The organism is Psychrobacter sp. ANT206, assembly GCF_056880555.1.
This window is the reverse complement of the sequence record NZ_CP096271.1, coordinates 519,043-1,441,788: the sequence shown is the minus strand read 5'-3', so window position 1 is coordinate 1,441,788 and position 922,746 is coordinate 519,043. Positions and strand designations below refer to the sequence as shown.

The 922,746-nt window shown below is 42.4% G+C and carries 755 protein-coding genes, 11 tRNA genes, 3 rRNA genes, 1 other RNA gene, 5 pseudogenes and 2 riboswitches (2 of these 777 cut by a window edge); of the genes and pseudogenes, 342 read left to right on the top strand and 433 right to left on the bottom strand.

What is annotated here, in order from left to right:
* A protein-coding gene (gene ggt, locus M0221_RS06060; RefSeq protein ID WP_483284700.1) for a gamma-glutamyltransferase crosses the window boundary here: on the top strand, positions 1-1,722 show its 3' portion. The gene continues 210 nt to the left of window position 1, outside the view; the window shows 1,722 of its 1,932 coding nt (coding positions 211-1,932); its start codon lies beyond the left edge, outside the window; the stop codon is at positions 1,720-1,722.
* Positions 1,723-1,732: 10 nt separating this feature from the next.
* Here ggt and M0221_RS06055 read toward each other — a convergent pair whose 3' ends face one another.
* Positions 1,733-2,536, bottom strand: a complete 804-nt coding sequence (locus M0221_RS06055; RefSeq protein ID WP_483284699.1) for a helix-turn-helix domain-containing protein — start codon at positions 2,534-2,536, stop codon at positions 1,733-1,735.
* A gap of 329 nt (positions 2,537-2,865) precedes the next feature.
* Between M0221_RS06055 and M0221_RS06050 the strand changes: the two genes are divergently transcribed.
* The 10 genes from M0221_RS06050 (at position 2,866) to cysE (ending at position 16,355) form a co-directional block, all read left to right on the top strand.
* A complete protein-coding gene (locus M0221_RS06050) occupies positions 2,866-3,864 on the top strand; it encodes a proline racemase family protein (protein WP_483284698.1) in 999 nt (332 codons plus the stop codon).
* 97 nt (positions 3,865-3,961) lie between these two features.
* Positions 3,962-5,209, top strand: a complete 1,248-nt coding sequence (locus tag M0221_RS06045) for an NAD(P)/FAD-dependent oxidoreductase (protein WP_483284697.1) — start codon at positions 3,962-3,964, stop codon at positions 5,207-5,209.
* A 104-nt stretch (positions 5,210-5,313) separates the two neighbouring features.
* Complete coding sequence (gene dapA, locus M0221_RS06040) at positions 5,314-6,195, top strand: 4-hydroxy-tetrahydrodipicolinate synthase (RefSeq protein WP_483284696.1); 882 nt, start codon at positions 5,314-5,316, stop codon at positions 6,193-6,195.
* A gap of 111 nt (positions 6,196-6,306) precedes the next feature.
* On the top strand, positions 6,307-7,803 hold the full coding sequence (locus M0221_RS06035; protein WP_483284695.1) for an aldehyde dehydrogenase: 1,497 nt from the start codon (positions 6,307-6,309) through the stop codon (positions 7,801-7,803).
* A 106-nt stretch (positions 7,804-7,909) separates the two neighbouring features.
* Entirely contained in the window at positions 7,910-9,358 is a 1,449-nt protein-coding gene (locus tag M0221_RS06030) for an alanine/glycine:cation symporter family protein (protein ID WP_483284694.1), read from the top strand.
* Between the two features lie 294 nt (positions 9,359-9,652).
* Positions 9,653-13,396, top strand: a complete 3,744-nt coding sequence (dnaE, locus tag M0221_RS06025; protein ID WP_483284693.1) for a DNA polymerase III subunit alpha — start codon at positions 9,653-9,655, stop codon at positions 13,394-13,396.
* Positions 13,397-13,488: 92 nt separating this feature from the next.
* Positions 13,489-13,869 (top strand): Hpt domain-containing protein, encoded by a 381-nt coding sequence (locus M0221_RS06020; RefSeq protein ID WP_483284692.1) that lies wholly within the window; start codon positions 13,489-13,491, stop codon positions 13,867-13,869.
* A complete protein-coding gene (locus M0221_RS06015; protein ID WP_483284691.1) occupies positions 13,869-14,765 on the top strand; it encodes an RNA methyltransferase in 897 nt (298 codons plus the stop codon). The genes M0221_RS06020 and M0221_RS06015 overlap by 1 nt, the downstream gene beginning before the upstream one ends.
* Positions 14,766-14,851: 86 nt before the next feature.
* The gene (locus M0221_RS06010; protein WP_483284690.1) at positions 14,852-15,295 is read left to right on the top strand and encodes a YtoQ family protein; all 444 of its coding nucleotides are present in this window, start codon (positions 14,852-14,854) and stop codon (positions 15,293-15,295) included.
* 148 nt (positions 15,296-15,443) lie between these two features.
* Positions 15,444-16,355, top strand: coding sequence for a serine O-acetyltransferase (gene cysE, locus M0221_RS06005; RefSeq protein WP_483284689.1), 912 nt, complete (start codon positions 15,444-15,446; stop codon positions 16,353-16,355).
* Positions 16,356-16,416: 61 nt separating this feature from the next.
* On the opposite strand, the gene M0221_RS06000 is transcribed toward cysE, so the two are convergent.
* The 6 genes from M0221_RS06000 to pheA all read right to left on the bottom strand — a co-directional run bounded on the left by M0221_RS06000 (position 16,417) and on the right by pheA (position 23,463).
* Positions 16,417-16,938: a 2-amino-4-hydroxy-6-hydroxymethyldihydropteridine diphosphokinase gene (locus tag M0221_RS06000; protein WP_483284688.1), complete on the bottom strand. Its 522-nt coding sequence runs from the start codon at positions 16,936-16,938 to the stop codon at positions 16,417-16,419.
* A complete protein-coding gene (gene folB, locus M0221_RS05995) occupies positions 16,928-17,350 on the bottom strand; it encodes a dihydroneopterin aldolase (protein WP_483284687.1) in 423 nt (140 codons plus the stop codon). Before folB ends, M0221_RS06000 begins: the two co-directional genes overlap by 11 nt.
* 50 nt (positions 17,351-17,400) lie before the next feature.
* The gene (rarD, locus tag M0221_RS05990; RefSeq protein WP_133104262.1) at positions 17,401-18,360 is read right to left on the bottom strand and encodes an EamA family transporter RarD; all 960 of its coding nucleotides are present in this window, start codon (positions 18,358-18,360) and stop codon (positions 17,401-17,403) included.
* Between the two features lie 246 nt (positions 18,361-18,606).
* Positions 18,607-20,949, bottom strand: coding sequence for a bifunctional prephenate dehydrogenase/3-phosphoshikimate 1-carboxyvinyltransferase (locus tag M0221_RS05985; RefSeq protein ID WP_483284686.1), 2,343 nt, complete (start codon positions 20,947-20,949; stop codon positions 18,607-18,609).
* 49 nt (positions 20,950-20,998) lie between these two features.
* Positions 20,999-22,141, bottom strand: coding sequence for a histidinol-phosphate transaminase (gene hisC / locus M0221_RS05980; protein ID WP_483284685.1), 1,143 nt, complete (start codon positions 22,139-22,141; stop codon positions 20,999-21,001).
* Positions 22,142-22,281: 140 nt separating this feature from the next.
* Positions 22,282-23,463, bottom strand: a complete 1,182-nt coding sequence (pheA, locus tag M0221_RS05975; RefSeq protein WP_011513537.1) for a prephenate dehydratase — start codon at positions 23,461-23,463, stop codon at positions 22,282-22,284.
* Positions 23,464-23,906: 443 nt separating this feature from the next.
* On the opposite strand from pheA, the gene M0221_RS05970 reads away from it, so the two are divergent.
* Together M0221_RS05970 and M0221_RS05965 are read left to right on the top strand one after the other, a co-directional pair.
* Entirely contained in the window at positions 23,907-24,848 is a 942-nt protein-coding gene (locus tag M0221_RS05970) for a transaldolase (RefSeq protein ID WP_263240037.1), read from the top strand.
* 187 nt (positions 24,849-25,035) lie between these two features.
* Positions 25,036-25,488: a hypothetical protein gene (locus tag M0221_RS05965; RefSeq protein WP_483284684.1), complete on the top strand. Its 453-nt coding sequence runs from the start codon at positions 25,036-25,038 to the stop codon at positions 25,486-25,488.
* Between the two features lie 272 nt (positions 25,489-25,760).
* Here the strand turns inward: M0221_RS05965 and M0221_RS05960 are convergent, their stop codons facing one another.
* The gene (locus M0221_RS05960; RefSeq protein WP_483284683.1) at positions 25,761-26,330 is read right to left on the bottom strand and encodes an adenine phosphoribosyltransferase; all 570 of its coding nucleotides are present in this window, start codon (positions 26,328-26,330) and stop codon (positions 25,761-25,763) included.
* A 338-nt stretch (positions 26,331-26,668) separates the two neighbouring features.
* Here M0221_RS05960 and M0221_RS05955 point away from each other — a divergent pair, with 338 nt between their 5' ends.
* Both M0221_RS05955 and M0221_RS05950 read left to right on the top strand, forming a co-directional pair.
* Positions 26,669-26,833 (top strand): rubredoxin, encoded by a 165-nt coding sequence (locus tag M0221_RS05955; protein ID WP_011280463.1) that lies wholly within the window; start codon positions 26,669-26,671, stop codon positions 26,831-26,833.
* Between the two features lie 28 nt (positions 26,834-26,861).
* On the top strand, positions 26,862-27,899 hold the full coding sequence (locus M0221_RS05950; protein ID WP_483284682.1) for an alpha/beta fold hydrolase: 1,038 nt from the start codon (positions 26,862-26,864) through the stop codon (positions 27,897-27,899).
* Positions 27,900-28,007: 108 nt separating this feature from the next.
* Here the strand turns inward: M0221_RS05950 and M0221_RS05945 are convergent, their stop codons facing one another.
* Positions 28,008-29,165: a WG repeat-containing protein gene (locus M0221_RS05945; RefSeq protein ID WP_483284681.1), complete on the bottom strand. Its 1,158-nt coding sequence runs from the start codon at positions 29,163-29,165 to the stop codon at positions 28,008-28,010.
* A 367-nt stretch (positions 29,166-29,532) separates the two neighbouring features.
* On the opposite strand from M0221_RS05945, the gene M0221_RS05940 reads away from it, so the two are divergent.
* Entirely contained in the window at positions 29,533-30,465 is a 933-nt protein-coding gene (locus tag M0221_RS05940; RefSeq protein WP_011513531.1) for a DMT family transporter, read from the top strand.
* A 117-nt stretch (positions 30,466-30,582) separates the two neighbouring features.
* On the opposite strand, the gene M0221_RS05935 is transcribed toward M0221_RS05940, so the two are convergent.
* A complete protein-coding gene (locus M0221_RS05935) occupies positions 30,583-32,016 on the bottom strand; it encodes a solute carrier family 23 protein (protein WP_483284680.1) in 1,434 nt (477 codons plus the stop codon).
* Positions 32,017-32,731: 715 nt separating this feature from the next.
* Between M0221_RS05935 and M0221_RS05930 the strand changes: the two genes are divergently transcribed.
* Entirely contained in the window at positions 32,732-34,165 is a 1,434-nt protein-coding gene (locus M0221_RS05930) for an L-serine ammonia-lyase (RefSeq protein ID WP_011513529.1), read from the top strand.
* A 140-nt stretch (positions 34,166-34,305) separates the two neighbouring features.
* On the opposite strand, the gene M0221_RS05925 is transcribed toward M0221_RS05930, so the two are convergent.
* From M0221_RS05925 to xthA, 3 genes are all read right to left on the bottom strand, one after another.
* Positions 34,306-34,704, bottom strand: coding sequence for a DUF4377 domain-containing protein (locus M0221_RS05925; protein WP_020443396.1), 399 nt, complete (start codon positions 34,702-34,704; stop codon positions 34,306-34,308).
* A 318-nt stretch (positions 34,705-35,022) separates the two neighbouring features.
* Entirely contained in the window at positions 35,023-36,246 is a 1,224-nt protein-coding gene (gene argJ, locus M0221_RS05920; protein ID WP_483284679.1) for a bifunctional glutamate N-acetyltransferase/amino-acid acetyltransferase ArgJ, read from the bottom strand.
* Positions 36,247-36,318: 72 nt separating this feature from the next.
* Positions 36,319-37,143, bottom strand: coding sequence for an exodeoxyribonuclease III (gene xthA, locus M0221_RS05915; RefSeq protein ID WP_483284678.1), 825 nt, complete (start codon positions 37,141-37,143; stop codon positions 36,319-36,321).
* Positions 37,144-37,460: 317 nt separating this feature from the next.
* Here xthA and M0221_RS05910 point away from each other — a divergent pair, with 317 nt between their 5' ends.
* From M0221_RS05910 to M0221_RS05900, 3 genes are all read left to right on the top strand, one after another.
* A complete protein-coding gene (locus tag M0221_RS05910) occupies positions 37,461-38,030 on the top strand; it encodes a thioesterase family protein (RefSeq protein ID WP_483284677.1) in 570 nt (189 codons plus the stop codon).
* A 606-nt stretch (positions 38,031-38,636) separates the two neighbouring features.
* On the top strand, positions 38,637-40,334 hold the full coding sequence (locus M0221_RS05905; protein ID WP_181210576.1) for an AMP-binding protein: 1,698 nt from the start codon (positions 38,637-38,639) through the stop codon (positions 40,332-40,334).
* 563 nt (positions 40,335-40,897) lie between these two features.
* A complete protein-coding gene (locus M0221_RS05900; RefSeq protein WP_483284676.1) occupies positions 40,898-42,598 on the top strand; it encodes an AMP-binding protein in 1,701 nt (566 codons plus the stop codon).
* A 96-nt stretch (positions 42,599-42,694) separates the two neighbouring features.
* Here the strand turns inward: M0221_RS05900 and M0221_RS05895 are convergent, their stop codons facing one another.
* From M0221_RS05895 to sohB, 5 genes are all read right to left on the bottom strand, one after another.
* Positions 42,695-43,396, bottom strand: a complete 702-nt coding sequence (locus M0221_RS05895; RefSeq protein ID WP_483284759.1) for an SDR family oxidoreductase — start codon at positions 43,394-43,396, stop codon at positions 42,695-42,697.
* Between the two features lie 305 nt (positions 43,397-43,701).
* Positions 43,702-44,454 carry a histidine phosphatase family protein gene (locus M0221_RS05890; protein WP_483284675.1) on the bottom strand — a complete coding sequence of 251 codons (753 nt, stop codon included), beginning with the start codon at positions 44,452-44,454 and terminating at the stop codon, positions 43,702-43,704.
* A 62-nt stretch (positions 44,455-44,516) separates the two neighbouring features.
* A complete protein-coding gene (locus M0221_RS05885; RefSeq protein WP_483284674.1) occupies positions 44,517-45,806 on the bottom strand; it encodes a phosphotransferase family protein in 1,290 nt (429 codons plus the stop codon).
* A 145-nt stretch (positions 45,807-45,951) separates the two neighbouring features.
* Positions 45,952-47,202, bottom strand: coding sequence for an acyl-CoA dehydrogenase family protein (locus M0221_RS05880; protein ID WP_483284758.1), 1,251 nt, complete (start codon positions 47,200-47,202; stop codon positions 45,952-45,954).
* Between the two features lie 247 nt (positions 47,203-47,449).
* Positions 47,450-48,430 carry a protease SohB gene (sohB, locus tag M0221_RS05875; protein ID WP_483284673.1) on the bottom strand — a complete coding sequence of 327 codons (981 nt, stop codon included), beginning with the start codon at positions 48,428-48,430 and terminating at the stop codon, positions 47,450-47,452.
* A 363-nt stretch (positions 48,431-48,793) separates the two neighbouring features.
* Here sohB and aspS point away from each other — a divergent pair, with 363 nt between their 5' ends.
* From aspS to M0221_RS05855, 4 genes are all read left to right on the top strand, one after another.
* Positions 48,794-50,620, top strand: coding sequence for an aspartate--tRNA ligase (aspS, locus tag M0221_RS05870; RefSeq protein WP_483284672.1), 1,827 nt, complete (start codon positions 48,794-48,796; stop codon positions 50,618-50,620).
* 67 nt (positions 50,621-50,687) lie between these two features.
* Positions 50,688-51,614 (top strand): lysophospholipid acyltransferase family protein, encoded by a 927-nt coding sequence (locus tag M0221_RS05865; protein WP_483284671.1) that lies wholly within the window; start codon positions 50,688-50,690, stop codon positions 51,612-51,614.
* Between the two features lie 105 nt (positions 51,615-51,719).
* Complete coding sequence (locus tag M0221_RS05860; protein WP_483284670.1) at positions 51,720-52,520, top strand: glycosyltransferase; 801 nt, start codon at positions 51,720-51,722, stop codon at positions 52,518-52,520.
* Between the two features lie 60 nt (positions 52,521-52,580).
* Positions 52,581-53,423 carry a hypothetical protein gene (locus M0221_RS05855; RefSeq protein WP_483284669.1) on the top strand — a complete coding sequence of 281 codons (843 nt, stop codon included), beginning with the start codon at positions 52,581-52,583 and terminating at the stop codon, positions 53,421-53,423.
* On the opposite strand, the gene M0221_RS05850 is transcribed toward M0221_RS05855, so the two are convergent.
* A complete protein-coding gene (locus M0221_RS05850; RefSeq protein ID WP_483284668.1) occupies positions 53,416-54,537 on the bottom strand; it encodes a glycosyltransferase in 1,122 nt (373 codons plus the stop codon). The genes M0221_RS05855 and M0221_RS05850 overlap by 8 nt on opposite strands.
* Before the next feature lie 305 nt (positions 54,538-54,842).
* Between M0221_RS05850 and M0221_RS05845 the strand changes: the two genes are divergently transcribed.
* Together M0221_RS05845 and M0221_RS05840 are read left to right on the top strand one after the other, a co-directional pair.
* Positions 54,843-56,408 (top strand): glycosyltransferase family 2 protein, encoded by a 1,566-nt coding sequence (locus M0221_RS05845; RefSeq protein ID WP_483284667.1) that lies wholly within the window; start codon positions 54,843-54,845, stop codon positions 56,406-56,408.
* Entirely contained in the window at positions 56,409-57,182 is a 774-nt protein-coding gene (locus M0221_RS05840) for a glycosyltransferase family 25 protein (protein WP_339663647.1), read from the top strand. It abuts the gene before it with no gap.
* A 9-nt stretch (positions 57,183-57,191) separates the two neighbouring features.
* On the opposite strand, the gene M0221_RS05835 is transcribed toward M0221_RS05840, so the two are convergent.
* The 4 genes from M0221_RS05835 to glnE form a co-directional block, all read right to left on the bottom strand.
* A complete protein-coding gene (locus M0221_RS05835) occupies positions 57,192-58,172 on the bottom strand; it encodes a glycosyltransferase family 4 protein (protein WP_020443378.1) in 981 nt (326 codons plus the stop codon).
* Between the two features lie 19 nt (positions 58,173-58,191).
* Entirely contained in the window at positions 58,192-59,190 is a 999-nt protein-coding gene (locus tag M0221_RS05830; protein WP_483284666.1) for a glycosyltransferase family 4 protein, read from the bottom strand.
* A 174-nt stretch (positions 59,191-59,364) separates the two neighbouring features.
* Positions 59,365-60,294 (bottom strand): branched-chain amino acid transaminase, encoded by a 930-nt coding sequence (locus M0221_RS05825; RefSeq protein WP_011513510.1) that lies wholly within the window; start codon positions 60,292-60,294, stop codon positions 59,365-59,367.
* 273 nt (positions 60,295-60,567) lie between these two features.
* A complete protein-coding gene (gene glnE, locus M0221_RS05820) occupies positions 60,568-63,414 on the bottom strand; it encodes a bifunctional [glutamate--ammonia ligase]-adenylyl-L-tyrosine phosphorylase/[glutamate--ammonia-ligase] adenylyltransferase (RefSeq protein ID WP_483284665.1) in 2,847 nt (948 codons plus the stop codon).
* Positions 63,415-63,835: 421 nt separating this feature from the next.
* Here glnE and tusD point away from each other — a divergent pair, with 421 nt between their 5' ends.
* From tusD to M0221_RS05800, 4 genes are all read left to right on the top strand, one after another.
* Complete coding sequence (tusD, locus tag M0221_RS05815; RefSeq protein WP_483284664.1) at positions 63,836-64,267, top strand: sulfurtransferase complex subunit TusD; 432 nt, start codon at positions 63,836-63,838, stop codon at positions 64,265-64,267.
* Positions 64,268-64,287: 20 nt separating this feature from the next.
* Positions 64,288-64,611, top strand: a complete 324-nt coding sequence (locus tag M0221_RS05810; protein ID WP_483284663.1) for a hypothetical protein — start codon at positions 64,288-64,290, stop codon at positions 64,609-64,611.
* A 75-nt stretch (positions 64,612-64,686) separates the two neighbouring features.
* The gene (locus tag M0221_RS05805) at positions 64,687-65,025 is read left to right on the top strand and encodes a hypothetical protein (protein WP_483284662.1); all 339 of its coding nucleotides are present in this window, start codon (positions 64,687-64,689) and stop codon (positions 65,023-65,025) included.
* Positions 65,022-65,378, top strand: coding sequence for a TusE/DsrC/DsvC family sulfur relay protein (locus M0221_RS05800; RefSeq protein ID WP_483284661.1), 357 nt, complete (start codon positions 65,022-65,024; stop codon positions 65,376-65,378). Before M0221_RS05805 ends, M0221_RS05800 begins: the two co-directional genes overlap by 4 nt.
* A gap of 65 nt (positions 65,379-65,443) precedes the next feature.
* Here M0221_RS05800 and M0221_RS05795 read toward each other — a convergent pair whose 3' ends face one another.
* Positions 65,444-66,007 carry a tRNA (cytidine(34)-2'-O)-methyltransferase gene (locus M0221_RS05795; RefSeq protein WP_483284660.1) on the bottom strand — a complete coding sequence of 188 codons (564 nt, stop codon included), beginning with the start codon at positions 66,005-66,007 and terminating at the stop codon, positions 65,444-65,446.
* A gap of 259 nt (positions 66,008-66,266) precedes the next feature.
* Here M0221_RS05795 and M0221_RS05790 point away from each other — a divergent pair, with 259 nt between their 5' ends.
* A complete protein-coding gene (locus tag M0221_RS05790; protein ID WP_011280495.1) occupies positions 66,267-66,407 on the top strand; it encodes an entericidin A/B family lipoprotein in 141 nt (46 codons plus the stop codon).
* Positions 66,408-66,503: 96 nt separating this feature from the next.
* Here the strand turns inward: M0221_RS05790 and hemW are convergent, their stop codons facing one another.
* Positions 66,504-67,829 carry a radical SAM family heme chaperone HemW gene (hemW, locus tag M0221_RS05785; RefSeq protein ID WP_483284659.1) on the bottom strand — a complete coding sequence of 442 codons (1,326 nt, stop codon included), beginning with the start codon at positions 67,827-67,829 and terminating at the stop codon, positions 66,504-66,506.
* A gap of 229 nt (positions 67,830-68,058) precedes the next feature.
* On the opposite strand from hemW, the gene M0221_RS05780 reads away from it, so the two are divergent.
* From M0221_RS05780 to accC, 4 genes are all read left to right on the top strand, one after another.
* Complete coding sequence (locus M0221_RS05780) at positions 68,059-68,556, top strand: EVE domain-containing protein (RefSeq protein WP_483284658.1); 498 nt, start codon at positions 68,059-68,061, stop codon at positions 68,554-68,556.
* 380 nt (positions 68,557-68,936) lie between these two features.
* Entirely contained in the window at positions 68,937-70,304 is a 1,368-nt protein-coding gene (locus M0221_RS05775; protein ID WP_011513501.1) for an MATE family efflux transporter, read from the top strand.
* A gap of 261 nt (positions 70,305-70,565) precedes the next feature.
* Entirely contained in the window at positions 70,566-70,997 is a 432-nt protein-coding gene (accB, locus tag M0221_RS05770; protein WP_149492644.1) for an acetyl-CoA carboxylase biotin carboxyl carrier protein, read from the top strand.
* 204 nt (positions 70,998-71,201) lie between these two features.
* Positions 71,202-72,563 carry an acetyl-CoA carboxylase biotin carboxylase subunit gene (gene accC / locus M0221_RS05765; protein WP_011513499.1) on the top strand — a complete coding sequence of 454 codons (1,362 nt, stop codon included), beginning with the start codon at positions 71,202-71,204 and terminating at the stop codon, positions 72,561-72,563.
* 136 nt (positions 72,564-72,699) lie between these two features.
* Here the strand turns inward: accC and M0221_RS05760 are convergent, their stop codons facing one another.
* Positions 72,700-73,314 (bottom strand): hypothetical protein, encoded by a 615-nt coding sequence (locus M0221_RS05760; protein WP_483284657.1) that lies wholly within the window; start codon positions 73,312-73,314, stop codon positions 72,700-72,702.
* Positions 73,315-73,592: 278 nt separating this feature from the next.
* Positions 73,593-75,377: a 2-isopropylmalate synthase gene (gene leuA, locus M0221_RS05755; RefSeq protein WP_483284656.1), complete on the bottom strand. Its 1,785-nt coding sequence runs from the start codon at positions 75,375-75,377 to the stop codon at positions 73,593-73,595.
* A 217-nt stretch (positions 75,378-75,594) separates the two neighbouring features.
* Here leuA and M0221_RS05750 point away from each other — a divergent pair, with 217 nt between their 5' ends.
* Complete coding sequence (locus M0221_RS05750; RefSeq protein ID WP_020443364.1) at positions 75,595-76,083, top strand: Lrp/AsnC family transcriptional regulator; 489 nt, start codon at positions 75,595-75,597, stop codon at positions 76,081-76,083.
* Positions 76,084-76,102: 19 nt separating this feature from the next.
* Here the strand turns inward: M0221_RS05750 and M0221_RS05745 are convergent, their stop codons facing one another.
* The 5 genes from M0221_RS05745 to M0221_RS05725 form a co-directional block, all read right to left on the bottom strand.
* Positions 76,103-77,404, bottom strand: coding sequence for a YbfB/YjiJ family MFS transporter (locus M0221_RS05745; protein ID WP_133104229.1), 1,302 nt, complete (start codon positions 77,402-77,404; stop codon positions 76,103-76,105).
* A gap of 86 nt (positions 77,405-77,490) precedes the next feature.
* The gene (locus tag M0221_RS05740; RefSeq protein ID WP_181210553.1) at positions 77,491-78,846 is read right to left on the bottom strand and encodes an ABC1 kinase family protein; all 1,356 of its coding nucleotides are present in this window, start codon (positions 78,844-78,846) and stop codon (positions 77,491-77,493) included.
* 74 nt (positions 78,847-78,920) lie between these two features.
* Positions 78,921-79,715, bottom strand: a complete 795-nt coding sequence (locus M0221_RS05735) for a HesA/MoeB/ThiF family protein (protein ID WP_483284655.1) — start codon at positions 79,713-79,715, stop codon at positions 78,921-78,923.
* A gap of 15 nt (positions 79,716-79,730) precedes the next feature.
* Positions 79,731-80,657: a peptide chain release factor N(5)-glutamine methyltransferase gene (gene prmC, locus M0221_RS05730; RefSeq protein WP_483284654.1), complete on the bottom strand. Its 927-nt coding sequence runs from the start codon at positions 80,655-80,657 to the stop codon at positions 79,731-79,733.
* 47 nt (positions 80,658-80,704) lie between these two features.
* Positions 80,705-82,366, bottom strand: coding sequence for an AmpG family muropeptide MFS transporter (locus M0221_RS05725; RefSeq protein ID WP_483284653.1), 1,662 nt, complete (start codon positions 82,364-82,366; stop codon positions 80,705-80,707).
* 495 nt (positions 82,367-82,861) lie between these two features.
* Between M0221_RS05725 and M0221_RS05720 the strand changes: the two genes are divergently transcribed.
* Together M0221_RS05720 and M0221_RS05715 are read left to right on the top strand one after the other, a co-directional pair.
* Entirely contained in the window at positions 82,862-83,791 is a 930-nt protein-coding gene (locus M0221_RS05720; protein ID WP_011513490.1) for a LysR substrate-binding domain-containing protein, read from the top strand.
* A 542-nt stretch (positions 83,792-84,333) separates the two neighbouring features.
* On the top strand, positions 84,334-85,353 hold the full coding sequence (locus M0221_RS05715) for an LLM class flavin-dependent oxidoreductase (protein ID WP_483284652.1): 1,020 nt from the start codon (positions 84,334-84,336) through the stop codon (positions 85,351-85,353).
* A gap of 125 nt (positions 85,354-85,478) precedes the next feature.
* Here the strand turns inward: M0221_RS05715 and M0221_RS05710 are convergent, their stop codons facing one another.
* From M0221_RS05710 to ispF, 5 genes are all read right to left on the bottom strand, one after another.
* Positions 85,479-86,438 (bottom strand): AEC family transporter, encoded by a 960-nt coding sequence (locus tag M0221_RS05710; protein ID WP_011513488.1) that lies wholly within the window; start codon positions 86,436-86,438, stop codon positions 85,479-85,481.
* 249 nt (positions 86,439-86,687) lie between these two features.
* Positions 86,688-88,586 (bottom strand): tRNA uridine-5-carboxymethylaminomethyl(34) synthesis enzyme MnmG, encoded by a 1,899-nt coding sequence (mnmG, locus tag M0221_RS05705; protein WP_020443354.1) that lies wholly within the window; start codon positions 88,584-88,586, stop codon positions 86,688-86,690.
* Between the two features lie 276 nt (positions 88,587-88,862).
* Positions 88,863-89,390: a hypothetical protein gene (locus M0221_RS05700; RefSeq protein ID WP_483284651.1), complete on the bottom strand. Its 528-nt coding sequence runs from the start codon at positions 89,388-89,390 to the stop codon at positions 88,863-88,865.
* 255 nt (positions 89,391-89,645) lie between these two features.
* Entirely contained in the window at positions 89,646-89,996 is a 351-nt protein-coding gene (gene grxD, locus M0221_RS05695; protein WP_011280514.1) for a Grx4 family monothiol glutaredoxin, read from the bottom strand.
* Positions 89,997-90,145: 149 nt separating this feature from the next.
* Positions 90,146-90,652, bottom strand: coding sequence for a 2-C-methyl-D-erythritol 2,4-cyclodiphosphate synthase (gene ispF, locus M0221_RS05690; RefSeq protein ID WP_483284650.1), 507 nt, complete (start codon positions 90,650-90,652; stop codon positions 90,146-90,148).
* A gap of 366 nt (positions 90,653-91,018) precedes the next feature.
* Between ispF and mnmA the strand changes: the two genes are divergently transcribed.
* The 3 genes from mnmA to purB all read left to right on the top strand — a co-directional run bounded on the left by mnmA (position 91,019) and on the right by purB (position 95,498).
* Positions 91,019-92,131, top strand: a complete 1,113-nt coding sequence (mnmA, locus tag M0221_RS05685) for a tRNA 2-thiouridine(34) synthase MnmA (RefSeq protein ID WP_483284757.1) — start codon at positions 91,019-91,021, stop codon at positions 92,129-92,131.
* Positions 92,132-92,186: 55 nt separating this feature from the next.
* The gene (locus tag M0221_RS05680) at positions 92,187-94,025 is read left to right on the top strand and encodes a hypothetical protein (RefSeq protein ID WP_483284649.1); all 1,839 of its coding nucleotides are present in this window, start codon (positions 92,187-92,189) and stop codon (positions 94,023-94,025) included.
* A gap of 81 nt (positions 94,026-94,106) precedes the next feature.
* The gene (purB, locus tag M0221_RS05675; RefSeq protein WP_483284648.1) at positions 94,107-95,498 is read left to right on the top strand and encodes an adenylosuccinate lyase; all 1,392 of its coding nucleotides are present in this window, start codon (positions 94,107-94,109) and stop codon (positions 95,496-95,498) included.
* A gap of 124 nt (positions 95,499-95,622) precedes the next feature.
* Here purB and M0221_RS05670 read toward each other — a convergent pair whose 3' ends face one another.
* Complete coding sequence (locus tag M0221_RS05670) at positions 95,623-95,808, bottom strand: NF038104 family lipoprotein (RefSeq protein WP_011513481.1); 186 nt, start codon at positions 95,806-95,808, stop codon at positions 95,623-95,625.
* Positions 95,809-95,939: 131 nt separating this feature from the next.
* Between M0221_RS05670 and M0221_RS05665 the strand changes: the two genes are divergently transcribed.
* Positions 95,940-97,112 carry a JmjC domain-containing protein gene (locus M0221_RS05665; protein WP_483284647.1) on the top strand — a complete coding sequence of 391 codons (1,173 nt, stop codon included), beginning with the start codon at positions 95,940-95,942 and terminating at the stop codon, positions 97,110-97,112.
* Positions 97,113-97,272: 160 nt separating this feature from the next.
* Here M0221_RS05665 and guaD read toward each other — a convergent pair whose 3' ends face one another.
* The 7 genes from guaD to M0221_RS05630 all read right to left on the bottom strand — a co-directional run bounded on the left by guaD (position 97,273) and on the right by M0221_RS05630 (position 111,097).
* A complete protein-coding gene (guaD, locus tag M0221_RS05660; protein ID WP_483284646.1) occupies positions 97,273-98,730 on the bottom strand; it encodes a guanine deaminase in 1,458 nt (485 codons plus the stop codon).
* A gap of 213 nt (positions 98,731-98,943) precedes the next feature.
* Positions 98,944-99,930, bottom strand: coding sequence for a xanthine dehydrogenase accessory protein XdhC (gene xdhC, locus M0221_RS05655; RefSeq protein WP_483284645.1), 987 nt, complete (start codon positions 99,928-99,930; stop codon positions 98,944-98,946).
* A complete protein-coding gene (xdhB, locus tag M0221_RS05650; protein WP_483284644.1) occupies positions 99,923-102,493 on the bottom strand; it encodes a xanthine dehydrogenase molybdopterin binding subunit in 2,571 nt (856 codons plus the stop codon). The genes xdhC and xdhB overlap by 8 nt, the downstream gene beginning before the upstream one ends.
* Positions 102,494-102,659: 166 nt before the next feature.
* Positions 102,660-104,318 carry a xanthine dehydrogenase small subunit gene (locus M0221_RS05645; RefSeq protein WP_483284643.1) on the bottom strand — a complete coding sequence of 553 codons (1,659 nt, stop codon included), beginning with the start codon at positions 104,316-104,318 and terminating at the stop codon, positions 102,660-102,662.
* 763 nt (positions 104,319-105,081) lie between these two features.
* Positions 105,082-105,771 (bottom strand): 1-pyrroline-5-carboxylate dehydrogenase, encoded by a 690-nt coding sequence (locus M0221_RS05640; RefSeq protein WP_339663651.1) that lies wholly within the window; start codon positions 105,769-105,771, stop codon positions 105,082-105,084.
* An 11-nt stretch (positions 105,772-105,782) separates the two neighbouring features.
* Complete coding sequence (gene putA / locus M0221_RS05635; RefSeq protein WP_483284642.1) at positions 105,783-109,040, bottom strand: bifunctional proline dehydrogenase/L-glutamate gamma-semialdehyde dehydrogenase PutA; 3,258 nt, start codon at positions 109,038-109,040, stop codon at positions 105,783-105,785.
* A gap of 761 nt (positions 109,041-109,801) precedes the next feature.
* Entirely contained in the window at positions 109,802-111,097 is a 1,296-nt protein-coding gene (locus M0221_RS05630) for an NCS2 family permease (RefSeq protein ID WP_020443341.1), read from the bottom strand.
* A 511-nt stretch (positions 111,098-111,608) separates the two neighbouring features.
* Here M0221_RS05630 and tolQ point away from each other — a divergent pair.
* The 4 genes from tolQ to M0221_RS05610 all read left to right on the top strand — a co-directional run bounded on the left by tolQ (position 111,609) and on the right by M0221_RS05610 (position 115,333).
* On the top strand, positions 111,609-112,340 hold the full coding sequence (gene tolQ / locus M0221_RS05625) for a protein TolQ (RefSeq protein WP_020443339.1): 732 nt from the start codon (positions 111,609-111,611) through the stop codon (positions 112,338-112,340).
* Entirely contained in the window at positions 112,337-112,795 is a 459-nt protein-coding gene (tolR, locus tag M0221_RS05620; protein WP_483284641.1) for a protein TolR, read from the top strand. The genes tolQ and tolR overlap by 4 nt, the downstream gene beginning before the upstream one ends.
* 107 nt (positions 112,796-112,902) lie before the next feature.
* Positions 112,903-113,910 (top strand): cell envelope integrity TolA family protein, encoded by a 1,008-nt coding sequence (locus M0221_RS05615; RefSeq protein WP_149492669.1) that lies wholly within the window; start codon positions 112,903-112,905, stop codon positions 113,908-113,910.
* A gap of 136 nt (positions 113,911-114,046) precedes the next feature.
* A complete protein-coding gene (locus M0221_RS05610; RefSeq protein WP_483284640.1) occupies positions 114,047-115,333 on the top strand; it encodes a translocation protein TolB in 1,287 nt (428 codons plus the stop codon).
* A gap of 117 nt (positions 115,334-115,450) precedes the next feature.
* Here M0221_RS05610 and M0221_RS05605 read toward each other — a convergent pair whose 3' ends face one another.
* The 3 genes from M0221_RS05605 to M0221_RS05595 all read right to left on the bottom strand — a co-directional run bounded on the left by M0221_RS05605 (position 115,451) and on the right by M0221_RS05595 (position 119,394).
* The gene (locus M0221_RS05605; RefSeq protein WP_020443335.1) at positions 115,451-116,095 is read right to left on the bottom strand and encodes a c-type cytochrome; all 645 of its coding nucleotides are present in this window, start codon (positions 116,093-116,095) and stop codon (positions 115,451-115,453) included.
* Positions 116,096-116,139: 44 nt separating this feature from the next.
* Complete coding sequence (locus tag M0221_RS05600) at positions 116,140-117,741, bottom strand: flavin monoamine oxidase family protein (RefSeq protein WP_483284639.1); 1,602 nt, start codon at positions 117,739-117,741, stop codon at positions 116,140-116,142.
* 198 nt (positions 117,742-117,939) lie between these two features.
* Positions 117,940-119,394, bottom strand: coding sequence for a c-type cytochrome (locus M0221_RS05595; protein ID WP_483284638.1), 1,455 nt, complete (start codon positions 119,392-119,394; stop codon positions 117,940-117,942).
* A 581-nt stretch (positions 119,395-119,975) separates the two neighbouring features.
* Here M0221_RS05595 and M0221_RS05590 point away from each other — a divergent pair.
* Complete coding sequence (locus tag M0221_RS05590; protein WP_483284637.1) at positions 119,976-120,146, top strand: hypothetical protein; 171 nt, start codon at positions 119,976-119,978, stop codon at positions 120,144-120,146.
* Between the two features lie 92 nt (positions 120,147-120,238).
* Here M0221_RS05590 and M0221_RS05585 read toward each other — a convergent pair whose 3' ends face one another.
* The 3 genes from M0221_RS05585 to M0221_RS05575 all read right to left on the bottom strand — a co-directional run bounded on the left by M0221_RS05585 (position 120,239) and on the right by M0221_RS05575 (position 123,287).
* Entirely contained in the window at positions 120,239-120,856 is a 618-nt protein-coding gene (locus M0221_RS05585; RefSeq protein WP_483284636.1) for a flavodoxin family protein, read from the bottom strand.
* Between the two features lie 267 nt (positions 120,857-121,123).
* Entirely contained in the window at positions 121,124-122,089 is a 966-nt protein-coding gene (locus M0221_RS05580) for a purine nucleoside phosphorylase YfiH/LACC1 family protein (protein WP_483284635.1), read from the bottom strand.
* Positions 122,090-122,141: 52 nt separating this feature from the next.
* Positions 122,142-123,287, bottom strand: a complete 1,146-nt coding sequence (locus M0221_RS05575; RefSeq protein ID WP_483284634.1) for an RluA family pseudouridine synthase — start codon at positions 123,285-123,287, stop codon at positions 122,142-122,144.
* A gap of 805 nt (positions 123,288-124,092) precedes the next feature.
* On the opposite strand from M0221_RS05575, the gene M0221_RS05570 reads away from it, so the two are divergent.
* The 11 genes from M0221_RS05570 to yfaE all read left to right on the top strand — a co-directional run bounded on the left by M0221_RS05570 (position 124,093) and on the right by yfaE (position 137,533).
* Positions 124,093-125,172, top strand: coding sequence for an outer membrane protein assembly factor BamD (locus M0221_RS05570; protein ID WP_133104202.1), 1,080 nt, complete (start codon positions 124,093-124,095; stop codon positions 125,170-125,172).
* Positions 125,173-125,350: 178 nt separating this feature from the next.
* Complete coding sequence (locus M0221_RS05565; protein ID WP_483284633.1) at positions 125,351-127,498, top strand: DNA primase; 2,148 nt, start codon at positions 125,351-125,353, stop codon at positions 127,496-127,498.
* A gap of 552 nt (positions 127,499-128,050) precedes the next feature.
* Positions 128,051-129,970, top strand: coding sequence for an RNA polymerase sigma factor RpoD (rpoD, locus tag M0221_RS05560; RefSeq protein ID WP_020443327.1), 1,920 nt, complete (start codon positions 128,051-128,053; stop codon positions 129,968-129,970).
* A gap of 178 nt (positions 129,971-130,148) precedes the next feature.
* Positions 130,149-130,508 carry a YbeD family protein gene (locus tag M0221_RS05555; RefSeq protein ID WP_011513459.1) on the top strand — a complete coding sequence of 120 codons (360 nt, stop codon included), beginning with the start codon at positions 130,149-130,151 and terminating at the stop codon, positions 130,506-130,508.
* A gap of 562 nt (positions 130,509-131,070) precedes the next feature.
* Positions 131,071-133,347 (top strand): class 1a ribonucleoside-diphosphate reductase subunit alpha, encoded by a 2,277-nt coding sequence (gene nrdA / locus M0221_RS05550; RefSeq protein WP_483284632.1) that lies wholly within the window; start codon positions 131,071-131,073, stop codon positions 133,345-133,347.
* A 53-nt stretch (positions 133,348-133,400) separates the two neighbouring features.
* Positions 133,401-134,534, top strand: coding sequence for an AbiH family protein (locus M0221_RS05545; protein ID WP_483284631.1), 1,134 nt, complete (start codon positions 133,401-133,403; stop codon positions 134,532-134,534).
* A 346-nt stretch (positions 134,535-134,880) separates the two neighbouring features.
* Positions 134,881-135,132: a type II toxin-antitoxin system Phd/YefM family antitoxin gene (locus tag M0221_RS05540; RefSeq protein WP_483284630.1), complete on the top strand. Its 252-nt coding sequence runs from the start codon at positions 134,881-134,883 to the stop codon at positions 135,130-135,132.
* Positions 135,122-135,409 (top strand): type II toxin-antitoxin system RelE family toxin, encoded by a 288-nt coding sequence (locus tag M0221_RS05535; protein WP_483284629.1) that lies wholly within the window; start codon positions 135,122-135,124, stop codon positions 135,407-135,409. Before M0221_RS05540 ends, M0221_RS05535 begins: the two co-directional genes overlap by 11 nt.
* A gap of 70 nt (positions 135,410-135,479) precedes the next feature.
* Positions 135,480-135,863, top strand: coding sequence for a hypothetical protein (locus tag M0221_RS05530; protein WP_483284628.1), 384 nt, complete (start codon positions 135,480-135,482; stop codon positions 135,861-135,863).
* Positions 135,864-135,935: 72 nt separating this feature from the next.
* On the top strand, positions 135,936-137,069 hold the full coding sequence (nrdB, locus tag M0221_RS05525) for a class Ia ribonucleoside-diphosphate reductase subunit beta (protein WP_020443319.1): 1,134 nt from the start codon (positions 135,936-135,938) through the stop codon (positions 137,067-137,069).
* 197 nt (positions 137,070-137,266) lie between these two features.
* Complete coding sequence (yfaE, locus tag M0221_RS05520) at positions 137,267-137,533, top strand: class I ribonucleotide reductase maintenance protein YfaE (protein WP_011513453.1); 267 nt, start codon at positions 137,267-137,269, stop codon at positions 137,531-137,533.
* 124 nt (positions 137,534-137,657) lie between these two features.
* Here yfaE and M0221_RS05515 read toward each other — a convergent pair whose 3' ends face one another.
* Positions 137,658-138,986: a S1C family serine protease gene (locus M0221_RS05515; RefSeq protein ID WP_483284627.1), complete on the bottom strand. Its 1,329-nt coding sequence runs from the start codon at positions 138,984-138,986 to the stop codon at positions 137,658-137,660.
* Positions 138,987-139,245: 259 nt separating this feature from the next.
* Between M0221_RS05515 and M0221_RS05510 the strand changes: the two genes are divergently transcribed.
* Positions 139,246-140,064 (top strand): Nif3-like dinuclear metal center hexameric protein, encoded by an 819-nt coding sequence (locus tag M0221_RS05510; protein WP_483284626.1) that lies wholly within the window; start codon positions 139,246-139,248, stop codon positions 140,062-140,064.
* A gap of 983 nt (positions 140,065-141,047) precedes the next feature.
* The gene (locus tag M0221_RS05505) at positions 141,048-142,256 is read left to right on the top strand and encodes an MltF family protein (RefSeq protein WP_483284625.1); all 1,209 of its coding nucleotides are present in this window, start codon (positions 141,048-141,050) and stop codon (positions 142,254-142,256) included.
* 92 nt (positions 142,257-142,348) lie between these two features.
* Here the strand turns inward: M0221_RS05505 and M0221_RS05500 are convergent, their stop codons facing one another.
* The 3 genes from M0221_RS05500 to M0221_RS05490 all read right to left on the bottom strand — a co-directional run bounded on the left by M0221_RS05500 (position 142,349) and on the right by M0221_RS05490 (position 147,747).
* The gene (locus M0221_RS05500; RefSeq protein ID WP_483284624.1) at positions 142,349-145,414 is read right to left on the bottom strand and encodes a LysM peptidoglycan-binding domain-containing protein; all 3,066 of its coding nucleotides are present in this window, start codon (positions 145,412-145,414) and stop codon (positions 142,349-142,351) included.
* A gap of 175 nt (positions 145,415-145,589) precedes the next feature.
* Positions 145,590-146,084: a hypothetical protein gene (locus M0221_RS05495; protein ID WP_011513448.1), complete on the bottom strand. Its 495-nt coding sequence runs from the start codon at positions 146,082-146,084 to the stop codon at positions 145,590-145,592.
* Positions 146,085-146,466: 382 nt separating this feature from the next.
* Positions 146,467-147,747: a CNNM domain-containing protein gene (locus tag M0221_RS05490; RefSeq protein WP_020443314.1), complete on the bottom strand. Its 1,281-nt coding sequence runs from the start codon at positions 147,745-147,747 to the stop codon at positions 146,467-146,469.
* Between the two features lie 502 nt (positions 147,748-148,249).
* Between M0221_RS05490 and yajC the strand changes: the two genes are divergently transcribed.
* The 6 genes from yajC to M0221_RS05460 all read left to right on the top strand — a co-directional run bounded on the left by yajC (position 148,250) and on the right by M0221_RS05460 (position 154,804).
* Positions 148,250-148,576, top strand: coding sequence for a preprotein translocase subunit YajC (gene yajC / locus M0221_RS05485; protein ID WP_011513446.1), 327 nt, complete (start codon positions 148,250-148,252; stop codon positions 148,574-148,576).
* A 305-nt stretch (positions 148,577-148,881) separates the two neighbouring features.
* The gene (gene secD, locus M0221_RS05480) at positions 148,882-150,759 is read left to right on the top strand and encodes a protein translocase subunit SecD (RefSeq protein ID WP_483284623.1); all 1,878 of its coding nucleotides are present in this window, start codon (positions 148,882-148,884) and stop codon (positions 150,757-150,759) included.
* Positions 150,760-150,768: 9 nt separating this feature from the next.
* Positions 150,769-152,013, top strand: coding sequence for a protein translocase subunit SecF (gene secF / locus M0221_RS05475; protein ID WP_483284622.1), 1,245 nt, complete (start codon positions 150,769-150,771; stop codon positions 152,011-152,013).
* A 203-nt stretch (positions 152,014-152,216) separates the two neighbouring features.
* Positions 152,217-153,635: an MATE family efflux transporter gene (locus M0221_RS05470; RefSeq protein WP_483284621.1), complete on the top strand. Its 1,419-nt coding sequence runs from the start codon at positions 152,217-152,219 to the stop codon at positions 153,633-153,635.
* Positions 153,636-153,723: 88 nt separating this feature from the next.
* Complete coding sequence (locus tag M0221_RS05465) at positions 153,724-154,455, top strand: AzlC family ABC transporter permease (protein ID WP_133104189.1); 732 nt, start codon at positions 153,724-153,726, stop codon at positions 154,453-154,455.
* Complete coding sequence (locus tag M0221_RS05460) at positions 154,445-154,804, top strand: AzlD domain-containing protein (RefSeq protein ID WP_483284620.1); 360 nt, start codon at positions 154,445-154,447, stop codon at positions 154,802-154,804. The genes M0221_RS05465 and M0221_RS05460 overlap by 11 nt, the downstream gene beginning before the upstream one ends.
* Before the next feature lie 111 nt (positions 154,805-154,915).
* On the opposite strand, the gene purF is transcribed toward M0221_RS05460, so the two are convergent.
* From purF to M0221_RS05405, 11 genes are all read right to left on the bottom strand, one after another.
* Positions 154,916-156,451 carry an amidophosphoribosyltransferase gene (gene purF, locus M0221_RS05455; RefSeq protein WP_020443308.1) on the bottom strand — a complete coding sequence of 512 codons (1,536 nt, stop codon included), beginning with the start codon at positions 156,449-156,451 and terminating at the stop codon, positions 154,916-154,918.
* Between the two features lie 253 nt (positions 156,452-156,704).
* Complete coding sequence (locus M0221_RS05450; protein ID WP_483284619.1) at positions 156,705-157,202, bottom strand: CvpA family protein; 498 nt, start codon at positions 157,200-157,202, stop codon at positions 156,705-156,707.
* 98 nt (positions 157,203-157,300) lie between these two features.
* Positions 157,301-158,335 (bottom strand): quinone-dependent dihydroorotate dehydrogenase, encoded by a 1,035-nt coding sequence (locus M0221_RS05445; protein ID WP_011513438.1) that lies wholly within the window; start codon positions 158,333-158,335, stop codon positions 157,301-157,303.
* A gap of 309 nt (positions 158,336-158,644) precedes the next feature.
* Positions 158,645-159,070: a DUF4870 family protein gene (locus M0221_RS05440; RefSeq protein WP_483284618.1), complete on the bottom strand. Its 426-nt coding sequence runs from the start codon at positions 159,068-159,070 to the stop codon at positions 158,645-158,647.
* A 224-nt stretch (positions 159,071-159,294) separates the two neighbouring features.
* Positions 159,295-159,855 (bottom strand): type II secretion system protein GspM, encoded by a 561-nt coding sequence (gspM, locus tag M0221_RS05435; protein WP_483284617.1) that lies wholly within the window; start codon positions 159,853-159,855, stop codon positions 159,295-159,297.
* Between the two features lie 2 nt (positions 159,856-159,857).
* Positions 159,858-161,171: a type II secretion system protein GspL gene (gene gspL, locus M0221_RS05430; protein WP_483284616.1), complete on the bottom strand. Its 1,314-nt coding sequence runs from the start codon at positions 161,169-161,171 to the stop codon at positions 159,858-159,860.
* A 117-nt stretch (positions 161,172-161,288) separates the two neighbouring features.
* The gene (gene sixA / locus M0221_RS05425) at positions 161,289-161,747 is read right to left on the bottom strand and encodes a phosphohistidine phosphatase SixA (protein WP_201531311.1); all 459 of its coding nucleotides are present in this window, start codon (positions 161,745-161,747) and stop codon (positions 161,289-161,291) included.
* Positions 161,748-161,846: 99 nt separating this feature from the next.
* A complete protein-coding gene (locus tag M0221_RS05420; protein WP_483284615.1) occupies positions 161,847-163,142 on the bottom strand; it encodes an NAD(P)H-dependent glycerol-3-phosphate dehydrogenase in 1,296 nt (431 codons plus the stop codon).
* Between the two features lie 198 nt (positions 163,143-163,340).
* Positions 163,341-164,000 (bottom strand): nitroreductase family protein, encoded by a 660-nt coding sequence (locus M0221_RS05415; RefSeq protein ID WP_483284614.1) that lies wholly within the window; start codon positions 163,998-164,000, stop codon positions 163,341-163,343.
* Between the two features lie 182 nt (positions 164,001-164,182).
* On the bottom strand, positions 164,183-165,289 hold the full coding sequence (gene zapE, locus M0221_RS05410; RefSeq protein ID WP_020443299.1) for a cell division protein ZapE: 1,107 nt from the start codon (positions 165,287-165,289) through the stop codon (positions 164,183-164,185).
* Between the two features lie 243 nt (positions 165,290-165,532).
* The gene (locus M0221_RS05405; RefSeq protein ID WP_483284613.1) at positions 165,533-166,192 is read right to left on the bottom strand and encodes an alpha/beta hydrolase; all 660 of its coding nucleotides are present in this window, start codon (positions 166,190-166,192) and stop codon (positions 165,533-165,535) included.
* A gap of 502 nt (positions 166,193-166,694) precedes the next feature.
* Here M0221_RS05405 and M0221_RS05400 point away from each other — a divergent pair.
* From M0221_RS05400 to xseB, 3 genes are all read left to right on the top strand, one after another.
* A complete protein-coding gene (locus M0221_RS05400; protein ID WP_011513429.1) occupies positions 166,695-167,063 on the top strand; it encodes a hypothetical protein in 369 nt (122 codons plus the stop codon).
* A gap of 199 nt (positions 167,064-167,262) precedes the next feature.
* Positions 167,263-168,807 carry an exodeoxyribonuclease VII large subunit gene (xseA, locus tag M0221_RS05395; protein ID WP_483284612.1) on the top strand — a complete coding sequence of 515 codons (1,545 nt, stop codon included), beginning with the start codon at positions 167,263-167,265 and terminating at the stop codon, positions 168,805-168,807.
* A gap of 58 nt (positions 168,808-168,865) precedes the next feature.
* Positions 168,866-169,111, top strand: a complete 246-nt coding sequence (gene xseB / locus M0221_RS05390) for an exodeoxyribonuclease VII small subunit (protein ID WP_483284611.1) — start codon at positions 168,866-168,868, stop codon at positions 169,109-169,111.
* A 39-nt stretch (positions 169,112-169,150) separates the two neighbouring features.
* On the opposite strand, the gene pncB is transcribed toward xseB, so the two are convergent.
* From pncB to M0221_RS05365, 5 genes and pseudogenes are all read right to left on the bottom strand, one after another.
* Positions 169,151-170,392 carry a nicotinate phosphoribosyltransferase gene (gene pncB, locus M0221_RS05385; protein ID WP_483284610.1) on the bottom strand — a complete coding sequence of 414 codons (1,242 nt, stop codon included), beginning with the start codon at positions 170,390-170,392 and terminating at the stop codon, positions 169,151-169,153.
* A 405-nt stretch (positions 170,393-170,797) separates the two neighbouring features.
* A pseudogene (msrAB, locus tag M0221_RS05380) lies at positions 170,798-172,633 on the bottom strand (bifunctional peptide-methionine (S)-S-oxide reductase MsrA/peptide-methionine (R)-S-oxide reductase MsrB).
* Between the two features lie 568 nt (positions 172,634-173,201).
* Positions 173,202-174,116, bottom strand: coding sequence for an ATP-binding cassette domain-containing protein (locus M0221_RS05375; RefSeq protein ID WP_483284609.1), 915 nt, complete (start codon positions 174,114-174,116; stop codon positions 173,202-173,204).
* A 109-nt stretch (positions 174,117-174,225) separates the two neighbouring features.
* Positions 174,226-176,166 carry a glycine betaine ABC transporter substrate-binding protein gene (locus tag M0221_RS05370; protein ID WP_483284608.1) on the bottom strand — a complete coding sequence of 647 codons (1,941 nt, stop codon included), beginning with the start codon at positions 176,164-176,166 and terminating at the stop codon, positions 174,226-174,228.
* Positions 176,167-176,428: 262 nt separating this feature from the next.
* Positions 176,429-177,901, bottom strand: a complete 1,473-nt coding sequence (locus M0221_RS05365) for a coniferyl aldehyde dehydrogenase (protein WP_483284607.1) — start codon at positions 177,899-177,901, stop codon at positions 176,429-176,431.
* 435 nt (positions 177,902-178,336) lie between these two features.
* Between M0221_RS05365 and lipB the strand changes: the two genes are divergently transcribed.
* The 6 genes from lipB (at position 178,337) to M0221_RS05335 (ending at position 182,204) form a co-directional block, all read left to right on the top strand.
* The gene (lipB, locus tag M0221_RS05360) at positions 178,337-179,194 is read left to right on the top strand and encodes a lipoyl(octanoyl) transferase LipB (protein ID WP_483284606.1); all 858 of its coding nucleotides are present in this window, start codon (positions 178,337-178,339) and stop codon (positions 179,192-179,194) included.
* Positions 179,195-179,380: 186 nt separating this feature from the next.
* Positions 179,381-179,911, top strand: coding sequence for an inorganic diphosphatase (locus M0221_RS05355; RefSeq protein ID WP_020443289.1), 531 nt, complete (start codon positions 179,381-179,383; stop codon positions 179,909-179,911).
* A gap of 135 nt (positions 179,912-180,046) precedes the next feature.
* Positions 180,047-180,511 (top strand): hypothetical protein, encoded by a 465-nt coding sequence (locus M0221_RS05350; RefSeq protein WP_483284605.1) that lies wholly within the window; start codon positions 180,047-180,049, stop codon positions 180,509-180,511.
* Between the two features lie 194 nt (positions 180,512-180,705).
* Positions 180,706-181,092 carry a DUF5376 family protein gene (locus tag M0221_RS05345; RefSeq protein ID WP_483284604.1) on the top strand — a complete coding sequence of 129 codons (387 nt, stop codon included), beginning with the start codon at positions 180,706-180,708 and terminating at the stop codon, positions 181,090-181,092.
* A gap of 113 nt (positions 181,093-181,205) precedes the next feature.
* A complete protein-coding gene (locus M0221_RS05340; RefSeq protein ID WP_271133091.1) occupies positions 181,206-181,574 on the top strand; it encodes a hypothetical protein in 369 nt (122 codons plus the stop codon).
* A gap of 252 nt (positions 181,575-181,826) precedes the next feature.
* Positions 181,827-182,204, top strand: a complete 378-nt coding sequence (locus M0221_RS05335; RefSeq protein WP_483284603.1) for a hypothetical protein — start codon at positions 181,827-181,829, stop codon at positions 182,202-182,204.
* Between the two features lie 247 nt (positions 182,205-182,451).
* On the opposite strand, the gene M0221_RS05330 is transcribed toward M0221_RS05335, so the two are convergent.
* From M0221_RS05330 to M0221_RS05315, 4 genes are all read right to left on the bottom strand, one after another.
* A complete protein-coding gene (locus M0221_RS05330) occupies positions 182,452-183,339 on the bottom strand; it encodes an SDR family NAD(P)-dependent oxidoreductase (RefSeq protein ID WP_483284602.1) in 888 nt (295 codons plus the stop codon).
* A 165-nt stretch (positions 183,340-183,504) separates the two neighbouring features.
* Positions 183,505-184,536: a tRNA dihydrouridine synthase DusB gene (dusB, locus tag M0221_RS05325; RefSeq protein WP_483284601.1), complete on the bottom strand. Its 1,032-nt coding sequence runs from the start codon at positions 184,534-184,536 to the stop codon at positions 183,505-183,507.
* 129 nt (positions 184,537-184,665) lie between these two features.
* Positions 184,666-186,714: a BCCT family transporter gene (locus M0221_RS05320; RefSeq protein ID WP_483284600.1), complete on the bottom strand. Its 2,049-nt coding sequence runs from the start codon at positions 186,712-186,714 to the stop codon at positions 184,666-184,668.
* Positions 186,715-186,934: 220 nt separating this feature from the next.
* Entirely contained in the window at positions 186,935-187,375 is a 441-nt protein-coding gene (locus M0221_RS05315) for an HIT family protein (RefSeq protein WP_483284599.1), read from the bottom strand.
* A 238-nt stretch (positions 187,376-187,613) separates the two neighbouring features.
* Here M0221_RS05315 and M0221_RS05310 point away from each other — a divergent pair, with 238 nt between their 5' ends.
* The 3 genes from M0221_RS05310 to M0221_RS05300 all read left to right on the top strand — a co-directional run bounded on the left by M0221_RS05310 (position 187,614) and on the right by M0221_RS05300 (position 191,938).
* Positions 187,614-188,387, top strand: a complete 774-nt coding sequence (locus M0221_RS05310) for a hypothetical protein (RefSeq protein ID WP_483284598.1) — start codon at positions 187,614-187,616, stop codon at positions 188,385-188,387.
* A 180-nt stretch (positions 188,388-188,567) separates the two neighbouring features.
* A complete protein-coding gene (gene ilvD, locus M0221_RS05305; protein WP_483284597.1) occupies positions 188,568-190,478 on the top strand; it encodes a dihydroxy-acid dehydratase in 1,911 nt (636 codons plus the stop codon).
* Between the two features lie 212 nt (positions 190,479-190,690).
* Complete coding sequence (locus M0221_RS05300; RefSeq protein ID WP_201550806.1) at positions 190,691-191,938, top strand: cation:proton antiporter; 1,248 nt, start codon at positions 190,691-190,693, stop codon at positions 191,936-191,938.
* Between the two features lie 57 nt (positions 191,939-191,995).
* On the opposite strand, the gene M0221_RS05295 is transcribed toward M0221_RS05300, so the two are convergent.
* The 4 genes from M0221_RS05295 to M0221_RS05280 all read right to left on the bottom strand — a co-directional run bounded on the left by M0221_RS05295 (position 191,996) and on the right by M0221_RS05280 (position 196,858).
* Positions 191,996-193,468, bottom strand: coding sequence for a serine hydrolase domain-containing protein (locus M0221_RS05295; protein WP_483284596.1), 1,473 nt, complete (start codon positions 193,466-193,468; stop codon positions 191,996-191,998).
* A 166-nt stretch (positions 193,469-193,634) separates the two neighbouring features.
* Positions 193,635-194,192, bottom strand: coding sequence for a protein tyrosine phosphatase family protein (locus tag M0221_RS05290; RefSeq protein ID WP_020443277.1), 558 nt, complete (start codon positions 194,190-194,192; stop codon positions 193,635-193,637).
* Positions 194,193-194,241: 49 nt separating this feature from the next.
* Positions 194,242-195,159, bottom strand: a complete 918-nt coding sequence (locus M0221_RS05285) for a MaoC family dehydratase (RefSeq protein ID WP_020443276.1) — start codon at positions 195,157-195,159, stop codon at positions 194,242-194,244.
* Between the two features lie 298 nt (positions 195,160-195,457).
* Positions 195,458-196,858 (bottom strand): 3-oxoacyl-ACP reductase, encoded by a 1,401-nt coding sequence (locus M0221_RS05280; protein WP_020443275.1) that lies wholly within the window; start codon positions 196,856-196,858, stop codon positions 195,458-195,460.
* Between the two features lie 642 nt (positions 196,859-197,500).
* On the opposite strand from M0221_RS05280, the gene M0221_RS05275 reads away from it, so the two are divergent.
* Together M0221_RS05275 and ppk2 are read left to right on the top strand one after the other, a co-directional pair.
* The gene (locus M0221_RS05275) at positions 197,501-199,117 is read left to right on the top strand and encodes an acetyl-CoA C-acetyltransferase (protein ID WP_020443274.1); all 1,617 of its coding nucleotides are present in this window, start codon (positions 197,501-197,503) and stop codon (positions 199,115-199,117) included.
* Positions 199,118-199,398: 281 nt separating this feature from the next.
* Complete coding sequence (gene ppk2, locus M0221_RS05270) at positions 199,399-200,412, top strand: polyphosphate kinase 2 (RefSeq protein ID WP_011513404.1); 1,014 nt, start codon at positions 199,399-199,401, stop codon at positions 200,410-200,412.
* 107 nt (positions 200,413-200,519) lie between these two features.
* Here ppk2 and M0221_RS05265 read toward each other — a convergent pair whose 3' ends face one another.
* From M0221_RS05265 to rsmG, 10 genes are all read right to left on the bottom strand, one after another.
* Positions 200,520-200,867 (bottom strand): PilZ domain-containing protein, encoded by a 348-nt coding sequence (locus M0221_RS05265; protein ID WP_011513403.1) that lies wholly within the window; start codon positions 200,865-200,867, stop codon positions 200,520-200,522.
* 138 nt (positions 200,868-201,005) lie between these two features.
* On the bottom strand, positions 201,006-202,106 hold the full coding sequence (locus M0221_RS05260; protein ID WP_483284595.1) for a DNA polymerase III subunit delta': 1,101 nt from the start codon (positions 202,104-202,106) through the stop codon (positions 201,006-201,008).
* A 160-nt stretch (positions 202,107-202,266) separates the two neighbouring features.
* Complete coding sequence (gene kdsB, locus M0221_RS05255) at positions 202,267-203,073, bottom strand: 3-deoxy-manno-octulosonate cytidylyltransferase (RefSeq protein WP_483284594.1); 807 nt, start codon at positions 203,071-203,073, stop codon at positions 202,267-202,269.
* 48 nt (positions 203,074-203,121) lie between these two features.
* Positions 203,122-204,240, bottom strand: coding sequence for a tetraacyldisaccharide 4'-kinase (lpxK, locus tag M0221_RS05250; RefSeq protein ID WP_483284593.1), 1,119 nt, complete (start codon positions 204,238-204,240; stop codon positions 203,122-203,124).
* A gap of 2 nt (positions 204,241-204,242) precedes the next feature.
* Positions 204,243-206,039, bottom strand: coding sequence for a lipid A export permease/ATP-binding protein MsbA (gene msbA / locus M0221_RS05245; RefSeq protein ID WP_483284592.1), 1,797 nt, complete (start codon positions 206,037-206,039; stop codon positions 204,243-204,245).
* 136 nt (positions 206,040-206,175) lie between these two features.
* Complete coding sequence (locus M0221_RS05240) at positions 206,176-206,607, bottom strand: ExbD/TolR family protein (RefSeq protein ID WP_020443268.1); 432 nt, start codon at positions 206,605-206,607, stop codon at positions 206,176-206,178.
* Between the two features lie 89 nt (positions 206,608-206,696).
* Positions 206,697-207,431: a MotA/TolQ/ExbB proton channel family protein gene (locus M0221_RS05235; protein ID WP_483284591.1), complete on the bottom strand. Its 735-nt coding sequence runs from the start codon at positions 207,429-207,431 to the stop codon at positions 206,697-206,699.
* Positions 207,432-207,510: 79 nt separating this feature from the next.
* On the bottom strand, positions 207,511-208,626 hold the full coding sequence (locus tag M0221_RS05230) for a ParB/RepB/Spo0J family partition protein (protein WP_483284590.1): 1,116 nt from the start codon (positions 208,624-208,626) through the stop codon (positions 207,511-207,513).
* A 145-nt stretch (positions 208,627-208,771) separates the two neighbouring features.
* Complete coding sequence (locus tag M0221_RS05225) at positions 208,772-209,551, bottom strand: ParA family protein (RefSeq protein WP_483284589.1); 780 nt, start codon at positions 209,549-209,551, stop codon at positions 208,772-208,774.
* Between the two features lie 127 nt (positions 209,552-209,678).
* Positions 209,679-210,395 (bottom strand): 16S rRNA (guanine(527)-N(7))-methyltransferase RsmG, encoded by a 717-nt coding sequence (gene rsmG, locus M0221_RS05220; RefSeq protein ID WP_483284588.1) that lies wholly within the window; start codon positions 210,393-210,395, stop codon positions 209,679-209,681.
* A gap of 352 nt (positions 210,396-210,747) precedes the next feature.
* Between rsmG and M0221_RS05215 the strand changes: the two genes are divergently transcribed.
* From M0221_RS05215 to M0221_RS05205, 3 genes are all read left to right on the top strand, one after another.
* Positions 210,748-213,687 (top strand): AAA family ATPase, encoded by a 2,940-nt coding sequence (locus tag M0221_RS05215; protein ID WP_483284587.1) that lies wholly within the window; start codon positions 210,748-210,750, stop codon positions 213,685-213,687.
* Positions 213,688-213,806: 119 nt separating this feature from the next.
* Positions 213,807-214,943: a helix-turn-helix transcriptional regulator gene (locus M0221_RS05210; RefSeq protein WP_483284586.1), complete on the top strand. Its 1,137-nt coding sequence runs from the start codon at positions 213,807-213,809 to the stop codon at positions 214,941-214,943.
* Between the two features lie 87 nt (positions 214,944-215,030).
* The gene (locus tag M0221_RS05205) at positions 215,031-215,696 is read left to right on the top strand and encodes a TerD family protein (protein ID WP_483284585.1); all 666 of its coding nucleotides are present in this window, start codon (positions 215,031-215,033) and stop codon (positions 215,694-215,696) included.
* Between the two features lie 257 nt (positions 215,697-215,953).
* On the opposite strand, the gene M0221_RS05200 is transcribed toward M0221_RS05205, so the two are convergent.
* Entirely contained in the window at positions 215,954-216,931 is a 978-nt protein-coding gene (locus tag M0221_RS05200) for an ion transporter (protein ID WP_020443260.1), read from the bottom strand.
* Between the two features lie 576 nt (positions 216,932-217,507).
* Here M0221_RS05200 and M0221_RS05195 point away from each other — a divergent pair.
* Entirely contained in the window at positions 217,508-218,143 is a 636-nt protein-coding gene (locus M0221_RS05195) for an OmpW/AlkL family protein (RefSeq protein WP_483284584.1), read from the top strand.
* A gap of 166 nt (positions 218,144-218,309) precedes the next feature.
* Here M0221_RS05195 and M0221_RS05190 read toward each other — a convergent pair whose 3' ends face one another.
* Positions 218,310-220,052, bottom strand: coding sequence for a 2-oxo acid dehydrogenase subunit E2 (locus M0221_RS05190; protein WP_483284583.1), 1,743 nt, complete (start codon positions 220,050-220,052; stop codon positions 218,310-218,312).
* 22 nt (positions 220,053-220,074) lie between these two features.
* A complete protein-coding gene (aceE, locus tag M0221_RS05185) occupies positions 220,075-222,888 on the bottom strand; it encodes a pyruvate dehydrogenase (acetyl-transferring), homodimeric type (protein ID WP_011513387.1) in 2,814 nt (937 codons plus the stop codon).
* 588 nt (positions 222,889-223,476) lie between these two features.
* Here aceE and M0221_RS05180 point away from each other — a divergent pair.
* The 5 genes from M0221_RS05180 (at position 223,477) to M0221_RS05160 (ending at position 234,404) form a co-directional block, all read left to right on the top strand.
* Positions 223,477-225,114 carry a hypothetical protein gene (locus M0221_RS05180; RefSeq protein ID WP_483284582.1) on the top strand — a complete coding sequence of 546 codons (1,638 nt, stop codon included), beginning with the start codon at positions 223,477-223,479 and terminating at the stop codon, positions 225,112-225,114.
* 272 nt (positions 225,115-225,386) lie between these two features.
* Complete coding sequence (locus tag M0221_RS05175) at positions 225,387-225,851, top strand: hypothetical protein (protein ID WP_011513385.1); 465 nt, start codon at positions 225,387-225,389, stop codon at positions 225,849-225,851.
* A 74-nt stretch (positions 225,852-225,925) separates the two neighbouring features.
* On the top strand, positions 225,926-227,977 hold the full coding sequence (locus M0221_RS05170) for a hypothetical protein (RefSeq protein WP_483284581.1): 2,052 nt from the start codon (positions 225,926-225,928) through the stop codon (positions 227,975-227,977).
* Positions 227,978-228,124: 147 nt separating this feature from the next.
* Positions 228,125-233,404: a hypothetical protein gene (locus M0221_RS05165; RefSeq protein WP_483284580.1), complete on the top strand. Its 5,280-nt coding sequence runs from the start codon at positions 228,125-228,127 to the stop codon at positions 233,402-233,404.
* 214 nt (positions 233,405-233,618) lie between these two features.
* Complete coding sequence (locus M0221_RS05160) at positions 233,619-234,404, top strand: hypothetical protein (RefSeq protein ID WP_483284579.1); 786 nt, start codon at positions 233,619-233,621, stop codon at positions 234,402-234,404.
* Between the two features lie 114 nt (positions 234,405-234,518).
* On the opposite strand, the gene M0221_RS05155 is transcribed toward M0221_RS05160, so the two are convergent.
* The 4 genes from M0221_RS05155 to glpK form a co-directional block, all read right to left on the bottom strand.
* On the bottom strand, positions 234,519-235,211 hold the full coding sequence (locus M0221_RS05155; RefSeq protein WP_011513381.1) for a TetR/AcrR family transcriptional regulator: 693 nt from the start codon (positions 235,209-235,211) through the stop codon (positions 234,519-234,521).
* A gap of 212 nt (positions 235,212-235,423) precedes the next feature.
* Positions 235,424-236,449 (bottom strand): endonuclease/exonuclease/phosphatase family protein, encoded by a 1,026-nt coding sequence (locus tag M0221_RS05150; RefSeq protein ID WP_020443251.1) that lies wholly within the window; start codon positions 236,447-236,449, stop codon positions 235,424-235,426.
* Positions 236,450-236,829: 380 nt separating this feature from the next.
* Positions 236,830-237,300 carry a hypothetical protein gene (locus tag M0221_RS05145; RefSeq protein WP_226939380.1) on the bottom strand — a complete coding sequence of 157 codons (471 nt, stop codon included), beginning with the start codon at positions 237,298-237,300 and terminating at the stop codon, positions 236,830-236,832.
* 491 nt (positions 237,301-237,791) lie between these two features.
* Positions 237,792-239,402, bottom strand: coding sequence for a glycerol kinase GlpK (gene glpK / locus M0221_RS05140; protein WP_483284578.1), 1,611 nt, complete (start codon positions 239,400-239,402; stop codon positions 237,792-237,794).
* Between the two features lie 561 nt (positions 239,403-239,963).
* Here glpK and M0221_RS05135 point away from each other — a divergent pair.
* From M0221_RS05135 to M0221_RS05120, 4 genes are all read left to right on the top strand, one after another.
* On the top strand, positions 239,964-241,664 hold the full coding sequence (locus tag M0221_RS05135) for a TolC family protein (RefSeq protein ID WP_483284577.1): 1,701 nt from the start codon (positions 239,964-239,966) through the stop codon (positions 241,662-241,664).
* A gap of 89 nt (positions 241,665-241,753) precedes the next feature.
* Positions 241,754-243,037: an HlyD family secretion protein gene (locus M0221_RS05130; protein WP_483284576.1), complete on the top strand. Its 1,284-nt coding sequence runs from the start codon at positions 241,754-241,756 to the stop codon at positions 243,035-243,037.
* A 3-nt stretch (positions 243,038-243,040) separates the two neighbouring features.
* Positions 243,041-244,327, top strand: coding sequence for an ABC transporter permease (locus M0221_RS05125; protein WP_483284575.1), 1,287 nt, complete (start codon positions 243,041-243,043; stop codon positions 244,325-244,327).
* On the top strand, positions 244,327-245,523 hold the full coding sequence (locus tag M0221_RS05120; protein ID WP_483284574.1) for an ABC transporter permease: 1,197 nt from the start codon (positions 244,327-244,329) through the stop codon (positions 245,521-245,523). Before M0221_RS05125 ends, M0221_RS05120 begins: the two co-directional genes overlap by 1 nt.
* A gap of 86 nt (positions 245,524-245,609) precedes the next feature.
* Here the strand turns inward: M0221_RS05120 and sthA are convergent, their stop codons facing one another.
* Both sthA and ppsR read right to left on the bottom strand, forming a co-directional pair.
* Positions 245,610-247,253 (bottom strand): Si-specific NAD(P)(+) transhydrogenase, encoded by a 1,644-nt coding sequence (gene sthA, locus M0221_RS05115; RefSeq protein WP_011513373.1) that lies wholly within the window; start codon positions 247,251-247,253, stop codon positions 245,610-245,612.
* Positions 247,254-247,450: 197 nt separating this feature from the next.
* Positions 247,451-248,299, bottom strand: coding sequence for a posphoenolpyruvate synthetase regulatory kinase/phosphorylase PpsR (gene ppsR / locus M0221_RS05110; protein ID WP_041753451.1), 849 nt, complete (start codon positions 248,297-248,299; stop codon positions 247,451-247,453).
* 422 nt (positions 248,300-248,721) lie between these two features.
* On the opposite strand from ppsR, the gene ppsA reads away from it, so the two are divergent.
* The 6 genes from ppsA to M0221_RS05080 all read left to right on the top strand — a co-directional run bounded on the left by ppsA (position 248,722) and on the right by M0221_RS05080 (position 254,189).
* The gene (gene ppsA, locus M0221_RS05105) at positions 248,722-251,106 is read left to right on the top strand and encodes a phosphoenolpyruvate synthase (protein WP_483284573.1); all 2,385 of its coding nucleotides are present in this window, start codon (positions 248,722-248,724) and stop codon (positions 251,104-251,106) included.
* A 155-nt stretch (positions 251,107-251,261) separates the two neighbouring features.
* Positions 251,262-252,260: an RDD family protein gene (locus M0221_RS05100; RefSeq protein WP_201532357.1), complete on the top strand. Its 999-nt coding sequence runs from the start codon at positions 251,262-251,264 to the stop codon at positions 252,258-252,260.
* Between the two features lie 290 nt (positions 252,261-252,550).
* Entirely contained in the window at positions 252,551-252,946 is a 396-nt protein-coding gene (gene rpsF / locus M0221_RS05095) for a 30S ribosomal protein S6 (RefSeq protein ID WP_011513370.1), read from the top strand.
* A 16-nt stretch (positions 252,947-252,962) separates the two neighbouring features.
* On the top strand, positions 252,963-253,193 hold the full coding sequence (gene rpsR / locus M0221_RS05090; RefSeq protein WP_010198808.1) for a 30S ribosomal protein S18: 231 nt from the start codon (positions 252,963-252,965) through the stop codon (positions 253,191-253,193).
* A 20-nt stretch (positions 253,194-253,213) separates the two neighbouring features.
* The gene (gene rplI, locus M0221_RS05085; RefSeq protein ID WP_483284572.1) at positions 253,214-253,726 is read left to right on the top strand and encodes a 50S ribosomal protein L9; all 513 of its coding nucleotides are present in this window, start codon (positions 253,214-253,216) and stop codon (positions 253,724-253,726) included.
* A 220-nt stretch (positions 253,727-253,946) separates the two neighbouring features.
* Positions 253,947-254,189, top strand: a complete 243-nt coding sequence (locus M0221_RS05080; protein WP_483284571.1) for a hypothetical protein — start codon at positions 253,947-253,949, stop codon at positions 254,187-254,189.
* A 69-nt stretch (positions 254,190-254,258) separates the two neighbouring features.
* Here the strand turns inward: M0221_RS05080 and M0221_RS05075 are convergent, their stop codons facing one another.
* Genes M0221_RS05075 through cobT form a run of 3 tightly spaced genes read right to left on the bottom strand, consistent with a single transcriptional unit; the run spans position 254,259 to position 256,745 of the window.
* Positions 254,259-254,810: a histidine phosphatase family protein gene (locus M0221_RS05075; RefSeq protein ID WP_483284570.1), complete on the bottom strand. Its 552-nt coding sequence runs from the start codon at positions 254,808-254,810 to the stop codon at positions 254,259-254,261.
* A gap of 43 nt (positions 254,811-254,853) precedes the next feature.
* Positions 254,854-255,687: an adenosylcobinamide-GDP ribazoletransferase gene (locus M0221_RS05070; RefSeq protein ID WP_483284569.1), complete on the bottom strand. Its 834-nt coding sequence runs from the start codon at positions 255,685-255,687 to the stop codon at positions 254,854-254,856.
* Entirely contained in the window at positions 255,687-256,745 is a 1,059-nt protein-coding gene (cobT, locus tag M0221_RS05065; protein ID WP_483284568.1) for a nicotinate-nucleotide--dimethylbenzimidazole phosphoribosyltransferase, read from the bottom strand. The genes M0221_RS05070 and cobT overlap by 1 nt, the downstream gene beginning before the upstream one ends.
* A gap of 231 nt (positions 256,746-256,976) precedes the next feature.
* On the opposite strand from cobT, the gene M0221_RS05060 reads away from it, so the two are divergent.
* Positions 256,977-258,335 (top strand): GntP family permease, encoded by a 1,359-nt coding sequence (locus tag M0221_RS05060; RefSeq protein ID WP_483284567.1) that lies wholly within the window; start codon positions 256,977-256,979, stop codon positions 258,333-258,335.
* 20 nt (positions 258,336-258,355) lie between these two features.
* The gene (locus M0221_RS05055; RefSeq protein ID WP_483284566.1) at positions 258,356-259,492 is read left to right on the top strand and encodes a glycerate kinase; all 1,137 of its coding nucleotides are present in this window, start codon (positions 258,356-258,358) and stop codon (positions 259,490-259,492) included.
* A gap of 38 nt (positions 259,493-259,530) precedes the next feature.
* Here the strand turns inward: M0221_RS05055 and M0221_RS05050 are convergent, their stop codons facing one another.
* Positions 259,531-260,400 (bottom strand): LysR family transcriptional regulator, encoded by an 870-nt coding sequence (locus M0221_RS05050; protein ID WP_483284565.1) that lies wholly within the window; start codon positions 260,398-260,400, stop codon positions 259,531-259,533.
* A 92-nt stretch (positions 260,401-260,492) separates the two neighbouring features.
* Between M0221_RS05050 and M0221_RS05045 the strand changes: the two genes are divergently transcribed.
* Both M0221_RS05045 and M0221_RS05040 read left to right on the top strand, forming a co-directional pair.
* Positions 260,493-260,993: a lactoylglutathione lyase family protein gene (locus M0221_RS05045; protein WP_133104125.1), complete on the top strand. Its 501-nt coding sequence runs from the start codon at positions 260,493-260,495 to the stop codon at positions 260,991-260,993.
* Between the two features lie 209 nt (positions 260,994-261,202).
* On the top strand, positions 261,203-262,033 hold the full coding sequence (locus M0221_RS05040; RefSeq protein WP_483284564.1) for an enoyl-CoA hydratase: 831 nt from the start codon (positions 261,203-261,205) through the stop codon (positions 262,031-262,033).
* 106 nt (positions 262,034-262,139) lie between these two features.
* On the opposite strand, the gene M0221_RS05035 is transcribed toward M0221_RS05040, so the two are convergent.
* The 4 genes from M0221_RS05035 to M0221_RS05020 all read right to left on the bottom strand — a co-directional run bounded on the left by M0221_RS05035 (position 262,140) and on the right by M0221_RS05020 (position 266,810).
* On the bottom strand, positions 262,140-262,562 hold the full coding sequence (locus tag M0221_RS05035) for a tetratricopeptide repeat protein (protein ID WP_483284563.1): 423 nt from the start codon (positions 262,560-262,562) through the stop codon (positions 262,140-262,142).
* A gap of 156 nt (positions 262,563-262,718) precedes the next feature.
* A complete protein-coding gene (locus M0221_RS05030; RefSeq protein ID WP_483284562.1) occupies positions 262,719-263,057 on the bottom strand; it encodes a RidA family protein in 339 nt (112 codons plus the stop codon).
* 66 nt (positions 263,058-263,123) lie between these two features.
* Complete coding sequence (locus M0221_RS05025) at positions 263,124-264,371, bottom strand: NAD(P)/FAD-dependent oxidoreductase (protein WP_263240174.1); 1,248 nt, start codon at positions 264,369-264,371, stop codon at positions 263,124-263,126.
* A 237-nt stretch (positions 264,372-264,608) separates the two neighbouring features.
* Complete coding sequence (locus M0221_RS05020) at positions 264,609-266,810, bottom strand: ATP-dependent helicase (RefSeq protein WP_483284561.1); 2,202 nt, start codon at positions 266,808-266,810, stop codon at positions 264,609-264,611.
* 203 nt (positions 266,811-267,013) lie between these two features.
* On the opposite strand from M0221_RS05020, the gene M0221_RS05015 reads away from it, so the two are divergent.
* Positions 267,014-267,253, top strand: a complete 240-nt coding sequence (locus tag M0221_RS05015) for a hypothetical protein (RefSeq protein ID WP_020443232.1) — start codon at positions 267,014-267,016, stop codon at positions 267,251-267,253.
* Between the two features lie 92 nt (positions 267,254-267,345).
* Here M0221_RS05015 and M0221_RS05010 read toward each other — a convergent pair whose 3' ends face one another.
* Entirely contained in the window at positions 267,346-268,836 is a 1,491-nt protein-coding gene (locus M0221_RS05010) for an aldehyde dehydrogenase family protein (protein ID WP_483284560.1), read from the bottom strand.
* Positions 268,837-269,112: 276 nt separating this feature from the next.
* On the opposite strand from M0221_RS05010, the gene M0221_RS05005 reads away from it, so the two are divergent.
* From M0221_RS05005 to M0221_RS04975, 7 genes are all read left to right on the top strand, one after another.
* Complete coding sequence (locus tag M0221_RS05005; protein WP_483284559.1) at positions 269,113-269,751, top strand: TetR/AcrR family transcriptional regulator; 639 nt, start codon at positions 269,113-269,115, stop codon at positions 269,749-269,751.
* A 350-nt stretch (positions 269,752-270,101) separates the two neighbouring features.
* Positions 270,102-271,322, top strand: coding sequence for an iron-containing alcohol dehydrogenase (locus M0221_RS05000; RefSeq protein ID WP_483284558.1), 1,221 nt, complete (start codon positions 270,102-270,104; stop codon positions 271,320-271,322).
* A 112-nt stretch (positions 271,323-271,434) separates the two neighbouring features.
* Complete coding sequence (locus M0221_RS04995) at positions 271,435-272,484, top strand: NADP-dependent oxidoreductase (RefSeq protein WP_483284557.1); 1,050 nt, start codon at positions 271,435-271,437, stop codon at positions 272,482-272,484.
* Between the two features lie 218 nt (positions 272,485-272,702).
* Positions 272,703-273,380, top strand: a complete 678-nt coding sequence (locus M0221_RS04990) for a type 1 glutamine amidotransferase domain-containing protein (protein ID WP_483284556.1) — start codon at positions 272,703-272,705, stop codon at positions 273,378-273,380.
* A gap of 33 nt (positions 273,381-273,413) precedes the next feature.
* Entirely contained in the window at positions 273,414-274,049 is a 636-nt protein-coding gene (locus M0221_RS04985; protein WP_011513349.1) for a glutathione S-transferase family protein, read from the top strand.
* Between the two features lie 285 nt (positions 274,050-274,334).
* Positions 274,335-275,951 (top strand): efflux MFS transporter permease, encoded by a 1,617-nt coding sequence (locus M0221_RS04980; RefSeq protein ID WP_011513348.1) that lies wholly within the window; start codon positions 274,335-274,337, stop codon positions 275,949-275,951.
* Positions 275,952-276,052: 101 nt separating this feature from the next.
* Positions 276,053-277,444 carry an HlyD family secretion protein gene (locus M0221_RS04975; RefSeq protein ID WP_483284555.1) on the top strand — a complete coding sequence of 464 codons (1,392 nt, stop codon included), beginning with the start codon at positions 276,053-276,055 and terminating at the stop codon, positions 277,442-277,444.
* Positions 277,445-277,563: 119 nt separating this feature from the next.
* Here M0221_RS04975 and pdxH read toward each other — a convergent pair whose 3' ends face one another.
* From pdxH to cysS, 5 genes are all read right to left on the bottom strand, one after another.
* Positions 277,564-278,214 (bottom strand): pyridoxamine 5'-phosphate oxidase, encoded by a 651-nt coding sequence (gene pdxH / locus M0221_RS04970; RefSeq protein ID WP_483284554.1) that lies wholly within the window; start codon positions 278,212-278,214, stop codon positions 277,564-277,566.
* Between the two features lie 46 nt (positions 278,215-278,260).
* The gene (gene glmM / locus M0221_RS04965; RefSeq protein ID WP_483284553.1) at positions 278,261-279,628 is read right to left on the bottom strand and encodes a phosphoglucosamine mutase; all 1,368 of its coding nucleotides are present in this window, start codon (positions 279,626-279,628) and stop codon (positions 278,261-278,263) included.
* Between the two features lie 245 nt (positions 279,629-279,873).
* Positions 279,874-281,346, bottom strand: a complete 1,473-nt coding sequence (gene guaB, locus M0221_RS04960; protein ID WP_011280629.1) for an IMP dehydrogenase — start codon at positions 281,344-281,346, stop codon at positions 279,874-279,876.
* 400 nt (positions 281,347-281,746) lie between these two features.
* Positions 281,747-283,588, bottom strand: coding sequence for a mechanosensitive ion channel family protein (locus tag M0221_RS04955; protein WP_483284552.1), 1,842 nt, complete (start codon positions 283,586-283,588; stop codon positions 281,747-281,749).
* A 228-nt stretch (positions 283,589-283,816) separates the two neighbouring features.
* On the bottom strand, positions 283,817-285,253 hold the full coding sequence (gene cysS / locus M0221_RS04950; RefSeq protein WP_483284756.1) for a cysteine--tRNA ligase: 1,437 nt from the start codon (positions 285,251-285,253) through the stop codon (positions 283,817-283,819).
* Positions 285,254-285,508: 255 nt separating this feature from the next.
* Here cysS and M0221_RS04945 point away from each other — a divergent pair, with 255 nt between their 5' ends.
* Complete coding sequence (locus tag M0221_RS04945; protein ID WP_483284551.1) at positions 285,509-286,153, top strand: cob(I)yrinic acid a,c-diamide adenosyltransferase; 645 nt, start codon at positions 285,509-285,511, stop codon at positions 286,151-286,153.
* Positions 286,154-286,269: 116 nt separating this feature from the next.
* Here M0221_RS04945 and M0221_RS04940 read toward each other — a convergent pair whose 3' ends face one another.
* On the bottom strand, positions 286,270-287,247 hold the full coding sequence (locus M0221_RS04940) for a hypothetical protein (protein ID WP_483284550.1): 978 nt from the start codon (positions 287,245-287,247) through the stop codon (positions 286,270-286,272).
* Between the two features lie 396 nt (positions 287,248-287,643).
* Between M0221_RS04940 and M0221_RS04935 the strand changes: the two genes are divergently transcribed.
* The 18 genes from M0221_RS04935 to ureG (M0221_RS04850) all read left to right on the top strand — a co-directional run bounded on the left by M0221_RS04935 (position 287,644) and on the right by ureG (M0221_RS04850) (position 309,315).
* The gene (locus M0221_RS04935; protein ID WP_483284549.1) at positions 287,644-288,372 is read left to right on the top strand and encodes a glycerophosphodiester phosphodiesterase; all 729 of its coding nucleotides are present in this window, start codon (positions 287,644-287,646) and stop codon (positions 288,370-288,372) included.
* 449 nt (positions 288,373-288,821) lie between these two features.
* Entirely contained in the window at positions 288,822-290,000 is a 1,179-nt protein-coding gene (locus M0221_RS04930; RefSeq protein ID WP_181210356.1) for an acyl-CoA desaturase, read from the top strand.
* A gap of 273 nt (positions 290,001-290,273) precedes the next feature.
* Positions 290,274-291,740 (top strand): protein adenylyltransferase SelO, encoded by a 1,467-nt coding sequence (locus M0221_RS04925; RefSeq protein WP_483284548.1) that lies wholly within the window; start codon positions 290,274-290,276, stop codon positions 291,738-291,740.
* Between the two features lie 329 nt (positions 291,741-292,069).
* Complete coding sequence (locus M0221_RS04920; RefSeq protein ID WP_263240198.1) at positions 292,070-294,391, top strand: NADP-dependent malic enzyme; 2,322 nt, start codon at positions 292,070-292,072, stop codon at positions 294,389-294,391.
* 153 nt (positions 294,392-294,544) lie between these two features.
* The gene (locus M0221_RS04915) at positions 294,545-295,717 is read left to right on the top strand and encodes a tRNA nucleotidyltransferase/poly(A) polymerase-related protein (protein ID WP_483284547.1); all 1,173 of its coding nucleotides are present in this window, start codon (positions 294,545-294,547) and stop codon (positions 295,715-295,717) included.
* 59 nt (positions 295,718-295,776) lie between these two features.
* A complete protein-coding gene (locus M0221_RS04910) occupies positions 295,777-296,580 on the top strand; it encodes a pteridine reductase (RefSeq protein ID WP_483284546.1) in 804 nt (267 codons plus the stop codon).
* Positions 296,581-296,662: 82 nt separating this feature from the next.
* A tRNA-Ile gene (locus M0221_RS04905) sits at positions 296,663-296,739 on the top strand.
* 620 nt (positions 296,740-297,359) lie between these two features.
* Positions 297,360-298,724 (top strand): urea ABC transporter substrate-binding protein, encoded by a 1,365-nt coding sequence (gene urtA / locus M0221_RS04900; RefSeq protein ID WP_483284545.1) that lies wholly within the window; start codon positions 297,360-297,362, stop codon positions 298,722-298,724.
* Positions 298,725-298,863: 139 nt separating this feature from the next.
* Positions 298,864-300,663, top strand: a complete 1,800-nt coding sequence (gene urtB, locus M0221_RS04895) for an urea ABC transporter permease subunit UrtB (RefSeq protein WP_483284544.1) — start codon at positions 298,864-298,866, stop codon at positions 300,661-300,663.
* Between the two features lie 10 nt (positions 300,664-300,673).
* Positions 300,674-301,744: an urea ABC transporter permease subunit UrtC gene (urtC, locus tag M0221_RS04890; RefSeq protein WP_010200558.1), complete on the top strand. Its 1,071-nt coding sequence runs from the start codon at positions 300,674-300,676 to the stop codon at positions 301,742-301,744.
* Positions 301,744-302,715: an urea ABC transporter ATP-binding protein UrtD gene (gene urtD, locus M0221_RS04885; RefSeq protein WP_483284543.1), complete on the top strand. Its 972-nt coding sequence runs from the start codon at positions 301,744-301,746 to the stop codon at positions 302,713-302,715. Before urtC ends, urtD begins: the two co-directional genes overlap by 1 nt.
* Before the next feature lie 46 nt (positions 302,716-302,761).
* Entirely contained in the window at positions 302,762-303,460 is a 699-nt protein-coding gene (gene urtE / locus M0221_RS04880; RefSeq protein WP_483284542.1) for an urea ABC transporter ATP-binding subunit UrtE, read from the top strand.
* 44 nt (positions 303,461-303,504) lie between these two features.
* A complete protein-coding gene (locus tag M0221_RS04875) occupies positions 303,505-304,521 on the top strand; it encodes an urease accessory protein UreD (RefSeq protein ID WP_483284541.1) in 1,017 nt (338 codons plus the stop codon).
* Between the two features lie 150 nt (positions 304,522-304,671).
* Entirely contained in the window at positions 304,672-304,974 is a 303-nt protein-coding gene (gene ureA / locus M0221_RS04870) for an urease subunit gamma (protein WP_010200554.1), read from the top strand.
* Between the two features lie 74 nt (positions 304,975-305,048).
* Positions 305,049-307,193 (top strand): urease subunit alpha, encoded by a 2,145-nt coding sequence (gene ureC, locus M0221_RS04865; RefSeq protein WP_483284540.1) that lies wholly within the window; start codon positions 305,049-305,051, stop codon positions 307,191-307,193.
* 73 nt (positions 307,194-307,266) lie between these two features.
* Positions 307,267-307,815: an urease accessory protein UreE gene (ureE, locus tag M0221_RS04860; RefSeq protein ID WP_483284539.1), complete on the top strand. Its 549-nt coding sequence runs from the start codon at positions 307,267-307,269 to the stop codon at positions 307,813-307,815.
* Entirely contained in the window at positions 307,808-308,623 is an 816-nt protein-coding gene (locus tag M0221_RS04855; protein ID WP_483284538.1) for an urease accessory protein UreF, read from the top strand. Before ureE (M0221_RS04860) ends, M0221_RS04855 begins: the two co-directional genes overlap by 8 nt.
* Before the next feature lie 38 nt (positions 308,624-308,661).
* Positions 308,662-309,315, top strand: coding sequence for an urease accessory protein UreG (gene ureG / locus M0221_RS04850; RefSeq protein ID WP_483284537.1), 654 nt, complete (start codon positions 308,662-308,664; stop codon positions 309,313-309,315).
* A 408-nt stretch (positions 309,316-309,723) separates the two neighbouring features.
* Here ureG (M0221_RS04850) and M0221_RS04845 read toward each other — a convergent pair whose 3' ends face one another.
* Complete coding sequence (locus M0221_RS04845; RefSeq protein WP_440824336.1) at positions 309,724-311,406, bottom strand: NAD-dependent malic enzyme; 1,683 nt, start codon at positions 311,404-311,406, stop codon at positions 309,724-309,726.
* Between the two features lie 949 nt (positions 311,407-312,355).
* Between M0221_RS04845 and bhcA the strand changes: the two genes are divergently transcribed.
* The 12 genes from bhcA (at position 312,356) to M0221_RS04785 (ending at position 326,634) form a co-directional block, all read left to right on the top strand.
* The gene (bhcA, locus tag M0221_RS04840) at positions 312,356-313,531 is read left to right on the top strand and encodes an L-aspartate--glyoxylate aminotransferase BhcA (protein ID WP_440824338.1); all 1,176 of its coding nucleotides are present in this window, start codon (positions 312,356-312,358) and stop codon (positions 313,529-313,531) included.
* Positions 313,532-313,594: 63 nt separating this feature from the next.
* Positions 313,595-314,575, top strand: coding sequence for a beta-hydroxyaspartate dehydratase BhcB (gene bhcB, locus M0221_RS04835; RefSeq protein ID WP_181210232.1), 981 nt, complete (start codon positions 313,595-313,597; stop codon positions 314,573-314,575).
* Between the two features lie 129 nt (positions 314,576-314,704).
* Positions 314,705-315,859, top strand: a complete 1,155-nt coding sequence (gene bhcC / locus M0221_RS04830) for a 3-hydroxy-D-aspartate aldolase BhcC (RefSeq protein ID WP_483284536.1) — start codon at positions 314,705-314,707, stop codon at positions 315,857-315,859.
* A gap of 145 nt (positions 315,860-316,004) precedes the next feature.
* On the top strand, positions 316,005-317,006 hold the full coding sequence (gene bhcD / locus M0221_RS04825; RefSeq protein ID WP_483284535.1) for an iminosuccinate reductase BhcD: 1,002 nt from the start codon (positions 316,005-316,007) through the stop codon (positions 317,004-317,006).
* Positions 317,007-317,354: 348 nt separating this feature from the next.
* Positions 317,355-319,523, top strand: coding sequence for an FAD-dependent oxidoreductase (locus M0221_RS04820; protein ID WP_483284534.1), 2,169 nt, complete (start codon positions 317,355-317,357; stop codon positions 319,521-319,523).
* 3 nt (positions 319,524-319,526) lie between these two features.
* Positions 319,527-320,834 (top strand): ABC transporter substrate-binding protein, encoded by a 1,308-nt coding sequence (locus M0221_RS04815; protein WP_483284533.1) that lies wholly within the window; start codon positions 319,527-319,529, stop codon positions 320,832-320,834.
* Positions 320,831-322,657 carry an ABC transporter permease gene (locus M0221_RS04810; protein WP_483284532.1) on the top strand — a complete coding sequence of 609 codons (1,827 nt, stop codon included), beginning with the start codon at positions 320,831-320,833 and terminating at the stop codon, positions 322,655-322,657. Before M0221_RS04815 ends, M0221_RS04810 begins: the two co-directional genes overlap by 4 nt.
* A 113-nt stretch (positions 322,658-322,770) precedes the next feature.
* Positions 322,771-323,397: an ATP-binding cassette domain-containing protein gene (locus M0221_RS04805; protein ID WP_020443196.1), complete on the top strand. Its 627-nt coding sequence runs from the start codon at positions 322,771-322,773 to the stop codon at positions 323,395-323,397.
* Positions 323,398-323,530: 133 nt separating this feature from the next.
* Complete coding sequence (locus M0221_RS04800) at positions 323,531-324,190, top strand: CDP-alcohol phosphatidyltransferase family protein (protein ID WP_483284531.1); 660 nt, start codon at positions 323,531-323,533, stop codon at positions 324,188-324,190.
* Positions 324,180-324,998, top strand: a complete 819-nt coding sequence (locus M0221_RS04795) for a sterol desaturase family protein (RefSeq protein WP_483284530.1) — start codon at positions 324,180-324,182, stop codon at positions 324,996-324,998. The genes M0221_RS04800 and M0221_RS04795 overlap by 11 nt, the downstream gene beginning before the upstream one ends.
* A gap of 274 nt (positions 324,999-325,272) precedes the next feature.
* Entirely contained in the window at positions 325,273-325,827 is a 555-nt protein-coding gene (locus M0221_RS04790; RefSeq protein ID WP_483284529.1) for a carboxymuconolactone decarboxylase family protein, read from the top strand.
* A gap of 153 nt (positions 325,828-325,980) precedes the next feature.
* On the top strand, positions 325,981-326,634 hold the full coding sequence (locus M0221_RS04785) for a DsbA family oxidoreductase (protein WP_483284528.1): 654 nt from the start codon (positions 325,981-325,983) through the stop codon (positions 326,632-326,634).
* A gap of 216 nt (positions 326,635-326,850) precedes the next feature.
* Here the strand turns inward: M0221_RS04785 and M0221_RS04780 are convergent, their stop codons facing one another.
* Entirely contained in the window at positions 326,851-327,459 is a 609-nt protein-coding gene (locus tag M0221_RS04780; protein WP_483284527.1) for a TetR/AcrR family transcriptional regulator, read from the bottom strand.
* 326 nt (positions 327,460-327,785) lie between these two features.
* Between M0221_RS04780 and M0221_RS04775 the strand changes: the two genes are divergently transcribed.
* Together M0221_RS04775 and M0221_RS04770 are read left to right on the top strand one after the other, a co-directional pair.
* Positions 327,786-328,481, top strand: a complete 696-nt coding sequence (locus M0221_RS04775) for a haloacid dehalogenase type II (protein WP_483284526.1) — start codon at positions 327,786-327,788, stop codon at positions 328,479-328,481.
* Between the two features lie 188 nt (positions 328,482-328,669).
* Positions 328,670-329,203: a DUF2058 domain-containing protein gene (locus tag M0221_RS04770; RefSeq protein WP_483284525.1), complete on the top strand. Its 534-nt coding sequence runs from the start codon at positions 328,670-328,672 to the stop codon at positions 329,201-329,203.
* A 113-nt stretch (positions 329,204-329,316) separates the two neighbouring features.
* Here the strand turns inward: M0221_RS04770 and M0221_RS04765 are convergent, their stop codons facing one another.
* The 3 genes from M0221_RS04765 to M0221_RS04755 all read right to left on the bottom strand — a co-directional run bounded on the left by M0221_RS04765 (position 329,317) and on the right by M0221_RS04755 (position 333,522).
* On the bottom strand, positions 329,317-331,107 hold the full coding sequence (locus tag M0221_RS04765) for a potassium/proton antiporter (protein ID WP_483284524.1): 1,791 nt from the start codon (positions 331,105-331,107) through the stop codon (positions 329,317-329,319).
* Between the two features lie 214 nt (positions 331,108-331,321).
* A complete protein-coding gene (locus tag M0221_RS04760) occupies positions 331,322-331,657 on the bottom strand; it encodes a GlpM family protein (RefSeq protein WP_483284523.1) in 336 nt (111 codons plus the stop codon).
* 194 nt (positions 331,658-331,851) lie between these two features.
* Positions 331,852-333,522 (bottom strand): alpha-keto acid decarboxylase family protein, encoded by a 1,671-nt coding sequence (locus tag M0221_RS04755; protein ID WP_263240243.1) that lies wholly within the window; start codon positions 333,520-333,522, stop codon positions 331,852-331,854.
* A 252-nt stretch (positions 333,523-333,774) separates the two neighbouring features.
* On the opposite strand from M0221_RS04755, the gene M0221_RS04750 reads away from it, so the two are divergent.
* Positions 333,775-333,849: transfer RNA gene (locus tag M0221_RS04750), tRNA-Gly, on the top strand.
* A 119-nt stretch (positions 333,850-333,968) separates the two neighbouring features.
* On the opposite strand, the pseudogene M0221_RS04745 reads toward M0221_RS04750, so the two are convergent.
* Positions 333,969-335,020 (bottom strand): annotated as a pseudogene (locus M0221_RS04745) (TRAP transporter substrate-binding protein).
* A gap of 220 nt (positions 335,021-335,240) precedes the next feature.
* Here M0221_RS04745 and M0221_RS04740 point away from each other — a divergent pair.
* Together M0221_RS04740 and M0221_RS04735 are read left to right on the top strand one after the other, a co-directional pair.
* Entirely contained in the window at positions 335,241-335,402 is a 162-nt protein-coding gene (locus tag M0221_RS04740) for a hypothetical protein (protein ID WP_483284522.1), read from the top strand.
* A gap of 141 nt (positions 335,403-335,543) precedes the next feature.
* Positions 335,544-335,867 carry a DUF1244 domain-containing protein gene (locus M0221_RS04735; protein WP_483284521.1) on the top strand — a complete coding sequence of 108 codons (324 nt, stop codon included), beginning with the start codon at positions 335,544-335,546 and terminating at the stop codon, positions 335,865-335,867.
* 88 nt (positions 335,868-335,955) lie between these two features.
* Here the strand turns inward: M0221_RS04735 and M0221_RS04730 are convergent, their stop codons facing one another.
* Both M0221_RS04730 and rluF read right to left on the bottom strand, forming a co-directional pair.
* On the bottom strand, positions 335,956-336,399 hold the full coding sequence (locus M0221_RS04730; protein ID WP_483284520.1) for an SRPBCC family protein: 444 nt from the start codon (positions 336,397-336,399) through the stop codon (positions 335,956-335,958).
* 87 nt (positions 336,400-336,486) lie between these two features.
* A complete protein-coding gene (gene rluF, locus M0221_RS04725) occupies positions 336,487-337,473 on the bottom strand; it encodes a 23S rRNA pseudouridine(2604) synthase RluF (protein ID WP_483284519.1) in 987 nt (328 codons plus the stop codon).
* A 400-nt stretch (positions 337,474-337,873) separates the two neighbouring features.
* On the opposite strand from rluF, the gene M0221_RS04720 reads away from it, so the two are divergent.
* The 3 genes from M0221_RS04720 (at position 337,874) to M0221_RS04710 (ending at position 340,587) form a co-directional block, all read left to right on the top strand.
* On the top strand, positions 337,874-339,037 hold the full coding sequence (locus M0221_RS04720) for an iron-containing alcohol dehydrogenase (RefSeq protein WP_483284518.1): 1,164 nt from the start codon (positions 337,874-337,876) through the stop codon (positions 339,035-339,037).
* Positions 339,038-339,088: 51 nt separating this feature from the next.
* A complete protein-coding gene (locus M0221_RS04715; protein ID WP_483284517.1) occupies positions 339,089-339,988 on the top strand; it encodes an SMP-30/gluconolactonase/LRE family protein in 900 nt (299 codons plus the stop codon).
* A 185-nt stretch (positions 339,989-340,173) separates the two neighbouring features.
* Positions 340,174-340,587, top strand: coding sequence for a PaaI family thioesterase (locus M0221_RS04710; RefSeq protein WP_020443179.1), 414 nt, complete (start codon positions 340,174-340,176; stop codon positions 340,585-340,587).
* Between the two features lie 132 nt (positions 340,588-340,719).
* Here the strand turns inward: M0221_RS04710 and M0221_RS04705 are convergent, their stop codons facing one another.
* From M0221_RS04705 to M0221_RS04575, 27 genes are all read right to left on the bottom strand, one after another.
* The gene (locus M0221_RS04705; RefSeq protein ID WP_483284516.1) at positions 340,720-341,544 is read right to left on the bottom strand and encodes a sulfite exporter TauE/SafE family protein; all 825 of its coding nucleotides are present in this window, start codon (positions 341,542-341,544) and stop codon (positions 340,720-340,722) included.
* 206 nt (positions 341,545-341,750) lie between these two features.
* Positions 341,751-342,254 (bottom strand): flavin reductase, encoded by a 504-nt coding sequence (locus tag M0221_RS04700; protein WP_483284755.1) that lies wholly within the window; start codon positions 342,252-342,254, stop codon positions 341,751-341,753.
* Positions 342,255-342,402: 148 nt separating this feature from the next.
* On the bottom strand, positions 342,403-343,449 hold the full coding sequence (locus M0221_RS04695) for a methionine synthase (protein ID WP_483284515.1): 1,047 nt from the start codon (positions 343,447-343,449) through the stop codon (positions 342,403-342,405).
* A gap of 54 nt (positions 343,450-343,503) precedes the next feature.
* Positions 343,504-344,556 carry a DUF1852 domain-containing protein gene (locus M0221_RS04690; RefSeq protein WP_483284514.1) on the bottom strand — a complete coding sequence of 351 codons (1,053 nt, stop codon included), beginning with the start codon at positions 344,554-344,556 and terminating at the stop codon, positions 343,504-343,506.
* A 266-nt stretch (positions 344,557-344,822) separates the two neighbouring features.
* Positions 344,823-346,076, bottom strand: coding sequence for an NAD(P)/FAD-dependent oxidoreductase (locus M0221_RS04685; protein WP_483284513.1), 1,254 nt, complete (start codon positions 346,074-346,076; stop codon positions 344,823-344,825).
* A 4-nt stretch (positions 346,077-346,080) separates the two neighbouring features.
* Positions 346,081-347,106 carry an ornithine cyclodeaminase family protein gene (locus M0221_RS04680; RefSeq protein ID WP_483284512.1) on the bottom strand — a complete coding sequence of 342 codons (1,026 nt, stop codon included), beginning with the start codon at positions 347,104-347,106 and terminating at the stop codon, positions 346,081-346,083.
* Positions 347,107-347,164: 58 nt separating this feature from the next.
* On the bottom strand, positions 347,165-348,604 hold the full coding sequence (locus tag M0221_RS04675) for an FAD-binding oxidoreductase (protein WP_483284754.1): 1,440 nt from the start codon (positions 348,602-348,604) through the stop codon (positions 347,165-347,167).
* Between the two features lie 118 nt (positions 348,605-348,722).
* A complete protein-coding gene (amaA, locus tag M0221_RS04670) occupies positions 348,723-350,009 on the bottom strand; it encodes an L-pipecolate oxidase (protein WP_011513239.1) in 1,287 nt (428 codons plus the stop codon).
* 17 nt (positions 350,010-350,026) lie between these two features.
* Positions 350,027-351,496, bottom strand: a complete 1,470-nt coding sequence (gene nhaC, locus M0221_RS04665; protein WP_483284511.1) for a Na+/H+ antiporter NhaC — start codon at positions 351,494-351,496, stop codon at positions 350,027-350,029.
* A gap of 424 nt (positions 351,497-351,920) precedes the next feature.
* A complete protein-coding gene (gene amaB, locus M0221_RS04660) occupies positions 351,921-353,411 on the bottom strand; it encodes an L-piperidine-6-carboxylate dehydrogenase (protein ID WP_483284510.1) in 1,491 nt (496 codons plus the stop codon).
* A gap of 255 nt (positions 353,412-353,666) precedes the next feature.
* Positions 353,667-355,064: a 2-oxoadipate dioxygenase/decarboxylase HglS gene (hglS, locus tag M0221_RS04655; RefSeq protein WP_483284753.1), complete on the bottom strand. Its 1,398-nt coding sequence runs from the start codon at positions 355,062-355,064 to the stop codon at positions 353,667-353,669.
* 132 nt (positions 355,065-355,196) lie between these two features.
* On the bottom strand, positions 355,197-356,468 hold the full coding sequence (locus M0221_RS04650) for a 2-aminoadipate transaminase (RefSeq protein ID WP_483284509.1): 1,272 nt from the start codon (positions 356,466-356,468) through the stop codon (positions 355,197-355,199).
* Positions 356,469-356,631: 163 nt separating this feature from the next.
* Positions 356,632-357,609: a LysR substrate-binding domain-containing protein gene (locus tag M0221_RS04645; RefSeq protein ID WP_483284508.1), complete on the bottom strand. Its 978-nt coding sequence runs from the start codon at positions 357,607-357,609 to the stop codon at positions 356,632-356,634.
* A gap of 152 nt (positions 357,610-357,761) precedes the next feature.
* Complete coding sequence (locus M0221_RS04640; protein ID WP_483284507.1) at positions 357,762-358,475, bottom strand: DarT1-associated NADAR antitoxin family protein; 714 nt, start codon at positions 358,473-358,475, stop codon at positions 357,762-357,764.
* A gap of 364 nt (positions 358,476-358,839) precedes the next feature.
* Positions 358,840-360,048, bottom strand: a complete 1,209-nt coding sequence (gene chrA / locus M0221_RS04635) for a chromate efflux transporter (protein WP_483284506.1) — start codon at positions 360,046-360,048, stop codon at positions 358,840-358,842.
* A 95-nt stretch (positions 360,049-360,143) separates the two neighbouring features.
* Positions 360,144-360,842: a hypothetical protein gene (locus M0221_RS04630; RefSeq protein WP_483284505.1), complete on the bottom strand. Its 699-nt coding sequence runs from the start codon at positions 360,840-360,842 to the stop codon at positions 360,144-360,146.
* Positions 360,843-361,086: 244 nt separating this feature from the next.
* Positions 361,087-362,406 (bottom strand): short-chain fatty acid transporter, encoded by a 1,320-nt coding sequence (locus M0221_RS04625; protein WP_483284504.1) that lies wholly within the window; start codon positions 362,404-362,406, stop codon positions 361,087-361,089.
* A gap of 284 nt (positions 362,407-362,690) precedes the next feature.
* Positions 362,691-363,956 carry a Rid family hydrolase gene (locus M0221_RS04620; RefSeq protein WP_483284503.1) on the bottom strand — a complete coding sequence of 422 codons (1,266 nt, stop codon included), beginning with the start codon at positions 363,954-363,956 and terminating at the stop codon, positions 362,691-362,693.
* A gap of 174 nt (positions 363,957-364,130) precedes the next feature.
* Positions 364,131-364,715: a HupE/UreJ family protein gene (locus M0221_RS04615; RefSeq protein ID WP_483284502.1), complete on the bottom strand. Its 585-nt coding sequence runs from the start codon at positions 364,713-364,715 to the stop codon at positions 364,131-364,133.
* A 250-nt stretch (positions 364,716-364,965) separates the two neighbouring features.
* A complete protein-coding gene (gene ureG, locus M0221_RS04610) occupies positions 364,966-365,604 on the bottom strand; it encodes an urease accessory protein UreG (protein ID WP_149492599.1) in 639 nt (212 codons plus the stop codon).
* A 34-nt stretch (positions 365,605-365,638) separates the two neighbouring features.
* On the bottom strand, positions 365,639-366,346 hold the full coding sequence (locus M0221_RS04605) for an urease accessory protein UreF (RefSeq protein WP_483284501.1): 708 nt from the start codon (positions 366,344-366,346) through the stop codon (positions 365,639-365,641).
* Positions 366,336-366,878, bottom strand: a complete 543-nt coding sequence (gene ureE / locus M0221_RS04600) for an urease accessory protein UreE (RefSeq protein WP_483284500.1) — start codon at positions 366,876-366,878, stop codon at positions 366,336-366,338. Before ureE (M0221_RS04600) ends, M0221_RS04605 begins: the two co-directional genes overlap by 11 nt.
* A 35-nt stretch (positions 366,879-366,913) precedes the next feature.
* The gene (gene ureC / locus M0221_RS04595) at positions 366,914-368,617 is read right to left on the bottom strand and encodes an urease subunit alpha (protein ID WP_483284499.1); all 1,704 of its coding nucleotides are present in this window, start codon (positions 368,615-368,617) and stop codon (positions 366,914-366,916) included.
* Positions 368,614-368,949 (bottom strand): urease subunit beta, encoded by a 336-nt coding sequence (locus M0221_RS04590; protein WP_483284752.1) that lies wholly within the window; start codon positions 368,947-368,949, stop codon positions 368,614-368,616. The genes ureC (M0221_RS04595) and M0221_RS04590 overlap by 4 nt, the downstream gene beginning before the upstream one ends.
* A gap of 28 nt (positions 368,950-368,977) precedes the next feature.
* Positions 368,978-369,280 carry an urease subunit gamma gene (ureA, locus tag M0221_RS04585; RefSeq protein ID WP_011513222.1) on the bottom strand — a complete coding sequence of 101 codons (303 nt, stop codon included), beginning with the start codon at positions 369,278-369,280 and terminating at the stop codon, positions 368,978-368,980.
* Between the two features lie 95 nt (positions 369,281-369,375).
* Complete coding sequence (locus tag M0221_RS04580) at positions 369,376-370,284, bottom strand: urease accessory protein UreD (RefSeq protein WP_483284498.1); 909 nt, start codon at positions 370,282-370,284, stop codon at positions 369,376-369,378.
* A 520-nt stretch (positions 370,285-370,804) separates the two neighbouring features.
* Positions 370,805-371,449 (bottom strand): glutathione S-transferase, encoded by a 645-nt coding sequence (locus M0221_RS04575; protein ID WP_483284497.1) that lies wholly within the window; start codon positions 371,447-371,449, stop codon positions 370,805-370,807.
* Positions 371,450-371,777: 328 nt separating this feature from the next.
* On the opposite strand from M0221_RS04575, the gene M0221_RS04570 reads away from it, so the two are divergent.
* Positions 371,778-373,664, top strand: coding sequence for an autotransporter domain-containing protein (locus M0221_RS04570; protein WP_483284496.1), 1,887 nt, complete (start codon positions 371,778-371,780; stop codon positions 373,662-373,664).
* A gap of 147 nt (positions 373,665-373,811) precedes the next feature.
* On the opposite strand, the gene M0221_RS04565 is transcribed toward M0221_RS04570, so the two are convergent.
* The 8 genes from M0221_RS04565 to M0221_RS04530 form a co-directional block, all read right to left on the bottom strand.
* Positions 373,812-374,444 (bottom strand): hypothetical protein, encoded by a 633-nt coding sequence (locus tag M0221_RS04565; protein ID WP_483284495.1) that lies wholly within the window; start codon positions 374,442-374,444, stop codon positions 373,812-373,814.
* A gap of 401 nt (positions 374,445-374,845) precedes the next feature.
* A complete protein-coding gene (gene betT / locus M0221_RS04560; protein ID WP_483284494.1) occupies positions 374,846-376,891 on the bottom strand; it encodes a choline BCCT transporter BetT in 2,046 nt (681 codons plus the stop codon).
* Between the two features lie 259 nt (positions 376,892-377,150).
* Positions 377,151-378,848 carry a choline dehydrogenase gene (gene betA, locus M0221_RS04555; RefSeq protein WP_483284493.1) on the bottom strand — a complete coding sequence of 566 codons (1,698 nt, stop codon included), beginning with the start codon at positions 378,846-378,848 and terminating at the stop codon, positions 377,151-377,153.
* A 117-nt stretch (positions 378,849-378,965) separates the two neighbouring features.
* Positions 378,966-380,480, bottom strand: coding sequence for a betaine-aldehyde dehydrogenase (betB, locus tag M0221_RS04550; RefSeq protein ID WP_483284492.1), 1,515 nt, complete (start codon positions 380,478-380,480; stop codon positions 378,966-378,968).
* Positions 380,481-380,655: 175 nt separating this feature from the next.
* Entirely contained in the window at positions 380,656-381,228 is a 573-nt protein-coding gene (locus M0221_RS04545) for a TetR/AcrR family transcriptional regulator (RefSeq protein ID WP_474722924.1), read from the bottom strand.
* Between the two features lie 20 nt (positions 381,229-381,248).
* Complete coding sequence (locus M0221_RS04540) at positions 381,249-381,593, bottom strand: DMT family transporter (RefSeq protein ID WP_011513213.1); 345 nt, start codon at positions 381,591-381,593, stop codon at positions 381,249-381,251.
* A gap of 322 nt (positions 381,594-381,915) precedes the next feature.
* Positions 381,916-383,022: a flavin monoamine oxidase family protein gene (locus M0221_RS04535; RefSeq protein WP_483284491.1), complete on the bottom strand. Its 1,107-nt coding sequence runs from the start codon at positions 383,020-383,022 to the stop codon at positions 381,916-381,918.
* Positions 383,023-383,050: 28 nt separating this feature from the next.
* A complete protein-coding gene (locus tag M0221_RS04530; RefSeq protein WP_483284490.1) occupies positions 383,051-383,728 on the bottom strand; it encodes a cupin domain-containing protein in 678 nt (225 codons plus the stop codon).
* Between the two features lie 249 nt (positions 383,729-383,977).
* On the opposite strand from M0221_RS04530, the gene M0221_RS04525 reads away from it, so the two are divergent.
* Positions 383,978-385,177 (top strand): sugar transporter, encoded by a 1,200-nt coding sequence (locus tag M0221_RS04525; RefSeq protein WP_483284489.1) that lies wholly within the window; start codon positions 383,978-383,980, stop codon positions 385,175-385,177.
* A 102-nt stretch (positions 385,178-385,279) separates the two neighbouring features.
* Here the strand turns inward: M0221_RS04525 and arfB are convergent, their stop codons facing one another.
* Entirely contained in the window at positions 385,280-385,693 is a 414-nt protein-coding gene (arfB, locus tag M0221_RS04520) for an alternative ribosome rescue aminoacyl-tRNA hydrolase ArfB (protein ID WP_189581200.1), read from the bottom strand.
* A 379-nt stretch (positions 385,694-386,072) separates the two neighbouring features.
* Here arfB and uvrA point away from each other — a divergent pair, with 379 nt between their 5' ends.
* The gene (gene uvrA / locus M0221_RS04515; protein WP_483284488.1) at positions 386,073-388,634 is read left to right on the top strand and encodes an excinuclease ABC subunit UvrA; all 2,562 of its coding nucleotides are present in this window, start codon (positions 386,073-386,075) and stop codon (positions 388,632-388,634) included.
* Between the two features lie 31 nt (positions 388,635-388,665).
* On the opposite strand, the gene M0221_RS04510 is transcribed toward uvrA, so the two are convergent.
* From M0221_RS04510 to M0221_RS04490, 5 genes are all read right to left on the bottom strand, one after another.
* The gene (locus tag M0221_RS04510) at positions 388,666-389,499 is read right to left on the bottom strand and encodes an HpcH/HpaI aldolase/citrate lyase family protein (protein WP_483284487.1); all 834 of its coding nucleotides are present in this window, start codon (positions 389,497-389,499) and stop codon (positions 388,666-388,668) included.
* Between the two features lie 158 nt (positions 389,500-389,657).
* On the bottom strand, positions 389,658-390,419 hold the full coding sequence (locus tag M0221_RS04505) for an SDR family oxidoreductase (protein WP_483284486.1): 762 nt from the start codon (positions 390,417-390,419) through the stop codon (positions 389,658-389,660).
* A gap of 186 nt (positions 390,420-390,605) precedes the next feature.
* On the bottom strand, positions 390,606-391,388 hold the full coding sequence (locus tag M0221_RS04500) for an SDR family NAD(P)-dependent oxidoreductase (RefSeq protein WP_440464073.1): 783 nt from the start codon (positions 391,386-391,388) through the stop codon (positions 390,606-390,608).
* Positions 391,389-391,391: 3 nt separating this feature from the next.
* The gene (locus tag M0221_RS04495; protein ID WP_483284485.1) at positions 391,392-392,399 is read right to left on the bottom strand and encodes an NADP-dependent oxidoreductase; all 1,008 of its coding nucleotides are present in this window, start codon (positions 392,397-392,399) and stop codon (positions 391,392-391,394) included.
* Between the two features lie 221 nt (positions 392,400-392,620).
* On the bottom strand, positions 392,621-394,426 hold the full coding sequence (locus M0221_RS04490; RefSeq protein ID WP_483284484.1) for an acyl-CoA dehydrogenase family protein: 1,806 nt from the start codon (positions 394,424-394,426) through the stop codon (positions 392,621-392,623).
* A gap of 199 nt (positions 394,427-394,625) precedes the next feature.
* Here M0221_RS04490 and M0221_RS04485 point away from each other — a divergent pair, with 199 nt between their 5' ends.
* Positions 394,626-395,684, top strand: coding sequence for a GlxA family transcriptional regulator (locus M0221_RS04485; RefSeq protein ID WP_483284483.1), 1,059 nt, complete (start codon positions 394,626-394,628; stop codon positions 395,682-395,684).
* A gap of 221 nt (positions 395,685-395,905) precedes the next feature.
* Here M0221_RS04485 and M0221_RS04480 read toward each other — a convergent pair whose 3' ends face one another.
* Positions 395,906-397,120: an LD-carboxypeptidase gene (locus tag M0221_RS04480; protein WP_483284482.1), complete on the bottom strand. Its 1,215-nt coding sequence runs from the start codon at positions 397,118-397,120 to the stop codon at positions 395,906-395,908.
* Between the two features lie 315 nt (positions 397,121-397,435).
* Here M0221_RS04480 and M0221_RS04475 point away from each other — a divergent pair, with 315 nt between their 5' ends.
* Positions 397,436-397,933 (top strand): YkvA family protein, encoded by a 498-nt coding sequence (locus M0221_RS04475; protein WP_483284481.1) that lies wholly within the window; start codon positions 397,436-397,438, stop codon positions 397,931-397,933.
* 146 nt (positions 397,934-398,079) lie between these two features.
* Here M0221_RS04475 and M0221_RS04470 read toward each other — a convergent pair whose 3' ends face one another.
* Both M0221_RS04470 and M0221_RS04465 read right to left on the bottom strand, forming a co-directional pair.
* The gene (locus M0221_RS04470) at positions 398,080-398,385 is read right to left on the bottom strand and encodes a hypothetical protein (RefSeq protein WP_483284480.1); all 306 of its coding nucleotides are present in this window, start codon (positions 398,383-398,385) and stop codon (positions 398,080-398,082) included.
* Between the two features lie 105 nt (positions 398,386-398,490).
* On the bottom strand, positions 398,491-399,048 hold the full coding sequence (locus tag M0221_RS04465; protein WP_483284479.1) for a hypothetical protein: 558 nt from the start codon (positions 399,046-399,048) through the stop codon (positions 398,491-398,493).
* 278 nt (positions 399,049-399,326) lie between these two features.
* On the opposite strand from M0221_RS04465, the gene dnaQ reads away from it, so the two are divergent.
* From dnaQ to M0221_RS04425, 8 genes are all read left to right on the top strand, one after another.
* Entirely contained in the window at positions 399,327-400,925 is a 1,599-nt protein-coding gene (dnaQ, locus tag M0221_RS04460) for a DNA polymerase III subunit epsilon (RefSeq protein WP_483284478.1), read from the top strand.
* A 150-nt stretch (positions 400,926-401,075) separates the two neighbouring features.
* Complete coding sequence (locus M0221_RS04455) at positions 401,076-402,758, top strand: hypothetical protein (RefSeq protein WP_483284477.1); 1,683 nt, start codon at positions 401,076-401,078, stop codon at positions 402,756-402,758.
* A 68-nt stretch (positions 402,759-402,826) separates the two neighbouring features.
* Positions 402,827-403,822 carry an NAD(+) diphosphatase gene (gene nudC / locus M0221_RS04450; protein ID WP_483284476.1) on the top strand — a complete coding sequence of 332 codons (996 nt, stop codon included), beginning with the start codon at positions 402,827-402,829 and terminating at the stop codon, positions 403,820-403,822.
* A gap of 99 nt (positions 403,823-403,921) precedes the next feature.
* Positions 403,922-404,764: an RnfABCDGE type electron transport complex subunit B gene (locus M0221_RS04445; protein ID WP_483284475.1), complete on the top strand. Its 843-nt coding sequence runs from the start codon at positions 403,922-403,924 to the stop codon at positions 404,762-404,764.
* A gap of 52 nt (positions 404,765-404,816) precedes the next feature.
* On the top strand, positions 404,817-405,512 hold the full coding sequence (nth, locus tag M0221_RS04440; RefSeq protein ID WP_483284474.1) for an endonuclease III: 696 nt from the start codon (positions 404,817-404,819) through the stop codon (positions 405,510-405,512).
* 464 nt (positions 405,513-405,976) lie between these two features.
* A complete protein-coding gene (gene metK, locus M0221_RS04435) occupies positions 405,977-407,143 on the top strand; it encodes a methionine adenosyltransferase (protein WP_133105351.1) in 1,167 nt (388 codons plus the stop codon).
* Between the two features lie 96 nt (positions 407,144-407,239).
* On the top strand, positions 407,240-407,596 hold the full coding sequence (locus tag M0221_RS04430; protein ID WP_020443129.1) for a DUF3144 domain-containing protein: 357 nt from the start codon (positions 407,240-407,242) through the stop codon (positions 407,594-407,596).
* A gap of 513 nt (positions 407,597-408,109) precedes the next feature.
* Positions 408,110-408,454, top strand: a complete 345-nt coding sequence (locus tag M0221_RS04425; RefSeq protein ID WP_483284473.1) for a subtilase-type protease inhibitor — start codon at positions 408,110-408,112, stop codon at positions 408,452-408,454.
* 270 nt (positions 408,455-408,724) lie between these two features.
* Here the strand turns inward: M0221_RS04425 and M0221_RS04420 are convergent, their stop codons facing one another.
* From M0221_RS04420 to M0221_RS04385, 8 genes are all read right to left on the bottom strand, one after another.
* On the bottom strand, positions 408,725-410,380 hold the full coding sequence (locus M0221_RS04420) for a BCCT family transporter (protein WP_483284472.1): 1,656 nt from the start codon (positions 410,378-410,380) through the stop codon (positions 408,725-408,727).
* A gap of 299 nt (positions 410,381-410,679) precedes the next feature.
* Positions 410,680-412,329, bottom strand: coding sequence for a BCCT family transporter (locus M0221_RS04415; RefSeq protein WP_483284471.1), 1,650 nt, complete (start codon positions 412,327-412,329; stop codon positions 410,680-410,682).
* A 241-nt stretch (positions 412,330-412,570) separates the two neighbouring features.
* On the bottom strand, positions 412,571-413,794 hold the full coding sequence (locus M0221_RS04410; protein WP_483284470.1) for a PQQ-dependent sugar dehydrogenase: 1,224 nt from the start codon (positions 413,792-413,794) through the stop codon (positions 412,571-412,573).
* A gap of 202 nt (positions 413,795-413,996) precedes the next feature.
* A complete protein-coding gene (clpB, locus tag M0221_RS04405) occupies positions 413,997-416,594 on the bottom strand; it encodes an ATP-dependent chaperone ClpB (RefSeq protein WP_483284469.1) in 2,598 nt (865 codons plus the stop codon).
* A 243-nt stretch (positions 416,595-416,837) separates the two neighbouring features.
* The gene (locus M0221_RS04400) at positions 416,838-417,329 is read right to left on the bottom strand and encodes a L,D-transpeptidase family protein (protein WP_483284468.1); all 492 of its coding nucleotides are present in this window, start codon (positions 417,327-417,329) and stop codon (positions 416,838-416,840) included.
* 202 nt (positions 417,330-417,531) lie between these two features.
* Positions 417,532-418,323: an SDR family NAD(P)-dependent oxidoreductase gene (locus M0221_RS04395; protein ID WP_483284467.1), complete on the bottom strand. Its 792-nt coding sequence runs from the start codon at positions 418,321-418,323 to the stop codon at positions 417,532-417,534.
* Between the two features lie 87 nt (positions 418,324-418,410).
* Complete coding sequence (locus M0221_RS04390) at positions 418,411-420,150, bottom strand: AMP-binding protein (RefSeq protein WP_483284466.1); 1,740 nt, start codon at positions 420,148-420,150, stop codon at positions 418,411-418,413.
* 202 nt (positions 420,151-420,352) lie between these two features.
* The gene (locus M0221_RS04385; protein ID WP_483284465.1) at positions 420,353-421,480 is read right to left on the bottom strand and encodes a DNA topoisomerase IB; all 1,128 of its coding nucleotides are present in this window, start codon (positions 421,478-421,480) and stop codon (positions 420,353-420,355) included.
* Positions 421,481-421,654: 174 nt separating this feature from the next.
* On the opposite strand from M0221_RS04385, the gene M0221_RS04380 reads away from it, so the two are divergent.
* A complete protein-coding gene (locus M0221_RS04380) occupies positions 421,655-422,131 on the top strand; it encodes a GNAT family N-acetyltransferase (RefSeq protein ID WP_483284464.1) in 477 nt (158 codons plus the stop codon).
* Positions 422,132-422,244: 113 nt separating this feature from the next.
* On the opposite strand, the gene ppnP is transcribed toward M0221_RS04380, so the two are convergent.
* From ppnP to M0221_RS04360, 4 genes are all read right to left on the bottom strand, one after another.
* Entirely contained in the window at positions 422,245-422,529 is a 285-nt protein-coding gene (ppnP, locus tag M0221_RS04375) for a pyrimidine/purine nucleoside phosphorylase (RefSeq protein WP_483284463.1), read from the bottom strand.
* Between the two features lie 56 nt (positions 422,530-422,585).
* A protein-coding gene (gene prfB / locus M0221_RS04370; RefSeq protein WP_149408744.1) for a peptide chain release factor 2 occupies positions 422,586-423,681 on the bottom strand; the annotation gives its coding sequence in 2 pieces (ribosomal slippage) (positions 422,586-423,608 and positions 423,610-423,681; 1,095 coding nt in all).
* Positions 423,682-423,774: 93 nt separating this feature from the next.
* Positions 423,775-424,482: an HAD family hydrolase gene (locus M0221_RS04365; protein ID WP_483284462.1), complete on the bottom strand. Its 708-nt coding sequence runs from the start codon at positions 424,480-424,482 to the stop codon at positions 423,775-423,777.
* 86 nt (positions 424,483-424,568) lie between these two features.
* Positions 424,569-425,105, bottom strand: a complete 537-nt coding sequence (locus M0221_RS04360) for a gamma carbonic anhydrase family protein (RefSeq protein WP_133105339.1) — start codon at positions 425,103-425,105, stop codon at positions 424,569-424,571.
* Positions 425,106-425,279: 174 nt separating this feature from the next.
* On the opposite strand from M0221_RS04360, the gene M0221_RS04355 reads away from it, so the two are divergent.
* The 8 genes from M0221_RS04355 to M0221_RS04320 all read left to right on the top strand — a co-directional run bounded on the left by M0221_RS04355 (position 425,280) and on the right by M0221_RS04320 (position 437,099).
* A complete protein-coding gene (locus M0221_RS04355) occupies positions 425,280-425,849 on the top strand; it encodes a phosphatase PAP2 family protein (protein WP_483284461.1) in 570 nt (189 codons plus the stop codon).
* A gap of 400 nt (positions 425,850-426,249) precedes the next feature.
* A complete protein-coding gene (gene carA / locus M0221_RS04350) occupies positions 426,250-427,482 on the top strand; it encodes a glutamine-hydrolyzing carbamoyl-phosphate synthase small subunit (protein WP_483284460.1) in 1,233 nt (410 codons plus the stop codon).
* A gap of 144 nt (positions 427,483-427,626) precedes the next feature.
* Positions 427,627-430,881 carry a carbamoyl-phosphate synthase large subunit gene (gene carB, locus M0221_RS04345; RefSeq protein WP_483284751.1) on the top strand — a complete coding sequence of 1,085 codons (3,255 nt, stop codon included), beginning with the start codon at positions 427,627-427,629 and terminating at the stop codon, positions 430,879-430,881.
* A gap of 351 nt (positions 430,882-431,232) precedes the next feature.
* Positions 431,233-431,709, top strand: coding sequence for a transcription elongation factor GreA (gene greA / locus M0221_RS04340; protein WP_011513174.1), 477 nt, complete (start codon positions 431,233-431,235; stop codon positions 431,707-431,709).
* Positions 431,710-432,096: 387 nt separating this feature from the next.
* Complete coding sequence (locus M0221_RS04335; RefSeq protein ID WP_483284459.1) at positions 432,097-433,041, top strand: hypothetical protein; 945 nt, start codon at positions 432,097-432,099, stop codon at positions 433,039-433,041.
* A 398-nt stretch (positions 433,042-433,439) separates the two neighbouring features.
* On the top strand, positions 433,440-434,708 hold the full coding sequence (locus tag M0221_RS04330; RefSeq protein ID WP_020443111.1) for a putative DNA modification/repair radical SAM protein: 1,269 nt from the start codon (positions 433,440-433,442) through the stop codon (positions 434,706-434,708).
* Positions 434,709-434,763: 55 nt separating this feature from the next.
* Positions 434,764-435,648 carry a TIGR03915 family putative DNA repair protein gene (locus tag M0221_RS04325; protein ID WP_483284458.1) on the top strand — a complete coding sequence of 295 codons (885 nt, stop codon included), beginning with the start codon at positions 434,764-434,766 and terminating at the stop codon, positions 435,646-435,648.
* Between the two features lie 152 nt (positions 435,649-435,800).
* The gene (locus M0221_RS04320; RefSeq protein ID WP_483284457.1) at positions 435,801-437,099 is read left to right on the top strand and encodes a glycosyltransferase; all 1,299 of its coding nucleotides are present in this window, start codon (positions 435,801-435,803) and stop codon (positions 437,097-437,099) included.
* Positions 437,100-437,307: 208 nt separating this feature from the next.
* On the opposite strand, the gene M0221_RS04315 is transcribed toward M0221_RS04320, so the two are convergent.
* Positions 437,308-438,036 carry a cupin domain-containing protein gene (locus M0221_RS04315; RefSeq protein WP_483284456.1) on the bottom strand — a complete coding sequence of 243 codons (729 nt, stop codon included), beginning with the start codon at positions 438,034-438,036 and terminating at the stop codon, positions 437,308-437,310.
* Positions 438,011-438,538: a gamma-glutamyl-gamma-aminobutyrate hydrolase family protein gene (locus tag M0221_RS04310; protein ID WP_483284750.1), complete on the bottom strand. Its 528-nt coding sequence runs from the start codon at positions 438,536-438,538 to the stop codon at positions 438,011-438,013. The genes M0221_RS04315 and M0221_RS04310 overlap by 26 nt, the downstream gene beginning before the upstream one ends.
* 4 nt (positions 438,539-438,542) lie before the next feature.
* On the opposite strand from M0221_RS04310, the gene M0221_RS04305 reads away from it, so the two are divergent.
* From M0221_RS04305 to M0221_RS04280, 6 genes are all read left to right on the top strand, one after another.
* Complete coding sequence (locus M0221_RS04305) at positions 438,543-439,745, top strand: glutamine synthetase family protein (RefSeq protein ID WP_483284455.1); 1,203 nt, start codon at positions 438,543-438,545, stop codon at positions 439,743-439,745.
* A gap of 1 nt (position 439,746) precedes the next feature.
* Entirely contained in the window at positions 439,747-441,120 is a 1,374-nt protein-coding gene (locus tag M0221_RS04300) for an NAD(P)/FAD-dependent oxidoreductase (RefSeq protein WP_483284454.1), read from the top strand.
* A gap of 194 nt (positions 441,121-441,314) precedes the next feature.
* The gene (locus M0221_RS04295) at positions 441,315-442,808 is read left to right on the top strand and encodes a Na+/H+ antiporter NhaC family protein (RefSeq protein WP_483284453.1); all 1,494 of its coding nucleotides are present in this window, start codon (positions 441,315-441,317) and stop codon (positions 442,806-442,808) included.
* Positions 442,809-442,928: 120 nt separating this feature from the next.
* A complete protein-coding gene (gene aguB, locus M0221_RS04290) occupies positions 442,929-443,798 on the top strand; it encodes an N-carbamoylputrescine amidase (RefSeq protein WP_483284452.1) in 870 nt (289 codons plus the stop codon).
* Between the two features lie 52 nt (positions 443,799-443,850).
* Positions 443,851-444,978 carry an agmatine deiminase gene (gene aguA / locus M0221_RS04285; protein ID WP_483284451.1) on the top strand — a complete coding sequence of 376 codons (1,128 nt, stop codon included), beginning with the start codon at positions 443,851-443,853 and terminating at the stop codon, positions 444,976-444,978.
* Positions 444,979-445,048: 70 nt separating this feature from the next.
* Positions 445,049-446,422, top strand: coding sequence for an NAD-dependent succinate-semialdehyde dehydrogenase (locus M0221_RS04280; RefSeq protein WP_483284450.1), 1,374 nt, complete (start codon positions 445,049-445,051; stop codon positions 446,420-446,422).
* Positions 446,423-446,519: 97 nt separating this feature from the next.
* Here the strand turns inward: M0221_RS04280 and M0221_RS04275 are convergent, their stop codons facing one another.
* From M0221_RS04275 to M0221_RS04265, 3 genes are all read right to left on the bottom strand, one after another.
* Positions 446,520-447,962, bottom strand: coding sequence for an APC family permease (locus M0221_RS04275; protein ID WP_483284449.1), 1,443 nt, complete (start codon positions 447,960-447,962; stop codon positions 446,520-446,522).
* A gap of 299 nt (positions 447,963-448,261) precedes the next feature.
* Entirely contained in the window at positions 448,262-449,521 is a 1,260-nt protein-coding gene (gene gabT, locus M0221_RS04270; protein ID WP_020443099.1) for a 4-aminobutyrate--2-oxoglutarate transaminase, read from the bottom strand.
* 155 nt (positions 449,522-449,676) lie between these two features.
* Complete coding sequence (locus M0221_RS04265) at positions 449,677-451,143, bottom strand: NAD-dependent succinate-semialdehyde dehydrogenase (RefSeq protein WP_011513164.1); 1,467 nt, start codon at positions 451,141-451,143, stop codon at positions 449,677-449,679.
* Between the two features lie 285 nt (positions 451,144-451,428).
* Here M0221_RS04265 and M0221_RS04260 point away from each other — a divergent pair, with 285 nt between their 5' ends.
* On the top strand, positions 451,429-452,187 hold the full coding sequence (locus M0221_RS04260) for an IclR family transcriptional regulator (protein ID WP_011513163.1): 759 nt from the start codon (positions 451,429-451,431) through the stop codon (positions 452,185-452,187).
* A 309-nt stretch (positions 452,188-452,496) separates the two neighbouring features.
* Here M0221_RS04260 and M0221_RS04255 read toward each other — a convergent pair whose 3' ends face one another.
* Together M0221_RS04255 and M0221_RS04250 are read right to left on the bottom strand one after the other, a co-directional pair.
* The gene (locus M0221_RS04255; protein ID WP_483284448.1) at positions 452,497-453,768 is read right to left on the bottom strand and encodes a CaiB/BaiF CoA transferase family protein; all 1,272 of its coding nucleotides are present in this window, start codon (positions 453,766-453,768) and stop codon (positions 452,497-452,499) included.
* Positions 453,769-453,991: 223 nt separating this feature from the next.
* A complete protein-coding gene (locus M0221_RS04250; protein ID WP_020443096.1) occupies positions 453,992-455,176 on the bottom strand; it encodes an acyl-CoA dehydrogenase in 1,185 nt (394 codons plus the stop codon).
* Positions 455,177-455,363: 187 nt separating this feature from the next.
* Here M0221_RS04250 and M0221_RS04245 point away from each other — a divergent pair, with 187 nt between their 5' ends.
* The 5 genes and pseudogenes from M0221_RS04245 to M0221_RS04225 form a co-directional block, all read left to right on the top strand.
* The gene (locus M0221_RS04245) at positions 455,364-456,179 is read left to right on the top strand and encodes an IclR family transcriptional regulator (protein ID WP_483284447.1); all 816 of its coding nucleotides are present in this window, start codon (positions 455,364-455,366) and stop codon (positions 456,177-456,179) included.
* 845 nt (positions 456,180-457,024) lie between these two features.
* Positions 457,025-458,827 carry an FMN-binding glutamate synthase family protein gene (locus M0221_RS04240; protein ID WP_133105324.1) on the top strand — a complete coding sequence of 601 codons (1,803 nt, stop codon included), beginning with the start codon at positions 457,025-457,027 and terminating at the stop codon, positions 458,825-458,827.
* 78 nt (positions 458,828-458,905) lie between these two features.
* Positions 458,906-459,736 carry a phosphodiester glycosidase family protein gene (locus M0221_RS04235; RefSeq protein WP_483284446.1) on the top strand — a complete coding sequence of 277 codons (831 nt, stop codon included), beginning with the start codon at positions 458,906-458,908 and terminating at the stop codon, positions 459,734-459,736.
* A 597-nt stretch (positions 459,737-460,333) separates the two neighbouring features.
* Positions 460,334-460,804, top strand: a pseudogene (locus tag M0221_RS04230) (glycine zipper domain-containing protein); the annotation flags it as partial.
* A 90-nt stretch (positions 460,805-460,894) separates the two neighbouring features.
* Positions 460,895-461,074, top strand: a pseudogene (locus tag M0221_RS04225) (glycine zipper domain-containing protein); the annotation flags it as partial.
* 789 nt (positions 461,075-461,863) lie between these two features.
* Here the strand turns inward: M0221_RS04225 and M0221_RS04220 are convergent.
* From M0221_RS04220 to M0221_RS04205, 4 genes are all read right to left on the bottom strand, one after another.
* On the bottom strand, positions 461,864-463,087 hold the full coding sequence (locus M0221_RS04220; protein ID WP_483284445.1) for a vWA domain-containing protein: 1,224 nt from the start codon (positions 463,085-463,087) through the stop codon (positions 461,864-461,866).
* A gap of 132 nt (positions 463,088-463,219) precedes the next feature.
* Positions 463,220-464,074, bottom strand: a complete 855-nt coding sequence (locus tag M0221_RS04215) for an AAA family ATPase (protein ID WP_483284444.1) — start codon at positions 464,072-464,074, stop codon at positions 463,220-463,222.
* A gap of 244 nt (positions 464,075-464,318) precedes the next feature.
* Positions 464,319-464,906: a hypothetical protein gene (locus M0221_RS04210; RefSeq protein WP_483284443.1), complete on the bottom strand. Its 588-nt coding sequence runs from the start codon at positions 464,904-464,906 to the stop codon at positions 464,319-464,321.
* Between the two features lie 230 nt (positions 464,907-465,136).
* Positions 465,137-465,460: a YcgL domain-containing protein gene (locus M0221_RS04205; RefSeq protein ID WP_011513153.1), complete on the bottom strand. Its 324-nt coding sequence runs from the start codon at positions 465,458-465,460 to the stop codon at positions 465,137-465,139.
* A 383-nt stretch (positions 465,461-465,843) separates the two neighbouring features.
* Positions 465,844-465,981, top strand: a riboswitch (glycine riboswitch).
* Between the two features lie 56 nt (positions 465,982-466,037).
* A riboswitch (glycine riboswitch) is annotated at positions 466,038-466,176 on the top strand.
* Positions 466,177-466,345: 169 nt separating this feature from the next.
* On the opposite strand from M0221_RS04205, the gene gcvT reads away from it, so the two are divergent.
* The 5 genes from gcvT (at position 466,346) to M0221_RS04180 (ending at position 472,874) form a co-directional block, all read left to right on the top strand.
* On the top strand, positions 466,346-467,518 hold the full coding sequence (gcvT, locus tag M0221_RS04200) for a glycine cleavage system aminomethyltransferase GcvT (protein WP_483284442.1): 1,173 nt from the start codon (positions 466,346-466,348) through the stop codon (positions 467,516-467,518).
* Positions 467,519-467,584: 66 nt separating this feature from the next.
* A complete protein-coding gene (gene gcvH, locus M0221_RS04195; protein WP_011280078.1) occupies positions 467,585-467,965 on the top strand; it encodes a glycine cleavage system protein GcvH in 381 nt (126 codons plus the stop codon).
* A gap of 361 nt (positions 467,966-468,326) precedes the next feature.
* Positions 468,327-469,085 (top strand): nitroreductase family protein, encoded by a 759-nt coding sequence (locus M0221_RS04190; protein WP_483284441.1) that lies wholly within the window; start codon positions 468,327-468,329, stop codon positions 469,083-469,085.
* A 51-nt stretch (positions 469,086-469,136) separates the two neighbouring features.
* On the top strand, positions 469,137-472,034 hold the full coding sequence (gene gcvP / locus M0221_RS04185; protein WP_483284440.1) for an aminomethyl-transferring glycine dehydrogenase: 2,898 nt from the start codon (positions 469,137-469,139) through the stop codon (positions 472,032-472,034).
* Positions 472,035-472,196: 162 nt separating this feature from the next.
* Positions 472,197-472,874 carry an esterase/lipase family protein gene (locus M0221_RS04180; RefSeq protein WP_483284439.1) on the top strand — a complete coding sequence of 226 codons (678 nt, stop codon included), beginning with the start codon at positions 472,197-472,199 and terminating at the stop codon, positions 472,872-472,874.
* A 17-nt stretch (positions 472,875-472,891) separates the two neighbouring features.
* On the opposite strand, the gene M0221_RS04175 is transcribed toward M0221_RS04180, so the two are convergent.
* The 4 genes from M0221_RS04175 to M0221_RS04160 form a co-directional block, all read right to left on the bottom strand.
* On the bottom strand, positions 472,892-474,190 hold the full coding sequence (locus M0221_RS04175; RefSeq protein ID WP_483284438.1) for a ribonuclease D: 1,299 nt from the start codon (positions 474,188-474,190) through the stop codon (positions 472,892-472,894).
* A gap of 148 nt (positions 474,191-474,338) precedes the next feature.
* Complete coding sequence (gene recR, locus M0221_RS04170; protein ID WP_020443082.1) at positions 474,339-474,932, bottom strand: recombination mediator RecR; 594 nt, start codon at positions 474,930-474,932, stop codon at positions 474,339-474,341.
* A 110-nt stretch (positions 474,933-475,042) separates the two neighbouring features.
* On the bottom strand, positions 475,043-475,372 hold the full coding sequence (locus M0221_RS04165) for a YbaB/EbfC family nucleoid-associated protein (protein WP_011513146.1): 330 nt from the start codon (positions 475,370-475,372) through the stop codon (positions 475,043-475,045).
* 84 nt (positions 475,373-475,456) lie between these two features.
* Positions 475,457-476,725: an O-succinylhomoserine sulfhydrylase gene (locus tag M0221_RS04160; RefSeq protein ID WP_483284437.1), complete on the bottom strand. Its 1,269-nt coding sequence runs from the start codon at positions 476,723-476,725 to the stop codon at positions 475,457-475,459.
* A 424-nt stretch (positions 476,726-477,149) separates the two neighbouring features.
* Between M0221_RS04160 and M0221_RS04155 the strand changes: the two genes are divergently transcribed.
* From M0221_RS04155 to dusA, 3 genes are all read left to right on the top strand, one after another.
* Positions 477,150-478,850: a phospholipase D-like domain-containing protein gene (locus tag M0221_RS04155; protein ID WP_483284436.1), complete on the top strand. Its 1,701-nt coding sequence runs from the start codon at positions 477,150-477,152 to the stop codon at positions 478,848-478,850.
* A gap of 194 nt (positions 478,851-479,044) precedes the next feature.
* Complete coding sequence (locus tag M0221_RS04150; protein ID WP_133105312.1) at positions 479,045-480,346, top strand: MFS transporter; 1,302 nt, start codon at positions 479,045-479,047, stop codon at positions 480,344-480,346.
* 150 nt (positions 480,347-480,496) lie between these two features.
* Positions 480,497-481,468, top strand: a complete 972-nt coding sequence (dusA, locus tag M0221_RS04145) for a tRNA dihydrouridine(20/20a) synthase DusA (RefSeq protein WP_483284435.1) — start codon at positions 480,497-480,499, stop codon at positions 481,466-481,468.
* Positions 481,469-481,550: 82 nt separating this feature from the next.
* Here dusA and M0221_RS04140 read toward each other — a convergent pair whose 3' ends face one another.
* The 4 genes from M0221_RS04140 to M0221_RS04125 form a co-directional block, all read right to left on the bottom strand.
* Positions 481,551-482,336 (bottom strand): CPBP family intramembrane glutamic endopeptidase, encoded by a 786-nt coding sequence (locus M0221_RS04140; protein WP_483284749.1) that lies wholly within the window; start codon positions 482,334-482,336, stop codon positions 481,551-481,553.
* A 111-nt stretch (positions 482,337-482,447) separates the two neighbouring features.
* Positions 482,448-483,338, bottom strand: a complete 891-nt coding sequence (locus tag M0221_RS04135) for an alpha/beta fold hydrolase (RefSeq protein WP_483284434.1) — start codon at positions 483,336-483,338, stop codon at positions 482,448-482,450.
* Positions 483,339-483,480: 142 nt separating this feature from the next.
* Positions 483,481-484,536 (bottom strand): signal peptide peptidase SppA, encoded by a 1,056-nt coding sequence (sppA, locus tag M0221_RS04130; RefSeq protein WP_133105308.1) that lies wholly within the window; start codon positions 484,534-484,536, stop codon positions 483,481-483,483.
* A gap of 257 nt (positions 484,537-484,793) precedes the next feature.
* Entirely contained in the window at positions 484,794-487,784 is a 2,991-nt protein-coding gene (locus M0221_RS04125) for a ComEC/Rec2 family competence protein (RefSeq protein ID WP_483284433.1), read from the bottom strand.
* Positions 487,785-488,046: 262 nt separating this feature from the next.
* Here M0221_RS04125 and M0221_RS04120 point away from each other — a divergent pair, with 262 nt between their 5' ends.
* Complete coding sequence (locus M0221_RS04120; protein WP_011513137.1) at positions 488,047-488,640, top strand: DUF2062 domain-containing protein; 594 nt, start codon at positions 488,047-488,049, stop codon at positions 488,638-488,640.
* Between the two features lie 9 nt (positions 488,641-488,649).
* Here M0221_RS04120 and M0221_RS04115 read toward each other — a convergent pair whose 3' ends face one another.
* From M0221_RS04115 to M0221_RS04105, 3 genes are read right to left on the bottom strand one after another with little or no spacing between them, the layout of a single operon-like run.
* The gene (locus M0221_RS04115; protein WP_133105306.1) at positions 488,650-488,958 is read right to left on the bottom strand and encodes a hypothetical protein; all 309 of its coding nucleotides are present in this window, start codon (positions 488,956-488,958) and stop codon (positions 488,650-488,652) included.
* Positions 488,959-489,016: 58 nt separating this feature from the next.
* Entirely contained in the window at positions 489,017-489,697 is a 681-nt protein-coding gene (gene lolD, locus M0221_RS04110; protein ID WP_011513135.1) for a lipoprotein-releasing ABC transporter ATP-binding protein LolD, read from the bottom strand.
* Between the two features lie 44 nt (positions 489,698-489,741).
* The gene (locus M0221_RS04105) at positions 489,742-490,977 is read right to left on the bottom strand and encodes a lipoprotein-releasing ABC transporter permease subunit (protein WP_011513134.1); all 1,236 of its coding nucleotides are present in this window, start codon (positions 490,975-490,977) and stop codon (positions 489,742-489,744) included.
* Positions 490,978-491,426: 449 nt separating this feature from the next.
* Between M0221_RS04105 and M0221_RS04100 the strand changes: the two genes are divergently transcribed.
* Entirely contained in the window at positions 491,427-492,395 is a 969-nt protein-coding gene (locus M0221_RS04100) for a hypothetical protein (RefSeq protein WP_201532442.1), read from the top strand.
* A 91-nt stretch (positions 492,396-492,486) separates the two neighbouring features.
* Here M0221_RS04100 and M0221_RS04095 read toward each other — a convergent pair whose 3' ends face one another.
* Entirely contained in the window at positions 492,487-492,876 is a 390-nt protein-coding gene (locus M0221_RS04095; RefSeq protein ID WP_011513132.1) for a hypothetical protein, read from the bottom strand.
* Between the two features lie 872 nt (positions 492,877-493,748).
* Between M0221_RS04095 and ccoN the strand changes: the two genes are divergently transcribed.
* The 6 genes from ccoN to M0221_RS04065 all read left to right on the top strand — a co-directional run bounded on the left by ccoN (position 493,749) and on the right by M0221_RS04065 (position 499,783).
* On the top strand, positions 493,749-495,230 hold the full coding sequence (ccoN, locus tag M0221_RS04090) for a cytochrome-c oxidase, cbb3-type subunit I (protein WP_020443069.1): 1,482 nt from the start codon (positions 493,749-493,751) through the stop codon (positions 495,228-495,230).
* Positions 495,231-495,239: 9 nt separating this feature from the next.
* Entirely contained in the window at positions 495,240-495,878 is a 639-nt protein-coding gene (gene ccoO, locus M0221_RS04085; protein WP_011513130.1) for a cytochrome-c oxidase, cbb3-type subunit II, read from the top strand.
* The gene (locus tag M0221_RS04080) at positions 495,878-496,057 is read left to right on the top strand and encodes a CcoQ/FixQ family Cbb3-type cytochrome c oxidase assembly chaperone (RefSeq protein WP_011513129.1); all 180 of its coding nucleotides are present in this window, start codon (positions 495,878-495,880) and stop codon (positions 496,055-496,057) included. The genes ccoO and M0221_RS04080 overlap by 1 nt, the downstream gene beginning before the upstream one ends.
* On the top strand, positions 496,057-497,205 hold the full coding sequence (ccoP, locus tag M0221_RS04075) for a cytochrome-c oxidase, cbb3-type subunit III (protein ID WP_483284432.1): 1,149 nt from the start codon (positions 496,057-496,059) through the stop codon (positions 497,203-497,205). The genes M0221_RS04080 and ccoP overlap by 1 nt, the downstream gene beginning before the upstream one ends.
* 440 nt (positions 497,206-497,645) lie before the next feature.
* Positions 497,646-499,055 (top strand): cytochrome c oxidase accessory protein CcoG, encoded by a 1,410-nt coding sequence (ccoG, locus tag M0221_RS04070; RefSeq protein WP_483284431.1) that lies wholly within the window; start codon positions 497,646-497,648, stop codon positions 499,053-499,055.
* A gap of 146 nt (positions 499,056-499,201) precedes the next feature.
* Positions 499,202-499,783, top strand: a complete 582-nt coding sequence (locus tag M0221_RS04065) for a FixH family protein (protein ID WP_483284430.1) — start codon at positions 499,202-499,204, stop codon at positions 499,781-499,783.
* A gap of 108 nt (positions 499,784-499,891) precedes the next feature.
* Here M0221_RS04065 and ttcA read toward each other — a convergent pair whose 3' ends face one another.
* Positions 499,892-501,037 (bottom strand): tRNA 2-thiocytidine(32) synthetase TtcA, encoded by a 1,146-nt coding sequence (gene ttcA, locus M0221_RS04060; protein ID WP_483284429.1) that lies wholly within the window; start codon positions 501,035-501,037, stop codon positions 499,892-499,894.
* Positions 501,038-501,391: 354 nt separating this feature from the next.
* On the opposite strand from ttcA, the gene queC reads away from it, so the two are divergent.
* From queC to M0221_RS04005, 11 genes are all read left to right on the top strand, one after another.
* A complete protein-coding gene (gene queC, locus M0221_RS04055; RefSeq protein WP_020443065.1) occupies positions 501,392-502,168 on the top strand; it encodes a 7-cyano-7-deazaguanine synthase QueC in 777 nt (258 codons plus the stop codon).
* A gap of 274 nt (positions 502,169-502,442) precedes the next feature.
* Positions 502,443-502,772, top strand: a complete 330-nt coding sequence (locus M0221_RS04050) for a hypothetical protein (protein ID WP_011513123.1) — start codon at positions 502,443-502,445, stop codon at positions 502,770-502,772.
* A 161-nt stretch (positions 502,773-502,933) separates the two neighbouring features.
* On the top strand, positions 502,934-503,431 hold the full coding sequence (locus tag M0221_RS04045) for a peroxiredoxin (protein WP_440826585.1): 498 nt from the start codon (positions 502,934-502,936) through the stop codon (positions 503,429-503,431).
* A 53-nt stretch (positions 503,432-503,484) separates the two neighbouring features.
* Entirely contained in the window at positions 503,485-505,020 is a 1,536-nt protein-coding gene (locus tag M0221_RS04040) for a dihydrolipoyl dehydrogenase (protein WP_483284428.1), read from the top strand.
* A gap of 212 nt (positions 505,021-505,232) precedes the next feature.
* On the top strand, positions 505,233-506,426 hold the full coding sequence (locus tag M0221_RS04035; RefSeq protein ID WP_227673075.1) for a mechanosensitive ion channel family protein: 1,194 nt from the start codon (positions 505,233-505,235) through the stop codon (positions 506,424-506,426).
* A gap of 185 nt (positions 506,427-506,611) precedes the next feature.
* On the top strand, positions 506,612-508,942 hold the full coding sequence (gene rlmKL / locus M0221_RS04030) for a bifunctional 23S rRNA (guanine(2069)-N(7))-methyltransferase RlmK/23S rRNA (guanine(2445)-N(2))-methyltransferase RlmL (protein ID WP_483284427.1): 2,331 nt from the start codon (positions 506,612-506,614) through the stop codon (positions 508,940-508,942).
* Between the two features lie 267 nt (positions 508,943-509,209).
* Complete coding sequence (locus tag M0221_RS04025; RefSeq protein ID WP_011513118.1) at positions 509,210-509,785, top strand: TerD family protein; 576 nt, start codon at positions 509,210-509,212, stop codon at positions 509,783-509,785.
* 274 nt (positions 509,786-510,059) lie between these two features.
* A complete protein-coding gene (locus M0221_RS04020; protein WP_011513117.1) occupies positions 510,060-511,127 on the top strand; it encodes a DUF475 domain-containing protein in 1,068 nt (355 codons plus the stop codon).
* Between the two features lie 484 nt (positions 511,128-511,611).
* Positions 511,612-512,187 (top strand): TerD family protein, encoded by a 576-nt coding sequence (locus M0221_RS04015; RefSeq protein WP_011280043.1) that lies wholly within the window; start codon positions 511,612-511,614, stop codon positions 512,185-512,187.
* Between the two features lie 225 nt (positions 512,188-512,412).
* Complete coding sequence (locus tag M0221_RS04010) at positions 512,413-513,165, top strand: TIGR00266 family protein (RefSeq protein WP_483284426.1); 753 nt, start codon at positions 512,413-512,415, stop codon at positions 513,163-513,165.
* A gap of 34 nt (positions 513,166-513,199) precedes the next feature.
* Positions 513,200-513,808, top strand: coding sequence for a TerD family protein (locus M0221_RS04005; RefSeq protein ID WP_011513115.1), 609 nt, complete (start codon positions 513,200-513,202; stop codon positions 513,806-513,808).
* Between the two features lie 123 nt (positions 513,809-513,931).
* Here the strand turns inward: M0221_RS04005 and M0221_RS04000 are convergent, their stop codons facing one another.
* On the bottom strand, positions 513,932-515,215 hold the full coding sequence (locus M0221_RS04000; protein ID WP_483284425.1) for a TerD family protein: 1,284 nt from the start codon (positions 515,213-515,215) through the stop codon (positions 513,932-513,934).
* A 309-nt stretch (positions 515,216-515,524) separates the two neighbouring features.
* Between M0221_RS04000 and M0221_RS03995 the strand changes: the two genes are divergently transcribed.
* The 10 genes from M0221_RS03995 to M0221_RS03950 all read left to right on the top strand — a co-directional run bounded on the left by M0221_RS03995 (position 515,525) and on the right by M0221_RS03950 (position 528,181).
* Entirely contained in the window at positions 515,525-516,688 is a 1,164-nt protein-coding gene (locus tag M0221_RS03995; protein WP_483284424.1) for an ATP-grasp domain-containing protein, read from the top strand.
* Between the two features lie 44 nt (positions 516,689-516,732).
* Positions 516,733-518,010 (top strand): phosphoribosyltransferase domain-containing protein, encoded by a 1,278-nt coding sequence (locus M0221_RS03990; RefSeq protein WP_483284423.1) that lies wholly within the window; start codon positions 516,733-516,735, stop codon positions 518,008-518,010.
* Positions 518,011-518,486: 476 nt separating this feature from the next.
* Positions 518,487-520,130, top strand: coding sequence for an ABC transporter substrate-binding protein (locus M0221_RS03985; protein ID WP_483284422.1), 1,644 nt, complete (start codon positions 518,487-518,489; stop codon positions 520,128-520,130).
* Between the two features lie 212 nt (positions 520,131-520,342).
* Complete coding sequence (locus tag M0221_RS03980; protein WP_483284421.1) at positions 520,343-521,359, top strand: ABC transporter permease; 1,017 nt, start codon at positions 520,343-520,345, stop codon at positions 521,357-521,359.
* A gap of 235 nt (positions 521,360-521,594) precedes the next feature.
* Positions 521,595-522,509 (top strand): ABC transporter permease, encoded by a 915-nt coding sequence (locus M0221_RS03975; protein WP_133105167.1) that lies wholly within the window; start codon positions 521,595-521,597, stop codon positions 522,507-522,509.
* Positions 522,509-523,570, top strand: coding sequence for an ABC transporter ATP-binding protein (locus M0221_RS03970; protein WP_483284420.1), 1,062 nt, complete (start codon positions 522,509-522,511; stop codon positions 523,568-523,570). The genes M0221_RS03975 and M0221_RS03970 overlap by 1 nt, the downstream gene beginning before the upstream one ends.
* On the top strand, positions 523,567-524,538 hold the full coding sequence (locus M0221_RS03965; RefSeq protein ID WP_011513103.1) for a peptide ABC transporter ATP-binding protein: 972 nt from the start codon (positions 523,567-523,569) through the stop codon (positions 524,536-524,538). Before M0221_RS03970 ends, M0221_RS03965 begins: the two co-directional genes overlap by 4 nt.
* 404 nt (positions 524,539-524,942) lie before the next feature.
* Positions 524,943-525,761, top strand: a complete 819-nt coding sequence (locus M0221_RS03960; protein ID WP_483284419.1) for an HAD hydrolase family protein — start codon at positions 524,943-524,945, stop codon at positions 525,759-525,761.
* An 81-nt stretch (positions 525,762-525,842) separates the two neighbouring features.
* Positions 525,843-527,024, top strand: coding sequence for a cysteine protease StiP domain-containing protein (locus M0221_RS03955; RefSeq protein WP_483284418.1), 1,182 nt, complete (start codon positions 525,843-525,845; stop codon positions 527,022-527,024).
* A gap of 77 nt (positions 527,025-527,101) precedes the next feature.
* On the top strand, positions 527,102-528,181 hold the full coding sequence (locus tag M0221_RS03950) for an HpcH/HpaI aldolase/citrate lyase family protein (protein ID WP_020443048.1): 1,080 nt from the start codon (positions 527,102-527,104) through the stop codon (positions 528,179-528,181).
* 123 nt (positions 528,182-528,304) lie between these two features.
* Here the strand turns inward: M0221_RS03950 and M0221_RS03945 are convergent, their stop codons facing one another.
* Positions 528,305-529,117, bottom strand: coding sequence for an alpha/beta fold hydrolase (locus M0221_RS03945; protein ID WP_020443047.1), 813 nt, complete (start codon positions 529,115-529,117; stop codon positions 528,305-528,307).
* Positions 529,118-529,557: 440 nt separating this feature from the next.
* Between M0221_RS03945 and M0221_RS03940 the strand changes: the two genes are divergently transcribed.
* Positions 529,558-530,355, top strand: a complete 798-nt coding sequence (locus tag M0221_RS03940) for an enoyl-CoA hydratase/isomerase family protein (RefSeq protein WP_483284417.1) — start codon at positions 529,558-529,560, stop codon at positions 530,353-530,355.
* Positions 530,356-530,470: 115 nt separating this feature from the next.
* On the opposite strand, the gene M0221_RS03935 is transcribed toward M0221_RS03940, so the two are convergent.
* Together M0221_RS03935 and acnB are read right to left on the bottom strand one after the other, a co-directional pair.
* Positions 530,471-530,914 carry a PACE efflux transporter gene (locus M0221_RS03935; protein ID WP_227500756.1) on the bottom strand — a complete coding sequence of 148 codons (444 nt, stop codon included), beginning with the start codon at positions 530,912-530,914 and terminating at the stop codon, positions 530,471-530,473.
* A gap of 224 nt (positions 530,915-531,138) precedes the next feature.
* Positions 531,139-533,742 carry a bifunctional aconitate hydratase 2/2-methylisocitrate dehydratase gene (acnB, locus tag M0221_RS03930; RefSeq protein WP_149410045.1) on the bottom strand — a complete coding sequence of 868 codons (2,604 nt, stop codon included), beginning with the start codon at positions 533,740-533,742 and terminating at the stop codon, positions 531,139-531,141.
* A gap of 550 nt (positions 533,743-534,292) precedes the next feature.
* Between acnB and M0221_RS03925 the strand changes: the two genes are divergently transcribed.
* Complete coding sequence (locus M0221_RS03925) at positions 534,293-534,712, top strand: carboxymuconolactone decarboxylase family protein (protein ID WP_483284748.1); 420 nt, start codon at positions 534,293-534,295, stop codon at positions 534,710-534,712.
* Between the two features lie 162 nt (positions 534,713-534,874).
* A complete protein-coding gene (gene lipA / locus M0221_RS03920) occupies positions 534,875-535,918 on the top strand; it encodes a lipoyl synthase (protein ID WP_011513094.1) in 1,044 nt (347 codons plus the stop codon).
* 134 nt (positions 535,919-536,052) lie between these two features.
* Here the strand turns inward: lipA and M0221_RS03915 are convergent, their stop codons facing one another.
* Genes M0221_RS03915 through M0221_RS03905 form a run of 3 tightly spaced genes read right to left on the bottom strand, consistent with a single transcriptional unit; the run spans position 536,053 to position 539,669 of the window.
* The gene (locus M0221_RS03915; RefSeq protein ID WP_483284416.1) at positions 536,053-538,131 is read right to left on the bottom strand and encodes a TRAP transporter permease; all 2,079 of its coding nucleotides are present in this window, start codon (positions 538,129-538,131) and stop codon (positions 536,053-536,055) included.
* Complete coding sequence (locus M0221_RS03910) at positions 538,103-538,660, bottom strand: DUF1850 domain-containing protein (RefSeq protein WP_483284415.1); 558 nt, start codon at positions 538,658-538,660, stop codon at positions 538,103-538,105. Before M0221_RS03910 ends, M0221_RS03915 begins: the two co-directional genes overlap by 29 nt.
* Complete coding sequence (locus M0221_RS03905) at positions 538,638-539,669, bottom strand: TAXI family TRAP transporter solute-binding subunit (RefSeq protein ID WP_201551512.1); 1,032 nt, start codon at positions 539,667-539,669, stop codon at positions 538,638-538,640. Before M0221_RS03905 ends, M0221_RS03910 begins: the two co-directional genes overlap by 23 nt.
* A gap of 781 nt (positions 539,670-540,450) precedes the next feature.
* Between M0221_RS03905 and M0221_RS03900 the strand changes: the two genes are divergently transcribed.
* Positions 540,451-540,837, top strand: a complete 387-nt coding sequence (locus tag M0221_RS03900) for a hypothetical protein (RefSeq protein ID WP_011513090.1) — start codon at positions 540,451-540,453, stop codon at positions 540,835-540,837.
* A gap of 133 nt (positions 540,838-540,970) precedes the next feature.
* Positions 540,971-541,162: a hypothetical protein gene (locus M0221_RS03895; protein ID WP_483284414.1), complete on the top strand. Its 192-nt coding sequence runs from the start codon at positions 540,971-540,973 to the stop codon at positions 541,160-541,162.
* Positions 541,163-541,302: 140 nt separating this feature from the next.
* Here M0221_RS03895 and M0221_RS03890 read toward each other — a convergent pair whose 3' ends face one another.
* From M0221_RS03890 to uvrB, 3 genes are all read right to left on the bottom strand, one after another.
* On the bottom strand, positions 541,303-541,674 hold the full coding sequence (locus M0221_RS03890) for a hypothetical protein (protein ID WP_041753004.1): 372 nt from the start codon (positions 541,672-541,674) through the stop codon (positions 541,303-541,305).
* 221 nt (positions 541,675-541,895) lie between these two features.
* Positions 541,896-542,948, bottom strand: a complete 1,053-nt coding sequence (locus tag M0221_RS03885) for a pyridoxal phosphate-dependent aminotransferase (RefSeq protein WP_483284413.1) — start codon at positions 542,946-542,948, stop codon at positions 541,896-541,898.
* A gap of 229 nt (positions 542,949-543,177) precedes the next feature.
* Positions 543,178-545,289, bottom strand: coding sequence for an excinuclease ABC subunit UvrB (uvrB, locus tag M0221_RS03880; protein ID WP_020443038.1), 2,112 nt, complete (start codon positions 545,287-545,289; stop codon positions 543,178-543,180).
* A 184-nt stretch (positions 545,290-545,473) separates the two neighbouring features.
* Here uvrB and M0221_RS03875 point away from each other — a divergent pair, with 184 nt between their 5' ends.
* Both M0221_RS03875 and dps read left to right on the top strand, forming a co-directional pair.
* Complete coding sequence (locus tag M0221_RS03875) at positions 545,474-545,893, top strand: GFA family protein (RefSeq protein ID WP_483284412.1); 420 nt, start codon at positions 545,474-545,476, stop codon at positions 545,891-545,893.
* 329 nt (positions 545,894-546,222) lie between these two features.
* Positions 546,223-546,720: a DNA starvation/stationary phase protection protein Dps gene (dps, locus tag M0221_RS03870; protein ID WP_133105181.1), complete on the top strand. Its 498-nt coding sequence runs from the start codon at positions 546,223-546,225 to the stop codon at positions 546,718-546,720.
* 238 nt (positions 546,721-546,958) lie between these two features.
* Here dps and M0221_RS03865 read toward each other — a convergent pair whose 3' ends face one another.
* The 8 genes from M0221_RS03865 to M0221_RS03830 all read right to left on the bottom strand — a co-directional run bounded on the left by M0221_RS03865 (position 546,959) and on the right by M0221_RS03830 (position 555,075).
* Positions 546,959-547,660, bottom strand: coding sequence for a DUF2059 domain-containing protein (locus tag M0221_RS03865; protein WP_483284411.1), 702 nt, complete (start codon positions 547,658-547,660; stop codon positions 546,959-546,961).
* A 25-nt stretch (positions 547,661-547,685) separates the two neighbouring features.
* Positions 547,686-548,783, bottom strand: a complete 1,098-nt coding sequence (locus M0221_RS03860; protein WP_483284410.1) for a cation diffusion facilitator family transporter — start codon at positions 548,781-548,783, stop codon at positions 547,686-547,688.
* 167 nt (positions 548,784-548,950) lie between these two features.
* Complete coding sequence (locus tag M0221_RS03855; RefSeq protein WP_011513082.1) at positions 548,951-549,487, bottom strand: acyl-CoA thioesterase; 537 nt, start codon at positions 549,485-549,487, stop codon at positions 548,951-548,953.
* Positions 549,488-549,583: 96 nt separating this feature from the next.
* Positions 549,584-549,994: a DUF2177 family protein gene (locus tag M0221_RS03850; protein WP_483284409.1), complete on the bottom strand. Its 411-nt coding sequence runs from the start codon at positions 549,992-549,994 to the stop codon at positions 549,584-549,586.
* Between the two features lie 36 nt (positions 549,995-550,030).
* A complete protein-coding gene (locus tag M0221_RS03845) occupies positions 550,031-551,395 on the bottom strand; it encodes a class I SAM-dependent methyltransferase (RefSeq protein ID WP_483284408.1) in 1,365 nt (454 codons plus the stop codon).
* A 100-nt stretch (positions 551,396-551,495) separates the two neighbouring features.
* Entirely contained in the window at positions 551,496-552,536 is a 1,041-nt protein-coding gene (locus tag M0221_RS03840; RefSeq protein ID WP_483284407.1) for a DUF1365 domain-containing protein, read from the bottom strand.
* Positions 552,537-552,573: 37 nt separating this feature from the next.
* A complete protein-coding gene (locus tag M0221_RS03835; protein ID WP_483284406.1) occupies positions 552,574-554,286 on the bottom strand; it encodes an NAD(P)/FAD-dependent oxidoreductase in 1,713 nt (570 codons plus the stop codon).
* 51 nt (positions 554,287-554,337) lie between these two features.
* The gene (locus tag M0221_RS03830; RefSeq protein WP_483284405.1) at positions 554,338-555,075 is read right to left on the bottom strand and encodes an SDR family NAD(P)-dependent oxidoreductase; all 738 of its coding nucleotides are present in this window, start codon (positions 555,073-555,075) and stop codon (positions 554,338-554,340) included.
* A gap of 396 nt (positions 555,076-555,471) precedes the next feature.
* On the opposite strand from M0221_RS03830, the gene M0221_RS03825 reads away from it, so the two are divergent.
* The 7 genes from M0221_RS03825 (at position 555,472) to M0221_RS03795 (ending at position 561,194) form a co-directional block, all read left to right on the top strand.
* Positions 555,472-555,547: transfer RNA gene (locus tag M0221_RS03825), tRNA-Asn, on the top strand.
* 275 nt (positions 555,548-555,822) lie between these two features.
* On the top strand, positions 555,823-556,755 hold the full coding sequence (locus tag M0221_RS03820; protein WP_483284404.1) for an alpha/beta fold hydrolase: 933 nt from the start codon (positions 555,823-555,825) through the stop codon (positions 556,753-556,755).
* A 110-nt stretch (positions 556,756-556,865) separates the two neighbouring features.
* A complete protein-coding gene (gene dapD, locus M0221_RS03815; protein ID WP_020443027.1) occupies positions 556,866-557,687 on the top strand; it encodes a 2,3,4,5-tetrahydropyridine-2,6-dicarboxylate N-succinyltransferase in 822 nt (273 codons plus the stop codon).
* A 221-nt stretch (positions 557,688-557,908) separates the two neighbouring features.
* Complete coding sequence (queE, locus tag M0221_RS03810) at positions 557,909-558,643, top strand: 7-carboxy-7-deazaguanine synthase QueE (protein ID WP_149492769.1); 735 nt, start codon at positions 557,909-557,911, stop codon at positions 558,641-558,643.
* A gap of 59 nt (positions 558,644-558,702) precedes the next feature.
* On the top strand, positions 558,703-559,806 hold the full coding sequence (locus M0221_RS03805) for a multidrug resistance efflux transporter family protein (protein WP_483284403.1): 1,104 nt from the start codon (positions 558,703-558,705) through the stop codon (positions 559,804-559,806).
* 15 nt (positions 559,807-559,821) lie between these two features.
* Positions 559,822-560,457 (top strand): trimeric intracellular cation channel family protein, encoded by a 636-nt coding sequence (locus M0221_RS03800; protein ID WP_011513072.1) that lies wholly within the window; start codon positions 559,822-559,824, stop codon positions 560,455-560,457.
* 74 nt (positions 560,458-560,531) lie between these two features.
* On the top strand, positions 560,532-561,194 hold the full coding sequence (locus M0221_RS03795; RefSeq protein ID WP_483284402.1) for a trimeric intracellular cation channel family protein: 663 nt from the start codon (positions 560,532-560,534) through the stop codon (positions 561,192-561,194).
* 45 nt (positions 561,195-561,239) lie between these two features.
* Here M0221_RS03795 and recJ read toward each other — a convergent pair whose 3' ends face one another.
* Positions 561,240-563,060, bottom strand: a complete 1,821-nt coding sequence (gene recJ, locus M0221_RS03790) for a single-stranded-DNA-specific exonuclease RecJ (protein WP_483284401.1) — start codon at positions 563,058-563,060, stop codon at positions 561,240-561,242.
* A 359-nt stretch (positions 563,061-563,419) separates the two neighbouring features.
* On the opposite strand from recJ, the gene M0221_RS03785 reads away from it, so the two are divergent.
* The 11 genes from M0221_RS03785 to modB all read left to right on the top strand — a co-directional run bounded on the left by M0221_RS03785 (position 563,420) and on the right by modB (position 572,940).
* The gene (locus tag M0221_RS03785) at positions 563,420-563,935 is read left to right on the top strand and encodes a hypothetical protein (RefSeq protein ID WP_149410024.1); all 516 of its coding nucleotides are present in this window, start codon (positions 563,420-563,422) and stop codon (positions 563,933-563,935) included.
* 426 nt (positions 563,936-564,361) lie between these two features.
* On the top strand, positions 564,362-565,561 hold the full coding sequence (locus M0221_RS03780; RefSeq protein ID WP_483284400.1) for a globin domain-containing protein: 1,200 nt from the start codon (positions 564,362-564,364) through the stop codon (positions 565,559-565,561).
* A gap of 266 nt (positions 565,562-565,827) precedes the next feature.
* On the top strand, positions 565,828-567,117 hold the full coding sequence (locus tag M0221_RS03775) for a molybdopterin molybdotransferase MoeA (protein ID WP_483284399.1): 1,290 nt from the start codon (positions 565,828-565,830) through the stop codon (positions 567,115-567,117).
* A gap of 228 nt (positions 567,118-567,345) precedes the next feature.
* Positions 567,346-568,449, top strand: a complete 1,104-nt coding sequence (gene moaA, locus M0221_RS03770) for a GTP 3',8-cyclase MoaA (protein ID WP_011513062.1) — start codon at positions 567,346-567,348, stop codon at positions 568,447-568,449.
* A 52-nt stretch (positions 568,450-568,501) separates the two neighbouring features.
* The gene (moaB, locus tag M0221_RS03765; RefSeq protein ID WP_020443017.1) at positions 568,502-569,032 is read left to right on the top strand and encodes a molybdenum cofactor biosynthesis protein B; all 531 of its coding nucleotides are present in this window, start codon (positions 568,502-568,504) and stop codon (positions 569,030-569,032) included.
* 2 nt (positions 569,033-569,034) lie between these two features.
* A complete protein-coding gene (gene mobA, locus M0221_RS03760; protein WP_483284398.1) occupies positions 569,035-569,805 on the top strand; it encodes a molybdenum cofactor guanylyltransferase in 771 nt (256 codons plus the stop codon).
* Positions 569,806-569,848: 43 nt separating this feature from the next.
* Complete coding sequence (moaC, locus tag M0221_RS03755) at positions 569,849-570,355, top strand: cyclic pyranopterin monophosphate synthase MoaC (protein ID WP_483284397.1); 507 nt, start codon at positions 569,849-569,851, stop codon at positions 570,353-570,355.
* A 60-nt stretch (positions 570,356-570,415) separates the two neighbouring features.
* Positions 570,416-570,700, top strand: coding sequence for a MoaD/ThiS family protein (locus M0221_RS03750; RefSeq protein ID WP_483284396.1), 285 nt, complete (start codon positions 570,416-570,418; stop codon positions 570,698-570,700).
* A 61-nt stretch (positions 570,701-570,761) separates the two neighbouring features.
* Positions 570,762-571,253: a molybdenum cofactor biosynthesis protein MoaE gene (locus tag M0221_RS03745; protein ID WP_011513057.1), complete on the top strand. Its 492-nt coding sequence runs from the start codon at positions 570,762-570,764 to the stop codon at positions 571,251-571,253.
* Entirely contained in the window at positions 571,246-572,073 is an 828-nt protein-coding gene (gene modA, locus M0221_RS03740; RefSeq protein ID WP_483284395.1) for a molybdate ABC transporter substrate-binding protein, read from the top strand. The genes M0221_RS03745 and modA overlap by 8 nt, the downstream gene beginning before the upstream one ends.
* Before the next feature lie 165 nt (positions 572,074-572,238).
* Positions 572,239-572,940 carry a molybdate ABC transporter permease subunit gene (gene modB, locus M0221_RS03735; protein WP_483284394.1) on the top strand — a complete coding sequence of 234 codons (702 nt, stop codon included), beginning with the start codon at positions 572,239-572,241 and terminating at the stop codon, positions 572,938-572,940.
* Between the two features lie 164 nt (positions 572,941-573,104).
* Here modB and M0221_RS03730 read toward each other — a convergent pair whose 3' ends face one another.
* The 3 genes from M0221_RS03730 to M0221_RS03720 form a co-directional block, all read right to left on the bottom strand.
* Entirely contained in the window at positions 573,105-573,875 is a 771-nt protein-coding gene (locus M0221_RS03730) for a DUF5020 family protein (protein ID WP_149410015.1), read from the bottom strand.
* A gap of 579 nt (positions 573,876-574,454) precedes the next feature.
* Positions 574,455-575,942: an ATP-binding protein gene (locus tag M0221_RS03725; protein WP_483284393.1), complete on the bottom strand. Its 1,488-nt coding sequence runs from the start codon at positions 575,940-575,942 to the stop codon at positions 574,455-574,457.
* Position 575,943: 1 nt separating this feature from the next.
* Entirely contained in the window at positions 575,944-576,660 is a 717-nt protein-coding gene (locus M0221_RS03720) for a heavy metal response regulator transcription factor (protein WP_483284392.1), read from the bottom strand.
* Positions 576,661-576,985: 325 nt separating this feature from the next.
* On the opposite strand from M0221_RS03720, the gene M0221_RS03715 reads away from it, so the two are divergent.
* The 7 genes from M0221_RS03715 to M0221_RS03685 all read left to right on the top strand — a co-directional run bounded on the left by M0221_RS03715 (position 576,986) and on the right by M0221_RS03685 (position 582,713).
* Complete coding sequence (locus M0221_RS03715) at positions 576,986-577,270, top strand: hypothetical protein (protein ID WP_149410012.1); 285 nt, start codon at positions 576,986-576,988, stop codon at positions 577,268-577,270.
* A gap of 158 nt (positions 577,271-577,428) precedes the next feature.
* Positions 577,429-577,701, top strand: coding sequence for a hypothetical protein (locus M0221_RS03710; protein ID WP_020443008.1), 273 nt, complete (start codon positions 577,429-577,431; stop codon positions 577,699-577,701).
* Between the two features lie 78 nt (positions 577,702-577,779).
* Positions 577,780-578,400: a c-type cytochrome gene (locus M0221_RS03705; protein ID WP_181211007.1), complete on the top strand. Its 621-nt coding sequence runs from the start codon at positions 577,780-577,782 to the stop codon at positions 578,398-578,400.
* A gap of 156 nt (positions 578,401-578,556) precedes the next feature.
* Positions 578,557-579,195, top strand: a complete 639-nt coding sequence (locus tag M0221_RS03700) for a DUF411 domain-containing protein (RefSeq protein ID WP_041772227.1) — start codon at positions 578,557-578,559, stop codon at positions 579,193-579,195.
* A 152-nt stretch (positions 579,196-579,347) separates the two neighbouring features.
* A complete protein-coding gene (locus tag M0221_RS03695; RefSeq protein ID WP_483284391.1) occupies positions 579,348-581,054 on the top strand; it encodes a copper resistance system multicopper oxidase in 1,707 nt (568 codons plus the stop codon).
* A gap of 246 nt (positions 581,055-581,300) precedes the next feature.
* The gene (locus tag M0221_RS03690; protein ID WP_483284390.1) at positions 581,301-582,200 is read left to right on the top strand and encodes a copper resistance protein B; all 900 of its coding nucleotides are present in this window, start codon (positions 581,301-581,303) and stop codon (positions 582,198-582,200) included.
* Positions 582,201-582,227: 27 nt separating this feature from the next.
* Entirely contained in the window at positions 582,228-582,713 is a 486-nt protein-coding gene (locus M0221_RS03685; RefSeq protein ID WP_483284389.1) for a DUF305 domain-containing protein, read from the top strand.
* An 846-nt stretch (positions 582,714-583,559) separates the two neighbouring features.
* Here the strand turns inward: M0221_RS03685 and M0221_RS03680 are convergent.
* From M0221_RS03680 to M0221_RS03655, 6 genes are all read right to left on the bottom strand, one after another.
* On the bottom strand, positions 583,560-584,033 hold the full coding sequence (locus tag M0221_RS03680) for a hypothetical protein (RefSeq protein ID WP_483284388.1): 474 nt from the start codon (positions 584,031-584,033) through the stop codon (positions 583,560-583,562).
* A 150-nt stretch (positions 584,034-584,183) separates the two neighbouring features.
* Positions 584,184-584,588: a hypothetical protein gene (locus M0221_RS03675; RefSeq protein ID WP_483284387.1), complete on the bottom strand. Its 405-nt coding sequence runs from the start codon at positions 584,586-584,588 to the stop codon at positions 584,184-584,186.
* 17 nt (positions 584,589-584,605) lie between these two features.
* Positions 584,606-585,139, bottom strand: a complete 534-nt coding sequence (locus M0221_RS03670; RefSeq protein WP_483284386.1) for a hypothetical protein — start codon at positions 585,137-585,139, stop codon at positions 584,606-584,608.
* Positions 585,136-588,246 carry a hemagglutinin repeat-containing protein gene (locus M0221_RS03665; protein WP_483284385.1) on the bottom strand — a complete coding sequence of 1,037 codons (3,111 nt, stop codon included), beginning with the start codon at positions 588,244-588,246 and terminating at the stop codon, positions 585,136-585,138. Before M0221_RS03665 ends, M0221_RS03670 begins: the two co-directional genes overlap by 4 nt.
* 160 nt (positions 588,247-588,406) lie before the next feature.
* Positions 588,407-588,922: a hypothetical protein gene (locus M0221_RS03660; RefSeq protein ID WP_483284384.1), complete on the bottom strand. Its 516-nt coding sequence runs from the start codon at positions 588,920-588,922 to the stop codon at positions 588,407-588,409.
* A gap of 12 nt (positions 588,923-588,934) precedes the next feature.
* Positions 588,935-589,171, bottom strand: a complete 237-nt coding sequence (locus M0221_RS03655) for a hypothetical protein (protein WP_483284383.1) — start codon at positions 589,169-589,171, stop codon at positions 588,935-588,937.
* 209 nt (positions 589,172-589,380) lie between these two features.
* Between M0221_RS03655 and M0221_RS03650 the strand changes: the two are divergent.
* Positions 589,381-590,612: pseudogene (locus tag M0221_RS03650) on the top strand (IS3 family transposase).
* A 388-nt stretch (positions 590,613-591,000) separates the two neighbouring features.
* Here the strand turns inward: M0221_RS03650 and M0221_RS03645 are convergent.
* The 8 genes from M0221_RS03645 to msrB form a co-directional block, all read right to left on the bottom strand.
* Positions 591,001-592,689: a hypothetical protein gene (locus tag M0221_RS03645; protein WP_483284382.1), complete on the bottom strand. Its 1,689-nt coding sequence runs from the start codon at positions 592,687-592,689 to the stop codon at positions 591,001-591,003.
* 83 nt (positions 592,690-592,772) lie between these two features.
* Positions 592,773-593,108: a hypothetical protein gene (locus tag M0221_RS03640; protein WP_475131570.1), complete on the bottom strand. Its 336-nt coding sequence runs from the start codon at positions 593,106-593,108 to the stop codon at positions 592,773-592,775.
* An 8-nt stretch (positions 593,109-593,116) separates the two neighbouring features.
* On the bottom strand, positions 593,117-602,347 hold the full coding sequence (locus M0221_RS03635) for a two-partner secretion domain-containing protein (protein WP_483284381.1): 9,231 nt from the start codon (positions 602,345-602,347) through the stop codon (positions 593,117-593,119).
* 115 nt (positions 602,348-602,462) lie between these two features.
* The gene (locus M0221_RS03630; RefSeq protein WP_483284380.1) at positions 602,463-604,265 is read right to left on the bottom strand and encodes a ShlB/FhaC/HecB family hemolysin secretion/activation protein; all 1,803 of its coding nucleotides are present in this window, start codon (positions 604,263-604,265) and stop codon (positions 602,463-602,465) included.
* Between the two features lie 617 nt (positions 604,266-604,882).
* Positions 604,883-604,959 (bottom strand) — tRNA-Asp (locus tag M0221_RS03625).
* A gap of 65 nt (positions 604,960-605,024) precedes the next feature.
* Positions 605,025-605,100, bottom strand: a tRNA-Val gene (locus M0221_RS03620).
* Positions 605,101-605,323: 223 nt separating this feature from the next.
* Entirely contained in the window at positions 605,324-605,809 is a 486-nt protein-coding gene (locus tag M0221_RS03615) for a glutathione peroxidase (RefSeq protein WP_483284379.1), read from the bottom strand.
* Between the two features lie 145 nt (positions 605,810-605,954).
* The gene (gene msrB / locus M0221_RS03610; protein WP_011513043.1) at positions 605,955-606,380 is read right to left on the bottom strand and encodes a peptide-methionine (R)-S-oxide reductase MsrB; all 426 of its coding nucleotides are present in this window, start codon (positions 606,378-606,380) and stop codon (positions 605,955-605,957) included.
* A 470-nt stretch (positions 606,381-606,850) separates the two neighbouring features.
* On the opposite strand from msrB, the gene M0221_RS03605 reads away from it, so the two are divergent.
* Positions 606,851-608,497 carry an aminotransferase class I/II-fold pyridoxal phosphate-dependent enzyme gene (locus tag M0221_RS03605; RefSeq protein ID WP_483284378.1) on the top strand — a complete coding sequence of 549 codons (1,647 nt, stop codon included), beginning with the start codon at positions 606,851-606,853 and terminating at the stop codon, positions 608,495-608,497.
* A 109-nt stretch (positions 608,498-608,606) separates the two neighbouring features.
* On the opposite strand, the gene M0221_RS03600 is transcribed toward M0221_RS03605, so the two are convergent.
* Positions 608,607-610,214, bottom strand: coding sequence for an inorganic phosphate transporter (locus M0221_RS03600; RefSeq protein WP_149409860.1), 1,608 nt, complete (start codon positions 610,212-610,214; stop codon positions 608,607-608,609).
* A 748-nt stretch (positions 610,215-610,962) separates the two neighbouring features.
* Positions 610,963-612,633 carry an ATPase gene (locus M0221_RS03595; protein WP_483284377.1) on the bottom strand — a complete coding sequence of 557 codons (1,671 nt, stop codon included), beginning with the start codon at positions 612,631-612,633 and terminating at the stop codon, positions 610,963-610,965.
* A 342-nt stretch (positions 612,634-612,975) separates the two neighbouring features.
* On the opposite strand from M0221_RS03595, the gene M0221_RS03590 reads away from it, so the two are divergent.
* The 4 genes from M0221_RS03590 to M0221_RS03575 all read left to right on the top strand — a co-directional run bounded on the left by M0221_RS03590 (position 612,976) and on the right by M0221_RS03575 (position 617,386).
* The gene (locus M0221_RS03590; RefSeq protein ID WP_483284376.1) at positions 612,976-613,686 is read left to right on the top strand and encodes an FFLEELY motif protein; all 711 of its coding nucleotides are present in this window, start codon (positions 612,976-612,978) and stop codon (positions 613,684-613,686) included.
* Between the two features lie 78 nt (positions 613,687-613,764).
* Positions 613,765-614,853, top strand: coding sequence for a bifunctional demethylmenaquinone methyltransferase/2-methoxy-6-polyprenyl-1,4-benzoquinol methylase UbiE (gene ubiE / locus M0221_RS03585; RefSeq protein ID WP_483284375.1), 1,089 nt, complete (start codon positions 613,765-613,767; stop codon positions 614,851-614,853).
* A 118-nt stretch (positions 614,854-614,971) separates the two neighbouring features.
* Positions 614,972-615,667, top strand: a complete 696-nt coding sequence (locus M0221_RS03580; protein ID WP_201532082.1) for a ubiquinone biosynthesis accessory factor UbiJ — start codon at positions 614,972-614,974, stop codon at positions 615,665-615,667.
* Positions 615,668-615,724: 57 nt separating this feature from the next.
* Positions 615,725-617,386 (top strand): ABC1 kinase family protein, encoded by a 1,662-nt coding sequence (locus M0221_RS03575; protein ID WP_483284374.1) that lies wholly within the window; start codon positions 615,725-615,727, stop codon positions 617,384-617,386.
* Positions 617,387-617,569: 183 nt separating this feature from the next.
* Here the strand turns inward: M0221_RS03575 and ruvB are convergent, their stop codons facing one another.
* The 5 genes from ruvB to M0221_RS03550 form a co-directional block, all read right to left on the bottom strand.
* Positions 617,570-618,550 carry a Holliday junction branch migration DNA helicase RuvB gene (ruvB, locus tag M0221_RS03570; RefSeq protein WP_041772439.1) on the bottom strand — a complete coding sequence of 327 codons (981 nt, stop codon included), beginning with the start codon at positions 618,548-618,550 and terminating at the stop codon, positions 617,570-617,572.
* Between the two features lie 187 nt (positions 618,551-618,737).
* Positions 618,738-619,361 (bottom strand): Holliday junction branch migration protein RuvA, encoded by a 624-nt coding sequence (ruvA, locus tag M0221_RS03565; protein WP_483284373.1) that lies wholly within the window; start codon positions 619,359-619,361, stop codon positions 618,738-618,740.
* Between the two features lie 87 nt (positions 619,362-619,448).
* Positions 619,449-620,483 carry a class II fructose-bisphosphate aldolase gene (fba, locus tag M0221_RS03560; RefSeq protein WP_020442949.1) on the bottom strand — a complete coding sequence of 345 codons (1,035 nt, stop codon included), beginning with the start codon at positions 620,481-620,483 and terminating at the stop codon, positions 619,449-619,451.
* Positions 620,484-620,954: 471 nt separating this feature from the next.
* On the bottom strand, positions 620,955-621,341 hold the full coding sequence (locus tag M0221_RS03555; protein WP_020442948.1) for a hypothetical protein: 387 nt from the start codon (positions 621,339-621,341) through the stop codon (positions 620,955-620,957).
* Between the two features lie 260 nt (positions 621,342-621,601).
* Entirely contained in the window at positions 621,602-622,804 is a 1,203-nt protein-coding gene (locus tag M0221_RS03550) for a phosphoglycerate kinase (RefSeq protein ID WP_483284372.1), read from the bottom strand.
* Positions 622,805-623,126: 322 nt separating this feature from the next.
* On the opposite strand from M0221_RS03550, the gene M0221_RS03545 reads away from it, so the two are divergent.
* Complete coding sequence (locus M0221_RS03545) at positions 623,127-623,456, top strand: TraR/DksA family transcriptional regulator (RefSeq protein ID WP_149492969.1); 330 nt, start codon at positions 623,127-623,129, stop codon at positions 623,454-623,456.
* A gap of 27 nt (positions 623,457-623,483) precedes the next feature.
* Here the strand turns inward: M0221_RS03545 and M0221_RS03540 are convergent, their stop codons facing one another.
* Positions 623,484-624,164: a thiamine phosphate synthase gene (locus M0221_RS03540; RefSeq protein WP_483284371.1), complete on the bottom strand. Its 681-nt coding sequence runs from the start codon at positions 624,162-624,164 to the stop codon at positions 623,484-623,486.
* A gap of 112 nt (positions 624,165-624,276) precedes the next feature.
* Positions 624,277-625,371 carry a serine hydrolase gene (locus M0221_RS03535; RefSeq protein WP_020442944.1) on the bottom strand — a complete coding sequence of 365 codons (1,095 nt, stop codon included), beginning with the start codon at positions 625,369-625,371 and terminating at the stop codon, positions 624,277-624,279.
* A 406-nt stretch (positions 625,372-625,777) separates the two neighbouring features.
* Here M0221_RS03535 and M0221_RS03530 point away from each other — a divergent pair, with 406 nt between their 5' ends.
* From M0221_RS03530 to M0221_RS03520, 3 genes are all read left to right on the top strand, one after another.
* Positions 625,778-626,413: a response regulator gene (locus M0221_RS03530; protein WP_011513027.1), complete on the top strand. Its 636-nt coding sequence runs from the start codon at positions 625,778-625,780 to the stop codon at positions 626,411-626,413.
* Between the two features lie 42 nt (positions 626,414-626,455).
* Positions 626,456-628,180 (top strand): sensor histidine kinase, encoded by a 1,725-nt coding sequence (locus M0221_RS03525; protein WP_483284370.1) that lies wholly within the window; start codon positions 626,456-626,458, stop codon positions 628,178-628,180.
* Positions 628,181-628,346: 166 nt separating this feature from the next.
* On the top strand, positions 628,347-630,086 hold the full coding sequence (locus tag M0221_RS03520) for a sigma 54-interacting transcriptional regulator (RefSeq protein WP_483284369.1): 1,740 nt from the start codon (positions 628,347-628,349) through the stop codon (positions 630,084-630,086).
* Positions 630,087-630,114: 28 nt separating this feature from the next.
* On the opposite strand, the gene M0221_RS03515 is transcribed toward M0221_RS03520, so the two are convergent.
* The gene (locus M0221_RS03515; protein ID WP_483284368.1) at positions 630,115-631,677 is read right to left on the bottom strand and encodes a S41 family peptidase; all 1,563 of its coding nucleotides are present in this window, start codon (positions 631,675-631,677) and stop codon (positions 630,115-630,117) included.
* A gap of 266 nt (positions 631,678-631,943) precedes the next feature.
* A complete protein-coding gene (gpmI, locus tag M0221_RS03510) occupies positions 631,944-633,602 on the bottom strand; it encodes a 2,3-bisphosphoglycerate-independent phosphoglycerate mutase (protein WP_483284367.1) in 1,659 nt (552 codons plus the stop codon).
* Positions 633,603-633,839: 237 nt separating this feature from the next.
* On the opposite strand from gpmI, the gene ssrS reads away from it, so the two are divergent.
* Positions 633,840-634,035, top strand: a non-coding RNA gene (gene ssrS, locus M0221_RS03505) — 6S RNA.
* Positions 634,036-634,156: 121 nt separating this feature from the next.
* Here ssrS and M0221_RS03500 read toward each other — a convergent pair.
* Positions 634,157-634,789, bottom strand: coding sequence for an FxsA family protein (locus tag M0221_RS03500; protein WP_483284366.1), 633 nt, complete (start codon positions 634,787-634,789; stop codon positions 634,157-634,159).
* A gap of 153 nt (positions 634,790-634,942) precedes the next feature.
* On the opposite strand from M0221_RS03500, the gene ruvC reads away from it, so the two are divergent.
* A complete protein-coding gene (gene ruvC, locus M0221_RS03495; protein WP_011513021.1) occupies positions 634,943-635,527 on the top strand; it encodes a crossover junction endodeoxyribonuclease RuvC in 585 nt (194 codons plus the stop codon).
* Between the two features lie 109 nt (positions 635,528-635,636).
* Here ruvC and M0221_RS03490 read toward each other — a convergent pair whose 3' ends face one another.
* From M0221_RS03490 to M0221_RS03470, 5 genes are all read right to left on the bottom strand, one after another.
* Positions 635,637-636,524, bottom strand: coding sequence for an META domain-containing protein (locus M0221_RS03490; protein ID WP_483284365.1), 888 nt, complete (start codon positions 636,522-636,524; stop codon positions 635,637-635,639).
* Positions 636,525-636,863: 339 nt separating this feature from the next.
* Positions 636,864-637,526, bottom strand: coding sequence for a glutathione S-transferase family protein (locus M0221_RS03485; RefSeq protein WP_011513018.1), 663 nt, complete (start codon positions 637,524-637,526; stop codon positions 636,864-636,866).
* A 288-nt stretch (positions 637,527-637,814) separates the two neighbouring features.
* Positions 637,815-638,453 (bottom strand): peroxiredoxin, encoded by a 639-nt coding sequence (locus M0221_RS03480; RefSeq protein WP_440826840.1) that lies wholly within the window; start codon positions 638,451-638,453, stop codon positions 637,815-637,817.
* A 262-nt stretch (positions 638,454-638,715) separates the two neighbouring features.
* The gene (locus tag M0221_RS03475) at positions 638,716-639,471 is read right to left on the bottom strand and encodes a phospholipase D family protein (protein ID WP_483284364.1); all 756 of its coding nucleotides are present in this window, start codon (positions 639,469-639,471) and stop codon (positions 638,716-638,718) included.
* A gap of 146 nt (positions 639,472-639,617) precedes the next feature.
* A complete protein-coding gene (locus tag M0221_RS03470) occupies positions 639,618-641,357 on the bottom strand; it encodes a glutamine--tRNA ligase/YqeY domain fusion protein (RefSeq protein ID WP_483284363.1) in 1,740 nt (579 codons plus the stop codon).
* Positions 641,358-641,728: 371 nt separating this feature from the next.
* On the opposite strand from M0221_RS03470, the gene M0221_RS03465 reads away from it, so the two are divergent.
* Both M0221_RS03465 and M0221_RS03460 read left to right on the top strand, forming a co-directional pair.
* Positions 641,729-642,244: a peptidylprolyl isomerase gene (locus M0221_RS03465; RefSeq protein ID WP_020442935.1), complete on the top strand. Its 516-nt coding sequence runs from the start codon at positions 641,729-641,731 to the stop codon at positions 642,242-642,244.
* An 87-nt stretch (positions 642,245-642,331) separates the two neighbouring features.
* Complete coding sequence (locus M0221_RS03460) at positions 642,332-643,180, top strand: UDP-2,3-diacylglucosamine diphosphatase (protein ID WP_483284362.1); 849 nt, start codon at positions 642,332-642,334, stop codon at positions 643,178-643,180.
* A 146-nt stretch (positions 643,181-643,326) separates the two neighbouring features.
* Here the strand turns inward: M0221_RS03460 and M0221_RS03455 are convergent, their stop codons facing one another.
* The 3 genes from M0221_RS03455 to surE all read right to left on the bottom strand — a co-directional run bounded on the left by M0221_RS03455 (position 643,327) and on the right by surE (position 646,441).
* Positions 643,327-644,628, bottom strand: a complete 1,302-nt coding sequence (locus tag M0221_RS03455) for a lytic murein transglycosylase (protein WP_011513012.1) — start codon at positions 644,626-644,628, stop codon at positions 643,327-643,329.
* 76 nt (positions 644,629-644,704) lie between these two features.
* Positions 644,705-645,508, bottom strand: a complete 804-nt coding sequence (locus M0221_RS03450; protein ID WP_483284361.1) for a peptidoglycan DD-metalloendopeptidase family protein — start codon at positions 645,506-645,508, stop codon at positions 644,705-644,707.
* Positions 645,509-645,631: 123 nt separating this feature from the next.
* Complete coding sequence (surE, locus tag M0221_RS03445) at positions 645,632-646,441, bottom strand: 5'/3'-nucleotidase SurE (RefSeq protein WP_483284360.1); 810 nt, start codon at positions 646,439-646,441, stop codon at positions 645,632-645,634.
* Between the two features lie 517 nt (positions 646,442-646,958).
* On the opposite strand from surE, the gene M0221_RS03440 reads away from it, so the two are divergent.
* Together M0221_RS03440 and M0221_RS03435 are read left to right on the top strand one after the other, a co-directional pair.
* Positions 646,959-647,396 (top strand): MCR_0457 family protein, encoded by a 438-nt coding sequence (locus M0221_RS03440; protein WP_011513009.1) that lies wholly within the window; start codon positions 646,959-646,961, stop codon positions 647,394-647,396.
* A 492-nt stretch (positions 647,397-647,888) separates the two neighbouring features.
* A complete protein-coding gene (locus M0221_RS03435) occupies positions 647,889-649,055 on the top strand; it encodes a D-alanyl-D-alanine carboxypeptidase family protein (protein ID WP_011513008.1) in 1,167 nt (388 codons plus the stop codon).
* A 112-nt stretch (positions 649,056-649,167) separates the two neighbouring features.
* Here M0221_RS03435 and M0221_RS03430 read toward each other — a convergent pair whose 3' ends face one another.
* From M0221_RS03430 to M0221_RS03370, 13 genes are all read right to left on the bottom strand, one after another.
* Positions 649,168-651,024, bottom strand: coding sequence for a sensor histidine kinase (locus M0221_RS03430; protein WP_483284359.1), 1,857 nt, complete (start codon positions 651,022-651,024; stop codon positions 649,168-649,170).
* A gap of 232 nt (positions 651,025-651,256) precedes the next feature.
* Positions 651,257-652,699 carry a ribosome biogenesis GTPase Der gene (gene der, locus M0221_RS03425; protein WP_011513006.1) on the bottom strand — a complete coding sequence of 481 codons (1,443 nt, stop codon included), beginning with the start codon at positions 652,697-652,699 and terminating at the stop codon, positions 651,257-651,259.
* A gap of 416 nt (positions 652,700-653,115) precedes the next feature.
* Positions 653,116-654,324: an outer membrane protein assembly factor BamB gene (gene bamB, locus M0221_RS03420; RefSeq protein WP_483284358.1), complete on the bottom strand. Its 1,209-nt coding sequence runs from the start codon at positions 654,322-654,324 to the stop codon at positions 653,116-653,118.
* A gap of 231 nt (positions 654,325-654,555) precedes the next feature.
* Positions 654,556-655,356: a YfgM family protein gene (locus M0221_RS03415; protein WP_483284357.1), complete on the bottom strand. Its 801-nt coding sequence runs from the start codon at positions 655,354-655,356 to the stop codon at positions 654,556-654,558.
* Positions 655,357-655,406: 50 nt separating this feature from the next.
* A complete protein-coding gene (gene hisS, locus M0221_RS03410) occupies positions 655,407-656,711 on the bottom strand; it encodes a histidine--tRNA ligase (protein WP_483284356.1) in 1,305 nt (434 codons plus the stop codon).
* Between the two features lie 64 nt (positions 656,712-656,775).
* Positions 656,776-657,891 carry a flavodoxin-dependent (E)-4-hydroxy-3-methylbut-2-enyl-diphosphate synthase gene (gene ispG / locus M0221_RS03405; protein WP_011279968.1) on the bottom strand — a complete coding sequence of 372 codons (1,116 nt, stop codon included), beginning with the start codon at positions 657,889-657,891 and terminating at the stop codon, positions 656,776-656,778.
* Between the two features lie 91 nt (positions 657,892-657,982).
* Positions 657,983-658,798: a helix-turn-helix domain-containing protein gene (locus tag M0221_RS03400; protein WP_483284747.1), complete on the bottom strand. Its 816-nt coding sequence runs from the start codon at positions 658,796-658,798 to the stop codon at positions 657,983-657,985.
* Positions 658,795-659,748 (bottom strand): type IV pilus biogenesis/stability protein PilW, encoded by a 954-nt coding sequence (gene pilW, locus M0221_RS03395; protein WP_020442924.1) that lies wholly within the window; start codon positions 659,746-659,748, stop codon positions 658,795-658,797. The genes M0221_RS03400 and pilW overlap by 4 nt, the downstream gene beginning before the upstream one ends.
* Positions 659,749-659,850: 102 nt before the next feature.
* Entirely contained in the window at positions 659,851-661,158 is a 1,308-nt protein-coding gene (locus M0221_RS03390) for an RNA-guided endonuclease InsQ/TnpB family protein (protein WP_483284355.1), read from the bottom strand.
* A 322-nt stretch (positions 661,159-661,480) separates the two neighbouring features.
* Positions 661,481-662,722, bottom strand: a complete 1,242-nt coding sequence (rlmN, locus tag M0221_RS03385) for a dual-specificity RNA methyltransferase RlmN (protein WP_483284354.1) — start codon at positions 662,720-662,722, stop codon at positions 661,481-661,483.
* Between the two features lie 336 nt (positions 662,723-663,058).
* On the bottom strand, positions 663,059-663,490 hold the full coding sequence (gene ndk, locus M0221_RS03380; protein ID WP_483284353.1) for a nucleoside-diphosphate kinase: 432 nt from the start codon (positions 663,488-663,490) through the stop codon (positions 663,059-663,061).
* 300 nt (positions 663,491-663,790) lie between these two features.
* A complete protein-coding gene (locus tag M0221_RS03375) occupies positions 663,791-665,080 on the bottom strand; it encodes an adenylosuccinate synthase (protein WP_011512996.1) in 1,290 nt (429 codons plus the stop codon).
* A gap of 184 nt (positions 665,081-665,264) precedes the next feature.
* On the bottom strand, positions 665,265-666,569 hold the full coding sequence (locus M0221_RS03370; protein ID WP_483284352.1) for an ATP phosphoribosyltransferase regulatory subunit: 1,305 nt from the start codon (positions 666,567-666,569) through the stop codon (positions 665,265-665,267).
* Between the two features lie 493 nt (positions 666,570-667,062).
* Here M0221_RS03370 and M0221_RS03365 point away from each other — a divergent pair, with 493 nt between their 5' ends.
* Together M0221_RS03365 and corA are read left to right on the top strand one after the other, a co-directional pair.
* Entirely contained in the window at positions 667,063-667,452 is a 390-nt protein-coding gene (locus tag M0221_RS03365; RefSeq protein ID WP_149492997.1) for a DUF2237 family protein, read from the top strand.
* A gap of 61 nt (positions 667,453-667,513) precedes the next feature.
* Positions 667,514-668,728: a magnesium/cobalt transporter CorA gene (corA, locus tag M0221_RS03360; RefSeq protein WP_133105249.1), complete on the top strand. Its 1,215-nt coding sequence runs from the start codon at positions 667,514-667,516 to the stop codon at positions 668,726-668,728.
* Positions 668,729-668,858: 130 nt separating this feature from the next.
* Here corA and M0221_RS03355 read toward each other — a convergent pair whose 3' ends face one another.
* The 21 genes from M0221_RS03355 to M0221_RS03255 form a co-directional block, all read right to left on the bottom strand.
* A complete protein-coding gene (locus tag M0221_RS03355) occupies positions 668,859-669,356 on the bottom strand; it encodes a phosphate-starvation-inducible PsiE family protein (RefSeq protein ID WP_011512992.1) in 498 nt (165 codons plus the stop codon).
* Between the two features lie 112 nt (positions 669,357-669,468).
* Complete coding sequence (gene folD, locus M0221_RS03350) at positions 669,469-670,365, bottom strand: bifunctional methylenetetrahydrofolate dehydrogenase/methenyltetrahydrofolate cyclohydrolase FolD (RefSeq protein ID WP_483284351.1); 897 nt, start codon at positions 670,363-670,365, stop codon at positions 669,469-669,471.
* A 394-nt stretch (positions 670,366-670,759) separates the two neighbouring features.
* Positions 670,760-672,211, bottom strand: a complete 1,452-nt coding sequence (locus M0221_RS03345) for a capsule assembly Wzi family protein (RefSeq protein ID WP_483284350.1) — start codon at positions 672,209-672,211, stop codon at positions 670,760-670,762.
* A gap of 122 nt (positions 672,212-672,333) precedes the next feature.
* Positions 672,334-673,536, bottom strand: coding sequence for a DegT/DnrJ/EryC1/StrS family aminotransferase (locus tag M0221_RS03340; protein ID WP_483284349.1), 1,203 nt, complete (start codon positions 673,534-673,536; stop codon positions 672,334-672,336).
* Positions 673,537-673,633: 97 nt separating this feature from the next.
* Positions 673,634-674,296, bottom strand: a complete 663-nt coding sequence (locus tag M0221_RS03335; RefSeq protein ID WP_263240515.1) for an acetyltransferase — start codon at positions 674,294-674,296, stop codon at positions 673,634-673,636.
* A complete protein-coding gene (locus M0221_RS03330) occupies positions 674,289-674,912 on the bottom strand; it encodes a sugar transferase (protein WP_263240517.1) in 624 nt (207 codons plus the stop codon). Before M0221_RS03330 ends, M0221_RS03335 begins: the two co-directional genes overlap by 8 nt.
* The gene (locus M0221_RS03325) at positions 674,913-676,055 is read right to left on the bottom strand and encodes a glycosyltransferase family 4 protein (RefSeq protein WP_483284348.1); all 1,143 of its coding nucleotides are present in this window, start codon (positions 676,053-676,055) and stop codon (positions 674,913-674,915) included. It abuts the gene before it with no gap.
* Positions 676,045-677,112, bottom strand: a complete 1,068-nt coding sequence (locus tag M0221_RS03320) for a glycosyltransferase (protein ID WP_483284347.1) — start codon at positions 677,110-677,112, stop codon at positions 676,045-676,047. Before M0221_RS03320 ends, M0221_RS03325 begins: the two co-directional genes overlap by 11 nt.
* A gap of 17 nt (positions 677,113-677,129) precedes the next feature.
* Positions 677,130-678,110, bottom strand: coding sequence for an EpsG family protein (locus M0221_RS03315; RefSeq protein ID WP_483284346.1), 981 nt, complete (start codon positions 678,108-678,110; stop codon positions 677,130-677,132).
* Positions 678,111-678,165: 55 nt separating this feature from the next.
* A complete protein-coding gene (locus tag M0221_RS03310; RefSeq protein WP_483284345.1) occupies positions 678,166-679,143 on the bottom strand; it encodes a glycosyltransferase family 2 protein in 978 nt (325 codons plus the stop codon).
* A complete protein-coding gene (locus M0221_RS03305) occupies positions 679,140-680,012 on the bottom strand; it encodes a glycosyltransferase family 2 protein (protein WP_483284344.1) in 873 nt (290 codons plus the stop codon). Before M0221_RS03305 ends, M0221_RS03310 begins: the two co-directional genes overlap by 4 nt.
* Entirely contained in the window at positions 680,002-681,270 is a 1,269-nt protein-coding gene (locus M0221_RS03300; RefSeq protein ID WP_483284343.1) for an O-antigen translocase, read from the bottom strand. The genes M0221_RS03305 and M0221_RS03300 overlap by 11 nt, the downstream gene beginning before the upstream one ends.
* Positions 681,271-682,380, bottom strand: a complete 1,110-nt coding sequence (locus tag M0221_RS03295) for a DegT/DnrJ/EryC1/StrS family aminotransferase (protein WP_483284342.1) — start codon at positions 682,378-682,380, stop codon at positions 681,271-681,273.
* Positions 682,377-683,549, bottom strand: coding sequence for a formyltransferase family protein (locus M0221_RS03290; RefSeq protein ID WP_483284341.1), 1,173 nt, complete (start codon positions 683,547-683,549; stop codon positions 682,377-682,379). Before M0221_RS03290 ends, M0221_RS03295 begins: the two co-directional genes overlap by 4 nt.
* Positions 683,546-683,944, bottom strand: a complete 399-nt coding sequence (locus tag M0221_RS03285) for a sugar 3,4-ketoisomerase (RefSeq protein ID WP_483284340.1) — start codon at positions 683,942-683,944, stop codon at positions 683,546-683,548. The genes M0221_RS03290 and M0221_RS03285 overlap by 4 nt, the downstream gene beginning before the upstream one ends.
* A gap of 2 nt (positions 683,945-683,946) precedes the next feature.
* Positions 683,947-684,819 (bottom strand): glucose-1-phosphate thymidylyltransferase RfbA, encoded by an 873-nt coding sequence (gene rfbA / locus M0221_RS03280; protein ID WP_483284339.1) that lies wholly within the window; start codon positions 684,817-684,819, stop codon positions 683,947-683,949.
* Positions 684,819-685,877 carry a dTDP-glucose 4,6-dehydratase gene (gene rfbB, locus M0221_RS03275; protein WP_483284338.1) on the bottom strand — a complete coding sequence of 353 codons (1,059 nt, stop codon included), beginning with the start codon at positions 685,875-685,877 and terminating at the stop codon, positions 684,819-684,821. Before rfbB ends, rfbA begins: the two co-directional genes overlap by 1 nt.
* A gap of 111 nt (positions 685,878-685,988) precedes the next feature.
* The gene (locus tag M0221_RS03270; protein WP_483284337.1) at positions 685,989-687,944 is read right to left on the bottom strand and encodes a polysaccharide biosynthesis protein; all 1,956 of its coding nucleotides are present in this window, start codon (positions 687,942-687,944) and stop codon (positions 685,989-685,991) included.
* A gap of 61 nt (positions 687,945-688,005) precedes the next feature.
* Positions 688,006-690,267 (bottom strand): polysaccharide biosynthesis tyrosine autokinase, encoded by a 2,262-nt coding sequence (locus M0221_RS03265; protein WP_263240549.1) that lies wholly within the window; start codon positions 690,265-690,267, stop codon positions 688,006-688,008.
* A 74-nt stretch (positions 690,268-690,341) separates the two neighbouring features.
* Complete coding sequence (locus M0221_RS03260; RefSeq protein ID WP_149409809.1) at positions 690,342-690,773, bottom strand: low molecular weight protein-tyrosine-phosphatase; 432 nt, start codon at positions 690,771-690,773, stop codon at positions 690,342-690,344.
* Between the two features lie 19 nt (positions 690,774-690,792).
* Positions 690,793-691,893: a polysaccharide biosynthesis/export family protein gene (locus M0221_RS03255; RefSeq protein WP_483284336.1), complete on the bottom strand. Its 1,101-nt coding sequence runs from the start codon at positions 691,891-691,893 to the stop codon at positions 690,793-690,795.
* A 428-nt stretch (positions 691,894-692,321) separates the two neighbouring features.
* Here M0221_RS03255 and rluB point away from each other — a divergent pair, with 428 nt between their 5' ends.
* On the top strand, positions 692,322-693,254 hold the full coding sequence (gene rluB / locus M0221_RS03250; protein WP_483284335.1) for a 23S rRNA pseudouridine(2605) synthase RluB: 933 nt from the start codon (positions 692,322-692,324) through the stop codon (positions 693,252-693,254).
* A gap of 105 nt (positions 693,255-693,359) precedes the next feature.
* Here rluB and M0221_RS03245 read toward each other — a convergent pair whose 3' ends face one another.
* The 3 genes from M0221_RS03245 to M0221_RS03235 form a co-directional block, all read right to left on the bottom strand.
* A complete protein-coding gene (locus M0221_RS03245; RefSeq protein WP_483284334.1) occupies positions 693,360-693,917 on the bottom strand; it encodes a hypothetical protein in 558 nt (185 codons plus the stop codon).
* A gap of 57 nt (positions 693,918-693,974) precedes the next feature.
* Complete coding sequence (locus M0221_RS03240) at positions 693,975-694,619, bottom strand: hypothetical protein (RefSeq protein WP_483284333.1); 645 nt, start codon at positions 694,617-694,619, stop codon at positions 693,975-693,977.
* A gap of 315 nt (positions 694,620-694,934) precedes the next feature.
* Entirely contained in the window at positions 694,935-695,642 is a 708-nt protein-coding gene (locus M0221_RS03235; RefSeq protein WP_483284746.1) for a hypothetical protein, read from the bottom strand.
* Positions 695,643-695,786: 144 nt separating this feature from the next.
* On the opposite strand from M0221_RS03235, the gene M0221_RS03230 reads away from it, so the two are divergent.
* Positions 695,787-696,389 carry a LysE/ArgO family amino acid transporter gene (locus tag M0221_RS03230; RefSeq protein ID WP_483284332.1) on the top strand — a complete coding sequence of 201 codons (603 nt, stop codon included), beginning with the start codon at positions 695,787-695,789 and terminating at the stop codon, positions 696,387-696,389.
* A gap of 128 nt (positions 696,390-696,517) precedes the next feature.
* Here M0221_RS03230 and M0221_RS03225 read toward each other — a convergent pair whose 3' ends face one another.
* The 3 genes from M0221_RS03225 to M0221_RS03215 all read right to left on the bottom strand — a co-directional run bounded on the left by M0221_RS03225 (position 696,518) and on the right by M0221_RS03215 (position 699,917).
* On the bottom strand, positions 696,518-697,123 hold the full coding sequence (locus tag M0221_RS03225; protein WP_020442890.1) for a MarC family protein: 606 nt from the start codon (positions 697,121-697,123) through the stop codon (positions 696,518-696,520).
* Between the two features lie 430 nt (positions 697,124-697,553).
* Positions 697,554-698,414: a carboxylating nicotinate-nucleotide diphosphorylase gene (gene nadC / locus M0221_RS03220; protein ID WP_483284331.1), complete on the bottom strand. Its 861-nt coding sequence runs from the start codon at positions 698,412-698,414 to the stop codon at positions 697,554-697,556.
* A gap of 198 nt (positions 698,415-698,612) precedes the next feature.
* Positions 698,613-699,917, bottom strand: coding sequence for an RNA-guided endonuclease InsQ/TnpB family protein (locus tag M0221_RS03215; RefSeq protein ID WP_483284329.1), 1,305 nt, complete (start codon positions 699,915-699,917; stop codon positions 698,613-698,615).
* Between the two features lie 74 nt (positions 699,918-699,991).
* Here M0221_RS03215 and tnpA (M0221_RS03210) point away from each other — a divergent pair, with 74 nt between their 5' ends.
* Positions 699,992-700,390 (top strand): IS200/IS605 family transposase, encoded by a 399-nt coding sequence (gene tnpA, locus M0221_RS03210; RefSeq protein WP_483284328.1) that lies wholly within the window; start codon positions 699,992-699,994, stop codon positions 700,388-700,390.
* A gap of 83 nt (positions 700,391-700,473) precedes the next feature.
* Here tnpA (M0221_RS03210) and M0221_RS03205 read toward each other — a convergent pair whose 3' ends face one another.
* The gene (locus M0221_RS03205; RefSeq protein ID WP_483284330.1) at positions 700,474-701,565 is read right to left on the bottom strand and encodes an NUDIX hydrolase; all 1,092 of its coding nucleotides are present in this window, start codon (positions 701,563-701,565) and stop codon (positions 700,474-700,476) included.
* Positions 701,566-701,697: 132 nt separating this feature from the next.
* Complete coding sequence (locus M0221_RS03200) at positions 701,698-703,002, bottom strand: RNA-guided endonuclease InsQ/TnpB family protein (protein ID WP_483284329.1); 1,305 nt, start codon at positions 703,000-703,002, stop codon at positions 701,698-701,700.
* A 74-nt stretch (positions 703,003-703,076) separates the two neighbouring features.
* On the opposite strand from M0221_RS03200, the gene tnpA (M0221_RS03195) reads away from it, so the two are divergent.
* The 4 genes from tnpA (M0221_RS03195) to M0221_RS03180 all read left to right on the top strand — a co-directional run bounded on the left by tnpA (M0221_RS03195) (position 703,077) and on the right by M0221_RS03180 (position 707,886).
* A complete protein-coding gene (gene tnpA / locus M0221_RS03195) occupies positions 703,077-703,475 on the top strand; it encodes an IS200/IS605 family transposase (protein WP_483284328.1) in 399 nt (132 codons plus the stop codon).
* 257 nt (positions 703,476-703,732) lie between these two features.
* Positions 703,733-704,872 carry a quinolinate synthase NadA gene (nadA, locus tag M0221_RS03190; protein ID WP_483284327.1) on the top strand — a complete coding sequence of 380 codons (1,140 nt, stop codon included), beginning with the start codon at positions 703,733-703,735 and terminating at the stop codon, positions 704,870-704,872.
* Between the two features lies 1 nt (position 704,873).
* A complete protein-coding gene (nadB, locus tag M0221_RS03185; protein WP_483284326.1) occupies positions 704,874-706,766 on the top strand; it encodes an L-aspartate oxidase in 1,893 nt (630 codons plus the stop codon).
* Between the two features lie 208 nt (positions 706,767-706,974).
* Positions 706,975-707,886, top strand: coding sequence for a LysO family transporter (locus tag M0221_RS03180; protein WP_483284325.1), 912 nt, complete (start codon positions 706,975-706,977; stop codon positions 707,884-707,886).
* Positions 707,887-707,919: 33 nt separating this feature from the next.
* Here the strand turns inward: M0221_RS03180 and M0221_RS03175 are convergent, their stop codons facing one another.
* The 6 genes from M0221_RS03175 to M0221_RS03150 form a co-directional block, all read right to left on the bottom strand.
* Entirely contained in the window at positions 707,920-708,639 is a 720-nt protein-coding gene (locus M0221_RS03175) for an OmpA family protein (protein WP_483284324.1), read from the bottom strand.
* A gap of 116 nt (positions 708,640-708,755) precedes the next feature.
* A complete protein-coding gene (locus M0221_RS03170; RefSeq protein ID WP_483284323.1) occupies positions 708,756-709,412 on the bottom strand; it encodes an OmpA family protein in 657 nt (218 codons plus the stop codon).
* 64 nt (positions 709,413-709,476) lie between these two features.
* Positions 709,477-710,061: an OmpA family protein gene (locus M0221_RS03165; protein WP_483284322.1), complete on the bottom strand. Its 585-nt coding sequence runs from the start codon at positions 710,059-710,061 to the stop codon at positions 709,477-709,479.
* An 11-nt stretch (positions 710,062-710,072) separates the two neighbouring features.
* Positions 710,073-710,771 carry an OmpA family protein gene (locus M0221_RS03160; protein ID WP_483284321.1) on the bottom strand — a complete coding sequence of 233 codons (699 nt, stop codon included), beginning with the start codon at positions 710,769-710,771 and terminating at the stop codon, positions 710,073-710,075.
* A gap of 37 nt (positions 710,772-710,808) precedes the next feature.
* Positions 710,809-712,086, bottom strand: a complete 1,278-nt coding sequence (locus M0221_RS03155; RefSeq protein WP_483284320.1) for an FAD-dependent monooxygenase — start codon at positions 712,084-712,086, stop codon at positions 710,809-710,811.
* A 101-nt stretch (positions 712,087-712,187) separates the two neighbouring features.
* Complete coding sequence (locus M0221_RS03150; protein WP_483284745.1) at positions 712,188-713,435, bottom strand: FAD-dependent monooxygenase; 1,248 nt, start codon at positions 713,433-713,435, stop codon at positions 712,188-712,190.
* A gap of 734 nt (positions 713,436-714,169) precedes the next feature.
* Between M0221_RS03150 and M0221_RS03145 the strand changes: the two genes are divergently transcribed.
* The gene (locus M0221_RS03145; protein WP_483284744.1) at positions 714,170-715,255 is read left to right on the top strand and encodes a PhoH family protein; all 1,086 of its coding nucleotides are present in this window, start codon (positions 714,170-714,172) and stop codon (positions 715,253-715,255) included.
* Positions 715,256-715,493: 238 nt separating this feature from the next.
* Positions 715,494-716,102, top strand: coding sequence for an rRNA maturation RNase YbeY (gene ybeY, locus M0221_RS03140; RefSeq protein ID WP_483284319.1), 609 nt, complete (start codon positions 715,494-715,496; stop codon positions 716,100-716,102).
* On the opposite strand, the gene M0221_RS03135 is transcribed toward ybeY, so the two are convergent.
* Together M0221_RS03135 and M0221_RS03130 are read right to left on the bottom strand one after the other, a co-directional pair.
* Positions 716,099-716,974, bottom strand: a complete 876-nt coding sequence (locus M0221_RS03135; RefSeq protein WP_483284318.1) for a mechanosensitive ion channel family protein — start codon at positions 716,972-716,974, stop codon at positions 716,099-716,101. The genes ybeY and M0221_RS03135 overlap by 4 nt on opposite strands.
* Positions 716,975-717,058: 84 nt before the next feature.
* Entirely contained in the window at positions 717,059-718,030 is a 972-nt protein-coding gene (locus tag M0221_RS03130) for an energy transducer TonB (RefSeq protein ID WP_483284317.1), read from the bottom strand.
* Between the two features lie 214 nt (positions 718,031-718,244).
* Between M0221_RS03130 and M0221_RS03125 the strand changes: the two genes are divergently transcribed.
* A complete protein-coding gene (locus tag M0221_RS03125) occupies positions 718,245-719,063 on the top strand; it encodes a hypothetical protein (RefSeq protein WP_149493038.1) in 819 nt (272 codons plus the stop codon).
* 150 nt (positions 719,064-719,213) lie between these two features.
* On the opposite strand, the gene M0221_RS03120 is transcribed toward M0221_RS03125, so the two are convergent.
* From M0221_RS03120 to ndhC, 14 genes are all read right to left on the bottom strand, one after another.
* Positions 719,214-720,044: a ferredoxin--NADP reductase gene (locus tag M0221_RS03120; RefSeq protein WP_483284316.1), complete on the bottom strand. Its 831-nt coding sequence runs from the start codon at positions 720,042-720,044 to the stop codon at positions 719,214-719,216.
* A 174-nt stretch (positions 720,045-720,218) separates the two neighbouring features.
* On the bottom strand, positions 720,219-721,697 hold the full coding sequence (locus tag M0221_RS03115; protein ID WP_483284315.1) for an NADH-quinone oxidoreductase subunit N: 1,479 nt from the start codon (positions 721,695-721,697) through the stop codon (positions 720,219-720,221).
* Between the two features lie 3 nt (positions 721,698-721,700).
* On the bottom strand, positions 721,701-723,326 hold the full coding sequence (nuoM, locus tag M0221_RS03110) for an NADH-quinone oxidoreductase subunit M (RefSeq protein WP_483284314.1): 1,626 nt from the start codon (positions 723,324-723,326) through the stop codon (positions 721,701-721,703).
* Between the two features lies 1 nt (position 723,327).
* Positions 723,328-725,202 (bottom strand): NADH-quinone oxidoreductase subunit L, encoded by a 1,875-nt coding sequence (gene nuoL, locus M0221_RS03105; protein WP_483284313.1) that lies wholly within the window; start codon positions 725,200-725,202, stop codon positions 723,328-723,330.
* A gap of 4 nt (positions 725,203-725,206) precedes the next feature.
* Complete coding sequence (gene nuoK, locus M0221_RS03100; RefSeq protein WP_041753378.1) at positions 725,207-725,515, bottom strand: NADH-quinone oxidoreductase subunit NuoK; 309 nt, start codon at positions 725,513-725,515, stop codon at positions 725,207-725,209.
* 98 nt (positions 725,516-725,613) lie between these two features.
* Entirely contained in the window at positions 725,614-726,357 is a 744-nt protein-coding gene (gene nuoJ, locus M0221_RS03095; RefSeq protein ID WP_483284312.1) for an NADH-quinone oxidoreductase subunit J, read from the bottom strand.
* The gene (gene nuoI / locus M0221_RS03090) at positions 726,354-726,902 is read right to left on the bottom strand and encodes an NADH-quinone oxidoreductase subunit NuoI (RefSeq protein ID WP_011512931.1); all 549 of its coding nucleotides are present in this window, start codon (positions 726,900-726,902) and stop codon (positions 726,354-726,356) included. The genes nuoJ and nuoI overlap by 4 nt, the downstream gene beginning before the upstream one ends.
* Before the next feature lie 55 nt (positions 726,903-726,957).
* Entirely contained in the window at positions 726,958-727,953 is a 996-nt protein-coding gene (nuoH, locus tag M0221_RS03085) for an NADH-quinone oxidoreductase subunit NuoH (protein WP_483284743.1), read from the bottom strand.
* Positions 727,954-728,002: 49 nt separating this feature from the next.
* Positions 728,003-731,131, bottom strand: coding sequence for an NADH-quinone oxidoreductase subunit NuoG (gene nuoG / locus M0221_RS03080; protein WP_483284311.1), 3,129 nt, complete (start codon positions 731,129-731,131; stop codon positions 728,003-728,005).
* 10 nt (positions 731,132-731,141) lie between these two features.
* Positions 731,142-732,566 carry an NADH-quinone oxidoreductase subunit NuoF gene (nuoF, locus tag M0221_RS03075; RefSeq protein ID WP_011512928.1) on the bottom strand — a complete coding sequence of 475 codons (1,425 nt, stop codon included), beginning with the start codon at positions 732,564-732,566 and terminating at the stop codon, positions 731,142-731,144.
* On the bottom strand, positions 732,563-733,072 hold the full coding sequence (nuoE, locus tag M0221_RS03070; protein ID WP_011512927.1) for an NADH-quinone oxidoreductase subunit NuoE: 510 nt from the start codon (positions 733,070-733,072) through the stop codon (positions 732,563-732,565). Before nuoE ends, nuoF begins: the two co-directional genes overlap by 4 nt.
* A gap of 153 nt (positions 733,073-733,225) precedes the next feature.
* A complete protein-coding gene (nuoC, locus tag M0221_RS03065) occupies positions 733,226-735,001 on the bottom strand; it encodes an NADH-quinone oxidoreductase subunit C/D (protein WP_483284310.1) in 1,776 nt (591 codons plus the stop codon).
* 130 nt (positions 735,002-735,131) lie between these two features.
* On the bottom strand, positions 735,132-735,800 hold the full coding sequence (locus tag M0221_RS03060) for a NuoB/complex I 20 kDa subunit family protein (RefSeq protein WP_011512925.1): 669 nt from the start codon (positions 735,798-735,800) through the stop codon (positions 735,132-735,134).
* A gap of 124 nt (positions 735,801-735,924) precedes the next feature.
* The gene (gene ndhC / locus M0221_RS03055; protein ID WP_020442866.1) at positions 735,925-736,548 is read right to left on the bottom strand and encodes an NADH-quinone oxidoreductase subunit A; all 624 of its coding nucleotides are present in this window, start codon (positions 736,546-736,548) and stop codon (positions 735,925-735,927) included.
* A gap of 1,015 nt (positions 736,549-737,563) precedes the next feature.
* On the opposite strand from ndhC, the gene M0221_RS03050 reads away from it, so the two are divergent.
* From M0221_RS03050 to M0221_RS03025, 6 genes are all read left to right on the top strand, one after another.
* On the top strand, positions 737,564-739,597 hold the full coding sequence (locus M0221_RS03050; RefSeq protein WP_011512923.1) for a UvrD-helicase domain-containing protein: 2,034 nt from the start codon (positions 737,564-737,566) through the stop codon (positions 739,595-739,597).
* Positions 739,598-739,698: 101 nt separating this feature from the next.
* A complete protein-coding gene (gene mgtE, locus M0221_RS03045; protein WP_149493050.1) occupies positions 739,699-741,102 on the top strand; it encodes a magnesium transporter in 1,404 nt (467 codons plus the stop codon).
* A gap of 150 nt (positions 741,103-741,252) precedes the next feature.
* Positions 741,253-741,717 carry a dUTP diphosphatase gene (dut, locus tag M0221_RS03040; RefSeq protein ID WP_020442863.1) on the top strand — a complete coding sequence of 155 codons (465 nt, stop codon included), beginning with the start codon at positions 741,253-741,255 and terminating at the stop codon, positions 741,715-741,717.
* A gap of 103 nt (positions 741,718-741,820) precedes the next feature.
* A complete protein-coding gene (locus M0221_RS03035; protein WP_483284309.1) occupies positions 741,821-743,635 on the top strand; it encodes a phosphohexomutase domain-containing protein in 1,815 nt (604 codons plus the stop codon).
* A 100-nt stretch (positions 743,636-743,735) separates the two neighbouring features.
* Complete coding sequence (gene argB / locus M0221_RS03030) at positions 743,736-744,635, top strand: acetylglutamate kinase (protein WP_333954912.1); 900 nt, start codon at positions 743,736-743,738, stop codon at positions 744,633-744,635.
* Positions 744,636-744,662: 27 nt separating this feature from the next.
* A complete protein-coding gene (locus tag M0221_RS03025; protein WP_483284308.1) occupies positions 744,663-744,896 on the top strand; it encodes a hypothetical protein in 234 nt (77 codons plus the stop codon).
* 31 nt (positions 744,897-744,927) lie between these two features.
* On the opposite strand, the gene M0221_RS03020 is transcribed toward M0221_RS03025, so the two are convergent.
* Entirely contained in the window at positions 744,928-745,299 is a 372-nt protein-coding gene (locus M0221_RS03020) for an arsenate reductase (RefSeq protein WP_483284307.1), read from the bottom strand.
* A gap of 226 nt (positions 745,300-745,525) precedes the next feature.
* Between M0221_RS03020 and leuS the strand changes: the two genes are divergently transcribed.
* From leuS to M0221_RS02985, 7 genes are all read left to right on the top strand, one after another.
* Entirely contained in the window at positions 745,526-748,234 is a 2,709-nt protein-coding gene (leuS, locus tag M0221_RS03015; protein WP_483284306.1) for a leucine--tRNA ligase, read from the top strand.
* A 113-nt stretch (positions 748,235-748,347) separates the two neighbouring features.
* On the top strand, positions 748,348-749,007 hold the full coding sequence (locus M0221_RS03010; RefSeq protein ID WP_483284305.1) for an LPS-assembly lipoprotein LptE: 660 nt from the start codon (positions 748,348-748,350) through the stop codon (positions 749,005-749,007).
* 73 nt (positions 749,008-749,080) lie between these two features.
* Positions 749,081-750,157 (top strand): DNA polymerase III subunit delta, encoded by a 1,077-nt coding sequence (gene holA / locus M0221_RS03005; RefSeq protein WP_483284304.1) that lies wholly within the window; start codon positions 749,081-749,083, stop codon positions 750,155-750,157.
* 235 nt (positions 750,158-750,392) lie between these two features.
* A complete protein-coding gene (locus tag M0221_RS03000; protein ID WP_483284303.1) occupies positions 750,393-751,769 on the top strand; it encodes a permuted SH3 domain-containing protein in 1,377 nt (458 codons plus the stop codon).
* Between the two features lie 93 nt (positions 751,770-751,862).
* Positions 751,863-753,860: a MacB family efflux pump subunit gene (locus M0221_RS02995; protein ID WP_483284302.1), complete on the top strand. Its 1,998-nt coding sequence runs from the start codon at positions 751,863-751,865 to the stop codon at positions 753,858-753,860.
* A gap of 337 nt (positions 753,861-754,197) precedes the next feature.
* Positions 754,198-754,273: transfer RNA gene (locus M0221_RS02990), tRNA-Lys, on the top strand.
* 156 nt (positions 754,274-754,429) lie between these two features.
* Positions 754,430-754,505 (top strand) — tRNA-Lys (locus M0221_RS02985).
* A gap of 54 nt (positions 754,506-754,559) precedes the next feature.
* Here M0221_RS02985 and M0221_RS02980 read toward each other — a convergent pair.
* Both M0221_RS02980 and M0221_RS02975 read right to left on the bottom strand, forming a co-directional pair.
* Positions 754,560-755,342, bottom strand: coding sequence for an MBL fold metallo-hydrolase (locus M0221_RS02980; protein ID WP_483284301.1), 783 nt, complete (start codon positions 755,340-755,342; stop codon positions 754,560-754,562).
* A 267-nt stretch (positions 755,343-755,609) separates the two neighbouring features.
* Entirely contained in the window at positions 755,610-757,697 is a 2,088-nt protein-coding gene (locus M0221_RS02975; RefSeq protein ID WP_483284300.1) for a catalase, read from the bottom strand.
* A gap of 445 nt (positions 757,698-758,142) precedes the next feature.
* On the opposite strand from M0221_RS02975, the gene M0221_RS02970 reads away from it, so the two are divergent.
* On the top strand, positions 758,143-758,940 hold the full coding sequence (locus tag M0221_RS02970; protein WP_483284299.1) for a dienelactone hydrolase family protein: 798 nt from the start codon (positions 758,143-758,145) through the stop codon (positions 758,938-758,940).
* Positions 758,941-759,179: 239 nt separating this feature from the next.
* Here M0221_RS02970 and M0221_RS02965 read toward each other — a convergent pair whose 3' ends face one another.
* The 13 genes from M0221_RS02965 to M0221_RS02905 all read right to left on the bottom strand — a co-directional run bounded on the left by M0221_RS02965 (position 759,180) and on the right by M0221_RS02905 (position 771,865).
* A complete protein-coding gene (locus tag M0221_RS02965) occupies positions 759,180-759,833 on the bottom strand; it encodes a DUF938 domain-containing protein (protein ID WP_483284298.1) in 654 nt (217 codons plus the stop codon).
* Between the two features lie 73 nt (positions 759,834-759,906).
* Positions 759,907-760,371 (bottom strand): flavodoxin family protein, encoded by a 465-nt coding sequence (locus M0221_RS02960; protein WP_483284297.1) that lies wholly within the window; start codon positions 760,369-760,371, stop codon positions 759,907-759,909.
* A 68-nt stretch (positions 760,372-760,439) separates the two neighbouring features.
* Positions 760,440-760,850 (bottom strand): OsmC family protein, encoded by a 411-nt coding sequence (locus tag M0221_RS02955; RefSeq protein WP_483284296.1) that lies wholly within the window; start codon positions 760,848-760,850, stop codon positions 760,440-760,442.
* A gap of 199 nt (positions 760,851-761,049) precedes the next feature.
* The gene (locus M0221_RS02950; protein ID WP_483284295.1) at positions 761,050-762,015 is read right to left on the bottom strand and encodes a hypothetical protein; all 966 of its coding nucleotides are present in this window, start codon (positions 762,013-762,015) and stop codon (positions 761,050-761,052) included.
* Entirely contained in the window at positions 762,016-762,987 is a 972-nt protein-coding gene (locus M0221_RS02945) for a DGQHR domain-containing protein (protein ID WP_483284294.1), read from the bottom strand.
* Positions 762,988-763,228: 241 nt separating this feature from the next.
* Positions 763,229-763,342: ribosomal RNA gene (gene rrf, locus M0221_RS02940) — 5S ribosomal RNA — on the bottom strand.
* A gap of 180 nt (positions 763,343-763,522) precedes the next feature.
* Positions 763,523-766,384 (bottom strand): 23S ribosomal RNA (locus M0221_RS02935).
* Positions 766,385-766,750: 366 nt separating this feature from the next.
* Positions 766,751-766,826 (bottom strand) — tRNA-Ala (locus M0221_RS02930).
* Between the two features lie 6 nt (positions 766,827-766,832).
* Positions 766,833-766,909, bottom strand: a tRNA-Ile gene (locus M0221_RS02925).
* An 85-nt stretch (positions 766,910-766,994) separates the two neighbouring features.
* A 16S ribosomal RNA gene (locus M0221_RS02920) occupies positions 766,995-768,533 on the bottom strand.
* The 16S, 23S and 5S rRNA genes sit together here with 2 tRNA genes alongside, the layout of an rRNA operon.
* A gap of 658 nt (positions 768,534-769,191) precedes the next feature.
* Complete coding sequence (locus M0221_RS02915; RefSeq protein ID WP_483284293.1) at positions 769,192-769,671, bottom strand: hypothetical protein; 480 nt, start codon at positions 769,669-769,671, stop codon at positions 769,192-769,194.
* A gap of 360 nt (positions 769,672-770,031) precedes the next feature.
* On the bottom strand, positions 770,032-770,979 hold the full coding sequence (pssA, locus tag M0221_RS02910; RefSeq protein ID WP_011512903.1) for a CDP-diacylglycerol--serine O-phosphatidyltransferase: 948 nt from the start codon (positions 770,977-770,979) through the stop codon (positions 770,032-770,034).
* 10 nt (positions 770,980-770,989) lie between these two features.
* Positions 770,990-771,865, bottom strand: a complete 876-nt coding sequence (locus M0221_RS02905; protein ID WP_011512902.1) for a 23S rRNA (adenine(2030)-N(6))-methyltransferase RlmJ — start codon at positions 771,863-771,865, stop codon at positions 770,990-770,992.
* 150 nt (positions 771,866-772,015) lie between these two features.
* Here M0221_RS02905 and M0221_RS02900 point away from each other — a divergent pair, with 150 nt between their 5' ends.
* Entirely contained in the window at positions 772,016-772,774 is a 759-nt protein-coding gene (locus tag M0221_RS02900) for a 2OG-Fe(II) oxygenase (protein ID WP_483284292.1), read from the top strand.
* 81 nt (positions 772,775-772,855) lie between these two features.
* Positions 772,856-774,079, top strand: a complete 1,224-nt coding sequence (dapE, locus tag M0221_RS02895; RefSeq protein WP_149492954.1) for a succinyl-diaminopimelate desuccinylase — start codon at positions 772,856-772,858, stop codon at positions 774,077-774,079.
* A gap of 70 nt (positions 774,080-774,149) precedes the next feature.
* On the opposite strand, the gene M0221_RS02890 is transcribed toward dapE, so the two are convergent.
* The 6 genes from M0221_RS02890 to M0221_RS02865 all read right to left on the bottom strand — a co-directional run bounded on the left by M0221_RS02890 (position 774,150) and on the right by M0221_RS02865 (position 778,812).
* Positions 774,150-774,674, bottom strand: a complete 525-nt coding sequence (locus tag M0221_RS02890; RefSeq protein ID WP_483284291.1) for a GyrI-like domain-containing protein — start codon at positions 774,672-774,674, stop codon at positions 774,150-774,152.
* 98 nt (positions 774,675-774,772) lie between these two features.
* On the bottom strand, positions 774,773-774,982 hold the full coding sequence (gene iscX, locus M0221_RS02885) for a Fe-S cluster assembly protein IscX (RefSeq protein WP_011279849.1): 210 nt from the start codon (positions 774,980-774,982) through the stop codon (positions 774,773-774,775).
* A gap of 99 nt (positions 774,983-775,081) precedes the next feature.
* The gene (locus tag M0221_RS02880) at positions 775,082-775,645 is read right to left on the bottom strand and encodes an acyl-CoA thioesterase (protein ID WP_483284290.1); all 564 of its coding nucleotides are present in this window, start codon (positions 775,643-775,645) and stop codon (positions 775,082-775,084) included.
* Between the two features lie 154 nt (positions 775,646-775,799).
* Positions 775,800-777,200: an NAD(P)(+) transhydrogenase (Re/Si-specific) subunit beta gene (locus M0221_RS02875; protein ID WP_011512897.1), complete on the bottom strand. Its 1,401-nt coding sequence runs from the start codon at positions 777,198-777,200 to the stop codon at positions 775,800-775,802.
* The gene (locus tag M0221_RS02870; protein ID WP_198010341.1) at positions 777,197-777,532 is read right to left on the bottom strand and encodes a proton-translocating transhydrogenase family protein; all 336 of its coding nucleotides are present in this window, start codon (positions 777,530-777,532) and stop codon (positions 777,197-777,199) included. Before M0221_RS02870 ends, M0221_RS02875 begins: the two co-directional genes overlap by 4 nt.
* A 122-nt stretch (positions 777,533-777,654) precedes the next feature.
* A complete protein-coding gene (locus M0221_RS02865) occupies positions 777,655-778,812 on the bottom strand; it encodes a Re/Si-specific NAD(P)(+) transhydrogenase subunit alpha (RefSeq protein ID WP_483284289.1) in 1,158 nt (385 codons plus the stop codon).
* A gap of 474 nt (positions 778,813-779,286) precedes the next feature.
* On the opposite strand from M0221_RS02865, the gene yaaA reads away from it, so the two are divergent.
* A complete protein-coding gene (gene yaaA / locus M0221_RS02860; RefSeq protein WP_483284288.1) occupies positions 779,287-780,087 on the top strand; it encodes a peroxide stress protein YaaA in 801 nt (266 codons plus the stop codon).
* A gap of 204 nt (positions 780,088-780,291) precedes the next feature.
* Here yaaA and groL read toward each other — a convergent pair whose 3' ends face one another.
* Positions 780,292-781,941: a chaperonin GroEL gene (groL, locus tag M0221_RS02855; RefSeq protein WP_483284287.1), complete on the bottom strand. Its 1,650-nt coding sequence runs from the start codon at positions 781,939-781,941 to the stop codon at positions 780,292-780,294.
* Between the two features lie 94 nt (positions 781,942-782,035).
* Positions 782,036-782,329 carry a co-chaperone GroES gene (locus tag M0221_RS02850; protein ID WP_025652227.1) on the bottom strand — a complete coding sequence of 98 codons (294 nt, stop codon included), beginning with the start codon at positions 782,327-782,329 and terminating at the stop codon, positions 782,036-782,038.
* Between the two features lie 525 nt (positions 782,330-782,854).
* Here M0221_RS02850 and M0221_RS02845 point away from each other — a divergent pair.
* Complete coding sequence (locus M0221_RS02845) at positions 782,855-783,625, top strand: DUF3108 domain-containing protein (RefSeq protein WP_483284286.1); 771 nt, start codon at positions 782,855-782,857, stop codon at positions 783,623-783,625.
* A gap of 122 nt (positions 783,626-783,747) precedes the next feature.
* Here M0221_RS02845 and M0221_RS02840 read toward each other — a convergent pair whose 3' ends face one another.
* Together M0221_RS02840 and wrbA are read right to left on the bottom strand one after the other, a co-directional pair.
* Positions 783,748-784,230 (bottom strand): hypothetical protein, encoded by a 483-nt coding sequence (locus tag M0221_RS02840; RefSeq protein WP_483284285.1) that lies wholly within the window; start codon positions 784,228-784,230, stop codon positions 783,748-783,750.
* A gap of 52 nt (positions 784,231-784,282) precedes the next feature.
* Positions 784,283-784,900, bottom strand: a complete 618-nt coding sequence (gene wrbA / locus M0221_RS02835) for an NAD(P)H:quinone oxidoreductase (RefSeq protein ID WP_201530678.1) — start codon at positions 784,898-784,900, stop codon at positions 784,283-784,285.
* A gap of 253 nt (positions 784,901-785,153) precedes the next feature.
* Between wrbA and M0221_RS02830 the strand changes: the two genes are divergently transcribed.
* From M0221_RS02830 to M0221_RS02820, 3 genes are all read left to right on the top strand, one after another.
* On the top strand, positions 785,154-786,722 hold the full coding sequence (locus tag M0221_RS02830) for a YihY family inner membrane protein (protein ID WP_483284284.1): 1,569 nt from the start codon (positions 785,154-785,156) through the stop codon (positions 786,720-786,722).
* 190 nt (positions 786,723-786,912) lie between these two features.
* On the top strand, positions 786,913-788,535 hold the full coding sequence (locus M0221_RS02825) for a DUF2254 domain-containing protein (protein ID WP_227673026.1): 1,623 nt from the start codon (positions 786,913-786,915) through the stop codon (positions 788,533-788,535).
* Between the two features lie 34 nt (positions 788,536-788,569).
* Positions 788,570-789,844: a cation:proton antiporter gene (locus M0221_RS02820; RefSeq protein WP_149409888.1), complete on the top strand. Its 1,275-nt coding sequence runs from the start codon at positions 788,570-788,572 to the stop codon at positions 789,842-789,844.
* Between the two features lie 92 nt (positions 789,845-789,936).
* Here M0221_RS02820 and M0221_RS02815 read toward each other — a convergent pair whose 3' ends face one another.
* The 3 genes from M0221_RS02815 to M0221_RS02805 all read right to left on the bottom strand — a co-directional run bounded on the left by M0221_RS02815 (position 789,937) and on the right by M0221_RS02805 (position 792,838).
* Positions 789,937-790,500 carry a DUF2127 domain-containing protein gene (locus tag M0221_RS02815; protein ID WP_483284283.1) on the bottom strand — a complete coding sequence of 188 codons (564 nt, stop codon included), beginning with the start codon at positions 790,498-790,500 and terminating at the stop codon, positions 789,937-789,939.
* Complete coding sequence (locus M0221_RS02810; RefSeq protein ID WP_011512885.1) at positions 790,493-791,674, bottom strand: dihydroorotase; 1,182 nt, start codon at positions 791,672-791,674, stop codon at positions 790,493-790,495. Before M0221_RS02810 ends, M0221_RS02815 begins: the two co-directional genes overlap by 8 nt.
* Positions 791,675-791,764: 90 nt before the next feature.
* On the bottom strand, positions 791,765-792,838 hold the full coding sequence (locus M0221_RS02805; RefSeq protein ID WP_483284282.1) for an aspartate carbamoyltransferase catalytic subunit: 1,074 nt from the start codon (positions 792,836-792,838) through the stop codon (positions 791,765-791,767).
* A gap of 404 nt (positions 792,839-793,242) precedes the next feature.
* On the opposite strand from M0221_RS02805, the gene M0221_RS02800 reads away from it, so the two are divergent.
* Both M0221_RS02800 and M0221_RS02795 read left to right on the top strand, forming a co-directional pair.
* The gene (locus tag M0221_RS02800) at positions 793,243-794,226 is read left to right on the top strand and encodes a class 1 fructose-bisphosphatase (protein WP_483284281.1); all 984 of its coding nucleotides are present in this window, start codon (positions 793,243-793,245) and stop codon (positions 794,224-794,226) included.
* 98 nt (positions 794,227-794,324) lie between these two features.
* Positions 794,325-795,119: a TrmH family RNA methyltransferase gene (locus tag M0221_RS02795; protein ID WP_149409893.1), complete on the top strand. Its 795-nt coding sequence runs from the start codon at positions 794,325-794,327 to the stop codon at positions 795,117-795,119.
* A gap of 100 nt (positions 795,120-795,219) precedes the next feature.
* On the opposite strand, the gene M0221_RS02790 is transcribed toward M0221_RS02795, so the two are convergent.
* The 7 genes from M0221_RS02790 to M0221_RS02760 all read right to left on the bottom strand — a co-directional run bounded on the left by M0221_RS02790 (position 795,220) and on the right by M0221_RS02760 (position 802,289).
* Entirely contained in the window at positions 795,220-796,152 is a 933-nt protein-coding gene (locus tag M0221_RS02790; RefSeq protein WP_483284280.1) for an electron transfer flavoprotein subunit alpha/FixB family protein, read from the bottom strand.
* Positions 796,153-796,283: 131 nt separating this feature from the next.
* Positions 796,284-797,033 (bottom strand): electron transfer flavoprotein subunit beta/FixA family protein, encoded by a 750-nt coding sequence (locus M0221_RS02785; RefSeq protein ID WP_011512880.1) that lies wholly within the window; start codon positions 797,031-797,033, stop codon positions 796,284-796,286.
* Between the two features lie 589 nt (positions 797,034-797,622).
* A complete protein-coding gene (locus M0221_RS02780) occupies positions 797,623-797,835 on the bottom strand; it encodes a cold-shock protein (protein ID WP_010196799.1) in 213 nt (70 codons plus the stop codon).
* 377 nt (positions 797,836-798,212) lie between these two features.
* A complete protein-coding gene (locus M0221_RS02775; RefSeq protein ID WP_133105423.1) occupies positions 798,213-798,638 on the bottom strand; it encodes a hypothetical protein in 426 nt (141 codons plus the stop codon).
* Positions 798,639-798,910: 272 nt separating this feature from the next.
* Positions 798,911-799,927, bottom strand: coding sequence for a ketol-acid reductoisomerase (ilvC, locus tag M0221_RS02770; protein WP_011512878.1), 1,017 nt, complete (start codon positions 799,925-799,927; stop codon positions 798,911-798,913).
* 152 nt (positions 799,928-800,079) lie between these two features.
* Positions 800,080-800,577 (bottom strand): acetolactate synthase small subunit, encoded by a 498-nt coding sequence (gene ilvN / locus M0221_RS02765; RefSeq protein ID WP_020442822.1) that lies wholly within the window; start codon positions 800,575-800,577, stop codon positions 800,080-800,082.
* Positions 800,577-802,289 (bottom strand): acetolactate synthase 3 large subunit, encoded by a 1,713-nt coding sequence (locus M0221_RS02760; RefSeq protein WP_011512876.1) that lies wholly within the window; start codon positions 802,287-802,289, stop codon positions 800,577-800,579. Before M0221_RS02760 ends, ilvN begins: the two co-directional genes overlap by 1 nt.
* A gap of 889 nt (positions 802,290-803,178) precedes the next feature.
* Here M0221_RS02760 and M0221_RS02755 point away from each other — a divergent pair.
* The gene (locus tag M0221_RS02755; protein ID WP_483284279.1) at positions 803,179-803,667 is read left to right on the top strand and encodes a DUF4124 domain-containing protein; all 489 of its coding nucleotides are present in this window, start codon (positions 803,179-803,181) and stop codon (positions 803,665-803,667) included.
* 48 nt (positions 803,668-803,715) lie between these two features.
* On the opposite strand, the gene M0221_RS02750 is transcribed toward M0221_RS02755, so the two are convergent.
* Positions 803,716-805,476, bottom strand: coding sequence for an NAD(P)H-hydrate dehydratase (locus M0221_RS02750; protein WP_483284278.1), 1,761 nt, complete (start codon positions 805,474-805,476; stop codon positions 803,716-803,718).
* 222 nt (positions 805,477-805,698) lie between these two features.
* Between M0221_RS02750 and queG the strand changes: the two genes are divergently transcribed.
* A complete protein-coding gene (queG, locus tag M0221_RS02745) occupies positions 805,699-806,916 on the top strand; it encodes a tRNA epoxyqueuosine(34) reductase QueG (protein ID WP_201530690.1) in 1,218 nt (405 codons plus the stop codon).
* Positions 806,917-807,050: 134 nt separating this feature from the next.
* On the opposite strand, the gene lysM is transcribed toward queG, so the two are convergent.
* From lysM to M0221_RS02715, 6 genes are all read right to left on the bottom strand, one after another.
* Positions 807,051-807,557: a peptidoglycan-binding protein LysM gene (gene lysM, locus M0221_RS02740; RefSeq protein ID WP_011512872.1), complete on the bottom strand. Its 507-nt coding sequence runs from the start codon at positions 807,555-807,557 to the stop codon at positions 807,051-807,053.
* 285 nt (positions 807,558-807,842) lie between these two features.
* Positions 807,843-808,079: an acyl carrier protein gene (gene acpP, locus M0221_RS02735; RefSeq protein ID WP_011279816.1), complete on the bottom strand. Its 237-nt coding sequence runs from the start codon at positions 808,077-808,079 to the stop codon at positions 807,843-807,845.
* A gap of 313 nt (positions 808,080-808,392) precedes the next feature.
* Positions 808,393-809,127, bottom strand: a complete 735-nt coding sequence (fabG, locus tag M0221_RS02730) for a 3-oxoacyl-ACP reductase FabG (RefSeq protein ID WP_226939375.1) — start codon at positions 809,125-809,127, stop codon at positions 808,393-808,395.
* A complete protein-coding gene (fabD, locus tag M0221_RS02725) occupies positions 809,118-810,086 on the bottom strand; it encodes an ACP S-malonyltransferase (protein ID WP_020442817.1) in 969 nt (322 codons plus the stop codon). Before fabD ends, fabG begins: the two co-directional genes overlap by 10 nt.
* 498 nt (positions 810,087-810,584) lie before the next feature.
* The gene (rpmF, locus tag M0221_RS02720) at positions 810,585-810,767 is read right to left on the bottom strand and encodes a 50S ribosomal protein L32 (protein ID WP_011512869.1); all 183 of its coding nucleotides are present in this window, start codon (positions 810,765-810,767) and stop codon (positions 810,585-810,587) included.
* Positions 810,768-811,088: 321 nt separating this feature from the next.
* Entirely contained in the window at positions 811,089-811,682 is a 594-nt protein-coding gene (locus tag M0221_RS02715; RefSeq protein WP_133105428.1) for a YceD family protein, read from the bottom strand.
* Positions 811,683-811,856: 174 nt separating this feature from the next.
* On the opposite strand from M0221_RS02715, the gene M0221_RS02710 reads away from it, so the two are divergent.
* Entirely contained in the window at positions 811,857-812,654 is a 798-nt protein-coding gene (locus M0221_RS02710) for an elongation factor P hydroxylase (protein ID WP_483284277.1), read from the top strand.
* 246 nt (positions 812,655-812,900) lie between these two features.
* Positions 812,901-813,518, top strand: coding sequence for an L-threonylcarbamoyladenylate synthase (locus tag M0221_RS02705; RefSeq protein WP_483284276.1), 618 nt, complete (start codon positions 812,901-812,903; stop codon positions 813,516-813,518).
* Positions 813,519-813,639: 121 nt separating this feature from the next.
* Here M0221_RS02705 and rplQ read toward each other — a convergent pair whose 3' ends face one another.
* The 33 genes from rplQ to M0221_RS02540 form a co-directional block, all read right to left on the bottom strand.
* The gene (gene rplQ / locus M0221_RS02700; protein ID WP_011279809.1) at positions 813,640-813,999 is read right to left on the bottom strand and encodes a 50S ribosomal protein L17; all 360 of its coding nucleotides are present in this window, start codon (positions 813,997-813,999) and stop codon (positions 813,640-813,642) included.
* Positions 814,000-814,018: 19 nt separating this feature from the next.
* Positions 814,019-815,026, bottom strand: coding sequence for a DNA-directed RNA polymerase subunit alpha (locus M0221_RS02695; RefSeq protein ID WP_011279808.1), 1,008 nt, complete (start codon positions 815,024-815,026; stop codon positions 814,019-814,021).
* 81 nt (positions 815,027-815,107) lie between these two features.
* The gene (gene rpsD, locus M0221_RS02690; protein WP_011512865.1) at positions 815,108-815,749 is read right to left on the bottom strand and encodes a 30S ribosomal protein S4; all 642 of its coding nucleotides are present in this window, start codon (positions 815,747-815,749) and stop codon (positions 815,108-815,110) included.
* 48 nt (positions 815,750-815,797) lie between these two features.
* Positions 815,798-816,187, bottom strand: a complete 390-nt coding sequence (rpsK, locus tag M0221_RS02685) for a 30S ribosomal protein S11 (RefSeq protein ID WP_010196728.1) — start codon at positions 816,185-816,187, stop codon at positions 815,798-815,800.
* Between the two features lie 20 nt (positions 816,188-816,207).
* Positions 816,208-816,564 (bottom strand): 30S ribosomal protein S13, encoded by a 357-nt coding sequence (gene rpsM, locus M0221_RS02680; protein ID WP_011512864.1) that lies wholly within the window; start codon positions 816,562-816,564, stop codon positions 816,208-816,210.
* Positions 816,565-816,821: 257 nt separating this feature from the next.
* Positions 816,822-816,938 (bottom strand): 50S ribosomal protein L36, encoded by a 117-nt coding sequence (gene rpmJ / locus M0221_RS02675; RefSeq protein ID WP_010196721.1) that lies wholly within the window; start codon positions 816,936-816,938, stop codon positions 816,822-816,824.
* A 32-nt stretch (positions 816,939-816,970) separates the two neighbouring features.
* On the bottom strand, positions 816,971-818,302 hold the full coding sequence (secY, locus tag M0221_RS02670) for a preprotein translocase subunit SecY (RefSeq protein WP_011512863.1): 1,332 nt from the start codon (positions 818,300-818,302) through the stop codon (positions 816,971-816,973).
* A 19-nt stretch (positions 818,303-818,321) separates the two neighbouring features.
* Positions 818,322-818,762, bottom strand: a complete 441-nt coding sequence (rplO, locus tag M0221_RS02665; protein WP_011512862.1) for a 50S ribosomal protein L15 — start codon at positions 818,760-818,762, stop codon at positions 818,322-818,324.
* Positions 818,762-818,941 (bottom strand): 50S ribosomal protein L30, encoded by a 180-nt coding sequence (gene rpmD / locus M0221_RS02660; RefSeq protein WP_011512861.1) that lies wholly within the window; start codon positions 818,939-818,941, stop codon positions 818,762-818,764. The genes rplO and rpmD overlap by 1 nt, the downstream gene beginning before the upstream one ends.
* Positions 818,942-818,961: 20 nt before the next feature.
* Entirely contained in the window at positions 818,962-819,477 is a 516-nt protein-coding gene (rpsE, locus tag M0221_RS02655) for a 30S ribosomal protein S5 (RefSeq protein WP_010196711.1), read from the bottom strand.
* A 2-nt stretch (positions 819,478-819,479) separates the two neighbouring features.
* Positions 819,480-819,830: a 50S ribosomal protein L18 gene (rplR, locus tag M0221_RS02650; protein WP_011279801.1), complete on the bottom strand. Its 351-nt coding sequence runs from the start codon at positions 819,828-819,830 to the stop codon at positions 819,480-819,482.
* Positions 819,831-819,841: 11 nt separating this feature from the next.
* Positions 819,842-820,375: a 50S ribosomal protein L6 gene (rplF, locus tag M0221_RS02645; protein WP_011512860.1), complete on the bottom strand. Its 534-nt coding sequence runs from the start codon at positions 820,373-820,375 to the stop codon at positions 819,842-819,844.
* 174 nt (positions 820,376-820,549) lie between these two features.
* A complete protein-coding gene (gene rpsH / locus M0221_RS02640) occupies positions 820,550-820,948 on the bottom strand; it encodes a 30S ribosomal protein S8 (protein WP_011512859.1) in 399 nt (132 codons plus the stop codon).
* Between the two features lie 11 nt (positions 820,949-820,959).
* A complete protein-coding gene (gene rpsN, locus M0221_RS02635; RefSeq protein ID WP_011279798.1) occupies positions 820,960-821,265 on the bottom strand; it encodes a 30S ribosomal protein S14 in 306 nt (101 codons plus the stop codon).
* Positions 821,266-821,277: 12 nt separating this feature from the next.
* Positions 821,278-821,814, bottom strand: a complete 537-nt coding sequence (gene rplE / locus M0221_RS02630) for a 50S ribosomal protein L5 (protein WP_011512858.1) — start codon at positions 821,812-821,814, stop codon at positions 821,278-821,280.
* Positions 821,815-821,835: 21 nt separating this feature from the next.
* Positions 821,836-822,153, bottom strand: coding sequence for a 50S ribosomal protein L24 (gene rplX, locus M0221_RS02625; RefSeq protein WP_011512857.1), 318 nt, complete (start codon positions 822,151-822,153; stop codon positions 821,836-821,838).
* A gap of 8 nt (positions 822,154-822,161) precedes the next feature.
* Positions 822,162-822,530, bottom strand: a complete 369-nt coding sequence (gene rplN / locus M0221_RS02620; protein ID WP_010196702.1) for a 50S ribosomal protein L14 — start codon at positions 822,528-822,530, stop codon at positions 822,162-822,164.
* Positions 822,531-822,711: 181 nt separating this feature from the next.
* Positions 822,712-822,987, bottom strand: a complete 276-nt coding sequence (gene rpsQ / locus M0221_RS02615; RefSeq protein WP_011512856.1) for a 30S ribosomal protein S17 — start codon at positions 822,985-822,987, stop codon at positions 822,712-822,714.
* Positions 822,984-823,181 carry a 50S ribosomal protein L29 gene (gene rpmC / locus M0221_RS02610; protein ID WP_011279794.1) on the bottom strand — a complete coding sequence of 66 codons (198 nt, stop codon included), beginning with the start codon at positions 823,179-823,181 and terminating at the stop codon, positions 822,984-822,986. Before rpmC ends, rpsQ begins: the two co-directional genes overlap by 4 nt.
* Positions 823,181-823,594, bottom strand: coding sequence for a 50S ribosomal protein L16 (gene rplP, locus M0221_RS02605; RefSeq protein WP_011512855.1), 414 nt, complete (start codon positions 823,592-823,594; stop codon positions 823,181-823,183). Before rplP ends, rpmC begins: the two co-directional genes overlap by 1 nt.
* Positions 823,595-823,597: 3 nt before the next feature.
* Positions 823,598-824,326 (bottom strand): 30S ribosomal protein S3, encoded by a 729-nt coding sequence (gene rpsC / locus M0221_RS02600; protein WP_011512854.1) that lies wholly within the window; start codon positions 824,324-824,326, stop codon positions 823,598-823,600.
* 3 nt (positions 824,327-824,329) lie between these two features.
* The gene (rplV, locus tag M0221_RS02595; RefSeq protein ID WP_010196689.1) at positions 824,330-824,659 is read right to left on the bottom strand and encodes a 50S ribosomal protein L22; all 330 of its coding nucleotides are present in this window, start codon (positions 824,657-824,659) and stop codon (positions 824,330-824,332) included.
* Positions 824,660-824,669: 10 nt separating this feature from the next.
* Positions 824,670-824,945: a 30S ribosomal protein S19 gene (gene rpsS / locus M0221_RS02590; RefSeq protein ID WP_011279791.1), complete on the bottom strand. Its 276-nt coding sequence runs from the start codon at positions 824,943-824,945 to the stop codon at positions 824,670-824,672.
* A 12-nt stretch (positions 824,946-824,957) separates the two neighbouring features.
* A complete protein-coding gene (gene rplB / locus M0221_RS02585) occupies positions 824,958-825,785 on the bottom strand; it encodes a 50S ribosomal protein L2 (protein ID WP_011512853.1) in 828 nt (275 codons plus the stop codon).
* Between the two features lie 11 nt (positions 825,786-825,796).
* Positions 825,797-826,147, bottom strand: coding sequence for a 50S ribosomal protein L23 (rplW, locus tag M0221_RS02580; RefSeq protein WP_011279789.1), 351 nt, complete (start codon positions 826,145-826,147; stop codon positions 825,797-825,799).
* A complete protein-coding gene (gene rplD / locus M0221_RS02575) occupies positions 826,144-826,746 on the bottom strand; it encodes a 50S ribosomal protein L4 (RefSeq protein WP_011512852.1) in 603 nt (200 codons plus the stop codon). Before rplD ends, rplW begins: the two co-directional genes overlap by 4 nt.
* A gap of 14 nt (positions 826,747-826,760) precedes the next feature.
* Entirely contained in the window at positions 826,761-827,399 is a 639-nt protein-coding gene (gene rplC / locus M0221_RS02570; protein WP_011512851.1) for a 50S ribosomal protein L3, read from the bottom strand.
* Between the two features lie 48 nt (positions 827,400-827,447).
* Positions 827,448-827,759 (bottom strand): 30S ribosomal protein S10, encoded by a 312-nt coding sequence (rpsJ, locus tag M0221_RS02565; protein ID WP_010196670.1) that lies wholly within the window; start codon positions 827,757-827,759, stop codon positions 827,448-827,450.
* Positions 827,760-828,245: 486 nt separating this feature from the next.
* Entirely contained in the window at positions 828,246-829,832 is a 1,587-nt protein-coding gene (locus M0221_RS02560) for an Rne/Rng family ribonuclease (RefSeq protein WP_263240690.1), read from the bottom strand.
* A gap of 224 nt (positions 829,833-830,056) precedes the next feature.
* Positions 830,057-830,737 (bottom strand): Maf family protein, encoded by a 681-nt coding sequence (locus tag M0221_RS02555; RefSeq protein ID WP_263240692.1) that lies wholly within the window; start codon positions 830,735-830,737, stop codon positions 830,057-830,059.
* Positions 830,738-830,877: 140 nt separating this feature from the next.
* Complete coding sequence (gene mreD / locus M0221_RS02550) at positions 830,878-831,363, bottom strand: rod shape-determining protein MreD (RefSeq protein ID WP_483284275.1); 486 nt, start codon at positions 831,361-831,363, stop codon at positions 830,878-830,880.
* A gap of 142 nt (positions 831,364-831,505) precedes the next feature.
* Complete coding sequence (mreC, locus tag M0221_RS02545; RefSeq protein WP_483284274.1) at positions 831,506-832,366, bottom strand: rod shape-determining protein MreC; 861 nt, start codon at positions 832,364-832,366, stop codon at positions 831,506-831,508.
* A 245-nt stretch (positions 832,367-832,611) separates the two neighbouring features.
* Entirely contained in the window at positions 832,612-833,649 is a 1,038-nt protein-coding gene (locus tag M0221_RS02540) for a rod shape-determining protein (RefSeq protein WP_041752960.1), read from the bottom strand.
* A gap of 683 nt (positions 833,650-834,332) precedes the next feature.
* Here M0221_RS02540 and gatC point away from each other — a divergent pair.
* The 7 genes from gatC (at position 834,333) to M0221_RS02505 (ending at position 840,212) form a co-directional block, all read left to right on the top strand.
* Entirely contained in the window at positions 834,333-834,647 is a 315-nt protein-coding gene (gatC, locus tag M0221_RS02535) for an Asp-tRNA(Asn)/Glu-tRNA(Gln) amidotransferase subunit GatC (RefSeq protein ID WP_483284273.1), read from the top strand.
* A 65-nt stretch (positions 834,648-834,712) separates the two neighbouring features.
* Positions 834,713-836,209, top strand: a complete 1,497-nt coding sequence (gene gatA / locus M0221_RS02530) for an Asp-tRNA(Asn)/Glu-tRNA(Gln) amidotransferase subunit GatA (protein WP_181210834.1) — start codon at positions 834,713-834,715, stop codon at positions 836,207-836,209.
* Positions 836,209-837,738 carry an Asp-tRNA(Asn)/Glu-tRNA(Gln) amidotransferase subunit GatB gene (gene gatB / locus M0221_RS02525; protein ID WP_181210833.1) on the top strand — a complete coding sequence of 510 codons (1,530 nt, stop codon included), beginning with the start codon at positions 836,209-836,211 and terminating at the stop codon, positions 837,736-837,738. The genes gatA and gatB overlap by 1 nt, the downstream gene beginning before the upstream one ends.
* Positions 837,739-837,852: 114 nt before the next feature.
* Positions 837,853-837,929 (top strand) — tRNA-Pro (locus M0221_RS02520).
* Between the two features lie 203 nt (positions 837,930-838,132).
* Positions 838,133-838,840 carry a hypothetical protein gene (locus M0221_RS02515; RefSeq protein ID WP_263240698.1) on the top strand — a complete coding sequence of 236 codons (708 nt, stop codon included), beginning with the start codon at positions 838,133-838,135 and terminating at the stop codon, positions 838,838-838,840.
* Between the two features lie 133 nt (positions 838,841-838,973).
* A complete protein-coding gene (locus M0221_RS02510; protein WP_181210831.1) occupies positions 838,974-839,153 on the top strand; it encodes a hypothetical protein in 180 nt (59 codons plus the stop codon).
* Between the two features lie 102 nt (positions 839,154-839,255).
* Entirely contained in the window at positions 839,256-840,212 is a 957-nt protein-coding gene (locus M0221_RS02505; protein WP_483284272.1) for a DUF1853 family protein, read from the top strand.
* Between the two features lie 25 nt (positions 840,213-840,237).
* Here the strand turns inward: M0221_RS02505 and M0221_RS02500 are convergent, their stop codons facing one another.
* From M0221_RS02500 to M0221_RS02465, 8 genes are all read right to left on the bottom strand, one after another.
* Entirely contained in the window at positions 840,238-840,768 is a 531-nt protein-coding gene (locus M0221_RS02500) for a DUF2726 domain-containing protein (protein ID WP_483284271.1), read from the bottom strand.
* Between the two features lie 302 nt (positions 840,769-841,070).
* The gene (locus tag M0221_RS02495; RefSeq protein WP_483284270.1) at positions 841,071-842,258 is read right to left on the bottom strand and encodes an SPOR domain-containing protein; all 1,188 of its coding nucleotides are present in this window, start codon (positions 842,256-842,258) and stop codon (positions 841,071-841,073) included.
* A gap of 230 nt (positions 842,259-842,488) precedes the next feature.
* Positions 842,489-843,862, bottom strand: coding sequence for a bifunctional folylpolyglutamate synthase/dihydrofolate synthase (locus M0221_RS02490; protein WP_483284269.1), 1,374 nt, complete (start codon positions 843,860-843,862; stop codon positions 842,489-842,491).
* A gap of 229 nt (positions 843,863-844,091) precedes the next feature.
* Positions 844,092-845,045, bottom strand: a complete 954-nt coding sequence (gene accD, locus M0221_RS02485; protein ID WP_181210826.1) for an acetyl-CoA carboxylase, carboxyltransferase subunit beta — start codon at positions 845,043-845,045, stop codon at positions 844,092-844,094.
* A gap of 262 nt (positions 845,046-845,307) precedes the next feature.
* A complete protein-coding gene (gene trpA, locus M0221_RS02480; protein WP_483284268.1) occupies positions 845,308-846,126 on the bottom strand; it encodes a tryptophan synthase subunit alpha in 819 nt (272 codons plus the stop codon).
* A 23-nt stretch (positions 846,127-846,149) separates the two neighbouring features.
* Positions 846,150-846,638 carry an HNH endonuclease gene (locus tag M0221_RS02475; RefSeq protein WP_181210824.1) on the bottom strand — a complete coding sequence of 163 codons (489 nt, stop codon included), beginning with the start codon at positions 846,636-846,638 and terminating at the stop codon, positions 846,150-846,152.
* 184 nt (positions 846,639-846,822) lie between these two features.
* Complete coding sequence (gene trpB, locus M0221_RS02470) at positions 846,823-848,025, bottom strand: tryptophan synthase subunit beta (protein ID WP_181210862.1); 1,203 nt, start codon at positions 848,023-848,025, stop codon at positions 846,823-846,825.
* Positions 848,026-848,205: 180 nt separating this feature from the next.
* Positions 848,206-848,889: a phosphoribosylanthranilate isomerase gene (locus M0221_RS02465; protein WP_483284267.1), complete on the bottom strand. Its 684-nt coding sequence runs from the start codon at positions 848,887-848,889 to the stop codon at positions 848,206-848,208.
* 137 nt (positions 848,890-849,026) lie between these two features.
* Here M0221_RS02465 and M0221_RS02460 point away from each other — a divergent pair, with 137 nt between their 5' ends.
* Positions 849,027-850,652, top strand: coding sequence for a cryptochrome/photolyase family protein (locus tag M0221_RS02460; RefSeq protein WP_483284266.1), 1,626 nt, complete (start codon positions 849,027-849,029; stop codon positions 850,650-850,652).
* A 172-nt stretch (positions 850,653-850,824) separates the two neighbouring features.
* On the opposite strand, the gene M0221_RS02455 is transcribed toward M0221_RS02460, so the two are convergent.
* On the bottom strand, positions 850,825-851,592 hold the full coding sequence (locus tag M0221_RS02455; protein WP_483284265.1) for a DUF4230 domain-containing protein: 768 nt from the start codon (positions 851,590-851,592) through the stop codon (positions 850,825-850,827).
* Between the two features lie 604 nt (positions 851,593-852,196).
* Between M0221_RS02455 and M0221_RS02450 the strand changes: the two genes are divergently transcribed.
* Positions 852,197-853,915: a proline--tRNA ligase gene (locus tag M0221_RS02450; protein WP_483284264.1), complete on the top strand. Its 1,719-nt coding sequence runs from the start codon at positions 852,197-852,199 to the stop codon at positions 853,913-853,915.
* A 103-nt stretch (positions 853,916-854,018) separates the two neighbouring features.
* Here M0221_RS02450 and queF read toward each other — a convergent pair whose 3' ends face one another.
* From queF to M0221_RS02430, 4 genes are all read right to left on the bottom strand, one after another.
* Positions 854,019-854,876: an NADPH-dependent 7-cyano-7-deazaguanine reductase QueF gene (gene queF / locus M0221_RS02445; protein ID WP_483284263.1), complete on the bottom strand. Its 858-nt coding sequence runs from the start codon at positions 854,874-854,876 to the stop codon at positions 854,019-854,021.
* 114 nt (positions 854,877-854,990) lie between these two features.
* Positions 854,991-855,764, bottom strand: coding sequence for an ABC transporter permease (locus M0221_RS02440; protein ID WP_011512829.1), 774 nt, complete (start codon positions 855,762-855,764; stop codon positions 854,991-854,993).
* A gap of 179 nt (positions 855,765-855,943) precedes the next feature.
* Positions 855,944-856,891: an ABC transporter ATP-binding protein gene (locus M0221_RS02435; RefSeq protein ID WP_483284262.1), complete on the bottom strand. Its 948-nt coding sequence runs from the start codon at positions 856,889-856,891 to the stop codon at positions 855,944-855,946.
* 239 nt (positions 856,892-857,130) lie between these two features.
* Positions 857,131-857,808 (bottom strand): c-type cytochrome, encoded by a 678-nt coding sequence (locus tag M0221_RS02430; protein ID WP_149409929.1) that lies wholly within the window; start codon positions 857,806-857,808, stop codon positions 857,131-857,133.
* A 298-nt stretch (positions 857,809-858,106) separates the two neighbouring features.
* Here M0221_RS02430 and M0221_RS02425 point away from each other — a divergent pair.
* The 8 genes from M0221_RS02425 to M0221_RS02390 all read left to right on the top strand — a co-directional run bounded on the left by M0221_RS02425 (position 858,107) and on the right by M0221_RS02390 (position 868,652).
* A tRNA-Arg gene (locus M0221_RS02425) sits at positions 858,107-858,183 on the top strand.
* A gap of 170 nt (positions 858,184-858,353) precedes the next feature.
* Positions 858,354-859,817 carry a tyrosine-type recombinase/integrase gene (locus M0221_RS02420; protein WP_483284261.1) on the top strand — a complete coding sequence of 488 codons (1,464 nt, stop codon included), beginning with the start codon at positions 858,354-858,356 and terminating at the stop codon, positions 859,815-859,817.
* Between the two features lie 188 nt (positions 859,818-860,005).
* Positions 860,006-860,962, top strand: a complete 957-nt coding sequence (locus tag M0221_RS02415) for a hypothetical protein (RefSeq protein WP_483284260.1) — start codon at positions 860,006-860,008, stop codon at positions 860,960-860,962.
* Positions 860,963-861,085: 123 nt separating this feature from the next.
* The gene (locus M0221_RS02410) at positions 861,086-861,364 is read left to right on the top strand and encodes a helix-turn-helix transcriptional regulator (protein ID WP_483284259.1); all 279 of its coding nucleotides are present in this window, start codon (positions 861,086-861,088) and stop codon (positions 861,362-861,364) included.
* A gap of 3 nt (positions 861,365-861,367) precedes the next feature.
* Positions 861,368-863,863: a DUF927 domain-containing protein gene (locus tag M0221_RS02405; RefSeq protein ID WP_483284258.1), complete on the top strand. Its 2,496-nt coding sequence runs from the start codon at positions 861,368-861,370 to the stop codon at positions 863,861-863,863.
* 629 nt (positions 863,864-864,492) lie between these two features.
* Positions 864,493-866,328 carry an AAA family ATPase gene (locus M0221_RS02400; protein ID WP_483284257.1) on the top strand — a complete coding sequence of 612 codons (1,836 nt, stop codon included), beginning with the start codon at positions 864,493-864,495 and terminating at the stop codon, positions 866,326-866,328.
* Positions 866,291-867,223, top strand: coding sequence for a sensor histidine kinase (locus M0221_RS02395; RefSeq protein WP_483284256.1), 933 nt, complete (start codon positions 866,291-866,293; stop codon positions 867,221-867,223). Before M0221_RS02400 ends, M0221_RS02395 begins: the two co-directional genes overlap by 38 nt.
* On the top strand, positions 867,216-868,652 hold the full coding sequence (locus M0221_RS02390) for a response regulator (protein WP_483284255.1): 1,437 nt from the start codon (positions 867,216-867,218) through the stop codon (positions 868,650-868,652). Before M0221_RS02395 ends, M0221_RS02390 begins: the two co-directional genes overlap by 8 nt.
* A gap of 500 nt (positions 868,653-869,152) precedes the next feature.
* On the opposite strand, the gene M0221_RS02385 is transcribed toward M0221_RS02390, so the two are convergent.
* The 5 genes from M0221_RS02385 to M0221_RS02365 all read right to left on the bottom strand — a co-directional run bounded on the left by M0221_RS02385 (position 869,153) and on the right by M0221_RS02365 (position 878,279).
* Positions 869,153-870,328, bottom strand: a complete 1,176-nt coding sequence (locus M0221_RS02385; RefSeq protein ID WP_483284254.1) for a hypothetical protein — start codon at positions 870,326-870,328, stop codon at positions 869,153-869,155.
* A gap of 32 nt (positions 870,329-870,360) precedes the next feature.
* Entirely contained in the window at positions 870,361-873,624 is a 3,264-nt protein-coding gene (locus M0221_RS02380; RefSeq protein ID WP_483284253.1) for a type I restriction endonuclease subunit R, read from the bottom strand.
* Positions 873,625-873,646: 22 nt separating this feature from the next.
* Positions 873,647-874,501 (bottom strand): hypothetical protein, encoded by an 855-nt coding sequence (locus tag M0221_RS02375; RefSeq protein WP_483284252.1) that lies wholly within the window; start codon positions 874,499-874,501, stop codon positions 873,647-873,649.
* A gap of 104 nt (positions 874,502-874,605) precedes the next feature.
* Positions 874,606-875,919 (bottom strand): restriction endonuclease subunit S, encoded by a 1,314-nt coding sequence (locus tag M0221_RS02370; RefSeq protein WP_483284251.1) that lies wholly within the window; start codon positions 875,917-875,919, stop codon positions 874,606-874,608.
* Positions 875,919-878,279, bottom strand: coding sequence for a type I restriction-modification system subunit M (locus M0221_RS02365; protein WP_483284250.1), 2,361 nt, complete (start codon positions 878,277-878,279; stop codon positions 875,919-875,921). Before M0221_RS02365 ends, M0221_RS02370 begins: the two co-directional genes overlap by 1 nt.
* A 565-nt stretch (positions 878,280-878,844) precedes the next feature.
* Between M0221_RS02365 and M0221_RS02360 the strand changes: the two genes are divergently transcribed.
* Positions 878,845-879,138, top strand: coding sequence for a contact-dependent growth inhibition system immunity protein (locus tag M0221_RS02360; protein ID WP_483284249.1), 294 nt, complete (start codon positions 878,845-878,847; stop codon positions 879,136-879,138).
* A 369-nt stretch (positions 879,139-879,507) separates the two neighbouring features.
* Here the strand turns inward: M0221_RS02360 and M0221_RS02355 are convergent, their stop codons facing one another.
* Positions 879,508-879,867, bottom strand: a complete 360-nt coding sequence (locus tag M0221_RS02355) for a hypothetical protein (protein ID WP_483284248.1) — start codon at positions 879,865-879,867, stop codon at positions 879,508-879,510.
* A 35-nt stretch (positions 879,868-879,902) separates the two neighbouring features.
* On the opposite strand from M0221_RS02355, the gene M0221_RS02350 reads away from it, so the two are divergent.
* A complete protein-coding gene (locus M0221_RS02350) occupies positions 879,903-880,703 on the top strand; it encodes an NAD-dependent deacylase (protein ID WP_263240711.1) in 801 nt (266 codons plus the stop codon).
* An 11-nt stretch (positions 880,704-880,714) separates the two neighbouring features.
* Here M0221_RS02350 and M0221_RS02345 read toward each other — a convergent pair whose 3' ends face one another.
* The 4 genes from M0221_RS02345 to M0221_RS02330 form a co-directional block, all read right to left on the bottom strand.
* Positions 880,715-881,713, bottom strand: a complete 999-nt coding sequence (locus M0221_RS02345; protein ID WP_181210802.1) for an adenosine deaminase — start codon at positions 881,711-881,713, stop codon at positions 880,715-880,717.
* Between the two features lie 91 nt (positions 881,714-881,804).
* A complete protein-coding gene (locus M0221_RS02340) occupies positions 881,805-882,329 on the bottom strand; it encodes a TPM domain-containing protein (RefSeq protein ID WP_020442785.1) in 525 nt (174 codons plus the stop codon).
* 91 nt (positions 882,330-882,420) lie between these two features.
* The gene (locus M0221_RS02335) at positions 882,421-883,584 is read right to left on the bottom strand and encodes a TPM domain-containing protein (RefSeq protein WP_483284247.1); all 1,164 of its coding nucleotides are present in this window, start codon (positions 883,582-883,584) and stop codon (positions 882,421-882,423) included.
* Between the two features lie 264 nt (positions 883,585-883,848).
* Complete coding sequence (locus M0221_RS02330; RefSeq protein WP_483284246.1) at positions 883,849-884,481, bottom strand: LemA family protein; 633 nt, start codon at positions 884,479-884,481, stop codon at positions 883,849-883,851.
* Between the two features lie 959 nt (positions 884,482-885,440).
* Here M0221_RS02330 and M0221_RS02325 point away from each other — a divergent pair.
* Positions 885,441-886,991, top strand: a complete 1,551-nt coding sequence (locus M0221_RS02325) for an alanine/glycine:cation symporter family protein (RefSeq protein WP_483284245.1) — start codon at positions 885,441-885,443, stop codon at positions 886,989-886,991.
* Positions 886,992-887,277: 286 nt separating this feature from the next.
* Here M0221_RS02325 and M0221_RS02320 read toward each other — a convergent pair whose 3' ends face one another.
* Positions 887,278-887,880, bottom strand: coding sequence for a fasciclin domain-containing protein (locus M0221_RS02320; protein ID WP_149492873.1), 603 nt, complete (start codon positions 887,878-887,880; stop codon positions 887,278-887,280).
* Positions 887,881-888,219: 339 nt separating this feature from the next.
* Positions 888,220-888,774: a fasciclin domain-containing protein gene (locus tag M0221_RS02315; protein WP_020442781.1), complete on the bottom strand. Its 555-nt coding sequence runs from the start codon at positions 888,772-888,774 to the stop codon at positions 888,220-888,222.
* Positions 888,775-889,328: 554 nt separating this feature from the next.
* On the opposite strand from M0221_RS02315, the gene metH reads away from it, so the two are divergent.
* Positions 889,329-893,144, top strand: a complete 3,816-nt coding sequence (gene metH, locus M0221_RS02310) for a methionine synthase (RefSeq protein ID WP_483284244.1) — start codon at positions 889,329-889,331, stop codon at positions 893,142-893,144.
* A gap of 19 nt (positions 893,145-893,163) precedes the next feature.
* A complete protein-coding gene (locus M0221_RS02305; RefSeq protein ID WP_483284243.1) occupies positions 893,164-895,251 on the top strand; it encodes an AAA family ATPase in 2,088 nt (695 codons plus the stop codon).
* Between the two features lies 1 nt (position 895,252).
* Here the strand turns inward: M0221_RS02305 and M0221_RS02300 are convergent, their stop codons facing one another.
* From M0221_RS02300 to M0221_RS02270, 7 genes are all read right to left on the bottom strand, one after another.
* Entirely contained in the window at positions 895,253-895,753 is a 501-nt protein-coding gene (locus M0221_RS02300; RefSeq protein WP_333954504.1) for a hypothetical protein, read from the bottom strand.
* Between the two features lie 26 nt (positions 895,754-895,779).
* The gene (locus M0221_RS02295) at positions 895,780-895,926 is read right to left on the bottom strand and encodes a DUF2256 domain-containing protein (protein WP_483284242.1); all 147 of its coding nucleotides are present in this window, start codon (positions 895,924-895,926) and stop codon (positions 895,780-895,782) included.
* 43 nt (positions 895,927-895,969) lie between these two features.
* A complete protein-coding gene (locus tag M0221_RS02290) occupies positions 895,970-896,140 on the bottom strand; it encodes a DUF2256 domain-containing protein (protein WP_010196547.1) in 171 nt (56 codons plus the stop codon).
* A gap of 29 nt (positions 896,141-896,169) precedes the next feature.
* Positions 896,170-897,192 carry a Xaa-Pro aminopeptidase gene (locus tag M0221_RS02285; protein WP_483284241.1) on the bottom strand — a complete coding sequence of 341 codons (1,023 nt, stop codon included), beginning with the start codon at positions 897,190-897,192 and terminating at the stop codon, positions 896,170-896,172.
* A 241-nt stretch (positions 897,193-897,433) separates the two neighbouring features.
* Positions 897,434-897,922 carry an META domain-containing protein gene (locus M0221_RS02280; RefSeq protein WP_483284240.1) on the bottom strand — a complete coding sequence of 163 codons (489 nt, stop codon included), beginning with the start codon at positions 897,920-897,922 and terminating at the stop codon, positions 897,434-897,436.
* 350 nt (positions 897,923-898,272) lie between these two features.
* A complete protein-coding gene (locus M0221_RS02275; protein WP_483284239.1) occupies positions 898,273-899,385 on the bottom strand; it encodes a lipase secretion chaperone in 1,113 nt (370 codons plus the stop codon).
* A 151-nt stretch (positions 899,386-899,536) separates the two neighbouring features.
* Complete coding sequence (locus M0221_RS02270) at positions 899,537-900,592, bottom strand: lipase family alpha/beta hydrolase (protein ID WP_483284238.1); 1,056 nt, start codon at positions 900,590-900,592, stop codon at positions 899,537-899,539.
* Between the two features lie 311 nt (positions 900,593-900,903).
* On the opposite strand from M0221_RS02270, the gene map reads away from it, so the two are divergent.
* A complete protein-coding gene (map, locus tag M0221_RS02265) occupies positions 900,904-901,695 on the top strand; it encodes a type I methionyl aminopeptidase (protein WP_379607884.1) in 792 nt (263 codons plus the stop codon).
* Between the two features lie 173 nt (positions 901,696-901,868).
* Complete coding sequence (gene glnD, locus M0221_RS02260; RefSeq protein WP_149492864.1) at positions 901,869-904,610, top strand: [protein-PII] uridylyltransferase; 2,742 nt, start codon at positions 901,869-901,871, stop codon at positions 904,608-904,610.
* A gap of 8 nt (positions 904,611-904,618) precedes the next feature.
* On the opposite strand, the gene M0221_RS02255 is transcribed toward glnD, so the two are convergent.
* Positions 904,619-905,287, bottom strand: coding sequence for a hypothetical protein (locus M0221_RS02255; RefSeq protein ID WP_483284237.1), 669 nt, complete (start codon positions 905,285-905,287; stop codon positions 904,619-904,621).
* 294 nt (positions 905,288-905,581) lie between these two features.
* On the opposite strand from M0221_RS02255, the gene dapC reads away from it, so the two are divergent.
* The 6 genes from dapC (at position 905,582) to M0221_RS02225 (ending at position 913,138) form a co-directional block, all read left to right on the top strand.
* Positions 905,582-906,814, top strand: a complete 1,233-nt coding sequence (gene dapC / locus M0221_RS02250) for a succinyldiaminopimelate transaminase (RefSeq protein ID WP_483284236.1) — start codon at positions 905,582-905,584, stop codon at positions 906,812-906,814.
* Between the two features lie 324 nt (positions 906,815-907,138).
* Entirely contained in the window at positions 907,139-909,082 is a 1,944-nt protein-coding gene (locus M0221_RS02245) for a DUF294 nucleotidyltransferase-like domain-containing protein (protein ID WP_483284235.1), read from the top strand.
* A 26-nt stretch (positions 909,083-909,108) separates the two neighbouring features.
* Complete coding sequence (locus M0221_RS02240) at positions 909,109-909,720, top strand: 3'-5' exonuclease (protein WP_483284234.1); 612 nt, start codon at positions 909,109-909,111, stop codon at positions 909,718-909,720.
* 146 nt (positions 909,721-909,866) lie between these two features.
* The gene (locus M0221_RS02235; RefSeq protein ID WP_483284233.1) at positions 909,867-911,918 is read left to right on the top strand and encodes a D-alanyl-D-alanine carboxypeptidase/D-alanyl-D-alanine-endopeptidase; all 2,052 of its coding nucleotides are present in this window, start codon (positions 909,867-909,869) and stop codon (positions 911,916-911,918) included.
* A 39-nt stretch (positions 911,919-911,957) separates the two neighbouring features.
* A complete protein-coding gene (locus tag M0221_RS02230; protein ID WP_440825216.1) occupies positions 911,958-912,473 on the top strand; it encodes an ABZJ_00895 family protein in 516 nt (171 codons plus the stop codon).
* Between the two features lie 122 nt (positions 912,474-912,595).
* The gene (locus tag M0221_RS02225) at positions 912,596-913,138 is read left to right on the top strand and encodes a DUF421 domain-containing protein (RefSeq protein WP_263240727.1); all 543 of its coding nucleotides are present in this window, start codon (positions 912,596-912,598) and stop codon (positions 913,136-913,138) included.
* 81 nt (positions 913,139-913,219) lie between these two features.
* On the opposite strand, the gene M0221_RS02220 is transcribed toward M0221_RS02225, so the two are convergent.
* Positions 913,220-913,666: a DUF2147 domain-containing protein gene (locus M0221_RS02220; protein WP_483284232.1), complete on the bottom strand. Its 447-nt coding sequence runs from the start codon at positions 913,664-913,666 to the stop codon at positions 913,220-913,222.
* Between the two features lie 282 nt (positions 913,667-913,948).
* Between M0221_RS02220 and rlmH the strand changes: the two genes are divergently transcribed.
* Positions 913,949-914,437, top strand: a complete 489-nt coding sequence (gene rlmH, locus M0221_RS02215) for a 23S rRNA (pseudouridine(1915)-N(3))-methyltransferase RlmH (RefSeq protein WP_263240728.1) — start codon at positions 913,949-913,951, stop codon at positions 914,435-914,437.
* A 92-nt stretch (positions 914,438-914,529) separates the two neighbouring features.
* Positions 914,530-915,444: a DODA-type extradiol aromatic ring-opening family dioxygenase gene (locus M0221_RS02210; RefSeq protein WP_483284231.1), complete on the top strand. Its 915-nt coding sequence runs from the start codon at positions 914,530-914,532 to the stop codon at positions 915,442-915,444.
* Between the two features lie 42 nt (positions 915,445-915,486).
* Here M0221_RS02210 and M0221_RS02205 read toward each other — a convergent pair whose 3' ends face one another.
* Positions 915,487-916,980 (bottom strand): amidase, encoded by a 1,494-nt coding sequence (locus M0221_RS02205; protein WP_483284230.1) that lies wholly within the window; start codon positions 916,978-916,980, stop codon positions 915,487-915,489.
* 284 nt (positions 916,981-917,264) lie between these two features.
* Positions 917,265-920,546, bottom strand: coding sequence for a DNA translocase FtsK (locus M0221_RS02200; RefSeq protein WP_483284229.1), 3,282 nt, complete (start codon positions 920,544-920,546; stop codon positions 917,265-917,267).
* 725 nt (positions 920,547-921,271) lie between these two features.
* Between M0221_RS02200 and trxB the strand changes: the two genes are divergently transcribed.
* The gene (trxB, locus tag M0221_RS02195; protein WP_483284228.1) at positions 921,272-922,294 is read left to right on the top strand and encodes a thioredoxin-disulfide reductase; all 1,023 of its coding nucleotides are present in this window, start codon (positions 921,272-921,274) and stop codon (positions 922,292-922,294) included.
* Positions 922,295-922,746, top strand: the 5' portion of a protein-coding gene (gene aat / locus M0221_RS02190) for a leucyl/phenylalanyl-tRNA--protein transferase (RefSeq protein ID WP_011512796.1). The gene runs 373 nt beyond the window's last position; 452 of the gene's 825 nt are visible here — the first part of the coding sequence; it begins with the start codon at positions 922,295-922,297; its stop codon lies beyond the right edge, outside the window.

Below are 922,746 nucleotides of genomic sequence, written 5' to 3'. Positions count from 1 at the left end.
TCTGAGACGCGGCGCGTGACACGAGCGAAAAGTAACACGCTCACGCCTAAGGCCACGCAAGCCAAAACCGATCAAGCCATCTATTCTGTGGACGCTATCCACCATCCTGTTTGGGCAAAAAACGGCATGGTTGCTACCCAAGAAGCACTGGCTTCTGATATCGGCTTAAAGATTTTGAAAGATGGTGGCAATGCCGTTGATGCTGCTGTAGCTGTTGGCTTTGCGTTAGCTGTGACATTACCGCGAGCCGGTAATATTGGCGGTGGCGGATTTATGATGGTATATGACGCCAAACAAGGTAAAACAGTCGCACTCGATTATCGTGAAAAAGCCCCTAGTAGCGCTTCGCGTGATATGTATCTTGATAAGGAGGGCAATGCTGTCAGTGATTTATCTCGTTATCATGGCTTAGCCGTTGGTGTGCCGGGTACGGTCGCAGGCTTACTCAAAGCGTTAGAGGATCATGGCACCATGAGCCGCGGGCAAGTAATGGCACCAGCGATTGCGCTGGCTGAAAACGGTATTGAAGTCACTGCTGGTTTGTCCGAATCGCTAGAAGCGTTAAGCGATCGCTTACAAAAATGGCCAAGTACCAAAAAGATATTCTTTAAAGCCGATGGTAGCACTTATCAACCGGGTGAGCGTTTAAAACAGCCGGAGCTGGCAAAGTCCCTTAAACTGATTGCGGCAGAAGGTAGTGATGGTTTTTATAAAGGAGAAACCGCCCGTAAATTGGTTAAAGCGGTCAATGAAGCAGGCGGTAAAATGAGCTTGCAGGACTTGGCAAATTATCAAGCTATTGCCCGTACGCCGGTCAAAGGCGATTATCGTGGTTATGAGATTGTCTCAATGCCACCACCGTCTTCTGGTGGCATTCATATCGTGCAGATTTTAAATATCTTAGAAGGTTATCCGCTAAAAGACTATGGTCAAAACAGCGCGCAAACCATTCATTTAATGGCTGAAGCTATGCAGTTGGCTTATGCAGATCGTTCTGAATATTTGGGGGATTCTGATTTTATTGACGTACCTGCCAGCGGTTTAACTGCCCAGCCTTATGCTGATAAGCTACGCACGTTAATCAACCCAAATAAAGCCACGCCAGCAGCAACTATTAAGGCAAATAACCCTCTACCTTATGAGAGTGATCAAACCACGCATTTTTCTATTGTCGATAAAGATGGCAATGCGGTAGCCAATACGTATACGCTGAACTTTTCTTATGGGACGGGGCTTGTTGCTGAAGGTACGGGGATACTGCTCAATAACGAGATGGATGATTTTTCTGCTAAGCCCGGTGTGCCAAATGGTTACGGCTTAATCGGCGGCGACGCCAATGCGGTTGAAGCCAATAAACGCCCGTTATCTTCTATGAGTCCAACAATCGTATTTAAAGACAGCAAACCTTATATCGTCACAGGCAGTCCGGGTGGTAGCCGCATTATTACTACCGTCACGCAGGTGATCTCAAATGTCATTGACCATGATATGAATATCGCTGAAGCGACGCATGCGCCACGTATTCATGACCAATGGCTACCAGATGAGATTCGTATCGAAAAAGCACTAAATATCGATACTATTAAGAAACTGGAGTCCATGGGACATAAGGTCAGTCAGCAGTCAGCTATGGGATCAACACAGTCTATTATGGTTACCCCAAATGGCGTGTATGGATCTTCAGATCCACGTATTGTCGATGCGGCAGTCGTTGGTTACTGATTTAACTTTTTCATGATAAATGCGTTTGGCGAAATTGGCTGGGTGACAAGCCCGTAAACTGTTTGAACTGGCGGCTAAAGGCACTATGATCGCTATAGCCGCAGTTCAACGATATTTGAGTGACTGACATCTCAGGCATGGCTAATAGCTTAACCGCATATTCTAATCTCAGCTTTTGTACAAACTGTAAAGGCGACATATTTAGCACTGCTTTAAAGGTGCGCTCTAACTGCGATAAGCTAAAATGTGACAGCTCCGCCAGTTCTGCTATATTGATTTTCTGATCCAGATTACCGCGTACGAACTGTGCTACGTCAGCCAGTCTCGCGTGTTTACGTAAAATGCGTTCGTTATCCTCATCAATATCGACGGATATCCCAACCATCGCGACCACTTGTTGATTGTCATTATAGATAGGCAGTTTATTGGTAATACACCAGCCTAACTGACCAGATGCATAACTGTGTAGCTCTAAATTATCAACGATTGACTTCCCATCTCGCAACACTTTCATATCCTGCAAGATATAATCCTTACTCTGCTGATGAGAAAACACCTGCTCAGTGGTAAAACCTACGATGTCACTATGCTGACTTAACTTACAACGCTTTAACAATGTTTTGTTTGCCAGCTGGTAGCGCGCCTGCTCATCTTTCACAAAAAATACCACATTCTTTAAAGTATCAAGTAGAGGTAATAGTAGTGAGACATTACCAACAAATGCCTCACTACTATCTGGATAATAAGCAGACATGCTCTGCCGCAACGAGGCAGTAAAGCCGACAAGCCCCGATTCTTCTATTACATCCATCATTTTACGTCATCCCTGTCATCTCAACCCCAGTCGTTCATAAGCCATATTATGTGCTTATCTTTTGCTAAAGCTAATGATTCACTGTCCAAATATCACTTAATTAGAAGTTATTTCACGATATCTTTTTATCATTAAGAACTATCAGTGCAGCCTCTAGTGTACACCGACCCACTGTGCAGGAATGCGCATTTTTTCATCAGAAAACAGCAAGACGCTGTATCTAAAAAAGTTCATTCTATATACAGACCGCGTTAACAGGATGATTTTGACAAGGTCTAGCAAACAACAATGGAATGTTACTTTTTCACGGATGAATTAGGATGTCGGTCATGGCTTCTTCTGTATTTAATTTCAAAATTATCGACTCGCATACGGGCGGTGAGCCTACTCGTATGGTCTATGACGGCTTTCCTGATCTCGTTGGTGATACTATTCAAGATAAGCTGCAATCCTTCAAACAAAACTTCGATCATCTACGTCAAAGTATCATTTTAGAGCCCCGCGGCAATGATGTCCTTGTTGGCGCTCTACTCCTTCCTGCCAGCAACCCTAAAGCCACAGCAGGCGTTATATTTTTTAATAACGCTGGTTATCTGGGCATGTGCGGTCATGGCACGATTGGCGTAATCGTCTCATTGGCTTATCAACAAAAAATATCAGCAGGCGTACATTGGCTTGAGACTCCCGTAGGTCTGGTTAAAGCAACCCTACATGATGATGGCAGTTGCAGTGTACAAAACGTCCCTTCTTATCGTTATAAAAAACAAGTCGAAGTTCACGTTCCTGAGTTAGGGCTTATCCGCGGTGATATCGCTTGGGGTGGCAACTGGTTCTTTTTAGTTAGTGAGCATGGACAAGACATTCAAGCCAGCAATGTTAAACAGCTTACTCAAGTAACCATGCAAATTAAGCAAGCACTGGTCGCCGCCAACATCACTGGCGACAACGGCGGCGAGATTGACCATATTGAGTTATTTGCCGATAGCGATGATACACAGGTAGATAGTAAAAACTTTGTTTTGTGCCCAGGTTCAGCCTACGATCGCTCCCCTTGTGGTACCGGTACCAGCGCCAAACTTGCTTGCCTAGCGGCTGATAACCGTTTAACCCCTGAACAGTTATGGCAGCAACAGGGCGTGGTCGGCAGTGTATTTACTGGCAGTTATCAGTATACATCTGAGCTTAATACTATGCTCAATAATCCAGCTGGTGCAGCTTATCCTAAACAGACTATCATCCCAACGATTTGTGGTCATGCTTATGTTTGTGCCGAAACCACGCTCATTGTGCAAGAAGACGATCCCTTTAAATGGGGACTCTCATCTTAATAAAATCGCAGCATTATTTATGAAATGACAGGTTTATTGATAAACGCGTGAACACTCTTAAAACCGCTTAATCGACAGAACGTAATCGAGAAAAACCATGACGACCTCAGACTTCGACTTACATATTATTGGCGGCGGTATTATCGGTCTAGCGGCTGCGGTGACGTTGCAAGCGCGAGGCGTAAAAGTCGCACTGCTAGACGCCAATGAAGTGGGTCAAGGCGCATCATTAGGTAACGCTGGTCATATCGCTACCGAGCAAGTATTCCCCATTGCTGATGCGAGCATGCTCCGTCATGTACCCGCCATGCTATTGAATCCGACTGGACCGCTACGCATAGACTGGCGCTATCTGCCGCGTTTGATGCCTTGGGCAATGCAGTTGCTAATGAATATGCGCCCTGAGCCATTTGAGCGGATTCATCAAGCGTTGTTAAGCTTAAATAAAAATAGCCTGCAAGCATGGCAAGGCTTTGCCAATCAATGGCAATTGGAAGAATGGGTGCAAGTAAAAGGTTCATTATTGACGGTCGAAAAGACAAGTAGCGTCGATTTTCTCATAACACATGGCAGTCGACTTAACGATATTGGTGTGGCTAATGAGCTATTGACCAAAGAAGCGCTATTAGAGCGTGAACCTGCTTTAAAGGATAACCAATTAGCAGCGTTATTTTTCCCAGATACAGGGCATGTCACGAATTTAAAAGCCGTTATTAATCAGCTTCACCATACTTTTAGACAGTTAGGTGGTCATATCATTGAACATTGTCGTGTCCTTACAGCGACCAATGATGCAGATCGTATTTATTTAACCACCAGTCAAGGTGACATGACAGCGACCAAAGTGCTGCTAGCAGCAGGCGCTCACTCTAAAGCCTTGGCTAAGCAATTAACAGGCGTCAACATCCCTTTAGATACCGAACGTGGTTATCACTTAATGCTACCGCATGAAAGTATGCGCTTACAGATACCAGTATCAAGCATGGATCGCCGTTTTATTATGACACCGATGCAAGACGGGCTACGCTTGGCAGGCACAGTAGAATATGCAGGACTTGATGCCCCTGCCAATATGCAGCGCGCGCATATGCTATTACAACAAGCCCAGCCTATGCTCAAAGCTAAGTTAGATACTGCTGATAGTGTGCCATGGATGGGGTTTCGACCATCAACTGCAGACTCTTTGCCAGTCATTGACAAAATCGAGCGCGTCTTTTTAAGCTTTGGGCATCAGCATTTAGGCTTAACGCAAGCTGTCGTTAGTGCGCAAATGATTGCCAACTACTATTTTGATGAAGACCACACTATCGATCCAAAACCGTATCAACTTTCCCGCTTTAAATAAGCATCTTATTAAACGTTTATGAACCAAGCAAAAACCAACCGATTCACTATCGAATCATTAATCATTAAATCACCAACTATATCAACCCCAATAAGGATAATCTCATGAACATAAATGGAATTTTAGTCCCAATCGTTACCCCTTTCGACAATAACGGCGACATTGATTCGCAAAAATTAACAACACTGGTCGAAGCCTTTATCGACAAAGGCGTAGCCGGTATCGTCGCTTGCGGTACCACAGGGGAATACTATACGTTTTCGGCAGCGGAGCGCGAGCTGGTATTAACCACTATCGCTGAAGCCGCAAAAAATAAAGGCGCTGAGAATAAAGTCACTCTGATTGCTGGTATCAACAGCTTATCGACTGACCACTCTATTGAGCTTGCCGCACAAGCCAAAGCCTTAGGTTATGACGGCCTTATGCTATCTGCACCTCCTTATAGCCTACCTGAACAAGATGGTGTCATCGCTCACTTCGAAAAAGTCGCGGATGCCAGTGAGCTGCCGATTATTATGTACAACTTCCCTGATCGTGTCGGCGTTGCTATTGAATTTGATACCGTTGCTCATCTAGCTAAACACTCCAATATCGTCGGCGTAAAAGAAAGTAGCGGCGACTTTAGTCATGCGCTACGCATGCTGCAAGCGAATTTTGATGACTTTGAGGTGGTCTGTGGTTGTGATGATCAGCCCGTTGATTTCTTCTTTTGGGGTGCAAAAAGCTGGATCGCAGGCGCAGCGAACGTCTTCCCAGCAGAACAAGTTTCATTATTTAATGCCACTCAGCAAGGGGACTGGGATAAAGCCAAGCAAATCATGAGTGAGATTTATCCTGCTATTCATTCTATGGAATCTGGCAACTACAACCAAAAAGCCAAAGCGGGCTGCTTAAAAGGCAGTATGGATGTTGGCTCAGTTCGTGTGCCATTAACTGACATGCCAGAAGATGAAAAAGCAGAGTTTTTAGCCTTACTATCTAAATAGCACTCACCTCAGCTTAGTAGAAATAATGTCAAGGATAACCCACGCTAAATTTGATGCCGTATTCAAATCTCGAATCGATGGCATCAAATTTAGCAGACAAGGATTAGAAAAATGAGCACTAAAGAACAAGCCACTAAAGAGCAAGTATTTGAGAAAGCAAAACAGCAGCAATTATGGGCGGGTCACTTAATAGCAGCAGATGGCTTATCAGAAGCTACTTTGGACAATTACACGCCGATTGATAACAGTATTATCGGTCAGATTGCTTCAGGTACTAGCGATGATGTCGGTACTGCCGTGCAAGTCGCTCGCGATGCTTTTGAAAACGGTGAATGGCGTCGTCTGGCTCCTGCTGAGCGCAAGGCTATTATGCAGCGCTGGTGTGCACTCATGCATGAGCACGTCGAGGAGCTGGCAGCATTAGATTGTGTGGATGCGGGCAAGCCGATTACCGAATGCTTAAACACTGACATGCCAGCGACTATTGAAACTTTTGAATGGTATGCCGAGGCCGCTGATAAGGTATTTGGCAAAGTCGCGCCGACAGGTAGCGCAGCTTTAGGACTTATCGTGCAAGAGCCCATTGGTGTCGTTGGTGCAGTATTACCTTGGAACTTCCCAGCCCAAATGTACGCTTGGAAAGTCGCCCCTGCTCTCATTATGGGCAACTCCGTTATTGTTAAACCTGCTGAGCTGACCTCTCTATCGGCTTATCGTTTAACCGAGCTTGCCTATGAAGCTGGCGTGCCCAGAGAAGCGCTGCAAATGGTCTGTGGCCTTGGTGAAAATGTCGGTGCCGCACTCGGCCAACATATGGATATCGATATGGTTTCGTTCACTGGCTCGACTGAGGTCGGACGTTTGTTCTTACAGTATTCGGCACAAAGCAATCTAAAAGAAATCGTCTTAGAATGCGGCGGTAAAAGCCCACAAATAGTCTTTGACGATGCCGTACTCGATGATGCTGCCATTAACGACATCTTATCAGCCGCATTTTGGAATATGAGTGAAAATTGTAGTTGCGGCTCGCGCTTGTTAGTCCACAGCAGTCAAAAACAAGCGCTGCTTGAGCAGCTAAAAAATGGCTTAAAAGATTGGAAGGTCGGCTCACCTTACAACCCTGATACTGCCATTGGCCCTATGATAGAAAAAGCACATTTCGACAAGGTGTGCCATTATCTGCGAATTGCTAAAGAGGAAGGCGCAACGATCGTTGTAGGGGGCAACATTCGTGAAGATTTAGGCAGTGGCTGGTATATCGAGCCAACGATATTTGACGATGTTAGCGCTGACATGACCTTATTTAAAGAAGAAGTCTTTGGCCCTTTGCTGGCGGTGACAAGCTTTGAGACGGAAGAAGAAGCCATCAAATTAGCCAATGAAACCAACTATGGACTCGCCGCTTCTTTTTATACACAGAATATCAAGCGCGCTTATCGTGTGGCGTCGTCTATTAAAGCGGGCACGGTCTCAATTAATGGTTTTTCAGAAGGGGATATCACCACGCCATTTGGCGGCTATAAGCAATCTGGATTTGGTGGACGCGACAATGGGCTGGAAGCCCTATCACAGTACGCACAAACCAAAACCATTTGGTTGGTCAATTAGTAGGTCTAGTTAGTCTGTCATATCACCTAATGCTCTGATATGACAGCATTTTGTATTATCAAAATAATCTAAAACTTTAGTCACACACTTACAGGGAAGTAAGGCCATGGAAGCGATTATTAATACCATCGTCGGTTATATATGGAGCGACGCATTAGTTTATTTAGCACTCGGTGTCGGTATCTATTTTACCGTAATGACTCGCGGTGTACAGTTCCGCTATCTCAAAGAGATGGTCAAGCTATTATTTGACAAACAAACCTCAACCCAAGGTATTAGCTCCTTCCAAGCCTTTAGTATGGCCTTATCAGGCCGAATCGGTGTCGGTAACATTGCAGGGGTTGCCACTGCAATCGCAGCTGGTGGACCTGGCGCAGTATTTTGGATGATAGTCATGGGTCTGCTTGGCGGTGCCAGTGCCTTTATCGAGTCAACACTTGCACAGGTATATAAGCATACCGTTGATGACCAGTATCGTGGCGGCTCACCCTTTTATATCGAGCGTGGGCTCAAAATGAAGCCTTTTGCCATTGTCGTTGCGGCTGTTACCTGCCTATCATATGGTGTTTTGGTGCCAGGCGTACAGGCCAACACCATCGCCGATTCTTTTAATACCGCTTTTAACATACCACCTGTCGCAACTGGTTTCATCATCGTTGCGCTGTTAGCATTTATCATATTTGGTGGCATAAAACGTATTGCAAGCTTCGCTGGCAAGGTCGTGCCTGTTATGGCGATCGGCTATGTTTTGATGATGATCATCGTCTTAGTGTTTAACGCCTCAAACCTACCAGCCATGTTCGCGCTTATCTTCAAAAGTGCATTTGGTATGGATGCCGTCTTTGGCGGTATTGTCGGTCTAGCAATCTCTTGGGGTGTGCGCCGTGCGGTATTCTCAAACGTTGCCGGTGCAGGCGAAGCCACTTTCAGCTCCGCGGCAGCAGAAGTCTCACATCCTGCCAAGCAAGGTTTAGTGCAAAGTTTCTCTATCTACGTTGACACTGTGCTGGTCTGTACCGCAACAGCCCTAATGATTTTATCGACAGGCATGTACAACGTCATTCCCGCAGAAGGCTTAGTACTGGTTGAAAACATGCCAGGCATTGCAGCTGGAACGGCGTTTACCCAAGCGGCAGTCTCAACGGTATTTAGCCAATATGGTAGTGGCTTTGTCGCTATCGCCATCTTCTTATTTGCCTTTACCTGCTTGATTGCCTATTATTATATTGCTGAGACCACGCTCGTCTATTTAGATAGCAAGTTACGCTATCCTGTACTAAAGCCTATATTAAAAGTAGTATTTTTAATCATTTGCTTCACTGGAAGTATGCAGTCAGTCGGTGTCATGTGGGCATTAGGCGATATTGGTTTCGGCAGCATGTGTTACCTTAACTTTATTGCAATCGTATTACTCAGTAAAACGGCATTAAAAGTATTAAAAGACTACGACGAGCAAATGAAGCTAGGACTCGACCCTGTCTTTGACCCTAGAAAAGCTGGCATTGAAAACGCAGACTTTTGGATAGCTTATAGTGATAAACATGATAAGCGTTAAATATTAGCTAAATAGTCGTAAATCTTTCACCTATCAGAGCCTTCTACATCATTATGATATAGAAGGCTTTTTCCTATAATCAAACCCATTACCAAAAATAATCCATTCAATTTGATGCCCTTGAATCAGTGGCTGTCTACGGCAAATAATGCTATTATTGACGACCCCATTTAAAACGTATCAACATGGCTATCGAGGTCTTATTTACCTTTGAACATCCATATAAATAACGGATACAAATCCTTTATTTTATCGATAGCTTATTGCTTTTGATCGTACTAGTAAGAGTCTTCTATGGCATTTGTACACCTTGGCATCCACAGCGAATATTCAATCACTGATTCTATCGTGCGTATCAAGCCGCTAGTGAAAGCTGCAGCGGCTGACCATCAGCGCGCGCTGGCATTGACCGATTTGTCCAATCTGTATGCCACAGTGAAGTTTTATCGTGCCTGCCTAGGTGCGGGTATCAAGCCCATTATCGGCAGTGAAGTCATCATGGAAAATGAAGACACGCGCTTAACTTTATTGGCGATGAACAACGAAGGCTATCAAAACATCACTCGTATCGTATCGCTTGGCTTTACCGAAGGACGTGCTGATCCTGTTAATCACGGTACTCCTGTTATTAAACGCAGCCATATTTTAGCGCATGCGGCAGGTGTCATTGTCTTATTCACTGAAAAGTCAGACGTTGGGCAAGCATTGATTGGCTCAATGCCAGAAAAAGCCGATGAGCTCCTGACAGAATGGCAAGCGCAATTTGATGATCGCTTATACTTTGCGATTAAACGCACCAATCGTACTGGCGAAGATGCCTTTATTAAAGCAGCGATTCACTCGGGTGCCAAACATAGCATTCCTATTATTGCTCATAATGACGTGCGGTTTTTAGAACAAGATGATTTCGATGCTCATGAAGCGCGGGTTTGTATTGCTGGCTCTTATGTCCTTGCCGATCAAAATCGTCCGCAAACTTATTCAGATGAGCAGTACCTCAAGACCCAAGCGCAGATGCAGCAGCTATTTGCTGATATTCCGCAGGTGATTGATAATACCTTGCGCTTAGCAACTCGCTGTAATGTGACCTTGACGCTGGGTATTAATGTCCTACCAGAGTTTCCAGTACCTAAGGGCGAGACCACTGAATCTTTCTTTCGCTTAGAATCGCAGCGTGGGCTTGACAATCGTTTAGACAGGCTCTTTCCAGTTGACGCGCGCAGTGATAATTGGAGTGATATACGTCAAAGATACGATGACCGCTTAGAGTATGAGCTCAAGGTTATCTTATCAATGGGATTCCCCGGTTACTTCTTAATCGTGATGGACTTTATCCGTTGGGCAAAAGCCAATGGCGTACCAGTCGGTCCCGGTCGTGGTTCTGGTGCAGGCTCGCTAGTCGCTTATGCGTTAAACATTACCGACCTCGACCCTATCCATTACGACTTATTATTTGAGCGCTTCTTAAACCCTGAGCGTGTGTCCATGCCCGATTTCGATATTGACTTTTGTATCGAAGGTCGCGATCGGGTCATTGATTATGTGGCGCAAACCTATGGTCGTGAAGCGGTTTCGCAGATTATCACTTTTGGTACCATGGCAGCAAAAGCAGTGGTACGAGATGTGGCGCGCGCGCAAAGTAAATCCTATTTTCTTGCCAGTAAAATGTCGAAACTTATTCCCAAAACACCGGGGATCACACTCAGTCAAGCGCTTGAGCAAGAGCCACAACTCAAAGACTTAATTTCCAATCCTGATAATATGGATTATGAAGATGCCATCGAAGTATGGGAGATGGCTATCAAGCTTGAAGGTATTTGCCGGAACGTGGGTAAACATGCCGGCGGCGTATTGATTGCACCGCACAGAATCACGGATTTTAGCGCCATTTATTGTGATGATGAAGGTCACCGCGTCAGCCAATTTGATAAAGATGACGTTGAAGCCGTTGGGCTGGTAAAGTTTGACTTTTTGGGTCTACGTAACTTGACCGTGATTGATGCTGCTGTCAGAAATATCAACCTGCGCCGTGCAAAAGAAGGCAAAGATGCCTTGGTGTTAGAAGACCTGCCGTTAGATGATGCTAAAGCCTACAAGCTCTTGCAAGATGCCAAGACCACTGCCGTCTTTCAGTTAGAAAGTATGGGTATGAAAAAATATCTCGCGAAATTACAACCGACCAACATTGAAGATGTGATCGCCATGTGTGCGCTCTATCGTCCGGGTCCACTCGATGCAGGCATGGTAGAGATGTATATCGACCGTAAGCATGGTCGTGAGGAAGTCATTTATGACCATCCCAACCTTGAGCCAATTTTAGAAAACACCAATGGCGTTATTGTCTACCAAGAACAGGTCATGCAAATCTCACAGGTGATGGCAGGCTATAGCTTGGGCGGTGCAGATATGCTACGCCGCGCCATGGGTAAAAAGAAACCTGAAGAGATGGCTAAGCAGCGCGACATTTTCGTCACAGGTGCTACGGCACAAGGTATCGATGAAGTTACCTCGGGCGGTGTGTTTGACTTGATGGAAAAATTCGCCGGTTATGGTTTTAACCGCTCGCATTCTGCCGCTTATGGTGTGCTTGCTTATCAGACCGCGTATCTAAAACAGTACTACCCTGCTGAGTTTATGGCGGCGGTATTGACCTCAGATATGAACAACACTGATAACGTCGTGTTCTTTATCAATGACTGCCGTGAAAACTTTGAGTTAACCGTCGTTAATCCATCGGTGAATCGCAGTGAATGGCATTTCGTCGCTGATACCCCGACCAATATCATTTATGGTTTGGGGGCGATTAAAGGTGTGGGCGAAGGGGCGGTTGAATCTATTGTCGATGCACGAAGACGTGAAGGACCTTTTAAAGATCTATATGATTTTTGCCGTCGCGTTGATATCAAAAAGGTCAATAAACGCACGCTTGAAGCCTTGGTCAGTGCTGGCTGTTTTGATGACTTTGCGGCGACTTTACGTCCAGACTTGCCAGCCGATGAAGCCTACGAGATTCGCGGCGCATTAATGAGTCAGTTGCCAAGTGCAGTACAGGCGGCTGAGCAAGACCGTCAAAACCGTGAAATAGGTATGATGGATTTGTTTGGTGAAATGGATGGTGTCGTCGCCGCGCCACCGTTGGTGATGACCCCAGAGCTAATTTGGGGTGATAAACACCGCCTAAAAGCAGAGAAAAATACTCTAGGGCTTTATTTGACCGGACATCCTATCGATGAATATCGAGACGAGCTCAAACGCTATACCTCAGGTGCTCGTCTCGATAAATTGACTGATACGGGCTATAACGGCAGCTGCTATTTTGCTGGTCTTATCATTGATATCGCCAACTTTGGTACTCGTAACGTTATTACCTTAGACGATGGGACATCAAGGTTAGAGGTCAGCTGTTATGCTGAGCGCTTTAACCGTGTCAAAGAACAGTTAAAAATAGATGAAGTCGTCATCATTAAAGGCAGCATCCGTGAGCGTGACGGGCGTTTATTTGCTCGTCTTGATAATGCCATGAGTATGGTCGATGCTCGCCTAAGATGGCTCAAAAAAATCAGTATTAAAATTCATGGTAGTGATATCGAGCTGCTGACACGCATGCAGCCTTTACTGAAATCGGCACAAGTCAGCATGATTCCAGTACCAAAAATATCTTATAACGATGAGCAAGACGAGCAAAGCGACAATACTAATAACAATAGTTTTGGCGGTTACAATGCCTCAATGGGTGGCAGTCTATATGATGAAAATGGTAATGATTTATTGGCATTAGAGAATAATATGGCACAAGATGCTTATTCAAATGACACTGACCCAAGCCTAAGTAACCAAAGCTACGCCAACAACGCTTTGAGCAACACCGACGTCTCTATTAGAGATAATTGCCTACCCCTTGGACTCAGTATTTATGAAGAATATGGCATTGCTAATGTAGGACTGTCTGAGCATTGGCGCATTTATCCGAATGATGATAATTTACAGCAGCTAAAAAGCATGATTAGCGAAGATAACTTACATTTTCACTACAGCTAACGAATGTATTATCGTTAGCATATTCATTAGTAGGAAAATATTTATTATAATAATTCTTTCTGCGCTAACTTTAATCCTATTGGAACATGACTATGGCTACTATTACGAACAAAGATATGACCGCCATAACTGATGACGAGATTATCAATACTGAGCAGTTTGAAGATATGCGCGACTTATTAGAAGAAGACTTTGTCGATTTGATACAAGTCTATTTTACTGATTGTCGTCGCCGTATCACAAAACTAAGACAAGCTCAGCAAGAAGAAGATAATGCCAATGGCTTTGAGCTTGCTCATGCACTAAAAGGAGCCAGTGTCAATTTGGGCGCAACCCAAATGACGCGTCTTGGCAGTCAATTGCAAGAGCTTTGCCGTGAGCGTCTTATCAGCGAACAAGCCCCTCTTATCGAGGACATCGCCGTTGCATTGCAACTTACTGAGCAAGACATCAACCAGCGACTAGGACAATAATGAGTAACAATGCACCCTCATCTTTAGCAACAGCAGTACCAAACGTCAGCAATTATTTGTCTTGTGTTCAAGTAGTGATGGTCAATACGACATTGCCTGCCAATATTGGTTCAGCAGCACGCGCCATGCACACCATGGGCTTATCGAGATTGACGGTGGTTGATCCAAAATTACCGATTGATGACACTAGCGTCTCTCATGCTGCTGGTGGCAGTGATTTGCTATCATCAGCAATCATCGCACCAACGCTTGAGTCTGCTATCGCTGATTGCCAGTTGGTATTTGCGGCCAGTAGTCGTAGCCGTCATTTGCCGCGTCCTGTGGTCACGCCGACACAAGCTGCCAAAATCATGTTGGACTTTATTGACAAACAAAGCAAAGTTAATGGGCAAGATGGTATAAATACAGCGCCCAATATTGCCATCCTGTTTGGGCGTGAAGATCGCGGCTTGACCAATGAAGAATTGGCTTATGCTGACTATCATGTTCAAATCGATGCCAATCCTGCTTATCCAGTGCTCAATGTTGCTTCAGCCGTGCAAGTGATCGCGAGCTTTATTTATGCTTATGCACAAACTCATATCCAAGCTGACAGCGAAGTTAATGATATAGCACAGGTAACTGACAATCTAGAGACGCTTGAACTAGAGACGACTGAACAAGGGATGCTTAATACCTATATGCGCCAGCAATGGGATGAGCCAGCGATTACTCAACAGCAATTGCAACTGCTTACTGAGCGTACCACTGCATTGATGGTTCAACACAAACTGGCAGATAGTGTAAACTTAAAATCGCTGCCATCACGCTTATCTAGACTCGGTTCACGTATTCAACTCGACCAAAAAGAGTATCAATTACTCAGTGCTCTGCTAGCAAAACTTTTAAAAGACTAACATTTAATAAGTTAATTTTCTTGCCACTATTGGCATTATTAGTAGTACAGGTAGTCATATCATTTAACAATAAAAAGGGATTTACGATGAATTGGACTGTTTACTTATCCGGAGAAATACACACTGACTGGCGACAGAAAATTATGCAAGGCGCGAAAGAACAGGGTTTAGACATTACCTTTATCTCAGCAGTCACTGAGCATGAAGCCAGCGATGCGGCAGGTGATGTACTCGGTAAAGATGACAATGGATTCTGGCGCGATCATAAATCATCCAAAGTTAATGCTATTCGCACCAAAAATATGATCCAAAAGTGTGACATTGCTATTATTCGTTTCGGTGATAAATATAAGCAGTGGAACGCCGCATTCGATGCCGGTTATTGCGCCGCGTTGGGCAAACCGTATATCACATTGCATGCTGAGGATATTATTCATCCGCTAAAAGAAGTGGATGCCGCGGCAATGGCATGGGCCCAAACGCCTGAGCAGATTGTTGAATTGCTCAAATATATTGTCTGTAATAGCTAAAGGATAAGAGTAATCGTCTGGAGATGAAGCGCTAATTATTGGCGTTTTATCTACAGACGATTTTTTATTTAAAGTACATTGCTATATTTTTTGCTATAAAACTGCTATAACTAAAGAGATTGTAACCAAAAATACGATAGGACGATTTATGTCATTGCCAACTGCTTTATTCAAATCGCTCGTCCGCATCAAAAGAGACCTAAAAGAAGATATCGATGCGGTATTCAATCGCGACCCTGCTGCGCGTAATAGTCTAGAGGTAATATTAACTTACCCTGGCATCCACGCGCTTATTCTACATCGCGGCGCGCATTGTCTTTGGCAAAATGAGCAAAAGCTTGCGGCTCGAGTGATTTCTTATGGCTCGCGTATCATCACTGGTATCGAGATTCATCCTGCTGCTAAGATCGGTCGTCGGTTTTTTATTGACCATGGCATGGGTATCGTCATTGGCGAGACAGCAGAGATTGGTAATGATGTGACTCTTTATCATGGCGTCACGCTTGGCGGCGTTTCTTGGAATAATGGCAAACGCCACCCTACTTTGGAAGATGGCGTCATCGTCGGTGCCGGTGCTAAAGTATTAGGACCATTCACTGTTGGTAAAGGCGCTAAAATTGGCTCAAATGCTGTCGTGGTTAAAGCAGTGCCAGCAGGCGCAACCATGGTCGGTAATGCTGCTCGTATGATATCAGAGCATCATGACGAAAAAGGCAACCCTATTACGACCAAAGTCAATGATGCAAATCAACAAGAAAAAGCGGTACAAGCTGCTTCTACCGAGAACCCTGCAGATAAAAAACCAACGAATCACACAGCGCGCGAAACCACTTTTCAAGCTTATGGCATTGATCCCATGTCACAAGACCCTGTTGCTGAAGCCTTTGCTAAAATGCTTGAACATATTCAACAATCAGAAAATCGCTTAGATCAACTACAAACTGCCATGTGCAAAATCGATCCTAACTTTTGCAAAAAAGAATATGACAAATTATGCTTAGAAGATCTAGACGTGATTGGCAAAAGTGACATGAATGAGATAGGTACTGAATCGCAATAACCTTTTATTCTTGGGCTGAGTTTAGTATTAAGCTTAGCTTAGATTTTTCGTTTTACAACTGTCAGCTATCTATCCCTGCTACCAATTCTTTTATCCCTGCTCTCTCATGCGCTTTAAATGGATAGCGATTTGCCATTATTATCCATTCAGAATCATTATTTTTGCTTAGGCTATTATCTTTATCCAATTTAACAAGCAATATATCAATATCCATCGTGACTTGTTTTATACTTGTGGATGATTCTTTTAAACGCTGTCTTTGACAATCGCACTCAAACTGTTTAAAAGATTGTTGTAGCTGCTGCAAGGTTACAGGCTTTGCCAAAGACAAGTAAATGCACTGATTGGTATAATCAGGTTTTGGTAATTCTATAGTGGCAGTGAAGTCAGGATTTTGAAAGGCTGTTGAGAGTGTTATAGCACCAATACTTGTCAATCGCTCTCGGACACGCGGTAAGTGTATCTGCGCATCATGGTTGCTACCTAAGGCCAGTAGCACAGCTTTTACAGGCTGTGCTTGCAGCGTTTCAGGATCGCAGCTTATCAGTGATTCAACTAAATCAACCAAGGCTTTATGCATCATCAGATAAGCTAGTATTAGCTTGATTGGTAGATACGCTAGATACGGCTTTGGCATAGCGGGTGATTTGGACACCAACTGCATCTGCTTGTTGAATAGCGGTAGGCTTAGCAATACTTAAGGAAATTTTATCGCAGCTATATTTTTCGAGCAATTTATCAGCGATTTGCCCAGCGAGATGTTCAAGCAGCTTTGCTTTAATAGCTTGGCACCACGCACTGACATCATCACAGACTTCTTTGTAATTTAGCGCATCGTTTACATCATCTGACACCGCAGCGCGGCTGATATCAGTTTCCATTGCGATGTCTATTAATAGTGGCTGCGTAATAGCGCGCTCCCATTCATAAACACCAATGACTGCCTCTACTTTTAAGCCTTTTACAAATACGACATCAGACTGGGTATGAAACATACAAGCATCCTTGTTAATGATATTTTTACTATCTATTTTAATTTGATGATTTATTTAGAAGATAATGCTTCTTCACGTAGGCGTGCTGCTTTTAGCTGCTTACTTGGGCGATGACGCCATAAATCGATACTGAATAATAGCAGACCCAGCCAAATTAAACCAAAGACTGCCAAACGATGTAAATCAAAAGGCTCATTGTAATAGAATACAGCCAAGAAGAAAATAAAGGTCGGCGTCAGATAATTCATAAAACTGAGGATACTATAAGCGACCAGCTTGGTGGATTTGTTAAACATCAATAGCGGTATCAAAGTAATAGGTCCTGCCAACATAAGCAGCCAAATAGAAGGCGTAAACCAAAAGCTGATATTACTACTCGCCACATCAGACTGCCAGAACCATGCGATAAAAATAGGCAGTAGCATTGCTGTCTCGACAAACATTGCATCGACTGCTGTCAGAGGGGTTTGGCGCTGAATGGTACCGTAAGTACTAAAGCTAAACGCCAATATTAACGATACCCACGGCAGACTACCCAGCATGACAACTTGAATAACGACTGATAATAGCGCAAAACCAATTGCCACCCATTGTAAAGTACGCAGGCGCTCTTTGAACAGTAGCATCGACAACCCTACGCCAACCAGTGGTCCAATAAAGTACCCCAAACTAGCCTCTAAAATCTGGTTGTTGTTAACTGCCCATACATAAGTGAGCCAGTTGATCGCGATGATAATACCTGACACAAAGGTATAGGCTATCCACCTCGGGTTTTTCTTTAGCGTGTCAATCCACTGCCAACGCTTGGTCACTACTAACACAACTAAAAGACAAGCAAAGGTCCAAACAATACGGTGACCAATGATTTCAGTGGCATTATAGTCCGATAATTGCTTAAAGTATAAAGGAAAAGCGCCCCAGATAGAAAAAGCTATCAGCGCGGTGACAATACCACGTCTGGTCGTTTTAATGGGAGCAGCAGGTTTTTTGATGACATTTTGGGTAGTCATAAGATAGGACAACTTTTTAGAGCAAAGCGCACCCTCACCCAATTATTATCATTGATGGTAATTTGGTGTTAAGAGTACAGGGTCACTACAGATAGAATAAAAGGTAAAAAGCAATGAGTTGATACTAGAAATCGTATCAACTCATTGCTGCCGAAAACCATAATTAAAATAATAAAATCAACAATAAAATTAATAGCTCATTTTATTCCTAAGCTATTATCATTGGCTCAAATTAAAGTTATTGCGTTAAGCACTTACAACGTCAATAGACATGCCAATTTGGTTGGCAAGTTCTGCAAATCCTGGGAAGCTGGTATTGACGGTTTCAACGCCTTCAATGGTAATCTGCTTAGAGGCGCGTAAACTTGCAACTGCAAAACTCATAGCAATACGGTGGTCATGATGCGAGACAATATGTCCACCACCAAATACCGCTTGGCTATTATTCACCTCATTACTCTGACCGACCACCCCTTTACCTTCAATAATCAAACCATCTTCAGTAACGGTACAGTCAACGCCTAATGTCTGCAAGCCTTCTGCCATTACTGCAATACGATCTGATTCTTTGACACGCAGCTCTTTTGCACCGGTCAAAACGGTACGACCTTGGGCACAGCTGGCTGCGATAAATAATACAGGAAATTCGTCAATGGCAAGTGGTACTAGATACTCTGGTATTTCAATACCGACCAAGTTTGAGCTTCGAATAGTAATATCCGCTACTGGCTCGCCGCCAACATGAGTCTCATTACTTAAGCTAATATCCGCTTGCATCAGCTTAAGAATATCAATAATGCCGGTACGCGTAGGATTGATACCGACTTGCTTCAAAGTCAATTCGCTACCTTGGCTGATGGCCGCAGCCACCATAAAGAATGCGGCCGATGAGATATCAGCAGGTACTGCGATATTACCGCCTGTGAGCGTGCCGCCGCCTTCAACACTGATACGATTGCCATCGACAGTGACTGGATAACCAAAAGCTGAAAGCATACGCTCGGTATGATCGCGGCTAACTTCAGGTTGAGTAACGGTCGTGATGCCTTCCGCCCAAAGTCCAGCCAGCAATAAGCAAGATTTAATCTGTGCAGAAGCAACTGGCATATCGTATTCAGCCCCTTGTAGAGGTTTGCCAACACTATCTCGACCAGTAATACTCAGTGGCGCTGTACCTTTTTGACCAGTGCTTTGAATCACCGCACCCATCTCACGTAATGGTGCTGCCACACGCTCCATTGGACGCTTATTTAGGCTAGTGTCACCCGTCAATACGCTATCAAATGCTTGCGCTGCTAAGATGCCTGAAAGCAGACGCATACTGGTGCCAGAATTGCCCATATATAAAGGTGTTTTGCTTGGCTTTAAGCCATTCATACCAACGCCATGAATGGTTAAATTGCCATTATCAGGACCTTCAATGGTCACGCCCATATCGCGAAACGCTTGCAAAGTGGCAAGCGCATCTTCCCCTTCCAAAAATCCAGTCACTTTAGTTACGCCAGTAGCAAGGCTGCCAAGCATGATACTACGGTGAGAGATAGACTTATCCCCAGGAATGGCAATAGTGCCAGAGACGGTGTTGCTTGGGGTGATATTATAAGAAGCTGACATGGCAGAAGTATCCGTATAAGGGGTGCTGGCTAACATATGGCCAAAATGTCGCCGTGCGGCTTGCGCGCGGCCCAAAAGTCCCATCAGGGCGGTTGAATCTTTATCAATGATAAGCTGACGAATATCATTTAAATAAACGCTGTACTCATCAAGAGCGCTTACAATCGCGTTTTGGTTGGCAAAAAATATATCATGCCACATTTTAGGGTCGCTGGCAGCAATGCGGGTAAAATCACGAAAACCACCTGCGGCATAGCGGAAAATATCTAAATTATCATCATGGCTTGCCAGCTGTTCGACCAAATTAAAGGCGAGCAAATGCGGTAAATGACTGGTATGTGCCAATATAGAATCATGATGAGCGGCATCCATCGGCATGACGCTTGCACCCACTGCTTCCCATAACTGGCTTAGCTTGGCAATTGCTATATGGCTAGTCGTTTGGAGCTCACAGACAATAACGCTATGATTGACAAACAATGTAGCGCGGCGAGCATGATACCCTGAATTTTCGGCACCAGCAATTGGATGTGCAGGCACAAGCCCGACAGGCAATGTCTCGAACACAGTCTTGGCAGCATCAATAATATTAACTTTGGTACTGCATACATCGGTAATAATACAATCAATAGCAAGTAGACCACTATCCATTGCATTTTTGATATCTATAAATACCGCTTGTGCCGCTTGTACTGGTACCGCAATCACTATCAAGTCACTATTAGATATCACGTCATTAAGTACTGAGCTACCAGCGTCTAATAAACCGTGTTGAATAGCTTCCTCTAGACTTGGCTCGTGTCTATCGACTGCAACGATACGCTCAGCTAAACCATTGTCTTTAATCGCTTGCGCAAGACTTGCACCAATTAAACCCAAACCTATCACACACACTTGCTGGAATAGCGGCTGCGTAGAGGATGGAGTCAGTTTAGTTGCTGTTTGAAGATTTACGGCGTGATTTATTTTTTGCATATTGTTTTAATTATTAGGTTGCTTATTAAATTACTTATTAGTTATTGATTTAATCATCGGTCAAAATAGAGCGCAAAGTATCAATCAGACGCATATTATCTTCTGCGACCCCTACACTAATACGCAACCAATTATGCAAACCATAAACCTCTAGTTGTCGCACAATAACGCCTTGCTCAAGCAATGCCTGATAAATAACAGCAGCGTTTGTGTCTTCCATCTCAACTTCTATTTCGACCATAATAAAGTTGGCATGTGACTTTATAAAGCCCAGTCCTAGGGCATCAAGCTGTTTTTCCAACCAACGCATTTGCTCGTTATTCATCAGACGAGTTTTTTCAATAAAGTCTTGATCCGCAAGTGCCGCTGCCGCTGCTGCCAGTCCAATGCGGCTCACATTAAATGGCTGACGAATGCGATTGAGTAAATCTGCCACAGCTACCGAGCTTAACGCATAGCCAACACGCAGACCTGCCAGCCCATAGGCTTTAGAAAAGGTGCGAACAATAACCACATTATCAAATTCATCTAACAGCGCCCGATTATTGCTCTCAGGGCTATATTCAATATAAGCTTCATCTAACACCACCAGTACTGAGCTTGGCACACTAGCGACAAACTCTCTTAGCTCAGCATGTTCAAGCTGTGTACCGGTTGGATTGTTCGGATTGGCAATAAAGACGATTTTGGTATTAGAGTTATCCTGAACCGCTCGGCTCATGGCTTTTAGGTCATGACCAAAGCGCTGAGCAGGCACTTCAACATCCATAGCACCCTGCATTTTAGCGAGCATCGAATAGACCACAAAGGCATACTGGCTATAAACGATTGCATCATCTGCACCTACAAAACTACGCGCCAAGATATCGAGCAAATCATCAGAGCCATTGCCCAAAGTAATCTGATCAGCATTGACATCATTAAAATCAGCCAATGCTTGCTTTAGATAATAACCATTGCCATCAGGATAACGTGACAGCTGACCTAGCTGCTCAGTAATCGCTAGCGTGACGTGCGGCGAGCAGCCGATCGGATTCTCATTACTGGCAATTTTTACCACATCTGAGACGCCATACTCTCGCGTTAGCTCTTCAATAGGCTTGCCAGTTTGATACGGTGCCAACGCCAAAATACTCTCGTAAGCAGGTACGAGCGGTAATAAATTTGACTCTGTCGATTGCGCAGACTGCATGATTAATCCTTAGATGTGATAACGCACCTATCATTGGCTAAGCCCATTAATGTCACTGGTGACCGCTATTTATGACAAGGCAATTTATAAACGCTTGCGGCTAATACTAATAAAACAATAACTCATAGAAACCAGTAAATTTATAGTACTGCTTTTGGATAAGAGCCTAAGACACGTAAGTCTTTGACCAATGGACGAATATCAGCGATAGCAGCGCTCACATTTGGGTCTTCAATGTGCCCATTCATATCAATAAAGAAGACGTAAGCCCATTTATTAGGACGCTCAGGCCGCGTTTCAATGCTGGTCATAGACACGCCATGATACGACAAAGGCTTTAATATTTCGATCAGAGCGCCCGCTTTGTCATGCGCTGAAACCATAATTGAGGTTTTATCTTGACCTGATGGTGCAATTGCTTCATGACCAATAATCAAGAAACGGGTCGTATTGCTTGGATTGTCTTCGATATTTGAATAAAGCTTATGCAAATCATATTCTGCTGCTGCCACGTCACCCGCAATCGCTGCCGAGTGCCACTCGTTCTTCAAGCGACGTGCCGCTTCACCATTACTCGATACCGCAACACGCTCGACATTGGGATAATTCACATCAAGCCAATGACGACACTGCGCCAATGATTGCTGGTGCGAGTAAATACGGCTTAACCCATCAAGTTTGGTATGTTCAGCGACCAAAAAGTTTTGATGAATCGGCAGCTCGACTTCACCAATTATCTTTAGTGTAGAAGATAAAAAGCCATCTAGCGTATGGTTGACTACGCCTTCAGATGAGTTTTCAACGGGCACAACGCCATACATTGCGGTGCCCGCTTCAACTTCACGAAACACATCAGTAATGGTATTCAGCGGTACAGTATCCGCCGCTTTACCAAAGTGCTTTAATGCAGCCGCATGAGTAAAAGTGCCCAGTGGACCCAAAAAAGCAATACGCTGCGGCGCTTCTAAATCAAGGCATACCGACATAATCTCTCGAAACAAGCGTGCCATTTTTTCATCAGCAATAGGTCCTTCATTACGCTCCATGACGGCTTTTAGCACTTGCGCCTCACGCTCTGGACGATAAAAGATAGGGTTGGCATTTTCAGCAGCAGAATCATTGGCAATGTGGTTCTTTTTCACGCTTGCCACTTGCTGAGCCAATTTGGCACGATTGTTAATCAGCGTCTGAATTTCGCAGTCTACCGCATCGATACTGCCGCGCAATGTATTCAAAAACTCTTTATCCGTTGCGGTAGTACTGATGCTTGCGGTGGTTTGGTTTAGATTATCATTGTTTTGTTCTGGTGACTGCTCACTCATTACCGCCCATCCTTTTTAGATTTTATTACTGTTAGGTATAACTACTTGTCAATGATGACCATAAATACTTCGTTAAAAGACATGAAGACTTTTTAAAGAACATAAATATTTTTGCTCTTATATCACCAATTTATCATTATTGGTTTTTTAAAGCAGCACTATGTTCTTGGTAAAGTTCGTAGTATTCGTAAAGCTCAACCACTGACCGGCTCTACTATAACAAAAACTACGGACAGTGCCCATTCGTAAATGAGCGTAAAGTGGCAAATCGCTATAAATCTTAGCATAGTTAAGCGATATACGGGCTTAGCCTGCTAAAACTATCAGGTAACATGTGCCTAAATCTATGTTACAGTTTAAACGGACAGAGGATTTTATCCATAATAGACCACAACCATCCATAAGAAAATAACACCATTAATGAATAATACCAAGGATATCTGATGAGCGCATTACAACAGCTTCGCACTATGACTACCATTGTCGCTGATACAGGCGATCTTGCCGCCATTGAGCGTCTAAAACCTATCGATGCGACCACCAATCCAAGTCTAATTACCAAAGCACTGATCCATCCTGATAATGAAGCGGTATTATCAGAAACCATGAGCCGCCATCGAGATGATATCGATGCGGTCATTGATGAGCTAACCATTCAGATCGGCTGTAATATTTTATCTTCAATTGAAGGACGTGTCTCAACTGAGGTCGACGCTCGCTTGTCCTATGACACACAAGCGACCATTGATAAGGCATTGGCATTTATGGAAGCCTATCAAAAAGCAGGTATCGACTCAGAGCGTGTGTTGATCAAGATGGCGGCGACTTGGCAAGGTATTGAGGCGGCACGCTACCTTGAAACTCAAGGTATACACTGCAATCTCACCTTGCTCTTTGGGCAACATCAAGCCATCGCTTGTGCCGATGCTGGTGTGACCTTGATATCCCCTTTTGTTGGACGTATTTTGGATTGGCAAAAACGCCAGCAAAACCGTCAAAACATACCTGTCTCTGATGACATGGGCGTACAATCGGTTAAGCTCATTTATCAATACTACAAGCAGCATGGCTATAAAACGCAGGTAATGGGCGCAAGTTTCCGCTCAACTGAGCAAATATTGGCGCTGGCAGGCTGTGATTTATTGACCATTGCACCTGACCTCATTGATGAGCTAGCAGCAATGGATATCGAGGTTACACGTCAATTATCAGAAAGCATGTCGATGGACATGACAGATATGACGCGAGTGAGCTTAAGCGCTGAAGAATTCAGTAGCGCTTATCAACAAGATACCATTACTCAAGATCTTTTACCAAAAGGCATTGACGGCTTTATTGGTGCGCGTGATGAGCTTGCTCATATGTTAGCGAGTATGCGCAGCTAAGCTATATATATATGATTAATATGAGTGTATAACCAAGCCTATCTGGCTTGAGAGTTACTTACTAAAGCACTATAAAACAGTAGAAATATTACATAGGTATACGCAGCAGGTAATAAAAGAAATTTGCCTGCTCATAGTAAGTTGGCTATTATGAGCGACCTAAAATGACTACAAGCAAGGCTTAATTATGAAACGGCTAGCAGTGATATTAGCAAGCAGTACGCTTGCGATTGGTGCTCATGCAGTAAACTGGTCAAAAGTAACAGAAAGTCAGACCGGTTCCATTTTTAGCTTAGATTTGGATTCTATCGAACGCTCTGACATCAATATCCTTGATGAAAAGCGGGTCGAAAATATTACCGTCTCCATTCGTAGAACCTACCCTGCATTAAAAAGTACAACGAGTGATAGTAAAGAAAGCGGTATTCATCATAGCGACCAGCAATGGCTTATCTCTTGTAAGGACGCCAGCTATTACAGACGGGCATACGTTTATTATACCGCTGACGACAAAGTAATAAAGTCTTGGCAATCAGAAAAACCCCTCCTGACTACCAAAGATTTTAAAATTACTGCCCCAAAAACGGTCAGTCGTATGCTAGTCGAGCAAGCGTGCAAAAACCACGAACAAGCCAAATAGCACAAATAAAATAGGCAAAGGCAATCTAAAAAAGCATCATTAAAAAAGCGCGCTGAACGTATTCAGCGCGCTTTTTTGTCGTCATCATTTATATTTAACGAATAAAATCTTGTAGTCAGTCCACTTTTAAAAGGGTACAGAACTACTGGGGTTAATTTTTTGCAGCCTCTATCTGCATGGGCATAGTAAGCAAGAAAAATTAATACCAGCAGTACATAATGTATCGATATTACTTTTTATTTTTACCCACTATAAGTAAAAATGCCCGTCATTTACTCCTTTAATACCGTATAAATAGGCACTGGAAAATCGCCATGTAAATCCACCAAATCTAATAATACTAATGCACCAACGACCGTATGATCGGCTGATTGACATAGCTCATAAGCAGTGGTCAGTGTGCCGCCCGTTGCCAAGATATCATCAACCAATAGCACGCGCTCTGGTGGCAGATTATTTTGCATCTCAAGAGTATCTTTACCGTACTCTAACGCGTAGGCTTTATTGGCAACAGGCGGTGGTAACTTGCCGGGTTTACGTAGCAAAATCATACCTTTACCCAGACGTCCTGCCAGCAAACTTGCAAACACGAATCCACGGGCTTCAACAGCACCCAAACAATCCACCTCATCCATTATGCCTTCAGGTAGGACAGACAGCAGTGCATCAATGACTTCATTAATGTGACTGCGTAGTAACGGTCTAATATCATAAAAATCAATGCCGACTTTAGGGAAGTCTGGTACTGTGCGAATGATGTTCCAAAATGGATGATCGGTATTGAGCGTATTCGATGACTCGATTGCAGTATCAACTGCTGTAACAGCGGTGTTTGCGCTCATAATAACCCTTAACGTCTATAACTTAGATAATGATGTAACAATAGCAAATAATCTATGCATCAGAAAATTAACGGCGGTTATTATAGCATAATTGCCTTTAATATTGCGCGGCAATGGGGAAAACACCACTTATTAAGTCAATAAAATCAGGCATAGTGACTTGATAAACGTTTATCAATCTCAATATACAAGTGTAAACTTAACTATGAAAACAACGGTTATATGCTAAACTAGCTGCGTTTTTACAGTCTAGATATTGACGGTAATCATTCTTGATATGCCATCAATATCACCTTAAAAACGTATGGTAACACTGGTAATAATCGATAGGACTCTTTATGAAACGTTATGAATGTATTGTCTGCGGCTGGATATATGATGAAGCACTGGGCTGCCCTGAAGAAGGTATCGCACCGGGCACCAAATGGGATGATATCCCTGATGATTGGACATGCCCAGAATGCGGCGTTGGCAAGCTTGATTTTGAGATGCTAGAACTTTAAGCCAATGACCTTTTAGATAGGACCGTTCATGACAGAAAAAAACAACATTGATAATGCTGCTAAATTGCCTGATTCATTGGATAGCAGCTCAAGTTACCCGACGCCTGAATGGCAAAAACTGGGTGAGCACCTGTGGGGCGCATCAGACCTCAGTGAGCATCTTTATCAAGCCATGATAGATATCGGCGACGGTATTGAGCTGTGTGTTGAAGCTGGTGGTAATCCTAATCATCCGCCACTGCTTATGATTATGGGACTTGGCTCGCAAATGATATTTTGGCCAAATCATTTTATTAAGCGCCTTATTGATGCTGGTTTTTTTGTGATTCGTTTTGACAATCGTGATATCGGTTTGTCCTCTAAAGTACAAATCGATGGTCTACCGCGTATTAGTCAGCTTAAAATGATGATGCGCCTGCAAACGGGACTGTCTAATAAAGGTGCACAGGTTGCCTACAATTTAACCGACATGGCAGAAGATACGGCGCGTTTAATCAAGGCTTTGCAGCTTGGCAAAACACATTTGCTGGGTGCTTCTATGGGTGGCATGATTGCCCAAATCGTAGCGGCACGTTATCCAAGCCTAGTACAGCGGATGGCATTGATGTTTACCACCACCAACCGTGCCTTTTTAAAACCACCAAAGCCTAGACAGCTATATACGCTGATTAATCGCCCTGAGAGCCACTCTGAGCGTGATATCGTGCGCCATAGCGTTTGGTTTATGAAGACTGTTGGCACGCCAGGGCATGTAAATGTGCGCATGGTACGTGATATTGCCAAGATACGGTATCAGCGTAACTTTCATCCGCTCGGTACGGTGCAGCAGCTCAATGCTATCTTGGCATCAGGTTCTATCAGTCGATTTAGCAAACAAGTCAAAGCACCTACTATCGTATTACATGGCAGCGCTGATGGCTTAATTCCTGCCTCACAAGGTCGCGTGGTTGCCAAAACCATCCCTAATGCCAAATTTCATTTGATTGAAGGCATGGCGCATGACATTCCTGAGTACTACCAGCCATATATGGTTGATTTAATTAGCAATCACTTATTAGAAAAATAGTTTTAATGATTTAGCTTGTGAATTTTTCCGGCTACAAAAAAGAGCCTGTAGCAATCATGTATCGCTATAGGTTCTTTTTTTGGTCAAAATAAAATATGCTGTTAGGATTTAATCACAGGCGACAGCCGCGCCTTCTTTGTCAATACACATCTTAGTGCCGTTTTCTAAGCTGCCAATCCAAGCCTTATCCGCTACAAACACAAAAGAAGGTTTGTCCTTATAGCGGCTATCAAGACTGAGGCTCTTATTATTGGAATCGTTAAAGTTATTAGAGCCGTCAAAATCCTTAAAGTTAAAAGGTATCACAAGCTCGCCGCCAAGATTGATAAAGCCCCACTCTGCATCAATGCGCACGCCCGCTAGCCCTTCCGAGAATGGACGTACTTCGTCGAAAGAATACGTAATCATAGTGACATTATTATCATCAACAAATCCCCATCTACCGTCTTGTTGACGCGGCTGCAGCGTGGTAAAGCGATTAATTGGTATGGAGGCTGAATTTTTCTGTGTGCTATTTGCGCGAGCACTCGGTTTAACTTCTGATTTACTGGCAGCGGTTCGGTCATTTACACGGCTGTTTTTGGCACTCTTACCGTCATTACTTTTACTATTATCTTTTTTGACACCGGCATTTTGAGTATTAGTACTTTGAATATTGGTGTTCTTAATATTGCCCTCTTTATCAAGCCAGCTTATCGCTTTGTTTTTACGTACACGAGCCATACCGCCTCGGTAATCATCAATATCACTAATCGCTGCTGAAAATGGGACAATAGTCCTATTTGCCGTATCGATGACGCCATAGTGACCACCCTGCTTGACCACGATACGCCCTTCAGATACCGGACGCGCCCAACCTTGACCGTCATTTAGCACATTGTACATCACAGGAATCACTTCACGACCTTGCATATTCAGATAACCGACATGACTATTACGCATGACAGGCAATAGACCTGCTGATATTTTATCTGCATCCACTTTTTGATAGCGCGTTAAATCAACAAGGCTTTTACCTTGCTTATCGATAAGGGCTACAGGTGCGCCAAAGTCTTTCACCGCTAAGAAATAACCACTACTCGCCGTACAAGAGACGTTCTTATAATAACTCTTAGGGATTTTACAGCTGGCAGCTTGCGCGCTCGGTATGACAAATAACGCGGTTGTTAACATACCAATTGTCAGAGCACAGCGCTTTATTAGGGATGACTGATTTTCAGATGTCGTTAATAACAGTGATCGTTTTGATAAGGTACGTTGGAGCATAAGCAAACCTAAGCTAAAGTAATGATGGCGGTTAAGGCAATTTAAATGAGATATTTTAAGGGTATTAGTTTTTTAAGCTGATGATATTACAATATAAAAGTAGAAATGAGGGTAACAAATCGCAGTAAAAACGCCAATGATATTCCTGTAAGTATATTAATTGGCAGTAGCTTGTCTTTATACTTTAGATGAAACCTTAGAAAGTTCATATTCTCTAAAGTCATAAAATACCACTATAAAATAAAAATAAATAATATCAAACCATTTCAATTTTAGCTCAAAACATCGACAATACGGCTTGTGGTAAAGATGATGTCTTTAGTACGCAATAATTGAAATAAAAGTTGTCATGATATAAGGATAATATATGGCTATTGCCTCTTCACGCTCCGCTGCTACTGGCTTGCTCATTGGCTGTGTGATCTTTGGTTTGGGAAGTTTAATCGTCGCTCATGTTGACATCGGTGGCTGGGCAATGGCTTTTTGGCGCTTGGCTATTTCAGGCGTGGTGTTTGCGGTATTAGCAAAAATGACTGGGCAACGGCTACCGCGCTCAAAACGTGCTGTTTTTTATGGCTTATTATCGGGTGCATTTTTAGGTTTGGATTTGGCACTGTGGCACGAGAGTATCTATGCGGTGGGTCCCGGCATTTCAACCTTACTAAACAGCTTACAGATTTTCTTTTTGGCAGCCATTGGCTTTCTATACTTTAACGAGCGCCAATCTATATTACAGCTTGTCAGCTTGGTCTTGGCAATGTTGGGTGTGGCAATGATCGGTAGCCCAGAATTTGCCCAAAATAAGGCCGCTACTTGGGGATTTATTACTGGTATCGTGTCAGGGGCTATGCTCGCAGCATCAATGACCTTTATACGTAAGACCCATGATACTGAGCCGACGCCGATATTCATGCTTATGCAGCTGATTAGTATTGGGGGCGGACTGGCAATGATTGTGCCAATGTTTGTCTTTGATATGGGTAATATACTGCCTAATAGCTGGTCTGATATTGGCTGGATATTGATTTATGGTACGGTCATGCAGTGCCTAGCATGGGGGCTTATCGCCTACTCTATTCCCAAGCTGTCTTTAGCATTAACTGGATTGCTATTATTGACCGAGCCGGTTGCGGCATTGGTAATTGATTATACTTGGCTTGATAAGCCCATCAATACCCTACAATGGAGCGGTGCGTTACTCACGATGTTTGCCATTTATTTGGGTTCGCTAAAGCCTAAACCACGCGCCCTACGCCGTTATCGGTTTTTTGCACGGTTTTATAAGCGTGATTATAAATAAAACTTGGCTATCAGAACAATTATAAACAAGCGCCATAATAGATAAAAGCCACAATAATTATTGTGGCTTTTGCTTATCAATATAGTGAGTTATTTGAAGCTTAAGATAGTTAAAAAGTTAGTCTTTTTGGCGATTAAATAGAGCGTTAAGCACAATTGCTGTTAAGGTAGCCGTACCGATGCCACCCAAATCAAAGCCGCCTAGATGCAAGCTAAAGTTACCGGTTCCCATGATAACAGTGACTGCTGCGATGATAAGATTGCTGTTTTTACTAAAGTCGATATGGTTGTCTATCCAAATTTTCGCACCAGCGATGGCAATCAAACCAAAAACTACGATAGAAGCACCGCCCAATAATGCTGGCGGAATGGTTTGAATAATCGCACCAAATTTCGGTGACAAGCCCAGCATGATAGCAACCAAACCTGCTACGACAAAAATAGTCGTACTATATACTTTGGTGACCGCCATCACGCCGATATTTTCTGCATAAGTCGTCACACCTGTACCACCAAAACCTGCCGAAAAAGTCGTCGCTAAGCCATCAGCAAAAAATGCACGCCCCATATAAGGCGTTACTCGAGCTTTAGTCATGCCTTCTACCGCTTTAAAATGTCCCAAATTTTCAGCAACTAAAATAAAGGCGACAGGGGCAATTAATATAATGGCGCTCATCTCAAAACGCGGCGCATGAATACTTGGCAGCCCAAACCATGAAGCCGCCGACACACTACTAAAATCAATCGGCACGCCATAGCCCAATACATTGGTCATCACAAAATAAGCAATATAAGACAATATTAAGCCAACTAATAACAGCAAACGGCGTAGCATGCCGCGGGTAAATACCGCTACCCCACTGATAAGCAATACCGTTAACGTCGCCATCCATGCATCAAATTGGTTGGCAGACACCCCTTGAATAGTTACGGGCGCTAAATTAAGACCAATAATCATTACAATCGCACCGGTAACAATCGGTGGCATTAAGCGCTCAATCCAGCCTGTACCCGTCTTCATGACCAGCAGACCTATCAATGCATAAATAATACCGCAGGCCATAATGCCGCCCAATGCAACATTCAGATTGGCATTAAACCCTACGCCAGCATATGCCGTCACGGCAATCACGGGACCAATAAAAGCAAAACTCGACCCCAAATAACTTGGCATACGTCCACCGGTAATCACAAAAAACATCACCGTACAAATACCAGACATCAAAATAGCTAAGTTAGGGTCAAAGCCCATTAATAATGGCGCAAGCACTGTCGCCCCAAACATCGCAAAGGTATGTTGTATACCCAGTAGCATGCTTTTTGAGGGCGGTAAATACTCGTTAATGCCAACCGGATCACGATCCAAATCACCGCCATATGGACGCCATGTTGGAAACCAGCGACTATTATCAAAGTCTGGATTGTGCGGTAAGTTCATTGTCGCCGAGCCAGTTGCAACATCAATACCTGCTGTTTCTAGTGCATTTGGCGTTGATGGTTCTTTCTGACTATGCGGCGTCGATTGAGACGAGTTTTCTGGAGGGGTTATCATGCGCGATTGTCCTATAGGCTTAAGCTAATAATAACAGACTGGTAATAACTCACTAACGATACAGGCTAATAATAGCTCGAATAAATAAAGAGATAACAAATAACGGTATTTACTATAAGTGCTGTTATAAATAGTGGCTATTATATGAGATAGCTATCTATACAATAAAAAGTTAATGGAAAAATAGTGAAATCTAGCTCTTACTAACTACAGATTCTTGTATGAATACAGAGCTATTTTTGATATTTTTAACACACTGTCTCTCTTGCTTAATCTTAATATCTCGCAAGAACATCCTTTTTATTTCTATGTTTTTATACACTATTTTTCTATCTCTAATCAGCTGTTTGGAAATATCATAATAATAGGTATTATTTTAGAGTATTACCACATTTTGCTAGCTGTATTGACTAAGATATGCTTTACTAAATTCAACGCTTTGGCTGCTCATACCGTGTATTCTATAGCGACAGCTAACTTACAGGATGTTACACAAGCGTTGATGCCGAGCATCATAACGGAATTTAATAATAAACAACAGCTATTATTCACCCGTCACTCGAACGAACACGTTTAAACATTTTCATAGACAATGCACTAAATTTATCGATGATCGATACTTATTATCTATTGTTGCCCATTATAATTTTATATGGGCGCAGTAGTCTTTGCTATGCGGTTTTTCTGAATCCCTTTTATTTTTTGGTAACTTATTATGATTAGTGTCTTTGATTTATTCAAAATCGGCGTTGGACCATCAAGCTCTCATACGGTTGGTCCTATGATAGCGGCTAACTTGTTTGTACAGTCACTCCTAAAGCAAACCAATCTGAGCGACATCCAGTCTTTAGAGATTGAGTTATATGGCTCGCTTGCGGCAACTGGTAAAGGACATGCTACAGATACTGCCATATTACTGGGCTTACTTGGTCATGCACCTAGCACCATCGATACGCGTTTGACCAGTGAATATCTGGCACCAATCTTTTCAGACAATCAACTCAATATCGCAGGCGAGCACGTTATTGCTTTTGATACAGAGCGTGATATTCACTGGTATGATGAGACGGTTCTACCTTATCATCCGAATGCTATGACTATTCGTGTGTCTTTGGCGAATGGCAGCCATTATCAGCAGACTTATTATTCCGTAGGAGGTGGATTTGTTATCAATGAAGAAGATGCGACCAATCCTGATGAAGATAATGCAACGCCGACTATCGATGTGATTCCTTATCCTTTTAATAGCGCCGCAGAGCTATTAGAACAATGCCGTAAACATCACTTGAGCGTGAGCGAGCTGGTATTAGCAAACGAATGCCATTACCGTGAACAGGCAGAAGTATTTGCGTATTTAGATTCTATTTGGGAGTCGATGCAAGATTGTGTGACCCGTGGCTGCCAAAACAGCGGTATTTTACCGGGTGGCTTAGATGTAAGACGCCGCGCTCAAGCACTATATGTGCAACTGTGTGCTGAAAAAGATCAGCCGATTGCACAAAACGACAAACTGGTTGCGATGGATTGGATTGATTTATATGCATTGGCAGTCAATGAAGAAAATGCCAATGGCGGTAATGTCGTCACTGCTCCTACCAACGGCGCCGCAGGTATCATTCCTGCAGTGATGCATTATTATCGCGATTTTTTATCAAACTATAGCCTTGATGGCGCGCGCAAGTTTTTGTTAAATGCTACAGCAATTGGCAGCTTAATCAAACAAAACGCTTCAATATCAGGCGCTGAAGTGGGCTGCCAAGGCGAAGTCGGTTCAGCTTGTGCAATGGCGGCGTCTGCATTGGCAGAAATCCTAGGTGGAGATCCTGCTAAATGTCTCAATGCTGCTGAGATTGGTATCGAGCATAACTTGGGTCTGACCTGTGATCCTGTTGGTGGCTTAGTCCAAGTACCTTGTATCGAGCGCAATGCGATGGGCGCAGTCAAAGCAGTCAATGCTGCACGACTTGCCTGCCGTGGTAATGGTCAACACTTTGTCTCTTTAGACAAAGTCATTGAAACCATGAAAGTCACTGGCGCTGACATGTTAGATAAATACAAAGAAACTTCTCGCGGTGGATTGGCAGTATATGCTGACAACCGTATACCGACTGCCACTCATGGCGTCAGTGTGAAATACAGCCAATGCTAATGATTGGGCAGCTTATAACTCAATAGAACATATAAATCCTATTATAAAAAAGACCTCTAATGATTAGAGGTCTTTTTTTGAGCTAACTACTATTGAATTAACGGTAGTGCTATTTATTGCAAAAGATACTTAATAAGCAATTATTCCGCTTTTTTTGACACTACTTGGTTCAGTATCCAAACTGGCTTAACCGCATTCGTTACTTCATCCATCATCGCTTCTTGGCGAACGTCCAAAACATAACGATAATTTGGCTCATACGTAAAGCCTTGAATATTACCATTTAAAGGGGTGTAGTTTTTCTGATACGTTTGGCGATACTGCAAACACTCTGACTCAATCATGGCACCATTAGAAGCTTGTAGCTCACAAACTGCTTTCAGCGGGGCTATCTCTATTTTAAAACTTGGAATGTTAATGACTTTAACCACTGCCGGTTCACCTTCAACGACCATGGTACGCGTATCGTCAGTTGCCATGGTTGAACAACCTGATAAAACAAACGTTGCCATCACTGCTGCTAATGCTAACTTTTTCATTATAAAATCCTCAATATATTCATAGTTTTATTTGTTTGGACTCGATTTATTCATTTTAGAATAACCGGTTTTTCGATATCACTTAATCATTTATTATTAACTCGACTAGTATAGGGCCCAAAGTAACTGCGCCTCTACAACTGCTTTGTAACTTAACGTCAGCTTTTGCAACGGTTGTTAGTCAACAGTAAATAAATATTTTTGATATTACCGACAACTACATCCTACTTTCAGTGATATCAGTTTAAAACACTAAATAAAAAACGCTCAGAATCATGATGATTCTGAGCGTTTTTTATAATTAAGTATTAAGATTGTTTAGCTACGATAGTCCGCATTTATTTTGACATAGTCGTAAGATAAATCGCAGGTGTAAACGGTGTCATAGGCATCACCGCGTGCAAGATCGATATGAATGGTAATCTCAGGGCGACTCATGACCGTCTTGCCCGCCTCTTCCGTATAGTTTGGCGCGACACCACCATTTTGACAAATCATAACTTCGTCTAAGTAGACATCAACTTGTTCGGTATCAAGGTCTTCAATCCCAGCATAACCGACGGCTGCTAATATACGACCCCAGTTGGCATCACTGGCAAAAAATGCCGTTTTGACCAAGGGTGAATGCGCAACCGCATATGCCACATCGCAGCATTCTTGCGTGGTTTTACCACCTGTAACTTTAACTGTCATAAATTTAGTAGCGCCTTCACCATCACGTACGATCAGTTGTGCCAAACGTATAAAGACTTCAGCTAACGCCTCAAACATTGGCTGATAATGTGGGTGCTCAGGGCTATCAATGATATCTGAGCTCGCAGCACCTGTCGCTATCAATACACAACAATCATTGGTCGAGGTATCACCATCGACCGTAATACGGTTAAAAGACTGCTCATTGATAGCACTTAACATCTCTTGTAATAAGTCAGCAGCAATATTGGCATCGGTTGCAACATAGCCAAGCATGGTTGCCATATTGGGACGTATCATGCCTGAGCCTTTTGACATCCCCGTAATATGATAACTACTACCATCAACATCGATTTTTTTACTCGCGAGCTTTGGAATCGTATCCGTTGTGCGGATGCCATTTGCAGCAGCAAGCCAATTATCAGGCGCTAGATTGGCTAATGCGTTGTCTAGTCCTGCGATAATTGCCTCACTATTTAATGGCTCACCAATAACACCCGTCGAAAATGGCAATACAGTATCACTAGCCACGCCAGCTTTAGCAGCTAATGCCGCACAGATATCTGTGGCACGGCGTTTGCCATCAGCACCGGTTCCAGCATTAGCATTACCAGTATTGGTCACCAAATAGCGCGGAGAAGCTGCAGCAAAGTGTTCACGTAATACGCGCACAGGCGCAGCGCAAAATGTATTTTTGGTCGTTACCACTGCAGTGGCAGCCTCAGCTGCGATCTCAATAATTACCAAATCATCACGATTTTTATAACGTACGCCTGCTGCGGTAGCGCTTAATTTAATGCCTTCAATAGGATAAATCGTCTCAGGTACTGCAACATTGCCAACTGCCATCATTCACTCCTTAATTATCGATATTGGTATATTTTTATTGATTGTAAAGCCTTAGTCATAATAGTAAAAACATCATACTTTGTTTAAATCGAATGCTGTCCAAATAGGCGCATGGTCAGAGGGTTTTTCCATAGCGCGCAGCTCATAGCTGATACCCGCATCAACACAACATTCAACAAGATCAGGCGTACATAAAATATGATCAATACGCAATCCACGCTTAGGATCATCATCAAAACCGCGACTGCGATAATCAAACCAGCTGTATAATTCGGTGCTTTCTGGATAATGCAAACGGTAGGTATCAGTCAACTCACGTGACATAAGATTGCTATACCACTCACGCTCCTCAGGTAGGAAGGATGTTTTTCTATTTTTCAACCAACGCTTAGCATTTACTTCACCGATTCCAATATCGATGTCTTCTGGGGCAATATTCATATCCCCCATAATCACTAGCGAGCGCCCTTCTGCTTTTAGCGTATCAATATAGGCCATTAAATCAGTATAATAAGCGCGTTTCATCGGAAATTTGGTCGGATGATCTTGACTCTCACCCTGTGGGAAATAGCCATTGAGCACATCAATCTCACGCCCATCAAACTCATAACGCGCATGAATAAAACGTTTTTGCGCCTCTCCATCTTCGTCAGGGAAACCTTTTTGCACAAAAATAGGCGCAACTTTCGATAATAATGCCACACCGTAATGCGCTTTCTGTCCAAAATACTCGACGTGATAGCCCAAGCCTTCTACATTTTCAAGGGGAAACTGCTCATCATGCACCTTGGTTTCTTGCAGACCCATGACATCAGGATCGATAATATCTCGCACCGCCTCCAGCTGATGTTGACGAGCTCGGATACCATTGATATTAAAACAAACAAAACGGGTCATAAATTATCCTATCCTATATAAATAACTGCTTTAATAAGTAAGTGCAGTTTTAAAATGCACTTATAAATAAATCTAAAATAAAACAAATACGGCTATGATAGCAGACATAGACAGCGCTAGCTGTTGCACCCTTTTATATCTTGAGTTAGAGTGTTTGTTTGGTCTAATTACTTGGCTGTTTGCCGTGTCATTTTATCAAAACATGCTATCAAGCCATTCTTATTGACTTTCCTACTTTTTATTAAATCATGCTTATCAAGCAGCGGCATTTAAACAACTTATAACACCCTATTATTAAAAATCTATTGAGCATTATTATGACAAAAACAACTGATAAGAACCCAACTGCCGTATCAAAACCTCACATAATTACGCCGTTATTTGCGACCAACTATAATGTCTACATCAATCATACTGATGCTGGCGGTATAGTCTATCATGCCAATCACTTAGTGTTCTTTGAAAACTGCCGCCGCGATTGGTTTACTCGATTGGGCTTAAATGGTTATTTCTTGGAGACCAATGACGGTCAGATTCAGCATTTCGTCGTCACTCAAGCAGACTTGCAATATAAGCGCGCGATTTTATTAGATGAGGTCATTAATGTACGCATTGATAACGTTGAGATAAAACCTGCCAGCATTGTATTTTATCAAAGCATTTATCGTCAGCACTCTCAAGAGAACACTGCTGACAATGTAAAAGCGGTTTTGCTAAGCAGCGCTAAAATCGTTGTTGCCTGCGTACAAAATCAAATCACACCGGATGCTATAGAGAATGATGCGTCAAATAAAACCATCTCAAATACCGCGCCAATGCGCCCTATTCGTGTGCCAAAAAAATTACGTGTTGCTATTGAGCAAGCAATTTCAGAATATAATAAGTAGCTTCTTAAGTCTTTTTAGAAAAATATGTTTTTCCTACGACAATAATTAGTCATCTTCTCTTTTTGTATAATATATAGAATCGATTTGATTTAAAACCGATACAGCTCTACTGCTATAGACTTTTCGTAGCCCCTGTGAAGCATACTATGCTTATGCCGACAGAGACTGTAAAACATTCATTCCAGTCTCGCTGTACCATTTTTACATTGAGCTGGCTAAAGACCTTGCTATATATTCATTTATAAGAATACTTCCTGTACTGAGCAGTACTCTTATCATCATAGTGCCTTAGCCTAGATTCATGCTAACGTATTGCTTAAATGTATCATTATATATTTGATATATTATTTTTTTGTGGTAGATGGTTGGTAGAAAAACTTAATTCGACTAATTTTTTAAGATTACTCAAATAGTTTTTTAATCAAACACGTATTTTTTACCATTTACTGATGCCAAATAACCCAATAACACCAGCAGTCTGTCAATGGATAAGGATATTATCAAATTCAGCGATCGCTTTTATGTCAGCGCTGTTTTTTTATTGACAAGGATCTGACTGCTTAGCTAGCAACATTTAACCTCTCTCATATTTCAAGGACGCTGACTATGACGCCAAATAAACCTTGGCTTGCAAATTATCCTATTGGTGTGCCAAAGACGATTGATCCAGACAAATATAGCAGTATCATGGAGCTATATGAAGAGTGCTTCGATCGCTTTCGCATGCATCCTATGACCATCTGTATGGGCGTTACTCATACCTACGACGATGTCGATAAAGCCTCTATGGCGGTTGCTGCATGGTTACAGGCCAAAGGTCTGCCTCAAGGTAGCGTAGTCGCTCTTATGATGCCAAACGTGCCGCAATACTTGCCAACGATGATTGGTATTTTGCGCGCTGGTTATATCTGTACACCCGTAAATCCTCTGTATACTGGTCGCGAGCTACGCCATCAATTGAATGACTCTGGCGCTCAGGTTATTTTTGTTGTCGATAACTTTGCTCAAGCACTTGAGCAGGTTATTGAAGAAACCCATATCAAACACATTGTCCTGTCAAAAATGGGCGATATGATGGGTCTAAAAGGTATATTGGTCAACACCATTATCCGTCAGGTCAAACGCTTGGTACCCAAGTATAATCTGAATGACCCAAAATACGATGTCACTAAGTTCCCTGATGTGCTCAAGAAAGGCAAAAACCTGCCTTTCCAAAAGCCAAAACTGTCTTTGAGTCAAACCGCCTTTTTGCAATATACAGGTGGTACAACAGGGCTTTCTAAAGGCGCTATTTTATCTCAGCGTAATATTGTCGCAGGCGCGATGCAGTCAGAAGCTTGGACTCGCCCTATTACCTCAGAGATTAATGAGGTATATATCAATATGGTGATGGCACTGCCGCTGTATCATATTTTTGCCTTTATGCTGAGCTCACTGGGTATGCGTGCAGGTTACACCTTTATATTGGTTCCTAACCCGCGTGATATACCAGGCTTTGTTAAGACGTTATCAAAACAGCCCTTCCATATTTTCCCTGCGGTCAATACCTTATTTAAAGGCTTACTCGACAATCCGAACTTTAAAAACCTAGATTTTAGCTCACTACGTATCTCACAAGCAGGCGGTATGGCAGCGACTGAGCAAACAGCAAGACGCTGGCTTGAGACGACAGGCTGCGCTATGATTGAGGGTTGGGGAATGACGGAAGGGGTTGCTGTTGGTACTGCCAACGTCATCACTGATCGCAAGTTTAATGGTACGATTGGCGTCCCTGTACCTAGTGTTGATGTCATTATTATCGATGACGAGGGCAACCCTGTCGGTGCCAATCAAGCAGGCGAGATGTGTGTCAAAGGACCTAACGTTACCTCAGGTTATCTAAATAGAGACAGTAGTGATGACTTTACCAAAGATGGCTACTTCCGCACTGGCGATATCGTCAGCATGGACGAGAAAGGCTACTTTAGACTATTAGACCGTAAAAAAGACATGATTTTGGTGTCAGGATTTAATGTATTTCCAAATGAGATCGAGTCGGTCATGCTTGATTGTGACGGCATTATCGATTGTGCTGTCATCGGTATCCCTGATGAGAATCAAGGTGAAGCGGTCAAAATCTATGTTGTCCCTGCTGACAACAATGTCACCAAAAACTCTATTAAAGAGTTTGCTTTAGACAATATGACTGGTTATAAATGTCCACGTCATATCGAGTTTGTTACTGAGCTACCAAAAAGTAACGTCGGTAAAGTATTACGTCAAAAACTTCGCGAGAAGCATATGATAGACAATCCTCAACTATAATTAAAGCGGTCTTTTAATTGTCAAGAGCGCCTTGCATTAGATGCAAGGCGCTTTTTTATTAACCATACCATCGATCAATTTTAAAATTTATTAGCATTTTTAATATGCTATCTTATCTCTGCAATCGCTTCACTATTCTTAGTTGCAACATATATTTTTCAATATATCAAGTATAACGACAAACTCTCAAGTTCTTTTATAGCAATAACTTACTCAATTACACTTATGTTAATGTATTGCCTAAATATGTTACGCTATTGTTTATAATATTGAATCAGTAATATATTTAACTGAAGTCAATTAATTGACCTTAAACAGCAGTACATTTTTCAAAAATAATTACAGACCAGCCATTTAATCTATTCAGATGAGTTTTCTGTATGGTTAAATGAATTTTTAGTTCAATCACCTTGTATAAAGGCCGCCGTATTTTAGCAGTTTGTGAATAAATGGGATAGCACTCGACAATCCACCGCTTAACTGGCGATGACTCGTATTGTTGACATGGATGTGACTACTTTTGTATAGAGCCTTAACTGATCGCAAATTTAAGGACGCTTAGTATGACAACAGATAAACCTTGGCTTGCTCAATATCCAGCAAACGTACCCAAGACTATTAATCCTGATCAGTATGAAAGTCTCATCGAGTTGTATGAAGAGTGTTTTGACCGCTTCCGTATGCATCCTATGACCATCTGTATGGGCGTCTCTCATACCTATGGAGACGTGGACAAAGCGTCTCTTGCTGTCGCTGCTTGGTTGCAAGCACAAGATATCCCCAAAGGTAGCGTAGTGGCAGTCATGATGCCAAATGTACCGCAATACTTACCGACGATGATCGGTATATTGCGCGCCGGCTATGTTTGCACCCCTATCAACCCACTGTACACTGGTCGTGAGCTACGTCATCAACTCAATGATTCAGGCGCTCAGGTTATTTTTGTCGTCGATAACTTTGCTCAAGCACTTGAGCAAGTCATTGAAGAGACGAACATCAAACGTATTGTCCTATCGAAAATGGGCGACATGATGGGACTAAAGGGTATTTTGGTCAATACCGTTATTCGTCAGGTCAAACGCTTAGTGCCTAAGTACAACCTGAATGACCCTAAGTATAATGTTACCAAATTCCCTGATGTGCTTAAAAAAGGCAAAAATCTGCCTTTTCAAACACCAAAAACCTCACTGCAACAAAAAGCTATTTTACAATATACCGGTGGTACAACAGGGCTGTCTAAGGGTGCTATTTTGACCCAGCGTAACGTTGTCGCTGCTGCCATGCAATCAGAAGCATGGTATCGCCCCGTTACCTCTGAAATTAATGAGGTGTACATCAATATGGTCATGGCATTGCCGCTATATCATATATTTGCCTTTATGCTGAGCTTGCTAGGTATGCGTTCGGGTTATACTTTTATATTAATACCTAATCCACGAGACATGCCTGGATTTGTCAAAACCTTATCAAAACAGCCCTTCCATATTTTTCCTGCCGTCAATACTTTGTTTAAAGGACTACTTGATCAACCAACCTTTAAGAACCTAGATTTTAGCGCATTACGTATCTCACAAGCAGGCGGTATGGCAGCGACTGAGCAAACGGCAGCACGCTGGTTAGAAGTCACTGGTTGCCCGATGGTTGAGGGTTGGGGTATGACTGAAGGGGTTGCAGCAGGTACTGCTAACGTCATTACTGATCGCAAGTTCAATGGCACTATTGGCATTCCTGTACCTAGTGTCGATGTTATTGTGGTCGATGATAATGGCGAGACCGTAGGTTTTAATCAGTCTGGTGAAATGTGCATTAAGGGACCAAATATCACCTCAGGCTATTTTAATAAAGACAACACCAATGACTTTACCAAAAATGGCTATTTCCGTACTGGTGATATCATTAGTATGGACGAAAAAGGCTATATCACTTTACTTGATCGCAAAAAAGACATGATTTTGGTATCAGGATTTAACGTCTTTCCAAATGAGATTGAGTCGGTTATGCTAGATTGCAAAGGTATTATTGATTGTGCTGTCATCGGTATCCCTGATGAACACCAAGGCGAAGCGGTCAAAATCTATATCGTTCCTACTGACAACAATGTGACCAAGAGTGATATTAAAGAATTTGCTTTGGATAATTTGACTGGCTACAAATGCCCGCGTCATATTGAATTTGTGAGTGAGTTGCCAAAGAGTAATGTGGGTAAAATATTGCGTCAAAAACTGCGTGAAAAACACATGTCAGATAACCCTCAAACCTTGTAGTACTTGAGCTTTAGAATTAAGATAATAAAAAGCCCTCAATATTAATGTTGAGGGCTTTTTATTATCTTTTCTTAATACCATCCAACGTGGTTTGTGCTAACTGACTTTATTGACCACCTGCAATGGCAAATGCTTCATTGCTTGACCGACAATAGACCATGGTAAGCTCGGCACGCAAGCTTCTTCCACGCCAGCCTCAATCGCTGCAACAATGGCTTTCGTACCAGTATCTGAATCTACTTCAAACGGTAGTGGCTTGGCATTTTCATTGATTTCAGTACGGATATAGCCTGGATAAATAGTAGAGACTTTGATCGGCAGTTTGGTCAATAGCATATCAGCACGGATACCCTCTGCCAGATGTGCCAAGCCTGCCTTACTCGCACCATAGGCGGTTAAGTGCTTAGGTAACCCACGCATCGCTGACATACTAGATATCACGACCAGATGGCCGCTATTTTGTGCGCGAAAGATACTCATCGCTGCTTCACACTGCGCGAGCGCCGAGATAAAGTTAACCTCAACCGTACGGCGGTTGGTATCAAAGCGTCCTTTACCAATACGGCGACTCTCGCCAATACCTGCATTGACCACGACACGATCAATATGACCAAAGTCAGCCGTGAAGGCATCAAACACTTCAAAAATCGCATCATAATCACTAACGTCTAGCACTCGATACTCGATACGAATATCAGGATATTGGGCCATCAACTCTATTTGTAGACTGTCTAAACGATCCGTACGACGCGCACAAATAGCAAGGTTGTATCCAAGCTTAGCAAACAATCTCGCCATACCCTCGCCCAACCCTGAGCTGGCACCCGTGATTAAAACCGTTTTGCCACGACCAATCTGCTGTTTATTTAAACCTTTTAAATAACGTGCTGGTTGGACCGCGCCAAATAATTGATTTTTACTTTTAATGGCTTTTTTTGCCACTAGGCTCAGTAATTTATTTTGCATGTACATTCTCTTATGTATCAATGATAACCTCAAGATAACGTAAACCCTTCCAACTGTCTATCTGGCTTTGGTATTATTGCGCTAATTGCTAGCCACTACAGACTTTCTATAACAAGGTTTTAGCAACCAATCCTGAATTATCGCCATGTCACAAAACGCTTACCATCAGCGAATAAATGACTATACTCATTTAATGACAGTAAACGTGAATTCTGCTCTTTTAAAGTAATAGATGTCACGCCCGTATTAACCAAGCTTTTATTGATTTGATACGCAGTTTGACTGCCTTGTTGCAAGAGTTGCGACGTAATAGCCGCAATCACACCACCAGAAGTAAATACCAATACCGTGCTATCACGATTTAAATTTAGCGTTGTCACCTGTATACGTATTTGCTCAAGCGCTTGCTTAGCTCGCTCATTAAACTGTGACCAGCTTTCTATATAATCTTGATCATAATCACCGCCATGCCAGCGCTGCATCGCGTTATCAAATAACTCAGCCAAACGTGTCATCGGTACATCCGCTTTAGCAATCTCAGCTGCAATTAATGCTCGAGTGCTGAATGCTGGATCTGATTTAACAAAAACATCTTTATGATTAAATTCATCAAATTGTGGCAGTACATAGCTATCCGGCGCACTCATATCGATTGCAGGCTTGTTAGAGCTATCGGTATCAGAAAATGACTGATAACGCCGCCAAAAATGATGTGCAGAATCTTGTTGCCTGACCAAACTCCCCGTAAAAATAGCATCGATTCGGCGCTGGGTCGTTGCATAATGCTGGCCGAGCATTTGCGCTTGGATACCACCTAGCTCTGACAGCTGATCATAATTTTCTTGTCCAAAGGATGCCTGGCCATGACGTGCCAGAAGAATAGTTGTCATAAAATACTGCCTTTTATCATAGTTTCAATATGCTGATTTCAAACATTTTACTTGCTAAAAAATTACTCAGCTGTTGATTGCGGCGACTTAGCAAAATAGCCTTTTGGTAAGATACCTTTAATAACTTTTTGTACAGGCGCTGGTAATCGCTCAATGGTGGCAGAATCGACGCCCATATCTTGCAAATGCGGCTGCACATGAGTATTAAATAATGCCTCACCTTCATATTGAGCAATCAACTTCAGAGATTTTGCATGCAATACATGAACGATAAGCCAGAAATTTTTAAAGGCGGGATTGGTCGTTTGTTTATGATAGTAGCGATAATAAATTTGCTGGACAATACCTGCTAGACGGAATAACCCAAACACCTCATAAAACGTCCAGTTGTCTATCTCTAGACCTGTCTGCTCAAGATAATAAGCAACCACCTCATCGCGAGTCATCATCCCTTTTAAATGCGTGGGCTGACGGCGTGACTGCTGCATAATGATGTTGTCATCTTCTTCAATCCAATAAGCCAAGGCGCTACCCAAATCCATCAAAGGATCACCTAAGGTCGCCATTTCCCAATCAAGTACGCCGATAACCTTAGTTGGATCTGCGGCATCTAAAATGACGTTGTCAAAACGCCAATCATTGTGAATCAAGCAAGTCTTACTATCAGCAGGCGTATGCTTACCAAGCCATTGACGTACCAATGCAAAACTTGGGACGTTAGGTGTTTTGGCTTTGACATAACGCTTATCCCAACCTGTTACTTGGCGCTCGCAATAACCTTCGCCACGCCCAAGATCTACTAAATCAGGATGCGCTTTATAATCTACTTGGTGCAGCTCAACCAAAGCATCGATAACATTGGTACATAATGCACGCGTTTGCTCTTCGTTTAAATCAATCCCTTTTGGCAAATTGGCACGAGGAATGATCCCTTCCATACGCTCCATGACGTAGAAATCGGCACCGATGACGGACTCATCTGTACATAGCGCGACCATTTTAGGTACGTAAGGATAAGCATCCTTTAAGGATTTTTGGACAGTGTATTCGCGCACCATATCATGTGCTGATTTGGCTTTAGTGCCTTTTGGCGGACGGCGTAAGATTAAATCTTGGCTTTTACTTTCAGCGTTACCTTCGCCTTCATATTGCAAACGGTAAGTCCAGTTTGATGCTCCGCCTGAGAATTGGGTAACCGTTGGCTCGCCTGCTACATCGATTCCTTGGGCGCGTAGCCAGTTACTAACTGCTTTGGCGTCAAGCTCTTCGCCCTCACGAACCTCGCCGCCTTTATCTAAGATTTTATTAGCTACTTCTTTATCCGTAGTATTGCTCTGATTAGCAGTTGCCATAAGACAGTCCTTATCGTGTGGTCAGTTATTTTTATTGATTATTTAGGGGTGAAGAATCCACTATCAAATGATTGATAGTGGATTTATAGTTATGGTCGCCATTGAGCTTGTTTTGTATTAGTTATAGATACAAATCTAAGTTACCTTAAGATTTAGCAGGTTTCGACGAACGGCTAAAACCTTGACGCTTTAGCTCAAGTTTCGCAATCATGGTTTTATGCACTTCATCAGGACCATCGGCTAAGCGCAGCGCTCGTGCTTGAGCAAAGAAACTCGGCAGCATCGTATCTTGGCAAACGCCCATGCCACCATGGATTTGAATCGCCATATCGACTACTTCTTGTAGCACGGTTGGCGCAACTACTTTAATAGCAGAAATTTCAGTGAGTGCCGCTTTGGTGCCTTGCGCGTCCATTTTTTGCGCTGCATATAATGTCAATAAACGCGCTTGATCAATTTTAATACGAGCCTCAGCAATACGCTCAAAGTTACCACCTAGTTGTAGTAATGGCTTACCAAAAGCCGTACGCTCCATACCGCGTTTTACAGCCAGCTCTAGCGACTTTTCAGCAGCGCCAATACAACGCATGCAATGATGAATGCGACCTGGCCCTAAGCGACCTTGCGCAATCTCAAAGCCCATACCTGGGCCACCGATAAAGTGGCTAACGGGTACACGTACATCATTAAAGCTGACCTCACCATGCCCGTGCGGCGCATCATAATCGCCAAATACTTTTAGCATGCGCTCGATATTAACGCCTGCAGTTTTTGCTGGAACTAATACCATCGAATGCTGATGATGACGGTCTTTAGTTTCATCAGGGGTGTATGCCATCACAATCAAAATATCAACTGCTGGGTCGCCAAGACCGGACGACCACCATTTACTACCATTGATAATAATCTCATCGCCATCGACAACCGCAGTCGCCTGCATGTTAGTCGCATCACTGGATGCCACCTCAGGCTCAGTCATACAAAATACCGAACGCGTTTTACCTTCCAAGATTGGCGTCAGCCACTTGTCTTGCTGCTCTTGTGTACCATAACGCCACAACAGCTCCATATTGCCACTATCGGGGGCATTACAGTTAAAGACATAAGGTGCTAGTAAACTGCGACCTGTCAACTCTGCAATCGGTGCATAATCGGTAACCGAAAGGCCAGCACCTAGGATGTCATCCGGCAAAAATAAATTCCACAGGCCAGCTTCACGTGCTTGCTTACGTAAGATCTCATACTTTTCTGGCCACTGCCAATTTTTCCAATTACCATCAGGATTTTGCTGATGACAGTCTGCCCAAAATTGCGCTTCAATGGGCTCAAGATGGGTTTCGATAAATGCTTGTACTTGGGCATGCACGGCTTGACCATGTTCTGTTGCTGTAAACATCAAGGCATTGCTAGACATAATGATTTCCCTATCCTTATTAATTATTTCGATCACATTTTTATAAAAAACTTCATAGTGTACGTACGTAAACTCTGTATCGTATTTACCATTTATAACACAGCGATTATTTTTAAACAGCAAAAAGGCGCGACCCGTTAGGACACGCCTTTTACAAAATACAAACAATGCACAAATTAAGGTTAGAACTTTAAAGATCAGCTATGCACTAACCTTTTAAAACTTAAAACTACTTTAAGATATTTAAACGACTATTAAGGTCAAATCGTGCTAGTGCATCTGGCAGCTTATCAACCGCCATGCTGATGGTCGCTTCTGCAGCTTGTGATAGCCCTAGCTTTTCTGCCAGTGTTGGCTTTTGGCGTGAATGCAGCGCGTACACTTCGTTGTTCTCCATACGCTCTAATAAATAACTGTCCGATGTCTGTAATTTATCCACCAAGTTCAAATGCAGCGCATCTTCACCATACCAATGCTCGCCTGTCGCGACTTTATCTACATCAAGCATACCGCGGTAACGATTGACAAAGTGCTTAAACAACTCATGTGTTTGCTCTAGTTCTTCTTGATATTTGGCACGATCTTCATCATCATTTTCACCAAATACAGTCACGGTACGTTTGTAATCACCAGCCGTAAACATCTCATAATCAACATCATGGTTTTTGAGCCATTTATGGAAATTGGGCAGTTGTGATACCACACCGATAGAGCCAATAATGGCAAATGGTGCCGCTACAATATTGTCCGCTACACAGGCCATCATATAGCCACCACTAGCTGCAACCTTATCAACGCAGACGGTGAGTTTCAAACCGGCATCTTTTAGACGAGCCAATTGTGCTGCGGCTAAACCATAACCGTGTACTACGCCGCCACCCGACTCTAGACGCACCACTATTTCATCGCCTTTATTTGCGGTGCTTATTAGCGTGCTAATCTCTTCACGCAGATGTTTAACAGCAGTGGCTTTGATATCGCCATCAAAGTCGAGTACAAAAACTTGTTGCTTGCTATCACTATTTTTTTTCTTATTTTTGGTTTTCGCTTTTAGGGCTTGTTTTGCTTTTTTAGCCAGTGCTTTTTTGAATTGTTTGAGGGCAGCTTTACCTTGAGTCGCCTCCATCAGGTCTTCACGGCGTTGCTCTTGGTTTTTATTCAGATGGATAACTCTTAGCTCAACAGGGTTTTTAGAGGGATTAAAAAGCATGAGTGCGATTCCTTAAATGATTAAGACGGTCTTAGTGTAATTTTATAAGTTAGGCTGATATGCGCACGCGCGCTTATCTTTTCAAGCAGAGGAACAATATTTAACCTAATGCAATTGTTACGGCATAAATACGGCTTATAGCCATCTTTACTGAGCTTTGATTGGGCTGATTCGGTTGTATAACAAAGGCAGATTAGGCATAATATACGTTTACACCAAATTTTCTGTAGCCAACGTGATGACTATTTGTCTTAATCGCGTTGTTTGCGCTTCTTTTAACTAAACTAGTTATTATCTAAAAGAAGCGCAACGATGGCTGCATTATTGTATTTCGAATTGGGCTGACAACTGGATAATTATATTATGACGCATAGCGAATACCGAGACGAATATTGCGGAGCCGTAACCGAAAGCTTAATTGAGCAAACCATTAGTGTCGTAGGCTGGGTACATCGTCGTCGCGATCACGGTGGCGTGATTTTTTTAGACATGCGTGACCGCGCTGGTATCTTGCAGGTCGTTGTCGATCCTGATACTCCAGAGGCGTTCGCTATTGCTGATGCAGTACGTCCTGAGTATGTAATAAAAATCACAGGTCGTGTCCGTCAACGCTACGCGGGCACTGAAAACGCGAACATGACCAGTGGTCACATCGAGCTGTTGGCGAAAGAAATCGAAGTGCTTGCAAAGTCTGAAACTCCGCCATTCCCATTGAATGATGAGAAAAGTACGGTATCAGAAGATTTGCGTCTCAAATATCGCTATCTTGATATGCGCCGTCCACAAATGCAAGATCGTATGGTATTCCGTGCTAAAGCCACCTCAGCGATTCGTCGTTACTTAGATGATCATGGTTTTTTAGACGTAGAAACCCCTATCTTGACTCGTGCAACGCCAGAAGGTGCTCGTGATTATCTTGTGCCTTCACGTACGCGTCCGGGTAACTTCTTTGCCTTACCACAGTCGCCACAGCTGTTTAAACAGTTATTGATGGTCGCAGGTTTTGACCGCTATTATCAAATCGCTAAGTGCTTCCGTGATGAAGATTTACGTGCTGATCGTCAGCCTGAATTTACCCAAGTCGATATTGAGACTTCCTTCTTAAATGAAGAAGAAATCATGAATATCAACGAAGGTCTGATTAAGCATGTCTTTAAGAAAATGATGGACGTTGAATTTGAACAATTTCCACGTATGACTTATGCTGAAGCCATGCGTGATTATGCTTCAGACAAGCCTGACCTACGTATTCCGCTTAAATTGATTGACGTTGCAGATTTAATGAAAGACGTTGATTTTAAAGTGTTTGCCGGTCCTGCTAACGATCCTAAAGGTCGCGTTGCTGCCCTACGCATCCCTGGCGGTGCTTCATTAAGCCGTAAGCAAATCGATGCTTATACCAAGTTCGTTGGTATCTATGGTGCACGTGGTTTGGCTTATATTAAAGTCAACGATGCCAGCAACATCAATAACGGCGTGGATAAAGAATCTGGTCTACAGTCTCCTATCATTAAGAATATGACTGATGATGTGTTGGTCAGCCTGATTGAGCGTACTGGTGCAGAAAGCAACGATATTATCTTCTTTGGTGCAGATAAAGCCAGTGTGGTCAATGATGCCATCGGCGCCCTACGTCAAAAGATTGGTTTAGATTTAGAAATGACCACTTGTGAGTGGGCCCCACTTTGGGTAACTGACTTCCCGATGTTTGAAGAAACTGAAGATGGTCGCTGGACCTCAATGCATCATCCATTTACTAAGCCAAAAGGTTCGGTTGAAGAATTAAAAACCAATCCTGAATCTGCCCTTTCTATCGCTTATGACATGGTATTAAACGGTACTGAAGTGGGTGGTGGTAGTTTACGTATCAATACACTTGAGATGCAAACAGCCGTATTTGAAGCATTGGGTATTGATGATCAGGAAGCAGAAGACAAATTTGGTTTCTTGCTTGACGCGTTAAAATTTGGTGCGCCGCCACATGGTGGCTTGGCATTTGGTTTGGATCGCTTAATCATGCTTATGGTAGGCGCAAGCTCTATCCGTGACGTGATTGCCTTCCCAAAAACCAAAACTGCTGAATGTCCATTGACCCAAGCACCGGCTGAGGTAAATACCAAGCAGCTACGTGAGCTTGGTATCCGTGTCCGTGAAAAAGTACAAGCTGACACTACTAAGTCTGCTGAATAAATAGTCTGATCATGCGAAGCTATTTTTTACAGTGCCTGTTATGTGATTCATCACTGTGTGAATGGTCATGAATCCGTATCATATTTTCAAAATCGTGCCACTGTCTGTCTTGCAGATGCTGGCACGTTTTGTTGCGTGGATAATCTTAAGGATGCCAAGCGCTAGTATCATGCGCACGGTTAAAATCAATATGGCACTGATTGCCCCTACGTTATCTCACCTGCAAAAACAAGCATTAACCAAAGATATTATCTACCATCAATGTTTAACCAGCATTGAGTCAATCAAAAGCTGGGCGATGTCACCTGATTGGAGTATCGCTCAAATTCGTGACGTCCATAATAAAGACATTTTACTTGATGGACTTGCCAGTCCTAACGGCATGCTCGCGATCGTACCGCATTTGGGTACGTGGGAGATGATGAATGCTTGGCTCAATCAATTTGGCTCGCCAACCATCATGTATAAGCCCGTAAAAGGTGACGTTACCAACAATTTTATATTGCAAGGTCGTGCCCGCCTCAATGCGACATTAGTACCGACGGATGGTAGCGGTGTAAAAGCAGTATTTAAAACACTTAAACAAGGTGGTTTTAGTATTGTCTTACCTGACCACGTTCCTGACCCCTCAGGCGGTGTCATCGTGCCTTTTTTTGGCATTGAAACGTTGACCAGTACCCTCGCCTCCAAACTTGCTAGTAAAACCAAATGCGCACTGGTCGGATTGGCATGTATTCGCCGCGACGATGGGCATGGCTTTGATATTTATTGCTATAAACTCGATGACCATGCCTTATATGATCGCAATACTGAAACGGCAGCTTATGCACTCAATCTAGCAATGCAACGTATGATTGAAGACAATTACAGTCATTATATGTGGGGTTATCGACGCTTTAAGCATATCCCTATGATAGACAATCCTTACAACACTGATGAAGCCAATCTAGCAGCATTCATTCGCACACATCACACTAAGGTCGATAATAAATAAAATTGATACAGTGAAATCCGTACGCTACTGATAGACTCTCAATTTTAGTGTTTTTTATCAATTTTTTAAAAGTTAGCCCCTTATTTATATAAATATGAGTGCACTATGGCAACTGACATGAATCAAAATTTCCCAACCAATCAAACGCCAACAGACAGTAAAAACTCTGATCAGCGTTATATTATTTGTATGAAATGGGGTGATAAATATGGTGCTGAATATGTTAACCGTCTTTATAACATGGTGCATCGTAACTTAACTTTAGATTTTCAGATGGTTTGCTTAACCGATGACAGTACTGGTATCGATCCTGCTGTTATCTGCCACCCCATCCCTGAGCTCAATCTACCTGCAGGACCTGAGCGTGGCTGGAAAAAGCTCACGACTTTTAAGCAAGAATTATATGACCTCAAAGGCGTCGCCTTGTTTTTAGATATTGATATCGTTATCGTTGATAATATCGACGGATTTTTCACTTATGAAGCTGAGCATGAAGATAGTGTGGTTATCATTCGTGACTGGAAAAAACCGTGGCGTATGATTGGCAATAGCTCGGTATACCGCTTCAATATCGGTATGAATACTTATCCTAATTTGCTCGCAAATTTTGAACGTAATTTTGAAACTATTCGTACTCAAGTTCGTCATGAGCAAGCATATCTGTCCAATTATTTACGTGAGTATCATCATTTAGAGTATTGGGACAAAGACTGGTGTGTTAGCTTTAAATATCAGTGTATTGCACCTATTCCTTTTAATCTAGTACGGGCACCTACTCTGCCAAATGACGCTAAAATCGTTATTTTCCATGGTGAGATTAATCCACCAGACGCGATAGCAGGGGGTGGCGGTAAATGGTATCGTCATGTGAAGCCGAGCCCTTGGCTCAAAGAGTATTGGATATAATTTAATCATCAAACCATCATTACTTTAAAATATCTGGAGCTGACATTGGGATTACCTCCTATGATTGAGTTTGAGGTTGGTAATCAGCCGTTCCCTATTCACGCATTTAACGCAAAAGAAAATCAACAAAACCTTGACCGACAAGCTGTCAATATCATTGCTTCAGGTCCCTCTATTGCTGAGGTAGATTTTATACCTTTACTAGATACAGCCACGATTTTTATTAATGGTAGTATTAGTCTCACCGCTCAGTATAGCTTTACCAAAGTCGTCGGTTATGTCATTAGTGATGCACGTTTTATCCTCCATCAGCCCGATATATTAAATAAATACTACACCGGTCAGCCCTTATATGCCACCTTGGCAGTATTAGAAGCATTGGTCAGCGCCCACCCTGAAATCATAAAAAAATATCATCATAAGATGCGTATTATCTATCTTGTTGACAGACCGTGGGGTGTTAAAGGAAATGATTCAGAATTTAGTCTTTTGCTGTTAGGTAAGGAGTCACGATACCAAGCGCTCAATAGAAAAACGCCACTATCAGCATTTGCTAAGCTTGCTAAATTTGTTATCGATAGCTATCATCAGCCATCACCTATCGGGTTGTCCTTAGACATCACCTACGGCTTTGTAGAAGCTGGAACAGTGGCTTATGTAGCAACGCAGCTGGCTTTCTCCCGTGGTGCAAACGCACTGCATTTATATGGTGTTGATCTACTTAATAGTAACGAGCCGCGTTTTTATGAAGATAGAGAGCGTAGTGCGCCCACGACGCTAAATAATGTCATCAGCAATACTATTGTACCGTCATTTAATTTATTAGCCAAAACCTATCAACAATATGGCATGCGTGTTACCAATCACTCTCCTATCTCTCAATCACTTTTCGACTTTAGTTAATATCATTTACTATTGATAGCGAAAAATCTAAATACTGCTGTGCAATATGTTTTGGTAATAGCTGCTGATTTAACGGCGTTATAAATTGATTCGCATTATCTAATGCCTGACTTATTAGCGCTGCCAACCCTTCGATATCATCAATAGCAACTAAGTTTTTCTGTGGTAACAGCTCTCTTGGACCAAAGGGGCAATCCGTACTGATAACAGGTACATTTAAGGCTTGCGCTTCGACGATAACATAACCAAAGCCCTCGTACTTAGAAGTCATGACGAGCAGTGCGGCTCCCGCAATCAACTGATAAGGATTGGTATAAAAGTCTAAAAAATATACTTTATCCTCAATTTTTAACTCAATCGCTAATTGTTTTATTTCATCTTCAAGTCGACCTTTACCTACCAAAACCAATGGTAGTCTGCGCTCTGTTTTGGCATAGGCCTGCAGTAAATCACGATGACCTTTCATAGCGTCAAACGAAGCGACATGAATAATATAACCTTTATCAGTCAAGCCAAACTCTTCAATATGAAAATGTTCACTAGCCAATTGCTGAATTTGACTGACATCGCATGGGTTATAAATTGTCGTGGTTCTATTTAAGTTACCTATTAATGCCAATAAATCTTGGCATGCGCCTTCACTGACACAACTGCACGGATGAGCACCGTAAACCACTTTTAAATGACTTATGGTTTGAGCAGGTATGGTTGCTAGCTTTTCTTGAAACTGTTTGGACACTGCGGTGTGCAATACGTTCACTATATTTGGTAGCTTACTATATGCCATAATCCAATTAACCTTGTAAATATTGGCCAAGATTAATTTAGGTGTTCCGATATTTTTTAGTACATATTCATCAATGCGCGCTGCAACCTGTTTATAAGCGGTGGCTTGCTCAGTTTCTATATTAAAAAGCGGCTGATTATAAGGGACGATGTGGTAATGCACGCGAGAATCTAAGCACATATCTGTCGTATCTTCTAGGCAAAGCACATGGACATCATAATCCATATCTATATAGGCACGCGCCAATGTCGTGACCATACGTTCTGCACCGCGCCCTTCTAACGCTTTTAATATTAGTAAAATAGTTGGTTTATTGCTAGTTATCATAGTAACCCGTCTTTCATACTTGTGATGCCTATCTTGGTATAATAAATAGCCGTAAAATAATTGTTTAATATTGCAGCGCTCTACCTTTGTATGCTAGTCTCCTCTATTTTTATATTACGAACAAGCATCTATTAAAACATTTTTTTATTCATTCGCTAATACATTTGTTATTGTCTAATTAAACTGTAGGCTACCATTTTTTAGGGTATTAGCCCTTATTTTGATGCAAATCTAAATCACTATCTACAGGAGCATATGGTGTGAATCATGTAAAAAATATTAGGTCATACCGCTTATCAGTAGTAATGATAGTTAAAAATGAAGCCAAAAACCTTGCTATTACCTTACCTTCTCTGCAAGGATTGGCTGATGAAATCATCGTATTAGACTCAGGCAGCACCGATAATAGCCGTCAGCTCGTAGAGCAATATGGCGGAACATGGTATGTCAATACAGATTGGCAAGGATTTGGCAAACAACGTCAATTGGCACAGTCATATGCGACCGGTGATTGGATTTTTGCATTAGATGCTGATGAAGAAGTTACTCCTCAGCTTAAAGAAAGTATACTAAAGATCATCACACAAAAACCTGATAATACAGTCTATGGTATTAAGCGTATTGATTGTATTTTTGGGCACGAAATTGACCCTAGCTATTGGGCAATAAAAGCACACTGGCGTTTATATCCCTGTCACTTTTATTATAATGAAAATCTAGTCCATGAATCTGTCGTCTTACATAATGCTATTACTAAGACATTAGATGGGTTTATGCGCCATCATACAGCCGAAACGCCACTATTTTGGCTACAAAAACGTTTAGATTATGCTAAGGCGTGGGCTGAGGATCGCCATAAAAAAGGTAGAAAAATTAGCTTTTATAAAGTTATTTTCAATCCAATTTGGGCATTTATTAAGCAGTACCTAATAGATGGACGCTTCTTAAAAGGCAAATACGGACTCATATATTCGCTGCTATTTATGCAGTATACCTTTAATAAATACGCTATTTTATATGACCTAACATACAATAAAACAGAGCAAGCATTTATAAAATCGTTGGAAATAGCTGAAAACTTACAGCCAGTAGACGTATCGAAAAAACAAAGCAGCTTGTCTTTAGTAATGATTGTAAAAAATGAAGGCAAGCATTTACAAGAATGTTTAAAAACGGTACAAGATATTGTAGATGAAATCATTATTTTGGATTCTGGTAGCACAGATGATACTAAAGCCATTGCCCTACAGTATGGTGCTAAATGGTACGTCAATGAGCAGTGGCAAGGCTTCGGAAGACAGCGACAGTTGGCACAATCTTATGCTACTTGTGATTATGTCTTAGTACTAGATGCAGACGAACGTCTAGAGAATAATTTAAGACACTCTATTGCTAGGTTGTTAAATGAGCCGCTACAGACTGATAGAGTATTTAGTGTGGCTCGAGTCAATCAGTTTTGCGGCGTCGAAGTACAGAAACGAATATGGTATACAGATAAACTGGCACGATTATATGCCAATAGCTTATTTAAATACTCTAATTTAGACGTTCATGAATCGTTAGATCAAAAAGGCGTTCCAAGTGAGGTATTGAAAGGTTATCTATTGCATATTACCAATGATAATTTACACCATTTTTTGATGAAAAATGTGCGCTACAGTCATGATTGGGCAAGAGAAAAACATCATAAAGGTAAAAAGGTAACGCTTTTAGGCATGGTATTACGTTCTTGGTTTTCTTTCTTTCGTGAATACATCATGCGTGCTGACATATTAGGCGGGGCTTATGGCTATATTTTGGCTTTCGCCTCATTAGGCTACACAATGGATAAATATATAATGCTTTGGCAGCTTAACCAAGGAAAAGATTGAATGCAGAACCATGTCATCAGCTTAACAACCGCGACTGATCGTCGTCAGCACATCATTCAAGAATTTACAAAGCAAAACATCCCTTTTAAATTCTATGATGCGATAACAGTCTCTCAATTGACGGAAGTGTCTAAAGCATTAGGTTTACGCTTGGCAGAAAGTGAGCGTTTATCACCTATAGAAAAAGCTTGTTTTTTGAGCCATGTTTGCTTATGGCAAAAAATAATAGACGACAATCTCGAATATATGTCAATATTTGAGGACGATATATACTTAGGAGAAAATGCTAATAATTTTCTCACTGATGATCAATGGGTATTAGATAACTTAATTGACATGGATATTATCAAATTAGAAACAGCATTAGAGAAAACACATTGTAGTGAAAAAGAAATTAATTATGGAGAGAGATGTTTTTTAAAGTTAGAAAACTGGCATACCGGAGCAGCGGCTTATATTATTTCAAATAAAGGCGCAAAAACACTACTTCATCAGATCAGATCTCTCAATGAAAACGACTACGTGCCAATAGACGAAATGATTTTTGATAAATTCTTACCTCGAATATCAGTCTACCAAATCTCTCCTGCTTTAAGCATACAATCAACTTTCTTAGAAGCAGATAATCCTACTTTAGCAAGCGATTTGGAAGCTGGACGCATAGAGCATAGAAAAATCAGATCGAAAGATCCACGAGACCTAAAACATTATTTCAAAAAGATTAAACGTAGTATCGGTAAACGTATGTTTTACACTATCGTCCCTTTCGACTAATTCACTAAATCAGTCTCTCATTTTTAATCTTTCTTTAATATTTGCTTTGGCTCTTGGTTTAGTTGCATTAAGTACTTCGCCTGCAAGCACTTTTTCATAGCATTCCATATAGCCTTTTGCCATGGCAACATGACTAAAATACGTCTGCGCATGATGATGACAAGCACGTCTATCAAATCTATCAATATTTTTAGTCGCCTCAACAAGCTCGGCATAACTGTCAGATAAAACACCAACATCCTCTTGCGTGATGATATCTGGTAGAGACCCAAAAGGTGTTGCCAGTACAGGACAACCCAGATATAGGCTTTCAATGACTGCCAATCCAAAAGGCTCATGCCATAACACGGGAAAGAGCAATCCTTTGGAGTGACGGAGTAACTGATTTTTTTGCTCACCACCAACCATTCCATGGAAGGTCAGTTTTGAGGACGTATAAAAATAAGGGTTCCGACGGATGTTAAAACGATCGCCGCCTAATACATGTAGCGGAATATCCGCTTGCTGCGCTATTTTCACAGTTCCTTGCAGGTTCTTAATTCGCCAAGAAGCTTTTGCTAAAAAATGGACATAGTTTTTAGGATTAAAGTCTGGCTCGCCATAATCATTCCAATACAAACCATTGTGCACATAGCAATTGGCATTATAGTTTTCCGCATGCTTCTTTGATAAATAGATCGTATTGACAGGGTATTCTTGTTCAATCTCGCTGTTACTGTGTTCAGTACACACAAATGGAGTATCGATATCATTATCATAGCGAAAATGAAAGTGAATGATATCTGCCCACCCTTCTATTTGCTTTTCTAAAGGCAGTTGCTCATCAAAATAGACCGCATCTTTATGTGAGCTTTTGTGCTTGGTTAAAAACCTGACTTCATGCCCTAGTGATTTTTGTCCTTGATACAATCCCCATAACACTCGTTCAGTACCACCATAATCTTTGGGTGGAATACTTAACTGAGTCAAAAGTACATGTAATATTTTCATCATTTAACCTTTTAATCTTTTAATCTTTTAAGACAAAATCATATGGGAGATTTTGAGTCACCTCAGGTGCTGTCTCATGTAAAGCATGACCATTTAAGACTTTTTCATAAAAATATAAGTAGTTCTTACTCATCACAAGGTGATTGAATGTGTCTCGTGCATAATCATGACAGCGCTGACGACTAAATTGTCCAATATTTCTTAGAGTATCTATCATCACACTTTTACTATCGGTACTAACACCGACATCTTGATTGATGAGCTCTGGTAGAGAACCACATCGACTACCAATAACAGGGCAGCCTAAATATAGGCTTTCAATCATAGCTAAGCCAAAAGCTTCATTTGTTAGTACAGGAAAAATCAACGCTTGCGAGTTGCGAATAACCTGATTCTTCTTGTCACCGCCAATCATGCCATAAAACTTAAGATCATTACCCGGATAAATATAAGGTTGATATTTTCCGTCTTTACGCCATTTTAAGCAGTAACGTTTACTACCAATAACATGCAATTTTTTATTTGCTTGTCTTGCAATATCCACACTGTCTTTTAAATTTTTGTCTTTATATTTTGCATTCGCTAAAAAATGTACATAGTTTTCTGGCTGCTTTATATTAGGTTGCTCATAATCCTCCCAGTATAAGCCATTATAAACATACGCTTCTCCCCCACTACGTTCGGCATGTAATTTCCCCAGAAATATAGTATTTTTAGGAAATATAGCAGGGGTAATCTGTTGGTTATGCGTTGTACAAACAAAAGGGGTTTTTAATGTCCCTTGAAATAAGAAATGGAAATGAATAACATCGGCCCAGCCTTCTACTTGATCTTCAATTCCCTGAGCAGGATTGTATAAAATTGAATCAGGATGTTGGTTCTGATGCTTGGTCATAAACTTAACGTCATGCCCCAACTCTTTTTGCCCTTTATATAATGCCCAAACAACACGTTCAGTGCCTCCATATTTTAAAGGCGGTATAGGCATCCTAGTAAGCAGAACATGAAGGATTTTCACAGCTACCTCGATATAATGTGCATTCAAACCAGATTAGTAAAATACTTTAAAAAGCAGTTATTGTAGACTATTTATGAATATAGTTATTTAATAGCTCTACTTAAAAAGAATCATTTAATCATAAAAAAGCTGGACAGTGACGTCCAGCTTTTTTAAAAAAATAAAGTAACACAATCAGTCAATAAAACTTAACCAATCCATATACTGCTCATTACGACCATGGACCACATCAAAGTACAAGGTTTGCAGCTTTTCAGTCAAGGGTCCGCGACCACCATTACCGATAGTACGATCATCGTATTCACGAATAGGCGTGACTTCAGCAGCGGTACCAGTCATAAATATTTCATCCGCTAAGTAAAACTCATCACGAGTGATACGACGCTCAACAACTTTAATGCCCAAATCTTCAGCGAATTGGACAATAGTTCGACGCGTGATACCGTCAAGTGCCCCGCCTGCTAAATCAGGGGTATGCAATACACCATCTTTAACTAAAAATAAGTTCTCGCCAGCGCCTTGGCAGACATAGCCTTGTGGATCCATCAAGATGGCTTCGTCATAGCCGTTACGGGTCACTTCTTGGTTTGCCATGATAGATACAGGATAGTTACTTGAGGCTTTTGCTTTACACATGGTCACGTTTGGCAAATGATGGGTATATGATGACGTTTTTACACGAATACCGTTTTTGATACCTTCTTCACCAAGGTACGCACCCCAATGCCAAGCGGCTACCATGGCATTGACGCTATTATCACGTGACGATAGACCCAGTTTTTCGGCACCGAACCAAATCAGCGGGCGAATATAAGCTTCTGCTAGATTGTTCTGCTTGACCACATCTTTGTGTGCTTGCTCAAGTGTTGCTGCATCAAAAGGCACATCCATTTGGAAAATCTTTGCCGAACCTAGCAGACGCTCAGTATGTTCTTTTAAGCGGAAAATCGCGGTACGGTTATCAGCAGTTTGATAAGCACGGACGCCTTCAAAGACTGCGATACCATAATGCATACTGTGCGTAAGCACATGAATTTTGGCATCTGGCTGTTCAATCATCGTGCCATTCATCCAAAGCTTGCCTTCCTTTGTTGCCATATTCATCTAATAATCCTTATGCTAGCGCTAACGTCTAACTTTTTTTGTTGAGTGTTAAGTAAATGTTTTAATTAAAATTTTATAGTGACACTGAGTGTCTGTTTTAATGCACGAATATCATGTGCAAATTTAATGCGCAAATGATTATATCACCAGCACGCCAAGCAAATGAAATATTTTAGTTCATTACTGCAGTGCCTTTATTTATATGGCGTTAAATATCAGTGCCAAGACTGTCTTAACACTGTCCTTTCATTCAGCACAGCCGTTTTAATACCGCTATTCTGTCGATTCTACACCCATCAAATGCTGCCACTGCGCCTGTACGAGTGCACGGGTTTCAGTCCAAAGCGACTCATCGACCAGTAATGACTGCTCGGATAGTGCCAATTGATGCGTTGCAGCCCTTATGCGCAAATAAGCACCCGTCAAATCTTGACAGATCTCACGCTCCCAAATACCTAGTGTCGCCATCTCTTCAAAGATACGGACGTTATCGCTCCATTTGGTCAAGGTTGGATGCTCATGCGAATAGGCCAGTACGGCAAATTGTGCCAAAAACTCGATATCAATGACACCGCCTGCATCTTGTTTAAGATGAAACTTACCCGCTTGCTGTTGCCATTGGCTCGTACCCAGATGCTTTTGCATTTTGATACGCATACTTGTCACTTCGATACGTACTTCCTCAATTGTGCGTGGTAATGCTAAGACCGTACGGCGAATATCACAAAAACGGGCTGTGACGCGTTTATCACCGCAGATTGCACGCGCCCGTACCAGCGCTTGATGCTCCCATGACCAAGCTTTCTCAAGCTGATAGGTTTCAAACGCATGACAAGACACCACCATCATGCCAGCATTGCCGGAGGGACGCAGGCGCATATCCACCTCATAAGCACGGCCATCACGGGTTTGAGTATTAAGATAGGTCATGAGCTTTTGCGCCAAGCGTGCCGCAAACTTCATGCCACTGACCGAATTTTCACCCGTGGTCATACCCTGCTCTTTTATTTTATGCAAAAACACCAAATCTAAATCTGATGAATAAGACAACTCAAGACCACCAAGCTTACCGTAGCCTATAATCGCAAAGCCGCAATCCGCTTCGGTGACCGGATCGCCATCTTGGCCAATAGGATAACCATAACGTTTCACAATTTCAGCAAAAGCACGCTCAAGCGCCGCTTCTAATACCACTTCAGCAATATAAGTTAAAGAATCCGACACCTTCATGATTGGACGTTCAGCCAACACATCACTGGCGGCAACCGCTAATACTTGATTCTTTTTAAATAATCGTAATACGCTAAGCAGCTTTTCTTCGTCATTAGGCTCTACTCTCAATAACTGCTGACGCAAGATATCACGCAGCTCAAGCTTGTCTGGTAAATGCCGATAGCGTTGCTGTAAAAATGTATCTAATAACACTGGATACTGTGCCAGCTCTTTGGCAATCCAAGGGCTAGCAGACAGCATCGGAATCAACTCAACCGTGGCGTTTGGGTTCTCTGCAATCATGACTAAGTAGATAGAACGACGACAAATCGCTTCCAGCAAGGCAATCAAGCGCGGCAATGCAGTATTCGCCAATTGCTGCTGATCTTGATGAGCAAGTAGCGCATGTACAATGACTGGATACGCTCCGTCCAAGCGTTCACGAGCCTCATCGCTTAAATTGGCAACCATTTTTGACTGCCAAAAATTCTGCAATTGAATATGATTCTCTTCCGTCAACACGTCATTTAAACGAGCCACTTGTTCATCCAAGTTAGCAGGTTCTAGCTCATCATCGTGATCCGGTACTTGCCTTTCAGTAACCATACGCTCAAACGGCACATTGACATGATATCGATGATAATTAAGCGTATTTAATAATGAAGCCCAGTCTTCAAACCCAAGCGTGAGCGCAAGATTGTGCTGCCAATGCACATCATGAGGAAGACGCTGGGTTTGCTGGTCATTGATTGCTTGAATACCGTGCTCAAGCCGGCGTAAAAACCGATAAGCACTCTGCAGTTCCTGATAAGTGGTTTCTTCTAAATACTTAAGCTCATACAGCGCCTGCATTGCCTTCAAACAAGATTTGACCTGTAGCTGCGGATGCCGTCCGCCATAAATCAACTGGAAAGCTTGAACGATAAACTCAATATCTCGAATACCACCAGCACCGAGTTTGATATTGTCCAAATCTTCACGCTGGGCGACTTGATTTTGGATCAGAGACTTCATCTCTCGTAATGCCGAAAAAGCACTATAATCGACGTAATACCGAAAGACAAACGGTTTAATAAGTGCTTGAATGTCGTCATAGAATGGTCGCTCTATGTGTCCAACCACACGGGCTTTTAACCAAGCAAATCGTTCCCATGCCCGCCCATGCTGAGAAAAGTACTTTTGCAACGCCGATAGATGAATCGCTAAATCACTACCATCGCCCCATGGGCGCAGGCGCATATCTACCCGAAACACAAAACCATCTGCTGTATTGTTATCGAGCAGCTTAATAATACCTTGACCAAGGCGCGTCATAAAGCGCTTGTTATCGATACTGCGTGTGCCTTTGGTTTTATCCCCATCAGTTTCACCGCGCGCTTGATGGATAAAAATCAGATCAATGTCACTTGATAAATTCAGCTCATGAGCGCCAAGCTTGCCCATTGCCATAATAGCCATATCATCAACTTGCGCATTGCCTTTCTCATTAATAAAGGTAGGCTGACCATATTGAGTCACCAACTGCTGATAGGTATAGTTTTTCGCAAATAAAATACACCCATCAGCGAATTCGGACAACTCGTCGGTCAATTGCTCAAGTTCAATCACTGCCAACGCGTCTTGCCATACCCAACGCATCATCAGTAGCATACGCAAATTGCGTAAACCACTCATCACTTTGGTTTCATGACCAAGCTGATAATTTTCGTCCAATGTATAATCTTGTATCAGGTCATCAATCTGTTGGCGCGTTAAGGTCGTGTCTAAAGGATAACTGCGTAAAAACGTCTGGCAGGCGCCCGTGCGACTTTGCCAAATTTGATAAGCAAACTCACTGGCAGTTTGCAATACTTGTAGCTGTTCTGATGTGGGCTGATAGCCGTTACCATTTGGAGTGGTAGATAGCATAATGATGTTACCTCATTGCAGCATAGAGCCATAAGCCTACGTGAACTGGGCGAATAAGTTTATTGTTTTTTCTTACGGAACGGTCACAACTACTATAGATCAGTGAAACACCATGCTTTTATAGTAACATAAATAAAGTAATGCGCTGCCAAGAGCAAGCATATAGCGAATTCAGTATTAAAGCGCTACAGTAGGACTGGGATGAATTTTACGCAGCCTCTGTCGGCGTAGGCACAGCACGCCAGAAAAATTTATACCAGTACTACGTTGGAACATAACGTATCTGTTTTATTTAGAATTGACTATACTTGCAAAAAATGAAAAAGCGCTGAATGATGATACAATATACAGTCACAAGGTCTCAGTCCTTTTTCAATACTCATTTATTCAATGCTTATTAATACTATGTGATACCGCCATTATGACACTCTCAACGCCTCTACTTTTGATTACCGCTGACCCAAGCCATCCACTTGCCTATCTGGCATTACGCTATGCGCGCGCTTATCTACAAAACGCCTCTTTAGCCGATAATGCGCCTAATAGCGCGGATCATGAAAACTCTGTATTAAACATCTTCTTTTATGCAGATGCAGCACATACTGCCAATCGTCTAAGGTGGCAATCCGCCGATCAATCAAATATTACCCAAGAGTGGCAGGCACTTGCTGAGCAATATAATCTTGTGCTGCCGGTGTGCGTCAGTACGGCACTTAGCCGCGGTATCAGTGATACGGACAATAGCGCGCGCCATCAGTTAGAGACAGAGAACCTAGCGACAGGTTTTAAACTCGTAGGTCTAAGTGAGCTTGCGATGATGATGCAAGGCGACTGCCGATTACTACAATTCTAATAAAAAATTAGGAACACCCCATGAAACTCCTCATTCGATTGCATACGCCCACTGAGATGGCAAGCTATGAAGGCTGTGCGCTGGCTTTGACATTAGCGACTTTTGGACATGATGTGCAGCTGTATTTGGATGCACCCGTTTTTGGATTTTTAATGCAGCCAAACTCACGCTTGCAAGGTATGATTCAAGCGCTTGAGCTTTATGACATGCCGCCCGCGTGGCTACCTGACGATGTTTTTAGTGGCTGGATAGCTGGCATGCTACCGACGGACTTGGCAACGCAGTTAGTCTTGATTCCAGAAGAAGTAAATTTACAAATATTTGAGCAAATTCTCACTTTTTAATCTTAAAGCTATAAATAGCAAAGCTGATGTAAAATTTTATTGTTTCAAACCTATAGCAAGCAATCGGACACGAGTATGGCAACTTTATATCAATTACATAGCAGTATGGATACGCTCAGACGCACTACGGAACAAATGGCGTTGTCATGGCAGGCGGGCGATAGCATCCTTTTATTGGGTACAACCGTAGCATTTATAGATTGGTTCAATGCGTATTTGGGCGATATCGAGAATATGGAAATAGAAACCATTGCTGGTATTTACGCGCTTGCCGACGATGTGACACAGTTGCATGAAAACACCGCAGCGAAGCTTAATCTAGCGGCAAAGCTCACTGGTATTTTAAGCGCTGCCGAATGGGTAGCAATGACCCAAGAAAGCCGCTTTGATAAAGTAGTGACGATTGCCTTATGAGTATGTCTACTAACTCGTCTACATCCTCTCTGAGCTCAATCAACGTGGCATTAGACCAAGATGGACATTTATGTGACCACACTATCTGGACGCCCGATATTGCACAGCAGCTAGCTAATACCTTGGATATCGTCTTAGATACTGAGCGCTTGGCAGTGTTACAGCAAGTACGAGCTTTTTTTGTGAAATTTAATCACGCACCTGCCACGCGCCCACTAATAAAATGGCTGCAGCAGACTTTACCTGATGATGACATCAGCAATCAAAAGTTACAGCAGCTGTTCAATACCGGCTTGGTCGCCCGCCATGTCAATCGCCTTGCTGGGCTGCCCAAACCGCCTAATTGCTTATAAATGACCATAAAAAAGGCAGATAAATTATTTTCTTTATCTGCCTTTTTTAATTTTAATAATAAAAATTACTCTTTAGGGTCGTAGACGGTGAGTGTCTCATAGCCGATACTACGACCTTCATCACCGCCAAATCCTTGTTGTCGCCATACCTCATATAAACATATTGCCACGCTGTTCGACAGATTCAAACTGCGCGAATCTGCTAGCATCGGCAGTCGTAGCCAGTTATCAGCGCCAATATCTTCACGTATATCATCTGTCAGTCCCGCTGTTTCTGAGCCAAAAACCATGGCCACATTATTTCCAGAAAACTTCCTGCCTGACTCTGCAGTTGCTTGTCCACCAAAGTCATAATCATAAAAAGGCTTACTTAACTTGGTAGTCAACGCCGTAATGGTATGACAGTCAGCATCTTGCAGTGCTTGCTTTGCTATTGACCAATTGTCGTGTACTTGTAGATGGGCATACTCATGATAATCCAATCCTGCACGGCGCAGTTTTTTATCATCCAGCTCAAACCCTAATGGTTTGACCAAATGCAGCTGCGCCCCACTATTGGCACACAGACGAATGATGTTGCCCGTATTACTGGGCATTTTTGGCGCTACCAGCACGATATGAATGGTCATACTCTCTCCGTCATTAGCATTGGTTATTTTTCTGACTTATATGGCAAAGGTAATTAAAAGTTACAGTTTACTGCCAATAATTACATTTTGATACTGGGCACGTATTTTAACTTTGATTATGATGGCTGTAACGGACAAAGGGATAATATAAAAACATTGTCATCGTCTGTTATCATCTTGCAGTGCAACTTATGATCAACATCAGGTTTCACTGTTACTACACTACTTATCTGTATCTGTCTTTTTTGAGGAATATACCATGAAAAAATTAGTTATCGCATCTTTGGCTGCTATGTTTGTATTAACTGGTTGTAACACTTTTAAAGGTCTAGGCCAAGACGTATCAAGCGCTGGTAGTGCTGTAAGTGGTACTGCACAAGAAGTACAAAACAAAATCTAAGCTTTAAATACTTAGGTTGTTTAAAGGGCTTATCATCTATGTGATAAGCCCTTTTTTATGAAGCTTAAGTTCTGAACATTTAACAAGCATACTTCGCTATAAAAATGCTCTTAAGATTTGATTGAGATACCTTTTACCAAGTTCTGTCGGTTGTAACTGTTCCGGATGATCCATTAATAGACCTTGCTCGATTAATGTAGCAACTTGTATGGCAATGCTGTCATAACTTAGCCCCGTACGTGCTTCAAATAACGACCATGCTACGCCACCATGCAAACGTAAGGCATTAAGCATAAACTCACTAACCAACTCCTCTTCATCAATCGCTTGCCAGCCAACCATTTTTGGCGCTGATATTGATGCCCCCTCTTGGACATGAGCTTCTTCATATTCCATATAACTTTTTGGCATACGGGATTTACTAAAGCGATAGATACCTGCTTGGTTGGTTTCATTATCAATAGTCCAGAAATCAGTCGCCATCTCATTGCCGATATCTTGTCCGATAATATCTTGTCCAATAGTGACTTTTCCATGAGCACCCGCCCCGATTGCCAAATAGTCACCAAACTGCCAGTAATTGACGTTATGTTGACAAGGCTTATCCCCTGCCCCAGACCATGCTGATACCTCATAATTGCAATAGCCTAAATTCTGTAATAATATCTGACCAGATTCTTCTATATCTGCCAAGCGATCCTCATTGGGTAAAATTGGCTGACTGCGATAGAATACGGTATTTGGCTCAATGGTCAGCTGATACCATGAGATATGGGTCGCACCAGCATCGTGTGCCATTTGAATATCGTCTAACGCCTCGCTCATGGTTTGCTCTGGCAGTCCATGCATCAAATCCACGTTTACGCGCTCAAATCCAGCTTCTCGAGCCGCTTTAATTGCAGATAGCGCTTGAGTAGGATCATGAATACGTCCAAGCGTGGTTAGTTGTTCAGCAGAAAAGCTCTGCACACCTATCGATAGGCGATTAATACCCACCTCTAAATACTCAGCAAATGGCGCATGCTCAAGGGTACCTGGATTTGCCTCCATGGTGATTTCGATGTCGCTAGAAAATTGATAATATTTCCGTAAACCATCAAACAAGCGCTGGTATTGAGCAATGGGCAACAACGACGGCGTACCACCGCCGATAAATATGGAGCTAATCTCACGTCCTTGGGTCAATATCTGCTGCATCGCAGCATCTTGCAATAATGCATCTACATATTCATCATACATGGACAGCTGACTATCAACTGGTAGCTCATGTGAATTAAAATCACAGTATGGGCATTTTTTGACACACCACGGGATATGGATGTATAACGCCAATGGAATGTCTGTCACTTCTACTGTATTCGAATGACCATCATGAAAAGGCTTTGCTTGCTGAAACAGTTGATTAGGTTTGATATTTGACATAAGCAGACTTATCTATAAATAGGTAACTGCCATCAGTAGCAGAAAATACCGCTAGGATAACGGCTAAGCACAGTAAAAAAAAGCCTAACTTCAAGAAAATTCTATCGATAACAAAACCAATGACAAAGGCTCATGTTAAATATTCTTAGTTATAGGCAAAATAACTAAGAATCACCATTATTATATAAAATAATTATAAATAACCAACTATATAAAAAGGATAAAAACCATGGCATATTGGCTTATAAAATCTAATCCAAGCTGTTTTAGTATAAAAGACTTAGAAGGTGCAGGAACAGAGATGTGGGATGGCGTGCGTAACTACCGAGCCCGCAATTTTATGCGTGATGATATGCAATTAGGTGACAAGGCGTTTTTTTACCACTCTAGTGCTAAACCCTCTGGCGTTGCTGGTATCGTGACTATTAGTCAAGCTGGCTATCCTGATATTACTCAATTTCATCCTGAACACCGGCATTACGACCCGAAAGCCACCGCAGAGAATCCGCGATGGTATATGGTGGATGTGACTTTCAATCAAGCTTTTAATGATATATTACCACTGTCAGAGCTAAAGTTTCTGCCCGCGCTCGAGGACTCATTATTACTGAGAAAAGGCTGTGAGCAATTGACCATCATACCGCTTGAGCCTAAACACTGGTATGCAATTATGGATATTGCAGGAAATCTTAATTTACTGTCAGAAGATACTGACTCTATTGAATGAATAATTCTGGCTTATAAGCACCAAAATTGATGTTTAATTCTTCTATTAGAGGCTTAATACACCTATAAATACGACCCTTATCAAACCTTTCTAAAATATTTACATTATAGCCTAACTTCTTTACCATTCTATTAACTTATGACCTGTCACTTCATTACTTGAATCGGCGGGTTATTTTTATTCTAGCATCAGTGATTCTTTTTTCACTCTGCATGCTTAGTGTTATTAAAAATGGACTTGCTCATATTATTTATCGGAGTATTATCGTCGCACACCTCCTATTTTACTGTCTCGCTATTGATTTATTAATGGCTGTGTTTATTCATTAGTAAAATTTGTTTATCAAAAATAATTATTGTAAAGAATAAAAGTTGCTCATTATGGTTTTCCCGTTGTCTTTTGTAGATTTTAAAAGTTACAGTTTACGCTTAGGTATACTCGCGCTGCCCATCTTAATCACCCAGTTTTGTCAAGCTGCGCTTGGTGTTGTCGATGCCATTATGGCAGGTCAAGTTTCGGCACTTGATTTGGCTGCTGTCGCTGTCGGCTCAGGTATTTGGCTACCATTATTTTTATTAGCAACAGGTATTTTGATTGCGACTACGCCTCTGATCGGTGAAGCCATTGGTCAAAACCAACTCGATAAAGTGCCGCATATCACGCAGCAGTCACTATGGACGGCTGGTGTCATTGGTATTCTTGGTTTTATCATTGTCAACCTAGCACCCAATGTACTTGCCCTCATGGGTGTTCCTGAAAATATACAACCGATAGCAACTCAGTATTTGCATGGCGTATCATTTGGCTTCCCTGCAATTGCCGTTTATGCGGTGCTGCGTAGTTACTGTGAAGCGCTTGGTCGACCTGAGCCAGTGACAGTTATTAGTATCATAGGGCTGCTTGCAGATATCCCACTTAACTATATTTTTATCCATGGCTTGTTTGGCATGCCTGAGATGGGTGGCGCTGGTTGCGGGGTAGCAACTGCTATCGTTTTGTGGATTAACGTCTTATTATTAGCCGCTTATACCAGCTTTACTAAGCGTCAGCAATTTGCCAGTACGCGCTTTTTTTATGCCTTTGCCAGCCCAAATCGGGCACAGATAAAAAAACTTCTCAAGCTTGGTATTCCGATTGGCGTCTCTATCTTTTTTGAAGCCAGTCTATTTAGCTTAGGCGCACTGGTGATTAGTCCATTGGGTGAGTTGGCAACCGCATCGCACCAAGTCGCCCTATCAGTGACCTCGCAGTTGTTTATGATCCCAATTTCGGTCGCGATGGCACTGACCATTATGGTATCCAACCGCTTTGGTGAAAAAAACCTAATGGCACTGCGTCAAGTACAAGCAACCGGTCTTATATGGACGGTACTTATTGCATTTGCTTGTATGATTGGTGTTTGGCTATTTAGACCACAATTGGCAGCGGCATTCACTGACAATCCTGTAGTACGAGCTCAAGCCATGCATTTGCTCATCTTTGCGCTTGCTTATCAGCTATTTGATGGCTGGCAAGTCAATGTCGCGGGCATATTACGGGGCATGCAAGATACTACAATACCGATGTGGGTTACGCTATTTTGCTACTGGATAGTGGCACTGCCGCTTGGTATTTATCTAGTACGCTTCACTGATATTGGGGCGCAAGGTTTTTGGATGGCTTTAATTACGGGGTTATTTCTATCGTCTATTTTACTTACCATACGTTTGCGCTACCAACAAAAGAGATTGCTGGCAATGTGGGGATAATAATAAGACTAGGTTTACACAAGTTTATCTAAATGTTATCTGTAATAATCATCACTGGCGCTCGCAAGTCACATAGACTATGATAAATTCTTGAGCATTTCTTACTCAAACGAGCGCTTACGTCATAATATGTAAAAAAACTCAGTTAACAACTGTACATCGATTGCTCATTGCCGTGAATATAGGTATCATTAGCAATTATCTACACAATATTTAGTTACACTATTTTTCTCGAATTTGTTACAAGGCAAAAATACAATTATGGATATTGAAAAAATACGCACCCTCATTGCACTCATGGAAGAAAGCGAACTGGTTAATTTGGAAATCAGCTCAGATGACGAGCATATCAGTTTGACTCGTCACTATGATGCACCGGCGCCAACGATGATGGCTGCACCTACTGCTGGTGCTGCTACACCTCATACTGCCGAATCGCAGCCTGCGATGAAAGCAGGTAGTGTTGAGACGTCACCTATGGTTGGCGTTTATTACTCAGCCCCTAGTCCTAATGATCCACCATTTATAAAGGTTGGACAAAAAGTGCAAGCTGGTGATACGCTCGGCATCATTGAAGCGATGAAAATTATGAATCCTCTTGAGGCGACTCAAAGTGGTGTTATTGATGAGATCTTGGTCACTAATTCTGAAGTGGTACAGTTTGGTCAGCCTATCGTACGCTATAAAGCGTAATCAGATTTGCCAACCTTTACTTCGTTCTGATGGAGAGCGTGCTATTTATCAGGCAATATCAACTTATGCTTAGGCTATTTTAGTTTAATCATATCTAAGCTTAAAGATTTTAAAGTTAGATAATCACTAGGCTTAATAATAAGTTTTGATATTGCTGAATATAGTGACTCCATTAAAAAACGCCGCTTCAATAAGGATGACCCCATGATAAAAAAACTGCTCATCGCCAATAGAGGTGAGATTGCTCTACGTATCGTTCGCGCTTGTAAAGCCCTTGGTATTCAAACCGTTGGAGTTTACTCTACGGCTGATGCCAATTTGATGCACTTACGCTTTGTTGATGAAGCCATTTGTATCGGCAAGCCTAATGCCAATCAAAGCTATCTAAATATCAATACTATCTTGACTGCTGCTGAGATTACTGGCGCTGATGCCATTCACCCCGGTTATGGTTTTTTGGCTGAAAATGCTGAATTTGCTGAACGTATTGAAGAAGCTGGATTAACCTTTGTAGGCCCTACTGCAGATCATATTCGTCTGATGGGCAACAAGGTTTCCGCGATCAATGCTATGAAAAAAGCGGGTGTGCCGACAGTACCTGGTTCAGTAGGTGCTGTGACGCTACACAATGCTGAAGAGCAAGCGCGCAATATCGGTTTTCCCTTGTTGATTAAAGCGGCAGCGGGTGGCGGTGGTCGTGGTATGCGTGTGGTTGAGCGCTTTGAAGAAATTATCGGTCAAGTGCAAGCGGCTAAGCAAGAAGCTGAGCTATGGTTTGGTGATGATACGGTTTATATGGAACGTTATCTCCAAAACCCGCGACATGTAGAGATACAAGTACTTGGCGATGGTAACGGTAATGCCATTCATTTATATGACAGAGATTGCTCATTACAGCGTCGTCATCAAAAAGTTTTAGAAGAAGCCCCCGCCCCTGATATTCCTGATGATGTACGTCAGCCTATCTTAGATGCTTGTGTAAAAGCATGTAAGCTGGTCAAATACCGCGGTGCTGGTACTTTTGAGTTTTTATTTGAAAATAATGAATATTTCTTTATTGAGATGAACACTCGCGTACAAGTTGAGCATACTATTACTGAGATGATTACAGGCATTGATGTGGTCGTTGAACAGTTAAAAATTGCAGCAGGCTACGGTTTATCTTATCGCCAAAGTGAGATTGAAATTCAAGGTCATGCGATTGAATGTCGCATCAATGCTGAAGATCCAGTGACCTTTATGCCATCACCTGGTACGGTTACTCAGCTGTATTCACCTAGTGGGGCTGGTATCCGCTTTGACTCACATCTATATCCTGGCTATGAGATTCCAAGTTACTATGACTCTTTGATTGGTAAGCTTATCTGTCATGGTCAAACCCGTCAGCAAGCGATTTCGAAAACGCTACAGGCACTTGATGAGTTGGTTATCGAAGGTATCAAAACAAATATCCCGATGCATCGTGATGTAATTTTATCAGATGATAATTTTGTTCATGAAGCACAGAATATTCATTATCTTGAAAGAGAGTTGTTAACTGCTAATAAAGAAAAATCTAACTTGTGAACTGATTAAATATTGATATCAAATATCTTTATTATCAAGATTTTTTCTCATTAAAAAAACCGCTATCCATGCAGATAGCGGTTTTTTTATTGATGATTGTAATTAAAGCTAAAGCAAAGTCACTGAAAAACCATTACTATGGCAGAATTCTATTAAAATTCATAAAGCACTCTTTGCCATCAGGATCAGCACACCACTGCATTTGATTGCCATCATGATTTAAAAAGGCAATCAACGCCTCATTGCTCTGATCTATCTGGCTACCGGAGCAATCTACTTCATTGTTATCGTAAACGGTTTTAATAGCAATGATAGGTAGCCCCTCCTCACGGTGCGTAATCAAATAACGTCCATAAGTCCACTCTTTGCCACTGACTGACCACATTTCATTATCAGCAGCAAAATTGTAAAGCTCACGGCACTGAGCAGATTTCTTTGCTGATGCAATGAGTTTTTTGCTGGTATCAGTTTGAATATTAATAAGACGTTTTTCGTTTTGTGTCAATAGTCCTGCACCGGCGTCGACTTTAGGTTCGTTACTTTTAATCTGACTCCTGTCTTTTGACGCTGCTTGCCGCGCCTCAGCTTCTTTGGTCATCGTGATACTACTGTTTAAATCAATCTTCCACTGTCCAGCAATCGCAGGACTAATATGTGTGGTAATGGTCGGCTTACTAACTGCTTCGCCATTTACTGGCAATGATGCCAAAATAGCGGCTAATGAAAATGAAGCAAATGAGAGAGGTTCCATAATTAACCTTGTTATTTATACTATTATAATAATGAATGCTATGTACATTAGCGTAAGTCTTAGTCACCGAAAACACAAGTAACATTATGCTATTAGGCTTTAACCTCTCAGTGGTAAGCACTTCAATAAGATCTCTAATTACTGAGTTTCAAACATAGGTTCAAGCATAAAAAATAACGCCATGGCTCTGATTTGCTTATCGCAATGAGTCATGACGTTATACTTATATAAACGTAACCTTATATACCTAAATATTTAAATTCTTAAGTACTTAGTTATTAAACAGCAGCGATACTAACTGCTTGAGCAAAGGCTGACAATGCGCCCTTTAGCATGGCTGATACCGTGCTGCTACAAGTGCCGATACCTGAATAAACTTCACCATCTACATTTAGCTGTATATAAGCAGCAGCATTGGCATTGGTCTTATTGTCTCTATTGTTATCATCATTGATACCATCACCGCTATTATGCTGCGGATTGATTGCATGCTCAGCGTAGTTAATGACATGGATTGATTTGCCTGTATGCTGCGCCAATCCATCGATAAACGAAGATAACGGCCCATTACCATCACCATCTATAGTGATGGTATCGCCATTCATCTGAACTTGACCGTTAAAGTAGACTTCGCCGCCTTTATTGTTGACTGTATAATCTAACAGCTCAAAACTGCCTTGCTGTAAATAAGTGTCTTCAAAGGTCTGTAAGATTTCATCATTCTGCAATTCACGAGCCGTGGTTTCAGCTTGTTTTTGTACCACACCACTAAAGTCAATTTGCATCCAACGTGGTAAATTAAAGCCATAGTTGCGCTGCAAGATATAAGCCACACCGCCTTTACCAGATTGGCTATTGATACGAACCACATCCTGATAGCTGCGACCAATATGTGCAGGATCAATTGGTAAATATGCCACATCCCAGACGTTTTCTGTCTGATCCACATGTTTCTCATTATAGTCGAGGCATTTCTTGATCGCGTCTTGGTGCGAGCCGCTAAAGGCAGTAAATACAAGCTCACCTACATAAGGATGACGTGGATGCAGAGGCAAGTTATTGCATTCGCTAACGACTTGTACAATTTCACTCATGTTACTAAAATCAAGCTCAGGATCGATACCTTGGCTAAACAGATTCATCGCCATGACCATGATATCCATATTGCCAGTACGCTCGCCATTACCAAGCAAGGTGCCCTCGATACGATCTGCGCCAGCAAGCACACCAAGCTCAGCCGCCGCCACCGCACAGCCTCGGTCATTATGCGTATGCAAGCTAATAGTTACATGCTCACGCTTGGCAAGATTACGACAAAAATACTCGACTTGATCAGCGAATACATTGGGCATTGACGCCTCAACCGTCGCAGGTAAGTTTAAGATTACCTCTTGGCCGTTCTCGGGCTGCCAAACATCACAAACGGCATCACAGACTTCAACTGCATATTCAGTCTCAGTTTGGCTAAAGCTCTCAGGTGAATACTGGAATACCCATTCTGTTTCTGGATATTTAGCAGCATATTCAACCAATAATTTAGCACCAGTGACAGCTATCTCTTTGATTTCAGCTTTATCTTTAGCATATACTTTTTCGCGCTGAATACGGCAAGTTGAGTTATAAACATGAACGATGGCACGCTTTGCGCCTTTTAAGGATTCAAAAGTACGAGCAATCAAATGCTCACGTGCCTGCACCAATACCTGCAAAGTCACGTCATCAGGCACATGATTTTCTTCAATCAATTTACGAGCAAAATCAAACTCGACTTGTGCCGCTGAGGGAAAACCTATTTCAATTTCTTTAAAACCCACATCTATCAAGGTTTCAAAAAAACGCATTTTTTGTTCAATAGTCATCGGATCAATCAATGCCTGATTGCCATCACGCAGATCCACACTTGCCCATATCGGTGATTTCTCTAGCGTTTTGCTCGGCCATGTGCGATCTGGCAACAGTGGCGCAAATGCAAAAGGGCGATATTTACGGAAATCGAAAGCGGCTTTTTTGGGTGTGCTCTTTGCAGCGGCAGGCGCTACAGGGCGTGTTGCTTGGTCAGACATAATCAATCCTTAGATGGCATTAGGTTGGTATTTTTAGTGAGGCAATCAATGCCAAAATCTTGCTTTATCATACGAGATAATACGAACTTATGCCATTATAATAACAAAGTTTATAAGGTGAATATCGGCTTTATAATAAGTATATTTACATTATATTAGTGAAATGCGATAAATCAATCGCTATAATTAGCATAATCCACTAACAAAGATACTTGTTATGCAACATACTCATTCTAATCAGCTGTTAATTGCAGATATTGATGACACAGATAAACGCTTATTGCGCTTATTACAGACCGATGCACGTATGAGCATTACTGAGCTTGCCGAGCGCGTTAATCTCTCGGCAACCCCTTGCGCGCGCCGTATTAAGCGCTTAGAAGATAGTGGCGTTATCACCGGTTATCATACTCAAACCGATGCCCAAAAACTTGGCTATCCCTTGGCAGTTTTCATTGCTATCAGTATGGACCGTCACACAGCTGACCGTTTTGAGCAGTTTGAGCGCAAGGTTAAAAGCTTCGATGAAGTCATCAGCTGTAGTATCGTCACTGGTCGCTCCGAGGACTACCTGATTAAAGTACGCGTACGCGATATGGCTCACTATGAGGAATTTTTATTGCATCGGTTAAATCGTATCGAAGGCGTGGCACAAGTTCATACCAGCTTTGAGCTGCGAGAAGTATTCAGCCGCAGTATGGTTTAATCCTACTAAAATGATTCGCTTAAATGATTATTTTTTGCAGTCGGTTCGTTTGACGCCAGAAAAAGAATACCAAAACCAGTCCTATCAGCAGTCCTATAGCCGCTACCAACAACCCTGCATTAAAGTTATCATTCTCTCCCGCCAGCGCTACCGTTACCAATGGTCCGATGAACTGCCCTATTGCATAGGCTAATGTCGCCAGTCCTATCAGCAGATTTGAGTAGATGGGATTTATGTTTTTAATAATCGTCAAGGTCATAGAGACCATACCCACAAAGGTTAACCCTAAAATCATGGCATTAGCATATAAACCAATAGCACCATCAAACCCTATTGGCAAATACATGCCAAACGCTTGCAATAACGTCAAGCCCATTAAGGTTTTGACTTCACCAATACGCTTGGCAAGAGCACCCCAAATCGGGTTTGAGAGCATGGCAAAGATACCTACCACCAACCAAATAGACAGTCCAGCAGAATTTTGAGTGGTCAAGCGCTGAGCTGCCATTACCGGCAAAAAAGTCGCCGATGTAATATAACCAAAGCCTGCCAGCACATAACTGGTCAACAATAATGCAATGGGCTTGCTATGACCTGCTAGCGCCTCGTATAAAGAACGCTTAAAATTAATATAGGTTTGATATAGCGAGGAATAATGATTACTCTGGGGTGTTTCTGAGCTTACTGATGTTGGATTTGATGATGTTGAACCAGATAAAGTAACCATAGCAGACGGACGTATGCCATACAGCAACCATAAAACAGGTAAGCTAATCATTCCAGCGATCAGCCAAATCACGTCGAAATGGTAGCCAAGCGTCAGTAACCACCACGTCAATATTGCGGAGGCACTGATACCGACGCCGATACCTGCATAGTGTACTGCCGATAGCACTGAACGGCGCTCAAGACTGAAGCTTTGAATGACCAAAGATGAGCTTAAAATCATCGCCACACCACTTGCAATACCTGATATCAGCCGAATGCCATACCATAGATTTAATGACATATTTGGCACGACCAACAGAATGGTAGTAATGACACTAACTATTGTCCATAATATTAGCATATGCCATGTTAAACGCTGCGGCACAAACATCGCGATAAGCGCGCCAATAAAATAGCCAATATAGTTGATTGAAGCCAGCCAGCCTGCAATGGTCGTGGATAGCGACAATTGCAGCATAATATCAGGTAAAGTGGCTGTAAATAAAAAGCGTCCAAACCCCATCACTACTGCCATACAGTACATACCAATCAACGCAACAGCTGTTTCATTGGTAATAGTAATAACAGCACGGCTTTTGAGAGCAGTCATCATGACAGGGCCATTTTGTGGCAAAAAGCACACAATCCTTTGTGTTAAATGAACGAGTATTAGAACAGCATTGAATATAGTATTTAATCCTACGAAACATTGAGTGTTGGACGATTTTCTTGCTCATTTCTCTCTGCTTGTCCCAACATCTGCACGCGCTGATCACTAAACATATCCATATCAGGTGCAAGCGTACGCATAAAGCGGTCAAAATAGAGCATCTGCTTGGTCAATAAAGCAAAGTCACGCGGAAAATGAATACCATGACGCTTACCGACCTCAACTATCTCCAGCATCATTGTATTCAACTCATCCGCCTGCTCTTTCGTATTAAAAGGCACACCACTGGTAAAGGCTTTGTCCTCTGCCATGATGGTCTTCATCATACGCTGCAAATCATCACCTAATGCCACCACATCAACCTGATTACCACCATGTGTCATCTCCATATCTATCATATGGCGTGCCATCGCATAATAATCATTATCCTGCATGGCTTGCATCATTCCCATGCAAGCGCGCCAGCTTTCAGCCTTCAATTTACCGACAATACCAAAATCTAAAAATCCGATACGTCCATCAGTTAATAGCATTAAATTACCCGCATGCAAATCCGCATGGAAACTATTACACAGCATCAGGCTTGCAAACCAAGTATTGAGCGTATCTGCCATCACTTGGGCAGGATCAGTACAATATTGACGCATCAAAGTTTCATCTACCATAGAGACACCGTATAAGCGGCTCATGGTCAACACACGCTTGGTAGTGTACGCCTCATAGACTTTTGGTGCCACCACGCGTGTATTGCCTGATACTGCCAAAAACTGCTGAAAGTCGCGAATATTTTGTGCCTCAGCGATAAAGTCTGTCTCCGCAAGCATACGCAAACGAATCTCATCAATAATCGGTGCAATGCTGGCAAATCTCATTGAAGGCATCAACAATTCAACCAGCTTTGTCACGCCATGCAATACACCCAAATCCGTCTGCATAATGGTTTCGACGCCAGGTTTTTGCACCTTTAAGACAACTTCATCACCATTATGCAAACGCGCTGCGTGGACTTGGGCGATAGAAGCAGAAGCCAGTGGTTTTGAGTCAATGTAGGCAAACGTCTCTTCAAGTGTGAGTCCATTAACAGCTAGCTCTTCTGTTAATACTTGCTCGATATAAGCATAAGACAATGGCGTGGTTTGATCCAAACAGCTTTGAAAGGCTTGCACATATTCGCGCGGAAATAATGACGGCGTACTAGCAATAAACTGCCCTATTTTGATATAAGTCGTACCCAGTTGCTCAAAAGTTTCTTTTAACAGCATGGCATCAGGTTTTTCGCCCTTCGCCACTCTAAGCGCTGATAAACCAGCGACACTTGCTGTTTGACGAACACGATTAACGACATTAAAGGTATGTTTTAATAAATGCGGACGATGAATTTTCATAAAAGACAACTGTGGTCATAAGAAGGATATTTGAGAATCGGCGATTATAATTGGTAAAAAATCATTAATTGAAATTAGGAAAGGCTATTACAGACAGGACATTCTGACTCTTTTCGATATCCCATCAAGCGTTGCTGCATCCGACTACCATCCCATATCAGCAGTTTGTTTGTCAGTGGATTTTTGGTTAATCCTAGATATTGCAAAGCTGCATTGGCTTGTAGATTGCCCATGATAGCTGTGGTGCTGGCAAGCACCCCTGAATTGGCACACGTACGTTCATCCGCCTCGGCATCCAGTACTACCGAACCAAACACACAGTGATAGCAGCCGGTATTTAGATGTGGCTCAAATAGTGCCAGTTGCCCTTGCATTGCAATAGCAGATGCCGATAATAATGGAATCTGATAGCGCACACTAATACGATTGATGATGTCACGGGTAGCAAAATTATCTGTACAGTCTAACAATAGGTCTGGCGTACCGGACGCCATATCAAGTAACTCATAAGCATTGTCTTCACTCAAACGCGCTATCGTACCGCGAGCTGTGATTAAAGGATTGATACTCATCAACATTTGCGCAGCAGTTAGAGCTTTAGATTTACCAATATCCTCCGGTAAAAACAATGTTTGACGCTGTAAATTACTGGCTTCAATATCATCGTCATCAATTAGGAGAATATGCCCAAGTCCTGCACGCACTAAGGTTTCAGAAGCTGGGCAACCTAGCCCACCTGCGCCTATCATGACGACACGTGATGATTTTAGTCGTAGCTGAGCATCAATATCCCAGCCATCAAGCAATATTTGACGCGCATAACGCAGCAGCTCATCATCTAACAATATTTCTGTTTCTACATTACTCATATGGATTACCAGTACTCAATATTGCCGCTTATTTTTATTAAACTGCCCAAGCGTCACTCTATCGTTGCCACCAAAATCTTTAATCGTTTGTATATTATCGAAGTGATTGTCCGCAAATAACTGGCGTACAGCATGCCCTTGATCAAAGCCATGCTCAATCGCTAATAGCCCGCCTACTCTTAGGTACTGCGGCGCATGATGGACAATATGTTCGATATCAGCCAAACCATGATTAGGGGCGCTCAAAGCACTAATTGGCTCTGCTAATAAACCTGCTAAATGCTTATCCGCCTCATCAATATAGGGCGGATTTGAGACAATCACATCGAATAAATGTTCATCCTGAGTAGAGAGTGCATCATACCAGCTACTATGGACAAACTCGATATCTACAGCATTACTAACCGCATTATGCTGAGCAATTTTTAGCGCCTCTAGCGAGAAATCAACAGCAACGACTTGCCAGCTTACTGGTTCCAATTTGCGAGCCAGCTTTAACTCGTGAGTAAGACTGATGGCAATGCAACCAGAACCCGTGCCCAGATCAAGCAGACGCTTATTGCTAGCAGCATTAGGCACAAACTCTTCATTGGCAGTATTTATCCAATGTAGTACTTGCTCAACCAAAACTTCAGTATCGGGTCTGGGAATTAAGGTATGTTCATTAACGGCAAAATCAAGCGACCAAAATGCCTGTATACCCGTTAAATAAGCCAATGGTGTACCTTGCTGCATTTTGGTCACACCAGCATTAAATCGCTCAACCTCAACATCACTTAGCTGATAGCTATCATCCGTTATTAAAAATAGCGCAGGTTTATCAAGGATATATAACAGCCAATCCGTTATCCAAAATGTCGGAACAGATAATTCCTCCGCTATTTGTATCGCTTGCTGCTTGATTTGCCATACTGTTACGTTTGCTGCTTTTTGCGCTGTCATAAATGACTCTTAATAATTATATCTGCTTTATTTTTATAAACTCTAACCTACTCTGATGCGCGCGGTGGCTCATTGGTATTGGTTAAATTAGGATTGGCTTTGGTTAACTCAACACCTTTATTACTGCCACTATTACTATCGTCACTGCCATCACCATAAATATCATCATTGTCACCAATGACGATATATTTATCAACATAATAAATCAGCGCTAAAATAGGAATACCAATTAGAAAAGTAAACATAAAGAAGAAGGGGTAACTGGTGCTATCAACGATAGTGCCTGAATAACCACCCACCACTTTTGGTAATAATGTCATTAGTGATGAAAATATTGAATACTGGACAGCAGTAAATCGAATAGATGTTAATGCAGATAAAAAGGCAATAAATACAGCACTAGCAAGACCAGCTGCAAGGTTATCAAGGATCACTGCCAAATACATATACGGCAAGCTCCCAGGATGGTATGTCAGCAGAATAAATAACAAGTTGGTCACGCAGGCGAGGACTGCCCCAACCATCATTGCGCGCATGATACGCATCTTTTGTGCTAATAAACCACCTAAGAAACCACCAGCAATCGCCATGACAACGCCAACCAATTTAACGGCGTTGGCAATATCAACTTTAGTGAATGCCATGTCTTGATAGAAGACATTAGAGATAACCCCAGCAACAATATCGGAGATACGATAGAGACCAATCAGCGCCAATAACAATAACGCCTTTTTACCGTAACGGCGGAAAAAGTCAGCAATAGGCTCAATCCATGTGGTCTTAGCAAACTCTTGCTCCACAAGATTGGCTTTTACTAAGCCGTAACCGATAATCAAAGCCGCTGCCAAACTCGATACCATACGCACTACTTCGATTAAGAAGCCTGCGAACACACTTTCTGTCTCAGGTAAGACCAAGCCCGCATTAGCAAATACCAGTACAAAACCTATGACTGATATAGCGAATACTAATACTAGACGGGTATATTCTGACGTTTTACGTTCAACAACTACTTGTTGTCTAATCGGCTCATGAATCACCAAGGTGGTAATAACCCCAATGCCCATCACCGCTGCCATAATCCAGTAGGTATTGCGCCACGCCTCATAGCTATAAAAGCTCTCGGTAGAACCAAAGTAATCGGCTAAATATAATGCCCCAGCACCAGCAACGATCATCCCGATACGGTAACCGGTCACATACATGGCAGACAAGACCGCCTGTAGACTTGGTGGTGCCAATTCGATGCGATAGGCATCAATAACGATGTCTTGTGTCGCTGATGAAAAGCCAAGTAGTACTGCACCTACTGCCATCAGGACTAGACTGCCCTCATTCGCTGGATTGACACTCGCCATAATACAGATAGCGGCAATAATCATAATCTGCGAGACCAAAATCCAGCTGCGCCTGCGACCTAAGAGCTTGGTTAATATTGGCAATGGCACCGCATCAATTAGTGGTGCCCAAATAAACTTAAAGGCATAACCAAGCGCCGCCCAGCTAAACATCGTTACTACGCTACGATCAATCCCTGCTTCACGCAGCCATAATGATAAGCTAGAGAAAATTAGTAAGATCGGAATGCCAGCGACAAAGCCCAAGAACAGCATGATAAGTGAACGCCGATCAAGATAAGCCTGCAAAGATTCGCTAAGTGACTTCTTGGCAATAGGAGAATTGGGCGGAATAGGTTGGACAGCAGACATAACGACTCACCAAAAATTTAGACAAAAAATACGACAGTGCGCTACTTTTTATCCAAAAATTTTATCTACTGGCAGTGTGACATCGAGACTATCAGGATAAAAAAGGACAAAAAATTGCCTAGCTCTGTACAAAGAAAATGACATTTGCTGCAAAATTGAATAATGGTACTTGAGAATGCTTAAATTGACTAGATGTTTTTCCACTAACTACTTGATTGAGCATATCGGCTATATTCTATAGGTTGCCTTGGTAAGTACATGTATCTTAACCTTTCTTAAATATAAATTAAGCTATAATTTTTTGGTTTACTCCTATTAGATTTCTATCTAGCCTACTATTCAAGCAATTTTCCTATATTCCATATATGTATAAATAGATACCTATTTATTATATACAAGAATAATAGCTTTGATTTACACTACACGCTTGTTATGTTTTTTGGGCGTTTTAACTTTTATAAAGACGACTGACTCTTTATATAATGGGATTAACTTATGGCAATCGACGTAGTGGTCAATCAGCGGCATCTGCAAATTCAACTCAAACAGTTGGAGACAGTGTGGCATACCGTAATCAATGGCTATAATTTAAGTCAGGCGGCGACGGTACTGCATACCAGCCAATCAAGTCTTTCAAAGCATATCGCAGCACTTGAGAATCAGCTCAAAACCGAAGTGTTCGTGCGCCAAGGCAAACGTTTAACGGGGCTTACGACAATGGGTACGGCGCTCATGCCGCATATTGAGTCTATCTTTACCGAAATCCGTACGATTGAAAACCTCAGCCTCGACTTTAACAATCCAAATGTCGGTACATTGACAATTGCCACGACTCATACTCAGGCACGTTATGTCTTACCAGAAGTCGTGAAAGAATTTAAAGAGCGTTTTCCTAAGGTTAATCTCATTCTACAACAGGCAGATCCTGAAACAATCGCACAGATGGTGATACGTGGGCAGGCCGATATTGGTATTGCAACCGAGTCCTTGCTACATAACAACTATCTGCGCTGCTATCGTTATTACGACTGGACGCATCGTGTCATCGTGCCAAGCGATCATGAATTGGCAGGACTAGAATCTATCGATTTACCAACCCTTGCCAGCTATCCAATCGTAACTTATCACGGTGGTTTTACGGGGCGCGGCGCCATTGACAAGACTTTTAGCGATGCCGGTCTTGAGCCAGATATCGTATTGGCAGCACTTGATGCTGATGTGATTAGTACCTATGTTGGACTTGGCTTAGGGATTGGTATTATTGCAGAAATGGCATTTGAGCCAAGTCATTATCAAAATCTAACAGCCATTCCAGTCGACCATTTTGGACGTTTTACCAGTTGGATGGCAGTACGTGATGACGCAGAGATTCGTCAGTATGGACGGGCGTTTATGGAGCTGTGTCAAAAACAATTTAGTCAGTAATGACTGCTGTTTTCACTAATACGTGTAGCTATAGTCAATCCACTATAAATCAAACACAGTGCTACTGGGATAAGTTTTGCGCCGCCTCTGTCTGCGCAGGCACAGCAAGCAAGAAAAATTTATACCAGTAGCGCGTTATAATATTTGTACTTATTTTATTTAGGAGTGACTATAGTATTTGATTATTAAGTCAGTAATATAAATAGAAGATCAAAGTACTCGTAATTAAAAATACTCATAAAAGTATCATTATCTTTAGATAGTGATGCTTTTTATTGTGAACTATTCTTTTCTAGTCAATGTCTGACTAAACCAACTGTCCTTATCCTCTATATCTCATATGATTAAGATTTGTTATCAGCATGAATACTGACCTTTATATCTTATTTAACCGCCCCATTATATAGGAGGTAAAGCGTTCAGGACTTGCATAATGATACTTATATCACTAGTTGAATAATAACTACGCAAGCTGAGGCTCTTATAAATTTATAATAAATAATACTGCCATTAATCATATGGCATCTAAAAACAGGTGATTTATGAGTAACTCTATTCCCTTATCCTTCTTAGATTTAGCCCCCGTTCCTGAGGGTAAAAGCATCGCTGAAGGCATTGCCCAAACCGTTGAAACAGCGCAGCAAGCCGAAAAATCTGGCTTAAATCGCTATTGGATGGCAGAACATCATAATATGCCTGGTATCGCTAGTGCAGCGACGTCAGTGCTATTGTCGCATATTGGTGCTCAGACCAAGCGTATACGTATTGGCGCAGGTGGTGTGATGTTGCCCAATCATGCCCCGCTCGTCATTGCTGAGCAGTTTGGTACCTTGCAAGCATTATATGGCGATCGCGTAGATTTGGGTTTGGGTCGTGCGCCCGGTACAGACGGTGCAACTTTTCAAGCATTACGTCGCCAGATGCAAGATGCTGATCGCTTTCCACAAGATGTGCAAGAGTTGATGTACTTTTTGGGGAATGGCACAGATGATAGTCCCGTACAGGCGTTCCCCGGTGCAAAATCTAATATTCCCATTTGGATACTAGGTTCTTCCCTTTTTGGTGCGACCTTAGCAGCGCACTTAGGATTGCCATATGTGTTTGCTTCACACTTTGCACCGCAAATGCTTGGGCAAGCCATCAATGCTTATCGCGAGCAATTTAGACCATCAGCTTACTTAGACGAGCCTTATGTCATGCTAGCGGCAAATTTATTGCTTGCGGACGATGATGCGACCGCCCATTATCACTTTACCTCAGCACAGCAGAGCTTTGTGCGTTTACGCCGTGGTGAAACAGGTCAAATGCCAAAGCCTACTCATGATATGGACAGTATCTGGAGCGCTGCTGAGAAAATGATGGTGGATAGTGCGTTGTCGGTATCGTTTATCGGTTCTGTTGAAACTGTCAAGCCAAAGCTTACAGCGTTTCTTGCTACCTATCAGCCCGATGAGCTGATTGTGACAGCAAACATCTATGACCAAGCAGCACGTTTGCGCTCACTTGAGTTTGTCTCTGAGCTTAATTTATTTGATTTACAACCAACAGCAATACTTGCATAATATTAAAAAACCTTCCCTTCTATAAAGAAGGGAAGGTTTTTTAATCAGGGTTTGATAAATTCTTAATAACTGTCTTTTGATTTAACCACTGTTTTATAAATATGTAGTCATCCATTAAGCAGTGGTTAAATTAGCCCCATAGCGCGTAATATTGCCGCGCCAATCGCCATGCCAAACATACCAACTACTGTCGTAAATGCCAAAATATTGGCCGCTAAAATATCATTACCGCCCATCGCTTTTGCCATCACATAGCTTGCTGCTGCTGTTGGTGATGCAACCATCAAAAACAGTACGCCCATATGTACGCCCGTTAAGCCAAAAGCAAAACCAACCGCTATAGCAACCAACGGTGCAATAACAATGCGTCCAATACTTGCCTGCATAGAAAGTCCAGAAGGATGCAACATCGACTTCAAATTAATACTGGCACCGGCACAAATCAGGGCAAGCGGTAAAGCAACTGCTGCTAATAACCCACCGGTGATATGAATCACACCCGCTATCGGTGGTAGTGGCAATGCTTTATAAGTAAAGGCTGCAACGAGTGCAATGATGAGCGGATTGGTAAATAGCTTTTTAATAATCATGGTACTACGACTGAGCCAAGTATCCTCTATACTCTTAGACACTCGGCTGAGCGTAATCACCGCTAAGATATTAAACAGTATTGTCACCACACCCATATATACCGCGCCAATACTTAAGCCAGTCGTCCCATAGGCGTTGGCAACGGTTGCCAGTCCAATAATCGCCATATTGCTGCGAAAGATACCTTGTACAAAAACCCCTTGATTGGCAGGGTCGCTGATAAAGCGCTTGGCATAGAGCTCAGAGCCGATAAACAATATAAAGGTCACCACAATACCAGCGCCTATCAATACCACTTGCTTCGCATAATCAACGTCACTATCGACCACACTAAAAAACAGCAGACATGGCAGACAATAATTAAAAACGAAACTGGAGGCCTGATCGATAAACACTTGATCCGCCTCACCGCGTCTTTTCATAAAAAAACCTAACCACATTAAGGCAAGGTTGGGCAAGACGATGGTCATAGCAAAAATAATGGCATCAATCATAAATAGGCTCAGTTTAGTGACAAGCCCATCATAATATGGACAATAGCGAGGTAAATTAATAAAAAAGATATAAGTAATAATAATAGAGTTGGTAATTCGTAGAGCCAGTATAAAGAGAAAGCAGCAACCAAGACAAGTGAGTACACCTCTTTCTTTTAACAACGGTAGTATTTTGGCAATAAAAAAGCCCATAACGACTTCTCGGTATGGGCTTTTTGCTTTTCTATTTTTTAAGTCATTGATACATTATTATGACGCGTTTAATGCTGCTTTTACTTTTTTCTGTTTCTTGACCGTCATTGCTAGTAGCTGGATAGCAGCCGGTGTGACACCACTGATACGTCCCGCTTGAGCCAATGTTGACGGACGGACTTGCGCAAGTTTTTGGACAATCTCATTGGACAACCCAGATACTACACTATAATCAAAATCTATTGGTAGCGCTGTATTCTCCAATCTCTTCATCTGATCAATATCTTCTTGCTGACGATCAATATAGCCTGCATATTTGACAGAAATTTCAATCTGCTCTCCCACTTGGGCATCGACTTTCGAATCAGTGATGGCAGCGATATCAGCAAAATGAATCTGCGGACGCTTGAGCAAATCAAAAGCTGTTGCCTCTTTGGATAGCACCTCGCCCGTTTGCTCTGTGATTTTTTTGCCCAATGCATTGGCAGGGGTTGCCCACATATCTTTGAGGCGTGCGGTTTCTGAAGCAATGGCTTCCATTTTTTCTTCATACGCTTGCCAGCGCACATCATCTACTAAGCCAAGCTTACGACCAGTTTCAGTCAAACGTTGGTCAGCATTGTCTTCACGCAGCAATAAGCGATACTCTGCACGACTGGTAAACATGCGGTATGGTTCAGTGGTGCCATGCGTAATCAAATCATCGACAAGCACGCCAAGATAGGCTTCATCACGGCGTGGTGTCCAGACATCAAACTCATTGTTTTCACAAGTGACTAGAGCGGCATTGGTACCAGCTAATAAACCCTGTACGCCTGCTTCTTCGTAGCCAGTTGTACCATTGATTTGACCGGCAAAGTACAAGCGGTCAATCGATTTGGTTTCGAGCGTTGGTTTTAGGTTTTGCGGATCAAAATAATCGTATTCAATCGCATAGCCTGGACGGGTAATATGAGCGTTCTCTAAGCCTTTCATACTATGAATAAATTCTAACTGTACATCAAACGGTAAGCTGGTTGAGATACCATTCGGATATAGCTCATGCGTAGTCAAGCCTTCTGGCTCGATAAATATCTGATGGCTGTCTTTATCCGCAAAGCGATGGATTTTGTCTTCAATCGATGGACAATAACGTGGACCAACACCTTCGATTTTGCCAGAGAACATCGGTGAGCGGTCTAGATTTTCACGGATGATATCATGGGTACGGGCATTGGTATGAGTGATATAGCAATTGACCTGTTCAGGATGCATGGACACATCGCCCATATAACTCATTACCGGTAGCGGAGTATCACCCGGCTGTACCGTCATCACACTAAAGTCAACACTACGCGCATCAATACGGGCGGGCGTACCTGTCTTTAGGCGACCAACAGGGAGTTTCAGCTCACGTAAACGATCAGCAAGCTTGATAGAAGGTTGATCGCCTGCGCGACCACCTTTTGAGCTCTCAAGACCAATATGAATCACCCCGCCTAAAAACGTACCTGAGGTTAACACGACCGTTTGCGTATTAAAAATAATACCAGTAGCAGTCACAACCGCTGTGGCACGACCGTTTTCAACTAGAATATCATCGGCTGCTTGTTGGAAGATATCAAGGTTTGGCTGATTCTCTAACGTATGACGAATGGCGGCTTTATAAAGAATACGATCTGCTTGCGCTCGAGTGGCTCGTACAGCGGCACCCTTACGACTGTTAAGTACTCGAAACTGGATGCCAGATTTGTCTGTTGCCAGTGCCATTGCGCCGCCAAGTGCATCAATCTCACGCACCAAATGCGATTTACCAATACCACCAATCGCAGGGTTACAGCTCATCTGCCCCAGCGTTTCAATATTATGCGTCAACAGCAAGGTTTGCGCGCCCATACGTGCGGCCGCCAAAGCAGCTTCTGTGCCAGCATGACCGCCACCGATCACCACCACGTCGTAATTTTTTGGGTATTGCATGTAATGCCTCACTTGACTGATCACGCTATGCTTAGCGACAGGTTATTATTCAATAACAGGAACTGGGTAGATAAGTGTCAGTCGAATTTAAAAAAGAAATAGCGACTAGAATATAGAACAAGCCGCTATTAGCTGAATAGATAGCCATTAATTATAACAATTTTTTATCATTTAAAAAACGTTATACGAAAAACTATTGAGATTAACGATCAAGAAATTTTGATTAACGTTGATAGCATTTACCAATGCTCATTCCCAACGTTTATTTGTCAGGACTTATTTGCCAGGACTAAGCGGCACAATACGATCCGCCTGCCCACTCGCCAGCATATGTTGGCTACCATAGCCTTCTGGATTAATCTGTAAATAAGCATTCATCTGCCCGATAGCATCGCCATCATCACTCGCCAATATATACTGTTTAATCGTCTCAACGGGTGGTAGTGGCAAGTTTTTTAGCAATGCCAAACGTTGCTGGTTGTCGCCTTTATTAACGACCAGTTCAATAAGTTGACGCGCATCAATGGGTAAATCTGGCGTATTCTGTGCCAATAACGCCAAATGATAAGCACCCGCAGCATCTTGATCCGCGACGATACGCTGTTCAATCGCAATATAAGTGGCTTCTGTTGCGCCGCCTGCCACGCTAAGCTGATGAATACATTTAAGCGCTGAATGTGGCTCATTGCCAGCGATTTCAATAATGCGCGTGGATTCATTTTTTAAGTGCTCGCGACGTTTTTCAATCGTAGCTTGCTCGGCATCTTGTATTTGAATGGCTTGGCTATTTAATTCGTTAGTCATAGAACTCTCTTATTATTGATTCAATGTTTCTTAATGTTTCGAGGTATTGAATATCGATATTAAGAGTTATATGGGGATAAAGCTGGCAAAAACAATTGAACTTGCTGACTGTCAATATTAAAAAATAAAAAATCCGAGCAACCTTTAATAAGGCGACTCGGATTTGAGTACTTAGGCTCGAATATCAATTATATCAACATCTTAATGCCACTTAGATATTTAAGCATTAAACGTCGATATAAAGTGCTCTCGATATTAAGCAGCTGGGCTATTTGCTTCAACCAAAGGCTTAAGCTCGCCTGATTGATACATTTGTAAAATAATGTCTGATCCGCCCATCAATTCACCATCAATCCATAGCTGCGGAAAAGTTGGCCAATTAGCAATTTGTGGTAACGTTGCGCGGATTTCTGGATTTTCTAAGATATTGACGAAAGCAAATGGGCGACCAATTTGTGTCAAGACTTCAATCGCTTTGGCAGAGAAACCACACTGCGGGAACTGCGGTGAGCCTTTCATATACAGAATGACTTTGTTGTCTTTGATTTGGTTACGAATCAGTTGTTCAATATCGTTGGCAGCAGTATTTGGGGTTTGCTCACTCATAAAAACTCCTATTAATTAAAACTATTTATAAAAAAGACAGGTAACATTAAATTTATCATGTGGCTGCTACATGGGGCAATCTTAACCATATTGCAAGCAGTTTTGAAAGCTGACAGCCATAATCATACGCACTGATATACTATTGAGAATTAAACGCCAGACGCATTCGGCACCAATAATACCACGGCATTGGCCATAATACCCTCTTGCCGACCGGTAAAGCCCAATTTTTCAGTGGTGGTTGCCTTAACACTGATATTACCCACATCGGTCTGCAAATCACTAGCGATGTTAGCGCGCATGGCTAAATTATGTGGTGCCAGTTTTGGGCGCTCACACATTACGGTAATATCAGCATTACCCAACATATAACCTGCAGCTAACACTTTGCCATACACATAACGAAGTAGTACGCGTGAATCTAAACCCGCATTTGCCGCATCAGTATCTGGAAAATGTTGCCCGATATCGCCGAGTGCCAAGGCGCCAAGCAAAGCGTCAGCAAGTGCATGCAGTACTACATCACCGTCAGAATGCGCAAGTAAGCTGTGCGTATGATCAATAGGCACACCTGCCAGCACCACATATTGCTGCTGTTGGCCATTATTATGAAACGCATGAACATCAATACCTTGACCAATTTTTATCATTATCATTCCAAGTAAATTAATGGTGATTAGGATAATTGAAAACCATTATCTAAATTTTTAAAGCGATTTTACCGCCAGTAAGATGCCATAGCTCGCCACCAGTTTCAATTAACTGGTATAATATGACGCTTATTTTATCATAATCCCCAATCCAAAAGATAAGCTGACGTCGTTCTGCTGAGACTACGCATGGTAGTGATTGCATAATTTTGGCGTCAATATGTATTTTGGAGAACGTATAAATAGTTGAGCCGCTTTATGTCAGCCATACCAAACGCTTCTAACACATCAGCTTCTGCTTCTTTTGACGCCCATCGCCCTCTAACGCTTGCCGATATCAATGATCCTAGCACTAAGCATGTGATTGTTGGTATGTCAGGCGGAGTCGACTCTTCTGTGTCTGCCGTATTGCTTCAGCAGGCAGGCTTTGTGGTCGAAGGTCTGTTTATGAAGAACTGGGAAGAAGATGACGGTACCGAATATTGTACGGCGATGGATGATCTGGCGGACGCACAAGCGGTATGTGACAAAATTGGCATAAAACTGCATACCGCCAACTTTGCCATGGAATATTGGGATCGCGTCTTTGAGCATTTTTTAGCGGAATACAAAGCGGGTCGCACGCCAAATCCCGATATTTTATGTAATAAAGAAATCAAGTTTAAAGCATTCTTAGACTATGCCTTAACGCTTGGTGCTGATTATATCGCCACTGGTCACTATACCCGCCGCAGTGTGAACTATAAGAATAATGACGGTATTGAAGTGGCTCAATTGCTACGTGGGCTCGATAACAATAAAGACCAAAGCTACTTCTTACATGCGGTTGGCGGTGACAAGCTTGCCAAAACCCTGTTCCCAGTTGGTGAGCTCGAAAAACCAGTCGTTCGTCAAATCGCTGAAGAGCATGACCTTATTACCGCCAATAAAAAGGATTCAACTGGTATTTGTTTTATTGGCGAGCGCCGTTTTAAAGACTTTTTACAGCAGTATTTGCCGGCACAAAAAGGCGATATCGTCACTGATGATGGTATTACTATCGGTATGCATGATGGTCTTATGTACTATACATTAGGGCAGCGCGGTGGTATTGGTATTGGCGGAGTGAAAGATCGTCCTGAAGAGCCATGGTTTGTGCTCGCAAAAGACTTAGATAACAACCGTCTTATCGTCGGTCAAGGTCATGAGCATCCGATGATGCTGAGTAATGAGCTACAAGCTTATAAGCTCGATTGGGTCGATGGTTTACCGCCTGCAGATATATTTAGCGAAGATGGCTTACGTTGTATGGCAAAATCGCGCTATCGTCAGCCTGACCAAGCTTGTACCGTATTTGCTAACAATGAAAATGGTAGTGAGGTACGAGTGGTATTTGATGAGCCACAACGTGCCGTTACTCCCGGTCAATCAGCCGTATTTTATATTGAGGAAGTTTGTCTAGGCGGCGGCGTGATTGCTACTATTGATGCGCCTTGCGGGATTTGATATCTCATTCATCATTAGTCAATAAAAAGATTTGTCGCTGTTTTTAGGATACTGAATGACCGCTCGCTTTTTTGCTTTACTTACTATTCCAACTTCTTTTTCGTTATGGGTGAAGCGAAGTCTTACGCTTACCTTTATGGCGGCGTCATTTAATTTGCAGGCTGCACCAACAAATATGGGTAGTATGACCGTTACCAGCTCTAATGCTTCGGCTGGTACTGCTTCTGGCACATATGTAGCAGCAGGTTCTGGTGCTACCGGTAGTTTTACTTTAGTTCGCAATGAAAATATTGGTTATAACAATAGCGCTGAGATAACACCAGCTAGTGGTACGCGCACCAATGGTATTGAAATCAGGAATGATTCTAATACTAGTATTGATAGAGATAAGTTCAAGTACACCTTTACTATTACTCCTGATGACAATGCTTCTATACATACCATAAAAGTTGGTCAAGCTAGCTATTCAATGGGTGGTAACTCAGAGATTGCACGTCAAACATTAAGCTTTAACCAAAATAGTCAAATTAGTACACCTGCGCAAGCTACCATCAGAAATAATCCAAACGTCCCCTATTTTTATAATGCCATGGGTGATTATTTTATGGGTAAAAAACTGGCTGGAAATAGCTTTAGCTCTAACAATACGGTTACCTTGCCACAGCTACGCTTCGATAGCTCAAATGGTGGAGATAGCGGCTTATATTATTACGGAATCACTGCGCTTAACGGTAGTGGTAATAGTAGCTCGTTTACGCCTACTACCAATAATAGTGGACAAGTATCTTTTGCATCTGGTCAAAAAAGAGGTACCTTGCCCCCTATGCCCACCTTTACCAATATTCTAAAAGAAACCTCTACCAGTCCCAATAATCAGACGACTTATCGGGCATTGAACGTAAATGACATCATAGCTAATAATAGCAGCTACGTCAGCTATGGTATCGCTAATGCGGACAGCAACTATGTTCTTGCGGTTAAGAATGCCAAGACTGTCACCTTAACTTACGAAGGCATCATGAGAGGTAATAGTGCTATTGAAGCGGATGTGGTTGGAGAAACCTATAATGAATGGATCAGCTTCGGGGTAGAAAGCGAACCTCTCTATTATGTTTTTTCAGGAACAGCATTTAACGATAATGGTGGTAATACCAATCCACAAGTCAATAACTCTGGCTACTTTAACGGTATTTTTGATACCGTCTCCGAAAGCGGAATTTCTAACAGCACTATTAAACTAGTCGATTGCAACAACTCAGATATAGTTTACGCTAGTGAAAATTTACCTATGACTGCTGTTGGGCAATATCAACTTAGAACGCCCATTGCCAATCTGAGCGGCAAAAACACTGTCTGTTTGATAGAAGAAAACAGTACGAATACACACCCTATTCGTACTACTAATAGTAAAAAACAAGTGGATTTAGTGACGAACAAATATTTTTATGATACCAATAATTTTGGTAGAGTCGCTGCTGAAAATGCTGCTCTAGTACTTATAAAATACCAATATGTAAATAGCTGTCCGGCGACGATTGATTACCCCAATATTAGCAATACCGCTGCTGACAACCCTAATAGTGGTTTTAGTACTAAACCTATTGACAATATTGAGCCTGGAAACTGTATTGCCTATAAAATTACGGCAACCAATCGCGCCAACCTTTCTATTGATAACTTCATAATGCAAGATATGCTTCAAAAGAAGGGAGAAAAAGGGGCCACGGTCGACTCAAAACTGATTGCGCCACTTTATAAGCCAAATGACTATGCTTCTGATAGTGTGGCTATCGGTAACAATGGTTTAATTAAAACCAAAATATTTACTCTAGCGGCAAAATCATCTTACGACTTTTACTTCAATACTAAGTACGGTACAACGCAATCTAATTAATACATGATGATTTTTCAGATTAAATCATTTTTTACATTTTTTTAACCAGCTGTAATTTCAATAACTTTTTGAGGCAATGATATGAATCTACTTACCGCACTCTCCCCAATCGATGGTCGCTATGCATCCAAAGCCGATAGCTTGCGCCCTTATTTATCAGAATTTGGTCTGATTAAAGCGCGCGTGACCGTTGAGATTCGCTGGTTACAGTCATTGGCTGATAATAGCGCGATTAGTGAGTTGGCAGAATTTGATACCGATACCAATGCGTTTTTAAATGCTATCGTAGAGAACTTTAGCGAAGCTGACGCGCAAGCGATCAAAGACATCGAAGCAACGACCAACCATGATGTAAAAGCGGTTGAATACTTTATTAAAGATAAATTCCGTGGTCAGGCAGCACTTGAAGATTCATTAGAATTTATTCATTTTGCTTGCACCAGTGAAGATATTAATAACCTATCTTACGCACTCATGCTCAAAGACAGCCGCGAAATCGTCGTTGCTAAAATGCAAGAAGTAACGGATAGCATCGTTAATCTAGCAATTATCCATGCTGATCAACCGATGCTGTCACGTACTCATGGTCAAACGGCAAGCCCGACGACTCTAGGTAAAGAGATGGCAAACGTTGCTTATCGTCTAGCGCGTCAAATCAAGCAAGTCGGTGAAGTTGAGTTGCTCGGTAAAATCAATGGTGCGGTCGGTAACTATAATGCTCACTATGCCTCATATCCTGACGTTGATTGGCAGAATCATGCTGAAAAATTCATTAATGAACGTTTAGAATTGACCTTTAATCCTTATACCACGCAAATTGAGCCGCATGATTATATCGCTGAATTGTTTGACGCAGTAAAACGCTTTAATACCATTCTAATCGACTTTAACCGTGATATTTGGCAGTATATTAGCTTAGGCTATTTTAAACAGCGCCTAAAAGATGGTGAAGTGGGTTCTTCTACCATGCCGCATAAAGTCAATCCGATTGACTTTGAAAACTCTGAAGGTAATTTGGGTGTAGCTAATGCCATGCTTGCTCATTTGGGTGAAAAGCTACCGATTTCACGTATGCAGCGCGATTTGTCTGACTCTACCGTGTTGCGTAATATCGGTGTTGGTCTAGCACAAAGCATGATTGCTTATGATGCGTGCCTCAAAGGCGTCAGCAAACTTGAATTAAATGCGCAGCGCTTAAATGATGACCTAGATAATGCGCAAGAAGTATTAGCAGAGCCGATTCAAACGGTCATGCGTCGCTACCGTGTTGAAAACCCATACGAGAAGCTTAAAGCTCTTACCCGTGGTAATGCCATGACTCGTGAAGCAATGCTTACTTTTGTTGATGGCGATGAATTATCGGCAGTCAGTGAAAGCGATAAGAACAGTTTGCGCGAAATGACGCCTGCTACTTATATTGGTAATGCGGCTGAACAAGCACGCACGATTAAAGAATGGATTGCTAAAATTTAACTGGCAATCAGCTCATCTCTATCAAATGCAAAAAAGATATAAATGAGCACTCATTTATATCTTAATAAGAACCTTACTCTAAACACTATTATTTTTTAAAATACATAGTTGATGGGTGAGGTTTTTATTCTTTATCGTCTTTATCACTGCTATCGCCCGGTATGATAGCTTTACCCACAGCGACCGTACCTTTAACCACACCTTTAGTGGTTTTATAAGCGATTTTAGCAGGTACAGTAACAATTTTATGTACACAAGCTTGCAGCAAAAACATACTGGCAATAATAACGATAAAATGTAATTTTTTCATAAATGTCCTAAGAATAATTATAGGCTCTGATGACAGTCATCAGATAAGCAATAATCATAAACTAATAAATCCTGCCTATAAAGCCATCATTTCTATTAATCTTATAACCAGTTAACCATACGGATTTATCCATGACTTCTATCTCCCTTTGTTTACCGAATACCATTACTCCTGAGCAATTCTTAAGCGATTATTGGCAAAAAAAACCCCTCTTGATTAAGCAAGGCTTACCGCAATTAATTGGTATGTTTGAGCCGGAAGATATCTTAGGCTTAGCTATAGATGAAGACGCTACTGCAAGGCTACTGACTCAAGCTGCGAGCAAACAAGAAGGTCAGCCGCAATGGCAACTTAAAAAGAACCCACTAACTGAAGCCGACTTTGATAACTTACCTGAGCAATGGTCAGTACTGGTACAAAATCTTGAGCAATGGTCGCCGGAACTTGGCGCATTATGGCAGGCGCTTGATTTTATACCGCAGTGGCAGCGCGATGATATTATGGTGTCTTATGCGCCAAAAGGCGGCTCGGTTGGCAAGCATTATGATGATTACGATGTATTTCTAGCGCAAGGGTTTGGCTCTAGGCGTTGGCAGTTAGGTAAGTTTTGTGATGAGCAGACGCAATTTGTTGCCGATGAGCCGATACGTCTATTTGATGATATGGGCGAGATTATCTTTGATGAAATCTTAGAAGCCGGTGATGTGCTATACGTGCCACCAAAATTAGCACATTTTGGCGTAGCGCAAGATGATTGCCTAACCTTTTCCTTTGGCTGCCGTCGTCCAAACTTGATGCAAATCATTGACAGCCTTGCCGATGTCGCGACCAATGACAGCGCTTTATTTATACCGATGTTATTACCACAAGCTCTGCAAGCGTCAGGGGCATTAAAGACTGACAGCATTGAGGCGATTAAAACTCAATTATTACAACTGCTCCAATCTGAGCGCGGTGATACGATTATTCGCCAAGCCGTGTCTGAAGTGGTCAGCAAGCGTCAATATGATGTGCTTGTCCCTGAAGAGTCGCTGACGACTGATGAGATGATAGCAGCATTGGCAACTGGCGCGACGTTGCAAGCAGATTACAGCAATCGTTTGTTATACACCCAGGCGGATAATGACATCGTTTTATATGCCAATGGGCAACGCCTAGATGATTTGCATGAAACATCGATAGCACTACTGGTACGCTTATCTAATGGCGAGCATTTAAGCCTTGACGATATGGAAGGGATTGACCCTGATGAAGTGATGGAATGGTTAGAGAATGGTTGGATATGGATGAATCATCCAGAGTAATGCCATAGTTATTAGCCAGTTTTTATAGTACATTGGCTATTAAGCATTATTTAAAAACCATCAGCGCCTATTTACTAAGATTTAAATGTCTTAATAAATAGGCGCTGATTTTTATGTAAACATTCTAACTTAAGCAAAAAAATATTTTTAATACTTCCCTTTATGCAGCAACCGCTTTTTTATAACGACACACGCCAGCGATAATCGTTTCTTCAATCACCCTATCATCACCTAACATCATCAGCACAAATAACTGCTCATCAAGCGACTTGGTCTGTGTCATACGGCGCTCCATTAAATCAGTGCCTCCCATATCTATCACCACAAAATCTGCTTCTTTATTTGGCATAAAGTTACCGATTTTATCGTCTAACAATAATGACTGCGCGTTGCCTAAAGTAATTTGATATAAGCCTTGATGCGCTGATAGCGGATTACTCTGTAATTGCTGAACTTTATAGGCTTCTGATAAAGTGGTCAGCATCGATAAGCTAGTACCTGCGCCCACGTCGGTTGCGATACTAACGCCGGTATAGCTTAGGGTTTTGGACAAATCAAACAGTCCACTGCCTAAAAATAAATTGGACGTCGGGCAATGGGCTATTTGGGTGCCAGTATCACGTAGCACTTCATATTCTGATGTCGAGAGATGAATGCCATGCGCCAACGTCGTATGCCTGCCAAGTAAGCCCATATCATGATAAACGTCTAAATAACCTTTATGATTGGGATAAAGCTCACGTACAAAAGCGATTTCATCAAGGTTTTCAGCCAGATGTGTTTGCAGATAAACACTATCATAACTACGATACAGCTCGCCGGTCATTTGTAATTGCTTTGGCGTTGACGTAATGGCAAATCTTGGCGTAATCGCCACATGCTGACGTCCGCGCTCATGCCATTTATCGATGATATTTTGTGTATCACGGATGCCCTGCTCTGTTGGTACACACAGATGCTCAGGCGCGTTTTGATCCATCAATACGTTACCCGTAATCATACGAGTATTCAGACGGCTGCTTTCATTAAAGAATGATTCTACTGACTGCGGATGACTGGTTGAAAATACCAAGGCGCTTGTTGTGCCGTTAGCAAGCAGCTGGTTTAAAAAGAATTTTGCGGTATCATCAGCAATCTTTGCATCACCAAAATTGGCTTCGGTCACAAAGGTATAATTATTTAACCAATCAAGTAATTGCTCGCCAAACGCAGCAATCATATCTATTTGCGGATAATGTACATGGGTGTCAATAAAGCCTGGCATGATAAGCTTATCTTGGCAATCATGAATCTGTACTGGCGCTTGATCCTCTTGGCGACTGGCGTTACCATACTGCGACATCATTGACGCACAGCTGCCATAATCTACGACGCGACCAGTCGCATCATCGACCACCAAGGCACCATTGGCAATATATTCAGGATAAACCTTGACACCTGCCACTACTGGCAGCAAATTAACGTTTTTTTCTATCACTGTGATGCTAGGACGTTCAGCATTGGTTAAACTATCATTGGTTAAATCAGCCGTCTCTACATGGGTATGCTTGGCTCTTGCCGCCAGATTCTCTTCCGTTAAATAATGCAATAATTTTGCTTGATAAATATGTATGGTCATAAAAAAATCTCACAATAATAGATAAGTATTTTGGTTAAAAATTCATCCATATTATGTGTCTACCCTAATACAACCAAAGAAATACAAGCACAAAGTTACTGAGCGCAGCCTATATCTTATGATGGCTGACGAAGCTAAGAACGATGTCTTAATGCATTTAAGGCAGACAGATAAATAGAGAATTAAAAAATTTTTAATTAAGATGAATGTTAGTTATAAATCATGATAAAGCTGCATAACTTGCGCCGCGATAGAGATCGCGACTGCCATTGGCTCTTTTCCGCCAGTATTAAGTCCTATAGGCATAGTCAATTTATCGACTATTTGCTCATTGTAGTCACGCTGTAGCAGGCGATCTCTGAAACGCTTGGCTTTGGTCGCTGAGCTGATACAGCCAAGATAAGGTAATGAGCTGCTATCGATGCCAGTTTTTACATAAGAATCGAGCGTGGCACGCACCAAATCAAAATCAAGACTGTGATCATGTGTCATGACCAAAATAAAATACTGAGTGCCTTTTTTTGTTGACGCATTCATCAAGGCACTTTCAATGCTCTTGGCAACAAACGGTTGAACAAAATCGACTGGATCTTCATCAATATGCGGGCGAATGTGAGTAGGCAACTGATAAGTCACTTGCCCTTCTACAGTATCCGGGTTATGGGTTAGATAACGCTCAAACATCTCAGCACGGCTGTCTACCCAGTCAACTTGACAAGGTAGCTCAGCAAGAATGGTCATTAGCGCAGCTGCTACGTGCCCTGCACCAAACACCAGTAACGACATGGGCGGCGTTACATTAAAGCATTCAAACATGACCGTGACGCTACCGCCGCAGCATTGAGCCAATGTAGCGCCCAATGGATAATGCTTGGTATAGACGGCATCGCGGCGTACTGCCTGCGCCTTTGCAGACTTACCTTCTTTTAACGGTTGCGTGCTTCTAGCGTCAGTGGCATTAATTTCACCATTTAGCAATTGCCTAGCGGTTATCGTCACGTCATGTTCAAGGCTACCGCCGCCTAAGGTGTCACAGCATGCATCAAGCGTCACGATCATTTTTGATTGAAGCTCACGAGGTGCTGAGCCATTCACCGCAACGACCGTCGCCAAAACGTGCGCAATACCTCGCTGCTGATATTGCGCCAGCCCGTTATACCACTTTGTTGGTGGCATCGGTGTGATTAGTGACTTATTCACTATGCGCCGGTCCACGAGCCGTTGATACATTTGGGTTTTGTATCGCTTCAGGCTGATCATCCGTTAGCTTACCTTCGACTTCTGTTGGATTAATATCTTTACCGTGTGCGACTTGCTGCGGCTTGACTTTATCATCATCAATACCGCAATTATCATCGGTTGCTGTTAGGCTAGTAATCGTATCTTTATCCGCTTTAGAAGCAATTTCCCATTCTTGACCTTGCATGCGCATGACCGATTTTAATACCGCTTCTGGCGTTGCCGGCATGGTCAGCTCAGGGTTTTTCTGGTAATCACCTAAGCTTGCAATCGCGTTGTTAATCGCGCACCAAACGCTAGCGGCTAGCATAAATGGCGGTTCGCCAACGGCTTTGGAGTTATAAATAGTCTGCTCTTCGTTTTTACGCTCGAACAGTTTGACGCTCCATTGTTTTGGTAAGTCATGCGCCGTTGGAATTTTATAATTGGCGGCACTGTTTGACGCAAGGTTTCCTTTTTTATCCCAAACCAACTCTTCAGCAGTCAGCCAGCCCATACCTTGAACAAAACCGCCTTCAATCTGACCGATATCAATTGCAGGATTAATCGACTGCCCAACATCGTGTAAGATATCGCAGCGCAATACACTATATTCACCCGTTAAAATATCAATCTCAACCTCCGAACAAGAGGCACCCAAGGCAAAGTAAAAGAATGGGCGACCCCACGCTTTTGAGCGATCATAAAATATCTTTGGTGTTTTATAGTAGCCAGTAGACGATAAGCTAATGCGGTGCTGATATGCGAGTAACACCATTTCAGCAAAGGTTAGTGTTGCTTTATCACCGATATGGACATGATTGCGCTCAAATTTGACATCTTCTGCACTTACGTCAAAATGTTCAGTAGCAAATTCAACCAAGCGATCTCTAATAGTAATACAGGCATTTTGGGCGGCTTTACCATTCATGTCAGTACCTGACGACGCTGCTGTTGGCGAAGTATTTGGCACTTTATCGGTACGAGTTGCGGTTACTTTTACGGTATCCAAGTCGACATCGAATTCATTGGCAACGATTTGGGCAATCTTGATATATAGCCCTTGCCCCATCTCGGTACCACCATGATTGATTTGAATGGTACCGTCGGTATAGATATGAACCAAAGCACCCGCTTGGTTTAACGTCTGTACCGTAAATGAGATACCAAATTTGACCGGCGTTAGAGCCAGACCAAAACGTTTGTCATTACCTTCGGCTTCAGCTTTTCGATTAGCGACTGTGATTTGTTCACGGCGCTTAGCATAATCGTTATCATCAGCTAACGTCTGCATAATAGTCGCCAAATCAAAATGCTCAATTGGCTGCCCATAATGGGTGCTTTGACCATTTTGATATAGATTTGCCAAACGTACCTGCAAAGGATCTTTACCCAGACTGTAGGCAATATCGTCCATCATATATTCAGCAGTTAGCAAACCTTGTGGGCCACCAAAACCTCGATAAGCGGTGTTAGATACCGTATGTGTCTTGCAGCGATGACCAGCGATCTGAGCCGCTGGATAATAATAAGCGTTGTCACAATGGAACATCGCCCTATCGACAATGGCATCGGACAAATCTGGTGAATAGCCACACAATCCAGATAATTGCATATCAACGCCAAGTACTTGACCAGCATCATTGACACCGACATCGTAGCGGTTGGCAAATTCATGACGTTTACCAGTGACGACCATGTCATCTTGACGGTCTAAGCGCATACTCACTGGCACATTATGGCGTTTGGCAACGATACCGCACAGACACGCCCATGCCGCAGCTTGCGTTTCTTTACCACCAAAGCCGCCGCCCATTCGGCGCACAACTGTCGTCACGGCATGAAAAGGTAAATCGACCACTTCGGCGACCAGCTGCTGCACTTCACTCGGATGCTGTGAAGAAGTATATACTTCAAGCCCACCATCATCGCAAGGAACAACATAAGATACTTGCCCTTCCAAATAAAAATGCTCTTGCCCCAGCATATGAATATGCCCTGCAATACGAGTAGGTGCATTCTCAAGCTCAGCCTGAGCATCACCGCGCGTCATAAAGTGACTTGGACGTACAAACTGCTCTTGCTTTAGCGCCTCATCAATAGTGAGGATTGCGGGCAGCGGCTCATATTCCACAATGGCTTTGAGCACTGCCTTTTTTGCTGCACGGTGACTGGTGGCAACCACCGTAAATAGCGTTTGACCGACATATTCTGTGATCTGATCGACCATGAGTGGGTCGCCATCAAACACTGCTCCAATATCAGTCTTGGCTGGTAAATCTTTAAAGGTGATGACGTCGATTACCCCATCCGCTGCTTGTACGGCGCTCAAATCCATACTTAAGACACGAGCATGCGCGTGAGCACTTTTACCAATTGCTAAATGCAGGGTGTTTTGTGGTTTTAGCATATCGTCCACATAAGTGGCAGTGCCCATAACGTGACTAATAGCACTGTCATGCTTTGCTTGGGTGCCAATCTTGTCTTTTGGTGGACGCTGTCTGCGGGTACTGTAGCTGTCAAATAATGAAGAATGGTGGCTCATAATGGCTCTCTCTCTTATATTTTTAGCAAAACCTATCTCTCTAACAATAGCGTTTTGACTGTATCTTTTAGCGATGCGAAAGTTAGGTGAGTTAGCATAATCAAGCAAGTTCAAACACTAGGGCCGTCTATTTAGCCCTTGCCGAGCTTACTTACTATATGTTCACTTACGCATCTACCGTTTGCACATCAGCAACCAATTGCTTGCCACACTTAATGATTAACCGCTGCATCACATGCATACGATACTCTCGGCTGGCTCTCACATCGGTCATCGGCGAGACATCATTAGGTAGCCTTTGTGCTGCCTGCTCGAAACTGGCAACATTTACTGCTTGTCCAATTAGTGCCTGCTGACATTCTGCTGCCAATAAAGGTATCGCCGCCATGCCGCCAAGTCCAAATTTTGCATCTTGGATAGTCATGCCATCCGCTGACAAATCAAGTCGCGCAGCAAGCAAGCACGCTGAGATATCATCTTCGTAACGCTTACTAATCTTATGAATATAGAGATACTGATGATCTTGCATTAGCGGAATATGAAGGGCAACCACGTAACTACCAGCACGTAGTTTGGTCTTTTTATAATCTAAAAAGAATTTAGATAAAGGAATGATTTCATCAATACTAGATACTTGATTTGAATGGACATTATTAACATTGATATTGTCAGTAGCGCTGTTAATAGCATTGTCAATAGCAGCACAATGACGCAGATGAATATGAGCATCTAATGCCAATAGAATGGGAGGCAAATCGCCAATCGGTGAAGCGTTAGCGACGTTACCGCCGATAGTGCCCATATTACGAATTTGCGGAGAAGCAATACGTTCAAACAAATTGGCAAACGCAGGGAAATGCTGTTCAAGCGCAGGCAGCATGCTCTTATAGCTCATGCCAGCACCTAATACTAAAAACTCTACTTCGCTATCGCCTTTAGACTGCTCATCGGTATTTAAGCTTAGCGATTGTAGTGACCAAGATTTTAGCTCGTCAATCGCTGACAGTTGTACGATAATATTGTGATCAACCAAGTGTTGCGTCACACTCAAACCTAAGTCTGTACCACCTGCCCAAATGGTCGATTTTGGATGGGCAGCGAGCACTTGATTGAGCTCAGCAATAGACTGTGGAATGAATAACTTACGTGATCCTTGAGTAAGCGCAGGCTCAATAGTGCCCATTTCGCTTGAAACGGTCTGTCTGCTATTTGCCATCGCATCTGTCGCTAAACTGATGGTCAAGTCTTTGGCGATCGTCTGATCAGCATCGCGTTGTCTACCAATCTCACTCATTGCCAAACCCGCCTCGATAATCGGACGATAGCCTGTACAGCGGCAAAGATTGCCACCAATTGAAGCCACGATATCATCGTAGCTTAAATCATCTTTAATGGTTCCTTTTGCGACTTGCAGACGATGATTCTCGTAGGTGCTGGCCAGCGTCATCACAAATCCAGGCGTACAAAACCCGCACTGCGAGCCATGGCATTCGACCATTGCTTGCTGCGCTGGGTGCAATAAAGCACGTTCTGGATGATGTTCAGGATTGTCCGCGATATAAGCTGACGTCATTATATGATGACCATCCATCAATGACAGTAGCGTGATACAGGCGTTAAGGGTATAAAAAGGCAAATCAGAAGAATCTTCACCACTGCTAGGTAAGCGCTGCGCCATCACCGTACAGGCTCCGCAGTCGCCACTGCCGCAGCCTTCTTTGGTATCAGTCTGGCGTTCGTGCAAGCGCAAATACTCAAGCACCGTGGTATTCGGATTGAGGTCAGTTAATTGCTTATATTGACCGTTCAAATAAAAATGAATCATAGCAATGCTCAGCTGTCAGAATAAAAGGAAGATAAAAAACTGTTTTATCTTTAATCGAATCATAAAATCTTAACAATCAGTATCTTAAAGGATAACTGCACACAAATGTGCTGCCCTTAAGTGAGTACTTAATTACCATGTTAATAAAATTTATACGATGATGATCATCATACCTACATCAATACTGAGAGTTATAACTGTATTGAATAAGCTGACTGCCTATCTGACTACTGACTTGCTCAGGCTTAATCTGTTTGCGGTTTGAACTTTTGTATTTACCTATGATGGATGAGCATCTTTAGTAAATACAAAAGCATTATCAAGGGTTTGGGTATCGTCTCAATGACGACTACTCTATCGGAAAATCGAGGAATATAAGCACCGTTAAAACATGCTTTCGAGGCTTAGCTTACGTCAACGTTCCGTGTTAAAGGGATTTATTAACCATTTAGTGAATAATTGCTGACTAAACGGTTAACTTATATTATCACCATCTTTGTTTAACTTACAACTCAAAAAATACCTTATTTTGGTTGAAAAGCCAAGAAACTTCATTACTAAAGTGAGTATTTACTAAAATACCTACCTATCCTACCTCTAAATTTAAGCATAAAAAAACGACCAGCAATTACTCACCAAATATTTGGGAATAATGACTGATCGTCGTTTTTATTATTCGAGCTATTTCTTTATTGGCAATAAGCTAATCTTTTAATTTCTTATGAGATTATTGGTTGCCTGTACTAAATTGTTGCTGTTACTTCTATGTGCCAAGCTCTAACAAGCTTGCATTTCCGCCAATGGCAGTGGTATTAATGGTTTTTACACGCTCAGTGACGAAGCGGTATAGATAATCAGGCGTTAGCATCTCTGATAAGCCGTCCATATCAGTGACGCTAATGACTTGCGTCAACATACCATCGGTCTTGGCAAGCTCTTGACTGACCGCTTGCACCTCTTTCCGATTACCAGAAACAGCCACTTGCGCAAGGCGATCGATATATAAAAGCGTAACGGTTTGCGAGTCATTGGCGACACTCAGCACATCATCACTGATGCCACTCTCATAGAGGATTTTTGCCGCTTCAATGCACATCTCATCTTGGCTTGGGCAATGCAATATCACCTCATTACCCGTCAATAATGCTGCTAGCAATTGCCCAAGTACTGCCATAGCGCGAGCAGACTCGCCGCCAACAACCATCGTCTTACCGCGACCCGTCACGTACAAGTCATTTGACTCGCCCGTAGCCCCAGTCATACGGTGCTCTTCGTCAAGCATGGGTGCGGCGCTCAATAAATGATTGAACAGACGCTTTGCCTTATTGGCATCACCGGTCAATAATGCCAGTCTTGGTGCGGCTTCTTGCAGATAAGTGGCACGATTCACTGCGCCAAGCAAACGCCAAGTTTCACAAACTTGGCCATGATTTTTTTTGAATTCAGTCGCCATAGTGCTACTCCTTATGCGATTATTGTTTGAGTACTGGTTGCAGCGGTATTGTCTATCAGAGCCACTTGCTCATTAGCCAACTGCTCTGTCGTTAAGCTCATCAGACGGGCGACATAATGTGGACCACCTGCTTTAGGACCTGTACCCGATAGACCGCAGCCACCGAACGGCTGTACGTTGACGACCGCGCCGATTTGGTTACGGTTGATATAAGTATTGCCGACAAAGGCACGGCGCTCGATATGCTCTACCGTGTTTTCAATACGGCTATGGATCCCCAAGGTCAAACCAAAACCCGTCGCATTGATTGCATCAATCAGCTTATTTAGATCACGTGCTTCATAACGCAGTACATGCAAAATAGGACCAAAATGCTCTCCGCCGATCACATCGATGCTTTTTACTTCTATCGCCGTTGGCAATACAAACGTTGCTTGATCTTGACTGACCTCTGAGCTATCACTCATCGGTGTCTGCGCCAAAATCGTAGCCGTTGGCTCAGCGCGCATGCGTTCGATATGCGCTTCAAGTCCGCGCTTGGCATCAATATCAATCACAGGACCTACATCTGTAGTCGCATATAGCGGGTTGCCAACGATTAATTCAGCCATATTGCCTTGCAATAGCTCAATCAAATCATCTGCCATCTCTTCTTGTACACATAAGATACGACATGCTGAACAGCGCTGACCTGCTGAACCAAAGGCAGATAATACCGCATCTCTAACCACTTGCTCAGGCAATGCCGTTGAGTCCATAATCATGGCATTTTGTCCGCCAGTCTCGGCGATAAAGACAGGCAGCTCACCGCTGACTTGAGCATGGGCATTTAGGCTTTGGTTGATGCGCTGCGCCGTTTGGGTCGAACCTGTAAAGATAACACCTGCGATATTGTCCGCAGCAGTCAATGCAGCACCAACGTCGCCCGCGCCAATCACGAGTTGCAATGCTTCTACTGGCACGCCAGCTTGATACATAAGCTGCGCACCGAAATGAGCGATTAAGCTCGTCTGTTCGGCAGGTTTTGCCACTACGGTATTACCTGCAGCCAGTGCTGCAACTACTTGACCGGTATAAATAGCCAATGGAAAGTTCCATGGGCTGATACAAATAAAGGTGCCACGTGCTTTATAAACTTGACGCGATGGCTTGCCTGCCAAATCGGTAAACTCATAAATAACATCATCTAAACGCTCAGCTTCATCAGCATAAAAACGGCAAAAATCAACCGCTTCTTTGATTTCATCAATGCTGTCTTGTAAGGTTTTACCTGCCTCAACTTGGCATAATGCCATCAGCTCTGCATAGTTTTCTTCATACAAGTCCGCGATTTTACGCAATATAGCCGCACGTTTAGTAGCAGCAACCGCTTGCCATTCGCCTTGTCCAGCAACTGCCGCCGCAATTGCTTGCTGTGCGATAGTAGCATTGGCATAGACGACTTCACCGGCAATGACTTCATGGTTCCAAGGCGCGCATATAGCTTGCTTGTCAAGCTGATGAGTGTCGCCATCTACCGTATTGTCATTGACTGCGTTGCCATTAATAACAGAAGTCGCAGACCATGTTTTGTGTATATGCGTATCGATAGCTGCTTTAAATGGTATCCACTGCGATTCTACAAAGATATTGGGACCAAAGCTGGCACGGCGTGCGCCATAGATAGCTAACGGTAATGGAATATCTGGATTGTGTAGCGTTGCATTGGTTAATAACTTGTCATACGGATGTACAGTTAGCTTGTCAATTGGATAAGACTTGTCTAATAACTGATGGACAAACGAGCTATTGGCACCGTTTTCGAGCAATCGACGTACCAAATACGGCAGCAGATCTTTATGAGCGCCAACCGGTGCATAGATACGCACAGGGATTTGATAAGCTTGTAAGATATGGTCATAAAGCGCATCACCCATACCATGCAGACGCTGGAACTCAAAGTCTCTGTGCGAACTCATAGTCATGATTGAAGCAAGCGTGTGCGCATTGTGCGTTGCAAACTGTGGCCAAATAAGACCACGCAAATGCTCTGATAATAAGAAACGCGCGCAGGCAAGATAAGCGGTATCCGTGCCTTCTTTACGCGTCCAGACCGGATAGCCTGATAGACCTTTTTGCTGAGCAAGCTTAATCTCTGTATCCCAATAAGCGCCTTTTACTAGACGTACAGGAATACGGTCGCCAACCTCAGTTGCCAAGCGTGCCAGCCAAGCCAAAATAGCAATTGCACGCTTTGAGTAACCTTGTACAACTAAACCAAGACCATCCCAATCCGCTGTTAGATTATCGCGATATAAAGACTCAAATAGTTTTAGCGATATCTCAAGACGATCGGCTTCTTCAGCATCGATACTGAGGTCGACATTGACTTCACGCGCAGCTTCAATTAACAGTAAGCAGCGTTGACGCAACAGCCCCATGACTTGCGCTTCTTGCGTGGCTTCATAACGCGGATGCAATGCGGACAGCTTGATCGAAACTGACGGCTTCGGCATGCCCTCTTTAACTTTCACACTTGCAGTGGCTTTGATAGCATGCAAATAATCATTAAAGTATTTTTCAGCATCTTTATGAGTAATTGCCGCTTCACCCAACATATCAAATGAGTAGGTATAACCTTTATTGCGATATGGCTGGCTATTTTTATTAGCGCCTTCAATCGTTTCGCCAAGTACAAACTGGTGTCCCATGATACGCATGGCTTTTTGCATAGCACTACGAATAACAGGCTCACCCATCTTTTTGGTCATACGATCCAAAAATCCAGATGCCGTGGTATCACTATCGATACTGACCACGCGACCCGTCATCATCATGCCCCACGTTGAGGCATTGACCATAAAACCATTGTCATTTTTTAAATGTTTTTTCCAGTCAGCGACGCTCATCTTGTCATGAATCAGCGCATCAGCCGTGTAATTGTCCGGCACACGAATCAAGGCTTCCGCCAAGCTCATGAGCAAAACACCTTCTTGGGTATCCAAGCTGTACTCAAGCAATAATGAGTCGACCATTTTTACCGCTTTACCATCATTACGCACATGCTCAACCAGCTGACGCGTCTGCGTAGCTGCACTGTCACGCTCGGCATCTGTCGGTTTAGCAAGTGGCAATAACTGCGTCAACCAGCGCTCTTCATCCACGCTATACAAAGGCGATATACGCGCATGTAGCTCTGTTGATGACTGAGCAATATATTCTGGTGATAACAAATCAATAGGATTAAATAAAATCGGCTCTTGCGGGGTAAATTGCTCTACTGGGTTCATAACAACTCCATAACTTGAAAATCCATCATAAGTGATGCGCTGAGGCTTTTTAACATTGAAACTTTTAAATATTGTGGCGCTAAAACAACGTCGTAACGCTAAAGTATTGAAACGTTTTATCATCTACCCTATCGAAAACAGTAATCAATCACAATCAGCTAGTAAGCAGTGTGAGTGATTCGGCGTCGATAACATACATAACAATGAACAGAACACACGACAATATTAAAAAACGAGAAAATCCAGCATAAGCTGGAAAAGGTCAAGTAGATCGTTTGACTGTGCAACGGACTACGTCAACAATACAAAGGCAACAACATAAAACTAAGCGGCATTAGTGCCTTCTTCTTGTTAGTAGTGAAAGGAGAGTGTTTGCAATATAAAGTGGCAATATGCAATGCTGATTCACTGATAAGAAAAACCTCTACGGCGTTGATTGAGGTGATGCGCTTAATATCCGCATATTACCATGAAATAAATTTTCAAACTAACAATATTACGCATTTTAGCCAATTATAATAGTGTTAAAAAACAAACAGTTATTAACGCATTCACAAACGTGACGCTTTGGTTATAATTTCTGATTTACTATTTATGATTAATTGTTTTAGGAATCAAACAGTTGGCACGACTACCTGAAAAAAATAGGAAAATTAAGCATAAAAAATCCTTCTCATCATTTAATAACAAGAAGGACTCAAACTATATTTCTACAGCAATATCAACCTTGCTTAACATTGAGCGTTAGTCAATGTAAAAAGCTAGATAAAGACGATCTTGGCCAGTAATACTACTGTCAATATCCAAACCGGAATACTGATGTCAGAGAATTTACCAGCGACCACCTTGATGGCAGTAAAGGTGATAAAGCCAAGTGCAATACCGTCAGCGACAGAATAGGTCAAAGGCGTAAACAATAATACGACCACCACTGGCGCTGCTTCTGTTAAGTCATTCCATTTGACATCTTTTAACGTCTCCATCATGAGTACTGCTACATAAAAAATAGCGCCTGCCGTCGCATATCCTGGAATCATACCAGCAAGTGGTGAAAAGAACACACTGAGTAAAAATAACACGCCAACTGTCACTGCCATCAGTCCAGTACGACCACCTGATGCGATACCTGACACACTTTCGATGTAACTTGTCGTTGATGACGTGCCCAAGAAAGTACCAGCTACCGTTGCCGTCGAATCTGCTAGTAGCGCTTTACCCATATTCGGGATTTTACCATCTTTACCAATCAAACCTGCCTGAGTGGTGGTTGCAATCAGCGTACCCGCCGTATCAAATAAATCGACGAATAAGAAGGCAAAAATAACACTGATCATCGCCACATCAAACGCGCCAGCAATATCAAGCTGCATTAGCGTTGGAGCAATAGGTGGCGGTGCTGAAATAATACCTGAAAATTGCGTATTTCCTGTGAGCAGACTGATAAGCGCGACTAGTAAAATACCAATAGTGACCGCACCTGGTACTTTTTTATGTGACAAACCCACGATGACAATAAAACCAAGGGCTGCCATCGCAGGTGAAAACGAGGTCATATCACCAAGTCCCACCAGCGTCGCATCATTATTCACGATAACGCCTGCGGTTTGTAGCGCAATAAAGGCCAAAAACGCACCAATACCAGCGACAACACCTTGTTTAATACTGACCGGAATAGAATTAATAATGATTTCACGGATTTTAAACAAACTTAATAGGATAAAGATACAACCTGACAAAAATACCGCACCAAGTGCCGTTTGCCACGCGTAGCCCATACCCAAAACCACGCCATAAGTAAAGAAGGCATTGAGTCCCATGCCAGGCGCTAGTGCAACTGGCAAGCGGGCATAAATCCCCATAATAAAACAACCAATGGCCGCGGCAAGGCATGTGGCTACGAATACTGCGCCTTTATCCATACCGGCATCAGCAAGTACATTAGGGTTGACAAATATGATATAAGCCATCGTTAAAAACGTGGTTACACCCGCTAAAATCTCTGTTTTGATCGTGGTGTTCTGACCATCGATTCCAAAATATCGTTCAATTGCGTTCATAGGAGTCGCTTCCAAATTGCAGTGAGTAAATTATCATTATCAAATGGTATTGATAAATGTCGCTTCCAAATTGCGACGATAAATGCCGCTTTTAACTCAAACATAAAAAATACACCTAAATTGCGACGATAAATGACGCTTCCAAATTGCGACTGTAAATGACGCTATAAACTACGGTTGGAGATGATGTTTTTAATCCTTTAGCCACACAAGATTTGCTAAAAATAAAACCACTGTGAAAAATTACAGCAACAAATCATAACATTCTATGGAAATAAATAGATAATTTCAATGAATGCCATGAACTTGTCAGTAAAAGAGCAAAAAATAGTTGACCATATGGACAATATTATAAAATGATAGTGCTGTCACCATAAATTTTAGGAAAAAACTGTTCATTATGTAATTAACACATTATTAATGATATTTACCAAGATTAGCAGTACACTAGGGGGTTAATATGAGCACCCTATTTTTAATGACTATTATTAATTATCCATGAGTCCTTTACATGCCTGAATCCTTAAATATTATCGACCTTATTACTCAAGCGAGCCTGCTGGTTCAGATCGTGATGGCTCTATTGTTATTAGCATCGTTACTCAGTTGGGTGATTATTTTTCGTATGAGTGCGCGGCTTGGCACTGCCAGAAACTTTGACCAACAGTTCGAGGCGTGGTTTTGGTCGGGTGAAGATTTGGCGAAATTGTATCAAGGTATTCAGGGCTCACCTGAGCGCCAAGGTCTTGAGCAGATTTTCTATGTTGGCTTCTCTGAATACTTAAGAATGCACAAAAAACGTCAACCAAAAGATGACATTATCGATGGCGTTGAGCGTAAGCTTAGGGTGGGTCTTGGTCGTCAGCAGCTACTTTTGGAATCAGGACTTACAACGCTTGCCAGCATCGGCTCCGTTGCACCTTACGTCGGTCTGTTCGGCACCGTTTGGGGTATCATGAATGCCTTTTTGGGCTTGTCACAAAATGAACAAGCTACCCTAGCCGCTGTGGCACCAGGTATTGCAGAAGCATTGATTGCCACCGCTATGGGTTTGTTTGCCGCTATTCCTGCGGTATTGGCTTATAACCATTTTACCGCCAAATCTAGTCGATTATATGATTCACGTGCCTTATTCTGTGATGAGATGACGGGTATGCTGCAGCGCGAAACCAGTAATGAAAGCCCGCAGCCTAGCACTCAAGTAAGCCAAGCCAACCAGAGCACTCAGGTGGCTGGTCTATGAAACAAAGTCCCTATCGCCGTGAGAAAAAAGCACTGAATGCGGAGATGAACGTTGTTCCTTATATCGACGTAATGCTCGTGCTGCTCGTGATATTTATGGTGACCGCGCCGATGCTGATTACTGGCGTCGATGTTGATTTGCCAAAAGAGCAAACCAACACCATGAGTCAAAGCCAGTTACCAGTCATTCTATCTCTGACCGGTAACGGTGAGATTTTTATCAGTTATGAGAGCAATGTTGACTTACCTGTTAGTAAGCCTGAGCTGATTGATACCCTCTCGACTTTGCAAAGTCAAAGCAGTGATGCCGGTGCTCAGCCAGTACAAGTGATGATTAATGCCGACCAAAACAATCAATATGGCGCTATCATGACTTTGATGGCAACGTTGCAACAAGCTGGTATCCAGAAGGTTGGACTATTAACTGGCGCTCCATTGCCTACACCAGCAGTTTAATCATTTTATAATATTAAAAAACAGCCGTTTTGGTGTAGCCGGTTATAATAAAGCAGATAATCTGATGTAGCTTATCTTTTAGTATCACGTTTTTGAGTATCACTACCATGCACAAGGCTCCAACCGTTTATGTACCAACTGAACCCGAAGGCAATGGGCTAACCTTACCCACGCTGCTCAGTTTGCTGGCACATGGTCTTGTCATTGGTATACTTATCTATACCTACCAAAATATGGACGTTGAGACCGCAGGTAGTATTGAAACGACCATGGTATCTCCTGAACAGTTAGCCGAGATGCAAGGTCAAATTCTTGCCAATCGCGCCGCCGCAGCCAGTGCTATGCAAGCGGAAAGCGGCTCAAGTAGTTCAGCTACGCCAACAGAAGCCTTTGCTGGCAGCGTCAGCACTCCAAATCCTGCTCAACCAAACTCTCAGCAAGTGCCTGTCTTCACACGCTCGGATGAATCTGCTACTAGTCCGATGCTAATGAGTGAAGAGCAGCATCAACGTCTGCTTGAGCAAAACCAAGAGTATGAGCGCAGTATGGCTGAGTGGGCCGCGCGCTTAGACGAATCCGTCTTAGAAGAACATGACCAGATTGAAAAAGAAAGACGACAGCAGCTGATTGAAGAGCAAAAAAGGCTTGGGGATTTCCGCAATAAACAAAACAATCCTCCCAAGATTAAGCGCCCAACTGCTACCGACCGAAATATAGAAATCAATACGGGCGGCTCTAGTAGTTCAGGTCAAACCCTTAGTCTATCAAACGATGGGCAGTCGACTTTATCTGGTGATAGCACAACCTCAAGCCCTTCAAAAGGCAACAGCCGCTCAGCGTCAGGTGGCAGTCGCGGCGCCAGTAATAGTGAAATCATTAACCTCATCAGACGTAACTATAACCCACCGACTGCGGCAAAGGGTTCAACCCAGCGTGCGACCCTCACAATTACGGTCAATGCCAGCGGTAATATCACCAATGTTACTGCGTCAGGACCGGATGAAGCTGTCAATGAAGCCGCCAAACAAGCCGTACTAAATACCGGCAGCTTACCAATCGATGCTGACGATCCCAAATACCCGACCTTTACTCTACAGTTTAAAGGTAGCAATTAATCAGTTGCTCATGTCTTATATTATTGATAACGTTACCTTAAACAGCTTGTACTGTAGAAGGCACTGCCTTATCTTGATGGCGGACTAATAACCTATAAAAATGATACTCATACTGCTTTAGGAGCTAAACTTACTCATGCGCACCCATAAAAAACTACTCATCTCGTTACTTGCTAGCGCCTCAAGCTTGCTGATCGCGCCAAGTGTATTGGCAGCGCCCATTGTTTTAGAACTCGATTACGATATTCCTGTGCAACAGAACCAAGTGGCTTTTGTGGCTTTTGCTGGTGATAGTGTGTTGTCGCCTATTATTTTAAATAATTTGAGCAAAACTGAGCTAAAAGTTACCAGTCAAAATCTACCACAACAGCCGCATAGTAGCAGCGAGCTGGCTGGCACTCTACCCGTTTGGCAAAGTATGGGGGTTCCTTATTTAGTAGTCGGCAGCACACGCAGTAGCCGCGGTAAAGTGGTCACCGATTACGAAGTGATTGAGGTTAAGACAGGACGCGTGATCGAAGGTAAGCAAACCTTAACTGCTGATAAAGACAACATGCGCTATGCCGCTCACGTCATCTCTAATAAAGTCTATGAGCTGATTACTGGGATTCCAGGTGATTTCTCAGGGCGTATTGCTTATATCGAAGAAATTGGCACTGGCAAAGCCAAAGTATCAAGTTTAAAAGTGATGGATGCCGATGGCGAAAATGCTAAAACTATTACTGAAGTTGCAGGCTCTATCTTTGCACCAGCATGGTCACCTGATGGTAACCGTATCGCTTATTCGGTGCAGCGTGATAAATCTTATCCTGTTATCTATGTACAAAGCGTCAGCGGCGGCGGTGCAACGCCATTAACACCTTTTCCTGGTAGTAACTTAAGCCCTTCATTCTCACCAGATGGCAGCAAAATCCTGTTCTCTAGTAGCTTTGAGGGTAGCGCTGATATTTATGAGATGAGTGCTAGCGGCGGTCAACCAAGGCGTTTAACCAACTGGCCAAGCAGTGAAGTACAGCCAAGCTACGCGCCTGACGGCAAATCTTTTGTCTTTGTCTCTGACAAAGCCGGGTTTAACAAGCCGCAGATTTATCGTTATGAGTTTGGTTCTGGGCGCACCACCAAGGTATCCAATAGTGGTTATGCGACCAGCCCACAATTTAGTAGCGATGGTACGCAAATTGCCTTTTTAAATGGGCGCTCAGCGGCTGTTATGAACAGCGGCGGCGCGGTCACTGCTAATTTGGGCAATACCGGTATCGATGAAGCACCGAGCTTTTCACCAAATGGTAAGCGTGTCGTTTATGCATCAAAGCAAGGTGGTAAGGGCGTACTGACTATCAAATCACTAAACGGCGGCGAAGCCTTTGGTAAATCTGGGCAAGGTACGATTCGCTCACCTGTCTGGTCAGCCAGTCCCAGATAGGGCTAGAAATTCGTAATGTCTTAACCAAGAAAATCGCCCAATCATCGATTGGGCGATTTTTTATATGAGAGTAAATCGATTAGCTTTTATTCTAAGGAAACATTGTTCACAGCAACACTATTCACTCGGATCATAACCGGGCGGATTGGCATGTCTCAGCTTGGCCACGTCTTCAGCGGTCACTGTATCCGTGTAACCATTTAAGTCACTGACGACGTATTGAGTCACTGCCGCCATTTGCTCATCATTCATCATCATATGAAACGATGGCATTCCGCGGAAACCATTGATCAGAATATTAATAATGTAATATTTTGACTGCATTTTGCTATTGTTAGCCAGTGGCGGATAATAGCCTGCACCATAAGCACCCTCGCCTTTATGCATATGACAGCCAGCACAGGAGTCATGATAGAGCTTTTTGCCATCAGTCGTAATAAAGGCATTGGACCCTTCAAACTTTGCTTCCCACTCGCTAATAATAGGATCATTTTCCATATTGGGTAATGAGCTGTCATCAACAACATTGATAGGCTGCGCTTTTAGCTCGTCACGGCTCATATAGACAGCGCCCCAGCTGCCTGTATTGCGACTTGCTTGATAGTCAACCGTTTGCTCAACATCGTGTTTACTGGCTATCGTCTCTACATCGCCTGCTTTTTGACTACAGCCTAATAATGCGCTGCTGCTTAACAGCATGATCATCAGCATCTTAGGTGTCATGCTTTTCATGATAGTTATTTTCATGATGATAGTGTTCATGATAGCCTCTGAATTTATAATAATTGTCTCTATGTGCGCCGCAATTAACCCAGCATTTTTGCCTTTTTATGCAAGCGTTTGGCGGCATCTATGCCAGATAATATAGCCCCTTCTTGCCATGCAGGAATATGAGAGCAATGCTCACCTGTCAGCACAATACGGTTGTCTATACTGCATAGGTTATCGTAATGCTGCTCACGACTAGACTCACTCCAAATACCGTAGCAGCCGAGTGTCCAAGGAATACGGTGCCAGACGACAGATGTTCCGGCGCGGAATTCCTTTGGGTACTGCGGATGGATATACTTACCGTAGGCAAGCGCCACATTGATACGCTCTTGCGGTGTTAGAGTATTAAACTTATAAGAAGTCGCGCCAAAACCATAGGCACCAAGCAATACACCCGAGCCATCTTTAAACATATTTTCTGACGGATAAGCAATTTGGGTAATAGGCATATTGGTATAGGTTAAACCGCCATAAATCCACTCGTCTTCTTCCCAGAAGCGGCGATTAAACTCTAAACCTACTTTATAGGAAGTGTCATAAGGAACCGCTGCCATCGCCTGTTTCATTGGTTTTGAGACATTGATATCGAGCTGGGTTAATACGGTTAAAGGTATGTTGCAGACACACCAGTCTGCCCGAATGGTTTTGGTTGCACCATCGGGACTATTACTGTCCACATAGTCGACTGTAACGCCAGTATCATCTTGATGAATCTTAGTGACTTTGGCATTAAACTCAATCATATCTCGACATTCGCGGGTGAAAGCATCACCGATTTTACCCATACCACCAACTGGCTGAAACATAGTCGGCTGATGTCCATAGGTCATGTGATTGCTATAAATATCTCCCCACATGCCTGAATCTAGTATCTCACTGATTGGTAATGGCTTTGACGGCTTTTCATTTGGCATCAAACCGCCACCTGGGAACACACTAAAGCCACGATGTTTGGTAGTCTCATTACTGGCGCGGTAGCGATAGTCTTTATCGAGCACGCCCCACCCTTTTAGCCCTTCTAGCAGCTTCTCTTTGTCCTCAGTATTGACTGAGCGATCCAGACCACCCACGTTTACTGACTTCGATAGCAGTTCTGCCACATGACCTTGAATGTCATTTTTGATGTCACCCAAACGCTGCGGTACGCCATTAAAATGATTAGTACGATGCAAATAAGCACGGTCATTGGTTTGTATAAAGGGTTGCATCTCAACACCAAACTGTTTGCAATAATGAAAGACGGCATAGTGATGGCTTGGCAAACGCCATGGTCCACCATTGAAATAATTGCCTTCTTCAAAATCACAAGTGACCTCTTCGCCGCCAAGCTCGGTATATTTATCACCACTGTTCAGTGTCCAACTACGACCGCCACCACGATTTTGAAACTCAAGCACTTTGACATTGTAACCTGCTTTTCGCAGCTCATAGGCGGCAGTAAGACCACCAAGACCAGCACCAAGAATAACAATACTTGCGCCAGCAGGTGCGCCTTTAAGATCCATTGCTTCTTTAAAACTGGACTCTGAAGCAAACCCCAAGGTCGTCATTGCTTGATACATGGCGGTCGCGCCCGCTGTTTTACCAATCATTGAAAGCAATTGACGGCGCGTGGGTGATTGAAGCATGTCTTTCATAATAATATCCTTAAAGTAGACAATGGTGCAGGATAGTAGACGCATCTTTATCAATGTACTTGGCGTGTTGTTGTCTATAATTGCCAAACGATAACGCTCTATCTAATTGTCATAATCCTTGTCTTATAATCAGTATCTAACATAGCTTTATAGTATTGATGACTACGCTATTTGATGAAAGGTGAAATGAAACCCAAATCAGTGACGGTGCTTAGAGCGTATGATGGATCGAATAATAAATATAATGACGGCAATAGCGACGATAATACCCAATATCGCCAGCAAGCCTGCATATTTAATTAAAAATGGCTTTTCGGCGCTAGTGGCAGCGATGCGCTCGACGTCCGCTGCACTCACATCACTGCTGGCAAGACCGCCAAAGCTGATGCGTACGTAATTGGCGATACTGGCAATTTGCTCGCTGCTCAGCTCATCAGAGAAGGCCGGCATAATCGGTGAGGTATTGGTGCTGCCAACGACCCCATGCAAAATCATATTGACGAGCACATCAGGCTTATCACGGCGAAGACTGCTTAGCCCTACGATGGGTGAATACTGTGCATCAGGTTGACCATAGCCATCTACACCATGACAACTGCCACACGTAGCCAAATACAAGGCTTCTGGTGAATTACTGCCCTTACTCACAGCAGTTTTGGCTTGAGCCAAATAATCTTTTTGGGCAAGTAAATCATGGGTAATAGATTCGTTCACCCGAGTCGGTAAACGTGAGACATCGACGACAGATACTTTATCATCGGTTTGAATGGCAGGTACTGCTCTTAGATAAGAGGCAATCGCGCTTAAGTCTTCTTGCTTTAGATACTGAGTACTATGCGCGACTGCCTCACCCATTGGACCACCAGCATAAGCGCGCTGATCAAGCTCGCCGTTGCGTAGATAAGTAATGATATCTTGCTCACTCCAGCTGCCAATACCACTTGACTCGTCAGGGGTGATATTAGGTGCGTACCAATGCCCTAACTGCGCTCCAGATAAATACATTTTTTTATCGAAGCCCATGGTGCTGTTGCGTGGTGTATGACACGTACCACAGTGTTCTAGATTATTGACCAGATATTCACCGCGCTTCTGCGTCTCATTGAGACCATCACGTCCCTCAGTAGAAGGAACATTTAAAAAGTTCCAACCGAGCATTAGCGCACGAATATTAAACGGAAATGGTAGGTCAGTTTTATGCTTTGGCGCTTCATCTACTACTGGCACGGTTTGCAGATAGGCAAACAGCGCGTTGATATCCTCTTCTTTCATACCACTATAAGAAGGATATGGCATAGCCGGATATAGCATATGGCTAGGCGCACGACCTTTTTGTAGTGCATTTTTTAGATCGTTTTCAGTATAATTGCCGATACCATAGCGTTTGGAGGGGGTGATATTCGTAGAATAAATCTCCCCCATAGGGGTCTCTATTGCTGTACCGCCAGTATAGTCTTCGCCATGACATGCCATACAGTCCGCTGCACGAGCAATATAGGCACCTCGATTGACGAGCACGCTATTGGCAGGACTTATATTAGGTAAGGTCGCATTAGGTAAGCTTGTATTAGCAAGGCTCGTATCCTCAGCCATCGCAGCGCTGGAGGCCATACCAATGGCAAGCATCGATAACATCATAGAAAATCGCTTCATAATTCCCTCATTTCGCTAACATCTCATATACTTTCATGATTGTTGCGCATAACATCCACTGTTAAGCTGAATCTTTATCATTATTTTTTGCTATTATCAGTACAAGATAAAACTGTAATAAAATATCCATTTATAGATCATTGCTAAAAAATGTCTGTTCACCTCACTACTGTAAGACTATTTCACTTCTATTACTTGGATAGTAACGTATCGCTATCATTTTTTTACAAAACTTAAAAAGATAAATAATTGGATATATTTTTTAATAGAAGGTTATACCTTTTATATTATAAATTTAGGTAAAATAATTAATTCTTTATAAAACAATTAGTAAAGTTATAAAAGCTTGTTTTTATATATTTATAAACATAGATTACTGGTAAATTATGGCTAGATAACGAAGCCAACAGTTCTTCTTATCTTATTTTGGCTGTACATAATGGATACATAACGCCCATCCTAAACGCTTCTTACAGAGCGTACTACTTCCGTTTATAATGAGATAATATCTTGCACAATCTCGTGCATTGGTTATGATGAACGCTATTTCACCGTCGCCGATTGCCTTTTGAGAGATCATTATGAAGTCATTAACCTTGACCTATATATTTACAGCTGCCTTATTTATGACAGGTTGTCAGTCGTTTCAATTTGTCGAAAGCCCGATTCCTGTCAAAAATGCCCCGAGCAAAAATCTGTTGGTTAAAACTGTCCCAGCTGCAGATATTGCCGTTGAAAATAACGAGCACTAAGATAGATATAAAAAGCTGACAATAAAAAAAGCAGATATCAGTTTGATATCTGCTTTTTGGTATTTACTACTTAATAAATAGCTTTTGAATTTTTATGAGGCAGGCTGATGTTTTATGATGGTTTTTGCCAGATGATCACCAAACCAAATCGCCGTATCTATATCACCCGCGCCTGGTGTTTCTTCAGGTGGACCATCAAGCGACTGGGTCATCAAACCCAAATTACTCGATAAACGGTTTAAATCATGGGGCTCATGTCCGGTCGGTCTGAGTGACAACCCTATCCAATTCATCCCATGCTGCATGCTATAAAGACAAATCTGTTGTAGTACAGCAAGCTTATCGCCGCTAAGCCCACCTGAGTTGGCAAAACCTGCTGCCCACTTGCCTTGCCATTTGCCATGATACCAACGCTTCGATGTCGCATCCATAAAAGTCTTAAAGCCTGCTGTCACACTGCCCATATATACCGCACTACCAAAAACCAACAGATCCGCTTGATCTAAAAACTCCCAATCGACGTCATTGACATCGACAGCCTTGGCTTGCGCTTCAGGTAGTTGCTGACGAGCGCCCGTCACGATTGCTTCCGCGACACGTTGAGTATGACCGTAGTTACTATGGTAAATAACGGCCATCGATATATTAGATACGCTAAGAGAAGTCTCGTCAGGAGGTAGTACAATAGACGGTGTAACAGATGTATTCATATAAACTCTAATAATGGCGATAAGTAATGAAATAAAAAATAAAAAGGTAAATTAGGCTTATGATTGTTAATGATAAGAAGACGCACTTATTATGTGACAGTTACTCTTTTAAATAATCATGCTTTAGTTACTATAATCGGTCCTAAATAAAAGAAATCCAAATGTTATAAGGTACTACTGGGGTTACTTTTTCTAGCTTGCTGTGTCTACGCAGACAGAGGCTGCGAATAATTAACCCCAGTAGTTCTGTACCCTTTTAAAAGTGGATTAGCTATATATAGAAGCACTGCGCGTAATAATCAAGGCCATGCGTCCCGTTGCAGGTTGCTGCAAATGGGTCTGACGTCGATAAGAATAGTAATGCGCGTCAGCATAACTACAAGGGATAGAGGACTCATTGCATACGACAATCCCTGCTGCCCGCAATTGATCCGCGGCAATTTTTGGCAAATCTATCTTAATTTTTTCTGCATAGACTGGCGTATTGTCTGATAACTTGTCCGCTGTACTCGCTGCGTCTAACTCTCTAGTACCTGACGCCATCACGTAGCGCTCATTAAAGTTACTTATTGCATCTGTCGTCAAAGCGTTATTCGCGATGCAACCTGCCAATAACTTATCTCGGACTTGGCTACCCACTTCGTAATTATCTTGACTGATACAAATGCCTATCCATGCCATAATCTCGCCGCTGGCGCTAAAGCGTTCAGCCGTTGCTTTGATTACGCCGCATGCCAGTCCTTGCCAGCCAGCGTGAATCGCCGCTATCTGCCCAGTTGCTGGCTGATAAAGAACGATCGGTACACAATCAGCCGTCATTATGGCAAGCCCAGTACCATCTTGTTTGCTAACCATAGCATCAGCTGCCATAGGCGCCATACTCAGTACCGTAGCATCGGTATCATGTATATGATTACCATGGACTTGATTAACCCAATGTAGCGCTTTGACAGGCACGCTATGAACAGGTAGGTTTTGCTGCGCGATCATCTGCTCATTAATCGTAGCAAGCACACGCATCCGATTACTTAATACTACGCTTGCATCATCATCGACATGCAGCCCCAAGTTCAGCTCGCCATAACTTGCTTGCTGTCGTTGATGTGGCTGCTGATTGATTTTGGACTGAGATATATCAATACTTGCATAGTCTATATCAGAAAAAGCAGCCGTTTGAAACACAGCCACATCATCAAGCTGTGCTAGCAATGTCATGGGAAGCGTATTTTTCATGGCATATTTACCGTTTTAATAAAACGTCTTTGTATTACTTATTCGTTATCGCTTATTCTTCATCATAGCCGTCACTTAATACTGCCATTAGCTGCTGCATATCTTCAGGCATTGGTGTAGTGACCTCAACGTCTTCACCAGTCGTTGGATGGACGAAACCCAACGTATAAGCATGGAGTGCTTGACGCGGGAAGTTATTAATCGCTTGACGCTGCGCTTCTGTTAGACCAGCACGTAGCTGACGACGACCGCCATAGACTCTATCACCAACAATAGGATAAGTAATATGACTCAGATGCACACGAATCTGATGCGTACGCCCTGTCTCAAGCCCTATATCCAACAAACAATAGTTACCATTAAGCGCGGTTACATTCAACAGGTGAGTCACAGCTTCGCGTCCTGCCGTCATCACCGTCATTTTGGTACGCTGATTACGATGGCGTCCAATGGGTGCGTCAATACGGCGATGACGAGATAGACTCGCTGCATCCCCTGCGACCACACATTGGTAATGACGATACACTGACTTGTCCTTTAGCTGCTCCATCAGTGCCAGCTGTGCGGGTTTGGTTTTACCAATCAACAATAGCCCTGAAGTATCTTTATCAATACGGTGGACTAAGCCTGCACGCGGCAAATGGTGCTGCTGCGGATAGTGATACAATAGCGCGTTTACCAAAGTGCCTGTTTGATTACCGGCACCTGGATGTACCACCATGCCGACTGGCTTATTGATGACCAATACGTCATCATCTTCATAAACCACGTCGATTGCGATATCTTCTGGCTGATCCTCACTATGCTGCTCTAAAGTCGTCGATAGATGCAAGATATCACCAGCTTTAACACGGATCTTAGGTTTTTGTATGCTACCGTTATAAAGCAAGCTGCCATCACTTACCCAGCCTTGTAACTGAACACGTGAAAAATCGGTAAATATTTTTGATGCCAGTTTATCAATACGCAAACCTGCTTCGTCTTCTATGACCGTATGCTTCACGTCAACCACAACAGGCACAGATTGCCCTGCGACCGAGACTTCATCATCGCCATGCTCGTCTTCGTCATTAAGCAGCTCATCATCTGACACGTTATCATCGTCCATATGCTCGTCAAATTGCTCATTAATGGTTAATAATTCATTGGGTATCGTGGATTCTGGCACAGGTGAACCTTGCGTTGATAAGTCTGTCATTGATGAATCTTCAGTGGATTGGTTCGCGGGTAAATTGGTAGTCATAGCATCATGTATTCATAGCAGATTTATATATAGTAAAGCCTCTGACTATGTTCAGTCGGAGCACTTCATAAGAAAACAGATTGGCACTTATAGACCATAAATAATAATCGTGGTCAAAAATGGCAATAATATCGCTCTAGTGTAACATGCTGAGCGTTTAAGCCCTATAGAAGCTGCGTGTTATCTGGCAATTTATAACACTCATTAGCTCTCTAAAATATAACATGGCTGTAATTTACTGTATATTTGTCACTGTCAGCACTATTGAATATCGCCCGTTGCAACCGCTCATGCTAAACTAGCGGGCGCAATCATGATAAGCGTGGCGATTCAAACGTTGTACTATATTAGTGGAATGTACTTAAGGTATCACTGAATAAAAATGCATTATAGAATAAGCCAGCAGTGCACCTAACTACAAAATAGCTCATGAAAAAATAGACGCAGCAAATGTTATTCTATAAAGTAAGCCATGTTTTGCTGTATGCTATGGCACTGTGTCGTTATTGCAGCTCTTTTATATAAGCTTTACATGTGATGCACGCCTTATTGCGTAACATGTTTACAGAGTAAATTTTTAATAAATTAATAACTATGTTTTTTAATGAGCATGTTTTTATAACGATAATACGCATGCTTAGTGATTGGCATGTAAAATGATGGACCATTATTGATGCACCAAGCATCGTTTTTTATCATCAATCTACTAAATAGTATGATAGCGTCGCTGCTATTATACGTCTTGTGTCGGAGAAGAAGTATGCAAGCTGTTGGCAATACGTTTATCAAACTGTCCTCAATCACTTTACTTGCCCTAAGTGTCAACTTAGTGGGTTGTCAAACCTTTAAAAACCTCACCGGCGGTAAAGACGTGGATGCAGTGGTCACTGCTGAGAAGTCAGAGCAAGCGTACTATAACGACGCGATTGCTCAGATTGATAAAGGTCGCTATACCCAAGCGATCGAAGATTTAACCAACTTGCGTACTTTTTATCCGACTGGACAATATGCCGAGCAATCTTTGCTCGATATGATGTATGCACAATATGCCAGTGGTAAATATGAAACTGCGGCTGCCAGTGCTGAGCAGTTCATTCGTCTGTACCCGTCTAACCCGCAAGTGAGCTACGCTTACTATGTGCGCGGCGTTGCCAATATGCAAGGCTCGTCTGAAGGTTTAAAACTGTTTAAGCTCAACCAAGCGGAGCGCGATACTGCTTACTATCGTATTGCTTTCGCCAATTTCCAAGAGCTGTTGAACAAATACCCAAACAGTCCTTACGCACCTGATGCCGCTCAGCGCATGACTTTTATTTATAATCAGTTTGCCGAAAGTGAGATGAGCGCTGCTAATTGGTATATTGAGCGCGAAGCTTATGTGGCTGCTGTCAATCGTGCCAAATGGGTCTTTCAATATTATCCACTCAGCGAATCTGTGCCAGATGCGATTGCCGTCCTTGCTTATAGCCATGAAAAATTAGGTCTAACTGATTTAGCAAACGAGTATAAAACTTTATTGCAAATTAACTATCCGAACATGCTAAGCGCTGATGGACGTGTGAAGCTCAATACCAAACGTGAGCGTTCTCTAGTGAACAAGTTAACTTTTGGACAGCTGAGTCGTTTTGATAAAGACACTTCAGTTTCCACTGCCAACTATAGCGGTGCGACCAAAACTCAAGTCATTCGCAATGCCACTCAACTGAGATTGCCAAGCGACAATGCTGCAAATACAGCAGCCCCAAGCAGCACTTCTCCGCTGCGTCTGACTGATGACAATCGTCGTGTACGCTTAGGGGCGGTTGAAAATGACAGCATCGATATGACCGATAGCAATTAATCGTATTTTGGTATAATTGATTAACAGCGTTTATGCGCTTTAATCAATAACGCTGTCATGGCGTCAGACGTCAACTAAAAATAAGGTCAACGATACGGTTGGCCTTATTTTTTCTGTTTTGGTTTTTGCATTATTTTGAGCATCAACAATATTGCACCTATGGTAAACTGTTTTTCGCATGAGTATCCCAAATCACATTCTTGAACAATTAAATAGCCAAGCTGATTTAGTCAGTATCATTGGGCGTCATACTACGCTTAAACGTGCTGGTAGTGAGTTTAAAGGCTGCTGCCCTTTTCATGGTGAAAAGTCGCCGTCTTTTTATGTCAATCCACAAAAAAACATCTATCACTGCTTTGGTTGTAGCGTCGGTGGCAATGCCATCAGTTTTTTACGTGATTATGAAAATCTCACCTTTATTGAAGCGGTCAATGAGCTGTCCAAGCAGACGGGCATTGAAGTGCCAAAAGAAGAACAGCAAAACGTCAGCTATCAGCGTGCCCCTATTAAATCAAAAGCTAAGCCAAAATCTGCTATTAAGCCAGCAACATTGGCAACGCATCTGCGAAAAAATGATAGTCAGCCAGTAACCAATAATGAGTCAGCCATAATCATGCCAGCTGATGATACCCAGCCGCCCATTTATGATGACCACCATAGTTATGACAATTATCCACCGTTAGATACTTACGATGCCGTTCCTTATGTAATGGATGGCTATGATGCTCATTATCAAGATGACAATAGCTATCCGCCTGCATGGTTAACCGGTGATGATAATACTCTCTACAATGATAATAGTATCTCTGATAAAGATGGCAACTTATATGAGCTGCTAGAGCAGATACAGCAGTTTTATCAACATAATCTCAGTATTCACCCTCATGCTAAGCATTACTTCTTATCGCGCGGTATTAGCGATGAAATCTTCGAAACTTTTGGCTTGGGCTACGCGCCTTTTGGTTGGCAACATCTTGAGCATCAATTTCCACAAGATATCGAAGGTCTCAAAGCGCTTGGCTTAGTGCGGCGCTCAGAATCTGGACGCGATTATGACCTACTTCGTGATCGGGTTATTTTCCCTATTCGAGACAATCAAGGGCGTACGATTGGTTTTGGTGGTCGTGCGCTTGATGATGAGGTAAAGCCCAAATATATCAACTCTTCTGACTCGCCCGTCTTTCATAAGCAGCATGTACTATATGGCTATTATGAGTCACGCCAAAAACGTGCAAATGACTGGCTAGTGGTTGAAGGCTATATGGATGTGATTGCCCTATATCAAGTCGGTATTTATGGGGCCATTGCGTCGATGGGCACGGCAATTAATGAGAGTCAAATCTCACGTCTATTAACGCTAAATCCAACATTAACCTTAAGTTTTGATGGTGATAGCGCCGGACAAAAAGCCGCTTGGCGTACGCTTGAAGTGGCGCTACCGGTGCTCAGTGATGAAAAAGAGCTGCGTTTTTTAACGCTGCCCAACAATCATGACCCTGATACCTTTATAAAAAGTCAGGGCGCGGATGCAATGCGTGAGCAGATCACTAACGCCATGCCGCTATCACAGTATATCTTTGCCTATCTCAGTGAGCGTCATGATTTGAGTTTGGTGGAAGGCAAAGCCAAGCTCATGTCACAAGTACGCGCCTTGACTACTGCCTTACCAAAAGGCAGTAGTTTCCGCTACCTGCTCAATAATGACATTTATCAAAAGCTTGGCGGCAAACGTAGCCAAAACATCGAAGCCAAAGATGCCCTGCTAGATTTTGATGGTGAGATGACCATCAGTCAGCAGCTTCAACTGTGCTTTGTATTCCAGCCGCGTGCCTTGATTGATGATCCTATCGAAGCCATTTGGCAACAAGCCGGTATTAATGACTTACACCTGCCCGCTCATCTTAAGCAAAAAGCCTCGGCTGATGTTTTACGCCCGCTGGCTTGGGAGGATATGCAGGACACGGCATTACTTGATGTCGTCAGCACTATTAAGCGCTGCCTGAAATATTTGCCAAAAGATGCCAATGCGGCGGCACACTTTATTCTCTCTAACGTCAAACCCTTGACCCAAGAGACGCTTAGCCGTGATTGGGGCAGCTTTTATAAAGCCCTGACCAGTCGTAATATCTTGAGCCTCGATGGTTTGGTCGAAGAGTTGGTCAGCCAACTGATTGAACGCCATATGAAGAAGAAAACACAAGATTTGATTAAGAATCCTGACAATATAAAACTGGCGATTGTCCGCAAACAATCCCAGTTATTAAATGACTGGTTACGTGCGCAGCAAGCAGAGCAATCAGCACAAATGGCGACGGTTAAATCTTAATATGATTATTAGATTTTATTTATAAAACAGCTGCCCTTTAAAAGGGTCGACATTGTCCCCACTATTAATGATTATGCACTGTTGTCTTAGCTTATTAAAACTGCCTGTTATTAAAACTATGTTTAACATGGAATAGCTGGTAAATAATCAGTAAATAACAGTCGGTAGATATCACTACCTCGTGCTTGATTACACTGGTCTGTGTTAAACTATGTCGCTAACTATTTATAGCATGGCTTAATGAATAACGACAAAATGATGATACGCCCGTATGATTGAGCACAGTTTTAGGTATAAATTTTTAAATGTTATCGTTAAAGCGTATTTTAAAATATTTATTTTTAGGTATTAGCCTTTGAAAATTTTTGAGCGTTAGCGGTTTTATAACATTGTAATTGTAGTATTTTGAGCCTTTATTCATATCCACTCATTTTTGATATTATTGACTACCTTTACGCCATATTTTGATCAATCGATTGATAAGATCAACGCACTCAGCGAGCGATAGCCAGTCACAATATAAAAATGTCCGATGCAAGTAAGCGAGTATTTATGAACGATAAGTCAGTTTCTAAGTCCACATCTCAACTGGCCACCTTAATCCAAATGGGTAAAGAGCAAGGGTATCTTACCTATGCTGAGGTGAATGACCAACTGCCCGACTCTATTACCGAAAGCGATCAGATCGAAGATATTGTACAAATGCTAACCGACGTTGGCATCAAAATCTTTGAATCTGCGCCTGATGCCGATGACATCTTGATGAACGATGATTCAAGTGATGATGACATGGCAGCGGATGAGGCAGCAGCGGTACTAGCTTCTGTTGAGACCGAACCTGGTCGCACCACTGACCCTGTGCGTATGTATATGCGTGAGATGGGTACGGTTGATCTATTAACGCGCGAAGGCGAGATTGCCATTGCCAAGCGTATCGAAGAAGGTATTCGTGACGTACAGCATGCCATGTCTTACTGGCCGGGTACGGTACAGTTCGTCCTTGACGAGTACCAAAAAGTCCAAGATGGCGAGAAAAAACTTTCTGACGTTATCACTGGTTTCTTAGACCCTGAAACCGAAGAAGACAAAATCGCTGCTCAAGAAGCCAAAGAAGCAGCGAAGGAAGAACGCGAGCGCATCAAAGAAGAAAAAGAAAATCCGCCGATCATCAAAGAAAAAGCCAAAGTAAAATCTGGGCTTGATGATGACGAGGAGGACGACGAGGAAGTGGAAGAGGACGCTGAAGAAGAAACCAGCGGTATCGATCCAGAAGAAGTGCGCCTGCGTCTAGAAGAGATCGAGCATCTATTTATTAAAGCCAAGCAAGCCTTACTTGATTATGGTCGTGGTAGCACCCAAGCCAATGAAGCTTACGAGCAACTGGCTAGCCGCTTTATGATGCTAAAGCTGAATAACCGTCTATCTGATCAAGTCATGGCCATCATGCATGATGTTTATGATGACGTGCGTAAGCATGAGCGTCAAATCATGCGCTTGGTGATTCGCCGTGGTCGTATGCCGCGCGAAGAGTTCCGTAAGACTTTTCCAAGTAATGAAACCAACGTTGATTGGTTGATTGAGCGTATTAAAGGTAAGCCTGCTTTTGCTGCCACGTTAGAGAAAGTCGCCGACGATGTTATCTTGTTACAACGTGCTATCCGTGATTACGAGCATAAGCTTGAGATGGAAATCCACGACATGAAAGATGTGGCGCGCCGTATGGCTATTGGTGAAGCCAAAGCCCGCCGTGCCAAAAAAGAGATGGTCGAGGCTAACTTACGTCTCGTTATCTCAATTGCCAAAAAATATACCAACCGTGGTTTGCAGTTCTTGGATTTGATTCAAGAAGGTAATATCGGCTTGATGAAAGCCGTCGATAAATTTGAATATCGCCGTGGTTATAAGTTTTCAACTTATGCGACTTGGTGGATTCGTCAGGCAATCACCCGCTCTATCGCTGACCAAGCACGTACCATCCGTATCCCTGTGCATATGATTGAGACGATTAATAAGATCAATCGTGTCTCTCGTCAATTGCTACAAGAAATGGGACGCGAGCCAACGCCTGAGGAATTAGGCGAACGCTTAGAGATGGACGAAGCCAAAGTCCGTAAAGTACTAAAAATCGCCAAAGAGCCTATCTCAATGGAGACGCCTATCGGTGATGATGAAGATTCGCACCTAGGTGATTTTATCGAAGATGGTACGATCTCAAGCCCTGTTGACGATGCGACGGCTGCTGGTCTACGTGAAGCGACGCGTGATGTATTAGGCAACTTGACTGAGCGTGAAGCACGCGTGCTCAAAATGCGTTTTGGTATCGATATGCCGACCGACCATACTTTGGAAGAAGTTGGCAAGCAGTTTGATGTGACGCGTGAGCGTATTCGTCAGATTGAAGCAAAAGCATTGCGTAAATTGCGTCATCCATCACGCTCTGAGCATCTGCGCTCTTTCCTTGAAAATGACTGATAACCCCCCTATAAAGACAGTAGCTTTTTAGCATACTGTCTTTATATATCGCAGAGTATATGAGCCTAAAAGCTGAGCGCGTCTCAGCTTTTTTGTGGTTAATCGATAGTCGTTTGTTAAAATACCAGCCAAGTTTAAGACTCAAGCCCCATTATAAAATAGCACTAAGGACTCACCCATGAGCGATAATCAACAAAATCCTAAAAAAGATGTCAACGTCTCTCAAATATCGTTGGGCAATGACAAAATCAAAGGCAAAAAAACCGACATTCAAAATCCTGAGCTATGGGATTTTCCGATGAATTACCCGATGAGCATTATCGGTAATGAAGGTGAGCATGAGACTTTGTTGAACGAAGTCAAACTCATTTTAGGCAGCCAGTTTCCGGATTTTGACTTAGCGTCTATGCAAGTCAAACCTTCAAAAACAGGACGCTTCCATTCTATACGGGTGAACTTATACTTAACGACTGCTGAGCAAGTCAATACCCTATATGCGTCTCTTGATGCGGCTAAGACGGTACGCATTGTGATGTAACTTATGATAGGGTTGACAGTCTCTTACTGCCCTCTATCAAATCCTACTATCATAGGCGTAAATTCACTGAAGATAATGACAATCGTCACTCATTTGGGTGGCGATTTTTTGTGGTTTGATGTACAATCTGCGCCCGCATTATTATTGCCGTGACTGCTTTTATTAGTCAACAATTTACGAGAAAATAAAAAGCAAAGAGTGATTAGATTTTTACAAAAAATTTATTATTAAACTCATTTGCGTCTAACCCTTATGCCATCGTCCTTTGCCCAAATTTGGACAACGTATAAGCCCTCAGCAACATAGTTTGCCGCTAAAATCAATATAGCATTTTCAAAATTTTCCCGCTATATTGTGTCCACCTATTAACAAACACGCTATATGTAGTGCTCAGTGATTTTAACCATCACCATGAGCCGTGGCTAGCTTTTGCCTCAAAAAAACACTCTATCATGAGCATATATATCGCGTTATAAAGCATGCTTGGCGTCCTTACACCGCGCGGCATCACTAATAAGTCATTCAGTAAATAACTATCAAGCAATCAACTTACGAGGTCAGCATGACACATATCGATAAAATCCAAGTAACCAAACGTGATGGACGTTTAGAGCCTATCGAGTTAGATAAAATTCACAAGGTTATCGAGTGGGCAGCTCACGGTTTAGATAATGTGTCGGTGTCACAAGTAGAGCTAAAATCACACATTCAGTTTTATGAAGGTATCAAAACACGTGATATTCACGAGACCATCATCAAGTCAGCAGCAGATCTTATCTCTGAAGATACGCCTGACTATCAGTATTTAGCGGCGCGTTTGGCAATCTTTCATTTACGTAAGATTGCTTATAATAAATTTACCCCACCGCACCTTTATGATCATGTCAAAAAGCTTACCGACGCTGGTAAATATGATCAGCATATCCTAGCCGATTATAGCCGTGCTGAATTTGACGAATTAGAAGAGTATCTCGATCACTGGCGCGATATGAATCTGGCTTATGCAGCTGTTGAGCAAATGGCAGGTAAATACCTCGTCCAAGATCGCGTTAGCAAAACCGTGTATGAAAGCCCACAGTTTTTGTACATGTTGGTTGGGATGTGCTTGTTTAGCCGTTACGAAAAATCAGAGCGTATGAACTATGTGAAGCGTTTCTATGATGCGACCTCACAATTCAAAATCTCACTACCGACGCCTATCATGTCTGGTGTGCGTACGCCATCGCGTCAGTTTAGCTCGTGCGTATTGATCGAATGCGGTGATAGCCTAGACTCTATCAATGCGACCACCAGCGCCATCGTACGCTATGTGTCACAGCGTGCTGGTATCGGCATCAACGCAGGTCGTATCCGTGCCCTTGGTAGCCCTATCCGTGGCGGCGAAGCACAGCATACGGGTTGTATCCCATTCTATAAGCTGTTCCAAACGGCTGTTAAATGCTGTTCACAAGGCGGCGTCCGTGGCGGTGCAGCGACGTTGTTCTATCCATTGTGGCATTTAGAAGTTGAGTCGCTCTTAGTATTGAAAAACAACCGCGGCGTCGAAGACAACCGTGTCCGTCATATGGATTACGGCGTACAGTTAAACAAAACCATGTATACCCGTTTGATTAAAGGTCAAGATATCTCGCTATTCTCTCCAGGCGACACTCCTGGCTTGTATGATGCGTTCTTTGAAGATCAAGACAAATTCGAAGAGCTATATACCAAGTACGAAAATGACCCTGCTATTCGTAGCCGCCAAATTCCAGCCGCTGATTTGTTCAGCCTAATGATGCAAGAGCGTGCCAGCACAGGTCGTATCTACATCCAAAACGTCGATCATTGCAACACCCATAGCCCATTTGACGCGACGGTTGCGCCGATTCGCCAGTCAAACCTATGTATGGAAATCGCGCTACCGACCAAGCCACTTGATAACATCAATGACGAAGAAGGCGAAATTGCCCTTTGTACGCTATCAGCGGTCAACTTGGGTAAAGTCGAAAACGTCAGCGATATCGAAGAGCCAGCCGAGCTCATCGTCCGTGCGCTTGATGCCCTGCTCGATTATCAAGACTATCCAGTAAAAGCCGCTCAAAACGGCAGTATGCGTCGTCGTACGCTCGGTGTAGGCGTGATTAACTACGCTTATTACTTAGCTAAAAATGGCGTACGCTATTCAGACGACAGTGCCATTGGTCTGACGCATCAAACGTTTGAAGCGTTGCAATTCTATCTCTTAAAAGCGTCAAACAAATTGGCAAAAGAGCAAGGCGCTTGTCCTGCGTTCAATGAGACGACGTACTCACAAGGTATCCTGCCGATTGATACGTACAAAAAAGACTTGGATAAAATCTGCCAAGAGCCGCTACATCTCGATTGGGAAACGCTACGTGGCGAGATCACTGAGCACGGTCTGCGCAACTCTACCCTAACCGCCTTGATGCCGTCTGAGACCTCTAGTCAGATCGCCAACGCGACCAATGGTATCGAGCCACCACGTGGTCTGGTCTCTATCAAAGCGTCAAAAGACGGCATCTTAAAGCAAGTCGTGCCTGAGATTGATAAGCTGAAAAATCAGTATGAGCTACTATGGCAAATGCCAAACAATGATGGTTACCTAAAGCTGGTCGCTGTCATGCAGAAGTTCGTTGATCAAAGTATCTCTGCCAATACTAACTACGATCCCGTTCGTTATGAAGGTGGTCGTGTACCAATGAAGATATTGCTAAAAGACTTGCTAAACGCGTATAAGCTTGGCGTGAAGACGTTGTACTACCATAACACTCGTGATGGTGCGAACGATGCCCAAGCGGATATGGAAGATGATTGCGCTGGCGGGGCTTGTAAGATTTAAGTTTGAAAGAGAAGTTCTTTAAAGAGAAGTTCTTTAAAGAGAATTTCTAAAGGATGGCGGGTTTGGCTTTTGGGTTAAGCCCACTATTTATTTCAGAATACAAAAATAAACTGAGACTAGCTATGAATGTTTTATTTATTTTAGGTAATGGTTTTGATATTAATCTAGGATTAAAAACTGGGTATCAGGACTTTTATGAATATTATTGTATGGATGTAGAAGACGAATCACAGCAGATCAGTGATTTTAAAAAATCTATCATAGACAGTAGATACGATTTTTGGTCTGATTTAGAAATTGGATTAGGTCAGAATACTAATAATTATCTTAGTGTTGATGATTTCGATGAAGTAACTGATAGTATTCTTTCAAGCTTATCAAGTTACTTGGAAAAGATACAATCCGATTTTAGCAATTTTGACATCAATATAGAAAAATTTTTAGACGATTTATCATATCCCGAGAAATATTTAAAGTTAACTCATAAGGAAAAGTTAGAAGAATTTAAGAAAGTATTTCCGCAACATGTATGGAATATAGACATTGTGACTTTCAATTATACCAACGTCGTTGAACAAATTTTGAAAGATAATCAAAGCCCTGTAATTGGGCAACATTCAGATTCACGTACAAAAGATGGTATAAAACATGTATTGAGAAATATAATTCATATTCATGGTCATGTTGATGACGGAATGATTCTAGGTGTCAACGACACATCTCAAATTTCAAATTCAAGTTTTCACGATAATTTAGATATTGAAGAATCACTCATCAAACACAAGCATAATGAAGCTAAAGGTGAAAATCTTGATGTCCGTTTCAGTAATATAATTGATACAGTAGATTTGATTGTAGCCTTCGGTTTATCATTTGGCGACACTGATAGAATATGGTGGGAGAAAATTGGAGCAAGATTAGAAAATAACAATACAAGATTAATAATCTTTGGAGTTGGAAACAATATCAATAGAGTTCAAAAAGTCAAAGTTGAACGTGACGTAAGAAAAATCAAAGATAATTTTTTAAGCCAGACAGGTTTGTCGAAAGACATTCAAGAGTCTATTGCTAATAGAATTTACGTTGCCGTCAATACAAAAATGTTTCAAGGATTCGCGTCTAAGCCTAAAGATAATAAGTTCGCCGATAAATTCGGTAACGCAAAGATTGAGTTAGCAAATGCTTAAGCATGCTGCAAGATTAAATCATAAGTGTAGGTTAAGTAGAGCTTGCGACACCCAACGATGTTAAATAAATTATATGTTGGGTCTCGTTCCTCGACACCAACCTACTTTTAGATCGTAACGGTTTTTGTAGGGTGTGTTCCACGCACCGATGATATAGAACTTGCGTTTAAAGATGCGCGAGGCATACCCTAAGCCTACTATGTCAAAATACTGGGCTTTGGTTCAAGTTTAAAGGTGCGCGAGGCGCACCCTACAAATTACACATAAATATATTAACAAATAAGACCTAATTTTCATGCTAAAATTAGCCCTATATTTAGATCGCAATATTAGCGGAGAATGAGTCATGCAACCAATATTTGCCACACAGACAGCCAGTATCTCAGAATTAAAGGCCAACCCATCAGCACTGATTAAACAGTCAGATGGTGAGTCCATTGCTATTTTAAACCACAATAAACCGGTGGCTTATCTAGTGTCTACAGATATGTATGAGCGCATGATGGAAGCGATGGACGATATAGCATTAAGCCAAACGGTTAGTGCACGGATGAATGATGGTCAAATACCTATAAAGGTAACATTGGATGACTTATGATCTTGAGTTTCACCCTTTAGCATTAAAAGAATGGAAAAATTTAGCGCCCAGTATTCAGCAGCAGTTTAAGAAAAAATTACAGCAGCGACTAGAAAACCCTCGTGTGCCTGCGTCAAAACTCTCAGGACATACGGATACTTATAAAATCAAATTACGCACCGTAGGCTATCGTCTGGTATATACCGTAAAAGATGATGTGGTGGTAGTTTATGTATTAGCAGTAGGCAAAAGAGAAAATAACAAAGTATATGACAATCTTGCGACACGCCAGCCATGATGAAAGTCATTATAAGAGGCATTAAGTGCTATAACTGAAACACACAAACAATAAAAACGACGGAGGTCATGTGCAATATACCGCAATCATCAAAGACGGTGGTTTGTTTATCCCAAACGTATTTTCAGACCTAAACGATGGTGGCTCACATATCGTACAAGTAGAAGTCGACATCGCAGACGTCCGTGAGCAATTAGGCGAAGGCACAGCAGCAAAACCAGAAGCATTAAAGAAAGTCGCCACAAAAGTATTGAAAAAACCAATAAAGAGAGTGACTAAAAAAGACGTACAGAAAGAAATGCAGCAACTATCAGATGATGAGGGCTTGAGTGCGCTGCGTAAAAGTGCGATCGATGAATTGGAAGGTTTGGACGATAGCGAACTGAGTGAGATGTTTAAAGCATATGTGAATGACGGACAGACGCCAGAACAAATATCTTTAGAGCACTTGTAATATAATCCAATCAAACCAAATCTAGTCAAAACCCTATAACTTAATAACCATATCAATGATAAAGGCAGTCCCATGACTTATTCGATTTTTTCCCAAACGCCAAACAATGCGCTAACAGAGCCGATGTTTTTTGGTAATCCGGTCAACGTGGCGCGTTACGACCAACAAAAGCACCCTATCTTTGAGCAATTGATTGAAAAGCAGCTGTCGTTCTTTTGGCGTCCAGAAGAAGTTGATGTGTCACGTGATCGTATGGACTATGGCAATCTGTCCTCACACGAACAGCATATCTTTATCAGCAACCTAAAGTATCAGACGCTGCTCGACTCTATCCAAGGTCGTAGCCCAAACGTCGTGCTACTGCCATTGGTATCGATTCCTGAGCTTGAGACATGGATTGAGACGTGGACGTTTTCTGAGACCATTCACTCGCGCAGCTATACCCATATCATTCGTAATATTATCAATGACCCTGCTATCGTCTTTGATGACATCATGCAGAACGAGCATATCCTAGGGCGCGCGGCGGACATCGCCAAGTACTATGATGATTTGTATTACAGCTCATCGCTATATAACCTATATGGTGCAGGCACGCATACGATCAATGGTAAGCAAATTACCATCGATTTAAAATCACTAAAAAAGCAGCTTTATTTGTGCTTGATGGCAGTCAATGTCCTAGAAGCCATTCGCTTTTATGTGTCATTCGCTTGCTCGTTTGCCTTTGCTGAGCGTAAGCTAATGGAAGGTAATGCCAAGATTATTAAATTGATTGCTCGTGATGAGGCGCTACATTTAACCGGTACGCAGCATATTCTTAACCTCATGCGCATCGGTCGTGATGATCCTGAGATGGTCGATATTGCCAAAGAGTGCTATGAAGAAAGCATCGAGATATTCCGTAAAGCGGCTGAGCAAGAAAAAGAATGGGCAGGCTATCTGTTCAAAGACGGCTCAATGATTGGGCTGAATAAAGACATTCTTTGCCAATATATCGAATACATCACCAATTTACGTATGGAGGCGGTTGGCTTACCAGTCGCATTCCCGAACTCTAAATCAAATCCGATTCCGTGGATTAACACGTGGTTGTCGTCTGACAACGTGCAAGTTGCCCCGCAAGAGACTGAAATCAGCTCGTACTTGGTCGGTCAGATTGATTCAGACTTATCAGACAGCGATTTTGATGATTTTGAGTTATAGAAGATAGTTTTTCAAGATTGAGCTTTTAATATAGTCGATTCATCATGGAATAAGTGTAGTGCTGCTGGGATAAGTTTTGCGCAGTCTCTGTCTACGTAGGCATAGCAAGCAAGTAAAATTTATCCCAGTAGCACGTTATAATAATTGTACTTATTTTATTTAGGATTGACCATATTATAAAAAGATAGGATAAAACTATGACTTGGGTAATGACGAGTAAGAAGCAATTTTACTTGCATGATGACGAAAGCTTGCTTGATGGATTGCTACGCACCGGACATGATATCAATTATCAATGTAAGGAAGGCTATTGTGGCAGCTGCCGCATCAAGCGTATCGCCAGCTCACACGTTATTGATTATCCTTTTGAGCCGCTTGCTATGATTGAAAAAGATGAAATCCTACCCTGCTGCTGTAGAGTACAAGGCGTGATTTATGTCAATCATGAGCTGATAGAAAAGTAGCTGCTAAATCAACAAATTACTAACCATTCGATCAATCAAAACTTATTAAAAAAGCGCGCTATCTTATAGATAGCGCGCTTTTTGTTATTGCTCTTAGAGATCAGAGAATCGGTAAACACCCTCTTTACAAAGGTGCACCATCTCTTTCGAACAGTAATAAAAGCTCTTCACGCATACGGTCACGCTCGGCTTCTGACATCATTGGGGTATCTTGTTCTGGAGCTTGCAGGCTTGGTGGCTGATTACCACCAAGCGTTTCATTTTGAATCACAACAGGAACGGTGACTGGCTCTTCAACTGGACGCTCCTCTAGCAATATCTTCACTTGCGCATTTTTACCTTGACGTAAGATTTGAGCATGCAGCGTGGTATTAGGTGCTTTACGAGCGACATACTGAATCAAGGTATTGGCATCAGTCATCTCAACCCCATCAATGGTCAAAACAATATCACCAACTTTTAGACCGCTCTTAGCAGCTGGGCTCTTAGGAACCACGTTAAGTACCTCTACGCCTGTTGATGATTCGAGCTGTGTCGGATCTCTCAGCTGCGATTGTATCTCAATACCCAGCCAACCACGACTGACCTTGCCATCTTTGATCAGAGCATTCATCACTTGCTCAACGATAGCGGTAGGAATAGCAAATCCAATACCCATAGAGCCACCAGAGCGTGAGTAGATGGCAGTATTAATACCAATCAGCTCACCACGTGCATCAACCAATGCACCGCCCGAGTTACCGGGATTGATAGCCGCATCAGTTTGAATAAAATCTTCAAACTTATTGACGCCAAGCCCTGTACGTCCCGTCGCTGAAATAATACCTTGGGTAACGGTTTGACCGACACCAAAGGGATTACCAATCGCTAGTGCTACATCGCCTACCAGCGTCGGTTTTTCACGAAAGCCCAATGGTGTAAGCCCAGTCATATCGACTTTAATCACTGCCAAATCACTATCTGGGTCTGTGCCAATTAATTTTGCACGGCTTTTACGACCATCATTAAAAGCAACGGTGATTTCATCGGCTTTTTCGATCACATGGGCATTGGTGACGATATAACCATCATCCGACACGATAACGCCTGAACCTAGGTTGGTATTGCCTTGCTCTTCTGACGGTGCGCCATGATATTCAAAAAACCGGCGCAACACCGGATCGTTCATATAAGGATGTTCTGCCATCGTCTGCGTGGTATAGATATTGACCACAGACTGGGAGGCTCGAGCCACACCATTATGATAAGAGGCGATAGGCGTTGGTGAGTCCGATACCGGCTCGGAAGCTTGCTGCTCAGCAGGTGTGGTCTTTGGCGGCTCCCATTTTGCCTCCGATGCTGTCTTCATACTCGCAAATAACCAAATAAAGGCGGCTGTGACCAATAGCAGTAAAATCCAAGGTAACCACCTTAAGAGACCAGCCTTGTTATTGGCATTCGGGGATGACGACATATAAAAACCTCTATAATTTCACATAGACAATCGGTATTAAGGCATATCAGGCGTACGCCTTGATATAAGGCACTTTCACATGTGTAAATTATAGCTGTCCTCATAATACAATGGTAGCGCATCGTGTACCGTTTCAGTTATTGGGCTTGTCTATTCTTTTGCCGCATCATGTTAAAATAGTGATCACGAGAAATAATTCATTATTTATAAATACTTGAGCTACTGAAATTATTAATTGAAATTTTTATAAGGGAATACTATGAGTACGCACGATGTCTTAATCACATCATCAAATACTATCATTACTGCACACTCCTTAACTGAATTTTGCGATGATTACTTATCAGCGAATGCCTTTAAAGATTATGCACCGAATGGTTTACAAGTAGATGGCGGTCGGCCTATTCAGCGTATTGTTACTGGCGTGACTGCCTGTGAAGCATTGATTGATGCCGCCATTGCAGATAATGCTGATGCAATCATGGTACATCATGGCTATTTTTGGAAAGGTGAACCTGCCCCATTGACTGGTATGAAAGGTCAGCGTATTCGCAAGCTTATGCAACATGGTATCTCCTTGATCGGCTATCACCTACCACTCGATGCCCATCCCGTCATTGGTAACAATGCCACATTGGCGGCGGCGTTAAACATGACCATCATCGAGGCACTGTATCCTGCTGAGACACATCCGGTTGGTAATATTGCCATTTGCACCGCACAGAGTGCTCAAAGCCTTATCGCTCAAATTACTCAAGCATTGGGGCGCATGCCATTACATATTGCCGCTGAGTATAACGTCGATACTCATAACAGTAATAAGTTAATTGAGCGAGTGGGCATCTGCACGGGCGGCGCACAAGATATGATTGAGCAAGCATCATTAATGGGCTGTGATGCATTTATTTCTGGTGAAATATCAGAGCGTACCACTCATATCGCCCGTGAGCTTGGCATTGACTATTTTGCTTGCGGACATCATGCGACAGAACGCGGCGGCATTGAAGCATTAGGTAGGATTGTTGCTCAGCAGTTTGACTTGCCAGTGACATTTATCGATATCGATAATCCTGCTTAAGCAGCAGAACCTTATTTTTCTCCTAAAAAAGACAGATAAGCAGATTTTTGCTTACCTGTCTTTTTTATTTTGGCCAGTAACAGAACAAACTTATATTCATTAAATCGAAATTATGCGATAGAAAACAGGCTAAATTATTACCTTCTATAGTGCTATTGTTAAGTTTTATCGCAATTTTCTTAACTACACTTGAATAATCAGATGAATATCTGCATATTACTATCTGTAGAAAGAATGTCTTGTCATGAGACTCCCCATTATTACAGCTTCCGGTTATGGCACTAAAATGATGATTGAGGTCTAAAATCCTATTATTTTTACTTTTTTAATAGGGCTGTAGATAGCAATCAATATAATATCACCTCGGCTTATACATTCTTGAGTAAGGTGATATTTCCTATTTTAGTGTTGCAGTAGCGGTACAGCAAACTGCTTGATGGTTTTTTATTCATTGGCTTTTATTGATCAGTCTTATTTATCAGACAGATTAACTTGCTTGTCTTTATTGCTGGATAAACGGTATGAGTGACCATTTACTCTTAACATAGTCAGAGTATTTGATTATCCATACCAGCGTAACAACTCTGAGCATATCCTGCTCACGCCACGTTTTTCCAATAATTTATTCATGACCTTACCGATGTTAAAGTGTCTTTTAAATAATGTCGTTTAAATAGTTCGAATCACAGCCAAGTCTATCATTGATGAAGGAATCATCTGATTTAGCGCCTTTGCGGTGTTTTGCAGCCTTTTTTTAGCAATCAGGTATTAAAGTGCTTTTTTATGCTCTTACACCCCTTGCTATAAGGTTGCCAGCTGAGACTGTACGGCTATATTTAAACGAGATGTTATGAGATTTATATGCTCAATAAGTATGTAAATTTTATAGTATTTAAAATGCACCTCTATTTATGCTGCTGATATTGGCGTAAATGAGCACGTATTTTTATGGTAAGTAGGATGGCTAAAATTAGGAGACATCCATGCAGCGAATTACTTATCGTGCGAAAGCATCTGCGCGAGGGGCTAAACGCCGTATCTCATATATATTGCGTCCATCTAAACGCTTGCTAAACACCGAAAGTAACATCGTTCCAGCTATTGCATCTATCAAAGTGACTCGTTTCGCCAAAACCAAGAAATTGGCGCAAATCTCAAGCATCGCCCTACTCTCACTCCCTGCTGAGAGTCTGACGACCATGAATAACCAAGTACCAGCTTATGACCATGTTATGCTGGAGAAGACCTTGACCCTCGCTGCTGTTCCAGGCGATAGCACTTATTTTGCGACCGATGGCTTCCAACATGGATTTGGTTACGACTTAGTGCGTAACTATGCTGATGAGCTTGGGGTAAAAGTCACTCTCAAAGCTTATGCTGATGAGGAAGCTGCGCTAAGAGCGTTACAGTCAGGCGATGCGGATATGGCATTGACCACGGCCAGCACCCAATTAAAAAGCCAGCTGAATTTGTCTTCTATTAATGTCAGCTGTGGTTATGATGCCAGTTTGACCAAAAATGGCTTGCATCCTAAAGTAAGCTGGACGTTTAATTCTGCCAATGATCCATTGTCACAAAAAGCCAGCTATTTTTTATGTGATAGCATCAAGCTTGATAATACTCAAAAGCTAGCCGCCTTTTATAACCAAGACTTATTAAAAGATGCCTATAGTCAAGATCATTTCAAGACCACACTGACAGAAAAGCTTCCTGATTATCAGTCTTCGTTTGAAGAACAAGCGCGCAACTACAATCATGATTGGGAGCTTTTGGTTGCCATGGGTTATCAAGAGTCGCACTTGGATGCCAATGCAGTCTCTCCGACCGGAGTACGCGGCATTATGATGCTAACTAATAATACGGCAAAGGCAATGGGCGTCTCAGACCGTGTTGACCCTTACCAAAGTATCGGCGGCGGTGCTCGTTACTTAGAGCAGATGAAAACTGATTTTGCCGATGTACCAAAAACGGATCGTATTTGGTTTGCGCTTGCGGCTTATAATATGGGACCAAATGCTGTTAAAGGTATTCAGCGTAAATTGAGTGCCAAAGGTATCGATGACAAAAGCTGGGCAAACATATATGCCTATCTGTCTGATAATAAAGCGTCAAATAGCCGCTATGGTCAAGCCATGCATTATGTGAGCAATATCAGAAGCTATCTTGAAACAATAAAAACTGCCACGGTTTAATCAGATATTGATAATTGATACTGCCATAAAAAAAGCTGCTCTTTTATAAGAGCAGCTTTTTTATTAACAACATTTATTCAAACATGCACACATTAGCGATTAGGCACCGTTAAGCGTTGACCGCGTTGCAGCATGGTATCGACTGCAATGTCATTCATATCCGCAAGCTCTTTGGTTGAAACGTCGTATTTACGTGCCAAACCAATCAAGCTGTCTCCTGAGCCAACCGTATAGCTGACCGTTAATTTCGGTACTTTGATGGTTTGACCACGTTGTAACTGAGCTTTGGTCGAAATATCATTGGTAGCAGCTAAGTCTTCAACTGAAACACCGAAGCGGCGTGCTAAAGCAATGAGTCCATCGCCAGACTGCACCTTATAGCTTTCTGTGTTGCCGAGCTTTTTGCCGCTATTACTGGTAGCTGGCGCGCTATCAGCCTTACTGGTCGTCTCTGTGCTCACCGAACTACTGCTCTTGCTACTGGCCGCAGCATTCGCACTAGTACTCACGCTACCCTTAGCAGGAATGGTAATCGTGCGACCTAAGATCAAGTTAGAATTGGTCTTGAGATTGTTAGCTGCTGCCAAATCACCCAAGCCAATATTGTAACGCTGGGCAACACCCGTCAAAGTATCGCCTGATTTTACCTTGTAGCTGACTGCCTCATCATTTAGCTGACGATCAACCAATTCTTTTGATACAGGAACTTTAATCGTTTGTCCACGTTGCAAACGCGCATTAGCATCAAAATTACTGTTTACGGCAGCAATATCTTCTGCGCTGACCCCAACACTATTAGCGATGCCAATCAAGGTATCCCCTGATTTGACTTTATAATTGCTAGTCGGCGCTGAGCTTGAACTGCTGGCTTTGGTTGTGGTGTTATTGCTACTAGCAGTGCTCTGTGTAGCAGTAGACCCACTGTTAGAAGTAAAGTCTACACTGGCAGGTACTTTCAAGGTCTGACCGACGTATAATGAATCTGTCGTACCAATATCATTAAGACTGGCCAATGTCTCAGTCGTTATATTAAATTGGCGTGCAAGTGCAATCAAGCCATCACCCGCTTTTACTTTATAGTTTTTGGTCGCAGTCGATGACTTCTTCGGTTTAGTAGATGGCGCGGCAGGAGTGCTGACTGGCGCTGTTACTTTGCCTGGGATAAGCCATAGTTTCTGACCTCTTAATAAGTCTGCACGGCTGCTCAAATTATTATAACTTGCTAACTGCGTCACTGATAAACCAAAGCGATTGGCAGTACCTATAAGCGTGTCGCCGCCTTGTACCACATAACTTTCAGGCTGGCTCGCGACAGTGCTGCTGGTAGCGCTCAATGGCTCGATAGTTTTGGCATTATATAGATACAAAGTACTACCAGAGAGTAGCTTGGCACTGGCATCCATCTGATTCCATTCGGCAATATCGCGCCAGCTCACACCAGAGCGACTGGCAATATTAGCCAAAGTATCACCGCGTTTGACCGTATAAGTGGTACGTGTGCCTTGTGGTTTTGGCTTACTAACTGAGGTTTTTGGGAAGCTCAGTTTCTTCTCTTGTCCCGTGGCTTCTAAGACGGACTGCTGCGTCTGTACGGCAGATAGATTGATATTACCATCGGCGTTAATGACATTGGTTTCAGGCGTATTAATACGAATTTGATTGGCAATAAAATCACGCTCCGCTTTACTTAGCGGCGGCTCTTGAATGATGGTATTGTTTTGAGTGATTTGCGCTGATGTGGTCGGTAAGCTGTTACTACTTTTCAGCTCAGCGTTGATTTTTTTGGTCTCTGCTGAGGTTAAAGGTGGCTCTGTACGCACTGAGGCACTGCTGCTATAAACTGAGCTGCTGGTCGTTGATGACGATGGCGGAATATAGCTGGTGGTTTGCTGCGGGACGCTTGCACTGGCAGCATAGTCAGCAAGACCCTTACCAGTGCCCGGCAATGATGAGCTGGTAGTATATGGCTTATTATTATAGCTTGGCGTTGTTGACCCAGAGTAGCTTGGCGTAGTCGTCGTAACAGCATTGCTAGAAGCGAGAATATTACTACTGCCATTACCCCTCAAAGCGCTCAGCTTCACATCAGTGGTCAGACTGACATCATTAGGAATAATAATACGCTGCGGACCTGATGAATCGATACGTGCTGAGGTTAACGCCGTATTTAATCTTTCTAATTCATCGTAGCTAACACCCGTGACTTGCGATACTTCGGCTAAGCTTACGCCATAGTTGACAGGCACACTACGGAAATGCTGACGGTTAGCGATAGCCGGTAAATAGACACCGTATTTTTCAGGTTTGGCAACGATTTCGGCAACTGCCAAAAAGCGTGGTACATAGTTCATGGTTTCAGTCGGTAATCTGAGTGACCAATAGTCGGTAGGTAAACCTTGAGCTCTATTGGCATCAATGGCTTTTTGCACACGACCAGGACCGGCATTATAAGCGGCTAATGCCAGCTCCCAACTACCAAACTGATTGTGCAATGCGGTCAAAAAGTCATAAGCGGCACGTGTTGACTCAATCACATCACGGCGACCATCATATGTACTGCTTTGATTTAGACCATAAATACGTCCCGTACTCGGAATAAACTGCCATAAACCTGCTGCTGCCGCACTACTGGTGCCACTTGGATCGTAGGAGCTCTCAATCACAGGCAGCAAAGCCAGCTCGGTTGGGATATTGCGACGCTCTGCCTCTCTTACTGTGTGATAAATATAGCGACTGGCACGCGCTGTTAAACGGTTCAAATAATCCTGTCTACTGGTAAACCAGCCTTTTTGTGCTTCAATACGCTGATTATAAACCGGCTGTCCACCGTTCATCCGATACCCAGCACGCAGGCGATTCCACAAGTCACCATATTGTTGAATAGCAAGTTTGTTGCCCTCAACCATAGTCATGTCAGTGGCTTCCAATAAATCAGCAAGCTCATCTAAGCTTTCAGCATCCAAAAATGCAGTCGAATAATCTGCATTTCCCGTTGGCTGAACTTGCGTGGTAGGACGCTTAACCACAGCTGTGCTGCCAGTCGCCCCCGTCTTTTTCACCGCTGATGTATTACTACACGCACTGATAAGAAGAGTTGACACCGCAAGCGTCAATGGTAAAGCTATAAATGAGCGATAGTTTGATGACACAGTAGACATGATAATGGAAGTTTCCTAACAACGAGAAGTGATGAAATAAAGTTGATCGACAGTATAGTACGCAATATCAAATAAAGACCAGCTCAATATAAAAGATAATACACAAAAATTAATGTGCCCTATCATTGATGGCTAAAGGTTTTGCTCATTGGCTGACTTTATTATTGAAGGAAGACTAATTAATCGTAACTTGGGATACAGCACGCAAAAGTATGGCGTCACCAGTAGACAAAGCCAGTGTCACTCTTGAAGTAGTAACAAAGGAGACCTTTTGACCATCTTTGACCCAGCTTTCATTGGTCGTTACATTGGCTTTTGCTTGTTCACCTGAAATTACAATGTTATCAACATTGATGTCATAGCGATAGTTTGAGGTATTGCCCCAGCTATTTTGCAGCAGTTTTAAATAAGCCTCTTTATCCAGACTGGTAGACTTGCCTTTTCTTGACAACGAAATCAATGCCTCATCAGAAACCAAACGCGCCACCTGATTAATATTTCGATTATTAGCGGCAGACTTCATAGCAGTCGCGTAGTTTTGTACCAAGGCTTCAGTCATGGTTGCTGCTTGCGCAGTGATAGTTATGGTGCTGACAGCAGCAACGATTGCCGCCAAGCTGGCACCTTTTATCAATAGAGCCAATAGCCCTTTTCCCCATAGTTGTTTCATGATATTCCTTAATGGTGGCTTTATAATCATTACTATTGAACGACAATGAAATAGCTACGATTTAATTATAGAGTGCTATTTATATCTAATAAATCTTATACCCTAAACTTTTAACTACTGACGAACTAGTATCTTCAATCGATGCAGTAATTAACGAGTATTTCTATTGATAGGCATTTCTAACAAGTGCTTTTATATTAGATTTCTAGCAGCCTATTATTAGGATACTTTTAGCCTATCACTTAATTCTCACAGCCATGTGACACCCTGTGTAATTATTGCGACTACCTCAGTAAAGTATGCTTTTTGAATAAATGAGCTATCTTATAAAAAGCATACGATAAATTATCAGTAGTTTACGCAATAAAAACTGATTAAGTTTTTATTGCTTACTGTCAGCTGTATAGTCTTCATAATGCTCATCATCACTTAGCTTCATACCCAAGCGCTCGACACGTCTGTCCATCATTTGCCGTGCCAATGCTTGCATGTCTTCAACGCGATCTATCTCATCGACAATCTCAAGACCTAAGAGAGTTTCAAACACATCTTCTAGAGTAACTAAACCTTTGACTTCCCCGTATTCACCAACCGTAATGGCAATATGGATACGGTTTTTCAGCATCAGCTCAAGCAAATCAAACAATTTCATCTTTGAAAAAACAAAAGTAATGTCACGTTTAAACTGCGTCAATGGCTTATGTACGGCATGATTCACTTTTGCTAACAGCATGTCTGTTTTTAATACAAAGCCTGTAATATTATCCAAATCACCATCATAAATCGGTAGTCTAGAAAAGGTCAATTTTGGACGATCAACCAGCAACTCTGCTACTGTTTTGTTCTCTTCAAAAGCTAGCATCACCGAACGCGGTGTCATAATATCTTCAACCTTAATAGCACCAAATGCCAGTAAGTTTCGGATAATACGCGACTCTAATGGATCGATTTGTCCTGCTTCTTCACCAATACTGGCAAGCGCGGCAAATTCGCGACGGCTAAAGGTTTGTGGCTCTTTACCACGTACCAGCAGCTTGGTGAGTTTTTCTGAGATCCAAATTAGTGGATATAGCAGTAGAATAATACCACGTACAAAGTAGGCAACCATGCCACTGAGTTGACGCCAGTACATCGTACCTAAGGTCTTTGGAATAATCTCAGATAAGAATAAAATAGCGAGGGTCATGATGGCAGAAAACAAACCAAACCAAGCACTACCAAATACAATCGTCGCTTGCGCACCTGCGCCTATCGAGCCTAGTGTATGTGCCACTGTATTCAAGGTCAAAATAGCAGCCAAGGACTGATCGATATTATCAATCTTTAAGCGTCTTAACATATGGGCTTTTTTTGGATTGCGCTCTTGAACATCAGCGATATAAGACGGCGTCATCGTCAGGAGTGCTGACTCTGCCAGTGAACAGATAAATGAGATACCAATGGCAACGAGTACATATAGTATGAGCAGCAATATACTGCTTGTACTTGGGTCCGCTACTCCTTCAGCTGCCCAGACCGTTTGCGGTAGCAGCAGCGTTATCCAGACAGATAACGCCAACAATGATTTGATACTCAAGCGAGTATCTCCAAGCATCGTCGGGGGAGGTTTGGCAGAGGCGTCTTTACGACAAGCACGCGAACGATGTAAACGAGGTACAGACATAAAAGAGGTGAACAAGTTAGGTAACCTAAACAAAGAAGTAAAAGGAAGTCACAATATATCATGAGCAGAGGCAAGCAGATAGAAAATATTATCTGATATGGTCTGGATCTTTTATATATAAATGAGCACATATCGCTCAGCACAATGGCTTAAATCTTACTTTAAAAACTGGCGACTATTTGCTTTCGATAGTAGCATTGATGCGCTTATTTCACAATAAATCGCTATATATTTCAATAATCACGACACATTTGAGAATGAGAGGAATACGGGTTTCGCTTGATGGCATGTTAACTATTTACTATTGGGCTTGTTTTATAAGTCAATGGTTTCTATATAATGTAGACAGTTTAAAAAGTAAGATAGGCAAAATAATGCGCTATCAACATGCCTTTAGCTTAAGAAAAACATAACCAGCTTATGATTAACAGTTACCAAGTCTGGTATTTTTTGCTACTATGCGTCTAAATTAATTGTTATCTATAACTTGTCGAGAGAAACTATGTTGTTATTTATCCAAGCCGCTCACGCTGCTGAAACTGCCGGTGCGGCATCACTGTTCGGTCAAATCTTATTACCAGTTGCTTTTTTTGCTATTTTTTACTTTTTGGTGATTCGTCCACAATCAAAACGTACTAAAGAGCATCGCGCTATGGTAAGTGCTTTGACAGTCGGCAGTGAAATCATATTTGCTGGTGGTTTGATGGGTCGTATCAAACATTTGGAAGGCGATTATGCAGTGGTAAGCTTAAATAATAATACAGATATCAAAGTACAACGTGCTTCTGTTATTTCAGTATTGCCAGCTGGTACTATCGAAAGCGTTTAAACGTCATTGACATCTTTGATAATTGATATATGTGATCGTTAAAATTAGTCAGCACGATAATGACTGACTATTATTGTATCAGTATCAATTAACAGTTGTAATGATTATAAAATGACCGTACATTATTTACGGTCATTTTTGGCTTTACCGTTTTATGCTTTATTATCATCGCGGATGATCACAGTGGTGCACTATCATGGCTTCTATGGCAGCTAAATAAGCACCTCACCATTGTTATCGCTAACTTCCCATCTGCTAACTTGTGGCCTGCGTCGCCAGTAGTTTATCAACCTAAAGAAGTGATTATGCAATATCCCGCTTGGAAATACCTACTCATCACCGTCGTACTTATCATTGCCGGTCTATACGCTGCTCCTAACTTATATCCTGACGAACCTGCCGTACAGATTACCAGTGCTGCAGCAGGCACACAGTTGTCTGATGGCATTTTAACGCAGTCACAAGACTTGTTAAAAGAAGCTGGCTTGAACTACCACGATGGTACGTTCAAAGGTAACAGCGCATTGGTACGTCTTGACAATCCAGTCGATCAGCTCAAAGCTCAGGAAGTATTGAGAAAAAACTTGGGTGAGAACTATGTGGTCGCACTGAACTTAGCGCAGACAACGCCGCAGTGGTTGCGTGATATCGGCGCCAAGCCCATGAAACTTGGTCTTGATTTGCGTGGCGGCGTCCGTTTCGTCTTAGAAGTTGATATGGACAAGGCGCTCGAACAACGTCTGACCAGTGCCAGTCGCGATATTCGACGAGATCTAAGAGCTGAGCGCATTGCTGTTAAAGGTATCAAAAACGACAAGCGTAGCGTGGTATTGCATTTTTCCGATACAGACACTCGTAACCGTGCCCAAAACGTTTTGCAAAGCTCAATGGGTAACACCTTTGCCCTGCAATCTTCTATTGATGAGCAAGGCCCTGCCCTGATTTTGGCGTATAACGATGCAACGCTTGATGAAATCAACAGCTATGCGGTCAATCAAAACTTGACTACCCTACGCAACCGTATTGCTGAACTTGGGGTAACAGAAGCATTGGTACAATCACAAGGTGCTAGCCGTATCGTCGTTGAGCTACCAGGTGTACAAGATACCGCTGAGGCAAAACGCGTCCTTGGTCGTACGGCCAATCTTGAATTCCGTATGGTCGCTGAAGGTGCCGAAAACTATACAGGCGGTATTCCACCTGCCGGTACTGAAGCGTTCCCATTTGAAACCCTTGATGGTCCGCCAGTATTATTAGAGCGCCAAGCGATTGTCACTGGTGATAAAGTTACTAATGCTCAAACCGGTATTGATGAAAGTGGCTCACCTGAGGTTAGTATTACCTTAGACAGTGCTGGTGGTAAGCTGATGCAGAATGCTACCCGTACAGCGGTTGGCAAACAAATGGCAGTATTGTTTATTGAAAATAAACAGCGCATCGCTTATGAAGAAGACCCAGCTACTGGTGAAACTGTTGAAGTTCGTACGCCATATGCTGAAACAAAAGTCATTAACCGTGCAAATATCCAAGCAGTACTAGGCTCATCTTTCCGTATCACTGGTCTGGATAGTAGTGCTGAAGCCGCTGAGCTTGCATTGTTACTACGCTCAGGCGCGTTAGCGGCACCGATGTATTTTGTTGAAGAGCGCACCATTGGTCCATCACTGGGTCAGGAAAATATCGATAAAGGCTTATTCTCTACGCAGGTTGGTTATTTATTAGTCTTTGCGTTTATGATTATCTTCTATCGTTTGTTTGGTGTGATTGCCAATATTGCTCTAGCAGTTAACGTTATTATTATTATCTCTATTATGTCCATCTTAGGCTCATCACTGACATTACCGGGTATTGCCGGTATTGTATTGACCATCGGTATGGCGGTCGATGCTAACGTTCTAATTTTTGAGCGTATTCGCGAGGAGATAGCTAATGGAGTGAGACCGAAATCGGCTATCGTGGCAGGTTTTGATCGCGCCTATAGTAGTATTTTCGATGCCAATATCACAACCTTACTGGTCGCCTTTATCTTATTTGCAATTGGTACAGGTCCGATTAAAGGCTTTGCGATTACTTTAGCCATTGGTATTGTCAGCTCGCTGTTTACGGCTATTTTGGTAACCCGTGCACTGATACAAATTGCTTATGGTAAGCGTAAATCTATCAAACGTCTGAGCATCGGTTAGGAGAAAACTATGGCAATCGATAATAACAATCCTCTAGAAAAACAGAACAATCCTGAACCCAACGGCTCAAATATTACAGCAACTGGGCGTGGACGTAAAAAACCTCGCCGTGATGGTAAGGGTAGCAATACCCAAACCAATAACGCCACTGCTAAGAAATCAGCCAGTAAAAAGCAGCGTAGCGGCGAACATGCGAGTAAAGATAGCCACGTGCTCGCGCCTGCTGCTATCGATCCTAACTTAGCATTGGGTGACGCTGCTGACGATGCAGCTGCCTATGCCGAAGGCGGTATCAAAGCCGTTGGTGATCAGCGTATCATCCCTTTTATGAAGATAGAAAAGCCAATGGGCATTTTATCAATCATTTTGGTGATTGGTAGTATCATTGCAATTGCGGTCAATGGCTTAAACCTTGGTCTTGATTTTACCGGTGGCGTGTCAGCAGATGTGCGCTATGAGCAATCTGTTGAGCAAGGTGATGTGGTTACTGCGTTGGCAGATAATGGCTTTGATGATGCAGTCGTGCAGTACCTAGGCACCTCGCAAGAGCTGCTAATACGTTTGCCACCTCAATCTGATAATATCGATGGTCTTAACACCAGCTTGAGCGAAGCGTTAGCGCTACCTAATAACGATGTTGAAATCAGCAACGTGAATATTATCGGTAGTCAAGTGGGTAATGAGGTTTACTTAAGCTCAGTCATGTCGATTGTGCTTGCACTAGCGTGTATGCTGGGATATGTCGCCCTGCGCTTCCAGTTCAAGCTGGCACTTGGTGCAGTATTGTCCTTGTTCCATGATGCTATCGTGACCATCGGTGTCTTTGCCTTATTTGGCTTCCCATTCGATCTAACAGTACTAGCAGCCATCTTGGCATTGATTGGTTATTCATTGAACGATACCATCGTTGTCTATGACCGTATCCGTGAAAATTTCCGCCGTGTCCGCGGTATCAGTCCGCGTCAAACCATTGATTTGTCATTAACAGAGACACTACGCCGTACGATTATGACCATTTCAACCGTGCTATTAGTGGTATTAGCAATGCTGTTTTTGGGCGGTGATGGCTTATTCTGGTTCTCAGCGGCACTGTTTATTGGTTTACTTGCTGGTACTTATTCCTCTACCTATATTGCAAGCTCGATTCCTCTAGCGATGGGTCTGTCACGTGATGACTTTATCGTCAAAGTAAAACCTGAGTTTGAAGAAGAAATCGTGACTTTCAATGATCCAAAGATGTTTGAACAAGATTGATAATGGCACCCCTGCTCACTTGGTAAATTCTCTATTAAGTGAGTAGATAAGCGTGATCATGGAAAAAGCACCTAGACTCTAGGTGCTTTTGTTTATGTATCATGGTCAAAATCAAATCAATACCTAAAAATTTTAGCGCTGCTATAAGTTATTATAGCACTACCTATGAGCATTCTTAATCTGCCTATCTAAGCGATTGCCTTATGTCATCTATCCTACCGCCACGTCCTATGCCGCCTATTGATACTCGCTATGCACGTATTATCGCTATTGCATTGCCAGTATTATTGGCAAATCTTGCAATGCCACTCCAAAGCGTCATTGATACGGCGATTATTGGCAATATGAATGATACGGCAAAACTTGCTGGTATCGGGCTTGCAGTACAACTGCTATCACTATTGCTCGTCAGTTTTAACTTTTTGCAATATGCGTCATCTGGACTTTCTGCTCAAGCTCTTGGGCAATTAGATAATAGAAGCACTGCTCATAACGGCGAGTTAAAAGATAACAGTGGTCAGCAATCACCGCTGTTGTCCATCTTGCAACGCGCTTTGGTTTTGGCATTTATGATTGGTGCCGTTTTACTACTGGTAAAACCTTGGCTCATTGATTTTGGTCTACAAGCGCTTGCCGCCAATCCTGATAGCGGTGATGCAGCAAAGACCTATTTAGATGTGCGCTTTTGGGGTGTGATTGCTGAGCTAATGAACTTTGCTTTTATTGGCTGGTTTGCAGGTCAAGGCAAGACCCGTTATATGCTATATCAACAAGGTTTTATCGCTATACTCAATATCATTCTGACACTATTTTTTGTTTTTGCAATGGATATGGGCTTGGTCGGTGTCGCATTGGGTACAGCGATTGCCTTCTGGCTGGGCGTAGTATTGGCATTATGGTTAAGTCGTCTACATTTGAAAATCTCTTGGGAGGCGTTATTTACCGCTGACCCACAGCATTTCAATAAAGATAAGATGCTTAGGCTATTTTCACTAAATAAAGATATTTTTATTCGTACGCTTATTTTAACGTTAAGCTTTGCTTGGATTACTCGACTCTCTGCTCAAAGCGGCGACGTCATACTCGCTGCCAATGCTATTTTATTACAAGTATTAAGCATCTCAGCCTTTGCCCTTGACGGGGTGGCAGTCTCTGCTGAGACGTTAAGTGGACAAGCAGCAGGTCGACGAGATTGGTCGCGCTTTCGCATTATCGTGAAACGTACCGGCATCGTGAGCTACGGCCTTGCTATCCTGCTAAGTGCGATATGGTGGCTTGCCATGCCCACATATTTACAGTTTATGACCAATATCGAACCGGTCTTTACGCTCGCTTATGACTATCATTTATATGCTGTCCTGTTACCACTTGTCGGGGTTGGTGCTTACTGGTTAGATGGGATATTTTTTGGTTTAACAGCAGGTAGCATTATTCGCAATGCAGCCCTTATATTAGCGGCTATCTTTTTCCCATTGAGTTGGTTGCTTTATCAGCAGTGGGCTATGACGGGCATCTGGCTCAGCGTATGGTGTTTATTGTTGCTAAGAATGTTGATACTTGCTGGATTTTTATACCGTGCTCATCAAACTGGTAGCTATGAAAAACTCCAACTTGACCATTGACCATTGACCATTGACCGATCAGCATTACACTATTAAGCTCCCTTTAAAATTTAATAATAAACAAAAATGGTAAAAACTAGGATGTGACGTGAATACTCAATCAAATGAGATCAATCAAACTCAGGTACAGGGCTACGACTGGGGAGAAGGCTTTAAAAAAAGCTTACCAGTCGCCATGGGTTATTTGCCAGCGGGCATCGCCTTTGGTGTGCTTGCGCAAGTTGCTGGTATACCAGTATGGGCAACGATTATGCTCAGCGTGGTGTTGTATGCGGGTGCCGCTCAATATGCCTGCCTACCAATGTTAAGTGCTGGATTACCGATTGGCAATATCGCAACCAATATAGCTGCTATTAACTTGCGTCATGTTTTTTATGGCATGCCGTTATTACAATATCTCCCAAAGAATAAAATAGCCAAGACCTATTGCTTGTTTGCTCTAACTGACGAAACTTTTTCGGTGATGACCAGTTTGCCGAATGAATCACGACAAGCATTGATAGTGCCCATAAGCTTATTCAATCAAAGCTGGTGGGTATTAGCAGGTGCGATTGGTGTGATGATTGGTAGCGCTCTCAGTGATTTGGTGCCACATTTAGACTTTGCCTTGGTCTGTCTATTTGCGATTTTAGCTTATGAGCAATTCCAAAGTATCAAACGTTATTTCCCTATTATTATTGCTGTCATTGCCTTAGTTATCGCCTCTTTTTTTACCAGTAACTGGTTATTATTGGTAGCGATTACGATTTGTATGCTTATGATTTTAGTCCGTGGAGTTTGGGTGCAGCGCAGTGTGCAAGGAGGCAGTAATGAGCAGTAGTTATCTGATTTTTGCAACGTTCGCGATGGCAGCAGTGACTTTTATTACCCGCGCTCTACCCGCTTTAATACCCAAAAAGCTACTGGATACGCCTTGGCTACATCGATTAAATGAAAGTTTACCGTTATCGGTCATGGTACTGCTTATTTTGACCAGCTTGTCTTATCAAGGTTTGTTACAAAGTACCGGTATCAATGGTGCGGAGATGCATTTACTAATGGCACAAATTAGCGCTTTATTATTGGTATTGTTTGTCTATCATATTAGCCGTCAATTACTGGTCAGCATGGTGGTCGGTATCACTGCGATTAATGGCTTTTTATGGTTGTTCAAGGCTTTTTTAATCTAAAGAATCACTCTTAAAACTATATATTTTGACAATAAATTTAATAGCAAAAAGGCTGAATTCATTGAGAATCCAGCCTTTTTTTAATTACTATATTTTAAGATATAAAGAGGCTTAAAGTTCTTCTACACCCATCATATCTACTGGCGTATCAGCGACTATTTGTACCCCTTTTTTACCCTTTTTAGCAGTGTCGTTACGCTGCTCTTGCAGATGCTCAAGATACGCTTCATTGATTTGACCAGTGATGTAGCAGCCATTAAATACGGCACAATCAAAACCTTCAACTTTACTATGCTTAGTATCTTTGACCGCTTCAATCAAATCGTCCAAATCTTGGAAAATTAAGCGGTCAGCACCGATGATATCACGCACTTCTTCAACGCTATGTCCTGAGGCGATAAGTTCGCTACGCACTGGCATATCAATACCATAGACATTTGGATACTTAACCGGTGGCGCTGCACTGGCAAAGAATACCTTGCGCGCGCCTGCATCGCGTGCCATTTGGATAATCTCATGGCAAGTTGTACCGCGGACGATTGAATCATCAACCAAAAGGACATTTTTACCTTTAAACTCTAGTGGCACTGCACTTAGCTTTTGACGCACTGACTTTTTGCGCTGCTGCTGACCTGGCATGATAAAGGTGCGACCGATATAGCGGTTTTTCATAAACCCTTCACGGTACTTGATATTCATCTTTAGCGCTAGCTCCATCGCTGAGGTACGCGAGGTATCAGGGATAGGAATGACCACATCGATATCATGATCTTCACCCCATTCAGCAAGGATTTTATCGGCCAGTTTTTCACCCATACGTAGGCGTGATTTATAAACGGATATATTGTCCATAATAGAATCTGGACGGGCAAAATACACATATTCAAAGATACAAGGTGTATATTCTTTTTGCTCAACGCACTGATGCGTATGCAATTTATGGTCCAAATCAATAAATATAGCTTCGCCTGGCTTAACATCACGAACAATACTAAAACCTGAACCGGTCAGAGCAACCGATTCTGATGCCACCATATATTCTGTGCCGCCATTAGCTGCCATGCGCTTACCAAAGATAAGCGGACGAATACCGTTTGGATCACGAAATGCTAGCAAACCATGACCAGTAATCAAAGCAACTACGCCATAAGCGCCTTCAACACGGCCATAAACCGCTGTCACTGCTTCAAAGATGTCAGCAGGCGTTGGATGAGTTTTGCCTAGATTTTGCATTTCATGTGCCAACACATTGAGCAAAACCTCAGAATCTGAATCGGTATTTAGATGACGACGATCTTCTTGATAAAGCGACTTCGCCAAGCTCTCAGCATTGGTCAAGTTACCATTATGTGCCAGCGTGATCCCGTAAGGCGAGTTGACATAAAAAGGCTGCGCTTCAGCACTGCTTGACGTGCCAGCAGTCGGATAACGCACATGACCGATACCGAATTTACCGACCAGCTTTAACATATGGCGATTCATAAAAACGTCACGTACCATGCCGTTTTCTTTGCGTAAATATAAACGTCCATCCTGTAAAGTCACAATACCTGCCGCATCTTGCCCACGGTGCTGCAACATGGTTAAGGCATCATACAAAATTTGGTTGACCGGCTCATGAGCTGCGACCCCAACGACTCCACACATAGTTGTATCCTATTTTGAATTTGAACCACACATTAAAAACACAATAACGGCATTACTACTGATAAAATCGCTTTAGTTTGTGACCTATCATATGCCGCCAAGCTGATGATGTTTGCTAAGATTAAAATCTTTTTAAGAAAAGAATGATCTATGACACAAACGGTTGATGATTAAGCTAATAATTAAGCAGTGATAATTGATGGATGGTATTTTACGAATATTAGATGCGGTTGAATAGCTTTTTATTCAACCCTTATGATTGATTGACCTGATCCCAAGCCATCCCAAACATATCTGAGACGAGCGCTTTACCGACAGGTGCATAAGGTAACAGCTCAGGTGCCAGTACGGATGTCTGCCACTGCGGCATTTGTACCAATAGTGGCGCACTAATACTAAGAATCACCAAAACCATCAGCACATTTTTAGCAGCACCTAATAGGCCACCTGCCATCTTATCAAGTATACCCAAACGTAAAGTTTTTAAGACACCTGAAAAGACAAAGGCAACCAAGTGCATGATAGCCAATATCGCAATCACTACCAATAAAAAAGCAGCAGCCATCTGTAAGACAGGGTTCTGGATGATACTCGATAACTGCGGTGCTACGGAAGCGGCCAATCGACTTGCTGCAATAAGAGCGATAAACCAACCGACCAAACCAACTGCCGTCTTAATCAGACCCACTTGAAAGCCGCGCCATAAGCCTATTAGCACCACAACAGCAATCACAATGTCTAAACCACTCATGTATACCGCCTCGTTACTTTATATCTTTTGTATCAGGTGTTGAATTAAGTATTAGATAACAAGCCTTCATACTTTTAATCTAATCCATATAGCTACAATTAATTTTCCATTGCGTCGTAATAACCACCGATAGACTGTATACAAGACTGTACAAGCCCAGGCCCTTTATAAATAAGCCCTGAATAAAGCTGAACCATATCTGCGCCCGCTTCGATTTTCTTGACAGCCTTAGCGCCGCTATCGATACCGCCGACCCCAATCAATGCCACTTTACCATCCAGCTGATCAGAGAATTGTTGTAAAATCTGCGTACTAATGTGGCTGACCGGACGACCTGATAAACCGCCTGCTTGATCGCCATCGGGCAAATCTTCGACGCCTACGCGGCTCAATGTGGTATTGGTCGCAATCAAACCATCAATCTCGAAATCCAGCAGTTGCTGAGAGATATAATCTACCTGTATTGGATCTAAATCAGGCGCGACTTTAAGAACCAATGGCACATAAAAACCGTATTCTGTTGCCAATTGACTGTGGCGGTTTTTGATCGCATCTAACAGATGGGTTAATGCTTCTCCGCTTTGCAGGTCACGTAAATTTGCGGTATTTGGCGAAGAGATATTGACAGTGATGTAGGAAGCATGTGGGTAAACACGCTCTAAGCAGTAAACATAGTCATCAGCCGCTTTTTCAACTGGCGTTGCAGCGTTTTTACCGATATTAATGCCGATATTGCCTTTGTATTTACAGCGCTGCACATTTTCAATGAGGTAGTCGACACCTTCATTGTTAAAACCCATACGGTTAATAATGGCGTCTGCTTGTTTGAGCCTAAATAAACGTGGTCTATCATTACCGGCTTGCGGCTTTGGGGTGACCGTACCTACTTCGATAAAGCCAAAACCAAGTTCAGCTAAGGCGTCAATATAATCGCCGTTTTTATCCAGTCCGGCTGCAAGACCAACAGGATTAGAGAACTGCAAGCCCATGCAATCAGTTGGCTGCATAGATTGACCATAAACCAAACCTAAAACACGCGCTTTATGGGCTTTATCCAATAAGGATAAGGTCATTTCATGCGCGTGTTCAGGGTCCATATTAAACAAAAAAGGGCGAAGTAAGGCATAAGACATAGTAACAACAGACCCTGCTTGAAAGTGAAAATGAATAAAGAAAGCCAATGTGGTCAAGCGCAGCGATTATATCAGCTTAGTCGAAATAAGACCAAAGTTTCATCAGCCAATTTTACTATAGAGAATATATAGTGAATTCAGTATTAAAACGATACAGCGGGACTGGAATAAATTTTACGCAGCCTCTGTCGGCGTAGGCACAGCACGCCAGAAAAATTTATTCCAGTTCCGCGTTGCAATATAGCGTATCTATTTTATTTGGAATCGACTATAGATAGCTACTCTCTATAGTAAGATATAGCTCAATTATTAAGGGACAGGTCGACCATCCGCTAGAGCAATCCAGCCTCGCACGATACGGTATAAATGCCAAATAAAGGCAACGCCCATAATAATAAAACCAATGCTAGCCAGTAATACCGAGCCGACAGCGATATTACCGCTATCCGCCATCATACTAACGCCAAAACTACCAAGAGCAAAAGTAATGATGCCAATGCCAACGATAAACCACACAATACTGTACCAAAATGTTTTAATTTGCCAGTCAAAGTGCGTGGCAAGCCATGTGCCATCAGCATCACGACGTTTGGCATAATTCATAAAGATAGGCACAATCCACAGCAAACCGGCAGTAAAATAACTGAGTACATATAATAAATACGTAATGTGGTTATACGTTACTAAAGAGCGGCTTTGTTTATTATTCATATTATCACTCATCGGATTATTCATATGATCACCTGTCATGGCATACATAGCATATTGTGCTGATTATAAAACCCTACACATAAATGAGGCATGAATTTTAAAGTGAAACATTTGTTATAGCTATTTTATAGTGTCTAAGAAGTACTTTTTCAATAAGGTCTGTTGTATAAATGGGTTTGTTAGTATAAAAGCTATTGACTAATTTTGAGTAAAATTTATCCCCATAATGCCCCATGTCCCTTGCCCATTTATGATGAGGTAACGGTAGCCTGAACCTGAATCGCTTTAGTGAGCAAATCTTGCTGCATAGACAACTGAGTGAATTGCCAGCCTTGTTGTTCAAGCTTACCAAGGGCAGCACTCACCACCGCTTGACTCGGATTATTAAAGCTTAGTTGTACCGTATCACCATTAGCAATCACTTGCGCATCTACAATGCCTGATTTAGTCAACAACGCATTGACACTACTAGCAGCAGGTATTACCTCTGCACCATCAGTAGTATTGGCAGCCGCTAACGCATTACTATCTATATTACCTGCTTGAGCACGCAACCAAAAATAATCAGCAACCTGCTCTTGGTACTCGCTTTTGCTATGATTAGCTGCCTGATGAATACTATAACCGCCATAACCGCCAACAAACAGTAGTAAAAAAGCAGACAGTAATAGCAAAGCCAACTGGTCACGAGAAGACAATGCTTGCCAGCGTACAAATAGCAGGTTTTGATAGCCTGTCATTCGCGCTGATAATGCACTTGTCTGCAGCATCGTTGAGCTACGTTTGGTACGGCGCTGTAGTATTTTCATCATTACCCTTTATTGCCGACACTGCTGTTGTTGTCTACGACATTGACCGTTACTTGACCGCTAAACTGCCCTTGCTCATTGCCATTCACTTGCTCTAGTTTTGCCGTTAGACCTTGCGCGACGAGTGTAGCTGTAAACTGATCAAGACTGCCGCGATCAGGAGCAATCAACGTAAAGCTAAGTGCTGAAGGCTGCATAACCAATGCTTGCGCCTTTAATGATGACTGTTTAATCAAAGGGGATATACGCGAAAGGACTGCCATATGTGACGCAGGTGCTTGGCTATCGCTACGCAATTTTGGCTCTAATTGAACTTGTAGTTTGGTACGCGTACTGAGTGGCTCATTTGGAAACCAAGACTGATATTGTGTCGCAATCTCAGTCTTAGTCGCAGTTGTTGCCTCATTATATTGATACCACTGCACCGCATCGGTCGCCATCTGTAATACCAGTGCCGATAACGCCACCATCAGCGCCACACGAAGATAAGGTGACAACTGCGAATCCGTTGACTTAACAAAAAAGTTCAGCGCATGACGCTCTGCGTTATCAAGTGGTTTTGGCGTCGTCACTAGTGTGATTAACAACAGTTGATGCTCAGCTATCATGTCAGCTGTAATCGCGGTAAAGCTGCCTGCTGCTATAGAGTTTTCAATCTCAGTTCGATTAGCAAGCTCATTATCAGTCGTAATGATATCAGTAGCAATAATGTCAGAAACGTAGCCGGTATCGTAAACAGTGTCCTCAATGGCAGGTACTATCAAGACCTCGCTTAAATGCGGAAAACGCTCAAAAATTAGCGGTAAATAGCTGACTGCCATACCTTGATATAAAGATTGGCGAAGCAACACAGTTTCTTTGTCTTGATATAGGGTGATTTGCTGCCCAGCCCCTTCTTCTGGTAGTGGCAATAATAGAAAATCAGGCAATAAAGCAACGATATTCATGCCAGCAAGCTTTGCGCTCTGTTGCCATAATTCGATATCAGTTTGTGCCAGCGCATATAGATGGTGCGTGTTGTTATGACTCATTTGCCGAATAGCCAATTGCTCAACAGGCGTTAAAGAAGTCTCTTCAAATAAGTACTGCTTGCCACTACTGCCTAACTGCTTAAGCTGAGTGCTGTTTAGCTCCGTATCGACCTGTAACATATGAGTAGAAGGAAAATAAAGACAAATGGCTTTTTGGCTATTTGCTTTATAGCGACTATAGATATCCTGTAGCTGCTGCCAACCCTCGACCAACTGCCAGTGTTGACTGTCTTCATGCCAGACCGCTAGTGGACTGTGCTGCGCTCTTAACCAAACATGTAACACCAAATGTGTCCTCAATTGTTAAAGCCATAATATATCAAAGCTATCATTTAGCTAAAAGGCAGATGCTCTAGGACCATCAACAGCAGCACTATTATTAACCATCAATAATAACTTATATTAATAAGGCTGATCCGGTACAAAGCGGGCAATCTCGCGTGCCATACCTGCCATCACAAAATCCATCTCAAACACACGTGCTTCTGCCAAAGAAAAAGACTCAGGATAGTCATTGGTTAGCAACCCCGCGATATAAGCAACAATAGACATATGACAAACCACCACCAGACACTTAGCTTCAATGTCAGCAATCTCATTCAACGCTTGACGCGCATCGTCAGACGGCGTGAGATTGTCTTGTATGCTCGATGGAACAATAGGCAGTTGTGCCTGGAGTTCTACCAGTGTTTGCTGTGCCCTCGCATAAGGACTGACCAAAAAATAATCGGGATGATAATGCGTAGTGATATATTTTGCGGTCTGCTTTGCTTGCTGCTGACCAAAATCCGTCAGCTGGCGGGCGCTATCGGGACGCGTCTCGTCTTCTGCTTGACCATGGCGCATCAAAATAATTTTCATAAGTTATCAGCCTTTTTTATTGTTGTTATATCGCCAGTTCAAATTATAAGTAACTCTCTTTTAGTGACACGCTATTGCTATTGCGCTAACAACCTCTTATTACTTATTACCCTGCTTACTTTTATCCTCTTTTGATTGGCTGTTTGCAGTTTGCATTTGCGCGGTCAGTGAAGCATTACTGTGGTCGTGCTCCATGACAAATTCAACATCACTACGGAACCCTGCTTCCATCAAATGCAGGGCAACACCAAGCGCCGCTTTGTCTTCATAAATGACGGCATGTAACGCATGAGTAATAGGCATATAAATGCCTTCTTTAGTGGCTTTTTCATGTACTTGCTGAATGGTATTCACACCTTCAGCAGTTTGTCCCAATTTTTTGACCGCTGCATCAATCGTCATACCACGACCAAGCATATTACCGATACGATAATTACGACTTAACTCAGAGCTACAAGTGGCATACAAATCCCCGACACCTGATAGCCCTAAAAAGGTCAGCGGATTGGCACCAGCATGTACACCAAAGCGACTCATCTCTGCTAAGCCACGGGTCAATATCATCGCTTTGGTATTTTCACCAACCTCGTAAGCAGCTGCCATACCCATAGCAATGGCATAAATATTCTTTAACGCGCCGCCAAGCTCAACACCGCGGATATCATCACTAGCAAATACTCTAAAGAAAGCACTATGTAATGCCGCTTGTACGGCATGACGTAGCGGTTCAGATTCACTAGCGATTACCGTGGCAGAAGGCATATTTTTCATAATTTCTATAGCAAGATTTGGACCAGACATCACGCCAAAATTTACTTCAGGTAGCTCGTCTTTGATGATGTCACTCATCAGAGAAAAAGTGTCTTTTTCCATCCCTTTGGTCAAAGAAACAATAGACTGCCCACTAATAAAAGGGGCGATACTTTTAAGCGTTTCGCGAAACGCCAATCCCGGTACGGCAATGAAGATAATATCCGTATCTTTGACTGCGGCTTGCAGCTCATGACTGTATTTTAGGCGGTCATCAAGCTTATAGCCTGGCAAGTATTTTTTATTCATTTGCGATTTTGCCATCGCTTTGACCGTACGCTTGTTGCGCACCCACAGCGTAGTATCGCAGCCATTGCGTGCCGCTAAGTTTGCCATGGCGGTGCCAAAGCTACCGCCGCCTAACACTACTAAACGCAGCTTGGTCGGATTTTTATGTATCTCTTCCATTTTTTTTGCTACGGCAGATTCCACCACACTTGGATTTAACTTTTTACGTCCAAGACTAGATTTGGTGGCACGATCAATGATACCAGACAACAATTTATTTTGTTTTTCAGCCATTTTTTGCTCAGCTTGAGTGCTGTCTATGTTGGTATCTGTGCTTTTGTCATTAGCGCTTATCATATGTTTTATCCGAATTGACTGACTTTGTGATAAATTGATTTATGCTGAGTATACAGTGAGCGAAGCAAAATGTATGAACAATTATTTGTACAAATTAACAGTATTTTTTAGGCTACTAGCTCAGCCAAACAGCCATTCTCGTTAAGTCATTACTTAGCTATGCCCTTGGTTGCCCACTATATTATGCAATAAAGACTTTTATTGATCAAAGCGCATCAGTGGTTCAATATCAATCGGCTTGCGCGTTGGCATATCACAAGGGCTGCTGCCGGTATAAACAAAAGCCGTGACATAATCATCTGCACTTACATCGAAATATGCTTTAACAGCAGGCTCATTACAAAGTAGTCCAGTACGCCACACCGTACTAAAACCTTGTGCCTTTAGCGCTAAGATGAGGTTTTGAACTGCCGCACCCGCACTAAGCATCTGTTCAAAGGATGGTACTTTTTTATGCACTTGCATTTGTGTGACGACAGTAATAATAACGGGTGCACGTAATGGCATATTATAAGTTTTTTGTCGCTCTTTTTCAGATAGGGTATCGCCTTCTTGTGCTGCTTTGGCTTCAGCTGCCACCAAAAATGCACGACCTAGCTCATGACGAGCATTACCCTGTGTGACGATAAAGCGCCACGGCTGTAGTTTCTTATGATCTGGGGCTGTCACTGCACAATCGATAGCGGCTTTTATCTGGCTTTCTGTCGGTGCAGGGATACTCAGATTACCAATACTGCGCCTCGATTTAATCCAATTGATCAGTTGTTCATCGGTCACTTGTGAGTTGGTTACTATCGGACTTTCGGTATTGTTTGACTCATCATTATTATGGTCGTGACTCTTTTCAGAGGTACTCATGGTCTATCCTTATTCATTATTATAAGTGTTTAGCAGTTAGGCACATTTGCCTATTATAGGTAATATTATTATAGTTTTATGGGATATAAGTAGAAACAAACCAGCTGCTGCTATATTGTTATAGAGTAGCCAACAGTATTGGACAACAACTGGTTTTTAATATTTAAAGAATTGAATAAAATCTATGCTGCATCCGAATCTTCAGTACGATGCTCCATTTTCAGATAATCTTCTGACTGCATCTCAAGCAGGCGCGAACGTGTACGTTCAATCTCGAACGCCAGTTTTTGTCCTTGATATAATTCAAGAATCGGCTGTTGCGCGCGCACCAATAATTTGACACGGCGATCATAAAACTCATCAACTAAATAAATAAAACGTCGTGTTGGATCCCGCAAATCATCATCGAGCGCTGGTACGGCATTGATAAGTACGGTGCTGAACTGCTTAGCGATTTCAATAAAATCAGATGCCGACCGCGGCTCCATGCATAAATGACGGAAGTCGCAAAATAAGATGTCATCGGTACGCGCATTAATCCTGATTTCACGACCATTAACAGTGATAGGCTCATTACTGAATTTTTGATTGTTAGACAAGCTGGCAAAACGGTTGGCGAGCCAGTGATGATTGGCTTTGGTCATGGGCGACTCGTATAGCTCAGCTTGTTGCAGCACACGCAAGCGATAATCAATACCGGAGTCGATATTCATAACGCTGGTATGCTTCTCAACTTCGGCAATAGCTGGCATAAAGCGATCTCGATGCAAGCCATCTTTATAGAGTCCAGATGGCTCAATATTTGATGTCGCCACCAACGTAATACCGCGATTAAATAGCATGGTGAACAAATCACCCAAAATCATCGCATCAGAGACATTAGAGACAAAAAACTCATCAAAACAGATAATCACCGCTTCAGCATAGATGATATCAGCGACTTTTTCTAACGGGTCGCTCTCGCCTTGCAGCTTATGTAGCTCTTGATGTACCCGCTGCATAAAATGATGAAAATGTTGACGCATCTTGCGCTCAATGGTCAATGAATCATAAAACATGTCCATCATCCATGTTTTACCACGTCCTACCCCGCCCCACATATACAAACCTTTGGGTGCAACAGGCTTTGCTTTTAAAAAACTAAAAAAGCCTTTTTTCTGTACCGCGTTATCATTGAGCTGATGGTAAAGACCATCCAAGTAACTCATCGCCAAATACTGCTGCTCATCACGAGTAAACTCATCCGTGCTGATAGCTTGCTCATAACGCTGTAAGGGAGATAAACTCATAATACGACTCATCATTAAACAAAATAAATATCAGAATAAAGTATTAATACCGACAATCGCTACTAACTTATGATTTTTACACTGAGATAGTAGCAACTGGTTTATCAGAATGGCTTATCACAACCATTCTTTAGGTTAACACAGCTTAAGGTTGTAAAAATAATCCGTTAACTCTTAACAATACTGATTAGCGCAAAGCTATTTTAGGTAGCTTAAAGAGTATCAAGCGATCTGTAGCTAATACTATATGTCGCCGTTATACGTATGCTGCTCCAAAAGCTTTTTCAGCTCAGACAAGCGCCCATGAAAAAAGTGTCCTGCGCCATCAACGATACTGACATCAATGCCCAAGCGCTCAGCAAAATCTTGCATATTGCTTGGGTTGATAACCTCATCCGCATTACCATAAATCTCAAAGGTTTTATCAGCAGGTAAGTCTATATCACTGCTGTCATTTTTTTCGACTGAGGGAGCAATGAGAGCAATCTTAGATATTTCAAAATCATCCAGTCCCCATATATGAGGTGATACCAATACTTGCTCAGCCACACGCGCTGTCACATAACCACCAAAAGAGAAGCCGCCAAGCCATAATTTTCGTGCAGGAGTTTGCTCAGCAATCCATTGTAGCACGGTCATTGCATCAACTACTTCCCCATCAGCATAATCATGCTCACCGGTCGATTGTCCAACACCACGAAAGTTAAAACGTACCACGTGCATACCATTATCACGAGCAAAGCGGTACATGGTCGTCACCACTTTATTATTCATCGTACCATCGAACAACGGATTGGGATGGCAAAGCAGCGCAACGGTATCCGTATTTGGGTCATTAGGATTGTCTTGTTGCCAAAGCGCGTCAACTTCTAACACGCCAGCAGGAGCGGGAATCAATTGCATATAATACTTATTAGTTAAGAATGAATAGCTCAATTATCCTAGATATGGTTTATATTTCAAGTGATTTGCTGTGTATTACCGCTATCTGTCGAATTTTTACTATTAATCATAGAAAATTGTCAAAAAATATAGCAGACAGATATTACTTCAGACAGACATTACTTATGCATTTTGGGCAAACTTAGCGCACCTTTATCGCTGTCTATTTCGGTAGGTAATATAAGCGCAATATCGAACACAATAACCGTCTAGACACTCAATATATCAATAGGGTAAATTCATCGTTTAATAAAAGCTTTAACGTATCTATAGTCAGAGAAAAGTAATATCGATACATCAAGTACTGCTGATATTAATTTTTCTTGCTTGCTGTGCCTATGCAGACAGAGGCTGCAAAAAATTTATACCAGCAGCACTGTAGCGTTTTTGAGATATTTTAACTATATCTGTCACTTTTAGGTTCATGCTTTCATTTTTACTTTACCGGAATTAGGAAACCCTTATGAAGACTTTTAATAAAACGGCTACCTTAGCGGCCACCTTAGTCGCTGCCCTCACTTTGAGTGCCTGTCAGACCACGCCTTCATCGCCAGTTATTCAACGTGCCAACTCTATTTATGAAACAACTGGTATTGCCAAGACCAAGATAAAAGCTCAGCAAAACGCCCTAGATAGTGCTAAGACTACTTGCCGAGGCAAACAGGTGATTATCGTTGAGGATCAAGTGAAATATAATGGCATCTTAAATGAGAGTACAGGGCGTATGATTGGTCAAGCGAGTGCTGTGCTCGGTACCATCCTTGGCACAGGCTCACCAAATTTATCACGTGATGATGACTATGAGTATATGATCAGTTTCCGCTGTCAGTAAGTCATGTCATAAAGCTGCAGTTATATATGTAGTGTATTAGCGATAACTTAGAGCCAATAAGCTTGCGATAAAGATACAATATCAATCGCTGCTTGTTGGCTTTACTTTTTGTGTAGAGGCTTTTAGGTTAAACTACCCTATCTTATCTTTTACGTCACCTAACCCGTCTCTAAGCCCTCACTATCTTTGGTCTATTATTATGCGCAAACCCAACCTGTCAAATACCAAGCACACTAAAGTATTAGCGCCTGCCAAAGATTTAGCGACCTTGGAGGCGGAGTTGGCAGAACAAGAAAACAGTGTAGAAAATAACTTAGAAGATACTGTCCTGCGCCTTAGTGATTACTTATCAGCGGTCGATATGGTGATCAAGCAAACTTTTAATCACCGTGTTTGGGTCAAAGCTGAGATACGAAATTTATCTAGCAAAGGTGGGCATTATTATTTTGAATTGGCAGAAAAAGATGACGACGGTAAAGTCATTGCCAGCTGCCGTGGCAATCTATGGCGCTTTAAAGCGGCGCGGGTTTTAGCCAAGTTTGAGCGCGCAACGGGTATGCCACTTGACCGTGATTTGACGGTTTTATTAAAGGTATCGGCAGGTTTCCATGCGCAATACGGCTTCTCTCTCACCATTGAAGATATTGACCCAAGCTATACGTTAGGCGATTTAGCGCGTCAATATGCTGAGATGGTTGACCGCTTGGCAGGTGAAGGATTATTAAACCTGAATCAGCAGTTGCCAACTCCGTTTGATATCGAGCATGTGTTGGTCATCGCTCCTGAAAAAGCCGCAGGGTTAGGCGATTTTCAAGCGGACGCCAATAGACTCGCGAGTACAGGCGCTTGTCATTTCCATTATCATAACGCCACTTTTCAAGGTAATCATGCCCCAGCAGAGATTCGTCAAGCAATCATCAGTGCTCAGCAGCAATTTGAAAATACTTATCAGCGCCTACCAGATTTATTAGTAATTATCCGTGGTGGCGGCGCTGTTGGTGATTTGGCTTACCTTAATGATTATGAACTTGCTGCTTTAGTCGCTGAGCAACCTGTCCCTGTTTGGGTTGGGATTGGTCATGAGCGTGACAAAGTTATCTTAGATGAAGTGGCTCATACTAGCTTTGATACGCCATCAAAAGTCATTGCGGCTATCATGGCCCATTTAGCACAGCTGGTCACTCAGACACTGCAATATCAAATGCAAATCAAACAAGCAGCGCAGCGTCAATTAAATACAGCTGAACAACAAACTGCACGCCAATTGAGCCAAATACAATCGCAAACCGTTGGTCAATTAACGGCACTACAAAAAGACAGTGCTTATGCGTGGCGTAGTATCCAACAAAGTGCACATCGTCAAGTGAAACAAGCTGCCAGACAAGCAAGCGAGCTGCATATACAGACTCAAGCCTCTGCTTATCAACAACTTTCACTCGCCTCTACTTATAGTAAAAATCATCAGAAAATTATTATGCAAAGTGCTCAGCAGCAGTTAATACAAGCGCAGCGTGATAGCGCACATCTGCGTGATATTGTACTCTTGCATCGACCGTCTCGCGTGCTTAAGCAAGGCTATAGCATGCTGACTGATGAACAGGAGCAACGAATACTGACCAGTAGCAACCAGCTTTACCCGGAGCAGACTATTCATATCGTCCTAAAAGACGGTAAAGCAAAAGCACAAATCATTGACATCAAAATGGATAAGAAGCCCACAGAATTTACAGAAGCTTCAACTTAACCCCATAATAATATTTCACGATTATTTATTACTTTTACTTTAGATATTAGGAAACCTTATGACTACCCCTATACGTAAACGCAAAAAAGCCGCCCCAAAAACCTTTAAGGCGGCCTACGATATCTTAAAAAACAATGCTGCTGAATTGCAGCAACAAGATGAGCCTGATATTGATAATCTCATGACCACTGTTGAAGAATCAATTGCCGCTTATCGCATTTGCGAGACTCGTATCAACGCAGTACAACAAGCTTTAGATGCCGCATTTTCTGAAGAAAACAAAACGGTTGCAAGCGAGAGCTAAATAGCCGTTTTGTCGTGTCTAAATGGTTTTTAATGAAAGCTATTCAGGCTCGTCAACTTCAAACACTTGGCGCAGATAGGCAAGATAGGTATCATTATTGATCATCGTCTTGCCTGGACTATCAGACAGTTTAGCGACTGGCTGACCGTTGCATTCAACCAATTTCAGAACAATATTCAATGGCGTGATGCCCATATCGTTGGTGAGATTGGTGCCAATACCAAAGCTGGTTTTGATGTGACCTTTAAAATACTGATGCAAATCCCACGCCTTATTCAGGTCCAAGCCATCACTAAAGGTTAACACTTTGGTTCTTGGATCTATTTTTAGCTTTTGATAATGAGCAATCGCCTTATCACCCCAAAGATAAGGGTCGCCGCTATCATGACGCAAACCATCAAAAAGCTTAGCAAAATACAAGTCAAAATCGCGTAAGAACGCATCCATGCCGACGACGTCAGTCAGCGCAATACCCAAATCACCGCGATACTCGTGTACCCAAGCTTCAAGCGCCGCTTTTTGCGAATCACGTAGGCGCACATCCAGTGCCTGAAATGCCTGCATAAACTCATGTGCCATCGTACCAATGGGCGTCATGCCAAGCTTTTTTGCCAAATAAACGTTGGACGTGCCGCCCACTATGTTTGGCTCAGCTTTGTGCAAAGTCTCAACCACATGAGCTTGCCAGTCTTTATTAAACCGTCTACGTGTACCAAAATCAGCAACGATAAAAGGAGGAATATCACGGCTATTGCCTGCTTGTTCGGCAGCATAACGATGTAACAACTCCACTTTCTTCTCTAAGCGGCGCTGCCCTTCTTCAAGCACACTTGCATCCGTTAATACTTTAAAATATAGCTCATTGACAATGGCTAGTACGAATACTTCGAAGAACATCGCCTGAATCATCGGACCTTCGATATCGATAAATAGGCGACCTTTGTCATCGGTAGTCACCGTGATAAAACGACGTTTTAATTTAAACAATTCCAAGTAATCAACGAAGTCTGAACGCATAAAGCGCAAGCCACGTAAGTATTCTAGTTCATCTTCTAAAAATCGCAATTCACATAAGCTGTCTAGTTGCTGCTCTAAGGCATCTTTGATATCAGAAAGTGGATAAGCGGCATCTTTATTATTACGGCAGCGAAAGCGGTAGACACCATGGGTTTGAGGAAACTGATGTAGCATGGCTTGTAGCATAGTAAATTTGTACAAGTCGTTATCAAGTAACGAGGTAATAATAGGCTCAAAAGTAGTAGAAGTATGGGTAACGGTCATGTTACAGCCTTAAATACAAAAATGAAAAATCGCTAAACGAAGCAAGCGATAAATAGATGGACATAACGATATAGTAAATGAAAAGTAATATCGACACATTATGTACTGCTGATATCAATTTTTCTTGCTTGCTGTGCCTACGCAGACAGAGGCTGCAAAAAATTTGTACCAGCAGTACCGTAGCGTTTCTAGAGTATTTTGACTATATATATTACTGATAGAACAATCATAAGCGTTTGAGTATAACGAACTTTAGATTATTTTTCAGAGTTCACTATGGATTGCAGCAAAATTACTACGATTCATAGCAGTATTCATCACATTATTAGCCGACTATAACCTATAAAAAAGACGCCAAGAATATTCTTAACGTCTTTTTATAAAATTATTAAACCATGTTATTTACTAAGGTTTCGCAGGTTTAACCAACTTCACTAGTGGCGCATAGCCTGACTGAGGCATCACATTGACTGGGATAAACTGCAATGCCCCGCCATTGATGCAATAACGCAGACCGCCACGGTCTTTTGGACCATCAGGGAACACATGACCCAGATGCGAATCCGCTACTCGTGAACGAATCTAAGTACGTACCATGTTAAATGCCATATCGTCATGTTGCGTAATCACTTGCTTATCAATTGGCTTGGTAAAACTTGGCCAACCACAGCCTGAGGCATATTTATCAGTTGATAAGAATAAAGGCTCACCGCTGACCACATCGACATAGACACCGGGTGCAAACAAGTTATCATATTCATGACTGAACGCCCGCTCAGTGCCTGCATCTTGAGTGATATCATATTGTGCTTTGGTCAAAGTGTTTTTTAACGCGCCTTTATCAAACCCAGCATAACGCTTAGGATCTAACGTCTCAGCGACAGTAGTTACTGATGCAAGCTTAGTACGTACCGTGTCTTCAGGCTTGTCATCGGCAAGGCTTAAATCAACATGACAATAGCCATTCGGATTTTTCGCTAGGTAATCTTGATGATACATCTCAGCTAAGTAAAAGTTGTCCAATATTTTGTTTTCAACGACTATCTTTTGCTTATATTGACTTTGCACACGCTTAATTGCAGCATCAACTACCGCTTTATCTGCTTTGTCCGTGTAATAAACGCCTGAACGATACTGTACACCGCGATCATTACCTTGCTTGTTTAAGCTGGTTGGATCAACCACGCGGAAATAATACTTTAAAATCGTATCAAGGTCCGTTTTATCAGCATCATAAGTGACTTTGACTGCTTCGGCATGCCCTGAACCACGGATTACTTGCTCATAGCTTGGGTTGACTGTGTCGCCATTGGCATAGCCTGATACAGCATCTACGACACCATCGACCCGCTCCATATAGGCTTCAACGCCCCAGAAACAGCCACCAGCTAGGTAGATTGAGCGGGTATTAATCGCTTTACCTTTGTCATTATAATAAACGCCATCTTTTTGTTTAATAGTCTCAATTTTACTGTTGTTATCTAATGTTTGTACATTTGCAGGCTTAGCACTACCAGCTTTGAGTTCAGCAAAATCATTACTGGCATTCTCAGCGAGGGCATAGGCTTGCTCTGCTGACATATTACCTTTGACCAAATGCACCAAATTACCGTTTTTATCGAGTATGGCCCAGCTTGGATAAACCTGCACGCCAAGCTTGTTAATCAGCTCGCCTGAGGCATCAATCAATACTGGCAGCTTAGGATAATCGGCTTGCACGCCAGCATACCAAGTGCTGAATTCGCCATTGGCTTTTTCATTCAGATGACCGGGACTTGCCACAGTGACGACATTTAAACCAGAAAATTTAGGATCAGTACGCCATTCTTCAGTTTCTGCTAGCGTCCCTAAACATAGAGGGCACCAGCTCGCCCAAAACTTAACTAAGGTGGGTTTATTAGGGTCAATCACAGCAGCGCCATTTTTGCCCAAACCTTTAGTCAACTGCGGCAATGCTTGCATTGTTTTGAGCATATCGGATGGCAACATATCACGTGAGCTTTTTACCCCGCTATTTTGCTTGCTTGTGCTACTACTGACGTTATTATCTGCACTACTCATCTGTCCACACGCTACCAATATACCGGCACTCAAGACCGTCGTGACACCAAACGCACTGATATTCTTTAACCAACGTGACGCAGCATGCGGTGAGGCTGTCGCTAAATCATTAGCGTTCTTATTTTCATGACTATTAGTATTATGATTATTCGCGTCATGATGGTTTTTTTTATGTGGCATAAGAGATCCTTTTGACGAAGTCTTACGACTATAAGCTACAGGGCAGCTTATGGTCTTTTTGCGCTATTAGTTAAAGTGAATGAGTAAAGGTTTTGGAGCGATAAACATACTGTAAAAGGGTGAGTCAGGCTTAGTAAAAGCTATAAGACAAAATAGAAATAGAGTGTGAGTCTAGAGCTGAAACCTAATACTGTATCTGTACCTATAGTGGCTTTAGCTTAGATAAAGATATGACATGCTTTAAGTATGACTGCCATATTAGAGTATCTTAATAGTATATACTGATAATGGAGTTTTCTTTAATAGTAAAAGAGATGCTGCTACATTTTTTTAACAGCATGGAAATAGTAGAGTGATAGATTACTTTAGCAAAAACCTACCTTTTAGAAAATAATAACGATGACATAAGTCGCTATATAGTCAGTTCAAAATAAAAGCGATACGATTGTAATAACGTGCTATTGGCTATAATTTTTTCTTGCTTGCTGTTCGCAGGCGTGACAGAGGCTGCAAAAAATTTATAGCCAATAGCACTGTATCTTTTTTAAAATGAATCGACTATATACACCTACTGCTTAGCACCCATAAATCTAGCTACATATTCGTCAGCGGGATTATGACGTAAGTCGCTTGGTGTGCCTGTTTGCACTAAACGTCCACCATTCAAAATACTAATACGCTGACCTACCTTGATGGCTTCGTCAATATCATGGGTGATAAACACGATCGTCTTATTCAATCGTGCTTGTAGCTCTAATAACTGATCCTGTAGTTGAGCGCGAATCAAAGGATCGAGCGCCGAAAAGGCTTCATCCATGAGCAATATAGGATTGTCCATTGCCAAAGCACGTGCCAGCCCAACGCGTTGCTGCATGCCTCCTGACAGCTCATCGGGATAGCTACTCTCTAGATTGGATAGACCAACTTCATTCAGCCAGTGCCGAGCAACCTCATGACGCGCTTTGAGACTCATTTTTCGCACTCGCAAGCCATAGGCGACGTTTTGAATGACGGTCATATGAGGTACCAGACCAAAATGCTGAAACACCATACTGACCGTTTGCTGACGATAGTGCTGAAGCTCTTGATCATTGAGCGCTAAGATATTAATAGCAGAAGATGGTTCTCCTTTCTCTACTGGCAAGACATCTTTATTTGTAACTACTGAGTTAGATACTATTTTAGTCACAGAGTTTTTAGCATTGATATCTGTATTTACCAATATCTTGCCACTGGTTGGATCAATCAGACGATTGATATGACGTATCAAGGTTGACTTGCCAGAACCTGACAACCCCATAATACAATGTAGCTCGCCCGCTTTGACCGCCAAATTAATATCATAAAGCCCGACCGAATAGCCGGTTTGCTCTTTTACCGCAATACTATCCATACCCTCAGCCAGCAATGCCAATGCCATTTTTGCTTGTGCGTGACTGGCGTTATATATCTTACTGATATTTTCTAGCTGAATATGATTCATTGTCGTTCTCTTTGTTTTTATTTTTAGAATTTTTATCTATTAAGATTGATTGATGTAGTTGAGTTATTTTAAAACCGACACAAGGCATTATTATGTCTGCAAATAATCGTTAACCAATCGGGCGTCTACCAGCTTCAATGGTTTTTTGGCGCGCACGCTTACCTTGCCCAAATGCCTGAGTAATGCGGTCAATGATAATCGCCACAATGACAATCGCCGTACCTGCTTGTAAGCCTTGACCAATATTGAGCGTTTGAATAGATTGCAATACATCTTCACCAAGACCTGGCGCTCCGATCATGGACGCCAATACCACCATAGACAGTGACATCATGACGGCTTGATTTACCCCCGCCATGATACTGGGCAATGCTTGTGGTAGCTTAATCCAAATAAGCAATTGCAGATGCGTACTGCCAAACGAGCGCCCTGCTTCCACCATCTCATGATTCACTTGAGTAATACCCAAGGTCGTCAGACGAATAAGCGGCGGTAATGCATAAATAATGGTGGCAAACAGCGCTGGCACTTTACCAATACCAAATAGCATCAATACCGGTATCAGATAAACAAAGCTTGGCATGGTTTGCATCACATCTAATACAGGCGTCACAATCTTACGCAATAGCTTACTTCCTGACATGGCAATGCCGATAGGAACACCAATAACCACCGTCACCCATACTGAAACGATGAGCAATGCCAGGGTATCAATTAACGCGCCCCATAAACCAAATGCCCCAATCAAGAACAACCCAGCACCACATGCTAAGGCAAACCAAATTTTACGTACAGCAAACCATGCCAATACCGTCACAAGGGCAATAATTAGCCATGGTGGGATAAGCGTTAATAGGCGCTCAATAGGAAGCAATAAATACGTTAAGGCGACGCTACTGATCGTACGGAATACGTCGCCATAATTGCGAACGACGCTGGCTAAGGTGTTATTCAGTGGAGATTCAAGTGACCATGAAGGGAAGACAGATGATGGGTCTGCTAGGTTCGTACTAGATGCTTTTTTATCAGTCACGATAGCAGCACCCGTTAAGCTAATACCTAATTTAGCTGCAAGGTTGGTAGCTGCCTCGTCCGATAACCACTGCTGCCAAACTTGGGGGTTATCACGTAGAAAAACAAAGGCTTGCTCCTCCCCACTACGTTTGCTTTCACTCATCTCTAAAATAGCACCATTAAGCTCAGCGGGGCTAAATTGGATTTTTTTGAAAACATCTGCAAGCTCAGGATTGGCATCGATAAACGGGGTAGATACAGCGATACCTAAAGGCGATACAGGGAATCCAGACACGCAATCAGCTGTGCCATCAGCAAGTAATAAGTCTTGCCAGCAGGCATCATCATGGGCAGGAAATTCTAATGCGGCAAAATCGTATTTTGCCATCAAACCTGTCGGCTGCCAGTAATAAAATAAGAGTGGCTTATGCTGCTCAAAAGCAGAGGCAATTTCGGCATCAAGGGCTGCACCTGTGCCGGGATGAGCATTATTAAAATCGCTCTCCAAGCCAGTATTTTCCAGCAATCGCGTATTAAAAATCTCACACGTCCAACCAGATGGACAATTCATAAAGCGTGATTTACTGGGGTTTTCAGGGTCTTTAAACAGCTCAGCGTATTTAGGAAGATCTTGATAACGGCGTAGACCCGGGTTTTCATCCAGTACATATTTAGGAACATACCAACCTTGGGTTGCACCGCCCTTAAGCGTGTCACCAATGACAGCGACTTTATTCTGCTCAATAGCTTGTGTCATGATGGGTGAGCGCCCTATCCACTGCTCTCCAATGACTTGGATATCATCTTGCGACAATGCTGTTTCAAGTGCAGGACCTGCTCCCGGCACCTCCTCTACCTGACACCCATAGCCGCTTTCAATGATATATTTTAATACACCGCTTGTGAACTGACCACTCTCCCATGTCAATGTCCCAAATTTAATCGGTGCTTGGCATGTTGGCACAGCAGCTGATACTGGCAAAGACAGTAAGAGCGAGCTTATAAGCAATAAGCTAAATGCAATCCATTGGCGCACGGCGTTATCCTATTTATTGTCTTTACTATGAAAATAGCTGTCATTATCCTAATTTGAGCAATTAATAAGCCTATCATCTACTACTGATTTTTATCTAAAACAAACAAAACTATCGTTTAGTGTCACCACAAAGTGTAGCGATTTATAACACTGATAACAAATGATTCTTTAGACAAAAAAATAGCACCTACCGTAGTAGATGCTATTGATGGATGAATGTGAGTAAATACTATCTATTCAATAAGGCAACTATTTTAAAATGCTATTTCAAAAACAGCGCCATTGCCTTTTTAAATAAGCCACCATAGGGCGGTAACAATATATTTAGCCCATTCAATTTGGATTGTACAAAGATAGGTTTCATATGGCTCAAACGATCAAATCCAGCTTTACCATGGTAAGCGCCCGTACCTGAATCGCCAACACCGCCAAACGGCAAGTCATGCTGCGCTACATGCATAATCACTTCGTTGATACATAGTCCGCCCGATACCGTATTGGTGCGTACTTTATCAATATCACGGCTATTATCACCGAAGACATATAGCGCTAACGGTCGTGGACGGGCGTTAATAAATGCAATCGCATTATCAAGAGTGTCATAGTGCATGAGTGGTAAAACGGGTGCAAATATCTCGTTTTGCATCAAATCACTCTCAGGCGCAGGCTCGCTGACAATAACTGGTGGCATGAGACGCGTTTCAAGATTAGACGTCGCATCAGTGAGTCTATAGACACCTTCACTGGATAAATTCTCTAAATAGCCTTTAACACGCTTGAACTGCTGAACATTAATAATGCGCGAGTAATCAGGATTGCTTTCAATATTGGGATAGTGTTTCTCCATCCACTCTCTTGCCAGACGCACAAATTCATCATGATGTTGGCGCTGAATCAGTACATAGTCAGGCGCGATACACGTTTGACCAGCATTTAAGGTCTTACCCATCATCACGCGATTGACAGCATTTTCTAGGTTAGCACCCTCTAGTACTATGACTGGCGACTTACCGCCAAGCTCAAGCGTGACCGGTGTTAGATTGGGTGCTGCCGCTGCCATTACCTTTTTACCAACAGCCGTAGAGCCAGTATAGAGCAGGTGATCAAAAGGCAGCTCACTAAAAGCCGCTGCAATCTCAACTTCACCGATGACCACACAAACCATATCTGCTGAAAAATAACGTGAAATGGTTTCTGCAAACGTTTGCGCAAATTGCGGTGCTGCCTCACTCATTTTAACCATGATGCGGTTACCAGCGGTAATCGCGTCAATCATCGGTCCTATCGCCAAAAACAAAGGATAGTTCCACGGTACCATGATACCGACTACCCCTAATGGCTGTGGCAAGATCTCATTATGGGCTGGCATATATAGTGCTGAAATCGATACTCGCTGCGCCTTCATCCACCTTTTACCGTGTTTTTTGGCATAGCTGATCCCTGTAAAACTCGGAAACAGCTCAGCAAACTGAGTTTCTGATTCACTACGATAGCCAAAATCTGCACTGATAGCATTAGCAAGCAGTTGTTGATTGTCACTCAGCATCAGCTCTAGATTGTCGAGTTGGTCTCTACGCGTTGCCCAATCATTGATAGGCTGAGTACGGCTTAGATTTTGCATGCATGAAAACTGTGACTGCATATCTGCCACGGTTTTGATAATACTAAGCCCTTCGTGCTCATCGTATTTAGGATGCATCGCTTGAACCTGATTGTTTTGATCGCTGTCTGTCATATATCTTCCTTGTCATATACGTGAGAGTCAGCACGTTTTGTCAAATTTAAGACTCTATAGCTATTATTAGACACTAAGAATCACTGATATCACTCTATTATCCTCATAAAAGCGTTATCTATGCAACAAAGTCTAGTAGTGAATAAGGCTAAAACATCATTTTCTTAGATATTACTTTTGTTTAGTACCATTTAATGTAGCCCATTGATTCCTGAATGAACAGCATCTTTAATGCACCCATGCGTTTGTATACGATGCGTATCTGCTCACTACAAAGTGGCCTTTTGTGACTATTTTATTCTTTTATATTTTTCCAGTTCAATATAATTAAAATTAAAATTTGGGCGACAATATGAAAACTGCTACACTCAATGACAGTAATATTAACAATAGATAGCCCATTTTACATAACAAAAACATAAGACAGCCACTCTCATGCCAAATACTATGCAGGCGCTTAATACGCAACCACTTAATGAAAATCTTATCACAAAGTCACTCACTGCTGCTGACTATGTGGCTACTCTTGATGCCATGTTATCACGCACGTTAGAGCGTATTTCTCTTAAAAAAGAGCAAGGACTGCGTACGCCTGACGAGTTATGGATTGTCGATCACAATGACGTTTATACTCTTGGGCAAGCAGGTAAAGAAGAGCATATCCTGCAACGTACTAATACGCCTATCATTAAGACGGATCGCGGTGGTCAGGTAACATGGCATGGACATGGTCAGCTGGTTATGTATTGGCTGTTTGATTTGGACAGTATCAGCTGGAGTGTGCGTAATATGGTCTCACACGCTGAGCAAGCGATTGAGGATGTGGTCAATGACTGTCTCAAGAGCACAGCATCAACTGACACCAACCATATCAGCGCCCGTGCCCGCCGTGATGCCCCAGGTGTCTATCTATATGCTGATATTGCTACAGAAACGGTCAGCGCTCCTACTAGTGATGAGATAGAAGTTGATAATACCATTATGATTGGTAAGATTGCGTCGCTTGGCTTTAAAATCAAGCATGGCTTTAGCTACCATGGTATTGCCATTAATTTAGATTGTGATTTATCAGCATTTAATGCTATCAATCCTTGTGGTTATGCGGGCATGCAAATGTTGCGTTTGGCAGATTTTGTTAATATGAACCAAGCGACCAATACACAGCCGACTACTCTGCCGCTTACCGATGACAAAAAAACACTTACCTACGAGCAATTTACGCAACAGCTCATCGAAAATATCGCAAAACGTCATGCAGGACAGATACCATTGCGTGAATTAGCGCCAAAATAAGTATTTTTTGCATAATCCTTTTTTGCATAATATCGTGCGCGCTTAGACTTAAGCATTTTGAGAAAATTTGATTCAAACTTGTTATAATCGCACACGGTACAAATTGGGCGCAGTAACAAACCTTATACGCCGACTTTAACCCTTTACGATTCAAACATTCATAACAAAAGCACATTGGAGTATTTTATGGCAGATTTTAATAAAATTTTGGACGCAGGCGACGTCGACGGCGGCATTATTAATGTCGTAATAGAAATCCCAGCTGGTAGTAGCCATAAAATTGAGTGGAATCGCGAGTTGGCCGTATTTGAGCTTGATCGTGTTGACCCACAGATTTTTGCCAAGCCTTGCAACTATGGTTTTATCCCACAAACTCTTGATGAAGATGGCGACGAGCTAGATGCGCTTATCATCACAGAACAGCCTTTACCGACTGGTATTTTCTTAAAAGCGAAAGTCATCGGTGTGATGAAGTTCGTTGATGATGGCGAAGTCGATGACAAAATCGTCGTCGTACCTGCTGACGACCGTGATACAGGCAATGCTTATAACAGTCTAGCGGACTTACCAAAGCAGCTGATCAATCAGCTAGAATTCCATTTCAGTCACTATAAAGACCTCAAAAAAGCAGGTACAACGGTGGTTGAATCTTGGGGTGACGTAGAAGAAGCCAAAGAAGTCATTAAAGAGTCTATCCAACGCTGGAAAGATCTATAAATTAAAATGAAATAAAATTGATAACAGTACCGCAGATATGATGATAACTGCGGTATTTTTTTGCTTGAATTTTGACTGTACAACAAGGTTATAATACTCCAATCTACTTATTATCATGCTCAAATAAGGACAGTCATGTTTGATTCTGATTCAGGCCCAAAACCTGCCAAAGTAAAATTACCGAAAACGGTTGTTATGATGGTCGAAAAAGGCAATCTGGTCATGGCAATTAAGACGTTAGCCGCTGACGAAAATATCAGTATGGATGCTGCAAAATCTCGCATCGATGCATACGAGCTTGCTCTCAAAAATCAGCAGCAGCAAAAATTAAACAGTATCGCTAATAAACAAGGCATTCCTAGTCAAGCCATGAACTTTGATAGAGAAACAGTCGAAGATGATACTGAGCGCTTGATTAAGAGTAAAGTAAAAAGCACACCAACGGAGCAAAGCTTCCAAAGCCTACAAGAAGGCGTTGACAGTCAGCTCAATGATTTAGGCTATAAAAAACCCCTACTGCCCTACTGGGCAAAGCGACTACTCATCATTGCTATCATTATGGCTGGGTTATTTTGGATAATGTGGCGTGTGTTTGGCTAGTCTGTTCTAAATGGTTCCATTATAGCAGTCTGTTTTAAGTGGTCTGTTAATAGGTTTGAAGGGTGAAATAGCTGGTTCCCTTGAGGTATAGCTTATTAGTTAATCATCACTCTGAATAAAAAATATTTACGGATATATTTTGTTTATGGCTCATTATGGCTACAACCTAGTAATAGCATTTTTGAGAATAGATTATGATCTTTACGTTCTGCTATTTTAAATTTCCTGACTCTGAGAGTTTACATGCAACAATTCTTCCTAACAGAATAGAAGATGATATGGAAAATTTGATTGCATCATATTTAGTAGACAGTGGAGGGGCTTCGCTAAAATCACATATTGAATATTTGAAAGAATGCTTAAGAGCGCTAGGAAGCCCTTCAACGTATGAGGCTGATATAAGTAGCAATTCTTATTCTGCTAAAATACGTAATGATGGGGTGAGAGTAAGTTTTTTATATGATGAAATTCAGAGTATTAAAGTAAGTCGTACTAAGCTTCAAGACATTACGAAGGCATGGATTTTATTTTTAGAAAGAGAACCCATAGCAGGATATATAGAAACTATGCATATTTCTTAAAACTGTTATATCTAATAATTATTAGACAATTTTGAGCAAGCGAAGCTAAATATAGTTAGCAGATCGAAGCCTGTATAGCGCATCGATCAACATGATCCAGAGGTAATAAAGTAATGATCAAACAAAAAAGCTTTAAGCCCTATCCAATAAATATACTGCCTGATGGATTCATCTATCCTGCTCGTTATCTACAATTAGCAAACTGCACTAAAACGGTACAGTCCGATGAATACTTTCAATGGTGGTTTGTAGATTCTGAAACAGATGGTGGTAAGTTATCATATAGATTGAGAAACCATAAAATTGAAAGGCTTAACTTGGTGCCTTTTGCTCAAAACGGGGACTGGCTAGCATACTTTGATGGAGATGATCGCTTAGGTGATCCAAAAATATTTGTAATTGACCTTAGTGACTTACCCTTTCATATGATTTGTGAAAACTTTGACGAATGGCTTAATAAAGCAGAGCAGGATTATTGGTGATAGCTAATCTTAAGCTTGATAATCTAATGTTTTGTACACCACGAAGTACACTGCAACCATTTTAGAAATTTGAAACCGTTAATACTATTAGCCCACAGCCAAATATTCAAGTCCTCACTAGGGTACCAAACTGATTCAATCAGTTCGGCAGTTATCAAATCATTAAGTTAGTTCAGTGCGCTATACAGACAGCGAACTGTAAGCTATATTCTCAATAATTATGGCAGGTTCTGTAAAAAAATGGACATTGAAATGAAGGCTAACATACGAACGTATCTTTGGGGTCACGAATCCTTTACTAATACATTAAAGAATGATTTTGTTTGGGACGTTGATAAGTATTGGGGTCTAGAAATCTTTTTACTAAATATTATTAAAGACATTGAAAATAAGGAAACTGTAGATAAGACGGTGATGGCCGATGTTTATTATTTAGGAAGATCAATTGAAACAGCCTTTTCTTCAACTCTAAACCCATATGATAGTTGGAGTGTAGAAAATATAGATATAGAAGAGTTAACAGAATATTACGATAGGTTTACTCATATTATGAGAATTTTTTGGGGAAGAATCCCTTTACGTGAGGATGACTATTTACTGAAAGAAAACCCCTTGTTTAAAGGGATTTAAATATATTTAACTGTAATGCTTTATTAAAAACCTTCACACTGTAAATATTTCAGTGAGTTAAAGCGCCGATGATATTAGCACACAGCCGAGCATTCAAATCCTCACTAGGAAACCACCATTATTCCCATAACGAGCCTTATGTTAAATAGAAATCCACCGCCTACCTATTTATTAATATTTTAAGGCACTAAAAAAGGATACCGAAGTATCCTTTTTGATTTTATGTTAGCGCTAATAGAATACTATTCTAGTGATGCTCACCCGGTAAGATTCTGGCAAAAGCACGTTGAGCAAGGTTTGGTTTTTTATCCGTGGTCTGAGCGGCACGAGTGCTCGGGAAAATGCGATAACCCATCGATTGAATACCAACGTTAATCGCTGGTGCTAATGAATAAGTAGCCGACGCAAACTTGCCCATGTTGCTGGCAATACTATTTGGCTTATGAACGATCGCTTTGGCGACCATCATTGCCGCCTCATCTGGCATAAGCGCTGGCATATAACGATAAAGCTTAGTTGGCTCAATCATCGGCGTGCGTACCAATGGCATAAAGATATTGGTTATCGTCACATTATCGCCTTTGACTTCGGCAGCTAGGCAACGGCTAAAGGCATCCAAGGCCGATTTTGAGGCGACATATGCGGCAAAACGAGGACTGTTTGCCAATACACCAATTGATGAGATATTCACAATTTGACCCGTTTGACGTTCAATCATCGTCGGCAAAAACCCAAGAATGATTTTGACTGCGCCAAAGTAATTGATATCCATGGTACGCTCAAAATCATGGAAACGTTCAGTGGATTCGTGAACCGAGCGTCGTATCGAGCGACCGGCATTATTTACCAAGACATCAACGTGACCAAAGTCCGCCAAAATTTGCGTGCTAACTTTTTCAATGGCATCCATATTGGTCAAATCACAAGGATAATAACTTGCCTTACCACCAAGCTCTTCGATACTTTCTTTAACCGCTTTTAGCTTCTCTTCAGTACGTGCCAACAAAATGACATGAGCACCGCATTCACTAAGCAAAAAAGCAGTACGCTCACCAATACCGCTTGATGCCCCCGTTATAATAATATTCTTGTCTTGAACTGCTTTACCGATTGCTTTTTTTGAGGGGTTAGACATGAAACATCCTTTTAAAAATTAGACTTCCGTTAATATTTACCTAAATCATAACAAAGAAATATAGGTTAAAGGAAATAAATAAGCAATAAAGCCAGTTTAACTGGATAGACATTCTTATTAGATGAAGTATAGATCACTTTGTGCTCGACATATGCTCTTTACTGTCTATTCATGAGCATCCAAAAAATCCTCTACCACACGGAACTGTCCGGCGGTACTTTCCTCACCATACATGGCTTGCCTAAAAGCGTTAGAGTTCGGAATACCGGTGGTATACCAAGCAATGTGCTTGCGAGCAATACGGCAGCCTGAGTATTCACCATAAAAACCGTATAGCTCTTCTAAATGTGTCAGTACAATTTCTTTTATCTCGCTAACACTGGGTGATGCCAGCGTCTCACCTGTGCGCAAAAAATGCTCGATATCGCGAAATATCCATGGTTGTCCTTGGGCAGCGCGTCCAATCATCACCGCATCACAGCCGGTCAACTCATAAACACGCTGCGCTTTTTGCGCGCTGTCTATATCGCCATTTGCGATGACTGGAATGCTAATACTTTCTTTGACCTCACGTATCAGCTCATAACGCGCCTCTCCGGTATACATATCTTCACGCGTGCGTCCATGGATAGCAATAGCAGCTATACCCGCTTGCTCTGCTCGCTTTGCAACGCGCAAAATATTTTCACGTCCATTCTCATAGCCCAATCGCGTTTTTAGCGTTACCGGTGCATCGACGGCATTGACTGCAGCATCTAGCAATCGAGCAACTAAATCCTCATCTTGCAATAGTGCAGAGCCTGCCAATTTACGGCAAACTTTTTTGGCAGGGCAACCCATATTAATATCAATAATTTGTGCACCATTATCAATCTGATAACGCGCCGCTTCTGCCAATTTATCAGGTTCTGCGCCTGCTATCTGGGCAGAAATAGGCGCAATCTCATTGTCGAAATTGGCACGATAGAGCGATTTTTTGCGCGCATACAATGCCGTATCAGCGATAATCATTTCACTGACTGCATGACCTGCACCAAAAGATTTGCACAATCTGCGAAAAGGATTGTCTGTCACGCCAGCCATCGGTGCAACTATCAAACGGTTCTCAATCGTCAAGCCGCCAATCACAAGTGGCTGCAATAAAGGATGGTCTGAGGTAGGATTAGACGAAAGTAAAACTGGAGAATCAATAGACATAAAAAACGGCTTGATTAGCAATGAAAACAAGCCGTTATTCTAAGGATTCGTGCACATATTGCAAGGGATTACGTAATCATTTGCTCAGCTCATAAATTTTATCAACATTGAATGTCCTGTTTAATATACCTATTTATCAAACACACTGCCCTGCTCAAGCGTTATATCTTCATCATGCTCTTGCATACGCCACGGTAGAATATCTGGTGAGACATTGACAAAGTGTAGATATTTCTCAAACTGATCGATAATGTCATTAATAATCGACACTGATTCATAACCATATAAATCATAGGTCTGACCACCACGGCGCAAATACACTTCAGCACGGTAATGGTGCTCTTGCGGCAATTTTTTTGCCATATCTTCCGTATAATAATCAGGAATATCATGCTCTGATAAGCGAACCTCGTACCAGAACTCCACATTATCGCCACTTCTCAGTTCTAATACAGCGCGGTTATTGATCTCATCATAATTCACATCAGGCAACCAACCTGTATCGGCGAACTTCTCAGCCACTTCGTGCATAGAAGATAAAATCGTTCCTCTAATATAACTAAGCACTTTATCGCGTGTTGGCTGCTCAGTCATATAATCAATACGCTCCCGCCAAGCCTCTAGTTTCAGTAGATGCGGCGGCAAATGGTTATCGTTACCTAAACTCTGGTTACGATGACCTTCAATACGTAGCGCTCGCCACATGCCAAATATCGAAATCAATATAATAACGGCAAAGGGTAAGGCGCTGACAATAGCAGCAGTCTGCAATGCTGTCAGTCCACCAGCTACCAGTAAAGCCGCGGCAACTGCCCCTTCAGTCACTACCCAAAAGGTACGTTGCCACCATGGCGTATCACTGCGTCCACCCGCTGCAAGAGAGTCAATCACCAACGACCCTGAATCCGATGAGGTCACAAAAAAGGTAATAATTAATAGTACTGTTAATGACGACACTATCTGAGTAAAAGGCAAGTTCTCTAATAATTTAAATAACGCAATTGCTTGGTTGTTCTGCACTTCAGTAATGAGTGCATCGTAGCCATCAACCATAATCATATGGAGCGCTGTATCACCAAAAACCGCGAACCAAAAGAATGTAAAGAAGGTTGGTACTAACATCACGCCTAATACAAACTCACGGATAGTACGACCCCGACTAATCTTGGCAATAAACAATCCGACAAAGGGTGCCCAAGCAATCGTCCATGCAAAGATAAAGAGTGTCCAACTGCCGATCCAATCACTCGATTGATAAGCCTGTAAACTAAAAGTACGCTCAACAATATTGCCTAAATAGCTGCCCGTGTTTTCCATAAAGGCGTTTAGAATAAAGATGGTTGGACCCACGATAAAAACAAACAGCATCAGCCCCGTTGCTAACATCATGTTCAAAATTGAGAGTCGCTTTACTCCTTTATCCATGCCAGCGAGAACAGATGCCAAAGCTGCTAGTGTCACCAGCGCAATGATAATCACCTGAACTGTAATACTAACAGGTATCGTATTTGGTAATAGATAATTTAACCCGGCATTGATCTGTGATACAGAAATCCCCAAACTGGTCGCAATACCGAACATCGTGCCCACAATGGCAAACACATCAACAGTATGTCCAATCGGACCATAGATTTTATCACCAATGAGTGGATATAGTGTTGAGCGCATTGACAAGGGCAAGCCATGACGAAAAGAGAAATATGCCAGCGACAAACCTACCACACCATAGATCGCCCAAATATGAAAACCCCAGTGAAAATAGGCAATTTGCATTGCTTCTTTTGCGGCCTCAATAGTCTGCGGCGTTGAGAGTGGCGGACTAGCAAAGTGTATGACTGGCTCTGCTACGCCGTAAAATAGTAAAGCGATGCCGTACCCTGCTGAAAATAGCATGGCAAACCACTCAAGAAAATTATACTCAGCCTGAGCATGATCTGGTCCCAGTTTAATACTGCCATAAGACGAAAATGCCAAGACAATGATAAACATCAAAAATATGGCGACTGCTAACATATAGAACCAGCCGAAAGTCTCAGTGGTAAAATTTAGAACGGTGCTAAATAGTTCCCCAGCAGACTCAGGATTAATGGCAGTACCAATCACTAATAGCAGCATAATGGCTGCTGCCGGTACGAAGACAGGCAATAAGATAGTGGAACGGGAGGATTTGTTCTTCATAAGCAGATTCTTATATTAACGATCAAGTAGACTTAATGTTTACCACAAACCGATTACTAACCCCAGTATTGCTGCTCATTTGTCACATTACTTGAACTATTGTTACAGCACTATTACCTAAAAACAAAAAAGGCAACTTGTTAGTTGCCTTTTTATTATTATCTAAAGAGTAAGTACTATCTGTTCTTTTAACTCATAACAACGATAGACGTTTTTAAAATTACGCAGTAATAATCTCTGCCAGTTGTTCAGCTGTTTTTGCAAGCTCGGCATGATCTGCTTGTGTGACGGCATGGCGACCAAGCTCATGAATACTAGAAGGAATCAGGTGCACATGATAATGAAAAACAGTTTGCCCCGCTTCTGCACCATTTAGCTGCATTTGGATAATGCCTTCACGATTAAATACCTGACGCTGGGCTTCCATGACTTTTTTAGCCGTCATCAACACAGCTGCCGCGTATTCAGGTTCAAGATCAGCTAAGTCCACCGCTTTTTGCTTAGGAATGACCAAAACATGCCCCTTTGCTTGTGGCATGATATCCATAAAAGCAAGAGTCTTATCATCTTCATAAACTTTATGATAAGGGATATCGCCATCGAGCATTTTGGCAAAAATATTATCGTCTTTATAAGTAGTTTGCGGATTGGCTTGGCTCATTATCTTATTCCTTTAACCTGTATTATTATTGAATCAAAGTTAGTATTGATTGGATAGCGAGTATTAAACGAATACTTACACCATTAAATATAGTGGACGAAATCTCACTTAAGTACAAGTATTAGATAATCACTGATTGATCTTCATGAACTAACTTGCTGCTCTCGTTGATGATTAAATTATTGACGAGCCATGCGCGATAAATGTTATATTAATCTACTCTCTCGATGACCTTACCATGATGGATTTGACTGCCTTGCTAACTCAATTCTCTAATAATACTGACGCTCATACGCAGTCTATCAATGACGCTACCATAAATAATGGTGAGCATAAGCAAACGCTTGGGGCAAATAACCTTCCAGCTACTGACCCAAATGCCATTATATTAGCGCAAGCATTGACTGATAAAGCCATAAGTTGGCGTATTCATAACTGTAAAATCAGTCAAAAGACCCTCACTCAAGACTTACCGCTGCCATTTTTATATCATTATGACAGTTTGGACGATGTCGTTAAGCAGACCCATCCTTTAACCCCAAAGCTACTGGCACAGTTTAATACACCGATGACAGCGCAAGAAGCTGCCAAGCTAGTTGGTCTTGACGAAGCACTCATATCCAATCCGTGGCATGTCAAAGTGATTGGCTCATTGGTGGTATTTAGTGAAGCATTACAACTCGCTGTCCGTTTGCATTGGACCAATACGGGTAAAGAGACGCAGCAGATTTATACTAAAGATAAAGATGATGCTATCATTGCAGCCTTTAAAGAATGGCAGTTTTTTGGTCGTATTGATATCCTGTATAAAAACAACAAACAAGCGCTGATTAGTATTGACGAACAGAGCATTGATACAGAAACCAATCAGCCGCTGCCGTTGACGATAGAAGCCAATATGGAGTATCAATATCTACCAGCGACTCACGCCTTAGTCGTCATTGCCAAGCTAGAAGCAGATAAAGCTGAGCTCCCTTGGTTTGAAACCGCTATTTTGGAGCGGCTTGCATAAATGATTGACCCTTAAGTCTTGTTTGTTATAGGTTAATTATTTTCAGTTACTCATATCTAATGGTATGGTAACGACTTAGTATTATTCACTAGTACTCTCCCGGTATAAAAAGCACACTATCAACATTGCAGCGGATGCTGCACATATTAATAAATCTCGCTCATTTGTAAGGAATACCACATGGATTACAATTCAAAAACCTCTACCGGCGGTCGTAATATGGCAGGTGCTCGTGCTCTATGGCGCGCAACTGGCATGACTGATGGCGACTTTGGCAAACCTATTATTGCCATTGCCAACTCTTTTACCCAGTTTGTACCCGGCCATGTGCATTTAAAAGATTTGGGACAAATGGTTGCACGCGAGATTGAAAAAGCGGGTGGCGTGGCAAAAGAATTTAATACCATTGCCGTCGATGATGGTATTGCCATGGGTCATAGCGGTATGCTGTATTCACTACCAAGTCGTGACTTGATTGCCGATTCGGTTGAATATATGGTCAATGCGCATTGCGCCGATGCCCTAGTTTGTATTTCTAACTGTGACAAAATCACTCCTGGTATGCTAATGGCGGCAATGCGCCTTAATATTCCAGTGGTGTTTATTTCAGGCGGCCCGATGGAAGCGGGTAAAATTATCGCCAGCACGGTCGCACACAGTCATAATAATGATGGTAGTAGCGACGTCCATAGCACTGACAGTAAAGGTAATGCCATTCGTAAGCTTGACCTCGTCGATGCGATGATGGACGCGGCCGATGATAGCATTAGTGATGAAGATGTCGCTGCTATTGAAGCCTCAGCGTGCCCGACTTGTGGGTCGTGCTCTGGCATGTTCACTGCCAACTCGATGAATTGCTTGACCGAAGCATTAGGATTGGCATTACCGGGTAATGGCTCGCTATTGGCAACCCATTCGCTACGTCGCGAGCTATTCCTAGAAGCTGGTCGTACTATCGTGTCACTAGCCAAACGTCGCTACGAGCAAGACGATGATTCAGTCCTACCGCGCTCTATCGCCACTAAAGCCGCGTTTGAAAATGCCATGACTTTAGACATCGCCATGGGCGGTTCTACCAATACTATTTTGCATTTGCTCGCTGCTGCACATGAAGCAGAAGTCGACTTCAAAATGCACGATATTGACCGTTTAAGTCGTGGCGTCCCTTGTTTGGCTAAAGTTGCCCCTGCTTCACAAAAGTATCATATGGAAGATGTGCATCGTGCTGGCGGTGTCTTTGCGCTATTGGCCGAGCTTGACCGTGCTGGTTTGCTGCATACCGATTTGCCAACTATCCATAGTGCCACGATGAAAGAAGCAATTGATAAATGGGATATTATGAATCCTGACAATCTTGAAGCACGTGCACGCTATATCGCAGCCCCTGGCGGCGTACGGACGACTGAGGCTTTCTCACAATCAAAAGAATGGTCAAATCTGGATGTGAACCGAGAGTCAGGCTGTATTCGTAGTGCTCAGCATGCTTATTCAACCGATGGCGGCTTAGCAGTACTATACGGCAACATCGCTGAACGTGGCTGCGTAGTCAAAACCGCTGGCGTCGATGAAAGCATCTTAGTCTTTACCGGACGCGCACGCATATTTGAATCGCAAGACGATGCTGTAGCAGCCGTGCTTGCTGATCAAATCGTAGCCGGTGATGTGGTCATCATTCGCTATGAGGGTCCAAAAGGTGGCCCTGGCATGCAAGAGATGCTCTACCCGACGACTTATCTAAAATCTAAAGGCCTAGGCAAAGAATGTGCGCTGCTTACAGATGGTCGCTTCTCTGGTGGGACATCAGGCTTGTCTATTGGTCATGCCAGCCCAGAAGCCGCTGAAGGCGGCGCCATTGGTTTAGTGCAAGAAGGCGATACTATCCATATTGATATCCCAAACCGTACCATCAATATGCAGGTCAGTGATGAAGAGTTAGCTGCTCGCCGCGAAGAAATGGAAAGTCGTGGACGTGATGCTTGGAAACCCGTCAGCCGTGAGCGTCATGTCTCTCCTGCTTTACGTGCCTATGCCGCAATGACCACCAGTGCCGATACGGGCGCTGTACGTGACGTCAGCCAAGTTGAACGTTAGACAATAATATTTAAGTACCCTTCTTGAACTGAATTTATTAAGCCTGCGCAATGCAGGCTTTTTTTCACCAAAAAACAACGTATCTGTCTATTTAATCACTATCTGATAACGATTTTTTGCGATATTTAGATGTTTTTACCGTCATTATAAACGGCTACTAAGTGTGACTTTTTTTAAACTTTAAATCAAATATAACAGCGTGCACCAACCTCATGATTGAAAATTACAATTTATTCTTATTGGTTTGCGGCATTGCCTTCGTATTCGGTGCGCTATTTCCGATTATCTTTAAACGCACGCCTATCTCCTTGCCCATGCTGCAATTAAGCTTTGGTTTGCTGATGGGCTATTTTTGGACAAGTTTGGCATTTTTGAACCCTATCGATAATGGACTGATTATCGAAAAACTGACTGAAATCGTAGTGTTGGTTTCTTTGGTCGGTGCGGGTATCAAGATTGATACTGAGCTGTCTTGGCGATTATGGCGTCCGACGATGCGCCTACTCCTGATTACCATGCCCATCGGTATCTTTGCGATGGCAGTATTAGGTTACTATGCCTTTGGTATGACGATAGGTGCTGCGATTTTATTGGGCGCTGTCCTTGCCCCAACGGATCCGGTATTGGCCTCTAGCATTCAAGTTGGACCGCCTAATACCGGAGGTGAAGATACACCACGCTTTACCTTAACCTCAGAGGCAGGGTTAAATGATGGGCTTGCATTCCCTTTTGTATATCTTGCGATTAAGATCGCAGAAGCCTATAGCGAAGGAGAGCGTTTTACGGGGGATATGCTGTGGTCTTGGTTTACCCATGATGTATTGTGGAAGATTGGTGCAGGGTTACTGGTCGGCATCGTCGTTGGCAAAGTCATGGCAAAGCTGGTGTTCTCAAAGTATAGCCGTGAGACGACTATGTCTCAAGGTTATGTGGTCATTGCCCTGACTCTGGTGGCATATGGACTGGCAGAATACGTCCATAGTTATGGCTTTATTGCTGTATTTGTCGCGGCATTTGCGTTCCGTCGTTCAGAATCTGAACACACTTACCACCATAAATTGCATGATTTTGCTGAGCAATCAGAAGGTTTACTCATGTCACTGGTGCTTGTCATCTTTGGCATGTTCCTTGGACAAGGTCTACAAGCTGGCGTTGAGCTAACATGGCGCGTCTACATTGTCAGCTTTACTTTTTTATTATTGATTCGTCCGCTTGGCGGCTTTATTGCTTTATCAGGGCTGAATCTACCGCGTACTGAAAAATATGCCATATCAGCCTTAGGTATCCGCGGCATCGGTACCCTGTACTACTTATCTTATGCACTCAACCAAGGGTTTTTTAATGATGAAGATGCCCTTAAACTTTGGATAGTGTGCTCAATTGTGATTTTGGCGTCTATTTTTATACATGGTTTAACAGCAAAACAGCTGCTTAAAATGACACCAAACAAAGCACAATAATAAGATAAACAGTATTTCTTTAACTAAAAAATGCTATTTATAAAGCACTAATGCTGATTAAATCTCAGCATTAATTAGACCTAAGACTGCTTCCGTCAGCGCAAACTGGCGGATATCGTTGAGCATGGTCACATCAAAATTATGGACAAAGGCAAACGATAGCTGCCGCTCAGGGTCGCACCATGCAACCGAGCCGTTATAGCCCATGTGTCCAAAACTTTGTGGCGCATGAAATTTTGTATCGTGAGTGTTTACCTCAAAATTATCGCTATTACAAATACTAAAGCGGCGATGATAACCTAAGCGCCAATCCATATGGGCTGGCATAACGGCATCCATACCAGTGACTTGCGGCGTTGATAGCTGCTTAAAAGTTGCCTCATCAATGAGTGTTTTCCCTTGCCACATACCACCATTAGCCAACATCGCATAAAGCGTCGCCAGTGCATGTGCTGATGCGACGCCATTGGCAGCAGGGATAGTAGCTTGTAAAGTCTGCGGATGATAATAGTCAATCGGTTCTTTGCTCGCAAGTAACAGGGCTGCTTTATAGTTTTTAAGATTCAGCTGACTGTTATCAAAGTATAAACGGTTGATTTGTGCCGTATCCAATGTTGGCAATACTTTCCCTATCTGCTCTTCACTATCAGCTGTTACTGATTGGATTGCATACTGATTGGCTGCTTGTTGTTGCCAGCAGGCATAGCTCGGTAAATCGCTATAAGTTTGCAAGGTATCTACTGAATCTGGTTTTAAAACTGGTTTATGACGGCGGGAACGTGGCTGCGGTTGTGAGCTTTCTTGTGCATTTTCTGACACTTCTTCTACTGACTCAAAGTTTTTAACCAATCGCGCAACCTTGTCGACCTGATTTTCTGGTACACCAAAGTAGCAGCTGTTGGCAATGCCTAATGGCTCTGTTAGATAATGGCGTAATGCTTGAGCCAGTGGCATCGCAGTAACGGCTTCTATCACGCCGCCCAGCACCCAACCATATACCAAGGCGCTGTAAGCACTATCGTATAATTCCGCCTGCTCAGGGGCAGTCACAGGCATTGCTGCAATTTTCTCTAGCATCATACTCCAATCAAGGACGATTTCATTATCGAGGTCAATACTTTGAATCGAAAAAAGATTGGCTTGATGCGACATCACACTGCGTAAAGTGATTTTCTCTTTATTTTGCACGCCAAATGCTGACCAGTAATGGGCAATCGGTAGGTCATAATCCATTTTTTTCTGTGATACCAATACATGAACCAGTGTCGCCAAGATGCCTTTGCCAGTCGAAAAGTTCAATGATAAAGTATCTGTATTCCATGATAAATCAGCACGTGCCAGTCCCACACTTGCCTGTGCGATACATTTGCCAGCTTGATAAACCACTAATGCACCGCCTGCCGGCGCATCATCAAGCTGCAAATCTGTTAGCAACTGTTGCAGCCGACGTTGGATATGATTGTCAGTATATGTACCGACGTTAGCGTTTTGATGGGTAGTTGTAGAGATGCTTTCATTATTATTTTTCATAAGTGCCCTGTTCTATTTTATATTTATGAAGTTATTCAGTTTAAAGCCTGTCATACATCTTATCAGGATAAAAAATCTCTATCCTCCAAAATATTTTTATAATGTATCACACAATAAAAAAGGCAACCCTAAGGTCGCCTTTTTTATTGTTAGGGATATTTATGATTTAACGCGGTACGAGCAATCGATTATGAACCTCTTCTGCAAGTTTAGTCAAACCATGACTACGCCCACGCTCCATAGCCGTATCCATTTTACGTCCACGTAACCAACCAGCTCGTAAGGCTATGGCAGCGCCAACACGATTGCCAGAGCCACAATGCATGGCAATTTTTTTGCCATGATGCTGACGTAGTATGTTATCAAACGCCAGTATTTTAAGCTGTTTCAAGTCAGCAGTGCCATTGATAGGTAAATGCTCGTATTGCATGCCTGCCTGCTCTACAGCTGTACTTTCATCGAATTTCAGCTCTTCATCAGGCTGCAAGTTAATAACCAACTCAACTCCAGCTGCTGCCAATGCGGCCACCTTTTCATCATCAAGCGCACCGCATACGATGGTATTTTCATCAGGACGAAAATATGGATCGAATATGGTGGCAAGATGGATGCCATTATCGTTGCTACTAGTGTCGGCACTGCTAGCATCAGCAACTGTTGCTTTGTCTACCGCAGCTGAATGAGCAGAGCATTCGATGCTTTTTGAATTTTCATGTAAAGTCATAAGGATAAATGTATTCAATAGTAATGATTTTTGATATAAAAATTATATTTTACTTCGCTTCATCCTGCAAGGTAATCACACCAGCAAGATGCGGCTTGTCATTTTTTGCACTAAACAAACCAAACTGGCAAGTATCTTCTGCGCCTTCTAACTGAGCAAGTGGATCAGCGATAAGCTCTACTTCAGATGGTAAGAAAATAGGCAGCTTAAATGACACCTTAACTGTACAAGCATCAGGCAGCTCGCCCATCATCGCCAAACACTTAGCTTTTGACCACATACCATGAGCAATGGCTTTTGGAAAACCAAAGGCACGCGCTGATAATGGATGCAAATGTATCAGGTTAAAATCACCCGAGACAAACGCATAACGGCGACCGATATCTTCTGGCACTTCAAAAATACTGTGAACACCCTCTTCATTGATTGATGGCTTAACGGCTACTGGACGCGGCGTACTCTTTTTGTCCTTACTGCTGGCAGGTTTTTTGCTGCGTGATAGATAAGTCGACGTGCCTTCCCAAATGATTTCGTCTGCTGCTTTTACCGTGGTGACAAAATCAAACTGCTGACCTTGGGCATGGTCACGCAAATTATCAAACATCACTGACATAGCAACCGTTTCACTCTGCTTAATGGCACGATACTGGGTCACGCTGTTATCGACGTGAACCAGTCCTAGCATAGCAAATGGAAATGGCTCTTTGACCATCATATTCATCTGTAACGCCTGTGAAAGCACCGAAAAATACGTAACTGGCACATTGCCATCGTCTGCAAAGCCGCAAATTTTACGATAATCATTTAGATTGCTTTGATCGATATGCAAATCATCTACAAAATACGTCGCTTGCGGCAACTCATCGCGGCTGACTTTACCATTATTACCGATAGGCAATAGGCTTTTGACAATATTTGCATAGGTAGTATGCGCTTTGGGCAACGCATCATAATGTTTGTCTGACATAATACATCCTAAGTTGGGATTAAGTAGTTTTTTGATGGCATTTAATATGCTATGAATTCGATGACTAAAATATAAGATGAAATCCTAAAATAGGCGCAACGGTGTTTGGCTTATTGTCACTTTGTTTTTATCATAAAAAAGCCACCCTTGGGCAGCTTTATTACAAGTTATGAGCAGTTTTTTCGTAAGCATATGTGAAGTAACTTCAATACCTTGTTTAATAAAGATAATTAACGACCAACTTCATGGCTCACATAGCCTTCGTTATCATCTGCATTTTCATCTGATATAAGAACAATTATGCACCTAATAAGCTTTGACCGCAAACGCGGACAACGTTGCCATTTAGACCACCAGAAGCAGGTGAGGCAAACCATGCGATGGTTTCTGCAACATCGACTGGTAAACCGCCTTGGCTCATCGAGTTCATACGACGACCTGCTTCACGGATAGCAAATGGAATCGCTTCAGTCATTTGCGTTTCGATAAATCCTGGCGCAACTGCATTGATGGTCATGCCTTTTGCATTGTCTTCTAGCTGCTTGGCGGTTGCATTGACTAAACCAATGACACCAGCTTTTGAGGTCGCATAGTTGGTTTGACCCAAGTTGCCAGCGATACCTGAGATTGAAGACACACAAACGATACGTGCAGCATCTTTTAGTACATCGTTATCTAGTAAATAGCGGTTGAGCTTAGCGATACTGCCCAAATTGATATTGAGCACCATATCCCACTGTTTATCATCCATATTTGCTAGTGTTTTATCGCGGGTGATACCAGCATTATGAATCACTGAATCCAAACCACCACGTTTTTGTGCAGCTTCTGCGATTTCTTTACCAGCATCAGCACTGGTAATATCCACTGTCAAAGCCGAACCACTAATTTCACTTGCCACTTTCTGTAAGTCAGCTTGCTGCTGTGGTACGTCTAAACAAATCACATGCGCGCCTTCACGAGCCAATACACGGGCAATTGCTTCACCAATACCGCGACTTGCGCCAGTGACAAGCATGGTTTTGCCACCTAGTGGTTGATTCCAATCGACATCGATATTGGAACCATTACTGACACGTACGACTTGTCCTGACACATAAGCTGAACGCGCTGACGTAAAAAAACGTAGCGTTGAGTCTAAATTCTGCTCTGCGCCTGCTTCAACATAGATAAGCTGTGCAGTAATACCACGTTTGAACTCTTTACCAACTGATTTTACAAAACCTTCAAGGGCACGCTGCGCCAATGCGGCTTCGATATCAGTCAACGCTTCTGGTGGACGACCAATGACGATCACTCGACCTGATTTTTCGACACGGCGCGCAACGCTATGAAAGAACTCGTACACTTGTTTGAGCTCTTCAGCATTACTAATATTGCTGGCATCAAACAATAAGACTTTAAACTTATCATCACTGCCAGTATTGGCTTTGGCTTTGACGCCTGCATCCGACAGGGTATCTTTTACGTCATCACCACTATTTACAAAGATTTCCGTATGCAGCTCTGACAAAATACGAGCCACTGATGCACTAACTGCGTTATCGCCACCATTAGCACGACCAACCAGCACGCTGCCACGTACCAAAGGTTGACCACTATCAAAACGGTCAAGATCTACTGGCATCGGTAAGCCTAAATTCTTTGCGACCTTTTTACCAATAGACGATTGAACAAAATCACCATAACGGTCTGACATAATATAATCCTTTAATTGATGAATAAAATAATAGTAAACAAGAATAAAATGTATCTATGATGAAATGCGCGCTATTAAAGTGCATTGATTATAAAAAACACCTGTATAAAGCGGCATTAATATCATCATTTATAAATAATAAGTACTTATTAAATAGGTTAGAAACGGTCTTAACTATACACATTCATACCGAATAAGTCCAAAAACCACTAATGTCCATAGCAATATGTAGACAAGCCAGTATACAAGATGGTCTATTTTTCTGCCGTTAAAGGATTTTAGTTTGTGCTAAACTAAGACCTATAAGTTATAGCAAATCCATTTATCGATAACAATATATTATCAAACCTACGATTATGCAATGCTTTTAATTAGTACTAGCCAGTTTATAAACCTTATATTTATCCTTGTAAACACTGCAATATCCACGGTTAAGCGTCACATCGTTTGCTAAAGATATACAGTAAGGTTATAAAAAGCGTCTTATGCTGTATGACAATAATGTGTAATATATATCGCAATAAATGGTAATACGTATCTAAAGTATTTTAGGTGTTTTTAGAATAAAGACTTCTATTATTTAAATATTTTTTTGATAACTTCCCTTTTCTATTTCTACCCATATTTTTTAAGGATAATATTATGAGTAACAAAAGCAATCACCCAGATAGTCCTGTTGTTGAGACCACCGTAGTAAAAGCCAGTGATGCTAAGAGCACCGATACTGCTGTAAAATCAGACATCACTGATGCTAAAAAAACAGATGCCAAAGCAGCAGAACCAAAAGCTGATAGCGCTAAAAAAGAAACCGTAGCAAAAGATAGTAAAACCACTGCTACGAAAGATGATAACGCAGCTAAAGAAAGTACGGCAAAAAGTAACAGTGATAAAAAAGAAGCATCTAAAAAGGCTGACGCGACTCCTGCTAAGAAAACAAATACTGTGGCTAAAAAAGCAAGTACGACTAAGCTTAGCTCAGGTCAGAACCGTGTGGCTATCCTAGGTGGCAACCGTATCCCATTTGCTCGCTCAAACGGCTCATATGCTGATGTTAGCAACACGGATATGCTCACTGCTGCGTTAGATGGTTTGGTCGAGCGTTTTAACTTACAAGATGAAAAAATCGGTGAAGTCGTTGCTGGTGCAGTTATGAAACTGAGCCGCGATATCAACTTGACTCGTGAAGCGACATTAAATACTGCACTTAACCCACATACCCCAACGTATGATATCTCTCAAGCTTGTGGTACTGGCTTGCAAGCGACGTTTGCTTCTGCCAATAAAATCGCGCTTGGTATCATCGATTCAGCTATTACTGGCGGTGTTGATACTACTTCTGATGCGCCTATCGCAGTCGGCGATGGCTTACGTAAAGTATTGATTAAATTGGGCGCAGCTAAAGACAATAAACAACGCCTAAAAGCATTGATGGGTCTAAACCCGAAAGATTTACTTGATACGCCGCAAAATGGTGAGCCACGTACTGGTTTATCCATGGGCGACCATCAAGCGATCACTACGCTTGAATGGAACATCAGCCGTGAAGCGCAAGATGAGCTTGCCTTCAATAGTCATCAAAACCTAGCACGCGCTTATGACGAAGGTTTCTTTGATGATTTAATTACCCCATATAAAGGTCTGACCCGCGATAACAACTTGCGTCCAGATACCACTTTAGAGAAGCTAGCTAAGCTCAAGCCTGTTTTTGGTAAGAAGAATGCCAAGCCAACCATGACCGCTGCTAACTCTACCCCATTGACTGATGGTGCATCTTGTATCCTATTGGGTACTGATGAGTGGGCGGCAGCACATGGTCTAAAACCATTGGCTTATATCGTCCATCAAGAAACAGCGGCTGTTGATTTCATCGGTAAATCTGGTGATACAGAAGGCTTGCTCATGGCACCGGCCTATGCCGTACCGCGTATGCTTGAGCGTGCTGGTTTGACGCTACAAGATTTCGATTTTTATGAAATCCATGAAGCTTTTGCTTCACAAGTATTATCAACGCTTGCTGCATGGGAAGACGAGAAGTTCTGTGAAGAGCGTCTAGGTCTTGACGCGCCATTAGGCTCTATCGATCGTAGTAAGCTAAACGTCAACGGCTCATCACTTGCTGCAGGTCATCCATTTGCTGCAACCGGTGGTCGTATCCTAGCCACTGCTGCCAAACTATTAGATCAAAAAGGCTCAGGTCGTGCGCTTATCTCTATTTGCGCCGCTGGCGGTCAAGGTGTGACTTGTATCTTAGAAAAATAGTGATATGTAAATACAACGTGTAAGACTGATGCAGTTTTAAAAATACCCTCTAATCAATAGATTAGAGGGTATTTTTTTATCTAAATAAATATTGGCTACTTTATTAACACAATAATGAAGCTTACTCTACTCATAGAATTGAGCGTGCTATGCTAAAGTAAAGATGGGTATAAAACAGAATAAAGATATTTGTAAAAACGACACTTATATCGAAGTACTTTTGGATTCAATGGGCTATAAGATAGTAACAGCATAATAAAAATATTTATCAGGAGCGCATCATGGGTAAAAAACCCTTAATAATTGACCCGACATCTTTAACCGAGCAAGAACGCAGTAAATTAACTACACCTGAGCAAGTGACATTCATAGAGCGTATGGATAAAGATCTTTTGAACGATGAGCTAAAACGCAAGATGCACCAAGACTTAATTGACAGTTATGATGAAGAGCTTGAGAATGAAATAGACGATTATGTACGCGATTTCCGGTTTGATGGTCGCGAGATGAGTGAGCAAGAGCGGTTAGATCGGCGTACCTACTTTCAAGAGCTGGTACGTTTACAACGTGAGCTGATTAAACTGCAAGATTGGGTCGTTGATCGCGGTGAGCGCATTGTGGTGATATTCGAAGGACGTGATTCTGCGGGTAAAGGTGGGGCGATTAAACGTATCACCCAACGATTAAACCCCCGTGTTTGTCGAGTGGCTGCGCTACCCGCACCTACTGAACGTGAACAATCACAGTGGTATTTTCAGCGTTATGTGGCGCATTTACCTGCTGCAGGCGAGATTGTCTTATTCGATCGTAGCTGGTATAACCGCGTGGGCGTCGAGCGTGTCATGGGGTTTTGTACGGATGCGCAGTACGAAGAGTTTTTTCAATCGGTGCCAGAGTTTGAGCGTATGCTGGTACGTTCGGGCATACGTTTGGTAAAATATTGGTTTTCAATTACTGATGATGAACAGCATTCTCGATTTATGAGCCGAATTCATGACCCGCTGAAACAGTGGAAGCTGTCAGCGATGGATTTGCAGTCACGGCGACGCTGGGAAGATTATACAAAAGCAAAAGAGACGATGTTTGAGCGTACGCACATTCCTGAAGCGCCTTGGTGGGTGGTTGAGGGCAATAATAAAAAACGTGCAAGGCTCAATTGTATTGCCCATTTACTTGAGCAAATTCCGTATAAAGAAGTGCCACGCGATGAGGTGGAGCTACCTGATCGTAAGCGTGATGATGAATATTATCGCGAGCCTATTCCTGATGATATGTATGTGCCGCCGCGCTATTAATTATTAGCATTCACACTATCCAGAAAATATTGCTCATAAAAAAAGCCTTATAAAGAGTTATAAGGCTTTTTTTATGCAGTTATTATAATTGCTGATAAATATTAAAACTACATAGTATAAGTAGCCTGCAAACTGTCGATCTTACCTGCCAATAGACGCTCAACTTCGTTCTTTATTCTTAATCCCGTAATGTCCGTGCCCATTTGGACTGCAAAACCTACTGGTCGACCACTTTGAGCTTTAGAATTAATCCAAACTACCTTGCCATTCATAGGCAAACGCTCGCTAGAATTGGGCAAAGTAACAGCAATAAAAACTTCGTCACCCAGTTTTTGAGCTCGATCAGACGGCACGAACAATGCCCCATTGGTAACAAAGGACAGATAGCTTGCATATAGCATATCTATGTTTTCAATATGACAGGTTAAAATCCCACCACGTCCTGGCATTGCCATAGTCAGCTCCCTTTATCCATGAGGTTTACAGTATTTTTTCACACAGGGTTATCTTGTATAGTATTAGAGTATAAATACTGATAATAAATTTAATGGCATGCACTGATATGTGAGAGCATCTTTAAGCCTTGTTGTCTATTACAAGCAAGCCAAATCTTGCATCAGCTTATCATAGGCGAATTTTTCTTGCACGTTTTGTTGCAGCGCAATTTTTGTCTGTTGTAAGCTATGCGCAAACACCTCTAACCTACTATCAATAGGTTGACAATCATTTAAATTGATTAAAAAATTAATGTCTTTTTGCTGCGCTTCAAAGCCCAAACCAACACGGCGGATATCGATTATCATGAGTTCAGACAGCTGGATAAATTCGACAATACCAAGCTGGGTTTGCCAATAGTCACTTGCCGCCACGCTACTGCGCTTACCGCTACGTAATGCCTGCCATGTTGTCAGCCATAGTGCGCGCTTGCTATACCATGGCGCTTGAGCCAGTGCCACAGCTGCTAAAGGCGCACCATTTGCTAACTGGATAAGCTGCTCAATGGCATCTGTACCAACCGCTTCACGATGGATATTGCTACCCAATGCTTTGGTCACATAATCCACTGCGATAACAGGGTCAATCGTCTGTAATGCCAATTGCTGAACGCGGCTTTTAATCGTTGGGAGCAACTGTGCAGGGGCATCACTAATCAGAAATAAATGGACTTGGGCTTGGGGTTCTTCCAAGGTTTTAAGTAGCGCATTGGCGGCGGCAATGGTCATTTTCTCAGCATGATCTAATACGCAAATACGCATGCCCTGCCCGCCTTGATAAATAAAAGGCTGCAAGGCACGAATATCATCGACTTTTATTTTTAGCGCTGCGTTACTAGTTGCTTTGGTAGATTTTTTGTCTTTAGCCGTGCTGCTGGTCGCTTCTTTTTGAGCGTTGCTATCAGCATTGACTGGCAGGCTAACCAGCGGTAACACTTGTAAGCTTGGATGCGTACCTGATCTGAGCCATTGACAGCTCTCACAATGACCACAAGCACCGAGTGGATGCGCATCACGCGCGCGGCATAATAACCATGCCACCAATCGCCATACAAAAGCGCGCTTGCCCATGCCTTGCATGCCAGCCGCCAACAGCGCATGAGGTAAAGACTGCTGCGGCGCTAGTACCCGCATTGTCAGCTGCGACCAAAGTCCTTCTTGCCATGGCAATAGTGGCGCAAAATATATATCATCTGTCATATTTGTCAGCTCACTCATGGCACTCACTTAATATTTCTCAATTAAAAATCTGTGTTAGAGCATAATTTCTAAAAGTAACGTGGAATAAAAGTAACGTTATAAAATTTAATTAAAACTATTTTAATAGAAACTATATTTTTATTGCTTAGGCTATTCTGCATTAATAATCTTGGAAATCTGTCAAACTCATGGCATTTAAACGATCCAAATCTTCTTGCGTATCGACACCTGCAGGTAATAAGCAGGCGGCTTTAGCAATGGCGATATGTCCACCATTTTCCAACACACGTAATTGCTCTAAGCTTTCTAGTATTTCAAGCGGCGTTTGTGACCAGTGAACAAATTGCTGTAGCAAACTGACGCGATATGCATATAAACCCAAATGACGATAAGCATTTTCTGGCGGCTGTTTACTATTCTCAACAGTTAATACCACATCACGATTACAAGGAATCGGCGCACGACTAAAATAAAGCGCTCGTTGTTGGTCATTGGACTTCTGACTGACCACTTTAACGACGGATGGGCGCATAAAAGTATCAAAGTCTTCAATTGGCTCACACAAAGTTGCCATGACGCTCTCTGCATCTTGCACCAACAATGTTTTAACTTGCTCTAACAACAATGGCGGCACTAGTGGTTCGTCACCTTGCATATTAACCACTATATCATGGGCAGCCCAGCCTTTGATGGCAGCTACTTCAGCCAAACGGTCCGTACCTGAAGCATGTTCACTGCTTGTCATCACCACATCAAAACCTGCATCTAGACAAATTTTTGCAATCGATTCATCATCGGTTGCAATACACATATCATCGGCAAAATCCGCCAATCGTGCCTTTTCAGCCACCCAAATTATCATGGGCTTGCCATGAATGGTTGATAATGGCTTGTTAGGTAGACGCGTACTTTTTAAACGTGCAGGAATGACGATATGAGTTTTGACGGGCATAAGGGCTGATGACATAATCTGTTCCTATAAAACCTTTTAAATCTTTATATGATAAACGCTATATTATTGCTTTCTCATGCTTATATCGATGTCCAAGGTTTGCAATTGCTGTTGTAAACTCTCGTAACAACTGTTTGACAATACTGCGGTCACTGGCAATACCCATAATCTGCTGACCAGCTCTTTATACTCATCACTCAGCGCTTGATTAATAATTGCTTGCATTATCAAAGTTCTTATTTTCACAGCATCTTTACTGGTCACGATAATAGGATGGCCAGTATACTGCAACAGTTCATCCAGACTAAAATCATAATGGTCAGGATAAGGATGCGGAATCACTTCAAAACCAAGCGCATTTAAAGTATCAAAAAAACGCTGAGGATACCCAATGCCGCTCACCGCATGTACCTGACTGCCTTTCTCAGGTGCCATGGCTACTACGGCTAAATTATCTATCTGATTATTAGATGACCACAACAGTTCTAAATCATCTGGTTGTAAATGCATCGTTAAATGCTCAGTTAGAAGGGTATTATGATCAGATTTATTGTATATCGATGATGCGTCTGGCTTGTGATGATAAATGACATTTGCACCCTTTAATCGTGAAATGGGTTCGCGTAAAAATCCTGTCGGTAGCAACTGTTTATTCCCAAACCCTCGCGCCGCATCTACGACAACCCATTCGATATTACGTTGCAGCGCATAGTGCTGCAAACCATCATCAGCTATAATAAGCTGTAGATCTGGATAAGCCTCTAGCAAAATACCAATCGCTTGCTGACGGTTAGGAGATACGGCCATGGCTGTCCCTGTCGTATTAACGATGAGACATGGCTCATCACCGACGACATTAGGGACGCTCTCTGTATTAACCAATGCTGGCATTTGGCTACTATCACCGCCATAACCGCGACTGATAACCCCTACTTTAATGCCTTGCTGCTGCAAATATCGAACCAAAGCAATAATTAATGGTGTCTTTCCGCTACCACCCACCGTGATATTACCGATGACCATGACTGGAATAGGCGCACGGTAACTGGAAAAAACACCTACTTTATAAGCTTGGCGGCGTAGTACCATCAACAGTGCATACAGCCAACTCACTGGCAACAGTAGCCAAAGCCAAGCTGCTTTGCGTTGCCATGCACGCGTTATTATCGTTTCAATATTCATAATTATTCAAAATCACGCGCATACATCTGCGCATAATGACCATGTAACTGCATCAGCTCAGCATGGGTGCCAAGCTCAACAATCTGACCACCATCTAGTACAGCAATACGGTCGGCGGACTCAATTGTAGTCAATCGATGCGCAATAACCAATGTCGTGCGATTCTTCATAATATTATCGAGCGCTTTTTGTATATAATATTCTGACTCATTATCTAAAGCACTAGTAGCTTCATCCAATATCAAAATTGGCGCATCTTTTAGCAGAGCACGTGCAATCGATAGACGCTGACGCTGACCGCCAGAGAGTTGTAAACCTTCAGCACCGATTTCACTTTGATAGCCATTTGGCATTTGCATAATAAAATCATGAGCAAAGGCATCTTTTGCTGCTTGCTCAACTTCAGCTGGAGTTTTATGAGCCAAACTTCCATAAGCAATATTATTAAATACAGTGGTATTAAACAGTACCACTTGCTGATTGACCATCGCAATCTGGGCACGTAAGCTTTCAAGCTTAATGTCTTCAATGTGCATACCGTCTAGCGTAATCTGCCCTGAAGAAGTGGTTAATGTACGTGTGAGTAAATTGACTAAAGATGATTTACCCGCGCCACTACGTCCAACGAGCGCTACTGTCTCGCCTGCACGTATATCCAAATTAAAGTCGTGTAGTGCCACGGTTGAATCTGGATAAACCAAGCTGACATTATCCAGTTTAATCTCACCTGCCAAGGCAGGACTAAGCACACCAGTATCTGCTTCTTCCGGCTCATCTAGTAAAGCAAATATCGATTCACCAGCCGCCAGCCCTCTCTGCAGTTGTTGATTGACATCCGTCAATGAGCGTACTGGCTTACTTAAGAGACCTGCTGCTGCGATATAAGAGATAAACTGACCTGCTGAGATATCGTCTATCACCGCAGGGCGTAGCGCTAGCCAAACCACGACTGCCATTGCCATTGCCATCAATAACTGTACCGCTGGGGTATTGATACTATTGGTCACAACAACCTTCATGCCTTGGCGTAGGTTTTTCTTAGACGTCACATCAAAGCGCTTAGACTCGTATACTTGTCCACCATAATTCTTGACCACCTGATAACCATTGATGACTTCATTGGTGATATGACTGACATCACCCATCGTTTCTTGAATACCTTTGGAAAGCTTCAAATAACGCTTTGAGGCAACCCGGATAAGCCATAAAATCGGTGGCAGCACAACGAATAAAATCAGCGTCAAACGCCAGTTGCTATAAAGCAAAAAGCCCATCAAGGCAACCACGGTCAGACCGTCACGTAATAACGTTTTCATTGAGTCGGTACTGGCAGCGGTCACCTGCTCAACATCAAAAATAAGCTTAGACGAAATCGTCCCTGCCGGATTGGCCAAATAGAATGAGCTTGGCAAACGCAGTAACTTATTAAACACCTCTACGCGCAGCTCATAGACCAAATTTCGTGACACCAATGCCGTATAGTAATTACCTAAAAAGCTACCCACACCGCGCACAAAGAACAGCATCACAATAATAAACGGAAATAAATCCTGCTTACTTTGATCGTTCTGATTGATAGCATCGGTGATGTATTGCAAGAGTTTAGCAATCCAAATCTCGGTGGCGGCATTAATAGCAAAACCGATAATAGTGAGCAATATTGCCCACCAGTATGGTTTTAAATAAGCCAGTAAACGCATGAGCGTCTTGCGTTTAGGCGGATTTAACGTCGCCACTGTTGGTGCTACTGGTGTTTTAGCAGAAGTTTTTGTAGAGTCAGGTTGGTAAGCTTGGCTCATAAAAGCCTCAATATAGGTATAAGAACGAGAGTGAATGGCACTAATAAAGCAGTAACTTGCAATGATGTATATAGCCATAAAAAAGAGTGATGGTGCTTAATACTGAGAACACGCTATAAGCCAAGCTTATTCAGATTTATTGCGGTAACGCTTGACCAAGTGGTACAACGGTACTAATGTTTATATTTAAAAAGCCCAATTTGCCAGCGATATCCATCACTCTTACCACTGATTGATGTGTGGCATTGGCATCAGCGGCAATCACAAATAGCATATCACGATTACTGCCCGCCTCTTGCTGCAACATACTGGTGAGTTCAGCTTCATTGCTGCTGGCAAGGGTAATACCATTGACCAAATAGCTGCCATCTTCTTGCACGGCTACCTCAATACTGTTTTTATCGTCGGTCAGTGCCACCCCTTCCGCTTCAGGCAAAATAATATTTAAGCGGCTAAAGTGATTGAACGAGGTTGCTAGTAGCAAAAACACGATTAAAAATAATAAACAATCAATCATCGGGGTCAGATTAATTTCAAGCGGCTCAACGGTTGGTTTTCTAAAGCGCATGTCACTCTCTTCAATAGTCGTGATATTCGATACTAATCTGACCAATATAGCGTTTTCACAATGCCATTATGGCGCTGCTAAACATACAACTATAGAGTAGCCGTTGCCGTTTTATCTAAACCAAATCCGTTGATTGAGTGCTGATCTCTTATGCTAGCATCTACTGCAGCATGAGTAACTTGCTTAGATGTATTAGTAATATGGGTGTTTTCTAACAGTTGATAATCGTATAACTCTTGAACCATCAATCCTGCTTGGGTTTCAAATTGCGCATTGATATCGATGATACGGCGCTGAAAATAGCGATAGGCTACCAACGCTGGGATGGCAACTATCATGCCAGCCGCAGTCGTAATCAGAGCTTGCGACACCCCTGCAGCAAGCATCGTTGGGTCTTGCATCGCACCATCAGTAATCGCTAAGAACGATGAGATAATACCCAGTACTGTACCCAACAGGCCAAGTAAAGGGGCAATCGCTCCGATAGTACCAAGCATATTGATGTTTTTTTCTAATTGATGGACTTGTACGCTTGCACGATTTTGCATATGCATCGTCATCGACTCTAAGCCGTATTGACGATAGAGCAAACCCGTTGCTAAGATATCACCTAGCGCAGTCTTTTCTTTGACATTCATCAGCTGCGTACGACCAATGTCACCATTTTCACGAAGGCGAGTAATCAGCTGCTCACGCAATCTATTTGGGGCAACCTTGTTAAACTGTAAGGTATGGCTACGCTCAATAATAATCACTAATGCTAAAATAGAGCACAATACAATAGGTGTCATCAGCCAACCACCCGCTTTTACCAACTCCCACATATCAACTCTCTTTTATATTTTGATAAAAATAGCGGTCATCAAGATTATTTAAATAAGCATGAAAAATGCATTCAATATTTTAAGCCTGTGCTTCCATATGCTTAATTAAAGCGGCTAATTGATCTTGACTGTGGAAGAATATCTCAACACTACCCTGCCCGTCTTTTTTATGCTTAAGCTTCACTTCAGCCCCAAGCATATCGGTCAATCTTTGCGTCAAACGCTCAACATCACGAGATTGCACTTGTTCAGTGCGACTGGCTTTTGGCGCTGGATGCAAAATAGATTTAACAAGCTTTTCAGCTTCGCGTACGGTCATCCCACCATCGATAATCTTTTGAGCAATGATAGGCTGCTGCTCAGATGATAACGCTAAAAGTGTGCGCGCATGACCCATATCTAAGGCGCTAGTAGCTAGATGATCTTTGACCGTGTCGTGCAACTGGTTTAAGCGCAGAAGGTTTGATACGGTCGTACGTGCTTTACCCACGACTTCAGCAATCATAGCATGGCTCATACCAAATTCAGTATGAAAACGCTGTAATGCTGCTGCTTGCTCAATCACGGATAGATCTTCACGCTGGATATTTTCAATTAATGCGAGGGCAATCGCAAGCTCATCTGACAAAGCACGCTCAATCGCTGGAATGACTGACTTGCCTGCCATTTTCGCCGCACGCCAGCGGCGTTCGCCGGCGATGATCTCGTGCGTAACAAAAGCTTCGCTTTTATCTTCTGTAGCGAGTAATGGACGAATAACAATAGGCTGCATAACACCATGCTGTTCGATAGAAGATGCCAATTCTGCCAGTGCCGTTTCACTCATGTCGCGACGCGGTTGATACTTACCAGCTTGCAAAAGGCTAACATCGATTTGCACCAAACTGATTTGGTCTTCAGATCCGTTATTTTCACTCACGTTCACACGATTGCCATTGGCAGTATTTTTATTTATTGTGCGCGGTGTACGAGCTTTACGTTGATTGGCATCTTTTGGCTCGGAAGCGGCAGTAGATTTTGCATTAGCGGCAGTTTTAACCGTCGCTTTTGTCTCTATTGGATCAGCTGGTAAAGCCTGCTCGCGCACAGCTATATCGTCTTGCAAGGCAGAGGCGGTGATTTGCTTTTCTTTTTTGATTGACCCTAATAAGGCGTCTAAACCTCGATTGGCAGCCAACCCTCTTTTCTTCGCCATGATTACCTATCCTCTAACGCTCAAATAAAAGCCAAATGTTTTAAATTCAATAATAAATACGATGTGCACAATTTTGTTATCTGGCTGATTACTCCAGTGATCCATTATTTTTTATAATCGATCATTTTCTCTTATAACCACATAACTATCGACTTTGTTTCATGACTTCAGCGGCCAATTTCTGATAAGCACGTGCGCCCTTTGACCATCTCTCATAAGCAATGACCGGTAGACCATGCGCAGGCGCTTCAGCCAAACGGATATTTCTTGGAATGATGGTTTGATACATGATCTCACCAAAGTGCGCTTCCAGCTCAGCAGACACATCACGGGCGAGCGTATTGCGTGCATCAAATAGCGTTCTGACCACACCGCGAATATATAACTTAGGGTTTAACTCTGTTAAACGCTCTATCGTTTGAGACAAATCCGCCAAGCCTTCTAGTGCATAATACTCGCATTGCATCGGAATAATAACGCTATCAGTCGCCACCAACGCATTAATTGTCAATAAATTTAAACTGGGCGCGCAATCTATAATCACATAATCATAGGCAAGTTTTTGTGCCGCTTTTTGAGCTTCAACTAAATCTGCCATTGCCGTCTTAAATAACTCATGGCTGTTGGTTTTGCTCATCAAAGTGATGTCCATACCCGCCAAATCACGATTGGCACCGATGACATCGAATCCTGCCGGACTGCCAACAATAGCGTCAGATAAAGCCACCCCATCAAGGAGCACATCTGCTATCGTCAGTGCCAACTCATTCTTATCGACACCCGTACCACTGGTCGCATTACCCTGTGGGTCTAAGTCAATGAGCAGTACGTGCTTGCGTTTGGCAGCCAAGCTGGCGGTCAAATTTACCGCCGTTGTGGTCTTACCCACGCCGCCTTTTTGATTCGCAATCGCTATGATTTCCATACACTCACTCAATTTAATTAGGATCTGTTACTAATTTTATTAACACGCGCTTTCGTTAAAAACATAAACATGAGCACAGCATTTACCATAAAAAAGATAGTTTCATGGTAAATGCTGTGCTCATAGCTTAGACATTTTTATAAGACAATTCAATCAAATGACGACTATCATGTAAACGTGGCACGTTTAATTTAATGGTTTTAAACTGCCAATCGTTACTTAAAGCGTCTAACTCTTCTTCACTTGGCGCTTTGCCTTTCATCGCACATAGATAGCCATTATCTGCCAATCGCGGCTCGGCAACTGCAACAAAATCTATCAAACTGGCAAATGCTCGAGAAGTAACTACATCATAGCTTGCCTCGTGCGCTTCAATACGCGATGCGATAGGCTGCATATTACTCAAACCAAGCTCACTGCTCACTTGCTTAATAAAGCGGATTTTTTTCTGATTGCTATCAAGCGCTGTACATGAGCGCTCAGGCTGACAAATAGCAATAATCACTGCCGGCAAACCGGCACCCGTACCAATATCGAGCAGCGACCCCGAGGGTAAATGGGTTATAATAGCCAAACAATCGATGACATGTTTGATAAGTGCTTCTACCGGATCAGTAATCGCGGTCAGATTATACGCTTTATTCCATAATAAAAGCTGGTCTAAATACAATAATAAGCTGCGCTGCTGCTGGATACTCAATGTTAGACCCAACTCGTCTATTGCTTGCGCTAAGATATTCGCCAATGTCGGTAATTGTGCGCCAAGCTTTACAAAGCCTGTCGGATCAATATGAATATTACCCATGTTAGCAGAGGATAAAGAAGCTTTAGTGGAGTCTGACATACAAGGGTTTATCCGTTTTTGACATGTGAACCGTCTATTTTATCATGCAGGCTGCTTATTGAATAGTTGCAGATTGCGCCAATGTGCGTCATCTTATACTATCTACGCCTATATTGAGCTGTTATTCTTCTTTAACTGTTCTACTATTATCGTTTTATAATTAATATTAATAAACTTTTGTTTTCTAATGCATAATCGCCCATGATACAAAATTGCGCTCAATGACTGCTTTAAAAAACAGCGATATCTTGTAAGATGTTCTATTACTATAAATGCTAATGTATCCATTGCCACATCAAAAAAACCAAAATCAATCACCATTTAATACTTTTAAGCGACTGACCCTATTCCTATGACAGAACAGACAAACATACCCCTGAATAAAGACCAACAAGACATTAGCGATAATACCGCAGAGGCTATGATGCCTATTAGTGACTCAAGTAACAAGCATCCCCATAAAGAGCCCTCAGCCAATAAGGAATCATTTGATAAAAATTCCTTAGATAAGAAGAAATTGGATAAAAGCTTAAAACGTAAAAAAACGGTCCATAAGTCGGTAGAAAAAGAAAATATCCCTAACGCTACTGATGCGCCTATTACACCTCATCCTATATTCATAGAAGTCAGTCAGCGCTGCCTCGTCGCGACAAACCAGCTTAAACGCTATAGTAAACCCAGTCTGCTGCCAGCCGATACTCGTAGCGCACCAGATTTAGATATTGGTTTTGGGCAACAGCGGGCGCTTAAGGCGTTGCATACGGCACTCGATATTCATGCTAGTGGCTATCATGTGTTTGCGGCTGGCGAGAATGGTTTGGGTAAACGTACGGTGATTAGTCGCTTGCTCAGTATTATCGCAGCCGATGCACCGACGCCGGATGATTGGGTATATGTACACAACTTCACTGATCCTCGTACGCCGCTGGCACTGCGCTTACCTGCTGGTCAGGCCGCAGTCTTGCAACATCAAGTCAATACTTTGTGGCAACAAGCCAAAAAACGGCTGAGTCAACGCTTTCGCAGCGACCAATATCAAAGCAAGATAGAAGCCATCAAAAATGACACGCATCAAAAGGAAAGTCATGCCTATGATGTGCTCAATGCTGAGGGCAAGCAGTATGATCTAGCGTTAACGTTTCGGCCGTTTGATAATAAAGCCGTTTTTGTTCATCCAAGCCAGCTTGCAACAGAAACGAGCGATACGGATGATAAAGCAGACAAACTCTCTAACAGTCATAAAAACAATACCCTTATCAATGACAATAAGGAAGCGGCGACCGCTAGCACCGATGAGAGCGATGTTAAGGCTAATGATAGTTCATATAGCAGCGAATATGAAACTGAGCTAAATAATTTCGCTCAAAAAAATCATATGCAAAAACGTCTGAGTCAGCTGACGATTGCTTTAGAGCAATTAGAAGATGAAGCCAATGATGCCATCGAGTTGCTACATCGCAATATTGCCAAGCGGGCACTACAGCCGTTATTTACCCCTATTTATGAGCAGTTCAGTGCTCAACCACTGGTCGTTGAGTATCTAAAAGTAGTCTTTGCCGATATGGTTACTCATGTCGAGCGTATCGTTAATGGAGATGATGAAGAGTTTGTAACGGCATTGCTCGCCACGACGCCTAGTAGATATGCGGTCAATGTTATTAGCAGTCATGAGCCTGATAGTGGTGCGCCCGTTATCTTTGAAGACTTGCCTACTCACTTAAATTTATTAGGTCATGTAGAGCAGATCACTCAATTAGGTACGGTTACGACCGATGTCAGCATGATTCGTGCTGGCGCTTTACATCGTGCTAATGGAGGTTATTTACTGCTTGAAGCCAGTCATCTGCTTGAGCATCCTTATGCGTGGCAAGGTCTTAAGCGTGCATTACAGTCTCGTAAAATCAAACTCTCAAGTCTTGAGCAAATGCTGACCTTAACAGGTAGCTTATCCTTATCGCCTGCGCCCATTGATCTTAATATCAAGGTCATTTTATTGGGTGAAGCTGATTTGTATTACGAATTACTGGAGCTTGAGCCGGAGTTTGATGCGGTATTTAAGGTACGTGCTGACTTCCACGATGATGTAGTTCGTACTCATGAGCACGAGCTCGCGTTGGTCGGAAAGATGGCAGACATCATCGATTACGCCAATCTTTATCCATTTGATAGAAGGGCACAAGCTGCTCTACTTGAGCATTTAAGTCTGCAAGCAGAGGATCAAGACCGTCTGAGTCTGCACAGTGATTTGCTTATTAAGCTGTTGCATGAATCCAATCGCCATGCGCGTTTGGGCGGACAGGATATCGTCAGTGCCAAACATGTGGTACAAGCTATTGAAGATATGGATGAGCGCTCAGGATATTTGCGCGACCTCTACTGGGATGAACTCAAAAACGGTCAACAGCTTATTCAAACTCAAGGAGAGGCAGTTGGGCAAGTCAACGCCTTAACAGTGGTGAGCTATGCCGATAGTGAGTTTGGCATGCCTGCCCGTCTCACAGCGGTCATTCAGCCAAATATCGGTACAGGTGAAATCCTAGATATCGAGCGCGATGTTGATTTGGGCGGTAGCTTGCACGCCAAAGGTATGCTGATTATGACCAGCTACTTAAGAGCATTATTTAGTCAGCACCATGCGCTAAATTTTAGTGCCTCACTGGCTTTTGAGCAAAGCTATGCACATATTGATGGTGATAGCGCGACTGTCAGTGAGGGCTGTGCGCTATTATCTGCTTTAGCAAACGTACCGATTAATCAATCTCTTGCGATTACAGGTTCTATGAATCAGCTTGGTGAAGTACAAGCCGTCGGCGGCATCAATTCCAAGATTGCAGGTTTCTTTGATGCGTGCCGCGAGCAAGAATTGACTGGACAGCAAGGCGTGGTCATTCCTATGGCAAACGTCAAACAGCTTATGCTGCGCGACGATATCATTACTGCTGTAAAAGCAGGTAGCTTTCATATATATGGGGTGCACACGCTCAGTGAAGCGCTCACATTAATGACGGGATTACCTGTCGATACAGTGAATAAGAAAAGTCGCTACCGCAAAGAGACGCTGTTCGGTAAAGTCTTAAGTCGTTTGATGCTATGGGATGAAAACCAAAACACAGATGATGATATTGACGATAAAAAATCAAAAAAGAAAGCCAAAAAGAAACGCCAAGCCAAACGCCAAAAAAAAGAAGATAATAATAAAGTCTCTAAGAAAGAAAAGGCTATTAAAGAACAGCTTATTAAAGAGGATAACGACACTATCGTAGAAGAAGTTATTATAGATGAAGCACGCTAGATATTAGGGTGCTCTGTGCAATGCTATATAATAACCATCTGCTGATGTCCTTTCATGCTCATACCAATGTGAATAACCCGCTGACTTTATAATCGTGACATTACAAAGGTTATCTTTTCATGACTGTATCTCATACCGACATTGCTCATACTGACAACGATAATCGCGACACTCAACAGGCTACTGATGAGCAAGCAAACGCTGTTGCACTTTCAGACAATAAAGCCGCTGATGATGCAGCCGATAGTCGTCATGGCGCTGCGACAACAGCGCGGCAGTGGCAAGTGTTGTCACAATTACAACGTAATCGTTGGGTCGGCACCACTCATGTCTATGAGCAACTGATACTGGCAGGTTTTGATATCAGTTTGCGCACAGTACAGCGCGACTTAAACGCCCTTGCCAAACGTTTTCCTATCGAAAAAAATAACGCCAATCCACAAGGTTGGCGCTGGGAAGACGATGCGCCGCTACAAAGCTTGCCGCATATGAATCTATCACAAGCGGTTGCCTTTAATATGGTGGAAGCCAATCTAAGCCAGCTGCTACCGCCAGTTATTTTAGATGAGTTATTTCCTTGGTTTGATTTGGCACGGCGCCAACTTAAAAACAGCAAAGTAACCCATTCATGGATTGATAGGGTTCGTATTGAGCCTGCGACCCAGCCTTTGATTGCGCCGCACATTGATTTGGACAGTAAAGATAATATTTATCATGCTTTATTTTATCAATTACAAATCAAAGCCAGCTATACCCGTAGCAACAAATCCCAAGCCAGCGAATATACCTTAAACCCTATTGCCATTATCCAACGCGGGGTGGTTATTTATCTGCTCGCGACCCGCACTGATGATAGCGAAACTATCATTCGCACCTTTGCCCTACATCGATTTGCCAGTGTTGAGATATTAGAGAGCGCAGCAAAAACGCCTGATAATTTTCAGCTAGATAACTATCTGGACGCAGGTGGTATGGGCTTTAGCCACCCCTTATTCCGCCAACTGCCCAATCATGGCAAATATACAGCGATTGAGCTACAATTTACCAAACAAGCAGGCAAAAGCTTAACAGAAAGTAAGCTCAGTGATGACCAAATTGTGAGCATCAATAACGATGAAACCTTGACCATACAAGCAACGGTGAATCTAACTTCTCAGCTGGTTTGGTGGTTACGAGGTTTTGGTAATGGGCTGCTAAACGCCAAACCAGAGCTGCTTTATCAAGCGGTATTAGATAAAGTAGTGGCAGATATCTAATTTTTTAAGTCATTCTTACAAGCACTTTTATAGCTTCTACATCTACCTAATTCACTCATAAAAAAACCAAGTATCAAAAGGATTATTATGTCGACCACTACCCCATCGCCACTACTTTCAGACAGCTTAAGAGGGTTGGGTTTGGACGCAGGAACTTTGTTTTTTGGTCTCAATTATGAATTTACCAAGGTTGAACAGACAGGCTTATTTAAAAAATTAAAGAAACGTTTTAATAAAAATGCAAACTCCATGGATCTTGATTTGGCTTGCGTATTATATGATGACAACTGCACCATCAGCGATATCGTTTGGTTTAAGCAGCTGCGCGACAAAGCCGAATCGATATGCCATCAAGGCGATAGTTTGAATGGTAAAGACCGCGGCGACCAAGCGATGTATCTTGCACCGCTTGATCAAGAGCAAATCAGACTATATCTGGATGAAATCCCTGCTCATATCACGCATATTGCTTTGATTGCCAACTCCTATTACGGACAACCTTTTACCAGAGTTAAAAAAGGCGAGATTCATCTCAGCGATGATGAAGGTAACCGCTCTTTTGAGGTCAATTTAAAGCAGCTGCCACGCGATTGCGTGACGCTGTGGGTTGCCCATTTGCGCCGAGAAGTAGATGACTGGCATCTAACGTTACAGAACCTGCCACTCCCTGCAACAAATTTGGCAATAGCGGCACAACAAGTGGCGCATGAATTGGCTCGTGCCCTACCGATCCCGCAAGCCATCTATAGCTAAAAGGATGTGCCGCGCTTAATTAAAAATGGTCAATCGCTATACAAAGCCATTGACCATTTTTTATTTTATATATAGGCGATTCGATACAGAAGAAAGCCTGTGATAACTGGCATAGTTAAAATATCTTAAAAAACGCTACAGTACTGCTAGTATAAATTTTTTGCAGCCTCTGTCTGCGTAGGCACAGCAAGCAAGAAAAATTAATATCAGCCATACTTGATGTATCAATATTACTTTTCCCTGACTCTAGTCCTTTACTATAAGCGCTCACCGCAATGTGGACAAAAATTCTTTTGCTGCACGTCTCTTTCACGGCGCTCAAGTTCTTGCTCACGCAGCACTTGCAGCACAATATCCTGCGCTTGCTCTTTATCTAAGCCAAGCTCGCGGCGGATTTTTTCAATCATCATCTGATTTTGCACCAAATCAAAATCACTATCAATCAGCTGTCCCCTGAAATCCTGCTCAAGCTCTTCACGGCGCTGACTGAGCTCATTTGCCAAGCCGGTTGCCAAAATACCAGCAGGTAACGCTGCTAAACCAACGCCCAATATAGTAATGATAGCGCCTAATATTTTGCCAGCATTGGTAATCGGCGTCACATCACCATAACCTACCGTTGTTAGAGTAACTACCGCCCACCACATGGCTTTTGGTATCGATTCAAACTCCTCTGGCTGTGCATGATTTTCTACTAAATAGATACCACTAGAAGCGGTCACAATCATAATTATTAAGATAAAAATAACCGCTTGGAAGGAACCTTTTTCCTTACTAATAACCACCAACAAAATACGCAATGAGGCAAAATAACGAGTCAACTTAAGAATACGAAACAGACGTAAAATACGCAAGAAACGCAAGTCTATACTGACAAAGAAGTTCAAAAAGGCAGGGACAATGGCAATCAAATCAATCAATGCAGATGGACTTCTTAGCCAATCCCAGCGCTGTCGCCATGTAGTATTGCTTGGCTTGGCTTCAGCAACGCTCCATATGCGAAGCAAATATTCAATAGAAAATATCACAATAGAAAAATTTTCAAACCACGTAAAGTATTCTTGATAAGGGTAGTACCAAGTATCAACAGACTCTGCAATCACCGCCGTGACGTTTGCCATAATCAAAAAAATAAGGAAATAATCAACACAGCGACTAAAGAGCGTATCATGCTCATCGTTTTGCAAAATATTATAGACAAAAAGACGCAAGCGCCGTATAGATTGAAATAGCATGCCGTCCCTATGCGGTGTAACACCGAGCTTGGATGAACAAAAAAGCCGTTATGAGAGTCTGATTATACTAACTTTGTATAATAAATGTAGACAACCAAAACCAATATGATAGCAACGGCGAAAAACGCTATGCGCAATAACCGCTCTTCAGCGCGCCACTCATGACTACGTTTTTGGGCAGGTAGCAAGGATAAGCCACAGATCGGGCAACAAGAATCTATTTGGTCTAACACTATCAATGAGAGAGCGTTGTCACAGCGCAGTGGAGAATTACTACAGTAGCCAAGCATAATAAATAACCGATCCCTTTATAAAATAATGGCATATCAATAATAGCAAAAACCTACAATCAAAATAGGTTATGCCATAAACTTTAACGTATCCAAACCTTTCTGATTGTAACTTTACGCATAAATATCTGAACATTCCGCTTAATACCTTACTATTAGTAAGGTATTTGTACTATAATAGATAGCAGATGTTACAGGTTAATCCCTAGCCTAACATTATATGTTGCTAACTTATGACATCCCTCAGGAGCTAGCGACCATTATCTAAACGTTAAGGAATTAAACGATGAAACTACAATCCCTAGTTTTAGCCGCTGCTACTGCACTTACTATGACCACTGCTTTTGCTGTGCCTGCAGGCACTTGGACAGTTGCCGCTGGTGCGCATTATGTTGATCCTAAAAATGATAATGGTGATGTCACTACAGGTGGCACAAACTATGCTGTAGATATTGATGGCGATGTCCGTCCAACCATCAGTGGTGAATACTTTATCGCTAATAACGTTGGTGTTGAACTACTCGCTGCCATTCCATTTCATCATGACTTTACCTTAACTGATGCCTTAAATAATGAGATCACTGGTAGCACTCAGCATTTACCACCAACGCTTTCTCTACAATATCACTTCGATGATTATAACCTACCTATGAATGTAAAACCGTTTGTGGGTGTTGGCGTAAACTACACGATGTTCTTTAAAGAAAAAGCAAATGTTGTAGGTACTGAATTAAAGCTTGATGATAGCGTTGGTGTTGCTGGTCATATCGGTCTTGATATCCCATTTGCTGCCTCTGAGTCTTTCCGTATTGATGCCCGTTATATGGACATCAAAACAGACGCTACTTTAAACGGTACTGCTATTGGCGAAATCGACATCAGCCCTTGGGTTTATGGCGTTGCCTTTGTAAAACAATTCTAATTTAGAAGAATTATGAGCTAAATATCATAAATAGAAAAAGCCAGCTTAGTTACTGGCTTTTTTGTGTCTATTATTTATCTATCATTTGTTGCAATAACAGCTATAAAAAAGACCATCCGCAGACAGTCTTTTTATGATTCATAACATATTTAAGTAATACTAAAGTTTATAGCAAGATACGGCGCGGGTCAGCAAGCAATGTTGCGACATAACGCGTGAATACTGCCGCATCAGCCCCATTAATCACACGATGATCATATGATAATGACAATGGCAACATCAAGCGCGGCTCAAAAGTTTGCTTATCAGCATTCCATTTCGGTTGCATCGTCGCTTCTGATGCCCCCAAAATACCAACTTGTGGCCAGTTCACCAATGGCGTAAACGCCGTACCACCCAAGATACCTTGACTTGAGATAGTAAAGCTTGCGCCTTGCAAATCTTTGGTGCTCAGTTTCTTATCACGGGCTTTGATGGCCAACTCACCGATTTCAATCGCAATTTGCTTAATACCTTTTTCGTGAGCATTTTTAATCACTGGCACGATTAAGCCATCATCTGTTGCTACTGCAATCCCCATATTTACGCTTTTACGTAGGATGACTTGGGTATTGTCGTCACTTAAATGACTGTTAAAACGTGGATGCTGGGTCAATGCATAAGCCGTTGCTTTGACAATAAAGGCTAAAATTGTCAGTCCAACACCTTCAGCTTTCATACTGCCTTTAAGCTCACTACGCAGCTGCTCTGTCTCAGTGATATCAGACAAATCAAACTGCGTCACCTGTGGCAAGTAAGTGTTGTAATTCAGCTGTGGAATCGACACCTTTTGCAAGCGAGTTAAGTCTTGGGTTTCTGTTTCGCCCCAAATTTCAATATTACTCATATCAGGTAAGCTTGGTAAGCTGGCTCTAGATACACCGGCTCCAGTAGCGGGTGCAGCTTGTTTTGTCGTCAAGCTTTGCTTCACATGAGCAAACAAATCTTCTTTTAAGATACGTGCATTCAGTGCTGAACCTGTTACTTGGCTAATATCCACACCCAACTGACGGGCAAGTTTACGCACGGCGGGACCAGCATAGACATCAACCATTTTTTCATTGACTTGTGCTTCGGTCAGCTTATTACCTGTACTGCTTTTTGCAGTAGTACTAGCAACTTGTTTAGGCTCAGTCGTAGCTTGTTTAGCAGCTTCCTGACTTGAATCAGTCTTTTGCTCGCTCACTGCTGGTTTTGAATCTTGCGATTGAGCGACTGGTGCTTTGGCTTCACTCGTAGCATTAGCATTGTCTGAGCTTTGACCAATGATGACAATAAAGTCTTGCCCATTGGCAACCATATCGCCTACTTGTATCAGTATTTTCTCAACTTTGCCGGCTTGTGGCGCTGGTACTTCAACCGACGCTTTATCTGACTCGATCAGCAAGATAGACTGATCAGCAGTGACCATATCACCGACACTGACCATAATCTCAGATACTTGCGCTTCATCGACGCCTAAATCTGGGAGCGCATGCGTGGTCGCTGATGCTGCTTGTTGAACAGGTTGATCAGTATTTGACTCAGCTGGCGCCTTATCGCTCTGCTCTTCTTTTTGCGTTTCTTCTTGCTCACCATCAAGAGATTTCTCTTGAGTGTCAGCAGCAGGTGTTTCTACGCTTTGATTGTCATCTTGACTGTCAGTTTCGCTTTCAAGCTCGATTAGCACCATACCTTCACTGACTTTATCACCAATCGCAACACTGATTTTAGTCACTTTACCAGCAGCAGAGCTTGGCACTTCGACCGAAGCTTTGTCTGACTCAAGTAGAATAATATTATCGTCTTTTGCAATGACATCACCAACTGCAACCATAATTTCACTGACTTCGGCGCTATCGACACCCAAATCGGGGGCTTTAATGTCCATTTTTCATTTCCTTGTCTTATGGTTATTTTTCTTCGACATCATCATTATTAAGTAAGGTTGCATCGGCTTGATCTTCGGCGCGACCTTCACTGCTGATTTCATCATCATCTTCAGCGACAAACTCAGGTACAGGAATCGGATTGATGTTACCAGGTGCTGGAGCGTCTGGAGAATAGTCATAATATGGCTGTTGCTGCCATGCAGGCGGATGATCGATATCGATATTTAAGCTAGAGATCGCGTCTTTAACCAGACGCATTTCTACTTCGCCTTCATCAGCCAAGCGTTTTAGAGTAGCAACAACAATATGAGCGGCATCAACGTTAAAGAAGCTACGGAGATTTTCGCGGGTATCGGAGCGACCATAACCATCAGTACCTAAAGTGGTATATGGACGGCTATCTGGCAACCAAGCACGGATCTGTTCTGAATAGTTGCGCATATAATCCGTTGCGGCAACGACCACACCTTCGTGCGGTGCAAGCTGTTCAGTAATCCATGGCACGCGCTCTTCATCCATTGGATGTAGACGATTATAGTCATCACACGCCATACCATCACGTGTCAACTCATTAAAGCTGGTGACGCTCCAGACGTTCGATGTGATATTAAACTCGTCTTTTAAGATACGTGCCGCTTTTTGCACTTCACGTAAAATAACACCAGAACCTAACAGCTGAACTTGCGCAGAACCATTATCTTCTAACAGATACATACCACGCTTGATGCCTTCTTCAACGCCTTCTGGCATGGCAGGTTGCTCATAATTCTCATTCATCACGGTGAGATAGTAATAAATACGCTCACCTTCAGCATACATGCGGCGTAAACCATCATGCATAATCACTGCCAATTCATAACCAAAGCACGGATCATAGCTCACACAGTTAGGAACGACGTTGAATAAAATTTGCGAATGACCATCTTGATGCTGCAAGCCTTCACCATTTAACGTCGTGCGACCTGCTGTAGCACCAAGTAAGAAACCCTGTGCTTGACAATCACCAGCCGCCCAAGCCAAATCACCAATGCGCTGGAAACCGAACATAGAGTAGTAGATGTACATCGGAATCATCGGTAGCGCATTCACTGAATAACTGGTTGCCAGCGCAATCCACGCACTCATTGCACCCGCTTCGTTAATACCTTCTTCTAACATATGACCATCGATGGCTTCTTTATAACCCATCAAGGCTTCACTGTCTTCAGGCGTATATTTTTGTCCAACTGCTGAATAAATACCCAATTGACGGAACATACCTTCCAAACCAAAGGTACGCGCTTCATCAGGTACGATAGGTACGACGCGGTCTTGGATGTCTTTGTTTTTTAGCATTGCTGATAATAGACGCACAAACACCATGGTGGTTGATTGTTCTTTACCGTTACTACCTTTTAAAACACGATCAAAGATAGATAAATCAGGGATATTCAAAGGAATATGCCCACTACGGCGATTTGGCAAATGGCCACCCAAGGCTTCACGGCGACCTTTTAGATACTTCATCTCTGCTGAATCTTCAGCTGGACGATAGAACGGTAGCGTCTCTAACTGCTCATCAGTAAATGGCAAATCAAAACGGTCACGGAAGTACACCAATGCTTCTTGATCAAGCTTCTTAACTTGATGCGATTTGTTAACCGCTTGGGTGGTAGATAGACCATAGCCTTTGACGGTCTTCACTAAAATAACCGTCGGCTGACCTTTGGTTTTCATGGCTTCACTAAACGCGGCATAAACCTTCATCGGATCATGACCACCACGGTTCAGACGTGAAATATCTTCATCCGTTAAGGCATCTGCCATCTCTTTTAATTCAGGATACTTATTAAAGAAATGCTCACGGGTAAATTTGGCATCCCGCGCTTCATATAGCTGATACTCACCGTCGACTGTCTCTTCCATACGGTGTTTAAGGACACCAGTATCATCATTAGCAAGCAGACTGTCCCAGTTACCGCCCCAAACCACTTTAATCACTCGCCAGCCTGCACCGCGGAATACGGATTCAAGTTCTTGAATAATTTTACCATTACCACGAACAGGACCATCGAGGCGCTGTAGGTTACAGTTAACGACCCAAATCAGGTTATCCAGCTTTTCACGACCAGCAAGAGAGATAGCACCTAAGCTTTCTGGCTCATCTGTTTCACCATCACCTAAGAACGCCCAAATCTTACGACCTTCTGACTCTAGCAGTTTACGGTTTTCCATATAGCGATGTACATGGGCATGGTAGATTGACATGATAGGACCTAATCCCATCGAAACCGTTGGGAACTGCCAATAGTCCGGCATCAAATAAGGATGTGGATAGCTTGATAACCCTTTACCACCGACTTCACGGCGGAAATTATCCAACTGATCTTCAGTCAAGCGACCTTCAAGATAAGAACGGGCATACATACCTGGCGCTGAGTGACCTTGGTAATAAATCATATCGCCGCCGAAATGATCGCTGGCCGCGCGGAAGAAATGGTTAAAACCAGTTTCATATAGCGTCGCACTAGAAGCAAATGAGGCTAAATGACCACCCAAATCGTCATCGTTTTTATTGGCGCGCATCACCATTGCCAAAGCATTGTAGCGAATCAAGGCGCGAATCTTGCGCTCGATCGTCAAGTCACCTGGGTACATCGGCTCATCTTCAACGGCGATGGTATTGATATAGGCCGTATCTAAACGGTTAAATGGCAGGCCTTCTTGCACCCCCATATTGTATAAGGCTTTCAATAAAAACTGCGCACGATCTTTATCGGCATGCTTAATCACAGACTCAAAAGCTTGCAGCCATTCCTGAGTTTCGCTGCTATCAGCATCCTTGTAATAATTCATCTTCTCTAATCCTTTTTTATCAGTCATCCCTACACGGTGGCAGGGTATTATTAAATCACAGAGTTATACATATTTTCGTAAGCAAACGATTTACCTAATGCCTTCCTTGCTGCATCTCGTCATTCCATTATATGTCTTGGCTATTACAGACCAGTTGCTCATAATCAGCAACTGTAGCTTGGCATGGGGTTCAAACAGACATCGTAGTAAAAGTAAACGACAGCCGATATGCGACTTTCATCATCAAATGATATTGACGCTCTATTATAGGGGTTTATTCACGTATTGTTTATAGCTATAAAGAAATGCCAATATGACAAGTATTTTTAAAATAAATAGTGATTATGTTTTTTGAGATATTTGGGAGGTTTGTTGGGAGATTGTTTGTAATGAGCGATAAATATAATATTTAGCAGAAATATATGTATTTGGTCATAGTAAATCTGCCATTCATCTGTTTTCTAGGAAATTTACAAAATTATTGCTTAATATGATGAATTACGTAATATACACAGATTTTTGGTTATGTTTATCGTGCGTATTTACATAAATGATTGTTAGTGAATATCAGTTTATAGGGATAGCAATATGTATCAGACTCAGCGCTTCGTAAATGCAATAGTTTCACAATTATTTGGTGAATATCTATATCGAATGTTGGCGTTGATGACAGCGATGATTTTTCTTACGATCAGCAATTCATCATTCGCACTTGCACCTAATCCAGGTGCAACTTGCGAAGGTGTTACAGGTGCATCTCAAGGCAGCTTAACTAATGCGGATTACACCAATCTAGTATCTGCAGTTAATACCAATAATTATGTGAATATCGCAGGTAACGCCTCAGGCAGTATCCCATTGCAAATTAAAATGAACACAGTAGAATCTAGTGCTAGTACTACAACATCAAACTTCGGTGTCATTACTACATCAGGTACCAGTGCTGTCAACATAAGACGAACGTTCCCTAATACAGCCGCTTTTACGGACATCACGCTTGAATTTCGCAACAGTATAACGACACAACCTATTTACTTGACCAATGTGGCACTAAGTGCGTTCGATATTGATTATGCAAATAGTAATGGCAATAGTTTTGATGACTACGTTCAGATTACTGGTATTACTCAAGCAGGCACTCCTATCGAGGGTGTATTTCAATCCATAACTGGCTCCAACATTTCCTACGCACAAGGTTTATTTACGACTAGTACTTTTAACTGCCCAGCAAAAGATCTAGGTACAGCCTGCCAAGGTTCTGTACGATTTTCTCAACCAGTCGCTTCAGTGAGAATTCGTTATACGAACACAGGTCGCCTTTCAGCATCACCAACCAATCAAGAAATTGACTTTCGAGTAGACAATTACTGCTATATTCCTCAATACGTATTTTCTGGTACAGTATTTGATGATAACGGTGGTATAACCGGTAATAATGCCGATGCCACTAACGCAAATATCACTACCGGCCCTTACGCCAATAATAACAATTACTTTAATGGTGCGTTTAACCCGCCTCAAGAAACAGGGATTGCAAGTAGTACGGTACGATTGGCTAACTGCGCTAATACCTCTACGACGTATCCAACACAATCGGTCATTAGAGACAACGCTCCTATCGGTGAGTATCAAATCAGTATTCCTAAAACAACATTGGCAAACAACAACAATCTTTGTTTATTAGAGAGCCGTAGTGGTACTACTTATCCTATTCGCACTAGCAATGAGATTACAAAAGTTGGTTTTTCATCAACCACTTATAATTATCCTAATAACAACTTCGGTAGAGTCATTGTGGAAAATGCGGCGTTGGTGCTTAGAAAAGCTCAATATGTGAACAATTGTCCTACAAACATAAATTATACTGCTAGTAATCTTAATGCTGCAGGTAATACAAACCCTAGGACTGGCTTTAGTGAAGGCAGTATCACAGGTAATCTTGATCCAGGACAATGTATTGCTTATAGAATTACCGCCACCAATCGTGCAAATATCGTGATCAGCGATTTTGTGATGCGAGATGTGCTGCAGAAAAAAGGGGTAAACGGCGCTCAAGTCACATCAGTACTTGCCAACCCACCACTTTCAACCACTGATTATAACGCTGCCGAGAATCCAGCTATTGGAGCAAATGGTGAAGTCAAAACCAGAACCCTTACCATCAATGCAAGAAACAATCGCGTTTTTTACCTCAATACCAAATATGGCACCACAGCAAATCCTTAGTCATCGTTTTCTCTTGCATTATTCTCAACACTGAAAATTCTGCCTTTTTCAACAAAAGCCCTATCTTGAAAGACGGGGCTTCTACCGTTTAGTCACTTCAAAATGCCGTTTGTCTTATTTATAGTGAAATTTTGTATTTAGTTTGTGACAATAGCCTTAAGAAAAAATTTGATGTTACCTAAACTTTTATATATTACTGATTGCGATTTTTGAATCATATAAGATGACATTTAAGTCTCATTAATAACAATAGTGTAAACAAGGAATACTATATGAAAGGTTTTAACATTTTACGTACTGCCTTATTAGCCAGTTTAGCATCGGTATTTTTGTTAAATACAGCTTATGCAGATGAAGCTCTAAAAATGGAGCTAACCGCTAACAAGGTCGTTAAAAATAGTGAAGGTAAAATTAGTTACTTACCAGTTCGGACTGCACCTAAGGGCACTGTGATTCAGTACAAAGCAACTTATAGCAATACCATCAATGAAAATATCAATGACTTAGCAGTTACCCTGCCCATTCCAGCTAATATGACTTTTAATGGTGAGGTATCTCCCGCTAGCGCCCAAGGCAGTATCGATGGCAAGAATTATGCTGATATGCCACTGATGCGCAAAGTCGATGGCAAAATGGTAAAAATTCCTTTTTCTGAATACCGTACCTTACGTTGGAATATCAAGTTATTACCCGCCAATAAATCTGCAGCCGTAGCCCTTAATACCATCGTTGACTAAGACAGTCATTCTTGAAAATACATTGGTTACTATTTTGAACGTAACTTCTAGAACTTTTTAATTCGGAGCTTTATATGAAATCAAGCACTTTTAATTACAGCTTATTAGCCATTGGCGTCGCTGCTATACTAGGTATGAGCACGACTGTTAATGCAGTAGAGACGTCTAAAACATCAACGAGCGTAGAGATTACTAACAAAGCTACCGCTAGCTATAATGTGAGTGGTCAGGCTCAACCAGAAGTCGAATCTAACACAGTAAAAATAACGGTAACAGAGCAAACATCATTCTCATTGGTTCCTGCTATCACTAATACTGGAAAAGAAGTAGCGCCTAATGGGTTTGTTCAGTTTACGCATACTTTGACCAACACGGGTAACCGCACTGATAACTATGCTATCACGACGCCAACAGCTCCTGCTGGTTATGACACGGCAAACTCTACTGTCTCGTATAAGATATATAACGAGCGTGACGAAGAAGATACAACTCGTACTACAGATAATGCGCCCTATGGTGCCTCTAGTGGCAGAGTTTTTCCTCTTGAAAAAGGGCATTATATTGTACTTGTTATTAATGCCAAAACCACTGGTAACAAAGGTGGTGAAACCAAACCACTAGAAATCTCTGCGGTTAGTTCACTTTTAGGTACAGATAAAACACTCATCAATACTGACACCTCTTTTACAAGGCTTCCTACCTTTAGTATCGTTAAGACGATTATTAATGGCTTAGACCTCAATAATCTTGATAATGATACAGCTACTTATAGAGTTGTAGTCACCAACGATGGCAACACTGCATTTACGACTGATGCTACTGATATTGCTATTGCAGATATTCTACCAGATGGTCTGGTAATGGCAGAGGCACTAACACTAGCTAATATCAAAACCAGTTCTACTGCGACTAAAGGCACTATCGATCCCATTAATACGGGTGCTGTAGGTACTAGTGGCTTTAACATTACTGGTATCAATATCCCAGTAGGGCAAAACATAACTATTGAATTTAAAGTCAAAAAAGGGACAGGCACACTTACTCCTGCAACAGCTATCAATCACGTGACAGTGACTGATGACTTGGATAACAATCCTAATACTGATAATACGCTTATCGATAGTACAGACACTAGTAGAGAACAAAATGTTGGTGCGTTCTATCCTACTACCGAGATTAATAACCTCAACGGTCAGCGACCAGCTAACCCAGGTGATGACTCAACACTGCCACTATCCTCAGCAACTATTCAGCGAGCTCTAACACTAACTGGTTCAACTTTCAGAGAGATTTCACCGACTTCAGGTACTCTCGGTCAAGTGAAACATCAAACGGTCATCACCAACACTGGTAAAGACGTCGAGGGCATTAAAGCTGAGGAATTAACTTTTACTATCAATGACAATGACGGTAACCTGCCAGACCAAATTAATATAGTTCCTAATAGCGTCACTGTCACTTATTATCCAAATGGCAACGACACCACAACACCAACAGTAGTGGATAAAACTATTACCGCGGTCGATGGTGTGTATGATCTCTTTTCTGCTTTACCTAATGGTATAGCCCCTAATGGTACTGTCACTATTAAATATAACGTGTCATCAGCCAATGCAAAAATATTTACACCAATAAACTCTACTACTCCTACATTCGAAGAAACTGTGGTTACCTTGATTCCAGGTAAGGAAGGCGCGCCTCAATCGGTTTCAGTCACCGATAGAACAACTGTTCGCGGTTTAACATTGCTGAAAACCCAAGCGATAAATGCAGATTGTGTGGGTACACCTCCTGCTGCGAATTTTGTCAGTACTGACATTAAAGACGTTTCGCCTGGCCAATGTATTGTTTATAAGGTCCAAGCGAAAAACACTTCTTCTGCTGATACGACCTCTCCTACAGGCATAGGTTTTGATATTAAAAATATCGTTATCTCAGATGCATTTTCTAACTTCTCAAATGAGGCTGACTATGTAGCGAATTCTGTAGGGACTACTAATGGCACAACATCTGATACTGGAACTGCCATTACTAATAATATTGATATGTTAGCGCCTCAAGCAACTGAAACCATGCAATTTAAAGTAAAAGTCAAAACTGCTAGGGTAGTTACTCCTACGCCATAATTGTATTTTGAGCTTAAGATTATCAACTTAAACTGAATTTTTAACTCTATAAGTATCTACGGGTACTTATAAAGACTTTCCCTAGCTTATAATTTATTTAAGCTAGGGGGATTTTACCCCCATCTTGTTTTATTGGATAAGCAACATATGACTCTATCTGTAATGACACCGTCTAATCGTATCGCATTGTGTACAGCGAAGATCTCTGCGCTGTCATTAGCAATGTTGCTTATGCAATCAAATATAGCCTTAGCAGCGCCTAACCCTCTGCTACAATCCATCAAAAATACTGCTGAAGCCAGTTATATTATTAGTAACGGTACTAACTTTAATCTAAATAGCACTTCTAACCAAGTGAATGTTCAATCGTCTGCTTTTCCTCAATATGGTATTAGCATAACCTCGCCGCCAACAAAGACTATCGCCCCTGGCTCGACCGTTAGTTGGAAAAACCTTCTAACCAATACCAGTTACAGTGATCAGACTATCGATTTGAGCCTGACTATACCTAATAGTTTATCGAACATAAAACTCTATCAAGACTTGAATAACAATGGACGCTTCGATGATGGTGTTGATAAAGCGATTAAGTTAAATAACAATCTAACCGCTCAGATTACTTTAGGTCGAAATGAAAGTCTTGAGCTTACTATACAAGCATTATCTGATACCAATGCTAAAGCCGATGATACTGCTAGCATCAAGCTTGGTGCTGCTGTTGTTGAAGACCCTTCTATTACCGCTTTAGTGAGTGACAAGCTAATCATTGTTGAAACACGTCTCGATTTTATGCTTTATTCATGGGATGGCTACAAAAGTAAATCGCAAGTTGGTGAAAATACCTATCTTGAAGCCAGCTGTGCTAAATGTAACGTCCGTGATAGCGCACGAGATGAAATATGGCTAACTATCACTTCTCCTAAGACTGGTGATACTTATTCACTTAAAGCTATTGAGACTGGTGATAATACCGGTAAATTCCGCATAGAAGCACCAACAGAAAATAATGCTAATGCCATTAATGACGGTATCATTCAGACACTAGAAGGTGATAATTTACTCGCTACGTTAGAGGCTTATATCGACTCAAATGGTATACGACAAGAAATTAAAGAAGCTATCAGTAGCAATATCGCTATCGTTAATGATATCCCAACCCTGCAAGTTACCAAAGAAGGTGATGTCAAAACTGCCTCACTCGGTGATTATGTTAACTATACGATTAATATCAAAAATGATGGTACCAGTACGGCTTATAACGTTGAATTAAAAGACGCTTTACCGCGCGGCTTCGACTACGTTGGTGGTAGTGTGAGCATTGACAAAGCACAAACCACTGAGTTTAAAACCGATGGCAAATATCAAGTTTTAAGTCTGGGGAATATGGATGCCAAAACTAGTAAAGATATTACTTACCTCGTATTGGTTGGTTCATCAGCATTAGGCGGTGACGGCATTAACCGTGCGACTGCCATTGCCAAAACTGAGCAAGATCAAAGCCTCGTATCAAGAGAAGCCCAGTGGAAAGTAGAAGTTGATCGCGGTGTTATGAATACAGACGGCATCATCGTTGGTAAGGTCTACCACGACATCAACCGCGATGGCATTCAACAAAAACAAGATGGCGAGCTTGGTGTTGCTGGCGTGCGACTCTATATGGAAAACGGCAACTTTGTTGTCACTGACCCTGAAGGTAAATATAACTTTTACGGTATTAGTGCTAAAACCCACGTATTGAAGGTTGACCGCACGACTATTCCAAACGCCACAGAACTGGTTACTCAAAGCAACCGTAATACTGGTGATGCTGGTAGCCGTTTCGTTGACCTCAAATATGGCGAGTTACATCGTGCCGATTTCGGCATCGTTGGCGGTATGGCGGACAGTACTGAACGCTTAAACGCAGAGCTTATAGCGCGTAGCAAAAGTATCGGTGCCAAAAACGATCGCTTAGAGCAAGCAGTTAAAAGCGAGCTAATTTTAGATCCTGACTATAACCGTGACAATAAAGACAATATCAATGCCAGCGGCTGTAAATCTAACGATGTTTTAGATGCAGGGATTCAATGCGATTCAGCAATCGTCAATGAAATGGTAAACCCATCTGCAAATCGCGTTGAGATGGCAATTACTAAAATTGCACCTCCTGTAGAAAAAGAGTTAGAAGAATACCTTAGAGAAGTGGCAACTAATAATGTCTCTTTCATTAATTTGAATGAAGGTCAGCAGCTCAGCACTTATAAACAAATGGTACAGGTACAAGCCCCACTGGGCTCTATTTTCACTCTATATGCCAACGGTAAAGCCATATCAAGAGAACAAATCGGTAAAACGGCTGAACAACAAAAGCAAAATGTCACTGCATTTGATTATTACGCAGTCGATTTAAAGCGTGGCACTAATACTTTACGCGGTGTCGCAACCGACGTGAATGGCAAAGTTATCTCTGAGCAAACTATCAAGGTATTAACACCGGATATTTTACAATCTATTAGTTATCGTACCCAAAAACAACTGGTGGCAGCTGACGGCGTCAGCGATTATCAAATCGTTATCAGTTTAAAAGATCGTGATGGTCGTCCTTATATAGCATCAACTCCTATCACCATTGATACTAATATTGGTCGTATCAACTTGGCAGACAGCAGTAAAGACCAAGCCGGCACGCAAGTTACTGTCAATGGTGGTGAGCTGTTGATCTCCGTGACTGCGCCAAGCGTACCCGGTAAAGGTGAGATGATCATCGATACAGGCAGCAATAAGCAAGTAATTCCGCTACAGTTTACGGCTCAATTGCGTCCATTAATAGCTGTTGGTATCGTTGAAGGTGCGATAGCGCTCAAAGACTTTGATGGTAGTAATATCACTGACGCACAAGGTGCATTTGAAAAAGAATTACGCGAAATAGCCGGTAACGATGATTACTCAGCGACGGGTCGTGCGGCAATGTTCTTAAAAGGCAAAGTACGCGGTGATTATCTATTAACGCTTGCTTATGACAGCGACAAAAAAGGCGAGCGCCTGTTCCGTGATATCGAGCCGGGCGAATACTATCCCGTTTATGGCGACTCATCAGCCAAAGGTTTTGATGCGCAATCGACGAGCAAGCTATATGTACGTCTAGATAAAGGTCGCTCATTTGCCATGTATGGCGATTTAAAGACTCAAATTGACAATGATGAAGGTATTAAGCTCGGTCAATACAATCGTACGCTGACTGGTGTCAAAGCTCAGTTTGAAGATAGCAACACGCGTATTACTGCTTTTGCCGCTGAAACCAGCACCTCACAGCGTGTCAATGAAACTCGTGGTTTGGGCATTTCAGGTCCTTACCCACTTGCTAATGATTTTGATGCAGTATTAGAAAATTCAGAAACTATAGAAGTAATCACCCGTGATGCTAATAATCCTGGACGTATTGTGCGCCGTGAGACCTTGACGCGCTTTGCTGATTATGAAATTGATCCTATTAGCCGTAGCTTATATCTGAAATCACCGATTGCTAGCCAAGATATCGATGGCAACCCTATCTACTTACGCGTTACTGTCGAAGTTGATGAAGGTGGTGAGAAATATTGGGTAGGTGGCGTCGCTGCTAAACGACAATTGACTGATAAAATTGCTATCGGTGGCAGCTATATTAATAGTGATGATCCACTTAATAAAGAAGAGCTTGCTAGCGTTAATACTGTGGTTAAGTTTAATGACAAGCTAAAACTGATCGCAGAATATGCCAAAAACAAAGCTGAGAATCCAAATTTCGAGCCAAGCAATCAGATCAATGCAGACAAACTAACAGGCGATAATGCTGAGGGTGACGCTCTACGTATCGAGCTTGACTATGATAATAAAAAGAATACCCGTGCAAAAGCCTATCATAACGATACCGATATCGGTTTTGTCACTGGCGCGTCACCACAAACTGCTGGTCGCACCGAATCTGGCATCGAAATCATCCACACTTTAAACGAGAAAAAGACTGCGCTTAAACTTGAAGGCGTACGCACAGAAGATCATATTACTGATGCAAGTACTGAAGGCGTACAGGCCAGTCTCGAACAACGTTTAAGTAAAAATATCGTTGGTGAAGTCGGTGTACGTTATTACAAACAGGAAGGTGCTTCACGTAATATCCAAGCAGCAACAGATGTGGTGGATATTACTAATGATACTTTTGCAAATGATGACATCATTAATCAATCTGCACTAAGCAACGTCAGCAACGTCAGCAACACTGAAAAAGACATCGAAGGCACTACTGCCCGCGCCCGTCTAACCGCGCGTTTGCCAAAGCTGAATAACTCATTGGTATTTGCTGAGTATGAGCAAGATATTGAACACAGCTCACGCAACGCAACCTCTATCGGCGGTGAGGCAGCACTGGGTAATTTAGGTCGACTTTATGCTCGCCATGATTTAATCAATAGCTTGTCTGGCAGCTATGGTTTAGACGATTCTGAGGAGCGTCAACGCACTGTTGTCGGCTTTGATGCCACTTATATGAAAGATGGCAAGGTTTATAGTGAATACCGTATGCGTGATGCCATCAGTGCTCGCGAAGCGGAAGCTGCCATTGGTCTAAAGAATAAATGGTATGTGCAAAAAGGCTTGACGCTTAATACTTTACTCGAGCGTGTCGAATCTTTAGAGGGTGAGAAAGACAGTACCTCAACTGCAGCAGGTTTTGGCGTTGAATACCTTGCTAACGAAAATTACAAAGCATCAGGGCGCCTAGAAAAACGCTGGGGCGATACCAGTGACACCTTATTAGGGAGTGCTGGCGTTGCTTATCGTTATAACGATGAAGTGACTTTATTAGCCAAAGATATTTATTCAAAAGTTGATTATGATGATGGTCATCGGACTATCAATCGCTTTCAACTTGGTGCTGCCTATCGCGATTACGATAGCAATCAGCTTGATATGCTGGCCAAGCTTGAATATCGCTTAGATGATAATGCCACTGGTGATGACCCTTATCAAAAGGATGCTATTGTTTGGTCATGGAGCGGTAACTACCATCCAACGCGCCCATTAACGTTATCAGGTCACTATGCAGGTAAATATACCGAATACGATGCTCAAGGTATCGCAAGTGACAATACCGCTCATGCTGTGTATGCTCGTGGCTTATATGATATTAGCGAGCGCTGGGATATTGGTTTACAAGCAGGTACTTATTGGAATAAGCAAGCAAATGACCTAGCCTATTTAGTTGGCGCTGAAGTTGGCTATAGTCCAATGAACAATTTATGGTTATCGCTTGGTTATAACTTCATGGGCTTTGAAGATGAAGACATCGCTTATGACGATACTACCATCGAGGGCGCTTACTTTAGACTACGCTTCAAGTTTGATGAAGATCTATTTAAGCGTGAAGACCCACGTAAAAATAAACGTGCAGCACCTGTATCCTCTACATTATAAGACGGTCAATTAAAAAGGCACCATCTTGAATGACGTTTTTCTGGAATCTTTTTTGCTTATTCACATGCACTAAAGCAAGATAAAGACTTTGAAATCTTATTCCAATAGCACTATATTTTTGAAGTAAATTGACTATAGCATTTGATAAGCGATAAAATCAGTCTCAAAATTGCCAGCACCGATACTTATCAGCTTACTACAAGGTTTTCGCGTTATGCTTTACTCTACTATTAAAGTAGCTACTTATAAAAATCCAATATGTGCTGCGTTTTCAGCTGTTTTGCTATTATCAACGACTTCATGCGTATCAACCACAGCTACAACTCTTCAAAAAAGTGCTCATATCACTACTATAGACACCTCTGATTACTGCCAGAGTCAGGATTTAAAAGCGACATATAAAAACCAAAATACGCAGCAACGTGCGATGAGCTGTATGCTAGCAGAACTACAGCATCATCAGCAAAAAGACAAAACTGCGCAGCAACAGTACTTTGCTTATAAAGCCCAAGCTTGGCTCAACTATGCCATCCATAAAGACAGTATGAATAGTCGCTCACCTGCTGGATTAGAAGCGGCAAAATCTGCAGAAGCTATTTTGCAAGCATTAAAAAAAGGCTCAGAAAACGATCTTGTTCTTATCCAAGATATATCTGCCTCATCAGCGCTAATGCGACCTGATTTATGGGCAGCGTTAAGCGCCCTTAAAGACAGCGGTGGTATTGCAAGCGCTCCCCGTGAAATAGCATTTAGTGAAGTGGCATTAATCTGGGCAGCGACCGACCAATGTGAACATAATTCACGGCAGGCAGGCAGCCAATTTCGCATGGCTGACCGCTGGCTTGAACAAGCACGTGAAGCTTTTGTTAATGCTCACGATTCTAAAGAAAACGTGGCATTAGAAGGGCTTATCGTACGTTATTATGAGCAATACTCGCCTTTCGATGCAAGTGGTGATCGCTGTAATGGACAAGTATTGCCAACACTTGATCAAATGTAGAAACCTTATACACTATAAGTATTTTATAAAGCTTATACATAAAAATTTAGCAAAAAAATCCGACATATATATGTCGGATTTTTTAATGTCTATCTTTAAAACTTAATAGACAGACTAACGGTCTTTACGCGGTAGCTTCTCTGGCAAGTAACAACGCAGATAAGCGATAGATGCCGTATTAGCTTCTTGCAGATACTTATCGGTAATACGCTCATGACGACGATAAGAAACAGTAAAGATCGCATTCACGATACTAAAGGTAATCAATAATACATCTTGAATATCTTCAAACTTAGGCACTTCATAGCGTTCAGCCAAACGATCATAGACCAATTTTACTACTTGGTGATCCATATGCTCGCCAAAACTGTCGCCTTCAAAATCAGGCGTATTGGTATCATAAATTAATTTGGCTTTGGTTTGATCTTCATCAAAAATTTGTACACAGCGATCAATCAGCGCTGTAAGATACCCTTGCCATCTATCATATTTAACCGTCTCAACGGTTCTCAATACATCTAAAATATCAATAGCATTTAAAAAACGCAGCGCCAAAAATATGGCTTCAATATTAGGGAAGAAATGATAAGCAGACGCCCGTGGAATACCCGCTTCTTCGCAGACAGCGGCAAGCGTAATATCATTGATAGATTGAGTTTCACTCAACTTTTTAGCACCCATCAACAATTTTTGACGGCGGGCGCGTCCTTGCTGGCTAGTAAACTTAAACTTATTCGGCACCAGCTTTTTTGCCAACTCCGAATCTACCAGTACATCTTCAATTTTGTCGTCTTTATTTTCACTCATGATAAATCTCTTAATGTTATGTCATATCTTTAAAAATATAGTATTCATCGGATAGTATGCGCCCTAAATCAAAGCACCATTTCTATCAATCACATATGGATTGATAACACCGCTACTATACTCAACGAAGAGGCATAATAAACGCTTGTACACTATCAAGCAAGGAACAAGAATAGGTTAAAAAAAATTCACTAATTAATTATAAAATAGTGTTAATTGTGAAGCTTGATTTTCGCTCTTATAATACCGTGGTCGATCACTCTATCTGCATAATCCCACTTTAAATGGTCATTGAAGTAGTCAACCCGTTCAACCTGACCGAGCGAAAACTTACTATCAGGTAGAAATTCTTCAGAGACAAATAACTGATCAATCACTTCTGGCATACCTTGATAGATATGAGTATATGCTACATCTTTCATCCAACCATAACGGGCTTGAATACGAGCAGCATCAAACAGCGCGACGTCTCGCATGCTCTTATCATAGTTGACCTCGCCAGTCTCAGTCATCAGCTGGGTGGTCACGCTTTCAGTCACATCATTCATATCACCAAGCAAAATCAAGGGCTCACGAGTATGCTGTAACCTATCTATGATAGAAAGCCTGATAGAAGCCGCTTCTGACGCACGCATACACAAACTACGCAACTTAGCACGAATACGAATGTTTGGATCATCCATATCTTCTAACAAATTACCAGCCTCATCACGTAAGAAAAAAGCACGTTTACTTTTTAGATGAGCGGTAATAATCGTTATCGGCTGACCAAATGCATCTACGCGCAATACAAGGGGCGGACGATTAAAGCGCTGATAAGGACCAACATCAGGGATATCAATGACCGCTTTTGGGGCAATCTCTTCAAGCAAACTGGTCTCTAAGTGCGCAAACCGACTAATGATACCGACAGCAGGCGTATTTTGCGCCCCTTTACCTTGCGTATATGAATTTACGCTGTCATTACTTGCCAGCGGAATAACGACATGTTCAGGCTTAAAGCCCAATGATACTGCTAAAGCTTCGAGCGCTTCACTGTCCCATACTTCCTGGACCGCAATGATATCAGCATGTGCCTTTGACAGTAGATCTGTGATACCGCGTAACTTATGTTCGTATTCGTGATTAGTATATGCAGGTGCGTTTGGATAATAGAGACGATTGGGATTGGCAAAATTGAGCAGGTTGGCAGTTGCTATATAAAACTGCTTATGATTACTTTCATTATTATTGGTCATAAACTGCCTATTATTCTATAATTTTTTTTACATAAGGTTTCTAATTATTACTTATTGGCTAATTTTAACAATAAAGCATATTATATATTCATACATAGTAATATACAGTAAAAAAGCCTCCAAAGAAATCTTTGGAGGCTTTAAAATAGCATAAATTCAAATTATTGCGTCTGTTAACAAAAAATGTCTACAATCGAACTAAACCCAGTAATAAGACAGTAAGCTTTAGTCGTGTTTGCTTACTTGAAGCAAATATACTATTAGTAGCACTTGCGTGTTATTCGCTGACTAATAGTAGCACTTGCGTGTTATTCGCTGACTAATTTTATAGATTATCTAACCTGAGTACTTCATATCTTATTAAAATCAGCATAAATACATTAAGAAATGCGGTTCCATGCATCACGAGATGCTCTACGTGCCTCATTCCATTCCATACGTGATTCACCTTTCACATTGTTCCATGAGCGCTCTAAATCTGACTCATGATCTTCAAAGCGGGCATCAGCGGGATAACGTGCACGGTTAGCATAGCCTACCGCGTAAGCTGGATGCAAATCACGATCGAAATCATGACCTTCTTGATAGTAATCGGCATTGGCATACTCTGCACGCCAATATGCTTCTTCACGTGTTGGATCAATCGCTTCGGCTGCTGCATGACCTGCACCGCCACCGACAATTGCACCAATTGCTCCGCCAATAAGCGTGCCTAATGGGCCTGCCATCGTGCCAATAGCAGCACCTGCTGCTGCGCCGCCAATACCACCAATACCTGTACCTACAGGGTGTGAGCCTGGCTCCCCTGTAATTGGATCAGCATTCAGATCACTTCTTGCTTCTTTCGACATATGCTTGACAGCAGTACGATCAATCGCATCATGATCCTCTATAATGTTGTCATTTTCATGTCTAATAACAGTGTTATTGATCGTCTGATCATTACCAGTCAATCGGCGCTCATTATCATCGATAATACGCTCTTTATCACCAACTTCAAGATAGTCATCAGTAATCACACGGTTATTCGGGTCTGTAATACGGCCATCGTTATTCATAATATCTTCCTTAATTGATTTGTTATATATTCTATTTATCGTCAATTCACTTAATAGCAATATAAGCTAGATTAAGCGTTTTATTAAATCTTCTAAAGTATAGGAACTGAGTTCAAAGACAGATAGGTCGAATATGTAAACAGTGTCAAAATCACGATGGTATTGCGTTACAGTCTGTATCTATACCAAAACTTTGTCAATTGACGTAGTTTCTAGGTGAGTCGATTATACAATATTGAAAAACGGCTATTAAGTAATAAGTAAAACACTATCTATCATAGTAATCATGGCACCATTAATGCTCTACTGATAGCTTGTTGCCATTTATACAGATGCTTTTCACGCACATCTATAGACATACTAGGCTCAAAAACTCGATCTACCTGCCATGAGGCCTTCATCGTTGTATCATCATATAAACCTGTTTTTAAGCCAGCAAGTAAAGCGGCTCCTTTTGCAGTAATCTCTGTGTCTCTTGGACGCAGTACCGGCACATTCAATAAATCTGCTTGGAACTGCATCAACAAATCATTATTTGCCGCGCCCCCATCTACCCTTAATTCAGTGAGTGGATGCGGGCTGTCTTTTTGCATTGCAATGAGCACATCGTATGTTTGATAAGCAACCGCCTCGAGTGCTGCCCTTGCAATATGGGCTTTGGTCGTACCGCGACTCATACCAGTAATACTGGCACTGATATCTGAGCGCCAATAAGGGGCACCTAATCCCGTAAATGCTGGCAGCAAAACCACCTCTTCACTACTCTCAACTTGCCGAGCCAAGTCTTCTACCTCGCCGCTTTTTTGAAACATACCTAGGTTGTCACGCAGCCACTGTACAATTGCACCCGCCATAAAAACACTGCCCTCTAACGCATAAGTTACGTCCCTGTTTGGCGGCTGTAGCATGCGTCTGCCAGATTGGACGATTTGTTCGAACGAGAGATTGTCTGGGCGAGTTGGTGCAGATTTTCGTTGCCATGCAATAGTTGTGAGTAGCTTATGTTCACTAAGCAGCGGCTTTTGACCGATATTCATCAGCATAAAACAACCAGTGCCATAAGTATTTTTAGCCATGCCCGTCTCAAGACAGCCTTGACCAAAAAGTGCTGCTTGCTGGTCACCCAATACTGCATGAATTGGGATTTGTTTGGCAAATAATCCCTTTTTGGTTTTGCCAAAGTCGCCATCGGATGGCAGAACTTTAGGTAAAATATTCATGGGTATGCCAAATCGGGCGCACAACTCCTCTGACCATGCCAGCTTATGGATATCGTATAGCAAGGTACGAGAAGCATTGGTCACATCGATGACATGCTCACCACCTGTGAGCTTATATATCAGCCAGCTGTCTATGGTGCCAACTGCTATCTCGCCTTTATTGGCGCGTACGCTTAATTTAGGATTTTGATCTAATAACCAAGCGATTTTACTGGCACTGAAATATGGATCTAAACGCAGACCTGTAATACGTTGCACTTCGCTTGCCATATCACCTTGGCTATTATTACTAACCGTACCCCTTTGCGGCGTGGCGGTTAGGTTCTCAGCAGCAAGCGCTTCGCAGTAGCTCGCTGTACGCCTGTCTTGCCAAATAATAGCGGGGGCAAGTGGCTTACCTGTTTGCTTATCCCACATGACTATAGATTCACGCTGATTGGTAATAGCGATACTGCTAACATCGGTGGCGAGTAGCCCTGCCTGATTAATAACGTCATGAGCGCAGCTGATTTGCGTCTGCCAAATTTGCTGGGCATCTTGCTCAACAAAGCCGGCTTGCGGTGTCTTTAAGACCGTTGGCTGCTGTGCTATTTTAATTGGGCGCGCATGATCATCGTACAATATAGCCCGACTTGACGTTGTCCCTTGATCTAACGCTAAAATATATCCTGCCATTATTCACATCCCATCTTGTCTTATCTTATTTGAGTCTAATATTATTATTTATTAACTATAAATTTATAAAATCTAAAATTCAGTATAGATAATGCTATCCATTTTATAGATGGTACTTACAAAAAATTTAAACCTATGCAATTAGAAAAATCAGAGGAAAAACAAGTTACTAGCCTATATCAGCCGTTTATTAAATGATGCTATTATTCATTGTAGTTAAAAGCGTTACCATAAACCCTTTGTTGATACAATGCAGAATAAGCAAATAGTGAGCATTGACCCGTCACTATTGTGGCACTACAGTGTACGCTTTGTCATCCATGACAAATTTTAGATCGAATCATATTTGATAATTTAGTCTATTTAGCAGCACATTTTGCATAATACTTAGCTTAGATTATCTCTAGCATAAACAGTACTCAGCATGACTAATACTGTTTATACATTGCGTGTGATTCTAGACATCTTTTAACTTGTACCTTGTATTCTAATTAATGGCTTACGTGACCTATGAAATTTGCTCTATCGACTCTGTCCACTGCCGTGATGACGATTACGCTCATGAGTATAGTAGCGACTGCCTCTGCACGCGCTAGTGAGCATATGAATGAGTCACAAAATGAGATGATAGCTGTCAATGTGACACAGATTATCGACGCCGACAATCAAAACAATGCATTACGTGCACTTGATATGGTCAATCAAAATATCACCTCTAAAACGGTATCCTCTAAGCATGCAGCTTTTGCAAACAAATCTTCTATAAACGAAGCTTCTGTAAAATCGGCGACGATACGTGGCGACAGTACGGGCGAGGTCTCTGGACGTCAAGCAGCTCTTAGCACGCTTATCGATCCTATTACCCATAAAAGCATAGAGAATAGCTATCCGTTAGAAGTGTCTAGCTTGTTAAGTCTTGAACAAGCGCAAAATATTTTGTTGCAAGTATCCCCAAAAATCGCTGCCAATCAAGCCGCTATTGCTGCCAGCGAATATCAAACGGACGCCCTTAAAACTATCGACCACCCACTTGTATTTGCTCGTGTTTCAGCCACTACCTACAATTTGGATGCGGACATTGATCTATCGTCGCTAAAAAACGGCATCGTTAATGATATTAATAATGGGGTTGGTGACATTATTCCGCCCATTCCAGATTTGCCAAATTTTGGCGAATTGGTTGGTGAGCGTATCCCAGATAATTACGAGTTAAAACGCTCAGGCTCTACGGTGGGCGCAGGACTTGGGGTAGTATGGCCTATTTATACCGCTGGACGTACTGCCGCTCTGACAGGCGCGTCCAATGCTCGTACTCAAGAAGCCGTAGCTGACAGTATATTGGACAAAAACGAGCTTTATAACACCTTGATTGAGCGTTATTTTAAAGCGCAATTGGCAATCATTGCCGCCTATTTACGCGACGATGCCTATGATACCTTGCAGCAGACTGACCATATGGCGCAGCGGCTTTTTGAAGAAGGTTTTATATCGCGGGTTGATCGCTTAGAAGCGCAGTCGGCACTTGCGGATGCCAAAAGTGAATCTGTCAATGCCAATAATGATGCACGTCTTGCCATGATAGCTTTACAGCGTCTATTGCGCACTGAGTATCGCATTAAACCTCGCACACCTTTGTTTGTCTCAAGCCGACCCTTAGCTGATGTCAGCTACTTTCAAGATTTGGCACTGACCAATCACCCAGGTCTACAAAAAGTCGCCGCCAAACGAGCTCAGGCTCAGCAATTGCATGCGCTATCGGATACTGGTTACAAGCCGACTGTGATGCTGTATGGCTATGGGCAAATCGAAAAAGACCCAAGCTGGGTCGCTGGCGTCTCGGCGAGTTGGAAATTATGGGGCGGTCTGGATAAAACTGCGTCTCTGGCATCAAGTAATGCCAAGATACGTCAAGCTGATTTGTCTGAGATTGAAGTCAGTGACAACCTATTATTACTGGTTGAAAAAAACTGGCATGATGTGAATAACGCCCAATCACGATATCAAGCTCTACAAAGCAATGTAGAGCTTGCGGCAGAAGTCTTGCGTTTGCGCAGGCTTGGACTACAAGAGGGTTTGAATACGCCAGTCGAGATTGCCCAAGCGCAAACGCAGTCGTTAAAAGCACGTACGGAGCAAGCGCAAGCAGCTTATAGCTATGTTCAATCACTTGCTGCTCTTATGCAAAGCTGCGGTACGCCCCTTGCCTTTAATGCCTATCTCAATGCCGCCGATATTCGGCTACCCACTTTATATGACAAATAACATCGCCCATTTATCGTCTTCGCAATATCAGACGACAAACGATTTATTTTGCTTATTACCGACTTTATTGCTTTAGGAATCTCACTGTCATGACTGAATCTACCAACGAATCAGGCGACTCGCGCAAACTAGGTGCCTTAAACTCATCGACTGGATCGACCAATACTAACAATAATCCAGAACCCACGAACATGGATTCTACGGTCGATGCAAATGATGCTGATGCGTCTAAGACTGATATGAATAACAGCACTGATGCCGATAGGGACACCAATACTGATACTAGCATTGAGCCGGAGCAAACGGTGCCAAGCTATAAGCGCCAGTCAGCAAAAGATAATAAATCAACAAAGATTAAAAGGGCGATTTCGGCGCTGGTGATTTTAGTTATTTTGGGCGTGATTACTTATGGTTTATACAAGAGCAATCAGCATAGCGAGCCGCAAATTATTACCCTGCAAGGGCAAATGCAAATGCAGCAAACGTCTATCGCGGCAAAAGTACCGGGACGTATTGCAAAAATATTAGTCACAGAAGGTGATGCAGTCACGGTCGGTCAACAGCTGATAGAGATGGATTCGCCTGAGATTAATGCAAAAATCAATCAGGCACGTGCTGGCAAACAGATGGCACAAAGCCAGCTGGATAAAGCAGAAAATGGGGCGCGTCCGCAAGAAATTGCACAAGCAAAAGCAGCGTGGCAAGCTCATAAAGCGGCATCTGACTTGGCAGAAAACACTTATCAGCGTGTTAATCGTCTGTATGAAGAAGGACTGATGGCGCGGCAAAAGCGTGATGAAGCCTATGCACAATATTTAGCAACTCAAGATCAAACCGAAGCGGCACGCTTACAATATGAGTTAGCGATGGAAGGCGCACGTAGTGAAGATAAGTCAGCGGCGACTGCACAAGTTGCGCAAGTCGATGCGCAATTAGAAGAAGCATTAGTAGCGAAAGAAGAAGCCAACTTAAAAAGCCCAATCTCTGGTGTCGTGGATAATGTCATCGTCAATGCAGGTGAAGTAATCGGTCAAGGTGTGCCGCTGCTAACCTTAGTCAATACCAATGATCAATGGGTCGTCTTAAATGTCACGGAAACCTACTTAAATCAGTTTGCGATTGGTCAGCGGTTCATGGGTACTATTCCCGCTTTATCATCACCTGAAAAGCCTTATACCAAGCAATTCACTGTTTATGCTACCTCAACCTTGTCTGACTTTGCCACTTGGCGACCGACTAACAATGACGATGGTTTTGATGTTCGTACCTTTGAAGTGAAAGCCCGACCCACTAACCCTGATAGACGTATTCGCTCAGGTATGAGCGTAGTTGTACGTCTCAATCCTGCCCTCGTTAATCAGAACCAAGAGTAAGCTATGCGCCTGACGAAGCTAAAGGATGCTTTTGTACGCAGTGCAGCTTACGAGCGACGTTTTTTGGTAAAAAATCCGTGGGACTTGGCGATGGTGTTCTGGATACCGCTGGCTACTGTGCTATTAATTTGGTGGATTTTTTCACAAATACAAATCACTGATTTGCCTATTGGCGTGATTGATAATGATCGGGGGCCTGTTGCCAATACGGCATTACGGTATTTGGAAGCCAATCCTAATTTGACGGTAAAGCAGCTATATCATACGCCTGCTGCGGCAAAAGCTGCTATCTTGCAGCGTGATATCTATGCAGTCGTCATTATCCCTGAAGATTTTTCTCATAATATCTTATTAAGTAAGCCTGCTCCTATCGTACTCCAAGTCAATGCCCAATATGGCACCCACTCTGGCATTATCCAAACCAGCGTACAGTCTGTCATTGGTACCTTATCCGCAGGCGTTGAGATGAAGCGCTTGGTCAAGCAAGGGATGGCTCCATCACAAGCTGCGATTGCCTACTCTCCTATTAGCATTCAACGTATTAGCTTGTTTAATGCTGCGACTGATTATCAGCAATTTTTGGCATCGACAGTCATTCCTGCTCTGCTGCATATTTTGGCAATGGTGATTGGCGCAACGACGATCGGCCGTGAATTGCGTGACAAGCGCATCGGTCGTTGGTATCACTTTATTAATGGCAGTCATGTTTATTTAATATTACCTTCTAACGACAATCAGCCTAGCCCATCAAACAATGTCTCAGCCAGTCAAAACCAAGCACCAAAAGAAGTAAGTATACCGGTATTGGTATTTGGTTTATTGGGCAAGTACTTTTGGCCGCTACTGGCTTATAGTATTTGGTCGATATTGGCTTTATGGCTGGCAGCGCCGCAACAATCGATTGCTATTAGCGCGCTCATGGTAACCTATATAAGCCTTGTATTATTAATGATGTTATCTTTCTGGCTTGGCGCTATATTTACCTTAGGCTCCTTCTCATTGCGTATGGGTTTATCGGCGACGGGTTTTATCTCAGCACCTTCTTATGCGTTCGCTGGGGTGACATTTCCTTATGTCGCTATCAGTAAGAATGCCCAGCATTGGTCAGATGTGCTGCCGCTTACCCATTATCTTAAGCTGCATATTGCACAGTTACAGATGCAAGCGCCTGTCATCATATCCTTACCAATTGTGTATGGGCTGACGCTAGCAACACTCGTTACGCTATATTTAACGGCTTTACTAAGCAAACGCGCATTAGCGCATCCTGAACGCTGGGGAGCACGCTGATGTCATCCAATTCAAATCATAAATCGTCTACTAAAATAGTAGTATCAGAGGAAATTCTGGCATCGCCAAGCTTCTTTGGCAGCTTTTTACAAACCATAAAAGACGTGTTTTCTGATAAAGGTGTGCTGTTACTATTGATGATTGCACCGATTATTTATGGTTTCTTCTATCCTTGGCCGTATTCTACCGAAGTTGTAAACCACGTACCTGTTGGTATTGTTGATAAAGACAATAGTCCTTTATCGCAAACCATCGTTCGTTATGCCAGTGCCAGCCCGCAATTAGATACAAAACGCTTTTTAAATGAGCAGCAAGCCATCGATGCCATGTGGGCGGATGACATCGCAGGCTACATGATTATTCCAAGCGGACTTGAACAGCAAGTGTTGTCAGGCAAAGCCGCTAGCGTCAGCGTGCTTGGTAATGGCGGCTATTTTTTATTAAATAAAAACGTACAAATGGGATTTTTGCAAGCGGTTAGTACCGTCTCAGCTGGCATTGAGGTAAAGAAAAACGTGGCACAAGGGGCGTACTTAGCGACTGCTTCTGCCAAAACCCAAGCCGTACCGTTAAAGATTATCCCTTTATATAATCAAACGGAAGGTTATGGCGCTTACGTCGTGCCAGCGGTATCTATTCTTATCTTGCAGCAAACGCTTTTGATGTCAACGGCGATGTTAATCGGCACTTGGTATGAGCAACGACGCCATAGAACTAACATTCGTGGATGGCTTGGGCGGATTGCTGCGCTAAGTATGTTTAGCTTTGTGATTGGCTGCTTTTATTACGGCTGGGCATTTGAGCTTCATGACTATCCGCGCGGGCAAAACATGCTCGGCAGTTTATTATTCTTGCTGCTATTTTGTCCGACAGTCGCCACACTTGGTTGCGTGCTTGGACTTTGGTTTCGCCAGCGCGAGCGTAGTATGCAAATTTTAATTTTTAGCTCATTACCGATGTTTTTTGTCAGTGGTTATCCGTGGCCTGCCCATCAGCTTCCTGAATTCTTGCAAATTATTCGTTGGTTATTGCCAACGACACCAGGTATCAATACTTCCGTGCAGCTTAACCAAATGGGCGCCAGTATCGCGCAAGTAGCGACAGGATTTTATGCGTTGGCAGAATTGTGGATTTTTTACTTTATTCTACTGTTACTATTCCGCTGGCTAACGTCAGAACGTAAAAATGCTTATTAAAGTTAATAACATATTAGCCATGATAAAAAAAGCGCCTGTATAATTACAGACGCTTTTTTATTGACTCAGTTTAATATCATTAATCGTTAGAACACACGATTCAGACCGTTCAATGCCGCGACGCGATAAGCTTCTGCCATTGTTGGATAATTAAAGGTGGTATTAACAAAGTATTCAAGCGTGGCATTACATTTCATCACGGCTTGCCCAATGTGAATAATCTCAGAGGCATGATTGCCGTAGCAATGAATACCTAAAATCTCTAACGTCTCACGGTGGAACAAGATTTTTAGAACGCCTGAACGCTCACCAATGATTTGCGCGCGTGCAAGATGCTTAAAGAAAGCCTGACCGACCTCATAAGGAACTTTGGCATCGGTTAACTCTTGTTCCGTTTTACCGATACATGAAATCTCAGGAATAGTATAAATACCTGTTGGTACGCTCGATACAGGCTCTGCATCACGGTCACCGACCATAAATGCCGCCGCACAGCGCCCTTGGTCGTAAGCGGCAGAAGCTAATGAAGGCCAACCGATAACGTCGCCCGCTGCATAAATATTTTCAACTTCGGTACAGTAAGTATCATCAACTTTCAGCTGACCACGGCTATTGGCTTCTAGACCTAGGCATTCTAAATTTAAGCCTTCAGTGTTACCTGAGCGTCCATTTGACCATAAAATAGCGTCTGACTTGATTTTCTTACCACTTTTTAGATGCAAAATCACACAGTCATCATGCGTTTCTAAATGGTCAATCTCTTCATTACTGCGGATAACCACGCCAAATTGACGGAAATCATGAGCAATAGCGTCACTGATTTCACTATCCAAATAGCTTAGCAGCTGATTTTGGTTATTAATCAAATCTACTTTATAGCCAAGACCGGTGAAGATAGAAGCATACTCACAGCCAATCACGCCAGCGCCATAAATAATGATTTTCTTAACCACATAATCCATCTGTAAGATTTTATCAGAATCAAATACGCGTGGATGATTAAAGTCTAAGATATCAGGGCGATATGGACGGCTACCGACCGTAATGATAGCTTTGTTAAAGGTAATCGTTTCAAAGGTATTTTCATCAATTTCGATACGTATCGTGTTTTTATCGATAAAATTTGCCCAACCATGAATCACTTCGATTTGGTTGCGCTCATAGAATCTGGTGTGCGTCTGAACCTGTTGTAGAATCACTTTTCGAGCTTTAGCTAACACGATATTCAGTGGAACTTGATGATAGTCCATGGCCTTAGTAAACATCTGGTCACGGCGAAAGTTAATCAAGTTAAAAACGGACTGGCGCAAGGCTTTACTTGGAATCGTACCAACGTGGGTACAGTTACCGCCTACTTGCTCGCGCGGGTCAATGACCACCACTTTCTTGCCCGATTTGGCAAGTTTCATGGCAGCAGCTTCACCTGCAGGACCTGCACCTAATACGACCGCATCATATTCAAACTCATGCTTATCGCTTTTTAGACGTTGTGAATCCTTAGTAAAGCCCGATTTTACGTCGATACGTGTATCATCTAGTGGATTGACCAAATCTGGATGATGCATGATATCTTCAGTAACTTGCTCATGCGTTTGTTCGATTTTCTCTTTCTTATTTTTACCCTCAGTATGCTCGGGGTTTGGCACACGACCACTTTCCTTATTAGACACCTCAGTTTTAATATCTTTACCAGTATCATTGGTCGCGTCGCCTATCGTTTTGCTTCCCATCGTGTCCTCTTTATTCATTTATGAATCTGTTTTTTAGCTCGCGGACGCCTTCATCTTTATAAATGTCTAGATAAAAATATCCATGGTGCTAAAGTGTGTCCACCATACGTGGTGATACGTTATTTTGCAATACAGCCACGACTACAACTGTTTTTTTCAAAAGTATTGTTTTTCAGAAAAATAGAGGCCGAGCTCAATTAGCCAATGCGGCGTTTCAGACCAGTCATCTGTAATATACGCGTGGCAATCTCTTCAACGGACATCTCTGACACATCAAGACTTGGAATCCCCTGTGAGGTATAAATTCCTTGTATTGCACGCTGTTCTTGCTGACATTGCTGATAACTTGAGTAGCGACTACCCGCGCGACGCTCTTGGCGGATTTTCACCAAGCGATCCGTATCGATAATCAGACCAAATAACTTGTGTTTATGCTCACGCAATGCTTTAGGTAGCTGGTTATCGTTTAGATCTTCTTCGGTTAAAGGATAATTGGCCGCTCGAATACCAAATTGTAGTGCCAAATATAATGAGGTTGGCGTTTTACCAGAGCGTGAAACGCCAATCAAAATAATATCTGCTGCATGATAATGACGGGTACGCGCGCCGTCATCGTTATCTAAAGCAAAATGCACCGCATCAATACGCTCTTTATAAGTCTCAGAGTCGACGTTATCATGTGCATGACCTGAATGCCCATCTGGCTCCACGCCCGTCTCTTCTGCTACGCGACCGATGAGACCTTCATACATGTCAAGATTACAGCTGTGCGCTGAATTGATTTTTTCACGAATCTCAGGACTAACAATAGTATCAAACACCAGTGGCAGCAAACCATCTCGCTGATAGGCGGTATTGATTTGCACAACCGCATCTTCAGCACGTTCTAGATTATCCACATAAGGCAATACTCGAGTCTCAAAGGGCACTGAAGCAAATTGGCTTAAAATAGCACGCCCAAGCGTTTCTGCTGTAATCGCCGTGCCATCAGAGATAAAAAACGCCGTTCTTATGTTCTGAGCGTTATCAACTTCTAGTGCTTTCATATTTTGAATCGTAGAATTGGGTTGTGGTGACGAATGATTTACATACATAACGTTGATACCTTATTTTTAAATCCTTGGTTGAAACCTCAGTAGCAGCCTTTCATTTTTAGCATCTAGCGCTTCATAATTTGGTCATATGCGTCTCAAATTTTCACCTTTATTATACGCATAATAGACGCTTAATAGTAATCAATGTTACAGGCGTACACTTAGACTTATATAGATTTTTAGGACTCGGCTCACTGTAAGATCGATATTTATCGTGCCAAAATTTATGATCTAACCTAATAAATATGTAGCAAATCTCACAATTTGTAGCTTTTTCATCATTTTTTTGCTTCAAGCTCTCGAAATTCTTAAAATATAGGGGTATAATCGACCATTATAATCTTTACTAAATAACCTTATTTTCTGGAGTTATCATGGCAGCGCAATCTACAGCACTTGTAATTAACCTTGATCAGTTAGGAAAAGACGACATTGAAATGGTCGGTGGTAAAAACGCTTCACTTGGTGAAATGATCAGCCATCTATCTGATTTGGGCGTTAGTGTTCCAGGCGGCTTTGCCACAACTTCAAATGCATTTAACCGTTTTTTGAACGAAACTGGCTTGCTTGACAAAATCAACAGCGAACTAAAAACGCTAGATGTTGATGATGTCAAAAAACTTGCTGAAACGGGTAAAAAGATTCGTACTTGGATTATTGAGCAAGAGCTGCCAAGTGACCTTGAGCAAGAAGTGCGTCAATCGTTTGAAACGATGAGCGGCGGTGAAGACATCGCGGTTGCTGTCCGTTCTTCTGCGACTGCTGAAGATTTGCCAGATGCCTCATTTGCTGGTCAGCAAGAGACTTTCTTGAACATTCGCGGCATTGATAACGTCCTAATTGCAATTAAAGAAGTATTTGCATCTCTTTATAATGACCGTGCCATCTCTTATCGTGTACACAAAGGTTTTGAGCATGAAGGCGTAGCATTGTCTGCTGCTGTACAGCGTATGGTTCGTTCAGAAACTGGCGCGGCGGGTGTGATGTTTACCCTAGATACCGAAAGCGGTTTTGATCAAGTGGTCTTTATCACTTCAAGCTATGGACTAGGTGAAATGGTTGTACAGGGCGCCGTAAACCCTGATGAATTCTATGTGTCAAAGCAATTACTTGCTAACGGCAAACCTGCGATTATTCGTCGCAACTTAGGTAGCAAGCATAAGAAAATGATTTATGGTGATGAAGGTAGTACCACCAAATCAGTTAAAGTCATTGATGTCGAAAAAGAAGATCGTATGCAGTTCTCTTTGTCTACTGAAGAGCTGACGTCACTTGCTAAGCAAGCGATGACCATTGAAAAGCATTATGGTCAAGCAATGGATATCGAGTGGGCAAAAGACGGCGACACCAATGAAATCTTTATCGTTCAGGCTCGTCCTGAAACGGTTAAGAGTCGCCAAGACAGCAATGTCATGGAACGTTATATCATCGACACGACTAACGCTAAAGTATTGTGTGAAGGTCGCTCAATTGGTCAACGTATCGGTTCAGGTAAAGTCCGTATCGTTAGTAACCTAAATGAGATGGATAAAGTACAAGAAGGCGATGTATTGGTATCAGATATGACGGATCCGGATTGGGAACCAGTCATGAAGCGTGCTTCTGCTATCATTACTAACCGTGGTGGTCGTACTTGTCACGCAGCGATTATCGCTCGTGAGCTAGGCGTCCCTGCTATCGTTGGTTGTGGTAATGCCACTGAGCTGTTGGTTGATGGTCAAGATGTGACTGCTTCTTGTGCTGAAGGCGATACTGGCTTCATTTATGAAAGTCAGATTGATTTTGAAGTACAGACCAACTCTGTAGAATCTATGCCTGAGCTTGCATTCAAAGTAATGATGAACGTTGGTAATCCAGATCGTGCCTTCTCATTTACCCAAATGCCAAACGAAGGTATCGGTCTTGCACGTCTTGAGTTCATCATCAACCGTATGATTGGTGTACATCCAAAAGCCTTACTGAACATGAACAGCTTGCCACGTGAAATTGCACAAGCCATTAATGAGCGTATCGCAGGTTATGCCTCACCCGTTGACTTCTATGTGGATAAATTGGTTGAAGGTATCTCAACCCTAGCCGTTGCTTTTATGGATCAGCCGGTTATCGTTCGTATGTCAGATTTCAAATCAAACGAATATGCTAACTTGCTTGGTGGTAAATTATACGAGCCATCAGAAGAAAACCCAATGCTTGGTTTCCGTGGTGCTAGCCGCTACGTGTCTGATAACTTCCGTGACTGCTTCGAGCTTGAGTGTAAAGCACTGAAACGTGTCCGTGATGAGATGGGCTTGACCAACGTCGAGATTATGATTCCATTCGTCCGTACCGTTGGTGAAGCCAAACAAGTCATCGAATTGCTTGAGAAAAATGGTCTAAAACGTGGTGAAAACGGTCTACGCATTATCATGATGTGTGAGCTACCAACCAACTGCTTACTAGCAGAAGAGTTCCTAGAGCATTTTGACGGTTTCTCAATCGGTTCAAACGATTTGACGCAGTTGACTCTAGGTCTTGACCGTGACTCAGGTATCGTCTCACATCTATTTGATGAGCGTGACCCTGCGGTTAAAAAGCTGTTGTCAATGGCAATTGATGCTTGCCGTAAGCAAAACAAATATGTCGGTATCTGTGGTCAAGGTCCATCAGACCATCCAGATCTAGCTTTATGGCTCATGGAGCAAGGCATCAGCTCAGTATCATTGAATCCTGACTCAGTACTAGATACTTGGTTCTTCTTAGCGGGTGAAGAAGCGAAGTAAGCTGTAACGTTACGTCACAACGTTAATTCACACCGTCATTTAAGATACAATTAATAGGGTCTATTTGATTTTTTTAAATAGACCCTAATATAATGTATGATCAATAGTGACTGAAAAGCAGTTTTTTAAAACAGTGACTTAAGACATGACTAACTATGCAGGCAATTATGCAGATTTTCCTTGCTCGAAATAACGTACAAGCCGGTCCCTACACTTTGGATCAGCTCAATATTATGCTCACCTCTGGTGAAGTGCTATTAGATGATTTGGTCTGGCATGACGGCTTAGATCAGTGGCAGCGCGTGGGTAACTTAACTAACAATCAAGCCTTTTATCGCCCAACTCATGTAGCGATGCCTGAGGTTAATGATTCTATCATCAACAACGTTACTATCTTCCCAGAAGACGATGCAGCAGATACCAATAAAGACAAACAATCGGTATCGCTAGATCGTTTATATGGCAAGCCTGAACGTTCAAAAGACACGGCTAAAAACACCAAAGCAGATATGACAACCAATCGTCATCACACGCCAAATAACAACGTGTCATTAAATAAGTCTAACGCGACCAAAGCTGCTTCAGCGAAAGGCAAAGTAGTGGGTAATGTGATACTGGCTCCTATCATGTCACGGATATTGGCAACGGCGCTGAATGCTTTACTGTATTTATTGGCTATTTTTCCACTAGTCATGGCATTGACCAAGATGGATGTCGATTATACCAAGTTCCAAAATATCCAAGATATGGACGCTGCTTATCAGTACTCAGTGACGTTGATGGAAAGCTTGCCTAGTAGCACGTTGATGATCTCGCAGGTCATGGTCTTTGGTTTGTTTGCCTTGCAATTGTTATTTATCATTTTGCGTGGTCAATCACTGGGCAAAATGATTACAGGTATTCGCGTGGTTGATCAAACCACCCATCGTCTACCATCATTTTTAAAGCTTATTGGTATGCGTACCTTTTTGCTGTTTATCATTTATAACTTATTGTTCTCGTTTACCAGCTTTTTGGGTTTCGTTATTGTCGCCATTCATTATTATATGGCGTCTAAAAGCCCTGAAAACATTGGTTGGCACGACAAATTGGCCAAAACTTTGGTAGTTAAAGCAGATAGCAGTCAATTGATAAAAGAGCCAAAAATAAAATAATCCTATTTTTGATTATTCCTAATATCTCTTATGTTTGTTATAAAAAGCGACGTATCAGCGTTGCTTTTTTATTGATAAAGAAACAAGGTATTCGATTAATAATTTTTATTAACAGTTGCGCATTGATTAACCTTTGTGTTCATCAGTGACTACTGTTATAATACGGCGCTTTATAAACTAAGCTTATTCTCTGTTAATTATTTATAATAATGGGTAGGATTTGAGCTTACCTTATAAATCTCCTTGCTATTAACATAGGGTTAATAGCTACTAATCCGTAAGGAGTCATAATGCGACATTACGAACTGGTGTTACTTGTACACCCAGACCAAAGCGACCAAGTGGTCGGCATGGTTGAACGCTATATCAAGTTAGTTCAAGACAACAACGGCACTATCCATCGTCTAGAAGATTGGGGTCGTCGTCAACTTGCTTACCCAATTAACAAGATTCACAAAGCTCATTACGTTCTTTTCAACATTGAAACTGACGGCGAGACTTTAGCTGAACTTGAAGAATTATTCCGTTATAACGACGCGATCATTCGTAGTCTAGTTATGCGCCGTGATGATGCTGTCACTGAAGAGTCGCAGTTAGCCAAGAATGCCGATGAAAAACGCGCACGCAAAGCTACTACTCGTCGTCCAGACAGTAATGATGACAACGACAACCACAGTGATGACTAATTAAAGGAGCATAATCATGGCACGTTTTTATCGCCGTCGCAAATTCTGCCGTTTCACTGCTGAAGGTATCACTCACATCGATTATAAAGATGTTGAATTGCTAAAACAGTATATCAGTGATAATGGCAAAATCGTACCAAGCCGTATTACCGGTACGTCTACTAAATATCAGCGTCAACTAGCGACTGCTATCAAGCAAGCTCGTTATTTATCGCTACTTCCATACACTGATAACCATCAGGGTTAACCGTTAACTAGGAATGACTCATGCAAATTATTTTGTTACAGCGTATCGTCAACCTTGGCAAACTCGGTGAAACTGTCGATGTAAAACCAGGTTACGGACGTAACTTTCTTATCCCTTTGGGTAAAGCACTACCTGCTACTAAAGCTAACATTGAAAAGTTCGAAGCACGTCGTGCTGAACTTGAAGCTGAAGAAGCAAAAGAAGTAGCGGTTGCTCAAGAACGTGCTGAGGCATTAACTGACGTTAATGTTATCATGCGCGCTAAATCAGGTGACGAAGGCAAGCTATTCGGCTCTATCGGTACACGCGATATCGCTGAAGCATTGACTAACTCAGGTCTAGAAGTTGACCGTGCTGAAATCAAGCTACCTGAAGGCACTTTGCGTCAAATTGGTGAATATAATGTTGATATTCAACTACATCATGACGTTACGGCTACTATTCTAGTTACCATTCTTTCTGAAGATGGCGACAACGAAGATTTAGACGAAGACAATGCTGCAGACGAAAACGAAGACTATTCTGAAGAGTAATCTTTAGCATATTAAGTTTTAGTCGCAATAAAAACCAGCAACTTTAGGTTGCTGGTTTTTTTTGTGTTGGATTTGGACTTCGTTATTTATATTAGTACTGATACAGACAATAAACACTGTATACGCAATGACAAAAGACTATTGATAACGTCTGTTGTATTCTAATCCTCCTAGTCACTATGCTGACGATATATATTTTATGAATGAAATCTAGGATACCATGATAAATACTGATGACACTTTACGATGTACTCAAGGCAATGACTTTTATACCGAAGGCAAAACTTATAAGGTTGGTAGAATCGTTAATAATAAATACTTCCAAATATTAACCAATAATAATACTGACCATTGGTATGCGACCTTAGATGACAAAGGCATTTATGTGAGCTTTGATTCGGCTATAGCAGAAACTGAGAGAGCATGTTTTGAGAAGATCAATGATCTATCAAATGACTGTTAGTAGCATTTCAACACTTTTAAACTATAATCAAATATTAAAAACGGTCATTATAATGACCATTTTTTTTGGTTAAATATCAATACGACTATAGGATAAATATCCTACAGAGTGTGGCCAGTTAATTGCAAGGTTTGGTACCTCTTGACCAGTCACGATCATCTTAGCGGCATTGATCCAACCAGCATGACCGATGGCTAATACTGGATGATCTTTTTGCTCAACTGCAATTTTATCCAACCAGCTCTCCGCTCGATTAAACAGCTGTTGCAAACTTTCACCATGATCAGGCGCAAAGTGGGCAAAATTATTGCACCATTCATCAATTTGTTGTTTCTCAATCTGTTTCCAAGACTGACCATCCCAATCACCGAAATGAATCTCAGCCAATTCAGGTGCGACTCGACACTCAAAACCGCGCTGTGCCAATATTTTCCCGACCTTTAGTGAACGCTGTAAGGGGCTAACCCAAATCACTTTTGATAATTGCTGTAGACGTACAAAGCGCTGTATTTTATTAGCAAGGCGTTTTAGTTTACGTTTATCGACCTCTACATCTGTCTGTCCAATACAGAGACCACCAGCCGTAACTGGTTTTGGATGACGCCAAATATACATAATCATGAGTGCGAGTATCCTTTCTTAGCATCATTTTTAACGCTTTGGCTTAAATTAAGGGCAATGAAGCGGCCAGTCCAATGTAAATAGCAATTTCGCTAAGCTGCTGCGTGGCTCCTAAGCCATCACCCGTATAACCATCTAAACGTCTACGTAATAAGCGCCGCATATAATCTGTCGCGCCTATGCCTAGCAATAATGCCAATAACCATTGCCAAATACCAATCTGTTGCATGGTATTAGGGAAAACCAGTGCGACCAAAGTAATAGCCAACATTAGCCAACCACTGCTATATATAGCTTGTAATGGTGTCAGCTGCTGTGCCATCGGTTTTGCTTTGGCATGTTCAATCTCTCCGCCATAAGGCAATAGCGTCAGTAAACTAATACAAAATAAACGTGACGCAGTATGCCCAATAATGAGTGCAACGATAGCAACGGGTGTTGGCATCGCAGTAAGTAAGCTGATTTTAAGCAATAGCGCTGAGACCAAACCTAATACGCCATACGTGCCTAAGCGTGAGTCTTTCATAATCTCTAAAGTGCGCTCGCGAGTGAGTCCACCACCTAGCCCATCGCAACTATCGGCAAGTCCATCTTCATGAAAAGCACCTGTCAGCTTGATACCAAAAGCCGTACTTATCACTGCCGCAACTAGCGGTATGAATAAGAGACTGCTAAGCCAAAACACGCCAGCACAAAGCAAACCTATCAGTAAACCTACCGCTGGAAAATAACGGCTGCTTTGGTGCAGCCACTGCGGATCATAATGGCTAAAAGACGGAACGGATATACGGGTTAAAAACTGAACAGCAACCAATATCAATCGGGCTTCATAACGAAGGCGCTGCAATACAGACAGCTTTGAGGATGAGCTTGGCATCACTTGCTTTGCTCACTGATACCAGCATCACTAAAACTTGCCATCTCATTGATAATCGCGCAAGCGGATTGCAATAATGGATACGCTAATGCCGCACCACTGCCCTCGCCTAAGCGCATACCCATATCAAGTAATGGCTTAGCATTCAGCAGTTTTAATAAATGCGCGTGCCCTGGTTCAACTGAGTGATGAGCAAATACAGCATATTGAGCAACGCCCGGCGCTAAGCGCTCAGCGACCAATAATGCGCTACTAGCAATAAAACCATCGATTAACAAAATACGACGTTCACTGGCAGCCTGCATCAGCGCGCCTGCCATCATAGCAACCTCAAGCCCGCCTAATGCAGCAAGCACATCGAACGGCACTTGCGCTTCACGGTGACGCTCTAATACTTGCGTTAAGATATTTGCCTTATGCTGCAAGCCTGCATCATCGAGTCCTGTACCGCGACCGATACAATCAGCAATAGACAAGTCGCCAAGTCTCGCCAGCAATAGACTTGCCGCTGAGGTATTACCGATGCCCATTTCACCGACAATCAATAGATTACCCGCCATGTTCTTAACCACGCTCATACCACTCTCTAATGCAGCCAAGCATTCTACTTGTGTCATAGCAGCTTCTGTCAGCGCATCGCGGCTACCATGTCGAATTTTATAATCTAGCAGTTGCGGATGGTCTTTAAAAGGAGAGTTGCCAAAATCCGCGTCTACCCCAGCATCGACTACTTTTAGCTCAATATTATGCTGACGTGCTAAGACATTGATGGCAGCGCCGCCTTGCAAAAAGTTATAAACCATCTGTGCAGTGACTGCACTAGGATACGCAGACGTGCCATGCTTGGTTAAACCATGATCGGCGGCAAATACTCGAATTTGAGGTTGCTCAATCTTTGGCGTAAGCGTCCCTTGAATCATACCTAACTGCAGAGCGAGCGTCTCTAAACGTCCAAGTGCGCCAATTGGTTTGGTCTTTTGGTCAATGATTTGCTCTAGCTGCTGGCGTAGCGCATTATTTTCGATATTGGGAATTATCGGGGCATTAAATATGTTCAAAGGAAGTATCCTAAATCTGCTACATGTCAAACAAAACCCACATACTAGCAGAGTATCTAAGCTTTACCATGAATAAAATCAAATATGAGCCGAATAGATTTCCTAGCAACGTAGATTTACTATAGAATATGCCCCTTTAAAAATTCATATGACTATTGGTGCTTTATGAAGTGCACGCTGCATGAGCCTCATAATTTTTCATAAGACATTAACAACTATATAGAGACAGTAATGATCGTATTTTGGCTGGTGCTGACCATTCTTTTTATTATTTTTGCCACCGCAAAACTCAAGTGGCATCCTTTTTTAGTATTAATCTTATCTGCCTTTTTGGTCGCACTGTTTTACCAAGTACCGCTTAATACGGTCGCTAAAACCATCTCTGATGGCTTTGGCGGTATATTAGGATATATCGGTCTGGTGATTGTATTTGGTACCATTATTGGCTTAATACTTGAAAAAACGGGTGCCGCCATCGTAATGGCAGAAACGGTCATTAAAGTCTTAGGACCACGCTTCCCCACTTTGACGATGTCTATCGTAGGTGCCGTAGTATCTGTACCAGTGTTTTGTGATTCAGGCTATATTATTTTAAACTCGTTAAAAGAGTCTTTGGCTGAGCGCTTAAAAGTATCAAGCGTGGCGATGAGTATTGCCTTAGCAACTGGCTTATATGCCACTCATACCTTTGTACCACCGACACCCGGTCCAATTGCAGCAGCAGGAAACTTGGGACTTGAGTCAAATTTGGGCTTGGTCATCATGGTCGGTGTAGTTGTGACAACTGTTGCAGTACTTGCCGGTTGGTTATGGTCCAATCGCTTCCTGAATGCCACTCCTGACAATATTGATGCACTCGACGCGCCAGCTTCAACTGTGCCAGAAAACATGAAAACTCGCGACGACTATAGTAAGCTACCGTCGGCAGCCATGGCATTTTTACCTATTATCGTGCCTATCGTCTTGATTTGCTTGTCGTCTGTTGCTAACTTACCTAGTACGCCATTTGGTACGAGCACCGTCACAGATATCTTAGTATTTATAGGCAATCCACTGACTGCCCTACTGATTGGTTTATTTCTATCATTTTTACTGATCAATACTGAACAAAAAACGCAGCAAATCAGCGATAGCATCTCTCAAGGCTTGGTGGTCGCAGCGCCTATTCTCTTAATCACTGGTGCTGGCGGCGCGTTTGGCGCTATGCTAAAGGTCACACCAATTGGCGATTATTTGGGTACGACTTTATCTGCCTTGGGGCTTGGTATTTTTATGCCATTTATCGTTTCTGCTGCACTAAAAACAGCACAAGGCTCAACTACTGTTGCCTTGGTGACCACCTCTGCGATGGTCGCACCACTATTGGGTCAAATAGGTCTCGATAGTGAGCTTGGTCGCGTATTTTGTGTGATGGCAATTGGTGCAGGCGCGATGACTATCTCGCACGCTAATGACAGCTTTTTTTGGATTGTTAGCCAGTTTAGTCGTATGAGTGTGGCACAGGCTTATAAAGCCCATTCTATGGCGACTGGTATTCAGGGCGTGACCAGTATCATCTTTATTTGGTTATTAACCTTGGTATTTATTTAAAGAGATTCAAAGAGACATTCATGAAAATTTTAATTGCTCCCGACTCATTTAAAGAAAGCTTAGAAGCACTAGATGTTTGCCGCGCCATTCAATCTGGCTTCAGCCAAGTGTTTCCAGATGCTGACTATAAACTGCTACCCATGGCAGATGGCGGTGAAGGGACTTCTGCAGTATTGTCTTACGTGCTAGGTGGTCGCTGGAAAGAAGTGCACGTCCATGACCCTTTAATGCGACCGATTAGCGCAAAATACTTATTACTGCCTGATGCAACTGCGGTCATCGAAGTTGCTCAAGCTTGCGGTTTACATCTCTTGACTGTGGCAGAGCGCAATCCAGTCATCGCCAGCAGCTATGGCGTTGGCGAGCTGATTGCAGATGCTTTAAGGGAAGGTGTCAAACGTATTATTATCGGTCTTGGTGGTAGTGCCACCAATGATGCAGGACTTGGTATGCTAACCGCACTTGGCATGAGGTTTCATGATAGTAACGACAATACATTAGCCCAAGGCGGCGGTGCGCTTGCCAATTTGCAACGATTAGATGCGACAAGCTTCCATACTAGCGTGTTGGAGACAGTGTTTGAAGTAGCCTGTGATGTCACCAATCCTCTATGTGGCGAGTTGGGTGCCAGTGCAATATTTGGTCCTCAAAAAGGCGCTAGTCTACAGCAAGTTAATGATTTGGACCAAGCATTGAATCATTTTGCAGGTGTATGTGAGCAGCATGGCTATCAGAATTATCAAGAGATAGCGGGTGCTGGTGCAGCAGGTGGACTTGGCTATGCATTAATGAGCTTTTGCCAAGCTGAGTTAAAGTCAGGTTTTGATACAGTGGCAAAAGTTACCAACTTATCACAGCACATTGCCGATGCAGATTTGGTCATTACTGGTGAAGGCAAGCTTGACGCTCAGTCTGCCATGGGTAAAGTAGCTGGTGGCATTAGCCACATTGCCAAAGCCCGCCATACGCCAGTGATTGCGATTTGTGGCAGTGTTGATGGACTAGAATCGGCTCAGACCAGTCAGTTTGATATCATCATGCCCAGTATCCAAAAGCTAGAGTCCATCGAGAACATCTTTAAAAATGCTTATCATAATGTTGAAATCACTGCCACCAATATTGCTGCGGCAATAAAACTAGGTCAAAGTATCAAGTAGGCTTTATACGGCTACTTAAGATGCTCTCTTAAACGCTGTTATAGCCATTTCTTCACCTCATTGAGGACGGTTTGCATCCTATTTGGCAGTACCTGCTGGCGACGTACAGCAAGGTACAGGGTCTCACTAACTGAGACTGGCAGCTGATGACATTTAAGCAGCTGCGGGTTTGGATACGCGGCAACTGCGTGCGCTGGTAATACGGTAAATCCAAGCCCCCTACTTACCGGCTCTAAAATCATACCTATCTGATTAGAAAAGCCTTTTTTAATAAAGTCATTGATGTGTCCAAATTCAGGATAATTGGCGCTCAACAGCAAACTGGTATGATGTGCGCCATCAGGATGATCAATAAATCCAAGCTCGGTAAGTGCTTCCCAGCTAGGCTCCATCATTGTGACTGGTGTCACCAGTTGTAGCGCTTCTTGAGCCACCGGCTTGCAGCTGACCGTCTCATCATTCGAGATAGTTGTCATAAAACCTATATCAATCTCATGCTTGGAAAGCGCCTGCTCTATATCTGTATTGGGGGCAAAACGGTAATCAATCACCAGCTGTGGATGCTGCTCTTGTAATGTTAACAACTGCGGATAGAGCTTTAAACCGACGCTGCCAGGCGATATGATTCGCACCATTCCCTCATTGTACGGATCGTCACCGATACGCTGCTCTAAGCGTGATAATCGCTGCAAGATGTCTTCTGCCTCTCGATAAAGCTGCTCACCTGCATCTGTTAATGAAAACTGCTTACCTTGACGAATAAGCAAGTCAACATCCAACTGATTCTCAAGCTTACGTATATGCTGACTAACCCCTGACTGCGTCATATATAGACGCTCAGCCGTTTGAGTAAAATGTCCGACTTCCACCAAGGTGCAAAAGGTACGTAGCCATGTGGTATTAATCATTACAATACATACTTATCTTTATAATAAACGATAATTTTACGTAATAGACTTAACTTTGTAAACTACTCCCATATCAAAAAGGAGTACAAACCATGAACAATATTTATCCAAGAAGCTTTTCACATATTGGTCTTTCAGTACCTGACCTAGATGCCGCTGTCAAATTTTATACTGAGGTGATGGGTTGGTATACCATCATGGAGCCGACCGAAATCACCGAAGATGACAGTGCCATTGGCGAGATGTGTACCGAAGTCTTTGGTGCAGGTTGGGGCAGCTTTCGTATCGCTCATTTATCGACTGGCGACCGTATTGGCGTTGAAATTTTTGAATTTAAAAATCAAGAAGACCCTGACAATAACTTTGAATACTGGAAAACAGGCATCTTCCATTTCTGTGTTCAAGATCCTAATGTTGAAGAGCTTGCCGAGCGTATGGTTGCCGCAGGGGGTAAAAAACGGATGGAAAAACCTCGTTATTACTACCCTGGTGAAAAACCCTATCGCATGATTTATATGGAAGATCCATTTGGTAATATCGTTGAGATATATAGCCATAGCTATGAGCTGATTTATAGTGAAGGCGCTTATTAAGAGTCATTAGTAGTATATTTTTTGAAAAATCATTGCTTTAAAACATAAAAATAGCGCTCTTATCATATAAGGGCGCTATTTTCATGTGGGCTATATCAGTATCACTGACCTCTTGCTTAACCAATTAAGCATGCTACTATTTAGGTTGTAATTTAATTAGCTTTTGCGCTTTTACACTAAGTTTAAATGCCTATTATCAAGGACGATAAATGACCCAGTCTAACCCCATTCAATCAGTGAATCCCTCGATAGACCAAGACACTAGTGAGCCCTTAGTTATTAAAGAAAACTCAGGCAGCGTGGTGACATTGACACTCAACAGTCCCAAACAATTTAATGCCTTATCGATTGAGTTGCTAGCTGCTATGCAAGCGGAGCTGGATAATATTGCCCAAGACAAGACAATACAAGTACTGGTGATTGCCGCAAATGGCAAGGCATTTTGTGCTGGACATAATCTAAAAGAGATGCGCGCCAATCCAGATGTCGCTTTTCAGCGTGCTTTATTTGAGCAATGTAGTCAGATGATGCTTACCATCAATCAAATGCCGCAAGTTGTCATTGCCAAAGTACAAGGCATCGCTACCGCTGCTGGTTGTCAGCTGGTCGCAGCTTGTGATTTAGCTGTTGCCTCGGACAATGCCAAATTTGCCACCTCTGGTATCAATGTAGGGCTATTTTGTTCTACCCCTGCAGTAGCAGTCAGTCGCAACCTATCTCGTAAGCAAGCATTTGAGATGCTTATTACTGGTGAATTTATAGATGCCCACACTGCACTACAGCAGGGACTGATCAATCGTGTGGCAAGCGCTGAGCAATTAGACCAGATGCTACAGTCTCTGATAGACGCTATTACTAATAAATCTTCAGTCGCTCTTAAAACTGGCAAAACCATGTTTTATAAGCAACTGGATATGGAATTGGCAGATGCTTACGAGTATGCCAGCGAGGTGATGAGCTGCAATATGATGGCGGATGATGTGAGTGAAGGGATTGACGCCTTTATCGAAAAGCGTTCTGCCATATGGACAGGACGATAAGAACAACAGAGTTATTCTATAATGCAAAATGTCTCTGTTGGCGTTGGCAGCGCCACTTTTTAAATAACAAAGGCGTTTTTTAAATAAGAAATGGCAATAATTAAGATTACTCAGCTAGTAATTTTGCAAGCATCTTATTTATCTCACTTTTGAATGCTTTATCGTCGAGCTTACTGGCAGTAATTTTAGCACTCTGTAAGCTTTGAATCGCTGCCTCTGTCTGTCCAAGCTCGCTCTGTAACTCAGCCATTGAAAAGGCAATCGATGATAAATGCTCTTTTGATTGAATCGCTACGGCTTTATCCAAGGCTTTTTGGTAAATAACTAATGCCTCATCCAAATCTTCCGTAAAATCTGCCAATGTCTCCCACTGCTCAGGATGATCCTTATTGCCTTTCTCATTTTCAATGCACAAGTCTTTTAGCTGTACATACAGCGTATCAAATGTCTCTTTATCATTGGCACTGTCCGCTTCTAATAGCTTTTCTGCCAACACATAAATTGAATGATAGATTTTATTATTAATCATTTTTTTGTAACCCTTTTTGCTGCTCATCAGATAACTGTCAATACTGTCAACGAGGTTAATTATAGACTATTTGCATGCGTCGCTCATCAAAAAGGGCGTGATAGTCATATCACGCCCTCTCATTATTATTCAGTTTTAAGTAGCAGGTACTGGTATTTACTCAGCAGCGATAGCAGTAATCTCAACCAACAGCTCAGGACGTGCCAAAGCAGATTCACCGCAAGCACGAGCTGGCGGCTGTACGCCTTCGAACCACTTATCCCATACTTCATTCATTGCCGCAAAATCCGACATGCTTTTCACCCAGACAGTCACTGACAGTAGCTTTGATTTATCGCTACCAACTTCTTCTAACAAGGCTTGTATCTTTTCTAAACAAGTCAATGTTTGGGCTTTGATGTCATCTTCAGCGTTACCTACTTGACCACATAGATAAACAGTCTGGTTATGAACCACAATTTTACTCATACGTTGATTACTATGGAGCTTTTGCATGGATTATTATCCTTAATTTTTAATGCTTTAAAATGTATAAATGACTCAAGTTTTATGAAATCTTACTTAGCGAGAAAAGCGATCAGCGCTAAATGGCTTGATATCGACCAATAGCGGTTTTTCATGAATCATCTCTTCAACGAGACGACCGGTCATTGGTCCTAAGGTGAAACCTTGATGACTGTGACCAAAGGCAAACCATAATTTTTCATGGTTACTTGCAGGACCGATAACTGGCTTCATATCTGGCATACAAGGACGCGAGCCTGCCCATGCTTCACTCTCAACTGCATCTTCTAATGGCAAGATTTTTCGCGCCAGTTTAAGCACAGTTTTCAATTGTCCAAAATTCTTTGGCGCATTCATGGTAGTCATCTCAGCACCGGTAGTAATACGGATACCTTGCTGCATCGGCCCCATGACGAAACCTTTATCCATATCAAACATACTATGATGGATGGTGTTCTTCTCGTTGACTTTAAAATGCTGATGATAGCCACGCATCGGGAATAATGGCAAGTCATAACCAAGCGGCTTGATGAGATCATTAGACCAAGGTCCTGCTGCGATGACTAATTTATCACTATAGAAAGTCTCGGTATCGGTGACAATCTTCCAGCCGCCATCTTCTTGTACGATTTCTTGAACGCCAGTCTCTTTAATTGTCCCGCCCATTTCTTGGAAGTTTTTTGCATAGGCTTTAACCAGAAAGCTTGGGTTTGAGACCTGCCAAGAATTCAACCAATGAATTGCGCCGACGAACTCGTCAAAATTGGCGCTAGGCTCCATGACTCTTAACTCTTCAACCGTCAATACCTTGTGCTCAACACCTTGATTGCGAGCATCGATAGCTAGCGCAATGGCTTCTTTAAAAGTGTCTTCAGAGCGATGTAATTGCAACCAACCATCGCGGGTAATCAGCTCATCTGCACCAGAGGCGCTAATCATGGTTTGATGTTCGCTTGTGCAATGCTCAATCAGTGTTTGCCACTCGCCTTCGATTTTTTTAACTGAGGCAGGTGTAGAGTATTTCCAGTATTGCAACAGTGCCTGATGATAACGAAGAATAGCTGGTATGCGATAGCGGATATCAGTACCTTGGTTTGGCAATACACGTATCATTTCAGTCAGCTGGCGCGGAAACGGATGCGTATGAATTGCCTCACGCTGAATCAAGCCAGCATTGCCGTATGAAGTCTCTGAGCCCGGTAGCTTTTTGTCTATAAGCAAAACTTCAGCATTGTTTTTTTGTAGATGCCAAGCAACCGAGGTGCCAACCATACCTGCACCGATAACGATAACTTCATGACGCATAACATATCCCTTTTTATGGCTTTGATACAGAGTGTTAAATAGATGAATATAACGGGTAAGGTGGTCATAGTAACGCATTGAAAGATTTTTTAAACCCTTATCTGTTAAATATTTTTACGAATAAACACTTTTGGTTATATGTTTTTATGCAAGGTATTTTTGATAGGAATAGTAACAACCTAATGAAAAACAAAAGTCATTTTTTAAGCTATTTTCCAACGTTTATAGCATTTTTTATCACCACCAAACTGGATCATCACTCTCTTCTAAAGGCTGTTTTACCGTTAGCACCGTTATCTTATCGGCAGGTACTTCAGCGATAAACCGTGACACTTTATCAAAATAGCCTGAATAGCTCGAAAAATAATCGGGCGCAGTTAAAAACAGCCTGCTTTTTGCACGACTACAGGCAACATAAAACAGCTTACGCTCTTCTTCTAATTCTTCAAAATCGCTTAGTGAGCGGTAATGCGGCGTCATACCATCTACCAATGAATTAACAAATACCACTGACCATTCAAGTCCTTTGGCACTATGAATGGTCGAAATGGTCACTTTGTCCCTGTTTTTGTCGATACCTTCTTCGCCTTTTTCAGGCTCACTTGCGGTGGCAACCGAGTCATTAGGTGGATCGAGTGCCAGATTTTCTAAAAATTTATCTAGGCTATCATGCTCTAACGCTAGATTTTTGAGCACACGGAAGTCTTCGCTACGCTCACGCCAATTGTCTTCATTGATTTTTAAAACGGGCATATAAAAATCTAGAATCAGCTCGATAATGGCTTCGACCGACTCTGCTTGACTGGCTTGACTTAGCATTTTATACAGCGGCTCAAGTTGCGTGCTTTTTTTGGCAAACTTTGTTGTTAATAACGGCTCAAAAGAGTTATCGTCAGCATTGATTGCTTGGGTTAAGCGCGTGGCAGTCACCGACCCCACGCCTTTAAATAAGGTCAAAATACGGTGCCATGCAATGGTATCATTCGGGTTATAAAGTATCTTAACAAATGCTAAGACGTCTTTAATGTGGCGTCTTTCAATAAAACGAATCCCACCAACGACAATAAACGGGATATTACGTTCCATAAATTCTAGCTGGACGTAGTTAGATTGAAAGGAGGTTCGGCACAATACCGCAAAGTCTTGATAATCATAGTCTGATTTTAATTCGATGATTTTATCAGCGATATATTTAGCCTCTTTCGTTTCATCGCTAAGTCGGCGAAATATTGGTTTTACGCCTTCTATAGAAACCCCAGAGTACAGCTGCTTTTGGTAACCCAAGGTGATCTGAGCGGATAACGCATTGATATAATCAAGCACTGCTGGCGTACTACGATAATTTTGCTCAAGTTTAATCAGCTTAGCTTCAGGGTAACCCTCTCCGAATAATAAGATATTTTCATAATTGGCGCCGCGAAAGGCATAAATACTTTGGTTGTCATCACCGACGACCATCAGCGACACTGACGTAGGCGCACAGATGAGATCAATCAGCTCTTTTTGCGGAATATTGGTGTCTTGATATTCATCGACCATGACATAACGATATTGCTTTTGTAGCAGTTGGCGAAAGGTATCATTAGTCTTTAAATGACGCACCACTTGGCTAATGATGTCATCAAAATCGTATAGATGGTTAGCACGCTTGTACTCATGAAAGTCAACGGCCAATTGCTCAATAACAGGAATATGCACGGCAATATCAGGATAGCTGTTTTCGATTAAACCTCGGATATGAATACGGCGATTTCTAGAGGTTGAAAAGATGTTTTGCAACGTTTTTTTGCGCGGAAATGCCTGATTGGTTATTTTGGTCGGATACTTTTTTTCCTTATGAATTAAATCGATGGCGTCTTCACTGTCGCCTGTATCTAGAATGGTAAATCTCGGATTAATACCAAGCAGACCTGAGTATTGACGTAATAGCATATTACAAAAAGAATGGAAGGTGCCACTGGTAATGTCATTCAGGGCTTTATTTTTTGGCAATTTATCTTCTACCAAATCCTCATTTAACCTTTGGGCAAAAGATGGTGTGCTTGCTAGCAATTTTTTAGCCCGACCTTTGATTTCGTTGGCTGCTTTACGAGTAAAGGTTAATAGTAAAATCTCTTTTGGCGACACGCCATTTTCTATCAAGTAACTGGTTCTATAGGTCAAAGTCTTGGTTTTACCAGAACCGGCACCGGCGATCACCAATACCTTGCCCTCAATAGTCGTGGCGGCCAATAGCTGATTGGCATTAAGCTCACTGGCATAATCTACTTGCAACCCTAAATGATTGCTAAGCCTTTGCGCTAATACCTCAGCATCCGCATTTATCAGATTGGCTTCAAGCTTCTTAATTGCCTGTTCAAGCCGCGCAATCTTGGGTTTCATCTCGATAAAATTTTGCGGATAATTATAATGGTGGGTAGCAAAAATGGTTGTGGTCATTATAGGATATTACCTTTGATATGGTTTAGCGTGCCATTCATTATAAAGTAAGATAATAATTTTAGGGGCTGTCTTAGATAAGTAAGACAATCTAGGGCAGCTTACAGATAGGTTCAACCCTACTTGACGCTTTACCACTTTCAATACACTCATTGACTATAAGTAAGCCGACTGCTTAAATGATTTATCCCTAGGAGAATATCATGACTGAAAAAATCGAAGAAAACGCTGCTACTCACAAACGCAAATTAATTGATAAATTTTTGATAAAACTGACCAAAGAAGAACCGCAGATGTATTACGCCACGACATCTGAGATTGCACGCAGTCTTTATAGCATGTTAAAAGAACATACGAATCGCTTAACCGTTGAGGAACAAGCGCTTATCAGACATATGACTATCGAAGAAATACAAGGGTTATTAGGCTTTCATGCTAAATGAGAAAATAAGATTCTTATGACTGCACAAAAAAGACTGCCTTATAGGCAGTCTTTTTTATTAACACATCAAATTAGAGCTTTAATAATAAACGTTTAAAAAGGATAATCACGCGGCGTATGCTGCACTGAAATCCAATGCAAGGTAGTAAACTCTTCTAGTATCCATTCACCATTAAAGCGTCCGATACCCGAGTTTTTCTCGCCGCCAAATGGCGCGTTGCTTTCATCATTCACCGAGATATCATTAATATGGGTCATGCCAGCTTTGATACCACGAGCAAAGCGCAAGCCTGTTGCCATATCTTGAGTAAATACCGCACTCGATAAGCCATACATAGAGTCATTAGCAATAGACAGCGCATCGTCTTCATCTTTGGCGCGGATGATACCCACCAAAGGACCGAACACTTCGTTGCAAGACAAGTCCATCTCACGTGTGACATCGCTAAAGACGTGTGGTGGCACCACTTGACCTTTTATCTCACCACTTAATAGCATTTTTGCGCCTTCATCTTGCGCTTTAGCGATTTTTTCTTTTAGCGACTCAACTTGTTTTTTATTGATAATCGGACCGACTGCCGTATCAATTTTGCTAGGATCGCCAACATTCAAGGTCTTAACGTGTGACACAAAACGCGTAACGAAATCGTCATAAATCTCATCTTCGACGATGATACGGTTAATCGCAATACATATCTGACCTTGATGCAAGAATTTACCAAAGGCAGCAGCTTTTACGGCTTGCTCAATATCAGCGTCTTTTAGCACGACAAACGGGCTATTACCACCAAGCTCTAACGCCACTTGCTTGATATAGTCGCCGCCATTTGCCAACTCACCGATATGCTTGCCTACAGAGGTCGAACCGGTAAAGGAAACCAAACTCGGAACATGATGGGTGACCATCGCATCGCCAATTTCACTACCGCTACCAACGACAACGTTTAATAACCCTTTTGGCAAACCGGCTTCTTCGAATATTTTTGCAAGCAGCAACCCACCGGTAATCGGTGTATCACTAGCAGGCTTTAACACTACGGCATTCCCTAGTGCCAATGCTGGCGCAATAGAGCGCTGGGTTAGATGTAATGGGAAGTTCCATGGGCTAATCACGGCAATCACACCCATCGGTTCACGATAGATAAAGTTTTCTTTACCCGGTGTGTTCGACGGGCGAATCTCACCATGGACGCGATTGGGAAAGCTTGCGGCTTCAAGGGTAATCGCCCGCGCACTGCTAAACTCGACCATCGCCTTAATACGGGTACTGCCCGACTCTTTGATTAGCCAATCGACAATCTCATCTTGACGCTGATCAAAGATACTCACTACTTTATAAAGGATAGCAGCACGTTCGTTCGGAGTTTGCTTTGCCCACTGTTTTTGCGCTTCACTAGCAGCTTGATAAGCTTCATCAAGTTGTTTATCCGTTGCTTGTTGAATCTCAACCAAGGTTTCACCGTTAAACGGATTGGTATTGGTATTGATACTATCGTCATCACCCTTTTTCCATTCGCCTGATATATATTGCAAATGAAAATCTGTATAAACATTTACCTGCGTATTTTTAGTTTCTGTTGACATAATTGTTCCTATTTTTTATTTAATAATATTATTAGAGTGTGGCTATAACGTATCATGGCCGTCTATCAGATTCCGTAACACGTTTAATAAGCAATAGCAGCATACGATAACAAACGTAACTTGCTAGACGACTGGTCTAATGCTAACATAAACGCTATAAAAATTAGAATCTTTTAAACCTGTTGTTTGTTGAACAAACGTAACTCACCAATTAATACTTATAAATTTGTTAAACCATCTTAAATAATTAGTCTCTCTAAGGAGAACATAAGTAACATGTCTATACCCAATGCTATAAAACATACTCAACCAGATAGTTCGCTATCTAATATTGCATTATCGAACACCAGAGACCATCTGTTAACGACGGGCTATAAGCTCATCGCACAAAAAGGCTTTACCGCAGTTGGCATTAAGCAAATATTAGATACGGCAGGCGTGCCGAAAGGCTCTTTTTATCATTATTTTGCGTCAAAAGAAGCCTTTGGCGAGGCGATTATCAGCCACTACTTTACCCAGTATAAGCAGCGCCTTGATACTATTGGTTCACAAGATGATAGCGCCCAGCAGAAATTGTATGACTATTTCCAAAACTGGTATGACACGCAGCAAAGCGGCTGCGCTCATGAGAAATGTTTGGTAGTAAAGCTTAGCGCTGAAGTATCAGATATGTCGGAGCCAATGCGTAAAGTCCTATATGCGGGCTATCAGCAAACGATTACATGGCTTGCAACTCAAATCAAAGCCGGCTGGGCAGACGGTTCTGTGCCTCATCCCGCTAACGTAGCGGCTGAGAGTATGGCAAAACGTTGGTATTTTGCATGGCTTGGTGCCAGCTTAGTGACCAAAATTAGTCAAACGGATACCCCGTTAGCAGAAGTATGGCTGATGACCACTACCGCTATGGGTCGCTAGTTTTTTCATTTTATAAACGATCTCTTTACATTTTGTAGCTCTCGCTTTGTCTATCTTTCTGTCTTACTCCTCCTTGTTTAACTTACCATGAACTAGTGTTGAACAAGGATATCTTATTAATATTTTGTCTTAGGAAAAATATTAATTACTACTATTAAAAGTCCAACTGAATAATTCGATTAACTTAATATCGGCTGAAATGCTTATACGATAGTTTTGTAACTATTTACTATAATTACTAGACGACCGGTCTAATTAATATATAATGCGGACAGATGCAAATAAGTTGCAGACTTTATTTTCAGTTTTTAAATCCCTTTTTCATACTCAGAAAACATATTAGGAATCTTATGAATAACTTTCAATATTACAATCCCGTCCGTATCGTCTTTGGTGAAGGTCAAATCGAGAAGTTGGCTGAGCTTGTACCAACAGATGCCCGCGTACTGATTACCTATGGTGGCAGTTCAGCACAGCGTACAGGTACGTTAGATGAAGTTAAAACGGCATTAACTGCCAGTGGCAATCGCGAAATATTCGAGTTTGGTGGTATTGAAGCCAATCCAGAATTTACTACCTTGCTAAAAGCATCTGATATGGTCAATGAGCACAATATTGACTTCTTATTAGCCGTTGGTGGTGGCTCTGTGCTTGACGGCAGTAAGTTTGTCGCACTGGTATCTTCATTGACTGAAGAAGATGGTACGGTATCACGCGATAAAGCATGGGATGCGCTCACCAGTTATTGCAGAGATATCGATTCAGCAGTTGATTTGGGCGCGGTATTAACCATTCCAGCGACTGGCTCTGAAATGAATTCAGGTGGCGTGATTAACTTTAGCGAACGTCAAGCAAAACTGCCGTTTGGTAATCCACTTGCCTTCCCTAAATTTTCAATTTTAGATCCAACCAAAACCATGACTTTACCTGAACGCCAAGTAATGAATGGTGTGGCTGATGCCTTTGTTCATGTGATGGAACAGTACCTGACCTATCCGGTCAACGCGAAAGTTCAAGATGCCTTTGCTGAGAGCTTATTAAAGATTCTGATTGAGGAAGGCGCAGCGGTAAAAGCCGATCCGGAGAATTTAGAGACCCGCAAAAACATCATGTGGACAGCGACTATGGCGCTAAATGGTCTGATCGGTACTGGTGTACCGCAAGATTGGACGACGCATATGATTGGTCATGAGTTGACCTCATTGCACGCGATTGACCATGCTCGCACGCTGACCATCGTATTGCCATCAGTCATGCGTGAGCTTAAAGACAGCAAAAAAGACAAATTGCTTCAATATGCACGCAACGTTTGGAACGTTAAAGCTGACGATAATGGTGCTGAGCTAAATGATGACGCCATCATTGAAGCGGCTATCAAACAAACTGAAAACTTCTTCCGCGAGCTTGGACTGCCGGTCAGCTTAGCAGATGTCGAGTTAGATGCTGCTGCCATTGATCCTATTATCAAGCAATTAGAAGTGCATGGTATGGTGAAATTGGGTGAGCATGGTAAAAACGACTTGGCAGTATCACGTCGTATTCTAGAGCGTGCCATTACTAGCAACGCTTAACTCTCTGAGTAATTATCTATAGTTATATTGTCGTTATAGAAACCACTAGCCTGTCACTTCAGAGTGGCAGGTAACTTTAAAATCAAAAATAAATAAAATAAGGCGCTTTATCATGAGCTTTAACGAACAACAAAATCAACAACAAAACCGTCAAATCAAACTTGCCAGCCGCCCACATGGCGCACCAACTGCCGATAATTTTGAATTGGCTACTGGCGAGATTCCAAAACCCAATCAAAGCGAGATGCTATTACGCACCGTATATTTATCGCTTGACCCTTATATGCGCGGACGTATGAGTGATGCCGCAAGCTACGCTGACCCATTAGAAATTGGCGATGTCATGCTAGGTGGAACGGTTGCCCAAGTTATCGAATCTAATATCGATACATTTACAGTCGGTGATTTGGTAGTATCGAACTCGGGCTGGCAGGACTATAGTGTCAGCGATGGCGAAGGCGTACTAAAGCTCGATAAAAATATGGCAAACCCTTCTTATGGCTTGGGTGTGCTTGGTATGCCCGGCTTCACAGGCTACATGGGTTTGACCGATATTGGTAAACCAAAAAAAGGCGAAACCTTAGTCGTCGCGGCGGCAACGGGTCCTGTTGGCGCAACTGTTGGACAAGTCGGTAATCAATTAGGCTTACGTACTGTTGGCGTCGCTGGCGGTGCTGAGAAGTGTGCTTACGCAGTTGAAGAATTAGGCTTTGATGTTTGTCTTGATCATAAAGCCGATGACTTTGCTGAACAACTAGCAATCGCTTGCCCAGATGGTATCGACATTTATTACGAAAATGTCGGTGGTAAAGTCTTTGATGGCGTATTGCCACTATTAAATGCCCACGCACGTATTCCAGTATGTGGCTTGGTATCACAGTATAACGCCACTGAATTACCGGACGGTAAAGACCGTTTGGGTGTCCTGATGGGTAATATTCTAAGTAAACGTCTAACCATCAAAGGCTTTATTATCTTTGAAGAATACGGTGATCACTTTCCAGAATTCTTAGCTACGATGAGCAAATGGCTTGAATCAGGTGATGTTAAAACCAAAGAGCATCAAGTCGATGGTTTAGCACAAGCGCCACAAGCTTTCTTTGACATGCTTGATGGTAAGAACTTTGGTAAAACAGTGATTAAAGTGGCTGACGTTAAATAACTAACATAAAAAATCATGAAAATAACCAGTTAACAACATAACTTGTTAAGACAGCTACTGAAAGTCATTCTTAAAAGATGAATACTGTCAGCAGTCGGTTTTTTAGCGTTATTAGTTTTTGATAGCGTTAATAATTTTCAATACCGACTGCAACACAGTACTGATAGGCTTTAATAATAAACCTCAATAATAACTTTCAACAATAAACAGGGACAATTATGAATATTTTAATGGTACTAACTTCACACGATAAATTGGGCGATACTGGTAAGAAGACTGGTTTTTGGCTAGAAGAATTTGCCGCACCTTACTATGCTTTTTTAGATGCCGGTGTCAATATCACGATTGCCTCTCCTGCAGGCGGTCAACCACCACTTGACCCAAGTAGTGACACGCCGGATGCTCAAACCAAAGATACCAAACGTTTTAAAGAAGATCCTGAAGCCCAAGAACGCCTAGCAACGACTAAAAAATTGGCAGATATGAAAGCGGAAGATTTTGATTCAGTATTCTATCCTGGTGGTCATGGTCCAATGTGGGATTTAGCCGTTGATAAAAACTCGATTGCATTAATTGAGACGTTTATCAAACAAGATAAGCCCGTTGCTTTTGTCTGCCATTCTCCTGCCGCGCTCAAAAACGTTAAAATCGATGGCGAGTATCTGGTCAAAGGCAAAACGGTCACAGGCTTTAGTAATACCGAAGAAGAAGCGGTTCAGCTCACTGACGTCGTGCCTTTCTTATTAGAAGATGTGCTAAAAGCCAATGGCGGAAACTATGAAAAAAGCTCTGATTGGGAATCGTTTGTGGTCGAAGATGGTTTGCTGATCACGGGTCAAAATCCAGCGTCGTCAGAAGAAGCCGCCAAGCGTTTAATGGCTAAAATACAGGCTTAATAGCATCAAATCCACTGCAAAAAGGCTAACTAAATGATTCGCTTACATCACCTCAATCAATCACGCTCATTACGGACGTTATGGCTTTTAGAAGAATTGGGACAACCTTATGAAATTATTAGCCACCAGCGTGATGCCAAAACGCATCTAGCACCAGATAGCCTAAAAGCGGTACATCCTCTTGGTAAGTCTCCGGTTATTGAGATGGATGGCGAGCTATATGCAGAGTCAGGTGCGATTACTGAGCTATTGATTGAGCGGTTTGCACCTGATAATCTGCGCCCTGCTATCGATAGCGCAGATTATGGTCATTATTTACAGTGGATTAACTTTGCTGAAAGCTCGCTGATGCTGCCGCTTTTGCTTGAATTATTTACCAATAAAGCAGGTGCTGGTGATAATGCATTTTTAAAAGGGTATATCGCTCAAGAAAAACACAGGCTACTGAGCTATCTAAATGACGAGGTGGCAGGCAAATCCTTTATCGTGGGTAACAAGCTAAGCGGTGCAGATTTTATGCTGTCGTTTGATTTGATTATGCTTCTCAAGCGTGAGGCGTTAGAGGATTATCCTCATATTAAAGAATACGCGCTACAACTGGCAAGCCTTGATAGCTATCAGCGCGCCATGCGTTTGGAAGCAAATTATGATATGACTACTCTGACATAAATCCCACGGTTAAGCGCGTAGATGCGAACGATAATCAAAAACTATGATAAAATAGCTCAAGCTCTTCTTGGGCTATTTTTTCTTATACAGCATTATTAAGTATTAAAGTTTTATATCTTTATGCTTTTATTGTTCTGTGACCTATTTTTTACAGCGCTTTGAATGAGTGAGCGCTAAGAATAAAACCGTATGATGAGCGCCGACCACGCTTATTAGACACCGCCTGATACTTGGGAGCGTTATCATGAATTTACATTATCCGTCGTTACCGATGATAGATAGCCCATGAGTACCGACTATCAGTTTAAACCTCATGAACAGCCGTTCATGCTAGGCTCTCCTGCCACACCCGATCATCCTACTTATCGAAAAGTATTTTACTTACTAATCGGTATTTTTATCGGTATTACTGCCAGTTTTCAAAACGGTTTATTAGTCGCCAACCTCTCTCAAATTCAAGGTGAGATGGGCTTAACCCCTGTTGAGGGTGGCTGGATATCAGTCGCTTACAATATGACCAATGCCTGTATCACGGTACTGCTCTATAAAATTCGCCAACAGTTTGGTATGTCGTTATTTAGCAAAATCACCCTATTCTTTTTGCTCTCAGCGACCAGTATGCAGTGGTTAGTCAGTAGTCATCTATTGAGCTCAACCACCGGAATTAGCATTGATCCTTATTATTTAGAGCTGATTGCCCGTGGCTTTAGCGGCGTGGTCGCGAGCGCTATGACAGTATTGTCTATCTTTTATTGTTTGCAAGGCATGCCAGCAGCTCGGCGTATTAGTGGACTGATTTTGGGCTTTGGCTTGGTACAGTTTGGGGTGCCTTTATCTCGCATCATCTCGCCTTATCTTGCCGCCGATGGTCAACTTGAAGGCTTGTTTTTATTCCAAGTAGGCTTAGCTTTGATATGCTTTGGCTTAATTAACCTTCTTGAGCTGCCACGCGGTAATATGGAAAGAGTCTTTGAAAAGCTGGATATTGTCAGCTTTGTTTTTTTTGCGACTGGTCTTGCAGCATTGGCAGTGTTTTTGGTACAAGGGCGTATTTTATGGTGGACGACTCCTTGGCTCAGTTATCCACTGATTATTTCCGTCGTCACCATTTCTATTGCGTTGTGGATTGAAACCCATCGTAAAAATCCAATGCTACAAGTACGTTGGATGCGCAGCCGGACGATTATCGCCTTTATGATAACGGGCGCTGTGATGCGTATCTTGCTGTCGGAGCAAAGCGTTGGCGCGGCAGGGTTATTGGCTAACCTCGGTTATGGCAATGATCAGCTGATTGTGTTCTATGCCATTATTTTAGCCGCTAGTGCGCTGGCATTGGTGCTTAGTATTTTTACGACCAATGCGATGGACCTGCGTCGACCGGTTATTTTTGCCGTGGCATTGATTGCGATTGGTGCATGGATAGATACGGGTGTGTCACTGAATTCTACACCTGTCATGTTTTATTTTAGTCAGTTTATCATTGCGTTTGCTGCCGTATATTTTATGGGACCGATGGTATTTGAAGGGATGTTTCGTGCCATTGCTAATGGACCTGCCTATATTATTAGCTTCTCGGTGATTTTTGGTATTTCGCAAACGGTTGGCGGTTTAGCAGGTGCCGCCGGTATTCAAGCCTTTACCACTATTCGCACGCAGATGCACTATGCAGATATGGTCAGCTCGATGACTGCTGGCAACCCTGCTCAAATGACCCAAATGCTGCAAGGGATTCAGCGCCAAGCGACCGTTGCCGCTTATGATGATTTATTCTTTTTAATGGCAGTGAGCGCTACGATTACCGCGATCTATTTATTAATGGTGTATTTCTATTATTTGTATCATAAGCGCAATCCTCTTGGTAAAGAGCTTGCCGCGTTAGCAGAAATGATGGGCAAAAAATAGCAGATAGTGCAAATGCTATTGTGTATTCTATAGCGCCTATTCTCTCTTATTATTATTGTAACGTTATCTATTATGCTTATTAAATCCTTTAGGAGCGTGTCATGAACGAAGACAAACCGAACCGCGTTGATGACGCAAGCACCCCTAACAAAACAGCTAAAACTGTTGAAAATGCTCAAGCTAGTGAATCATTATCAAATCAAGCGGTTGTGGATACACCATCACAGTCATACGTGGCTTCCAATAATGACACAAATACCAATATAGCAGCCATTCAACCTGAACCGACTATGCCTGCAATTCGGATTCAAACCGACCCTTCTGATGACTTACCTACGAATACCAATGAGCCTATAGACGCCGCTGATACAAATAAAATAGACAGCACTGAGGCAGGCGATGGCAAAGATGATACACCGATGCCACCCACTGAATCTATTCCTGCGCCAGCAGGTTGGTCGCCCAAAAAGAAGTCGTTTTTTAATTTAGCCTTACTGATTGCACTGATTGTTATTGGTGTGGCACTCATTCTCTATGCGTGGAAACTGCCACCTTTTACCCCAACCATGCAGCAAACCAATAATGCTTTTGTTAAAGGACAAACCACCATTATCAGTCCGCAAGTGTCAGGTTATGTGACAGAAGTAGCAGTAGAAGATTTTGCGAATGTTGCAGCTGGTGACTTATTGGTAAAAATAGATGACCGTACTTTTCAGCAGCAGCTCGAACAAGCGCAGGCGAATATCGATATTGCGTTAACCAATCGCTCTAGTAATGCGCAAGATACTGGCACCAGCCAAGCACAGATTCAGGCACGTGAGGCAGATGTTTATAGCGCCAAAGTGAGTGTCGACAGTGCCCGAGAGGACGTCAACCGTTATCAGGGCTTGATTGCCATTGGTGCAGTATCAAGTGCAGATGTTGCCCATGCTGAAGCTCAATTAGCAAAAGCACAAGCTGGTGTCCAACAAGCGGAAGCCAATTTACAAGTGGCGGTCGAGGGCAGCAAAAAAACGACGGCTAGCCGCTCTTCATTAGATGCCAATATCAAAAATGCTGAAGCTGCCGCAAAACAAGCACAGATTAATTTGGACAACACCATAATCCGTGCTCCTGAATCGGGACAACTGAGTCAGTTGACCGTTAAAACAGGACAATATGTCACTGCTGGTACGCAGCTTATGTATATCGTACCAAAAGGCGTATGGATTATTGCCAACTTTAAAGAGACGCAAGTGGCAAATATGACCATTGGTGAAGCGGCCACTATTCATGTGGATGCCTTAGGTGGCACACGGTTTAGCGGACGGGTCAGCAATATATCACCCGCAACAGGCAGTGAATTCAGTGCTGGCGCTGCCAATCCTGCGACAGGTAACTATATTAAAATCGCTCAGCGTATTCCGGTACGCATCGACTTAGACTCTAACCAGCCAGACCTTGCCCGCCTACGTCCTGGTATGTCTGTTTCGGTAGATGTTGATACCAAATAGCTCCACTACTAAAGAAATAAAAAAAGCCACTTTTTTTGCCATATGAATATGACAGGTAAAGTGGCTTTTTTATAGACATGAACTTCTTCTAAGCCCATATCATGCGCTATTGATTACGTTTAAGGCAATAAGCGTTTGGTGCTAAAGCTACCATCCGCCTCTTTATGATAGACAATACGGTCATGCATTCGATTGGCGCGACCTTGCCAAAACTCCATCTCATTGACAGTAATCTCGTAACCACCCCAAAACTCAGGCGTTGGTACGGCTGCGCCTTCTGGATAGTCTGTTTTCAATTGCTCAAACGTCTGCTCCATCACATCGCGATTAGCAACTTCACCGCTTTGTGGTTGGCTAACCCATGCGCCTACTTGGCTATCGTGCGGGCGTTTTTGAAAGTAAGCAGCAGATTTATCAGCATCAATTTTAGCAATACTGCCGCTGATACGAATCTGACGCTCAAGCTTGTGCCAAAAAAACAGCGCTTCGGTATTAGGATTTTCAGCGATATCTTGACCCTTGGCACTTTCGTAATTGGTATAAAAAACGATACCTTTATCTGTAATTTCACGCAATAGAACAATACGTACGCTAGGTTTATTATCCGCCCCACAAGTCGCTAAGCTCATCGCATACGGTTCTTGTACTTGCGCCTCTATTGCTTCATTCATCCAAACATTTAATAGCTCAAATGGTGATGCTGGTACTGACTGTTGGTCTAGTTGACCTTTTTCATATGACAAACGCTGATCGCTAAAGTCCATACTCATGATTGTCCCTTATTTTGCTATTCTAGTGTGTTTATATCAAAGACTATTAACCTAATATAGCTTTTATTTTATCTGCCAAATCATTCGCCATTACATCACACTCTATCTCATCATCTGATTCAACCATGACTCGAATCATCGGCTCTGTACCCGATTGACGAATAAGCAAGCGACCGCGACCTTCTAAAGTAGCACGAGCTTTATCAAAAGCAACCACTAGCTCTTCATGCTCAAATGGATCTTGCATTTGAGACAAGCGTACATTGACCAGTTTTTGTGGCAATACTTCAAAGCCCTCAGTTAAATCACTTAGCGCTTTGCCTTTTGCTTGCATAACTGCAAGTATCTGCAAACTTGCAATAATAGCGTCGCCAGTCCGGCTTTTATCCAAGCATAAGATATGACCTGACGGCTCACCGCCCAATATCCAACCGTTGGCCTCAAGCTCTTGCATCACATAACGATCGCCTACTTTTGCCCGTGTAAACTCAATATCAGCCGCTTTTAACGCCAACTCTAAACCCATATTGCTCATTAGGGTGCCAACGACACCTGCCACCTTTGTTTGACCTTGAGTAGCGAGCACATACAAGATACCATCGCCGTCAACCAAATTGCCGGCTTCATCGACCATCACAATACGGTCGCCATCACCATCTAAGGCAATGCCCACATCGGCTTCGTATTTTAGCACTGCTTCTTGCAGACCTTCAGGATGCGTTGAGCCACAATCAGCATTGATATTGACACCGTCAGGCTTATTATTAATGGCGATGACATTGGCCCCCAGCTCACGCATGACACGAGGCGCCACGCTATAGCCTGCACCATTTGCACAGTCGACGACCACAGTCAGATGATCTAAATCATATTGATAGGGAAAGCTGCCTTTACAGAATTCAATATAGCGACCTTTCGCATCATCGATACGATTATTTTTACCCAATTGTGCCGGATCAAGAATAGGCATTACAGCATCGTTATTACCGTCAGCCGCCATAATAGCGTCCAACTTATCATTGATAGCATTTTGCATTGCATCAGTTAATTTTTTGCCGTCGGCTGAGAAGAACTTGATGCCATTATCATAGTATGGATTGTGTGAAGCAGAAATAACCACGCCTGCATCGGCATTAAAGCTACGGGTTAAATGTGCGATAGCAGGTGTGGGCAATGGCCCTAACATATATACATCGACGCCAGCGGCATTAAAGCCGGCTTGTAGTGCGCCTTCGATCACATAGCCTGACAACCGCGTGTCTTTACCAATCACAACACTTGGCTTACGCGGCGAATTTTGATTGTTTTCTATCAGCACCAATCCTGTGACATAACCCAATTTCAAGATAAAGTCTGGCGTAATTGGCAGCTCACCAAATTTACCGCGAATACCATCAGTGCCAAAGTAGCTCATTATTATTTTTCCTTAAATCTAAAAGTAAAAGCCCCGACGTGGAAGCAGGCTCAGTAGCTTCAATCATTCACTGTCATCAATGGTTTTGATAAGACAAACAGTTATCAATTATTAGAATAATCTATGATTGTATTTTACAAAAAAAACAGCCAACAATAACAAGGCATTGTTGGCTGTTTGTATCTTAACGTCGCTTGACACTGTACAGCTGCGAGTCATCGCATCCTATAGCGGCAAAGATATAATTAGTCGACTCGATAGTTAGGTGCTTCTTTGGTGATTTGCACATCATGCACATGCGATTCTTTCATACCCGCTGAGGTAACTTTGATGAACTGTGGTTTGCTGCGCATATCTTCAATCGTGGCACAGCCGGTATAACCCATAGATGAGCGCAAGCCACCTACCAATTGGTTGACGATACCAGCGACTGGACCTTTATAAGGTACACGACCTTCGATACCTTCTGGCACCAATTTTTCTACGCCATCTTTGGCATCTTGGAAGTAGCGATCTGATGAACCGTTTTGACCTGACATCGCGCCCAAGCTACCCATACCGCGGTAAGCTTTATAATAGCGACCTTGGAACAACTCAACTTCACCTGGCGCTTCTTCTGTACCTGCCATAAGTGAGCCAACCATGATGCATGACGCACCAGCAGCAATGGCTTTTGCCATATCACCTGAATAGCGAATACCACCATCAGCAATCAATGGAATACTGTCTTGCAAAGCGCTTGCAACACTATCAATCGCCGAGATTTGCGGTACACCGATACCAGCGATGATACGTGTGGTACAGATAGATCCTGGACCAATACCAACTTTGACCGCATCAGCGCCAGCATCACGTAAAGCTTTTGCAGCATCGCCTGTCGCGATATTGCCGCCAATCACTTGTACATGCGGGAAGTGCTTTTTAATCCAAGATACTTTATCAATAACGCCTTTTGAGTGACCATGCGCGGTATCAACAACGATGATATCGACGTCAGCCGCAATCAATGCTTCAACGCGTGCTTGAGTATCAGCGCCCGTACCAACTGCTGCGCCCACACGCAGGCGACCTTGCTCATCTTTACAAGCATTGGGATTGTTTTCAGCTTTAGCAAAGTCATTGACTGTAATCAGACCACGCAAACGGAAATCATCATTGATAACAATAACTTTTTCGATACGGTGCTCGTGTAGCAGTCTTTTGATGTTTTCGTTGCTCTCACCTTCTTTAACGGTGACGAGCTGCTCTTTCGGCGTCATGATATGGCTAACTGGTAACGACAGATTGGTCTCAAAGCGCCAGTCACGATGAGTAACGATACCAACTACTTTATCAGTGCCCTTTTCAACCACTGGCACGCCTGAGATGTTATTGTCTTGGGTCAGTCTTAATAACTCACCGATGGTCATCTCTGGATGCACAGTAATAGGATCAACCACAGTACCAGCTTCGAATTTCTTGACGCGGCGCACTTGCATTGCCTGCTTATCGATATCCATACTCTTATGCAAAATACCTAAACCACCAAGTTGTGCCATGGTAATGGCCATCTCAGACTCAGTGACTGTATCCATAGCAGCAGAAATTAGCGGTAAATTTAGCGTGATACTTTTTGTTAGGCGGGTCGTTAGATTAGCAGCTTTTGGCAGTATTTCTGAATAAGCTGGCAATAATAAAACGTCATCAAAGGTTAAGGCTTCATCGACAATTCGCAACATACAGACCCCTAGTAGTGGTTATTTTGATGGGTGGGCAATACAGCATCAAGAAAATCAACGAAAATTCTATCAAAATCATAAGGTTATAAACCTAGCAGAAAATAATAAAACCGTGGGCAACAAATACTAAATACAAACATTCGCTCGGCACATCATCAATTCATCATTGCTCATTAAATCATTGGCTCAGCAGACTGGCTAATACAGCGCCCTTTACCTGCCCCAAAATCTAACTATACAATGCTTAACAACTGAATTATCCCTTAAAAATAACGCCATATTATAACAAATAAGCAAGCAAATCGCATGCTATATTTGTCAATAGGTTTTACCCAAAGCTGTCTATCGATAATGACGCTGTACATTCAAATTTTTTAAGCGCTAAACCAATAGACATTGACTATTTTTGTCTCAATACAAGGTGCTCAGCTGGTAAATAATGCTTTTGTTCACGGTACAAATAATCAAGCATCTGCTCACGTATCTCGCAGGCCAGTGTCCATGCTTCTACAGGGCCTACCGCTGAAACAGCGCCACGCAGTTGAATGGTCTTTTCAGTTACCTCAACGACAAATATTTCAGGCTCAGTTTTATTGTCCCAAAGCTTATTGTCTTTCACCACCGAAATAAACTGCTGCCGAATGGCGTCAATATCTGCACCATAATCGATATATAAGAACACAGGACAGGTCTGATGTACTTCTGTATGCGACCAGTTCTCTACCATTTCGGTGATCAATTCGCGCATCGGCACGATTAATCGACGTTCATCCCATGTTTTTAGTACCGCATAAGTGTAACGCAGGTCCTCAACGGTACTAAAGTTGCCATCCATTATCACACTGTCGCCAATTCGTACGGGCTGTGTCACTGCTACCTGTACTCCAGCAATGATGTTACCCAGTATTGGTTGAGCGGCGATACCAATGACCACGCCAGCAATGCCAGCCGAAGTCAGTAAGGTTTTGCCAAAGCCTTCCATATTGGCAAACTCACTCAGACCTATCCAAATACTGCCCAACACCATGACAAATACGAAGACGCGGCGAAATATCGATACGTAAGTTCGACGACGGCGCACTTTGTCAAACTGCTCCTCTCCTAGATTTTCAATCTGCATATCTTGATAGCGGTTGGCAAAAAAGTTGATAACACGTATACCGAGCCACATGGCGCTAAAGACCAATCCAATCCAAATAATCGGACGTGTCGAGGAAGCGACTGCATCCAGATAAGGAAAGCCGCCCGATACCAAGGTAAATACCGATGAGAAGCTGATGGTAAAAGTTAAAGGGACCGTCAGCTTATTGACCAAATCCTCTACACCGTTGTGATGAAGGGTGCCAAGACGGTTGCCTTCTTTATCCATGACATACCAATTGAGGAGCTTGCCAGCGGCAGTACTTAGCAGCCAGCCAATGCCCATGGTAAAGGAGAAGAATATAAATAACGCTAAAAATTCCCAGATAGCAATATTAAAAAGCTTTAGCTTGGTCCAACTAGGCAGATAGCGCTCAAACTTTGCCGGATGATATTGCTCATAAAGCTTATCAATATTTGCCACCGTCTGCGCTGAAAATACCCAAAAAGGCGCACTATCATCAATACGTACACGCTCTAGATGCAAGGGTACTCGGCGCTCGCGATAATCAATATAACCCAGCTGAATCGAACGTCTAGGAATGCCTTGAATACTGTTCGTGCTACCAAGCGGTGGCTCAATCAAACCGTCAGGACGATCTGGCAATTCATCAAAAACATAGAGCTTTTTTTCAATCAACAGAAAATCAAGCTGTTTGACCAAATCCATTGCTTGATTCGACTGTGATTCACTATCAATCAAGTTCATATTTAGTGCATAAGCTGCCAAATCATATTGCTGATTCATGACTGCCGATTGGAAAAACTCTAATGTGGCAAGTGGTGTCGACAAGTTTGGCGGCTCAGACAAGGGCGGCAAACCTGCATTAAGCTTATCTAACGTATAGTAGTTTTCGTTGTAATCACCAGTGAGACCAGAGTCTCCTTGTAGCACACCTGCTTGCTGCACTGTCCTTTTTTCTAGCGGGCTAATTACCTCTGCTGCAACGGCAGAAACAGTCACTCCTTCTTCTTTTAACTTATCGATTCTTTGCGCAGCATACTCCACCAAATTTTCTGGTTTTGTAGTAACTGTCTCTTCAATATTTCGATTGTCTATGTCCTCAGTACTGCTTGCTGCATAAGCAGAAATGCACGCCATATTTAATAGGATAAATAAGCTGCCAATTATAAAGAGCAGTCGCGGTAAAAATTGGGCATGAGACTGTAGAGAGTGAGTCCTGAGAAATCCGAAAGGAGTTTGCATACAAAAACTCTTGCTAATAAGTATGATATTAAGCTAATGCAGAAGACACAAAAAAGCCAGCAGATAGCTGGCTTAATTTATTATTGTTTGTGAATGAACAAGCGCAAAAAACTAATGCTTACATTAAGCACGGCGCCAAGTGGTGCCCGCACGACTGTCTTCAAGCTCAATACCAGCCTCTTTCAACTGCACACGAATCTCATCAGCACGCGCAAAGTCTTTATTGGTTTTGGCATCAGCGCGCTCGATGATTAGCCCATCAATGGCTTCGTCGGTTAAACTATCTTCAGCTACTTCACCAATGACGGCTTGCAAGAACTGCTGCACAGGCTGCTGTAAAATATTAAGCGTTTGCGCCAAAGCTTTTAAGTGCTGCGCTAATTGCCATGCAGTCTCTACATCTTCTGCTTTACTCGCTTTATTGATATCACGCGCCAATCCAAATAGTACACTGATAGCCGTTGAGCTATTAAAGTCGTCATTCATGGCTTTGATAAAGTCTTGTCCCACTGCACTGGCGTAGGCATTATTAATCAAGGCTTCATCGATAATAAGTACCTCACCTTTTTGTTGTTCAGCAACTTTTAATGCTTGATACAACCTGCTTAGGCTATTATGCGCTTCGTCCAAGGCACTATCAGAGAAGTTTACTTGACTGCGATAATGACTCGACAATAAGAAGAAACGCACCGTTTCTGGTAAGTATTTTGCCATGACATCACGAATGGTAAAGAAATTCCCCAATGACTTGGACATTTTTTCGCCATCAACATTGATAAAACCAACGTGCATCCAGTTACGCGCGTATTCACAGCCGGTCGCTGCTTCAGATTGGGCAATCTCATTTTCATGATGCGGGAACTGCAAATCATGACCGCCGCCATGGATATCAAAGGTATTACCAAGGCATTTGGTCGACATCGCTGAGCATTCAATATGCCAGCCTGGACGCCCTTGACCCCAAGCTGATGCCCATTGCGGCTCATCAGGTTTCGCCGCTTTCCATAACACAAAGTCAAACGGATTGCGCTTATCGTTTTCGACTTCGACCCGTAAGCCTGCCTGCATATCGTCAAGGTTACGTTTTGACAATTTGCCATAATCTGCAAAACTATCGACCGCGTAGTAGACATCACCATTATCGCCCGCGTAGGCATAGTCATTACTAACCAGCGTCTCAATCATCTGCTGCATCTCATCGATATGATCGGTCGCACGCGGTTCTGCATCAGGGGACAAGCAGCCAAGTACTGTCGCATCTTCATGCATGGCAGTAATAAAACGTTGGGTCAATGTGCCAATCTCTTCACCATTTTCGGCAGCACGAGTAATGATTTTGTCATCAATATCAGTAATATTACGCACGTAATTTACGTCATAGCCCAATTGTGCTAGCCAACGTACTGCCATATCAAAGCCAACCATCACTCGAGCGTGACCGATATGACAATAATCATAAACCGTCATGCCACACACATACATGCCAACTTTGCCCGTGGCAAGCGGCTTGAATGCTTGCTTGCGTCCAGTAAGTGAGTCATAGATGACGAGCTGAGACATCGCGTCTGCAAGAGGTGTGGTCATAGTCATAAAGCCTTTAAATTAAAAGTATAAGAGAAAACAAGCCTAGCAATCATGTACGCTTAGCCAATAAAAAAGCGCTTACATAAGAAAATCACGCATAAATCAAGGGTAAAGAGAACATCAATATAAAACTTAACCCATTATCTTAGCGAAAATGCTCGTAAAATACTACAATGAGCGCGCAAGTAAGACTCTGTAATGATAAAAACATTGATAGTTAAGGATAAAAATATGGGCAATCGTTTAAGCAAAATTTATACGCGTACTGGCGATGATGGTAGTACTGGCATGGCAGATGGCAGCCGCGTTAGCAAGGCGGACAGCCTATTTAGTGTGATGGGTGATATTGATGAGCTCAACTCCCATATCGGTTTAGTACGCGCGCAGCTTACTCAAGCGTTAAGTGCGCAAACCAACAATTTAAGTCACAGCCAACAGCTACCTGAACGCTTACAAACAAAGCAAGAAGTCGACTTTGCCCAAGCTTTAGTCATTATTCAACATTTATTATTTAATATCGGTGGTGAGCTTGCTATGCCAGAATATGAAGGCGTAAATACGATTCATATTGATTGGCTTGAGCAGCAGATCGATGCGATGAATACGACGTTACCACCGCTAAAAGACTTTATCTTACCAACAGGCTCATTATTGGTCAGCCAGTTACATGTAACACGTACTGTTTGTCGCCGCGCTGAGCGCCAAGCAGTATTACTAAAACAAGCTCAGCCTCAAGCCATTCGACCGACAGCGGTCAGCTTTATCAACCGTTTGTCTGATTGGCTCTTTGTCGCCGCACGTTTTTGCACAGATCCCAAGCAGGTCTCTGAAGTATTATGGGACAGCCAAGTATTACAAAAATTCGCTGATAGTTGAGCCATTTAATGAACCATAAAAAAACGCCCGCAATAAATATATTGCAGGCGTTTTTTTATTGAAATACTGAATTGAAATATTGAAACGATGCTTATCGATATTTAGTAGCAATAAGATTAATAAGTTGCTTCTTTATCTTCAATAATGACCATATCAATGCTTTCATCTTTAGGCGTTGCTTTTGGCGCTTCTGGAGCAGCAGGTGTAGGAGTTACTGTACTAGGCGCAGTAGTGCTAGGTGTTGGCGCTGACGGAGTGCTACTTGGCGTCTTTGTATTTTGACTACTGTTTTGATTAACAACTGGTGGCTTAGCAGGCTGTGCTGGGCGCACAGGCGCAGCTGGCGTTACTGCTCTTGGCTGACTACTATTATTATTGTTCTGTGTATTCTGTGCTGGTTCACGGCGGCGTTCAGATTGCTGAGTAGCACGTTGGGCGCGCTGCTCTTCCATTGCTGACTGGAGCGTTGAGCTGGCGACCACTTCTGATACCACTGTTAATAATGCCGGCTGTCCTGCGATACGTGTACGTACTTGACCACCTTGCGTACCAACAACATAGGTAAAAGCATCATCAATGAGCATATTGTTATTGATACGAATATTGTCATTGGCTAAGCGCGATTGCAAACTTGGCTGATTATTAGCGGCTTGCACTTGGCTGGCTTGATATAAGTCTTCACTTGGCAGAGTCATGCTGACGCTTGCCTGACAGGTTGTCAGACCATTTTCATTGGTTGCTTGCAACACGGCGGCATTTTGTATATCGATGATAATACCGTTTGCTTTAGTAGAAACCACACCGCTGCCTAAGCCAATCTCTGCATCGTTGGCATAACTGACTGCTAAAGTTTGGGCTTGTTGATTGAGCGTATTTTTCAAAGCGGATTTGAGGCGGTCTTGTACCATAGGATCATCACAGCTCACTGCCGTGGCAGCAGCATTTTCACTAACCTGTGTTTCTTGCTCAGTCACTTCTACCGTTTCGGCATCGTCTTTTTCTGAGCGATCACAACCAGCAAGCGCTAAACCACATACCATGCCGATACCAGCAACTTTATACCATTTGCTCACACTTTTATTTGCTACGCTCATATCTCTTTTGCTCCAATTTACTGATTCGTACCGTCGCTCACGGACAGTATTTGACATTTACACTATAAAACTCAAATCTAGCAGAAACCGGTATTGCGATAGATTTGAAAACCACATTATTATACGGTGTTTGCAGGAGATGGTCATCCATGTAGCCTACTGATGTACAAATAACGTTCAACATTGTGTCCGAAATCTAGCTTTAGTTGCAAAAAAGCTACAAATATATATTCACCTAAACAAATATTAAAATGATGACAGAAAGTTTTATCAGCATAAAATTTTTATAAATGCTTTATTCAATACGCTTTGATACGTGATAGCGTTGGATGCAGTTAATAACAGACGATATAATATTTCCATTATAATGCTCAAAATATGAGATGGTCACTGGTTATGATAGATCTTAAGAACACTTTGCTACTTGGTCATCGCGGCGCGCGCGGTGAAGCATTAGAAAATACCTTATCAGGTTTTGAATATGCGCAAAATTTGCAAAGCTCTGGCTTAGCAGGTGTAGAGTTCGATGTACAACTTAGCCGAGATGGACAGCTTATCGTCTTTCATGATGAAACGCTTGAGCGCATGTGCGGGCAGCAATCACGTCTAGATCAGCTAAATGTGAGCGAAATACAGCGTCATCATCAGTTTGGTCAGCCAATTATCACGTTGCTTGACATTGCTTCTGCTCTAAATACCTATATTTATATTGAGCTTGAGGTTAAAACCCATAGTCGCACTGATTATGCCAAACTCGTAAAAGCCTTGATGCGTGACCTCATTGATAGCCCACTTGCTAGCCTACCGATTGTGCTGACCAGCTTTGATGTTGAGCTGCATGCCCATTTACAATGCAGTACTTTCATGAGGCATATACCACGTGGGCTGCTTATTCGAGAGCCTAAACTACTGAAACAGGCTCCCAATACTGCCTTACAACTTGGCTGTAAGCAATTAGGTATCCACTATCCGCTTTTGAATCGTGAAGTCATACAGTATTGTCATCGCTATGACTTACCTGTAAGTGCATGGACGGTCAATGATATTGAGACTATTAAGCAGCTTATAAACTGGCAAGTTGATGTGATTATTACCGATTATCCAAGCTATTTATTACTGCCTTAACGCATTACTCCTATTTCTAAACTCGCTTTTGCGGTGTACATATTTATTGTTTTACTTACATTTTTACCTTATAGCTGATAAGTCACGGCTTATTTGCCATAACACCTACTATAATCCATACAAGTTATTGTTATTTAGCAATATTTTTATAGTGTATAAGTGTTCACTTTACTAAGTATTTAAGGTAATATAGACGCTTAAATTAATACCGTTAGGGATATTATATGATTGCAAAAAAAGCACTTGGCTTACCGCTTAAAGGCTTACGTTTCGCTATCAAATCTGGTGACACATTTGTCAAAAATGCCAGCATTCAAGTCACACGTTTTAAAACACGTTTTGATGAGAATAAAGCAAAAAAATCACTCGATGAGATGCCAGTTGCCAAACGCAACTATGCAAGCGCCTCTGAGCAGACTGAACTGCCTACCGATGTAGACAGTATCGATATGCGTGAATTTGAGTTTACCAAAGCACCGATTAACTGGATTCCAGCGACTATTCTGGTAGCCACGCCTATTGCTGCAGCAATTATTACGCCATGGTATCTGTTCACCCATCAAGTCAGTGCACCGGTTTGGGGCGTATTTGGTGCGTTTATGGTTTGGACGGGTATCAGTATCACAGCAGGTTATCACCGTTTATTGTCGCATCGTGCTTATAAAGCGCATCCAATCGTCAAAAACTTTTTATTGCTAGGTTCTACCTTTGCGGTACAGGGTTCAGCGTTTGACTGGGTTTCTGGTCACCGTACGCATCATCGTCATGTCGATGATCGCTTAGAAGACCCGTACTCAGCGAAACGTGGCTTTTTCTTTAGTCATATGGGCTGGATGCTACGCAATTATCCTAGTGGTAAGTTTGACTATAAAAATATCCCTGACCTGACCAAAGATAGAACGCTGCAAATTCAGCATAAATATTACGGTTTATGGGTCGCTGCATTGAACATCGGTGCAGTCGCCGCGATCGGTTGGTTATTGGGTGATGTTTGGGGTACTTTGGTCATCGTCGGTTTGCTACGTCTGGTACTGACGCATCACTTTACCTTCTTTATCAATTCGCTATGTCATATGTTTGGGTCGCGTCCTTATACCGATACCAACACTGCACGTGATAACTTCTTCTTGGCTCTATTTACGTGGGGTGAGGGTTATCATAACTATCATCACTTCTTCCAGTACGATTATCGTAATGGCGTAAAATGGTGGCAGTATGATCCAACCAAATGGCTCATCGCTGGTTTATCGAAGCTGGGCTTGACTACTGAGCTACGTACTGTTGACGACACCACTATCAAGCATGCTGAAGTACAAATGCAATTTAAAGCAGCGCAGCAGCAGATTGATACGGTCACATCAAGTGGTATTGATATTCCTCATGCGATGAAAAGCTTCCAAGATCGTATTAAGTTTGAATACGATGCCTTTACGCAAACGGTTGAAGAATGGCAAGCATTAAAAGCAAAAACCATTGAGCTGAAAAAGACCGAGTTTGCTGATCGCTTGCATGAAGTTGAAGATGAGTTAAAGCAAGATTATGCCAAGATTGAACAAAAAATATTAGCGCATAACAGCAATCTAAAAACAGCATTTCGCTCTATCGGTGAAAGCGCAAAAGCGGCTTAATTATTGATAACTGTTTGATTATTTAGTATTTTATTGCGACGTTTCTCCTTCCCTCTATCTGTAAAAGATAGGGGGATTTTTTTGTGCGGTATTAAATCTCATGTCTATTGATAAACAATGATGTGATAAACAATCATGTAATAATTAATCATGATTTACAAGAGACGGAAAGAGTGCAATGCTGCTATATCAAGGCTATGTTATAGTGAGTTTACTCTATTCATATCTTAAATTTCTTCTCCCAGCTTTTATCTTTAAATTGGAACGGCTCTTATGCGCTATCAAAACACCTATGCTCAATTGGACACCCGTCTTTATAATGAGCAACTGCCAAACCCATTAGACAATCCTCGTGTCGGTCATTTTAATATTCAAGTTGCTGAGCAGCTGGGCTGGACGGAAGATACAGATTTGATGAATCGTTGGGTTGAAATACTTGGCGGACAGTATGTGCCAGCTGAATTTCAGCCTTTATCAATGGCGTATGCCGGTCACCAGTTTGGGCAATGGGCGGGGCAATTGGGCGATGGTCGCGGCTTATTGATGGCGCAAGTACTCGATAAAAACAATCAATTACAAGATTTACATCTAAAGGGTGCAGGCTTGACGCCCTACTCACGCATGGGCGATGGGCGTGCAGTATTACGCAGTACCATTCGTGAGTATTTATGTGGTCATGCGCTCACTCAGCTTGGTATTGCCTCATCTAATGCCTTGGGATTTGTGGTATCAGATACCAAAGTGCGCCGCGAACGAATAGAAGCAGGAGCGGCTTTAATGCGCGTCGCTGACAGTCATATTCGCTTAGGTCATATTGAGTGGATTGCCAGCTTTGCGCCCGACTTACTCGCTGAATTTACCGATTATATGATTGATACTTATTATTCAGAGTGCCGTGATAGTGACACGCCAGTCTTAGCATTTTTGCAGGCGGTGGTTGAATGTACTGCACGGATGATAGCTGATTGGCAACTGATTGGATTTGCGCATGGTGTTATGAATACTGATAACTTGTCTATTACCGGCAGTACTCTAGATTTTGGTCCATTTGGTTTTATGGAACGCTTTAACCCTGCTTGGATCAACAATCACTCTGATCATAGCGGACGCTACGCTTATCAAAATCAACCTGCTATTGGTCATTGGAATCTAAATATTTGGTTACCGCACTTTATGCGTCTAGACGGTGTGACGCGCGAGACGTTAGCAGATTGTCTAGCGCCTTATGAGGCGACCTTTATGCAGCATTATCAGCAAGGGCTATGCCGTAAGCTTGGGTTGCCACATCAGCGTGAAAGTTTAAGCTTAGCGTTTGAATGGTTGACACTACTAGAGGATAGTTTACTCGACTATACCAATAGTTTCCGAGCGTTATTAGGATTAATCGCACCGGATGAGCATCATTATGAGCAGCAGTTGCTTGCAACCCTGACGGCCGAGCTGAATCCTGAAGCACAGCAAGTCTGGCAAGCATGGTCGATCCGTTATCTGGCACAAGTAAAGCAGGTATCGATTACTCAAGCAATTGAGGATATGCAAGCCAGCAATCCTATTTATGTATTGCGTAACAGCATGGCTCAGCGTGTTATCGTTGCCGCAGAGCAAGGACAGTTTAAAGAACTAAATAGAGTATTCGAGTTGCTTGCTAGCCCTTACACGCTACATGATAGCGCCATTGACCTTGATACCTTACCGCCTGCGCCTCATGCACCGCAAATGCCAATCAGCTGTTCATCTTAATATATATTTATTCTGTAATATTTTGAAATATTTTGCATTTAGGGTTGATATTTGGGTCATTTTTTTGGCATTATCAACTAGCTAAATAATGAATATCAATTTATTATATTGTGTGCGCAGTTCATAGTCCTTAGCTAGGCAAATTATTGGCGATAATGTAGACTATCTATTTTGCACTATTGTTGTTTTTTGTTGATGTTTAAGCGCCGCATAGTACCCTTTAACAATCAATGTACACTCATGATCATATTCAATGGTTATTGAGAATTAGGCATTAGTTTTTATCACCATTTAATTTATTCCAATTTATCCTAACCATGGCAATTATTATGAATGACGATATCACTTTGAATACGGACACCCCTAGTACGGAAAAAGAGCAGTTTGAACAAGCTGCCTTACATTACCATGAGTTCCCTCGCCCTGGTAAAATCTCAGTTACTCCTATCAAGCAATTGGCAAACCAACGTGATCTGGCGCTCGCCTATTCACCAGGCGTGGCAGTACCTTGTCTTGAGATTCAAAGAGACCCATCTCTTGCGGCAAAATATACCGCACGTAGCAACTTAGTTGGTGTTATTACCAATGGTACAGCGGTGTTAGGTTTGGGAAATATCGGTCCATTGGCATCAAAGCCTGTTATGGAAGGCAAAGGGGTTCTATTCAAAAAGTTCGCTGGTATCGACGTTTTTGATATTGAAATTGCACAAAACGATCCGGACAAATTCATTGAGGCAGTTGCTTCTTTAGAGCCTACGTTTGGTGGGATTAATTTAGAAGATATCAAAGCACCAGAGTGTTTCAAAATCGAGCGCGAATTGCGTAAGCGTATGAACATTCCAGTATTCCATGATGACCAACATGGCACGTCAATCATTGTTGCGGCGGCGATGCTTAATGCATTAATCATCACGAACAAAAAAATTGAAGATATTAAAATCATTTGTTCTGGTGCTGGTGCTGCAGCGATTTCTTGCTTGGACATCATTTGCGCCCTTGGTGTGAATAAAAACAATATCTACGTATCAGACTCACGTGGTATTATCTCTACTACCCGTGAAAACCTTGATGAAACCAAACAGCGCTATGCTCGTGAAACCACTGCTACGACTATTGAAGAGCTGATGGATGATGTCGACATGTTCCTAGGCTTATCTATGCCGGGTACATTGACAGAAGACATGGTTCGCCGTATGGCAAAAGACCCTATCATCTTTGCGCTTGCTAACCCAACGCCTGAGATCATGCCAGAAATCGCCCATGCCGTCCGTCCAGACGTTATTATGGCAACCGGTCGCTCTGATTATCCGAACCAAGTAAACAACGCATTGTGTTTCCCTTATATCTTCCGCGGTGCATTAGATGTAGGCGCAACGACTGTCAACGAAGAAATGAAAATTGCATGCGTACGCGCCATTGCTGCTATGGCACATGTTGAAGCGACGCCAATTAGCAACGTCAAAAACGTTGAAAGTACGCCAAGCTTTGGTCGTGATTACCTGATCCCAGGACCACTTGAGCCAAACCTAATCATTGAAATCGCCTCTGCAGTCGCAAAAGCAGCTATGGATTCAGGCGTTGCAACGCTTCCTATCGCAGATATGAAAGCCTATCGTCAGCGTCTGTCTGAGTTTGTCTATAACTCAGCGTTTGTAATGAAGCCTATTTTTGCTCGTGCAAAAGCAGATCCAAAACGTATCGTTTACTGTGAAGGCGAAGACAGCAACGTACTATTAGCGGTACAAGTGGTCGTCGATGAGCAGTTGGCTTATCCAATCTTGGTCGGTCGTCCTTCAGTGATCGAAAATAACATCGCCAAGCTAGCATTACGCTTGAAAGACGGCGTGAACATTACTATTGTCAATGTTGATGATGATCCGCGCTATAACGATTACTGGAAAGGCTACTACGAGAAAAACAAACGTACTGGTGTCAGTATCGAGCTTGCTCGCCGTGATGTGCGCCGCAAAACTTCTTTAATTGGTGCGCTTTTGGTTGAAAATGGCGATGCCGATGGTATGATTTGTGGTACATTCGGTCACTATCAGCTGCATTTAAAATATGTCGGCAGAGTGATCAATAAAAAAGAAGGCATTAATGATTTTTACGCGATGAATGCGGTGCTCATGCAAGATCGTAATATTTTTATTGCTGATACCTATATCCATGAAGATCCAACGGCTGAGCAATTGGCTGAGATGACTGTATTGGCAGCTGAGCAATTGTGCCGCTTTAGCATTACCCCACGTGTGGCTTTGGTGTCGCATTCAAACTTCGGAACTTCTGATCGTGCCAGCGCGGTCAAAATGCGTAAAGTACATCAACTGTTGACCGAGATGAATGTCGATTTTGAGTTTGACGGTGAAATGCAAGGTGATGCGGCACTTGACGAACATATCCGTGCCAATGACTTGCCTTCGAGCAATCTTAAAGGTTCAGCAAATCTACTTATCTTGCCAACGTTAGATGCGTCGAACATTGCCTTTAACCTGCTTAAGACGGCAACCGGTAGCGCGTCTATCGGTCCTATTTTGTTAGGTGCAAGCAAACCTGTACATATCCTAACGCCATCAGCCACAGCGCGCCGTGTGGTTAATATGACGGCACTTGCGGTCACTGAAGCTCAGGATTTAGACAACGAGAAGCAATAATCGATTACGCTCTGTAAAGTGCGCAATTTACACGGTCTTTTGCATTTTTTATAGAGACCGTCTGCTATACTAAAACCAGCCAATGCTTAAAGTATTGGCTGGTTTTTTTTGACAAAATTTAGGTTAATTGGTAGTAAATATAAAGAGAGTATTATGCAAGTGTATCTCGTCGGCGGTGCAGTACGTGATCAGCTATTAGGGCGCCCTATTAAAGATAAAGACTTCGTCGTCGTTGGGGCAACAGTTACTGAGATGATTGACGCAGGTTTTCAGCAAGTAGGCGCAGATTTCCCTGTATTTTTGCATCCAGTAAGCCGTGAGGAATATGCGCTCGCACGAACTGAGCGTAAGCAAGGTCTGGGCTATCAGGGCTTTAGCGTGCATGCCAGTATTGACGTTAGTTTAAAAGACGATTTGCAGCGGCGCGACTTGACGATCAATGCCATGGCCATAGAGGTTACTAGCTTAACCGACGATACGCCGATAAGTAGTGACGTGATTGATTACTACGGCGGATTGCAGGATATTGAAAATAAAACCCTACGTCATGTCTCAAGTGCCTTTAACGAAGACCCTTTACGGGTGCTGAGAACGGCGCGCTTTTATAGCCGCTATTACGATTTGGGCTTTACTATCGCTGATGACACGTTAGTCTTGATGCGTGAGTTGGTTGCTTCAGGAGAGCTTACCCATTTAAGTAGCGAGCGTATTTGGCAAGAATCGAGCCGTGCAATGATGCAGCTCTCCCCTCAGGTATACTGGCAACAGCTATTTGATATTGGCGCCCTTGCAGAGTACTTTGCACCGTTACATCAGGCTTGGAATGATGATCAGATACGAGAGACAGTGCAAACATCGCTATATTTCGCCGGTCAGATGCAATTGAATCTATCACAGCGTTGGGCGCTATTAATGGTTAGCCTTAAGCCATCGTTATTTCAGATCAAGCCTACTGAAGCCGTAACAGCTGTCAAAAGTATTAACGATATAGGTAATATGGCTAAAGTACCAAAGGCACAAACACAATTTGCTGGTTTATTCGTACAACAAGCTGATAAATTAAGCGTTATAACCCAACTCAGTGCTGCCGAAAAAATTGATCTTATTCAAGCCTGCAGCGCCCATAAAGAGCCTGAAAAACTCTCGCAGCTCTTGGTCATAAGCCAAGTATTACAGTTATCTATACAGCACCGTCAGATGATGTTGGCATTAAATAGCTTTCACAGTATTGGTATGAATGATATTGATCAAAGTCTCAAAGGTCCAGCGATTGGTAAAGCCTTGCGTCAATGCAGAATTGAGCATTTACAAACGCAAACAGCCTGACATAAAAACATTAAACACTCTTTAAAATTTTAAAACCATATCCTAATTAAAATTCTATTATGACTCAAACATCTAAAAACACTCAGCCTATGATGGCATCTGCCCCCGTTATGCTTGTCACAGGTAGTGCTAAGCGAATTGGCGCGGCTATTATTCGTGCGGCTCATAAGCAAGGCTATCGCGTCATTATCCATTGTCATCATAGTGAGCAAGAGGCACATGCATTAGCAGACGTGCTGAATGATACTTGCGCTCATAGTGCTGTGGTTATTGTCGCGGATTTGGCAGTGGTAAATCAGGCAGACACTCTCAAGCACCTGACCCAAACTATTATGCAGGCATTCGGGCAACTAGACGTACTGGTACATAATGCCTCTCGCTTTTACTCTACTCCCCTTGGCAGTATTAATTATGACCAATGGGACGAGCTGCTGTTGACCAATGCCAAAGCGCCTTTGTTGTTAAGCCAAGCACTACTACCTTATCTTAAGCAACAACAAGGTTGTATTATTAGTCTGCTTGATATTCATGCGCAGGATAAGCCGTTTGCCAATTATACGGTTTACAATATGGCAAAAGCGGCGCATCGGATGATGGTGCAGTCTTTAGCACTGGATATGGCGCCTGATGTACGCGTGAATGGGGTCGCGCCTGGGGTCAATATTTTACCCGATGCAGATAGCGATCAAGCGATTGATAGCGAGCAGCAAAATAAGATTATAAGCTCCATTCCTATGCAGCGAATAGGCATCCCTGCTGACATTGCGCATAGCGTGCTCTATTTGGCGCACGCCAGTTATGTGACGGGTGAGATAATAATCGTAGATGGAGGCCGAAGTTTGACGCTGGCTGGTGGTAATTAGTGATAATTCATCAAATAGTATGCCCTATCTGCTAACTTTTACTTGAAAATATATAAAAATCAGGTATCATTGTGCGTCTAAAGGGCCCATAGCTCAGTTGGTTAGAGCAGAGGACTCATAATCCTTTGGTCGTAGGTTCAAGTCCTACTGGGCCCACCAAATTCAAACCCCGTAAACGCAATGTTTATGGGGTTTTTTGTTGTCTAGTGTTTTTAGCTGGCTTGTTAGAGTGTGCGATAAACCTCTGAGGGTGGATTTGCCTATCCCCAATGAATCAGCACCGTCAGGTACTTTACGTTTGTGTTCAACGACTAAGCTGATGGCTTCTAATTTGAATTATCAGGTATATTGATTGCGTTTGTTGGTCATACTATGTTCCTTCTTTTGTTTAGTACAACCTCTTAGCAACTGTCCAAATTTATTATGCCACTACATGCTGGCATGTCTTAGCAAGTCCTTACTGCTTTTATGAGTACTCAATTGGCTTAATTAATATCGGGGTTTGCTTTGCAAGCACCCTTGTTTATGCTTTCTGAACTTAGCAGCCCACCGCTTTCAATGTAATCGTTTTAATCCTCTTAGACTAGACACTTATGGTGCATAGAAAATCATAAAGACTATCATGGTGCGAAAAAAGTGCAATATATCCTAAAAAGACCGATATTGGTGCGTTTATTGTGCATTTTGGAATGGCATAAATATTGAAGTATTAATAGCAGTTAGGAATGGTTTGTTAACTCGGCCTACCAAGCTGCTACTTTATCTTTTTGGAGAAATATATGTCTTTATTGCCAACGCTTATCACTGATACTCCTATAAGTACAAATTATCGTATCGACTCAAAAATCACATCACGTTTGTCTCTACTAGCAGTAGCCGTTGTAGGTAGCTTAAGTCTTATAGGTTGTCAAAAACCTGCAGAAACTAGCGCTGAGACCAATTCTACAGCCACAAAAACCGAAACGGCCGAGACCGCTACTACCCCTGCGGCAGATGGTGACACCATCAAAGTTGGCATCTTGCATTCTTTATCTGGAACGATGGCCATCTCTGAAACATCATTAAAAGATACTGCTCTCATGACCATTGATGAAATTAATGCCAATGGCGGTGTGTTGGGCAAGCAGCTAGAGCCAATCGTCGTAGACCCCGCTTCTGATTGGCCGTTATTCGCTGAAAAAGCGCGTCAGCTATTAACCCAAGATAAAGTGGATGTCATATTTGGGGGTTGGACGTCGGTATCACGTAAGTCAGTACTGCCTGTCGTTGAAGAACTAAATGGTCTCATGTTCTACCCTGTGCAGTACGAGGGTCAAGAGCAGTCAGAAAACATTTTCTACACTGGTGCTGCACCTAACCAGCAAGCTATTCCTGCCGTTGAATATTTAATGAGTCCAGAGGGCGGTAGTGCAGAACGCTTCGTTTTACTTGGCACAGATTATGTCTATCCTCGGACTACTAACCAGATATTGCGTGCTTTCTTGAAGTCTAAAGGCGTCGCTGAAACAGACATCATGGAAGAGTACACCCCTTTCGGTTTTAGCAACTATCAGACCATCGTTGGTAATATTAAAAGCTTCTCTACGGGTAAAAAGACGGCGGTTATCTCTACCATTAATGGGGATTCAAACGTACCTTTTTATCGTGAACTTGCCAATCAGGGTATTAAAGCCTCTGATATCCCCGTCATGGCATTCTCAGTAGGAGAAGAAGAGCTTCGCGGTATCGATACCAGCTTATTGCAAGGGCATTTGGCGTCATGGAACTACTTTATGTCGGTTAAAAATCCTGTCAACAGCGGCTTCACCAAAAAGTATAAGAAATATGCGCTAGATCATAAGCTACCGAATGCTGAAAAGGTCGTGACCAATGATCCCATGGAAGCCACCTACGTGGGTATCAATATGTGGAAACAAGCAGTCGAAAAAGCAGGTACCACTAATGTCGATAAAGTGCGTATTAGTATGGGAGGTCAGACTTTTGACGCGCCATCAGGGTATACATTAAAAATGGATGAGGAAAACCATCACTTATGGAAGCCTGTCATGATCGGTCAAATCCGTGCCGATGGTCAGTTCGATGTGATCAGCAAAACGCCAAAAGTCATTCGTGCTGAGCCATGGAGTCAGTACATTCCTAAATAAGGTTGTGGTCACCCAAGCCTTAGTCCCTAATCCTTAGCCCCTTAATGGTATCAATACCAGCAACCCTTTAGCTCCTCTACTGATAAAACAGTTTTTCAGTAGAGGTTAGAGGAGTGTTGACTGCAAAAAAGGAACCATCATGTCACATTCTCCTTCCTATTATAAAAGTGACGCGCAAGCCAATTATTCTAATAAGACTTTTATCATCGCCTTACTATCTTTACTCCTCCTCATTGCTATCACATCAGCTGCTCATGCTCATGAGACGCCAGTAGTACACAGCCATGGCGAGAAACTATCGACTAATACTGTGGCAGCGACATCCAATGCTGTAAGTGAAGAGATCTTACTTGCTCAAGACGACACCTTACTTGCTCAAAACAAGCAGTCTCTGACTACGCCTGCTAATCTTGCGATAAGTAAAGGGGACGCTATCGAACAGTTCGTTGCTGCTGACTTCACCAAGCGCCAAACCATGCTCAACCAGTGGCCGGGGTCAGTGGAGAGTTTGGATGCTTTAGTTGAGCTGATAAAAAACGATGAGCTATACCAAGGTAATGGTGGGCAAACTTATCTACTTAACAGCGAAGATGAGCTATTTACTTATCCTGCTAAGCAGCTGACCACCGAGTGGCCTAGCGACTTGGCGCAAGTGACTTTGACCAATACGCTACGCTCAGCCTTAGTGTTTGGACAAGCCAAGGTTAAGCTTGAGTCAAACGATCCTGCGCAACGTGTGCAAGCAGTTGCCATCTTAGCGAACAATATCGAACAGCTAGATCCAGCACTCATAAGTACTGCTGCCACTAATGAGGAAGACGACGACGTCAAAACAGCGTTGAGTACCTTACAAGCAAGAATTGATTTTAGAGATGGCGACGTCACTACCCAAATTGCCGCGCTTACCGTGCTTGCTGATAGCGATAGTCCACAAGTCTTAGTTGATGTCAAAAAAGCATTGGCGGCAGATAATATCGATCCTGTACTCAAATCTGCGCTGTTAGACGCTGAGGATAGTATTGAGCATCGCATTACCATCAGTACTTGGATAGGTCATCTGTTCACGGGGCTTAGTACGGCAAGTATCTTACTACTCGCGGCATTAGGGCTGGCCATTACTTTTGGACTACTGGGTGTCATCAATATGGCTCACGGTGAGCTCATTATGATTGGCGCTTATGCCACTTATATGGTGCAAAATCTCTTTCAAGCGTATTTTCCTAGTATGACTGGATGGTATCTGGTTGCTGCTATACCCGTCGCTTTCTTAGTCAGTGCCATTATCGGCATGATTATCGAACGAATCATTATTCGCCCGCTTTACGGTCGTGAGCTTGAAACCTTACTGGCAACTTTCGGTGTCAGTTTGATTCTTATGCAGTTGGTTCGGATGATATTTGGCGCGCAAAACGTCGAAGTCAGCAATGTCGACTGGTTGAGCGGTGCCTATCAAGTGTCCTCGAGCCTTGTGCTTCCCTTCAACCGTATCGCTATTATCGGCTTTACCATCATTATTCTTATGCTACTGGTGTACTTACTTAATAAGACTCGTTTCGGGCTATTTGTGCGCGCTGTCACTCAAAACCGGCAAATGGCACGTGCAGTTGGTATCTCATCTGCTCGCATCGACATGTTGGCTTTTGGGCTTGGCTCGGGCCTCGCAGGTCTCGCTGGCTGTGCTTTGGCGCAAGTAGGCAATGTCGGACCCGACTTAGGTCAAACTTATATTATTGATGCGTTCTTAGTCGTCGTAGTTGGCGGTGTTGGGCAAGTATGGGGCGCGGTATTGGCATCTTTAGGTCTTGGTGTCAGTGGTACGGTGCTAGAGATTGGCATTGGTGCTGTGATGGCTAAAATTGTATTACTGGTTCTTGTGATTTTGTTTATTCAAAAACGTCCACAAGGTTTATTCGCCCTCAAAGGCCGTTTTGTGGATTAAGGAGAACCTCATGCGTTTGACTCAATTATTATCTGATTCCCCACGTAATGCCATTTTGATTGGTTTGTGTTTTTTAGTGCTACTGATATTGCCTTGGCTCCATCTACTACCTGAAACCTCTAGTTTTCACCTGTCTGCTTACTGGATAACTTTGATTGGTAAAATAATGGCGCTCGCCATGGTAGCACTGGCTTTAGACTTGGTCTGGGGCTATGCTGGCATCCTAAGCTTAGGTCATGGTCTTTATTTTGCGCTAGGAGGTTATGCCTTTGGCATGTACTTGACGCGTGAAACTGCTGGCACGGGCTTACCAGATTTTATGCGTTTCTTAAGTTGGACCGAGCTGCCGTGGTATTGGGCAGGCACTCAACACTTTTGGTGGGCAATGGCTCTAGTGGTATTAGTTCCCGGTCTGGTCGCTTTTATCTTTGGCTATTTTGCTTTTCGCTCAAAAATCAAAGGGGTTTATTTTTCGATTATTACTCAAGCCATGACCTATGCGGCAGCCTTATTATTCTTCCGTAATGAAACAGGCTTCGGTGGTAACAATGGCTTCACAGGTTTTACCACGCTATTAGGTTATGACATCACTGCCTCTTCAACAAGGGCTGTGCTGTGTTTTACGACCGCTTTGGCGCTGCTACTGTCCTATCTTGGACTACGCTACCTGATGAGCCAGCCTTATGGGCGCGTGCTCGGTGCCATTCGTGATAGTGAAAATCGATTGCAGTATTTAGGCTATCGCACGCTTTGGTACAAGCTTTCTGCTTGGGTATTGTCTGCAGTCATTGCTGGTATCGCTGGTGCTCTATATGTACCGCAAGTTGGCATCATTAATCCCGGTGAGATGAACCCCGTCAACTCTATCGAGATGGCAGTATGGGTGGCTGCGGGAGGCAGAGGTTCACTCATTGGTGCTATCGTAGGCGCAGGTGCAATCAATGCGATTAAGACTTATTTTACCGTTGCCTATCCGGAGTTTTGGTTGCTTATCCTAGGTGGATTATTTGTGGTGGTTACTTTATTTCTCCCTAACGGCATCATTGGCGTACTTGATCGTTTTAAAAAGGAAAAAGAATAATGTTAATAACTAATGCTGCTCCTTCTAATGCTGCTACTTCCCAAAAAGTTACTAACGATACGCTTGTTAAAAACAATCCTAGTATCAATAATCCAATGAAAAACTCTAAAAATATACCACACATAACGGTCGCAGAAAACACGCCTACCCGACCAGTCACTACTCTGGCTGAAGATTACGGAGATAGTGGTGGTTTAGCGCATCCTGTTCCCAAATCAGGGCCAGATATGAGACATGGTATTGCGCTGTATTTAGAAGACGTTAGCGTGTGGTTTGACTCGTTCCGTGCACTCAATGACTTATCTTTATACATTGAGGCAGGCGAGCTACGCTGCATCATCGGCCCTAATGGCGCAGGTAAGACGACTTTAATGGATGTCATCACTGGTAAAACGCGTCCTACTAAAGGCAGTGCATTTTTCGGTCAAATACATAATTTAGCCAAACTATCTACCGAAGAAATCGCGGAAGCAGGCATTGGTCGTAAGTTTCAAAAACCTACCGTATTTGAGAAATTTACTGTACTTGATAACTTAATGCTGGCCGCGCCAAAGGATAAGCGAGTGTCAAAAAGCTGGTTTACTCGTATTGACGCAGAAATCCAAGATACGCTTGACTCAACGCTTGATCAAATACGCCTAAAAGAGCTGATTAACAAGCCAGCAGGACTGTTATCTCATGGTCAAAAACAGTGGCTAGAGATTGGGATGTTGTTGATGCAAAGACCAAAGCTTATTTTGCTTGATGAACCAGTGGCAGGCATGACAGATGCCGAAACCGAACATACCGCTGAGTTATGTCTGCGCCTCAAAAAGAATCATACTTTAATCGTGGTTGAGCATGATATGACCTTTATTGATGCCATAAGTGAGAAAGTAACGGTCTTAGCAAATGGCGCTATTTTGGCTGAAGGCACGTTAAATGAAGTACAGAATAATGAGGCCGTTATTGAGACTTACTTGGGTCGATAATTGATAGTAGTGCTTAGAAATAGACCTAAAAAATAGAGGTGCTTATATGTTAGAAATTAATGCCATAAATCAATATTATGGTGGCAGTCACATTTTACGTGATGTCACCCTCGCCGCACCGGTAGGAGAATGTAGCGTGGTACTGGGTCGTAATGGCGTCGGTAAAACCACCTTGCTTAAATGCTTGATGGGCATCCTACCAATAAAATCAGGTGAAATTTTATTAGACGGTAAGGACATTAGTCAGATGACGCCTGAGCAGCGTGTACGCGCAGGACTCGCTTATGTACCGCAAGGACGTGATATCTTTTCCACTTTGACCGTTGAAGAAAACATTCTGATTGGCATGGCGAAATTTTCTCAACGAAAAGCAAGCAAAGTACCCAAACACTTGTATGATATATTTCCAGTGCTGGACGAGATGAAGCATCGGCGCGGCGGCGATCTATCTGGCGGTCAGCAGCAGCAGCTCGCTATTGCTCGTGCGCTTGCCTCCGAGCCATCTGTGCTGGTACTCGATGAGCCGACTGAAGGTATTCAGCCCTCTATCATCAAGGACATCGGGCGGGTCATTAGGGATTTAGGTTATCAAGGTAAAATGGCCATTATACTGGTCGAGCAATTTTATGAGTTTGCAGAAGAGCTTGCCGATAACTATACCGTGCTCTCTAGAGGACAAGTAGTTGCTCAAGGGGCTGGATGTGACATGGCAAAAAATAATATTCAAGAGTTGGTGGCAATCTAAAAGGATACTTTCTAAAAGGGCACTTTCTAAAAGGAAATACAATTTTGACTTGGCAATCCTCACTACAGCTTCATTTCGACTGCGCCTCTAATGCTGCAAAAACTCGGCTGTATCATCGTGCCCATACTGGGGCGTTAATGGTGCAGCGTGCGCTGTATCCTGAGCCTGATAGTACTGATAACAGCCAAGCAGGAATTTGCCATATTTATGTGTTGTATCCTCCTGCTGGTATCGCCGATGATGACCGCTTAACACTGGAATTTGACCTACACTCTAATAGCCATGCGGTGATTACCACCCCTGGAGCCGGTAAATGGTACGGGCAACGCAAATCATTACGATCCTCTAGACCCAGCGACTCATCAAAACCTGCCGAGGGTACTCAAGAGACAACTAGCAACGACTCTGACCATCCTCTCAATAATAGCTCCTGTTCCCATATTATCGACAATACCGTCAGCGCAGAACAATCTATCGACGCCCGCCTCGATGACCACGCTGTCCTTGAATGGCTACCACAAGAAAGCATTTATTACGATCATTCTGTCTCTACTGCCAATAACCGCTTTTATTTAGCTAAGACGGCAAGTTTATTGACTTGGGATATTGCTGTGTTCGGACGTCAAGCGTATCAAGAGACTTTTGCTAATGGTCATTATGCCAACCGCTTAGAGATATGGCGTGAGAGTGATCTATTGGTCAGTGAGTGCACCTCCCAGCAAGCCAATACGCGCTGGTTTACCTCACCATTAGGACTGAACAATCAACATGTGCATGGCTCTTTTTGGGCAATACCTAGCACAGAGGTCATTGCGCCAGAACTACAGAATAATCCGCTCAAGCTCGGCCAATATTTAGATGCCACTATTACCGAGATACGCCATCTCATTGATACGCAGTCATTACCTATTTATTGTACTCATAATTTTCAAGGTATTAATTGCCGTTATTTAGGGGCAGATGTGCGTGCCTGCTTTGAGGCTTTTTACCAAATTCGCGAGCTTATCAGGTCTAAATGGTACAAACTTGAGCCTCATCGACCGAGAATTTGGGACACCTAACATCATGTGCTCCTGCATACTATCATCCTTAAACAATGCTTAATCAAACCAGAATAACCCTACTTAGTACGTTTACCTTGGCACATTTACTTTATGAAGATTAAAAACGGTTCATAGTCTTTAAAGCATAATAATTATTAAGGAAGCTTTATGCAATTAAATCCTACAGAGAAAGATAAACTCTTATTATTTACAGCCGGTATGGTGGCGGAACGTCGTAAAAATCGCGGTGTAAAACTCAATTATCCTGAGTCTATCGCTTACATTAGCATGTTACTAATGGAAGGCGCACGTGATGGCAAAACCGTGGCGCAACTGATGAGTGAAGGAGCCACTTATCTCTCTGCCGATGACGTCATGGAAGGCATTGCAGAGATGATACACGATGTCCAAGTTGAAGCCACTTTCCCCGATGGCACTAAGCTGGTGACGGTACATAACCCCATCGTATAGCTTGTTTGCTATAAAGTCGTATACAACGATATTGAACTAGAGCCATTGCCGTAAGACGATTAAGGATAATAAAAATGACGATGAAAGTAGGCGAATATAAGATTAAAGCAGGCGATATGGCATTGAATGCTGGTCGCTGCGTTCAAACCATAGCAGTAATCAATACCGGCGACCGCCCTATTCAAATCGGTTCTCATTATCACTTCTATGAAGTCAATGCAGCACTGAGCTTTGATCGAGAGTCGACGCTTGGCTATCGACTCAATATCCTATCTGGCACTGCTGTACGTTTTGAGCCGGGACAAGCGCGCGAAGTGGAACTGGTTGCCATCTCAGGTAGACAGCACATTTATGGTTTTTCGGGCAAAGTTATGGGCGTTGTAGACCCTAGAACCTCTCAAGACACCTCTCAAAACACCTCGAAAAAACGCATTGACCGACGTATTTATGCCGAACATTTTGGCCCTACCACAGGGGACAAAGTACGCTTGGCAGATACAAATTTATGGCTTGAGGTTGAATATGATTTGACCAGTCATATTGATCACCAGCCTGACATTGATAGCGTTAGCATCGGTGAAGAGGTTAAATTTGGCGGTGGTAAGGTTATCCGCGATGGCATGGGTCAGTCACAGCTAATAGGTGACCAAGTTGCCGATACTATTATTACCAATGCTCTAATTGTGGACTATAGCGGTATCTATAAGGCAGATATCGCTATCAAAGAGGGTCGTATCAGTGGCATCGGTAAAGCTGGCAACCCTGATATTCAGCCGAACGTGACGTTACCTATTGGCGCAGCTACCGAAATTATCGCAGGAGAAGGTAAAATCTTAACTGCTGGCGGGATTGATAGCCATATTCACTTCATTGCGCCGCAGCAATGTGAGACGGCATTGATGTCTGGTATAACCACGATGTTAGGCGGTGGTACGGGACCTGCTGAAGGTACTCTTGCCACCACTTGTACTCCTGGTGCCTATCATATTCACAGCATGCTAAAAGCCACTGATGCTATCCCGATGAACATCGGATTCTTGGGTAAAGGCAATGTTAGTCTGCCTGCTCCCATTGTAGAGCAGATTGAAGCGGGTGCTATCGGGCTTAAACTTCATGAAGACTGGGGCTCCACGCCCAAAGCCATTGATAACTGCCTTAGTGTGGCTGAAGAATATGATGTGCAAGTTGCTATTCATACTGATACGTTAAATGAAAGTGGCTATTTAGATAGCACTCTTGGCGCGTTTAAAGACCGCTGTATTCACACCTTCCATACCGAAGGCGCTGGCGGTGGTCATGCTCCAGATATCTTAAAAGCTATTGGCGAAACCAACGTTTTGCCCTCGTCCACCAACCCAACGCGTCCTTTCACCATTAATACTATTGACGAGCATCTCGACATGCTCATGGTTTGTCACCATCTAAGCCCAGCCATTGCTGAAGATGTCGCTTTTGCAGAAAGCCGTATTCGTAAAGAAACCATCGCCGCTGAAGATATTTTACAAGATATGGGCGTTATCTCCATGATGAGTAGTGATTCGCAAGCGATGGGACGCGTGGGAGAAGTCATTATTCGCACATGGCAAACGGCTGATAAGATGAAAGCCCAGCGTGGTTACCTTGCTCCTGATCAATCAGCTAAAACCGAGCAGTCCTTAGACAATATCATGCTAAGTCCTACGGATTCTGATAGCGGCAATGACAACTTTCGTATCAAACGCTACCTCGCAAAATACACCATCAATCCTGCTATTACCCATGGCATTAGTGATGAAGTAGGATCACTGGAGTTGGGAAAATGGGCAGATTTAGTGTTGTGGTCGCCTGCATTTTTTGGTGTCAAGCCTGATTTAATTATAAAAGGCGGTTTGATTGCAGCGGCACCTATGGGCGACCCCAATGCTTCCATATCCACCCCACAGCCTGTGCACTATCGCAGCATGTTTGGCAGCTTCCCCAAGACAGTGGCGCAGACTTGCATCACCTTTATGTCAAGTGCGGCTATTGATAAGGGTGTTGATAGGCAATTAGGATTAGAAAAGGTCATCAAAGCAGTACATAACATTCGTAAGGTACGCAAACAAGACATGAAATTCAACAGCTACTGTCCTCAGATGGAGGTCAATCCTGAGACCTATGAAGTGTATGCCGATGGTGAGCTGCTGACCTGTGAGCCTGCCGACTATCTACCGATGGCACAGCGCTATTTTTTATTCTAGCTGCTTTTTATTGTCGTGCTGATAATCCCCATCAGCTGTGAATCATCTACTTTAACGGACCATAAACATAATTATGAACATTTATACGCAACGCCTTGATCTATCAACCCTTAGCGCTGAACAACAAGCGATCATTGATAGGCAAAAACAGGCAGAAAACTTTTTATATTTAGATTTCGACACCCGTCAGCGTAGCCGTTTTAAAGCAAAAACCCAGCACCAAGAATCCATTGGTGTTGATTTGCCACGTACGGAAACCATTAAGAATGGCAGTGTGCTGGCAGACCATCAAGGCAACTTGATACAAATAATAGCTGCCAAGCAGGCTTTGATAGAAGTAACCGCTGATAATGATTTTGACCTTATGAAAGGCGCTTACCATTTAGGCAACCGCCATGTGCCTTTAATGCTGACACCTAATGCACTCTACTTTGAGCCTGACCATGTTTTAGAAGCGATGTTACATCAACTTGGCCTACATACCCAAGCCGTACAAGCGCCATTTGAGCCAGAAACGGGTGCGTATAAAGGTGAGCACGGCGGACATTCTCACTCTCATGGTCATAGTCATAGTCATCACGATCACGACCATTCACACACCCATGGCAACTCTCATGACTAATCATGCCACGCACTCCCAGCATCCTGCCAGTACCGCACAAGGTATAAATGATCTGAATCATGTAGATTTGACCGGACGTTTGCTCATGCTGGCGTCAAGCAACTTACCTATTGGCAGTTATACCTACTCGCAAGGCATAGAACCGGCTATTGAGTCAGGGCTTATTTATGATGAAAGCAGTAGCATGGACTTTATGAGTGATTATCTGGAGCTAGCATTATGTCGTTATGAGCTACCGCTACTAGCGCTGATGATAGAGGCCCTTATGATTGAGGACGTCGCACTTGCTGATGCTCTAGGTGCAGATTACCACGCTAGCCGCGAAACCAAAGAGTTCGTCTATGAGTCAAGTCAATTGGCGCTGTCTTTATCCGCATGGCTTGATAATGTCCTTGAGCTCAATGTGCCTGATAGCTTACTCGCTTATGGGTTTTTGCCACTGTTTGCCCATATCAGCTCGCACTGGCAATTTAACCCTGTACAAGCCATGACCACTTACGCCTTTGGCCAAATCGAAAACATGGTGCTGGCTGCGGTCAAGACCGTACCGCTTGGGCAAATGGCAGGACAGCGAATCATTTGGCAGCTGCAACAGCTACTAAGCCAACAAGTACAGCCACTGGCTGCTCGCGTCAAGCAAAGCTTTTTGTACGCTCAAAGGCTGCCGTTAATGGCAGATAGCTCTGACATAACGATATCAAAGCTAAATCTACTTTATCAACAGTTACAAATATCAGCCAACTTACCAAATTTAGCGCTCCTGTCTTGCCAGCATGAAAGGCAATACAGCCGCTTATTTCGCTCTTAATCGCTGATAACCCAAACACTTATTGAGGACATTTATTTATGGCACTAACTCCTAAAGTCGAAAACAAACATTCAGACACGACATTATCACCACTACGCCTAGGTATTGGTGGCCCTGTAGGCTCAGGAAAAACGGCATTAACGCTGAGATTGTGTCAACGCCTGCGCGATGACGTCAACATGGCCGTAGTGACCAATGATATTTATACCAAAGAAGACTCTGAATTTTTAACGCGTCATGAGGCCATGCCAGCCGAGCGCATTCGTGGTGTCGAAACGGGTGGCTGCCCGCATACTGCCATCCGTGAAGATGCCTCGATTAACCTATCTGCCATCGCCGAATTACAGCAGCAGTTTGCAGGTCTTGAGCTTATTATCATCGAGTCTGGTGGCGATAATTTGGCAGCAACTTTTAGCCCTGAATTGTCCGACTTGACACTATATGTCATTGACGTCTCGGCAGGCGATAAAATCCCTCGTAAAGGCGGCCCTGGTATCATGAAATCGGACTTGCTCATTATCAATAAAACCGACCTTGCCCCTTTCGTAGGCGCGTCACTTGAGGTGATGGCACGTGATGCCAAAAAAATGCGCGGCGATAAGCCTGTGGTCTTTAGCAACATGAAAACGGGTGAAGGCGTTGATGACATTGTTGCCTTTATCCTTGATAAAGGCATGATAAGCATAGCGTAAGACTGTGTCTATAATGCCACATGCTATGGCATAAATAGATGTTCTGCAAACTACTGAATGATAAGCAGATTATCAGACAGTGATCATATCGATTAGCTTACACATTAAGGATTTATCATGACCATAAAAACCTCACAAACCATGATATAGTCAATTCCAAATAAAATAGATACGTTATGTTCCAACGCAGTACTGGTATAAATTTTTTTAGCATGCGGTGCCTACGCCGACAGAGGCTGCGTAAAACTCATTCCAGTCCCACTGTATCGCTTTAATACTGAATTCATTATACGTAAAAATTTCACCAGAAAAACGTCAACGGCTAGTGGATTAGTATTGTTATCATTAAAAAAGCCGAATGCTACTTTTAATCGTAGCATTCGGCTTCTTGGTCGGATTTTCTAACTGTTAGAAAGAAGTACGGCGATAGTCGCGGTATTTAGGTAACCAGAAGTTAGCTTTTAATCGACGCTCTAAGTTTTCTGCCGTTACCGGTAATGCCAATTTATCTTCAATTGCTTGCAGGGCAACTGCATAGGCTATTTTTTCACTGATTTCTCTAATGAATTTAATGGGCGGCAATATGGCACCGGGCGCTTTTTCATATTCTACTGAGATATCTGCAAGTGCTTGGCTTGCCGCCGTCAGCATATTATCGCTGATACCCGTCGCACGTGCTGCTAATACACCTAGGCCAATACCAGGGAATATATAGCTGTTATTACACTGAGAGACTTCAAAAGACTGACCTTCAAAAGTGGTATTAGGAAAAGGACTGCCGGTTGCAACAATGGCCTTACCACGACTCCAGTTAGTCACTTCTTGCGGTGTTGCTTCAACACGAGACGTTGGATTTGATAGCGGCAATACAATAGGATGTTCAGTATTAGCACATAAAGCTTCGACGACCTCTTGCGTAAAGAGACCTTTTTGTCCGCTTACGCCAAACAAGACAGTTATTCTTGCTTGTTTAACCACTTGTGCTAAGCCAAGTTTTTGACTCTTATCCCAATGTTCAATATCTGTTTCTTTTTGCACTAACGGTGTTTGGAATTTTTGTAGCTCTGTCATGCTATCGGTTAGCAGACCATAACGGTCAACCATAAATACCTGTCTGCGAGCCTGCTCTTCTGTTAACCCTTCACGCTGCATCTGACGAATAATGTGCTCAGCGATACCGCAGCCTGCAGATCCTGCACCCAAGAAAGCAATATTTTGTTGGCTAAGTTTCTGGCTTTTATTTAAACATGCTGCAATCAATGTACCGACTGAAACAGCCGCAGTTCCTTGAATATCATCGTTAAAGCAACATAGCTGATCACGATATTTATTCAATAATGGGGTCGCATTTTCCTGCGCAAAATCTTCAAATTGCAATAACACCTCGGGCCAACGACGCTTAACAGCCTGAATAAATAAGTCTACAAATTCATTGTACTCGTCGCCAGAGATGCGTGGATTTCTCCAGCCCATATACATAGGATCGTCAAGCAACTGCTGATTATTGGTACCGACATCTAACAAAATAGGTAAGCAATAAGCGGGACTAATACCACCACAAGCGGTGTATAAAGCCAATTTACCAATTGGAATTCCCATACCGCCAATACCTTGGTCACCTAAGCCCAAGATACGCTCGCCATCAGTGACCACGATAACTTTTACGTTTTGTTTGGTGGCGTTTTGCAGCATGTCATCGATTTTATGACGTTCAGGATAAGAGATAAATAAACCACGTTTACGGCGATAGATTTGAGAGAATTTTTCACACGCTTGCCCAACCGTAGGGGTATAGATGAGCGGCATGACTTCCTCAATATGCTGCTCAATCAAATGGTGAAATAATGTCTCATTGGTGTCTTGTATATTACGCAAATAAATATGCTTATCCATATCACTGGTAAATGAGCGTAGTTGAAGATAAGCACGTGATGACTGCTCTTCAATCGTCTCAATATTATGAGGTAATAGACCGGTTAAATTAAAGCTATCGCGCTCCTCTGATGAAAAAGCACTGCCCTTATTCAATAAAGGGGTTTCTAATAGTGCAGGACCTGCAAAGGGGATATATAACGGACGTTGGTTTAACATGATAAAATCTTCTTATTAAAAGTATGGGGTGGTACAAGGTTAATGGGTTAAATATTTTTATCGATTCATTAAACAAATGAAATTATTTAAATTTATGTTTTGCTCTAGCTTGCTCAAATTCGTTCAAGCTGACATACTTAAAGAATTGATATCTATCATAAATACAATGTCTTTTGTAAACCCTCAACATTGATAATGAAGGGTTTTTTATTGTATTTTCTTAATTGAATAAGTTGTTTTTAGCAAGTTAGAAATTGAGCGATGCTGAAGAAACTGTAAAGATAAACTTAGTAAACTAACCACTGGACGAGGCGCTTACCATGACCAAAAAATTGCAGAGATATAGTACAGAATGTAAAGCAGAGGCTATCTAACAGATAACTTAATGCGATGGCTTAGTAATTAAGAATAGCGATACAAACGTTATCCAATTGATATAACCAATCAAGGCAAAGTTGTCGGCAAGAATCCCTATTATACTGAAGTTATAGCAGCTCTTGAAGACATCATACAACTGAAATAGCAATCATGAATTATTTCGGTCAAAGCATAAAAGAATAAATAGGACTAATGTCGGCTATTTACGCAAAACAGTCACTGTAATAGTCTTGAGAAGTCTAGCACAAAGGTTATTTAAAAACACCTTGTTACAACTTACTATTAGTGCTATATTTTAACAAGTTGATGAGTATCTACACTTTTTCAACCAAAACCTCTTATTTTATCCTTCGTAAAAATCGTTACCGCAAGAACACCATAAAAAGAACGCAGTAAGTAGTAAAGTGACCAATCACCTGCAACTCCTTTCTTTGACATGGTTAATTTTTTAAATCTTAAAAACACAAAACCCAAACTGTATGAGTCAGGAAGACTCTTGCATTAAATTCGCATGAACCCCTGCTTATACAACAATCGTGCCCCTTTATATGCACTTACAAGGATGTCAATCATGTCGCTACAAAACCCAATTTTTATTCCTGGCCCTACCAATATTCCTGACAGATTACGTCGCGCGATGAACGTGCCGACGCAAGATCACCGTGCGCCTGATTTCTCAGACACGTTCTTACCGGTGCTTGCTGATTGTAAAAAAGTATTTGGCACCCAAGATGGCGAAATCATTCTATTTACCTCTAGCGGCACAGGTGGCTGGGAAGCTGCTATTAGCAATACCTTGTCACCTGGTGATAAAGTTCTGATTGCACGCTATGGTATGTTCTCGCATCGCTGGATCGATATGTGTCAGCGCCACGGACTTGATGTGCAAGTTGTAGAATGCGATTGGGGAACAGGCGCACCTGCTGATAAATTCCAAGCAATTTTAAACGAAGACACCGCACACGAAATCAAAGCCGTCATGGTCACCCATAACGAAACAGCAACAGGTGTTTTAAGTGATATTGGCGCCGTTCGCGAAGCCATGGATAGCAGTGACCACCCTGCTTTATTATTCGTAGATGGTGTTAGCTCAATTGCTTGTGTCCCTTTTGAGATGGATGCTTGGGGCGTAGACGTTGCTGTTGCCGGCTCACAAAAAGGCTTTATGCTCGCAACGGGTATGGCAATATTGGGCGTCAGTCAAAAAGCTTTGAGTCATATGGATGAGGCAAAGCTTCCACGTACTTATTTTGCTTTTCGTGATATGTTAAATGCCAATGCCAACGGCGGCTTCCCTTATACGCCACCATTAAATCTCATCTATGGCCTAAGAGAAAGTCTTGAGATGTTGTTTGATGAAGGTCTTGATAATGTCTATGCACGTCATTACCGTCTAGCCGAAGGCGTACGACAAGCGGTTAGCGCTTGGGGTATGAAACTGTGTGCAAAAACACCTGACCTTTATTCTAATACCGTCAGCGCCATCTTTGTTCCTGAAGGCTTTGACAGTAACAAGCTGACCGATCATGCGTTTAATAAATATGGTATCTCATTTGGTATTGGTTTGGGCGAGATGAATGGTAAAGCATTTAGAATCGGTCATCTAGGTTCATTAACTGAAGTTATGGTACTAGCAGGGCTTGCAACGATTGAGATGGCAATGGTTGATTTAGGCTACCCTATTAAACTCGGACAAGGCGTTGCGGCTGCACAAGAGTATTATCGCCACAGCGCACCAACTAAATAAAATTTATTAGATAATAAGCTATTAAATAACAAGAGTTAAACAAAAGATGAAGGACTATTTTTTATGATAACAAATGATAATGGATTAGTGATTCCAACCCTTGATGATATGTTAGAAGCGCATGAGCGCATCAAACCATATATCCATCGCACTCCTGTTCTGACCTCTCGCTTTTTAAATGAGCTGGCTGGCTGTGAGATGTTCTTTAAATGTGAGAACTTTCAAAAAGCGGGTGCATTTAAAGTACGTGGCGCCTCAAATGCAGTGTTTGGTCTCTCTGACGAAGATGCCAAAAATGGCGTCTGTACACACAGCTCAGGTAACCATGCCTTATCTTTATCTTATGCGGCAGGCCAGCGTGGTATACCTTGTAATGTCGTCATGCCGCATAGCGCGCCTGAAGCTAAAAAAGCCGCGGTACGTGGCTATGGGGGTATCATCACCGAATGCCAGCCATCAACCACATCACGTGAAGAAGTCTTTGCCAAAGTTCAAGCAGAAACAGGCGGCGACTTTGTCCATCCGTACAATGATCCACGCGTTATCGCTGGACAAGCCACTTGCTCACGTGAGTTTTTAGAACAAATGGAAGAGATTGGTGAAAAACCTGATATGGTTGTGGCACCCATTGGTGGTGGCGGTATGATTTCAGGTACTTGTTTGACGTTGTCGAACCTAGCACCAGATGTCAAAATTTATGCTGCTGAGCCAGTCAACGCTGATGATGCCGCGCGCTCATTTAAAGCCGGTCATATTATCGCTGATGATGCACCAAACACGGTTGCCGATGGTTTAAAAGTGCCGCTTAAAGATTTGACTTGGCATTTTGTTAGCAATTATGTGACTGATATTTTGACCGCGACTGAAGAAGAAATCGTTGAAGCGATGAAACTGACTTGGACGCATATGAAAATCATCATCGAACCAAGCTGTGCCGTGCCGCTTGCTGTTATCCTGAAGAACAAAGACGTTTTTGCAGGTAAAAAGGTTGGCGTCATCATCACTGGTGGTAACGTTGATCTCGACAAGTTGCCTTGGAATTAACGATTGGCAACTAAATATCAGTAATTAGGTATCAATAACTGATTACAAATAGAGCGTTAACTAAGCGCCAGTAATGCGCAAGTTTAAACGGCTTTTTATAACACTAACTAATAACATGGAAGAATTAAAATGACAATGACTGCCGAATTAGAAGTAGGTTACAACGTACCCGCCGCTATTGGTATGGACGAAGCTGACATTCAAACCCCTTGTTTGATCTTGGATCTTGACGCCCTTGAGCGTAACGTCAAAAAAATGGGCGATTATGCTAAAGCGCATAATATGCGTCACCGTAGCCACGGTAAAATGCACAAATCAGTTGACGTACAAAATTTACAAGAAGAGCTTGGCGGCGCTATTGGCGTTTGCTGTCAAAAGGTCTCTGAAGCAGAAGTATTCGTACGTGGTGGCATTAAAGACGTGTTGGTATCAAATCAAGTCCGTAATCCAGCTAAAATTGAGCGTTTAGCGAATCTACCTAAGTTGGGTGCAACCATCACCGTTTGTGTCGATGATGTCGATAACGTCGCTGAGCTATCAGCTGCTGCGACCAAAGCAGGCACTGAACTGAACTGCTATATCGAAATCGACTGCGGCGCTGGACGTTGTGGTGTAACGACGACTGAAGCGGTTGTTGAGATTGCCAAAGCAATTGATGCCGCTGAAAACCTAAAATTCACTGGTATCCAAGCTTATCAAGGTGCGATGCAACACATGGACAGCTTTAGCGATCGCAAAGCGAAAACACAAATCGCTATCGATCAAGTACAAGAAGCAATCGATGCATTAACTGAAATCGGGCTAAAACCAGAATTTGTATCGGGTGGCGGTACAGGTAGTTATTACTTCGAAAGTAATTCAGGTGTTTTCAACGAATTACAGTGTGGCTCTTACGCGTTTATGGATGCCGATTACGGTCGTATTCTAGATGAAGACGGCAACCGCATCGATGCTGGCGAGTGGGAAAATGCCTTATTTATCCTAACGTCTGTGATGAGCCATGCCAAAACCGACAAAGCCATCGTTGATGCTGGTCTAAAAGCTCAGTCAGTTGATAGTGGCCTACCGTTCATCTATGGTCGTGACGATGTTGAATATGTTAAATGTTCAGACGAGCATGGCGTAGTCAGCGATCCAAATGGCGTACTGGAAATCAATGAAAAACTAAAACTGGTACCTGGTCATTGTGATCCTACTTGTAACGTTCATGATTTCTATATTGGTGTGCGTAACGGTAAAGTTGAAACCGTATGGCCAGTATCTGCACGTGGTAAAATGTACTAAGCACTGTATTAGGAACTATAAGCTAAATTAGTATGATTCTATCCGTTTAGTTTAAAGGGGCTGTTGTAGCTTTAGCCTACAGCAGCCCTTATTTATTTAAAGTATTCAAGAATTACAAATTAAAAAGTATAAAAAGGAATTTATAATGAGTGAAGCAAATAGTGTTAATAGTGACGAAGGTTTATTGATCGTATCAGAAGACGCTTGCAAATCGGTGATTGATCGCCCTTCTGCATTTATCGCCGTTGAAAATGTTTTTGCGTCAATGTCACGAGGGGACGCCTATAACTTCCCTGTTATCCGCGAAGCCATTGGCTATGCTGATGCGTTATACGGCTTTAAATCAGGTTTTGACCGTGCAGGAAAATCACTAGGTCTAAAATCAGGTGGCTACTGGCCAGGTAATGCGGCTAAAGGCTTGACCAATCATCAATCCACGATTTTCTTATTCAATCCAGATAATGGTAAATTGCGTGCACTGGTCGGCGGCAACTATTTAACTGCCGTACGTACCGCCGCCGCATCAGCAGTATCAATCGCCCATCTAGCACGTAAAGACAGCAAAGTACTTGGTATAGTCGGCGCCGGCCATCAGTCTACTTTTCAGATGCGTGCCGCTCTTGAGCAACGCAATTTCGAAAAAGTAGTCGCTTGGAATAAGAATAAAGATCGTCTCAAAAACCTACAAGCCGTCGCTGAAGAATTAGGCGTACCGTTTGAAGCCGTTGAGCGTGAGCAGTTATGTAGCGAGGCGGATGTGATTATTACCATTACTTCAGCGTTTGAGCCATTATTGATGAAAGCGTGGATCAAACCGGGCACACATATCGCCTGTATGGGTACCGATACCGTTGGTAAGCAAGAAGTTGATGCTGACCTTTTAGCGTCTGCCACCGTATTTACCGATGAAGTCGCACAATCAATCAGTCTTGGTGAAGCCCAGCATGCGATTAAATCTGGTGCTATTAAAGAGAGTGATATTACCACGCTTGGTGATGTTATTAATGGGGATCACCCAGGTCGCAGCTCAGATGATGAAATTACCTTGTTTGATGGTACAGGTGTTGGTTTACAAGATTTAGCAGTAGCCTCTGCTGCCGCTAAGCTTGCTTTTGAAAAAGGTGAAGCTCAGCATATCTCTTTATAACTCTCGTCGCAATTAGGACATTAGCTATTGTATTTTAGAACCGCCAAATAATGAGTGTATTTGGCGGTTTTTTATAATACTGATATAAGCAGAGGCCAACTATCACTACCTTCTTCTATATCACTTTAAAATTTGTCTCAAGCCATCCACAATATTATATTTGAACAATCGCTCAATAACGATTACAATGGATAAATGTCATATTTTACGTATATCTATGACTAAATTTTGAACTGTCATTTATAACATAACTATATGAAAAACTAGCTTATAGTAGGAATACAGCGTTATTCTTTACTAAGTGATTCTTTATTACATGATGTTTTATATTATTTATCTGGATAATCCATGATTAAAAAAATAGTTTTGATATTCGCGGTCTTGATTGGCGTCATTGGCTTTTTTTATTTTGACCTCAATGAATTATTAACACTTGAGGGCTTAAAAGGCTCGATGGATCAGTTTGAGCAATACAAAACACAGTCGCCATGGTTAGTCATCGGCGGCTTTTTTTTGGTCTACATCTTAGTCACGGCATTATCTTTACCCGGCGCCGCTATTTTAACTTTGGCAGCGGGTGCTTTATTTGGTTTAGTACAAGGGGTATTGGTCGCCTCATTTGCCTCCAGTATCGGTGCTACATTGGCCTTTTTGACTTCGCGCTATTTATTGCGCGATACCATCAAACAGCGTTTTCCTGACCGTCTTGCCTCTATCGATGCTGGGGTAAAAAAAGAAGGCGGATTTTACTTATTTACGCTACGTCTGGTGCCAATATTCCCCTTTTTCCTTATCAACTTATTAATGGGTCTGACTGCTATCAAAGCACGGACCTTTTATTGGGTCAGCCAAATCGGTATGCTTGCCGGCACCTTTGTATTTGTGAATGCCGGTACGCAATTGGCACAAATCGAGCAGTTATCTGGCATTTTGTCTTTTAATCTTCTGGCTTCATTTGCATTATTAGGATTATTTCCGCTAATAGCGAAAGGCATATTAACGATACTAAAAAAACGCCGTGTCTATAAGAACTATAATAAACCAAAAAAATTCGACCGTAATATGATTGTGATTGGTGCTGGTGCTGGCGGACTTGTTACCAGCTATATTGCTGCGACCGTCAAAGCAAAAGTCACATTGATTGAAGCAGGTGAGATGGGCGGCGACTGCTTAAACTATGGCTGCGTCCCCAGTAAAGCGCTGATAAAAAGCGCAAAAGTGGTTGAGCAGATACGCCATGGCGAGCGTTACGGACTCAACAATACCCAACCGGATTTTGCATTCAAGAACATCATGGCTCGCATTCATAAAGTCATTGCTGATATTGCTCCAAATGACAGTGTTGAGCGTTATACAGATTTGGGTGTCGAGGTATTAAAAGGCTATGCAAAACTCATTGATCCATGGACGGTTGAGATTGCCCTCAATGATGGCGGTACTCAGACATTAACTGCTCGCTCTATCGTTATCGCGACGGGCGCACGCCCCTTTGTCCCAGACCTACCGGGTTTAGAGGAGACAGGTTATGTGACAAGCGATACTCTTTGGGATAAATTTGCAAAACTTGATAAAGCGCCGAGCAAGCTGGTCGTACTTGGCGGCGGACCCATTGGCTGTGAGCTGGCACAAGCCTTTGCTCGTTTAGGTTCTGCTGTGACCCAAATCGAAAGAGGCACGCGGCTGATGAAAAAAGAAGATGTCGACGTTTCTGTATTTGCGCAAGAATCACTGACTGAGAGTGGCGTTACTATCCTAACCTCACAGCAAGCAATTCGCTGTGAAACTCGTGATGGCAAAAAATATATTATCGTCGCACCAAAAGGCAGCACTGATGATCAACAAGAAACTGCCATTGAGTATGATGAGTTGATTTGTGCAGTCGGTCGTAGTGCGCGCCTAGAAGGCTACGGGCTTGACACCTTAGGCATCGATACTGAGCGCACCATCAGTACAGATGAGTATCTCGAAACGCTTTACCCCAATATCTATGCAGCAGGTGATGTCGTAGGTCCTTATCAATTTACTCATGTAGCTTCCCATCAAGCATGGTACGCTGCGGTCAATGGCTTATTTGGTCATCTTAAAAAATTCAAAGTAGATTATCGGGTGATTCCGTGGACGACTTTTATTGACCCAGAAGTAGCACGAGTGGGCTTAAATGAGCAAGAAGCGATTGATAAAGGTATCGACTTTGAAATCACACGTTATGACTTTAAAGACTTAGATCGGGCGGTAACCGAAAGCGCCAATCATGGCTTTATCAAGGTCATTACCCCAAAGGGCAAAGATAAGATATTGGGTGTGACTATCGTCGCTGAACATGCCGGCGACTTGATGGCTGAGTTTGTACTGGCCATGAAACACAATCTAGGGCTGAATAAAATACTGGGTACCATTCATATCTATCCAACATGGGCGGAAGGCAATAAGTATGCAGCTGGCGAATGGAAACGCAATCATGCGCCTAAAAAAGCGCTACAGTTGCTTGAGAAGTATCATACTTGGCGTCGAGGTTAATTCATGCAACCTCCTAGCTTGCCCGCAGCTTCGATGATACCAAAAAAACTGCGCCGCTATAGCGCCTTTATCATAGTGCTTAGTGTCTGTGCTGGCATCTCTGCAAGTACCGCTTCGACTCCCACTGCTATAGATAATAAAAGTACCTTGCAGTGGCAGCAGACGGTACGAGCTGGTGAAAATCAGGACGTTTACTTTCATACTTGGGGCGGGGATCCGCAAATTAATGCCTATATTCAGTGGACTGCAAAAGCGGTCGATAAAAAATATAATATCAACTTGGTTCATGTCAAATTAAGCGACACCAGTGAAGCTGTCAGCCGTGTCCTTGCAGAAAAATCTGCCAATAATAATAAAAAAGGTAGCGTTGATTTAATTTGGATCAATGGGGCGAACTTTGCCGCTATGAGTGAGAATAAATTACTATTAAAGGACTGGGCACCTACTTTGCCGAACTTTGCTCTGACTGATCCTGATAACAATCCCTCTGTCACTCTTGACTTTGGCATACCTACTAATGGTATGGAATCGCCATGGGGACAGGCGTCATTGACCTTTTATTATGATAACTTAGCGATAGATAAGCCGCCTGCTACCTTGCAGCAATTAAAGATGTGGGCACAGCAGAACCCCGGACGTTTTGGCTACCCAAAGCCGCCTGATTTTTTGGGTATGAGTTTTTTGAAGTATGCTTTGGTCATGCTGCATGAGCAAAATGATAGTAAGAATAGAACCACTCTCAGAGCAGAGCTTAACCAGCCGGTAGATGCACAAAACAAAGATTTGATACTCAATCCGCTGTGGGATTTTTTGGATGAGCTACATCCCAGGCTATGGCGAAAAGGTGAGCAATTCCTGCAAAGCGGCGCACAAATGCGCCGTTTGGTAGATGATACTGAGCTCAGCTTGGCTTTTACCTTTTCAGGTCCCGAAATACCAGCTGCTGTTCAGCGCTATGACTTGCCGTCCAGTATTCGCAGCTATGCTATGACAGATGGCAGTTTGAGTAATACTCATTTCGTTGCTATCCCTTATAATGCAAGCCATGCAGCCGCAGCACAATTGGTGGCGAACTTTTTATTGAGCCCAGAAGCACAGGCACATAAACAAAACCCAGCTGTCTGGGGAGATAAAACCGTGCTGGTTCAATCGACACTGAGCGCCGAGCAGCAAGCACTCTTTAAAGCCAATAAACCGCATGCAAGCGCCCTACCTTTTGATGCCATTAAACGAACCGTCAGTGAACCACACCCCAGCTGGGTTGACGCCATTATGCAAGGTTGGCAAGCGCGTTACGGGGTTAGCGAATGAAAAAACCTATCGAGAAAAACAAGGCTGACACTGATAACAGCAATGCTGATGGCGTGAATACTGACACTCTCCATACTGCTATTGTTCATTCTAATTTAAGCAATCAAATAGCCGCAACTTATAAAACCGACCTTTTTACGCGTTTAGTGACCCTAAGCCCCAGTCTTTTATTAATACTCCTTATTCTTCCTGTATTAGGAGGTTTGATAAGCGTCATCCTGCCAGCGTTTGGCTGGGTGCCTGCTCTAGAAACAACGACATTTGGTCTACAAGGATTTAAAGCGCTGGGTCAAACACTGGGGCTTAAGCAAATGGTTGCGCTCAGTGTGGCGACCGGATTTCTCAGCACCCTACTCGCCTTTGTCATAGCGATTATGATATTGGCGACGTTTTTTAATAGTCCTTGGCTCACACGTATTGAACGTTTGCTTAGCCCTATTTTAGTGATCCCGCATGCCGCAGCGGCGATTGCCGTTGGGTTTTTGATTGCACCCTCTGGCATGATTGCACGAATGATATCGCCATGGCTCAGTGGTTGGGAGCTGGCACCACAGGGGATACTACCGCATGACCCTTATGGCATTAGTATCATCTTAGGTCTAGTACTCAAAGAGCTGCCTTTTCTATTGTTAATGGCACTTGGCGTATTCGCACAGCCTGAGCTTGGCAAAAAGCTACGCCAACAATATCAAGTTGCGCTAAACTTAGGCTATTATCCCATCACTGCCTTTTTTAAAGCAGTATTTCCTATTTTGTACCCCTTCTTGCGTTTGCCTATATTGGCAGTCCTCGCTTACGCCAGTGCCAGTGTTGAGATGCCATTAATTTTAGGACCCAATACCCCACCCACGCTTGCTGTCACTATCATGCAGTGGTTCAATGATGTTGATTTGAACTTACGTATCAAAGCCTCGGCTGGGGCAATATTACAGCTACTACTGACAGGCAGCTTAATTGCATTATGGCTGGGCGGTGAGCGTATGGTCAAAGCACTATGCAGTGACGCATTGGTTAATGGAAAACGCCAGTATAAGGATGTTATTTGGCAGAAACTCACTGCAAGCGCCACAGTATTCATCATAGGGTTTATCGCCCTCTCGCTCATTGGTCTGCTGATGTGGTCTTTAGCTGGCTATTGGCGTTTCCCTGCCGCCTTGCCAGAGCAGCTCGTACTGTCACACTTTCAAAGTGCCTTGATGCAAATAAGCACGCCATTATTTAACACGATCACCCTTGGTATTGTCTCAACGCTTTTTGCTATTGGCATCACTTTATTGTGCTTAGAGGCAGAGCAGTTAAGTAGTAAACCCATCTCGAATTTTACCAGCTTGATTATTTACCTGCCACTTCTGGTGCCAAGCATTGCTTTCTTATTTGGCTTGGTGTGGTTACAGCAACTTATCCATAACCAAGCGGCATTTTTTAACGTCGCTTTTACCCACGTCTTATTTGTACTGCCTTATGTATTCTTGTCCCTTGCTAGCAGTTATAGACGTTTAGATAAGCGCTTTGCCACTGTAGCAGCCAGTCTTGGCGCGCCACCTATGAGAGTATTCTTACAAGTTAAGTTACCGCAGTTATTTGCACCCCTACTTATCGCAATAGCACTAGGACTTGCGGTGAGCTTTGGACAATATCTGCCAACGTTACTCACGGGCGGTGGACGTATTGCTACCATTACGACCGAAGCGGTGACGCTTGCTAATGGTGCCAGCCGCCGTACCAGCGCCGTATATGCCATTATACAAATGGGGTTACCACTGATTGGCTTTATGGTGGCATGGCTGCTACCGAAGTATTTCTTTAGAAGTGGCGTGCGTTAGAATGTTCAATCATAAAAATTTTTTTAAACTTCATTTATCTGTGTCTTTTTTATTTTGAATTGAAGATTTTTTTAACTGGCTATATTTTTAATTGACTACATAAAGGCGCTTTAATGCAATCATCTTTAGAGATAAAAAATCTACAGCTCTTTCGAGAAGATAAATTGCTCCTTCAGTTAGATGAACAGATTGAAGGTGGTGACATTCTTACCATCATGGGTCCATCTGGTAGTGGCAAGTCAAGTTTGTTAAATTGGATGACCGGCACCTTGCCGAGCGGCTTGAGTGCCACGGGTGAGGTTTGGCTACATGGTCAAAACATCAGTCACCTACCCGCGCATTTACGGCATATTGGCGTTTTATATCAAGATGCGCTGTTATTCTCGCATTTATCGGTTGCAGGAAATATTGCCTTTGCAATGCCTAAAGGCAATAAAAAGCAGCGCTTTGAGCAAATAGCAGACGCACTTGAGCAAGTCGGTTTGGCAGGTATGGAAAATCGACATCCCGATAGTTTGTCTGGGGGTCAGCAAGCACGCGTTGCACTGCTGCGTACTCTATTGAGCCAGCCTAAGGCGATATTGTTGGATGAACCTTTTAGCAAACTTGATAGTCAGCTTAGAGTGGAAACCCAGCAATTGGTATTCCGTCAAATCCGTCAGCATAAGTTACCTACCATCATGGTTACCCACGACCATAGCGATGCTGAAGCGGCAAATGGCAAAATAATTCGCCTTTGATAAGAAAGCGTTTGCCTGATAAACAGCCTTTAGCTTTTGATAAAATAAAAAGCTTGATAAATAATACTTAGAAACCAGTATAAAAGGTTCGACTGCTTGCTTCTAAAAGAATGACGATACAAAAGGCAGAAATATGCTCGATAAGTTTATTACACCCATCATCAAGCCTCTATTAGAGCCATTGGTCGTGCTATTTTATAAGGGCGGTGTTACCGCAGATCAGTTGACTGTCACTGGTTTTCTCATTGGTATGTTGGCGTTGCCATTGATTGCTTTTGAGCTGTGGAATGCAGCACTAATTGCTATTATATTGAACCGTGTTTTTGATGGATTAGATGGTGCACTGGCACGTTATGCTGAGCAAAGCTCAAGTGCGGGCGGCTATTTAGACATTACCCTAGATTTTTTATTCTATGCAGCGGTGCCACTCGGCTTTGTATTGGTTAATCCCGAGCAAAACGCTATTGTAGGCGCATTGTTATTAGCCGCCTTTATTGGCACTGGCTCTAGCTTTTTGGCCTTTGCTATTGCAGCTGAAAAATTTCAATTAGATAAGCCACAATTTAAATATAAGAGCTTCTATTATCTAAATGGTCTCACTGAGGGTACTGAAACCATTGTTTTGTTTATCGCCTTTTGTATTTGGCCACAGCACTTTGTGGTATTAGCTAGTATTTTTGCAGCGGCGTGTGCGGTTACTATTATGACTCGTATATATGGCGGTTATCATACGCTTAAACGGCTCGAAACCGATATACATAAGCCCATTAAGGAGGTCAATAATGGCGAATGAGATGTGGTGGCGTTTGGGCTTTTTCTTTAGCATATTGGTCATTATGATGCTCATTGAGCATAGGCATCCCGCACGGCAATCACCGATTAAGAGTAGCAAGCGTTGGTTTGCCAACCTTGGGCTAGTATTTGCCTCTTCTTTTGTTGCCCGTTTGGCAGTGCCCATTGGGCTGACAACGGTCGCCATTTATAATCAAAAAAACGGTATCGGTTTATTTAATCTAGTTGAGATACCGAATATCGCGGCTATTATTTTAAGCTTATTGTTGCTTGATATGGTTATCTACTGGCAACATCGCTTGTTTCATCGAGTGCCGCTTCTCTGGCGCTTGCACCGTGTCCATCACGCTGATTCGCATATCGATGCCAGCACCGGGCTTAGATTTCATCCTATCGAAATTGTCTTAAGCATATTGCTTAAGCTCGTTGTCATTAGTGTGCTTGGTGTCCCTGCTATCGTGGTACTTATATTCGAGATTGCCTTAAATGGATTGGCTATGTTTAATCATGCCAATATTCGTCTGCCACCAGTGATTGAGAAGCCTTTACGCATGATTCTAGTCACACAAGTCTTACATCGCATTCATCACAGCCAACGGGCCAGTGAGACCAACTCCAATTATGGTTTTAGTGTGACTTGGTGGGATTGGCTTTTTGGTAGTTATAAAAGCCAAGGATCAAAACCTGATCAAGCATTAGATATTGGTTTAAAAGAGTATCCCGATGCCAAGCAAAATGCCTCACTATGGGTGTTGTTGCTCATGCCTTTTAAAAATAAACCCTCTAAAAATCAATCCAATCAAAAGTAGATGCAGCATCTAACCATCACTAAGCGGGTAATATAGACTATTAATTACTAGCCAAACCTTTAATTGTTAATCAGCGTTACAAATATTTGAGCAATCATTCAATTTATATTTGAGTGATTGCTCAAAATCATTTATAGTGGTGTCAGTTATCAAGTAGAAGGTGATACCTTTACGATAACGAGCTCTAACTTTAATCACATATTATCTTTATTTTTCAACCTGAATGATTGAATAAAATTTTAATACTGTTACTAATACCAAATAGGAATTATATATGACTGACTTTACATTACATGACAAACAAAGCGCGCCAGCAGAAAGCACAGCACTACTTGATGTCTCAATCAATGCATTTGGTATGGTTCCAAACTTACATGCCGTAATGGCTGAAGCGCCTGGATTGCTTGAAGGCTACCAACGTCTACATCAACTGTTCTTAGACAGCAGCTTTGATGACGAAGAGACCACGGTAGTATGGCAAACCATCAACGTCGAGCATGAATGTCATTACTGTGTACCAGCTCATACTGGTATCGCAAAAAGCATGAAAGTGGATGACGCAATCACTGATGCATTACGTAATGAGACACCACTACCAACTGCAAAACTAGAAGCATTGCGTAACTTTACGCTATCTGTAGTACGTGGTCGTGGTAATGTTGACGACGCTGAAGTACAAGCTTTTTTAGATGCAGGTTTCACTAAGCGTCAAGTGCTAGAAGTAGTATTAGCAACAGCACAGAAAGTAATGAGTAACTACACCAACCATCTGGCTAATACGCCAATCGATAAGCCTTTTCAAAAATTTGAATGGCATAAGGCTGTCTAATTAAAGCTGACTGATTGTGTAAAATACGAAGGGCTATTCTAGATTATTTTATTTAGGATAGCCTTTTATATTATGCCTATAAGAAAACATCATATACAAGTAAGTACAGTATATAAGAAGACCATTTATCTAAGCATACAATAAGGAGCCACTATGAGTAATTTAAAAAAACCATTACGAATAGATATCGTGTCGGACGTGGTCTGCCCTTGGTGCGCTATCGGCAATAGTCAACTAGCCGAGGCATTAAAACAAACCAACACTCCGCACGAGATTCACTGGCATCCGTTTGAGCTTAATCCTGATACACCAAGCGAAGGACGAAACTATCGTGAGCATATCGCTAAGAAATACGGCTCAAGTCGAGAAGAATCTGATGCTAGCCGCGCTAGAATGACTGAGGCTGGTCGTGAGGTAGGCTTTGCGTTTAACTTTACTGAAGGGAGTCGCACTTATAATACCTTTGCTATGCATCAACTACTGCACTGGGCCGATCAGCAAGGGTACGCGCATGATTTAAAGCAAGCCTTGTTCGCGGCTCACTTTACTCACGCTAGAGATATTTCTAACAAAGAAGTCTTAGCCGATATCGTAGCAGAGATTGGTTTAGATCGTAGTGAGGCGCTAGCGGTATTAGCAGGCGAGCGCTTTGCTGAAGACGTCCGCCGTGCTCAGCAACAGTGGAGGCAGCAAGGTATTCAAAGCGTACCTTCTGTTATCTTTAACCAAAAGCATCTGGTTAGCGGTGCTCAAGGGGTTGAGAATTTCAAAAGTATTTTGCAGCAATTAGCAGACATGCCACAATAGATGTATCTCTAATTCATAATAAAAACACACTGCAAAATTTAAAACTAAAAAGGCTACTTAATCTTTCAAGTAGCCTTTTTTTACACCTGCTATTATACAAATGACCGTTAATATCCATACTCATGTTCGATTTTTAGCTTAAATGACCATCATACTAGCGAACGTACGCTTATGCAGACTCAGTATTTAAACTAAGCTTGCCCACTAGCCATCGATTTAACCAACAGACTCATTATTGCGCAAGCTTTCTATAGAATACGCCATATCCTCTGCAAGCGCATGAACCGCTGCACTGTCAACATCGCGCTGAGCAAAAGCACGCAGCCCCATAACCTCGGCTTGTAATCGACGGGCCAATCTTAGTGGATCGAGCGTGTTATCCAACTCTCCTAGCTGCTGCGCCTCCACAAAACATGCGGCAAAACGCGCCTCCATACCGGCTAGTAATTTTTCAACTTTCTCTAGCGCTAACTGTTCACGGGCACCAAGCTCAAGTAAGCTTTTGACCAACATACATGCCCGACTGGGCAGATTTTTTTCGCGGATACCGCCAAGCTGACGCATGTAAGCTGCCAATCCTAATAAAGGGGATTCATAGCTGGCTAATGTACGCTCAAGCTCCTTTAGCCCTGCCTGCGCATAGTAATCAAGCGCTTCTTGAAACAATCCGTCTTTATTACCAAAAGCGGCATAAATACTGCCCGGTCGCATATCAAGCGCTTGCTCGATATCCTTTAAAGAGGTTGCATGAAAGCCTTTTTGCCAAAACAGCTGTATGGCCCGCTCTAATGCTTCATGACGATTATATAGTGTGGTACGTGACATAATATTCCAATTTTTGTCCCATGATTTTAGACAATAAAGTAAACATGGTTATACAATTTGAGTGACTACTCAATTTTATCTTGAATGATTACTCAAGTCCAGCTAAAGTAAGTTTGCCGAATGTCTTTATTATATTATCAAACCTCACTATAGCCGGTCCTAAATAAAAGAAATGCAAATGTTATAAGGTACTACTGGGGTTACTTTTTCTTGCTTGCTGTGCCTACGCAGACAGAGGCTGCGAATAATTAACCCCAGTAGCTCTGTACCCTTTTAAAAGTGGATTAGCTATAGTAAGGCTTACTTTGATTGCAAAAGGAACTTTTATGTCCTATATCTACTCAGCTCCGATGATCGTATTCGATGTCAACGAAACCTTACTCGATATCGATACGCTCACGCCCTTATTCACGCGTTTATTTGGGGATAATAACAGACTCAGAGAGTGGTTCGCGCAATTGGTACTTTATTCGCAAACCATGACTTTATCTGGTCTTTACACACCTTTTGGCGAGCTTGGCGTCGGTGCTTTACAAATGACCGCAGATATTCATGCCGTTACGCTAACCGAAGAAGATGTACAGGAATTTAAGCAGCGTATGAGTCAGATGCCAGCTCACCCTGATGCTATCCCTGCTTTGACCAAACTACGTGATGCAGGATTTAGATTGGTGACTTTGACCAACTCAGCACCTAGCGCTTCTCCGACACCGCTTGAAAAAGCAGGACTGAGTGAATTCTTTGAGCGGAATTTTAGTGTTGCAAACGTCAGCCAATTTAAACCTGCACCGGCGACATATCAGATGGTCGCTCGCGAGCTGTCCGTTGAGACCTCAGAGCTATGTCTTGTCGCCTGTCACCTCTGGGATGTTATCGGTGCTCAAGCTGCTGGCTGCCAAGGGGCTTTTATCACTCGACCTTATAACGCGCTACTTTCGGCACCCAATGTACCAAAACCCGACTTTATCGCTTCAGACCTCATCATCCTTGCTGAACACATTATTAATCATCAAAGCTCTTAGGTGAATGGACAACAATCTACAGCAATTATTCTAAAAAGGTATGTGACTCAATTATCTGACAGACGGTGTTTCCAATAAAAAACGTTGGGATTGCCGTATTTGATGACATCTCTTGGCAGAATTTGTTACCATGACTGATGACAATTTAGATCATTTCACTTAGTTAGTTTCATTTAGGTAATGCAGATATGGCAAAAAACGCCCTACAGGCTCAACTTCTAAAAGCAGGCTTGGTTGATAGTAAGAAAGCCAACAAAATAAGTAAACAGACGCAGCACGCTAAGCGCACTGGCGATGCATCGAATATCGAAGCTAAAAAAGCTTTGGCAGATGCTCAAGCTAAGAAGCTAGAAAAAGACCAAAAGCTCAATCAAGAAAAGCAGCGCATCTTAGAAGAAAAGATGCTAAAAGCCAATATCATTCAAATGATTAAGCAGCATCAACTGACTGAGACAAACGGCGACATTAGCTATCAGTTTGTCGACGATGCCAAAGTCAAAAAAATCTCTATCACTCAAAAGCTATATGATCAAATTGTAGCAGGTCACGTGGTCATCGCCCGTTTAGATGACAGCTATGCCCTACTACCGCGCCCACTTGCCGATCGTATCGATTCAAAGATGACAGGCTTTATGGTGGTATCAAACGATACTGCAGAAGATGAGCTGGCAGAAGACGATCCGTACGCCGCCTATGTGATTCCAGATGACTTGATGTGGTAATCACTGCTGTAGATAATACTATTGACAAGCGCTATTGATTATCAATAACGCTTGTCAATAGTCATCCCAGTCCCGCTGTATCGTTCTAATATTGAAGTCACTATAGCAAAAAATCAAATCGCCTTAGCAAACTCCAAGTGCTTTAAACCAATCGTTCTCAGCTTTCCTTTATCGTCCACTTCTTTGATGACTAATGACCACTCATCACTGATAGCAACCGTATCGCCTGATACTGGCTTCATATCCAAATTGTCTATGACATACTCAGCGACCGTCTGCTCCCACATAATTTTTGAAGTATTTTCAGGTTTTGCCTTTAGCTTATCTACAAGAGACTCAGACGCCATGATATCGGTAAAAAAAGGCAAATCTCCAAGCTTCACACTGGGTGACAGTAACCAATCGCCATAAAAGTCATCAATGGCTTTACGATCGAGTGTCGTATCATTGAAAATCTTGGCAATTTGACTGGCATGATTACCTCTCATCGCATACCAGACTCTATCCCCACATTTGAGCTTGGTCGTTTCTTCGACCATCACAATGTGTTGCCGACGTACCAAAGCAAAGATACTAATCTCATCAGGGCTGACACGGTTAGAGATGCCCATCGGATGACGGTCAATCGCAAATGCACCAGACTTTACTTCAAATTCATATAAGGTAATGCTCGCTTTATCAGATACCCAAACTTCATGTTCTTCTTCTGGGTCTTTATTATTCGGAATACGTACTTTAAACAAATTTGCCATAATAGGAATGGTCGTGCCTTGCAAAATCAAAGACAACACCACCACACCAAAAGCAATATCGAATAGCATAAAGGCACCATCTATGCCTGCCATAACTGGCAATATCGCAAGGGTAATAGGGACTGCCCCGCGTAAGCCAACCCAAGAGATAAAACCAATTTCTCTGTCTTTGAATTTAAAAGGTTTAACGCTAGTATAAACTGCAATAGGACGAGCAACTAAAATCATAAAGGCGGCAATCGCCACTGAATAATACCAAACATCGATAACGTTCGATGGCGTCACGAGTAAACCTAGCACCACAAAAAGCACCGCTTGTGATAACCAAGCAAAGCTATCCATCACCCGCATGACATGCTCGGTTGAGCGTACCTTGTGATTGCCAATCAGCACACCAGTGAGGTAAATTGCCAAAAACCCACTACCGCCAATAAGATTGGTCGCGGCAAAGACTGCCAAGCCAGCAGACATGATCAAAATGGCATACATACCTTCTGCCAAGTGTATTTTGGGTAATAGTCTTGCCAATAAATAACCAAACAACAAACCCATGCCCAAACCGAAGCTAAGCTGCTGTAATAGCAACCCTAAGAAGCCCAGTACTGTTTGCCCAGCGGGATCGACATTTAAAGCAATCAATCCTGTCACCAGCAAAATAGCCAACGGATCGTTGGCGCCTGATTCTAGCTCCAATGTAGCTTGTACACGATCGTTAAGCTTGACGCCGCCATTACGCAGCAATGAAAAGACCGCTGCTGCATCAGTTGAACCAACGATCGCCGCCATCAATAGACCAAAACGCCAATCGACATCGAGTAGCCAAGTCACGAATACGCCCAGTATCATGACAGTAGCGAGGACACCCCAAGTAGCGAGTGTAACGGCAGGCTTAAGACCAACGCGAAAGGACTTAAAAGAGGTACGTAGACCACCATCTAGCAAGATACAAGCTAAAGCGGCTTGCCCAACAAAATTAGCAATAGCATATTGGGAAAACTCGATACCTAAGATACCCTCTTCACCAGCCAGCATTCCTACCATTAAAAACAGCAGTAATAAAGGAATGCCCAAACGTGCTGATAACGTGCTTGCCATGATACTGGCGAAAATTAACAATGCCCCTACAAGGTATAGGATATTTAAGGTATCCATCTTTTTTTAAGCCCTATTTTATCAGTGATGACGAATGGAGTTATCGATATAGTCTGGTTATGAGTTTGTTGCAGGTAACACGATAAAATCGTCCTTAAGCATAACATCTACAACGGAATCTATAAAAATTATCTTTAGAAATAGTCACCTTAGCCTATATGTTCAGTTGATAAACAGCTCTCTTGCATCGTTTAAGCTGCTTGTTTAGTGACTACTAAGCATGAATGTATTGCCATGTCAGCACTAAAATAGCCGCTGCCACTGTCCAAGCGATAGTGCCCAATAAAAGTGCCTTATATAAGCTGATATAGCTGATGCTAAAAAACACCACAAAGGTATAAATAAGGTGCGGAATGACACCAAGCATACTAAATATCAATGCGACCCTTAAATCAGCAGGGCTACGCTCTGTCCCTACAATAAAGTGACTAATCAACGTAAAAGTGGGGAAAAGTGGGGCAAGTGCAGCCAAATAGAAAAATCTGGTTTGCGCGAATAATTGAATCGCCAGTACCATTAGAGCGCCAATAAGCATTTTTAACCAAATCACGACGGGATCATCTCCTGTTGAATGCTAAGGGCTGAACATAGCCCAATCCACCATGATACTAAAGTCTGCAAAGCGATATAAGAGGAACAACAGCTTAATTGACTTACACCATAAAAAGGCTCAAAAAAACCCCATCTAGCAATGCTGCTAAATGGGGCTATGACTGATAATTGTTGATGCTATTTGCTAACTAATTAATCATTTTTTGGCTTAAGCGCGGCACTGATATCGGCTAATAGTGGCGGGATATCATGCTTGCCAGCGATAACCTCCAACATAACCAGCTTGTCTTTTGCAGCCGCCGCTTGCTTGAGAGCATCTTTTAACTCGCCTGCTGTCTCTGCTTTTAGTAGCAGACTATTATCATCATTGGCACCAAACGCTTTTGGCATCAACTGCCAGTCACATTTAGGAATGTCGTTATAGTACTGGTTTTCACCATGAATCGCGCGCTCAACGGTATAGCCATCATTGTTAATCAATACAATCACCGGGTTGATGCGTTCTTGAATCATTACCGCAATTTCTTGAATGGTTAATAAAGCAGAACCATCACCAATGAGTAAAATACTACGCTTATGCGGTGAAGCAATGGCACCACCTAAACTCGCAGGCAAAGTATAACCAATAGAACCCCACATCGGCTGACCATAAGACGTCACGCCTTCTGGCAGACGCACATCACTGATACCAAAATAGGCAGTACCTTGTTCTGAAAACACCAAGTTTTTATCATCGAGCGCATCGGCAATGATATGCCATAAATCATCTTGACGGATAGCCTCATCATCCTTGCCATGTTGCTCATGCGGCTTTACCTCTTCACAGAACTGCTTCGGTACAATATTAATATCTGAAGTCATTACCTCATGTAGTGTTTTTAGAGCATCTTTTAGGGCAATGGGCGCAAAGTTTTTGCCTGCGATACTCGCACGCTCATAATGCAGGTCAACCACCACGTTTTCATCAATATCTTGGCTAAAACCTGCAGTAGTAGTATCAGTATATTGCACACCAATTTTTATCAAACACTCACAGTTTTCGACCATATCCTTAACCACAGGACGCGATGCCACACCTGCATAGGTGCCTGCCCAACGCTCACTATTTTCATCAAGCAAAGTTTTGCCCCACGATAACGTCGTATAAGGAATGTCAGTATCGGCAATCAAAGCCTTAAGCTGATTTTGCAGACCCAAACGATGCACCATCAAATCTGCCATGAGCGTCGTGGTTTTATTGGGTAAAAATTCTATCAGCGCTTGTTTAAAGTCTGCTAACGCCGCTTGGCTAGTAATGTCTTCCTCACTATCGATAAGTTTGGTCGTTGGCGGATAAATTGGCGTTTTTGCTACATCTGGTGATAGTAATAAATAGCCTGGGCGATGCTTTTTGAGAATCAAGCGAATCACGCGGTCAATCTCTGAAGCAGCATTTTCAGGCGTAATTTGCGCCCGTGCTACCGTAACCGGTTCTACCATTTTAATAAAATGATTGAACACGCCATCACCAAGTGAGTGATGGATGCGACGCTTTGAATCTTGTAATGCTGTACTTGGCGCGCCTACGATATGAAGCACTGGTGCATACTCAGCAAACGAGCCTGCGGTGGCATTGATAGCGGACAGCTCACCCACTCCAAAGGTCGTCACCATCGCCGCAAACCCACGCTCACGCGCATAGCCATCTGCTGCGTAACCAGCATTCAACTCATTGGTATTACCTACCCAGCGTAATTTATCTGAGGCAAGTACATTATCTAAAAACGTTAGATTAAAATCACCAGGTACGCCAAATACCTCTGACGCACCTGCTTCTGCGACACGATCAAACAAATAATCAGCGATGGTATATTGTTGACTCATACTACTTATCCTTAAGTGTTATGTTTATTAATCATAAATATGATAAAAGTAATTATAAAACTGCATTCCAGCCTATTTATAGAAAGCAAAGCTTTTGGAATATAGATTATAACAATCTGTTATAACATAGATAGACGATGCGATAATATGCCAATTTACTATCTTTTGCTTTTTTTCATACTAGCTGTTGACACGCTCAAAAAACTGCGTATAATACGCCATCATCAACTGACGATAGTTAATTGATAATTAGCGGGAATAGCTCAGTGGTAGAGCATAACCTTGCCAAGGTTGGGGTCGAGAGTTCGAATCTCTTTTCCCGCTCCAAATATGGCTTGAAAAAGCACTAAAAGCCTCACTCCTTAAATAGGAAGTGAGGCTTTTTTTTGTCCAATTTTTGGGGTTTATAGAAGATTTGATGACACACCCTAGAAACTTCTAATAAATTAGACCTTACAGGCCACACTAGCAGCTTTTGCTTTTTCATAGACACTTCCAGCATCAAGTCCTAATGCGCTTACATCGTCTAAGTATTTTTGTGTTCCTTTTAGCAGAGGTCCTTTCCAATCTGGATCATTAAGTGGATCTGGAATATCAATGATCTCATCACCTCTATCTTTAGCAGCTTGCAAACCTAATAAATCAGTTCTATCCCACATCTCACCAACTTTCTTAGTAAGAGCCATACCTGAGTTATCATCAATGACCTTTTTTAAATTATCAGGCAAACTTTCATATTTATCTTTATTCATAGTCATCATCAGAGCAGAACTATAAAATGGGATATTGGTATGATATTTGGTTAACTCATCAAGCTTGAAAGTTGTGATCGCCTCCCATGGAAAGCTCAATCCATCAACCACACCGCGCTGTAGAGATGTATATATATCATTGGCAGGTAAACCCACAGGAGAGGCACCCATACTTTCGATAATATCACCTGCTACAGCAGATGGCCTGCGGATACGCATCCCTTTCATATCTTCGGGAGTTCGAATAAGCTTATCAGCACTATGTAATGTACCAGGGCCGGTAGCGAACATAAAAAGGAGATGTGAATCTTCATATTCGCTAGATATAGTGCCATTTTCATAAAGGGTTTGCAGCATACAAACTGTCTGTGTTGATGAATTAGACAAACCGGGAAGCTCTGCAATCTGAGTCAGTGGAAAGCGGCCACTAATATAACCCTGTACTTGAGAACCGATGTCAATCGTTCCCTTTACTGTGGATTCATAAGCGGTATCTGCTTTACTGAGTGTTGCCGATGGATATACCTCAACCTTAAGACGACCATTGGAATCTTCTCCAATTTTTTTGGCCCATGGCTCAAAGATTTCTTTATTACATCAGCAGTAGCGGGATAAAAATGGGAGAAACGTAGAACGGTAACTTCTTGATTTGAGGCAACTTCGCTACTGTTATCAGATTGCCCAGAACAACCAAAAAGGCTAATAGCGGCTAGTGCACCTATCGAAAAAAAAGGCGCTAATTTCATTATCAATTCCTTTTGATAGTGATTATTTTTTTAACATTTGATTGATATTAAGACTTAATTAATCTGCCTCAATAGATACAAGCACTTTAAATTAAAACTGCTTAACATTCAAAACGCTACTTAAAATTAACAGCTAAAATGATAACAGTCAAATCATTTAACGACGATTATCTAGAAGTGATGATATAGTCGATACTAAGTAAAATGGGTACATGACATTATGATGCGTGACTGGCAAAAAAATTTCTTACTTGCCGTGCCTGCGCAGACAGAGACTACAAAAAAAATATTCATGAATTCAAAGAAGAAACTTAGCTCAGGATTGACCAAAGAGCAGATAGGAATGAAGCGTTGTTTAATATTAGGATATAAAATATTTTAAGCTGGTAAACCCTACTATAACGAGTTTGCCAAGTTTTCTTGTATACCTTTTTTAATATAGAACGACATAGGTTGCGCAATATTTATATCGTTAGTATCATTTCAGTTTTGAAATGACCCACTAACCATTAGGAAAAATTTTATGGCAAAATTAGAATCAAACATTGAATTAGAAGCAGCGGCATTTCGTCGCTTATTGGCTCATTTAGACGAGCGTAAAGATGTGCAAAATATCGAACTGATGAATCTTGCCGACTTTTGTCGTAACTGCTTATCCAAATGGTATAAAGCGGCTGGTGAAGAGCGTGGTATTGAAATAGAATACGAAGATGCACGCGAGCTTGTTTATGGTATGCCTTATGCTGAGTGGAAAGAAAAGTATCAACAAAAAGTAACGCCAGAGCAGTTAGCGCGTTTTAACGAGATTGAAGCTGCTAAGAATGAGATTGATAAAGGAAAAAACTGATTAAGAGTAACAATAGTTGCCCGAACGCCATAATCGACACTCAGAGCAACCCATAAAAGATACGACAAAACCAAACATTGCCGCTAGATTAGCGGCTTTCTATAGATTTTAGTATGCTACTAAACCCTATGGTTCCTTGTTTCTGCATTTGACGGTCAAATAGGCGACCGATTAATGGCAGTGGTACCGTCAATCGACCCTCAGATACCCAAGTCACGTGTGTGGTGCCATCGCCCAAGTCTTTTAAATCAATAACGCCTTTATCATGTTGCATTTTTATAGGTTTAGCTTTTTCGATTTGGTATTGCATATGAGTAGGACGCTCAAACGCCGTAATTCGCTCCCAAAACTTAACAGGTCCCGTTTTAATGCTACGTAAAGTCCCAACGCCATTGCGCTCCTCGTCACCTTCATTCACCAACTTAGCTAAACCTACCGCTTTAAATGAGCCATAACTGGCATGGTCACTCAGTGCCTCAAATACCTCATCAATCGGTTTTTTGACAATGCGTTCTACTTTTATTTTAAACATAATATTATCCTATTAAGGTCAAAGTTAAAATTATTTAGCTTACTGACATTTAAAACATGAATAAAGCAGTTGCACTGTGAAAACTTACTATCGCGAAGAACCACGACCTTTTGAAGGGCGTTTTCCATTTGCAGCAGGCTTACCATTACCCCCTGACGGCTTACCACGACCAGCAGGACGCCCATCTCTACCTTTAGAACCCGCTGGTTTTCTGGCACCATCCTTGGAGTGTTTTTTATTTCCCTTTGCCGCACCCGCTGTTTTTGAAGACGACTTTGCTTTTGACGAGTCATCAGTACGAGGATTTTTTCGTGGTGCATTACGAGATTTCTTAGCCGGTTTACTGTCTTGCGAAGAAGAATCTTCTACAGACTTAAGCAAAACAGACAACTCTTTTGGCGTCAGGTCTCGCCAGTCTCCAACGGGCGTACCCTTGAGACTTACATTCATAATCCGCGTACGCTCAAGCTTGACTACTTCATAGCCAAAATGCTCACACATACGGCGAATTTGACGATTCAGACCTTGAACTAGCGTGATGTTAAACACGTTGGGCGCTACTTTAGTCACTGGGCATTTTTTCGTCATCTTCCCAAGCATTGGCACGCCACCGGCTAAACCCTCGATAACACTATCCGTTAACGGCTTATTCACCGTCACCAAATACTCTTTTTCATGGTTATTACCAGCACGCAATACCTTGTTCACCAGATCGCCATTACTGGTTAAAAAGATCAAACCTTGAGAGTCTTTATCCAAACGGCCAATCGGGAAAATACGTACGCTATGTCTCACAAAATCAACAATGTTGTTTTTCTCGGAGCTTTCCGTGGTGCTCACAATGCCGACTGGCTTATTCAAGACAATAAAAACAAAGTCATCAGCTTCTTTCGGCTCAATGAGCTGCCCGTTGACTTTCACCGTATCTCCAGCAACTACTTGCGCGCCTACTGCAGCACGCTTGCCATTGAGGTATACATTACCTTGCTCAATAAAGCGGTCAGCGTCTCGCCTGGAGCAAATACCGCTTTCACTGATGTATTTATTTAAACGAGTCGAGGAAGCGTTAAACATAAAGCACCGTTTTTACCTAATAAAAAGCCTTTCTTGTTCAGAAAAAAGCCTAAATTGAATGGATCATCAACAACGAGATGGCTCGTATTATATAGGAAATTCAGTGCCCATTTCAGTAGAGATGGGAAGAAACCTAGAAATATATCCAGAGTCCTATAGATTGCGATAGCTTCGATAAAGCTTATTAATGATGTCAAAGGTTCAAAAAGCTAGAGGAATAGTGAGTAATATCTTGATAGAATTTAATGCTTTTAATAAAGAAATATTCTTACAAAAAGTGCCAATTAATAGATATACACTGTAGCGTGATTGAGTTAATACTAAAGACTTTATACACGCGATTTATCTAAAGGCTATAAATAGACAAAAATAATCGCTCATCTACACAAGGAAGAATAGAATGACAGGGATGGAGTTTTATACTAATGGACACATCGTTAGCGAAGCTGACAGTATGCGCCAGAAGCTAGGGGGTTTAGCAAAACAGTACGACGCGACATCTGCCATTATTATTACAGACGCTGGCATTTCTGAGCTGGGATACGTCGATATCGCACAAGAGTCTTTAGAGCAGGCTGGTATTAATGTTGTTATTTTCGACAGGGTTGTTGCTGATCCCCCTATTGAAGTCGTCGAACAAGCTATTGAACTTGCCAGAGCGAACCAGTGTAATCTGGTCATCGGTTTAGGAGGCGGCAGCCCTATCGATACCGCGAAAATTGTCGCGCTATATTCCAATGACTTTCAGTCGGTTAATGAGCTCTTAGAGGCAGATATTAGTGGTTTTAAAAAAATGCCGTTGTTTGCGATCCCCACCACTGCAGGTACTGGCGCAGAGGCTACTTTCGTATCTGTAATCACAGCAAAGGATGGCAGCAAGAAAGCCATATATACGCCTAAAATCCTACCTGATGTCGCGATTTTAGATGCGACGCTAACTCTCAAGCTTCCTCGCCATATTACTGCTGCCACTGCCCTAGATGCGATGGTTCACTGCATCGAGGCTTATACGAGTCGCACCAAAAAGAACCCCATTTCAGATGCGTTGGCTGTTAAAGGTTTGCAAATGCTATGGAGTAACTTTTATACAGTGCTCTATCACGGCGATGATATTGATGCTCGTGCTGATATGTTATTGGGTTCAACGCTAGCTGGTATCGCTTTTGTCAATGCTTCCGTAGCAGCTGTACATGGACTCTCCTACCCACTTAGCATTAACTTCCATATACCGCATGGACATGCTAATGCGCTCGTGATGTGCAGTGTATTTACTTTCAACTTACCAGTAGCAGCCCCTCTTTATGCAGAACTCGCTCGTGCGGTAATGCCTATCGAAACTTCGGGCATGACTGACCTAAAGGCTGCCCATCAATTTATTAATCAACTAAAAGACTTCTTGAAAACAAGTGGTCTAAAGTATCGCTTAAATGAGCTAGACATAACGGCACAGGATATCCCCGCGTTAGCTGATATGGTCATTAATACCTATGCTCGTCTCATTGAAACCAATCCAATGGATATGTCTTTAGAGGAAGTAAAAATGATCTACCAAGAAATACTCTAATAAGCAGCAAATTTCTTAAATAATTTTGTCTATAAATCAAGGAAGATAGTTATGTCAAAATATGAGTTAGACGTGGTGGTTGATGATTTTCACTACCTAGAAGGACCGCGTTGGTATAAAAACGCTTTATGGTTTGTCGATTTTTATACCAAAGGCGTTTATCGTGTTAATGATGAAGGCGTTACAGAAAAGATTGTACATGTAGAACAGCAGCCATCTGGCTTAGGCTGGCTTCCTGACGGCCGTATGCTCGTTGTCTCTATGAAAGATCGTAAAGTGTTACGTTTAGAGGACAATGGCGAATTAGTTGTTCACGCTGATATCTGGAAGCATTGTGAGGGGCATGCTAACGATATGGTCGTTGCGCCTAATGGCAACGCTTATGTTGGAAACTTCGGTTTTGACCTGATGGGTGGTGCTGATCATAAACACACTGGTCTTGTATTGGTGAGACCTGATGGTACCTCTCAGGTTGTGGCAGAAGGTTTGGCCTTTCCAAATGGCATGGTCATTTCTGCGGATGAAAAGACATTAATCGTTAATGAGCTATTTGGCAATAAAGTCTCACAGTTCGATATTGAGGAAGACGGCACTCTGGGAGAAAAACGTGATTTTGCTAACTTTGGAGAGTTAGGAGACGAGCCAAATTTAGGAGTACGTATAGAAAGCGCCAGCATCTTACCTGATGGTCTTGCCTTAGATAGCGAGGGCGCTGTTTGGATTGCAGATACCTTGAACCAACGTACTGTTCGTATTAAAGAAGGGGGCGAAATCTTAGAAACCGTTGATACGGCACCTGACGGCATTTTTGCGGTTGCTCTTGGCGGACAAGATGGCAAAACATTTTTTATGTGTGCAGCACCTGACTGGAATGAAGCGTCACGCACTGCTGAAACTAAAGGGCGTATGCTATCTACACCAGTTAAAGTGGGTCATGCTGGTACGCCTTAGTTTAAGAATACGCAACTAAAAATATTGAGTAAGTATCAAAAATATATCTATCTACTACCCATTTATAGTAAGAAACTAGAATCGATACCAATTTTATCGATTCTAGTTGTGTTAATCGAACCAATGAACTTGAGTGCGAAGAAAAGATAGTTAACAACAAGAATAATTAAACCACAGGAGTATGTATGTCAGCGACCAAAGAAGAAATAGCAGCCTTTATGGCATTAGAATTTCCTCAAACCAAGTGCAAAGTTGAAGCAGTAGGCGATGATAGTTCAACCTTATCGCATGATATCGGTATAGATGAGCTACGTCCTGGTGGTACGGTCTCTGGCCCTGTATTGATGAGCATTGCTGATGTTGCACTCTATGTGGCGATACTTGGTAAGATTGGCATTGTAGCGTTGACGGTAACAACAAGCCTTACCATCAATTTTCTGCGTAAACCATCAGCAGAAGCGCGTATCATTGCTGAGTGCACCTTGCTAAAGGTAGGGCGTACGCTCATTGTAGGTGAGGTTTCCTTGTACTCAGAAGGCTCTAGCGACTTGGTCGCGCATGTTGTTGGCACATATTCTGTACCGCCCAAGCACGACTAGGCTACTGTCTCAATATTGTTTCCTAGGTTGTCATGCTTCGAATTATTTAGATCATGATAATGCATTTCACTATGTGCTTTTTGGGTAGCTCAGTTCGCAAGCTTTGCCTTTTAGAGGAACGACTATGAATACCTAAACCAGCCCTTTAAAAAGGAAATAGCACCCAACCACGGTTAATAATACCGCAAAGCATTTTTTTAAAAGCTCTGGTGATAGTATATGGGCGACTTTTGCACCTAGCTTCGCAGTGAAAAAGCTCATGATACTAATCCCTAAAAAGGCATAAATGTGGACAAAGCCAATGGTATTGGGCACATCAACTTGTTGCTGCATCCCAAAGAACATAAAGCCTAACGCTCCAGCGATGGCAATGGGCAAGCCACACGCTGCTGACGTGCCAACGGCTTTTTGCATGACCACACCGTAACGAGTTAAATAAGGCACCGTTAAGCTACCGCCGCCAATACCAAAAATGGCAGAAGCAATACCAATAACCCCGCCTGCCGCTAGCTGCTTAGGTTTTGAAGGCAGTTCCGTATTAGCGCCATTGACATCATCAGCATGACTAACGACCTGCTTTTTGCCATCGAAAAACATCTTATAAGCGACCCACAGCAAAAACACGCCAACGATAAGCTGAAGATATAGCCCAGATATCTGTCCTGCAATCCCTGCCCCTAAAAAACAGCCAATCGCTAAGCCGGGTGCTAGGTTTTTAAAAACAGGCCACATGACGGCGCCCTTTTTATTGTGCGCCATGAGCGAGCTGATAGAGGTGACAATGATGGTCGCCAGCGACGTACCTAACGCCAAATGCATGATACTGTCAGGACTGTAATCCATTTGGGTAAAGACGATAAATAACAGTGGTACGATAATCGTGCCGCCGCCCACACCAAAAAGCCCCGCAGCAAATCCTGCTAGAGCGCCTATTATTAAAAAAATGATTAGTTCCACAGGATAGTTACTTCTCGGTTAAATGATAGTTTTATAGTCGATGCTGAATAATATGGATACGTTATCTGACAAGGTGAAACTGGTACGAATTTTTCTGGCTTGCTGTGCCTACGCCGACAGAGGCTACAAAAAATTCATTCCAGTTTCACTGTATCTTCTTGATATTAAGCTGACTATAGTTAGATAATCAATGTCAGAAAGTCAGCTTAAGCGATTTCTACCTGACCTACTTGATGGTAAGCACGGTTGAAATATACCAAGCTTTCATCAGCACTGCTTTGTTGATAGCCTTGTTTGATGGCGACAACTCGGCACATAAAGACACTGTGCGTACCAACTTGCTGAATATCCTCAATCTCACAGTCAAAACTGACCAATGCATCTTCTAAAATAGGAGCGCCTGTAGCTAATGTCGTCCAAGAGCCCTGTTGAAATCGCTCTTCTGAGCATAATTTAGAAGCAAAGGCATTAGATATAGGCTCATGCTGTGCGCCCAACACATTGACACTTAAGGTTTTATTTTCAAGAAAATGGGCATGTGAGCGAGACGTTTGATTCATACAGACCAGCAAGGTTGGCGGTGTATCGGTGACGCTACATACCGCCGAGGCAGTAAACCCATGCAGACCAGATTGCCCTTTGGTGGTGACTACATTGACGGCAGTCGTCAACAAAGACATGGCATCTCTAAAGTCGGTTGCTTCAATCACATCTTTACTCATTGCTGCAATCCTAAATGTTAAATCGGTAAGTACATTGATAACTGAGGTCACTCATGAGTTTAAACAAGCTTTTATAGGCGGAGTTAAAGACCCAACCTATAAAAGCTAAATTTTGCATAAGTTTAGTCGGTAAATCCTAAGCTGTCAGCTCTTGACGCACGATTGCAGCGCCTGCACTTAACGCGTTCAACTTACCGCGTGCCACTTGGCGCGACAACGGTGCCATGCCGCAGTTGGTCGAAGGATAGAGCTTGTCCGCATCGACAAATTGCAGGGCTTTGCGTAGTGTATCGGCAACTTCTTCAGGGGTTTCAATGGTATTGGTTGCCACATCAATGGCACCGATCATCACTTTTTTACCGCGAATGAGTTCTATCAAATCCATCGGTACATGTGAGTTTTGACACTCTAACGAGACAATATCGATATTCGATTGCTGTAGTTTCGGAAAGGCTTGCTCATACTGACGCCATTCTGAACCCAGTGTCTTCTTCCAATCGGTATTGGCTTTGATGCCGTAGCCGTAGCATATATGCACCGCCGTCTCACACTTTAGACCTTCTATGGCGCGCTCTAAAGTAGCAATACCCCAGTCGTTGACGTCATCGAAGAACACATTAAAAGCAGGTTCGTCGAACTGGATGATATCTACCCCAGCCGCTTCTAATTCTCTGGCTTCTTGATTCAAGATTTTAGCAAATTCCCACGCCAATTTTTCACGGCTTTTATAATGACCATCATATAAGGTATCAATCATCGTCATCGGACCAGGCAGCGCCCATTTGATTGGCTGACCGGTTTGCGCCCGTAAAAACTTCGCATCTTCAACAAAAACAGGCTTTTGACGGCTTACCGCGCCAACAACCGACGGTACACTTGCCTCATAACGATCACGAATGCGAACAGTCTCACGATTCTCAAAATCGACGCCATCAAGATGTTCAATAAAGGTAGTCACAAAATGCTGACGGGTCTGCTCGCCATCACTGACAATATCAATTCCTGCATGTCGCTGCTCTTGTAATGTTAAACGTAGCGCATCTTGTTTGGCTTCAAACAATTGCTCCCCTTCTAATGCCCAAGGTGACCAGATTTTCTCAGGTTCGGCAAGCCAAGAAGGTTTTGGTAAACTGCCCGCTGTCGATGTTGGTAATAATTTTTGTGTCGGTAATAATATTGTCATGAGATTCATCTTCTTATTCATTCGTATTTTATATTTTGGCTATAGTTAGATTGCTTAGGCTGCCTTTTTTTTAGCCATTTCTTTTTGAGCCGCTTCTCTTTGAACAATCTCGCTTGCAACATCATAGCTTGCCGCCCATTCTTCAAGAATGTCTTGGTAAGGATTAATGAACTCGTCTTCCGTAAGTTTACCTTGCGTCACTGCCATCTGGCTGCGCTCCGCGCGATCATACACAATTTGCGTCAGTGAATAATCTTGGTACTTCAAACTGGGTTGATATATTTGAGCGGCGGTGGAATTGGCATTGTAAATTTCAGGTCGATAAATCTTTTGGAAGGTCTCCATGGTACTGATCGCACTAATCAGCTCAAGATCGGTGTAATCCGTCAGCAAGTCACCAGAAAAATAAAATGCTAAAGGTGCAGCACTGTTGGCAGGCATAAAATAGCGCACCGTTAAGCCCATTTTGGAAAAGTACTCATCGGTCAATGATCCTTTGTTCAAAGCGCAGCCATCTTGTCTATATTCAATCCCTAATACAGGATGCTGATTACCCGTACGATGATAGGTTTTACTACTTGAAACGCTTAGGCAAATCACTGGTTGTTTATTAAAATTGGCTTGGTACGCCTCTGAGTTCAATAAATGTTGAAACAATTTACCGTGCAAATCGCCAAAATCGGTTGGTGGTGGCGATGCAGGATGGTTATCGAAATGTGCTGGCAATACGATGCTAAAATCATAATCGCGCACATAAGATGAGAAGCTGTTGCCAATCATACCGTCAATACGTTTGTTCTCTTTATGATCAATAATTGTTGTCTTTAGCGTCTCGATGACTGGAAATGTATGACCATTGCCTTCAATATCCAAGTCTGCAGAAATGATATCAACTTCAACAGAATAACGGTCGGCTGTCGGATTATCCCAATGTGCTAGATCATTAAAACGATTATTTATCATAGTCAGCGTTTTGCGTAAGTTCTCTTGACGACTTTCGCCACGAGCCAAATTCGCAAAGTTAGTCGTCAGACGCGTGCTGTCTGCTGGCTGATAATTTTCATCAAAACGAATGCTCGAGATGGAATATATAAATTGTTTACTCATGATAATTCGCTACCTTAATCTAATCTCATTATTTGAGATAAAACCGAATTTGTGTATGAGATGAATCATACCCGAACCAAATCATGAATAAAAATGATACTATTTAAATTAAAGATGAATAAAATTCATGTTGCTAGTTTTATAGTAGGAAAAGCAGGGAGTAGCGGATATTTTGACGACAGACTTAATAAATATTAAGCTTGTAAAGGGCGTTAAAGATGTGGTCTAGCGGGGTTAAAAGGTACGTTTATTAAGATCTACGTTTTTTAAAGATTGTAATCAAAGCGTTTACTACTAAACGGCTGAGCATCAATAAATAATGGCTTACCATGAATCATTTCTTCAATAAGACGCCCTGTCACCGGTCCAAGTGTCAGACCTTGATGAGCATGACCAAAAGCAAACCATAAATTATCGTGTTTTGATGCAGGCCCAATAACTGGCTTCATGTCTGGCATGCAGGGTCTTGTCCCACACCATGCTTTAGATTCAACAGCAGCATCAAGCGGCAACACTTTTTTTGCAAAAGTCAGTACAGTCTCTAACTGATTAAAGTCTTTTGGATCATCTAACAATGCCATTTCAGCGCCAGTCGTGATTCTCACGCCTTGATCCATTGTGCCCATCACAAACCCTTTATCTACATCAAATAAGCTGTGAGAAAATGCGTTTTGGTCGGTGCTTTTAAAGTGTTGATGATAACCACGCATAGGAAATAGAGGAATTTTATAACCCAATGGTTTAATAAGATCAGCTGACCAAGGACCAGCAGCAATGACCAAATTCTGACATAAATAGGTTTCGCTATCGGTAATGACCTGCCAGCCCTCTTCTGTCTGTATCATATTTTTTACGGTGGATTGTTTTATCTCTCCTGCCATTGCTTCAAAATTTTTAGCATATGCTTTCACAAGACTGCCGGGATTTTTTATCTGCCAAGAGTTTTTCCAGCGTATACCACCGACATAATCTGTAAAGTTCACATTTGGCTCTAGCGCTTGGAGCTCTGCTAGCGATAGAACCTGATACTCCACGCCTTTATCCGCCGCTTTTACCGCTTTATTAATTGATTTTTCAAAGCTATATGAATGACGATGAAGCTCAATCCAACCTATTTTACTGACCAGTTCATCAGCGCCTGACGCTCTAATCATAGGCTCATGCTCGTTTGTGCAATGCTGAATGAGCGTAGCCCACTCGTCATCGATCTTTTTAACGTTTTTTGGACTTGAGTGCATCCAATACTGTAATAACGGGCGCTGAAGACAATATATTGCAGACCAACGGTATCGAATATCAGCACTTTTATTGGGCAATACTCTGGAGATTTCTCTAAGGCTTCTGGGGAACGGTTTTGTATTTACCGCCTCTCTCGTAATAATACCGGCATTACCATAGGAAGTTTCTTCTCCTGGTCGTTTTTTATCTAGCAAGAGAACTTGAGCATTGTTTTTCTGCAGATGCCAAGCAATAGAGGTTCCTACTATGCCGGCACCAATCACAATAACGTCATAGCGCATATCACTACCCCCAAGTAATAAGCTGACCCAGACCTTCGTCTTTAGCCTTTTGAGCAACTTTCAAAGCGACTGCCGCGTCAAAGCTGGCGGCCCCAACAGATTTGAACAGGGTGATGCCTTTTTTATCTTGGTCGATGACAATATTTTTTGTGACCAAGTCCGCTAAATTGCCACTTAAATCCTCCCAAGTCCAACTGCAACCCTCAGCAGCATCCGCCTGAATCAAATCGCCCGCTTCATGACGTCCGCCCGCGATATCATCGATGAAAACGTGTGAGCAGGCTTCAATGACGGAATCACTGACTTCTTTCATCTCAGGTTGATAAGCGCCTACCGCATTAATATGTACATCGGCTTTAATTTGGTTTATCTCAAACAAGCCTTCGGTTGCACGTGTCGCCAAGTTAATCACATCGGCATCTTTTACAGCGCTCGCGATATCTTCACAGACTTCGATGGTAACCGACCATTCTGGATACTGTTCAGAAAACTGTGTTTTAAAGGTATTTGCACCCTTAGCAGTTCGATTCCATAGCATTACCTTTTTGATATTTGGACACACAGTGAGCACAGCATTCAGCTGCTCATACGCCATACCACCGCAGCCGATGACTGCCACTTGCTGGCTATCTGGCTTTGCTAGATACTTACTTGCGATACCTGATAGCGCTGCCGTACGTACTTGAGTAACGTAGACACCGTCCATGAAGGCAAGGATTTCACCCGTATCATTGTTTGAGACACTCACCACAGCGGTAGTCGTCGGTAGATTTCGCTTTGGATTATCTGGACAAATGGTGACCAGTTTAACGATAGCAAATTCTTCATGACCATCGAACAATACTGAAGGCATCGATAGATGTGAGCCACTGTTTTTATCACTGGCAGTGAAAGTCGGAATGACCAAGCGCTCAGGGCACTTAATCCACTCTGGATGCTGCGCTTGTAGGGTCAACAGCTGCTCGATTGAGTCGATAGCCATGGTCATTTTCAATTGACTCTTTACCGTTTTGCTGTCTAAAATATGCATGAGGGTTCCTTATAGTTTTTATTAAAAATAAGTCTTAGTTGATTACGATACCACTCAACTAGAGATCAAAAATCTTGCCGCGATTCATAATACCATTGGGATCGAGTACCTTCTTAATCTCACGCAGATAATCAATCTCGGTTTCGCTACGGCTGTAGCGTAGATAAGGCTTTTTAGTCATACCCACACCATGTTCTGCTGAGATCGAACCGCCATACTGCTGCACTACCTCAAAGATAGAATCATTTACCGTCTGGCATTGCCCAAAGAATTCATCTTTCGATAAATTCTCAGGCTTGAGAATATTGAGATGCAAGTTGCCATCACCAATATGTCCAAACCAGCAAATCTCAAAATCTGGATATTTGGCGTTTACGATCGTTTCTATATCATGGATAAATTTTGGCACATAGCTGATGAGTACTGATACGTCATTTTTATACGGCGTGAATACTGAAATCGTCTCAGAGATATACTCGCGAAGCTTCCACAAGTCCATCGCCTGAGCCATACTTTGACTCATCACCCCATCGACGACCCAGCCATTATCCATACAGTCTTCAAAGATAGCCATCGCCTTATCCATAATCGGCTCATACGGCGCTTCGAATTCTAATAAAACGTAGTATTTCGTTCGAGCGTCAAACGGCTCTTGCACATACCCAGTCGCCATTAATTTATCAATCGCTACACCATCAAAGAACTCAAAAGCAGTCAAATCAATTTGTGCCTGAAAAGCTGATAAGACTCGCATGACATGGTCAAATTCATCCATGCCGAGCACCATCACGGTCAAATCTTGGGGTGGACGGTCAAGCTTCATTTGTGCCTCGGTGACGATACCTAATGTGCCTTCAGCGCCAATAAATAATTGGCGTAAATCATAGCCAGTAGCGTTTTTAACCATGCCGCGGTTGAGCTTAAGGATATCACCTTTGCCCGTCACGACGGTGAGACCCATTACCCATTGACGTGTCATGCCATAGCGAATGACTTTAATCCCGCCAGCATTGGTACCAATATTACCACCGATCTGACTTGAGCCTGCTGAGGCAAAATCAACCGGATAATACAAACCCTGCGCTTCGGCAAACTGCTGTAGCTGCTCAGTAATCACACCGGCCTCCACCTCTACCAAACGATCAGCCGAATAGAACTGACCAATTTTATTCATCTTATCTAGGCTGACAACTATCTCGCCATTGCTAGCGACTGCACCTGCCGATAGCCCAGTACGACCACCACTCGGTGTGATGACAATATTGTGCTCATTTGCCAATTTTATTAAAGCTTGAACTTGCTCAGTAGATTTCGGAAATACGATCGCAGAGGGTGCTGGCGCAAAGTGTTTGGTCCAGTCTTTACCCCAATGTTCTAGGCTCACAGCATCTGTCTTAATCTGTGATACATCATAACCATGCTGCTCTTGCAGTATAGACAATACTTGCTGAGTCAATGCTAGCGTGGTTAAAGCATGCCCAGCTTCTAAAGTAGGCAGTGCTGAAAAATCAGTCACAATATACACTCCAAATAAATAAAAGCAGTGTGCCGTTCACTTAATCTCTCTGCCAGATCAGCGGCGGCAATAAATAAACACAACGCCCTGCGTCAAAAAACTAGGCTATGATTTTGAGACATTGACCCATATGATACAAAGTCAGCCCCAGCTCCGTATAGCCCGAACGCAGTCCCGACATGCTCACCTTAGCTTCTTTAACGGTCTTAAAAGGTAATGGCAAGACATCGCGGTCACCTGAGATAATATAATCGGCAAAGCATTTACCAATCATAGTACCTGTGGTAATCCCACGCCCATTGTATGCAGTCGCGGCAAGGATACCGTCTTCTGGCTCAAAGATACGCATGATATGGTCTTGCGTAAAGCCAAAGTGACCGTACCACTCATACTGCCACTTAAATTTAGGCAGATCTGGGAAATAGCTCTTTTGTACGACATTCGCCCAGTTTTGATAGAAGGTTTTGGACTTCATGGCTTTGCCACCGACGGTGCCAAGGAGTAAACGACCCTCTTTATCACGGCGAATACTGGACAATGCCAATCGCGTATCCCAAGCGCCTGTTTTATAAGGCAATATTCGATCTGCCACTTCACCGGTCAATGGCTCAGAGGCAATTTGATAATAATCAACCAAATAGAACGTCTTCTTAATATCTGTCCATTCGCCTTCGGTATAAGCATTGGTCGCGATGATGACTTTTTCAGCTTTCACTGCCGCATCAGCCGTACGCACATACCAATTACCATCAGATTTCTCAACTGAGGTTACTGCCGAGTGCTCATAGATACGTACGCCTAATTTAGTCGCGGCTGCCGCTAAGCCATTGACGTATGCGGATGGGTTAATAGTGCCCGCACGATGATCGAGCAGAGCCTTATTGATACTGGTTGTCCCGCAGTATTCATGGCAGCGCGCACCGGTTAACACCTCGGCATGAACACCGCGACGTATCAACTGATCATAACGGATGTCCACATCGGCTTCACCCTTGGCATTGTGTGCCATATGGATATTGCCCGTACGCGTATCCTTTGCATCAATATGATGGCGATCGATGATGTCAAACACGAGACTTGGCGCCTGACCGAGCGCAGTCCCTAAACGTTCACCAACCTCTTCTCCCATGATTTTATTGAGGTCATCAGGACGAGCCCAAGTACCGGCATTCACAAAACCCACATTGCGTCCTGAGCCGCCGCTACCGATGATCTTACTCTCTAGTAACACCACCGCCACTCCTTGCTCCGCCAGATGGATCGCAGCAGACAGTCCAGTATAACCACCGCCGATGATACAAACTCGTGTTTGCGTTTCGCTTGTTAGGGTATCGTAGTGGTGAGTTTTGGGCGCAGTGACGCTCCACAAACATTGCTCTTGCAACATCTCAAGTTCCTTCTAAATTATACGTTTTCTACGGTAGAGAGCGTGCTTGTGTTATCGATGACAGTCGGTTTTTCACGAGGAATAAATTTATTTAAGACGACCCATAGCAAGCCAAACAATGGTGATAACCAGCAGGCAAAGGCGAATGGAGCGTAAGTTAAGGTCGCAATACCTAGGGTTGCCGCGACAAAGCTACCGCCCATATTCCAAGGAATAAGTGGCGATAACAGCGTACCCGTATCTTCGATAGAGCGAGTAAGCGTCGTGCGCTTGTAACCCATCTCTTTATACTTATCTTTGAGCAGACGACCCGGTAAGACTAGCGTGGTATAGACATCACCGATAAGCGTACCAACACCGATGGTACTGGCATAAGTCGTAATCACTAAACCAAATCTCGATTTCACCATGTTGTTGATTTTGGCCATGATGGCTTTTAATGTACCGTAATGCTCAATTGAACCGACAAAAGCTAGTGCAAAGATAGTTAAGGTCACGACCCAAGTCATGGACATCACGCCACCTTTAGACAACAGTTGATCGACCACAGCAAAGCCGGTCTCACTTTTAAAACCGTTTTGTAGGACGTTAAAGATGTCATGGACACCGACGCCTTGCATAAAGAATGCGACAATACCTGCGACTACCACACCTGACAATACCGTTGGAATGGCTGGCATTTTCATAACAGCTGCAATGACGACGACAACAGCAGGTAATAAAGTAATAATGCTCAGGTTATAGTTCGCTGCTAATGAGGTTTGTATTTCTTTGATTGAGGTGAGATCGACATTGTCTGCGCCGTAGCTCATACCAATCCAAGCATAGAGAATCAGAGCAGTCACCATGGCAGGTACAGTCGTCGGCAACATGCCACGGATATGGTCCCAGAGGTCAACACCGGCAGCAGCTGGTGTTAAGTTCGTGGTGTCAGACAACGGAGACATTTTGTCGCCAAAAAAAGCACCAGAGACGATGGCACCACCTGTTAGTGACGGTGGAATACCTAACCCCAAACCAATACCCATCATAGCTAAACCGACTGTGCCAACCGTGCCCCAAGAGGTACCCGTTGCTACTGAAATAATGGCACAAATAAGACAAACAGAGACTAGGAATGAGGAGGGAGAAAAAACGCTAAAGCCGTAGTATAAAATAGTGGGTACGGTACCAGCGATAATCCAAGCACCGATGAGCATCCCTACACCCATCAAGATGATCATGGCAGGCAGACCAATTTTCACAACCTTTAAGAAACGCTCTTCCATACCGTCCCAGCTGCGCCCACGTAACTTCATGAACAGACCGGTGATCAAAATGCCACATGCTAGCGGAATATGCGGAGTAAAATCTTTAAAGACAAAAAATTGCACCATTAGAATAATGGCAGTCAATATCAGTGGGGCAATATCTAGCAGGAAGCTAGAAGAAGGATCATAACCTTCGATATCAGGGTCATGCGGTTTGTGGGGTTTATCTGCAATCATAATATATCTACCTATCCTAGTAGTTAAAACCAAATCCATTGGTATATAGTTATCGTACGATGTTGCTCATTGGTCAGATGCAAACCAATCTAGTGACCTAAGTCACTTCTCTAAATGCATTTATATTAAATAATCAATTAAAACAATAACTTAATAATCATGTTAAAGAATAAAGTATTGCCATCAATCAAAATAAATATTTGAAAGATATTCATGAATCATTAAAAGGGTTTAAAAAATAAAGCGTTAAACAGTAATCTTAATTAAAACGGCTATCCGCTATTTTTGCGGCTTATTGACGGTTTAAAAATAGATTCAAAGCAGGATTTAAAAGGATACAAGTAATGCTAAGGGCAGTTAAGCGCACATAACGCGCGCTTAACTGGCTAAAAACACACTTTTACATTAGCAACTATGGCTTGCATTAACCGAAATTAATACCTTGTGCTAGTGGTAGCTCAGTTGAGTAGTTGACCGTATTGGTCTGACGACGCATGTAGTTTTTCCACGCATCAGAGCCTGACTCACGACCACCGCCGGTTTCTTTTTCGCCGCCGAATGCGCCACCAATTTCAGCACCGCTGGTACCGATATTAACATTGGCAATACCACAGTCACTACCGCGGGCACTTAAGAACAGCTCAGCTTCACGCAAGTCATTGGTAAAGACGCAAGAAGATAAGCCTTGTGGCACGTCATTTTGTAGCTCTAAAGCTTCGTCGAAGTCTGTATAGGTCATGACATATAAAATAGGCGCAAAGGTCTCATGACGGACGACATCATTTTGCGCATCCATCTCAACAATAGCTGGCGTGACGTAGTAAGCGTTTGGATACTTATCTTGTAAGACGCGCTCACCACCAGTGACTGTACCGCCGGCTGCACGGGCTTTGGTCAAGGAATCTTGCATGTTATTGAAGCTATCTTCGTCGATAAGTGGACCGACCAAGTTGCCTTCTAATGGATGACCAATGCTCACTGTTGAATAAGCAGATTTTACGCGTGGTAAGATGTCGTCTTTCACGGATTCGTGAACAAATAGACGGCGTAGCGAGGTACAGCGCTGACCTGCCGTACCAACAGCTGAGAACAGAATGCCACGTAAGGCTAGGTCTAAATCAGCACTTGGGGTTAGAATCATGGCGTTGTTGCCACCAAGCTCTAGTAAAGACTTACCGAAACGCTCAGCGACTTTTGGCCCTACGATTCTGCCCATACGTGTGCTGCCCGTCGCACTGACGAGAGCCACATCTTTATGCTCAACCAACGCATTACCGACATCGGCTTCACCCAATAAAAGTTGAGATAGATTAGCAGGCGCATCACCAAATTTGGCTAGGGCTTTCTCGAATAGCGCTTGGCAAGCAATGGCGGTTAAAGGGGTTTTTTCTGAAGGTTTCCAGATGACAGGGTTACCACAGACCAAGGCTAGGGCCGTGTTCCATGACCAAACAGCAACGGGAAAGTTAAAAGCTGAGATGACCGCGATGACACCTAATGGCTGCCAAGTTTCGCGCATGTGGTGACCAGGACGCTCTGAGGCGATAGTCAAACCATAAAGCTGACGAGATAGACCTACTGCAAAGTCGCAGATATCGATCATCTCTTGGACTTCGCCTAGACCTTCTTCTTTGATTTTACCGGCTTCTAGAGAAACTAGCGCGCCTAGATCTTCTTTGTGCTCACGGAGCACTTCGCCTAAAATACGGACCAATTCGCCACGCTTAGGAGCAGGCACTGTACGCCATTCTTTGAAGGCTTTTTTAGCATCTTGTATTTGTGTGTCGACATCGCTCACTTGATGCAAAGCGACCTTACCGATGACTTCACCATCGATAGGGCTATGGACTACGAAATCGCCTGCTTGGTACTGGCTTTCGTCGACGCCCATGGCTGACATGTATTGCTTAATCATACTGACTCCTTTGTATAGTATTTCATTACGTCCGTGCAGATCTATAAACTACCCTGCCGTCGCTCAAGTTGCAAAATAATAAATTTCTTGCTGTCATTCATTTTTGGAATGGCATTCTAAACTTAGTAGATAAAATCTTAATGAATCAATATATTGACTGATATAATTCTCATTGTATTAAAGCGGATTAATCCTTACTGGCCTAAAACAATTTTTTAACTGTGCCACTGTTTTGTCTTTTAACCATAAGTTGCTTTAAGCCACTTGTCGTAATGAGGCCAAACATGCCTGTAGACTCTCATTCTGCCGCTGCGCATATAATGCCAATTCATCTTGCACACGCATGCCTAAGGCTTGCTCAAACTCTTGTTGATTAGACTGACCGTCATAGCTGTTCTCGCTATCACTATGAAGATTGGACTGGAAGATACCGGCTGCACTCACAGGCAAAAAGTCTTCATAAACAATCGGCTCAATAAGAATGATATCTTGCTCAATCAGGCTTTGCAGATTAGCAGCAGAGAGCTCGTTTGACGGTGAATCCACGAACTGATTTGCAAAAACCTCCTTGTCAGCTACCTGATAGAGGAAATAAGCGAGCTGCTCATGATGCAGTGTCTGATAATCGTCTGGGAAAGCGGCAAAAGATTCGCTTAATAATCGATAATATTGCTCAGCATTGTCTTCATTTGGGGTCGTACCCAACTTTTTACGGGCGGCGTTAAGCAATTGGTCGTAAAGCGCACGGCCTTTTGGGGTCAGGGCTACACCGCGCTGCTCAATCTCACCAAAGCGGGCAGTATGCTGACCGGATTCATACTGACCATCAGCACCTTTAAAACTCACTGCTTCTACTAATGCCTTAAAGCTGGTCTGGCGCAAAAGAATAGGACAGTGACGGCGTGGCGGTCCCTCAATGATCGCTTTTGGTGTAATTCCTCGGCTCTGCATACCTTGTTGGACGGCATCGATATCTAGCGTCCTTGGGGTCAAATGATTGATATGTGGTCCTTTAAACCCAACCACATCGGCAATCAGTTGATGTTGAGCTGCCAACTGCTCATATATGTCTTTCGAGATAGGCGACTGCTCATGCCAACGAAAGGTCTCGAGCGCTTCTTGGACAAATTGCTTACCCTGCTCATTCGTTAGACCGCCCTCGTTTTCATAAATTTCAATCAGTTTGATCGCGGCATCGGTAAAGATACAGCGTGCATCCAGTGCCGCTTGGGCTTGTTGCTTGAGCGTCGCATCACCAATCAAATCTAAACGCAATAATGAGGTAAATACGCGAAACGGGCTATTATTGAGCGATGCCGTATCAATCGCGCGAAACGCTGTAGAATGCACTGGCACGCCAGCAGGCGCTAGATCATAGTAGCCGACCGGATGCATGCCCATAACTGCGAACAAACGACGCATCATCGTAAGCTCTGCCGCAGTACCCAATCGAATCGCTCCATGGCGCTCCATGCTGAGTCTATCGATTTCATCGGTATTCTTAAGCTGCTCAGCAATCTCAGGTTGCTTGTCCAATACATCCTTATTAACTTCAGCGACCAGATTCATAAGATCAGTATATAGCGGCACTTCTTTTTGATACATCTTTGACATAGCGAGCGAAAATTTATGACGGATATCGTCACTGCTCATATTTTTTTGGTTTGAGCTTAGATGCTCTGAACTCACGGTTATTCTCCTTAAACTGCTTGTGATGACAAATGAATAATAGTTAAAAATGATGGCTGCTTTATGTAGCCAAATAGAAGCTACAAGCAAAAACAATCATTGAATCGGCAGCTCATTTGGGATGGATGCTAGGATGCCTTTTAAGATATCGAGGCCTTCTTGTAGGGTTTCAGGCTCAATCGTTAATGGCGGTAGTAAACGAATAATATGGCGGTATTTACCACTAGGCATCAATAACAATCCTTGCTTACGAGCTTCCGCTAAAATATAAGTCATCACGCTTGGGTGCGTACCATGAGATGGATGACGCAGTTCAATGCCACGCATAGCGCCGATACCCGTTAGTCCATACAACCAAGGCGTTAGACCCTCTTGTTGCCACTGCTCAATAGTGGTTTCAATGGTTTGCTGATAGTGTTCTGCTGAGTCCCATACGGCATCTTCTGCCATGATATCCAGCGTGGCATTGGCAGCAGCACATGCCACTGGGTTGCCAGAATAAGTACCGCCCAAGCTGCCCTTTTGTAGATCATTCATCACACTAGCTTTGCCAATGACTGCCCCTAATGGTAAACCTCCGGCGATACTTTTACCCAGCAATACCATATCGGGCTCGATACCTAGATGACTAAAGGCAAATGGTGTACCCGTACGCCCAAAGCCTGACTGAATCTCATCCATAATGAGTAAGATGGCATTATCATCACAGAACTTACGTAGGTATTGAGCAAATTTTGGCGACATTAATTGAAAACCGCCCTCGCCTTGCACCGGTTCTGCGATGATAGCGCCGATATTAGCAATATCGGTTTCGACTTCGAACAGGCGCAGCAAAGCGTCAATGGCTTGCTGGTCACTGATATTATTGTCAGGGCTTGGGAATGGAATATGATAGACACTGCCGGCAAGAGGGCCAAGACCACGTTTATATGAGGCCACTTTACCATTGAGGTTGACAGCTGCGAGGGTACGGCCATGAAAACCGCCATCAAAAGCAATCACACCAACACGACCGGTCTTCATACGGGCAATTTTGATCGCATTTTCGGTCGCTTCGGCGCCGCAGTTGGTCAGCATGCCCGCAAGTTTGCCTGCAATGGGAACTAAATCGCAAAGTCTCGGCATGAGCTTTTGGTAAGGCAGGTGACCTGCCGCATTGTAGGCGTAGTGAATGAGGCTTTGTGATTGAGCGATGATAGCGTCCACGATATGTGGGTGGCAATGACCAAAATTTAATACGCCGATACCACCGACGAAATCAATATAGTGCTTGCCATTCGTATCCCAAACGTGCGCATTTTTACCTTTGCTAAGGGTTACTGGATGCACCATGGTGAATGCATCGGTAACGTTATACAACGAATCCATGAACGTCTCTCATCTTCCTTGAGTTAGACGCTCATTTCAACAAAAACCTAGGGTTTGGGCAAACGAATAATAGTTGGGCGGGCATTCCTTTTTGTCATCGTGGCTGATTGGAGCGATTGTTTTTTTCACCACTGGCTTTTAGCAGTTAATCATCTTACTGTCGTTATCCATGGCTGACACTCGTACAAGTGATACCCAACAAACTGGCTAATTCTACTTGACTCTGACTAGAGGTTTCTAAGTAGCGTGCAATCCACTCTTGCATCACTTTGGTCTTGTGCGAGTTGCCAAGCGATAAAGGATAAGACATATAGTAAGCCCCTCTACCCTTGGCTGCATAACGCCAAGCCATAACTAGCTGACCCGATTGTAGCTCAGGAGCCACCAAACGTAACGGCACCAAGGCAACGCCATAACCTGTTAAAGCTGCCGAAATACAGGCATGAAACGTATCAAAGCGTGGACCTACAAACGTACCATCCAAGCTAATCTGCTGCTGCTTAAAGTACTCGTACCATGCGCTAGGCCGTGAGCTCAGCTGTAGCAGCACATAGCTATCCGATTGCTGCGGTTGCAAGTCTTTACCCTGCAAATAATCAGGCCCACAAACCGCCACACAGTACTCATCAAACAATTTAACATTTTGCATCCCTGACCACGTCCCTTCACCGTATAAGAACGCAATGTCGATATCATGCTCTTCGGAGAAAAATGGACCTACCTGCTCTTTAATATCCAGCCTAATTAAAGGATTTTCCTGACTAAAGCCGTGAAGCGCAGGAATCAGCCAACGTGCACAAAAGGTGGGATGCGAGACCATTTTTAGCACTTCCAAATTACTGCTATGCGACATCAAATTGGTCGTCGCAGTCTCGATATGCTTAAGAATACTTAGTACATCGATATAGTAAGATTTGCCGGCAGGCGTTAACGAAATACGCTGCGAGGTACGATAAAACAAAGAGATATTCAGCATCTCTTCTAACTGCGCCACTTGCTTGCTTATCGCACTTTGCGTCATATGCAGCTCTAAGGCAGCATTAGTAAAGCTTAGGTGACGAGCCGCTGTCTCGAAGCATTGCAGCGCAGTCGTCGAAGGGTATCTTCTAAACGCAAGCGAAGGATTGGTATCAGTTTTCATAGTCTGTTTTTATTTTCTTCCATGATAATAGATGTGGTACTTCGTATCACATCGCTTCTTTTAAGCACAGTCTAAGGTTAGTATGCCACTACAGCCTAGCAAGAGAATTGGTTAACCAATTTCTTATACTAAATTGAGCGCTGGTCTAGTTATCAGATCCAGCCCGCTTCCAAAAGCTCTTCGGTGTTACTCACTTTAAAGTCATGATATAAGTTAAAAAATACCGCTGGATCTTCAACATTATCGAGTAGCTCTCGTTTATGGAGCGCCACAAACATCGCTAGTGCATAAGCTGCAGAGTGGATAGATTTTTTTGGATTAAACTCCATATCAGTAAAGGCTTGATATTGCATCACCTCTTCATGCAGCTGAGGGTTTTGCTTTAGCGCATTCACATACAACCAATCATAAAATGTCGTTAATGGCTCTACACTCCACTCCATACCGAAATAATTATAGCCAATGAGTTCACCCGAGGTGATTAATCGCTCATCTTTTTTGGCTTGTCTGGGCGGTGCACTTAGCAAGTCGATATAGGGGCCACCATCCTCAAAAACCATACTGCTTTGAAAGGCGTTTTCGACACTATACTGCTCGCCACCATTCTCATTAGTCAGCTTTAGGCTCAAAGGGCTCAGCAGAAAACTCAGCTTATTACCCGATTTACTCGACAGCTCTAAAACATAATTAAATCCATATTTTTTGCGAATAACTTGATGCATATCATTGATAGATTTTTTCTTTTGCCGACTCGCAAATCCCACATGGCGCTCAAACCGAACCATGTCTGTTTTTACCAGATTATCACTGTTCACTCTAGGCATGAATACAGGTCTTTTTTCTACCGCGCTTTGTGCTTGTTCCATCGTGATGTACCTTATATCAATAATCTTTTATCAATGTTCTTTTATAACTGATTAAGTGCGTCTGCCCAGTCCGAAATATATCGAATTCAATCAGCGCTCGCGGGGCAGTTTATCTTATTATGGGTCATTTATCCTGCTCTATTTTAGCGTTATCAATAACCTTGAGCTATGCTGAATAAACGGTAAAGATAAATTTGGTGAATTTCAGCTTTATCGTTTGAGATGGATGTTGAGACGTAACTTCATGTGGTGACTCTTGAGAGAGTTAAACCTTCCAAAATTAGAAAAAACTACTTAATAATGAGCAATTTTTAAAATTAGAAATTTCTTAATGTATCTGATTACTATACAGGTAGTTGCCACCTTATAGTGTTAGTAACCATCCAGCGGCTCCGCAGCCAATCACTACCAGCCAAGCAGGGACTTTCCAGAACATCAAAGCAATGAGAGCGACCAATGCCAGACCAAAATCTTTTGCTTCAACAATAGCGCTTGTCCATACAGGCTGATAAAGCGCTGCCAATAACAAACCAACGACCGCTGCATTGATACCAGATAGTGCGGCTCTTGTGCGCAGATTTTGGCGTAGACTCTCCCAAAACGGCAGGACGCCCATAACCAATAAAAATGACGGCGCAAAGATTGCTATCAAGCAAATCACCCCTCCTAGCCAGCCACTAGGAGCTTGATTCATCGAGGCACCTAGAAATGCTGCGAAGGTAAATAAAGGTCCTGGCACTGCTTGCGTAGCTCCGTAACCTGCTAAAAAAGTATCATTACTTATCCAGCCTGCGGGAACAATCTCAGCCTGTAATAATGGCAATACTACGTGTCCGCCACCAAACACAAGTGATCCTGCACGAAAAAAGATATCTACCATAGATAGGGTTTGGCTTGGATACAATGCAGTTAGCAGCGGTAAGCCAATGAGCAATGAAAAAAACAAGAACAACCAAATAAGCCCAGTCCGACGTCTCACAGTAATAGGAAGCGGGTCATGAGCAATCACTTTTTCAGGTTTGAACCATAGCAGCCCAATAATGGCGGCAATCGCAATAACACTTACTTGAGCTAATGCAGAAGGCACCAAAAGTACAAAACAAGCAGCCAGCGCCATGATAGAGATTCGCGCAACATCGGTGCAGAGATTTTTCCCCATACCCCATACCGCTTGCGCAACCACAGCCACTGCCGCGACCTTTAAACCATGCAATACACCAAGTGGAACAATATCCCCATAACGGCTAATACCTATGGCAAACAACATAAGCACTATGGCAGAGGGTAAGGTAAAACCCGTCCAAGCAGCAAGCGCGCCAGCATATCCTGCTCGAGATAACCCGATAGCAATGCCAACTTGGCTGCTGGCAGGTCCTGGTAAAAACTGACAGAGCGCGATTAAATCGGCATAGCTGTTCTCAGTCAGCCACTTGCGGCGTATTACAAACTCATCACGGAAATAGCCCAAATGAGCGACAGGGCCACCAAATGAGGTCAACCCCAATCTAAGGAAGATAAGAAAAACAGCCCATGCTGATTTGCTTTCAATATTGGCGTTATTATGATGTACCACGTGTCACTCTCCTTGGCAGACCGTATAAAGAGAAAGTGTTATAACTTAAAGTCACATACAAAATTTGATTGGCTGTTTAGTATTATTTTCACTTACTATTCAGCATCATCTAATAATTTATTCAGGGTTTCTATCATGGCATCGTCTATGATGTGGTCTTCTACATAATCCACTATCTGATAGAGCGTCGCCAAATCCATTGCACGAATACCTAAGCTCGCTAACTGCGCATTGATAGCCTCTAAGCGTTCGTTGTCATCGGTACCGTCACTCGCGAACCAATACATCTGCTCTAGCAAGGTGTCTTGTTTGGTTAATGTTGAATAGCTATCGCCCTGAATAAATAAATTAAAATAATAGGGCATCTCTATATCATTAATAAAAAAGGTACGCTTACACTCTAGGGTATAGGCTTGCGCTTCTTCACTGTCATTGCTGTCAACGCCATCAATACCTGCATCATTTTGGTCGTCTTCGCCATGTTCAAGCTCTTCTTTTACCAAGCCCTCTAGGAGTTGGTAGCGCCCTGCTTTTATTTTATGATTGTAAATAATACTCGCATCCGCGATTGCTTCGAAGATAATGGCGCTAACATCTAGAGTATGATTATCAATATCATAGAAGCTTTTTAGCGCAGGTAAAAATTCAGTTAGCTGCTCTTCAGGGACTGGTATGAGAAATTGCTGCTCGTATATCTTGATCATGTCTTCGGGCGCGTAAGTATTGGCAGTATCAGTCTCGTTTCTACCAGTAGGCTGTAATGGTAAAAAATCATATGGGTTATCATTGGTCATTTGGGACGGCCTTTTATGTGTGTTAGATTTAATAGATGTCTACTATCAAAAAAATGAGAGTCTCTAAGCGGATATATCGCTCTTAATATACGCTTAAAATTTATGCGGGTATTGTCGCTTATTTGGACAATTTTAGATAGACAGCGATAGACATACCCCTTGAATTATTCTCATAAAAAAAGACCTTACCCATCAAATAGGCAAGGTCTAAACGCTAAGCCGTACCAAAAACGCTAGGTGTTAATTATAAAAACAATAGCCCTAAACCAATCACAACACCACTAACAATCAGGACGATGACACAAAAACCCATGATATCTTTGGCTTTTAGCCCCGCAATTGCCAAGGCTGGCAATGCCCAAAACGGCTGAATCATATTTGTCCATGCGTCACCCCATGCAACTGCCATAGCAACCTTTGCAGGATCGCTGCCCAGCATCTCTGCCGCCTCTAACATAATGGGTGCTTGCACTGCCCATTGCCCACCACCTGAAGGGACAAAGAAATTGACGAGTCCTGCACTTAAGAAGGCAAAAAGTGGCAATGTCTCAGCTGACGAGATATTGACGAATGCTTCTGACATCACGCCTGCCAAGCCTGACGCTGTCATCATACCCATGATTCCTGCATAAAACGGAAACTGGACAATAATAGCACCAGCACCTTTGACCGCTTCTTGAACGGCAATCAAATACTTACGAGGCGTTCCGTGAAAGATAATCCCAAGGAACAAAAACATAAAGTTGACCAAATCAAGCGTCAAGGCAAAGCCATTTTGTACAAAATAATAGACGATAAAAGCAATACCTAATGCGCCAATGATCATGGATAAAATCCAGCTATTTTCCAAACGCTCTGCTGGTGTCATGTCCGATTTTTCTGGCAGCACTTCATCAATTGGTTCAACCAGAAGTCTCGGATCTACCGTCACCGTATCTTCTTTTTTCGGCATCATCAAACGGTTGAGTAAAGGAACGATGACAATCAATGCCACAACGATTATTAAGTTATAGCTGGCAAAAATGGTTGCACTGGTCGGAATAATACCAATCTTATCAGCGAAAGGATGCCCTTCTGTGGCAATAGATAACGGAATGGAGCCCGAAAAACCAGCATGCCAAATAATAAAACCAGAATAAGCACTGGCAATCAATAAACGGTAATCGACATTCTCTACACGCTTTGCCAATTCTTTGGCGAATAATGCCCCAATCACCAACCCAAATCCCCAGTTAATCCAACTTGCCGCAAGGGATACTAAAGTTACCAAGATAATGGCACTGCCCGGCGATTTTGCTAAACTTGCCAGCTTTCCTAAACCTTTTTTAAATATCGGACTGCTTGCCAATACAAAACCTGTGACTAATACCAACACCATCTGCATTGAGAATGCGAGTAATGCCCAAAACCCTTCACCCCAAAACGCCACCATCTGTACCGGTGAAGAGTCAGTTAATCCTAAACCCAGTACAAAAATAACCACTGTTAAGATAATAACGAACAAAAATGGATCCGGTAAATACTTCTCCATTAAGCTATTCGAAAAATGGGTAATCCCTTTCATTTTATAACTTCCTTTTTATATAAATTTTCCTTGAGTGCTATTATTAGCTAACTATAGTCAAAATACTCTAAAAACACTACGGTACTGCTATGAATGACTCTTTTTTATTTAGACCTTAAGCGTCCTGTCTACTTTTACCTATTTAGTTATATCTTCCACATATAAAAAGGCTTCCAAATAGTTGAAAGCCTTTTTATTTTATTTAAGTGATGAATCATAAATTGATTATGACGCTCTAGAAAACGCGCGTCAAACCAATTGTTATGACAAAATCTGAATAATTACTATCTTACAGGTGGCGTACCTTCAGCATTAGAGAGTACGGCATCGATTTGTATCAATGCATCCATAGGGATTGCTGAAACTCCAAACACTGTTCTGGCAGGCAGCTCACCGTCAAAAAACGTGGTATAAATATCGTTGACCGTGTCAATATCGCTAACGTCTTTGAGTTGGATAGTTACTTTAACGATGTCATCCATTTTATGATTGGTACTCTCGACAATGGCTTTGATATTCTCTAAGCACTGCTTAGTCTGCGCCAGTGTATCACCGCCGATAAGCTTACCTGTTTCAGGATTGATAGGCAATTGACCTGAAAGGTGGTTATAGTGAGAAAAAGCAACCATCTGCGTGCTTAACGAGTGCTTTGGCGCCTGCTCAGTATTATTGGCTTTGATCACAATGCCATGTCGATCTTCAACGGCCTGTGGCGGTGTGCCATCTCCATGTGATACCACGGCTTCAATCTGTACCAAAGCGGCCATAGGTAACCCTGAAACCATAGTCACTGTACGCGCCGGTAGATAATTGACGGCTCTGGCAATAGCCGTGTCTGGGAAAAAAGTACTATAGACGTCATCGACGGCTGCAATATCAACAAGGTTGGTTAGACTAATATTTATTTTGACAATGTCATCAACACCGACATCAATACTGGTCAAAATCGACTTGATATTGGCTAGGCATTGCGTAGTCTGTTCTGCTATACCACCTGCTATTATTTGCCCTGAAGCAGGGTTAATGGGTAATTGCGCTGAGATGTTATTGTAATGAGAAAAAGCAACTGTCTGGGTAGATAGAGAATCGATTGGCGCATTATCGGTGTTTTTTGCCACTTTTACGAGCTCGCAAGGGGCTTGCGGGTGAGTACCTTCGCCATTTGAAAGTAATGCATCCATTTGTACTAACGCATTATCAATAGGCAGCTCTGCAACCATCACTACGTTACGTGTCGGCAAATAGTCGGTAAAGAAAGTACGATAGACAGCATCTACTGCCTGCATATCTGCAATATCTTTTAAAAATACAGTGATTTTAATCACATCATCCATGAGGTGATCGGTACTTTCCACAACCGCCTTGATATTATCTAAGCACTGTTTGGCTTGGGCTGTGATGTCAGCAGAGGCTAATGCTCCCGTCTTAGGATCGATTGGTAACTGCGCTGAGATGTTATTGTAATGAGAAAAAGCAACGCTCTGAGTTGAGGTTGCGCTAATCGGCGCACGGTTCGTGTTTCTAGATAATTTTATGATGGTATCATTCATATCGTGATAATCCCTATTTGATATATTTATTAATGCAGCAGGCATCTAGCCCACTGTCGTCGCTTTAAGATCTTTAGCAGATGCGAAAAGGAATATGAGAAACTAAAAAACCGTAGGAAGTCCCTACGGCTTCTTAGCTTGATGCGAAACGAGATTTTTTTTGATTAATACATATTAGCCCGCAGCCAATACCCCACCAATAATAGCAACCACGCCGCCTAATGCACGGGTAATACGGTTATCGGCTTTGAGCATCATGGTACCCAGACTACGACCGATAAAGGTAATAGCTAAGGTGGCGACAACGAAGCCAGCCATATAAAGCAATAAGCTTGAACCTTGTGTCATTTCAGTACCATGAGCATAACCGTGGGCGACCATAAACAGGGCAACCAATGTTCCACCAACAGCAGTCGGTAGTTTTGCTAACGTGGCGATTAGTACACCGACTAGCAATACTGACATGGCGATACCAGTCTCTACCCCAGCCAAACTGACACCCGCCCAAGCAAGGCCTGCGCCAGCTATCATGCCGCCTACGACAAATAACGGCGTGCCACGTTTCATCGTAGTGTTTTGGCGGATACTCCAAAAACCAATCGCGCCCATAGCCAATAAGTGGTCAAGGCCCATCATCGGATGCAGTAAGCCGCTAAGGAAACCATTGCTCACCTGCTCGCCATGGCCAGGGTGGGCCATCGCCAAAGTGGCAGTCATCATCAACCCTGCTGTCAGCAGCAATTTAGTCATTTTATTCATCTTTCTCTCCTATTTTCTTGTTTTCTATTATCTAACTAATTGATTGGTCTATTTAATACTTTGAAGTACTGTCCGCGTACTTATAGTTGATCCACTTTTAAAAGAGTACAGAACTACTGGGATTGATTATTCGCAGCCTCTGTCTGCGTAGCCACAGCAAGCAAGAAAAATTAACCCCAGTAGTGTTTGATAATATTTGCATTTTTTTATTTAGGACTGACTATAATTATTAAATGCGAGCAATTAAGCATTAAGCATTGGCGCTTAGCTTTTCAGGACGACGCTCAGGTAACATGCCCTGCTTTAAGATAAAGCTAATGATTTCTTCTACGCCTACGCCGTCATATAAGTTGGTGAAGATAAAAGGACGTTCTCCGCGCATTTTCTTTGAATCACGCTCCATGATATCTAGCGAAGCATGGACATATTCAGCGATATCAATTTTATTAATAATCAGCAGGTCTGACTTAGTTATACCTGGGCCACCTTTACGAGGGATTTTGTCACCAGCAGCGACGTCAATGACATATAAGGTCAAATCAGAAAGCTCTGGGCTAAAGGTCGCTGCCAAGTTATCGCCGCCAGACTCTACTAACACCAGCTCTAGGTTAGGATGGCGCGTTTGCAAATCATCAATTGCGGCCAGATTCATCGAGGCATCTTCACGGATAGCGGTATGCGGACAGCCGCCAGTTTCTACACCCAAAATACGATCGGCAGGCAAGGCGTCGTGCTTTAACAAAAAATCAGCATCTTCACGCGTATAGATGTCGTTAGTAACCACAGCGATATCATAGTGATCTTTTAGCGCACTACATAACTGACGTAATAGAGCTGTTTTTCCAGAACCAACCGGACCACCAACACCTACTCTTAAACAATGTTTCATGTATATTTTCCTTATCTAAAAACGAAGCATTAATTTAACTTCGAAATAATCGTGAATATTGAGTTTCATGCTGAGCACTACCCAGTGCTAAGCCGGGTAAAATCGGACCCAATTGCTCATCAGTTAATGCTAACGCTTTATCAACTGCCGCCACCAGTTGCGGACGCAAGGTCTCGTTCAAACGTTGTGCAGCGGTATGACCGAGTGGCAGGGCTTTACAGGCAACCGCCAGCTGATTTTCTAGCCAGCCCCAAGCAAATCCCAGTAGAGCTTGACGTACAGGCACCTGCCTTTGATGAGCCGTCCACGCAAAGACAGTGACATAACCCGGGTCTGTTGGTAGCTCGGCATGACCTAACGCTGTCTGTGGCTGCAAATCCAAACTGTTTAGTAAGCGTATCAATGCTTGACCTAAACGTGTGTCTTCATCGCTCAGCTCAGCCGTTTCCCGATTGGCATGTAGCCAGTCATTCCAAAAGGCCAGACCATCACCGTCATTATTTGCCCAACATCTCTGTAAACGTGCTAGGACAGGCAGTTCACAACGCGTCAAACCGTCACCTAAAACGCCTTCCAACCATTCGCCCAGTTGAGCTTCATTATTGACCCAACCCAGCTCAAACGCACTTTCCAAACCTTGTGACCAAGCAAAAGCACCAATAGGTAATGCTGGGCTAATTAATTGCATCAAACCTAACAATGCTAGATCGCTCACAGCATTTGACGGCTCATTAATGCGCATGGTTATGACCGTCGTGTTCAGAATGGTCGTGGTCATGAGAATGAGAGTGAGAATGCGCATGACTATTTGAGTGCGAGTGCTCGCGACCAGCCTGCGCATAAGCACCAGATTCAGGATCAAATGGTGCGTCGTGATGCCTTAAATCTGCTCCCAATAGTACTGCTAGCTCCTCAAGCACATGATCTGGAGGAAAACGTACCCAATGACGCCCATCTTCATCGCTACCAAGGGCGAGTGACACATGTCGATTACCTAAGTGGTAGCACAGTCTAGCGAGTGGTAAACCGCTTTCGATATAAGCAGTAGCCACTGGCTCATCAGCTGCAAGAACCTGAATCACCTCACCACTATCGGCTTGTAGCAAATCACCATGACGAAGCACAGGACCTCGGTCAAGAAACAGACCCATATCACGTTCGTTATCACTAACTGCCTTTAGACGGCCACGAATACGTAGCTCATAAGGCAAGGTCAAGGTGTCATAAATATCAACCAAAGCATTACCATCCATTCTTTTTATTAATTCAAGCATATTATTATCCTTACAAACGATTTAAAACAACTGGCCTAAAACAAATGATAAAGCTGAGCTAATGGCAGTTCAGAGAGCGGCTCACACGTTAAAAGCACACCGTCTACACGAACCTCATAAGTTTCTGGATCTACCGTGATGTTCGGGCAGTAATCATTCAGCTTCATGTCTTTTTTGCGCATGCTGCGAACGTTTTTACACGCGACCAATCGGCTTTTTAGCCCCAGTTTTTCTTCGAGTCCCGTGTTCATCGCAGCTTGGCTAACGAAAGTAACACGTGTAGCAGAAACTGCACGTCCTAGCGCGCCAAACATACGGCGGTAATGTACTGGCTGCGGGGTCGAAATTGCGGCGTTAGGATCACCCATTGCTGCGCCAGCAATCATGCCGCCTTTTAAGATAATGGAGGGCTTAACACCAAAAAACTTAGGACGCCATAGTACCAAGTCTGCCATTTTGCCAATCTCTACCGAGCCCACTTCATGTGATACACCATGGGTGATGGCAGGATTGATGGTATATTTGGCAATATAACGTTTGACTCGGAAGTTATCAGTACCGCGCTCTTGATCTTCTGGTAGCAGACCACGTTGCAGCCGCATTTTGTGCGCGGTTTGCCACGTACGGCAGACCACTTCACCAATACGGCCCATGGCTTGCGAGTCCGACGAAATCATCGAAATAGCGCCAAGATCATGCAAGATATCTTCTGCAGCAATGGTCTCACGGCGGATACGCGAATCAGCAAAGGCCACATCTTCAGGAATATTTGGGTCTAAGTGATGACACTCCATCAGCATGTCGAGATGCTCGTCAACAGTGTTGATGGTGTACGGGCGTGTTGGATTGGTCGATGACGGTAAAACATTTGGCTGACCACAAGCGACAATAATATCTGGCGCGTGACCACCACCCGCACCTTCAGTATGATACGAATGGATACAGCGATCTTTAAAGGCCTCTAGCGTATCTTTAACAAATCCTGACTCATTTAAACTATCGGCATGTAACGCTACCTGAATATCGTAACGGTCAGCAACATCAAGCGCATTACTAATCGTTGCTGGCGTTGCCGCCCAATCTTCATGAACTTTTAAACTCATAACGCCAGCTTTGACTTGCTCTTCAAGTGCTGCAGGCGTACTGGCACTGCCTTTACCCAAAAATCCGATGTTAATAGGCAGGTCATCCACGGCTTGCATCATTTTGCCAATGTGCCACGGTCCAGGCGTGTTGGTGGTAGCGACTGAGCCAGTTGCAGGGCCAGTACCGCCACCAATCATCGTGGTTAAACCGCTCATTAACGCCTCATCTACTTGCTGCGGGCAGATATAGTGAACGTGAGTATCTACCGCGCCTGCGGTCAATATTTGGTTTTCACCAGCGATAATCTCAGTACCTGCGCCAATGATAATATCAACATCCGGCTGCGTATCAGGGTTGCCGGCTTTACCAATAGCGGCAATGCGCCCGTCTTTTAAGCCAACATCGGCTTTTACGATGCCCCACCAATCAATAATAATCACGTTGGTAATCACAGTATCCATCACTGAGTCTGAGCACAATTGGCTTTGACCCATACCATCACGAATCACTTTACCGCCACCAAATACTACTTCTTCACCATAATGAGTGTGGTCTTTTTCAATCTCGATCCAAAGCTCAGTATCGCCTAAACGGATGCGGTCGCCAACGGTCGGACCATACATATTGGCATAGGCGTCGCGAGATATTTTCATCGTGTTTCTCCTGAATCTAAATTGTCATCTAGCGCACCCATTACCTCACCTCTAAAGCCAAAGATGCGGCGCAGTCCGGCATAAGGCAGTAGTGACACCTCACGTTTTTGACCTGGCTCAAAGCGCGTAGCGGTGCCGGCAGGAATAGCTAGGCGATGGCCATAGGCTTTTTTGCGATCAAAGCTCAGTGCGCTATTGGTTTCAGCAAAGTGATAGTGAGAGCCCACTTGTATAGGGCGATCGCCAGTATTGGCCACTTCAATCACAAAGCTCTCGCGCCCTACGCACAGTTCAATATCACCTTTCTTTAATTGATATTCACCCGGAATCATCATGCTCTCCTTAAGCTTTATGCTCTTATTAGATAATAGGACTGTGAACAGTCACCAGTTTGGTGCCATCAGGGAAAGTCGCTTCGACCTGAATACTTTCAATCATCTCAGGTACACCTTCCATCACATCATCACGAGTTAAAATTTCACGACCAGCGCCCATCATTTCTGCCACAGTGCGTCCTTCTCGTGCGCCTTCCATAATCTCACAACTTATCAGAGCAATCGCTTCTGGATAATTAAGCTTCAGCCCTTTTGCCTTACGGCGCTCAGCCAAAAGCCCAGCAGTAAAAAGCATTAATTTGTCTTTGTCTCTGGGGGTTAGTTCCATTATTGTCTCCATTATTATTGATATTGTTGTGCTGAAAACCGATTGATTTGCGGCTTGCTTTTATGCGTAATCGAAAAAAATACGCAAAAGAATTATTAGGTTAACCAAATGCGCGGCGTCACTGCCTCAACATCCATCAGTCTTGGGCGCAGAATTTCCCTCGCTTGCTGCAATATATCCCACGCTTCATTTCGCTCCATGCCCAAATATCGTAGTAAGAGCACACCGCGGCGATAAGTCACCGCCCAATTGTGGTTGGCAGGTATTTTGTCGCGTAGTTCGGCAATGGTCTCAGCAGGGTCACTCAGTCCGACTGCCCACAGAGTAGCGTGAACCGTAGCACCGCCTTGTCCCCATTTACCTAAAAAGCGAGGATGTGTTGGGTCAATGGCTTGGCGCTCTAACCATAGTGGCTGACCTTTTCGGCTAAGCTGAAAGCGCTGTTCAATGATGCCGCTGACATAAGGTAAGTCGCTGGCTGGGCGACCAAGGCCTATAATTTCCCAGCCCAAGCATTTAGCCGTTTCAGCCAAATCGATAATCACCGTTTGCTCACCGCGTGATCCATCAAAAGCCAGCGTTTCTTGTGGCAGCCATTCAAGCGTGGCACCGTCTTCGACTTTGAGATGAGTATGCTGTGTCCAAGCGACATTATTGCTATCGGCTCGATACAGTTTGTTGGCAGCTGGGGTGGTTAATAAAGCGTGAGCGTTTTCAGACACCGTAACGTCAATGGTTAAAGAATCACCGCTGGCAATACCGCCGGGTGGATGCAGAAGATACACATGACAGCAGCCATCACGACCTTCAGGGTAAAAAGCGCGCTGTACCCGTAGTGGACCATAGTGACGTGCGACATTCATGCGGGTAATGCGAGTGTCCGCTTCAGGATAGGCTGCAAACCCCAGAGTTAATGAGGCTGGCCAATGGCGGCTGGCATCAAAACGATGCCCAGAATCTATGATTGGCTGCGGATGCACAGGCATAGAAGATAAAATCGTCATGCGATTGGAAACCTTTTTTATAGGCCCAGCGCGACATACATCGCTGAATCGTCAGAAAATTGGCTGACAATAGCAAAATGAGAAAATACATTCACGTGCGCGGGTGAGGTTAGAGTGACATTGGCAGCCTAGTAGCTGTCAGCGAATGTCATCAGTTGGGCAATGATTGCCTAAAAACCATAAAACGAGTAGTGCAGATAAATTGCGATGTACCATCAGGGTAGAAGATGCTTCCCTTGATATGTGTATGAGCTTAATCAATGCAAATAGGCACTCTAAAAAAGCACTTATTGGCAAACAGCCATACTGTTTATCTCTTATAAGCCAACCGTACATAATTGTCAAATTATTTCTTTACACATTGGTAAAAATTATGGCAGCTTAATCTTATTTTTATTTAATCTGTACTGTGAATCTTGTAGTAATTCAATAAGATAGATAGCTAGAGGGTAGTAACCCTAACAAACATGAGACGAAAATTTCAAAGTATTAACACTTATTAAATATTTTGGAGGAAGTCTCAGCAAAAAATTACTGCTTCATCCCCATCCTGCCACGGCTGAAATTTGGTCATCGTTTGCAAAAAAAACGCATGCTGCAGCCAATCTTGTAACCATCGCTGTAGATTTGGATAAGGCAGGCTATAAAAAACATTACGATCGACATGAGCGAATTGACGGACAAAAGGCATAATACCAATATCGGCAATCGTTACAGTTTCCCCTAGCAAATAAGGATTTTTAGTCAGCAATTCCTCTAACACTTGTAAAAATATTTCACCCTTCTGTCGATACTCTGTCTGGGTCATGTCTGTATGACGATCGGCATATTTATAGCGATCGAGCCAATATTTAAATTCGTTGTCGTTTTTATCAATCAGCGCATTGGCCTGCTGCAGAACCTCTGCATCCAAAAGCCCTTGCGGATCTTGCTGCTCAAGCGCCCATATCATTATCTCTGTACTCTCTTCAATCACCGTCCTATCTACAAGTTGTAAAACAGGTACCGTACCTTTTGGGCTAATGGCTAGCATCTGCGACGGCTTATTTTTCAGTGTTATTTCGCGCAGCTCTACCTGTAGCTCGGCAAACAGTATGCCGAAACGGGCGCGCATGGCATAAGGGCAGCGACGAAAAGAATACAGGCAATGATAAGAGGAAGTCATAGGTAGGGTTCGTAGTTGAATTAAGATTAATAAGTTTAGACGCGGAGGTTGATTATTACTAGTGCGTGTCATCATTTTAAAAATGCTAGGGACGATACCTTCATTTGCACATCATAACAATGCAAGTAATTGCATTCAACGATGGTCTGGATAATTTAGAAGATAGAGTACTAGGTTAGAACGATATTTACTGCACCATGGTTAAAAATTTTATACTTGTTAGCTTATTCAACTTATATTGGGATTTATGATAAATTCGATTGATAGGATTTTCTAAAGCAGTTACACTTCCTTAATAAACCGCTACATTCACGACAAGGAAGTCGATATGCCTCGTAATATCTCTCACGCTATTGTTAACCCTACCACCCTTAAAACATTGACCAAAAGTCTGCTTGCCATCTCGCTATCAATGGCAGGTCTAGCGCATGCTGAGCTTTATAGCAGCGTGACATTTTTTGGTGATAGCTTGACCGATGGCGGCTATTTTAGCCCTATTACCCAAGGTAAACTCGGTATTAAAGAGTCGGGTCAATTTACGACCAATCCTGATAATGTATGGGCAACCTCATTTGCTGAGCAGCTTGGCACCACCTCTGTTGCCAATACTCTTGGTAGTCCCCAAATTGGCAATAACTATGCTATTGGTGGCGCCAGAGCTGGTGTGGATATCGTTAATACGGACTTTGGCGTTAACGTTCCTGTTGCGTCTGTGAACACTCAAGTAAATGGTTATCTGGCTAATAAAAAAGTTGATCCTAATGGTATGTATGTGGTGTGGGGAGGCGCAAACGATTTACTTGCGGCAGCTACAAATCCTGCTAATGCGATAAATACGATTTCATCAGCGGCTGGCAGCCAAGTCGCCGCTATTAAAGCGCTAAAAGATAATGGTGCCAACTATATTTTAGTACCTAATATCCCTGATATAGGTCTAACACCTACTGCTATCGCTGCAGGAGTAGGGTTTCAATCGTCTGGTACGATGTTAGCAAATTTATATAATCAAACTATGTATAGTGGTGCGGTCGCTACGGGTGCTAATATCATACCGCTCGATACTTTTAGCTTATTACAACAAGTCGCTGCCAATCCTAAAGCTTACGGCTTTACTAATATGACTCAAAAAGCGTGCAACACTTCAAGCTCGCTTTTATGTGGATCAAGTAATTTAGTCGTGCCAGATGCCAATGAAAGCTATTTCTTTGCTGATGGCATCCACCCATCAGGACGCGCGCACCAGATGATTGCTGACTATGCTAGTGCCGTCGTTACCGCTCCTAGTCTTATTGGCGTGTTACCGCACATTGCGACGACAGCAGGGCTAGCAACTAGTGAGCGCTTACAATCTCACATCAATCAAATCCAAAGTAGTGAACAAAAACCTGCCCGTAAGTTATGGGCAACCGGTGATTTTGAAAATCAAGATATTGCAGGGTTTGAAGGCGATAGTAATACCCAAGTATTATTAGGTGTAGATTTTGCTCATCCTAACTCAGCACATGCGGTAACAGGCTTGTATGGCAATATCACTCAAAAGGATTTTGAGAATTCCGGGGTTCGCACTGGCTTAAGCAATATCGACCTAGAAGAAGTAGGCTTTGGTGTTTATCATAGCAATACGCTAGATAAGCTTGGCGGCGTGCAGCTTAATGGTGCGGTTGGCTTTGGTAATCTAGACCTCGATGTCATACGTGCGGTCACACTTGGCGGAAATAAACAAGAATTTAACTCTAATGCTGATGGTAAACGTTACTATGCTAACTTGCAGGCAGGATATCCGATGCAGCTTAGCAGCCTTGCTATCACGCCATATATCGGTGCAACGGCTAGTCGTGTGAGATTGGACGCGCTAAAAGAGCAAGAAATGTCTGGTATCGCCATGCAGTTCGATGAGCAAAAATATACTACCACTTATGGCAAACTTGGCGTGAAAGCCAATCATAACCTAGCCGATACACTTAATGTATTCGGTGATGTTCATTATCAAAAGCAGTTGAGTGACAATCGTGAAGCGGCTTCTGCGCGTCTTAACACCATAGCAAATATCAGTTTTGATACGCCAATGGTACAGACCGACGATGATAATTTTGGCATGACACTTGGTGTATCCAAAAACTTTGGTCAATTAAATGCCAATGCTGGTGTTACGCACTCGCAAGGTGATGATGACAAATCAACGAGTTTGTTTGTCGGTCTTAGCAGCACTTACTAAACGGTTTGAATCAAGCTTAGTTGCTGATAGTTTATATACTGAAGCTCAAAAAAACCGCCAAATGATAAAAAGTGCTTGGCGGTTTTCTATTGAGATGAATTTTAAATAGGTTTTTTAAGCTTTTTTCTTACATCGTTATGAGTACTATCATGATTTAACTGGCAGCCCATATTCCACTTTGCTAATAACCTCACCATGCTGCTCAATCGTTAGCCAGTAGCCTTTAATCACGCCGCCATATGGCAAGTTGCCATTGTAGTTTTTGTAATGCTCATCAATACACTTTTGTACGATGACCTCACGTTCTGTCTCAGTCATTCGAGCAATATTTTCAGGCAAGTGAGTATGAGCCAATTGAGCCGCGCCGCCACGGGACATCCAATTTGCGCCGGCAGTAAACTCAAAATCAACATCTGCTCTTAACCGATATTTAGGCAAAGGATACGCATAATGCGCCAAATCATACTTGATTTGAGCGATGTCTTCTTCAAACGTCTCATCCTGCATATCAAGTACTGAAACCAGCTTTTCTAAGAATTGCTCAGGAGTAAAATAAGCATCGATATAACTGCCATCCAAGCCCAATTTTTCGCTAGACAGTACATGACGCAGGCGATCACAGGCAGGAATAGTATGCTTAAGCGGATAGCCCATGGCTTTGGTAATATCTTGGGGACGGCGCTCACACGTATCGATTTGAGTAATGATACGGCGCGCCAAAGAATGCTGCGGTCTATAATAGCGGGTATATTTGGAATGAGTAGCAGGAAGATTAAACAAGTGAGACTCCTATAACTCCGACAATAAAAGTATAATAATAAGCCAAATTCGGCAAATCAAATAAGGCATGGATGACTTTGTCGGAGAAAAGGCTCATGCGCTTTACCAGAGTTATTTTATATCGTGCTGGAAGTTGCAAGGCTTGTAGCGCTGTCATTGATTGATTCACAATGGCAAGTGAAAGCTACGAAACCATTAAACCCACGATAGGTCTGAATGACCATTTTTAATAATGATAGCACATCAGATAATGGTAATACTGTTAATCTTCATTATAAAACGTAGCAGTATATATCCTATTCCTTTTATAGCAAATAGACGATAACGCTGACATTTAAAAAACCCTATAAGCTGTATTCAACTTATAGGGTCAGTGTAAAGTCGAGTATATTACTTAGCTATTAACGCTCTAAATGTAGATACTGCAAATGGCGCTCGTACTGATTTAAGATATCGACCAACACTTGCTCTTTGGAGTAACCAACCAAGTCATACTCTTGCGAGCCTTCGCTTAAGAACACTTCCGCACGATAATAGTACTCTGCGTTCTTAGTTGAGGTGCTCAATGTAAAGTTAGGACGCTCCGCTTTGATCAAGTTAACTTCGTAAATAAAGTCATCTTCATCGCCATGTCCAACCCGTAATTTTAGACCATCTATTTGACCGCTACTCTCGTCCATACCCTCATCTATATCTTGTCCGATATGTTCAGGGTTACGGATATCCAAAGACGTCTTTAGACCGCCTGCGGCAAACTCTTTTTCAACTTCCGTCATGGCAGGTCTGACCACATTTTGTAAAAACCGTTCAACTTGTGCATGGCTTGGGAAACTCACAATACGTTGCAAGCGTGCTTTCCAGCTTTTACCACTATCAAGCACATTAGCCGTACCAATCGTACTGGCTTTACGCTTATTACCTTCCTCTTTGAGCGACTTCCACATCGACATCATATAGAGTACAAGGATGAGTGAGAATGGCAAACCTGCAATGACAGATACTGACTGTAATGAGGCAAAACCACCAGCAAACAATAAGCCTAGAGTAATAAGACCGGTCGCTGCTGCCCAAAATAAGCGTAACCAAACAGGTGCATCCGTATCATTGGTCATGCCGCGTGAGCTCAAGTTTGCTAATACTAACGCGCCTGAGTCAGCTGAAGTCACAAAGAATACTAACCCGATAACCACACCTGCAAATGATAGCACTTCGCTGTAAGGAAAATACTCAAACAAGGCAAACATGCCCATTGCCGCATCATTGACTGCGATTTCACCAAGCTCAGTGGCACCATTGGCAACCAAATCTATCGCTGAGTTACCAAAGATAGAGAACCAAGCAAAGATGAATCCAAGTGGGATAAACATCACACCAAATACGAACTCACGCAGGGTACGACCACGGCTAATACGCGCAATAAACAGACCTACGAACGGTGCCCAAGCGACCCACCATGCCCAGAAAAATATCGTCCAGCCTGACTTCCAGTCAGCGCCAGCTTGACCATCATAAGCATAAACATCAAAAGTTTTGAAAACGATGGTTTGGAAGTATTGACCAATATTTTGGGTAAAGGTATTCAGCAAATAAACCGTATTACCCATTACCAATATCGCGATTAATAGCAATATCGAAGACAGCATGTTGAATTCTGATAAACGGCGGACGCCTCTTTCCACACCAGTCATCGCAGAGATCGCCGCGGCAGCGACAACACCTATGATGATAAAGGTTTGAACCATTTTGCTAGATTCAATCCCAAACACATGAGTCAAACCAGCATTGGCTTGCAATACACCAATACCCAAACTGGTAGCGATACCCATTAGCGTACAAACAACACCAAAGGTATCAATACCATCACCAAGCCAGCCTTTAATTAAGCGCTCGCCAAAGATAGGCGTCAGTGGTGAACGTAACGCGAGTGGCATGTTTTTACGATAAGCAAAGTACGCCAATGCCATCCCGATTAAGGCATAAATGCCCCAGCCATGTAGACCCCAATGTAAAAAGGTCTGCGCAAGTGCTTCACGCATAGCCGCCTCACTGGCAGGCTCTAACCCCGTATGCGGCGTCAGGTAATGCATCAACGGCTCAGACGCACCAAAAAACAATAAATCAATGCCGATACCAGCGGAGAACAGCATCGCTGCCCACGCTAAAAAGGGAAATTGTGCTTTTTCGTGGTCTTGACCAAGCTTGATATCGCCATACTTAGAAAAGCCAACAAACAAGGCAAATATACTATAAGCGGCAACCACCAGCATGTAATACCAGCCAAAGCTCTGGGATACCCATGCCATACTTGAACTTAATAATGCCTCACTATAATCTGGAAACGCAATCGTCCAGATTATCAATAAAATAGAGATAATAGCTGAGCCTAAAAAAACCGTCTTATTTAGAGTCAGGGGTTTCGTCGCATCCTTTGATGGCGAGCTGTACATAAAAGACCTCAATAGGTAAATTAAACAGGGTCTGATATTGCTTTGTCCGTCATAATCTTATGACTGATAACCGCATAACATACAAATAACTGCATGACGCACAAAGCAGTACCAATAAATGAAATTTGCTACTTTAATAATTAGCACTTAAGCAACAAGGTAAGTCATTAAAAAATCAATTTTAATGGTGTTCGTTTTCTAAAACAGTAGCGCGGATAAAAAAGACCTTTATAAAAAGGCCTTCTTATTAATATTTAATTTAAACAGAGCCATAAGCACGCATCGGCTCAGCTCTCAACGGTGCACCATTAGCCGTAAAATAATCTACCGTTGAACGTGGTAGCTGTACGCCACGCATCTTATCGACGATTTTTTCTGCCAACATAATAGTGGTTGCGTTGAGATTGCCACTGATGATATTTGGCATGATAGAGGCATCAACCACGCGCAAGCCATCGATACCATGTACCAGCCCTTCGCCATTGACGACCGAATCACTGTCTTCGCCCATCGCACAGGTACAAGACGGATGATAAGCCGTCTCGCTGTGGTTACGGACATACTCGTCCAACTGCGCATCAGTCACTAAATCATCGGTCGGTGCAATCGAGCGACCACGATAAGGATCAAGTGCTGGCTGATGCATAATCTCACGAGTGATACGCATGGCAGCACGGAACTCTTGCCAATCTTGATCATGAGACATGTAGTTAAACAAGATACTTGGATGCGCACTTGGGTCTTTTGAGGTCAGCTTGACACGACCGCGACTTGGCGAGCGTAATGAGCCAACGTGTGCTTGGAAGCTATGAGACTTCACTGCACTACGACCATCATAACGTACCGCGAGCGGTAAGAAGTGGTACTGAATATTAGGATGCGTGAATTTTTCGTCGGTACGAATAAAGCCACCACCTTCGAACTGGTTTGACGCGCCAAGACCCGTACCATTGAATAACCACTCAGCACCGATGGCTGGCTTGTTCCACCATTTATTGGCAGGGGCAATCGACACAGGCAGCTTACATTCATACTGCATATACAGCTCTAAATGATCTTGCAGATTATTACCAACACCCGGCAAATCCATAATTTCATTAACACCCAAATCTTTTAGCCATTGACCGGGGCCAATACCAGAACGCTGCAATAATTGTGGCGAAGCAATCGCACCAGAGGAGACAATCACTTCACGCGATGCATGAAAGTTCTTAGTTTGACCTTGATGCTCGACTTTGACACCGATAGCACGCTTACCATCAAATAAGATTACATCGGTCAGTGCACCCGTCAAAATCGTGATATTACTGCGCGGCTTAGCACGGTCCAGATAGCCACGGGACGTTGAAGCACGGCGACCATTAGGCGTCACGAAGCGATCCATCGGCCCAAAGCCTTCTTGCTGATAGCCGTTTAAATCGTCGGTACTTGGATAGCCAGCTTGCACGCCTGCTTCAATCATCGCTTGAAACAGTGGATTGACCCCTGGTTTTGAGGTCGTCATCTCAACAGGACCACCCACACCATGATAGTCGTTCTCACCAGCATCGCGGTTTTCTAACTTTTTAAAATACGGCAGACAATCCAGATACGTCCAATCTTCTAAGCCTTTAATCTCAGACCAGTCATCAAAATCTAGTGCATTACCACGGATATAACACATACCGTTAATCAATGACGAGCCGCCAAGTCCTTTACCGCGACCGCAGTCCATCACACGATTATTCATATTCGGCTCAGGATCGGTTTTGTAGCCCCAGTTATAAGTCGTTCCTTGTAACGGCATTGCGAGCGCCGCTGGCATTTGGGTGCGGAAATCCAAACGATGGTCTGGGCGACCCGCTTCTAGCAGCAGCACTTTAATACTGGCATCTTCGGTCAAGCGTGTAGCCAGCACATTTCCTGCTGATCCTGCACCAACGATAATGTAGTCATACTCAGCTGTGGTCGATGTCATAAAACGCTCCATAATATTGAAAAATAAATCATTTACTATCAGCAAAGTCGAACAAAGAACAAATTAGCTCTACTACTGAACCACTTTACTGATTAAGAATTTTCTCAATACAAATGATTAAAAGACAGATTCAAACTTACCCAACTCTACTTGGATAGACTTGGTCTGCGTATAGTGTTCAAGGGCTTCAATGCCGTTTTCTCGGCCAACACCTGAATGCTTATAACCGCCGACTGGCATTTGAGCAGCTGATTCGCCCCATGTATTTAACCAGCAGATACCCGCTTCAATTTGAGCAATGACGCGATGTGCTCGGGTCAAATCAGCAGTCACGACGCCAGCTGCCAATCCATATTCGGTATCATTGGCACGGCGAATAACTTCTTCTTCTGTCTCATAAGTCAATATCGACATCACTGGGCCAAATATTTCCTCACGTACGATAGTCATCTCATCGGTGCAATCAGTGAATACCGTCGGTGCGACGAATGCGCCATTTGCCAATTCGCCTGTCGTCACACGGTCACCACCTGTTAGCAAGCGTGCGCCACTGGCTTTACCTTGCTCGATATAACCGAGCACTCTTTCCATATGCGGGAAGCTGACTAGTGGGCCCATGTTGATGTTTTCATCCATCGGATCGCCCAATTTAATACGCTCAACACGCGTTAAGATAGCTTCTTCAAACTTGGCTTGCATCGCTTTAGGAATGAACACACGCGTACCATTGGTACATACCTGACCACTGCTATAGAAGTTCGCCATCATTGCGATGTCCGCAGCTGTATCGATGTCCGCATCATCAAAGATAATCAATGGTGACTTACCACCCAGCTCTAATGTCACGTCTTTAAGAGACGATGATGCCGCGCTCGACATGACTTTTTTACCCGTCGGTACGCCACCGGTAAACGAGACTTTGGCGATATCAGGATGCTGAGTTAGTGCCTCACCCACTTTATAATTGCCTTGCACGACGTTGAACACGCCATCTGGCAAGCCAGCTTCTGTAAATATTTCTGCCAGTTTCAACGCAGTCAACGGTGTCACTTCTGATGGCTTAAAGATCATTGCATTACCAGCGGCTAGTGCAGGTGCTGCCTTCCACATCGCGATTTGAATCGGATAGTTCCATGCACCAATACCAGCGACTACGCCAAGTGGCTCGCGGCGAGTATAGACAAAGCTGGTATCACGTAACGGAATCTGACGACCCTCAATCATCGGTGCAAGACCTGCATAGTACTCAACCACATCAGCACCAGTAACGATATCCACATACTTGGTTTCAGAATACGCTTTACCTGTGTCTTTCGTTTCGAGCAATGCCAGTACGTTATTGCGCTCGCGTAATATCTCAACGGCCTTTGATAGGATTCGACCACGCTCAACTGCTGTCAGTGCTGCCCAAACTTTTTGACCCTTTTGTGCCGCTTTAACAGCCTCATCAATTTGCTCATTGGTCGTTTGCTGAATCGTCGCCAGCACTTCACCCGTCGCTGGATTGATATCTTCAAAGGTAGTTAATGAGTCATCGATAGCTAGGTAACGGCCGTTAATATAAGCAGTTTGTATTTGTTCTAAATCGATGATGTCTGTTAAGTTATTTAGCACTGTTTTTGAATCTGTCATGTGTTCTTTCTCCTTACAACGACTGGCAAAAGCTTTATAAAAAAGTTAATACCAAATAATCTCGTCATGGGTTAAGTATTTAAAATAAATTTATATCGTCTATTTCTATAAGCTGTTCGTTCAATGCTTCTATAATAAAAAACGCTTCTTCGATAAATCAGTTGAGAGCAGCGTCTTACTCTTTCTCAGATTGCGTCATGCTTATCAAGCGTTTATGAATGGATGTTTTATCTGAGATATTAATTCCTGAAAAATCAGAGAGCCAAATACCATCAGCGACTAAACGCACCATACATAGTGTTTCGGTATTGTCGGTTGCTTCATGTTTCTTTAATTGTGCATTTGCCCACTCTGCCCATAAGTCACGTAGCTCACTATCACCTAGCATCAATGCATATAGTGTCGCTTGGCTATTGAACTCATGCTGCCCTTTTTCGCCCAAGCTAATCGTGGCATTGATATAAGCACGGGTAAAAGAGCCAAAACGTACAGGGTCTTTTGCCATAGCCGCGTCAACCTCTAGCTCAAACTTTTTCATAGCGTCATGAAATACTTCCATCACCAAGGCGTTTTTGGTGGTGAAATGATGCATCACGCCACCTTTGGTTACCCCAACTGCATCAGCAACCGCTTGGAAGGTCACCTTGGCCAAACCTTGCTCTAAAGTAATGCGTGCCGCTTGGTCAAGTAATGCCCGACGTACTACTTCTGGTTGTTTTTTGCGCTTATGCGCGTTTTCAGCTTCCATTTTTATCTCCAGATACACGATTAATGCCCGACAGAATTAGATAGTAAATTCATCACGACGACACCGCCCACAATCATTGCAATACCAACCACCGCTGCTGTATCCAGTGTTTGCTTAAAAAACACCAAGCCTACCAATGAGGTCAATACAATCCCAAGTCCAGCCCACAACGCATAAGCGATACCAAGCGGTATGGTCTTGATAGTCTGTGTCAATAAGTAAAACGAGATGGCGTAGAGCACACCCATAATCACTGTCGGCACCAAACGTGTAAACTGCTCTGACTTAGCTAAAAAGGTGGTGCCAATGACTTCACAAATGATAGCAATGGCAAGGTAACCGTAAGCAATCGTGGTAGGACTCATAATTAGGATACCTGTCTCAAATTGAGCACATATTAATAATATATATATACATTAAAGAAACCACACGGTCGGTATTTTATAGAAATAATCTAGCAATGTGAAGGGTTAATATGTATTTTGTTTATTTTAGATGAAATAAGGCTAGATGGAATTATGGGGGCAAGGCGGACTGATAATATGGCTTTACTTGACGCGCCGCACTTTGCATTGAACTCAAACCTTTCCTTACTATAAACAGCGAAACGCCCGTATAGCAAGGAAAGAGCAGATCCAAAAACGACTGTTTAGAGGCGGTTCTTTATATTGGTATAAGCAGGATTAATTAAGTCAAGACTGACTCAGGAAGGTTTAGCGTCCCTATGCTAGCAGCATCGATCGCCCCAGCAAGGTAACCTGGGAATTGTGTTGACCATTCACTGCCAATACCCGTCAGACAATTTTCCCATACGCCAGATGTTGCTTTAGACACAGGTGCTGACGCATGTTGACCATTGCCACTCGAGTCAGTAGCAGTCGCTGTAAACGGTTCTTGCGCCCAGTCTTTAAGATATTCTCTTTTAGGGTTCTCTGCCTCTACACCAAACAGTCTTACCAACTGTGCACGGCAATGGATTTTTAATTGGGCTTCAGAAATATTTTGACGTATTTCTGCAGGTACACCTATAAAACCAAACAGCGCACCACTACCATCTATCATCGAAGCATCATGAATCTCAACCATAGGACCTTGGGCGCTTCTCGCCGCTCCAGAAAGACCCTGTTTTTGCCAAAAAGGCGTGTCATAAACCGCCACATATTTGGCATGTGGTGCCATCCAAGTTGCAGTCTGCTGCCACTGCGCAGCTAGATTGGAAGGTAAAGCAGGTTGAAACGTAATGCTTTCTTGTACCAAACGTGGCGGTAGTGCAAGCAGTATATGTTGCGCTTGCCAAGTCACTACTTGCTCAGATATATCTTTACTAGCAATCTCAATATATTGACCAGCATGATTAAGTTGATATACGATTTGGCCAGTCAAAATACGTGATGCATCTAAGCGAAGATACAGAGCCTCTATCAATGCCGCCATTCCACCTTTAAGTCGCATAGAAGGTGGTGAACTCTTATAGCCTTGCGTACGAACAGCAGGCATATCAGGCGTGTGCTCGACCATCATATCGCCGTCTTCAAACTGCATTATGGTCTCTAATTGTAATTCTTCAATAAGATGCGCCAACTGCTGCTGATAGTCTGGCCAAAACCAAGAAGGCCCCAAATCAAAGCTATCTATACTTTTATTATCTCCCGAAAATTTCGCAGTAACGATACGACCACCTAGTGTCGGACGCGCCTCTAACAGCACATAATCGATGCCTTTTTTCTCTAATAAATAAGCCGCATACAAGCCGCTTAGACCGCCGCCAATAATCGCTACCGATGCTTTCTTCATATTATTTTTCTCAACAGTACTTATAAACTCAGTGAACATCGATACCGATGATTTGTGATAAATGTCCAGTTTTTAGATAAACCGTGGCGCCATTCTCTCCTGCTGTTATTTGCGATGTCCCATCGACAGGCAGACGTATCCAACTACCGCGCTGATAACTCTGTCCCACTTCTATCAAAGTACCCTCTAGCACCAATAGCTCAGCACCTCCTACGATGATACCTGTAAACAATGCCTCACCTGCATTGATACGTTGCAAGATCACTTGCTCCTTTGCATCCGAGTATAACTGGCAAACCTCACGGCCGCCTTGTTCTTGCCAGTTGTCAGCATCGTTGGTATCGATAGCGACATGACGGGTCTCGTCGACTGTCATCTGCCAAAGTTTGACAAAAATAACAGCCCCCTCATGACTATAAGGCTGATGCCCTGAAGTCGGTGGATTGCGTAGATACCAACCAGCAGGATAATCGCTATTATCCGCAGAAAAAGTGCCTGACAATACCAGAATCTCTTCGCCACCTGGGTGCAGATGATGCGGAAAATTTGACTCAGGGGCATAGCGTACGATACTGGTAGCACGTGCTTTTTCGGCACCAACTCGGTCAAGCATCACGCGCTCGACGCCGTTTTGTGGTGATTGTACCCACTGATAGTGTTCAGGTGCTAAGGCAGCACGGCATGAAAAATCTGCATTGATGAGCATAATATAACTTCTAAATAAGTATGATATTGTTTGGAATTATCCTCTGATTTATCTATTTTGACAAACCAGATAAACCTATTGTCGAAGTCAGTATTTATCATTAAAAGGCTAAGCATTAATGACATTAGCAAAAAACCCCTTTAACTAAAGCCATTGACTTGCTATCTTGCTTACCTTTTCTATGAACATCTCACTTCCTGCACCGTTTTTACGCTAATTTTTTAGCATTCTTTCTGACCGTTGGATCTTATGAAACATAACCTTGAGGTGAGCGCAGACGCTCGCCGGACTCAGTATTTTCAAGTATTCCTAATGGGCGTCAGCGCCTTTATCATGAATACCACCGAATTCGTTCCCGTTGCGTTATTAAGTGACATTGCGCAAGACTTTGCTATTACTACAGCAGAAACGGGCTGGATGTTGACGCTGTATGCGTGGATTGTCGCGGCCATGTCATTGCCATTGATGCTGCTGACCAGTCGCTTTGAGCGCAAGCGTTTGCTGTTGGCCTTGTTTGCGGTGTTTATTGCCAGCCATGTATTGTCAGTATTTGCGTGGAGCTTTGAAGTGCTGCTCATCAGCCGAGTTGGCATTGCGCTCACGCATGCGATATTTTGGTCCATCACCGCACCGATTGCGATACGTGTGGCACCGGAGGGCAAAAAGGCGCTGGCGCTTAGCGTGCTTGCGACCGGTACGTCATTAGCGATGGTGTTGGGTGTGCCTTTAGGACGCGTGGTCGGTCAATGGTTCGGCTGGCGCGCGACTTTTGGTGGTATTGGCGGGCTTGCCCTTATCGTATTCATTCTGCAAATGAGACTGTTGCCCACGCTGCCTAGTATGTTTGAAGGGTCTTTTAGAAAGATTCCAGAATTACTCAAAAACCCCTTATTGGTCTGCCTATATCTGCTAATTTTACTGGTCTTTACCGCGCACTATACGGCTTACTCGTATATCGAGCCTTTTATGCGTCAAGTCGGCTCAATCAGCGAAAACGCTGCGACTATTGTGCTGCTATTGTTCGGTGTCGCAGGGATTGCGGGTAGTGTAATTTTCAGTCGTTGGGGTGATAAATTCAATACCAGATTAATGCTGATATCGACGATACTGATACTATTGTCTATGCTCATGCTGTTATTTGCGGTAACCTCAATATGGGCGCTCAGCTTGATTGCCCTACTCTGGGGCGCGGCGCTCATGCTGCTTATCATCTCCATGCAAGCCAAGGTCATCATGGTCGATGTCAATGCACAAGACATGCTGATGTCGATGTTTTCAGGGATTATCAATTTAGGCATTGGGACGGGTGCACTGTTCGGAGGCTATGCAGTAACGCATATTTCACTATCGAGCGTGGGCTATGTAGGGGCGGCTATCGCGGTTATGGCATTGCTACTGATGCTATTTATGATAAAGCGCTTTCCTGAGTTAAGCAGAAGACTGGGCTAATTGGGCTATGCTTAAATGCTAACTAAGCACAAAAAAATGCCAGCCACTTAAATGGGCTGGCATTTTGGTTAATTGTGAAAATCCACCTTAAAATCAGTCTATCTAAAAATCCACCTTACCGCGTAATACTTTTGTTTTACCGCGCTGAGTTTTTTGATCGACACGTTTACGCTTAGCATTTCTGCTCGGTTTGGTCGGCCTGCGTGTTTTATTGACGTAAGTAGCTTTGTTGATAAAGCTTTGTAAGCGTTCAAACGCATCAATTTTATTGCGTTCTTGGGTACGAAATTGCTGCGCCTTAATAATGAGCACGCCTTCTTTGGTAATTCGGCTGTCTTTACTATCAAGTAGTCGCTGCTTATTTACATCACTCAAGCTTGAGGCATGGATATCAAAACGCAAATGAATCGCAGAAGATACTTTATTGACATTTTGTCCGCCTGCGCCTTGCGCACGTATCGCGCTAATCTCTACGTCACTGTCATTTAGACTAATGGTATTGCTGATAAAAATCATAGGATGCTTTTATAAATAATTGATAGTTATGATTAATGATAAACCATTATCAGCTACCTCGCCACTTGCCAGCTCACCCACTTCAAAAATCCGTATGTCTTAAAAGCAGTTTTTCAAGACTTACAAGCTGCAATTCAGAGATGAAACCTTATAAATGTTATTGTTTGGCATTGCTATGTCTGTCATCTGTCTGTAAAGCGTAAACCTATCTAAGGATTCGATATTGACATGCTAGGATGGTTTTAGATTGCCAAGATGTTGCTTGAGCCAAGACGTTGTTTAATTAGCTAATTATTTAGCAAGCAGTTTCTTAGCCAAAACTTTACCCGTCTTCTTCACAATAAAGCTAAAAATACGATTTGATAGGAATAACTGTTTTATGACCACTAAAAATAAAAAAGTAAAACCCACTGCAAAAGTTGATGACAATGCCACTAAAAATATCGCTTGCGACCCAGCTCACAGCATCCAAGTCAGAGGCGCAAGAGTTCACAATCTAAAAAACGTCGATGTTGATTTGCCGCGTAATGCCCTTGTGGTATTCACGGGTATATCAGGCTCAGGCAAATCTTCGTTAGCATTTGGTACTCTTTTTGCTGAGTCACAACATCGCTATCTTGACTCAGTATCGCCTTATGCCAGACGCTTAATCGATCAAGTGGATCAGCCTGACGTCGATTCGATAGAAGGCTTACCGCCCGCCGTTGCCCTGCAACAACAGCGAGGTACGCCGTCTGTACGCTCATCGGTCGGTAGCGTGACGACGATTTCAAATGGTTTACGCATGCTGTACTCGCGAGCGGGGGAATACCCCGCTGGTCAAGGCATACTCTACGCTGACGCGTTCTCTCCAAATACGCCAGATGGCGCTTGCCCTACTTGCTCCGGTATTGGCCGCGTGTTTGAGGTAACAGAAGAATTGCTAGTTCCTGACAATACCAAAACCATTCGCGAACGCGCCATTGCCGCTTGGCCGCCTGCATGGCAAGGGCAAAACCTAAGCCGTATCCTGACCTCACTGGGCTACGATATCGATAAGCCGTGGAATACCCTGCCCCAAAAAACCCGCGATTGGATTCTCTTTACCGACGACACCCCAGAAGTCCCTGTCTATCCAGAGTACAACATTGAACAAGTACGCGACGCTATTAAAAAAGGCGAAAAGCCCAATTATAAAGGGACATTTACCAGTGCAAAGAATTTCGTTTTGCACTCTTTTGCTAGCACGCAAAGTCCGCGTACCAAAAAGCGCGTTTCCCAGTTCATGCAAATCTCTGAATGTCCAGAATGCCATGGCAAAAAACTCAAAAAAGAATCGCTATCGGTGAAATTCGCGGGTCTTGATATTGGTGAATTATCGCAATTAACCTTGACTGAAATGGCGCTCAAACTCCAGGATGCTGCCAAGACTAAACCGACTGACAACATGCCAAACCGAGAAAAGGCCATTGTTGCTCAACGTATTGCCAGTGACATTCTGTCTCGAGTTGAGGCTTTGACCACGCTAGGCTTAGGGTATCTTTCGCTTGAACGCACTACACCTACTTTGTCTCCGGGTGAGCTACAACGCATAAGACTCGCTACCCAAATTCGCTCTAAACTGTTTGGTGTGGTCTATGTGCTTGACGAGCCGTCTGCTGGATTACATCCTGCCGATACTCAATCGCTACTGGGCGCATTAGATGAGCTGACAGCGGCTGGTAACTCGTTATTTATTGTTGAGCATGATGTCAGCGTGATTCGGCACGCCGATTGGATTGTCGATGTGGGGCCAAAGGCTGGAACCCATGGCGGCGAAGTTATTTACAGTGGCCCTGTAGCAGGCTTGCGGGACGTTGCGCAATCACGCACAGGACAGTATCTTTTTGAGACTGAAGGGGCGGTTGAGCATACTCCAAGAAAAGCAAAAGCCTCGCTACAGCTGGTCAATATCGAACGCAACAACTTACAAGGGCTAGATGTAGCGTTTCCATTGGGGGTAATGACAACGGTGACGGGCGTATCAGGTTCGGGCAAGTCAAGCCTAGTCAGTCAAGCGCTGGTCGATCTCATTTATAGCGAATTAGGGCAGAAGACAATCATCGAAGCGCCGACTGGCGAAGCTGATTTACTAGAGCAAGAGCTAGAAACTCAGACCAGCGGTAAGATTGCTGATGGTATGGAACACGTAAGTCGATTGGTGACCGTTGATCAAAAAGCCATCGGTCGTACGCCGCGCTCAAACCTTGCCACTTATACCGGACTGTTCGATCATGTGCGCAAATTATTTGCAGCCACGCCAGAAGCCAAGGCACGACGTTACGATGCCGGTCGCTTCTCCTTTAACGTTAAAAAAGGCCGCTGTCCAAATTGCGAAGGTGTTGGTTTTGTGAGTGTTGAACTGCTATTTCTGCCGAGTGTTTACTCGCCGTGCCAAGTGTGTCATGGGCAACGCTACAATGATGAAACCCTTGAAATTACTTATCAAGGCAAAAATATCGCTGAAATCCTCGATCTCACTGTCGAATCTGCTTATGAATTCTTTGTAGAAGAATCATCTATCCTACGAGCATTAGACGCGTTGCTAAAAGTCGGACTTGGTTATCTCAGGCTTGGTCAGCCAGCAACCGAACTGTCGGGCGGCGAAGCACAGCGCATTAAGCTTGCCACCGAACTGCAACGAACACAACGAGGAGACACGCTTTATATCCTTGATGAACCAACAACTGGCCTGCATCCTTCGGACGTGTCGCTATTGATGGCACAATTGAACGGACTCGTTGACGCTGGTAACACTGTGATTATGGTTGAGCATGACATGCAAGTCGCTAGTAACAGTGATTGGATTATCGATATTGGGCCGGGCGCTGGCGATGAGGGCGGTCTCATTGTGGCAGAAGGCACACCAGCAGAAGTCGCAAAATCAAAAGCCAGTCGTACCGCGCCTTTTTTGCTGTTTTAGTCTCTTAGAGCGCATTCTATTAAAAAACCTCTTATGAACTCAGCAACTGACGGCAGCGCTCAATCACGGGCGCATCGACCATCTTGCCATCTATTTTAAATACCGCTTGCCCGCTCCGCTCGTATTCTTCTATCACACGTCTTGCAAACTCAATATCGGCGTCAGTCGGTTGCAGAGATTGCTTAACAGTTGCTACTTGCTTTGGATGGATACAAAGCATTCCGGACATGCCCATTTGTGACCATAATTGCACTCGCTGCCCAAGCCCCTTACCATCGTTAAAATCAGTATAAACTGTATCAATAGGCGCTAATAATTGATGTGCTTTTGATGTGAGTAAAAGCTGATAACGAATTTGATTGGCAATAACATCTGCTGCCGCTGTACCTATGTGCACCTGTAAATCATTGCATAAATCTAAAAATCCATAGCTAAATGCAAGCAGTCCAGCAGATTTTGCCATACTATCGATTTGATATAAACCAAGCGCTGTCTCTATTAACGCAATGACAGGCAAATCCGTAAGTTGATGCACACTTTCAATATCTGATGCTTGCTCAGCTTTGGCTAGTAACACGCCAGCGAGATTGGGCATTTTCTGACATAACACCACGTCTTTGAAAAACTCCTCGCTACCTGCTTTATTGATGCGTACCCAAATCGGCTGATAAGCCTGACTATTATAATAAACTTGTAAATCTTTGCGAGCTTGTACCTTGTTCGCTCCAGCAACCGCATCTTCTAAATCTACAATCACTGCATCTGTCCCACTGGCAAAGGCTTTTTCCACTCTATCTATGCGAGTGGCTGGAACAAATAACCATGTTTTGATATTGGAAAATTTTTTAACAATAGATGCTTGCATGCTTTACTCCTTCCTTAAATATTATTACTTCAAACACTATTATTTCAAACACTGTTACTTAAAATATTAGTCCTTACTATAACCAAATAAAAAACCGTATGCCATTTATCAGCATACGGTTTTAGAAATGACTCTACTTTTAGAGGGCGAACGGCTAACTAAGCCAACATCCCGCCATCAACGACTATCGTTGCGCCCGTCGTATAACTTGAGGCATCAGACACTAGATATAAAACCGTGCCAGCCATTTCATCTGGATCTGCTACGCGTCCGAGTGGAATAGCATGTAATGCCATCTTTAAGACTTTATCATTGGTGGTCAATGCTGAGGCAAATTTAGTATCGGTTAAACCCGGCAACAATGCATTGACGCGAATGTTTAATGGGCCACATTCTTTGGCAAAAGATTTGGTCATGCTAATCACAGCCGCTTTGGTGATTGAGTAGATACCTTGCTTGTCACCCGCGACCAAGCCATTGACCGAGGCGGTATTTAAAATCACTCCGCCGCCCTGCTCGCGCATCATCTTACCCGCCGCCGTCGACATAAAGAAATAACCACGAATATTGACTTCAACGGTCTTATCAAAAGCGGCTAAGTCCGTATCTAAGATATGCCCGTAGTAAGGGTTGGCAGCGGCATTATTGACCAAGATATCGATTTGACCAAACTCGCTTTTAATGTGCTCAAAAATCGCATCAATCTGATCCATATTTCCGACATGGCACGCAAAGGCACTGGCTTTGTGACCATCAGCGACGATGCTATCTGCCACTGCTTGGCAAGCATCAATCTTACGGCTAGAGACAATGACGTGCGCGCCTCTAGAAGCTAATAAGCGTGCAATAGATTCGCCAATACCACGACTAGCACCTGTGACCAAAGCAATCTTGCCGGTTAAATCAAATAAATCTTTCATTATTATTCCTTATATTTTTAAATATATTATATGGTTTATACATTTTAAATGTGTAGCAGAGCTGGAAGAAATTTTTGCAGCCTCTGGAGTGCAACGCTCACAGCAAGCAAGAAAATTTTTACCAGCTCTGAGATACTTAGCTTAGAAATTTCATACCAATCGTTTCAAGAAATTGCATTAAGTCAGCTAAGCCAACATGCCACCATCAAGGGTAAACGCATGACCATTCATAAAGCTACTTTCATCGCTCGCCAGCCATGCAATCGCGCCGGATACTTCATCAACTGTCCCTAAACGGCGTAGCGGGCTGGCATTAATTGTTGCTTTTTGCGCGCGCTCGCCCATCTTCGCCATGGTATTTTGTACCATAGGGGTGTCAATAAAGCTTGGACAAACGGCGTTAAAGCGAATATTGACGCGGGCATATTCATGAGCAGCAGACTTGGTCAGTCCCATCACGCCATGCTTCGCGGCGCTATACGCTGACAGTAATGGTGCAGAACGAAGTCCTGCGATGGATGCCACATTAATCACGTGACCGCCACCATTAGCTGCCATACAAGTAACAGCTGCACGCATGCAATGCCAGACGCCTTTTAGATTAACGGCAATATTACGGTCAAAGTCCTCATCGCTTAGCTCATGCATCGGTGCAGGCTGATGGTCGATGCCCGCATTATTTACCACGACATCAAGACCACCCAGCGTTTCCATGGCAAAGACAAATAATGCGCGCACTTCGTCGCCACTCGTCACATCGACCTTTTTAAAGACGATACTATTGCCAGCGTCTTGACCTTGCTTGGCAACGGCTGCGCCCATCTCTTCTGCCATATCACCGATCACGACTTTTGCGCCGCGACTGGCTAGCAATAACGCGCTTGCTGCGCCAATACCAGAGGCACCGCCCGTGATCAAAATTCGTTTGCCCGTTACATCTGATGCAATTCCGTTTGTATTCAGTGTCATGATCTATCCCTCTACCTTAAGTACCAGTTTGCCGAAGTTTTCACCGTTAAAGAGCATCATCAAAGTATCAGGGAACGTCTCGATACCTTCAACGATATGGTCTTTTACTTTCATATCACCTGACTGAATCCAGCCAGCAATCTCTTTCATCGCGATTGGATATTCTTTGATATTATCAAAGACCACGATGCCTTCCATACGGGCACGATTGACCAATAATGACAGATAGTTTGACGGCCCTTTTACCGCTGTGGTGTTGTTATATTGGCTAATCGCACCGCAAATCACGATACGCGCGCGCAGATTAATTTGCGTGAGAACGTCATTTAAGATATCGCCGCCTACGTTGTCAAAGAAGACATCTACCCCATTTGGACAAGCTTGCTTTAAGCCTTTTTTGACATCCTCATTTTTATAATCTACCGCAGCATCGAAGCCTAGCTCATCGACTAAGAATTTACATTTCTCAGCACCGCCTGCGATGCCAACGACACGGCAGCCTTTTAGTTTTGCAATCTGTCCAACCAAACCACCAACCGCACCCGCAGCACCAGAAACAACGACTGTCTCGCCCGCTTTTGGCTTGCCTGTTTTCAATAAGCCAAAGTAACCGGTCATACCCGGCATACCGAGCACGCCTAAGTAATAAGATAAGGGTGCAAGGTTTGGATCGACTTTGTATAACCCAGTACCATCACTGACCGCATACGACTGCACGCCATTATGACCACAGACATAATCGCCGACGGCAAACTTCTCATGCTTACTTTCAATGACTTCGCCCACGGTACCCGCACGCATGACATCACCAATCTGTACTGGTTCGATATAAGATTTGGCATCGTTTAACCAGCCACGCATCGCTGGATCCATCGAGATATATTCAATTTTTATCAGTAACTGACCGTCTGTGATAGTCGGTAGTTCTGACTCAGTATAATCCCAAGTATCAGCACTCGGTGCGCCAACAGGTCTTTCTTTTAAGCGCCACTGCTTATTCATTGTTGTCATTATTTATTCCTTTAAATTTTTATAAAAAGCCATTGTTATCATTTGCTTAAAAAGATTTTATTCAAAATAAGACAAATATATTAAAAAGCGTTCTTCTGGGATAAATTTTTCTCGCTGGCTGTGCGCTTTGCACTCCAGAGGCTTCGAAAAATTCATACCAGCATCACATTGGTCGTATTATTCAGGCATGTTCTTATGTTGAAAACCAGTCAAAAAATCCCTTAGAACCATTCTGCTTGCATATCGGTACATACCGCATTGTCGTTATTTAGCAATTCGATATCGCGATTGATTAACGGCAATTCCCAATCGATAAAGTATTTTGCCGCTTGTAATTTGCCATGATAGAAGTTTTGTTTCTCAATATCTGTTGTCTCGCTTAGCAACTGTTCCGCTTTACTGGCTTGGCGAATCCAAATCCAGCTGACCACGATAGAGGCAAAAATATTCATTAGTGCTTGTGCGTTACCCGTTAATGTAAGTGCTTTTTCCGTTTGCAGGATTTTGCTTAGATGCACCAATACTTCATGCAAATGACCCATATAAGGCATCAATTTACCGGCAAGTTTGGCGGTTTCTGGTGTGGTGATGCTCTCTAAGTCTTGGGTAATTTCACGTTTGAAAATTTGAATACCAAGACCCTTGTTTTGCCATAACTTACGGAATGACAAATCTAACGCTTGCACACCATTTGTGCCTTCATGAATGGGATTGAGACGATTGTCACGCCAAAACTGCTCGGCTTGATACTCGCGCGTATAGCCTGCACCACCCAATACTTGAATGCCTAAATCATTGGCTTTGGGACCATATTCAGAGGGCCATGCTTTTAACACTGGCGTGAGCAAATCTAGCAGTTCTGATAGCTCAGCTTTTAGTGTTGCATCTTCACAGGTATTGATACGGTCAATCAGATTTGAGCCATATAAACACAGTGATATGCCACCCTCGCTATAGGCTTTTTGCGCCAACAGCATACGCTTAACATCGCCATGCTGGATAATCGCCGTTGCTGCATCTTCAGGTTTATTATTCGGTGCGATTCTGCCCTGCGTTCTGTCTTTGGCATAATCGAGCGAGTATTGATAACCACGATAGCCAATCATCGCGGCACCAAAGCCAACCGCGATGCGCGCTTCATTCATCATCTTAAACATATAACGCAAGCCGAAATGCTCTTCGCCGATAAGATAGCCATAGCACTCGCCTGCATCGCCAAAGCTTAATGCGGTAGAAGTCGCGCCTCTATAACCCAGCTTATGAATGAGACCCGTTAAATGCACGTCATTACGCTCGCCTACTGATGCATCCTCATTCAGACGATACTTCGGCACGGCAAATAAAGAAATACCTTTGACGCCACCAGGACCGCCCGGCACTTTGGCTAATACCAAATGCACAATATTGTCAGACAATTCGTGATCGCCTGCTGAGATATAAATCTTGCTGCCTTTTACGCGATAGCTGCCGTCGTCTTGTTTAACGGCGGTAGTTTTGATATCGGCAAGCGATGAGCCAGCATGTGGCTCAGTTAATGCCATCGTGCCGGTAAATTCACCCGTTAGCATACGCGGCATAAAGGCATTTTTAATCTCATTACTGGCGAAATGTGAGATAACATTAATCGCCGCCGTGGTCAAAAATGGATAAGCCGTCGTTGATGGGTTGGCCGCCATAAAATAGCCTGCCACTGCGGTCATAACCGTTTCGGGTAATTGCATGCCACCATCATCAAAGCTATAACGACCAGCGATGAAGCCCGATTCACGAAACGCATCAAAGGCGACTTTTACGTCACTTATCATGCTGACTTTCTTGCCATCAAACTGTGGTTCGTTCTTATCCGCAATATGGTTGTGCGGTAAGAATAAATTGGTCGCGATTTTATTGGCGGTGTCGAGTACCGCATCAAAGGTTTCGCGGCTGTGTTCTGAAAACTTCGGATGCTCGGTTAAATGCTCAGTGCCTAATACATCATATAGTTGGAACGGTAACTCAAAGTCATTGATAAGCGTATCTGCTGCCATAGTATTCTCGTTAACTCATTAAATTTGGTGATTCATTGATATTAATCTAATTTAACGCCTTGCCGTATTGTCATTTATGACATAATTATGGTCAAATAAGACATCCTCTCTAACCTATAGTGAGTGAGTTTCAAATTACGTATCGTGCAGCTGGTGAATATCAGCCATAAATTTGCATACACTTAAAGGAAGCCAAATTTTGCCCTACTTCAAACCGTTTAAAGTGATTATTGTTGGCTTCGATGGCGTGCTCGGCAGTGTGCTCGCTGGGGCGTTAGATTTATTTTCGTTTACTGGCGTCAGCTGGCAACGGTTTTTGGATGAGGCAGTAGAACCAAGGTTTGACGTGCAGATTGCAAGCTTAGGTGGCGCGGATATCAGATGCAGCAACCGTTTGATTATGCGAGCGCATTGCGATATTCAGGAAGTCACAGAGTGCGACTTACTATTAATCCCAACCATTGGCGATTCAATCGATAAAGTATTGAGCCAAAATAGCGATTTAATTCCGCACATCAAGCGACTGGCGAATACCAAAGCGGATATCGCTAGTAATTGTAGCGGGGCTTTCTTTTTGGCAAAAGCAGGCTTGCTCGATGGCAAAGTAGCGACTACTCATTGGGGCTATGCCAGTAAGTTTAAGGCAGATTTTCCACTGGTTGATTTGCAAGAGAATCAATTTGTCACTCAATCAAAGAACCCATCAAAGAACCATCCAAAAAGCCAGCCAAAAAGTGATTCAGCACACCAATCAGGCAATATATTCTGTGCGGCAGGTGGTAGCGCCTTTTATGACTTGGGATTGCTATTGATAGAGCGTTATTGTGGGCGTGAGATTTCTACCCAAGTGGCAAAAACCCAAATTATTGATAGTAAAAGAGGCAATCAAAACAGCTATACCAATGTGACGTTGCATAAACCACATTCAGATCAGCTGGTTAAGCAAGTACAAGAGTTTATCGAGGAAAACTTCAAGCAATCTATTCAAGTTAGCGGCGTGGCAGCCATGGTAAATATCACCCCACGCACGTTAAACAGGCGCTTTCAATCCTGCGTTGCGATGCGTCCGATTGAGTATATTCAAGCGGTGAGAATTGAGCAGGCCAAGCGCTTACTAGAATTGGGCGATGTGACGATAAAATCGTTAGCGGAGCAGGTTGGCTACGATGATATTTCCTCATTTACTAGGCTTTTTAAACGCGCTACTGAACTGACCCCGAAAGAATATCAGGATAAATTTTCACGCTTGGCGATTTAACTTTATAGTAGATTTTTTAGAAGTAATACGTTGCTGCAACAAATTTATCACAGCAACAATTTTATATAATTAATTCGATATAAAAACGATACAGCGAGACGAAAAGTTGTTTTTCGCAGCATCTGTCGGCGTAGGCACAGCACGCAAGAAAAACAACTTTTCATTGAGCGATTTGATAGTTACGTATCTGATTTATTTAGATTCGACTATAGAGCTAAATTTTATTGCCATAAGCCTTCGACATGAATGGCATCGGACTTAATAGTGGGATAATCGCTAAATACCAACTGATAGCCACTGACTGTATTGGCGCTAATTTGACACCTCGTCCCCAGTGGAAAACTGTGTTTCTGACCAATATGACCAAAGCGCATGCCGCTATAAATCGGCAATCCTGTCAGCTTATGCAATTGACGAATCACGGTGGCGACATCATAACGCTTGTCATAGCTATCCTCACCGCTACCCGATAGCGCGCCAAACACGATGGCTTGCTGATCTTTAAATACGCCTGCTAAATACAAATCATACAGCATGCGCTCAATACGATAGGCTTGCTCACCGACATCTTCTAAAAATACGATACCGCCAGCAATTCGTGGCAAATACTCACTGCCTGCCAGCGCTGACACCACGCTTAGATTGCCACCCCACATAGTGCCCGTTATCGTTTTTGGCTCAGAGCTTGCCAAGATACTCGGTAAATTCGGACTGGTTAAAGAGGCGTCTGGTATATTGATAGCCAGATTTGGATTGGTTAATGCTTCCGCAAATTGTCGACAGCTGACTTGGTCGGGTTTGGTTTTGCCAAACTCACTATAAAGCATCGGTGCCGCAAGCGAGCTCATGCCTCCTTTTGCCAGTAGCGCACACTGAATCGCGGTCACATCGCTAAAGCCCGCCAGTATCGTGCCACGCTCCTTCATAATACGACCAAGCGTCGACCAATCCACCATCGGCAATAAACGCACGGCACCATAGCCACCACGTACACCAAGTAGCAGTTTAGGTGCTTTAATTGCACCCGTAGCGATGTTTTGCAAATCGCTAGCGCGCTGCGAATCCGTACCTGCAAAGCGCAAATACTGCCGTTTGGTAATCGTAGGATTGTCGACTTTAAAGCCCGCACAAGCCATGCGATCTAACGCCAATTCATTACGCTCGTCACTACCACCGACGTTGGAGCTGGCAAAAAGCCGCGTCTCAATATTTGGCGTGATACAACTCGTTTGCGCCTGCAATGTTTCGGGCGCTGCTTGTTGTGCTTGTCCTGATGGCAGATCATCTTTGGTCAGTTGCGTGCTGTTATCTTGCTCAGTCGTATTAGAAGCCAGCGCTTGAGTAATGCTTTGGGTCGCTAACAGCCCTGCCCCTACGCTGATTCCGACTTGACATAAAAATTGGCGACGATTAAGTCCAGAAGATATCTTGGTCATTATTTTACCTTTTGTACTATTCAGTTAATGCTTGTTTAACAAGGATACTTATTTAGCATTGATGCTTTAAATGCACGCGATTTCATTTAACATGCGCTAAGCCTTTATCTTTGAAACATTGCATTATAACGGAAGTTGAGACGGCAATTTGGTTTAAGATTGTCTAGGGTAGCTCAACCCATTGTTATACTAGTCAACAAAACAATACAGAATCACCCATCGTCTTATTTGGATGAAATCGCTACTCTTGTTATAGTAAAGAACGATTAATCGCAATAAACCATAAATATTTACTAATACAAAAGGATCATAAGCATGGCTGACAAAGAGAAAGAGAAAGAGAAAGACAATAAAAGCCTAATGGATAGTATTAGACTCATCTTGGGTAAAGAAGACAAAATAAAAGACCAACTTGAAAACGGTCGCGGTCTTGAGCGTTATACCAAGGATTTACTATTGCTCATGAGCTTGGTAAAAGACTACTATCAAGGTAACTATCGTAATATTCCTTATAAAACTATTTCAGCGGCAGTGGTTGGTCTGCTCTATGTTATAAACCCTATTGATCTTATTCCGGACTTTATCCCCTTTATCGGTCAAATCGATGATGCGTTGGTACTGAAATTTTGTCTCAAGCTCATGGAAAAGGATTTGTTGAAATACAAAACTTGGAAGGATGAACAAAGCGCATCTAAAGATAAAGACTCAAAGCCTACTAATAAAAAGCTCAAAGATAAAAGTACGGAAAAAGCAGATAAAGACGAAGAGTCTAAGGCGGAAGACGATAAGGTAGATACTAAAAAGTCGTCATAGCTATTTAGTCATCTATATTAAGTGATATACCTAGCATAACTTAATATAGTAATTGTTATAAAGACCCGGTCAATGAGGTATACATTGACCGGGTCTTCGTATGAGATTAATAATATCTTTATGGATTTTAGCTGTCTAACAAACCATTAGTCCGGCACATCATAACGGGCTTTTTCTGGATTAAGACCGAATGAATATACAAAGGTCGCAACGAGGCTGTTTATAATGATGAACGGGAAATCAATAGCGGTATGTCCAAGCACGTAGCGACCGATGAGCCATGAGACAATCAGCATAACAATAAAGAACATGCCCAAATACGCCAAGATAGCTGGATGCTTAAGATTGTAAGGCTGCTCAGGTTCAGGTTTTTTGTTTAATACATAGGTTCGTATCGCCCAACCAGCCGCATACGAAAACCCACCCAACACCACATAACTAAAAAAATTCATATTGCCTAACTCTAATGATACGACGGTTTATAACAAAATTGTATTGATAAAAAAGCACTTTTTATCATAAATAACAGATATGTAATATTGACTGATAATACCTAACTAAATAGTCTCTTTAACATTATCAATGACAATATTGGCATGAGGATTGGCCAAAATATCAGTATTAACGTCATCACATTCAACTCGGTAAATAGTGTTTGCCCCTTTATAGATATAAGACAAGTACTCACTATCAAGTAGCGGATCGATATTGGCATAAACAGGCTTAACATGAGCTAATACCAACACTCTATCCGGACGACCAATCACCGCATCGACATTATCAGGATCAATAGAAAAAAACTGTGGTATATCGCTATTTTCAATCACCTCTAACGGCTCAGCATCATCCCAAACACGTTTGGCACTTGCAGGCTCTTTCATCTGCATGACCCATGCGCCGCCCTGTTGGCTGACTTTTATTTGCGCCGGCTCATCATGACTGACGGTATAACAGCCCTCAAAGATAGATAAATCTGCTATCTTCTCAACCTTTTTGGTATCCGCTTGGGTATTACTATTATTACAAGCGCTCAAAAGCAGCATACTGCTCGCAGCCATCGCAATCATCAAATGGCTAAGGTTTTTAGAAGAAGGTTTTGAGGCTAATGACATCATAGGGTAATCCTGCATTCGAGCATTGAAAGCTTTAGTTAAGCAAATGATAGTTAATGTCTGGCTAGACATATCCTTACAACCGCTCTATTTTAACAGAAAACGATAAGCTTACTATTAGGATATCTGTTTTTGGTTTTTTGTGCATGGCAATTGCCCCTATTAACGCTGGATTTGTTATACTCAATTCCAACATAGGTAGCTAGAATTAGCCTCCAATATATCAGTGAAATCGCTTCGCTATATCCTGTATTTATTCTCTATTAGGTCAGTAAATTTTTATGTCAGAAAATCGCAGCGCAGCGCAGCCATTTAACACCAGTAATGCCATAAACCCATTGGCTGCCAAAACAGATACTACGGTTGCTTACACAGATGGCGCATGTAAAGGCAATCCTGGTGCTGGTGGCTGGGGCGCTCATCTGATATTTAGCGACGGACGGACGCAGGATTTTTATGGCGGTGATAAAGAAACAACCAATAATCGTATGGAATTGATGGGTGCGATACAAGCATTGACCCATAGCCCGCATGAGCAGAAACTCGAGATTTGGACAGACTCAAGTTATGTCAAAAAAGGCATCACTGAGTGGATTGAAGGTTGGAAAAAAAGAGGCTGGAAAACGGCCAGTAAAAAACCCGTCGCCAATCAAGACCTATGGCAGCGACTCGATGAGCTCTGTCAGAAACGCGATGTTGATTGGCATTGGGTAAAAGGTCATGCTGGACATGCTGGCAATGAAAAAGCGGATGAGCTTGCGAACCTAGGTGTGACCTCACGTAGTGAATATTCGATAATAGAGACTCAAGATAACATTAAAAAAAAAGAGCAAATAACAGCTGATAAAAAGCCATCAAGCAGCGATGATTGGCTAAATTTTGATCCATTAGGTTTTGATATGATGGATGATGAGCTTGATGCCGAACTACTAGAGAATCAAAGTTATAATGACAATGTAATAAATACTCATGCTTTCGCTGAAGAAAACATTAGTCCGTACAATGCCACCAATTCAATGAGTGCTATAGAAATGCCAGACGCCCAGACGCCTTTGATGGACACAAGCATCAATAACCATACGTCCAACATAGTTGCTAATGTTGAAGCAGATACGCCAAAATTCGATGGTGATACCAGCCGTGCCAATCCGTATTTTATACCGCTGCTACCCAAGCCAATCCATCGTCATGAATCTGATCGTCAGCTCATTATGGATACTGAGACCACCGGTCTTGATCCGTTAAAAGGCGATCGCATTATCGAAGTCGGTATTGTAGAGATGATCGGACGTAAGTTCACCGGCGAAAAGCTCCACGTCTATATCAACCCACAGCGCGGTATGGATGAAGAAGTTATTCGAATTCACGGTATTTCTGAAGCATTTTTAACGGACAAACCAACCTTTGACCAAGTCGCGCAGTCGCTCTATGACTTTATGGATGGTGCAGAAGTCATCGCTCATAATGCCTCGTTTGATATGAACTTCTTAAATATGGAGTTTGCCAAAGTTGGCATGCATGACTTTGCTGAGCGAGTAAAAGTGACCGACTCACTGGTCATGGCAAAGCAGCAGTATCCTGGACAGAAAAATACTCTTGATGCTCTCGTACGTCGTTTAGACGTGGGCAAGCAAGACCGTACCTTTCACGGGGCATTACTAGATTCAGAGATTTTAGCAGAAGTATATCTGGCGATGACTGGCGGACAAGTAACGCTAGGCATTGAGGATGACGCGCAAGCGGATGGCGGACACACAGCCCATGCTAGCTTTGCCAACTTAGCGGCTTTATTGCTTGAGTCAAGTACTGATGAGGGCGCCAATCAAAGCTGGTATGCGTCGCTCGCAGAAGATTATCCTGAGCTGAAAGCCAAAATGTAACAGACATTAAAATCGCTTCTTATATTGGCGATTAGAGAATATAGTCTTGATTATTATAACGATAAAAAGTAAAACCTTATCTAGCGCTATTTTTTAATTTACTCTCTAACTATTTGCTATTTTCGTCAGTATCTTATGGAAAAAATAATTATGAACCACTCTACGCAAATAAAATTGACCGCGCCAACGCTTAGTGTTACTGACTTTAATTTGCCATCGCTGCACTTATTGCACGATGAGGTCAAGGTCATACTTAAAGATACTGAGATTCATTTGGGCGAATTTAATGACGACAATAGCCAAGCGCCCTTATTATTAGACTCTATTATTGTATTAAAACAGCTTTCTTGTATTTTTGAGCTGATATCTTTGGTGGGTGCAGAGGCACTCAATAATGCGATTGTACACGGTTTACAGGAGCTTTATGACAGTGGCGACAATAGTGATATTGACTTAATCATGGATCTGTCCGAAGCGATCATGACGCTTGATCGTTATATTGAATTTGTGCTGCTGACTGAGTCGGTAGAGCCTACTTTATTACTACCTATTATTAATAAGCTGAATGCTCATAGCCAAATAGCGCCTATTGCTGCTGATTATTTTTCTGCTTTTGGTAATAGTAGCGTCATTATCGCCAATCCTGAAAAGAATTTTCAGCCGCTAAATGAGCTCAACCTTGATCAAGAACTACTGACCTATGCTTATCGTAGTGGGCTTGGCGTTACTTTGATCAATCGGGATGGCAACATCAATCAAGCTGATCAGCAAAAATTGGATGCTATGTCAGCTGCCTGTGCGTTGATAGCGAAAAATACCAGCAGTCTATTTTGGCAAGCAGCGTCCGCTGCGGTCACTGATATCGCAGCCATCCTGCCGCTTAATGTCAGTCAAAAGCACACGCTTATTTATGTTGAGCAGCAATTCCAAAGCTATTTGCCTGTCATGGATACGCGTTTTGCTGATTTGGTCAGTTTTGCCGGACAACGTGATACTGAAGCGGCAAAAATACTGCGCGATCAATACGCCGCCAACCGTTTAGAAGATCCACAGCGCCAGCAGATGGAGCGCTTCTTGTTTGGTCCAAACCGTGAGCTGACGGATACTTTGAATATCATTATCCAGACTCAAATCAATACGATTAAAGAAAATGTCGACAGCTATGCCCGTGGCGACTCAATCAATCCAGTCGATATGCAGACCTCGCAAATTATTGAAGAACTCACTACTTTAAGCTCTGCGTTGCATCTTCTTGGTCTATCTGATGCCGCCAATAGCCTTATTAAAGCGTCAGAAGCCGTCAGCACATGGCGCTCGCCTACTCCAGAAGATTTTGATCATTTATTATTGGCACTCATGCATGCAGAAAACGCGACCATCGCCATGGCTGAGATGCATACTCCAGGTGCAATTTATCTGCCTTTGAACAATCCTCATATCTCACTACATCAGCTGAATACCGCTTATGATACCTTGATAGAAGAGAGTCGTACGGCAATTGCCAGTGCTGAACAAGCAATCAATGACTACCTTGCGGAGCCTGAGCGCGATATTCTTAATATTCAAAATACCCCTGAAATGCTGCGTCAAGTAAGCGGTGCGGTACGCTTCTTGCAATTACCAACGCCTGCCAGTATGCTCAGTCAATTGGCAAATTATTTACAGCAACGTATCAATAGTGGTAATCGTATCGATGATGGCACCTTATCTTATATTGCTGATGTTATCATGGCAGTTGACCATCATCTAGACGGTTTCGAGAACAATCGCCCTGTCAGCAAACAAGCATTGGATGTTGGGCAGCATAGCTTAAGCCAATTGCTTGCCGCTTAATCATTTATGTAAATTTTTATACAAAGACAAGCTGATATGAGCTTGTCTTTGACCGTTTGGAAACCTATATGATGATCTGCGCCTTTGTCCTATCTGATGAAACGATCTTATGTCGTCAAACGCCTAATGGCTGGTGGCCTTTACAGGTTGAGCTAGCACACTCTGATGTCAGTAGTGAGCAAGCTTATCAATTAGGACAGGTTACATTGTTTGATAGCTTAGCGCCCAATAGCTGGCTGCCGAGTGATGTAGATGATACTGATAACGCTAATGCTGTCACTGTACAAGCAAGCCGCGCTATCACTTATGATTATGCAATAGCACATAATATCGCCTTACCCAGTATTTTAGACAGTGATGAATTAACAAGTAGTGACTTGGCTAGTAGCGTTATTAGCAATGTAGAGAACAGTATTAACACTTTTATAGCTTATCGACAGCTTATCACGCACCTGCCCATAGCATTCGCTGCTCAGCTTAGCCAAGCCATACAACTACTTCGTTGGCAAGCAGATACACAGTTTTGTAGTCGCTGCGCGGCACGCACGGTAGCTGCCAAATGCGGTGAGCGTGCTATGGTTTGTGACGTTTGTCGATTGCGTCAGTATCCGCGTGTACAGCCCTGCGTCATTACCGCCATTACTCGACCCAACCCGCAAACGGGTGAAATGCAAATTTTATTGGCTCATCATCATCGTTACGGTCAGCAAAAAACAGCCTCTCATTTATTACAGTCGCCCCAACCGTTACTATACGGTTTGATTGCAGGCTTTGTAGAAGTAGGTGAAAGTCTAGAGCATGCTGTGGTACGCGAAGTGGCAGAAGAAGTGGGTCTTAGCTTGTCCGATATTCGCTATGTGAACAGTCAACCATGGCCGTTTCCGTCTAATTTGATGTTGGGCTTTCGAGCATCTTATGCAGATGGCGATATCGTTATACAAGAAGATGAGCTATCACATGCAGATTTTTTCGATCTATCAAAGCTGCCAAAAATACCCTTTAAGGGTAGCATTGCTTATGAGCTGATTGCGCAAATTGCCAATGAGGAAGGTATTTTGCTTTAATCTATCATATCAACGCCTCATTCAACCTTCATCCATATTACTATTATCCTATTTATTTTAATATCAGCATCTAGCACTGATATAAAGGTTTTACATTAAATGCAAAGCACCATGAATAAAAACAGCAATCATATCCGTTTAACCAATCTGCCAATCTTATTCGATTCGCTGAAGATAGAAACATTGCCTGCTGATGTTCAGGAAAAAATTGCGCGCATTGATGGCAGCCTACCGCAAACACAGTGCGGTCTATGCGACCATGCTGATGGTTGCTTACCTTATGCAGTTGCTATCGTGATGGATGGTGAGCCACATAATAAGTGTGTACCGGGTGGTCAGCCAGTGGCGGATACTATCGCGCAGATTATCGATGCTGATATGCCAACACTAAGCGCTGAACCTTCAAAATGGCCGTTAGATTCTACTTCTCAGCGGCCTGTTGAAGTGCGTGCCGTCATTCGTGAAGATGATTGCATTGGCTGTACCAAATGTATTCCCGCCTGCCCTGTTGATGCCATCGTTGGTACTGGCAAGCATATGCATACTATTTTTACAGATTTATGCACGGGCTGTGAATTATGTATAGCGCCCTGCCCTGTTGACTGCATCGATTTGGTCACAGTTAAGCGCACGCTTTCGACACCTGAGCGCACCCTTGAGCAAGAGGATTTGAGACAGCGTTATCATACCCATTTAAATCGTGTCAGCAAGCAACTTGCGGATAGCAGCAATAGTAGACCCGTGGTAAGCATGGTGGAGGCAAAACTGAATAATGCCGCCAGTCAGTCGTTAAATATCAGTGAAGCTCAAGCAAAAAATACTATTGCAGCGGCAAAGCTGCGCAGTAAAATTAAAAAGTTAGAAAAGCAGCTTAGCGTACGTCCCAATGAAAGCAAACAAGCAGAATTGAATGAATTAAAAGCTGAGCTTGTACAACTTTAATAGCCAATATCTACTTTGAATAACCAACGAACAAAATAATGGTAAAAATACCATGAGTAAAACCGTCAAACATAAAACAGCTGATACTCCGCCATCGAGGCGCATGCCCAACCGTGATGTGCGTCCATTTTTTGAGAAGTTGGCGGCGACGATTGATGAGCCAGTGACTGAGCTGAATTATAAGAGTAACTTTGAGCTGCTTATCGCAGTCATATTATCAGCGCAAGCGACTGATGTCAGCGTCAATATTGCCACCAATCAGCTCTATCCGGTGGCGAATACGCCTGAGGCGATACTCGCTTTAGGCGAAGAAGGTTTGAAATCCTATATTAAGAATATCGGCTTATTTAATGCCAAAGCCAAAAACGTCATCAAAACTTGCCGTGACTTGATTGAGAAATTTGATAGCACCGTCCCTGATAACCGAAAAGATTTAGAGTCTCTAGCGGGTGTCGGGCGCAAGACGGCGAATGTAGTTCTAAATACCGCCTTTGGACAGCCGACGATGGCGGTTGATACCCATATTTTTCGAGTGGGTAATCGTACGGGACTTGCCACTGGAAAAAACGTCTTAATCGTTGAGCACAAACTGGTCGAACGTATCCCCGATGACTTTATCGTTGATGCCCATCATTATCTGATTTTGCACGGTCGCTATACTTGTCAGGCTCGCACCCCAAAATGCGGCGCTTGTCCTGTTTATGACGAATGTATGTTTAAAGATAAAGCAGTATTTTTAGAGTTGTGACGTGAGCAGATGATAATGATCGCAAAGCCTATCGATCAATATACTTATGCTAAATTATAATAATGTCATTATTGAGCATTACTTATAATAGAACGAGTGCAGCTCACTAGAGTTTTATTGCGTTTCGAGTTAGAATAAGCGTATTTTTAGGCAAGTACGCCATATTTTTGATCCTGCTGATAATCAGGTGATAGACGTATGATTGGCGACAGCTTCAAGCACGTTGTCAGTTAATAATTTGATATATTACAACGTAAAGCTATCGCTCTCTTAGCCTGACCCCATATGATTTATAGAAATCTATGCCTTATGTAAATTTATATAACACATGCATTTATGAATAAGTGAATTAAGTAGTACCAATTAAACACCAAGCAATACATTGTTTGGCCAATACCAATTAAAGCAGCGCCCAGACGTTATGCTTTTTCCTATCTTTATTGATTCAATTAAGCGATCCTATTATGCGCGAATACAACTTATTTACCTCAGAATCTGTGAGCGAAGGTCATCCTGACAAAATGGCTGATCAAATCTCAGACGCTATCCTTGATGCCATCTTGCGGCAAGATTTACATGCACGCGTGGCATGTGAGACTCTAGTCAAAACTGGCGCTGTCGTATTGGCAGGTGAAATAACCACCACGGCAAATATCGACGTTGAGCGCATCGTGCGTGATACGGTTAATGGCATTGGTTATCATCATTCAGACTTGGGTTTTGATGGCGAGACATGTGCGGTTATTAATATGCTTGGTAAACAATCGCCTGAGATTGCCCAAGGTGTTGACCGCGCTGACCCTGAAGAACAAGGCGCTGGTGACCAAGGTTTGATGTTTGGTTATGCTAGTAATGAGACTGAAGTATTGATGCCCGCCCCTATCGAGTATGCTCATCGCTTGATGGAGCGTCAGTCGGAGTTGCGACGCGCAGGCGAACTACCTTGGTTACGTCCGGATGCCAAAGCACAAGTCACTCTTAAATATGATGGCAATAAACCTGTTGCTATTGACGCAGTCGTCTTATCTACGCAGCATGATCCAAGTATCTCGCAAGCCGATTTACAAGAAGCGATCATGGAGTCAATTATTAAACAAGTACTCCCAGCAGAGCTACTACATGCTGGTACACGTTATCATATCAACCCGACTGGCAAATTCGTCATCGGTGGTCCTGTTGGTGATGCAGGACTGACTGGTCGTAAGATTATTGTTGATACTTATGGCGGTATGGCGCGTCACGGTGGCGGTGCATTTAGTGGTAAAGATCCCTCAAAAGTCGATCGCAGTGCGGCTTATGCGGTGCGTTACGTGGCTAAAAACATCGTCGCTGCTGGTATTGCCGATCGCTGTGAAGTACAAGTAAGCTATGCCATTGGCGTTGCTGAACCGACTTCTATTTCGATTAACACTTTTGGTACTAACAAAATCAGCAACGATGAAATCATTAGCTTGATTCGTACGCATTTTGACTTACGTCCGTATGGTATCACCCGTATGCTGAATTTATTGCAGCCGATGTATCAGCAAACCGCCAGTTTTGGACATTTTGGTCGCCAAGGTTCTGAAACCGCCTTTACGTGGGAAAAAACTGACAAAGCTGAGATTTTAAAAGCGGATGCTGGCTTATAAAATTTTTGCTAAAACCCTTTTTGTACCTATTATATTATCCAGTTATTAGACTGCTGTGATACATTTAAATTTACCTACCATTATTAGGAGTCGTTTATGTCTCAAGAGAATGCTCAAAACAATGAGATTGATGCAAGTCTTGAAATCACCCCTGAAATGCAGTCGTTTTATCAACGTGCTGATGCCATTATTGGTGTAGCAAACAGTCAATTAGGTCCTGATGCGCACTCAGGTCAAGTAGGTGCGTCATTACTTTATGCCGCAGCACGTTATAGCGCATCGGTCGCCTCAATCGGCTTTGTAAAGGGTGATGATTTTGCCAAAGAAAAGGATGATATTGTCGAATTTTACACCAAACAATATCGCCAAATGCTGAGCGACAACTTAACTGATTATGCGCAGAACTTTGATAAATATATTCAGCTTAATCAAGATGATAAGCCTGCTAACTAAAACGGTTATGCTTGGTTAAAGATATTTATCTGAGCATCTTTAGTGGCAGAAATTATCTTTGAGCAAATAAAAACCCCAAGCTTACTATTAAGCTTGGGGTTTTTATTTGCTCAAAGATAGAAAGCTATTAAAACCAACAATGCTATTGCCATGAAGTTTTTGCAGCTTTTCTCACGCATTGAGCAAAATACATAGCAGTAGTATAGCTATAGTTAAAATATCTCAAAAACGCTACAGTGCTGCTGGTATAAATTTTTTGCAGCCTCTGTCTGCGTAGGCACAGCAAGCAAGAAAAATTAATATCAGTAGTACTTGATGTATCGATATTACTTTTCCCTGACTATATATACATATATAATTTTCTCGATTTTATTTTGTACTTATCATATGATGTAGTGGATGACTTCCCCTAAATAAGTTACTATCCATTTGTATCATTCTATTTCTGATATGGTTGTCGTTGACTGTTGATAACAGGAAGTTATCGAGCGCTATTTATAAGGAAACATCATTATGAATCATTTATCTAAACCGTGGCTGTCAATACTAGGGCTCTCAGTAGCCATCACATTATCTGGTTGTAATAATCTTCCAATCAGCACCCATTCTGAGCCGCCTATTCATAGCACTGAAAACAACAAAGACCACAGTGCTAGCAGTAATCAAGGCTCAATTAACAATCCTTTCAATAAATGCCCACCCTTTAATCCTGAGAAAACCATGTGTACCGCACAGTATGATCCTGTCTGTGTCACTGTAAAAAACCAATCAGGTGTCAGTTATCGTACTGCGGGCAACGCCTGTTCAGCATGTGGTACTACCTCTGCAGTCGGTTATGTAAAAGGACAGTGTGTGTAGTTTAAATCAAATACTTTTCATCATAATATAGTCAGTCCTAAATAAAATAAGTACAAATATTATAACGCGCTACTGGTATAATTTTCTTGCTTGCTGTGCCTGCGAAGACAGAGGCGACGCAAAATTTATCCCTGTAGCACTGTGTTTTATTTACAGTGGATTGACTATAGATATATCAGTAGAAATGAAAAAGCCCCAACTTATAGTAAAGCTGGGGCTTTTTTATTCAATTTTATAGCTATATTACTTTTTAGATATTGTCCAAGACCTTTAACCTTCAGGCTTTTCAATATCAGGTGGACCTGTCAGCAAGTCTTCATCACGAAATTCATTGGCTGAATTGTGCTCAGCAGATTCTTCGGTGACAAACCATTGCTGATTGCGATACAGTATCAAACGGTCACGACTTAAGCCACGTAGTAGCGAATACATCATTACGACTATCACTATCGCAAAAGGAAAACCTGACACAATGGAAGCCGCTTGTAGTGCACTCAAGCCACCTGCTGCCAATAGTACCGCTGCGATGACACCTTCGGTACCCGCCCAAAATAAGCGCTGAATTTTCGGTGGATTGGCATCGCCACCTGAGGTCAACATATCAATGACGAAACTGGCTGAATCCGATGACGTGACAAACCAAAGAACAATCATCACCACGATGAGCAAGTTCACAGCCGATGTTAGCGGATAAGACTCCATCAACTTAAAGATGGCACTGCCAGTATCTGCTTGGACGGCCTCGATCAAGCCAGGACTGATAATATTGGGGTCCGCCGCCGCCATTAGCTCCATATTAACGGCTGAACCACCAAAAGCGGTAAACCATAAGAACAATATGGTAATAGGAATCAACAACACTCCCAATATGAATTCACGAATCGTACGACCACGAGAGATACGAGCCACGAACACCCCAACAAAAGGCGACCAACTTATCCACCATGCCCAATAGAAAATAGTCCATGAAGCTTGCCAGTTTTCTTCACCATTATAAGACTCTGTCCAAAGACCTAGTGGCACAATCTGATGTAAATAGTTGCCGATGTTCTCTACAAAGCTATTTATAATAAACTGAGTCGGTCCTAAAATAATCACAAAGCTTAGCAATATCACAGTAAATAATATATTGGTATCACTTAAGCGCTTAATCCCTTTATCTAACCCCATAAACAGAGATAGACCAGCCAGCATAGTGATTAAGGCAATCAATATAATTTGCACTGTAATATTATTGGGAATACCAAATAACGTCTCAAGACCTGAGTTAATCTGCAATACCCCAAGACCTAACGTGGTCACTACCCCAAACATCGTCCCAAATACCGCCAGCGTATCGACCGTATGACCCCAACCACCATAGATTTTTTTACCCAATATAGGATAAAGTGTCGAGCGGATGGCCAGTGGTAAACCCACTCGGTAGTGAAAATAAGCCAATGACAAAGCAACCATGCCGTAGAGCGCCCACACATGTAAGCCATAATGCAGGAACGAGATATTCATCGCTTGCTTGGCGGCGGCTATCGTTTCGGGCTCTCCCAATGGCGGCGCCATAAAATGATACAAGGGTTCAGCGGTGCCCCAATAGAGCAGTCCAATACCGATGCCAGCTGAAAACAGCATACCAATCCAAGAGACTATATTATACTCGGGTTTTTCGTTCTGATGACCAAGTCTGATATCGCCATAGCGACTGAATATCATGTAAATACTCATCACCAGCGTTAAATTGACCACCACAATGAAGAACCAGCCAAAGCGCAAAGACACGAATGCTTTGGCATGACCAAATACCAGTTCAGCTTGCTCATTAAAAAAAGTACCAAATATAATAAATGCCAAAATCAATAGCGCTGAAGTTAAGAACACAGGTTTACTTACCCGTGGAAAAGGGCCTAAGCGGCCAACTTTTACATGATCCATTTAGTCGTCTCAGTTTTTGAAGGGGCTCACCTTAACAAGATATTACACAACTATCAAATCGAATCAGACACTTTATAACCTTGCTATTGGTCAACAAATAAAAAAATCCTAAGATAACCATGCATCTTAGGATTTGATATTACAAGTATTTTATCGTTTTTTAATAAATAAAAAACAGATATAGTGAGCTGTCAATCATTGATTGAAACGACTGTCAGCACACTCTTGATCTTTCTTCGCTTAATCACAGGTTGCTTATCTAAGCCCTAATTCATGACTATTAATCAGCATCGCGTTGATTAATCACCCTTTACAATTTTAGGTGGGCCTTTCAACAAATGCTCATCTGTAAACTCATTGGCTGAATTATGATCTGCAGATTCTTCAGTAATAAAGTGCTGTTGAGCTCGATACAGTATCAATCGATCTCGGCTTAAGCCACGAAGTAACGCATACATCATGACAAATATCACCAAAGCAAATGGCAGTCCAGCCACAATAGCAGCGGCTTGCAATGCGCCTAGTCCGCCTGCTGCTAACAATATAGCGGCAATCAAACCTTCCATCAACGCCCAAAATAAACGTTGGATCTTGGGTGGGTTGGTATCGCCACCAGCCGTCAACATGTCGATCACGAAACTTGCTGAATCCGATGAGGTCACGAACCATAAGACAATCATAATCACGATAAGAAAAGTAATTGGTTTTGCAAATGGATAGTACTCAACCAATTTAAAAATAGCGCTACCCGAATCTGCTTGCACCGCTTCTACCAATCCTGGACTGGTCATAGCTGGATCAAGCGCCGCTAAAAGCTCCATATGGATAGCGACACCACCAAAAGTAGTGAACCAGAAGAACAAAATTACCATCGGAATCAATAGCACACCCAATACAAACTCACGGATAGTACGACCACGACTGATACGGGCAATAAATACGCCTACAAATGGTGCCCAACTTACCCACCATGCCCAGTAGAAGATCGTCCAACCACTCTGCCAATCGGTATTACTATAAGCTTCGCCCCATGTTGATAACGGCACCATAGCAACGATATAATTACCGATGTTTTCTATGAAACTATCAAAAATGAATAAGGTTGGCCCTAAAATAACCATAAAGGCTAAGAGCACACCTGTAAAACCCATATTGATGTCACTTAAGCGCTTGATACCTTTATCAAGACCGAGCATCAATGAGCCACATGCCAATGCAGTCACAAAAGCAATAATAATAAACTGTACAGTTAAAGAGTTTGGTATACCAAATAAATTTTCAAGACCTGAATTGATCTGCATAACCCCTAAACCTAAGGAAGTTACCACACCAAACATCGTCCCGAATACGGCTAGGATATCAACTGTATGACCCCAGCGACCATATATCTTCTCGCCTATTAGCGGGTATAACGTCGAACGGATAGATAGCGGCAGTCCACGGCGAAAGTGAAAATAAGCCAGTGCCAATGCCACTATGGTATAAATCGCCCAAGCATGTAATCCCCAATGCAGAAATGAGATGCTCATAGCTTGCTTGGCAGCTTCTACCGTTTCAGCTTCACCTAATGGCGGTGCCATAAAGTGGTATAGGGGCTCAGCTGTTCCCCAATATACCAGTCCAATACCGATACCAGCAGAGAACAACATGCCAATCCAAGAAAACAGACTGTACTGCGGTTTCTCTGTTTGTTGACCTAAACGTATGTCGCCGTAACGACTTGCCGCTAGATAAATACAAAAAACCAGCGCCACGTTCATTAATATAATAAACATCCAGCCGAACTTATCGGTGATAAAGTCCTGCAAAAAGCTAAATAGCGCGCCAGCGGTCTCGGTAAAGAAAGCACCGAAGATGATAAATCCAACGATAAGTAACGCTGAAGTAATAAATACAGGTTTACTCACCCGTGGAAAAGGGCCTAACCTGCCAACTTTTACATGATCCATTTGTTTGTTAGCCTTAGTTTTTAGGAAGGTAACCTTAACAAGATAGCTGCCAACTATCAAATTTAATTAAGTATTTACGCTTTTCTCATTGATAGACATAAATCAAAACTCTCTGGTCACGCAAACCACAATACCGTAAAACCTCAGAAACTTAGCCAGTAATTTCTATATTCATCCGCTTATCAACTTCGTTAGAAAAGTTCAATCTTTCTTAAGTAAAAAGAATAGTGGAGATAAATTGCTACTGCGGTAACAACTGCACTAAATCACCATCGTTGCCGTCTTCTAGCACCCAAACCTGCCCATCTACGGCTAGTACACTACGAATACGCTCGCCCATATCATAGCGATAGCGCTCAGTCGCACCATTATTTTCATCAAAATTAACGACTATCAATGCATTAGAGGATAAACCGCTTAGCAGCGCATTGCCTTGCCAAGCAGGAAAATCAGCATGTGTACCAGTCGAATACATACTGATTGATGAAGGGGATATGACTGGTGTCCATGTGATTTTGGGGGCTTCAAGCTCAGGACGCGTACTGTGATCAGGAATATCGACACCAGAATAATTGCGACCATTTGATACGATTGGCCAGCCGTAATTCTTACCTTTTTCAATCAGATTGAACTCATCGCCACCTCGTGGACCCATTTCATGCGCCCACAACTGCCCTTTACTATCGAATGCCATCCCGAGTACATTACGATGTCCTATGCTCCAAAATTGAGCAGCGATGTCATTATTACTCACAAATGGATTGTCCATTGGCATCGAGCCGTCAGTATTTAACCGTATTATTTTGCCCAAATTGACAGTCATGTCTTGAGCAGGGGTTTTTTCCTGACGCTCGCCTGAGCTAATATACAAATATTGCCCATCAGGAGAAAATACTAAGCGATGACTGTAATGCCCTTGCCCGTCTACCTTTGGCATCTGCTCCCAAATTGGAGCAATTTCCCGCAAACTTGGCTTATCAGTATCCAAACCTGACAGCTTGGCTTTGATGACTTTTGCACCAAATTTATTACTATCAGCAGTTTTGCCTGCTTCAACGTAGCTAAGATATATATTATTAGAGGTAGCAAAATCTGGCGCAAGGATAATATCGCCAAGACCGCCTTGTCCGCCATAACCGACTTTAGGTATGCCCGCGACGGCCGTCTTAGCGCCAGTCGCTGTATTGACTATAAATAACTCACCTGTCTTTTGTGTTACGAGTAGTCTTAATGGTTTATTATCAACTTTTGGTAATGCAGTCATTGCCCATGGCTCATCAAAGGTGGCAACGTCTTTTGTGGTAAAGGCAGGTTTGTCCGTACTTGCAACATCTGCTACTGAGGTTTCAGCTTCTTGATATTTTGCCAGATCGGCATTGGTATCAGTGGCAGATTGATTGGAACAAGCAGAAGTACTAAACAGTAATGCTGTGATAATTATCGGTAACGTTAATGGTTTACTCATATACTGCCTATTTATTATTATCATTCTTTTATCTCCATAAATTTTATATTTATATAATTAGAGCTTAGATTATTTATAACATAATCTAAGTAGGGCAAGAGTAAAAATAATGATGGCGCACAAAGTAAAAACCCCTTACTTGCCTGTATAAAAAATGGGCAAATAAGGGGCTTATTTTCGGATCAAGGGCTAAAATGAACGATTAGCTCATTCTAAGCTTATCAAATGTCAGCTTATCATCCACACCGACATCGACTTTGATGATATCACCAGCAACAAAGTCACCCGCCAGCAGCTTCAATGACAATGGGTTTTCAATCTCTTGCTGAATGGCACGCTTGAGTGGACGCGCGCCATAAACAGGATCATAACCAACCGCAACCAGCTTATTCATCGCTTCTGCTGATAACTCGATATCTAACTCACGCTCATATAAACGCTGACGTAAGCGGTTTAACTGAATCGCAGCAATACCTGCCATCTGCGACATACCTAGTGGATGGAATACCACGATCTCATCGATACGGTTGACAAACTCTGGACGGAAATGCTGCCCAACTGAATCCATCACTTCAGCTTTGATATCCTCGTAGCTCTCGCCGACCATTTCTTGGATTTTATGCGAGCCCAAGTTACTGGTCATAATGATGACGGTGTTTTTGAAGTCGACCACGCGACCTTGCGAATCGGTCAAACGACCATCATCCAACACTTGTAGCAAGATATTAAACACATCAGGATGCGCTTTTTCAACTTCATCAAACAAAATCACACTATAAGGCTTACGACGTACCGCTTCAGTCAAGGCACCACCTTCTTCGTAACCGACGTATCCTGGAGGCGCACCAACCAAGCGGCTGACACTGTGCTTCTCCATATACTCACTCATGTCGATACGAACAATTGCATCCTCACTATCGAATAAGAAGTTTGCTAACGACTTTGTTAACTCAGTCTTACCAACACCCGTAGGTCCTAAGAATAAGAATGAACCAGAAGGACGATTCGGATCTGACAAGCCAGCACGACTACGACGTACTGCATTGGCTACTGCTTCGACCGCTTCATCTTGACCGATGACGCGCTCATGGAGTTTTTCTTCCATTGCCAGCATCTTATCACGTTCGCCTTGCATCATTTTACTGACTGGAATACCCGTTGCTGCAGCAACGACTTCAGCAATTTCATTATCCGTGACTTTGTTACGCAGCAGTTTTACACCACTATTTTCACCAGTCTGCTCTTTTTGCTCTGCCAAGTCAGACTCATGAATACGGCGCTCTAACTGCGGAATCGTCTCGTATTGTAGCTTACTCATGGTCTCATAATCGCCTTCACGACTGGCTTTATCATAAGCAATACGCGCTTTGTCCAGCTCGTCTTTTAGCTGCTGACTGCCTTTGACCAAAGCTTTTTCTGCTTGCCAAATCTCATTAAGATCAGCGTATTCTTTCTCTAACTCTTCAATTTGTGCATCAAGCACTTTACGCTCTGCTTGCGCGCCAGCATCTTCTTCATTTTTGAGTACTTCGCGCTGCATTTTTAGCTGAATCAGACGACTATCGAGTTTGCCAAGCGATTCAGGTTTGCTGTCCATCTCCATCCGTAAACGACTCGCGGCTTCATCAATCAAGTCAATCGCCTTATCCGGTAACTTGCGATCAGTGATATAACGATGACTCATACGAGCAGCAGCGATGATGGCACTGTCTTGGATATCGACTCCATGATGCAGCTCATAGCGCTCTTTGAGACCACGCAATATCGCAATAGTGTCTTCGACCGTTGGCTCATCGACCAATACTTTTTGGAAACGACGCTCAAGTGCTGCATCTTTTTCAATATACTTACGATATTCATCTAAAGTCGTCGCACCGACGCAGTGCAGCTCACCGCGAGCAAGCGCTGGTTTGAGCATATTCCCAGCGTCCATCGCGCCATCTGCTTTACCTGCCCCAACTAACGTATGTAGCTCATCGATGAATAGGATAACGTTGCCTTCTTGCTTCGATAAGTCACTCAGTACGGCTTTAAGTCGCTCTTCGAACTCACCACGGAATTTTGCACCAGCAATTAACGCACCCAAGTCCAACGACAGCACTTCTTTGCGACGTAAACCTTCTGGCACATCACCATTGATAATTTTTTGTGCCAAGCCTTCTACAATGGCCGTTTTACCAACACCCGGGTCACCAATGAGCACAGGGTTATTTTTGGTACGGCGAGACAACACCTGAATGGTACGGCGAATCTCTTCATCACGACCAATCACTGGATCAAGCTTACCTAGCTCTGCTTGCTCCGTTAAGTTGATCGTATATTTATTGAGGGCATCACGCTGATCTTCGGCGTTTTGATTATTCACGGTATCGTCACCGCGTAATTGCTCAATCACGGCTTTCAATTTATTGGCTGTAACACCCGCACTTTCAAATATCTTTTTGGTATCGCCTTGTTCAGCCAGTGCCAACATTACCCATTCGGTGGCGATAAAATCATCACCTTCTTTTTGTGCTTGGCGGTCTGCCAAGTTCAGAATTTTGACTGAATTTGGGTTTAGATTAACGTCTCCTGTTGGCTCACTAATCGTTGCTTGGTTGTCGAGCGCTTTTGCCACGCCATTTTTTAGCGCAGGGATAGACGCGCCCGCTTGTTGGCAGATAGACAAATTAGACTCATCTTGTAGCAAGACTGCTAGCAAATGCACAGGGTCTATTCCCGTATGGTCACGCCCTAACGCCAAACTTTGTGCTTCTTGAATGGCAGATTGCAGTTTTTGGGTAAATTTCTCAAATCTCATAGTAGTATCCTTTTATCATTTATATATTCTTAGGCAGCAAACTTATGCTGTTCACTTGCCTTCGTCTGCTTTTATATATGCGGTATATAGAGAGGAATTTCAACCTACTCAGTACTAAAACCTTATTAATAGTAATGATATTAATTGCTTGAAATAAAGTCACTAAATCGTGATTACACTCAATATATAATTCATTCAATTTTAGAAAAAAATGCATCTACGGATACCGCTTATTTAAGATTTTCATTCTACGATTTCAATAGCGGTACCGACCTTGACCATCGCCATGATTTCGTCCATCTCTTCATCAGTGACGGCAATACAGCCCTCGGTCCAATCGCGTAATTGATTGACCGACGCCAGATGTCCAGAACCGTTCTTTTGACCATGAATCATAATATCACCGCCCGGATTGACGCCCATCTTCTTAGCATGTGCCTTATCAGCCGCATTAGGATAACTTACGTGAATAGAGCGATAAAATTTGGATTTATCATTCTTATAATCGAGTGTATAAGAACCTGATGGGCTACGCTTATCACCCTGCTGCTGCTTGTGACCAATAGGATTGCCACCAAGCGCTATATGATAAGAATTGATAACAGTGTCATCACTTAATAACTGCAGAACACGCGCTGATTTATCAACGAAAACTTTGTCGATAATGGCAGTATCAGGAATAGAGGGGGTAGATTTTGAAGTATTTTGTATGTTTGGCGCGGCATTGGTACTCATGAGAGTCACGAGGCTAAGACTTATTGCGCTTACTAACCAAACAAGATACTGACTAAAATCTGCACGAAAAAATGGCATGGTATTGCTTCTTATTATTAATAAATAAAATTATTATCTATAAGATAGCAAAAAACCATGCCAAGCGTTGTGCGAGTTGTACGAGTGAGACTTAAAACTGCGATATTAAATTCTTAGCATTCTATTACACCATACGAATCGCGCCATCCAAACGAATCACTTCGCCATTGAGATAGGCATTATCAATGATGTGCATGACCAATTTGGCAAACTCATTAGGATTACCCAAGCGCTTAGGATAAGGTACGCCCGCCTCTAGTTGTTCGCGCGCTTTTTCAGGAATGGTCTCCATCATCGGTGTGGCAAAGACGCCAGGTGCGATGGTAATCACGCGAATACCATGACGTGCCAGCTCACGTGCTAGCGGTAAAGTCAGACCGACGACACCTGCTTTTGACGATGAATAGCTTGCTTGCCCTACTTGCCCATCAAAAGCGGCGATAGAAGCCGTATTAATAATGATGCCGTTGTCAGCGTTCTTCTCTACGGAGCTGTCTGCGTTATTGGCATTAGCTACACGCTTCGCAATACTGGCTGCCACCAAACGCGCCACGTTAAAAGAACCGACAAGATTAATATTGACGCCGCGACTAAAAGCATCGAGATCTGCCGGATTGTTTTCACGATCTAAGAGCTTCTGTACAACAGCGATACCTGCACAGTTGATAGAACCTTGTAAGCCGCCAAAGTCGCTTTCAGCCATATCCACAGCCGCTTGCACCTCATCGCCACTGGTCACATCACAGCGTACAAAACGAGCATGGTCACCCAATTCATCAACCAGTGCCTGCCCCGTCGACTCATTAAGATCAGCGATGACAACCTTGCCGCCTTGAGCGACGATAGCACGCACTACCGACTCACCTAGGCCTGACGCACCGCCCGTGACCAAAAAGCTGTGTTGTTCAATTTGCATAATTTTTCCTTTTATTAATATTTTTACTGTTATTTTTATCAGTTATCGATTTTTATCTTAACCTGACGATATAAATGCATTGCTTTATTAAGCCGCAGATAAACTGCGCAGCAAAAAGCGCTGAATTTTACCACTTGGGGTTTTTGGCAACTCTTTCACAAACTCAACCTCACGTGGATAAGCGTGAGTTGATAGACGCCTGCGTACCAAGTCTTGAATCTCTTTAGCAATCTCGTCTGTGCCTTTGATACCATCTTTTAGCACCACATAAGACTTGATGGTGTGACCACGCACTTCATCTGGCACGCCAACTGCCGCTGACTCTGCGACTGCCTCATGCTCAAGCACTGTGTTTTCGACATCGGTTGGTCCAACTCGGTAGCCTGCCGTAATGATAATGTCATCATCACGCCCTGAAAACCAATAGCTGCCATCACTATGACGCTCAACCACATCACCTGTTAAATAATAGTCATCAGAGAAGGCGTCTTTTTCGTTCCAGCTATAGCCGCGAAAATAAAATGCTGGCGATTGACTGACCACTACAGCAAGCTGTCCTTGCTCGCCATCAGGTAATATATTCATATCATCATCTAACACAACGAGTGTATGCCCCGGTAGCGCCATACCCATCGAGCCAACTGGGCACTCATGTGCTAACGCATGATGCTCACAGCAGGTCATACCCGTTTCTGTCTGTCCGTACTGATCACAAACTTTACAGTTTAAATAGGTTTCAACCCAGTTGACCACTTCGGTATTTAAGGTCTCGCCTGCTGAATTGGCACAGCGCAGTGATAGTTTAGCCTCATTATCATTATCATTACTATTGTCATTGTGAGCAGCTTCAAACACGCCACTCGATTTCATCATCCGAAATGCAGTTGGCGAGGACGCCAAATTGCTAATTTTATGGCGTACCATAAAGTCGCGGGTATTAGCAGCGTCAAAGCCCGCTTCATTAAAATAGGTGGTGACACCCATCAATAGAGGTCCAGTAATCGCATAATATAACCCATACGCCCAGCCTGGATCTGCCATATTCCAGTAGTTGTCATCCGCGCGCAGGTCAATTGCATAATGCATGTACAGATAAAAAGCCGAAAGTGCGCTTAGTGGCACACTAACGCCTTTTGACTTACCAACCGTACCCGAGGTAAACATCTGTAAAAATGGTGCATTGGTATTTAGTAACACTGATTCTATAGTTTGTGGCTGCTTTGATATCTTGTCAGCATAGTTATCATCACCCCAGCTTTGCGCATCTACCTTGCTACCAACCAACACCATTTTGGTTTGCTTCGCCAAGTCGTCAAACTTGCCACGATTGTCTTGATTGGTAAAAACAACTTTAGTATTAGCTTTGTCCATTCGATACTTAATCGAATCATAACCAAAGGCGGTAAACAGCGGTTGATAGACTGCGCCAATCCGCCAAGTGGCTAATACAATGGTGAGTAACTCAGGGGTACGCGGTAGCATAGTTGCCACTTGGTCACCCGCTTGCACGCCATAAGAAAGTAGTAAACTGGCAACCTGTGCACTTGCTTTATCAAGCTCAGCAAAGCTCATACGCGTGACATTGCCAGCCGTATCTTCATGAACTAGCGCAATATTATCACCGCGACCGTCACGTACATGACGTCCACAGCACGCCATATAGGCGTTTAAACGGTCATCTACATTTTCACCAAATATCTCTGTCAGTAATGCGTTCATATCAAAATTATTATAATAGTCACTATAACTCGTTAGCGCCTGTGAGGTATTTACAGCATGATTTGAAGGGGTGTTTAAAGAGGTAGTACTTGAAGGAGAGGTATTCATAAGCTAATCCTTTAGCAATCGAGAATCACTGACAAAATCAGAGAATTAGAAATAATAGAATAAATCGTAAAACAGCTATATTTTATCAACCGTTTAAACATCTTAAATGGCACATGCTCTATTAGTAACGTATTTTTATACTTATTTCAATACATAACGTATCATTTTTATTATTCTCTAAAAACAGTTACTTAGTAATGGTTTACTGTCGCGCGCTCAAAAACCCAAGGAACGCCTTTTCTTCACAGCTTTGATGCCGTTTGGTACGTCCACGGCGCGCTTGTTTATAAAGCTCAAAAAACTCCCCTGCTAAAAACTGCTGGATAATAATAGGATTGATATAAGAAGATCGACAGACCGTTGGGGTATTGCCGAGCTCATCGGCGACGCTTTTTACCATATCAGTTACCAGTTGCTGACGCTCCTTACTATCAGGCGCAGTGGCTAAAATCAATTTACCAGATTTGGTTTGCAGCTCATCATAAAGGTAGCTTGCTGCCAATACACTTGCCATCCAAGTACGAAAGTCTTTTGCACTGTATAAATTGCCGCTATAACTTTCACACTCATTACCACAGGTATGCGTACGCAGATAATCATTGATATCAGCGCTATCAACGACTTGCTTATTGCCCTCTTCATCTAAGTATTTGAATACTTGATAACCGGGCAGCTCAGAGCACGCTTGAATGATGTCAATCAAACGCTCATCTTGCAATTCTATATGATGCTCTTTGGCACTTTTACCGACAAAGTCAAATGCCAGTCCAGTATCCGTTTCGCTGACATGTTTACTGCGTAACGTGCTTAAACCATAACTTTTATTGAGCTTGGCGTAACGACTATTACCGATACGAATCAAGGTGGTCTCAAGTAGTTTGACCACTGCGGCCAACACATTGTCACGTGATAAGGGTTTGGCTTCTAAATCTTTTTCAACTTGCGCACGCAGATTGGGCAACGCTTCAGCAAAACCTATCATGGCATTAAACTTGGCTTGATCACGTACCCGATCCCACTCTGAATGATATAAATACTGCTTACGCGCTTTATCATCTCGACCTGTCGATTGTAGATGTCCTTTATCATCTTGGCATATCCAAACCTCTGACCACATCGGCGGTATGACCAAAGCATCAAAGCGCTGACGCAAGGCTTTATCTTTGACCGTTTTGCCAGTGGCATCTCGATAAGTAAAGCCACGTCCAGAACGCCGACGCCCATATCCAGGATCGTTATCGCTGACATAACGTAAGTTCGCGAGGCTCGCCAAGTGCTCATAATCATGGCGCACATCTTGTATATTGCTTGGTTGATTTGACTTCGCCATAAAAAATACTCATTTGCTAATATCGTTGTTTTAGCATAATCAACCGCCATTATCATTGCTGTGTACTTGCCATGGACAATGTGTAATGCTGTGTAAAATAAAACCGATAAATGGCTTGTAGATTTTGGGCGCTACGGCATAATTTAAGACAAACTAACTAAAGACACCATTAATATGACAAACGCCACTCCTATAAATCCAACTAATGGCTCTTTAAAAATAATGCCATTATCTAAAAGTGATTACGATGCTTGGTTAAGCCTATGGCAAAGCTATCTGACGTTTTATGAGAGCAGCTTGCCATTAGAAACGACGAATGCAACGTGGCACAGTTTGCTCGATAGTAATGTGCCGATTTATGGTTTTGGTGCTTGGCAAGACGACAAGTTGGTAGGTATCACGCATGTGGTGCTACACCCCAATACTTGGAATAGCACTGAATGCTGCTACTTAGAGGATTTATACGTGGATCAATCTGTGCGCGGGCAAGGCGTAGGACGTGCATTGATTGAACAGGTTTATGAGTTTGCCCGCCAGCAAAACTGCAACCGCGTTTATTGGACAACCCAAGAGGGAAACACCACAGCGCGCAAACTCTATGACACAATCGCCACTCAAACAGATATGGTGCAATACCGTAAGAACTTATAGATTGTATTGGCTTGTTTTATTTTTTGAAATTAGTCGGAGAATAAAGTACTCATAAAAAAACGCCAAGCATTAACTTGGCGTTTTTTTGACGACTGTACTCATATGGGAAATGGCTATTTACCGTAAGTACATAAATAAGCAGACTCAACTTCCACTTTTACTTGAAACTTTTGGTTGGCGTCAATGGTAAATTGCTCACCTGCATTAAAGGTTTGCCACTCATCACTCTCTGGCAGCTTGACCGTCAAGGCACCGCTAACGACTGACATGGTTTCAAATTCGCTGGTGCCAAATTCGTATTCACCAATTTCCATTACACCGACAGTCGCAGGTTTAGTTGCGGTTTGCAAGGCGATAGAAGTCACTTTGTTTTCAAAATAATTATTAACGCTTGGCATAATTTTCCTTAATTAAGTGTTGATTGATATTTTAAATCTGTCTTTATATTCTATTTTTACAGTCCAGCTTTTAGACTTGCTTCGATAAATTGATCGAGGTCGCCATCGAGTACCGCACCAGTGTTAAAAGTTTCAACGCCAGTACGCAAGTCTTTGATACGTGAATCATCAAGCACATAAGAGCGAATTTGACTGCCCCAACCGACGTCGGACTTGCCATCTTCAACCGCTTGCTGGGATTCCATACGCTTTTGCATCTCTAGCTCATAGAGCTTAGCACGTAGCATTTTCATCGCCGTCGCTTTATTACCATGCTGGCTACGCTCGTTCTGACAAGTGACCACTACGCCACTTGGCTCGTGGGTGATACGTACCGCAGAATCGGTGGTGTTTACGTGCTGACCACCTGCGCCAGAAGAGCGATAGGTATCGATACGCAAATCTGCTGGATTTATATCAATTTCGATATTATCATCAATTTCAGGCGACACAAAAACGGCGGCAAATGAGGTATGACGACCGTTATTGCTATCAAATGGTGACTTACGCACTAAGCGATGGACGCCGATTTCGGTACGTAACCAACCAAAAGCGTAATCCCCTTTAATCTCAATCGTGGCCGATTTAATACCAGCGACGCTACCTGATGATACTTCAATAACGTCCACTTTAAAACCATGCGCTTCCGCCCAGCGCGTATACATACGCAGTAGCATTTCTGCCCAATCTTGCGCCTCTGTACCCCCACTACCTGACTGGATGTCCAAGTAGCAATTATTTGGGTCCATCTCACCGCTAAACATCCGGCGAAACTCTAAATCGGCAACGCGCTTTTCAGCGTTATCTAATTCGGCTTGCACATCCGCCAGCAAGGATTCATCCTCTGCTTCTACCGCCAGCTCCAGCATGGCAGACGCATCTTCCAATGTGGTTTCAAGCGAAACCACCACATCAATCACACCATCAAGCTGACTTTTTTCTTTATTAATCTTGGTCGCACGCTCTGGATCATTCCATAGCTCGGGATTTTCTAACTCTAAATTGACTTCTTCTAAGCGTTCTTGCTTACCATCGAAGTCAAAGATACCTCCGCAAGTCCTGCCCACGCTCTGATAAATCTTTAATTCGTTCTTGATACGGATTGATTTCCATAAGGGTTCCTGTCTGTTTTAAAAATACGATGGCGCTATTTTAAATGAGATTTGGGTGAAATGTTTGGCTAATTTTAGCCGCTATTTTCATCTTTTAAATTGACCAATCCTCAACCGCCCAGCGATGCGACAACGCATGAGCATGTAGCGCATCATCAGGTGACACACAAATCGCCACATCTGCCCACTCTAGTAAAGGAATATCATTTTTGGAGTCTGAATACGCATAAGTCTTGCCAAAATTAATACCTGCCAGCTGCTGTTTGCCAATCCATTTATCCAAATGATAAATTTTACCTTCTTTAAAGTTTGGCTTATCGGTCAATTTACCCGTATAGCGCTCATCCTTTATTTCAAGTGGCGTTGAGAGCACATTGCCGTCTTCAATCCCAAAACGCTTAGCAATCGCCGAAACGACAAAGTCATTGGTCGCTGAAATAATCACCACATCGTGACCTGCTTCAACATGTTGACACAGGACTTCCATCGCTTTTGGGCGGATGTGCGGCTCGATTTCACTTTTAATATAATCTTCTCGCAGCTCATGCAACCTATCCATTGGTAAGCTGCTTAAAAACTGTGCCACAAACTCGTTATATTCCGTCGCATCAAGCGTACCTTCAATATAATCATTATAAAATTTCTGGTTGGCAGTGCGATACTCGGCTTCGTCGACAAAATTATGCTTGACGATATATTCGCCCCATAAGTAGTCGCTATCGACATCGAGCAAAGTATGGTCTAAATCAAATAGCGCTAACGTGCGTGAGACAGTCTGGCTGACAATGCTTGGCGTGCTCATAATAAAATACTCATTAATGACAATTGATAATAATTAATAGTAATCGGTCGTTAGTAACTGTTGACTAGTGATTGTTAATTAGCAACTTATTCTGGTTGCTCAATCTCTCTAAGACCCGTTTTAAACTTCTGACAACGATCGCTATAGTGTAGTGCTGACAGTTTCATCATGACTGCCTGTTCATCTGTCAATGTTTTCACCACTTTTGCAGGAGCACCCACAACGAGAGAATTATCTGGTATCTCTTTACCTTCGGTGACCAAGGCTTTGGCACCGATAATACAGTTTTTGCCGATTTTGGCATTATTCAAAATGACCGCGCCAATGCCAATCAAGCTATTATCACCGATTTCGCAGCCATGCAGCATCGCTAAATGACCAATGGTGACATGATTACCGATTTTTACCTCGATACCAGCATCAGTATGAATAACACTGTTTTCTTGCACGTTAGTATAGTCACCGATATGGATGCGCTCGTTGTCACCACGAATCACCGCGCCAAACCAGACGCTTGACTGATGACCCAAATACACGTCGCCTATCACGCGTGCTGAGTCTGCAACCCAACCATTAAAGGGTACAGCGAATGTAGGCACTTTGTCTAAATATTGATAAATCATACTCTATCCTTGATAGGTTTTATTCAGTTGTTATTATTAATAAATGTAGTTGAGACAGATATCGGCTATAAAACTGACCTGTAAATATGTGAGCGCTGAATTTAGGAGCAAGCATTTGTAGTATAATGCGGTTTTCCTTCATCTGCCCTATAAACCCTCTTTAGGATTGCCGCAATGATCAGCAAAAACGCTTCCGCTATCATTTTATTACCCAGTAGTTTTTTATTATCGAGCAGCTTGCTTGTCGCTATGCCAGCTCACGCCAGTAGTAGCGATAATATCGACAAGGCGGGTGACATTCTATCTTTCGCTATACCAGCAGTTGCTTACGGTAGCACTTATTATATGGATGATAAAGAGGGACGAGAGCAATTTTATTATTCATTTGCAACCAATGTTGCAGCCACTTATGCCCTAAAATCTGTGATTAGTAAAGAGCGCCCAGATGGCAGCGATGATGATTCTTATCCATCTGGTCATACCTCAAGAGCCTTTCAGGGAGCCAGCTTTATTCATAAACGCTATGGACTAAAATATAGTGTTCCTGCCTATATTGGCGCAGGTTTTGTGGCTTATAGCCGCATTGAAGCCGATGAGCATGATACTGTCGATGTATTGGCAGGCGCTGCCTTAGGTATGGCGAGCAGTATGTATCTGACGAAAAGCTATCAAGATGACCAGCTGCATATCGCCACCAACTTATCGCCAGATTATTATGGCTTATCAGTACATTATAACTTTTGATCAATAAATCCTAGTCTTCATACCTATTTATATCACCTCCTAGTCACTACCTATAGCCAAATCTACTATGGCTGCTCATGATTGAAGGTTAAATAAGAAACATCTTAAATTTATTAGTCAAGCATCAGCTTAAGATGCTAGCCCTTAGTGCAAAACTCTAGTATAATGCGCAAAATCTGTGCCAAAGCGAGCGGACATGATGTAAGTTACTTATTCACCACCTAGTGAATCCTGTACCTTTTCATCTATGATGTCTTCTCGCTTTTTTGTGGAAAAATTTTGGCGCTGTCTCTTTTATTATGGTTATTTAGCCGCAGTTAAATAGCAATAATCAAAAAAGCAGCGCTTTATTTTAACCAAAAAACAGCACAGCACTCACTAATAACAGCGGAGGCAACCCTTGAATTCATCGGCAGAAATACAAGCAATTTTGGCACTAGCAGACGGTACGATTTTTCGCGGTTTGAGTATCGGTAGTCTTGGTCATCGTGTCGGTGAGGTGGTATTTAATACAGCCATGACAGGGTATCAAGAAATCCTAACTGACCCAAGTTACGCGCGCCAACTGGTCACGCTTACCTATCCGCATATTGGCAATACCGGCACCAACGCTGAAGATGTCGAGTCTGGTAATGGTCATCAAGTATGGGCTGAAGGTCTTATCATCCGCGATGCGACCATGGTAACCTCAAACTTCCGCAACTCTCAATCACTGACTGATTATTTACAGAGCCATAATACCGTCGCCATTGCTGATATTGATACCCGTCAATTGACCCGCCTACTACGTGATAAAGGTGCACAAAACGGCTGTATCATGACCGCTTCTAACGGTACAACAATTAGCAGCGAAGATGAACAGCAAGCCATCAAACTGGCGCAAGAATTTGCTGGTATCGAAGGTATGGACTTGGCAAAAGAATGCTGTACACCGACGATATTTGAATGGACAGCCGGTAGCTGGGATTTATCAGACACCCTACTCAACCGTGATGTAGCTGGTAGCCATGATAGCGGTACAGGCGGCTTCTTTAAGCATTTGGGCACGCACATCGAAGCAAAATACAATGTTGTCGCCTACGACTTCGGTAGCAAAACCAATATCCTACGTATGCTCGTTGACCGCGGTTGTCATGTCACTGTCGTGCCAGCACAAACGCCTATCGCAGATGTCCTCGCGATGAATCCAGACGGTATCTTCTTATCAAATGGTCCTGGTGACCCTGCTGCCTGTGATTACGCTATCGATGCGGTACGTCACATCATTGAAGAAACAGAGATTCCAACCTTTGGTATCTGCTTAGGTCATCAGCTGATTGGTCTTGCCAGCGGTGCAAAAACCATCAAAATGAAAACCGGTCATCATGGTGCCAACCATCCGGTACAAGACTTGGCAACTGGCACGGTTATGATTACCAGTCAAAACCATGGTTTTGCGGTTGATGAAGACACGCTGCCTGCCAATGTTAAATCGACCCATCGCTCATTATTTGACGGTACCAACCAAGGGATTGAGCTGACCAATAAGCCAGTCTTTAGTTTCCAAGGTCACCCAGAAGCCAGCCCTGGCCCGCATGATGCTGCGCCATTGTTTGATAAATTTGCCGATATGATGGCAGCAGCGAAAGCTTAATCCCTAGCCATAAATAATAAGTATAAAGCTTGAAGCACAGATGGTGATTCAAGCTACACCATGCCAGACACGATAAGCGTTATTGAACATATCGTTAAAATGCAGATTACTCAAAATATCACTCAAACGAAGGTAGCCCTAACTATGCCAAAACGTACCGACATAAAAAGCATTCTTATCATTGGCGCAGGCCCTATCGTCATCGGCCAAGCATGTGAGTTTGACTACTCAGGCGCGCAGGCGTGTAAAGCGCTAAAAGAAGAAGGCTACCGCGTCATCTTGGTCAATTCAAACCCTGCGACCATCATGACTGACCCAACCATGGCGGATGCGACCTATATCGAGCCGATTACTTGGCAGACGGTTGAGCAAATCATTGCCAAAGAACGCCCTGACGCTATCTTGCCAACCATGGGTGGTCAGACCGCTCTAAACTGTGCCTTAGAGTTAGACAAGCACGGCGTATTAACCAAATATAACTGCGAATTGATTGGGGCAACCAAAGATTCAATAGAGATGGCAGAAGACCGCAACTTGTTCGATAAAGCCATGAAGCGCATCGGCCTTGAGTGCCCACGCGCTGAAACTGCCGAAACCATGGAAGAAGCGTTTGCGACCCAAGAAAAAATGGGCTATCCGTGTATCATTCGCCCTTCATTTACCATGGGCGGTTCAGGTGGCGGTATCGCCTATAACCGTGACGAATTCATCGAGATTTGCGAGCGCGGCTTTGACTTATCACCGAACCATCAATTGCTTATCGATGAGTCACTCATCGGTTGGAAAGAATATGAGATGGAAGTGGTTCGTGACAAAAACGACAACTGCATCATCATTTGTGCCATTGAAAACTTTGACCCAATGGGTGTGCACACAGGCGACTCTATCACGGTTGCCCCTGCGCAGACTTTGACGGACAAAGAATATCAAATCATGCGTAATGCTTCATTAGCAGTACTGCGTGAGATTGGTGTGGAAACGGGCGGCTCAAACGTGCAATTCGGTATCAACCCTGAAACGGGTCGTATGGTCGTCATCGAGATGAACCCACGTGTATCACGTTCATCAGCATTGGCCTCAAAAGCCACGGGCTTTCCGATTGCAAAAATTGCGGCAAAATTAGCAATTGGCTATACCCTAGATGAATTGCAAAATGACATCACGGGCGGCAAAACCCCAGCCAGCTTTGAGCCTGCGCTTGATTATGTCGTCACTAAGATTCCTCGTTTTAACTTTGAAAAGTTCCCACAAGCCGATAATGTTCTATCAACGCAAATGAAGTCAGTTGGGGAAGTCATGGCGATTGGTCGTAACTTCCAAGAGTCGATGCAAAAAGCATTACGCGGCATGGAAACTGGCAATGATGGTTTTGATGAGCAAATTGACTTATCAAAAGTAAGTATTGAAAAAGCGCGTAGCGAAATTACCAACCGCTTAACCATTCCAACGCCTGAGCGCATTTATTATATTGCGGATGCTTTCCGTATTGGCATGAGCGTCGATGACGTTTTCAAACTAACCAAAATCGACCCATGGTTCTTGGTACAAATCGAAGATATCGTAAAAACCGAAGCACAAGTTAAAGCGTTAGGCTTTGGTGGTTTAACTGAGCATAATTTACGTAGCTTTAAGCGTAAAGGCTTATCAGATTTGCGTCTTGCTAAGTTGCTTGGCGTCTCACAAAAGCAGCTACGTACCAAACGTTGGGATTTAAATGTCTATCCAGTTTATAAGCGTGTCGATACTTGTGCAGCAGAGTTTGCTACCAGCACCGCTTATATGTACTCAACATACGATAGCGAATGTGAAGCCAACCCTACCGATAATAAGAAAATTATGGTTATCGGCGGTGGTCCTAACCGTATCGGTCAAGGTATCGAGTTTGACTATTGCTGCGTACACGCGGCGCTTGCCATGCGCGAAGACGGCTACGAGACCATCATGGTCAACTGTAACCCTGAAACCGTTTCTACCGATTATGACACCTCTGACCGTCTCTACTTTGAGCCAATCACATTAGAAGACGTGTTAGAAATCGTCCGTATCGAAAATCCTGACGGCGTGATTGTACAGTTTGGTGGTCAAACGCCATTGAAGCTCGCCCGCGCGCTTGAAGCTGCTGGCGTTAAAATCATTGGTACCAGCCCTGATGCCATTGACCGTGCGGAAGACCGCGAACGCTTCCAACACATGATTCAGCAGTTGAATCTTGTGCAACCAACCAATGCCTTGGCGACGAGCTTAGAAGACGGTTTGGTCAAAGCAAAAGATGTTGGCTATCCGCTGGTTGTACGCCCATCCTATGTACTCGGTGGTCGCGCGATGGAAATCGTTTATAACGAAGATGAATTAAGACATTACTTGCGCACTGCGGTACAAGCATCAAATGAAGCGCCGGTTCTATTAGACCGCTTCTTAGATGATGCCATCGAAGTCGATGTCGACTGTGTTAGCGACGGTACAGATGTGGTGATTGGCGGTATCATGCAGCATATCGAACAAGCTGGTGTTCACTCCGGTGACTCAGCCTGTTCATTGCCTCCTTACTCGTTGTCTGATGAGCTGTGCGATGTGATGCGCGCACAAACCGTCGCCATGGCAAAAGAGCTTGGTGTTGTCGGCTTAATGAACGTCCAGTTTGCGGTAAAAGGTGAAACGGTTTACATCTTAGAAGTCAATCCACGTGCCGCGCGCACCGTACCGTTTGTCTCTAAATGTATCGGCACTTCTTTAGCACAAATCGCAGCACGCTGTATGGCTGGCACGTCGCTCAAAGACCAAGGCTTTACGAAAGAAATCGTTCCTGCATTCTATGCGGTGAAAGAAGCGGTCTTCCCGTTTGCTAAATTCCCTGGTGTTGACCCAATCTTGAGCCCTGAGATGAAATCGACTGGCGAAGTGATGGGCGTTGGTAAAACCTTTGGCGAAGCATTCTACAAAGCGGTTATCGGTAGTAACGAGCGTTTACCCGGTTTGCCAACTGAAGGTGAAACCAAAACGGTCTTTATCTCGGTACGTGATAGCGATAAAGAGCAAATTTCCCCTATCGCTCGTCAGCTGATTGACTTTGGCTTTAACATTGTAGCGACTACTGGTACGCAAAAAGTACTAAGTGACAATGGTATTGAATGCAAGCAAATTAACAAAGTCACCGAAGGTCGCCCACATATCGTTGATGCCTTAAAAAACGGCAAAATCGATATTATTATTAACACGACTGAAGGTAAGCAGGCACAAGAGGATTCATTCTCTATCCGTCGTAGCGCGCTACAAGGCAAAGTGTTCTACGTCACGACTTTGGGCGCAGCAGATGCCGTTTGTAAATCTTATGCGATTGACCTACCTTTTGAGGTGTATAAATTGCAAGATTTACATGAGCAAGCAAAGTCTATTGTATAGCTCTATTGACTTGGCTGAATAATTTCAGTAGATTAAGCATAACCGTTAGGCTTGCCTAGGAGCTTATTTGAGCATAGTGTAGCGTTTAATACTGTAGACCATGCTTGAAATAAAATTTAAATGATAGACCTAAAAAGCATAGTGGCTAAACTGCGACTATGCTTTTTATTACGTAAGCTTAAACACCCAGATTATTGAATTGATATCAATGAATGATAGCGACCTGACTGGTTACGCTGTCTGCATCATTATTCTTTTTTTATTTTATACCCATTGCAACAACTCTGACACCATCTCACTATTCACTAAGAGTAGGAGATGGTGCCCGTGTTATTGGTTTAAGGAAAAAACATGCAACGTTATCCCATGACTCCGCAAGGACATGCGGCTTTAGAAGCCGAATTAAAACAGTTAAAAAGTATTGACCGTCCTCGCATCACCGCCTCTATTGCTGAAGCACGCGAACACGGTGATTTGAAAGAAAATGCTGAATATCATGCAGCGCGTGAACAGCAGGGATTTTGTGAAGCTCGTATCCGTGATATCGAAGCCAAACTTGGCGGTGCGCAAGTGATTGATCCTACGACGTTACCAAAAGATGGCCGTGTGATATTCGGCGTCAGCGTCGTTATTGAAAACATGGACACTGAAGAAGAAAAGCAGTACAAAATCGTTGGTGACGACGAAGCGGATTTCAAAGCCGGTAAAATCTCTGTTAACTCACCGATTGCGCGTGGTTTGATTGGTAAATCTGAGGGCGATGAAGCACGTATTGAAACCCCAAAAGGTGTGGTTGAATACGAAATTATGAAAGTCATCTACGATTAATCTAGTTGTCTTTTGTAGTGAATCAAATAGTAATTTTCTTAAAAAATTAGATAAAGTAAACCACACAAAAAGTCATCGTTTATAGGATAGCAGTTACACAAGGCTGCTTTTCTACCTAACTCGTTTTAGCGCATAATTGTTGACTTGAGACTGCTAAGTGTATGCTTAGCAACTAATTAAAATAACCGCGGCTAAATCAATAGTTTGATAGGACGGTTTGACAGATAGCTTTTATCGTCTGGCTATTTACTACTATTATCAGTAATGCTGCCCCCGTTATTTGACCTCCGCTGCAGCGTCAATTAACGGGGGTTTTCTTATCCAAGCTTTCTTATTTAAGTGTTCTCTATTTTTGTGTTACTTATTATCATTTTAAAGGACTTTATTATGACCACCACTATTAATCGCTCATTCGTTGTGATCCAAAAAACAGCTACATTCACGGCGGTATCCGCACTGTTGGCAGGCACTGTTATGGCTATGTCTGCTGCCAATGCCGCCACTGAAGTGACCGTTCTACCTTCTACGGGCGGTAGTACCACCGTGGTCGAGCAGTATTCTGATGGCAAAACAGCTGTCATTACCGCTACGCCAAATAGCATTGGTATGCAAGATGGCATGCCGTTTTCTGTGACGCAGGTTACCAATGTACCGCGCTACGTGGTTCGCCAAGTAGCCAGTAATGGTGTTAGTAATACTGTCGTCACTCAAGGTAGTGCGACTGTCACTAGCGTACCGGTGACCAACCAAATAACCAATCAAAGCAGTCGTGTTGATGTCATCGCAGTGCCGACCAGTACTGTCACTCAAGTATTACCGACGACTCAAGTACTGCCTGTTACCACAGCAACTCAGCTGCCAGTCATAAATACGTCAGTAATCAATGCACCGGTGATCACCACCCCTGTGACAACAATTACTTCTATAGAAGCCTTGCAGCTCAAACCAACCTTTAGTACGCCTGATGTGGTCAACGCGCAAACCAAAGTTATGAAAATCCTTAAAAATAGCGATGGACGTGAAGTTGCAGTACCTGCCAATCATATCGCGCCTGGTGATGTGATTGAGTATCATACCGTTTATACCAATACCACAGCGCAACCAGTGACTGATATCAATGCCATGGTTTCTTTGCCAAATGGCGTGAGATTGGTATCATTAAACAGTCCATTACCAACGCTTGCGACCACTGGTGGCGATAGCTATCAAACCATCCAACAAGTTGGCAATACAGTAGTGGTAAAAGAAAACTACTCAGGTCTTAAATGGAACTTGGTAAATCTTAGTCCTAAAGCTGCACAGACTGTCGTGATACGCGCTAAAGTTCAATAAATACGGCAGTGAAGTTATAGTATTAAAACTTAAGAAATACTAAAACTAATAAAAGGTCTTGTTTGCTAAGTCTCTAGCCGGCAAGACCTTTTTTGTGGCTATTCATAAACCATAGTCAAAACACCTTAAAAACGTTACGGTACTGCTAGTATAATTTTCTGCAGCCTCTGTTTTGTAGGCACAGCAAGCAAAACTAATACTAGCAGTACTCAATGTATCGATATTACTTTTCACTGACTATATTGCTTCAAATTTAAGCGCTTTTATAATCGTATAGTGCAGCTCAGAATAGGCGACAACAGTTGTCGTCTATCATTGCTATTTTACTCATAAATACAATGACTTACCGATAATTTTGCTAAAATAGTCTTTCATTACTGACATGGTAAATACCGCTTATGGCAACCATCAATTATGAACGACTACAAGGTAAGCTCAATATTTTAGCGGACGCTGCTAAGTATGATGTCTCTTGCTCATCCTCCGCTGGTACGCGGAAAAACCAAGGCGGTGGCCTTGGCGATGCCTCAGCAACCGGTATTTGTCACAGCTATACCGAAGATGGTCGCTGCGTTAGCCTGCTGAAAATCCTGCTGACCAATCATTGCATATATGATTGCGCTTATTGCACCTCGCGTAAAAGCAATGACACCCCGCGCGCTGCTTTTAGTGTTGAAGAAGTCGTTGATTTAACCATGCAGTTTTACCGCCGTAACTATATCGAAGGGCTGTTTCTCAGCTCAGGTATTTTTAAAAGTGGCGATTATACGATGGAGCGATTGGTCGAGGTCGCTAAGATATTACGTACCCGTGAGCGTTTTAATGGTTATATTCATCTAAAGACCATTCCCGGGGCTTCAAAAGAATTATTATTAGAAGCTGGATTATATGCTGACCGTTTAAGCGTCAATATCGAGATTCCGACTAAATCAGGATTGGCGTTACTGGCACCAGAAAAATCTCACGAACAATTAAAAGCACCGATGGAGACGGTAAAAGAAGAAATTATTACTATTCGTGAGAGCCGTAAAACGCATAAAAAAGCGCCGAAATTTGTGCCTGCAGGTCAGACTAGCCAGATGATTGTTGGCGCAAGTAACGAGACCGACTTGCAAGTGATTCAGCTATCGAGTCATTTTTATAAACAATATGATTTAAAACGAGTTTACTATTCTGGCTATGTGCCAATGCTATCTGATAGTCGCCTGCCAGCTATCGGTACGCCTGTGCCAATGATACGCGAAAACCGTCTCTATCAAGCGGATTGGCTGATGCGTTTTTATGGTTTTGGCGCGCACGAAATCGTTGAACCAGACTCGCCATTTTTAGATTTGGACTGCGACCCAAAGTTAGCATGGGCAATCCGCCACCGTGAGCATTTTCCGGTCAATATCCAAACAGCAAGTTATGAGATGATTGTACGTATTCCCGGTATCGGTACAAAAACGGCTAAAAAAATAGTCAAAGCCCGCAAGTTTAATCAGCTCACACTTTATCACTTGAAGAAAATGGGCGCGGCGGTCAATCGCGCCAAATACTTCATTGCAACTACTGGTAAAAACGAGCATCTCGCACACTTAACCCGTGACAACTTTCGTCAATATGTGCTGGCGCAAACGCAGACGAAATTTAAAGATCAACGCAGTGGACAGTTGGCTTTGTTTTAAATATCAAAATTATTGATAATTTAGCTACTATCATGAAGTTATCTTAGGACAAATAATGTCGCAATCACTGTCAGAACTTGTCAAAAACCAAAATTACCAGCTGGGTCAATTGACGCCCAGCATTGTACTTTATGAGCCAAGTTTTGAGGGGTGGCTCAGTGCAGTATTTTACGTCTATTCCAATCACTTACAGGACGATACATCGCTACAGCTTATTGCGCAGGACTGTTATATGCCGTCATTACTCGCTCACGCCATTAGTGTAGAGACCAATGCCAACCATGCCGAACGAGTACTTACGAAGTTGAATCAACTCCTAGGTCGCTCGGGTATGCGCAATTTACTTTGGGGTTTTTTGTCAGAAAAAGACAATATTGGTAGCACATTGTTTCAAGTGGTCAAATACGCTATTAACTACCCAAGTCGCCATATCATGGATGATTTGGGTAATCTCAATGTTTTAGAGCTCGTGCAAACAGTCAAGTCTGTCGGTCGTGAAAAACACCGCATGGAAGCCTTTGTACGCTTTGAGCATACAGTTGAAGACATTTACTTTGCCCGTGTTGAGCCGGATTTTAATGTTTTGCCTTTAATCGGAGAGCATTTTCGCCAGCGTTATCAAGATCAGCATTGGGCAATTTATGATTTGGCTCGTGGCTATGGTATTTATTATGACAAAAGCCAAAGTACGCCCAAGCGCCCCGCAGCCCTGCAAACCATTACTGAGCTTGATGAGGCAGTACTACGTAATCCTGCCAGCATTCATAGCGAAGATGAGCAACGTTATCAGCGTTTTTGGCAAGGTTATTTTACCAACGTCAATATCAAGGAGCGTAAAAATTCACGTTTGCACAAGCAATACTTACCGCAGCGCTATTGGAAATACTTGAGTGAAAAACAAGTCCTGCCAAATGCGCAGCACCTCAAAAAACAGCGCTAAACATTTGATTACTGTCATTTATATTATCTGTATTTATTGACGACGAATAATAGTCATCATCCCATGCTATCTTTTTATCTTGGTGGTTGAGTTTTAGACGCTTTTCACTGACAATAGCAGCTTGATATCCTCTAATAGTGACTCACGCCATTATGAAAGTTATGCGTTTACTGTCGTCTTTGAAGCATGATGAATCCGAGCGCGGTATTTTTCATCTTGGGCGTGCTTTGGTTAAAAACGAGCATACCTCAATTATTATCTCTAGCGCTAATGAAGACAATGACTTGGTCAGACGCCTAAAGCGTGATGGCAACCATTATCATCAGTTATATATGAACAAAAAGTCTTGGCTGTCCTTGTTACAGGTCGCGCCACTGCGCCGCCTGATTGAAAAATATGACCCTGATATCATCCATGTGCATTCGCGGACACCAGCATGGGTACTGCATTTAGCGCTGCGCCGTGCACGGGTAAAACGTCGACCAAAACTGGTATCGACCATGTATGGCTTCTATCCTATTAATAAATACTCACAAGCCTTACTTGATGTTCACACCATTATTACTGTGTCTGATAGTGTGACTGATTACTTAAAAAAAGGGCTGCGCCGTGAGGAGCTGGACCCCAGAGTCATTAAACGTATCTACCGCGGTGTTGATACGCGTCGTTATCCTTATCGTCATAATCCATCAGTATATTGGCTACGTCATACTTTTGCTGAATACCCTGAGCTTGAGAATAAAAAATGGCTGGTATTTCCGACCATCATCGGTAAGGAATATGGTCAAGAATGGCTGATTGATATCTTGGGCAATCTTCAAGAGCAGTTCCCCAATATCCATGCCATTATTATGGATGATGATTATCGCGCGGGCGATGTCGCCCATGAAGATTTTCGTCAACGTAGCAATACTTTGGGATTAGCCGATCGTATCACTTATGTCGGCAGCAAACGTAATGATATGCGTGAGTGGTTGTCAGCGGCCAATGTCGTCATGGCACTTGCCAATCAGCCTGAATCTATCGGCATCAATGCTTTACAAGCCATTCATTTGGGTACGCCTGTCATTGGCTGGGATCAAGCGGCATTTAGTGAAATTCTGCGCCCACTCTATCCGCAAGGTTTGGTCAGAAAATACAATGCCAACGCACTGTGCAAAGCGGTGCGCAATCAGTTAGAAAGTGTGACTCGCCCTGAGATGACCAATAAATTTACCATGCGTGAGATGATTGATGAGACAATAGGCGTCTATAAAAATCTGCATGAGCAGGCATTAGCAGAAGAAAAAGCCGCAGCGGATGCTTTAGCCGTAAGAAGACACAAAAAAGTCTTTGGCGTGACTTCTGAGCCCATCGTTAATAAAAAAACAGCCAATAAAGTCAGGTTGGTCAAAGACAAGCCCAACACATCTTATAATACTAAAGTAACAGAAAAGCCAAACGATGCTTAATTGGCGTCATTTCTAATTTGACTGCTTGCCTATCTATTATTAACTTTCCTCTTATCAGCTTGCTTCAAAGACACTTATAAAAAACGCTACTTTCTAGTAGAAAATAGCGTGAGTAAAAGGCAATCCTGTATGTTCAATAATCATACGCTTTTGAAAATACATTACTATATGGACCTATCACTGTATAAAAGCTTATGCTGATTTTTGTTCAGTAAGTCGTTGGCGTATGCGCACTAACGATACGAGTCACGCCGTCAGTAGGATTGATAAAAGTGTGCGGTTTAATCGTATCGATCACATAACTGTCACCTTCATTTAATAAGTAGGTTGTCTCTTCAATACGAATCAATACCTTGCCTTCAATGACAGTGCCAATCTCTTCACCTTCGTGAGCGATTTTTTCTTCCGTCGAGCTATTTGGCTGATAGGTCTCAATTAAAAAACCCAAATTTTTAGTGGTGCTACAATTATATACCTGCTTTAAAGACACTCTACTGCTCGGCTCGCTCAGCTCTATTAAATCTTTTGGCGTGACCACCACTCGAGCTTTAGGCTCTTTCCACTCATCACTAAAAAAAGTCGTCAAATCAGAACCTAGCACCAGCAAGATCGCCTTTAGCGTATTTACCGCGGGACTAACTTTATTACGCTCAATCGCACTGATTGAAGTATTGGTTACCCCTGCCATTCTTGCCAGCTTTCGTTGCGAGTAGCCTTTTGCAAGGCGCAGCTGATTTATTTTTTTACCAATATCGTCTTCAGGCCTTCCATCCATCTCAAGTGTGGACGGTGTCTCGTCAGATTCTAACTCATTTTCTTCATCGATGATAACCTCATCAATGTCGTCTTCTGGCGAATCCATCTCGTTCTCGGGCGCAGTACCCTCTTCTTCGATATCGTTTTCCGCACTATTATGAACCGTGTTTTTTGCTGGCATAGTGGATAAATTCCTTGAATAGAAATTTGGACAAGTTGTCTTGTGCATAATTTAACTCAGGATGCCATTGTACACCAATCATAAATGGATGTTTTATTAAGCTGATGGCTTCTACCAATCCATCCGGTGCGCGTGCCTCGACAAACAAACCCCTGCCTACTGTATTGATCGCTTGTTTATGCAACGAATTGACGTGCCATTTTTCACCAAACGCTGCCAGTCGTCCCTCAGGTTGAATAATCACGTCATGCACTGGCTGATATTGCACTTCAAGTGGCTGGGTATTGTCCTCCAAATGCGGCTCATAAAACCCTTCTACTTCACGCCAGTCAGGATGTAGCGTGCCATTAAAATGAACATTCATCTCTTGTAAACCTCGGCAAACTGCCAACAGAGGCATGTTTCTTTCATCTGCATAAGCCAACAATTTGAAACTCAGCTCATCACGGCCTAAGTCTTGTTTTGCCTCGACGTGCGTCGCGCCATAACGAGTTGGCGCGATACGTTTGCCATTATCGATTTTAGGAGTCGATATCTGGGGTGCGGATGTTATCGAATCCTCTCAGTGTAATGGTGATATCGATGCCATCGCTCGTCCTACTGGCCGCGCCGCTTATCCGCTGCTCAATACCAGTGCGCCCTCATCGCTATTGCCCGTTTGGCTTTATACCGAAGACAACGAGCCTTATTACGGTGACGCACGCCATGTTTTAGATTACGTCAGCAAAAAATTCAAAGCATTGGGATTGACGCCGGTTATGGCAACTGAGCTAGAGTTTTATTTGGTTGACTATACCGAGGGAGAGACACCTAAGCCTCCCATTCGCCCCAAAAGTGGATTAAGACTGAATAAAACCTCTATTTTAAGTATCAATGACTTATTGCAATTTGATGAATTCTTAGATGAAGTTTATGAGCAATGTAAAAAACTTGATATTCCTGCTGATGCGGCGTTGGCAGAAAATGGCTGTGGTCAGTTTGAGATTAATTTATTACACGTAGACGATCCACTAAAAGCCGCTGACGATGCGATTTTGTTCAAACAGGTCGTCAAGGCCGTCGCTGCTCGCCGTAAACTCACCGCGACATTCATGGCAAAACCTTTTGGTCTGCAGTCGGGTAATGGTTTTCATGTGCATTGCAGCTTATTAGATAAAGACGGTAATAATGTCTTTGATGATGGGTCAGATGAAGGCTCAGATATCTTGCGCCATGCAGTCGCCGGATTGTTAAAGACCATGTCAGATTGCACGTTGTTATTTGCCCCACATGTGAATTCTTATCGCCGCTTTACACCTGGTACGCTGGCACCAAACAATGTGTCATGGGGTTATGAAAACCGCACGGCGGCAGTACGTATCCCTGGTGGTGACTCAAAAGCGCGCCGTATCGAGCACCGTGTCTCTGGCGCTGACGCCAATCCTTATCTGGTCTGTAGTGCGGTACTGGCAGGTATGCTGTATGGCATCGAAAACAAGCTGGAAGCGCCAGAACCTATCAATAGCATTACTTACGACGAAGCAGAACTTAAGACCTTGCCACTAGATTGGCTTTCCGCCATCCGCAAATTTGAAAGCAGTGATGTGATTGATTCGCTGTTCCCAAGCGAGATGATTGAGCTGTTGATCGCGGTCAAAAAGCAAGAAGCCAAACGCTTTGCTCAGCAAGTGACCAACCTTGAATACCTTACCTATTTACAGGATGTTTGATATGTCAAATAACTCAAATAGCAACTCAAATAGCAATGCAGCAACGAACCAAAACCTATCCTCGAATAACACGCGCAATATCCCGCATTATTCAGACAAAGGGCAATATCCTGATAGCTATTATGCAGCCAGTCGTAATTCTAAGCCGGATAGACCAACGCTAAAAAATGATATCCAAGTGGAAATATGTGTGGTTGGCGGCGGCTATAGTGGTTTATCAACAGCCCTGCATCTCATTGAAACGGATCATGAAGTCGTGGTTTTAGAAGGAGCGCAGATTGGTTGGGGTGCATCAGGGCGTAATGGCGGGCAAATCGTCAATGGTCTAAATGCCAGCCTACAAAAAATCAAAAAGTCTTATGGTCAAGAAAATGCAAACTTTGTCGGTCAGCTCGTGACCCGCGGTGGCAAAATCATTCGTCGTTTTGTCAGCGACTACGATATCAGCTGTGATCTCAAAGAAAAAAACATTTTTGCGGCATTAAATAATGGACAGCTAAAAGACTTGCAAGAAACGCATGCGCTGTGGGAGAGCCATGGTATGCATGATCGAGAAATGCTCGATAAGCGCGGTATCCAAGAGCATATAAAATCAGATGCCTATGTGGGCGGGGTCATTGATCATTCAGGTGGACATATCCATCCATTAAATCTAGCGCTTGGTGAAGCAGCGGCCATTGAGCAAGGTGGCGGCACTATTTATGAAAACACCTTAGTCGTTGACATTGAGTATGCCGATGATGCTATCAAAATCATCACCGAGTTTGGCACCGTGACTTGTAAGCAAGCGGTGCTATGCGGCAATGCCTATCTCAATAAAGTCATCCCTAAACTGACTGACCGTGTCATGCCTGTATCGACGCAAATTATCGCCACCGAGCCGCTGGGTGATTTAGCAGACCAGTTACTGCCAACCGATGTTTGTGTCGAAGATGTCCGCTACATTTTGGATTACTATCGCCTCTCAGCAGACAAGCGCATGTTATTTGGCGGTGGTACAGTCTACGGTGGTCAAGACCCCGCCGACATCACAGCTAAAATTAGACCAAACATGACTAAGATTTTTCCAGAGTTACGTGATGTCAAAATTGACTATGCGTGGAGTGGGAACTTTGCGTTGTCTTTTTCTCGCGTACCACAAATGGGCAAACTACATGAGCGAGTATATTTCGCCCATGGTTATAGTGGTCATGGCGTGACAGGCTCGCATCTATTTGGACAAATATTAGCCGATGCCATCAATGGTAAAACCAAAGAGTTCGATGCTTTTGCACAAATTCCTTGGATTCCGTTCCCAGGTGGTCGAGCGCTGCGAGTCCCTTACTCGGTCATGGGCTCATGGTGGTATGCGCTAAAAGATACCACTGGCATGTAAACGCATGAAAGCCTTGAATAATAAACATTGAATAAGGTGTTTTTATTTTAAAAGCGGTCGTTACATTGACCTATCATAGCAACGGATTGTTGTGATAGGGCGCGATAGAAAATTGGTTCGCTACTGTCTGTCGCGCGTCAACCATAGAATAGAGCTTGTTAAAAAAACAATGAGGTTTTACAGGGAGCGTAAATATGAACATGAAGCTCAATGATGCTGTCGAAGGACAGTATCATAATAAGCGAGTATTTCTCACCGTCATAGTAGCCGTCGTCATCTATCTGGCTTTTGCTTGGCTATCTACTAGCCGTGCCCCAGACCAATCTTGGGGTGCCTTATCTTTACTACCAACATTACTAGTATTAGTCACTGCTATTGTCTCTAGGCGACCATTCGAATCCATGATCGCAGGCTGTGTCGCTGGTCTCGTGATGCTCAATCCTTTTGATTTGGTCTCCCCTTTTGCAGACAACATGTCGATGGTGCTGGGTAATGAGACCATTATTTGGATTGTTCTCGTCTGTGGTCTGATGGGTGGTCTTATTCAACTGCTTGAGATTAGTGGGTGTCTAGATGGCTTTAGTGAATGGCTGCAAAAAATCATTAAGTCGCGCCGTCAGTCATTATTGGCCACCTTTGCTTTGGGCGTGGTGGTTTTCATTGATGATTATTTGAACTGTCTAGCAGTATCAACCTCCGTCAAGAAACTCACTGATGTCTATAACGTTTCTCGTGAGAAGCTTGCTTATATCGTCGATTCAACCGCCGCACCGATGTGTATTATCGTGCCTATTTCTACTTGGGCGGTCTACTTTGCAGGTCTTTTAGAAGAAAACGGCGTGGCTGGCGATGGTGAAGGTATTGGGCTTTATATCAGTGCGATTCCTTATATGGCATATGCTTGGTTTGCACTTTTGATTGTATTCTTGGTGGCGTATGGCATTTTGGGTGACTGGGGTCCGATGAAAAAAGCAGAGGCACGGGCCAAAGCGGGTAATCCTGTTCCGGAAGCCTTTGTAGAAGAGCAACTGATCTCAAACGTCCAAGCCAAACGTAAGCTATCGTTCAAAGCCAATATCACAAACTTTGCTTTCCCAATGATCTTACTGATTGTCTCAACGGTTTACTTCGAAATCGATCTATTACGCGGTGCATTATTGACCTGTTTTGTGACCGTCGTTGTCTATTGGATGCAAGGCATTTTAAGTTTTGAGACGCAAGTTGAAGCCATCTTTAAAGGCTTTAAAGTCATGCTCTATCCACTCTCAACTGTTATTGGTGGTTTTTTCTTAAAAGCCATCAATGATGAGCTTGGTATGACCTCATATGTGATTGAGGCTATCACGCCTTATATGACGATTATTATTTTCCCTGCCGTCATCTTTGCCGTCATGGCTTTTTTAACTTTTGCCACGTCATCAAGCTGGGGTTTGTATGTCCTTGCTATGCCCATTGTCTTTCCAATATCGCTCGCCCTAGGCGTTAGCACTCCCCTTATGATTGGCGCATTGTTATCAGCATCATCATTTGGTAGTCATGCTTGTTTCTTTAGTGATTCATCGCTACTTGCCGCGCAAGGTGCTGGCTGCTCCCCTATGCAGCATGCCTTTACTCAGTTCCCCTATGCCATGCTCGGTGCGGGCTTATCCGTCGTCACCTTCTTAGGATTGGGTTATATGATGGCTTAAGCCAACCTTAACGCTATTATTTTAATCATTGATTAGCGGGCAATGAGAGATGGTTCGTTAGTCAGTCAAAACAAGCCTTTTATATGGTACTCACTAATAAATACGATAAGGATTTAGATCATGCGAAATGTTACCGTTGCTACGACTCAAATGGCATGTGGTTGGGATATACAACAAAATATTGCCACTGCAACTGATTTGGTCACCAAAGCCGCCAAAGCGGGTGCCAATATTATCTTGCTACAAGAGTTATTTGAGACGCCCTACTTCTGCCAAGTTCATGACTTTGATTACTTTAAGCTGGCAACCTCAGTTGCGGATAATGCAGCCATCAATCACTTCAAACAGTTGGCTAAAGAGCTGCAAGTGGTATTGCCGATTAGCTTTTATGAAAAATCAGGCAATACATTCTTTAATAGCATCACTGTGATTGATGCCGATGGCGAGATACTTGGCACTTATCGTAAAACGCACATACCAGATGGCATTCCTTATGCCGAAAAATTCTACTTTACCCCCGGCGATACGGGGTTTAAGGTTTGGCAAACCAAGTATGCCAAAATCGGTGTCGGTATTTGCTGGGATCAATGGTTCCCTGAATGCGCTCGTAGCATAGCATTGATGGGTGCAGAAATACTGTTTTATCCGACTGCGATTGGTGATGAGCCAACATTGGACATCGACTCAAAAGGACATTGGCAGCGCTGTATGCAAGGTCATGCTGCCGCTAACCTCATGCCAGTGGTAGCAGCCAATCGTATTGGCACTGAGACGATTACTCAAAACGGAAACGATAGCGTCATGGCGTTCTACGGTAGCTCATTTATTACCGACGGTCGTGGCGAGATAATCCAAGAAGCATCTAAAGATAAAGAAGAGATACTTAGTACGACTTTTGACTTAGATCAACTGGCTATCGAACGTCAGCAATGGGGCATTTTCCGTGATCGTCGTCCATCGATGTATGGCACGTTGCTGACTCATGGATAAGGTTTGTTAACAAGCAAGCTCACTCGCGCTATCGTCAAATAAGGTGCTCTATATGTCATTATTACCGAACCGATTAATCACGGGCTCAACACCACAACAAGACGGCTTTTACATGCCAGCAGAATTTGAGCCGATAGAAAAAACATGGATGGTGTGGCCTTACCGTGCTGATAACTGGCGACAGCAAGCCATTCCTGCTCAGAAAGCTTATGCTGATGTCGCATTGGCAATCAACAGATTTTGTGAGGTTAGCGTACTGGTCAATCCTGATGATTATCAATCATGCCGCGATAGTCTACCTGCTAATATCGACGTCATATCCATGCCTAGCAACGATGCTTGGGCGCGTGATACCGTCCCGACATTTTTAATCAATAATAAAGGTGAGCTACGCGCCTGTGATTGGACATTCAATGCATGGGGCGGCGACTATGACGGACTATACTCGCCGTGGGATGACGATGATAAGCTGGCTGAACGCTTATGTGACCATCTAGATATCAAACGCTATCGAACGGATGACTTTGTGATGGAAGGCGGTGCATTTCATGTCGATGGTGAAGGCACGGTTCTGACCACGCGCATGTGTTTGCTCAGCCCTGGACGTAACTCGCACCTAACCGAAGATCAAATTGAAGACAAGTTAAAAGCCTATCTCAATGTGCAAAAAGTACTGTGGATTGATGACGGTATCGATCCTGACGAAACCACTGGTCATATTGATGATATTGCCTGCTTTGCGCGCCCTGGTGAAGTGGTTTGCTTGTTTACTGACGACCCTAAGCATCCATTTTATGAAGCAACGCAAAAAGCCTATGAGCAGCTCTCAAATATGACCGATGCCAAAGGTCGCCGCCTAAAAGTCCATAAGCTTTGCTGTACCAAGCAACCTGTTACTTTACCTGAGAACTATGATATTGAACAATCTGACGATGCCAAGGCGCGTCAGACTGGTGATGTTTGTATCGCCTCGTATGCCAATTTTTTAATTTGTAATGAGGCTATCATCGTACCGCAATATGATGATGAAAATGATTCATTAGCCATTGATCAGCTTGAAAAAGTATTTCCTCAGCATCAAGTAGTGGGAGTACGCACAAAGGAGATTGTCTTTGGCGGTGGTAATATTCACTGTGTTACTCAGCAGCAGCCAAAATCATCAATTAAAAGCATTAATTAAAAGCACGCGCATAAAAATATAGACCCAAATGGATGTTGAACCCAATAATATTTTAAAAAAGGACATAGCTATGAGCGATTATCAAGTTAATAACCCAGCCACTGGCGAAGTAGAAGCCACCTACCCTACGGCAACTGAGCAGGACATCCAGAACGCTATTGCACAAGCCGATACCGCTTATCAAGACTGGCGTCAGGTTTCATTGGGTGAGCGCAGTGCCATACTTCATAAAATTGCCGATATCTATCTTGAACGTCAAGACGAGCTGGCCCGCGTCGTTGCCAATGAGATGGGCAAGCCCGTTGCACAAGCGAAAGGTGAAATCGGTCTAGTTGCCGATATCTATCGCTATTATGCAGACAACGCTGAGCAGCTACTTGCACCTAGTACCATTGATGTTGACTCAGGGTCAGCTTCGGTAGAAAAACGTCCTGTGGGCGCTTTATTGGGTATCATGCCGTGGAACTACCCGCACTATCAAGTGGCACGTTTTGTCGCGCCAAACTTTATGGCAGGCAATACCGTTATTCTAAAGCATGCGCCGCAATGTCCTAAGACGGCAGAAGTTATCGTCGATATCTTTAAAGACGCCGGCTTACCTAGTGGCGTGTATAACAATGTGTTTGCAACCAATGAACAAGCAGCGACTATTATTGAAGACAGCAGGGTACAAGGTATCTCCTTAACTGGCTCTGAACGAGCTGGACAAGCGGTTGCTAAAGTAGCAGGCGGCGCACTCAAAAAAGTCGTGCTAGAGCTTGGCGGTTCAGACGCCTTTATTGTCGCAGCTGACGCTGATATTGGAAAAGCAGTACAAGGTGCTATCTCTGGTCGTTTTGGTAATACTGGCCAAGCCTGTAATGCCGCCAAACGCCTAATCGTCATTGAGTCAGTTTATGATGATTTCGTCAAAGGCTTTACCGATGCCGTACGTGATATGAGCTTGGCTGATCCACTTGATGAAGATACCTTCATTGGTCCAATGTCTTCAAAGGCAGCTGCAGTTAATTTGCAAGAACAGCTCGATAGCGCCATTCAAGCAGGCGCAACCGTATTGGTCGAAGGCGGTATGATCAAAGACAAGTCGGGTGCGTGGTTTAAGCCTGCGGTACTAACAGATGTAACTGAGTCTATGGATGTTTATCGTGAGGAGCTATTTGGTCCTGTGGCGGTCGTCTATAAAGCTTGTGATATCAATCATGCCATCAAGATAGCTAATGATGTGCCTTTCGGACTTGGCGCTTCTATCCAAACGCAAGATGCTGCGCTAGCCGCTGAGATTGCTGAGCAATTAGAAGTCGGTATGGTCACTATCAATGCGCCTTCTGGTAGCGAAGCCAATACCCCGTTTGGCGGTGTCAAACGCTCAGGATTTGGTCGCGAGCTTGGCACCCTTGGTATCACTGAGTTTTTAAATTATAAACTGATTCGTGTTAAGTCGTAATCGACAGAGTCATTTTTAGAACAATAAAAAGCCTAACAGTGACTGTTAGGCTTTTTATTGAAAGTTGATGTTATTAAAAAATAACCCATCGAAAAAACTATTGCTTAGGTGGATTGTCTTTTAACCATAATTGATTGACGATTTTTAATTCACGTAGCTCTTCTGCCATAATCGATTCACTAATACCTGGATATTTAATCCTTGCATAGCTATATAACACAATACCTAAGACGGTCCAGCCAAAGAAGATCCACCATTCAACGGGTGTCAGCGCTGATGGCATACCTGGCATATATAGCATCAATAAACCAAAGCTAAGCGCAATCGTTATCATACCAACAAGCTTACCTGCTGGTATCTTAAATGGACGTACCATATCAGGCTCACGGTAGCGCAGCACTAAGAATGAGATAGCGACACAGGTATAGGCAATCACAATCCCAAAACCACCAGCATCAACGATCCAAACCAACATCTTGCGACCAAATAAAGGTGCTAGCGTTGCTAAACCACCAATGAGGAGAATCGCATTCGAAGGTGTATTGTATTTTGGATGTAACTTACCTAAAAAAGCTGGCAACATGCGCGCTTTTGACATCGCATAAAGTAGACGACTACCACCGATTAAGAACGCATTCCAGCTTGATAAAATACCCAGTACACCGCCGATAACCAGTAAAATACCTGCCCATTTGCCTTGCCAAGCATTGGTCATGGCATCAGCTGTGGCTAAGGTTGAGCTTTCTGCTTGTACAAGCGGCAACGTCGTGCCCACGCTCCAAGCGATACCCACATACCACATCACCGCAACGACGATAGAGATAATCAAAAACTTACCGATATTAGGACGAGTTAAATCAATCTCTTCTGCCGCTTGTGGAATAACGTCAAAACCCACAAACATAAAGGGCACCATGACAATGACGGCCATCATGCCACCGACACCACCAATGAAGGCTGGCGATTGTATTGCTGTAGAGGTTTCAGGGTTATAAAGCACTGCACCAATAAATAGTAAGGTTCCGACGAATAAGATACCTAGTACTGCAGTTTTTTGGAACCATGCACTGACTTCCATACCGCGTATGTTTAGCCACGTTACAATGACGGAGCCCAGCATCCCAACCCCTACCCATGTGGCATAAACATCCCATCCAGCAATGGTCCAGAGATAACCTTGATTATAATTAGGAATAAAATATTCTACAACTGTCGGCAAGGCAACTGCCTCAAACGCGACCACAGAGAAGTAACCAAATAGGATACTCCATGAACAGATAAAGGAGACATTTACTCCCAGCGCTCGATGCGTATAAGTATGCTCACCACCAGTGATGGGCATCGATGCCGCAAGCTCAGCATAAGTCACACCAATCAGTATCACTGCCAGCCCACCTATGAAGAACGCTAACATCGCACCCCAAGTACCAGCAGATAAAATCCAACCACCCGCCAAGACGACCCAGCCCCAACCGACCATTGCACCAAATGCTAAGGCGATAACATCTAGCGTCCCTAACGATTTTTTTAATTCAGACATAACTTGCTCCTTGTCCGTGCTTCATCCGTGTGAATCTTTTTTCATTACACTTAGAGTGACACTGTATTTTATATAACAGGGTTTTATTTAACAGGGTTTTATTTAACAGGGCATTGCCCCTCATGTTTATCTTTCCATACTTCTCAGCCGAGAAGCTCGATAGTATTTTTAATATCTCGATAGCGGAGACAACAACGGCGTCTTGACTTGCAAGGCGCCGTTGTACCAAAACTGCTTAGGATTTGACTATAAACACAGCCTAACCTTTAGCACTTGTTATCCTTTAAGCTATCAAATACTTAGGCAGTCAAAATACCTTTGATGATATCAAGACCTTCTTGTAGCACTTCATCTTCAACCGTCAATGGCACCATCACACGAATGGCATTGCCATGCATACCGCAAGATGCTAGTAACAAACCTTGCTCAAATGATTTCGCTTTTAGGTTAGTCGTCGCTTCAACGTCAGGCTTACCTTCGCTATCGATGAGCTCAAATGCTAACATAGCGCCTTTATGGCGAATATGTCCGATACTACTTAGATTTAGCCCTTTTAAGAATGACTCAATTTTGTCGCCAATTTCAATACTACGCTCAAGTAGGTTCTCCTCTTCGATGACTTCGATGACTGCTAAAGCGGCTACACAAGCAAGTGGGTTGCCAGCATAAGTACCACCCAAGCCACCTACTTGCGGGGCATCCATAATATCGGCACGACCAATAACGGCAGAAATAGGATAACCACCTGCCAAGCTCTTAGCACTGGTCATCAGATCTGGCTCAACGCCCAATTGTTCACAGGCAAACAACGTACCCGTACGCGCAAAACCACACTGTACTTCATCAAAGATTAGGACGATGCCGTGCTCATCACAGATATCGCGTAAAGACTTAGCAAATGATGGCGTGACTTGATGGAAGCCACCCTCACCTTGTACTGGCTCGATAATCATCGCCGCCACTTCACTAGGATCGATATCCGCTTGGAAAATCATCTCAAGGCTATGCAATGCTTGTTCTTCAGTAACATTCAGCTCATCGCATGGGAATAGTGCATGGAATACAGGCCCTGGCATCGGACCAAAGTTCTTTTTGTATGGCAATACTTTACCAGTCAAGCTCATGCACATAAGCGTGCGACCATGCCAACCGCCAACGAAAGAAATCACACCTGGACGACGGGTTTTTGCACGAGCAATTTTGATACAGTTTTCAACCGCTTCTGCACCAGTGGTCAAGAAGAACGCTTTGGTGTCGCCACTGATAGGCGCTTTTTCGCAAAGTTTTTCGGCAAGATCGACATAGCATTCATAGTTAATCATTTGCGCAGCAGTATGGGTGAATTTGTCTAGCTGCTCGTGCACACGCTGCGTGATTTTTGGATGACTGTGACCGGTATTTAGTACTGAGATGCCGCCAACAAAATCGATATAACGATTGCCTTCAATATCCCAAACTTCTGAGTTTTTTGCTTTTTCGGCAAAGATAGGAAAAGCCACACCCAGTCCGGTTGGCAATACCGCTTTACGGCGTGCAAGTAATGATTGATTGGTAGTCATAAGAATGTCCTTTTCTTTCTTTTTACGTAGATGCCAGTGAAGTGATGGCGGTTTATAGAGTAAATTACAGTTGGGATTCATAGTACTGAACCCCGTTTCGTGCTATGTGACAATTGAATGTGTGACCATTAAAATAGAATATAAAACTGAAAAGCTTAGCTGACGTCAGAACACCAGTATTTGGTCACAACATATTCTTCGATGCCGTATTTTGAACCTTCACGACCAAAACCAGATTGTTTGACACCGCCAAATGGTGCTACTTCTGTTGAGAGCATGCCCGTATTATGTCCAACCATGCCATATTCAAGACCTTCGGTCACACGCCAAGCACGCGCATAATCGCTACTATAAAAATAAGCTGCTAGACCGTAGATAGTGTCGTTGGCTGCGCGAATAACCTCTTCTTCAGATGAGAAAGTAAAGACTGGCGCGATAGGACCAAATATCTCTTCGCTGGCAATATCCATATCAGCGCTGATATCGGTGATAACAGTTGGGTTGTAAGCAAGGGCTGACGCATTGTTCGTACTGCCACCAGCAATTAGGGTCGCGCCTTTATCTAGCGCATCTTTTAGTAGCGCTTGTACTTTTTGTAGGGCTTTTTCATTAATCAAAGGACCAACGTTGACCCCTTCTTCCATGCCATTACCGACTTTTAGCTCAGCGACTTTTTTGATAAAGATATCTAAGAATTCATCTTTAATGCTGTCTTGAACATAAACGCGGTTGGCACAGACACAGGTTTGACCGGCGTTACGGTATTTAGAGGCGATTAGACCTTCAGCAGCTTTTTCAAGATCGGCATCATCAAAAACGATAAACGGTGCATTGCCGCCAAGCTCTAATGACAGCTTTTTAATCGTTGGAGCACACTGCGCCATTAAGGTGCGACCGACTTCGGTAGAACCCGTGAATGATAGCTTGTGAATGCGAGCATCGCCGGTAAGAATATCGCCGATAACAGATGATTTACCGGTCACAACTTGGATAACGCCTGCAGGAATACCTGCTTGCTCAGCCAATGCACCGAGTGCTAAGGCAGAAAATGGCGTTTCAGTCGCAGGTTTGATAATGATAGTACAGCCTGCTGCCAGTGCAGGAGCTGCTTTACGCGTGATCATCGCCGCTGGAAAGTTCCAAGGCGTGATGGCAGCACAAACGCCAACCGGCTGTTTTAATACTACATAGCGTAATTGCGAGTTGGTTGCAGGAATGACATCACCATAAACACGCTTGCCTTCTTCTGCAAACCAGCGGATAAAGCTATTGGCATAACCAATCTCGCCGCGTGATTCAGCCAAAGGCTTGCCCTGCTCGGCGGTCATGATAATGGCCAAATCTTCTTTGTTGGCATCGATAAGATCTGCCCATTTTTGCAGCAGCTGCGCGCGTTCTTGTGGGGTTTTGGCAGCCCAAGTGATTTGAGCTTCGTGAGAGTAAGTAACAGCATCATTGACATCAGCGGTCGTCAAGCTTGGCACCGTACCGATAACATCGCCGTTGAATGGATTACTCACTTCGATAGTGGCATCATCATTGGCAGCGTGCCATCCGTCTTTGATAAGACACTGCTGTTTGATCAAATCTGGGTTTGAGAGATTTAGGGTCGTCTTTAGCATCGTAACACTCCATGTTTGTCGCTATTACTTATTTATTATTTATAAAGCTATCTAACGTTGGCATAAGCTTGTCTTTTTAAACAGCTATTAAACCAATGAAAAATTGACGTAAGCAGTCAGTAATAATGATTGATAATATATGTAGTGTTCAATATACTGAACAACTATTCCATATATGAGACATCATTATAAGAACGATGCGATACTCTTTGCAACCGTTATTTTGATAGTTCTCGAACATATTTTTTATTTTTACTTTTTAACTGACATTCTAATAGGCAACTTATGAGTACCAGCGCCGTTCCTGCTCTAGACAAAACGTTTCAAATTCTGGATTTAATCACGGCAAGCCAGCAGCCCTTAACGGCAGCTTATATTGCAAAAGAGTTAAAGCTACCACGTAGCTCAACGCATAATATTTTGCAAAGCCTACTTACCAAGCATGTCATCTATAAGGATAGCGAAGGGCGCTTTCACTTAGGGTCTTACTTGCTGTATTGGGCGGGTAAATACGAGCAGCAGCAAGGAGTGGTGCAGTTATTTAAAGACCTTATCATGCAATATCCTATCCTGTTACAGCACACCGTCACCTTGTCCAAAATGGATTTGGGCGAAGTGGTTTTTTTAGCATGTCATGAAGCACCAGCTCCGCTTGGTTTTACTTTCCGTGCTGGTGTGCGCGTACCAGCAGTATTTTCTGCCACGGGCAAAGCTATGCTTTCAACCTTGCCCATGCATAATATCAAATCACTTTATGAAGGTATCTTTCCAGAGCCAATGACACCTAACGGAGTTAGCAACTTCGAAACTTTAGCGGATGAAATTGCTGCCATACAGCAGAGCCGTATTTCACTGGATGACGGGCAATTGCGTGATGGTATGTATTGCTTAGGGACTTACATACGCAATGCGTCAGGCAATGCGGTTGCGGGTATGGCAGTCAGCTTTTTACAAGCAGAATATGAGTCCAAGCGTGCTGAGGTCAGTGCTGTACTGATTGAATTGGCGAAGCAAATTGAACAGCGTTTAGGTTTCATTGATTAGCAATAAAACCTAAACGCTGCTATTTCCTTGTTTATTGCCAATTATTTCAGTTATTTTGAGGATAACCATTAATCTTCTGACATATAGTTAATCCACTATATGTCAAACACAGTACTACTGGGATAAGTTTTGCGCCGCCTCTGTCTGCGCAGGCACAGCAAAAAAGAAAAATTTATACCAGTAGCACTTTACGATATTTGTACTTATTTTATTTAGTACTGACGATAAGCCCAGACAAAGACGCCTGCAAATTGTCATTGAGTTTTTGCAGGTAATAACCGCCTTCGACCAAGACAATCAAGGGTTTAATCAAACAATCCCATCAGCTTTCAATTTGGCGATCATATCGCTTTCATAGCCCAAATTACTAAGCGTGCTGTCAGTATGCTCGCTCAAACGCGGTGGCGGTGTACGATAAGTGACAGGCGAGCCTGAGAGTTTAATGGGACTGCCAAGCGCTCTTACCGGACTGCCTTGCGCGGCAAAATTAACAATCATCCCTCGTGCCAGTGCTTGCGGCATAGCCAAAGCTTCTGCAACATTATGAATAGGACCGCAAGGAATACCAGCCTCATGCAAGCGCGTAAGCCAATATGCACGTGGATGCTTGGCAAATGCGTTTATGAGCCACTCACAAATCAGCTCACGATGGGCAACGCGTTGAGGGTTGGTCGCAAAACGACTGTCAGTATGCCACTCTACGGATAGCATCTGGCATAGTCTGGCAAATTGACTGTCATTACCACAGGCTAAAATGAAATGCTCCTCCCCTGCACCGGCAAACACTTGATAAGGAACGATGTTAGGGTGACCATTGCCCAGTCTTGGCGGCACCTCGCCAGATGCCAAATGATTCATACCAACATTAGCGAGCATTGCCAACGCACTGTCTAGTAACGCGACATCGACATGTTGACCCAGTCCAGTATGCTGGCGCGCTATTAACGCCGCTTGAATACCAATCGTCAGCTGCAAGCCTGCAAATAAATCTACCACTGCCACGCCAACTTTATGCGGTTCGCCATCAGTAGGTCCAGTGATGCTCATTAGCCCTGACAAACCTTGAATAATATAGTCATAGCCCGGCAGCTCAGCATCGGGACCTGTTTGCCCAAAGCCCGTTAATGAGGCATAAATCAGACGTGGATTGCTTTGCTTTAGACTCTCATAGTCCAAACCATATTTTTTCAGACCGCCAACTTTAAAGTTTTCTACCACGATATCGCTTGTTTCAGCGAGCTGCTTAATGATGGTTTGTCCAGCAGACGTCGTAATATCGACCGTAAGGGATTTTTTATTGCGATTAATGGTAGCGTAATAAGCGGATGTATCATCGCTGAATTTTGGCGGCGCCCAATGACGGGTTTCATCACCAATATGTGGACGCTCAACCTTGATCACATCAGCACCAAGGTCGGCGAGCACTTGAGTGCAAGAAGGACCTGCCAATACCCGCGACAAATCAAGCACCTTGATACCATGCAATGCGCCTTTTGATACAGCATCAGTCGCAATATCAGCGGTAGCACTCTTAGTAAAGTTGGCTTGTTCAGGCTCTTGTGTGGTTGTAGTGACAGTCATAATAATCCCTTATTGATAACGTATTTTTTATAATAGTAAAAATGATAAGACAGTGCCTAGTCCTCATTTATCTAATTCTTTAAAACTACTGCTAAACCAGATATAAATGAGGACTAATAACTGAAAAACGCACGCTACTGCTTATCAAGTGCTTCGTAAGAAGCACAACAGTAACGTACGTTAATGATCGGGAAATTAGCTAATACTTATTAGCTAATAACGCTTAATAAAATGCCTGGATCCCAGTCTGCGCGCGACCTAAGATGAGCGCATGAATATCATGGGTACCTTCATAAGTATTGACCGCTTCTAAATTCATCACATGACGAATAATATGAAACTCATCAGAGATACCATTGCCGCCATGCATATCACGGGCAATACGGGCAATCTCTAGCGCTTTGCCGCAGTTATTACGCTTAATCAGTGAAATCATTTCAGGCGCCGCATTGTCCTCATCCATCAAACGGCCAACACGCAATGCTGCTTGTAGACCTAGTGTGATTTCCGTTTGCATATTGGCAAGTTTTAGCTGTACCAACTGTGTCGCGGCTAGCGGACGACCAAACTGCTTACGGTCAAGGGTGTACTGACGAGCCGCTTTCCAGCAGAATTCAGCCGCACCCATTGAACCCCAAGCGATACCATAACGGGCTTTATTTAGGCAACCAAACGGACCTTTTAGACCACGAATATCTGGGAAAGCATTGGCTTCAGGGACAAACACTTTGTCCATGACAATCTCACCCGTGACAGATGCACGCAATGAGAACTTGCCTTCGATTTTCGGTGCGGACAGCCCTTTCATACCTTTATCTAAGATAAAACCACGAATGTCACCCGCATCATCTTTTGCCCAAACGACAAATACATCAGAAATCGGGCTATTGGTAATCCACATTTTATTACCAGTCAGCTCATAACCGCCTGCCACTGCGCGCGCGCGCGTTGACATTGATGAAGGATCTGAACCCGAATCCGGCTCTGTCAGACCAAAGCAGCCGACATATTCCCCAGTTGCCAGTTTTGGTAGATATTTTTCTTTCTGCTCTTCTGTACCATAGGCATGTATCGGATGCATGACCAAGCTTGACTGCACGCTCATCGCTGAACGATAGCCCGAATCCACCGCTTCCACTTCTTTCGCAATCAAGCCATAAGCCACGCTTGACATACCAGCACAACCATAACCGTCGATCGTCACACCAAGAAGACCCATCTCGCCCATCTGGCGCATGATATCGCGGTCAAAATGTTCATTACGATTGGCCTGAATGATACCCGGCATCAGCTCTTTTTGAAAAAACTGACGCGCACTATCCGTTACCATGCGCTCTTCATCTGTAAGCTGGTCACGTAATAAAAATGGATCTTCCCAATCAAAACGTGGGCTGCTAGAAGTTGCCATGTGGTGCTCCTTGTTGTCAGTCATCCTGACCGACGATTAATGATGAATATGATGCTTTGGCTAAATTTACTATTGACTTCAAAATTCCGCTATGCGAAACTTAGTTTCATAATATAAACTATTTAAGCAAAATTTTAGCGTCCTGTAAACCCTTATTCATTCAGATGGTTATAAAATGAGAAAAAACATGTCGGTAGCTGCACCATTATTGGATCGATTAAATAACTCTCTTACCCAAGGTAAAGAAGACAACGATAGGCAATTTGTCACTGCCCTTGGACGTGGCTTAATGATATTGGCAGCTTTTGAGCATGAAGAGGCGCTTAGCCATCAGCAATTATGCCAGATGACAAAATTGCCAAAAGCGACGATTACTCGTCTGATTCATACCTTGATGACGCTTGGATTTTTGCGCGTGACGCTACATGGACAGTATCAATTGGGTAGTAGTGCGGTGCGATTAAGTGCAACAGCGTGGAGTCGTCATGATTTAGTCGCAGCAGCTGAACCGTTATTGCGGCAGTTTGCCAGTCAAAATGAGGTGTCGGTAAATTTAGCAACCGAAGTAGAAGGGGAAATGCGCTATCACGCTTGTTGTCGTAGCCCTGCCCGCCTATCGGTCAATTTGCAAGTTGGCTCAGCCGTTCCCGTCGCCCGAACCGCTATTGGACGTGCTTTTTATGCGGCTAGTTCGCAAATACGACAGGCTGTTATTCGTAGTAATTTACAAGAGCAGCTATCAGCAGAAGATTATAACCATGCGCAGGCTGCTTTATCTGACGCCGCAGAACATTATAAAATGCATGGTTATACCGTATCAGATGGTGAGTTCTCTACAGACATATTAGCAGTGGCCGTTGGTGTCTTTGATGTTGCGACTGGGCAATATGCCTATTCACTTAATGCCAGTGTCCCAAGTGCTAACTGGGAAAGCGAAGACTATGCGGCGATGATAGTACCTAAATTGCAAGTGTTGGCTGAAAGGATTGGTAGCGGGGTTTAGACTAATTGAGTTGCCAAGTAAGTTTTAACTTAGTTTACCAATGATACTAAAGCGTTTCGATGCAATCACAAATTGATTTGGTCTAAGTGCTATACACTTTGTAGCAAGTAGTTTGTGCTGAAGCGTAAGAGACGTTAAAATTTTATGTAAATACCAATAATAAAAGTAATGTGCCATAAGCCATTGATTGAAGCGATTGATATAACTGGCAAATTGACCTTGTTGAATAATTGCTTTTAAACTATTAATGTCCGAATTTTCTATATGCTTTATATAAACGTATAGACTCCCCCTTTGCAACCGATTGGGCGAGTTTCAGGCCCCGCATTCTCGCAACAGCGGGTTGAAAATATCCAGCAGCGGCTACTGTGCATTGCGGATAGGCGCTTTTTTTACCCTTTATGCATCGTCCTCGTCACAGCCTACAAGGTGCTTTTTAGACCTTACCACCAGACACTGACAGTCGGTTTCAATTTTATTTTTAATATTTTCTGCCATTGATTATAGGTAGCTTACTCATAGCTACGCGACAAACGGTCATTAAAACATAAGCTTAAGGTTTTTTTTGGAATTATTAAAGCCTGAGAGTAGCAATTGCAAGGTCTTTATTGGTCTGCCGTTACTTAATTGATATGGAGCCGTGATATTATAGGCGTATGATACACACCACAAATTTGAGCCCCTAAGGGCGTTTAGCCTGCTTTTAGCATGTTGGCTTTTAGCGCTTTCGCTCATTTTAAAACTCTTACTTAATCTTTCTATATTGAATCATGAATAGCGGCAAAGTTACCAAATAACTTACTGCCGCATTTTTTAATTCCTATTTTTTATAGTTGAGCCTTGTTATGCCCGATTCCAGAACCAATTTGAACCCTGAGCCTGAACACAACTCCCCTTACCTAACCGGTGTTTTGCTACGCTACAGCACCTTTGGCGCCGCAATCTTGCTGTTTTTAGCAGGATTACTCCTCGTCAACTGGGTACTCATTATCATCGGTGGTCTCGCCGTTGGGCTAGGTATTTATGACTTATTGCAATCTAAGCACTCTATCCTAAGCAACTATCCTATCGCCGGTCACATCCGCTATGTGTTAGAGGATTTCCGTCCTGAGATTCGCCAGTATTTGCTCGAAGACGATAAAGAGCAAGTGCCGTTCTCACGTCAGCAGCGGGCCTTGGTCTATCAGCGCGCCAAAAACGTCAGCGATACCAATGCTTTTGGCACTTTGGACAATTTATATGCTCATGGTAAAGAATGGTTTTTGCAATCTGCTGTCAGTGAGCCTATTAAGAATAAAGACTTCCGCATCATTGTGGGCGGTGAGCGGTGTAAGCAGCCGCATGATATGTCAGTGTTTAATATCTCAGCGATGAGCTTTGGCAGCTTATCCGCTAATGCCATTATGGCGCTCAATCAAGGCGCAAAAATGGGCGGCTTCACTCATGATAGTGGTGAAGGTGCTATCAGTCCTTATCATCGTAAATTCGGTGGTGATTTGATTTGGGAGCTTGGTACAGGTTACTTCGGTTGCCGCGATGACAATGGCAACTTTGACCCACTGTCATTTGCCGAAAAAGCCGTTGACCCGCAAGTCAAAATGATTGAAATCAAACTATCACAAGGTGCTAAGCCCGGTCAAGGTGGCGTGTTGCCAGCAGAAAAAATCACCCCAGAAATCGCTGAAACCCGTCAAGTGCCGATGGGTCAAGACTGCGTATCACCTGCGTCGCATTCTGCTTTTAGTACGCCTCGCGAATTGGTTGTGTTTTTACAGCAGCTACGGGATTTATCAGAAGGCAAGCCAGTTGGCTTTAAGCTCTGTATTGGTCAGCCTTGGCAGTTTATGGCGATTGTCAAAGCCATGATAGAAGCCGATAACTACCCTGATTTTATCGTCATTGATGGTGCTGAAGGCGGCACGGGTGCTGCACCTGTTGAGTTTATGGATAGCGTCGGCATGCCATTGATCGATGGTTTTTTATTCGTCCATAACACCTTAGTTGGAGCAGGTATCCGCAACCAAATCAAACTTGGCGTGAGTGGCAAAATCGTCTCAGGTTTTGATATCGCCCGCCTATTAGCATTGGGCGCTGATTGGTGTAACTCTGCGCGCGGCTTTATGTTTGCCGTCGGCTGTATCCAATCACGCTCTTGCCATACCAATACCTGCCCGACAGGTGTGGCAACCCAAGACCCTTATCGTCAAAAGGCGCTGGATGTACCAAGCAAGGCTGAACGCGTTGCCAGTTATCATAAAAATACCCTAAAATCGCTTGCTAGCATCGTTGGCGCAGTCGGCTTACAGCACCCAAGTCAATTGCAGCCTTATCACATTGCACGCCGTTTGGATGATGGACAAATTAAGCTATTGTCGAAGTTCTTTTATTTCACCGATAAAGGTGCCTTACTTGATCATAATGCGCGATCAGAGGTCTTTAATCAGATGTGGGTAATGGCAGATTCGTCGAGCTTTTTAGCCAATAATGATGCGCTGATTGCTTATAATAAAGACTCGCGCGATATCGGTAAAGAAACAGGTGCGCCAACAGAAAAAACGGTTGGAGAGGTAGACGTCAATATTGATGGTGGTAAAATGATTGGCAATGTCAATAATACCGTCCGCGATTTTATACCGCCAACTGTTTAACCATTTAACAGTGTTTGGCTGTGACAATCACGCAATTTATTTCCTTATATTTATTTCTTTATAAAAGATAGATGATTGATGCCAAACACTGTTTTCAAAAAACTTCTTCATGTACTGCCAATGATGCTTATGGCGCTTATGACTGTTGGTATAAGTGCTTGCCAACCAACTGATAGCAATCAGACGGACACTGCTTCTACTGATTGGTCATGTCAATCACACAACACACCGTTTGCTTATAGCACTTGTCATATTCAGTCTGATTTGTTGACAGATAAGCGCTATTCATTAGCATTATTTTGGCAACAATCTGACAGTCGACAACCGCTACTGACTTTCGATAATCTCTTGAGCAGCCTGCCCTCGTCGCAATCTTTGAAGTTTGCCATGAATGCGGGCATGTACAATGAAAATTATGCACCTATTGGCTATACCGTCATCAAATCTGAAGAGATACGTGCATTAAACCTGAAAGAAGGCGGCGGCAATTTTCACCTCTTACCCAATGGCGTACTGTGGTGGGATAAGTCTAGCAAGGTACAAATTACTGAAAGTAATGCCTTAGCCGAGCAGCTAAAAAACGGCACTGCGCAGCCATTGTATGCTACCCAATCTGGTCCTATGCTGGTCATTAATGATGCTATCCATCCGCAGTTTGACCCTGATGGCACCTCAGCTAAAATTCGCAACGGTATAGGCGTGTGTAGCGATGGCAGTCTACAATTTGTCAATAGCGAAGCACCCGTGACCTTTTATCAGTTTGCCTCACTATTTAAAAACGAATTGAAGTGTCCAAATGCTTTATTTTTAGATGGCGGTATTGCATCCGCTTTATACGCACCCACGATAGATAAGCATGACAAAAAAGAGATGGGCGTGATGATTGGACTGGTTGAGTCAGCACAATAGACCATAGTATGGTTATTTACACTCCACCAATTCATCATCAGTAATACCATATCTACTAAAACTGCCTCTTTGTAAACTCACTGAGCCACATTAAGTATTTATTAATAAAAATGAAGGCACTATTATTCTTAATAATAGTGCCTTTTTTGTGCTTACTTAAACCTTATCATAATATCAGTAATTGGAAATAGCGATTCCAATAAGCTCGACTTACATCTTATTTACTTTTGTGCGCTTTGATAATCATTGGTTAACAATAATGCTCATTATAGAAGTATCGTTTACATAGATGCTATACAGGTAGCAGCTATGTGCTACAGACTACTCCAGCACCCTTAGGCTATATTACTTAGCAAGCAAGGCTTACTATATTTCTTAAGGGTAATGCCAATGCGAAGTATTAAAATAAGTATTAGAAATTTGAACAGCTATATAGTGATTGCTAGCAAGCCTTAATAGCTATCTAACAATCACTGATTTAGAGGACAAGCTAAGATTGGATGTCAAAAATGACCTTTATTTTAATGTCATTTAGATTGCAGGCTACTTATATCATTCTTCATAACTTAACAATAATAGTAAAAAGGATAATAGCTCATGGATAATATCAATCGTACAGTAGTAGTCAATGACAACGCTGACCCTATTACAGGTGAGCCAGGCTCACATCCAATAGGTACAGCTCTTGGTGGTACAGGCGGTGCAGCAGCAGGCGCAGCTATTGGCGCTATTGGTGGTCCATTAGGCATGCTGATTGGTGGTGCTATTGGTGCTATCGTTGGCGGTGTCGCAGGTAGCTCGGTTGGTGAGATGCTAGATCCAACAGTAGAATACGAATACTGGCAAGAAACTCATACCACGCGCCCTTATTATCATGAAGATTATGATTATGATACCGATTATCATCCAGCCTATGCAGTAGGTTATGCTACCCGTGCGCATTATCCAAATGCGACGCGTTTCGAAGAAGTTGAAGCTGAGCTTGAACAGCGCTGGTATGAGGTAAAAGGCGATTCACGCATGACTTGGCTACAAGCAAAAGACATGGTACGTGATGGCTGGGATAAGACCCATGCCCGTATGAATGGTGAAAACTATGAGCCAAAAGAGTACGTCCATTATGCAGGTCATAGAGAGCCTATTGAGCCGATCCATCATGGTGAAGATAAGCCGCATCCAGTAGCAACAGGTACTGGCGCGCTTAGTGGCGCAGCAGCAGGTGCAGCCGTAGGCACAGCAGTTGGAGGTCCAGTTGGCACCTTAGTAGGCGGTGCTGTTGGAGCAATCGCAGGTAGCAAAGTTGGACATGAAGCAGGCGAGATGGTCAATCCTACCGATAGCTTAGAAGCTCATGAGAAGCCGCATCCTATTGCTAGTGGTACTGGTGCACTGGGCGGTGCAGCAGCAGGCGCTGCTGTAGGTACGGCAGTTGGTGGTCCAGTCGGTACAGTAATCGGCGGCTTAGCAGGCGCAGTTGCTGGTGGTGCTGGTGGCCAAGAAGTTGGTGAAGCCATTAATCCTACTGATCAAAATGAAGTACAACGAGAAGCCAATCCTGTTAGTAGTGGTACAGGTATGGTCGGCGGTGCAGCAGCAGGTGCAGCTATCGGTGCAGTAGGTGGTCCAGTAGGTTCAGTCGTAGGCGGTGCCGTTGGTGCAGTCGTCGGTGCAACAGCTGGTAACGCTGTTGCCAATGCCTTTGAAGGCAATATGGAAGAAGACACTTACTGGCGTACTCAGCATGCGACGACTGACTACTATAACCCGCAATATGACTACGATACCGACTATCGTAATGCCTATGGTTATGGTTATGCACAGCGCAAGCAGTATGGTAAAGATCAAACGTTTGAGCTGGTAGAGCAAGACTTGCAGAGAGATTGGTTAAATTCACGTGGCAACTCACGCTTAGAATGGTCAGATGCTAGATTTGCCGTACGTGATGCGTGGAATCGTCCTATTATTTAATTATTAATGATGAGGCAATAATTGCTTGTCGTAAACAATTAAAATGTTATAAAAAAACAGCTTCTATTAAATAATAGAAGCTGTTTTTCTAGTCTGGTTTATATCATCTAAAAACTGACTGCAAAGCTAACATTCAATTACTCTAAAGCTAATATAATATTAGCGCGCCATATAATTGGTCATATCTTCCACGCCATGTAACGTCATCGGATACATCTTATTATCAAACAGTTTTTTAATCTCAACGATGGTTTGGGTATATTGCCAATAGGTTGGATTCTCAGGGTTTAGCCAAGCGACTTTATCAAAGTGCGCGAGAACCCTCTTTAACCAGACGATGCCTGCTTCATTATTCATATATTCAACGCTACCGCCTACCGTCATGAGCTCATAGGGTGACATCGACGCATCACCAACGAAGATAACACGATACTCTCGGCCATACTTATTAAGCAATTCAAACGTTGGCATCGGTGCGCTACGACGACGGTTATTGTCCTTCCAAACATAATCATACAGGCAGTTATGAAAGTAAAAAAACTCTAAGGTTTTGAATTCATTTTTCGCCGCAGAAAACAGTTTTTCGAGCGCTTCGACATGGATATCCATACTGCCGCCCACATCAAATAGCATCAGTACTTTGACACGGTTACGGCGCTCTGCTTGCATATGAATATCGAGCACACCTTTTTTTGCGGTACGTTTAATCGTCTCATGAATATCCAGCTCATCAGCACTGCCCGTCCGTGCAAACTGGCGCAGATTGCGTAGCGCCATCTGAATTTGACGAGTACCGAGCTGATTATCGTCATCGAGATTACGATATTTACGCTGCTCCCAGACTTTTGCCGCACTACGTTTGCGTGACTCACCGCCGACACGCACGCCCTCAGGATGGTCACCATAAGCGCCAAACGGTGAGGTGCCGCCCGTCCCTACCCATTTACTACCACCTTGATGACGCTCTTTTTGCTCTTTTAACCGCTCTTCCAACGCCTTCATCAACTCCTCAAGCGAGCCGTACTTTTTTAGCAGACGTCTCTGCTCATCGGTCAGGTTCTTTGGATCAAGCTTTAAATCGAGCCATTCTTTGGGCACATCTGTTAGCTTGGCCAACAGCTCATCCATGTCTAGACTATCGACGCCTTCGAAATAATCCGCCATGGCACGATCAAACTTATCAAAATGGCGCTCGTCTTTGACCATACATAGCCGAATCAGACGATACATGTCTTCACGACTGGCGAAAGTAGTCAATGCTAGATCTTCAGGGTGCGGCTGCATCATCAGCCCTTGCTCTAACGCAGCATTTAAATCGAGCAGCTCGCGGGTACTGACTGGCACGCCATAAGTACGCAAGGTGTAAAATAGTTTGATAAACATAAGAGTCGTATCACTTATTGGCTGATATTATTATCTGGTGATATTGCTGATATCATTAATTGATACAGTCATAGGCTAAGCGCTGGCATTGACTTTGATATCTGATGTTAAAATCAATGCAAGCTACAAATATTAACGACGCATCATATTAGCAAAACGCTGCAACAAACTCACATCGGCTTCGTTTTTCAGCAGGGCACCATATAGTGGCGGAATAGACTTTTCACCGCGCAAGTTTTCTTCTAACTCTGCTTGAGCCATATCATCCGCCAATAATAGCGTCAACCAATCGACCAACTCAGACGTTGATGGCGGCTTTTTGAGTCCTTGAACGTTACGTAATTTATAAAAAATATCCAGCGCGTCATTGACCAGCTTTTCTTGAATATTGGGAAAATGCACCTCAACAATTTGGCGCATGGTTTCCTCTTCAGGGAAATCAATATAGTGAAAGAAGCAACGACGCAAAAACGCATCCGGTAGCTCTTTTTCATTGTTTGAGGTGATAATAACCACGGGACGCTGCGCCGCTGTGATGGTTTCGCCCGTCTCATAAACATAAAAAGACATCTTATCAAGCTCGTGCAACAAGTCATTTGGGAATTCAATATCTGCTTTATCAATTTCATCAATCAATAATACACTACGCTGTTTGCTGGTAAAGGCATCCCACAATTTACCCGGCTTGATATAATTGCCAATCTCATAGACTTTATCGTCACCCATTTGCGAATCACGCAGACGCGATACCGCATCATACTCGTACAAACCCTGCTCTGCCTTAGTCGTCGACTTGATATGCCACGTAATCAGTGGCATACCTAAACTTTCAGCAACTTCTTCTGCTAGTAAAGTCTTGCCTGTACCCGGCTCACCTTTGATAAGTAGCGGTTTTTGTAGCGTCATTGCCGCATTGACTGCCAATTGCAAATCATCAGTAGCGATATAGCTTTGCGTACCCGTAAATTTGGTTTTTTTATCGGTCATAATACAATCTCATTTATTGTTATCGTTAAAAGGTTTTAAGAGCGTTAATAAATTGTCATTTAGATTAGCACAGCCTTATTGATTGCCAAAATACTCATGCGTTCGCAGATATTTATCATATAAAAAAAGACACGCATGGTGTCTTTTATAATCATTAGAAAAAATGCAGGAATCAGGAATCAACACTGTCAACTAGAAAGGAAATACTTTAAAAGGTCATAGCGTTAAAGCAATCGCATTCAGACTAATCATTATTTTTAGATACAGGCGTATCCTCTTTTAGATTAATTGCTGGATCAATATCTTTAACTGCCCCCACTTCATCAGATTCTGTCGCCAAATAATTGCCAGAAGCTAGCTGCATATTTGCTTGCGTGTCCTGTGCGGTACGACTGCGAGCTTTATCTAAGCTTGATTCAAAGGCGCCGCGAATCAGCTGCCAAACAAAACCAACAAATAAACCAACAAATAATACCACCATGATAGGCAGCATATTGGCAATCGCACCAGTCGTGTCCTTCATCATAATCGCATAGACCACGCTGATACTGGCAGGTGCAATCACACTTGGGTCACCCAGTGCTGTACCTGGTGCTAATAATACAGCAAACAGTATCATCCAACTCATGCCGCCTAATGGACGTGGTAATATGCGCGCGACCAGTAGCCAAAGTACTAACACGATAATGACACCACCAAGATAAGCATACATTGGTAAATCTGCTACCGGCACGTCTTTTACCAGCTGCCCCCACCAAATAGCAATCTCACCGAGAATATCGCTGATCGCTTCTAGTGGTAAGCTGTGTAAGATATTTTTTAACCAGTCCATGCGTGTTTTATTACCTGCGTTCGTAAATAGTGCGGGATAGTGATTATATTAATAAACTGCTAGTTTATCATGACTATTCACCAAAATGCATGACACTATAGATTTTGATATTTCGACATTTCATCTGTATCTATCCACTCTGTTCAAAAAAGCCAGCTAAAAAATTAGACTTGATAAAACGAGCTGCAAAATATCGATGTAAACCTTGTTAAAATATAATTTTATAACTATTACGTATTATAAATACTGTCTTGAGATTCGCGAGCACGCAATTCTGCTTGGCGGCGCATGACATCTTGTGGTGGTAATTGTACAAAATACCCTTGCGACGCTAGCTTTGCTAGCACCTCTTCTTTGTCCACTCTAGCAAGTGTAGGCGTTGTAGCCAAATCCAGATGCATGACAAACTTGCTACGACCTAAGCCTGCACGAAAGTCTTTGGGTAACACACCCAGCCAATCCTTGATCTCATCCGTATCATTCGGATAATCAGGACGGGCAATATAGATATACATATCATCATGTTTAAGGAATTTATAAATATCGCAATGCATAAAAACAACCTATCAGAAACTATCGTCATAGATTAGCATATTTCAGGCCATTATCAGTAGTGACTTTACGTTCAGATAAGGTAAAGCATCCCAAATACTATCGCAACTTAGCTTAAGAGAAAGTAAGGAGCATCTTCATATGAGCACTCTGTATCCCTTGTATGGTCAGGCATGATGCTCATAGATAAATTATATACTTTTAAATTCTTATAACAAATGCTTCAGCTTTATTTTTTATTGACGCTATGTAATTTTACAGAAACACATCTACTCTATTTTGCTGTCGTTCGGTGTATTGTCCGTATAAAAAAGCATGTTTGCTAAAATTATTCACTATAATTTATATGATGGGTTGTAAAAAAGCTGTGAACCTTTCATAATAAAAGCGTTTTTCAGGAGAGAGTCTTTAGCCTAATGTTAGTAATGCTCATATTAACGAGTTTGTACTGACAGCCGCTACATGACCACCGAAGGCGCATCCACCCTGCTAATCGCTCAGGTAAAAGGACTGAAAAACACATGTCATAACGGTTTATTTGCATCACGCTGATTGGCGTATTATTCTTCAAACCTTAGGCATAACAAATCTGGAGAGCGGTAAGGACGGACGACGTCTTACCCACCGAAGGGGAGAAAACGCGACATCATTGCTCTGTTGAAGAATTACGATGATGGATCGTGTTGAAAATCTCAGGTCACAGGACAGATAGGGCTTCCCTCTAAACTGACGTTAAGCGTTTGTTTGGCGGATAGTTTTATCTTATTTCTGTACTACCCTTGGTTGCAATGCTTGTACCCTGCAATATTGCTTCTCGCTACTATGATCATGTACATCAGCCCTAATACTTTTACTAAGTATAGCTAATGTCCACATAAGGATTTGTTATGACCGATACTCAAAATACTAACAGCCAAGCTCCTCAACGCACACCCCTTTATCAGTCTCATGTCGAGAGTGATGGCAAACTGGTGGATTTTTCTGGTTGGGAATTGCCAATCCATTATGGCTCACAAATCGAAGAGCACGAAGCGGTGCGTACCGATGCCGGTATGTTTGACGTCTCTCATATGGTTATTGTCGATATCAAAGGCACGGATGCCAAAGCATGGCTACAGAAGCTATTGGCTAACGATGTCGATAAACTAAAAACAGCTGGTAAAGCCCTTTATTCTCCTATGCTAAATGAAGAAGGCGGCATCATCGACGATTTAATCGTTTATCTATCAAATTCTGATGAAACTGAATACCGTATCGTCTCAAATGCTGGAACGCGAGATAAAGATATGGCACAGTTTGAAAAAGTAGCCAAAAACTTTGATGTTGTCTTAACTGAGCGCACAGAACTTGCGATGCTTGCCGTTCAAGGACCTAATGCGGTTGAAAAATTGGGAAAGATTAAACCCAGTTGGGCTGATACATTAGCTGCGCTTAAACCTTTTGTTGGTGCTGATTTAACAGACATCGAAGGTACAGATTGGTTCGTCGCTCGTACGGGCTACACCGGTGAAGATGGCGTCGAAGTCATTATGCATGGCGATGATGCGCCGGCGTTCTTTGAGCAATTAAAAGCCAATGGTATAAAGCCTGCCGGTCTTGGCGCTCGTGATACTTTGCGTATGGAAGCTGGCATGAACCTCTATGGTCATGATATGAATGAAGATGTTAGCCCTTATGAGTGCAACATGGGCTGGACACTGGCGCTAAAAGACGATCGTGACTTTATTGGTCGCGATGCTATGGTCAGTAAACGCAAACAGTCAAAAGATGACAATACTGCTATGAAGCAAGTGGGCTTATTAATGACTAGCCGTGGCGTATTACGTGAAGGTATGGAAGTGACCATTAATCAAGGCACTGATAAAGAGCAAAAAGGTATTATTACTAGTGGTACTTTCTCTCCTAGCCTCAAAAATTCTATCGCTATCGCCCGTGTTCCTGCTACCCTAGCAGAAGATGACAATGTGCAAATTGATCTGCGCGGTAAAGGTAAGTTCGTCGATGTACGCGTGCTTAAACTACCGTTTGTCCGTAATGGCAAGCAGCAGTTTGACTCGTAGGCAACAGAAAATTTATTATTAGCTTTCTTTTTTATTAATTAACCTCTATCACCTAGGAGAGAAACCATGAGTAATATCCCAGCAGAACTAAAATACATCGCCAGCCACGAGTGGTTACGCTTAGAAGACGACGGTACTATCACGGTTGGTATCACTGATCATGCTCAAGACCTATTGGGTGACGTAGTATTTGTTGAATTGCCAGATGTGGGTGACATCATCGCTGTTGATGACGAAATCTCTGTTGTTGAATCAGTAAAAGCCGCTTCTGACGTTTATGCACCTATTTCAGGTGAAGTGGTTGCGATCAATGAGGCCTTAGAAGATGATCCAGAAATCATCAACTCTGATCCATATGGTGAAGGTTGGTTCTTCAGAATGAAGCCTGACAATATTGCTGACTATGAAGCACTGCTAACGGCTGATGAGTACGAAAACGAGCTGTAATATCAGTCTTACGCTCTCTTAAAGGCAGCATTTAACTTTAGTATTGCTGCTTTTAATATTTTTATTGATAAGACAGTCTTTGATAAGATTGTCATTTATAAAATGTTTACTGATGAAAAGAAGCAACTCGACAGATACTGGCAAGCGCTGGTATCTGTGCGCTTTACTTTTAAGACAATAATGGCAAGACCGTGTTTTCAATGCAGTATTTTCAAGACAATCAGCACTCAATTTATGACGCCCAACTGCTATCTGATTTATTCATATTAATCACTCGTCAGACACTATTGAAGATATGCAATCGATAATGCAATCGATAATGCCTGAAGCTGATTACTCAGGCCTCAGCATGGACCCTACTATGAATGCTAATACTGGCAATGCAGACAGTCTTGCGACGCCTAGTGCCACCCCGCAGCTGGCAGCGTTTTGTGACGTGGTATCGTCACGCCGTTCAGTACGCCGATTTACAGATGCGCCGATACCTGCCGATGTGTTAGCAGACTGTCTGGATTTGGCGATGCTTGCACCAAACTCAAGCAATCTTCAGCCATGGGCGTTTTATGTGATTGATGATGCTGACAAGCGCAAGCTCGCGGTCGCAAACTGCATGGGTCAAAACGCAGCAGGAACCTCAGCGGCCTTAATCGCTGTCGTTGCTCGTACTGACGTTTGGCATGACCACGCCAAAAAAATCCTATCTGAATACCCTGATATGCCGGTGCCAAAAGCAGTCAAAGACTACTACGGCAAAGTCGTTGCCTTAGATTTTTTGCGTGGACCTGCTAACGTAGTATCAGTAGCTAAGGGGAGCGCCATTCAAGTAGTTGGACGAATAAAAGGTCCTATTAAGTCGCCTATCTATACCGCTGGAGATACCAAAAACTGGGCAACCAATAACACCGCCTTAGCGGCTGGAAACCTGATGCTTGCACTGCGTGCGCATGGCTTTGATAGCTGTCCGATGGGCGGTTTCGATGAGCCTGCGATGAAGCGCTTATTAAAGCTGAGTAATTCTGGTTCTATCGTTATGATGATTGGTGCTGGCGAGCGTGCTGATAATGGTGTCTACAATACCCAGCTCCGCTTTGCGCAAGATCAATTTGTACATTACGTATAACTATTTTTATTATAGCCATCTCCTTTATTCCTATATTTACCAAGGATCACCATGACTATCTCTCAAAACCCAACGCTTGATACGTTTGAAGGCTTGTTCAACGAAGCCGAATTTGTTTATCGTCATCTTGGCTCAAATGATGCCAAACAAGCTGACCTGCTCAGCGCTATTGGTTATAGCGACATGGCAACTTTTATCAATGATACCGTGCCTGAACCAGTACGTCTGCATAAAGAGTTAGATTTACCAGTGGCGATGAGTGAGCACGCAGCGCTTGCCAAATTGCGTACCATGGCAGATGACATCACTGTTAATAAGAGCTATATCGGTCAAGGTTACTCGCCTGTGCGTATGCCAGCAGTTATTCAGCGCAACGTCCTTGAAAATCCAGGTTGGTATACCGCTTACACGCCTTATCAAGCGGAAATCGCTCAAGGTCGCCTAGAAGCCTTGCTTAACTTCCAACAAGTTTGTATCGACCTGACTGGTCTTGAGCTTGCTGGTGCATCACTGCTTGATGAAGCAACGGCTGCTGCTGAAGCGATGGCAATGTCAAAGCGCGTAAGCAAAAGCAAGTCTATGCAGTTTTTCGTTGATGACCGCGTGTATCCGCAAACGCTAGATGTTATTAATACTCGTGCCAAATATTTTGGTTGGGAAGTGGTGGTTGGTGATTTTGAACTGGCTAAATCAGGCGACTATTTTGGTGCATTATTCCAATATGTCGGTGTTGAAGGCGATGTTAAAGACCTAACCGACGTTATCGCTGCCGTTAAGAAAAATAAAACTTATGTGAGCGTCGTGAGTGACATCATGAGCTTAGTATTATTAAAGTCACCAGCGGATATGGGCGCAGACGTGGCATTGGGTAGCACGCAGCGTTTTGGTATTCCAATGGGCTTTGGTGGTCCACATGCCGCCTACTTTGCGTTCTCTGATAAAGCCAAGCGCTCAGCACCTGGTCGTATCATCGGCGTCTCTAAAGACTCACAAGGCAATACTGCCCTACGTATGGCGCTACAGACTCGTGAGCAGCATATCCGCCGTGAAAAAGCCAACTCAAACATCTGTACCTCACAAGTACTATTGGCAAACCTAGCTGGTATGTATGCAGTTTATCATGGTCCAGGTGGTGTAAAGCGTATCGCTACTCGTATCCATGCATTTGCGACTGCCTTCGCTGACGTCATCAAAAACGCCAACGATAGTAATTTAAATGTGGTCCATGATCAATTCTTTGATAGCGTTGTGGTTGATTGTGGCTCAGAAAAATTTGCTAGCCAAATCTTTCAAAATGCTGACAATGTTGGTTATAACTTATGGCGTCTTGGTGAGACCAAATTAAGCGTTGCGTTCAGTGAAACCAGCGATCAGAAAGACTTTAATGTCCTAACTCAGCTGTTCGTTACTAAAGCACATGACCTACCAGAAGACGCTCGTGTCTCTCTTGATAGTGCTCATTTGCGTACTGATGCTATCTTATCGCATCCAGTATTTAACTCGCATCATACCGAGCATGAAATGCTGCGCTATTTAAAATCGCTTGAAGATAAAGATTTGGCGATGAACCGCAGCATGATTTCACTTGGTAGCTGTACCATGAAATTGAATGCCACCAGTGAGATGCTACCGATCACTTGGCCTGAATTTGCCAATGTGCATCCTTTTGCACCGCGTGACCAAGTCACAGGCTACGTTGCCATGATTGATAGCTTGCAAGAGCAATTAAAAGCCATTACCGGCTTTGATGATGTCTCTATGCAGCCAAACTCTGGCGCTTCAGGTGAATATGCAGGCTTGCTAGCGATTCGCCGTTATCATGAATCACTTGGTGAGACTGACCGTGATGTTTGCTTGATCCCTATGTCAGCGCATGGTACTAACCCTGCGACTGCTATGATGATGGGCATGAAAGTGGTTGTGGTCAAAACTGACGACAATGGTAACGTTGATATCGATGACCTAACTGCCAAATCTGAAGAACATAGCGCGCGTCTAGGTGCATTGATGATCACCTACCCATCGACGCATGGTGTGTTTGAAGAAGGTATCCGTAAAATCTGTGACCTCATCCATAAACATGGCGGTCAAGTTTATATGGATGGCGCTAATATGAATGCGCAGGTTGGCATGATGCAGCCAGCTGACGTTGGTGCTGATGTACTGCACATGAACTTGCATAAAACCTTCTGTATCCCACATGGCGGCGGTGGTCCTGGTATGGGTCCTATCGGTATGAAGGCACATCTGGCGCCATTTATGGCCAACCATACTTTAAGCCCTGTGCACAATGCACAAAAAGACTGCTCAGCAGTATCAGCAGCCCCTTATGGCTCAGCGAGCATTTTGCCTATTTCATGGATGTACATTGCCATGATGGGACGCGATGGTTTATTAAAAGCGACCGAGCTTGCGCTACTGAATGCCAACTATGTTGCCGCTGAATTAAAAGACCATTACCCTGTGCTATATACGGGTAAAAACGGCCGCGTTGCTCACGAATGTATCATCGATATTCGTCCTTTAAAAGAAGAGACGGGCATCAGTGAAAGCGATATCGCGAAACGCTTGATGGATTATGGTTTCCACTCACCAACCATGAGTTTCCCAGTATCAGGCACCTTGATGATTGAGCCGACAGAATCAGAGTCAAAAGAAGAGCTTGATCGCTTTGTTAGTGCTCTAAAATCTATTAAAGCGGAAGCGCTGAAAGCCAAAGCGGGCGAAGACAACTGGACGTTAGAGAACAATCCATTGGTCAATGCCCCGCATACAGCTGCGATGGTAATTGACGGCGAATGGACCTATCCATACAGCCGTGAGACAGCAGCATTCCCACTGCCTTATATCCGCACTAATAAATTCTGGCCAAGTGTGGCACGTGTCGATGACGCCTATGGTGACAAAAACCTCATGTGTTCTTGCCCAAGTATCGAAAACTATATGTAATCCCAGTTTTATATAGTCCTAGCTTTTGATACTTTATAAAAGATAAAAATAAACCTCCAAGTCAGCAGCTGATTTGGAGGTTTTTATTTTACTAATAACATTTAGCGCTATAATAAAATGGCTATTAATCTATTCATATCATCCACTTGGTTAGAATCACATATGCAGAAAAACAATCTTGTCATTCTTATCCATGGTCTGCACCAAACGGCTTGGATTATGCGACCACTTGCCAAACGCTTACAAGCAGCAGGATTTAAAACTCATCAATTTGGATATCGTAGTATGCGCGATGGTATTCAAACCAATAGTCAGCGGCTTAATAAGTGGCTTAAAGAAAATCATCATCCTGATGAGCTGATACATTTGGTCGGTCATAGCTTGGGCGGTTTGATTATTCGTGATTTTGTTACTCAGTACCCTAAGTGGCAAATTGGTCGTTGCGTGACCCTTGGGACACCGCATATGGGCAGTATTTGTGCGGATTATATTTGGCGACTGAGCCCTGCTATCGTTGGGCAATCCTATATCGATGCATTAGATGGCACAGTTGCGCCGTTACCTGAGCATATCACCCTTGGCGTGATTGCTGGGAATCGTCCATACGGTTTGGGTCAAATATTCCTGCAATATCATAATCGTAAATTACGCCGAACAGACAACCCGTTGCTTGATGAACATCTGGTGCATGATGGCACCGTCTATTTAAAAGAGACCAAACTTGAAGCAGCGGCTGACCATTTAATCCTGCCTGTATCGCATACCGGCATGTTGATTGATACTAACGTTGCCAAGCAGACAGGATATTTTTTACAGTATGGTCAATTTGAACGCAGATAAGTGTCAGGCGTTAAACCCTATACATTGATACCCATGCCTTGCTGTAGCTCGGTTTTATGCGCTTCGATAACGGGAATAAAGGTGTGCATTACCCAATCATGACGCCAGCCTTTCAACCCTTGCGGCAACTCGCTGATATCTTTATCAAAAGCAATCACTTCATATAATTGCCCAAGCCATTTTTTACGCATCAAGACATTGGCGGGTACGCCGGTAGCTTTTGCTTGATCATCTATCGTTTTTTGTACCGCTTTTGAGAGTACTTTATTCTTTGAGCGATACGGCGGCAATAGAGAATCTGGATATTCTGCAGGATGCAGATTTTTTGCTTCCTTTATCACTTTGAGTAATTCTTCACCATACAGTCGCAACATACTGCGATGTATCGTTGTCTTATGCGCAAGCTCACGCATCGTGTTTGGTTTTTCAGTGATAATCTCACGCACCGCTTGTTTTTTTATGACAAAAGTACGGGGCTGATTGGTTGAGCGCGCCAGCTCTTCACGCCATGTGGCTACCGCCTGCAATATTGCCATTTGCTCAGAGGTATAGCGATAATCTGCCATGGTTAGATACATCTGCTCGTCTGCAACATTTTGAGCATCATATAAGTCGTTGGCGTAAAGCTGACAGTCTTCCCAGACATACTCATAGAGACCTTGAGATTTTAGGGCGTATTCAAGACTCAAATATAACGCAGGTAAAAAGCGCACGTCATCAATCGCATACTGCTCTTGCTCATCTGATAATGGACGCTGTAACCAATCTGACTGGCTTTGTTCCTTATCAATATGCATATCGAGCTGCTCATCAAGCGCTTGCTGATAGCCCATCTGTAATTGACCTGTTAGGTAGGACAAGGCAATTTGCGTATCAAAAATATTGGTCAGCGGCGGGCAGCCGGACAATAGATAAAATATACCTAAATCTTCACCACAAGCATGCCAGATAGCCACATCAACTTTCATAAGTGCTTGCCATAGCTCACTCAGTTGTAACTGCGGCGCATCTAATAAATATACATGATTGCCAGTATTCAGCTGTATCAGTGCTAAGCGTGGATAATAGGTATCGCGCTTGATAAACTCGGTATCTAATGCCACACGCCCGCAAGTGGCCAATGCATCAATCACTTCATCCAACTGGCTTTGCTTACGCACCCAAGTGACGGCAACCTCATCAGCAATATCTAATAATGCGTCAATATCCGGCTCTACTGGCAGGTCTACTAATTTGGCTGGATTGACTGAATGGTGTACTTCGTCAGCCGAAAATGTATTTTGAAGGTTTGATTCGGTTGGAGCAGTGTTAGACACGGGCAGATACCTGCATTGATAAGAGAGAATAAAACGCTAAAGCACGTCTTAATAAAATTAAAAGAGAAAGCGATAAAATAATATAAGCAATTATAACCACATCATTGAATAAAATGCGCAAGATTTTAATCTGATAAAGATAAGAAGGCTATAAAAAGGAGCGATTTTGCATCGCTTGTCCAAGGGTCATGCTGTCAAGATATTCAAGCTCGCCGCCCATCGGTACTCCTTGCGCCAGACGCGTGACTTTATTGACATGACGACTGACTGCTTCACTGATAAAGTGAGCGGTCGTTTGCCCTTCAACCGTCGTACCGGTTGCCAATATCAGCTCTTCAACAGGCTCTTGCTTGACGCGCCAGACCAGTTGCTCAATATTTAAATCATCAGCGCTAATACCATCAATCGGTGATAAGTGACCACCTAAAACAAAATAACGCCCGCGATAGCCTGCCGTCTGCTCTATCGCCATCACGTCAGCTGCAGTCTCGACCACGCATAGCAATGCATCATCACGCCTAGGATCTTGGCATAATGGGCAAACAGCCTCATCGCTAAAGCTATGGCAGCGCTGACACTCGACGATATCACGCATCGCCTCATCAAGCGCTTGAGCAAGTGCCATGCCTTGTGGGCGTTTTTTGGTGAGCAGATGCAGCGCCATACGTTGAGCGCTTTTTTGACCAACGCCCGGCAAGATACGCAACTGTTTGACCAGCTGATCAAATTTGGCTGTCAGCAAAGTGATGTCCTTTGTTTATAAATCATAGCTATGAAAATGGGGTCGTATCATGTCGATAACAACCCCATTTTCCTTTAATATGTCGCCTTTAGCGTTTAAGAACCAGCTACTTAGAACATACCTTGCATACCTGGTGGCAAGCCCATACCTGAGGTCGCGCCCGCCATGGTTTCTTCATATAGCGCATCTGCTTGGCGCACTGCATCATTGATAGCAGCAGCGATAAGATCTTCGATCATATCTGGCTCATCTTCTAATAAGCTCGGATCAATGGTCAAGCGCTTAACCACATGACGACCCGTCATGGTTACTTTTACCAGACCACTGCCCGCTTCTGCATGCACTTCTTTATTGCCAAGCTCTTTTTTAGCATTTTCGACGTTTGCTTCGACTTTCTTTTGCATGGTTTGTGCTTGTTGCATCAATGCTTGAATATTCATAGTTGCCTCTTGGTTTTTTAATAATAAATAATGGGGGTTTTGATAATAAAAAATAAAATACTAATAGCAATTATACCGTTATCTTTACAAACTGTCTAAACCACGCGCCAAATCTTTGATGATATCTTCCACATCTTCTAGACCGACCGACAGACGAATCAGACCGTCTTTTACGCCTGCTTCTGCGCGCTCTTGGGCGCTCAAACGAAAATGGGTCGTTGTTGCAGGATGGGTAATCGTGGTTTTGGCATCACCCAAATTATTGGTGATAGAGACCATTTGAGTTGAATCAATGACATGCCATGCGGCAGATTTTGAATCACGCGTCTCTGATGGCTGCACTTCAAAACCCATAATTGCCCCATATCCGTCTTTCATATGATGCTGACGTTTGGTCAACTCATGCGATGGATGGTCGCTCAAGCCTGAAAAGTGTACGGTGCTGACATTGGGATGATTAACCAAAAACTCTGCCACTTGATTGGCATTACTACAATGCGCTTGCATACGTAATTTAAGCGTTTCAAGTCCCTTGGTAAACACCCAAGCATTAAACGGACTCATGCTGATGCCGCCTGAACGTATGACGGTAAACGCTTCTTGCATCAACTTATCGCTACCGACTAACGCGCCACCAAGTACTCGACCCTGACCGTCTAAGTATTTGGTTGCAGAATGAATCACCACATCGGCACCCAAATCAAGCGGACGTTGCAAAGCTGGGGTGGCAAAACAGTTGTCAACGACCAAGAGTATATCATTGGCTTTACATAGCTGGCTTAAAAAGCCAATATCACAAATCTGTGCCAATGGATTACTAGGGCTTTCGCAATAAATCACCTTGGTATTTGGTTGAACAGCATTTGCCCATGCGTCATTGTCGAAACAATCAACGTAACTGACTTCCACACCAAACTTTGCCATATAGTTATTAAACAAACCAATAGAGGAGCCAAATAGCTGATTAGCAGCAAGTAAATGGTCACCGGCTTTTAAGTACGCCAAGCACATGGTCAAAATCGCACCCATGCCAGAGGCTGTTGCGACTGCACGCTCACCATTTTCAAGTGCTGCTAAACGGCGCTCAAAGGTACGTACGCTTGGATTGGTATGACGTGAGTAGACATTGCCCGTTTTAGTGCCATCAAAATGACCTGCAGCATCAGCTGCTGAGCTATATACATAGGAGCTGGTCGTAAAAATAGCTTCTGAATGTTCGCCCTCATCGGTACGATGCTGACCTGCACGTACTGCAATGGTTTGCATACCATAATCGAGTTCTAAATCCAGTGCATCATTGCACCAGTTTGCATCCAAGCCGTTTATATTGTCTTTATTTTGCGGTTGACTCATAAAGTTTCCATTGCCTTGATTGTTATTTACAATAGCGTTTATTTTTGATTATAAACATCACGCATTCGCGTTATCATATCATGATAAATTATTCCAAGCAGTAGCTTCAAAGCAGCAGTTTTCAGCACTGACTGTCTATTATTTTGCCTAACGTATCACTTATTAGAAATAAGAAGCAAAAATTGTGCTACCTAGATCCAATAAGAACAATATCTAATACAGGCAATATTTTATAAAAGTAACGTATTTATAATAGGCACAGATGCCGACACCTGATAAGCTTAGCGGCGATTTAAACTTTGCCTTAGGCGATATTATCATATGCCTTATAATCAGTGTTATTATCTGCAAAACCACCAAGAAATCCATACATATTTTTTGGCAACTTCTCCATTATATAAAGGCTCACTAAGGTAATTTATTTATGTCGATGTTCAGTATAGAACCCAGCAACTTATCGTTGAGCCTGACACTCGGTCTCACCTTAGGTCTTAGTGGATGCCAAAGCTTACCCAAGCAGCCGCACTTGCCTGAAAGCCAAGCACTATCTGCACGGGTCAATGCTTTATACCAATCGGACATCAGCAAACAAGCTGAAATAGAAAAAGACGCCCAAAAAGAGGGCGATCCTATAAATACTACGACTGTTAGCACAGACCTTGCTATCCCAAACACGGATAGTCTTGATTTGGTTGCTGCCATCAGTCAACAGAGTGAGATTCACCCTGATTTATCAGGCTATCATCCAATTGTGACGGGCGCCAATGCTTTTGCCTCACGCAGTATATTGACAGGTATGGCAACGCGCAATATCGATGCCCAGTACTATATCTGGCACGATGATCAAGCCGGTCAGCTGATGCTCAAAGACTTATGGGATGCGGCAGAGCGCGGCGTGATCGTACGTTTACTGCTCGATGATTTTAATAATAATGCTAAATTTGATCAGCATTTACTGCGTTTTGCCAGTCACCCTAATATTGCGGTGCGTATTATCAATCCACTAATGCATCGTAAATTTCAGACTTTAAATTTTGTCACCGGTCTGCCACGTATCAATAGACGCATGCACAATAAAAGCATGATTTTTGATAAGCAAATCACCATCATTGGTGGTCGTAATATCGGTGATGAATACCTAAGCAATGATAAAAGCAGTCAGTTCGCAGATTTGGATGTACTATTGATTGGTAAAGTGGTGGCAGATATTGATAATAGCTTTGCCAGCTACTGGTCAGCACCAATATCATTCGATATTCAAACCTTAGCGACCCTTGATAAAGGAGAGACGACTGACTTCGTACAAGGGCTCGATAAGTTAAAAGCCGATGAGAAAAGTAGTAGCAGTGGCAGCTTATCAGTGTATAAAGCAGCCATAGAAGACTCCTCTATCGATACGGATTTGATTAATAAACGAGTGCCGTTTCGCTGGACGGACATGCAATTCTTAAGTGATGACGTCGGTAAATTGACTAAAACTGTGCCAGCAGACACCAATTTGGTGCATCAGCTGCGCACTTTGCTCGGTAGTCCATCAAAAAAATTGACTATTATCTCCTCCTACTTTGTACCGACCAAAGACGGTGTTAATACGTTGGTCGCATTAGCAGAATCTGGTATCGAAATCAAAATTCTCACCAATTCATTTGATGCAACCGACGTAACAGCGGTACATTCTGGCTATAGCCAATGGCGTCCTAGTTTACTGCGCGCGGGAGTCAAGATTTATGAGCTAAAATCAACCGCTTCTGAAGAAAAGCGCGAAAACAAACTTTGGAAAGCGCGTAGCCAATCTTCAACCAGTTTACATGCAAAAGCTTTCGCCGTTGATGACTATCAAGTATTCATTGGCTCATATAATGTTGACCCGCGCTCGGCTAATATCAATACTGAGATGGGCGTGATTATCAATGATGATGAGCTTGCGACTCAGTTGCATGGTGCATTGAGCGATGACTTACTAAACCAAGCGTATGAAGTGAAGTTACTAGAAAACGGTGATTTACAATGGCATACCATGGAAAAAGATAAGAAAGTCATTTATGATTCAGAGCCGCGCGTCGATGTCAGTGACCATGTTTGGCTAACCATCATGTCATGGTTACCTATTGATTGGCTGTTATAGTTGGCTCAATATAAAAGAAACAGAAATTGAATGCTTTTGGCTTAATTCTGTTTCATATAACCATATTTGACATAAACGTCTTTATTTTGACGATAAATCATTAGCAATGATGATTTATCGTTTTTTATTATAGGCAGTTATTTAGATAATGACTGCCTTAACGAATACCTTAATGTCTGGATGCGTGACCTAATATGCCTTCTCGTTCTCAATATGCACTTATGTCTTCTAAAGATAAAAATACGGTACTGTTTACTTGCTATAGCAGTGCAATAGCGTTTTTCGACTTTTTAATATACCTATATCTTGCAGATATGTTGGCAGCGACTTTATTTCCTGTTAGCTCAGATCCCAATCTTATGAAGATACAGGGGCTGTCATTATTTGCAATTGGTTATGTGGCACGCCCAATTGGCGGTGTTATCTTTGGACGTTATGGCGATATAAAAGGTCGTAAACCGTTATTACTAATCAGTATCTTGATTACGGCAGCAAGCTTATTGGCGATGGGATGTTTGCCTACTTATGCACAATGGGGTTTGGCAGCGCCTGCATTGTTTATCGTCTTGCGAATCATACATGGCATGGCCTATGGTCTTTATGTGCCACTCTCTTGGGTGTTCGTTGCAGAGCACGTGCCGCGCCAATATCTGTCAGTAGGCTGTAGCTATGTGACTGCCAGTTTTTTTGTGGGCGTTTTATTTTCTAATGGTTTTTTTCTTTGGTTAAGCAGTACATTGACCACTGAGCAATTGGCAGATTATGGCTGGCGTTTGCCTTTCTTTATAGCGGCTATCCTGACGGTTTTACCGCTCCTTGCCTGGCGATGGATAGAAGAAACTCCGTTTTTCACTCAGATGAAAAAATCAAGACCTAGTGATTATGTTGCTAAGCCTTTTACGACCCTATTTAAGCATTGCAAGCATGCTATCTTTATAGGTCTGGTTCTCACTTTAATTGTCTCAAGTATCACCACAGTTGTGGTTATTTTATTGCCTGATTTGATTGAATTACGCTTTACGCTCGATACTGACTTGTTTGGATTCTCACACAGTCTTGGCATCGTTTTTATGATTTTTGGCTGTATTTTTTATGGCATCATCTCTAACCACCAAAACTTTGGCAAAATTTTGGCGATAGGCTCTATTATCTTAATCGCTCAAATGCTTGCTTTCTTCTATCACTTAGAGGCAAGTGGCGATTATATCCTTATTATGTATGCACTTTTAGGCTTTTGTGCCGGTGTTATCGGCATGATACCTGCCATCTTGATTCAGCTTTTTCCTACCAATGTGCGGCTCACCGGAATGGCTTTTTGCTACAATGTCACTTATGGTATCGTTGGGGTGCTAGTACCATTTGGACTTGGCTATGCTACTTTATATGTGAGCTTTTCACCCGCACTCTATATCACTTTCATCGGTTTTATTGCCATCATCATGGGCATTTATTTTTATAATCTGCCTGAATTCAAAAAAATCGATCAGGTCATATAATGATATTTTATCCAAATAGGCTGATCTTTTATCAGCCTATTGATTATAGACTCACAAGCCATTGCAAGTGATACATAAACTGACACATATACCATCAGCATTTAGCATATACATCTTCAAAAATTTCTAAAAAATTAAGGCTTAACCACTATGGTTGATATGACCAACAAACGTCTTTCGGTTGCACCCATGATCGATTGGACAACGACAGATTATCGTTATTTTGCTCGGCTTTTTAATCCGCATGTCTATTTGTATACCGAGATGATTAGCACAGGCGCGCTGATACATGGCAATCGTGCACGGCATTTACGCTTTGATACTCTTGAACATCCGCTGGTATTGCAACTTGGCGGCGCAGATATCACTGAGATGACGCAGTGTGCAGAATTTGCTCAGCAGCATGGTTATGTTGAGGTTAATATTAATGTGGGCTGCCCCTCTGATCGTGTACAGCACAATAAAATCGGTGCTTGCTTGATGGCGGAACCCAATACCGTTGCAGATTTGGTTAAGCATATGCAAGCGGCAGTCGATATTCCAGTCACGGTCAAGCATCGTATTGGCATCGATGACTTTGACAGTTATGAATTTATGGCGGATTTTGTACAAAAGGTAGCAGCAGGTGGTTGTACACGCTTTATCGTTCATGCACGTACGGCGTGGCTACAAGGCTTGAGCCCAAAGCAAAATCGTGAGATACCGCCACTGCGTTATGAAGATGTGTATCGTTTAAAGCAGGACTTTCCTACCCTTGATATTGAGATAAATGGTGGGATTGAGACCGTCGCTGATATTGAGGCACACCTTGAGCACATCGATGGCGTTATGATTGGACGCGCCTTTTATCACAACCCGTATTTGTTAGCCAATGCCAATAGCTTGTGGGATACCCCCGTCCCGAAGCGCTCAGATATTTTGGCCCAGCTGTATCCTTATTTAGAGGAGCAAATAGCTAAAGGTGAAGCGCTTCCAACGATGACTCGACACTATTTAGGGTTATTCCAAGGATTGGTGGGTGCTCGAAAATGGCGTCAAGCATTGAGCGGTAAGCCTCACTTGACCATCGATGATATCAAGCACGCGGCGACTGAGGTATTAGCCCTTAATCCTGACGCTTGACGCTTGACGCTTGATAAAATCTATTATTAAATAACAATGCATACGGCGTGAGTATTAATTATCAAATATTCACTGTTATTCTTTATGTTCCTTGCGCCAAATACTGCCACATAGCCGCGCCGTTATTTATAATATGTAATAACATGGGCAATATCAGCGAGCCTGATTTGATCCGCGCATAGCAAAATAGTAATGCCAGTACCACGATGGTACTAATCTCATAAATTCCATATTGTAAATGAATGACCGCAAATATCAAACTGGTCACCAGACTTGCTATGATTGCCCCGCGATATTCTGTATCAGGTGGCGAGATAAACTGCTCCGCAATCGCCGACCACAATATGCCACGAAATATGAGCTCTTCATAAATGGGCGCGACGATAACCATCGCAAAAATAAGTAGCCATACTGAGTTGACAGATTGGTATAAAGGATCTACAAACGCCAGCGGTGATTTATCAAGCACATACGTCAATGCCTGACTGCCAATCATAAATATCAACAGCAGCCCTATCATGCCCATACCGACCGCCAATGAGAACGGTCTTAATGCCAAATACTGCTTTAAATTTCCGCCTCTCACGCGTATAACCAACGCACTGATTGCCACTAATAGCACGCAGCCTATCATGATAGAAATACTGACAACCGTTCCATCATTGCTGCCAAAAAAGAAAATATCGCCGACCGTTGCGCTTTTGGCAGTTGGTAATACCAGTTTGCCAGCGATGTAAATCCCGATCAATTGACTGATAAAGAAAACAACCCCCATGCCTATGATAAGCAGTAAAGTGCCTAAGCGTGTGAATAAAGGCTGAGGATGTATGACAACTTTATTGTTTTCAGTAGCGCTCTTATTTGGCATTCGCATTGACATAATAGGTTTACTCGAAAAGATACTGAAGCATTACTTAAAAACTGCTCACAAAGACAATCGGTTTAGCGTAAGGACATTGATTAAAAACAAAGCCTGTTGTTATTTGGCAGATAACTGTTTTTCAATCAATGCTAATACCTGCTCTGACACAGACTCTGGATGCTCAAGTGGAAACATATGACCGCCCGCATGAGTAATATAAGGAATACGTAAGCGCGACTTTATTTGTTGCGGGAATCGACGTTTTAAAAAGATACTGTCCTCACCAATAATCAAGGTAACTGGCACTTTGGGAGCTCGATTTGGGGTCAACCAATACCAAGAAGGGTTGGTGCGAAAGACGGCGACTTCACTGGCTTTTGGAATCGCCAAGGTAACTTTACCATCGGCACGCTTATGCAGACCATGCTCAATATAACCTTGAAAACTGCGCTCAGTAAAATCTTTAAAAAATCCTTTATGGCGCAGTTTGTCATACGCATCTTCTCGGCTATCCCATACGTCACGGCGATGCTTAGACACGCCAGCTGGCGATAGCTTATCCATCAAACGATTATTCATCAATGGCAATCGATCTGCTGTCTTGGCAAGATGCCATAGCAAGCTAACTTTGCCATAAATCCATGGCGGATCCATCAGAACGGCTTGCGAAAAGTACTCAGGTGCACGGTACAACGCTTGCAAGGTACACAGAGCACCAAGCGAATGCCCGACGGCTACGACTTGCTTAACGCCATGTTTTTTACAGGTATCTTTGACGCTATCGACAATCTGCTGCGTGAGACTTCGCCATTGGTTATCGACCGGATAATCAGGCGTATCGCCTAACATTGAGATATATTCAATGGTAAAAAATTCAGCCAATTTCTCAAAAAACGGCTGATAGACAGGACTTGGCATTCCGTTGGCATGAGCAAAATGGATGACTGGTTTTTGGGTTATTTTCGATATCGGTAAGGACGCAAAAGACTGCAAATTGACTTCACTCATGACACATTCTCATTAGTTGTTATAACGGTTTGTATTGTATTTATGGTTTTAAATGCTAGATAGTGACACATAAATAAGGCTGAGCGTAATCATACGCTCAGCCTTAACAATCATACACGGTAACGCTAAAAATTAAAGTCTATTAACGCATCTGCGCGTTGCCTTCTTCTTGTGGCAAGAGATCAAGATTGATGCTTGAACCCACACCTGCGCCCAATTTGACGGCGAAGCGATCCATAAACAATTGGAAAGGATCACTTGGCGTATAATTGACCACATTATTTAATTTAAGCTGCTTCTCTAAACTTGAAATACTGCCTTTTTTGTCCGCCAAGCCAAGCTCGATAGATTGCTCACCTGTCCAAAACAGTCCCGAAAACAGCTTATTTTGTTCAGGATTCTTTAGACGATCGCCACGACCCTCTTTTACGGCATTAATAAAGTGCTTATGAGTATTGTCTAGCACTTTTTCAACATGCTTTTCTTCATAATCCGTCAGGGGACGTGACAAACTCAAGATATCTTTATATTCACCTGCTGTAATGGTGCGATCTTCTACGCCGACCTTGTCCATCAAGCCTTTTACATTATAGCTTGGCATAATGACGCCGATCGAACCGACTAGGCTTGATGGGTTGACATAAATCTCATCAGCCGCTGATGCGATATAATACGCGCCAGAAGCACCCATATCGCCAATCACTGCATAAAGCTTTTTATCTGGATATTCTTTACGCAAATCCATCATAGTCTGCCAGATTTCATCTGACTGCACAGGCGAGCCACCCGGTGAGTTGATGTCGAGCGCCACTGCCTTTGAGTTACTGTTTTTAAAGGCGCGTGTGAGCGCATCATTGACATCATAAGCGTTGGCCACATCACCACTGCTAATAGTTCCTTGAAGCTCAACCACTGCCAAATGCGGCTTACTGGTATCGATACCATCAAGACCAGTGGGTGCTTCAGTACTACAGCTACGACCAATCGTCAAAAATATCAATAAAATATAGCCAAAGGTCAGTAGCTTAAAGAAAATACTCCAACGACGGGCACGGCGTTGCTCGACCACGCTTGCTAATAAAGTATTTTCAATCAGTCGCCATTCTTGCCCGCTCGGCTGGTTTGACTGCTGCATCGGTGCTGGCTGATTTGCCGAATTATCAGGACGTTTGTTAGGGTCTGGCGGCCAGTTGGGCATATAACTTCCTAAGTAGAAACAATGTAAAACGATAAAAGACAGATTATATAAACTTACGACAGAAAAATTCGAAATTCTTACTGTTTAAGCTTTCTGTATGAATAGGTGGTTCAGTATGGTGCCATTTTACTCGTGGTTCAATAGCATCTCTGTGAAATACGTGTATTTTATAAATGTGATATCACAAATAAAACACTATCACTAGATATTAGGACTTCCCAATAATATCTGCAACATTATCGATATTGGAACAATTCCTAATCACCCTCTTTGAATAGCGCATCAGAAGATAAAGCGACTTCTAACGGTTTATTATCATAGGTGATTATCTCATCTATTTGTTGCTGGGTGATTACCTCATTCGTAATATGTGAGGTACTGTGACCTAACCATGTCGTATGATTCATGGCTATATTGCTATTGGTTAAATCAGCCGAGCATAGCAACGACCACATTTGCCAAGTTCGCTCATGCGTGTCTGCATTCAAAATTAGCCGCGATTGCAACATATTTGCTTGGTTAGATAGTGGTTGGCTTTTTGACATGAGTGTTTGCGAGTTAGCAGGTAATGACTTGAGAGGATCGTTTGCTTGATACTTGAGCACTCGTATGGGCGTGCTGCTATCAATAGCCACGGTACAATCCCAAACACTGGCATCCTCTATCTTGCTCCAGCCTGTGATTGCTTGCAACGTTAAGTTACCATTTGGCAGCTGCCATATTTTACCGGATTCGCAACGTTGGGCGCTGATAGTTACCGTCTTTTGAGAGTCCGTAGTAACTTTATAAGCTTGATGCAGCGCAGACCAACGCTCACTACGTCCTGCTTGCCAGTATTGGCTCACAGGCAATCTCTGACTGAGCTGAGCGACTATCATGGGTAAGAGCTCTGAATCATTAGGACTCACTGCGCTGCTCTTTTTATCATAAACGCGTGAATCAGTCACGCCACTACTACTGCTTTGTACGACGATGCCCTCTAGCTTGTTGACAGATAAGCTACCCAATTGCTGCGCTAACATGGCAGAGAATTTATCTGCCGTCAGATTGCTGGGCATGGTCTTAATTTTAGTGTTACTGGGTCTATGATCTGCCAAAAACAGCCAGCTGGTATTTTTGGCATCTTTATCATTGACGACAGGATATTGTAATAAAGTGGCACTTATATAATGATCACCCGTTGGCAATATATATAGAGTGGGTGTCGTAGTCAGTGACTGCTGATTGGCATATACCGTCATTACCAAAAGACTGAGCGGTGGCAATACTAGCCAACGACTGATCAGACCGCGAGGTAGCAACCAAGGTAACAGGGTTAATAATGCCATGAGCAAAATAGCAGCATTAACGGGCGTATAGAGCCACGCATCTGATAGCACAGGCATTGATGTTAGCCATGCTATTAGCTCATGCAGGTTACTTACAATTGCGGTGACTAACATCCAAATAATATCGGCTACAGACGGCAATATAAGATAGCAAAGCCCAGCCAATAAATTAAGCGGTACGATAATCCAACCAAATAAGCCAATAGCAAAGAGATTTACGATTAACCCCCATAATGAGGCTTTGCCAAAGAGTAACAAAGTCACAGGTAATAGAGCGAGGAATAACCAACACTGCAAATTAAATAAGCGCTTAAAACTTAGCCATAAACGTCTGAGTAATTTGTCATAGGAAGTAAAGGGTTGGTTTAATTCTAATAGCTGATTTTGTGAGGTATCTTCATATTTAAGCAATAACGCCACGGCAATAAAGGACAGCCAATAACCTGCTTGCCATAATACATAAGGGTCATGCCATGCCATCAGTACTGCCAGAGCAAATAATACGCGCATGGTACTGACAGGCAATAAAGTTAGTCTTGTCAGACCGACTGCCAGTAGCATCCATGCGGTACGTGCAGCGGGCACATCAAACCCTGTAAACAATGCATAAATAAATGCGGCGCTAATCATCACCCACCAACGTACGTGCCAGCGCGGAATATAGCGATATAAAGCGGGATACAGACGATTAGCTAGTAGGATAACTATACCAGCCAGCACGATCGCTAAAAACAAAACATGCGTACCCGATATTGCTAATAAGTGTGAAATGCCAGCCAACTGATATAGATCTTTGGTCTCACGATTAATTAAACTGCGATCACCGGTCAGCAAGCTTAATGTGACCGCTTTTGCTTGTTGCTCTGCAGCAGTATTTATAGCCCAATCTTTATAAAAGTGCTGACGTAATTGCCAACGCCCTTGGTCAATAGCAGTACGTAACCGTGTTAAATAAGAATCAGAAGAGAGTAAATGCGAATTTGAATTTGAATGTGACTGTATCTGTGGGTGACTGGATGGCAAAATCGCGCTGCTGGTAGCCAGTATATTGGCAACGCCGTCAATGTGCCGACTACGTAGCCAGCGATAACTATCAAACCCTGATGGGTTATTTGATACTTGCTCAGAAGTAGCAAGCGGTGCCAGCGTCAAGGTCATAAACAATCTATCACCCGGCTGCAGATGATTTAAGTCAACAATCTGACTTTGTTTTTCTGTTTTCTTAGATTTTTTCTGAGAGTTAGTCTTAGATGACTGTTTGGCTGGCTTTTTTGGGTAAGCATTGAGTAGGACGCGGTATACCTTATCTTGAACAGCATTTTCAGCAAGTGTGTTTTGATGTGAAGATATGGCATTTGAAGATTCATACTTGATATTATCGCCGCTTAGGCTATTATTTAGCCCTGCTCCGTATTCTGCTGTCACTTTATCCAAGTCTTGCGCTGTCAGCTCAGAAACCAATGGCAATATTTGACTGATGATCGCCACTTGCCGATAGCCGGTATCGGTACCAGCATCATACACACTATCGCTTATTCCCTCTATATGAACCAAAGCCTGCACACGCATTGGCTCAGTAATTTTTTGAGCGTCTGCTTGTTGATGACTTACTAGTGCCTTCAAACCACTACCAATAACCAAAGTGCTTGCTAGTATAGCGATTGATATAAAATAGAGAATACGAGAAGCAAACCTAGAGTGATGAGACGTATTTTTTACGGAATTGATAGGATTAACTGACGGGATAGTAAACTGGCTGATCAAAATTAAAATAAAGGTAAGAAGTACGAATGAAATAGTCAGAATAGGAGTGCTAGCGCTATCCATAAATAGCGGCATTATTGGTATAGGCGTGCTATCAGCAACCGCCAAAACACCCATCATAGCAAGGATGATAAAGCTACCTATTAACCAATACACCAGTGCTCCTTGCGTGATATTTGAAATAATATATAGCATCCACTAAAAAACTGTAATGCGCTTGCTATATTACCTTGGCGCTAAATACCACTACATCAAGCCATGGTATTTATCCGGATATTATCCTATACTAATTGCACACACTAGGATGGTGATTGTCTAACGTTCTTTTTACGTTTTTCTGATAGAATTCTTATCTATACTTTTATCAATAACATGACTGCCTATCTGCCTATTATTATGATTGAGCGGGCTGCGGACAATGAGTAAAGGCAAATCTGTGCCAAAAAAACGTTTAAAAGACTTATTACCTACCCCTGAGAAAGTGTTAGAAAGTCGCACATTAAAACTGTTTGCGCCGCAACTTTCTGACCCACGATTGTGGCATTTTAATCGCCATAGCTTAAATAAAGCCGTCTATATCGGCGTGCTGAGTGCCTTTTTTCCATTGCCAGGACAGATGTTATTAGCATTGATTGGTGCGCTTATTTTCCGTGCCAATGTCCCTATGGCACTGGGCTTAACATGGATTACCAATCCACTCACCACCTTACCGGTATTTTACGCTGGATACTATATCGGTGCCGAAATACTCGATTTGCCAATGATTAGCTTGCGCACGATTGGCAGGATGATCTCTGACTTAAGTTTATGGATTATATCGGACGGCGCCAACCCCTTTATTACTTATAAAGGCACTGTGTCCTTGACCGCATTTTGCCTAGGTCTGACTATCTTAGCCATTATTACAAGCATCGTCTGCGGCTTAGCGTTTAAAGCCATTTGGCGCTATAAGACTGTCACGAGTTGGCAAAAAAGGCAGCTTAGCTCTTTAGATAAGCCGCCCGAACTTTAATAAATGCTATCAATCCTCATCTCTATTTGCTTCAATAGCATTAAGGATGTTGTCAGTGAGCTTATTATCCATCACAAAAACTTCAACCACTTCTTCGTTTTTGAGCAATACATAACGCTTACCTGTCGCACTGTCTTGAACCTTTAAATCAAAATCAACACCTGCCAAAGTAATACGATCAAAAACGGGCGTCAGTAAATCTATTTGACCTTGTTTATCGAGCGTATCAAATAACGCGGTATCCATATAAAGGTTTAGTGGCTCATCGCCTTCTTCAATACTGCCAAAAGCAGCAATCGGGTCGTCATCTTTATCCATTATATTTATCCTTACTCAATCAATAAACTGCTATCTTGCAGTCCTTTCCTATTATATTTTAATAATTTTCCCAATGACCATTACGTAAAAGCAGCTGACGATCAGCAAGCGCCGCTAGATTTCGATCATGAGTGACCATTAATAGTGCCGTTTGCATCGTACTTTGCAGCTCTGATAATAATCCAAAAACGCTTTGTGCGTTATCATAATCTAGGTTACCTGTTGGCTCATCTGCCAAGATAAGCGACGGTTTGGTGACTAAAGCACGCGCAATCGCCACGCGCTGACGCTCACCACCCGACAACTCACCCGGTCTATGAGCCAAACGATGCTCAAGACCAACACTGTTTAAAATATCGATGGCTTGCTGACGCGCTTCAGCCGTCGATACTTCTGGGCGCATCAATAGTGGCATGGCAACGTTTTCAATGGCAGTAAATTCAGCCAATAGATGATGAAACTGATAAATAAATCCCAAATGCTTATTACGCATCGCACCGCGTTCGGTCTCATTCATACTGTTTAACAACTGACCATGCAACCAAACCTCACCGCTGGTTGGCGTATCAAGCCCACCGAGCAGATGGAGCAAAGTACTCTTTCCTGAGCCACTGGTACCAACGATAGCGATACGCTCACCAGCGGTGACAGTCAAATCCAAACCAGTCAAGACTTGGGTGCTCACGGCACCTTCATCGTATATCTTATTAATATTGGTCGCTTTTAAGATAGCAGACATAATGCTTCCTTTATTTTATTTATAACGGCATTAACGCCTATAAATTACTCGTAACGCAGCGTTTGTGCAGGCTGAATTTTAGCCGCTCGGCGTGCTGGATAAATGGTCGCCAAAAAGCTCAATATAAATGACGCACTGGTAATCAATACCACATCCGCCAAACGCAGCTGCGATGGTAGATAGTTCACAAAATAGGCATCAAATAAATTTAGACCAAAGCTATTATTAATAAAGCCCAAAATATCACTGACCGTTAATGCAAATATCACGCCCAATATCGTACCTGCAATGGTACCAATAAAACCAATCACCACACCTTGTACCATAAAGACTTGGGTAATCAGACGCGGTGAGGCGCCAAAAGTTTTTAAGATAGCAATGTCAGCCTTTTTATCTGTGACTAGCATCACTAAACTTGAAACAATATTAAAAGCTGCCACGAGGATGATTAAGAACAGTAGCAAGCCAACCATGGCTTTTTCCATTTGGATAGCACCAAATAGATTGCCATGCGTCTGGGTCCAATCACTAGGATATAATTGCTCTGGCGCAATCGCAGCCGCTTTTTGTGCTGCCATTGGCGCTGTAAAGATATCATGAAGCTTCATACGGATACCTTGGGCGCCCTCTGGTAAACGCAGTAATTTTGCCGCATCGCCCATTGGAATAAATGCCATGAGACTGTCCACTTCTGGACTGATAGAAAATATACCAGTCAAGGTAAAGCGCTTAAAGCGTGGTATCACGCCAGCAGGTGACGGCGATGCTTCTGGCAGTACGAGAGTGACTTTGTCACCCAATTGCAACCCTAGTGATTGCACCATACCTTCACCAAGCACAATACCGAACTCGCCATTTTTTAGCGTATCAATATTGCCTTCTACCATATGCTCATTGATGATAGAAACGTTTTTCTCATACTCAGGATCAACACCTGTCACCATGATGCCAGCTACCTGACCATTCGAGGTCAACATACCTTGCAACTGGATAAAAGGCGCAACTGCAACCACTTCTGGATCTTCTTTAATCTTGTCCGCGACTTGTTTCCAATCACCGATAATCTCAGTTGATGTGACAGTCGCTTGCGGTACCATACCCAAAATACGCGTTTTTAGCTCACGATCGAAGCCATTCATGACCGACAGTACGGTAATCAATACCGCCACGCCAAGCGTCAGACCAATCATTGAAATCAGTGATATAAAAGAGATAAAACCATTACTACGTTCTGCTCGGGTGTACCGTAAGCCGATAAATAACGCTAAAGGACGAAACATATTCAAACTCTTTATCTTATCTACGTGCGACTTTATGTAGGTTACAAAACAAATAGCGGCAATTGCATCATACTTTTGCAGCTGCCACAAAAACATATCAATCGAACACAAAAACAGGGTGTAAGACAAACCAAATGTGGCTGTCAAAAGGGAGCTAGTTTGACACAATTTGGCTAACAGGTGCCAGTCATTACCGAAAACTGTCCAGATTTTATAATAAAAAATGCGGTTTTATGATTATTTTTTATAACAGACTTGCTATTCTCTGTGTCTATACCTATATATTGTATGCTAAGGACAATTGTCATTAACCCCTCATTGTTGTTTGTTGCCTCTTTGCTGATGGCATTGCTGACCATCATAAACCCCTCTTTTCAAGTGGTACATGGTACTCAGCGATCACAGTTTCAGACCCAAACCTCATGGCTGACTTAAGTTTGAGTATTTTCATGACCATTAATTATCAATATAAAAACATCCAATCTCCTACCAAAATCACCTTAACTGATGAGCAATCAGCTGGTCACGGTGACCATTGGCGTATTCTGACTGATGACATGAGTCATGATGTACCTGAATGGTTACAACAGATGATTGAAAAAGCAGCGATGCCTAAAGGCCTTAATACCGATGTCAGTGCCAAAGACAGTTGTTTATTGCTATCTGAGAACCAACCTTGTCATATCAATCAAGTACTGGCAATGAAGGATGGCAAGCCTGAATGCTTTATCAATGCCTACCCTTGTGTCGATAGCCCATATGGATTGAGCTGTAAAATCGAGCGTATGATTGTCAATGACAACTCACACGATGCAGTATTACGCTTACGTACCACTGATGGCAGTATCATCTATGCTTTTGATCAGCTATATACTGCTAACCGTCATTTATACCAACGTGATACCACCTATTTTGTGAACTTTAGCGCATGGGCACATGAGATCAAAATCAGTGAACAAAATGAAGTCATCAAGGTAGAAGACCAAGAAGCGATACGCTATCACCGTGCTTTTAATGATATTGTTGCGGCAAACGATGGAAAGATGCCGGATGACCTACAAGAACAAATCAAAGCATGGCAACCAGAAACCAAAGAACAAATGGCGCCGGTCGAGATCAATCTAGGTCATATGTGTGCTTATTTATTTGGCGATACGTTAGGTCAAGAAGATGAAGCGTGGTGTCAAGGTCAAGTACTTGGCAAGCAAGAAACCCTATTTAATGGTAAAACGATTATTCTGTTTGATGTGGTGGTACTGCGCGAACAAGATGCTGATCCGTTTGTGATGCGTATTGGTGCGCTAAAAACACCTGATACTGCCTCTATTAACGTTCATGATTACGTACAAGCAAACGTATGGCTACAAGCGGCTATTTATAAAGAAAATCAGCAAGTAGCACAATCGAAAGCCAGCTAGTCAGATTTAGATTATTTTAGATAAATAAAAAGCCCCTAATTGATTTTAGGGGCTTTTTATTTATCTAAATACGATTAAATTAATAATGACTCTAAGCCATTGTAGTCATTGACTTAATATTGCTATAAAGCGCTTTTTGCTCAGCACTTGGACGAGCCGTCTGTACTGCCATCAACTGTGACATATCGCCTTCGACACGAATCTTACCACCCATAAAGGCGCCCATGATTTCATTGGTATCGAAATCAGTGATGATGGATTGTAGGATACTACGATCAAGCAATAACGTGGTGGTCGCTCCATCGTTTAAGCCGCGATGTAATAGACCGTTTGCAAAGTTGGCTTCGATGTCTTGATCGCTATCAGATACTTTTAGATTGACAATCATATTCGCAAGTGCGGGCGGCAAATTAAGCTCACCTGCCTCTTGACCCATTTGCTCAACTTGCTCAAACCATTCATCTGTCAAAAAAACTGCCATATTATTATCCTTAATACCTATTGTTGTTAATCGGTGCTAGGTCAGCACCTTTCGTGCTCTAACCTAACAGTCAGTTAAATGCCAAAAAACTTACTACTACAAGGTGACTATTTTATATAATAAGCACTTTATTATGGATGCTGCTCATTGGCATTATAAGACGCGACTTTACAATAAGTAAAACTTATTTGTAGAACAAATAATAAAATTGTTACAAAACCTTGTTAATAGTTTGTCCATACAAACTTGTGAATACTATCTTTTTTCATCTATAGAATAGTCATGAAATTGGGTATAAAATAAGTGGATAGCATAGCAGTGATAAGTTGCTTGCTAAGATTTTACTAAAGAGTTTGTATTTTGGCGCATAGTTCTGATGATATTTGATTAGGTTTGCGTTACAATACCCTTAAACAGAGTCGGGAGTTTTAACTAAACATTACGTAAATATGTTTTTTTGTCAGCTATCGCTAGCATACATTGACGGTCGATACCTTCTTATCACCGGTTGAACATCAGTATCTATCTTGGTTTGTACGGCTTTTGGCGGTGACAATTAAGATAAATACTCAGCCTCAATAGATGTTTGATGCTCGAGAACGGCACATTTTCTTATTAAACCTGACAATATATTAACAATCCTACTATCAATCAGCTTCGCGGGCAGTCCGCTTTAGTACTGCTCTCTACCCATCAGCAATCACTGATATCTAGGCCATGCTTAGCTTGATAGTTAATACCGTCAGCCTGATAAGACGAGTGAAAACAGCCTTTACCAAAGCCATTGTTTGGTTATGATCTTTATCATGATCTAGATGACATGGCATGTTAGTTAATTCTGTTGATAATTCGGGCTGTAAAGGAATCATCCAATGAGTTTACAAAACACAGCACTCGCCCCCATTGACCGTGAATATGAAATTACTATCGTAAGATTCTTTACGGTTATGGCCGTGGTATGGGGCATCGTCGGCATGAGTATTGGTGTGTTCATTGCTTCTCAGTTAGCATGGCCAGCACTCAATTTTGACATTCCATGGCTGACTTTTAGTCGTTTAAGACCACTGCACACCAATGCGGTTATTTTTGCGTTCGGTGGCTCAGCCTTGTTCGCAACGTCTTATTACATCGTTCAGCGTACTTGTAAGACAAGATTATTTGCGCCTTACTTAGCTTGGTTTACCTTTTGGGGTTGGCAGACGGTTATCGTATCGGCTGTTATCACCTTACCATTAGGTTTAACCTCGGCTAAAGAATACGCTGAGCTTGAATGGCCGATTGACATCCTTATCGCATTGGTATGGATATCTTATGCTATTGTCTTCTTCGGTACACTGATTAAGCGTAAAACCTCACATATCTATGTGGCTAACTGGTTCTTTGCTGCCTTTATTATTACGATTGCGCTACTGCATATTGTAAACAGCATGGCGATTCCTGTTAGTGCGTTTAAGTCTTACTCGCTGTTTGGCGGTGCAACCGATGCCATGGTGCAGTGGTGGTATGGGCATAATGCGGTAGGCTTTTATTTGACGGCTGCTTTCTTAGGCATGATGTATTATTTCGTGCCAGTACAGATTGGTCGCCCTATTTATTCTTACCGTTTGTCTATCGTTCACTTTTGGGCATTGATTGCTTCATATATGTGGGCTGGTGGTCACCATTTGCATTATTCAGCGCTTCCAGATTGGACGCAGTCTCTAGCAATGGTATTCTCAATCATTCTATTTGCTCCATCTTGGGGTGGTATGATTAACGGTGTACTAACGCTCTCAGGTAGTTGGGATAAGCTGCGTACCGATCCGATCATTCGCTTTATGATTGTCGCTTTGTCATTCTATGCCATGTCGACGTTTGAAGGTCCAATGATGTCGATTAAGACAGTCAATGCGTTATCGCATAATACGGATTGGACGATCGGTCACGTACACTCAGGTGCGCTTGGCTGGGTTGGTATGATTACCATTGGTTCGCTATATGTACTGTTACCACGTATTTATAACAAGCCTAAAATGTATTCTATCAGCTTGATCACAACGCATTTCTGGCTAGCAACAGCGGGCACCATCTTCTATATCGTCTCTATGTGGATTTCAGGTATTGGCCAAGGCATGATGTGGCTTGCGACCAACCCTGATGGTACTTTGGTATACAGCTTTGTTGATACCGTTGAGTTCTCGCATTTCCCATATATTGGTCGTGCGTTTGGTGGTCTTCTGTATGTATCTGGTATGTTTGTGATGGCATATAATGTCTATAGAACAATCAAGATGCCAGAAGGTAAGCCAGTAGACATTGCTGATCCGACTGATCATGAACCTAGTGTCGATCAAATCTCGACAGCTAAAGTATAAGGAGCGATCATGGCTGGTACACCGCATGAAATTATTGAAAAAAATACAGGCTTGTTGGTCATCGGTATCGTTATCGCTATTAGCTTTGCAACGCTCGTTGAGATTGTACCGCTGATATACGATTATAGAGGTGCTGAAGAAGGTGGTGTGAACACTCCTCTCCCTTCTATGGAGCCTTGGACTGCGCTTGAATTTGAAGGTCGTGACATCTACATTCGTGAAGGTTGTCATGTCTGCCATACCCAAATGGTACGTCCATTACGTGCTGAAGTTGAGCGTTATGGACCATACTCACGTGCTGCCGAATCAACGTGGGATCACCCTTTTCTTTGGGGCTCAAAACGTACTGGTCCTGATTTAGCACGTGTGGGTGGACGTTATTCTGAAGATTGGCAAAGACAACATCTGATTGATCCACGTTCATTAGTGCCTGAATCAGTCATGCCTGGTTTCCCATGGCTTGCGACCAATGAAGTGAATGGTTCTAATGTTCAAGCCAAAATGCGTCTCTTCCGTGATCGCTTCGGTGTGCCTTATACTGAAGAAGATATCGAAGGCGCTCCAGATGCTGTGCTTGGTGCTACTGAGCTTGATGCTTTGGTTGCCTACCTTCAGCAGTTAGGTACCGCAATGGAAGGACAGCGCTAATGGGTATTGGTGAATTACAAACAATTGCGACCGTTTCTGCCTTTATTGCCTTCGTAGGTGTTGCATGGTGGGCGTATTCGCCAAAAAACAAAAAACGCTTCGAAGAAGATGCACAACTTGCGCTTGATGACGAGGATATTAAATCTCTGTCTGACGAGCAGCGCGATAAGGATAAATGATGACATTCTTTTGGAGTTCTTGGATAACTATACTAAGTATCATGTGCTGGGCGTTTATCCTCGGTATTTTACTAATGGTCTTAAAATTCAAACCAGAAGTAGAAGACGATGGTACCACAGGGCATGAATACGACGGTATTCGAGAATATGATAAAGCGCTGCCTAAATGGTGGCTAGTGATATTTTTTGGATCAATCATTTGGGGTGTTGCTTACTGGGTATTCTTTCCAGGTATTTTCCCCTCAAAATGGGAAGGCATCACAACCGTAGAAGTCGATGGCAAAACTTTGCCATGGACCTCTAAAAACGAGCTTTACAGTGAGCTTGAGAGTAACAACAAAGTATTTACGGATAACTTTGAGAAAAATATTTTGGCAAAAGCAGATGCCAGCGGTGCTACTAAGACCCTAGCCAGCTTGTCTGAGATGCAAGCGACTATGCGTCGCAGTGAAAAGCCGCCTGCAGATCTGCAAGCTCAAATTGATGAGAAAATTGCAGAACTGTCACCTTATGTAGAAAAGCTATCTGAAAACCCGAATGCGTTAAAAGTCGGTAGTCGCTTATTCTTACAGAACTGTGCGGTCTGTCATGGCTCAAACGCCAAAGGTGCTACAGGTTATCCAAATCTAACCGATAATGATTGGTTATATGGCGGCGAAGCGTCAAACATCTTAACGACGTTACATAATGGTCGCGTCGGCGGTATGGCTGCATGGCGTGATCAACTTGGTGAAGATGGTATTCGTGCTGTTTCTGAATATGTGTTGTCACTATCTGGTAACCAACCCGGTTACGAGCTTGATAAAGCCCAAGTTGCTCAAGGTGAAGCTATCTTTAAAGAACCTACCAACTGTGTGCTTTGTCATGGTCCAGAGGGTAAAGGTATGATTTCAGCGGGTGCGCCAAACTTAACAGATAATATCTGGTTATATGGTGGCGATCGCGAGACTATTCGAGAAACATTACGTTATGGTCGTGCAGGTGTGATGCCTGAGTGGGAAACCAAGCTAGGTAATGAACGTATTATGTTGCTTGCTGCCTACGTATATTCATTATCAGATAGAACTGTTCAACCTGCTGCTAAGGCAACTTCTGTTGTTGCTGCAATGCCAAAACAAGTGGCAAGTACAGCGAAGACGGTTAACTAATACGGTTAATTTTAACTATAGTTACTTGGTTAGCAGCTATCTCATTGACGAGTAGATTTAGATAAAGGGAGGTCTGTCATTACAGTCCTCTCTTTTTTATTAAAAATATTTAAGCTTTGTCATCAATTATGGCTTTTAGCAGTACAACTATTTGTAGCGTAATAGCCCTCATATAGATATTGCTTTTTAACACTCTCACCCCATTTATAGTAGGGAGAATGTTAAAATAGTTAGACCATAAGACATTGGTGACAGAGCCATTTCAGCTTTTTTGCCAATTATTGATCATCCCTCATTTGGTAGACGAATTAAAGGTATTTTAATTTTTATCTCTCTACTTACTGACATTGATAACACCGCACATCCACCTATCTTATTTTTATAATAGATGTTTGTTACCCATGCCAGCAGACTGATTCTTTTTTTAAAGAGGCACGTTTATGTCAGCACCACAATCTAATAAAATCCCTGTACAGCAAGTAGATCTTGATGCTACAAAGCATCGTGTCCATCCACGATTTGTGACTGGTTTCTATCAAAACATTCGTGTTATTACGATGTATGCACTTTTAGCGGCTTTTTTGCTGTTGCCGTGGTTGCGCTATAACGGACGACAAGCTATTTGGTTTGATGTGCCATCGCAGCATTATTATATTTTTGGCATGACATTTTTGACGCAGGATTTTTATTTTATTGCCGCCTTTGCTATCATTGCAGCCTTCGCCTTATTTATGGTAACAGTCTATGCAGGGCGAGTTTGGTGTGGCTATGCTTGTCCCCAGACCATTTGGACGCATTTATTTCAATATGTAGAAAAATGGGTGATTGGCGATCGTAATAAACGCATTAAGTTTGATAAAGAACCAATGAGCACAACCAAGGCTTTTAAACGTTTCTTGATATATTTCATCTGGTTTGTGTTTTCCATGATTACCGCCACAACCTTTGTAAGTTATGTATCGGGTACAGATGCTCTATACAATAGCTGGCAGATGATTGGTTTTATCCCCTTCCCTGATTGGGCGACGTGGATTTGGGTATCAGTATTTATTTTTGCATTTTCGACCTACGTCAATGCAGGTTATATGCGCGAGCAGATGTGTATCCAAATCTGCCCTTATGGTCGTTTTCAAAGTGTGATGTTTGATAAAGATACCTTGGTGGTTTCTTATGATTATGAGCGCGGCGAGCCTCGCGGTGCTCGCAAAAAAGGCACCAACCCTGAGAATTTAGGTGACTGTATCGAGTGTCAGATGTGTGTACAGGTCTGCCCTACTGGGATTGATATTCGTGATGGATTACAAGTAGCTTGTATTCAATGCGCCGCCTGTGTGGATGCTTGTAATGAGATAATGGATAAAGTGGGCTATCCACGCGGACTTATCCGTTATACCACAGAGCGTCAATTGGCTGAAAAAGAGAAGAGCCGTGTCTTTCGCCCTCGTTTCTTCGCTTACTTAACACTTCTCACGATACTTTGTGGCGGTGTTTTATACGCTTTGAATGACCGTGTGCCCTTAGAGATTGATATACGGCGTGACCGCAATCAGTTGTCTTCATTGAATCAGCAAGGCATGATTGAAAACAGTTATATCGTTAAGTTGACCAATAAAACCCAAGATGCCCATACTTATAAAATAACGCTCGCACCGCAAGAGGGTTTGAGCTTGGAGATTCGCTTTAACGATGTGCCGTTAGATGCCGGTGAAAGCTTTGATATGCCAGTTAGTATCTATGGCGACCCTGATGTGATTGAATTTGGTCAAACACCCGTGACTTTGAATGTCAGTAGTGAAGACGGCAAATATCATGTTAGTAAGCAGAATGTTTTCACCACTCAAGGTCAGTAAGTATTAATATTCATTGTTAAATGATACCTACCAGTGAGTTACCGCTTGATAGCTCACTGGTGATTGAGTTACCTTACCTTGGCAGCTTTTGGCTGTCAGCTTTATCCGTTGATACGGTTACTAGATATCTGATTAATAGGTATGTTATGTCCAGTCCAGCCCCAAATTTTAAGCATCAAGACAGCCAGCCATGGTATAAAAACTATATGGTGGTTATCTTTGTCATTGGTATGCCAGCTTTTGTCGTCATTGCTTGCATCTGGTTTGTTTATTACTCTTATCAGATTCGTGATAGCGTGGTACGCGACGACTGGTATATGGATGGTAAAACCCTTTATCATGATGTGTCACGTGACAAGTTGACCTATGATTTAGACTTGCATGGACAAATGCAATTTGCAGATAATGGCGATGTTGTGTTTTATCTGAATTATCCTGAGCAAAGTTTACAGTCGGGCAAACTGATTAATGGCAGTCCACTTAGCTATCCTGAAACACTGGATTTGTCTATATCTCATGCCACTGACATCAAAAAAGACCGTGATGCTGTGTTAAAGCATCTAGAAGGTAATAAATATAGCGCCCAAGTAAATATAGATCCTCTTAAAGCAAAATATTATTTACAAGTAAGTCATAAAGGTAAAGACGATTGGCGCATGCAAGATGTTGCTAAGTTACCACGCTCAGAGGTTAGCTTTGATCCTCTACCAGTATTTGGCGAAAGCTAAACTGTTCAAAGTATGATTAAAATAAAAAAACCAGCCATGAACCTATCATGAGCTGGTTTTTTTATTTGAAGAAAGTAAACGGTATCAGATCATTAAATCATCAAATCATCAAATCACTGGATTAATCGTTGGGATCTTTTTCGGCGCACGGCTGCCCTTTTCTGCATTAGCAAAGTCTGGATTGAATATCTGCGTTTCTGGTGATACTGGCAAACCAATCTCAGCCAGACTCTCTATTTGCCCCGCTTGGATATTGTCACCTTCAAACAAACGCTCGTTATCATCACGATCCAGACTTAATGTCTCAAAATCAAACAGCTCTCTATCTGCCAATTGCGAGGGCGCAACATTTTGCATCGCTTTAAAAATAGACGCTAGGCGCTGGGGATGGGCATCGTCCCATTCTCGTAGCATGTCATTAATAATGGCCCGTTGCAGATTGGTCTGGCTGCCACAGAGATTACACGGAATAATCGGGAATTCTTTTAGGCTCGCATATTCAATGATGTCTTTTTCTTCCACATAAGCCAGTGGACGGATAAGCATGTTTTGCTTGTCATCACTGAGTAATTTGGGCGGCATCGATTTCAACGCGCCGCCATGGAATAAGTTCAAAAAGAAAGTCGCCAACATATCATCGCGATGGTGCCCAAGCGCAATCTTGGTCGCACCGATTTGTTTAGCGAAACCATACAGTGAGCCACGACGCAGACGTGAACACGCCGAGCAATAAGTTTTCCCTTCTGGCACCACGCTTTTGACAATACTATAAGTATCTTTTTCCAGAATATAATGAGCGATGCCCTGCTTGTTTAGATAAGCGGGCAACACCTCTTCTGGATAGCCGGGCTGCTTTTGGTCAAGATTGACCGCAACAATATCAAAATGAATCGGGGCGATACGTTTTAATAGCAGCAAGATATCGAGCAACGTATAGCTGTCTTTACCGCCTGATACGCAAACCATCACCACATCGCCATCTTCAATCATATTAAAGTCGCGAATCGCCCATGATACTTGACGACGAAGCTTCTTTTGCAATTTCCGAAAGTGAACCGACTCGGTCAGTGATTGCGTATCAGCCAATATGTTATCTGCTTGCTCATCCATAAAATCATCATTTCTGTCATCGATATCATCATATAACATCTGTTCGATATCAGTTGTTTTATCATGATGATTCACATCAGTATCGATAGAAGCCTTGTCAAACTGAGGCGTGATTGATGGTGTAAATAAGGTTGCTGCAGTCATAAGTTACTCAATATCTTGACAAGAATGGCGTTACTTCAAAAGAGATAATCAATCGATTTATTCAAAAGGCTGCAATAAAAGCTATCTGCGTATGGCTAACAATGATGCTTCATAAGGCAACGCTTCAAACATGATTTAAAACAGCAGCGATTATAACAAAATTTGCTAACAGATTGAAAAGATGACATTAAATTATCGTCTTAAATGCGACTGCTTATCTAAAGCTACTAATTATCGATTTCCTAAACTTTATACTATTACTTGCATGACGTTTTAATGCTGCTTTCAAGGTTCTGTAATGGTAGAATTTTTGCTAAAATAGGCGTTTTTCGCTAACCAATAATAGATGCCATTATGACAAATACTGCTCTGCCAACCTCTTCTGCTGATCAAGAAAACGATACCCAATTAAATGAGCTGCATAAAAGCCAAAATGCGGTCGTACTGCTATCAGGTGGGCTTGATTCAGTGACTTGTCTATATTGGGCAAAGGCCCGTTATGCGTCAGTAACTGCAGTCAGCTTTGATTATGGTCAACGTCATAATAGTGAGCTGGTCGCTGCCAAAGCAATCGCTGAAACTGCAGGCGTTAATCACAGAATTATTGATATCGATATCGCCCAACTGGGTGGCTCATCACTAACGGATCACAGTATGATTGTGCCTGATGGTGATACGGATAAATTCCCAGACAAAAAGCGTGATGAGATTGATAATGACGCGATTCCAAACACTTATGTGCCAGCGCGCAATACCATCTTCTTATCTTATGCCCTAGCAGTCGCTGAAGTAACTGATTCAAACCATATCGTCATTGGTGTCAGTTCAGTCGATTATTCAGGATATCCTGATTGCCGTCCTGAGTATATTGCCGCTTTCCAACATATGGCAAATCTTGCTACCAAAGCGGGCGTTACCGGTCATCACTTATCGATTCAAACCCCGCTACAACAATTATCGAAAGCCAAAACCATCGAGCTGGGTCTGTCGCTAGGGGTTGATTACGGACAAACAATTTCTTGTTATCAAGCAGATGCCAATGGTCTTGCCTGCGGCGTTTGTGATAGCTGCGCGCTGCGTCGTCAAGGGTTCGCTCAGGCAGGCGTTGCCGACCCTACCCATTATCAGTAATGATTTTAGAAGTTTCGCCTTAGAACATGAATAAACGGTCTTAAAATAAAGGCAATTAAACATTGGCGAAACATTCGCTTGCATTAACACAGCACGCTACCGTTGTATTTTAAATACAATCATTGCTATGGTATGAGCCACTTTATCTACCACAAGATATAAATGCTCATCAAAGTAGCAACGTTTTATTAGAAGTAATATTTTATCATTTGTACAAAATCGAATTCATTTATAAAAAATTCAAGTTATCGCTGTCACATGTAAAAGGATATTTATGAAATTTTTGCCAGTACTACCCCTAGCTCTTGCTGCACTATTTGCCATGCCACAAGCGAACGCTGTTGATATTAAGCAGAATAATATCAATACTTGCGTTAATGGCGCGGTCAAATATAAAGTCGCTGACAAGAGCACCGCAACCAAGCTTTGTGATTGCACGATCGGTGTCCGTAGCAATATGACCATTGGTCAGATGTGGGAGATTGAGAGCTATGCGCAAAGTAAAAAAGACCCATCAAGCCTCTCGTATGTGAAAAAAATGCAAAAAGATTTGCAACAGTGTACCGTTGGTTTGGACTTAAAACAGCCACAAAAACCTGCTTAATCTTTAAATTTTTAGATATATAAAAGACTGGCCATTGCCAGTCTTTTTTGTTGCTCATCCATAAGTGATGTGTAAAATCGAGGATTTATTTCTATGAATCTGCCTATAATGGGATGACCAATAATAATATAACCGCAATCAAAATAAATAAGGATTTTATGATGGCAAAGCCAACCACAGAAACCATTACTCTACCTGATTTTCCAGTCACTATCGTACGTGAGTTAGATGGTCATTTCATTCATGATGATATTAGCCTAAAAGAGCTGGTCGCCAACACCAGCAAAGGACTTATCCTTTATTTTTACCCAAAAGACAATACACCTGGCTGTACCACACAAGCAACTGAGTTTACCGCCCATCTTAACGAATTTGATGATTTAGGTTACGACATTATTGGCGTCTCACGTGATAGCGTTGAATCACATGAAAACTTTATTAGCAAATATAATCTACATATTCCACTTATCAGTGATGCCGATGAAAAACTCTGCCACTATTTTGATGTGATTAAAGAAAAGAACATGTATGGCAATATTACTCTAGGTCTTGTACGTTCGGCGTTTATCTTTGATAAAAATGGTACGCTCACTCATGCACAGCGTAACCTTAAAGCAAAAGATTATACTGAGCGTTTATTAACTACGCTTGCGCCTTAGTCTTTTAATCGATCTTACGATAAACCTTAAAACTATTTTTATTTGAGAATACTATGAATAAACAGCCTGATACCGCCTCTGATTCTTCTGCTCCCTTTGATCATAACATTCATCAAAACGTGACTCGCAAGGTATCTGTTGCGGTCATTGGTGCTGGGACTGCCGGACAAAACGCTTTTCGCCAAGCAAAAAAATTCCTAGAAGATGTCATTATTATCAATGATGGCTTTTGGACAACGACTTGTATTGCGGTAGGTTGCATGCCAAGCAAGCTACTCATTGCAGCTGCTGACCGCGCTCATGATGCCAATCATTCTGCCGAGTTTGGCGTACATGCCACTGCTCGCATAGATGGCAAACAGGTGATGGAACGGGTGCGCGCTGAGCGTGATCATTTTGCCAGCTACATCGAAAAACAAGTCGATAGCTGGCCTGAGGATAGTAAGATAGCGGGACGGGCTTATATTAATAAGCAAGGCTTGATTGAGGTCAATGATGAATTGATCAAAGCAGATAAAATCATTGTCGCCACTGGCAGCTCGACCTTTATTCCAGATGGCTGGGAAGATAAGCTTGGTGATACTATGCTGACCTCAGATGCTGTCTTTGAGTTAGCCGACTTACCAAAATCTATGGCTGTGATTGGCGCAGGTGCTATAGGTTTAGAACTTGCCCAAGCTTTCACGCGATTGGGTGTCAAGGTAACGGTATTTAATCGCGCCAAACGCGTTGCTGGTCTAAAAGACGAAGACATCAATAACAAAGCCATTGATTGCCTAAGTCGTGAGCTGACCATGCACTTGGGCAGCAAAATTACTGATGTCGGTCAAAGATCAGATGAAAATAGCGATAAAAGCATAAATAAAAACAGCACTGTTGCCTTTATTGACTATGAAGACAGCGCTGGCGAAGTACAACAATGGCAAGGTGATTACGTACTGGTCGCGACTGGTCGACGTAATAATATAGAGGCATTGGGTGTTGAAAACCTAGGCGTTGAACTTGATGAAAAAAATCGCCCACAGCAGCTGGACAAAAAAACTGGTAAAATCGGTGATTTAGACGTTTATATCGTTGGTGATGCCAATGCTAATATTCCCTTGCTGCATGTAGCAAGCGATGAAGGTTTTAGCGCCGGCAGTATGGTCTGTGACAATAAAAAGGATGCTTATATTCGTCCGCCTGCAACGCCATTTTCCATCGTATTTAGCTCACCACAAATCGTCAATGTTGGTATGTCTTTACCGGAAATCCAAGAAGATTCAACACTTGAGCATGTGATTGGGAAAGTCAGCTTCGACAATCAAGGTCGTAGCCGCGTCATGGGTGTTAACTGTGGTCTATTGCATATTTATGGCTGCAAAAAAACAGACAGAATCTTGGGTGCAAGCATGGTTGGTCCAGATGCAGAATACATCGGGCATATCTTAGCAATGGCGATTACTAATGACTTGAGTATTAAAGACATGCTTGATACGCCTTTTTACCATCCTACTATCATAGAAGGCTTGCGTACCGCCTTGCGTGATGTTCAGGATTTGATGGAAATACCGTATCAGTCGCTTGATATTCATCAAAACAATTCTTAATCAACTGTTAAATGCTCTGTTTTAAAGGTAATGGAGTAGACCTACTAGCGCTGACTTCAGAAGATCTAAACTTGATTTGCCGTCAGGACGTAAGCTACTTTATATGGTTAAAGCAGTATTTGGTAAAAGCGGTTTTATTTATAATGATACGGTTAAAATCCTATTAATACAGAGTAATATTTTTTAGAACCACACCTTTCATGGATAAGATAATGGCAATCGCTAGTATTACTGAATTTTTTCAAGAGATTGCTCGTGACCTACATACCAGCCTTTTTCTTGCCATTGGTGGCTCTATCGAGGAAGGCACCTTAGATTGGTCGTCTAAATCAGTAGAACTGGTGAGCACTGGCATCAAAATTCTAATACTGCTTGCGATATCGGGGTTTATGTATTGGCTTGCTATTTATGTACTAAAAAAAAGCAAAGCACGCATTCGTCTGAATGAGCGCCGGGCTAAAATTGCCCGCTCAATCTTGCGTTATGTATGGGCTGTGACCAGTGTCATTGCTATTATGAGTCAGCTGAATTTTGAGCCAGATACCATTAAAGCCACTGCCAAAGCCAGTACATGGGCAGGGATATATTACGTGCTATGGACATCATCTGGACAAATTGTCCATAAAATACTACAGCACTATGGGCTAAACGCCTCTATTGAGCAGCTGCTTAAGAATATCTTATCTGTGCTATTACTAGTATTAGGGCTTGCCAGCGTCATGGCACAGTTTGGCTTTGATATCGTCTCTTTAGTAGCAGGTCTGGGTATTGCTGGTTTGGCGGTCGGCTTTGCCGCGCAGTCAACGCTTGCCAATTTTATCGCAGGTATTACCATTTTGCTTGAGCAGTCCTTTCAAGTTGGTGACTGGGTCAATATCAATGACAATGAAGGGCGCGTGGTGGTGATTGCCTTACGTACGACCCACGTCTTAACTCGTGATAATATTACGGTCATCATACCCAATTCGAATGTGGCCTCCTCTGTCGTTACCAACCTGACCTCCAAAAACTTTATACGCTTTGATATTCAGATGCGTATTGCTTTTGAAGATGATATTGATAAAGCACGTGATGAGATTTTGCAGGTACTGTCTGATAGTGAGGCGGTCCTCAACCGACCTGAGTCTTCTGCGACCGTGGCAGAGATTGGCGAGTATGGCGTATATTTTATTGTACGCTTTTGGGTCAAACCAGCGGCAGTTGCTCGTATGCCCAAAATCAAAGAAGATTTACGAGAGAATATCAAACGCGCTTTTGATGCCGCTGATATCTCGACCCCTTATCCTCATATGCGCCTACTTATGCCAAGAGAAGACGTCTATCCGATTGTGACCAAACCCAAGCCATTGGCAACGACCGCGCAAACTGTTTCGGAGTCATTAGCGCTGAACAAAGACCAGCATTAATATCCTTGCAACTTATTTAGCATTTATATGCCATATAAAGTACTTTCAAATAGACATCTTTTAATCATCGCTTTCTTAAACATCAGCGCTTTAAACCATCCGCTATAGAATTATGGTAAAATTAGCGGTTAAACATCTTATTTTATGATGTGCACTATTTATCAATTTAGCCCACAGGTATCCGTATGACCGAAACAACCGCGCTCGCCTCATCCACAGCGTCTTCGCAACCATCTTCACAAGCATCTTCACAGGTATTGTCGCTTGACCTTATCATCACCTGCGCCGATGGGTTAGAAGCACCGCTACAGACTGAGCTGACCAGTTTTGGTATTGCAAGTGAGATAAAGAGTACCGGTCGCCTTGCTGTTACGGGTACCTTGCGTGATTTATATAAGATCTGTCTTTGGTCGCGCGTGGCATCGCGCGTATTAATGCTGATTAAACGCAAAAATATCAATGCCGAATATGATGTGGCTGAGCAGCTGTATGGTTTGGCGAAATCGGTCAATTGGACAGAGCAATTTAGCCTAGAGCAAACCTTTGCGATTCGTCTGTCTGTTGATAAACGTGTGGCTGTCAGCCAACAGTTTGCCATGCTACGTATTAAAGATGCGATTGCGGATACCTTTAACGAAGTGTATGAGAGCCGCCCTAACGTCAATAGTAAAAACCCAGACTTTTCTGTTTTTGCGACCGTCAATGATAAGCAAGCTGAGTTATATCTAGATTTGTCAGGTACCAGCTTGCATCGCCGTGGGTATCGCGTTGCAATGACAGAAGCACCACTAAAAGAGAACTTAGCAGCGGCGCTACTTTATAGCGCAGGCTGGCATAAGAAAAACGAAGCAGGTGATGCGCCTTTTTATAATGCGCTAATCGACCCGATGTGTGGTTCTGGTACCTTTATCATTGAAGCGCTCCTCATGCATTGCGATTATGCCGTCGGTATCGATAAAGCCGCCAATCAGTTTGGTTTTTATGAATGGCAGCATCATGACAAGATCTTATGGCAAGAAATGATTGATGATGCACAAACGCGTTTCCGTGCAGCATTAGAGATTGCTAATGAGCAGCCAGATACATTACCGCTTATCTTTGGATTTGATGCCGATAATGGCGCTATCATTGCCACAGAAAAGAATCTGATTGCTGCTGGTTTACAAGACCTGTTACCGCTACTCGATATCGAAACACGCGCCCTTGATCAGCTAAGCACGCTATTAAAACCTTTGGTTGCTGACGGTCGTTTGAGCAATCCTTTGATTATCACCAACCCACCTTATGGTGAGCGTCTGGGTGATGAAGAAATGATTAAGCCGTTATATCAATCGATTGGGCTTATCCTACAAGACAGCTTTGCCGGTAGTGGTATTGACCCGATGCTTGGTATATTGGCGTCGCATGTTGAGCAAGTCGATATTTTGCCGATTAGAGAGCCAAAAACATTGCGATGTCATAATGGTGCTATTACTGTGTATTTCCGCTATGGCACCTTGATTGCTGGTCAGACAGGGAATCTCGTTAGCCGCTTTGAGAAACGTGAAATTGAAGTTGAAGACGGTCAAGATTTTATCAATCGTTTGCAAAAAAACCTGACCCGACTAAAGAAATTGGCTAAAAAAGACAACGTGAGTAATATCCGTGTCTACAATGCTGACCTGCCTGATTTCAAAGTGGCGATCGACTTATATGGTGATTATGCCCATGTACAAGAGTACGCGCCGCCAAAGACCATTCCACCAGAAACCGCCAAAAAACGCTTTAATTTGGCATTAATGGGTATTCGTGAAGTGTTCGGTATTAACCGCGAACAAATCTTTATTAAAACCCGTGCTCGTCAATCCGGTAATGATCAATATAGTAAACAAGGCAATACCGAAAAGCGTGGCAAGTTTTATATTGCCCGCGAAGATGGTGCTTATCTTTATGTCAATTTCACCGATTATCTCGATACGGGTCTATTTATTGACCATCGCAATATGCGTGCGCGTATCAAAGACAACAGTCGTAATAAATCGGTATTGAACTTATTTGCTTATACTTGTACGGCGAGTGTGCATGCGGCATTGGCGGGCGCTAAAAAAGTCACCAGCGTTGATTTATCACAGAACTATCTGGATTGGGGCAAACAAAACTTTGCTTTAAATGGCTTAAATGTCAGTGGTAATAAATATCAATTCGTTGCTGCCGATATTTTTGAGTGGATCAAAGACAATACGGAACAATTCGATATTATCTTTATTGATCCGCCAACCTTTTCAAACTCTAAAAAGTTTCAAGGTACCTTTGATGTCCAGCGTGACCATGCTGCACTAATCAACCGCGCGATGAACCGCTTAACGGCAGATGGCATCTTATACTTCTCTAATAACTTTACCCGTTTTGAGTTGGATGAACAGCTGACTGAGCGTTATGACATCATCGACATTACCCAAAAAACCATTGGTTTTGATTTTGATATCAAAAAACCGATTCATCAAAGCTTTGAGATTCGTCATCGTCAGAGTCTATAACAAATACTAAATCTTAGCTTTGACGCCTAACTTGCTATAAAACATAACAATGACCCAATCAGCTTTGATTGGGTCATTTTTTGTTGGTATGATAGAGAGCTACTAGCGATCGTTTTATCTTTATTGAATCCCATTATCGCTGGTATAGCGTATCTAATTCAAAAGCGACACAGCACTATTTTGAACTGACGGTCTCAAAATAGTTATTACTTTTACCGTTGTAAACGTGCAGTCCACCCTACTCCAATAAATAACAAGGACCATTCCATGGCATTATCTCTAAATAAAGGCGGTAATTTATCGCTAACCAAAACGGATCCAAACTTAACTAAGCTGCTTATTGGTCTTGGTTGGGATGAGCGTGCAACCTCTGGTGCCGAATTCGATCTTGATGCAAGCGTATTCTTATTAAATGCCGCTGGCAAAGTACGCGGCGACCATGACTTTATCTTTTATAACCAACTCAAGTCTGACAATGGTGCAGTAGAGCATACTGGTGATAACCGTACAGGCGAAGGCGACGGTGATGACGAAGTCGTCAAAGTCAACCTAACGCAAGTACCTGCCGATGTCGATAAAATCGTTGTTACAGTCACTATTCATGATGCAGCGGCTCGTAGCCAAAACTTCGGTCAAGTTGCCAATGCCTTTATTCGCGTTGTGAATGAAGAAACGGGTGCTGAAGTGGTCCGTTTTGATTTAGCAGAAGACTACTCTGTTGAGACAGCAATGGTATTTGGAGAAGTCTATCGCCACAATGCAGAATGGAAATTCCGCGCCGTTGGTCAAGGTTACTCTGGTGGCTTACAGGCGATGTGCCAGCAATATGGTGTCGTTATTTAAACTGTTATTTAAACTACTATCTAAATCGATATTTAGCCCGTGCTAAAACCATCCATTAGATGATAAGTAGGTCCAAAACCTAAAGCCATTATGCCTCACTATTGGCTGTAAAATATGGTTGCAAAATAGTCACAATCTTTAATAGCCAAATGACTGATAATACTTTATATTTTATTAAAAATCACACATGGAGAAGTGGCTAGCGATAGCCACTTTTTTTATGCTGCGTCTATAATAGACAACCTTAGCTTTACGCAACCAGACAGGATGTGTCATGAGACATTTTTATTTAGACTTCATCTTCACAGCTATCGCATTGATGGTAGCTGCATGGTGGGGATATTCACATGGCGGTATGGGCGGTTTGATAACCACCCTTTCTATTACTGCTATTTTGGCCGTCATGGAGATTTCATTATCCTTTGATAATGCAGTGGTCAACGCCTCAGTCCTTAAAGGCTGGGACGAGTTTTGGAAAAAAATATTTTTAACCGTTGGTATTTTAATTGCTGTATTCGGTATGCGCTTGGTATTCCCAATTGTCATCGTTGCGGTTACCGCAGACCTTGGCATGATGCAAGTGATAGATTTGGCATTGAACGACCCTAAAGAATACTCAGCAAGACTGATGGCACATCATGCTGAAATATCAGCCTTTGGTGGTATCTTCTTGTTACTCGTCTTCTTAAACTTTATCTTTGATGATAAAGAAGTGCATTGGTTTAACTGGCTTGAGAGCCGCTTAGCAAAGCTTGGCAAAGTCGATGCCATGAGCGTGTTTGTCGCTCTAATTGTCCTGATGTTCGCTGTATCTTGGGCCAGTGCGGAGCAAGCTTCTGCCGTACTGATTGCGGGTGTTTGGGGTATCTTGGTCTATCTTGGTGTCCAAGTTATCTCTGGTATGCTCGAGGGTGACCTTGAGGAAGACTTAGAAAATGAAGAAAAGGGTTCAGGCGCCGCAGCGACCAGCGCGATTATGAAGGGCGGTATTATCGGTTTCTTATACTTAGAAGTTCTTGATGCTTCATTCAGTTTCGATGGTGTGATTGGCGCATTTGCAATCACCAATGACGTTATTGTGATTATGTTAGGTCTGGCGATTGGTGCCATGTTTGTGCGTTCGATGACTATTTTCTTGGTAGACAAAGGCACACTTGATGAGTTCATCTATCTAGAGCATGGTGCGCATTATGCCATTGGTGCTTTGGCAATTATTATGCTGCTATCAGTGAAATTCCATGTACCAGAGATTATTACTGGTTTGATTGGTATTGCCTTTATCGGTTGGGCATTGCTTGCTTCACTTAAGCATCGCAAGCAACAAGCGAAGGCGATTACTTAGTGTTAATTTTAGCTCAAGTTTAAACGCTACGTTCAAATTAAGAAAAAGCGCTTTAGTAAAAAATCGTAGTTATGACAGGTTATATCAAGCGATTGGTATGACCTGTTTTTTATACCTTTTTTACTTTATGAGTAATTCATATCATAAGGTTTTGTTTCATTGGTAGGTTCGATATTGCAACCTTAATACCAACTTCAGTATCTAAAAAATTCATTTTTGATAACAATATCTTAACGATTGTTATCGGGACGGTTAGAAAGTATCAGATTTGCACAATTGCTATATCTGTTAGTAAACATAACATCAGCGCACAAAATACGCCTTGCTTAGTGAGCAAACGCTTAGTATAGTAAATCGTAATGATATGCAGGGCATGGCGTCCAGATAGATTTTTTCTAACGGCGTCTATATATCGACCACTGCACTATGTGAGTTCATTTTTTATCAATCAATCCACTTAATTATTAATCCAAAGGATATTTATATGGCTATTAGCTTAACAAAAGGCGGGAACGTAAACTTATCAAAAGAAGCGCCAGGCTTAACCAATATTACGGTCGGTCTAGGCTGGGATCCACGCGCTACTGACGGTCAAGAATTTGACTTAGATGCGATTGGCTTCTTGGTCAATGAAGCGGGTCAAGTACGTAACGATCAAGATTTTATCTTCTTTAATAACTTAAAGTCAGACAATGGCGCGGTTGAACATACAGGCGATAACCGTACTGGTGAAGGTGATGGCGATGATGAAAAAATCAAAATCAACCTTGCAAGCATTCCAGCTGACGTGAGCAAAGTTGCTATCTGTGCCATCATTTATGAAGGTCAAGCTCGTAACCAAAACTTCGGTCAAGTGGGCGACGCTTATATCCGTGTTTTGAACGACAATGGCGATGCTGAAATCGCTCGTTATGACCTATCAGAAGACGGTAGTACTGAAACAGCGATGATTTTTGGTGAGTTATATCGTCATAGCGGCGACTGGAAATTCCGCGCGGTTGGTCAAGGCTTTAGCGGTGGTCTTGGACCATTAGCGGCCTCTTATGGCGTCAACGTTTAATCGTCTCATTGACTTAATCGTGTCGCAAGCCAACTATCGTAAGTAACTATTTATTCACGAGCTACTTACGAGATCTATAAGCCATCAAGTGTGTTGTTTAAGACATTTGATGGCTTTAAATTTAAGTGGCTATGAATTTAATGTCTAAACGATATTGACAGAAGTTATTTGCTATACCCTCTACAGATGGACTTATAAAAATATTAGAACAAGGACTTTTGACCTATGGCTGCAACGTTTAGCTTAATTGGTACTATCGAACCTTTTTTACATTGTAATCTTAAAAAAGGCGACTCAATCTATTGCGAAGCCAACGCCATGGTGATGATGGAATCAAACCTTGAGCTAAAAGGTAAATTGCAAGGTGGACTGATGCAGTCATTGATGCGCCGTTTTGCTAACGATGAGTCACTTTTTCAACAGCAAATTGAAGCGGTAAACGGTGAAGGTGATTGCTTGCTGGCACCAACGCTCGATGGCGATATGCAAATCATTGATTGCGGCAAACATCAATACACCTTGAGCGATGGTGCTTTTGTCGCGGCGCAAATCGGTGTCGATATCAGAGCCAATATTCAACGTAATCTAGGTGGCGCAGTCTTTGGCGATACTGGCGGCTTTATGGTCATGCAGACGCAAGGTCAAGGTCAGGTAGTGGTATCGGGTTTCGGTTCATTATTTGAGATTGATGTGACGCCAGATAAAGACATCATCATCGATAATGGTCATGTGGTCTGCTGGGATTCAACGCTTGATTATAAGCTCTCTGTATCGACCAGTAAGAAAAAAGGCATCATGAGCAATATTATCAATTCAGTCACCAGTGGCGAAGGAATGGTACTCAATTTTTCAGGCTCAGGCAAAGTTATTATCTGCTCACGCAATCGTGACAGCTATCAAGGGTGGCTACAAAGCATCTTGGGCACCAGTTCAGGTGGTCGCGGCGGCAATAGCGGATTACTTGGCAATATTTTATAGCAATTTCTCATACAACTATTATAAGGATTATCACATGGCAGTTAGTTTACAAAAGGGTCAAAAAATCTCCCTAAGCAAAGAAGCGGGCGGCGAGCTTACTCAAGTAAAATTGGGTTTAGGCTGGGACGTTGCCCAAGGTCCACAAGATAAAAAAGGTGGATTCTTAGGTAAATTATTCGGTGGTGGTAGTGGCGGCGATTCTATCGATTTAGATGCATCATGCATTATGTTTGATAGCAACAAACAGCCAGTTGATGCCATTTGGTTTAGCCAATTAAAATCGAAAGACGGCAGTATCGTGCATACTGGTGATAACCGCACTGGTGACGGCGATGGTGATGATGAAGTAATCAATGTTGATTTATCAAAAGTTCCAGCTAACGTAGTATCCTTGGTATTTACCGTCAACAGCTTTACTGGTCAGACGTTTGAGACAGTAGAAAATGCGTTTTGCCGTATCGTCAATGCCAATAACAATACTGAAGTAGCACGCTATAATCTGTCCTCACAGGGTACGCATACGGCGATGATTATGGCAAAAGTTTATCGTCATAATAATGAGTGGAAGATGCATGCCATCGGTGAAACGGCGACTGGTCGCACTTTCCATGACTTAATGCCTGCTATCACCCCGCATGCTTAATATCCATAAGTGTCATTTTTGAAATGATATCTCATTATTAACAAGAATTATGCATAAAAATAAGCTCATCTAACAATAGATGGGCTTATTTTTTATATCTATCAAAGTATATAAATAAAGTCGTTACTTACTACCACGTTTCCAGCTAAAGCCCCAATTAAAAGCTTTGTCCATCTCTTGATGTCCTTTGAAGTATTGGTTGATACGTTCAACGTTGATACTGCCTTGCTGATTGACCAGACGTGCAATGGCGCACATCGGTAAGTTACCTGTACCTTCTGTCAAACGCGTTTCAATCGGTGGCTGGTCGGGTACATGAATAGTCACTACCCCATCAGTTTGCGCCCAATTTGGTGCGCCTTCGTAAATGAAAGCAAAGATAAATACTTCTTCAATCTGTGACCACTGTTGCCCATTGATATCTAGCCATTCACCGCCGCTTACCTGTCCTGTTCTGTCATCGGCACGCAATAGAACGTATGGCGCTGACTGTAGGCTACCAAAACGACTTCCCAACGCTTGAATAAGCGTTTTTTCACCATTTTTCAGATGAATCATCGCACCAACATCGAGATCAATTCCACCAGCTTTATGCTGCTTAAATAAATCGCCGAGCAGCCCTTTTTTGGGTGCTTGCTTGCTGATATCTGGACGTTGGTTCCAGTCTAGGTTGACCGATATTTTGCCAAAATCATCACGTTTCTTGAGATTGATACTAGATTGATTTTTGGTTAAAGTAATTTTACTTAGGTTGATTGAAGGATTGGTAGAGCCAGCAGGAATCGGCGGTGGTGTAGTTGTCTGAGGCGCACTACTAGCTTTTTGCGTATTGATTGGTCGCTGCGTATTAATAGGCTGAGCTTGCCCTTGTGACTGATTTTGTATAGGGCTTTGAGCTGGTGCTTCATCGGCAATCTCTACACCGAAATGCTCAGATAAAGGTTTTAAGCCACCTTCAAAACCTTGAGCGATAAAACGAAACTTCCAATTGCCCTGCCGACGATAACATTCCGCTAAGATGATAGCTTTTTCATTACGCCCAACAGCACTTAATTGGCAAGTTATTAGCACTTGACTGCCTTGTAGTACTTGAATATCCACATCGCCGACTTGAGCCAACGTCTGCGCACTAGAAAACGCTAACGCAATCTTTTCAATATTTGCTGGCTGCGCAGGTAGATTGATATCAAAAAATCCATCACTGTCATGACCGCGAAAGCTCACGCTACCATCATCGCTACGCGTCTGCCCATAAAATATCATATCGCCATCGCCACGTACTTTTCCATCCGCTGTCAAACGATAAGCCGCACAGTCGATGGCATTTTGGCTTAAAATACGAATGCTAATATTATCCGTTGGCAGCGGCGCGTTAGCACCTGCAATTAAAGCTTGAGGTTGACTCATCATTTATCCTTTACGTTATTTATTATTTACTTATATGAGTGAGGTTAACTATCGCCATATAGTAGCATGGATGGCATTACAACCTTAATCAGAACCAGCATCTTATAAAACATCATAAAAAAAGTAAAAATCCTTGATGCTATTTAATTGGAAACATTTATAACATCTAGCATTTGTATATAATAGAGCCCGTTATGTATAAATGCCATGTCTGAAATTGTTCGATCATATATTAAATTGCTAATCACTTTATGATGACGATATCAAGTGATCCACAACCCTATTATTTAAGAGAGTGCAAAGAGAATTATGGATAACCCTGTTAACAATAGTCATCATACAAAGTTAAGCGCTGCTTGGTTGGCTGAAGGTCAGTCAAGCCAGCGTGATATGTTAGCTAGCCTGCAAACCCTAAAAGCTCAATCTAGCGTGCCCTTTCATATCGTTGCCTCACATCGTCATAATAGACCTGAGATTTTTGAATTTGCCGACATCATTTACCGCGAGCCTTCTATTAGCACCGCAGATAGCGATGAACAAGCAGTGCTCGAATCTGTTGAGCCATTGATGCCACGTTGGCAATTTGTGTTAGAACAAGCTCAGAAAAACAACGTGAAAGTGTTACTCACTGGACGCAATGGCATTGATTATGAAGCTCATCGCGAAAAATTTGCAGCAGCAGGTATCCGTTTATTGACAGGTGCGACCAGTGTTTCAGCACTGGAATCCATCGATGATAAGTTTGCCTTTATGCAGCAGTGCCATGAGCATGATATCCCTGTCGCAGATGCATGGCGCTTTGATACTGTCGCAGAGCTTGAAGCGTTACTTGCCACCCATGGTCATCAGCCTTTATGCGTCAAACCAGTAACGGGTATTTTTGCCCAAGGATTTTGGCGCTTAGGTAAAGTTAAAGAGACGGGTAAAGAAGAAAGTGAGCAATACGACAGTTTCGAGCATCTATACTTTACCGAAGAGAAGAAAATCAATACCGCGCAATTTATCAATGCTTATACCAACAGTCTCATGGTGCATGAGCGCCCGATTCCCATGCTATTAATGCCTTATTTATCAGGACAAGAATACTCTATCGATGTCGTCTGTGAATACGGCGAAGTGTTGGCTGCTATTACCCGTTATAAAACGGGGAAAATTCAGCATATTGGTTATGAGCAATCAGTCATGGAGGTGGTCATTCCACTGATAAAAACGTTCGGCTGTGATGGTATCGTTAGTGTCCAGACTAAAGCGGATGATAATGGTCAGCATCGTGTGCTTGAGATTAATAGTCGCCCCTCTGGTGGTATTGATTACACCACTCATAGCGGCGTAGATCTAACTCAAGTTGGTTTTGCTTATTGGCTCGGTTTAAGTAAGAAGCCGAAACTGGCAGATATCGCACAGCAAATTACACCGTGCCAAGTACGTTCTATTATGGTGAGTGTAAAAATTGAAGAAGATACTACTGAATAAGTGAAACTAACGATATAAAAAATTGAAAAACTGAAGGAATATGAATGCCAAATAAGCAACACAACACGACCATCACCTTACCTCGCGGTACGCTTGATCTGACCTATCAGACCAACGCTGCTAGTGGTAATAACGACCTTAAAGAAAGTAGCCATTATCAGCTAGAAGATTTGCTTGATTTTGCTCAACGTATCAACCCAAAACGGGCGTTTTTGTTTGTCTCAAAAGTGTTAGGTCGTCATATTCCGGTGGCACCAAGCATCATGCGTGACGCCTTTACTGATTTGGCAAACTTAGTACCTGATGATTTGCCTGAGCCGATTTTGGTCATCGGTATGGCAGAGACGGCGGTTGGCTTATCTGCCGGTGTGCACCAAGCGCTACAAACGCGCTATCCACAAGCGTTACTGCTGAATTCTACTCGTCATGCCCAGCATGATGACAACAGTAGCGATTCTTTATTGACCACTTTTAGCGAAGACCACAGTCATGCCAGTCAGCATCTGATTTATCAAAGTGCCGATAAAATGACGCAAGCGCAACTACTTGCCAGTAAAACGCTAATTATGGTCGATGATGAAGCATCAACGGGTAATACTTGCGTTAATGTCGTCACAGCATTACGTGAAGCTGGGTTGACCCAACTAGAGCAAGTGCATCTCACAACCTTAGTTGATTGGTCACTAAATCAGAATCAAAGTGAGTCTGATGCTAACGCCAATGATACGATTGCCGCCCGTCTGCCAAACATTGATTTTCACCGCCATCATTTACTATCTGGCGCTTGGAAATGGACTGATGCGCCCAACCCTGAGCCTATCATTATGCCATCGGTTGATACGACCGAAGCTGGTAGTCAACCTTTGGGCAATACCGGTAATTGGGGGCGCTTTCCAACGCTAGATAGCACGAATGGCTTTGCGGATTATCTAGCAAGTTTCCAAACTGCATTTGCAAGTTTTGAGGGCCAAAACGCATTTAATAACGCTCAATTGCCACAAAAAATATTGGTATTGGGCAGTAATGAATTTGTCTGGCTGCCGTTTTTGCTGGCGGAATGGCTTGAGCAACATACGAATTTAGATAACAGCAATAATATGGTGAATTTTAGTGCATTAACCCGCTCGCCGATTGCACTTGGTAGCGGTATTGGCACGATGTTAAGCTTTCGTGATAATTATGGCCTTGGTATGACCAATTTTGCTTATAACGTTGAGCCAAATGAGTGGGATTTGATTGTATTGTGTGTGGAAACGTCGGCTGATAGTGTGGATACCATGTGGAAAGGTTTGGATAATGTGTTGGTGGTGAGTCCTAAATAGACGTGCATTTAACATGCATATTACGAGCTACTGATAATGGATTGTCATAGCCGTAATATGAACATCTTTAGAATATTTATTATATCTTTCTAAAACAAAGTTTACTTATATATGCCTGTGATTTTACGGAGGTTAAATACCTCATTAATAACAAAAAAGATGTCCATAGCATAAAAAAATTCATATTTGCGCTGTAGATACCTTGCACAACCTCATATTTACCTATATATTCGGTCTATTCATTTGCTTATTCAGTGTCAACATATCAACTATTAGAAGACCAAACACTTGAGACACACCATTCTGGGGTGTCTCGAATTCTGATAATTTGTCATGACCTGAAATAATTTGAATTGATAAATACTTTAAAAGGAATTAAAGGTTTATCGATTAGAGTTCGAGATCAACGGCGTCTAACGTCGTTGTCGTGCTATCAATCGATAATTATCTAACGATTTATACAGGATGTAATCACAGTGCAAACTCCATTTTTCAAGCTCACCTTATTAGCAGCCTTAACGCTAGGCGCCAGCGCCTGTAGCGGCGACAATAAAACTGCGGATAAAACGGCAGATGCCGGTAGCGATGCCAAAGCCGCCAAGACCTTAATTTACTGTTCAGAAGGTAGCCCTGCCGGCTTTGACCCTGCGCAATATACGGCAGGTACTGACTTTGATGCCAGTGCTTATCCTATTTTTAATGGTATCGTACAATTTAAACGTGGCGAAACCGAAATTGAGCCAGGCTTAGCCGAAAGTTGGGAAATCAGCGAAGATGGCAAAACCTATACACTCAATCTACGTAAAGGCGTCAAATTCGGCAAGACCGATTATTTCACCCCAACTCGTGACTTCAATGCTGATGACATTATCTTTACCATCGAACGTCTTACCGATACAGGCTTTGCTTTTAATAAAGACTATCCAGCTGAATTCCCATATTCAGTAGGCATGGGCTTACCTGATATTATCGACAAAGTAGAAAAAGTCGATGATTATACGGTCAAAATCACTCTGACTGAGACCAACGCGCCATTCCTACAAAACCTAGCAATGCCGTTCGCCTATGTGCATTCTGCAGAGTATGCTAAGCAGTTACAAGACGCTGGCAATGCCGCTGATCTAAATACCAAACCAGTCGGTACTGGACCTTTCGTCTTTACTTCGTATCAAAAAGATGCGCAGATTCGTTATACAAAAAATCCTGACTATTGGAACAAAGACAACATTCATATCGATAACCTCGTCTTTGTCATCACTAAAGATTCTGCGGTTCGCGCACAGAAGGTACAAGCAGGCGAATGTAATGTCTCCGCTTATGCCAACCCATCTGAAGTTGATTCTGCCAAAAAATCTGGCAAAGCAAACGTACTAGATGATGCTGGATTTAACGTTGGTTACTTAGGCTATAACACTGAAAAACCAGACCTAAAAGATGTCAATGTTCGCCGCGCTCTCGATATGGCAATCAATAAAGACGCCATCATCAATGCGGTATATCAAGGTTCTGGTATCAAAGCAAGCAACCCAATGCCACCAACGCAGTGGGGCTATAACGATGAGATCAAAGATGCGCCTTACGATACCGAAAAAGCCAAAGCCCTACTGGCTGAAGCAGGTGCTAAAGATTTAGAAATCGACTTATGGTACATGCCCGTTCAGCGCCCTTATAACCCTAATGCCAAGCTAATGGCTGAAATGATTCAATCAGATTGGGCTAAAATTGGCGTTAAAGCCAAGCTTGTGACTTATGAGTGGGGCGAGTACCTAAAGCGTGCGGGTAAAGGCGAGCCTGAAGCGATCCTAGCCGGTTGGACAGGCGATAATGGCGATCCTGATAACTGGTTAGGCGTTCTACTATCTTGTGATGCGGTTAACGGTAACAACTACTCTCGCTGGTGTAATAAAGACTTTGATAAGCTGGTCATGGATGCGCGTGCAAATACCAACCAAGATGAGCGTATTGCCAATTACAAGCAGGCTCAGGTTATCTTTAAAGACCAACTACCTTGGACTACAGTTGCTAACTCAGTCGTGACGGTATTAACGACCCCTAATGTAAAAGACTACAAAATTAGCCCACTCGGCTCCATTCGCTTTGATGGCGTTGATATTGAATAAGGATGTTAAATAGCCTTAGCTAATATCAATGCTTCACTTGGTACTGATATTAGATTCAATACCAGTACTTAACAAACCTTAGTGACGCCTTTTATTCTATAGTCATTGCTTTATGTACGTTTGCGGCTGGTTCAGAGATTCTGTTCCAGCCGTATTTGTCTGAGCCTGAGCTATAGCTAGTAAAAGCCACTTCTATAAAAACGAGCCGAGCTATGCTACTTTATATTCTACGCCGGATTTTAATTTTAGTTCCCGTCTATATCGGCTTAACCCTATCGACTTTTATTCTTATTCGCCTTGTACCTGGCGATGCAGTTGAGATTATGATGGGAGAGCGCATGGTTGATCCTGAGCTACATGCGCAGGCTTTAGCCCGCCTTGGTCTAGATAAACCGTTACCCGTACAATATTGGGATTATCTCACTGGGATACTGCAAGGTAACTTTGGTGAATCCTTTCGTACCCGCACACCGATATTGCAGGACTTTTTTGCCCATTTTGTACCGACATTAGAATTAGCGCTTTGCGCGATTACGATAGCGAGTATCATTGGTATTAGTCTGGGTATTTTGGCTGCCTTACGCCGTGGTACTTGGCTAGACTATACCCTAATGTCTGGCGCACTTGCCGGCTACTCTATGCCGATCTACTTACTTGGTCCAATCCTAACGGGTATTTTCGCCCACTATCTAGGTCTACTACCGGTCTCTGGCGTTATCTCTGTCGCGCAGTTCCTAGACGTCAAACCTTTATACGGGTCTTGGCTACTAGGTTCTTTAAGCTCTGGTGAGCCCGGCGCCTTTTGGAACGTTGTCAAACATTTCATCTTGCCCTCGGTTGCCCTATCTACCATTCCTCTAGCGATGATTGCTCGTATGACACGCTCGGCGATGCTTGAAGTATTGGATGAAGATTATGTGCGTACTGCAAGAGCCAAAGGTCTGTCACCAAAACGTGTGATTTTAATTCACGTGATGCGTAATGCGCTTATTACCGTGGTTACTGTAGTGGGATTACAGATGGCAACATTGCTGGCTGGTGCCATTATCACTGAGACTATCTTTAGTTGGCCGGGTGTCGGCAACTGGTTATTAGATGGTTTCTTTACACGTGATTATCCCATTGTACAAAATGGTATTTTATTGGTCGCTACTGCTCTGATTCTGGTGAGCTTAATGATCGATATTTTATATGGATTTATTAATCCTAGAATTCGCCATTCTTCATAGTCTATTGTTAGGGTGAAGCCCATTTGATGCATTGTTATTGCATCGACAATTGCTATTTATAGTTTTTAATAATTACCCATAGTGCTCATAAAGATCTTGTATCCCTAAGTTTGTATTACTCAGCTTACAGAAGATAAGCGCATGCTAAGTTAGCTGAAACCATAAGCGACTTATCCTAATAAAGTAAGCAAGCCAGTGGAGTAAAACAAGGTCTGATTCACTAAAGGAATATCCAATGAAGCCTTCTGTAGTTCCTTCTGACATTGCTCCGGTTGCGCCTAAGCCGCCGACTTCTTGGCAGCTGTTTTTATACACCTTTTGCCGAAATAAAGGCGCGGTACTGGGTTTTATAGTCTTGATGCTGATGGTCATCGTCGCAATCTTGGCCCCTACCATTGCCCCTTATGACCCTTATGAATTATTCACCGGTAAAGAGCAGTTGCCGCCCTCCTTCTTTAGTGGCGGTGATTCGATGTTCTTTTTGGGCACCGATGATGCCGGTCGTGATACGCTCTCGCGCGTCATGCACGGCGCACGTTATTCATTATTTATTGGCATCAGTGCTACTTCGATAGCGATGATTGTAGGCGTATCTTTAGGGCTAAGTGCTGCCTTTTGGCCCAAGGTTTGGGGCAAAGCGGTCATGCTAGTAAATGATATCTTGATGTCTTACCCAAGTTTACTGCTTGCTATCATCATTGCCGCTATCTTAGGGCCTTCGATGACTAACACCATCATTACCATTGCCTTGGTATGTACGCCGCCTTTTATTAGGTTGACCCGCGCAACAGCAATGGTTGAGCTGCAACGTGAGTATTTTATTGCTTCACAGGTCATGGGTGCAGGCGTCTTAAGATTATTATTTATCACGATATTACCCAACTGTATGGCGCCATTAATCGTCCAAGCGACCATGATTTTCTCTACTGCTATTTTGGAAGCCGGCGCGATTGGTTTCTTAGGTTTCGGTGTTCAACCCCCTGATGCTGAGTGGGGTGCGATGCTAGGTACTGCTCGCCAATATATCCAGAGCAATGTGTGGTTAGCGATTTGGCCCGGTGTGGCGATTTTCTTAGCCGCATTGTCCATCAATCTAACGGGTGACGGTCTGCGTGATGCCTTAGATCCAAAATTGAAGCAGGTATCTTAATGAACGACTCTCAAGTAAATAGCCCAATAGCAAATAACCTTGCCACAGACAACCCATTACTCCTCGATATTGAGCATCTATCGGTGACTTTTGGAGAAGGAGCACGAGCATTCCGTGCGGTCGATGATGTCTCTCTAAAAATCAAACAAGGAGAGGTCGTCGCAGTTGTCGGTGAATCAGGCTCTGGTAAATCGGTCACTATGATGGCACTGATGGGTTTATTACCCTCTTCTGCCACTGTCGTTGCTGATCGTCTTAACTTTGATGGCAAGAATCTCCTCACCATGCCAGCAAAACAAAAGCGCAAGATTATCGGTAAGGATATCTCGATGATATTTCAAAACGCCATGTCATGCCTGAATCCAAGCTTTACGGTCGAGATGCAAATGGGCGAGGTATTGACCACCCATCTTGGCTTGCGCGGAGCAGCAGTACGGCAGCGTCTTTTAGAATTATTAGAGCTGGTTGAGATGCCAGATGCTAAGAATCGCCTACGGGTCTATCCGCACCAACTCTCAGGTGGTATGAGTCAACGGGTCATGATTGCGATGGCACTGGCTTGCGAGCCAAAACTGCTTATCGCTGATGAACCGACGACCGCTCTCGACGTTACCGTTCAGGCTCAAATCATGGATTTACTCAGTCGCTTACAACGTGAAAAGCAAATGGCAATGGTGCTCATCACTCATGACTTGGGCTTAGTCGCACAAAACGCTCGTGATGTCGCTGTCATGTATGCCGGTCAAGTGGTCGAGACCAGTACAGTGCCAGAGATATTCCAAAAACCTGCGCACCCTTATACCGAAGCGCTACTACAGGCGATTCCTGAACTGGCTGTTGGACAAGATAGATTAAATAGCTTACCAGGTGTGGTGCCAAGCCAATATGACAGGCCTACAGGCTGTCTGCTCTCACCACGTTGCCCATACAAAGAGCCTGCTTGTGAGGTGCCACCACCCATTTTAGCAACCCCAAATGGCGAAGTCCGCTGTATTCACGCCACCCTGCCCGAACATCCTACTCGGACTACTCAAACCGCTACGATGGAGTCTGGAATATGAGTAATAAAATCGTCTTAAAGGCAGATAACTTACATAAGCACTATCAAGTGTCTCTAGGCTTAGGAAAAGGCAAAGCGTTCGTTAAGGCATTAAATGGCATCTCATTTGAGCTAGAAGCAGGTAAAACCCTCGCGGTCGTCGGTGAGTCAGGATGCGGCAAATCTACTTTGGCGCGCCAACTTACCTTGATAGAGGAACCTACCAGTGGCGAGTTATTTATTAACGATGAGGCAACTACGAGTTATAGTAGAAGTGCGCTTAAAAACTTGCGTACTGAGATTCAGATGGTATTCCAAAATCCGTATGGTAGCCTCAATCCACGCCATACCATTGGCTTTCAGCTCACAGAACCGTTAGACATTCATACCACGCTGAGCAAAGAAGAAAAACGCACCAAAGTCCATGCAATGATGAAGCACGTTGGTTTGCGTCCTGAGCATACCGGTCGCTATCCGCATATGTTTTCTGGCGGTCAGCGCCAACGTATTGCTCTTGCTCGTGCCATGATGCTCAATCCTAAAATTGTCGTCGCTGATGAGCCGACGTCAGCACTCGACGTCTCTATTCAGGCGCAAGTACTGAATCTATTTATGGATTTGCAAGATGAATATCATACTGCCTATGTCTTTATCTCGCACAACCTTTCTGTCGTACGCCACGTAGCAGATGATGTGATGGTCATGTATTTAGGCAAAGCCGTTGAGCACGGTGCTAAAGATGCTATTTATAATGATCCTAAACACCCTTATACCATCGCTTTACTCTCAGCAGCGCCCTCAGTGACGGGTCATAAAAAAGAGCTGACTCTACAAGGCGAATTACCTAGTCCGCTTAATCCGCCAAGTGGCTGCGCACTTCATAAACGCTGCCCCTATGCCAAACCAATATGTAGCGAAATTGAGCCCGAGTTGCGTGAATGGGAAGGACGATTAGTCTCTTGCCTAAGGTTAGAAGAAATATATGGATAGGATATTCAAATATTTCTTTGTTATTTAAATGATAGTATAAACATAGCACCTTGATTGTTGCTGAGTCTATAGTAGCCATCACAAGAAACCTAGTATTATCCTGCCGTCTGCATAATCACCCTTTAATAAACTTGGAAAGTTTGGTTACTCAATTTTCTGAGTTTATTACATTTATATGCTAACTCCAAATGAGTTACGTCCAATCCTCTTGCGATAATTCTGCACTTTTATTACCGATTTATTCTGACCTTTTTTATGATTATCGTTATACTGTCTGCATTTGGCTAAAGTCTGATAAATAGGTAATGCTCAGTTTTAAAAATCAGCGCTGCACCTCCCTTACATATTCGTATCCAAGCCATCTATAAACAGTCTTATCATCATTTTTATCTTTGGAAAACATAATGACCTTCCCATTTTTCCAGTCTAGTCCAAACATTGTAAAGCCATATGCGCTAATGGATTTGGACGATACGCTCTTTCAAACTCAGCGTAAAATTGATGCATGGGAATTACCCACTACTGAACCTGAAAATTTGGTTTGCGCCACCATCAATAAACAAGGTGAGCCGTTAAGCTTTATGAGTCAGCGCCAAGCGGTCTTTTTTAATTGGCTATTTGCCAGTACTGAATTGATAGCTGTCACAGCACGTGATCGTCAAGAAATTAAACGCGTCAAACTGCCTTTTAATAGCTGGCAAGTATTGACCCATGGCGCGGTCATTTTAGCGTCTGATGGTGAGCTACTAAGCACGTGGCAGCAGCATATGTATAACGCGCTTGCTCCAGTACAAGATAAGCTCAGTCAGCTGACTGAATTGGTCAATAGTTATAGACCAGAAAGCGATAGTACTCATAACTATTTAAAGTTAACCCCGCATACCGATACTTTTATCGATAGCGAGATGACCATTTATTTAGCGATCAAACACACGCAAAAAGACCATCAAGCATTGGCAGATTTAGCCACACAATTACCAACGCTCATACCAGATTTTGATGAGATTTTTTATGTGCATGTGAATGCTAATAATTTAGCAATATTGCCGCATGCTATTCATAAACGTCATGCGGTACAATTTTTATTGGAACAGCATTTGGATCATCAGCGCCCAAGCTTCGGTTTTGGTGACAGTCTGGCAGATCTGCCATTTCTGCAATTACTTGACTGGTACGGCATGCCCAATCATGGACAGCTACATGAGAAATTTGCAGCTAAATGATGAGCGCTACCTTTTATTAAATGATATTCTGCTATTAATCTATTATTAAACCGTCATCAAACGAGTACAACTATTTCTACTATGACTTCAATCCATTCTAATATTAAAACAGCCGATTTATCACAATATGGCTCAGGCAGCTATCTTGCTAGCGATGTCACTGTGCTGCTCAATATCGTTGATAAAGATGCCGTTGCTGATGTGCCTGTCAGTCAAAAAGAAGCACTGATTCAAAGTGGGCAGCGTCATTACTCTGATATGCTGACCTTGGAAGACGCGCCAAGTGCCATGCATGAGCAGCTATATATCGAGGCGTTAGAGCAGGGAAAAGTAAGAGCAGCGACTGATATTACCAATTTGGCCTATACGCTACAGCAAGTTTTTCAGCCAAACGTCAATAATGAGCGCCCGTTAATATTAGTCAGTCTTGTGCGTGCGGGTTTACCAATAGGCGTTCTGTTACAACGCGCATTAGCAACTGCCGATAGCAGCTACTCTCTACCAAGTGTGCATTATGGCGTCAGTATTATACGAGATCGTGGTCTTGATCCGGTTGCTTTAAAGATGATATTAAATAATCATCCTCATAGCCCGATTGTATTTGTCGATGGTTGGACAGGTAAAGGGGCGATTTATCAAGAACTGGCGCATAGTCTAAAAGCCTTTGCCAATCCTAACCACCCTAACTTTGCCAATATTTTCCATCAAGGTCAGGATGTTATACCGCTACTGACCCTTGCTGATCCGGCTGGTGTTGCTTGGCTGGCTGCTAGTATCGATGACTGGTTGATTCCGTCAGGTTTATTAAATAGTACTGTATCAGGGCTTATATCACGCAGTTTATATACTGAGCCAGAATTGGGGCTGCATCGCAGTGTCTTTTATGATAATTTGATCAGTGTAGATCATAGTCTGGCCTTTATTGATTGTATCGATGCGACAAGGCGTACATTAAACACGCCTTTGAAATGTTTGCCAACACATAAGCAACCTCGCTATCAAACGGCCGAATTAGTCGATAGCTTGGCTGCTGAGTATGGTATTAGCAACCGCAATCGTATTAAGCCGACCATTGCTGAGGCGACACGCGCGATACTACGCCGCGACCCTGAACGTATTTTGTTAGCGAGCGCTGAGCACCCCGACACTATATTATTAAGGCATTTATGTACACAGCGACATATCGCTATTAGCGTACTAGGTGATAAAATACTGCCTTATCAAGCGATTACCCTTATTAAGCAGCGCGCTACAGACGATTAATAACTCCTTATCTTTCTACCTAATCTTGAAACCATACTTTTAGACCCATTCATTTACCACTATTTACGATGCCCATTATGTCAGATATGCCAAAAAACGAGTCCCACCTTTATCAAAACACCCAGTCTTACGCGCATCTGATTACTGAGCGTCATGCTATGCTCAAACCTAACATGCATCATCCGTATCAGTTGGGAGCGAGCTTATATATGCCAGCGACGCGCCAAGATATCTGGCAAGTGATCAAGCGTGATAAATTACCGACGATTAATAGTATTATCATCTGTCTAGAAGATGCGGTCAGCCACAATGATGTTGAGTTGGCACTTGAGCGCTTGCAAACGCTGCTGTATACGTGGGCGACGCACGTTGATAGTATCAATGAGCCGACACAGCAAGCTGAAACACAACAAACCAAGATACAGACTGAGCAGCCAACGCGTCCGTTGGTATTTGTACGTCCGCGCCATCCTGCCATGCTAGAGCAGTTATCGGGCTTTACCCATATTGATTTGATTGATGGCTTTGTGATGCCAAAAGTCGATATGTATAGTCTATCTAATTGGCGCATGGCATGCCAGAATCTTAGTACTGACATGCTATTAATGCCAACGCTTGAGACGGCAGCGTTGTTTAATCCACATCATAATCAAGAGCTGGCGATTGGTTTCAAAGAAGCTTTTAGCCAGCCTGTATTTGCTTTGCGTATTGGTGGTAATGATTTATTTGCAGCACTGCGTTTGCGCCGTCCTAAGAATAGCCTTGTCTATGATACACCTGTTGGTACACTAGCCTACCAGCTGCTTGGCTGTTTTGTGCCACATGGCTTTTATCTGTCGGCACCGGTGTTTGAGTATTTGGATGAGCCTACGTTATTTATGCAAGAGTTGACGCGTGATGTCAGCTTGGGGTTGGTCGGAAAAACCGTTATTCATCCAAGTCAAATTGCCTTGGTACAGCAAGCATACTGCGTACCGCTTAGCACTTTAGATGAGGCACAGGCGATATTACATAGCGAGGCAAAAGCGGTCTTTAAATATAACAATACTATGCTAGAGCCTGCTACCCATCGTGCTTGGGCAACCGAAATCGTCAATAGAGCTAACGTTTTTGGCACCATTAATGATGGCAATAACGACTATACAGCGCGCTTATAAGTTTTAAACACTCCTTTTAAAGCGTTAAAAAAGCCGTTATCAAATCCATGATAACGACTTTTTTGCTACATTTTTTGCGATAATAAACGCTGTCATATCAGGTATATAGATCCGCAATGAACACTATATAAAGTTTGCCAAAAACTTATTAATGGCTTTATTAACTTGCTCCGGCTCTTCAACCGTTGCCGTATGCCCCGCACCTTTAATCACCACCAGCTTAGAGCCTGCTATCGCAAAGTGCATGCGCTCAGCTTTTGCATACGGTGTTGCCACATCTTCATCGCCAACGATGATAAGCGTCGGCATCTTGATATCACTGAGCTGATCATACGTTGCAGAGCGCTCAATCACGCCAGTAGTTGCCTTGATGACCCCGCCCTTACGATTGCTTTGCAACATAGACAACCACTCTCTACGGTCAGCTTTACGCGATTTATCTGCTAAAAAACTGCTACCAAACATAATGGGCATTACTTTTTGGCTGACACGCTTCATGCCCAACCAACGAATGGCTTTAATCAGCTTGCGGTACTGTGGCACGTTTTTAGGATCTTCAGGATCAGCAGAGGTTTCAAGCAGCGTCAGTGATAGCAATAATTCAGGACGCTTTAACGCAATACGTTGGGCGACAAATCCACCCATTGATAGTCCTAAAAAATGACACTGCTGAATATCTAGCGCATCTAACAACGCCAGCGTATCTTCAGTTAAGGTTTCCATATCATAGCCAGATTTGGTAATTTCAGACTGACCTTGTCCCCGAAAATCAAACGCAATACAGCGATAACCCGCTTTAAAATACTCGACTTGCTTGTCAAACATACGCGTATTCCATAGCAAACCATGGGCGAATACCATGATGGGCTTTTGCTTATCGTTTGGTGCGCTGTCTTCATAATAAATATCGATATCATTGACATGAATCATTGGCATAACCACTTCCTTGTTAGTGTGATAAAAAATAAAACCTTTTGAAATCTGTCTTCTAGCATAATTCAACCCTCTTACAGATAGTAGCCTTATTTTTGAATGATAGGTTTTATACCTTTGGCAATAGTGATAGCAGCAAAAAATGTTATTCAAAACGTGCCTTAAGCGCGCACAAATCTCGCTTTTATAATAAGCTCAAACTGCTATAGTAATTAGTATTGCCCTATTTGTTTTACTTACTGCCAATATAGTTGTTCCAATTTTAAAAGAGTACAACACTACTGAGGTTAATTATTCGCAGCCTCTGTCTGCGCAGGCACAGCAAGCAAGAAAAATTAACCTCAGTAGTTCTTTATAACATGTATATTTCTTTTATTCAGGCATGACTATACCAGTATTTTATTGCAACCATTATCTAGAAAATCATCTTAAGGATATCCAAAATGTCACAAGCTCTCGTCGAATACCAAGCCGAAAACCATATCGCTACCATCACAATGAACGATCCTAAAACCTTGAACGCCTTTAGCACGGTACTCAAAGATGCCATGATGGCATCTTTGACCAAAGCCGATGAAGATGAGCAAGTACGAGTGATCGTTTTGCAGGGCGCCGGCAATAACTTCTCAAGTGGCGGGCATATCGGTGAGATGTTAGAAAACGGTATGGAAAGCGAGGCATTATCGGATAAGCTAAACTTTATGGTTGGTGAAGTCGCTGAGATTAGCTTAAAGCTACGTAATATTCATAAGCCTATTATCGCCAAATTAGAAGGTGCAGTTGCTGGTGCTGGCATGAACTTAGCGCTGACTTGTGACTTTCGTATTGCCGCTGAAAATGCCAAATTTGTACAAGCTTTTGTCAATATTGGTCTGATTCCAGATGCTGGTGGTATTTACTTATTGAATCAATTGATTGGCGTTGCAAAAACGACTGAGATGGTCATGCTTGGTGATAAGCTCAAAGCGGAAGATATGGCACGCTTAAACTTGGTTAATGATGTGGTTACTAGCGACGAGCTGGATGCTAGGGTGCTGGCATTGGCAACGCGTCTGAGCAATCTCCCCGGCAAAGCATTGGCATCGATGAAGCACATGATTAATACCCATGCCTATATGGGTCTTAATGAAGCATTGGATATGGAAGTAGAACAACAAACGATGCTTGCTAAAACCGATGATTTTAAAGAAGGTATTACCGCATTTATGGAAAAGCGTAAGCCAGTTTATCAAGGTAAATAGTACGCTGATGACATTGTTCTTTGCAATATCATTAAAAAGGCTGCCAAGGTGCAGCCTTTTTTGAATAAATTATATAATTAATGGACAAAACCATTTCCATTAACCTCTTTATTTATCAAGAAGCAGAAGCACTTTTATAGTGATGTGGTAAGGTAAATATTTTGTCAAAACCCAAGGTAAAGAAAAAAGTATAAACCAAGAAAAACAGCAGTAGCACGGCTTCCATCATAAAGGCTTTGATAAAACCAACATTATACCAAATCATATACACCGGCAGGCAAATCAAAACCAAGCCGCCTTCAAAACCTATCGCATGGGCACTACGTACCAATAACGTGCGCTGCGTCACCTGTTTACGACGTTCCCAGTTTTCAAACGCCGTATTGTAAATAAAGTTCCAAATCACCGCTGCCAATGAGACCATCACGGCAACTGGTAGAGATTCTGCGGCGCTGCTGTTGCTTAACAACATAAGAACCAAGGTAGATGAAATGATAGCAATGATTTCAAAGACAGTCACATAGACGATGCGACGTTTGAGTGGGGATAAAGTAATCAACCAAAACTCCAAAGCACTTGATTGCAAACAAAAAGTGCCTATCAAAGTATCGGTCCGTCCCGAGATAGAAAAGGAGAGATAACATACAGAGCCACGGTTTCCGCCTGCTCCCATATTATACATAAGATAATAAGAGAAACCAGCCATTGCTCACAGTAAAAAACCCCGCATCATGACGATACGGGGTTTTTGAATACTTCAAAACATTTAAGATTTGACCAAAATTAGCTCAACTGAGCAACGTTGATCTTATCAGCTTCTTCAGTATAGTCTTCCATACGGTCGAAGTTCATGTATTGATACACCTCTTCTCCCATACTATCAAGCATGCCAGCGTACTGCTGATACTCTTCGTTGGTTGGTAATTTACCAAGTACCGCAGCAACAGAAGCCAATTCAGCTGATGCTAGATATACGTTAGCACCTTGACCTAAACGGTTCGGGAAGTTACGGGTAGAAGTCGAAACGGCAGTAGAATTCGGTGCAATACGTGCTTGGTTACCCATACATAATGAACAACCTGGCATCTCAGTACGAGCACCGGCTTGTGCATAGATATTATAGTAACCTTCTTCCATCAATTGACGCGCATCCATTTTGGTTGGTGGCGCAATCCATAGACGAGTTTGCAAAGAACCTGCTGGGACATCTTTTAGCAACTTACCAGCAGCGCGGAAGTGACCAATGTTAGTCATGCATGAACCAATGAATACTTCATCAATGGTGTCACCAGCGACATCAGCCAATGTTTTTGCATCATCTGGATCGTTCGGGCAGCAAAGAATCGGCTCTTTGATTTCAGACATATCGATAACCATATCGATAGTATATTCTGCATCTTCATCAGCACGCATCAGGCTTGGATTCGCCAACCACTCTTGCATACCTTCGATACGACGGCTAATCGTACGTGCATCGCCGTAACCTTCTGAGATCATCCATTTTAATAATGTGATGTTCGACGTTAGATACTCGGCAACTGACTTCTCAGATAGAGTAATCGTACAACCAGCAGCACTACGCTCAGCTGAAGCATCAGACAATTCAAACGCTTGTTCAGCGGTTAAATCTTCTAAACCTTCGATTTCAAGAATACGACCGTTAAACTCGTTGATTTTACCTTTCTTATCAACGGTTAACAGACCTTCTTTAATCGCTTGGTATGGGATTGCATGGACCAAGTCACGTAAGGTGATACCGGCTTGACGCTCACCGATGAAACGGACACGGACAGATTCAGGCATATCAAGTGGCATAACACCAGTCGCAGCAGCAAACGCTACTAGACCAGAACCCGCTGGGAATGAGATACCGATTGGGAAACGCGTATGCGAGTCACCACCAGTACCAACGGTATCCGGAAGTAGCATACGGTTCAACCACGAGTGAATAATACCATCACCTGGACGTAAGCTCACGCCGCCACGGTTCATAATAAAGTCAGGTAGAGTATGCTGAGTTTCGATGTCAACTGGCTTTGGATAAGCAGCCGTATGACAGAATGACTGCATCACCAAATCTGCTTGGAAACCTAGGCAGGCTAAGTCTTTTAACTCATCACGAGTCATCGGACCAGTGGTATCTTGACTACCAACCGTAGTGATTTTTGGTTCACAGTACATACCAGGACGAACGCCTGGCAGGCCACAAGCTTTACCAACCATTTTTTGCGCTAGTGTAAAGCCTTTGCCGGTATCAACTGGCTCTTCTGGCTTAGCAAATACGTCTGAATGACCGAGACCCATATATTCACGAGCGCGATTGGTCAGACCACGACCAACGATTAACGGAATACGACCACCCGCACGAACTTCATCAAGCAAAGTTGGCGAGTTTAGCTTAAAGGTTGACAGTACTTCATCAGAGTCATGCTTAGTGATTTTGCCATCATACGGATAGATGTCAAAGACATCGCCCATGTTTAGGTTATCAACCGCTACTTTTTCGATTGGTAATGCGCCAGAATCTTCCATAGTATTGAAGAAGATAGGTGCGATATTGTTACCTAGGACTAAACCACCGCCACGTTTGTTTGGCACGTTAGGGATATCATCACCCATCAACCACAGTACTGAGTTGGTCGCAGATTTACGACTAGAACCGGTACCTACCACGTCGCCAACATAGGCTAATGGATGACCTTTTTCTTTTAACGCTTCGATCTGTTTCATCGGACCGATAACGCCCTCTTCGTCAGCAGTAATGCCGTCGCGAGAGTTTTTATGCATCGCTAATGAATGTAATGGGATATCAGGGCGGCTCCACGCATCTTGCGCAGGAGACAAATCATCGGTATTGGTTTCGCCAGTGATTTTAAATGTCGTGTAAGTCGTCTTTGCTGGTACAGCATCACGGCTCAAGAACCACTCAGCGTCAGCCCAAGATTGAACGACTTCTTTAGCAATAGTATTGCCCGCTTCTGCTTTTTCGGTCACATCATTGAACGCGTCAAATACTAGCAAGGTTTTTTTCAACGCATCAGCAGCTTCTTGCGCGACTTCCGCATCATCAAGAGCAGCAACTAGCGGTTGAACGTTGTAACCACCTTGCATCGTACCCAAGATTTGAACCGCTTTTTTCTTACTTACTAGTGAAGAGGTTGCTTCACCCTTAAGGATCGCTGCCAAAAATGCCGCTTTAACGTAAGCAGCTTGGTCAACACCGGCAGGAATACGATTTTCGAGCAAGTCCATCAAGAACGCATCTTCGCCCGCTGGTGGATTCTTTAGTAGTTCAACCAACTCTGCTACTTGTTTTTCGTTCAGTGGTAGCGGAACCGTTCCTAGCTCAGCACGTTCTTCGACATGTTTACGATAAGCTTCTAACACAATAGTCGTCCTCGTCAGTTGGGAGTATTAGCACATTACGTGGGTAGTCAGCATGACCACCTGCGTCTATATACTAGATGGAATAATTATCCGTGCAATCATAGCTTAAAACGCCCTAAATGTTAATGGCTCAGCCTTTAAAAGGCTCATAAAGCGGTCATAAAAGGGGCATATTGAACATTTATTATATAAATAGTGCCATAAATAATATGACTATATGACTAATAGTACCTATATCATAAATTCTAAATTTTTCATACTGAGGACCTATTTTGTTTTTTAACATTCACGATATATTAGTAGTAAATTGCGGTTACGACTATCTATTCACCTAAAAAGATATAACGCTACTGTCTTAGTATCTCGTTATTGTTATACGTTGTTATTGCTAAATGGAATCAACTATATCTCGATTAACGGTTAAATAAAACCTACTCGACTGTTATAATATTTGATAAGAACATACCGATTAAATGCAAAGGATTTAATCATAAAATCAAGGATGACAATGGCTAATAAAGAAAATGAAGATCACAATACTACTCACAGTATGAGTCACAATGCCAATCAAGGCACCAGTCAAAACGTCAATTATGAAAACGGTCTAAAAGTTCGTACCGAGGTGATGGGCGCAGAGCATGTCAAACGCTCGCTTGACTCAGCAACGCCATTTACTCAGCCATTACAAGATTGGATTATTGAGCACGCTTGGGGCAGTACATGGCAAGATAACTCGGTACTACCGCGCAAATATCGCTCGCTTATCACGATTGGTTTTTTGATTGCACAAAAAAGCCCAAACGAGCTAAAGGGACATATCCGAGGTGCCATCAATAATGGCGCCACTGTCGCTGAGATTCGAGAAGTCTTGATGCACAGCCTGCCTTATTGCGGCGCACCTGCCACTAAGGAAGCGTTTCGCGCTGCCATAGAAGTACTAAATGACATGAACATTGATATCAATAAATGAAACTATGCTAAATCTCTTATTTATAGTAGCCTTGATAAACTGAATTTCATACGATTGCCTAAAAAACCTTGACCAAATATCTGCTATAATAGCTCTATTCATAAAGCATTCTAATAATTCCATAAACCCTTGTTCTATCAAGGGTTAAGAGAACATTCGATTATGACAAACGCCGTACAAACGCACACGCCTGCTGCCCGCGCAAAACCCAAAAAAGCCATCCAAGGCGAAAAACTCCGTGGCTACGATAAAGTTGCTCGTATCCCAATTAAAATTATCCCGACCGTCGAGGCTAAGAAAAAGCCAGATTGGATTCGGGTAAAACTGTCTTCACCTGCGGAAGTCGCACGTATCAAGTCTACTTTGCGTGAACAGAAACTCTATACCGTTTGTGAAGAAGCTGCCTGCCCGAATCTGCCACAGTGCTTTGCCGATGGTACTGCCACCTTTATGATTATGGGTGATATCTGTACACGTCGATGCCCGTTCTGTGATGTCGGACATGGTCGTCCAAATGAGCTTGATAAAGATGAGCCGCGTCATACTGCCGAGACCATCCAAGGTTTAGGTCTTAAATATGCCGTCATTACCTCGGTTGACCGTGATGATTTGAAAGATGGCGGCGCGATGCATTTCGTTGAAGTATTGAATGAATCGCGTGCGCTAAGCCCAAATTGCTTGATCGAGATTTTAGTACCAGATTTCCGTGGTCGTATGGATATCGCATTGGACTTATTGACTGAAACGGCGCCTGATGTTTTTAACCACAATATCGAAACCGTGCCTCGTTTATATAAAGCTTTCCGTCCAGGTTCAGATTATCAGCATTCATTAGACTTGCTAAAGATTTATAAAGAACGTCGCCCTGATATTGCGACCAAATGCGGCTTTATGGTGGGACTTGGTGAAACTGAAGAAGAAATCTATAAGCTGCTTGATGATCTAAAGGCGCATAACGTCGATATGATTACCGTTGGTCAGTATTTACAACCTAGTAAAGACCATGCCCCAGTCGATCGCTATGTGCATCCAGATGAGTTCCAGCGTTATATGGACTATGGCAAAAAGATTGGCTTCTTTAATATTTGGGCAGGTCCTATGGTGCGCTCAAGCTATTTTGCTGATCGTCAGTACTATGGTGAAGATTGCCCAGCACCTATCCGTAGCAAAAAAGCATTAGCAGCAGAAGGTAAACTTGGCTGTTAAGTGAGAGTCGTCACTATATCAACATAACGTGACGGGTCTTAAAATATAAAAAGGTCGAATAGCAGATATCTGCTATTCGACCTTTTTTATGCTTCCAACTTTTCTGTCTCACTTAAAGTAGCAGTGCTTCAATGTTAAACACTTAAAGCGGTTGGCGCCTTACTACCTTTTATATTGAATGCCGCAATACCTAGTACTATTACGCCACCTATTGCACCTGTGATCAGTCCAGGATAAATCAGCAGCAATGCGCCTAATGCTAATATTAAGCGCGTAGCGAGATTCATATCACTTTTAAAATAACCCTCTAACGCGGCGCTGAGTCCAATCACACCAATGACCGATGTCACAACAGCAATAATAATATCGATGACCGGCGGCAATGGAAATTCTTTAGCCGTGACAGCAAGATCTGTTGGGTCAATCATCAACATCGCGGGATTATAAATAAACATAAAGGGGACGATAAAACCTGCTAACGCTAACTTTAATGATAAATACCCTGTTTTCATCGGATCACCGCCAGAGATACCAGCACCAGCAAAAGCTGCCAGACAGACGGGCGGGGTAATATTTGCAAACACACCAAAATAGAAAACAAACATGTGCGCCGATAAAATAGGAATATCAAATCCTGCTAAAGCAGGCGCTGCCATGGTTGCGGTAATGATATAAGCAGGGATAGAAGGCAATCCCATACCCAAGACCATAGACGCTAGCATGGTCAAAATCAAAGTAAGCAATAAAGATCCTGCACCCAAAGTAACAATTGAAGAGGTCATTACTGTACCAAAGCTGGTCAAACTAACGACCCCAATGATGATACCTACAACCGCACAAGCTGCCATCACTGCTAATGACTGGCGTGCGCCATCTTCTAGAGCGCCTAAAATATCTTTAAAGCCCATGCGGGTTTCTTTGCGTAGCATACTGATGACAACAGTAAATCCAATGGTATAGGCAGCAGCGTAACCTACAGGAACATTTTGTATTAATAAATAAATCAAGAATACAATCGGCAATAACATATGACCGCGTGCTTTTAATACCTCTTTTACCTGCGGCAAAGTCTCTTTTGCCATGCCTTTTAAGTCTCGGCGACCGGCACGAAAATGTACCTGTGCGATAACGCCTAGATAATAGAGAATAGCAGGTAATAACGCAGCCAAAGCAATAGTGCTATACGGTAGACCTGTCGTCTCCGCCATAATAAAAGCACTGGCACCCATAATAGGTGGCAATATTTGACCACCGACCGACGCACTTGCCTCTACGGCTCCTGCAAAGTCTTTATGATAACCAACCTTTTTCATCAATGGGATGGTAAACGCGCCCGTACTGACCACGTTTGATAAGGCTGAACCATTGATACTGCCCATAAAGCCGCTTGATATGACAGCAACTTTAGCAGGTCCACCTTTTTTATCGCCTGCTAGCGCCAATGCCAAATCATTAAACAGCTGACCCATTCCAGAACGCGCTAAAAATGCCCCAAATAGAATGAATAAGAAGATAAAAGTTACTGATGCGCCGATTGCAACCGAATATAAACCTTCGGTCTTTAAGAATAATTGACCAAAAATATCGCCCAAATCATAAGGTCTGGTCAGCAACCTATCCGGCATAAAGTCCAAATGACTGATAAAGGGATATAGCAAAAATATAGAGGCTAATATAGGCAAGATCCAGCCAGTAATACGCCGACTGCCTTCAAGGACGCAGATAACCGTAATAATAGAAAAGATCACATCGACCGAATTTGCCATACCGCCGCGACTGGTGACAATATCTTGATACTCATAAATGAGATACGTCATCCCAGATAAGGAAAAGATAAACCAAATCCAGTCATACCATGCCACTTTCTTACGGCTGCTTTTTTTACTGGCAGGGAAAATCAAAAAAATCAAAGCGAAGCCAACGCCCACATGCACAGAGCGCTGTAGTAACGATGGCATTGGATTAAAGGTAATGTATAAATGAAAAATGGAGTAGAAAATACAGATCGCAGCGATAATATACTTCACTGGACCTTGGGTGATATGACGCGTAATAGATTCTCGATCGTATTTTTCTAATATTGCCTGTGTGACACTAGGATCAACGTCATCGTAATTCTCAGTATCTTCAGGCGCATTTGGCTGATTTGCCAACTTAGCATCATCACTGACATGAGGCTTATCGCTACTGTGATCCATCACTTGGGAGTTCATGACAAAAATCCTTATTGAATCTATCGATTGGACTATATGCTTTGGGCATGATAGTTACTTCTGAATAATCTGGTACCAGTTGATGAATAAGGATGCGCTGACCGGCATAATCAATCTCACCTTTTGTCAGTCTTGAGACAACCCAGTTAAGATGGGGAAACCTTTGGTTGATTTGATACCCGACATAGCCCTCTTTTTGTATAGGAGCGACATTTTCAGTAGACGGCGTGCCAGCACCAAACGCTTGAAAGTAGGTATTGGTTAATAGTAAGCCCTCTTCTTCACGAAGATACTGCTCCTCCCACCACTGCTTTTCTACTGAATGAATCCAGCGTAATTGAAAATTGGGCTCAACAAAATAGCAGACTAGGCTGGCACTATTATTATTGTTACCAGCAACGTCCGCTACTCGTACTTCGATGACTGTTTGGCGGCTGAAAATCGCCCATAGTATAAATAAAACCAGCGCAGCAATAGCTGCTACGCCAGCAAACCACCATACTTGTTTATTTAGCTGCTTTCTCATCATAGTATTTTTTGGCACCAGGATGAATAGGAGCAACCATACCGACTTGAGCCGTCTCTAAACTGATATCGCTCGCCGCTTGATGAGCATTCTTTAGACCATCCAAGTTTTCAAACAATGCTTTGGTCAGCTTATAGCCATCTTCTTCAGAGATATCAGAACGTACCAATAAAGCATTCATGACGGCTGTGGTTGGAATAGCAGCAGCATTACCATAGGTACCGGCAGGAATCTCAAAAGTTTTAAAGTAAGGCTTGGTCTCAATAATTTTCTTAAGCTTATCTTGATTGATGGTCACCAACTGCAACTTAATGCCCTGCTCTAGCTCTAAAAGCGAAGAGTTTGGTAAGCCACTACTAAAAAATGCCGCTTCAATTTTGCCAGCTTTCATCGCATCTGCAGCATCTGCAAAACCTAGATAATCTACCTTGACATCATCATAGGTAATACCAAAACCTTCTAACAAGGTACGAGCATTGACTTCAGTACCAGAGCCTTGATCACCAACCGCGATACGCTTACCTTTTAAATCTTCAATGTTTTTGATGCCAGATTTCTCTGAAGCAACCAGCTGAATGACGTTCGGATACAGAACAGCAATTTGCTGAATATTGGCGATAGGTGCCTTAAAGTCATTTTTACCTTCGACTGCATCAGTGACGACATCACTAAGTGCCAGCACCATATCTACTTTACCTTGGGTCAATAAATTGACGTTTTCTACTGACGCCCCTGTCGTTTGGGTCTTAGCATTAACGCCAAAAGTCTTGGCATAAATCTCTGCTAAAGACGTCCCAATAATATTGTAAGGACCGGAGGCGCCTCCTGTAGCAATGGTGACAAATTTGGTTTCAAGCTTGTCATTTGCTGTGGCAGCGGTATCTGTGGTGGTATCAGCAGTAGCACCGTCAGTAGCTGCGCTATCAGTAGCCGCTTTGTCTGAACAGGCAACCATTGTCATGCTGGCTGCAATCATTGCCGCAAGTAAAGGCAGTTTATAAATGGACTTCATTATTTTCTTCCTTGATAAAATAAAGCAAATGGACTTATAAAAGTATGACTCAGATATGATGGTACTATCCATATCCGTCACACTAGCAACGTGCTACTTTGAATGGCTTTTTACTCACTCTGTTGTCATGAGCACGCCATAAAAAAATAGTCTATCTAATTAAAACATGAGAGACTTTATATTGCTATATTGTTTTTCTCACTAACCCTTATCCTGACTACAAATCGAGATTTATTGAAAGTTAAGCGCTATTATTCACTAAATATTGCTTTCTTGTTTCGCTAAGCGATACTAAGTTTCATATTGTAAGTTATTTAAACAAACTTTAACCGCCTTGTAAACCTTTAAGTCCATAAAGATGAACTACTCCTATAATATTTATCATCATTTTTTCTACGACATAACTTGGTATAAAAAACAATTGTTAATAGATATTCTGATAGCACGTTTATATTTCCTTTGTCATCAATATTGAGTTCTAGTAAGATGACTTTTTATTTGTGCTGATGTATATCATGCAAATATTGCAAGGCATAGTCAGTCCTTGATAAAAGAAGTACAAATATTATAAAGCACTACTGCGGTTAATTTTTCTTGCTTGCTGTGCCTGCGCAGACAGAGGCTGCAAATAATTAACCCCAGTAATGTTGTACTCTTTTATAAGTGGATCAACTATATAGGTAGCAAAAAGCAGTTTATAGGTTTTAGTACATCTGCTCAGCATGATATAAAACTTTAAGTATATCCCCTCATAATACTGATCAATCTGAAAGGAAATTTGATGAAAAAATTATTCGCATCAACAGCATTACTAGCAACATTTGCACTAGCGGGCTGTGCCTCAACGGGCGGCAATACCAATGCAGGAACAGCAATGGGTACTGCAAACGAGATCGGTATGAGCGTTTTTAAAGCAGCTATCGACAATCAATGTCGCAGTCAGATCGAACAGCAAAACGCGTGGCGTATTGCCAGTGTCGCTATGACTGAAGCGCAAGAAGAAGCGGTAAAAGGCAGAGTTTGTGGTTGCGTTAGTGAGCAAGCACCGCAACAAGTCAGCATCGTTGAATTGGGTAATGCAGCCATAGACCCACAATATCGTGTGCAATTAGTGGCTAGAGTCGTTGCAAAATCATTGCAGAGCTGTTATTCCAGTATCGTTAAATAAATAGTTTATTAATAATATCAGTCATTATAAATAATTAGGCTGGGTTGGCGATTGCTTAACCCAGCCTATTCGTATAGATTATCAACAATAGATCGCGATCCATCATCAACCGCAGAACGCCCTGTTGATATCAATGAACACGCTTTTTCAGTGTGAATGGTATTTTACCCATACTTTAAAAATACGTGACGACAGTACTCGTTTTGCCAAAGGCTTGGTCACACAAACCAAGACCAATCATTTAGTTGAAGGCGCACAATCTATTCCTATTACTAAATCATCTGTGTTATCTGCCAAAGATAAAGCTGTTGCTACGAAAAAGTAAGCATCAATAGTAACTGTTTCAAGTTGACACTAAAAAATGAAGTAAGAAAAAGGGCGCGTCATTTAAATATAACGCACCCTTTTTCTTACCAATTGCTTTTATTTTTTCTAAACCTACAATAGTTCAAATCACCTTATAGCTTACTTGTTGTAATGTGGCTGAGACATTAGAGACGCTGTAGGATGCAATGTCTTGTTCTGGCGAAAATATTTTGACCGACGCTCAAGTATCTTACTCACCTCTTTAGTCAAATCATGAATAATATCATCATAAACCCCATGATATAGCTCGGTCTCAAACGCAGTAAACGGATGCTTACGTGATGCGGAACTTACTTCTGTCACGCCATCCTTGGTATAAAAAACATCCACTCGACCATCACTATTGAGTACACAATTTAATAATCCGCCTTCTAGCGCCATCTCTACACGCTCAGGCATAAAAATATAATCGTCTAAATTGATGAGTTTTTTTTCTACTTCTCGTTTAAAAAATGATTTGATATCAAACATGAATATATCTTTAACCTTATAATTATAATTTACGTTAGCACACCTAACTTTAGCTATCCCTCAACGTTTATCCAGCGACTTAAATTTATCTAGCAACTTGAAAGCTAGTACCCTAAAAGGGTGTGCTTAACTGACCAATCTTATAAGATAAAGTGATGTTTTTTAAGGTGGGATATGTAAAACTGCGTTTGAGGTTGGTTAAGACATATGATTTATCTCACTCATACCCAGTCCTTTTCACGAAATAACTTTAATACTTTGATAAATGCTGCCATCTCATCGGGCGTACCAAGTGTCAAGCGGTTGAAGCCTGTAACAGGTGGGAACTCGCGACCAACCTTGATGCCATGGTCTCGCATTCTGTCGATATATGTTTTTAAATCACCTTTTATTTCATGAAAAATAAAGTTGGTCTGTGAGGGTAAGTAGCGCAGTCCAAGCTCGTCCAATACCGTTTCAATCATCTGACGCGATTGATTGGTATTGCGCAAACTTAGCGCTAAAAACTCTGCATCATTTAACGTCGCAATAGCAGCAACCGCACCTGACAAGTTGGTGTTATCCATAGACATAAACGCCTCGACAGTCTCAATAGCTTGCGGGTTAGAAATCGCATAGCCCACTCGCATACCAGCTAAAGCACATAACTTTGAAAAAGTATGAATGACAATAAGCTTGTCTGATAACCCTTGTTTTACCCATTCAATCCCACTCTCAAAACTTGGGTCTGACACGTACTCCAAGTACGCTTGATCTAATAAAAAGTAATGGTTGTCTGGCGCCTTACTTACCCAAGCTTTAAGCCTTGAAGTTGATGTAATGATTCCAGTTGGATTGTTTGGATTACAAATATAAAGTAGGCTGATGCCATCAAAATCGTCAGCTGCTTTTTGTAGTTCGTCAAAATCATAATCATAGTTTTCAGCGGTTAACGGTATCTTGACTACAGGCACGCCAATGGCATTTGCATACATCTCTGCACAATCAAAAGTGGGAACAGGGATCACCATTTGAAACTGCCTGCCCTCTTTTAGAGCTTTATATTGCAGCATTTGTAAGGTAGCTCGAATATTTTCAGTCGAGCCATTGCCTAATGAGATTTGGTTTTCTGCCACGCCATGGATGGTAGCAATTTTGCTAATGAGTGCCGCACGTGGATTATCTGGATAACGGAAGCCTGCACCTAAAGAGTCTGTAATGGCTTGTTTGGCAGAAGCTGACATGCCTAGTGAGTTTTCATTCGCATTTAATTCTAAGCATTTATTATTTTGCATGATGGATTATGTGCCTCAACGTCCGTTGTTATAAGTTCATATTGCTCATTGATATCATATTAATTGGCATTTGGTATAAACACAAGTTTTGTCATTACCAATTATTAGTTATTAATAACCTCGGGCAAAAGCGAGGTTATTTTGGTTATAAGAAGACCATAAAAAAGGTGAGCTGCGCCGTTGGCAACTCACCTTTTTATTACTATTTTAAACTCAGTAGCTTTACTCTTTACAGTAAATGCGCTTTTAGCTCTAGTACCTTATCACGCGTTTTTGCTGCATCTTCAAACTTCAAGTCACGTGACATCTGCTTCATGAGCTTTTCAAGACGGTTGATTTCTTTAGCCAATAAATCAGGACTACGTAAGATACTAATATCAACATCAGGCAGATTGCTCTTAATTGGAATCATCTGATTATCGTTGGCATCATGGTCATCACCTGTGTCAATTTTATCCGTGATACTACGGCGTGCGCCTGTTGGCGTAATGTTATGTTCAAGGTTAAATGCGACTTGTTTTTCGCGGCGACGATCGGTCTCATCAATCGCTTTTTGCATACTGTTGGTAATACGGTCGGCATAGAGAATGGCTTTACCATTAATATGACGCGCCGCTCGACCAATGGTCTGAATCAGAGCACGTTCAGAGCGCAAAAAGCCCTCTTTGTCCGCATCAAATATCGCAACCAATGACACCTCAGGCATATCAAGCCCTTCACGTAGCAAGTTAATACCGACCAGCACATCATGCACGCCCGTACGCAGCTCATGGATAATCTGCATACGCTCAAGGGTATCGATATCCGAGTGTAGGTAAGCGACTTTGACATCATACTCTTTGAGATAGCTTGTCAAATCTTCTGACATACGCTTGGTCAAGGTAGTGATTAACACGCGCTCGTCTTTTTCTCGGCGCTTGGTAATCTCAGACAGCACATCATCGACTTGCGTCAATACCGGACGAATCTCAATCTCAGGGTCAATCAAACCCGTTGGACGCACGACTTGCTCAACGACTTGCTCGCTGTGCTCAAGCTCATACAATGCAGGCGTGGCACTTACATAAATAGTCTTAGGCTTGATACGCTCCCACTCTTCAAACTTCATGGGCCGGTTGTTCATCGCGCTTGGCAGACGAAAGCCATAATTGACCAAATTTTCTTTACGTGATCTATCACCTTTATACATTGCACCAATCTGCGACACTGTCACGTGCGACTCATCAAGAAATAATAACGCATCCTCTGGAATGTAATCAAACAAAGTCGGTGGTGCTTCCCCTGATGGACGACCAGAGAGATGCTGCGAGTAGTTTTCGATACCGTTACAGTAGCCGAGCTGTTGAATCATCTCAAGATCATACTGGGTACGCTCTTTAAGACGCTGTGCCTCAATCAGCTTGTTATTTTCACGGAAATACTCTAGCCGTGGCTCAAGCTCAGCGCGGATGGTATGACTAGCAGCCTCCAATTTATTGCGCGGCGTCACGTAATGTGATTTTGGATAAATAGTAATACGCGGCACTGTACGCACGGTCTTCCCTGTTAAAGGATCAAACCACGTGATTTTTTCCACTTCATTATCAAACAAGTGCACACGCACCGCTAGCTGCTCAGACTCAGCAGGATAAATATCTAATAGCTCACCGCGAAGACGATAAGTACCACGCCCAAAGTCTAGTTCGTTACGCGTATACTGCATTTCAACAAGACGTTTAATGGTAGCAGTGCGATCGATTTTGTCACCAACGACTACGTGTAGCAGCATTTTTAGATAACTTTCTGGATCACCTAGACCATAGATACAGGATACTGAGGCGACGATAATTGCATCACGACGCTCAAGTAGTGCACGCGTCGCTGACAGACGCATTTGATCAATATGATCATTAATCGCGCTGTCTTTTTCAATGAAAGTATCACTGGCAGCGACATAGGCTTCTGGCTGATAATAGTCATAATAACTAACGAAGTATTCAACCGCGTTATTGGGGAAAAACGACTTAAACTCACCATATAATTGGGCGGCAAGCGTCTTATTATGCGCCATGATAATAGTTGGACGTTGCGTCTCAGAGATGACCTTTGCCATGGTATAGGTCTTACCAGAACCCGTCACACCCAGTAATAGCTGCTCATCCATGCCAGCATTAATACCATTAACCAGTTTCTTTATCGCTTGCGGCTGATCGCCTGCTGGCTCAAACTCGGTGACCATCTCAAAGGCGCGACTTGATATTTGCGTACCAGACGCGTTGACACCACTAATTTCAGCTTCGCCTTGCAGCTGAGTGGCCAATTGGTTTAGCTGACGCGACGAGCGCGGTTCAGGCATTCGCATAATGGTTATTTTCCTGATATTTATAAAAAGTTATAAGAGGTTAGGTTTATAACAATATGGGGTTAAACCTTTATTTTTAAAGGTCATTTATTGCGCAAAACGCCCACAAATGGATGCACAAACACTCAATAAAAAGCATAGAAACTCAGGTATAGTTCAATGACCATTAATCAAGGAACGAGTTATGAAAGGTCACTGTCTGTGCGGTAACGTCACCATAGAATTAGAAGATATCAATACCTTTGAAGCGTGCCATTGTACGATGTGTCGTCGTTGGGGCAGCGGACCACTAATGGCGATACATAGCCACTCAAAACCGGATATTAAAGGTGAGGAGTCAATGACTATTTACCCCTCTTCAGCATGGGCGGAGCGCGCGTTTTGCCATAAATGCGGCACCAATCTCTATTATCATCAGCTTAGCTCTAAGACTTATGTTCTGTCACTAGGACTGTTTCAAGAGAATCCAAACCTTACTTTTGAGAGCCAGATTTTCATTGATAGAAAACCTGATTATTATGAATTTGCTAATGACACAGTCAACTTAACTCAGCAACAGCTGTTTGATAAATTCGCAGAGAAAGGCATTAGACCAAAGGACTAAATATTTATAAGGCTTAAAATGCGTATGACTATTCTTAACTTAACGTCAATTAAATCAAATTTTAATACGATTGAATATGCTGGCGTGTGCACGGATTGTTATCAAAGCGTCTATTTTATCGGTTAAATTTACAAAGGTTTTCATGATTAACAAACTCATTACACGACCCTTGTATAAAGCCTAAATGTTGGGGTTCCATCTATTATTTAAGCTGTTATTATCGATAATGAATTTATAAGCAGTCAGCAACACCTTAATAAATAAAAAATTTAAAGAGCTGTTGATAATTAGAAACCTAAATTTATTAAAATAGAATAATGGAGCAGAATATGAGAGAACGTTACGCAAGTGGAATAGATGACGCAACTGCAAAAAAAATGATCGATCTGTTGAACGCGAATTTAGCAAACCTGATTGATTTGAGTATGGATAGCAAGCAATGTCATTGGAATCTTCAAGGTACTGGTTTCATTGGTGTACATCAGTTATTGGATGACACTTATGGACGCCTAACAGAAGCTTATGATACAGTCGCTGAGCGCATTGTTATCCTTGGCGGCAAAGCCAATGGTATCTCTAAGCGTGTCGTTGAGGACTCTATCTTAGAGACTTACCCGACTGATATCACTGACGTTGACCAGCATGTTCGTGAGCTGACCAATCGCTATAAGACCATTGCTGCGTCTTTGCGTGAAGGGATTGATGCCGCTGGCGATGCTGGTGATGAAGATACCGCTGACTTATTGACTGAAGTGAGTCGTACTGTTGATAAAGATGCTTGGTTTATCGGTGCAAACGCCCCGAAAAAAGATACGTCTAAAAAATAAGCACGTTTCAACATAAGATTAACTTATTTGCTAAATAGAAAAAGGTCACCTCAATGGTGATCTTTTTTATGTTTGACGATTTTGACTAGAATCATTAAACATCAATACCGATGAATCATATATTACTGGTATTAATTTTTCTTGCTTGCTGTGCATACGCAGACAGAGGCAGCAAAACATTTATACCAGCACTAGCATAGATCTTTCAGGAACTTTAGCTATATTTCTAACACACACTTTAAAAAATACCTTTCACAATTTGCTTCATCTGCGGTAACAGCTCACTCAATTGGTTTTCAGTCTCTGAGGTATCTTGCGGTAAAGATTGCTTTAAAAAAGCGGCAGTAATTTGTGGTTGTTTTGCTAAGATATTTTGACCGACAGCAGTGTCGTAAAATTTGATTTGGGCATCCACTTCCGCTTGCGTATAGTAAGTTTTTGCTGCACTGATATAAGCTTGCGTTAAGGTTTGAATATCTGCCGTATTGCCCATCCCATTGGTCATAATTTTGGCATATTGCCCTAACACACTTTGGATCTGTTTTTGTAGCTCACGTTGACGTTTATTCAATGGTTCATCAGTCGCCTGTTGATTCTGAGTTTGCGTGTTAATTGCATTGATAGCCGCTTGCTTTCCATCCACGATAGATTGGATTTGGTCATCAATATGCATGACTTGCATCAGTTTAATAATAGAGATGTCAGTAGGTAACGGGCGGTTGACACTCTGTGCATCATCAATCTTACGGACGTTATAGGGTGCTGATTTGACCGTTTTTGATTGTTGAATTCGATTGGCATCACTGTGTACGATTAATTCTGCATTGGCTTGTACAGCAGTAGCTGACATCAAAGTCACCACTACTAATGCCAGCAACGGTGATACTATCTGTGTATGGCGATTAGGATGTTTTGTTAACGGTTTTAAAGGACTTTTCATATTATGTTCTCATTCTTATTATAGATTATAAATGTTCATTATCAGGTAAGCGTAAGATTTCAGCGTTAGGGACAGATAAAGTTAAGATAGCTTCTTGAAACAATGACTGACTGCGAAACTGATTTTCTATACTTTCAAATTTGTGCGCAATCTCATGTTCATGTTGATTTCCAGCAATATCGACCGCCGCGACCATAAATATTTTTTTGGGACCTACCCACTCCAAATGCAAGTAAGAAACACTATCAATATCTGGATGCTTGATAAGCTCTGATAAAATATAATCGTGCATTTTTTCTGAGACTCTATAGCCAACCAAAAAATCACGATTACGACTGATTAAAAAGACTGCCACTACGGCCAGCAATATACCGACAATGATAGACCCAAGCGCATCCCAAAATGGTTCGCCAGTATAGGCGTGCATTGCCATAGCAGCTGCTGCCACAACCAAACCTACTACTGCCGCCAAATCTTCAAAGAACACACCGCGCAAGGTGGGATTAGAGGTGTCCATCACATAGCCGATGGCACTGACATTAATCGCTTCGCCATGTTTTTTACTTTGCAAATACGCTTGTGTTAAAGAAAATCCTTCAAGCACAAAGGCGACTGCCAAGATAATAAAACCGATGGTATAGTTGGTTTCAGTTTCAGCTGCATTCCACTCGGTAATGCCAGTATAAATAGACACTACTGAACCTGCCATAAAGACGCCAAACGCGGCAATCATTGACCATACATACGACTCTTTACCGTAGCCGAGTGGATGGCTTTTGTCAGCAGGTTTGACCGACTTTTTCTCTGCAACGATCAATAAGGTGCCATTGCCCGCGTCTGCCCAAGAATGCGCTGATTCCGCTATCATGGAAGCGGAACCCGTCATAAACGCTGCTACTGTTTTAGCAATTGCAATAATAAGATTGGCACCAACTGCAATCAAAACCGTTATTAATGAGCTCGATTTTTTGTCATCATGGCTTGGCACAGATTTAGAGTGGTCAGAATTGGTGCTATCTGAAGCATTAAAAGGATTTCGAGCGCGAGAGCGACCAATGCCGTGCGTATCAGCGCGCGACATTGGCTCATCTTTTGGGTTGGATTCTGGCGGTTTTAAACTCATCTGAGTCTCAATAAATGGATGGTTTAAGGTATAAAACCAGACTAGTTATATATAAACACTAGCTGATCTATTAGTTACTTTAGATTCCATTTACTGTAGTCAAAAAATCTGTTCTTATCAGTAATTTTTTGGTGAGAGTATGTTTATTGTCTGCATTAATGAGCAGATTATGCGCTTGCTACTTTATTAGTCAATTTACTGATGTCACAGCTGATACGTTGCGAGCCTTCCATACGCAGCTTTCTGCGCTCTAAGCCTGCGTCAAATCGACATTGTTGCAAGGCATCTTTAATCTCAAGCTCAGGGATTAGCGTGGGCTTACGATTTTCATCAATCGCCACCATGGTAAAGTAGCAGCTGTTGGTATGGCGAACGGTACGTGCACGTACATCTTCTGCCTCTACTCGAATGCCGACTTCCATTGAAGTCTTACCAACGTAATTGACACTAGCCGCAAACGTTACCAACTCTCCAACATGAATAGGCTCACGGAACATCACTTGATCAACTGACAGTGTCACCACATAACTACCGCTATAGCGACTGGCACAGGCATAAGCGACTTGGTCCAGCATCTTGAGCAAATCCCCACCATGGACGTTACCAATAAAATTGGCCATATCTGGCGTCATAAGCACTGACATATACAGCTCATGGTTTAATGGGACTGTTTTGGCGGTAGAGCTGGTGTTATATTGCGTCATAATGTTCCTTAACGGGGGTAGAATCTATTTAAAGTGCTATTTATACAGTAGCAATTTCGACAGCGCAAATATAGTCGATTTAACTTAACTACTAGATTAGCTTAACCAATGAAAACGATAAGCAAGCCAAGCCACGATAGCACTCACTGAACCTGTTAAAATACCACCCCAAGCAAAATCAACCAAAGCGGTGTCCAGAGTAAAACCTTTATATAACGCTAAGCTAGTAAAATCATAAGTACCGTAAGCCATCAGTCCTATCAAAGCGCCCAATAAGAAGATATGGTGAATCGGCGCATTTGATCTGATTTGTGGGTATAAAACAATAATACACAGCGCCAACAGATAAAACAGATAAAACACCCCAGCAGCAGTCATATTTGGCTGTTCGGCAAGTAAGTGTCCGATACGCTTTTCATAAAACAGACCGGTCATGGTCTGCAGCCAAACCGCATCAATGCCCAAAAATATGACAAGAGAAGCAAGATAGATATAAATATAACCCATAGTAAGATCCTTTTATAATAGGGACTAAGATGCAGCCTATGAATGCCATGCATCAATGTTGTTTGGCTTAACGGCGGTGACTTGCACGACTCCAATCGTACGTTCCAAAAACCCCCCTTCGCAGTAGCAGAAATAAAACTCCCATAAGCGAATGAACTCTTCATCATAACCGAGTGCTTTTATCTCCTCATGTTGTGCCATAAACGCAGTACGCCAATCCCATAGTGTGTACGCATAATCAAAGCCATAATCATGCAACTGCTTAATGACCATATCGGTCTGCTCAGTAAACTGCGTCGTCAATTCTTGATTAGATAGTAAGCAACCACCGGGGAAAATGTGTGTCTGAATAAAATCGACCGACTTTATATAGTCTTGATAATTTTGATCATTGAAGGTAATGGCTTGTAATACCATTAAACCTGTTGGCTTCAGCAGGCTATTACATTTAGCAAAAAACGTCGGTAAATACTCATGTCCAACCGCCTCAATCATCTCAATACTTACCAACTTGTCATACTGTCCTGTCAGTTCGCGATAGTCTTGCTTCAGTAAGGTAATTTTATCCGACAGTCCAGCCGCTTCTACACGGCGCTGCGCCTCTTCATATTGCGCATCCGAGATAGTGGTCGTCGTTATATGACAACCATAATGCGTTGCTGCATAAATAGCAAACCCGCCCCAACCAGTCCCAATTTCTATGACAGTATCTTCGGGTTTCAGTTGTAAACGCTCACAAATCAAAGCGAGTTTATGCTGCTGCGCCTCAGCCAATGTCGTATCTACTTTTTTATAGACTGCTGATGAGTACATCATCGTATCGTCTAAAAAACGCTGGTACATGTCATTACCTAAGTCGTAATGTGCCAAAATATTAGACTTTGAACCCAATTTATCATTACTGCGTAACTTATGATTGGCTCGCTCAAAGGTTTTACTAATAACCGCAAAACGATTTTCTAACTGATTAAGTACCGCCAAATTACGCGCTGCCAGTCGAATCAAACCCGTTAAATCATCCGTATCCCATTCGCCATTGATATAGCTGTCCGCTAGCGCAATAGAGCCGCCAAATAATAACTGACGATAGACGCTGCTATCATGAATGGTCAGCGTCACATCCAATGTATGACGACCGATAGCTGAGCTACTTATGTTGCTAGAAGCAGCTGTGCCAAAACAATGCGGCTTAGCATCCTGCCCAACAAAATCCTCAATGATAGTAATACCACCAAATTGAATGTGCTTCAAAGCTCGGAATATGGCTTTTCGCGCCAGATAATTCACGCTATTACTAACTGGCTGCAAAATAGCACTATCGTTAACCGTTTGATTGATGTGAGCAGTGATTTTTCCTAATTTTGATACGGGTGCCTTGCTTGCTAGTCTTGCTGACATCATTTATCCATCCTTGTATAATTATTCGATAGTAAGAGCTCTACGTTAAATTCTTGAGTCTTTGAACCTTTGAAGTTTTGAATTTTTGGCATAGTAGTTACTGTCACTGCTCATGCTTATTATTGCCATTCTGCTGCTTGCTATCGGCTAATGTTTCATCGTAATTAATATAGGGTACTTTTTTAATGGCATAGAGTTTAAAAGCCTGACCATAAATACGCATTAAAGACGTTATATTCATCAGTGGATTTTTGCGTAAGCTCTTATAAATCGTCGATGCCGTCATTGGTACGCCAGACATTTTAATACCTGTTTTTAATACTTCACCGCGCTTATCGCTGATATTTATAGCGATACGAACGTCAAAGCAGTGATTAGACAGCTTTTCTTTCTTACTTTTTACTTCACTAGTGACAGTATTTTTTATTGCCCTTTTAATCGTTACTTGCCACTGATACTGCTGGTCAATAGGATTAAAAGGTGAGACATGAAAATCTTTATCGTGACAAAACTCAGTGTTTGCGCCATCTAATAAAAACCCATAGTAATGGTGTTTATCCCATGGCGTATTAGATACTTCTGCCAATAGATGGCTGGGTTTTTGCTCTGTATCAAAGCCCAAATAGAAATTTACTGGGCTAAAATATATCCCTGCATTACGGCAAACGACCATTCCAATCATATCGCCTGTTGGTGCACTACCCGTCCGTTCTATAAATGCTTGAATTAAAAGTTGTTCTAGTGATTGAACATCTGATAAATACCCTCCTTTATCGTCAGCATCTTTGCTTTTACCTAGGCTATTTTTATCTTGTGTGCTCAATCCTTGTAAGTAATCCTCAGGATTAAACTGTTGTAAGGCTTTTTTTGTTCCAGAGAAAAGTAATTGCTTATTAAATGGCCATTTTTTTAGGATTTTATTGCCGTTAAATGAACTGATATCCACTTCTGGCAATGCGTGCCCTGCTGCTAATGCAGTGATATTGACACCCCAATAACGATAAGGATAGGCAAATTTATGCACACTCGGTAGCAACCGGCTGTGCCAAGTTGTTCCGTGAAATATTTGGTGTGGCAAGAGCTTAGTATCATCTGCCAAGGTAGGCTCTACGCTTATACTGTTAGGCTGTTCTGCTTCTACCATACTTAATAACCTTAATTGGTCATGCTGTATTTAACTGCTACGAGCACTTATCTTTACGAGCAGCAAAAAATCCCAGTTTTTTCTTTTTAAACGCTTTAGCCATGGGCGCCAACATTGCAATGTATTGCACCAACTCTTGATTGGTCGTGGCAGTGACTAGCTGACGTTTTTTAAGTTTGCGTAATTGTTTGTCTGCTTTTACTGGTAAATCTTTATAGCGGAACGGCGTATGTGCGCTTTCAGCATCAGGCAAATGGCTTAGGTCAACGCTATCCTTAATATCGATATTGCATCCCAATGCCTGACAGACACGTAGCGCGCTTCTTACGCCATCCTCATGGAAGCCATTGAACCAATAAGCACCGCAAAAATGGGTGTGCGAATCGCTACTACCAGAGATATTTGACCACTGTGCTTGCGCGGCAATCATTTCATTATTAAATACTGGATGGCTATAGTCGATACGCTTAATAACTTGACTCTCATCTACCTCATGATTGAGAGTTACTAAGTAATTATGCTGTTTGGTCAAGCGCTGCAAAATATTCATATGATAGGTCAATACGGGCTTTGTGGCAGTTTGCAGCGATTCTTTATCTTTTTTAATAGCATTTTTATCATCGATTAAATAGTTCCAGCTTGCCCACGCCAGTGGTTTTTTGGGTAAGACTGAGGTATCGGTATGTAGAATGGCTGTGTTATCGGTAAAGGTAAAATGATTCAGTACTTCTTGCTCGATAGGATTGGCATCTTGTAAGATTTTGAGCGCTGTATCTGCATGACAGGCAAAGATGACTTCATCAAACACAAGACCTTGCGTCTTATTATCTGTTGTATCCGTAACGTTCAATATCACCTTGTTATCTTCTCGAATCACTGATTGCACGGGACTGTTCACGCGAACGCTGCCACCTGCCTTCACAAAACGTTTGATCAGTTTATTTACATACTGCTTAGAACCGCCTTTTATCGTAAACCACTGCGGACGATTGACCACATCAAGCAAACCATGATTGTCGAAGAATTGAGCGAAAAACACTAAGGGGAAATCTTGTACGTCGCGCAGACTGGTCGACCAAATCGCAGATACCATGGGCAATAGATAATTATCGGTGAATAAATCACCATACTTTTTAGTATCTAGATACTCGCCTAGCGTTTGCTTGGTAAAAACAGCAATATCCTGCCCCTGCTCACGCGCCTTATCATAATCTTGACGTAGCTGACGCACCCGTTTATTAAACTGCAAAATATCATTCATAAATCCCCAAAACTTCGGATTCAGAAGATTCTTGCGCTGTGATAACAAGGTATTGAGCGTATGGCCGTTATATTCGAAGTTGCGTGCAGTATTTTTGACTGAGAAACTCATATCCGTTGCTTGAAATGGTACTTGCAGCTCATGAAGTAAGCGAAAAAAGTTAGGATAAGTACGCTCATTAAAGACAATAAAGCCGGTATCTATGGCACTTTTTTCAACCTTATTAACTTTAGATTTTTTACCGTCTTGTAGCGTCACATCGATGGTATTTACGTGTCCACCGATATAATCACTGGCTTCAAATACGGTGACGTCAAATTGCGTTGCCAAGTAATGAGCACAAGTTAAACCTGATACCCCTGAGCCAATAATAGCGATATTTTTTCTGACTTGTGCATTCTTCTTATCCTCTGAATGACGGCTTGTATCCTTAATAACGGCTTCTACTTGATTAGATAGCTGCTTAGATTTACGGCGCAAAAACGGCATAAAATATTCCTAGTTATTTTCTTTATAGGTGTTCAGAAATAGTAAAACTGGCTATTTTTTATTGATTTTTGTACTGACCTGTTGCCAAACCATATCAGGTAATGTCCCTAATACTTTTAATGGCAACGTCAGTTTTTTGGGAAATTCAATAACGTCATTGCCACTTTTTATACCATCACGAATCGCTTGACTTGCCTGCTGTGTAGTCTGTAAAAACGGCATCGGAAAATCGTTTTGTTTGGTCATTGGCGTCTCTACAAAGCCGGGAACTACTAAGCTCACTGACACGCCTTGCGGTGCAAGGCTAATCTGTAAAGTTTTCATTAAATAGTGAATAGCTGCTTTTGAGCTGCCATAAGCCTCTGCACGAGCAAAAGGCACGTAAGCCGACGCCGAACCAATACCAACTAAGCGTCCTTTTGAAGCCATCAGCTTTGGCAGTACTGCTTCAATGGCATGCGATAACGTACCCATATTCACCGACAGCACTTTCATAAACGCCGTGCTATCAAAGTTTGGCATATCTAGATACTCACACATGCCAGCGCCGCAAATCGCCAAATCAATCTCAGTAATTTTATCAAAAGCAGCAATCACCTTATCTCGATCCATTAGATCTAAAGCGATAGTTTCTGCTCCTAATGATTTTAGCTCAGACAAGGCTTCCTCATCGCGACCGACGGCATAGACATGCTGTCCCTCTCGCAGATAGTCTTTTGCCAGCTGATAACCAATCCCAGAGGTCGCACCCGTAATCACAATATGTTGTTTCTTAGCAGTGTCTGTCATCGCAAATATCCTTTTCGTCGTTTGCTATCTTATTCTTGGTTTGGCTTTAATAAATCTTTATCTTATAAGCCTTTAGCAGCTTTATAGCTATTAACAATGTAATTTCATTAGCATGATTTTATTAACCAATGCAGTCTTTTATTTATCAAATCTAAATAATTATAGTATAAGCAAGTTGCTTTATTTGTTGTTACTTCGCAAACAGAGTGATATCGAAGATATGACGCAAATTGGCTCGACAACAACCTTTGCGCTAGCGTTAATATCTTTAATGTATAAAAACATGCAAAAAAAGCTTGACGTATTTTTTATCTTTGCTAGAATACGCCCCACTTAGCAAGAACTCGTTAGAGACTTTCTAAGCTCGCAGTAAGTCATTAAACACTTACCGCTTATTCTCCAATAGCTCAGTTGGTAGAGCAACGGACTGTTAATCCGTGTGTCCCTGGTTCGAGCCCAGGTTGGAGAGCCATATTTTAGTAGTAAATTTTTTGAATCATATTTGATTCGATTATGGCATTTGCCAAGACCCTCATCACTTTGATGGGGGTTTTTTTATGGTCGATATTTTTGTAGCTGTCGTTTAAATGAATAGACCATAACGCTGACTAAAAACCAAATAACATACTAATGTTGCCAAATTTCGCAATTAGATTGGTTGTAGCAATAACTTATCCCTATAATAAAGCCCTAAAAAATATATAATCTATCTCATCATACCCTTAACCATTCAAGGACTGGATTTTTATGAGTAATAATGAACAAATAACTTCCTCTGACAATACCCATTATCTGCATCATACTTTTTTTGAGCCGAGCCATAGTGATACTGTCATTAGTGCAACCTTGCTGATTGTACACGGCATGGCAGAGCACAGCGGGCGTTATGCAGACGTGGCGCAATTTTTAGCCGATCACGGTATTGCGGTCGCCACTTATGACCAGCTTGGTCATGGAAAAACTGTTAAATCAGCCGAAGACTTGGGGTTTTTTGGTGAAGAGCATCCTGTGCAGTCATTATTAAAAGATGTCATCGTCATGGCGGACAGCTTAAAAGCGCGTCATCCGAATGTGCCACATTTCGTCATGGGTCATTCGATGGGCTCGTTTATCGTCCGTAACGTCCTTAAACACCATGCGCGTAACTTTACTGGTGCTATTTTAATGGGCACAGCGGATGCCAATCCATTGATCAAAGTATTATTGCCGGTCAATAAGTTACTGACAAAAGCGGCACCTAAAAAGCCAAATGCCCTATTTGCTAACGTGATGAATAAAGTACTCAATAGCAAGCTTAATAATCGTATTTCTTCATCAAAGTTTGCGTGGTTAAGCGAAAATCCTGCCGCTGTTGAAGCTTATGAAGCCGATCCATTGACGGGTTTTGATTTTACCAATAACGGCTTTATGACCCTCTTTACACTGATGAATGCAGGCTTGCATAAAAACTGGGCAATGACGATTGCCAAAGATTTTCCAATGTTATTAATCAGCGGAGAAAATGACCCAATCGGTGATATGGGTCGCGGTATTCGTAATATTGCCAATCGCCTAGACAAACAACATTTTGATCATGTCTCTGTGCAGCTCTACCCTCATATGCGCCATGAGCCGCTACATGAACAGAATAAAGAGCAGGTTTACCAAGACATCTTAGGCTGGATAAATAGCAACACTTAAGCCCATAAAATCCCGAAATTATAGTATCGTCTATCACGTTTGCTAAAAGTCGCCAAATTAGCGACAATACGGCAAGTTTTTATTTACCTTCATCAATTCTAGGAATGTTTATGTCATTACAACAAACCATCGAACAAGCTTTTGAGAACCGCAACGAGTATAGCCCAGCAACCATGCCACAAGATGTCCGTGATGCCATCAATCAAGTACTTGAGCAGCTAGATAACGGCACTTTGCGCGTTGCAGAAAAAAAGGATGGGGAATGGGTCGTCAATCAGTGGGCAAAAAAAGCTGTCTTGCTATCGTTCCGCTTAAATGACAACTACGTTCAAGCAGCGGGCGAGCATGTCCAGTTTTATGACAAAGTACCAACCAAATTTGCAGATTGGACAGAAGCGCAGTTTAAAGAAGCTGGCGTGCGCGTTGTACCGCCAGCCGTTGCACGTAAAGGCTCTTATATCGCGCCAGGCGCCGTATTAATGCCATCGTATGTCAATATCGGTGCTTATGTCGATCAAGGCGCTATGGTAGATACCTGGGCGACCGTTGGTTCATGTGCTCAAATCGGTAAAAATGTCCATCTATCAGGTGGCGTCGGTATCGGTGGTGTTCTAGAGCCATTGCAAGCCAATCCGACTATCATTGAAGATAACTGTTTTATCGGTGCGCGCTCTGAAATCGTTGAAGGCGTTATCGTAGAAGAAGGCGCAGTGATCTCTATGGGCGTCTATATTGGTCAATCTACCCGCATCTATGATCGCGAAACTGGCGAGATTCATCGTGGTCGCGTACCAGCAGGCTCAGTTGTTGTGCCAGGCAGCTTGCCTTCTGAAGATGGTACGCATAGCTTGTATGCAGCTATCATCGTGAAAAAAGTCGATGCGCAAACCCGTGCTAAAACATCCGTAAATGAGTTATTACGTTTAGCTTAAATACTTAATCACGATAGTGATTGTTTTAAATAAAAAAAGATGCTGAAGCTTTGGGCTCCAGCATCTTTTTGTTGTTAGGTAGCAGCTTAATAGAGGACTTTACGTTATAATATTTGTCTTGTCTGGGCACTGAATTTCCAAGCATTAGACAGATTCTTAAACCTTTTTTATTTGATATGTGCTCGATGGCACAATCAATCCTTAACTGTATTTGAAATATTATGAGTGAGTTATCTTTACGCACCGCTGCTATCCCTGTCACTGACCCTGAAGCAGGGTTACGTTTAACGGAGATTTTTTATTCTCTGCAAGGTGAGGCACTGACTTCAGGGTTGCCGACGATATTTGTGCGTCTGACCGGCTGCCCGCTACGTTGCGTTTACTGCGATACCGAATATGCCTTTAGTGGCGGCGAACGTCAGTCGCTTGAGACTATTATGGCGACTATTGCCAGCTTCCCTTGTAAGCGTATTTGCTTAACCGGTGGTGAGCCTTTAGCCCAGCCTAACGCTATTGAATTGATGAAGCGTCTGCTCAATGAGGGTTATGAGATTTCTCTTGAAACGGCAGGGGCACTGACGGTCGAAAACGTCCCGCCAGCGGTCAGCAAAGTGATGGATTTGAAAACTCCAAGCTCAGGTGAAGTTGATAAGAATCTTTGGTCAAACCTCGATTACCTCACTCAACATGACCAAATAAAATTTGTCATCATGAATCGCACCGATTATGACTGGGCAAAAGCGAAGCTTATCGACTATAAGCTAAATGACTTGGTCGGTACCGTGTGGTTTTCACCGATGTTTAATGTGGCACATGAAGATACGGCAAACGATAATAGCCCAGAAGTGCCAGTACTCGCACGTGAGCTTGCCGAATGGATGTTAGGCGATGCCCTACCCGTACGTTTTCAATTGCAACTACATAAGATTATTTGGGCAGATGCCAAGGGCAAATAGTCTCTAAAATCTGAATGGATTCTCAAATAAATAGCAAGCCAAGGAAGAAAGGGACAGCTATGGTCAAACTCATTTTATTGGGCTTATTAGCGGGCGCGTTTTTTAGCTCCACCTTTATTTTAAATGAGATGATGAGTAGTGCTGGTGGGCACTGGTTTTGGTCAGCTAGCCTACGCTATTTATTTATGTGGCTCATCATTACTGTCCTGATTGCAATGCAGCATGGTTTTGGACGTATTAGAGAATTGAGCGCTATCTTCTTTCAGCATTGGCGATTTTGGTGTATCACCGGCAGTATTGGCTTTGGCGTATTTTATACGGGTATTTGCTATGCTGGCGACCACGTTGCAGGCTGGGTGGTTGCAGCAACATTTATGTTTACGGTCGTGACAAGTTTATTGGTATTGGTAGCATTTGGGCAAAGATTTGATAAGAAATTTATCATTTATGCGCTACTCGTCTTTATCGGTGTAGTGATGGTCAATGTCAGTGAAGGCTTACATGCATCCACTCTCGCTGATACCGTACCTATGGCTGATATGATACTATATGGCGCGCTACCTGCACTGATTGCAGCATTCAGTTATCCGATTGGCAATCAGCTTGTTTGGCAAGTGTCTCATAATTCGCGCAAACACAGTGTTGAGCGGCAACAGGCTCGTGATAATCTTCAGCCAAATGACACTGATGATAACATTGACACTCATACCCAACGCATCATTACCGAAGCCCCTATCCTACCTATCGATAGACAAGCTGCGTCACGCTTGCAAAGTCTCATTGCGCGCATTCCTGCCATTGAGACAACCTTATTACAAAATGCCTTTAATAAAGTCTGGTTAATGACCCTCGGTAGTTTGCCATTTTGGTTATTATTAGGCTTAATCATACGTCCTGAGCAACCGGCGACCACACAGGTTTTTAGTACGTTACTGGTAGCAGTACTCGCAGGTGTGGCGGCGACGAGTATATTTTTATATGCCCGTGAGCAAGCAGTGACATCGAGCGAGGTGGCAGGCGTAGATTCTACTCAAGCCAGTGAAGTAATATTTGCTTTAATTGGTGGCATGTTATTACTGAATAATGCCCTTCCTTCTACACTGGGCTTGGTGGGTATTGCACTCATCATTCTAGGACTGATATTATTTGCCAAAGATGGTTAAGGCTCAAATATAGCGATGATAAATAACTTTATTTTCCCCGATATCCTGCTGTATATGTTGGATATGGTTGGGATCATCGCCTGTGCTATCGCTGGCACATTGCTCGCGCAGCACAAAGGTTTTGATATTGCAGGCTGCATATTAGTTGCACTGGTCAATGCTATCGGCGGTGGTACACTACGGGATATGGCACTTGATCGCCATCCCTTATTTTGGATGACAGATCTCAATTACGTCATTGTGATTACTGCTACTTCTCTTATCTTGCAAATGTTTTTTCATCTGTATCATAAAATTGATAACGCGCTTAAGTTCTTTGATGCTATTGGTCTAGCAGCCTTCAGTGTGATTGGCTTTAAAGTGGGATTGACGCAAGACATAGCGCCAATGATTGCTATTATGATGGGGGTTTGGACAGCCATTATTGGTGGTTTATTGCGTGATATCATTTGTAATGAGATTCCGCTCGTACTACAGCGTGAGATTTATATCACTGCCAGTATTGCAGGCTCATTGACGTATTTGGTGCTCGACTACTGGGGGCTAGACGCGACAATAAACGAATTTATAATGCTATTTATCATCTTTGCCATACGTATGCTGGCATTGAAATTCGATTGGCACTTGCCTTCCATTCGTTTGATCGATTAACGGATTAGCCAGTTTTTACGATGAGCGAAGAAACTAGCAGCACTGTAATCTCAGTGCTTTAATGAGAATAACTCATGCCCATTATTCCCTTAGATTCGGATTTGATTACTACTTTTAACCCGCGCTCACTAATTTATTTGTTCGATATGATTGGTATTGTCGCTTGTAGTATCTCAGGGACGATATTAGCTAAGCACAAGAACTTTGACGTGTTCGGCTGCTTGCTGGTATCGATTGTGACGGCTATCGGAGGGGGTACGGTGCGCGATGTGATTTTGGATCGTCACCCACTGTTTTGGATGGTAGATATGAGCTATTTGACAGTTATTACCATCTCTTCACTGGTGATGCAGATATTCTTTCATCCCAATTCTAGACGTGTTGACACATTTCTTAAACTCTCTGACACTATTGGTCTGTCAGCCTTTACCTTAATCGGTATCAAGGTGGCTGATAGTATGGGCGCAAATATGCCGGTGGCATTATTACTCGGGGTTATTACGATTATTGTCGGCGGTATCATCCGCGATATGATTTGCAATGAAATTCCGCTGGTGCTACAGCAAGAGATTTATATCACCGCCGCTTTAACAGGTGGTATCCTTTACTTTGCGCTACACCATATTGGCGTGACCGCTTGGATTGCTGATATCTCAGCAATGGCAACGATTTTTACCTTACGCATGCTTGCTATTCGCTATGACTGGCAGTTTCCGACCATTGAATGGAAATATTGACGCTTAGTGACTATTAGCGCAGTTACTATCTGTACCGTTAAGTCTCTAGTTTGCTTCGACCATCTCTTTTACCAGCGCCAAATCTTTTATCATTAACTGCAAGCTTTGTTTGCCATTCCATTCATTGATGTCCAGCTCAAACAATATATGTACTTTTTCGGCACGGTAATCCCAAGCACTGCTATCAAAATTAAATTGAATCGCCTCAATCGGATACTGTACATCAGGATAACGTAGCGACACTTTAAGGTGTTTATCCTTTAACACTTTAAAGTTCAACACTTCAAACACCCCATCAAATATCGGTGGCGCAAACCCATGTCCCCAAATACTAGACTCTGCAAGATGCTCAGCAAACCATAAGCTAAAATCACTTGCTTGCAAAGCACCATCGGTGAATTTTTGCTCAGCGAATACCTCATCCTCCATCTGTGCCAGTACCGTGTTAAATGCTGTCACAAAGGCATCAAAGTTGCCTCGTTTCAACGTCAGTCCTGCTGCCATGGCATGACCGCCAAAATGACTGATTAAATCAGGATGGCTCTCGGCAACTTGTTCAATGGCATCACGAATATGCACGCCAGCAATAGAACGTGCTGAGCCTTTGATGGCATCATCATCGCCCGTACATTCAGTATCTGCGGGCGCAAAGACAATGCTTGGCAGATAATGGCTTTCTTTCAAACGTCCTGCGACGATACCGATAACACCTTGATGCCAGTCATCTTGATATAACACAATACTACGGGTATTAGTGCTCTTCTTCTCAAGCCTATGCTGAACGATAATACCATCGCTTGCATCAGTTTCCATACCTGTATTAGTAGCAGCTAATGCTTGGACGATATTATCCGCTTGCGTACGCATCTCACCTTCTACTTGGCGACGCGTACGATTAAGCTGTTCAAGCTCTTGTGCCAATCGCTGCGCTGTTGCCCAATCATCTGCTAGCAAGCACTCAATACCGATGCGCATATTATCCATACGCCCAGCCGCATTAATACGTGGACCCAAGACAAAACCAAAATCTTGCGCCTGTAGTTTTTTGGGATCTCGACCCGCTTGCTCAAGTAACGCTAGTATGCCAAGAGATCCACGTCCTTGACGAATAGCCGCTAAGCCATGATGGACCAAGATCCGATTGTTTTTATCAAGTACGCCCACATCAGCAATCGTACCAAGCGCCACTAAATCCAAATATTGACTGACTTGTACGGTAGATTTGCCAGCATCGCGGCGCAGCTTTGCCAGTCGTCCGAGTACGTAAAAAGCTACCCCAACACCTACCAAAGCTTTACTAGCAAAAGTGCAATCAAGTTGATTGGGGTTGACCACGGCTTCAGCAGGTGGGGTTTCTTTAGTCGTCAGATGATGGTCAGTGATAATGACAGTAATGCCATCAGCCTGCGCGCGCGCCACGCCTTCATGGCTTGAGATACCATTATCTACCGTGACAATCATTTGCGGTTGATAAGTTTTAATACCCAATTCGACAATCTCTGGCGTCAACCCATAACCGTATTTAAAACGGTCAGGGACTAGAAAATCAACCTTGGCATCCATGGCAGTCAGGGCGCGCATCATAAGCGCCGTACTGGTTGCGCCATCACAGTCAAAGTCACCAACGATCAGAATACGCTGACCGTCATCAATAGCGATATCTAATAGATCTACCGCTTCAATGATACCTTTTAGCTTCTCAGCAGGCAGCAAACCAGCCAGCTGAGTCTCAAGCTCATCTGGCTGCATAATACCGCGAGCGGCATATAGGCGAGCAAGCGTCAGTGATTGGGCGGCAAGTGGTTGCAACGCGGCGGGCAACTCGTCAATGCGAGTGCTGGTATAACGGGGAGTTAAATTTAGCATGAAGCTATTCTACTGGCTTTAGTAAGTGCTCACAATATTAATTTAGAGGTAATTTTTGGCATGTCGGTGCAAGGTTAGAGATTGCTTATACATCCATCATCACGTAACTTATAGAATAATTTTAGCGCACCTAGACAATGTATTTATTTCTAAACTTATATTTTTAGCGTATGGCTTCATTTACAAAAACGGTGCAGATTACCCCTATTTTTCAGCATTTTGCTACAAAGCAGCGATTGTATGGCGTTTATAAATACATAAAATGGTAGACATCTTATAAACCCTGCAGTTTCTTGTTATTTATTCTATGTCTTATTTTTTCTTTTAATTGCTATTTTTACCTATTTTAAGGATATTTCATGAAAACGACCCCTTTAGCTGAAAAGCTACCGAATACGATTGATCCAAACTTAAATCTTGAACAAGTCAAAAAAGAATGTATCGCCATGGTCAAAAAGCGCGCCAGAATCTCTGCTGGTGTTGCTATCGTTCCGGTACCATTTTTTGATGTGGCAATTGACGCTAGCATGCTGACGATGCTGTTACCTGAAATCAGTGAGCGCTTTGGTTTACTCGAGGATCGCCAAGCAGCGGTAGATTTAGAGTCACGCGCTATTCACTGGAGTGCGCTAAAAGATCGTACCGTTGACTTTGCAGGCTTAATGGCAACTCGTGGTATCGTTAAAAAGACTGTGCAAGGCTTTGGTGGTCGTATCGCTGCTAAGCAAGTGACCAAATTTATCCCACTTGGTGGTCAACTGGTCGCAGGTACTATGGGCTATATGATTTTTAAGAAGATTGCTACTGACCATATCAATGAATGCTACAACTTAGCTAAAGACATTCAGCAAAAGCAACACGGCAAAAATGTCTAAAGTACTATTTTAAATAAAAAAGTTACCTATCGCTTAATAAAAAAAGCCCTGTACCTAACAGGGCTTTTTTGTGCCACCTATTTAATGAATCGTAGCGTTTTAAAACTAATGATTTATGTATGTGGACTTTGCATAAGTGAACCTCTTCACCTGCAAAGCAAAATTAGATTGTGATACAGAAATGTTGCCAAAAGGAATCAGTACAATAGTATTGCATCATTGATATTAGAACAAAGATAATATATTATAAGATTCATTTTAAATGAATCTTATAATTTCGGTTAACGATTTGACTTTTAAGTGTTGAGTCACTGCGTTTTATTGGCTCATTCGGCGGTTCGAAATTTTGATTATCGTTATTAATTTCGTTCATTAATCTTAAATCACTAAATATTATCAATGTGAATATTCACTAAAGGATCCACAATGGCGTCACTACAAACATTAGCAATCGTCAAAGCAACGGTACCGGTACTCGAAGAGCATGGGATCGCGATTACTACTGTATTTTATAAGAATATGTTTCATGAGCATCCTGAACTACTTGATATTTTTAATGAAACCAATCAAAAGCTTGGTCGTCAACAGACTGCACTGGCAATGACAGTTTTGGCAGCGGCTAAACATCTAGAAAACTTAGCGACATTATTGCCGCAAGTGACGCAAATCAGCCATAAGCATCGCGCATTACAGATCCTACCAGAGCACTACCCTATCGTTGGCGAGCATCTGCTTGCTGCCATCAAGGAAGTGTTGGGTGATGCAGCAACTGACGATATCCTTACGGCTTGGGCAGAAGCTTATGATGAGATTGCCTCGATATTTATCCAAATCGAGCACGGTATGTATGAGCAGGCAATATGGCAAGGCTTTGCACCGTTTATAGTAACGGCAAAAGTAGAAGCAGCGACTGATATCGCCGCCTTTACCGTCGTCCCGGTAAATGACCATTCAGTAAACAATCAGACTATCGATTTAAGCAAGATTAAACTGTCTGCTGGTCAATACATTACCGTAAAAACAGACCCAGCAGACAGCGATCATATTGCTCTGCGTCACTACTCTTTATACTCAGCCAATAGCGATCAAGGTATCCAATTTGCAGTTAGACGTGACAATCGCAATGAGCATAAAGGTCTAGTGTCTAATTATTTACATGATCATCTAGCCGTCGGTGACACGGTTTTATTGTCGGCACCGGCTGGTGATTTTGAGCTAGACCAAGATTTGGTGCAGCAAGACGATATTCCCTTGGTGCTGATCAGTGCTGGCGTTGGCGTGACACCTATTTTATCCATGTTAGAAGCTCAAGTTACCGCCAATCCAAAACGTCCTATCGTTTGGGTTTATGCTTGCCAAAACCAAGAGCATCATGCTTTTGATAGTGAAGTTAATAAACTATTGGCTACTGCGACAAACGTAGAAAAGCACATTTTTTACTTTGAGTCTGGGCAGATTCTTAATGAAGCTTGGCTTAGCAATTTGCCTAAACTTGCTGATATTTATGTTTGTGGTTCCATGCCTTTTATGGAAAGCATTATTGATAGCCTGATCATCCTTGACCATGTCCTTGATAACATTCATTACGAACCCTTTGGTCCCAAAATGAGTATAGAGCTGGCTTAAGCTTATAAGCAATTGTTAATGACAAAATAGCATTACTGGGATGGTTTTTTGAAGCTTCTGCATCGTTCTCTTCCAGCAAGCGATAAAAAACTATCTCGGTAAAGTGATATGAAAATCTGCTCTATTTTCATCTATTTTTTAACGTACAACCTCAGTCATATCTTACGACTCCGCTTATAAAATCCCTGTCAGCCATGTCATTCTTATGGTATAAAGTATGTCTGATGCTATATATAGCTCAACATTAATAAGATGAGTACAAGGTTATGATTACGGTTGAAGGGCTTGTAGCTGAGATACAGCAGCGCGTAGAGAATTATAATAATAACGACTATCCGCTTAATAAAAGAGCCGTCACTAACTACGATTTATTAGACATCTGTCATCACATACTGGCTGAAGATATCGTCTCGCCTTTTTCGGTACCAAGACAGAACCTATCCGCGATGGATGGTTATACGATTGCTAAAGGAACTAAGCTTGCAAAAAATACTACCATTACCATCATCGGTGAATCGCAAGCTGGTAGCCCTTATAATGGTGATATCCAGTCAGGTCAAGGAGTACGCATTTTTACTGGTGCGGTCGTACCTGATGGATGTGATACCGTTATCATTCAAGAAAACACCAATTTTGCCGCGATAAAAGGCAGCATTGATAAATCAAAGCCATACTCAATCATCCTTAGCCAAACGGCTCAGTCTGATGACCATATTCGCAAACAAGGCGAAGAAATTGCAGTGGGAGAAGCTGTTTTATTTAAAGGTAAGCGGCTGAATCCTGCTGATATCAGCTTGCTGGCTAACTTAGGCTTTGATAAAGTCAACGTCTATCAGCCTTTAATCGTTGGTGTATTCGCGACAGGCGATGAGCTAGTGGCGATTGGCAATGAGCTTAAAAGTTTGGCGCAAATCTATAATTCTAATACCCCCACTCTTAAAAGCCTGCTTTCTGATTTACCAATAGCTCTTCAAGATTATGGGATTATCCCTGATGATTTAGACAAAACGACGGCTGCTGTCACTCAAGCCATGCAAGAGTGTGACGTACTGATCTCTACCGCTGGTGTATCCGTTGGTGATTATGATTTTTTGACCACCGTCATTGAGCAATTGGGCAAAATTAATCACTACAAAGTCGCGATGAAACCTGGTAAGCCGTTTGTCTTTGGTGAGCTGACGCAAAACCTTGCCAAGCCTGTCTTATATTTTGGTTTGCCTGGTAATCCACTATCGACGGTCGTTGGTACGCTACAGTTTGTGATTCCTGCTTTGTGGCAAATGGCAGGCGCGTCTCATTCAGAGCGACCTATGCAATTAACAGTCATGGCAACACTTAAAAACGATGTTAAAAAATCAGCGGGTCGTAAGGACTTCCAAAGAGGCGTTTTAACCCAAGATGAAGCAGGCAGTTTTTATGTTGAAAGCTTTACCAAACAACAATCACACCGTATCAAGCAGCTGAGCCATGCCAACTGCTTTATCGTATTGGCACAAGATTCTGGCAATGTAGCCGCTGGCGAAAGCGTACAAGTGCAACCTTTCCCTTGGATATAGTGAATGTCGCTTAAAAATGATACAGTGAATAAACCTCTATACTATAGACCGTGTGAAACTTAACATTTATTATCTAACTGCTACTCTGGTGTTAGTCACTAATTGAATGACGGTTGATCGTTATTTGTAGTTAATCGGTCATATTTATACCTGAATAGCCTATTTCACTCACAACCTGAGGCAACGCTTAAAAGTACACACTATATTTTATATTAATGGTAATCATCTATGAACCATCTTGCCCCCACCGTAGGAAATGCTCAACTGTATTCGCCTACTGCTGCATCTAGTTTTTTTGATGATCATTTACCATCGAAATTGGCAGTTTTGTCTACTGATTCTGCAGTTAACCTAGCTCAACCATTAACAGATGGCTTTGCACGACGTCTGACCTATTTGCGTTTATCGATTACTGATTTCTGTAATTTTCGCTGTGAGTATTGCTTGCCCAATGGCTATCAAGGCAAACCTCCCCAAGATGAGCTTAGTGTCGCTGAAATTGCTACGTTAATCCGCGGTTTTGCTCAAGTTGGCACCAAAAAAGTCAGGATTACGGGCGGTGAGCCTTCTATACGCCGTGATGTGGTAGACATTATTAAAACAATCAAGAACACTGAAGGCATTGAAACCGTTGCCATGACCAGTAATGGGTATAAGCTTGGTAAGCACTTGGCTAGTTGGCAGGCAGCCGGACTAAATCAGCTTAATATCAGTATGGACAGCTTTGATGCCGCTACTTTCCACAAGATGACTGGCTTTGATATGTTGCCTCAACTCTTGGCTGATATGGATACCTTGCTGGCAACCACCGATATTAAGCTTAAAATAAACAGCATTCTGATGGCTGAAACTGCCTTTGAAAACTTAATGAATGCCATTGATTATGTCAAAGATAGAGCAGTCACTTATCGCTTTATTGAATTTATGCAGACCAGTGACAACAGCGATTTGTTCTTTGCTCAGCATGCGCAAACCGACATCATTACCAACTATCTGATAGAAGACGGCTGGCAAACTCATGAACGCGGCAGTAACGACGGTCCAGCAATTGAGTACAGTCATCCTGATTATAAAGGGCGTATCGGACTGATTGCCCCATATGCAGCCCATTTTTGTGACAGCTGTAATCGCCTACGGGTTAGTAGTCAAGGCAAGGTGCATCTGTGCCTATTTGATCAAGGCAATTACGACATTCGTGAGCATTTGCAGCAAGATGATGTTGCAGGACTGGTCAGTACTTTACATAGTTTTATGCCCATAAAACCTGAGCACCATCATCTTCATGACTCGAACAGTGGCATTATGAATAACTTGTCGATGATTGGTGGTTAATTTATTTATCAGCAATATTTTTCATAATAAGTATATTTATCAAGGAACATTCATGAGCAAGCTGCAAGCACCTTTTACCCCACTTAATCTCGCCATCTTAACGGTTTCTGATAGTCGTACGATGGCAGAAGACAGCTCAGGACAATATCTGGTCGATCAGTTAACCGCAGCAGGGCATCAGCTTGCTGATCGTCAACTGATTACCGACGATATCTATAAGATTAGAGCCGTTGTCAGCGGCTGGATTGCGGACCCAAATGTTCATGCAGTGATTACCACTGGCGGTACGGGATTTTATATTAGAGACAGCATTCCAGAGGCAGTTAGCGTCTTGTTTGACAAGTCAGTAGATGGTTTTGGCGAGATGTTCCGCTTAATATCAAAAGATGATATTGGCATGTCTACCATCCAATCTCGTGCTGTAGCTGGTATGGCAAATGGTACAGGTATTTTTTGCTTACCCGGCTCATCAGGTGCTTGCCGTACTGCTTGGGAAGGCATCTTACAAGAGCAGCTGGATAGCCGTACGCGCCCATGCAATTTTGTTCCGCACTTTATGCGTACCAACCCCGGTCACGATTAATCATGACAGATGCTGTAAATACCTTAAAAAGTGTAAATAGCTCAAGCGATATAGATCACTTGAATCGCTTAGCAGGTATCGTCATCTTAGCAGGCGGTGCATCCAAACGTATGGGTTCGCCTAAAGCTGAGTTGAGGCTACCAACCAATGAGCAATTGCTTGATTATCATGTCAGGCAAGCGCTTAAACTAAGCGCAGCCACTGCTTATAATGCGCCTATTATAATTGCAGATAATGGTCGTGGTTTTGGTATCAATCCAGATTTGATTTTGAATAACCCGCAAGTGCCCATCATTCATATCACTGATTACCTTTCGGTTGACGATTTTGCTAGTAATGACAATGAACAGATCGAAACCGGCGGCGCATTGGTCGCCATAGAGGCGGCATTACAATATTTGACCAGCTCAATGATTATGCAATCAACCAATGCGGCAAATTCGTACGCATCTTGGCTGATGGTTATTAGCTGTGATAGCTTGATTGCTGTAACCGATTTATGGAAAAAACTACAACCTTATATAACGCAAGCTGTAGATAAGTCGGTAATTTGTCTTACCGATGAGCATCATTTATCTCCATTGTTAGGTATTTATCGCTTAAGTATTGAGCCGGATTTGAAGCATTATATTGACAATGGGCAGCGCCAAGTAATGAAATTTATTCAGCCAATTGTGCAGCCTGTAACGTTTTCAGAGGATTGGCAATGTCTTACCAATTTCAATACGCCTAAAGATTTTGAGCGTGCCTGTATTGCCTTACGTAACATATAATAAGATTTACTGAGAGAAACTAGCCATTTAAGAGAAATGATAAATGAATATCAGCAGTCAAAAAACCATTCAAACTGCCTTGTCGCATTTAGATAGCAACGGTGATATTACCATGGTCGATGTGAGTGGCAAAATAGCGACGACAAGAGAAGCACGTGCGCAGGGGCAAGTGATCTTCCCTGCGATAATTTATGAGCAAATCAAAGCTGCTGATGGTATGACCAAAAAAGGCAGTATCACGCAGACCGCTCATATCGCAGGTATCATGGCTGCAAAACGTACCCATGACCTGATTCCACTTTGTCACCCCCTACCATTAGATAAGATTGGTTTAAATTTTGAATACGACGATAGTCAAAACAGCATTACTGTCACTGCTACTGTCAAAGTTACGCATAAAACCGGCGTAGAAATGGAAGCACTGACAGCCGTCAGCGTCGCTTGCCTAACTATCTATGATATGACCAAAGCCATCTCTCACGACATCATCATCAATAACGTCCATCTGATGAATAAGACGGGCGGCAAATCTGACTATCAACATGCGTAAATACGCCATAGCGATATGATAGATATAAAGCTTGGCAATTAATAAATAATGGAGACTTCTATGAGCGATTTAATAGAAAGCAGTGACGATATAAATACGACGATGAATATCACCGTTTTATACTTTGCCAGCTTAGCCGATGAAGCCAATTGTCATGAAGAAAAAGTAAACGTACCACAGTCTACGTCATTGACCGAGTTATACGACCAACTGCGCCAAAAGCATCGTTTTAGCCGTCCACAGTCAGAGCTGCGTGTGGCAGTAAACGATTACTTTGCCAAGTGGACAGATGAGATTAGTCATGGCGATAGCGTGGTTTTCATTACTCCAGTAGCAGGCGGTTAATAGTATTTAGACGCTTATGTGTATCGCTAAAAATTTTAAGAATAATAAATAGAGACAATATATGGCAGACCAAGTACATGGGCAGTCGATGAGCATTAAGCGTAGCATCGATGAGGCTTATCTCATCGCTGAACGCGATGGCTTTGCGCTACTAGATTCAGACATTGATGAAAATCGACTAAAGAAAACCCTTGATGATGACAGCTGCGGCGCTTTCGTATGTTTTGAAGGTCGTGTACGTAATCACAATAATGCCAGTAGCGTCAACCGCTTGACCTACTATGGCTACGAAGAACTTGCACTTAATCAAGGGCGTGCCATTATCGAAGAAGCCAAAAAGCGCTTTGAAATTACTCACGCTATCGCCATTCATCGTATCGGGGCTTTAGAGATTGGTGATGTAGCGGTTTGGGTTGGGGTGGTTTCTGCCCATCGTTATCCTGCTTTTGATGCCTGCCGCTGGATATTAGATACGATAAAAGCGGACATTCCCGTTTGGAAGCAAGAATACTACCAAGATGACTCTTCAAAATGGCTAAGCAATAATGGGTAAGAATATAACAGTGTCATCACTGAGCTTAGCCTTGATTCTAACGGCTTGTACTAAAGAAAAAGGTACTGACTTGCCAGCTGAAATCAACAATATCACTGAGCCAAGTCAAATACTCCGTATCGCTGCAGCTGCCAATTTATCGGACGTATTGCCTGAAATTATTGAGGGCTACAAAACTGATAAGGGCTTACCTAACCAAGAAATAGAAGTCACTTTTGCCTCATCAGGTAAACTTTATTCTCAAATTATCTCAGGTGCACCATATGATATCTTTTTAGCAGCCAACCAAGACTTCCCCGCGCAGCTGCTAAATGAGGTTTTTAAAGGTGATGCAAATCATACGCCTTTTACTTATACCCAAGGGCAACTGTCCATTTATAGTGCCACCAAAGCTGTTGGTGTATTCGATCAAAACACATTGACAGAGCTACTTAATAACAATGATAAAAGCAAAATCACCATTGCCAATCCTGAGCTTGCGCCTTATGGTGCATCTGCAAAATCCTATCTACAAACGCAAAATCTATATGACGCGCTAATAGCACAAAAACGTCTTATCCAAGCGGAAAATATCGGTCAAGCGTTCCAATATGCCCATACTGGTAGTGTCGACTATGGCTTTGTTGCGCACTCACAAGTCATAGCAATGAAAGCAACACCTGAGCATTTTTACCTCTTACCATCAACATCTTATCCTGCTATCTTACAAGACGGCATACTCATTACTAATGAAGCAAATGCAACAGATTTCACGGATTATCTACGTTCTCCTACAGGACAAGCTTACTTCTCTAGAGCTGGTTATTTAGCAGTTCGGTAATCTACTTATAGCCGCTATGAATAAGGCTTTAAATATCATTATAAATGTGTTTTCTTATCATGATATTTGAAAAAAAGAATACGATAAACGGTACTTTATAATTGATGCTCGATATAACATGGTACAAGTGCGCTATTAGATAAAAGGTAAATAAACAGTAACGTTATGATGTCTAATGCTCTTATCTCAGATATGCTGCTTCCTGTGTGGGTGAGCATCAAGCTTGCTGGTGTCACTACCTTATGCTTGCTGGTGTTCGCAACCCCATTAGCCTATTGGCTGGCAAAGCCCAGCCGCAGCCGTATCGCTGGGCGCATCAAAATTATGCTCATGGGCGTGATTGCGATGCCGCTGGTCTTACCGCCTACAGTGATTGGTTTCTATTTATTATTACTGTTAAGCCCCAATTTTGGTATCGGTAAGTGGCTGTTGCAATACAATATCAGCGCTTTTGTATTTACCTTTGAAGGACTGGTCATTGGCTCTATTATTTACTCGTTGCCTTTTTTTGTTCAGCCTGTCTACGCGCAATTTTTACGCATTCCAACCAGTGTCATGGAAGTTGCAAGCTTACTGGAACCTAGCCGTTTCAGACGCTTCATACGGGTAGCATTACCGCAAGCTCGAATCGGTATCATCCTTGGCAGCTTAATCAGCTTTGCGCATACCATTGGCGAGTTTGGCGTGGTATTGATGATCGGTGGCAGTATTTCGGGGGAAACCAAAGTGGTCTCCATTGCTATCTATGAGCAAGTAGAAGCATTGAATTACGAGGCAGCACACATGATGTCTGCTATTCTTATCATAATGGGTATGGTCATGGTGGCGCTGATTGCAAGTGTCAGTCGACTCTATCAGCGCCCATAAGCGCATGAGTCAAATTTAAAATTTATGCGGTTTTTTAGCACCTTTATTTTCTTCTTAAGCCTATCTGAATTTCGATTTTTTTGCATACACAACAAAGAACCCTCATCCAACCGATAAAGTTAGCATGAGGGCGTTATTGATCATATTTAAAAATTTATAATTGTTTAAAAATGGAACTTCACTAAAGCGCTCGCGGCATTCTGCGTTTTGTCACTACCAAATTTATTCTTCCAGTAGCTATATTCCATACCGACTTCTAAGCGGTTATCAATACCCAACACTTCTTGTAAGTTGTATTTTAATTGCGGATTGATATGGATATTATCTTTCACAGAATCATCTTCGCTGTTAAATGCATAGTCAACATAACCATCTATGACAAAGTTATTTTTCTCCCAGCCGTAGGTTAAGGTAATCTGTTGATCATCAGCATTGTCCTTATCATTAAACGCATGATATAGCGATGCCGATGCATATTTCATACCCGGAATAGGTACATTTAAATCCGCGCCAACACCTACCAAATAGTTGTCTTGACTAAAACCATTACTGTTTGAGCCAAACTCGTACTGCCCCGCTAAATTGACTTGTTTGATAAAGCTGTTATCAAACTTTGCCAGCTTAAGTTTGGGCGCAAGCTCACCATAGGTTTCCTTAAACTCTTTACCTACTGCATTTTCTTTACCTTGATGGCGATCGACAAAGAAAAATACACCACCCCATGTATGGGTCGAGGCATGCTCTAAAGTAACGGTGGTTAAGGTTTCTTGAGGCACTAGCTCATAATCAGTACCGTAAAGCGCTGAGATACTGGTATCAGTGAAGAGCACTTTTGCTTGGGCGCTGCTCATAGCGCCTAAAGCAGCAATGGCAATAAGCGCATAGGTTAGCTTATTAGTGATTAATGATAGGCTTATAGATGAATGATCACGCACAGTAGTATTCCTTTATTTACAGTGTTGGTGCCTAGCAACATTGCCATCATGGTTATCATGGCTATAAACGGGGTTTAACTTCCTGTTAAAACGCACCCGTGCTGCTAGAGGGAAAAAGGCTATTAGCTTTCAGTAAAAATAAAACGTCATCAAAACAAGCATCAATGCTGCTGAAACTACAAAGATTTTCTTAATAACTTATTTCAGTAATCTCGATTTTGGCAGCAATTATTAACACTTTGAAACAGTTAAGCATGTTTTATAAGGGCTGACAACTGTATTTTAGCGCCAAATATCAGTAAAAAATGTACTCTAAGTTATTGATATCATCTAAGTTTATGATTTTATTAAAATAACTGACTAAATGGTCAGGAATATTAATTTTGTAAAGGAGGAAGAAATATTGTTACTCTGGTCAATAATCTGCTGCTGAAATACTTGGAGAATTTTTAAACAGAAAAAAACCTCAATTACGTAAATAATCGAGGCGAAATTTGCTTAAACAATAACATCTAAATACAGTCTTAATTATTTGGCTAAGTGGGACGAGAAGCTCGAATTTTCTTATTTGATACTTCTTTATCTAGCCATCATCAACTCAACACTGATTTGAAAGTAAGAGTCATCTTTTATAGTAATACTGACCTTGCCATTATGGGCATTGGCGATAGCTTGCACGATAGATAAGCCTAAGCCTGTTCCCGAATGCATCGTATTCGTTTTATCATGACGGTAAAAGCGCTCAAACAGTTTATCAGCCTCTACTTGAGTCAATGGTTGATCTAAGCGATTGGTGATCACTACCTTGAAAGATGCAGGATTTAATATAGATGACCTCATATCTTGCTTATCACTCGTGACAGTATGAGGCACAGTGGGGATCTCAATACTAGAGGCTTCAATAATGATCACACTGTCACTAGCAGCATAATAAATGGCATTTGACATGAGATTAGCGAACAGTCTTTGTAATAAGCTTTCATCTCCTAGCACAGCTTGGAAGTTGCCCGTCTTTTCAAAGGAGATATTCCGATCTTCTGCGATTAGCTCATAGTAATCAATAAGCTTAGTGAACATTGACTCGGTATCAACCCGATTGAGCTGTGAGTCAGACAGCCCTTTTTGTGTCTTTGCTAGCAGCAGCATATTATTAATCAGCATAGATAACTGCTCAAGGGTGTCATGCTGATGGTGCAGCTGCTCAACATATTCATGGCTCGCTCTAGGCTTACTTAACATCACTTGGGTTTGAGTGCCAAGCGTCGCCAGCGGAGTACGTAGCTCATGGGCAATATTATCTGAAAAGCGTGATAACGATTCAAAATTACTTTCCAGCTTTTCCATCATTAAGTTATAAGACTCAGCCAATGGTCGTAGCTCTAAGGGCATATTACTGACCACCACCCTTTCATGTAACTGCTCAGGATTAATACCCTTCATCTTTTGGACGATAGTAGCGAGTGGCGCAAATCCCCAATAGACACTTAATGCGGCAATTGACACCAGTAGTAGTGTGATCGCGATCAGTATCAAGCTCAGCTGGCGATTAAAATGTATGAGATACTGATGATGAACATCGATAGGCAGCGCAATAAGCGCCAAAGCCTCGTGGTTTGCAATGACCATCGCTCGATAATGTCTACTATTAATTTTGATCATAAACTGCTGATCGCGATAGTCCTGCCGTAGTTTTAATAAGCTAAAGTCGGTCGGTAAATCATGGATGAAATTACTGGGATCGCTGGATAATAATTTGCCGTTTTTATCTGATATTAGCGTTTTTAAATCATAATCTAGCCAAGAAGAATGTAGGTGATTGTCATCAATGAGTGATTGGGACTTTGAAGCTGTTAATGGCTCTACTTCTTCGCCCAAGGCAACCATACGTTTGCGCAAATTAAACGCGGCATGAGTAATGATCTCTGAGTCCATTTGCTCAAAGTGCTCGTTAACAGAGCGCTGAACCCATATATAAATAATGACTTGAGAGATGACAACAAATATGGTCAGTAAAAAAACAGTGCGCCATAACAGCGGCCAACGTCGATTCTTAAATTTATATCTCATTTTATTTTGGATCATCTTTGTCATCGTCGCCCATGCCTACAGCCATCGGCTCTAACCTGTAGCCCATACCGCGTACTGTGTGAATCAGCTTGGTGTCAAAACCATCGTCGATTTTGATTCGTAGACGTCTGATAGCTACGTCAATGACATTGGTATCGCTGTCAAAATTTATATCCCATACTTGCGAGGCAATCACAGTACGTGGCAGTACTTCACCTTGACGTTCTAGGAAAAACTGTAATAAAGCAAACTCTTTGGCAGTCAGTTTGATAAGGGTGTCGCCTCTATATACAGTGCGTTTGGCAATATCCATTTTCAGATCAGCGGTATGGATGACCGTGCTTTTATAGTCCGATTGGTTGGCACGTCGCAGCAAACTTTTTATTCTAACAATCAGCTCAGCAAAAGCAAAAGGCTTGGTCAGATAATCATCGCCACCAATTTCAATACCTTTGATTCGATCACTTAAATCATCTTTAGCGGTTAGAAATAAAACAGGCGTATGCTTTCCAGCGGCACGGTAGCGCTGTATCAGCTCAAAGCCACTGACGTCAGGTAGCATCACATCCATCAGCACCACACTAAATTCTTCAGTCATTAGCGCATGATAGCCATCTAGACCAGTCATATAATGATCCACGAGGAAGCCGGCCTCAGTTAAGCCTTTCTTAATATATTCTCCGAGTTTTTGCTCATCTTCTACTAACAGTACTTTCATCGTCGCCCACCTTCATATCATTATATTTGTCAACAGCGTATCACTAACGTTGTTAGATTATCATCTATATATTTATCAAAAGTTCTTGTTATAACGACGCTCTATGGATAAAAGCGGATAATGACATTTGGTTCTAATGACAAGCAGATGACAGTATTGTTTTGTTTCTAACAAAAACGTCATGTCCGTGTCATCTAGCTGTCAGCCTCTATTTAGTATTCTAAATCAACGCCACATAGAAGCTTGTCTCTGATATAGACCGCTTCTATGAGTTAGGCGATTATCTTACTTAAATGATTTATTATTTGAATTCAAAGGGTTTTAAATGAAAAAATATAGTACATTAAAAAAAGCAGCTTTACTTTCAGTATCAATGTTAGTTGGTATGTCAGCGGCCAATGCTCATACCACGAACTTAGATGCTTCTATTCTTAGTAGTTGTGATGCGGTTACTAGTTTTGCAAAGAACGCAGATCATAACGATGCACAAATTTCTAGCGCGCAAATGAAAGGTTATGTCGATGCGAGAGTCGCGTGTCAGGTTCAGCATCAGGATCAACACTTGCAATCTGAAAAATATTTTGTGAAAAATTATAATAGCGAGAAGTAATACTAAAAGATTACTTGGGATATTGAAATCCCAATATGTGAAGATGACAATATTGTAATCTTAATGTCATGTGCCAGTCAGAATGAATAATGTATCATTGAGGCTGGTCTAACTGCTTTACCCTCAATAGCTCTTAATCCAATCAATAGGAATTAATTATGTCGCAATTTAAAGCACTGACTAAATCAATCGCCATTACTGCCATCGCTCTTGTTGTATCAACCTCAGCTCTAGCGCATGACCCTAAAATGCATGCTGAAAAAGATCAAATGAACTGTGAAAAAATGCAAAAGCATATGCAAATGATGGGAAAAATGGATCATAGCAAGATGGACATGAATGACCCTGCTATGAAAGCCATGATGGCCAATATGAGCAAAATGAAGCAAATGTACCAAAAACATTGTGTGACTACTGACAGTAAATCTTAAAAATTTCAGCTCTGTTAACTCACAGCTCCTCTCTAATAGCAGAGAGAAATTAACGGAAATAAGTTTTTAGGAAAATATATGAAGTTTTTATTGGGTGTGCTCTTTACTTTATTTGTGGCAATCGTTGGGATGTTTGCGGTTGTCAGCAGTGGCGTTGTCAACGTGGGTGCAGACCAAGAGCATAGCCCAATGATGTATAGCTTTTTAGAAACTGCGCGCAATCGTTCTATACAAACTGCCAGTAAAGATATTGTGGTACCAGACTTAGAGCAGGTTGACATGATCAGCTCTGGTGGCGCGGACTATAAAGATATGTGTGCAGGCTGTCACTTGTCTCCGGGAGTGGCACAAACTGACTTTAGCGAAAGCTTATATCCGAAGCCGCCCAACTTTACCAAGGCTGATATCGTCAAACGTTATCAAACTGAGGACGGTGCAAAGCAAAGCTTTTGGGCCATCAAACATGGCATTATGGCTTCGGGAATGCCTGCATGGGGCGCCTCCCATGATGACGATAGAATGTGGGCAATGGTCGCTTTTATCAGATCGCTACCTGAATTAGATGAAGCTCAGTACACGATGCTAACCACTCGGATAGATGGCGATATGATGGACATGTCATTTGATGGTGATATGAATATGTCGGATGATGGTATGGGTATGGAGATGTCGGAAGATGGTTCTGGAATGCAGCATTAACCCTATCTGTATATAGAAGCATCATCATTAAATGTTATCGTTATTAATAATGCAGTACTGAACGGTGCTGCATTTAACGTTTTTAGTTAAGACCACAAATATAGGGTCCAGTTTTTAGAGTATCGAACATAATAACAGACACTTAAAGGTGATTTGATGAGACATTACATACACGGGTTTTCTAATGGACATCACTGGTTATCCGGTCGTGTCCTTTTATTGATGGCGGTATCAGCACTACCCCTTACACTAGCCGCTTGTAGCCAATCTACTACCAGTGTCCCTGATTCTCAACCAGTAAAGGTTGAACAGTCTGCTACTCAGAATGCACAAGTACAAAACGAAAGTTCGGCTCCGGCAGATGCTCCTGCAATCGACCCGTCATCATTACTCAAAAACGTCTCAGCGACCGTCTATAAAGATGCCAACTGTGGCTGCTGTAAAGAATGGGTAGGCTATGCAAAAGACAATGGATTAAGTGCAACCGCGCAAGATGTGGCAGATGTCTCTTTATTCAAAGATCGCTATGGCGTACCACAGCAAATGCGCTCTTGCCATACCACCGTTACTACCGACGGTTTCGTCTTTGAAGGACATGTCCCTGCTAAACACATGGCTCAGTTCTTAGAAAATCCTCCTATACAAGCCATTGGACTTGCCGTACCTAGTATGCCAGTTGGCAGCCCCGGTATGGAATATCAAGATAAATTCATGCCTTATAAAGTAATGCAGCTTAATAAAGACGGCACCACAGAAGTTTATGCCGCTATTGATTCTCCTCAGCAGCAACTATAATTTTGATGGTTGTTTTGGCTGAGATCTGGATAAATTGAATGTGAGTAGCATTAAAAGCGGCTTAATAAGATTCCCAATCGTAATTGACGTATCGTTAAATATTATAACCATAAGCTTAACCACCATCTCTCAAATTAAATTAGGTCATCATTATGAATAAACAGAACATATTGAACCGCCGACGTTTTTTAACCGGATCCTCCGCTGTCCTTGGCGCCTCCTTGATACCGACCATGGCCAGTAGTGCATTGGGACACTCAAGTCGTTCGGGCAGTCAGGGTGCTACTATCAATAGTGACCAAAACACTCATAAAGTGCCTATATTGACCGGTAAAGAGTTTGACTTATACGTCAGTAAACAGTCCGCTATTGTCAACGGTAAAAAGAGCATGGCAACGCTCATCAATAATTCACTGCCAGCACCGACGTTAAAGATGCGTGAAGGCGATACGGTGGTGATACGTGTTCATAATCAGATGGATGAATCAACCTCTATCCATTGGCATGGACTACTAGTACCGTTTGAGATGGATGGGGTGCCGGGCATTAGCTTTGATGGCATTCCTGCAAACAGCACCTTTACTTATAAATTCAAACTCAAACAATCAGGCACCTATTGGTATCACTCACACAGTGGGTTCCAAGAACAAACCGGTATGCTGGGTGCCATTGTGATTGAACCTAAAGGTCGTGAGCGTCATCCTATCGAAGAAGACCACGTGATCGTGCTCAGTGATTGGACCAGCCGCAACCCGCATAATCTCTTGAAGCTGCTCAAACAGCGCGCCGACTTTGACAACTATCATCTGCCAGACTTCAAGAAGCTACTGTCTGATATCGCTGAAACGGATATGAAAACTGCGTTTGATAAACGCAAAATGTGGAATCAGATGCGCATGATGCCCACTGATTTTACTGACTTGTCGGGCGAAAACACCTTCACCTACCTTATAAATGGCAAAACCACCGCGGCTAATTGGGCACAAATCGTCAAGGCAGGACAGCGCGTTAAATTACGCTTTATCAATGCTTCAGCGCAAACCATCTTTGATGTGCGCATACCCGGTCTCAAAATGACTGTGGTGGCAACCGATGGTATTGATGTCGCACCCGTTGCGATTGATGATTTTCGTATTGGCGTGGCTGAGACCTATGATGTCATTGTCACCCCAACCAAAGATGCCCATACCATATTTGCCCAAAATATAGACCGTTCAGGCTATGTCGCAGCAACGCTTGCCACCAAAGAAGGCGCTCGTGCGGCAACGCCTGCTATGGACAAAATCGAATGGCTCACCATGGCAGATATGATGGGCGCTATGGGTGCTGATGGTTATAAAGCCAAGCATGCCAAAACTGAGTATGACTTCAAATCTGACATGCGTGTGGACAGTCCACGTATGAACCTTGATGATCCAGGTATTAACCTGCGTAACATTGATAGAAAGGTGCTGAACTATAGCCAGCTGCGCTCTGTCGATGAGGCCATATTTGCGGAGCAGCGCAAGCCTACCCGAGAGATCGAGCTACATTTAACCGGTAACATGGAGCGCTATATCTGGGCGTTTGATGGGGTTAAGTTTAGTGAAGCGACACCGGTTAATATTAAACCTAATGAGCGCGTGCGTATTACCTTAGTCAATGACACGATGATGAATCATCCGATGCATTTACACGGCATGTGGAGCGATTTGCGCATGCCTAACGGCGAGTTTCAGGTGCGCAAGCATACTATTATGGTGCAGCCGGCACAAAAAATCAGCTTTGATGTCACAGGGGAAGCTGGTCGATGGGCATGGCATTGTCATCTGCTCTATCACATGGAAGCTGGTATGTTTAGAGAAGTGGCGGTCATTTAAGCAAATCTTTGATTGATAGGTGAGAGATGAGATGAAAATACATAAAGTAGGTTTACGGTTCGCTGGGGCATCATCATTGGTACTGCTGGCATCATCATTTGCTAATGCTGCTGACCCGTCCACTGCTAAAAAAGACATGATGATGCCAGGCATGGATCATAGTAGTATGGATATGTCAGGTATGGACATGTCGGATATGGATCATAGCGGTATGGATATGTCAGATATGGATATGTCAGATCAGATATGGATATGTCAGATATGGATATGTCAGATATGGATATGTCAGATATGGATATGTCAGATATGGATCATAGCGGTATGGATATGTCCGGTATGGATCACAGTGGCATGGACATGTCGGGTATGGATCACAGTGGCATGGACATGTCGGGTATGGATCATGGCAGCATGGATATGTCAGGTATGCAAGGTGGTAAGGCGCCAGCTGATGCACGAAGTTCCGACTACTCAAACGGCGTTCCCTATGGACAGTATGGTAAGCCTATGATGATGGGTGATATGCCATTATGGGGTGTTTCTGTAGATGATTTAGGTTATCAGTTTGATGACGATCAGATTAATTATGAGGTTGGTGCTTGGTATGGCCTAGATGAGCGCCGCCTCTCTTTACGCAGCGAAGGTAGTATTAAGACCGAAGGTGATAAAGAAATTGATAGTCTGACCTCACTATCTTACTGGAAGCCGCTAAGTATCTTCTGGAATGGCGAGGCCGGTGTTGCTTATGATACCGAAAATGACAAACCTGCCATTATGGCGGGTATTGTCGGTACTATGCCTTACTTTATTGAAACCGATGCCAGAGCTTATCTGTATTCTGATGGACAAGTTCGATTGGACCTTGGCGCAGAATACGAGTGGCGCTTGAGCCAGCACTGGGTTGTGATACCGGAAGTAGGACTAACAGCCTTTAGTAAAAAAGACAGCGACAATCATATTACCAAAGGTTTTAACGAGATGGATGCTGAAATGAGGCTCACTTACGAGACATTCAGTCGCCAACTTGCGCCTTATGTGGGTGTGAGTTATGAGACAGCGCTTGGTAGTGCTCGAGATCAGCGTCGTCAACATAATGAAGCGGTTGATAGCAGTAGTTTGACTGCAGGGGTTAAATTCTGGTTCTAATATTATTAATGTAATAGGAGATATACTATGAATGCTTCAGATCAAAACAACATGAATCATCAACAGGGCATGAACCCTTATGTCAAGTTCACCCTGATGACAGTGACGTCTACGATTGTGATGTACATCATGATGTATTTCAATACTTATGAATGGAGTCATGTTTACTTTAGTGAAACCCGAGCTTATATGGCGCTCTACATGGGTGCGGGTATGGCCATCATTATGCTCGCCTTTATGGGTAATATGTACAAAAAAACCAAAATTAATTTGATGGTTTATGGACTGAGTGTGTTGATGTTTGCCGTTGGGATATGGGGCGTGCGCTCTCAATCAACTGTCGATCAAGTCGATTGGATGCAAGCGATGATACCACATCACTCGATTGCTATTTTGACCAGCTCAAGAGCAGATATCGAAGATCCTAGAGTGCAACAGCTCGCTGACGATATTATTAAAGCGCAAAAGCGTGAAATCGCTGAGATGCAAGCGCTGATCGAAGAGCTGGAATAGACACTGATGTATGTAAATATTATAAAGCTATTAAATAAAAAAATACCGGCATAAATGCAGGTATTTTTTTATTAGAGAGTAAGCTGATTCAAGAAAAGTGACAAAAAATAAAATGGCAATTTCATAAAAATAAAGGGTTTAAATAGAAATTCAGGCACAAAAAAACCTCAAACAATCTAATGTTTGAGGCGAAAATTGCTTAAACTCGAAAGTCTAAATTCGTTTTAAATATGGCGCAGCGGACGGGACTCGAACCCGCGACCCCCGGCGTGACAGGCTAGACCCACCATATTTCGTTAATGTATATTAAATTATATTAACCTACAAACCTTTATGTACAAAGGGCTAATTATAAATTACCCAAATGACGTTTAGCGTCATTTAACGTTATTTATCAAGAAAGATATACCATTTTTGGTCACTTATAAGGTATAAAAATTATACTTTTTTAATTTATTTAAGTATATATTTTATACTTTTATTTTAGATCGGTATTGCTAAAAGCGCCTTAATCTCTCCAAAAATCCTATCCCACTGTTTCATTGTTAGCGAAGGGCTACCGATCGCTGAACTAGATGTGGCTTGATTTACTGTTAAGCGGCGTAATTAAAATGTCCCAAGTTTAACTGTACGGGATTAGCGGCAGGGGTCAGAGCAACGCCTGTGCGGAATGATAAACAATAAGAGCTAGCAAATAAAAATCATGGCCTCTACACCTGAGTTCTTCAATGGTCGTGAAATGTGCGAGGCATGGGCAACCTATATTTAATGATTGGGTTCACGCCTCGTCCATCGGCAATAGCAAATACACAGAACTCGGGATGTTCTCAAAAATATTCTTAGTAACTATAGTGGCGAATTATGACTCCAACCCTCTGCTACGATTTCTTTAACCACTTGGTCGTAATGCTCGGGTAATAAATTATTTCTGTAGTAAATACTGTCTATTAGCTCCTCTGTGGTTAGACCACCTTTTAAACTATTAATCATCCTTTGATACGGCTCACGAACTTCAGGCCATGACAACTCATCGCCCAGTACTCGACCAACATAAGTCATCATATAACTTTGAAAGGAAAAAGGCTTCTCCATTCTACCCTGTATAGCTAGGCGGTATATGGGCTCGAATGCTTCTAATACTGGTTTGACTAGTCTGGTGTTAAATTGAATAGATTTTTGAATATCTTCTTCTACCCATTCAGGGCGATGAATAGAAGCTACTCTCGCTATCTTTTCTCTTGACTTCCAATCTATAAGCGCCTTTTTAAACTCAATAGCTGCTTGTTTAATTTCTTGCTCGTTCATATTAAATTCTTTCATATTATTTGACCTTTATGATGTCATTAGTTTTGATAGGGTTACCGTAATTCGCCTGCTTTAGGGTTCACAAAAAAAGCTACAATACATATTGCGTATTGTAGCTTTTGAATATGAACAACATTAATAGCATGGAAAAGTAGTTATACAAACTTATAATATCTGACTCGGTAATATGGTCTCATCCAATAATTGATTAAAATCTTTTTCATCAATTTCTATTGCTTGACTTTGTCCTGTCCTTTGTTTTTTCCATAATTCAATAAAATATCGATTATCAATTGTGTATAATATATAAGGTTCAGATGAAGATAAATATAAGTATTCCTTCATTGTTTGGTCAAGGTTTTTGAGCCTAATGTCTCTATTGATAATTTGATTAAAGTTATAGCTATCGGTCTTTAACTCCTCAAAACTCTGTTTGGTGATCTGTACAATTCGATCACCGCCACCATGACCACCATTCAAAAATATTACGAAATAATAGTTCTCAAGATTATACAAGGCATATACTTCTGGCATTTTATAAAAATAAAAGATTTTTAATATTTTTTTCATTATGAGTATACTATTTGTTAGCGTCGTATTTGTTGACCAGTTTCAATTAACTGTGGACTTTTTGGATCCACTGCAAAAAGTGTATGAAAAGGATATATAGGGTTAGTAGTACTGTTTATAGTCACACTGTTCTTGTCAGAATGTTCTATAGATTCTTGTGCGAAACTCTCAATGTACAAGCTACTTTCGAGGTTATCTGTCAATTTAATTTGAAAACGTAAGCTACCATCCGCATTATAAATAGCTGCATTATTGGGATATTTAAAAAACCACGGATAACTAATGGCTTCACTGAACTTTCTGTGCTGTTCTTTATAAATAACTACAAATCCTGTGCGATCAGGTAAAACTTCTATAATATCGGAAACTGGAATATGAATTTCTTTATTATTATCCAATAATATATAGTGTTCTATAGAAACTATTTTACAACTATGTTGCAAATGTGGATATCTATCCCTTCCTACTGAAAAAATAGTACTTGTCGTAAAAATAGATCCATCATCACAAGTAACTTTTCTCAAAATATCCTTTATGAAAAATTCATTCATTTAAGCAACTCTATGTTTTTTAAAGACTCTAAATTTATTTCAAACTTATCAAGATTTGTGCCTGGATAATCTTTGAACTCCACTTGATGACCTCCGCCTGGTAGACGTTCTTTAGTTTGTGTACTGTACATATCTCCCACAGTGCCCTCACGCACTCTAGTACCTGGCTTAGATGTAAATTCCACGACATATAGGTTACCAGATTTCCACTCTTCAGGTACACCAAGCTTATTACGGACGTCTGCAACCGAACTGACAGGTGTATCAGTTGCCCAGCTCCCAAAATGCGATGCTGGGTTTTGTCCATCTTCTATGGCATTCCTCATATTATCCAACTGACGTTGATCTATTACCATCGAGAAATTACGTGGTTCTGTTAATACGTGGTCAGTGACAGTTGTACCATTTTGCCAAGCAGGTCTTTGTGTTGCCCATCTCTCTAGTTGCCAGCCATTCTCCAAGCCTATATTTTCGGCAACTTGATTATCGCTTAGTGTCTTAGTTCTAGTAGTTTTATCTATGTCAATTCGCTGTAGACCATCTCGATCTGTCACCTGACCAGCATTTATATTCTCTGCACGGTGTACCACTGGGTTATTGGTAGTTGCACTGAAATCTCTAACAGCTGAATTACCAAATCCCGAGTTATCCGCGTTAAAATTATTCTCAACTCTAGTATTTCTCGTTTCTGAAACTGTTAAAGTTTTAGTCTTCGGCTTAGTTAAATTTGCTACTACACCGCCTGCGCCCAAGTCAGTCCCCAGCTTAACCCAACCTGCCGTTTCTTTAGAGACACCCGCTGCATCTAACACAGCAGAAGGCACTTGCTCAGTCGATTTTTTATTAAAGTTTGATCCGCCTGTGGCCATGTTATCTAAGCCATTAGCGATTAATACAGCTCCTCCTGTGCAGCCAACTCCTGTCACGCAAGCTGCTGTACCCCCTAGTACTTCACTTGTGCCAACACCTACTTGAACAACTGGCATCACTTTTTCATTTACCGTCTTGTCTGATACTGCTTGAATACTTTTACCATCACGTAGGTCAGCACCATTCTTAACGGCTTGATTACGGGCATCTAACTCTTTTTGATTGACCTTCTGTGCTTGATTAGCACGCGGCTTAGGTTTACCTGGAGTAGGTCCTGCTGTCTTTCCTTTATAAGGTTGAACCACACCGCCAGTCCAGCTATAACCATAACTATTTGTCTGATTTTGAATTAAGTTAACTAGATTGGTATCAGGTTTCTTGATATTTGAAAAATTCTGAGTGAAGGTTGTCGTCTTACTAGTAGAAGCTGTATTTTTCCATAGTCTTGATTCAAAATCAGCACCTACGCCATTGTCATACATGACTTTATCAATAGCAGCACCCTTGGCGTTATTGCCAACTCTAATGGTTACATCATCGTTATATTTCTCATTATATTTCGTACTGTTCGCCCATCGTAAGGCATCTTCTATTTCTTGCAGAGTATAAGATTTACCATCTGCTCTTTTCCACCCTTGTTTTTTAGCTTTTTCAAACAGTACTTTAGCTAACTCTTTTTCTTGTGGATGCAGCTGTCTATTGTTCGCATCCACATTAATAGCGGTCACTGTACTCGACGTATCAAGTCCAGCAGCACTGCCAGCACCTAGCAACGTCAAACTGATTACACCACTTGCGGCACCTTTGGCTACATCTTCACTCATTCCTGTATCAATCAGCGCTTTAGCTACTTTAACTTGTATATCATTGAGAGTAGGCGCAGCTGCTGCAACACCGCCTGTGGTCAGTGCGCCCTCAATACTACCAGTGCCCAATGCACCAAGAGCCGTATGAGCAGCAACTCGGTAAATACCGCCTTCATCCCATTTCTCGATTGCTGCTACTTTCTCTGCATCACTAAAAGTCGTATCAGCTCTGATCGCTTTAATACGATCATTAGCAAAATCCCCAACTGCCTTCGGCGCTTCCTTACCGAACTCTTTAGTAATGATCTTCTGCGCCCCAAGCTCTTCATTAACTTTTGTTTCGTCGAACACATTGTCAAGCGCACCTGCATACTCGGCTTGGTTGTCGGTTGTGATACCACTATTGCCAGCGATGCCTGCACGGGTTGTACTGCTATCACTATCACCATCTGTGCCATAGCCTAAACCATTCATGGTGGCTTGTGGCTTGCCTGTGGTATTACCCACACTTAATCCAACAGAGATCGCATCACCCTCATAGCTACTGGTGTTCTCTATATCTTGAGTAGTAATACCGCCTTTACTAACATACTTGTTGAGTCCTGCTGCTAGTGCTGCATCGGTGGTGGTAATCGCCCCGCCAATCAAGGTGGTCTTACCGCCAACTTCTAGATCAAAGCCACCATCCCCTGTAAAGATGCCAGACTGCTCACCCACCGCTTTATAGTCGGCATTGATATTGGTCTTGCCACCGTTCAAAGATAGACTGGATCCTGCACCTTCTAAAGCAATGTCCGCGGTAAAGCCCATGTTCTTCTGATTACTGTCATAAGTAGCTGTATCTTGTAGCGACTCTATGTAGACGTTGCCACCGATGATGCCTTGCGCTTTACCTGTGTTAATGACCCCGCCTTTGATGTTGAGGTCATTGCCAATATCTAGGGTACTGGTACCACCCACGTTGACTTGGCTGTTGGCATAGGTGACTGAATCGCTATTGGCATAGCCTTTGCCTTTGCTAGCATTTGCGGTGATGCCGCCGCTTGGGCCTTGTCCGCCAAAGCTGGCATAACCGCCAATAGCCGCGCTTGAGCTTGAGTTATCACTACGGGTGTTACTGTTTTGGGCAACCCCGTTGACGTTAAAGTCATTGTCCGCTTGGAATAGGGCGTTATTGGTGACGTTCAAGTTACTGCCATTGATGTTGATATCGTTGTCAGTACCTGTGCCAGTTGCGATAAGTGCTAGGTTGTTGGCTTGAATAGTTGAGCCTTGGTTGACCTCAGCGTAACTACTAGAGTTAGATTGGCTCTTTTGCGAGCCGATGGTGGCTTGAATGCGGGTGTTACCAACGCCTTTTAGGTTGCCGTCGAGTAGGTCGTATCCTGCGCTATCGCTTTGGTTGGTAGTGACATCTTTGACGCTATCCATCGCTCAGGCGGTTCTAAAAAGTCAGCAACCTTTCGATGCTGCCTTGCATAAACATTGAGCCTTTAAGCTTGCTTTTTCTCATGGTATCTACGTGCTTTTTGTCATTGAGTACTTTGTTAGGGTGTCGCAAGCTTCACCTAGCCTACGCGCTACTATTTATCTAAATCAATTGAGCGTTTAGCAAGTTCTTAATTGTAGCAGGTACAGAAAAACCACTGATTGTACTCACATGCCCATCTAAATCATAAATACAACCACATTGCCTACATTCAAGTTGTACTATATTTTTATTAAGCTCTGCGATAGCTATCAAACCATATGCCCCACAATTCTTACATGTTTCATCAACTTCAAAGTAGTAGAGTCGCTCTAAAGTATCTCTTAGAAATCTTGTTATGTTTTCACCTTCATTATGCTTATAAGAATTAATAATTTTTTTGAATACAATTATTTCAGATTTATTGAGAGATGAATAATTAATTGGATATCCATTATCGTTGTAATCTAAGAAACCTAATAGCTTATAATCACTATACGGTTTTTCTGAAAAAAACTCCTCATTAGATATAAGAAATTTTTTAATAATGTCAAGTAATTGTTGAGAAGACGACTCTTCAGATAAAATACTCAAGTCATCTTTAAATTTTTCAAACTCTAGTTTATTAATATTAATCATTTTTATTTTTTATCATGAACGCCAAGCGATTAGTCTATCAATAATTTCAATACATTCCTCTTGAGGTAATATGAATTCATCCATATCCATTGCTATTAAGCTGTGCAGATCACTCTGAAGTTCATAAGGTATCTCGTTAGAATAATCAAGCAAAAATTTCATAGCTTGTATTGATACCTTAGTAGGTTGGTAGTCGGCCAATATCTGTTTTCTGAATTCTAGCAATTCAGTTTTTATAAGTTCATCCATATCTTCACCTTAGATTTATACATTATAAATACAATTTAACTTAGCGACCTAATTCCTTACCTGTCGGTGGATAATGTTGCCCAGTTACCTGCTGTCCATTGATTGATTTTGGATTCACTCTGATAACTTCACCTTTATGATTATTGAGCTATGCTGAAGAAACCGTACAACTAAACTTGGTAAACTAAGCGTATTCATCGGAGTTTATCATGACCAAGAAAGTAAGAACCTACAGTAACGAATTTAAAGCCGAAGCCGTTAAAAAGATAGCAGACAATAACGGTAATGTTTCAGCCACAGCCACAGCCAGGCAGCTTGGCATAGCGATGCAAACGCTGTCAAAATGGAACAACAAAGCCCATCAAGGCAAGCTTGTTGGCACAGAGCAGTATGATCCTGACCTTATGAGAGCTCTTCAAGAAATAAAGCAGCTCAAACAACAGCTTAAAGTTGCCGAAGAGGAGCGCGAGATCTTAAATGAGGAGGGATAAAGCGAAGCACTGCTTCGCCCCGACGCAAGATGAGAGCTATGCTCGAATGAGGCGACGGCGTACTTTGCAAGGCACAGCTAGTCAAGTACGCCTTCATCAAAGACAATCAGCACCTCTTTTGCATCACCACTATGTGCCGCGTGCTCAGCGTTAAACCATCAAGCTACTACGACTGGCTGGGTCGTGATATCAGCTGTCAGCAGATACACCGTAATCAGTGCGAGCTGTTGGTTAAAGCTGCGCACAGTGAAACATCAGAGCGCTACGGTATAGATCGTTTGCATGCAATGCTCACCGATCAAGGGCATGATATTAGCCTGTACATGGTCAGAAGTATTAAAGAAGAGTTTGGCATCAAATGCCGCCGTCATAAGCGCTTTAAAGTGACCACCGACTCAAATCATAACAAGCTTGTCTATCCAAACGTACTGGATCAGCAGTTTGACGCTAAGCGTCCCAATGAGTCTTTGGTCAGTGACATCACTTATATCTGGACTGCTGAGGGCTGGCTGTACCTGGCAGGCGTTAAAGACTTATACACCAAAGAGCTAGTCGGCTATGCTATCAACAAACGTATGACCGCAGACTTGGTTTGCCGAGCACTCAATATGGCAATCAAAAACAAACGACCCAGCAAAGGGCTGCTTGTACATTCAGACAGAGGTAGTCAGTACTGCAGCCATGCGTATCATAAGATCATTAAACAGCAGCAGTTTACAGGCTCTATGAGTGGCAAAGGTAATTGCTTTGATAACGCACTCATAGAAAGCTTCTGGGGCACTTTAAAGAATGAGCTGGTATATCATAAGGACTATAAAACAAGATTTGCCGCGATCAACGATATCATTAGGTACATCGAGCTGTACTACAACCAAACGAGAATTCAAAAGGGTTTAGGCTATAAAACGCCAAGACAGGTGTGGTTTGACTCTTATCGTCAGGCGGCGTAATTAAAATCTCCCAAGTTTAAGTCTACGGGATTGACGGCATACATCATCTAAGGTGGTGGTGCCGCCAACGTTGATTTGACTATTGGCGTAGGGAAATAAAAAAAGCTACGATGCGACTTATATCGTAGCTTTTTTGCTTATCTCATGGCTATTCTAAAAATAGTATTTTGAACTCCGTAATTTGTACTAATTTAAACACTCATAAGAACATTATTATATGCACCAATAACTACATATAGAAATAAAAGTACAATTAGTGCAACTATAACTATTAATATAATTTTATTTTTCCTTTTCATTTTAAAACCCTTATAAGAATTTAAAGAAAATTAAACATAAGAAATATAGCTATACTGAATAACATTAAAAATATTCCTTTTACTTTATATTATTTCTTTTCTTTTTCAAAATCTTCTGAAGCTTTATCAACATATTCTTGGAGTGCATCATTAGCAATACTTCCTGTCATACCAATAACAGGAGGTAATTCTCCAAACAAAATACCAGAAGGCCCTGCAGGTATCTCTATTCCAAAAATTTTCTTGCTCGTAGGAACACTTGTTCTGTTTATTAAACTAGTTCTATCACCTTTACCACTTCCAAAATCAATATAAGGGTCTACATCGTAGTCTTTATGTCCTATACCTTCATCTGTTGGCGAGTAATAGTTGTAGCTTCCTGCATTAGTAGGGTCAGTTACAATTCTATTGTAATCACTTGAATCTATTCTTCCATCTTGAGTATCAATAATAATCTCAAGTTGTCCATTTTTATGTAAAAACTTCTTATAACGATATTTACCATTAGGGAGCTTAGCTGGTTTTCCATTTGAATCAAAATTGTGAAAAATGTTTTGTTCATCGTCTAATAAAATCCAATCGCCTCTATTTTCTTTAAATGATTTTTGAGCACTCGCATTCCATGCTTGTCTCTGAGTAACATGCAAGTTATAGAAGGTTTTACAACCTGCGCCGCTTCTACAATTATCATAAGCAGTATCAAACTGCTCATTTCTAGCTTTGTCTAATCTCTCTAACTCACGTATTTCTGCAGTTATTTCTGCACACCTTACTGAAACGCAGTTACCATAACTATTAGAGTTCTTACTTTTCTCCTTTCTAAGTTCCGCCATTCGAGCATGTTCAAGATGATTCAAATAATTATTTTGCGTTTGATTCACACTACTAGCTGCACCTGCTATATCGCCACCAACGACAGCGCCAATTCCTGCTGAGAGTCCTAGAAGCAGAGCATTTTTAGTAGTGTCATCAATACCTTGCTTATCAAGATAACGACTTACTGCAGGAATAGAAACAGCCGTAGTACCATTTGCTAAAGCACCTTCAACACTACCCGTAGCAATAGCGCCAACTAAAGTGTGTAGAGCAACACGATAAGCGCCACCTTCTGCCCATTTATCAGCAGCATTAATGTTCCCTTTATCAATCATTTTAAATTGCATGTAGCTTGAAACATCCCCAACTGCCTTCGGCGCTTCTTTACCAAACTCTTTAGTAATCTGCGTCTGCGCCCCCAGCTCCTCATTCACTCGCTCTGCATCAAACACATTGTCAAGCTTACCCGCGTACTCAGCTTGGTTGTCAGTAGTAATACCACTGTTACCCGCAATGCCCGTAATACCTGCACGGGTAGTGCTGCTATCACTGTCACTATCCGTGCCGTAGCCCAGTCCATTCATGGTGGCTTGTGGTTTACCAGTCGTTTTACCAGCACTTAGACCGATAGAGATAGCATCGCCGTCATAGCTTGTGGTGTTCTCAATGTCTTGGGTGACGATACCGCCTTTGCTGACATAGTTGTTACGTCCTGCTTTTAAGGCTTCCTCGGTGGTAGTAATCGCCCCGCCTATCAAGGTAGTCTTACCGCCAACTTCTAGATCAAAGCCGCCGTCTCCTGTAAAGAGCCCTGATTGCTCGCCGACTGCTTTGTAGTCTGCATTGAGATTGGTTCTGCCACCATTGACGGATAGACTTGAGCCTGCGCCTTTTAGGTCAATGTCAGCAGTGAAGCCGAGGTTCTTCTGTTTGCTGTCATAGCCTTTTGAGTTGAGGTACAAAAAAAGCTACGATAAATTTTATATCGTAGCTTTTATTTAAGTCTATCACTTTATAATTTCATTTTTGAAAATATGTGTTTATTTTACCTATTTGAAAACAAATCATCTAAACGTTTCGCGGCTTCATCATATTCATCGCCTGGATCTAAAAACGCTGTTTTAAATGAGTAATAGTCCGCTAGAAATTCAAATGAATCTCCACCTAAAGATTTTGCTTTTTCCATAAGCTTGATTCTTGAATCGAAAGGAATAAGCCATTCATCATCTTGTAGTAAACATTTAACCAGTATATCAACGTCAGAACATTCATCCAATGCTTGGTCAAAACTATTAAAAACAGCATTCCAAGCATTGATATCTGAATCTGAATCTGCTTTGGACATACTTATAATCTCTTCAGTAATATCATTAATATTCATTTTTATTCCTATTTTGGTGTTAAATAGTAGGTATTTATAGTCACTTCTCCACTGGGTAGCTTAGCCGCTCGATAAGTTATAGAGTGACCTTGGACATCAATGGTTACTTCTTGAGCTTTTTGACCTGTTTTATTAGGGAAAACAGGTAATTTAGAAATATTAACGTTGTTAGTAACATCTCTAACGATTGCATTATCAATAGTGTCCATAGATAGACCTGTATCTCGTACATCGCCTGTCGCATGTGCTCTATTATATGAATGACCAGAATATATTCTAACTTTTACTCCATCCACTTCAGTATGTCGAGTAAGATTTGTAGGAATTTCTTTTTTACGTTCTTCAAAAGTATATGCTTGCTGATTCCTGTTTGAGTTATTAAGGTTAGCCTGGCCTTTTTTAGTAAACCCTGCAGCCTGTATACCTCCACTTCTAACAGCGCTTCCCACACCAACACCAATAAAAACTCCTGTTTCGAAGTTTCTTTTAAATTGTGCTAACTCTGCACAAGCATTTACGCTTCCATTAGCACAATTTGAAAGTTCATTATGACGTGAAGCATAGTTAAGCACTTGCTGATATGCTGCTGGATTTTGACCTTTTCCAACTTCTTTGATTAGCTCATTATAATTAACTTGCCCAAATACTTTTTGGAACTTTGGCAAACAGCTATCTGGATTACCACTGTTTAGACAGTTATCGAGCGCAATAGTATTTTCATAAATTCTTTTACCCATGAGCGGTATAATAGTTTGTTGCAAATACCGATAATCATCTGTTCCTCCCTTCTTAGCACGATTTCTTTTCAATAGTTCTGAGAAACCATCTATCTGCTTTTGCGATAAATAGTTATCCTCAACCGCAACCTTATTCGTTTCAGCGGCATTAGCGGCATTGGAAGCATTACCAGTACTAGCACCGATACCAGCACCCAAAGCACTAGTGAGTGCGCTAATAGTATCTTTCTGCTCAGCCGTAAGCTCGCTTGGCTTGTCAACGCCATACAGATATTTAGATAATAAAGGCGCGGTCGCTTCTCCTGTCCCAGCAGAGACTCCTCCAGTTAAAGCATCGTTACCTGTCGCATAGCTGATCGCGGCTCCTAATACACCTTGGGCTAAGATATGAGCCGCACTACCTTGTTCTGATCGGTCACCACCATCTATACTATTGATAACTTCATTTGCTTTGAAATAGGTTCCAATTTGACTAGCGATAAATGGACTTGCAGCTTTCGCCACATAACCTGTAACGCCATTGCTGTTCGGACCGTAAATAGCACCAGATATCGCATCAAACAGCAGACCTTGGTTTTGTACTTTGTCCGCTTGTTCGATAAGTTTATCGCGAGCAGTTGTGTTACCTAGCTGTCCTTGTTCTTCTGCCTTTTTACGTAATTTTTGTTCTTTAGCATTAATCTCAGTCTTAATTTTTCGCCGTTCCTGATCTAAGGCTTGGGTAATCTCAACCTGCGCCCCCAGCTCCTCATTGACTCGCGTTTCATCAAATACATTTTCAAGCGCACCCGCATACTCAGAGCGGTTGTCAGTCGTGATACCACTGTTACCCGCAATACCAGTAATTCCTGCTTTCGTAATACTACTATCACTATCGCCATCGGTGCCATAGCCAAGCCCATTCATGGTGGCTTGTGGCTTACCTGTAGTGTTGCCAAGACTCACCCCAACCTGTATCGCATCACCATCGTAGCTACTAGTGTTCTCTATATCTTGGGTAGTAATACCGCCTTTGCTTATATAATTATTACGTCCTGCCGCTAATGCCGCATCAGTGGTAGTAATCGCGCCACCAATTAAAGTAGTTTTACCCTCAGTGGTCAGATCAAAGCCACCGTCCCCTGTGAATATTCCAGACTGTTCACCAACCGCTTTATAGTCCGCGTTAATATCCGTCTTGCCACCGTTTAGGGATAGACTAGATCCTGCACCTTCTAAAGCAACATCAGCGGTAAAGCCGATATTCTTTTGCTTGCTGTCATAGGCTGCCGTGTCCTGTAGCGATTCAATGTTAACATCACCACCGATCACGCCTTGCGCTTTATTAGTGTTAATGACGCCGCCTTTGAGGTTGAGGTCATTGCCAATATCTAGGGTAGTGGTATTAGCAACGTTGATGTTGCTATTGGCATAAGTCACTGAATCACTGTTGGCATAGCCTTTGCCTTTGCTAGCACTGGCAGTAATGCCGACACCGCTGCCTGTTGAAGCATAACCCCCAATAGCCGCACTTGAGCTTTTGTTGGTGCTACGGGTAGTACTGTTTTGTGCCACGCCACTGACGTTGAAATCATTGTCCGCTTGGAATAAGGCATTATTGGTGACATTAATGTTACTGCCATTAATATTGATATTACTATCAGTACCTGCGCCAGTTGCGATAAGCGCTAGGTTGTTAGTATTAATATTTGAGCCTTGGTTGACCTCAGTGTAGCTACTAGAGTTAGATTGGCTCTTTTGCGAGCCGATAGTGGCTTGAATGCGGGTGTTGCCTAAACCTTTTAGGCTATCTGCATTGATACCACCAGCTAGACCTTTTGCAGCACTAGCAGCCTCTCTAGCTAGTGATCTGGTCTTAAGAGCGCCTGCGACGCTTGCCATACCTTTCATACGCACACTTTCGGTATTGCCCGCAGCGTCAACGAGACTATCAATAGCTTTGGCACTGTCAATCAAACTGTTAGAAACAGAGACGGTCAGACCGCTTTGCTTGAACTTGCTTTCGCTTTGGTTGGTGTAGACGTCCATGACATTATCGATATTAATCTCTTTGGCACGTACCACAGTATTGCCACGGTTGGCGTCATTGATGTCTAAGCTACTGTCATTCCCCATTCCAGCAATCAGATTGCTGCCAGTTTGCTGGTATTTGCCACCAGCCGAGATGATGACGTTGCCGTCGATGGCAGCGACGTTGCTGGCGGTATTGGTCAGTGCGGTTTGAGCATTAGTCTCATCAGTTTGTTGCTTACCGATGGTAAAGCCCATGCCACCATCGGCCCCAAATAATCCTGACTTTTTAGTTTGACTAAAGGTGCTTTCGCTTGAAGTGTTTTGTGCGGCTAGAATGTCGATGTCACCGCCTGCGGTGAGGCTAGTACCTTTATCACTGATGGCGTTGGTGCCCGTTAGGCTAATATTTTCGCCTGCTTGAATGGCGACTTGGTTGCCTTCAATGTTGCTAGTGATGGCATTATCGCTTTGTGAGTCAAAGCGCTCTTGGGTGGTCTTTTTACTTAAGAAGCCACTGCTGGTCATTTTATTAGCGGTTGAGAACTCAGAGGTGGCACGGCCCTCTTTAAAGGTGATATCTTTTTCAGCGTAGATAGAGGTATTACCACTATCGCTGGTCAGTGTCGCTGCGGTTCCTGAAACATTTTTAGCGGCGATATCAAGATCACCATAGCTTGAGACACGGCTGCCGATATCTTGGCTTTGACCGTCTATGTAGTAGTTATTAGCATCGCCAATGGCACGGATTTCATTGCCCGTATTGATAGCGTTAAAGGCCACATTGCCTTCTTTAGAGACGATTTGGGTGTTGCCGCCTTGATTATTTAAAATCCCAGCGTTGAAAGTGACATCATTAGTCCCGTTGATCGCCAAAGTAGTGAGCGCTTTACCATTAGCATCCACTTGACCTCGCAGGCCGTCACCAACACCGATTGATGCTACTTGATCAATGCCTGTGCGTGTCGCGCTACTAGCGCCAAGCTGGTTGTTGGTAGTAAAGGTGGTGCTCGTATTCTCAACACTCTTGGCTTTTAGACCTAAAGTATTGTCAGCAAAGATGCTACCGCCCACGTTGGTTATTTTATTCTCAGCAGTTAATCTGGCATCAGCCGCACGTAGGCGACCACCATTGGTATTATTGATATTATCAGCATTGATATTGAGCGTTTTTTGAGCAGAGATGAGTCCTTGGTTATCTAGATTACCCGTTAGGCTTAGGTTGACTCTTTCGGCGGCAATAAAGCTACCGTCTCCTCTGATCGCGCCTTGGTTGGCTCGAACATAGACTTTTGGCACCAGTACGCTTTGAGTGCTGCCATCCGCGAGAGTGACTTGTTGCTGCTCTATCCAGATGATATCGCTGGTTAGATTAGCCACTTGGCTTGCCGTAAGAGCAATACCTGGACGTAGATTTAACGTCTGCGCGGTGGTGACGCCCGCATCCATTAGCCCTTTAAACTGAGCATCTTGGGTGCTGTAATCTTGTAGATAGTAGCGACCCGTCAGCATCATGATTTGATCACGGATGTACTGCTGCTCGTAATAGCCATCACCTAAGCGTTTTTGGGTGATATTAGGATCAAGCTTGAGTCTATTGAGCATATAATCTGAGGTGAGCCAATTGCGATAGCCAGTAAAGGCAGGATCACTTTCAATCAAATAGTCGTTTTGACTGTCTGGATTAATATTATATAAGCTATTATTGGGCAGGTTAGTGGCGCCATTGACACTTCTTATTTCATCGCCAGATGGTGAAGTGGCGACGTTAATAGCGGTATTATTAGTAGGACCGTCGCCTTTTTGCAAATTAGATAAGGTAGGACCATCATCTTTGATTTGGTTATCAACGTTTGGTGCCTGTTGCCCTTGCAAAGAGAGATCAGCGTTCTGCTGCCACTGCGAAACGGGTAATTTAATAGTGGTCTCTTGAGTATCGGTATAAGCTTGCTTATCATTCCAGTCCCTTTGATGATAACGCTTAAAGCCACCTCTCCAGCGCGACTTAGTATATTGACTGGTCCCATTTTGTACGACTAGAAGCTTACCATCGCCATCGATTTGCTCAAAGTTTTCTGTGGTTTTATCAAAGTCGATAAGGCCGCCTGCTAATATCTGGCTCTTATCATTGACTACGTTATCTATATCTAGCGTCATATCACCGCCTGCGATGATTTGCGCAGGGGAGGAGTCAGTTACCACACTTTGTCTTTGCCGCTCATTGACTATGATTTGTGTCCATTTTTTGATCTCAATGCGACCGTAGTCGGCATTATAAGCACGAATAGCATTGTCTAGTGCTTCATACTTCTCACTATCTTGCTCCTCCCAGGCGTCAGCCTTAGCATTATAATCTTGCCAAGCTTGGTCATATTCTTTTTGTTGCTGCTCGTACTGCTTATAAGCATCATTGTAGGCACTACAGGCAGCACTGGCGGGATCGCTACAGCTTTCTTGTCCTACAGCTTTAGTAGGCTCAGTTATAGTAGGGGTTTGTGGCGCCTCAACAGTCGGCGGCGTCAGATTAAAGTAGGCCCAAACCTCAGAGTCGTTATTATAATTTAAAGTACAAACACTGTTTGACCCATCGCTACAACTAGTAGCATCAGGTATAGGCGCTTGACCAAGCTGACCGTTTTCAATCTCGTTGTCGGTGTCGCTTACATACTTATAAAGACCAGCGCGGCTCCAATTTACCCATCTTAATTTATCTAAAGGGATTTTGTTAGCGGTGCCTCCAGGTATGATAAATGTCTTTTGAGTGTCACTACCTGCAACATCTTGTATCTCTGTCTTAAAAGACGCATTTTTATTGGTCAGCTTATCAGCAGTGATTGACATATCGCCAAACGACTCAATACGGCTACTTATATTATTGACTTCTTTTGCGTTGGCAGTGATAACGCCTTTGTCATCGATAGCCCCGCCGATGGTTAGGTTGCCATTACTTAATATCCATGCATTATCTTGCGCTTTGCTATAGGTGACATTGCCACTTTGATTATTAACCGTATCAGCGATTAAAGTCATATCACCACGTGAGGCGATGATAGCGCCTTTATCACTAGAACGATGACCTTGGTTGTTGATGGTATTAGCTTTAATTAAAACAGTGGTACCATAAATCTTGGCACTATCGTTATCGAGGTAGTTTGCTTGTAGACGCAAATCATTAGCATTGATCAAACCTTTATTATGCAAAGTTTTTGTGGCTTGAATATCGACATCATTGCTAACGATTTGAGCATCGATATCATTAGTAACGTTATTAGCTTGTAGAACTAATCTCTCACCCGCTTTAAGATCAGACTGATTATCGATATTGCCTAACGTTTGAATAGACAGCTGCTTGTTGATCAGTAAATTGTCGCCTGCTTGATGCAAGTAATCTTGCTTAGTCTTAATTGCAGCATTGCCTTGGCTGGCGATCAATCCTTTAGTGTTAGTAACGCTATCAGCGACGATATTAATGTTTTGCTTGCTTCTTAATTCGCCCTGATTATTATTAAGTTTTAGAGTTTGTGCAGGGGTACCAATGTTTAAATCAGTTCCACCATAGATATAACCTTTGGTGTTTTTTAAGTCTTTGGAAATAAATAGATTGCTATTATTACTACTGATATACCCTTCGGTGTTATCTAGCTTCTGCGCAGCAATAATGATGTCTTGTGCTTGTATGCCACCGGTGAATTTTTTATCAACGAGCTGATTGTTATTGTTCACTTGCAACGCTTTAATATTTATCGTTTGATCAGATAGTAATAAGGCATCTTTACCCGTGTTATTAACGGTATCAAAGGTGATGTTTAGGGTATCTTTACTTGCTATTTTTCCTGAAGCATTTAAAAGCGTGCCACCTGACTTGGTTTGATTCAAATTAATAATGGAATCGGCATACAGATTACCTGCAGTATTATCAATATTCGACGCCAATATATCTATCTGCTTAGCTGATATCTCGCTACTATTAAGCCTAGCGTCTTGCGCCGCTCTTAGATCAAGGTTGCCATCGGCGTATACCTTACTGTTTTGCAGATTAACACTATTACCTTTTGCCGTTAATTGAATATCATTTGCTTGTAAGGTGGCGCTATCTAACTTCAAGCCACTACCCACCATGGCTAAATTGCCTGTCGCAATGTTTTGACCTTGGTTGTCTTGAGTGCCTTTAGTGGCGATGGTTAAATCATACTTATCGGTAGATAATTCGCCTTGCTGATCTAATCCAGCAATCGTTTTCGAAGTCACATCTTGAGCAATATTATTTGCTTTAATATCTACATGAGTTCCAGCTGCAATCAGCGAGTTATCTAAGTTTTCCAATCGATCTTTGACTGTAAGATTTAATGCTTTGCCGCTACGGATAAGACCACTATCTTGCGAAATAAGCGATCCAGTAGCGATTTCGACCTCTTGCTTAGCACTTATCGCTCCTTGAGTGTTATTAGCTTTACCGTCAATCGTTAAATTAGCAGCGTTCTCGGCATATACTTTACCTTTAGTATTATCTAATTGATCACCTTGTACGGCCACACGCTGAGCTTGTATGACGCCTTGAGTGTTATTGAAATCACCTTGGGTCATTAAGGTGATGTCTTTTTGACTGGCTAGTGTACCCGCCGTATTATCGATACCTTGCTGACTGTCAATATTGAGATTTTGCTGACTGACAATTTGACCTTTGTTATTACTAAACTGCTCAAGCTTCCAATCTGCACCAGTCATCTGTATACGACTATGATCGTTATTGAGACGATTACTAGCTTGCTGATTGTTGGTGATGAGTTTATCAACGGCTATGCTTGATTTTGCTGTATTATTAATATCGTTAGCTTGTACTGCTATGTTGCCATTCGCTGTGATCACTGCATTGCTAGTAGCATTAGTTAGTGTATTTGCGGTAATCGAACCGCTAGCAGTCACCGGAGTTAGCACAGGAAGTGAGGGAGCATCGGGACTGGGTGTAGGGTTTGAGGGGCTAGTATTATCTACTATTTGGTTTTGTGAACCCGTGTTAGCGGTACTTGGTGGAGAATTGACCGTTGGCGCTGTCGTTGTTGGCTGATTATCATAGAGCGCTTGACCAATAACTGCTTGATCGTTATTAACCAGCTTTTGGGTTTTTACCTCTAGACTTCCTGAACCGGTTTGCTCAATCAAACCACGGTTGTCTAAATCGATAGTCTTTAACTGTAGCTGCCCACTACTGATGGTGCCTGTATTGGAAATACGCTGCTGAGTAATGGCTTGCGTCTTATCATAACTACTAACAACCCCGCTATTAGCTAAAGTTGCACTATTAATATCAATATTTGCACGAGAGCTAGCGATCGTTCCTGAGTTATCAACGCTATTACCTTTGGCGGCGATATTGACTTTGCCTTGATTAGCAATCAGGCTGCCTGAGTTGATCAAATTACCATCATTGTCTAATTGTAAGCCACCAGAGCTTGCAATGATGCTACCCGCATTGGTCACACCCATGCCTTTATCGGTACCGATCAGAAGGATTTTTCCTGCATACATCGCACCAAGCGCCGACACATCAAGCGCCACACCGGTTATAGTGTTGCTAGCATTACTATTCGCTGAACTGATGACAGTGTCTTTAGCATCAGCCTCATAGCTGACTTTATTGCTACCAGTGATGACATCTAAATTCTTAGCGTAGACAGCAGCATTAATCTCAGAGGTCTTAGCTATAATCTGTGTGTAGTCAGAGCCGCTGGTATCTAAACCATCACCGTCTATACGAACCTTACCACCTGTCACATCAAAGCCAGTGAGCTTGCCTTGATCCATCAACGCATTACCGGTGGTCAATGTTGTACGCGAGGCATTGATAAACCCGCAACCGGCACAACTGATACCAGCAGGATTGGCAATCACCAGCTCCGCTCGTCCGCCTGCAATTTCAGTGTAGCCACTTAAACGACTTGGATCACTTGAGTTAACCTCATTTAAAATCACACGGGCTTCACCGCGAGCCAGATACGGATTACCTTCAACCCAACCAGCAAGCTGCGTCTGAGCATTGGTGCGACTATTATTTAGGATGGCACCATCTTGACCGACGTCAAATTGACTAAAAACGTTACGTGAGACGCCAGCCGCGCTTGGGGCTTGAATATTCACCTGGGTGGTGCCGTTCGAAGATTTTAATATGGTTGCTTGTTGATTGGCCGCCGCATTTCGATCAGCGACAATACTCGTGGCATCAGCATAAGCGCTATTACTGATACTGACGCTGCTAGTAACGATTGTGGCAAGCCCTAACGCCAATAATACATGTGAGCGCAGCGCTACAAGCTGACCGCCTTGATAGGTGCTATTTGTTTGAGCAGCCGTTTGCGAAGCGCCTGCTACTTGGCTGATTTCACTACCGCCATTAGCAGGATTACCAGTTTTGCCTTGAGAGCGGGCTGATTCCGACACCACCATAAGCATTCCACGGGCTTTGTTAAAGACAACTCGGTAGCACTGTGCGTTCATGGTGATGTCCTTTGAGATATAGGGGTATAACAAATATTGGATAGTTTTAAAGCTAATGTGTTTTAAGAAACTTTTATTTATAAATAAGACGAGTTAGTGATTTGACTGATAGCAACTAATACTGCCAACCCAAGCTAAAGCCTGTCACCCACTCTTTATCACTAAAATTGTCAGGCTGTGCTAGTGGGTAGCCGGCAAACAAGTCATAGCTGGTTCTAATCGGCGTGACGTAGCCTTTAACGCCAACGACTCCGCCAACCAAGTGATTGCCGAGCAGTAGATCATCTTGCGCAGCATTGTCGAGCTTGACATAACCGGCATCAATACCCGCATAAACGGTATGTGGCTTATCTCCTAGATAGGCACTGAGCTCTTGTCTTAGCAAAGCACCATGATCGCCACTTAAGCTACGCTCACCATTAAAGCCTCGTACGCTATAGCGACCACCAATGCTAAAGCGCTCATTTGGTGTCAATGCCTCTGTCGCATATTGCCCTTTAAACGCTGCATGGTAATTGAGCGCTTTATCAGCAAGTCTAATGGGTCGATCCACATCAACACCCATTTTAACAATACCGGCGCGAGCACTGCCTTCATTAAACAAGGCTTCAGGCGGACTGATGGCATTAAAGGCAGCGGTACCACGCTGATAGATCACATCGCCTATCCATTGGGTTTTGCCAATGGTTGTCTCGTAGCCAATACCTGCTTTATAACCTGCCGTGCGGCGACGCTGCACTTCAATTTCAGTATCATCGATATAATTGTTTTGCTGCTTGGCATAACCACCTGCTTTTAGATAGGTTTTACTATGATTGTCGCGGTGGACCAAATGGCTAACTAACGCTTCCGTATTATAAGACTCACCACTATAAATATAATCCTGATTGGCACCGGCAACCGTCTGATCATAGTTGTAGCCGCTGTGCGTCAGGGTCAGTTGGGTATTATCAATGGGCAATACATACCCGACGTTATAGCCCCAACTGCCATCATTCTTGTCATTACCACCATCAAGATCATGGTTATAAGAGAGGTACAACAAGTCGTTATGCCAAGTCGGGTTGTCTAGTGACAAAGTAACGTTACCTTGATAGATACCCGTGCTCTCTTGACCTGAGTCATCAACAGAGGCAGATAAGCGCCAGCGCTTGTCTTGCTGCCACTTGACTGCAATATCACTATAGCCCGGCGTGCTCATACGGCTACTTGGCGCAATAGAGAAATCTGCATCGGCCGTAGGCACACGCTTAAAGTTCTCAAGCGCTTGTTCGATATCACGAACGTTTAATAAATCACCGGAGCGCATTGGCATGGCAGGTGCGAAGTTGGCAGGGTTGCCCCCACTATTGAGGCGGCTATCGACATAAATAGGACGACTGGCTTTAATATCGACCGCCGTTATCTGATCGATACGTCCAGGAATGAGGGTGAGGAATAGATTGCCAGATTTAAGGTTTTGGTTTTGTACCAAGACGCGAGTGGTCACGTAGCCTTTTTCGATAATGCGGTTTTGAACGTTGGCGACTAGTCTGTTGATATCATTGACGGATAGACAGGTGCCAATCAAAGAGGTTTTGCCTATGGTATAAGGCGTGAGAGCAAAAGTGAACTTCTCACTCAGTTCGCCGGTTAGATAGATATTGTTGATATCGAAGCAGGGAAGAGAAGCTGGGTCAGTACTCTGAGAAGCAGAAGGTATGATGGAGGCTGAAGGCGCAGGCTTAAAGACGTTGGTATCGATCGTGACATTGGGATTAATGAGCTGTTGTTGCTTTAAAGCTTCGCTACGCTGCTCTTGGTATTGCTCAGGCGTGATAGCCTGAGCGGCCATGCTCATCAAAATACCCGTCACACTGATCGATAAAAACCGCCACCCATGTCCTGCTCTATTCTGACCAAAAATACTTGTATACATAAGTCCACCATTTTTATAGTGAAAAAATTATGCTATTGATGGCATCTCATTGCAAGCTTTTTTTGCATTGTATATTAATGCCTACTTCATTGTTTTAAATATACTTTTGAGTGCTTGTTTTATGTTGATGGATACTTTTTTATAGGAATAAGCTTATCCATACAAAGCTTGTTCCTATAAAGATTTATGCCGCGGATAAGTATTTAAACTAAGCAGTTTAGATATCAATTGATATGAACTAGACTTTTGATTTGATTTATATTTGCTAGACATCCATAGCTTAATGTCAGACTTTGAAAGTCTCAAGTAACGTCTCGTTTTGCTACACACGCGTGCAAGCTGGATGTAGATAATATCAGTATGTTTGAACCATCGGTAAACACCATTCGTGATTAATAATAAATCTACCTTGAAATATAGCCAAACAAGTCTTAAAACTCAACACTAACTAACAATGCTAGGGCTCCAGTAATATATAGCTCTAATCACAGAAGAAAAGCATACAGCCTATATAAATAATGGCTTCGCGATGAAATCCAAACACAAAAAAACCTCAAACAATCTAATGTTTGAGGCGAAACTTGCTTAAACTTAACAGTTTAAATTCGTTTTAAATATGGCGCAGCGGACGGGACTCGAACCCGCGACCCCCGGCGTGACAGGCCGGTATTCTAACCAACTGAACTACCGCTGCTTAGGTCGTACTTAGTTTATTTAACCACTTAGCTTACTACTTTAGAGTAACGCTATACTAAATAGTGGTGGGTGATGACGGATTCGAACCGCCGACATTCTGCGTGTAAGGCAGACGCTCTACCAACTGAGCTAATCACCCTTCGAACAATTGCTAGGCAATTTATTCAACATCAACTGAGCTCTAAGTTTGTCACTAAGCTCTGCTGCTGTGGGTGTGTATTATATAGATTTACACATGGCTGTCAAACACTATTTTGATATTTATCACAGATTTTTGCTTATTTTCTTAATTAAATTTATAAGCATCTGTTTTAATTGATTTTATAATTTCGCAGAATAGTTAATCTTTTTCACTCTAGTACTTACTTTGCCGCCAGCGCTTGTTCTATATCAGCCTTGAGCGCTTCAGGTTTGGTCGTTGGTGCATAACGAGCAATTACCTGCCCTTTACTATCAATTAAAAACTTGGTGAAATTCCATTTGATACCGTCTGTGAGAAGCCCGCCTTTTTGATTTTTTAGCCATTCAAACACAGGATGAGCATCACTGCCATTGACGTCGACTTTTGCCATCATTGGAAAGCTGACACCATAGTTCTTTTGGCAAAATGCGCCAATTTCATCATTATTAGCAGGATCTTGGTTGCCGAATTGATTACAGGGAAAACCGATAATTACCAAACCTTGATCTTTATATTGCTGATACAGTGCTTCTAAGCCCTCAAACTGCGGCGTAAAGCCACACTTGCTTGCGGTATTAATAATTAGCAACACTTGATCTTTATAGTCAGAGAAATTTTGCGTCATGCCATCCATACGCTCAGCACTAAAATCATAAATAGTAGTCATTATTCATCCTTAAATGAGTTATTTTTTTGCTATCAAGCATTAGACACTGTGGTCAATAAGCTTAGTGATATTAATAATAAGTAGAGAGATATCAATACTCCCTACTCTTTTTACTACTACCTCATTAGCTTACACGCTGCTGTTACTATTCTTCAGACTTATCTAAATCGATAGATAACGAGTTGATGCAATAGCGCATGCCAGTGGTCTCACTTGGACCGTCAGGGAATACATGGCCCAAATGCGCGCCGCAATTGCTGCAAGTCACTTCAGTACGGCGCATGCCTAGCGAATCATCGACATGCTCATCGATGGCGCTATTATCGATACCTTGATCAAAGCTTGGCCAACCGCACCCTGCATCAAACTTATTGTCTGATTCAAACAAGTTAGCACCGCATCCTTTACAGCGATAAATACCCTTATCATTAATATCGTTGTAAACGCCTGTAAATGGTCGCTCTGTGCCCTTCTCGCGCAGCACATGATACTCCTCAGCACTTAAGCGCTCTTTCCAGTCAGCCTCGGTCAATTGGCTGATTTCTTCTTTGCTCAGTTGATTGTCTTGCATAACGTATCCTTATGGAATGACTGATTGTCTACTCTATCGTGAGTAATGGTTTATCGAGGCTTTATCGCTATTTTTTATAAAAACGATAGGCTTTATCTGTTGGCGAGCGTCTTATTATTCAAGATGTTTATAACAAGAATACTCACTGCATTGAATGGCAGTGCCAGATACTGTAGGCAATTTGATATCGAAAAATCACAAGTTAGATCGTTTCTTATTGAGCTGAAGTCTCTCAATGCATTATAAATCTCTCAATGCGTTATAAATCCCTGAAATGCAAGATTTTCTTACATCGTGAAAATCTATAATATACAAAGAACTTGCATTTAATTTCTATATGCAATAATATCTTGCATTAACAGTTAATTAAAAGTAGTTCTCTTTTAAAGCATTAGCTTAATACTCATCCAAGAGAGTTAATTTCGTTATCTGATTAATGACAGATTCATAAAATAAAAAAGGCTTACATAATGACGGCTGATGACAAAACTAAAAGCACACAGGCTGAACGACTGGTACAGCTGCGCCGTGACAAAGGCATGACGGCAGAGCAGCTGGCACAAGCGATGACTGCTGCTGGCGCTAAAGTCAGCCGCGGTGCTATCTCTAATTGGGAGCGTGGGACCAATGGGATTGTCTCATCTAAGCTACCTACCCTTGCGCGACTCTTAGGTTGTAGCGAAGGGTACTTGTTGCGCGGTGAGCTTGAAAGTGACAGCAAATCAGATGACGATTCTGACAGTATATCGTCTGATAACGATAAAGCTGTCGATGCAGGTGAGCAAGCTCATAGCACTAGTCAGAATACACCAACAACAACAACAACAACTACCTCTTCTACTCCCCGCAAAAATTCACCAAATAACCTGATGAGTGGTCACTCTATGAACTCAATAAAAAAATCCGATAAATTACAAAACGTCTGCTACGACATTCGCGGTCCTCTGCTGCAAACTGCTAATAAAATGGAAGCTGAAGGCAAGCGTATCTTAAAGCTAAATATCGGCAACCCTGCTCCTTTTGGTTTAGAAGCACCGCATGAGATTTTGCGTGATGTGGCGATGAATCTGCCGGAAGCGACGGGCTACTCAGACTCGCAAGGGATTTTTTCAGCGCGTAAAGCCGTATTGCAATATTACCAATCAAAGGGTCTGCTATCGGCAGTTGATGTTCGTGATGTCTATCTAGGTAATGGCGTCTCTGAGCTGATTGTCATGACCATGCAAGCGCTGATGAATGATGGCGATGAAGTGCTGGTTCCGATGCCAGACTACCCACTGTGGACGGCAGCTGCCAATCTCGCAGGCGGTACGGCGGTACATTATCGCTGTAATGAAGAAGACAATTGGCATCCTGATATTGAAGACATCAAATCCAAAATTACCAGCAAAACCAAAGGCATCGTAGTTATTAATCCCAATAATCCGACAGGCGCGCTGTATAGTGATGAAGTACTGCTGCAAATCGTCGAGGTCGCAAAAGAGCATGACTTAATCATCATGGCGGATGAGATTTATGACCGTATTCTCTATGATGATATGGAACATACACCGATGAGCACTTTGACCGATGAAGTACTGGTGTTGTCCTATAATGGTTTATCAAAATCACATCGTATTGCAGGCTTTCGTGCTGGTTGGATGATGGTTTCAGGTCGTAAAGAACATGCGGCTGACTTTATCGAAGGCTTAGATATGCTTGCATCTATGCGTCTGTGTTCTAACGTTCAAGGACAATATGCGATTCAGACAGCGATGGGTGGCTATCAAAGCATGAAGGACCTAACGTCTAAAAAAGGGCGCTTATACAAGCAGCGCGAGTTGGCAGTGACCCGTCTTAATGCGATAAAAGGTATCTCTTGTACCATGCCACAAGGTGCGTTTTACTGCTTTCCAAAGATGGATCCTGAGATTTACCCTATCAAAGATGACATGCAGTTTATGATGGATTTATTGTTAGAAGAAAACGTATTGATGGTACAAGGCACAGGATTTAACTGGGATAAAAACGACCATTTCCGCTTGGTGTTTTTACCCAACTTACACGACTTAGAAGACGCTATGGATCGCTTAGACCGCTTCTTTGCTAAGAAGCGTAAGCAGTTTGGTACTGACTAATATATAGATGACACCTATATTTTTCTATAAAAAAACGCTTACCGATATGATATCGATAAGCGTTTTTTATTTGTATTAATCAAAAATTAAATGATTTTGATTTCAACTTTTAAAAGATATTTATCAGCACTATATAACTGATTGCAGACATACTTGCTGCTGCAGGAAGGGTAATAATCCATGCCAAACCAATTGGTTTCATCAGCGCCCAGTTAGTGTCTCTATTGACGATACCAATGCCAAGTACAGCACCGACCAAGATATGCGTGCTCGATACTGGTATACCCATCGTCGATGCACCCATCACAACCGCAGCCGCAGCCAATTCAGCTGAGAAACCAGAAGCAGGATGCATTTTTGCCAAATTGGTACCGACAGTTTGAATCACTTCTTTACCAATAAACCAGAGACCGACAATCAATGCCACACCAAAAGTTAACATCACAGCAGGTGGTACTGCTGCTTCTGTTGAAATACTATTGGTACGGATAACATCCATAATCGCTGCAAATGGACCAACAGCATTAGCAATATCGTTCGAGCCATGACTAAAAGCAAATGCTGATGCAGTAAAGACTTGCATCCAGCTAAACATAATAAACGTGGCTTTGGTCAAATCTTCTTTGTGCTTACCGCGGATACTCTTAGTATAAATATAAGTCGCAAGCCATACTAGCGCTGCTATCATCCCCATGATTAAAAAGCCTTGCAACGTCGTCATACCATTATTGACGTTTTTCAGACCTTTGAAGATGACCAAAGAGGCCATGACTGCGCCGCCTGCAGCCGCCATAATAGGCGCCCATTGCTTGAGTGCTTTTAAGGTATCGAGGTTGCTGCGCTCGTTTTCAATCTCATAAAGTTCTTTGTAATAATTCGTCTCTAAATCTTCAACGACGCAATCATCATCTTTATATATTTCTTGATCACGTAACAACGCTGACGTATAAGCCAACTGCTCAGACTCGGTTAGACCATCCAAATACGCTTTATGCGTCAGTTTTAGCGTCTTTTTACTGTCTTTCAGAGTAGCAATATGCGCCTCTGTTTTATCGTTATACTCAATGATGTTTTTCTTAATCTGTCCATATAACAGATAAGAAAAAATGCCGCCTAATAGCGGTGATATAATCCAAGAGATGGCAATCATGCCAATCTTGTCCCAATTCACTGTTGATAACGCCATTTCAGTACCACCTAAGGTGATACCCAATACAATAGAGCTACCCACTATGCCACCAATAATCGCATGTGTGGTCGAAACCGGCAAACCTTTTTTGGTGGCAAACAACAGCCAAAATGCAGCAGCAATGAGCGCTGAAAGCATGACATAAATGAACTGATTGGGTGTCACTGACAACCCATCTAAATTGACAATGCCGCTCCGAACGGTATCGGTCACTTCACCACCAGCAAGTACCGCCCCTGATACTTCAAATATCGCTGCCACACCTAGGGCTTGTGGAATCGTTAACGTCCCTGCACCGACTGAGGTGCCAAATGAATTGGCAACGTCATTACCGCCGATATTGAATGCCATGAAAACACCAAAAGCAGTGGCGACAATAAATAGCGTTGTCTGCTGATGCATGGTGTAATCTAGACCCCACCACAAAAAGTAGGCAGTCATTCCAATCATTAAAATGGCAAAAAGTAGGTTAATTTTCATAGAGCCGACTGATTTTGTTGGTCCTGTAGAGCTACTGCTAATACCCATACGTTGATACGTCCTGCGTAAGCTGATTGAAATTATTGACAAATGATGACATTACGCGGCTATTAATGATGTGATTATTACCACCCAAAAATACAATAACATGCGCGCAACGTGGTTATTTGAAATACAATTTTAGAATACTGTGTTGAGACAGCTGCCTCAACGCTTTGACACCTTCCTTATTATCTTATCTTAGCGGTTATAGCCATTTGCAAATAAGCAATTGAGCTTAACGACAATCAGAAACTAAGATAAAACGCCTAAGTAAAATGTCATAAAGCCGCAAGTGGTATTGCCAAATCGTCTGATTAAAGCATCTTGCGGCTTAGGTTTTTATGATAATAGCGTTCTTCTATACAAGCTATTTATCGTGAATAATACATTGATATTAAAGACAAATAAACAGAAGACCAAGCTATTTTAATAGATAGCAACGCTCATTACGCGCCTATTATATTAAATATAGACGCATAATGCATGATGATATTACAAGATTTGTAACTGTGAATATAAGATTTAAGAAATATATACTTTAGATCAGACGTTATCGGGTTATTTTTAGCTAACATACACTTGAATTGCCATAGTCAATTCAAGTGATAACAGTGGAAAGTTAATAGTTATAAATAAATAGGTAGCTGCTTAAGAATAGGATTAAAATTTTTTCTATAAGATAAATAATTTCCGCTTAGCATTTGCTACGCATTCCAAGGCTTTAAGAAAACGTATCTATGTAGCACTTTATGACTTAGCTGGCAGCAAGCAACGCGGATAGCTGCTCGATAGCGTGGTCTAACACATCTAAACGTGCTTGGCGCTTGTCATTATTAGCGATCACACACCAAGGGGCGTTCTTAGTATCCGTACGTGCCAGCATATCAGCCGCCGATTGTACATAATCTGACCATTTATCACGGTTACGCCAATCGTCGTCGGTCAATTTAAATTGTTTGTATGCAGTTTCTTCACGTTCCTCAAAACGCTTAAGCTGCTCTTTTTTATCGATTGCCAGCCAGTACTTGATGACCAAAGTGCCTGACGCTGCCAAGGCAGCTTCAAAGCGATTGATTTCATCATAAGCGCGCTGCCACTCATCATCCGTCGCAAAGCCTTCGATACGCTCTACCAAGACACGCCCATACCAAGTACGATCAAAAATACCAATACGGCTGATGCGGTCTGTCTGCTCGTTCGGAAGCTTTTGCCAAAAACGCCACAAATAAGGATGCTGTAGTTCATATAACATGGGCGCGCCAATATTATAAATTTGATATTCGCGTGGATCTAGTGGCGCCACCAGTCTTTTGATAGCGCCACCCTTTCCTGCTGCATCCATACCTTCAAAGGCAAACACCACATGCTGACCTTGACGCGCACGTAACAGTTCTGCCAAGCGCGCCTGCTTCTTAGCCAATGCGTCATTGTAGTCAGATTTATCAATATCTGAATCTTCGATATCAGTAAGTACCTTAGGTATTTTTACTCGCTCAAACTTTATTGACTGATACTCTACTTGATTATTATGAGTATCCTTTGAATCTTGTGCTTGATCTGATTCTGCACTGCTTTCTCCTCGGCTGCTAACCAACGCTTTTTGCATCGCATGTAAGACTTCATGACAAAAATGTATGGCTGCTTGCGATTTATCCGCGCCATCGATGATAATCCAATCGCCTTGCTGGCGTAATAATTCGGCAGCAACTTCATTGAACTTAGCCACTATCGTCATATCATGCCAATCAATTTGGTATAGAAATTTTGGATCTGGCTCGTCATCATTAAGCCTCGCCTGCAAAGTCTCGATATCGACATGAAACCAGCACTTTAGTAGCTGCGTTTGATTTGCCACAAGGTCTTGCTCAAAAGCTTGCAATTCCGTTAGCTGCTGGCGTAAATAGTCTTGCCATTGACCAATTGGTAACGCTTCAATATCCCTATTCTTCTTATTCTTTTCTGACTTTTCGCTCTCTGCACTTGCCATGCGCATCACGTTATAAAGTAAATCTGCATACCAGTTGCCAAAATATACCATCACATCACCGTGGCGCGGCATGGCTTTGGTATGCGTCTGCCAAATCGGTTGGTGCGCTAAAGGACAATAACCAATGGTCGCTTCTACCTTAAGCAGGCGCGGATCGACCCACTGGCGCAATTGCGTTACCGCCGTTCCCTTACCTGCCTGCTCCATACCATTGACTAATACTAATAGCCCAATGGCTTTATCAGTGCTCGGTGATTCTGGCTGGCGCGTCGCACGCAGAGCGAACTGGGCTGTAACCAATGCCAATCGCAGCGCATCTTCATCCATTGAAAACTTGCTCAAAGGATTGGGCATAAGACGCTGCTCAACGACTTGCTCGTTAAATGGCGCGCTCACATCTTCTGCTGACTTGTCTGTTTTATTCTTTTTTTTGCTCATGTTTATGCTCGCTATAGTCTTATCAAATAATTGGTTTAAAATAATCGTCTAAAATAGCTAAGTTGTTTTATCATAGCACTGCGCCTGTTTAGTAAATAACGTGGCTATGTAATTTGTGTTATAAAGTCTTATAAATTGACTACCTGAAAGCGCTGAGCAATCTTTATATGTAACAGTTTGGCATTTGTATTCTGTCTTATTTTCTTTTAAGGTGAACAAAATCTTAAGAGCATGGTTTAATAGCTGCCTATAAGTAGAAAACTTAGCGCTAACCAGCCCCCTTATTATCCAGCTTTCATTATCAACTTGATGACTATTATTATTTTTATAGGATGACCTGCCATGTCTGCTTTAGCCAACTTACAACAGCACCTTGACCGCTTTTGGGCGCTGCCACATCATGAAGACGCTGCATTGAATGAGAAGCTTAATGAAGTACAATCATGGCAACAAGCCCGTATCAAGCGTACGCATAGCACGCTGTTTGAGCAACCGAAAAACCAGCTAATGGCAGATTATTTTTTAACGCAGCTGTATGGTGGTGATGAATTTAAAGTATTGGCAGAGCAATTGGGGCGCATCCTCCCTAAAGCCAAGAAACTTGAGCGTCTTGCCAAAGAGTCATCTTTAGAAGCTGGCAGTATGGGCATTCAAGCGTCAATATTGGCGATTGAGCTCGACTTGCATTTGGCGCAGTGGTTACTCGAACAAGAGTTAGCTGTGAATGAAGAAAATATGCTACTCGCTTACCGTACGGTTGATGAAGCTAATGAGCGTCGTGTACAGATTAATAACTTAAAAGACGTCTGCTATCGTACCGATAAAGACTTGAATTCATTTATGCTCAAAAAAGCGTTTGCGATGGCTAAAGGCACCGCGTATCGCTATAACTTTCAGCCGCTTTATGATTTTATCGATTCAGGCTTTAAAGCCATGAAACCATTAAAAAGTGTGAGCAGCTTTATTGAACCGTTTTGCGCGCGCGAGCTTGAAGTTATTGATGAAGTCCATGCCATGGATAATGACGGTAAGCCCGCTGCGTTTGCTGTATGATAAGCGCTATTGTCTCAATAACTATTAGTATTTTATCTGACTAAAAACAAGCATAAAAATAAATCATAGGACACCGCGATGACTGATCATGTAAATAATAAAACGACTACTAATGGCCGTATACAAGATAAATTGGTTCAAGACAGTATCACTCATAACCAAAATATTACCGCTCAAGTAAAAGCACGTCAAAATACCGCTACAAGTGTTAATAACGTTATTAACAATGACTTTACTCATGTTGAAGATTTACCCATAGGAACGCCACAAGGGCAACAAACCACTATGCCAAATGCCAATACTGAAAATCACGCCCAAAATAGCACTGTAAATGACGCTGCACAGACGAATACTCAAGCCACTAAGCAAACGCTTTTTAACCAGCGTGACGATATCAATAATCCACATACGTCTGATACTGATGGTCATGAAGAAACCCATTTTGGCTATAAGACCGTTAATAAAGCAGAAAAACAAGCGCGTGTGGCTGACGTATTTACCTCTGTCGCCAAAAAATACGACATCATGAATGACTTAATGTCATTTGGTATTCATCGCTTGTGGAAGCGTTATGCCATCAGCTTATCTGGCGTGCGTGCTGGTCAACATGTATTAGATATCGCTGGCGGTACGGGTGATTTAGCCAAAGTCTTTAGCCGTGAAGTCGGTCGCAACGGTAAAGTCGTGTTATCTGATATCAATGCGGCAATGCTAGAAGTTGGTCGTGAGCGCTTGATTAATGCTGGCTGTAATAATGTCGATTTTGTTTTGGCGAACGCTGAAACCCTAGCGCCATTTGATGATAATAGCTTTGATCTGCTGACCATCAGCTTTGGTCTACGTAACGTCACAGATAAAGATGCTGCGTTAAAATCGATGTACCGTGTGCTTAAGCCAGGTGGTCGCTTATTAATACTAGAGTTCTCAAAACCTATTTTTGAGCCATTGTCAAAAGCCTATGATTTATATTCATTCACAGCGCTACCGATGATGGGTAAGCTGGTTGCTAACGATTCAGAAAGCTATAAATATTTAGCTGAATCGATTCGTATGCATCCTGATCAGCAGACGCTAAAGCAGATGATGGAGCAAGCAGGCTTTGAAAATTGTGATTATCATAATCTGACAGCTGGTATCGTCGCGGTACATCGCGGCTTTAAAGCATAAGATTAAGTTTTAAATTACAATACATAGCGATAAAAGTGCCATTATGTAAAATGATGGCAACTTATATTTATAAATAATGCGCTCTTTTAAGGCGCTCAACTGACTATGCGAGAGCCTTATGCTGACTGTTCTACTTTTGGCCGGTGCTGAAAAGCTGATTAATATGGCTATTGCCAGTGATGAGATTACCAAAGCGGGTTTAGCGCCACTTGCTGGTAAAGTGCTACGTCTCAATATGGGGACGCCTGAGGTGAATTTAGATGTGCTATTCACCCAAGAGCGCTTGCGTTTTGAGCCAGTGACGACTGAAAGTGTGTTTGAGCAAAGTGGCGCTATGAATGAGCGTCAAAAAGCCAGCATGGATCGTGCGCGTCTTGGTCATAGCCGCCCAGATTGTATTATTACCGTTGATAATCCTGCCCAGCTACTGAATCTCATGCGCGGTACAGAAGGCAACTTGCCTATTGAGGGCGATTACAAAGTACTTATGCAACTCAATCAATTGGTTGCAGGCTTTGATCCTGATGTCGCGGGACAACTTGAACCTTTTATTGGTAAATCGATGGCGAGCCAGTTGCACCTCCTGATATCGCAGCTTAAAGGCAGCTGGCGTCATAGTGCCAAGCGTGCTTTTAACGATGTTAGCGATTGGGCAAACGATGTTGCAGGTAATAGTGCACCTGACCCAATAGATGTAACTGAAGTAAATGCGCTTAAGCAGCAACTACTGAAACTGCGCGCCGATGTTGAACGTGAAGAAGCCAAACTAGCCGCTATCAAAGATGAGCAAGCACGTTTAACTCATAGTAGATAGTTGCCTTTTTTACAACGCCTACCTTATTTTTGACTTTATCTAGAGTATTTATATCTCATGCTATTATCCCATCGCGCCCGTTTACTTGAGCTATGGCGCATTGCCGCCACCTATCGTATTGACACCCATTTTTCTGTCGAAGAGGCGCCGCAGCTACAACCTTTGGTACGTTTAATCCGTATGCATCCAGCTGCGTGGGGTAAAAAGCATCAGCCTAATGCGATTAAATACGCGCTTGAAGATATGGGGACTCTATTTTTAAAGCTTGGACAATTACTCTCGACCCGCCGTGACCTCGTGCCACCTGAGATTATTGCGCAACTTGTTCAGCTGCAAGATAAAGTTAAATCTTTCGATTCTGATATCGCGATTGCGCAAATTCAAGACCCTAGACACGGTCTTGGTCAATCTATTGGCTCTTTATTTGCACGTTTTGACGTCAAGCCTTTAGCAGCTGCTTCTATTGCCCAAGTACATACCGCTGCGCTGCATGATGGGCGTGAAGTGGTGGTCAAAGTGGTTCGTCCTGATATTCGCACGACCATTATTGCAGATTTTGAATTGCTACGAGAACTCGCCAATTGGGCATCGGCGCGTATCGAAGCAGCTCGTGCAATACACATCATCGATATTGTTGAAGACTACCGTCAAGTCATGCTCAACGAGTTAGATTTGACATTAGAGGCAGACAATACAACGCAAATGCGCAACAACTTCTTGGGCTCGGCATTGATGTATGTGCCAGAAGTCTATGATGCCAATAAAAACGTCATGGTCATGGAGCGTATACAAGGCGTTCCAATCTCACAAATTGAGGTATTTGATCAATTAGGCTATGACCGTGCAGCACTGGCAGAAAAAGGCTTAACGATATTTTTTACCCAAGTATTCCGTGATAACTTCTTCCATGCCGATATGCACCCCGGCAATGTTTTTGTCGAGACGCCGCCAGTCAATACTTTGACTGCAAATATGGCCGCCGTGGACTTAGGACATGAGCCGCGTTATATCGGGCTTGATTGCGCCATCATGGGCACCTTATCAAAGGACGATCAGCTTATCGTCGCGCGAATGTTATTGTCCGTGATGAATAACAACTTTACAGCGATGGTTGATATCGTCAGCCGAGCTGGCTGGATACCGCCAAGTGCTGATAAGCATGCATTGATGCGTGATATGAAACGCACTGTCGGTCCGATGTTACAAAAATCCATTAACGATATCGACTTTGCCGGTGTATTAATGCAAATATTAGATATCGCCCGCCGCCATCATATGAGTATTCCACCGCAGTTGATGCTACTGCTCAAAACTTTAGTGCATGTCGAAGGACTTGGTCGCGACTTGTATCCTAATCTTGATATCTGGTCGCTTGCCAAGCCAATCTTAAGCAGCTGGATTAAAGAGCAGCTTGATCCGATGCGTAATTTACAACAGCTACGTCAGCAGTTGCCTGAGATTTTATTATCGACCACTGATATCCCAAGACTACTAGATCAAGGATTACAGAGCCTTGCTTCACAAGGATCACGTCAAGACAGTCAACTGCGTGAGATTCAACAAATCCGTGCCGATATGCTAAACGACCGTCGCCGAGATTGGTTGGCGCTGGCGGGCTTTGCTATTTTCATAGCCATTGCAACACAAGTTATTGGTTGGCTCTCACCTATCTTTTACCTCTTAGCGATCTTAGCAGTCGTGTGGCGTATCTTAGCCTAAACCGTTAATAGCTTTGACTAAAAGACTTCTGACAATAATAAGTACTTATTAAAAACAGATAGGCATAAGCGTTTGGCTTGAGCCTTCATCCACTATTTAATAGATACTATAAAAAATAAAACAAAAAAATGTGCCTACATTTAATATTCTAATTAAGTGTAGGCACATTTTTTTAGGCTAACTTTATAGCATCTGATCGATCGCCATCTGCGTTAATACTCGGCCACGTGCAGTCCGAAGTACATAGCCTTGTTGGATAAGGTATGGCTCAATCACATCCTCTAACGTACCGCGGTCTTCAGCCATCGCTGCTGCCACCGCTTCAACGCCCGCAGGTCCACCATCAAAACGCTCGTGCAATATCTCAATATAACGTCTATCCAAATGATCTAGACCACGTCTATCGACTGCGAGCATATCGAGCGCACTACCAGCAATCGCCCCATTGATACTGCCATCGCCTCTGACCTGAGCATAATCACGTACACGTCGTAATAGACGGTTGGCAATCCTTGGCGTACCACGTGCACGGCGCGCAATTTCAACGGCACCATCCTCACTCATTGGCACGCGCATCAACCGCGCGGCGCGACTGACAATGGTGGTTAAATCAGCAATATTATAAAACTCTAGTCGCTGCACGATACCAAAGCGATCTCTCAGTGGTGACGTTAATAATCCGGCTCGGGTGGTTGCTGCGACCAGAGTGAATGGCGGCAAATCAAGCTTAATAGAGCGTGCTGCTGGTCCTTCACCAATCATGATATCCAGTTGAAAATCCTCCATCGCTGGATAGAGAATTTCTTCAATTACCGGACTTAAGCGGTGAATCTCATCAATAAATAGGACATCACCAGCTTCCAAATTGGTCAGCATCGCTGCCAAATCGCCAGCGCGCTCAAGGACAGGCCCTGACGTAGAACGTAGATTGCCACCCATTTCACGAGCAATAATATTGGCAAGGGTCGTTTTTCCTAAGCCTGGTGGTCCAAAGATGAGCGTATGATCCAACGCTTCATCACGCGCCCGTGCCGCTTGAATAAAGACTTCCATCTGCTCGCGTACGACGGGCTGACCGATATATTCCGCCAATAATGCTGGTCGAATATTGGCATCAGGGGCATCTGACGCCCCTTCTAGCGGATTAATCAAACGATCTTGCATCATAGTTTTTGCCATTATGCTTAAAGCATTATTTTTAAAAGATTAGGTAATAAATAGCATAACCAAACGCTGCTCATAAGTCATGCGAAACATGATAAAGCAGGTGCTAAAACGAAAATAAGCGACATCTAATGTCGCTTATTTTCAATCGCTGCTTTTTTAATTAATGTTGTGTTGAAAGATACTCTTATTTAAAACTTTGAAATTGCTGCAAAGTAGCTTTTAACAAACTCTGTGTATCTGCAAATGTCTCGCCATTACTTTTTGCCGCCTTAATAGCTTGCTGAGCTTCTTTTTCTTTGTAGCCCAAGCTAATCAACGCGCCTTCAACTTCAGCAATGATACTTCCTTCAGCAGATATTGGTACCGGCTGCATAGCAAATTCTAAATGACTGCTGTCGACTTCGATATTTTTCAGCTTATCTTTTAATTCAATTAATAAACGCTGCGCTGTCTTTTTGCCGATACCTGGGATACGTGTCAATGCCGTCTCTGAATCTTGCTCGACATGCATTTTTAGCTCAGCAGCTGACATTGCAGATAGCATTGCTAATGCCATTTTTGCCCCAACACCGTTGATTTTAATCAGCTGGCGAAAGACATCACGCTCTTTACGGTCAATAAAACCATAGAGCAGCTGCGCATCTTCGCGCACATGGAAATGCGTCCAAATGCTTGCCTGCTCATTAAGACGCAATTGGCAAAATGACGGCAATGGCAGCTCAATATCATAGCCAACACCAGAGGTGGTCATGATACAGGCAGTCGGTGCCATTAAGTATTGCACCTGTCCATTAATCAATCCAATCATAATCCACGATCTCTTATATAGACTATTATAAAAATGAGCTAAAACATCACCTAACTATCAATCAGTCTTTTTTACCATGTCAGCTTACTAGTAAAAATTAACCATACCTTCAAGACTGATTGGACGAATCTTATGCGCTTGACCAGCTGAACCAAAGGCTTCAAAACGATTGGTACAGATATCTGACATCGCAACCATAGACGCTTTAAAGTATTTACGTGGATCAAATTCGCTAGGGTTTTCTGCAAGGAATTTACGGATAGCGCCAGTTGATGCCAAACGTAAATCGGTATCGATATTTACTTTACGCACACCATGCTTAATCGCTTCAACGATTTGCTCAACGGGTACGCCATAAGTCTCACCGATGTTACCGCCGTTTTCATTGATGACTTTTAACCATTCTTGTGGCACTGATGATGAACCATGCATGACTAGGTGAGTGTTAGGAATACGGGCATGGATTTCTTTTACGCGCTCAATCGATAAGATATCGCCAGTCGGTGGACGCGTAAACTTATAAGCACCATGACTGGTACCGATAGCAATCGCTAACGCATCGACATTGGTGTCTTTAACGAACTGCTCTGCTTCATCAGCACTGGTCAATAGCTGCTCATGATCCAATACGCCTTCTGCGCCAGAGCCATCTTCTTCGCCTGCCATGCCAGTTTCAAGACTACCTAAGCAACCAATCTCTCCTTCGACTGAAACACCGCATGCATGAGCCATTTTGACCACTTCGCGAGTCACGCTGGCGTTATAATCATAATCCATCGGCGTTTTACCGTCTGTACCAAGCGAGCCGTCCATCATCACTGATGAGAAGCCAAGCTGAATTGAGCGTTGGCAAATAGCAGGTGACATACCGTGGTCTTGATGCATCACTACTGGAATATGTGGCCACTCTTCGATAGCAGCAATAATCAGATGACGCAAAAACGCAGAGCCTGCATAACTACGGGCACCGGCACTGGCTTGTACAATCACAGGAGAGTCACAGGCGTCAGCCGCCATCATAATGGCACGCATCTGCTCTAAATTATTAACATTGTAAGCAGGAACACCATAGCCGTGTTCAGCAGCATGATCCAAAAGTTGACGTAACGATATTAAGGCCATAAAACGCTCTCTGGTTATATTCTAAAAATAGTATTTTGAAGATGATATTAAAACATCATTTTTAACAATAAGACGTTGCCACGTTTGCACTGCGACCTAGCTTTGCAATGGGTATTCCATTATAAGCCAACAAAAAACCCTGTTTTTTGCTCGTCATTATTACGCCGTGATTATAGCAAAAATTACTAGCGCTTCGTAGCGCTTAACTGACTATTTGTTTGTCTGTTTGGTTTTTATACCTTGTTTGCACAGTTAGATGGTCGATTTCGTCTATAAAAAATTCATGACCTGCTTTTTATGAATCAAATTGATTATTTTTATCCATAAAAAAAGCCTTGGCAATTACCAAAGCTTTTATATATTTTATAGGCTTATAAAACAACTTATCAGCTAACAGTCTATCCATCTTATTTTAATAAATAAACTGAACTTTATGTTGCTTAATTTTAAATGACTTAGCCTTTATACGACTTAGTACTGTTGTTCTGCATCAACAGCGACATCATTTGCGCCGTCAGCAACTGCGTTAGCACCGTCAGCAACGGCTGATGCAGTACCTTCAACGACTTTGCTTGTGCCTTCAGCAATAGCATCGCCAGTTTCTTCTAGGGCATTAGTGGCAGCAGCACCAGCAACTTCAGCATTTTCTGCAGCTTCAGCGCCAGCTTCTTGGGCAGCTACTTCAGCTTCAGCAGCAGCGGCTTCTGTATTCGCAGCAGCTTCTTCTGTGTTAGCAGCAGCATCTTCGCCAGCTGATTCAGCAGCAGCATCGGTTTTATCTTGTGTTTCTTGGCTACATGCAGTGATTGCAAAAGTACCAGCAAGAACACTAGCAAGTAATAAATGACGTTTTAACATAACAAATCCCTCATAAATAAAGCATGTCAAATACATGGTTTGCGCTATTTTATAGAGTGCAAATTAGACATGCAATAATAATTTTCAGTATAGAAACAAATAATTACCACTTAATAATAATCGATGACGATTCAAACTTATTGCCTTGAAAACAATAAGATATGAATAGTAGCCAAAATATTATCCGTACAGCGTACCTTAGATACTGCGGCTAAGTTGTACGGCTAATGTTACTCATCTGCTGAAGTATCGTTAAGAGGTTATGCATTAATTTGTAAAGCAGCAACCGCTGGCAAGATTTTACCTTCTACAAACTCCAAGAACGCACCGCCACCCGTTGACATGTAGCTGACGCCATCAGCCACTTGATATTTATCAATCGCAGCGAGTGTATCACCGCCACCTGCAATCGAGAAACCTTGGCTGTTTTTGACCGCTTCTGCCACTATCTGAGTACCCTGACCAAACGCATCCACTTCAAAAACGCCGACTGGACCATTCCATAAAATGGTTTTAGCATCGTTGATCGCCTCTGCCAATTTCATGGCACTCTCTGGTGCGATATCTAATATCATGTCATTATCGCCAATCGTATCAACAGACTTGATGCTAGCAACTGCCTTTTGAAGCGAGCCTGTGAAATCTGCAAAATCAATCTCATTTTTATCAGCAACGACGACATATTCAGGTAATAAAATCTCAGTTTTACCCATGATTTCACGCGCTGTATCGAGCAGATCTACTTCATAAAGTGACGCACCAACACTATGACCTTGCGCGGCTAAGAAGGTATTGGCAATCCCGCCACCAACGATAATCTGTGAACAAAGCTCAGCCAAACTATGTAAAACCTCTAATTTAGTAGAAACTTTTGAGCCACCAACGATAGCAAGCATAGGTTGTGCTGGCGTTTCAAGTGCTAGGCTTAAAGCATCAAGCTCTGCTGCCAATAAAGGTCCAGCACAGGCGGTCTTACCAGCTTTATGCATCGCTTGGGTCACGCCTTCTGTTGATGCTTGGGCGCGATGTGCTGTGCCAAAAGCGTCCATCACAAATACATCGCACAAATCAGCATATTTTTGTGCAAGCGCTGCATCATTCTTCTTTTCGCCTTCATTAAAACGTACGTTCTCTAGCAGTACGACTTCACCTGCTTCGATAGCGACGCCTTGAGTGAGGTAGTCACTATTAAGCGTAACAGGCGCGGATAGTTTATCGCTTAAATAGTCAGCAACGGGTGCTAACGAATAAATGGCTTCAGGATTGCCTTCTGTCGGGCGTCCTAAATGCGAGCAGACTATCACTGCTGCACCCTTTTCTAGCGCCATCTTAATCGTCGGCAAACTTGCTTGCAGGCGTGCATCACTAGCCACTTTACCCGCTTTAATAGGGACATTAAGGTCTTCACGAATCAACACTACTTTATCGGTCAAACTCAGCTCGCTCATACGCAAAAAATTCATTACCTGCTCCTATATATCATCTGTTATCAATCTGTATGACGGTTCGCCAACGGTTTATTGGATACTTTTTAGCAAATTTATTTCATCAAATCCTATTGCTGGCAGTTTTAGAAAACTGTCTTAGCAAGCATTTAAGGCGGTGTATTCTAACAGTTTTATAGTCTGTACTTATATGTCACCTAAGATAAATTTAGCGATAAGCAAATTTATCTTCTCAAACTAATAACACCTTCATTAACATTTTGTGGTGGTACTGAGTCGTTTAGCTATCTATGATCAATAGCGTACTTGTGCCATAACAATAAATCATTAGGAGAAATCAATGAGTATCGACTTTGAAGCTGCCAAACAAAACCTATTACAACTAAAAGAAGAGTACCAAACTCGGATTGCTGATATTGAGGACCATATCCAAAATCCGCAAGATGATCTCAATGAACACTGGGAAGATCAAGCGATTGCTTATCGTCAGAATGACATGCGCAAGAACTTAATGGTTGAGGCACAGCAAAGCTTAGGTTTTGTAGACCACGCTTTAAGCCGTATCGAAAGTGGCAGTTATGGGGAATGTGAGGTATGCGCTGAGCCTATCGAAGCACAGCGCCTGCAAGCATTGCCTTATGCAACTTTATGTATGCAGCACGCTGAATAAATTCGTACTTATATTTTAAAATAGTATTCATTCAGCAGGCACATTCCACTTATTAAGTACTTGCTGCCACTGCTGACAACGCATCGCGATTTGATGGACAGGTAAATCCATGATATCGCCAACGATTGCTATATAAGCAATAGGTAACCCTGCCAGCTCTGAGATGTTTTCTGCCGTTAAACCGCCTATCACGCATATTTTTATATCTTGCTGACAACCTTCTATCAGTTGCTGGCGTAAGATAGTGGCAGCATTGGGCTTGGTCGTTGAAGCAAAGATTGCACCCATGGCGGCATAGTTTGCACCTTCATCTTTCGCAGCTTTGATTAGCGTTACATCGCCATGACAAGTGCGACCAATGATTTGATTCGGGGCTAAAGATTGTGTTGCCTCACTAAGATCACCATCTTGCTGTCCCAAATGCACGCCGATACCAAGTTTTTCGGCCAAAGCAATATTGTCATTTATCAAAACTGGCACATTGTAGGTTTTAGCCAAATTAACGATTTGTAGCGCCTCTTTATAAAGAACAGACTCACCGTCAGGCAATGCCAATATCTTCTTACGACGTATTTGTAAAAGAGCAATCAATCCTGTTGCTAAGGCGGCTTCTAACTTTTGATATAAAAGGCTAAACTCATCATCATTAGTCAGCAAATATAGCTTAGGTATAGTATGAGAAACCGTAGAGACCGATGCCTGAATCATGTAATGCTCCTTAATATCAACACGTTTTTGACATAATAAAAAGGCTGTTATATCACATAACAGCCTTTTTATTATAAATGTCTTTTGATACTGCGCGTTTAACGCTGTAATCTTATACCGTGCGGCGTGTTGCCAAGCTATTTAAGATATTTTTGGCATCACCCCAGCGCGTTGCTGAGCTATTGGCACCCAAAATTACGATAATAGCGGGACGATTATTGACGCGCGTCTCCATGACAACACAACGACCTGCTTCATTGATAAAACCTGTCTTTGAGATACCGATAGGATAGCTGCCATCACGAACTAAGCTGCTGGTATTATTGGCTTTGTAAGTGCGGTTACCACTTGAGAAGTTAGAGACAAAAAAATCATAGCTCTTAGTGGTTGAGAAACGACGAATCACATCATAGTTACCAGCCGCACGAACCATTTTAACTAAGTCATTTGAGGAAGCAACGTTGCGCTTATCCAGACCAGTTGGGTCACCAAAGAAAGCGGTACTCATACCAAGCTCTTGTGCTTTACGGTTCATAGCGCGTATAAAGGCGCTATAGCCACCCGGATAATTACGGGCAAGACTTTTTGCTGCAGGATTTTCTGATTTCATTAATGCCATTAATAGCATCTCAGCACGATTGAGACGATCGCCTGACTTTAGGTTAGAGCTGGCACGCTTTGGACCAACGAAATCTTCTGGATCAAGTGTTAGCTCTTCACGCATATCTAAGCCGGCATCAAGTACCACGATAGCCGTCATTACCTTGGTAATACTGGCCATTGGACGCGCGATATCTGCATCTTTTTGATAAATTGACTCACCGGTTTCTGCATCAATAACCGCGACACTGCGCGAATCGGTGCTGATCGGAATCATATTACTGTTGCCAAAACTACCGCGATAAGTGGTGTTGTAGCTATTGGCATTATTATAACTGTTGTTATTACTACTACCAAAACTGGTCGTATTGGTAATACTGGTTGTACCAGAACCGTTATCTATTTTTTTAATCGTAGAGCTGCTGCCAGACCTAGACATGATACTGCGCGCTTCAGACAAGCTATCGGCACCGCCCCAGCTCAGGCGAGCACTAGACTCAGAGCTGGCGCTACCATTAATTGTAAGTGCGGCTTGTGCGACACTGCCCAAACTCAATGAAATCATAGCAGCGATTAATTGCTGTTTGGTTAATGGTAGTTGCTTCATTCTGCCTCCTGCTTACGTGCTGTCATCAGTGACATACTGACTGACGCCAACTACGTACGTAGCGTTTATAGGTGTGTTTGTAGATACTCACATAGAGTTTTTGTATTTTTAGTGTATCATGGTTTGCATTTAAGTTTAATGTACTAAATCAATTAGATGGCATTTCAGTGCCACATTCAAATTTTGCTACACTTACTTGATGTTACAGCAATATTAGTTAACATTAGCGCAATATAGCATTACATTAACGCTAGTAGACACCTTATTGCGTCTCTACTGTCCAAATAAAGCAATTAATATTGGCTTTTTTATGCGTAAATGAGTGTTATTGGTCAAATAGATTGATTAAGATGACTTAAATTTAGCAGTGCACCCTTTATTCTGATAGATAGAAAAGAGTATAACAATGATTCGAGTATTAGTAGTAGATGATCATGATTTGGTGCGGATGGGTATTAGCCGTATGCTGGCAGATAGTGCAGATATCGAAGTCGTTGGTGAGGCAGATAGCGGTGATATGGCGATAAAGATGGCAAAACAGCTGCGTCCTGATGTGATACTACTGGATGTCAATATGCCCAATATCGGCGGTTTGGAAGCAACCAAACGCTTGATTCAGCTGGATATGGGTATCAAAATTTTGGCGGTTAGTAGTATGTCAGCTCAACCTTACCCCTCAATGTTGATTAAAGCGGGCGTCAATGGCTATATTACTAAAGGCACACCGCTTGATGAGATGATACGAGCGGTCAAAAAAATCTATCAAGGTGGACGCTATTTTAGCCAAGACGTCGCTGAACAATTAGCTGACGTACTATTATCTGATAATGCCAATTCCCCTTTTGATTTGCTCAGTGATCGTGAGAAGCAAGTAGCAATGATGGTGGTCAACTGTCAAAGCCCTCAACAAATTGCAGACCAGTTATTTGTCAGTGTGAAGACCATCAACACCTATCGCTATCGCATTTATGAAAAAGTAAATGTCGATAGTGATGTGAAATTGACGCATTTAGCGATTCGTCATGGTCTTATTCAGCCCTAATTATCAAGTCTCTCTCTCATTAAGAACATTAGTTGTTAATCCATGAATCCTGCCAAATCTGCCTCCAAGCTTATTGCTGCTATTACTGACTATCTAGAGCAAGATGATATTTTGCCTGTGCCGCAGTTACGCAAACTGGGGATGATTTATAGCAGTTATCGCTTTATCGTCAGCTTGTTTTTTATGTTGATGGTATATATTACGGTTCGCACGGATGGCAGCCTATCATTGCCAAGTTTCTTGCAGCAAACCGTGCTCAGTTTTTACGTTTTGCTAAGTTTAATCTTGCTAGGATTATTTTATACCGTTGGTAAGCATATGCGCCGACAGCTGGCTTTTGGGTTGGCGCTAGATGTCATTATCCTAAGCTTATTGCTCTATACCTCTGGCGCACCTGATTTGCAGCTGACCATGCTATATATGGTGGTGGTAGCAGCAAGCTTTATGTTATTACATGGCTCACAAGCATTGATTATTACTTTGCTTGCTATTATTTTTGTGATTTATCAGCAGTTTTTTTATGCCATTGCCAATAGTATGAGTTTGGCAAATTTAGGCAATGCCCTACTCATGTCAGCCAGCTTTTTGGCAGTAGGAGGTCTAAGCTGGTCGATATCGCAGCGCTTGGTACAGCTTGAAAAAGTAGCGGTTCGCCATGCCAAAGAAGTCGAGCGTTTAAATAGTATCAATCAAGAAGTCATCTCTCAAATGGTCAATGGTGTCATCGTCATTGATAACAAACAAGTGGTCTTAGCCAACCTTGCGGCTTATCAGCTACTTAGCATCCCAAGCCGTCATGACAATAAGTCAAAACCAGTAGCCGCTTTTGAGCAGCAACTTGGTCAACAACATCTGCAATTGTTTAATGCTTGCTTATCGGTAGCCGCAGGACTAACGCGTACTTTTATTTATGAGCTGCCTGCTGTTGCCAACTCTTCTATCATTGGCAAGCTACGTGTCGATATTATTCCGTTAAAAGACGAAAGTAAACTCATTATATTAGAGGATTTACGCCGTGAACAAGCCAGTGCGCAACAATTAAAGCTCGCCTCACTTGGACAGTTGACCGCCAGTATCGCTCATGAAATCAGAAACCCTTTGGCAGCTATTTCGCAAGCTAGCCAGTTGCTAATAGAAGATGTTATAGAAAGCGAGATGGACAATGACCTAAGTCCTTTCGCTAATAATCATATAAATAGCCAGATGACTGGCAATCATGAGCTTTATAAAATGATATTTTCGCAAACAAAACGCGTTAATCGCATTATCGAAGACGTATTAAAACTGTCGCGCCAGCAAACGGCCAATCAACAAACCATTATCCTTGCTGATTGGATGCCTGTATTTTTAGACAATTATTTTAAAGGACATGATGTCTTTTTACATGTTCTTACCCAGCCTACCATCTCTTTTGATATTCATCAGTTAGAGCAGGTACTCATCAATTTAATCAATAATGGTTTACGCTATAGCAGTTACGCCCACCCTCATGCCTTTGTGGAAATCGAAATTTATTGTGCCGATAACGATGTTATAATCGATGTTTTGGATGGCGGTACTGGTGTTAATGCAGATGATTTAATCTCTTTATTTAATCCGTTTTTTACCACCGAACAATCAGGCACAGGGCTTGGGCTATATTTATCACAAGCCTTTTGTGAAGCCAATCAGGCACGCTTACTGTATGTGCCTGAGCATCAAAAAACTTGCTTCCGGCTGATTTTTCCTGCTGTTCATAATGACATCGTTAGTCCAACTTTTATCTAAAGAAGAAAAAATTACTTCTCAAAAAACATTGAAAGAAAATATAAAACAAAAGGCTTTATATTGTTCATTAAAAAATACCTGTAACCAATGCATCTATTAAGACTGATAAACCCTTAGAGCGTTATTTTATATACTTTTGTAGCACTTGAAAACAATGAGATGATGTATGACAACCACCGCGCTAGTCGTTGATGACGAAGTAGATTTATGCCGTTTGATGCAAATCACCCTGACCAAAATGGGTATCAAAAGTGATGTTGCCTATACATTGTCGCAAGCGAAATCGTACTGGCAAGACAATGACTATGATTTTTGTCTAACCGATTTAAAACTCCCTGATGGTTCGGGATTAGAGTTGGTCAAACATATCAGTGCCAGCTCCAGTAAGCCCATTGCGGTGATTACAGCGCATGGTAGTATGGATTTAGCGATTGAAGCACTAAAGCTTGGGGCTTTTGATTTCGTCAACAAACCGCTTGAGCTACCACGCTTACGGCAATTGGTTGAAAACGCGCTAAAGGTAATACAACAAGATTTGACTGCCAAGTCCATGCCGCAACGCTCACCTGAACAGCAGATGCTTGATGAGCGCCTGATTGGAAATTCAGCGGTAATGCATCCTTTAAAAAACACGATTTTAAAATTGGCTCGCTCACAAGCGCCGGTATTTTTGTCAGGGGCGTCAGGTACAGGTAAAGAAGTCGTTGCGCGGCTCATTCATGACTTAAGCCCGCGGCGTGACGGCAGTTTTGTGCCAGTCAACTGCGGGGCAATACCTTCAGAGCTGATGGAATCAGAGTTTTTTGGTCATAAAAAAGGTAGCTTTACAGGTGCCGTTGCGGACAAGCAAGGGCTATTTCAGCAAGCCAATGGCGGTACTTTATTTTTAGATGAAGTGGCAGACTTGCCTTTGGCGATGCAAGTGAAGTTACTGCGGGCTATTCAGGAGAAAACCGTACGCGCGATTGGTGATACCAAAGAAGTACCTGTCGATATTCGTATCTTGTCAGCCACGCATAAAGATTTAAACCAACTGGTACAGACAGGGTTGTTCCGTCAGGATTTATATTACCGCATCAACGTAATTGAGCTTAAATTACCAACATTGAATGCACGGCGCGATGACATACCGGTATTAGCCACGCATTTTTTAGCGCTGATTGCTGAAGAGTGGCAGTTGGAGTCGAAGCCTTTATTAACTGCAGAGGCTTGCATGCGTTTACAGCAGCATGATTTTGCGGGTAACGTTCGTGAGCTGCGTAATGTACTTGAACGTGCCGTTACTCTAGCTGAAACCTCAACTATTGATATAAGCCATCTCGGCTTATCTGACTTAAACGACCATCAACAGGCGCATATGCCTCAAAAAATCAATGAAAATAACGCATCTGATTCAATAGAAAATATAGATAAAGACGATAGAGAACCATCATCTATCAAAAGTGTCTCGACGCAGCAAGCAACAGCTAATCTGCATCCTTATCGTACGATGACTCATCACTATGCTGCAGTGAAGCAACCTTCGATATCCGGTACGATATCTGACTCATCGTCTTCCGCAATAGGAATAGAGCAGCAATCAGTGACAGCAATGGCGGAGCGCGCTGAATCAGTAAACAAGGATGCAGTTAGTGATAAGACCGATTCTGTAGCCAATCTCGACAGTAGTATTGATGGCAATATTGATATATTAAACAGTATCGCGATAAAAAGCAGCGTCAGTGGTCAGCTACCAGCACAAGGGTTAGAGCACTATCTCCAAGAGCAAGAAAGACAACTTATTATCACTGCACTTAAGCAAACTGGCTGGAATAAAACCCAAGCCGCTGAACTATTGGGAACCACTTTTCGATCCTTACGCTATCGTATGACCAAACTTGAGATTGCAGAAGATCAAGCTGAATAAAGGGCTTTGATATAGAATTGTGACTAGATTAGAGCTTTACCTTAGATGTTGGTTTTTCAATAACATTCTTTATAGCTGTATTGTTTTTAATAATACTATTTTTAGGATCTGGCTTTTTCTCAGAACGTACAAATCGAATACCTGAAGTAAGCGCTTTCTTTCGTAATAAATCAAGCGCTTGCTGCTCCCACGTGCTTTCACTGCCCGATAGAGCAATATCAGGCTCTACCCCAATACCATCTATCTTTTTACCTGAAGCAGTCATGTAGTTGGCAACCGTAAGCTTGACCGCTTGCTCATCGTTAAGCGGTATCACCGATTGTACAGAGCCTTTGCCGTAACTGACCTCACCTAAGATAGTGCCACGCTTTTGCGCTTGTAAGCTACTGGTCAACACTTCTGCCGCTGACGCCGAGTAGCGATTTTGCAACACCACTACCGGTAATGCCTCAAGCAATGCTGCACCTCTAGTCGACAATGTACGGGAATCTGCTTGGCGACTCTTTATCTGTACCACATCCGTATCTGTCATAAATAGGCTAGCAACGCTCACAGCGGATGCCAATACGCCACCTGGATTATCACGTAAATCTAGTAGTATTCCTGTGACAGGCTTATCTAAATCGATCAAACTTTGTAGCAGTTTTTCACGGCTATTATTTTGAAATGCTGGCAACCTAACAATGGCCATACCATCTACAAAACGAGTTTCGATAATTTGAGGATGGCTATTATTACGTTGTAAAGTGGTGACATGTTTACGGCGTCCTGCCTTGGACGTCACCACATCTACTTGCGTACCGGCAATGCCTGTCAAAAGCTGCTCGATATCGTTACTTTCTTCATCTTCGCCAAGCTTAAATTCATCGACTTGGTGTAGATAATCGCCAACTGCGATACCCTTTTTATCGGCAGGTGAATCATCAAGTACCTCAGTGATGACCCAATAGCCCAAGGCTGATTGATACTCAACCTTGATACCAATATCGCCAACATCGCCTTCTGTAAAAGCACGTAGATTTTCATAGGCTTCAGCGTCCAGAAATTCCGCATGGCTATCAAGCTTGGTTAACATACCGCTCATAGCATTATTAAACAACTCTTCATCATTAACCGTATCGACATATTCACGACGTACCAAATCAATCAAAGCAACAAAGGTCTTCAGCGTTTCAGGAGAAATAGCATTTAATGACACTTGAGCGACTTCAGCAGGAATGTCGGTATTAATAATAGGCGATTCATTGTTCAGCACAGTTTCATCCGCCACACTATCAATTAAATCGTCAGCTTGATCAGCAGATTCAAGCATATCAGCAATATCTGATAAATCATCTGCACCGTTATCTAATGGTACATTATCAGCATTTAAACTGATGAGTTGTAAGCTTGCCGTACGACTCGCGTTGCGTCCTGCAGCAGTATCTTTGACAGCCGCTTGCGCTGGTATAGCAATCATACTTAAGCCCAGAAAACCCACGATAAGCGTCGGCTTTAAGACGTTAGTGTAGCTAGATATCGTACTCATTGACTGCTCGAGTCTTTTAGAGGTCAATGGAAATGTACGACTGATAGGATTGTTAAAATGCATAAAAATCACCTGAAAATTTGTCCAAAGTTAAGCCATCATTATTATAGGATTGTTATATAGTTATTATTGAATAATAGCCCATAAGATAGCATCAAGCACCCTTATAAGAATAGGACAGTATTGCAAGTAACTTAGGTGAAATGTTAGACAAAATGTAGCAACAAAAAAGGGAGAGCTGATCAATAGCTCTCCCTTTTAATATTAATTTACTTTGAAAGTAATGTAACGCTACTACTATAAATTTCTAGCACCTTACTATAATTGGATTATTGAGCGGCAACCAACAAACTTTCGCCTGTCATCTCTTTCGGCGCTTCGATATTCATTAAGGCCAGAATAGTAGGTGCAACATCACTAAGCTTACCGCCGCTACGGACTTGTACTTTTTTCTCACCGACATAAATAAGTGGCACGTGCTCAGTAGTATGCTGAGTATGGACTTGACCACTCTCATAGTCTTGCATCTGCTCACAGTTGCCATGATCTGCTGTAATCAGCATATCGCCGCCCGTGGCACGTACTGCTTTTGCCACGCGCCCAACGCAGATATCTAACGCTTCTACTGCTTGTACTGCAGCATCAAAAATACCAGTGTGACCGACCATATCACCATTAGCATAATTGACAACTAGCACGTCATATTTACCAGATTCAATCGCTTCCACCAATCTATCTGTCACTTCAGGCGCGCTCATCTCAGGCTGCAAGTCATAAGTAGCAACATCCGGCGATGGCACTAAGATGCGTGTCTCACCTTTATATTCATCTTCACGCCCACCACTAAAGAAGAACGTTACATGCGCGTATTTTTCAGTTTCAGCAATACGCAGCTGAGTTTTACCCTTATTTTGCAAATATTCGCCAAGTGTATTGGTCAATGAAGTTGGATAATAAGCGATGCTGGTTTTAGGATTATCTGCTAACACATCAGAATACTTGGTTAACATCACAAATGCCGCAAGTTTTGGCTGCTTATTGCGGGCAAATCCTGAAAACTCATGATCCGGTAATACGAAAGCTTGCGCAAGCTCACGAGCACGGTCAGCACGGAAATTCATAAAAATAAGGGCATCATTGTCATCAACGGTATAAGGCACTTCGTCACGCCCAATCACGACCGTTGGATTAATGAATTCGTCGGTTTCGCGTGCTTTGTACGCAGCTTGCACTGCCCCATCAGCACGAGTTGCTAAACGATCCGCTTTACCTTCAGTGATCAGCTCATAAGCTTTTTGCACGCGATCCCAGCGATTGTCACGATCCATCGCATAGTAACGCCCGATAATACTGGCAATCTGTACACGACCACTCTCATAATGCGCATTCAGCTTTGCGATATGATCACGAAGACGATTGATGTATTTATCAGCTGACTTAGGCGGCGTGTCACGTCCATCTAAAAAGCAATGCACAAAGACGTTTTTGGCACCATGTACCAATGCGGAATGACACATTGCTTCAATATGGTCTTGATGAGAATGGACGCCACCATCTGACAGCAAGCCCATAATATGCACATTACCGCCCAATGTATTGGCGGCTTTTACTGCATTGACCAAGGCTTCGTTTTTATAAAAATCACGACTGGCAACTTCACTTGAGATACGAGTTGAATCTTGATAAAGCACGCGCCCAGCGCCCAAATTCATATGCCCAACTTCTGAATTACCAAACTGACCATCTGGCAAACCAACATCTTCTCCTGACGCTGATATCAATCCATGCGGATATTGTTCATAAATATTATCTAAATTTGGCATATTAGCGGCAGCAATGGCATTGTCTTTATCGTCTTCACGATGCCCAAACCCATCTAATATCATTAATACATGCGGCACTTTCTTATTATTATCACTATCTTGCTGCTTGCTTAATTGTGCCTGACTATCGTCGATAGATTCTGATTGTTGCTGGGTATTGGTCATGGATTACCGCTCCTCAAGTGAATGAACGCCTATAATGCTGTATTAGGATGTCTAAAGTTGTCTATATTAGCACACATCTTGAAATAGCTGAAAAGTGAGCCTATAAGTCAACAATTGATTACTATATGAATAGATTAGTATTTAATGATAATCTTATGGTAATAATGCTAATTATCAAACTCACGTAGCAATCTGTAAATCGTACTTGCAATCACTCAAACCATTGGTTAAGATAATTATATTCTGAAGTGTTGGCTAGCAGATGTTTATTCCCTGAGCCGATAATGCTTTACCAGGATGTGGTACCTATTGCTTCATTGTGTATGCCTGCACCGCTTGCGGTGTATCAGGAAACCTGCCGAGGCAGTGACGCATCCGCCCTGAACTTCACGGTTCATGGGTCACCATCTTGCGGCGGCACTTCGGTTGTTATATTCGGTTAGTAGTTTTTTTATTTATAAGCACTATATTTATAAAGAATGAATTACAGCTACTAAAAAGCCCCTTTTGTCATTGACGAAAGGGGCTTTTTCTATACTCGTCTATTAATTCAACTATTCGTCATTAGCAGATTTAGTGATTTTTTTCACGTCTTTAGGAATGGTTTTTGCTGTCCCATCAATCGTTGTATGCTGTTTGAACACATCACCAAACGGATTTTGTTGTTGCTGACCAAACGGGTTCTGATTATTCATACCACCTGCGCCGCCAAACGGGTTTTGACCACCCATGCCGCCAGCACCACCGAACGGATTTTGTCCGCCGCCCATTTGTCCACCCATCTGCTTGGCCATCATCTCCATCATTTTTTGTTGATTGTTCATAACGTAATTATTGGCAAAGTCTTTGAGCTTTTTCTGCACGGGTGGCAAGATAACCAGTAACGCCAATAAGTCACTAAGCACACCGGGAATGAGTAGCAAAATACCAGCGGCTGCCATAGCCACACTTTTGATCATGGTTGACTCTTGCGGACGCATCGACGGATTCATCATACCGCCTGCTTTCATCTGCTGGGCCATTGGGTTGAGAGCTGCCATGCCTTTGCGCAGGAGCGAAATACCGATGACGGCGGCGATAATAAACCAAATAAACACCAACCAGCCACTCGTAAATTGAGCAAGCAAATACCAAAGCAGCATCTCGATAATAAACCATACGATGGCAATACCAACTATCTGACCCATAAAGTGTCGTCCTATAAAATAAAAACCAATAAATTGAGCGCCATGCAAATTAAAATGGCTAACATATGATGTATATGGGGATTGATTGCTATACTATCAAACTTACGGCTAATTTTTAAGCCATAAAACAAAATGTAAGTAAGACGGAACACTATGGCAATTATTATTGGGATTGATCCAGGTTCACGCATGACCGGCTATGGCATCCTTCAACAAACGGGCGATAAGCTCACCTATATTGATTCAGGCACCATTCGTACAGATACCAAAGAGATGCCTGAACGCCTAAAACGTATTTTTAATGGCTTGACGCGTATTACTCAGCATCATCTAAAATATGCAGATGAGCCTATTTATACGGCAATTGAACAAGTATTTATGGCAGAAAACCCTGATTCAGCGCTTAAGCTTGGGCAAGCACGTGGCGCAGCCATTGCAGCGATGGTAGCCCTGGATTTGGAAGTTTCAGAATATACTGCACGCCAAATCAAACAAGCCGTTTGCGGCTATGGCGCAGCAGCAAAAGAGCAAGTACAAGAAATGGTGTGCCGGATACTAACTCTGGATTTTGTACCACAACAAGATGCGGCAGACGGTCTTGCCTGCGCCATCTGTCATGCGCACTCAAGCCATTCAATGAACAAATTGATATTAAATAGTGCTATGCGCGGGCGCGGTGCATCTAAGAAAAAAGGTCGCTGGCGTTTAACTGAAGAAGATTTAGGCAATTTGCGTTAAAAAGCTCATTAAATAAGGACAAAAAACACGCACCTTTTCGGACGCGTGTTTTTTATGACTTATCTAATACCACTATTGAACATCGGTAGTTAATTATAACCAGACAGCCCTACTCTACGACTGAGCTTTCAATAACAGCGTCCAGTACATAGGCATACTCTTCACCTTCTGATACCTTATCGCTGTCTAATTGGTAACGTTGCAGGCGTAGCACTTCATCATGCTTACCATCATGCTCATAGCCGTCAATCTCACCATTAAATGCAGACCACTTGCCTTCACTGACTTTAATACCTTGATCATTATAGGTAACTGGTTTTACTTGCAAACACATCTCTAAGCTATTATCAGAGCACACTGTTTCATTAGCATTTACAGCCCAAAATACAGTCTCACCTTTACTATTGTACTTGGCTTGTGACGTCAACCTACCTTTCCAAGTCAAAGTGACCGCATTGCTGGTCACTTGCGTTAGGACTGGGTTATCACCTTCAGTGACACTTAGCTCACTAGTACCTTGCATCAAGGTATCTAAACGATTTTCTGCCTTATTTAGATTTTCGCATAGCATTTTGGTACTCATGCTGTCTTCTGTCATTAACGTATGACCTTTCAACTCATAACCTGCACTCATAGTGTTACAACCTACACCATAATTCAGGGTGTTATGACCTTGGTTTTGTTTAAACGACAGCATTACTTGGTTCTTAATATCTACAAGCGTCGTTATGACAGGTCCACCACTTTTATCATCGATATCGAGTAGTGTCCAACGATAACGCGCAAGATTTTCAATCATTTGTTCTTCAGCACTCATCTCGCTTGCCTTAGCTAACGTGGCATTAGTATTCGCTATATCAGCATCTGCAGTGCTAACATTGGTATCAGCTGACTCGAGATTTGCATCCGTTGGAACAGAAGCATCTTGGCAAGCACTTAATGCCAGACTTATCGCTAGCATACTTGGCAATAGGGCGGATTTAAAAGATAGCGTCATGAAGATCATACCTTGCAGTTATACTTCTTAATTCAACTTTTTGACCCATTTAATCTACAAAATCTGACTGTCACAATTATAAGAGGGATATCAGTCAAATTATTCAAAGGGCATTTAAAAAGATGCTTATAAAAGGGTAATAATCTGACCACTATAGCGCTCATAAGTGATATGGGTGTAACGAAGTGTTTAATTTTATAGATTCATAGTAAATTTCACATATATGCTGATCCTATTTTTAATGTTAACCATAGCAAAACAGCCCTGCGTCGTTAGGAATTATCCTCGTTACGCAAAGCTGTTGCTGCTTATCATTACATTTTTAAAAAATTTACTACTTTAATCTTCTTCATGAACAGGTTTGGCTTTTGCCATGTTTTTGATGCTAAAACGCTCGTTCATCATCTGGTAAAAACGGGCAAGATTGTCGCCTTGTTCATTGGGATTGACTTGAAGGACTTTGCCAAAATCTAAACCTAAATACAGCACAATATCAGCAAAGCTCAGCTGGTCACCGACCAGATACTCATGACCCTCCAACAGGGTTTCAAAATATGCTAATGCTTTGACAGCACGTGCGATAGATGGCGCGACAAACTCTGGTACTTGCTCAACACGCTGGGCTTTTGATGGGTGGCTATGCTGAAAGGCGAGCATAAAGTTATATAGCACCTCAAATTCGGCGATACGGCGCATAGAGCATACTTGCGCCCGCTGTACCACATCATTGCCCATCACCGAGCGCTCACCATAAACACGGTCGAGATATTCGCACACTGCCTGCGAGTCATTGAGTACAGTACCATCATCTAATGTCAAAACGGGTACGGTTTGCATGGGATTTATTTTGGTAAATGCCTCTGACATTTGCTCGTTGGCAGCAAAATCGATATCAATCACATCGAGGTCATCCATATCATCAATATCGATACCTTTTGATGCTAGTAAAATAAGTGCTTTCCGTGGATTAGGTGCAGTACGGGTGACATATAGTTTTTTCATAAAAACTCCTTGTAAAGTGGGCTTAAAAGCGGCTTAGCGCTGCTATATTTTATTATGATTGTTGTGTCATCAAGTATCAAATGCACTATTAACTCAAGTATTAACGATAACGATTCATCTCTAAATCATGCATACTTGATTTAATAGTTATAGCGTACTCTGTTCATCATAGCAAAGCCTTATTTAGCTGATGCTTCTGATGTTAAGCTGAATAACAGAAAGCCCCACAATTTTGCATTATGGGGCTTTTTAAATCATATCTTCATCAAGCTCACATGCTCCAGCTGATTATTTATCAGGTGCAGGAGTGGTACGTAAATACGGCTTAATTTCTGTGTGACCTTTTGGATATTTGGCAGCGATATCTTCGTTTTTAACACTTGGTGGAATGATAACGTCATCACCATCTTTCCAATCTACTGGCGTTGCGATGTTGTATTCATCAGACAATTGCAGTGCGTCAATCACGCGAAGGATCTCGTCAAAGTTACGACCACAGCTAGCAGGATAGGTCAGCGTTAGTCGAATCTTTTTGCTTGGGTCAATAATAAAGACGCTACGTACGGTATGCGTGCTGTCTGCATTTGGATGCATCATGTCATACAGCTCAGCCACTTCTTTATTAGGATCAGCGATGATTGGGAAGTTCAGTTCAGTGCCTTGAGTTTCACCAATATCTTTTGCCCAAGCATGATGGTCATCGATACCGTCAACAGAGATACAAATTGGCTTCACGCCGCGCTTTTGAAATTCGCCATTTAGCGCAGCAGCACGACCAAGCTCAGTGGTACATACTGGGGTAAAATCGGCTGGATGTGAGAAGAAAACCACCCAGTTATCGCCCGCCCACTCATGGAAATTGATATCACCTTCAGTAGTGGTTGCATCAAAATTTGGTGCGATATCGCCTAAACGTAAATGTGCCATGCTTGATTCCTTATTTATGATTGTGACGAGCGCTATTATCGAATGCTATCTACGCGCTCTCTTATTATCAACGACATACTCAGCGGTTAAAATATCTACCAAGCATCTCAACAAAAAAACTGACTTTATCTTAACAAACTGGTTATGAATGTCTTGTGACGGATTGTAATGCGGTTATTCCTTTTATTACTAATACGAATGTAGCAAAATTATTCTTTGAAAACAAAGTAATGAGCTAAAAAGTGAGAAGTTAAGTTGACTTTTATATCACTATCCCTGAATCCCATAAACAAAAATCACCGAATTTACCTTTTTTACTAGTGCCACCTGCTGCACGCCCAGCATCTGTTAATGTAAGCTCACCTTCTTGCTCTTGCAAATATCCCGCTGTCAGTAATTTCTCGTTTAATTCTTGGGTTTTAAAGCCCAGCTCTTTGGCAAGCTTCGCCGTCGTTAACTTAGAATAATTAGGTGTTGCTATTTCTGTAGGTTTAGCAGAATTAGTTTCAGTAGGGACTCGAGAAGCACTCTCAGAACTAAGGTTATTGTCAACACTATTACTAGGCTCAATTATTTTTTCGAGTGACATTCTGACTTCATCACTGATACGAATAATGCGCTGGGCTTCTTCATAAGTATCGGCATAGAGTTTCGCATCTTCATTACGGTAAATCAGTACGCCCATTTCATTATTATTTACTTGGCTAAATTCATAAAGATTTAAGCTCGTAATAATGCACTCATTTTCGTTCAGGTAGCATTTCGCATGCAAGTTTTTACAAAAGCTGGTGCGAATAAAAGTCAGATTTTTGAGCCAGTTTATTTCTTCAGGGTGCAAATCATTTTTACCATAAACGATACGGATATCGATTTTGAGACGATTACGATCTTCTAACAGCTCTTTAATACGCTCATTCAGCTTTAGATAAGGACTGATGATAATCAACCTATCAGACGCATTTTTAATCAATTCTTCTAAATGGTAAGTCGTGCCACTGCTGTTTAAAAATTTTGCCATTATTATTTCCTCAAATCTTACGATCAATCACTTTATAATCATGCACAAAAAAGCCCATCCCTAGCGTACTAGAAATGGGCAGGCTTGCAAACTACTATTGTTCAGTAGTTTTTCAAATAAGCGCTAATGCCGTTAATAGTGATAAATTAAGCTGGCTTATAGCTGTCACGCAGGCTAACGATTTGGTTAAAGACAGGCTTATCACTGCTATGATCTTCGCTATCAGAGATAAAGTAACCTTCACGCTCAAACTGGAAGCGCGTGCCAGCATCTGCATTCACCAATGATGGCTCAACTACAGCATTTAGCTCAGTCAATGAGTTAGGATTCAAGGCTTGATGGACGTCAGCGACGCCACTTGGGTCTTCGACACTAAATAGCTGCTCATACATGCGCACCGTTGCTGAAACGCCTTGGCTAGCCGATACCCAATGAATCACGCCTTTAACTTTACGACCTTCAGGATTATTGCCCAAAGTAGCTGGATCAATCGTTGCTTTAAGCTCAATCACGTTACCGCTATCATCTAAAATATGCTCCGTCACGGCCAATACATAGGTATTACGCAGACGAATTTCATTTTTCTCTGGTGATAAACGCTTATAACCTGCTGGCGGCTCAATTTCATAATCGCCTTGGTCAATATAAATGGTCTCAGTAAATGGAATTTCACGTTCACCCATATCGACATTGGGATGATTGGGCTGAGTTAGCCATAAAGTCTGCGAGGCATCGTCAAAACGTGCTTGAACGGTGTCAGCCTTTTGCAAATCCCAACTGCTAACAGCATCGCTAAAGTTGGTAATGGTCACTTTTAATGGCTTAAGTACCGCCATACCACGACCAGTTGTCGTCTCTAGTGACTGACGAATACTAAATTCTAATAAGCGAAAGTCTACAACACTGTCTACTTTGGTCACGCCAACACGCTCACAGAAATCACGTAAGCCTTCTGGTGTATACCCACGGCGACGCATGCCAGCAATCGTCGGCATACGTGGATCGTCCCAACCGCTAACGATATTTTCATCAACCAGCTGCTTTAATTTGCGCTTACTGGTCAATGTATGGTCGACATTTAGACGAGAGAACTCATACTGATGCGGCGGTTGCTCAAAGCCAACTTTTTCTATTGCCCAGTCATAAAATGGACGATGGTCTTCAAACTCTAACGTACATAATGAATGGGTAATGCCTTCAAGCGCATCAGATAACGGGTGAGCAAAGTCATACATCGGATAAATGCACCATTTATCCCCAGTTTGGTGATGTGCTTGATGCATAATTCGATAGATAACAGGATCACGCATATTCATATTAGGGCTTGCCATATCAATCTTGGCACGTAGCACTGCTTTACCTTCAGCATATTTGCCCTCTTTCATATCATCAAAGAGTTGCAAATTTTCTTCAACACTGGCATTACGATGTGGTGACGCTGTGCCTGCTTCATTAAATGAGCCACGATTTTCTTTGATTTGCTCAGGCGATTGCAAATCTACATAAGCATCGCCTTGCTTGATCAGCTGAATCGCCCAAGCATGAAGTTGGTCGAAATATCCTGAAGCATGGTACGCCTCTCCTGCCCACTCAAAGCCCAGCCATTTTACATCATTCTCGATGTTATCGATGAAGTCTTGCTTTTCTGCGGTTGGGTTGGTGTCATCAAAGCGCAGGTTGCAGATACCGCCAAACTCCTCAGCCACACCAAAGTTTAGACAGATGGACTTTACGTGTCCCAAGTGCAAGTAACCATTTGGCTCAGGTGGGAAACGAGTGACAATCTGTTGGTATTTTTGCGCATTAACATCATCACGAATAATATTACGAATAAAGTCGTTTTTGTGTTCGTCTTTTTGTGCATTATTGCTTGAGTGCTCACTCATCGGGCATTGCTCCTAACGCAAATGGTCAATTCATGCGACGTGCCATCACGCCTCATGGAAAATTCAAAATATTTGATAAAGTAAAACGATATCGTAAAACAAGCCTCAGCCATTAAATTTAAGCCAATTTACAAAAATTTGGGTTATAAAAACAGTGTGTTATAAACACCAAGCTATGATGACTTTTTGTCAAAATCGTTTAGAAATGGGTAAAGTTGCGTTATTCTATCAGCTTTTGCAAACGCATTAACAGCCTGATACATGACACGGGATAAAAAAGCCGTTAGACTAGCCATAACTTTTTATCCACCAACTTTTTATCCACCACTTAACAGCGTCATTTTAGGCGCTGCAATAAAGAGGAATATCCTATGGTAGACATGCCACCAGTAGTAGAACTTGACACCAGTATGGGTGCGATCGTTATCGAACTCAATGAAGAAAAAGCACCAAAAACCGTTGAAAACTTTTTAAACTACGTAAAATCTGGTCATTATGATGGCACGATTTTCCATCGCATCATTGACGGCTTTATGATTCAAGGCGGTGGAATGGACGCTGACATGAATGAAAAAGCCACCAACAAGCCAGTAGAAAACGAAGCAGACAACGGTCTAAAGAACGACGCTGGCACGATTGCTATGGCGCGTACGCAAGATCCACATTCAGCGACTAGCCAATTTTTTGTCAACGTAAAAGACAACGATTTCCTAAACCATTCTGGCAAAAACATGCAAGGTTGGGGTTATACCGTCTTTGGTAAAGTAACAAGCGGTATGGACGTCATCGAAAAAATGCGCGGCGTGCCAACCGGTCGTTTCGGTATGCATGCTGATGTACCAAAAGAGCCAGTGGTTATCAATTCAGCCACCATCATCACTCAGTAATCATTCTTCAATAGTTATTACTTAGTAGCGATGAATTAGTGAAAGCTTATGAGTCGTTACTGTTTAAAGTTATGAGGATAAGGATAAATGCAAAGTTTCAGCCATCTAATTACCACCCGCCCTCATGAGGTGCGACAAGTATTGATTAGCGATTTGCATTTATCGCCTGAAGAGCCTGCCTTAGTGCAGGCTTTTTTGGCGCTGCTTGATGATTGCCTTGCTCTGCCTGCGCTAAAACGCCTATTTATATTAGGTGACTGGTTTGAAGTCTGGCTTGGGGATGATTTTTATTTGTCTGTATCCGAAGAGGAACGACAAAAACATTGGCTCACACCACTTATCATTAAATTAAAGAAACTGCGCATAGCTGGCTGCGAGATTTTGGTCATGCACGGCAATCGCGATTTTTTGTTAGGTCAGCCTTTTTGTAATATATTCGGTGGCGAGCTTATTTATGAGCCGTATACCTTAACTGTTGGGCAGCAAAACTATCGCTTAGAACACGGTGATGCACTATGCGTTGATGATAAAAAGTATCAGTTTTTTCGTAAAGTAATGCGTAATCGTTTGACGCAGTGGTATTTGCTTAATAAATCGTTAGAGAAACGCTTGGCGATTGCTGATAATATGCGGCAGAAAAGTCAGCAAAATAATGCCAATAAAGCGGCGCATATCATGGATGTTAATGAAGCAGCAGTGAACAAAGCTATTTATCGCTTTGACGCCCTACTACATGGTCATACCCATCGTCCTGAAATCCACCAAAGTAATGAGGGCAAAACTCGCTATGTACTTGGTGATTGGCGACTGTTAAATAAGGACAAGCGCCAGCAAAAAGTGAGTGCCGTGATTGGTGCAATTACAGCAAGCATAGATGAAGGTATTATTGCTGAGAGTGCAGAGTTTAACTTATTTGAATTTACCATTACTATTTAAATACCTGAACATCAAAACTGCTGCTGTTATTCTTATACAATGAAAAACTCCGTTATAAAACGGAGTTTTTTTTATTTATTAACATCGTTATTTTTAAACAACCTTTGAAAACAACGATTATCCAAAAATAGTGATTTCAACTTATCTCACCACCCCGCCAATGAAGACGCGCTACGCTGAGTAATAAAACCATCTGGCGTCTGCCCGTTGGCTGCTTGCCAGCGCTGGAACGCATTGCGAGTATTGGTACCTACGATACCATCAGAGCCTTTTGTATCGTAGCCTGAGCTTGTCAAACGCTGTTGTAAATTGCGTACTTGCGACGTTGATAACGGACGCTCATAACGCGGCCATGACTTTTGCAAACCGCCTTGTCCAATCAGCGCTTTACCCAGTAAGCTGACACCAAGGGCATAGCTTGATGAGTTGTTATAGACTTTTATGACATCAAAATTTGGACTGAGTAGCAGTACTGGACCGTCTTTACCCGCTGGCAGCCACAACTCCATTTGAGTGTTACCATCCAAGGATACATCGGCTATAGTATCGACGCCCATTGACGCCCATCTAGCAGCAGGCTGCTTGGTACCAACCAGTGTGTAATCAAATGATGACGGAATGGTTGCTTCATAGAACGGTGCCAAACCACGTACCCAACCTGAATTGCTCAGATAATTAGCAGTAGATGCCAAGGCATCGCCCGTCGACCATGGATTGCGATGTCCATTACCATCACCGTCAACCCCATGCTTAAGCCACGTATCAGGGATAAACTGCGTCTGCCCCATACCGCCTGCCCAAGAGCCATCGAGCTGTGACCAAGACACATCGCCGCGCTGTAATAGTGTTGCTAGTGATAATAGCTGAGTTTCGGCAAATTCTTGACGGCGCCCATCATAAGCAAGGCTGGCTAGCGAGCTTGGAATACTACTATTACCCGTTACTACGCCGTATGACGACTCCATGCCCCAAATCGCTGCAATGATTTCTGCATTGACCCCATATTGCGACTGTAACTGCGATAAATACGTGCGTTGCTCAGCGAACTTACGCTTACCAGTACTGACGCGACCATCTGATACCGCAGAATCGACATATTCCCATGGCATTTTTGAAAACTCTGGCTGTCCTGAATCAAGCGAGATGACTTGTTGATTTAAATAAGCAGAATCGAGCAGACGACGAACCGTAGCAGCATCATGACCTGATGAAATGGCACGCATAGAAAAATCAGACTTCCAATCAGAAAAACTATTGTAGCTTGGCTTTGCGGGTGTTGGTTTAATGACCGGTGCTGGAGTCGGCTTCACTTGAATGGTTTGAGTCTGGGTAATTTGCACATTACCTTGACGAACTGGCTTATTAGGTTGCTGCATCGCCTGCTGACTGGTACAACCAACCATTACTAAGGCAGGGAAAAAGGCAAGGTAGTGTTTATTTAATCGCATAAGAGGTCTCAAGTATCCGTAAGTAAGGTGCAATGTGGCTTAGATAATTCCATTTAATTGCCAAACAATAATAAATTTAACGCCCTAGTACCGCTCGTGGATCGATAGGGTTGCCATTTAAGCGTACTTGAAATTCCAAACCCACTTGATTGGTCTGACCACTATTACCCATATTTGCGATACGTTGACCACGCTGAACGCTATCGCCCTCTTTCACTAACAGCTGGCTGTTATGGGCATAAGCAGTGATATAGTTGTCACTATGACGAATCATAATCAAGTTGCCATACTCTGGCAGACCGTTACCCGAATAAAGAACCGTACCTGATTGACTTGCTTGCACTGGATCACCTACGTTACCAGCAAACCACATGCCCATCGTGCTAGATGCTGCATCGAAATTGCGGGTTATTTGATTGCGAGTCGGATACTCATAGCCTGACGTTGCATTGGCAGTCACTTCATAGACGGGCGGTTGTGAATAGTTAGGCGTGCTGGTCACAGGCGGTGTATAAGTAGGTTGTACTGGTGCAGATTGAGTATTGTAGCGATTACTATTATTGGCACTTGCCGGCTCACCTTGCCATAGTTTGAGCCACTGACCACTATAAATGGTGTATTTACTGTCTAAGCCATTCAGTGAACCAATTTGACGGTAATTGAGATTATAGCGCGCCGCCACTTGACTGACCGTATCGCCGCGCTGCACACGATGATAGTTAGGAACCCCTTGATTATTGGTAATAATCTTCGGTCCTGCTTGGTTGGCTGATTGGTAAGTGGGTTTGGTGGCACAGCCTACCATCGTTACTGTGGCAGCAGCCATCGTGCCCAGCAATGCCACTGTGATAAATCGCGATCCAGCAATAAGCTTCTTCATACAAGATTTCCTATTCTTTATGTTACGTACAAACTCCTTGTGTGACTCACAAGCATTTTGCTAACTGTTATACCGTTTAAGTGTTTAGCTATCTTAGCTGCCATCATCAATATTCGATTCATCTTACAGCATTAACGCTGATAGCATATCGAGTGTGGCGGCTGGCGTATGGTGCAAACGTACAGGCGATAGACTGATGTAACCTACGGCAACCGCTTGATCATCAGTCATAGTAGTACCAGACGAATCATGATCAGTATTATCTGCCAATATATCCTGACGCTTGCGTAGTGATAACCAATATGCATCTCGCCCGCGTGGATCTACCACATGGTGGACAGGACGCGCTATTTTCCTATGCCCCAAAGCTGTCATTTTGCGACCGTTAATCTCATCAGCATTACTCACATCAGGAATATTAACGTTTAATACGTGATAGGGCAAATTTTTGCAAATATCCAATATTGGCGTATCTGTCAATAATTTCACAATCTCACTTGCTGCCATTTGATAATGACGCTCACATTCCTGCTCACTGGTTTTTGCCCCACCGCCTACCAATGAGGTCGCAATAGCGGGTATGCCAAATAACTGAGCAGTTAATGCCGCCCCAAAAGTGCCTGAAAACATAACATCTTGACCAAGATTGGCACCTGAATTGATGCCCGTAATCACACAATCAAAATCTGTGTCAGAATATATTTCGTTTAATGCCAGATAAATACAGTCAGCTGGTGTGCCATTGACAGCAATAAAACCAGAAGGCAATTGATGCGTATATAAGGGTGTGGTGATACTTAAGGCACTGGCGCAGCCACTTTGCTCAGTATTTGGCGCAACCACCATGACCTCGGCCATAGTAGATAATGCCTCATATAGTGCCACCAAACCTGGTGCATAAACCCCATCGTCATTGCTCATTAAAATCTTCATATTTACTCAATCTTTTTATGGATGACCGTTCATCCACTTATCTACGTTATTTGCGTAAAGTTGCTATAATCACTGCTATTGCTACTAATATCATTCTACTTGAAAGCATAACAATCAAAGCTATATCAGTTATTTATACTGCCCATCTATGTTTGTTTACATAGTAAATAGCTATGATTATTTCGGGCGATTATACCCTAATAGACTATTGAGACGAACCCACTCTTTATACATAATTTGCATAATAACGTAGTTTATTGAATGATTTGCCCAGAGCAAGATTCCTATTTTTCAGCATTGAAAACCTGCGCTGAGGTTACAGTAGGCTACAACCCACAACATTTACAACTTATACTTTTATGTTGAGGTAACTTACCGGTTTATAATACGGCTATGTTGCTGGAGAGCTGATTTAGCTCACAATATCTCTACACATAAATCAATATTTTATGTGACATTTGTTTTTTTACCCATTAACATAGCACCATTAAATAAAGATAAGCGAGTGTGATACTGAATGAAAAATCAATCGATATTATCTATGACTTCTGTATTGGCAAGAAGTGCCTCAAAAGTCGGGCTAGCAGCATTGATAACATCTATTGCGATGCTATCTCAAGCCACAAATGCTGCACCCAATTCTGCGACGACCATACCTTTAGATTTATCTGGGATCAATATCACAAAACACGAAATTGCGGTTATGCAAGTGCTGTCAGAGATATGCCCGCCGATGCTAAATGGTAAGCAAAAGCAACGTTTTTATAAGTCTTATAACGTGCAGCTTCATGAGTTGATGCCGTCATTAGAAGACCCAAAAGCAGCTATCCAGTACTTATCTACTCAGCAAGATTATCGTCAAATTCTGCAAGGTATTCGTAGCTGGACGATGGGATTTTCTAAGCAAGACAATAAAGCATTGTGTGAAGATTTAGCGAATGCTGAATATCAGTAGTAGCCCTTTATTGATACGCTATGTTATCGAAATACGTTTTTAAGCCATAGTGAGAGGTTAAAGAGGTAAAGATCGCCATAATTAACGATAACAATCTACTTTCTTATCTCTTTAACATCTGTATAAAGTGTTCAAATAAGTATTATATAAGCCAGTGCTGAGTGTTCATTTAGATGACTCGCTACAAAAAGCTTGCTGCTATCCCTATTATTTAATAAGGATAGTAGCAAGCTTTTTTATGAGTGAAGTTTATAAAATTATTCACTCTATTTTTAATAACGTCTTATTTTATTGTATTTATCGTTTCCCCATCGGGCGGCATTTTGCTAAGATAAGGCGTTAATTTTATGTCCGTTGCTTTAGTCTCCTCTACTCTCAAAAAATCCATGGTTTAACCTGAGATTTGATATAGTCTGCCAAAGATTGTGTAAAGGTGCGGTGTTAGGGACAAGCGACAGATACATTTGGTTTTATGATGCGGTGTAACAATCTATGACAGTAAAGCGTGTGAAAAAACAGCTGGTGCAGCTGGTAGTGGGTGTCAGTATTTCTATGGGTGCAGTGATGGCAAGTGCAGCCATACAGCCGCCTGAGATGGCAAATACTGCGTATGTATTAATGGACTATAACACGGGTGAAATTTTGGCACAGAAAAATGCCAACCAAGCCTTGCCGCCAGCATCTTTGACCAAAATGATGACCAGTTACATCATTGAACAGCGCTTAGCTTCAGGCGACCTCAAAGAAACCGATCAGGTATTGATGAGTCCAAGTGCTTGGTGCCGTGGCAGTAGTAGCCAGTCGTGCATGTATGTACCAGTAAATAAGAGCGCAAGTGTCATCGATATGCTACGCGGTATTATTATCCAATCAGGTAATGACGCCTCAAAAGCAATGGCTGAGCATATCGCTGGTAGCGAAGCATCGTTCGCTATCTTGATGAATGAGCAAGCGCAAAAGATTGGTATGAAGAATACCCATTTCGTCAACTCTACTGGTATGCCTGATGAGGGTCACCAAGCATCTGCTCTAGATTTGGCCAAGCTATCACGCGCCATTATCAAAAACAGCGGCGATTACTACAGTATTTATTCAGAAAAAGAGTTTACCTATAACGGTATTACTCAAGGTAATCGTAATGCCCTACTCGCTACCGACCCTACTGTTGATGGTCTAAAAACAGGACATACGGATGCAGCTGGGTATTGCTTAGCAGCCTCGAGCAACCGTGAAGGTATGCGCCTAATCTCTGTCATTATGGGCACTGAAAGTCAGCAAGCACGTGCTGATCAGTCGCGTGAATTGCTCAATTGGGGTTTTGGACACTTCACAACGGTTACTCAAGCACCTGCTGGTCAGTTTGTCAGCAAAGTTCCTGTCTGGTTTGGTGAAGCAAAAGAGATAGAAGTAGCGACTGGTGATAATTTGCAGATTTTGACCACTAAAACTCAAAAGAATAAAATCACTACTGTGGTCGATATTCCTGAAAGTTTAGAAGCACCTATCAAAAAAGGTCAAGAAATCGGTAAAATGATGGCTGTGATAGATGGCAAAGCAGTGGCCTCTGTGCCTGTGATTGCGACAAGCGATATTGAGCAATCAGGATTTATGAGCCGTATCTGGCAACGCTTTTCACGTTGGACGCAGAACTTATTTTAAGCGCAATGATAGCATTTTGAAATAATACTTTTATCATGAAGTTCAACATAAAAAAGACGTCTCATATCGAGGCGTCTTTTTTATATCTAAAATTTTATATTTCTCGCTATTTTTATGACCATGTCAGCCAGCTTTTTAGTAAATCACTTAGCGCTTTGTCTTCGTATTTGGCAACTTCGCAGTAGTCTATACCTGCAGCCTTTAAACCAAACTCAAAATCGGCTAAATGTTTTGCTTGCTGCTGTGGATACCAAAACACCAGTAACGTTCGATACTCTGTCTCAGCCGCACGAATATGACTCGCTAATGAGGCTGCTTTTCTGGGGAACACATCTTCTGCAAACATCAGCATGTCAAATTGCTTTGCATGTACCTCATCGATAACCAGCTGTTCATGTTGATAGCAGGCCACATCAGCACCCAAATGCTGTAATTGATCTACCAACAATCCTTTCTCATGATAGTAGTAATAAATAATTTTTAAGCCACGCAGATGTTGCTGTTGTTGAGAATGGTGTTGATTAGACATAGGAATAGTAACTGTAAAATTCGTACCAATACCTAAAGTGCTATCCACTTCAATGCTGGCCCCCATCAGCTGAGCCATTTGCTTAACCACTGGCAGACCAATTCCCGACCCTTCGTATTGACGAGTTTGCGATGAATCTACCTGAAAAAATGGATTAAAAATATCTTCAATAAAACTGCTATCAATCCCGATACCAGTGTCCTTTACGCTAATCTGCCAGCGATTGCTGTTATCAAAATGGGTCAGTTGTGACGTAATGGTGATTTGACCTGCTGGTGTGAACTTCATGGCGTTACTGACCAGTATCGCTAAAATTTGCTGTATTCTTTCAGCATCGCCTTCGAGGATATAATCGTTATGATGGATATGACTGATTAACGTTAAGCCCTTTTTCTTAATAGCTGACTCAAACTCTGCCAATAAGTCAGCGATTAGTTGCAATGGATTAAATTCATGCACATGTAGGCTGATTTGACCTTTCTGGATTTGATTTAACTGAATAATTTGATCCAAGGTTAAGACCAGCTTTTCACTACCCTCTCGAATAATATCAACCGCGTCTCTTTGCTCGTGATTTAACTTTTCATCATCTAGTAGCTGTAAGCCGCCAACGATCGCATTTAGTGAAGTTTTTAGCTCATGGGTAATCATACTTTGAAAATTATGTAGCTGCACATCAAGCGACACATCTTTATGATGCAGTTGTTGCTCGAAAGCCGCAAGTGCCTGATAATCTTGCTTTGCGATTTGCAGGCGATCAAATAGGGTAATGAAAGCCTGTTTAATCTGTACCAACTCCTGAAAATCAAAACGCTGTTGAATCAGAGGTAACTGCTCAATATCTGGATTTTTTATAACTATATCGCAAGCTGCCGTCAGATTAGCGATATCTTTTGACGGCCAATTCAGCTTACGTAGGATAAACAACGCCCAAATAATCGCCAATAGCGTTGTCATAAGCCATAGCAGTAGGTTCTTTTTAATCCAATTCTCACGCAGCGTCGCCACATCTAAAGTGATATTCAGATAACCAACCAAAGCATCTTCTTTAGGTGAAATAATTTTATTAGTAGGATCGCCAACGACTGGATAGTTAAAACTAACTGTATTAGCAAATAATGCATTTTTCCAATCATCTCTTAATTGATTGGCTTCAACAATAGGCTGAGAGGTGGTATAAAATAAAATACTCTCAATGCCTTGCTCTTTTTCTAATAAAAAATGTATTTGTTCATCGACGATATCGGTGGAATCTGCTATCGATGCGCTGATGGTCAGTAATGTCGCTAAATCCTGAATATGCTGGCGCGTGTCTTTGTAATAGTGGACAAAGCCATAAATAAAAGACACTAATAGACCTGCCAAAACAGCCAAAACCATGGTCTGCATGATAGAGTGCCAGATAAGCGTAGGAAGTGTTTGATGCGGGCGGTTGTTCATATCACTCAACTGAGTTAGACAACTTTTGATTATAGTACAGGTATTTTATAGCGGTTATAAGTGAAAATTGATATTTTAAGGCAATTAATGAATAGTGCCCTAAATTGCAAAATGCCATGACAACTGATACAGCCGTCATGACAAAGCACATTTAAAAAGCCTGATAGATAGTAGCAATAGATTTAAGGGTTATATCTGCTGGCTACTATCCAAAAGCGCAAATATGATTACATTAACGCTTTTTATCTTTGTTGGTAAATCTCGGCTTATCTTTGGTGGTAAATTTCTGCGCACGATTACGTTCACGTTGACGTAACTGTTGGGTTTTGGCTTTGGTTGGCGTATCGCTTTTATTAGCATACGGGTTTTCATTCAGTTTAAAGACCACGTTTAGTGGCGTGCCTTCTAACTTAAATACCTGACGGAATTGATTTTCAAGATAGCGCTGATAGCTCTTAGGTAACGAACCAGTTTGATTACCATGAATGACGATAACGGGCGGATTGTGTCCACCGATATGCGCATAACGCAACTTAATACGGCGACCAGCGACCGTTGGCGGTGGATTGGCAGTAACAGCATCTTGCAAAATCTGCGTCAAACGGTTGGTTGATACCTCAAACATTGACGATTGATAAGCACGCAAAATAGACGGATATAAATTACCCACGCCCGTACCATGTAATGCTGAGATTTGATGGACTTTTACATAAGGAATAAAGTTAAAACGGCGATCCATCTCAATTTTGATATAGTTCTTTTGATCGGCAGTCAAACCGTCCCACTTATTAATCGCAACCACTAGCGCACGACCTGCGTCCAGCGCATAGCCAATCATATGCAAATCTTGATCAACAATACCTTCATGAGCATCAATAACAATAACGGTTACATTAGAGTCTTCAATCGCTTGTAAGGTTTTGATAACTGAGAATTTCTCAACTTTTTCATCGATTTTACCACGGCGACGAACACCAGCCGTATCAATCAATACGTAATCTTTACCTTCACGCGTATATGGGATATAGATACTATCACGAGTGGTACCAGGCATATCAAAGACGACAACGCGGTCCTCACCAAGCAAACGGTTGACTAGCGTCGATTTACCAACGTTTGGACGACCGATAATAGCAAGTTTCAAACCTCTTGGCTCAACCACATTTTCCTGACTAGGCATATCAGCGGTTAATACTTCGAGCAGATTGCCGACACCGCGACCGTGACTTGCCGCCATTGGATATGGTTCGCCTAGACCTAATGCATAAAATTCAGCAGGCGCTGAATCATGCACACCATCGACTTTGTTGGCAACGACATATACAGGCTTGCCAAGGGTGTGTAAAAACTTACCAATCTCAGCATCGGCACCAATCATCCCTGCGCGTGCATCAACCACAAATACAATAATATCGGCTTCATGAATGGCAGTATACGACTGCTCAGACATATAATCATCAATATCGCCTCTGCCATCGTCCGCTTCACCAATACCACCGGTATCAACGACAATAAAAGCTTTGTCTTCGTAGGTCGCATCACCGTATTGACGGTCACGAGTCAATCCTGACAAATCAGCAACCAATGCCTGCCGACTTTTAGTGAACTGATTAAATAAGGTGGATTTACCGACGTTTGGACGACCAATTAAGGCGACCACAGGCTTGATACTCATGGGTTACTCTCAGTGAAAGGCACAATGACGGACAGTGCAACTACTTAGATACAATCTCTTTTACAACGTAAATTTACCGTTATAAAAAAGCAAAAAGTAGCAGCCGTTGACCGCAAATTTAAATGAATGATAAGATAAAACGATAGTCAGAAAATAGTTCTTGGCTATCTTACAATGAATAAATGATATTCAGAGGAATGCATCATATATGGATATTATCTGTCACTATTATATATAGATAACGCCAATAATGCACCGGTCGCATAGCGTACGCGAAAGCCGATATGTAAACAAGCAATTTTACAAGGCATTAAACGCTGACTATGCAGCGTTTTCTATTCATTTTACTATTAGGTGACCTATTTAATGAGCAATATAGAAAAATGCTCATTAAATAGGACTGCAAATAATTAAGATTAGCGTGCCAACTGCCAAATCGCTACTTGTCCTGAGGTGCTTTGGGTCATTAAGCGGCTGCCTTGCACTTGCAAATTGGTCAATGCGCCTTTGGTCTGTACACGGCTGACAATCTTACCCGTGGCTGGGTCAAATAAATGCACAACCCCATCAAAATCACCAACTGCGATATAGTTACCAATCATCACAGGATTGGTCAAATGGCGATAGGCCAATTCTTCACTTTCCCACAAAACCTGACCATTACTACGATTATAAGCAACCACTTTACCGTCTAAGCTTGTCGCAACCACTTGCTGATTGTTGACTGCAAGCGCTTTTAAACTGGCAAGCTCATTAACAAACATCACTTGGCGCGATGCCAAATCAATACCAAGTAACTGACCACTATAACTAATGGCAAATAACTGATTGTTATCTACAATTGGCATACCATCAACATCGCTCATGCGTTCAACTTCGCTGCTGCCTGTACCCACACCAACGCGTCTTGACCATAGCGGCAAACCATTATCTACCGTGACAGCATGCAAGCGTCCATCGGCAGTCGCTAACAACGCCGTCTTAGCATCTAATAACGTTGGTGCAGCGCTACCGCGTACACTAATCGCTGGAACTTGGGTAGCAAACTGCCAAACTGACTGACCGGTCTGCAGCGATAAGCCATGTAGAAAACCATCATTGGCTGACAAGATAACGCGGTTATTGCTAATGAGCGCTGGCGTTAGCACTGAACCAGTAAGCTGTTGCTGCCAGCGTTTTGCACCTGTTACGCTATCAAATGCCATAACCAGACCGCCACGAGTACTAATAATAGCAGTTTGACTTAGCTCATCTATCGCAACACCACCTGTAATCTGGTCGCCAACATTTACCGACCATAAACGTTGACCAGCTTTGTCAAAACCCACCAAATCACCACCGCGCGAGGCAGTAACGATTTGCGAGTTGGCATAACCGACTTGCAAAGTAAGCGGATCTTTTTTACTGACGTTTTTATTACCAAGGTCCGTACTAAAAACTGGCTGCAATACGCTAACAGGTTGCACGATTTGTACCAATTTTACAGGGTCGTTGACGACTGGCTTGATACCTCGATTACACCCAATGACCGCAGTTGCCATCACTGCAATTACGGCTACATGCATGGCCGTTGAGCGCATGGTCTTGGCTTTGATGGTTTTGTTAAAGCGAATAGCTTGAGTCATTATAGGTCTCACTACAAATAAATTAATCATTAATAAATTAGCATTTAATCAGTGATAAAAAACGATAATAACTTAGTACACATAAGTATTAGTTACCACCATATTACTTCCGACTGATTAGGCTACTTCCTTTGTAGAACGGTTTGAGGTATTACCATGTCTATTCTATTGAAATTAGTACTCAATTTTTTAATACTAAGTCTTTATTGCCGAATATCTAGTACTACTATTTTATGCACCAGCACCGGCACCAGCATTGGCTGCTACTGAATCTTCACTCACTGGTGCTTGCGATGTGGCCGTAGACTCTTGAATAAGGCCAGTTTGTTCAGCGATAGGCTCAGGAACGATACCCAAACTTTCCATTTTCAATGCCAATACTGCGCGAGTTTCTTGACGCTCACGTAATAAGCTCCAAGCATTATTATAGGATTTAATCGCTGACTCTGAATTGTCTTGTGCCAAATAAATATCACCCAATAATTCTTGCTGACTGGCTTCAAATGAGCTTGGCATATCACGACTGGCTTCTGTCAATGCTGCTTTTGCATCGCCTGCTGCCAAAAGCGTGGTCGCATAGCGCAAACGGGTAATTGCCTCTAGACCTGCATCACCCAAATCTATCGCCAATGCCTTTTTAAAGGTCTCGCCTGCTGCTTTAAAATCATCATTGTCAACTTGCTGACGCGCTTTAATCATTAAAGCCTGCCAAGCATAGACCGATTCTCCATGAGTGCCCACTAAAGTATCGATGTTCTTATTTAACTGAGTACGACTCTTTTCTAACGATGCTTTTGCTTCCGCTTCTAGATCAGGATTTTGCGATGCCAAGCTAACTTCTTCATTAAGACGTTGAATATCCGCATATTGATCGGCTGCAACGGTATCGACACGTGCATGATTATCCTGCCAATAAGTCCAGCCAAAATAAGCGGCTAACGCCAATAAAATCGCGGTGACAATATAGCTGCCATACTGCTTTAACGCTTGCATTGAGTTGTCTGCATTCGGCGAATTAGGGGTCAGAGCCATATACTTTTACCTGATCAATTTATATTAAAGTGCTAATGCTACGCTCACTACTATTTATGGCGAGAAAAGTTATCTTTATCCGACAGCCAATCTTGCGCTGCTGTTTTTTGTTCGCCAGTTTGCATATCTTTGATACTAATGGTTTTATCATCCAGCTCTTGCTGGGCGATAATAATGGTCAATGCAGCACCTGACTTATCCGCCTTTTTCATTTGTGCTTTTAAGCTGGTGGCACTTGCCATTTTGACGCGCAAATCTGGGCGGCTATAACGCAGGTTTTGCGCATAACTAATACCAGCACTATAAACCTCAGGATGGGCGACCACAAAGACATCACAAGCAGGCATATCAGCAATAGGCGCGACAACTTCCATAAGAAGCAATAAACGCTCAAGCCCCATGGCAAAACCAACTGCAGGTTCAGATTTAACCGGTTTATTATCGCCTTTGCCATCACGGTTATCAGCAGATTTTAGCTGTCCAACCAAGCCATCATAACGACCACCGGCACAGACAGTTGCTTGACTGCCAAGCTTGTCAGTCACCCACTCAAAAACAGTTTTATTATAGTAATCAAGACCACGCACCAGATGCGGGTTGATTTCAAAGTTGATACCAAGCTCTGTTAAATAAGCTTGTACTTGCTCAAAATGCGCCACGCTTTCTTCACCTAAAAAGTCAGCAAGCTTAGGCGCATCTACCAATAGGGCTTGGGTGCTGGCTTCTTTGCTGTCTAAAATACGTAGCGGATTGGTCGTCAGGCGGCGCTTACTATCCTCATCTAACTGCTCTTGCTTATCGGTCAGATAGGTGACCAACGCTTCACGATAAGCATGACGCTCATCAATTTCGCCCAGACTGTTTAGCTCTAAACGCATCTCATCTTTTAGACCCAGCTCTTGCCACATCAAATGAGTCATCGCAATCAGCTCGGCATCAGCGTCTGGTAAGGCACTACCAAAGCTTTCAACACCTATTTGATGAAATTGACGATAGCGACCCTTTTGTGGGCGTTCATAGCGGAACATTGGACCAATATACCAAAGCTTAGGCGTATCACCGCGTAGTAGATTGTGCTCATTTACCGCTCGTACTGCCCCTGCCGTTCCTTCAGGACGCAAGGTAAGCGGCGTTGGTGGATCAGATTTATCGGTAAAGCTATACATCTCTTTTTCAACGATATCCGTAGCACCGCCAATCGCGCGAGCAAACAAATCGGTTTGCTCAACGATAGGCAAGCGAATATGCTCATAACCGTATCTGCCTAGCACATTAGCCAATATAGACTCTAGATACAGCCATTTTGCAGACTGTGCAGGCAAAATATCATTAAACCCTTTAATCGCTTTAATCATGGTACGGTTATGTCCTTTAAGTTTTAACAAACGGCTCTATAATTTTTATTAATAAAACGCTTTATTATCTAACACGTATAATCTCGTTTTCGCGTTTTTTTGCCAATTCTTCTGCATGGGCGCGTACCATACCTTCTATCTCATCAACCAGATTATCTGTATCAATCAGATGACTTTTTTCGCCCATACGATAAACTAATGATTTTGGTGCTGCGCCAACAATACCGATATCGGCTTCTTTCGCTTCACCTGGACCATTTACCTTACAGCCAATCACTGACAAATTCATCGGCTCACGAATGTCTTCTAAGCGCGACTCTAACGCGGTCATCACTCTAATCACGTCGAACTCTTGACGTGAGCAGCTTGGGCAAGCAATGAAATTGACACCATTAGAGCGAATATTGAGCGATTTTAAGATATCAAAGCCAATCTTAATTTCTTCTTCTGGCTCTGCAGCTAAGGAGATACGAATCGTATCACCAATACCGTCCAATAATAAACCGCCCAGCGCGATAGCAGATTTGACCGAACCGGTACGATAAACACCAGCTTCAGTCACACCTAAATGCAAAGGATTATCAATTTGTGCTGAAATCAGACGATAGGCATCCATGGTCAAAAATACGTTGCTGGCTTTAACCGATACTTTATATTGATCAAAATTAAGACGTTCTAATATATCAATATGACGCATTGCCGATTCGAGCATCGCTGCGCCATTTGGCTCTTTATACTTACGCTGAATGTCTTTTTCTAAAGAGCCAGCATTAACACCGATACGAATAGGAATATTGTAATGCTTGGCACAGGCCACTACTTCGCGTACTTTGGCGTCACTACCGATATTGCCCGGGTTAATACGTAAACAATCTGCGCCCGCTGCCGCAACAGCTAAAGCAATTTTGTGGTCAAAATGCACATCTGCTATCAAGGGTACGCTGACCAACTTGCGAATTTCACCAAACGCTTTAACGGTATCCATCGTCGGAGTAGAAACTCGCATCAAATCAGCGCCTGCTTCAACACAGCGCTCAATTTGGGCAACCGTTGCTGCCACATCGCAGGTATCGGTATTGGTCATACTTTGCACACTAATCGGCGCATCACCACCAATCGCGACATCACCGACATATATTTTCTTCGTAAGACGACGGTTAATAGGCGCTGACGTTGACATAGACAAACCCTTTCATGAAAGCAGTAAAAACGAGAATAACAATAAAACCAAGGTAATACTATTTACTTTAAAAACTGAACCATTCAATAAATTAAGGTGCCAATTCAAAACTGGCTTGGCTACCATTTGCATAGCTGTTTAAAGCGACAGATTGCTGATTGAGCATCAAGCGCACGTTATTAATATTATCGATCTGTACATTAAACGGTGGCATACCTGATAACTGATAATCACCCGCATTCTGCGAGCCCGCGATCAAGCTGCTACCAGTAGCATCCGTAATAGTGACGACAGCAGCATCCGTCAGCTTGACATCCAAAGTGGCAGGAGCAACGTCGCCACCGCCTAAGTTTAGTGCTGAACCTGAAGCGCTAACACCTGTAACATCGGTATTAATAGCTGCGCCTTGTGCTTGTTCTAATGCTGAGATATCTTCAGAGCTAGATATAGGCTGCTCGATATTTTCTTTGCTGGCATTACTAACCATACGGAATAGGAAAATCGCTAAAATAATGACACCGATCACTGCGATAATTAGTAGCGGATTAAAGCGAATACGATTGTGTGTATCGCGCTGTAGCGTACCCATAGGCTGCAGTGGCGACTGAGTATTATTAGCCGAACGCGATTTTAGCTCATTTGGGTAAGCGGCATCAAAGCTACTGGCTATTCTGACTGGGTCGAGACCCAAATATTTGGCATAGTTGATCGCAAAACCGCGCGCAAACGCCACTTGCGGCAAATCAGAAAAATCTTCATTTTCTAACGCTTGCAGGTGACGTTTTAAAATAAACAATTCATTTGCCGCGTCATCCAAGCTTACTTGCTTAGCTTTGCGAGCTTGCTGCAACATGGCACCAAATGATCCCTGAGCGTTAAAGTTTGTGTTTGATGATGGGGTGGTCATTTCCATGGTGCCTCTGGATTGTTAAGCCAAGTCTTTAGTTGTTTTGCTTCATCACTTAATGGATAAGCAGATAAAAGTTGCTGTGCCAATTGTTGGCGTGTCTTGATGTTTTTTTGCGCTGCTGCCAATTTGATGCCTTGTAGGAGCAAGCGCGGACTAGCGCCCTGCCCTTGTACCAATATCAAGGTCTCATCATAGAGCCTTTGTGCCTGCTCAATACGCTGCTGCTCAAGTAATAAATCAACCAGTTCAATATGCGCAATAACACTATTTCGATTGCCATCTAGAGCCCGTAAAAAAGCCTTTGCTGCGGCAGGATGATCATTGAGCTGAAGGTAGGTACGACCTAAGTTCTCTAACGCCCCAATACGACCTTCGTAACCAAGGGCAGCACCAGCGATTTCAAACTGCTCAGCTGCCTCTTTATAACGCTTCATCTGCGATAAATACACGCCATAATTATTGTGAGCTTGGTCAAAATCTTTATCAAGCGCAATGGCTTTTTTGAAATATTGATCCGCTTTTTCAAGATTAAGGCGGCTGCCTTCTTGCTGCAACAAAACACCCATCATATCATAGGCGGGCGCATGACGGCTATCGGCAGCAAAGGCTTTTTCGAGCTGTCTTTGGGCAGCATCAAGCTCGTTTTTGCGGATATATTGTGCAGCAAGTGTCGTTCGAACGCGAGCAATTTCTTGCTGATCCAATTTACGGTTGTCATTGGGTTGCGTTGAGGTTTGATAAGGCGTGCCCGTTATTAGATCGTTGGTTGGCGTACTTTGACAGCCAACCAAGAATCCAGACAACAACATACTAAAGATGCCTACAACGTAAGCACGCTTTTTATTAGCATGAAAGACTGTAGAGCCTAATCGTTTTATCACAGGATAAAAGGGTCTTTTATAGTTGAACTGATAAGAGTTTTTAGAAGTCATCATGGCTACCATCATAAAACTATAATTCAATGCGTTCGATCATCGAGGCATCAGTTTATTGACATACTCACCCCACTTTCGCATTGCTCAAGTGGAGGATTCTAAGAGCAAAAGCTCTTAGGCGACTTCCTCACGGCTGTCACAAGTTTTCTGTATCATCGGGCGACCTTTACCGCATCCTCCCTCCGCAGACAAAACGGCATGTCCTGCCGATAATATGTTACATGCCGCATTGAAGTCGGCATTTGCAACATACATGCATTTAACACACTCAAATTTTGCCTGAGTCCGTCTATTTTCTTTGGCAACATGTTTGCAGTTAAAACAGGTTTGACTGGTGTAGTTTGGATTAACCTTAATCACTAATCCACCGCGCCAATGTTGCTTATATCCAAGCATATCAATCATCATGCCCCAACCTTGATCTAGGATTGATTTATTTAATCCTGATTTAGCTCTGACATTACGACCTTTATTCTCCATCGTACCGCTTGCCGACCTTGACATATTGGCTATTTTTAAGTCCTCAACGACAATCATGGCGTGGTTTTTGCTGATCGTGGTGGTTACTTTATGTAAGTAGTCATGGCGAATATTGGCAATATGGCTGTGGAGCTTTTGGATTTTGTGGTTGTGCTTTTTCCAGTTTTGACTAAATAGAACTTTTCTACTTAATTGACGCTGTAATTTTGCCAATTTGACTTGATTGGCCTTAAAGCTGTTTTTGGGCTTGATGGTTTTATTTTCTGAGGTGGTAATAAGTTTAGTAATGCCTAAATCAACGCCTAGTGAGCTTTTAGAGGGGTGAATTGGGTTTTGTAGTAATTCTCGCTCAGTACCAAATGACACATACCATTGCCCTGATTTCTTGCTGATGGTAACGTTTTTAATGATACCGACAATCTCTTGGGATTTTCTAAATTTCACAAACCCAACCCCGTTAGGCAGCTTTACTCGATTGCCCTCAACACGACAGTATTTATCAAATTGCACCAAGCGCATTGAGTCGCAGCGATCTGCTTTACGCTTAAACTGCGGCATTAAAGGTCGGTGCTGAATTTCTGTTCCATCAAGCAATTTAACAAACTTAGGCTTTCTAGGCTTCTTTTTACTTTCTTTAAATCTGGCATGTACTTTGGGGTCAAAGAATCGTGACCAAGCTGACGCGAGATCACGAACTTTTTGTTGTAGAGATACGGCGTTAGATCGGGATTTCAAAAAGGCAAACTCAGGATTGTTCTTCAGTCCAACAATCTTGTTAACCAAATTGATGGCATTAATAAATTCGTTTTTAGCAAACATCTCAAGCGAAAGTGCCAACATTTCATTCCAAACAAAACGCGCAGAGTCAACAAGACTGGTTAATATGACCACTTGTTCTGCATTAGGGCTAAGCCTAAATTTGTACGCCTTGTTGATTTTCATCAAATACTCTTTACCAATAAACGAATATTCTAATGTTTAACACTATACAGATACGTCATTTATTTTGGTATACTTTTAATGAGTGAGCTGTGTGAAAAAGACTAAAAACTATGTGAAATTTACCTACGACCTAGCTCGGGTGGAGCCCTCTTTAGTGCTTAGATAGACTGATAGTAACACGACACGCTACCACAATAAATTATTGATTAGTACTGCCTGCATAGTAGAGGCTACAAAAAATACTATAGTAGGATTCTCTTTAATACATCAATTCGTCTATAGCTACGTTAGATAGCTATAGCAGTCATTTTTATTAACCTAATTAACTATTCTCGCGATCCTTGATGCTTTGCTGCCATGCGGCTGACCGACGCGTTCTGTCAGCAACTTGCCCTACCAACTGCCCACAAGCGGCGTCAATATCATCGCCGCGCGTTTGGCGAATGGTACAAACAAAACCTGCTTCACTTAATATGTTGCTAAAGGCATGAATACGATTATTACTCGATTTATCGTAATTTGCATGAGGGAACGGGTTAAACGGTATCAGGTTAATCTTACTTGGTAAATCACCCAACAATGTGACCAATTGCTCAGCATGCTCATTACTATCATTGACACCATCTAGCATCACATATTCAATAGTCACGTGTTTTTTGTGGCGCGGATTTACTTCAAAAACGTAATTTCTCGCCGCCGCCATGAGCTGCTCTAATGGATATTTTTTATTAATTGGCACTAATTCATTACGTAGCTCGTCATTTGGCGCATGTAATGAAATCGCTAAAGCCACGTCAAGCTCCTGTGCCAACTCATACATTTTTGGCACCACACCTGAAGTCGACAAAGTAACACGGCGCTTTGATAAACCATAAGCATGGTCACTGAGCATCAATTCCATCGAGCTGACAACGGGACGATAGTTTAATAACGGCTCGCCCATGCCCATCATGACGACGTTGGTGACGTTGTTTTCCCATAAACTATGGTCAACATTTTCTAAACTATCATTTTCATCGGTCATATAAGAGGCATTTGCCACCCATAATTGTCCAAGAATCTCAGCCGCCGTCAAATCGCGCTCAAAGCCCTGCTTACCCGTACTACAAAAGCTACAGTCGAGCGCACAGCCCACTTGCGAAGAGACACACAAGGTTTTACGACCGTTTAATTTACTATCATCTGCGGGAATCAATACGGTCTCGACCAACGAGCCACCCGTAACTTCAAATACCCATTTACGCGTGCCGTCATCACTGTATTGACGATGAATCACTTTTGGCGGAATGACGCAGGCATTGGCTGATAATTTATCACGCAAAGATTTACTTAGATTGGTCATTTGCTCAAAATCAGTGACACCCTGCTGATATATCCACTTGATGACTTGCGTCGAGCGAAACGGCTTTTCGCCAATACTCTTAAAGTATTCCGCCAGCTGCGCTTGTGTCATACCTAGTAGATTGGTTTTCGCCTGCGCCTCGTCTACTAATTTTATACTCTTAGTAGTCTTAGCAGGTACATGTTGGACGTCAGTTTGAATAGGGCTTTGAGCAGTTGACATAATAAATAACCTTTTTGCATCTACTGGTATAGGCGATGCAATTGTTGAGATGGGTGTTGCAGACGTACTCAATATATGAGTGCATGAGCAATCCGTTATGAGCGCATTTTTTACCAAAAACTGAAAGTAATATGCTGATAAAGGATTGATAACGCTACATAAAACTAATAATGAGGGAGAAAAGTTAAAATTTCAACACATAGTCAGACTATTATAATAGCTAAAACGGCTTATACCAAAAGATATAAGCCGTCTCGCCACACTAATTATTAATCAGCGCTATTATTATGCATAACAACTATTATGCACAAAAGTGGCTATTAATAAATACTGCTATTAACGCGTACGTGCACACACTTCATCATCATTGAAGAAGTAGCTGATTTCACGTGCTGCTGATTCAGCTGAATCTGAACCATGAACCGCGTTTTCATCGATGCTGCTAGCGAAGTCAGCACGAATAGTGCCTTCAGCGGCGTCTTTTGGGTTAGTAGCGCCCATGATATCACGATGCTTAGCGATCGCATTTTCGCCTTCTAATACAGATATCAATACTGGACCTGAAGTCATAAATGACACTAGATCGTTGTAGAATGGACGCTCAGCGTGCTCAGCGTAAAAACCGCCCGCTTTTTTATCATCAAGTTGCATCATTTTAGCGGCAACAATTTTTAGACCTGATTTTTCAAAACGATCGTAGATAGCGCCGATGTTGTTGCCAGCGACTGCGTCAGGTTTGATGATAGATAAAGTACGTTCGTTAGCCATGAAAAGCTCCTAATAAATAAGTGAGAAGTTAAATAATTTACGTTGTCTGTGATCACTGCGCTGAGCGAATTCATTTATGAATATCCAATGCGGATACGCAATACGATGCTCAGCGAATGATTGCTGCCTATTATAATGATTAAGACTGTAAATGATAGGATTAATTTACGGTTGTAACTTGCACAAAAGTAAATTGGGTAGGCTTTTACCGCTTATCAATCTTCTGATTTATCAAAAACAAAACCCCAATGTTTAGCATTAGGGTTTTGTAAATTAAACATACAATAGCATTATAACCAATTAAGCATCGTACGGATCACGCAATACAATGGTCTCTTCACGATCAGGACCGGTTGAGATGATATCAACTGGGCAACCAATCAATGCTTCGATACGTTTGATGTATATTTTGGCGTTTTCAGGCAGCTCATCGTAGTTAGTGATACCGACCGTTGATTCGCTCCAGCCTTGTAGCGTTTCATACTTTGGCGTTACCGCTTCGTAGAATTCAGCATCATGTGCGCCTGCACACTCAGTCTCAGGTAAGTTATAACCCACACCGATTAGCAATTCTTCTAGACCATCTAACACGTCAAGCTTGGTTAGGCAGATACCTGACATAGAGTTCAGTACGACAGCACGGCGTAATGCTTCAGCATCGAACCAACCACAACGACGAGCGCGGCCAGTCGTGGCACCAAACTCATGACCGACTTTAGCCAAATGCGCACCAACATCATCAAACAATTCAGTTGGGAATGGACCGCTACCAACACGGGTGGTATAAGCTTTCGTGATACCAAGGACATAATCTAAATATAATGGACCGATACCCGTACCTGTAGATACACCACCAGCAGTCACGCTTGAGCTGGTTACAAACGGATATGTACCGTGGTCGATATCAAGTAATGTACCTTGCGCACCTTCAAACATTAGGTTCTTGCCAGCAAGACGCAATTGGTTCAAATCTTCAGTGACATCAGTCACCATGCCTCTGATTTCTTCTTTCCACTCTTTGCAAAGCTTAAGTGTCTCATCAAAATCAATCGCTTCAACTTTATAATACTGAGTCAGTTGGAAGTTATGATATTCGATTAAGTTACGTAGTTTTTCTTCTAAGTCATCACGGAACAAATCAGCAAGCTTGATGGCACGGCGCGCAACTTTATCTTCATAAGCAGGTCCAATACCGCGACCAGTCGTACCGATTTTACCACTACCGCGCTTGGCTTCACGCGCTTGATCAAGGGCAACATGATATGGCATGATTAGTGGGCAGTTTGGAGAAATACGTAGGCGCTCACGTACTGGAACGCCATTCTCTTCTAAACCTTTCATCTCTTTAAGTAGTGCATCAGGTGCTAATACCACGCCATTACCGATAAAACAGGTAACGCCTTCACGCAAAATACCAGATGGGATTAGGTGTAAGACGGTGGTTTTACCATCTACAACTAACGTATGTCCAGCGTTATGTCCGCCTTGGAAGCGTGCAACTGCTGAGGCTTTTTCGGTTAGTAAATCGACGATTTTACCTTTACCTTCATCGCCCCATTGGCTACCTAAAACTACGACATTCTTACCCATGATAAATCCTTACCTTAATATATTGAGGTGTGTGCAATAAGTGTTTAAAACTACCTATCAAAACGAAAGTAATGCTAAAAACGATACTTTAAACAAAGTATATTTTTAACGACTTAATCACTAAATATCTTTTTATAGCAAACGCTTTTTTTATAGCATTTATAAATATTAAATATTTTCAAAGTTAAACCGCGTGTAGCTGCCATTGGTTATCGACAAGGCTTAAACGATGAGTCATACCCACTGGCATATCTTCTGCCGTTAATGGCATGGTCACGCGATAGCCCTGCTGACGTAAGCTTGCCACTTGCTGTAATAATAGCTGCAGCTGCTCATTTTCTAAATCCTTGAAAGCGTCATAATCCACTAGCACAATAACAGGTGCATCAAGCTGAGTATGCGCGAGCAAACGGCTGACATCCATACTAAAGCCAGTTGCTTGACGTGGCTGATTCGTGGCTAATTGATTACTTTTCATACCATCAAAGCGCCCGCCACGTACTAGCGGCTGAGTTTCACTATTGATATAACCATTGAACACAATGCCCGTATGATAATGATAGCCTGATAGCTCGGTCACATCGATACTGACCGCACACTGCCACTGTACTTGCAAGTGCGCTTTTAGACGTTGCAGCTCATCAATAGCTGTGACAATTTGAGCGTCTTGTTGCGCATTCTCTGACAATCTGCCAAGCAGATTTGCAATGTCATGACCAAAGCGCGCCAAGGTATAAAAATCGCTACCCAGCGGTAGCGCTTGGCAAACCTGCTTCAGCTCTGGTAAGTTCTTATTGGCATAAAGCTGCATCAATTGCTCAGTATCACTTTCTGATAATACTGCCAATTCTGCCAAGCGCTTAAATATCGCTACATGACCCAAATCAACATGTAATGCTGCGCTCATCTCTAGGCTATTGAGCATGCTAAATAAGACATCAATCAGCTCAATATCTGCTGCAATGGACTCACAACCAAATATCTCAGCACCGAGCTGTAACGGTGTACGAGAGCCAAAAAGCCCCGATGGCAAAGTATGAATCACATCACCTGCATAGCAATAACGCGCGATTCCATCGCCGCCATGGTGTGCATCAATACGTAGAATCTGCGGCGTGATATCCGCGCGTATACCCATCAAGCGACCAGTCAACTGATCGATAATCTTAAAGGTTTGACGCTTTAAATCCTCTGAGGCTCCGCTCAGTAGCGATTCAGTAAACTCAATCATTGGCGGATTGACCAACTGATAGCCATGGCTGATAAGTTGCTGGATCAATTGATGTCTAAGCAATTCTTGCTTATGGGCGTCTTCAAATAACACATCGACCACCCCATCAGGCAACAACCAACTATTAGCAACGTCGCTGGCAAGATTGCTAAGATAAGGTAAACGGTTGGGTGCGGCGGTATTATCAGCGGGCTGAGTAGCCGCTTGCTTGAGGGTATTTTGCAGGGCAGGTTTTGCAGAATCAGAACTGGCAGACACAATAAATCCTTGTTTGGCGTATCGCTTACCAAAAGCGCGGTAAAGATGCGGTACTTAAAGGTTATATTTCCAATTGCATAGATATCAGGCGTTTTTTATTTTTTACGCGCAACATCACTGACCCAATTATTGATAAGCAAACTAGGTAACCGCAAAAGGGTGAGTAATAGTATAAGTTGGAATGATAAGACGAGTATCTTTATGCGCTAAAAAATTATGATAAATAATCAAGGCACTTTATGCTTTAGTTTAGCATAGCAGCTAAGCTTCGCCTAGTGACAATTAACGGCAATCGCCATCTAATTTATTCTAATAACCTTAAAAACTGTCTTTTTTATGACAGATTTATCATCATAAATACCGTATTTCTATAGACAAAATATAGCGTTAACGAAGCAATATTTCCTCTAACTATCTGTTGCACCTATCGTTGAATAACGTCTTAGATGTACACTCATGTTACACTAGCCTATATTTTTACTTTGGAAGCCTTATGTCATCTGATTATCATCCAAATCCTGCGACCAACCAAGCAAATGTGCTTGGCACTGCCCTAGCCAGCTGTTGTTTTGATCCGCTTACCGGTTATTATCGCAATGGTTTTTGTCATACGGGCAACCATGATGTTGGTCAACATACCGTTTGCGCCAAAATGACCAGTGAGTTTTTAAACTTTTCAGCCAGTCGCGGTAACGATTTGATTACGCCACTGCCTGAGTATGGTTTCGCCGGTCTACAACCTGGTGACTACTGGTGTATTTGCGCGTTACGCTGGGTTGAAGCACTCGATTTAGGCATGGCACCACAAATCAAGCTTGAAGCTTGTCATGAGAGCTTATTAAATTTGGTCGATATTGATACGCTAAAACGCTTTGCCTTGTAATCCGCATCAGTTGCAGAAGTTATTTTATATTTATTTTTATACTTAGACAGAAGGAGTAGGTATGAACCAAGATGATGACCTGATTGTCAAAACGGCAACGCGTATCACACCTGAGTCTAATGTCAGTCTTATTGACGCCACTATCATAGACGAGCACTCCTATTTAGACAATTATGACAGCTATATCTATGGCGATTCTGATGCAACGGTCGAGGACACTATTGAGACCATGACCGTCTATGATCCAGACTCTGAACGCTATGAAGATATTGAGCCACTCAGTGCTAATGAAGTGGTCAATTGTTATGCTTATTCCCGTAAAACGGGTGAACAGCTGAACAAAATAGCGCTCAGGGATGTCAGTCGCGCCTTGAGCAATAGTGGTCAGTTTATCTGGTTAGGTCTTTATGAGCCTAGCTTGCAGACAATATCCGAGGTAAAAGAAGCTTTTGATCTACATGAGCTCTCAATCGAAGATGCCTTTGCTGACCATCAACGCGCCAAAGTTGAAAGCTATGATAACGATACGATATTTGTGGTATTACGTACCGCTAAGCTTGAAGGCAATGTCATCCGCTATGGTACTACGGCGATATTTATGGGTAAGAACTATCTTATTACGATTCGTAATGGTCCTTCTAACTCCTATGCGCCAGTACGTGAGCACTGTAATCGCCGCCCTGAAAAACTGCGTATGGGACCTATATTTGTCTTGCACGCTGTTATTGATTTTATCGTCGATAACTATATGCCAGTGACCGACCGCTTAGGCAGCTATTTACGTGAGCAAGAGCGCAATATTTTTACTTATGAATTTAATAAAGAAACGCTTAGAAATCTATATGAATTAAAATCACAATTGGTGCATATGCGTGCAGTTATTTTACCAGTGCAGGATATCTGTAGCTTTTTTATAAACCATCAAAAAAGCGATTTGGTCTCACCATTTTCGCACGCTGCAAAGCCCTACTTTCGAGATGTGAATGACCATTTACTGCATTCTTTAGATGCCATCAATGGTTTAAATGAGATGCTCAGTGTGGTGATGAATACCTATCTCGCTATGGTAAATATGGGACAGAATGAGGTGGTTCGCAAGCTTGCGGCTTGGGCAGGTATTTTGGCAGTACCGACGGCGATTGCTGGTATTTATGGGATGAACTTCGACTTTATGCCTGAGCTACACTGGCAATATTCTTACTTTATCATTATGGCGGTTATCATTTCACTATGTAGCTTTTTATACCTTAACTTTAAGCGCTTAGGCTGGTTATAAACCCGCTTTTTAGATAAAAAAAGAGCTTCCATATATATGGAAGCCCTTTTTTTATTAACAGATATCAACTATCGTTAGTAACTCATCGACACCTATCATCCCTTTAATTCATGGTATTTATCGAAAATAATTATTTAAGAGACTGCTCATTATCAACACAAGGTAAGTGATGCTCAGTACTGGTCACTTGATGGTCTTTCAAATAATCTTCTGGTCGCCCAAACATCTTAGCTGTCCAAGTTAATATAACAATTGACGCACTCAGCACCATAATGGCAAAGGAAATCGTTGCTAGCAGCCATAAGTGAAAGTTATCTGATACCGCCTGTACATCGACGACTAAATGTCGCGATAAAGCCGTAATCGCAATAAATATCAAGAACTGCACTGGCAAACGATGAGTCTTAAAATAGATCCCAATCATCGCTAACAGCTCTAGATAAATAAAGAGTAATAAGATGTCTTTCAAATCCGCTGAACCTTTTTGAAAGATCACAAAGAACTCTTTACCCGCGGTCCAAACTACCACTACACTGATTAAAAATAAGATTATGTAATGAGAGACATCGACGAACTCTCTACCAATACCTTGTAATCGCTCATGAATACCCACGTTATTTTTAGCCATGTTAGATCCTATCAACGGTAAAGGGGTTGATTTAGCCTGAGTCCTTGTGCTGTCTACTGTGAAGTCTCAGGCTCCTTATCTATCGGCAATCCGTGCTCTTATAATTAACTCATTAACTATTGTCTAAACAGGCAGCTTTTTCAGCAGCATCAACGGTCTGGCGAATAAGCGTATTAATCGTCATAGGCCCAACGCCGCCTGGGACTGGTGTATAAGCACTAGCGATATTTTCGACGCCTTGCAATTCAATATCGCCAACACCGCCATTATCAGTCGGATGGAAACCTGCATCGATAACCACAGCACCTGCTTTAATCCAATCAGCTTTGATCAGCTCAGGTACACCTACTGCTCCAACTACGATATCAGCACGTTTAATATGAGACTCTAAATCTTGCGTTCTTGAATGGCAGATTGTTACTGTACAGTTGGCATTTAATAGCATCATCGCCATTGGTTTACCTAAAATTGCACTACGACCTACAACTACGGCTTCCTTACCAGCAAGCTCAATATTATGATGCTCTAATAAGTGCATGATGCCTTGCGGGGTACATGAACCATAAGCAGATTGCTGCATCGCCATACGACCAAAGCCAAGACAGGTCACACCATCCACGTCTTTTGCCAAGTCAATCTGCTCAAAGCAAGCACGCTCATCAATATGAGCCGGTACTGGGTGCTGCAGCAAAATACCATGAACATCTGGATTGCTATTCAGCTCGTCTATTTTTGCTATCAGCTCTTCAGTGGTTGTCGCACTTGGCATCTCAACCCTAATAGAATCCATACCGACACGTTTACAAGCATTGCCTTTCATACGTACATAAGTCGCAGAAGCCGGATCATCGCCGACCAATATCGTCGCTAAGCTTGGTGTACGTCCTGTCTTAGCTTTAATAGCGTCTACACGCGTACTCAGTTGCTGTTCTATTTGTTTAGCAAGTGCTTTACCGTCCAAAACGGTAGCAGATCCTTGGGCAGTTGACGTAATAGACGCAATTGACATAGTAACTCCAATAGAGGGTGCGATAAAAAAAGTAAAGACAGCGCCGCAATTGCTTGCATGCCTGTCTTATCCTTGATCAAGGTATGATTGATACTCATATTGTACCTGCCTGAGCCAAAAAATCCTAGCACCCTATATTCGATTCAATTTAAAAAGAACACCGTACTGCTGGGATAAATTTTACGAAGCCTCTGGAATGCGAAGCGCACAGCAAGCGAGAGAAATTTATCCCAGCATAATGCTATTCTAAGCATAACTCCTTTATATTGAACTCACTATATTAAAAAGCCATAATTAAAAAACAATAACGTGACCATAAAAAAGTCGATCTATTAAATATTAATAGACCGACTTTTTATTTTCAAGCACTGTCGTGCATTGATTAAGCAAGCATTTAATAAGTCTGCAGCTCAATGCCTACACCTACGCCGATATCAGTCGACTGGATATCTGAATCTACGGCCCAAATTCGGCTAGAAATAAGCGTTTGAGAGTTGTATTGATGCTCCCACGCCACATCGATACCAGTTAACTTATCAGTCGTTGGGAATGCTTGATTAATGGCCTCATTCGCTTGATTGACTTTTGCATGCTGTAGTTTTGCATTAATAAAATTACGATTGTCTAGCCATAAGCGACCACCAAGTGCGATACTTTCTGCATCGCCACCTAATGCATAGCCTAATGGGAAGCCTTGCTGATAATAACCATCGGTATAAGTACCATGATCATAAGATATTCCGCTTACTTCACCACTGGTACGGGTATCTGTATACTCCGCATACAGCTGATAAGGCTTACCATAAGCAGCAGACGCATAATCAACACCGGCTAAATACATGTTTTTCGCCGGCAAGCCGCCTGCTTCATCTTCACCGATATATTGAGCATAAACGCCAGCAGGTACATTGATCAATGGCGCTAAACTTAAGCGTGCGTCAAAACCGCCTAATTGATTAGCAGGGTCTTCACCAATTGTAGCACCATTATCACCATTATCTTTGGTGCCTAGTAAGGCATCAGTAAAGGAGCCAAAACTCTGTGGACGACCTTCACCGCCCCACATAAAGGTACGAGAAGCACCCAACTCTAACCATTCCCATGGGCTAGCTGTAAGTCGTGCACCAAACAGCTTAGCATCAGGAATCGCTTCATAATCCTCTAGTTGACCGGCAAATAGCTGATACTGCCAAGGTCCGACCCACGATACATATGGAGATGTCGGCGCTGTTTGCTGATCGCGCTGCATAGTAAAACCCGCAACCGGCAAGCTTGCATCGCCTCGAATAAGGCTACCATCATGCCCAGGTCCCCACCACGTTGGAATTTTACCCGCAATCAACCACTGATTAGCAGCAGTACCAGCAAGGTATGAGCCCTCAAAGCTAACATCTGAGCTGTCATCGATAAGTTTGTCATTTTTTAAATTGGCTTGCAAATTAAATTCCCACTCCGCTTCGCTAAGCGATACCCCAACGCTTGCTTGTTGACCCGCAAGTTGATCGTCAGCAAATTTTTGTGGTAGCTGATCTCTATCGGTTTGTACATGCAGTGCTGCCGACCCTTTTACCACTGAGTTGCGATTCTGATTCAGTCGCACTTGTACCGACTGCAGGATCTGCTGCTGCGCTGGCGTCTGGGCATCAGCCGTATTTAAAGCGCGTTTAATCTCATTAGCGGTCAGCGGCCAAGTGCTGGTGCTAATCTGCGCGACCCCTTGAGTATTCAGCCAATCAAGATCTGCTTTAAGCTTTAGATCGTTCATATACAGGTTTTGTGCAGATGCCAACATTGACACTGATGTTAAGACACCAAAACCCAATAAAATGCTTAGCTTCTTGTACATGATCAAATACTCTTCGGTTATAAAGGGGTTTATTATAAAAGCTAATGGTTTATAAATACTATGGGTCAAACATCAATTTGCATTAACGTAACTAAATTTAACTTAACTCAATAACTGATATATTATTGGTTATGTATATTCGCAAATACGCTATCAATTGCTTGAACTGTTTGCTTAATTTCTTCTTCTGTCAACGTTGGATGAACGAGAAACATCAAGCTGGTTTCGCCAAGCTGCTTGGCAACTGGTAGTCTCGTCTCAGGACGTAACCCTGTATTATCAAAGGCTTTTTCCAGATATACCTCAGAAGCGGATCCTGAAAAACAAGGAACCCCTAATTCATTTATCTCTTGAATAATTCGATCTCTTGACCACGCTTTAGGTAGATTGTCTGGCTGCACATAGACGTAGAGCTTATAATAGGCGTGGGTCGAATCTGCAATCTGCGGCGACTCTTCTAATCTTGGCACAGAAAGGTAGCCTTTTGCTTCCCATTTTGCACAGACATCTAAGACAGCTTGAGCATTCGCCGTGCGTTTGGCAGTCCAATCAGGCATTCTCGTTAATTGAATACGACCGAGCACTGCTTGCATTTCAGTCATGCGCCAATTGGTACCAAAGCTTTCATGTAACCAGCGATAGCCGGGTGCATGACCTGTCTCATAGACAGCGGCGTAGCTTTTACCATGGTCTTTATACGCCCACATCTTACGCCATAACTGCTCATCATTGGTGGTGACCATACCGCCCTCACCGCCCGTGGTCATAATCTTATCTTGGCAAAAACTCCAAGCACTAATATGCCCGATACTACCAACGCTACGACCTTTATAGCGCGCACCGTGAGCCTGCGCACAGTCCTCTATCACATACAGATCGTACTTATCTGCCAACGCCATAATGCCATCCATATTACAAGGCCAACCTGCCAAGTGTACACAGACGATAGCTTTAGTTTTATCCGTCAATACCGCCGCGATCGACTCAGGAGTGATATTACCGGTGGCCTCATCGACATCTGCAAAAACAGGGGTTGCTCCCGCATTGACGACTGATGAGATACTCGCAATAAAGGTACGCGGCGTTACAATTACTTCATCGCCTGCGCCAATTTCTAACGCTTGTAAGGCAACATCTAATGCCAACGTACCATTTCCCATCGCAATGGCATATTTGCTATCAGCCCATTTAGCGAATTCAGTCTCAAAATGACGACATTCTTGCCCTGTCCAGTAATTTACCTTGTTAGATAATAATACTTGACTAACAGCATCAGCCTCGATTTGAGTAAAGCTTGGCCAAGGTGAAAATGGGGTGTTTAACATAGTTGCCTCGATGGTGCTTATTTATAATTGATGATTCATTATTAAAAATTAATAACTTATAACGCAATATTTGATTCTAATTTTTTATTTATACTCTTTATTTATTGAGGGGTCTTGCAGGATTACCAATCACGACTGCCCCAGCTGGGACATCTTTGGTAACAACCGCACCCATCCCAACAATGGCACCTTTACCAATAATTAATGGCTTATCAGGTGTACCTTGCTTGATAACTGCCCCTGTGCCGATATAGGCATGGTCATGAATATGAATATTGCCATTGCAACTGACACGTGGGGCAAAGGTGACATAGTCGCCAATCACGCAATCGTGTTCCACATAGCTATATAGATTGGCATGGAAGCACTTCCCGATTGTGACATTAGCACCAATAGTGACGAATGGACTGAGCGCAGCACCGGCAGCGATACTGACTTCATCCATAATTAAGGTGGTCGCTACTCCCTGCACTGTCCACAGTGAAATACCCTCTTTAACCAATTTATCTGCAATTTTTTGACGAATACTGCTATTAGCAATGGCAATCAGGACAAATTTATCATCACTATCTATACTCTTAAATTTTGCATAATTCATCGCAGTATAGCCGTTGACAGTAGTATCATCATCCAAGGCATCATCAATAAATACGATTTGGCTATTCACTTCACCATCTAATCTCCGCAACTGATCGACGGCTACCGGCATTAGGCTACGACCACAGCCTGAGGCACCATAGACGGCAAATACTTTACTCATAGGTACCTTCTAAAGCGGACTGGTTTTGATTACCCATAAACTTACTCATCGTTACTTCACCGTCAGCGCTAATACCGTCTTTAATAACCACTTTTTTTACCGTCTTAAGCAATATCTTAATATCTAACCATAATGATTGGTTATCTACATACCAAGTATCTAGCGCAAATTTCTTATCCCAACCGATGGCATTACGACCATTCACTTGCGCATAACCCGTAATACCAGGGCGTACATCATGACGACGCGCTTGTTCTTTACTATATAGTGGCAGGTATTCCATCAACAATGGGCGTGGTCCGACTAAGCTCATATCACCTTTGACAACATTCCACAGCTCAGGCAGCTCATCCAAACTACTATTGCGTAGTGCTTTACCAAAATCAGTCAAGCGCTCACTATCAGGCAAAGGATTGCCATCACTATCTATACCATCTTTCATCGTACGAAATTTAATCATCTCGAACGGCTTATCGTCCAAACCCGGACGTGTTTGACGAAATAGCACTGGCGAGCCTAAGTTCTTTTTGACTTTATAAGCAGTAATGGCATATACCGGAGATAAGGCTACTAAAGCAGTAGTAGCCACAGTGATATCAAAAAGGCGTTTTATCATTTATAAACCCAACATATCTATTAATCGTTTATTTACTTTATCGACATCGAATTTTTCCTGCGCTATTTTATAACTTTCATATCCCATTTTCTTAATCTGTTCAGGGTGCTCTATAAAATAAATCATCTTTTCTGCTAGCGCTTGCGGATTCCATTTCTCTACTAAGAAGCCATTAACGCCATCAATCACTGTTTCGCGACAACCCGGTACATCGGTAGTGATTACAGCACGTCCAATAGCCATCGCTTCTTGAGTACTGCGCGGTACGCCTTCCCGGTATGAAGGAAGTACAAACACATGGCTGTCTGCAATCCATTTTTGAACGTTATCGACCTGACCAGGGTAATTGATAATATTTAAAGATATTAGTCTATCGAGTTCTAACTGTTGTAGAGCACCAGGATTGGCAGAGTCGATGGCTCCTAATACCGTAAACTGTACTTCTGGATAAATTTGCTTAACGATTTTTGCTGCTGCTATAAAATCATGTATTCCTTTCTCTTTCAACATTCGCCCAATAAATAAAAAGTTAATAGATGATTCAATATTTTCTATAGGGTGATGGCTGTACTTATCTAAATCCAAACCTATTCCACCCAATATGTCTACTTGCTTCACTTTTATATGATAAGCCTCTAATAAATCCTTTGGATCATCTGGATTTAGAAATACGATGTTATCAAGTTTTGGTAAAGCTATTTTATAAAGAAGAACTTGAATGCTTTTGATTAACTGTGCTTTTTTACTCAGTCCTTCTGGTTGTTCTGTAAATGCATAACCTAGACCTTCTAGCATACCAATCACTCGTGGCACTTTAGCAAGTGTTGCTGCTAATGTTCCAAAAATAACTGGTTTAGAAAAGTAGGAAAAAACTAAATCTGGAGCTATTTCTTTAATTTTCTTAGACAAGGCATAAGTTGCTTTAGCATCAGCTAAGGGGTTCATTCCTCCACGATTTAATTCGTAAGTAATAGGAATCGCACCTAGTGCTGCTATATCATTTAGCTCATCTTGGATATATTCAGATACAAAAACATAAACTACATATTCTTGCTTCAATAAATCTTTGATTAAGTTAGCTCGGAAACTCAAAACACTGCTAGCCACTGTTCCTATTAGAATGACTTTTTTATTATGCTTCATATAAAGCCATCCATTTCTTCACAGAGCTTTCTAAAGAAAATAGTTGCTCGACTCTCTCTCTTGCTTTTTTATTGTTCTGCAACCTCTTTTCAACGTCTAAATTTATAGCATTTTCTAACGCCTTAGCTAATTCTTGACTGTCTTGTGTGGGAACTAACTTACCAGTATCACCTAATATCTCAGCACTTCCTCCACAATCTGTTGCAACTACATAACATTCACAAGCCATTGCTTCAATAACGACTGTAGGTAGACCTTCATGTTTAGATGCTAGGACAAAAATATCAGCTGCATTTAATAATTCTGTAATATCAGAACGCCTACCCAATAATATTATATCTTTGTCTAAGGCTAATTCTTTGATCAAAGATTCAATATTAGGTCTAAGCTCACCATCACCTGCTATAGTTAGTTTAATATTGCTCTTATGCCGATTTTTCAATATCGCAAAAGCATTAATCAAATTAGGATAATCCTTCTGATCATTGAATCGACCTATAGTAATAAGATTTAATACATCCTTATCCAAACTAATACTATCGTGAGTTTTTTCAAACTTCCTAAGATCGATACCGTTATATACAGTTATTACATCATTTTTAGAGAAAGCACCTTTAATGATAAGCGCTTCAGTCGCTTCTTGACTGACATTAGTATTAACATCTGATAAATAGTTTGTTAATCGGTAAGCAATCATACGCGCTTTACCGCCCTCATTGGAATTATGAGCAGTACAAATTAATTTTGGCACTGAACATCCAACACGATTTAGACGAGCAAATATATTAGCATGAACCATATGTGCATGAATTACATCAGGTCGAAAGCTCTTAATCAGCCGTTGGTACTCTCTTGATGCTGATATGAAGTCTTTTACTGAATTCAAGTGTAATGCAACAGTTTCTACATTTAGAGAAATTGGCTTGACTAATAACTCACCTGTTAAATAAGCAATTTTTACATTATGTCCCAATTCGACCATTTGGTCAGCAAGGTCAGCCACAACCTTTTCTGCACCACCTAAACCTAAACCAGTAATTATATATAATACATTCATTAAAACCTCAAAAACTCTTAAAACAAAAAAACAACTTTAGAGAAGTATAAAAAACCTAAAGGCACAAGGAAATAAAAAAAAGATATTAAAACCAACTGATTTTTTTTAATATTATTAATTGTAGATATCAGATACATTACCGAAAAGAAAAGAAAAACACTCATAAATTTATGAAAAAAAGGATATTCCATAATAGAAGCAATTAAAGAAAATGAAAAGCCCATCGGAATAATAGCTATGTTGTAATTAAAAGCTAGTCTTTTTTTATAAAAATACATAAGAATCAGTAAAATAAAATAAAAAACCATGCTAAATGGAATCTTTCTTACACTATACTCAGCATCATCATTTAAATATTCTAAATAATAAGGATTTAAACCAAAAAAAACAATAGCTTTCTCTAAAGATACAGAACCAAAGAGCATGATAATAAAAATTAAAAAATGAAACTTATATGATTTAGTTAGCTCTTTTATATTTAAATAATAAAATAAATATAGAGCCAAAACTGCAGGGATGACTGCTATGTGAAAAAAACAAGGTAAGCTATACCAAAGAACATTACGAATAACTGGCTCTTTCTTCAAACCTATATTTATAAACACTAACAATACACATGCAAACCCTACTCTTAACTGAATTCCGAATTGAACACTAAATAGAAACAAAGAACAGACAATAGCTAATAAAACCTTTAACAAAGTATTTTTTTTAGAACTTAGTAAAAAAGATAAGTACAAAAACAATAGAGAGATAAACTGAAAAATTATCAACTTATATAAAGGTTTAATTACAATAAAACCTAATATATAAGAGAAAAAATGTATACCAATTTCTTCACGTCCAGAAAAAGGAAAAGTCATAATTTTTATATATTCAGCCCTATCAGGTGCTGTCCCCATACTTTCTAAAAAAAGGATAATATAGAAAATAATAAATGGTGATATAATTAAAAATATAGAAGCAAATTCTTTAGTTAGATTTTCAAGTCTTTTCATTATTCACCAAAAAAAATTAGTAACATCTTGCCGAAAAATATTAAACTTCAATACTTTACTCTTTAAGTAGAAATAATCTAAGAACCTTAATTGTAAATTTAAAACCTATCATCTTAACTAATATCCTAAAAAAAACCACTCTTTTCTCTAGGCTAAAAGTTAAGTATAATTTATAAGGAGCAAGAATATAGATTATTTCCTCTTCACTAAATTCATTATGCTCACACATCTGCTTAATACAACTTAAGTAATAGAATGAATAAAACTCATTAATATACTTTTCCTTACTTCCACTATATTCAATAGAAGACTCATAATGAGATCTAACTTGCCTAGCTATATCCATTAGATTTTTTTTTGAAGTTTTAAATGTAATAGAGCCTTCTCTTCCTTGTCGATAAAAATAAAAATCAATTGGATGAAAAGTTATATTATCAGCATATTTCAATAAATCACCACACCATTTAATATCTTCACTTAACATATCTTCTGGGAACTTTAAAGAGTTTCTAAATATAATCTCTCTCTTAACTATTTTATTACAGGCAGAAGCTAGGTATACTCTCTTTTTAAAAAAAGTATCTAAATCACTCGTGGCTTCTATTTTTTTTATTTTCCTTATTTTATGAATATTATATGTAAAGTCTAGGTTTAAACTGAAAGCAACCAAGTTGAAGAATAAAACATCAATTTCACTATTCAAAAGAAGAGCATGTATTTCCGAAAGCATACCTCCTGTTTTTTCCAAATGATCATCGCCATCTAAAAAAATTAAATACTTACCTTGAGAGATATTTATCCCCTTATTTCTAGTTTCTGCCAAGCCCTCATTCACTTTATCTATTAACTTAACTCTACTGTCTTTTAATTGATACTCCTGACATATTTGCAGTGATTTATCAGTCGAGCCATCATTAACTAATATTATTTCAAAGTTTTTAAAACTTTGTTTTAAAACACTTTCAATACATTCTCTTAAATAAGAATCAATATTATAAATAGGTATAATGATACTGAAGAAGGGGTGACTCATTTTATAGTCCTCACTTTACTGAGTTTCATAAAAGAAGCCTGTATAAACCTTAAAGGATTTCTACAAGATAAATTTAAGAGATTTTTAATAGTTTTATGATTGGAGAATAATTCAAAATCATTAACCCAACGTAAATTCCTTATTGCTTTTTCATATAAATTATGTTCTTTAAACATTTCTAAAATTTCAAGTCTACCTTCTCGCATCTTTTTTAAGTTTTTAGATATGTTATTATCATGCTGCCTATACAGAGCGAAAATTTCATTCATACTAAAAATCTCTCCTTCCCTGCTAAGAAGTAACCACATATACCAATCTTCAATAAATAGGTTTGCATTATAACCGCCTACGTCTTTAATAACTTTTTTTCTAATCATCTGAGTAGGCGCAAGTAAGTTATGTCTATGCATTATGATATCTTCAAAACTGTACGATCTTGCTTTACTTACTAGTTTTTCTAATTTTTGATCATTTTCATCTATTAATTGTACTGCACCAAAAACAGCTACAAATCTATTGTGCGTTTCTAAATATCTTACTTGTCTTCTTGTTTTATAATTAAGCATTTGATCATCTGAAGCAAGCGCTGAAAAATACTCGCCCTCACACCATTCCAATGCTTCATTCAGAGTCGCACTAAGCCCAATATTAGCTCTACTTCTAAATTCAAATCTTGTAAATCTTTGTTTGCAACACTCAACCATCTCTTGAATTTTTATAACCGAATTATCTTTTGAACCATCATCTATAATTATCAATTCTATATTTTCATAATCTTGATCAATCACGCTTTGGATTGTATCCTGTACAAACTGCTCATGGTTATAGCTAGGAATGACTACAGAGACTAAAGGCTGACTACACTGCATAACTACTCTCCTTACTTCTAAGTGTTTTAAACACAAACAACCCCATTAATAACCAGTAAATAGCATAGTTTACTAAATATGCAATAGATACACCTTCAAAACCAAATATCTGAGTAAATAAGTAAGTGAAAATAACTAGTAAAATCGAACAAATGATTTCTGTTATTATAAATAATTTAGTCATCGCTTTACTTAGCATTAGATAGGCTAGTATCCAACTGCCAATCTTAAGAGAATCTCCAATCATCTGCCATAAGAATAAGTCGCGCATAGGTAAAAAGGCGTCGGTAAATAATAACCCAATTATCCAATCTCTTAAAAGGTAAACAAGCATCGCACCTAATAACGCAACTGGAAAAATAACCTTATATCCTAGATACACTTCTTTTTTAATATCACTTATGGCTGATAATTCTGACAACCTTGGTAAATAATATACGCTCAAAGTAGTAGTTATCAACATTAGATAAGCCCCACTAAGACGAATCATAGCCTCCCAATAACCGGCATACTCTATACCAAACTCACCTATCATATAGGTACGAATAGCAATTTGCGATAGAGGCACACAGAGTGCACTGGTCAATGCCATTAGTGCAAAACCTGCAAACTTTCTCGTAATTTCTGGATCTATCTTGCCAAACAGATATTTAAATTTAAACCAGTCAGCTTTATAACATAAAACCAAAGTCACTAGGAATGCTGTCGATTGATATATCGATAACGCTACTAGTGCTCCATATAAGCCAAACTTAAATGCTAAAACCCCTGTTATTGCTAAAGAAAATACACTCCCCGCAATATTAGCTATAACAAGTTTAAGTATCTCTTTTTTACCATTCAGTATCGCTAAAAATAGCGCATTAAAATTAAAGAATAGTAAAAAAACTGCAAACCATACGAATACAGATTGAAATTTATCCGTTTGAAAGATATAAACAGACAGTTGCCGTTGTGATATTAGTATTAGAAAAGCAATGACTATGCTAAATAGCAGTACGATACTTCCTGCTGTTCGCCAAATAGCTCTTTGTCGGTTCTCATCTTCATAATATTGTGCCGTATATTTGATTACCGCTGTATTTATCGCCCCACCGGCAAAGCTGGTCACTATCTGAATAAAGTTTTGAAATTGACCTATAACGGCATAACCAGAAGGGCCGACGTATACCGCAAGTACTTTATTTAAGATAAACATTGTAGCGGTCTTAATTAAGACCGCTATACCGTTAAGTGCGCTAGTTTTGAGTAAATTCATTTATAACTGGAACTCATTACATATCTGAACGACTGTGTTGACGTCTTCCATAGTCATGGTAGGTCCAATAGGCAAACTCAACACCTCTGCATGAATGTTTTCAGAAATAGGATAACTTAGCTCATTCCATTCTTTATATGCAGGCTGTTGATGCGGTGGCACTGGATAATGAATGAGTGTCTGAACGCCATTATCAGCCAAGTATTTTTGCAACTCATCTCTACGTTCACAGCGGATCACGAAGACATGCCAAACATGAGAGTCGCCTTCGTGAGTAGGTAAGGTAATAGATGGATTATTAATACCTTGCAGATAACTATTCGCCACTTTACGACGGTGCATAATTTCAGTATCAAGATGGTTCAGCTTTACATTAAGCATCGCCGCTTGGATCTCATCTAACCGACTGTTGACACCCTGAAATAGGTTTTTATATTTTTCGTGTGAGCCATAATTGCGTAAGGCACGTAAGGTATCAGCAAGCTCTTCATCACTGGTAGTAATTGCTCCAGCATCACCCAATGCGCCAAGGTTTTTACCAGGGTAAAAACTAAAACCTGAAACGTCACCCCAACTTCCTGCTCTTTTACCATCTATAGAGGCACCATGGGCTTGCGCAGAGTCTTCTAACACTAATAAACCATGACGCTTAGCAATATCCGTAATAGCTGGCATATCGGCTAGTTGCCCATATAAATGCACTGGAAGTATCGCTTTTGTTTTACTGGTAATAGCCGATTCGATTTTTTTAGAATCGATATTGAAGCTGTCTACACACGGCTCTACTAGAACAGGGGTTAAATTATTAGCGCTAATCGCCAATATACTTGCTATATAAGTATTAGACGGTACGATAACTTCATCACCATCTTTGAGCTTACCTAATTCTTTCCATGCTCGCAGTGTCAAGATAAGAGCATCCAAGCCGTTAGCTACACCAATTGCATATTTCGTTCCGCAGTAATTAGCAAATTGCTGCTCGAATTGTTCAAGCTCACTACCACCGATATACCAGCCTGAGTCAATAACACGAGTACACGCTGCAATTAATTCTGTTCGGTATTGCTGATTTACACTTCTCAAATCTAAAAATGGAATGCTCAAGTTCATACTCCCAAAAGCTTTGCTTGATCATTATTAATATACTCATACAGACTCTTACCGGACCAATCTTTCAACGATATATCAGCCCCTTGTTCAATCAAATACTTGAAAAAATCACTATCATTATTTTCTAAAGCATAGTCTTTAGCATACATAAGGACTGTAGTTCCACGATAATTTCTATCATTTATATTTGCGCCGTTTTGAAGTAAAAAATTAACTAATTCACGCCTGCCATGATAGGCGGCAACTATTATGGGTGACCACCCTTTGCCATTACGATCATTAACGCCTAAAGTTGTTATCAGATTTTTAGAAAAAATATCAATACTCATAGTCGGAATTGCTTCTAAAAAAAGATCTAATTTATCACAATATAGTTCTATATCGTAATCTATGGTTGATACTATAAAAAAATCCTCATTTTCAAAAATGATAGTACCTGGTTTTAAGCTCGACTTTTCAAGCTTAATTTTTATATCAGATATATTTTTCCCAGCCATACTTAAAAGCTGATAAGGACGAAAACTAAATGCATATATTTGCCTTTGAATTTGCCAAGCTGTTTTATCAAAATCAATTGACAAATCCGAGTAATCTATAGTTTTTTTAGAAAAATACGTAGAATTTATAGCCAACTGTTTCTTTGGCTGTATTTTATTATTTATAATTTTGACAAACCACTCTGAAAGTAAATCCTTAGAGTTATCTATGTATTTTCTGTAGCAATCTTGACTTCGATCATTTGCAGATAATTTGAATATTTTCTGAGCTATAATATCACCAGTGTCTATACCTCTATCTATTTTATGCAAAGTGACACCTGACTGACTGTCTGCATATAATATTGGCCAAACTGAAGTATACATACCTTTATACTTAGGAAGCTCCGAAAAATGTATATTATATATTTTGTCTGTTTTTAACTTTTCTGGCTTAACAATTTGATCAAATTCTAATGAAAAAAAGAAATCAATTTCAGTTTCATAAACTTCATTTAAATTTTTTACTACTATATCTTTATCTTTGGCGATTTTAAGTAATGAGCGTTGCCAGCCATCATCGCCTCTATCGTTTTTATTAACAATAACAATAATTTCACTAAGATCAAAATGTTCAAGCGCCAATAAAAGACCATGAACAGCGATATCGTTTTTACCCGCTATTACAATCATATGGCTACCTTTAAAAATTCTTTGTAATTACGAATATAATCAGCTTCATCATAATGCTCACTGGCCAATACTAAGAGCACACAATCATCACTAAAATCATGCATTTCTCGCCATATCAAATCACCAATCAATAACCCTTTATTTGGTGTATCGAGCCAAACCTCCTCCCGATACTGTCCATCATCTAGGATCATACGACAGCTGCCTTTGACACAGACCGCAATCTGTTCTAGGTTGTGATGCGCATGGAAACCACGCGAGACTCCTGACTGAGTGCCAAATATATAATACAAACGCTTTATTTGAAATGGGATGGATCGGTCAGACTCAATCGCGATCAAGCCACCTCTTTCATCACCAAAACTTGGTAAATCAACTAGCTTTATTAAACTCATGACTATTCACTTGTTAAAGACATTAGATACTGACCATATGTATTCTTACTCATTGACTGACCAATCTCAGCCACTTGATGTTTGGTCAGCCAGCCGTTATTGAGGGCAATTTCTTCTAAGCAGGCAACTTTATAACCTTGACGCTTTTCAATAGTCTCTACAAACTGTGCAGCTTCTAATAAGCTCTCATGTGTACCCGTATCTAGCCAAGCAAATCCACGACCTAGTAGTTCCACACTTAGATCACCACGTTCCATATACATCTGATTGACCGTAGTAATCTCGACTTCGCCTCGTTCAGAAGGCTTTACCTTCTTCGCAATCTCTATGACATCGTTATCATAGAAATATAAACCAGTTACTGCATAATTAGATTTAGGCTTGACAGGCTTTTCTTCTATTGAAATCGCGCGCTTATCTTCATCAAATGCCACGACGCCAAAACGTTCAGGGTCTTTTACTTGATAGCCAAAGACGGTTGCACCTTTTTGACGATTGACCGCTTGACGGAGTAATGGGGTAAAGCCTTGACCATAAAAGATATTGTCACCGAGTACTAGGCAGACATTACTATCACCAATAAAGTCTTCACCGATAATAAAGGCTTGAGCCAAGCCATCTGGACTCGGTTGAACCGCATAACTGATATCGATGCCAAGCTCTTGACCATCTCCGAGTAAGCGCTTAAAACCATCTATGTCATCTGGTGTGCTGATAATAAGCACCTCACAAATACCTGCGAGCATCAATACAGATAACGGATAATAAATCATCGGTTTATCATAGATAGGTAACAGCTGCTTAGAAACACCCTTAGTAATGGGATAAAGACGCGTACCTGAGCCGCCTGCTAAAATAATACCTTTTGTATTCATTACTCACCTGCTCCTAGTCTTTCACGTTGGTATCTGCCATCTTGAACGCGACTACACCAGTCCATATTATTCAAATACCATTCGACTGTTTTTCTGATACCGCTATCAAACGTCTCGGTCGGTGTCCAATTTAACTCATTGGCAATTTTGCTTGCATCAATAGCATAGCGCAAGTCATGTCCTGGGCGGTCTTTTACAAACGTAATTAAAGACTCGTAGGGCTGACCATTTTCTTGTGGTTTTAGCTCGTCCAAGATGCGACAGATCGTTTTGACCACTTCAATATTTTGTTTTTCGTTATGCCCACCGATATTATAAGTCTCACCAATCTTCCCTTCAGTGACCACTTTGTATAGAGCACGCGCATGATCCTCTACAAATAACCAGTCCCGTATTTGATTGCCTTTACCATAAATAGGCAACGCTTTGCCGTCTAGAGCATTTAAGATAACTAACGGAATAAGTTTTTCAGGGAAATGGTAAGGACCATAATTATTAGAGCAGTTAGTAACTAAAATAGGAAAACCATAAGTACGATGCCAAGCTCGAACCAAATGATCAGAGCTAGCTTTGGACGCCGAGTAAGGTGAACTTGGCGCATAAGGGGTGGTTTCAGTAAATAAATCTGTCCTTCCCTCTAGATCGCCATACACTTCATCGGTAGAGATATGGTGGAATTTAAACTGTTGCTTGCTTATGTCATCAAGCGTTTGCCAGTATTGACGCGCGACTTCTAATAAATGATACGTACCGACAATATTAGTATTAATAAATTCAGCAGGTCCATCGATAGAGCGATCTACATGTGACTCTGCTGCTAAATGCATCACAAGATTGGGTTTAAAGCTATTGAATGCTTTTTCTAACGCCTCTTTGTCACATATATCAATCTGTTGAAATTTATATCTAACACTCTTATCAATCTCTTTGAGAGATTCTAAATTACCCGCATAGGTTAATTTATCAATGTTTAAGACTTCGTCATCAGTATTACTAATAATATGACGTATAACAGCAGAACCGATAAAGCCTGCGCCGCCTGTAACTAGTATTTTCATAAAAAAACCTATTTTTTTAAAGCTAAAAATTAAGTAAGTGCTTTGACACGTTTATCAATTTGCATTTCAAGTGTAGGTTTAGAGTCATTTCTCTAAATTGCTTTATCTTATCTATTTTGTATTTTCTTTATAGCCATCTACAAACTGCTTAAACTGTTGTTTTAGCCAAATGACATCGAATTGTTTTTGTTTTTCGTTCAATTCAAACAATACCGATTCTAGCTCATCTAATGGAAAGCTATGCTCTATTGCTTGCATGATAAGAGGATGATCAGTTGATTCAACATTATCTTCACCGATGATGAGCTCTTCATACAGCTTTTCACCTACTCTGAGTCCAGTAAAAATTACTTCTATATCACCATTTGGATGTGCTTTATCCTTAACATCAAAACCGCTTAAATGTATCATTCTATGCGCTAGGTCAACAATCTTAACTGGCTCACCCATATCTAATACAAACACTTCACCCCCCGATGCCATCGCGCCTGCTTGAATCACCAAATTTGCAGCTTCTGGAATGGTCATGAAATAACGTGTAACATCAGGATGGGTCACGGTGATAGGAAGACCTTTTTGGATTTGCTTAGTAAACACTGGTACGACAGAACCAGATGAACCTAATACATTTCCAAAGCGCACCATACTAATGCAGGTTTGGCTATCTATCTGACTTAAAGCTTGGCAGACCAACTCTGCTAAACGCTTAGAAGCACCCATCACATTGGTCGGGCGCACCGCTTTATCTGTAGAGATAAGTACAAATGTCTCAACATTCGCTTTAATAGCAGCGCGCGCACAATGATAAGTGCCTTTAGTATTGTTGATAACGCCTTCAAAAGGATTGTGCTCTACCATCGGAACGTGTTTATAAGCAGCCGCATGATAGACTGTCTGTATGCTGTATAGCTTAAATATTCTCAGCAAATTGTCTTCATTTGTTACACTACCGATGACAGCGACGATTTCAATATCTTGATAAATAGAATCATTAGCTTGTTTCGCTATTAGTTCCTGATGAATACTATACAGTGCAAATTCCGATAGCTCATAGAGTACAATACATTTTGGCTGGTTTTTAATCACTTGGCGACATAATTCACTACCGATAGATCCACCAGCACCCGTCACTAGTATGCACTTATCTTTAATATTCAATTGCAATAGCTTCGCGTCCGGCTCGACGGTTTGTCGATCTAGCACATCTAAAATATCGACTTTACGCATACTGCTGACAGTGACTTTTTCGTCAGCAATTTCTTCCAGGCTTGGCAACTCTTTTATTTTAATAGCAATACCAGACAATTTATCTATAATCTGCCTTTTGTGCCCACGACTGATAGACGGAATCGCTAAAAAAACCTGAGCGAGGTCAAGCTCTTCCACTAAACTTACCAACTCATGAGCAGGATAAATCTTTTTACCAAGTAAATAAGCACCGGTGAGCTGCGGATCATCATCAATATAGGCCACTACATTATATTTATGAGAGTTTTTCAAACCTTCTAAAAGCTCTTTACCTGCCTCTCCTGCTCCATAAATAACAACGTTATCATAGTCATCATACTTATATTGCGGCCTTTGCCCTTGCCATCTTGCTAATAATTCTCTAATTGTTAAGCGGCTATTCCATAGCCATATAAAAAATAGAAACAGATATAAGATAGGTACTGCACGAGGGATACCTGGTAGTAATTTAAAATATAAAACGGTTTGGGCGACAATGATGAGTACAAAGAAAAGTTGTAATACGCTACCCATCATCGCATCAAAGAACCCACGTGCCACGCCATTATAAAATCCAATAGCATATAGGCATAATACTGGAATTAATGCACTGACGCTTAATAGCCACAAACTTACATGATGGTCTAGATATCCATAGCGCGCAGCAACGGCCAAGAAAAGACAAACTACTGACATGATAAAATCAGCAAACATCAAAATACTACGCTTAATGCCTCGAGGTAGGCTCAACAATATACTAGCAGTACGTTCAGCGAAACTATTAGACTGTATAAAAGAGATCTTATCTTCTTTCGAGATTGTTTTCGGATCTATTGACATAACAGGCAACTATTTTGTTTAAATACTAACAAGCAAGGCAATACAAGATGATCAAAATACATCAGTTATTATTGCCATAAGCATAATTATAATGATAACTATATTTGCTCAAAATGCCTTGTTGTACATCATTTAAGATAATACCATCTACTTTTATATTGGCTTTATTCATCTGATTTACAGCGTAGACCAATTGTCCCTCTATAGAATCATCGTATCGTGTCACCATCAGTACTTTGTCAGCATGCTGCGCTAATATCATAGCGTCAGAAGCTGCCAATATCGGTGGTGAGTCGATAATAATATAATCATAATGAAGATTTAACTCAGTCATCAAGTGATCGAAGCTACCATTAGCTAATAGCGACGCCGGATTGCGAGGATGTTCGCCCCGTGGCATAAAATCAATATTATCAATACCTGTTGAATGGATAAAGCTTGCTAAATGACTAGATTCTTGAACAGCATCAATTTTTACTAGCTGAGTTTTATCTCTTGATAAATGTGTCGTATCTTGCGTTAAATAATCCGCCAGACCATTATGTTGGTCCATATTAAACACTTTATGCAACTCGCCCAAACGCATATCTGCATCTATAATTAAGGTTTTTTTATCCAATTGAGCAAATACTTCTGTCAGGTTAGAGGAGATAAAAGACTTACCTACTCCCGGACTTTCACCAGTAATTAAGATAACTTTGGCACGCTGACCAGCTCTTCCTTGGGTTGGCATCCCAAACATAAGGTTGGTACGTAAGCTTTTAATGGCTTCGTAACTTAAGCTGTTATTATCTGCATAGGCAAGTAGTCGATTGGGTGATTTTTTTCTACCCAGCCTAGTCAATATTGGTGAACGTGGAATTGTAGCAATAACAGGTACGCCTGTCTTAGCTTCAAGACGCTCAGGATCTTTGACCACGTTTCTGAGCATGTTTTTAACAAGCACTAACATCGTACCAAGCATCGTACCTAGTAAAGTAGCCAATACCCAAATCAACAGTTTTTTCGGTGCAATCGCTTTAAAAGTATTAATCGGTAGATCGATAATACGTGCATAACCAATTTGTCCAGCTCTAACGATTTTTAACTGTTCGTAATTTTTTAGTAAAGTTAAATATATTTCTCTATTAATAGCGGTATCAGCAGAGAGTTGTAAAAACTCTCTTTGTATTTCAGGCAACCCTAAAATGGTATTATCTATGTCTTGCTTTCTACTATTGAGCACTTTGAGCTGTTCATTGATTTGAATGACTAATGGATGCTCTTCTGTATAGTATGTAGTCAAATCAGCTTTCTTAAGCTTAAGCTCATTAAGCTGGACATCAATTTGCGAGTTCTCTGTTAACAACAGCTCAGCTTCTTTACTAACATCAATCGTGCCATACTTTTTACGGAATCTATTAAATACTTCTTCAGACTCTTCCAATTTTTTCTTTAATGTTGGAATCTGAGTTTCCATGAAATTAATAGTTTGAGTAGTTTCCTCAGAGCCGCGTGATTGATTTTGATCTACATAGGATACAATAATTTGTTTTAATATCGATGTAACCTGTTGTTGATTAGGGCCTGTCATCGACATCTCAATGATGCCTGTTTGCTTGCCTTTTTCAACTACAGAAAGCACATTATTAATATCATTTGTTGTATTATGTAATGACTGCTTAGTAATATTAATAGGGTAGCCATCAGCTGGGAGGCTATTTACTGTAATGTGAATCTGACCTTCTGTGCCTCTAAACTGATGCGCTTGACCAATCTGACCTTTAAAATCATCAAAACCATTGCTTAATACAAACCCTGTTGCAGATCGTGTCAAAGTAAATGTTTGATTTAGGTAGTCTGGTGAGACATTAAATTGACTGACTTGTACTTCACCATCCTGTGTTTTAAGTGAAACGCCTTCAGGTTTATTGATTTGAGTAGGCGTAACAGCATTTTTTATTCTATCAACATAGCCGATAGTAGGATCAGTAAGCTTTATACGCAGATGCAGTAAATTCACAACAGGCTCTAATATCATACGAGATCTAATGAGCTCTGCCTCTGTTTGAGCCTTACTAGCTTCTGATCCTATCAGCTCAGAGATATCCGAACCTAATGCAGAAATACCCTTTGACTGCTCATCTATCTGGATCAATGCATCTGATTGAAAAGTAGGGTTTACATACCGACTATACAAGATACCGACTATCAAACCCAAAACAGCAAAAAAGACAATGGTTTTCCAGCCACGTAAAATGGCAAAAAGTAGCGCCATTAAGTCGATTTCGTCATTGTCTTCTTTAGAGGCAGAGTTTGATACATTCTTCGAATCTGTATTCATAACGGTAGGTTCATCACTTGAGGTAATCGTTTAGTATTAGTCTTTTATAATAATTATTTATTCACAACAGCCACTTAGCTAACTTTATCGGCCCATTGCTTTATACCTTCAACAATGTCTTGATGTGCAGTCTCGAATGCACTTATCTCATGCTTATAAGGATCAGCAATGTCTTTATTTATCCAATGACCTAGTTTAAAGGTTTTACCACGGCAAAAAGGCCAGCGTTCTTCAATCCACTTAGTTTGACCGTCTGACATAGTGAAAATAAGATCCACTTTTTTTGCTAACTGCTCATCAATTTGCTTAGCAATATGACTGGTAATATCAATCTGCTGTTTTGACATAATCTCTAGGGCAGCAGGATCAGCAGGATGACCAACCAAAGCACCCACACCTGCAGAGTCAATAATTTTATTAGGAAAACGCTGCTTTAGCAGTGCTTCTGCCATTGGACTACGACAAATATTACCCACACACACAACTAGAATATGATCAAATGCCATGATAACTATTACCTATTATTTATAGACCAGAAAGAACGCTGATTGCTGAGGTAGATGGTAGTAGTGCACTAATGACACGATTCCAACGCGTTAAGCCAGTAGGATCGACGTATACGATATCATTGGCACGCATCTCAAAACGATTGGCAAGCGCAAAACTGGTAATTGTCTGCATATCAACATAATAAATATCTGTCGTTTTTGTATTAAGGTTGTCGCGGACGACATATATCTTAGCAGCATTAGCAGTATTAGAATCAAGACCCTTTGATTCACCTAATACTTGTGCCAAACTGATGCCTTGTTCTCTGATAGGTACAGGTTCTACACGTCCAAATTCTCCTAGAACATATACTTTATTACGGTCTTGACTATTAACGTGGATAGAATCGCCATCTTGAAGATAGATTTGATTGGCAGAAGCCCCTAGCTGGCGTAAGGATTGAAGTCCAATATTGTAGTTGACGCCTTTACGATTGAACACGATATTGTTTGAATCACCTGCAGGCGTTGCACCACCGGCCATAGAAATCGCAGTGTATAGCGAGACTGGTGAATCATTAATCGCAAATTCGCCAGGCTGTTTAACTTCACCATCAATAAAAAACTTATTACCACGGTAGTTAACAATTTTAACCTGCGGGTCTGAATATTTAAGATAACGCTGTAGCTGTTTCTGTAAATTAGCGGTGAACTGCGTCACACTCATATTGCTGGCTTTGATACGCCCAACAAGTGGAAACTGAACAAACCCCTGCTGATCAACAGGAAAACCTGCTGCATAAGGATTAGTAACATCTCCAGCTGGTAAAGGAGTTATATTAGGATAGCCTGTAAGTACAATACTTAAGATATCTCCTTCAGAAATACGATATTCTGCTCGACCGGAGTTTCTTATTAACTGACTTAAGTTGCTGTTTGGAAGGGCTGCTTGTTTTGGTGGTAATGTCGCTAGGTTTAGCGGTTGAATATTAAAATGAAGGCCGTTTTCAGCGATGAATGCGCCACTTGGTGGCAGCTCACCTGCTTGAAGACCTGCATTGATACTAGAGCAACCTGAAACCATACCCACTATCAACAGACACATTATACCTAGTAACTTTGATGAATTAAAAAACATAAAAAGACCTTTGTAAATCATAGATATAAGTAGCGTCTAGCATTAAAACATCAGACAGCCATATCAAAGCGTTGCATTATGTGCAAAAAAACAAAACCATAATAACATAGGTGGTTAAATTTTGAACCATAATCATGTATTTTTGATGGAAATTACGATTTATCAGAAAATGGGTTATATGGAAAAATCCTAATATTTAGCAAAAATTATCGTATAGTTATTGCTCATATAAATTATAAAAAATCTTTTCTCATTTATTTAACTAACCAATTTAAACCGACAAATGATATGAAAATTATTTACCTTATTCAGATATTAAAGTGGAAAATTATTAAACATAATATCTATAACCCTTAGAAATAGCGTATAATATGCAGTCCAAATTTATACATTGAGAAATGTAAACCCACCGATTCTAGGAAATCGCTATGAAAGATGAAAAATTACAGAAAGCACTTGCCCGTATGGGACTTGGTTCACGTCGTCAGATGGAAGAAGTCATTAAAGCAGGTCGTGTAACTGTCAATAATGGTCCGGCAACCATTGGTGATCGTGTTGAACAAGGTGATGAGATTCGCGTTGATGGTCGTCAGATCAAATATACTTCTGAAAATGAAAAGCGTCGTCGCGTTTTAGCTTATTACAAACCTGAAGGCGAAGTATGCTCGGCGAATGATCCAGAAGGTCGTCCTACCGTATTTGAACGTTTGCCAAAGCTGACTCATGATCGTTGGGTTATGGTAGGTCGCTTGGATATCAACTCAACTGGTCTATTATTATTTACCAATGATGGTGAAATGGCGCATCGTTTGATGCATCCTTCTAGCGAAGTGACCCGTGAATATGCCGTACGTGTGCTGGGTGATGTTACCCCAGATATGGCACGGGCGATGACTACAGGTGTCATGTTAGAGGATGGCTTGGCTAAATTTGAAGATATCAAAGAAGGCGGCGGTGAAGGCGTTAATAAGTGGCATCATGTGCAGCTTAAAGAAGGTCGTAACCGTGAAGTTCGCCGTTTATTTGAATCCCAAGGTCTTAAAGTCAGCCGTTTATTACGTACGAGCTATGGTAATATTGCGTTGCCAAAAGAGCTGCGTACAGGTCGCTTCTTAGAGCTTGATAGAAAAGACATTAATACGTTAACAGACCTAGTGAGCTTACGCCCGCGTTATGGTACAGGTCTTCATGGTGCTGCTAAAGAAAAGCAAGAGCGTATCAGAAATAAACCGCTGAAAGCGCGTCGTACTGATACTCGTGGCGATAATCGTAGTAGCACTAGTAGTGCCAAACCAAAAAGCAGTGCAAGTCCTGCCAGTCGCGGCACCCGTAATACACGTGACCGCAACGATAAACGCTAATATGTTTTAGATTTAGCATAATCAATAAAAAGCTGCCAATGATACATAATCATTGGCAGCTTTTTTGTACGTGGCATTAATGAGTATTCTCTAGTCACTGACATATTAGTGATGATGACTATCAATATAGCTTTTCATGATTCGTAAATCCTGTAATTGCTGCTGCTCCATTTGTTCTAATAAGCTATCTAAGCGTTGTTCTATATTATCTAATACGTCTTGCAGCAACTTGCCGGCTTCATCTCGTGATTGATTATTAACGCTTTTAGTATTTGATTTGATAATCGTCAATTGATAATAACTACTGAGTAGTTCAGGTAAACGTGTATGCAGCATCTTATGCAATACGAACTGTGCTTCGGTGATTTCAGGCGTCTTTTCTTGTGATTTTAGCTCTATCTGATAGTCATAATAACTGGCTACCTTTTCATCAATATGTTGTAGCTGGCGTAGCTGATTATCTGCTAAAGCTTTAAGATGCTTTTTATTAAAATTTAATTGTTGCCAGCTTATATTAGATAACGATAATGGTACATTAGTATTTTGATAAATGAGTACACCTGGCGTAATGCCGACCGCTTTATGAAAAGCATGCCAGCCTTTTCTACTTAGATAGAAGATGCTCATTGTCGTTATGACACCAACGCCTATTAATACACTCATAGCATTTTACTCTTAATCGTTTAACCGTCATTGATTCTCTTAACTATTTACTACTCTCTATCTCATATCTTTACTAACAGTATCGTCCGCAAGTTTTTTGATCGTCTCTACTTTATCAGCATGGTCAAACAACTGCGTATCTATATCTACATTAGGATTGTCAAAACGCTGTTGTAGATATAGATTGGTTGCCAGTAGTTTTTGTCCATCTTGATGATAGGATGCATTAAGCAAGTCATCAAACTGGATATTAATGGTTTTTAATACATCCAACAGCGCTTCTTTACCTGTGACATCAGAATGCTTAATTTTTGTGGTATCAGAAAGTGCGCCATCCCCAACATCTAAGTCATGTAAACGGCGATAATCTGCTACTGCTTGTGGTACATGTTTATCCATCAGATTTTGAATGGTAATATAGGTTTCGTTAACTGCATCGCTATCATCTATCTTGCCATCATTATTGGTATCACCATAAATAAGTCGCAGCTTTTCACCTTTTTCATTAATTTGGGTCAATGCAGCTTTGACATCAACTGGTAAGCTTTTCTCAGGAATATAACCCAATTGCGGCATCGCTTTATACGCTAGCATTTTGGGTGCTGTCACCTTTTTGATACCACGATAGCCTAAATATAGACCTGCTGCGGGTAACACTCCATATAAAACAAGCATGACAAACATGGCAGTGATTTGAGTCATAAAATTATCCTTATTATTTAATAGTATTAATTGGCAAATTTATTATTATTCTTGATATGGTTGCTCCACTTTTGCAAGAACACAGCGCTACTAGGATCAATTTTCTTGCTTACTGTGCCTACGCAGACAGAGGCTACGAAAATTAATCCTAGTAGCACTTTATAATATTCATATTTCTCTTATTTAAGACTGAATATAGTATTTAATGATTTTATTAAACAAAAAAATAAGGCTCTATTAAAGCCCTATATTGTTATGCATTGAGTTGTTTGTGTTTGCTGACGCTTATTTTTTAGCAGAATAGAAAAATGGCGCCTAATTTTGCGTACGGCTTTTAACATAACGATGGGTTGAAGCCAGACGATTCATCACCGTTTGATGCAGCTCCTCTAACAATTCATCAAGCTCATAATCAATCTCTAAAAACAAATCCGTCAGCATATCGCCTGCAGTCATTTTACCCTGTACTACATTATTCTTCGTACGATGTGGACTAAAACGTTGCAGCTGCTCGTAATGATGCAAGGCTTCTGGAATACTTTCAGATATCAGCTTATCAATGACAAACTGCCGCTCATTATGTTGCTGCTTTTGCTCATCATTAAGCTCGCTACTCCATTCACGATAGCGTTTTAATTTGCCATTGATTCTATCTAAAATAGCAACTGCCTCAATTGGCATAGCATTTAGCGTGGCTGCATCGACCACATTCACAAGCTCAGTCATAATCGGACAGCGTCCATGTTTAAGAAACCATAAGGTATCTGGGTCAAAAGGTGGTCTATTACTCGGTCGCATTTGAGTACGATCGGTCAATGGCGTCGGCGCGCGAATATCAGACACTTGCGCTAAAGCATCGCAAATACGTTCGGTACGCTGCGGCTCAGTAAGCGGCGAAGCATGAGGCGTTGAAGTATTGACATCATTTTTATTATTAGTAAGTTTATTGGCAGCCGCTTGCTGAGCATTTTTAGCAGCGGCGGTTGGCAGGTCATCATGTGCTTGCCCAAATGACTGTAGCATTCTTGTCAAACTTATGACCATAACTTACCCTGCTCCTCGCCCATTTACTGATTGCATTTGACCATTCAATCCCTTATCTTAACAGCTTTTTGCCATACTACCAGTAAGCAAACGTCAGCATTTTTAAAGGATAAAACAGTCATTATGAATATCACCGATTACAGTTCTGGTTTTTTGCTTGGCTTATCCCTGATTATCGCTATTGGTTCACAAAATGCCTTTGTTCTAAAACAAGGACTGAAACGCGAGCACATATTTTTTGTCTGTCTGTTCTGCGCCGTCAGTGATGCGTTGTTGATTTCAGCTGGCGTTGGCGGTTTTGGCGCGGTAACGGCACGCTACCCGCAATTGGTCAATATTGCCAAGGTCGCGGGCGTCATATTCTTATTAGGTTACGGACTGCAAAGCTTGTATGCCAGTATGCGCTTATCACACGCACTTACCGTCGATGGACAAGTCGTCACCAGCCTAAAAAAGGCATTATTACTATGCTTTGGTTTTACATGGCTCAATCCACATGTCTATTTAGATACCTTGGTGCTGGTCGGTATGGTTTCAACAGGAGCCAGTAGTAAGCTTGCCTTTGCAGTAGGAGCAGTCAGCGCTTCATTCTGCTTTTTCTTTGCACTCGGCTATGGCGCACGGTTACTCAAACCTTTATTTGCCAAACCAAAAGCGTGGAATATCCTTGATGCCTTGGTCGGCATATTGATGCTATATTTGGCTTGGCATTTGTACCAAAGCTAAAACAGAGCTTTCTACTCAAGAGCCTTTATCCAAACAATGATACACCGCTTAAAAAACAGAAAAACCAAATACTTTTTTGAAAGTAGTTGGTTTTTTGAGCGATTAAATCGCTTCTATAGACTAAAAAATTAGATCAAATCAGGAAATAGCGTACGTAGCCCATTAACGATAATTTCTATAGCAACTGCCGCCAATAGCATACCCATGATTCGACTCATAATATTAAGCCCTGTATCACCCAATAAGCGACTGATACGACCAGCTGCCATCAATGCCAAATAACAAAATAAACTGATAAATAAACCCGCAATCAAAATGGCAGATATTTGCAAGATGCCGGAAACTTGTGATGAGTAGATAATAACGGTTGAAATACCACCCGGTCCAATCATCATAGGAATAGCAATCGGCACAACCGCGGCTGCCATCGTTGGCGGCGCACCTTGCAGATGGTCGACATCGAAGTTTTCTTGATCAGGCTTAACCGGATTGCCCTCGCCATTCATCATATTGAGAGCGATTAAAAACACTAAGATACCACCTGCTAACTGAAACGAGCCGATTGAAATACCCAAGACTTTGAGGAGCGTTTCGCCTGCTAATGTGAAGAAACTGATAGTAATAAAAATGGTCAGACAAGCAACGCGTGCTACTTTACGTCGATTATTCATTGAATAACCACGCGTTGAATCTAAAAACAATGTCAATGCGCTAAAGGGGTTAATCAATACCATAAAGGCTAGGATTATCTTAATAATTTCAGTATTCACTGAGCGCTCGCTTGTCTATTAGTCAAATCGGGCAAAAAACAAGGCCATTGGGCAAGTGCATCAATGACCTAATATTCGGTAGCAGCGGCATTGTAGCATAGGCAGATAAGCCTATTAAATCATTAACTTCGCTTAATTCCCATGCCTTACCAAATCCATAGGATATCGATACAAATCTGCCCTTTCAATAGAGGGTTAATCCTTTATTAAACTTCATTAAAACAAGTCTATATAGTCGATCCATTTTTAAAAGAGTACAGCACTGCTGGGGTTAATTATTCGCAGCCTCTGTCTGCGCAGGCACAGCAAGCAAGAAAAATTAACCCCAGCAGTGCTTTATAACATTTGTACTTCTTTTATTTGGGACTCACTATACTTAGACCAAGCGTTAAAGCTAAGCGCTAAAATCCAAACCAATATCTAATGCAGTCGTGCTGTGGGTCAAATAACCCATCGCGATAAAATCAACGCCTGTTTCTGCAACGGCTTGCACTGTTTCAGGGGTGATACCACCTGATGCTTCGGTTTTAGCGCGACCTTTACACATAGCGACTGCCTGCGACAATATCTCAGGCGCCATATTATCTAATAGCACTAAGCTCACACCAGCATCTAGTGCTTGCTCTAACTGTGCTAATGTATCGACTTCCACTTCGATTGGAATCAAATGCCCAGCAAATTCTTGCGCTTGCTCAATCGCTGTTTTAATATCACCTGCGATGGCAATATGGTTGTCTTTAATTAAAATCGCATCATCTAAACCCAAGCGATGATTACGCCCGCCACCGCAGCGTACGGCGTATTTTTGGACGATACGTAAGCCTGGAATGGTTTTACGGGTACAAGTAATTTGCGCTGGATATGCTGCCACGCTATCAACAATCTTCTTAGTATCTGTCGCAATACCGCTAAGATGAGTCATAAAGTTAAGTGCCGTACGCTCTGCTGTCAGCAAATTACGCGCATTGCCATGGACAGTTGCTAATACTGCGCCAGCTTCGACCACTTCACCATCATGGACTTGAGCAACGAATTCTATCTGCTCATCAATCAAAGCAAAAGATAAGCGTGCTAAATCCATACCACATATCACGCCTGCTTGCCTTGCCTTAATCTGTAATTGCGCTTGCATGTCGACTGGAATGGTCGCTTGTGAAGTGACATCACCACGTCTGCCCAAATCTTCTGTTAATGCCGCTTCAACCAACGGTTTAAGCAATACTTCAGCCAGTGCTGGCTCTCGTTTAACTGTCATTTTTAGCCCTTATTATGCTTATATTCTGAATATATATTATTTAAACTCAAAATGAGCATAAATATAACGCAAAGTTTATTGTCTCGCAAGAAAATATCCTAAATTAAAATTTTCAATAAATTTATTGGGTTTGACAATGTTGACATACTCCCGCCACTTTCGAAAAGCTCAAGTGTGGAATTCTAAAAGCGTTAGCTCTTAGGTGACTTTCTCACGAGTGTCACAAGTTTTCTGTTTCATCGGGCGACCTTTACTGCATCCTCCCTCCACAGACAAAGCGGCATGTCCTGCCGCTAATATATTACGCGCAGCATTGAAATCTGCGTTCGCAATATAACCACATTTGACGCACTCAAATCTTGACTGAGTTTGTCTGTTTTCTTTAGCAACATGTTGGCACTCAAAGCAGGTTTGGCTGGTAAATCTTGGGTTTACTTTGATCAACAATCCACCGCGCCAGTGCTGTTTATACTCAAGCATATCAAGCGCCATGCCCCAACCTTGATCCAGAATTGATTTATTCAATCCCGACTTGACTTTGACATTACGTCCTTTATTTTCTATCGACCCACTGGCTGATTTCGACATATTACTGACTTTTAAATCTTCAACGACAATCATGGCGTGGCTTTTGCTGAGTATGGTTGTGATTTTATGTAAGTAGTCATGGCGAACATTGGCGATATGATGATGCAATTTTTGAATCTTACCGTTTTGCTTTTTCCAGTTTTCACTGAATTTCACTTTCTTTGCCAGCTGGCGCTGCAATCTAGCAAGTTTCACTTGATTGGCTTTGAAGCTATTCTTTGGTTTGATGGTCGCACCGTTTGAGGTGGTGATCAGCTTTGTGATGCCCAAATCCAAACCTAGTGCGCTAGTAGCAGGGTGTCGTGGGTTTTCAACCTCATGCTCAGTACCAAACGATACGTACCAGTGCCCCGATTTCTTGCTAATGGTAACGTTTTTAATGGTGCCGATAATATCTTGCGATTTTCTAAATTTCACCAAACCAATTCCATTAGGCAGTTTGATACGATTGCCCTCAATGCGGCAGTATTTATCAAACTGTACCAATCTGATTGAATCTCGGCCATCGGATTTGCGCTTAAATCTTGGCATCAACGGGCGTAGCTGAATTTCTGTGCCATCAGCTAATTTAAAGAACTTGGCTTTTTTAGGTTTCTTCTTATTTTCTTTTAACCTGATATGAACTTTAGGATCAAAGAAACGCGACCAAGCCGATGCTAGATCACGAATCTTTTGCTGTAAGGACACCGCATTTGAGTGGGTTTTTAAGAACTCAAAATCAGGATTATTCTTAACCTCCATGATTTTATTAACGAGATTGGTCGCATTAATAAACTCATTTTTAGCAAACATCTCAAGCGAGATTGCCAGCATTTGATTCCAAACAAAACGCGCAGAGCCAACAAGGTTATTTAGAATAACCTGTTGCTCCGCATTAGGCTCAAGCCTAAATCTGTACGCCTTGTTGATCTTCATAAATACTCTCTTTATTAATGAGTATGTATTTGATATTATCAATATAATGCTAGCATTTAAGAGTTTTTATTGCAATGAGTGAGATATACAAAAATCGCCATGCTGCCTTCAATCTTCATGTTCACTTGATTTTTATTACCAAGTATCGAAAGAAGGTGCTTGGCGAGGTACATCACAATTATTTCCATGAGTGTGTCACCGAGATATGCAAAAAATTCGATGCCGAAGTAAAGGAGTGTAATGGCGAGGCTGATCATATTCACATGCTTATTCAGTACCCGCCAACCGTGCAATTGAGCAGGTTGGTTAATAACCTGAAGTCAGTCACAAGTAGACGAATGAGGGGTGAATTTTTGGATTTAAGAGGGGCTTATTCCAAGCCTGTACTTTGGTCTCGCTCATATTTTGCAGGGTCTTGTGGTGGGGCGTCATTGGAAGTTATTAAGCAGTATATTCAAAATCAACAAGGCTAAAAACAAATACGAAATTCATCTCCACACTAGCTCGGTTGGAGTCCTCTTTCGCTTTTTGATAGAAGCTGATAGCGATTGGGCGGCTATTTACGTTTTGGCAATTTGCTGTCCATCAGTAAACTTTGCAGTTCAATATCATGGCGAAAACGATAAAGCTTGGCTGGGCGACCACGCTGAGCGCTGCTACTCTGCCCTGTTTCTAGCACAAGATTTTGTGACTCTAGCAGCCGGCGGAAGTTTTGCTTATGTAAGCGCATACCCGATAGTGCTTCGACACTTTGCTGCAACTGCGACAAGGTGAATTCATCTGGCATCAAGCCAAAAATCAGCGGTCGATATTCAATTTTTGCACGTAGTCTTGAAATAGCCGTCGCAATTACGCGGCGATGGTCATAGTACATCGGTGACCCTATAAGCTGTGACCAGTTACTAGGCAATTTAAACGCCTTGTTAGATTCAGCACTGTCAGGTTGAACATTAGCCAAATAGCTTGGTGAATAAGTTGGTGCTTCTGCAATAAGACCTGCTTCATACAACATCTCATAGCGCAAAAGGACATGTTCTGCAATCCATTCCCTATTCTCGTATTCTTTGTCATTTATCAGCTGCTCGTTGCTCTCTGCATTTGAATGCGCGCTTTTATTTTTAGAGCAATTATTTAGAATCGTCTCACTGACGCTCCAACACAGACCAATACGCTGACGCCGGCGCTGCTGAATCTCTACCTTTTTTGCAGCATCTGCCCAACGTAATAATGCCGGTACGATATAGTCCATAATGATAGCTGGCATACCATCTAAGTGATTTTCCCATGGGAAATAATCATACCAATCACGCCATAATGCTTGGCTTTGTAGCTGTGTTTGTGCTTCTTGCACCAGACCCAAATAGCTGACGTAAACCAGCGCATGACCATCATCATTGCGTCTATTGGTATCGACAAAGGTATATAGCTGTTCCAAATAACCAAGCGGCTGCTGTGTTTGCTCTTCAACCCATTGGCGCACACCTGCTTGCAACGAGCGGTGTAATGGCATGAGGGGACCATTGGGCAATAGCTTGCCTTGATCAACGGTTAAAACGCGCGCCGTGTGCTCGGTAATTGCGACCAGCACTGCGACAACCTCAGTCGTACCGCTACCTTGTTGATGGGCGTGTGAATAAGACAACGTCATGACGTTAATGATTACCTTTTATTTTAATTATGAAATATAGCTCAACTGCTAAGCCATTGACCACATGCTCAGTTTGACATACTCCCGCCACTTTCGAAAAGCTCAAGTGTGGAATTCTAAAAGCGTTAGCTCTTAGGTGACTTTCTCACGAGTGTCACAAGTTTTCTGTTTCATCGGGCGACCTTTACTGCATCCTCCCTCCACAGACAAAGCGGCATGTCCTGCCGCTAATATATTACGCGCAGCATTGAAATCTGCGTTCGCAATATAACCACATTTGACGCACTCAAATCTTGACTGAGTTTGTCTGTTTTCTTTAGCAACATGTTGGCACTCAAAGCAGGTTTGGCTGGTAAATCTTGGGTTTACTTTGATCAACAATCCACCGCGCCAGTGCTGTTTATACTCAAGCATATCAAGCGCCATGCCCCAACCTTGATCCAGAATTGATTTATTCAATCCCGACTTGACTTTGACATTACGTCCTTTATTTTCTATCGACCCACTGGCTGATTTCGACATATTACTGACTTTTAAATCTTCAACGACAATCATGGCGTGGCTTTTGCTGAGTATGGTTGTGATTTTATGTAAGTAGTCATGGCGAACATTGGCGATATGATGATGCAATTTTTGAATCTTACCGTTTTGCTTTTTCCAGTTTTCACTGAATTTCACTTTCTTTGCCAGCTGGCGCTGCAATCTAGCAAGTTTCACTTGATTGGCTTTGAAGCTATTCTTTGGTTTGATGGTCGCACCGTTTGAGGTGGTGATCAGCTTTGTGATGCCCAAATCCAAACCTAGTGCGCTAGTAGCAGGGTGTCGTGGGTTTTCAACCTCATGCTCAGTACCAAACGATACGTACCAGTGCCCCGATTTCTTGCTAATGGTAACGTTTTTAATGGTGCCGATAATATCTTGCGATTTTCTAAATTTCACCAAACCAATTCCATTAGGCAGTTTGATACGATTGCCCTCAATGCGGCAGTATTTATCAAACTGTACCAATCTGATTGAATCTCGGCCATCGGATTTGCGCTTAAATCTTGGCATCAACGGGCGTAGCTGAATTTCTGTGCCATCAGCTAATTTAAAGAACTTGGCTTTTTTAGGTTTCTTCTTATTTTCTTTTAACCTGATATGAACTTTAGGATCAAAGAAACGCGACCAAGCCGATGCTAGATCACGAATCTTTTGCTGTAAGGACACCGCATTTGAGTGGGTTTTTAAGAACTCAAAATCAGGATTATTCTTAACCTCCATGATTTTATTAACGAGATTGGTCGCATTAATAAACTCATTTTTAGCAAACATCTCAAGCGAGATTGCCAGCATTTGATTCCAAACAAAACGCGCAGAGCCAACAAGGTTATTTAGAATAACCTGTTGCTCCGCATTAGGCTCAAGCCTAAATCTGTACGCCTTGTTGATCTTCATAAATACTCTCTTTATTAATGAGTATGTATTTGATATTATCAATATAATGCTAGCATTTAAGAGTTTTTATTGCAATGAGTGAGATATACAAAAATCGCCATGCTGCCTTCAATCTTCATGTTCACTTGATTTTTATTACCAAGTATCGAAAGAAGGTGCTTGGCGAGGTACATCACAATTATTTCCATGAGTGTGTCACCGAGATATGCAAAAAATTCGATGCCGAAGTAAAGGAGTGTAATGGCGAGGCTGATCATATTCACATGCTTATTCAGTACCCGCCAACCGTGCAATTGAGCAGGTTGGTTAATAACCTGAAGTCAGTCACAAGTAGACGAATGAGGGGTGAATTTTTGGATTTAAGAGGGGCTTATTCCAAGCCTGTACTTTGGTCTCGCTCATATTTTGCAGGGTCTTGTGGTGGGGCGTCATTGGAAGTTATTAAGCAGTATATTCAAAATCAACAAGGCTAAAAACAAATACGAAATTCATCTCCACACTAGCTCGGTTGGAGTCCTCTTTCGCTTTTTGACAGCTTGAATCGATGCTTATCATAGCTTGTGGTTGTAATTATACAAAATGAGTCCTGAATAAATAATAAACGTATAAAAAATTTCTTGTATTTATGCTCAAAATGAGCATAATTAAAACAGTTTATTTTTTAGCACTATTCAACTGACCCAATCTAACGGCAATTGACGTGTCGTTATTGCATGAAAGGTTTGCACTTATGAAAACGTATCCGTATGACGCACCGATTATGAGTGCCGATAATCGCATTGCCACGCAAATGAATATTGAATATGCCAAAGCAAAAATGCCCGCAGACTTGCCGCGTAGTGAGCGACTGCAAGTTGAAGAAAATATTAAGCAGTTGTTAAAAGAGCATAACGCCGTCTTAGTCGCACATTATTATGTCGACCCTTTTATTCAGGATTTGGCATTGGCAACAGGCGGCTGTGTTGGTGATTCGCTTGAAATGGCGCGTTTTGGTCAGGCGCATAGTGCACAAACACTGGTAGTTGCAGGCGTGCGCTTTATGGGTGAGTCGGCAAAGATACTCAGTATGGAAAAAACAGTACTGATGCCAGACTTAGAAGCAGAATGCTCGCTTGATTTGGGCTGCCCTGCCGATGAATTTTCTGCCTTTTGTGATGCGTATCCTGAGCGTACCGTAGTGGTCTACGCCAATACCAGTGCGGCAGTAAAAGCACGGGCTGATTGGGTAGTAACTTCGTCAGTTGGTATCGATATCATTCGACATTTGCAAGAACAAGGCGAGCCTATCATTTGGGGTCCGGATAGACACTTAGGTAAATACATTGCCCGTGAGACGGGGGCAGATATGCTGCTCTGGCAAGGCTCATGCATGGTGCATAATGAGTTTAAAGCCACTGAGCTTGAACAATTAAAAGCTGAACATCCGACAGCAAAAGTCTTGGTACATCCTGAATCTCCAGATAGTGTCGTTACGCTTGCCGATGTAGTTGGCTCGACCAGTAAGCTGCTGCAATCCACCTATGAGATGGATGCCGATACCTTTATCGTCGCAACTGACTTAGGAATCTTGCATGAGATGCAAAAGCGCTCGCCAAACAAGCGCTTTTTGGCTGCCCCTACCGCTGGTGAAAGCGCCAGTTGCAAAAGCTGTGCTTTTTGTCCATGGATGGCGATGAATGGTCTACAAGGTATCGAGCAATGCTTGACCAATAATTCAGGTGAGATATTGATGACGGCTGAGCTGGCAGCGGCAGCTAGAAAGCCATTACAACGCATGCTTGATTTTGCTGAATCACAAAAACAGCGGATAGCAGCAAGCGGCGATATCGTCAAAGACCGTGCATTGTTTGCGAATGTTGGAGCAGCATAATATGAGCGCGAACTGGTTAAATGGCAAAGATAACTGTAATGCGCATCAGATCCCTGATGCTGTCGTGATAACAGATGTACTTATCGTTGGTGCTGGGCTTGCAGGATTAAGCACTGCGCTTGCTTTACCAGAGTCGTTGAACATTACCATATTAAGTAAAGCTGCACTGGAAGTTTGCTCAAGCCATTACGCCCAAGGCGGTATTGCCGCAAGCTTGGACAAAAATGATTCGGTAGCTGACCATATCGCCGATACGCTAATCGCTGGTGCAGGATTATGTGCAGCGGATAATACGACAAACATCCTCAGCGCTGGACAACAAGCGGTTCAATGGCTATGCGAACAAGGCGTACCTTTTACTCAGATTCCCCAGCAAGAATCAAAAAATTATCTAAAGGCGGGTTTTGACCTCTCTCACTTGCATCTAACCAAGGAAGGCGGTCATGGCTGTAGACGCGTTGCCCATGCTGATGATGCAACGGGTCGACATATCATGGAGGCCTTGACTATAAAAGTGCAAGCCGCTTCTAATATCACTATCCTACCCTACCATGAAGCGCTAAATATTATAAAAAACAGCGACGATCGATGCCAAGGTGCGCTGGTTTTTGATCATGTTAATCAGTGCCAAATTACCTTTCATAGTCGAGCGGTGGTACTAGCCAGTGGCGGCTTAGGGCAATTGTTTAAACGTGCCAGCGCCCCCAATGTCTGTGTCGGTGATGGCGTTATGATGGCATGGCAAGCAGGCTGCCGTTTGGCAAATTTAGAATTCATTCAATTTCATCCGACTGGTCTAGCACTAGGAGATAGCAGCTTTTTGATTTCTGAAGCTTTACGCGGTGAAGGTGGGCGCTTATATTGTCCAAAAACTGGCACACGCTTTATGCTAGAGATTGACGCACGTGCAGAGTTAGCACCGCGAGATATCGTCGCCCGTGCCATCGCTGAGCAGATTAATAAGAATGGACTTGGCTACGTTCATCTTGACGTCAGTCACTTACCAGCGGCATTTTTGCAAGAGCATTTCCCTCAGATTTATCAGACACTATTAGCACTTGGTATTGATATAACTAAAGAGCCAATTCCGGTTGCCCCAACTGCCCATTATAGCTGTGGCGGCGTGGTCACTGATGCTAATGGCGTAACCGATGTAGCAGGTCTTTATGCCGCTGGTGAAGTTGCTTATACAGGTCTGCATGGAGCAAATCGCTTAGCAAGCAACTCATTGTTGGAATGCGTGGTGGTTGGGCGCAATATCGCCGCTGATTTGCCTCGCTATTTGAAAGCACTAGAGAATCTAGATACTGCTGCCATTTATGAGCGCTCATATTTACCAACATCTACCATTTGGACACCACCAACACTCAAAGATATTCAAGCCATTACGATCTCTTTTTTTATTACACGTCCATTGACTTCAGCTGATTACGAGGACACTGATAGCAATATAGATACTAATAATCAGGCTGGCAAAATCATTACAGAATTAAAATTTTTAATGACCTCACATATGGGTATCACTCGCACTGCCGAATCATTAGAGCAAATATTGATACAGATACAGCAATGGCAACTGTGGCTTGAAAAATCTGAGTTAAGTCAGCCTAATATGAATGCATCAGACGACGCCATGACCACTGATAAACTTACACACTTTCAATTAGCAAGACAGTTGCAATTAGCAACTTTAATTGCTCAGTCTGCTTGTCAGCGCTTTGAAAGTCGTGGTGGGCATTATCGTAAAGACTATCCCAACCTAGCAGCCACTGCTCGCATTAGTGTGATTGAGCCATTATCAAATCAAGCTATTCGCCCATTAAGTGGTATCAATAATCCCACTTCAGAAATTCAGAAACATCATAACTCTGTCCAATACGAACAAGCAGTATAGTTGCTTTATATTCAATCAATGCGGCACTGCTGGTCTAGCATATAGAGAAGCTCATAAAAAAAGCTTTGACCAGCAGCAATTCAATGAATTTTGTCTGCTCATGTCAGTATTATTATACTAATATGTTACAATCCTCGCCTTATTAAAAAACCCTTCCTAAAAAAATTGTGTTAAAACGCCTTTTAAAAAATGCCGCGAGCCCTTTACCATGCAAAGCTTAGTTACCCTTGTCTTGGTTTTAATGCCAATGTTTATTGGCTTTGCCATTCCCTCCAATGCAGCCCTGACCAAAATTGCCGATAAAGGCTTGTCTTATTTGGTCTTTATTATTTTAGGCTTGATTGGTATTGAGCTGGCACAAGTCGAAGGACTTGGCAGTCAGGTAGGTGAAATCGCACTGTATGTCACGATACTATCGATATTGACAATCGGAACTGGATTATTTGGGCTAATGCTGTTTGACCGTTTGCGCCCGTGGCATGCCAAAAAACCCAGTGTTAAATCTAAAGAGCATCGCGTCAGTATTCGCGGTAGCCTTACCCAAGTCATTTGTGTGGTAATAGGTTTTGTGATCGGTTATTTCTTGCCAGCCAACTATATACCGCCTGAAAACACTATGACGGTCATGCTAATGATACTAATCTTGCTGGTTGGTATTGGACTAAAAGGCTCGGGTATTACTCTAAAAGAAGTGCTGCTTAATAAACGCGGTGTCGAGATGAGTATTATCTTTACGATATCGGTATTGGTTGGCGGGCTTATCTTTGCACTGATGTTTAGCGATGTCTCTTGGACGAAGGGCTTAGCACTAGCGTCAGGATTTGGCTGGTATTCGCTATCTGCGATTGTGATGACTGATACTTATGGGGCGATTTGGGGCAGTGTTGCGCTATTTAACGACTTGATACGTGAGTTCTTTGCGTTGATATTTATCCCCGTCTTTATGCGCAAATATCCGTCTGCATCGGTTGGACTTGGCGGTGCGACCAGTTTAGACTTTACTTTGCCAATCATTCAGCAATCGGGCGGTCTAAAAGTGGTGCCATTGGCGATTAGCTTTGGTTTTATTATTAATATTGTCGCGCCCGTGCTAATGGTATTGTTTTCGTCTTTGGGGTAAGGTTAGATTTTGATGGTTTATCAGAATTTGCCATTATTCAAAAGGCTCGCAGTGTTTGGCGTACTCACCATATCTTTGAACATCAGATTTATATTTAAGATTCATTAAATCTTTGACTAAACTGCTCGCCATCAACGTTGCACGACGCTGTTTTGACTCAATATTTTTAACATTGAGCTTTTCAAAACTTGGATCTATAAACGCTGTATCTGTAACTAGAAACTTATTTGAGCACTCATAAGTACGGATACGCTTAGCATCAATATGATGTTGCAAGACTAACGTATTTTTGATGTTAAGGGCGCGATTGCGTGATAAAGAATGGAAACCAAGCGTCGCTACAGCATCTTCATCAATTTCATTTGTTGCTACATGACCAAAAATAAAAACACTGGCTTCTGGATACTCATTGATTTTTTCTGCTATTTTTACAAATTCTGCATCATAGATATCGGGTAATTGACTGCTCATTGGCGGAAAAAACCCAGCAAACTCCATTTCGAGTGCATCACCTCCCTCAATTATTATTTTACAACCTTTGGCATCGACTACTACGTTAGGTGGCGTTTCAGGACACTCGTCTATATCATCAAGTACGCCGTCACCATCTGAATCAGGAATATCTGCTTGCATCGTCCTGATATTTTCATATTGAAGTATGGTTTTGGGCGGTAAAATTTCGGTAGTCTGGCAGCCTGCTAATGTTATAGATGCTGCTAATAACAATAAATTTCTGTAGTTTCTATTTGTCATTGTTATTCTCTTCATTAAGAATCACTTACAGCTTTATTTGCCATCATTTTCGATTTTTTGAAACGTTCAATATATTACTTAACATTGCTAATAAGTGCATAAACGTTTAAAAACAATTAATCTTCAGGCTCTACAGCTATCTCGAAAATTCGGCGGTTCATGGACATTTCCTCTTCGCTATCAAAATCTGCAGTAGCTACCCCATAAACTCTGCGGTTCATAGACTTACCTTCTTCTGTATCAGAAGAGGCAATAGGCTGTTCGGCATCATAATTAAAGGTATTTAAACGCTCAGGATCAATTTTATGCTTTAGTACAAGATAGTTTTTGACGATAAGTGCCCTATTTCTTGCTAGAGAATTTGGTCGCAATTTTGCATCTGACATTTCATCTACTGAAGCGTGTCCCTCAATACGCATAGTTGCCGTATAGTACTCTTGCAGCTTTAGGGCTACTGTATCAAGCTCAAGCTGATACTCTTTTGATAACTCACTGCTGCCCTTGGCAAAAAAGGCACGATATTCCATTTTTAGGCCTATCCCCATACCCGTAAAAGGACAGCCCCTTTCATCTATAACCACGTTATAGGGAGTGCCTGGACATTGATCTAGCTCATCAATCACGCCATCGCTGTCAGAGTCGAGACTCACCATCAATATTGGCATTGGCGCTGTCACTATGTTATCAATCGCTAGTTTTGGCGCGGTTTGACACGCTGATAATGCCAAAGAACTACAAAGAGTAATGCTGACTAAATATAAAATTGCTTTCATATCAATGTCCTTTTTCAGTTATGGCATATTCTCTATTTTCAATCTTTTTGAAACGCTCAATATATTACTCAACATTGCTAACAAGTGCATAAATACGCTGGTTGAGCCAACTGTTTTCGTCATCATTTGGCGCAATTGGACGTTCTGATCCATAGTAAAAGGTCTTAATACGATCAGGATCAATATTATATGTCATGGTCATATAATTTTTAATCCCTTCCACACGGTATCTTGATAATGTTTGATTGGCATCATTGTCTTCACGCTCCGATATATGCCCTTCGATATGCATGACAGCGTCCAAATGATCTTGCATTTTTTTGCCTGCGTTATCTAGCTGTTCATAATACTCATTTTTTATCTCACTACTATTTTCATCATAGTAGGCTCTAGCTTCCATCATAAATTCGTTCTCACCAAAAAGTAAGGAATGCGGACAGCCCCTTTTATCTATCACCACGTTATAGGGAGTGCCTGGACATTCATCTAACTCATCAAGCACACCATCGCTGTCGCTATCCAAATTAATTAAAACCGTTGGCATATTGATAGTTTGACTTGTTTGCTTAGAAAAATCAGCGGTTTGACAGGCGGATAATGTTAAAGCGCTGACTAAAACGACAAGCGTATTTCTTAATAGCATTTTCATAAATGATACCTTTAAAATTGCTGACAGAATTCTTTATAGTACGTGAGTGACTGCTCGTGAACACTGCCTGCATAAAAATCATTGGCATTTAACGCCTTGCCATAAATACGCTGGTTCATTGATCTACCTTCCTCAGTATCGTTAGGTGCAATCGGCATACTATCAGCGCAATCAAACGTATAGATTTTATCAGTAGCTATGTTTCTCTTAACCAAAGCAGTTTTTATTATCTGTGCCCGATCACGTCCTAATTGACGTTTATCAACTTTTGCTTGATTCATTTCTCCGTACATATCTACTGATGCATGCGCAGCTTCAAGCTCAGAGGTATGACCAGACAAAACCACTACTAGCTCAGGATTGCTATGCATTTTTTCAGCTACTTTTTCCACTTCTGGCAAGTACTTCGTTTGCAACTCATTACTATTGCGCTCAAAGAAAACTCGTAGCTCCATCGTAAGATAACCTATTAAACTCACTGCTACTGGACAGCCATACTCATCCGCCACTACCCCTTTAGGAGTGTTTGGACAATTATCGATAATGTCAGGGACGCCGTCATTGTCTGTATCTGCAAGTGGCTCTATCATGACTTTAGAAGGAATATATGGTTTTCCATTAATTACGGCAGTTTCTGATGTGGATTGGCAGGAGGATAAAATAAAGCTAGCTATTACAACGCCTATCGTCATCCATGACTTACTTTTCATATACCTTCCTTAGTTCATCTAGAAAGTTCGTTAAACCCTAAACCCCACTCGCCTGCTTAGCAAACAGCCGCATCAATGGCTTGATTTTGCTCACGCGGTACATACCTTCATTACGAAGTTGTTGGATAGGACGCAATTGAGCCAGCGAGCCAGCAAACAGCCAGTTAAGCGCAGAGAAGCTGTGCATCATCAGGCTATTATGCGGACGACGCAAGCGCTCATAGCTACGCAAGGTTTGATTGGTACCCCAAAGCGTCCCGCCACTACGGTTATAATCATGCGCCAATTGTTTGCTTAATGCTTTTACATCGAGCATCCCAAGATTGAGCCCTTGCCCAGCAAGCGGATGCACCCCATGCGCCGCGTCACCGATCAATACTAAATTATCCGCAACATAAGTCTTTGCTTGTTGGGCTGCTAACGGAAAGCTGGCGATTGATTCAATTTTGTGGATAGCACCAAGCTCATAATGACTGGCAACAGCGAGTTTATCGGCGATATAGCGCGGGTGTTCCTCTATCAACGCCAATGCTTGATTACGTGGTAATGTCCATACAATCGACTGCCAATGCTGTGGATTCGCTTTGTCTTCATCGGTGATATCAGCGAGCGGCAATAATGCCAGCGTGCCAGTAGGTAGCATGGCTTGGCGAGCAGTTGCTAGATGCGGCTTTTCAGTTTGAATCGCACAACAGATCGCGGTTTGATTATAATCAAGAATATCAAGCTCAATACCTGCTTGCTTGCGCACGAATGAGCCACGACCGTCAGCACCGACCAATAAACGCGCGTCAATCACGCTTCCGTTATCCAAAGTCACGCGGTAGCCTTGCGTTGCACCTAGCCAATCCATATCGACAACCTTTTGTCCGTCGATAACGGTTAGGTATTGACTGACATCAGAGGCAGATAAACGCTGCCATAAGGCATATTCGATAACTGCGGGCTCAACCATACTACCAAGCATTTTCGGCTCAGAATTTTGATTACTATCATCACTATTATTAGTACTATCGCCGAACAGCAGCTCGCCCACACCATTCAATTGCCAAACCTGCATTTGTAAGTAATCAGCTTTACGCTCTGACGCTGCTATTTTTTGCCAAGCGCCAACCTCTTTTAATAATTCAATACTGGCAAGACTTAACGCATAAACACGTGCATCACGTTGACCCAGTATTTGCTGCCAATCTTCCTCGTTACGCTTTGGGCGCGCATCAATGAGTGTCACCGGCTTATTGTCTTGTGCCAGCTTGAGAGCAAGCGTTGCACCGACGATACCGCCGCCGATAATCAGCGTATGGTTATTTTTCATAAAATATCCTTTGTGTCGCTATTTGAATTATCCGCTGATATTTTAATAATTAGCAGCAGTTAGATTTTTGGATTTTGAATTTTTTTAATGGCTTATCAATACTAAGACTTTAGACCCATCGCATAATTGGCAATTAAGGGCTTAATATTTGGTAACTTATCAAAGGCAACCAAAGCGACATTACGTGCCAGCTTCACGGCTGGATTTGGATGCGTAAAGCCATGTACCACTGCATCACAAAAACGAATAACGCGTTTTTGGTCAGTTTGACGGGCTTTTTCATAACGCTTTAGCAATGTAGGATTACCGATGTCTTCGCCTTTTAGTACTTGCGCACTCATCATTTGTGCCAGTACATGAGCGTCACGCATACATAGGTTAAACCCTTGTCCTGCTACTGGATGCAGGGTGTGCGCTGCATTACCCATGATAACGCAGCGACCATCCACTTGTTTATCTGCCAGCACTCGTGTCAATGGATATGCACCACGGCGACCAGCAGTTTTAAACGTGCCTGCACGCTGACCAAAAGCTTGCTGCAAAGTTGCTAAGAAATGCGCGTCATCCTCTAAGTATTGCGTCTCTTCTCCGGTTCGGCAGACCCAAACCACTGAACGTCTATAGCCAGTCTGATATTCGTCATTACCGTCGCCTTCTGGATCCGTTAATGGCAACACTGCCAGTGGTCCAGCAGGACTAAAACGCTCAATCGCATTATGCTCATGTGGTTTGTCCGTTTCTACCACGCCGACGATAGCCGTTTGCTTATAATCATAAGTAGTCGTACCGATATCTAATAACTGACGCACGGTAGAGTCGCGACCATCACAGGCGACCAAAACACTACCCTGCAATTGCTGCTCATGCTCTTCTTCACCGTAGTAGCTAAAACTTAGGGTTACGCTGTCACTTTTCTGGTCAACGGCTATTACATCGGCATTATCAATCAGGGTAATAAGCGGCTCTTGCTGTGCGGCTAGAAGCAACTTTCGTCCAAGCCATGCATTTTCCATCACTTGCCCGAACGACTCAACTTGTTCATCCTTTTTATTGAGTTGCGCACGCCCAAAGCTACCTTGTTCACTAATCTGTACGGCATCGATACGGCAGGCATGGCTTTGTAGTTCATCCCACAGCCCGATCTCTTGATAAATCTGTACCGTACGCCGTGACAATGCCGTATTACGGCTGTCTAAATAGTGGCTGCGATTGCTATCATCTTCAGGACTGATGGTCGGATAGCTGTTCTTCTCGAGCAATGTACTGGCGATACCATGGTTTGCTAGTAGCAACGCAAACGACAAACCGACATGACCGCCACCAGCGATAAGTACCTGCTGCTCAGTCATAGCAGTGTGTTTAATATTGTTAGATTTTGACAGATTTTCTTCAGTAGTTTGTATCATTATTATTCCTATCATTGCCGATTTAGCACGCATTTATACGTGATTATTATTCACTCAAAATTTTATTTTATTGAAAAACCTATTGTTCTTTGAACATATTAAAAAATTTCTAATATAGTAGATGCACCTTTAAAAGAATACAGTGCTACTGGAATTAATTATTCGCAGCCTCTGTCTGCCTAGGCACAGCAAGCAAGAAAAATTAATACCAGTAGCACGTTATAATGTTTGTATTTCTTTCATATAGAACTGACTATAGCGTTATCGCCTAAACAATAGATTACCACAAATTGCCTATTATTCTGTGGTCTTGACGGTATCCGTAGCAGCTATAAAAAATTCTTTCAGTGTGACTGCTGAATGCTTTTATCTATCGTTGCAATCGCCATACAAAAACAAAGCCATGCATACATCTATATAGCTTGAAATTTAAATTCTATCTACCATAATGAAGACAGGAAATTTATTTATTATTCATCAAACTTACTATTCATTAAACTAACAGCTACTTTGCCGTCATTTTCTATTATCTAAAAGCCGTACGCTAAAAGCTATAAACCAAAGTATATAAAGCACGACTAACTATTTTATCTCTGAAGTTCGTCTGACTATGCAGCATAGAAGCAATAATCATAGCAGCGGGCAACCAACACAAGGATAATCGCTTGACTGACTCCATGAGCCGCCGTATAAAATTTGAATCCTTGACCCCAGCACAGCTCAAAACCGTGCTTGGTGAATACAACAATCACATGAAATACATTCAACAACGCCTCGATATTAAAATCAGCCAACGCCAAGGCGACTTCTGTCTAAGTGGCGATATATTGGGTGTCGAGCGCGGCGAACGTATTATTTATAAAATGGTCGATGAAGCACAAAACACCAAAGACATCAGCGCCGAAGAATTGCATCTCATCATTCAATCAAGCCTCGCGCGCGATGAAGATATTGAAGAAGATGCAGCACAGCTAGAGGATAATGAGGAAGACTTAGACGCCCCAAGTGAATTTACGCCTATCAGCTTGCGTACCCGTAATGGCAAAATCATTCCACGCGGTGGCAATCAGCAGCGTTATGTCAGAGATATTTTATCGTCTGATGTGTCGTTTGGGATTGGACCTGCCGGTACTGGTAAAACCTATCTCGCGGTTGCTTGTGCAGTTGATATGATTGAGCGCAATGAGATTGAACGAATTTTGCTCGTACGTCCTGCGGTAGAAGCTGGCGAAAAACTGGGCTTTTTGCCGGGTGATTTGACGCAAAAAATCGATCCATACTTGCGTCCTTTATACGATGCGCTATATGAGATGATTGGGTTTGAGAAAGTCGGTAAGATGATTGAAAAGCAAATCATTGAAATTGCCCCGCTTGCCTATATGCGTGGTCGTACTTTAAATAACTCATTTGTGATCTTGGATGAAGCACAAAATACCACGCCTGAGCAGATGAAGATGTTTTTGACGCGATTAGGTTTTGGTTCGCGCGCGGTCATTACCGGTGACATCACACAGGTAGATTTGCCACGTGGCAGCAAGTCCGGCTTGGCACAAGCGATGGAAATCTTAAGTGGTATTGAAGAGATTCATATCACTAAGTTTGATTCAAAAGACGTCGTACGCCATCAATTGGTACAGAAAATCGTTGAAGCTTATGATGTCTATGATGACGAGCAGTTTGCTTTGCAGGAAAAGCGCAAGTTTGAACGTCTTAAAGAGCAAGATCGCAAACAGATAGTTGCTGATGCAGCAGCCAAACTCTAATCTATCTTGATAGGCGTATATTGGAAGGAAACCGGATTTTATATCCGGTTTTTTACTATTAAGTACTTTGTAAATTGACATATAGTCAAAATACTCTAAAACCGCTACGGTACTGCTGGTATAAATTTTTTGCAGCCTCTGTCTGCATGGGCACAGCAAGCAAGAAAAGTTGATACCAGCAGTACATAATGTGTCGATATTACTTTTCACTGACTATAGAAAATAAAAGGATTAGGGCATGAGCCAAGACAGCAATAGTGATGCTAGCAACAATATTGATGATAATTCTAATGAGAACAATAGCTTAGACGCGCTTGATATCAGTGCCAGTGACAATATTGATGACGAAGTTTTAGATAACTTTTATCATCGTGAGCAGCTGCTGTCTGTGATGATGGCAACGCTTGACTATGTAAACGAGCAGGTAAAAAACGGTCTGATACTGCCATACTTTGACGATATCGATGCTGAGCAGTGGCAAGAGAAGATTAAGGCGCTGGATATTTATATTACGGACGAAGATGAAGGTCGCGAGCTGAATTTAGAAGCCCGTCAAAAGGATTATGCAACCAATATCCTCTCTTATCCAAGCGACCTGCCAGCAGCCATTATTGGACTGATGCCAACGCTACCGCTTGGAGAGCTAATCATTTGCCATGCGGTGATGATACGTGAAGCAGCAGAGCAAAACAAAGAGGCTAGGCAGCATATTAGCCACTTATTAATTCATGGCATACTGCATTTGCTCGGTTTCGATCATGAGCTCGGCCAAGCCGAGCAAGATGAGATGGAGCGCTTTGAGATTGAAATTTTGGCAGGGCTCAATATCCCAAACCCTTATAACTAGTCTTTTTTCGTTAGTAGTTTTTGTGCTTGGTCCATCTGATTAATCATCTGGTCAAGCCCTTTAACATGGACATTACGCTGCGGGAACGGAATATCAATTTTATTATCATCCAGCGCGTATTTAAACTGTTCCAATAGATCGCACTGCATTGACCACCAGTCGTCATTAGTCGTCCAAACGTTTAAAGTTAAATCAACGGAGTTATCGCCCAAGTTGGTGACGCGGATAACCGGTGCAGGATCAATAAACGCCTTAGGATTACTGATTGCCAAATTTAGCATAACATCTTTGGCTGTTTTGATATCAGCATCATAGCCAATACCAACAGTGATATCGACACGGCGATTGGGCAGTGCGGTATAATTAACAACCGCTGAAGTGGTGATATCGCTATTAGGAATGATGACATCATGATTGTTAATCGTCGTTAGATGCGTATTGACCAAGGTAATCTCTGTCACAGTGCCAGTATAGCTGCTTATTTGCACATAATCGCCGCGCACAAAGGGGCGAAAGGTGACAATCATAATGCCCGCTGCAAAATTAGACAGCTGATCTTTCAGTGATAAACCAATCGCAACCGCTGCACCGCCCAAGATAGCCACGACTGAAGTGGTCTGCACGCCAACTTTACTCAAGGCAGCCAAAACGACCACAACCAATAGCACACCGTAAATTAAGCGACCTAAAAAGCTAGCGACCGTCTCATCTAAACGACTACGCAACATCATACCGTGAGCAAATGTGACGGCTTTTTTGGCAAGCCAGCGCCCTATCATAAATATTAGCAGCGCTAATGCCACTTTGGCAGCAATACTCAAAGCGTTATTGGTTAAAGTGGCAACATCAAGGGTAAAACCTAAAAATTCCATATAAACTCTTTACTCTATATCTGGGTGTTATCCATTTACTGTTTTAGTTAATACGTTGAAAATGCAGGACTGCTGTTAACTCTTCTAGTACGTCACCTCTACCGTATCACTATAACGATAGGTACGTATCAGACGCAACTCAACAATGTCTTTCATATCTGCGGTAAATTTACCAAATGGCGCGGCTTGCCTGACTGATTGTTTTGCCGCTTCATCTAAGATAGTTGAATTTGAACTCTCAAGCAAACGGATGGCTTTGATATTACCGTCGTTAGCAATAATTACCATTAAACGTACTTCACCCGTAATATTTTGCGCTCGTGCTTGAGCAGGATATTGAAGGTTGCCAACGCGCTCAACATGCTCACGAAAGGTATTGATATAATCTGCTGCTGCACCATGGGTCGTTGAATTACTGTCCATGGTCACTACTTTTGATTTGGTGGCATAAGTCTGCTGACGCTGGGATAGCTGAGCCTCCAAGGTAGCAATCTGCTTACGTAGGCGCTCTTCTTGCACCCTCATATCGTCTTGCGCTTGCTTACTATCATTGTCAGACTCTACGCTTGCATGACGCCAGCTTAGTGTGGTGCGTAAGTAGCTTTCTTGATAATGCTGCTGGCGTACTTGCCGCTGCAAGCGAATCACGTCTTGCGTCTCACTCATTTGCTCAGCCGATAACGGGCTGCTTTGGTCGGTCTCTTGACGCAATTGCTCTTTTACCGTACCGCCGCCTTGTTGCGAGGCATTGGCAATAAATTGCGCACCTTCATTTGGCTGCATATTATCCGTTAGGGCTTTAGCAACGTCTTGCATCAATCCGGCAGGATCTTGCCCCATCGAAAAACTGATACCGAAAATAATCAACGCATGCACGCTAATGGCAATAACAATCGCCATCGGCAAGCTGATATCACGTTTTGGTGCTTGCGCTGAAAAATGGTAGCTTTGTGAGTCTTTAATATACACCGCAGTCAGTCTCAGCTTATGAATATAAAGGCGGTCATCAATAAACGTGGTAATATCCATATCTATTGCCCATGCCGGCGCCATCATAACATGACATAGAATTGTCTCGCTAGCACAACCGTATACCGTAAATTCACAGTAGCTTCTCAACAATTTATCATTGCTTACAGTGAGAGGTATGCTCTAACTTGTACTCATCGCATTTGATATAGAAAATAAAGGTATGCTGATGAGTAATAGACGTTCATTTTGCCCGCCTCGTTTTTGATATATACTGTTTGGTATCGGTCACGCTTTTATAATGATAAGGATAATAAGTTTGAGTAGCTTTAATAACATGAGTGACAATGTCGATCATTCAGACAACTTTGATGACTTTTTCGAGAATCTCGGCTACCGCTTTGATGAATCATTCAGCGATGGTTGGGATCGCCTGACCCAATCTATTAAAGACTTATACAACCGTACAACCGATAAGCTAGAAGATGAGCTGGCGCTACCGCTAACACAAGCCTACGTCAATGATGCGCTAAAAACCTATGTCACGGATAATGTCAAAGCCATCTTAGAGCTGCGTGTTGAGATACACGAAGATTGGTTTCGCTTATACTGCACGGTCGATGCAGGTGGCATTTATGCAGAGGTCGCGAGTAACTTTCGTCTGGTACATGCTCAGCTCGATCGCAATGTACAGCGCTTTGTCTTTGGGCAACTGACCTATACCGATATCCTAAATTTGCGCTGTGAGTCCTTTCTGAAGCGTCAAGGTATCAAACTATTTATTTGGTTTTACCACCGTATCCTGAAAAAAGACCCGTTGGGTTTTATCCTATCTTATATCGATATTGCACGCGCCAAAAACGAGATTATCTATATTGATATTAATCGTTGGCTGAAGAGTAATAAGAAAATTATCGGCATGTTACATAAGGCACAAGTTAACTATGGTGAGCTTGAAGAAGAACAATTGATTTTGAAAGCGCAGATTAATTATCGCGATTTATTATCCTCAAATAGCAACGAAGATATTATCAGCGAAAAAGACGAGCCAGTACAAGTACAAGGTCCTGTCCATCCACTAGATACAGAAAATGTAGCAAATGTGGCGAGCCAAGTTTAGAATATCCTACGCTATCAGCTCTTATTACTTTGCTATCTTATAACTGTCAATTATTATAAAAAATGCTGTATCTTGCCAGACGAGAGTCTTCAAGATACAGCATTTTTCTTTTGCTAAAAGCTTTAGATTAGATGATAAGAAATAACAGTTTTACCAGTAGTTTTCTACCGCAATATTGCCTTCTCCGCGGCGATTCATCACCAGTTCTAAGCTCTTTAACGTCTCTTTGGTATCTTCTACCATATCTGGGTTGCCGCAGAGCATAACGTGCGTGCTATCGACATCTAAAGCAATGCCTGCGCGCTCTTGTAGCGTTCCATCTAGTAGCAATTTTGGCAGGCGCTCTGTCAGTGCACCTTCGATAGGCTCACGAGTAACAACTGGTATAAAGATTAATTTTGCAGGATTATCAACCAAGGAGCCAAAGTCTTCTTGCAGACTTTTTATCTTATCAACGTACGCCAACTCTTCTATCGAGCGCGCGCTATATGCGAGGATAATATGCTCGTAATCTTCCCAAGTCTTTAAATCTTGCAGCATCGATAAGAAAGGCGCAAGACCAGTGCCCGTAGCCAGCAGCCATAAATCTTTTGGTAATGGCTTTTGATAACGCGCCAATGTTAAAAAGCCAAATGGCATTGTATTAAGCAGCAGCTCATCGCCTACTTCTAAGTGTTGCAACTGCGAGGTAAATGCACCATTAGGAATGACAATAGAGAAAAACTCTAATACCTCATCAAAGGGAGACGAAACAATTGAATAAGCGCGAAAAATATCTTCGTTTAGTGCTTCATTAGCGACATCATTGCCTGCTTCGCCTTGCTGCTTATAGTAGTTTAAATGACTGGGATTAACACCCAAACGTACAAATTGCCCAGCCGTAAATTTAAAGCTATCCGGACGGCTGACAGTAAAGCTAAATAAATTTGGCGTCCAAGTGGTTTTGCTTAGCACTGTTACGGTTTGAATATTGTCGCTCATAGTCATAAATCACTTATATTTTATTAACATTTATTTTTATAAAATTTAAACAACATAAAAAAAGATGCGCCAAGCTTATCACAAAGCGGGCGCATCTTGTTTTTCGAACCGTAACAATCAATAAGCAGTAGTATGGATATAGCACTACTTATTTCAGCTTTTTACTTTTTAGGCTTACCAAATACGTGCCAAACTTGCCCATTCAATCATACTGTTTGGTAATACGCCAAAGAACAAGATGATCGCCGTGACTGCAATGACCATGATACCACCAGTACGTAGACCCCACTGTTTTGAGACGTCAAATTCAATAAACTGTTTTGGACGCTTAAATAGTGTGAGCAAGACGCGCAAGTAATAGAACAAGCCAATCGCACTACCGAGGATAATCATCGCTGCCAAGAACCAATTGGTCCCTTGTACTGCAGCAAGAATCGCAAACAGCTTCGTGATAAAGCCTGCGGTTAATGGAATGCCCGCTAGAGATAGCATCATGATAGTCATAACACCAGTCAATACCGGACGTCTCCAGAACAATCCTTGATAATGAATCAATTGATCGGCTTCACCAGATAAGCGATAAGGGCTAGACATCAAGGTCACGACACCAAAGGCACCAATAGAGGTAAAGGCATAAATCGCCATATACATGCTAGAGATACTATCAGCAGCAGAACCAATGCTCACGATTACGATTAGCACATAGCCCATATGGGCAATCGATGAATAACCAAGTAAACGTTTGAGACTGGTTTGGCGTACTGCCAGTAAGTTACCTAGCAAAATAGATAAAGTTGCCATGACCATAAGCAGCATCTGTACCGATGGCAATGCCAATAATGAGGTATCAATTAAAAATCGTACTGCCAATGCCATCATCGCTACTTTTGATACCGAGGCCAGATAAGTCGCGATAGGTGCAGGGGCGCCTTCATAGACATCAGGTGTCCAGATATGAAAGGGCGCGGCAGAAAGTTTAAAGGCGATACCAAACATCATCATCGCTGCCCCTAAGATTAACAGCGGCGATTCAAACGTATCTGTCAATGTTAAGCTAATAGGCTTAAATGCCAGTGAGCCAACTTCTGCATAGATAAATGCCATACCCATCAGCAGCGTTGCTGATGCAGTCGCTGATAGCACTAAGTATTTCAGCCCTGACTCAAGCGAGCGGGTGCGCATATAGGTATAGGACAGCATGCCATATAGCGGTATCGATAGCATCTCAAGGCTCATAAAGAATGATGCCAAATGCTGGGCGCAAACCATAAGCAGTGCACCAATCGTCGATAGCAACATGAGCAAATACAGCTCTTCTTTATTATCGTTGAGGTTTGCTAAATACGCATAAGACAACGTACAACAAGCCAATGCACAGATAAAAATAATCACCATATTAAACTGAGCAAAATTATCAATTACAAACAACTGCTCAGCCGCTGGCACAAGCGTTCCACTATCGACTATACCTGCCATTTGCCCAAGCAAGATAAACAGACCAATATTGAGACCGATGACCGAAATTGTACCCGTCACCATATGTGAGCGCTTTATAGTGATGGCAATCATCACCGCCAATACCGTAATCACTACCGCAATGATTGGTGCATAAGGCAATAGCCCCATCAAATCATTCATCGTAAAATCGTTCATGACTTAACGTGCCTCCATTGCATCAAGCAGCTGCGAAGCATCTACTTGGGTTACTTGACTATATATATAAGCGTTATTAATCCATTGCATCGCATGACTTGAGGTATCAAGGAACGGCTGTGGATACAGTCCGAGCCAGACCAAGCCTGCAGCAAGCATCAATAGTAACGATAGCTCACGCTTACCCAAATCTTTTAACGGACGCGTCGGCAGACCATGCGATTTGGTTTCTTTTAATGCCACTTCTTTAATGTTGTTGATACCAAATAGCGCTTTATGAATTAATATGAGTGAGTATAAACCTGCCAATACTAAGCTAAAGGTTGCTAAGACTACAAACACAGGATACTGAGCAAAGGCACCAAACAAGATCAAGAATTCACCGATAAAGTTACCCGTACCCGGAATACCAAGTAAGGCCGCACAGAAGAACATCAGTATCGGCGCGTAATAACGGAACTGACCCCACATACCGCCCATCAGGGTCAAATCGCGCGTATGTAAGCGCTCATATAACTGCCCTGCCATAATAAACAGCGCTGCGGAGCTTAGACCATGTGCCAGCATTTGAATCATTAAACCTTGTAAGCTAAGTAATGTTCCGGCATAAATTGCCAAAACTACAAAGCCCATATGCGAGATACTGGTATAAGCAAGCAGACGCTTCATATCGGTTTGCATAAAGGCAAGCCATGCGCCATAGAAGATACCAATCGTACCCAAGGTCATAGCAATCGGAGCAAAATCTTGTGATGCAGCTGGGAACAATGGCAGGACAAAACGAATCAAACCATAAGCAGCCGTCTTAATCAAAACCCCTGCCAAATCCACCGAACCTGCCGTTGGTGCTTGCGCATGCGCATCTGGCAACCAGCCGTGGAACGGGATAATCGGCAACTTAACGGCAAAGCCAATAAAGAAGCACAGCATGATCGGATATTCCCAGCCGCCAAGTGACGTACCGAGTAAATCATTATAGTTAAAGCTGACCACGCCTTTTTGGGCGTAGCTGATAATGACCAATATCAAAATACCGACCAGCATGATAAGACCAGACGCTTGGGTATAAATAAAGAACTTAGTTGCTGCGTATTCTTTGGTTTTACCAACGACGTCATGACCCCAAATCGCGATCAAGAAGTAGATTGGAACCAGCATCATCTCCCAAAAGAAGAAGAATAAGAACATATCAATGGCTAAGAAAACACCGATGACGCCGCCCAAACTCCACAGCAAGTTCAAATGGAAGAAACCAACACGTCGCTGAATCTCATTCCACGAACAAGCAACTGCGGCAACACCAAGCAGACCTGTTAATGCAACCATCATTAGCGATAAACCATCTAACGCCAAATGAAAGCTGATACCAAAACTCGGTATCCAAGGCACACTAAATTCAGCGACCCAAGGCACATTTGCGTCTGGTGCAATGACTTGCTGACTCATGCCACTAAAGTCACCCTGCTGCCAAAGTACCAATGACAAAGCAAAGGTCAACGTCATACCAAGCAAAGCAATCCAGCGCGGCAAGCGTTTATTAAAGCGTTCAACTAGCCAGCATAGCAATCCTGCAATAAAAGGAATGGCGATTAATGCTGGTAGCATCCACGTTTGTTGTAACTCAATCATCTTATACCACCGTCATCATTACCAGCACGAGTAATACAGCCATACCCAAGCCAAAGCTTGCAGCATAACCTCGAAGTGACCCTGTTTGCGTCGCAGACAATACCTTATTACCTGCTGATGCCAGCTTAGGTAATAACAGCCACGTTTTATCGATAGGGTCGGCTTTAAATAAGCGGCCGATGAACAAAAAGGGTTTTACAAAAACTATATCGTATAGCGCGTCAAAGCCCATACCGTGATAGCACCAATGATATAGCGCCCCACCGATACGCGTGCGCTTAAAGCTGGTCAGCAGTCGACCTTTATTAACGACATATAATAGCACCGCTAATACCAAGCCTGCTGCCATCGCACCCATGGCAATAAACTCAGCCGTATGCTTACCATGCGCTTGACCAGCCACTTCTAATAAGTGCCCAACACTTTCTGGCAATACGCCTTGCAATGGCGGGGTAATAAATGCACCCACTGCCGTAGATAATACGAGCAACACACTAAGCGGCAGCCAATATGACACACCAGATAATTTATGTGCATGCGTTTTCTCTTCACCAAAGAAGATAATCCAAATCATACGGAAGGTATAAATCGCGGTTAAGAAAGCACCGAATACGCCCATATAGAATAAAACCATATGACCGGTTGCATAACTTTCCCACAGAATGGCTTCTTTAGAATAAAAACCAACGGTGACCCAAGGTATCGCGGCAAGTGCACCGCCACCGACGATATAGCACCAAAATACTAACGGAATCTTTTTACGTAAGCCGCCCATCTTAAAGATGTTTTGCTCATGATGTACCGCAAGAATGACCGCACCTGATGACAAGAATAACAACGCTTTAAAGAAAGCATGGGTCATCAAATGGAAGATAGCACCTTGCCATGCTCCAACGCCGAGTGCTAAGAACATATAGCCAATTTGGCTCATGGTCGAATAAGCAAGGATACGCTTGATGTCCGTTTGTGCCAACGCACAGAATCCTGCAATAACCAGCGTTAATGCGCCCACTGCCCCAACCCAGTACAATAGTACGCCAGGTGTTAATATAAATAACGGATGTAAACGCGCAATCAGATAAACACCAGCGGTAACCATCGTCGCTGCGTGAATCAATGCCGATACTGGCGTTGGACCTGCCATTGCATCAGCCAGCCATGTATGTAATGGTAGCTGCGCTGATTTACCCATCGCCCCACCAACCAACATCATGGTAGTTAGAATCATGGTTGGATTATTGATATCAAATACTTCCGGGGCACGGGTAATAATCTCTTGAATATTAAGCGTACCAAATTCGCGGAATAATAAAAACAAACCAAATGCTAAGAATACATCACCAACACGGGTCACGGTAAAGGCTTTTATCGCCGCACGACCATTCGCACGGTCATGGTAGTAAAAACCAATCAGCAAGTAAGAACAGATACCGACGCCTTCCCAGCCAAGATATAGCAAGAACAAGTTATCCGCCAATACCAGCAATAACATGCTAGCGACGAATAAGTTCATATAGCTAAAGAAGCGCGCAAAGCCTGTTTCACCTTTCATATACCATGCGGCAAACAGATGAATCAAAAAGCCGATACCGGTAATGACACCCGTCATCGTCAATGCTAACCCATCAAAGCTTAAGCCAAAATTTGGCGCAAAATCACCGACTTGGAACCATGTCCAGAGTGGAATCTCTACAACAGTTCCAGCTGGATACGTCGTTAAAAAGGTATAGCTGACGATCAGCGTACATAGCGCTGATAGCAGCATACTACCGACACCAACAATCGCTGCCACCTGCTGGCTTAATTTATCGCGCATAAAGGCTAGAATCAAAAAGCCAACGAGCGGGAATATAAAGGTTAATGGTAATAAACTCATGACATCATCCTTTCATCTCATTGGCGCTGTCGACATCAAGATGCCCACGCTGATGATAAAAACGCAATAATATTGCTAAACCAATAGCGGCCTCTGCTGCTGCTAAGGTCAAGATAAAGATAAACATAATCTGTCCATCTGGATCGACCCAACGACTACCTGCTACCACAAATGCTAGTGCCGCCGCATTCATCATGATCTCAAGGCTCATTAGCATAAATAGAAAATTACGCCGTACCATAACACCGCACAGACCAATCGCAAATAAAATACCTGCCAAGATTAGTCCATGGCTCATGGGTATCAGACCCAGTACATTTTGCGCCTCAGCAACTGGCTGCACTAAGCCTGCTACTTCATGGGCAAACGGCACATTGGTAATATCTTGTGCCACGCTTGCTGCTAGTACCATCAGTCTGACTCCTTGCGCGTGACTTTCTTCATACCGTTCTGCGTACCTGCTTTCATACCGACCTTCATGCCCACATAGTCATGCGGGTCGATATCTTTATATTCGTATGGTTTTGCCATCTTTACTACATCGTTATTGGTGTGCATGCTGTCATTTTCGTACAGCTCAATACTACCGATATTTGGATTGGCTACTAGGCTATCATTACCGATAATCTCATCATCGATAGCTTCTTTACCTAAATGATAAGCTGCAACTAAGGCCGCGAGTAGTAGCAATGCTGCTACTTCTATCAACATAATATATTTGGTAAATAACACCGTACCCACTGCTTTGGCTGAAATCGTAGTACCGCCAATCGGAGCTGCTTCGTTATGATTAAGACCAATCATTGCATACAGCACAACTGCGATAATAATCGTCAAGCCCGTCGGTATCGCCCAAGTGCCGGCATCAAGCCAACGCTCTTCTCGCTCATCATTACGCATGCCTAAATTCAGCATCATAATCACGAAGACGAACAGCACCATAATGGCACCCGCGTAAACGACAATTTCAAGTGCGCCAGCAAACGGGGCACCTATCACAAAAAATATGCCAGCGATTGCCAGCAATGACACAATCATCGATAAAATAGCATGCACTGGATTGGCTTGAGTTACCACGCGCAAACTGGCAAATATTGCTACCGCTGCTAATGAGTAAAACCCTGCCAATTCAGGATTATTTAAAATATTCATCATGGTAGCAAGCTCCTTAGATCAATCGGTGCCGCTTCATTTTGCGCCGCGCCTTTTGGTTTATCTGCTACCGCCATACCCGTCACGCGATAATAGTTATAATCGGGATATTTACCCGGTCCTGAAATCAGCAAATGCTCTTTTTCGTAGACCAAGTCTTGACGGACGTATTCGCCCATCTCAAAATCAGGAGTCATCTGAATAGCTGTTGTAGGACAAGCTTCTTCACACAAGCCACAAAAAATACAACGTGAAAAGTTAATACGGAAGAACTCTGGATACCAGCGTCCATCTTCACGTTCCGCTTTTTGCAGGGAGATACAACCAACTGGACATGCCACAGCGCACAAGTTACAAGCAACGCAGCGCTCATCGCCGTCAGGGTCACGCGACAAGATAATACGTCCACGAAAACGTGGCGGCACTGGTACTGGCACCTCAGGATAAAGAATGGTGTCGCGTGGTCTGAGCGCATGACTATTGACCATCCACATGCTGCGGACAATGGTAAATAGTCCAATGACGGTCTTTTTTATCGTAGTAAACATGGGATTATTATCCTTCTCAGCTTTACCCTAGTTCATCAGTGATGGCTAGTGATGATTACAACATTGGGGAAAAAATCAAAATGACTGCAGCAGTAACCAATAGATTAATCAAGGTTACGGGCAGGCAGACTTTCCAGCCAAAGTTCATCACCTGATCATAGCGCGGACGCATCAGTGAGCCTCGAGCCAAAACAAACATAGTCATAAAGAAAAGCGTCTTAATCATGAACCAAAAAGCTGGTGGAATAAACGGAATATCTAAATTAAAAGGTGCCAACCAACCACCAAAGAATAAGCAGGTCATTAGAGCAGAAATCAATACAACATTGACGTATTCGCCAATAAAGAACATACCGAACTTCATGCCGGAATATTCAACGTGATACCCTTCAGCAAGCTCTTGCTCAGCTTCTGGTTGGTCAAATGGATGTCTATGCGTGACCGCAACACCTGCAACGACAAAGGTTAAGAAGCCAAAGAACTGCGGGATGATATACCAACCATCAGCCTGCGCTTCAACAATCGCACGTAAGTTAAATGAGCCAGTCAAGGCAACAACGCCCATCAACGACAAGCCTAAGAACACTTCATAACTGATGGTTTGCGCGGCTGAACGTAAGCCACCAAGTAATGAGAATTTATTGGCTGATGCCCAACCACCGAACAGTACTGCATAGACTGCAATACCAGCCATGGCAAAAAAGAACAAAATACCAATATCCCAATCAGCAACGCCAAGGGTTGGTGAGATAGGAATAATGGCAAATGAAGCCAGAGCGGTAAACATGGCAACCGCAGGCGCCAAAGTAAACATAAACTTATCGGTAAAATTTGGCGTCCAATCTTCTTTAAAGAAGATTTTGAGCATATCGGCGACTAATTGCAACGAACCGAACGGACCGACACGGTTTGGACCATAACGGTCTTGCCAGAGTGCTAGCATCCGGCGCTCATAGATAATCATCATTGCCGCGACAATGACGACGACTAAAAAGATAACCAGCGATTGTACGACCATAAAAAGTATGGACCAAGTATCAAAGGTCATCATACTTGCCAAAAAACTTGGCACATCAGGGATAATACGAGTTACTTGCATATTACACCTCCTGTGTGGTGGTCGGCGCTGTGCTTACTGGCGCTGCGCGGTTATTGTTATCTTCAAAGCTATTTAAAGCACTGCCATTTTCAGAATTGCCAATAGCGTCATTAGCCAAGCCGCCCATCATCGTAATAGGTGCATCGACTTTACGTACTGACGCTGGCATCGATGGATGAATAATGCTCACCTGACCGACAGGATAACCGATACAACCTTCGGCTAAATAACCAACAAGCTCTACTGGCAGCGTGATTTGCTGTTTATCAATCTCAATCGCTAGATAATCACCAGCCACGATATTCCAATCTTTTGCGTCATCAATCCCTATACGCCATGAGGCGACAGGTAATTGCTCAGCTACCACTGGGCTACGCGATGCCATCATTGAGCTGGCATAAATGTTATAAATAGGCACCAGTTTTGCCTGCCCTTGCTGCATATCCGTCGTAGCTACTGAGCTAACTTCTGGCGCAACATATTGGCGCGTAGCTAAACGCTCTAACTGATCGAACAAGCGTACGCCCGGATCACCATTTCTGAGACTACCACCGACTTTATCTTGATATTTATTCCAAGCTTGCGGTGAGTTCCAACCGGCAGATTGCGCAAAAGGAATCATAGAGCTCGGGGTTTGTTTGCCGCTATAGCCTTCCATTGAAAAGGTTAAACCGGTATCCAAATCTTTTGGCTGCATTGGTTCATGTACAGAGACAGGCGCGCGCATAGAAGTACGACCTGAGTAACGACGTGGCTGACGGGCAATTTTTAGACCCGTCATCCGGTAATCAGCATCGGGTGCAGCTTCTTTGATACCAGCAAGCTTAGGATGGGTCGCTATCAAAGCATTGATGACATCGTCAAGCTGCGTCCAATCGACATCGCGTCCTTCTAAGCTGCTGTGCACAGCATGCAACCAGCGCCAGCCTTCTTTGATACTACTAAGCGGATGATAATAGTCATTATCATAAACTTGGAAGAAGCGCTGCGCACGACCTTCGGCAGAAATAAGCGTGCCGTCTGCTTCAGCAAAAGTGGCTGCTGGCAATACAATATCGACGTCTTTGTGCCAATCGAGTAATTGATGATCTAACGCAATGACGGTTTTATCAGTCAATAGCTGTGTTAATTTATTCGCATCAATAGCATCAGTCAGCTGATTTTCAGCGACTATCACCACATCAAAATCAGTCGCCAGCAATTCTTCAACTGAATGACCACCGAGTAAACAAACACCGATACTATTAGCATCTGTCACTGCTAAATAGATACCCGCTTGGGCATGATACTTTTTATTGACTTCTTTTAGCTCAAGTTTAGTTGCTGGCTGACGTTCAACATCGTCTTGTGCTTCAGTATTAACGCCCGTTTCAGGCTTATTTGGCTTGGCAGACAGGTCTTTGTCTTCTGTTTGCTGCGCCGTTGTTGTTTGTGCTTGCGCTTCAGCTGCTGCAACTTTGGCATTATGTGTCTTAACTTCATACTGCTCAGTTGCTTTGATCGCTGCACGCTTTTGGCTTAATGCTTGAGTGATTTGCGCAGCTGCTTCTATCAAGGCAATAGACGATAAGCTGCTACCAGAGACAACCAATGGCTTATCTGCTTGGATCAAGTCATAAGCGATTTGCTGTGCCAGCGCTTGCATAGGATCAGCGCCAATATTGGCATTAGTATCTTTTTCAGCTTTTTGCGGATCGAATATTTTTGCTAAATTATCGTCAAATTTAGCAATTTCATCCGCAACTTTAAAACCAAGTTTAGTGATGTCTTCAGGAGTCGCTACGACACTAACTTTACTGATATCTTCAAGTTTGGTTTGAGTTACATCAATGACATATACTGGGCTTTGTGCACCTTGAGCAATACGTTTGACTGGCTCAGCCAACCATGACTGTGTTTTGGTAGCAGCCGCCATTTTTATGGCTTCATTTTTCGCCGCTTGACGGATAGAGAGTGCCACACGTGATGACGTTTGAGTGATATCTTCACCCAAAATCAGTACCGCATCATGGCTTTCAATATCGGTCATACCTGGGTTATAAATACCCTCAGTACTCAAGACTTCAATACATTTATTGACCAATGCTTGCTGCTGATGATTAAGACCCGTTGAAAAATTATCAAAACCAACGAGGTTCTTAAGCGCAAAGTTGGTCTCTAAACTGGCACGTGGCGAACCAATACCAATGACTTTTTTGTCTTTAATACGCTTAATAGTTTCATCAAGAGCATAGTCAATATTGATTTTGACGTGTTTATCATTGATACGTTCAAGCGCTTGGGTTGGACGATCTTCACGATTGACATAGCCATAACCAAAACGACCACGGTCACATAAGAAGTAACGATTTACTTCACCGTTATAGCGGTTTTCGATACGGCGTAATTCACCATAACGCTCACCGGCAGAGATATTACAACCTGCCGAACAACCATGACAGATGCTTGGTGCATACTGCATATCCCACTTACGGTTATAACGATCTGAATGCGTCTTATCGGTAAATACACCTGTTGGACAGACTTCGGTCAAGTTACCAGAGAACTCGCTTTCGAATTGACCATCTTTATCACGACCAAAATAAACACGCTCGTTTGAGCCATAAACACCCAAATCTTCACCGCCCGCATAGTCTTTATAAAAACGGACGCAGCGATAGCAAGCGATACAACGATTCATCTCATGCGCGATAAACGGACCAAGCTCTTGATTGTGATGGGTGCGTTTGGTAAAGCGGTAGCGACGACGATGATGACCTGACATATAGGTCATATCCTGCAAATGACAATGTCCACCCTCTTCACAGGTTGGGCAGTCATGCGGATGGTTAATCATCAACAGCTCAACCATCGACTTACGGAACGCCTTCGCTTCATCATCAGTCACTGAGATGTACATATCATCGCCTGGGGCGACCATACAGGACATCACAAGGCGACCGCGACCTGCTTCCATGTCTTCTTTGGTCATATATTGCTTAACCGCGCACTGACGGCAAGAGCCTACTGAACCAAGGGCTGGGTGATAACAAAAATACGGCACATCAATGCCGAGGGACAAGCATGCTTGTAGCAAGTTGTCCGCGCTATCTACTTCGACAGTGGTTCCATCAATATGTATGACTGCCATGCCGCTCTCCTTATTTCACATCTAGCTGTTGATTGGCTGCAGCCTCAATGACATCTTCACCAACCGCCTGTGCAATCTTTTGATCAAACTCAGGACGGAAATATTTAATTGCACTCATCAGTGGTTCCATCGCACCGGGGGCATGCGCGCAAAAGGTTTTACCGATCCATAAGTCACGGGTTAAACCTTCTAGCTTTTCAACATCGCCAATCTGCCCTTCGCCATCATTGATAGCGGTAAGGATTTTGACGCCCCACGGCAAACCATCACGGCATGGCGTACACCAACCACACGATTCGCGCTGAAAGAAAATCTCAAGATTACGTACCAATGGCACCATATCTTGTTCTTCGTCAACGACCATAAGCAGACCCGTACCCATACGGCTACCCGCTTTTTGGATAGTGTCAAAATCAACGACAGTATCTAAGTGTTCAGCGGTTAAAAAATCCGTTGATGCGCCGCCTGGTAACCAAGCCTTAAGTGTGCGACCTTCCTGCATACCACCGGCGAAATCTTCGATGATTTCGCGCGCCGTATAACCAAAAGGTAATTCCCAAAGACCGGGATCATTGACCAAACCAGAACAGCCAAATAGCTTCGTACCGGGGGTTTCGACTACACCTTTGGCTTTTGGCAGGTCTTGATACCACTTGCTACCATGTAGGATAATCGCTGAAACGTTATGTAAAGTTTCAACGTTATTAACCACGGTTGGTCGACCCCATGCACCAGCTACTTGTGGAAATGGTGGTTTGGTACGCGGATTGGCACGGCGACCTTCTAAGCAGTTAATCAATGCCGTTTCTTCACCGCAAATATAACGACCAGCACCCGTATGCACATGTAAATCAAAACTAAAATCTGAGCCTAAAATATTATCGCCGACTAGATTATTGGCTTTTAATTCTTCGATCGCTGCCGTTAAACGCTCCGCAGCTAAGATATATTCACCACGGATAAAGATATAACCGGCTGTTGCACCAATCGCATAGGCAGAAATAAGCATGCCTTCAATAAGCTGAAGCGGCAAACGCTCCATGAGCAAACGGTCTTTAAACGTACCCGGCTCCATCTCATCAGCATTACAGACTAGATAGCGTGGACCGCCATCTGGCGGTGCCATTAGCGACCATTTAATACCTGCTGGAAAACCTGCACCGCCGCGACCTTTTACCACCGCTTCTTTAATAGTATTTAACGTATCATCTGGCGATTGGTTTAACGCTATCTTTAACGCTTCAAAACCACGTAATGATTCATAAGTAGCCAAATCAAGCACGGCATCATGATGCGCTAAGCGCCAGGTCAGTGGTTTGGTTTCACTGGTAGCAGTCGCTCTATCGCCATAGATAGGAATGCGCTGTTCATTAAGTTGGCTTGGCGCTTTGCCTTGATTACGAAGAGCAATCTGCTCTGAAACAGTTAATCTCATGCGTATAGCTCCAACAATTGGGCGACTTCTTCAGGCTGGACAGGACCATAGGTATCTTCATCAATCAATACCGCAGGACCTTTGTCACAGTTACCTAAACAGCAAATCGGCAATAGCGTAAAACGACCATCAGCAGTGGTTTGACCATAGTTGATGCCCAGCTGCGACTTTAATTCAGCTGCCAGTGCTTCATAGCCTGTTAAATAACAAGCCACCGAATCACAAACAAGGATGACATGACGACCAACTGGCTGACGATAGATACGGTTAAAGAAGGTTGCCACCCCATCCATATCGGTCATAGGTACATTTAAAATATTAGCAATCGCATTCACTTGCGCATCATCAACCCAGCCGTTACGCTTTTGCACGATTTTTAGCGAATCTAAAGACGCTGCTCGTGGATGCGGATAATGATGCATAAACTCATGAATAGCCGCAATTTCTTCTGCAGTTAAGATACTTGCCACATCTACTTTTGGCATTTTATCGGAAACAATTTTCATAATCTTTTTCTTTCCTCACTCAGCCCACTGTTAAGGTTGCGCTCACGGCGCAATGACAGCGTTTTGGTGTGCCAGTTTGGCGATAATATGTTAATGAACGCGTCGTGCTTTTAATATATAAACGATAATGATAAACGTATAACCACAGACGCTCTAACGGTCACAATCCGCCATCACAATATCAATCGATGCCAAATACATAATGGCATCGGATACCAATGAGCCATTAATAACTGATGGCATCTGCTGCAAATGCGCGAATGTCGGCGTACGAATACGCGTGCGATAGCTCATCGTCGCTTTATCCGAGGTGATGTAATAGCTGTTTAGACCTTTAGTCGCTTCTACAATCGTTGTGCACTCACCCGCTGGCATCACAGGACCCCAAGAAACAGAGATAAAGTGATTAATCAAGGTTTCAATATCGTTCAACGTACGGTCTTTTGGCGGCGGTACTGCCAATGGATGATCCGCCTTATAAGGACCTTGTGGCATATTATCCATACATTGACGGATAATACGTAGCGACTGGCGCATCTCTTCGACTTTGACCATACAGCGATCATAAGCATCGCCGTTATAGCCGACTGGTACTTCGAAATCGTAATTCTCGTATCCCATGTATGGACGCGCTTTACGCAAATCAAAATCTAAACCCGTTGCACGCAAACCTGCGCCAGTCACACCCCAAGCCAATGCTTGCTTGGTATTATATTGGGCAACGCCTTGAGTACGACCTTTAAGCACACTGTTTTGCAATGCTGCTTTAACATACTCATCCAAGCGTTTTGGCATCCAATCTAAGAACTCACGTACCAAACGCTGCCAGCCGCGCGGTAAATCATGCGCTGTACCGCCGATACGGAACCACGCAGGATGCATACGGTAACCGGTTACAGCTTCGATAACGTCATAAGCTTTTTGGCGATCGGTAAACATATAGAATACCGGCGTCATACCACCGGCATCTTGGATAAAGGTACCGACGAATAGTAAGTTGTTGGTAATACGGAAAAACTCACTCATCATCACGCGGATGGTTTCAGCGCGCGGTGGAATAGTTATACCGGCAAGCTTTTCAACCGACATGATATACGGTAGCTCATTCATTACGCCGCCGAGATAGTCGATACGGTCGGTATAAGGAATAAATGAGTGCCACGTTTGACGCTCAGCCATCTTTTCTGCGCCGCGATGGTGATAACCAATATCAGGGATACAATCGACAACTTCTTCGCCATCAAGCTGTAGTACCAAACGGAATGCACCGTGAGCCGATGGATGGTTAGGACCGATGTTCAAGAACATAAAGTCTTCATCACGACCTGAACGCTTCATGCCCCATTCTTCTGGGACAAAGCGCAGGTTTTCTTGCTCATATTGTTGTTTGGCGGTATTCAAGAAATACGGAGTAAACTCAGTTGCCCGCGCATGATATTCTTTGCGCAGTGGATGACCTTCCCAGTATTTTGGCAATAAAATACGCGTTAAATGCGGATGACCAGTAAAGACAATACCAAACATGTCCCAGACTTCGCGCTCATACCAGTTGGCATTGGGCCAAATCTGTGTCGCACTTGGGACGTTTAAATCTTCTTCACTGAGCGCCACTTTGATACGGACATCACTATTACGCTCAAGCGACATCAAGTGATAAAACACCGTAAAATCACTGTCAGGTAAACCTTGACGATGCTGACGTAGACGCTCATCTATCGCTGACAAGTCAAATAACATGACATAAGGTTTTGGCAATTTGCGTAAGAATAAGAGAACGTCTAATAAATCAGCGCGTGCCACCCAAACCGTTGGAATGTCGTCAACCGTGTGCTGCACAACGAACTTACCAGCATATTTTTCTTCCAGCTCTTTGATAACTGCTGGGACAGGCTTGATCCTAGGATCTATGTTTTCGACTACCGTGACCATGAATGATGTCTTCCTTCATTAATCATAACTGAACCATGACAACCATAATAAAAGATGATAATCACAACCAAACTATGATGAGCGTACGCGCACTTCTAACAATTATTAATAACTACGCCAAACTGCTTAACTAAATGCTATCTGGGCTACGTAAGTTTTTCACAGCGATACGATCTGCTTGCTTACGGTCACGCTCAGGCGTCATCTGCGGCTGATAGACACCCTGATCATTGACATGGATACCCAGCGGACGACGTTCTTTAGTAATAGATTCTTGTAATAACATCAAGCCTTGAATCAATGCTTCTGGACGTGGCGGACAACCGGGCACATAGACATCGACAGGGATAATTTTATCCACGCCTTGCACGACTGAATAGATGTCATACATACCGCCCGAGTTGGCACAAGCACCCATCGAGATGACCCATTTTGGCTCAAGCATTTGCTCGTATAGACGTTGAATAACGGGTGCCATTTTAACAAAGCAAGTACCAGCAACAATCATCACATCTGCCTGACGTGGCGAGGCGCGGATAACTTCGGCACCAAAGCGTGATAAATCGTGAACCGCCGTTAAAGTAGTCGCATATTCGACATAACAGCATGAGGTACCAAAGTTAAATGGCCACAGTGAGTGCTTACGCCCCCAGTTTGCTGTTGAATGCACAAGATCTTCTAGACGACCCATAAAGACGTTTTTATTGACTTCATCTTCCATCGGATCATTGACAGTTTGGCTTGTCTGAGCAGGATAGACATCTGCATCAGGGTTGGCTTTTGTTAATGTGTATTTCATAACATACAACCTTTATGTTAAACAAAGTGCGGCAATGATTTGCCCTCACTACTGCCTTAACTTCATTATTAAATAATTTTGTTATTCACGTGCCATGCTAGTAATTAACACGCACTGTTATTCATTAACGCGTCATTTTATCTGTTTGTGCAGACGTCGCAAAGTCCACAGAAGTGACATTGCCCGTGGTATTAATATGATCAATGTTTTGTAAGTGACGACGATTGGTCTCAATATTGTTTGAGACATTAATCTGACCGGAGGACTGCGCAGGTATCTTGCCTGTAGGATCGACCATAAGTTCATCAACACCATCGAACTTGGTGATATCAGCTAAACTAAAGCCTGCGGGTGCAGCATATAGGCGCGCTTTTTTGCGTAGCTTATCAGCCGGTGCCCAGTTCATCGCACCCAGACTCAACTCGTATACCAAGCCAATGATCAAGATGGTGATAAATATAGCGGCAGCAGCAAAACCAAGCCAGCCCGCTTCACGAACTGAGACTGCATAAGCATATAAGTAGAGGGCTTCTAGATCAAAAATAACAAAGAAGATCGCCACCAAATAGAATTTGGCAGACAAACGAATACGGGCGTTGCCAGATCCGACAACACCCGCTTCAAATATCTCTTCTTTTTGTGAGCCATGTGAGCGACCGCCAAGTAGACGCGGGACAACCAACATAAACACAACTAGCGCAATGGCGGCTAAAATAAAAGCAATGGCTGACCAATTAAAAGCAGACATGATAATACGTGCTCCTCACCCAATCGAGTGTTACACGCCGCGCAAGCACCGACCCACATATTAAGGTCGTCAAGCAACAGGCATAACGCAGACGAAAACACAAAGCAACTGTCACTGCACTTAAGCAACTGTCACTGTATTTAAGTAACTGTCATTGAGTCACATGTTAGGTTCTGTACTGGTAACAACCAATTATCAAGCTTATTGACGACGATGTCAGATCTGACCAACTGTAGAGTGTCCGCTCTATATGCGGATAAAGGCTGGTCGCCCAACGCATCTTCTAACAACGTAAGATCAACGTATTAAATCAATGTCATATTCGATAGTTTATTTAATTGATTTAATAGCTCATTACACGTGGTCAACAATGACGTGACAACTGGCATAAATTATTTACGTACTATACGCATATCGGCAATCAAAAGCTAGTTTTTAACTGCATTGAGCGGTCACTTTATCGGCAAAAAAAATAGGTTTTTTTATCCGCAAACTATGCTATAGATTATTCATCATCCTGCTCTAAAAACTTTCTAAAAGTTTAAGGAATATATTATTAATTGACTGCTAACTAAGATGAAAAATCTATATAAAACGCGCAGTTAGTCACAGCTTGTAATTATTTCACTTTCACTTCCATAATGGATAATACTTAAGTCTGACTCCTTATTTTTATTCATGGGAAATGAGCTTGTATTGGCCAAATTTTCGACGGTTTTCATTGAAACAAAATATTTCTCTATGTCATTTTTCAAGACGTACCTTATATATACCTCATAATCTTATATATTCCACGCTACTAACTCCTGCCCAAAAGCCTTGGTTTTGCTTTATAATAACTCACCTAATTTTGCTCGCAGATTGCCTAAAACTTTAAAATTATTCTGTGAGTTACTCTATTTAAAATTCCAATATGCCCTCTATTTTAACGAACGTATTTTTCGCTTGATGGCAGCTAGTGGCATTTTACGATTTACTGCTACCCTCTTTTTGCTTTTGTCTTACAGGTCACGTTATGAGTCAACTTAATCCCAAACAACAAGAAGCCATGCTCTACGTATCTGGTCCGCTACTGGTGTTAGCAGGTGCCGGCTCCGGTAAGACGTCAGTGATTACCCGCAAGATTGCTTATCTGATCGAAGAATGCAATATGCCTGCTGAGCGGATCACGGCGGTGACCTTTACCAATAAAGCGGCGCGTGAAATGAAAGCTCGAGTCAGTAAGCTACTACCGAGTGAAAAGACCCGTGGTCTAACGGTTTCAACCTTTCACCAATTTGGGCTGCAGTTTCTGCGATATGAGCTGCTTCATACGCCATTGAAAGGCAATTTCTCCATTATGGACAGCGACGATAGCAAGCGTTTGCTAATGGAGCTTATGATGCGTGATAACTTAAGCGGCGCTGAAAGTCGTGAGTTGGTTGGTAAAGCAATCAAGATGATTTCTGATTGGAAAAATGATTTGATTGAGCCGGATAAGGCGATGGAAACCTTAGACGATCCAGAAGATATGATTTTTGCGACGCTTTATGCTTTATATGAGCGCAATCTACGGGCTTATAACGCGGTTGATTTTGATGATTTAATTGTATTACCGACCAAAATACTGCGTGAAAATAGAGAGCTACGTGATAAATGGCAAAATCGTATTCGCTATTTGCTGGTCGATGAATATCAAGATACCAATACGGCGCAGTACGAGATGATCAAATATTTGGTCGGACCACAAGGACGCTTTACGGTCGTTGGTGATGATGACCAATCTATTTATGCATGGCGCGGTGCTAAACCTGAAAATATGGGTTTACTTAAAGAGGATTTCCCAAAATTAAAAATCGTCATGCTTGAGCAAAACTATCGCTCGACTACCCGTATTTTGACCTCTGCTAATGCGGTTATTACCAACAATGAGCATTTATTTGAAAAGAAACTCTGGTCAGATAAAGGTCAAGGCGAAAAAATCCGTATTATCAATTGCCGTAATGATGACGATGAATCTGAGCGCGTCGCCAAAGAAATCGTCACGCATAAATTGCGCTTTGGCAATGAGTGGGAACAATATGCCGTTCTTTATCGCAGTAACTTTCAGGCGCGGATGCTAGAGGCACAGTTGCGTCAACTGCAAGTGCCTTATAAATTATCGGGTGGTCAGTCGTTCTTTGCCCGTAGTGAGATCAAAGACGTTATGAGCTACTTACGTCTGATTTTAAACCCAGAAGACGACAGTGCATTTTTGCGCGTGATTAATACGCCCAAGCGAGGTATGGGACCAGCCACGCTTGAGAAGCTTGGCTTATTTTCACAAGAACATAGCATCTCGCTACTGGCATCTTGTACGCATGCCGGTCTGGCCCACGTTTTACCGTCGAAATCTTATAGTACTTTAAAGGAGTTTGGCGACTTTATTGAACATTATACTCGTGAGCTTGATCAACATCCTGACCCTGTGCCAATCGTCCGTCAAATGATTGATGAGACCGGCTATATTGATTTTGTGCGTAGTGACTCTAAAACACCACAGCAAGAAAAAAACCGCATTGATAATATCGACATGCTTTATACCAGTATTCAATCGCTGATTAATCGCGCCGAAGAAGACGAAGATCGGACGATTGATACCATTATTCGCAAGCTGGTATTGCTTGATATGCTGGAGCAGCAGCAGGAAGAAGAAAACACCAATAAAGTTAATCTAATGACCTTACATGCGGCAAAAGGCTTGGAGTTTGATTTTGTTTATATCATGGGGCTTGAGGAAGAGATGCTACCGCACCGCAACTCTATCCTAAGCGAGACGGTCGAAGAGGAACGGCGCTTGATGTATGTGGGCATTACTCGCGCGCGTCGCGAGCTAACTTTGACATTAGCCACTCAGCGACGTGCTGGTGGTCAAATGCGCGTCACTTCTGAATCACGATTTTTAGATGAGTTGCCAGAGGATCATATCGATTGGCCTGCCAAAGCAAAAAAACAAAAAGCCACTAAAGACCCCGCAGCAGTTGCTGATGAATACTTGGCTAATATTCGGGCTTTATTGGGCAATCGATAATGTTTAACCATTAAAAAGCCAACAAATATAACTCACTTATTGAACGTTAAGCTTAGATCTTAGTCATTATTATTTATATATTTTGAAAACTTGGAACTTTTATGCCCGCTCCTACGCCGAATTCTGCACGACCATCGACACGACAGGGAGATTATAATCCGGCTGAATCTAACGCTGAGTATAAACTACTCTATTTGCAAGAGTTGGTTGCGGACAAGGCATATGAGGCGATTACTGAGTTTTTAGGGAAGCAGTCAGAATATGAGATTGCCAACTTACTAGAGTCGTTCCCAACTCAGAGCCGACTACTGATTTGGGCACAAGTACCAGAAAATATCAAAGGTGAAGTATTAGCTGAGCTAGAGTTTGATACACGCCAGCCATTGATGGAAAATATCTCGTCAAAAGAGATATCGCTGTTTACTCAAGATCTTGATGCACAAGATATCTCAGAGATTTTAGACACCGTTACCGAAAGCGTGCGTACTTCGGTGATGGCGACTTTGGATGAAGACATACGCATTCAGGTCAATAAACTCGATACCTATGCCGACTGGGAAGTTGGCAGCTATATGGATCCTGAGCTTATTCAAGTCCAAGAAGACATGACGCTGGCTGATGTTCAAAACTGGCTGCGAGAAGATATTGAGCTGCTTGATGATGAAAGCCAAGAGCTGTTGGTTGTCGATCAAAGCCAGCAACTGCTTGGCTTATTAAGTCTGGCTGATTTGATTAAGCATGACCAAAGCACCTTAGTGGCTGATTTGATTGATAGCGCTATTACCATCAATGATCGCTTGGACATTCAAGATGCGGCGGCGATTTTTCGCTCAGAAGACATTCGTTTTGCCCCAGTTATTAACAGTCATGGCGAGCTAGTCGGTCAACTAAACGGTGAGGACATCATGGAAATCATCCAAGATGATGTCGACAGTACCATGAAAAACCTTGCTGGTGTCAGTCAAGACGAAGAGCTGTTCGCACCTATTTTGACCAGTGCAAAAAGCCGTAGTATTTGGCTTGGTATCAATTTATGTACGGCACTATTAGCCGCTGCTGTAATTGGACAGTTTGAAGCCGTATTAGCAAAAGTGGTGGCACTGGCGATTCTTATGCCCGTAGTTGCCAGTATGGGCGGTATTGCAGGCTCGCAGACGCTTACCGTCGTCATTCGCGGTATGGCAATGGGACAAATCGGTGGCTCTAACCGCGTATGGTTATTAAATAAAGAGCTGTGGGTTGGGGCGATAAACGGTATCATATGGGCGATAATTATGGCGTTTATTGCGCAATTGTGGTTTCATAACATTAAAATCAGCGCGGTTATCGGTCTAGCGATTGCGATTAATATGACCGCTGCTAATGTCTCGGGCATTAGTATTCCACTGATGCTAAAGCGCATGAATATTGATCCGGCATTATCTGCCTCTGTTATCCTCACCACGGTAACGGACATTGTTGGCTTTATGTCGTTTTTGGGCCTAGCAAGTATACTGATTCTTTAATCAATCGCTTATTAAAATTTAGAAACTAGAAGTTAAAAATCATCAGCTATTTATAAAAATAGTTGTTGTTAAGCAATTAAATTTAAAAATTAGGGCCCGCCCTAAATTCATTCTGTTTATAAAACCATTAAATCGTTAAGTGAGTGCGTTATGCAAGCTGTACAAGTTAAAGTCTTAAACCCTAAAATCACTGAAGATAAAGCGTTTTCTTTGCCTACTCGTGCCACTGACGGCAGCGCAGGTATTGATTTGCGCGCTTGTATTGATGAGCCTTTAACGATTAAAGCGGGTGCTACCCATTTGATTGGTACTGGTTTGGCGGTTTATATACAAGATCCTAACTTTGCAGGTATGATTTTACCGCGTTCAGGTCTTGGACATAAGCATGGTATTGTTTTGGGTAACTTGGTTGGACTTATCGATGCGGACTATCAAGGTGAGCTGATGGTCAGTATTTGGAATCGTAGTCAGGAAGACTTTGTATTAAGTCCTGCAGAACGCATGGCACAATATGTGGTTGTCCCTGTTGCCCGTCCTGAATTTGAAGTCGTGACAGAATTTAGTGATACCAGCGCACGTGGTGCTGGTGGTTTTGGACACTCCGGTCGTCAGTAGTAGCGATTCTAAAATAACGATCAGCTATACGCCTAATACTCTTAGACGATTTATTTTTCATCAACCATTAGCATATCAATCACGACAATAAGGAGAGTAAGCGATGCCGTATTTTGCTAAACAGCACTCCTTATTTCGTGCTTATGATATTCGCGGTTCGCGCCAGTATTTTACTGATGATTTTGTTCAAGCTTTAGGGTACGCCTTTGCGCATCTTTATTGCATTCAACAAGACAGTGATAACAAAAAAAATATCGTCGTGATTGGCTGTGATGTACGCCATGATAGTGACGTTATTGCTCAAAACCTTGCCACTATATTGATCCAATGCGGTCTAAAAGTTATCCAATTGGGACTGATTACCACGCCTATGATGGTATTTTGGGCTGAGCAATATCAGGGACACGGTATTATCGTAACTGCCAGTCATTCTGCGAGAGATGTTTTAGGTATTAAGTGGTTGGTCAATCATCAATCCCCTAGCGTTGAAGAAATTCAAATGCTTTACCAGCAAGTGACTCAGCAGCAACTAGCTCTACGTTCTTTAGACAACAGCATGCTTGAAAAAAGTGGTTTGCCTAAAGATGGTCTGCAAGAAACTGGTTTTGAAATCACTGATTTTCAAAAAATGATCGTTAAAAAAGACAATCAAAAAGGCTATAAAGCGTCAAGCACTCCACGACATGTAGTGGATAACCCTATTAGCAATCAGCAAATGTCTTTATCGCCTGAGCAAGTAGCAGCGCATTATATCGATGCTATTGTGCAAGTGTTCAAAGCACTCTATCCGCATGATAACCAATCATTTCTTACTAAGGTAGATTTGGTGGTTGTTATCGATTGTATGCATGGTGCGACCAGTCATATCGCTCAGCAATTATTTGAGCGATATTGCCAAAATGTCATCATGCTTAATAACGTCCCAAACGGAGATTTTCCTGCTGGTAATCCCGATCCTACCGAGCCAAATCGGCTCACACAGTTGCAGCAAAGCGTCGTTAATCATCAGGCAGATATAGGTATCGCCTTTGACGGTGATGGCGACCGACTAATGATCGTCGATAATACAGGTAAGGTAGTCACACCCGATCACTTGCTCTACTTATTAGCAAGGGTGATATTGACTGAGCGTCCAGTCGCTTGTACCCAGTTGCAATCTCCGCCACAAATTCTCTTTGATATTAAATGTTCGCATCATTTGCCGAAGCTACTGACTGAGCTTGGCGCAGAACCTATCATCAGCAAAACTGGCAGTAGTCTAATGCGCCAACAGATACAGGCCTCTGCTGGGCAAATCGTATTTGCTGGAGAGTTATCGGGGCATTTTATCTTTAACGACAGTCGCTTTATTGTCTATGATGATGCCATATATGCAGCTTTAAGACTGTTGCATTGGCTGGCAGCTGGTAACTCAAATAGTCTAAATCCTACAACAAATCTTGCTAATATCATCTATCAATTACCAAACATTGTCAGTACTGCCGATCATTATTTACCGCTGCCAGTAAGTACGTCAACCGATTGCTCAATCATTGAGCAGCTAACTCGACTATGCGTGTACTTACAACAACTCATGAAAGTAACCGCTCCGCTGCCTATTCAAGCTGAATATCAAGTACTCAGTACCTGTCAGCGGACGATTTGTAGTTGCTCTATAAAAAGCCTCCCTATTGGCATAGAGCAAGCCAAAGACTTATTGCCAATAGGTACAACTCTGAGCTGTATTGATGGCGTGCGTCTAGATTTCGCCCATGGTTTTGGCGTACTGCGTCAATCTAATACCAGTCACAATTTAACCGCGCGCTTTGCAGGAGACAGCATGGCATATCTACAAGATATTCAAGCAAAGTTTGCCGCACTATGTTTTCCTTTTGATGAAAATCTAGCTGCGCAGATTGTAGCTATTTCCCCTCAGTAGTCAGTTATCAAAACTATTTTTTATCACAAATGTAACTTTGTTATTTATGACTTTTTATAACAACAACCAATCGCTTAACACCGTATTTTAGGAGTTTATAATGACCTTGAATTTAGATGAAGCCAAAATTACTGCTGAAGTCTTGACCACCGCCCTGCCCTATATTCAACGCTTCGTCGATAAAATCATTGTGGTCAAATACGGCGGCAATGCCATGACCGATCCTGCGCTTGAAAGCTCATTTGCCCGAGATATCGTCCTACTCAAAACCGTTGGTATGCATCCGGTGGTCGTACATGGTGGCGGTCCACAAGTGGATAATTTATTAAAAGAGCTTGGGCGGCACTCAGACCGTATCGATGGGATGCGCGTTACTGACAAGGACACCATGGATATCGTCGAGATGGTACTTGGCGGCAATGTTAATAAATCGATTGTGAGCTTGATCAATAAACATGGCGGCTGCGCCATCGGTTTGACGGGTAAAGATGCCAACTTAATCTTGGCTAAAAAATTGATGATGGAAAAAATCGGCGCAGATGGTGTTGCTGTACCGGTAGATTTGGGTTTTGTCGGGGATGTGGTTAGCGTCAATAAAGACGTGATTAATATGCTGATTGCTTCTGACTTTATCCCTGTTATCGCCCCTCTGGGCGTCGATGAAGAAGGCAATACTTATAATATCAATGCGGATTTGGTCGCTGGTAAAGTCGCCGAATTCTTGCAGGCAGAGAAACTCATGCTTTTAACCAATATCAAAGGGGTACTGGGTCGTGATGGCGAAGTCGTGACTGGTTTGACGCCTAAAACTGTGGACAGCCTAATTGAAGATGGTACGATTTCAGGCGGCATGATTCCTAAAATTCAGTGTGCGCTTGATGCGGTTCGTAGCGGCGTAAAAAGTGCCGTTATCGTCGATGGGCGCGTACCGCATGCAACGTTGTTAGAGATTTTTACCAACGAAGGTGTTGGTACACTAATCAGTCGAGATCTAGGCTAATCATTGGCCGAATAACAGGAGTGAATCATGGCATTGTGGCTTTGGTGTCTACTTTTTATCTTGGAAAGCCTATACTGCTGGTGGATTATTGGCTATGGTGGCGCAAAATGGATAGAAGGGTGGAAGTCATTTTTCCTCATTGAGTGGTTTGCACTAGATTGGAATGCCGAACAAATTCGCTTTTACGTCTTGCTTATATGGCTCGCAAGTGTGCTTTGGTTTATTTTAGCTGTTATAAAGCCCGAGCTAAGAGGTTCTTAGCTCGGGCTTTATTGATGGTAGCAGTAGGCTTTTACGAAAAAACTTTATCAAACTCAGCTTCACTAAAGCCGCATAATAATATTGGCTGATTTTTATCTACCCGCTCACCTACAACTATCGGACGCTTAATCATACTTGTATTTTCAATAAGTAAATCAATGGATTTATCCACATCGCTATCCGCCGCTTGCTTTTGAGCATCTTCTAGCTTACGCCATGTCGTTCCGCGCTTGTTTAATACTTTATCAATACCTAGGCTATCCACCCAGCGCTGTATCGTTTCTTTATCAATACCCTGTTTTTTATAATCATGAAAGTTATAGCTAACGCCCAACTCATCAAGCTTGGTAAAGGCTTTTTTCATGGTGCTACAAGATTTTATACCGTAAATGGTGATGGTCATAATGTCTCCTTGTCAATGAACGTTACTGTTTATTATACTCAAATAATGCTCGAAGCTGGCACATGGCAAATGTGGATATCGGAAAGCAGCGAATGCAAGCCGAAAAGCCACTAGGTAATCAATGAAAGGCGACATCCTATCGTCGCAATTTTCCCCAAATTACGCTATGCTATGGCATTATAAAATTTCACCCCATTTATCTGTAATAACCGATTCCGAGCCAACTATGACCAACGCCGTAACAGCAGAAACTGCTAATACTAATAATACTTCTAGCGACAAGACCCAATATCAGCCGCAACTTATCGAAGCGCAGCAGCAAGCCAAATGGGCAACAGATAAGCGTTTTGAAGTCAGCAATGAGCCAAGTGATAAACCAAGCCGTTATATGCTGTCAATGTTCCCGTACCCAAGCGGCAAACTGCATATGGGTCACGTACGTAACTATACCATCTCTGATGTGTTGAGCCGTTATTATCGCCTCAAAGGTTATGAAGTCATGCAGCCAATGGGCTGGGATGGTTTTGGCTTGCCAGCAGAAAACGCTGCGATTGCCAATCAGACGCCGCCTGCTAAATGGACGTTTGAGAATATCGACAGTATGCGCGCCCAGCTAAAATTGCTTGGCTTGTCTATTGACTGGTCACGTGAATTTGCCACTTGTAGCCCTGAGTATTATCAGTGGGAGCAGTGGTTGTTTTTGCAGTTATACAAAAAAGGCTTGGTCTATAAAAAGCTTGCGACCGTCAACTGGGATCCAATCGACAATACTGTATTAGCCAACGAGCAAGTCATCGATGGTAAAGGCTGGCGTAGTGGCGCTATGGTCGAAAAGCGTGATATTCCGATGTATTATTTTAACATCACTGATTATGCTGATGAGTTGCTTGATGATTTGGATCAGCTAGAGGGTCACTGGCCATCTGAAGTAATTACTATGCAGCGCAATTGGATTGGTCGTAGCTCAGGTATGGAAGCGCATTTCCCTTATGAGCTGGCTGGCCAAAGCAATAGCTTAGACGTCTTTACCACTCGCCCTGATACCTTGATGGGTGTCACTTATGTTGCCGTTGCTGCAGAGCACCCGCTAGCCCAATATGCCTCAGAGAACAATAAAGCGATTGCAGATTTTTGCGCCCTTTGTAAAAAAGGTTCGGTTGCAGAAGCTGATCTTGCTAAAGCCGAAAAAATCGGTATGGATACGGGTCTAACCGTGACCCATCCATTGACTGGCGAAGAAGTGCCTGTTTGGGTTGCCAATTATGTACTTATGAGCTATGGCTCAGGTGCGGTAATGGCAGTACCTGCTCACGATGAGCGCGACTATGAGTTTGCAACCAAATACAACTTACCGATTAAGCAAGTCATTGACATTCCTGCAGGGTATTTTGATGCGTTAGAAGCATATGCAAAGGCGAACGATACTGAGATTAATCGTGCTTATACCGAACGCAATACTTTGGTCAATTCAGGTGAATTTGATGGTTTAGATTTCGAACAAGCGTTTGCAGCGATGCTAACCAAACTTGAGCCTCAAAAGCTTGCCAAGAAAAAAATTCAATACCGTCTCCGTGATTGGGGTGTTTCACGCCAGCGTTATTGGGGTTGCCCTATCCCAATGGTCAACTGTGAGCATTGCGGTACCGTGCCAGTTGAAGAACAAGACTTGCCGGTTGTCTTGCCAACTGACGTCGTCCCTGACGGTCGTGGCAATCCACTAAAAAACATCCCAGAATTTGTGAATACCACTTGCCCTAAATGTGGCAATCCTGCTGATCGCGAAACCGATACCTTTGATACCTTTGTAGAATCAAGCTGGTACTATGCGCGCTTTGCCAGCCCACACGATACAACCAATATGGTCAATAAATCTGCCGCCAATAAATGGTTGCCAGTTGACCAATATATCGGTGGTGTCGAGCACGCGGTTATGCATCTGCTTTATGCGCGCTTCTTCCACAAGCTCATGCGTGATGAAAACTTGGTATCAGGCGATGAGCCATTTGCCAATTTGATGACTCAAGGAATGGTACTTGCAGGTACTTTCTACCGCGTGAATAGCGATGGCAGTACCACTTATTACTTTACCGAAGACATCGATATTGACTTTAACGAGCGCGGTCAGCCGATTAAAGCCATCCTAAAATCAGATGGACAGCCGGTAACGATTGGCAAAATCGAAAAAATGTCAAAGTCAAAAAATAATGGTGTCGACCCGCAGCTTACCATCGATAAATATGGCGCGGATACGGTTCGTCTTTATACCTTATTTACTGCTCCTGCCGATCAAACGCTTGAATGGTCAGATGATGCATTAAAAGGTCCTTATAACTTTGTGAAAAAAGTATGGCGTATTGCTTCTGAGCATATCCAAGCGTTAACTGATGCCAACTTAAGTCTTGAATCGCTCAATAGTGATGCTTTAAATACGGATAGCTTAAGTAAAGAAGCTAAAGCCTTGCGTCGTAAGACGCATGAAACTATTGGCAAGATTGATAGTGACTTGGGTAAACGTCTAGCACTCAATACGCCAGTTTCTAGCCTAATGGAGCTTGCTAATGAGCTGAGTAACTTTAAAGCAAGCAGTGAACAAGATCTGCAAGTACAGCACGAAGCCTTGACTGATTTATTGATTATGCTGTCGGTATATGCGCCACACATTGGCGAGCATTTACTTGAGCAATTAGGGCTTGATACCGTCACCTTAAATTACCCTGCGGTAGACGAGCGCGCACTGGTACAAGATATGATTACCATGGTGATTCAGGTCAATGGAAAAATGCGCGGCAAAATGGATGTGGCACCAAACAGCGACCCTGAGCAGCTAAAAGCACAGGCACGGGCGATTGAAGGTGTGGCAAAGTTCCTGACTGGCGAGATCAAAAAAGAAATCGTCGTACCGAATAAACTGGTTAATATCGTGGTTGCTGGTTAGAGATAATTAAACGCGGATATTTTAGGTTTTCTTATCATAATAAGAATAGCGATTATGACGAATAAACACCATGCTATGTCGTCATATCAAACAACATGTAAGGGAAAAAGCACATGCCTAATAAGTCGAATAGACAGAAACTAGCGACCGCATTACTTGCATCTCTGCCAATGCTTGCCATCGTTGGGGCGACTGCCAGTCTTAATGGCTGTGGCTTTCAACTACGCGGTTATAATGCGCCCATGCTGTTTGATGTGGCGAAGACCGCGGTAATTATCGAAGATAATCGCACCGCATTCCCACTGAAGCTGCCGCTCACAAAACGCCTTGAGGCATTGGGCGTTGATGTCATTACTAACATGACATTGACTGATGTGGCTAGTAACAATCAAAACGTAGGCGCTGAAACCATCGCTGCGATTACTGTCAATAACGTACGTTTTAAGCGTTATGAATTGGTCGGCGTATTAACAGAAATTCGCTTAGTGATATCAGCCGATGTTAGCTATCAAAGCATAGATAATGGTAAGCCTGTAACGCTCAGTAATCCGATTCAAGTTGAACGTAGCTATCAGTATAACGAAGCGTCAGTGAGCACCGACGATCAGCAAGGTGATCAAATTCGTGAATGGCTCTATGACAGTTTAGCAAGACGTATCACCGATCAATATGTCGCGATTGCATTGCCAAAGGTGACACCTGCCAGCGCCACTACTTCTGTGCAAATCGGTAAAGGTACAGGCGCTACGGCAATTCTTGTACCCAAACCTTAATATGGCTCCAATGTAGCTTAGCAATTTTTTGGCTTTGCTTTTTTATTCACAACTTTGTGTGCGTCAGCCTTTTATGCAAGATACTTTTATACAAGCTTATCCAAAGCTACAGCGATCCTCAGTTGCTGTAGCAGGCTTGTGGCTAGCACATGGTGATGAGCCATTATTAAGTCAATGGCTCATCGATGCGCTGCGTCCACATTGGCGCGCGCAGAATTACGCCATTAAGCGTATTGAGCTTATATCGGTTAAGAGCTGGCAAGAAGTATTGTCAGAGCTTGGCAGCCAGTCTTTATTTGATGATGCCAGTGCATTGATTGTCACAGGCAACCATAAACCTGATAAGGCAGTCATTACAGAACTTGAACGCTTTGCACAGGACGCTCAAGCAGGCAGCCACAGTCATAGCTTATTATGGTTGACCCCAAAACAAGACAAACGCGCTCAGAGCAGCAAGTGGTTCACGCCATTTGCGCAATATGGTCACGTCATCGATTGTAATTTGTATAATGAGCAGCAGCGTCAGCAGTTATTGCAGATACAAGCGCAGCAGTTTGGCTTAAAGCTATCGCAAGAAGCGTGGCAGCTACTCATGTCACATACTGAGCATCATTTGCTCAGTGCCTATCAAACCTTATGGCGTTTATCCTATTTGTTTGCCCCACAACTCATGGCAAATAATGATGCTGCCATTCAAGAAACTACAAACTCTAGCCCGCACCTATCGCAGGTCGCACTAGATATTAATGACTTACAAGCGGCATTGGTCAGCGATGCGCAGTTTAGCGTGTTTGATTTGTCCGATGCGATGCTTGCTGGCAATAGTGCCCAAGTCGCTAAAATCATATTTCAGCTCAAAGCCACGGATGAGCCAACAACCTTAGTATTATGGGCAATCAGTAAAGACATGCGACAAATCATGCAACTGATGGATGGACAAGATCCGCAAGCCCTAGGTATTTGGCGCAGTAAACAAGGCTTATATCAGCAAGCCTGTCGTCGTCAGGCAAAAGCGCAAACAGCAGCGTGGCCTGCTCTGCTTTATCGCTGTGATCAGGCAATCAAAGGTCTTATCATCCAGCCAGCATGGGAGTTATTACTACAAGCTGCGTTAGAGTTATCAGGAAAACGTTTATTCCCTACTAAATAGCCAAAGTGATGAATTCTTAGTTATTTATCAGTCAGTAACCAATAATACCTCTAAGAACGATATTATTTCTTAACCTGCTTTTTCAACGATAAACTTCCTGCACAAATCCAAATCTCTTCTGCAAAACCTGCCTCAATATTTCTTCTTAACCTTTCGCAAACTAACTCCCATTCCCTTTTGTCCATCGAGCCTCTATTATAGTTACATTTGATTTTCTTGTTATTGGATTGTCGTCATGCGCAAAATTAGCAAAAACTCTGCTATTAAATGGGGCATTATTGCCCTCGTCATCATCGCTTTAGGGGTTTTAGCCTACAAAACCTTAAAACCAAAAGAAGTAACACCCAACTATCTAACAGCGACTGCTGAGATTGGCGATATCGAAAATAACGTTATGGCATCGGGTAAAGTTAAGGCTTTAAATACCGTCGATGTTGGTGCGCAAGTATCTGGTGAAGTGACGCGACTATTCGTTGAAGTCGGTGATGAAGTGCAAAAAGGCGATTTGATTGCGCAGATTGACCAAGTAACGCAGAAGAACAGTCTGAGCAATGAGCAAGCAAGCCTTGAGCAAAGTGAAGCGGCGCTACAAAGTGCACGAGCTGAGTCATTAAGTCGTCAAGCAGGTTTAAAAAGTGCGCAGGCAGATCTTGCCAGCCGCCAAGCTGAGTTAAGACAAGCGCAAGCAGATTTTTCACGCTTGCAAGGCTTACTCGCTATCGACGCGATATCACAGCAGGATTATGATACTCAAGGGACAAAGGTACAAACTGCGCAGGCAGCAGTCGCCAATGCGCGTGCCTCTATCGATACTGCTAAAGCCGCTATTGCCACTACTGCAGCGAATATCAATAGTCAACAGGCGGCATTACGTAAATCTCAAACCAACGTCAGCACCGCGCAAGAAGATTTAAGCTACACCACCATTCGCGCGCCGATGTCAGGTACTGTAGTATCGGTAACGACTGAGCAAGGGACGACGGTCAATGCCAATCAAAGTGCACCGACCATTGTTACCTTAGCTGATTTATCTACCGTGCGCATCAATGCTCAAATCTCTGAAGCTGACGTCATTAATGTCAAAGCGGGCTTGCCTGTTTATTTTAATATCATCGGTAATCCCGACCAAAAATATGATTCGATCCTTAAAGCGATTGAACCGGCTCCTGAAAAAATCAGTGATACCAGCTCGACCGATGCTGCCATTTATTATGTCGGTTATATTGAAGTGCCCAATACCGAGCGCCGCTTTCGTATTGATATGACCGCGCAAGTTTATATTGTCATTAACCAAGCCAAAGACGCGCTGCTTATCCCTTCTGCCGCACTGCAACCTGCCGGTAAAACTGGAAAATCTAAAAATTCAAAAAATCTGACTACTAAGAATACTACGGCGAATGCTGACAGTGATTCTACGGCGACTATGGCAAATGTACGCGTTCTTAAAGCTGATGGCACAGTGGTTGAACAAACTGTCAAAGTCGGTATCAATAACCGCGTCAATGCGGAGATATTGAGCGGTCTTAAGAAGGGTGACGAGGTTATCTTAAGCGAAGAGGGACCAGATAGTGGCAGCAAAGGCAGTGGTGGCAGAGGCGGCCGACCATTTTAGCCCTAACTCCAGAATCAGATAGAACAAGATTTAAATGAATTTAAATTAGCGACAAATCAGCTTTGATATTGATTAAGATAAGCAGGATAGTAAATGAGCAGCCAAGATCTTTATGCTAACGCCGTTACTGATAAGCCTTTGATGCAAGTCAAAGGCTTGATTAGAGAGTTTAAAGCCGGCGAGCAGACCATTCGTGTATTGCACGATATCAATCTAACCATCCATCAAGGCGAGATGGTGGCTATTATTGGACAATCAGGCTCAGGCAAATCAACCTTGATGAATATTTTGGGCTGCTTGGATCAAGCGACTGCCGGCGATTATCAAGTATTTGGTCAATCCGTGAATCGTTTAGTCCCTGATGAGCTGGCAAAACTGCGCCGTGAACACTTTGGTTTTATTTTTCAGCGTTACCATCTATTGGGTGACATCAGTGCCCGTGACAATGTCTCTGTGCCTGCTGTCTATGCAGGGATGGATGGTCAAGCGCGCAATGAGCGTGCCGAAAAGCTCTTATCAGACTTGGGACTGGCGGACAAAGTCAATAATCGCCCAAGCCAGTTATCGGGTGGTCAGCAGCAGCGTGTGTCTATCGCAAGGGCATTGATGAACGGCGGTGATATTATCTTAGCGGATGAGCCGACAGGCGCGCTAGATAGCAAGTCAGGCAAAGATGTCGTACAAATTTTAAAAGACTTAAATGCGCAAGGTCATACCATTATTATGGTAACGCATGACCCCAGTCTTGCTGCTCAAGCTGAACGCGTGATTGAAATCAAAGACGGTTATATCATTGCCGATTATAAAAACGAAGACTATCAGCGTCCAGCAGCACAACCTGCGTCGATAATAGACAAACACCGTAAAAGTGCTTTTGGCAGCTTTATCGACCGCTTGCTTGAATCGTTTAAAATGTCTTTACTTGCTATGCGTGCGCACAAAATGCGTACTCTGCTGACAATGCTAGGTATCATCATTGGTATCGCCTCTGTGGTGTCGGTTGTCGGGCTCGGTAAAGGCTCACAAGAGCAGATATTATCCAATATCAGCTCACTAGGTACCAATACCATCACAGTCACCGACGGCTACCCTTACGGCGATCCTAGACGTCAGTATAATGATGATAACTTGACCCCACAGGATGCCCAAGCGGTTGCAGATCAGCCTTATGTACTTAGTGTCAGTCCACAGCTGAATAGCAATATGAGCGTCCGCTATCGTAATGTCCAAGAAGCCGCCAGTATCAGCGGAGTAGGTAAAGATTATCTCGATGTCAGTGGTGAAACATTGGCAATGGGTCAAGGCTTTGATGAACAAAGTATCTTACGCCGCACCCAAGATATTATTATCGACAGCAATGCACATAAAACCTTCTTTCCTACTATAGCAAACCCTATCGGTGAGGTACTATTGATAGGTAGTGTTCCTGGACGCGTGATCGGGGTACTGGCACCAAACGAAGGCGGATTTAGTAGAAGCGTCGACACCCCTACTTTATATATGCCCTATACCACTATGATGTCACGGCTCATAGGCAGCGCCTATATCGAGAGTTTTATTGCGCTGATTGATAATAACATCTCCTCTTCTGCCGCTGAGTCTGCCATCTCAGATCTGATGACAAGCCGTCACGGTACCGATGATTTTCGCATACGTAACTCCGACTCTATCCGTCAAACCATTGAGTCTACAACGGCAGCATTGACCCTGCTGATATCCTCTATCGCCATTATCTCGCTAATTGTCGGCGGTATTGGCGTCATGAATATCATGCTGGTATCCGTAACCGAGCGCACCAATGAGATTGGCGTACGTATGGCAGTCGGTGCTCGTCAAAGCGATATCATGCAGCAGTTTTTGATTGAGGCCATTTTGGTCTGTATATTAGGTGGTTTATTAGGTATTGGTATGGCGTTTGCTATTGGTGAGCTAATTAACCGTGTTGGTGGTGATAGCTTTAAAGTCATTTATTCTTCGACCTCCATTATTGCCGCCTTTGTCTGCTCGACGCTTATTGGTGTGGTTTTTGGCTTTTTACCAGCACGCAATGCTGCCAAATTGGATCCTGTTGAAGCGCTCTCTAGAGATTAGTAAGATTTTAAGCAAAAATTTTCAAACATCATTTTTAAAATAACAAACTATCAGCGATAATAGGTGACTCGATAGCCAAAAAAGGCTTAAAGTTAAAAAACATTCATTATTATCTAAGATTTTTAACTTTTTTGCTGATTCGGGGTTGTATTTGTCTTAATTATATATATAATGTGCTCTCACGTTTAGAGATACAAATTACCTAAATGTGAAACGAGTTTGATGCCTCTTTTGATATTGAGTAGTCAATAAAGAAAGACCTTAAGCTTACCGAAAATTCCCTTAAAAGAATTTTCACTTGTAGAGTTAAAAAGCAGTGCTTTTTTTATACTCTTCAGGGCCGATAGCTCAGTTGGTAGAGCAGTTGACTTTTAATCAATTGGTCCCGCGTTCGAGTCGCGGTCGGCCCACCATCTTTAGTATTACCCTTATTATATATAATACCCTATCCGGTAGTAGTATAATAAGTTTAAAGACATACTTTTTGATGTCTAGTTTTAATAAATTTCCCTTTAAGGAAATTTATCTTGCGAAGCTAAAATTGTCATGCAATTTTTTAACGCTTCTCAGGGCCGATAGCTCAGTTGGTAGAGCAGTTGACTTTTAATCAATTGGTCCCGCGTTCGAGTCGCGGTCGGCCCACCATATTTAGGAAAGCCCAATCATCTATTGATTGGGCTTTTTTTTTGTATTATTTGATTAAGGGGTATCTACTCTTTTACGAGCAAATTTAACTTGTGCAAGCATGAGCTTAAAACCATTTTGTAACGTTGTTTTGCGTGGTTCATTCGGTGCCCGTTCTATCAATTTTTCAAAGTCTTTATCGCTAAGCTTAACTCTTTTATCATGCGCCAGTAATAAAGTATCTGGTTGCAGTGCTTTTACCTTGTCCAATGACGCGCGGTAAGCGTCAGGTAAGGTAATTAAATAAGGCGAGACAAATCTATTTTTGATGATTAATATGAGATCTGCGGTATACGCCTGCTTGCTTTGCGGATGCCATAAAGACAAGTCCCGATCGGTATGCCCTGGCGTCTCCAAGACGATCCAATCGTCAAAATTTGGCACACGGTCGCCATTTTCAACAGTGATATCCGCTTTTAAAATGGGGTGGTACCAAACGTTGGTCATAGACTTATTTTGGCGACTGGCGACATAATAAGTCAATCCCAAATCATTCAGATGGGCAATTCTACCCAAAACACCATGATACCAAGGCTTGTCGGACATTGCGGTAACTATCTGACAGCCAGTTTTTTGCTGCAACAGCTTAGCGCCGCCCGCATGATCGGGATGCATGTGAGTGACCATGACTGTCTTAAGTTGCTCAACTGGACGTTTTAGAGTGTCGGTAATATACGCTAAAATCTTATCGACATCACATCGACACCCTGAATCTAATAATAATAACTTGTCAGGATAAACCGCCATATACGTTGTCTGAATATATCCCTCTATCGCAACGATATCTACTAAACTCATAATATCCCTTTATCTAATATAACGCTTATATTAGCCATTTAAATATCCATATATGAAAGCAAAGGCTATATTTAACCAGCTTATTCATTGCCGTATTCTTGATGTTATTAAGCAATATGATTGATTATTATAACGTTCAATAAAGATTTAGAAGTGATATTCAGTGAACGCTTGTGACTAAAAATTATTTAGGCTGAAGAATAAAAAAACCCAGCACAGTGGCTGAGTTCATTGTTGGAGATTTAAATACGAATATATTAAGCCAAATTAAGCTAAGTCACGAACCTTTGGCTCACGTTCCCATAAGCGCGATTTGGCATTTTCAATAAAGACGTCCACATCAGATAGTGGCGTGACGAACGCATCTTTTTCAATCGGCAGCTTACTTAAGATAAACTCGTCCGTTGCCCCGCAATAAGAAATCGCTTTACAGTGTACATAAGCATCCGTGAACCAATCTAACGTAGCACTGTCTTTAGCCAACTTCTTAGCTTGGTCAGGCATGATGATACTAACCACGGCATCAAACATCACGGATGGACCCCCTGCTACGCGCTCATCAGCTTGTATGATAGTATCATCGTCCAATTTGACTTCTTTATTCGGTGCAATAATTTTGACACTAGCACCTTGCGCTTGCGCTGCCTTCTCATACTTCTCTATTTCACTATGCTTTGAGCCTTCCGCTACCAAAATACCAATCATGCGACCCTTTAAGCTCTTAGGTGACAGACCAATCGTTCTTACGGCAGGAGAGACTTCCATATCTTGAATAGGTGCGGCAGATTCAGCAGCTTCCGGCAGCTCCATACCCAATGCTTTTGCTACGCGACTTGCCAAATCTTCATCGATATTACGTAGATGACTAAGCATACGACTACGGACATGCGCTGTATCTACTTTACCTAGCTCAAAAGCATAGGCTGAGGCAATATGTGCTTGTTCAACTGTCGTTTGGCTGCGATAGAACATACGTGGCTGACTATAATGATCCGCGAAGCTCTCAGCGCGCACGCGACCTTTAACACCATCATCTAGCGTCTCAGCAAAAGACGCAAAGCCTTTCTTCACACTCTCACGTGGTCTGGTAGGATCAAGACTTTGTGGCTCATAAAGCACGCGCGTTTTTGGTACTTGCATCTGCATATGACCATCTTGCTGATTATTAGCAAACGGACATTTTGGTGCATTGATTGGAATTTGTGCAAAATTTGGTGAGCCTAAGCGCGATAACTGAGTGTCCAAGTAGCTGAACAGACGACCTTGTAATAAGGGATCATTACTAAAATCGATACCCGGTGGTACATGCGATGGACAGAAAGCCACTTGTTCTGTTTCAGCAAAGAAATTATCAGGATAACGATTTAGTACCATTTTACCAACGATTTTGACGGTCACCATTTCTTCTGGAATCAGCTTGGTCGCATCTAAATGATCGAACGGAAAGTCATTGGCTTCTTCTTCCGTGAATAATTGCACGCCAAATTCCCATTCAGGGAAATCACCGTTATTAATCGATTCAAACAAATCGCGGCGATGATAATCAGGATCGGCACCAGAGATTTTTACCGCTTCATCCCATGTCGTTGATTGTACGCCAAGCACTGGTTTCCAGTGGAAACGCATAAAGGTACTTTTGCCTTCTTTATTAATTAGGCGATAACTATGAATACCAAAACCTTCAATCATGCGTAAGCTACGTGGTATCCCGCGATCACTCATCAACCAAATGACGTTGTGCATGGTTTCAGGACTTAATGATACAAAGTCCCAAAACGTATCATGAGCGGACGCCGCTTGCGGAAAACCACGATCCGGCTCAGGTTTGACTGCATGGACAAGATCTGGGAATTTCATTGCATCTTGGATAAAGAAAATCGGCATGTCATTACCGACCAAATCCCAGTTGCCTTCTTCGGTATAAACTTTTACTGAAAACCCACGTACATCACGCGGTGTATCTTTTGAGCCTTTACTACCTGCAACAGTTGAAAAACGTGTAAATAATGGGGTTTGCTTACCGGTTTCAGTCAAAATTTTAGCCGTGGTATATTCTTCTAATGATTCGGTCAGCTCAAAATAACCGTGTGCGGCACTACCACGCGCATGCACAATACGCTCAGGAATACGCTCATGATCAAAGTGATGGATCTTTTCACGTAAGACAAAATCCTCTAATAGCGTTGGACCGCGCGGTCCTGCTTTGAGTGAGTTTTGATTGTCCGAAATTGGTACACCCTGTTGGGTAGTCAGTACTTTGGTGTCATCACCTGCACGTTGATGGGTTTCACCACCATTGCCACGTTCCATATTCATGTCTTTAGCGGGGTCGGTATGATCAATATTCTTATTCATAAAATATCCTAGCTAGCTGATGAGTAAAAATGGACTATAACTAGACCATTTAATAAGCGCTAACACAGTTTTTATATCCGTAGCGATAGTGGCGACTTCAAATGTCCGTTTATTTTCTGTGTTGTAGCACGGTTAAAGATAAAAACTGATTCAAGCACTCTTGAGATAGCAATGCTGAGCTCAACAATTATCTTACTCAAAAATCTTGCTCAGGTATGTCAACTATATGGTTAAGCGTGTTGATATTTGGTTAAGAAAAACAGGCATTAGTTAAATTTATAAACGATAGAAACACTTATTATTTTTAACAATATAGCGTTGTTATGTCGTTATTCTTTACGCTATCCTGTAAAAGGTGTCTGCTCATTAGGGTTAAAAGGGTGGATCGGTTTTGAAATAGGCTATTTTTCACTGACATTTTTTAACTAACATAATGAGGCTACCCATGACATTCACATCCACTTCTATTAAATCATCTAAGCGCCATGGTGAAAACTTACTATACAGCGCCTCTGTAGGCTTAACAGCACTACTACTTAGCCAAACAGCGGCAGCGATTAGCACTAAAAATGTCACTTATACGGTAGATAATCAACCCTATGAGGGCTATTACGCCAAAGCAGATAAACCCAATGCGCCATTTATATTACTGATTCATGATTGGGATGGGCTAACAGATTATGAGCGCAAGCGCGCTGATATGTTGGCAAGTGAGGGCTATAACGTACTGGCTGCTGATATGTTTGGGAAAGGTATCCGCCCGTCAACTATTGAAGACAATAAACGTTTAACCGGTGCACTATATGACGATCGCAGTAAAATGCGCCGCCTACTTCAAAGCGCATTGAACGCTGGCCAAGAGCAAGGCAATGATGCACGCACAGGTGTAACGATGGGCTATTGTTTTGGCGGTACGGTTGCTTTAGAGCTAGCACGCTCAGGATTTCCACAAAAAGCGTTTGTCCCTTTCCATGGTGCCTTTGACACCCCAATAGGTCAAAGTTATGATAAGACGACTGGCGAGATATTGGTATTTCATGGTTCTGCGGATGAATCCGTCTCCCTTGAAAGCTTTGTCACTTTGGGTAAGACGTTAGAAGCGGCAAAAGTGCCACATGAGATGCTAACCTATAGTGGTGCGCCACATGCCTTTAGTGTGTTTGGCAGTGATAGATATGATGCTCGTGCTGATGAGCGTTCTTGGCAGCGTTATTTAGAGTTTTTAGCAGAAGCCTATAAGTAATTTGACTGTATATAATTTAAATATAGTAAATTCAGTATTAAAACGATACAGCGGGGCGGGAATAAATTTTTCGCAGCCTCTGTCGGCGTAGGCACAGCACGCCAAAAATATTTATACCTGTTCCGCCTTGAAATATAACGTATCTGTTTTATTTAGGACCAATTATAGATATAAAAAAAGACCTCTCAATCAAAATCTTATAACGATCGATTAAGAGGTCTTTTTATGCCAAAGATTCGTTATCTAATTTTTTGAAATACCAATAGCTGGTTATTAGCAGGCATCGCATATTTATCAGATAGTTTTAGCATATGTGTATTTGCCAACGCTATTAGGTCTTCTAAATGACGAATACCGCTCTTTGGGTCGCGTTGTCTGAGACTACTATCAAACTGCTGATTACCCGCGCTGGTATAATGTCCGTTTTCATTAAACGGTCCATATACGATTAACTTTCCATTGATAGGTAAAGCCTCACCTACTAACTCAAACAACTTTTCCACCAACGACCATGAGATGATATGTAGGGTATTAGCAGTAAATACCGCATCATAGGGCTGATTGCTAGCAAGACTCATCGGTAATGAATCCACTGCCAAATCAAAAGCCAATGGTGCATATAAATTGGGCACAGGATACTCAGTATGCCAAGCATTAATAATCGCATGATGAGCTGACACATCACTAGTCTGCCATGTTAAATGCGCCAATCTCGGTGCAAAATACACACTATGCTGACCTGTCCCTGAACCCACTTCCAATACATGATTAAAATCTTGCAATTCCTGCTGTAAAATTTCTAAAATTGGTTGCTTGTTATTTTCACAGGCTTGAGAAAACGGTATTCCGGCAGGAGCAATAGATTGGCTACTATCTGAGTCATTATTAAACACTGCTAATATCCTTATATGCCTTCATTACTACAGCTTTGATATTAATAATAGCGACAACCAAAGCGTTAAACAACTAATAAATACCCGCTTCTACCCCAGCTGCCAAGGTCATCGCCAGCTCTTCAACTTGCTCAGTAAATGCTTCTTGCCAATCACCTTGTAAAATCAGCGCTTCTTGGATCCATTCCCAGCGTAGACCAGTTGTAATCGTCTTTATAGCAAGCTTAGTGCCCGTACCATCATGACCTGCTCGAATATATAAGGCAAATGGCATGCCCTGCTTCTTCTCTAACACCGGATAATAACAGCGATCAAAAAAGTCTTTGGTCAGCCCTGCCATATAAGCCAAGTTCTCAGTCGTCCCTAATAATACTGCATTAGCTGCTAATACATCTTCAGGCTGGGTATCTTGTGGTAATTTCAATATAACATTGATATCTAAATCAGGATGACTAGCACCAGCATACGCCGCATGAGCCAACTTTTTGGTATTCGTCGATGGTGCATGCGCGACAATAAGCAAGGTTTTGGTAGTCATATTAATCACCATGATAGAGGCCACTGGTTTTTAGAATGAGCAATTCTTGGAATCAGTAACTCTTAGAATTAAAAGCTCTTAGAATTAATAGTCACTTTTTGAATGATATCAGGGTGGATGCTTTTTGCAACCGGACACGTGAGCGCGGTGTTATAAAATATTTTTTGCATTTTGTCGTCTAACTGCTGATTAAAAGTAATAGCGACATGTACTTCACTAACACGTCTTGGGTCAGCAGCCATCACTTTGGTAACATCAGCGGTAGTACCTGCAATATCGATATCCATATCACGAGCTTTAATACCAATAATAGTTAACATACAACTGGCTAAGCTCGTCGCCAATAAATCAGTTGGTGAAAACGCTTCGCCCTTACCTTGATTATCAACTGGTGCATCAGTAATGATTTCATTATTTGATTGCAAATGAATAGCGGTGGTGCGTAAATCGCCTTGATAGGTTACTTTTGAGGTTGTCATAAGTTTCTCTTTGATAGTTATTAGATTATAGCTTTTGAAAGGTTCTAAATATCCTAATGATAGATAATAAGTGCTTTAGATTTTTTAGTCAAAAAAAGAGATTTGATGCTTCGCGATTTCCATGAGAAGGGCTTACATATAATGATCATTTCTACGACTAATTCAATTAAAAGCTAGAACTTTTAACGGTTTCTTAATATTATCTTGCCTGTATTTGATTTATTAAACGAAATGTCCCATGACTTAGAGGTAAAGAAACTTTTCCTGAACGCTCATAGCCATACTTCATAAGATGGTACATTAATGATAAGATCGCGTTGCTTAAATTATATAAAATTGAAATATCATTATTATTCACATTCAAATCAAAAGAAGTTGGATCTTTTAACCATTCATTATTTCTCAATACCATGTCAGAATCATGTAATGCGCCTTTATAGGGGTACCATACACCGTGAGTATGCTGATAATTAACTTTATTCCTAATTTGAGATGGCCAATTTCCTTTAGCGGTACCGGATATATGTAATGCGGCTTTGATGTTTGAAATCAAAACTAATGCATCTGCTTTATGCGCTCCAAGTCCTACAGTATCTGAAATATTTCCAATCAACCATAATAGCAAATTTGAAAATGATGCCCATGTATCAGCATGTGAGTCTTTTATTTTAATGAACATTATTTCATTATTTAAAATTGATGAAAAGTAAAACCCATTTTCTATACTAGCAACACCACCATCAAGCTGCGTCATACTGGCTATTTCCAGCACTTTGTCTACATGACCTCTCTCTAATTGACTACATGCCCGACCGTAAACACGCAATAAAGCATGTGCTGCAAAAAAAGCAGAATAATATAACTGGACGGTTGCCCAACCCGTACTTTTTGGTAGCTTATCAACTTTTCCTACGCTCCACATAGATTCGATCGCTGCCTGTGCAAACCTATTGCAATCGTTTGCCAATGAAACATGGAGTATCTCTACCTCATGAAACCTTAACTTAAATTCAGTAGCCCGATTCCTTGCTAAAGGTACTAGGCTATCAGAAACTAAATAGCGTCCATTTGCAATCCACGCTTTTAAGTCCGATTCCGATGATAGACTTATTTCAAATATCTCATTTAATGAAAGCTGATGAAGTATTTTAATCTCAGGAGTCATTTAAAGAGTAAACTCCTGTTTTAATGACTCTTCCAAATGATCTACGATCGGCTTATAAGCATTAGTAGGATTAGAAATTTTGGCTGGCTTTAGTCTTTGACCGATAATTGCTGTAAATTCATAATAGTTATCCACAGAATAAATCGCACCAAACCTGTCTTGTACTCTCGCAGTAATTATTGGAAAAAATCCCGCTATTGCCTTAAATACAGTCGTATTAAATGCTTGCTCCTCTAATTTGTGAGGAAGTAGCACTCCTTCATTAAAAGCTATTAAATAAGAATTAAAAATTTCATATATTTCGTCTGCGTTCTTACTTCCAAACACTTTAACTAACGGTTTTACTGCCGTATTAAAAACTGAACGTGTTATTTTACCCTTTTGTTTTTTTGAGGCTGATAACCTGTTATACAAAGCACTATCATTTTCTGTTAAAAATGTATCAAAAAGCTCTCTAAGATATTGCTCAGTATCATTCTCATACTCAGCCATTTTTTTGATATCTAAAAGAAGTTCTGTGGGCACACCTTTTTGTTTCGAATTTATGTCAATAAATAATCTAGATTCATCACGTTTGGACAAATTATCATATACGATTACAGGTATTCTAAGTGCCGTTTTCGCAAGTTTAAAACCATAAACTCGATGCTGACCATCAATAATCAAAAACGCCTTATTAATATTCAAAAAACTAACTGTTTTATTTTTTGAGTTATAATGAAATTCACTCCCTTCTTGCGCAGACAACACAATTGAACTAGGAATTGTACCTAATCCTGAATCGATGTAATTAGCTATTTCGATCGCTCTTTTTTTATCCAGTTCCCGCTGGAACCCTTCAATAGGATCTTCATCACGATTTATAACATAACATGTATCTGAAAGCACATCACTTGGCATAGTAAATGAGTAAAATCGATATCCACCTTGGCGAACTAAGCTTACGCTACCATAACTCTCTTTATCACTCATTTGAATCCCTTACTTAATATTATTTTCTAATGTATTTTATTACAACTTTAGGGCTAACTTAATAACAAATAATATATCAACAAAGACCCATAATACACTCTTCCATAATTATAGAAATAGATAAAAATTATTAAACATTAATTTTTCAAAGTATACACGGCATTAAATAATTACTAAACCAATCCCCAGCCAAAAGAAAACCCCCAACGAATTAACGTTGGGGGTTTATCTAGGAATAGAGAGCTGACGATGACCTACTCTCACATGGGCGAACCACACTACCATTGGCGCGACGATGTTTCACTTCTGAGTTCGGGAAGGGATCAGGTGGTTCCATCGTGCTATTGTCGTCAGCAAAGGGGGTTAGATATGAGTCTGTTATTATTGTTTTGACGTCAAGATATTATCTATTGGTCGACCAACTTGTAACCTAACTGAATCAAGGTTAAAGGTGATATCGAAATTATATATTCTATAGCCTAGGCTATACAAGATAGATTAATTAGAGCTTTCATACAAACCACTTGGGTGTTGTATGGTCAAGCCAAACGAGCAATTAGTACAGGTTAGCTACATGCATCGCTGCACTTCCACACCCTGCCTATCAACGTCGTAGTCTTCAACGGCTCTTTAGGGAAATCTAATCTTGAGGTGGGCTTCTCGCTTAGATGCTTTCAGCGATTATCCCATCCGAACGTAGCTACCGGGCAATGCCACTGGCGTGACAACCCGAACACCAGAGGTTCGTCCACTCTGGTCCTCTCGTACTAGGAGCAGATCCTCTCAAATTTCCAACGCCCACGGTAGATAGGGACCGAACTGTCTCACGACGTTCTAAACCCAGCTCGCGTACCTCTTTAAATGGCGAACAGCCATACCCTTAGGACCTGCTTCAGCCCTAGGATGAGATGAGCCGACATCGAGGTGCCAAACACCGCCGTCGATATGAACTCTTGGGCGGTATCAGCCTGTTATCCCCAGAGTACCTTTTATCCGTTGAGCGATGGCCCTTCCATACAGAACCACCGGATCACTAAGACCTACTTTCGTACCTGCTCGACTTGTGGGTCTCGCAGTTAAGCGCGCTTTTGCCTTTATACTCTACGACCGATTTCCGACCGGTCTGAGCGCACCTTCGTACTCCTCCGTTACTCTTTAGGAGGAGACCGCCCCAGTCAAACTACCCACCATACATTGTCCTCGGTATTGTTATACCTGAGTTAGAACCCCAACATGACCAGGGTGGTATTTCAAGATTGGCTCCACAAACACTAGCGTGTCTGCTTCAAAGCCTCCCACCTATCCTGCACAAGTCAGGTCAAAGTTCAATGTAAAGCTGTAGTAAAGGTTCACGGGGTCTTTCCGTCTAGCCGCGGGTACACAGCATCTTCACTGCGATTTCGATTTCACTGAGTCTCTGCTGGAGACAGCGCTGCCATCATTATGTCATTCGTGCAGGTCGGAACTTACCCGACAAGGAATTTCGCTACCTTAGGACCGTTATAGTTACGGCCGCCGTTTACTGGGGCTTCGATCAAGAGCTTCGCTTACGCTAACCCCATCAATTAACCTTCCAGCACCGGGCAGACATCACACCCTATACGTCCACTTTCGTGTTTGCAGAGTGCTGTGTTTTTAATAAACAGTTGCAGCAGCCTGGTATCTGCGACTGCCAACAGCTCAAGGAGCAAGTCCTATCACCATCGGCAGCGTACCTTCTCCCGAAGTTACGGTACCATTTTGCCTAGTTCCTTCAGCAGAGTTCTCTCAAGCGCCTTGGTATTCTCTACCTGATCACCTGTGTCGGTTTAGGGTACGATTCGTTTATAACTATTGCTTAGAAGCTTTTCCTGGAAGCATGGTATTTGCCACTTCGCTGTACAAGTACAGCTTGCTATCAGATCTCAGCATAATGACAGTCCGGATTTGCCTAAACTGTCTGCCTACATCCTTTCACCTGGACAACCAACGCCAGGCTGACATAACCTACTCCGTCCCTCCATCGCATTATAAACAAGTATCGGAATATTAACCGATTTCCCATCGACTACGCCTTTCGGCCTCGCCTTAGGGGTCGACTCACCCAGCCCCGATTAACGTTGGACTGGAACCCTTGATCTTCCGGCGTGCGAGCTTTTCACTCGCATTATCGTTACTCACGTCAGCATTCGCTCTTGTGATACCTCCAGCATGCCTTACGACACACCTTCACAGGCTTACACAACGCTCCCCTACCACTTGAAAACAAATTCAAATCCGCAGCTTCGGCTCCTAGTTTGAGCCCCGTTACATCTTCCGCGCGGGCCGACTCGACTAGTGAGCTATTACGCTTTCTTTAAAGGATGGCTGCTTCTAAGCCAACCTCCTAGCTGTCTATGCCTTCCCACCTCGTTTCCCACTTAACTAGGAATTTGGGGCCTTAGCTGGCGGTCTGGGTTGTTTCCCTCTCCACAATGGACGTTAGCACCCACTGTGTGTCTCCCGGATATCACTCATCGGTATTCGGAGTTTGCATCGGTTTGGTAAGTCGGTATGACCCCCTAGCCGAAACAGTGCTCTACCCCCAATGGTGTTCGTCCGAGGCGCTACCTAAATAGCTTTCGGGGAGAACCAGCTATCACCGAGTTTGATTAGCCTTTCACCCCTATCCACAAGTCATCCCCTAGCTTTTCAACGATAGTGGGTTCGGTCCTCCGGTGCCTGTTACGGCACTTTCAACCTGCTCATGGATAGATCACTCGGTTTCGGGTCTATGCCCTGCAACTAAACGCCCTATTAAGACTCGGTTTCCCTACGGCTCCCCTAAACGGTTAACCTTGCTACAGAACATAAGTCGCTGACCCATTATACAAAAGGTACGCGGTCACCCTAATAAATTAAGGCTCCCACTGCTTGTACGCACACGGTTTCAGGTTCTATTTCACTCCCCTCACAGGGGTTCTTTTCGCCTTTCCCTCACGGTACTGGTTCACTATCGGTCAGTCAGGAGTATTTAGCCTTGGAGGATGGTCCCCCCATCTTCAAACAGGATTTCTCGTGTCCCGCCCTACTTAATATGTTAACGCTAATGTTTCGAATACAGGACTATCACCTACTACGGTCAGCTTTCCCACGCTGTTCTTCTACATTAGCATTAATCGGCTTCTCCCCGTTCGCTCGCCGCTACTTGGGGAATCTCATTTGATGTCTTTTCCTAAGGGTACTGAGATGTTTCACTTCCCCTCGTTTGCCTCTTGTACAAGTACAAGATACCTACCTTATGGTAGGTGGGTTTCCCCATTCAGAAATCTCCGGATCACAGGATATTGCCGCCTCCCCGAAGCTTATCGCAGGCTGTCACGTCTTTCATCGCCTCTGACTGCCAAGGCATCCACCATGTGCGCTTCATTACTTGACCATACAACCCCAAGTAGTCTTTCTCTATAAATAGAGTTAGATTTCTAAGTGTTATATAAGTCTAATTATGATAACGATATCACCTAATTTTATACGCTTGATTCAGTTCTCTTTACTTTTTTAATAACTCACTACTGGGATAACAACTGATGTCGTTAAGTAGTGAGTTATTAAGGTTAGAAACAACGCGTGAACACGTGTTCCTAACCCAGACTCATATCTATGTTTTTAAATAGTCTCTGTGCTCTCGTCGAGTCACAGATTCTGTATAAAACAGAAAGAAGTAATCTTGCCTTTGTTAAGACGAATCACTTGTTTCTATTTGATACCTATTTATTTATTAGCATCTAAAGAATAGTTTATTATGTGGTGGAGCCAAACGGAGTCGAACCGTTGACCTCCTGCGTGCAAGGCAGGCGCTCTACCAACTGAGCTATGGCCCCTAATAATGGTAGGCCTGGGCAGACTTGAACTGCCGACCCCCGCGTTATCAACACGGTGCTCTAACCAGCTGAGCTACAGGCCTGTGCGAGGCATATACCTCTAGCTAATAAACTAGCTTAAACTAAAGAACAACTTGTTGTGAATTCTTGCTGACCGAATGCCATCTATAAGGAGGTGATCCAGCCGCAGGTTCCCCTACGGCTACCTTGTTACGACTTCACCCCAGTCATCAACCACACCGTGGTGAACGCTCCCCCGAAGGTTAAGCTATCCACTTCTGGTGCAATCAACTCCCATGGTGTGACGGGCGGTGTGTACAAGGCCCGGGAACGTATTCACCGCGGCATTCTGATCCGCGATTACTAGCGATTCCTACTTCATGGAGTCGAGTTGCAGACTCCAATCTGGACTACGATAGGCTTTTTGAGATTCGCATCACATCGCTGTGTAGCTGCCCTCTGTACCTACCATTGTAGCACGTGTGTAGCCCTGGTCGTAAGGGCCATGATGACTTGACGTCGTCCCCGCCTTCCTCCAGTTTGTCACTGGCAGTATCCTTAGAGTTCCCGGCTTAACCCGCTGGTAACTAAGGACAAGGGTTGCGCTCGTTGCGGGACTTAACCCAACATCTCACGACACGAGCTGACGACAGCCATGCAGCACCTGTATTCTAATTCCCGAAGGCACTCCCGCATCTCTGCAGGATTCTAGATATGTCAAGACCAGGTAAGGTTCTTCGCGTTGCATCGAATTAAACCACATGCTCCACCGCTTGTGCGGGCCCCCGTCAATTCATTTGAGTTTTAACCTTGCGGCCGTACTCCCCAGGCGGTCTACTTATTGCGTTAGCTGCGTCACTAAGTCCTCAAGGGACCCAACGACTAGTAGACATCGTTTACGGCGTGGACTACCAGGGTATCTAATCCTGTTTGCTACCCACGCTTTCGAGCCTCAGTGTCAGTATTATGCCAGAAGGCTGCCTTCGCCATCGGTATTCCTCCAGATCTCTACGCATTTCACCGCTACACCTGGAATTCTACCTTCCTCTCACATACTCTAGCTCAACAGTATCAGATGCAGTTCCCAGGTTGAGCCCGGGGATTTCACATCTGACTTATCGAGCCACCTACGCTCCCTTTACGCCCAGTAATTCCGATTAACGCTTGCACCCTCTGTATTACCGCGGCTGCTGGCACAGAGTTAGCCGGTGCTTATTCTGCAGCTAATGTCATCGTCCGTGGGTATTAACCACGGAGTCTTCTTCACTGCTTAAAGTGCTTTACAACCAAAAGGCCTTCTTCACACACGCGGCATGGCTGGATCAGGGTTTCCCCCATTGTCCAATATTCCCCACTGCTGCCTCCCGTAGGAGTCCGGGCCGTGTCTCAGTCCCGGTGTGGCTGATCATCCTCTCAGACCAGCTACAGATCGTCGCCATGGTAGGCCTTTACCCCACCATCTAGCTAATCCGACTTAGGCTCATCTAATAGCGAGAGCAGTAAACTGCCCCCTTTCTCCCGTAGGTCGTATGCGGTATTAATACGAGTTTCCCCGTGCTATCCCCCACTACTAGGTAGATTCCTAAGTATTACTCACCCGTCCGCCGCTCGACGCCTGATAGCAAGCTATCATCGTTTCCGCTCGACTTGCATGTGTTAAGCCTGCCGCCAGCGTTCAATCTGAGCCATGATCAAACTCTTCAGTTTAATCTTGCTATGAAGCTCTTTAAAGAAGCTTCTAAACTTGGCTCATCTAATCTGGCAAAATCGCTAAAAATTATGTTCGTAATGAATTAACTTTGAGTTTTTTTACTGTCTTAAATGATAATTTTTATAGTTAGAATCCTATCGAAAAGATAGTCGACCAACTTTATTTTTTAGCATTCTGAATCAGCAAAAATCCACACAAGTTGTTCTTTAGTTATGCTTTTAAATAATGTCTCTACTGTCGTCCAGTAAGAGTATTCTGACTAAATATGCTAAACCAATCTGGCTTATCCTATTTAGCGAGCTGACCATCATATCATGTTTTAATAGTCTGTCAACTTCTTTTCTTAATTTGTTTCTTTAAGTTAACTGGTTAGTTATTGTGTAATCACACAGTAGCTGATTCCGGTTCGTCTTAATGAGGTGCGTATTATAGACGCTTTAATTAGTAAGTCAAGAAGTAAATTATTTTAATTTGAGTTAACTTAAAAGTAATTTTTCCGGTTGGCTAAATTGTCTAAGCGGTAAACCACTTCAACCCGCCTTCCTCTCCGACTGGGTGGCAGTATACGCTGTTTTAGTAGAGGGTCAAGAGATTATTAAGGTTTATTTTTATTTGGTTGAAAACACTAGGCTTGGCATTCAATGCAAGATTCCATTAAGGACAAAGACTTTTCGTCCATTTCCCTACTTTATTACCGCGAACACATTGATATTGCACCCCATACTGTACCCATTGCCAATTTAAATCAGACGGCTTGCCTTTTAAGGTAAAACTAATACGGTAACGTTCTGCACTCACACTATCATCCATGAGACCAGAACGGGTAATGACAACAACCGCTGTCTTAGGCTGCGATTTTGATGGATAGTAAAAAGCTTGTGCCAAATCATAATCCGCATCTATCTCGTTAATACTACTATTGATTAGCTTAAGCTTTTCAAGACCACAAGCAATCAGCCCTTTTTTAATAGAGCATGGTGCTGATGCGGAAGTTACTGCATTACCATTGATGTTTAAATGCTTAAAATTAGCTGGATTGGCAGCTTCAGCACGAGATATTGTACTTACTGAATTACTAGTAGTGGCATGTGTAGAGACTGAAATAAGTGACAATGAAAATAAAGCGCTTGCCATCAAACCTCTCAACAAATTGTTTGAGGTCCTTGAAACAGGTAATAGGCGATTAAAAATAGGTAAGTTCAGCATAATAATCTCGGCTTAGTTATCAAATGGCGTTATAGGAAGGCTCATCGTATAAACTTTATATAGACTGCATACAATAGCATTGTATAAGGCTTTAATATTGAACCCAATCAATAGATATTTGTAGTGTTTTATTTTAACTTTTCCATTGTTGTGCTTATCTCTATCAGAGCTATATTTCAGTGCCCAATAGAATCAAAAACTAGCACGCAAATAAAAACCGCCTATTAAAAAATAAGCGGTTTTTGTTTGCGTGTCTTAAGTTAATATTTACTATAAAAAGCTATAGTATTAACTTGTCGCTTTGGCTTGTAAGGTGCTAACAATACCTGACAAGGCATAAATAACACCAATCGCTAAAATGCCGACTGGAATATCATATAACACGATACTCATGACCAATACACCAACGATAAGCACCACGAAAGGGACTTTCTTCTTATCAAACTCTTTAAAACTATAGTATTTGACATTGCTAACCATAAGCAAACCGCAAATAACGACCCAAGCAGCAAATAAAAACATCACAAGCGTATCGTATTGTCCGATCCATTGATTATGATCAACGGCAACCATAACAGCTGCTGTGACCAAAATAGCGGCAAGCGGACTGGCCAAACCAACAAAGTATTTTTTATCGACCTCACCAATCTGAACGTTAAAACGCGCTAGACGGAAGGCGGCACAGGCAGTAAAGACAAACGCACAGCCAAGCCCAATACGACCTAATGGCTGCAAAGCAAAGCTATAAATTAAGATTGCCGGTGCGACACCAAAAGCTAGCATATCGGCAAGCGAATCATACTGCTCACCAAAGGGGCTTTGCGCATTAAGCATACGCGCTACCCTGCCATCTGCGCCATCCAAAATAGCCGATAAGAAAATCGCTAAAGAGGCTTTATAAAACTCACCTTGGGTACTGGCTAAAATAGAATAAAAGCCTGACAGCAGCGATAAAGTGGTGATTAAGTTGGGCGCTAAATAAACACCGCGACTGACCACCCGCTTACCTTCAGCGACTTCTGCTTCAATCACCTCAAACGTCAGCCCATCATAGTTCTCATTATCCGCCAAGCGAATATCGAAATCATGCTCATCCACAAAAGGCGGTTGAGTGGCAGCGCTATCTTGTAATAAGGGCTCTTTAATCAAACCGTCATTCATCACTTTATCAGTGACCAGACTGCCCTTTGCAAGATTGTTTTTTTCAAGGCTACGTGATGATTGATCAGTCGTCATATCAATATCCTTATTCGCCAACCAACCAGCGGACGGTGGTTGCACTATCAGGTGTTAAATCTGGTGCATCAGCAACTTTTAATACAGGCTGTAAGAAACGTAGTATTTCACGCGCTTGGTTATCAAACTGCCATGGCGGATTGATCACAAGTAGCCCTGTACCGTTTAGACCGACAGCGATATCTTTAGGATAGATATTTAGCTCACAAACCAGCTGACGTCTCATCTCAGTACGCTTGAGTTTTTTATAGAACAGCTCAACCGCGTCGATGTTCTTAATTGGGAACCATAATGCATAAGTGCCTTGTGGCCATTTGTTATAAGAATGCACCAACAAATCGATTAGACGCGTGAAGTCTTTATGCTCCTGCTCGTAAGGAGGATCTAAAAAGATCAAACCGCGCTTTTCTTTTGGTGGAATCACGGCAGCGATACCTTCAAAAGCATTGCGATGATGAATACCAATTGGCAACTTATGCAACTGATAATTCAATGCATCATATTCACTGGCTTTGGCTTCAAACGCTTCACCGCGCACGCCAGCATCTGGATTTTTTTCAACATGATGGGCAATCCACCATGGCGAACCCGGATAGACTTTTTTGTCATAGGTAAAACGGGCTTGCTTAATGCCTTCCATATAGTCTTTGATGGCAGCTGGTGCTTTTTCGACATCGGCTTTTACCAAGGCTTGAATACCACCTTTGGCTTCACCCGTCTTGCGCGCCTCTTCACTGCCGAGCGAATACAGTCCACGACCGCCATAAGCATCAAGCACATAAAAAGGTTTGTTTTTTTGCCCCATTTGATTCAGTAGTTGTACCAATAGAATGTGTTTAACAACATCGGCAAAGTTACCAGCATGATAGGCGTGTTTATAATTCATAAGTTCAAAAGTTTAAATAAGAAAAATTGCATCTATGGTAGCATAGGATGGCTAAAAGATAACGATGGTTTTGGTAAAAAGGCATAGATTGGTCGGGTAAAGGTATAGATTGACGGTGTAATGACAGATAATGGACGATAGCGAGACAAAATGACGAAGATTATTAGCAATCTTGATGTAACGACGTTGGTGGTTGATAATCCAATAGGTAAGGAGAATCCGCCACTGTTATCTTTACATTCTACTAACTATAATAATCAGGCGCTGCCGACCCAACATTTATTACAATCCTCTGATTTTTTGGTTAATTGGGAACACAAGCTGACAGATAAACAGCTGGATACGTTTGTTGATGATGGTTGGCTCATTATTGACGATGTCTTTGAACGAAAAGCCTTAGTAGCACTGCAAGCGGAAAGTGGCTTTATTGACTATCGTGATGCTCAGCTAACGGCGGGTATTCGTATCAGTGATATTCGCGGTGATAAAATACGCTGGATTACCAAAGACTTTTTTGCAGGATTTTATTATCTACACAGTATCAATGCGCTTGCCAACTTATTCAATCAAAGCTTGTACGCTGGTATTCGCCATAGCGAGGCGCATTATGCTTGTTATCCAGTAGGTTTTGGCTATCTATGGCATAGTGATAATCCGGCTGGACGTAATGAACGCGTTATCTCGGCAGTGTTTTATCTTAATGATGATTGGACAGCGAATGACGGCGGCGCGCTAGAAATTGTTGATAAACATGGCAGCCATCATAATGTGATGCCTGTTGCTAATAGGCTTGTAATATTCGATAGTGACTTACGGCATCAAGTGCAAATCGCCCATCGTCAGCGTTATTCTATCGCGACTTGGATGCGCCGTGATGGCTTAGTACCTTTTATTGAAGACGTTATTTAAGTACTGTAATGTTCATAAAGACTCTCTTACCAGCTACATCTAACCATCCTATCTATCCCTCTATAATAAAAAAGGCTTCCCATGTCAGATTCTGATAAAAACTTAACTTCTCAATCTCATCAGCAAGCAACTCATCAACAAGCAACATTGGACTTAAGTATCGCCTTACTTGAACGTCCTTCTGTCACCCCAGATGATGATGGCTGCCAAGACATATTGTCTGAACGGCTGACACAAGCAGGCTTTGAATGTGAATTTATGTATTACGGTGATAGACAGGCAAAAGGCGAACACGCTGAGGTTAAAAATTTATGGGCGCGCCGTGGTACTACCAATCCGGTGATTTGCTTTGCCGGTCATACTGACGTCGTCCCAACAGGCGATGAAAAAAACTGGACTTATCCGCCATTTACCCCAACTATTGCAGATGGCTATTTATGGGCACGTGGTGCTGCGGATATGAAAACTGGCATTGCCGCTTTTACCGTCGCCGCTGAGCGTTTCGTTGCCAATCATCCTGAGCACAATGGCTCTATTGCTTTTTTAATCACCTCAGATGAAGAAGGCCCTTCTATTAACGGCACAGTCAAGGTAGTAGAAACGCTAGAAGCGCGCAATGAGAAAATTACGTACTGCTTGGTTGGTGAACCATCCAGTACCGATACCTTAGGCGATATCATCAAGAATGGTCGTCGTGGCTCACTCGGCGCAGTACTTACCGTCACTGGTAAACAAGGTCATGTTGCCTACCCGCACCTTGCTTCAAATCCCATTCATGCGGCTATGTCGGCACTCGCAGAACTGACCAATGCTACTTGGGATAATGGCAATGATTACTTCCCTGCGACTTCACTACAAATATCTAATATCAATAGTGGAACGGGCGCGACCAACGTCATTCCTGAAACCTTAGAGGCTGTATTTAACTTCCGCTTTTCGACAGAAACGACTGAAGATGAACTAAAAGCGAAAACACATGCTATCTTTGATAGATATTTCGCTGATAGCAAAGCAGCTTATGATATTCATTGGAAATTATCTGGTCAGCCTTTTTTGACGCCTGAAGGTAAATTGGTCTCAGCATGCCAGCAAGCGATTAAATCTGTGACTGGAACCGATACGACATTATCAACTTCTGGCGGCACATCAGATGGACGCTTTATTGCACCAACCGGTGCGCAAGTGGTCGAACTTGGTGTGCGTAATGCCACTATTCATCAAGTTGATGAAAAAGTTGAAGTAGATGACTTAGGAAAATTGGCGCAGATTTATGAAGGGATCTTGGAAAATTTACTACTTAATTAATCATAAATAGCAGAAGTAAAAAAGCGCCATCTCATACAGATGGCGCTTTTTCATTATAGATATTAATTACTTACTCAATACCAATATACAGCTCGACTTGACCATATTCTAACTTACCCTCAACGTAACGCTCAAAGTCGACGTTATAAGTTCGAGTATGCTCACAGCTTGGATCATTGAAATACGTCCAGGCTTTTTCCCATGCATTCATCACGGTGTTAGGCATGTTACCGTATTCAGAAAACACCATGTATTTTCCTGCAGGGATGCTAACAGTCACTAGATTGCTTGCATTTTTATTCTTACTAGCTTTGACAGTATTAGCGGTATCGTCATTGTCTGACTGTTTTTGCTGACTTTCCACCTTCCAACTCGCAACCACATCAAAAGCGCCTACATCATCACTCTCATAGTTATGATAGATACCATAGATATCCTGACCCTTTTCAAGTTGGCTCACGTGATTTTTGTAAAAACTTTGCCATAGCTTACCTAACTTTGCCGTTTCATGGCTGATTTCATCGGTATTGGTGGTGCGTACGCTGATGCCTGTGCAAGTTTGTACGTCGGTTAGTTCTTGGATTGGTGCAGTCATGAGACAATATGTCCTGTTTTCATTTGAGATTATGTTTATTAAAGCTATGTTTGTTATTAAGGCTATGCTAATTATTAAAAAATAGTAAAAAGGTCAATCTAGTCCGCTTCGTCGATCCAATTCATCTGAATCGCTTCTAAGATACCTTCATTGGAGCGTTGCGGATCATCATCAAAGCCTTCAAGCTCCGTCACCCAGCGATGCAAATCCGTAAAGCGAATATACTGCGGATCGGTCTCTGGGAATTTTTCATAAAGCTCAATAGCGATATCTAAGCTGTCTGTCCATTTTAACTTCTGCGGGGTCATAGTAGCTCCTTATGTTTTCAATTATTTTTATAAAATAGCATTATAAAATATATATGCGCTATCCTACCAAAATTCATCATAGGATTATAGGCAAGTTGGTTACGCAGCCTTTGTTGATTTAGTCAACTCAGTAGATTGAGCAGCTTTAATCGCCACTTGATGCTGATTCCATGACTCAATAACTTCTGTCAGCTGCTCACCCGTCATATCTAGCACCCCAGTTGCGCACTTACCTTGCTTATTGGTTAAAACAAACTTGGTCATACCCACTGCCATCAGCTGGTTTTTAACAAAAAATCGATGCTCAAAATAGACATATTTTTTATCCCAACCGACAAGCATACTATTGACTGTTATCTTATCTAGAAACTTAATTTGTTTAAGATAGACCATCTCCTGCATAGCGATAATCCAGCCGAGATTTTTAATGCCTTTTTGATGACAGCAGTTCATCAGCCATTTGGTGATATTTAGCTCAATAAAAGATAAATAGCGATAATTAGGCAAATGATCGCGAAAACCCATGTCATGTGGTAATACCCGATACTGACGCACAGTTGGTGCTGTCAATGTCTCAATACTCAGGTGATTGCTTGTCGATTGCTGCTTAAGTTGTTGTTTGAGTAGGCTTACCATAATAAAGAAACGCAGCAGCATATTCATAAGAAACCTTCTTATTTTATAATATTGATAATGAGAAAATACATTGTAGATAGCTTTAGATGGGCAATACTCTAACGCAAAAAAAGCCACCTCAGTGACTTTTTTATGTGAAAGCTTCTGTTTAAAAAATGATGTGTAAAACCTATCTTAAAGATTAATGACCAGCGCCGTTGATACTACGTACCATCTCTTCAACCATTTTCTTGGCATCACCAAAGATCATCATGGTTTTGTCCATATAGAACAAGCTGTTATCTAGACCGGCATAACCTGTACTCATCGAACGCTTAATGACCATCACCGTTTGTGCTTTAGTCACTTCTAGAATTGGCATACCAAAGATTGGCGATGTCGGATCATCTTTCGCAGAAGGATTGACAACATCATTGGCACCGATGACTAATACCACATCCGTACTCGCAAAATCTGAGTTAATCTCATCCATCTCTAAAATATCATCATAAGGTACATCCGCTTCTGCCAATAGGACGTTCATATGTCCTGGCATACGACCGGCAACTGGATGAATGGCAAAACGAACATTAACGCCTTCTTCTTTTAACAGCTCATACAATTCTTTTACAGCGTTTTGTGCACGACCTTGCGCCATACCGTAACCTGGGACAATCACCACACTACTGGCATTTGCCATAAGGAAGCCAGCATCTTCTGCTGAGCCTGCTTTGTAATTCTTTGGCGCGCCATCATCGCCGCCAGCTGCGACCGCTGATGTACCCATACCCCCAAATAATACGTTGAGTAATGAGCGATTCATAGCTTTACACATGATATAAGATAGAATCGCACCTGATGAACCGACTAGAGAACCTGCGATAATCAACATCGAGTTGCCAAGGGTGAAACCAATACCCGCTGCTGCCCACCCTGAAAATGAGTTCAATAGCGACACGACCACTGGCATATCGCCACCACCAATTGGCGCAATCCACATCCAACCAAAAATCACTGCAATCACTGCCATCGCATAGAAGGCGGGTAATGAATCAGTGACAAAGTACACACCACCGAACGCAATCATCGCAATGAAAAGTGCCGCTTGTACTGGTTTTACCCAACTACCAACTAAGGTCTTAGCCCAGCTCTTAGCTGCCAATTTACCAAAGGCAAAGACAGATGCTGAGAAAGTAATCGCACCGATGAAACAACCGATAAATAGTTCGACACGAGCAACTGCGCCATGCTGTTGTTCAGTATGCAGTACCGTTGCTAATGCAATCGCCACCGCTGCCAAACCGACAAACGAATGCATCAAAGCCACCGTTTCTGGCATTTGGGTCATGGCGACCGTCTTTGCTTTCCACATACCGACGATAGCACCCAATACCATCGCACCGATGATTAACCAAAGCACTGGACCTTCTGCTAGGAAGAACGTTGTTACAACGGCAATCGCCATGGCAACCATACCCAATCGATTACCACGAATAGCCGTTTTTGGGCTAGATAAACCACGCAACGTCAAAACAAAAAGAATGGCACCGACTAGATAAAACCAGTCCGCATTAGCCGCAATCATATTTGATAAGTCACTCATGCGTCACCCCCAGTATCCGTTGTTACTACTGCTTTTTTCACTTTTGGCTTAAACATCGACAGCATACGCTCAGTCACGGCGAAACCACCAAAAATATTGATACTGGCTAAAAATACCGCAAAAGCCCCAAGTAAACTGGTCGGCGTAAATATCGAACCATCAATAGTGACGGTCTGTAGCATTGCACCGACAATAACAATACTTGATAAAGCATTGGTGACGGCCATCAATGGCGTATGCAGCGCAGGGGTTACACCCCAAACAACGTAGTATCCGACAAAGATAGCCAGTACAAATACGGTAAAAATCGCTACGAATGGCGTGCTACTCATGGCCGCACCGGCTGGCGCTGCCGCTAAAATAGTGGCAATCATCTTATCCTCCTAAAATTTATTCGTGTCTGGCAAATGTACGATAATGAAACTATCAAGACCTGAAATTTAGCATTTAGCACTTAGCGTTTAGCAAGACGTACTTGATTGTCATGCGTTACCGCTAATGCGCCTTGAATCTCATCTTCCATGTCTAAGTTGAGTGCCATTGTGTTTGCTGTAGCGTCATCTGTAGCGGCAGGCGCAATTAAAGTGGTGATAAAATTAACGAGGTTATTGGCATATAAGTCTGATGATTGCGCCGCCAACTGTGAGGGAATATTAGCTGCACCGACAATACGTACGCCATTTGACGTCGTAATCGTTTTATCAGGGACACTGCCTTCAACGTTTCCACCAGTGCCAGCAGCCATATCGATCAGTACCGAACCAGCTTTCATCTTAGCAATGGTTGATTGGTGTACCAAACGCGGCGCTTGACGACCCGGAATCTGTGCAGTCGTAATGACGATGTCAGCATTGCTCAAGGCTTTATCAACAATAGCAGCTTGGTCTTTGATATATTGCTCAGATGGCGTCCACGCATAGCCGCCTGTAGATTTAGCTGTCTCAGCCTCCTCCGCACTCATCGGGACATCAAGCCATTTACCACCTAATGACTCCACTTGCTCGCGAGCGGTCGGACGTAAATCACTGGCTTCAACGACAGCGCCTAAACGCTTCGCCGTCGCAATCGCTTGTAAACCCGCAACCCCAACACCTAGAATAACGACTTTGGCAGGCTTCACCGTACCGGCTGAGGTCATAAACATCGGGAAAGGACGCGAATATTCATTGGCGGCGAGCAACACCGCTTTGTAACCGGCAAGGTTGGCTTGTGAAGACAAGACGTCCATATTCTGTGCGCGTGATAAGGTACGTGGCAATAGCTCCATGGCAAAGGCGGTAGCCCCTTTAGCAGCATAAGTATCCAGTTGGGTATTACGATAGGGATCAAGCATGCCGATAACGATTTGACCAGACGTTAAACTAGCAGTCGTTGACGTCGGCAAATCATTGACGGTAGTGATAATCTGAGACTGTGTGACGACGTCAATGCTACTATTGGCGATATCAGCACCCGCAGCCTGATATAATTCATCCGCATAATAAGACGCTTGACCTGCACCTGACTGGATGACAACCTCAAACCCAAGTTTGCGTAACTTTTTTACCGCGTCTGGGGTTAATGCCACCCGACTCTCACTTGCGCTATCTGCACTAATAACACCAATTTTCATACTGTCTCCTTACGTCTAATGACTACTTTTAATACCCTAACGCACCTCTAAAAAGCACAGGGGACAAAAAAATCTTTGGTCAGGGTTTGTTTAACACTTAAGACCAAAGATTATCAATTTAATAAATGATAGCTCGTTTGCCATCATGCCGTTTTATTATAGATATATCGTCTGCCAACTTTCATTGTCTAATGATGACCCGCAAGTAAAATAAAAGTTAGCTATTTATAACATTATCATAACTTTTATTGTTATATTAAAAAATTTTATTTATTCTTAAGTAGCTTGAAGCCTTTAGGCTATTGGCTTACACGAGTTATCACAATGCCTATAATAGTTGATATATGTCCATGATGAGGCTTAAAAGTACAAAACAGCCACGCGTAAGTCAAGTTAAACCTGTAGGTATCGTATAATGAGAAAGCTCGAAACATTAATGGAGTGTTTATCACTTCACTATAATAAGGAATAATTATGTATTTTTTACTCTCTCCTGCCAAATCTTTGAATGAAACAGATACTGCCCCAATGGATATTAGCAGCTACTATAGTCAGCCTGAGTTGATTGAACATTCACAGGCGCTGATGAAGATATTGAAGTCGAAGGAGCCGATTGACTTACAAGAGCTTATGAGTATCTCTGATGATTTGTCGCAGCTAAATGCTAAACGCAATCAAGATTGGGCTTGGAGTGATAACGAACTGTTTACGGATGACAATGCCAAACCAGCTGGTTATTTGTTCGATGGCGATGTTTATACTGGACTTGATATGTATAACATGGATAAAGACACCGCCATTTACGTCAATGAACATTTGGGTATCTTGTCCGGTCTTTATGGCGTGCTAAAGCCACTGGATTTTATTCAGCCGTATCGCTTAGAGATGGGCACCAAGCTGAAAAATGAGCGTGGCGATAATTTATACGAGTTTTGGGGCGAAGAAATCACTGAGATTATTAATAAGCGCATGGCTGATAGCGATGACAAAGTTTTGGTTAACCTTGCTTCTAATGAATACTTTAAAGCGGTAAAGAAAAAAGCTTTGAATGCGGAGATTATCACGCCAAGATTTGAAGATGAAAAGAATGGTCAATATAAAGTGATTAGCTTCTATGCTAAAAAAGCACGTGGACTGATGGTGAAATATGCTGCGGATAATAAACTGACCAATGCTGAGCAGCTTAAGCAATTTGATTTGGCAGGTTATTATTATGCCGATGATGCGTCTGATGATAAGACGTGGGTGTTTAGACGGGATGCGGCGAATCAGTAATATTTAATGCTTTTATGATATACATGAAAAACCCCAATAAGCTCAGCCTATCGGGGTTTTATTTGAACTAGGTTTAACAAGTACGTTATGACAAAATCATACTTCTAGCAAAAATCGATTTGTCGAGGAAGACGCGCGAAAATAGTACACATCGTACATTGAGCGCGTCTGACAAAGAGAAATCGCTTTGTAGCAGAAGTAGAGTTACATCATGCCGCCCATTCCACCCATACCGCCCATTCCACCAGCACCGCCCATGCCAGCCATACCGTCATCACCTTGTGGTAAATCAGTAATCATGACTTCAGTAGTAAGCATGAGGCCTGCTACAGAAGCGGCGTTTTCTAGTGCTGAACGAGCAACTTTCGCTGGATCAAGGATACCCATCTCTAGCATATCGCCGTATTCGCCAGAAGCTGCGTTGTAACCGTAGTTACCGCTACCGCTCTTCACTTCGTTAACCACAACTGAGGCTTCTTCGCCAGAGTTGGTCACGATTTGACGTAATGGAGCTTCCATTGCACGACGTAAGATATTGATACCAGCGTTTTGGTCATCGTTATCGCCACGTAGCTCAGACAATGCATTCATCGCACGAACTAGGGCAACACCACCACCAGGGACAACGCCTTCTTCAACCGCTGCACGAGTCGCATGTAGCGCATCATCAACACGGTCTTTCTTCTCTTTCATTTCAGTTTCAGTCGCAGCGCCAACTTTGATAACGGCAACGCCGCCAGCAAGCTTAGCCATACGCTCTTGAAGCTTCTCTTTATCATAGTCAGACGTTGATTCTTCAACTTGACGTTTAATAGATTCAACGCGATTTTCGATATCAGCAGTGTTACCAGCGCCATCAACGATTACCGTATTTTCTTTACCGATAGTCACTTTCTTAGCGGTACCAAGTTGCTCTAGGGTCGCAGTTTCAAGGCTCAGACCAATCTCTTCAGAGATAACCGTACCGCCAGTTAAGGTTGCGATATCTTCTAACATAGCTTTACGACGATCGCCGAAACCTGGTGCTTTTACTGCACAAGTTTTTAAACCGCCACGCATATTGTTCACAACTAAGGTAGCCAATGCTTCGTTTTCTACATCTTCAGCAATGATTAGCAATGGTTTGCTTTGCTGCATGACTTGCTCAAGTAATGGCACGATTTCACGGATGTTGCTGATTTTTTTATCAACAAGCAAGATGTATGGGTTTTCAAATTCAGCAGTTAAGCTGTCTTGCTTGTTCGCAAAGTACGGGCTGATATAACCACGGTCAAACTGCATACCTTCGACAACTTCTAAGGTATCTTCAAAGCTTGAACCTTCTTCAACCGTGATAACGCCTTGCTTACCGACTTTTTCCATCGCTTGCGCAATCAATTCACCAATTTTGGTGTCTGAGTTGGCAGAGATAGAACCAACTTGGGCAATCGCTTTTGAATCATCAGCTGGAGTAGATAGCAAATGGATTTGCTCAACAGCCGCACGTACCGCTTTATCAATACCGCGTTTTAGATCCATTGGGTTCATGCCAGCGGCAACTGATTTCATGCCTTCTTGCAAGATTGACTGAGCCAATACCGTTGCAGTAGTCGTACCATCACCAGCAACATCGTTGGTACGGCTAGCGACTTCACGGACCAATTGAGCGCCCATGTTTTCAAATTTGTTTTCAAGCTCGATTTCTTTGGCAACTGATACACCATCTTTAGTGATGGTAGGTGCGCCAAACGACTTATCGATAACCACGTTACGACCTTTAGGGCCTAGTGTTACTCGTACTGCGTTTGCTAGAACGTTTACGCCGTCCATCATTTGTTTACGGGCATCAATGCCGAATTTTACGTCTTTTGCCATGTTAAATTACTCCACTATTATAAGTATGAGAATGCAATTAAATGTTTCAATGATATTGTCAAAATGCGCTGAGTATAACAATACTCAAAAAGGACTAGCCTTCTAGCACACCCAATACATCAGATTCTTTCATGATAAGTAGTTCTTCGCCGTCAACTTTCACGGTTTGACCAGCATATTGACCGAACAAGACTTTGTCGCCAGCTTTTACATCTAACGCGCGAGTTTCACCGTTGTCACGAATCTGACCGTTACCAGTTGCTAGCACTTCACCTTGTGAAGGCTTTTCTTGCGCTGAACCAGGAAGCAAGATACCACCAGCCGTTTTTGTTTCTTCTTCTATGCGGCGGACAACAATACGATCATGTAAAGGACGAATATTCATCAATATGTCTCCAATAATTGGTTGTTTAAGTTAAAAATTTATTTGGTTTGTTAGTCTCAACATCCTATCTTCAAAAGCCATCTTATAAAAACGCTTTTATTAAGATAAGCCTTGAGCTTGTTTCAAAAAGTGGGGGCATAGCGAGGTAGCTTCAAGTGTAAAGACCAAAAATTTACAAGAATTTCTTAATTAGAGGGGTGTTTGTCGATAAGCAATACTAAATCTCTGGGAGTACTATGCAATAAAGGCATTAAATGAGTAATAATCCAGTAGAAAAGACCAGTATTCTATACGCCTATTCTTACTAAATTTACAGCAAGTTACTCATAGGCCAAGCATTACTTAAGATAGTAACATCAACTACAAGAGCCAAACGTCAGCGTAAGTTCTCCCTCTTGAAAATGTAACAGAGTATGACCATTATAAGCATTGAAAATATAATATTAGTTAACAGTAAGGTCGAATTGACTTAAATAAGTTATTTGATACCAATCTATTAAGGTGATATCAATCTATTAAGGACTGTCCATGAGTTTTTCATTTACCAATAAAAAACCATCCATAACCGATTATAATGATAAGAATAACGGTAAGGTTAAATTCTTAACTGCGTTGACTACTGGAGCGAGCATAGCGGCTATCAGCGCTTTAAGTATGGCTGCACCAACGATTGCCAGTGCAAAAGACATTCAACCGTCGAGCGCCGATTATACGTTTACGATTGAAGACAAGTATAAAGGTACCGCCACTCGTGCTTTAGATAAGTCAGGCAACACGTGGAAATATAATGTCGATGCACGGGTTGCCGGTATCGCAAGTGCTGCGCAACATAGTACCTTTACTATCAACGGTAATGCGGTTATTCCAACCCAAGCCAGTACCACTTATAAACTACTGGGTATCGGTCGTACGCATAAACTCGATTTTAATCCCCGTGGTAAAAAAGTCGTGAGTAATTATAGAGGCAAATCGACCACGTTAAATATGGCGCAGCAAGCATTTGATGATTTGAGCCTTGAAGTGCAAATTCGCCAAGACTTGTTAAATGGTAAATTCTCTGGCAATTACTACATGGCAAAACACGATAAAATTGAAAAAACGCCGTTTAAAAAATCTGGTAATACCAAGATAACGGTCCCTGCTGGTACCTTTGATACGGTGCGTGTCGACCGTATCCATGATGACAATAGCCGTTCGACCAGTTTTTGGTTGGCACCAAGCTTAGATTACTTACCGGTAAAAGTAAGCCAGATTAATGATGGTAAGAAGATGGATTTAGAATTGTCTAAAGTGAACTAAGAGCCTCAACTCTACGGCTTAAAACATTAAAAAATCGGCATGCTAAATAGCATGCCGATTTTTTAATGTAAATTTTTTATTAAGCACTACAGAAAAATAGCATTGGAATAGATATCAATGACTTATGAGCGTGGCTGTTTAACCACATTATTCATCGAAGGTAGGCGCTTTAATAAGATAAACAGCCAGATATTAATCGCAGATAGTAGGACGAAATCAATGAAATAAACAGCGATTTCTGCCCAACTACTGCCATAAGCACGTGTGAACAATACAACCCCACTTGCCCCTAAATATACCAAAGTAAACATACTGTCTATTAATAGCGCATAAGGCGAGCGCCCGCGTAGTATCGATGGTGTTAAGACAAATGCTGGTACTAACCATAGCGCTTGCCATGCAATACCGCCGATAATATCAGGGTGACTAGGATTAAAGATATTGATCAAAAGAGGCAAAGCAAGCAATCGAAAGGTTAGCCAAACCAGCCATGTCACCATCAGGCGCTGACGAACAGGCATAATCGGTTTTAACAGATGGGTTGATTGACTGCTTATTTCGGATATTTGCTGTTGACTGTCATCATGAGAAAGGTTAGTAGCCATTAGAGGTATGTATTTCCTAATTGTTCATGCCAAACAGTAATAGATGAGCGCATTAACGGCTCCAGTTAGCTTGCGCTAATGCAGATGCCGTAATCGCTAAACGACGCCCTTGAGCGATGCCAAGCTCGCGCTCATCAGCAGATACAGGCTGATCATGGGAGGCGCCACTCACATGACTGGCACCATAGGGTGAACCGCCACGCATGGTACGGTTTAAAGCAGGCTCAGCATAAGGCACGCCCACAATCATCATGCCATGATGCAACAGTGGTAACATCATCGTCAGCAAGGTCGTCTCTTGACCGCCATGCATAGAGCCTGTTGCCGTAAATACTGACGCTGGCTTGTTCTGTAGATTGCCTGCCAGCCAAATGGTGACGGTATTGTCCCAAAAATACTTCATGGGCGCGGCCATATTACCAAAATGGGTGGGGCTACCAAGTGCCAGACCGCTGCAATTTTTTAGATCTTCCATCGTGCAATATAAATCGCCGTCGTCCGGTATCGCAGGCTTGCTTGCCGTGGTTTCAGGCGCGACTGTTGGTACCGTACGGATGCGCACGGTCATGCCCGCCTCTTCGATACCCTGAGCGATAGCATAGGCTAATGTCTTAGTCGTACCATAATTTGAATAATAGAGTACCAAAACATAAGGGGCGGTCTGACTCATTAGCAAAACTTCCTTATAAAATCGTTAACAGTAATATAGATATATGCCCATTATGCCCGAGTCATTCACTGACATGCAAACAAACCCTGCTACTTGGCAGCACACTTAACCTAGCAGCCAAGCAAATTATTTGCAGTACTTTACTTAACTACTCAATACAATCTAATGCATATTGACACAATTAACGCGCAGATTCAGACAGAGCATGTTTGTTACACTATCCGCACTCTATTATCCTTGTTAGATGGTCGTTATGGAAAATCTATTAAAAAAAATACCTTTTTTACACCAACGTTGGTTTCAGTTCCTACGTTTTTTGACGCGGCACTTTTTTGAGGATAACTGTCAGCAAAAAGCTGCATCATTAACCTATACGACTTTGTTGTCGATTGTGCCCATATTAACCGTACTGCTGATGATTTTGTCTTCAGTGCCAGCACTTGCTTCAGTTAGGGCGCAGATTTATGAAGTCATTTATAGCAACTTGCTGCCACAATCGAGCTTGCAAGTCAGTAAATATATCAATAACTTTGCTGAAAAATCATCAAACCTCACCATCATTGGGGCGATGTTCTTACTTTTTACTACCATCATGACTTTGACCACCATTGAGCGCGCTTTCAACCAAATATGGCGCGTAGAAGATCGTTCTGGCGGCATGAGAAGTATGTTGCGCTATTGGACCATCGTCACGTTGGGACCCTTAGTATTGGGTACGGCATTCATCGCCTCAAGTGCTGTCCAAAGCCTGAGTTTGTTAAATAGACAAATTGGCGGCTATGGTATTGATTGGTCGTTTTGGGTACAGATAGTATCGATTGCAGTTACGATCGCTGGTTTTATCAGTATGTATTGGTTTATTCCAAAAGCGCGAGTACCAGCAAAAAATGCTGCGATTGCAGGTGTCTTTGTAGCAATTGTCTTTGAGCTGATGAAACATCTATTTGGTACAGTGATGGCGAACTTTACCAGTTATGAAGCGATCTATGGCGCATTTGCTGCGTTGCCGATTTTCTTATTATGGATATATCTGTCATGGAATTTGATTTTATTAGGGGTTGAGATCAGCTATACCCTAACGATATTTGAGACGAAAGAGGTTTATCCGCGCCATCCATTTTTAAGCTTGCTTGATATGTTAAATCTTGTTTATACCCATCACTTAAAAGGCGAAGCGGTGAGCGAACAAGCGCTACGCAATGTCCTCGGACGTAAAGAGCTGCCAAAATGGTATACCTATATCAATTATCTGCAAGACAGCAACTTGATTACCATGACAGAAGATGAGCACTATGTACTCAAAAGAGATTTGAGCAAAATGACCTTGTGGGATTTTTATCGTACCCTGCCTTATCCATTGCCTATCAAAGATGAACTTGATGAGATGAGCCTAGAAAACCAAAAACCTTGGCTTAGCTTATTGGTTAATCGCTTTGAAAATACCGAAGCCTATGCCAAAGCACAATTGAATGTGCCGCTCGGTGCTATTTTTGCCCATAGTGAACCACGTAAGAAAACCTCTGATGACAAATCCACTAACCATAAAAACGAAAAGCTTCAAAAAGAGAAAAATGAATTTTTTAGGAAATCTAGCGCAGCTACCTCCAGTCATTTATTACAAGAGCCTCTAGATAGTAAGGATGACATGCCGAAGTTTGAACCAGTCGCTTATGATAAGGATAGCGACATAGAGCGTGACGAGCACAATCGTGAAATTCTTATTCCACAAGACAGCATTGACGATAAAAATCAAATAAACGCTAATTTTTCTAATGCTAAACGCGATATTATTACTGAAGCCGATAACCCAAGATCGATTTGAGTGTTTAAATAACAAGACCTCTCTATAAAAAACAAGTTCCAAATGGAGCTTATTTTTTATCCTGTTTTTAATGGATTATTTGCAGTGAATCAGGTAATTTGTTTTTAAGAGCTTTTGTTGTCAGCAGTCTGATTCTATAGAACTGCTGGTAATAAAAGAAATACTACGATCATTTTTGGAGCTCCTCACGTTGACTAAACATGCTGAAGACAACTTATTCAACCGTCTATCAACGTCAAGTCTCAAAAGACTGCGGCAGTTTTTTCAGTTATGGTCGCTAAAAACGCTTACCAATTTACCCGATCGCCTAACGAATTTGTGGCAACAGCTGATTGGCTCTTACTGGTTTATACCGACTGCCTGTGTGCTGGTAGGCATCTTGCTCGCTCCTATCCTTGTAACGATCGATGAGCATTTTGATCGCGACATGGTCAGAGAGATTACCTTTGCCTTCACTGGCGATGATGACGCCGCGCGCGCTATTATGACCACTATTGCTGGTGCGGTACTTGGCGTGGCAGGCACGACTTTCTCGATTACCATTGCAGTATTATCAATGGCATCTTCACAATTTGGACCCCGATTACTCCGTAACTTTTTGACTGATACGCCCAATCAGTTCGTTTTGGGCGCGTTCATCGGTACATTTAGCTATAGCTTGCTGGTGTTAAAAGCCATTCATAAATACGATGTTGGTTTTGGTGTGCCGCAATTGTCGGTGACCTTTGCCATTATTATGGCGATTATTTGTGCCCTTCTACTGGTCTATTTTGTACAGCATATGGTACATGCCATTCAGGCATCGCATGTGATTGAAGGTGCCAGCAATGAGGCAATTAAAAACATTCATTATTGGTACAGTGACCGCTGCGATATCGAGCACCAACGTAATATCGAGCATCATGATATCGAACAATTTCATCACTGGTCTGCGACGCCTATTTATCCACCGTACTCGGGCTATTTGCAGCAGATTTATTTTGAATCGCTCATTACCCTATCGCAAGATTATGGCGGCGTGGTAGAAATAAATAGCAGTCTCGGTCACTTTGTCACCGATAAAAATGTGATTGGCTATTTTTATCAGCGTCCGGCAGACCATCCAACTAACCTACAAAAAACAAAAACGCCGCATTTGGCGCTTGTGCCACGTTCGCCTGATGGGCTATTTTGGCAACGTTTTGCTGGTTGTATACGTCTTGAACAGCGCTTGACGCAATCTAATGATATTGCTTATAGCTTAGGGCAAATGACTGAAATTGCCGTACGCGCATTGTCACCAGGTATCAATGACCCAAAAACAGCGGTTAACTGTGTTCAATCGCTGACCAGTTGTCTGAGCATTATGATGCGCTGTCAGCCGCCGACGCCGTATCATTTTTATAAACCGTTAGATGAGACAGATACATCAGATACTATCAGCCATCAGCCGTCAGCCATCCTTGCCGTTGTTACCCGTATCCCTAAAATATCAGATTTTATTGATAGCTCACTTGGTGAGATACGGCGTTATGCGGCAGCAGATTTGATGGTATTAAAGGCGCTATGTCAGGCAATGATTGACTTGAATTATGCTAGGGTTAATGAGGCGCAGCAGCAAACGCTCATACATGAGATAAAATTGATTGAGCGTGCCGGCGCGGATAATTTAAATTACCATCAACTCGCTGATGATTTGACCGCAATGTGCCAACAAGCAGAGAAATTTATTATGAGTGAAAACGCCCAGCATCACTATTTCCATTATGTCAGTGATTTTGATGCCCATATTCGTCAGGCACTACAAGCCCAATCGAAACAAGTTAGAGCATAGTTGACATCTCTTATTACCCACTTGAGACTTTTTTATGGACCCTACGAGCAGCCTGACCATACTCGAAATTAGCGCGATATTTTTATCTATCACTGCCCTATTAACTTACGTTAACCATCGATTTATTGGCCTACCCACAACTATCGGTGTAATGGTTATCTCGATATTATTGTCGATCGGGGCGATATTTTTAGGGTTTTTAGGGTTTGATCAGCTTATTGATTATGAAGTCAGTTTATTAGGCCAGCTTGATTTCACTGAAGTCTTACTTGATGGCATGCTTTCTATGCTTTTATTTGCTGCCGCTTTGCACGTCAATATTGGTGATCTAAAACGTTATAAGCTGCCTATTGGTATTCTAGCTTTCATAGGTACCTTAGTATCAGCGCTGCTGATTGCAGGTGCTCTATATCTAATGTTGCCGCTGTTTGGTTTCGAGCTGTCTTTTTTATGGTGCTTACTGTTTGGCGCTTTGATATCTCCAACCGACCCTATTGCAGTGATGGGTATTTTAGCCTCTGCTGGCGCCCCAAAAAGCATAGAGACGGTCATCGCGGGCGAATCGCTATTTAACGATGGTATCGGCGTCGTCATTTTTGTACTGCTGCTCGGTATTTTATCGAGCGGTGATATCCCAACCGCCAATTATGTGGTGCACACCTTGGCAGTCGAGGCTGGTGGCGGTATTATTTTTGGCTTAGTACTTGGCGCGATTTTATATTACATGCTCAAAAGCATCGATAGCTATCAAGAAGAGGTTCTACTGACCCTTGCCGGTGTCATAGGCGGATATGCGCTGGCCAGTCATTGGCATTTATCGGGACCACTAGCAATGGTAATGATGGGGCTGATGCTTGGTAATCGCGGACGAGCACTAGCGATGAGTGATAAGACGCGCCATTATGTTGATTTGTTTTGGGAATTGATCGATGAGATTTTGAACGCAATTTTATTTGTATTAATCGGTCTTGAAGTGGTGATGATTGCTTATTCAGCCAATTTATTTATCGCTGGCGCTTTAACGATTGTGATTGCCTTACTTGCTCGATTTATTGTAGTCGGCATGACCACCAAAACCTTTCATCGACAACTTGACTTGCCAGCAGGGGCTTGGAAGGTGCTAACATGGGGTGGACTACGAGGTGGTATTTCAGTTGCTTTAGTATTACAACTCCCAACAGGATCTGAACGCGATATACTACTGGCCCTAACTTATGCAGTCGTTATATTCTCTATACTGGTACAAGGTTTAAGTGTAGGCAAGGTCGCCAAAAGCATTCGTACTGATGAAAAAACAGCCAATATATAAATCTTAGATTGCGTTATTTATAAAAAAGCCAGTTTAAGATAAATATCTTAAACTGGCTTTCTAAATTGTCATTTGAGCCTAAGGAAACCTGATTAGATTAAACCCTTTCGTTTCATATTACGATAAACCACAATCACAATAATAATATTCGACACCAATATGGCAAGTTTGAACCAATCAAACGGACTCACAATCAGATAGTAGAGTTCAATAGGAATAAATATTCCATAACCCAGTACCCCAAACCAGTAAGCCCATGTTTTATCTTGCCATAAGCCATACGCCTCGACAAAACGCAAACTGGCATAAGCAAAAATCAATAATAAGAATATCGACCAGTTTTTGCTTGCCATCTGTGCAATACGTACCGCACTGTCAACTTGCGGCGCTAATAACTGACCAAATACTTGTTGCCAAGAAGCCGTCGCCGTAATGAGCCAATGCTCAAGGTCGGTATGCCACGACCATAAAGCCAATGCACCTAGTAGTGCGCCAATACCCTTTACGACTTCATAGATTGCTACTGCTTTGATAGATTCGCTTGACGTCGTGCGAGGCTCATTGTGTCGTGGGTCTGAAGACGGATGGTTATCTTTTGATGAATTGCCTTCTAACGAAGACTCTAGACTATCATCCTGCCTAGGCAAATTAGCCAAAGAAAGTCTCCACAACGCGCCCTTGCAGTGTTTGGTTAAAGAATGGCGTATTTTTGCCGTTTGACAGCATGGATTCGCTAGTCACCTGCCATTCAAGATTGGGATCGACCAGTACTGCGCCACCGATAGTCTCATATTGCTCGCTGATACCCGCAATTTTTGCAGGATTTAAGCATATTTTATCGACTAGCTGCTCAAGTGTTAACACCTCATCTTTTACCAGCTGGCACGCCAGCGCCATAAAGGTATCAAAATTTGAGATACCGGGCGTACTTTCCGCAAATGGGGCTTTTTTCGCGGTACTGTTTAATGGCTCATGATGACTACAAATTGCATCAATTGTGCCATCTTTTAGACCACGGCGAATCGCTTGCTGATCGGTATTACTACGCAAAGGGGGTAATACATATGCTTGAGCATTAAAGCCTTCCAGATTATCATCGGTTAAATACAACTGATGCATTGCCACATCACAAGTAACTGGTAAACCTTTATCTTTTGCCCAGCGCATCAGCTCAATTGACGACTTACAAGATAATTGGCTAAAGTGAGCAGCTATGCCCGTTTCTTCCACCATAAGTAACTGCGTTGATAAAGCGACGGTTTCTGCAATCCAAGGAATACCCTGCAGACCATGATAAGAAGCGATATAACCTTCATGCGCCACGCCATCACCAGATAGGCTTGGTTCATCAGGATAAAAGAATACTTTCATGCCAAAAGTCGCCGCATACTCGAGTGTACGTAAGAGCACTAAGTCGTTTTGAAAGGGTCTACGAGCATTGGAGACCGCAATACAGCCGCCTTTTTTAAGTCCTGCAATATTGGAAGGGCGCTCACCTTCTAAGCCAGCAGTCAACGCGCCCAAGATATGCAAATAGATGCCGCCATCATCGAGCGCACGCTCACGTAAGCCTTTTAACAATGAGCCGTTCTCTAAAATAGGATTGGTATCAGGGGGAATCACCACATGCAAAAAACCATTGGCACGGGCCGCACGCCCTTCTGACTCTAACGTGCCATGCTGCTGTTGACCCGGCTCACGTAAGCGGGCGCACAAATCCACTAACGGTGGTAATATCCATGTCTCGCGCTCGCTCGTCAGCTTTGCTAACTGAGCAGTGGCGATTTGTGACAGTGATTCTTTAAATACTTTTGGAAGTAAGTCGTGCATATGAACATCTGAATTCGTAATGTGAACCATGAGCGTTATTACCGTATCAATAAAATGGGATAAATAAGAATAAAACAGGCGAGCTAAATATTAATGACCAGCCGCTTGATGCGCGCGCTGACCTTCCATCGCCAGTGACAGTACCGCCATACGAATAGCAATGCCGTTATTAACCTGTTTTAAAATCACAGATTGTGCCCCATCGGCAACGCTTGAGGCAATCTCAACACCGCGGTTCATCGGTCCTGGGTGCATAACTAGAGCATCAGGCTTCGCCAGTGCCACGCGCTCAGGAGTAATACCATAGTGCTTATAGTATTCACTCGATGAGGCGAGGAGCGGTGAGCCAATACGCTCATTTTGAATTCTCAAGCCCATAATGACATCACAGTCCGTCACGCATTCATTCATATTCTCATATACTTGCACACCAAAACGCTCAATCCCTTTTGGTAATAACGTACGAGGTGCGCAGACGCGAATGTCTTTTACACCCAATGTTTGTAGCGCACTGATGTCAGAGCGTGCTACTCGCGAGTGTTTGATATCGCCAACGATTGCAACCGACAGCTCTTCAAAAGGACGCGGCGCCTCACGGTGAATAGTCAGCATATCAAGCATGCCTTGCGTTGGATGCGCATGCCAGCCATCACCACCATTGATAATGGCAATATCTGGCGTCACTTCAGTCGCCATAAAATGTGCCGCACCTGATGCTGAATGACGTACCACAAAGATATCTGCCGTCATCGCTTGCAGATTCCATAACGTATCGCGTAAGCTCTCTCCCTTCTTAGTACTAGAGCGTTCGATATCGATATTTAATACATTAGCACCTAAACGTTTTTCTGCTACCTCAAACGTGGTACGCGTGCGCGTCGATGGCTCAAAAAACAGATTCATCACCGTATAGCCTTCAAGCTCAGGACGGTTAATCAGCTGTCCCTTATCATCAAAAAATGACTCAGCTTTAGAGATAATCGCCTGCAGCTGGGCTTTATTAAGACCTTCGATACCTAAAAAATGACGAATACTACCATCAGTATTGAGCTGCGGACGACTCAATGACGCATCAAGTTTTTCATGAATCGTATCAGGATCAAATCTTGCGTAGTCTGTCGGCGAGACGGTAGGTAGTGATTGGCTATCGATAGAATTTGACATAAGGACACGTCTTCATTAAGGGTTTGTATGATTTTATAATAAGTTATCATTCGTTTTTTTAACGGTTTTGGCTCGATAATACGGCAGACATGCATACAGACAAGGACATTTTGCTGCTTATTTGCTACAATTTACCGCAATGATATAAGCAATATTAAAATAGATGTGGCTCTCATTTTAGAGAATAGCAGCACATCATTTGGCAACCGTATCAAAAGACAGCCTCTTAAACCATAATTGAATAATAATAGTGTTAGTGTAGCTGATTTTCAGGTCAGGACAAAGACGCCTTAGTCAGTATTTAACAATATCTCTCATATCAATATAACGTAATCAATTCTTAAACACGCATTCCATACTTAGCTTGTACCATTCTTTATCAGAATTATTCATTAGGAAACACTATGACAACCTTAGCACAGTATTTGAACACTAACGCCACCACTCCTGCCCTCAATGACGTTATTACTACCGTCACTGACGTCGGCAAGACCATCTCACAGCTCTTAAGAAAAGGCGCTTTAGCAGACATCCTTGGTGAAGCGGGTAATCAAAATGTGCAAGGTGAAGACCAGAAGAAGTTAGATGTATTGGCCAACGATTTATTGTTAGATGCATTGGCACAAAACAGCCATTGTGCTGGTGTTGCTTCAGAAGAGCTTGATGACGCTACTCCTGCCAATATTGATGGCAGTTTATTGGTATTGTTTGACCCACTCGATGGCTCGTCTAATATCGACATCAATATGGCTGTCGGCACCATATTCTCGATTTTACCGTACCAGCGTCAAGGTCAAGTTAGTAAAAATAGCGACTTTTTACAAGCGGGTAATCAGCAGCTAGCAGCCGGTTACTTACTATATGGCACCTCTACCGTTCTTGCGCTGACCATCACAGATAATGTAGTCATGTTTAGCCTAGATCCAGATACCAATGACTATGTATTGATAGAAGAAAATGTCACCATCGATGCCGATACTAGCGAATATGCTATCAATGCCTCAAACTACCGTTATTGGCGCGCGCCAATGCAGCAATATATCGATGAGCTTATCGCTGGCGAGACAGGCATACGTGGTCGCGATTTTAATACGCGCTGGGTTGCCGCCATGGTTGGTGATGTTCATCGCATTCTATGCCGCGGTGGCTTATTCACATATCCATTTGATACCAAATACGCCAATAAAGCAGGCAAATTACGTCTCATGTATGAAGCCAATCCCATGAGTTTATTAATTGAACGTGCTAGTGGCGGGGCAACGGATGCAGTCAATCGCATTTTAGATATAGAGCCGATTGACATTCATCAACGTGTGCCTGTAGTACTTGGCAGTAAAAATGAAGTCGACTATATCAAAGAGTTACATTTAAACCATACTGATAAATAAGACATACAAGCACATTTTGACAGCGCCTATAAAGCCATATTTATAATCATTTCATAGGCGCTGTCTATATTTTATACTTTTTCTCTAAGCGATCTATTATGGTAGCAAATCCCACCGAGCTTATTACCTCAGATAAGAATACAACGGTCAAGCTAGTAAAGGCGTTATTGACGCAAGCTCGCCAACGTAACAAACATGGACAAACTGTCATTGAAGGTATTCATCTTATTGATGCTGCCCTTCGTAGTGATTATCCATTTGTGCAAATATTGCTAGCAGAGTCTGCACACCACCATCCAGAGGTGCAGCAAGTTCTCACTCGTCTGCCCACTTATACGCCTATATTAACCTTGTCGGATGCGCTTTATGAAAGTATTCGTAGCTTAGGTACCGGGATTGATATTATGGCAGTGATTAAGATGCCAACCCCTAGCCTATCTATGATTCATGATGACTGCTTGATTCTCAATGACGTTCAAGATAGTGGTAATGTCGGCACATTACTGCGCACCGCAGCAGCTGTTGGAATCAAAAACATACTTTGCACCAGCGCTACTGCGCAAGCTTGGTCACCAAAAACATTACGGGCAGGAATGGGTGCCCAGTTTGCCCTAAATATATATGAGGGATTAAGTGTACAAGAGGTTTTAGACCATGTGCAAACCCCTCTATTTGCCACCAGCTCGCACACTGATACCGTCATCTATCAGCATGATTTAAAAAAACCAATCGCTTGGATTATGGGACATGAAGGTCAAGGGGTTTGTGACGAGCTGATGCAGTGCGCAACCCCTATCGCTCTACCACAGCCCAATGGGCAAGAAAGCCTCAATGTTGCGATTGCAGGCTCACTATGTTTGTATGAGACATTACGTCAAAGAAGTTATAGCTAATATCATTTAACTGAATCAGCAAGACGATTTTTAAGTTGAATACAAAAAAACCCGCAATCAATGATAGCGGGTTTTTTATTTTACTTTCACTAACAAGTACTTAGATTTTACTGGTCAGTTCAGGTAAGGCTGCAAATAAATCAGCTTCTAAGAAGTAATCGGCAACGCTAGCAATAGGTGATTCTGGGTCATTGTTGATAGCAACGATGACTTTAGAATCTTTCATACCCGCTAAATGCTGAATAGCACCTGAAATACCAGCTGCGATATATAAGTCTGGTGCAACGATTTTACCCGTTTGCCCAACCTGCATATCGTTTGGTACATAGCCTGCGTCGACAGCGGCACGTGATGCACCAACAGCAGCGCCAAGTTTATCAGCCAATGGCTCGATATATTTAGTGAAGTTTTCACCATTTGCTAGGGCACGACCACCAGAAACCACGATGCTGGCTGACGTCAATTCAGGACGATCAGATTTAGCCATCTCTTCGTTAACAAAGCTTGATTTGCCAAGCTCTTGCACATTGTCAAGAGTTTCAACAGTGGCTGAACCACCTTCACTTGCTACTGGATCAAAAGCCGTCGTACGTACGGTTAATACCACTTTATCTTCTGTCGTTTTAACCGTTGCAGTCGCATTACCAGCATAGATAGGACGCTCAAACATTTGTGCATCTACCACAGCAGAGATTTCTGATAACATGCTCACATCAAGTAATGCGGCAACGCGTGGTAAGAAATTTTTACCAGTTGTTGTAGCAGGTGCAAGAATATGACTGTACTCACCAGCAATATCAGCGACCAATAGCGCTAAGTTACCTGCCAATTGATGCTCATAAGCTGCGTTGTCGGCTAGCAATACTTTGCTAACGCCTGCTGCTTTTGCTGCTTCGTCAGCTGCTGCTTGCGCACCACTACCAGCGATCAATACATGAATATCACCGCCAATTTGCTGAGCGGCAGCGATCGTATTCAAAGTTGCCTTTTTTAGACTGGCATTGTCGTGTTCTGCATATACCAAAATTGCCATTGTTTTTGTCCTTTATTTATTCGTATCATCTATTCATGAGGTTGTTGGTATACAAAGCCCTATTATGTCCAAGTTCAATAAAACTTATTTAGGACGTCATGGCTTTGCAGTAGATAGGCATTAGCAAAGTATTAAATGACTTTTGCTTCGTTTCTTAGCTTATCGACCAACTCATCAACTGAACCCACTTTGATACCAGCTTTACGCTCAGCAGGTGGTACAACTTTAATGATTTCTTGCTTAGATGCCATATCAACACCAAAATCAGCAGGTGTTTTTTCATCAAGCTGCTTTTTCTTCGCTTTCATGATGTTAGGCAATTTTGCATAACGTGGCTCATTCAAACGTAAATCAGTCGTAATAACCGCTGGCAAATCAAGCGCAACCGTTTGCAAACCACCATCGATTTCACGCGTTACATTAACTTTATCGCCTTCAACTTTTACTTCTGATGCAAATGTACCCTGACCAATACCCATCAATGCCGCTAGCATTTGACCCGTTTGGTTATTATCATCATCAATTGCTTGTTTACCTAGTAAAATAATATCGGTAGCTTCAGATTCAGCGATATTTTTCAGGATTTTAGCGATTTGTAGAGGATAAGGTTTTGCATCAGTTACTACCAAGATGCCACGATCAGCACCCAGTGCTAAAGCAGCACGAATCTGCTCTTGTGACTCTTTTGGACCAATTGAGGCAACGATGATTTCATCAATCACACCCGCTTCTTTAAGACGAACCGCTTCTTCTACTGCAATTTCATCAAAAGGGTTGATTGACATTTTAGTGTTAGATAAATCTACGCCAGAATTATCAGCTTTTACACGAACTTTTACGTTGTAATCAATGACACGCTTGACCGCTACTAATGCTTTCATACGTTCCTCGTTTATTAATGTTATGAATTAAAATTGCCAGTTAAGAACCAAAGGTTCATTTCTTTAAAATCGTCGTTCGAAATAGTACTCAAGGTTGATTGCTGCGTCAGCATCTATAATGTAATAAAAAATATCAGACCATAAACAATATACTGGCATCACACTCTCTATCTATAAAATCTGCCAAAGCTAAGCCAACCGTTATTATCAGACCTATGTATCTTGCGTGAGCTCAGCCCTAAGGTCAAGACAACGCCGTGAATAATGCGTCATAAATTTGTCACCATTCTACAATAAACAGTTTATAAGCGCCTAGTCACACCATTTTCTTATCATTATTCTTATTCTTTTCTGACTTTTACAAGCTATCTAAGTCGTTTATAACCGTTAATATAAACCAATACTATCTCGTTATTATAAGAATTGAATCAAAAAAAGATCATAAAAAAAGCAACCTGATCAGAGGTTGCTCTTTTTTAAAGTCTAAACAGTATTTTTATTGTTTTAACAAACAAAGGCATCAATGCATATTGATAATCTTACTTTCATTAAGCGCGCTGAAGAACAGCTTACTCAATGTCAAATGAGATTAGATAGCTTCGATTTGCTCAGCTTGTGGGCCTTTCTTGCCATCACCTAAGATGAAAGACACTTTTTGGCCTTCGGCTAGAGTTTTGAAACCACCGCCTTGGATAGCGCTGTAGTGAGCGAATACGTCTTGTCCGCCGTTGTCTTGCGCGATAAAACCAAAACCTTTAGCTTCATTAAACCACTTTACAGTGCCTTCAACTTTATCTGACATAAATTTTCCTAACTCTTTAACTGTTGGCGAGACGTGTGTCATCACCGATTAATTGATATATACCTAAGTTTTTCTTGCAGAATGCGTGGATGAAATAATTGAAACCTCTAATAGAGATCTTAATATTTTTACCCGAAATCCTTTGAGTACAAGCTGATTATAACAGCTTTTTTTAAGCGCAACAGCTTAAATTGATGATTTTTGTAACCTATTTAAGTCAATTTTAAATAATTATTACTATTAATTAATTGAGACTTAATACTTTGATATAGAATGTTTTTTTACCATTTACCTTTCGAGATTTACTATGGACTTAGATATCGCTTTCGACAAATCCCAGTGATAGGAATTATATTTGCTACTTTATTAAAAGCAAACTATACAGCAATCGGCAACCACGGTGAGCTCAATACCAATAAACATAGCGCAAAAAATATCAGCGAAAATGACTGACTATAAGCGATATATTTAGCAGGTATGACCAAGTCTTTCGGAGAGTCAGGAATGCCTTTACGCTTCAATAAACGTGCGCCATAGATCCAGCCAAAGGTCGTATAAAGACCGTAAGCCGCTGGTACAGCAACGGCTAGTGGTGTCAAATCAATCGTATATAGCATCACTACTGAGATGAAAAACCATGAGGTATCTAGAATTGAGCTGATTTGAAAGAACTTAGAGTTGGGTAGTTTGCCGCCGGTTTTTTTGAGCATTTCCCCTTCGATCCAAATCAAAACGGCAACGACAGCGCTCAGAGTAATGTATATGAATTGCGGTGTTAGCCAATCAGGATAAGATATTTGCACAACAGACAACCTGTAATTTATAGAATAAAAGAATCCTTGGCATTTATATTGCAAGAATAAAAATAGCGATACCTATTTAACCGAGTAAGCCGTTAATAGATATGATAATGCTTGCCTATATTAGGCAGCGAAGTCAGATTTTCAACCAGTACAGACTGGCGATGATAAAAATACTTTATAAAACACCGCCTACTAAAAATAAAAAGCCCATGCTATCACTGATAACATGGGCTTCTTTAGACTGATTTCTTTACTAATTCATCAATAGCAAATTAGTTTTTGTCTTTATCGATGATTTTATTGCCACCGATCCAAGGCATCATACCACGTAGCTTAGCGCCCGTGATTTCAATTTGATGCTCTGCATTGTTACGACGACGAGCCGTCATTGATGGATAGTTGGTTGCGCCTTCACTGATGAACATTTTTGCGTATTCGCCAGATTGAATGCGTTTTAGCGCATTACGCATGGCTTCACGTGATTGCTCATTGATCACTTCAGGACCAGTCACATATTCGCCATATTCAGCGTTGTTACTGATTGAGTAGTTCATGTCAGCGATACCGCCTTCATACATCAAGTCGACAATAAGCTTTAGCTCATGTAAGCACTCAAAGTAAGCCATTTCTGGTGCATAGCCAGCTTCAGTTAGGGTTTCAAAGCCCATTTTTACTAGCTCTACTGCGCCACCACAAAGAACCGCTTGCTCACCAAATAGGTCAGTTTCAGTTTCATCTTTAAAGGTCGTTTCGATAATACCTGAACGTCCACCACCAACACCAGCAGCATAAGATAGTGCTAATTGCTTGGCTTGACCTGACGCATCTTGATAGATAGCGATAAGATCTGGGATACCACCGCCTTTGGCGAATTCTGAACGAACGGTATGACCTGGTGCTTTTGGTGCCACCATGATGACGTCAAGATCGCTACGTGGTATAACTTGGTTATAATGAATCGCAAAACCATGAGCAAAGGCCAGTGTCGCGCCCTGCTTGATGTTTGGCTCAATCACATCGTTATAAAGCTCTTTTTGGAACTCATCAGGCGTCAAAATCATGATGATGTCAGCCGCTTTTACCGCCTCTTCTACTTCAGCAACTTTTAAGCCAGCATTTTCTGCTTTCTTCCATGAGCCAGAGTTAGCACGTAGACCAACCGTCACATCGACGTTTGAATCTTGTAGGTTAAGCGCGTGCGCATGACCTTGTGAACCATAACCAATAATGGCAACTTTTTTACCTTGTACGATTGATAGATCACAATCTTTATCATAATAAACGTTCATAAACAGAGTCCTTTTCCTAAATCATGGCGTACCATGGATAAATAAACACTTAAATTATAGTCACCTTATCGAAGTGATTGGTGAGATAAGCGCTATGTTGATGTTGAATAAATAAGTTTGAAATACTATATTTTGAAGATCATAAACGCTGATTATAGGCTTAGCGTTTTGTCACCACGAGCAATACCAATGACGCCTGAACGCACTACTTCCATGATACGTTCGCGACCAATAACATCAATAAAACCATCGAGCTTAGCTTTATCGCCGACGATTTGAATCGTATATAAGTTGGCATTGACGTCAACGATCTGTGCACGAAAAATATCGGCACTGCGTTTGATCTCTTCACGTACACCGCCCGTCGCACGTACTTTTATTAGCATCAACTCACGTTCGACGTGTACGGTATCTGAGAGATTAAGCACTTTAACCACTTCGATCAATTTATGCAATTGCTTGGTGATTTGTTCTATTTTTTCAGGTGACGTGACTGTCGTTACTGTCAGACGTGAAATACTTGGATCATCAGTAGGCGCGACGTTTAGCGTTTCGATATTGTAGCCACGTTGTGAGAACAAGCCGACTAAACGCGACAACGAACCCGCTTCGTTTTCCATCAATACCGAAATCAGATGTTGTTGTTGCATTAGGTACGCTCCCCTTTTGTTAACCACATATCACGCATCGTTTGCCCAGCGATTTGCATCGGATATACATGCTCATTACGATCGACGTAAACATCAATAAATACCAACCTGTCTTTTATTGCCATGGCTTCAGCCAATTGTGCTTCCATCGTCGCAGGATCAGTAATCTTGATACCGACGTGACCATAGCTTTCAGCAAGCTTGACAAAGTCTGGTAAAGAATTCATGTAAGAGTGTGCGTGACGACCTTCATATAGCATGTCTTGCCACTGTTTTACCATACCCAACTGTGCATTATTCAAGTTTAGGATTTTAACTGGCAAATCATACTGCAAACAGGTAGACAGTTCTTGGATATTCATCTGAATAGAGCCTTCACCGGTAATACAAACCACATCACGCTCAGGATTAGCAAGTTTGGCTGCCATCGCATACGGCAAGCCAACACCCATAGTACCAAGACCACCTGAGTTCAGCCATTGACGTGGCTCATTATAGGTATAGTAAAGCGCGGCAAACATCTGATGTTGACCCACGTCACTCGTGATAATCGCATTACTATTAGTCACTTTATCTAAAGCTTGAACGACCGCTTGTGGCTTAATACCATTATCGGTACTGGTGTCATAGCGCAAACCATGACGCTTGCGCCACTCATTAATCTGTGACCACCAATCCAACAACGCCGGTTGGTCTAACTCTTTATCTTCGCCAATAATGTCTATCATGTCAGTAAGCACTGATTTCACATCGCCAACGATAGGAATATGAGCAAAGATCGTTTTTGAGATAGACGTTGGGTCAATATCAATATGAATAATCGTCGCATTTGGACAGAATTTTTTGACGTTATTGGTCACACGATCATCAAAGCGTGCCCCAACTGCCAATATAACGTCAGAATGATGCATGGTCATATTGGCTTCATAAGTGCCATGCATACCAAGCATACCCAAGAACTGCTCATCAGAGCCAGGAAAAGCACCCAAACCCATTAAGGTATTGGTGACTGGTAGGTTTAAACGATGGGCAAGCGCCGTTAATTCTTTATAGGCATTACCTAAAACTACACCGCCACCAGAATAGATAATCGGGCGCTTAGCCGCAAGTAAGGTTTCAACCGCCTTTTTGATTTGACCACTATGACCTTTTAATGACGGCTGATATGAGCGTATAAATACCTCTTTTGGATATTCATAAGCAAATTTTTCGCTAGGCGCAGTCATGTCTTTTGGCACATCGATGACAACAGGACCCGGACGTCCAGACTGGGCAATATAAAAGGCTTTTTTGACAATCATTGGGATTTCGCTAGCATGGCGAACTTGAAAGCTATGCTTCACGATTGGGCGTGATACACCAATCATATCGGTTTCTTGGAAAGCATCTTCACCGATCAGACTACTAGGCACCTGACCTGCGATGATCACCATCGGTACAGAATCCATAAAAGCAGTGGCAATAGCTGTCACTGTATTGGTCGCACCAGGACCTGAAGTCGCTAGCACCACACCCGTGTTGCCAGTTACTCGTGAATAAGCATCTGCCATGTGACCTGCGGCTTGTTCATGACGTACCAGAATATGCTCAACATTGTCTTGTTGAAATAAGGCGTCATAGATATGAAGGACCGCACCGCCTGGATAACCAAAAATGTATTTGACGCCCTCATCCGTTAGTGCTTGCACCAACATCTCAGCGCCAGATAGCATGACAGGCTCATTGCTTCCTTCGGCAAGGCGTTGCTGCTTTTCAGGGAAATTCTTGGCAGCATGACCCGTTTGGGTATGTCCAGTCATATTCGGACTTTGCGTGGTTTGCGTCACTGTCGTCACCTTTTTTTGTGGCAAGAATATGTGCCCGCTACGTCTAAGTTACGCTGTGTTATAGGACAGCATATTACTCAAACATAGCAATATATTTAAGGTCAGCTTTGCGACAGGGTTTTATCGATATACAGTGACAAGATGCGAGTGCATCTATAAAAGAAGCTTATTATTTGTAGTGCATACAAGGTTGCGCTAATGACAAATAGACGGATACAGAATGATAGAACAAATCTCAAAGCTTATATTTTATAGCTTATATCATGTTATATGATTACGAAATCTTATAACCTGTTTGATGAGGAGATGTTAAAAACACACATGACACTCTATTTTTACAACAGCAAAATCTTACGAGACACAGTAATAATAAGTTTATCTTAGTCATTGTAGACAGATAAGTCCGGAGACAATAAATATAGATTTGAATAGCATTATTACAAGCGCTATTTATTTTATATCATTGTCACAAAGATAATAAGGCTAAGCAAGCTACCGATAAGCAACCCGTAGTCCTTATTTTCAAGTGCCACGGCAATATCATAAAAGCCGCTCACTGACCAATCAACTGCTATTATATTCGATGGTTTGTGAGCTATTGTCAAGAAAAACTTCTAAACCCTATCCCCAACTATTGGTTATTAAACAATGTACATTCATAAGTATTATTTGCTAGAATCAAGCCATTATGTATTTATATTGTTATCGATTCTATTAACCCTTATGCTTAACTGAACGATAGCTGTATTTTTTACCCATTAAGAGGGCTGTTACTATGGCACAAGCGTCTACGATAAGCACTGCTACCAAACTACTTATCAGTGTCAGCACTGCGTGTATGTTCATATTACCAATGAGCGCCACTCATGCCATTCAGGTATACAAATCTATTGGCGCACATGGCGAAGTCAAGTACAGCCAATATGCGCCGCAAAATGGTAGGAATATCGAAGTTATCGAGTTTCGTAGTGACGGTAGACAGAGCAATGCTGGACAGCTGGCAGGTAAAACCGAAGCCAATCAAAGTGCGCCGCAAAGCGCAGAAGAACAGCGCGTTGCCCAATTAGAAGCACGCATCAAAGAGCAAGAAGCCCAAGCGAATGCCCAGCGTTGTCAATCGTTACGCAATAATTTAACCAATCTAAATGTGGGCGGACGTATTTATGAGATGGATGCCAATGGCAAACGTCAATATCTAGATGGTCGTGAGATTGAGCTTAAGCGTGAACGTGTTCAACAAGCCATTACCCAGTATTGTGGCTAATCTTCAATTTGGTGTTTAAACACATTTAGCTGAGGTGACATTAAATCGTTAAAGGCTATCTGTTATGAGATGCATCACATGACGGATAGCTGCTGGCATATCTTGAGCTTGCAGACCTCGCTGCCCCACCAATAATAAATTATCATCGTTATTTCTCGTCTGGTTGACTAAAACATCGCCTGCTAATCCATGGATAATGACTGCTTGGTGCAAACTGCGTAGTTCATGTTTTAAATCATCCTGTGCCCATAGTCCAGTAATGACACCTGTAAGTACATCACCCATACCAGCGGTCGCCATGCCAGCATTGCCCACACCGCACACATAAACATGCGGTTGCGCTGATTGCTGCTCCAGAATTAACGACCCTGCTCCCTTTAACACCCAATCACCGCCATAAATTGCTGCACACTCTGTTATTGCAGCCAATCTATCATTTTCTATCTCATTTACCTTTTTATTTAATAATCTAGCAGCTTCCCCACTATGTGGCGTTAAACACACTTGATAATTTTTACTATGTGCTTTTAACTCAGCTATCAGCATATGGTTTTCCCGATGCAATGAAGCCAAATGATAGAGACCATCGGCATCAATGATTATATGCTTACCTGCTGCTACCGCAGCCTGCAGATATTCAATAAATAGCAATTTTGCTTTTTCATCACGCCCCAGACCCATACCAATAGCAATCACACTGGCCTCTTTAATTAGGCGTTTTACTCCTTTGGTATCATGCAAATCCATGCTCATTGCATCTGCTAGCGAGGTTAATAACGCCCCATGGTAAGCCTTATGGCAGGCAACTGTTATTTTACCACTGCCCGTCGCCATCGCGCTCGATGCCGATAATATGGCTGCTCCGCCCATGCCTTGTGAGTTATCAATACGATTGCCGCCAATGATTAATACATGCCCATAGCTGCCTTTATGGCTGTTTTGTCTGCGTGGCTTTAATCGATAAGGCAAATTAATAAGGGTGGCGATAGGAATAAGCGCGTTATCATTTGCTAGATGGGGTATCAGCGGTATATCAATCACGGCGCCGCTATAATCGAGCCCGTCTTTGGTATGCAGACCAAATTTACGTGCGATCAGACATAAGGTCACATCTGCGGCTATCGCAACACGCTCAAATACCTGACCAGTAGAGGCAACCAAGCCACTTGGGATATCAACCGCGATGACCACTGCTTTAAAATGCTCTGTTACTTCGTTAAAAGCGCAAATTGCTTGCTGATAAATATCGCTCGCTGCACGATTGAATCCAATACCAAATATCGCATCGATATAAACATCCGCCGGCAAAGCGCTCATGCTTCTATCATCGATATTTTCGAAACATCGATATTTACAATCAGCAGATAGTGCCAGCTGTAACGCCTTTGTCGCATCAGCAATTGGATTTTTACTATCTTCATTAAAACTTTCTATATTATCTTTTATAACAAAATCTTGTTTCTCAAAGCCAACCGTAATGATTTGTACTTGCCAGCCTCTCTGCTGTAAATAATACGCAACAAGCCACCCATCGCCACCATTATTACCTTTTCCGACCCAAACACTGACACGGCACGGACGATTAACAGGACGAGAGGCAATGCCCTGCTTTGCTAATTGCTCATTCAAACATTTTTCTTCATAAAGTATCTCAATATGCTTCACCATTTGCCAAGCCGCTTGTTGCATTAGAGCAAAGCTGTTATTGCCTTGTGCAAACCATGCTTGTTCCATCGCATAGAGCTGCTTGCTGCTATATAGAGCGATAGGCATGGTAGTTTTCGATGACAATTCATTTGACGTTGGCATGACTAACCCTCGATTATTCTTATAAGATTTGGCTAAGCTTCTGACTTATTATCAGTACAAACCAAAATTGATGTATGTATTTGCTGCTATTGACTTTAAGGTCAATTAATTAGGTTTAATCTATATAAATCTATATTTATATGGATTTATTCACTTTGATACTTGCGCTCTTCGCTCACTGGCTTATCATATCCATATTCACATTATCATTGATCGTCAGATATGAGCAATAAATCTCAAACAAACTCTCAAACGCAGATGCCATCATTACCTACTAGCGTCACTGCTAAAAAGATTGCTATCAATAATACGCATGATTTTACTACTACAGCAGATATTAAACACTGGATTAAAGAGACAGCGCAATCGTTAGGGTTTGCAGATTGCGGCTTTTTATCGGTACATCACCCTTTGTTTGTTAAGCAGACTGAACAGTTAAAGCAGTGGTTGGCCAAAGGCTATGAAGCACAATTACAGTTTATGCACAGCAATCATCATCTGCGTGCACACCCTGAGCAACTGGTAGAAGGCGCAAAAACCATTATTAGTGTGCGTATGGATTATCTCACTCAAACCCCAACACCACGTACTGTGACTGACAATAATTATCCTAACCAAGGTATCATTGCTCGCTATGCAAGAGGGCGCGACTATCATAAAACCATGCGCAGTCGCCTTAAGCAGCTGGCGTTAAAAATCGAGGCGATGCTTCCTGAATGGCGACATCTAGATATTGGCGCTGACACAGATTTTATTTTTAGACCTTTTAGTGACTCAGCTCCTATCTTTGAGCGACCGATTGCTGATGCTGCGGGTCTTGGCTGGACTGGCAAGCATACATTACTCATAAACAAACAAGCCGGCTCGTTCTTTGTGCTCGGAGAGCTGTTTATGAGCCTTGAACTACCTGACGATGAGCCAGTTAAAGAGCATTGCGGCAGTTGCAGCGCCTGTATTGATATCTGTCCCACTCAAGCCATTGTCGCCCCTTATGAGCTTAATGCGTCAGCTTGCATCTCTTATCTTACGATTGAACATGACGGTATTATCGATGAAAAATACCGCCGCGCTATTGGTAATCGTATCTTTGGCTGTGATGATTGTCAGCTGATTTGCCCATGGAACCGTTATGCCAATCTGACGCCCGTAGAGGATTTTGCGCCAAGGCATCGCCTTGATAGCAGCAGTTTGCTGGAATTGTGGCAATGGCAAGAAGCAGAGTTTATGAAAAAGACCGAAGGTAGCCCACTTAGACGCACCGGTTATGTGAATTTTCTGCGTAATATCGCTATCGGTCTTGGCAATGCCACTGGTAATCAAGAAATCATCGAAGCATTACAAGCAAAACTGGGGCTACATAACACTATGCTTGACGAACATATAGATTGGGCGATCGCTGAACAGCGTCATAAATTGGATATCTTACTTATTAATAATTAGAAGCCTAATTTTTAACTCTATATTTTATACATAAAAAAACACCTCATATTTTGAGGTGTCTTTATACAGCCATATTCTAAGTATCCAAAATACTATGAGTGTTTCGATACTTATAACGACTTAAAAAATGATAACTATTTAGGAATACGTAGTACTTGACCAGGATAAATCTTGTCTGGGTCAGACAACATCGGCTTATTGGCTTCAAATATCTTCATATAATCACCAGTTGAACCATAAACATCTTTTGCAATTTTAGATAAGCTATCACCAGATTTTACAGTGTACATAGTCGACTCAGGTGACTGCTCTTCAATATCGATATTATCAATGACTTTAGCCACGTTTTGTACATTACCGATGGCAATAATAGCTTTTTCGCGATCAGCTTGAGTCTTAGCTTTACCGCTAATTTCTGCAGTATCGGTTGACCCATTATACTTAATCTTTAAATCACTAATATTTAGATTTTGCTGCTGAATACGACGAAGTAAAATATTGGCTACTGATTGCGCTGAAGGCTCAGTACTCTGTACTGGTGTATTAGCGTCTGCTTTGGTTTCTACTTTAGCGTCATGCTTGGCGTCATCACGATTAAAGATTTTATCACCAATGTCTTTTGCAAAACTGAACATACCCATATAACTGCTCCTTAAAATATTATTAATTATTGTGCATCATTGTTATTTCGATGATAACGCATATCAGTTATCACCCTTTTTTGCTTACCATTATGAGTATAAGCAAAGGCATGAACGATAAACAGTAAGAGTATGTTGAGTAATGTTGATTTGGCGTAGCTAATGTTAACGCTAATATTAAATCAGTTGTTATAAGTGTAATAATAAAGAGAAATGACAAACATAAAAAAACCGCCTATCTATTAAGATAAGCGGTCATATCGAACCTATTGAGCAAGTCGCTAATTATAGCTGTGCTTGTACGTAGTCGATTGCTTTTTGAACAGTCGTTAATTCTGCTGAATCTTCGTCAGGAATTGTGATGCCAAAATCGCTTTCAAATGACATAACCAACTCAACTAAATCCAGTGAATCAGCGCCTAAGTCTTCCATAAATGAAGCATCATTGTTGATGTCTTCAACATTCATACCTAGTTGCTCAGCTACGGCAGCTTTAACTCTTTGCTCGGTATCATTACTCATGTAGATTTCTCCTTTTTGATCTATTATTTTGACAAACTACTATAATCACGTGGTTAGCCACTATAGCATTGTATATAAATGGGATTTTCAGATCCATATAGCCATCTGAGTGTACTATAACAAGTTATACATTCTGTACTAATATCTAGTAAAGCCTTGCTATCATACATGGCTTTGACTTAAAAGTATTCGACATTATAGCACCCTTTATTATAGTTTACACTCGTTCACACAGTTTTTTATTATAAGTATGTAACACTTGGGATTCAGCACTAATTGCTATCGCATGTAGGAAAAATCCGACAGCAAACTGCTACATATACATGCCGCCATTGACCGGCAAAACAGCACCTGTGATATAACTGGCTTCGTCACTGGCTAAAAACAGTACAGCAGCAGCGATATCTTCTGGTTGACCCAAACGGCTGATAGGTACAGCATCTAACATGGAGTTCAATAAACGCTCATCAAGCTCATCAGTCATATCTGTTTCAATCAAACCTGGCGCGACGCAGTTAATGGTTACTTGACGTGAACCAATTTCGCGCGCGAGCGTACGGCTAAAACCCTCTACGCCAGCTTTAGTCGCCGCATAGTTAGATTGACCGGCATTGCCCATTTGAGCAACCACAGAGGTAATATTGATAATACGACCACGGCGTGCTTTCATCATGCCGCGGATAGCACGTTTGCTCATACGATAAACAGAAGTTAGATTGGTATCTATCACATTGTCCCAATCTTCATCTTTCATACGCATCAATAAGCCATCTTGAGTGATACCAGCATTATTTACCAATACTTGAACAGCACCATAAACGCTTTCTATCTCTTCAAATAGCTTGTCAATCTGCGCAGTATCGCGTACATCTAAAACACGACCAATACCGCCACTATCATTTAGATAGTCATCAATCTGTGCAGCCCCTTTTTCAGTGGTGGCTGTCCCAATGACAAAATGTCCTTCCTTAGCAAAGCGTTTGGCGACGGCTTTGCCGATACCGCGGCTTGCGCCTGTGACTAATGTGATCGTACGGCTCATGATAATACCTCCAGCAATTTATCTAGACGAGCGGGCTTGTCAGTCGGATAGCTCATAATTGGATGCGCTTGACGCTTCGCCAAATTACTCAAGACGTTACCACTACCACACTCAATTAAAATATTAATTTGTTTATCTGCCAGCTCTTGCATGGTTTTTGACCATAGTACTGGCTGACTTAATTGTTCGGTTAATGCCTCTTTAATACCTGCCGCACTGGTTTCAACACGTGCATGACGGTTTTGAATCACAGGAATCGTTGCTTGATCAAACTTAATCGCGGCAAGCTCTGCTGCCAACGCTTTACTAGCCGGCTCCATCAAAGCGCAGTGTGACGGCACACTTACCTTTAATGGAATGGCTTTTTTGCCAGTATTTTGCACTTTATCAATGACGGCATTAACGCCTGCAGCATTACCAGAAACCACCACTTGCCCTGGGCTATTAAAATTTGCTGCACCAACAATCGCATCATCTACATGCTCGGTTGCTTGCTCACACAAATTTTCGACTCGGTGATCTTCCAAACCTAGTACTGCTGCCATAGCCGTATCAATACCCACTACAGCGTCTTGCATCAATTGACCACGCTTATGTACCAGTTTCACGGCATCAGCAAGTGACAGCACGTTAGCTGCGCAAAGGGCGCTATATTCGCCAAGGGAATGACCAGCTAGGTAACAAGGCTTATCCTTTATTTTTTGTTGTAAGATGCGCCAAATAGCGATACTAGCGGTCAATAACGCAGGCTGTGTATAGTGCGTTTGATTAAGTTTTTCTTCATCTTGACAGATTGCCCACAAATCTTCGCCTAAGGCCACACTTGCTTCAGTAAAGGTTTCAAGAATTTCAGGATAGGTATCAGCAAGCTCGCTTGTCATACCGACTACTTGTGAGCCTTGCCCAGGAAACAGTATTGCAATACGGGTTGGTTGTTTTTTTATCATATCGGGTACAGAGCCCATAACCAATATTCCTTATTTGATTGGAAACACCCCTAGCGTAAATGGGGCTAATCGTAGAGTTAAAGACTATAATAGGATATTAATTTTATAGAGCCGTTACTGTCACTAGTCCTTTAAGACAGCATACTCTTATGAAACTATACACTGACATCGGTAATTAACAAAGCTGCTAAAAAGTTAATTGTTTGTCTCGCTTAGATAAATCCTTTGATGTGACTTATACTAGATAGCTAATTCTTCATAACTGATGCGTTAAAACAGCCGTCAACAGCTAACAGTCAATAAACAGTACTAAAAACTAATAATTAATAATTAATAATTAATACTATTACTAAAAAACCCATAGCAAAAAGCCAAGTTATCTAGCCACATAATATATGATAGCGAAATAACTTGGCTTTCATTAGCTCAAACCAATTGCTGAATAATAGTCTGATAAAGAACATCGACAGTCATAAAAACCATCATCATCTTTAGCAGCCATCAAATAACAATAAATTAAGCGTCTTGACTTACTTTAAACAACTGACGACCACGATAAAAACCATCTTTGGTCATGTGATGACGACGATGTTTTTCACCAGTAGTAGCATCAACGCTTATTTCAGCGATTTCCATACGATGATGTGAACGGCGCATGTCACGACGTGAACGACTTTTACGACTTTTTTGAACGGCCATGATATAGCTCCTATACTTAAAAGGGATAAGCTTGAAATTCAGCTTTAATCGACACTGACAGAGGCTATATAATCACAACAACCTAAGTCTTACGCATCATTAGTTAAATAGATTGCCACGTATTAAAGTGTTGATTACGTCTAAAATCTATAGTTAGTCTGCAAGGTTAGCTTCTCTCTGCCAATGGCAGATTGCTAGAATGCAATAAACGGGACATTATACGCATGTTTAACGGATTAATAAAGCCCTGCTTTTCACTCTTCTGCATAAAGTGGGCAAAAATATAATAGAACATATCTTTTATAAATGCCGTTTATAGCGTTATAAGTTACCTTTCAAAGATGCTAAAGCAGCAAAAGGATTTTCGGTTTCTTCTTCTTCAGGTATTTCACCAAACTGCTCAACACTCATTTCACAGTCATCATGCTTTGGCGCCATTGGCGTTTTGAGCAAAATTTCATCTTCTACCAATTTTTTGAATGGTAATAGTCGCTCTGGCGATTGCTCAGTGACAATTTCGTCTAACAATAAATAATCTTGCTCTTCATTAACTAGGCGTATTTGGCTTTCATTATCAAGAAGCGCAATATCATACTCATCACTCAAATCAATAGCAATCGGTTGCAGACAGCGCTGGCAAGTCAGCCAGACTTCACCAGTCAATGTGAAAGCCAAATGCAGTACATTGTTACGACGATACAGAGTGGTATTTAGCACAATATTTGATTGTTCATGCTCGCTAGCTAAAATAGTCGCAAGACGCTCAAAAGAGTGGGGAGCTTCTTCACCTGCCCATTCAAAGCCAGTGTCTTCCCACTTATTTAAAGAGATGTTATCAGGCATGCTGGTTGACGTAGGCACTTGTACTTTACTAGCATGAAGCGCTGACGGCTTGTTATCTTGGGTGCTTGACATACGCGGCCTCATTGATCAAAAACGGTGTATAATATTGCCTGCCATACTAACGGAAAGCGCCCTGTTGCGCTAGCGCTAGTATGTTAATATTTTTTGGCAATTTCCTTGTCATTGTTTACCTAAAGAGATGGGACATCCTGCTCTATCATCCTTTACTTGATTAAAGTTTTATTTATGATATCGCCTACCGTTTCTCCTGATTTTTCCAATTTATTATCTACTATTGATGCCAAAAATTTATTACACCGTTTGAATGAATTGCAAAGTCAGAAAACAAATCCTACTGAACATAGTATCAATCTTGAGGCAGATGCCTCATTAAAAAAACTGTCATTACAGTGGCAATATTTGGCTAATAACTATTTGATTCATTCTGCTAAAGAGATCATTGAGCCTATCAAAGTATGCGAATTTATTCAAAACAGTTTAACCGATCTTAATTTACAAAATGAATTATCGTTTGAAGGTATTGAGCAAGCACTGACTGATTGGCTTATTGATCTATTTAATCATTTATTTATCAGCAAACAGGTTATCTTGGTTCGTAGCACTGGCGAGCCCGAATACTTTCCTGCCCAGAGCAATCAACCCGCAAGAATTGAGTTTGCTCATGGATTTTTTGCTAGTGCATTGCATGAAATAAGCCATTTTTGTATGGCAGGTGAACGACGTAGACAACTACCTGACTTTGGCTACTGGTATGCACCTGACGGACGCTCAGCGGCTCAGCAGCAGGCATTCGAACGTGTTGAGGTTAAGCCGCAAGCTATAGAGTGTTTGTTTACATTAGCTTGTGGACGACCTTTTCAAGTATCACAAGACAATCTATTTGCAGATTTTGATACCAGTGGTAGTACTTTTGCTCAAGATGTTTATCAACAAGTTCAAGCATATATCACTAAACCAGATACCTTACCATCTGATGCTAAAACCTTGCTACAAGCTTTACTCACTATCTGCGCCGTATCTTAGCTAAAACCTACAATGTAAGATTTTTTATTATTGTCATCAAAACTCATTACACGACTGGCTATTGTTAACGATTTTATACTCACGTTAACGCCTTGCCCATAAACTTATATTTACTTTACGCTATACTACTTAATAAAGCCGTATTTTAACCTTAAGTACAAAAAGCAAAGTTCATCTTAAACAAATTTTTATCATCACCATCTGCCCAATAACCAAATTCTAATAATTATAAAATAAGGAATTATTATGCAAGTATTTTATATTCATCCAGAAAATCCACAGCCACGGCTGATTGAGCAAGTAGCAGATTTATTACGTAAAGATCAATTGATTATTTATCCGACTGATACCAGTTACGCTTTCGGCTGTCGCTTGGGCGCAAAAGATGCCTTGGAAAAACTAAAACAAATACGCGCACTTGATGATAAACATCAATTCACCCTACTTTGTCGTGATCTAAGTGAGATTGCGAATTACGCTGCAGTAGACAATGTCCAATTTAAACAGCTCAAAGCGCATACACCAGCACCAATTACCTTTATTTTAAACGCCACCAAAGATGTACCTAAGAAGCTGGCACATGCAAAGAAAAAAACCATTGGTATTCGTGTTCCAAGTAATGCTATTGCCCAAGCTTTATTAGAAGCGATGGATGAACCTATTTTAACCAGCTCATTAATATTACCGAATCGTGATGATATATTAGATGACCCTTTCGAGATCGAAGAATTATTAGGCAATCAGATAGATGGGCTAATTAATGCTGGCATTAAAACCACCAAACTCACGACCATCGTCGATATGACTAGTAGCCAGCCAGAAATCATTCGGCAAGGTGCTGCTGATGTGAACTCATTGCTGTAGATATAGACATACTGTAAGTATTTAAATATGCACTTCCCTAACGATCATACAAAAATTTAAACGAAAAAAAGCTCCAATTCAATTGGAGCTTTTTTATATACATATTTTGGTTATTGTAAAATTAGTCGCGATCAACCAATTCTACATAAGCCATAGGCGCATTGTCACCATCACGGTAACCACATTTTACGATACGCAAATAACCACCTGGACGAGCTTGGTAACGAGGACCAAGAGTACCAAATAATTTGCCTACCATAGCTTTGCTACGCATACGGCTAAATGCCAAGCGACGGTTAGCAACGCTGTCTTCTTTAGCCATAGTGATCAATGGCTCAGCAACGCGACGTAACTCTTTTGCTTTTGGTAAAGTTGTTTTGATCAGTTCATGCTCAAATAATGAGTTGGTCATGTTCTGAAACATTGCCTTACGATGACTGCCGGTACGACCCAGCTTGACTCCACTCTTACGATGGCGCATAGTCAAAAATCCTTAAAGTTTAACGGCTACGATAAGAAAAGCGATCATCAACACGTAAATCAGCTGGTGGCCAGTTATCTAGGCGCATACCAAGCTCCAAATCTTTAGACGCTAGTACGTCTTTGATTTCTGTCAATGATTTCTTACCAAGATTTGGGGTTTTTAGAAGTTCAGTCTCTGAACGCTGTACCAAATCACCGATATAGTAAATGTTTTCAGCTTTTAAGCAGTTGGCTGAGCGAACCGTTAGTTCAAGATCGTCCACAGGGCGTAATAGCACCGGATCAACCTCTTCTTTTTCTTTCACAGGCTCAGGCGCTTCTTCAGCTTCTAGGTCAACAAAGATAGAAATCTGTTGTTGTAATATAGTGGCTGCTTTACGAATTGCTTCTTCTGGATCTATAGTGCCATTTGTTTCAAGCTCAATGATAAGACGATCAAGATCGGTACGTTGTTCTACACGTGCGTTCTCAACCTGATAAGCAACACGAAGCACAGGACTAAAACTTGCATCAAGCTTTAAGCGTCCAATTGCTTTAGTATCACCATCTTCACGGCGCTGGTTTGCTGGCTCATATCCACGACCCATCACTACGCGCAAACGCATCTTTAGATGACCACGGTCACTCAATGTACCCAATACCAATTCTGGATTGATGATGTCTACATTGTGCGGTAACGTGATGTCTGCAGCAGTGATAGTGCCTGGACCTTGTTTATCCAAGGTCAAAAATACTTCATTTTGGTCATGAAGGGTGATTGCTAAGCCTTTTAAGTTCAAAAGCAAATCAAGCACGTCTTCTTGTAGTCCTTCAAGCGTTGAGTATTCATGGTCAACACCATCAATCTCAGCTTCAATGACTGCAGCACCAGGTAATGAAGATAACAAGATGCGACGTAAGGCATTACCCAAGGTATGCCCAAAGCCGCGTTCTAACGGTTCGAGCGTGACTTTCGCAATCGTTTCATTAACCGTATCCACGTTGATGGCGTTCGGCGTTAGAAACTCAGTTGCATTTAGCATCATGATGTCACCTCGATTTATTAAACTGGTTTAATTAACGTTAATTGCTCAATGCCATGTGAACAGCATCGAGCAGTACGTTACTTACTTAGAGTATAGCTCAACGATTAAGCTTTCGTTGATTTCAGCAGGTAGATCAATACGATCAGGCGCTTTTTTGAACGTGCCCTGTAATTTGCTGTGATCAACATCTAGCCATTCTGGAATACCACGTTGGGTAGCCAGCTCAATTGCGTTTTTAATACGTAATTGCTCGCGAGACTTCTCTTGGATAGCGATGACATCACCATCTTGCAACTGAATTGATGGAATATTCACACGAATAAACTCATCACGGCCAGCTTTTTTCACCATAACAGTACGATGGCTAACTAGCTGACGTGCTTCAGCGCGCGTAGAGCCAAAGCCCATACGATATACTACGTTATCAAGACGGCTCTCAAGCATTGCTAACAAGTTTTCACCAGTAGCACCACGCTTACGAGCAGCTTCTTTGTAGTAGTTTGCAAACTGACGCTCTAATACACCGTAGATACGCTTAACTTTTTGTTTTTCACGTAACTGTAGAGAGTATTCTGAACTTTTGTTACGACTAACACCATGTTGACCAGGTGGACGAGCCGATTTTTTCGTTTTTACGTCGTATGGTTTAACACCAGACTTAAGACCTAAGTCAGTGCCTTCACGACGTGATAATTTGAGTTTTGGTCCAATATAACGGGCCATTGTTATGTCTCCTATAAGCTTCTATTATAAAAAGCTTCGTCTTTAATATTAGACGCGGCGCTTTTTCGGCGCACGGCAACCATTGTGTGGGATTGGGGTTACATCAGAGATGCTGTTGACTTTATAACCCAATGCACCTAGTGCTCTTACCGCAGACTCACGACCCGGTCCTGGTCCTTTGACCAAAACATCGATGTTCTTAACACCATATTCTTGAGCCGCTTTACCAGCGACTTCAGCTGCAACCTGAGCTGCAAATGGTGTAGATTTACGTGAACCACGGAAGCCTTGTCCACCTGAAGTGGCCCAAGCCAATGCATTACCTTGACGATCGGTAATCGTAACAATGGTGTTATTAAAAGACGCATGGATATGGGCTATGCCCTCCGATACTGAACGACGAGCCACCTTTTTGCGACTGCGAGTGTCTTTTGCCATCTTTTAGCTTCCTAAGTTAATTATCTTTTGAGAGGGCGTGTCGGACCCTTACGAGTACGAGCGTTGTTCTTGGTATTTTGACCTCTAACTGGTAAGTTACGACGATGGCGGATGCCACGGTAACAACCAAGATCAACCAAGCGCTTGATATTCATTGACACTTCACGACGAAGATCACCTTCAGTCATGTATTCTGCAACTTGTGCACGGATAGCATCTAACTGTGTATCATCTAACTGACTGACTTTAGTACTAGGGGCAATGCCAACTGCTTCTAAGATTTTCTGAGCAGTGGTACGACCTACACCAAAGATGTAAGTTAGTGAAATAACAGCATGCTTATTATCCGGAATGTTTACGCCGGCAATACGAGCCATTGATTTCTCTCCATTAAAGAAAAATACCCTTATTCATTAAAATAAAGTGTTATTTTTCAGATTTGTTGCTGTCAATACTAAAGCTTTTATAATTATTATCGCTGCTTCGAGTTGGTAAACCAATCTATTCATTGATCATTTCATAAAAGATTTTGCATAAACTACGGCAAGTGGCGGATGATATCGCATCCGCCGTCATTTTTCAAGTATTAATTTAATAAGCAAGCCAATCACTTAAAACTGACTTGCTTAAATTATTAACCTTGGCGTTGCTTGTGGCGAGGTTCTGCGGTACAAATGATATGTACACGGCCTTTACGGCGCACAACTTTACAGCTACCACAAATCTTTTTAACTGATGCTTGAACTTTCATAGCATACTCCTTTGAGATATCGTACCGCTCATTTAAGGTTGAGTGGGCGATTGAATTAACGTCTGATCATGATATTGATGGGTCATCAAATGCGCTTGAATCTGCGAGATGAAGTCCATTACCACAACCACCATAATCAGTAACGACGTACCACCAAGTTGAAACGGCACACCAAACGATGACTGCACGACCATTGGCATTAAACAAATAACCGTCATATACATCGCGCCAATAAAGGTCAATCGGTTTAATACATGATCGAGGTAACGCTGAGTTTGTTGTCCTGGGCGAATACCTGGGATATAAGCACCACTACGTTTAAGGTTTTCAGCAACTTCACGCGGACTAAATACCAATGCCGTGTAGAAGTAACAGAAAAAGATAATCATTGCACCAAATAGAACGAGATACAGCGGCTGTCCTGGGGACAACACCAATGCCATATTTTGCAATATCTTTTGTGTCAAGGTAGGATCAGGCGATTGACCAACCCACTGCCCTAAACTTGCAGGAAACAATAGCAATGAGCTAGCAAAAATAGCAGGAATAACCCCTGCCATATTTAGTTTCAACGGCAAATGTGATTGCTGCTGAGCGTAAATCTTGCGACCTTGCTGTTGTTTTTGCGCATAATTGACAGGAACACGGCGCTGAGCACGTTCAATATAGACGATACCCGCAGTAACCGCGACACCTAACAGTGCAAAGATAAAGAGGACAATCAAGTTCATTTGACCTTGGTTGACCTGTTCAATAGACTGCGAAATCATACCTGGCGTACCAGCCACAATACTCGCAAAAATGAGCATTGAGATACCATTACCTACGCCGCGCTCTGTAATCTGCTCACCAAGCCACATTAAGAACATAGCACCAGCTACCAATGAAGTAACCGCTGGAATATAGAAAGTCAGACCAGAAGATAAAGTAAGATTTTGGCTGATTAAGCCAGCACACATCCCTAATGACTGTACTAGAGCTAATGCAAGTGTCCCTTGACGGGTATACTTGTTTAGCTTACGTCGTCCCGCTTCACCCTCTTTTTTGAGAGCTTCAAGCGATGGCAATACCGCAGACATCATCTGTACAATAATCGATGCTGAGATATATGGCATAATACCAAGTGCCATGATGGACATACGCTCTAGTGCACCACCTGAGAACATATTAAACATGCTCAGGATGGTATTTTCGTTGCGCGAAAACAGATCAGCCAAGTTAACCGGATTGATACCCGGTACTGGGATATGCGACCCAAAACGATAAACAATCAATGCGCCGATTAAGAATAACAAACGCGTCCATAGCTCATCATACTTACGTATAAAGGCAAAAGGATTAAGCGGTATACCAGTCGATGACATTGATTGCTTTGACACGTTACTACTCCTCGATGCTACCACCAGCAGCTTCGATTGCTTGCTTAGCGCCTTTAGTCACTTTGATACCTTTAAAAGTATAAGCTTTAGTGACTTCACCTGACAACATAACGCGCGCACGCTTCATGTCACGACGGATAAGGTTAGCAGCTTTCAAAGTTTCAATACTAACGACATCGCCTTCAATTTGGCTCAGTTCAGACAGACGAACTTCAGCAGTCGTCATAGCCATTTTACTGGTAAAACCAAATTTTGGTAGACGACGATATAAAGGCATTTGACCACCTTCAAATCCTGAGCGTATGCTAGAACCTGAACGAGATTTCTGACCTTTTACACCACGACCACCAGTTTTACCAAGGCCTGAACCGATACCACGACCACGACGTTGGGCAGTTTTCTTTGCGCCAACACCTGGTGATAATTCATTTAATCTAAGACCCATTACGCTTCCTCCACTTTTACCAAGTAGTTAACGCGATTGACCATACCACGAGTTGAAGGAGTATCTTCTACTACAACAGAATGATTAATACGGCGTAAACCCAATCCTTTCAAGCATGCTTTGTGGCTCTTGAGGCGATGGGCACCCGATTTGAATTGAGTGACTTTCATTTTTTTCATCGTAACTCACCTAGTCTAAGTTAACCCAAGATTTCGTCTACAGATTTACCACGTTTTGCTGCCATCTTTTCTGGAGTTGACATATCACGTAAACCGTTAAACGTTGCACGAACAACGTTAGCAGTGTTGGTAGAACCATAACATTTAGTCAAAACATCTTTGACACCAGCAACTTCTAATACAGCACGCATAGCGCCACCAGCGATTACGCCAGTACCTTCAGATGCAGGTTGCATATAGACTTTACTAGCACCATGACGTGCTTTGATCGGATGATACAAAGTTGCATCATTTAGCTCAACAGTAATCATATTACGTTTGGCAGCTTCTAGTGCTTTTTGAATGGCAGCTGGCACTTCACGTGCTTTACCGCGACCAAAACCAACGCGACCATTACCATCACCAACTACAGTTAGTGCAGTAAAAGAGAAAATACGACCACCTTTAACAACTTTTGCAACGCGATCAACGGTAACTAAGCGTTCTACTAGACCGTCAGTCTGTTCATTTTTATCATTTTTATCATTTCTAGCCATGATTAAAACTCCAATCCGTTTTCGCGAGCAGCTTCAGCTAAAGCTTTTACTCGACCATGATATTTAAAACCACTACGGTCAAATGCAACTTTAGTAATGCCAGCTGCTTTTGCGCGTTCTGCGATCATTTGGCCTACAGACGTCGCTGCATCAGCGTTACCAGTCGCGCCTGAACGCAAGCTGCTGTCTAAGGTAGATGCCTGAGCAATCACTTCACCACCGTTCGGAGAGATAATCTGGGCATAGATGTGTCTTGGCGTACGATTAACCGTTAGACGATGAACGCCCAAAAAACGGATATGTGCGCGGGTTTTCTTAGCTCGACGTAGACGAGCTGCTTTTTTATCAAACATTTCAACTCACCTTATTTTTTCTTGGCTTCTTTGCGAATCACATGCTCGTCACTATAACGAATACCTTTACCTTTGTAAGGCTCAGGTGGGCGGAAACCGCGGATATCGGCTGCTGCTTGACCAAGCTGCTGCTTATCGTTTGATTTTAAAACGATTTCAGTTTGCGTTGGAGTTTCAGCTGATACACCTTCAGGTAACGTATATTCTACTGGATGTGAGTAACCAACGTTTAGCGTTACTTTATTACCAGCAGCTTGAGCACGGTAACCAACACCAATCAACTGAAGACGTTTTTCAAAGCCTTCGTTAACGCCTATTACTAAATTATTTAGTAAAGAGCGCATGGTGCCAGTATGCATCATCGCTTCTTTTGAATCGACTGTAGGTGAGAAAATGATTGCATCATCTTCCTGTTTCAGCTCGACCAATTCATGCAGGCGTAAAGACATATTGCCGTTCTTGCCTTTAACTTCGACCTGCCGATCGTTCAAAGTAACGCTTACGCCGTTTGGCAGCGTCACTGGGGCTTTAGCCACACGAGACATAGGAATATTCCTTAGAAAATTAACTTCTTTATATTAGCGAAAAAACTAACAGGCTAAAAAGCGTGTTAGTTTAGCATAGTTGACCGCGTTAGACACCTATCAATGTTAAATAATTTATCACTACCACATTGATAGAAGCCTAACAGCGTCAAATAGACTTTATCGTCGTGTAGCTTACGCTACAAATGCGACGACTTCACCACCGATACCAGCAGCACGTGCAGCACGATCAGTCATGATGCCTTGGCTAGTTGATACGATAGCAACACCCATACCTTGCTTAACAGTAGGGATAGCGTCTTTACCGCGATGCTGGCGTAAACCAGGACGGCTAAAACGTTGAATCGTTTCGATGACAGCTTTGCCTTCAAAGTATTTTAATACGATGGTCAAAGTTGCTTTGTTGTTGTTTTCTTCAGTAACAACAGCGCTAGCAACATAACCTTCGTTAACCAACAAATCAGCGATTGATTTGCGTAGCTTAGAGTTCGGCATTGCTACCGATACTTTATTAGCCATTTGTGCGTTGCGAATACGGGTTAGCATATCCCCAACGGTATCTTGCATACTCATATAGTTACCCCTTACCAGCTTGCTTTACGAACACCAGGCACATCGCCTTGCATGACACGCTCACGCAGCATATTGCGTGATAAGCCAAACTTGCGGAAGTAACCGTGAGGACGACCCGTGATAGCACAACGATTGCGCAGACGTACTGGTGATGCGTTACGTGGTAAAGCTTGTAGCTCTAGCATCGCTTCCATACGAGTTTCGTCACTTGCAGTCATATCACTGATAGTTTCTTTTAGCTTGATACGCTTATCAGCGTATTTAGCAACCATTTTTTCGCGCTTTAATTCGCGGTTAATCATGCTCTTCTTTGCCATAACGTCTTTACCTTATTTAAATGGGAAGCCGAAAGCTTTAAGCAACGCACGACCTTCTTCATCAGATTGAGCTGACGTAGTAATTGTCACATCCATACCACGGATACGATCAATCTTGTCAAAGTCTACTTCTGGGAATACGATTTGTTCTTTGATACCCAATGAGTAGTTACCACGTCCGTCAAAGGCTTTAGGAGAAAAACCACGGAAATCACGAATACGAGGAATTGCAATGGCAATGAGACGATCTAAAAATTCGTACATTTGCTCACCGCGTAGCGTTACTTTACAGCCAATTGGCCATTCTTCACGAATTTTAAAGCCAGCAACTGATTTACGCGCTTTGGTGACTACAGGTTTTTGACCAGCAATAGCAGTCATATCAGCCACAGCACCTTCAAGCAATTTCTTGTCTTGAGACGCGCCGCCTACACCCATATTTAGTGTGATTTTAGTGATTTTTGGCACTTGCATCACATTCGCCAAACCAAGTTCTTCTTTGATTTGCTGTTTTAATTCTTCGTTATATAAAGATTTTAATCTTGCCATTACCATTACACCCTTAGTGTCTTACGCAGTCGCCACTACTTCACCGTTCGAACGATACAGGCGTTGTTTCTTGCCGTCTTCGCCGAACTGATAAGTAATACGATCAGCTTTTTGGGTTTGCGCATTTAAGATTGCGACATTTGAGATATGCAGAAAAGCTTCTTGCTTAAGAATGCCGCCTTCAACGCCAGTTGCCTGATTTGGCTTCTGATGTTTAGTGACAATGTTAATGCCTTCAACTTTAATACGATCGTTTTTTACAGCTTGTACAGTACCTTGCTTGCCTTTGTCTTTCCCAGCAATCACGATAACTGTATCGCCTTTACGTAATTTTGACATGGATTACCTCACAATACTTCTGGTGCTAGTGATACAATTTTCATAAACTGATCACCACGTAGTTCACGAGTTACCGGTCCAAAAATACGAGTTGCAATCGGCGCTTTGTTTTGGTTCAACAATACCGCAGCATTGTCGTCAAAACGTAATACCGAACCATCAGGACGACGAACGCCTTTTTTGGTACGTACAACTACCGCATTCATCACGTCGCCTTTTTTAACACGACCGCGAGGAATGGCTTCTTTAACCGTTACTTTAATAATGTCGCCAACTGATGCATAACGACGATGAGAGCCACCCAGTACTTTAATGCACTGAACTCGTCTTGCACCGCTATTATCTGCAACTTCCAGCATAGATTCAACCTGAATCATAGCGTTACTCCACACGTATGAGCAATAAAAACCAGTTGCTGCCGCTAGCACAGTATGAGTAGTCGGCATTTTAATATTAATAACCGCTGCTACTCTTAATGTGAGTGATATACGCTCGGCGCAATCAGTATCCTTAAAAAGGCAGCTATTTTAACAGCTTCTGGCTTTTAATGCAATTTACTTAGATTTTTTCTACTTTTTCAACCACATCAACCAAAGTCCAAGACTTGGTTTTTGAGATTGGACGCGTTTCTTTGATGCGGACAAGATCGCCTTGTTGGCAAACATTATTCTCATCATGTGCTTTGATTTTAGTAGAACGACGAAGCTGCTTGCCATATAAAGGATGACGAACCAGACGCTCAATCAAAACCGTGATGGACTTGTCCATCTTGTCACTGACAACTCGTCCTGTCAGAACACTAGCATTGGTCGTTGCTTGATTGTTATCGCTCATGAGTCGCCTCGTTGTTTCTCGTTAATCAAAGTCTGAAGCTGAGCAATCGCACGACGATTGACACGTACTTCATGGGTATTCCCCAACTGACCAGTTGCTTTAGCCATACGAATACGGAAAGCATCAAGTTGCTTTTCATCAAGTAACTGGGTCAGTTCTTCTAATGATTTATCACGTAATTCACTGATCTTCATTACATTATCGTCCGCTTAACAATGGTAGTTTTAAAGGGCAGTTTAGCTGCAGCAAGCGTTAACGCTTCGCGAGCAAGCTCTTCTGAAATCCCTTCAAGCTCATATAGTATTTTACCAGGTTTGATTTCGCATACCCAATATTCTACAGGACCTTTACCTTTACCCATACGTACTTCTAATGGTTTATTGGTAATTGGTTTGTCTGGGAAAACGCGAATCCAAATCTTACCGCCACGCTTAATTTTACGAGTGATGGTACGGCGTGCTGCTTCAATTTGACGGGCAGTCATACGACCACGAGTCAAAGATTTTAGACCAATTTGTCCGAATGCAACGGTGCTTCCACGATGAGCTAGCCCAGTGTTACGACCTTTGTGCATTTTACGAAACTTGGTACGTTTTGGCTGTAACATAGTTTAACCTCTGTCTGTGTTTCGACGGTTTCCGTTTCCACGACCACGGCGTTTTGGCGCACGAGTCTGCTCTTCTTTAACGGGATTGTATACACTGTTCATACCGTCAAGGATTTCGCCACGGAAGATCCAAACTTTTACACCGATGGTGCCGTAAGTGGTTTCCGCACGTACTGACGAATAGTCGATATCAGCGCGTAGTGTATGCAGTGGCACACGACCTTCACGGTACCATTCAGTACGAGCAATCTCAGCACCGCCAAGACGACCAGACAGCTCAACTTTAATACCTTTAGCACCAGAACGCATGCTGTTCTGTACCGCACGCTTCATAGCACGGCGGAACATAACACGACGCTCAAGCTGACTTGCGATGCCTTCCGCTACTAAATGAGCATCAAGATCAGGCGAGGTGATTTCTTCAATGTTGACCTGAGCAGGTACGCCCATAATTTTGGTCAATTCTTTTTGAAGTCTTTCAATATCTTCGCCTTTCTTACCGATAACAATACCAGGACGCGCAGTGGCGATGGTAATCTTAGCAGCACCAGTAGGACGCTCAATCATGATCTTGCTAATCATAGCACTATCAAGTTTCTTGCGCAGATATTCACGAACCTGAATGTCGTTAATTAGGTATTCTGAGTATTGTTTAGGGCTAGCATACCAGTTTGCGTTATGCTTTTTTACAACACCAAGACGAATTCCGATTGGATGTACTTTTTGTCCCATAACTTATTCCCCTACCTTTATAGTGATGTGACAGGTACGCTTACTGATACGATCAGCGCGACCTTTAGCACGTGGTAGGATACGTTTTAGCGTAATGCCTTCATCAACGTAGATGGTTGATACTTTAAGAGTATCGATATCTAAACCGTTGTTGTTTTCAGCATTGGCGATGGCAGAGTTAAGACATTTCTTAACAAAAACCGCGCCTTTTTTATTGCTATACGTTAGGATATCCAAAGCACGCTCAATAGATTTGCCACGAACTTCATCAGCAACGAGTCTAACTTTTTGTGCCGATATGGCGGCACCGCGTAATTTTGCAGTTACTTCCATGGTAAGCACCTTATCTCTTAGCTTTCTTGTCAATGCCGTGACCACGATATGTACGAGTCGGGGCAAATTCACCTAGTTTATGACCAACCATCTGTTCACTTACGATAACCGGTACATGAGTACGGCCATTGTGAACAGATAAAGTTAGGCCAACCATTTGTGGCAGAATCATTGAACGGCGCGACCAAGTTTTAATTGGTTTGCGTGAGTTGGTTTCTAATGCAGTTTCAACTTTAGCAAATAAATGCGCGTCTATGAATGGACCTTTTTTCAATGAACGAGGCATGAAATTCTTCCTTTATTTCTTCTTGGCGCGACGGCGGATGATCATGTTGTCAGTACGCTTATTGTGACGCGTTTTAAGTCCTTTAGACTTCTGACCCCAAGGGCTAGTAGGATGGCGACCTTTGTTACGACCTTCACCACCACCATGTGGGTGATCAACCGGGTTCATAGCGACACCACGAACAGAAGGACGAATACCTCTCCAACGTGAAGCACCGGCTTTACCAAGTGATTTCAAGTTGTTTTCAGTATTAGAAACTTCACCGATAACAGCACGGCAATTTACGTGTACACGGCGAGTTTCGCCAGAACGCAAACGAAGAATTGCATAAATACCGTCACGACCTAGTAGCTGAACGCTAGCACCCGCAGCACGAGCCATCTGTGCGCCTTTACCGATTTTAAGTTCGATATTATGGATCACAGTACCTAGTGGTATGTTTTTTAGCGGTAAACAGTTACCTGGACGAATTGGTGATAATTCACCTGACATTACAGTATCGCCAACTGCTTGCTTTTTAGCAGCGATAATATAACGACGTTCGCCGTCAGCGTACTTAAGTAAAGCAATATGCGCAGTACGGTTAGGATCGTATTCAATACGCTCTACTGTAGCTGGGATATTGTCTTTAGTACGTTTAAAATCGATAATACGATAATGTTGCTTATGACCACCGCCGATGTGACGAGTAGTGATACGGCCATTATTGTTACGACCACCGGTCTTGCTTTTTGATTCTAGAAGCGCTGCAAACGGACGACCTTTATAAAGGTGTGGATGCACTACTTTTTCAACAAAACGACGGCCTGGTGATGTTGGCTTTGCTCTTACGATAGGCATGAGTGTAATCCTTATTCGTTATTCGCTGTTTCACTAGTAGAAGCAGTCGTATTTGCGACCTCTTCACCAGCATCAGCCATTTGTACATCTTGACCAGCTTTTAAGGTAACATAGGCTTTTTTGTAGTCATTACGACGGCCGATACTTTTACCAAAACGCTTTGTCTTACCTTTAACGTTCAATGTGTTTACTTTTAAAACTTCAACACCTTCAAACATCATCTCAACTGCTTTTTTAACTTCAAGCTTAGTAGCCTTAGAGTCAATTTTAAATACCTGCACACCAAGTGAGTCGCCAAGCATTTGAGATTTCTCTGAGAATACAGGTCCTCTTAGGATCTGATAAAGTCTTGCGTTATTCATGCTAGTGCTTCCTCAAATTGTTTCGCAGCTTCGACTGTCATGATCACTTTATCAAAAGCGATCAAGCTCACTGGATCCACTTCACTTGTATCAAGTACATTGACATGTGGGATGTTGCGAGCAGCTAAGTATAAGTTTTCGTCAACTTCTTTGGTGACGATCAATGCACGTGATGCATTTAACTCACCTAACTTTGCGATCAGCTCTTTGGTCTTAGGACCAGAAACGCTTATCTCTTCAACCAAAATCAGACGCTCTTGGCGAATCAATTCGGCTAGGATGCACTGCATAGCACCGCGATACATCTTACGGTTAACTTTCTGTGACCAATCTTGTGGCTTAGCCGCGAATGCACGACCGCCCCCACGCCAGATTGGGCTACGAATAGAACCTGCACGAGCGCGACCAGTACCTTTTTGGCGCCATGGCTTAATGCCACCACCAGAAACTTCGGCACGGGTCTTTTGAGCGCGTGTACCTTGGCGAGCACCAGCAAGATATGCGGTGACGACTTGATGCACTAGTGCTTCGTTGAATTCACGACCGAAAGCCGTATCAGAAAGCTCAACTGCCGCCCCTGTAACTGTTTTTAAATCCACGTTAATCCCCTTGCTTAGGCTTTGACTGACGGACGTACGATGACATCGCCACCGGTGGCACCTGGGATAGCACCCTTGATGACAAGTAACCCATTTTCAACATCAACCGATATCACTTCTAGGCCTTGAACGGTAACGCGTTTGTTACCCATCTGACCTGGCATTTTTTTGCCTTTGAAGACTTTACCTGGTGACTGGTTTTGACCAGTTGAACCAATGGCACGGTGAGATACTGAGTTACCATGAGTGGCATCTTGCATGCTGAAGTTGTGACGCTTCACGCCGCCTTGAAAGCCTTTACCTTTACTGTTTCCTGTGACATCAACCATCTGACCTTGTTCGAACAAGTCAGCTAGGATCTCACCACCAATCTCACGACCTTCAAGATCGCTGTCATTGGCACGAAATTCCCAAACACCACGACCAGCGGCAACGCCGGCTTTAGCGAAGTGACCTTTTTGAGCTGCTGTTACGCGGCTGTCACGACGGGTGCCTGTGGTAACTTGGATGGCTTGATAGCCATCTACATCAGTATTTTTTACTTGAGTAATGCGGTTAGCACTGATCTCAACCACTGTTACAGGGATAGATGCGCCTGCTTCAGTGAAGACACGGGTCATGCCGCATTTTTTACCGACTAAACCGATCGCCATTTTAGACCTCTTTATATCTTATATTAATGGGTTGGGTGTTTATGTGCATTAACCCAAAGCAATTTGAACGTCAACACCCGCCGCTAAGTCAAGCTTCATTAGCGCATCCACAGTTTTATCGGTAGGTTGAACAATGTCAACCATACGCTTATGAGTACGAATTTCGTACTGATCACGAGCGTCTTTGTTTACGTGTGGTGAAGTTAGAACGTTGAAGCGCTCAATGCGAGTCGGCAACGGTACAGGACCACAAACTTGCGCACCGGTGCGCTTTGCAGTATCAACAATCTCTTGTGCAGATTGATCAATCAGACGATGATCAAAAGACTTAAGACGGATACGGATTCTCTGGTTAGCCATGCCAGCAAGCTCCTAATATGTGCTTTTGTCATTCTTGCTTTGCAAGGATATGAGCAAAAGCCGTTTGGTTAAATATTCACTTAAAGCGGCCTTCTGTTCTAAACCAGAATGAGTTCTTTATCCGAACTTATAGCGTGCCAAAAGCAAAATAGTTTAAAGCCCCGCCGACCCTTCCATTGTAGGATGTCAGCAAAGGCATAATGAAATAGTGCTAGAAACGATGCTCTAGCTGTCATAGCGCCAGCTGTTTGATTGGCTGCGCATATATAATTCAGTGGTCTGTATTATACATAATAATCAGATGATTGCAAGGGGCTTATTTACAATGATATACACAACTGTTTGATATAAATATTGGTTTCTAAACCAAATCCTCTAACTTTTAACCAATTGCTTACTAATCATCAAAGCTAAACCGTCCCATTAAATGCCCTCAGTTTTCAACATTTGACGGTAATACTTACTATTCAGATCCCGCCTTAATGTTCAATCTAATACTATATCGTATTGTTCTTGGGTATATAAATTCTCAACATCAAAGGTAATCACTCTACCAAGCAAATACTCTAAATCTGCTACCGTATCCGACTCTGAGGTGAGTAATAAATCAATGACTGCGGCATGGGCAACCACCGTAAACTTCTTAGGAGAATTATAGGTACGAGCACAGCGCATGATTTCACGAAATATTTCAAAACAGACCGTCTCAGCGGTTTTGACAAAGCCGCGCCCTTGACAGGTTGAGCAAGGCTCACATAGTTGCTGCCCAAGCGATTCACGAGTACGCTTACGGGTCATTTCTACCAAACCAAGCTCACTGACTTGAGTGATTTTGGTTTTGGCATAGTCTTGTACTAGCTGTGACTGCAAGCTCTCTAAGATATCATCCTTGTGCTGCTGCTCAAGCATATCGATGAAGTCTAGGATAATAATACCGCCTAGATTACGTAAGCGCAGTTGACGGGCTATCGCGTGTGTTGCCTCTAGATTTGTTTTGTAGACGGTATCTTCTAATGAACGCCCACCAACGAATGAGCCAGTATTGACATCAATGGTGGTCATCGCTTCAGTTTGGTCAATAATCAGATAGCCGCCCGACTTTAAATCAACGCGACGTTTGAGCGCATCACGTAAATCATCTTCGACGCGGTGCACATCAAACAGCGACTGCTCAGCGGTATAATGTACTATGCGATCATAGACAAAAGGCACAAATTCTTTGGCAAAGTATCTAACTTGCTCATATATCTGTGAATTATCAATTACGACTTTTTCGGTACCAGCGTGTACCAAATCGCGGATAGAACGCAGTGGTAACGATAATTCTTGATAAATAAGCTCTGAACTTTGATTAGGCTTCATTTCTTGACGACGAGCACATATCGTTCGCCATAGTTGCAAGAGATAGTAGATGTCTTCTTCAAGTTTATCAACGGGGACACGCTCTGCCGCTGTACGTGCAATAAGACCGCCCTTGAGATTGACGGTTTGCATCAGGCTAGTAAGCTCAGTCTTGAGACGGGTACGCTCTTCTTCGCCATCAATACGCTGCGAGATACCGATATGCTCACTCGATGGCAAGTAGACCAGATAGCGAGATGGCAGTGATATATTGGTGGTTAAGCGCGCGCCTTTACTGCCCAGCTGATCTTTGGTGACTTGAACTAAGATACGTTGGCTCTCGTGTAGGCGATGCTGGATGAGAGTTTTCGAAACTGGTACAACTTCTGTGTTCTGCGTACTTATTACAGGCGGCGTAATGGCTAAATCGTCAGCGGTTACCTCTACAATAGTGCGCTCATCATCAGTCTTTTCGACTTTACTGCTTTTGGCAGCTGGACGAGGTTCACGCTGCATATCATTAACGTGTAAGAATGCAGTACGTGACTGACCAATATCGACAAAGGCTGCCTGCATACCCGGCAGAACGCGTACCACTGTACCCAAGTAAATGTTACCAACCAAACCCAGTTTATGATGACGCTCAATATAAATCTCGCCCAAGATACCGTTATCTAGTACGGCAACACGGGACTCCATGGGACTAATATTAATCAGCAGCTCTTCGGACATAGTATTTTCTCTTATCACTTAGCTTTCTGGTGAAGCATTCATAGTTTGGTAGCCTAACAGTGTAACAAATGCCACTTGCTTTTGCCCATGACACAAGCGTGTCATTATGTGCAGATGGCTTAATATCAAGCTTCATCTTAAAGCACTGCTGAATCCATACCCCTGCTCTAAACGTTTTGAGCATGTAAGCTTTATTAGGTATTATCTATTTAGGCATCAAAATTTTAAAGCGTATCAGTGTCATTCATCTCTTTAATCAATGCCAGCGTTTGGGCAAGCGGTAAGCCTACCACATTGGTATAGCTGCCATTGATACGGCTAACCCAAGCCGCACCCAAACCTTGAATACCATAGCCACCTGCCTTGTCTACAGGCTCGCCGCTGTCCCAATAATCACTCATCATCTCTAGGGTAAGCGCTACAAAGGTGACCTCTGTGCGTTCAATGATTTGTTGCTGATTGATGATTTGCCATACTTGCTCATTATCGAACCCATCAGAACGTTTAGGCTGTAATGAGAGTTGCGTTGCCTGTACCGCCGTCCATACTTCATGAGTACTATCAGACATTTGCTGCCACATACGATAAGCATCTTCGCGATTATTTGGTTTGACCAAGACTGTTTTGCCATCTGGCAATACCCCAATGGTATCAGAGGTCAATAAAATAATGGGCTTCGACAAGAGTGATTGATATAAGTGAGCGTCGTTATTCTTTAACTGTCTATTTAGCTGCGCGGTTGCTGCCTCTGCTTTGGCGGCGACCATACGGACAATATAATCTTTGGGCGACTCATCTTGATAAGGCGTTTCATCGATATCCACGCTGATGACCGTAAATTCTAGTTGCACTCTACTTAGTAACTCGCGACGACGCGGCGAGCCGGATGCTAAGATAATATCCATCACTACTCTCTATATTATGTAGAAACTTGATATTGATAGGTTTAGTCATAAATAAACGAGGGTCGTCTATCGTAGATGCTTGTAAAGACCATGTGTGATGAAAATACTTGTATTGATAATCGATGTAATAATCAATCTGATTAACGCACAAATTTTCGTAACGTCAATAGTACCAATGGCCAGCTAATAATACTCATCAACAAAGAGAAAGTAGATTGGGCAACAAAGACATCTTGTACAAACATCTGTAGCATCCACAGACTCGCTTGAAATACAAATAATCCCAAACTCGCTATTATGCATGCACTAATCGTATTTAGCTGTCTGATATAGATACTGGTCACCTTTATCGTAAGCGCCACTGCCACAGCAGAAAAAGCCTGCTGTCCTAAATGAGTATCCATCAGCAAATCAGCAATAAGGCCAATAGCAAAGGCGCTAGAAATGCCTACATAACGCGGCTGAAACAATAACCAAAAAATCAATACCATGATCATGATCATAGGACGCAATGTGGCCATACTAGGACTTAATGGATAAACACTGAGCGATGAGGCAATAATAAAACTCAGTACAATCACGGCATGCAGCAGCCCATTTGCATGATCAGAATCAGGATATGCCATGAATACGTACCTTTAGCGGATGTTTAGCAGCTACTTAATAATGAATTCAGCATTGCAGGGAATAAAAAACGAGGAGTAAAACAGCGCACTTAAATAGAATAGCGGCTGATTATCGGGCAATGATTATCTCTAACAATGACCATCAAGACTCATTGATGCCAATATTGTTTTTATTAGCCAGCTTGTCTTGCAATATCAGCACATAAGCATTATCGACAAAGTTTGCAGCAGGTATGACATCAATGCTTCTAAAATTATCCGCTTGCGTGTCTTCAATATGGGCGATACGACCAACACGGTAGCCTGCAGGGATACGCCCACCTAATCCAGACGAGACCAGCTCATCCCCGACGCGTACATCTGAGGTTTTAAAGACATACTCAAGGCTCAATGAAGTAGGTATACCCTGACCGGTGACAATAGCGCGCTGACCTGTCCGCTTGACAGTAACGGCAACGGACTGCTGTTCATCAGTAATAAGCAATAAACGGCTGGTATTAGGATAGACATTGATAATCTGCCCTAAAATGCCGTTTTCATCAATGACCGTTTGCCCAACTTGTACCCCATCTTGCTCCCCTTTATTCAACACCACAATTTGACGCAGTAGATTGGTGTCAGTACCAATTACCTGTGCCAAATTTAAATCAAATTGTTCAGGGCGTGTGGTCGATAGAATACCTTGCAGGCGAGCGTTTTGCGCCAAGATATAATCTTGCTGCTGCAACTTAGCTTGCGCATGAATAAGTTGAGATCTGAGCTGCATGTTTTCGCGGCGCAGCGTTTCTTTTGATTGTAGGCTACCGCTTGACCAGTGTTGTGCATAACTGGGTAATAATGATAGCTCGTAAATAGGCTGCATTGCGGCATGGCTCGTTGAGCGTATAGGCTTGAACCATTCTGGATTTTTGCTATCAAACCACATCAATATCAATGCCACTATTAATAAAACAGCAGTCATACGAAGCGCGAGTGGCTGGCGAGCAAAAATACTTGGAGTCATAGTTCGTCTAATGTAGAGGTTTTAATGTGAGCATTAGCCAGCACTGAATAGCACTATATAAAAGGCAGTGGATATTAAAGAAAAGCTCAGTATCTATCAGATATTGATTGCCTTTATTGATAATATTAAAGGCAACCTTTTTGGCTACCTTCAATGTTATTTATCCAACCTTTCTCATGCTTATTTATCGTTAACTTCAGCCTTGTCTAACATTTCTAGTATGACAATGCTTGATAAACAGTGATTTATACAAAAATCATATTTAGGCTTTTGTTATTGATAAAATCAAGCGCAATACCGCCACCACGGCTCACACAAGTTAATGGATCTTCAGCGACTGTAACTGGTAAGCCTGTCTCTCTTGAGATGAGCTTATCTAGGTCACGTAATAGTGCGCCGCCACCGGTCAAGACAATACCGCGTTCAGCGATGTCTGATGACAACTCTGGTGGCGTCTGCTCAAGTGCTGCTTTTACCGCGCTGACGATACCACTTAACGGATCACTCAAAGCTTTTTGCACTTCTTCTGAGTTGACAGTGAAGGTTTTTGGTACGCCTTCTGCCATGCTACGTCCGCGTACTTCTACTTCTAACTGGCTGTCTTCATTTAGCGCAGAGCCAACTTCTTGTTTGATACGCTCAGCAGTAGTTTCACCAATCACGCAGCCATGAATACGACGTACATGGGTAATAATGGCATCATCAAACATATCGCCACCGATACGGATAGACTCAGCATAGACACAACCTGACAAAGCAATAACGGCAATCTCAGTGGTGCCACCGCCGATATCAACGACCATCGAACCGCTGGCTTCATGAACCGGCATGCCAGCACCAATCGCTGCTGCCATTGGCTCTTCTAGTAACAATACTTTGCTGGCGCCAGCTGACGATACCGCTTCACGAATCGCTTTTCGCTCGACAAGGGTAGACTTACAAGGCACGCAAACCACCACATTAGGCTGGGCCATAAAACGCTTAGCTTTTACCTTGGCGATAAAATGCTTAAGCATTTTTTGCGTCACTTCAAAGTCAGCAATCACGCCGTCTTTTAAAGGGCGGATAGCCGTAATATTGGCAGGCGTACGACCCAGCATCTGCTTGGCATCAATACCAACAGCAGCAACGGTAGGGTTCTGTGTGCGATTGCTTCTTAAAGCGACCACCGTAGGCTCATCGAGCACCACGCCTTTACCAGGAATAAAAATAAGGGTGTTCGCAGTACCGAGGTCGATTGCGATATTATTTGATAAAAATCCAAACAGGTTCATGACTAATATTTCCAGCGTATTACAAATGAGGCGAATGAGGCAAATGAGAGTGACCGAGGGATTACTCGTCAGTATTGAGCAGGTCGTCTTTAGACATTACCCGTGGCGAGAGTTTATCATCGTAACAAGTCAAACCGAAGCTATAATGATGAAATGAAAAAACTGAGCTAAATTATACCGATTTGGCTCAAAAAAAACACAGATATTTGCATCAGTACGCTAGGATTTTGCGCTTATGCGCTAAAAGTTGTTACAAAGTTTGAAATCGCAGACCATACCAGCCGCTTTAATGAAACAGCCTTTAATTCAATCACTCACAAGCAGCTACCGTCTTATGATACTTACTAAGTAATTTGCTTGATAACTTGCTTAGCAGCAGCTACCCACTGTAACGTATTTCGTCATTAAATGGGGAGCTATTGACCATCAACTTTTTACTATCCAGTCAGCTTTGCATAATTGCTTATTAAGTTGAGCCTTTTTTAATAGAAGAGTCGTGAATAAAGCCCTTTTAAGCAATCTTGTGAGTAAAGATTGTGCTGTAATCAAGTGTCCTACTCTGTAAACTTCGGTCAGATGCTTTATAATAAAGCCACTGTATACTTACATCTTTATATAAGTCGCTTATTTTAGTGCTTATCTGTTTTAGTCATATTCTACTCTAACAAAAACTGTCCGTAACTGGAGACACTATGTCACAGCAACCATTAACGTCTGACAACACTGTCAGCCGTGAAGAAATCCTAGAAGTTGCCTACCTTGCCCGTTTAGGTGTCGATGAAAATACTGCCGATAGCTATGCTGCTGATATCTCTAAAATACTTAAGCTGATGAACACGCTTGGTAATGTCGATACCACTGATATCAAACCTTTATCAAACATTCATGAAGCTTGCCAAGATTTGCGTGCTGATGTCGCTAAACACGATATCAATCGTGAACGCAATCAATCGGTTGCCCCTGCTGTCGAAGATGGCTTGTATTTGGTACCGCAAGTGATTGAATAGGCGGCTGTCGCTCTCTGATTTCGTATCTTACTTTATGCTATTAACATTTTGACGGACGACACCTTATGTCTGAACTTCATTTATTAAGTACCCAGCAGCTCATTACTGGTCTGCAAGACAAACAATTTAGCAGCCTTGAGCTGACTGACCACTACATCAAACGTATCAACGCGCTTGATAGCAAGATCAACAGTTTTATCACTCATACCTCTGAGACAGCGCGCGCGCAAGCAAAAGCGGCGGACGAGATGCGTGTACAAGGGGACAAACGCCCATTACTTGGCGTACCCATGGCGCATAAAGATATTTTTTGTACTCAAGGCGTATTGACGACCTGTGGCTCTAAAATGCTGCATAACTTTATCTCTCCTTATGATGCGACCATCGTCACTAACATTGATAAAGCTGGAATGATCAGCCTTGGTAAGCTCAATATGGATGAGTTTGCGATGGGCTCGGATAATGAAAGCTCATATTATGGTGCGGTGCACAATCCTTGGAACATAGCACATGTACCTGGTGGCTCATCAGGTGGTAGTGCAGCAGCCGTTGCAGCAGGGTTTGTACCCGTTGCGACTGGTAGTGATACTGGTGGCTCTATTCGTCAGCCTGCCTCATTTTGCGGCTTAACGGGCATCAAACCTACTTATGGTCGCGTCTCGCGCTTTGGTATGATTGCTTATGCCTCGAGTCTTGATCAAGCTGGTAGTATGGGTCGCAGTGCCATGGACTGTGCCTTCCTATTACAGCCAATGATTGGTCATGACCCACGCGATGCGACTTCTATCAAATACGAAATGCCTGATTATGTACAAGATTTAAATGACGCTGCTACCAGCGCTGGTGATAAACCGTTTGCCGGTTTACGTATTGGCGTTGCTAAAGAATATTTTAGTAAAGGACTTGATACTGAAGTCGAACAAGCAGCTCGTGCAGCGTTAAAGAAATACGAAGAACTTGGCGCGACCATTGTAGAGGTGACAATCACTGATCCAGAGATCACCCTTGCTACCTATTATATGCTCGCACCAGCTGAAGCATCATCAAACCTATCACGCTTCGATGGTGTGCGCTTTGGGTATCGCTGTGAAAACCCTAAAGACTTGATTGACTTATATACGCGCTCGCGTTCTGAAGGCTTTGGTCCTGAAGTACAGCGCCGTATTTTGTCAGGGACTTATGCGCTATCTGCTGGTTACTTTGATGCCTATTATACTAAGGCCCAAAAAGTGCGCCGCATAATTATCAAAGACTTCGAAGATGCTTTTGCCAACTGTGATGTGATCGCCAGTCCAACGGCGCCAACAGCGGCTTATAAACTTGGTGAAGACCTTGATCCTGCAACGATGTACCTAGGTGATGTTTATACCATTGGTGTCAACTTAGCGGGTCTACCTGCGCTTAGTCAGCCAGTTGGTTTAACCTCAGCAGGCTTGCCTATTGGTTTGCAATTGATTGGACAATATTGGCAAGAGAGCAAATTGCTCTCTACTGCTCATTTATTCCAGCAGCATACAGATCATCATCTGCAACACTCTACCATCGCGAAGGAGACGGTATAATGAATACAGCAACTACTACTGATAACAACGCCGTTCGCAAACACGATGTTCGTAAAGAGCTATTCGTCGATGGTTATGAAGTGGTCATCGGTATCGAGATTCACTGCCAGCTGAACACAGAAAGTAAGATATTCTCGAGCGCGCCGACTGACTTTGGTCACGAGCCAAACAGCCAAGCCAGTATTGTAGATTTAGGCTTACCGGGTGTCTTGCCAGTTCTAAATGCTGGTGTGGTTGATCGTGCGCTAAAATTTGGTATCGGTGTCAACGCTGAGCTGGGGTTATTCAATACCTTTGACCGTAAAAACTACTTCTATCCAGACTTGCCTAAAGGCTATCAAATCACCCAGATGGCCAATCCTATCGTTGGCGAAGGCTATATAGATGTCGTGGTCAATGAAGGTGAAAAGAATGAATATCCTAAGCGCATGGGTATTACCCGCGCGCATCTAGAAGAAGATGCTGGTAAATCAGTACACGATGCCGTCGATGGTATGACTGGTGTGGATTTGAACCGCGCTGGTACGCCATTAATCGAAATCGTCTCTGAACCTGATATGCGCTCGGCTCACGAAGCGCTTGCCTATATCAAAGCCATTCATCAGCTGGTGACTTGGCTGGGTATCTCAGACGCTATCATGGCAGAAGGCTCCTTCCGCTGTGATTGTAACGTCTCTATCCGTAAGCCTGGAAGCGAGCTTGGTACACGTACTGAGCTTAAGAACCTAAACTCATTCCGCTTCATCGAGCGTGCCATCAATCGCGAAATCGAGCGTCAAATTGACATCTTAGAAGACGGCGGTAAAGTTGTGCAAGCAACGATGCTTTATGACCCAGAGCGCGACGAAACTCGGGTTATGCGTACCAAAGAAGACGCCAATGATTATCGTTATTTCCCTGATCCTGACTTGCTACCTGTGCGTATCGAGCAGCATACGGTTGATAGCATTCGTGCAGCGATGCCTGAGCTACCGGTTGCCCGCCGTGCGCGTTTTGAAGAAGCGCTTGGTCTGTCAGAATATGACGCTCGTATCTTGACTGGTAGCCGTCAAATTGCTGATTACTTTGAAAATGTGGTTGCAGAAGTTGGGCAAGCAGATGCCAAAATGGCAGCTAACTGGGTAATGGGCGACCTACTCGGTGCGTTGAATAAAGATGATAAGGAAATTACTGACTCCCCTATCAGCGCCAAGCAATTGGCTGGTATGCTATCACGCATAAAAGACGATACTCTATCTGGCAAATTGGCTAAGAAAGTATTTAGTGCCTTATATGAGCGCGAAGGCGGCGATGCTGATGATGCAGCAGATAAAATCATCGAGGAAAAAGGTCTTAAGCAAGAAACCGATACAGGCGCTATCAAAGCCATCGTTGAAGACGTCATTGCTAAAAATGCAGCGATGGTTGAAGAGTATCGCGGCGGTAAAGAAAAAGCCTTCAATGGTTTAGTTGGTCAAGTAATGAAAGCCAGTCGCGGTAGTGCCAATCCACAGCAAGTCAACCAAATTCTGAAAGAGTTACTGGGTTAAGGTTGACTGCTCATTGGTTATACTGGCTATGATATATAAAATGCCATTGTAGATTTTGGCTGAAATAAATAGCTCTTGCAATATACATAATTTTGCGTAAAATAGTCAGTCATTCGGGGCGTAGCGCAGTCTGGTAGCGCACTACACTGGGGGTGTAGTGGTCGCAGGTTCAAATCCTGCCGTTCCGACCAAACATAGTAGTAAAGAGAGAAGCCAATCATTGTTTTCAATGGTTGGCTTTTTTTTGTGATAAATTTGGCTGATAATTAAAGAAAGAAATAGTAAAATTTGAGCAGGGCTAGGATTCATTACTCAAAAGCCAGCCAGCCACACACCTTTAGGCTGGTACTGACTTGCAACTACTATAATTTAAGGGTGTGTAAAGGTGTAAATTATGGTTAATTCTAGAGAGGGTTTTTCAGATGCTGACCTTCAAAAAATTCTCGAACAAGCCGAACGAATAGAGTTTGAAAGATTGCAACATAGAACAACTATACCCACAGTATTTATAAAAGAATTACTAGATAGCCCACCTAATTTTTTACTAAGTCGTCATTTTTTTGACGTAGGTTATAAAGATAGGAAGAGAATATCAATCATTCATGAGCTAATAGAAAAGATAGAGAATATTGCTATTGAAGACTGCAAAGGACTTTTAGAAGAACAGGGTTATCGTGTAGATTTTGAGAAAGAAGAATCTATTATGTATAGAGGATTATCTGTTCATATTATGCTCAGTAACAAAGATATTTACTTAGAGTCAAAGGAGCTTAAATGCTTGAACTTTCATAAACTATGTGACTGTATCAACTTAGTTGGCTATGTTTTTGGTGCAGGAACAAATGAAGTTAGAGGTGATAACGATTTTCAAAAAAAACTATCAAAGTCCAACAAGACAAAAGCGAATAAAAGATGGTCAAAACACAATCAAACCAGACCTGAAAAAAAGAAACTATACCTAGAAATTATGGATCAACAGAACTTCACTACTTTTGCTGAAACAGCCGAATATATTAAACAGCACATTGAAACAGATAAAAAACCATCTTATGACACTATCAAACGATGGTTAAGCCAAGCCAACAAAGGCGATTTTTCATAACCTATCATACTGTGGTATGCAGGCATACAACACGCTATGCATGCATAAGTATTTAGCTATAACCATACAACCTATAACATAAATCCATGAACCGTTACTCACCGTTGTGTAACGGCATAACATGGAGCTAAACATGACACAGCAAGATCATATCCCACCTAATCTAGAACAACAGCCACCGCATAACGCGCCTAGCAACTTATCAAAACGGCTACTGCCAATACTAAAAATGATACTTAGCATTCTTTTGCCTTACTTACTATCACCGCCTGATATCAGCATTCATATTCATCACATTAATATCCTGTTTTAAAGTCAATAAACTGAGCACTACCCTAGCTGATACTCGTGTCCTATAGACTTTTATAGAGCGAGCCGTTAGGGTAAATGCTACAACGTTACGATGGTTTATCCTATGCCCGAGCCTATCGCTCAGCCCCTCTCGACTTACCTTATAAATGACGCACCTTGGGAAGCTTACCAGCGACCTTATGTGCGTGATTTGGCGTATGTGCTTGCTTGCCCAAACGTTTTGACTAAATGGCTTGACGTTGCGCTTTACCAAAACACTAATGCTATTTCCGTACATAGCGCAAGTTTTTGGCAACAGCAATTCGCAGGATATCAGCAGCGTTTAAAAGAGTTGGATACCACCAATGACTATCAGGCGCTAACCCGCTATTTACTAACGCGTCCAAGTCCCAATCGTTTGGGTTTTCACTTTGAAGGGTTACTGTCATTTTGGTTAGAGGATGGGTTTGCGCGTAAGCTGCATCCGTATGAAACACTCGCTAATAATGTGCAATTATTTAACGGCAAGCAGACGACTGGTGAGCTGGATTTAATCTTATATAATCATGCAGAAAATCTGGTCGAGCATTGGGAACTGGCTATTAAGTTCTTTATGGGATCAGCACCGTTTGAGCCGGAGAACTGGGTTGGCATCAACTCCAAGGACAATCTACAGCGCAAAATGACCCACATGCAAACCAAGCAGTTTCGCACCGTATGGGTAGATACCGAAAATCATGGTCAAATTAGAATTGATAAGCGCTATGGCGTGATAAAAGGACGGTTCTTTTTGCCCATCAATACCTGTAACTTTACTTATCCGTCTTGGCTGACACCAAGCTTTCCTATGCATGAGTGGTGCGATAAGACTGATAGCGCAAATCTTTCGATGATTGATACTGATACATTACGCGCTGCTTATTATATTGAATGGTTTAGCAAACGCGACTTTTATGATGACCGTCAGTCGCCACTGAAAAATTCTGAAAACGATATATTAAAAACAGGTTTATATTTTGCAGGCGATAGACCTATTGTCATTTATCCTAAGCAGACCGAACAAGTAGAAAATAAACTTTAAGCTTTTATCATCATCTTAATAGCTTTTAATAACTCTCAATCACTTGCATCAGCTCATATCTCAGCATGTCGGCACTCGGCATGCGCTCCGCATGAAAACGCACGATAGCAATGCCCGCACTGGCAAGCGCCTTGTCTTTTTTGTCATCGGCTTTTTGCCTTGCTTTACTGCTATGTGTCCAATCATCAAGCTCAATGGCAACCAAGGTAGTCTGCGCATCAATATCAACAATCACATAATCAACACTTTGGCGGCAGATACGATTGAACCAAAAACTGCGCTCAGACGTCTCATTACTGTTCGCTTCGATAATCCGTGACAGCTGTACTTGCACAAAAATATGATATTCCGGTAATGCATTTTTTAACTTATTAAAAAATATCACTTCAGTAGGGGTCATGATAGGCATCGGCGCAAACGGCCAAATAGCCAACTCATCACCGCGTACAGGCGTCGGATCTGGTTCAACAGCTTGTTTATTAGAAAATAATTTTGGTAAGGTAATCAGCCCCAAAAAGCCAACTGCCAATATTAAAAATATAGCGCCAAATGACATGGTTTTACCTTATGCAATATCTAAGCAGTTAGATAGTTTGCCTATATGCTAGCCTAGCCAACATAACAAACTACCTTTAACTGCAGCAGGTCGACCCTCATGGGCTAACAGGTTATACAGAGAGAAACAAAAATGGTGCTCATGGTAACTAAGTATGAGCAAATGGACAAACACTAAAACGAAAAACACGACAATAGATGTCGTGTTTTAATTATAAAGCATCAAATGATAATAATTGAAAGTACTCTCACTAAGATTGTAGGTCCACATTCATTATCATGCGTTTAGCAGTTTAACAATATCTAGCGCCAGTATAATACCCAAGCGCTGGTGGTATTCACTTTAGGGTCACTATTAATCTTATCCTTCAAGGCTAAAGCGGCTACTTTACCACGCTCAGGACCGACAATAACCCGTACACCGCGACTCGTCGGGCTGGTCTTAACTTGATAACCTGCAGATTGGAATTTTTTTGCCATCTCATCCGCTTTGGATTGGTCGTTTGCTAACGCTACTTGTACCCCAAAGCTACCTTTAGCATCGGTTTCTTTGACTTCTTTACGGGCTTCACTGAGTTTTTGCTGAGCATCACGTTTAGCGTCTGCTGACTTTTTCACTAAAGCTTCTTCTCTTTGACGCTTTTCTTCACGTGCCTGTTCAGCCGCCGTCGCTTCTCGCTCTAAACGCTCTACTTGCTTACGCGATGGAATCGTAATGGTTTGACCAAGATTTAGCGATGTTGATGGTGAGAGATTATTGGCTTGAGCTAAGACTTCTACCGGCATATCGTACTGGCGTGCCAGTTTAATCAGCCCATCTCCTCTTTTGACTTGATAGTCAGAGGGCGACTTAGGTGGGGTCTTTTTTGCGGCTTCATCCGCCTCGCGCTTTTTTTCCGCAGCTACTTGCGCTTCAGCCTGCTTTTTAACGTCTGCTTCTTTTTTGCTATCTGCTAATTTCTTAGCAGCAGCTTGCTCTCTAATAGTTGCTTGTCTTTCAGCTGTCTGCTGCTCCGCTAGTGCTTTCTTCTTTGCTTCAGCACCATCAGTGGACGTCTCTGCACTAGAAGGCGCTGATATAGGTGTTGCAAGTGTGTTCTTCGTCGCCTCTTTATTAGTACTGTTAGTATCAGCGTTATCTTCGATACTTGGTGTGGTGCTCGCCAGATATTGCTGACTTTCAGCGCGTGCTTTTGCCAATGCTTGCGCCTCTGCCGCTTCTTGTTCAGTTAAGAACTGCTGAGCACGCTTTTCTTGTTCTGCAACGCGAGCGGCACGCTCTTTTTGTTTTTGTGCCAAGATACGTTTTTCTGTTTCGATATCTGTTGTCAGTGGTTGTACAGACGTAGGCTCAGCACTCGGTTGATCGATCATTGCCGATCCCGGCTGTGATTTATTGGTATCACCAATTTGTTGTACCATGGCGTATAGCATCACGCTACCACCGATAATCATCCCAATGCCCAATAAGGCTTGTCTCGAAAAATTCATCCGTTTACGTCTCTTAGTTAGTAATAAGGTTGATTGGGCGGCGCGGTTATTGTTTTAAACTATATTATAGATAGCTTAAATCAGCAAGCTATTAGCGCCAGTTGCTTCCATCCGTGTTAATACTAATGCGCTAGGTTTTAATCACTTTGATTATAAAGCATATTTTTCATGCTGTCTGCCACCACGCTATTACTAAGACTAACATCAAACAGTCAATGTTTTAACGTAAATTATCGCGTTTTAAGCGTAGACAATGCCTCTCCAATCGTATGAAAAGAGCCACAGACTACAATCAAATCTTGTGGCTGACTGGCATTTATAATCGCATGAGTGGCTTCTTGCAAACGCGCAAACTCATGTATCTGAGCATCATCGACATAGCTCGCTAAGATACCTTGCAAATGCTCCGTAGTGGCAGCACGTGGATAATCAATTTCAGCGATGAACCAATCACTGATTGGTAAGCCTGCTGTCGTCAAACGCTGCACCACTTTATTAATATCTTTATCACCTAGCATAGAAAACAACATTTTAATGGTAGCAGGTTCACCTGAAGTTTGATTAACTTGTTCAGATGTACTTTGCTGTGTTAAATGCTGCTGCCAAAGCGGTAATAATTGCGCCAATAAAAACTCAACGCCTTGATCATTATGCGCCACATCAAATAGCCAATGACGCTCATGGACTTCACGATAATCGAAGCGACCGGCAAGCTTAACTGTTTTTAGCGCTTGCTCTATAGCATTGGTATCGACGTCTAAGGGACTTGCAAGTACTGCTGACAGAGCATTGGCAGTATTGGTCAATGACAGTGCGGGTTGAGGCAATTGTAGAGTGACAGCGGCATTGCTATATTGCCACGTAGTCGAATTATTTTCACAATAGCTGAACTCTTTACTGACTTGATAACAAGTCGCCTGATGCTTATCTATCGCTTGCTGTACGCTATTTGGCATCTCTGTAGCACCGTAAATGACGCTAATCCCATCACGTAAAATACCTGCTTTTTCCGCTCCGATGGCTTCCACATTATCACCCAACCAATCAACATGATCGATGGCAATATTGGTAATCACTGCCATATCAGGGTCGATGATATTGACCACATCTAAGCGACCGCCCAGCCCTACTTCTAACACCCAAACATCGCAATCCGCTTCCGCGAATATCAACAATGCGGCCAGTGTTGTCATCTCAAAAAATGACAATGTTAAATCACATTGCAACCGTGCCGCTTCTACCTTGCTAAAGGCAGCAATCAGGGTTTCATCGCTGACTATCTCGCCATCGATCCGTACCCGCTCGTTAAAAACGCTCAAGTGCGGCGATTGATATAAAGCAGTTTTATATCCTGCGGCTTGGCACATCTGCGCGATGACCGCAGTCGTCGAGCCTTTGCCATTAGTACCTGCAACCGTAAATACATAGGCGTCATCTTTGGCTGATTGTATGACTCCCAATGCCTCAGCAACTGGTAGTACTCGTAATAGCCCCATATCTATCGCCGAGACATGAATCTGCTGCATATAATTCAGCCATTCGGTTAAAGAGGCTTGGTTGTCAGGGGTACTACTGGGGCTATGAGACGCTAAAGAATCAGACATGGACAGAACCTATATCAAAGTTTGAGATAAAAGATAAAACTTATATAAAAAAATAAAGAGAGTATAACTAGCTTGCTACAAAGCAAAAATAGCATTTACCGTTATTCACGATAAATGCTATTCATTAGTTTTACATATTTGGCAGATATTAGCACGCCGCTCGATCATTATGCAGTGAAATTATAAAACAGCTGCTTGAATCTAACCCACGTGTTTTTATTTTTACTACCTACTGAGCATCAACGTTGGGTACGCTACACAGTTTTGCCAGCAGACGATAAATAGTATCAATCATTTGATGACGATGTACCACTTCGTCAACCACACCATGCTCTAGCAAAAACTCTGCACGTTGAAACGGCTCTTCTAGTGTCTCACGTACTGTCTGTTCAATCACACGCTTACCAGCAAAGCCAATCATGGCTTTTGGTTCTGCTAAGTGAATGTCACCAAGCATCGCAAGAGATGCGGTCACACCGCCATAAACAGGATTGGTCAGTACCACGATATATGGCACGCCAGCAATTCTCAAACGCTCAATTGCTGCTGCTGTTCTTGCCATTTGCATGAGTGATAGCAAGCCTTCTTGCATACGCGCACCACCAGAGGCAGCGAAACAGACCAAAGGTACTCTATCTGCGAGGGCTTTTTCGGCAGCTTGAACAAAACGGTCGCCAACCACCGAGCCCATAGAGCCACCCATAAATCGGAAGTCAAACGCACAAGTTACGATATCGAGATTGCGTAATTTGCCATGTAGCACAATCAACGCTTCACTCTCTTTCGTTTTTTCTTGTGCTTCTGCCATGCGATTTGGATACGGCTTACTGTCTACAAACTTTAGCGGGTCTTTGGCGGTAAACTCTTGCCCAAGCTCGCCTTCTACTTGATCAAGCAGCCAGTTCAAGCGCTCACGAGCACTCATCGGTAAATGATGGTCACAATGCGGGCACACGTAACAGTTAAAAATCAGCGCTGTATTGGTAATGATCGAATGGCAGCTGCTGCATTTTGTAGAAGGCTCTGTCTCTACAGCGGTCAATTGCGCCGTTAATTGCTGTTTGATACCCGGAATCGGGCGCTCAAACCATGATTGACCGGCTTTATTGCCATTCTGCTGCAGGCTTGTACTATCATTATTTATATCAGGTTTTGTCATCGTATCAGTCATATTATTCGCCATTATCTAAGGCTTATTGGCAAGCTCACTTGTGCACTTGTCCGTAAGAGTCCATTTATAAGAATCAGTTTAATCGTCACATATCCTCATGACTTTAGCAATTATAAGGCACGCTAATGCATAACTGTGACCATTTATATGTGATGTTAGTTTACACACGTAAACTAACTTTAGCAAAGCCATTTGCCTGTGTCTTTATAAACATTGTTATAAATACCCTCATAAATATTGTGACGATAACTTGCCCAACTGTTTGAGCGGGTGCTTATAAACTATCGAGTGCGCCGCGTAACTCATCCATTTTTGCCATAATTTTTTGCTGAGCATTAGCGACTGCAGTGATATCATTGGCATCGATATCAGCAAAGTTCTGTACCAATGCACTACCGACGATAATACCATCCGCATGAGCACCAATCGCTTTGGCAGAAGTCGCATCACGAATACCAAAGCCCACACATACTGGCAAATCCGTCTCTGCTTTAATTGCTTGTACTTGCTTTGCAACATCGTCAGTATCTAGCGTTGCTGAACCCGTCACACCTTTTAAAGACACGTAGTAGATATAACCACCGCAATGGGTCAATACTTGCTGACGACGTTCAGCCAGCGTAGTTGGTGATAATAAGAAAATCTCATTCATCGCGTGCTCAGTCAAATGCTGGGTAAAGCTACCCGCTTCTGCTGGCGGCAAATCAACCATCAAAATACCATCGACGCCTGACTGCTCGCATAGCGCAACAAAGTTATCATAACCGATAATCTCTACTGGATTGAGGTAACCCATCAGGATAATTGGCGTCTGCGTGTCTTGCAGACGGAACTCTTTGACCATTTTTAGCGCATCACGTGTACTCGTACCTGCGGCTAATGCACGCTCGCCTGCCAATGCTACTGTAGGACCATCTGCCATTGGGTCAGAAAATGGTAAGCCCACTTCAATCATATCTGCGCCATGCTTGACTAAATCATGCAGCAAGCCAACAAAGTTGCTTGGATTGGGATCGCCTGCCATCACATAAGGGATGAGTGCTTTTTTATTTTGTGCTTTTAAGGTTTCAAAGGTGCTTTCAATTCGGGTCATAGTGGTCTCTTATAATTTTAAAATTAATTTGTTGTCATTGAATCGCGTAAGGCACGCATCTGTTTAATAGAATTCTCAAAACTCGCTTGGGCGGTTTCTATAATGGCATCGACTTGAAAGACTAAGTCAGCATCTAACTGACTAATAAGAGATTTCTGATGCCAATTCTCAATATATGCTAAGCGTTCTACATAAACCGAATTGGGTAGATTTTGACATTTAATAACTAAGAATTCTCGCCAAGGCATTTCTCTTTTTTCATCACCATTACAAATATTGCATGCCAGCACAAAGTTATAAACGTCATTGCTACCTCCATCTCTTACAGCATGCAGGTGGTCAAGATGACCTTTGCGACTATTAGGCTCAATAACTATATTGCAGTAAGCACATTTATTATCAAAGTAATTCCAAACTTGCTGCTTCTGGGACTTATTAGGATGAGTGTCTATAACTTGTAATAGGCTACGTTTAATCTGATTTTTTGCCATAGAAGGTGTGACTTTTGCCATTTTGCTAACCCTCTGCTTTTTCAAAAAATTCTATAATGGAAAACCCTTCTTAATAGGCTATCTAGCGCGTTTTTCAAAATCGAATAATATAAATTTATATTGTGAACCCTCTATTAGATTTAATAGAGGGCATTATGAAACTTAATGAATAATATACTAATAACTTTTAAGCTAGAAAATGACTCTAAAGCTCAATCCCTTCTGCCTTCATCACCGAATGCAAATCTTTATCGCCACGACCAGACATATTGACGATAATAGTTTGATCAGGAGTCATGGTTTTAGCCAGCTTCAGCGCATAAGCAACCGCATGAGCAGATTCAAGCGCCGGAATAATGCCTTCTTTACGCGTGACTTCATGGAAACCTTCTAACGACTCCTTATCGGTACAACCAACGTATTCAACGCGCTTCATATCTTTTAAGAAGCTATGCTCAGGACCGACACCAGGGTAATCAAGACCAGCTGAGATAGAATGGGTTTCTTGGATTTGACCTTCATCATCGGCCATCAAGTAAGTACGGTTACCATGTAATACACCAATACGACCAGCAGCTAATGGTGCTGAATGGCGACCGGTTTCAATACCATCGCCTGTTGCTTCCACGCCATACATTTTAACGTCATTATCATTTAAGAAATCAAAGAATAGACCAATGGCATTTGAGCCGCCGCCAACACAAGCGACTAACGCATCTGGTAATTTACCCGTCATTTGCAGATGTTGCACACGCGCTTCTTTACCAATAATTGCTTGGAAGTCACGTACGAGTAGCGGATAAGGATGCGGACCTGCAACCGTACCGATAATATAATACGTGCTATCCACATTGGTTACCCAATCACGCATGGCTTCATTCATCGCATCTTTGAGAGTGCGTGAGCCAGATGTTACTGGCACAACTGTCGCACCAAGTAAGCGCATACGATAGACGTTCATCTTTTGACGCTCAACATCGTCCGCGCCCATATAAACGATACACTCTAGTCCCAAACGCGCGGCAATCGTCGCTGTCGCAACTCCATGTTGCCCTGCTCCAGTTTCTGCAATAATACGTTTTTTGCCACTCATTTTGGCAAGGAGCGCTTGACCAATAGTGTTATTGACCTTATGAGCGCCAGTATGGTTTAAGTCTTCACGCTTAAAGTAAATTTGCGCACCGCCAATCTCATCACTTAGACGCTTGGCATGATAGAGAGGCGTTGGGCGTCCAACATAATTGACCAAATCATTGTGATATTCTTCCCAAAACGCAGGGTCTTTCTTGACTGTGTTATATAACGTTTCTAGCTCTTCTAACGCTGCCATCAAGGTTTCAGAGACAAAGCGTCCGCCGTGGACGCCAAAATGTCCTCGCGCATCAGGATACTGGTTAAAATCTTGCACGCTTTCTGGATTGGTAAAGCTATTAATAGCGTGTGCGGTGGCAGATACATCTTTGTTAGCGACATGACTCATGGTAATTCCTACTGTAATAAGTGGTATTTTTTAGGATAGCTGTTTTTTGGAAAAACTATAGGGAAAACTGTTTACATAGTTTGCTTTGGCAATTTGACAGCAGTAAAGCTAACTACTTATATTCGAAGGTTCGCTAAGCGTCTCGTTTTGCCATCGGTCGCGTTTGACTGATTTCATAAAGGCATGCATTTTGCCAACGTCTTTTTTGCCTTTGTCAGACTCAATTCCACCGCTGACATCAACGGCATAAATAGGCAAATCTAAAGTGGCAGCGACATTATCGGCATCAAGTCCACCAGCTAGGATAATCGGTAGTGAGCTGTCATTCGGTATCAGACTCCAGTCAAAGCGTACGCCTGTACCGCCATACTTATGGTGATGGTAGGCATCTAGTAAAATGCTGCTCGCGCCTGCTGCGGCAAAACTGTCAATTTGCATATTCACACTCTCAAGCGTATCTTGTTCAGTATTGACACGCAACGCTTTAATCCAGCGCTTATTGACGGTACTTGCCAGCTGACGGCACTGCTCGGGCGTTTCATCGCCGTGAAATTGGATAATATCAAAAGAGACATGATTTGCCAGTTCAATAAGCTCATCTTCAGGCATATTGACGACCAAAGCCACCACACTGATAAAAGCCGGTACTGCCGCACTCAATATTTGCGCCTGCTCGATTGTAACCGCACGAGGACTTGGCGGGTAAAATACCAAGCCAATGGCGTCCGCATTGAGCTTAACAGCAGCTTTAATATCATCAAGTTGAGTAAATCCACAAAACTTAATGTGCATGAGGTGACCTTGCGAAAGACTGAATATGATGATTTGTTAATAAAGGAGCAAATCAATTGCATCCAAAAACTTATCCTAGCATACTTTTATTCATAGTTTTGTTTATGATTGCGATTGATTAATATGGGAATAGATGAATGTCTAAAACGGCGGTAGCGATAAAAAATAATTCACACAACAAAGTCGAGGATAGTCATCAGTTGCATTACCTCATGTGGTTTCGCCGTGATCTACGCGTTCATGACAATACTGCTTTGGCTGCCATTTGTGAGCGTGCAAACGAAGACAATGCTCAGCTCAGCGCGGTATTTTTTCTTACCCTTGAGCAGTGGCAGGCACATGATATGTCGCTTACACAGCTTGATCATATCGCGCGAACACTCCCTATCCTCGCACAAAAACTGCATCAGTTGAACATCATTTTAACCATGCAAATCTGCCCTAGTTTTACTGATTGTATAGCTGCGTTGAGCGCATTATGTGAGACAAATAATATCAGCTGCGTGATGGCAAATCATGAGTACGAAGGTAATGAGGTTGCACGTGATGAGCAATTAACCAAAAAGCTCCTCGAGACTGATATTAAGTTTATCCGCTGGCATGACCAATGTATCTTACCACCGAAAAGTATCACTACCAATGACGATAGCATGTATCAAGTGTTTACCCCATTTTATAAAAAATGGCGGCATACTTTGGAGGTGAGTGACATACAAATTCATACAGCACTTGCCATCATAGGTAATAGACAAGTTAATTTAACATTATCAGAAATCAGCGCAAATACTACTCAAGATATAGAAGCATTGTGCAAAAAAACTGTCCACGACTATCAAGAATATCTACAAACTCATGAATCCTATCAATATATAGATACGGACAAGCAAATTAGCCAAGCTCGCCTTGCCTATCCTGCTGGCGAAGTTGCTGCTTGTCATCGATTAGAGCACTTTATCGCGGATGATATCAATAACTATGATGTGAGCCGCGATGTGCCAAGCTTACAGGCGACCAGTCAGCTATCCGCTTACCTTACTATTGGAACAATCAGTCCTAGAGTGTGTTATTTACAAGCTACTCAGGCATTAGGGGAATTACATGGAAATGATGGTGACAACTTTGACAGCGGTGACAATAATGACATCAACCGCTGGATAAGCGAGCTGGCTTGGCGAGATTTTTATCGCCATGTTTTAGATTATAAGCCTGAGCTTATCCGCCATCAGGCTTATAAAAATGAGACTGATAAGAAAATCAACTGGTCATATGATGAAGATGCTTTTGCAGCATGGCGTGAGGGCAAAACGGGTGTGCCATTAGTCGATGCAGCGATGCGCTGCCTTAATGCGACAGGCTATATGCACAATCGTTTGCGCATGGTTACCGCGATGTTTTTGACCAAAGATTTATTGATTGATTGGCGCTGGGGTGAGCGTTACTTTATGCAGCAGCTGATAGACGGTGACTTTGCATCAAATAATGGTGGCTGGCAGTGGAGCGCATCAACAGGTACAGATTCTGCGCCCTATTTTCGTATTATGAATCCCTTTAGCCAAGCTAAAAGCCATGACCCTGATGGGATATTTATTAAGACTTGGCTGCCTGAATTAAAATCGATTCCTACCAGCATCTTGCATAGCGAGGATAAAATGCGCAAGGCACTGAGTAAAAACGGTACCTTTACAGACATTGATTATCCTGTGTCAATCGTTGAGCATAAACTGGCACGCCAATTAGCGATTGCTGAATTTAAAAAAGAGTAATATCTATAGTTAAAATATCTCAAAAAACGCTACAGTGCTGCTGGTATAAATTTTTTGCAGCCTCTGTCTGCGTAGGCACAGCAAGCAAGAAAAATTAATATCAGCAGTACTTGATGTATCGATATTAATTTTCCCTGACTATACAACCATTATCTGCTGAGAATTGGTTTGATTATTTGTTAACCGTAGGAGTTGCCGATGCTGAAGCGACTGAAGGCAACTGACATGAACCAGCACCTTGCGTGGTGACCGTCACTACTGCGCCAGTTAATGCAAATAACTGCTGTAACTGAGTTTGCGCGTTATCTAACGCCATTGTCATGACATCACCGCGGCAAGCACGTTCAAGCACCTCGGCTTTTGCCATGCTTTGTGCTTGTTTTAGAATTTTTGGATCGACTTGCATCATACCAAAAGCACCGGTTTGCCAATCATAAATCTCAATATCATCTAGATAGACTGAAAATATCTCTGATGGCGGCAGCGTAATATTAATTTTTGGCATAATAGAAACGGGGGCATTAACATCAGAGTTTTCAGCATCATTTACTTCCGACTCGGTAGGCTGTATCACTTGTACCATCTCAGGTGTCAATGCGCTCAAGTCAATGCCTGCCTCTACGCGACCACGAGCAATAAATAGCGCCTTTTGCTCATCTTGCCATAGCTTCATCCAACTGCCTGAACGCTGACTAGTAATCACCGTATCAACGCTGAACGCTACCGTCTCCAATCGATTCAAGTTCTGAATTTGTGTCACCACACCTTCACGAGTGATGGTTTCTATGGGCTCTTCTTTGGTAATATTCTGCACAGTATAGATAGCGAAAATGACGGCTGCGAGACCAGCAAGCAATACGATCCACGACATCATAGCGATAGATTTTTTCGCTTTTGAAGAAATCGTATTAATAGGAGTTCGATTATCAGAACTGTTCATATAAACACCTTTGTGGTTTTATCATAGTTTTATCGATTATTTTTATAATGCCATATTATTAGAACTACACAAAAAACGACATACTAGATGATAAATGCCATTTTTAAGCAGCAACTTCAAGTAATGACTACCAATACTCTACATAATTACCAATAATACCCTTTTCAAAAAACCCCTTTTTATTTGCTATAAATACATTTAGAACTGGTAAATAATCGAGTTATAGCTGTCTGATTCAACCCTTTAAGTAACCTTCGCTCTGAAAAAACAAAAAGTCATTGCGTCTTAGGCGAACTTTACCTAACATAGTCAGGTTGTATGCTTAAAACATCGGTATACAGGTATTTTTCGAGCTTTATGCTAAAGACAGCGCTCGATGAAGTCTGATATTTTTATACAAAATAATATGTTATATCCTTTTTTAAATGCTGTTTACGAACGCACTGCTCACTAGCGTACTGTCTGTTGTAGTACTTTCTAGCTAGGGCATGTCCTACACTATTACCAAGTAATAACAGGTCATCTTGCGTCGGCTATCAAACCACACGCTCAATATCCTACTATTTCTTATTTATTTTATCGTCGATAAGGTTCCGCTTTATTTATGAAAGCCAGTCAATTTTTATTTGCCACGCTAAAAGAAACACCCAGTGATGCAGATATCGCTTCAAGCCAATTAATGGTTAGAGCCGGTCTGATTCGCAAAATCGCTTCTGGATTATATATCTGGTTGCCAATGGGTTTGCGCGTATTGCAAAAAGTCGAGCGTATCGTTCGCGAAGAGATGCAAAATATCGGCGCTCAAGAAGTGCTTATGCCGATGACTCAGCCTGCTGAGCTTTGGCAGCTGACCGGACGTTTTAACGACTATGGTCCTGAGCTACTACGCTTTAAAGACCGTCATGACCGCGATTTTGTATTGGGACCGACTCACGAAGAAGTCATCACCAATCTTGCCCAAGGCGAGCTGCGCAGTTATAAGCAATTACCGATTACTTTCTTTCAAATTCAAAATAAGTTCCGTGATGAGATTCGTCCACGCTTTGGTGTGATGCGCGCACGCGAATTTACTATGAAAGATGCTTATTCGTTCCACGTTGACCAAGCATCACTGGCAAAGACGTATGATGAGATGTATGACGCTTATACGCGCATATTCACGCGCTTAGGTCTTGATTTCCGTGCGGTACAAGCCGACACTGGCTCAATCGGTGGTTTTGCCTCTCACGAGTTTCACGTCTTAGCAGACAGCGGCGAAGATGATATTGCTTTCTCTGATTCGTCTGAATATGCTGCCAATGTCGAGCTTGCAGAATCTGTGAGTACGGCAGAACGCCAGCCTGCGACGATGGCTCGCGAGAATATTGATACCGTCAATATGCCAACCTGTGAAGCCGTTGCTGAGCATTTAAATGTCCCACTTGCTACGACTGTCAAAACATTGATTGTGCAAGGTCATACGCCAGAAGGTGAGCCGCAGCTTATCGCTGTGGTATTACGCGGCGACCATACACTAAACACCATAAAAGCCGAAAAAATTGAAGAAGCCAATGTTCCTTTAATGATGGCAACGGAAGAAGAGCTAAAAGCCGCTGGTCTGCACAAAGGCTATATCGGCGTCGAGCTTGATATGCCAGTCTTTGTAGATCGTGCAGCAGCAGCATTGTCCGACTTTGTCTCTGGTGCCAATGAAATTAACAAGCACACGACGGGTATGAATTGGGAGCGTGACGCGCATATCACCCGTATTGTTGATATTCGCAATGTACACGAAGGCGATCCTTCTCCTGACGGTAAAGGTACGCTACAGATCAAACGCGGTATCGAAGTCGGTCATATATTCCAGTTGGGTGATAAATACTCGCAAGCGATGAACTGCACGGTATCAGGTGAAGATGGCAAGCCGGTCACTTTGATGATGGGTTGTTACGGTATTGGCGTCAGCCGTATTATCGCTGCTGCTATTGAGCAAAACAACGATGAAAACGGCATTATGTGGCCATCAACCCCAGATATTAGTGATTCTTTAGCACCTTTTGAAGTCGCTATCGTGCCAATGAAATCAAAAGAAGACACCGTTATGGAAACAGCAACGGCATTGTACGAGGAGCTAAAAGCTCTTGGTATCAATGTATTGCTTGATGACCGTAATGAGCGTCCAGGCGTGAAGTTTGCTGACCTTGAGCTGATTGGTATTCCGCATCGTATCGTAGTATCTGACCGTAACTTGGCAGAAGACAAGTACGAATACGTTAATCGCCGTGATAGTGAGAAGCAACTACTTAGCCGTGATGAAGTAGTTGCTAAAGTCAGCGGTAAATAGTGCAACGATAAAATTAGTACCATAAAAAGCGCCTATCTCATTATATGAGATAGGCGCTTTTTATTCTTAGAGATTTATTTAACAACCATTCACAATGCTTTTATTATTGACGAATCAAACGACTAGGCACAGGCAATAATGCAATATCGCTGACACGACAAGGATTGATATCAATGCCGCCACGGCGTGTATACCAAGCACGAACCATGAGCTCACTTGGCTCATAGTATTGACTCAAATCAGCAAATATCTGCTCGACACATTGCTCATGAAAGCCATTATGCTGACGGAAACTTAATATGTAACGCAGCATATTTGCGTTATTAATGGGCTTATTACTGGTTATCGAAACTGCCAATGTCCCCCAATCTGGCTGATTGGTCACCGGACAATTACTACGTAATAGATTAGAATAAAAGCTAAAAGCTTTACCCTCTATTATTTTAGCATCACTTGTATTATGTTCTAATAATGACGCATCAGGATGCAGCGTTAATGCTACTTTCTCAGTACTGTCCGCTAGTGCATCATCAATACAAATGCCATCAGGCTGAGCGATCAATAGCCCTGAATGCTCATCCTCTAAGTCAAACAATTCAACATTAACTTCAGCTTGTACGCATTTCGACAAATCTTTCGCTATCAGCGTTTGTACTGTTTCCCAACTACCAAATTCAGTAAAGTTGATACTATTTAGATAAAGCTTCAATGACTTTGATTCAACAATAAATGACGAGCTTGCCGGAATGCCAAAGCGTGCTATCGCAACCTGCGATATACCTTGCTCATTTAACCATGACAGCTCAAATGCCTGCCACCAATCGAAACCTACCTCTAGCTTATCATCCTGCCAACCAATGACCTCTCGCCCCATACTACGAGCAATCGGATATAACGTCTCTGGACTATACTCAGTTGGATAATCAGTGGTTTGTTCACCCAAGATACCGTGGATACTCATTGGTATTTCCTAATAGTAATGATTGAAATTAAATAATATTTAAAGTTTTAGTAAGATTATTAACCAGTTCAAGTGCTGGAACGGAATGAAAGATTTATATAAACCTTACTCTTCCTACAAACGTACACGCGAGCCGTCACTTAATAGTCGATAGGCAATGGTATAAAATATCGCACAAAAAGCAAAAATAGCGCCCATTGAATACCAGACATTGACGTCAGAATAGCCCAAAATCCCGTAGCGGAATGAGTTGACCATATAAACGATCGGGTTCAATAATGAGATATTTTGCCAAAATGGTGATAAGTTTTCCATCGAGTAAAATACCCCGCCAAGATAGGTCAGCGGCGTTAATACAAAACTTGGAATGATGGAGATATCATCAAAAGAGCGGGCAAATACAGCATTAATAAAGCCGCCCAATGAAAACAGAATAGAGGTGCCAAGGACAGTAAATATGGTCACAAATAAATGTTCAATACCCAAATCAGTAAAGAACAGCGCCACGATCGAGACAATGATACCAATCGCTAATCCGCGGAAAATACCACCGCTGATATAGCCCATCAAAATAGCATGTTTTGATACGGGCGAGACCAAAAGCTCCTCGATACTAGCGGTGAATTTGGCACTAAAAAAGCTTGAGACCACATTAGAATAGCTGTTAGTGATGATTGCCATCATAATCAAACCAGGCACGATAAACTGCATATACGGCACACCGCCCATCTCACCCACACGTGGTCCAATCATCTTACCAAAGATGACAAAATACAGGCTCATGGTAATGACTGGCGGCAATAACGTCTGCGGCCAAATACGTAGAATCCGGCGCACTTCTTTGACCAAAATAGTGCGAAATGCAATCCAGCGTTGTGCAAAGTTCATGCGGTATCTCTCCTAAGCGCCTATGCTTGCTAGAGTAAATAGTCTCTAGTGCAAACAGAGTTGCCTATCTGATTATTCTATTTAATATACATGTTGAATGAAGACTTATTAATACGGTCTTATTATTCATAAAAATTCGTTATAAAGCCCAACTTTCAAAGGTAGCTAATGCTAAAGAGCTACGAGCTTAAAGGCTCATGTAGGCTTTTATCTACCAGACGCATAAACAGCTCTTCTAAACGGTTGGCTTTATTACGCATACTCGCAACCGTAATACCTTGCTCAGACAATTGAGTAAAGACACCATTTAACGACTCACCTTCTGTCAATGTTACCTCAATCGTCAAATCATCCGGCTGCACGACATCCGTCACACCAGCTAATACTATTTGATGTGTTAACGGAGTCGCCACATCAAAGACAAAAGTCTCAACCGATAACTGCGCAAGCAAGTCTTTCATTTCAGTATTAATACGAATTTCACCGTGATCCAAAATCGCGATACGCTTACACAGCTGCTCAGCTTCTTCAAGATAATGCGTAGTTAGAATAATGGTGGTGTTTTCTTCAATGTTAATCTGCTCCATAAACTCCCACATTGAGCGGCGTAGCTCAATATCTACACCAGCAGTCGGTTCATCTAATATCAATAGACGTGGCTTATGTATGAGCGCCCGTGCAATCATCAATCGACGCTTCATACCACCTGAGAGCTCACGCGATTTGCTGTCACGTTTTTCCCAAAGTCCCAAAGCTTTGAGCAACTTCTCTGCACGCGGTTTTGCTTCTTTTGCTGCAATGCCAAAATAGCCTGCTTGAGTAATAAGAATGTCTTCAACTTTTTCAAACTGATTAAAGTTAAACTCTTGCGGTACTACGCCCAAAAATTGCTTGGCTTTTGAGGGATCAGATAACAAGTCCGTACCAAAAATATGGACACTACCCGCTGTTGGCTTAAAGAGCGAGCTGATGATACCAATCATTGTTGACTTACCAGCACCATTTGGTCCCAGTAACGCAAAAAATCCCCCTTGCGGAACCGTAAGACTGACATCTTTTAATGCCGAAAATCCGTTGCTATAAGTTTTGGATAAATTCTGAATCGATAGTGCTGGTACTTCAGACATGAATACCTCTTTATGAATGATTAATCTAAAAAATGCTGTATCAGCATGCCAATTCTTATAATCGTTGCTGTCGTGTATTAATGTGAGGCTGAAGGGAAGCTATTTCAACGGTGGAATATCATAACGACGACATGAGTCCTATCAATCATACATAAAAAAGCACCTACCTCACTATGAGATAGGTGCTTTTTATTTATTGCCTTTTAAAGTGCGATATTAAAGCACCTTAGCAATAAAAACTAGCTGGCTTCACCAACCATATAATCAACGGCATTTTGCACTTCTTCATCAGGAATATCTGCGCCGCCTTTGGCAGGCATAGCATTGAAACCATTGATAGCATGGGTATATAGGGTATCTTTACCTTTTGCTATACGAGGTCCCCAAGCACCCGCATCACCTAACTTAGGAGAGCCGAGCAGCCCTGACGCATGACAAGTTTGGCATACTGCGTTATAGACTGCTTTACCATCACGAGGACCATCGCCTGCAGCTGGACCAGCAGAACGAGCCGTCACGTCACAAACTTCATCTTCTTCAAAACATATTTTGGCAACAGGCTGAATACGAGCAATCAGGTTCGGATATAACGCAATCAATTTTTGTACTTGCGGCGTATCTTGTGGAATTGGCTCTTCAACAGCAGCTGGTGCGGCTGCCGCAGTTGCCTCGGCTGGTGCATCTGTTGCTGTCGCGTCTGTTTGTGCAGTTGCATCAGCAGAAGCAGCGCCATCCGTGGTGTCAGCCGCCGCTTGAGGCTCATCACCTAGCTTTTGAGGGGCATTTTCGACAACCTCTTTGCCTTCTGCAACAGCAGATATAGTAACGGGTGTATCTATAGCACTTTCAGCTTGGCTCACAGCGATACTAGCGATTCCTAGAATGGCAGCTGCCGATAACATAACTACTTTTCTCATTCGTCACGTTCTCTTATTACGTATACAAGGGTCAGCATGACTTAGACATTCTGTCTGTCCTCCTTTGACAACAAACCGTTGTCAATAGCAAACAGCCATCCCGCATGCGAGCGCACTTGTAATCGGTGATTATAAATATGGATTCTCCCTGACATTATAAGGGAAAAGACGGGTAGATTGCCATGCCTGTTTGCGGACTATGCTGTTTTTTCTTAAAAAACCTTAATAGCGGGCTTCATTCATTGGCTTTATGACTTTTATTTGTTAGACTAAGCGGTCTTTATTTCTAGGCACTTTTGCGCTCGTAGCTCAGTTGGATAGAGTATCGGTCTCCGAAGCCGAGGGTCGTGGGTTCGATTCCCGCCGAGCGCACCAATCATCGTATTACCCCCTTACCTAGCATTACCTCAAACCTCTAAAACCCTTATATACCAAAGTATTACGTCTTTCAACATAACTTGCCATTACCTATTAGCACCTATAGAATGTTGTACATCCTGTTGTACATACACAACATTTTTTATAGCTAGCTTTCGGGTGTGATAATGAATGAGCGTAAAAACTATTTACTAACTGACAATGGCGTGAAGGCAATCGCTAAGCAGTCAGCACCTGCCAAACGCACAAGGTATAGTGATGGAGACAGTCTTTATTTAATTCATGACCCTAAAGGTTCACTTTATTGGGTCATGGCTTATCGCCATCAGTCCGATAAAGATATTCAACCCAAACAAAAAACTCATCATATTGGTACTTATAAATTATCTAAACAGATAATTGACGCATCATTCAAACCTGAAGTAACACTCAAGCAAGCTCGTATCGAACGCGATAAAGCAAAATTATTACTTGCTGACGGTATCGACCCTAACGACTATAAAAACAGACATAAAAACAGCTACGAACAAAGAGATTTATTCAAAGTTATAGCTGAAAGCTATATGTCAGAGAAATCAAAAACTACATCGAAGAATGTGCAAAAGCTTCAAGGGTTTTTGGATAATCATATTTTAGAGCATATAGGTAAATATCCTATTGGTGCGATCACAGCACAAGATATTATTAAGACAGGACTTGCTATTCAAATCAGCTTCGAGCAACAAGGCAAACATACGTCAGAAACGGCGCATAAATCCATGGGACTTATCAGCTCGATATTTGACTATGCTATCAATACGCTAGGCTATGACATCGTAAACATTGCCAGCGGACGTAACAAGGCGCTAAGACCACACAAAGCCGAACGCATGAAAGCCGTTGATCAGCACCAATTTCCCGAGCTTCTACGTAATATCGACAGCTATGTAGAGAACTATCCAAACGGTCATCAGCAGACTGTCGCAGGCTTGCAACTGATGACACTCTGCTTTGTTAGAACTAAAGAATTAAGGTTTTTTGAATGGTCAGAAATTGATTACCATAAAAGCGTTTGGCGCGTGCCAGCTCATAAAATGAAAATGCGTCAAGATCATATTATCCCGCTGTCATCGCAAGCAATGGCAATTATTGAAAGTTTGAGACCACTGACTGAGCGGACGGGTTATGTTTTCTATAACTTCGAGTCTAATAAGCCCTATAGTGAAGCGTGGTTTAATCAGGCATTAAAGCGCATGGGCTATACGGGTGACCCCTACCCTAAAATGACAGGGCATGGCTTTAGACAGCTGGCTAGTACGGGGCTATATGAGCTGCAATTTAATGACAACTTGATAGAGATACAGTTAGCGCACCTTGAGCAATCTAGTGTAAAAAAGCGTTATGATTTATCGGCTCATTTAGCAGAACGTCAAATGATGATGAATAAATGGGCAAACCATCTTGATGACTTGCGTGCGGGCAAAGCGGTTAGTTTTGATCTTCTAACACCTGATGAATTATCCAAAGAAATGAGTAATAGAAATAAGCAAGTGACTGATATAGTGCTGCATGATAAAGACATTTTGTTAAAGAGCTTAAGAGCGCAAGGTATATCGCAAGAGGTACTGACCAAACTTGCAGAGCAGCTTTAACAACAATATTTAACAACACTGCTTTACTTATTATCGTCAGCATTCGGCTGGCAAGCCAAACCTGATAGCGTAAATCGCTGTCATAACCGATTGCAAGGCTAGGATTAATTACCCGAACGACAGCACCCGCACCCTTATGTTGTCAGCGCCTTGTTCCTATTTTATTTAAGGGTGTAAGGGTGCTATAAATGTTAGTTCTTGAGAAAGAATTTTTAAGTTTGGAAGAGGTTAGTCTGTATTTTAACGAAAACGGGTTTAACTTTGATCTAATAGTAGAAAGTGACTATTGGCAAGTTAGTGAGATAGTCAGTGATCTAGTTAAGGAAAATAGATTAAGAGTAGTCATCTATTATGACGGACAAGGGCGACTCAACCCCCTCAAAAAACTTTCGCATGACAATAATCAAGGCAACGAAGTAAAAACGGCCAATATACAGGGATACTTTCAATCAAAATCTCTAATTAAGTCTTTTGGAAATAGTGCAGGTATAAGTAAGGACTTCTCTTACGAAGCTTTCAAAATATTTGAACTTCCATCTATTTACAAATTCGATCCAACGGCATTCACGTACTTCTTATTAGACAATGAGAAAGTACATAGTAGAGATCTAAGATTTGTTAAAGCTGATTTAGATATATTTTTCAATAACCAACCTCACAAAGTAGAGAAGGAATTACAAGCTAGATTAGAACTTGCAAGAAATTCATTTCGAAAGCAGCAAGATGAAATCACTTCTTTAAAAACTCAACTTAACAATGCATTAGATATCATCGAGAAAAACAATAAGGTAGATTGTTCATTAGAGAACTTCACTGTTACTGATAAAGAACTACAGTCATATGATTGGCAGAAAATGAACCCGTACACCTATCCTCCAGAACTTCATTTAGCCATGATGATATGGGAAAAAAGTTATATCTTAAATGAGATAGAAAACCGACACATAACGGACCACTCTCAGCGATTTGATATAATTGCTGAAAAAATAGGTTTAGATAAAGATGTTCATGGCGGAGCATTGATCAGTAGATTAAGTAAAATAACCAATCCTCAAATTAACAAACAGAAAGGGGATATCGAAAAATTAAAAGTCATTAAAGATTTAAATATAAAGGACTTAGGCGACGGTAACCCCCAAGGGTAACCCATGACCGTCACCCATTGTTTAAAGGGTTACCCTTTGCAGTAACCCCACTACCACCACTTAATATCACTTCATAGCAGGGCATTACCGCCCATTCCTTTAACCGCTATGGAGTAAATTATTATGGCCTTAGTCGATCAATATCTAAGAATGGCAGACCTTGCCAACCAGCCAGCGCGAACCACTAAGACCTACATTACAAAGTCAGGTCAAAAGCGCACCGTCACCGCCAAAGCTGCCACACGCGGCATCACTGGCTTTAGTATTAAGCACATCTACCATCTAATGAATGAAGGTAAATTTCCAAAATGCGTCAAAATTGGACGTGCCAGCTTATGGCGTTTGTCTGATATTAATCAATGGTTAGAAAGTCATAACACTACTAACAGTAGCGAGGTATAAGCTATGACTACCTCAAAACAAACCAACAGCCAAGAAAAAGCCCGTGGTGTGAACACGGGCACTGAAAATATCTTGCAAGGCTATAAACCGGCCACAAAGGAACAGCTGGTAGGCGATCCCTTTTTAAACAAGCTCTATGACATTCTAGAACCTGAACGGCTGCTATCCGTTACAGACAATACTACTATATATCATGGTGATGAGGTTGGCAAAACTGAACCCACCGCTGGCACGATTACCTTATCAATCACTGACAAACAAGGGCAAACCGTCGGTGCGATATTCTTTAAACCAAACAGTAAAGACAAACCTATTGTTATTGACCCGACAGGTTACGGTGCCATTGTTATGGGTAGCACTGATCCAAACAGTGAGGTTATTGCCTTTGACAATATCACTGACATGCTTGATGCCTATATCGCGGCCATCGGTCATGATAAGACACTGATCGCCAGCACCAGTAAGCAAAAGCAGATATTCAAGCAGACCATACAGCACTGGAGCAGCACGCGCCGCGTTGTTGTACCTATGACGCTTGATGATAAAGGCAAAAAAGCACTACTGGCAGGCTTGAAGGCGCAGGCACTGATTACCACGGCCGATATAGTCACGATGCTACAAGCAAATGAAAGCTATGAGTACATCAAAGAGCAGGCAGACATTATTGAGCTTGCCGACACTGCACACTACCCTGAATGGCGTAAGGATAGAGCACCGCAGCTGAATGAGCCGATGATTTGTGCTGATGGATGTTTTGAGCTATACCATGATGGACTGTTTTTTGTGAAGTACGATAAGAGCGACCCTAGCAATATTCTATATAAACAAAAAATGTTTGTTTGTTCTCCGATTGAGGTTATCGCCAAAACAAGAGACGCGAGCAGCGGTACATGGGGGCGGTTATTACAATGGTGTGATGATGATGGTGTACTACATCAATGGTCAATGCCATTAGATTTACTACAGGGTGATACACGTGAGTATCGCCGTGAGCTTGCTAGGCAAGGACTGAGTATTACTACCAACAACAGACAGCGTAGCTACTTAGATACTTATATTCAAGGTTACCTGATTCAAAAACGGGCATTATGTGTGGATAAGCTGGGTTGGCATGATAAACAATATGTATTACCTGATAGAACAATAGGTGATGATGGTAAGCAGCTAATTGTTTATCAATCTGCCCGTACGATCAATAACACCATATCCCAGAAAGGCACATTAGCCCAGTGGCGTAACCAATTATCCAAACCACTAGCAGAACAAAGCCGTTTTGCTTTCTCTATTTGCTGTTCGTTTGGCGGTCAGTTACTCGAGCTGTTAGATGAAGATGGCGGTGGTTTTCATATTATGGGTTCATCAAGTATGGGTAAGTCTCTATCCCTTAAAGTAGCGGCCAGCGTATGGGGCAACCCTAGCAAGTATGTCAAGACATGGCGCAGCACGGATAATGCTTTTGAAGGAACAGCAAGCGAGCATAACGACAGCTTTTTACCTCTTGATGAGATCAGTGAATGCGACCCTAAAATAATAGGTAAGGCTGTTTATATGTTGGCTAATGGACAAGGTAAAGCACGCAGTAACCTTGGCTTAAATAATCACACCGCAAAGACATGGCGCACTATATTTTTATCCAATGGTGAAGAATCGCTACAAAAATTCATGGCACAAGCAGGACAAAAGACCAATGCAGGCTTAGAGATTCGAGTAGCGCATATAGATGCTGATGCTGGTAAAGGCTACAAAACGTTTGATAGTCTGGTACTGGCAAAAACCGGTGCAGCGCAGGCAGATAAAATTAAAGAGTTGTCTCATGCTTACTATGGTGCAGCTGGCATAGCGTGGCTAGAACATATCACCACTGATAAAGCCGCGACCACAGCCATTGCTAAGCAGTTTGTTGATGATTTTATTAATCAATGTAGCAACCTATCACCGCAAGCCTACAGAGTGGCTAGAAGATTCGCTATTATGGCAGCGGCAGGAGAGATGGCAACGATGGCTGGCATTACAGGCTGGCAAGCCGGTCAAGCCATAGCAGCTGCTATGACCTGTCTAAATAACTGGCTTGATAATTATGGACGTGACGGTGAACATGAAGAGCGCCAAATCATCAAACATATTCAAGCGTTTATTGAACAGCATGGGTCAAGTCGTTTTGAACCACGCCATAGTCACCGATGCCCAGACTTTGAGCCTAGAACCTCTAACCGTGTGGGCTATCGCAATACTAATACAGGGGATTACTATTTCTTAATGAATACCTTTGAGATGGAAATTTGCCTACCTTTTAATACTAAAAAAGTCTTACAGGTATTAGACGATGCAGGGCTTTTGATGCGTAATCAAGGTGACCGCAAAGCATACAAGGCACCAAAGACACTTTTTATAGAACGCGATCCATTCTATGCAGTTAAATCTCACATATTAAGTTATGAAACCGATAAAAGCATGGGACATACGGGACTAGCGGGACAGGCCTTTCACAGCAAGAGCTAAACACTGTCCCGCACCCTAAAACATTACTGGGACATACGGGATGGAAAACAACAATTTGCTAACTCTGTCCCGTTGGTCTCAAAAAATGAAAATGGGTTGGGACAGCTCAAAACTAGTAAGCACGGGGCTGTCCCGTTGTCCCAACTATCCCAAGCAAAAAAACTAAGGTACAGAAAAATATTAAGAGGCAGGCGTGTATCGTCTGCCTTTTCTCTTAATGCCAATATATTTATCAGCATACGAACTTATCAAATTTATTGAGAATTGAACCCTAATCCAACTTTGGATTAGCATTACTAACGGTAATCCTCCCAAGAATAAGACACTTATCCAATAGAATTAAGCTGCTTGATTTAGGCTCGCTTCACTCCTGATTTAAAGGTTGGTAATCTGGAGAAACAAAAGACAATGCACGACTCCATTCACAAACTGAACTATTATCATTGATTAACGATGTTCTCTCTGAGTTCTAGAATTAGATTTCCTTACAGATAATGATTTATCTGATAAGATCGCTTTAAAGCTTATTTTATCGATACCCTAGGTAAATATTTTCTAGCGTCAATTTGTCCACAATAAGGCAGTGCAGTTATAGCCTTTATCATGATTAGTAAGAGGTAAAGTATTCTATGAAAAATTTTTTTATTGAAAGGGTACAAATTGAGGGTGGCTTTCTTGATGGGTTAGATACTAGTCTAAAAAACGGTTTAAATGCAATAATCGGTGCACGAGGTACTGGTAAATCAACATTTATTGAATTGATAAGATACTGCTTAGGTATAAAAGGACACACAACTGACTCTCAGGCAAAGGCAGTTGGGCATGCGAGATCCGTGTTAAAAGATGGGCAAATAATAGTAACCCTTTCTGACGGTGTAGAAAGCATTATATATTCTAGAACCGCTGAAGGTGAAACAACCCCTCCGATATACAACACACCTAAACTCCCACTAATATTTTCCCAAACAGAAATTGAAAATATAGGGCTAGTTTCAAGTGGAAGACTTAAAATTATTGATGGATTTGTGGACGGTCTAAGTGATTTAAAGTCTCAAGAATTGTCTGCTATCACGTTAATTGAATCATATTCATCAGAAATGCTATCTTTGACATATATGATCAATGACTCTGAAGATAAACTACTGCAACTGCCACCTTTAAAACAACAGCTTAAAATTTTGGAGTTGGAGGAACAAAAGATTTCGGAAGTATCTAAACAAGCGGCTCAGAAGTCAGTGCAATTGAAAAAGCTAGAAAAAGACTATTTTGAACACTCTGCCATAGTGAGCTACATAAACGAATATTTAACATCTCAAGTGGAATGGAAGTTAGAACTAAATAATAGCCTCAATGAAGCAAAAAAGACTAGCAATTGGCATTATTCTTCCGAAGACCCTTTGCTTGAAGTTATAAATTTAAAACACGAAGCAATTAAAAAAGTTGAAGAAGCGTTACTAAAAATACAAATAGCAGAGAAAAAAGCTGTTGAGAAGATTACTACGAGTCAAAGCTCTATCAACTCCATAACTCATCAAGGTCAACTCTTAAGAGGTGAAATAGATAAACTACAAAAAGGCTCTGGTGAGATATCAAGAAAATGCCAAAAACTAAGGAACGAAATATCACAATTAGAAGCTGTAGCATTAAGCACTACAGAAAAAAATCAGCAAATCGATAGTGTTAGGAAAGAGCGAAACAAGGCTTTGATACAGCTAGAGCTAGTCCGAACAAAGCGCTCTCAGAAACGTTCTATCATATGTTCTGGATTATCTTCAGTTCTACAGCCTAAGATTAGAGTTTCAATAGAAGAAGCAAGTCAACTTGAAGATTACCAGCAAGAACTAATCAATGCATTGAAGGGAAGTGGTATTCAATATAATGAGCTTGCACCTATTATAGCTGAGACAATTCCACCGAGAGCTTTGCTTGATATTATAGACAATAATGATGCTGATGAATTTATTTCGCTGGTACCTATATCAAAAGAGAGAGCTTTCAAAATTATAAGTAGTTTAAAGTTATCAGTTGATAAAATTGCAACAGTCTTATTAGAAGACGAAATAAAATTTGAATTATTAGACGGTTGTGATTTTAAGGATTTTAGTGAACTTTCCACAGGTCAGCGATGTACTGTTATTCTTCCTTTAGTTTTAGAACATAAAGATACTATTTTGATTGTGGATCAACCAGAAGATCATATTGACAATGCTTTTATAGTGGAAACCTTAATATCTGCAATTGTTCGAAGGTCAGGCCAAGGGCAGGTTATTGTTACTACCCATAATGCAAATATTCCAGTATTAGGAAATGCAGCGGAAGTTATACATCTAAACTCCGATGGAACGAGAGGATATATTGTAGCTGAAGGTACATTGGACAACCCTGAAATAATTGAAGCTATATCTACAGTTATGGAAGGTGGTAGAGATGCATTTAGAAGAAGAGCTTCATTTTATGAACAGTAATTACGAAGAAGCTTTAGCTGCCTTATCATCCCTAACGGCAATAGATCGTTTTAATGCTGCTAGGTATTTTATTAAAAATAGTGATAGTAGGGCTACTGAGCAGCTCATGATACAAAGAAGAATCGAAAAAGTCAGACACGTAAAAATGGCTTTGGACAAAGCTTTGAATAATATCAATAAATTAGAGACAAATCAGTTATTAACTATAGACCTTCAAGTTGATGAGGCGACTGATATAGAAAGAAAAAGGTATTTAAAAGCGGAAGCAGTCGATGAGTTCTCAGGAATTATTTTACATGAATTAGCCCCAAAACTTGGCATGCTTGAAGCTATTTTAAGTACAGAGTTTCACTCTTTTGATTCAAGTCGGTCTAAAAAGTGTATCGGTAACTTAATGCAAGTTTTCAATGCGATTGAACAACTTAGAATTTCTGCTAGTGCACCTGATAGCAAGGAAGTTGATTTAGCACAGTTAATAAAGGACATTTTAGCAGAGGAGGTTAAGGGAACTATAAGAGTCAACTTAGAAGGTAGTCAACCCTATATTATAAAAACGGACCCTGCTCTGCTCAGTCTTGCTATTTCTAACGGAATTAGGAATAGCAGTGAATCAATTAAAACCCTAACTAACATGAATGATGATAAAAGTATCACGATATCTTGGGGAGGGAATGATCAAGAGTTCTGGGTGTCTATCATCGATGAAGGAATCGGAGTTCGAGGCAACCCCAATGAAGCATTCACTATTGGGAACACAAATAAAACAGGCCATACAGGATTTGGAATGGGCATTATGATGCAAGCAATAGACAACCTAGGTGGAACTGTAGAGCTATCCAATATTGAGTCAGGCGGTGCGAAACTAATTTTAAGATGGGGAAATTTTAATGTCTAATCATAATTTTAGAGTCTTAGTAGTAGAGGATGAAGTTGATATTTCTGACTATATAATAAATATTTTTACGAAAATAGATGATCGAGTTGAAATCACTATTGCAGGAAGTCGAGATCAAGCTTTTAATTTTTTAGATGATTCGAACCAATTTTTTGACTTTATTACTCTGGATCTCAAGATCCCAATTGAAAATGATAGCTTTGAAAAATCACCCACACATGGTTTAGCAGTTTTAGGTCGATGTAGACTTAAGGCGCAAGGCACTCCTCTACTCGTTTTTACAGGAACAAGTACTGTAGATATGATAGCTAAATTTTTAGCCTCTTCTCATAATTTAGATGTTTGGGCTGAAGGAAGATCGCGATCAACTATCGATCATCTAACTAAAACAAACATGGGTGAGTTTAGAGAAAAAGTAACTGGAATAGTTAACGCTGTATTAAATCTCTCTGAGATCGAGTTAAATACTTGTTCTGGTTCCTTACCAATCGAGCACGACAGATTAATTCGAGTTTTTAGTAAAAATCAAGGAGGGAGTCGTGCTAAAGTCACTAAAATTGGAGGCGGTCTTTCTAGTGCAAAAGTCTATTTGGTACACGTAACGAATGAGACAGGAGCTATCGTTCATAGTGCCATTGCGAAATGTGGGCCAATGAAAGATATTAGTGAAGATGCAGAAAATTATGATAGTAAAATAAATAGGTTAAGGCCTGAAGTTACTCCAAGAAAACTTCAGCATATAGAATTCTCCGCCATGTCAAATTCAGGCGTTTTTTATGGTCTTGCAACAGGCTACGATCGTTCTTTTTTCAAGTCTGTAGAAGAAGGTGTAATTACCTCAACAATTAGACAGTGTGTATCTGGCATGTTGGATAGATGGCATGATACTTCTTCAGAACAGCGTATCAGTATCAAAACTATTAGACAAAACTTAGTTAGTGATGAAACAAGTGAGCTTTTGAAAGAACAATATGGACTTGATTGGGCAAACAAATTTGAGGACAACAAGGTTCAAGCAAATATAGGCTGCTTTCATAGGGACTTACATGGTGAGAATATTCTTATCGACATAGCTAGTAACCGCGCAACTTTGATTGATTACGGTGATGTTTCAGAAGGCCCAATCACTATAGATCCCATAACACTAGAGTGTAGTTTCTTATTTCACCCAGCAACAACTAAATATGGTTGGCCTACTAAAACGGACATTGAAAACTGGGAAAATCTGAACAAATATATTGAAAATTGCCCAATAGCTGAAGATATTCGCTTCTGTAGAGAATGGGCTAAGAATATAGGAACAGGTCCCCGAGAACTTGCTGCATGTTTATATTCATATTCTTTAAAGCAGTTAAAATATACAGACACTAACAAAGAAACTGCTTTGAATTTGTTGCAGGCTTCCAGAAGAATTTACAATCAATCTTAAATGGCTTTTGTAAGAGTAATAGGTCCCTTACCCTATTTAGGGTTCTAATAAATTCTGCACATAGTAAACCGAATTAAAGGGTGACCGATCGCAGAGACATTTCACTAGCTTAATATAAAAAAACGTATACACCATATACATAGTTTGTACGTTTAACTTATTTCATAAAAACCTTGTTATCAAAGTGATTCCACTCACTCGAGTGGATATATATGTTTTTATAAAAAACTAAATTATTTGTATATTTTTTGATCAAAACTCTAAGATAGCTGGGAGATTCAATCAATTTAAAACGTTACTCTATTAATCATAGTCAGTAAGCAACTGGCTATGAAAACTAAATCTTTAATGGAGTAATGAATATGAAAGTGTATATGAATAATGCTGGTCAAGGTGCAGGCTGGCCAAGTCAAACAGGTAATGCCTCAGGTGGTGGTCGCGATAATAATCCACCCAAGGGCCAATAAATCACTCTTAGTTACTTTTTAGTTTTTTTATGCTCAAGCCGTACGTTCATTACGTGTGGCTTTTTTTAGGTAGTCTGGCCATTCAATACGGTCATTTTTTATATTTTCACTGACCTTTGATTCGTAGTAAACTATTATGGATTCCCATAAACTATGATAATCATCATAGAAGATACAGCTATCGCTATCAGACTTCTCATACAGGGTTTGAAAAAAAGCATAGACTAACCAGATTAATCCAACAAAGTTATGATCAAATCCTTCTAAAGCCTCAATATCAGCGTTTTTTACATACTTGACCATATTATTTCGGCGAAGATGAAGGACTTTATGAGACTCATCATCTGTTCTATCCTCAATACCTAACAGCCAATATAAATCCATTAAAGTAATCCACTTACCTTCACTTGTTCGGCGAATATAGTATTCACGCCTTCCTTCTGGGTCATTAATAGCAGGCCATTTGATCTCGCTGCTTATACCTCTTGTACTTTTGGGCATCTCCTCATACTGCTGGAAATACAGCCAAGTTTGCGACCACTGTAAAAAAGTACGAGACGTACGGGTAAACAGACTACCTTTTTTGCCTAATGAAATAAATTTATTCGTTTTTGAATCATACTGTAATTTATTTGGATCTTGCTTTTTTTGAAACAGATATCCTAGACTGATAGGCTTGACTGATGATGAACATTCGTGATGGTGAAAGTAAGCGTCAAGATGCGCTACAAAACTCAGCAGTAAATGCATATAAAAATTTTCTGCATTCATCCCTACATGAAGATCATCAGTTTCATAACCGAACTCGCAGTATAAATAGTCTTTGAATTGCTTAATAACTGACTTAGACAGCTTGACACTGGCACAAGCATCAATGATCTCTGTATGTTCATACAACTTGCTATCAGGCGCTACACCCATAATTCGTAGTAACGCCTGATAGGGTTCCGCTGACATCTCACTTTGTTCAAGATTAATATCTTGTGCATTAATATACGTATCGAGTGACGCAAATATTGAATCGTTTAATATTTCGGCTATTTGAAACGGATGTTTATTATGATTCTTAGATAAACCTGTGGTCAGTTGTTTTAGTAATTTGTTAGGTTCAGCTCCCATCTGTGTGATGAAATAAGTCGGCAGCATGTTGAAAATATAGCGCTGCTTTTCATCTTCAGTATCACAAAGGTTAATATTTTTATCTGTCATGCTGTTTAACTCTTACTCTCTGTATAGCCTACCTATGCGTGCTCACCCAGCTTCGTATCAAGCATCAATCTAATGAACTTTTTAAACTGGTTAGGATTAGACAATAAGTGCATGGTCATCCCCTCATACGCCTCTTGGCTCTCAAATAGCGCGTCCATTGCTGCATCAGGATAGCCGCCTAACATGATCTGATCGGTACTATTATTACTAAACTGCTTGACCACAATCTCATTTTCTGTGACCTTATCCCAAATGGTGTTTTGAAAATTAACCATGTCATTCTCGGTAAAGTCCTCGCCTGCAAACACCTCGTTTAAGCGCTCAATGATCTGCGATAAAAACGCTTCTTTTATATCTTTAGGAGTGGCCGTACCAGCACCGCCACCCGCTTCCAATTCACCACTACCCTCTTGTAGCTTTAGGTCTTGCTGATATAGCTTTGAGACACGGTAATGACTCATCACAATATTGGTTAGATCAACCTCATCTTCATTGTCAAAGCTTTCGCGCAGTAGCGGCTGTAGGTTACGCGCATATAGGCTAAGCTTCTCTAGCTCTTTATCGTCATAGTCCACGATTTGCGACATAAACTCATATTGTCGGGTGAATGTACCCAAATCCTTTTTAAAGATCTCCAGCGCATCCTGATCGGCCTTGAAACCTTTGTAGTCATTTTCGGCATTGGTCATCAGCACCACATCGCCCGTGGCTTTGGTACGCTCAAGCATCGCCTTGGCATGCTGTGCTTGCTCACGTGCCAGCTTATATCGCTTCTGCCATCGTTCGACCGCTGGCTTGCAGATATTACTAATGGCGGCGTTCGACTTATTCTTGCTATAGAAGGCGTCAACGAACTGTTCAACTTCATTCTTAGTGAAGATATCACTACTATCAAGCTTGTTATAAAGGTCAAATACCTGATCAGGATCGGACACGTCCGCTAAGTGTGCAGTCTCATAATATGGCTGGAAGGCCTCTAAAATATCTTGCGGGTCATTAAAGAAGTCGAGCACAAACGTGCCGCTCTCTGCCTTACCCTTATAGGTGCGGTTAAGCCGTGATAATGTCTGCACGCAGTCCACGCCCGTTAGCTTCTTATCAACATACATGGCACAGAGTTTGGGCTGGTCAAAGCCTGTCTGGAACTTATTAGCCACTAGCATCACTTGATAGTCATCACTATCAAAGGCTTTACGCATATCTCGGCCTTTGAGTCCGATATTCATATTGTGCTCAGTGAACTTCTCTCCAAGCAACGCGCCGCTATCTGGATCATTATCATTAAAGGTGACTTCACCTGAGAATGCGACCATGGCATTGATGTTTCTATAGCCGTACTCAGCGATATAGTTATCAAAGGCCAGTTTATAGCGTACGGCTTCTTTACGTGAACCGGTCACAACCATCGCTTTAGCCTGCCCGCCAAGTAAACCTTTAATATTGTCATTAAAATGCTCAATGATGATCTTCACTTTCTGCGCGATATTGTGCTCATGGAGTCGCACCCAGTTATTGAGCTTAATCTTGGCTCGGCGCGCATCGACTTCATCATCAGCGGCGGCAAGCTTTTGCTTGAGCTGATAGACCACTTTGTAGTTGGTATAGTTTTTTAGCACATCTAAGATAAAGCCTTCTTCAATGGCTTGGCGCATTGAATAGACATGATAGGCGGCTGGTAAGTTATCTTTTGAGGCTGGCAAGTCAGGGTTAGGCAAACGTCCAAACAGTTCAATAGTTTTCGGCTTAGGCGTGGCAGTAAAGGCATAGTAGCTGAGATTAGGACTGCTACGGCGGGCGGCAAGCGTGGCGTCTAATATGTCCTCGCTAGATAGCGGCGCGTCATCATCTGCATTACTCTCTATATCACCAGAGACCAATACTTCTTTAAGCTGGCGAGCGGTTGAGCCTGTCTGTGAAGAATGCGCTTCATCGGCAATAATGGCGTAACGGCGTGATTTTAGAACGCTTGAATCTTCAATGGCTTTAAGCACAAAGGGGAAAGTTTGAATGGTGACGATAATAATCGGCTGCGATTTTACCAGCGCGGCCGCAAGCTGTTCAGACTTTGAGCCGTCACCCTCTTTTCTATTAATCTTGCCCACCACGCCATCGGCATGCTCAAACTGATAGATAGTATCTTGTAGCTGGTCATCGAGCACGGTGCGGTCAGTAATGACAATGACGGAGTGAAATTGCTTATCACCGTTGCTGTTGTATAAGGTGGATAGCTGATGCGCTGTCCATGCGATAGAGTTGGACTTACCCGAGCCAGCACTGTGCTGGATAAGATACTTTTGCCCCACGCCCTCAGTAATGGCTGCATTAACAAGCTTGGTTACTACATCCCACTGATGGTAGCGCGGGAACATCATGGTTTCTTTTTTAGACTTGCGCCCAATGGCATCTTCTTCCTCTTCGATCTGTAAGTGCATAAAGTGCCCAAGGATCGAAAGTAAGTTCTCAGGCGTGAGTACTTCATTCCATAGGTAATCGGTGGCATAGCGGCTGCTATCGCTCGGCGTATCATTACCCGCGCCACCATCTTTAGTGCCTTTATTAAACGGCAAGAAGTACGTACTGTCACCTGCCAGCTTAGTCGTCATATAGACTTCATATTGACTGACAGCAAAATGTACCAATGCGCCACGCTTAAATGTCAGTAGCGGCTCAGGCTTTTTGATATCTGGGTCTTTTGGCAGGCGTGTACGCTTATACTGAGTAATCGCATTTTGTACCGCTTGTTTAAACTCTGACTTTAGCTCCATCGTTGTGACGGGCAAGCCATTGACGAATAACACCACATCAATACGGTTACGCTTAGCTATCTTGCCATCATTGCTCTCTTTTAAGCTGGCATGAGGACTATAGACTACTTCAGGGACAACACGGCAGATATTAGCCTCATAGCGTGCCATGATCTCAGGGTTAAGGCTGTGTTCAGGTTTGAACTGGCATAAACTAAAACGCGCATTACGTATCTTTAAACCATGACGCAATACGCCCAATGTGCCATAAGTACGGGAGGCTCTATCAGTAGAGTGCTCATCAGCCTTGTTTAGCTGCTTGACCAATGCGGCGATAAAGTGGCGCTCAGAGTCGATAGGAAAGGTGCGGCAAAACTTCTCCCACTCCTGCGGCTGGGTGTTCTGCACAAAATCCAGCACGTCTTGCTCATATAGCGCCGTCTCTGCCTGATAGCCGCTGGCATGACCCAATTGCCAGCTTTGCGCTTGCATCTGAGTGACGATATCGGCTTGGAAGACAGATTCATAGGTAATATTGTGCACATTGTCCATGTTAAATTCGCTTTTAATATTGTTAGTTCGTGCACTTGTTTATTATTTTTTCATACCATTTATATGAAGGAGCTTCAATATCATTAAATGCTATTGGTGTTAAGTATAGTTGACGATACCTATAATAGCTTTCCGCACACTTTCTATCATTTTCGGAAAACTTCCTTTCAATTCTTTCAGAATTTTTTTTATTTTTTATGTTTTCAGAAATACATATATCGTTTTCTAAGTCGAACTGTATAAGCCCAGTATTACTATCATTGATTACTAGCCACTCATTTCTTTCAAGAGGACCATTGTGATCACTGCTCATATTGAAATGTAGAACTTTCCTAACTTCCACTTCAAGCTTTAGAGTAACATTACCATAAACAGAACTCGCCCCATTTACTGACCAACTACTTAAAGTATCAACTTCAAGATCTATATTTTTGCTACCAGATTGTTTCTTGTATGAAATATAAGCTGCTAAAATTGCAGGATTAATATCTCCAGTGCATTTCTCCGAGATGTAATATTTACCCAAATTTTGATCGAGAAAATGATTATCTGTACAAATACGTCTATACAACTTTATCTTATCATTTTCTTTAAAACCTGCTTCCTTCAACCTGCTTTGAGTATACTCATACAAAACCTTTATATCTTCATTTAGATACTTTAATTCATCGAAACATTGATCTATATCTTTCCTGCTAATAGCAGAAATTGTTCTATCATAATAAGTTGGTAAGCGTACTACATTAAACATCTTAGATGCCAAGTATGCCAGCACTCTATATCCTTCTTTTACTGTCTGCCATTTATCCAAAAGCTCTATGATGTCTGGAGGTATTTTTCCTAAATCTAATCTAGGGATTTTTTTTAATCTTTCCATATCGACTCTCTCAAACTTTATATTCTTTAGTATGACTTTATTGTTTTATACATATAATATTTCAGATTGAATATTTTAAATAAAAACTAAAAGCCTACAAGGTATCAATTATCAAGTGCAACCCAACCCCGAACATCAATCTTACCCGTAACCGCCGCAGATATTAAAGCGGTGCGGCGTTCTTGCATGAGTTGGATGGCTTGTTCTGCACTATCTTCAATTAAATCTAACACTTTCATTTTTTTAAAAGCATCATCCGTAATGAGTTTTTGCTGCTCATAACCAATATCTCTAATTGGAAAGCTTTTTACTTGATCTGGACTGATATGAGGAACACTAACGCCCGTCAAATCAGCTTCTACAGAAAATTTGAATTCTTTACTTGCAAGGCATAGTTTAATAAATGGCTGATATGTATTTTTATTAGCTCTAATTCGTATAACTCGCTGTAATAATAAGCAAGGTAAATCTGACTTAGTTACTTCCGCTACTCTAGCACCTGCTGAAATCCAAGGTCTATCCATTCCAAATATAATATCACCTTCCTCTAATTCAAACGCTTCTAATCCATCTCTGTCAGTTCGAGACCACCATACTGTTTCATCCCATTTCAGAGCCCCAACACCTACATTAATACCTCTTAACAAAGCGGTATTTCCTTCTGGTTCAGTTTTATAACCATTACTTGGGAAAGCATAACCAGACAAGAGATCAATAAAATAACCCAACTTAGCTGATTTTTCATTTTCATCAGGTTTAACGGCATGACTGATGACCGCTTGGCGCTTTTCTTTTAACAGCTGAATCAGGGTTTGTTGCTTATCAATTAAGGTATCGATTTGGGCGGTTTGGTAATCGAGAAAATTGGCTATTTGAATTTGCTCTAAGGCTGATGGTAATACAAGCGGCGACCCTTGTAGCTTATCTGCTGTGTAGTGAGCGATAGTTGCTTTATTACAAATAATATTAATGAAGTCAGTAGATTTTAAATAATTGATCCAGTAATAAAAAAATCTTGAATCATTGTTATATCTAGGACGAACCCTGTTAATCGCATTCTGAATGTAACATTCATCTATTTCATTATTCCAAATAGCAGCACGGCCAACATCTCCACCCTCACTAACCAAAACATCTTTTTTCTTTAAAAGTAATCTTTTACGTTCATCATCAGAAAACCACATTAATCCTACGTTTGTAAGATCAATACCAGAAGGCTGTACATTTTGAGCTTTTAAATAAGGTTTCAGTAAATCAGAGTTAGACTTAGGCGTTGTTTGCAGCATTTTTCCTAGCACTACTGTGTAACCATATTTTACTTGTGTCGAAATCCATTGCTTCGGAATCTCTCCCAACCACTCAACGCCTGATTCTTTATATTCTTCATATTGCCGATACTTCATTACCAATTCAGCCATTACGAATGCACCTCACCCAATAACTGCATGATTTCCATACTGACCGCATCTAAGTCCGCATCGATATCGACAAGCGAGCGCGGCGGCTCATACACATAGAAATGACGGTTAAACGGTATCTCAAAGCCCACAATACCAATCTCTTCATCGATAGCATCTGTCTTATCGCTATTGATCCACGCATCAGGCACATGCGGCTGTACTTCACGGGCGAAGTAACTTTCAATCAACTCAGTAGTGGTTACTTCAGGATTGAGCGGCACGTTTTCATAATCACGTAGGTCGCTGTCTGCTTGAAACTCTACAATTTTGGCTGACTTGTCTGAATTGGTCGGCTTATAGCTAAACGCACCATAAAGCGGATTGACAACCTTGACCACTTTTTTGATGACAGGTTCTGCCTCAGGATTTTTCCACGTGATCGCATCCATCAGCTGCTTTTTCTCTTTGGTGTCCAAGCTGACATTGGCGTCTTTTAGTGCTTGCTTGAACACTTTTTCAAACTCATTAAAATTATCAAATTGGCTAACACCGATAGCCGTTTGCAGCGCTTTGGCTTTATTCATGATCTCAAGCTGATCTCGCCATACTTTGGAGTCAAGCACGTCTTTGACTTGGCTTTCTTTCAGCTCGCTAAAGTCTGCCTTGATCATTGCCCGCGCTTCTAACGTGACCGCTGATAAGTCACCATAGCTGTCAGCCGTCCAGTGACTACCAAATGCCTCATATAGCGCTGGCATGACCATATCAAAAGGTTTAGGCGCATAACGTAAGCTATCAATGGCACTATCAGATAGCTGCGCAGAGAGACGCAGCGGACGCTCAATGGTAATACGGCGATAGCCAAACTCATGGGTGGCAAATATCTTACTGGCAAAGGTTTTAGCAGGCTCACTTTTAGGATTGGCAGACTGACGACCACGGTTAGATTTAACCTCATCAGGCTTATCTAATACGCGCGCATCAACCACTTCAAAGTCACCAAAGCTGCGGGTAATGGTCTTGATATCGTCATCGCTCATCTCATTACGCTTAGAGCCAAGAGATTTACGCATCTTGCTGTATAGGTTACTACCGTCGATTAGTTGCACCTTGCCGCGACGCTCATCAGACTTTTTATTACTTAATATCCAGATATAGGTAGCAATGCCGGTGTTATAGAACATATCGTTTGGCAAGGCGATGATGGCCTCGAGTAAATCCGCTTCCAAGATATAACGGCGAATCTCACTCTCACCACTTCCTGCGCCGCCCGTGAATAACGGTGAACCATTTAAGATGATACCGATACGGCTGCCTTGGTTGCTGTTTTGACCGTTGCTAGCTTCTTGCTCACTAGCAGTGATCGGACGCATTTTGCTAATCAGATGCATCAGGAATAACAGCGAGCCATCAGACACGCGCGGCAAGCCAGCTCCAAAGCGACCGTCAAAGCCTTTCTGCGTATGCTCGTCATTAATCTCGCCTGCTATTTTTTTCCAATCTACCCCAAATGGCGGGTTCGATAGCATGTAGTCAAACTTCTCAGCGACCAGCTGATCACTAGACAAAGTATTGCCCAGCTTAATGTTATTAACCTCTTGCCCTTTGATCAGCATATCTGCTTTACAGATCGCATAAGACTCAGGGTTTAACTCTTGCCCATAGGTACGCATGACTGCATCAGGGTTAAGTTCTAGCACGTATTCCATACCAGAGGATAGAAAACCACCAGTACCTGCTGTGGGGTCATAAATGGTGCGAATAATGCCGTCTTTGGTCAGCGCGTCATCATCTTCCATAAACACCAGTGAGGTAGTCAGGCGCACGATATCGCGCGGCGTAAAATGCTCCCCTGCGGTCTCGTTTGAGCTTTCAGCAAAGCGGCGGATCAGCTCTTCAAACACAAAGCCCATTTCATGGTTAGAGATAGTCTCAGGGCTCAGATCGGTATTGGCGAACATCTGCACCACTTTATAAAGTAGGTTGGCATCAGCTAGCTGACCGACAAACTCTTCAAATTTAAAGTGCTCAAATATCTCACGCGCGTCTTTAGAGAATGATTGCACGTAAGTATTCAAGTTATCCTTAATATCGCTTTGACCCATCTTGCTTAGATCCATCGGCGAGATATTGTAGAAAGGTCGCCTGCTGGCACGTATCAAGAACTTCTCTTGCGCTTCTTCTGGTATTCCCATTTCAGCAATACGCTGACTCTCAGCGACGACGTTTGCTTTGGTCTCTTCTAATACGCACTCTAGGCGGCGCAACAGGGTGAATGGCAAGATGATTCGACCGTATTGAGATTGCTTAAAATCACCACGTAATAGATCAGCGACAGACCAGATGAAAGCCGCTGTTTGAGAGAAGTTTTTGGTCATGGGTTCGTCTTATAGTTTGTTGAGCACAGGATAGATACTTGGGATGATATGACAGGCTTAAAAATTGGCTAACACGTACTGCGATGGAATACATCGACTTATGACGGTCTATAAAAATCATTGTATGATAGTAGAGGATATGAACGCTAGTTTGCAAACGCAATTAAGGGTTTTACTTGATAAAAGTATTCTTATTTAAATAAAAGAATTCTTGTTAAGAATAAATGATGCTTTTTGGAAGCAAAAATTGAGGAAGCAAGGAAATTAGGAATAAAAATACGCTGATTTAGACCTTTATTTAAAAGTGAAAAACCACCTCTAAGCCAATAAAATAGTTGGCTGGCATTGGAAGCAGAAAAATTCTTAGGAAGCAGAAAGTGGAATAATTGATATTTTACAGTAGGTGACTTAAATATGGGATGGTACACTAAAAAGGAATCCAGATTTACTTAGAGTGACCGACCTATAAGTGTAACTAGATAGCTATTAGAGATTGAAACCCAATGTCTTTCAAAGTAAAAATGCAACTGCTTGCACTCATGAACGTTATGTACTGGGAAATATTGTGATTAATACATTTATATATCTGATGAATGCCTACTTCTATCAAAATTGGTGGGCAGAGTATTCTGATCCTAAAGTGAATGACGCAGACGTAATCATTCATTTTGCGAGTCAGGAAAATTTAGAGATATTAAACAGCTTAGTTCAAGACCTAGAATATATATTAGAGAATGACCTTGCAAAAAAAGTTTTTGAAAATAACAGCTTTGACTTTGAGCCGTTATTAAATGGTTATGTTAATGAACAAGCATGGGTTGAGTCAGCTTATAAGACACTGATCGCTGAAATTAGATAATTGACTTTCATTAGCATAATTATTTTGTAAACAGCTATGAGTAAGCCTCCAAGTTATAAGCCGGGAGTAACGATATTAAAATGTTGTACATACTGTTGTACATAAAATAAAATTAATATAAATTATCTATATTAATCAATATGTTGAATCAATTGATTTACTCCCGCCGAGCGCACCAATCATCGTATTACCCCCTTCCCTAGCATTACTTAACATCGATAAAATCATTTAAAACAAAACCTTGAAGTTTTTATCATTAATAAGCTCGTCTGTTAATACCTATAAAATGTTGTATATATTGTTGTCAATTCCATTTTATGCTGACTTATGACGGAGTATTACTTCTCCTAGCTAAATATTCGTACCAATCTACTCTGCCTCTTGCAAATTGGCATCCAGTTGCGCACGGCTAGGTACACGCTGATAATTAATCACTGGTATATCACCCAAACGGCGTTGACTAGCAGCAAGCTTGGGGTCGATCGTAATCATCGCGATTTTTATATTTTGTCGAGTAACAAGCAAATGACTGCCCTTTCGTGTCACTCGATAATCAGGAAAATACTGCTTAATCATCTCCGCCGTCTTTTGTAAGGCGTCATTTATCGGTTTTTTCTTATCTCTTGACTTTGTATCATGCAAGTTATTTGGTGCACGTGATTTTGCAAAAAACCATAATCCAACGATAACTGCCGTCAATATGACAAGCCACCAAATTCCGTCTATCATAAGAAAGGATATCCATTATTAGCAAGGGTTAGCTTATGTTAGCAGAATTATCATCAGCGTTAATAGCAGAAGTAGAGCGTGCTGCTGAACTATTAGAATCGAAACAGCATATTTGCCTTTTAACTGGCGCAGGGATTTCAGCAGAAAGCGGCATTCCGACTTTTCGTGATAAGCAAACTGGCTTGTGGGAAAATTATCGCGCGGAGGACTTGGCGACACCAGATGCCTTCACTCGCGATCCAAAGCTGGTTTGGTCATGGTATCAATGGCGCAGACAGCTCGTGGCTAGTAAAAAACCCAATCCTGCCCATACAGCATTGGCACAGTGGCAGTATCACAGTCAATCGACTAATCAGCAACTAACCCTCATTACTCAAAATGTTGATGATTTGCATGAGCAAGCAGGTAGCGCTGTTACCCACCTGCATGGCAATCTATGGCGTAACCGATGCAGTCAATGTCAGACACCTTATACAATCCAATTAAAAGGCGCTTATAACAGCGAGAATAGCATCAGCTTTGATGAAGCTCTAATGACTTGCCAGCATTGTGATGGTTATATCAGACCTGATATTGTGTGGTTTGGAGAGTCGTTACCGATGCGGGCATGGCAGACAGCAGAGGAAGCTGCCGCGAATTGTGATGTATTTATTAGTATCGGTACTTCTAGCCTCGTCTATCCCGCTGCCGGACTGGCACAACTGGCGAAACATAACGGTGCCAAAATTATCGAGATAAATCCTTATCCGACACCAAATACGCTAGTCGATATTACTCTGGCAGCAAAAGCTGGTGTCATCCTGCCAGAGTTAGTAAAAAGAATGGGCGTACTATAATAGACAAACCATTAACCTACCGCTTGATCTACTTTGTCTAAATACTGCTGCTTTAGCTCATCACTGATAAATGACGATCTAAAAGAATTTTTTACCAAGGTGATAATATCGTCTTCTGTCAGTGGCAAATTCTCGCTGATATTAATGAAGTTTTGGTTGATATAGCCTTTAAAATAAGCAGGGTCATCCGAGTTGACAGTGATATTTAGACCATAATCTAGTAGCTCTTTGATGTTGTGCTCTTTATAGTTGTCAAATACTCTCAACTCGATATTAGAATTCGGGCACACGGTGAGCGGCATCTGCTCATCTTTTAGACGCTGCATCAGCTCAGCGCTTTTGATAGATTGCACGCCATGATCGATTCTGCTGATATCCAATAAATCCAACGCTTCATAAATGTAAGAGAAATCCGCTTCTTCGCCAGCATGGGCAACCAACTTAAAGCCTTCCTCTTTTGCCTTTTTAAATACCTCTATAAACTTCGATGGCGGATTGCCTAATTCTGAAGAATCTAAACCGACACCAATAATGTCGTCTTTAAATGGCAATGCTTGCTCTAACGTCTCAAACGCTTCTTCTTGTGATAAATGCCGTAAAAAGCACATGATAATACAAGAGGTAATACCATATTGTGCTTTGGCATCAGCCAGTGCACGTTTGATGCCTGTTATGACTGTCTCAAACGCCACGCCTCTTGCCGTATGCGTCTGCGGATCAAAAAATATCTCTGTATGAATGACATTGTCCTCAACACATTTGAGAATATATTCCCATGTCAAATCGTAGAAGTCATCCTGCGTAATCAAGACATTGGCACCGGCATAATAGATGTCTAAAAACGTCTGCAGATTGGTAAAGTTATAAGCATTACGCACATCTTCTATGTCTTTATAAGGAATCTCTATCTGGTTCTTTTTTGCCAATCTAAACATAAGCTCAGGCTCGAGCGAGCCTTCAATATGTAAATGCAGTTCTGCTTTTGGCAGTCTTTTTATTAGATCAATCATAATATTCCAGTATTGGCGTTGTATATCGGTTATTTATTAAATATAGCGATAAGTGTTTAGTGTAATCTTTCATGCTGATGGCCGTCAGGGTTTATTTTAAAAAAACCACCGTATCAGATAGCTCATTACCTGATGGGTTTTGCTCCAGATGATAATACTGGCGCAGCACTTGACCAACCTCATCGAGCAATTCAGTCAAGCTTTCTTCTGTTTTCTGATTGGCAATACCGACTACCGCTTTGTCACACATTGCGCGCCAAACTGTTGGGCTAACATGGGCACTGATACCGCGATCAGCGACGATTTCAAGCTTATGCTCGCAAACATTGACGTATATCAGCACACCCGTATTTTCTTCGGTGTCCCACACTCGATACTCACTAAATAAATCAATCGCACGGTCACGGCAGTCGCTATGATAGGCCTCTTGAATAGGCAAATGATTTTCTACGATCAAAAATACCTCGCCGCGATGGCCTTGCTCAGCAAGTGTCACCCGCTCTGTCAACCGAGCTTTTGCCGCGGGCGTTAACCATTTACTATGCAAAACGGGGATAAATAAGACTTGGCGCCACCAGCGGGCAAAGCTGGATTTTGAAGCGTTATTCTCTGCCATGATACTATTTCCTCAAGTACGTCATTACTAATGGTTATTTAGTGTCTTTACTAGGTAGCTATGAAGCCACTGAAAAACAACGGGCTAATGCTTACCAAGAACCGCCAGCGCCGCCACCACCAAAACCGCCACCGCCACCGCCGAAGCCGCCACCACCAAAACCGCCGCCGCCGAAGCCACCGCCACCGCCCATACCCGGTAGGAATATCATACCACCGCCTCTACCTCCTTTACCGCCGCCAGACCCGCCTTTACCGCCGCCGCGTGAAATCAAGAACAGCCATAAAAATATCGCCATAATGATGGTCATAAATAGACCACCGCCCAATGCTAGTGAGCCTGCAACAAAACCACCAGCCGTCAGCACTGAACCGAATACTCGACCAAATATACTGGTAATAAAGCTACCAAATATCATCGCCATGATGAATAGAAAAATAGGAGATGGCAGCTCGTCTGAGCCTTGTTGGGTAGTACGTTCAGCTGCCTGCGCATCGGCACGAGCAAGCACTTCAGGATCAGCAGATAAACGATTTTGTAAGGCTGTTACGCCTGCCAATATCCCTGCTCCATAATTATTTTGCTTAAATAACGGGGTAATATCCTCTCGAATGATGCGATTGACCGCCGCATCTGGCAGTACACCTTCGAGTCCATAACCTGTCAATATATACATATCACGGTCATTGACAGCGACAACCACAAGCAAACCATCATCGATGTCTTTACTACCCAGCTGCCATTTTTCAGCAACTTGCAAGGCATAATCAAAGATAGGCATGCCATTGGTAGTTGGGACAATCACCACTGCTGCTTGTGCCAAACCTTGCTGATAAATTGTACGTAGCTGTGCTTCTAAGCGCTGCTTCTCTTGTGGGTTTAAGATATTAGCTTGGTCGATGACAGGATTGTTTAAAATCAGTTTGTCCGCATCGACACTGTCAGCAGTTGATTTAACAGGAGGACGTTTGGTCGCATTTGCCTCTGCCACGCCCTCATTGTTGGATGCATTAGGATTGATAGCTTCATTACCGAGTATGGTTTCGTTAATCGCCTCATTGCCTAAAACAGCATCATTAATAGCTTCATTGGATTCAGCGGCTTTTGCAATAGCCACTAAGTCTTCCACACTGCGATTTTGCATGGTGCTATCGGCAGCAAGCGTACTGTCATCGGGCGCCGCATACAATGTAGACGCGCTACTAATAGTAAGGGCGAATAACAACGCTGCTAGGGGTGTTTTTAAATGAGTCATTAACTGTATACCACCTCAAGTCAGATCTTTACTAAATTAATAGGTAGAGCGGCAATCAGTAAGTATTTAATTAATCAGTACTTGATGCTCTACCTGTTTTTAATGGCTTAACGATATAAATAGGCTTTAAGAGACGCTTATATTTAATATTAGACGCAACCTATTCATACCAGTAAGAAACGCTAGGACGGCTACACAATTCGTTCAATAGATGAAGCATACCCGCGTGAAATAAACGCAGGATTCATCATTATTGATTTGCTGCTATTGCGCCGTCTTTGACTCGCCATTGTCAAAATCCACGCTTGGTGCAGTAGAAATCTCTTTTTCGTTCGCGACGCTAAAGTTTGGTTTAGCACTCACCCCAAACACTTTTGCCGTAATATTGGTTGGGAATTGACGTACGGTCGTATTGTAGCCCTGTACTTCTTGGATATAGCGGTTACGAGCGACGGCGATACGGTTTTCAGTACCTTCTAATTGCGCTTGCAAATCTTGGAACAGCGCATCAGATTTCAGTTCAGGATAACGCTCAGACACTGCCATCAAACGTGATAGTGCACCCGTCATCTGTTCTTGCGCCGCCGCATAACGCTCCATCGCTTCAGGATCATTGAGTACTTCTGGCGTTACGGTGATACCACCAGCGCGTGAGCGGGCTTCAGCCACTTGCGTAAAGACTTCCTGCTCTTGCTTGGCATACTGCTGTACTACTTTTACCAAGTTTGGCACCAAATCCGAGCGACGTTGATATTGGTTGACCACCTCTGACCACGAAGCCGTCACTTGCTCATCTTGAGCCTGAAGATTATTATAACCACAACCTGTCAAGCCGACAGTAGACGTGGCTAATACAGCTGATAGCAAGATGGATTTTACAATGGATTTACGGGTCATTGTGGATTCTCCTAATAATGATAAATATCAAACAACTGATAACAAGATTTTAAAATAACTTTTGACTGCTTTTTTTGATACTGACTTCAATACTATGACTATATAAGCTTATATTTTGTAGCCTACAATATGTTGTGCTAATAATGGCGCTATAACGCTTTTTTTACAATTCATCGTTACCAAAACACAACCGCAAGCAACGACTTGTAGCATAATCTCTCACTCTGTTTTGACTATGTATCTATATAACCTGACTTATTGAAAAATCATCCAAATTGAGATAAATCGACCTTATGCCATATTCTACGGTACTTCTTGTCATAATAAAGCTTGTCATAACATATATATAGCTGCTGCTAAGAAGAAATTTCTAGTAATTGGGTAAAAAATATGGCAAATTGCAGTTACGTAGCTGTACGGTTTGCATACATTTGGTAGTGGACTTATTTTCTTCATAGTACTAGCGATTCGTTTATTTATCATTTAAAAGGGTTAATAGACAGATAAATCATCGCTTTATGACTCTATTACGCAATTGTACTTAGCCGATACTGCTCATAGTAAGCTGAATACCATCGCGATGATGGGTATTTACAATTATAACCGCCTGTTTTATCCACTGGTTTATTTATAACAGCGTTTATGTTTATGGCAGGATGACGGATTACCAAAGTAAAGAGACAGTAAAAAGATGGCAACCATCGCCAATCAATTGATACTCATATATAAGTGCTATCAAGAGATGAGCAAATACAGCCAAACTTTGATAATAAACCAAGCGGATAAACACAGACAACTACAGTCCATTCTTGGTGACTATGTACATATGAAGCTTAAATCATTGTTTTAAGTACATGCAGATAATTTGAGTGGTTGGCTTTAATAAGGATATTAAACCGTTAACTCACTCTATGCATCCTCATATATAGTCATTTTGAGACAGTTGAAGGAATAGATATATGGAAGGTTTAGTCAATTTAGTAAACGGAATTATTTGGAGCCCTGCATTAATTTACTTATGCTTGGGCGCAGGTCTATTTTATTCCATCATGACGCGCTTTGTACAAGTACGTTTATTCGGTGAAATGGTCAGACTACTATTCACTGGTAAATCCAGTGCAGATGGTATCTCTTCATTCCAAGCCCTGGCAGTAGCCTTAGCTGGGCGTGTGGGTATGGGTAACATCGCAGGGGTAGCTGCGGCTATCGGTTTCGGTGGTCCTGGTGCCGTATTTTGGATGTGGGTTGTGGCGTTCTTAGGAGCTTCTACTGCTTACGTTGAATCTACGCTGGCACAGATTTATAAAGAAAGAGACGTCATCACTGGCGAATATCGCGGTGGCCCTGCTTACTATTTTGAGCGGGCACTTGGTCAAAAATGGTACGGTATCCTCTTCGCAATCGCTTCTATCTTAGCTTGTGGTATGTTCTTACCAGGTGTACAGGCAAATGGCGTTCTTAGTGCTTTCACGCAACTTATGGGTGAAGGTACTACTATGAACGTTGCAGGCCTAGAAGTCGGCTCTATGCGTCTGGTCGGCTTAGCCATCATCTTAGTCGTACTAGGTATCATCATTTTTGGTGGTATCAAGCGTATCGCAACGTTTACCGAGTATGCGGTTCCTTTCATGGCAGTCGGTTATATTGTCTTAGCTTTAATTATCATGTTCAGCAACTTCAGTTTGATCCCAGATATATTTGGTTTGATCATTAGTGATGCCTTTACGGCACAAGCTGGCTTTGGTGCTGCTATCGGTTGGGGTGTAAAACGTGGTATTTACTCTAACGAAGCCGGTCAAGGTACAGGTCCTCACGCTGCTGCTGCTGCTGAAGTTCAGCATCCATCACAGCAGGGTCTAGTACAGGCATTCTCAGTATATGTTGATACACTACTGGTTTGTTCTGCTACTGCCTTTATGATCCTGTCTACTGGTATGTACAATATTCAGGGTACTTTGCCAGAAGGTCAGTTCATTCTGCAAAATGTAGCCGCTACTACTGAAATCAATTCGCCTGCCTTTACCCAAATGGCAATGGAATCAGTATATGGTACTACTGGTAATGTCTTTATTGCAGTCGCTGTATTCTTCTTTGCCTTTACCACTATCTTGGCTTACTACTACATCGCTGAAGTGAACGTTGCTTACTTGACTCGCTTTATCGGGCGCGGTGCAAATAAGACAGGTTTGTTCTTAGTAAAAATCTTAATTATGGTAATGGTTGCTTACGGTGCTCTAAACTCAGCTGGTTACATCTGGGCAATTGGTGATATCGGTGTTGGCCTCATGGCTTGGCTCAATATTGTTGGTATTCTTGTTATCTTCTTTGTGGCTCGTCCGACGCTTACCATGCTTAAAGACTATGAAGCACAGCTTAAAGCAGGTGTAACACGCTATACATTTGATCCTGCAAAATTCGGTATCAAAAACGCGCCTTATTGGGAAGAGCGTCATCTAAAAGAACAACAAAGAATAGCGGCACAAGATACTTTAAATAAAGAGCATCGTTAATCCTCTGTAAAGTATTTGCCTACTAGCCAGTTATTAAAAAAGCCCGAGACCATTGTCTTGGGTTTTTTTGTATGTGCGCTCTTGCCTCTTTTCTACTATATTCAGTCCTAAATAAAAGAAATACAAATGTTATAAAGTACTACTGGATTCCTTATACATTGCATCGACTCAAATTATTAGCAGCAATTATTAGGCAGCAAAAAGCCCAGCTCAATGGCTAGGCTTTATGTATTTTTACATCATTTACTTTCTACAAGAAAGACTTAATAAGTCTATTAACCAAAACTTATTTAGGCAATAAAACTGTATCAATTACATGCACTACACCATTGGTTGCCATCATATCAGTGCCAACGATATTGGCGGTATTACCATTTGAATCTGTAATGACATTGGCATCACTAATCGTGATGGTTTGACCATTCGCCGTTTCAATCGCAGTACCGTAAGGAATATCAGCGGCTTTTACAACCATAGGTACGACATGGTATGGAAGCACACTTTTTAGCGTCGCTTGATCAGCAAGTAATTCTTCTTTGGTAATGTTCAACTTAGTCAATAAAGCAGCAAATGCATCATCAGTAGGTGCAAATACTGTGTACTTGTCTTCAGCCATCAGCATCGAATCAAGCCCAGCTGCCTGTAGTGCAGCGGTCAAGATGGTCAAGTCTTTATTGCCAGCTGCCATCTCACCAATAGTCTGCGTAGCTGCTGCTTCAGGGGCAACATCCGCTTCAACCATTGGTTCAGCTGCGACTTCTGGCTCAACGACTACATCAGTGGTTGCTTCTGGCTCAACTGGCTCAGCAACGACTTCTTTATCGTTACAAGCTGCTAATGACATTGCTGCCGCCACAACGGCGATAGATAGTAAGTTCTTTTTTAACATAAGACATTCCTTTGATATTAATAACTATTGAGTGAATAAAAATTTGATAAGTATTGATTCGATAAGTAATAATTTTTGCATAAACAGTTTTTTTAAAATGCACAATACTGTTTAGAATATGACATTCTTTAAAGGGACGTTATCTGAAATCATCTACAATATTAACTGATTGATTTTTAATTGATATATTCTTAGGTAGTAGCACTGTAGCAATCACGTATATAACACAGGCGTTTCGTTATCTGAATCTATAACGAATTTAAGAGCTGCGTAGAACAGCTCTTAAACGATTGATCTTATACGCATATAATGGCTAGTTTATAAAACCTTGCCAAAAGACTATCTAGGCATTAGAACTCTATCAATCACATGTACCACACCATTACTGGCAGTAATGTCCGTTTTTAAAAGATTTGCTGTACGTCCACTTTCATCCATCAATTTGCCTTGGGCTGTGACCATAAGCGTGTCCATGCTTAGCATGGTTATATTGCCTGGTCTAACATCCTTGGCATAAATAGGTGCTGCAGCGTTAATCACGTGATAGCTTAAGATTTTAGTCAATAGTGGTTTATTGGCAAAGAGCTGTGCTTTGGTCATGTTATTTTCTTGTAACGCTTGCATAAAGGCAGCATTGGTTGGCGCAAGAATCGTATAGTTGGCATTAGGATTAGAGAGCGCGCCCGCTAAATCAGCGGCAACGACAGCTTCTACGAGTACAGAGAAGTCAGGATTGCTTTGGGCAATTTGTACTACATTCATTTTTGCCATTGATTGGCTATGCATGGGCGCTTTCATAGGAGCGCTTTTGGCTGGCATCATATTGTTACAAGCACTTAGACCTGCAATTGAAACAGCTAAAGTACCAATAGCAGCGATTTTGATGATTTTCATAACATTATCCTTAATGAGTAAATATCTATAATCTGTTGGTTTTTATCTGGTATGTCAGATGAGATTGGCTTTCCTTAGCAGCAACGCTTAACGATATAATCACTGATTTGATAATGCATGATTAGCCATGAAAAATAATATATAGGCAAACTTGCAAATAAAATCATCAACCCTTACTAATAAGCACTGCTTATGAAACATCAATCCTTCTGAAATTAAATTAACATATCCTTAAGTGGCGTAAACGGCTATTTACGCTACTTTTTGTGGTGTGCATGTAATCTGTATTTGCATTATAAAGTGATACTTTTACGTTTATAATCATAAGTAAAGCTTTCTGTAACCCTAAAGATAAATGATATTCATTTGTGCTCACACGCTTTATGCAATAGACTTTGATAACCTGACATTGGCAATATATTTTCTGCTAAAATCATCTGTATTTATTTACTATTTTTTACTGGCATTGATGGTTTTGACGTCTTCTCTATTAAAAATTATAACGACTTTTTCCTCTTCTTTTTTATAACATTGACTCTATAAGCAGCGCTCCTATGACTCCAACAGCCCGTTCTCAAACTGATACCTCTTCAACCAATCTAACTGACGCCAGTAACCCAAATGCCAATCCCAATGACTTTATATTGACGCCGCCTGCTGTATTCCCTTATAAGGATCAGCAGCTAACGGCGCGAGCGCGCATTACAGAGCAAATGGCAGCACGGATTTTGATGCTCGATGGCGCCATGGGCACGCATATTCAGAACTATAAATTAGAGGAAGCGGACTATCGCGGTGAGCGCTTTGCTGATATCAAGCAAGATGTCCGCGGCAATAATGATTTATTGGTGCTGACGCAGCCACATATGATTAAAGAGATTCATTTGGCGCATTTGGAATCCGGCGCTGATATTATCGAGACCAATAGCTTTAACGGTACGCGGCTGTCGATGGCAGACTATGATATGCAGTATCTGGTGCCTGAGCTGAATAAAACGGCTGCTAAGATTGCCCGCGAAGCCGCTGACGAATACACTGCGAAGAATCCAGAAAAACCACGCTTTGTCGCTGGCGTTATTGGTCCGACATCGCGTACTTGCTCGCTATCGCCTGACGTTAATGACCCCGCCTTTCGTAATATTACCTTTGATGAATTGGTGCTGAACTATCGCGAAGCAACCTTGGCGCTAATGGAAGGTGGCGTTGATATCATTTTGATTGAGACTATTTTTGATACGCTCAATGCCAAAGCAGCAATATTTGCCGTCACAGGCGTCTTTGATGATATCGGATTTGAATTGCCAATTATGATTTCAGGCACGATTACCGATGCGTCAGGTCGCACCTTATCTGGGCAAACGGCTGAAGCTTTTTATAACTCCATTCGTCATGCCAAACCGCTATCCGTTGGCTTTAACTGTGCGCTCGGTGCGGACGCGCTTAGACCCCATATCCAAACACTATCGAATATTGCCAATACTTATGTCTCTGCGCATCCAAATGCTGGTCTGCCTAATGAGTTTGGTGAATATGATGAAACTGCCGATGAAACAGCTGCACTGCTTGAAGGCTTTGCCAAAGCTGGTATCTTAAATATCGTTGGTGGCTGTTGTGGTACAACACCTGAGCATATCCGTCAAATCGCTAATATGGTAGCAAAGTACCCACCGCGCATTATTCCTGAGATTCCGCCTGCCTGCCGCTTATCTGGTCTTGAGCCATTTACCATCAATAAAGACAGTCTATTCGTCAACGTTGGTGAGCGTACCAACGTTACGGGTTCGAAGAAATTCTTACGCCTAATCAAAACCGAAGCTTATCTTGAGGCGCTTGACGTTGCCCGTGACCAAGTCGAAGGCGGCGCACAAATCGTCGACATCAACATGGACGAAGGAATGCTTGACTCTAAACAAGCGATGATTCACTTTGTGAACCTCGTATCAGGCGAGCCAGACATCAGCCGTGTGCCGTTGATGCTGGACTCATCAAAATGGGATATTATCGAAGAAGGTCTTAAGCGCACTCAAGGTAAGTGTGTCGTCAACTCTATCTCATTAAAAGAAGGTCACGCTGAGTTCGTCGAACGTGCCAAGCTCTGTATGCGCTATGGTGCCGCTATTATCGTCATGGCATTCGATGAAGATGGACAGGCGGATACCTTTGAGCGTAAAACTCAGATTTGTAAACGCAGCTATGATGTGTTGGTCGATGAAGTGGGCTTCCCTTCTGAAGATATTATCTTTGACCCCAATATTTTTGCGGTTGCTACCGGTATCACTGAGCACAATAACTACGGTGCCGACTTTATTAACGCGACCAAATGGATTACGGAAAATCTGCCCAATGCGATGGTTTCAGGCGGTGTCTCTAACGTCTCGTTTAGTTTCCGTGGTAACCCGATTCGTGAAGCCATCAATTCTGTATTCCTTTATCATGCGATTCAAAACGGCTTAACGATGGGTATCGTCAACCCCGCCATGCTTGAGCTGTATGATGACATTCCTGTCGAGGCACGCGATGCCATCGAAGATGTGATGCTTAATCGCAACCAAGGCGAAACTGGGCAAGATGCCACCGAACGTCTGATGACCATCGCTGAAAACTATCAAGATGGCGGTAAGAAAAAAGACAGCACCGTCGATATGACATGGCGTGAAGGTACGGTCGAAGAACGGATTGCTCATGCGTTGGTAAAAGGGATTACCACCTTTATCGAAGCGGATACTAAAGAAGCGTGGGAGAAATATCCGCGCCCACTGGAGGTCATCGAAGGGCCATTGATGGATGGTATGAATATCGTCGGTGACTTATTTGGTGCCGGTAAAATGTTCTTACCTCAGGTAGTAAAATCTGCGCGCGTCATGAAGCAGTCGGTCGCGTGGCTGAACCCGTACATTGAAGCTGAAAAAGTCGAGGGTGAAAAGAAAGGTAAAATTCTCATGGCAACGGTCAAAGGTGACGTCCATGATATCGGTAAAAATATCGTCGGCGTGGTACTCGGCTGTAATGGCTATGATATTGTCGATTTGGGCGTCATGGTACCTTGTGAGAAAATCCTTGATACCGCGATAGCTGAGAAAGTCGATATTATTGGCTTATCAGGTCTGATTACCCCAAGCCTTGATGAAATGGTCTATGTCGCCAAGCAAATGCAAGAGCGTGGCATGACTTTGCCATTGATGATCGGTGGTGCAACGACCTCAAAAGCGCATACGGCGGTCAAAGTCGAACCACAATACCAAAATAATGGTGTCATCTATGTAGCGGATGCCTCACGCTCTGTCGGCGTAGTGACCAAGCTACTGTCAAAAGAGAATTGCCAAGGTCTCATTGATGAAACCCGCGAAGAATATATCAAGGTGCGTGAGCGTCTGGCTAAGCGCCAACCAAAGGCGGCGAAGGTCACATATGCCGAATCGGTCAAGATTGGCTTTCAGTATGATTGGGACAACTATGTGCCACCGACGCCTAATAAATTAGGGCAAGTGATCTTTGACGACTATCCTATCACTAACCTGCTGCCTTATATCGATTGGACACCGTTCTTTATCTCTTGGGGACTTGCTGGCAAATATCCGAAAATATTGCAAGACGATGTGGTTGGCGAAGCGGCGCGTGATTTGTTCGATAATGCTAATGAGCTGATGCAAAAGATGATTGATGAGCAATTAATCGTCGCAAAAGGCGTGTTTAAACTCATGCCAGCTCGTCGTACTGGCGCGGATACCGTCACCGTTTATGATAAAGCACCGACTAAGGGCGGCATAGCAGAATATCAATTTGAGCACTTACGTCAACAAAGTGACAAAGCCAGCGGCAAGCCAAACTTTAGCTTGGCAGACTTTATCTCACCATCAGATATGTACACGGATTATCTTGGCGGCTTTACCGTTTCGATCGTTGGAACAGAAGCGCTGGCTGAGAAGTATAAAGCGGCTGGTGACGACTATAATGCCATTATGGTACAAGCCTTGTCCGACCGCTTAGCCGAAGCCTTTGCCGAACATTTACATGAGCTGATTCGTAAAGAGTATTGGGGCTATCAGCCGACTGAGTCACTCACTAATGATGAGATGATTAAAGAAAAATATGTTGGTATTCGCCCTGCGCCTGGCTACCCTGCCTGCCCTGAACATACCGAAAAAGGCAAACTGTTTGAATGGCTTGGTACGGGCGATGCCATCGGTACGACCTTGACTGAAAGCTATGCGATGTGGCCTGCGTCATCAGTCAGCGGCTTTTATTACTCACATCCTGATAGTGAGTACTTTAACGTCGGTAAGATCAGCAGCGATCAGTTAGAGAGCTATGCTGAGCGTAAAGGCTGGGATATAAAAACTGCTGAGAAGTGGTTAAATCCGAACTTGTAGTATTATTTAGGTTGTAGATATGAAAGAAGCTATGAAGCTTTGGTTTAAGGAAGGATATACAGATTTCGATTCAAGCGAGGGCTTGAATCGAAACAATCCTTTTGAATTAAAGCGTTTGAATATTATTGTGGGCGCAAATAACTCTGGTAAAAGTCGTTTTATGCGGGAGTTAGCTTGTAAAATTCATATCGACGAAATATCTTTAAAAAACTTAACTTCTTATTTGCAGTTGTTGCAAAAAGTAGGTGTGTTACTTAATATGTTCTCTGTAAATGATGAATGGAACACAAGTGCCTTCGAGTTTAATAGCTTTAATGTCATAAAAAATAATTACACTTCAAACTTGGAGAAGCTTACTCAAATTAAAGATCAGGTTAATTTAGCGATAGCTAGAGCTAACTATCCATCTCAAAGTAGTCATCCAACAGCCTATAAAATATATGACTTATATCGTAGGCAGAGCTACAACGATAATTCTTATTCCAAGTTATTTGATGAGCTACAAAATATTATTGAAGAACTATTTAGTTTAGAAGCAGGATATGAACTTATAAACATATCAGCTTTAAAGATTTTTTATATAAACTCTTTGAGAAGCTTAAAACACTTTAAGCCTTTAGAGTCCTTAGCTGAGTCTGAAATTGAAAAAATAATATCCAATAAGAATGATATTTTAATTCATAAAAGTACAATTGCACCAGATAAGGAAGATCATACTCAAGTAACCAATAAAGATATTTTAGATAAACTAAGAAAAAACATGCTTTTACTTAGAGTTTACAAAGATTATGACTTTTTAGATCATCAAATAGTGACAGGCGAAGACTTCTTTGAATTTCTAACAGACTCACTACTAGGAATGCCTGAAGAACGTCAAAGAATTGACGATTATCAAGCTAAACTTTCTCATTACTTTTTCAATAATGAAGTTGTCACTCTTATACCTCATCGTAAAGATGATAGTTTGCATATCAAAATTGGAGAAGCAGAACAGTTTCCTATCTCGCAACTAGGTGATGGCTTGCAACAAATTATTATCCTTACTTATAAGGCCTTCTTAACCACTGAACCTTCTTTCTTTTTTATCGAAGAGCCAGAAATGCATTTGCACGCCGGCTATGTTAAGCAGTTAATGAAATTTTTATTGAATGAAACTGATCATTACTATATGGCAACTAGTCATTCTAATTACTTGCTCGATATGATAAATGAAGATAAACGTATTTCTTTATATCGTGTAGATAAAGAAAATGTTGGTAATGAAGAAAACAAATACAAAACTGTAATTAGACGCTGTGATGGTGACCGCACTATACTACAAACGCTTGGTGTATCTCCTTCGTCGGTCTTCTTAGCTAATTGCACTGTTTGGATTGAAGGCATTACTGATCGCCTATATTTCGTCCAATATTTAAAAAAGTACTTGGATGAGTTAAAGGTAATTGATGAAGATAAGTGGGAAGATTATTCACGCTTTATAGATGGCTATCACTATGCGTTTGTAGAATATCAAGGTTCAAACTTAGAACATTGGGATTTCGAAGTTGATTCTTTAGAGGATGTGGACAGCGGCAAGAACAAGGGTCTAAATGCAGTACTTGTCACTTCTAACGCTCTAGTAATAGCAGACTCAGACTTAAAGAAAAAACCTAGATTCAATGAGCTGGAACAACAGCTAGGGGATAAGATTGCGATTACTCAAGGTAAGGAGACCGAAAACTCATTGCCTAGGAAATTTCTCGTAAAGAAGTTTTTTGAGATGTGTCCTGACAATGGATTAGCTAAACAAGGGAACAAAAAAAAGCTAGCTTACAGCGATGAGTATAAAAAATATTTTACAGATAGCTATCAAATATCACCTAAAGGGATAGGTAAATATTTTGATACAGCTCTAAATAAAATGCGTAAAGATGGAGTTTTACCTCAGTTAGAAACTAATGAAACATCTTTTTCTTTTTCAGATGGAAACCAAGGCACTATTAAGAGTAAAACTAATTTCTGCCAAGACATAGTTGAACTGATGCAGAGTGAGCGATGGGAGCTAACACCATCAGCCACAGAATTATGCGAATCAATATTTCAGCATATAAAGGATAATAATCACTAGTTTAGAATTTTGGAACGAACAATACATCGTATAAAGCTTCTATACTGTCGTATTTAGTGAATTGTCCTTTATTAATCATGCGTATGTTAGGTCGTTCCGCTTTTAAACCATTAGCATTCGCTTTGGTATGCTTTGCAACTTTAGCATTTTCTAATCCAGTTAATGGTTTTCCTGCCACTGCGCCAAAAAAGTAGAAAGATTTTAACTCTAATGTATCTTCATCAAATAGTATCCAAACAATACATCCTGAAGGCTTATTGGCTAAGCGAACATTAACTTTTTGACCTGATGTCTTCGCACCAAATTTTGAAGTCTTTAGTTGAATATGACGAATGATGTTATTATCTTCGAGGACAACATCGCAACCTGCGTTGTCAACTTCAGGTTTCATGACCTCTAATTGACAATCGTCCTTTAGCCACGATAACTTAAGCATTTCACCAATAAATAAGTGTTCAATAAGCTTTTCTCGAAAGCTTGAATATTCAAAATGTTCACTCATAATTCACCTTAATATTTTGAAGTAACTCAATCTACTTTACTTTTCCCACGCCGACAACGCTCCGAACAATAAATCACCTGTTCCCAATCCTTTTCCCATTTCTTGCGCCAAGTAAAAGGACGCTGACAAACGGGGCAGATTTTTTGCGGTAGGTTTGCTTTTTTATGTGCCATTGTCTGCTCCCATTTCCCTATATCTCTACTTCATCATTAACGCCTATTTATCTTCTTTTTGATGATCCAGCCCTTCATACTTTTTAACACGGCGGCATTGGTCGGAGCAATAGACCATGCTCTCCCAGTTTTTATCCAACTTTTTAGTCCAACTAAATTCGCGTTCGCAGACAGGACAGAGTTTTTTGCGGACGTTCTTCTTTTTATGCGCCATGATATTTCCCTTTAAATTAAAAAAATCGCTTAACGACCCCAAATTGGTGAGCGCACTACTCCGCCCGTTTTACTACTAATCGCATAACTGGTATTCCCTGCTAAAGAATGGATAACTAAGCTACCGCCATTTTGACTGCTTTGACCTCCTACTTGTCCACCCAAATTTGACTGACGTGTTGGATAGAGGGCGTATTGTCCAGAAGGTGATAGGCGCGCAGGCTCATCGAGTCCCGTTTCTGCCAGATTGATGACTTGTCCTGTGGTAAGCATCATTACTGCCGCTTTGCGACCATTGAGATATGCCAAACGTTGACTATCTAAGCTAAGCTGAGGACTGGCAGCATAGCCTCCCGTCGATATCAGCGCGGCGTTGCCCGTGGCAAAGCTATAACGATAAATGCTTGGGCGACCAGCGCGGACTTTATCACTGGTATAGACAAAGCTCTGCCCATCGCTGGCATAGCTTGGCTGCACTTCAGTACTCGGTAGCGTGGTAAGCTGTTTGGTACTGCCATCACTAAGCTGCATCTCATATATATCGGCATTGCCGCCGACAGTTGAGCTATAGAGCAGCTTTTTGCCATCGGGTGAGAATGACGGTGATAAATTGCTACCTTCTGCGTTGACGACCAAATTATGACTACCACTTTTGACATCGTAAATATAAATCTTTGGATGCTGACGCGCGGCTTGTTTGCTATAAGCAAGCATTTGACCATCCGCTGACCACGTAGGCGCGTAGATATAGCCATTTAGCTGATCAATCAATTGACGCCTGCTACCATCGGGGCGGATACGATATAGCGTCGAGACCTTGGCAGCACCCACGCCTTGCTCCTCTACATAAGCAATATAGCCTTGTCGATCTATTGCTGGCATGCCAATAGTGAGCGGATTATTCATAGCCATCGTGCTAGGCGCTTTGGACAAAGCAGTTGGCATGGCCTGGCAGCCTGTTAATACCGCCAGCATTGAAAGCATGATAATAGGAACAGTACTGTTTCGCCTACGAATATTAACAGTCGGTTTTAAGACAGTGGTTTTTAACATAAGATAAAGTCCTATAGAGCCATTCGATATAAGCTATTTAAAACGTGCAACTTACTATTAATAATATTAAGTAGAAGAGTGCTGAATGAAATATAAGTCATCAGGAACAGCGATGTCGCTAGTGTAACGCAGATTGGTCTCTTCTTTTAAACAAAAATTTTAGACGAAAAAATGCCCCACTGCTAAGTGAGGCATTTTTTATATACGGTTATAATATAACGATAGTAACTGACTGTCTCTATTATTTAGCAACCGCTTTAAAATGAGCGACTTGACTGCTATTTTTGATGGTCAAGATAGGCGTGTTGTTTGCATTGGTGCTGATGCTATATTTACCTTGTACCGTAGCAAGCGTCGCTGTATCAAAGCTAGCTTGTGGCTCAGGACATGCCATCATAGTAGATAGAACATTGCCTAATACAACATTGCCATTTACAACTTTATAGTTAGAACCCATGTTATTACAAGTATTGACAAACGCAACACGGTCATTGCCGTTGTCTTTGAAGAATTTTAGAGTAAGTGGTTTGGCTGGATCAAAGAATAGCTGAGTGACTTTATCGCCATTTGCGCGCTTTGCATCAACAAGCTGCCAATCATATGCTTGTAGTGCATTAGCAGTAATTGGTTGAGTCACAGGTGCCGTTACGATAGGAGCAGTTTGGCAACCAGCAGCCAATGTACCTACAGCAAGGGTCGCAGCCATCATCATTTTAGTCATGTTTTTCATATACACTCCTATAAGTTTCAAATATTAATATACATAATAAGATATTCATTGTTTATTATTTTAATCAGTAGCGTTTGCTCTGATCAATTTATTGTTTTCTTTAGTCTAAACAATGGGGCTATTATGCCTATTTCTCATAAGCCTATCATGATAGATTGAGTACCAATTAACGCTATATTTGTACCATTTTACGGTATTTTTGCTAATATGCCTTGTTAAGCCAGTTATTAACTGCTAACAAACAATCTTTTGTCTTATTCTTAAGAATTGCTTTACTGGCTAAAAGCTTATCAAGCGATATTTACGGTTTTTACTTACCTTTGGATTCATATCTATAGCCTGTCTTTTGGTTAATTTGTATCGGTAGCTTTCTGCTGCTGTAGGGCGGCATAGCCTGTTAAACGCTTGCGTTCAGAGTCGCTAAACAATTGCCTTTCAATCTGATTGATTTGAGCTTGTGATTGCGTTTGTGATTGATTGACGCTTTGTTTTAGAAGCTGCTGTTTTTGTGCTTGGTACTGCTTGAAACGCTTATCGAAGCTAGCGTCTGCTTGATCTACTTGCGCTAAACGTGCTGCCGCTGGTGCACCGACCAGCTCACGACGCATATTATACAGCGCTTCAGGTGTGGCACCTTTTGCTTGCATTTGCTCTGTACGTGTCATCAGCTCGTTTAGATTGGCTTGCTGGGCGATATTGGTTTTGGTTGCATTGTCTGGCATACGACTGATGTAATCTTGTTTTGCGGCATCTTTTTGCGCCTCAGACAGCTGAGAATTCTGACTGATTCTGACCATCTCCATACTATAGTCGTCATACTCATCTTCTGTCCCAAAGAAAGCGATAATGGTGTCTTTATCAAAATGCTGTTGGCGCAATCTAGCGACATCTTGTTTCTGCTGAGCGACGACACTTAAATCCAGCTCGCCACTTTGGGTCGCTTGCAATTGCAGCGTACCGTATTTTTTCTCAATCTCAGGTATGGCCTTGAGATAAGCCACATATTGATCAAATATAACCACCGCTTGACTGGCGGCTGGCTCTGGCGTATGACTGCGAATATAACTCTCTACGCGAGCGTAAATAGCTGATTCCTCTTCTTCACCAAGCGCTGATAAAAAATAATCAAACAAACGCCTTAAGCCTTCTGTGATGACCAGTTGCTTGTTTTCATCAATAATAATCTCACCATCGACATCTGTCCCTTGTAAGGAACGCGGTAGACTCTCAAGTCCTGTGGTAAATTTAATTATGTTTTGATTCGATTTTTGGCTCATATTGCTATCAGAGCTCGCTTGATCTACTGTATTAGCGTTAGCTTGATTGTCTAGTGTTATAGCATCCGCTTGAGAAAAAGCGTTGCTATTGTTAACAGGCTTAAACCACCAAATAATCGCTACTATTAGAACGACTATCACAGCAATAATAATGGACAATAAGGGTGAACGGCGATTATTTGACATAACGACAATATCTTATTTAATCAATCGGTTTATGTAGAGATTTATGATAAATAAAAATGGATAAAGAAAAAGGGTCATTTTAGTATTGACCCTTTTTCTATAAAAGCTATGAATCATAAAAGCTGTGAATCTGCTAACTCGTCTATGAACGTTATAAATTAGCTTTTTTCAAGCGATTGACTTGATCACGATACAAGGTTTTTGGGTCAGGCTGCCCCCATGCGGTCAAACCCAAAAGCTGGTTGGCTGAATCTAAGTGATTCATACGATAATCATCTCGAATCACATAACCCAGTCGGCTTGAGCACGCAGATACCAAGCCATCATTTGGATCATTGTCAAAACTTGTTCCTGTCAGCGCGAGCATATAATCACTAGGATCAAGACCATTGGTTATTTGCCCAACACCACTAAATGAGTAGTACTTGATACCATTGGCTTCAGTGCCAGTAGGCTGTCCACAATAGCTGGTCGGCATCGCCGCAGGAAATTTAGCATTAAACTTGGCAGCACCATCAGTTGATAACGCGACAGCTGTATTCCAAGCTTCTTGTTTATTGAGTTCTGTCGGGCTCGTACCTGAACCGACATCCGTAACGCCACCGAATAGCTGAAAGAACACAGATACCGCTTGGGTAGCCAAGCTATCCTCAGAAAGCGTTCGCATAACAGCATCCGCCGTTTTTGATCCTTGCTCTGGACTGCCAATCGCAGTGACAGAAGCAACATATTCTGGTGCCACGCCAGCGACATAACGAATATCAATACCACCTTGGCTATGACCCAATAAGTTCACTTTTGGGCTGCCTGAAATGGCACTGATGGTTTTTATTTTCTGTAAAAGTTGCTCGCCACGAATTTCGCTATTGTTAAAAGAGGATGTTTTTGTGGTATATACTTGACTGCCACCGCTCATGAGTGTTTCAGGAATACCATAAAAATAATCAACCAAGCCGAACATCTTAGTAAACCCTGCCATACCATGTGCGAGTACTACTGGGTATTTGGTTTTGGTATAATCTGAGGTGAAATATTGACTACTTACGAGCTGGCAGCCGTCAGCATTGGCGCAGTTATAATACTGTCCAGCTGCCTGAGCAGAGGTAGCTTGCATAGTCATCAAAAGCGCACCGGTGACAATGGCACCTAATGACGGTAAAAATGCGCTCGGCGTTAGCACAGCGCGCAGAGAAGGTTTTAGAGTCATAACAACATCCTTGTTATTGTAAACGTGATTCTATCTTTATATTGCCTTATCTCTTGCATCCTGCACAAAGCTATAAAGAGGTCTGCTAAATCATTTAGCGAACAAAATTACAATACTTATATATTCCGTAACATTCAACTTTTTTTTGACATTAGCAGCTCTATCCTAGTGACTATATAGTCACATTAGCGTATATAAAGTCATTTAATATCAATACGATTGAAATATTCAATAACTTGCATTCAAGCAGCAACTTGTGCGTTTATGCTATAATTGATAACCTAAATTCTATAACTATAAGTACGACGATGATGACTAAAAAATCTCTTATTCAATCTCCTGAAGCCATAGAAAAAATGCGCGTGGCTGGTAAGCTTGCCAGCGATGTCCTTGTGATGCTTGATGAGCACGTCAGAGTGGGCATCAGTACTGAAGCACTGAACCAAATTGCCCATGATTATATCGTTAATGTTCAACAAGCTATTCCTGCACCGCTTAACTACAATGGTTTTCCAAAATCTATCTGCACCTCGATTAACCATGTGGTTTGTCACGGTATTCCATCCGAAAATAAATTGCTAAAAGACGGCGACATCATCAATATCGATGTGACCGTGATTAAAGATGGCTATTATGGTGATACCTCAAAAATGTGGATCGTCGGCAATGGCTCTATCATGGCGCAGCGTATCTGCAAAGTAGCACAAGACGCCCTATATGCTGGCATGAGCGTGGTCAAAAACGGCGCGCGTTTGGGCGACGTTGGTGCGGCTATCCAAGCAGTGGTCGAGCCTGAGCGTTTTAGTATCGTGCGTGAGTTCTGTGGTCACGGTATCAGTAATGAGTTCCACCATGAGCCGCAAGTCATGCACTATGGACAAAAAGGTACGGGCTTTGAGCTAAAAACCGGCATGACTTTTACCATCGAGCCTATGATTAACGAAGGCAAATGGCAGACTAAGATTTTACCGGATGAATGGACGGCGATTACCAAAGATCGCAAGCTATCCGCCCAGTGGGAGCATACCATGGTCGTAACGGACAATGGCTGTGAAGTATTTACCACGCGCCCTGAAGAAGATTTGAGTTTTTTGACTCAGTAATACAATAAAAGATCGCTTAGGCGGTCTTTTTTTTCGTCTATTATTAATGGTTGTCCCCCACTATTCTTGATGGTTTTTTATCTTTATACTTTCTCTATCTTATTGATCGCTTTTTATTTTTAGCGATCCTTATTTACTGAACTAGACTTCAAACTTTTAACTGGATAAATCTCATGTTTAATTGTGATGTCACCGCTATTGATTTGACACCGATGCCTTTATTTTCAGCAGACAATATAACAACTGCCTCTTTATCAACAGACACGAGCGTGGTAGAAAAATCGCTATTTGGTATTCCTGAATGGTTGCTTCAAATAAATGATGATATCAGCCGCGCACTCGAACGTGGCGTCAATATCCGGCAACTGGTTAGCGCGCGTGCTTGCGTGATTGATGATTTATTGATCGAATTATTTAAATGCTTTGGGCTTGATAAGACGGATTTGGCACTGTTTGCAACTGGTGGCTATGGTCGCGGTGAGTTATCGCTACATTCAGATATCGATATTTTGCTACTGATGCCACATGATATTGACGCTGATACCAGTAGTAAAATTGATAACTTGGTGGCACTCTTATGGGACATTGGACTTGAGCCTGCGTTATCAGTACGCAGCGTCAGTGACTGCTTGGAGGCGGCGCTTGACCATACTATTGCCAGTGCATTATTAGAGGCTCGCCTATTAATAGGCAACGACGCCTTGCAAAATGTCCCGCACCAAATAGTAAACAATCAATGGTCCCCGCGCTCGTTTTATGATGTAAAAATCGATGAGGCAAAAGCACGTTATTTACAGCACAATGCCACAGAATATAATCTTGAGCCCAATATAAAAACCGCCCCTGGTGGTCTGCGCGATATCCATATTATTGGCTGGGTGACCAAACGCTATTTTCGGGTCAGTAAGCTCTATGATCTGGTACAACAGAACTTTTTGACTGAAAAGGAATTCGATGAATTAAGCTTTTCAGAAAACTATTTATGGCAGATACGGCACTACCTGCACGAACTGACTGGTCGCAATGAAAACAAGCTGTTATTCGATTATCAGCGTGAGATTGCTCAACTGATGGGCTATGATACCCAGACAGATGATCAACCAAATGCTGCGGTAGAGCGCTTTATGCGCGATTATTACCGCTGTGCGATGCAAATATCAACATTGTCTGAAATGCTAACCAATCACTATTACGAAACCATCATCGAGGCACAGTTGCCTGATGAAGAACGCCCAAAAAAACAGCCTATCAATGCCCGCTTTAACCAAGTCGGCGACCAAATCGCAATGGCGCATCACAGAGTATTTGCGCAGCATCCCGAGTCGATTTTAGAGATGTTTTTACTTATGGGTCAGTATGGCATCAAGAATGTCCGTACCCATACTTTGCGCGCGCTAAAAATTGCAGCGCGTGGTATTGATCAGGCTTATCGCGACAATCCTACGCACCAAACCTTGTTTTTAGCCAATCTAAAAGAGCAAAATTATCTCTTTCATCGCCTGCGTACCATGAATCGCTATGGCGTGCTTGGCAACTATATCCCCGCCTTTGCTCAAGTTACTGGTTTGATGCAGTATGACTTATTCCATCGGTATACAGTTGATGCCCATACCTTATTTTTGATTCGTATTCTGCACCGTTTTACGGATCCGCATTTTTATGAAGATTTTCCGCTCGTGAGCTCCATCTTTCAGCGCATCGAGCGCAAAGAGATTTTGGTATTAGCGGCGATGTTTCATGATATTGCCAAAGGTCGTGGCGGCAACCATAGTCAACTTGGCGAAATTGAGTCGATTGAGTTTTGTTTGGCTCATGGTATGAGTACTGCAGACGCCAATCTGGTTGGCTGGTTGACCCGTTATCATCTGCTAATGTCAATGACAGCTCAGAAAAAAGATATCTCAGACCCAGAGGTTGTGACACTATTTGCAGATTTGGTGGGTAACGTCACCCATCTAAACCATCTGTATGTCTTAACCGTCGCTGATATGAACGCCACTAATCCACAACTTTGGAACAGCTGGCGTGCGACACTTATGAAGCAGCTATATTCGCAAACGCGCCGTATTTTGCGGGCGGATATTGATGCCCCAACCAATCGTCAAGATATGATTAGTGCCACACGCAAGCAAGCACTGATAATGCTAGATAACGTCGACAATCAGCATATGAATCGCGATGAGGTGTTGAGATTGTGGGATGATTTGGGCGATGAGTATTTTTTGCGTGAAATTGCAGAAGATATCTTATGGCATACTGAAGCGATTTTGAATCATCCGCCTATAGGTCGAGCGTCAAATGCTGATAGTCCGCCATTAGTCGTTCTACGTGAGCATCGAGAGCTGGCGCTTGATGCAGTACAGGTTTTTGTTTATACCCAAGATCAGGTCAATTTGTTTGCGGTTACTATGGCCGTATTCGATCAGATGAATCTTGATGTATTGGATGCCCGTATTATCACAGCGACCCGTGATTTTGCCTTAGACTCTTATGTACTACTCGACCGTAGCGGTACTTTACTGGTCGATAGCGATAGCCAGCAAGAGCTTAAGCAACGATTGATTGATGCCTTTAAAAATCCGACTGCGCCCAAACTGACGCACAAACGGATTCCACGCCAGCTTAAACATTTCGATGTAGCAACGACGATCAATTTTGAATTCAATGATGCCTCAAGTCAGCACATCATGAGCTTAGAGACCCTTGATCAGCCAGGTCTACTTGCCCGTGTTGGACAAGTATTTTTGCAGCAGCAGATTGAGGTACATGCCGCGCGTATTACTACGCTTGGCGAGCGTGCAGAAGATATGTTTTATATCAGCGATCAAAATGATCAAGCACTGAGCGCTGATAAACTTAAGACGTTAAAAACGGCACTGATAGACAGTCTTAGTGTCCGTAATGATAGAGTCTAGCTTATTTTCTATATCAAGCTTTTGTAGATGATGCCACGTGCATATTCCTTCAGCGCATCATCGGCAAGCTCTAGAGGCAGTATATCGGCTTCCACCTTTTGGTCGCCATACATCAAGCGTCCCGCATCGACCTCCTTTTGTAGGAGGCGGTGCAAGCTGGCCAAACGAAATTCTGCATTATAATATCGGTAGATTTGCTTCAAAGTAATAGGTGCTTTGGCGTGGACATCGCGATACAAGCTATCAGAGGCCAAGATAGCCATCTCATTAAGCGTCTCTTCACGCGACAAATCGGCTTGATTGATCTTATATTGCAACTGCCTAGCAAGTCTGTCTTTAAAACTCAGCATCACAATAAAAATTAAGGTTTGTATGACAAATAAAGCGATGTATTGCCACAGAGGTAACGATATATCTAGCAACTTGCTAAGCAGCATGAGTACCATGGCAACGACTATATAGCTGACCAATTGCCAGAGCAGCCACATCATAAAACTGTTATCGCCAAACCAAAACATTTGACGTTCTCGTAACAGTGTCAACTGCTGGCGTGATTTCCACCAAGACTGTTCACGCTGCTTTAACTGCTTATAAACGTCAAGGCTTTCATGATTATCAAAGTATTTTTCATTGATATCCTTAGCATCGAGACTGTCCGTTTTTAACATACTAGACATATCAAATTATTCCTAAAATACGCTGTCAGAAAAGCCAGCATTTATCTTTACTTAGTAATACAGACATCACATCGCTTTTATAATAACGCGTTACGATATAGTCACATCATTACCTATTTACACAGCCATATAGTTAAAATAACAATGCTTAAATACCCTCTAGCCAAGCCATTACAAAGCACTATAAGGAAACATAAGAAGAAAAAGACAAAAAATAAGAGAAGTGCTACACTGCTTAAATGTAATTTTTCTTTATAACTTTATTATTAACTGTCTATTATAGTTAGCCTGCCTATGAATCACAACTTGACGTCCCTACACCCTTATCCCTTCGCTAAGATGGCCACTTTACTGGCTGATAGTACTCCAGCCCATAGCTATGATGAAATCAAACTGGGTATTGGTGAGCCAAAACACGCGCCGCCAGCCTTTGTGCTGGACGTACTACGCGAAAACTTGGACAAAATAAGCCATTATCCGACCACAAATGGACTGTTTGAGCTGCGTCAAACCATTGCTCATTGGCTTGAGAAGCGCTTTTTCTTAAATCACCTCAACCCTAATACGCAAGTATTGCCAGTAATGGGCACACGTGAGGCAATATTTAGTATCGTGCAGGCAGTGATTAATCACGAGACAGAGAGTGTTAGTCAGACGGCAACGCTCAACCAATCGCCTACGCCTATAGTAGTTATGCCCAATCCCTTTTATCAGATATATGAAGGGGCGGCGATATTAGCGCAAGCAACGCCTTATTTTATCCCTTGCACCTCAGACAATAGCTTTAAGGGTGATTTTCGTAGTGTGCCAAAAGACGTCTGGACGCGTACACAGCTCTTATTTGTCTGTAGCCCAAACAACCCAGCCGGTTCAGTGATGACGATGGATGACTGGGAGCAAGTGTTGCGCCTATCAGACCAATATGGCTTTATCATTGCCAGCGACGAGTGTTATAGCGAGCTGTATTTTGATAAAGCGCCAATAGGCTTGCTGCAAGCCTGCGCTGCCCTTGGTCGACACGATTTCAAAAATTGTCTGGTGTTTCACTCTTTATCGAAGCGCTCAAACCTACCCGGTTTGCGCTCAGGCTTTGTAGCTGGTGATGCCACTATTTTAGATTCTTATCTGCAATACCGCACTTATCAAGGCTGCGCGATGCCGATACCTCATCAGCTGGCGTCGATCGCCGCTTGGGAAGATGAGAAGCATGTGGCACACAATCGAGCGCTGTATCAAGAAAAGTTTGCACTCTGGATGTCGGAGCTTGGAGAATTACTGGATTTACGTATGCCTGAGGCAGGATTTTACTTTTGGATAAAAGCGCCTGAGCAATTCGGTGGTGATGATGAATTATTTGTCAAAGCACTCTATGAGAATGCCAATATTCACGCGCTTGCCGGACGTTACCTATCACGCGAGGTCAATGGTGAAAATCCGGGGCAAGGCTATGTGCGTATTGCTTTGGTGGCAAGCGTCGAGGAAAGTCGCGAGGCAATCAAGCGCATTCGTCAATTACTCGGTGCTTAAAATCGCTATTTAAAACGCATTAAGCTTAACAAACCGCCAATAACCACAATAATATTATGGTTATTGGCGGTTTTCTGTTAAAGAATGCTATAGTAAGTCTTATAGCCGAATCATACAGCACCGCCATTTGATGATATATAGTCAAAATATCTCAAAAACGCTACAGTGCTGCTGATATAAATTTTTTGCAGCCTCTGTCTGCGCAGGCACAGCAAGCAAGAAAAATTAATATCAGCAGCACTTGATGTATCGATATTACTTTTCCCTGACTGTATTTATCATACTTACATCCCTCTTATTGCTTATGCCATCAAGGATGATGCCATGCCCCATCTTGATTTTACCCAGCCACCATTTGATGTATTAAGTGCCGCTGAACGCCAAAGTATCAAAAAAAATACCCAAGTGCGTTATCTTGCCAAAGATGAGATGTTACCAGCGGATGATTTGCAGTACTTCTATGTGGTGCTTAAAGGTCATGTCGAGCAGCTGTTAGATGGTGATTTTGTCGCCTCTTATTTGGGCAACAACCATACTGCCCATCTTAATAGTAATGATTGGTTTGATAGCAGACGCTCACCAAAGTCGCTCATAGAAGATGGGCTGCAAGAAGATAAAAACATTGATTCGCAGCCGGCTGCTTATCAGTTTCGCGCTGTCGAAGATACTTTATTGCTGCAAGTAAATGGGGTAACCATTGATAAAATCGGTGCCCAAAACCATTTCGTACGCCAATTATTATCAGAAAATCTGCCTGAGCGTTTAAAAGCTTTACAGCTGAGGCATGGTGGAAAAAAACTTGACGCTGCCAGCTATGACGACCCTCAGGAAGTACAGCAAATCATGCTACAGCCGGTGATTGATATTACTTTACTACCAGTCCATATCGTTGACGCAGACGATAGTCTATATCAAGCAGCACGTACCATGACTGAGGCTGGATTGAAGCATGTTTTGATACGCCCACCAGGACATTTACAAGATAAAAATAGCTCCGATCGTACCTTGGGTATCCTCAGCGATAATGATATCTGCCGCGCCGTCAGCGACCAACAAAACACTGTTACAACGCCTTGTCAAAACTATGCAAGTTTTAATCTGCGAACCATTAACGCTGATAATGAGATTGGTGATGCGTTACTGACCATGACTCGCTATCGCATTCACAGGTTACCAGTGATAGATACCAATGGTAAAGTCATCGGTGTGCTTGCACAAGGCGATATGCTTGCTCATATTGGTCATCATTCTCAGCTGATTAGTATTCAAATTAACCAAGCCACAGATTTGCCAAGTTTGGCGACCGCAGTTGAACTCATTGGGCGATATATACGTGCTCAGCATCAAAACGGTATCAAAATGGGCAACGTCAGCCGCATGGTACAAACCCTTAACGCGCAAGTATTTACCAAACTTTGGCAACTCATCGTTCCTGATGAAGTAATGGAGAATACCTGTGTTATCGTCATGGGCTCAGAGGGTCGCGGCGAGCAAATCATGCGTACCGATCAAGACAATGCGCTCATCATGCGTGATGGTTATGACCACCCTAAGCTGGCACAATTTGCCGATACCTTTAACCAGCACTTAGCAGAACTTGGCTATCCGCTATGCGACGGCAATATTATGATGAATAATCCCATGTGGCGGCAACCATTAAAAGCGTTTAAAGCGCAGATTAGTCTATGGTTTAAAAACACTGACCCGATGCACAGTATTTATTTATCCGCTATATTTGATGGTGAATATGTCTGCGGTGATGAAACGCTATTGACGCAGGTTCGTGAACACCTAAAGACGGCCCATAGGCAGTCAGACTTGATGTTCGTGCGCCAATTTGCACGAGCAGCGCTGCAGTTCGGCGATGTCAATCAATGGTGGCAAAAGCTAGTACCGTTATTAGGTGGTAAACCAAGCGCTTATACTATTGACCTCAAAAAAGCGGGTATCTTTCCATTGGTACATGGTATCCGTACCTTGGCGTTAGAAAACGATCTCTTTACCGATGCTAGCAGCAAAGGTCGTCTGAAAGCTTTGGTTCAAGCTCGGGCCTTAACCCAAGAGCGTGCCGATACCTTACTTGAGGCATTAGAGTTCTTTATGGCGCAGCGCCTATCGGTTGCTTTATTGACAGACAATAAGCATGCAAAAGAAGTCAATCCAACGACCTTGTCGGCCCTTGAGCGTGATTTATTAAAAGAGTGTTTGGCGGTAGTAAAAAGCTTTAAAGACCAGTTAAGCCGACATTATCAGCTTGAATTTGGTTAAGGTAAACCGGTTAGCATTGGAGATAGATGACTATGAACTGGCTAAAACAGCTGTCTAATGCTTGGCAAAAAAACCAATTACAGCGACCTGAACTGGCATCAATGTTTACGGCACCTGTCGATGAGCAGTGGGTTGCGATTGACTGTGAGATGACCGGACTCAATCCAAAGAGGCATCATCTATTATCGGTAGCTGCCATTCATATCAATGGCGACAAGATTGATACGGGAAATGGGCTGCATCTGCTTTGCAGACCACCTGTCATGCCTGAGGGCGATACCATTGTCATTCATGGACTGCGCACCGCCGATGTTGAGCATGCGATGAGCTATGATGAGATGCTGGGGTTACTATTGCCCTTTATTGGCAATCGGCCACTTGTGGGGTTTTGTCCGCAAATAGACGTCGGGTTCTTAAACCCTTTAGTAAAGCATTATATGGGTACTCATTTGCCCAATGAGATTATCGATATCCGCCCCCTTTATAGCCGGCGTATGATGGGTCGTAGCCAAGGGCTTCCTAGCCAAGCACAGCATTTGAATAGTATCTTGGCGCATTATAATATTCCTGAGCTTGGCACCCACGATGCTTATAATGACGCCATCATGACGGCAATGGCATTTTTGCATGTGCGCTAATATGATGGCTAAAATGCATTATTTAGACAAGGCTTTAAGATAAAAGATTAAAATAAAAGCACGCTTACAACTACATGCTACAGCTACGCGAAAACAGCAACTCATGTTACCATAGCCTGTTTTTGCCACCTGATGATAGGCTGCTCATGCGCTCCTTAGTAAAACCAACTCTACTTAGAACTCATAACTCTTCTATACGCACAACAGCCATTAGCCAATATTTGCAAACGCCGAAAAATATCGGTCAACGTCTATCTTTATTGGCCTTAGTTGTTGCTCCTACTTTAGCGCCATTACAGCTGCACGCTGCCTTACCGCAAGAGATTGAAACGGCATTAGCGCGAGCCCATTTAAGCTCAGCAGACATCAGTATTGTCATTACGCCAGTGGGTGATAAAAACGCCAGTCGCTTGCCCTCTGCCATTCAGGTTATCGACAGTAAAAAGGCGGTCAATCAATTGCAGCCTGCAAGCTCAGACGAGATAAATACTGATGCCAATAACAGCAAGCAAAAACTGGTGCAAAACAAGCAGAGCCCTAAGCCGCTAGCCAATTACCAAAGCGCGTTAGTAACCATCGAAAAGCAAACCATCAGACAGCACGACAGACAATTACACGCTTATACCGATGATCCTTATACCCATCAAAGCTTGATGAGTACTCCGTCATTACTGCCAGAAAACGTGTTAAACACTGCTAATTATTCTTCCAGTCATAACGACAATATCAGTGCTAATGGCGCAGATAATAATAACAGCGACAATAAAAAAGCTGACAGTGAGACCTCAATAAAAATATCGTTTTCACCATTACTCAATCATCAGCCTGATATTGCGCGTACGCCCGCCAGCACGATGAAACTCGTTCCCAGCTTTATTGCCTTAGATATCTTGGGCGCTGACTTTGTCTGGCATACGCGCGTTTATCATACTGGTATTATCATTGGTGATACATTGCTTGGTGATTTGATAATTCAAGGCAGTGGCGACCCAAAAATGACCCATGAGCGCTTACAGCAATTACTCTATAAAGTGAAAGCAGCAGGCATCCGTCATATTGATGGCGATATCATTGTAGATAGCGGCATTTTTAACCACGTCAGTAAAGATCCTGCGGCATTTGATAACGCGCCTTTGCGTCCTTATAACGCCAGTCCCGATGGTTTTTTGGTAAATTTCAGTACTATTGGTATCCAAAGCTATCCATTAGATAATGCCCAAGCACAGCTGACTTATATGCCGCAGCTGGCAGATTATAAGTTGCCACGTAAGATAAATATACGCCCCTCTGCCTGTGGTCAAGCACGTTATAGTTTAGCGCCGCAGTGGCAAGCAACTCAGCTGACCTTTGATACCTCTCTACCCGATAACTGCGGCGACCATGCTTTTTATGTCGCTTATCCTGATGCCAAAGATTTTGCGGCTCGCGTGATCAAAGCCAAATGGCAAGCACTGGATAATACGCTAACGGGCAACGTTGTCGCTCAAGAAACACCATATAAGAATAAGAAATCCATATCAGCGCGCGGTTTGGCAGCTCTACCAATGTCGCCTTTACCAATTGTTAGTTATCCTTCTTTAAACTTAACGCAGCAAATCTATGATATCAATCATTTCTCTAATAATGTGATGACTGAGCAAGTAGCGCTATCAATAGGCGCTTATCATAAACCCAAAGATGAAACCGTTAATCCAACCATTAATAAAAACGTCGATAAAGCCATTAATAGTCAGCACAGCTTATATCAATTTGGTAAGCCTGCGACAACGAGCTACCCTGCTGCCTTACAAACCATCAACGAATGGTGGCAAACGCATCTAAGTACACCGCCGCCACATCTGACCAATGGTTCAGGGTTATGCCGTGATTGTACCATCAGCGCTGCTAATTTAAGCGAGCTGCTGACTTATGCTTACGCTCACCCAAGCTTTTATGCTTATGTAAACTCGTTAGGTATTGCTGGCGTCAGTGGCACCATTTTGACACATAGCGAGCGTTTACCAAAATCAAACGCCATTGGTCGAGCTTGGATAAAAACAGGTACTTTAAACAATGTCACTTCGATGGCAGGCTATGTCAAAGGCTTATCAGGACAGGATTATGTGGTAGTGGGACTGATCAATAATGAGCAAGCGCTAAATACTTATACAGCAAGAACGGTACTGGACGCCATGCTAGATTGGACAGCGCAGCATTAATTTTTTACGCCAGATTATTTACTTTATAAAGGACATTTTATGTCACGTAAGCCCGCGTCACTTAGCAAACCTATCACCCCATCAGGACGTAAAGGATCACACTTAAATACAACTGCCACTCAACCCAAATTGATGCTCTATATTGGGTTTTTTGCCGTTGGCTATATGCTTGCCAGCGCTGTATTTATGATGATTCAAACCAAGCTTGCTCTCAATGCGCAATTGGTCACTGTGCTGTCTATTGTCTTGGGCGCTTATATTGCCGTGCATAAGTTTATCAAGCACCAACAGCGTGCACTAGATAGAGACGAGATCAACCGCTTAATGTTTGGCGGCGTGATCGTGGTTTGGCTACTCACTATGGTTTACTTTTTGGGGATATGGGTATTTCTATTCGATTCCATCAGCCGTGAAGTGCTGCTTGAGATGAGCATGCAGCAGCCTTTACCGCTAATTTCTGCATTGATCATGATATTGGTGCTGAGTTTGGTGAGTGCACGTATCAGCATTTGGGCAATTAACCGCTTGCTTGATCCCAATCGCAAGGGCGCTTAATTGCTTACTTTCAGCAATTGAACGTTATAAACAAGCAACTACAAAGTTTTTGCCCTATTCATCTCTAAATTCCGTTACGCTGTATTTACGCTGATGAACTTTGATGAATAGGAGATAAGACCATGGAAATGATTTTTTTTGACAATGTTGATAAGCTGGGACGTATTATTCTGACCACGGTCGTGGTCTATGTTTTGATTGTTACGTTTACTAAAATTTCAGGCAAACGCTCAACCTCTCAGCTAAATAATTTTGACTGGATTGTCACAGTGATGATTGGGTCATTAAGTGCCAGTACGATTTTACTCAAAGACATTCCGATTATCGAAGGTATGGCGGCTATTCTTTCACTGTATTTATTACAATTTTTAGTCACCAAATACGCCTCTGTTTCGCCGCAATTTAGCAGCTTTATTTTGTCTGAGCCACGCATTGTCTTTTACCAAGGACAGTTTTTGCCCGATGCCATGCGTGATGAGCGTTTGACCCGCCAAGAAATTGAGTGTGCCATGCGCTCTGAGGGTATTCATAATTTTGATGAGGTTGAAGCCGTTGTTTTTGAGTCGGATGCCAAACTGACTATTATTCCAAAGCCCAGTCCTTCTTATAGCAATAACCAAGAAGCAGATGATACGGTATCAGAGACGATTGCTCCGCTTATGTAGTATGATTAATAAAAAAGGACAGCCAATATGCATTGACTGTCCTTGTTATCTATTTTGGTGATTATTGACACCGCTATAGCATTATTTAATACGCTGCCACGTTTGTGAACGACCAAAAACAGGTGAGCCAACATAACCGCGTAGTTGTAAGCTTTGCCCATTATCGCTTAGCGTCAGCTTGCCAGAATAGGTTTTTCCTGACTCAGGATCGATAAGCTTACCATCACTCCATTGGTTACTACCGTCAGCTTTCAAGCCTGTTAATATCTGTAAACCTTCAACAGGCTTATTCTTTAAGCTGCCGGGGCATTTGGTACAGACTTCATCAGCCTTCTCTCTATTGAGTACTTTGATGATTTTCCCTGAGACTTTACCACCGTTTTCAGAGAGTTGAACAACAGCTTTCTTTTCGCCTGTTTTATCATCAATAGTTTGCCACTGCGTGCCATTTAATGAGGCAGCAAAGACGGAAGTTGAGAATAGTGCACCAGCACCTAGAGTAAGTAAAGTTGAGATAGTACGATTCATGAACGCTTCCTTTCGCTTAAAAAAATATTTAAAATCTATATCGTGCTTTATCATAAGGACATCACAGTCAAACTTCTTAGAGAGCATTATTACTTCTGACTGTCTTTGACTATCAGTAATCGATTATCAAAGACAAAGTAAGAGAAAAGATGAAGAACAACTGTTTGTCAAAGTTATTGAAGCACAAAAGTTCACTATAATAAAGATTTGTTTGTTACTTTATCTTCATATTAACAACTTTTTGTTATCACTATTTAACCACTTCTTAAAATGGCAGCTGTTATGAAAGTAAGAATTTTGACCGTAGGTAATAAAATGCCCAAGTGGGTACAAACTGGTTTCGATGAATATCATAAGCGTATTCAGCCTATGCTCACTACCGAAGTCGTTGAAATTGCGGCGGCAAAACGTGCTAAGAATCCATCAGATGCCAATTTAGCTCAATACCGTGAGCAAGAAGGTCAGGCGATCTTAGCCGCTCATGCTGCAGCAGGACGTGAGCAATTGTGGGTACTTGATGTCAAGGGTAAGATGCTTTCGACCGAAAATTTGGCAGATAAATTGTCTGATGGTATGCAGCAAGGCGATGATATTGCCTTGGTCATCGGTGGTGCTGACGGGGTATCGCCCGAAGTGTTAGCGAAAGCTGATGTAAAATGGTCGTTATCAGCGCTTACGCTACCGCATCCTTTAGTGCGCGTTGTCCTCATGGAGCAGCTATATCGCGCGATGAGTATCAATCATAACCATCCTTATCACCGTGGTAATTAAAGTAGCAATAGAAAACTATCCAGTAGGAAAACATCATCAATCACAGTGACACAACAGATTGAAAAATGGACGCGCGCCCTAATAAATGCCACATGAGACATCCTAAACCTGCAACACCCAATGCCCAAAGTATCAATCCGCAACGCGATGATAATCGCGACGATTTGCATAGCCCACTCTTATCGACGCCAATTACAGCGGCGGCGGCTTGGACAGATACGCCTATCATATCGAGCGCGGCAAAGCGCCCTAAGTTACCGGCGCTGTTTATATCGCATGGTGCACCGACGCTGGCTATCGAGCAATCTGCTACGACGAGCGCGCTAGCTCGTATAGGACAAAACTTACCTAAACCTCGTGCCATCGTCATTATGTCCGCGCATTGGCAGTCAGCGAAACTTGAGATCAGCAGCAATCCTGAGCCAAAAACGTGGCATGATTTTTCAGGTTTTACTCCAGAGCTATATGAGCTGCAATATCCTGCTGCTGGTCATCCAGCACTTGCTGAGACCTTGGCGCAGCAACTGAGTGCCCGTGGTATTGTTTGTAGGGTCAATACCTTACGTGTCAGTGACCATGGGGTATGGGCGCCACTTTTACACCTGTATCCACAGGCTGATATTCCTATCGTACAAGTATCCTTGCCACAGTATTATGACAGTATCGCCTGCTATCAATTGGGCGCGCAACTGGCACGGCTGCGTGATGAGCAAATTTTGATTATCGGTTCAGGGAATATCACCCACAATTTGCAAGCGCTACGCTGGCAAGCAGACAGTATTGATCAAACCGCAAAAGATTTTAAAGTTTGGCTGCTACAACAGCTCAAAACTGATATCCCAAGCGCCTTAGACTGGCAGCAATATCCTGATTATAAGGACATTCACCCAAGTGATGAGCATTTACTGCCGCTATTTTTTGCCTTAGGTGCCGGTCAACGTGTCTCAGTCGTGCATCAAAGTATGGCGCATCATAGCTTAGGTATGGATATCTATCGCTTTGATTAAAGGCTCTCAATCAAAGCGTCAGATATATGCGGGTATACCACACTACTTTTCAAAAGCAAGTTTAGTAAATAAACCTGCACGCTCCATTTCGCCTGCTACACTCAATAACGTCGTCTCATCATTCATACGCCCAATCAATTGCATACCGATCGGCAGACCTTTTTTACTCATACCGACAGGCAACGACATGGCTGGCAAGCCTGTAATATTACCCAATAAGGTAAAACCCATCTTCCCAAGCACTGGCGAGCTTAACTTTTCAATCATGCCTGAGCTAAAAGCGTATTTGCCCATATCCATGCCTTTATTTAGCAAACCAGCGCTGCGCATCAGCATTTCGTCCATGCGACTTGGTGGTAATACGCCATGTTTTACTGCTGGTGTTGGAACGGTTGGGCACAAAATCATATCGTAGGTCTCTAGCAGAAGACCGGTTTGATATTGGCTATCATGCCAGCCATGCTTGGCGTGCGCCAAATCAACAGCAGATAGTGAACGTCCTAACATCGCCATGTTATACGTTTGCGGTTCAAGATTTTGTATATGCTGCGCACCATAGCAACGCTCAATATTATCAATAGTAAACGCAGTATGCACGCAAACAACGACTAAAAAATTATGCCAGAATTGTTCAATATTAATATTAGGTTCAGCCGGTATTACGCGGTGACCCATGGCTTCTAGCTGCTTAGCGGTCTGCTCTAATACGACTAGTACTTCTTTATCGACCACAGTATTAGCAACCAACGGCTGTTGATGCAAGGCGATGGTCAGTTGTCGTGGCGCGCGCATTGCCGCTTCTAAGAAAGTACCTTTAGGCGGTGCTATGACATAAGGCGCCCCAATCTCAGCACCACTAGTCGCATCAAGCATCGCGGCACTATCACGCACGCTACGTGTAATTACATGATCGGCTACTGCTCCTTCCCAGCCTTCACCAAATAAGGGACCCATTGGGTTACGTCCACGACTGGGTTTGAGTCCAAACGTACCACACCACGCGGCAGGAAAGCGTATCGAGCCGCCACCATCACCCGCGCCTGCCATCGGTACGATACCGCTTGCCACTGCCGCCGCACTACCACCCGATGAGCCCCCAGAGCTATAGCCTTTTTTAAAAGGATTATGTGTCACGCCATGCGCTTTTGGCTCAGTGGTGATAATCAAGCCAAATTCTGGGGTATTGGTCTTACCAAAAGTGTTCACACCCGTAGCTTTCATACGCTTGACGATTTCGCTATCGCTTTTTGAGATGATATTGACACTACGACTGCCCATCGTAATCGGCTCATCAGTGAAGCTAAATGACAAATCTTTTAACAAATAAGGGACGCCGTTAAATACACCAGCTGGCAGTCCCGCCTGCGCTGCAGCATAAGCGCGCTCGTCAAAACGATGAATGATAGCATTCAATTTAGGATTGAGCTGATTGGCTTGATAGACTGCTGCATCCAGTAACTCTTTGGTACTGACTTCACCAGCATTGACCAATGCCGTGAGTGCTAATGCATCGTATTGGGTATATTCTTTAAACATAACCGACCTTCCTTGGAGAATAATCAAATTAAAATTTTGAAAAGATTAATATGTATCCGATTTATAGACAGCATCCAGTTTAGTATAAAACCTTACTGTTTATAATGAATAAACAAACTCATTAGTCATTTACGGTATTTAGAATCTTATTTGATAGGGGCAATTGATAGCCTGAAAATAATACTCCTAAAACCTTTTACTACATAAAATTCCTTAATATCTTCAATAAAAAAGACGAGTTACTTTCGTAAATCGTCTTTTTACCATCCAGTCAAACATAAGCTTTACATTAGTAGCTCACGTTTACCACTCTTACCCATTGAGCTGACCAGTCCAGCCTCTTCCATCGAGTCAACAATACGTGCGGCGCGGTTATAGCCAATGCTAAATTTACGCTGAATACTAGAAGCGGAAACTTTACGAGTCTCCATAATAAAACCAACGGCTTCATTATAAAGATCATCGTCTTCGCCAGAAGCATTGGCAGCACTAGAGCCACCGCTAGGACTAGACAATTCAAAATTGCCTGCCATATTGTCGATATAATCAGGCGCACCGCGCTCACGCCATGCATCACAGACGCTATTGACTTCTTCATCGCTGACATAAGCGCCATGGACACGATCAGGTTCAATTTGCCCAGGCCCTAAGAACAGCATATCACCATTACCAAGCATATCTTCTGCGCCACCACTATCCAAAATAGTCCGTGAATCGACTTTTGAGTTGACTCGTAACGCTGCTCGTACCGGAATATTGGCTTTAATCAAACCAGTAATCACATCAACTGAAGGACGCTGAGTCGCAAGGATTAAATGAATCCCTGCTGCCCGCGATTTTTGCGCCAAGCGTGTAATTAACTCTTCTGCCTGCTTACCGACCTGCATAATCATATCGGCAAACTCGTCGGCAACGATGACAATCATCGGTAAGGTTTTTAGCTTTGGTGCTTGGCTAATACTTACGCTGTCATTGGGTCGCCATAATGGGTCAAGCATTGGATTGCCTGATTTTTCAGCAGCGATCACTTTTTTGTTAAACTCATTTAGTTTACGCACCTTTAGCAAGCTCATAAGCTGATAACGACGTTCCATCTCTGCGACGCACCATGACAAGGCACTTGCCGCCTCAGTCATATCGGTAACGACTGGGGTCAGCAAATGCGGAATATCATTATAGTTGGCAAGTTCAAGCTGCTTAGGATCGATAAGAATCATTCGCAGCTCGTTCGGCGTATATTTTAGCAGCATCGATAGTAACATCGCGTTGACCAAGACTGATTTACCAGAACCCGTCGTACCAGCGACCAACATATGCGGCGCTCGTGCAAGATCAGTAATAATAGCTTTACCGCCAATATCTTTACCCATCGCCATACTGATTTGCGCTTTAGGATCTTTAAATTTTTCGGTATCCAATAACTCAATCAAACGTACCATTTCGCGCTGTTTATTGGGTACTTCGATGCCAATGTATGGCTTGCCAGGAATGACCTCGACCACACGTAAAGATGCCATTGATAATGAGCGTGCCAAATCGCGTGAAATCCCTGTGACTTTACTGGCTTTTATCCCAGGCGCTAGGTCTACTTCAAAGCGAGTGACGACAGGTCCTGGAATCGCATTGACAACGTTTGCTTTGACATTGAACTCTTGTAATTTGATTTCCAATAGCTCTGATAACTGCTCAAGCTCAGCAAGCGTATAGCTTGGCTGACGATTGGGGTCTGGCTTATCTAAGATCGACATCTCTGGAATCGGCGACAGACTACTACGATAGGCAGCCGTTTGCATTGAGCGTGATTTTTGACTGAATGCAATATCATCACTAATATGAGGCATAACGGGAGCATCAATCTCGTCAGTGCTATCATAAACATTGTCGTCTTCTGGCATCATATCCGTAATATGATTGCTACTATCACCTTCTGGGACTGCAAAACTCATAGTTGGTTTGGTTACTGTGGCTGACTCGATACTTGATATGGTAGCCGTACTCTCTGCTATTGGTGGTGCTTTTGGATTTGCAGGCGGGGTATTGGTCGGTGTCATATCTATTATTTCTGATGTATTCTCTACATCAGCATCAGCAAAAGACTCCAAATCGTTCAACAAGTCATTTGCAGCATTATTAGGAATGTCGTCAGTAGTGTCGTTTGGTGAGATAGTAGTTTGCTGCTGAATAGGCGCAGTTTCTGTTAATGTCTCTACGGCAGATAATTCTTGTTCATGGCTAAAATCAGTCGCTTCCGGCACTGCCTCATGTTCTGCCAACCATGCATCAACTAAGCTATCGACACTAGGCGCTGATTCAGGAGTATCTGGCTGGGTAGTTGACATGTTCGGTGCGTAATCATTTAACGAATGTGCTGCTTGTTGCTGAGTCTCCTCTTGAGTGATATCAAGAACTGGGCTAGCAGAAGAAATGTCAGTATTTAAGCTGTCAACAGAAGCAGCAGCTGATGCCTCTGAATATGGAGCATTTGCGACATCATAAGGTATCGTATCTTGCTCATTTTCTATCTGGTTTGCTAATAAATCAGCGACGGTATTTGCATCGTTCCATGCAAAACTTGGCTCAACCTTTCTGATAGACATTGGCGTAGCATTGGTAGCAGGTACTGATGTTTTATTTAGATTAAAAGCACTATTGCTAGTCGTCGTAGCGGCTGCAGTTTGCAAATGCTCTTCTCGTTTGGCACTTTCACTGGCAACTTGCGCAGCAGCTGCCATAGAAGCTTTTACACTGGCACCCAATCCTGAAGACGATAAAAAGTCTGTCAATGCGCTATTAAAACGACCACTTCTATTGTCTTGCTGTTTATTTTCAGCCTGTTCATCCACTTGCAACTCAAGAGGCAATTGCTCATATTCCGGAGTATCAGTCTCACTTACTGCTGTATCACGACCTTGTTTATCGGCAGCATTAGTTGCATTGTCTTCTTGTGTTATTTGACTAGCGTCAAGGCTGCTATCAAGGTTTTTGACACCTGACCCAAACCAAGACAAAGTTTTAATTTTTTCGTAAATACTTAACCAATGAATATTAAAGGCAAAGGTGGTCGTAATAGCGACAAACACTGCCAAAAACGTCACACTGCCCCACTGTGATAACAGTTGTGCTAATCGCGCTTGTAGCTCAAGACCAATAATACCGCCCGCAACTCCTTTGAGCCCTGATGATATTGGATCTGCCACCTGCTGTACCAATGCAACCAACTGGGCAAATAATGCACTACTGCTCAGTATCAAGAACACGTAAGCAACCAAGCGTAATAACCAAAACGTCGGTTTATTGTCCCACCAAATCAGTACTGATTCATAAACCAGAAACGCCAGTAACCACCACGCACCAAAACCAAAGAAGCTATACAGCAAATCTGAGAGCCATGCGCCCATCTCGCCGCCCATATTATTAATGGTCGTCATATCACTACTGATGTGCGACCAGCTAGGATCATTACCGGTATAAGTCATCAAAATCACGAACAAATAAACCGCGAGGAGTAATCCCAGTAGGGTAAATATGCCCTTTTTTAAGTAATCAATAATTGGTGCTGATATCACGTAAGATCTGCCTTGTTGTTAATACTCGTCATGAATACTTAATAGTCGTCAAACCATGATTAAGCTTAATCATGCTGACATAAATTCTTGATAGAAACTGCTGTAATAGGTTACGACTGATGTGGCGTAATAACAAAAAAACTGTATCTAAAATACTACGGCAAAATATTGACCGCATTGCTGTTTTTGTTTTGTGCGCGGCATACAACTTCTTATAATAACAAATACATAGCTGCCGTGGCGACCGTGTTATCAATAAAGCGCATAAGAAAATCAATCCAGTAGTGATTTAGCCAAAAATGCAGCTAGTGAAAAATGATGCCTGTTCTTTTTGCATTAGAATCTAACCAAAATATATTAAGAACTCTACGTTACTGCTGGTATAAATTTTTTATAGCCTCTGTCTGCGTAGGCACAGCAAGCAAGACAAATTAATACCAGCAGTACGTGATGTTTATATATCACTTTTCACTGACTATATTTGAATATGGGCTAATTTTTGGTACTAAAATTTCAAGCTGCAGATACTTTAGTTCTAATGATACCCATATTTGTTTTAGCAAACTTGCACTTTTTGCTCTTAGCCCTTATGTTATTATCACATAGCAACCATAATAACCAGATACGTCGTCATTTTTACGCTTATCTTTTATAATACTTATAATATCTACTTATTATTTTAACGTTGAACCCTTTCACTTTTATTGCTCTAGCAAGGAAATCTTATGGCAACTGATAATACTGCTCCACGCCACGAAAAACTCATTATTTTAGGTTCAGGTCCTGCTGGTTATTCTGCCGCTGTGTATGCAGCACGCGCCAACCTAAAGCCTGTTATGGTCACCGGTATGGAAGTCGGCGGACAGCTCACGACGACGACCGAAGTCGATAACTGGCCGGGTGATGCACATGATTTGACTGGTCCTGCATTGATGGAGCGTATGAAAGCCCATGCCGAACGCTTTGGTACTGAACTGGTTTATGATCATGTCAATGCTGTGAATTTAAATGTGCGTCCTTTTGAGCTGACTGGTAATAACGCCAATTACACCTGTGATGCTCTTATTATCTCAACCGGCGCATCAGCACAGTATCTAGGTCTAGAGTCAGAAACCAAATTCCGTGGTCTTGGCGTTTCTGCTTGTGCAACTTGTGATGGCTTCTTTTATAAAGACCAAAAAGTGGCAGTTATCGGTGGTGGTAACACGGCCGTTGAAGAAGCGCTGTATTTATCAAATATCGCCGCTGAAGTCACTTTAGTCCATCGCCGTGATAGCTTACGCTCAGAAAAAATCCTACAAGATAAACTATTTGAAAAAGCCAAAAATGGTAATGTCAAAATCGAGTGGAACCACAGCGTAAAAGAAGTGGTTGGTGATGATATGGGCGTTAATGGCGTGGTCATTGAATCTATGATTGATGGCAGCACCAAGCAACTGGACGTGTTTGGTATGTTTGTTGCCATTGGTCATAAGCCGAATACTGACTTATTTAAAGGTCAGCTAGAGATGAAAGACGGTTATCTGATCGTCAACAGCGGTCTCAATGGTAACGCTACCCAAACCAGTATCGAAGGTGTCTTTGCCGCAGGTGACGTCGCAGATCACGTCTATCGTCAAGCGATCACCTCTGCTGGTACGGGCTGTATGGCAGCACTTGATGCTGAAAAGTACCTAGATGCAATAGGCGAAACGGTCGCTCAAGATCATACTTATGCTTCAACGTTGACAGCTGACAAAGAAGCGTAAATGAGCGATTTTGTTAACGATGGTCATACAACGCCTGAGGCTTTTGTTCAACATATCAAAAGTCTTGGGCGTTATGACTTTCCAGAGCCAGCGATAGTAGATCCTGAAGGTATGGGTATTGTGGCTATCGGGGGAGATTTAGCTCCTGAGACGCTGATTTCTGCTTACGCACAGGGTCTATTTCCTTGGTTTAATGACGATGAGCCAATTGCTTGGTGGTGCCCTGAACCCAGATGTGTGATGCAGCCGACAGACTATCAGCCCAGTAAATCGCTACGTAAGCTAGCAAACCGTAGTCGTTGGCAGTTGACACTGAATCAAGCTTTTGATGAAGTCATACACGCTTGTAGTTTACCGCGTAGTAATGGCGTTAATAACGATCTTAATGAAAGTCAGCCTGTTGGCGAACATACTTGGATTCATGATGAGATGATTGAAGCTTATACTGAGCT

Excerpts from the sequence above, each read along its gene's own strand:
- M0221_RS05895 (WP_483284759.1), bottom strand. The coding sequence starts at position 43,396 with ATGGCGAGATTGTTTGCTAAGCTTGGATACAACCTTGCTATTTGTGCG.
- M0221_RS03605 (WP_483284378.1), top strand. The coding sequence starts at position 606,851 with ATGACGGCTGATGACAAAACTAAAAGCACACAGGCTGAACGACTGGTA.
- rplI (WP_483284572.1), top strand. The coding sequence starts at position 253,214 with ATGCAAATTATTTTGTTACAGCGTATCGTCAACCTTGGCAAACTCGGT.
- nuoE (WP_011512927.1), bottom strand. The coding sequence starts at position 733,072 with ATGAAAATTGTTTCCGATAAAATGCCAAAAGTAGATGTGGCAAGTATC.
- M0221_RS03710 (WP_020443008.1), top strand. The coding sequence starts at position 577,429 with ATGTCGCAATTTAAAGCACTGACTAAATCAATCGCCATTACTGCCATC.
- M0221_RS02230 (WP_440825216.1), top strand. The coding sequence starts at position 911,958 with ATGTCACGTAAGCCCGCGTCACTTAGCAAACCTATCACCCCATCAGGA.
- M0221_RS03010 (WP_483284305.1), top strand. The coding sequence starts at position 748,348 with ATGCCTAATAAGTCGAATAGACAGAAACTAGCGACCGCATTACTTGCA.
- M0221_RS02490 (WP_483284269.1), bottom strand. The coding sequence starts at position 843,862 with ATGTCTGATTCTTTAGCGTCTCATAGCCCCAGTAGTACCCCTGACAAC.
- M0221_RS03145 (WP_483284744.1), top strand. The coding sequence starts at position 714,170 with ATGAGCCGCCGTATAAAATTTGAATCCTTGACCCCAGCACAGCTCAAA.
- M0221_RS04625 (WP_483284504.1), bottom strand. The coding sequence starts at position 362,406 with ATGAAAGGGATTACCCATTTTTCGAATAGCTTAATGGAGAAGTATTTA.
- nudC (WP_483284476.1), top strand. The coding sequence starts at position 402,827 with ATGATGATCTGCGCCTTTGTCCTATCTGATGAAACGATCTTATGTCGT.
- M0221_RS02205 (WP_483284230.1), bottom strand. The coding sequence starts at position 916,980 with ATGTTTAAAGAATATACCCAATACGATGCATTAGCACTCACGGCATTG.
- M0221_RS03750 (WP_483284396.1), top strand. The coding sequence starts at position 570,416 with ATGAGCGATTTAATAGAAAGCAGTGACGATATAAATACGACGATGAAT.
- ccoG (WP_483284431.1), top strand. The coding sequence starts at position 497,646 with ATGTCAGCACCACAATCTAATAAAATCCCTGTACAGCAAGTAGATCTT.
- M0221_RS02980 (WP_483284301.1), bottom strand. The coding sequence starts at position 755,342 with ATGAGTTTAGTAGATATCGTTGCGATAGAGGGATATATTCAGACAACG.
- M0221_RS02455 (WP_483284265.1), bottom strand. The coding sequence starts at position 851,592 with ATGAACAGTTCTGATAATCGAACTCCTATTAATACGATTTCTTCAAAA.
- ccoN (WP_020443069.1), top strand. The coding sequence starts at position 493,749 with ATGAGTTTACAAAACACAGCACTCGCCCCCATTGACCGTGAATATGAA.
- M0221_RS04150 (WP_133105312.1), top strand. The coding sequence starts at position 479,045 with ATGCCTTCTCGTTCTCAATATGCACTTATGTCTTCTAAAGATAAAAAT.
- M0221_RS04380 (WP_483284464.1), top strand. The coding sequence starts at position 421,655 with ATGACAAACGCCACTCCTATAAATCCAACTAATGGCTCTTTAAAAATA.
- M0221_RS03520 (WP_483284369.1), top strand. The coding sequence starts at position 628,347 with ATGACAACCACCGCGCTAGTCGTTGATGACGAAGTAGATTTATGCCGT.
- M0221_RS02900 (WP_483284292.1), top strand. The coding sequence starts at position 772,016 with ATGACGAAGATTATTAGCAATCTTGATGTAACGACGTTGGTGGTTGAT.
- M0221_RS06035 (WP_483284695.1), top strand. The coding sequence starts at position 6,307 with ATGAGCACTAAAGAACAAGCCACTAAAGAGCAAGTATTTGAGAAAGCA.
- cysE (WP_483284689.1), top strand. The coding sequence starts at position 15,444 with ATGTCATTGCCAACTGCTTTATTCAAATCGCTCGTCCGCATCAAAAGA.
- pncB (WP_483284610.1), bottom strand. The coding sequence starts at position 170,392 with ATGACCGTTACCCATACTTCTACTACTTTTGAGCCTATTATTACCTCG.
- M0221_RS05445 (WP_011513438.1), bottom strand. The coding sequence starts at position 158,335 with ATGTCTTATGCCTTACTTCGCCCTTTTTTGTTTAATATGGACCCTGAA.
- M0221_RS03690 (WP_483284390.1), top strand. The coding sequence starts at position 581,301 with ATGGATATGTCAGATATGGATATGTCAGATATGGATATGTCAGATATG.
- M0221_RS05645 (WP_483284643.1), bottom strand. The coding sequence starts at position 104,318 with ATGATTCATTTTTATTTGAACGGTCAATATAAGCAATTAACTGACCTC.
- M0221_RS05195 (WP_483284584.1), top strand. The coding sequence starts at position 217,508 with ATGAAACTACAATCCCTAGTTTTAGCCGCTGCTACTGCACTTACTATG.
- nrdA (WP_483284632.1), top strand. The coding sequence starts at position 131,071 with ATGACACATATCGATAAAATCCAAGTAACCAAACGTGATGGACGTTTA.
- dapD (WP_020443027.1), top strand. The coding sequence starts at position 556,866 with ATGTCATTACAACAAACCATCGAACAAGCTTTTGAGAACCGCAACGAG.
- M0221_RS04465 (WP_483284479.1), bottom strand. The coding sequence starts at position 399,048 with ATGATGTCATTAGCCTCAAAACCTTCTTCTAAAAACCTTAGCCATTTG.
- M0221_RS03460 (WP_483284362.1), top strand. The coding sequence starts at position 642,332 with ATGCAAAGTTTCAGCCATCTAATTACCACCCGCCCTCATGAGGTGCGA.
- M0221_RS03695 (WP_483284391.1), top strand. The coding sequence starts at position 579,348 with ATGAATAAACAGAACATATTGAACCGCCGACGTTTTTTAACCGGATCC.
- M0221_RS03485 (WP_011513018.1), bottom strand. The coding sequence starts at position 637,526 with ATGAAAAAACTATATGTCACCCGTACTGCACCTAATCCACGGAAAGCA.
- ureA (WP_010200554.1), top strand. The coding sequence starts at position 304,672 with ATGCAATTAAATCCTACAGAGAAAGATAAACTCTTATTATTTACAGCC.
- gatB (WP_181210833.1), top strand. The coding sequence starts at position 836,209 with ATGAATACAGCAACTACTACTGATAACAACGCCGTTCGCAAACACGAT.
- M0221_RS05180 (WP_483284582.1), top strand. The coding sequence starts at position 223,477 with ATGTATCAGACTCAGCGCTTCGTAAATGCAATAGTTTCACAATTATTT.
- M0221_RS05540 (WP_483284630.1), top strand. The coding sequence starts at position 134,881 with ATGCAACCAATATTTGCCACACAGACAGCCAGTATCTCAGAATTAAAG.
- M0221_RS02840 (WP_483284285.1), bottom strand. The coding sequence starts at position 784,230 with ATGGCTACTAACCTTTCTCATGATGACAGTCAACAGCAAATATCCGAA.
- ppsR (WP_041753451.1), bottom strand. The coding sequence starts at position 248,299 with ATGAAAGCACTAGAAGTTGATAACGCTCAGAACATAAGAACGGCGTTT.
- M0221_RS05555 (WP_011513459.1), top strand. The coding sequence starts at position 130,149 with ATGAGCGATAATCAACAAAATCCTAAAAAAGATGTCAACGTCTCTCAA.
- rplB (WP_011512853.1), bottom strand. The coding sequence starts at position 825,785 with ATGCCTATCGTAAGAGCAAAGCCAACATCACCAGGCCGTCGTTTTGTT.
- M0221_RS04115 (WP_133105306.1), bottom strand. The coding sequence starts at position 488,958 with ATGGATAAAGATGACGACCCGATTGCTGCTTTTGGCAGTATTGAAGAA.
- M0221_RS04245 (WP_483284447.1), top strand. The coding sequence starts at position 455,364 with ATGTCGGTAGCTGCACCATTATTGGATCGATTAAATAACTCTCTTACC.
- M0221_RS03820 (WP_483284404.1), top strand. The coding sequence starts at position 555,823 with ATGAGTAATAATGAACAAATAACTTCCTCTGACAATACCCATTATCTG.
- M0221_RS03315 (WP_483284346.1), bottom strand. The coding sequence starts at position 678,110 with ATGAAAAGACTTGAAAATCTAACTAAAGAATTTGCTTCTATATTTTTA.
- M0221_RS05355 (WP_020443289.1), top strand. The coding sequence starts at position 179,381 with ATGGCAGATTTTAATAAAATTTTGGACGCAGGCGACGTCGACGGCGGC.
- M0221_RS05880 (WP_483284758.1), bottom strand. The coding sequence starts at position 47,202 with ATGTTTACAGCAACAGAACATGGTCAAGCCGTGCATGCCCAAGTACAA.
- M0221_RS02420 (WP_483284261.1), top strand. The coding sequence starts at position 858,354 with ATGAATGAGCGTAAAAACTATTTACTAACTGACAATGGCGTGAAGGCA.
- M0221_RS06015 (WP_483284691.1), top strand. The coding sequence starts at position 13,869 with ATGAGTAACAATGCACCCTCATCTTTAGCAACAGCAGTACCAAACGTC.
- map (WP_379607884.1), top strand. The coding sequence starts at position 900,904 with ATGACTAAAAAATCTCTTATTCAATCTCCTGAAGCCATAGAAAAAATG.
- rpsJ (WP_010196670.1), bottom strand. The coding sequence starts at position 827,759 with ATGGCTAACCAGAGAATCCGTATCCGTCTTAAGTCTTTTGATCATCGT.
- M0221_RS02795 (WP_149409893.1), top strand. The coding sequence starts at position 794,325 with ATGGTAGCAAATCCCACCGAGCTTATTACCTCAGATAAGAATACAACG.
- M0221_RS06045 (WP_483284697.1), top strand. The coding sequence starts at position 3,962 with ATGACGACCTCAGACTTCGACTTACATATTATTGGCGGCGGTATTATC.
- M0221_RS02960 (WP_483284297.1), bottom strand. The coding sequence starts at position 760,371 with ATGACTACCAAAACCTTGCTTATTGTCGCGCATGCACCATCGACGAAT.
- M0221_RS03120 (WP_483284316.1), bottom strand. The coding sequence starts at position 720,044 with ATGAGCGACAATATTCAAACCGTAACAGTGCTAAGCAAAACCACTTGG.
- ureC (WP_483284540.1), top strand. The coding sequence starts at position 305,049 with ATGACGATGAAAGTAGGCGAATATAAGATTAAAGCAGGCGATATGGCA.
- M0221_RS04810 (WP_483284532.1), top strand. The coding sequence starts at position 320,831 with ATGAAAAAACCTATCGAGAAAAACAAGGCTGACACTGATAACAGCAAT.
- M0221_RS03270 (WP_483284337.1), bottom strand. The coding sequence starts at position 687,944 with ATGTCAATAGATCCGAAAACAATCTCGAAAGAAGATAAGATCTCTTTT.
- ureE (WP_483284500.1), bottom strand. The coding sequence starts at position 366,878 with ATGCTTGAATTAATAAAAAGAATGGATGGTAATGCTTTGGTTGATATT.
- accB (WP_149492644.1), top strand. The coding sequence starts at position 70,566 with ATGGATATTGAAAAAATACGCACCCTCATTGCACTCATGGAAGAAAGC.
- nuoJ (WP_483284312.1), bottom strand. The coding sequence starts at position 726,357 with ATGATGAATATTTTAAATAATCCTGAATTGGCAGGGTTTTACTCATTA.
- M0221_RS03890 (WP_041753004.1), bottom strand. The coding sequence starts at position 541,674 with ATGTTTGATATCAAATCATTTTTTAAACGAGAAGTAGAAAAAAAACTC.
- M0221_RS03705 (WP_181211007.1), top strand. The coding sequence starts at position 577,780 with ATGAAGTTTTTATTGGGTGTGCTCTTTACTTTATTTGTGGCAATCGTT.
- M0221_RS03375 (WP_011512996.1), bottom strand. The coding sequence starts at position 665,080 with ATGGGTAAGAATGTCGTAGTTTTAGGTAGCCAATGGGGCGATGAAGGT.
- rplP (WP_011512855.1), bottom strand. The coding sequence starts at position 823,594 with ATGTTACAGCCAAAACGTACCAAGTTTCGTAAAATGCACAAAGGTCGT.
- M0221_RS04990 (WP_483284556.1), top strand. The coding sequence starts at position 272,703 with ATGAATATTTTAATGGTACTAACTTCACACGATAAATTGGGCGATACT.
- M0221_RS05575 (WP_483284634.1), bottom strand. The coding sequence starts at position 123,287 with ATGACAGACTTATCAACGCAAGGTTCACCTGTGCCAGAATCCACGATA.
- M0221_RS02970 (WP_483284299.1), top strand. The coding sequence starts at position 758,143 with ATGACATTCACATCCACTTCTATTAAATCATCTAAGCGCCATGGTGAA.
- M0221_RS03225 (WP_020442890.1), bottom strand. The coding sequence starts at position 697,123 with ATGGTATTGATTAACCCCTTTAGCGCATTGACATTGTTTTTAGATTCA.
- xseA (WP_483284612.1), top strand. The coding sequence starts at position 167,263 with ATGCGCAAACCCAACCTGTCAAATACCAAGCACACTAAAGTATTAGCG.
- M0221_RS05310 (WP_483284598.1), top strand. The coding sequence starts at position 187,614 with ATGATGGATTTGACTGCCTTGCTAACTCAATTCTCTAATAATACTGAC.
- rpsD (WP_011512865.1), bottom strand. The coding sequence starts at position 815,749 with ATGGCCCGTTATATTGGACCAAAACTCAAATTATCACGTCGTGAAGGC.
- glpK (WP_483284578.1), bottom strand. The coding sequence starts at position 239,402 with ATGGCAGGATATATTTTAGCGTTAGATCAAGGGACAACGTCAAGTCGG.
- M0221_RS04985 (WP_011513349.1), top strand. The coding sequence starts at position 273,414 with ATGATTCGCTTACATCACCTCAATCAATCACGCTCATTACGGACGTTA.
- M0221_RS05545 (WP_483284631.1), top strand. The coding sequence starts at position 133,401 with ATGGCGGGTTTGGCTTTTGGGTTAAGCCCACTATTTATTTCAGAATAC.
- bhcA (WP_440824338.1), top strand. The coding sequence starts at position 312,356 with ATGTCGCTACAAAACCCAATTTTTATTCCTGGCCCTACCAATATTCCT.
- rpmC (WP_011279794.1), bottom strand. The coding sequence starts at position 823,181 with ATGAAGATCAGTGAATTACGTGATAAATCATTAGAAGAACTGACCCAG.
- rpsF (WP_011513370.1), top strand. The coding sequence starts at position 252,551 with ATGCGACATTACGAACTGGTGTTACTTGTACACCCAGACCAAAGCGAC.
- M0221_RS04715 (WP_483284517.1), top strand. The coding sequence starts at position 339,089 with ATGTCAAAATATGAGTTAGACGTGGTGGTTGATGATTTTCACTACCTA.
- ispF (WP_483284650.1), bottom strand. The coding sequence starts at position 90,652 with ATGATAATGATAAAAATTGGTCAAGGTATTGATGTTCATGCGTTTCAT.
- M0221_RS03170 (WP_483284323.1), bottom strand. The coding sequence starts at position 709,412 with ATGAAAGCAATTTTATATTTAGTCAGCATTACTCTTTGTAGTTCTTTG.
- rplV (WP_010196689.1), bottom strand. The coding sequence starts at position 824,659 with ATGGAAGTAACTGCAAAATTACGCGGTGCCGCCATATCGGCACAAAAA.
- M0221_RS03135 (WP_483284318.1), bottom strand. The coding sequence starts at position 716,974 with ATGGAATTTTTAGGTTTTACCCTTGATGTTGCCACTTTAACCAATAAC.
- M0221_RS03855 (WP_011513082.1), bottom strand. The coding sequence starts at position 549,487 with ATGACGCAATATAACACCAGCTCTACCGCCAAAACAGTCCCATTAAAC.
- M0221_RS03345 (WP_483284350.1), bottom strand. The coding sequence starts at position 672,211 with ATGTACAAGAAGCTAAGCATTTTATTGGGTTTTGGTGTCTTAACATCA.
- M0221_RS04160 (WP_483284437.1), bottom strand. The coding sequence starts at position 476,725 with ATGAGTCAACCGCAAAATAAAGACAATATAAACGGCTTGGATGCAAAC.
- zapE (WP_020443299.1), bottom strand. The coding sequence starts at position 165,289 with ATGAGTTTATCTCCCTTACAGCGTTATGAGCAAGCTATCAGCACGGAT.
- M0221_RS03995 (WP_483284424.1), top strand. The coding sequence starts at position 515,525 with ATGGATAACCCTGTTAACAATAGTCATCATACAAAGTTAAGCGCTGCT.
- M0221_RS03785 (WP_149410024.1), top strand. The coding sequence starts at position 563,420 with ATGAAAACGACCCCTTTAGCTGAAAAGCTACCGAATACGATTGATCCA.
- M0221_RS03590 (WP_483284376.1), top strand. The coding sequence starts at position 612,976 with ATGTCTGCTTTAGCCAACTTACAACAGCACCTTGACCGCTTTTGGGCG.
- M0221_RS05985 (WP_483284686.1), bottom strand. The coding sequence starts at position 20,949 with ATGCAAAAAATAAATCACGCCGTAAATCTTCAAACAGCAACTAAACTG.
- M0221_RS04930 (WP_181210356.1), top strand. The coding sequence starts at position 288,822 with ATGCGTGAATTTGAGTTTACCAAAGCACCGATTAACTGGATTCCAGCG.
- tolQ (WP_020443339.1), top strand. The coding sequence starts at position 111,609 with ATGCCTGAATCCTTAAATATTATCGACCTTATTACTCAAGCGAGCCTG.
- M0221_RS04980 (WP_011513348.1), top strand. The coding sequence starts at position 274,335 with ATGAGTACCGACTATCAGTTTAAACCTCATGAACAGCCGTTCATGCTA.
- yajC (WP_011513446.1), top strand. The coding sequence starts at position 148,250 with ATGTTGTTATTTATCCAAGCCGCTCACGCTGCTGAAACTGCCGGTGCG.
- M0221_RS03780 (WP_483284400.1), top strand. The coding sequence starts at position 564,362 with ATGGCGTCACTACAAACATTAGCAATCGTCAAAGCAACGGTACCGGTA.
- M0221_RS02695 (WP_011279808.1), bottom strand. The coding sequence starts at position 815,026 with ATGATGCTAAATGCAACTGAGTTTCTAACGCCGAACGCCATCAACGTG.
- M0221_RS03020 (WP_483284307.1), bottom strand. The coding sequence starts at position 745,299 with ATGACCATCACCATTTACGGTATAAAATCTTGTAGCACCATGAAAAAA.
- surE (WP_483284360.1), bottom strand. The coding sequence starts at position 646,441 with ATGAAGATTTTAATGAGCAATGACGATGGGGTTTATGCACCAGGTTTG.
- M0221_RS04040 (WP_483284428.1), top strand. The coding sequence starts at position 503,485 with ATGAATAAACAGCCTGATACCGCCTCTGATTCTTCTGCTCCCTTTGAT.
- M0221_RS03490 (WP_483284365.1), bottom strand. The coding sequence starts at position 636,524 with ATGACGCTATCTTTTAAATCCGCCCTATTGCCAAGTATGCTAGCGATA.
- M0221_RS04755 (WP_263240243.1), bottom strand. The coding sequence starts at position 333,522 with ATGAGTCAACAATATACCATCGCTGATTATTTGTTTGATCGTGTCGCA.
- ruvB (WP_041772439.1), bottom strand. The coding sequence starts at position 618,550 with ATGCAAGATCGTTTGATTAATCCGCTAGAAGGGGCGTCAGATGCCCCT.
- ppsA (WP_483284573.1), top strand. The coding sequence starts at position 248,722 with ATGGCAGCGCAATCTACAGCACTTGTAATTAACCTTGATCAGTTAGGA.
- M0221_RS03255 (WP_483284336.1), bottom strand. The coding sequence starts at position 691,893 with ATGTTTTTTAATTCATCAAAGTTACTAGGTATAATGTGTCTGTTGATA.
- M0221_RS02435 (WP_483284262.1), bottom strand. The coding sequence starts at position 856,891 with ATGTCTGAAGTACCAGCACTATCGATTCAGAATTTATCCAAAACTTAT.
- M0221_RS03905 (WP_201551512.1), bottom strand. The coding sequence starts at position 539,669 with ATGAAGTCCATTTATAAACTGCCTTTACTTGCGGCAATGATTGCAGCC.
- ilvN (WP_020442822.1), bottom strand. The coding sequence starts at position 800,577 with ATGCAACAACAACATCTGATTTCGGTATTGATGGAAAACGAAGCGGGT.
- M0221_RS04205 (WP_011513153.1), bottom strand. The coding sequence starts at position 465,460 with ATGCATTGCGATATTTATAAATTCCTTAAACATGATGATATGTATATC.
- M0221_RS05100 (WP_201532357.1), top strand. The coding sequence starts at position 251,262 with ATGCAGGCAATTATGCAGATTTTCCTTGCTCGAAATAACGTACAAGCC.
- M0221_RS02880 (WP_483284290.1), bottom strand. The coding sequence starts at position 775,645 with ATGAATATGCTGCTGCGTTTCTTTATTATGGTAAGCCTACTCAAACAA.
- M0221_RS05720 (WP_011513490.1), top strand. The coding sequence starts at position 82,862 with ATGGCAATCGACGTAGTGGTCAATCAGCGGCATCTGCAAATTCAACTC.
- betA (WP_483284493.1), bottom strand. The coding sequence starts at position 378,848 with ATGACATCGACCACAGCTGAGTATGACTACATTATCGTTGGTGCAGGA.
- M0221_RS03125 (WP_149493038.1), top strand. The coding sequence starts at position 718,245 with ATGATAAGGATAATAAGTTTGAGTAGCTTTAATAACATGAGTGACAAT.
- bhcD (WP_483284535.1), top strand. The coding sequence starts at position 316,005 with ATGAGTGAAGCAAATAGTGTTAATAGTGACGAAGGTTTATTGATCGTA.
- lysM (WP_011512872.1), bottom strand. The coding sequence starts at position 807,557 with ATGGGTATGTTCAGTTTTGCAAAAGACATTGGTGATAAAATCTTTAAT.
- bhcB (WP_181210232.1), top strand. The coding sequence starts at position 313,595 with ATGATAACAAATGATAATGGATTAGTGATTCCAACCCTTGATGATATG.
- ybeY (WP_483284319.1), top strand. The coding sequence starts at position 715,494 with ATGAGCCAAGACAGCAATAGTGATGCTAGCAACAATATTGATGATAAT.
- M0221_RS05860 (WP_483284670.1), top strand. The coding sequence starts at position 51,720 with ATGGCAACTGACATGAATCAAAATTTCCCAACCAATCAAACGCCAACA.
- fabD (WP_020442817.1), bottom strand. The coding sequence starts at position 810,086 with ATGGGCTCTGTACCCGATATGATAAAAAAACAACCAACCCGTATTGCA.
- metK (WP_133105351.1), top strand. The coding sequence starts at position 405,977 with ATGCGCGAATACAACTTATTTACCTCAGAATCTGTGAGCGAAGGTCAT.
- xseB (WP_483284611.1), top strand. The coding sequence starts at position 168,866 with ATGACTACCCCTATACGTAAACGCAAAAAAGCCGCCCCAAAAACCTTT.
- M0221_RS02390 (WP_483284255.1), top strand. The coding sequence starts at position 867,216 with ATGTCTAATCATAATTTTAGAGTCTTAGTAGTAGAGGATGAAGTTGAT.
- amaB (WP_483284510.1), bottom strand. The coding sequence starts at position 353,411 with ATGATTAAGCAATACATGTCAGCCATGGGCGTCGACGAAAGCCAGTAC.
- M0221_RS05740 (WP_181210553.1), bottom strand. The coding sequence starts at position 78,846 with ATGAAAATTCATCGTCCGCATTTATTAAAACATACCTTTAATGTCGTT.
- M0221_RS05615 (WP_149492669.1), top strand. The coding sequence starts at position 112,903 with ATGCACAAGGCTCCAACCGTTTATGTACCAACTGAACCCGAAGGCAAT.
- pheA (WP_011513537.1), bottom strand. The coding sequence starts at position 23,463 with ATGAGTGAGCAGTCACCAGAACAAAACAATGATAATCTAAACCAAACC.
- M0221_RS05905 (WP_181210576.1), top strand. The coding sequence starts at position 38,637 with ATGACGCCAAATAAACCTTGGCTTGCAAATTATCCTATTGGTGTGCCA.
- M0221_RS02950 (WP_483284295.1), bottom strand. The coding sequence starts at position 762,015 with ATGACTCCTGAGATTAAAATACTTCATCAGCTTTCATTAAATGAGATA.
- M0221_RS03850 (WP_483284409.1), bottom strand. The coding sequence starts at position 549,994 with ATGGGTTATATTTATATCTATCTTGCTTCTCTTGTCATATTTTTGGGC.
- M0221_RS03875 (WP_483284412.1), top strand. The coding sequence starts at position 545,474 with ATGAAAGGTCACTGTCTGTGCGGTAACGTCACCATAGAATTAGAAGAT.
- xthA (WP_483284678.1), bottom strand. The coding sequence starts at position 37,143 with ATGACCCGTTTTGTTTGTTTTAATATCAATGGTATCCGAGCTCGTCAA.
- guaB (WP_011280629.1), bottom strand. The coding sequence starts at position 281,346 with ATGTTGCGAATTGTCGATGAAGCCTTAACCTTTGATGACGTTTTATTA.
- M0221_RS05710 (WP_011513488.1), bottom strand. The coding sequence starts at position 86,438 with ATGATTGATGCCATTATTTTTGCTATGACCATCGTCTTGCCCAACCTT.
- M0221_RS03960 (WP_483284419.1), top strand. The coding sequence starts at position 524,943 with ATGACCTTCCCATTTTTCCAGTCTAGTCCAAACATTGTAAAGCCATAT.
- M0221_RS05375 (WP_483284609.1), bottom strand. The coding sequence starts at position 174,116 with ATGAATCATATTCAGCTAGAAAATATCAGTAAGATATATAACGCCAGT.
- M0221_RS05350 (WP_483284605.1), top strand. The coding sequence starts at position 180,047 with ATGTTTGATTCTGATTCAGGCCCAAAACCTGCCAAAGTAAAATTACCG.
- M0221_RS03365 (WP_149492997.1), top strand. The coding sequence starts at position 667,063 with ATGTCATCTGATTATCATCCAAATCCTGCGACCAACCAAGCAAATGTG.
- rplW (WP_011279789.1), bottom strand. The coding sequence starts at position 826,147 with ATGAATAACGCAAGACTTTATCAGATCCTAAGAGGACCTGTATTCTCA.
- gpmI (WP_483284367.1), bottom strand. The coding sequence starts at position 633,602 with ATGACCAATACCCAGCAACAATCAGAATCTATCGACGATAGTCAGGCA.
- putA (WP_483284642.1), bottom strand. The coding sequence starts at position 109,040 with ATGAACCCAGTAGAGCAATTTACCCCGCAAGAGCCGATTTTATTTAAT.
- M0221_RS04945 (WP_483284551.1), top strand. The coding sequence starts at position 285,509 with ATGGGCAATCGTTTAAGCAAAATTTATACGCGTACTGGCGATGATGGT.
- M0221_RS02375 (WP_483284252.1), bottom strand. The coding sequence starts at position 874,501 with ATGGAAAGATTAAAAAAAATCCCTAGATTAGATTTAGGAAAAATACCT.
- gcvT (WP_483284442.1), top strand. The coding sequence starts at position 466,346 with ATGACCGATACTCAAAATACTAACAGCCAAGCTCCTCAACGCACACCC.
- nhaC (WP_483284511.1), bottom strand. The coding sequence starts at position 351,496 with ATGATTGCAGATAAACCCCACAAACCGCATGACCCTGATATCGAAGGT.
- ureC (WP_483284499.1), bottom strand. The coding sequence starts at position 368,617 with ATGAAAATATCTCGCGACGCCTATGCCAATATGTATGGTCCGACCGTT.
- M0221_RS03885 (WP_483284413.1), bottom strand. The coding sequence starts at position 542,948 with ATGCAAAATAATAAATGCTTAGAATTAAATGCGAATGAAAACTCACTA.
- ttcA (WP_483284429.1), bottom strand. The coding sequence starts at position 501,037 with ATGACTGCAGCAACCTTATTTACACCATCAATCACGCCTCAGTTTGAC.
- M0221_RS05205 (WP_483284585.1), top strand. The coding sequence starts at position 215,031 with ATGTCGACCACTACCCCATCGCCACTACTTTCAGACAGCTTAAGAGGG.
- ureE (WP_483284539.1), top strand. The coding sequence starts at position 307,267 with ATGAACATTTATACGCAACGCCTTGATCTATCAACCCTTAGCGCTGAA.
- M0221_RS04690 (WP_483284514.1), bottom strand. The coding sequence starts at position 344,556 with ATGAGTAAACAATTTATATATTCCATCTCGAGCATTCGTTTTGATGAA.
- M0221_RS05795 (WP_483284660.1), bottom strand. The coding sequence starts at position 66,007 with ATGACCATTCATATCGTGCTGGTAGCGCCAAAAATGCCCAGTAATACG.
- queF (WP_483284263.1), bottom strand. The coding sequence starts at position 854,876 with ATGAGTATCCACGGTATCTTGGGTGAACAAACCACTGATTATCCAACT.
- ccoO (WP_011513130.1), top strand. The coding sequence starts at position 495,240 with ATGGCTGGTACACCGCATGAAATTATTGAAAAAAATACAGGCTTGTTG.
- M0221_RS02330 (WP_483284246.1), bottom strand. The coding sequence starts at position 884,481 with ATGACCCGTAAATCCATTGTAAAATCCATCTTGCTATCAGCTGTATTA.
- queG (WP_201530690.1), top strand. The coding sequence starts at position 805,699 with ATGAGCAATAAATCTCAAACAAACTCTCAAACGCAGATGCCATCATTA.
- ndk (WP_483284353.1), bottom strand. The coding sequence starts at position 663,490 with ATGGCTAACGAACGTACTTTATCTATCATCAAACCTGACGCAGTCGCT.
- dapE (WP_149492954.1), top strand. The coding sequence starts at position 772,856 with ATGTCAGATTCTGATAAAAACTTAACTTCTCAATCTCATCAGCAAGCA.
- M0221_RS05885 (WP_483284674.1), bottom strand. The coding sequence starts at position 45,806 with ATGGCAACTGCTAATCAGAGCAATACTACGGATAAAGAAGTAGCTAAT.
- rlmN (WP_483284354.1), bottom strand. The coding sequence starts at position 662,722 with ATGTCAACTGCTCAAAGCCCTATTCAAACTGACGTCCAACATGTACCT.
- M0221_RS04815 (WP_483284533.1), top strand. The coding sequence starts at position 319,527 with ATGCAACCTCCTAGCTTGCCCGCAGCTTCGATGATACCAAAAAAACTG.
- M0221_RS05910 (WP_483284677.1), top strand. The coding sequence starts at position 37,461 with ATGACAAAAACAACTGATAAGAACCCAACTGCCGTATCAAAACCTCAC.
- ilvD (WP_483284597.1), top strand. The coding sequence starts at position 188,568 with ATGGATTACAATTCAAAAACCTCTACCGGCGGTCGTAATATGGCAGGT.
- M0221_RS02350 (WP_263240711.1), top strand. The coding sequence starts at position 879,903 with ATGTTAGCAGAATTATCATCAGCGTTAATAGCAGAAGTAGAGCGTGCT.
- M0221_RS05000 (WP_483284558.1), top strand. The coding sequence starts at position 270,102 with ATGAATAACTTTCAATATTACAATCCCGTCCGTATCGTCTTTGGTGAA.
- M0221_RS05500 (WP_483284624.1), bottom strand. The coding sequence starts at position 145,414 with ATGTCTACTGTGTCATCAAACTATCGCTCATTTATAGCTTTACCATTG.
- M0221_RS02315 (WP_020442781.1), bottom strand. The coding sequence starts at position 888,774 with ATGAAAATCATCAAAATCGCTGCTATTGGTACTTTAGCTGTTTCAATT.
- dapA (WP_483284696.1), top strand. The coding sequence starts at position 5,314 with ATGAACATAAATGGAATTTTAGTCCCAATCGTTACCCCTTTCGACAAT.
- M0221_RS03285 (WP_483284340.1), bottom strand. The coding sequence starts at position 683,944 with ATGAGTTTAATAAAGCTAGTTGATTTACCAAGTTTTGGTGATGAAAGA.
- M0221_RS03950 (WP_020443048.1), top strand. The coding sequence starts at position 527,102 with ATGTCAGATATGCCAAAAAACGAGTCCCACCTTTATCAAAACACCCAG.
- M0221_RS05030 (WP_483284562.1), bottom strand. The coding sequence starts at position 263,057 with ATGCAAAAGCTCCATAGTAATCAACGTATGAGTAAAATTGTGGTTCAT.
- M0221_RS02355 (WP_483284248.1), bottom strand. The coding sequence starts at position 879,867 with ATGATAGACGGAATTTGGTGGCTTGTCATATTGACGGCAGTTATCGTT.
- M0221_RS03440 (WP_011513009.1), top strand. The coding sequence starts at position 646,959 with ATGAAAAATCAATCGATATTATCTATGACTTCTGTATTGGCAAGAAGT.
- pilW (WP_020442924.1), bottom strand. The coding sequence starts at position 659,748 with ATGATGGTAGCCATGATGACTTCTAAAAACTCTTATCAGTTCAACTAT.
- M0221_RS02385 (WP_483284254.1), bottom strand. The coding sequence starts at position 870,328 with ATGACAGATAAAAATATTAACCTTTGTGATACTGAAGATGAAAAGCAG.
- M0221_RS02495 (WP_483284270.1), bottom strand. The coding sequence starts at position 842,258 with ATGAATTTTTCGAGACAAGCCTTATTGGGCATTGGGATGATTATCGGT.
- M0221_RS02225 (WP_263240727.1), top strand. The coding sequence starts at position 912,596 with ATGGAAATGATTTTTTTTGACAATGTTGATAAGCTGGGACGTATTATT.
- carB (WP_483284751.1), top strand. The coding sequence starts at position 427,627 with ATGCCAAAACGTACCGACATAAAAAGCATTCTTATCATTGGCGCAGGC.
- M0221_RS04505 (WP_483284486.1), bottom strand. The coding sequence starts at position 390,419 with ATGAAAGATTTATTTGATTTAACCGGCAAGATTGCTTTGGTCACAGGT.
- M0221_RS03310 (WP_483284345.1), bottom strand. The coding sequence starts at position 679,143 with ATGAGTCACCCCTTCTTCAGTATCATTATACCTATTTATAATATTGAT.
- mnmG (WP_020443354.1), bottom strand. The coding sequence starts at position 88,586 with ATGCAATACCCAAAAAATTACGACGTGGTGGTGATCGGTGGCGGTCAT.
- M0221_RS03455 (WP_011513012.1), bottom strand. The coding sequence starts at position 644,628 with ATGCGATTAAATAAACACTACCTTGCCTTTTTCCCTGCCTTAGTAATG.
- M0221_RS05850 (WP_483284668.1), bottom strand. The coding sequence starts at position 54,537 with ATGATAACTAGCAATAAACCAACTATTTTACTAATATTAAAAGCGTTA.
- M0221_RS02760 (WP_011512876.1), bottom strand. The coding sequence starts at position 802,289 with ATGCTATCTGGCGCTGAGATGTTGGTGCAAGCACTAACGGATGAGGGC.
- moaC (WP_483284397.1), top strand. The coding sequence starts at position 569,849 with ATGAATATCAGCAGTCAAAAAACCATTCAAACTGCCTTGTCGCATTTA.
- M0221_RS04805 (WP_020443196.1), top strand. The coding sequence starts at position 322,771 with ATGCAATCATCTTTAGAGATAAAAAATCTACAGCTCTTTCGAGAAGAT.
- M0221_RS02290 (WP_010196547.1), bottom strand. The coding sequence starts at position 896,140 with ATGGCGCATAAAAAGAAGAACGTCCGCAAAAAACTCTGTCCTGTCTGC.
- aguB (WP_483284452.1), top strand. The coding sequence starts at position 442,929 with ATGCGAAATGTTACCGTTGCTACGACTCAAATGGCATGTGGTTGGGAT.
- M0221_RS04935 (WP_483284549.1), top strand. The coding sequence starts at position 287,644 with ATGATAGATCTTAAGAACACTTTGCTACTTGGTCATCGCGGCGCGCGC.
- M0221_RS04095 (WP_011513132.1), bottom strand. The coding sequence starts at position 492,876 with ATGGCAGTTTTTTTGACAGATGAATGGTTTGAGCAAGTTGAGCAAATG.
- rpsE (WP_010196711.1), bottom strand. The coding sequence starts at position 819,477 with ATGGCTAGAAATGATAAAAATGATAAAAATGAACAGACTGACGGTCTA.
- rfbB (WP_483284338.1), bottom strand. The coding sequence starts at position 685,877 with ATGAAAATACTAGTTACAGGCGGCGCAGGCTTTATCGGTTCTGCTGTT.
- M0221_RS02450 (WP_483284264.1), top strand. The coding sequence starts at position 852,197 with ATGAAAGCCAGTCAATTTTTATTTGCCACGCTAAAAGAAACACCCAGT.
- purF (WP_020443308.1), bottom strand. The coding sequence starts at position 156,451 with ATGTGTGGAGTCGTTGGGGTCGCAGCTCATGAGCCGGTCAACCAAATT.
- M0221_RS05020 (WP_483284561.1), bottom strand. The coding sequence starts at position 266,810 with ATGACCACAACCATTTTTGCTACCCACCATTATAATTATCCGCAAAAT.
- M0221_RS02370 (WP_483284251.1), bottom strand. The coding sequence starts at position 875,919 with ATGGCTGAATTGGTAATGAAGTATCGGCAATATGAAGAATATAAAGAA.
- M0221_RS03540 (WP_483284371.1), bottom strand. The coding sequence starts at position 624,164 with ATGATTCAGGCATCGGTCTCTACGGTTTCTCATACTATACCTAAGCTA.
- M0221_RS03665 (WP_483284385.1), bottom strand. The coding sequence starts at position 588,246 with ATGGATAGCGTCAAAGATGTCACTACCAACCAAAGCGATAGCGCAGGA.
- M0221_RS03530 (WP_011513027.1), top strand. The coding sequence starts at position 625,778 with ATGATTCGAGTATTAGTAGTAGATGATCATGATTTGGTGCGGATGGGT.
- M0221_RS04360 (WP_133105339.1), bottom strand. The coding sequence starts at position 425,105 with ATGATTTATCAATATTTAGACAAAGTGCCTACATTCGCTGTACCCTTT.
- sixA (WP_201531311.1), bottom strand. The coding sequence starts at position 161,747 with ATGAAAATTATTTTGATGCGCCATGGTCAAGCAGAAGACGAGACGCGT.
- ccoP (WP_483284432.1), top strand. The coding sequence starts at position 496,057 with ATGACATTCTTTTGGAGTTCTTGGATAACTATACTAAGTATCATGTGC.
- M0221_RS02255 (WP_483284237.1), bottom strand. The coding sequence starts at position 905,287 with ATGTCTAGTATGTTAAAAACGGACAGTCTCGATGCTAAGGATATCAAT.
- M0221_RS05535 (WP_483284629.1), top strand. The coding sequence starts at position 135,122 with ATGACTTATGATCTTGAGTTTCACCCTTTAGCATTAAAAGAATGGAAA.
- msbA (WP_483284592.1), bottom strand. The coding sequence starts at position 206,039 with ATGAGCCAAGCTTACCAACCTGACTCTACAAAAACTTCTGCTAAAACA.
- M0221_RS05175 (WP_011513385.1), top strand. The coding sequence starts at position 225,387 with ATGAAAGGTTTTAACATTTTACGTACTGCCTTATTAGCCAGTTTAGCA.
- M0221_RS05855 (WP_483284669.1), top strand. The coding sequence starts at position 52,581 with ATGATTGAGTTTGAGGTTGGTAATCAGCCGTTCCCTATTCACGCATTT.
- M0221_RS04800 (WP_483284531.1), top strand. The coding sequence starts at position 323,531 with ATGCTCGATAAGTTTATTACACCCATCATCAAGCCTCTATTAGAGCCA.
- M0221_RS04780 (WP_483284527.1), bottom strand. The coding sequence starts at position 327,459 with ATGTCACGTACCACACTATATAATCGTCATGAAGCATTAGAGCGGGCC.
- M0221_RS03970 (WP_483284420.1), top strand. The coding sequence starts at position 522,509 with ATGAACGACTCTCAAGTAAATAGCCCAATAGCAAATAACCTTGCCACA.
- M0221_RS05630 (WP_020443341.1), bottom strand. The coding sequence starts at position 111,097 with ATGAACGCAATTGAACGATATTTTGGAATCGATGGTCAGAACACCACG.
- M0221_RS05570 (WP_133104202.1), top strand. The coding sequence starts at position 124,093 with ATGCAAGCTGTTGGCAATACGTTTATCAAACTGTCCTCAATCACTTTA.
- M0221_RS02415 (WP_483284260.1), top strand. The coding sequence starts at position 860,006 with ATGTTAGTTCTTGAGAAAGAATTTTTAAGTTTGGAAGAGGTTAGTCTG.
- M0221_RS04525 (WP_483284489.1), top strand. The coding sequence starts at position 383,978 with ATGAAACATAACCTTGAGGTGAGCGCAGACGCTCGCCGGACTCAGTAT.
- M0221_RS03515 (WP_483284368.1), bottom strand. The coding sequence starts at position 631,677 with ATGCATTTTAACAATCCTATCAGTCGTACATTTCCATTGACCTCTAAA.
- rplR (WP_011279801.1), bottom strand. The coding sequence starts at position 819,830 with ATGTTTGATAAAAAAGCAGCTCGTCTACGTCGAGCTAAGAAAACCCGC.
- xdhB (WP_483284644.1), bottom strand. The coding sequence starts at position 102,493 with ATGAGCCACCATTCTTCATTATTTGACAGCTACAGTACCCGCAGACAG.
- tusD (WP_483284664.1), top strand. The coding sequence starts at position 63,836 with ATGACACTCTCAACGCCTCTACTTTTGATTACCGCTGACCCAAGCCAT.
- M0221_RS03795 (WP_483284402.1), top strand. The coding sequence starts at position 560,532 with ATGCCCATTATTCCCTTAGATTCGGATTTGATTACTACTTTTAACCCG.
- M0221_RS04995 (WP_483284557.1), top strand. The coding sequence starts at position 271,435 with ATGAGCTTTAACGAACAACAAAATCAACAACAAAACCGTCAAATCAAA.
- M0221_RS03575 (WP_483284374.1), top strand. The coding sequence starts at position 615,725 with ATGCTATTATCCCATCGCGCCCGTTTACTTGAGCTATGGCGCATTGCC.
- M0221_RS04730 (WP_483284520.1), bottom strand. The coding sequence starts at position 336,399 with ATGTTTAAAATAAAAGTAGAACGCATTGTCAAAAAACCGATTGATGAG.
- M0221_RS05320 (WP_483284600.1), bottom strand. The coding sequence starts at position 186,714 with ATGAAGAACAAATCCTCCCGTTCCACTATCTTATTGCCTGTCTTCGTA.
- M0221_RS02335 (WP_483284247.1), bottom strand. The coding sequence starts at position 883,584 with ATGACTCATTTAAAAACACCCCTAGCAGCGTTGTTATTCGCCCTTACT.
- M0221_RS02405 (WP_483284258.1), top strand. The coding sequence starts at position 861,368 with ATGACTACCTCAAAACAAACCAACAGCCAAGAAAAAGCCCGTGGTGTG.
- modB (WP_483284394.1), top strand. The coding sequence starts at position 572,239 with ATGATGTCTAATGCTCTTATCTCAGATATGCTGCTTCCTGTGTGGGTG.
- nuoI (WP_011512931.1), bottom strand. The coding sequence starts at position 726,902 with ATGTTTACTACGATAAAAAAGACCGTCATTGGACTATTTACCATTGTC.
- bamB (WP_483284358.1), bottom strand. The coding sequence starts at position 654,324 with ATGACTCAAGCTATTCGCTTTAACAAAACCATCAAAGCCAAGACCATG.
- rluF (WP_483284519.1), bottom strand. The coding sequence starts at position 337,473 with ATGTTTAACGCTTCCTCGACTCGTTTAAATAAATACATCAGTGAAAGC.
- M0221_RS02340 (WP_020442785.1), bottom strand. The coding sequence starts at position 882,329 with ATGGCAGAGAATAACGCTTCAAAATCCAGCTTTGCCCGCTGGTGGCGC.
- rpsK (WP_010196728.1), bottom strand. The coding sequence starts at position 816,187 with ATGGCAAAAGACACTCGCAGTCGCAAAAAGGTGGCTCGTCGTTCAGTA.
- nadA (WP_483284327.1), top strand. The coding sequence starts at position 703,733 with ATGAAAACGTATCCGTATGACGCACCGATTATGAGTGCCGATAATCGC.
- M0221_RS05400 (WP_011513429.1), top strand. The coding sequence starts at position 166,695 with ATGAAGACTTTTAATAAAACGGCTACCTTAGCGGCCACCTTAGTCGCT.
- M0221_RS04630 (WP_483284505.1), bottom strand. The coding sequence starts at position 360,842 with ATGACCAATGATAACCCATATGATTTTTTACCATTACAGCCTACTGGT.
- M0221_RS03230 (WP_483284332.1), top strand. The coding sequence starts at position 695,787 with ATGAATATCACCGATTACAGTTCTGGTTTTTTGCTTGGCTTATCCCTG.
- M0221_RS04365 (WP_483284462.1), bottom strand. The coding sequence starts at position 424,482 with ATGAGCACGCCAAGCATTGTCAGCCAGACTGTCTCACGCACGTTAGCG.
- M0221_RS02750 (WP_483284278.1), bottom strand. The coding sequence starts at position 805,476 with ATGCCAACGTCAAATGAATTGTCATCGAAAACTACCATGCCTATCGCT.
- M0221_RS05495 (WP_011513448.1), bottom strand. The coding sequence starts at position 146,084 with ATGAAACAACTATGGGGAAAAGGGCTATTGGCTCTATTGATAAAAGGT.
- M0221_RS03330 (WP_263240517.1), bottom strand. The coding sequence starts at position 674,912 with ATGATAAAACGCCTTTTTGATATCACTGTGGCTACTACTGCTTTAGTA.
- M0221_RS04580 (WP_483284498.1), bottom strand. The coding sequence starts at position 370,284 with ATGACGATTTTATCTTCTATGCCTGTGCATCCGCAGCCAATCATAGAT.
- M0221_RS04335 (WP_483284459.1), top strand. The coding sequence starts at position 432,097 with ATGACCACCACTATTAATCGCTCATTCGTTGTGATCCAAAAAACAGCT.
- M0221_RS04775 (WP_483284526.1), top strand. The coding sequence starts at position 327,786 with ATGTCCTATATCTACTCAGCTCCGATGATCGTATTCGATGTCAACGAA.
- M0221_RS03165 (WP_483284322.1), bottom strand. The coding sequence starts at position 710,061 with ATGAAAATGCTATTAAGAAATACGCTTGTCGTTTTAGTCAGCGCTTTA.
- rplE (WP_011512858.1), bottom strand. The coding sequence starts at position 821,814 with ATGGCAAGATTAAAATCTTTATATAACGAAGAATTAAAACAGCAAATC.
- M0221_RS03320 (WP_483284347.1), bottom strand. The coding sequence starts at position 677,112 with ATGAATGTATTATATATAATTACTGGTTTAGGTTTAGGTGGTGCAGAA.
- mgtE (WP_149493050.1), top strand. The coding sequence starts at position 739,699 with ATGCCCGCTCCTACGCCGAATTCTGCACGACCATCGACACGACAGGGA.
- M0221_RS04530 (WP_483284490.1), bottom strand. The coding sequence starts at position 383,728 with ATGCTCATCAATGCAGATTTTTCATGCCGTGCTGCCTTAGCACCTGAA.
- M0221_RS04260 (WP_011513163.1), top strand. The coding sequence starts at position 451,429 with ATGAGTACCAGCGCCGTTCCTGCTCTAGACAAAACGTTTCAAATTCTG.
- M0221_RS05925 (WP_020443396.1), bottom strand. The coding sequence starts at position 34,704 with ATGAAAAAGTTAGCATTAGCAGCAGTGATGGCAACGTTTGTTTTATCA.
- M0221_RS05840 (WP_339663647.1), top strand. The coding sequence starts at position 56,409 with ATGCAGAACCATGTCATCAGCTTAACAACCGCGACTGATCGTCGTCAG.
- M0221_RS05225 (WP_483284589.1), bottom strand. The coding sequence starts at position 209,551 with ATGGAAATCATAGCGATTGCGAATCAAAAAGGCGGCGTGGGTAAGACC.
- M0221_RS02240 (WP_483284234.1), top strand. The coding sequence starts at position 909,109 with ATGACTATGAACTGGCTAAAACAGCTGTCTAATGCTTGGCAAAAAAAC.
- secD (WP_483284623.1), top strand. The coding sequence starts at position 148,882 with ATGCAATATCCCGCTTGGAAATACCTACTCATCACCGTCGTACTTATC.
- M0221_RS03700 (WP_041772227.1), top strand. The coding sequence starts at position 578,557 with ATGAGACATTACATACACGGGTTTTCTAATGGACATCACTGGTTATCC.
- M0221_RS02805 (WP_483284282.1), bottom strand. The coding sequence starts at position 792,838 with ATGTCAAATTCTATCGATAGCCAATCACTACCTACCGTCTCGCCGACA.
- rpmD (WP_011512861.1), bottom strand. The coding sequence starts at position 818,941 with ATGAAAAAAATGAAAGTCACTCAATTCAAATCGGGTGCCCATCGCCTC.
- M0221_RS02875 (WP_011512897.1), bottom strand. The coding sequence starts at position 777,200 with ATGAGTGACTTATCAAATATGATTGCGGCTAATGCGGACTGGTTTTAT.
- M0221_RS04120 (WP_011513137.1), top strand. The coding sequence starts at position 488,047 with ATGAGTAAAGGCAAATCTGTGCCAAAAAAACGTTTAAAAGACTTATTA.
- acpP (WP_011279816.1), bottom strand. The coding sequence starts at position 808,079 with ATGAGTAATGATACCGAGCAAAGAGTTAAAGCTGCCGTAGCTGAGCAA.
- M0221_RS03615 (WP_483284379.1), bottom strand. The coding sequence starts at position 605,809 with ATGACTACTATTTATGATTTTAGTGCTGAGCGTATGGATGGCATGACG.
- M0221_RS04025 (WP_011513118.1), top strand. The coding sequence starts at position 509,210 with ATGGCATTATCTCTAAATAAAGGCGGTAATTTATCGCTAACCAAAACG.
- M0221_RS05190 (WP_483284583.1), bottom strand. The coding sequence starts at position 220,052 with ATGGACATTAAAGCCCCCGATTTGGGTGTCGATAGCGCCGAAGTCAGT.
- M0221_RS05130 (WP_483284576.1), top strand. The coding sequence starts at position 241,754 with ATGACTGAATCTACCAACGAATCAGGCGACTCGCGCAAACTAGGTGCC.
- dusB (WP_483284601.1), bottom strand. The coding sequence starts at position 184,536 with ATGTCTATTGATTCTCCAGTTTTACTTTCGTCTAATCCTACCTCAGAC.
- M0221_RS04050 (WP_011513123.1), top strand. The coding sequence starts at position 502,443 with ATGAAATTTTTGCCAGTACTACCCCTAGCTCTTGCTGCACTATTTGCC.
- aceE (WP_011513387.1), bottom strand. The coding sequence starts at position 222,888 with ATGAATTATTACAAGGATGCTGATAGCAGCGAAACTCAGGAATGGCTG.
- metH (WP_483284244.1), top strand. The coding sequence starts at position 889,329 with ATGACTCCAACAGCCCGTTCTCAAACTGATACCTCTTCAACCAATCTA.
- dut (WP_020442863.1), top strand. The coding sequence starts at position 741,253 with ATGCAAGCTGTACAAGTTAAAGTCTTAAACCCTAAAATCACTGAAGAT.
- M0221_RS03430 (WP_483284359.1), bottom strand. The coding sequence starts at position 651,024 with ATGAACAACCGCCCGCATCAAACACTTCCTACGCTTATCTGGCACTCT.
- M0221_RS04650 (WP_483284509.1), bottom strand. The coding sequence starts at position 356,468 with ATGGATTCGTTGTATAACGTTACCGATGCATTCACCATGGTGCATCCA.
- M0221_RS02955 (WP_483284296.1), bottom strand. The coding sequence starts at position 760,850 with ATGACAACCTCAAAAGTAACCTATCAAGGCGATTTACGCACCACCGCT.
- M0221_RS02915 (WP_483284293.1), bottom strand. The coding sequence starts at position 769,671 with ATGGCAAGCGCTTTATTTTCATTGTCACTTATTTCAGTCTCTACACAT.
- M0221_RS04570 (WP_483284496.1), top strand. The coding sequence starts at position 371,778 with ATGCCTCGTAATATCTCTCACGCTATTGTTAACCCTACCACCCTTAAA.
- M0221_RS05315 (WP_483284599.1), bottom strand. The coding sequence starts at position 187,375 with ATGAGCCAAGCCAATCCGCAAACTACTTATAAAGACGATAATATTTTT.
- M0221_RS04320 (WP_483284457.1), top strand. The coding sequence starts at position 435,801 with ATGAAAGTTATGCGTTTACTGTCGTCTTTGAAGCATGATGAATCCGAG.
- M0221_RS03940 (WP_483284417.1), top strand. The coding sequence starts at position 529,558 with ATGTCACAAGCTCTCGTCGAATACCAAGCCGAAAACCATATCGCTACC.
- M0221_RS05045 (WP_133104125.1), top strand. The coding sequence starts at position 260,493 with ATGAACAATATTTATCCAAGAAGCTTTTCACATATTGGTCTTTCAGTA.
- moaA (WP_011513062.1), top strand. The coding sequence starts at position 567,346 with ATGAACCATCTTGCCCCCACCGTAGGAAATGCTCAACTGTATTCGCCT.
- M0221_RS03035 (WP_483284309.1), top strand. The coding sequence starts at position 741,821 with ATGCCGTATTTTGCTAAACAGCACTCCTTATTTCGTGCTTATGATATT.
- M0221_RS04455 (WP_483284477.1), top strand. The coding sequence starts at position 401,076 with ATGAACCACTCTACGCAAATAAAATTGACCGCGCCAACGCTTAGTGTT.
- argJ (WP_483284679.1), bottom strand. The coding sequence starts at position 36,246 with ATGGCAGTTGGCAATGTTGCAGTACCTGAGACGATTTATCCTATTGAA.
- M0221_RS03115 (WP_483284315.1), bottom strand. The coding sequence starts at position 721,697 with ATGAACGATTTTACGATGAATGATTTGATGGGGCTATTGCCTTATGCA.
- secF (WP_483284622.1), top strand. The coding sequence starts at position 150,769 with ATGGCAATCGATAATAACAATCCTCTAGAAAAACAGAACAATCCTGAA.
- M0221_RS02275 (WP_483284239.1), bottom strand. The coding sequence starts at position 899,385 with ATGTCAAATAATCGCCGTTCACCCTTATTGTCCATTATTATTGCTGTG.
- lipA (WP_011513094.1), top strand. The coding sequence starts at position 534,875 with ATGACAAACGCCGTACAAACGCACACGCCTGCTGCCCGCGCAAAACCC.
- M0221_RS05170 (WP_483284581.1), top strand. The coding sequence starts at position 225,926 with ATGAAATCAAGCACTTTTAATTACAGCTTATTAGCCATTGGCGTCGCT.
- dps (WP_133105181.1), top strand. The coding sequence starts at position 546,223 with ATGAGAGAACGTTACGCAAGTGGAATAGATGACGCAACTGCAAAAAAA.
- ureG (WP_149492599.1), bottom strand. The coding sequence starts at position 365,604 with ATGAAACATTGTTTAAGAGTAGGTGTTGGTGGTCCGGTTGGTTCTGGA.
- M0221_RS04615 (WP_483284502.1), bottom strand. The coding sequence starts at position 364,715 with ATGAATAAAATGACTAAATTGCTGCTGACAGCAGGGTTGATGATGACT.
- M0221_RS03325 (WP_483284348.1), bottom strand. The coding sequence starts at position 676,055 with ATGAAGCATAATAAAAAAGTCATTCTAATAGGAACAGTGGCTAGCAGT.
- M0221_RS05590 (WP_483284637.1), top strand. The coding sequence starts at position 119,976 with ATGAAGTCATTAACCTTGACCTATATATTTACAGCTGCCTTATTTATG.
- glmM (WP_483284553.1), bottom strand. The coding sequence starts at position 279,628 with ATGAGCTACTTTGGCACTGATGGTATTCGCGGTAAATTTGGTGAGCTG.
- M0221_RS05640 (WP_339663651.1), bottom strand. The coding sequence starts at position 105,771 with ATGGCGACTGAATTCAAAAAAAATCATGGCCAAGTTTGTGAAACTTGG.
- M0221_RS05120 (WP_483284574.1), top strand. The coding sequence starts at position 244,327 with ATGTCATCCAATTCAAATCATAAATCGTCTACTAAAATAGTAGTATCA.
- M0221_RS02305 (WP_483284243.1), top strand. The coding sequence starts at position 893,164 with ATGAAAGAAGCTATGAAGCTTTGGTTTAAGGAAGGATATACAGATTTC.
- M0221_RS03415 (WP_483284357.1), bottom strand. The coding sequence starts at position 655,356 with ATGGCTCTGACCCCTAATTCGCCGAATGCAGACAACTCAATGCAAGCG.
- nuoL (WP_483284313.1), bottom strand. The coding sequence starts at position 725,202 with ATGAGTTTATTACCATTAACCTTTATATTCCCGCTCGTTGGCTTTTTG.
- M0221_RS04955 (WP_483284552.1), bottom strand. The coding sequence starts at position 283,588 with ATGGCGTGCATTTCTGCTTATGCAGCAAGCAGTACTGAGGACATAGAC.
- rpsM (WP_011512864.1), bottom strand. The coding sequence starts at position 816,564 with ATGGCTCGTATTGCCGGCGTAAACATTCCGGATAATAAGCATGCTGTT.
- M0221_RS05230 (WP_483284590.1), bottom strand. The coding sequence starts at position 208,626 with ATGGCGAAGAAAAGAGGGTTGGCTGCCAATCGAGGTTTAGACGCCTTA.
- M0221_RS05790 (WP_011280495.1), top strand. The coding sequence starts at position 66,267 with ATGAAAAAATTAGTTATCGCATCTTTGGCTGCTATGTTTGTATTAACT.
- M0221_RS04915 (WP_483284547.1), top strand. The coding sequence starts at position 294,545 with ATGCAAGTGTATCTCGTCGGCGGTGCAGTACGTGATCAGCTATTAGGG.
- moaB (WP_020443017.1), top strand. The coding sequence starts at position 568,502 with ATGAGCAAGCTGCAAGCACCTTTTACCCCACTTAATCTCGCCATCTTA.
- M0221_RS04490 (WP_483284484.1), bottom strand. The coding sequence starts at position 394,426 with ATGGCAGCAGATACGCTTATCAATGACTTTGAGTTACCGTTCCAACTA.
- M0221_RS03630 (WP_483284380.1), bottom strand. The coding sequence starts at position 604,265 with ATGTATACAAGTATTTTTGGTCAGAATAGAGCAGGACATGGGTGGCGG.
- M0221_RS02270 (WP_483284238.1), bottom strand. The coding sequence starts at position 900,592 with ATGACTCTAAAACCTTCTCTGCGCGCTGTGCTAACGCCGAGCGCATTT.
- hisS (WP_483284356.1), bottom strand. The coding sequence starts at position 656,711 with ATGATTAAAGCGATTAAAGGGTTTAATGATATTTTGCCTGCACAGTCT.
- M0221_RS04975 (WP_483284555.1), top strand. The coding sequence starts at position 276,053 with ATGAACGAAGACAAACCGAACCGCGTTGATGACGCAAGCACCCCTAAC.
- M0221_RS05145 (WP_226939380.1), bottom strand. The coding sequence starts at position 237,300 with ATGTCGAAAGAAGCAAGAAGTGATCTGAATGCTGATCCAATTACAGGG.
- sohB (WP_483284673.1), bottom strand. The coding sequence starts at position 48,430 with ATGCTTTTTAATCCCTCTAAAAACCCTGTTGAGCTAAGAGTTATCCAT.
- M0221_RS04710 (WP_020443179.1), top strand. The coding sequence starts at position 340,174 with ATGTCAGCGACCAAAGAAGAAATAGCAGCCTTTATGGCATTAGAATTT.
- lipB (WP_483284606.1), top strand. The coding sequence starts at position 178,337 with ATGCCAAATACTATGCAGGCGCTTAATACGCAACCACTTAATGAAAAT.
- M0221_RS02810 (WP_011512885.1), bottom strand. The coding sequence starts at position 791,674 with ATGCACGACTTACTTCCAAAAGTATTTAAAGAATCACTGTCACAAATC.
- ppk2 (WP_011513404.1), top strand. The coding sequence starts at position 199,399 with ATGGGTAAAAAACCCTTAATAATTGACCCGACATCTTTAACCGAGCAA.
- greA (WP_011513174.1), top strand. The coding sequence starts at position 431,233 with ATGCAACGTTATCCCATGACTCCGCAAGGACATGCGGCTTTAGAAGCC.
- M0221_RS05595 (WP_483284638.1), bottom strand. The coding sequence starts at position 119,394 with ATGAAGCGATTTTCTATGATGTTATCGATGCTTGCCATTGGTATGGCC.
- M0221_RS03050 (WP_011512923.1), top strand. The coding sequence starts at position 737,564 with ATGAGTCAACTTAATCCCAAACAACAAGAAGCCATGCTCTACGTATCT.
- M0221_RS05775 (WP_011513501.1), top strand. The coding sequence starts at position 68,937 with ATGGTTTTCCCGTTGTCTTTTGTAGATTTTAAAAGTTACAGTTTACGC.
- nuoH (WP_483284743.1), bottom strand. The coding sequence starts at position 727,953 with ATGATGACCTTTGATACTTGGTCCATACTTTTTATGGTCGTACAATCG.
- M0221_RS04315 (WP_483284456.1), bottom strand. The coding sequence starts at position 438,036 with ATGCCAGCAAAAAACACGGTTCATAATAGTGCGGAAAACGATATCGAA.
- M0221_RS05440 (WP_483284618.1), bottom strand. The coding sequence starts at position 159,070 with ATGAATAATCCGATGAGTGATAATATGAATAATAAACAAAGCCGCTCT.
- M0221_RS04640 (WP_483284507.1), bottom strand. The coding sequence starts at position 358,475 with ATGGAACAAGCACAAAGCGCGGTAGAAAAAAGACCTGTATTCATGCCT.
- M0221_RS04300 (WP_483284454.1), top strand. The coding sequence starts at position 439,747 with ATGTCAAATAACTCAAATAGCAACTCAAATAGCAATGCAGCAACGAAC.
- M0221_RS06020 (WP_483284692.1), top strand. The coding sequence starts at position 13,489 with ATGGCTACTATTACGAACAAAGATATGACCGCCATAACTGATGACGAG.
- M0221_RS02705 (WP_483284276.1), top strand. The coding sequence starts at position 812,901 with ATGCAAGTATTTTATATTCATCCAGAAAATCCACAGCCACGGCTGATT.
- M0221_RS03500 (WP_483284366.1), bottom strand. The coding sequence starts at position 634,789 with ATGGGTCAGATAGTTGGTATTGCCATCGTATGGTTTATTATCGAGATG.
- kdsB (WP_483284594.1), bottom strand. The coding sequence starts at position 203,073 with ATGTCATCAGCCCTTATGCCCGTCAAAACTCATATCGTCATTCCTGCA.
- mnmA (WP_483284757.1), top strand. The coding sequence starts at position 91,019 with ATGTCAGGCGGAGTCGACTCTTCTGTGTCTGCCGTATTGCTTCAGCAG.
- glnD (WP_149492864.1), top strand. The coding sequence starts at position 901,869 with ATGTTTAATTGTGATGTCACCGCTATTGATTTGACACCGATGCCTTTA.
- M0221_RS02555 (WP_263240692.1), bottom strand. The coding sequence starts at position 830,737 with ATGGATATTATCTTAGCATCCGGCTCGCCGCGTCGTCGCGAGTTACTA.
- M0221_RS05510 (WP_483284626.1), top strand. The coding sequence starts at position 139,246 with ATGAGTACGCACGATGTCTTAATCACATCATCAAATACTATCATTACT.
- uvrB (WP_020443038.1), bottom strand. The coding sequence starts at position 545,289 with ATGCGAATGCCTGAACCGCGCTCGTCGCGTCAGCTAAACCAATTGGCC.
- rpsS (WP_011279791.1), bottom strand. The coding sequence starts at position 824,945 with ATGCCTCGTTCATTGAAAAAAGGTCCATTCATAGACGCGCATTTATTT.
- dnaQ (WP_483284478.1), top strand. The coding sequence starts at position 399,327 with ATGTCAGAAAATCGCAGCGCAGCGCAGCCATTTAACACCAGTAATGCC.
- M0221_RS05950 (WP_483284682.1), top strand. The coding sequence starts at position 26,862 with ATGACAGAAAAAAACAACATTGATAATGCTGCTAAATTGCCTGATTCA.
- M0221_RS03595 (WP_483284377.1), bottom strand. The coding sequence starts at position 612,633 with ATGAGCAAAAAAAAGAATAAAACAGACAAGTCAGCAGAAGATGTGAGC.
- M0221_RS02785 (WP_011512880.1), bottom strand. The coding sequence starts at position 797,033 with ATGAAAGCATTAGTAGCGGTCAAGCGTGTCATTGATTACAACGTAAAA.
- rlmH (WP_263240728.1), top strand. The coding sequence starts at position 913,949 with ATGAAAGTAAGAATTTTGACCGTAGGTAATAAAATGCCCAAGTGGGTA.
- M0221_RS05260 (WP_483284595.1), bottom strand. The coding sequence starts at position 202,106 with ATGACAGATGATATATATTTTGCGCCACTATTGCCATGGCAAGAAGGA.
- pssA (WP_011512903.1), bottom strand. The coding sequence starts at position 770,979 with ATGACGACTGATCAATCATCACGTAGCCTTGAAAAAAACAATCTTGCA.
- amaA (WP_011513239.1), bottom strand. The coding sequence starts at position 350,009 with ATGTTGCAAGAGCAATGTTTGTGGAGCGTCACTGCGCCCAAAACTCAC.
- M0221_RS05015 (WP_020443232.1), top strand. The coding sequence starts at position 267,014 with ATGACTGAAAAAATCGAAGAAAACGCTGCTACTCACAAACGCAAATTA.
- M0221_RS03900 (WP_011513090.1), top strand. The coding sequence starts at position 540,451 with ATGAAAAAATTATTCGCATCAACAGCATTACTAGCAACATTTGCACTA.
- M0221_RS04575 (WP_483284497.1), bottom strand. The coding sequence starts at position 371,449 with ATGACTTCCTCTTATCATTGCCTGTATTCTTTTCGTCGCTGCCCTTAT.
- M0221_RS02400 (WP_483284257.1), top strand. The coding sequence starts at position 864,493 with ATGAAAAATTTTTTTATTGAAAGGGTACAAATTGAGGGTGGCTTTCTT.
- M0221_RS02295 (WP_483284242.1), bottom strand. The coding sequence starts at position 895,926 with ATGGCACATAAAAAAGCAAACCTACCGCAAAAAATCTGCCCCGTTTGT.
- M0221_RS04220 (WP_483284445.1), bottom strand. The coding sequence starts at position 463,087 with ATGTTTATCAAACTATTTTACACCTTGCGTACTTATGGCGTGCCAGTC.
- M0221_RS04295 (WP_483284453.1), top strand. The coding sequence starts at position 441,315 with ATGAACATGAAGCTCAATGATGCTGTCGAAGGACAGTATCATAATAAG.
- M0221_RS03000 (WP_483284303.1), top strand. The coding sequence starts at position 750,393 with ATGCGCAAAATTAGCAAAAACTCTGCTATTAAATGGGGCATTATTGCC.
- urtB (WP_483284544.1), top strand. The coding sequence starts at position 298,864 with ATGTCACATTCTCCTTCCTATTATAAAAGTGACGCGCAAGCCAATTAT.
- M0221_RS04785 (WP_483284528.1), top strand. The coding sequence starts at position 325,981 with ATGAGTAATTTAAAAAAACCATTACGAATAGATATCGTGTCGGACGTG.
- M0221_RS04545 (WP_474722924.1), bottom strand. The coding sequence starts at position 381,228 with ATGGAAGCTGAAAACGCGCATAAGCGCAAAAAACAACCAGAAGTAGTA.
- M0221_RS05810 (WP_483284663.1), top strand. The coding sequence starts at position 64,288 with ATGAAACTCCTCATTCGATTGCATACGCCCACTGAGATGGCAAGCTAT.
- M0221_RS05450 (WP_483284619.1), bottom strand. The coding sequence starts at position 157,202 with ATGAGTGGTTTAGACATTGTGATTGCTGTTGTGGTGCTAATAGGCTTA.
- M0221_RS03355 (WP_011512992.1), bottom strand. The coding sequence starts at position 669,356 with ATGGCTAAAAATAACGTGGGTATTCATGAGCGATTACAAGGTATTGGT.
- M0221_RS05890 (WP_483284675.1), bottom strand. The coding sequence starts at position 44,454 with ATGACAACTATTCTTCTGGCACGTCATGGCCAGGCATCCTTTGGACAA.
- rpsR (WP_010198808.1), top strand. The coding sequence starts at position 252,963 with ATGGCACGTTTTTATCGCCGTCGCAAATTCTGCCGTTTCACTGCTGAA.
- M0221_RS04105 (WP_011513134.1), bottom strand. The coding sequence starts at position 490,977 with ATGTTTCGTCCTTTAGCGTTATTTATCGGCTTACGGTACACCCGAGCA.
- M0221_RS02560 (WP_263240690.1), bottom strand. The coding sequence starts at position 829,832 with ATGTCCGAAGAGCTGCTGATTAATATTAGTCCCATGGAGTCCCGTGTT.
- M0221_RS02430 (WP_149409929.1), bottom strand. The coding sequence starts at position 857,808 with ATGAGAAAAGTAGTTATGTTATCGGCAGCTGCCATTCTAGGAATCGCT.
- M0221_RS03300 (WP_483284343.1), bottom strand. The coding sequence starts at position 681,270 with ATGAATTTACTCAAAACTAGCGCACTTAACGGTATAGCGGTCTTAATT.
- leuS (WP_483284306.1), top strand. The coding sequence starts at position 745,526 with ATGACCAACGCCGTAACAGCAGAAACTGCTAATACTAATAATACTTCT.
- M0221_RS03805 (WP_483284403.1), top strand. The coding sequence starts at position 558,703 with ATGGTCAAACTCATTTTATTGGGCTTATTAGCGGGCGCGTTTTTTAGC.
- M0221_RS03895 (WP_483284414.1), top strand. The coding sequence starts at position 540,971 with ATGAACACGCTTTTTCAGTGTGAATGGTATTTTACCCATACTTTAAAA.
- M0221_RS03305 (WP_483284344.1), bottom strand. The coding sequence starts at position 680,012 with ATGCAGTGTAGTCAGCCTTTAGTCTCTGTAGTCATTCCTAGCTATAAC.
- aguA (WP_483284451.1), top strand. The coding sequence starts at position 443,851 with ATGTCATTATTACCGAACCGATTAATCACGGGCTCAACACCACAACAA.
- M0221_RS04240 (WP_133105324.1), top strand. The coding sequence starts at position 457,025 with ATGCCCGATTCCAGAACCAATTTGAACCCTGAGCCTGAACACAACTCC.
- M0221_RS05515 (WP_483284627.1), bottom strand. The coding sequence starts at position 138,986 with ATGTCGTCATCCCCGAATGCCAATAACAAGGCTGGTCTCTTAAGGTGG.
- rpsC (WP_011512854.1), bottom strand. The coding sequence starts at position 824,326 with ATGGGACAAAAAGTACATCCAATCGGAATTCGTCTTGGTGTTGTAAAA.
- M0221_RS05285 (WP_020443276.1), bottom strand. The coding sequence starts at position 195,159 with ATGTCAGACAAACATTATGATGCGTTGCCCAAAGCGCATACTACCTAT.
- M0221_RS02235 (WP_483284233.1), top strand. The coding sequence starts at position 909,867 with ATGCGCTCCTTAGTAAAACCAACTCTACTTAGAACTCATAACTCTTCT.
- hglS (WP_483284753.1), bottom strand. The coding sequence starts at position 355,064 with ATGAGCAGTGACGATATCCGTCATAAATTTTCGCTCGCTATGTCAAAG.
- M0221_RS05750 (WP_020443364.1), top strand. The coding sequence starts at position 75,595 with ATGCAACATACTCATTCTAATCAGCTGTTAATTGCAGATATTGATGAC.
- bhcC (WP_483284536.1), top strand. The coding sequence starts at position 314,705 with ATGACAATGACTGCCGAATTAGAAGTAGGTTACAACGTACCCGCCGCT.
- M0221_RS05955 (WP_011280463.1), top strand. The coding sequence starts at position 26,669 with ATGAAACGTTATGAATGTATTGTCTGCGGCTGGATATATGATGAAGCA.
- M0221_RS02905 (WP_011512902.1), bottom strand. The coding sequence starts at position 771,865 with ATGAATTATAAACACGCCTATCATGCTGGTAACTTTGCCGATGTTGTT.
- M0221_RS05845 (WP_483284667.1), top strand. The coding sequence starts at position 54,843 with ATGATAGTTAAAAATGAAGCCAAAAACCTTGCTATTACCTTACCTTCT.
- M0221_RS04940 (WP_483284550.1), bottom strand. The coding sequence starts at position 287,247 with ATGAGCGTAGCAAATAAAAGTGTGAGCAAATGGTATAAAGTTGCTGGT.
- M0221_RS05900 (WP_483284676.1), top strand. The coding sequence starts at position 40,898 with ATGACAACAGATAAACCTTGGCTTGCTCAATATCCAGCAAACGTACCC.
- M0221_RS04015 (WP_011280043.1), top strand. The coding sequence starts at position 511,612 with ATGGCTATTAGCTTAACAAAAGGCGGGAACGTAAACTTATCAAAAGAA.
- prmC (WP_483284654.1), bottom strand. The coding sequence starts at position 80,657 with ATGACAGCGCAAAAAGCAGCAAACGTAACAGTATGGCAAATCAAGCAG.
- M0221_RS05055 (WP_483284566.1), top strand. The coding sequence starts at position 258,356 with ATGAAAATTTTAATTGCTCCCGACTCATTTAAAGAAAGCTTAGAAGCA.
- aspS (WP_483284672.1), top strand. The coding sequence starts at position 48,794 with ATGACGCATAGCGAATACCGAGACGAATATTGCGGAGCCGTAACCGAA.
- gatC (WP_483284273.1), top strand. The coding sequence starts at position 834,333 with ATGTCACAGCAACCATTAACGTCTGACAACACTGTCAGCCGTGAAGAA.
- M0221_RS05080 (WP_483284571.1), top strand. The coding sequence starts at position 253,947 with ATGATAAATACTGATGACACTTTACGATGTACTCAAGGCAATGACTTT.
- M0221_RS04180 (WP_483284439.1), top strand. The coding sequence starts at position 472,197 with ATGCAGAAAAACAATCTTGTCATTCTTATCCATGGTCTGCACCAAACG.
- M0221_RS05330 (WP_483284602.1), bottom strand. The coding sequence starts at position 183,339 with ATGTCTAACCCCTCAAAAAAAGCAATCGGTAAAGCAGTTCAAGACAAG.
- M0221_RS05670 (WP_011513481.1), bottom strand. The coding sequence starts at position 95,808 with ATGAAAAAATTACATTTTATCGTTATTATTGCCAGTATGTTTTTGCTG.
- M0221_RS05970 (WP_263240037.1), top strand. The coding sequence starts at position 23,907 with ATGAGCGCATTACAACAGCTTCGCACTATGACTACCATTGTCGCTGAT.
- M0221_RS03290 (WP_483284341.1), bottom strand. The coding sequence starts at position 683,549 with ATGATTGTAATAGCGGGTAAAAACGATATCGCTGTTCATGGTCTTTTA.
- M0221_RS03955 (WP_483284418.1), top strand. The coding sequence starts at position 525,843 with ATGACTTCAATCCATTCTAATATTAAAACAGCCGATTTATCACAATAT.
- M0221_RS03550 (WP_483284372.1), bottom strand. The coding sequence starts at position 622,804 with ATGAATTTTTTGCGTATGAGCGAGCTGAGTTTGACCGATAAAGTAGTG.
- M0221_RS03975 (WP_133105167.1), top strand. The coding sequence starts at position 521,595 with ATGAAGCCTTCTGTAGTTCCTTCTGACATTGCTCCGGTTGCGCCTAAG.
- gcvP (WP_483284440.1), top strand. The coding sequence starts at position 469,137 with ATGACTATCTCTCAAAACCCAACGCTTGATACGTTTGAAGGCTTGTTC.
- gabT (WP_020443099.1), bottom strand. The coding sequence starts at position 449,521 with ATGACTACCAATCAATCATTACTTGCACGCCGTAAAGCGGTATTGCCA.
- secY (WP_011512863.1), bottom strand. The coding sequence starts at position 818,302 with ATGTCATCGACTGGTATACCGCTTAATCCTTTTGCCTTTATACGTAAG.
- M0221_RS03945 (WP_020443047.1), bottom strand. The coding sequence starts at position 529,117 with ATGCCAATGATTCATGTCAATGATATCGATATTTATTATGAAGACAGC.
- M0221_RS03745 (WP_011513057.1), top strand. The coding sequence starts at position 570,762 with ATGGCAGACCAAGTACATGGGCAGTCGATGAGCATTAAGCGTAGCATC.
- M0221_RS03150 (WP_483284745.1), bottom strand. The coding sequence starts at position 713,435 with ATGACTGAGCAGCAGGTACTTATCGCTGGTGGCGGTCATGTCGGTTTG.
- M0221_RS06000 (WP_483284688.1), bottom strand. The coding sequence starts at position 16,938 with ATGATGCATAAAGCCTTGGTTGATTTAGTTGAATCACTGATAAGCTGC.
- M0221_RS05295 (WP_483284596.1), bottom strand. The coding sequence starts at position 193,468 with ATGAAAAATAATAATGAAAGCATCTCTACAACTACCCATCAAAACGCT.
- M0221_RS03025 (WP_483284308.1), top strand. The coding sequence starts at position 744,663 with ATGGCATTGTGGCTTTGGTGTCTACTTTTTATCTTGGAAAGCCTATAC.
- M0221_RS02820 (WP_149409888.1), top strand. The coding sequence starts at position 788,570 with ATGGACCCTACGAGCAGCCTGACCATACTCGAAATTAGCGCGATATTT.
- tolR (WP_483284641.1), top strand. The coding sequence starts at position 112,337 with ATGAAACAAAGTCCCTATCGCCGTGAGAAAAAAGCACTGAATGCGGAG.
- M0221_RS05585 (WP_483284636.1), bottom strand. The coding sequence starts at position 120,856 with ATGAATACATCTGTTACACCGTCTATTGTACTACCTCCTGACGAGACT.
- M0221_RS03775 (WP_483284399.1), top strand. The coding sequence starts at position 565,828 with ATGATTACGGTTGAAGGGCTTGTAGCTGAGATACAGCAGCGCGTAGAG.
- M0221_RS03840 (WP_483284407.1), bottom strand. The coding sequence starts at position 552,536 with ATGGTAGAAGCAGAACAGCCTAACAGTATAAGCGTAGAGCCTACCTTG.
- M0221_RS04330 (WP_020443111.1), top strand. The coding sequence starts at position 433,440 with ATGGCAACCATCAATTATGAACGACTACAAGGTAAGCTCAATATTTTA.
- M0221_RS03685 (WP_483284389.1), top strand. The coding sequence starts at position 582,228 with ATGAATGCTTCAGATCAAAACAACATGAATCATCAACAGGGCATGAAC.
- M0221_RS04325 (WP_483284458.1), top strand. The coding sequence starts at position 434,764 with ATGTCGCAATCACTGTCAGAACTTGTCAAAAACCAAAATTACCAGCTG.
- M0221_RS03130 (WP_483284317.1), bottom strand. The coding sequence starts at position 718,030 with ATGATGGCGCCGGCATGGGCAATAGATATGGATATTACCACGTTTATT.
- M0221_RS04265 (WP_011513164.1), bottom strand. The coding sequence starts at position 451,143 with ATGCTAAAGACGACCCTAAATCTCTCAAACCCAGATTTGATCAAACAG.
- M0221_RS05405 (WP_483284613.1), bottom strand. The coding sequence starts at position 166,192 with ATGCAATTGATTCCCGCTCCTGCTGGCGTGTTAGAAGTTGACGCGCTT.
- rplQ (WP_011279809.1), bottom strand. The coding sequence starts at position 813,999 with ATGCGCCATCGTAAGAGTGGAGTCAAGCTGGGTCGTACCGGCAGTCAT.
- M0221_RS02870 (WP_198010341.1), bottom strand. The coding sequence starts at position 777,532 with ATGAGTAGCACGCCATTCGTAGCGATTTTTACCGTATTTGTACTGGCT.
- M0221_RS04495 (WP_483284485.1), bottom strand. The coding sequence starts at position 392,399 with ATGACAACAATGAATAAGCAGTGGCGCTTAAAAGAAAGACCTGTTGGC.
- M0221_RS05835 (WP_020443378.1), bottom strand. The coding sequence starts at position 58,172 with ATGAAAATATTACATGTACTTTTGACTCAGTTAAGTATTCCACCCAAA.
- M0221_RS02460 (WP_483284266.1), top strand. The coding sequence starts at position 849,027 with ATGTCTAAAACGGCGGTAGCGATAAAAAATAATTCACACAACAAAGTC.
- hisC (WP_483284685.1), bottom strand. The coding sequence starts at position 22,141 with ATGCAGTCTGCGCAATCGACAGAGTCAAATTTATTACCGCTCGTACCT.
- M0221_RS04280 (WP_483284450.1), top strand. The coding sequence starts at position 445,049 with ATGAGCGATTATCAAGTTAATAACCCAGCCACTGGCGAAGTAGAAGCC.
- M0221_RS05010 (WP_483284560.1), bottom strand. The coding sequence starts at position 268,836 with ATGTCAACAGAAACTAAAAATACGCAGGTAAATGTTTATACAGATTTT.
- M0221_RS03465 (WP_020442935.1), top strand. The coding sequence starts at position 641,729 with ATGGTAGACATGCCACCAGTAGTAGAACTTGACACCAGTATGGGTGCG.
- M0221_RS02245 (WP_483284235.1), top strand. The coding sequence starts at position 907,139 with ATGCCCCATCTTGATTTTACCCAGCCACCATTTGATGTATTAAGTGCC.
- tnpA (WP_483284328.1), top strand. The coding sequence starts at position 699,992 with ATGAGTGAGATATACAAAAATCGCCATGCTGCCTTCAATCTTCATGTT.
- yfaE (WP_011513453.1), top strand. The coding sequence starts at position 137,267 with ATGACTTGGGTAATGACGAGTAAGAAGCAATTTTACTTGCATGATGAC.
- ureA (WP_011513222.1), bottom strand. The coding sequence starts at position 369,280 with ATGGAACTAACCCCCAGAGACAAAGACAAATTAATGCTTTTTACTGCT.
- betT (WP_483284494.1), bottom strand. The coding sequence starts at position 376,891 with ATGTACAGCTCGCCATCAAAGGATGCGACGAAACCCCTGACTCTAAAT.
- M0221_RS03990 (WP_483284423.1), top strand. The coding sequence starts at position 516,733 with ATGCCAAATAAGCAACACAACACGACCATCACCTTACCTCGCGGTACG.
- msrB (WP_011513043.1), bottom strand. The coding sequence starts at position 606,380 with ATGCAAGACAATCAACTGAGCAAAGAAGAAATCAGCCAATTGACCGAG.
- M0221_RS04400 (WP_483284468.1), bottom strand. The coding sequence starts at position 417,329 with ATGAGTACCAATGCCGCGCCAAACATACAAAATACTTCAAAATCTACC.
- M0221_RS02280 (WP_483284240.1), bottom strand. The coding sequence starts at position 897,922 with ATGAAAAACATGACTAAAATGATGATGGCTGCGACCCTTGCTGTAGGT.
- M0221_RS03470 (WP_483284363.1), bottom strand. The coding sequence starts at position 641,357 with ATGAGTGAGCACTCAAGCAATAATGCACAAAAAGACGAACACAAAAAC.
- M0221_RS03545 (WP_149492969.1), top strand. The coding sequence starts at position 623,127 with ATGAGTATCGACTTTGAAGCTGCCAAACAAAACCTATTACAACTAAAA.
- M0221_RS03340 (WP_483284349.1), bottom strand. The coding sequence starts at position 673,536 with ATGTTAAACACCCCATTTTCACCTTGGCCAAGCTTTACTCAAATCGAG.
- ndhC (WP_020442866.1), bottom strand. The coding sequence starts at position 736,548 with ATGTCTGCTTTTAATTGGTCAGCCATTGCTTTTATTTTAGCCGCCATT.
- M0221_RS02865 (WP_483284289.1), bottom strand. The coding sequence starts at position 778,812 with ATGAAAATTGGTGTTATTAGTGCAGATAGCGCAAGTGAGAGTCGGGTG.
- M0221_RS02395 (WP_483284256.1), top strand. The coding sequence starts at position 866,291 with ATGCATTTAGAAGAAGAGCTTCATTTTATGAACAGTAATTACGAAGAA.
- ispG (WP_011279968.1), bottom strand. The coding sequence starts at position 657,891 with ATGTCAACGTCAGCGCCTATTAACCGTCGTCTTACGAAGAAAATATAT.
- M0221_RS05930 (WP_011513529.1), top strand. The coding sequence starts at position 32,732 with ATGATTAGTGTCTTTGATTTATTCAAAATCGGCGTTGGACCATCAAGC.
- M0221_RS02380 (WP_483284253.1), bottom strand. The coding sequence starts at position 873,624 with ATGGACAATGTGCACAATATTACCTATGAATCTGTCTTCCAAGCCGAT.
- dnaE (WP_483284693.1), top strand. The coding sequence starts at position 9,653 with ATGGCATTTGTACACCTTGGCATCCACAGCGAATATTCAATCACTGAT.
- M0221_RS02890 (WP_483284291.1), bottom strand. The coding sequence starts at position 774,674 with ATGACTGCACCAATCCAAGAACTAACCGACGTACAAACTTGCACAGGC.
- M0221_RS04190 (WP_483284441.1), top strand. The coding sequence starts at position 468,327 with ATGAATGCTAATACTGGCAATGCAGACAGTCTTGCGACGCCTAGTGCC.
- trpA (WP_483284268.1), bottom strand. The coding sequence starts at position 846,126 with ATGACCCGAATTGAAAGCACCTTTGAAACCTTAAAAGCACAAAATAAA.
- M0221_RS05240 (WP_020443268.1), bottom strand. The coding sequence starts at position 206,607 with ATGCGCTTTAGAAAACCAACCGTTGAGCCGCTTGAAATTAATCTGACC.
- rpoD (WP_020443327.1), top strand. The coding sequence starts at position 128,051 with ATGAACGATAAGTCAGTTTCTAAGTCCACATCTCAACTGGCCACCTTA.
- M0221_RS04390 (WP_483284466.1), bottom strand. The coding sequence starts at position 420,150 with ATGAATACCTCTCCTTCAAGTACTACCTCTTTAAACACCCCTTCAAAT.
- gcvH (WP_011280078.1), top strand. The coding sequence starts at position 467,585 with ATGAGTAATATCCCAGCAGAACTAAAATACATCGCCAGCCACGAGTGG.
- M0221_RS03660 (WP_483284384.1), bottom strand. The coding sequence starts at position 588,922 with ATGATTAATATTAATAAACTAGAGTTTGAAAAATTTAAAGATGACTTG.
- M0221_RS03680 (WP_483284388.1), bottom strand. The coding sequence starts at position 584,033 with ATGAAAGAATTTAATATGAACGAGCAAGAAATTAAACAAGCAGCTATT.
- M0221_RS06055 (WP_483284699.1), bottom strand. The coding sequence starts at position 2,536 with ATGATGGATGTAATAGAAGAATCGGGGCTTGTCGGCTTTACTGCCTCG.
- urtA (WP_483284545.1), top strand. The coding sequence starts at position 297,360 with ATGTCTTTATTGCCAACGCTTATCACTGATACTCCTATAAGTACAAAT.
- argB (WP_333954912.1), top strand. The coding sequence starts at position 743,736 with ATGACCTTGAATTTAGATGAAGCCAAAATTACTGCTGAAGTCTTGACC.
- M0221_RS05135 (WP_483284577.1), top strand. The coding sequence starts at position 239,964 with ATGAGTATAGTAGCGACTGCCTCTGCACGCGCTAGTGAGCATATGAAT.
- folD (WP_483284351.1), bottom strand. The coding sequence starts at position 670,365 with ATGTCAATTGCGTCTATTACGTCAACTGCCCAAGGATCTGCTACCGTT.
- M0221_RS02410 (WP_483284259.1), top strand. The coding sequence starts at position 861,086 with ATGGCCTTAGTCGATCAATATCTAAGAATGGCAGACCTTGCCAACCAG.
- M0221_RS04035 (WP_227673075.1), top strand. The coding sequence starts at position 505,233 with ATGGCAATCGCTAGTATTACTGAATTTTTTCAAGAGATTGCTCGTGAC.
- M0221_RS03475 (WP_483284364.1), bottom strand. The coding sequence starts at position 639,471 with ATGGCAAAATTTTTAAACAGCAGTGGCACGACTTACCATTTAGAAGAA.
- M0221_RS03480 (WP_440826840.1), bottom strand. The coding sequence starts at position 638,453 with ATGGCACATTTACGTTTAGGCGATATCGCACCAAATTTTGATGCAACC.
- M0221_RS03260 (WP_149409809.1), bottom strand. The coding sequence starts at position 690,773 with ATGGCATTTGATCATATTCTAGTTGTGTGTGTGGGTAATATTTGTCGT.
- M0221_RS04215 (WP_483284444.1), bottom strand. The coding sequence starts at position 464,074 with ATGACCGATAAAAAAACCAAATTTACGGGTACGCAAAGCTATATCGCT.
- M0221_RS02790 (WP_483284280.1), bottom strand. The coding sequence starts at position 796,152 with ATGGCAATTTTGGTATATGCAGAACACGACAATGCCAGTCTAAAAAAG.
- M0221_RS04740 (WP_483284522.1), top strand. The coding sequence starts at position 335,241 with ATGATGCGTGACTGGCAAAAAAATTTCTTACTTGCCGTGCCTGCGCAG.
- M0221_RS03720 (WP_483284392.1), bottom strand. The coding sequence starts at position 576,660 with ATGAAAGTACTGTTAGTAGAAGATGAGCAAAAACTCGGAGAATATATT.
- M0221_RS03980 (WP_483284421.1), top strand. The coding sequence starts at position 520,343 with ATGCTACTTTATATTCTACGCCGGATTTTAATTTTAGTTCCCGTCTAT.
- ruvA (WP_483284373.1), bottom strand. The coding sequence starts at position 619,361 with ATGATTGGATTGATTAATGGACAGGTGCAATACTTAATGGCACCGACT.
- M0221_RS03555 (WP_020442948.1), bottom strand. The coding sequence starts at position 621,341 with ATGTTAAAACGTCATTTATTACTTGCTAGTGTTCTTGCTGGTACTTTT.
- queC (WP_020443065.1), top strand. The coding sequence starts at position 501,392 with ATGACAAATACTGCTCTGCCAACCTCTTCTGCTGATCAAGAAAACGAT.
- M0221_RS02780 (WP_010196799.1), bottom strand. The coding sequence starts at position 797,835 with ATGTCAGATAAAGTTGAAGGCACTGTAAAGTGGTTTAATGAAGCTAAA.
- M0221_RS06030 (WP_483284694.1), top strand. The coding sequence starts at position 7,910 with ATGGAAGCGATTATTAATACCATCGTCGGTTATATATGGAGCGACGCA.
- der (WP_011513006.1), bottom strand. The coding sequence starts at position 652,699 with ATGAGTATCAAGCCTGTGGTCGCCTTAATTGGTCGTCCAAACGTCGGT.
- arfB (WP_189581200.1), bottom strand. The coding sequence starts at position 385,693 with ATGATTTTTATCAGCAATACCATTAGTCTAAATGACAGTGACGTAGAG.
- M0221_RS03655 (WP_483284383.1), bottom strand. The coding sequence starts at position 589,171 with ATGGATGAACTTATAAAAACTGAATTGCTAGAATTCAGAAAACAGATA.
- M0221_RS04080 (WP_011513129.1), top strand. The coding sequence starts at position 495,878 with ATGGGTATTGGTGAATTACAAACAATTGCGACCGTTTCTGCCTTTATT.
- M0221_RS03060 (WP_011512925.1), bottom strand. The coding sequence starts at position 735,800 with ATGAAATACACATTAACAAAAGCCAACCCTGATGCAGATGTCTATCCT.
- M0221_RS02320 (WP_149492873.1), bottom strand. The coding sequence starts at position 887,880 with ATGTTAAAAAAGAACTTACTATCTATCGCCGTTGTGGCGGCAGCAATG.
- M0221_RS03155 (WP_483284320.1), bottom strand. The coding sequence starts at position 712,086 with ATGAAAAATAACCATACGCTGATTATCGGCGGCGGTATCGTCGGTGCA.
- M0221_RS04445 (WP_483284475.1), top strand. The coding sequence starts at position 403,922 with ATGCAAAGCACCATGAATAAAAACAGCAATCATATCCGTTTAACCAAT.
- M0221_RS03915 (WP_483284416.1), bottom strand. The coding sequence starts at position 538,131 with ATGAACTCCCAAGTGATGGATCACAGTAGCGATAAGCCTCATGTCAGT.
- holA (WP_483284304.1), top strand. The coding sequence starts at position 749,081 with ATGCAAGATACTTTTATACAAGCTTATCCAAAGCTACAGCGATCCTCA.
- leuA (WP_483284656.1), bottom strand. The coding sequence starts at position 75,377 with ATGTCTGACCAAGCAACACGCCCTGTAGCGCCTGCCGCTGCAAAGAGC.
- M0221_RS02500 (WP_483284271.1), bottom strand. The coding sequence starts at position 840,768 with ATGTCATTTGGCGCTATATTTTTAATATTGGCAGTTGGCTTTTTGGGG.
- M0221_RS04645 (WP_483284508.1), bottom strand. The coding sequence starts at position 357,609 with ATGAAAACTGATACCAATCCTTCGCTTGCGTTTAGAAGATACCCTTCG.
- yaaA (WP_483284288.1), top strand. The coding sequence starts at position 779,287 with ATGTATTTTTTACTCTCTCCTGCCAAATCTTTGAATGAAACAGATACT.
- gatA (WP_181210834.1), top strand. The coding sequence starts at position 834,713 with ATGTCTGAACTTCATTTATTAAGTACCCAGCAGCTCATTACTGGTCTG.
- M0221_RS04065 (WP_483284430.1), top strand. The coding sequence starts at position 499,202 with ATGTCCAGTCCAGCCCCAAATTTTAAGCATCAAGACAGCCAGCCATGG.
- M0221_RS04910 (WP_483284546.1), top strand. The coding sequence starts at position 295,777 with ATGACTCAAACATCTAAAAACACTCAGCCTATGATGGCATCTGCCCCC.
- rplO (WP_011512862.1), bottom strand. The coding sequence starts at position 818,762 with ATGGGTCTTAGATTAAATGAATTATCACCAGGTGTTGGCGCAAAGAAA.
- M0221_RS03335 (WP_263240515.1), bottom strand. The coding sequence starts at position 674,296 with ATGAGTAAAGTATTTGCCGTCTATGGTGCCTCAGGCTGTGGTCGTAGC.
- M0221_RS03180 (WP_483284325.1), top strand. The coding sequence starts at position 706,975 with ATGCAAAGCTTAGTTACCCTTGTCTTGGTTTTAATGCCAATGTTTATT.
- M0221_RS05275 (WP_020443274.1), top strand. The coding sequence starts at position 197,501 with ATGAGTAACAAAAGCAATCACCCAGATAGTCCTGTTGTTGAGACCACC.
- M0221_RS03235 (WP_483284746.1), bottom strand. The coding sequence starts at position 695,642 with ATGCTACAGTCATTTGGGCAAGCACATGATGACCTGCCAACCGCCGCT.
- M0221_RS05165 (WP_483284580.1), top strand. The coding sequence starts at position 228,125 with ATGACTCTATCTGTAATGACACCGTCTAATCGTATCGCATTGTGTACA.
- groL (WP_483284287.1), bottom strand. The coding sequence starts at position 781,941 with ATGGCAAAAGACGTAAAATTCGGCATTGATGCCCGTAAACAAATGATG.
- M0221_RS05365 (WP_483284607.1), bottom strand. The coding sequence starts at position 177,901 with ATGACAGACAGCGATCAAAACAATCAGGTTCAAGCGATGCATCCTAAA.
- dusA (WP_483284435.1), top strand. The coding sequence starts at position 480,497 with ATGGTTGATATGACCAACAAACGTCTTTCGGTTGCACCCATGATCGAT.
- M0221_RS05235 (WP_483284591.1), bottom strand. The coding sequence starts at position 207,431 with ATGTGGGAGTTGGTAAAAGCGGGTGGTTGGCTGATGACACCTATTGTA.
- M0221_RS05700 (WP_483284651.1), bottom strand. The coding sequence starts at position 89,390 with ATGACTAACGAATTAAATAGCCAAGCCATTCAAATACAAGATGCCGAG.
- M0221_RS04590 (WP_483284752.1), bottom strand. The coding sequence starts at position 368,949 with ATGATTCCGGGTGAATATCAATTAAAGAAAGGTGATATTGAACTGTGC.
- M0221_RS05005 (WP_483284559.1), top strand. The coding sequence starts at position 269,113 with ATGTCTATACCCAATGCTATAAAACATACTCAACCAGATAGTTCGCTA.
- M0221_RS02515 (WP_263240698.1), top strand. The coding sequence starts at position 838,133 with ATGGTTAATTCTAGAGAGGGTTTTTCAGATGCTGACCTTCAAAAAATT.
- pdxH (WP_483284554.1), bottom strand. The coding sequence starts at position 278,214 with ATGAGTATGGACTTTAGCGATCAGCGTTTGTCATATGAAAAAGGTCAA.
- sppA (WP_133105308.1), bottom strand. The coding sequence starts at position 484,536 with ATGCCCAACTGGCCGCCAGACCCTAACAAACGTCCTGATAATTCGGCA.
- rplN (WP_010196702.1), bottom strand. The coding sequence starts at position 822,530 with ATGATTCAGGTTGAATCTATGCTGGAAGTTGCAGATAATAGCGGTGCA.
- uvrA (WP_483284488.1), top strand. The coding sequence starts at position 386,073 with ATGACCACTAAAAATAAAAAAGTAAAACCCACTGCAAAAGTTGATGAC.
- M0221_RS05070 (WP_483284569.1), bottom strand. The coding sequence starts at position 255,687 with ATGCCAAGCTCATCCTCAAAGCTGTCTGTATTGCAGCGCCTTCGTTAT.
- M0221_RS06050 (WP_483284698.1), top strand. The coding sequence starts at position 2,866 with ATGGCTTCTTCTGTATTTAATTTCAAAATTATCGACTCGCATACGGGC.
- M0221_RS03600 (WP_149409860.1), bottom strand. The coding sequence starts at position 610,214 with ATGGGTATTAGCAGTAGCTCTACAGGACCAACAAAATCAGTCGGCTCT.
- recJ (WP_483284401.1), bottom strand. The coding sequence starts at position 563,060 with ATGCTAAATTTAACTCCCCGTTATACCAGCACTCGCATTGACGAGTTG.
- fba (WP_020442949.1), bottom strand. The coding sequence starts at position 620,483 with ATGGCCTTAATATCGTTACGTCAACTTTTGGATCATGCTGCTGAACAC.
- sthA (WP_011513373.1), bottom strand. The coding sequence starts at position 247,253 with ATGGGAAGCAAAACGATAGGCGACGCGACCAATGATACTGGTAAAGAT.
- M0221_RS04005 (WP_011513115.1), top strand. The coding sequence starts at position 513,200 with ATGGCAGTTAGTTTACAAAAGGGTCAAAAAATCTCCCTAAGCAAAGAA.
- M0221_RS05290 (WP_020443277.1), bottom strand. The coding sequence starts at position 194,192 with ATGACTTTACATGAAAATTCAAAAAGCATCGAATGCTCTGCTCATTCA.
- hemW (WP_483284659.1), bottom strand. The coding sequence starts at position 67,829 with ATGTCAAATATCAAACCTAATCAACTGTTTCAGCAAGCAAAGCCTTTT.
- trxB (WP_483284228.1), top strand. The coding sequence starts at position 921,272 with ATGGCAACTGATAATACTGCTCCACGCCACGAAAAACTCATTATTTTA.
- M0221_RS05760 (WP_483284657.1), bottom strand. The coding sequence starts at position 73,314 with ATGGAACCTCTCTCATTTGCTTCATTTTCATTAGCCGCTATTTTGGCA.
- M0221_RS05155 (WP_011513381.1), bottom strand. The coding sequence starts at position 235,211 with ATGAGTGAAAATAAAGACGACAAAATTGAAGATGTACTGGTAGATTCG.
- M0221_RS02830 (WP_483284284.1), top strand. The coding sequence starts at position 785,154 with ATGGAAAATCTATTAAAAAAAATACCTTTTTTACACCAACGTTGGTTT.
- M0221_RS05300 (WP_201550806.1), top strand. The coding sequence starts at position 190,691 with ATGATTGAAAATTACAATTTATTCTTATTGGTTTGCGGCATTGCCTTC.
- urtC (WP_010200558.1), top strand. The coding sequence starts at position 300,674 with ATGCGTTTGACTCAATTATTATCTGATTCCCCACGTAATGCCATTTTG.
- M0221_RS03240 (WP_483284333.1), bottom strand. The coding sequence starts at position 694,619 with ATGACTCAAATCACTGCCATGTTTGTCATGCTTGTTTTATATGGAGTG.
- mreD (WP_483284275.1), bottom strand. The coding sequence starts at position 831,363 with ATGGCATATCCTGATTCTGATCATGCAAATGGGCTGCTGCATGCCGTG.
- M0221_RS05035 (WP_483284563.1), bottom strand. The coding sequence starts at position 262,562 with ATGATTAATAATAAAATCTATCATTCAATTTATGTGTTGGCAGAAAAG.
- accD (WP_181210826.1), bottom strand. The coding sequence starts at position 845,045 with ATGGCGAATAATATGACTGATACGATGACAAAACCTGATATAAATAAT.
- M0221_RS04470 (WP_483284480.1), bottom strand. The coding sequence starts at position 398,385 with ATGAATTTTTTTAGTTATGTGGTGTTGGGTGGGTTTTCGTATGCGGCT.
- M0221_RS03925 (WP_483284748.1), top strand. The coding sequence starts at position 534,293 with ATGAGTCACAATGCCAATCAAGGCACCAGTCAAAACGTCAATTATGAA.
- M0221_RS04510 (WP_483284487.1), bottom strand. The coding sequence starts at position 389,499 with ATGCAAGCATCTATTGTTAAAAAATTTTCCAATATCAAAACATGGTTA.
- lpxK (WP_483284593.1), bottom strand. The coding sequence starts at position 204,240 with ATGAATATTGAAACGATAATAACGCGTGCATGGCAACGCAAAGCAGCT.
- M0221_RS04790 (WP_483284529.1), top strand. The coding sequence starts at position 325,273 with ATGACTGACTTTACATTACATGACAAACAAAGCGCGCCAGCAGAAAGC.
- M0221_RS04680 (WP_483284512.1), bottom strand. The coding sequence starts at position 347,106 with ATGCATATTTTAGACAGCAAAACGGTAAAGAGTCAATTGAAAATGACC.
- grxD (WP_011280514.1), bottom strand. The coding sequence starts at position 89,996 with ATGAGTGAGCAAACCCCAAATACTGCTGCCAACGATATTGAACAACTG.
- nth (WP_483284474.1), top strand. The coding sequence starts at position 404,817 with ATGAGTAAAACCGTCAAACATAAAACAGCTGATACTCCGCCATCGAGG.
- M0221_RS03635 (WP_483284381.1), bottom strand. The coding sequence starts at position 602,347 with ATGAACGCACAGTGCTACCGAGTTGTCTTTAACAAAGCCCGTGGAATG.
- queE (WP_149492769.1), top strand. The coding sequence starts at position 557,909 with ATGAGTGAGTTATCTTTACGCACCGCTGCTATCCCTGTCACTGACCCT.
- purB (WP_483284648.1), top strand. The coding sequence starts at position 94,107 with ATGAATCTACTTACCGCACTCTCCCCAATCGATGGTCGCTATGCATCC.
- M0221_RS03670 (WP_483284386.1), bottom strand. The coding sequence starts at position 585,139 with ATGAATGAATTTTTCATAAAGGATATTTTGAGAAAAGTTACTTGTGAT.
- M0221_RS03640 (WP_475131570.1), bottom strand. The coding sequence starts at position 593,108 with ATGAATATTAATGATATTACTGAAGAGATTATAAGTATGTCCAAAGCA.
- M0221_RS03205 (WP_483284330.1), bottom strand. The coding sequence starts at position 701,565 with ATGACGTTGTCTTATTCACACGCCCATCAACAAGGTAGCGGTACGACT.
- rarD (WP_133104262.1), bottom strand. The coding sequence starts at position 18,360 with ATGACTACCCAAAATGTCATCAAAAAACCTGCTGCTCCCATTAAAACG.
- rplC (WP_011512851.1), bottom strand. The coding sequence starts at position 827,399 with ATGGCGATCGGTTTAGTCGGTAAAAAATGCGGCATGACCCGTGTCTTC.
- M0221_RS02995 (WP_483284302.1), top strand. The coding sequence starts at position 751,863 with ATGAGCAGCCAAGATCTTTATGCTAACGCCGTTACTGATAAGCCTTTG.
- M0221_RS05945 (WP_483284681.1), bottom strand. The coding sequence starts at position 29,165 with ATGCTCCAACGTACCTTATCAAAACGATCACTGTTATTAACGACATCT.
- M0221_RS05600 (WP_483284639.1), bottom strand. The coding sequence starts at position 117,741 with ATGAAAGACATGCTTCAATCACCCACGCGCCGTCAATTGCTTTCAATG.
- M0221_RS04795 (WP_483284530.1), top strand. The coding sequence starts at position 324,180 with ATGGCGAATGAGATGTGGTGGCGTTTGGGCTTTTTCTTTAGCATATTG.
- M0221_RS03800 (WP_011513072.1), top strand. The coding sequence starts at position 559,822 with ATGATAAATAACTTTATTTTCCCCGATATCCTGCTGTATATGTTGGAT.
- M0221_RS05680 (WP_483284649.1), top strand. The coding sequence starts at position 92,187 with ATGACCGCTCGCTTTTTTGCTTTACTTACTATTCCAACTTCTTTTTCG.
- rplX (WP_011512857.1), bottom strand. The coding sequence starts at position 822,153 with ATGTCAAAATTACGTAAAGGCGATACAGTTATCGTGATTGCTGGGAAA.
- M0221_RS03910 (WP_483284415.1), bottom strand. The coding sequence starts at position 538,660 with ATGATGAGAAAGCAGCTAAATAAACAAGTATGGTGGTTTGCTGGCGTA.
- M0221_RS04480 (WP_483284482.1), bottom strand. The coding sequence starts at position 397,120 with ATGACCAAGATATCTTCTGGACTTAATCGTCGCCAATTTTTATGTCAA.
- M0221_RS02975 (WP_483284300.1), bottom strand. The coding sequence starts at position 757,697 with ATGAATAAGAATATTGATCATACCGACCCCGCTAAAGACATGAATATG.
- M0221_RS03450 (WP_483284361.1), bottom strand. The coding sequence starts at position 645,508 with ATGAAGAAGCTTATTGCTGGATCGCGATTTATCACAGTGGCATTGCTG.
- M0221_RS05580 (WP_483284635.1), bottom strand. The coding sequence starts at position 122,089 with ATGAAAAATACGCTTCCCATGACATTGCTAGCACAGCTTGATGATGTG.
- rsmG (WP_483284588.1), bottom strand. The coding sequence starts at position 210,395 with ATGTCAGACTCCACTAAAGCTTCTTTATCCTCTGCTAACATGGGTAAT.
- M0221_RS05825 (WP_011513510.1), bottom strand. The coding sequence starts at position 60,294 with ATGAATATGGCAACAAAGGAAGGCAAGCTTTGGATGAATGGCACGATG.
- urtD (WP_483284543.1), top strand. The coding sequence starts at position 301,744 with ATGTTAATAACTAATGCTGCTCCTTCTAATGCTGCTACTTCCCAAAAA.
- M0221_RS02845 (WP_483284286.1), top strand. The coding sequence starts at position 782,855 with ATGAGTTTTTCATTTACCAATAAAAAACCATCCATAACCGATTATAAT.
- M0221_RS03295 (WP_483284342.1), bottom strand. The coding sequence starts at position 682,380 with ATGAACTTGAGCATTCCATTTTTAGATTTGAGAAGTGTAAATCAGCAA.
- M0221_RS04765 (WP_483284524.1), bottom strand. The coding sequence starts at position 331,107 with ATGGATACCTTAAATATCCTATACCTTGTAGGGGCATTGTTAATTTTC.
- corA (WP_133105249.1), top strand. The coding sequence starts at position 667,514 with ATGAACCAAGATGATGACCTGATTGTCAAAACGGCAACGCGTATCACA.
- M0221_RS04100 (WP_201532442.1), top strand. The coding sequence starts at position 491,427 with ATGACCATTAATTATCAATATAAAAACATCCAATCTCCTACCAAAATC.
- M0221_RS02945 (WP_483284294.1), bottom strand. The coding sequence starts at position 762,987 with ATGAGTGATAAAGAGAGTTATGGTAGCGTAAGCTTAGTTCGCCAAGGT.
- M0221_RS03215 (WP_483284329.1), bottom strand. The coding sequence starts at position 699,917 with ATGAAGATCAACAAGGCGTACAGATTTAGGCTTGAGCCTAATGCGGAG.
- rplF (WP_011512860.1), bottom strand. The coding sequence starts at position 820,375 with ATGTCTCGTGTGGCTAAAGCCCCAGTGACGCTGCCAAACGGCGTAAGC.
- M0221_RS05040 (WP_483284564.1), top strand. The coding sequence starts at position 261,203 with ATGACCCAGTCTAACCCCATTCAATCAGTGAATCCCTCGATAGACCAA.
- cysS (WP_483284756.1), bottom strand. The coding sequence starts at position 285,253 with ATGTCTCAGCTCGTCATCTATGACTCACTTACTGGACGCAAGCAAGCA.
- modA (WP_483284395.1), top strand. The coding sequence starts at position 571,246 with ATGGGTAAGAATATAACAGTGTCATCACTGAGCTTAGCCTTGATTCTA.
- M0221_RS04140 (WP_483284749.1), bottom strand. The coding sequence starts at position 482,336 with ATGCCAAATAAGAGCGCTACTGAAAACAATAAAGTTGTCATACATCCT.
- M0221_RS04385 (WP_483284465.1), bottom strand. The coding sequence starts at position 421,480 with ATGGCGAAGTCAAATCAACCAAGCAATATACAAGATGTGCGCCATGAT.
- M0221_RS02710 (WP_483284277.1), top strand. The coding sequence starts at position 811,857 with ATGATATCGCCTACCGTTTCTCCTGATTTTTCCAATTTATTATCTACT.
- M0221_RS04010 (WP_483284426.1), top strand. The coding sequence starts at position 512,413 with ATGGCTGCAACGTTTAGCTTAATTGGTACTATCGAACCTTTTTTACAT.
- M0221_RS04210 (WP_483284443.1), bottom strand. The coding sequence starts at position 464,906 with ATGGACTGGTTAAAAAATATCTTACACAGCTTACCACTAGAAGCGATC.
- M0221_RS02210 (WP_483284231.1), top strand. The coding sequence starts at position 914,530 with ATGAGACATCCTAAACCTGCAACACCCAATGCCCAAAGTATCAATCCG.
- M0221_RS04250 (WP_020443096.1), bottom strand. The coding sequence starts at position 455,176 with ATGGCAACTTCTAGCAGCCCACGTTTTGATTGGGAAGATCCATTTTTA.
- M0221_RS05060 (WP_483284567.1), top strand. The coding sequence starts at position 256,977 with ATGATCGTATTTTGGCTGGTGCTGACCATTCTTTTTATTATTTTTGCC.
- lolD (WP_011513135.1), bottom strand. The coding sequence starts at position 489,697 with ATGTCTGCTATCTTAAAAGCGACCAATATTAATAAGATATACGATGAA.
- M0221_RS05265 (WP_011513403.1), bottom strand. The coding sequence starts at position 200,867 with ATGGCAATGCCAGGACGTGGTGGGATTTTAACCTGTCATATTGAAAAC.
- M0221_RS05340 (WP_271133091.1), top strand. The coding sequence starts at position 181,206 with ATGATCAAACAAAAAAGCTTTAAGCCCTATCCAATAAATATACTGCCT.
- dapC (WP_483284236.1), top strand. The coding sequence starts at position 905,582 with ATGAATCACAACTTGACGTCCCTACACCCTTATCCCTTCGCTAAGATG.
- M0221_RS04735 (WP_483284521.1), top strand. The coding sequence starts at position 335,544 with ATGGCAAAATTAGAATCAAACATTGAATTAGAAGCAGCGGCATTTCGT.
- M0221_RS04535 (WP_483284491.1), bottom strand. The coding sequence starts at position 383,022 with ATGAAGAAAGCATCGGTAGCGATTATTGGCGGCGGTCTAAGCGGCTTG.
- M0221_RS03245 (WP_483284334.1), bottom strand. The coding sequence starts at position 693,917 with ATGAGTGTATTAATAGGCGTTGGTGTCATAACGACAATGAGCATCTTC.
- M0221_RS05050 (WP_483284565.1), bottom strand. The coding sequence starts at position 260,400 with ATGATTAATACCACATGGCTACGTACCTTTTGCACCTTGGTGGAAGTC.
- M0221_RS05470 (WP_483284621.1), top strand. The coding sequence starts at position 152,217 with ATGTCATCTATCCTACCGCCACGTCCTATGCCGCCTATTGATACTCGC.
- M0221_RS03400 (WP_483284747.1), bottom strand. The coding sequence starts at position 658,798 with ATGACCACCCCATCATCAAACACAAACTTTAACGCTCAGGGATCATTT.
- M0221_RS02465 (WP_483284267.1), bottom strand. The coding sequence starts at position 848,889 with ATGCACATTAAGTTTTGTGGATTTACTCAACTTGATGATATTAAAGCT.
- M0221_RS04540 (WP_011513213.1), bottom strand. The coding sequence starts at position 381,593 with ATGAGTCCTACCACGATTGCTTACGGTTACCTTGCCATTGCTATCATT.
- M0221_RS03675 (WP_483284387.1), bottom strand. The coding sequence starts at position 584,588 with ATGAAAAAAATATTAAAAATCTTTTATTTTTATAAAATGCCAGAAGTA.
- M0221_RS05940 (WP_011513531.1), top strand. The coding sequence starts at position 29,533 with ATGGCTATTGCCTCTTCACGCTCCGCTGCTACTGGCTTGCTCATTGGC.
- M0221_RS03830 (WP_483284405.1), bottom strand. The coding sequence starts at position 555,075 with ATGACAGACACTGCTAAGAAACAACATATTGTGATTACGGGTGCGACC.
- nuoC (WP_483284310.1), bottom strand. The coding sequence starts at position 735,001 with ATGGTCACGGTAGTCGAAAACATAGATCCTAGGATCAAGCCTGTCCCA.
- iscX (WP_011279849.1), bottom strand. The coding sequence starts at position 774,982 with ATGACCCCGCAGAAGTTAAAATGGACAGACAGCTTAGATATCGCTATT.
- M0221_RS04410 (WP_483284470.1), bottom strand. The coding sequence starts at position 413,794 with ATGAGTAAACCATTAACGTTACCGATAATTATCACAGCATTACTGTTT.
- M0221_RS03865 (WP_483284411.1), bottom strand. The coding sequence starts at position 547,660 with ATGAAAAGTCCTTTAAAACCGTTAACAAAACATCCTAATCGCCATACA.
- M0221_RS05490 (WP_020443314.1), bottom strand. The coding sequence starts at position 147,747 with ATGTCTGTACCTCGTTTACATCGTTCGCGTGCTTGTCGTAAAGACGCC.
- M0221_RS03725 (WP_483284393.1), bottom strand. The coding sequence starts at position 575,942 with ATGAGATATAAATTTAAGAATCGACGTTGGCCGCTGTTATGGCGCACT.
- M0221_RS05420 (WP_483284615.1), bottom strand. The coding sequence starts at position 163,142 with ATGATAAGCGCTAATGACAAAAGCACAGATACCAACATAGACAGCACT.
- M0221_RS03580 (WP_201532082.1), top strand. The coding sequence starts at position 614,972 with ATGCTGACTGTTCTACTTTTGGCCGGTGCTGAAAAGCTGATTAATATG.
- M0221_RS02505 (WP_483284272.1), top strand. The coding sequence starts at position 839,256 with ATGCCCGAGCCTATCGCTCAGCCCCTCTCGACTTACCTTATAAATGAC.
- urtE (WP_483284542.1), top strand. The coding sequence starts at position 302,762 with ATGTTAGAAATTAATGCCATAAATCAATATTATGGTGGCAGTCACATT.
- M0221_RS02365 (WP_483284250.1), bottom strand. The coding sequence starts at position 878,279 with ATGACCAAAAACTTCTCTCAAACAGCGGCTTTCATCTGGTCTGTCGCT.
- M0221_RS05210 (WP_483284586.1), top strand. The coding sequence starts at position 213,807 with ATGACTGTATCTCATACCGACATTGCTCATACTGACAACGATAATCGC.
- betB (WP_483284492.1), bottom strand. The coding sequence starts at position 380,480 with ATGACAGATTCAAAAACAGTGCTAAATAACTTAACAGACATCATCGAT.
- M0221_RS04920 (WP_263240198.1), top strand. The coding sequence starts at position 292,070 with ATGAATGACGATATCACTTTGAATACGGACACCCCTAGTACGGAAAAA.
- M0221_RS04255 (WP_483284448.1), bottom strand. The coding sequence starts at position 453,768 with ATGACTGTCACTACAACCACACAAGAGCCTGAACAAGCCAACTTTACT.
- M0221_RS05665 (WP_483284647.1), top strand. The coding sequence starts at position 95,940 with ATGACTTCTATCTCCCTTTGTTTACCGAATACCATTACTCCTGAGCAA.
- M0221_RS05345 (WP_483284604.1), top strand. The coding sequence starts at position 180,706 with ATGATCTTTACGTTCTGCTATTTTAAATTTCCTGACTCTGAGAGTTTA.
- ppnP (WP_483284463.1), bottom strand. The coding sequence starts at position 422,529 with ATGCCAAGCGTTAATAATTATTTTGAAAACAAAGTGACTTCTATCGCC.
- M0221_RS02285 (WP_483284241.1), bottom strand. The coding sequence starts at position 897,192 with ATGTTAAAAACCACTGTCTTAAAACCGACTGTTAATATTCGTAGGCGA.
- mobA (WP_483284398.1), top strand. The coding sequence starts at position 569,035 with ATGACAGATGCTGTAAATACCTTAAAAAGTGTAAATAGCTCAAGCGAT.
- M0221_RS03845 (WP_483284408.1), bottom strand. The coding sequence starts at position 551,395 with ATGATGTCAGCAAGACTAGCAAGCAAGGCACCCGTATCAAAATTAGGA.
- M0221_RS04720 (WP_483284518.1), top strand. The coding sequence starts at position 337,874 with ATGACAGGGATGGAGTTTTATACTAATGGACACATCGTTAGCGAAGCT.
- M0221_RS04020 (WP_011513117.1), top strand. The coding sequence starts at position 510,060 with ATGAGACATTTTTATTTAGACTTCATCTTCACAGCTATCGCATTGATG.
- M0221_RS02715 (WP_133105428.1), bottom strand. The coding sequence starts at position 811,682 with ATGTCAAGCACCCAAGATAACAAGCCGTCAGCGCTTCATGCTAGTAAA.
- M0221_RS05025 (WP_263240174.1), bottom strand. The coding sequence starts at position 264,371 with ATGCGTCATGAAGTTATCGTTATCGGTGCAGGTATGGTTGGCACCTCG.
- M0221_RS05415 (WP_483284614.1), bottom strand. The coding sequence starts at position 164,000 with ATGAGTACCTCTGAAAAGAGTCACGACCATAATAATGATGAGTCAAAC.
- M0221_RS02475 (WP_181210824.1), bottom strand. The coding sequence starts at position 846,638 with ATGGCAAAAGTCACACCTTCTATGGCAAAAAATCAGATTAAACGTAGC.
- M0221_RS03200 (WP_483284329.1), bottom strand. The coding sequence starts at position 703,002 with ATGAAGATCAACAAGGCGTACAGATTTAGGCTTGAGCCTAATGCGGAG.
- ilvC (WP_011512878.1), bottom strand. The coding sequence starts at position 799,927 with ATGAACGTTTATTATGATAAAGATTGTGATCTATCAATCGTACAAGGT.
- folB (WP_483284687.1), bottom strand. The coding sequence starts at position 17,350 with ATGTTTCATACCCAGTCTGATGTCGTATTTGTAAAAGGCTTAAAAGTA.
- M0221_RS04000 (WP_483284425.1), bottom strand. The coding sequence starts at position 515,215 with ATGAGTCAACCTCAAGCTTTAATTGCAGGTGCTAACGCGCCGCTGCCA.
- M0221_RS05935 (WP_483284680.1), bottom strand. The coding sequence starts at position 32,016 with ATGATAACCCCTCCAGAAAACTCGTCTCAATCGACGCCGCATAGTCAG.
- M0221_RS02755 (WP_483284279.1), top strand. The coding sequence starts at position 803,179 with ATGGCACAAGCGTCTACGATAAGCACTGCTACCAAACTACTTATCAGT.
- M0221_RS02220 (WP_483284232.1), bottom strand. The coding sequence starts at position 913,666 with ATGAATCGTACTATCTCAACTTTACTTACTCTAGGTGCTGGTGCACTA.
- M0221_RS03175 (WP_483284324.1), bottom strand. The coding sequence starts at position 708,639 with ATGACAAATAGAAACTACAGAAATTTATTGTTATTAGCAGCATCTATA.
- M0221_RS04395 (WP_483284467.1), bottom strand. The coding sequence starts at position 418,323 with ATGCAAATTGAACAACACAGCTTTTTGGTCACGGGCGGTGCGTCAGGC.
- M0221_RS04425 (WP_483284473.1), top strand. The coding sequence starts at position 408,110 with ATGAATCATTTATCTAAACCGTGGCTGTCAATACTAGGGCTCTCAGTA.
- M0221_RS04155 (WP_483284436.1), top strand. The coding sequence starts at position 477,150 with ATGTCGATGTTCAGTATAGAACCCAGCAACTTATCGTTGAGCCTGACA.
- guaD (WP_483284646.1), bottom strand. The coding sequence starts at position 98,730 with ATGACCATACATATTTATCAAGCAAAATTATTGCATTATTTAACGGAA.
- M0221_RS02440 (WP_011512829.1), bottom strand. The coding sequence starts at position 855,764 with ATGAACTTTGCACAACGCTGGATTGCATTTCGCACTATTTTGGTCAAA.
- ruvC (WP_011513021.1), top strand. The coding sequence starts at position 634,943 with ATGGCAATTATTATTGGGATTGATCCAGGTTCACGCATGACCGGCTAT.
- M0221_RS04855 (WP_483284538.1), top strand. The coding sequence starts at position 307,808 with ATGACTAATCATGCCACGCACTCCCAGCATCCTGCCAGTACCGCACAA.
- M0221_RS04430 (WP_020443129.1), top strand. The coding sequence starts at position 407,240 with ATGTCTCAAGAGAATGCTCAAAACAATGAGATTGATGCAAGTCTTGAA.
- M0221_RS05200 (WP_020443260.1), bottom strand. The coding sequence starts at position 216,931 with ATGCTATTTCAATCTATACGGCGCTTGCGTCTTTTTGTCTATAATATT.
- M0221_RS05780 (WP_483284658.1), top strand. The coding sequence starts at position 68,059 with ATGGCATATTGGCTTATAAAATCTAATCCAAGCTGTTTTAGTATAAAA.
- nrdB (WP_020443319.1), top strand. The coding sequence starts at position 135,936 with ATGACTTATTCGATTTTTTCCCAAACGCCAAACAATGCGCTAACAGAG.
- M0221_RS03160 (WP_483284321.1), bottom strand. The coding sequence starts at position 710,771 with ATGAAAAGTAAGTCATGGATGACGATAGGCGTTGTAATAGCTAGCTTT.
- M0221_RS03860 (WP_483284410.1), bottom strand. The coding sequence starts at position 548,783 with ATGAGTTTAAAACCGCCAGAATCCAACCCAAAAGATGAGCCAATGTCG.
- M0221_RS03265 (WP_263240549.1), bottom strand. The coding sequence starts at position 690,267 with ATGAATACAGATTCGAAGAATGTATCAAACTCTGCCTCTAAAGAAGAC.
- nadB (WP_483284326.1), top strand. The coding sequence starts at position 704,874 with ATGAGCGCGAACTGGTTAAATGGCAAAGATAACTGTAATGCGCATCAG.
- accC (WP_011513499.1), top strand. The coding sequence starts at position 71,202 with ATGATAAAAAAACTGCTCATCGCCAATAGAGGTGAGATTGCTCTACGT.
- M0221_RS05805 (WP_483284662.1), top strand. The coding sequence starts at position 64,687 with ATGGCAACTTTATATCAATTACATAGCAGTATGGATACGCTCAGACGC.
- M0221_RS04925 (WP_483284548.1), top strand. The coding sequence starts at position 290,274 with ATGCGCTATCAAAACACCTATGCTCAATTGGACACCCGTCTTTATAAT.
- M0221_RS02345 (WP_181210802.1), bottom strand. The coding sequence starts at position 881,713 with ATGATTGATCTAATAAAAAGACTGCCAAAAGCAGAACTGCATTTACAT.
- rlmKL (WP_483284427.1), top strand. The coding sequence starts at position 506,612 with ATGACCGAAACAACCGCGCTCGCCTCATCCACAGCGTCTTCGCAACCA.
- M0221_RS05800 (WP_483284661.1), top strand. The coding sequence starts at position 65,022 with ATGAGTATGTCTACTAACTCGTCTACATCCTCTCTGAGCTCAATCAAC.
- ureG (WP_483284537.1), top strand. The coding sequence starts at position 308,662 with ATGGCACTAACTCCTAAAGTCGAAAACAAACATTCAGACACGACATTA.
- M0221_RS03390 (WP_483284355.1), bottom strand. The coding sequence starts at position 661,158 with ATGAAAATCAACAAGGCGTACAAATTTAGGCTTAGCCCTAATGCAGAA.
- M0221_RS04165 (WP_011513146.1), bottom strand. The coding sequence starts at position 475,372 with ATGAATATTCAAGCATTGATGCAACAAGCACAAACCATGCAAAAGAAA.
- rpsH (WP_011512859.1), bottom strand. The coding sequence starts at position 820,948 with ATGAGTATGCAAGATACCGTTGGGGATATGCTAACCCGTATTCGCAAC.
- rluB (WP_483284335.1), top strand. The coding sequence starts at position 692,322 with ATGAAAGATGAAAAATTACAGAAAGCACTTGCCCGTATGGGACTTGGT.
- M0221_RS03525 (WP_483284370.1), top strand. The coding sequence starts at position 626,456 with ATGAATCCTGCCAAATCTGCCTCCAAGCTTATTGCTGCTATTACTGAC.
- nuoF (WP_011512928.1), bottom strand. The coding sequence starts at position 732,566 with ATGAGATTAACTGTTTCAGAGCAGATTGCTCTTCGTAATCAAGGCAAA.
- mreC (WP_483284274.1), bottom strand. The coding sequence starts at position 832,366 with ATGACTCCAAGTATTTTTGCTCGCCAGCCACTCGCGCTTCGTATGACT.
- M0221_RS04770 (WP_483284525.1), top strand. The coding sequence starts at position 328,670 with ATGGCAAAAAACGCCCTACAGGCTCAACTTCTAAAAGCAGGCTTGGTT.
- M0221_RS05335 (WP_483284603.1), top strand. The coding sequence starts at position 181,827 with ATGAAGGCTAACATACGAACGTATCTTTGGGGTCACGAATCCTTTACT.
- M0221_RS05460 (WP_483284620.1), top strand. The coding sequence starts at position 154,445 with ATGAGCAGTAGTTATCTGATTTTTGCAACGTTCGCGATGGCAGCAGTG.
- rpsN (WP_011279798.1), bottom strand. The coding sequence starts at position 821,265 with ATGGCAAAGAAGAGCATGATTAACCGCGAATTAAAGCGCGAAAAAATG.
- M0221_RS04820 (WP_483284534.1), top strand. The coding sequence starts at position 317,355 with ATGATTAAAAAAATAGTTTTGATATTCGCGGTCTTGATTGGCGTCATT.
- M0221_RS03435 (WP_011513008.1), top strand. The coding sequence starts at position 647,889 with ATGACAGTAAAGCGTGTGAAAAAACAGCTGGTGCAGCTGGTAGTGGGT.
- M0221_RS05865 (WP_483284671.1), top strand. The coding sequence starts at position 50,688 with ATGAATCCGTATCATATTTTCAAAATCGTGCCACTGTCTGTCTTGCAG.
- gspM (WP_483284617.1), bottom strand. The coding sequence starts at position 159,855 with ATGAAAATACTACAGCGCCGTACCAAACGTAGCTCAACGATGCTGCAG.
- M0221_RS05735 (WP_483284655.1), bottom strand. The coding sequence starts at position 79,715 with ATGAGTAATGTAGAAACAGAAATATTGTTAGATGATGAGCTGCTGCGT.
- M0221_RS04135 (WP_483284434.1), bottom strand. The coding sequence starts at position 483,338 with ATGAGTGAAGTCAATTTGCAGTCTTTTGCGTCCTTACCGATATCGAAA.
- M0221_RS05160 (WP_483284579.1), top strand. The coding sequence starts at position 233,619 with ATGCTTTACTCTACTATTAAAGTAGCTACTTATAAAAATCCAATATGT.
- M0221_RS04605 (WP_483284501.1), bottom strand. The coding sequence starts at position 366,346 with ATGCGCATTAATGAGCCGTCAAATGCTGTGAGCGATCTAGCATTGTTA.
- M0221_RS05745 (WP_133104229.1), bottom strand. The coding sequence starts at position 77,404 with ATGATGACTGCTCTCAAAAGCCGTGCTGTTATTACTATTACCAATGAA.
- M0221_RS04275 (WP_483284449.1), bottom strand. The coding sequence starts at position 447,962 with ATGTCTGAATTAAAAAAATCGTTAGGGACGCTAGATGTTATCGCCTTA.
- rfbA (WP_483284339.1), bottom strand. The coding sequence starts at position 684,819 with ATGAATACAAAAGGTATTATTTTAGCAGGCGGCTCAGGTACGCGTCTT.
- nuoG (WP_483284311.1), bottom strand. The coding sequence starts at position 731,131 with ATGGCAGTCATACATATTGATGGAACCACTGTCGAAGTAGATAGCGCG.
- M0221_RS05280 (WP_020443275.1), bottom strand. The coding sequence starts at position 196,858 with ATGTCAGACCGTTATGGTGATTTTGTTCAATCGTCTATTGGTAAAAAG.
- M0221_RS02325 (WP_483284245.1), top strand. The coding sequence starts at position 885,441 with ATGGAAGGTTTAGTCAATTTAGTAAACGGAATTATTTGGAGCCCTGCA.
- M0221_RS02510 (WP_181210831.1), top strand. The coding sequence starts at position 838,974 with ATGACACAGCAAGATCATATCCCACCTAATCTAGAACAACAGCCACCG.
- M0221_RS04620 (WP_483284503.1), bottom strand. The coding sequence starts at position 363,956 with ATGAATGATACCATCATAAAATTATCTAGAAACACGAACCGTGCGCCG.
- clpB (WP_483284469.1), bottom strand. The coding sequence starts at position 416,594 with ATGAGATTTGAGAAATTTACCCAAAAACTGCAATCTGCCATTCAAGAA.
- M0221_RS03715 (WP_149410012.1), top strand. The coding sequence starts at position 576,986 with ATGAAAAAATATAGTACATTAAAAAAAGCAGCTTTACTTTCAGTATCA.
- M0221_RS05610 (WP_483284640.1), top strand. The coding sequence starts at position 114,047 with ATGCGCACCCATAAAAAACTACTCATCTCGTTACTTGCTAGCGCCTCA.
- M0221_RS03835 (WP_483284406.1), bottom strand. The coding sequence starts at position 554,286 with ATGCCGTTTTTGCGCCGTAAATCTAAGCAGCTATCTAATCAAGTAGAA.
- M0221_RS05505 (WP_483284625.1), top strand. The coding sequence starts at position 141,048 with ATGCAGCGAATTACTTATCGTGCGAAAGCATCTGCGCGAGGGGCTAAA.
- M0221_RS04845 (WP_440824336.1), bottom strand. The coding sequence starts at position 311,406 with ATGTTAAACCAACGTCCGTTATATATCCCCTTTGCAGGTCCTGCACTA.
- M0221_RS05125 (WP_483284575.1), top strand. The coding sequence starts at position 243,041 with ATGCGCCTGACGAAGCTAAAGGATGCTTTTGTACGCAGTGCAGCTTAC.
- wrbA (WP_201530678.1), bottom strand. The coding sequence starts at position 784,900 with ATGAGTCAGACCGCCCCTTATGTTTTGGTACTCTATTATTCAAATTAT.
- M0221_RS04420 (WP_483284472.1), bottom strand. The coding sequence starts at position 410,380 with ATGGATCATGTAAAAGTTGGCCGCTTAGGCCCTTTTCCACGGGTAAGT.
- rpsQ (WP_011512856.1), bottom strand. The coding sequence starts at position 822,987 with ATGAGCGATAACAATCAAGCAACGACCAATGCTAGTGTTCTGACAGGA.
- M0221_RS02800 (WP_483284281.1), top strand. The coding sequence starts at position 793,243 with ATGACAACCTTAGCACAGTATTTGAACACTAACGCCACCACTCCTGCC.
- M0221_RS05075 (WP_483284570.1), bottom strand. The coding sequence starts at position 254,810 with ATGATTATGTATATTTGGCGTCATCCAAAACCAGTTACGGCTGGTGGT.
- tnpA (WP_483284328.1), top strand. The coding sequence starts at position 703,077 with ATGAGTGAGATATACAAAAATCGCCATGCTGCCTTCAATCTTCATGTT.
- M0221_RS05565 (WP_483284633.1), top strand. The coding sequence starts at position 125,351 with ATGAGTATCCCAAATCACATTCTTGAACAATTAAATAGCCAAGCTGAT.
- M0221_RS05715 (WP_483284652.1), top strand. The coding sequence starts at position 84,334 with ATGAGTAACTCTATTCCCTTATCCTTCTTAGATTTAGCCCCCGTTCCT.
- ubiE (WP_483284375.1), top strand. The coding sequence starts at position 613,765 with ATGACTGATCATGTAAATAATAAAACGACTACTAATGGCCGTATACAA.
- M0221_RS05965 (WP_483284684.1), top strand. The coding sequence starts at position 25,036 with ATGAAACGGCTAGCAGTGATATTAGCAAGCAGTACGCTTGCGATTGGT.
- nuoM (WP_483284314.1), bottom strand. The coding sequence starts at position 723,326 with ATGATTGAGTTACAACAAACGTGGATGCTACCAGCATTAATCGCCATT.
- M0221_RS04235 (WP_483284446.1), top strand. The coding sequence starts at position 458,906 with ATGCCAAACACTGTTTTCAAAAAACTTCTTCATGTACTGCCAATGATG.
- rpmF (WP_011512869.1), bottom strand. The coding sequence starts at position 810,767 with ATGGCCGTTCAAAAAAGTCGTAAAAGTCGTTCACGTCGTGACATGCGC.
- M0221_RS04355 (WP_483284461.1), top strand. The coding sequence starts at position 425,280 with ATGATCAGCAAAAACGCTTCCGCTATCATTTTATTACCCAGTAGTTTT.
- M0221_RS04685 (WP_483284513.1), bottom strand. The coding sequence starts at position 346,076 with ATGCGCTATGACGTTATTGTGATTGGTGCCGGCATAGTAGGAACCTCT.
- M0221_RS05605 (WP_020443335.1), bottom strand. The coding sequence starts at position 116,095 with ATGAACACTATCATCATGAAAATAACTATCATGAAAAGCATGACACCT.
- M0221_RS05725 (WP_483284653.1), bottom strand. The coding sequence starts at position 82,366 with ATGTCTGCTGTCCAACCTATTCCGCCCAATTCTCCTATTGCCAAGAAG.
- M0221_RS04500 (WP_440464073.1), bottom strand. The coding sequence starts at position 391,388 with ATGACACTGAATACAAACGGAATTGCATCAGATGTAACGGGCAAACGA.
- M0221_RS02300 (WP_333954504.1), bottom strand. The coding sequence starts at position 895,753 with ATGAGTGAACATTTTGAATATTCAAGCTTTCGAGAAAAGCTTATTGAA.
- M0221_RS06010 (WP_483284690.1), top strand. The coding sequence starts at position 14,852 with ATGAATTGGACTGTTTACTTATCCGGAGAAATACACACTGACTGGCGA.
- M0221_RS04045 (WP_440826585.1), top strand. The coding sequence starts at position 502,934 with ATGGCAAAGCCAACCACAGAAACCATTACTCTACCTGATTTTCCAGTC.
- nadC (WP_483284331.1), bottom strand. The coding sequence starts at position 698,414 with ATGACAGTTAAACGAGAGCCAGCACTGGCTGAAGTATTGCTTAAACCG.
- M0221_RS04475 (WP_483284481.1), top strand. The coding sequence starts at position 397,436 with ATGGCTGACAAAGAGAAAGAGAAAGAGAAAGACAATAAAAGCCTAATG.
- M0221_RS04695 (WP_483284515.1), bottom strand. The coding sequence starts at position 343,449 with ATGACAATATTATTACCGACACAAAAATTATTACCAACATCGACAGCG.
- M0221_RS04415 (WP_483284471.1), bottom strand. The coding sequence starts at position 412,329 with ATGGATCATGTAAAAGTTGGCAGGTTAGGCCCTTTTCCACGGGTGAGT.
- M0221_RS05150 (WP_020443251.1), bottom strand. The coding sequence starts at position 236,449 with ATGACCAATAATAATGAAAGTAATCATAAGCAGTTTTATATAGCAACT.
- M0221_RS05960 (WP_483284683.1), bottom strand. The coding sequence starts at position 26,330 with ATGAGCGCAAACACCGCTGTTACAGCAGTTGATACTGCAATCGAGTCA.
- M0221_RS05215 (WP_483284587.1), top strand. The coding sequence starts at position 210,748 with ATGACAGAACAGACAAACATACCCCTGAATAAAGACCAACAAGACATT.
- M0221_RS03965 (WP_011513103.1), top strand. The coding sequence starts at position 523,567 with ATGAGTAATAAAATCGTCTTAAAGGCAGATAACTTACATAAGCACTAT.
- glnE (WP_483284665.1), bottom strand. The coding sequence starts at position 63,414 with ATGCTATCTACCACTCCAAATGGTAACGGCTATCAGCCCACATCAGAA.
- M0221_RS03535 (WP_020442944.1), bottom strand. The coding sequence starts at position 625,371 with ATGAAGCAACTACCATTAACCAAACAGCAATTAATCGCTGCTATGATT.
- rpmJ (WP_010196721.1), bottom strand. The coding sequence starts at position 816,938 with ATGAAAGTTCAAGCATCAGTTAAAAAGATTTGTGGTAGCTGTAAAGTT.